Below are 801,573 nucleotides of genomic sequence, written 5' to 3'. Positions count from 1 at the left end.
TTTTTTCTTAATATGCATTAAATGTACAAAGAAGAAATTTAATAAATGATAATACCATTCAGATTTAATAAAATATTAATTTTTCTAAAATCTGAAATAAAACAAAAAAGGTTGTCTAAATAATATTAGACAACCTTTTTAAAAAAGTGAAAGTTGTTTTATTCTACTATAAACGTTTTTGTCGCTTTTCCTTGATTGGTAACTACTTCTATAATATAATTTCCTTTTACTAAACTAGTTATATGAATTTGTGGTTTATTTTCAGTTTGTATCAATTGTCCTAAAGTAGTATAAATATTAACTTTTTCTAAAGTTAAATTGTTATCTAAATTTATATTTAAAATATCTGAAGTTGGATTTGGATAAATTGAAAAATTATTTAAAACAAAAGTATTACTTGATAATAAAGCGGATAAATCAAAAACACGAACATGACCAGAATCTGTGCCATTTCCGTCATTTTGAAATGCTCCAATTGCTAATATTGTTCCATTAGAAGATAATGAAGTAGATATACCACTTCTGTCGTTAGAAGCTTCTCCATTAATATCAGAACCTATTTGAGTCCATGTATTTGAAATATTTTGATAAATACGAACATGACCAGAATTGGATCCATTTCCATCATTTAGTGATGCTCCAATTGCTAATATTGTACCATTAGAAGATAATGAAACATCTTCACCACTCCTATCTCCAGCAGCTTCTCCATCAATATCAGAACCAATTTGAATCCATGTATTAGATATGTTTTTAAAAACACGAACATGACCAGAATTGGATCCATTTCCATCATTTTGAAATGCTCCAATTGCTAATATTGAACCATCAGAAGATAACGAAATACTTGAACCAAAAAAATCTCCAGCAGCTTCACCATCAATATCAGAACCAATTTGAGTCCATGTATTTGAAATATTTTGATAAATACGAACATGACCAGAATTAATACCATTTCCCGCATTTAGTGATGCTCCAATTGCTAATATTGTACCATCAGAGGATAATGAAACATTTTCACCACTCCAATCTCCAGCAGCTTCACCATCAATATCAGAACCAATTTGAGTCCATGTATTTGAAATATTTTGATAAACACGAACATGACCAGAATTGGATCCATTTCCATCATTTAAATGTCCGCCAATTGCTAAAATTGTTCCATTAGCCGATAAAGAAACACTTGAACCAAAATAATCTCCAGCAGCTTCACCATCAATATCAGAACCAATTTGAATCCATGTATTAGATATGTTTTTAAAAACACGAACATGACCAGAATTAGATCCATTTCCATCATTTAGTGATGCACCAATTGCTAATACAGTACCATCAGAAGATAATGAAATACTTAAACCTAAATAATCATCAATAGCTTCACCATCAATATCAGAACCAATTTGAATCCATGTATTAGATATGTTTTTAAAAACACGAACATGACCAGAATTAGATCCATTTCCATCATTTAGTGATGCACCAATTGCTAATACAGTACCATCAGATGAAAAACTGTGTTTACGACCACAATTATCACCAGCAGCTTCTCCATTAATATTACTACCTATTTGAATTTGTCCATAAGAAATTACAGATAAAAGAAATAAAACAAAGTATATTTTTTTCATTTTTAAATTTTTTTACAAATGTATAATTTTAAATAGCATTTTTCTAAAACTTGAAAGTTTTCAACATATATTAAAAACAACAAAAAAAAAGAATTTTAAATTTTTAAATTTTTGATTGTTATTATAGCGTGTTAATTTGTGGAATAACTTATTTCTTTTTTTCATTTTTTTAGAGTTATACAATTTTATACAATGAAATTAACAATGTTATATAATTGTAAATTGTTGTTTTTCAACTTACTTAATTTTGTAAGTATTAGGTTATCAACAATTGTTAACTTTTAATTTTATTTTGAAATTGTAAATAATTAACAAGTGTATTTTATGTTAATAACCATTTAAATTATCGACATCAATTTTTAATAACTTCTCAAAAATAAATTTGTCTATTTAATTTAAGTTTCTGCTTAGAAAAAAAACAATAGCTTTTTAAAAAAGTTCTAATTTTCTATTCAAAATTATTAACAATTGATGTTAATTTATAATTAACTAAAAATCAATGATTTGTAAAATTCAATTAACATTTGATAAAAAAGAGTCTTAAAAAGTAAATAGTTTATTGATTATAAAGCTTTTAATTTAAAATTTAGTAGTACTTCGTGCTTTTTTAAAATCTTCATTTAACTGTTCAAAATCTAATTTACCATTCTGTTTTTTTAAATGTTCTAGAATTACAAAACTCTTTTCAATTCGAAGTTGTGTACTTTTAATTTTATTAATCAACAAGATAAGGGTACGTTGTTTACCCGGAGTAAGTTTATGAAACAACGTACTTCCTTCAGGATCCTGATATAAAACTTCGGTCATTTCATCTGTTATTTCTACTCCGTATTTGGATGCATCTGCAATAAGTTGCACTTCAATTGTATCTCCAAAGGAAACTCCAAGAGTTTTTAATATTGGCTGATTAATTAAAATGTAATACATAGTATCTTTTAATGAAATTGCCCTATCAATTGTTAAGCTATTATTTAAAGTACATTTTACTCTTTTGGTAGTCGTAGTTTTTAAATGTGCTTCAACTAAATCTGTTGGAATCACAAAATAAGGACCATAACCTAAATTATTTTCACCAAAGGATAGTATTTCAGCTTGGAATAACATGTATAAAAAATAATTTCAAAGTTAATGCATCTTCTTATTGATTATGTTTAATTTTGTAATTAATAATAAACAACACTATCAACATTATGACAATTTCAATTGGAAACGACCATGCAGGTCCAGAGTATAAAAACGCGATTGTAGACTATTTAGAATCTAATGGTCATATAGTTATTAACCATGGAACAGATACATTTGAAAGTGTGGATTATCCTGATTTTGGACATCCAGTGGCTTATGATGTAGAAAGTAAAAAAGCCGATTTAGGAATTGTAATTTGTGGTTCTGGAAACGGAATTGCTATGACAGTTAATAAACACCAAGACATACGTGCCGCTTTATGTTGGACCAAAGAAATTGCAGAATTAGCTCGTCAACACAATGATGCTAATATAATTAGTATTCCAGCACGTTATACTTCTATACCTCAAGCAGTGGCTATGGTAGAAACATTTCTTGAAACACCATTTGAAGGCGGAAGACATGCTAATAGAGTTAAAAAGATTGCGTGTAAATAATCTATGAGTCACGTACACATCCATAAACACGAAGTAAAAGCAACGAATTTGATTATTTCTATTGTTTTGAATTTAATCATTACGTTAGCCCAACTTGTAGGTGGAATTATATCTGGAAGTTTAGCATTGGTATCAGATGCGTTGCATAATTTTTCAGATGTAATATCATTGGTGTTTAGTTTAGTGGCGCATAAATTATCACGAAGAAAAGCATCTATTGATCATACTTTTGGTTATAAAAGAGCCGAATTAATTGCCGCTTTTACCAATGCAGCCACGTTAATTATTGTGGCTTTTATTTTAATCTATGGTGCAATTGAGCGTTTTTTTCATCCGCATCCTATTGGTTCTGATTTAGTAATTTGGTTAGCCCTATTGGGAATTGTTGCTAATGGAGCCTCTGTTTTATTCCTAAAAAAAGATGCCGATCACAATCTAAATATGAAATCAGCGTACTTACATTTATTAACCGATATGATGGCTTCCGTAGCTGTTTTAGTTGGTGGTTTGTTAATGAAGTTTTACGGTTGGTTTTGGGTAGATAGTTTACTAACAATTCTAATTGCAATTTATTTAATTGTGGTGGGTATTGATTTATTAAAAAGTTCTACTAAAATGTTGATGCTTTTTACCCCAGAAGAAATCGATATAAAAGAAATTGTTCGTGAAGTTCATAAAATACCTGGAGCAGGTAAATTACACCATATTCATGTGTGGCATTTGAATGAAGAAGAGTTGCATCTCGAGGCACATTTAGATTGTGCGGAAGATATTAAAATGAGTGAGTTTAACGATTTACTTCATCAAATTGAAAGCTGTTTGTTTGAAAAATTTGGTATCAATCACATCAATATTCAGCCAGAATTTAAAAAGGAAGATCCTAAACATTTTATTGTTCAAGATTAAAAATATTAAATATGGGGCAAAATCCACCTTTATTAAAAAAGAAAAATTATCCCATTACTTCTGAAATAAAGCATTATTTAGACAAATACAAACGGCTTACAAAAACCCATGTTTTATACGATGATTTACTTCGTTTTCAAGGAGGAATTTCAGTTTACGATAAAGATGGAAAGGATACACTTTGGATTCGAGTTTTTTACAATGAATTTGAGAAAAAAGAAATCGATTACAGTTTAAATAAAATATATACTTTACTTCATTCCGATGGTGATGAAAGTAAAATCCAATTTTTAACCGTTGATTATATTGATTTTTGCACTTTTGGAAATTCTAAACCTTTTCGGGTACGAATCCGAAATATTCTAAATGATAACTATACAAACTTTTATGTTAAAAAAGCCGATGCTTCCAGAGTTTTCGGACTTGAATTAGAGCATATTTTGTCTCCTAACCGGATTAATTTTTTAGTTTTTAAAGATACTTTAATAGAAGAACATATTATAGGTATTCCAGGCGATCAGTTTTTAATTGATCATCTCTCTGATTGTAATGAACACGAAAAAGCACAAATAGCTAAAGAATTTGTTAAATTTAATGAACGTTGCATGATCGGTCTTTTAGGCGATATGCGTTCTTATAATTTTGTTATTGTGACCATTCATGATTTTGATAATCGTGTATTTCGAATAAGAGCCATCGATTTTGACCAACAATGTTATGAAGGAAATTTTAAATTGTATAAACCTCATTTGTTTAAAGAAAATTTTCCTTTTACGCATTTGGTTAAACATAAATTAAACGAAGATGCTATTGCACAATACCAAAAAGAAGAAAGATCAAATTTAGTTAAAAGAATGTTAGATTCAGAAGACCGACTAAAAGACTTAATTCTGGCAATGAAATCGTTACCATTAGCTCCAAGAGAACATATTGAACAACTTAGAAAAGAAGTGTATGATTTTACGCTGGATAAGCATTTCAAAAAAGCTGAAACTATGGCAGAAATAGTAGAAGTTGCTTTAAAATTTATGAAGCGAAATTTCAGAAACAAAGATTTTCATTCCAGTTAATTTAGGTTATGATACAAGTAAATCAAGAATTTATTCATTCTTTTTATAAAAGAAGAAATAGAGTTTCAAACAAAGGAAATCACGGTCATGCCTTGTTAATTGCAGGAAGTTCCTCAAAAATGGGAGCCGCTATTATTGCTGCTAAAGCGTGTTTACGAAGTGGGGTAGGATTGTTAACATTAACTTGTAGCGAAAAGGAAAAAAATGTCATTTTTAATGCTATTCCAGAAGCTATGATTTCCACGGATTTTGAAATAAAAAATCAATTCAATTGTAATGTTATCGGAATTGGTCCTGGAATAGGTGTGAATCAATTCAGTTTAAATTATGTTTATCAACTCTATGATAATCAATTACCTGTAGTATTTGATGCAGACGCTTTGAACGTAATTTCATCGTATCATTTAGATTGGAAAAATTTTAAATTTCCATTTGTAATTACACCTCACCCTAAAGAATTTGATCGTTTATTTGAAACGCATGCAACTCATGAAGCACGTATGGAAACAGCGGTTAAAAAAGCACTTGAATTAAATACCGTAATAGTGTTAAAAAGTCATCAAACCATCATAACAGATGGTCATCATATTTATATTAATACAACTGGGAATGCTGGTTTAGCCAAAGGTGGTTCGGGTGATGCTTTAACAGGAATGATTACCTCTTTCATTGCACAAGGTTATTCTTTGTTACATGCTTCAATTTTAGGAGTTTATCTTCACGGGTTAGCAGCGGATATAACACTTGAAACACAAAGCGAGGAAAGTATGTTAATTACAGATGTTATACAAAATATAGGGAAAGCGTTTAAGCAGTTGTCTTAACTAAAAATTTTAAAATCAAAAAAAGACCTCCCATTTGTAGCAGAATAATAGCTGTCAATTTCCAAAGAAAACTTGGTTTTGCCGTTTTATGTTTGAACAAAATCATCGCTAAAAGCGCTCCGAAACTTCCACCAAAAAAAGTAAATAATAACAAATGTTTTTCAGAAATACGTTGCTTATTATACATAGCAAGCCATTTGTCTATTCCAAAAACTAAAGTCGTAATGAAATTTAAAATTATAAATAGGTAGAGTAAATTTTTCATACAGATTCAAAAATCAAAGTTAAAAAAAACTACTTCACTTCTAGTAAAACCAAATGATAGAATTTTATCTTTGTGTTTTACATATTTAGAAAATGACCCATATTCAATTCATTCAAAATGCGATACAACTTCCTGTAAAAGGAATTGAAAATACAATTGCTTTATTAAACGAAGATTGTACCATTCCTTTTATTTCCCGTTATAGAAAAGATCAAACCGGAAATTTAGATGAGGTTCAAATTGAACAAATTGCCAAATTAAATAAGCAGTTTGATGAAATTGTTAAACGCAAGGAAAGTATTTTAAAAGCTATTGAAGAACAAAATGCTTTAACCCCTGAACTGAAATCTAAAATAGAATCCAGTTTTGATTTACAAGAGTTAGAAGATTTTTATTTACCGTATAAAAAACGTAAAAAAACTAAAGCAGATACTGCCCGAGAAAACGGATTAGAACCGTTGGCTAAAATTATCATGGCTCAAAAAAATGACGATTTAGAGTATTTAGCTTCCAAGTATTTAAATGATAAAGTAGCCAATGAAGATGAGGCTTTGCAAGGTGCTCGAGACATTATTGCCGAATGGATTAATGAAAACATCTTCATTAGAAAAAACTTGCGCCGCATCTATCAAAGAAAAGCCCAGGTTGAAACTAAAGTGGTCAAAACCAAAAAAGATGATGATGAAGCACAAAAATTTTCTCAATATTTTGATTGGTCCGAACCTTTATATAAAGCGCCCTCACATCGATTATTAGCGATGCTTCGTGCCGAAAATGAAGGTTTTGTAAAATTTAAAATTACACTTTCACCTGAAGATAAAGAAGAAGCTTTGCGTATGATGGATAAAGCTTTAATAAAGAACGAAGGCGATTGCGCAGTTCATATTGAAAAAGCCATTGACGACAGTTATAAACGCTTATTAGAACCTGCTATTTCAAATGAAGTTTTACAAGAATATAAAGAAAAAGCAGATACTAAAGCCATTGCTGTTTTTGCCGAAAATTTACGTCAGTTGTTACTCGCTCCACCTTTGGGCGAAAAACGTATTTTAGCCATTGATCCCGGATTTAAAACCGGATGTAAAGTAGTCTGTTTAGACGAAAAAGGAGATTTGTTGCACAATGAAACGATTTATCCACATGCACCTCAAAATGATACGGCTATGGCGATGAAAAAAATTCGTTCTATGGTGAATGCGTATGCTATTGAAGCGATTTCTATAGGCAATGGAACGGCCAGTCGTGAAACTGAATTTTTCATTAAAAAAATTGCTTTCGACAGACCTGTACAAGTTTTTGTGGTTTCCGAAGCAGGTGCATCTGTGTATTCGGCAAGTAAAATTGCTCGAGAAGAATTTCCAAACTATGATGTAACTGTTAGAGGTTCGGTTTCTATTGGTCGCCGTTTAAGTGATCCGTTGGCCGAATTGGTAAAAATCGATCCTAAATCAATTGGGGTTGGACAATACCAACACGACGTGGATCAAACAAAACTAAAAGAAGAGTTAGATAGCACCGTGATACGTTGTGTAAATGCCGTGGGAATCAATTTAAACACAGCCAGTAAAGCGTTGTTGAGTTATGTTTCAGGAATTGGTGAAAAAATGGCTGAAAACATAGTGAGTTATCGCGCTGAAAATGGCCCTTTTGAAGACAGAAAGGCCTTGAAAAAAGTACCGCGTTTAGGCGAAAAAGCCTTTCAACAAGCGGCTGCTTTTATCCGAATTAAAGACGGTATAAACCCGTTAGACAATTCTGCAGTGCACCCTGAATCGTATAAAACTGTAGAAAAAATGGCAAAAGATTTAGGTATCGCTTTAACTGATTTGGTTGCTAATAAAGAACAAATTGCTAAAATTAATCCGGAAAAATACGTAACCGATGCGGTAGGTATTTTAGGAATCAAAGACATTTTAAAAGAATTAGAAAAACCGGGATTAGACCCACGTAAAGCGGCCAAAGTTTTTGAATTTGATCCTAATGTAAGAAGCATAGCCAATGTTAAACCAGGAATGGTACTTCCGGGTATTGTTAACAATATTACAGCTTTTGGTTGTTTTGTGGATATTGGAATTAAAGAAAGTGGATTAGTTCATATTTCGCAACTTAAAGAAGGTTTCGTTTCAGATGTAAACGAAGTAGTGAAATTACACCAACACGTACAAGTAAAAGTCGTTGAGGTAGATGAAGCTAGAAAACGTATTCAGTTGACAATGATTTTATAAATAAAAAATCCCAAATTCCTTCTGATTCTGAACTTGTTTCAGAATCTTGGAATTTGGAATTTTTTTTAACGTAATAAGATTATAAAGTATCTTTATTATTATTTTTTCGTGTTAAAACAACCAATAATGCTGCTAAAATTGGCAATCCAATTGCAAGTAGAATAATTACAATTTCAAAAGTACCAATTTTGCCCATATTTTATTATTTTGTTTCGTCTTCTTTCTTAGCAACAGAAGCATCCTCTTCTCCTTTAGCTGCTTTTTTGAATTCTTTTACACCACTTCCTAATCCTTTCATTAATTCTGGAATTTTTTTACCTCCAAATAATAATAAAATGACTGCAATGATTAATATGATTTCTGTTGTTCCTAATCTTCCCATGACAAGTAGCTATTAATTAACAATGCAAATGTACTTAAAAAAGTAATTCATTTAACTTTCCTTAACGTAAATTTATAGTATTTTCATTTATTAATTGACACCTTGATGTATTCGCACAAGGTCTAAATAACTATATTTGTATAAAAAGTAGACAACATGTCTGAGAAAAGATTAAAGTTTCAAAGTTTTAAACGTAAATTATTTAGCAAAAGACGTTTCATTATTTTTAATGAAGATACGTTGGCCGAAACTTTTTCTTGGAAATTAACCTTAATGAATATTTTCGTTGTGGCTTCATTAGGAGCTATATTAATCATTTTTATAACTACTTTCATTATTGCATTCACCCCATTAAGGGAATATATTCCCGGGTATGCTTCAACCGAATTAAAAAGACAAGCTACAGCATTAACAATAAAATCAGATTCTTTACAACGAATTGTTACTGAAAACAATCAATATCTTAATGCGATTCAAGCGGTTTTAAAAGGCGATTTAGAATATGCTCAATTGAACAGAGATTCGATTAAGATTATGGAAGACACCTTAAAAAAGGTTGATTTATCAGTTTCCGAAAAAGAAAAAGAATTAAAAAAGCAAGTAGAAAAAGACGATAAGTACAATGTTTTTGACCAAGCACAACCTAAAGTAAGTTATGTGTTGTTTGCACCGGTTAATGGTAAAATTGTTAAAAAATACAATTTAGCTACTAAAAATTTGGGTGTAGATTTAGCTATTGCAAAAGGAACTTCAGTGAAAACAATTGCTCCTGGTACGGTTTTGTTTGCAGATTGGACCCCAGCAAATGGTTACGTGTTATTGGTGCGTCATGCGGATGATATCATTTCGGTATACAAAAATTTAGCCTCTACTACTAAAAATGCTGGAAACTCCGTTAAATCGGGAGAAGTTTTAGCTATTTTTGGTGATGATGCTTCTAAAAAAACGTTACACTTCGAACTTTGGAAAAACGGTATTCCAATCGATCCAACTCAATATATAAATTTTCAATAAACTATGTCAATAAAAGGTTTGGCCGCAAAAGTATTTGCTCGTTATATTCACCAGAAAAATCAAAAATGGATTCAAAATCCAGTGGCTGCTCAAGACCAAGTTTTTAAAGATTTACTTCAAAAAGCTTCAACTACTCAATTTGGAATTGATCACAAATTTGATACTGTTTTAACTCATGAAGATTTTGTAAATCAGGTACCGGTGCGCGATTATGAAGGACTAAAATGCTATGTAGACCAAGTTGTTAAAGGCGAAGAAAATATTTTGTGGCCAGGAAAACCATTATATTTTGCCAAAACTTCAGGGACCACTTCAGGTGCTAAATACATTCCTCTTACAAAGGAATCCATGCCGTATCATATTGAAGCGGCTCGAAACGCAATTTTGAATTATATACATGAAACGGGAAAAACAGACTTTGTAGATGGTAAAATGATCTTTTTACAAGGAAGTCCGGAGTTAACAGAGAAAAACGGAATTAAATTAGGGCGCCTTTCGGGTATTGTAGCCCATTTTGTTCCTAACTATTTACAAAAAAACCGGTTACCAAGTTGGGAAACCAATTGTATTGAGGATTGGGAAACCAAAGTCGACGCCATAGTTGAAGAAACTTATCATCAAAACATGACCGTTATTTCAGGAATTCCTTCTTGGGTGCAAATGTATTTTGAAAAATTAAAAGATAAAGCCCAACAACCCGTTGGCGACTTGTTTAAAAATTTCAATTTGTTTATTTATGGCGGCGTGAATTACGAACCCTATCGTGCCAAATTTGAAAATTTAATTGGAAGAAAAGTAGATTCCATTGAATTATTTCCTGCTTCAGAAGGATTTTTTGCTTACCAAGATTCTCAAAAAGAAAAAGGCATGTTATTGCTTTTAAACTCAGGTATTTTTTATGAGTTTATCAAAGCGGATGAATTTTTTACTGAAAACCCTAAACGTCTCACAATCAAAGAAGTGGAAGTTGGGGTGAATTATGTGTTGATTATTTCCACCAATGCCGGACTTTGGGCATACAATATTGGCGATACCATTGCGTTTACTTCTACGAAACCGTATCGTGTTGTGGTTACCGGAAGAATCAAACATTATATTTCGGCTTTTGGTGAACATGTTATCGGAAAAGAAGTGGAGACTGCTTTGCAAAATGCCCTTTCAGGAACGAATATTAGTGTGAATGAATTTACGGTAGCGCCGCAAATCAATCCGATTTCAGGTTTGCCGTATCACGAATGGTTGATAGAATTTGATCATGAACCAGAAGATTTGGAAGCTTTCGCACAAAAAATTGATTTGGAAATGCGACAACAAAATGTGTATTACGACGATTTAATAAAAGGTCATGTGTTGCGAACTATCGTCATAACAAAAGTGACCAAAAATGGATTTCAAGACTATATGAAATCGATAGGAAAATTAGGCGGACAAAATAAGTTGCCAAGATTAAGCAATGATAGAAAAATAGCCGATTGGTTTCATAATATTTAATTAAACATCTATGAATAAAATAATTTTATTTTTTCTATTCTCAACAGCATTGAGTGCCCAAATAAAAGGTGTTGTAAAAGATAGTATAACGAAAGAGCCAATTCCTTTTGTAAATATTTATGCATCAAATAATAAGGTTTTTAATTCAGATAGTAAAGGGAATTTTGTATTGGATGAAAACATTAAGGGTAAAGCTATATTTCAACTATTCGGATATCAGTCAAAATCTTGTGAATTATCAGATAATATGGAAATAAAATTAATTCCAATAGAAAATCAGATAAAAGAAGTAATAATTAAGAGAGAAAAACAAAAAATAGAAAAGGAAATTGACATTTTTGAATCCTATGGTTTTAGATATCATAACAATAATCATGGTTGTGCTATTTTATTAAAAAAAGATTCTTTAAATAAAAATTGTAATTTTTTAAAAAAAATAAAATTTCACACCGATTCAAACATTGAAAAGGCAAAATTAAAAATTTCATTTTTAAATAATTCTAAATTTAATTCCATTGAACAGAATGAAATAGTTCATGATACAATTATTGAAGTAAAAAAAGGAGGTAGAAGTAATCTATTAGATTTATCAAATAAAGATATTTTAATTCCCGATGAAGGTTTATTTATTTGTTTTGAAAATCTTTTAATTGAAGAAAACAAATATTATTTTGAAACTACTGGAAGAATGCCAAATGGAGAGAAAAAAACTTTTAAAAGCATGAGTTACGAACCTGAAATTTCTTTAGTACCATCAAATCAATTTATAGTTTATTATAGAAAATTTAATAATTGGGAAAAAGCTAAAAAAGTCATTATTGAAAAACCAAATAGTTACGAAATGTTGTTACTAAAAAAATATCATGAAAAAATTCTAACACCATCAGTAAAAATCACATTGACCAACTAATATTAAAAATAGTATATTTGCAGGTTAGATAAAAGATAAAATTAATGAAGGACATTAAAAACATTTCGCGCTCACGAGCGCAAGAGTCGTCGGCAGCTATCGAACGACTGTACATTACCATGCGTCACTTGTTTAACAGAGGTTTCTATAAACCTATGGGAGTTTCTGGAGAAACCTTACGTGAAGCTTTATTATCCTTACGACCTGAAATTTACGGTTCTATTGCAGAAGAAAAGGTAGAATTAAATGGATTATTATACGTTATAGAACGTTTACCTGTAGGAATTGAGCAGTGTCGTTACATCAACTTAACTTCGGATGAAGGATATGCTAATTCTCATTTTAAAGCTATCGTTCCTCCAAAAAGAAGAAGAAATTGTTACCGTATTGATGACGAACAAATGAATGTGGAAATCACACGTGGTCGTTCGGACATTTACGATATTTTGACTCACTTAACATTTATTTTCATTGAATCACATAAAATTAAAGACCGTGTTTTAATTGATGATGAAGGTAAAGTGTCAAGAGACTGGGAAAAACTAGAGCAATACGCTTTACAATCAAAAAAATTAACTCAAATTGAGCGTGAGATTGCAATGTCTCATGCCTCAAATGTGTTGGGAAGAACATTTGCAGAGGTTCAAGATATTTATGATGGTTTTGCCACCGCAGATGCACCAGATCGATTTTTACAAATCATTTATTGGTTAGGTAAAATTGCTATTGAAGAAGTCGTAGACAATAACAAACGAACAATTACGTTTAGTCCCATATTAAGAGAACGTTTAGGACATCATATATATGGAGAAATTTGGGCAAACACCATTAAAGAAACATTAGATAAAAATCAATTAATAGACCGACCAATTCATATCATAAGTGCTAATATGCATAGTGTAATGAATTCGGTTTTTGCTCCAGCGGTTCTTGGTACGAAATACAAAGGAAAAGCAGAGTATGAAATTTATGAAGATTTAAGTGCTTCAGGGAACAAAGAATTGCGTAAAAAAGTAGAAGAATTTGCCTTACAGCATGGAATGATTTCAATTCCAGATACTTCGGGAACAAATATCGATGTTCAAATCTTTGATTCGGCAAAATTTGATTGGAAAAAAACAGCATTTCCAACGGCAACGGTTAAAGAAAAACCCGTTTTAATTGTAATGGATTATGCTTTTGGTGAGCAAGCTTTTGAAACTATTGATGAGTTATTGAAACCGTATAAAGTGAAAAAAGAAAAATATTTCTTAAATGTAGAATCGGTTTCAATCATGGGTAAAGCTGGAATATTAGAAGGAGGAAAAGGCGATATCATGATTCCAAACGCACATGTGAATGAAGGAACTGCCGACAACTATCCATTTGATAACGAACTTACAAAAGAACTATTTGAAGGAAATGGTATACCCGTTTATGCAGGTCCAATGATTACCGTATTAGGAACTTCTCTTCAAAATAAAGATTTATTGAAGTTTTTCCATGAATCAACGTGGGGTGCTATTGGATTAGAAATGGAAGGAGCGTATTATCAAAAAGCAATTCAATCTGCTTCTAAAATTAGAAAAAGTATTAATCCAAATGTAAAAGTAAGATACGCGTATTACGCTTCTGATAACCCATTAGAAACAGGAAGTACTTTAGCTTCTGGTGGATTAGGAACAACTGGAGTAAAACCGACCTATCTAATCACCATTAAAATTTTAGAACAAATTTTTAAAGTCAAATAATTTAAGTATATGTCAAATAACATTCAAGACCAAGAGTTAGATTTAACCCAAATAGGTCAAGGAATTAAAAACTTTTTCAATAAAATTATCAATAAATGTTTTGATTTTTTATTCTTTATTATTGAAAAAAAAGTAGTTATAATTAGTTTATTTATTCTTGGAGTAATTGGAGGTTATTTTCTAGATAAAGGAAAGACTTATTCCCACACTATAGCAGTAATTCCAAATTTTGGTAGTAATGATTATTTGTACAATCAAATTGACTTTTTAGATAAAAAGTTAGCCGAAAAAGACACGTTATTTTTCAATTCTATTGGTGTAAAAAACAGTAAAAATATACTATCATTTGAAGTTGAAGCTACACAGCAGATATATAATTTTATTACTGATAGAGAGAGAGGACCTCAGAATTTAGAGTTGATAAAATTAATGGCTGAAGACGGGGATATAGACAAAATTTTAAAAGACGAATTGACAAGTAAACAATATTATTTACAAAATATTATCATTACAACTAAAGGTAAATTTAAAAGAGAACAATTGGTTGATCCTTTCTTAAAATATCTTAACAACTCCTTATTTTTCCTAAAACAAAAAGAAACTAATCAAGAGAATGTTAAAGAAAAAATTGCTTTAAACGATTCCTTGATTAAGCAAATAGATGGAATTATTCAAGTTTTATCAAAAAATAATTCAAATTCAAGCATTACAATTTCTGAGAAAAGTAGTGTAGCGGAATTAATTGATAAAAAAGATAAATTGATACAAGAGTCACAATATTTGAAGTTAAATGATAATATTTATGACAAAGTAATTAAGGATGAAAATGTGAGTATTAATAATTTAAATAAAACACCTATTTTCTTAAAAATGAAAGTAATATTACCTTTATTACTTATATTTATTTATTTATTATTTTATTCATTTTCTAAACTTTATAAAAAGCAAAAAGCCAGATTAGCAAATAGTTAAACTATGAAAAATATATTAGTAACCGGCGGTGCTGGTTTTATTGGGTCTAATTTTGTTCCCTTTTTTATTGCAAATAACGAAGAATATCATCTAGTAAATTTAGATGCCTTAACGTATGCAGGAAACTTAGAAAATCTTAGAGAAGTTGAAAACCATCCTAGATATTCATTTGTTCATGGTGATATTTGTGATAGAGCTTTCATAGAGGATTTATTTGCTAACTATCAATTTCATGATGTCATTCATTTTGCTGCTGAAAGTCATGTGGATAATTCCATCTCTGGACCAGAAGCATTTATTAAAACTAATGTTCTAGGTACATTTAATTTATTAGATACAGCACGTAAGTTATGGATGAATGGTCCAAACGACTATAAATTAGAGTTTTCAAACGCTCGTTTTCATCATGTTTCTACAGATGAGGTGTACGGTACTTTAGGGGAAACAGGCTTATTTGAAGAAACTACACCTTATGCTCCAAATAGTCCTTATTCGGCTTCTAAAGCAGGTTCAGATATGATTGTGAGAAGTTATTTTCATACTTATGGAATGAATGTGGTTACAACCAATTGTTCTAACAATTATGGCCCTAAACAACATAACGAAAAATTGATTCCTACCATTATTCGTAAAGCATTAACAGGAGAAAATATTCCAATTTACGGCGATGGGAAAAATGTGCGTGATTGGTTATACGTACTGGATCATTGTAAAGGAATTGAGTTGGCATTCAAAACAGGTAAATCGGGCGAAACCTATAATATTGGCGGAAGAAACGAACGCAATAATTTACAAATTGTAGATCGAGTTTGCACTATATTAGATGCATTGAAACCCAAAATATCGGGAAGTTATAAAGACCAAATTACTTTTGTAAAAGATCGTCCTGGTCACGATTTACGTTATGCTATCGATGCTACAAAAATAGAAAACGAATTAGGCTGGAAGGCTGATGAAAATTTTGATACTGGAATTGTGAAAACAATCGAATGGTATTTAAAAAAGTTTCAGGCTTAAAGTTATTTTTATTTCAGGTTAGTTAACTTGAAACAAATAAAACAAAAAACAAATGAAAGGAATTATATTAGCCGGCGGCTCAGGAACACGTTTACACCCCTTAACATTAGCGGTAAGTAAACAATTAATGCCTATTTACGACAAACCGATGATTTATTATCCATTATCAACTTTGATGTGGGCAGGAATTAATGAAATTTTGATTATTTCAACACCTCATGATTTACCGTTATTCAGACAATTATTAGGAGATGGAAGTTCATTAGGTTGTCGTTTTGAATACGCTGTGCAAGAACACCCCAATGGATTAGCTGAGGCATTTATAATCGGTAAAGAGTTTGTAGGAAATGATAAGGTAGCCTTAATTTTAGGAGACAATATTTTTTACGGAACTGGATTAGCGGAATTGTTACAAGCGAATAACAATCCTAACGGTGGAATTGTATATGCCTACCATGTTCACGATCCAGAGCGCTATGGAGTGGTTGAGTTTGATAAATTTGGAAAAGTATTGTCCATTGAAGAAAAACCATTACAACCCAAATCAAATTTTGCTGTTCCTGGAATATATTTTTATGACAATCAAGTACTTGAAATTGCAGCTAATATAAAACCAAGTCCACGTGGCGAATTAGAAATTACAGATATTAATAAAGCGTATTTAGAACAAGGTAATTTACAAGTATCTATTTTAGATAGAGGAACCGCTTGGTTAGATACCGGTACATTTCAATCCTTAATGCAAGCAGGCCAATTTGTACAAGTAATTGAAGAACGTCAAGGATTAAAAATTGGTGCAATTGAAGAAGCGGCTTATAAAATGGGCTTCATCGACGCAGCGCAATTAAAAAAATTAGCCGAACCTCTTTTAAAAAGTGGGTACGGTAAACATTTAATGAGCTTAGTTTAAAATTTGTTTAATGTTTCACGTTTCATGTTATTTGACATTGAAATTTGAAGTTGAAATTTAGATTTACTTTGAAATTTACGGAAACCAAACTTAAAGGATGTTTTATCCTAGAACCCAAAATAATAGGAGATGAGAGAGGCTCGTTCATGGAAAGTTTTAATGAAAAAATATTTGCTGAAGGAGTCGGACAACAGGTTCATTTTGTTCAAGACAATCAATCTTTTTCAACAAAAGGAGTTTTAAGAGGATTACATTATCAAACAGGAGCACACGCACAAGCTAAATTAGTTCGTGTATTAAACGGTGAAGTATTAGATGTTGCAGTAGATTTAAGACCCAATTCTCCAACTTATGGTCAACATGAAACTGCTTTACTTACAGGGGATAACCAAATTCAGTTTTACATACCTCGTGGTTTTGCTCACGGTTTTTTGGTTTTAAGCGAAACAGCAACTTTTTTCTATAAATGTGATAATTTTTATAACGCAGCAAGTGAAGGCGGTGTATTGTTTAATGATCCCACTTTAACTATTGATTGGAAGTTTCCAATCGAAGACATGATTATCTCCGAAAAAGACCAGCAGTTACCCACTTTAGAAAACGCAAAAAAAGTATGGTAGTACTAGTTACAGGCGCGAATGGTCAATTAGGACAAGCGATTCAATCGATTGCTGGAAACTATCCTTCCATCGATTTTGTGTTTTGTTCTTCTTCTGACTTAGACATTACTAATAAAGAGAATTGTGAGATCGTTTTTGAAAAACACCAACCGCAATTTTGTATTAATGCAGCAGCATATACCGCGGTTGATAAAGCCGAATCAGAACCCGAAAAAGCGTTTGCCATCAATGTAACTGGAGCTCAACATATTGCTGAAGTTTGTAAAAGTTACAATACTGTTTTACTGCATATTTCTACCGATTTTGTTTTCGATGCCAAATTTGAGGACGGTATAGCTTATTATGACAGCCAATTACGATTACCCTTAAAAAGTAATAAAGGATTAGTAGAAACCGATGTGCCTTTTCCAGCAGGAATTTACGGATTAACCAAATTACAAGGCGAGCAAGCCATTCAAGCTACTTGGGAAAAGCATTTTATTATCAGAACTTCTTGGGTGTATTCACAATTTGGTCATAATTTTATGAAAACCATGTTACGTTTGGCTTCTGAAAGAACAGTATTATCAGTGGTAGCCGATCAAATAGGTACTCCAACCAATGCAGTTGATTTAGCGGAAGTACTAGTAAAAATAATTACTTTTTATCATGCTGAAACAACCTCTTGTCATGCTGAATTTAGTTCAGCATCTCACTATGGCATATACAATTTCAGCAACGAAGGACAATGTTCTTGGTATGATTTTGCAAAAGAAATATTTAGAATTAATAACATTTCAATAAATTTACAACCTATTCCTACTTCTGCCTATCCCACTCCCGCGAAAAGACCCGCGTACAGTGTGTTAGATAAAACAAAGATAAAAGCTGTTTTTGGAGTTGAGATTAAAGATTGGGAGGATAGTTTAATAACAGTAAAATAATATATTTAAACGATTATTTCGAAAATTAAAATTTATTATTATATGATTTACTGGTTTTATTAGTAAAAAGATGGTTGAAAAAACCAAAGAATAAAATGCGAATTTTACTAAGGTGAAATTTCTTGAAGTTAACTAATTGCAGATGCTAGTTTCATTATTTTCAAGATTATATAGCTGTAAACAAGTTTTACAATAAAAAACTTTTAATGTGTTTTTAAAATGCAGGCGTTACAATTTGAGCAGGAATTTATTCAACATTAAATGTTAAATAGAATTGTATAAAGAGTAAAAAATAATAATAAAACTATTTTTATCACAAAAATCAATTTCGAATTTAAATTTTTATTTTGGGAATAAATTAAAAAATAATATAAATGATTCCATTTAATAAACCTTATTTAACAGGAAAAGAAACTGAATATATTACAGATGCAGTTATTTCTGGAAAAATATCAGGAAACGGAAAATACACACAAAAATGTCAGCAGTTTTTTGAAACAAAATTTGGATTTAAAAAAACATTATTAACCACATCTTGTACAGATGCTTTAGAGATGGCTGCCATTTTAATTGGTATTAAAGAAGGTGACGAAGTAATAATTCCATCATATACTTTTGTTTCAACAGCAAATGCTTTTGTATTACGAGGGGCAAAAATTATTTTTGCTGATAGCTTACCAAACCATCCTAATATGGATTGTAGTACTTTGGAAGCTTTAATTACTTCAAAAACAAAAGCAATTGTTCCAGTTCATTATGCTGGAGTAGCCTGCGATATGGATACAATAATGGAGCTTGCAAAAAAATATAATTTATTTGTCGTTGAGGATGCTGCTCAGGCTATAGATAGTTATTATACTGGGAAAGATGGTATAAAAAAACCATTAGGATCTATAGGTCATTTAGCTGCATTTTCTTTTCATGAAACAAAAAATATTATTGCAGGAGAAGGAGGTATGTTAGTTGTTAACGATGAGCAATTTATAAATCGTGCAGAAATTATTTGGGAAAAAGGAACCAATCGTTCTTCTTTTTTTAGAGGAGAAGTTGATAAATATGGTTGGGTTGATATTGGAAGTTCTTTTTTACCTTCAGAAATAATTGCAGCTTTTTTATGGGCGCAATTAGAAAATTTGGAAAACATTCAAAAAATAAGAAAACAACATTGGGATGCTTATCAGTCTCAGTTGTTAAGTTGGGCAAAAGTAAATGAAATTGAATTACCATTTATACCTGAATACTCAACAAATAATGGACATATGTTTTTTATTAAATGTAAAAATATAACACAACGCACTCAAATAATAAATAAATTAAAAGCAAAAAACACACATTCTGTTTTCCATTATATCAGTCTGCATTCTAGCCCTTACTATATTGAAAAACATGATGGTAGAATTCTTCATAACACTGATAATTTTACAGATACATTATTAAGACTACCTTTGTTTTATGAGTTAGATGTGCAAACAGTTATTAATCAAATTTTAGAATAATGAAAAAATTACTTCAATTCATTAAGGAAAATAAAGCATTAACAACGATTTTGTGTATTGCTACTATTTTAAGGTTTTATAAAATTAATTTTCAAAGTCTTTGGTTGGATGAGATTTATACAATGAACATTACAAATCCAGAAAATTCATTTGGTAGTATAATTACAGAAGTTAATAATCGAGAAGGGTTTCCATATTTATATTTTTTATTTTTAAAAGTTCTTCATACAGTATTTGGATATTCTCCAATTGTAACAAGAGGTTTTTCAGCTTTATTAGGCGTTTTAAGTATATATGCTATTAATAAATTAGGAGAAAAGATATATAATAAGGAAGCTGGGCTTTTTGCGGCATTACTGTTAGCATTTAGTGAGTATGCAATTTATATTTCTCAAGATGCTAGACCTTATACGTTGTATTTATTTTTTATAATTGTTTCCTACATTGGATTAATAGATTTTATAAAAAATCCTTCCAAACAAAATGCAATTAAATATGGATTGTATGTTGGGTTATTATTAAACTCAAGTTTTTTTGGACCTATAAATGTCTTCGCACAAATTATGACTATAGCAATAGTTTCTTTTAATAGAACTTTATCAGAAATAATTGAAGTAATTAAAAAATTGATTATTTCTGGTAGTATTGCGTTGCTGTTTTTCATACCAAATATTTATAAACTTACAACTATAATGGGTTTTAAATCCAACTGGATACCCGCGCCTACAAATGAGTCATTAAGTTTAATTTTAAAAGAGTTTTTAGGAAATTCTGAAATCACTTTATTTTTATTCAGTGTTGTTTTTATTTATTTTATGATCAGTTTTTTTAGTGGTAAAGAAGAATATTCAAACACTGAAAAACTAACTAATAAAGAGTTCCCATTTATACTAATTCTTACATGGATTGCAGTTTTTATAATAGTAGTTTTCTTGAAAAGCTATTTAGATACTTCATTATATATTTCAAGATACTTTACAAGTATAATTCCAGCTATTTTTTTAATATTTGGAATAGCTATCGCAAATATTAAAAGTAATAGTATAAAAAATACATTTCTAGTTTCTATATGTATTTTTATGTTTTTAAATTTAACAGTAGTAAAAGGACATTATAGGTGGTTTTTTAAAACACAATTTAGAGACGCATCTCAATTAATAATAGATAACAATAAAAACAACGAACCTGTTTTTACGAGTCTAAAATATTGGTTTGATTATTATTTAAAAGATAAATTCAATACAGTTGAAAAACCAGATTTAGAAACTGTTATAAATGAAATGATGGCTGATTCAACAAAAGTGAAACCATTTTGGTATACAGATGCACACGGAAAACCTTTTAAATTATCTGACAAAGCACAACAATTTGTAGATAGTAAATTTTATATTGACGAAAGTTTTGATGGTTGTGATGCATGGACACGACACTTTATACTAGAAAAAAATGCTATTTCAAAACTAGATTTAAATCAATTTAAACCATTAAAAACAAATAATGGGGATTTAACCAAGGTTTGGATTGAAGTTTTTGAACAAAATTCTACTTATTATAAAATTTCAGGATGGGGATTTATAGAAAATATTGATAGTAAAGACAATAAAATAAGTATTGTATTAGTTAATGATTCTAATGGTATTGTTATTAAATGCCAACAATTCCCAAGAACAGATGTTACTAAAGCAGAAAACAGTAATATAAATTATGACAATTCAGGATTTATTTCTAATATACATATTGAAAAACTGCAAAAAGGAGAGTATAAAGTAGCAGTATTAATAGAAAATAAAAAAGAGGTTAAAAAAGGTTTATATTTAAGTGATAAAAAAATAATTATTAATTAAAAATGTATATTTTTGTGCAAAAATATCATATAAAACAAAAGGTTATGAAAAAAATAATTTTATTTGCTTTCTCATTATTATCGTTAGTTTCTTGTAAAAATGATGACAAAAAACTTGAAGAATCAAAAGAAAATGTTGCAGAAAAAGTTATGGATACAGTATTTACAATAACATTAAATGCTACTGTAAAAAAGGATGATAGTTTTCAATTATATTATAGAAAACAAACTGAAACTACATATGAAGAAACAAGTTCTTTTTTCGTTGAGTTTAAAGGTAGTGATAAACCACAAGACATTGTATTTAGACTGCCTGATGGTGTAATTCCAGATAACATTAGACTAGACTTTGGTACTAATAAAGAACAATCAGAAATAAAAATTAACAGTTTTAAAATGAGTTATTTTGGTAAAACTTTTGAAACTAATGGCTCTGATTTTTTTAATTATTTGTTAGTTGAAACAAAAACGGCAACATTTGATAAAGATAAAGCAACTTTAAAGCCACTTTTAGTTAACGGTACTTATGATCCTCAAGCTACATCTGAAAAGGCTTTATTTGAACAAATACAAAAGATTATAAAATAATCTAATTATATTAATTTTAAAAGCTATAATTTTACATTATAGCTTTTTTTATTTTAAATTAATTTTCTTGATTTCCGTAGATATATCCAAAATAAAAACGCAACTATTAAAATTGATTCACTATGGATCTGGTCAATTTGTTAATTTAATTGTCCCTTTTCTTTTATCTCCATATTTAATTTTAACATGCGGGGAATCTAACTTTGGAAAGTCTGCTATTGGGATGACAATTGCATTTTTTGTTATTGTTTTTGTAGATTACGGATCAGATATATTAGGAGTTAAAGAAGTTTCTCAAAATAGATATAATAAAGCACTTTTAAATCATACTTTATCGAAGATTGTTTATAGTAAAATAGCTATGGCTGTTTTATTTGCAATTATATATTACGTAACCTTGTTTTTTGTTGATAGTTCTAGTACTGATAAACCTCTTTATTTATGGAGTGGTACAATTTTTTTAGCTCAAATTATTAATCCATTATGGTTTTTTCAAGGTTTAGAAGATTTTAAAAATTTTTCTTTATTAACGATTGTCTCAAAGATTTTTTATGTTCTGTTTTGTTTTTTACTTGTAAAAAAAGAATCGGATTTTATTTATATAAACTTAAGTTATAGCTTAAGTGTTGTAATATCTGGTTTTGTGGCTTATAAAATTTTAAAATCTAAATACGAAATAGAATTTGTAACAATTAAAAAGAAGGAATTATTCAACTATTTTAATAAACACAAAACATTTGCTTTTTCTCAAATTTTTACCTGGTTTCAATTATATGCTCCAATATTAATTATTAGTTTTTTAGGAAATGCAAAATTAGTTGGTCAATTTAGACTTGTAGATCAAATAATATCAGTATTTAGAACTTATATTATGATGTCTTTTAATTTTATATATCCAAAAGTTTGTTATGAAATCAATCAAACATATAATAGAGCTATTAAAAATTGGTCATTGTATAATTTAATTAATTTGAGTTTTGTATTATTATTATTGTTGTTAATATATTTTTTTAGAGTTGAGATTGTAAAATATTATCATGTAATAGAAATAAAAAAAATAGTATCCATATTAGCAATTTCCCTTTTTTATCCTATAGTTTTTTTATTGGTAAATTGTTTTAAACAGCTTTTTTTAGCGTTACATTTTCAAAAGCTATTTTCAATAATCACAATTATAATGTCGTCTCTAACTATATTAAGTATTTATTTTAGTTTTCCTTACTTTGAATTAGCAGGAGTTTATTATTCCTCTATATTTGTAGAATTATTTACATTAATCATTTTAATTATTTTAAGTTTTAAGTATAAAATAATTCACACAAAAAAATAGTATGAAATTCAACCTTTCTTATTTTTATTATATACTTTCTTTACTTGTTTTATTTTTAAATAATTATGAATTAACTTTTATTATTTGGTTATTCATCGCTTTTTTAACTTTTAAGCTTAAGTATTCAAAGCAAATATTTTATATTATTTCCTGTTATTCTATAATTATCTTAATTAGTTTTTTAACAGAATTTCTGTTTTATGATCATAATTTATATAATAAAGTTCGTGATTTAACGTATTTGTTAAAACCAATTTTAGGTTTACTCATAGGATATAATATTTCAAAAGAGTTTAAATTAAATGCATTACAATATGCTGTCAAAGCAGGAGTTATTTTGTCATTTATACATTTATTATTAGTGTTCTTTGCAATATTAAATCACAGAACACTTTCAGTGTCTGAAATCAGGGAGCATTCAGGGTACTTTAATGATTATGAACCATTTGTTTTACTTTTATTGTTTTTTTCCAATTCGTTTCAAATCCAATTAACTAAAAAACAGAAATTGACATATATAGTAATTGTTGGAATATCTGTTTTTTCATATTTATCAAGAACAAATTTTTTACAATTAATACTATTATTTCTCGCAATTAAAGGTTATTTTATATTAACCGCAAGATCTATTAAAGTTATTTCGTTAACTGTAATTATTTCTTTAATAGGTTATTTTGCTATTTATAACTATAATCCAAAACGTAAAGGTTCCTTTGTTGATGAATTTTTGTATAAGGTTAAAATTATTCCTATTGAAGCGTTTAAAACAAAAATTAATAAAGAAGATTGGAAAGATTTTAATGATAATTTTAGATCATTTGAGAATATTAAGACATTTAATCAGATAACTTATGGTGGAATTCAGCCTATTTTAACTGGAAATGGTTTGGGGTCAACAGTCGATATAGGAAGAAGAATGCAAACCAATGATGGGACAATAGTGAGATATTATCCAGCATTGCATAATGCTTTCTCAACAGTATTACTGAAGTCAGGAATAATAGGTGTTTTCTTTTATTTACTATCTATTTTTATTATTTTTAATAAAATAAAAACAAATAGTAAAGAAATTTTTTATCTAAATAATTTGATAAAAGGTTCTGCTATATTTCTTTTATTATCAAGTTGGGTTTTTATGGGCTTCTATTTAAAGTTAGATAGTAAATCTATATTAATTGGTCTATTAATAGGTTATAGAGAAGTGTTAAATAATCATCTTGCTAAGGCTACATAAATTTTTTCAAAATTTTCTTTTAATTGGGTAGTATTAAAATTATTGTATACATGAGTATTACCTGATATCCCATAATTTATATCGCTATTTCGTAAAAGTAATGCTATTTTATTAGCCAAGTCTTCTGCATTATTTGGCTCAAACAACAATCCTGTTTTTTCGTGAATTATTATTTCAGGTAACGCACCAATATTTGAAGCAATTACATTTTTTTTTGATAAAAGCCCTTCAGCAGCTACAAGACCAAAAGATTCCGGTTCTGTTGAAGGCATTAATATGATGTCTGAAGCGTCATAATAAGGCCAAATAGCTTCTTTAAAATCTATAAATTCTACTTTTTGTTTAAGTTTATAAGAATCAATCATGTTTAATAATTCAATATAATATTGATTTTTACCTGTAACATAGGAACCAATAATAATTAACTTAACATTAGTAAATTCATTAACTATTTTTTTTAAAGCGGAAACGGCTATTTTTTGTCCTTTAATTTCACTTATTCGACCTATAATTGTAATTATTATATCAGATGAATTTGAATTAAAATGTGTTTGTTTAAATTTTATTATTTCTTCTGTTGTTAAATAAGGAATATTTCTTTTTAAACCATTGTATACTACGATTCCTTTTTTTGAAATTTTAGGAAATATACCAATGAAATGTTTCTCAGTTGCTTTTGAATTAAAAACCACCTTATTTGAAAAAAAACTAACAATTCTAGGATATATTTTTGCAATACGTTCTGGTTTTTCTATAATCTCATGTACATGCCATATGTGGGGAATACGAAAGAAAAAAGCATAAAAAGCTCCAATAAAAACGGAAGTAGCATTGGAATGAACTATAGCTATTTTTTTTCCTCTTAATTCTTTTTTAATGGTAAAAAAAGATTTTAGTATTTCAAAAGGTAGTTGAAGAAAAAAAGAAGGTTTTAATATTCCTCTTTTAACCTTTATTACTGAGGATTTTATTACCTGAACAGATAAGTTTTCAAGGAGGTCTTTTAACGGGCCGTCTTCATGTAAAACTACTATTGGAGTGTAACCTTCTGGGAAATTTTCAATTAATTCTAAAATAGCTTTATCTGCCCCATAAAGTTCAGCAGATTGATTAATTATTAAAACATTTTTATTCAAAACGATTACTGGTTTTTAGCCGTACCACTACCAAAAAATTTATTTTTAGTTTGTACTAAGAAATTATAATTTTTAGCTAATAATTTTTTGGCAAATGAAGCATCTTCTTTCGGAAACCAATCGGTAGTTCTTGGTTTTTCAAAATGCATATTGTGTACTTGATATGCATACGTTGCAATAGACGTTCTGTATCTTCCCTCTGGGAAATTGGTCATGTCATAACCATGCAAAGTGTAAGGAGCACATTGTTGAATAATCAAACGATTAAAAGGAACGGCTAATTCTGCTTCTTCATCAGTTCTAAGATCTCTAATTTTTAAGTGACCTTTATACTCTTCTTTCCAATCTTTGTTTAAGTATAAAAGCAAATTTAGTTCTCTATACCAGTTTTTGTTGATGGGATGATAGTTGAAATCCAAATGCATATCTAAAAAGCTATTCTTTTTTCCTTGGTGTAAACCACCACCATGGTTCTTTGGGTCAACAAATATTTTCTTAGCTGTAATAAATGATAAAATTTTATTAAAACGTTCCGAAGCTAAATCATGATACAATTCGTCTAATTCAGGAGAAAGTACTTTGTAATTTGATTTTTCAAATTTGTTATTTGCAAAAGCATAATCTCTACTTTTATTATCTAACTCTGGAATAGAATTATAAGCTTTTGTTAATTTTTCTTCATCACAAAACCCATCAATAATTAAATAAGGAAAAGGCTGAGCAGTTAAATATTGTATTCTTAAGCTTTCTAAATTTGCTTCTATTTTATCAAAATTGATCATTTCAAAAATGTTTACATGCAAAAATAACAATTATTTAAATAGAAAATAATTGATTAAAGTCATTTAATGTTTAAAAAATTCCATTTACTTTGCAATTTTCAGATAAATTCGACAATAGCAAATGAAAATAGGCATCTTAGGCACACGTGGCGTTCCCAATCATTACGGAGGTTTTGAACAATTTGCTGAGTTTTTTTCTGTTTTTTTAGCAGAAAAAGGACACGAGGTCTATGTATATAATTCGCACACACATCCTTATCAAGAAAAAGAATTTAAAGGCGTGAAATTAATTCATTGCCATGATCCTGAAAATAAAATAGGTACAATAGGTCAATTTATTTACGACCTAAATTGTATTTTAGACGCTAGAAAAAAAAACTTTGATATTATACTTCAACTAGGTTATACTAGTAGTTCGGTTTGGTTTAAATTACACCCCAAAAATGCCGTAGTAATTACCAATATGGATGGGTTAGAATGGAAAAGAACAAAGTATTCAAAACCTGTTCAACAAGCATTGAAATGGGCTGAAAAGTTAGCAGTTAAAAACAGTGATTTTCTTATCGCCGATTCATTAGGTATTCAAAATTATTTACAACAAAAATATCATGTTCCAAGCAAATACATAGCTTATGGGGCAGACAATTTTAAAGCAAATAATTCAGAAGTTTTGAATGAGTATGATGTTAATGAATACCAATTTAACATGATAATGGCTCGTTTTGAACCAGAAAATAATTTTGAAATGGTGTTGGATGGTTATGCGCAATCCAACACAACTATGCCTATATTGGTAATTGGAAACCATCAAAATAAACACGGGGAATATTTAAAAAATAAATTTTCTTCGGATAAACGTATTCGATTTTTAGGCGCTATTTATAACCTAAATGCATTGAATCATTTACGATTTTACTCTAATCTATATTTTCACGGTCACACCGTAGGAGGTACCAACCCTTCATTGCTTGAAGCTATGTCTTCAGGCGCTTTAATTGCGGCACATAATAATGAATTTAACAAAGGGGTTTTACAAGAAAACGCATTGTATTTTACGAATTCTAATGACGTTAAAAATATCTTAAATTCTACCAAAAAAAGTGATAACTTGCACTTGATTGAAAATAATTATTTAGCAATTGATTCAACATTTAATTGGAATAAAATAAATGAACAGTATTTACAGTTTTTTGAAGTCTGCATGGAAAGAAATTCTAGACGAAAGTAAAAAAAATAGCACTTTTATTCCGTTTTTATTGTTGTTAATTACTTTTCCAATTTCTATGGCTGTTAATAATATTGCTACAGCTATTTTTGTTTTGAGTGCTTTCCTAAGTTTGAATAAAAGCAAATTAAAAATCGGTTTCGTTTTTATCGTTCCAATGAGTTTGTTTATTTGGATGCTACTTTCCTATTTTTGGTCCTATGAACCTGACGATTCATTAAAGGCCATCTTTAAAGAAATTACATTAATTTTAATTCCATTAGCTTTTGTAATTAAAAAACCATTTTCTTCTGAACAGAAAAATTTGATTTTTAAATATTACAGCTTTGCAATGGTTGGTTATGTAATTTATTTTTTAATAAGAGCAGGTGTTCGGTACATTTTAACGAAAGATGTATCTGTTTTCTTTTATCATGGTCCTGAAAATGATGTAGATACAGGATTAGTACCTAGATTGTTAAATGCAATTCATGTATCTGTTTATGTTGTACTATCCTTTTTTTATTTCTTTTGTAAAGAATCTAAAACAACTATTGAAAAAATAATTTTAGGATTATTATTTGTTTTTGTTTTATTATTATCTTCAAAAAACATTATAATCGTTTTTATAGTTTTAATCTTTTTACGTACTTTTTACTCTTCTAAAATAGCGAATAAACTACGATTAAGAAATGCCACTATTGTATTGGTTCTACTTGGTGTTATTTTGTCTTTTAGTAAAATTAAAGAACGTTTTTTAATTGAATTTACCAGCAACACCAATTCTAGTTTAACAAACAACAGTAATACCAGTAGTAGTGTAAATAATATAAGTATTTACCAAGCTTGGAATCAAGAAAAATTTACTCATAATGATTATTTTCCTGGAACGGCTTTTCGTGTATATCAAGTTAGAGTTTTTAAAGAACTAATAATGGAATATCCAATTTTCTGGAAAGGTTTCGGGATGAATGCTTCTCAAGAAAAAATCCAAGAAAAAGAAAAAGAACACAATTTATATCCAGGATACGGATCCTATAATTTTCACAATCAATATGTTCAAAATTTCGCCGACTTAGGAATAGTTGGTTTGTTTTTTTTGATTCTAATGTTGTTTTTAAATATTAAAAAGGCTTTTTCAAATAAAGATTTTATCCATATTACTTTCGCAATTCTAATGATAAGCTTATTTTTGACAGAATCTTTTTTATGGAGGCAACGAGGAGTTTGTTTTTTTATCATGTTTTATTGTTTTTTTATGAACAATAACGAACAGAAAAAACAATTGATAAAAGATTTTCATTTTTAAAAATATTGAAAAAAACTACATGAAACGCATATTAATTACAGGAGCAGCGGGATTTTTGGGTTCACATTTATGTGATCGATTTATAGCAGAAGGCTATTTCGTAATTGGAATGGACAATTTAATTACAGGCGATTTAAAAAATATTGAACATTTGTTTAAAGAAAAAAACTTTGAATTTTACCATCACGATATTACTAAATTTGTCCATGTTCCGGGTAAATTAGATTATATTCTTCATTTTGCATCACCAGCAAGTCCAATTGATTATTTAAAAATTCCTATCCAAACGTTAAAAGTTGGAGCAATGGGAACGCATAATTTATTAGGATTAGCACGAGTTAAAAAAGCAAGAATATTGATCGCTTCTACGTCAGAAGTATATGGTGATCCTTTAGTGCACCCACAAACCGAAGATTATTATGGAAATGTAAATACCATTGGCCCAAGAGGGGTTTATGACGAAGCAAAACGTTATCAGGAAGCAATCACAATGGCTTATCACACATTCCATGGGGTAGAAACAAGAATTGTTCGAATATTCAATACATACGGGCCTAGAATGCGTTTAAACGACGGGCGTGTAATCCCTGCTTTTATAGGTCAAGCCTTAAGAGGGGAAGATTTAACTGTTTTTGGCGATGGAAGCCAAACACGTTCGTTTTGTTATGTGGATGATCAAGTAGAAGGTATTTTTAGATTGTTGCATTCAGATTACCATTTACCAGTAAACATTGGTAATCCAGATGAAATTACTATTAAAGATTTTGCAGAAGAAATAATAAAATTAACAGGTACTACTCAAAAAATCATTTATAAAGATTTACCTGTAAATGACCCTATGCAACGTCAACCTGATACAACCAGAGCCAAAGAATTATTAGGTTGGGAAGCAAAAGTGCCAAGAGCAGAAGGAATGAAAATTACGTATGACTATTTTAAATCTTTATCACCTGAAGAATTAGCGAAGGAAGAACATAAAGATTTTTCAAAATATATCTATTAATTGAAAAGAAAAACAGGCAGATATTCAGGTTATATTGGACCAATACAAACCGTATTAGATTTACTTATACTAAATCTTTTAATATTAGTTTGTATGAGACCAGCTATGAGTAACTTTGGTTATCATACCATTGTTTCTACTTTTTGGTTGGCAATATCTTATTATTCTGGATTTTATGAAGTTTATCGTTATACTAAAGAAACTCAAATTTTAGGAAAATTAATTAAACAATTTTTCTTTATTAGTTTAGTGACTTTTGCCTACGTAGGCTACAAGTATAAATATGTTACAACCCATGAAGTTTGGAATTATATATTTGTTTGTTTTGCAGCTGTAGCCTTTTTAAAATTTTCAATTTTCTATCTTTTAAGGAAATACCGCCTTTTTTACGGAGGTAATCTTCGAAAAGTAGTTATCATAGGTAACGGGAAAAGTGTTGAAGAACTTGAGTTCTTTTTTAATGATAATCCTGATTATGGCTATAATCTTTTAAAAATATTCGATTTAAAAAGTAATAAAAAGCAAGGTTTAGAAGAAGCGTTCAACTTTGTATTAGAAAACAAAGTAGATGAAATGTATGGAGCATTAAATACATTGAGCAATAATGATGTGGAGGATCTTATTAATTTTGCCGATAATAATTTAAAAACCATAAAACTTTTACCCGATAGCAAAAACACATTACTTAGAAATTTAGCGGTGGAGTATTATGGATATATTCCAATAATTTCGTTAAGAACTATACCGCTAGAAAAAGAGATTAATAAAAGATTTAAAAGAATTTTTGATATCGGATTTTCGCTATTAATAATTGTATTACTTCTTTCTTGGCTTACGCCTATTTTAGCAATTCTTATAAAATTGGATTCTAAAGGACCTGTTTTTTTTAAACAAAAAAGAAACGGATTAAATTATGAAGAATTCATGTGTTATAAATTTAGATCTATGCGATTAAATCCAATTGCCGATTTAGAACAAGTGCAAAAAAACGACCCTAGAATTACTAGATTGGGCAGATTTTTACGAAAATCAAGTATAGATGAATTGCCTCAATTTTTCAATGTGTTACTTGGCGAAATGTCTGTTGTTGGACCAAGACCACACATGGTTAGCCATACAGAAATGTATGCCAAAAGTGTAGATAAATTTATGGTTCGCCATTTTATTAAACCAGGTATAACAGGATTGGCTCAAATTAACGGATATAGAGGTGAAGTTGAAACGGATAAAGATATAGTTAATCGTGTGCGTTTTGATATTTTTTATTTAGAAAATTGGACAATTCTTCTAGATTTAAAAATTATTTTTAAAACAGTTGTAAATGCCATTAAAGGCGAAGAAAAGGCATACTAATGGCTTTGATTTCTATTATAACTCCTGCTTACAATTCAGCAAATTACATTGCTCAAACAGTTTATTCGGTTCAAAACCAAACGTATTCGAATTGGGAACTTATTATTGTTGATGATTGTTCACAAGATCGTACTGTTGAGATTGTTGCCAATTTGGCTGCAAATGATACCAGAATTAAACTTATTCAATTAGCCGTTAATAGTGGGAGTGGTGTGGCTAGAAATACAGCATTAAATGAGGCTTCGGGCAACTATATTGCTTTTTTAGACGCGGATGATTTGTGGAAGCCAACCAAACTTCAGGAGCAACTTCATTTTATGAAGACACACGATTTACCATTAACTTTTTCTTTTTACGAATTAATGGACGAAAATGCTAATCCGCTTAATGAAGTAATTACTACTCCTTTACAAATTTCCTATAATCAATTATATTATTGTAATTGGGTGGGTAATTTAACGGGAATATATTCGGTAGATTATTTTGGAAAAATACCCATTTCTTCTTTTAAAAAAAGACAAGATTGGATGTTGTGGCTTACTTTAGTGAAACAAGTGGGAAAAGTAATTCCAACACCAGAAAATTTAGCCTATTATCGTGTTCGAAAAGATTCTATTTCGGCTTCAAAATGGAAATTAATTAAATATAATTATTTGGTTTACAAAGAATACCACCAACAAGGTGCTTTAAAAGCAGGTTTCGATTTAATCCGATTTTTATTTACCCAAATGGTTATTAAACCAAAATATAAAATTCAAAATTACACAAAACTTTGAAACTGTTTTAGTTTCCCTCTTTTTGTGCGTTCTAATACAAGTTTACGGTTATAAGTAAAATGCAAACCAGGTTCTAAATAAGTAGCAATTGCAATTTCAATAGCTTTTATTTGTTGCGGAGTTAATTCTTTTTCGCTAACATAATCAATTTCAAATGTAGCAATGCTGGTTTGTTTTACAATAAATTCTTTTACATTTCCATCGTCTTGAATAATACTCTTGGTCACATAATAAAAAGTCAATCCAGGTGATTTTTTTCCACTTGGTAAGAGTGCCACATCGTTAGTTCTTCCAATCAGTTTCTTTAAAATTGGTTTTTTCCAAGTGCTTTTTTCATCTAAAACACCTACATCTCCAATTTCGTAACGAATAAACGGATGGGCTGTATTGTACAATGAAGTAATTACCACTTTTCCTTCAACACCATTGGGGACGGCTTGATTGTTTTCATCCAATATTTCTACAAACAAGGTTTCGGCATTCACTTGCCATTCCCCATTCGGATTTTGAAATGCAATTAAATCCAGTTCAGAGGCACCATACTCATTTACAATTGGAACTCCCAGCCATTTTTCAAGAATTTCTTTGTCGTCCTCAAACAACATTTCTGAAGTAACCATGCACACTTTTAAGCTCGGACAAATCGATTTTAAGACGATGTTTTTTGATTGTAAAAACTTGGCAAATAAAACGACCGAACTCGTATAACCATTAATGTAATCAAACCTCTTTTTATAAAAATGATGCAATACTTTTTCTAACACTTCATCAGATAAATCGAAAATAGGAAATCGGTATCGATGAGCTAAAAAATCTTTAAGTCGTTCTTTATAGTAACCAAATTTATCCAGTGGAATACCATAAAATCGGGCTTGAAACGAGGAATTAAAATCTACTCCAAACCAACCAAATCGGTAAATATTGGAATACCAAGTTAAAGCATGGGAAAATTTATCTTTAGCAAACACAAACGGATCACCACTAGAGCCAGATGTTTTATTGATGTAAATATTTTTTTCAAAGCCATTAGAAAGACGTTCCACTAACGGTTTTTGCAACTCTTTTTTGGTTAAAACAGGAAGTGCTTCCCAATTAGAAATATCAATTCCTTTAACAAGATTGGTATAAAAAGGATTGTTTTTAATATGAAAATCAACTATTTCTTTTCGTTTGTTTTCAATGAATTTTTGATAGTCATTAGCTGGAATTTGAAGGTTTTTTTCAAATTCAACTTTGGCTTTTTTCATGGGAAAGCCATTAATCCACAAAGACAAATCAAATAGTTTTAACACAGTCATAAAGGTTTCTTCAAAAATATAAATAATCCGCGACACCTAAATTTTTTTTTCGATAGAAAAGGAAGTATTTTTGCCAAAACAAAACAACACAACATGAATATTTTACTTTTAGGTTCAGGCGGAAGAGAACATGCTTTTGCATGGAAAATTACTCAAAGTTCTCAATGCACGCAATTATTTGTAGCGCCAGGTAATGCAGGAACTCAGCAAATAGCGAAAAATGTAGCTATTAATCCTAATGATTTTGAAGCGGTTAAAACATTTGTTTTACAAGAAAACATAAAAATGGTGGTAGTAGGACCAGAAGATCCCTTGGTTAATGGTGTTTATGATTTCTTTAAAAACGATGCAGAATTATCGTCTATACCAGTAATTGGACCTTCAAAATACGGGGCACAATTAGAAGGAAGTAAAGAATTTGCGAAACAATTTTTAGTTAAAAATACTATTCCAACGGCTAAATATCAAAGTTTTACAGCGGAAACTGTAAATGAAGGATTTGCTTTTTTAGAAACATTACAACCTCCATTTGTGTTGAAAGCGGATGGTTTAGCTGCTGGTAAAGGTGTTTTAATCCTTAACGATCTTCAAGAAGCTAAAGAGGAATTGAAAAATATGTTAGTGGAGGCTAAATTTGGTGCAGCAAGTGCCAAAGTTGTGATTGAAGAGTTTTTAGATGGAATTGAATTAAGTTGCTTCGTTTTAACCGATGGTAAAAGCTACAAAATTCTCCCTACAGCAAAAGATTATAAAAGGATTGGAGAAGGAGACCAAGGTTTAAACACAGGAGGAATGGGAGCTATTTCACCCGTACCTTTTGTTGATGCTGATTTCATGCAAAAAATTGAGGAAAGAATTGTGATTCCAACTGTAAATGGATTAAAAAATGACAATATTGAATACAAAGGTTTTGTTTTTATTGGCTTAATAAAAGTTGGAAACGATCCGTTTGTAATTGAGTACAATGTAAGAATGGGTGACCCTGAAACGGAAGTTGTATTGCCAAGAATTAAAAGTGATTTAGTAGCATTATTTCAAGCGGTAGCTAATGAAGAGTTGGAAGCCTTTACTTTTGAATTAGACGAAAGAACCGCTGCTACTGTAATGGTGGTTGCTGGCGGCTATCCAGAAGATTATACTAAAGGCGATGTAATTACAGGTTTTGAAAATGTAGAAGATTCTATTGTTTTTCATGCTGGAACAAAATTAGAAAACAATCAAGTTGTAACTAATGGGGGTAGAGTACTTGCCGTTACTTCTTATGGAAATGACTTTAAAGAGGCCACAAAAAAATCTTATCAAAATATAGAAAAACTAAATTTCGATAAGATGTATTATAGAAAAGATATAGGATTTGATTTATAATCAAATCCTATATTTAAATTATTTCAAGAAAGAATGTGCTGTAGTATCTTGATTATCTTCGTTGTTCTTTTTGTGTAAATTTAACTGTTTAGTCCAATAAACAGTCCAATAACAACAAATAACAATAAAAATCCAATTGATGATGTTAGCACCCCACCAGTTTGTTAATTCCCACTCTCTGAATAAGTTCATTGGTAAGAATAATATTTCTTCAAACAAGAATTGTATAGCTTCGAAAAATGCTTTCATTTTTTTTTGATTAATTTTACACTACAAAAATATAAAATATCTTTATGTTAGCAAGTCTTTTTAGTAAAACTCGTCCATTTAATTACGTTTTAACTGGATTTTTTGTTGTAATTTCTTTTTTTATTTATCAATTTACAAGAGATAAAGATTTTTTTGAAACACAAACGTTACTAAAAGAATCTGCTATTTTTGTTTTAATAATTGCTTCTTTTATTTTAGTTAACTTTATTTCTCTTAGAAATGCATTAACAAAGAATGATAATTATGCTATTTTATTGTTTCTAATATTTGTATTAATGTTTCCAAGTATTTTGGATAATTGGCAAATAGTATTATCCAATTTTTTCTTGTTACTTGCTTTAAGAAGGTTAATTTCATTGCGAACACTGAATTCTCCAAAAGAAAAAATCTTTGATGCTTCTTTTTGGATTTTCCTATCTGCTTTATTTCATTTTTGGAGTATTGCTTATATTATTTTAGTTTTTATTTCAATAATATTTCACTCGGGTAAAGATTATAAAAACTGGTTAATTCCTTTTATTTCATTGTTTTGTGTTTGGATACTTCATATTTTTTTCAGTTTGTTTTTCTTTGGAAAATATGAATTGAATTTTCAAGAAATGATTCAAGTTAGTTTTGACTTCACCAGTCACAAAACAACTTTTGAGAATATGGCACTAGCGTCTTATGTGTCAATATCGGTTTTGTTTTTTGCTTCTCAAATTTTTGATTACCAGAACAAACCTTTAAACATGCAATCTTCTTATAAACAAGTATATTTTTCTTTTTTATTAGCTATTGGAATCTATGCTTTATCTATGGATAAAACAAATGATATGCTTATTTATTCATTTGCACCATTGGCCATTTTAGGGGCAAATATGTTTGAAAAATTAGACAACAACAATTTTAAAGAAACCTCGCTTTATATTTTATTTGCTGTAGGAATTACGCTGTTTGTATTACAATTATAATTTGCTTCCATAGGCTAAATCACCCGCATCTCCTAATCCAGGTAGAATGTAGTTTTTTTCATTTAATCGATCATCTAATGCTGCAACCCATAAATGGCAGTTTTCAGGCAGGTTTTTTTGTAAATAATCAATTCCTTCTGGAGTTGCAATAACAACGGCAATATGAATTTCCTTTGGTTTTTGTTCTAAATGTAATTTATGTAAAACAGCCACTATAGATTGACCTGTTGCTAACATGGGGTCAATTAAAATTAAATTTTTACCTTCAAAGGATGGGGCTGCTTGGTATTCTACTAAAATATCAAATTTATCATCGTTATCATAATGATGTCTATAAGCAGACACAAATCCGTTTTCTGCATTATCAAAAAAGTTCATAAACCCTTGATGTAAGGCTAAACCAGCTCTTAGAATGGAACATAAAACAACAGGTTCTGCAATAGTAGTAGTGTGTTTAATTCCCAACGGGGTTTGCACATCTATAGCTCTATATTCTAAAGTTTTGCTTAATTCGTAAGCCATAATTTCACCAATTCTTTCGATGTTTTTTCGAAAGCGCATACTGTCTTTTTGGATGTGAATATCGCGAATTTGAGCTAAAAAATGATTGAGAATACTGTTTTGTTCTGAAATATAATGAATGTGCATAGTTGAAGTTTATTTAACTAATTTGAAGTAAAAGTACAAAAAAACGTTATTTTTGTAGAAATTAAATAAATTAAATTATGTTCGCTGAATTTGCTTTCCCAATTTTTGAACAAAGTATCAAAGACTATCATGTTATAAATGATGTGTACCAACCGGTGTTAAATCCTTTTGAAAAAGGAAGTATTGAATATTTATTATATGCAAAGAACTGGGTTGACACGGTTCAGTGGCATTATGAAGATATTGTACGTGATCCTAATATTGATCCTGTTGCAGCACTAGATTTAAAACGTAAGATAGACGCTTCTAATCAGGTTCGTACAGATATGGTGGAATATATTGACAGCTATTTTTTAGATAAATATAAAGAGGTTCAAGTAAAACCTAATGCTAAAATTAATACCGAAAGTCCTGCTTGGGCTATTGATCGTTTGTCAATTTTAGCTTTGAAAATTTACCACATGAATGAAGAGGCGACTCGTGAAGAAGCATCAGCAGAACATCGTGCAAAATGTCAAGAAAAATTAAATGTACTATTAGAACAAAAGAACGACATGTTTATCTCAATTAGCGAATTGTTAACGGATATTGCTAATGGCGACAAATACATGAAAGTGTACAAACAAATGAAAATGTATAACGATGAGGAGTTAAATCCTGTGTTGTATCAGAATAAAAAATAATTTTTTTTTTATACTTTTAACCATTAAGAATTTGAGTTTTACTCTTTTTCTTAATGGTTTTTTATTTATAAATATGCAAAAAACAAAACATATCGCCGTAATTCGTTTATCCGCTATGGGTGATGTCGCGATGATAGTTCCTGTGTTGAGGGCCTTGGTTTTACAATACCCAGATGTAAAAATTACAGTGGTTTCTCGACCTTTTTTTCAGCCTTTTTTTGACGGAATTCCGAATGTGAATTTCTTTGGTGTGGATTTGAAAGAACGACACAAAGGATTCTTAGGTTTATTACGTTTGTTTTCTGATTTGCGAAAACTGAATATTGATGCGGTTGCCGATTTACATAATGTACTTCGTTCTAAAGTGGTCCGATCATTATTTACAATTAGCGGGAAAAAAGTAGCAGCTACAGATAAAGGTAGAAAAGACAAAAGAGAATTAACAAAGTTAGCAGTAAAGACTATTTCTCCAACAAAATCCATGTTTCAAAGACATGTTGAAACGTTTGAACAATTAGGTTTTTCAATTGATTTAACGAAAGCTCAATTCCCAGAAAAAGCACTTTTATCAGAAGAAATCATTGCTATAACCGGAATAAAAAATCTAAAATGGATTGGCATAGCGCCCTTTGCACAGTATGAAAGTAAAGTGTATCCGTTAGATTTAATGCAAAAAGTTATTGATGGATTAGCACATAATAAAGAGAACAAAATATTCTTATTTGGCGGAGGAGAAAAAGAAATTCAGCTGTTGAATCAATTGCAAAATCAAAACGAAAATGTAATTGTTTTGGCTGGAAAACTAAAATTCAAACAAGAGTTAGAAGTGATTTCTAATTTAGACTTGATGCTTTCAATGGATTCTGGAAATGCTCATATTGCCGCGATGTTGGGTATTAAAGTCATTACACTTTGGGGAGCCACACATCCTTATGCTGGTTTTCAACCATTTCATCAACCGGATGACTTTTGTATCACTTCAGACAGAGAACGCTATCCGTTTTTGCCAACTTCCGTTTACGGAAATAAAAAAGTGGAAGGGTATGAAGATGTGATGCGAACCATTTTACCAACAACAGTTATTAATAAAATACAAAAGGAGCTTAATTAGCTCCTTTTTAATTTAGTTATTGGGTTTGCATCAAAATCCTAAATGAACTAAAATATAATTTTTTAACATATTGTGCATAAATCGTTCAAAATCATTGTTTACGGTAACAGTAGTAAACAATGTTGAATCACAAATACCATCATCACAAATAAATAAGGCACGATTTCCTTCCCCACAAGTCCAAATAGCGGGCGTGTCATCTGCATATCTTGCTAATACAATAGATCCGGGAGGTAATACATATCCAGCATTTAATTTTGCACTGACTGTATTAGCAGAACCCGAGCTGTCTAAAGTTACACCAGAGGGAGAAGTTCCCCAAAAAACACTCGACAATGAAGGAATTGCGGTATAGGTTGTAGTGGTATTAGAGCTAAAAGTACCTGTGCCTCCAAAAGCCGCAAAAATTGTATTGGCTGTAGTTAATGAATTTGCGCTTTGAGCATCTAAAGTGATAATTGCGATGCCACCTAATGAAACATAATCTCTAATTCTTTGGCAGTCTGCTACACTTCTAGCAGCAGCTGAAACATGATGAGGGCCTAAAGCTACAATATCTTTAGTGTTTTTCATTGTTAATGCAGATATACCCCCGTTAAAAGTAGTAGTAAAATCACTCGTAGATATGCCCCCAATAGTATTAAAAACACCAGAGGGACCATAATTTCCTGGAACATATTGTTGGGGAAATCTTCTTGCTGCACCACCAACACTTGAATTATCAATATAGTCAATTGTAATTACTCTACCATTCACTCTTATGGAAAAAGCACACGTTTGTCCTCCAAATGTAATAGTAAAAGTTGCCCATCCTGAAGTTATTGGTGTACCAGTTACTGTAAAAGTAAGATTCCCATTTCCTGAGGCTAAAGTGCCAGGGATTAAAACAGCTGTTAATCCAGTTACCCCTGTTGAATGTATGGTTTGGGTGGGATAAGCCACACCATTTCCACCGGTATAGGGTAAAGTTGTTGTTCCAGAATAAGCACTTAATTGTGTAGCAGAACTAGGTGAATGCGTTGCGGCACTACAGTTTAAACCGGTTACTATTGGACTTCCACTAATTGTAATTTGAACGTCTGCTCCTGAACAACCTAAATTTGTTATAAAATTGCTTAAGTTAAACCGGGCATTACCAACCGATGTGGGTGTGCCTGAAACATTGAAAACGAGAGTTCCACCTGCGGTATTAGTACAACCTGCCGGCAAGATGGCTGTTAATCCAGTAACAGTTGATGATGTTATTGTTTGTTCATCAAAACAACCTCCGTTTCCACCAGCAGGGTAGGTTATGGTAATCGTTCCAACGTATGGTGAACCATTACTTCCTGTTGTTGGATTTTCAACCACAGCAGAAGAACAAGTAATAGGAGCAATACTAGCTTTATTTATAGTTACAGTAAAGCTACAATTTTTACCATCAAAAGTAAAAGGGAATGTTGCAGTAGCGGTTGTTGATGCGGACACAAATGGATTGGGTGTTCCTGTTACTGTAAAAGTAAAATTTCCAGCACCAGTAGCTAATGTGCCAGCGTTTAAAGTTGCTGTTAACCCTGTAACTCCAATCGAGGATATTGGTGATCCTGCAGAATAGGCTACTCCATTTCCTCCAGTATAGGGAACCGATACTATTTTATTGAAGGGCAAACCAGCAATACCGTTTCCAGCAGGTGTGATTGTAAACGGGGCTGAACAAGGAATAGAAGCAATGGTTGGTCCGTCAATAGTTATTGAAAAAGTACAGCTCTGTCCTCCAAAGGAAAAGGCAAAATTAGCTGTTCCACTAGAAGTAGGTGTTCCTGATATTGTAAAAGTTAAGTTTCCAGCACCATTTGATAATGTACCTGCTTGTAATGTTGCTGTTAATCCACTTACTCCAGTAGAAGAAATAGGATAACCCGAGGAATAAGAACCACCGTTACCTCCTAAATAGGGTAGGGTTGCATTACCTGAATAAGGAACCCCAACAGCACCATTACTTGCAGTACCACCACCACAATTTAAACTCGAAACTGTAGCGTCACATAGTGAAAACCACGAAAAATTTTTATAATATTGGAAACAATTAATAGAAGTATTATATATTATTAATCCATTTGCTGGAGAAATAATCGCATCTCTCTGTGCAGAAGTTAGTCGAGTAATTAATAATCCTTGTGAAGTACTGTTTAATTCAAGAATAGAACTTGCATGTGGATTAGTTGTTCCAATTCCAACTTGTCCATAAGAAATGACAAGTGAAAAAAATGTAATGAATAAGTGAATAGTTTTTTTCATTTTTATAAATTTTGATGCGGTTCAAAACTATTTCACATTTCTAAAATTTTAAATTTTTTGTTGTTCGCTTTCCTTGTTTTCAAACAAATTCCTTATTTTTAGACGATAAAATAACATAAAATTTAATCTTTAATGACTTTATTAATACCTGTATTAATTGCTTTTATTTTGGCGATGTTTTTCTTATTGATACCCAAAAGCAATGGAAATACAGGGACAAAAATTTTAGGGTTTTATTTTTTAAATTGGACCTTAGCAATTGCTTCTTTTTTTCTGTCAACTGAAAAATTAAATGGTATTCCAACAGGTTTATCAGAGTTGTTGATGTTGTTTTTCTTTGTTTTTATACTTGCCGTACCACCACTGTTGTATTTATACATTTTGTTTTTAGCTAAAACAACCTTTAATAATGGTATCAAACATTTTGTTTTAGCAATTCTTCTTCTTTTAATCAATGTATTTTCTTTTATATACATGAATACAAAGAAGAATTTGTTTATGAAAGAACTAGCAGAAGATTTATTGACGTATTCAAATTATCTTGCCCTTTTGTTTGTTTTTCCATTGCTAAATTTATATTATATCTACAGGTCTTACTCTGTTTATAGAAGATATAAGGAAGAATATAAATTGGATACTACGTATAAGATACAACCATCGCAGATTCAATATTTTATTTTAGGATATGTTTTGTTTTTTCTTTTAATGGTACTAACACTTTTAGGTTTAGTTCCAAAATTTTTAAAAGTATCATTTGAACTCTATTCTTCCATTTATTTTATCTATGTGGCGTATATTAATCGTACACAAGTACAATTGAAAAACAAAGAGCAAAATTTTCATAATGAAATTAAAGATTCAACCCAATTTGATGCACTATTTAACGATTTAGATCAAAAATTATCCTCTTACATTGTTGATGAAAAGCCTTATTTAAATGCTTCATTGTCATTAAATGAACTGGCTAAAAAAATTGGAACCAATGAAAAATATTTATCTATTTTTATAAATACAAGATACGGTGTTAATTTTGCAACATTTATAAATTCATACAGATTAGAAGAAGCAAAAAAAATGTTGCTTTCAAATGATTTTAAACAATATACAATAGAGTCTATCGCTAATAAATCTGGGTTTAATTCGAAATCTTCATTTAATAGTTTGTTTAAAAAACAGGTTGGTATGACTCCAACGGATTTTAAAAATACAAAAGGAGCTTAATGAGCTCCTTTTGTTATTTTTATAAATTGTCAAAATCGACTTTTATTGTTGCGGATGTGGGTACTGCCTGACAAGAAAGGGTTAATCCATCGGCAATTTCTTCATCTGTTAATATTTGGTTTTTCTTCATAGTTACATTTCCTTCGGTAACTTTACAAATACAACTGCTGCAAATTCCACCTTGGCAAGAATAAGGAACATCTAATCCGTGTTTTAATGCCGCTTCTAAAATGGTTTGTTTCTGACTCATTTCAAAAGTTGTTTCGTCACTATCCACTAAAATTGTAATTTGAGTATGGCCATCAGAAACTGCATTAGTAGAACTTTCTTCTTTTGAAGAGGAGGTGCCAAACAATTCAAATTTAATGTCTTTGTCCGCTACATTGTTTTCTTTTAAAACAGAAGAAACAGTAGTAATCATTTCTTCAGGGCCACATAAGTAAAACTTACTGAAAGCTTTATCCGCGTGTTTGTTTTTAATCACATTATTTACAACTGATTTATCAATTCTTCCAAATAATTCGTTTGGAATGTTCGTTTGACTGTAAACAAAGTGAACAAAAAAGCGACCTAAAAACTGTTGTTGTAAGTGTGCTAATTCGTCATGAAATATGGTTTCTTCTGGTTTTTTATTACCATATACCAATACGAAAGTGCTTTTGGGTTCTTCTAGTAATACGGTTTTTGCAATTGAAATAACAGGTGTAATTCCACTTCCGGCCGCAAAAGCCGCATAAGATTTTTGAGCATCTACATGAGGTTCAAAAGTAAATTTACCTTCAGGTACACTTACCTCTAATAAATCGCCAGCGGTTAGTTTTTGATTTGCAAATTTTGAAAAATAACCTTGAGCTACTTCTTTAACCGCGATTCTTAATTCGCCACTTTTAGGAGCAGTGCAAATAGAATACGCTCTTCTAACTTCTTTTCCGTCTAATGTAAGTTTTAAGGTAACGTACTGCCCCGCTGTAAATTGATAAAAGGTTTTCAATTCATCTGGGACGTGAAAAAGGATTGAAACAGCACTTGGTGTTTCTCTTTTTACTTCTTGTATTTTTAATTTATAAAAGTTCATAATTATTCTGTAAATAACGCTTTAAGTTCTGTAGCTTCGTTTGGTTTCATTTTTCCAGCTAAAACTAAACTTAGTTGTTTTCTTCGTAATGCGGCTTCATAACGTTGTTTTTCTAAATCAGTTTCTGGAATAATTGGAGGAACAGGAACAGGTCGTCCAGTCTCATCAACAGCAACGAAAGTATAAATGGCTTCGTTTGCTTTATTTTTAATTCCTGATTCGCGGTCTTCAATCCAAACATCAATGAATATTTCCATAGACGTATTAAAAGTTCTTGAAACTTTAGATTCTACGGTTACCACGCTCCCAAGGGGGATAGCTCTATTAAATGCAACATGGTTTACTGATGCGGTTACACAAACTCTACGAGAATGTCTTCTTGCAGTTATACTTGCAGCTCTGTCCATTCTAGCTAAAAGTTCTCCACCAAATAAGTTGTTTAATGGGTTGGTTTCTCCAGGTAAAACTAAGTCGGTAAGTGTTGTAATTGAATCTTGAGGAAATTTTGGTTGCATTGTTTCTATTTTTTATACAAAGATAACAACGACTTTTAAATAAAGACATAAAAAAATCCCAAAAATATGGGATTAATCTATTTTTAACCAAGCGTCTATAGCATGCTCTGTTATAATTTTATTTTTTAATTTATTTGCTTCAGATAGAGTTGAAAAACTTTCAAAAGCAACAGGATATAAATTATGTTTCGTAATAGGTAAAACAGTTGCATTTAAATACCCTTGTTTTTTTAATTCTTCCATTGCTTTTTTTGCATTGTTTTCACTTCTAAAAGCCGCAGCAATCACATGATAAGGTTTGATTTCAGGTTTTTCAATAGTTAAATCAACACTTTGCGTTGGATTTGGAATTATGAACGTAGCTTCTTGAATTTTTTTATTGATTTGTTCTTGAACTGTTTTTTCAACTAACAATGTTTTTTGTTCAATAGAGTAGTCGTAATAATATTTATAACCAAAAGTACCCGCAGAAGCAAATATTGCCACAGCGGCTGCGTATTTTAACCAATTTGTATTTGATTTAACAGCAGTTTGAGGTAATGCAATTACTTCATTGTTTTCTTCAATATGCTCTTCTTCAACTAAAGTTAGCGTTGGTGTTTCGATTGGAGTTTCCACTTGTTTTACTTCACGCTGAATTTCTGGTGAATTAAAACTTGATAACCCAAAAGAATCGGTTAAATAATTTATAGCCTGATTTGGTTTAAACACCCAATTGTTCTCATTATTTACTAAAATATCACCAATGTTTTCTAAAGAAAGCGTTTCTTTGTTTTGCAGTTTTTCAAGCCAAAAATTAACTTGATAATTGATTTTAGATAACGCCTGATCGTAACTAATTTTTTCAGTTAATGCAATGTGATTGGCTAATAAACCATCATTACTTTTAATGTTTGAATTAAAAGAAACTATTTTTCTAGGCGGAATGAATGAATGTTGTCCTTCTATTACCTGCGCCGATTGCCATTCTGTTAAAAACGCACCAAACCCAGGAACAGTAACACATTGATATCTATATAATAAAGCCGATATGTATTTCTCTATCTTCATATAAGCAAAATTAAGTATTCAAAGACAAATTCAAAATTTTATCAACAATTTTTATTAACAATTTAAAATTTATAAGCTTTCAATAAATTCTTATAAAAATATAGTTGAAGATTTACGTATATCTCTTATATTTGTACTTTGATTATAAGCCTTTTAAAATTTATACGCCATGTTACAAAACGAATTGTTTCATTTACTTGCGTTAATGCAAGTGGACGGAGTAGGTGATATTGTTGCCAAAAAATTACTTTCCCATTTTGGTTCTGCTGAAGCTATTTTTAAAGCAAAAAGAAAACAAATCCTTTCAATCGATGGAATAGGAGAAATACTTTACAAGAATTTACAAATAAAAAATCATTTTAATTTGGCTGAAAAAGAACTTCTTTTTTTAGAGAAGGAATCTATCAGTTGTATTAGTTATTTAGAAACATCATATCCAGAAAAATTAAAACATTGTATTGATGGTCCCGTGCTGTTGTTTCAGAGTGGCAATATCAACATTCAAAAACAACATTTAATCAGTATTGTTGGTACTCGACAAATTACGTCGTATGGCACGGAATTTACCAAAAAATTAATTGCGGATTTAGCGCCTTTAAATCCAATTATTGTCAGTGGATTTGCCTATGGCGTTGATATAGTGGCGCATCAAGCAGCAATGGAGGAAGGATTGCAAACCATAGGTGTATTGGCACATGGTCTCAATCAAGTTTATCCCAAAGTACATAAAAGATATGTAAGTAGAATGGAAGAACATGGTGGTTTTATGACGGAATATTGGAGTACTTCTAATCCAGATAGAGAAAATTTTGTAAAACGAAATCGAATAGTAGCCGGTATGTGTGAAGCAACTGTTGTAATTGAAAGTGCTGATAAAGGCGGTTCTTTAATTACGGCTAATGTGGCTAATGACTATAATAGAGATGTATTTGCAGTTCCGGGAAGAAGTACAGATAAATACAGTCAGGGTTGTAATACTTTAATTAAAACGCAACGCGCCAATATGTTAACTTCTGCGGCGGATTTAATTTATATGCTTAATTGGGATGTTGCATCCAAAAAAGAAGAGAAAGCCATTCAAAAACAATTATTTGTTTCTTTAGGAGAAGAAGAACAAAAAATATATGATTTTTTAATAAAAAATGGAAAAGAACTATTGGACTTAATTGCTTTACAATGTGATTTACCCATTTTTAAAGTGAGTACTCATTTATTGAATATGGAATTAAAAGGTGTAATAAGACCGTTACCCGGAAAATTATTTGAAGCAATATAAAAAAAGCCGTTCTATTGAACGGCTTCATTTTTTTATTAAAATCCTAGTTTTTCTCGAACTCTTTTCAATACCCCATCAGCAACCATTCCTGCTTTTTTTGCCCCTTCAAAAAGTAATTGGTCCACTTCTTCAAGGTTGTTCATATAATGCGTGTATTGTGCTCTTTCTTTTGCAAATTTTTCTACAATTAAATCATATAATGCCTGCTTAGCATGCCCATATCCGTAGTTTCCGCCTTCATAATTCGCTCGCATAGCGGCTACTTGTTCTGGAGTTCCTAATAATCTATATAAAGCAAACACGTTACAAGTATCAGGATTTTTAGGTTCTTCTAAAGGTGTGCTATCCGTTTGAATGGTTTTAATTTGTTTTAGTAACGCTTTATCGTCTAAAAAGATGTTGATAAAATTGTTACGTGATTTACTCATTTTTTCCCCGTCGGTACCAGGAATAATCATCACATTATCATCAATTTTAGCTTCAGGTAAAACAAACGTTTCACCCATTTGATGATTAAAACGTGAGGCTACATCACGGGTAATTTCTAAATGTTGTAATTGATCTTTACCTACAGGAACAAATTCGGCATCATATAATAAAATATCAGCAGCCATTAACATAGGATAGGTAAATAATCCGGCATTTACATCGTCTAAACGGTCGGCTTTATCTTTAAAAGAATGAGCCAATGTTAAACGTTGGAAAGGAAAGAAACAACTTAAATACCAAGACAATTCCGCGGTTTGAGGCACATCGGACTGACGGTAAAAAACAACTTTATTTACATCTAATCCACAGGCAAGCCAAGTGGCAGCTACACTATAGGTGTTTTCACGTAATGTTTTTCCATCTTTAATTTGGGTTACCGAATGCAAATCGGCAATAAATAAAAATGATTCATTTGCAGGGTTATTTGCCATTTCTATAGCAGGTAAAATTGCGCCCAACAAATTTCCTAAGTGAGGTGTGCCCGTACTTTGTACGCCTGTTAAAATTTTTGACATAGGTGATTTTGTTTTTTGCAAAGATACACGGTTTCGTTAAAAGTGAAAGAATGTTCTTTTTATTTCTTTTGAAATGAAAAAGGTGTTTTATAACCCTGGTTGAAGCGGCATCCTTTTTTCTATGGGCTATAAGCTAGGCGAAAAAAGATAGAGCGGAAGACAGGTGTGGTTGTCGATGGAAATGTTATATTTGTGTTACAGATAAATAACAAACATGAATTTTTTAAAGTATCCGCTAACTTTATTGTATAGAATTTGGTTTTATATATTGGTATTAGTGCCTATATTGGTTTTATTTCCTTTAATTTTTATAACTATTTACAAAGAAAAAACGTATCCGTTGTTTTTTAAAATTGCACGCTTATGGGCTAAAGTGGTTTTAGTAGGAATGGGTTTTAGGTATTCTATAAAAGGTCAAGAATTTTTTGAAGAGGGTAAAAGTTATATGCTTGTAGCTAATCATACCTCAATGACGGATATTATGTTAATGTTGATAGCGGTTCAAAATCATCCTTTTGTTTTTGTGGGAAAAAAAGAATTAGAACGCATACCAATTTTTGGTTTTATCTATAAAAGAGTGTGTATAATGGTAGATCGGAACAGCAGCAAGAGTAGATATGAGGTTTTTGAACGAGCGCAAAAAAGAATAAATCAAGGGTTGAGTATTTGTATATTCCCTGAAGGAGGAGTGCCTGAGGAGCATATTATTTTAGACGAATTTAAAGATGGTGCTTTTAGAATTGCAATTGAACATGAATTAGCGATTTTACCCATGACTTTTTTTGATAATAAAAAACGTTTTTCATATACTTTTTTTAGTGGTTCACCAGGAAAAATGAGAGCACAGATTCATCCACCTATAGAGACTAAAGGGTTGACTTTAGAAGACAAAAACACCTTAAAAAATCAAGTAAGACAATTGATATTAAAAGACTTAGAAAGTGATGTAAATTAAAAAAGCACCTTGGCGAGGTGCTTTTTCAGTTTCAATCTTTACTATTCAAAGGATTGAAACACCTTAACTAAAATTTATAACCAACCCAATTTTTAAAATTTATAACTTAAACCTGTACTTATACCTACAATGTACGGTTTAAAGTTGCCAGAATTAGTAGTAAAAGCGTTGATTTGGTATTTTAACATAGGTTCTAAATTCAATTGAAAGTTTTTAATAAAATTGTAACTAAAACCTAATCCTAAATTGGTGCTAAAATGCATATTGTTTAGATTTGTTGCCTTTCCTATCTCCATTTGTTGTGATTCTGATACCATTGAAATTTTATTTTCTGTCAAAATTAAAGTACTAAAACCACCTTTTAAAGCCACCCCGAATTTTTTGTTAATTAAGGAGTATGAAAGTTCTACAGGTAGTTCTAAATATTGCATTTTTTGATTTAAATACCCTTCATTTTGTCCAGAAATAAGAACTTGATTTTCAATTAAATTAACAGAAGTTCTTTTTTGGTTTTCTAGTACTATATATTTACTTTTTTCATTTCGTTGAATGTTAGTTTTTGCTGTATTTTGTTCTTTGTAACTGGTATAATAAGCAACATCTTGAGTGTCATAATCAAGAGATAAATTATTAATTCCTGTTTTTATAGCCAATTTTTTATTGATTTGATAAGTAACACCTACACCATAACTTAATGAATTATTAAAGTTTTTTGTGTTGGTTATAAAATCTTCCGAAATAGGAGAACCTTCAGTGAAAGAATTAAAGTAAACAGGCGTAACATTACTGTTTACCGCCCATTTACTCAGTTTTTCTTTCTCATCAGCAATTTTTTTGTTATCTTCTTTTTCTTTTAGCAATTTTTCCAATGGATTTTCTGCTTGTTCTACATTTACTAGAGGTAAAGTATCTTTAGCAATTGCATTGGCTACAACACCCGAAGATAAGGTGTCAGTATTTTCTATGTTTTTACCAACCTCATTTAACGAATTTGAACCGGTTGAATTTATATCGGCTACTGTGTTATTTGAAGAATTGTTGATTGTATTTTCAATTGTATTTTCTGTTAAAATTGAATTAGTAACTTTTTCTGTAAACGATTTCGTTTTATTATTGGTTGAATTATCTGTGATGGTATTAGAATTAATTTCAAGCCCATCTTCTAGTACGTTGAAATTAGTTTCCTTATTAGATAAATGTTTTTTAAATCGTTTCTTTTCTTTGGTTGAAAGATTGGTATTGTTACTAGACAAACCTGAATTTAAGTCAAAATACAAGTTGCCATTTTCAATGTTTTTAAATGTTTTTTTAGATTTGTTTTTCTTTTTAGTAGAAGTATAAGTTACGGCATTGTTGTTTAAGGACTTGTCTTTATCTATTAAAGCATTTGTTGATTTTCCTTTGTTTTTATTATTAACTACCAAAACTTCAGTAGAAGTAAACTTTGAATGGGGTTGGGCAAGTGTTTTTTTAGTTGGATAGTTGTTCTTGTTGTCATATTCTTTGTTTGAATTTGAAACATAACTTCCATTGTTTATATTTTTATCAGTTGTGTGATTTTTAGTATGTGTTGAATTTAAAATAGTAGAAGTTGCTGTTGGGTTTTTTTCTTTATTTATTTTTGTTGAGTTGTTACTTCTACTTACCGTTTGTTGTTTTTTTGAGTTACTATTTATAATTTCAAAAGCGTTCTCATTTTCATTATAATTAGTTAGAAAAATTAATGAAAACAGCAAAGTTAAAGAAGCAGCAATTGAACCTACTTTAAACCAAAGAGGTACTATTCTTCTTTTCTTCTCTTCAGGATGAAGCTTAGATTGAATGTTTTCCCAAACAAAATCAGGGGGAGTAACTTCAAAATCTTTAAATTTTTCCTGAAATAATCTTTCTATGTTTTTATTTTCTTTCATTTAAATTTTGAAAAAACATTTTGCGAATGTTGTAGTTTATCTTTTAAAATCATCTTTGCTCTTGCTAGATTTGACTTAGAGGTTCCCTCTGAAATACCTAACATTTGCGCTATTTCTTTGTGCGAATAACCATCTATAGTGTATAAATTAAAAACAAGTCTATACCTGTCTGGTAATTCTTGAATAATTTTTAACAAATAATCCATTGAAATTTCATCATCATCAATTTCAACATTTTCTTCTTCAGGAATTTTTTCGCTGACAATTTCAAAAAACACACCTTGTGTTCTATATTGTTGTAAAACATAGTTCACAACTACTCTTTTTGCCCATCCTTCAAAAGATCCTTCGTTGTTAAATTGTCCAATTTTATTAAAAATTATTAAAAAACTTTCTTGTAAATGATCTTGTGCTTCTTCATAACTCCTGGAATACTTCAAACATACAGCAAACAACTTTGGAGCTAAAAGTTTGTACAATTGTCCTTGTGCTTGCGTATTATTTTTTTTGCATTCATGTAAGAGTTGTTCTAACATTCATGTTTGTTTATATATGATTATTCTATAATTGCGTCTCTTTGTAATTCTAAGAAAATATCGTTACCGTTACTATCTTTACCTTGCCAAAATTTAAATGTATAAGTTCCAACTTCAGTAGGCTTAAATTCAAGTACTTCTTCTCTTAATTCATTTGTTAGGGGTGAGCAACCTTCTCTTTCATAAACATAATTTTGAACAGCTATTGTTCTTGTAAATCCATTTTTTTCATAATAAAATCCATTAAATCCATGACAATCGGATGGTCTATTATATTGAACTGTTATTTGATTTGCTTCTCCAACTAAAAGGTGATCACTTATTGTAACATTTTGAATGGGTATTAATTCATAACGAACATTTGTTTCATCTGTATCAGTTGAGCAGGAAATCAACACAATAAATAAACTTAAAAGAGATAATATTTTTTTCATGAGTTTTTTAATTTATATTATATAGATGCAATTTAAGTAAAAAGGTTGCGTTAAAAGCAAAAAAAAATCCCGATTTTTTCGGGATTTAATTTTATTCTTGCTCTTTCAAGGTTTCTTTTATTTTTGCCTCTACTTCATCCATTAATTCTGGATTATCTTTTATTAATTGTTTAACGGCATCTCTACCTTGTCCTAATTTAGTTTCTCCATAACTAAACCAAGAACCACTTTTTTTGATAATTTCAAATTCAACCGCTAAATCCAATACTTCACCTACTTTTGAAACCCCTTCGCCATACATAATGTCAAACTCGGCTGTTCTAAAAGGTGGTGCTACTTTGTTTTTAACAATTTTTACTTTGGCGCGGTTACCAATTACATTTTCACCGTCTTTAATTTGTGACGATTTACGAATGTCTACACGAACTGATGCATAGAATTTTAAGGCATTTCCACCGGTAGTTGTTTCGGGATTTCCGAACATTACCCCAATTTTATCACGTAACTGGTTAATGAAGAAAACGGTACAGTTTGTTTTGTGAATCGTTCCGGTTAATTTACGCAACGCTTGTGACATTAAACGAGCATGTAATCCCATTTTACTGTCTCCCATATCGCCTTCTATTTCACTTTTTGGCGTTAATGCTGCAACTGAGTCGATTACCACGATATCTACAGCTCCTGAGCGAATTAAACTTTCTGCAATTTCTAAGGCTTGTTCTCCGTTATCCGGTTGCGAAATAATTAAATTATCAATATCAACACCTAATTTTTCGGCATAAAATCGGTCAAAGGCATGTTCTGCATCAATAAAGGCTGCAATTCCTCCAGCTTTTTGAGCTTCAGCAATGGCGTGTAGTGTTAACGTTGTTTTACCTGATGATTCTGGACCATAAATTTCAATGATTCTCCCTTTTGGGTAACCACCTACCCCTAAGGCAAGGTCTAAACCTAATGAACCTGATGAAATAACTTCTACTTCTTCAACAGCAGAATCTCCCATTTTCATTACTGTTCCTTTACCATAGGTTTTGTCTAACTTGTCTAACGTTAATTGTAAGGCTTTTAATTTGGCTTCTTTTTCTGAACTCATAACTTTAAATATTTCTGTAAAAATAAATCTTTTTTTGGCCCTAACAAAAATTGTTGATAAGATTTATTGAAGTTTAAATAGCTCTAAAATTAAAGCTATAAAACTACTCTTAAACATCTAAGTGTTTAAAAATTAAATAATTAAAATTTACATGGAAACTTTTAATAAAATTTTTAACTTTGCGCCCGAATTCTTCCATTTAGAGTTCGTTAATTTTAGTAATTTCTCACTTAACGTTTATAGCATGCAACTGTATAACACCTTAAGCGCAGAAGAAAGAGCGCGTTTAATTGACGACGCAGGTCAACAACGTTTGACGCTATCTTTCTACCAATACGCGCACATTGTAGATCCTCAACAATTTCGTAACGAATTATTTTTAGCTTGGAATAAATTAGATGCTTTGGGTCGAATTTATGTAGCCAAAGAGGGTATTAACGCCCAAATGTCGGTGCCGGCAGAAAATTTCGAAGCGTTTAGAGATACTTTAGAAGCCTACGATTTCATGAAAGGCATCCGCTTAAATGTGGCTGTGGAACATGACGACCATTCGTTTTTAAAATTGACGATTAAAGTCCGACATAAAATTGTGGCTGATGGATTAAACGATGAAACCTTTGATGTAACCAACAAAGGAGTGCACTTAAATGCTAAAGCATTCAATGAAATTTTAGACGATCCGAACACCATTGTAGTTGATTTTAGAAACCATTACGAAAGTGAAGTGGGTCATTTTAAAGGCGCCATTACCCCAGATGTGGAAACGTTTCGCGAATCGCTTCCTATTATCAATGAACAATTAAAAGATTTTAAAGAAGATAAAAACCTCGTGATGTATTGCACAGGTGGCATTCGTTGTGAAAAAGCTTCGGCCTATTTTAAACATCAAGGTTTTAAAAATGTTTTTCAGTTGGAAGGCGGTATTATTAATTACGCCAAACAAATCAAAGAAGAAGGTTTAGAAAGTAAATTTATAGGTAAGAATTTTGTGTTCGATCACCGTTTAGGAGAACGAATCACCGATGATATTATTGCCCAATGCCACCAATGTGGAACGCCATGTGATGTGCACACCAATTGTGCTAACGATGGTTGTCATTTGTTGTTTATTCAGTGTGAAGCTTGTGCAGAAAAAATGGAACATTGCTGTTCTACCGAATGTCTAGAAATCACACATTTACCATTAGCAGAACAAGTGGCGTTACGTGCGGGAAAACAAGTGGGTAATAAAATTTTTAGAAAGGGAAAATCGGAAGCATTAAAGTTTAAACATTCCGGTCAATTGGAAGGTGTTTCTTTGGCAAAAGCAACCGATTTTAATGTAGGTGCTACAGTTTTTGAACCAAAAACGAAAACACTTCGCCAACGCATTGCTCAGAAAAAAGTATTAGTAGGTAAAGGCCAACATTACTATTCTAAATCGCAAGTGGGTCAATTTATTTTAGAAAAAGCCGAATTGCAATTAGGGGACAAGGTATTGATTTCGGGTCCAACGACTGGTGAACAAGAATTGGTGGTGGAAAACATGTATGTAAATGGCCAACCAGGAACTAATGCTGTTGCTGGAGATAAAGTGACGATGTCGGTTCCTTTTAAAGTGCGTGCTTCTGATAAATTATATAAAGTTTTAAATTAAGATGACCACAACAGGAAGAATTGAATTAATGGCACCTGCAGGAAATTTTGAATCTCTGCAAGCAGCCTTAGATAATGGATGTGACTCGGTATATTTTGGGGTTGAGCAATTGAACATGCGTGCGCGTGCAACAATGAATTTTACGTTAGATGATTTACCTGAAATTGCACGTCGTTGTCAAGAAAAAAACGTGAGAACGTATTTGACGTTAAACACCATTATATACGATCACGACTTATCGATTGTAAAAACACTTTTAAATAAAGCTAAAGAAGCAAATATTACAGCGGTTATTGCTGCGGATCAAGCCGTAATTATGACCGCACGTAGTATTGGTATGGAAGTGCATATTTCTACACAAGTCAATGTGACTAATATAGAAACGGTTAAATTTTATGCTTTATTTGCCGATACTATTGTATTATCTCGAGAATTAAGTTTACGTCAAGTAAAAAAAATCACCGAACAAATTGAAAAAGAACAGATTAAAGGTCCAAGTGGGAATTTAGTTGAAATTGAAATATTTGGTCATGGTGCTTTGTGTATGGCGGTTTCTGGGAAATGTTATTTAAGTCTACATTCTCATAATTCTTCTGCCAATCGCGGAGCTTGCAAACAAAATTGTAGAAAAAAATATACGGTTATCGATCAGGAATCTGGATTTGAAATCGAAATTGATAACGAATACATGATGTCGCCTAAAGATTTATGTACCATCGATTTTCTAGATCAAGTGATTGATTCTGGAATTAAAGTTTTAAAAATCGAAGGCCGCGGTCGAGCACCAGAATATGTAGCAACGGTTATAAAAACCTATCGTGAAGCCATAGATGCTTACTATGAAAAAACATTTTCTCAGGATAAAATTGCCCAATGGATGGAAACCTTAAATACGGTTTACAACAGAGGATTTTGGAGTGGCTATTACTTAGGACAAAAATTAGGAGAATGGAGTAAAGACCCTGGAAGCAATGCCACACAAAAGAAAGTGTACATTGGTAAAGGCATGCATTATTTTCCAAAATCAAGTGTAGCCGAATTCAAAATTGAAGCGTATGATGTTAAAATTGGGGATAAAATTTTGATTACAGGTCCAAGTACTGGTGTGCAAGAATTAGTTTTGGAAGACATGATGGTGAATGACTCTAAATTAGAAAAAGCAACTAAAGGCGATAGTTTAACATTGAAAGTGCCGTTTAGAGTGCGTTTGTCTGATAAAATGTATAAATTAGTGGAAGCCTAATGGTAATTATTACGCTACAAAGAGATAAATGTATTGGCTGTAATTATTGTGTTGAATTTGCACCAGCCCAATTTCAGATGTCAAAAAAAGACGGAAAGACAGTTTTGTTAAAATCAACAGACAATAAAGGTTTTCACACCTTAAAATCGCCCGACCATACGATTTTTGAAGCCTGTGAATTAGCAGAAAAAGCCTGTCCCGTTCACATCATATCTGTTAAAGAAACCTAGAGTAAATGAATATAAAATATAAGAAACCTATTGAAGTTAAATTCGATAGGTTTTTTCTTTTTAATATACTTTTAGCATAAAATTTTCGTTATTACAATTCATTGAAAAATGCTATCTTTACCAACTTAATTAATGAACAAGTAGTCCCAATAAGAGGACGATCAATATATATTCAAATATGGCATGTACAAGTTGTTCAACGGGTTCTAATGATGGAACGCCCCGTGGATGTAAAAATAATGGGACTTGCGGCACCGATAGCTGCAATAAATTAACTGTTTTTGATTGGTTGTCTAACATGACATTACCAGGCGGACAAGAACCCTTTGATTGTGTAGAAGTACGCTTCAAAAACGGTAGAAAAGAATTTTTTAGAAATTCAGAAAAATTGCAATTGTCCATTAGCGATGTAGTAGCTACTGAGGCGGCTTCAGGTCATGATGTTGGGATAGTATCTCTTACTGGTGAGTTGGTTCGTGTACAAATGGATAAAAAGAAAGTAGATTATAAAGGTGAAATTCCAAAAATCTACAGAAAAGCCACTCAAAAAGATATTGATATTTGGCAAGAAGCACGAAATAGAGAGGAAGCTATTCAGGTAAGAGCAAGGGAGTTGGCTATTGCATTAAACTTAGAAATGAAAATATCTGATATCGAATTTCAAGGTGATGCATCAAAAGCAACATTTTATTATACAGCCAATGACCGTGTGGATTTTCGTCAGTTGATTAAAGATTACGCAGCTGAATTTAAAATTCGAATTGAGATGAAGCAAGTTGGTTTCCGTCAAGAAGCAGCGCGTTTAGGAGGAATTGGATCTTGTGGTCGCGAATTGTGTTGTTCTTCTTGGTTAACCGATTTTAGAAGTGTGAATACATCAGCAGCACGTTACCAACAATTGTCTTTAAATCCACAAAAATTGGCAGGACAATGTGGTAAATTAAAGTGTTGTTTAAATTATGAATTGGATACGTATTTAGATGCCTTGAAAGGTTTCCCAGATATGGATACCAAAATTTTAACCGAAAAAGGAGATGCGTATTGTCAAAAACTAGATATTTTCAAAGGACTGATGTGGTTTTCTTATGCTAATAATCCTGCGCATTGGCACATGATTAAAGCGGATCAAGCGAAACAAATTGTAGCGCTTAATAAGCAAGGAAAGAAAATTGCACAATTAGAAGATTATGTAGAAGAAGTTACTTCAACTTCAGTTGAGAAAAAATTTGAAAATGTTGTTGGTCAAGATAGTTTAACGCGTTTTGATCAACCTAAAAAGAAAAATAATAAGAATAAAAATAAGAAAAGAAGAAAACCAACGAAAGATAAAAATGAATAATACTTTCATAAAGTTAGCTCTGTTTGGCCTAGTTTTTGTTTTTTTTGCCTGTGATAAAGCTCAGGTATTCGATGAATACAGAGAATTCGATGGGACATGGAAAAAAAATCAGAAAGCAAGTTTTACATTTGAACAAAAAGATACAATTAGCAAGTACAATATGTTTCTTAATGTGAGGAATAATAATGATTATCCGTACAATAATTTATTTGTAATTGTATCATTAAATGAGCCCGGAGGAAGAGTTTTAGTCGACACTTTAGAATACCAAATGACGAATCCAGACGGAACGTTATTAGGTAAAGGCTTTTCCGATGTGAAGGAAAGTAAATTATGGTATAAAGAAAATTTTAGTTTTTCTAAAGTTGGTAAATATACTGTAAACGTGGAACATGCTTTAAGACAAACGGGAAGAGTAACTGGAGTTCAAGATTTAGAAGGGGTAACAGAAGTTGGATTTAGAATAGAAAAAACAAAATAAAAATATATGGCAACCAAGAATAATCAAGCAAATTTTTCTGATTATGTAAGAAGGTTTTGGAAACTTTTCTTTTATTCATTTGGAGGAGTAATTTTATTTTTCCTCTTAGCATCGTGGGGATTTTTTGGCAAAATGCCTTCGTTTGATGAATTAGAAAATCCAGATACTAATATTGCTACCGAAATTATTTCTTCTGACGGAAAAACAATTGGTAAGTTTTATAAAGAAAACAGAACACCAGTAAAATATGAAGATTTACCAGCACATTTGGTTAAAGCTTTAGTAGCAACTGAAGACGAACGATTCTATGAACATTCGGGAATTGACGCCAGAGGAACGTTAAGAGCCGTTTCAAGTTTAGGAAGAAGTGGAGGAGCCAGTACCATTACCCAACAATTAGCTAAAAATTTATTTCACGGAGAAGGATCTAAGTTTTTACCTTTTCGTATCATTCAAAAATGTAAAGAATGGATTATTGCAACGAAATTGGAACGTCAATATACCAAACAAGAAATTATTGCATTATACCTTAATAAAGTGGATTTTGTAAATGGAGCCGTAGGAATTCGTTCGGCAGCTAAAATTTACATGAATAAAGAGCCAAAAGATTTATCCATTGAAGAGAGCGCTTTGTTTGTAGGAATGTTGAAAAATCCGGCTTTATTTAATCCTACTAAAGAAAAAAGAAAAGAAAAAGTATTAAATAGACGTAATACTGTTTTTGATCAAATGGTGAAAAACAAAGTAATTACAAAAGAAATTGCCGAAGTTTTAAAGAAAAGACCAGTTAAAATTAATTTTAAACCAGAAAGTCATTCAGAAGGAATGGCTACTTATTTTAGAGAATACATTCGAGAAGAGTTAAAAGAATGGGTTAAAAACAACCCTAACGACGATGGTGAAGAATATGATATTTATACCGATGGGTTAAAAATTTATACCACAATCGACTCGCGTATGCAACAATATGCAGAAGAAGCGGTTAGTGAGCATCTATCAAATTTACAGAAAGAGTTTTTCAGAAGACAAAAAAGTAATCCAAATGCACCGTTTTTAGATATTACACCGGAAGAAACGGATAAAATCATCAAACAAGCCATGAAAAATTCAGAAAGATGGCGTGTCATGAGCATTAATGGAAAGTCAGATGAAGAAATCATCAAATCGTTTGATGTGGAAACCAAAATGAAGGTGTTTACCTGGAACGGAGAACGCGATACCATAATGAAACCTAAAGATTCCATTTTGTACTATAAGCATTTCTTGCAAGCGGGAATGATGGCAATGGAACCTCAAACAGGAAACGTGAAAGCTTGGGTAGGAGGAATCAATTATAAATATTTCCAATACGATCACGTGGGTCAAGGGGCACGTCAAGTGGGTTCAACTTTTAAACCTTTTGTGTACGCCACTTGCATTGACCGATTAGGAAAATCGCCCTGTGATATGATTTTAGATGCTCCATTTACTATTCCTAAAGGAGACAATAACGATAAAGATTGGACGCCTAACAATTCTGATGGTAAATTCAGAGGATTGGTTTCCATGAAAAAAGCGTTAGCCAACTCAATTAACACGGTTTCGGCCCGACTAATTAATGAAGTTGGTGCCCCAGCAGTTGTTGATATGGCTAAAAAATTAGGAGTTACGGCTAACATTCCTAATCGTCCAGCCATTGCACTTGGTGCAGTGGAAATTACAGTTGAAGAAATGGTAGCAGCTTTCAGTACATTTGCCAATGAAGGGGTGTATGTAAAACCTCAATTAATTACCAAAATTGAAGATAAAAACGGAGTAGTCATTTATCAATCTACTCCAGAGACTCATGATGTGGTGAATAAAGATGTAGCCTACACTGTCATTAAATTAATGGAAGGTGTAACTGAGTCAGGTACAGGTTCTCGTTTACGTTGGGCTGCTTCAGCACCATCCAATTTCTTAACGGGCGTGCCCTATAATATTAAAGGACCTGTAGCAGGTAAAACAGGGACTTCACAAAACAATTCGGATGGATGGTTTATTGGTATGGTGCCTAACTTGGCCGCTGGTGTTTGGGTAGGAAATGAAGATCGATCGGCCCATTTCAAGGAAACCTCGCTCGGTCAAGGAGCCACAATGGCCTTGCCAATTTATGGTATCTTTATGAGAAAATGTTTGGCGGATACTTCTTTAAATGTTTCTCAAAAACCATTTGAAAAACCAGCCAATTTCTCAATAACAGTAGATTGTGCACCAGAACCAAGTAGGGTTTTAGATTCAACAGCAATCGATTCAACTGCAGTTCCTGTTGATGCACAACCAGACGCAAACGATGTGGGTATTTAATTTATAACAAACAACTAAACTATATTTATGATTTCTAGAAAAGTGAATAACGTTCAGGAAGCTTTAGAAGGAATTCAAGACGGAATGACAATTATGTTAGGTGGTTTCGGATTGTGTGGAATTCCAGAAAATAGTATTGCTGAATTAGTACGAAAAAATGTAACCGACTTAACGTGTATTTCCAATAATGCAGGAGTAGACGATTTTGGATTGGGTTTATTATTGCAAAAGAAACAAATCAAAAAAATGATTTCTTCTTATGTAGGTGAAAATGCCGAATTTGAACGTCAAATGTTGTCTGGAGAATTAGAAGTGGAACTAACACCTCAAGGAACTTTAGCTGAAAAATGTAGAGCGGCGCAAGCAGGAATTCCGGCTTTCTTTACACCTGCGGGTTATGGAACTGAAGTAGCAGAAGGAAAAGAAGTGCGTGAATTTAACGGAAAAATGCATGTGTTAGAACATGCTTATAAAGCTGATTTTTCTATTGTTAAAGCATGGAAAGGGGACGAAGCAGGAAATTTAATTTTTAAAGGAACCGCACGTAATTTTAATGCCCCTATGGCAGGAGCTGCAAAAATCACCATCGCTGAGGTAGAAGAATTAGTGCCAGCAGGAACCTTGAATCCAAATGAAATTCACATCCCAGGAATTATGGTAAATCGTATTTTCCAAGGTGAAAAGTTTGAAAAAAGAATTGAGCAACGAACGGTTCGTCAAAAGTAATGGAATGATTTCTTAATTTGAAAATTTGAAGATGAGAAACGATAAAGATAATTTAATAGTAAAATTAACTTTTGAGTTTGCATTAGAAATAATAAGTTTTTCCGAAGAAATAAGAAAAACAAATCGTTTTGAAATGGCATCTCAAATTTTTAGAAGCGGAACTTCAATTGGAGCAAATATTAGAGAGGCTCAAAATGCCGAAAGCAAAGCAGATTTTATTCATAAGTTTAAAATTTCAGCAAAAGAAACAGATGAATTACTTTTTTGGTTAGAATTATGTCAAAATTCAGAATTCTACCCAAATCCTAATGAAGAATTATTTAAAAAATTACAATCAATAAATTTGATAATTTCTAAAATTATTTCCTCTTCTAAGAAAGGTTAATTTTCAAATCATCAAATTTTCAAATCATCAAATAATAAATGGCACTAGATAAAAATCAAATTGCAAAACGTATTGCACAAGAAGTAAAAGATGGATACTATGTGAATTTAGGAATTGGAATTCCAACATTGGTAGCCAATTTTGTGCGTGAAGATATATCGGTTGAATTTCAATCAGAAAATGGAGTTTTAGGCATGGGACCTTTCCCTTTTGAAGGAGAAGAAGATGCGGACATAATTAATGCAGGTAAACAAACCATCACAACTTTACCAGGCGCAAGTTTTTTCGACTCGGCGTTTAGTTTCGGAATGATTCGAGCACAAAAAGTTGATTTAACCATTTTAGGTGCTATGGAAGTTTCAGAAAACGGTGATATTGCCAACTGGAAAATCCCAGGTAAAATGGTAAAAGGTATGGGTGGTGCCATGGATTTAGTGGCTTCTGCAGAAAATATTATTGTGGCCATGATGCACGTGAATAAAGCAGGAGAATCAAAAATTCTTAAAAAATGTACGTTGCCGTTAACCGGTGTTGGTTGTGTGAAAAAAGTAGTAACTGAATTGGCTGTTTTGGAAGTAACTCCTAAAGGTTTTAAATTATTAGAACGTGCGCCAGGTGTTTCAGTAGAAGACATCATCAAAGCAACAGAAGCCGAATTAATCATTGAAGGTGATATACCTGAAATGAGTATTAATTAGCCAACAAGCAAATTAATAATTTTTAATATATAGACCTGACAGGATTCTAAAACCTGTCAGGTCTTTTCGAAATAAAATGAGAGCAAAAGTAATTTTAAAAAAAGGTAAAGAAAAATCAATTCAACGTCGTCATCCTTGGATTTTCAGTGGTGCGGTTTATGGTGTAACCCAAGAATTAAACGATGGGGAAATGGTAGATGTAGTTGACGCGCAAAACCAACATTTAGGAACAGGTTATTTCAGTGATAAAGGAAGTATTGTTGTTCGATTACTAACTTTTGGTGAGGAAACTTTTTCTGAGAACTTTTGGACCGAAAAATTACTATCGGCTTGGGAATTGCGTGTAAAGTTATTGAATATAGAAATAACCAATGCTTTTCGTGTGATTCATGGTGAAGGTGACGGAATACCAGGATTAATCATCGATTATTATGATAAAAATTGGGTGTTACAAGCCCATTCTTCTGGAATTTATTATGCGGTTGAAGAAATTGCAAAAGCTATCCAAAATTCATTTCCTGAGTATTGTGATACCATTTATTGTAAGAGTTCAGGAACTTTGCCTAATATGGGTACCGATTATTTTTTATTTGGGAATAACCAAGAGACCATTGCAAAAGAGAACAATATTTTGTTTTCAGTAAATTGGGTGGAAGGACAAAAAACAGGTTTCTTCTTAGACCAGCGTGAAAACCGAAAGTTATTAGGTGAATTCTCAAAAGGTAAAAAAGTATTGAATACGTTTTGTTATACAGGCGGATTTTCAATTTACGCAATGAGTGCTGGAGCTGAATTAGTTACATCAGTGGATATTTCTCAAAAAGCAGTGGATTTAGCGGCAAAAAATATGGAACTTAACTTTCCAAATGCCAATCACAAAGCTGTAGCAGACGATGTGTTCAACTTCATGAAAGAAAACCATCAAATTTATGATGTGATTGTATTAGACCCCCCGGCTTTTGCAAAAAGTATTAAAAGCAAACACACAGCTACACAAGCGTATAAACGATTAAACATTGCCGGATTTAAAGCTTTAGCACCCAAAGGAATTTTATTTACTTTTTCGTGCTCACAAGTGATAGACGATGTGTTGTTTTATAATACGGTTGCTGCTGCTGCTATTGAAACCGGTAGAACCATTCGAGTGTTACACAAATTAGAACAGGGTCCTGATCACCCAACGAATATTTACCATCCCGAAGGACATTACTTAAAAGGATTGGTTTTATATGTAGAATAAAATTTGTATTTGGTGTTCAGTATTTTACACATAGTTTGTCATACTGAACTTGTTTCAGAATCTCTTAATTTTGAAACTGAAACGAGTTTAAATAGGCTAATATAAATTGCTTATTTTGCAAAGAAGTTTTTGACTTTTTGTTTCAATCTTAATACTATGTTCAAAAAATTATACTCTATAAAAACCACACGGTCAAAAGAAGAAATCATTGCCATCTTTCAAAGTAAGGTCGAAAGTTTTCATCGAGATAACTCTGAATTTAATTTTGAAGGTAGTATAAATTTAAACGGAGATTTTTGTATTAAACCTACATTTGATTTTGGTCCAAGAGAACAATTTCGACCTGAAATTAAAGTTAAAATTCATGGTTCAACAATTGATTTAGAATTTACAATTAGTACTTTTTTAAAGCGATTGTTTTTACTTTTAATAGTAATGGAATTGGTATTTGTAATTTTTATTTATAGTAAATTCGAAGATTTTAAAGTTTTACTATTTTTTCCCTTTCTACTTATATTTTTTCTCATTTTAAAATTAACATTTGATAATAAAGTTAAAAAATCAATCCATTTATTAGAATCTTATTTTAAATAAAAAAACCCGTAAGTAGTTCCACTTACAGGTTTTTTATATTTTATTTATAAATTCTTAATGACTTAATGCCGAAAAGAAATCATTTCCTTTATCATCTGTAATAATGAAAGCAGGGAAATCTTTTACTTCAATTTTGCGAACGGCTTCCATTCCTAATTCAGGGAAATCTACCACTTCAACACTTAAGATGTTTTCTTTTGCTAAAATAGCCGCAGGTCCACCAATAGAACCTAAATAGAATCCGCCGTATTTGTTACAAGCATTCATTACATCAGCACTACGGTTTCCTTTGGCTAACATAATCATACTTCCACCTGCGGCTTGGAATTCGTCTACATAAACGTCCATACGTCCAGCTGTAGTTGGTCCAAAACTTCCAGAAGGCATTCCGTCTGGCGTTTTTGCTGGTCCGGCATAATACACCGGGTGATTTTTGAAATATTCAGGCATCGGTTGTCCGGCGTCTAACAATTCTTTAATTTTAGCGTGCGCAATATCACGAGCTACAATCAATGTACCATTTAATTTTAAACGGGTTTTGATAGGATAGTTTGATAATTCAGCCAATACTTCTTTCATTGGACGGTTTAAGTCAATTTCAATGGCTGGTTCTAAATGTGGAGCAGTTTCAGGTAAAAACTGTTTCGGATTAGTTTCTAATTGCTCTAAGAAAATACCGTCTTTTGTAATTTTTCCTTTGATGTTTCGATCTGCCGAACACGAAACACCCATTCCAACCGGACACGAAGCGGCATGTCGTGGTAATCGAATAACACGAACGTCATGTGTTAGATATTTTCCTCCAAATTGGGCACCAATGGAACTTTCTTGACAAATTTCTTGTACGCGTTTTTCCCACTCTAAGTCACGAAAAGCTTGACCTGCCATGTTACCCGAAGTAGGTAAATTGTCGTAATACCCTGCCGAAGCTTTTTTAACAGCCGCTAAATTGGCTTCTGCCGAAGTACCACCAATTACGATTGCTAAGTGGTATGGCGGACAAGCCGCAGTTCCTAAATCCATGATGCGTTCACGGATAAAAGCATCTAATGATTTTTCGTTTAATAACGATTTTGTTTTCTGGTATAAGAAGGTTTTATTTGCTGAACCACCCCCTTTAGCTAAAAATAAAAACTCATACGAACTTCCTTTTTTAGCATAAATATCAATTTGTGCAGGCAAGTTTGAACCCGAGTTTTTCTCTTCAAACATCGAAATAGGAACAATTTGCGAATAACGTAAATTTCTATTTTGATAGGTATTGAAAATACCTTTAGACAACCATTCACCATCGTCCACACCAGTATACACATTCTCTCCTTTTTTAGCCATTACAATAGCTGTTCCAGTATCTTGACAAGAAGGTAATTCGCCTTCAACGGCCACAACTGCATTTTGTAATAGGTTATACGCTACAAATCGGTCGTTGTCTGTAGCTTCTGGATCGTCAATAATTTTTCTTAATTTTTCAAGATGCGAAGCACGTAACATAAAAGAAACGTCTTTCATGGCTTCTTCGGCAAGTAATTCTAAACCTTTTGGATCTACGGTTAAGATTTCTCTATCTCCTAATTGTTCTACTTTAACGTAATCAGAAGTTAATTTTTTGTATGACGTATCGTCTTTTAAAATAGGATACGGGTCTTGGTATATAAAATCCATTGTTTTGTGTGTTTTGAAATGTAAAGTTAACAAATATTGATGGGATAGAAAAAGGAAATTTGGTTATTAGATATAGTCAATTGCTAAATTTGAACTTTTCTAATTTCTCCATGATGTAAAAAATATTTGTGTTTTTCGAATGGAACAAATTCAAGTATTTCTATTGTTTTATTTTTGTCTAATAAAAGTTCGTTTAAACTAGAGTATTTATAATCACTTTTAATTTTAGATTCTAAGGTGAATTTTAACTTCTGATTTGAAAGTATTAGATTAACGTAAGATTGATGTTTAAAGGGAAAATGATATTCAACTTTAATTACATCGTTATAATTAAATTCAATTTCAGTTTCATTTTTGATGCGAATTATATTCTTATCTGTAAAAAGTATTAAATTGTTTTCTGAATTAAATTTATTTACTACATAGACAATTGTTCCAATTAAAATTATAAAAGTAGGGATTGCTAAATATTTGTTTATAGAAAATGAAATAGCAAACAATACTAAAAACACTAAAAGGATGCCATAGTAATATTTGTCCTTAATAACTGAATTAAAATCGCCGTAAAATTTATAATTATAATTTGATTTCATTTATCTCACAAAAAACCAACTCGCCACAGCAATTGCCGTAATCACACAAATTAAGTCCACAAGTAACATGGTGGCTAAGGTATATCTGGTGTTTTTCACGTTTATACTTCCAAAATAGACGGCAATCACATAAAACGTGGTTTCGGCACTGCATTGGAAAATGGAACTCAAACGACCTGTTAAGGAATCGGGACCAAAGTTATTCATGGCGTCAATCATAAATCCTCTCGAACCACTCGAACTAAAAGGACGCAACATAGCTACTGGTAACGAATCGGTGATTTCTTTACTTACATTAAAATTTAGGAAAATAACCGAAATGCCTTCACTCATCATTTCAAACAAACCGCTGTTTCTAAAGAATGAAATAGCCGCTAACATGCCTAACACATAAGGAAAGATAGTAACACCGGTTGTTAAACCGTTTTTTGCCCCCGAAACAAATGCATCGAAAATAGTGGTTTTTTGTTCCACAAATTTTTTCTCTTTGATGAAAGCATAGGTTAATGTTAATCCAATAATAGCAATTAATAAAATAGCTGATAGGTTAGAGGTAAAGAAGTTTTTCTCTATAAGGTTCAATCCGTTAATGTAAAACAAAAGTCCGACAATTGCAGCAATAACCGACATTAGTCCGACTAACAACGTGGCACTTTTGAAGTTAATGCGTTGACGAATTCCAACCAATAATAAAGCGGCTATGGTTCCAATAAACGAAGTGATGATGCAAGGTAACATTACATCGGCTGGATTGGCAGCATTAGCGGCGGCTCTATACCCAATGATAGAAGTGGGAATTAAGGTTAAACCTGCGGCATGCAAACACATAAACATGATTTGAGCATCACTAGCACGGTCTTTATCTGGGTTTAAGGTTTGTAAACTTTCCATGGCTTTTAAGCCGAAAGGAGTTGCAGCCGAATCTAATCCTAAAAAGTTAGCAGCAAAATTTAACGTCATGTAAGAAACCGATTCATGGTTTTTAGGAATGGATGGAAATATTTGTGCAAAAAACGGACTTAATTTTTTGGCTAATTTCTCGGAAGCACCTGAAATGATAAGCAATTCCATTAAACCACAAAAGAAAGCTAAATACGCCATTAAGGGTAAAATGATGTCGAATAAACTCGCTTTACAAGTAGGTAATAATCCGTCTGATTTTTGTACTCCACTGTATATTTTTACGGTTTTGTTTTTAAAAACATAAGTAGTATCCGCATTTAACGTATCGATATTTACTTTAAAGGTTTTTTCATCCGCTTTTAAGATTGAATCTTGTAATGGTTTTGGGAATTCATTTATGAATTTTTCAGCGATTAAAATGGGTTCGTCTTTTTTTCCATTTAACACATAATCAATGGAATAATATTGTGAAGTGAATAAACCTACCATGATAAATAGGATAGAAGAAATAAAAATGACCAACCAAAATCTGCTTAAAACCATACGAATATATTTTTTGTAAATGTAACATTCTTATATAAATAAAAAAAGCCCCTCATATAGAGGGACTTTAAAATAGTTATAACTTGTAATTAAATTAGAATTTGTAAGAGATAGATACGTTCCAAGTTCTTCCCCAGCCAAAGTAAGCGTTGTTTTTAACGTTTATTCCTTTGTATTCTTTATCGGTTCCATTAGTAGGGAATAATCCATCTACGTTACCAGTACTAGTTGTTGCAGAAATTTCAGAAAGATAAACTTCATCAAATATATTGTTCATATTAACTCTAAAGTTTACGGAGTTTTTCTTATCTTTTCCAACTAACATTTTATATGAAATTCCAGCATCCACTAAATCATAATTAGGTAATTCAATGTTGTTTTTCGTTACTGTATTTGCGTATAATCTATCATAGTTTCTCCAGTCCATATCGATAGAAAAGTTTTTAATGATTTCATATTTTGCTCCTAATCCCCAAGTAGTTTGAGCGGCATCACCTACTTTACTTCCATCAACATCTTTTAAGTTTTCATCTAAGAATGTTAAATCTTCTGCATATCGTCTTGTAACAACATTTCCTTTGTATTTCCAGTCACCATAAGAACCAAATCCTTTAATTTCTAATTGATCAATTGGTTTGAAAATGAAATCTAATTCAACACCCATGTGTTCTTGTTTAGCCCCTAAATTCGAGGTATAAACAATGTCTCCAGCTGCAATATTTACACCACCAATTGTTGTATTACTTGTTACCGGAGCTGAAGTTGTAATTACACGATTTTCCCAAGTAGTTCTATATAAATTTAAACTAGTTGTAAAAATTTTAGATTTAAATGTATAACCAGCTTCTAATCCTAAAATATCTTCATTTGAAGTTAATGGGTTTATTGCATTTGTAAAGTTTAAATAGATGTTGTCGTGGTAAGGTTGACGAGAGTAAAAACCTGCATTACCATAAACGGTATGTTTCTCTGCAAAATTATAACTTCCGCCTCCTTTAACATTGAATCCTATATTATTAACTTTTTCAGAATCTTGATAAGCTTCTTGGTAGTCATAATAATCAAATCTTTGATGCGATTGATTTGAAATAGCTCCTTGGAAGAATGCAGTAACATTTTCTTTTTGATATTCTAATTGTCCAAATAAACCACCATAAGAAATTGTTTCGCTATAATCATAATCAATTTTTTGGTTGTCGTCAATAGTATTGAAAAATGCTTTCCAAGGCTCTGAAGGCATATATTGAGTTACAGTATTTGTGCCAATAGGTAAAGTGTTAGGGTTCGGTATTACATGGTTATTATCCCTTAATGGTCTTGTTTCATACCACCCATTTAATCCTAAGAAATTAGACACTTGTCTGTAATGGTCTCCGTGGTATGTTCTTAAATCTAAACCAACATTTAAACTTAAATTTTCATTTAATTTAGTATTCAAGTTAGAAACCATTCCGTACCAAGCGTGGTTATTCATTGAAGCTCTAATTAAATAATTGTTATTTCGGTTTGGATCAGAAGTTTCATTACTTCCAATACCGTTATTATCATTTGAGTTGTTTGCAAAAATTTGGTCAAAATTAATGTAAGTCGACTGGTTTTGATTGGTATATGGATTAAATCCAGTAAAGCTCTTTTTACCACGTCCATAATTACCTGTTCCACCACCTCTTCCCCAAGAGGCATATAAAACAGTAGAAAGATTCATTTTTTCATTAATTTTCCAATCCCAGTTAAAGTTTGCAACGGGTTTGTGGTAAAAATTTCTTCTTTCCGAAAGATATTCACCATTTAAATAACCATAATTATTATTATACTTTCTTCCAAAACCTAAATAATCTGAAATTGGTTTAGTAAAGTTTTGGTCATGGTATTGTGGTGCGCCTGTAACTAAAAAGTTGAAATTATGTTTTTCATTTGGTTCGAAACCTACTGAAATAAAATACGTTTGACCTTCTCCTTTAGTTCCTTCAACATATCCATCACCACTCCATTGTGAGAACATGAAACTTGCTCCCCAACCTTTAGCGTTTTTACCGGTATTATAAATGGCAGTTGTTTTTAAATAGTCATCATTTGCTAATGTTGCCATCACTTGTCCACCTTCTTTTTTTGCTGTTGCTTTAGTTACAAAGTTAACAGTTCCTCCAACAGAAGAAATTGCTAATTTTGATGAACCTAAACCTCTTTGAATTTGAATAGCATTAGCAATATCAGCCATACCTGACCAGTTAGACCAATACATTTTTCCGTCTTCCATTCCATTAATTGGTTGACCATTTAATAAGAATGCTGTGTTGTCTTGTTGAAATCCACGAACGGTAATTCTAGAATCACCAAATCCACCTGCTTGACCCGCTACATATACAGAAGGAGTATTTACTAGTGCTTGTGTAATATCTGTTGATCCTATTTTTGCTTGAATTTCTGCCGCTTTAATAGTTGAAACAGCTACAGGAGTTTTTCGGTCTTTTACCAAGTCGACAACTCCTTTTCCTACTACCACTACTTCTTCAATAGCATTTGAAGTAGAAGTTAAAAAAACGGTTCCTACATTTTGTGAACCTTTGAATGAAACCTCTTTTGTTTCAAAACCAATAAAAGAAATTAGAACAGAACCTTCTTTTTCTTTAGAAGTAATTGTAAAACTTCCATCTTCTGTAGTTGTAACAGAATTGTTACTTCCTTTTAATTTTACCGTAGCGTTAGCTAAAGTATTATTGGCATCGTCAACAACTTTTCCTGTTATTGTTGATTGTCCATACATAAATGAACTTAACATCAAAAATGACGCAAGTAGCAAATAATTTAATTTTTTCATGTTATGTTGTTAATTTATTTGCTGCAAAATTAATTCAAAAAAAAAGAAAAATGTTAAGAGAATATTAACAAAACCAGTCTATTTTTTACTTAAAATCATTTTTATTAGAATATTAATTTTTTAGAAATTTTTTTAAAAGATTCATAGTAGAACTGTCGTGAAAATTTACTTTGTTTAATTTTATCTCTTCCAAAATAGAATTAGCTAATTGTTTACCTAATTCAACACCCCATTGGTCGTAACTGAAAATATTCCAAATGACACCTTGAACAAATATTTTATGTTCGTACAATGCAATCAGTTTTCCTAATGAAGCGGGCGTTAATTGGTCAATTAATAACGTATTCGTAGGTTTATTTCCTTCAAATACTTTAAACGGAATTAAATCGCTAACCTCATGCTCCAATTTTCCTTGTGCAGCAAATTCAGCGATAACTTGCTCTTTGGTTTTTCCCATTAACAACGCTTCTGTTTGCGCAAAGAAATTGGCCATCAGTTTATTATGATGGTCTTGTTCACCATAAAGAGGTTTAATGAAACCAATAAAATCGGTTGGGATTAATTTAGTGCCTTGATGAATCAATTGGAAAAAAGCATGTTGCGCGTTGGTTCCGGGTTCACCCCAAACAATGGTTCCGGTTTGGTAATTTACTGGAAATCCATTTCTACCAACGGATTTGCCATTACTTTCCATGATGCCTTGTTGTAAGTAAGGCGCGAGTTTTTGTAAATATTGTGTGTACGGAATTAAAGCTTCGGTTTCAGCACCAAAGAAGTTGTTGTGCCAAATGCTTAATAAAGCTAATACAACTGGAATATTTTTTTCAAATGGTGTATTTTTGAAATGTTCGTCCATTTCATTAGCTCCATGTAAAAGTTGTTCAAAATGATCGTAGCCTACACTTAAAGCGATACTTAATCCAACAGCGCTCCAAAGGGAAAAGCGTCCGCCAACCCAATCCCACATAGGGAAGATGTTTTCTTCTGCAATTCCAAATTCAGTTACTTTTGAAATATTAGTGGAAACAGCAGCAAAGTGTTTGGCAATGTCTTTTTCATTTGCCGATTGTAAGAACCATTTACGAACGGTTTCGGCGTTGGTTAGGGTTTCTTGAGTAGTAAATGTTTTAGAAGCTACAATAAATAAAGTGGTTTCTGGATTTACTTTTTTTAACACTTCTTGTACATGATCGCCATCAATATTGGAGATGAAGTGAATGTTTAAATGATTTGAATAAAATTGTAAGGCTTCAACAACCATAGCCGGACCTAAGTCGGAACCTCCAATTCCAATATTAACCACATCGGTAAAAGTTTTACCAGTGAACCCTTTTCTTTCACCTGAAATAATTTGGTTAGTAAAATTTTTAATTTTTTGTTTAGTGCTTTCAATCAAGGGTGCAATAGTTTCTCCATCTACAACAACAGTAGTGTTTTTTGCACGTAAAGCCGTGTGTAAAACCGCTCGATTTTCAGTTACGTTTATTTTTTCTCCCGAAAAATATTTTGTAATTGCCCCTTTTAAATCAACTTCATTGGCTAAATTAATTAGCAACGCAATAGTTTCTTCGGTCCAATTGTTTTTTGAAAAATCAACAAAAAAGTCTTGCCATTCAATGGTGAATTTTTCGGCTCTATTTGAATCCGTTTGAAATAATTCTTTGGTAGACTGATATTGAATATTTTCAAAATGTTCACGAAGTTTTACCCAAGCTTCTGTCTCAGTTGGATTGATTGTTTGTAATGCCATTTTATTCTTCTTTAAAAGTTTTAGCTGATATATCGTCTAATTCTTTTTTAAGTGGTTTGATGTATTCTAAATAGCTGCCTTTCTGTTTTTTAGACATCGGTTCCGTATTTGGAAGTTTTAATCGAAGTGGGTCTACTTGAACACCATTTTTCCAAAAACGATAACAAACGTGTGGCCCCGTAGCTAAACCAGTACTTCCAACTCGTCCAATGGTTTGACCTTGTGAAACACGTTGCCCTGTACGAACCAATATTTTTGACATGTGTAAATATTGTGTGCTGTACATGCCGTTGTGTTTAACTTTAACAAAATTACCATTACCTGCGGTATATCCTGTTCGTTCTACAACACCCGAGGCAGTAGTTTTGATTGGAGTACCATGTGGTGCGGCATAATCGGTTCCGTTGTGTGCTTTCCAGCGCAATTGTACAGGATGAAAACGTGCTCTTGAAAAACGAGACGTTAATCGGAAATAATCCAAAGGAGCTTTTAAAAACATGTTTTTTAGACCTTTTCCGTCTTCATCATAGTATTCGAAATATTTTTGATTTTCACTTAATTTATACGGGAAAGCATATATTTTTTTGCCTTTATATTCAAAATAACAAGCTTCAATTTTTTCCACACCTAAATAATCTCCATTTTCAAAATATTTTTCTTGTAAAGTGATAGCAAATTTGTCTCCTTTTTGAATTTTAAAGAAGTCAATAGAATAGGCATAAATTTGCGCCATTTGCGGTGCTAATGCTGTACTTACACCAAGTTTGTCTAGTGTTTCAGACAAAGAGCCATTCAATTCAGCGGCTACCGTTCTACGTTTAATTACCGTAGGTTTTGCCTTCATTTGTACAACTATTGAATCTCTTAAGTCTACTACTAGATAATTCGTTTTGTCTTGAATATAAACGAGTGCTTTTAATTCTTTTTTGTTTTTTTTATCTGAAAAGGTAATAAATTCTTTTCCTGCTCGAATGTTTTTTATATTAAATGAGTCTTTTATCTTTTCGGTTACATCATGAGATTTTAAACTATCGGGCAGTGTAAACGCCTCCAAAATAGTGCTAAATGTGTCACCTGATTGTAAGGTGTCCCTAACAACATTGTAGTCATTAAAAGTAAACCCATAATCTTTGATTATAGGTTCCTTTTTTATAGTTTTTTTGGTTCGTGTTTTAGACTTCTCTTGATTACATGAAAAAGTCAAGATAGCTAAAAAAAGATAAATAAAATATTTCAAATCTTAATCCTCCGTCCTTAAATTACTCACCCCAATTTTTTAATTCTTCATCTGTCCATAATTCAGGGAAGAAAATGCGTCTTTGGTATTTTGGTAACATGTATTTTTTCCAATCACTACCACCTGTTGCTTCACCATTTCCTTGTCCGCTTTCAATGTATTTAACAGCAGCATTGTAATGTGCCATAACCCAAGTTATATTTACCGTTTTGTCATAATGACGCATAGCCGCTATTAATTCTGGATTTTTTTGATCGTTTTCAGGTAATTGCTTAAATTTTTGCCAAATATTAATGGTGTTGTATTCTTCCATAAAACGAAGAAATTCACCTTTATATTTTCTTTCAAACTCAAGAATTAAATAACTTTTTTCTCCCGTATGATAATCTTTGCCTGCTGCTTGCCAATAGAGATGTTCAAAAGCATGTTCGAAAGGTGTATTTCTGTCAATTGTAGCTCTAAAACGAGCGTCGATTAAATTGATTAAATCAGTAGAAGCAAATTCAATTAAACGATACTGTGCACTTTGAAATCCACTTGCTGGTGTTAGTGTATTTCTAAATTTCATGTATTGTTCTACTTGCATACCATCTTTCATAATATCAAAAGAAGTAGTGAGCATGTCGAAATATCGTGAAATACGCATTATTTTTTCTGTGAAATAAGGAGTTTCTGGTTTTTCCGTATGACACAACTGATTGATTTCCCAAAGAATCATTTTGAACAATAACTCATTGACTTGGTGATACATAATAAACACCATTTCATCGGGTAAAGTAGTTCTTTGAATTTGTAAATTTAATAAAGCATCAGTTTGAATATAATCCCAGTAGGTGATGGGTTTAGACCACAACAATCCTTCCAGATGGGTTTCTGTTTTTTGATTAATTTTATTAAATTTCTCTTCTAAAAGTTGTATTTTTTCGTATAATTCGGTTTGTAGCATGTGTTATTTTTTAAATTTTATAGGATGTTTTAACCCTCTATAATCTTCTATATCTGCTTTAAGAGAACCTACGGCTAAACTGGCTTTAATTCTAATTGGAATTTTATTGTAGTCGTCAGATATCCAAACGGTTAAGCTTTCTTCTTCTTTGAAAACTCTACCTGCTTGTACGTAAGGTCTAAATTTTTTACAGTTAATATCTCCAAATTTACTGTTTATATTTTCTTTACCAAGATATTTTAGTTTAAATTTAATGGTTTCATCATCAAAAAACATATCGATTGAAATAGATTCACCCACTTTTAGTTCATCAACTTTTGGATGATTTCTTAAATAGTAAAAAGAAGAAACAATATCTTGCACCTCTTCAGGCACACTAAATGTTTTTTCTGTTTTATGTTTATAATCTTTAACTAAAACAGTATTAGTGGCTTGATTAAAATAACCTTGTTGGTTTTTTGTATACCCCCCTTCGTTTATTCTTCTTATAAAAACATACGGTTTGTTGGTTTCTTTATCAAAATAGCTTTCATAGTTGTCGTCAACTTTAAAGAAAAATTTTGTCATACCTGTTGTAACTCCTTTACCAACTACATGATGCATTTTTTTTCCATTTAAAGTTGCGTCTTTAACTTCAAGTGTTGCATGTCCGGCATTTACTAATCCGTAGTGTATGCGAAGTTTAATGTATTCTCCAATAGTGTAAGCGTCTATTTGTTTGTAATCAAACGAGTTAGACAAAATAAAAACGGTAAAAAGTAGAAGTATTCTTTTCATGATTAATTGTTTTTCAAAGGAGATTACAATTATTGTTCCAAAAGTACAAAAACAAAAAAACCCAGTCAAAAGAAATGACTGAGTTTTTATGCTATTAACCAACCAAAAAACTATAAATTATGAAAAACTTATACACAATTTGAGTCTACTACCTCTCAGATTGCGAATGCAAAATTAGTTGGGTTTTTAAATATTATTCAATAAAAAATCAACTTTAACACTTTTAACAGAAAAAAATACAAAAAAACACCTTAAAATTTAACAATATTAAAAAATTCAGATCTTTTTCAATATTTTTCTCAAAACAAAATTGTTTAATTTGTAACTTTTTTGATAAAAAAAATGATTTTTTTTGAATGAAAAGCAAAAAATATTCTTGTTAGTGATAATTCAATAAAAAAACGCTTCAAGTTGAAGCGTTTTTTGTGAATTGTGAATTTTTATAAAGTTCCTCGAAGTGCTTGTTCTCTTTCTATAGATTCAAACAAAGCTTTAAAGTTACCAGCTCCAAAACCTTTAGCCCCCATTCTTTGGATGATTTCAAAGAATAATGTTGGTCTATCTTCAACAGGTTTAGTGAATATTTGTAATAAGTAACCTTCTTCATCGGCGTCGATCATGATACCAAGTTTTTGCAACTCATTAATATCTTCTTTGAATTTCGACATATGGTCTTTAAGTCTTTCTGGAATAGCATCATAATAGGCTTGTGGAGGTGTACTTAAAAATTCCACTCCTCTTGCATGCATTTCTGTTACGGTTTTAATGATGTCGTCTGTAGCAACTGCAATATGTTGTACCCCTTCATCTTCATAGAAATCTAAATATTCTTCAATTTGAGAACGTTTTTTACCATTAGCAGGTTCATTGATTGGGAATTTAATTCTTCCGTTTCCATTAGACATTACTTTTGACATTAATGCAGAATACTCTGTAGTAATTTGTTTGTCGTCAAAAGAAAGGAAATTAACAAATCCCATCACATCTTCAAACCATTTAACGGCTTCATTCATTCTGTTCCATCCCGTGTTACCTACCATGTGGTCAATATATTTTAAACCAACAGCTTCTGGGTTGTAGTCCGATTTCCATTCACTATATCCAGGTAAAAAGATACCATTGTAGTTTTTACGTTCAACAAATACAAAAACGGTTTCTCCATAAGCACCATAAATACCTGCGCGAACAACTTCTCCATTTTCGTCTTTTTCTACAACAGGCTCAAAATATGATTTTGCTCCACGGCTAGTTGTTTCTTCGTATGACTTACGTGCATCTTCTACCCATAGGGCTATTACTTTAACACCATCACCATGTTTTTTTACATGTTCTCCAATTGGTGAATTGCTATTTAAAGCTGTTGTTAAAACTAAACGAATTTTATCTTGTTTTAATACATAAGATGCTTTGTCTTTTACACCCGTTTCTAGTCCAGCATAGGCTAATGATTGAAATCCAAATGCAGTTTTGTAAAAATGGGCTGCTTGTTTTGCATTACCTACATAAAATTCTACATAATCTGTTCCTAATAATGGTAAGAAGTCTTGTGCTCCTTCAAATATTTTTTCTAATCCGTATTCTACTGATTTTATTTCGTTACTCATAATGTTTAAATTTTTAAATATCAATGTGGCAAGTTGCCAATTGAAGTTCAACAATGTTTGTTTTGGGGCTAATTAATCTAGCCAAGATTGGTAATACTTTTCATCTGCAATTTTCATTGCTTCTTCTGTGACCATTAAAGGTTTAAACGTATCAACCATTACGGCTAATTCTTGTGTTTCTGTTTTACCAATACTTCTTTCAACAGCTCCTGGGTGCGGTCCGTGTGGAATTCCAGCAGGATGCAATGAAATATGACCGGCTTCAATGTCGTTTCTACTCATAAAGTCGCCATCTACATAGTACAACACTTCATCGGCATCTATATTACTATGATTGTAAGGAGCAGGAATGGATTGTGGGTGATAGTCGTATAATCTTGGAACAAATGAACAGATTACGAAAGCATCAGTTTCAAATGTTTGATGAATAGGAGGAGGTAAATGAATTCTTCCTGTTATTGGTTCAAAATCATGTATTGAAAAAGCATAAGGATAATTGAATCCGTCGTAGCCTACAACATCAAATGGATGTGTAGCATAAACTAAATCAAAAATTTCATCTTTTTTCTTAATTTTAATTAAGAATTCTCCTTTTTCATCATAGGTTTCTAATTCTTCAGGTCTGCGAATATCTCTTTCACAGAATGGAGAATGTTCTAATAATTGGCCAAACCAATTTCTATATTGTTTTGGAGTATAAACGGGTCTTCTAGATTCAACGATAAATAATCGATTATCTTCTGTGTCAAAATCTATTTTATAAATCATTCCACGAGGAATTACTAGATAATCTCCGTATTTGAAATCCAGATTACCTAACATGGTTCTTAATTTCCCTGTTCCTCTGTGGATAAAAATTACTTCATCAGAGTCGGTGTTTTTATAAAAATAATCAGTGGTTGATTTTTTTGGAGCTGCCAATACAATATGACAGTCCGAATTTGTTAGAACAATTTTTCTACTTTCTAAAAAATCATCCTGAGGTTGTACTTGGAAGCCTCTTAAACGATACGATTGAATGTTGTTAGCTTTCGCTATTTTAGGAGCAACACTATATTGGTTTTTAATTTCTTTAACTTGTGTTGGTCTGTGTTCATGATACATGTTTGTTGACATTCCGTCAAAACCAATGGTACCAAATAACTGCTCATAATATAAATCGCCATTTTCTTTTCTAAATTGAATGTGACGTTTATGAGGTATTTTTCCTAATTTGTGATAAATAGGCATAACTTTAATGTGTAAATTAATAATATGTCAAGTTGCCAATGAAAGTGCCACTTAAATAAATTGACAAAGTGACGAATTGATTATTCGGCACATCCATCCATTCATTCAGGATTTCTCTTGATGAGGAATTTTAAGTGAGCTAATAAATCTTTAAAAAGTGGTTGCATAAATTGATTTACTACAACAAATATCGTAAAAAAATAAAAAAGCCACTAAAAAAGTGGCTTAAATTTTTATTCTTGATTTTCTAATTTAGAATTTCGTTTTCCATACAAGAAGTATACTACTATTCCGATGGCTAACCAACCTAATGACAACATTTGCGCTTCAACGCTAAGGTTAATCATTAAATAAGTATTGATTAAGATACCTGAAATAGCGATAATTGGTAATGCTGGAACTTTAAATGTTCTGGTTAAGTTTGGTTGTTTTACACGCAAAATCCAAACAGCAATACATACCATTGTGAAGGCAAATAAAGTACCAAAACTTGTCATGTCTGCTAATTTACTAATTGGAGTAAAGGCAGCAACTACAGCAATAAATCCACCTAAAATCATTAAGTTAGTTTGAGGTGTACCTGAAGTTGGGTTAATTCTTGAAAATACTGAAGGAATTAATCCGTCTTTAGACATTCCTAAGAAAATTCTAGATTGCCCCATAATCATTACCATTAAAACAGAAATTAAACCTACAGTCGCAGCAATAGTGATGATAAAACCAGCCCAACCTTGACCTGCTATATCAAAAGCATAAGCAACAGGTGCTTTAATAGCTTCTGGATATTTTCCAAGTGGATTGAAATCTTGGTAGTTCATCATTCCTGTTAATACTAATGAAACTAAGATATATAATACAGTACAAATTAGTAAAGAAGCAATAATAGCAAACGGAACATCTTTTTTAGGATTTACAGCTTCTCCAGCTTGAGTAGATACAGCATCAAAACCTACATAGGCAAAGAAAATTGCCGCTGCTCCAGAAATAATTCCAGCTATTCCATAAGCATTGTGGGTAGTTTCTTTTTCCACAATTTGTGTTGCTGCAGGAATAAATGGATCCCAGTTTTCTGCATTAATAAAAAATGCACCTGCGATAATTACAAATAAAACTGCAGAAACTTTTAAGATTACAATAAAGTTGTTGGCTTTTGCAGCACTACTTGTTCCTTTAATAAGGATAGATATTACGAACAATACAATTAAAAATGCAGGTAAATTCATTGAGAACCCTTCTCCAGTATAACTAGCAGGGTCTGTAGTTAACCAATCGGGAAGCTTAACACCAAAGAGTTTTAAGAGTTTGTTAAAATAACCCGACCAAGAAACGGCCACTGTCATTGATCCCATGGCATATTCGAGGATTAATCCCCAACCAATAATCCAAGCAAAAATTTCTCCAATAGTTCCGTATGCATAGGCATAAGCGGAGCCCTCAACAGGTAAAATTGATGCAAATTCTGAATAACATAATGCAGCAAAGACACAAGCAATTCCTGCAATTATAAACGAAATAGCTAAGGCAGGACCTGCGTGATAGTAAGCTCCAGTTCCGGTTAGAACGAAAATTCCTCCACCAATAATTGCTCCTACACCAATAGCTGTAAGGCTCCATTTTCCTAGAACCCTCTTTAATTGACTTTTTTTCATGTCTGCTTCAAAAGCTGAAACAGGTTTTACTCTCCAAATTGACATAGTAATAGTTAATAGTTTTAAGGTCTCAAATATAAGATTTTTTAATTTAATTCTTTATTTTTTGTTTTTTGTTAAAAAATAAACCCAACATTCACCCAAAAATTACTATTTCTTGATTCAGGTGACCAACTGTATTTTAACTCAACGGGTCCGAGGATTGAATCTAATCCGTAACCAATAGCAAAACCAGTATAGCTCGGTTTATTAATCCAATCTTTAGTAGAATCAAAGATGAAATTTCCAACGTTTGCTGCGTTATATGAAAAATTCAAATGATTTTTTTTATAAAACTCAAAATCAATAGTGCTGCATGCTTTCACATAACTATTTCCTAAAAGTGATAGATAGTCATAACCATAAAAAGGTCTGAAGTTGTTGATTTCCCTAACTGTATTTCCTCCAAGTATAAAATCAAAAAAAGGAGTTGCACTTCTTCCAACTTTAAACCCTCCTTCTGTTTGTAATAACACGCTTATTTTTTTTATAGGGCTAATAACAATTCCTGCATCTGCTTTCGCTATAGAAAAACGTTCAAATGTATTGGTATAATCAGTAGAATAAACATATGTTTTAAAATTACTCTTTACATACCAACCTTTAGTAGGGAAGAATTTTTTATTAAAATTATCATGTGAAACATTTCCGAAGAAAGATAAATAATTACTGTTTTCTATAGTTCCAACATCATTTGAAAAATTGTCTGTTTTTATTTTAAGTCTTTGCCATTCAACACCTCCACTAACGGTAAATTTTTTAGAAAAAAGTGTTTGAATAAATGCTTGATTATTTATTGAACTATAATCAAGATTTATGCTGTTTAGATTTATATTGTTAAATAAATTGATGTTAAATTCGGTAGAAACATTTCGGTTAAAAGTCACAAAACTTGAGTTTAAACCAAAACTCCAATTAAAACCATTGTCAATTAGGTAATTCAAATCATACCTAAAATTATCTCCTAAAATAACATCTAAAGATAATATGTCATTTTTTGATATTATTTTTTTCTGCGTTATATTAATTAATGCCGCACTTTTGAGAAAATCATCATATCGAATTCCGAATTTTAAAAAAGTATTGACATTATTTTCCTTTAAATCAATATTTAAACTGTTGTTTTCAAATGTATATTTAATTGAACTAAAATTTTGAGTGGAATTAAGATTTTGAATACCATCAACTAAGGTTTTATAACTAACTTTAGATTTTGGTTTGATTTTTAACTTACCTAGTAAATAAGATCGAGTGTAATTTTTTGTAACATTAAAATTGATGTTTGATATTACAATTGTATCGGATTGCGTTTTTAAAAAAGGTTTATAATAAATTTCTTTTTTTAAATTAATTAACTTAAATAGCTCTTTTTTTGCTGCATTTTCGCCATTTTTTATAATTGTTTTTCCATCGTCAAATGATAAAACAGAATAGCCAGTAATATCGGGTTTAATGTAAATATCCGTTTGTTTAATCTTCTCAGGCATTTTTTCAAGTGTACCAAAATTGGATATTTGTAAAAGTATTGTTGAAACACCTTTTAATTCATCTTTAGTTTTTAAACCATCTTGAACATCAACTCCAATAATATATTCAGCTCCCATTGCTTTGAGATTTTCAACCGGATAATTGTTTTTTACTCCGCCATCTACCAACATTCTGCCGTTGATCTCTATAGGATTGAAAAGAGAAGGGATAGAACCACTTGCCACCATAGCTTGAGCTAAAATACCTTTGTTTAAAATCACTTCTTCACCTGTTTCAATATCGGTTGCCATGCAGAAAAAAGGAATGGGTAATCGATTAAAATCACGTAAATGCCTTACATGAAAGGTTAGTTTGGAAAGTAAATTATAATTATACATTCCTTTTGAAAGGGCATTAGGTGTTTCAAGTTTTAATTTTTTAAAAGGAAGTGTAAGGGCGTATAATTCATCATTTCTTTTTTCAAAAAAAGATTTAGAACTTCGTGGCACATAGTCTTGGATTAGCGCATCGGCATCTAAAGTTGTAAAAATTGAATCTAGTTGTTTGGCATTGTAACCCGAAGCATACAATCCTCCTACAATGGCTCCCATACTAGTACCTCCAATGTAATCTATTTTTATTCCCAATGAATCGATAACTTTTAGTACGCCAATATGAGCCAATCCTTTTGCGCCTCCGCCAGAAAGCACTAATCCAATTTTTGGCTTTCTAATTGTATCTTGAGCAGATGAAGTGTAAGAGCCAAGTAAAAAGACAAAAGTAAAAAGTAACATACAAGTAAATTTACTTTTAAGGCAATTCACAGGGTTCTTTTTACTTTTCATTAGGCTCTTAAACATACGTTATTCTTTTTTGTAAAAGTCGGAAATTTTTTTCGCTTTTGAAAGCCCAATTACTTTCGCAATTTCATTTTCATCCGCTTCTTTTATTCTTTTTACACTTTTGAAGTGTTTTATTAACGTCACCATGGTTTTTTCTCCTATCCCTGGAATGGTTTCCATACTCGTTTGTAAGGCCGATTTACTTCTTTTATCTCTATGATGTGTAATTCCAAAACGGTGGGCTTCATTACGAAGGTGTTGGATTGTTTTTAACGTTTCTGATTTTTTATCTAGGTACAACGGAATAGGATCATCAGGATAAAACAATTCTTCTAATCGTTTAGCGATGCCAATAATGGCAATTTTTCCTCTTAATCCTAATTCCTCTAAACTTTTTAAAGCCGAGGACAATTGACCTTTTCCACCATCAATAATAATTAATTGTGGCAACGGTTCGTTTTCGTCTAACAAACGCTTATATCTTCGGTATACGACTTCCTCCATGGATGCAAAATCGTTTGGACCTTCCACGGTTTTGATATTAAAATGGCGGTAGTCTTTTTTACTTGGTTTACCATCTTTAAATACAACGCATGCAGAAACCGGATTGGTTCCTTGAATATTCGAATTATCAAAACACTCAATATGTCTGGGCTCTACAGATAAACGCAAGTCTTTCATCATTTGAGCCATTATGCGATTGGTATGTCGGTCCGGATCCACAATTTTGATCTGTTTTAATTGGTCCAATCGATAATGTTTTGCATTGCGTTCCGATAAATTCAGAATTTCTTTTTTATCTCCTAATTTTGGAACGGTAATTTTTATGTTTTCGCCTAAATCAATTTCGAAAGGCACTATGATTTCTTTAGAAGTTAAATGAAAACGTTCCCGAATTTCGATGATTGCTAATTCTAATAACTCTTCATCCGTTTCATCTAATTTCTTTTTTAATTCTAAAGTGTGCGAACGAATAATAGCACCATGTGAAATCTGTAAAAAATTAACAAAAGCCATACTTTCATCTGACACAATTGAAAAAACATCGACGTTCGTTATTTTTGGATTTAAAATGGTTGATTTGGCTTGATAATTTTCTAGCACCTCAATTTTTTCTTTTATTTTTTGTGCCTCTTCAAAGCGCATATCAATAGCCAAATCGGTCATTAATTTTTTAAAATCTTTTAAACTTTCTTTGAAATTTCCTTTTAAAATTTCTCGAATGGCCTGGATTTGGTTTTGGTAATTTTCTAAGGTTTCGTAGCCTTCACACGGACCTTTACAATTACCAATGTGGTATTCTAAACACACTTTGTATTTTCCAGAGACAATATTTCCATGAGATAAATCATAGTTGCAAGTTCTTAATGGATATAATTCTTTGATTAATTCTAATAAGGTATTCACCGTTTTAAAACTGGTGTAAGGACCGAAATATTCAGAACCGTCTTTTACCATTTTTCGGGTAGGGAATACTCTAGAAAAAGGTTCTCTTTTTATACAAATCCAAGGGTAGGTTTTGTCGTCTTTTAATAATACATTATATCTTGGTTGGAGTTTTTTAATTAAATTGTTTTCTAATAATAAGGCATCTGTTTCGGTTGGAACAACAATGTGTTTGATACTAACTATTTTTTTTACTAAAACCGATGTTTTGTAATTATCATGGTTTTTAGAAAAATAAGACTGCACTCTTTTTTTTAAATTTTTGGCTTTGCCTACGTATAAAATTTTCCCCTCTTTATCAAAATATTGATATACACCAGGGCTATCGGGTAAGGTTTGAATTTGAAGTTCTAAAGGAGTAGGCATTTGTGTCTTTAGTATAATAGAATTTTCATAACAAAAGTAACAAAAAGTTATGGTTTTTAAAAAATCATTACATTCGCAAAAAACACCTTTTTAAAATGCATAAAGAAATTACGATTTTTAATGAAACTATTCTGCCGGGTGAAAGTAAAACCATTCACATGCAAATTGCCAAATTGCATACGATGACCGATTTACAAATCCCAATTATTGTAGAAAGAAGTAAATTAGACGGACCAACTGTTTTGTTTAGTGCAGGTTTGCATGGTGACGAAATTAATGGCACCGAAATCGTAAGACAGCTCATTGTACAAAAAATAAATAAACCGAAACGCGGAACCATTATTTGTATGCCCATTATTAATATTTTTGGTTTTGTGAATCAAACAAGAGAGTTTCCAGACGGGCGTGATTTAAATCGTGTTTTTCCAGGAAGTAAAACAGGTTCTTTAGCCAGTCGATTTGCTCATTATATTCTTCAAGAAATTATTCCTCATGTGGATTATGCTATTGATTTTCATGCAGGTGGAGCCCAACGATTTAATGCACCACAAATTAGAATTGTACCTAATAATCAAGAATTGAAAAAATTATCAGATGTATTTGGCGCACCGTTTACCTTGTATTCCAATCATATTTCTGGTTCATTTAGAACCTCATGTGATCATATGGGTACCAAAATGTTGTTGTTTGAGGGTGGAAAATCCTTAGACATGAATCAAAAAGTGACGGATGAAGCAATTGAAGGCTCTAAACGTTTTTTAAAGCATTTAAAAATGTTGGCAACCAAACACCAATCTATGGAGGCGCATGCAACTATTTATATAACAAAATCAGATTGGATTCGCGCCAATTTTTCAGGAATGTTTCATGGACTAAAAGCAATTGGAACATTTGTTAAGAAAGGAGAGTTACTGGCAACGATTTCTGATCCCTTTGGTAAAATAGAACACAAGGTTAAAGCGCCGCATGACGGTTATCTAATTAATGTTAACGATGCCCCTATTGTATATCAAGGAGATGCTATTTTCCATATTTCCAAAGAATTAGAATAAATTAACAAATAAATAAAAATTGTAACAATTAGTTAAACCTAACAATTATCATGTTTTTTTATTTTTCTGACTAATAGATTTGTCGAAATTTATTAGGTATGCAGTATTGGAAAAAATTAACCCCAGCACAACGACAACAACGTATAGATGAAGCCTTACAACAAAATGTAAATTTTGCAACCGATGCTTCTTTAGGATATCCTGCTTCACGATTAGATAGTAAAGTATTTTATGAAGAAGCTCCTTTTTTAAGAGACGCCCCAACAATAAGAACATATGTGGCCAATCCCAACAATATTGGATGCCATACATTAGGAACTTCTGAAGGTGCTTTTGGAGGAACGCAAGAAATAGAACGAGAAGTTTTAAATGTGCTTGCAGTTGATGTTTTTAAATCCCAACCCAATGAATATGATGGCTATATTGCACCAGGGGGAACAGAAGCCAACATTCAGGCTATTTGGGTTTTTAGAAATTACTTTTTTAATAAGCATCAAGCCCAATTAAATGAAATTGCCATTTTAGCTACAGAAGACACGCACTATTCCATTGCAAAAGCATCAAACTTATTGCAAATAGAATGGATTAGAATTGCTGTAGATTTCAATACTAGAGCCATTGATAAAGTTCAATTAGAACAAGTAGTAGTAGAGGCAAAAAACAGAGGTGTTCGCTATTTTATTGCTGTTTCTAATATGGGAACTACCATGTTTGGTTCGGTTGATAATCCAGAAGATTATATTTCGGTATTAGAAAAACACGAATTAAATTTTAAACTGCATATTGATGGTGCTTATGGTGGATTTGTTTACCCATTCAGCAACCAAGAATCTACCATTACATTTGATAATCCCAAAATAAGCTCCATAACTATTGATGCTCATAAAATGCTTCAAGCGCCTTATGGTACGGGAGTTTTTATTTGTAGAAAAGGGTTAATTGAAAACGTATTGACACAAGAGGCTGCTTATGTAGAAGGGATGGATGTTACCTTATGTGGTAGTCGTTCGGGTGCAAATGCGGTGGCGGTTTGGATGATTTTGTTCACCTATGGTCCTTATGCATGGTATGAAAAAATAAGTATTTTGATGATGCGAACTCAATTTTTAAGAAAAGAGTTGGATGCATTAGGTATAGAATATTACAGTTGTCCTTACATGAATATAGTAACAATAAAAGCTTCATTTATTCCAGATGAATTGGCACATAAATATACTTTAGTGCCTCAAGAACACAATGAAAATAATAAATGGTACAAAATTGTGCTAATGGATCACGTTGAAGTTGAACATTTGACTAATTTTATAGACGATTTAAAAGCGTCTAGAAATGGATAAAAAAACAATTAGAAAACAGTATAAGGAATTAAGACAACAGTTAAGTGAAGATGAGGTTGAAGAATTGAGTTTACAAATTGCCAATCAAATTATTTCGCTTGATATATGGGATAAAACGTATTTTCATCTTTTTTTGCCCATAGTGGAACAAAAAGAAGTCAATACTGAATATCTATTGCAAGTTTTAGCAGGAAGAGATAAAGAAATAGTGGTGTCTAAATCTGATTTTGAAACTAGAGAGATGACTCATTTTTTGTTAACAGCTAACACCAAGATAAAAAAGAATGAATACAATATTCCAGAACCTATAGACGGATTGGAAGTTCCTGTTTCAAAAATTGAGGTGGTTTTTGTTCCACTATTAGCATTTGATAAAATGGGAAATAGAGTAGGGTATGGAAAAGGATTTTATGATTTGTTTTTGTCTAATTGTAAACCAGAAACCTTAAAAATAGGCTTGTCTTTTTTTGAAGCAATAGAAGCTATTGATGCCGTAATTGATTCGGATGTGGCGTTAGATTTTTGTATAACACCCAACAAAATATATCAGTTTTAAAAGGAATAAAAGGGACAAAATTTAGGAAATAACCAATCGAAAATGCGAACATAGGTCGGAAATTTGGATTAAATTATGTAAGTTTGTTTTTCACTAAAAAATTAAACTATGTTACAAAGTATTCACTCTACCTTAGCCTATGTTGTGTTAGCAGCATTAGTAATTGCTATTGTTAATTCATTTTTAGGTTTATCATCTAAAAGAAATTTTGAGAAAAAAGATAGAAGTTTTGCCTTAATTGCTTTGATCTTTTCACACATTCAGTTAGTTGTAGGTTTGGCTTTATGGTTTACTTCTCCATTAGGAAAAGCGGCTATGAGCAATATGTCTGATGCAGCATTACGATTAACTGCTATGGAGCACCCTTTAATTAACATTATTGCACTTGTTTTAATTACAATGGGATGGTCTAAACATAAAAAAGAAGACAGTAGCAATGGTAAATTTAAGAAAATTGCCTATTTATATGCTATTGGATTAGTATTAATTTTATCTAGAATTCCTTGGAGTTTATGGTTTGCAAAATAGTGGTATAGTTTTTGTAAAAACTTGTTCCGTTTAACTGGAAAGCATGGCTTTCATAAAACAGAAGCATATGAAAAAAATAATATACTTTCTACCCTTATTGTTAGTCTTTTTTTATCAGAAAGATAAAATTAAAGCCGTACCCACACAACAAAAACCACTAGTTAAAGTTGTTGATACGATTAAGAAAGACACCAGTAAGGTTGAAAAATTAGAAATGTTTCATAAAGGAGCCCACGCGTCCTATTATGCTAATAAATTTAACGGAAGAAGAACAGCAAGTGGCGCTCGTTTTAATAACAATGACATGACTTGTGCACACAGAAAGTTACCCTTTGGGACGAAACTTAAAGTTACTGGGGTAAAAACCAAAAAAGTGGTTTATGTCACGGTTACTGATAGAGGTCCGTTTTCAAAAACGAAACATATTGATTTAACTCGAAAAGCTTTTATGGCCATTGCTCCAAAATCCTATGGAGGTCATATTGAAGTCGATTTAGAAATTGTAAAAAAATAAATAAAAGCCTTTTACCAAGTGGTAAAAGGCTTTTTACTTAAATAAGCATTGTAGTATCTTTCATCGGTGGTTACTTCTTCACCGAGCCAATTAGGTTTTTCAAAAATTTCATTTGAACTAGACAACTCAATTTCTGCCATTATTAGACCTCGGTTTTCGCCTTCAAAAACATCTACTTCGAAAACATGATTTCCTTTAGGGATTAAATAACGGGTTTTATCAATAACACCCGATTCACATAATTGAATTAATGCTCTGGCTTCTTCAATTCCAATTTCTTTTTCCCATTCAAATCTAGTGGTTCCTGTACTGTCGCCTTTTCCCTTAATAGTTATAAATCCTTTTTCGTTTTTAATTCGCACGCGAACAGTTCGTTCGGGATGACTGTTTAAATACCCTTGCACTATTTTTTGAGCTTGAGTAGCTTCTTGAATAAAAGCAGTTGAAGTTGTTAAAAATTTACGTTCTATTTCTTGCATTTTTTGACATCTTAAAAATCAAAAATACAATTTTAAACATATAAGTCATATAAGTTTTAATAGTCTTTTTGTTTCAAGTTTAAGATTTCAAGTTGCTAAGGTTCTCGAAGCCAATGTTGTTGAAATTTGTAAAAATCTCAAAAATTTGAGTTTAAAAAATTAATTTTTTCAGTAATTTGTACTTATGGAATCAGCACCACTTCGCAAAATAATTCATATTGATATGGATGCATTTTATGCCTCTGTAGAACAATTGGATAATCCTGAACTAAAAGGAAAACCAATTGCAGTAGGCGGAAGTGAAGTGCGTGGTGTGGTAAGTGCGGCCAGTTATGAAGCCAGAAAGTATGGGGTACGAAGTGCCATGAGTGGGGTGCAAGCTGCTAGATTGTGTCCTGAATTAACATTTGTCCGACCAAGATTTGACCGGTATAAAGAAATTTCCAAGCAAATTCGAGCTATTTTTTTAGAATATACGGATTTAGTTGAACCCTTGTCTTTAGATGAAGCTTATTTGGATGTAACCGAAAATAAAAAAGGAAATCCTAGTGCTACCTTAATTGCGAAAGAAATTAGACAAAAAATATTCGAAAAAACGGGTTTAACCGCTTCTGCTGGAATTTCAGTCAATAAATTTGTGGCTAAAATTGCCAGTGATTATAATAAGCCTAACGGACAAAAAACCGTAAATCCCGATGAGGTTGAAGCCTTTATTGAAGTACTAGATGTGAAGAAGTTTTATGGTATAGGAAAAGTAACGGCTGAAAAAATGTACCAATTGGGCATTTATACGGGTCTCGATTTAAAAAATAAAACCCTTGAGTATTTGGAACAACATTTTGGAAACAGCGGTCAGGCGTTTTACAACTTGTCCAGAGGTATTAGTTACAGTCAGGTAAAGCCAAATAGACAAATGAAATCTATTGGAGCTGAACGTACTTTTAATGAAAATTTGTCGTCAGAAATCTACATGGAAGAGCGGTTGGAAAATATCGCTTCCGAGATTGAACGACGAATTAAGAAATATAAAATTTCAGGAAAAACCATTACGTTAAAAATCAAATATTCCGATTTTACCCAACAAACTCGGAGTAAAACCTTGCCTTATTTCATTGCCGATAAAAGTTTGATTATGGAAACAGCCAAAGAGCTGCTCTACCAAGAACGTTTAAAAGATTCGGTTCGGTTATTAGGCATTTCTTTAAATAATTTAAACACCAATCAAAAGAAAAATGTAGTGGTGCAGTTAAGGTTTGAGTTTTAATTGATTATTTCTGTTTCAACATTAACTCGAACAGTATATTCAATTAATTGGCCACTTGAAGAAACTCCTTTTCCTCCCATAGCCTTTCCATATGTTTCAAATTCATTTCTATCAACAGAGAATTTTTCTTCATTTGCACTACTATTTGTCGAAATTTTCTTGATGGAACCAGTTTTAATTCCAGCACTTTTTGCTAATCGATTAGTAATGTCAATTGCATCTTTAACTGCTAAATCTTGAGCTTCTTTAATAAGTTCTTCGGAATTTGTATTAAAATAAGATATAGTTTGTATTTTATTAAATTTTGTTTTCAACAATTCTTCTGTTAAATCTTGCATTTTATTTAAATCCAAAAGTGTAAATATTATTTTTTGAGTTGATTCAAATCCTTGAAAAACTTCTTTGTTTAATTTGGAATCCCATTTATAGGATTTATTTGTTGCAATTAAACTTGTTTTTATTTTTGTTGAATCCAACACGTATTTTTTTAAAATTGTTTTAACTACTTTTAAAGTGTTTTGATTATCATTAACAGCTTCTCTTAGCGTAGGTTTAACATGGTTAAGTTCAATAGTAATATTTGCTGCATTTGGAAAAGTAGAGGTTTTACCTAAACCATTTACTAAAATAGAATTTTGAGCATATGCAAATGGAATAGTTAGTAGCAAAAAAAATATTAGTTTTCTCATTTCTCTTTTTTATTAATAACTAAGTTTTTTTTAATTTATTGTATAAAAAAATTACTAATTGTAAACTCACTAATTTCAACTATATTTGCAGATTAGATAAGAACGTAACTCAATATATTTGAAATTTTTAAGGAAGAAAAAATAAATTTCGAAAATTGGGTTTGAATTTTGAAGTTGAAATTGACTATGAAACACATTAGAAATTTTTGCATTATTGCACATATTGACCACGGGAAAAGTACATTGGCCGACCGTCTTTTGGGGGCTACACAAACCGTTACAGCTCGTGAAGAAAAAGCACAATTACTTGACAATATGGACTTGGAGCGTGAACGTGGAATTACCATTAAAAGTCACGCTATCCAAATGGAATATACCTATAAAGGAGAACAATATATTTTAAATTTGATTGACACTCCAGGGCACGTTGACTTCTCTTATGAAGTTTCTCGTTCTATTGCCGCTTGTGAAGGAGCTTTGTTAATTGTGGATGCGGCACAAAGTATTCAAGCACAAACAATTTCTAATTTATATTTAGCATTAGAAAACGACTTAGAAATTATTCCTGTATTAAATAAAGTAGATTTACCTTCTGCCAACCCAGAAGAAGTGAGTGATGATATTATTGATTTACTAGGATGTGATTTAGAAGATATTATACATGCTTCTGGTAAAACGGGTTTTGGTGTAGACAAAATTTTAGAAGCAATTGTTGAAAAAATTCCCGCTCCAAAAGGGGAAAAAGAGGAACCATTACAAGCCTTGATTTTCGACTCACATTATAATCCTTTCCGTGGAATTGAGGTAATTTTCCGTGTTGTAAACGGTGAAATTAAAAAAGGCCAGAAAATTAAATTCATGGCTACGGGTAAAGAATACTATGCAGATGAAGTTGGGACATTGAAATTAAATCAGGTGCCAAAAAGTGTGGTTTCAACGGGTGATGTAGGGTATTTAATTTCGGGTATCAAAGAAGCAAAAGAAGTTAAAGTAGGTGATACTATTACAGATGCTGCTAACCCAACCAAAAATATGGTTTCTGGATTTGAAGATGTGAAACCAATGGTATTTGCAGGAATTTATCCGGTCGATACAGAAGATTATGAAGAATTAAGAGCTTCAATGGAAAAATTGCAGTTGAATGATGCTTCATTAGTTTTTGCTGCTGAAAGTTCGGCGGCTTTAGGATTTGGTTTCCGATGTGGATTCTTAGGGATGTTACACATGGAAATTATTCAAGAGCGTTTGGAACGTGAATTCAACATGACAGTGATCACTACAGTTCCCAACGTATCCTATTTGGCTTATACGAAAAAAGAACCAGATACACCTATCATTGTTAACAACCCAAGTGATTTACCTGATGCAACTAAATTAGACCGTGTTGAGGAGCCTTATATCAAGGCAACTATCATTACGAAGTCAGATTTCGTTGGAAACGTAATGAGTTTGTGTATTGAAAAACGCGGACAAATTACAAATCAAACTTATTTAACACCTGAACGTGTTGAGTTGAATTTTGACATGCCTTTAGCGGAAATTGTATTTGATTTCTATGATCGATTAAAAACCGTATCAAAAGGTTATGCCTCTTTTGATTACCATCCAATTGGTATGCGCGAATCAAAATTAGTAAAAATGGACATCTTGTTAAATGCGAATCAATTAGATGCTTTATCGGCATTAATTCACGCAGATAACGCTTATAGTATTGGAAAGAAAATGTGTGAGAAATTAAAAGAATTAATTCCACGTCAACAATTTGAAATTCCAATTCAAGCTTCTATTGGTGCCAAAATTATCGCTAGAGAAACGATTAAAGCCTTACGTAAAGATGTAACAGCCAAATGTTATGGAGGAGATATTTCTCGTAAACGTAAATTGTTAGAAAAACAAAAGAAAGGAAAGAAACGTATGCGTCAAGTAGGTAATGTAGAAATTCCTCAAGAAGCATTCATGGCGGTTCTAAAACTTAACGATTAATTAAGAATTTAACAATATTTATAAAAACACTTCAAAGAATTTATTTTTTTGAAGTGTTTTTCTTTTTTACTTGGCTTTTTTTGTTATTTTTAAGCAACCAAAACGCCCCAAAGCTAACTATATGAGATTATTATTATTTTTAAGTACGTTGTTTTTTTTACCAGCCTATTCTCAAACAATTACGGTTGATAACACTACAAATTCTCCTGCACAATTGGTTAATTTGTTGCTCGGGAATTCGTGTGTTGAGGTGTCAAATATTTCCATTTCATCGCCTCAATCCGTCGCCTATTTTAACCGAAATGGCTCTACTTTTCCAATTAATGAAGGGATTGTTATTAGAAATGGAGCCGTAATAAATACCCAAGGTTTATATTCGAATACCAATTTAAGTACGCAGATTAATACCAATGGCGACCCTTATCTGCAAACATTAAGTAATGCAAGTGGTCAAACAGCTCCCATAACGGATGTAGCATTTTTAGAATTTGATTTCATTCCGTTATCCAGTAATTTTAGTTTTGATTTTTTATTCGCATCAAATGAATACGGTCAATACCAATGTGGATTTAGTGATGTTTTTGCTTTTGTACTTACTAATTTAAGTACAGGAACTACAACTAATTTAGCAGTTATACCAGGAACTTCTACTCCTGTTACAGTTAAAGATATTCGAAATTCAGCTTACAATGGAAGTTGTCAATCGGCCAATCCAGGTTTTTTTGGTGTATATAATGTCAATAATCCTGCAACATCTACATTAAACATGCGAGGACATACAATTGTGATGAATGCTTCCTCAGTTGTAGTTCCTAATACACCTTATAAAATAAGACTTGTAATAGGGGATTATAATGATTCAGGTTATGATTCTGCGGTTTTCTTAGCGGCAGGGAGTTTTACAACAAATTTAGATTTGGGTCCTGATCAAAATATTTGTTTGGGTGATGAAGCTGTTTTAAACACAAACCTTGATAACACCTACACTTATACATGGTATCAAAACAGTACTGTTCTGCCTGGTGAGACAAATCCAACATATACTGTAACGGCACCAGGAACATATACTGTAGAAGCAGTGAAAGGATCGTGTTTTATTACAGATACTGTTGAATTTACCAATTTAAACGTTACCAACCCTATTAATTTACAAACGTGTAATACGGGTGCGGCTTCCTATATTTTTGATTTAACGACAAATAATGAAACACAACTTGGGATTGATACTGCAATTTATAATGTGTTCTACTATTTAAGTGCTGCAGATGCATCGGCGAATAACCCAATTGCTTCTCCAGCAAATTTTTCAACTGTATCGGGGCAAACCATATATGTGAAACTATTTAATACACTTACTGGAAATTTTTGTGATGCAGTATATACATTTGATTTAATTATTAATAATGCTGTAACGGCTACTCAACCCGCTAATGTTTCTTTATGCGAATCTTCAGGAGGTTCGGGGACAAATTATGGATTAGGAGTTTTAGATACACAAGTATTAAATGGACAATCGCCACTAAATTATACAATTACTTATTATGCAACTGCAGCTGATGCAGCTTCAGGAAATAATCCCATTACTGTAGTTAATATCCCTAACGGTACAACTACAATTACTGTTTATATTCGAATACAAGACAATGCCAATCCAGCATGTTTTGATACAACTACAGTAACAATCACTGTAAATCCGTTACCTACTGTTGATGTATTACCGAACCAAACCGAATGTACTGATTTTGTAGTTCCGGTACTAACTAACGGTACAGTATATTCTGGACCCAACGGAACAGGAACGCAATACAATGCTGGAGATATAATTACAGATGATGGAACCTATTATATTTTCATAGGTCCAGATGCTAATGGATGTACGAATGAATCGCAGTTTAATGTAACTATGATTGATGAATATGTACCGTCACTAGACAATTGTGGTCAGTTTACAGTGCCAACTCCACCTGAAAATATTGGTGCTTTTTTTACCGCACCCGGTGGACCTTCGGGGACTGGAACATTAATTCCTACAGGGACTGTTTACAGTAATACAGGTGCTTCAACCATTACACAAGATATCTATTATTATGCAGAAGTAAACGGAGTGTTTTGTAGGGATCAATTATTTACAATTTATATACACCCACAACCATTAATTGATTTAGTTGATGATGTCACAACTTGTGATTCTTATGTGTTACAACCTTTAACCAATGGAACCTATAATACAGCTTCTGATGGATCGGGAACTACTTTAAATGCGGGTGATGTTATTAGTGTAAATGGGCCCAATTTTCCAGGCATCTATTATGTGGTGAATGCAGCCTCTCATACCACAAGCCAAGGAACTCCAGGAGCTTGTTTGTTGAATGATCCTTTTGTTGTAAATTTAGTAGATACTTCTCAATTTACTGCAATTAATCAATGTGGAGGATATGTATTACCTTCCATTGCTTTTGGAGGTTATTTTACGGCTCCGTTCGGTGGGGGCACGCCAGTTGATCCAACCATTCCAATAACCACTTCACAAATCGTTTATTATTATGCGAATACCACTACTTTGCCTAATTGTACAAATAATTTAAATTACAATATTACAATTTACCCATTACCTACTATGGATCCTAATCCAAGTGGAGTATATTGTGGACAATATGTTTTACCTGCTTTGACAAATGGTGGAAAATATTATACATTATCTGGTGGGCCCGGTGTTCCAGGACAAGTGCAACTTTTTCCGGGACAAATTATTGATTTAACCACATTAAATTTAAGTCCAGGAACGTATTATATGTATTATGGTCCAGATGGAAATAATTGCACGCAAGAACAAGCTTTTACCATTAATTTAAACCCTTATCCTCCAGCCGATGGCGTTATTGATCGATTTGAATGTAATCCGTATTCAATTGCAACGCCTGTAAACGGAACTATTTATACAGCTCCAGGCGGACCATCAGGAGGAGGAAGTATTGTAAATGCATCACAAACATTTTCTTCTACTCAAACATTTTATTTATACAATATAGATACAACTACAGGTTGTTTTATAGACAAACCATTTACCGTTACGTATAGTGGAATCAATTTACCGAATTACCAAAACGAATCACATTGTGAATATGAAAATTTCCAATTACCGGCACTTACACATGTTGCACCAACACCAGAAAATTATACCATAGGCTATTTCTATGACCAAGCAGGAACAATGCCTGTACCTAATGGAACTATATTTAACACGCCAAATACAACCACAACGATTTGGGTCGTGGCTCAAAACGGAGATCGAATTACATGTAATGCATCGGATAGTTTTGATGTAATTATTTCTGAAACGCCAAATTTAGCAACGTTAGGATTGGTGTTTGATAATGAAGAATGTGGCAGTTATGTGTTACCAACCTTACCAACCGTTCCGTATACTATTGGGTATTTTTCTCAACCCAATGGTGTGGGGCCTATTACAAATTTAACTATTGCAAATACAACAGGAAGTCCAGAAACGTACACTTATTATGTATATGCAACAGCAACTAATAATGCCAATTGTAATGACGAACAAGCATTTACATTTACCGTTTATCCGTTGTTAAATTTTCCAATAAATGATGGCTTTATTTGTGTAGACCCAACTACCAATCAAGTGTTACAATCGTATACTATTTCGACCGGATTAAATCCTGCAATTTATACTGTCAATTGGTATTTAAACGGCACATTAATGGGTACTGGTCCTAATTATACTGCAACACAAGCAGGTACGTATGATGTAGAATTTATTAAATTAATACCAGATTCTGGTCCTAATTGTAATTATAGTAATACAACCTTTACCGTTACCCAATCTGGACCAGCAATTGCTACCTATGAAGTGAGTAATGCATTTGATTTAAGTACCTTTATTACTGTAAATATAACAGGAGGATTTGGTCAATATTCATATCAATTAGAATATCCAGATGGGAATTTTGGAGCTGTTCAAACGAGTAATCAATTTACCAATCTAGAATCAGGAATTTATTTTGTTCATATATATGATTCTTTGGCAGGTTGTTCACCTTCGTTAGTTGGTCCAATACATATTATTAATTATCCAAATTATTTCACACCAAATGGAGACGGTGTAAACGACCGTTGGAATATTTGGGATTTTAGCCATCAAGAAGATGCACTCATTTCAATTTTTGATCGCTATGGAAAATTTATTAAACAGATTTCTCCAGCAGGAGAAGGATGGGACGGCAACTACAATGGTAAAGAATTACCTTCAACGGATTATTGGTTTACCATAGAATATACCACACCTAAAAATGAAAAAGCTATTTTTAAATCGCATTTTTCATTAAAGAGGTAATATATAAAAGGAAGCCAAATGGCTTCCTTTTCTTATAAAATTAATTATTATCTTCTTTTTTCTCTTTGTTTAATAAATTTGGATCTTCTTTAGCCAATTTGTTTTTGGTTGGTAATTTGTAGTTTAGTGTAAATCCAAAGCGTCTTGTGTCAGATTTATTTTCTAAATAAACGGGAGTGCCAATAGAACTAAAATTACTTTCGTTTGTGTTCAATACATCATCGGCAAATAGGGAAATGGTTAGTTGTTCGTTTAAGAATTTTTTTGAAAAACTAAAATCTAAACTGTGGTTTAATGGCTTTTCAATATAAAAATAGTAGTTGTTTCCACCAGAAGTTAAATAACTATAATTTGTAACAAATTTGATGTCTTTGGGTAGAATAATTTGCGACATGAAATTAAAAATCCAAAAACCATTGGTTTCAAAGTCGGGTAATTCTTGTACTTGATAACCCGCATACATATACAAAAAATTTATTTTATCTGGATTGAAATCAAATTTCATGGTTTCTGCTAATCCTTTAGTAAAAAGCATATAAGGTAAAGGTAAACCAATGTTAAAATTATGGATTTTAATTTGTGATACATTAATTGACGTATTAAACATACTGTTGTTATTTTCAGAAATTCGATTCACCACCTGATTGTTTGCAATACTTACATTATAACCAACATAAGCATAATCAAAGGCACTTATTTTTACTTCGTAATTATCATAAATTGTAGGTTGTAAATTTGGATTTCCTGCATAGCTTACATTTTGATTTTGATACGTAGTATTATTTGGATTTAATGCGGAGGTACTTGGCAAGGCTATTTTTTTATTATAGTTCATGTTCAAGAAAATTTGAGGCATGAAATTATATTGCAAACTTGCATTAGGAAAAAACTTGAACTGATTAAACGGAATTAAAGGTGTTGTATTGGTGTTTCCTTTTATTAAATAATCTTCCGTTCTTCCTCCAACAATAAAATCGAATTTGTTCCACTTTGCTTGAAATTCTAAATAGGTAGCTGCAGTTCTTCTACTATAGTTTAAATTCGTTATATTTTGACTTTTTGTATTAAAATGTAATTCATCATATAAGGTTCCCACGCTTACTTTGCCTTCATCTAGAATTTTAATAGGTTGTGAAAAATCGATTTTAAAGTTATAATAATCTTGATTTGAAGTATTGTCTAAAAGAGCTAGGTTGTTTAATCTAGATCTAAAATTAAAATCGGAATGATTGTTAGTATAATTAAAAAGGAAATCCAGTTTTTTATTCTTATCATTAAATCTTTTTTGATACGTCCATGCAGCACTTTGTCTGAAATATTTTGTGTTTGATAAATCATCCGAATTAAAATTGAATCCTTCTCCCGAAGTGTAACTGGTGTTGTTGTTGTAATTGACATCATAATTCAGAATCATTCGATCCTTTTTAAAGTCAAAAGTTAAAGCTGTTTTGGCATAATTACCTCTTATATAACGATCGGCAAGTGTATTAGAAAGTAAAGTGGTTGTTGTGCTTTTATTTTCTACTTTATTCCATTGTGCTGCTTCTCGATAATTTTGTCCAACATTGAATTGCCAAGCAAAATACTTGTTTCTAGCATTTAGTAAAATACTATTATTAGTGCGTAAACGAAAATCATTGTAATTTGTAAAATTTGAACTATTCGTATAGGTAGCACTAAGGTATTTTTTTGCATTTTTGCTTGTAATAATATTTAAAATCGCACCTCCAGAAGTGGCTGGAAATTCGGCGCCAGGTTGTGTAATAATTTCAATACGTTCCACAGAATTAGCCGGCATGCCCTCTAAAAATGCAGTTAATTCATTTGATGAAATATTTAAAGGTCTACTGTCTAGATACACATCTAATAATTTACCTTGGTACATCATTCCGGCTACATCAGAAGCAATTAACCCAGGTAATTTTTTTAATCCCTCCATTACTGTTCCTGAATTTAAATGTGATTGGGAAGCGAAATCGAAAATAGTACGATCAGCTTTGTGTTCTATTGCTTTTTTTGTTTTAACCACTTTAATTTCTTCAATTTGTTTATCAGTAGAAGGGGTGTTTTTGTTTTGTCCTATTGTTGGATAGGAAAGGAGCGTGAAAAGTAATAAGAAGCTTTTTTTCATGTGTTTGGATTCGTATTTGCGTGTGTTGTTTGTTAAGTATTTTGTTACAAATATATGAATTTTTTTATGAAATGAGCTACTTGTTTTCTAGCCCTGATGGAAGCAAACTACCGTGTAGTGCGGACAGCAGGAGATGAAGTGAAGCATAAGATGAGGTGGTGCTCCAAAAAAAAAGGAAGCCATTTTAGCTTCCTTTAGTATTATTCTACTTCTGACACACGCAAGGTGTTTACCATACCTTTATTTGCAATTGGCATGGCGGCTAGGTTAATGACCATGTCGCCTTTTTTTACATACTTGCGTTCTTTGCAGATGGCATTAATATCTTCAATGGTATCATCTGTGCTTACAAATTTATCGTAATAAAATGCACGCACACCCCATAATAAGTTTAATTGAGTTAAAATACGTTTATTTGAAGTAAACACTAAAATGTGTGATTTTGGTCGCCAAGCCGAAATTTGAAATGCGGTATAGCCACTATTTGTTAAAGTGGTAATGGCTTTGGCATTGATATCATCTGCCATTAACGCAGCATGAAAACAAACCGATTTAGTGATAAAACGATTGTTTCTAATATTAGGTGCTATGTGAGGCACTTGTATTAGTGATGAATCTTCTACACTTTCAATAATACTGGTCATGGTTTCAATAACTTGAACAGGATAATTCCCTACAGAAGTTTCCCCAGAAAGCATCACTGCATCTGCACCATCCATTACAGAATTGGCAACGTCGTTTACTTCTGCTCTTGTTGGAGTTAAACTGGTAATCATGGTTTCCATCATTTGAGTTGCCACAATTACAGGGATACGAGCGGTTTTAGCTTTTAAAATTAATTTCTTTTGAATTAAAGGAACTTCTTGCGCCGGAACTTCTACACCTAAGTCGCCACGAGCAACCATTAAACCATCACAGTTTATAACAATTTTATCGATGTTTTCTACCGCTTCTGGTTTTTCAATTTTTGCCACAATTGGAATTTTATGGCTAGAATGTTGCGCAATTAAGTCTTTAAGATCTTGTAAATCTTCTGGAGTTCTAACAAAGGAAAGCGCAATCCAATCTACTTCATTTTCAATAGCAAAAACAGCATCTTTAATATCTTTTTGTGTTAAAGCAGGTAAAGAAACTTTGGTATTTGGTAGGTTTACTCCTTTTTTTGATTTTAAAGGTCCACCTTGAACAACTTCCGCTTTAACTTCTGTTTTCTTATCGGTTTCTATTACTTTAAAAATAAGTTTTCCATCGTCTAATAATATACGTTCACCAGGATTTACATCTGAAGGAAATTCTTTGTAATTCATGTAAACTCTTTCAGCTGTTCCTAGAATGTCTTCAGCAGTAGTGAAAGTGATAATGTCTCCTTTAGAAACAATTACATCTTCTTTCATTACGCCAACACGTAACTTTGGACCTTGTAAATCAGCAAGTATAGAAGTAGTATAACCAAATTCTTTATTTAATTCTCTTATAATGTCTATTTTTTCTTTTACATCTGTATAATCTGCATGAGAAAAGTTAATTCTAAACACATTTACACCGGCATCAATCATGTTTTTCATTACTTCTTTTGTGCTGCATGCTGGTCCTAACGTGGCAACAATTTTTGTTTTTTTACTGGTATGCATTTTTTTAAAAAATTAAATTGTTTATCGATTTAATATTGTCAATATCAACAATATAACTGGTTGATATTTGGTTTATTTTGGTCAAGTTTTCAATAACTTTTTGTGTGTTGAATCGTTCGTCTAGATTTTCAATCTTTAATAAGTAATCTGCTTTTTTTAATTCAGGAATCAAATGAAAAGTTATTTGATCCTCATTAAATAATCCAACAGGTGTGTTTGAATTAGCAACAAATGTTTTATTTGATAACAAATTCCAGCTTAAATCATGTTTACAATCATCGAAATAAAACCAAGAAAAATAACCAATTCCATTTGTAGATTGAATAGAAACTTCTTTACTATTTTTACTTAAGGAGAGTTCTAAATTTTTATTGATTAAATAAGCTAATTTAAAATCTTCAACTGTCGAATGAATGGCAATAAGCTCAAAATCGCTTGAGTAAAAATCATCAATTGTTAATTTTAAATTCGCCATTGATTTTAAATTGTTAGTAAAGATAGAATATAAAACTGTGAAAAAGTAAAAAAAATTGATTATCAAATTATTAAAAACGAAACTAAAACGTTTTAGTTGATAAAAAGTTAATTGTTTTTTCTGGAAATTTTTTCTTGAAAAACAAAATAGGCACGTTTTGCTGCCGTTTCTTCTGCCTTTTTCTTTGAAGTTGCACGAGCTTTACATACTACTTTTTCGTCTATGTAAAGTTTAACTCCGAAAAATTTCATGCCTTCTTTACCGTTGTCTTCATAAACATCAAACTTAAACGATTTTTTTTCTTTTTGGCACCATTCAATAATTAAACTTTTGTAACTGATTACTTTGCCTTCTAATTTAGCAATATCAACATAAGGTTTAATGATTTTATTATGGATGAATTTTTCGCAATACGTATAACCTCTGTCTAAATAAATTGCACCAATAAAAGCTTCAAAAATATTACCATGGATGTTTTCTCCAAAATGTTGGGGATTGACTTTACTCTCAACAAATTGAATTAAATTGAAATCGCGTCCTAATTCATTTAAGTGTTCTCTACTTACAATTTTAGAGCGCATTTTGGTTAGATATCCTTCATCACCAGATGGGACTTCATTGTATAAATGAGCAGCAATTACACTCCCCAGCATGGCATCTCCTAAAAATTCTAAACGCTCGTAGCTAATTTGATTTCCTTTATCGTCTAATTTATTAGCAGAACGATGGGTAAATGCCTTTTCGTAATATCTCAAAGTAGTGGGCTTGAAGCCTAATATTGTATGAATTTTATCAAAAAAAACCCCGTCTTGATCTGAAGAAGGGGATTTTTTTAATATTTTTTTTATGATGCGACGCATGTAAATTTATTCTTCTAATTTTTTGAATAACACACAAGCATTGTGTCCGCCAAAACCAAATGTATTACTCATAGCTACTTTAATTTCTCTTTTTTGAGCTTTATTCAAAGTTAAATTTAAGGATGGGTCAATATTTTCATCCACTACGCTATGGTTAATTGTTGGAGGAATGATTCCGTTTTTAATCGCTAAGATAGATGCAATAGCTTCAATAGCCCCTGCAGCCCCTAACAAGTGTCCTGTCATCGATTTGGTAGAATTGATATTGATGTTTTTAGCATGTTCACCAAAAACAGCACTTATTGCTTTTAATTCGGCAACATCTCCAAGTGGTGTTGAAGTTCCGTGTGTGTTGATATGGTCGATGTCTTCAGGTTTTAAGCCGGCATCATTTAAACAGTTTTGCATTACAGCAATTACACCAATTCCATCGGGATGAGGAGCAGTTAAATGGTAAGCATCTGATGATAAACCACCACCGCCTACTTCACAATATATTTTTGCTCCACGTGCTTTTGCATGTTCGTATTCTTCCAAAACTAATGCACCAGCACCTTCACCCAGTACGAAACCATCACGGGTTGCATCGAACGGTCTAGAAGCAGTTTCCGGAGATTCGTTTCTTGTTGATAATGCTTGCATGGAGTTAAATCCTCCCATACCTGCAATTGTAACCGCAGCTTCAGATCCACCAGATACAATAACATCACACATACCTAAACGAATGTAGTTGAATGCATCTACTAAAGCATTTGCTGAAGAAGCACAAGCGGAAACAGTGGTATAGTTTGGACCCATAAATCCATTTCTCATAGAAATATGTCCTGGAGCAATATCAGCAATCATTTTAGGGATAAAGAATGGATTGAAACGCGGTGTTCCATCTCCTTTAGCATAATTTAAAACTTCCTCTTGGAACGTTTCTAAACCACCAATTCCAGCACCCCAAATTACACCAACTTTATATTTGTTTAATTGTTCTAAAACTAAACCAGCATCTTTTATAGCTTCATCACTTGCTACAATAGCATATTGAGCAAATTTGTCCATTCTTCTTGCTTCTTTCTTGTCAATGTAATCTTCAACGTTGAAGTTTTTAACTTCGCAAGCAAATTTAGTTTTATGTTTTTCTGTGTCATAATAGGTGATAGGAGCCGCACCGCTTTTTCCACTAATCAAAGCTTGCCAATACTCCTCTAAGTTATTACCAATAGGAGTTAGCGCTCCAAGTCCTGTTACTACTACACGTTTTAGTTGCATAAAATTTGGTTTTAGTTATATAAAAAAACCCATAGTGCTTTTAATAAAATTTAAAAGAAACAATGGGTATTACATAATGTCTTATTTAAATGATTGTAATACAATCAATGTTTTTTACAAATCTATAAAAAAGATTTTTAAAAATAGAAGAAAAATAACAACATCCGCACAAAACAAATTATACGGATGTGAAAGTTATTATTTCTTAGCTTCTTCGATGTAAGAAATTGCTTGACCTACAGTAGCAATGTTTTCCGCTTGATCGTCTGGAATTTGAATATCAAATTCTTTTTCGAATTCCATGATTAGCTCTACAGTGTCTAATGAATCAGCACCTAAATCGTTAGTGAAGCTTGCTTCTGCTACAACTTCGTTTTCGTCAACACCTAATTTGTCCACGATAATCGCTTTTACTCTTGATGCAATGTCTGACATAATCTTAAATTTTAATTTTAATTTGTTGGCAAAAATAAAAAACTTTATTTTAAAACAACATTTTTGTTAGTAAATATAACTACTAATTTATAAAAAATATTTCCAATGACCTAAATTTTCAGCTTTTTCAGTGGTTTTTTAATTTAATTTTTTTTCTTTTGCGTAATGAAAATTACATGATTTTTGACCAATTTATTTTCATTTTGGGTCTAAACAATCGCTAAACAATACAACAACAATGAAAAAGATTGTGCTTTTTGCTTCAGGTAATGGTTCCAATGCCGAAAACATTATTATACATTTTAAAAATTCAAATCAAGGAACAGTAGTTGGAGTGTTTTCTAACAATCTACATGCCAAAGTTTTAGATAGAGCAAAAAGTCAAGCTGTACCTACTTTTACATTTACTAAATCGGAATTAAATGAAGGTAAAGTTTTAGAAGAATTACAAAAAATTCAACCCGATTTAATAGTTTTAGCCGGATTCTTATTAAAATTTCCTGAATCCATAATTGCAAAATTCCCTGATAAAATCATTAATGTTCATCCTGCATTATTACCTAAATATGGCGGAAAAGGTATGTATGGTAGGCATGTACATCAAGCCGTTTTGGAAAATAATGAAAAAGAAACCGGTATAACTATTCATTTTGTTAATGAGCACTATGATGAAGGTGAGTTTATATTTCAAAAAGCGGTTTCTATTGAAAACTGTCAATCTGCAGATGAAATTGCACTAAAAATTCACGAATTAGAAATGGAGCATTTCCCTAAAGTAATTGAAAGTTTGATAGAATAGAAAGATGCTGAAATAAATTCAGCAGGACAATAAGAAATATATGCAATACCAAGTTTATATATATACAGACGGTGCTTCTAAAGGGAACCCAGGCCCAGGTGGGTATGGTGTGGTTATGGAATTAGCTGGAACGTCTTATAAAAAAGAATTCTATGAAGGATTTCGATTAACTACCAATAATAGAATGGAATTATTAGCAGTTATTGTTGGGTTAGAAAAGCTAAAAAATCCAAACACATCCGTTTTAGTTGTTTCTGATTCTAAATATGTAGTTGATGCAGTAGAAAAAGGTTGGGTTTTTGGTTGGGAAAAAAAATACTTCAAAGACAAAAAAAATCCGGATTTATGGATGCGTTTTTTGAAAATATATCGTAAACATCAAGTAAAATTTCAATGGATTAAGGGTCATAACAACCACCCACAAAACGAACGATGCGATCAATTAGCGGTAATGGCGTCTCAACAAGAAAAGTTATCTATTGATACCTATTATGAACGAGAGGAACAAGGTTTGTTATAGTGTGTTTTTAACAAACTCCTTAGGTTGCATTCCTGTTTGAATTTTAAACTGTTTAGAAAAGTAAGAGGCGCTTTCAAATCCAAGAGCATGAGCAATTTCACTAATACTAAATTGGCGTAAAGTGAGCATTCGTTTGCTTTCTAAGATTACTCGCCTTCTTATGATTTCTGTTACCGTTTGATTGAGTACTTCTTTACTAATTCGGTTTAAATGTTTTAAACTAATATGGAGTTGGTTGGCATAAAAAATAGGGGCCTTTTCTGTTTTGTAATGAATTTCTAAAAGTTTTTCAAATTGTGCTAATTTTTGCTGGTAAGTTGAACTTTGGTGTGTTTCTGTAGTTTGGTAATTTCGAGTTATTTCTATTAGGAGTAAATCAATTAAAGTTTTCATTTTATCCAATTTATATTGAAAATGATGTTGATATTCCGAAATCAACTCATTAAAATAATCCCCAATTTTTGTTGTAGCATTTCGCTGAAGTTCTACTTTCGGATGATTGGTAAGTGATTTAAAAAAGGGATATTGTTCCATGCGTTTTGTTGCAAAATGCAAATGATAAAAGGTATGGGTATAAAATAAAATATATCCATCAATATCTTCGGAGAGTTCCCAACTATGAATTTGACCCGGTTGAAGTATAAAAACAGTGTTCGGTGAAATGGTATAGGTTTCAAAATCAACCGTGTGTTTCCCTGAACCAGACGTAAAAAAAACCACTAAATAAAAGTTGTGGCTATGTGATTTTTCTACAAAACTGTTTTTTACTAAGTGTTTTTTAAAAGTATTGACATAGACTTCGTCTTGAAATTCATTACAATTAAATTTTTGAATTTCGTATATAGGATAATTTTTCAAAATGTCTTTTTTGTTTTATTAATTGCGAAAATAAGCCTATTTTTTCTAAATCGATGTCTTTATATTTGTAAAAAAAATGAAAGATGTGGTCAACAATAAAAAATATTTTTACCAATAAATGTCCGAATTGTGCTCAAGGTACTGTTTTTGCAGATAAGAGTTTTTATTTTAGTTTAGGTTTTCCTAAAATGAATAAAGCTTGTTCACATTGTGGTTTTACTTTTGAAAAAGAACCAGGTTTTTTCTTTGGTGCTATGTTCGTTAGTTATGCTATTGGAGTAGCAGAAGCTTTAATAACTTATTTTATTATCCGACCTTTTTTTGAGAAAACATTTGATTTAAAAATATTCCCAATTATAATGGTGGTATTGTTGTTGCTAACTTCATTTAATATCAGATTGTCACGTATGATTTGGATTTATATTTTTAAGAATTATAAAAGTTAAGATTGAATCAATTTTGTAATTTTAATTCTTTGCAACTCTGCAACTAAAATAGTATCTTTGCCCCCTATTTTAAAATAAAGTAAATGAGCAAGTTATTAATTGTAGGAACAGTAGCTTTTGATGCTATAGAAACCCCTTTTGGAAAAACAGATAAAATATTAGGTGGAGCAGGAACTTTTATTGGTTTATCCGCTTCTTTCTTTAATGTTGAATCTGCAATTGTTTCTGTAGTGGGTGAAGATTTCCCTCAAGAATATTTAGATTTATTAACTAACAAAAATATTAATATCGATGGTATTGAAGTTGTTCCTGGAGGAAAAACTTTCTTTTGGAGTGGCCGTTACCACAACGATATGAATTCACGCGATACATTGGCAACTGAATTAAATGTATTAGCGGATTTTAAACCAGTGGTTCCAGTAGCATTCCAAGATGCAGAAATTGTAATGTTAGGTAACTTACACCCATTAGTTCAATCAAGTGTGTTAGATCAATTAACGGCTAAACCTAAGTTAGTAGTTTTAGACACGATGAATTTCTGGATGGATTGTGCTTTACCTGAATTGTTAGATGTTATGAAACGTGTAGACGTAATTACTATTAATGATGAAGAAGCACGTCAGTTATCAGGAGAATATTCATTGGTGAAAGCTGCAGCTAAAATCCATACTATGGGGCCTAAATATGTGGTAATCAAAAAAGGAGAGCACGGCGCATTATTATTCCATAATAAAGATGTGTTTTTTGCTCCGGCATTACCATTAGAGGAAGTGTTTGATCCAACTGGTGCTGGTGATACGTTCGCAGGTGGTTTCTCAGGTTATATTGCCCAATCAGGAGATACGTCTTTTGAAAACATGAAAAATGCAATCATTCACGGATCTAATTTAGCTTCATTCTGTGTAGAAAAATTCGGTACAGAGCGTATGGTTGCGCTAGATAAGGAAGAAGTATTGAGTCGTTTACAACAATTCAAAGCATTAACACAATTTGAAATTTCTTTATAAAAATACGCCCCGATTTATCGGGGCTTTTTTGTACTTTTGCAACAAACAATAACTACAACACACAACACACAACAACAATGAGCGACGCTATTAAACACGAATGTGGAATTGCTTTATTACGATTACTTAAACCTTTAGAATATTACAAGGAAAAATACGGAACCGCTTTTTATGGAGTACAAAAAATGTACTTGTTAATGGAAAAGCAACACAACAGAGGTCAAGATGGTGCCGGTTTTGCAAGCATTAAATTTGATGTAAAACCAGGTGAAAGATACATCAGTCGTGTACGTTCCAATCAATCTCAACCTATACAAGATGTTTTCGCCCAAATTAATCAACGCATCAACGAAGAGTTAACTAAAAACCCTGAATATCAAGATAATGTGGCTTTGCAAAAAGCTAATATTCCTTATATTGGTGAATTGTTTTTAGGTCATGTACGTTATGGAACTTTTGGTAAAAATAGTATAGAAAGTGTTCACCCTTTTTTACGTCAAAATAATTGGATGCATCGCAATTTAATTGTGGCAGGTAACTTTAACATGACGAATGTAAAAGAGTTATTTCAAGATTTAGTTGAAGTAGGACAACATCCAAAAGAAATGGCAGATACCGTAACGGTAATGGAAAAAATTGGACATTTCTTAGATGATGAAGTAACCAATTTGTATTTAGATTGTAAAAATGAAGGTTTGTCTAAACAAGAAGCATCTAAAGTTATTGCCGAACGATTAAATGTGGCTCGAATTTTAAAACGTGCTTCTAAAAATTGGGACGGAGGCTATGCAATGGCAGGATTATTAGGACATGGAGATGCCTTTGTGGTGCGTGATCCCGCAGGAATTCGCCCGGCCTATTATTATCAAGATGATGAAATTGTAGTTGTGGCTTCAGAGCGTCCAGTAATTCAAACCGTTTTTAATGTTCCTTTCGAAAGTGTAAAAGAATTAGAAGCAGGAGATGCTATAATTGTTAAGAAAAACGGTCAAGTATCTTTTGAAACCATACGTGAAAGTATAACTAAAAAAGCCTGTTCTTTTGAACGCATATACTTCTCAAGAGGAAGTGATGCTGAAATTTATCAAGAACGTAAAGATTTAGGAAGATTAGTGTTTCCAAATGTATTGAAAGAAATTGACAATGACATTTTAAATACTGTTTTCTCTTATATTCCAAATACGGCTGAAACTTCATTTTACGGATTGTCTGAAGCGGCTCAAAAACACTTGGATGAACAAAAAGTAAAAACCATCATTGAGAAAAGAAATACCTTAGATGAAGCGGGTTTAAATGCAATTTTGGCTGAAAAAGTAAGAACGGAAAAAATAGCAATTAAAGATGTGAAATTACGAACATTTATTACGGAAGATAGTAGTAGAGATGATTTAGTTTCGCATGTTTATGATGTAACTTATGGTGTGGTTAAACCTACAGATAATCTGGTTATTATTGACGACAGTATTGTTCGAGGAACCACTTTGAAAAAAAGTATCATTAAGATATTGGATCGTTTACATCCTAAAAAGATTGTTATTGTTTCTTCAGCTCCGCAGATTCGTTATCCAGATTGTTATGGAATAGACATGAGTACATTGGATGGATTTATTGCTTTTAAAGCTACATTAGAATTGTTAAAAGAAACGAATCAATACCACATTGTTGATGAAGTTTATAAAAAGGCGAAAGCACAACAAGGTTTAAAAGATATTGAAATTGTAAACTACGTTAAAGAAATTTATGCTCCTTTTACAGATGAGCAAATATCTGATAAAATGGCTCAGATGTTGACTTCAGAGGATATTAAAGCAGGTATAAAAATTATTTTTCAAAAAGTAGATGATTTGCATAAAGCGTGTCCTAAAAATTTAGGGGATTGGTACTTTACTGGAGATTATCCAACACCTGGCGGTAATAGAGTTGTAAACACAGCGTTTATCAATTTTTATGAAGGAAATGATGCAAGGGCTTACTAAAAATGCAGTTTGACGATTTTTTAAGTAAAACAACAATTTTTTTTAAATATTCAGAATAATCATTCTACTTTAGCTGTACCAGAAAATTAGTAGGTTAAGTTTTATGGTAGATTTGGGGCAAAAAGGGTGAACTATGTTCACCTTTTTTATTTATACGTTATAGTTTTTTTGTCTATAATTTTTCTTAAAAAATGCAGTTTAACGATTTTTTTAGGTAGTACAACAATTTTTTTTAGACATTCAGAATAATCACTCTACTTTAGTACTACCAGAAAATTAGTAGGTTAAGTTTTATGGTAGATTTGGGGCAAAAAGGGTGAACTATGTTCACCTTTTTTATTTAAAATAGATTGTAATCTATTTAATTTGAAATAAAAAACCACGTTGCAATTGCAACGTGGTTTTTTTATGTTTGAAAAAATTTATCTTTATATAGCTTTTAATAAATAGTAATTCTTTTTTCCTTTTTGAAGTAAAATGTATTTACTGTTAATTAAATCAGCAAGAGATATAACATAATCTTCCTTCACTTTTGCTTTATTTACAGCAACCGCATTTTCTTTTAATGCTCTTCTAGTTTCATTACCTGAAGCTAAAAATTCGTTCTTTACGAACGCGTCAACAATTGAATAACCAGCTTCAATTTCACTTCTAGAAACTTCCGCTTGAGGAACTCCATCAAAAACAGCTAAGAAAGTTTGTTCGTTTAAGGATTTTAAATCTTCAGCAGAAGAGTTTCCAAATAAAATATTGGACGCTTTAATAGCATTTTCTAATTCCTCTTTTCCATGAATCATGGTTGTTAGTTCCTCTGCTAGTTTCTTTTGTAATAAGCGAGTATGAGGCGCTTCTTGATGTTGTGCAATTAAACTTTCTATTGTTTCTTTTTCTAAGAATGTAAATATTTTAATGTATTTTTCAGCATCAACATCGGTCGTATTTAACCAAAATTGGTAAAATTCATAAGCAGAAGTTTTATCTCCATCTAACCAAATATTTCCTTTTTCAGATTTGCCAAATTTAGAACCATCCGCTTTTGTAATTAAAGGACAAGTCATAGCATAAGCTTTTCCTTCATCCTCAGTATCAACACTCATTCTTCTGATTAATTCAGTACCAGTGGTGATGTTTCCCCATTGGTCACTTCCTCCCATTTGCAACAAACAATTATGGTTTTTGTATAAATGGTAGAAATCATATCCTTGAATCAATTGGTAGGTAAATTCAGTAAAACTCATACCTTCTCCAGCTTCTCCAGTTAAGCGTTTTTTAACAGAATCTTTGCTCATCATGTAATTAACGGTAATTCTTTTACCTACATCGCGTGCAAAATTGATAAAAGAAAAATCTTTCATCCAATCGTAATTATTTACTAAAACAGGTGCTTGTGCATCGGTTGCTTCAAAATCCAAAAAGCGCGATAAAATTTTTTTAATACCTTCCACATTTTTTGCTAATGTAGCTTCATCTAATAAATTTCTTTCATTAGATTTTCCTGAAGGATCACCTATCATTCCTGTAGCACCTCCTACCAATGCATAAGGTTTGTGACCAAATCTTCTTAAATGCATTAATATAATAATAGGTACTAAACTTCCAATGTGTAATGAATCTGAAGTAGGATCAAATCCAATATAGGCCGAAGTAGGTTCTTTTAACAATTGCTCTTCCGTTCCAGGCATGATGTCATGAACCAGCCCTCTCCATTGTAATTCGGCTACTAAATTTCTCATTTTAATCTTGTTTATTTTTTTGTTCTATTTCTTCTTCTATTTCATCGTCAGACACTACAATATCTAACGTTGGTTCTTTCATTTCTTGTTGGTTTGCTAGAGTTCGGTTTAAAGAGAGTACTAAGCTAGGTAATAAAATTAAATTCGTAAGCATTCCAAACAATAAAGTGATGGAAACTAAACCTCCTAAAGCTACTGTTCCTCCAAAATCTGACAACGTAAACACAAAAAATCCGCATAATAAAACAATAGAAGTGTAGAACATACTTGGTCCTTCTTCTTCTAATGTTTTGAATATAGATTTCTTAATTTTCCAATTATTTATCTTTAATTCTTGTCGGTATTGTGCTAGGAATCGAATGGTATCATCAACAGATAATCCAAAGGCAATACCAAATACTAAAATGGTTGAGGGTTTGATAGGAATTTCTAAATATCCCATTAATCCTGCCGTACATAATAGTGGTAACAAGTTTGGAATTAGTGCAACAAAAATCATTTTAACCGATCGGAATAAAAAGAAAATTAATCCGGCTGTTAATGCTACTGCAAAGATTAACGATTCAATTAAATTGTCTAATAAGTAACTGGTTCCTTTCTGGAACAAAAGGGCTTTACCGGTAATAGCAACAGTATAGCGATCTTCAGGGAAGAGTTCTTTTATTTTTTCATTTAATTTTTTCTCCACTTCTTCCATTTCATCTGTGCCAACTTCTTTCATAAAAGTAGAAATGCGAGCGTATTGACCAGTTTTATCTACATAACTTTTTAACGGGTTCTCTTTTCCGTCTTTAGCTGAATTTTTTAAATAAGGCAATATAAAGGCCTGTTCTTGTGAATTAGGTAAATCATAATATTCAGGATTTCCATTATAATAGGCTTGTTTAGCATATTTAACTAAATTGACAATAGAAACGGGTTTTGACAATTGAGGAATTTCTTCAATTTCTCTTTGTAATTCATCTATTTTTTTTAACGTAGACATTTTCATCACACCTTTTTTACGTTTGGTGTCAATCATGATTTCTACGGGTAAAACACCTTTAAATTCTTTTTCAAAAAAGCGTATATCTTCAAAGAAAGGTTGGTTTTTAGGCATGTCTTCCAAAACACTACCTGATATTTTCATTTTGTAAACACCAATGATTCCTGCAATTAAAAGCGTTAAAGCAACGGCATAAACACGGACATTGTGGTATTTAACTTGGTTGATAATCCAATCCCTAAACCCAACAAGATAGCTTCTTTCTAAGTGTTCTAAATGTTTGTCTTTTGGAATGGGTAAAAAACTAAAGAAAATGGGAATTACAAATAAACTCAAGACAAATAATGCCATGATGTTTAAGGAAGTAACTACACCAAATTCGGATAACAATTGGTTGTTAGTAATAATAAATGTCGCAAAACCAACAGCAGTTGTAACATTGGTTATGAATGTAGCCGTTCCTACTTTTGTTAAAACACGCTGTAACGCTTTAGCTCTATTACCGTGTGCTCTGGCTTCCTGGTGGTATTTGTTCGTAAGGAAAATGCAGTTAGGAATTCCAATAATAACTATTAAAGAAGGAACTAAAGCGGTTAATACTGTAATTTCATAACGTAATAAACCTAGTAATCCAAAAGACCACATTACGCCAATAATTACCACAAAAATTGCCATTAAGGTGGTTCTGAATGATCGGAAAAAGAAATAGAAAATTAGTGAGGTAACCAATAAGGTTGCCCCAATAAACAATCCAATTTCACTAATAATAGCAGTAGCATTTAAGGTTCGAATATAAGGCATACCCGATACACGAATGTCAACTTTTGTTTTTTCTTTAAATTTATTGATTTCAGGAATTAATTTTTCTAGTACAAAATCTTTCCTAATTTTAGTATTGACAATATTTTTGTTCAGGTAAATAACACTACGAACAACGCCACTTTTTTTATTGAATAATAAACTCTCATAAAAAGGTAAATTATGAATAAGTTCTTTGCGTTTGTCTTGTAAATAATTAACTTCTGTTAGTTTATTTTCGTCGATAAAAGGTTTTAATTCAAATGCTTGAGTAGAATCATTTTTAACTAGTTGTTTCAATTCTTTAAATGAAATGACAAAATCAACTTCTTTTTTGTTTTGTTGAATGTTTTGCATCATTTCACTCCACGCTTTGAAATTTTCTGGTTTGAAAACTTCATCACTTTTTACTGCGAATACAATTAGATTTGCTTCTTCTCCAAATTTCTTTAAAAAATTAGTGTAGGCTATATTGTCTTTATGGTCATCGGGTAATAAGTTAGCTTCTGTTTGTGTAAAGCGAATGTATTTCCATTGCATCCCCATAAATACAGTGAATGCCGCAATCATTACTATAACTAATAATCTATTTCTAAGTAAAAAACGTGATATTAAAATCCAAAAGCTGGTCGATAACCATTTCTTCATTTCCAAGTATTTAAATCTTTTATCGAGGATAAAAGTGTTAAAAAAATAAGGCGCAAAGATACTAATTAATGTGATAAAATCACTTAATTTATTGCATATTACCAATTATTTAAACCTATAGGTTATAGTCCTAAATTTAAAGTAAAAGAAATTTTAATGGCAAGATTATCTTCCCATCGAGGTAATTGATAAGGGCCGTATCGATAATAAGACGAAATACCAAAACCTTTAAAGATGTTTTGAATTTCTAAACCACTTTCAAAAAATCCTTTTTCCATGGTTTTAAAGGTAATTCCGGAGTGGTATTCTGGATGAGCTAAATAACCAAATGCCGCTTTTGAACCAAGTACAAAAATGGGTTTTATACTTTTAGACAGTACAATTTTATAAAAATAATGTTTGAGTTGCAAGAATGTATATTTGTCGGAATAAAACTCATTAAAAAACATGGTTTCAAAAGAAGTTTTACTGGCAAATGTAATTCGTTTTAACAAACTATTTTTGTCTAAATTATTGGGTGCTATACTGTATAAATGTGACAAAGGTGTTTGTCCTATGCTGATACCTGCTTGCCATAACAAAGTGGTTTTATGACCAGACAAGTATTTTTTTTCAAATTGAATTCGAGTATCAATTTTTGTAAAATTAAATTCGTTTTCAAATACATTTGGGACCGACTGAATAATTTGAATTAAAAATTTTGGATAATTTTTTTCAACTTCGAAAATATTTTGAGGTGATTGTAAAAATTTACTGTAAGGCGACCATTCAAAACTCAAACTTGCTAAAGTTAAATTATAAAAATCAACATTGTCATTGTTGGGCTGATAAACATAATTAAATAAAGGGTTTATTCTTGATTTTGAAAGATTAAAAAGCGTTTCAACTTGAGAAATAAACTTGGATTCTATATTAATACTGTAGGTTTGATGATTGTAAAATGTTGAAATATTAAATGGTCTTGGATCGTATAATTTATATTTTTTATTATCCGCCATTAATGTTACATCGGCAAACTCTGTAATGTCATCCGTGAATGAACCCGAAAGCCAAGTATTAGATTTTTTTGAAAGTCGGAATCCTGTTCCAATTTGGCTTTTAAACACGCCGTCTTTAGTGCCATAAGCACCATAGCCAAAAATTTTAAACCAGTTGGAAAAGCGATCGTTTGTTGATAATCCTAAACCCAATCGAAATCCTTCTTGGTTGTTGTACTTAAATATATGGCGAACAGCAAGGTCTATAAATCCCAAAGGAATTTGTCCGTTAATTAATTTTTTTCCAAAATAAATTTTCTTTTCAATACGTTCTGCCGTAACTAAACTGTCTAATGTTTTGTGAGTTTGATCGGAACGAGCATCTAACGAATCTTTTTCAAAAAAAGTTAAAAATAAATCCTTATTGGAAATAGCATTTTTATCGATTTGAATTTGATACAGTTGTTTTTTAGAGGTTACTTCAAAATTATAATTCAAATATTTCCTTGTAATTTTTAAATATAAGTCTTTCGTATAGTCAAATTTTTTGTTTGTAGATGATTGTAAATTATCAAATCGGATAGTTTCTCCTAAAATGTCAATATTGTGGTTGTGATTGCCTTTTGTTGCCAGTAAATTTTGAGAAATGGGATACCAGTTTTTTCCTTTTTTTGACCATTCAAAATTTGTTTCTGCTTGAATATTGACAATGCCATTTATTATAAAAACAGCTTTTTGAATAGCAAATGTATTTTTGTTAACTATGTAATACCCATTGACTTTATTTTTTTTAAAAAGCGTGGTACTATTAAAATTAAGCTTTACTAGGTTAGTATTGTTAGTTTTGTAATTAGTATCTATTGAAAAAATATATTTTTTTGAACCATTTAAAGACACTGGGTTTTTAATTGTAAAAGTTAGAAATTTCAAATTCTCTTTTGTAAAATCTGTAGGCATGAATTCTTGTCCAATTAATTCATAAATAGGTTGTTTTAAACCTGCCATTTTTATACCAAGAATTTCTTCTTTTTTAGTACTGTTTTTTATAAAAACATCGGATACTTTTTCAAACTGGTATAAGTGTTGTTTTGTAACAAGTTTTTTAAATTTATAACTAGATGAATCGATGCTAAATTTATTTTTTTTCCTGTTTTTATAAATAGTGTCTATGGTAGATGAAATAGAATCTGGGTGTGCAGAAACCACCGTTTTTTCATAATAAGAATAGTTGTGGTTAATAGTTAAAAGCTTGCTATTATTTTGAACTCTGACAACATTTTTAACCAATTCGAAGGTGTTGTCTTGATTGTAAGAAGTTTTGTTTTGAGCACTTAACCCAAGGTACAAAAAGAAAAACACAACCGTTAAAAACCTCATTTTTAAATAGCAAATAAAAAACAAAGATACGTTTTCAAATTTAAAGTAGATAAAAAAAGTCGCTCCATTGAAGAGCGACTCCTATTGTAAAACAATAATTAAAATTAATTATTTTTCAGTTGCGTATCTTCTAGCAACTTCAGTCCAATTAATTACATTGAAAAAAGCTTCAATATAATCAGGGCGTCTGTTTTGATAATTTAAATAGTAAGCATGTTCCCAAACATCTAATCCTAAAATTGGAGTTCCCTCACATGCAATTCCAGGCATTAATGGACAATCTTGATTTGCAGTACTACAAACTTCAAGTTTTCCACCTTTGTGTACACATAACCAAGCCCATCCAGACCCAAATCTTGTTGCAGCAGCCTTAGAAAATTCAGCTTTAAATGCTTCAAAAGAACCAAAGTCTCTTTCAATGGCATTTGCTAATTCTCCTGTTGGCTGTCCACCACCATTTGGCGACATAATTGTCCAGAATAAGTTATGATTGTAAAATCCACCACCATTATTTCTTACCGCCATATTGTTCATATCTAAATTGATTAAGATATTTTCAATAGTTTTTCCATCTAAATCTGTTCCTTGTATTGCAGCATTTAAATTTGTAGTATAAGCATTATGGTGTTTTGTGTGGTGAATTTCCATTGTTCTTGCGTCCACATTTGGTTCTAATGCATCATACGCGTACGGTAATTTTGGTAATTCAAAAGCCATGATATTTTATTTTTAAATTGATTAATTATTTTTTTCAAATTTATAAATTTAACTTTGGAAATAAAAATAGAAACTTCTTATAGTTTCATTATTAAAAAATATTCTTTCATGAGTTTTAAGGTTTATAATGCTTCAGCAGGTTCTGGCAAAACGTATACATTAACAAAAGAATACTTGAAAATTTTATTTCAGGCGCATTCTTTTGATAAATACCGTAGAATTTTAGCCATTACTTTTACGAATAAAGCTGTAGAAGAAATGAAGTCAAGAATTGTAGACAATTTAATTGCTTTCTCTCAGGATGAAGTTTCTGAAAAAACCGATGCTTTTATGAAAGAAATAGCTGCTGAAATTGGCAGTGATGTTGCAACTTTAAAAGAAAAATCAAAGAAAATAGTTAAAACAATTATTCATAATTATGCTGCTTTTGATATTTCTACCATTGATAAATTTACACATCGGGTCATTAGAACATTTGCGAACGATTTAAATTTACCTACCAATTTTGATGTTACTTTAGAAACAGAAAATTTATTAAGAAATGCTATTGATACCGTTATTGCAAAAGCAGGAGAAGATGAAGAATTAACTCAGGTTTTGATAAATTTTGCTAAATCTAAAATTGATGATGATAAAAACTGGGATGTTACAAATGATTTGTATGATGTGTGCCAATTAATTTTAAACGAAGAACATTTTTTTAATTTCAATCAATTTCAAGATAAAAGTATAGAAGACTTTACTAAAATTGCGACTAATATTAAATCGAAATTTGAAACGAATTCTTCTAAAATAAAAGAAATTTCAGGGTTAATATTGAAAGATTTTGAAATCAATGCAATTTCAGAAGCAGATTTTTCGAGAGGAACTTTTTTTAGGCATATTCAAAATATTTTTGAATTGAATCCAAAAGCTTACGAATATGATTTTGTAAGTTTAAAAGAAATTGATAGTCCTGCCAAATCAAAAAATAAAGACATCGTTGAAAATTTAAAGGAAAAATGGAAAGAGTTATTAGCTCAAATATACCAATTAAACAAGGAGAATAACTTGTTTGAATTAGTATTGAGTAATATGGTTCCTTTGTCTTTAATTCATACGGTATATAAGGAGTACAAGCAACTTCAAGAAGATCAAAATGTACTATCAATTTCAGATTTCAATACAATAATTAATAGAGAAATTAAGGACCAACCCGCACCCTTCATTTATGAGCGATTGGGCGACCGATACCGGCATTATTTTATTGATGAATTTCAAGATACTTCAGAAATGCAATGGCAAAATTTTGTTCCTTTAATCGATAATGCTTTGGCAAGTGAAGATATGGACGGAACAAGAGGTTCTTTAATGATTGTAGGCGACCCAAAACAATCAATTTACAGATGGCGCGGTGGTAAAGCAGAACAATTTATTCGTTTAAGTGGAACTGAGAATCCCTTTTCAAACGATAATAAAGAAGTAAAAAATCTAGACACAAACTACAGAAGTTATTCGCAAATCATTGCATTTAATAACGATTTTTTTCAGCATATCGCTCATGAATTTACTAATGAAGATTATTTAAATTTATATAAAGAAACGGCTTCGCAAAAAACCAATTCAAAAAAAGGAGGATTTGTATCCATACAGTTTTTAGAAGATAATGACAACTTAATTGAAGAAGAATTTAATGACGATGATGAAATTTCAGAAAAAGATAAAAAGCATTTAGTTAAAACCTTGGAAATTATAGAACAAGTTAAAAATCAAGGTTTTGATTATAATGATATTGTATTGTTAACTCGAAAAACGAAGCAAGGAGTACTGTTAGCTAATTATTTAACGGAGAAAAATATACCCATATTATCATCAGATACGTTGTTAATACAAAACGCATCAGAAGTAAAATTCATTATTCATTTTTTAGAATATTTAGACAGTCATTTTAATCAAGAATCAAAAATTAATTGGTTGTATTATGTAGCAAATCAGACTGTACAACCTACAGAAATTCACGACTTTATTTTTGAAGCAAAAGATTTAAACGAAAAAGATTTAGAACAATTTTTAGCAAGATATAACTATACTATTTCTTTTTCAGATTCAAGAAAAAAATCTTTGTACGAAGCAGTAGAAAAAATTATAGCTACTTTTTTACCTGAAAAAACAACTATTTCTTACGTGCAGTATTTTCTAGATTTGGTTTTAGAAAGAGACATGAAATACCAGTCCAGTACCTCAGATTTTTTAGAATATTGGGAACGAGTGGGATTCAAACAAAGCATTCCGTCTCCAGAAGGTGAACAAGCTGTCAGAATTATTACAATCCATAAATCAAAAGGATTAGAGTTTCCCGTTGTTATTTATCCATTTGCAGACGACAGCACCAAACCAATAGACCCAAAAGTTTGGATTCCAATTGAAGAGGAAGGAATTGATATGAAACAAGCTTTGGTTAAAAAAACTAAAAAATTAGAAACAATTAATGATGAAACGAAAACTGTTTTTGAAACAAAAACACAAGAGGAAATTTTAGATATGATTAATGTAATATATGTTGCATTGACAAGAGCAGAAGAGCAATTGTATATTATATCGAGTTTTGGGGTTACTTCAAAAGGAGTGTTGAGTACAAAACAAACAGTGGGGACATATTTTACCAATTACCTTCAAGAAAAAGGCTTGTTTACTATCAATCAAAAGACATATAATTTTGGCTCCTCTCAACGTGTTTCATCGCCTAAAACTATTGTAAAACAACAAGAAACAATTAAAAATGTACAAAAGCATTTAAATTTTTCTTCTATCAAAATAGCAAAAAGAGAAGCATTGATGTGGGGAACAACACAAGAAAATGCTATTGAATTTGGTAATATAGTCCATGAATTGCTGTCTTTTGTAAAATATAAAACAGATGTTGATCGGGCAATTATAAAAGGATTAGAAAGCGGACTTTTTTTATATTCTCAGAAAGAAATTTTCCATTCCATTTTATATAAAATAGTTTTTCATCCAGAATTAGAAGTGTTTTTCAATGATAAAGCAATAGTTTTCAATGAAAATAACATTGTTTCTCCTAATGAAACAAATCTTAAGCCAGACCGTGTGGTGTTGCTGAATAATGAAGCCTATTTGTTGGATTACAAAACAGGTGAACATCAATCTAAATATGAAAAACAGTTGGAAACTTATACACGAGTTATTGAAAAAATGGAGGTAAAAGTGGTTAAAAAAATTCTACTATATATAGGAGATGATATAAAACTTATACATTTGTAGCACAAATTAAGAAGTACAAACTAACAAATTAATAAACCAACCATGTACGGAAAGATTAAACAACACTTACAAAACGAATTGAATGCCATTGAAACCAATGGGTTATTTAAAAAAGAACGCATTATTACTTCGCCTCAAGGTGCAGAAATTACAGTTAATGGAGAAACGGTATTAAATTTTTGTGCCAATAATTATTTAGGTTTATCGTCGCATCCAGAAGTAATTCAAGCAGCAAAAGACGCTTTAGATTCTCATGGATTTGGAATGTCGTCGGTGCGTTTTATTTGCGGTACACAAGATATCCATAAACAATTAGAAAAAGAAATTGCAGAATTTTATGGTACTGAAGATACTATTTTATATGCAGCCGCATTTGATGCTAATGGTGGGGTCTTTGAACCATTGTTAGGAGAAGAAGACTGTATTATTTCGGATAGTTTAAATCACGCGTCAATAATTGACGGAGTTAGATTGTGTAAAGCAGCGCGCTATCGTTATGAAAACAACAATATGGACGATTTAGAAGCACAATTGATTAAAGCAACAGAGGCAGGGCATCGTTTTAAATTAATTGTTACTGATGGAGTTTTCTCAATGGATGGTTTAGTAGCACCATTAGATAAAATATGTGATTTGGCAGATAAATACGATGCATTAGTAATGGTAGACGAATGCCATGCAGCCGGATTTATTGGAAAAACTGGAAAAGGAACGCTTGAAGCAAAAGGCGTAATGGGTCGCGTAGATATTATTACAGGAACATTAGGAAAAGCTTTAGGGGGTGCAATGGGTGGATATACTACAGCTAAAAAAGAAGTAATTGAAATTTTACGTCAACGTTCAAGACCTTATTTGTTCTCTAATTCACTATCACCTGCAATTGTAGGGGCATCTTTGAAAGTTTTTGAATTATTGAAAAAAGATAATTCATTAAGAGATCAATTAGAATGGAACACAAATTATTTCAAAGAAGGAATGAAAAAAGCAGGTTTTGATATTATTGATGGAGATTCTGCTATTGTTCCGGTAATGCTATATGATGCAAAATTATCGCAAATTATGGCTGATGAACTTTTAAAAGAAGGAATTTATGTTATTGGATTCTTTTATCCAGTGGTTCCAAAAGATAAAGCAAGAATTAGAGTGCAATTGTCTGCTGCTCATACGAAAGAGCACTTAGACAAAGCGATTCAGGCCTTCACTAAAGTAGGAAAAAAACTAGACATAATTAAATAAAAATCACTTAATCTATTGTTAATAAGGAAAAAATGTACATTTGTTTTGCGAATTACAAAAAACATATTACTTTTGTTCTAATATAACGCATTGTAATTAAATTATAAAAAGTATGAAACATCTTAACAAACTATTTGCTGGAGCGTTATTGTTAGCAGGATTTGCTGCTAATGCTCAAGACAGCACAAACCCATGGGCGGTATCATTTGGTGTTAATGCTGTTGACACTAAAATCAGCGCTTCAGACCCAGTTAAACAACAATTCTCGGAATTTTTTAATGTTCAAGATCATTGGAATATTGTTCCTTCAGTATCTTACGTTAATGTATCTAGAAATGTAGGAAGTGGTTTCAACTTCGGTGTAACAGGATCTTTCAACAAAATCTCTAGATGGGTAGAAAAAGTTCCTGGAACTATTAACACTTATGATGTTGTTAATCCTGGAGATTTAAATTATTACGGAATTGATGGGGTTATCTCTTATAGCTTCATGGATTTATTAAAATCTAAATGGTTAGACCCATCTGCTCATGTTGGTGGAGGTTATACTTTCTTCGGTGATGCTTCTGCAGGTACTGTTAATGGAGGTTTAGGTTTAACTTTTTGGTTTGCTAAAAATGTAGGTTTATCTTTTGCTTCTACTTACAAACACTCTTTCGACGATACAAGAGTTGCTAATGTAGATGTTCCTACACATATGTTCCACCAAGTTGGTCTTAAGTTCAAATTTGGAGCTAAAGATACTGACAACGATGGAATCATTGACAAAGAAGATGCTTGTCCAGAAGTTGCTGGTTTAGCACAATTCAACGGATGTCCTGATTCAGATTTAGACGGAATCCAAGATTCAGCTGACGCTTGTCCAACTGAAGCTGGTTTACCAGAATTAAACGGTTGTCCTGATAGAGATGGAGACGGTGTTGCTGACGGAGAAGATGCTTGTCCAGATGACGCTGGTTTAAAAGTATTAAACGGATGTCCTGATGCTGACGGTGACGGTGTTGCTGATAAAGATGACAAATGTCCTACAGTAAAAGGAGAAAAAGCAAATGCTGGTTGTCCTTGGCCTGATACAGACGGAGACAAAGTTTTAGATAAAGATGACAAATGTCCTACAGTAGCTGGTACAGTTGCTAACAACGGATGTCCTGAAGTATCTGAAGATACAATGAAAAAATTAAATGACTATGCTAAAACAATCTTATTTGATACAGGAAAAGCATCGTTCCAAAAACAAACTTTACCAGTATTAGAAGCTATGACTGCTATCTTAAAAGAGTATCCTACAGCTAAATTCCATTTAGAAGGACACACTGATTCTGATGGTAAAGATTCTTTCAACTTACAGTTATCTAAAGATAGAGCTGCTGCTGTTAAAAACTTCTTAGTAGAAAAAGGTATTGCTGCTGACAGATTAACTTCAGAAGGTTACGGAGAAACTAAACCAGTTGCTTCTAACAAAACTAAAGCTGGAAAAGCACAAAACAGAAGAGTTGAAGTTAAATTAGTAAAATAATTTTAACTTAAATAATATTCTAAAACGTCCCGAATTTTCGGGACGTTTTTTTTATATTTATACCATGAAGGAGACATTTCTAGGAAATATAGCAGATCAGTTATTATTAAAGTCTATTTCGGACTTAACCAATACCATTGTTGTTTTACCAAATAAAAGAGCAAAACTTTTTCTTTTAGAAGAACTTAAAAAAAAATCTACCTTAACATTTTTTGCTCCTCAAATCATTAGTATTGAATCGCTAATTGAATCGATTTCTCAACTTAGAAGTTTAGATGCAATTGAATTACTTTTCGAATTTTATACTGTTTATCTGGAAATTACTCCAGTTGAGGTAGCACATGATTTCGAGAGATTTTCTAATTGGGCAAAAACGCTAATTCAAGATTTTAATGAAATTGATCGTTACCTTATCAATCCCAACGAAATATTCTCCTATCTTTTAGAAATTGAACGAATTAAACATTGGACTCCCAATAAAGAACAACAAACACAATTAATCGAAAATCAATTAGAGTTTTGGAGACAATTGCCAAGTTATTATGAAGCCTTTTCAAAACATTTAATAGAGAGAAAAATTGGTTATTCAGGATTAATTTATAAACAGGCAGTACAAAATAAAGAGGCATTTGTTTTAAATTTAGAAAGCGAACATTTTATTTTTGCAGGTTTTAATGCTTTAAATCAAGCGGAAGAAATAATTATTCAACACCTCTTAGAAGCTAATAAAGCTGAAATATTTTGGGATATAGATACTGTTTTTCTAAAAGATGAATTTCATGATGCGGGCTATTTCTTAAGAAGAATAAAAAAATCATGGAACTATTTTCAACAACATCCCTTTAATTGGGTTTTTGATGAATTTTCAAAAGATAAAAATATTGAAGTCATCGGTACACCAAAATCTATTGGGCAAGCAAAAATTGCTGGAAAAATCATTGAATCAATTTCTCAAACAACTGCTAATTTAGAAAAAACAGCAATCGTATTAAGTGAAGAGAAATTACTTATTCCTGTTTTAAATGCGTTACCAAGTGAAGTCCAAAATTTGAATATTACCATGGGTTATTCAAGCATCAATAATCCAGCTCAAATATTAATTCATAAACTTTTCAAGTTGCATGTCAATGCGCAAAAAAGAAACGCAAAGCAAAGTGTTTACTATTATAAAGAAGTATTAGAAATTATTAATAATCCTTTAATAGAACCCATAATACAAGGATTTGAAATTGTTCAAACTATTAAAAAATCTAATCTTACATTTATTACGGCAAGTCGATTGAACGATTTGTTTCAACAATTAAATAAAGATGGTTCTGCAGCTATATTTCACTTATTATTTACAAATTGGGATGCTCCTATAGCAGCTATTCTTGTTAAAATCCAGGAGGTACTTCTTTGTTTAAAAGAGAGTTTATCGAACGATAACGAACAAAATAAAGTTACCAAAGCTTTTGTCTATTCAGTTTACAAAGTAATCCTTCAAATAACAAATTATTATGAAAAGTATCATAGAATTGAATCATTAGAAGGGTTGTTTACTATTTATAAACAAGTTATTGATCAAGCAGAGGTTTCTTTTGAAGGAGAACCTTTAATTGGTTTACAAATTATGGGAATTTTAGAAAGTCGTGTTTTAGATTTCGATAATGTTATCATCACTTCTTTAAACGAAGGAAAATTACCCGCAGGTAAATCTGCCAATTCATTTATTCCTTATGATGTAAAAATTGAAAAAGGATTACCTACCTATAAGGAACGTGATGCGATTTTTACCTATCATTTTTATCGATTATTACAACGTGCAAAAAATATTTACTTACTTTATAATAATTATTCTGAAGGGTTAGATGCTGGAGAAAAAAGTAGGTTTTTAACGCAATTAGATGTTGAACGTTTACCAAATCATCAGTATAAAAAAACAACATATAATGCCTTTTTACCTGATAAAGCTTACCAACCAATTGAAATTGTTAAGACAGATAAAATTTTAGCTCGACTACATGAAATTGCCACTGATAAAGGGTTTTCGCCTTCGTCGTTAACTAATTATTTGCGTAATCCAATTCAGTTTTATTACCAACGTATTTTAGGAGTTAGTGAAAATGAAGAAGTTGAAGAAAATATTGCAGTTAATACATTAGGAACAATTATTCATGAAGTGTTAGAAAAAATGTTTACTCCTTTTGTAGAATCAAAAAAGCAAGTTACGGTTCAAGATGTTGAACAAATGATGCGCTATGTAGAGACCTATACAATTGAAAAATTTAAAGAAGTTTACAAAGAAGGAGAAATAACAAAAGGTAAAAATTTAATTGCATTTGAAGTTGCCAAACGTAATATTCAAAATTTTTTAAATCAAGAAAAAGACAACCTTGAAAAAGGTGACGAGCTGTATATTTTGTCTTTAGAGCAAAGCCATGATACGCTTATAACACAACAAAGTTTACCTTATCCTGTTAAAGTTGCCGGTAAAGTAGATCGCATTGAACTAAGAAATAATGTAGTTCGAATTATTGATTATAAAACAGGTAAAGTATTGGCAAACAATTTAAAAATAAATACGTTTGAGGGCTTAACGCTTGATTTGAAAAACGACAAAATTATTCAGTTATTGTGCTATGCATTAATGTATCAAAACAAGCCCATTCTTCATAATTACCCAGTAGAGGTAGGAATTATCTCTTTTAAAAACATGAAAGCCGGATTTATGCCTTTTGGCTTCGGTAAAGGAAGAGGAGTTGTTCCAGAAACACTAATATCAAATAAAATGTTAGAGCATTTTACAGAAGAATTAGTGGTGTTAATTGCTGAAATTTTGAATCCGCAAATGTCTTTTAAAGAGAAAATAAATTAAATGCTATAATTTTTTTAAAAAGTCAAGCAACACTTTTTCTAATTCAACTTTATTTTCAATATGACTCATGTGTCCATCATTGAAAGTAACTAATTGTACAGCTGTATTTTCAATTTGTTCTTTGTTTTCTTCATAATTAAGAACGGGATCTTGTTTCCCTAAAATTAATAGAATAGGATAGGGAGCAAAATGTAAAATTACTTCTCGATCATTACGCAGTTTCATGCCTTCTTGAGCGGCGATAATACCTTGTAAAGGAGTTTGTAGCGCTTCGTTTTTAACCCATTCAATTTCGTCTATTAAAAGCTCCCGATTTTCCTCGCTAAATAAATTAGCAATAGACATGCGAACGGCAGCTACATAATTTTGTTTTACGGCTTTTATAGCTCTAGTTCTGTTTAAAATTCGTTCTTCACTATCGGCTCTGGATGTCGAATTCATAAGAACTAAACCTTTCATCATTTCGGGATACAATTCGGCGAAAGCCAAAGAAACATAGCCGCCCATAGAATGTCCCACAAACACGGCCTTTCTAATTTTTAAATCGTGCAATACCTGATGAACAGCATCGGCCATGTCTTCCATTTTATGCACATATCCCAGACTATCCGATTGACCATGTCCTAATAAATCAATACAAACTACACGGTATTTTTTTTCCAAAACTGGAGCTAAATACTTCCACATAGTACTGTTTTCTAAAAAACCATGAAGTAAAACAATAGCAGTGCCTTTACCTTGATCGGTGTAAGCAATTTTGGTGTTTTTGTATTGGGTATAATTCATAGGACAAAAGTAAAATTAAGTTTACTAAAAAACAAAAACGACCCACAATTAAGCGAGTCGTTGTAATCTGTAACCTGAAACCTGAAAAAAATCTAACTGTTCATTATCGATTCAATTTCATCAGCTTCAATCGGAATGTTTTTCATTAAATTAAATGGTGCACCTGTAGGTTGAATCACCACATCGTCTTCTAAACGAATTCCAAATCCTTCAGCTGGAATATAAATTCCTGGTTCTACCGTGAATACCATATTCGCTTGCATTGGCTCGTGTAATAGACCGTAATCGTGCGTGTCTAATCCTAAATGGTGTGATGTGCCGTGCATGAAATATTTTTTATAAGCAGGCCAATCTGGATTTTCATTCTGTACATCAGCTTTGTCTAACAAGCCTAAACCTAATAATTCCGAAGTCATGATTTTACCTACTTCAACATGGTATTCTTTCCATAATGTTCCTGGAACTAACATTTTAGTAGCTTCGTTTTTTACATTTAACACGGCATTATACACTTGTTTTTGTCGGTCTGTAAATTTTCCTGAAACCGGAATCATACGGGTTAAATCAGATGAATAATTAGCATATTCTGCACCAACATCTAATAAAATTAAGTCACCCGCTTGGCAAACTTGATTGTTTTCAATATAATGTAATACATTCGCATTATTTCCAGAAGCAATAATCGGCGTATAAGCAAACCCTTTGGAACGGTTGCGTAAAAATTCGTGAGCTAATTCAGCTTCAATTTCGTATTCTGTAACACCCGGTTTTACAAAGTTTAATAAACGACGCACTCCTTTTTCGGTAATGTTACAAGCCGTTTGCATTAAGTCTAACTCAATTGAATCTTTTACGGAACGCAAGCGTTGTAGAATCGGATTCGATTTTTCAACTTTATGAGCGGGGTATTCATTTTTCCACCATTTAATAAAACGGTCTTCACGAGTTTCGGTTTCTACAGAAGAACGATAATGCTCGTTGGTGTTGATATACATAGTATCGGCATACATCATCACTTCTTTCAAAACTTTTTTAAAATCTTGCAACCAATACACAGATTGAATTCCAGAAACTTCAAAGGCACGTTCTTTGGTTAATTTCTCACCTTCCCAAATAGCAATATGCTCATTGGTTTCTCTTAAGAATAAAATTTCTTTTAAATGAGCATAAGGGGCGTCTGGGAATAATAATAAAATACTTTCCTCTTGGTCTACACCAGATAAGTAAAAAATATCTCTGTGTTGTGCAAAAGGTAAGGTGCTATCTGCACTAACTGGATAAATATCGTTTGAATTAAAGATTGCAACACCATTCGGCTTCATTTGAGCCATAAAGTTCTTTCTATTCTTAATAAAAAGCTCTTTATTAATAGGTAAATATTTCATGTTTTAATAATTATTTTTTTTCTCGCAATCAAAAATAAAAACTAAAAAGGAAAAACCGACTAGCCAAAAGGCGTTATTTTATATTTTTTCTAATTCGACTCATATGTCGCGTTGAAATTCCCAAAAAAGAAGCTAAATAATGTAATGGAACTTCATTGAGTAATTTCGGTTCGTTTTCAAGCAGTTTTTTATAGCGTTCTTCAGGAGTAAGCGCCAATAAATCAATACGATAATCGTCGATTAAGCAGATTTGTTTTTCAATTAATTCAAAGTAAAATGTTTTAAACTGACTATTGTTTTCCATTAAATCTTGGAATTCTTTTCGATTCACTATCCATAATTTACAATCATGCAATGCTTTTATACTTTTACGTGAGGGCGTTTGATTTAAAAAACTTTTTAAAGAAGCCGTAAAGGAGTTTTTTAATGAAAGATAAGTGGTTTTTTCTTCCTCGTTAATGAGTATAGCATGTTGTAAAATTCCTTCTTCAATAAAGCAGAAATTGGAACAAATTTCGCCTTGTTTCACAAAAAAATCATTTTTTTTAAGTGAAATGGGTCTGAAAAACGTTTGAATTATTTCTAATGGGAAAGACAATTTAAATGAAATTGAATTATTCAGCTAATTTAACCATTAAAAAGTTTAAATTTGATAAAATTTACTACTAAACTATGAAAAAATTATTTTTAACCTTTTGCTTGTTTGGTGCGCATTTGATTTTTAGTCAAGACAAGATGCCATTCAAGATTTATGATCGATCAGGTCAAGAAGTAAATTATTCTAAAATGCTTTCTGTTGCTAAAAAGAATGATGTAGTGCTCTTTGGTGAAATTCATAATAATTCAATACTGCATTGGTTGCAATTGGAATTTGTAAAAGATTTGTCTGTAAAAAATAAATTGGTTTTAGGAGCTGAAATGTTAGAAAGGGATAATCAAGATGAATTAAATGCTTATTTAGCTGGATCCATTAATCAGAAAAAATTTGATTCTGTAGCACGTTTATGGGTCAATTATAAAACGGATTACAAACCCCTAGTTGATTTTGCAAAGGAAAATAAATTGGCTTTTATTGCTACGAATGTTCCCAGAAAATATGCCAGTTTAGTCTATAAAAATGATTTTAAAGTCTTAGATACATTAAGTGGAGAAAGAAAAAATTGGGTAGCACCATTGCCAATTGAATACGACGCCGAATTACCAGGATATAAATCGATGAAAGATATGGGAGATGGGCATATATCTGAAACATTACCTAAAGCCCAAGCGTTGAAAGATGCTACCATGGCATATTCTATTAGTCAGAATTTAAAAGAAGCATCTGTTTTTGTTCATTTCAATGGTACCTACCATTCCAATAATTATGAAGGAATTAATTGGTATTTAAGAAAATTTGTTCCTAAAGTAAAAATAATGACCATTGCCACTGTGGAACAAGAAAACATAGACTTGTTTAAAAAAGAAAATAACAATTTAGCTGATTTTATAATTGTAGTTGATAGTGATGTAACTAAAACCCATTAAATGAAAAAAATATTTTTATGTTGTTTATTCCTAGTACAGTTTGCACTGCTAGGACAAGAAATAAATTTTAAAGAAATCGTATTTCAAAATATTGGTCCAACAATAATGAGTGGACGAGTAGTGGATTTGGCTGTTAATCCTGATAACCCAACAGAGTTTTATGCAGCTTATGCTTCCGGAGGTGTTTGGTACACCAATACTAACGGGAATAGTTTTGAACCAATTATGGATACAGCAACCACATTAAATTGCGGTAGTTTATTTGTCGATTGGAATACAAAAACACTTTGGGTAGGAACAGGAGAAGTTAATGCTTCTCGCTCGTCGTATGCAGGAATTGGATTGCTTAAAACAACAAATAATGGGAAGAGTTGGGAACATTTAGGTTTAAAAGATAGTCATCATATTGCATCTATTTGGGTAAATCCGAAAGATAACAATGAAATAGTTGTTGGTGTTACGGGTCATTTGTATTCTAAAAATGAAGAAAGAGGTGTTTTTAAATCTTTAGATGGTGGAAAAACATGGAAAAATACGTTGTTTATTAATGATGAGACAGGAATTATCGATTTAGTGGTAGCAGAAAATAATCCGAATATAATGTATGCTGCTGCTTGGGATAAAATGAGAGCAGCATGGAATTTTAAAGGGAATGGAAAAAATTCAGGGATTTATAAAAGTACTGATGCAGGTTCTACTTGGACCAGAATTGCAGATGCTTCTGGTTTTCCATCAAATGAAGGAATAGGAAGAATTGGATTGGCATTGTATGATGAAAATACTGTTTATGCAGTTGTTGATAATCAAAATTTGAGACCCAATTCAAAAAATGAAAAAACGAAAGATGCTAATGCGGCTTTATTTTCTACAGAAATTATTGGAGCAGAAGTATATTTAACAAAAGATGGGGGTAAAACTTGGAAAAAAACAAACACAACCTATATTGAGGATTGTTTTTACACCTATGGGTATTATTTTGGAGATATTACTGTTTCTAAAACAAATCAAAATCGAATTTATATTTCAGGAGTTCCGTTATTATGTTCAAATGATGGAGGGGAAACTTTTGAAGCAATTAATAAGGAGAATGTGCATGCTGACCATCATGTGGTTTGGACCAATCCTCAAAATCCCAACCATATTATTAATGCTAATGATGGAGGTGTAAATATAAGTTATGACAATGGAAAACATTGGATAAAATGCAACAATCAAGAAGTTGGACAATTTTATACCGTTAATGTAGATAATCAGGAAAACTACAAGGTTTATGGGGGCTTACAAGATAATGGGGTTTGGGTTGGACCAAATAATTATGCTCCTTCTTATGAATGGCAACAAGAAGGTAAATATCCGTATGAAAGCATCATGGGAGGCGATGGTATGCAAGTGCAAATTGACGCCAATAATGCTAATATTGTTTATACTGGATTTCAATTTGGAAATTATTTTAGAATAGACAGAAAAGGAATAACAGAAAGAATAACTCCTGTATCTGAAGATAAGAAAAATCCATTTCGTTTTAATTGGCAAACACCTATTTTACTTTCGGTTCATAATAATGACATAGTTTACATGGGTTCAAATTTTTTACATCGTTCTATGAAACAAGGTAAAAAATGGGAGATTATTTCTCCTGATCTTACCAATGGAAAAGTTGAGGGCAATGTGCCTTTTGGTACTATAACGTCAATTAGTGAAAGTAAATTCCAGTTTGGATTATTAGTTGTAGGAACAGACGATGGAAATGTACAATTAACAAAAAACTCAGGAGTAAATTGGATCAAAATTTCCGATAAACTGCCACAAAAATTGTGGGTTTCAAGAGTGCGATTTTCCAATTTTAATAAGGAAAGAATATATGTAACCATGAATGGATATCGACAAGACGACTTCCAATCTTATGTCTTTGTTTCCGACGATTTAGGTCAAAACTGGCGTTCTATTTCTACAGGATTGCAACAAGCAGTAAATGTTATTTTAGAAGATGCAGAAAATGAAAATATTTTATATGTTGGAACCGATAATGGCTTGTATATTAGTATAGATAAAGGCGAAAATTGGGCCGATTTTTCCGAAGGAATACCGAATGTTGCTGTTCATGATTTAGTGATTCAAAAGAAAGCAAAAGATTTATTAGTTGCTACACACGGAAGGTCTTTATATAAACGGAATTTAAAGGAACTGTATCAAATGAATACTGCACTAAAAGAGTCTAAAAATTTACTTTTTGAAATAGAAGATTTAGTGTATTCAAAACAATGGGGTTCAAAAAGTTACACATGGGGAAGTATGGTATTGCCACAATTAAACATTGGTTTTTATTTCAATACTTTAAATAATGCAACATTAACAATTAAGAATAAAGATAATATTGTTGTTTATCAACACACCTATAATGCGGTGAAAGGATTGAAAAAAATCACATTTGATGTAACAATAGATGAAAAAACAAAAAAAGCTATTGAGAAGGCAGATGCGAGTTTGAAAATTCATAAAGGAGAAAATAACAACTATTATTTACCTGTTGGAAAATATTTTGTTGAATTAAATGATGGTGCTAAAACTGTAAAACAGCCATTTGAAATAAAATCGGAAAAACTGAACTTTTATGATAATTAAATAAATTGTCAAAGAAGTTTATTTATTTACTGTAGCGCACAAATTCATTGAAAAAGTGGCGGTTTTTACTAGTAAAAATACTGTAAATGTTTGCTATTTGTTTTACTAACAAAAAGATATAGGGAAATAATTTTTAGTGTGTGTGCTGATTAGTTTTCAGCGCTATAAAGGCAAATTCATAAATAAAATTTGAGCCTTAAATAGGATAAAATAGTGTAAGTAAAGTATTGATAGATTGAATTCTGAGTTTTTCTATTTGAAATTAACACCTAACTTTCTGATATTTAGCGAATATTAAATTCATTTAAAATCATTATAAATTAAGTTTAAAAGGTTGTAAGTTCTACTTATAACCTTTATTTTTGCTTGAATTTATATATTTCAAATTAACAATAACTATAATTATGGCAAAATCAGCATTTTTAAAGTCATCCATTGCGAAAAAATATTGGATGGCATTGACAGGATTGTTCTTGTGCTTGTTTTTGGTTGGTCACTTATTAGGAAACTTACAATTGTTAGCAGGTAGATCTACTGAAGCTGCATTACAATTTAATAAGTACGCTTTGTTTATGACTTCAAATCCAGCAGTAAAAGTACTTTCTTATTTAACTTATATTTCAATTTTATTCCACGCTATCGACGGTATTGCTTTAGCAATTCAAAACAAAAAAGCTAGACCAGTAAATTACGCTTATAAAAATGATAGCGTAAGCAGTTCTTTTTCTTCGAGAAACATGGCAGTTTTAGGAACATTAGTTTTAGTTTTCATTGCTACTCACATGGTGAATTTTTGGGCTAAAATGCATTTTGATAAAAATATGCCATTACAAACTATTGCTGCTGAAAACATGGGACAAAAAGTTGAATTTTTTGTTTCTACAAACAATGGTTTAGCTGGAAATGATGCTTTCTTAGGGAAGTTTATTCCAACAAATGCTGTTGATGGTAAATACTATTTTGTAGAAGGTAATTCAATTTACTTAAACAGAGAGTTTAAAGATATCCATGATGGTAACAAATTAAAAAAGGAAAAGATTAAAATTGCTGAAGGATATAAAGATTTACATAAAATCACTATTGAATTCTTTAAAAGTAAAGGTAAATTATTTGGTGCTATTCCTAACGAAGGGTTGTTGTTTACCATTTTTTATGTGTTTTCAATGGCAGTTTTAGGTTTCCATTTATGGCATGGGTTCCAAAGCGCATTTCAATCATTAGGGGTTAATAACAAATTCACTCCAGCAATTCAATTTTTTGGAAAGGTTTTTTCTGTAATCGTTCCTTTATTATTTGCAATTATTCCACTTTACATTCACTTTATATTAAAATAAAAACATATGGCATTAGATTCTAAAATACCTCAAGGTCATATTTCTGAAAAATGGACTAACCACAAGAATCACTTGAAATTGGTTGCTCCAAATAATAGACCAAAAATCGATGTAATCGTTGTAGGTACAGGTTTGGCTGGTGCTTCAGCAGCTGCATCTCTAGGTGAGATGGGTTATAACGTTAAAGCATTTTGTTTCCAAGATTCTCCAAGAAGAGCACACTCAATTGCTGCTCAAGGAGGTATCAATGCAGCAAAAAACTATCAAAATGATGGTGACAGTATATATAGATTATTTTATGACACAATCAAAGGAGGTGACTACCGTGCTCGTGAAGCCAACGTACATCGTTTAGCAGAAGTTTCGGGTAATATCATCGACCAATGTGTGGCGCAAGGTGTTCCTTTTGCACGTGAATATGGTGGTTTGTTAGATAACCGTTCGTTTGGAGGTACTCAAGTACAACGTACTTTTTATGCCGCTGGTCAAACAGGGCAACAATTGTTATTAGGTGCTTACTCTGCATTATCAAGACAAATTGGTTTAGGAAGAGTTAAAATGTATAACCGTCACGAAATGTTAGACATCGTAAAAGTAGACGGAAAAGCACGCGGAATTATAGCAAGAAACTTAATCACTGGAGAGTTAGAAAGACATTCTGCTCATGCGGTTATTATTGCGTCTGGTGGATATGGAAATGTATATTTCTTGTCTACAAATGCAATGGGAAGTAATGTAACAGCAGCTTGGAAAATTCATAAAAAAGGTGCTTTCTTCGCGAATCCTTGTTATGTTCAAATTCACCCAACTTGTATTCCTGTTCATGGAACCAATCAATCTAAATTAACGTTAATGTCTGAATCATTACGTAATTCTGGTCGTATTTGGGTGCCTAAGAAAAAAGAAGATGCAGAAGCAATTAGAGCAGGACAATTAAAACCAACTCAAATTGCAGAAGAAGATAGAGATTACTATTTAGAAAGAAGGTATCCTGCATTTGGTAACTTAGTACCACGTGACGTTGCTTCTCGTGCGGCTAAAGAGCGTTGTGATGCTGGTTTCGGAATTGAAGCTAATGATACTAACGAAGGAGTATATTTAGATTTCTCTACAGAAATTAAAAATAAAGGAAAACAAGCAGCTTATGCTCAAGGAAATCATAATCCTTCAGAAGCTGAAATAATTGCTTTAGGTAAAAAATGGGTAGAAGAGAAATATGGTAACTTATTCCAGATGTATGAAAAAATTACAGCTGAAAATCCATATGAAACTCCTATGAAAATTTATCCAGCAGTACACTATACAATGGGTGGTGTTTGGGTTGATTATAACTTAATGTCTACTATACCAGGTTGTTTTGTGGCAGGAGAAGCTAATTTCTCTGATCACGGAGCAAACCGTTTAGGAGCTTCTGCTTTAATGCAAGGTTTAGCAGATGGTTATTTTGTATTGCCTTATACCATTTCTAATTATTTAGCAGACGAAATTAGAACAGGTAAAATTTCTACAGATTTACCTGAGTTTGTTGATGCAGAAAATGAAGTGCGTCAATCAATTGAACGTTTCTTAAATAATAATGGTTCAAAATCAGTAGATTATTTCCACAAACGTTTAGGACATATTATGTGGAATAAAGTTGGAATGGCTCGTAACGAACAAGGATTAACTGAAGCAATTGCTGAAATTGCGGAATTAAGAGAAGAGTTCTATAAAGATGTTTATGTGCCAGGTTCAGCTAATGAATTGAACCCAGAATTAGAAAAAGCTTTAAGAGTTGCTGACTTTATGGAACTTGGGCAATTAATGGCAAAAGATGCTTTATTAAGAAAAGAATCTTGTGGTGGGCATTTCCGTGAAGAGTATCAAGATGCAGAAGGTGAAACACTTCGTGACGACGAAAATTTCTCTTATGTAGCCGCTTGGGAATATCAAGGAAGTGATGCAGGAAAATCGGTACTTCATAAAGAAGAATTGAAATACGAATTCATTAAAATTGCAGCTAGAAATTATAAATAGTAATTAGTATATAGTGAAGAGTAATTAGTCAACTTTACAAAAACTAATCACTTATTACTTATCACTAATCACTTAATAAAATAAAATTATGGCATCAAAAAATATAAATATCAAATTAAAAGTTTGGCGTCAAAAAAGCGGTCAAACTCAAGGTAAATTAGAAGATTATACCTTAAATAACGTTTCTACTGACAGTTCGTTTTTAGAAATGATGGATCAATTGAACGAACAATTGGTTAACGAAAGAAAAGAACCAATTGCATTTGACCACGATTGTCGTGAAGGTATTTGTGGTATGTGTTCTATGTTTATTAACGGTAGAGCACACGGACCAGATACTGGAATTACAACTTGTCAATTACACATGCGTTCTTTCAAAGATGGAGAAACTATTTACGTGGAACCATGGAGAAGTAAAGCTTTTCCAGTTATCAAGGATTTAGTTGTTGATAGAAGTTCATTTGATAGAATTCAACAAGCAGGAGGATTCGTATCAGTAAATACTTCTGGTAATACTATTGATGCTAATGCAACTCCAATCCCTAAAGCGGATGCTGATAAAGCATTTGAAGCAGCTGCTTGTATTGGTTGTGGAGCATGTGTAGCAACGTGTAAAAATGGTTCGGCTATGTTATTCGTTGGGGCAAAAGTTTCTCAATATGCATTATTACCTCAAGGTAAAGTAGAAGCTACTCAACGTGTATTAAACATGGTACGTCAAATGGATGAGGAAGGTTTCGGAAACTGTACTAATACAGGTGCTTGTGAAATTGAATGTCCTAAAGGAATTTCTTTAGAAAACATCGCTCGTATGAATAGAGAATTTTTAAAAGCATCTTTAAAATAAAGTTTATGAAATTATTGATAAGAATATTTTTGGTTACATTGTTGTTCTCTTTGGCTTCTTGCTCTTCTGATAGTTCAACTACTACAGATGGGGAAGCACAAGACAATACAATAGCTGCTAAACCAATGAAAGTTAGGATTGATAGTCAACCTTATCTTGAATTAAGAAATGCTGATGGAACAACGAACAGTATATTAAGTGGTACTGCAGGAAACTATACTCATGTTCTATATGGTTACAATGAAGTTACAAATGCATTAAATAGAATTCCTATTACACCAAAGGAAATCAAAATTAGTTTATTTGTTCCAGAATCAAGTATAACTGTAGGGGAGCATTTGTTTTCAAGTACACAGCAACCAAGTGATTTTTATGGTAATGTTGGTTTATATAAAGTTAATGGTGTTGAGGAAACGGTAAATACAACTAATGGAAAGATAGTTATTGAATCTTATGATTCATCTTCTAGATTACTAAAAGGTACTTTTCTGATTAATACAAATGATGGAACTAATCCAAATCATACGTTTAGTGGAACTTTTGAATATGTTTTATCAGAGTAAATAAACAAATTGAAAAATAAAAAAACGCATTCTAAATTGAATGCGTTTTTTTTATTACGTATTTTTACTTTTTTAAAGTATTTCTATGAAAATAGCATTAGTTCAAACAACGATTATTTGGGAAGATAAAAAGTCTAATATTCTGCATTTTGATAAAATTCTTGCTACTGTCGATAAAAATGTGGATATCATAGTTTTTCCTGAAATGTTTACTACCGGATTTACCATGCATCCTTCCAATGTTGCTGAAACCATGGAAGGTGTTACGGTCAATTGGATGAAAGAAGTTGCGGTTACAAAAAATTGTGCCATTGCCGGAAGTTTAGTTATCGAAGAACAAGGGGGTTATTTTAATCGATTTTTATTTATTTTTCCAAATGGTACTATAGAATACTATGATAAAAGACATCTGTTTACTCTAGCCGGAGAAGAAAAAGTGTACACACCCAATCTTCAAACGAAAACAATTATTCATTATAAAGATTGGAAAATATGTCCTTTAATTTGTTATGATTTGCGATTTCCTGTATACAGTAGGAATGTTGAAAATTATGATGTGTTACTTTATGTAGCAAATTGGCCAAAACCAAGAATACAAGCGTGGGATATTTTACTTAAAGCACGAGCTGTTGAAAATTTAAGTTATGTAGTTGCTGTAAATCGGGTTGGAAATGATGCTAATGGCTTGGAATATGTAGGTCATTCGCAAGCAATAGATGCACTCGGTAATTATTTAATTGCACCATTTGAGAACGAAACAATAGCATATATTGAATTAGATAAAGAGAAGTTATTGGATACGCGCAATAAGCTAAATTTTTTAAATGATAAAGACAACTTTATATTGAGTTGATAAAAAAAGTCCAAACCTTAGTTTGGACTTTTTTTTATTTTTTTAGCTCAAATTCTTGTTCGACATCCCAATTTGCCCGTACATCAATTTTACCAGGAAAATAAATGACTTCCTCAGGTTGAGTTTTTGACAAATATTCGCCAGAATCCCATTGTTGATTTTTGTTGTCATCATAAAAGATTCTTACTGTATAAAGGCTTGGTTTAATTCCTTCAAAAAACACTTCTGTTTCTTTTTCACAATAAGTACTATTGATAATTGTAATTTCGTCAGATAAAATTTGAACTACATAAGGAAATCTTTTCACATTTTTAAAGTTAAGTTTCAAATTTCCAAAATCACTATTTTTACCTGTTTTGTAATTAAACTCTAAACTGTCGTTTTTAACACCATACATATCTTCAATGGCTCCAGGTAAAAGTTTAATTTTATAATTCTCATTTTCTTCTTTAGTGAAATCCAATACAAGTTCTTGAGCGAAATTATCAATTTTAGTTTTGAAAGAAACAATACTAGAATCTTTTTTACTAAGCTGTATTTTTTCCGAATTAATTTTTGAAACCGGCGTAGTGAATTTTAATTTTACTAAATCTTTGAAAGTTAAATTATCATTGTCGCCTAATGTAATTTTTAACGAATCAGCTACTTTCATTTTTTTTAGTTTCACAACATATTCTTTCTCAGACTGAGCACTTTTAACCACTATATTTAATGAGTCTTTAATATAGTCCGGGAAAAATATTTGCAATGAATCTTTCTTTCTATCTGTAAAGTTAGAAACAACTATTGGAATTTCTTTAGTGTCTTTTTTACCTGTAATTTTTAATTGATTTCTGTCGCCCTCAAAGCCAATAAATAATTTGTTGTTCGATTCTTGTGTAGGCTTAAAAAACTTAGTATTTGTTTTTTCTTTAAATAGCTTTAACACATAAGTTGAATCCGAAGGAAGCTTTATTTTTTCTTTTTTGAAAGCAATTTTATCCGTTTTAGGCTGGTATTTAAAATCATTATTTTTATCCTTTAATGCAAAAAGATAGTACTCACCTTCCTTTATATTTTCAATGGTAAATGCGGTATTTTTTTCTAGAGTATTAGTAACATATCGTGGTACTTCTTTATAAATAGTAGAGTCTTTAAAAGTGGAAGCGTCGTACAATAAAACATTAACATAATCATCTGTTTTGTTTTCAAAGGCATCAACAATTCCGCCTTTAATCTTCAAAGAATCGACATAAGCTCCAGTAGAAAACACATACTTGAATTGTGAGTAAGGATTTCCTTCATTATAATCGGTGATACTTTGGCCAAAATTAAAACTATAAGTAGTGTTGGGTAATAATGCCTCATTTAATTTTATAGAAATGTACTTACTAGCACTACCTTGTGGATTAACAGTGGGCTTTTTGTCCATTGGCGGAGAAATGATCAATTGCTTATTGATGTCTTTAATTTTAATATATTCACTAAAATCAATTCGAATTTCTTTACCATTAAAATTTGTTTCATAATTTTTTGGCGTACTTCTAACTAAAACGGGAGCAATTGTATCTTTTGGCCCACCAGTTATTGTGCCTCTTTTAGCACAACTTGACACTAAAAATAATATAAATAATGTATAAATATAGTTTATCAACCTCATATAAAGAAACTTAGTTTTCTAAAAACGAATAAATTAAGTAAAGAATAATTTACTTGGCAAAGTAACAATTATATTCGTTTTCCTCATAACTATTTAATCAAAATTTATGATTGAGCGTAAGCAAGGGTAAGAATACTAACTTTTGCGTTCGGAATAGAAAGTAATTCTTTAGCACAAGCTTCAATTGTTGCTCCTGTTGTTAGTACATCATCAACCAATAAAAAATGTTGTCCTTTTAAAGCGTCATTTTTTTGAACCGAGAATAGAGTGCTTTTAACTTCTCTTCTTTCTATTTTCGATTTTTTTGTCTGAGATTTTAAATATTCATTTCGTACTAGTACATCTTTGTCGTAGGGAATATTTAATTCTTGCGATAGTGTTTGGCAAAAGGTATCTATTTGATTATAACCGCGTTCATACAATCTCTTTTTATGAAGGGGTACAGGTACTATTAAATCAACAGTTTTGAATGATACAGCAACCTTAAATTCGCTTGAAAACATTTCGGCTAAATAATTGCCAATATCTTGTCTTTTTTTATACTTTAGCTGATGAATAAGGTTTTGTGCTATTCCATTTTTATGAAAGTACAACAATGAATACGCTTGTTCAATAGGTAAAATGCCGTAAAAAATTCGATGAATTTCATTAGTTTCTGTTTCTAGGTGTAAAGTAGTGGGCAAATGGTGCAAACAGTTGGTACATATGATTTTTTCATTGTGTAAAAGTAAATTGTCACAACCAGCACAATAATCAGGGTAAATTAATTTTAACAGATTTTTGTGTATTTTGTCGAAAAAATGTAGCATTTTATATATTTAATTATAAATTAGTTAAAAAATGAAAATTAAATGTCTCAAAAGAAGAATTATTCATATCGTTTAATAATATTTTTTTTATCACTTTTAATAGTAGTATTACTATATAAAGGTTATAAAGATAATAAAACTGCTCATGAGTTGCAAAATAGTTTGCAAGAAGAAAACTACATAACTCAAACGCAGTTAACGGAAATGATTGAAAAATATGATTCGGCTCTTTTGAAATTAAATAAAGTTTCTATTGAAGAGGGAACGCTAACTTTAAATTCCATTAATGGTGGCACTTCTAAAGAAACCGTTGCTCTTAGTTTTAAAGATGTTGTATCGGTAAACCAACAAATAGCGGCAATTAAAGATTCAATTGCTTCACTAAAAAAGAAACTTAGAAATTTAGAAAAATTAAATCCTGTAGCCACTAAAGAAAAAGTTGTTGTAAACAATTTAGAAAAAATTTCAGCATCTAGTAAATTAGTAATTTCAAATTTACAAGCTAGAGGAGTTAAAGTAATTAAAGATAACGCCACTAATGCTCAGAAAAAAGAAATTGAACAAATACGCGTTTGTTTTTCATTTGAAGGTACAAAGTTTGTAGATTATGGTGAAAAAGAGTTATTTATTCAAATTGTAAATCCAAAAAATGAAATTATCTCTAAAGAACAATTAATTTTTGAACAAAACAACACAGTATTACGATACAGTAAAAAGATAGATTTCATCTACAACAAACAAATTACCGACGTTTGCAACTACGTAGACCTTGAAAAAAATAAAATTTACAAAGGAAGATATGTAGTGAATTTGTATTCAGGAATTAACAAAATTGGTTCTACCATCTTCAACTATAATTAATTTACAAAAAAACTTTTCTTAATTCCATTCCTTATTTTACTTTTGCAGTATGGCAAAACAAGAAGACTTATTTAAGAATGTAGTTTCGCATGCAAAAGAGTACGGATTTATTTTTCCGTCAAGCGAAATTTATGATGGATTGAGTGCAGTATATGACTATGCTCAAAACGGGGTAGAATTAAAGAAAAACATCCGTGATTATTGGTGGAAATCAATGGTGCAAATGCATGAAAACATTGTAGGTATTGATGCCGCAATATTTATGCACCCTACAACTTGGAAAGCATCGGGTCACGTAGATGCTTTTAATGATCCTTTAATTGATAATAAAGATTCGAAAAAAAGATACCGTGCCGATGTGTTAATTGAGGATTATGCCGAAAAATTAAACCAAAAAGCACAAAAAGAAATAGAAAAAGCTAAAGGCCGTTTTGGCGATGCTTTTGACGAGGCTCAGTTTGTAGCGACTAACGAAAGAGTTAAAGGTTATTTAGACCAGAAAAATGCAATCTTACAAAGAATGGCTAAGGGTCTAGATTCTGGCGATTTAGCCGATGTGAAAGCTTTAATCGAAGAATTAGAAATCGCTTGCCCGGAATCAGGTTCGCGCAATTGGACCGAAGTACGCCAGTTCAACTTAATGTTCGGTACTAAATTAGGCGCTTCTGCTGATTCAGCAATGGATTTGTATTTACGTCCGGAAACTGCACAAGGTATTTTTGTAAATTTCTTAAACGTTCAAAAAACAGGCCGTATGAAGATTCCTTTTGGAATTGCTCAAACAGGTAAAGCCTTCCGTAATGAAATTGTGGCTCGACAATTTATTTTCCGTATGCGTGAGTTTGAACAAATGGAAATGCAATTCTTTGTGAAGCCAGGAGAAGAAATGAAATACTACGAATACTGGAAAGAAACGCGTTTAAAATGGCATTTGTCGCTAGGTTTAGGGAAAGAAAATTACCGTTTTCACGACCATGAAAAATTAGCACACTATGCCAATGCTGCTGCCGATATTGAGTTCAATTTCCCGTTCGGATTTAAAGAATTGGAAGGAATTCATTCCCGTACCGATTTCGATTTAAAAGCACACGAACAATTCTCAGGTAAAAAATTACAATATTTTGATACGGAAGAAAACAGAAACTATGTACCTTATGTAGTAGAAACATCGGTTGGTTTAGATCGTATGTTCTTAGCTGTATTCTCAAAAGCCTTACAAGAAGAAACCTTGGAAGATGGTTCTACTAGAACTGTATTGCGTTTGCCTTCTGTATTAGCACCAACAAAAGCTGCCATTTTACCATTAGTGAAAAAAGATGGTTTGCCAGAAGTGGCAAAAGAAATTGTGGAAGAATTAAAATGGGATTTCAATGTGGCGTATGATGAAAAAGATGCAGTAGGTCGTCGTTACAGAAGACAAGACGCTTTAGGAACACCTTTCTGTATTACAGTAGATCACCAAACATTAGAAGATAAAACAGTTACTATTCGTCATAGAGATTCTATGGAACAACAACGTGTAGCCATTTCAGAATTAAGAACAATTATTGCAAATGAAGTTTCTATGCGTAATTGGTTAATGAAAATGTAGTTGTAAAGTATCAATACACACATCCAATAAAAGTAAAACCCCAAATTTCAATAGAGATTTGGGGTTTTTATTTGTTAGTCCTTTTTGTGTCTACTTTATGTTCTAGTTTGTGTTCTAGTTTGTGTTCTAGTTTGTGTCATGCTGAATTTATTTCAGCATCTCCAGCATCTCTAGCATCTCTAGCATCTCTCCAGCAACTTCTTTTTGTCATGCTGAATTTATTTGCTAGCGCCTGTTCGCTACGCTAGAGCCAGCATCTTCCTTTTGTCATGCTGAATTTATTTGCTAGCGCCTGTTCGCTACGCTAGAGCCAGCATCTCTTCAACATCCTTTTATTCCTCTAAAGCATTCCAACCTCTCGCTTTCAACGCAATTTTAGTGTTGGCTCTCGTTATTAAATGCGTGCCTTCGTTTTCGGCAACCATATGACCAATAACAGTAAAATTAGGATTGTGCTTTATTTTATCGTAATCATCCATTTTAATAGTGAAAAGCAATTCATAATCTTCACCACCATTTAAAGCAATGGTAGTACTGTCTATACTAAATTCTTCGCACACATTTATTAATTGTGGATCGATAGGTATTTTTTCTTCATATAAATTACAACCCACATGAGATTGTTTACAGATGTGTAAAAGTTCAGACGACAAACCGTCCGAAATGTCAATCATTGCCGTAGGTTTAATTTCTAATTTTTCTAATAGTTCCTTAACATCTTTTCGGGCTTCTGGTTTTAGCTGTCGTTCAATTAAATAGGTGTAATCATCCAAAATTGGCTGATTGTTTGGGTTCACTTGAAACACTTGTTTTTCACGTTCCAGTACTTGTAATCCCATATAAGCAGCGCCTAAATCTCCAGAAACCACTAACAAATCGCCTACTTGAGCACCATTTCTATACGTAATTTCATCAAGAGAAGCTTCTCCAAGAGCGGTAATACTTATAATTAATCCTTTTTGCGAAGAAGTAGTGTCGCCACCAATTACATCAACACCATAAATAGAAGCAGCCAATGTAATTCCGGCCATTAGTTCTTCCAGTGCTTCTAACGGAAAACGGTTAGAAACCGCCAATGAAACTGTAATTTGAGTTGGTTGTGCATTCATTGCACAAATGTCCGATACATTAGCAACTACGGCTTTGTAACCCAAATGCTTTAAAGGCATGTAACTTAAGTCAAAATGAACACCTTCCACTAATAAATCAGTAGAAACAACCACTTTTTTTTCTTTAAAATCTAAAACGGCAGCGTCATCACCAATACCTTTTATAGTACTTTCTTGGCTGATAGTGAAGTGTTTAGTTAAATGTTCAATTAATTTAAACTCACCTAACGAAGCTAAACTTGTTTTTTTCTGATTTTTATCTTCTAACATGTAATTACAAATTTTGGCAAAGATACAGCTTTTCAATCCAAAATAAATCAATACTTTCTTAATATAACAAGGGTTAAATTAACGTTTATATAATACGAATTGTAATTTCATTTAACATTATGATTTTAGATTTGCCATGTAAAAAAAAGACAAAATGATACTTGCATTAGAAAAAAGTAAGGTAAAATGGAATGAAAACAAAAAAAATTTCTGGTGGTTGGTTTTTTATCAATTACAACTTTTATTGTTTTTTGTGTTGTTTGTTTTTTTATTGATTTATGAAATTTAGAGAGTAGTTTTTTTCATAGTGGTATTAGCAACTTAGTTGTGTTTATTGTTAATACGCTTCTTGTTTTCATGAAATAACGATGGTTTAGTAGTTGGTCGTTTAATTTGAGTGAAAATGTTTTAAGAAGACTGGGTGTTCCAGTCTTTTTTTATTGGTTTAATTCCTGAAGTTTGTCGTAAACCAAATGGCTTTCGTATCCTTTTCTCAAGAGAAAGTCAACAAACTTTTTATTTTTTTTAGGACCTTTTCTTTCTTTACAACTTTCCCAATGTTTTTCTGCTAATTGATGAAAATGGTTGAAATAATTCTCTGTTGAAATTTCGGCTAAGGCCAATTCAATATTTTTTTTAGAAATGCCTCTAAATTTAAGTTCTAAACTAATGCGTACCTTGCCCCAAGACTTATAATTGTGTTTGCCGCGAGCAAAACTTTTAGCAAAACGTTCTTCGTTTATGTAATTATTTTCTATCAGAAAAATCATCACTTGCTCTTTTGCGGCCGGAATAAGGTTAAAATTTTTCAATTTTTCTTCCACCTCTTGGTAGCAGCGGTCTTGATAACTGCAGAAATATTCCATTTTACTGCGAATTTCATCAATAGAGTAACTTTTATTCTGTTGTTTTTTCAATTAATTAACGATTTAATAAACTATATTTTTACGAAAACTTGATTATATAGAATAAATTTGCGTACATTTACAAGCTTTTCTTTTTAAGGAAGTTAAGCACAAAAAAATCTAATAAAACCCAAAATTAACAAAAATGAAATTAAAACTACTAGTTTTAGCTTTTTTATGCTCTATCTTGTCTTGGGGGCAAACTACATTGGCTGCTTGGACTTATCCTACAACTATAGGAAATGCTCCTGCAACATTAACTGCTGAATGTGGTATTTTTTCTGCAACTTCAAACTTTTATGCAGATGGCACAAACGGTTCAAGTAACTGGGCGGTTGTGACAACAAGGCAGTATTTTGCAGGGGTAGCTCCTGCCGCAGCATTATGTGGTGTAACAACAGCTACTGGTGCTTATTCATTAGTTGCGCCTGCTTCACCTTTTAATAATGGATTTTCAGTAGTTTTTAAATTACCAACTACCGGATATCAGGATTTGATATTAACTTATGCTACTAGAGGAACAGCTTCTGGTTATACTACTCACGATTGGTCATATAGTACTGATGGAGTTACTTTTACGCCACATGCTACTATTGGTGGAAGAAATGCTACTGCATTTTCTAATCAAACAGTAGATTTTTCGGCAATTTCTGCTTTAGATAATTTAGCAAATGTCTATATTAAATTAACCGTTACAGGAGCGACAGCTTCAGGTGGAAATAATAGATTTGATAATGTTAATTTCACAGGAGTTCTTTTGGGTGGTTCGCCTAGTATTTCTGTTTCTCCAGCAACATTAACTGGTTTCAATTATATAGTTGGTGCAGGTCCTTCTGCTAACCAAACTTTTACTGTAAGTGGTGCAAATTTAACTGCTAATTTAGTTTTAACAGCACCAACTGATTATGAAATTGCTACAGCTGCGGCCGGGCCTTTTAGTGGTTCAATTTCTTTAACACCAACAGCAGGGACTGTGGCGAGCACCACAATTTATGTTCGTTTAAAAGCAGGATTATCTGTAGGGGCTTATAATAGTGAAACCATTGTTGCCTCAAGTACGGGTGCAACGAGTCAAAATGTAACGTGTAGTGGAACAGTTACTGGTTCGTCATTGTCGGATGTTATTGCGGTGGCTTCTTCTGAATCGGCTACTGTTAACAGTATAATTAATGATGCAGCACCTTTAACTTCTACAACGGGTGTGCAAGTATGGCAATTTAAAGTGCGTGATGGTGGTGCAACCTTGGCAGATGCAGATAATTTACCTACTATATTAACATCATTTACATTAGCGCAAGCTGCTGGTAATCAAGTTTCAACATGGTCAGATGCAATCAATACAATTGCGTTATTTGACGGTTCAACTTTTATTGCCTCAGGTACAGTTACTGCAACACAAATTCAATTTACAGGTTTAAATGTAAGTGTTGCCGATAATACAGAAAAAACATTAAGTTTAAGATTGTCGTTAAAATGCCCACTTGGAGCAGATGCGTTTGATAATGAAGATTTCGGATTCTCATTGTCTAATGCAAATACTACTTTCTCTGCAACAGGTTCAGGTAAAACTGCATTTGCTGCTCAAACATCTGCAAATGGAAGCAATGTGATTAATGTAGTAGCAACAAGATTAACTTATACAACGCAACCTGTTACAACAGGAATTAATAATACAATGGCTAATGTTGTGCTTGCCGCAACAGATGCTTGTGGAAATGTCGACTTAAATTTTACTGGTTCTATTTCATTAACCAGTACAGGTACAATGACGGGTTCGCCATTAACAGTTACTGCTACTGCAGGTGTGGCTAATTTTGCAACCATAGTTCATACAGTTTTAGGAACTGGTTTAACGCTAAATGCAACATCAGTTGGTTTAACTTCAGCTACAAGTACCTTATTTGATATAACAGCGGTAACAGCTTTTACACCTGGTGATTTTGCCGTTATTGCGTTAAATTCTAATATTCTTTGTTATCCAGCAGGACCTAATGGGGTATATTCTGCAGGAGATGATGAAATTAGTTTTATTACTTTTAAAGATATTCAAAACGGAGATACTTTTTCTATTACAGATAATGGTTATGAAAGAGCAACTGCTAATTTATGGGGAGACCAAGAAGGTGTTTATACAATTACCAGAACAGGCGGAACTATTTTAGCAGGTACAGTAATTACAATTCGTTTACGAAATGTGGCACCTTTAGCCGAATTTGTTTCTCCAGATACTGCTTGGACTGTTTCAAGAGCAGCTGGGTTTCCAACAGGAAGTTTAGTAATGAATTCAGGAGGAGATCAAATCTTTTTCATGCAAGGAGGTTCTTGGTCTAATCCAGCTGGAACTGCCGATGCGGTTTATACGCCAGGGGTTTATTTATATGCATTTAATACTAATACAGGGTGGAATTCTTTTATGAATAGTACCCAACAATCGGGACTACCAATTGATTTAAGATGTTTTAGTTTAATGCCTGGTTCTGCAACGGACTTTTTAGAATACACAGGTCCAATTACTCCAGCAGCTAAATTAGATTGGATTGCACGTTTAAATAATCCAGCAAACTGGACAAATAGAGTAAATTGTGCAGGTTATACAAGCATGCACGTAGGACAAAATTATTCTGTAATTACAGGAGGAACCTACATTGATGGTGTTTGGACTGGTGCTAAGAGTACAGATTGGTTTGATTGTTCAAATTGGCAAACATTAGAAGTGCCAAACCAAACAGTTAATGTAGATATTAATTCAACTTATGCACAACGTGATGCAGTTATTGATATTGTAGCTAATGCATCTACCGCTGCTCTTTATGGTAATATTGCAACTTCAAATAATATTTCAATTACAGATAAAGTATTGCAAATTGAAGGAAATGCAAATAATCGATTAGATGTTCATGGTAATTTATTACTTGACGGAACGGGTACTATCGATATGGATGATAACAATGCTGCAACAGCCGATGGACAAATTAATTTATACGGAAATTGGACAAATAACCTAGGTAGTGCTGCTTTTTCTGAAGGAAATGGAACGGTAACGTTTACAGGTTCTGTACCGCAGATAATTAATAATGTTACTCCAGACGGAACAGAATCGTTCTACAATGTAGTATTGAATAATAATTTTACAACTTCTGTTTCTAATGATATTATTGCAACAGGAGATTTAACGATAAATCCAACAAAAACATTAGTGATTTCTTCTAATGATTATGTTCAGGTTACAAATAATATTACCAACAACGGTGTGTTTAACGTATTAAACAATGGTTCGTTAATACAAATTAATGACGCCGGTGTAAATACAGGTTCCATAAATTACGAACGTATTCCTTCAGTTAAATTACAAGATTACGTGTACTGGTCGTCTCCAGTATCAAGTTTTGATGTGAATTCAATTTCACCTTTAACACCTGCTTACTACCATTGGTCATGGAATCCAACAATGGCTAATTTAAATGGTGGTCAAGGATATTGGGAAAATGCTTCAACAAATATGTTAGCAGGAAAAGGGTACATAGTGCGTGCACCAAACGGATTTAGTAATTCAGTTAATCAAAACTGGAATGTACAATTTACAGGTGTTCCTTTTAATGGTGTTTATAATACAACAATTGCAAGAGGTAGCGATTTAGGTGCAGGATCAGCAGGACCAAATGGAGTAATGCGTTTAGCAACAGATGACAACTGGAATTTATTAGGAAATCCATACCCGTCGGCTATTAGTATCAATGCATTCTTAACAGCTAATACAAATATTGATGGTTTTGTTCGATTATGGACACACGGAACATTGCCTTCAACAGCAACAGTAGATCCATTTTACGACAACTTTGTTTCTAACTACACAGCTGCTGATTATATTGCAGTTAATGGTGCTGGAGCAACAAGTGGTCCTGGTACTTTAAGTGTTGTTGGTGGTGGTCAAGGATTCTTTGTATTAATGAATCCAGGTGCAGCAGGAAGTGACACAGTTACTTTTAATAATGCAATGAGAAATAAAACATACTCAAATTCACAGTTCTACAGAACGACTTCAAATCAGGCTCAATTGCCTTCAGGTCCTAATTATGAAAGAAATGGAATTTGGTTGGATTTAGTAAATAATGATACGCAAGCAACAACAAGAACTTTAGTAGCTTATGTAAGTGAGGCTACTTATGGTAAAGATAGAATGTACGATGCTTTAACGGATTACAAACAAGGACAAAACATTTATTCATTAATAGGAAACGATGTGTTTGCTATTCAAGGAAGACCAGTACCATTTGATGAAAATGATAAAGTTCCAATGGGAGTTAAAATACCAACTTCTGGAAAATATAAAATTGCAATTGGCGCAGTTGATGGATTGTTCTTGCCTTCAAATGGAAATCAAAAAATATATTTAGAAGATACTTTTACAAATGTTATTCACGATTTAACCATGACGCCTTATGAATTTGATGCACAAGCCGGTGTTGATAATGCTCGATTTGTGTTAAGATATGCAACAAATGCATTAGGAAATGAAACTTTTGTGTCAAATGATGATTTAGTAATTTATTCAAGTAATCAATTAAGTGTTCATTCTTCACAAAAAATAAATCAAGTAAAAGTATTTGATGTATTAGGAAGAGAATTGTTTAATTCTAATAAAATTAATGCTAATGAATTGGTACTACCAGTAGCTAAAAATTCTGTAGCCTTACTTTTAGAAATTGAATTAGAAAATGGAGTAAAAGTGTTTAGAAAAACAGTTTACTAAAAAATATTTAAAAATACAGTTAAAAAAGGTCGGTTTTGCCGACCTTTTTTGTTTTTTAATATAAATTATTTATCTTTGAAAGTTGCAATAACCCAAAAAAATCAACTATATGAAAAAAACTTTACATTTTTTACTGGTTTTTTTATGTGCAGTTTCTTTTGCACAGAAAAAAGATGCCTGGACAGAAGTGGATAAATTGACTGTCAATCCTTCTGACAAAATAAGAAAATCTGTTCTACCTGCAGATTATAAATTGTATCAATTTGACTACCATACATTTGCTGGTAAATTGGTTGATGTTCCTAACAGAGATTATATAACTGGACAATCAAATGTAATCGTAACATTACCTATGCCAAATGGGAAAATGGAAGATTTTAGAATTGTTGAAGCCTCTGTTTTTGATGAGGAATTACAAAGTCAATTTCCAGAAATTAGATCCTTTGCGGGTCAAGGTGTTCAAGACCCATCTAAAAATTTAAGATTTTCAATTTCTCCCTACAATGGACTAAGTGCCATGATTAGAGTTGGATCTGAAAAGACAACTTATATTATTGATCCTTTTTCAATCGATTATAAAACGGTAATCGTTTATGATCGTTCTAAAACTACAAAATCTGTTGGTGAATTTATTTGTACAACTGAAGATGCAGTTCGTGAATTCGGTATACAAACACATAGAGGTGGTAATGTAGTGTACAATAATGCAGACGATGCTAATTTGAGAAGATTTAGAATGGCGCAGTCTTGTACGGCAGAATATGCAAATTATTTTGGAGCAACAAGTGCTGCTCAAGTTAATTTAGTTTTAGCTGCATTCAATGCTACTTATACAAGAGTGAATGGCGTTTTTGAGATGGATTTCAATGCTACTTTTGTTATTATTGCTCAATCTACTAATGTTATTTATTACAATCCAGCAACAGATCCTTATTCAGCAGCAGCTAATATGGCAAATTGGAATACAGAATTGCAAAATAATTTAAGTGCTAACTTAACTGGTCCAGCTACTTCTTTAGCTGCTAATAACGCAGCGTATGATATTGGCCATTTATTTGGTGCTACGGGTGGTGGTGGAAACGCAGGTTGTATTGGATGTGTGTGTGATAACGATACGGCTAGTACTACTGATAAAATGAAAGGTTCTGGTATTACTTCACCTGCCGATGGAATTCCAATGGGAGATAATTTTGATATTGATTATGTAGCCCACGAAATTGGTCACCAAATGGGAGGTAACCACACTTGGACTTTTGGAGGAAACGAAGGTACTATTGCTCAAGTTGAGCCAGGTTCAGGTTCTACTATTATGGGATATGCCGGTATTACTGGTGCTACAGATTTACAAGCGCATTCAGATGCATTATTTCATGCGGTTTCAATTCAGCAAATTACCAATAATATAAAAGCAAAATCGTGTCCGGTTATTGTTCCAATTTCAAATGCTGTGCCAACAGCTAATGCAGGTGCAGATTTAACGTTACCTATTGGAACTCCGTTTAGACTAGATGGAATAGGAACTGATGCAAATACAGGCGATGCATTGACTTACATTTGGGAACAAATGGATGATAACAATGCGGCAACTACCTATCCTTCACCTACAGCTACTTCAGGTGTAGCGTTTAGAAGTTGGGTAGCAACTACTTCTCCTACACGTATTTTCCCAAGAATTGAAGATTTATTAAGTAGTGGTGTAAATGGAACAATGTGGGAAAAAATCCCAACTGTAAATAGAACTATGAATTTTAGATTTACAGTGAGAGATAATAAACCTGGTGGTGGTGCTAATGAAAGTGACGATATGGTTGTTACTTTTACTAATACAAGAGGGCCTTTAGCAGTAACTTCACAAAATACAACAGGTATCAATTACCAACAAGGTTCTACACAAACGGTAACATGGACAGTAAACAATACTAATTTAATGACGGGTGCAGCAAATGTAAACATTAAATTATCAACAGATGGAGGTTATACTTATCCAATTACTTTATTAGCTAATACGCCAAATGATGGTTCTCAAGCAGTAACCATTCCAAACGTATTTGCTCCTTATTGTAGAATTATGGTTGAAGCAGCTGCGAATAACTTCTTTGCCATTAATACACAAACTTTTTCTATTGGTTATAGTGTAACAGAAATATGTAATAATTATACTGCTAATCCTGCAGGGGCAATTCCTCAAGGAAGTTATGCAGGTTGGGCAATTAATGTACCCGCTAACGTAACAGTTACCGATGTTAATGTTACAACAGGAATTACGCACGGTAGAAGAAATCAAATTTACGCTTTTGTTAGAAAAGCCGGTACACCAAATATAGATGTGAATTTATTCCAAACGGGAAGTTGTTTAAATAATGTTGCCGATTTAAATGGAACTTTTGATGATGAATCAGCTAACGCAAATGGATGTGGTACTACCAACAATTTTGGTAACATGCAACCATTACAATCATTAACTGCTTTTGACGGAACAACTGCTTCAGGCAACTGGATATTAGCAGTAGCTGATGCAACTAACGATACAAGAACTGGTACAGTTGATAGTTTTACATTTAATATATGTTACAAACAAGTGATTGAAACACCAATCCCTTGTGGACAAATCTCCACTACTTGGAACGGTTCAACTTGGTCAAATGGCGCACCATTAAGAAATGTGGCAGTTACTTTTGCGGGTAATTATACTTCTACGGGCGATTTAGAAGCGTGTTCAATCACGGTTAATTCAGGAGTAAATGTTACTATTGGTTCTGGACATACTTTTGTGGTTGGAGGGTCTGTAACGGTTAATGGTACGGGTACTTTAACAGTGAATAATAATGGAGCATTACGTCAGTTAGATGGTGCTGCTGTAAATACTGGAAACATTATTGTTAAAAGAGATTCAGCGCCTATGGTACGATTGGATTACACAGCTTGGTCGTCACCGGTTTCGGGTCAACAATTACAGGCGTTTTCACCAAATACTTTACCAACGAGATTCTACCAATATTTATATACGGGTACTACAACACCTACGGCTTATCAATCAGTTTCACCAACAACTAATTTTGTGGTTGGAAAAGGATACATGATTAGAGCTGCGGATAACTGGCCAACAACCTTAACAACGTTTAATGGTCAATTTACAGGAGTTCCAAACAATGGAAATGTGTCACAACCGGTGGGTGTAGGATATAATTTATTAGGTAATCCTTACGCATCACCAATTGATGCACGTGCATTTTTAAGTGCTAATCCATCAGTAGGTACGTTATATTTCTGGACGCACACAGTTGCAGCAAGTGGAGGTGTTTATCCGGTTAATAATTATGCTTCTTATACTACTTTAGGAGGTACAGCTTCTGCAGCAGGAGGAGCAGTGCCAAATGGATTTATACAAACAGGTCAAGGATTCTTTGTAAATGCTACTGCAGCTGGGAACTTAAATTTCACAAATACCCAACGTGTCAATGCAAGTTCAAGCACACAATTCTTTAGAACATCAAATGCTGCTGTTACACAAGAAGTAAATAATGAAGTACATAGAATTTGGTTAAACTTAAACGATGCATCAAATAATTATAATCAAATATTAGTGGGTTATACTAATGGTGCTACCAATGGATATGATCATAGTATTGATGGAGAAGTGTTAGATAAGAGTACTACGATGTTGTATAATGTAATTAACGATACAGAGTATGTTATTCAAGGAAAAGGATTGCCTTTTGCAGATACAGACGAAGTAGCATTAGGATTAAAAGCTACGGCAGCGGGTACTTACACTATTTCATTAGGAAATGTAGACGGATTATTTGCTTCACAAGATGTTTTTGTAAAAGACAATGTGACAAATATTATCCATGATATAAAACAAGCGCCATATGTGTTTACAACAGAAGCGGGTACTTTTAATACTAGATTTAAATTAGTGTATAAAAATACAGTAATGTCTAATGAAGATTTTGTACCAGCCGACCATATTGTAGTTTTTGTTCAAAATGATGTAGTAAAAGTTGATTCTACACAAGAGATAGCTTCGGTTCAGGTGTTTGATGTATTAGGAAGAAACATTTATACTAATGATAAGGTGAATGAGAAAACACTTTCTATAGCATCGATTGCGAATAGAAATCAAGCATTAATTGTAAAAGTTACATTAACAAATGGTCAAACTATAGTAAAGAAAGTAATTAAGTAAAATAAAAGCCTTGTTTACAAGGCTTTTATTCATAAAAAAACCACGCAATTGCGTGGTTTTTTGTTTATTGTTACCGAATTAAACTTTCATAATTTCAGCTTCTTTAACAGCTAATAATTCATCAATTTTTTTAATAAAATTATCAGTTAATTTTTGAACGTCTTCTTCAGCTTTTTTACAAATATCTTCTGAAGTACCGTTTTTCTCCTCTTTTTTGATATCCGTATTGGCGTCTTTTCTGGCGTTTCTAATTCCAATTTTAGCATCTTCAGCCTCAGCTTTAGCTTGTTTTACTAAATCTCTACGACGCTCTTCAGTTAAAGGTGGAATATTAATAATAATGTTTTCTCCATTGTTCATTGGGTTTAAACCTAAATTGGCAATCATAATTGCTTTTTCAATAGGTTGCAACATGTTTTTTTCCCAAGGAGTTACGGTTAAAGTTCGGGCGTCTGCTGCATTAATGTTAGCTACTTGTGATAAGGGAGTTTGCGATCCATAGTAATCAACAAATACACCACCTAACATTTGAGGAGAAGCTTTTCCTGCTCTAATGTTTAAAAATTCTTTTTCTAAGTGTGCAATTGAACCATTCATAGATTCTTTAGCGCTGTCAATGATAAAGTTAATTTCTTCAGTCATTTTTTTATATTTTTAAATCTTTTTACTATTAAATTGTTACAGTAGTTCCTACTGTTGCTCCTTCACAAACTTTTAATAAATTTCCTGGTTTGTTCATATCAAATACAATGATAGGTAATTTATTTTCTTGACTTAATGTAAATGCTGTAGTATCCATAACATTTAATCCTTTTGCTAATACATCCTCAAAAGTAATGTTATCAAATTTAATTGCATTAGTATCTTTTTCTGGATCAGCCGTATAAACGCCATCAACACGAGTTCCTTTAAGAATAACATCTGCATCCACTTCAATTCCTCTTAAAACGGCTGCGGTATCAGTAGTGAAATAAGGATTTCCAGTTCCTGCTCCAAAAATAACAATTCTTCCTTTTTCTAAATGGCGTGTCGCTCTTCTTTTAATATAAGGTTCCGCAATAGCTTCAATTTTTAATGCCGTTTGTAAACGTGTTTGCATACCGGCTTCTTCTAAAGCACCTTGCAGCGCCATTCCATTAATTACGGTTGCTAACATTCCCATATAATCGCCTTGTACACGGTCCATGCCGTTGCTTGCTCCAGCTACACCTCTAAAAATGTTTCCACCACCAATTACAATTGCAATTTCAACACCTTTATCATGAATTTCTTTAATTTCTGCAGCATATTCCGCTAATCTTTTGGGGTCAATTCCGTATTGTCTTTCACCCATTAGGGCTTCACCACTTAATTTTAAAAGAATTCTTTTGTATTTCATAATTAGATAATGTTTGTTAATGAGCTTATTAGGCTTCATTGTTGTGTTGAAATTTTATGATGCAAATATAATTATATTCTAATTCAAAAAAAATGAAGTTTTAGTATTATAATTGTAGTGATTCAAATGATTTTTTGGCTTCTAAATAGCCAAGTTCAAAAATTAAATCCATTTTATTTTTATTGGTTTCAAAAGTACTGTAATTGGCCAATTCTTTGGGTTCAATAATCCAATCGCATAAATTGAATTTTTGATAATTTCCATGGGCATAGAGCAAATCAAATGCTCTTGATGTAACAGATTTTATAGTTTTTAAATCGGTTTTTTGAATATTTTGAATGGGACTAACATAAATACCTATTATTGCATCACATCTTCCTTGTAATAAATCGGTTGGAAAATGATTTAAAATGCCACCATCGCTATACATTTTTCCGTTTATTTCGTAAGGTGAAAGTACACCTGGAAACGAGGAGGAGGCTAAAATAGCATCTACAATTAAGGTATCGGGATTAAAAACTTTCAACTTTCCTTTAACTAAGTCAGTAGCGGTAATTTGAACAGGAATTTTTAAGTCACCAATTTTATTGTCTTCAAAAATAGCTTTGAAATAACTTTTAAAAGAATCGGAATCAATTATTCCTGCTTTTTTAAGTGTAAAATGTTTCCAATGGAAAAAGTATATCGATTTAAAAAAATCTAAAATTTCTTCTGGTTTTTTTCCAAAACAATAAAGCGCTGAAACTATTGCTCCTGCACTTGTACCCGCCATTTGTGATGGAAGTATTCCTTGTTCACTTAAAAATTGAAGTGCACCAGCATGTGCAATTCCTTTAGAACCACCACCAGACAAAACAATTCCTGTGGACTTTGAATGAAAATCAATCATATGTAACTATTATTACATTTAACACCAAAGTTAATTGTAATTTTGTAATATAAATGATTTAAAAATAGAATTTTTAGTACATAATTCCCATGAAAGATATAATTGAAAAAAGTATACAATCTAGTTTATCCTATTCCGAATATAGAAATTTGATTTCAAGTCTATTGGCTGAAGGAAAGTCAACTGGTCATGTTCAAAACGAAGACTTGAGGCATTATTCTGAATTGAATGTGGCTCGAATGAATAGAATTGAAAAAACAGTTGAACTTTTACCTGAAGTGGTTTTAACTTTAGAGCAGTTACCCAAAAAATACATTTGGTTGGTTTTATCAGAAGGATGGTGTGGTGATGCCGCTAATATAGTTCCTGTTTTACATAAAATGGCGGAAGCAACCGCTCAAATTGAGTTAAGAATTGTTTTAAGAGATGAACACGATGACTTAATGCAATATTTTTTAACCAATGGGGGCAAAGCCATTCCAAAGTTACTAGTATTAGATACTGAAACATTGGATGTTGTTGCCGATTGGGGACCACGACCTCAGGAAGCAAAGCAATTAATTTTAGATTATAAAGCGGCACATGGAGTTGTGGATGAACCTGCAAAAATTGCACTTCAAAAATGGTATGTTCAAAATAAAGGTGTAGCTATTCAAAAAGAAGTTGTAAATTTACTTACTAGCAAGCTAGTTTAAAGTTCCTATAATTTTTAATTTATCAGAAGTGGAGATACCTCCTGGATTGCATCCCAACTTTCCTTCAGGTATTTCCATTTTTAGTTTATGATAATAGTCTTCCCAAACAGGAAAATAGGTATTAGTTTTTGGTGATTTAAACGTCATAGGTACTAACTGAAAAAAAGGTTTCCCATATGCAAATAAAAACGCATCATACATTAATTCTGAACAGTAGTAACTTCCATTATCATATAAATAAGCATCATCATAAGGAATGCCAATTTGTTGTAAAGAAAATGAAATTGCTTTAGGAATCAATTTTCGATATCTTCTTTTTAAGCGTCCCACATACATGGTTTCTTTTGTGTACGATTTAAATGTTTCTAAAGTGGTTAAACGCACTGAATTTCCAGATGCTTCTATGATAAAAGTGCTGTCGTTCTTAACATATACCATGCCCATATGGCTAAAATCTTTACCTTGGTACCCTTCTGTAACTTCGTTAATGGCCTCACACAAAGGGCCACAATTCATCGATTGGAAAATAAAATCACCTGTTTTTAAGGTTATATTTTGCCCTAGAGAAGAATAGCTAATAAGTAAAAAAACAGAAAGAAATTTAATCTTGAAGTTGTTTTTCAAATGCTTCGGGTGTAACGCCATTTGCCACATCATAAGTTCCAATTTTAGTTCTTCGTAAAGCAGTTAAATGTCCGCCCGATTGTAATGCTTTTCCAAAATCAAAAGCCAAAGAACGGATGTAAGTTCCTTTGCTACAAACCACTCTAAAATCAATTTCGGGTAACTCAATTCGGGTGATTTCAAATTCATGAATGGCTATTTTTCTAGCACTAATTTCCACATCTTCACCTGCTCTAGCATGCTCATACAATCGCTTTCCGTCTTTTTTAATTGCAGAAAAAACAGGCGGGAATTGCTCAATTTCACCTAAAAACTGTTGGGTTGTTTCTTGAATTAATGTATCTGTAATATGTGATGTCGGGAAGGTTGCATTAATTTCAGTTTCTAAATCATAAGACGGAGTTGTTGCACCCACCGTAATGGTGCCGGTATATTCCTTCACCATTCCCATTAATTCGGGTATTCGTTTAGTAAATTTTCCAGTACATACAATTAATAAACCAGTAGCTAATGGGTCTAAAGTACCCGCGTGACCAATTTTAAATTTCTTTGGTAAATTGTATTTTCGTTTTAAAACAAATTTTAATTTATTAACGGCTTGAAATGAAGACCAAGTTAATGGTTTATCAATCAGAAGCACTTTCCCATTCAAAAAATCTTCCGCACTCATTAAATAATGGTTAATTTTTGAATAAAAAAGTGAATTAACAAAATGGCAATCCCAGCAATAATTCTGTAATAGCCAAAGATTTTAAAACCATGTTTTTGTAAATATCCAATGAAAGATTTTATAGCAATAAGAGCCACTATAAAGCCAACGATATTTCCGATGATTAATAAATTTACTTGCTCTTGTGTCAGTTCAAAACCAGCTTTGTAATAATCATACGATTTTTTCACTGTGGCGCCTAACATAGTTGGAATGGCCAAGAAAAATGAAAATTCAGCAGCTGTTGTTCTAGATAATTTTTGGGTCATACCCCCAACAATACTAGCACCACTTCTTGATACGCCAGGAATCATAGCTAAACATTGAAACAATCCAATTTTAAAAGCAGTTAAATACGATATTTTGGTTTCTTCAGAGTTGCCAAACCAATCGTCGACCTTTAAAAGTAAAACACCGCCAATAATTAAAGAAACAGCAACAGTAATTGGGTTTTCTAATAATTGATCAATAGCGTCACTAAACAATAATCCAAAAATAACCGCAGGTATAAACCCAACGAATAATTTGAAATAAAAATCGAAACTTTGAAAAAAGCGTTTAAAATATAAAACCACAACCGAAAGGATGGTTCCTAACTGGATGACTATAGTGAAAAGTTTGGTAAAATCGTCTTGTGCAATTCCAAAAAAAGAAGAGGCAATAATCATGTGTCCGGTTGAAGAAACAGGTAAAAACTCTGTAATTCCTTCAATTATAGCTAATAGGATGGCTTGTAATGTATTCATATGGGCAAAAATAAGTATTTTTTAAATTATAATTAAAGAAATGAATGTTGTAAATTTCACTTAAAAATTTTTACTTTAGTTTTTTAAACCAAATTTGTTAATGAAGTCGTTTTATTTACTTTTATTTTTTATTTGTTTTCAAGTTAGTGATTTGAGAGCACAAAAAAATGATGCTTTTGAGGAAGTAAAAAAGCGTGTATCTAAAACATTTTTTAATACTCCAGAAAAAGCCAAAAAAGATGCCTATCAATTAAAAAAAATGGCAAAAAGCAATTTGGAAAGAGTAATTGCGCTTCAATATTTAGGCTATATATATGATTTAACAGGCAAACCCGATTCGGCACGAGCCTATTTCGAAGAACGCTTAAGTTTTACAACAAAACATTTTCCAAAGTCAATTCATCAATATCAAGCCGTAATTGATTTTTGTAATTGGGGAATGGATTACGTAGACCGTACACGTTTGGTAGCTATTTTGACCACAAACTTATCTACAATTGAAGAAAAGAAGTTTAATAGAGAAACGGGCTTAATGAACTTGTTGTTAGGAGATGTTTTTTTAAAAGATCGAGAAGTTGATAAAGCCGCTATTTATTATGACAAGTCTTATAAATTAATCAAAGATTTAAAATTTGCGGCAGCTGATCATTTTTACAGGAAAAGTGAAATTGCAATTATAAAGAAAGACTTCAAAACGGCTAAAAAATATTTATTACAGGGATTGTCCTCTTTTAAGGAAAAAGAGATTTATACATATCCCATGTATTTAAGTAAATTAGGTTATGTTGCTATAATGCTTAATGAATTAGAGTTAGCAAAAAGTTATTTGTTTGAATCGTTGTATTATCAGCAAAAAAATGGATTCCAAGAATTAACTTCTGAAACCTATTTAAATTTAGCTTATTTGGCCCAAACAAAAAAGGATAATACATTGGAAATTTACTATTTAACAAAAGCAGAAGAGTTAAATAAGGGAGATGTTGATGTCTTGAAGAAAATTTATTTAGGACTAAAGGAATATTATTCTAAAATGAATGATCGAATTAACGAACGAAAATATTTTGAAAAATTTGAGCAATTAAATGATAGTATTACACAATTAGAAAAACAAAAAATTAGATTTGATTTAGAATATCGATTTCAAAAACAACAAACCGAAAAAGAGCTTACCTTAAAAGAAAATATTATAAAAAAAGACGCACGAATAAAATGGCTTTATTTTATTGGTATCACATTGGTTTCTATATTTTTAGTATTTATTTTATTCGTGTATTTTTACAGGATAGCTCTTCAGAAAAAATTAAGGTATAATCAAAAATTATTGCATGAAGAACAATTGAAATTAATGCAAGAGGATCAAAGGAAAGAGATTATCAAAGAAAAAGTAAAAGTAAAATTAGAAGAACGAAAAAAAATTTCCATGGAATTACACGATGGAATTGCCAATGAAATAAGTGCATTAAAATTAAGTATATCCAATGAAAATAATTTAGATAAAGGAGAAATTCAAACCATTATTAATAAAATTGATCGATTGTATCATGAAGTTAGAAGTTTTTCTCATGAGTTAGATCCAGATAATATTACAGAAGTTGAATTTTCCCAATTAGTCAACAATTTGTGTGAACTAATTGAAAACAAAGGGATTGTAGTTAAAAAGAATATTTTAATTTCAAAAGATATTGACGACTTAGATGAATTTGTACTTATAAATTTATACAGGATAATTCAAGAAATTGTAAACAATATCATTAAACATGCACAGGCTTCAGTGGTGCAATTGGATATTTATGAAGATGATTCAGATTTAGTGATTTTTATTCAAGATAATGGTAAAGGGATGCAAGTATCAACCACTACTAAATCGGGCATCGGACTTAAAAATATTAGAAATAGAGTTGAAACTTTAAAAGGACATTATGAACTTTTACAACAACAAGAGGGTGTTGCAATGCTTATAAAAGTACCTTTAAATACAAATTAAATTTTATTTAATATTAACCATTTGAGTAGAGCATTTTTTTCTTTGGGTAGTGCCAGTTTTTCTATAATTTTTGTTCTGTGACCCTCTACCGTTTTTTCTGAAATAAATAAAAGCTCTGCTATTTGTTTTGATGTTTTTTGGTTGGCAATAAGTTCAAGTACTTTTCGTTCAGAAACAGTTAATTTTTCTAATCCAACCTCCATTTTGTTTGTGTCAAATATCAGATCACTTTCTATAATCGTATTTAAATATTTTTTACCACAATTTAAATTTTGTAAGCATGTATCGAGTTCTTTTATGGCAAATTCTTTCAAAATGTAGCCATCAACACCTAATTCTAATGCTCTTTGATAAATAGAACTTTCTTTGTGCATAGTTAAAAGTACAATTTTAGTCTTCAGTTTTTGTTCTTTAACTGCTTTTAAAATATCTAAACCATCTAAACCCGGCATATTAATGTCGATAATAGCCACATCGGGTTGATGAATATGAATTAAATTTAGTGCCTTAACACCATTTTGAGCCGTTTCTACAACACGGTATTTTAAGCTTTCAAGAAAAAGCTTCGTGCCGTTTAATGTTAAAGGGTGATCGTCAGCAATGATAACTTTCATTTTTTTATTTTTATCTTAATTGTAGTTCCTGATTGGTTAGATATAAATTTAATTTCACCATTTATTGAATGAATTCGTTCTATGATACTATGAATACCAAACGATTTTTTTGATTTTAATTGTTCTTCAAATTTGAAACCTATTCCATTATCTTTAATTTCTAGATATAAAAAATCTTCTTTTTCCACTAAGGTTACTTTTGCTGCATGAGCATTAGAATATTTAATAATATTGTTTAATCCCTCTTGAATGACTCTAAATAATTGAATTTCTTGTTTGCTGTGTAAACAATTAGTATATGAAATTTCAGAAGTAATAAAGAAATTGTTATTTATTTTTAAACGTTCAATGAGGTTCTTAACACTGCTTTCAAGACCAATTTTTTCAAACATAACAGGGTGTAAATTCCTGCTAATAGAGCGCACATCTTCTATGATTTGGTCAATTTTATTATTTATTTCGTGTTCTGAAAATGGTTTGTTATGTTTTAATGTCAACAACTCATGATTGATTCCATCGTGTAATTCTTTGGCAATTCTTTTACGTTCTTCTTCCATGTTTTCTAGAAGTTTTACGGTAAAATGTTTTTTTAATTCTTCATTTTCTTTTCGTTTGTAATTTTTAAAATTAGAATAAATAAACAGCCCAAATAAAATAAAAGTTAATGATGTTGAAAAAAGAATAATTATGGTTCTGTTTTTTTTATCGATTTGCAATTCATTCAACGCAAGTAATTGTTCTTTTTTTTCTGTTTCATATTTGGTTTTTAACTCCAGGATTTCTGATTTTGTTTCATCACTAGATATTTTTTTTGATGCCAATTCATATTCATTAGTGTAGTAATAAAGGTCTTCTAAATTTTTAGACAGGTAAGCATCTTGTTTAAGATAGTAATAAATATTTCTTAATGTTTGATGGTCGTTTTCTTTTTTTGATTTTGTAATTCGATTTAAAAAATAGGATTTATTAGAAAGGGGCGAATTGGTGGCAAAATTATAATCTGCCAATATCCAATTAAACATGTCAGAAGATCGGATTGTATTTTTTTTCTCGACAAGTGGTTGGGTTTCATCAATAATCTTTTTAGCTAATTCTAATTTATTATTATTTATTAAAAATTCGATATAATATACATTAATTTCAATTTTAAAAAAGTCGTCTATTTCTGGTTTATTTTTTAGTTCCTGATAGGTTTTAATAATTTCTGAAATTGACTCTTGAACTTTAAAAGCCCTTAAAATCTTAATTTTAGTAAGAACGAGCATGTAATAATTGTTCGTTTTGTTTTGCTGAAAGAGTTGAATCCCTTCATTGATTTCGTTTTCTGCATCTTTATAAGATTTTAAATAGAAATAGATATTTGCTAAAAGCATTTTACATTTAGACCAACCGTCTACAAATTTGTGTTTTTCAAAGGTTTTTATAGCAAATTGTGAATATTGGATTGCCTTTTTATAATTCCCTTGGTTTAACAAACAATTACCATAAAAGTAATAGGTGTAAGCTATTGTTAATTCATTGTTTTTATTTTTCGGAAAACGCAACGAAAGGTTCTTTTGGCAAAATTGTATGGATTCCTTAAAATTTAAATTAATAAGATGGTAATACGCTAGGTAGTTGTTGAATTTTAAATGTTGTGAAACGGTTAATTGTTGGGAGGCTTTAATTAATTGTAAAACATTATTTATGTCTTTTTTGTCAAATAATTTGTGACTAGTAAGGGAATCTATCACAGTATCGTAATAGTTAAGAATAAATTTTTCTTTGTTTGAGTTTTTTTGTGATGTGGTGTTTTTAGTGATACTCAAAGCAGTTGTACTGTATAACAACAAAAACAAGAAGAGGTATAAGTTTCTAACTATTAACATTTTACTGTTTTAATTTGTGGTGCGTTACAAATATAAGTAAATCCCGTATTTCATATTAAGTTTATATAAAATTCAGGGGTTAACCCTTGTTTTTTTAGAGTATAAATTGCTTCAATTTTATGGAAACAATTTTATCCTTTAAATTATGAGATTAAAATTACTTTTTACGTTTATGGTTTTTAATACCATAGTTGCCTTTGCTCAAGTAGGAATAGGCACTACAACACCAAATGGAGCGTTAGATGTTAATTCTTCAACACAAGGCTTTTTATTGCCAAGAGTGTCCTTAACGGCATCTAATGTAGCTTTGCCTATAGTTAATCCTGCAGGAGGTGCATTAATTAATGGCACTATGGTATACAATACTGCCACTTCAGGTGTGTTTCCCAATAATGTTCTGCCAGGATATTACTATTGGAACGGGTCAAATTGGATTCGATTGAATGCCGATTCTAGTTGGTTAATTCAAGGTAATAGTGGAACTAATGCAACTACCAATTTTTTAGGAACACTAGATAATGTAGATTTAGTTTTTAGAAGAAATAATTTAATTTCTGGTAGATTGTCTGCTACGAATACCTCATTTGGGGTAGAAGCCCTGTCAAATGTTACCACAACGGCCCAAAGAACAGTTGCTATTGGTGTTAATGCATTGAAGAATTTGTCTTCTGGAAACGATAATATAGGAATTGGATTTGGGGCTTTAGAGACGAATACTACGGGAATACAAAATGTAGCATTGGGTACAGCCGGTTTAAGTTTAAACACAACGGGAAGTTATAATACTGCTATTGGATACAATGCCTTAACTAGAAACGCAACGGGTATATTGAACACGGCAATAGGAAACTCAAGTTTGTTTAATAATTTGGGAGGGAATAACAATGTAGGCGTTGGATATTCAGCGCTCCAAAGAAACTTCTCTGGATCTTATAATGTTGCTTTAGGTACTAATGCTGTTTTTAATAATCAAACCGGTAGTAATAATGTGGGGATAGGAGAATCGGCTTTAGAACGAAACATAAGCGGGAATAATAATGTTGCAATAGGTTCATCGAGTCTGTTTAATAATCAAGGCTCTTCTAATAACACAAGCGTCGGACATGAGTCGCAATTAAATAATTTAACGGGTCAAAATAATACCTCTTTAGGTTACCAAACCTTGTTTTCAAATAATGCTGGAAGTAGCAATGTTTCAATAGGAAATCAATCTTTATATTCTAACACTTCAGGATCAAGAAATATTGCTATCGGAGAAAATTCTGGAACCAATATAACTTCAGGTAATAATAATACATTTTTAGGACATAATACAGGTACTACTATTAGTACAGGTTCAAATAATACAATTATTGGTTCTAATGTAAGTTTACCGGCGGCAACATCTAATAATATTGTATTAGCTGATGGAGCTGGTAATAGAAGAATAAATGTAGATCAAAACGGTAATGTGGGAATAGCAATAACCGCACCAACTGCACAATTACATACTAATGGAACAGTTAGACATGAGAATTTAGGAGGAACTGGAACTCGAATGGTGGTTGCAGATGCATCTGGAAACTTAAGTACTCAAGCGATACCTTCAGGGGCCTCAGTTGCTTCTGTCAGAACAGTAACCGCAAATACAACTTTATTAGTAACAGATAATGGAGGTTTTGTATATGTAGATTCAACTTCAAATTTAACCGTAACAGTACCATCAACATTACCAATAGGATTTAATTGTGTAGTGGTAAGAAAAAATACAGGAAATGTAACTATGGTTGCAGGTGCTGGAAATACATTACAAACAGCAAGAGGATTAAATGCTAGAGCTCGATTTTCGGCTATGGGTGTTATAAAAGATACGGCTTCTACTACAACAATTACAGGAGATGGAATTTAAAAAGATGAAACTTAAATTTGTTTTTTTGTTTCTTTTTATTGCAACGGTCTGCAATTCCCAAGTTATATTGAATGCACTTGAAGGAGAATTATGGAATAATCCTATGTGCTCCAATAAAAATATTTCTAAAACACCTTGTTCGCAAGTGGTTGGTGCTGTTCTCAATGATAATGCCTCAACGCCTTTAGGGAAAGAATATGATTGGAATGGTGCTGGTGGTTTTATTGATGGAGGAACAAATCAAGCATTAATAGAAATAGGAAACCAATGTTGGTTTAAAAGAAATGCAATTAATTTGCCTTCTAACTTTGATCCGTCACCAATTTGGAATTATGACCCTGCGGATATAGATGTGGGCTGGAGTGGTTTTTATCAAGGTGGTCCTTATACTAATGAAGGAAGATTATACCAATGGAGTGCAGCAATGAATGGTGCCACATATGAAAGAGCTCAAGGAGTGTGTCCTATTGGATGGCATGTTCCAAGTGATTGTGAATGGCAATATTTAGAAAATACACTAGGAATGAGTATTGCCGACCAACAATTTGAAGGTTTGAGTTTGATTGGAAGACAAACGGGTAGTGTAGGTTCAAAATTATCATTATATGTTACTTCAGGAACTAATTCAACAGGTTTTTCAGGATTATTAACTGGTTTCAATACTACAGAAGATACCTTTCAAAATAGAGGTGCAACCGGAGATTTTTGGACTTCTACAAGAGATACCTCTCTAATGCCGATGCCAGGTTTAGCTCACTATGCAAGAAATTTGTATTATGGTAATATAGGAATTAGGAGATATAGATTTAATGCCAAATATGCTTTGGCAGTTCGATGTTTAAAAGATTAGAAATGAAATCAAAAATTCAAATAATTTTATTGCTTTTGTGTATCAATATAAGTTTCTCACAAGTTGTATTAGAAGCTTTAGAAGGAGGAGTAATTAATACTTGTTTTTCACCCACAACTATAATATCAAAAACACCTTGCAATGCTATTGCAGGAGCTACAATAAATGACGATTTAACAACCCCTATGGGAATAGAATATAATTGGACTGGAGCAACTGGTTTTGTTGATGGAGGAACGGTAAGAGCATTAGTAGATATCAATGGGCAATGCTGGTTTAGAAGAAATGCAATTAATGTTCCTTCTAATTATCCTGCCCCTTCTACAACAATTGCGCCTGGTGGTGATCAAGGATGGAGTGGTTTTTATAATTTCACCTATACAGCTGGTCATGGTAGATTATATCAATGGAAAGCTGCCATGAATTTAGTTTTGTTTGCAGATAATTGGGGAGGTGTCGATTTTTCAACTATCGAGCGTTCTAGAGGAATTTGTCCTGTGGGTTGGCATGTGCCAAGTGATTGTGAATGGCAATATATGGAAGAATACCTCCAAGTTCCTTCTCAATATTTGGATCAAGATATGTTTTGGAATACAAGAACTTTTCCATCAACAACAAATACAGGTTCAGGATCTTTTATTAGTGCAGGATTACCAACCGCTCCAAATAATAATCAAACGGGTTTTTCAGCTTTATTAACGGGTCATAAAGATATAAATTTTGATAATTCATTTTCAGGGATAACTCGCTATGCCTCTTTTTGGACATCATCGGCGAAAAACCTAGTTTTAGGTCATCACATGTCAACTTTTTATAGAAGACAGCTTTTTTGGTTTTATGTAGGAATAGAAAGAGCAGGAGCTAATCCAGGTGCGGCGTTCTCAGTTAGATGTTTAAAAGATTAATTATTTAAGGATTCATGAGTAGATTTATTATATTTATTTTTATATTTTTTTTTCAAAGTATTAAATCACAAGTTGTGCTTGAAGCTTTGGAGGGGGGTGAGCTCAATACTTGTTTTTCTCCAACTACAATTATATCGAAAACTCCGTGTAGCGCTGTCGTAGGTGCAACGTTAAACGACGATTTAACTACTCCAATGGGCATTGAATACGATTGGACAGGAGCAACGGGTTTTATAGATGGTGGTACAGTAAGAGCTATTGTTGATATTAATGGGCAATGTTGGTTTAGAAGAAATGCGATAAATGTTCCTTCAAATTATCCATCACCAGTACTACCATCAGGAGCTGATTTAGATATTGGTTGGAGTGGTTTTTATGGAAACACATATGTTGCAGATAGAGGAAGATTATATCAATGGAAAGCGGTAATGAATTATATATTGCCTTTATGGACTGGAACATGGACTATTAATGATTACCTTGCTATAGAGAGAGGAAGAGGTATTTGCCCTGTAGGTTGGCATGTTCCTAGTGATTGTGAGTGGCAATACTTAGAAGATTTTGTACAAGTTCCTTCTCAATATTTAGATAAGTTTATGTCTTGGAATACAAGAACATTTCCCTCAGCAACAAATACAGGTTCTGGTACTTTTTTAAGCGCGCAAATTCCAACTGCTCCTAATAATCAAACGGGTTTTTCAGTTTTAATATTTGGTTATCGTGATAGATCTAATATGTGGGGTAGTAATCAAATATCAGGCTTTTGGACTTCAACCTTATCCTTATATAATACTGTTCATAATCTTTCTGGTTTTGTAAATAGAGAATTATTAAATTTTTATGTTGGAATACAAAGAAGTAATATGTCTCCTGCAAATGCCTATTCATTAAGATGTTTAAAAGATTAGATATGTTGAAACAAATATTGATATTTCTCTTTTTTATAATGAGCAAATTTATTTTTGCTAACGAGACAATTGTTATTCAAGGACTTTTTTTGAATAATTCCAAATATACATCGGTTTCTTTGGAAAAATTTGATATTGGAAGTCATATAGTTGCCACTTCAAAGATACATGATGGTTCTTTTGTTATTGAATTGCCTATAAAAATAGAACCTGGTATTTATCGTTTAAAGTACAGTCAGGTTGAAGCGAATAGTTTTTTTGATATCATCATAAATGGTACTGAAAAGAAAATAACATTTACTTTCGATTTTAATTCTTCTAATCCTTCACCATTATTTGAATCAAACACAGAAAATGCGATTTATTATAATTTTTTAATGAATGAATCAGAAAAAGTAAAAGCGCTTTTGATTCAACAGTTTTTTTTACAAAATTATCCAAGTGTAAAAGATGATATTTTTAATAGAGTTAAAAAGAATTATTTTGAAGATATCAATAAAATAAGATCAGAAAGAAGTTTTTTTATAAAAAAAAATAAAAATTTACCTTGGGCTTGTGCATTGATAAAAAACAAACCAATTAATTTTTCTGATAATTTTAGAAACGATCAAAGAATTATTGATTTTGAAAATCATGAAAAATATTGGGAAAAAATTGAGGTAAGTAATGAAAGCCTATTAAACACACCTATATTTGTTGATCATATACTTATTTATTTACAGTATTACCTAAATTCAAATCTAGGATTAGATAGCAATGAAGTCGAAATAGGTTTAAAGAAAAGCATTGATTCAATAATGATTCAATTTTCATCAACGAATAAAATACAAGAGTTTGCTATTCGTTATTTAATAGACGGTTTTAATGAAATTGGTTATGTCAATATTGTAGATTATATTTATGAAAAGTATGCCAATCTTATATTAAAATTTAATATTCAAAGACAATCTGAAGCAAAAGTTCTTGAAAAAAATACTAGTAAAAAATTAGAAATTGGTTCTGTTAGTCCAAATATAGAATGGAAATCAAATGACAATCAATCGATATCTAATTTACACCAAATTAAAGCGAAAGAAATTCTATTAATCTTTTGGTCTAGCGATTGTCCTCATTGTGAAGAAGCAATGAGAAAAGCTGACGAATGGGCGAAAATTGCTAAAAATAAAGTGGTAGTTGCTATTGGAATTGAAAACAATAAGGACCAATATCTTGATAAAATTAAATCATATAAAAATATTTGGCATTATTCTGATTTTAAAGGATTTGAAAGTTCTTTGTTGCGTAATTTTAAGGTAGAAGCAACGCCAACATTTTTTGTAATTGATGAAAATAAACGTATTGTAAATGTTTTAAATACCTTTCCTTTTTAAGTTTTTTGATAAACTTAGTTTTTTTAAAAAACAAGGGGTTAACCCTTGTTTTTAATTGAATATATTTTTTCAAAATTTGTCTTAACATTTTAGTTTATGTAATTATAATGTAAAAAGGAGATTTTTTTAAAATGAGTAATTTAAAGTTTTTATTTGAAAATTTAGATAGAATAGAATTATTTCTATTAGCTATTTCAATAATTGGATTGGGATTTATTATTGGGCTAACCTATATCTGGTTTTTATAAAAATAAAAATTGCTCATTTTTTTATTACCCCCTGAATACCGTTAGTGAACCAAAAAATAAACACCCCAAATTTGCAAAAATTAAACACCACTACTATGATAAAAAAGATACTTAAAAACATGTTTTTTGTTTGTTTGTTTACTGGAGTAACACTTCAAGGACAAACCAACACTGCTGTAGAAAGTTTGTTAAGTTCTACACAATGGAATACACTTTTCCCAAAAAGAGCAGGAACATATGGGGTTCATCCACAAGGGTATACTACTGATTTTTTTTCTTATAATAATTTGAAACAAGCAGTCACGGAAATGAGTGATTATTTGGTACAAATTAGAAAAAAACCTGGAGTATGGGGAGAGTTAACAACTGTCACAAAAAAATCAACAAATACATCTTATGTGTATTCTCAAGTAGATAGTTGGTGGTATTCAAACACAACGCCAGAAGTAATCATAACTGTTGATTTTGAAAATTTTTTAAATCATACTACACCTGTAAATAATAAAAGAGAATTAGCTGCTTTTTTGGCTAATATCTCTAAAGAAACTACTGGAGGCTGGCAAATGCCTGTTGGTGGAGGAACTTCTGGAGACTATGCACAATGGGGATTGTATTTTGTACATGAAGTAGGGTATACTGCTGCAAACAGTGCAGGTACGTATAGCCAAGCAAGTACTGATTATCCTCCAAATCCAGCAAAAGGGTATTATGGTAGAGGGCCAATTCAATTGTCGTGGAATTACAACTATGGCCAGCTAAGTAAATTTCTTTATAATGATGTTTCGGTATTGCTAAACAATCCAGATTTAGTTCAACAAGACGGCGTATTAGCCTTTAAATCTGCTATATGGTTTTGGATGATGCCACAATGGCCAAAGCCTTCTTGTCATCAAGTCATGCACGATTTGTGGGTACCCAATTCAGGTGAGTATTCAATGCCAAAAATGTATTTGAAAGGTTTTGCACATACAAACAATATCATTAATGGAGGATTAGAATGTAGAAATACATCTACCACTGCCTTTACAGAGAAAGTAGTAATTCGTTCAGAATTATATAAATATTATTTATCTATTTTAGGTTTTACACCTACTCAAGTTGCAGCTGAAAACAGCGGTGATTATACCACAATTTGCTATCAAAATAGCTCAAATGCAATGCAAGATTATGTAAGTGCCAATGTGTTAACGTCTGCAACATTTAATGTTACTGCTTTGAAAGTTTATCCTATTCCAATTACGGATGCATTTACGATAGAATATGAGGAACCAATTGATAGAATAAAAATTTTCGATTTGTCGGGTAAAATCATTCAAGAATTAGAGCCAAAAAGCAATAAAGTTGAGGTGCCGTCATCAATATTAAATAATGGGATGTATATCATTCAGCTAGAAACAAATAGTGCATCAGCAACGTTCAAAATTATTAAATAAATATTCTTATATTGGAATAAATTATTAGTTGGAATGAAAGATAGAATTCTTATTGTTGATGATCATAAAATTTTTTCTGAGAGTCTAAAAGTAGTTTTGGAACGAAACAATTTTGAAGCTATATGTATATCAGATGCATCAGTTGCATTAAAATATTTAAAAACAGAGGTGTTTGATGTTGTAATTACAGATATTGAAATGCCTCACATGAACGGAGTAACTTTTATTAAAGAAATTAAAAAAAATGAAAGTTCATACATTAAAGTGCCTAAAAATATTATTTTAACTAGTCACACAAGTATAAAAATTTTTAGGCAACTTATAAATTTAAATATTGATGCTTATTTAAGTAAAAATGTGTCTTCAATAGAATTAATATCCGTAGTTAAAAAGGTTTTACAAAATGAGAAATATTTTGAGAAAACTATTTATGAAGCTTATTTAAAAGATTCTAATATCAATTCAAAAATTGAATTTACACCAAGAGAATTGGATATTTTAAAATTAATATTAGAAGAAAAAACAACTATGGAAATTGCAGATGAATTGAAAATTTCAAATTTTACTGTAGAAGGCCATAGAAAAAATTTAATGCAAAAAACGAATTCTAAAAATGTTGTCGGATTAATAAAATACGCTATATTAAATAATATATAATGTGAATTAATGCGAAAGATTACTTTTTTTGAGTTTAGCATAATAGATTTTAAAAGGAATACTATATTTTTTTTAAAAATTACGATTTACTAAGTTATAGAAGGCTATAGATTAGATTTTTTTGTTGAACTGACCACGTTGTCAGTATGAAAAAAGAGGTGAAAACCTCTTTTTTTTAAAGTATTTATGTTTTTGATTTAATAATACTATCGTTAAGTTATTTTGGAGACTTTGTATTATTATAAAAAGAGGCTTAGGCCTCTTTTTTTTAATTGCTATTCATTTTAATATATATAGAGCTAAAGCTTAGATTAGATTTTTTTGTGTGAATCGGCTTATCGCTGATGAAAATTGAGGCTTAGGCCTCTTTTTTTTTCTCCCCCTGAAAACCGTTGGTTGTAATAGTTCAATATTCTAGAAATTTGCTTCAACAATATTGAAAAACCCTTTAAATGAAATCGTTACACATCTTTTTATTTTTTGTTACAAATATTATTTACTCTCAAATTGGAATTGGGACTACTACCCCAAATGGAGCATTAGATATTGTTTCGTCTAATCAAGGTTTAATTATACCGAGAGTGGCTTTAACTAGTTTAGTTGCAGCAGCTCCTGTAGTAAATTCAATTGCTGGAAATCCACTGGTGAAAAGTACTTTGGTTTATAATACAACAACTAATTCAATTGGGGTAAATTCTGTAACACCAGGATTTTACTATTGGGAAGGTGTAAAATGGGTGCGATTAAATTCAGATATAAATTGGTCAACTACAGGAAATTTATACACAAATCCTACGATCAATTTTATTGGTACATTAGATAACAATGACTTAGTATTTAAAAGAAATAATGTTTTTTCAGGAAGAATTAATGATACTAATACAGCCTATGGTGTTAATTCTCTTAAGTTAAACACTGCTGGAACTAATAATACAGCAATTGGAGTAAGTGCTTTAGAAAACAATAATACAGGCTTCCAAAATACTGCAATTGGTAAATCTAGTTTAATGTTAAACACTGCTGGGAGCTATAATGTAAGTATAGGATATAGTTCATTAGAAAGAAATACAACAGGAATATTAAACACGGCAGTAGGGCATTCTAGTTTGTACAATAATTTAATTGGAAAAGGAAATGTAGCAGTTGGTAAATCGTCGTTAGAACGTAATATTTCTGGGGATGATAATACAGCATTAGGTAATAATGCATTGTATAATAATCAAACGGGTGATAAAAATATTGGTATTGGGAGCTCATCTTTAGAACGTAATATCAGTGGTAGTAATAATATAGCTATTGGTAATATGAGTTTGTACAATAATCAAAGTGTTTCAAATTGTATTGCTATTGGAAATAATGCACAACTTAATAATATGTCGGGTCAATTTAATATTTCATTGGGAGATGAAACTTTATTGGCTAATCAAACCGGTATCAATAATATAGCAATAGGATATAATGCATTTAATACAGGGAATTTTAGTAATTCTATCGCAATTGGTAATAATTCAATAATTAGTTCTAATGACCAAGTTCGAATAGGTAATACTTCAACATCAAGTATTGGAGGATTTACCAATTGGTCTAATGTTTCAGATATCCGATTCAAAAAAGATGTTAATTATAGTAGTGTGCCAGGATTAGATTTTATTCTAAAATTAAAACCTGTAACATATAAGCTTGATTATGATAACATACAAAGGTTGACACAATCAAAAACGCAAATAAGTTCAGCAGAGTCAATAATTCAGACTGGTTTCATTGCTCAGGAAGTTGAAAAAGCAGCCAAAGAACTAGGCTACGATTTTAGTGGAATAGATAGCCCAAAAAATGAAAAGGATTTTTATGGTATTCGTTATGCAGAATTTGTAGTTCCATTAACAAAGGCTATTCAAGAGCAACAACAATTAATTGAATTACTGCAAAAAGAATTAGAAACGTTAAAAATTAAAGTAAAATCCCTAGAAACTAAATAATTTTATTTAAAAAATCCCTTTAAATTATAATAAAATGAAACAACCACTATTTTTAATTTTGCTTTTTATTGCTAACTACTCCTTGGCGCAAGTTGGAATTGGTACCACAACACCACATCCAAGTTCAATTTTACATTTGAATAGTACCAATTCTGGCTTGTTAATCCCTAGATTAACAGCCGCCCAAAAAACAGCAGTCCTCAGTCCCGCGATTGGTTTATTAATATACCAAACTGACGGTGCTGCTGGTTTTTGGTACTTTAATGGTATTTCATGGGTTCCATTTGGCGGCGGTAGCTCGTACACATTTAATAATGGTTTAACTCTTACAGGTTCAAACGCACAGTTAGGTGGTGAATTAACTAAATATACAACGATTGATTTTAAAGATTATGATCTTACTTTTAAAACAACATCTACGTCATCTTTTCCAGGTAATTTAGTTGTTGAAGGCCGAAATAGAAAGGTTATGGAAACCGCAATCTATGATAATTTTGTTCATTTTGGCGGAGGTTTTCCCTATATTGGCACATCAGTAGACGGAACAACTTTAACAGACTACAGCGGCTCAACTTATCCAATAGATGTTGTAGCCAGTTTTCAATCGGATGGTGCCATCGCAGGAAGTGCCATAAAAACAGGTTCAGTAGAATATATTATGGATGGTATTAGTGAACTGTATTTGGAAGCTTCTGGAGGATTTCATCCAAGAAACGACAATACCAGTTCGTTTGGTTGTAGTCTTGGTACCTCAACGAAACGTTGGTCTTCGGTTTATGCTAATAATGGGGTTATTCAAACGTCAGATGTTCGATTTAAAAAGAATATTAAGCCTTTAGAATATGGACTAAATGAAGTACTTCAATTAAATACAATTACTTATAATTGGAAAGATAATAAAATTGGAAATACTATAATTCCTGCTGAATTTGAAAAAGCTAAAATAGGTTTTTCTGCTCAAAATCTATTAGAAGTAATACCAGAAGTTGTTGAAACGCACTCATGGCAACCTAAAGATGAAAATGGAAATTATATAAGAGTTGAAAATGAAAAACTTGGAGTGAATTATTCTGAATTAATCCCTGTACTTGTAAATGCAATTAAAGAATTGAAATCTGAAATAGACTTTTTGAAATCTGAATTGCAAAAAAAATAATTATGTTTTTATAACTATTAAATCTTGATGCTTAAAAAAGGTCGCTTTTTGCGACCTTGATTTTTATATTAAATGAAAGATATTGAGTTACGCCGATTAGTGTTTTTTATTTTTACTTTTATCCTTTTTACACTAATTTTTTGCTTTAATGAAATAGGAATATACGAATGTCTAAAAGCATTTGTGTTGTCTTTTTTTATAGTGTATATATTACCAATACTTTTTAAAATATTGAATTTTTAACTATTTTTTATTTTTGACAAAAATGGAATAAATTGTAATTCCAAATCCAATTAATACAACCGTAGGCGCTAAGCGTATTCTTCTAAAACTAAAAACTTCTTCATTGAAAACTTCTGGATTGTCGTTGCCACCGCCTGACATAAGAATAAAGCCTAAAGCTATAACCGCTAAGCCTACTAATAATACTTTATAATTGGCTGCACCAAATAAAAATTCTGGTTTGTTGTTTTCTTCTTTCATTTTTGATAAATAAAATTATTTATATTTTTTCTTTATTAATATAAATCGTCTGTTCTTAAATTTAGGAAACGAGTGGTAGCAAAATAAGTGCTAATCCAAGTAATAATTGTCCCAACGGCTAAAACACCTAAGGCTACTATTCCAAATGAAACAAAATCTTTAGCTATTCCTAGTGTAGGAAATAAACCATCTACATAAAGCCATACAAAAGTTAAAGCAATAATAGCTAAAACAGAACCTATTAAACCAAGTACAATACTTCTTATTATGAATGGTTTTCTGATAAATGATTTTGTAGCGCCAACCAATTGCATGGTTTTAATTGTAAATCGTTGCGAATAAATAGAAATTCGAATAGAACTATTGATTAATAACATAGCAATAATGGCTAATACAGAACTAATCGCCAAAATCCAAACGCTAATTTTTGCAACATTTTCATTTACTAAATCTACTAATTCTTTTGGATAAATCACGTCTGAAACCAAAGGGTTTCTTTTAATCTCCATTTCTATTTTTCTAATTTCAGCACTCGTAACATAGTCTGCTTTCAAGTGAATGTCAAACGAATTTTGTAAAGGATTAAAACCTAAAAATTCTTTAAAATCTTTTCCAACTATATCTTCATTATTCTTAGCCGCTTTTTCTTTGTCAACAAATTCATAACTTCTCACAAACTTTGAATTTTTCAATTCCGTATCAAACGCTTTTAAAATAGTATCGCTTGCTTCATCTTTAAAATAGACGTTCATTGGAATATTTTCCTTAAAGTCATTCGAGATTTTTTCAGAATTAATCACAAAAAGTCCTAAAGCGCCTAAAAGGAACAACACTAAAAAAATACTAAAAACAACCGAAAAATAAGATGAAATCAATCTCCTGCGTTGATATTGCTCAAATGATAATGCCATAGATGTAAAGAATTATGCTGTAAAAATACTAAAGAATTTTTGTTTACATAGAATATAACTACAAAGTTTTAAAAAACGTATTTAAAAACTGTACATTTGTGTATTAATTTTGTTTTTATGACGCTTAAAAAAATAATTCCCACGTTACTTATCTCTGTCTATTCTATAGTTTTACATGCGCAAGAAATAGCAATCCCGTATCGTGATGGAACTAAATGGGGCATGTGTAATCCTGAGGGAAAAATTATTCTTGAACCTCAATTCGATCAACTCGAATTTAAACAAAATTATGATAGCGACTATCGAACGGTCTACTCTAAATTAAAAGATAAAACAGGATTAATTATTGATGGTAAAATTCTTTTTGAAGCCAAGTATTCTCAGCTCTATTTCGATGATGAAAATTATGTGTTAATTTCTGAAGATGCCTCTACAAAAGCGACAGCTATTGTCGATAAAAAAGGGAATTCTATTTTAAAAAAACCAATCGTTGAAATAATTGCTTCAGAACATATTACTGAAACGTTAAAACTGTACCATGTTTTAAATAAAGATTTCACAGAAAGTGTTTTTACACTAAATAAAAAGACCAATGTGATTGAACAATGGTTGTATGAGGATTATTATTCGGTTCAAATCTTAAAAAAAGTAGGCGGTAGGTATAATTTGGTTTGTAATACTAAAAAATTAGAAAAGGATGCCCTGCAAACTGAGGTTTGGAATTTTGAAAAAGCACCTTATGTAAAGTCAAAAAAAGTACTGTTTCAAACGGAAGATCAATATTTAGAACAATTTTACAAAAAAGCCAAAACCAAGTCAACTAATTATAGTGGTTCTGGTTCTGGTTCCGGTTCAGGAAATGGAGATGTTATGATAGATCAAGGATATGAAGATGCGATTTATTCCGTTGAACGTGGAGATAGAGATATAGCAGTAGAAATGGATGAGAGCGTTGGAACAAAAAAACCACAGCTTTATTTTAATTATTCTTTACAAAATGATAACGGAAATCTTCTTTTGGAAACAAAACAAGAATATTCTAAAGAACCCAAAAAATTTACAACACAGGTAAAAAGAAAAGAACCTTTAAAAAATCTTGAAATCATAAATTACTCTTATTATAAGCATACAAATGATTCGGTTTTAAATTATAGAAACATTGCTTTTTATCAGACTAAAAATAAGGTTGGTGTCGTTTTTCCAGATGAAGTATCAAGAGTAATTGAGTTTGACACCATTATCAAATCGTTTGCGCAGGTTAACAAAAATAACACTTTTGAAGAAGTAACCTTTATTGTGGGAAATAAAGGAAATAAATCGAATGCGTACAAATACAGTTTGTTTTCAAGTAAAAAAGGTTTGTTTTTCCCTCTGCAATTTGATGAAATAGTGAAGTTTCAATATAAAAACAACAATGGAAATGTAGTCTATAAGACTAAAATGGGTTCTAACTATGGTTTAATAGAATCGAATGGAAATGTGTTGCTTAAAACAGAATATGAAGATTTTAAACGACCAAGTTATAATTCTCATTCTACTAATGTTACCAAAACTTATTTGCTAAGAAAAAACAATAAGTTTGGACTAATCTATCAAAATGAAGCCACTTATAAAGAGGAAATTATTGACGCTGTTTTTGATTATGAAATTGATGATGTTCTAATTAATTACCCAAATAAAGCAAGATATGTAACTAGCCAGTCCAATTTGAAATTAGTAACGTTAAAAAATGCGGATAATGAAATTGTGGGTTATGCCAATGCTAACGGAACCTTATACTTTAAAAACTAAACACATGAAAAATAGTATATTATTCGTACTTCTTATTAATTCTCTTTTTTGTTTTTCTCAAAACTGGGAAAGTAGTGGCTATGTAAATTCAGATGTGTATGTTCCAAGAATCAAACAATCCGAAACTTTTTTTTATTCAGAATATGAATTTTTGTTGAATGAAAAACAGAAGACATTAGCTGAAATTCAAACAGAAATCAAGGCTAATACATTTGAACCAATCACTTATCAGGTTGCAAAAATAGATCCGCATTCAACAAAGGTGATGAAATTTATCAAAGGGAATATTTTTAGTGAAAAAACATATAAAAATAATGTGTTAAATGGAATTACTAAAATTTACTATCCAGACGGAATTACGTTCCAAGAAGCAACTTTTGTAGACGGAAAGGTTCACGGTCTGTACAAAATTTTTAGTAACGATAGCGACCATTCTTTGGTTTTGGAAACCAATTATAAAAACGGGATAAGAAACGGGATAAGAAGGTATACTATTCCTAGAGAAAATGAAGTGTTAGAAGGAAATTACGTCAACGGTAATTTAGTGGGCGATTTAAAATATTCTACAAAATATGGTTATCATTTGTTGCCAAATGATTTAAAAAAAGGTAAGGTGAAAACTTTTTCAAATCAAAAATTAGTTAGTGAATTTTATATCATTAATGAAAAAGATATTCATGGTGAGGCCATTATTTATTTCTATGATGTGGATAAAATTGCTATGAAAATTCCGTATTTTTTAGGTGAAAAAAATGGAACTGCAATAATGTATGATCGGGAAGGAAAAGAAGTGAATACAATAAAGTACAAGCACAATAAAAAAGTGGGTGATTATATTCACTATACCAAAAACAATCAAATTAGTAGTGAGGAACATTATGATGATGAAGGAAATAAAACAGGAGTTTGGAAGGAATACAAAAACGGACTTATTTATAGCGAACAAAGCTACAAAGACAATAAGTTAAATGGTCCTTATAAATTATATAAAAATGGGGTATTGCAAAACGTTGAGGAATACAAAAACGGAATTCGAAATGGAAAATCTGAAAATTACAATGCCGAAAACGGACAATTAATTAGTGAATCGGTTTATAAAAATGATGTAACTGTAAAATCGATTCAATACTACAAAAATCAAGCAAAATTTAGTGTTTTTGAAAAAGAGGAGCAATCGAATGTATTCACAACAAAGTATTATGATAAGTCTGGAAAATTATTACATGAGAATAAATATAATGAAACCAGACAGCCTATAGGAATTCAAAAGAATTTTTCATTGAGAAATGATGAAGCGTATGCCAATAGTGAAACACATTATGACGCTAATGGTAAGCAAACGAAACACATTTATAATTTTGGCAGCAATTCTTCTACAGAAACCAATTATAGAAATGGGGTTCCTCATGGAGAAAAAATTACTACTAAAGATGATGTAAAAACCATTGAATACTATTATGAATCTAAAGGCAATTCAAAAAAAGTAACGAAAGAAGAATTTGAAAGTTTAGTGAAGGCAGAGAAAAAATAGCTTTTTAACGGACTTTCAATTTCAACATTTTAAATGTAAATTTGTGCCTGATTTTTGTGTTAACAGTTGACAGTTCAAGCTTACGAGTTTTTTAACTTTTGCGAATTTACTGTACACTTTTAAACGTTAAACTATAAACTTAAAATGAAATATTTCCATAACGAAATCGAAGCCAAATGGCAACAATACTGGGCCGAAAACGGTACTTTTAAAGCATCCAATACGAGTGATAAACCTAAATATTATGTGTTAGATATGTTTCCTTATCCGTCTGGGGCAGGGTTACACGTAGGGCATCCATTAGGCTATATTGCTTCAGATATTGTAGCGCGTTTTAAAAGACACCAAGGCTATAATGTATTGCATCCGCAAGGATACGATTCGTTTGGTTTACCTGCGGAACAATATGCGATTCAAACCGGACAACATCCTGAAAAAACAACTCGTGAGAATATTGCACGTTACCGCGAACAATTAGATAAAATCGGATTTTCGTTTGATTGGAGTAGAGAAGTGCGTACTTCTAACCCTGATTATTACAAACATACACAGTGGATTTTTATTCAATTGTTTAACTCTTGGTACAATAATGCATCGGATAAAGCCGAAGATATTTCTACTTTGGTTTCAATTTTTGAAAAAGAAGGAAATGCGAATGTTAATGCGGTTTGCGATGAGCATATCATTTCTTTTACAGCAGCAGAATGGAATGCGTTTTCATCAGAAGAACAACAAAAAATTTTATTACACTATAGATTAACCTATTTAGCGGAAACGGAAGTAAACTGGTGTCCGGCTTTAGGAACGGTTTTAGCCAATGATGAAATCGTAAATGGTGTTTCGGAACGTGGTGGTCATCCTGTAATTCGTAAAAAAATGACCCAGTGGTCCATGCGAATTTCAGCTTATGCAGAACGTTTGTTACAAGGTTTAGATACGATTGATTGGACTGAGTCGTTGAAAGAATCACAACGCAATTGGATTGGAAAATCAGTCGGTGCTGCTGTTTCATTCCAACTTTTACCAACAACCAACAACCAACAACCAACAACTATTGATGTATTCACAACCCGTCCTGATACTATTTTCGGCGTGACATTTATGACGTTAGCTCCGGAACATGAATTGGTAGCAAAAATCACCACTCCAGAACAAAAAGCTGCGGTTGATGCTTATATTGAAGCAACGGCAAAACGTTCGGAACGTGAAAGAATGGCCGATGTGAAAACCATTTCTGGTGTTTTCACCGGTGCTTATGCAGAACATCCATTTACCAAAGAACCGATTCCGGTTTGGATTGGCGATTATGTATTAGCGGGTTACGGAACAGGTGCAGTGATGGCCGTTCCTTGTGGGGATGAACGTGATTATGCGTTCGCGAATTTTTTCAAAGGAACTCACGGAATGCCCGAAATTAAAAATATTTTCAACCAAGATATTTCTGAAGCTGCGTATGGTGAAAAAGGTGGTTTCGAATTAGTAAATTCCGATTTCTTAAACGGATTGGATTACAAAGCAGGAACTAAAAAAGTTATTGAAGAATTAGAAAAAATAGGCGCTGGAAAAGCAAAAGTGAATTACCGTTTACGTGATGCAGTGTTTTCTCGTCAACGCTATTGGGGTGAACCATTCCCAGTATATTACGTGAATGGCTTGCCACAAATGATTGATCCAAAACATTTGCCAATTGTTTTACCAGAAGTGGAGAAATATTTACCAACCGAAGACGGGCAACCACCATTAGGTAATGCTACGGATTGGGCTTGGGATACAGTAAATAATAAAGTAGTATCCAACACACTTTGTCATGCTGAACTTGATTCAGCATCTCACAATGGCGTTTATCCTTTGGAACTAAACACAATGCCAGGTTGGGCGGGTTCGTCTTGGTATTGGATGCGTTATATGGATGCGCACAACGAGAACGAATTTGCTAGTGCTGATGCATTAAAATATTGGGAAAACGTAGATTTATACATAGGAGGAAGTGAGCACGCAACGGGTCACTTATTATATTCTCGTTTTTGGAATAAATTCTTAAAAGATAGAGGTTTCGCTCCAACCGAAGAACCGTTCCAAAAATTAATCAATCAAGGAATGATTTTGGGAATGAGTGCTTTTGCTTATAAAGTAATTGGGACATTAGGAATTCCTCCAGTTTTTGTGTCATATAATTTTTTTATGACTAAAGATTTTGAAGCGGTATATGCTTTTTTAGATGTTATTCATAAAAAATATAACATTAAAGAATGGAGCAAACAAATGTCAATCGATATTGTTCCTATTCACTTGGATTTAAGCGTTATTCTTGATTCTTATAATGAATTAGATATTGAAAAATTTAAAGCACATCCATTATATTCCGAATATAAAAATTCTGAATTTTTATTAATGGATGGCACAATCTATGATAATAATGAACCATATTCTGGTAAACAAGGAAGAGCATATTTAGTAGGTCGCGAAGTAGAAAAAATGTCGAAATCAAAATACAACGTAGTCAATCCAGATGATATTTGTAACGAATACGGTGCGGATACTTTACGTTTGTATGAAATGTTCTTAGGGCCGTTAGAACAAGCTAAACCTTGGAACACTGCTGGTATTACAGGGGTTTATGGTTTCTTGAAAAAATTATGGCGTTTGTATTTTGATGATAATGGATTAATTGTAACAGATGCGGAACCAACAGCGGACATGTACAAATCGTTACATAAAACCATCAAAAAAGTAACGGAAGACATCGAGAATTTCTCGTTTAATACGTCGGTTTCGCAATTCATGATTTGTGTCAATGAGTTGTCGCAACAAAAATGTCATCATAGAGCCATCTTAGAACCTTTAGCAGTTTTAGTTTCGCCTTATGCGCCACATATTGCAGAAGAATTATGGAGTGCTTTGGGTCACGAAGGTTCTATTGCCACCGTGGCTTTCCCTAAATTTGAAGAAAAATATTTAGTAGAAAGTGAAAAAGAATATCCGGTTTCCTTCAATGGAAAAATGCGTTTCACTATTAAGTTGCCGTTAGATTTAACCGCAGCTCAAATCGAAGAAATCGTCATGGCCGATGAACGTACACAAAACCAGTTACAAGGTAGAACACCAAATAAAGTAATTATCGTTCCAGGTAAGATTATTAATTTGGTAGGGTAATTTAATTAGTCATAATGACAATATACCAATAGTATCATCCCGAATTTATTTATAAATTCGGGATTTTTTATGCAATAAAAAGAGCATCTTTGAGTTATAGTGAAAAACAGTATTTATGAGAAAATTTTTATTTTTATTTGTGATTTGTACAGGGTGGTTACAAGCACAACAATATCCATTTTTAACTACACACGCAAAAGAAATAACATTGGCTGAATTTCAGTCGTTTAAAACAAAAGATAGCCTTTGGGCTGTTGATAATTTTTTAGAAAGTGGAAAAAAATATGATCGAGTATATTTAGACTCAATTGTTAAAAGCAATAAAATTATACATTATAAGCAACTCTTTTTTAGAGATACAGTGGCGCAAAGATTTGCTGTTGTTTTAAAAGAAAGAACGGAGACTGAACTGAAAGAAAAGAAATTGGAAGTAAAAGTTAAGAATGAAGAGTTAAATGATAAAATTAAAAACGACAAAAAGAATAAGAAATTAATGTTAGGGAAGTCTATGCAAAATCTTGTATTAAAGGATATGCAAGGTAATGTTTATACTTCAGAAGACTTGAAAGGTAAAGTTGTTGTGGTCAATTTTTGGTTTACAAAATGTGTACCGTGTATTAAAGAAATTCCCGATTTAAATGCATTAAAAAAAGAGTTCGGTACAGATCAGGTGCTTTATTTTGCAGTTACATTTGATGCCAAAGAATTGCTTCAAGAATTTGTAAAAAAGAACACAATCGATTTTACAATTATACCTGAAGATAAAAATACCATCGATCAATTTTTGGTGAATTTTTATCCAACAAATTTTATACTCGATCAAACGGGAAAGATAGTTTTTGTTAATGATTTTTTTATGGAAGAAATGTTTCCTGACATGCGTAAAACGATTAAAAAATTATTAAAATCATAATTTTAAATTGTAACATTTTTGAAATTTTACGTATAATAGAAAAAAGCAACTATGAAACAACACGAAGTACATGTCTTAAAAAAATCGACCAGTTTTACAGGTAGTATGAAAGACGATTTAGCGAAAGAAGTGGAGCTGTTTTTAAACATGAAATCCAAAGAAGGTTATGAAGTAATTAATGTGTCTTTTACGTATTTTGAAACCCAAGAATTGATTGCCTTTGTAACGATTTGCAGATAACAAAATGGCAATTTGACAACTTGTCATTTTTAGAAATTGGCGCAAGTTTTGTGGTAGTAGATAAAAAATAAATTAAAAATTATGTTAGGATATTATATTTTATTAGGAGGAATTGCTTTGGTAAGTTGGCTGGTAAGTAGCCGTTTACAAAGTAAGTTTGATTATTATTCAAAAGTTCATTTACGCAATGGTATGAGTGGAGCCGAAATTGCCGAACAAATGTTAGCGGATCACGGGATTAGAGATGTACGTGTTATTTCTACACCAGGGCGTTTAACGGATCATTATAATCCAGTTGATAAAACAGTCAATTTGTCTGAAGCAGTATACAACCAAAGAAATGCAGCTGCGGCAGCTGTTGCGGCTCACGAATGTGGTCATGCGGTTCAACACGCAACGGCTTACAGTTGGTTGACTATGCGTTCGCAAATGGTACCAATTGTAAATGTATCTTCAACCTTATCACAATGGTTAATCATGGGAGGTTTAATTTTAGGAATTGCTTCAAAAGGTTTGTCTATTGGTTATATTGTGGCGGTTATTGGTTTGGTTTTAATGGCGGTGGCAACAGCATTTTCATTAATTACGTTGCCTGTTGAGTACGATGCCAGTAATAGAGCCTTGGCGTGGTTAAAAAATAAAAATATGGTTTCACAGCAAGAATATGCAGGTGCAGAAGATTCTTTAAAATGGGCCGCACGTACCTATCTTGTGGCTGCAATTGGTGCAGTTGCCTCTATGTTATATTGGGCAATGCAGGTGTTTGGTAGAAGAGAATAATAAGAAAAGATACGATATTAATAAACCCAATTACTATGAAGTAGTTGGGTTTTCTTTTTTATCTCAAGTATTAAAAATTACAATTGAATTTGTCTTTCTATTTGTTGTTCCAATGAAATGAAAGTTTCGGTTCTAGAAACCCCTTTTATGGTTTGAATCTTTTTGTTTAACAATTGCATTAAGTGTTCGTTATCCTGACAAATAATTTTAGTTAGAATACTCCAGTTTCCGGTAGTATAATGCGATTCTAAGACTTCAGGAATTTTTTTTAATTCTTTTACTACCTCAGGATTACTAGAAGCTTTTTCTAAATAAATCCCCACAAAGGCCATGGTTTTATATCCCAAAACCCGATTGTCAACTACATATTTTGAACCCGAAATTACACCAGCTTGTTCAAGTTTTTTTAACCGTTGGTGAATAGCTGCTCCAGAAATTCCAATTTTATTTGCAATTTGCAAGATGGGTTTTCGGGCATCTTCCATTAAATCTCTTAATATTTCTTTGTCGATGCCGTCTATTTCAATTTGTAAGTGATTGATTTTCATTTAAATAATTTAAAATAATTATATTTTTTCACCTAAGCTCCACAGGACAATTTTCTCATACTATCAAATTCTCTATTCCAATTGTTAGGGGATTAAGTATCACAACTTTATTTTTTTAATAAATATATGAATTTTGTAACAAATGGAAATAAAAAAATCCTTTTTGATTGATTTCAAAAAGGACTGTATAGAATAAAACTAATTTTTATTAATTGTTTATGTTCAAATGGTTGTATCCTAAATAAGGAACTTCTTTTTCATTGAAAATAACACCATATTCTTCTAATTCTTTTAAAATTGGTTCGTATACTTCTTTTGAAATAGGAAGTTGTACACCAGGCGTTTTAATTTCACCTTTTAAAATTCTTAAAGTTGCAATAGCGACAGGTAATCCAACTGTTTTTGCCATTGCGGTATACGTTTGGTCTTCACCTATACAAACCATGGTAGAATCAATTTGTTTTTTCTCTCCGTTTAATTCGTAACCAAATTTATGATACATAACAATCATATCTTTGTCTTGGGGCTGTAACGCCCATTTTTCGGCTAATATTTTTTCTAATATTTGAGCTGGAGTAGCGTTTTTTAAACCTACTATTTTGGTAGAGTTGAATAAATCTAATTCTACTAATTTGTCCCAAATAATATCGTCCTGATCGATTTTTTGTGCATGTCGTAATTTAATTTCAACGGTATCAGTTGGGTGGTAAGGTAAAAAGGAATTGGTGAATTGACGGTACGTCATGTTTTCAGAATCTTCCATTACATAGGTGTCATCCGTCATACCTAATTGTACTAAAATGTCCCATGCTCTAGAATACCCCACTCTTCTAATGGTTCCTCTATAACAAGTTAGTGCGTTGTCTAAACCATAAACACTTCTGTATTTCAAAGAATCTCTATTGGCATACGCTTCAAATCTTCCAAAGCCTTCAACTTCTAAAAATTCGGTTCTTCTAAACAATTTGTTGTAGGGAATGTATTTGTATTTTCCTTCTTGAATGAATTTTGCAGCCCCCCCTTGTCCTGCTAAAACCACATTTCTTGGATTCCATGAAAATTTATAATTCCATAAGTTGTTATCGCTTTCAGGCGCAACTAATCCGCCACAAAAAGATTCAAATAAAATGATGTTGCCACCTTTTTCTCTAATTTCGTCCATTACTTTCATGGCGCTCATGTGGTCAATTCCAGGGTCTAGACCAATTTCATTCATTAAAATTAGATTGTTTTCTTTGGCAACTTGATCTAATTCTTGCATAGCCGGACTAATGTAAGAAGCGGTTACCATGTGTTTTTTATAAGTTACACAATCTTTCGCTACTTCAATATGTAAATGAGCAGGTAACATAGAAACAACTATGTCTGATTGTTGTATTTCCTCTTTTCGCTGTGCTTCATTAAAAATATCAAATGCAATAGCTCGAGCGTTTTTATGATTATTTGTTTTCTTTTTGGCTAAATCTTCAGATAAGTCTCCAATTGTAATGAAAAGATTTTCTGTTTCTGATTTTTGTAGTAGATATTTTATTAATGAAGATGCAGAACGACCTGCACCGATGATTAGAATTTTTTTCATTAGTTAAGTTTGGTTTGTTGCTTTTTTATAATATCACACGAAGGTAGTAAAATGTTATATTTCTTAAAAGTTAAAATTGATTTAATTGCTATACATTTACTATACTTTAGTATATTTGTTCGAAATTTTGAAACAAAATGGAAAAAAAGATATTGATAGTGGCTGCTGTTTTTGGCTTTTTAGCTATCATTTTGGGAGCTTTTGGGGCGCATGCTTTAAAGAAAGTGTTAACGCTAGACCAATTAACTTCTTTTGAAACAGGAGTAAAATACCAAATGTACCATGCCTTGTTCTTGTTGTTTGTAGGGACTTCAAATATGTTAACTTTGAAGGATAAAACTATAGTGTTTTATTTGACGGTAGTTGGTATTTTCTTTTTTTCAGGATCAATTTATGTGTTAACTACTTCAAGTATTACGGGGATTAAATCAAAAATAATTGGACCAATAACACCTATTGGAGGGATGTTTTTACTTTCTTCATGGGGCTTACTGATTTATAAACTTCTAATCAAAAAATAACTAATATCAGTTTATATCTAAAATTTAATTTTTACTTTTGCACTTTAATAAATAGCAACATAACTTATTATTTATGAATACATACGATCAATCTACGAAATCGATTTCGTTAGAAAAATATGGAATCAAAAACGTTCAAGAAATCGTTTACAATCCTTCTTATGATTTATTATATAGCGAAGAATTAAACGAGAAACTTCAAGGATATGAAAGAGGTCAATTAACAGAGCTTGGTGCGGTTAATGTAATGACTGGTGAGTTTACAGGACGTTCTCCTAAAGATAAATACATTGTAAAAGACAGCGTTACTGAAAATACTATTTGGTGGAATTCAGATAAAGCGGCGAATGATAATAAACCAATTTCAACAGAAACCTGGAATGCATTAAAAGAAACGTCGGTTAATCAATTATCGGGTAAAAGATTATTTGTAGTTGATGCTTTTTGTGGAGCAAATGAAAATACGCGTTTAAAAGTACGTTTCATTATGGAAGTGGCTTGGCAAGCGCATTTTGTTACCAATATGTTCATTCGTCCTACAGCGGAAGAATTGGCAAATTTTGGCGAGCCTGATTTTATTGTAATGAATGCGTCGAAAACTTCATTCAAAGATTATAAGGCACATGGATTAAATTCAGAAGTTTATGTAGCTTTTAATTTAACTGAGAAAATCCAATTAATTGGAGGAACTTGGTATGGTGGAGAGATGAAAAAAGGATTGTTCTCTATGATGAACTACTATTTACCATTACAAGGAATTGCTTCAATGCACTGTTCTGCAAATAAAGGAAAAGATGGAGATGTAGCTGTATTCTTTGGATTATCTGGTACAGGTAAAACAACGTTGTCAACAGATCCAAAACGTGAGTTAATTGGTGATGATGAGCACGGATGGGACAATGATGGTGTTTTCAACTTTGAAGGAGGGTGCTACGCTAAAACAATTGATTTAAGTAAAGAAAACGAGCCAGATATCTATGGCGCTATTAAAAGAGATGCATTATTAGAAAATGTAACTGTTGATGCTAATGGAATTATCGATTTTAAAGATGGTTCTGTAACTCAAAATACACGTGTTTCTTATCCAATTTACCATATTGAAAATATAGTAAAACCAGTTTCAAAAGCAGGTCATGCAACTAAAGTTATTTTCTTAACGGCAGATGCTTTTGGTGTAATGCCTCCGGTTTCAAAATTAACTCCAGAACAAACTAAATATTATTTCTTGTCTGGCTTTACTGCAAAATTAGCAGGAACTGAAAGAGGAGTAACGCAACCAGAACCAACGTTCTCAGCATGTTTTGGAAAAGCATTCTTATCTTTACACCCTACTAAGTACGGAGAAGAATTGGTAAAGAAAATGGAAGAGCATAATGCTACTGCTTATATGGTAAATACAGGTTGGAATGGAACTGGAAAACGTATTTCTATCAAAGATACTCGTGCTATTATTGATGCAATTTTAGATGGTTCTATTGAAAAAGCAGAAACTTCAACTGTTCCAGTATTTAACTTTACCGTGCCTACTGCGTTACCAAATGTAGATACGGCAATTCTAGATCCAAGAAACACTTACGCAGATGCTTCTGAATGGAATGCTAAAGCAGAAGATTTAGCAGCTAGATTCATTAAAAATTTCGTTCAATACACAGATAATGAAGAAGGTGCAGCGTTAGTAATGGCGGGACCTCAATTAGGTTAAAATTAACTAATTACTACTATAAATTAAAAAGCGTCAATGTATTCATTGGCGCTTTTTTAGTTAATAGAATTTATAAAAAAAGCGCTTAGATAATTCTAAACGCTTTAAAATATAAAATACTATTTTTTATTTTCCTTTATTTGTTTCAGAAACATATTTTTCTAATGCTCCAGTCATTGATGGAGTTCCCGGAGCAGGAGCCATAATGTCTACACGTAATCCATGTTCCAAAGCTTCTTTTTTAGTAGTTTCACCAAATACAGCAATACGTGTATTGTTTTGTTGAAAATCAGGAAAGTTCTTAAATAAAGATTTAATTCCAGTCGGACTAAAAAATGCTAAAACATCATAATAAACGTCTTTTAAATCGGATAAATCGCTCATTACTGTTCGGTAAAAAATACCTTGTTTCCAATCAACTTTTAAATTTTCTAATGTTTGTGGAACATCAGCATTTAACTGGTCGGTATTGGGTAACAAGAATTTTTCGTCTTTGTATTTTTTAATTAATGGGGCTAAATCAGTAAATTCTTTTTGGCCCACATAAATTCTTCTTTTTCTGTACACAACATATTTTTGCAGATAGTAAGCAATAGCTTCAGATTGACAAAAATATTTTAAATCTTCTGGCACTTTATAACGCATTTCTTCAGCAACTCTAAAAAAGTGATCTACTGAATTTTTACTTGTAAAAATAATGGCAGAAAAATTATTTAAATCGATTTTCTGTGCTCTAACTTCTTTTGCAGGAACGCCTTCTACATGGATAAATGGTCTAAAATCAACTTTTACTTTCCATTTATTCTGTAGGTCGAAATAAGGTGAATTTTCCACCTTTGGTTCTGGTTGTGAAACCAAAATAGTTTTCACTTTCAAATTTGACATATCTAACAAATTCTAATTTTTTGTTATCCAATAATACATGAAATAATACGGTGCTATTTCAAGGGTGCAAAGATACAAAATAAAATAAAATATTTTACCTATGATTATATTTTGATAAGTCTTCATCAAAAAGTAATAGGTAAGCACGTTGTATAGCACGAAAACACCAAGGATTATATAAAATATTAACTGAACCGGAGTTTGATTATAATATAAAATAATATTTACCGGGAGAAGTATTAATCCCAAAAAAGCTCTGTAATTCACTTTTACAAGATTAAATTGTTCTACAAAACTTTCTGCATTTAATGTAGTGCCAATTATTTTTTCAATAAGAAATTTTGATAGCACAAAAACAAATAAAAAGGTAAAAATCTGAATGAAAGAAATATAATTGTGTGTTTGAGTGTATTTAAAATAACTTAACAACAGAAGAATAAAGAACGAAAATGAAATTAATTGAATAATAAACATGGAAATAGTAAACCAGTTCATTAAATTACTCGTGTCTTTGTAAATTTTATTGTATTTGTCTGAAAATCCTAAGCGTAGAAATTCATTAAAACGAACTTCAAAGATAGTTTTGTTGGTTGCAATAATAATTGCAGCCAGTACAAATAAAATTGTGGCCCAATCTTTATTAACTAATACGCGCTCAGCTAGAAGAATATTCATGCTGCAAAAGTAACAAAAATATTCTCTCTCAATAATTATAAAATTATTAAGATTTTGAATGTAAAAAAAACTTAATTTTGCACTGTAAATAAAATCATATGTCTGCTGGTATAGTTATCATCCCCACCTATAACGAAATAGAGAATATTGAAAAAATAGTTCATGCTGTTTTTCAATTGCCTTCAAACTTTCATTTATTAATAGTAGATGATAATTCACCCGACGGCACTGCCAATAAAGTGGTTGAGTTACAAAAAACGTATGCGGATAAATTGTTTTTGGAAGTAAGACAAAAAAAATCTGGATTAGGTACAGCTTACGTACATGGTTTTAAATGGGCATTAAATCGTAATTATGATTATATTTATGAAATGGATGCCGATTTTTCACATAATCCAAATGATTTAGAAAAATTATATCAAGCTTGTAAAAACGGTGCTGATTTGGCCATTGGATCGCGCTATTCAAAAGGAGTAAATGTAGTAAATTGGCCTTTGAACAGAGTGTTAATGTCTTATTTTGCTTCTGTTTACGTGAAGATGATAACAGGAATGAAAATTCATGATGCAACTGCCGGATTTATTTGTTACCGAAGAAAAGTTTTAGAAACTATCAATTTAGATAAAATAAAATTTGTAGGTTACGCGTTTCAAATAGAAATGAAATACCGAGCATTTGTAAAGAAATTTAAAATTGAAGAAGTGCCAATTATTTTTACAGACCGAACTTTAGGTGAATCTAAAATGAGTGGTGCCATCATAAGAGAAGCTGTTTTTGGCGTAATTATGTTAAGAATTAGAAAAATATTTAATAGACTTTAATCCAATAAAATGAGTACATTTTTAATTAAAAATGCTAAGATTGTAAATGAAGGTTCCATAGTTGAAGGGGATGTGTTAATTGAAAATGAAATTATTAGTCAGATTGACGAAAGTATTAGTGCTAAGCCTAATTACACTATTGTTGATGCTGAGGGTTCTTTTTTACTGCCAGGAGTTATTGACGATCAAGTACATTTTAGAGAACCAGGTTTAACTCACAAGGGAAACATTGCTTCAGAAAGTAGAGCTGCCGTTGCTGGAGGTGTAACTTCATTCATAGAACAGCCTAATACTGTTCCCAATGCTGTTACTCAAGAATTGTTAGAACAAAAATACGAAATAGCAAGTAAAACTTCCTATGCCAACTATTCGTTTATGATGGGTGGAACGAATGATAACTTAGAAGAAGTATTAAAAACAAATCCGAAAAATGTTGCTGGAATTAAGTTGTTTTTAGGTTCTTCAACGGGTAATATGTTGGTAGATAATCAAGAGGTTTTAGAAAAAATATTTTCTTCTACTAAAATGTTGATTGCAGTTCATTGTGAGGATGAAGCTACTATCAAGGCCAATTTAGAAAAATATAAGGAAGAGTACGGTGATAATATACCAGTAAAATACCATCATTTAATTCGAAGTGCAGAGGCATGTTATTTGTCTTCTTCAAAAGCCATTGAATTAGCAAAGAAAACAGGGGCAAGATTACACGTGTTCCATTTGTCAACCGCAAAAGAAATGGAATTATTTACCAATAAAATTCCATTAGAAGAAAAGCAAATTACCGCTGAGGTTTGTGTGCATCACTTGTGGTTTACAGATAAAGACTATGATACGAAAGGTGCATTAATTAAATGGAATCCTGCGGTTAAAACACAAGAAGATCAAGATGCTTTATGGCAAGCCTTGTTGGATGATAGAATTGATGTTATTGCTACAGATCATGCACCTCATACTCTGGAAGAAAAGAAAAATCCGTATTCAACTTGTCCTTCAGGAGGGCCTTTAGTACAACATTCATTGGTTTTAATGATGGAAGCGTATGCAAAAGGGAAAATTTCTTTAGAGAAAATCGTAGAGAAAATGTGTCATAATCCAGCTAAAATTTTCAAGATTGAGAAAAGAGGATTTATTAAAGAAGGTTATTTTGCTGATTTGGTAATCGTGAATTCTCATTTGCCTTGGAATGTTAAAAAGGAAAATATATTATATAAATGTGGTTGGTCGCCGTTAGAAGGATTAAATTTGAAATCGAGAGTTACGCACACTTTTGTAAATGGTAAATTAGTCTATCAAAACGGAAAAGTTAAAGATGTTTTAGCTGGAAAACGATTAACGTTTGATAGAGAATAATGTAAATATGAAGAAAGTTTTATTTTTTGTAATTGTAATTTTAGTTGTTTCATGTTCAAAAAATCCGATTCCTAAACCTGAAAATTTTTTGGATGAAGAAACAATGGAAAACATCATGTATGATGTAGCTGTTTTGCAAGGCGCTTCTGCCAATGCACCAGAACAATTAATAGAAAAAAATATTAATCCTAAAGATTATATTTATAAAAAATATAAAATTGATAGTGCTACATTTCATCAAAACAATCGCTATTATGCAGCTAATGTTAGAAAATACAAGCACATGTATAAAAGAGTGTTGGAACGTTTACAAAACCAAAAATAAATAAAAAATCACGCTATCAGCGTGATTTTTTATTTAAACTCTTTGGCCAATTCTGTTAAATAGGTTGGCATATTGGTAAATTCAAATCCAATAGCGGTTTTAATCTTACTACAATCATGATACTCTTGATTGAAGAGAGATTGAGCGGTAGATTTGGTTAATTTTCTTTTCGTAAATAGCAGTTTAGAAAAAAGCCAGTCCCATCGCCAAAAAATAGAGGTTACTAATTTGTTGACTTCAATCTTTGGAGGATTCACACCAAAAGCATGCGCTAAAACAGTAAATAAATTTTGATAAGTACTGTCTTCAGCTACCAAAATAAATCGTTCGCCAGAAATAGAACTCTTCATTAATTGATGCATGGCTTTCACTACATCTTCAACGGAAACTATGCCAACTTTTCCTTTGGTGTAAAAAGGTAAACCGTTTTTGATTTTGGAGAAAAACAAACTGCTTCCAAAATCTTTAAAACCACGACCAAATATCACACCTGGATTGACAATTACTACTTGCAATCCTTCTTGATAGCCACGCCAAACTTCTAACTCGGCTCCGTATTTAGAAATCGAATAATCGCTGTGGTGGAGTTCGTTGTTTCGGTCAGTTTCTTCAGTAATGCAAAGTTGGTACTCGGTTCCGTTACCTAAAGCCGCAATTGAACTCACATGGCATAGCTTTTCTACTCCAAAAGCCAAACATAGATTAACCACATTAGCCGTGCCTACAATATTGTTTTTATATAATTCTTTAAAGTCATTGGGGTTAAAAGAAACCAAAGCGGCACAATGATATACATGGGTAACCCCTTTAAATGCTTCTTCTAGTTTGGGAATATCTAAAATATCTGCTTGAAACCAGTCGATTTGTTCAAAAACAGGACCTTGGTTTTGAGCCTCAAACAAGTTTTTTATATGATCTTTTTTTGCTTCCGATCGGTACAGTGCGCGAATAGGTGTAGCTTCTTTTGACAACAATTGCATCAAATGAAATCCAACTAAACCGGTAGCGCCTGTAATTAAAATCATGAGGTAAAAATAAGGAAAATGCCCAAATCAAGCAATAAAAAAGCGGTTTAATGTCGTTTTATAAAATGCTTTGAATGTGCGTGTCAACATTTTATTAACTCATTTTTTCGCACTATATTTGCACTTTTAATGAAAAGATAGGAAATGAAACATACTAAGATTGTTGATTTATTAAACAACACCAAAACGTTACAAGAAGTAACCGCTAAAGGATGGGTACGTACATTTAGAAATAACCAATTTATTGCGTTGAACGACGGTTCAACCATTCATAATATTCAGTGTGTTGTTGATTTTGAGAACACTCCTGAAGAAACATTAAAAAGAATTACTACGGGTGCTGCCATTTGTGTAAAAGGTACGTTGGTTGAAAGTCAGGGTGCTGGTCAAAATGTTGAAATTCAAGTAGCTTCATTAGAAATTTTAGGTGATTCGGATGCGGAAAAATTTCCAATGCAGCCCAAACGTCATTCGCTTGAATTTTTACGTGAAAATGCCCATTTACGTGTAAGAACTAATGTTTTTGGTGCCATTATGCGTGTGCGTTCAGCGTTGTCGTTTGCAGTGCATCAATACTTCCAACAAAAAGGATTTGTATATGTAAATACGCCTATTATTACCGGATCGGATGCGGAAGGTGCTGGCGAAATGTTTCAAGTAACTGCGTTGCCTTTAGATGGTTCGGCGCCACGAAATGAAGATGGAAGCATCAACTATAAAGAGGATTTCTTCGGAAAACAAACCAACTTAACCGTTTCTGGTCAGTTAGAAGGGGAAACATTTGCTATGGCTTTAGGTCAGATTTATACTTTCGGACCTACATTCCGTGCAGAAAATTCAAATACGTCACGTCACTTAGCTGAATTTTGGATGATTGAACCTGAAGTGGCATTCAATGATTTAGCAGACAATATGGATTTGGCCGAAGATTTTATTAAATATGTAATAAAATATGCTGTGGATCATTGTGCAGATGATTTAAAGTTCTTAGATGAACGTTTTGCTCAAGAAGAAAAACAAAAACCGCAGGCAGATCGCAGCGAAATGACTTTGTTAGAAAAATTAAATTTTGTTTTAGAAAATAATTTTAAGCGTGTTTCGTATACAGAGGCAATTGATATTCTGAAAGATTCTACACCTAACAAGAAAAAGAAATTCCAATATTTAATTGAAGAATGGGGTGCAGATTTACAATCGGAACACGAACGTTTCTTAGTTGAAAAACACTTCAAATGTCCTGTAATTTTATTTGATTATCCAGCGAAAATTAAAGCGTTCTACATGCGTTTAAATGAAGATGGAAAAACGGTAAGAGCCATGGATATTTTATTCCCTGGTATCGGCGAAATTGTAGGAGGTTCTCAACGAGAAGAACGTTATGATGTATTGGTAGAAAAAATGCAAGCGCTAGGAATCGATGAAGAAGAGTTGTGGTGGTATTTAGATACGAGACGATTTGGATCAGCTGTACACTCTGGTTTCGGTTTAGGATTTGAGCGTTTGGTATTATTCGTTACAGGTATGACAAACATTAGAGATGTTATTCCTTTCCCAAGAACACCACAAAACGCAGAATTTTAAAAAATACTATTTTAAGTTAAAAGTTTCATCCTATTGTTTAGTTTGAAACTTTTAACTTTTAACTTTTGATTTTTGACTCAAGAATATGCTTAAACAGAATCTAAATTTAAAACTTTCACAGAAACTATCGCCTCAGCAAATTCAGTTGATGAAACTGATTCAATTGCCTACGCAAGCTTTTGAACAGCGTTTGCAAGAAGAAATGGTTGAAAATCCGGCTTTAGAAGGTGATGTGGATGCTACTTTAGATTCTTATGAAGATTCATTTGATAATTCAAACGACGATTACGACGATTACGATAACGAGCATATTGATACAGGAGATTTAAATATCGATGAATATTTAAGTAATGATGAAACTCCAGATTATAAGTATCAAACCAACAATTACAGTGACGACGACGAAGAAAAATCGTTGCCAATTGCTGCTCAAATGAGTTTTCATCAAGATTTAATCAATCAGTTGAATACGTTTATTTTAACTGATGAAGATCGAGAAATTGCTGAATTTTTAGTGGGTAGTATTGAAGATTCGGGTTATATTCGAAGAAGTATTCAAGACATCGTTGACGATATGGCTTTTACACAAGGCATATATACTGATGAAAAAACGGTGGAACGCATTTTAACTATAGTGCAACAATTAGAACCATCTGGAGTGGGCGCTAGGGATTTGCAAGAATGTTTGTTAATTCAGTTAAAACACAAAACTCCTACGGATTCTGTAAGTTTAGCTATTGATATAATAGATAAACAGTTTGATGCGTTTACAAAAAAGCATTATGATAAATTGTTGCAAAAATTTGATGTTTCTAAAGAGCAATTGAAAAAAGCGATTGATGAAATTGAAAAATTAAATCCAAAACCAGGCGGAAGTTTTGATAGCAGCAGTAGGGTAGTAGAGCATGTAGTACCCGATTTTACAATTCGAGTAATTGATGGGGAATTGGAATTGACTTTAAATTCGAGAAATGCTCCTGAGTTACATGTTTCAAAGGATTACCAAGAAATGCTAAAAACCTACAAAGATTCAAGTGAAAAATCTTCTGCGCAAAAAGATGCTGTTCAATTTATCAAACAAAAATTGGATTCAGCCAAATGGTTTATTGATGCTATAAAGCAACGTCAAGAAACATTGATGGTAACCATGAATGCTATCATGCATTTTCAATACGAATATTTTTTAGAAGGGGAAGAAACAAAGTTGAAGCCTATGATTCTAAAAGATATTGCCGATATGATCGGTTTAGATATTTCTACTGTTTCTCGTGTGGCAAATAGTAAATATGTTGAAACACCTTATGGAACCAAACTAATTAAAGAATTTTTTAGTGAGGCCATGAAAAATACTGAAGGAGAAGATGTTTCAACTATTGAAATTAAGAAAATTTTAGAACAAGTTATTGCTGAAGAAGATAAAAATAAACCTTTACCTGATGAAGATTTAGCTGTAATTCTAAAAGAACGCGGGTACCCTATTGCAAGAAGAACGGTTGCAAAATACAGAGAACAATTAGATATTCCTGTGGCGCGTTTAAGAAAGAAAATATAAGTATGAAAACCAACTATATTTTAGTTCCTTTTTCATTTGTATTTCATCCTATTTTTGTTTCTATATATGGGAGTTTACTCTATTTTATATTTTCAGGAAATACTACTCCAACAATAAATCTATACATTACTTTTCTTCAGATTGTTATATTAACTGTGGTGTTACCCTTGTGTTTTTATTTGTTGCTCCGAATATTAAACGTAGTTTCTTCTTTTACTGAAGCAACGATTGAAGAACGTAAAATCCCTATTTTTATTCAGTTGTTTTTAATGTACGTAGTAATAAAGTACGCAGCTGTCCATCAAAATTATCCTGAATTGTATCATTTTTTTGTAGGTGGATTTATAAGTTCATTTATAGTTTTACTTTCTGTGATGTTGCGATTTAAAGCGAGCTTGCATATGATAGGAATAACTTCATTGTGCATGTTTACCATTCTATTTACTAGTTATTTACAAATAAATGCTATTTACACCATAGTTTGTTTGTTACTTTGTGTTGGATTTGTAGCTTCTTCTAGATTATACATGAAAGCCCATACTCCAATTGAATTGATTGCAGGAATGTTGATTGGTATTGTGCCTCAATATTTAGTTTGGATTTTTAAGATATAAAAATTAATTTTTAAATTTTATATCCAATCCCATCATTATATAACCAAGTGAAAAGCCTTTATTCCCAAGTTGAATAGTAAAAGGTTTTATTTCATAAGCAATTCTGCTTTTAATAGGGTTTATTCTTAGCCCGATTCCTAAACTACCACCAAAATAAAATTTCTGGAAATACTCTGAATTTTGATTATTTTGAAGTTCTCCTCCAGTACCTAATAAGCCTCGAGAATAATTTCCAAAAACACCAGTACATAATAGTAAAGATATAGAATTATATCTTACAACATCATAACTTACATTCATTTGTAATGATGTAATTCTATAGAATTGATCTCGTGTATCAGTAATTAAATTTGTAGAAAATCCACCAATAATAAGGTTTGGATTTATTCGAAATCGTTCTTTAACACCGAAACTTTTTTGATAGCCTAAGTTGTAAATTAATCCTAATCCATTTTCTTCTTTGCTGTCATTATAGCCTATTCCTATTCCAGTTTTAATGGAACTTCTATTAAAAATATTTTCTTGAGAATAACTCTTCGTAATAGAAATTAAAGAAAATATCAAAACGAATCTAATGAGTTTTTTATTAAACATAATGGTTTTTTATAAGATATAAAACTGAAACCCTACATTTAAGTTACTCATTTTAGAACCGTCCTTAAAAATTGGATTAATTCCATAATAAATATAAGGATTCCATGTGTTAAACCCAGCTGTAATATAAGCGCCAAATTGCCATCGGTTAACTTCTTTCATAATGGATTCATTACTGTTACCAAAGGAAGATTCTAATTTTAATCTTGCATCTACTATATAAGAAGCTTTAAAGCCAGTGTATATTCTCCAAAATTTATGGCTTTCTGGGGTTGAGTTTCTCCATCTAATTTCTAGAGGAATATCAATACCGTGTGAAGTTACTATAGTTCTAATGTTTTCAGACGGGATAATAGTATTGTCTCCAAATAATTCATCAGAGTTTATAAATTGTTTAATGTTATTATATGCATAACCTAAGCCTAATCCAATAGCCCAATGTCTATTTTTTGTAATAGGCATATCTCTTAGCACACCAGCAGTAATTCCTGGAGAAAATGAAAATTGTTTAAACCCAGTAGGTCTATCGTGAACTATGTTATAACTTAATGAAAAATAAAATTGATCTTCTCTATATAAGGAATCAATTTCTTGAATTGGCTCATTAGTCGTAGTAACCTGTGACCAAACTAAAATAGGAAATAGTATTAAAAATACAATTTTGTTCATAGTTTTTATTTTCGCAGAGAGGAAGGGATTCGAACCCTCGATGCCCTTTTGGAGCATACACACTTTCCAGGCGTGCGCCTTCGACCACTCGGCCACCTCTCTTGGTATTAATCGTTCATTTCTCCTCTTAATGAAGTTTCAAAAATCGTTTTAAAGAAATTTGGTGAAACTTGTTGACCTAAAAGGTACATTAATTTTGTTATAGCTGCTTCAGTTGTAATATCTTTTCCTGAAATAACGCCCATTTCTTTTAGTTTTGTACTGGTTTCATAAGCCCCCATGAGCACACTTCCACCGCTACATTGAGTAACATTTACAATATATAAACCTTTCTTTGTTGCATTTTCTAATTCTTCTATAAACCAATCATGCATAGGGGCATTTCCAGAACCATAAGTTTCTAAAACAACTCCTTTTAAACTTGGAATGCTTAGTAGTGCTTTCACTACGTTCTGATTGATACCTGGGAATAATTTTAAAATTAACACATTATTATCAAAAGAAAGATTAACCTTTAATTCGTTGTTTTTTGGTTGTATTAGTAAATGTTTATTCACTTTTAAATGAACTCCTGACTCCGCTAATTCTGAAAAATTGGGAGATGTGAATGCATTAAAATGTTCGGCACTTATTTTAGTGGTTCTATTACCTCTGTATAATTTGTATTCAAAATACAAACAAACTTCTTTAATTACAGGAACGCCATTTTCTTGTAAAGAAGCAATTTGAATGGCTGTAATTAAGTTTTCCTTTGCGTCTGTTCTTAAATCACCAATAGGTAATTGTGAACCTGTAAAAACCACTGGTTTAGCAATGTTTTCTAACATAAAACTTAACGCAGAAGCACTATAGGACATGGTGTCTGAACCATGTAAAACTACAAATCCATCATAAGCAATATAATTTGATTCTATGATGCTGGCTATTTTTTTCCAATTTTCAATTTGCATGTTTGATGAATCAATAGGCTCATCAAAAGAAATAGCGTCAATAATACAATCCAGTAGTTTTAATTCAGGAATTCCTTTTTGTAATTTGTTAAAGTTAAAGGCTTTCAGTGCTCCAGTATTTGCGTCTTTAACCATACCGATGGTGCCACCCGTATAAATAAGCAAGATATTTGGTTTGCTAATTGGTTTCAATTTCCTGGTATTTTAATTTATTAATTACAGGGTTTGCATACATTGCTAAAAAGCTTTCTTTTTGTTTTGTATCATCAGCATTGATTCTTAATTCAAGGCGACGTTCAAAAAGTTGTTTTTCTTTTTCCGTATACATGGAACTGTAAGTAGTAGTGTTGTGTAATAAATCGTAAGCAATAAAATTAGTAGGCCAAAGTTTATACGATTGTAAAATAGAATCATCTATCGCTTGAGCCAATGCTTGGATTTGTTTATTGTTATTGTCGTTTTCAGCTTTAATTTGGTCAATTTCTTGTTCCAATACGTCTCCAACATGAATGTGTATTCTTTTTTTCTGTCCAATGATTCCACTTAATAACGTGATGAAATCTTCGTTTTTTTCTTTAATGTAAATTTCATCATTTGCTTCTGCCATTAATTGAGGCATTTTTAAGGCATCAGTAGGGTCATACTCATAGGAAATTGAAACAGGAACGAGTTTTATCTTTTTGAAAAAATCCATCACATCTTTTTCATCATTGGCCATGGCAATCATTTTCAAAACCCCTTGATGAGTGGCGTCGTTACCATCCTTTGTTCTACCTTCACGTTGTGCTATCCATACCGAACGGTTTTCTCTAGAGACTAAATGATACATGTATTCAGAAAGTAACTTTGAACTTTGTAACAATTCTCTTGGGGGTAATCCACGTTGAACTAGAAAGTTTCTATTAAGTTTCGATAATTTTAATAAAAAGTCTTTCTTCACTAAATTATCTCCAATTGCCGATGCAGTCATGATTAAATCATGATCAAATAAGCAAACATTGAGTAAGGAGGTGTCTAAAATAATATCTCTATGATTCGAAATAAAATAGTAAGCCGTATTAGGTTCAAGCTTTTCAAATCCAGAAGTGGTCAATCCATCAGAAGTTTTTTCTAAAATCTTTTTAATGGCTTGATAAGCAAAATTAATTTGAAAGTCGCGTATGGAATAAGTACGTAATAATTGCTCTTTCCAAATAGCATCATCTAAATTTGGATAAGCAAAATTCATCATCGCTTTCATCATAGGATGGTTCACCAGCTCTTTTAAAGCATGGTTTACCTCAGTATCATAGTAAGGACGTATTTTATCGAATTTAGACATGATTAATTTTCTATATTACAAAAAAACAAAAAAAAAGGGAAATACACCGTATTTTTTAGTTAAAAACCAAAAACATCTTGTGAGTTTTTTGTGGTTATGGCTGCTATTTCTTCAACAGGTCTATTGTAAATTGAAGCTAATTTTTCTGCAACTAACGCCACATAACTACTTTCGTTTCTTTTTCCTCTGTAAGGTACCGGTGCTAAGTAGGGTGCATCTGTTTCTAATACAATATGTTCTAATGAAATTTCATTTAAAAACTGATCAATTTTTCCATTTTTAAACGTAGCCACACCACCAATGCCTAGTTTCATTCCACAGTCAATGGCTTGAAATGCCTGGTTATAATTGCCAGTAAAACAATGAAAGATACCGAATAATTCGTTACTTTTTTCTTGCTCTAATATTTCAAAAATTTCATTAAAAGCCTCTCTGCAATGAATATTTATAGGCAATTTGTATTTTTTTGCTAATTGAATTTGATGTTGAAAAGCATATTGCTGTTCTTTTAAATGCGTTTTATCCCAATACAAATCAATACCAATTTCGCCAATTGCTGCAAATTTTCTCTTGGCTAATTCGGTTTCCACGTGTTCTAGTTCTTCCAAATAATTTTCTTTTACATAACACGGGTGTAATCCCATCATTAAAAATACATTTTCAGGGAATTGTAGTTCCAAGTCATACATTTTTTGTGTATAACTGCTGTCAATTGAAGGGACAAACAAACGGGTAACGCCTTTTTCAAGAGCCCGTTGCATCATTTCATTTCTGTCTTGTTCAAATTCCTCAGAATATAAATGGGTATGGGTGTCAGTTAAAATCATTTTTTGTAGAAACTATATTGTTTTTCAATTCAAATGCAGTCCCGCTGTTCGCACTACACGGTAGTCTGCTTCCATCGGGTCTAATCATCACTTATTCGTTTTTATTGCACTAATAAATTACAACCTCTTATATCACTATTGTCAAACCTTCCTAAAACTTCAAACGTTTGATTTTCGTATTTTTTACCTAAATCTTGCGTAGCAATAAAAGCACAAGAATTTATATTGGCTAAATCTATTACATTAATACCGCCTGTTTTGTTATATCCAATTAAACTCAATGCATCTTCTGTATCTCTAATGATTACATCCATCCAAGGCGGGCATTCAAAAATACCATTGCCTAAAGAATAGGCTTGTGACAACAATTCGGTCATTCCGTATTCAGAATGTATCGTAGATACACCAAATCCTTTGCTTAATAGTGCGTGTAATTCTTCGCGAATCATTTCTTTACGTTTGCCTTTCATTCCTCCCGTTTCCATAATAATCGTGTTGTTTAATTGAAAGTCAAATTGTTCAATTATATCTAATAACGCATAGGTTACGCCAATGAGTAGTACATTTTGTCCCTCTTTATCAAGAGCAATTAATTTTTCGGCTAATTGTTGGTATTCGTTTAAGTAAAAACCACTATCTGGATGCTGACTGCCTTCGATTAAATCTTGAGCCATATAAATTAATGAAGAGCCATCTCTTTCTAAATAGGAAGGTAATAGTGCTAACACACAATAATCTTCTATGTTGCCGTAAAATTGCGAAAATGCTTGTCTAAAACTTGTCTCGTATACACTTAAATCGGTAACATGGTGTTTACTCGTACTCATTCCAGTGGTGCCACTACTTGTAAAAATAATTTCATCAGGAGCCTTGTTAGAAACAATTCGTTCCGATTTAAAAAATTGGATGGGTAAAAAGGGAATATCAGGAATTCGTTTTACGTTGGTTGGATTTTTTTTTAATAGATTACAGAATTTATGGTACACGGCGTTGTTTTCATATTGGTGTCTGAAAACTTTTAACGTAATTTTTTCAAATTCTTTTTTTGAAGCGATAGAAAATATGTCAGCTGCTGTAATCAATGTAAAAATATTTTATGCAAAAGTAACATTAAATAAACATATAAAAAAAAGCACCAACCTAAGTTGATGCTTCTTTTATTTGTTATCCTGAATTAATTTCAGGATTTATAATTACTCGATAACTAATTTCTTAGTAGATGTTTTACCTTCTTCTGTAATTTTAACTACATAAACACCAGTAGTCAAATTAGCTACATTTACTGTGTTGTTAACTACCTTAGTAGATACTACTTGTTTACCTACTAAATCAAAGATTGCAACTTCGATTGATCCATTTAAAGCTGTTTCAATGTGTAAGTTATCACCTTTAACAGGGTTTGGATACATTTTTAAACCATCAATTTGAGAGAATGAAGCTGATGATAAAGTAAAGTTAGGTGTAGTTGTGATTGTTAACTCATCAATTGTCATAGCTGGAGTTGATGTCGCAGAGTCTTGACGTAAAATGAAGTTAGCTAAGCTAGTTAACGCAGTTGTTGGAGTTACAACAACTGAAGGAGATGCTGATCCACCAATTGTTGGGTTTTCATATAATGATAATGAATTATTTGTAAAGTCATATCTTAACACTAAATACTGAGTAGAATTTACAGCGTATGTATTAGCAGACCAAACAATATCTGCAACAGTAGTTGTTGGACTAATTCCGTATTGGAAATTTGTACCATCAGTTTTGAAATATATTCTTGCTACAGTAAATGCGTTAGATGCATTAGTTAAAACTGCAAAATAAGTAGATCCTGTTGTTGAAATTCCTGTTAAGTCACTAACTTTTACTAAAAAAGATGTAAATAAGTCACCAGAAGTTGTATCAGTGAATGGAAGTAAAGTATCGCTACCTGTTCCTGTAAATGAAACTGAATTACCAGTTGAAGTTATACCAGTATAAGTAAGGTTACCGCTAACAGCTAATATTTCATCTGCACCAACCGAGCTATTTTTCCACATTTGAGATGTGTTCAATTGAGTTCCTACAGCATAATTAAAAGGTTCGTTTACAGGTAATGAATTAGTTGCAATACAGTTGTCTGGACTAGTAAAGTTAGTTGTAAAAGTACATGTTGGACTTGAACTTACTGTAACTGATTGAGTTCCTGTAACACTTTCACTCATAGTGATTATTATATTACCTGCGGCAGTAGTTGTTGGATTGTCTCCACTAACAACACCGGTTGTTGTAATAGTGTAAGTTGCAGTTGCTCCACCAGTATAAGGAATTGTAACTGTATAATTGTCTAAGCCAGAAGTTGAAGTAACACAAGCAACAACCGGTGTTCCTAATGATAAAGTACAAGATGCAGATACGTTTTCAACTTTAACATCATCAATTCTAAATTGTGTAGAAACAGGAGTTGTTGCAGTTGACGGTTGAGTAAATCTTAAAGATAACGTTGTTGAAGAAGGGATTGCACCTCCAGAAATTGAAACCAACGTCCAAGAATTTGCAGCAGTTGGAGCTGTATATGAAAGTGGAGTCCAAGTAGAACCGCCGTTCGTGCTTTGTTCAACAATTAATTGTGAAGTAGCAATACTTGTGCTCAACATTCCAAAAGATAATTTTAAGTCAGCTGCGCTATATGCTGAAGTATTTATTCCGTCAATTTGGAAAAAATGACCAACATTGGTAGTCTGATTAAAAAAAACATTTCCATTTCCAGATGCTCCAGTATAACCTGATGAAGCAGTAGAAACTCTCATCATGTTAGCACCAGATGTACCAGTGTAAACTATCGGGGAACCATTTTGAAAAGTTGCAGGTGCAGTTCCAGTAACGTAGGTAGCAACAGCTGTATTTCCAGTGGGAGTTCCCATATTTTCAGAATAAATAGTTTGTCCAAATGAAGCAAACGAAATTAAACCAATAAAAATTGAGTAAAGTTTTTTCATTTTATGAATATTAAAATTTTCTACAAAGATATGAACAATCTAGTTAAGCAACCAAGTTTTAATGTAAAATTTAGATTAATTTTCTAATTTTAACACTTGCTTAATTAGTTGATAATAAGTTTTCTAGTCGCAGAGGCTTCTCCTTCTTTAACTTTGATAATATAAACCCCAGGGTTCAAGTTGCTAATGTTTAGCTCTTTGGTGTAAAGTGTTACATCAACTACTTTTTTTCCTAACACATCAAAAATTTCGACTTTCTTCTCTAAGTTTGATTTAGAAGTAATGAAGACTTTTCCAGTGTTATTAGGGTTAGGATAAACACTTAATCCTTCAATTACTGGGTCTTGAGATTTGTTCACAACAACTCTGCTATCTTGCGCTTGAATGCTGATAGAGAAAATAAAAAGTAAAATTAATGTATAAAAGTAATTTTTCTTCATGTGAATTATTTGTTTTGTAAAGATAAATAAAATAAATCAATCATCATGCCACATCATAAAAAAATCCCGAAAAAAATCGGGATTTAGTGAAATATATATTTTTTTGAAATTAATCTAAGTAGTAGATGTATCCAAAATTTAACCATAAATTCCAATCATTTGCTTTGTTTTCTGGATATCTAATTGGATCTGGACTTACACCTTCAACCCAGTTAGAAAAATAATATTGCCATCTTAACTCTACAAATAAATCCGATAACTCCGTTAATTTATATCTTGTACCAGCACTTGCAACTACACTCCATGTGCTTCCGCTTGCGTTTGTAACAGCATCTTTGTATAAATACTTTTCAGGATAAGTAAGTGAGGTGTTGATTTCTCCTAAAGAAGAAGTGTTTTCAGGGCTGAAAAAATTATAGTGTGCTCCTAATGCAACAAATGGTCCCCATGCTCCATCAGTAGCTGTAAATTGTCTAATACTCCATGGAAAATACTCTAACTGCATTCCAATATCTGTAACACTTGCCAAACCTTGCATCGCTCTTAACTGTTTTGCAGTAATGGATTGTCTTTCAGGTTTTACCCATTCTCCAGCATGGTTTAGTTTTGCTCTTGTATAGGATATTTCAGATCTTAATTTAAAGTGATCGTTAAAATAGGTTTCAGGTGTATAACAGTTACATTCAGCTCTATATGAAAAGTTCATGTAATGTACTAATCCAATACCAAAACCATTATTAGTTAAATTGGTTTCTGTGTTGTCGCTTTGTCCATAATCAGAATAAAATAAAGTTGGCCCTACAAAAGCACCTACCTCATGAGAAAAACCAAATTGAGCAAATGAAACCGATTGAGCACCAAAAGCGAATAAAAGAGCTAAAAGTATTTTCTTTGGCATAACTTAAAATGTTTTATCCGACAAATATATAAAAACAAAATTCATATTAAAATAAATTTCTAATTTAATTCTAAAATTGCTGATTTCTTAAAAATTGCACAACATAAAGCACGATTAATCAATATTTAATAAATTAAACTTTAAAATTTTGTTATATTCTTCGTGGGTTATGTTTAATAATGTATATTTGCCTCTAGATAATTTTAATAAATTAAAATATATTATGAGTCAAAGTGTTAATGCATTTTTAGAAGCAGTTGCTAAGAGAAATGCAAATGAGCCAGAGTTTATGCAAGCAGTAAAAGAGGTTGCAGAAACAGTAATTCCTTTCATTGAGCAAAATCCTAAATATCAAGGTAAAATGTTATTGGAAAGAATGGTTGAACCAGAAAGAGTAATCATGTTTAGAATTGCTTGGATTGATGATGCAGGTAATACACAAGTAAACAGAGGTTATAGAATTCAAATGAATTCAGCTATTGGACCATATAAAGGAGGTATTCGTTTCCATCCTTCAGTAAATTTAAGTATTTTAAAATTCTTAGCTTTTGAACAAGTTTTTAAAAACTCTTTAACAACTTTGCCAATGGGTGGAGGAAAAGGAGGTTCTGATTTTGATCCAAAAGGTAAATCTGATAATGAAATTATGAGATTCTGTCAAGCATTTATGACTGAATTACAAAGACATATTGGTGCTGATACTGACGTACCTGCTGGTGATATTGGTGTAGGAGGAAGAGAAGTAGGTTACATGTTTGGTCAATATAAAAAATTAAGAAATGAATTTACAGGTGTATTAACTGGAAAAGGTATTACGTTTGGTGGTTCATTAATCCGTCCTGAAGCAACTGGTTATGGTGATGTATATTTTGCACAAAACATGTTAGCTACAAGAGGTGAAAGCTTTGCGGGTAAAACTGTAGTTGTTTCTGGTTCAGGAAATGTTGCTCAATATGCTATTGAAAAAGCTACTCAATTAGGTGGTAAAGTGGTTACTGCTTCTGATTCATCAGGTTATATTTATGATGCCGATGGAATTGATGCTGAGAAATTAGCTTATATCATGGAAATTAAAAATGTAAGATACGGAAGAATTAATGAGTATGTGGCTAAATATCCTAATGCAAAATTTGTGGAAGGAAAACGCCCTTGGGAAGTTAAATGTGATATTGCTTTACCATGTGCAACTCAAAACGAGTTAAATGGTGAAGAAGCAAAAACTTTAGTAGCTAATGGATGTTTTTGTGTGGCTGAAGGTGCAAACATGCCTTCAACTCCTGAAGCGGTTGAGGTATTTTTAGCGGCTAAAATTTTATTTGCTCCTGGTAAAGCTTCTAACGCGGGTGGTGTTGCTACTTCTGGTTTAGAAATGTCTCAAAACTCTTTACGTTTGTCTTGGACTAGAGAAGAAGTTGACCAAAGATTACACAGAATTATGAGTGATATTCACGAGGCTTGTGTGAAATATGGTAAAGATGAAACTGGTTTTGTTGATTACGTTAGAGGTGCAAATATTGCTGGTTTCGTTAAAGTGGCTGATGCAATGTTAGGTCAAGGTGTAGTATAATTACAACTTAATATGTACAAAAGCGGCTATCAATTCTGATAGCCGCTTTTTTTAGTTTTGACCTTCCCATTCTGAATAGAATTGCGCTAAAAATCGTTCCATAAACTGATGTCTAGCTAAAGCGATTTTTTTTCCTGTTTCGGTATTCATTTTATCTTTTAAAAGCAATAATTTTTCATAGAAATGATTTAAAGTAGGAGCGCTTGAGTTTTTATATTCCTCCTTATTCATATTCATTTGCGGTGGAATTGCAGGGTCATACAACGGTCTGTTTTTAAATCCTCCATAATTGAAAGTACGTGCAATGCCAATGGCTCCAATGGCATCTAAACGATCGGCGTCTTGTACAATGTCTAACTCTTTTGAATAAAATGTTTTCGTGACATTACCTCCTTTAAAAGAAATATTTTCAATGATTGCTACCACATGAGCAATGGTGGTCTCATCAACATTTTCTTGTTCTAGAAAATTACGTGCTGTTTTCGGACCAATATTTTCATCTCCATTATGAAATTTACTATCGGCAATATCATGTAATAAAGCCGCTAGTTTTACAACAGTTAAATTGCATTCTTCTGATTGCGCAATTAAAAGAGCGTTTTTATATACACGTTCAATGTGAAACCAATCGTGTCCGCCTTCTGCATGCTGCAATTGCTTTTTAACAAATAAAATGGTGTTGTCTATAAGTGTCATAGGAAAAAAAATCCTTTCAATTGCGAAAGGATTAAATTTAAATTATTTTATTAATGCTGGTTGAACCCACTTAAAGATATGAGTTTCATCGGGTAAAATTAATCTTTCTGAAATTTTCTTCATTCTTTCGGGTAATTTCATGATAAAATCTCTTGCTTTTTCAGCTTCATCAGTCAATCCATTTATTTTGTCAATTTCCCATTTATCAATCAGTTTTTGCATGATGTCTACATAATCCATTGAGGTGTACACACCTAACTTTTGAGCAGAAGTGGAAAATTGTTCAAATGCGGTGCTTATTTTTTCTCCTGATTCTCTTAAGAAATGAGCCGGCATGGTAATTTTTAACTTCATCATGTGTTGAAAAGCTAACATCATTTCACTTGGATCTACTTTGAAGATTTGATTTACGAATTCACTGTAAGCTAAGTGATGACGCATTTCGTCCCCTGCAATTAAGTTACACATTTTGTGTAATTTTTTATCTCCAAATTTTTTAGCAATTTGTGCAACACGGTTATGTGAAACGTAAGTAGCTAATTCTTGGAAACTTGTATAAACAAAATTTTTATAAGGATCTTTACCAGTACCTATGTCAAATCCATCGTTTATTAAATGATGTGTAGTTTGTTCTACTTCTTTCATGTTTACTCTTCCTGAAAGATACAAGTACTTGTTTAATACGTCACCGTGGCGGTTTTCTTCTCCGGTCCAATGGCGAACCCATTTGCTCCATCCATTTCTTCCTTCGTTATCTACTCCTTCTACTTCCATTAGCCAAGATTCATAAGTAGGTAATGCTTCTTCAGTGATAGTGTCTCCTACTAAAACTACCCAAAAATCATAAGGTAAATCTTTAGCAATTTCTCTCAACTCTGTTACATCTTCAATAAAGGTGTCAGTTTCAGAATGGGGTAATAAATCGGTTGGTTGCCAAATTTTTTCAACCGGAATTAGAAAATCATTCATAAAAGAATCAATTTTCTTTTCTAACAGTTGCATGACTTCCAATCGAACATTTTTTAATGACATTTTTTTAAATTTTTATATGTTGGGTTATTACTTTTTCGGTTTTTTCAAAAATCTCTTCAAAAGAATAATCTGAAATTTTTAAAGGGCTGTGTATAATAAATTCTAAACGATTACCTAAGCCTAATGGGAATTGACCAAAGCGAGTCATTTTCCAAGAGTTGTTAATTGTTACAGGTAAAAAGTAGGCGTCTGGGGCAAATTTATATAACATTTTTAATCCATTCGTAGCAAATTCTTTTGGTTTACCCGTTTTGCTTCGAGTACCTTCTGGAAATATAACTACTGAATAATTATTTTTATTGATGTATTCTGCCACTTTTTTTATTTCTGGCAAGGCTTGTTTTGGATCTTTTCTGTCGATTAATGCAGAGCCACCATATTTTAAGTTATATGACACACTAGGAATGCCTTTTCCTAATTCTTTTTTACTAATGAATTTAGGATGTAATTTTCTTAAAAACCAAATGTATGGCGGTATGTCGTATAAGCTTTGATGATTGGAAACAATTATCACTGGAACATTATTTGGAACATTTTCCATTCCTTTAATAGAATATGTTGTTCCTAAAAGATGAGTCGTTCTAACTAAAAACCAATTTAAAATTGCAACACTCCATCGGTGGGCATTGTATCCAAATACATTGTAACACACCCATTGTATAGGATGAAATATAACCAACCATAAACTAAAGAATAAATAGAATAAAATTGAAAATGGATAGGAGATTATTTTTTGCATTTTTAAATTTTTTTCCAAAGATATTTGTTAAAAAAATAAAAACCATCATTTTTGATGGTTTTGTTATATGTTAACATAGCATATTAGCAGAATTCGTTGTAAGCATCTTTCAGATTTTCAGCAATTAAGTCTGCAGGTCTGCCTTCAATATGATGTCTTTCTAACATATGTACTAATTCCCCGTTTTTGAATAATGCCATACAAGGTGAAGATGGTGGAAATGGGAACATGTGTTCTCTTGCTTTGTCAACCGCTTCTTTGTCAACTCCTGCGAAAACAGTGATTAATTGCGTAGGAACTTTACTGTTGTCTAAACTCATTCTTGCACCTGGGCGCGCATTTCTAGCGGCACATCCACATACTGAATTCACCACTACTAGTGTAGTGCCTTCTTTTGCAATAGCTTGTTCTACGTCGTTTGCGGTATATAATTCTTGGAAACCGGCTTCTGATAACTCAGCACGCATTGGTTTTACTAATTCTTCTGGATACATACTCTATTTATTTCTAAATTAATGATGGCAAATTTACAAAGTTTTTTAGAGCTTTAATAGCGTAAAATCATAAAGATTTGTTATTGTTTATATAGATGTAGTTTATTACCAATTTAACCTAATATATTTGTGAAAAAATACAATGAGACAATTACTTTTATTATTTCTGTTTTCAACGTTTCTTTATGCTCAAAATGATAAAGAAATTGAAGTGGTTGTAGTAAAAAAAGCGCCCAAAATAGCCACTATACTTAAAAAAGTAAATAAACAATTGCTTAAAAATGTAGATTCTACAACGTACACTTATACTTTAAATCAGCTTAATTTAGAAAACTCAGATACTATAATTTATAGAAAGGAAAATCAATTAATTAAGTGTGTTGATTTTGCTGGGAACTTCACGAAAAAAAATGAAGTAGAAAATAAAGATAATTGGTTTTCAAAGGTTAAAGAAACATTTAAAGAATATTCAACTTCTGAATCGCCAATTGGTTGGATTTCTGGATTTCCAGTTCGTAAAAATATTACAATTGCTGATTTAGATTTTTTTAAAAACACAAATGCCTATACTTATAAAGTAGAATGGTTAAATGATGAAGATTTACAAGTTACCTTTCAATCGTTTAATTTTTATACAGGTAAATTTGTTGTCGATAAGAACTTCAATTTACTGCAGTTAACATACGAAGTCCAAACACCTTATCCCTTTTATTATACAAGTAATGAAACCTTTGGGAAATATCATGCCTATACTTCAAGTTGGATTTACCAACGTGAAAAAGTAGAAATGACTTTTAAAATTATTAAAAAGAAAATGGCTTTAGAAAGTTTAACCATTGATGAAAAATTGCGTGATTTTCTTTTTAATCGATATACTAAAGAAGGTGTTGTTTTTTCTAAAAGAACCAATTTCACAACAAAAATTGAGTTGTATCATCGGTTTGATTAAAATATTTATAAAATTCGGTTGAAAAGGGCTTTTATAAAAATTCCTTTCGGGCGTTTCTAAATCACCTTTAAATCTTTCTAAGAATCTATTTCTTTAGCTAAAAATTTTAGTTTCTAATAGTATTTATTGGTAAGAATTAATTTATAAATATTAGCAAAAAATTTGGAAATCTGTCTTTTTATTTTTTGTTTAGCCTTCAGTTTGCAAACGAAGTCGGAAAACTGAAACAGCGACTTAAAAACATCTGAAAGTAAGGTAAATTTTAAATTTAAAAAGAATTATGAAAAAATTTGTTTTATCTGTTTTTGCTTTTATTTCATTTGCAGCAATCTCTTCAGCAAATGAAATAGTAAAAGACAACTTTAAAGTAGAAATTTTAATAGTAATGTAAAAGGAATTTGTAATTATAGAGTTAAACATACATTAAAGTATCCTAATGGCTCTACTTATTCTTGGTACACTCATCATTCAATTGAAGCAGATAGTTTAGAAGATTGTAAAGCCAAATTATTAGCCCTACAATAATAAAATATTAATTTTTTCACCAGTGAATTTATTTCACTGGTGATGTTTACATTTTAAAATTATGAAATATCTATTAGTATTCTTTTTTTCAGCATTAGTGTTTTCACAAGAAAACAAGCTTGTTAAAATAGATTATATTTCCAATAAAAACGGAATAACCAATAAAGAGTATCTCTATGTTAAAGCTGATTCGGCAGTATATAGAAATGACAGTCTAACAATTTTTAATGATAACACTAAAATTTTAAATGAAGAAAAAAGTGAGTTAGAAGTAAAACAGAAAAGAATTGATTTACCAGTAGTTAGTTTTTATCATACAAGTACTAGTCAAGATTTATTTATTAATTATTTTAGTCTAGACGAACATAAAGTTGTTTGTTACAAAGACGAATTACCTGAAATTACTTGGAAAATTTATGATAATGAAACCAAAAACATTGGTGATTACATTGTTGTAAAGGCTATTGGGATGTTTAGAGGTTCTGAAATTGAAGCTTATTTTTGCCCCGAAATTCCTATTAATTTTGGACCTTGGAAATTTAAAGGCTTACCAGGCTTAATTTTGGAATTAACAGCTAGAAATAAAAACATAGAAGATTATCGTTGGGTTGTAAATAAAATTGATTTTGATTGCAAGGAACAAATTGCTTTTAAAATGAACAATCAAATTAAAATAGAACCATTTAAAAAAAGTGTTGAAAAAGATTTCAAGAAATTAAAGGAGCAAATAAAAATGGCAAATTCACAAGTGCCAAAAGGCGTAAAAGTTGGCGAGACGGTTATTGTTAGAGGTGGAATTGAACAAAAATATGAATGGGAAAAGTAATTTTTATAACTCTTTTTATAACTCTAAATTCATTTTCACAATCTAAAATTAATGGCATTGTTAAAAATGAATTAGGTGAAATTATTAGTGCTGCAAGTGTAGTTGCTAAAGATGAATCTAATAAAACACTTGCATATACATCCACTTCTAAGCAAGGGACTTTTGATTTACATTTAGAAATTTCTAAAACGGTTATTTTATATGTAAATGCAATAGGTTACGAAAAAAAAAGTATTGAAATTACTAGGGAATACTTAAAACAGAATGAAACAATTCAAATACAGTTAGTTAAAAAAGATATTGAAATTAAAGAAGTAATTATAAAAAATGAATTACCAGTAAAAATAAAAAAAGATACTATTGTATTTGATGTTAAAGCTTTTTCTCAAGGGAATGAGAAAGTAGTTGAAGATTTACTTAAAAAGATACCGGGTATAAATGTTTTATCTGATGGAACGGTTAAAATTGGAAATCAAGAAGTCGAAAAAATAATGGTTGAAGGAGATGATTTTTTTGAAAAAGGATATAAAATTTTAACAAAAAACATGCCTTCCAATCCATTAGATAAAATAGAAGTTTATAAAAATCATTCAAATAACAAACATCTTAATGGAATTAAAAAAGAGTGATAAAGTTGCATTAAACTTAAAACTTAAAAAGGAATTTAAAAATATTCTATTTGGAAATAGTGATTTGGGATATGGTTTTTTTTCGAAAAACAAATATGATGTAAAAAGTAATGTTATGAATTTTGGTTTAAAAAATAAATTGTATTTTTTAACAAATATCAACAATATTGGAAGTGATAATACGGAAGGGATTTATAATTTAAATCAAGCCACATTAGACGATTTTGGTGCACATTAATATAAACAATTGTCGTTTATTCAATCTTTAAATTTCAGTTTATTAAATATAGAATCTAAAAGAATAAATTTTAATAATTAAGAATTTTTTTCTGTAAGCGATATCCTTAATTTGTCTAAAAAGTCAAAACTAAAAATAGTTACTTCTTTCAACAAAGATGAAAATTATTTTGAAAATTATAGTAATACAACTGCATACGCAACAACTAATGAATTTCAAAATATTGAAAATAATTTTGGTAAAAAAAATACAAATTTCATTTTTACCAAATTAAACTATTCTTTAGATTTTAATATGAAGAACTCTTTAGAATATAGTCTGGCATATAACAGTTTTAAAACGCATCAATTTTTAGATGTATATTTTAATAACATCCCGTTAAAACAAAATTTAAACAATTTAAATACTTTTTTTAATTCAGAATGTAAATACACTTATAAAATAAGCAACACAAAAGTTTTAATTTATAACTTTAGTTTTATCAGTGAGGAATTACCTCAATATTATTTTACCGATTCTAACACATACCAACCCATACTTCCTGTTTCATTATATAGTTTTAATCAGAACACATATCAGAAAAGAAATTACTAAAACTTTAATATCAATTTTTTGTCTAAGAAATTTGTAAAAAGTGTATATAAATTAAGATTGGGTACAATGTTTTTTAATGACAAATTAGAGTCTGCTTTATCAAACTCTGGAAATAACGATCAATTTAATGCATTTTCAAATAATAGTAGCCTTTTTTCACAAAATATTTTTCTTAATTTTTCATATAATTATAATTCGGATAAATTTTCTTTAACCGCAAACAATGAAATTAACTTCATAAAGAATGAACTTGTAAATAGTATTGTGAGTCTTCAATCCAATAAAATTTTTAGTAATCCTAAATTAGAATTTAGTTATTCTTTTAATGAAAAAAATAAAATTTATTCTTCTCATTCTTTAAATAATAAGAATGTTGAATTAAGAAATTTATATTCTAATTATATAATAACCAATTTTAGAACAATAAGAATGAACGACAACTCAATTTCTTATTTGAAAAACAGGCAACATCTTTTAGGTTATAATTACGGTACATTTGGGAAGAAATTTTTAGCTAATGCTTTGATTATTTATAATAAAGATTATAATTATTTTTCAAATAATTCAAAAGTTTTTCAGAATTATATCATCAGTTCTACTATAAATTTAAAAAATAAAGAAAGTTTAATGCTGAATATAAATCTAGAAAAATATTTAAAAATTATTTCATCTAATTTTAAAGTTTATTCTTCCATTTCTAGAAGTACCTATCAAACAATATTTAATTCTAATGAATCTATTAATGTTGTTTCTTCAAATTTTGATTTAGGTTTTGAATTCCGTTCCGGTTTCCAGGGTCCCTTTAATTATCATTTTGGTTCCAATTGGTTAAGAAATACAAATAACTCAATAACAAAAAATACATTTAGAAGTAATGTGTCGTTTTTAAATTTAGATTTTAGATTTTTTAAAAAATTAAATTTAAATATTAAAGGAGAGAATTACCATTTTAAAATGAAAAATAACAATAATTTTTCCTTTTTGGATTTTAATGTAGATTATAAAATTTTAGAAAAATTAAATCTTAGTTTAGTAGTTAATAATTTATTCAATCAAAATTTTTATGTAACACAAAACATTACTGATTTGGAAGTGAGTACTTTTAAATATAAACTCGTTCCTAGATTTGCATTGTTAAAGATTGAATTTCGTTTTTAACATTCGGTTGAAAAGCGCTTTAATAAAAATTCCTTTCGGGCATTTCCAAATCACCTTTAAATCTTCCAATATTGAAGTTTCTTCATCCAAAAATTTAAAAATCAAGGCAGCTTTTCCATCATTAAATAGCGCGCTAAAAATTTGATTGCCTACTTTATTGTTTTCAAACAAAATATCAATCAACAATAAATCATAAAACCAAAATTTAGTTTTAGAATGAAATGTTCTAAAATCTGAATTGGTTTTGGTGAAATCACTTACTCTTTTTGAAATTTTATAAGCGTTTTTAAAGGTGTATCCTGTACTTGCTTTGGTCCAACCTCCTGCGGTTCCAATGTGTAAAATGTTTCGGGTGTTTTTTTGCCAAAACGGATAACAGGTCATGGGGATGTTACCTTGTTCTTTTTCTATTATTTCGTATGCTGTTACGCCCAAATTTTTGAGGTATGCCATGATGGCGTTTTCGTATTCATTTTGCTCCAATAGAGCTTTGGAAAACAACGTATATTCAATTAAAGCTTCCGTTTTTGAATTTGGTAAAACATACATAAAACGCGTATTGCCATTTTGTTCAATTGAAAAGTCCATGAAAGTAGGACAGTCTTCTGTAAAAACGGCTTCTTTGGTTTTTACCACCCAACCAATAAAATGTTGCTGAATTAAAGGAAATTTTTTCTGGTTTAAAACAGGAGTAGGGTCGTAAATACTATTAAAAACACAATTGCAGGTATAATTGTTGGTATTGGTTTTAACCAAACAATGTTGTCCAAGTTCTGAGAAATCTATGACTTCTTCTTGTATGAAATGAACAGTTAATTTTTGTTCTATATTTTCACGAACGTATTTATAAAAAGCGGCACTTCTAACTTTTTTATAATGGTAAGAACCTAAATCTAATTGTTGTATTTTTTGAGTATTTTTAAACCAAGCTTTTTGCCAGTTTTTATCAGCAATGGAATCAAAAATGGATGTTTCGTCCCAAAAACACCAAGTTCTGTCGTTGCTGTTTTTTGATTCTTTTTCGATTACTAATATTTGTTTGTCACGATAAAAGTTGTCTTTTGCAAAATGATACAAGGTCATTAACGTTCCTAATCCACCGCCCGTAAATATATAGTGATAATGTTGCATTTCAAACCTTTTATAAAAAAAGTAAAGTTACTTTTATTTATGATATTATTAATACAAACAAAATAAATAATTATTACTTTTGTTGTGTGAGAAAATATTTGTCCATAGTATTTTTGGTTGTGTATTTGTTTTCAATGACTGAAGTGCATCAGTTAGTGAAGACCCCATTACTTATGGAACATTATTTAGAGCATAAAAGAGAAAACAAAGCACTTTCCTTACTTAGCTTTTTGGAAATGCATTATTTAAATGGAAAGCATATTGATGCCGATCATGACAAAGATATGCAATTGCCCTTTAAAAATTTTCAAGATAATCACCCCAATGTGGTTTTAGCTTTACCGGAACAAATTACTTTTTTTGAGCCTCAACCGGCTGTTCAGGATGAGTTGGTTCCTAATTTTAATGAAAGTCAAGTATTCATCTCAAGTTTTTTAACTTCGATTTGGCAACCGCCTAAAATAGCTTAAATGTTTATATAACTGTTATCACTTTTTTTTGATGTAACAGAAATAGAGTATTCATTTAAAGCAAATTTTCATGTTAAATAAAATTATAGAGTTTTCTGTTAAGAATAAACTCATCATTGCATTATTTACCATTGTCCTTGTTGGGTTTGGAGTTTATAATGTTCAAAAATTACCTATCGATGCTGTGCCCGATATTACTAATAATCAAGTACAAGTAATTACTGTAGCACCTTCTTTTGGTGCAACAGATATTGAGCGATTAGTTACTTTTCCTATTGAACAAGCCAATGCAAATATTGCGGGATTAAAAGAAATTAGAAGTTTTTCTCGATTTGGTTTGTCTTTAGTAACTATTGTTTTTGAAGATGATGTAGATGTGTATTGGGCACGACAACAAGTTACTGAACGCTTACAGCAAGTTCAAAGTCAATTGCCTCAAGGGATGGGAACACCAGAACTTGGGCCAATTTCAACTGGTTTAGGAGAAATTTACCAATATGTAGTTCGTGCTAAAAAAGGATACGAACAAAAATACGATGCAACTGAATTACGAACCATTCAAGATTGGGTAGTAAAGCGTCAATTGACTGGTGTAAAAGGCGTGGCAGAAATTAGTAGCTTCGGTGGTAAACTTCGTCAAGTCGAAATTAGTATTCAACCTAATAAATTGAACGCAAATGGGATTACCATCACAGATGTTTTTGATGCACTTGAAAAAAACAATCAAAACACAGGAGGTGCTTATATTGAAAAAGAAGCGTCTGTTTTATTCATTCGAAGTGAAGGATTAATTCAGAATTTGGAGGCGATTGAAAATACACCAATTACTACAAAATCAGGCGTGCCTTTGTATATTAAAGATGTGGCAGAAGTAAAAAATGGTTTCGCTACTCGTTATGGTGCCATGTGTTATAACAATGAAGGAGAAGTATCTGGTGCCATAGTCATGATGCTCAAAGGAGCCAATAGTAGTGAAGTAATAAAAAATGTAAAAGAACGCATTGCTCAAATTCAAAAAACATTACCTGAAGGTGTAGTAATTGAACCGTTTTTAGACCGAACCAAAATGGTCAATAATGCCATTGGTACCGTGGAGAAAAACTTAATTGAAGGAGCGTTAATTGTCATTTTTGTTTTGGTAGTTTTCCTCGGGAATTTAAGAGCCGGATTGTTAGTGGCCTCTGTAATTCCACTTTCTATGTTGTTTGCCATTATCATGATGAATCTTTTTGGGGTTAGTGGAAACTTAATGAGTTTAGGCGCTTTAGATTTCGGATTAATTGTTGATGGGGCTGTAATTATTGTTGAAGCGGTAATTCATCAAATTTTTCATCGCCATCAAAAAGAAGAAACCCTTTCGTTAAGTCAGGATGAAGTAAATAAAGAAGTGAATAGCTCGGCAAAAAAAATGATGAATAGTGCTGTTTTTGGTCAGATTATCATTTTGATTGTATATCTTCCAATTTTTACCTTACAAGGTATTGAAGGAAAAATGTTTAAACCAATGGCGCAAACTGTCGCCTTTGCTTTGATAGGAGCTTTTATTTTGTCCTTGACTTATATTCCGATGATGAGTGCTGTGGTGTTGAAAAATATCAAACACAATCCACAAAGTATTTCTGAAAAATTAATGGCTTTTTTAGAACGAGTTTACAGTACTCGATTAATTCAGGCATTGCACAATCAAAAAAAGATTATTATTGGTGTTGTCATAGCTTTTGTTTTTTCATTAGTAGTAATATCTCAACTGGGTGGAGAATTTATACCGTCGTTAGAAGAAGGAGATTTTGCTGTTGAAACCCGCGTATTAACGGGAAGTAATTTAAATACCACAATCGCATCCACCCAAAAAGCGGCAGGAATTTTAAAAAGTAGATTTCCTGAAGTAGAAAAAGTGGTGACCAAAATTGGAAGTGGGGAGGTCCCTACGGATCCTATGCCTATGGAAGCTGCCGATATGATGGTGATTTTAAAAGATAAAAAAGAATGGACTTCTGCCGAAACATTCAATGAGTTGTCAGATAAAATGAGTGAAGCTTTGCAAGAAGTGCCGGGAATCACGGTTGGTTTTCAATACCCAGTTCAAATGCGTTTTAATGAATTAATGACGGGTGCCCGACAAGATGTGGTGTGTAAAATTTATGGCGAAGATTTAGATACGCTTTCAAAGTATGCCAATAAAGTAGGTAAAATTGTCAATTCTATTAAAGGGGCCAAAGATTTGTATGTGGAACCTATTGGTGGCATGCCACAAGTAGTAATTGATTACAAAAGAAATGTGTTAGCACAATATCAATTGAATGTTGCTGATGTTAATAAGGTGGTGAATGCTTCTTTTGCAGGACAAAGTGCCGGATTGTTATTTGAGGGTGAACGCCGATTTGATTTGGTCGTACGAGTAAATCCAAATGAGAAACAAAACCTGCAAGACATTCAAAATTTATTGATTCCAACGCCTTCAGGAGCTCAAGTGCCTTTGCAAGTGGTAGCTAATGTTTCCATCATTAATGGCCCAAACCAAATTCAACGTGAAGATACTAAAAGAAGAATTGTAGTTGGATTTAATGTACATGAATCAGATGTGCAAACCTTGGTTAATGAAATGAAACAAAAGGTAGAAGCACAAATTAAATTTCCAACAGGATATTACATTACATATGGTGGAAGTTTTGAAAATTTAAATGCAGCCAAAGACCGCTTGATGGTTGCTGTTCCCATATCTTTACTTTTAATTTTCTTATTGTTGTATTTTGCTTTTAAATCGATTAAGCAAGCCTTACTGATTTATACGGCCATTCCGCTTTCTACTATTGGAGGTATTTTGTTTTTAGCGCTCCGAGGCATGCCTTTCAGTATCAGTGCTGGAGTTGGTTTCATTGCTTTATTTGGCGTTGCAGTATTGAACGGAATTGTATTAATAGCCGAATTTAATGCGCAAAAAAAACAAGGGATTACCGATTTAACCGAAATTATTTTAATCGGAACAAAAAAACGTTTACGACCTATTTTAATGACTGCTTTTGTAGCTTCACTTGGGTTTTTACCTATGGCTTTAAGTAATGGTTCGGGAGCTGAGGTTCAACGCCCATTGGCAACCGTAGTGATTGGCGGATTATTAGTGGCCACTTTTTTAACATTATTCATTTTACCTATTTTATATATGTTGTTTGAAAAAAAATCTTCAGTTTCTATGCCTAAAAATGGACTAGTTGTGTTGTTCTTATTTCTAGGGTTTTCTAGTATTGCACAGAATAAAGTAACTTTAAATCAAGTAATTGAGCAAGGCTTGACGAATAATTTGGTTATAAAAAATGAAAAACAACGGGTAAATGCAGCTCAAGTTTTAGTAAAATCGGCCAATGAAATTCCGGCTTTAAATATTGTGGGTGAATACGGTCAATTAAATAGTGCATTTAATGATAACCGAATTGGAGTAACACAGAATATCAGTTTTCCATTTCTAAATGCCCAAAAGAAAAGTTGGTATCAAGCGCAAACGGAGTTGGCTCAGCTGAATTATAAATCTTCTGAAAATGAAGTAAAAAGGGCGATAACTCAAAACTTTTACGATTTAATTTATGCATTAGAGCGTGAAAAAGTGTTGTTGCAATCGGATTCCATTTACAATCAATTTTTAGAAAAAGCGAAATTACGGTTGAAATTAGGAGAAACCAATCATTTGGAAAAAAACGGAGCCGAATTGGCAGTAGCAAAAATTACAGCGGATTTAAAAAAGAATCAGGAATTAATTTATCAATTGCAATTACAAATGCAGTACTTAATTCAGTCAAAAGAAATTTTGATGCCTAATTACAGTAGTGTTAAGATTGAAAATCAATCGTATTCCGATTTTGTCTCTAATCATCTTCAATTGCAAATGATAGAAAAAGAAAAAAGAGCCAATGAAGCGGCTATAAAGGTAGAAAAAGCAGCCTTAATTCCAGAAATTACTGTAGGTTATTATAGTATGACTATGCAAGGTATGGGTGCAGATGATGTGCTGTATGGAAGTGGAACTCGTTTTCAATCGTTTCAATTAAATTTAGGAATTCCCATTTTTAACGGAGCTAACAAAGCCCGAAGAGAAGCTTATAAAATCAATAGTACTATTTTATCGAATCAATCGGAATTACAAAAGAAATTAGTGGAAAATACTTGGCAATCTTTTGAAAACAAAAGAAATAACGATTTACTGGTACTAAAAAATTACGAAGAAAATGTTTTGCCAGGAGCAACATCGATGATTTCAACAGCGAATAATCAAATTTTTAAAGGAGAAATCAATTTTATGGAATGGTCATGGATTATGAATCAGGCTTTAGAATCGAGATTGGATTATTTAGAAAAAGTGAAGTCTTATAACGATGCGATTATTCAAGTATTATATCAAACTACAAATTAAAAAATCATGAAATATATATATTATTTACTTTCAATTGTATTGGTAATCAGTTGTCAGTCTAAAACCGAAACAACAGTAGCTGAAAAAAACAGGGAAGAAAATGAAGTAATCTTAACGGCAACGCAATTAAAAAATGCTGACCTATCTTTTGGTACTATACAGCAACAAGCGATGAATAGTACGATTAAAGTTAATGGTAAAATTACCTTATCCCCCGATGCAGTTGCAAGTGTAAGCATGCCTTTAGGCGGATACATAAAGGCTTTAAAAGTAATGCCGGGAATGCAAGTAAGCAAAGGCCAACTTTTGGCGGTAGTTGAAGATCAAGCCTATGTTCAATTACAGCAGGAGTATTTAAGTACTAAGCAACAATTGTTGTATTCTTCAAAAGATTACCAACGTCAAAAAGAATTAAATGCTTCACAGGCCAGCAGTGATAAAACGTATCAGTTAGCTGAGAGTGACTACGCCAAAAATAAAATTACATTAAAGGCACTCGAAGAAAAATTGCGATTAATAAATATTAATCCGGCGAATTTAAGTGAAAATTCGATCTCAAAATCGGTTCGCATTGTAGCACCAATTTCGGGTATGTTAACCAAAGTAAATGTCAATTTAGGTAAATATGTAAATGCAACTGATGCTTTGTTTCAAATAATGGACAACAAAAGTATGTACGTACAACTACAAGTTTTCGATAAAGATGCTGCGAATTTATCGATTGGTCAAAAATTAAAAGTTTATACGAACGCACAACCCGATGTGATTTATTCGACTTCTATTCAATACGTAAATAAAAGTTTTGATGAAAAAAATAATTCGGTTGAGGTTTATGGCAAGATTTCGAATTTTACCAATAAATTAATTCCAGGAAATTACATTAATGCTGTTATTGAATTAACCAATGATAAAGCTTTTGTTGTTCCGCATGAAGCGGTAGTAAATTTTGAAGGGAAAAATTATGTGTTTGTTCAAGAGCATAATTTAGTTTTTAAAATGATTGAAGTTCAAACAGGATTGGTTTCAAAAGAAGTTACGGAAATTAGAAATTATGAGGTACTTCAGCATAAAAAAATAGTCACTAAAAATGCTTACACGGTATTAATGGCTTCAAAAAATAAAGAAGAATAAAGTGTTCAAAATAAAAAGAGCTTCAATAGAAGCTCTTTTTATTTTATAATCGAAATCTAAAACCTAAAAATGCTCGTATTCCTTGATTGGGTCCATATACATAACTTGGGTCAAAAGTTAAGGCATAAGGATTATCGGGCGTAGCCAATACTTGACCATCAGCGTTAAATTGTACTTGTTGATCAAATGGATCATTGGCACGTGCAATTAAAAAAGGAGTATTTTTATTTGGAGTCCAGTTTAACAGGTTTTTAACACCACCAAAAAGTTCAGCTTGTCTCCATTTTTTATAGGTGAATTGAATGTTTTGAATACTCCACCAAGGTGAATTGGGATTTCTTGGATCTAAATTACTTAATAAAGGTAAACGCATGGGACTGTAAACATTTCCAGTATAATCGATGGATAGAAAAAGAGTGGGGATATCATAACTTATTCCCCAGTTACCACTAAAATTTTCAGTTAAAATAGGTCTAGTTTTCGTGCCGTTTTCATGTTTAAAACTAGTTAAATAAGTACTTCCAAACATAATTTTCAATCCAAAATTGGAAACATAGTCCAATGCAAGATTGATTCCGTTTGTTGTAGCATAACCGTTTAAATTCTGATACAAGATTTCATTAGGATTGCTATCATAATCAGGTAAAATTTGATTGTAAAAATGAGTGTACCAAGCCGAAGTTTCTATAGTTAACACGGATAGGTTTTTGAAATGAAATTTCTTTAAATAGTTTAAATTGACATTAATTGATTTTTCGGGTTTTAAATTTTCTTTTAAAATAACTGTTCTCGAACCTGTTAAAGCCGCATGTTCTTCAGTAAACAAATTCACTATTCTAAATCCAGTTCCAGTATTAAAACGCAGGATGTCATTTTCAGTAAATTTAAACCTGTAAGCAAAACGTGGGGTGTGAATATATCCATGATTGCGGTTATAATCCAATCGGTAACCAACTAACACTTTATGTTGCTTTGAAATGGTTATTTCATTTTGAAAAAACCCACTATAAATGGAATTCTTTTCTGGTTTAACCGTTGCAGTTGTATTGTCATTATAGAATTGATAGCGATGAGCAAAACCCATCAAGAAATCCTGTTTTTTAATGGAGGTATTCCATGTCAGTTGTTGGAATGCAATTTGTTGTTTGGCTAAGTAAACGGTATTCCCATAAACTGAATTTTGATCATGATTGGTATATGATAAGGAATAATGTATATTTTTAGTAGTTGGTAATTCATATTTAGCAATGATTTCTTCTCTTTTGGTATAAATACTTTCGCCATAAACTTCTGAACCACCACGATACGATTTATTCCAATTTAGTTGTCCACCCCATCGGTCTTCATAAAAAAAGCGACCAGCAACGGTGAAAATTTTATTATTTTTTCGTTCAATATTCCATTTGTTAAAAATAGAAATTCGTTCTTGTAAAGTTACGTCTGAAAAACCATCGTTGTTATTGTCTATGGGTGAATTGTAGTTATAATAATTTAAACCTAGAATTGATTGGATTTTTTTACCTAAGTTGTATTTTATGCCTAAATCAACATTGTTTTCCAACCAGGATGTAGTGAAATAATCTGCAGAAACAAGAGGAGCGTTTTTTGGAGACTTAGTAATAATATTGATCAATCCACCAACAGCTTCACTACCATATAAGGATGAAGCTGGACCTTTTACAACTTCTATTTTTTCAATTAAAGAATTGGGTATACCCGATAAACCATAAACAGTCGAAAGTGCACTAACAATAGGCATTCCGTCAATGGTAACCATAGTGTAGGGACCTTCTAAACCATTAATATGAATATCGCCTGTATTGCAAATATTGCAATTCAATTGTGGTCGCACTCCATTTACATTTTGTAAGGCTTCAAAAATATTAGAAGTTGGATTTTTCTTTAAAAATGTACTATTGTAGACTTCAACAGGCACAGGAGTTTCTAAACGATGTACGGGTTTTAATGTTCCAGTAACCACCACTTCATCTATTCCTTTATCACTGTTTTTAATTGAATCTTTTGTTTGGCAAAAAATAACAGGTGAAAAGAGGATTGTAAAAAAATATTTTAAATACATTTAAATTAAAATTTAGACAAAACTAAAAATAATTTAAATAACTTGATAATAAAATATTTATATTTGTTGAAATAAATTTTGAATATGACAATTTCTGAAGAAAATTATTTGAAAGCCATCTATCATTTAATCCAATTGATGCCAAAAGGTGTTAATACTAATACTATTGCAGCTTCATTAGACACAAAGGCTTCTTCGGTAACGGATATGCTTAAAAAACTTTCAGAAAAAGAATTGGTTACTTATCAAAAGTACCAAGGAGTTACGTTAACGGAATCGGGTAAATTATCTGCTAAAATGATTGTTAGAAAACATCGATTATGGGAAGTTTTTTTAGTAGATAAATTGGGTTTTGCTTGGGATGAGGTACACGAAGTCGCTGAAGAGTTGGAACATATTCAATCCGAAAAATTAATCAATCAATTGGATCAGTTTTTAAATTTTCCAAGTTTTGATCCGCATGGAGATCCGATTCCTAATGCAAAAGGTGAAATAGTGAATGTAGACAAACAATTACTTTCAGAAATTGCCATAGGAAAAGAAGTTTCTTGTGTAGGTGTAAAAGATTCTTCACCCGAATTTTTGAAATATTTAGATAAACAACAAATTGCTTTGGGTACAATTTTAAAAGTAATTGAAAAAGAAGAATTTGACGGAACTTTGAAAATCCAAATAGGAACTAAAACTAAAGTGCTTTCAGATAAAATTGCCAATAATTTATTTGTAAAGTAAAGTTAGGTTTTTAGTTTTCATTTTATTGATATGAAAGATTTAAAAGAAGTAATTGATTTTTGAAATTGATATTGTAATTGATTTTTTGAAATTGTAATTTAAAGATATGTTTGAAGAAATAATTAACTATTTAGAACGTATAGATCCGGTATGGGCGGCTTTACTTGCCACAACCTTTACTTGGTTTGTAACGGCAGCAGGTGCCTCTTTTGTTTTCTTTTTTAAAACAATGAATCGTGCTGTTTTAGATGGGATGCTTGGATTTACTGGTGGAGTAATGGTAGCGGCAAGTTATTGGAGTTTATTAGCCCCTGCCATTGAAATGAGTAAAGGAGAAGGGTTTCAAAAAGTTTTACCTGCCGCAGTAGGTTTTTTATTAGGCGCCTTGTTTTTGTTTGCATTGGACAAAACATTACCCCATTTACATATTAATTTTCAAGAAACTGAAGGAATGAAATCCCCTTGGCAGCGAACTACTTTATTGGTTTTAGCTATTACGTTACATAATATTCCAGAAGGACTAGCTGTTGGTGTTTTGTTTGGAGGTGTAGCGGCAGGAATTCCAGAAGCCTCTATCGCAGGCGCTGTGACTTTAGCAATAGGTATAGGAATACAAAATTTTCCTGAAGGCATTGCGGTATCCATGCCCTTAAGACGCATGGGTATGAGTAGAAGAAAAAGTTTTATGTACGGTCAATCGTCGGCTTTGGTAGAACCCATCGCGGGAGTATTAGGTGCAGTTGCCGTAACTTTTTTTACCCCCATTTTACCTTATGCATTGGCGTTTGCAGCTGGTGCTATGATTTTTGTGGTGGTAGAAGAAGTAATACCAGAAACCCAACAAGACAAAAATACAGATATAGCTACTTTAGGTTTCATAGGTGGTTTTATAGTAATGATGAGTTTAGATGTAGCTTTAGGATAAAATGAAAAAAATAAGTCTTTTTTTAGTGCTTTTCATATTGGTTTCATGTAAATCGGGACAAGAGAGCAAATCAAATGTCGAACTAACTTCTAAAAAAGAGGTTCTATTTAATGACTATGCCTTTGAAATTACAAAAATACTTTCTGACTCAAGATGTCCGGAAGGTACCAATTGTATTTGGGCGGGTGAATTAGTAATTGAAGTAAGTGTTTGGCAAGAACATAAGTTAATTGAATCCAGTGTTTTGACTTTTTCCCAAAAAACTAGGGAAGAAAATTTGGCGTGGTTTTCAAAATTTCTTCCAAAAGACAAGACCTTACAGTCAATTTTAATTTCTCCCAATAAAACAGATAAAACACTTTTATTGAAAGATTATAAATTAAAATTAGTGATTATTCCTTAAAAAAATAAAGGCTATGTAAATGTTAACATAGCCTTTTTAAATTTTTAAAATTTGGCTCCTAAACTAATATAAACTGTTCTGCCCTCATTTGGAATTAACCCTGGTCCTGGAAACCCACCGGCTCTTCTTGTTGCATATGCCGTATTGAAAACATTATTCATTCCACCTTTTAGATTGTATTTCTCTAAGAAATTAAATTTAAAGGACCAGTCGTAAACTGTATATTTATCTATTTTTCCATCGTTTGCATTAACAGCGGGTGTGATGTCATTTTTAGCATTGGTATAAACATCACTCATAATTTTATTTTGGATCGTCGTTGTAAAATTTTTATATCCATAAGTAACACCAAATTGATGTATGTATTTAGGGGCATATTCTACACGGTTTCCAGAATAATCATTGACTGTAATGGAAGAACCAGAAGCAGTATACACCTTATTTTCAGTATATTTTGCACTTATAAACGAAAGTGTGCCAAAAATTTCGAAACTTCCTTTATTTTTAAGTTTGATTGCTTTAAAAATATCTACAGCAGCATAACCTTCAAATCCTTTGTTGACACTTTCACCCAAATTCGTTCGGAATTGATAGGTTCCTTGTGCAGGATCATCATTAATAAATTTCCTAATGGTACCAATACGGTTGTTATAAGTCATGTAAAAATAACTAACATCAAAAGTAATGAAGTTGAAAAAATCACCGCGATAACCCAAATCAAAAGTATATCCGTTGTTGTCTTTTAAATTTGAATCAACCACATCTGTAGTACCTGGAGGCGTTAGATCACCAAATAAAACAGGTCGGTAGGCTTGTGTAATGTTTGAATATAAATTAGTTTTACCAAAGTTATATTGTGCTCCTAATCCACCTAAAATTACAGTTCTTTCGCTTGTAGTTGGGGTTGCCATGACCTCATTACCTGAGGTTACAGATAAACGGCCCTCCATTTCATTTTTTATGGATTCGATTCGAATTCCAGGCGTAATACTTAAGGCATCTGTAATTCTAAAAATATTTTCAGCAAAGAAAGCATAGTTTGTAGTAGTAAATTCCAAGTCTCTATTGAATGTATTGTTTTCTACACTTAAATCAAAGTCAGAACCAGTTGTGCCAACCCCATTTTGTTTACGATTTGTAGAAGCATAATAAGCTCTAAGACCAAAGGCTAAATTGTGTTCTTTGTTGAACAATTGGTATGAAAACATACTACGCGTTTCTATACCTATATTTTTGTAAAAATCTCTGGCTACATCTCTTTTTGTTCCTGGATCAGGAGTGTTTATATTACCTAGGAATCCTACACTGTTTCGTTCTCCAATTAAACCAAATGCTTTTACATTTAATGTAAGTCGTTCAGTCAATTTGGTATCTAAAGTTATGTTAGCTAAATTCCAAGGTGCACCAAACCAGTTTCTTGCACGATAAGAAATTCTCGGATTTTGACTCAAATCAGCATCTAAAATTCCACCTGCTTGTTGAGCCGTATAATCAGCATTTGTGTATTCTGCCGTCAATGAAGTGGTTTTGTTGAATTGGTATCCAATAAAAGCGTGCGTATTTCGAACGTCATATCTAGCATTGTTTCTCCAGCCGTCTCCTTTTTTGGAATCATTATATATATAATACGAAAACTTACCTTTAGTTCCACCCATGGCATTGTAAGAAGATAATAAGTTATAACTACCTAAAGTTGTTTGAGTTTCAAATGAGAATGGTTTGTTTTTTTCTCTTTTTAAAATGTAATTTAATAGTCCACCAAATTGAGGTCCATATTGTAATGCCGCTCCACCACGAATAATTTCAATTTTTTCAACGGCCTGAAAAGAGGGGTTGTAATAGGCTTCAGGATAACCAAAAACATCCGAAGAAATATCATATCCATTTTGTCGGGTATTAAATTCCCAACTCCTATTTGGATTTAATCCTCTTGTTGCAACATTTATTTGAATACCTGAACCATCATATTCCCATACGGTAACCCCCGGTACTCTAGAGAAAATCTCACGAGCGTTATTATTAGCAACATTTGCAGTGAAGTTTTCTAATTTTAATATTTCATTTTTTTTACCTGAATAGATGATGTTATTTTTCACTTCAGGTTGACGCTCAGGCGTGTGAATTTGTTTTTCAATAAGTACGGTCGGAATGTTTTGTACGGTGTCTTTCGGTAGTTCTTGTGCAGAAATTAATGAAGAAAAGGCAAGTAACCCAAAAAGTATGTTTTTCATCTTTTGTTTATTTAGATTAAATCTACGCAACAAAGATACTTCTCGGTTTTTATTTAGACAAATTTTAAATAATGAAAAATAAAAATTAACTTTTGTTCAATTTACCAATAGATACCAGTTCCTAAAGAAATGTAGTTGTAACTAGGCGAAGCAATTTTTAAATTTTCATAGCCAATAGAAATGAAATAGTTTTTACGATGGTATTTGCTTCTGATTTCTAACGAGTTAACGGGTAATTCGTTGATTTTGCTCCAAATCATGGCGCCAGTAAAACTTATATTTTTTATAATAAATAAGTCCGTGTTTAATCCATAGGAAAATCCAAATTTATTAATTTCATTTCCAATGTATGTTGCTCCTAATGTCCAGCCTAAATTAAATTTTTCAAATCGTAAACGATCATAACCAAAATTAAATTGGAATAATGAAAGATTGGATGTTTGATGAGTGAAGCTGTTTTTTTCAAATAATTCTCGATAATCTCCTTGTAAATAGAAATAATTAAAAGGTCGAATTTTACCTTTAAAATGGTTTCCAAATGAACGATTGGTATTGTATAAAAAATGATTCTCTACATCCCATCGAAGTTGTTTCTTTTTAATTGATGTATCGTCAATTTTTTCATAATTACCCGATTTACCATTGAAATAAGGGTAGGGAGAAAGCGGATTATATAAATGATCTTCATTCCTATAATCGCCAATAGCGGAATATAAGAAAACATAAAAACCTAGCTCAACAAAGAAGGCACCAATTCCAAAATTGTCATTACTTTGTTTTACAGTTGTACCAGAATTTTGACTAACTGGTTCAGTTGGTAAAGGTGGGCGTGTGTCTTCTTTCGGTCTATTTAATTCTTCCTTTGATTGGTCAATTTTTTGGCTAAAACCTAATAAAGTATTTAAGAAAATAATTACGATAAGTGTGCTTTTTTTCATTGAAATTTATTTCTTTAAACTTTACAAAAACTATTCCAATAATTACTTACAATCACAATTCTCACCACAATTTTTACCAGATGCTTTTTTCTTAAAAAAGAATTTCTTGATTAAAAAACCAACGGCAATAACTAAGGTTGTATAAACTAAAATATCTTGTATCATACGTTAATTTTCAAGATTTATTTTAATAATTGATAGGCGATAAATGCTGATACATAAGCAAATCCACTCATAAAAAACAATTGTATTAAAGGCCATCTCCATGAATTGGTTTCTTTCTTAACAATGGCTAAAGTACTTACGCATTGCATAGCAAAAGCATAAAACAACAATAAGGAAATTCCAGTAGCAAAATTAAATACTTTTTCACCCGTTTCAGGATGAATGTCTTCTGCCATTTTTAGTTTAATTGTTCCTTCGTCTTCTCCTTGGCTACCTACACTATAAATGGTAGCTAAAGTGCCAACAAAAACCTCTCTTGCAGCAAACGAACTTACTACCGCAACACCAATTTTCCAATCATAACCCAATGGTCGGATTACAGGCTCAATGGATTTACCCATCATGCCAATATAGGAGTTTTCTAACTTATAAGCGTTTACTTGATTTTCAAAAGCTTCTTGGGTAATTCTTGCATTAGCATTTTTTGCAGCAATAATTTCTTCAGCTTTGTTAAAATTTTGACTACCATGTGAGCCTAAAAACCATAAAACAACCGAAAGCGCTAAAATGATTTTACCAGCTCCTGTTACAAAAGCTTTTGTTTTTTCCAACACATTAATTCCTACATTTTTTAACATTGGAACTTTATAACTTGGCATTTCTACTACAAAGTAGGATTTGCACTTAAGCTTTAAGATTTTATTCAACACATAAGCAGAAAGTATAGCCATTACAAAGGCAATAAAATACAGGCTCATTAAAGTTAAGCCTTGTAAACTTAATCCGAATACTCTTTTTTCGGGAATAATTAATGAAATCAATATGGCATAAACCGGTAAACGAGCCGAACAAGTAATAAACGGGGTAACCAATATAGTAACTAAACGTTCTTTCCAATTTTCAATATTTCGAGTTCCCATAATAGCCGGAATGGCACAAGCAGTTCCCGATATTAATGGCACTATACTTTTACCCGATAAGCCAAATTTGCGCATGATTTTATCCATTAAAAAAACCACGCGACTCATGTATCCGCTTTCTTCAAGAACAGAAATGAATAAGAATAAAAAGGCAATTTGTGGAATGAAAATCACTATTCCTCCAATGCCAGGAATGATTCCATCGGAAATTAAATCGGTAAATTTTCCTGCTGGTAAATGTTCTTTAGTATACGAACTTAAATTGGCAAAAGTGCTGTCGATAAAGTCCATTGGCACGCTACTCCAATCAAAAATGGATTGAAAAATTAGTAATAAAATGCCAAAGAAAATGACGTAACCAAAAACTTTGTGGGTCAGGATATTGTCTAACTTAGTTTGAATGTCACTTGCTTTCGATTTATCAATTTTTTGACCAATTTTCAGGGTGTCGTTGATAAATTGGTAGCGTTTTATGGTTTCTTTTTGTTGTAAACGTTTAAGTTCGGTATGCGATTTGGTGAAGTTATTTTCAATTTCTTTACGTTGAAGATTTAAGAAATTAACATCTTGCGTAATAACCAACCAAAGTTTGTACAAAAGTTGATTAGGGAATGCTTTTCGTAATCGGTCGAAATATTCAGGATCAATGGAACTGGCATTTAAACAAGGCTCTGTTGAAAGCGATTGGTAATTTACAATCAATTCTTTTATCGAATCAATACCTAAATTTTTACGAGAACTAACTAAGGCAATTTTGGTTTTTAGGGTTTCTTCTAAATAAGGAATATTCAGTTCAATTCCTTTTAATTGCATTCGATCACTCATGTTAATTACTAAAAGTGTTGGGATTTCCAAATCTTTTATTTGTGTAAATAACAAAAGGTTACGTTTTAAATTTTCTACCTCGGTGACCACAACCGCTACATCCGGAAAATCCTCGTCGTTTTTATTTAGTAGTAATTCAATTACCACGTTTTCATCGATTGATGAAGCATTTAAGCTGTATGTGCCGGGTAAATCAATAATTTTTGCTCGAGTAGTTTCATTTAGTTTGGAGAATCCTACTTTTTTATCAACAGTAATACCGGGATAATTTCCAACTTGTTGATTTAAACCCGTTAAGTGGTTAAAAACCGAAGTTTTTCCCACATTTGGATTTCCTATTAATGCAACTTTTATTGTCTCTGAAGCCATTATTTTATTGATGCTGGGTTAATGTAAATGTAAGCAGCTGTTTTTTTTCGGATGGCTACTTTTGAATCATTTACATTGAAAAATAGTGGATCGCCAAGCGGTGCAACCTGAATTAATTCTATGGTATTACCAGGCAAACATCCCATTTCGATTAACTTTAACGGGATTTCGTCGATGTTGATTTCAACAATTTCTGCTTTTTGACCTTTCTTTAAAAGTGCTGAATGACAACTTTCCACTACTTATTTAGATTGAATTAAAATACAAAGGTAAGCAAATGTATAGATAAAAACATAACAAAAATCATGTTTTTAGTTGGACTATATTTTTGTAATTTCGTAAAACAAATCAGTTCCCCCAAATGAAAAGAACATTAGTAGTAGGAGATATACATGGCGGTTATAGAGCGTTGCTTCAAATTTTAGAAAGAGCAAATGTTACAACAGAGGATACATTAATTTTTCTAGGTGATTATATGGATGGGTGGAGTGAATCTCCCGAAGTTTTAGATTTTTTAATTCAATTGAATCAAACCCATACATGTATTTTTATAAAAGGCAATCATGATGAATTAGTCATTGATTGGTTAGAAGAGCGATTTGAAAACATCAATGAATCGATGTGGTTTAAACACGGAGGTAAAGCAACGGTTGAAGCTTATGCAAACATTGATAAAGTTAAGAAAAAAGAACATATTGCTTTTTTAAAGGAATTAAAAAATTATTATTTAGACAGTGAAAACAGACTATTCATTCATGCGGGTTTTACCAATTTACATGGTGTAGAATACGAGTATTTTCCAAAACTGTTTTATTGGGACAGAACTTTGTGGGAAATGGCGTTAGCTATGGATGAAACCTTAGGGAAAGAGGATTTGTTGTATCCTAATCGTTTGAAAATTTATACAGAAATATATATAGGTCATACTCCCACAACCCGAATTGGACAAACCGTTCCAGTAAACAAAGCTTGTATTTGGAATGTTGATACGGGAGCTGCTTTTAAAGGTCCTTTAACTATTTTAGACATCAATACAAAAGAATATTGGCAAAGTGATGTCTTGCCTAGTTTGTATCCTAATGAAACGGGGAGGAATTAATCATATTTTCGTATCTTCGCACAAATTTAAATACACATGAGAAAAATAATTTTTGGAGCATTAATGTTTGTATTTGTTCAATTAAATGCTCAGGCCTACAAAGGGAAAGAAGATATTAAAATGCAAATTGGAGCACTTATCCAAAACGGGGGAACTGGAATCGTAGTGACTAATGACTATGGAATTGGTGAGAATATGTCTTTTGGTTTTGTAGCCAGTTATATGTTGAATGCCGAAAAAGCAATGGTTTTAAATGAATCTATAAAGCCAGAATTTAAGGATAGAGTAGATGTGAAAATTAGATTTAATGCCAATATCGGTAATGTAATTGGATTGGAGGATAATATGGATGTTTATCCGGGTTTAAATTTAGGAACAAGAAATTTTGGAGGACATCTAGGATTCCGTTATTTCTTCACAGATGGATTTGGTGTTTATGCAGAATCAGCTATTCCAATTGCAAAATATGACACAACACCTGGAGTGTTCGGAGATTACAATAATCAATTTACTTTTCATATAGGTACAAGCTTTAATTTATAATCATGAGTATAGTTACAGAAAAAAGATTAAGAGACAGAAGTGGTAACACTTGTGAAATCAGTGGTGTAGATGAAAATTTGGTGGTTTATGTGGTGGAACCCAAAACAGAAGCAATACCAGAAAATTGTATTTTAATTGCTCAATCGCTAAAAGAACAAATTGAAAATAAAGAGTTGATGAATCCCAACGATTGGAGAGGTTTGTCAGACAGTATGTGGAATGAAAATTTACCAGTTCAAATTGTATCTTGGCGTATGTTGGCACGTTTGAAAAATCATGATTTATTAGACATGATGTATTTAGATGAAGATGCGTTAGAATGGGCGAAAGCTACAGGCGAAGATGAAGATGAGGAGGGTAAAATTATCCACAAAGATTCAAATGGAAATATTTTACAAGATGGTGACTCAGTGGTTTTAATTAAAGATTTAGATGTAAAAGGCGCTAATTTTACGGCTAAACGTGGAGCTGCTGTTCATAATATTAAATTGGTTTGGGATAATGCGGAACAAATTGAAGGACGTGTTGAAAACCAACATATTGTAATTTTGACGCAATATGTGAAGAAGACGAAATAAATTTATTCAACATATAAGTCACATAAGTTTTTTTTAAAGATGTACTAAAAAAGAAAGGCGTTCAATTTTGAACGCCTTTCTTTTATCTATATTTTTTTCTAATAGACTTATATGTTTAAAGTTTAAGTCTACAAATCAAATTTAATTCCTTGTGCTAAAGGTAATTGATCTGAGTAGTTAACCGTGTTGGTTTGTCTTCTCATGTACACTTTCCATGCATCAGAACCTGATTCACGACCACCACCAGTTTCTTTTTCACCACCAAAAGCACCACCAATTTCTGCACCAGAAGTCCCGATATTTACATTAGCAATACCGCAGTCAGAACCTGCATATGATAAGAATTTTTCAGCTTCTTTCATGCTGTTGGTCATAATAGATGATGATAAACCTTGCGCTACACCATTTTGTAATTCAATTGCATTTTCAACTTCTCCGCTGTATTTCATTAAGTATAAAATAGGAGCGAAAGTTTCGTGTTGAACAATTTCAAAATGATTTTCAGCCTCAATGATAGCCGGTTTTACGTAACAACCACTTTCAAAACCTTCTCCTGTCAATACACCGCCCTCTACTAAAACGTTACCACCTTCAGCTTTTGCTTTTTCAATGGCAGCTAAATACGTGTTAACCGCATCCGTATCGATTAATGGACCTACATGGTTTTTCTCGTCTAATGGATTACCAATTTTGATTTGTCCATACGCACCCACAATTGCATCGCGAACCGTATCATAAACTGATTCATGAATAATTAATCTTCGAGTAGATGTACAACGTTGTCCACAAGTACCCACAGCGCCAAATACAGCACCAGGAACCACCACTTTTAAGTCGGCAGTAGGCGTAATAATAATAGCGTTGTTACCACCTAATTCTAATAATGATTTACCAAAACGCTCTGCAACTTTTGCACCTACAATTCTTCCCATACGAGTGGAACCTGTAGCAGAAACTAAAGGAATACGAGTGTCAGTAGTAATCATTTCACCTACTTTATAATCTCCATTTACAATACAAGAGATACCTTCAGGTAATCCGTTTTCTTTTAAGATATCAGCAATTATATTTTGACAAGCAATAGAGCACAAAGGTGCTTTTTCAGAAGCTTTCCATACACATACATCACCACAAATCCAAGCTAAAGCCGTGTTCCAAGACCAAACTGCAACGGGGAAATTGAAAGCAGAAATAATTCCTACTACTCCAATTGGATGCCATTGCTCACGCATTACGTGACCAGGTCTTTCAGAAGGAATAACTTGTCCGTTTAATTGACGCGATAAACCAACAGCAAAGTCACAGATGTCGATCATTTCCTGAACTTCACCATAGCCTTCTTGTAACGATTTACCCATTTCATAAGAAACTAATTTTCCTAGCGGTTCTTTTAATTCTCTTAATTTATTTCCGAATTGACGAACGATTTCTCCTCTTTTTGGAGCAGGCATAGTTCTGAATTCTTTAAAAGCTTCTGTAGCTGCTGCCATTACTTTTTCATAATCTGCTGCTGTAGTAGCTTGAACTTTACCAATTAATTGTCCGTCTACTGGTGAATACGATTCAATAATTTCGCCATTGGCAAACCAATTTGAACCTGTTGAAGAACCTGGATTAATATCTTTTACGCCTAATTGTTTAAGCGCTTCAGCAATACCGAATTGTTGAGCTATTGTTGACATTGTAACTTTATTTAGTGAGTTTGTTATAAATATTTGTTGTGCAAATGTATAATTTTTTATGCAGTTAATTTGAAAATGTGTTTTAAAAATAAAATGTAAAGTATAGTCCAGATAGAAATGATAGCTCCCGATTTTATCGGGACTAAAATGGATAGCTGGTTGTTGAAGTGAAAGAATGTTTCAATTTGTACTCCTAAATAAATTTTGGATCACTTTCCATAACTGTTCCGCAATTATTACAAGTTCTTTTTTCTTCAGAACTATAAAAATCTTTAAAATGACTTAGAAAATCTTTTTCGATATTGTGTAATTCAAAATACACTTCATGTAGTTTGTGATTACACTTATCGCAATACCATTGTAGACCGTCTTTTACGGGTAAGTGGTTGCGTTTTCTTTCGATAACTAATCCAATTGAATTTGAAGTTCTAGAAGGAGAGTGCGGTATTTTAGCAGGATTTAAATACATATCACCAGGGCCAAGATGCATGGCTTTTTTTTCACCTTCGTCTTGAATATAAACCGTTATAGAACCTTCTAATTGGTAAAATAATTCTTCGGTTTCGTTATAGTGATAATCTTTTCGGGCATTTGGTCCGGCAACCACCATTACAATATAATCCTCAGATTCTACATATAGATTTTTGTTTCCAACAGGAGGTTTTAGTAAATGCTTGTTTTCATCCAACCATTTTGTTAAATTAAAGGGTTTTGCTACGGCCATAATTAAAATATTTGCTATACAAAAATAAAAAATCCCGAAAGAATCGGGACTTAATATTAAAATTATTTTACTTCTTTAATTAAATAAATGTAAGAAGGGAAGTGGTCTGAGAATCCTGGTTCAGTAGATGAATTTCGGAGTGCGTATCCTTTATATTGACCCGTTTGTTGAATCATAAAAGGTTTGTTATACACACCAGCTTTCCAATACCTCCAAGAAGAATAATCTTTGCGTAATAAAGGTTCTGTGAAAATAATTTGGTCAAAGAAATCCCAAGCGTCACGATGAGCTAAAGTTCCAATTCCTTTCTTTAACATTTTTTCGGCCGGGTTATATAGACCTAGCGGTTTTACCTCTTTTTCATCACCTTTTGCGCCTAAAACTTCTTTTACACTTTTGTTGAATGGTCCGTCATTTAAATCGCCCATTGTAAAAATTTTAGCATTGGGGTTGATCGCTTGTAAAGAATCAATGATTTTTTTGTTTAAAGCTGCGGCTGCTTCACGTAATGGGCTACTTTTCTTTTCCCCTCCTCTTCTAGAAGGCCAGTGGTTTACAATAAAATGCATTTCTTCTCCATCTAATAACCCAGTCATTAAAATCTGGTCACGCGTGTAGATTCTTTTAGTTTTGGCGTCAATTACATTATCATCAGTGTCTTCCACTTTATCCTTGTCTTTTTCTTTTGATTTTTTATCGGTATTGTCTTCAGTAATCATCAAAGGATAGTTCTTAAAGCTTGTAGGAGTAAAATGTTTCTTTTGGTATAAAAAACCACAGTCAATACCTCTTTTGTCAGGAGAATCAAAATGAATTACACCATAATTTTTATCTTTTAATAATGGCATTTTTACCAAGTCTTCTAACACTTTTCTGTTTTCAATTTCAGCTACACCAAGCACAACAGGAGCGTTGTTTTGATTTTCGCCAGTTCCTAATTGAGATATAACTCGTGACAGGTTCGTTAGTTTTTTGGTGTAATTTTCTTTAGTATAAATAAAGTCTTCGTCGTTTACAGTTGGATCATTAATTGTATCAAATAAATTTTCTAAATTGTAGAACGCAACAGTATGAACTGCAAATTTTTTGTCTTGTGCTGTTGTAACTGCAATACTAAAAATTCCTAATAAAAAGGTTAAGTATGGTTTAATTTTCATTTTTAACATTAAATTTTAGTTATATTTTAACAAATTCGATGCCAAAGGTAAATAATATTATTAAATGTTGTACATTTGTCCGCATTTAGTTTTTGTTAACTAAATGCAAGTTAAAGTATTAATTTATAATTAAGTATGAAAAAACTTGCATTAAGTCTTTTATTTTTATTTCAGGTTGTGCTAGTCATGGCCCAAAGTCAATCAATTGTCAAAGGAAAGATAGTTGATTCTAAAACTCAAACCCCAATTGGTGGAGTAAAAGTGATGGTTCAGTTATCAGAACAATCCGTTGTTACGAATAACCTTGGAGATTTCACTATTAAAGAGGTGCCTGTGGGAGAACAAGTATTAGTAGTTTCTCAAAATGGGTATACTACTAAAAACTACACTATTCAAGTTGTTGACAAGCAAACGCTAGACGTAGGATTAATCCTTATGGATGAAGATATTACAGCAGAACAACAATTAAGTTTAATAACGATTACTGAGAATGATTTAGGTGATGACAACAGTGGATCTGAAAGTACTGCAGGTTTGTTACAGTCTTCAAGAGATGCCTTTCAACAAGCAGCGGCCTTTAACTGGGGTCAGGCTCGTTTTAGAATGAGAGGTTTAGATAATGAATACGGTACAACTATGATTAATGGTATCGTAATGAATAAACTATATGATGGTAGACCGCAATGGAGTAACTGGGGTGGTTTGAATGATGTAACAAGAAATCAGGAATTCACATTAGGTACAGCACCTTCAGATTATACTTTTGGGGGTATTTTAGGTACTCAAGAAATCAATACAAGAGCTTCATTGTTTAGAAAAGGTAATAGAATTTCATTTTCTGGTACTAATACCAATTATTCTTGGAGAACAATGGCAACTACAAATTCAGGTTTAATGAAGAATGGTTGGGCATATAGTGTTTCAGTTTCTAGAAGATGGGCAAAAGAAGGTTATTTTGAAGGAACTGATTATGCTGCAAATTCTGTTTTTGCAAGTGTTGAAAAAAGATTTAACGAAAAACATAGTTTAAACTTCACAAGTATCTATGCACAAAACAGTAGAGGTAAATCTTCTCCAAATACTCAAGAAGTTACAGATTTAGCAGGTATTAAGTATAATTCATACTGGGGATGGCAAAACGGAAAAAAACGTAATTCAAGAGATAAAGATATTGAAGAGCCAATTTTAATGTTAAGTCACTACTGGAAATTAACAAATAGAACTACTTTAAATACGAACGTTGCTTATCAACAAGGATATATTGCTAATAGTAGATTAGATTATCAAGGAGCTAATAATCCTGATCCAACCTATTATAGAAATTTACCTAGTTACTACATTAATGGTGATGCTGCAGGTGATTTAAATAGTCCTCTAGTTACTTCTGCTACAAATTATTTTTTAAATAATAAACAATTAGATTGGAATGCAATGTATATTGCCAATCAAAATTCTGCAAATGCAGGTAGAAGTGTATACGCATTGTATGAAGATAGAACAGAAGACAAACAAATAACAGCTAATTCAATTTTATTCTCTGACTTATCAGATAATATTAAATTAAATGCAGGTGCTACATTCAGAAAATTAAAATCTCATAACTTCCAACACTTAACGGATTTATTAGGAGGACAATATTTCTTAGATGTTGATCCATTCTACACAGGAGATGCAACACAATCGGATTTAAATAATCCAAATAGAGCAATTCAAGTTGGAGATAAATATGGATACAATTATAACCTAAATGCAACAGTTATAGATGCATTTACTCAGTTCAAATTTACTTATGATGTTGCTGATTTTTATTTAGCTCAATCATTCTCAAAAAGTGAATACCAAAGAGATGGAATTTATAAAAATGGTATTTATGCAAATAATTCATATGGTAAAAGTGAAAAACAAACTTTTGAAAACTTCGGATTCAAAGGGGGTATGACATACAAAATAACGGGTCAACATTTGTTAGATATCAACGCTGCTTATATGACTAAAGCGCCTAATCTAAGAAATACTTTTGCTAATGCTCGTTTAAACAATAATATTACACCAGATATTAATAGCGAAAGAATTGCAAGCGTTGATGCTTCTTACATTATTAGAACGCCAAAATTAAAAACGCGTTTAACTGGTTTTGCTTCAAAAATTCAAAATGCAACTGAAATCTCATTCTTCTATGGTGAATTATCTGGAGATGATTCAGGTGCTGATGGAAACGAAGATGCATTTATTAGTGAAATTTTAACGGGTATAGACAAAAAGAATATTGGAGCTGAATTAGGTATTGAATACCAAATTACTTCTACAATTAAAGCAACTGCTGCTGCTTCATATGGTCAATATTTATATAGCAATAATCCAACGTTATTTATTAATGATGACGCACAAGCTTCAGCTACAAATTCGTTCCCTGTTCAAAGTTTTGGATCGGCTTACTTGAAAAATTACCGTTTACCAGGTATGCCTCAAACAGCGGCTTCTTTTGAATTAGAATATAGAGCTCCACAGTTTTGGTGGGTGAGTGCAGATATTAACTATTTAAGTGATTCTTATTTAGATGTGTCTAATATTTTAAGAACTCAGAATTTCGTTACTAATCCTTCAACTGGTTTAAGTTATGATGGAGCAACTTTGGAAACTGTTTCAGGTGCGTTAAAGCAACAAAAATTTGACGCTTTCAATCTTGTAAACATCTCTGGAGGTAAATCATGGAGAATTGATTCTACTACATTAGGATTTTTTGCTTCAATCAACAACGTATTTGATACTACTTACAGAACAGGTGGTTTTGAACAATCTAGAAAAGCGAATTATTCAGATTATCAAGCAGATAATCAATATGGAAGACCTGCATTTGGTCCTAAATATTTTTATGGATACGGAAGAACTTATTTCTTAAATGTATATGTTAACTTCTAAAAAAATTGCATTATGAAAAAAAACATTTTAAAAACAACATTAGCTGCGTTTGCACTAATTACTTTTGGTTGCGAAGTTGACGATACAGCACTTCCAAAGGTGACAACTACCATCATGAAAGAAGATTTTCAATCAGCTACTAACAATACTGATTTGGATATTACTGGATGGGTTAATTATAATGAAGTAGGTACATGGAAATGGAGAGAAAAAACTTTTAGCGGAAATGGATATGCTGAATTCAGTGCTTTTGGATCTGGAGCTGCTGTTAATTTAGCGTGGTTGATTTCTCCAGAATTGGATTTAGATGCCAATCCTAATGCTGGAATAGCATTTAAAGTAGCGCAACATCATTTAGATGTAGATGCTGAAGGAAATTCTTTAAAAGTGTTAATTTCATTTGACTATGATGGAACTAACTTTGCTACAGCTACTTGGACTGATATTACTGCACAAGCTAATATTCCAACTAAAAGTGTAGCTTGGTATGAATTCAAATCTAGTAAAATCGATTTATCAAATTATACTGGTAAAGCACACATCGCATTTAAATTTAAAGGATCGGGTACTGATACTACTTTAGATGGTGCGTTCCAAGTGGATGACTTTATTTTCTTTAAACAAGACAATTAATACGCTATGAAAAATATTAAATTTTTATTAACGGCAGCTCTTACTGCAACTTTGTTTGGTTGTGTAAATACAGATAATTATGGAGCGCCAGATTTATCAGGTGAATGTTCAGATTTAACTGTAACAAAACAAGTAGTTGATGTTAAAGCTATGGCTACTGGAACGGCTCAACAATACACGAACGACGATGTTATTGAAGCTTATGTAACTTCAAGTGACGAAGGAGGAAACTTCTATAAGTCTATTTCTATGGTTTCTACTGATGGAGCTACAGGTTTTACTATGCCTATTGATGCGTATAATTTATACACTAAATATGAACCAGGAAGAAAAGTATTTATTAAATTAAAAGATAGATATTTTGCTAATAATTCACAAACGGCTTCTTTTGAAATAGGAAATTTATACAATGCTACTCAAATTGGTAGAGTTTCAGGTGTAGAATATGAAGAGGTAGTAAAAAGAGGTTGTGATAAAGTTGATGAGTCAACTCTTGTAAATAATTTAAGTATTGCTGCAGCTAAAAACAATGCGAATATGCATAAATTAATTGAGTTCTCTAATGTGCAATTTGCAGACGAATCTTTAGGAAAAAAATATTTTGATCCTACATTAAATAATTTAGGAGGTGCTACCAATCATATTATTAAAGATGTAGCAGGAAATTCTATTATTGTACGTGTGAGTGAATTTGCAAATTTTGCAGCTAACTCAATTCCAAATGGAAATGGTAAAATCCGTGGAGTATTAACTAAATATGGAAGCGATTATCAATTCATGATTCGTACATTAAATGATGTTCAATTAACAAGCCCAAGAATTGTTCCTTTATTTGAAGAACCTTTCACAACAAATTTCCCTAATTGGGTGAAACAAAATGTTGTGGGGGCTCAAGTTTGGGGTACAACTACATTTGGTAATCCTGCACCTTGTGCTTTAATGAATGGATTTAGTGGTGGAAATCAGAATAATGAAGATTGGTTAATTTCTCCTGCTATTAATTTGTCAAATGTAACTAATGGTATTTTAACTTTTGAAACAAGTACTCGTTTTAGCGGACCTGCTTTAACGGTATGGGTATCTACAAATTATGATGGAACTAGTGCGCCAAGTACCGCTACTTGGACACAATTAACAGCAGCTAATTTCCCAGTATGGACAAGTGGTAGCTTTACACCTTGGACTTCTTCCGGTGCTTTAGATATTACTGCATATACAGGAAATTCAAACTTTAGAGTTGCATTTAAATATACTTCTACAACTGCAGGCGCTGCATCTTGGGAAGTTGATAATGTTAAAGTAATAGGACAATAGTAAATATAGTTCTTATAATAATAAAAAACCACTTCAAACGAAGTGGTTTTTTTATGCTTCAACTTTAAAAGTATAGCCTAATTTATTTTTAATTTTTGCATTCAAAACATATTTTCCAACACTGGTGTTTTCATAGTTAAATTGCGGAGGAGTTAAGCCTAATTCTTTTGCTTTAGAAGTATAATACTCTTTTCTTAGAATATGATCTAAACCAACAGCATTGTAAATTTCATTCCAACTGTTTTGATTAAGTATGGCTTCGATAACGCCAATGCAATCAGTTTGATGTATAAAATTTATTGGAGCCTCTGGATTGGCTACATCCGTTCTTCCAGCCAACATGTTAATCGGATTTCTATTCACGCCAATTAATCCTCCAAAACGAAGAATAGTCGTTTCAAATTTGTTGTTGTTTTGAAGTAGTTGTTCTACTTCATATAATTGTTTGCCACTTTCAGTATCAGGATTTGGAATGGTTTCTTCAGTTATGTATGGTAAATTTTCAGTGTCGGCATAGACAGAAGTGGAACTTATAAAAAGTACTTTTTTAATTGTACTTTGCTCGATATAGGGAATTAAATTTTTTATTTTTTGAACAAAATTTTCTTTCACTAATCCTCTTAATTTAGGAGGGATATCAATGATAAGTATTTCTGATTGATGAAGAAAATTGCTCATATCTCCTTCAAATTTGTCTTCCTTTAATACAATTAAAAACGGTTCAATTGAAATCGATTTTAGAACCTCTTTTTTATCAATTGAAGTAGTACTGCCTTTAACTACATGACCAGTTGCAATAAGATGTTGAGCTAAAGGTAAACCTAACCATCCACAACCTAATAGGGAAATATTCATTTAATTTTCTTTTTTAACTAAAATATATTGCTCGTTTTCTAACTCCATATATCCATAATCGTAGACAAAATAATAGGTGTTGCCTGTTTTAGTTTTATAGATAGAGGTAAGGAATTCAAAATCAAATCCTTTACTTAGTAATTTATTTCTCGTTGTTTTAGTTTTGCCTTCCGGATTTAATTCGGTTAATATTCTATAATTTTTACGTAATCTATTGTTGATGTTACGCATTAAATTGGTGTGGTCTTTGTTCATTTTATTGTTATAGCTGTTTCTACAACCATCAGAACAGAATTTTTTATCTTCTCTGCCCACAATTTTTTCACCACATTCTAAACACGATTTCATTTTACTTTTTTAAATTAAATTGTAATTCACGTTTTGATTCTTCATCATAAACATATACATTCATTTCTTGATCACTTATTTTTTCATACGTGATTTTATCAAAATAGATGCGATTTTTGTCAATTTTAACCAATTTGAAATTTTCACTTTCCTCTTGTTTTTCCCAACCTTTTAAATCTTTATCAAAATGTTTGATTTGCAACTCTAAGGATTTGTCTTTTTCAACTACATGACCTATTTCATAAAAAATTACTTCGTTCTCATTCCACATTTTAAATGAAAAATGCATGGTTTTTCCTCCTGGAGCACTCCAAATTTCTTCTGAAAAGGTATTGCCATCTTGACCTTTCCAAATGCCCTGAAACCATTGAATGTCTTGTAAAGTTGCTTTCGGACTTCCTTTTTCATCATTATAATGTAAGGTGTTTTGGCTAAAAATACTACCAAAAATAAAAAGGGTTAGAATTGAGAATAGGTTTTTCATGTTTCATTTTGTTTTTGTAAATATAAGAAAATATTTCGCTTGTAAATGACAACAAACGACTACAACCGAAATTAAACAACTAATTACCGAATACTTTTTGAAGTGTGTTTCATCTTTGCAACATCAAATCGAACATAGGATTTGAATTTTTATAAACTTAAATTATATATACGCCTTATGAAAAACAGAGTACAATTAATCGGACATGTAGGTCAAGAACCTGAAATCAAATTAGTAAATGGTAAAAAAGTGGCTACGCTTACAATCGCAACCAATGATTTTTACTATAATGATAAAAAAGAAAAAATAGAACAAACCGAATGGCATCGTGTAAGTGCTTGGGGTAAAATAGCAGAAATTATCGAAAAATATGTAAATAAAGGGAAAGAAGTAGCCGTTGAAGGTAAATTAACACACAAAAGTTATGAGGATAAAGACGGGAATAAGCGTTATGTCACTGAGATAAATGTGAATGAATTGATGTTGTTGGGGAAATAATTTTCAATAACAATAGCAATAACAATTTCAATATCAAAATTAAATATCAATATCTATATCTATATCAAAATTTAATTACCATAATAATTTTTATACGCCATGAAAAATTCAGTACAATTAATCGGACACGTTGGGCAAGACCCAGAAATCAAAAACCTTGAAGGAGGAAAAAAATTAGCTAATATTACTTTAGCTACGAATGAAGTTTATTATCGTGATAATGGAGACAAAGTCGAAAAAACCGAATGGCATCGTATTTCCGCTTGGGGTAAAACGGCAGAAATTATCGAACGTTTTGTAACCAAAGGAAAAGAAATTGCGATTGAAGGTAAACTCACACACCGAAGTTATGAGGATAAAGACGGGAATAAACGTTTTGTAACCGAAGTGGTTGCTAATGAATTACTTCTTCTTGGTAAGTAAAATTAGAAAGTCCATCGGCATTTGTTGATGGGCTTTTTAAATAAATAGGGAATTTGCCACACGATAGGTATTCGCATGTGCTTCAATGATGGTTTTTATATCTGGAGAATAGCCACCACCCATGCTAACTTGAACGGGTATTTGAAATTTCAAACAGTTTTCAAAAACGATTACGTCTCGTTCTTTACAGCCATTGATGGTACAGCCTAATTTGCCTAATTTATCTGTTGCTAAAATGTCTACGCCACTCAAATAAAAAATAAAATCGGGTTGCACTTGTTGAATTAGTTTTGGTATTTCTTTTGAAATTAATGCCAAATAATCGGCATCTGACGTCTGGTCGGGTAGTGCAATATCTAAATCAGATTGTTCTTTTTTGAACGGATAATTGGATTTTCCATGAACAGAAAAAGTAAATACGCGAGGGTTATTTTGAAAAATTTCTGCAGTTCCATTTCCTTGATGTACATCTAAATCAATGATTAAAATTTGCTTGGCAAGCTTTTGATTTAATAAATATTGTGCAGCAATAGCCTGATCATTCAACAAACAAAATGCTTCTCCACGATTGGAATAGGCATGATGTGTTCCTCCAGCAATATTAAATGCAATTTTATCTATACATGCATTTTTGGCACCTTCAATGGTTCCTTGGGCTAATCGAAATTCACGTTCAATTAATTCTGAAGAAAGAGGAAATCCTATTTTTCTAACTGCTCTGGGATCAAGTGTTAAATCAAGCAGTTGTTGTACATATTTTTTATCATGAACGGCAATAATATCCTCTAAATTAGGTAATTCGGGAGAGAAAAATTGACGATCAACCACTGTTCCTTCATAAAGTAATTGTTGGGGTAACAATTCGTATTTAATCATAGGGAATCGATGCCCTTCGGGAAGTGGATGTTTGTAAATAGGATGATAAGCAATGGAATACATGTTTATTAGTCAAGTTTAATGACAAAATTCAAAGAGTACAATTGATTTTAACGGTTTAATTGGTTCTGTAATTCTTCAAAAAACAAGCTTACATGATATCCGTCCATTAGCCCATGATGTACTGTTACCGACACGTTCATTTTTTGTATTCCATTTTCTTCAAAGATTTTACCCACTGAAATTTTCGGGCAACTGTCGGGCCAAGTAAAACTTCTTGCGTGTGTTAATCCGGTAAAATTTAACCAAGGAATTGCTGAAAAATGAATTATATTTTCTGGATATTCTCTTGTAATTATTCCTGTTGTGTTTTGAATTCGCGCAATTTCTTTTAAGGCAATTTCTTTAAAAATGAGTAAATCTGGATGGTATTCTATATACGAAAAACCAAATGTTTTGTCTTCTCGCATTATGGTTGCCGAGGTGTCAATTTTATCGTGAATGAAAACTTGATTGTCTTGAATTCGGTATTTAAAATTCTCAATTGTATTGACTGCAGCAAGTATTTTGTGTAAGTAATAGATAAAAAATGGAATTTCTGCATTTTTTGCGTGTTCATAGGCAGTTGCAACTTCAACAGGAGCTGTAATACCAAAAAAGGGTTCTTCAAATTGTGTAAAAAATTCGAAATGACCTTTTCTGTTCCAGTTTTCTAAATCTAGTTTTTTCATACTAAAAGATTCAAAATTTCATTAATATGTTCCACGGCTTTGAAATTGGTATGTTGAATTTCAAAATCTATCTTTTCATATTCCCAAGTAGTGTGATACGGAATATGAACGGCATGTCCGCCTAAGTTTAATACAGGCAACACATCTGATTTTAAAGAATTTCCGATCATTAAAAAGTCTTGAGGTTGGATGTCTAAACGCTTTAACATTTTTTCATAATCCATTTCCGTTTTATCGCTCATTACTTCAATATGGTGGAAATAATGGCCTAAACCCGAATCGTGTAATTTTCTATGTTGGTCTTTCAAATCTCCCTTTGTGGCTACAATTAATTTGTATTTTCCTTTCAAAGCGGTCAAAACTTCTTCGACTTCAGGAAGTAATTCAACAGGTTTTAAGAGTAAATCTTTACCAATTTGAATAATTAATTCCATAGTCTTACCGTTTAATTGATGATTGGTAAGTTGTAACGCCGCTTCCATCATGGATAAGGTAAAGGCTTTGATTCCAAAACCATATATGGGTAAATTTTTTACTTGATGATTCAGAATTAAACTTAATAATTCTTGTTTAGAAGCATAATTTTGAAACAATTCACAAAAACGATCTTGTGCCTCATCGAAATAAGGTTCGTTATGCCATAAAGTGTCGTCGGCGTCGAAAGCAATTATTTGTATATTCATATTTTATGTAAAAAAAGAACCCCCGATTGCTCGAGGGTATTTTTGGATTATCCTATAATAGCACCATTACTCACACCATCCGCATCCGGATTTACAAAAACCAATTTGCCCTCTGGTGTATTGGTTAGTAATAACATACCTTCGCTTTCTACACCTCGAAGTGCTCTAGGCGCTAAGTTTACTAACACAGTTACTTTTTTACCAATTACTTCTTCAGGAGTAAAATGTTCGGCTATTCCCGAAACAATCGTTCTTACATCAATACCTGTATCTACTTTTAAAACTAAAAGTTTATTTGCTTTTGGCATTTTTTCTGCTTCAATAATGGTTCCAATGCGTAAATCTACTTTAGCAAAGTCTTCAAATGTGATGGTTTCTTTTGCGGGTTCAGCTTTCATATTGGCAATTTTATTGGCTTGTTTAGATGCTTCTAGTTTGTCTAATTGTTTTTGAATCTCAGTATCTTCAATCTGTGCAAACAATATTTCTGCTTGCCCAATTTGATGTCCTGGTTTTGTTACATTCCATTGACTGAAATCTAAATTCCAATTGTTTAATTCGATGTTTAAAATCTTAGTCAATTTAGCAGAAGTGAACGGTAAAAACGGTTCCGCTAAGATGGCTAATGCAGAAGCAATTTGAAGCGCTACATACATTTGTGTTTTTACACGTTCCGGATTTTCTTTCACCATTTTCCATGGTTCTTCATCAGCTAAATATTTGTTACCTAAACGCGCTACATTCATTAATTCTCCTAATGCTTCTCTAAAACGGTAACGTTCAATCGAAGAAGCAATTACTGCTGGATAGGCTTTTAACTCAGCCAATGTTTGTTCGTCAACTTCCGTAAATTCATTTGGCGTAGGAACAACACCTTCGTAATATTTATTGGTTAAAACCACCACACGATTGATAAAATTACCAAAAATGGCAGCTAATTCATTATTGTTTCTCGCTTGAAAATCTTTCCAAGTGAAGTCGTTATCTTTTGTTTCAGGGGCATTTGCTGTTAAAGCATAACGCAAAGCATCTTGTTTTTCAGGGAAATCCTGTAAATATTCATGTAACCAAACCGCCCAATTTTTTGAAGTAGACAACTTGTTTCCTTCTAAATTTAAGAATTCATTTGCAGGAACATTGTCAGGTAAAATATAACTTCCTTCAGCTTTTAACATAGCTGGGAAAATGACACAATGGAACACAATGTTATCTTTACCAATAAAATGAACTAGTTTGGTGTCGGCGTCTTTCCAATACGGTTCCCAATCTTTTCCTTCACGTGCCGCCCATTCTTTGGTTGATGAAATATAACCTATAGGAGCATCAAACCAAACATATAATTTTTTTCCTTCTGCACCCGCAACAGGGACATCAATTCCCCAATCTAAATCACGTGTTACCGCTCTTGGTTCTAATCCGCCTTCAACCCATGATTTTACTTGACCATATACATTTGGTTTCCAGTCGTTTTTATGTCCTTCTAACACCCATTCTCTCAAAAAGGCATCGTATTCATTTAAAGGTAAAAACCAATGCTTAGTAGATTTAAGGACAGGTTTAGAGCCTGTTATGGTTGATTTTGGATTAATTAAGTCGGTCGCGTTCAATGAAGTTCCACATTTTTCACATTGGTCTCCATAAGCTTCTTCATTTCCACACTTAGGACAAGTTCCAGTTACAAATCGATCGGCTAAAAATTGATTGGCTTGTTCGTCGTATAATTGTTCTGTAGTTTCTTCAATAAATTTACCCGCATCATATAATTTTTTAAAGAATTCAGAGGCAGTGTCATGATGAATTTTTGCAGAAGTTCTGGAATAATTATCAAAAGATATCCCAAAATCTTTAAACGATTGACGAATAATTCCGTCGTATTTGTCAATTACTTCCTGAGGTGTAATTCCTTCTTTACGCGCTTTCATTGAAATGGCAACACCATGTTCATCACTTCCACAAATAAAAGCAACATCTTTTCCTTGTAAGCGTAAATATCGTGCATAAATATCTGAAGGCACATAAACTCCAGCTAAATGACCAATATGAATTGGGCCATTAGTGTAGGGTAGTGCAGCTGTAATTGTATATCTTTTTGGATTTTGAGTCATTACTGTAAATTTTATGCAAAAATAGGATTTTAGGAAGTAATAGAATAATTTTTAAGGAGAATTTGATTATTTTTGGTTAGATAAATAGGGTCTGATGTTTAGATTTATTTTTATTTTACTATTAATTTCAAATTTTATTCATTCTCAAAAGATGAAGATACCTCCTTACCTTAAAAAAGGCGATACAGTAGCCATAGTTTGTACAGCACGAAAATTTTTTCCTGAAGATGCAAAACCCGCCATCGAATTACTCGAATCTTGGGGTTTAAAAGTTAAACTTGGAAAGACTATAGGTTTAGATAGCTGTCAATTAGGTGGAACAGACCAAGAACGTGCTGCTGATTTTCAGGAACAATTGGATAACGATAATATTAAAGCAATTTGGTGTGCTAGAGGGGGTTATGGAACAGTACGCATTATCGATTTAATCGATTTTTCAAAGTTCAAAAAAAATCCAAAATGGATTATGGGTTTTAGTGATGTTACGGTGTTGCATAGTCATATTCATACGTTAGGAGTTGCTACGATTCATAGTATCATGCCTTTTACTGTTCCCAAAGCACCAGAACATGTGAAGCAAACGTTTCATGACGCTATTTTTGGAAATAAATTGGTCTATCAAGTTCCTTCTAAGTCAATTGATATTAAAGGAAAAGCCAGTGGAGAAATTGTTGGGGGGAATCTTTCAATCTTATACAGTTTATTAGGTTCACCGTCATCAATAAACACTAAAAATAAAATTTTGTTTATTGAAGATTTAGATGAATATTTATATCATATCGACAGAATGATGTATAATTTAAAACGAAATGGATATTTTAATGAAGTCAAAGGTATTATTGTTGGAAGTATGACGGATATGCATGATAATGAAATACCATTTGGTCAAAATGAGGTGGCTATTATTACGGCTATTGCCAAAGAGTACCACATTCCCATAGCTTTTGAATTTCCTGCGGGTCACCAAAAAGATAATAGATCACTTGTTTTAGGTAAGCAAGTTGATTTTGAAGTGAATGAGAAAGAAATACTATTGAATTTTAAATAGTAAAATAGTATGGCACAACATAATGATTTAGGTAAATTAGGTGAAGAAGAAGCAGTAAAATATTTGAAAGGGTTAGGGTATGAAATTTTAGATTTAAATTGGACTTACGATAAAGCTGAAATTGATATTATTGCAAAAAAAGACGAAACTTTAGCAATAATCGAGGTAAAAACACGTACAAGTGCTGATTTTGGTAATCCGCAAGATTTTGTAAATCCTAAGAAAATTAAACTTTTGGTAAAGGCTGTTAATGAATACGTTACTGTTAAAAATTTGGATTTAGATATTCGTTTTGATATAATATCAGTTTTAATCCAAAATAATCAAATAAAAATCGAATTTTTAACAGATGCATTCTATTATTTCTATTAACATGTGTTAAAAATTAAAACATTAAGTTATATTTGTAACAATTTAAATATGTTTGTAAAAACAAACACACACAAAAAAATTTATTGCAATGAAAACTGTAGCATCTGTAGTTGAACAATATTTAAAAACTAAACCATTTTTATTAAGTTCTTTATCTGAGGGAATTATAAATTTAACTTCATTGGCAAGATTAATTATGCCAGAAATTGAACTTCACTTAGGAAAAGATATTAAACAAGGTGCCGTTGTAATGGCATTAAAAAGAATTTCGGAAGAATTAGATTTTAAAATTAGTCATAAAGTAACTAAAGTGTTGCAAAATATAGGTGAAATTACGGTTCGTTCTTCTTTAACAGATTATACGTATACAACTTCTCAAACCTTATTAGATAATCAAGCTAAATTGATATCTGAAATTAATAAACTAAAAGATGTTTTTTATACTTCATCGAGAGGAGTTAATGAAACAAATATCGTGGCCAGTTCATCTGTAAATGAATTAGTAGAGAATGCTTTAAAAACGGAAAAATTATTAAATAAGCGCGAGAATTTATCTTCAATTACTATAAAATTACCTCAAGATAACGTATCCACTCCGGGAGTATACTATTATATTTTTCAATCATTAGCATGGGAAGGAATCATAATTTATGAAGTAATTTCAACTACGAATGAGTTTACAATAATAGTTGATGAAAATCAAATCGATGTTGCTTTTAAAGTCATTAAGGATATCAAAAAATAAGTATAAATAAAAAAGGCTAATCAATCGATTAGCCTTTTTTATTATTCATTTGGATCTTCCATAACCCAAGATTCCATGAATTTTGTAGTATAGTTTCCTGCTACATAATCAGGGTGATCCATTAACTGTCTATGGAAAGGAATAGTTGTTTTAATACCTTCAATTACGAATTCATCTAAAGCACGTTTCATTTTATTAATTGCTTCTTCTCTTGTTTGAGCAGTAGTAATTAATTTAGCAATCATTGAATCATAATTTGGTGGAATGGTATATCCGGCATACACGTGAGTGTCTAAACGAACACCATGTCCGCCTGGAGAATGCAATACCGTAATTTTTCCAGGTGAAGGTCTGAAGTCATTATAAGGATCTTCAGCATTAATACGACATTCAATTGAATGTAATTGTGGATAGTAGTTTTTACCAGAGATTGGCACTCCGGCAGCAACTAATATTTGTTCACGAATTAAATCGTAATCAATAACTTGTTCTGTAATTGGATGTTCTACTTGGATACGTGTGTTCATTTCCATGAAGTAGAAATTTCTGTGTTTGTCAACTAAGAATTCAACTGTACCGGCACCTTCATAGCTGATGTATTCTGCTGCTTTTACTGCTGCTTCACCCATTTTTTCTCTTAATTCATCAGTCATGAATGGAGAAGGGGTTTCTTCAGTTAATTTTTGGTGACGACGTTGAACAGAACAATCTCTTTCAGATAAGTGACATGCTTTTCCAAATGAATCCCCTACTACTTGAATTTCAATGTGACGAGGTTCTTCAATCAATTTTTCCATGTACATACCGTCATTACCAAAAGCAGCAGCTGCTTCTTGACGTGCACTTTCCCAAGCTTTATCTAATTCTTCTTCTTTCCAAATAGCACGCATTCCTTTTCCACCACCACCAGCAGTAGCTTTCATCATTACTGGGTAGCCAATTTCTTTCGCAATTTCTTTCGCTTCTTCTAATGAAGCTAAAATGCCGTCAGAACCTGGAACACAAGGAACACCTGCAGCTTTCATAGTTGCTTTAGCTGTAGCTTTATCTCCCATTTTTTCAATCATTTCTGGAGAAGCACCAATAAATTTAATGCCATGCTCTTGACAGATTTTTGAAAACTTAGCGTTTTCAGATAAAAATCCATATCCTGGGTGAATAGCATCAGCATTTGTAATTTCTGCTGCAGCAATGATGTTAGACATTTTTAAATAGGAAAGATTACTTGGCGCAGGTCCAATGCAAACCGCTTCATCAGCAAATTTTACGTGTAAGCTTTCAGCATCTGCCGTAGAGTAAACAGCAACCGTTTTGATTCCCATTTCTCTACAAGTTCTAATCACACGTAATGCGATCTCACCTCTATTGGCAATTAATATTTTTTTAAACATAATAATTTAATTAGATAATTAGACAATGTGTCAATTAGACAATTTTGAAGATGTATCACTTCAAATTTCTAATTTCTAACTTATTTATGATGGATCAACTAAGAATAATGGTTGGTCAAATTCTACTGGTGATGAATCATCCACTAAAACTTTTACAATTTTTCCTGAAACTTCAGCTTCAATCTCGTTGAATAACTTCATAGCTTCTACCACACAAACTACATCTCCTTTAGAAATTGTACTTCCAACTTCTACAAACGGTGCTTTGTCTGGAGCAGGTTTTCTATATAAAGTTCCAATCATTGGAGATTTAATCGTAATGTACTTTGAAGTGTCCTCAGCATCATTTGCAGGTGCAGCAGGAGTTGATGCAGCTACAGGAGCAGCAATTGCAGGAGCAGCTACCATTTGTTGAACGGGTTGTGCAACAGGAATATGTTGAACATAAGTCGATTCTGTTCCTTCTGGAGTTGTTTTAATAGTGATTTTAAAATCATCCATTTCCAATTTTACTTCTGTAGCACCAGATTTTGCTACGAATTTAATTAGGTTTTGAATTTCTCTAATATCCATAATGTTGATAATTGGTTTAGTTTGATTGTTAATTTTGTTTATTATAAGCCCATTTTAAATAAATTGCCCCCCAAGTAAATCCACCACCAAAAGCGGCGAATATGATATTATCTCCTTTTTTTAATTGATTTTCAAAATCAGATAACAAAAGAGGCAATGTTGCCGAAGTTGTATTTCCGTATCGGTGAATATTCACTAATACTTTTTCTTCGCTTAATCCCATTCTGCTGGCAGTTGCATCAATAATGCGTTTGTTTGCTTGATGTGCAACTAACCAATTAATATCATCATGAGATAAATTATTGCGTTCCATGATTTTTTCACTAACATCTGCCATTCCTGAAACAGCATATTTAAATACTGTTTTTCCATCTTGGAATACAAAGTGTTGTTTATTTTTGACTGTTTCTTCGCTTGGAGGTAAAATTGAACCACCCGCTTCTATTTTTAAAAATTCTCTTCCAATACCATCACTTCTTAAAATTTCATCTTGAACTCCTAAGCCTTCAGTATTAGGTTCAAATAAAACAGCGCCGCCTCCATCGCCAAAAATAATACAAGTGGCTCGGTCAGTATAATCTATAATAGAAGACATTTTATCAGCTCCTATTAACAATACTTTTTTGTATCTTCCAGATTCTATGTATGCTGAAGCAGTTGAAATTCCATATAAGAAACTTGAACATGCCGCTTGTAAGTCAAAAGCAAAAGCATTAGTAGCTCCGATTTGAGTTGCAACATATACTCCTGTTGATGCTACAGGCATATCTGGAGTGGCAGTTGCCATTATAACTAAATCTATTTCTTTAGGGTCTAAATTTGCTTTTTCAAGTAAGTTTTGTGCTGCTTTAATGGCAAGGTATGAGGTACCTTTACCTTCTTCTTTAAGTAGTCTTCTTTCTTTAATTCCAGTTCTAGTTGTAATCCACTCGTCATTTGTGTCTACCAATGTTTCTAAAACTTGATTAGAAAGCACATAATCAGGTACATATGAACCAACAGCTGTTATTGCGGCAGTAATTTTATTCATAAAAATAATTTTCTTTGCAAAAAAAATGATGCATAAAGTGCGGAAAATTACAAAAAAATTCCGTAATACACATCAAATAATAGAGATAATTGGTTGTTAAATAAAAAAACTCCCACAGTGTGAGAGTTTCTCATTATTTTCTAAGAAATTATGCTACGGCTTCAGTTTTGTCAATTACAACTTGACCTCTGTAATACATTTTACCTTCGTGCCAGTAAGCTCTGTGATATAAGTGAGCTTCACCTGTTACTGCACATGTAGCAATTTGAGGAACTGATGCTTTGTAGTGCGTTCTTCTTTTATCTCTTCTAGTCTTCGACTGTCTACGTTTAGGATGTGCCATTTTATTCTATTTTTTATTTTTATCCGTTAATAGTTTTTTCAAACTTTCCCATCTTGGGTCAATTTCTTCAGTTTCTTTTTCTTTTTTCTCTGTTGGAGAAAATTTTTCTAAATTATGTAATGCTTCTGATTGTAAACTCCCATCTTTTACGCCAGGATGTATTCTTTTTGCAGGAATTGACAATACAATCATTTCATAAACATATTGAGCAACATTTACTTGAAATTCTCCGTGAGGCACTACAATGTAATCCTCATTTTCGTCATTAAACTCATCTCCAAATTTTACAATTAATTTTAATTTCCCTTTCGTAGGTAAATCAAAATCTTCATTTGTTAAATCACAAGGAACATTAACAGTACCATTGTGTGAGAAGTTTAATTCAAGCATGGTGCTCTTTTTCTCTAACTGTAATTTTACTTTGATATTCGAATCATTAAATTCTTCGAAATCAAAATTTTTAAAGAACGTATTGTTTATAAGAAACTCAAACTGGTGTTTACCTAATTTTAATCCAGAAAATTGAATTAAAAATTCTTTTAAATTGTCCATAACAACAGCTTTACCCTTCTTTTAAGGTGTGCAAAGATACAAAAATATTGGAAATACAATAATTTTGTGTACTTTTTTTTATTTATTCTTTATTTGAACTAATTTTTAATGGATTGTTAGTTAGTTCATTATATTCTATTCTATTCTTAAAAATATCTATAGCACTAAATACAGCTTCTCTAAATGAATTTTCATTAGCTATATTTTTGCCTGCTATGTCGTATCCTGTGCCGTGATCTGGTGAGGTTCTTATTTTATTTAAACCACCAGTGTAGTTGACTCCTTCTCCAAAAGATAGGGTTTTAAAAGGTATTAAACCTTGGTCGTGATACATGGCTACTATAGCGTCATATTTACAATGTTGACCACTTCCGAAAAAACTATCGGCTGCAAATGGACCAAAAACTTGAATTCCTTTTTTGAATAAACTTTCTAAAGTTGGTTTTACAACGGTCGTGTCTTCGTTGCCAATTACACCATTATCTCCACAATGTGGATTAATTCCCAAAACTGCAATTCTTGGTTTATTTATTCTGAAGTCCGAAATTAAGGTTTGGTTTATTGTTGCAATTTTCTTTTCAATTAATTCTTTAGTAATGTATTTATTTACTTCATTTAATGGAACATGATCGGTTATCAACCCTACTTTAATGTCTTCATGTATCATAAACATTAATGCATTTCCTTCTAATTGTTCGTTTAAATAATCTGTATGACCTGCAAAAGTATATTCTTCAGACTGAATGTTGTATTTGTTAATTGGGGCTGTTACTAAGACATCAACTTTCCCTTCTTTTAATGCTTTAGTAGCTGCTTGAAAAGATTTGATAGCGTATTTTCCAACATTGTCATCTAGTTTGCCGTAATCTAAATTTACTCCTTCTTTCCAAACATTTAATACATTGATTTTCCCTTGAACTAATTGCTCTATTTTGTCTATACCATTAATGTTTGCATTAAGTTGGTATGTTTTTTTTAAGAATGAAACAATCTTTGCATTAGCAAAAATTACTGGAGTACAGGTTTCTAACATTCTTGTATCTTCGAAGGTTTTTAATATTACTTCTGGACCAATTCCGTTCATGTCTCCAATAGAAACGCCAACAATTATATTTTCAGAATGTTTTACCATTTTATTTTTTTAATTTTGATGCAAATTTATAAAAAATATTGCTAGTTATGTTTACAGGAATTATAGAATCGTTAGGAATCGTAAAAGAAGTGATAAAAGAAGATGAAAATATACATCTTACTGTTGCGTCTTCCTTGTCAAGAGAATTGAAAATTGATCAAAGTGTTGCTCATAATGGTGTTTGTTTAACAGTTGTTAAGTGTGATGAAAATTCACATGTTGTAACAGCTATTAAAGAAACAATTGATAAAACTTCATTAGGAGATTGGAAAGTAGGCGATGAGTTGAATTTAGAAAGAGCAATGAAATTAGGGGATCGTTTAGATGGTCATATTGTGCAAGGTCATGTTGATCAAACTGCAGTTTGTATAAAGAAAGAGGATCAAAATGGGAGTTGGGTTTTTACTTTTGAATATGATAAAAGTTTAAATAATATCACTATTGAGAAAGGTTCTGTTACTGTGAATGGTACGAGTTTAACAGTAGTGGATTCTGGAATTAATACTTTTTCTGTAGCAATTATTCCATATACTTTTGAAAATACAAATTTTAAAAATATTAAGATTGGAACCGTAGTTAATTTAGAGTTTGATGTAGTAGGTAAGTATTTAACTAAATTACATTCGCTTTACAGATAGAATTAGTAAATAATAATTGACATAAAAAAACTCCTAATTAATAGGAGTTTTTATTTTTATATATTTTTTGAGTAATAAAATACCCTGTAATTAATGCAGCAAAGAATAATAAAATTACTCCAGTGTCAATTGGTAATCCTGGCGGCGGCGGCGGCGTTGGCGGCGGCGGCGTTGCGGCTACTGACTGAGAAAAACCGAAGCTACTAGTAACTAGCGCAACTATCAATGTGATTTGGAGTAAAAATTTTCTCATTTTTATTGTTTTTTGTTAAATTTTGTTAAAATTAAGAAATACGAAAATATAAATAATTCTTAATAAAACAAATTTTTTTTAAAATTTGTGGTCCCACCTGGGCTCGAACCAGGGACCACCTGATTATGAGTCAGGTGCTCTAACCAACTGAGCTATAGGACCAGTTTGATTTCGGTGCAATATTACTGCTTATTTCTATTTACTGCAAATTTTTTTTTAAAGTAATTGAAATATTTATGTTAACTCACTGTTAATTAGCGATTTCTTGACACAATTCTATGAGCACACCATTAGTGCTTTTGGGGTGTAAAAAGGCAACTAACTTATTATCAGCTCCTTTTTTGGGTGTTTCGTTAAGAACAATAAACCCTTCATTTTTTAATCTTTCAATTTCTTTAACTATATCATCTACGTCAAAAGCGATGTGATGGATTCCTTCACCTTTTTTTTCAATGAACTTTGCGATTGGACTATCTTCTTTTGTGGCTTCTAAAAGCTCAATTTTATTTGGCCCACACATAAAAAATGAAGTTTTAACACCTTCACTTTCTACTTCTTCTGTTTTATAAGATGGCGAGCCAAAAAGTTTTTCAAAAATTTCGTTTGAAGTTTCTAAATTTTTAACTGCAATTCCAATATGTTCAATTTTTTTCATAATGTATCATTTTATGGAGCAAAAATAGCATTGATTTATGAAACTTTTCCATCTTCTTTTTAAAAATTGTATTTTTGCAACATGGAAACAAATAGACAAAAAAAAATAGGGACCTTAATTCAAAAGGATATAGTAGATATTTTACAAGGAGAAGTAAGAAAAAATTCAATTACGAATTTAGTTATTTCTGTCTCAAAAGTTAATGTAACTTCAGATTTATCTATTGCTAAAGTATATTTAAGTATCTTTCCTTCAGATAAAGGACCTGAATTATTAGCGGCAATTAAAACTAATTCTCCTTTAATTAAACATGAATTAGCTCAACGTGTACGTCAACAATTACGACGTGTTCCTGAATTGATTTTTTACTTAGATGATAGTTTAGATTATATTGAGAAAATTGATAACGCTTTAGCAGGAAAAGAAAATCCAATAGAAAATCCAAATTTATTAGACAAAAGAAAAAAATCTTAAGTTGAATTTTCCTTTTTACATCGCGAGGCGCTATGCAGTTAGTTTTAGTAAAAGTACTGCTATTAATGTAATTACTATGATTGCTTCTCTAGGGATTATAGTGGGAGCTATGGCTTTGTTTGTTGTATTGTCTGTTTTTAGTGGACTCAGGGAATTTAGTTTAAGTTTCTCCAATGCAACGGATCCTGATTTAAAAATTCAGCCTGCAGCCGGGAAAAGTATTGTGCTGAGTCCAAATGAGCTTCAAGCGCTTAAAAATTACAAAGGAATTCAAGTTTTTAGTGGAGTTATTGAGGAACGTGCCTTGTTTTTTTATGATGGAAAAGAACAAGTTGCTCAGTTGAAAGGAGTAGATCCTAATTATAGCAGAAGTAATAAATTAAATAAATTTTTATACTCCGGAACATGGTTAGAACCTGAATCTAATCAAGTTGTTGTAGGGTCAGGTATTAGTAGAAGGTTGGCTTTAGGATTGTTCGATTATAATAATGTGTTAGAAGTATATGTTCCTAAACCAGGAAAAGGATTGATCGAAAATCCAGACGACGCTTTTAACGCTGCTAAATTGTCTACTTCAGGTATTTTTCAAGTTAGTGAAGATGTTGATGATAAATATGTTTTTTGCGATTTTCTATTAGCAAAGGAATTGTTAAATTATAAAACGAATCAAGTTTCATATTTAGAACTGAAAATTACACCTAATTATTCTGAAGAAGAAGTAATAGCAGATTTAAAAATGTTATTTAAAAATAGAGTTGTAATAAAAAATAGAGCCCAATTAAACGATGCATTATATAAAATGTTAAATACTGAAAACATTGCTGTTTATTTAATTTTTACACTAGTAATCATAATTGCATTATTCAATTTAGTAGGTGCTTTAATTATGATGATAATTGAAAAAAAATCAAATTTAAAAACATTATACTATTTAGGTGCGGAATTGAAAAGTTTGAAAAAAATATTTCTTTTTCAAGGTAATATTATTTCAATAGTTGGAGGTATTATAGGTCTTGTTTTAGGAGTTTTGGTTGTTTATATTCAACAACAATATGAATTAATTATGATAACTCCGTCTTTGGCTTATCCGGTTCAATTCAAGGTTGAGAATATAGGAATTGTATTGGCGACTATTATTTTGTTGGGTTTTTTAGCCGCTAAAATTGCTAGTTCATCCGTTTCAAAAAAATTATTAGAATGAAAAAAATAATTATTTTAGTTACAAGTGTTATTTTAATGGGTTGTTCATCCGCTAAAATAGTTGATAAATCAATTGCTAAAAAAGAAATTAACGCTGTTTTAGATGATTGGCATAAAGCAGCTGCAGAGGCAAATTTTAATAACTATTTTGATGTTATTGCTGAAGATGGAATTTTTATCGGTACAGATGCAACTGAAAATTGGAATAAAACACAATTTATTGCTTTCTCAAAACCTTATTTCGATAAAGGAAGAGCATGGAATTTTAAAGCTTTAGAACGAAATATTTATTTTTCTGAAGATTCAAATATAATTTGGTTTGACGAATTGTTAAAAACACAAATGAAAATTTGTAGAGGAAGTGGTGTTATGATTAAAACAAAAAAAGGCTGGAAAATTAAACACTATGTTTTATCAATGACCGTTCCAAATGAAAATGTGGATGAAATAGTTAAAATTAAATCAAAATTAGAAGACTTATTGATTGAGAAGTTAGTGAAACAATAAAAAATGGTAGCTTTTGGCTACCATTTTTGTTTAATTGTATTTGTTTTCTTTTAAATTTTTAAACATTTCTTCTGTCATTGTTGCAATGTCAAAATCATTCTTCCAATTCCAATCTTGTCTAGCAGAAGAATCGTCAATACTAGCTGGCCAACTATCCGCTATTTTTTGTCTGAAATCAGGATTATAAGTAATTTTAAAATCAGGATAATGTTTAGTAATTTCTTCAGCTAATTCTTTTGGCGTAAAACTCATAGCAGCTAAATTATAGGAAGATCTAATTTTAATTTGTTCTGCTGGAGCTTGCATAATTTGTATGGTTGCTTTAATTGCGTCATCCATATACATCATTGGTAGTGCAGAATTTTCATCTAAAAAACATTCAAATGATCCATCAGTAATTGCTTTGTGGTAAATATCAACCGCATAATCTGTAGTTCCACCACCAGCTTCTGTACTCCAACTGATTAATCCTGGATAGCGTATACTTCTCACATCTACTCCATATTGGTTGTGGTAATATTCACACCATCTTTCACCTGTTTGTTTAGAAATTCCATAAACTGTTGTTGGCTCCATTATGGTATATTGTGGAGTATTGTTTCTTGGGGTTGTTGGTCCAAACACTGCGATGCTTGACGGCCAAAATATTTTTTTAATTTTTCCAGCTTTAGCTAAATTTAAAATATGGAACAAAGAATTCATATTTAAATCCCAAGCAAATGCTGGGTTTTTTTCTGCAGTAGCAGATAGCAATGCAGCCATTAAATAAACGTCGGTAATTTGATATTTTTCAATAAGGTGTTCAATTTGATTGTAATCTAAAGCATTTATAACTTCAAATATTCCATTATTTACTACGTCATTTTCTAATTTTCTAATATCTGAGGCAATAACGTTTTCAACACCATAAGTGCTTCTTAGTTTAGCAGTTAATTCAGTGCCAATTTGACCACAGGCACCAATGATTAATATTTTGGTTTGCATAGTTTGTGTTTTTCAATTACAAATATAAAATATTGCTAATAAAGTAGGGCGTTTTTTAGATTAAAAATTAGAATTGTCATTTTTAATGCCTATTTTTTAACAAATATTTATTTAATTACAATTTAATGATTAATAGGTAAACATTTGTAAATTTGTATTCTATTATATTTATAAAATGAGATTGTTAAAAATTTTAGGTTTGTCATTTGCTCTGTTTTTCACTTTATTATCTTGTAAAGAAGAAGATAATGATAAATTAATGGTAGAAATGGAAAAGAAAAATGCACTGGCTTTTGAAAAAATAAATAAGTCGTGGAATATTATTATACCAGCACAATCTCCTGAAGTTCAATCAGAAATTTCAAAATGGAAAGAATGGCAATCTTTTGAACAAGATTTGAAACAAAAGCCAAAAGCTTCAATTAGTGCATTTAAATTGAAAGTGGAAAGTTTGGCCAAGAAATCAGATAGCCTACATCTGTCTGTTCCTTATCAATTCAATAAGCCTCAAGTAAGAAGTAGAATTATTGCAATGCAAACTAAAATACAAGCATTAGATACTTATTTTTCTTTAGATATTGTTCCGCAAGATAAAGTTGAGCCTTTGATTAGAGAAATTAACAAAGAGTTAATTGCATTTTATAATCAATGTAATGAAATTGTAATTAAAAACAGAATTCCATTTGAAGTGGGCGAAAAAGAGATGATTAGTGCGTTAGACACCACTAGAAATGCAAAAACCATGGATTTTGACGAATTAGAAAAAATAGAAGTACAAGAAAAAGATAAAAAATAAGAGATGAAAAAAATTTTACTCCTTGTAATTGGATTATTTATTCTTCAGTTACAGGCGCAACAAACACTTTTTGAAGACAATGCATCTAATTATACAACATGGATAAATGGGAGTAATGCAGGAACTGGATTTACGGTTTGGGATATATGGACCCAAAATACAGATGCTTCCAATTTTGCGGGCCATTTCTTAGGAAGTTCAACAGTACAAGGTTTTGGAGATGTAAATATTTCCAACCAAGCATTTGGTATGTTTGGAAACCCAGTAGGTGCAAATCCACAAGCAAATGCACAACGATTTTTAAATAATACGGGTTCTCCAACTGTTGGAGGAAGAGCATATTTATTACCTGGACAAAGTTTTGTAATGGATTTGGCAGTAGCCTATAGAAATGGTTATAAAGGAATTGAATTAATGGATCAAAATTTTGGTTTACTTTTTAATTTTATTGTGCAAAACGAGCTATATACAACATCAACATCAACGGATTTAGGTTGGACTTATAATCAAGCTTCAGTTTTTACTTTAAAAGTAAATCAAATAGATGTTAATGTTTACGAAGTGATTATTACAAGAGGTTCAGATAGCTATTCTTCAGGTTCAAGAACAGGTCAGTTTTCAGGCGTTAAGTTATATGTTGGCAATACTGCAGACAGCAATAATTTAAATAATTTGTTCTTTAATAATTTAAAGGTTCAAAAATGTGCCATGACCACAACATGGAATGGAACTAGTTGGGATAAGGGTGAGCCTAATGCAAATAAAAATGTATTGTTTACTGGGAATTTTTCATCGACAACAGCTATTTCTGCATGCTCAGTTCAAGTTTCAAATGGCGCTGTTGTAACTATAAATTCCGGACATACATTAACTGTTGGAAATAATTTAACAGTAGATTCAGGTGCGGTTTTACAGTTTGAAAATGCTGCAAGTTTAATACAGACTAATGCTTCAGCAATCAACACTGGAAACATAATTTACAAGAGAAATTCTGCTCCAATGCGTTTGTACGAATACACGTATTGGTCAACTCCTGTTTCAAATCAACAAATGTTGTCGTTTTCACCATTAACAGATACTGATAAATTTTTTACTTTTAATACGGTTGCAAATAATTGGCAAGGTGAAGATCCTTTAACAAATTTTATACCTGCGAAAGGGTACGCGATTAGAGCACCTGAAAATTTTAATACCACTCCACAAGTTTATAATTCACAATTCAATGGCGTGCCAAATAATGGGAATTATTCAACACCTGTTGTTGCTTATGATGCCATGTTAGGGAATTATAATTTTTTAGGAAATCCATATCCTTCTGCCATTAGTGTAGCGAGTTTAATTGACAATTCATCTTTGGGGTCTTTGTATTTTTGGACACATAATACTTCTATGGATGGTGCAGGACAATTTACAGATGATGATTATGCTGTTAGAACAAAGTTTATAGGCACAGCTGCCTCAACAGGCGGGGCTGCTCCAGGACCATACGTTTCTGTAGGGCAAGGATTTTTTGCTTCTTCCAACGCAACAACCAATGTAACATTTACCAATGCAATGAGAGTTTCTGGGAACAATACACAATTCTATAGACAAAATCAAATAATGACTGATCCGCAAATGTATTTTATGTGGTTGAACATGACCAATTCCGGTGGTGCATTTAAACAATTAGCGGTAGGTTATTTAGAAGGTGCAACAGATGGTTTTGATAATGGGATTGATGCACCAGGAGCCGCTGGAACTTACATCAATTTTTATACTATGATTGCCGGAAATCCTTATGCTATTAATGGATTGGAGTTTCCGTGGAATACTTCAGATGTAATACCGTTAGGTTATTCTTCTACAATAGCAAGTGATTTTACATTCGCTATTGACCATACGGATACTTTTTTTGATGATAAAGAAGTATATTTGGTAGACAATGTAACTAATACGTATCAGAATTTAAAAACAGGAAATTATACTTTTACTTCTACTATCGGAACGTTTAATTCAAGATTTCATATCCAATTTACGCAACCAGTAATGAGCGCAGCTAGTTTTGAATATGAAAATTCGGTTGTTGTTTCAAAAAATTTAGCTCAATTACAAATTTATTCTAGTGTACAGAAGTTAAAAAATATTCAAATTTTTGATTTAACCGGAAGATTAATTATGGCTAAAGAGGTAGATTCAAATTTGGAAAAATTCGAGTTGGATTCAGTTTCAAATCAAGCTATTATTGTTAAAGTCAAACTAGAAAATGATCAAATAATCACAAAAAAATATATTTACTAAAATCCTCTTAAAACCACTGCATTAAACAGTGGTTTTTTTATTTTTGCACTAAAATAAATTGTTTTGAATACAGCCGATATTATTTCTAAATATGAACAACAACCCAAAATTTCACAAATTGTTGAGTTGTTAAGTTCAAGAAAAAAAATTAACGTTACCGGATTAGTTGGATCTTCTCTTTCATTCTCTATATATTCACTTTTTAAAAAATCTGAACTCCCTTTTTTACTGTTGTTTTCAGATAAAGAGGAAGCCGCCTATTATTTAAATGATTTAGAGCAATTGATAAACGATCAAGATGTGTTGTTTTATCCAGGTTCTTACAGAAGACCTTATCAAATTGAAGAAACAGACAATGCAAATATATTGCTAAGAGCCGAAGTTTTAAATAGAATCAATTCCAGAAAAAAACCGGCCATCATAGTTTCTTATGCAGAAGCCATTTTTGAGAAAGTCGTGACTCGAAAAGAATTGGAAAAAAATACATTAAAAGTCGGATTAAATGATAAAATTTCTATAGACTTTATTAATGAAACTTTGTTTGAATACAATTTTAAAAGAGTTGATTTTGTGGCAGAACCCGGTGAATTTTCTGTTCGCGGTGGAATTGTAGATGTCTTTTCTTTCTCAAATGATATTCCGTATCGAATCGAGTTTTTTGGTGATGAGGTTGATAGTATTCGAACATTTGATGTGGAAACACAATTGTCAAAAGATAAAGTCAATAAAATAACAATAATTCCCAATGTTGAAAATAAAACATTGGAAGAAAATCGTGAAAATTTCCTAGATTACATTAATGAGAAAACGGTATTGGTTTTTCAAAACACAGAATTGGTTGGCCAACAATTAAATAAATTGTATGCTAAAGCAACCGAAGCTTTTTCAAAATTATCTTCAGAAATTAAACATGCAAAACCTGAAGAATTATTCATTAATGAAGAAACTTTTCTTAAAAGAGCTGTAGATTTTTCAGTAATTGAGTTAGATAAGAAACCTTTATTTAGAGCTGAAAAAACCATCGAATTTCATACCTTACCACAACCGTCTTTCAATAAACAATTTGACTTGTTGTTGAACAATTTACACGAAAATGATTTTCATGGCATTAAGAATTATTTGTTTTGTGCAAATGAAAATCAAGCGCGTAGGTTTAAAGAAATTTTTGCAGATATAGATCAAGAAAATCATAACCATACAAATAGTAAATACCAATCAATTGTTTTTCCTTTGTATCAAGGATTTATTGATGAAGAATTGCAAATTGCTTGTTATACAGACCATCAAATTTTTGAACGATACCATAAGTTTTCAATTAAGAATGGGTATTCAAAAAAACAAACCATAACGCTAAAAGAATTAACTTCTTTATCGGTTGGAGATTATGTTACGCATATTGATCACGGCATTGGAAAGTTTGGCGGTTTACAAAAAATCCAAGTTGAAGGTAAAACACAAGAAGCCATTAAATTAGTCTATGCAGATAATGATATTGTTTATGTAAGTATTCATTCGCTTCATAAAATTTCTAAATATAATGGAAAAGATGGCGCGCCTCCTAAAATTTATAAGCTAGGAAGTAATGCGTGGAAGGCCTTAAAACAAAAAACAAAAGCAAGGGTTAAGCATATTGCGTTTAATTTAATTCAACTTTATGCCAAACGGCGTTTAGATAAAGGTTATGCTTTTGGTCCAGATACCTACATGCAAAAAGAATTAGAAAGTTCTTTTATCTATGAAGACACTCCAGATCAGGTAAAAGCCACACATGATGTTAAAATGGATATGGAAAGCGACCGACCAATGGACCGCTTGGTTTGTGGAGATGTGGGTTTTGGAAAAACAGAAGTGGCCATAAGAGCTGCGTTTAAGGCTGTTGACAATGGTAAACAAGTGGCCATTTTGGTTCCTACTACCATTTTGGCATACCAACATTATCGAACGTTTTCTGAACGTTTAAAAGATTTGCCGGTTACGGTAAGTTATTTAAATCGTTTTAGAACGGCTAAACAAAAGGCTGAAACGTTAAAAGGTTTAGAAGAAGGGAAAATAGATATTGTAATTGGTACGCATCAGTTGGTGAATAAAAATGTAAAATTCCGTGATTTAGGTTTGTTGATTATTGATGAAGAACAAAAATTTGGCGTAAATGTTAAAGATAAACTGAAAACCATTGCAACAAATATTGATACGCTGACCTTAACGGCAACTCCTATACCAAGAACCTTGCAGTTTTCATTAATGGCGGCACGTGATTTGTCTGTTATAACAACGCCACCGCCTAATAGGTATCCGGTGGAGACAAATGTGATTCGATTTAATGAAGAAGCTATTCGCGATGCAGTATCCTATGAAATTGAGCGAGGAGGTCAAGTATATTTTATTAATAACCGTATTGAAAATATTAAAGAAGTCGCCGGAATGATTCAACGTTTGGTACCAAATGCTAAAGTGGGTGTGGGGCACGGACAAATGGATGGTAAAAAACTAGAGGAATTGATGTTGGCTTTTATGGAAGGTGAGTTTGATGTTTTGGTGGCAACAACAATTATTGAAAGTGGATTAGATGTGCCAAATGCTAATACCATTTTTATCAATAATGCTAATAATTTTGGATTGTCTGACTTGCATCAAATGCGAGGACGTGTAGGAAGAAGCAATAAAAAAGCTTTTTGTTATTTCATTACACCACCTTATTCGGCGATGACAGATGAAGCCAGAAAACGTATTCAAGCTTTAGAACAATTTAGCGAATTGGGAAGTGGATTTAATATTGCTATGAAGGATTTGGAAATTCGTGGCGCGGGAGATTTATTGGGTGGAGAACAAAGTGGTTTTATCAATGAAATTGGATTTGATACCTATCAAAAAATCATGAATGAAGCTATTGAAGAATTGAAAGAAAATGAATTCAAGGATTTGTATGAAGAAGAAAATGATATTGAAACCAAAGAATATATAAAAGATATTCAAATTGATACCGATTTCGAATTGTTGTTCCCAGATGAATACATTAACAATATTACAGAGCGTTTAAATTTATACAACGAATTAAGTACAATTAAATCGGAAGCCGAATTAGATGCTTATGAACAACGACTTATTGATCGTTTTGGACCTTTACCTAAACCAGCAATTGCCCTGTTGAATAGTGTTCGAATTAAATGGAAAGCAACGCAATTAGGTATTGAAAAATTGATTTTTAAACAAGGTAAAATGATTGGTTATTTCTTAGGAGACCAACAAAGTGATTTTTATCAATCGAACCGATTTATGAAGGTGTTAAAATTTGCCCAAGTAAACGGAAATCTTTGCAAAATTAAGGAAAAAGAGACCAAATCGGGTTTACGTTTGTTGATCAGCTTTGATAATGTAAAATCCGTAAATAAAGCATTAGAGTTAATAAATATGATTTAATTCTAGTACAATTTTAAAATTTTTCTAAAAAATAACTTATTTTTACACGTTTATATACTAAAAATTGACTTTTTAAAGTTATTGTAAAAAACGAATAAATTGAAGACTATAAAAAATAAATATATCTTACTTTTAATGGGAGCTGCTTTATTTTGGGCTTGTTCTACAAAAAAAGACAGTTTTGTTAATAGAAATTTTCATGCAGTCACAACTGAATATAATGTGCTGTTTAATGGAAATGAAGCCTTAGTTAAGGGGATTTCAGATGTAAATGCATCTTATACTGATGATTTTTGGGAAATTCTTCCCACAGAAAGAATGCAGGCCACTGAAGAAGAATTGAAGCCTGGGGATAAAAAAAATCCAAATTTTGAAAGAGCTGAAACTAAAGCGACTAAAGCCATACAAAAGCATTCTATGAATATTGGCGGCTATGAAAAAAATCCGCAAATTGACGAGGCTTATTTAATGTTAGGAAAAGCAAGATACTACGAGCATCGTTATTTGCCGGCTTTAGAAGCTTTTAATTATATTCTTTACAAATACCCAAACAGTAATAATGTTTATCAAGCTAAAGTTTGGAGAGAAAAGGTAAATATTCGTTTAGAAAATGAAAAATTAGCAATTAAAAATCTTAAAAAATCACTTAAAGATACAAAATTAAAAGGTAAAGATTTAGCAGATATTAATGCGGTTTTAACAGAGGCTTATGTGAAAACAAATGCAATCGATTCGGCAGTTGCTACCATAAAAATAGCAAGAGATGAAACTAAAGTTAAAGAAGAAAGAGCGCGCTACACCTTTATTCTAGGTCAATTGTATGAAAAGTTGAATTACAAAGATAGTGCGTTTGCAGCTTTTCAAGAAGTAATCGACATGAAGCGAAAATCTCCTAAACCGTATACTATATTTTCTCATTTTAAACAGGCGGCTCAATTTGATTTTGAAAGAGGGGATACTGTAGCTTTTCATAAAAAGTTTGATAAAATGATTGAAGATATCGAAAACCGTCCTCATCTAGATATCTTGTATCACCAAAAGGCATTGTTTTATGATGCTAAAAATAATGACAAACAAGCCATAAAATATTATAATAAATCGGTAAAATCATTGTCTCAAGACAAATATTTAGTAGCTTCAAATTATAGAAATATTTCAACTATTTATTATAACCAACATAATTTTCATCTTTCTAAAAAGTATTTAGACTCAACCTTGATTCATTTAAATGAAAAACATAGAGAATTTAAACCATTAAAGAAAAAATTAAATACATTAACTGAAGTTGTAAAATACCAAGATATTATAAAAAATGCTGATAGTATTTTGTCAATTTCTGAAATGTCTGAAAGTGAAAAAAATGAATATTTTAAGAAATTTATTGTTGCACTAAAGAAGACTGATTCAATAAAAGCAAAAAATTTAGCAGATAAAGAAGCATTGAAAAATACTTTAAATGCTGGAAACGATAAAGGAGGAGTAACGCCTGTAATGTTAGGTAGTGAAAAAGCATCACTGCTTCCAACGCCAGGAAATACAATGTCTCCACCAAATAGCTTACCTAGTGTAGGAACACAGAGTTCGTTTTATTTTTATAATCCTGCAGCAGTAGCGCAAGGGAGAATAGCATTTCAAAAAAAATGGGGGAATTTAGTTTTAGGAGATAATTGGAAATCGTTATCAAAAATTGATGTTGTTCAGGACGAAGTGAAGGATGATACTAATGAAAATCAAGATGCAAATGAAGAAGAAATGGAGTCAAATCCTGCTTATACAACTAAATTTTATACAGATAAATTACCAACAGATCCGAAAGAATTAGCAAACATGAGAATTGATGCTAATGATGCTCGATTTAAATTGGGAGAGCTTTTTAAAGAATCATTGAAAGAAAATCAGTTGGCTACCAATTCATTTGCAGCTATTTTAGAAAACAAACCTGAAGCAAAGTTAGTGTTGCCAACCTATTATAATTTATATTTACTTTATAATGGAGTTAATGCTGATAAAGCGGCTTTTTATAAGCAAAAAATTATTGCGGATTATCCTAATAGTAGGTATGCTTCTTTACTAAATAACAATGGTTCTTATAATATAGAAGCGACAGCAAATTCTGAATTTAATTCGCTTTATAAGAAAGTTCAAGACGGAAATTTTAGAGATGCTTATGTTGATGTAGAAATGTTAGTAAAAAAATACGATGGAGATGAATTAAATGCTAAATTTGATGTTTTGAAGGCGCAAATCGAAGGTAGATTATATGGTATTGAAGCTTATAAAAAAGGATTGGAAAAAGTAGTTAAAGAATATCCAAAAGGCGAAGAAGCGAAACGGGCAGCGGCAATTTTGGCAACAGATGTTCCAAAAATAGAAGCGATGAACTTCGGTACAACTTCAAAAACGTATAATTTAATCTTTGTAACGCCATATCCTAATGAAATTACTCATAAAGCGTTATTAGACAAGCTAAATAAGTTTATTAAAGATTCAGGAAATCCAGATATAAAACTATCTAATGATATTTATGATTTAAAAACTAATTGTATTGTAATTCATGGTTTTATTACGGAAGAATTGGCTGCTGCTAATTATGAATATTTAAAGTTACAAAAAGAATACAAGATTAAAGATAAAGCGTATGTAATTTCAAATGAAGATTACAAAGTTATTCAAGCAAAGAAAAAACTTGAAGAAGTGATTTCAAAAAAGTAAACCATGTTTGATAAAAATACAAAATCTGATTATGCTCTATTAGGTAAAACCAATAGAATAATTGAAGGTACCCAAATAAAAGGAGATATAATTTCTCCTGTCGACATGCGAATTGATGGAGAAGTAGTAGGGAATATTACATGTGCAGGTAAAATAGTATTAGGGCATAAAAGTAACGTACTAGGTGATATAACATGTAAAAGCATTGATGTTGAAGGGAAATTTGAAGGGAAACTCGAGGCAGAAGGTTTGCTTTCCATTCGAAAAACAGCTACAATTCGTGGCGATGTCTTTGCTAGTAAATTAGCAGTTGAACCTGGTGCCGTTTTTGAAGCAAGTTGCGAAATGCGTAAAAAACAATAATCATCATGAATACTCCAAAAGGTCCAAATAAATGGATGGTTTTGTTAAATATTCCTTTTCAGATGGGGATTATTATTGTTGGTTTTTCTTATTTAGGTTCTTGGTTGGATGAAAAATATCAAAATAAAGATAATTTATATCTAAAGATATCCACACTCGTTGGTGTTTTTATAGCGATGTATACAGTGATTAGGCAGGTAAATAAATTGAATAAAAATAAATAATGAATCAAATTAGTAAAACACTTGCTGCTATATTTTTATTTAGCTTTACAATTTCTACGTTGCATTTTTTAATATCTCGAATAGTCTCAAGTCTAAGTTTTGAAAAATATATTTTTATTTACTTATCGCAATTTCTCTTGTCAATACTTATTTATTTGGTTTCCTTATACGTCAAAAAAAGACAAGCTGAAAACTTAGGTTATTATTTTTTAGCGTCAACAACATTAAAAACAATTATATTTTATTTGCTAATAAGTTGTCTTTTCTTTCCTAATGAAGTTTTGACACGACAAAATAAATCGATTTTAAGTTTACAATTTCTATTATTTTTAGGTTTAGATGTTTATTTAACTGCTAGATTATTAAACAGTAAGGATGTGAATTAATTTTTTTTACGAAATATTTAAAAAAAAATATTTTTCAAACTTGACTTATGAATTAAAATTGTACTTTTGCAAAAAATTTTTTGAACCATAAAAGATAATTAAAGAAATGGTGTTTTCAAATAAGCCAATTAAAGCAATTTTAGTATTAGCAATTTCTGCATTGCCTTATTTAGGTTTTTCAAATGTAGAAGATACAACTGCTACACACGAAGCGCACAAAAATGAAGCAGTTGCACCTCATGGAGAAGCAAATCATGACGCGCAAGCAGCACACGCACACGGAGCTGTTAATACCAAAGAAGAAGTTACTGCATTTATTGAGCATCACTTACAAGATTCTCATGATTTCAATTTCTTTGCTGATGGAGAAAAAGGTGTGCATTATGGTTTTTCATTACCTGTTATTTTAATTGATAATGGTTTAAAAGTTTTTTCTTCTTCTAAATTTCATAACGAAAAAGAATTAGCTGAGGTTGATGGTGTTTATTACAAATTGCACCATGGTAAAATTTATGTGTCTGATAAAGATGGAAATTTATCATTAGATGAACATGGTCATGCTACAAATAAAATGCCTTTAGATTTTTCAATAACTAAAAATGTGGCATCTATGTTATTGGTGTCTGCAATGTTATTGTTTATGTTTACAAGCTTAGCAAGAGCATATAAGAAAAATAACGGTTTGCCATCAGGATTTGGAAGAGTGTTAGAGCCGTTAATTTTATTTATTCGTGATGAAATCGCAATTCCTAATATTGGTGAGAAAAAATATAGAAAATTCATGGGTTATTTGTTAACTGTGTTTTTCTTTATTTGGTTGTTGAATTTATTAGGAATGACGCCACTTGGAATTAATGTTACGGGTAATATTGCAGTAACTGTTTGTTTGGCGATTTTCACGTATATTATAACGCAATTTAGTGCAAACAAAGATTATTGGGGGCATATCTTCTGGATGCCAGGGGTGCCGGTTCCAATGAAAATTATCTTAGCTCCAATTGAGGTGTTGGGTACATTAACAAAACCATTTGCTTTATTAATTCGTTTATTTGCAAATATTACAGCTGGTCACGTTGTTGTAATGAGCTTGATTGCAATGATATTTGTGGGTAAAAATTTAGTTGCTGATTTACCTATATCTTTAGGTTTGACAATATTTATTTCGGTAATTGAAATTTTGGTAGCGTTCTTACAGGCGTTTATCTTTACAATGTTGTCGTCTTTGTTTATTGGTATGGCGGTACAAGATCATCATCATGACGATCATCATTAATAATAAAAATAAGAAGTTTAATTTTTAATACTATATATTATGAACATTCCTGTATTAGTTGGTGCTGGTTTAGTAGTTATCGGTGCTGGTTTAGGATTAGGTAAAATCGGTGGATCTGCAATGGACGCTATCGCTCGTCAACCAGAAGCTGCTGGAAAAATCCAAACTGCGATGATTATTATCGCGGCATTATTAGAAGGTTTAGCATTCGCTGCTTTAATCTTAGGAAAATAATTAAATGCTTAGTCAATTCTGTGACGGTTGGTCGCAGAATTGATTATTTTGTTTGAATTTTAAGTATATACAACTCTATAATATGGAAAAATTAATTCACGACTTTTCATTCGGTTTGTTTTTTTGGCAAGCTTTTATCTTATTAGTACTTATTGCATTAATGGTTAAATTTGCTTGGAAACCAATCATGCAAACGTTAACAGATAGAGAAGAAGGTATTAAAGATGCTCTTCAATCTGCTGAAAATGCTAAAAAAGAAATGATGGCTTTAAAAGCTGATAACCAAAAGTTATTAGACGAAGCTAGAGCAGAAAGAGATGCAATGATTAAAGAAGCTACAGCTATCAAAGATAAAATGATTGCTGATGCTAAAGAAGAAGCTCAAGTTCAAGGCGCAAAAATGATCGAACAAGCAAAAGCTACAATCGAGAGTGAGAAAAATGCTGCTATGGCTGAAATTAAAACGCAAGTTTCTTCTTTGTCTTTAGAAATTGCGGAGAAATTATTAAAAGAAGAATTAACTAACAAAGAAGCTCAAACTAAATTAGTTGAGAAATTGTTAGGTGATGTTAAATTAAATTAATCAATCGTTATGTCAAGAGCTGCGATTAGATACGCAAAAGCAATTTTAGATATCGCTACAGCAAACAATAATGCGTCTGCTGTAAATAATGATATGAAAGTAATTGTTGCTTCAGTGACTGGTAGTCAAGAATTAAAAGATTTCTTAGTTAATCCAATAATCAAAGGAGATGCTAAATTTAACGCAGTTAAAGAAATCTTTGCTACTGTTCAAAATGAAACCAATGGATTATTTCAATTGCTTTTAGCAAATAAACGATTTGAAATTTTACCTGCAATTGCATCCCAATTTAATACATTGTTTGATCAAGTTAGTGGTGTTGAAACTGCTGTGGTTACTACTGCATTTCCAATCACTGCTGAAATAGAAGCACAAGTATTAAATAAAATAAAAGAGTTTTCATCTAATTCAATTACTATTAAAAATGTAGTTGATGAATCAATCATTGGTGGATTCATATTACGAATTGGTGATAAACAATACAATGTATCTGTTGCAAATAAATTACAACAATTGAAAAGAGAATTTAGTTATTAATATACCATTATTAATTATATAAAAAATGGCAGAAATAAAACCAGCTGAAATTTCGGCAATCTTAAAAAAGCAGTTATCTGATTTTCAATCAGGAGCTACATTAGAGGAAGTGGGTACTGTACTACAAGTTGGTGACGGTATTGCGCGTGTTTATGGTTTATCAAATGCTCAATACGGGGAGTTAGTACAATTCGAAAATGGATTAGAAGCTATCGTATTGAACTTAGAAGAAGATAACGTTGGGGTTGTATTATTAGGGCCTTCAACTGGTATTAAAGAAGGTTCAACCGTTAAAAGAACAGGAAGAATTGCTTCATTAAAAGTAGGTGAACAAGTTGTTGGACGTGTAGTAAACACTTTAGGAGAGCCAATCGATGGTAAAGGTCCTATTGGTGGTGACTTATATGAGATGCCTTTAGAGCGTAAAGCTCCCGGGGTAATTTTCCGTCAACCTGTAACTGAGCCATTACAAACTGGTATCAAATCTGTTGATGCAATGATTCCAGTTGGTCGTGGACAAAGAGAGTTAGTAATCGGAGACCGTCAAACGGGTAAAACGACAGTTTGTATCGATACTATCTTAAATCAAAAAGAATTTTATGATGCTGGTCAACCAGTATTTTGTATATATGTAGCTGTAGGTCAAAAAGCATCTACTGTAGCTGCTATCGCAAAAACATTAGAAGAAAAAGGAGCAATGGCTTATACAGTTATCGTTGCGGCTAATGCTTCAGATCCTGCTCCAATGCAAGTATATGCTCCAATGGCTGGTGCTGCAATCGGTGAATATTTCCGTGATACAGGTCGTCCTGCTTTAATTGTTTATGATGATTTATCTAAACAAGCAGTAGCTTACCGTGAGGTATCATTATTGTTAAGAAGACCACCAGGTCGTGAGGCTTATCCTGGAGACGTATTCTACTTACACTCTCGTTTATTAGAGCGTGCTGCTAAAGTTATTGCAGATGATAGTATTGCTAAAAACATGAATGATTTACCAGAATCTTTAAAACCAATTGTTAAAGGTGGTGGTTCATTAACAGCTTTACCAATCATTGAAACTCAAGCAGGTGACGTTTCTGCATATATCCCTACAAACGTAATTTCAATTACAGACGGACAAATTTTCTTAGAGTCTGATTTATTCAACTCAGGTGTACGTCCAGCTATTAACGTTGGTATCTCTGTATCTCGTGTAGGAGGTAATGCACAAATTAAATCAATGAAAAAAGTATCAGGTACATTAAAATTAGACCAAGCACAATTCCGTGAGTTAGAAGCTTTCGCGAAATTTGGTTCTGACTTAGATGCGGTTACTTTAAATGTAATTGAAAAAGGTAAACGTAACGTAGAAATCTTAAAACAATCGGTTAATGATCCTTACACTGTTGAAGATCAGATTGCGATTATCTATGCTGGAACTAAAAACTTATTAAGAAATGTTCCTGTAGAAAAAGTAAAAGAGTTTGAAAAAGACTTTTTACAATTCTTAAATTTAAAACATAGAGATACTTTAGATGCATTAAAAGCTGGCAAGTTTGATGATAACATCACTAATGTATTAGAAGCTGCTGCTAAAGAAATTTCTGCAAAATATTAATAAAAGTGATTAGTAATTAGTGGATAGTAAATGGCTACTCACTAATTACTTTTTACTAGTTACTTTAAATACATACAATGGCAAACTTAAAAGAAATACGTAGTAGAATTACCTCTGTATCATCAACGATGCAGATTACTTCTGCCATGAAAATGGTTTCGGCAGCTAAATTGAAAAAAGCGCAAGATGCCATTACAGCTATGCGTCCTTATTCTGAGAAATTGACAGAGTTAATTCAAGGTTTAAGTGCTTCTTTAGAAGGAGATGTAGCTGCTAAGTATACTACACAAAGAGAAGTTAAAAAAGTTTTAGTGGTTGCTATTACTTCTAACAGAGGTTTGTGTGGTGCTTTAAATTCAAACGTATTAAAGCAAGTAAAAGCTTTATCTGAAAAATATGGTCATGATAATGTTGGTATTTTTGCAATTGGTAAAAAAGCGAACGATGGATTACACAAAACAAATTTTGTAATCGCAAATAGGAGTGATGTATTTGATGATTTAACTTTTGAAAATGTTGCTCATATTGCTGAATCATTGACACATTTATTTATGGATGGGGAATATGATAAAATTGAATTAGTTTACAACCAATTCAAAAATGCAGCAACTCAAGTGGTAGTTACTGAGCAATTTTTGCCATTAGCTCCAATTCAAGGTGATGCTTCTACTGCTGCTGATTATATTTTTGAACCTTCAAAAGTAGAGATTGTAATGGAATTAATTCCAAAATCTTTAAAAACGCAATTATATAAAGCAGTTAGAGATTCATTTGCTGCTGAGCATGGTGCACGTATGACTGCAATGCACAAAGCAACAGATAATGCAACAGAATTAAGAAATCAATTGAAATTAACTTATAACAAAGCGCGTCAAGCGGCAATTACTGGAGAAATCTTAGAAATTGTAGGAGGTGCAGAAGCTTTAAATAGCTAATCATTTTCAAATTAAGTTAATTATTATTATTCTCATAAAGTCCCGATTTATCGGGACTTTTTTTATATTTGAATATTTATTTAGAAAAAAATGAACATTATACGTTGTAATTCTTATGACACAATTTTAGAGAATTATTCAATAATTCAACAACTCTATGATTCAAGCTTTACAAAAGAAAAATATGAATCCTTAATTAAGGAAATGATTCCTAATGGATATAAACAAATTGCGATTTATGAAGAAGAAAAATTAGTGGCGGTATCCGGTTATTGGATAAATACGAAACTATATACCGGTAAATATCTAGAAATTGATAACTTTGTAGTTGATGAAAACCATCATGGCAAGGGTTTTGGTAAGATGTTAATTGAAGAAATTGAGAAAATTGCTAAAAATAACAATGCTAATGCTATTGTTTTAGATGCTTTTTCAACTAATTTTTCTGCACATAAATTCTATTATAATCATGGTTATGTGCCTAAAGGATTTCATTTTGTCAAATTTATTTAAACAAATGTATGAATAAGTTGTTTTTATTTATGGTTGCTGTAATTGGGGTTTCATGTTGTTCAACATCAAACGCTATAGTAAATTCAACTTTGATTGAACAAGATTTTCAAATAGAAAATACTACCTTTCAATATTGGGTTGCAGGTATAAAAGGTGGGGGAGCAGGATACCATTTTAATTTAAGTTTAACTAAAGAATTGCCTAAAAATACAGCATTACTAAAGGTTGTTTTTAGAAAAAAATCTGCACCTTTAATTAAAGTAGATGCATTACATTATAACGCTAATTTGATAGTACGTGTTGGAGGAACAGAAGGAGATGGTCAAACGCCCAATCTAGATTCTAATTTAAATGATACTCAAGCCCAACTATTTTATACAATTAATGGAAAAGAAATGTCGAGAATAATTGATAATGTAAAAGAAATTCCCTTGATGGCTTATCCATCAGCTAAACCAAAAAACAACTAATACTATTTTGACAGCCTATAAAAATTTATTTAAGCAAACACTTATTTATGGTTTTGCTACTGTGCTTCCACGGGTAATTAGTTTTTTACTCGTTGGTTTACATACACAATTAATGCCAAAAGTTTCTTATGGTGAAATAACGATATTATTATCGTATATGGTGTTTTTTAATGTGGTTTTATCTTATGGAATGGAAACGGCGTTTTTCAGATTTTATCATAAAGATTTAGATAAAAAAGAAGTAATTAGCACTTCTATGGTGTCTATTTTTTGGTCCTCGATTTTATTTTTATCGGGTGCCTTATTGTTTCAAAAGTCAATAGCATCTTTTTTAGAAGTTGATAAAGAATATGTTAACTACGCCATTTGGATATTAGCTTTTGATGCATTGACAATAATACCATTTTCACAGTTAAGAGCAGAACAAAGACCTATTCGTTATGCAACGATTAAAATTGCTAATGTAATAATTAACATGCTTTTAAATGTTTTCTTTTTAGCCATTTTACCAAAATTAGCTTTACTTAATCCTTATGGATTTTGGAGCAGTATTTATGTTACAGATTATCAAATTGGCTATGTGTTTTTGGCTAATTTAATGGCTAGTTTGTTGACTTTTTTAGTTTTTATTCCTAATTATATAAAGTCAAATTGGTTTTTTAATAAAGTTCTTTGGAAACAAATGATACAATACGGTTGGCCAATATTATTCGCAGGATTAGCATTTGGTATCAACGAACATTTTGATAAAATCTTATTAGGAAAGTTATTGCCCGAAAAAATTGCAAAAGCAGAAGTAGGGGCTTATGCCGCTTGTTATAAAATTGGATTGTTTATGGTGTTGTATAGAACGGCCTATACCTTAGGTATTGAGCCCTTCTTTTTTAGTCAGGCTGGAAATAGTAATGCACCACAAACGTATGCAACAGTGACGAAATATTTTGTTATTTTAGGTTCTTTAATCTTATTAGTGGTGGTCGTTTTTGCAGATGTAATTAAGTTTTTCTTAGTTAGACAACCCGAATATTGGGAAGCTATGAAAATTGTTCCATTGATCATTATTGCTAATTTCTTTTTAGGAATTTATACAAGTTTATCAGTTTGGTATAAATTAATTGATAAAACCATAATTGGCGCTTATATTTCAGTAATTGGAGCTCTAGTCACTTTAGTGTTGAATTATCTTTTAATACCAAAATTTAGTTATATGGGATCGGCCATTGCTACTATTGCGGCTTATGGTTCCATGATGTTGATTTCTTATTTCATGGGTAGAACAAAATATCCTATTCCATTTGATATGCCTAAAATTTTAGGGTATCTTGGCGCTTCAATTTTATTGGCTTGTGTTTCTTTTTATGTTCCTATTTTAAGAGAAACATATATCTTTGGAATTGTTGCTATCCTTGGATTTAGTTATTATATTTATAAAAATGAAAAAGAAGTTATATTAAAAACTTTTAAACGAAAATAATGCAAGTAAAAATTATAAATCAATCGCAACATCCTTTACCAAATTATGAAACAATAGCTTCTGCAGGAATGGATTTGCGTGCGAATCTAACAGAATCAATTACGTTAAAGCCTTTGGAAAGAACGTTGGTTAAAACCGGACTGTTTATTGAATTGCCAATTGGTTTTGAAGCACAAGTCCGACCAAGAAGTGGCCTGGCTTTCAAAAAAGGAATTACCGTTTTAAATTCTCCAGGAACAGTTGATGCCGATTACCGAGGAGAAATTGGCGTTATTTTAGTAAATTTATCCAATGAAGATTTTGTAATCGAAAATGGAGAACGTATAGCGCAATTGGTGATTGCAAAACATGAACGTGCCGAATGGATTGAAGTGGAAGAATTAAATGAAACTTCTCGAGGAGCAGGAGGATTTGGTAGTACTGGCGTAAAATAAATTTAATAATTTAAGATTGAAAATTTATAGATTTATCTGAATTTTAAATCGTTCAATCATTTAATCTTTTTATATACAATGAAAATAATCGTACCAATGGCCGGACGTGGTTCGCGTCTTCGACCACATACTTTAACCGTTCCTAAACCATTAATTCCAATTGCTGGAAAACCAATTGTACATCGGTTAGTGGAAGATATTGCAAAAGTAATTAATCAACCATTAGAAGAAGTTGCATTTATAATTCACCCCGATTTTGGTGCAAAAGTTGAAGAAGATTTAATTGCAATTGCTGAAAAATTAGGAGCAAAAGGAACCATTTATTATCAAAAAGAAGCTTTAGGGACAGGACATGCAATTATGTGCGCCAAAGATTCTTTAAGTGGACCAGCTGTTATTGCTTATGCCGATACTTTGTTTAGGGCTGATTTTACGTTGGATGCTAATGCAGATAGTGTAATTTGGGTAAAACAAGTTGACCAACCAGAAGCTTTCGGAGTTATCAATTTAAATGAAAATAATCATATTGTTGAATTGGTGGAAAAACCAAAAGAGTTTGTGTCTGATTTGGCCGTTATTGGAATTTATTATTTTAAAGATATTGCTGTATTGAAAAATGAATTGCAATCAGTGTTAGATAATAACATTATTCATGGTGGCGAATACCAAATTAATGATGGTATTAAACAAATGATGGAAAAAGGTATGGTTTTTGTACCAGGTCAAGTAGACGAATGGATGGATTGTGGAAATAAAAATGTAACGGTTGAAACCAATGGAAGAATGTTGAAGTTTATTCACGACGATGCGGAAGAAACAATGATTTCTCAGAATGTTCGACTTGAAAATTCTGAAATTATTCCACCGTGTTACATTGCAGATGATGTTTATATTATTAATTCTATCATTGGGCCAAATGTTTCCATTGGAAAGGCTACACATGTTACAAATTCAAAAATTAAAAATAGCTTAATTCAAACACATTCACATATAAGTAATGCAAAATTAGATAATGCTATGATTGGTAATCATGTCAATTATAATGGTGAATTTACAAGTGTGAGTCTGGGAGATTATAGTACGTTAGACTAATTATATGATTCGATTATTTGGTTTCTTTTTTCTATTTCAAATCGGTTTTGCTCAAGTGCAGCAAGAACCCGATCAAATTGAAACGGCTTCAAATGAAGTGGAGAATAATTTCTATGAAGCACTAAAACATAAAAGTATGGAGAACTATGATAAAGCCATAGTTGCTCTGGAAAAATGTATTGAAAAAGAAACTAAAAACCCTGAGTTTTATTATCAATTGGGTACCAATTATTTGGCTTTGAAAAAATACCCCGAGGCTGAACTGCAATTTCAAAAAGCAGTAGACTTGAATCCTAAACAACGATGGTATTGGAATGGGTTGTATGATGTATATTATCAAACAAAAGATTTTAATAAGGCAATTCCGGTTGTAGAAAAGTTGACTTCTTTTGATGTTAACATGAAAGAGGATTTGGTTTCGTTGTACATGAATACGAGTCAATTTGATAAAGCTAAAAAAGTTCTTGATGATATTGAAAACACTTCCAATCTTACTAAAAGTATGGAAATGTATAAGCTGCAAATTCAAAGCATGAATAAAGCAACCCAACCTCAGGTTGATGTTTTATTGGCAGGAATTAAAGAAAATCCTAAAGTTGAACAAAATTACATCGACTTAATTTTATATTATTCTACAAATAATCAGGAACAAAAAGCATTTGAAACAGCTAAAAAATTAACGGAAGAAATCCCAACATCAGATATGGGACATGTGAGTTTGATGAAGTTTTATATTACGCAAAACAATATTGACAGGGCAACTGAATCTTTTAAAAGGGTAGTGAAAAGCGGTAAAGTTGATTTGAAAATTAAACATCGTGTTTTGAATGAATATTTAATTTTTGCTACAAAAAATACGCAGTTGTATTCTGAAATTGATGCAGTATTACCTTATTTTGATAATCAGTCGGGATTAAATGTCTACAAAGAATTGGCGAAATATTTTTATAACAAAGACCAATTTAAAATGGCTGAAAAATATTTTGAAAAGGCCATTGGGAAAAGTACCAATGATGTTGAAACGATTGACTTACTTTTAAATACGTATGACTTTAATGAATCGTACGATAAAATGGCTAAAAAAGCAGAGGAATTAATTGATTTATTTCCAACCAAACCCAATTTGTATTACTATGTTGGTAAAGGTCAAAATAAATTAAAAAATTATAAAAAAGCTAAGGATTTCTTAGAAATGGGATTAGATTATGTGGTGGATAATAAAAATTTGGAATCTGGATTTTACAAACAATTAATCCTAACTTCAGAGGGTTTGTCAGATGCTAAAATGAAACAAACGTATCAAAAAAGGTTAGATCAAATTAAATAATTCAAAAAATTAAATTAAGAGAATGCAAAATATTTTTAAATATATTGTTTTGTTATTTGTTGTGGCATCTTGTAAAACTAAACAAGTTGTAGTAGCCGAACAAGCTGCAAAAGAAACGGACAAATCTTCAGAAGTAATCCAAAAACATTATGAAAATAAATTGGTGTTTCAAACAGCCTCCATTCGTGCTAATGCTAATTATGAAGATTCAAAACAATCTTTAAATATCAATGCTGATTTACGAATAAAAAAAGATGAAGTAATTTGGATTAGCTTAAAGTTTCTTGGAATTACAGCCGCTAAGGCCTACATCACGCCTTCAAAAGTAAGTTATTACGAAAAAATAAATAACAGCTATTTTGATGGCGATTATACTATGCTTTCCAATTGGTTAGGAACCGATTTGGATTTTCAAAAAGTGCAAAATTTATTATTAGGTCGTCCAATTGATGATTTAACAAAAGAAGAATTTATTGCTGAAGTAGCTGAAAATCTTTTTCAATTAAAAAATAAAAAAAACACACAAATTGAAAAGATTTTTGCATTTGAAACAGGGAATTATTTGTTAAAAAAACAATTTATTAATCAAATAGTTAAACAACGAAATGTAAATGTTTATTATCCATCTTATCAAAATCAAGACAATAATTTTTTACCAACAGGAGTTAATATTGTAGCAAAGGATAAAGATGAAGTGAAAATTGATGTAGAATATAAAAAAATCACGTTTAATGAGGATTTAAACTTTCCGTATTCTATTCCAAATGGCTACAAACAAATTATAATTGATTAATTTCGCAAAAAATTATTTTCAGCATGAACAAACTATTCACTTTATTAGTGCTCTTATTATTTACTTTACCTGTTTTGGCTCAGGATGACGCGCAACGAAAATTAGAGGAGCGTAAAGAACAATTGCAAAGAGAATTGGCTGAAATGCGTAATAAATACCAAAATGAAAAAGTAAAGGAAAAATCGGTTTTAAAAGAAATTAATAAAATTGAAGCACAAATTAATTTAAGTGAAAAATTAATCAATACTATTTCGAAGCAAACACGCCTTTTAAGCGATGATATTTATTTAACACAATTAGAAATAAATAAATACAATCGTGAGTTAAAAGTAATGAAGGAAGACTATGCTAAAATGATTGTAAAATCATACAAAAGTCGTTCCGATCAAAGTAAAATCATGTTTATTTTATCGTCAAATAGTTTTTTACAAGCTTACAAACGTATCCAATATATGAAACAATATGCAGGATATAGAAAAATGCAAGCAGAAGAAATTAAAGAAAAACAGTTAAAGTTAACACAAGCTGTTTCGCATTTAGAAGGTAAAAAGAAAGAAAAAGAAGTGGTTTTACAAGAAAGTACTAAAGCCAAACAAGAACACGAAAAGATTAAACAAGAGAAAGTAAAAGTTGCTAAATCGATTCAAAAAGATAAAAAGAAATATGCTGCTGAAATTGAAAAAATGAAAAAAGAGCAGCGCGATATTGATCGAAAAATCAAGAAAATGATTGCCGATGCGATTGCCGCTGCAAATAAGAAAAATGCAGAAAAAGCTAAAGCAAATACAAGTACTAAAACAGGAACTAAAACGAGTACTACTACTAAACCAGTTGCAGTATCTTCTACAAAAATTGAATTAACACCTGAAGGAAAAATTGAATCGGATAACTTTAAATCAAATAAAGGAAGATTGCCTTGGCCTGTTGAAAAAGGTGCTATTTACATACCTTACGGGAATAGTAAACATCCTGAGTTCAGTAACTTAGATGTTCATAATAGCGGAATAGATATTAAAACAGAACAAGGCGCAGTAGCAAGAAGTGTATTTGCAGGCGAAGTTTCAGGTATTCAAATTTCTCAGAGTACTGGTACTTATACGGTTATGATTCGTCATGGTGATTTCTTTACAACTTATAGTAATTTAAGTTCAGTGTCTGTTTCTCAAGGGCAAAAAGTTGGAATCAAGCAAACATTGGGTAAAATTAAAACCAATTTTTCCGGATTAACGGTTATGAAATTTACACTAAGTCAAAATATTACAACACTCAATCCAAAAACGTGGATTGCGCCTAAATAAAACTAAAAAACAACTATAAAATGGAACAACAACAAAGACAATTGACAGAAGATCAAATTAAAATTGAACAAGCCAACTTTATTGCAAAAGTTTACGGTTGGATGTGTGCGGCATTACTAGCAACAGGATTAACAGCTTGGTATGTAGCCCAATCGGAAGAAATTATCGTGGCATTAGTAACCAATAAAATTTTATTCTACGGATTATTATTTGGTGAAATTTTATTAGTAGGGTACATCTCAAGAGCGTTACCTACCATGAATGTAAGTATGGCAAAAGCACTTTTCTTTTTGTATGCTATAGCTAACGGATTAACCTTGTCTTTAATATTTGTCATCTTTACTACAACCTCTATTGCATCTGCCTTTTTTATTACCGCAGGTACTTTTGCCGTTATGAGTGTTTACGGGTATTATACAAAATCGGATTTAACTTCTATGGGTAAAATTTTAATGATGGCTTTAATCGGATTAGTTATTGCTTCAATCGTAAATATTTTCATGGAAAGTACCCTATTGTATTGGATTACGTCTTACGTTGGGGTGTTTATTTTTACAGGATTAATCGCTTACGATACCCAAAAAATAAAAGAAATGAATATCATAGGAAATGAAGGTACAGATGAAGATACCAAAGAATCTTTAATGGGTGCTTTAACACTTTATCTAGACTTTATTAATTTATTCTTATACATCTTACGTATTTTTGGTGATAGAAAATAAAATAGAAAGCGGACTTTGGTTCGCTTTTTTTATTGAATTATTGGAACCATATAAGTCATATAAGATTTACTTTTTTAAATTGTATAAAAGTTGGCAAACCAGTTTAATCTGTGACTTTAAAATTTAAAACCAATCAAATTAATTTTAACTATTAACGAATTACTAAATTAAGTACTTTTGCAAAAAAATATATTATGGTCAAAATAGGCAACATCATTTTACCCGAACATCCTTTGTTATTGGCACCCATGGAAGACGTGAGCGATCCGCCTTTCCGTAGGTTGTGTAAAATGCATGGCGCCGATTTAATGTATTCTGAATTCATTTCATCTGAAGGTTTAATTCGAGATGCCATGAAGAGCAAAAAGAAATTAGATATTTTTGACTATGAACGTCCAGTAGGCATCCAAATTTTTGGTGGTGATGAAGAAGCCATGGAAATGTCTGCCAAAATTGTAGAAACCGTACAGCCCGACTTAGTGGATATTAATTTTGGTTGTCCCGTAAAAAAAGTGGTGTGTAAAGGCGCAGGTGCTGGAGTACTAAAAGATGTCGATTTAATGGTCCGATTAACCAAAGCTGTAATTAAAGGAACCAGTTTGCCCGTTACTGTTAAAACCCGTTTAGGTTGGGACGAAAATTCTATCAATATTGATGAAGTTGCGGAGCGTTTACAAGATATAGGTGTGCAAGCCCTCACCGTTCATGCCAGAACAAGAGCTCAAATGTATAAAGGCCATTCTGATTGGACGCATATTGAACGCATTAAAAACAATCCTAGAATCACCATGCCAATTTTTGGTAATGGCGATATCGATTCTCCAGAAAAAGCCTTAGAATACAAAAATAAATATGGTTTAGATGGCATGATGATTGGTCGTGCTGCCATAGGTTATCCTTGGATTTTTAACGAAATCAAACATTTTTTTGAAACCGGGGAACACCTTGCGCCACCAACGGTTGCCGATAGAGTTGAAGCAGCGCGTAACCATTTAATTTGGTCTATGGAGTGGAAAGGCGAACGCGTAGGTATTGTTGAAATGCGTCGTCATTATACCAATTATTTCAAAGGTATTCACGGATTCAAAGAGTGCAAACAAAAACTAGTTACTACTGATGGACATAACGAGTTAATGGATTTATTTGAAACCATTAAAGAAGTCTATGCCAATTACGAACATCAGGTATAAATGTTGTCAAGCAGAACTCGTTTACCATAAATAAATCTTAGATTCCATTTTGTCATGCGGAACTTGTTTAACTTCGTTGAATCTTCGATTTCAGCATCTCATTTAACTTTGCCAGACCTTTGATTTCAACAACTCACAACTTCGTTAGTTATATTTGTAGAACAAAAGTATTGCTCCTAACGTAACTACTCAGGCTGTCCGCACTCGCTTATTTGTTTATTTCGTAAACCTCAATAAACAAACAGAGCTCAAACAAAGCTTCCATCCTGTCTATTGTACACGTTTAATTTTTCAGTAGATTTTGATAATTAATTTAATGTGAATCTTAATGTCCTTAATGGGATATTGATTGAAAAATTAAATGAATTAAAGTCAAATATTTTTTCATAATAAAGATTTGAGTAAATACTATGAAAGTTATTGTTTATTTTAATCTGAAATTGTCTTTGAATACCTGATGTGTAATTAGAAAATTTGTTTTCAACAAAATTAATCTTATAATAAAAATCTATTTTTGGCTTATTCCAGTATTTACTAATCTGAATATTAACTCCATTTAAATTATTTGCAATTTTGTTATATCCAATTCCAAAATCAAAAAACTTAGGTATAAATCCATAATATGTTATTTCAAAATTATTATATTTTGAGTATTTTTTAATAAAATCTAATTGATTGTATTCATAAGTAAAACAAAAAGAATCAGAATAAGATTTGAAATTTCCAGTTAATTTATTTTTATTTATTGAACTTTTAAACCGCATGTTATTCTTAAAATTATTTTCAATGATAAAATTTATATTGGTATTAATTTTTTTGCGGCCAATTTTTTTAAGATCAAAATCTATTTTTAAACCAATTGGTAATCTAATATTACTTATAAAATTAATGTAGGTGAAAGTTTCTGGAATTTTATAAAAACTATGTGAAAATATGTTTTTGTATAAATATCCACCTTTTAGATTATCTTTAAAAATCTTTTGATTATTTTCAAATTCAATTTTTAAGAATAATTCATCTATTAAGTTTTTAAATGAATTAAAATTTAAATCGGAATCTAATTGATTAAATGAAAATGCTTTTATTGTGTATTCATCATTGTTTATTAATTCAAAATAAAAATCATCATTTCCGAATATTCCAGATTTTCCAATTTTACTTTCATTTTTAATTGGGAATAATTTTTCGAAATTATTTAATTTTAAGTTATCATATAGCCAAGTAGCAATTTTTTCATTATATATTATTCTGTTAATGATAGTATCAATTGTCTTCTGTTTGTCAATTTTAAAATAATATTGATATGAGTATAAACTTAGTTTGCCATTTTTATCTTGATTCAATTCAATGGTTATTTTGTTATTACTTAATCTAAAAAAGAATTTATCATCAATGGTATGAAGATTTTTTAATTTTAATATGTTGTTTTGTTCATAAACCATTTCTTTTTCAAACTGTGAAATCAATGAATCATAAACTGTTTTTTGACCAAACGTAAATGTAGAAATTAAAAAAAATAAAAAAGTAAAATATGTTTTCATATAATGTTGTTACTTCAAAAATAAACTATTGATTTTATAGATGCAATTTAATTTTAAAAGGTTGGAAAAATTTCAAAAAAATCTGCTTTCTAATATTTTGCAAATCTTTGTATTAATTTGTGAATCTCTGTGTGACAAAATTTTCTTAACTTTCCATTTTCAATCAAAGCTACAATGCAAGAATTATCAAAAATCAAAATACTCCATCTCGATACCAATCATCCGTTACTTTGGGAACAATTAGAACATGCCGGATTTACCAATGAAGCTGATTTCGTTTCCTCTAAAGAAGAAGTTGAAGCAAAAATTCAGAACTACCATGGTGTGGTTATTAGAAGCCGATTTAAAATTGATAAAACCTTTTTGGATAAGGCAATTAACTTGCAATTTGTTGCGCGTGTAGGTGCCGGACTCGAAAGTATTGACTGCGAGTATGCACATGTAAAAGGAGTGGAGTTGATTTCTTCACCTGAAGGAAATCGAAATGCAGTAGGTGAACATGCCTTAGGAATGGTGTTGTCGTTGTTTAATAAGTTGAATAAAGCCGATAGAGAAATTCGACACGGTCATTGGAATCGTGAAGCCAATCGTGGATTGGAATTAGACGGGAAGACAGTCGGAATAATAGGTTATGGAAATATGGGTAAATCTTTTGCAAAAAAACTAAGAGGTTTTGATGTAGAGGTTTTATGTTATGATATACTTTCAAATGTGGGCGATGAAAACGCTAAGCAAGTTTCATTGTCTGAATTACAAACTAAAGCTGATGTAATTAGTTTGCATACACCCTGGACTGATTTGACCAATAAAATGATCAATGCCAATTTTATCAATGCTTTTCAAAAACCCTTTTGGTTCATCAATACCGCTCGTGGAAAGAGTGTGGTAACGGCCGATTTGGTTGCGGCTTTACAATCTGGTAAAATTCTAGGAGCCGGATTAGATGTGTTGGAGTATGAAAAATTATCTTTTGAAACGTTGTTAACAAACGAAATACCAGAACCTCTGCAATATTTAATACAAGCGGATAATGTACTTTTAACACCACATATTGCCGGTTGGACGCAAGAAAGTAAAACCTTATTGGCGCAAGTGATAGTGGATAAAATACTAGCGAAATACCAAAAATGATTTCTTGATGTGTGCCTTAAAATTTAAAACATTTTTTAAAAAAGTATGGAGTTGATTTAGCCTTTATGTTTTCGTTCCAATTCTGCTTGGAATTCTTCCATCACGGGTTTGACTGTACTTTCAGGTAAATCAGCAATTTTAATATACATTAATCCATCTACCGAATTGTTAAATAATGGATCAACATTAAACGATACCACACGAGCGTTTTGTTTAATGTATTTTTTAATTAATACAGGTAAACGCAAATCGCCAGGTTCTACTTCATCAATAATTTTATCAAATTTATTTAAATCGGCCTCAGTTTCATTAAAAACAAAATCTTTGTCGGCGTCTTTTAATTTTACTTTATATTCTTTTTTAGGATGAACATATTGTGCTACAAATGGATCCCAATAATGCGACTTCATAAATTCAATCATTAATGATTTCGAAAACTCCGAAAATTGATTGCTTATACTAACCCCTCCAATTAAATATTTATGCTCAGGGTAACGTAGAGTTGTATGCACAATACCTTTCCATAATAAAAATAAAGGCATGGGTTTTTGCTGGTACTCTGAAATAATAAAAGCTCTACCCATTTCTATAGATTGACTCATCATCTTATACAATTCTGGTTCAAATCTAAACAATTCATGAAGGTAAAAGCCTTCTATACCGTGTTTTTCAAAAATGCTACTTCCTAATCCCATTCGGTAAGCACCTGCAATAACTTGCGCTTCATCATCCCATAGAAACATATGATGGTAGTAGTTGTCATAGTTGTCAAGGTCAATGGCTTCGTTCGTTCCTTCACCAACAGCTCTAAAAGTGATTTCTCTTAAACGCCCAATTTCGTGCAAAATATTAGGGATTTTTTCAGTTGTGGTTAAAAAAACTTGATAGTTTTTGCTTTGTAATAAACGATGGTCGCCTTCTTTTAACACCTTAATTTCCTCTAAAATTTGATCGTGATTCGCTGGTTTCACAATTTGTTTTGGAGGTTTTGGTGAACTTAATTTAGGTAATTGAAGTTTACTTTCTTCTTCGAAAGCATTGGAAAGCATGTATGTTTTTTTACGAAGAAATTCGCCAAATTCAGGAATTTCTTTGTATTCTGCTTGTTCGTTAACCGATATAGGTTTTCCTATTCGGACTTTAATAATTCTATCTTTTTGGGTTAACAATTCACTAGGTAATTTAGCGGTCCTAAGTGTATCGTTTATTTTAGAAAGCGTATAGAATAATTTACTGTTTTGCGCATGAAAATAGATAGGAACCACAGGAACATTAGCTTTTTTAATAATTTTTAAAGCACCTTCTTCCCAAGGTTTATCTACAATTAATTTTCCATCTTTATAAGTAGAAACTTCACCAGCAGGAAAAATACCTAAAGGTTTTCCATCGCTTAAATGACGAAGTGTTTCTTTAATACCAATTACGCTCGATTTACTGTCCTTATGGTTTTCAAAAGGATTAACCGGCATAATGTAAGGTTTCATAGGTTCAATTCTATGTAAAAGAAAATTGGCAATAATTTTAAAGTTAGGTTCTCTTTCTAACATCAACTTTAAAAGTAAAATTCCATCGATGCCTCCTAGTGGATGGTTAGAAATAGTAATATAAGCCCCATCTTTAGGTAGTCTTTTTAAGTCTTCTTCAGGAATTTCGAACTTTATTTGAAATTCATCTAAAATAGCATTTAAAAATTCTACTTCACTTAAATGCTTATTTCTATCGTATATTTTATTTAGTGTCGATATCTTAAGAATCTTCATTAACAACCAACCTGAGAAAGTTCCCAAGAATCCGTATTTGTCTGTATTGATAACTTTGGCTACTTCTTTAGCAGTAACTAATCCCATTTAGTTTCGTTTTTACGCAAGAAACAAAGATAACAATTTTGATGAATGTGTGCCTATTTTTATGCAAGAATCATGAATTATTCTTTACTTTTTAAAAAATGAATTTGATACTGAATATTTTATAAAATACTTGTAGAAATCGATGCTTTTTATTGAAAACTTTTTTACATTTGAGAAATTTGAAAGATTAAAATGAAGATTATTTCTTATAATGTAAATGGAATTAGAGCGGCAATTACTAAAGGATTTTTAGAATGGTTACAACAAGCAAATCCGGATGTAATTTGTTTGCAAGAAATTAAAGCAACAGAAGATCAAATCCCAAAGTTGGAAATTGAAGCAGCAGGTTATCCATACCAATATTATTTTTCTGCCGAAAAAAAAGGATATAGTGGTGTAGCAATTTTGTCAAAATATGAACCTAAGAATGTTGTTTTTGGAACAGGAATTGATTACATGGATAAAGAAGGTAGGAATTTGCGTGTAGACTTTGATGATCTATCAGTCATGAGTTTGTATTTGCCTTCGGGGACAAATAGTGATAGACTGGATCATAAATTTCAATATATGGATGATTTTCATAACTATATTGAAGCGTTAAGAAAAGAAATTTCGCATTTAGTAGTTTGTGGAGATTATAATATTTGTCATCAAGCCATAGATATTCATGACCCTATTAGAAATGCTAAAGTTTCAGGTTTTTTACCAGAAGAACGGGCATGGTTAGATAAATTTATTTCAAGTGGAATGGTGGATACCTTTCGTCATTTAAATAAAGAGCCGCACAATTATAGTTGGTGGAGTTACCGCGCTAATGCAAGAAATAATAATAAAGGATGGCGAATTGATTATTGTTTGGCCTCCGAACCTATGAAAGATAAAATAAAAAGAGCCTTAATATTGCCTGAAGCCAAACATTCAGACCATTGTCCGGTATATGTTGAATTTGATTTATAATACAACCATTTAAAATAGAACTCGTCTAAAAAATAAAGATAATTAAAATTATGATTAGAAAAATTGCCCTTGCAGCTGTAGTATTAAGTATGACAACCTCTTGTGTGTCAAAAAAAATATACCAAGATTTAGAAAATAAATTTGCAGAATTAAAAAAAGAAAGAAATGCTTTAGCAGATGAAAATGAAGTCTTGAAAACAGATAAAGCCAATCTTCAAACAGAATTGGATCGAATTAAAGCGGAATTAGATAAATGTAAAACCGAACGAGATAAATTAGCATCGGACTATTCCGCTACTAAGAAAAGTTTAGATAATTTAAAATCTTCTTATGCGGCATTAGAAAAAGATAGCAACGAAGCACTAGAAGCAAATATTAAAAAGAACAGAGAATTATTAGCTGAATTGGAAGCGAAACAAAAAGCATTGGCTACAGAACAAGATAAATTCAATAAAATTAAAAAGGATTTTGAAGCGAATGCCAAACGCTTAAAAGAGTTAGAAGATTTAATTGCAGCGAAAGAAGCAGCAATGAAAAAATTAAAAGAAACCTTGTCTAAATCATTAAAAGCTTTTGAAGGTAAAGGTTTAACAGTGACTGAAAAAGACGGAAAAGTATATGTTTCTATGGAAAATAAACTACTTTTCAATTCGGGAAGTTATGCGGTTAATGAAGAAGGTAAAAAAGCAGTAGAATTGGTTGGTAAAGTATTGGGTGATAATCCAGATTTATCAGTATTGATTGAAGGTCATACCGATAACGATAAAATTACTGGAACTTTAACAGGTGGAATCGAAAACAACTGGGATTTGTCTACTAAACGTGCAACAGCTATTGTAACTATTTTAACTGCAAATCCTAAAGTAAATAAATCTAATTTAACGGCTGCCGGTAGAAGTGAATTTGCGCCTTTAATGAGTAATGAGTCTGCAGAAGGAAAAGCTAAAAATAGAAGAATTGAAATCATTTTAACTCCAAAATTGGATGAAATTACTAAGTTATTAAACGAAATGTAAAAAATAAATGCTTATAAATTTAAAGTCTAGAAAATTTCTAGGCTTTTTTTTATTCCAAAAACCGTAACAAATTGCTAAAAAAACCGTAAAAAAGATGAATATTTATTTAACAAATTTGTAGAAATAAATTAAAATTAGCTTGATAATTTAATTAGAAATAATTCATACTAATTTTTCTAAATCTGAATAACAAAACAATTAACCTATACTTTTTATGGAATTAAATTTTAGAGAAATTAGAATAGCAAAAGGTTGGAGTATTGAGTTCACTGCAAATTTAATTGACGTTCCTGAGGATCTGTTTGAAGAACTAGAGTTGACATTTGATAAATACTACTTTGATAAGTATCTAAAATTATGTGATGTTTTAGAAATTGACGTTCGATTATTGTTTAAATATTTATTCCTAACGGCTAATGATATTACCATCGTTTTTGATCTGATTAATTTTTATGAAGAAAAATTAAATCAAAAACAGCTGTTTCAATTTATTCCTGAATTTGCAGTTAATTAGAATAAAAAAATGGTCTCCTTTTTGTGAGACCATTTTTAACCCGAATTAAGCGTTAGACGCTTAATCGACGATTTTTATTAATATTTTAATAAAAATGTCGGGGTTAACCAAGACAAAATCTTCGATTTTCGTCTTCCCTTTGGGCAAATTCCGCTAATGCGGATTTTGGGTTTAATTTAACTATGAAGAAAATTAAGTAATGGATTCGTGTTTAATACGGTTAAAAACCCAGAAAATAATTGGAAATACTAATAAAGTTAGAACCGTTGCTGAAATTAATCCGCCAATAATAACTATAGCTAATGGTTTTTGAGATTCAGATCCAATGCCCGTTGAAATTGCTGCAGGTAATAAACCAATTGTTGCCATTAAAGCGGTCATGACTACAGGTCTTGTTCGAATTTTAACTGCTTCTAATATGGCCAAATTTATTTCAATACCTGATTTAATATTTTTGTGAAATTCTGAGATTAATATTACGCCATTCTGTATACATATTCCAAAAAGAGCTATAAAACCAACTCCAGCAGAAATTCCAAAATTCATTCCGGTTAAATGTAATGCCAATATTCCACCAATTAAAGCAAAGGGTACATTAGCTAATACTAATAAGGAATCTTTTATGTTGCCAAACATAATGAATAGGAGTACAAAAATCATTACAATACTAATAGGTACTACTTGAGTTAATCGATCTGTTGCACGAACTTGATTTTCAAATTCACCTGTCCATCCAATGCTATATCCGTCAGGAAGTTTGATGTTTTTTTTCACATTGGCTTGTGCTTCTGCAATGGTACTTCCAAGGTCTCTATCTCTTACAGAGAATTTAACACCAATAAATCGTTTAGAATTATCTCTGTAAATAAAGGCCGGACCAGTTACGGTCTTAATTTCTGCAATTTCTTTTAAGGGGACTTTCGTTTTGTTTAACGTGGGAACCATAATACTTGCTAAATCGTCAATGTTTTTTCTATAGTCTTTATCATATCTAATTCGCACATCAAATTTTCTATCGCCCTCATATTTTTGAGTTGCTGTTTTGCCTCCAAAGGCCATTTCAAGTGCAGTTTGAGCATCCGAAATGGTTACTCCATATTCTGCCATGTTTTCTTTATTGAGTACAACACTAACTTCGGGTTGGCCAATGTTTCTTAATATTCCAACATCTTTTATTCCTTGAACATGTTCTATTTGTTTTATCACTTCATTCGAAAGGGAATTTAATTTATTTAAATCTGGGCCATAAATTTTAACAGCATTTGAGGCATTAATTCCAGCAACAGCCTCGGCAACATTATCAATAATGGGTTGAGAATAGTTGTAACCAATTCCTTGGTATTTTTTTAATTTATGATCCATTTCCTCTACCAATTGATCGACTGAGATTTTTCTAGTCCATTCCTCTTTTGGTTTTAAGTTTACCTGCATCTGAACATAATAGAAACCACTTGGGTCCGTTCCATCATTACTTCTTCCTGTTTGAGATAAAATACCATTAACTTCCGGGAATGAAGCAATTTCTTTTTTTAGTACTTCAACCATTTTAACGGTTTCACCTAGACTAGAACTCATCGGTAGTTTTGCTTCAACCCATAAAGCTCCTTCATTCAATGGAGGTAAAAATTCGGTACCTAAAAATTTAGAAGAAAATAAAGTTACTACCAAAATACTCAAAGAAACCAAGAGAGAGAGTTTCTTGTTTTTAAAAGTAAAAGCAAATCCTTTTTCAACAATTCTATTCCAAAAATCAACAAACTTATTATGTTTTTCTTTTACATTTTTATTTAATAATATATGAGATAAAACAGGTACTAAGGTTAAGGTAAATAGTAGTGCGCCAAGTAATGCAAACCCAAGGGTATAGGCTAATGGTGAAAACATTTTTCCCTCTACTTTTTGAAATGAGAAAATGGGTAGTAAAGCAGTAATAATGATTAATTTAGAGAAGAAAATAGCTTTTCCCATTTCTGTCCCCGTTTTTTTAATCCATCCGCCTTTTGCTAGTTTGTTGAATTTATCCATGCCTTCTTTCGCCGCCCGATGGTCGAGCATTACAAAAAGTCCTTCAACCATAACAACCGCTCCATCGATGATGATTCCAAAATCAACCGCTCCAAGAGAAAGTAAATTAGCGCTCATTCCCATAAGGTGTAAACAGAAAAAAGAGAACAACAAAGCAAGGGGAATTATGATTGAAACAATAACTGTACTCCTCCAATCAGCCATAAATAAAAATACCATTAAAGTCACCAATATGATACCTTCAGCTAAATTATGCATTACAGTATGGGTACAAAATTCCATCAGATTGTCACGATCATAGAAAATGTCGAGTTGTACATCTTTTGGCAGCATCGTGGCTTGAATCTCTTTAATTTTTTCTTTTACAGCTGCTAAAACAATAGGCGTGTTTTCTCCTTTTCGCATTACAACTATTCCTTCAACTACATCTGGATTATTGTTTAATCCTGCTTGTCCTACACGAGGCATTGAACCTTCGTTCACTAATGCAACATTTTTAACCAAAACAGGATTTTCTCCATTTTTAGATATAATGATATTTTCGATGTCGGGGATGGATTGTAAAAGTCCAATACCACGAACTACATAGGCTTGACTATTTTTTTCAATAATATCACCGCCTACATTCATATTACTTTTGTTTACAGCTTCATAGACTTCTAGCGGAGTTAGGTTGTATTTTTCAAGTTTACGAGGGTCAACACTTATTTCAAAAATTTTAGTCTGTCCTCCAAAAGCATTAATGTCAGCAACACCAGGAACTGAACGAAGCGCTTTATCAATTACCCAATTTTGTAAGGTTAATAATTCTCTTGAATCTTTGGTTTTACTTTGTAGGGTGTAGCGTAAAACTTCGCCTGTAGGGCCATAAGGGGGTTGCACTTCGGGTTCCACATCCTCAGGTAAAGAAACATTTCGTAATTGATTGTTTACCTGATTTCTTGCAAAGGCATCATCCACACCATCATCAAATATGATTTTAATTACAGAAAGTCCAAACATAGAAGTACTTCTTACACTTGTTTTTTTCTGTAATGAAGTCATAGAAAGTTCAATAGGAGTGGTTACAAAACGTTCTACTTCTTCAGCACTTCTACCATTCCATTGAGTAATGATAATGATTTGGGTATTGGTTACATCAGGAAAAGCTTCAATGGGCATGTTTTTGAAGGCAAAAAAACCTGAAATGGTTAAAATTCCCACCCAAAAAAAAGTGAATGCTTTGTTTTTGAGTGAAAAAGCTATGATATTTCGAATGAATTTATTCATGTTAAGGAGATTAATCGTTTAAAGCGTCATAAAATAACAACTGATTGTGTGTAATTACTTTTTCGCCTTCTGTTAATCCAGAAGTGATATAAGCTATTTCTTTTAGTTGACGGTATACTTCAACCGGTCTAGTTTCAATATGTTTTTTATCTTTATAAACCATCACATAGTTTTTGTTGTTATCAAAAACAATAGCATTAGAAGGAATAGCTAACATAGATTTGTTTTCTGTATAGGAAACAGAAATAGTAGCTTTACTATCTGGTACTAATAAGGAATTAGGATTGTTAAGTACAATTCTTACATTCATGGCATTAGTTTCAGGATCTATGATTCGGAAAATTTTATCGATTTTCCCTTTAAAAACTTTATCTTGATTAGAAAGTGTTGAAACTGTTGCGTCCATTCCAAGCGCAACTAGATTGATATCGCTTTCATTTACATTTGCAATAGCCCAAACATCTTTTGTGTCTGCCACATCAAAAATATTATCACTTCGATCACTCCTCAATTGCATATCTTGATTGATGTTTTTCTGAATAATATAACCACTTATAGGCGCTACAACTTGATAAATAGACCCAGGTTTGATATTGATAATTTTATAAGTTTGTTTAATTCGGTTTAATTGTGATTTTGCAATGTTAAGTTCGTTCTTTGCTAAAAGGACATCTCGCTCGGTGTTTAATTTACCTTCAAAAAGTTCTTTTGCTACTTTCAAATTATTTTCAGCAACTTTTACTTCGCCAATGGCATCTTCATATTCTTTTTCATATCCTGCCGCTTCTGTACTTCTAATAGTAGCTAAAATTTGTCCTTTTTTTACATAATCTCCTAGTTCAACAAACACCTTTTCTACATTTCCACCTACCATTGGATAAACTTCAATCAATTTGTTTTTGTCGGCTGAAATTTTACCAAAAAATTTAATTTCATTTTTTAACGGTTCTACTTTTGCTGTAGCAAATGTGGTTGTTTTAAGCATGGTTTCAGTAATTTCAAAACCTTTTTCTATAGGTTCAGATTCTACTTTTTTACAATTTTGAAATCCAAAAGAAATCAAAATTAGAAATCCGTATTTTGAGATTTTATTTATCATGATAACGTTTTTTTTAGAAAATTTTTGACGCGGTTGTATAATTTAATTCTTCGCAGGTTTTTAAGTAGGCCTTTTTAATGTTGTTTATAGAAATGATACTTTCATTGTAGCTTTCAAGAAAATCTGTAAATTCTAATAGCGAGATGTTTCGTTTCACAAAGTTTGTATATACCCCTTGGTAAACAGTATCAAGATTCGAAGGAATTTCTGTTTTAGTAATTTGAAAGTTTGTTTTTTGTTCTTGAAATTTATCTAAAGCTAATTTTACTTCATTTTTTATTTCAATTGTTGCCATTTCTTTTTGTTGTTCTGCTTGTTCTATTTCAAATTTTGCAGATTTAATATTGCCTTTATTTTTGTTCCAAAGTGGTAAAGGAAAAGCTAAAGTTAAGTTCGTCTGATTGTTAAAAGCCCCTCCTCTCTGGTCATAACTAGCACCTAATGTTAAATCAGGAATAGCCAGAGATTTTTGTAGTTTTAAATTAATAGAGGCATTTTCAATTTGTGTAGCTGCTTTTTTGAAATCGGGTCTGTTTTCTAATGCTGTTTTTTGTAAGTTCAAGAGGTCATCAAATACTTCTTTTTCATAGATTTTTATTTCATCTGTTGATGGCTCAAGTACGTAGTTTTCTTGTCCTGAATAACCAAGTAATAAATTAAGTGATTTTTTGTTTTCATTAATATTATTGATTATTTCCGTTCTGTTTTTTTGAAGATTTAATTGAAGATTTTGTAATCGAACTAAGTCTTTTAATGAGATATTTCCTTTTTTGTTTTGTTCAGAATAGGCATTTATTACCGATTTTATATTGATCAATTGCTTGTCTAATTCTTGAACAGATTTGGTGTCAAAATAGATTTCAAAATAACTTTGACGCAATTGAAATTTCAATTCTCGCAATAAGATTTCAAAATCATAATTAGCTAATTTAGCATTCGATTTAGCTAATTCTATAGCGTTTTTTCTTTGTCCGCCAATATGAATAAGTTGTTGAATATAAGCCGATTTTTGACCTTGTTGGTTTACATTGAAAAATTTTTGTTCGTTATTTGGTGCCCAAGCATTAACTTCCAATCCAAATTGAGGATTATCCCAAATTTTGGCTTGTAAAATTTGTGCTTCACTGATATCTATATTATAATGATTCGCAAGTAAGTATAAATTGTTTTTCAAAAACAAGGACTCACTTTCCGCAATAGAGAGTTTATTTTGGGCAAAGATTTGGGCAAAAAAGGTGCATAAAAAAAGACCAATTAATTTAGTTTTCATAGGAAATAAATTATTGGTACAAAGTTCAATTGACGAACTTAAATGTGCTTTAAAATCTCCTTAAAAAAAACTTAAATTGAGAAATTTATGGTGAAAATGTTGGATTGATTACTGTACCTGTAAGTGATTTGAGCATTGTGATATTCTAAGATTCTTTTTACAATTCTAAGTCCAATTCCACTTCCTTGTGTATTTGTAGCATTTTTACCTCGAACAAAAGAATCAAATATTTTAGATTGATCTTCAACGGGTATAGAAGGCCCATTATTTTCTATTGATACAGCTAATTCTTTAACCGATTTTTGATGAATTGTAATATTCACTTTTTTGTCTTCTGAGTATAAAAAACCATTTTTAATTAAGTTTGTAAATACAATCACTAACAAGGCTTGATTTCCTTTAATTTCCAATGGATTATCCATGTCTGTATGATCAATAATTTCAAAATGAACAATTAATTCAGGATAATTTTTAGCAGTTAATTCATTGGCTTGCAAAATGATATCATCTATTCTGATAGGTTTAAAGTTCTTGTTAATTTCAGATCTTTCAACTTTTGCTAAAAGTAATAAAGCATTAATTAAATCGGCTACTTGATGAATATCATTATTAATGTTTTTTAAATATTTTTTTGTTCCTTCAGAATGTTCTTCTTTAGTCATTAAATTTTCTATTTGGAGAGCAATCCGAGTCAAGGGAGTGTATAATTCGTGTGAAGCATTTGAAGTGAATTCTTTTTGCATACTAAATGATTTTTCTAATCGATCTAGCATGTTGTTGAAAGCTTTCGTTAGTAAGTCAATTTCGTTTTTAGTATTACTTTCAGGCAATTTTAAATTTAGTTGGTTAGCAGAAATTGATGTGATTTTTTCTTGAAAATCATCTAAAGGTTGTAAGGATTTTTTAATTAAGAAATAGGTAAATGTCCAAATAAATAATATACTAATTACAAAAGAAACTATTAATGAAACCAGTAAGAAATTCATTTTGGAAATCCCATATTTATCTTGCCCAAGTATTAATACATAGTAGCGGTCACTTTTACTAAAGTCGAATCGTACTCCAAGCAGTTCTTTATCATCAATAGTCCTAAAAAATGTTCTTTTTTTATTGAGTAGTAACAAATCATTTTTAGTCCAATTAATTTTTGCATCATCAATACTAGTATAAATTAATTGGTAATTAGCATCAAATACTAAAATCTTCTCGTTATTAATTTTATTTAATGTTTTTCGATCTAAAATTTGAAGTGTAACATTGTCAATACGTTTAATTTCGTCAACTAATTTTGCTGTGTTATAAGCTTTGTTTTCAAGTTTTTCTTCAAATTCTACCTTTCTAAAATCAGTAAATCTTAAATAAACAAAAATGGCTGCCAGTCCAAATAATAAGGAAAAGGCAAGGGAAATATTAATGGCTACTTTTCTTTTTAAAGTCATTCTTCTACGTTGATATAATATCCAAACCCTGGTCGGGTTAAAATTAATTTTTCCTCAAAATTTTTATCTATTTTTTTTCTTAAAAAATTAATATATACTTCAATGGTGTTTAGGTTACTTTCAAAATGAACATCCCAAATTTGCTCCGCAATAGCATTTTTGGAAAGGGTTCTTCCTTTCGCTTTTGCTAATATAACCAATAACTGAAATTCTTTTGGAGTTAGTTCAATAACTTCTTGATTTCTTTTTACCTTGGATTCGTCCAAATCAATTTCTAAGTCCTTAATTTTAATAATTTGATGGTCTTCTTGTTTGGTTGTACTTCTTCTATGTAAAGATAAAAGACGTACATACAACTCGTCAAAGTGAAAGGGTTTGACTAAATAATCGTCTGCACCAAAGGTAAAAGCGTCTAATTTGTCCTGAATTTCTCTATAGGCAGTTAACATTAAAATTGGAGTGTTTTTATCTGTTTCTCTTATTTTTTTGCAAACATCTAAACCATTTAGTTTAGGTACATTAATATCTAAAATGTAAAGATCATAAGTTTCATTGTTTATTTGTCTAAAAAATAATTCACCATCAAAGACAGCATCACAATCAATATGCATCGATTTTAAATAAGTGACTACTTCATTTGATAAAATTAAATCATCTTCTAATACTAAAACTCTCATGTGCTATATTTTTGTAAAATTAGTGGAAAGTTTTTAAACAAAATAATGAATTAAAATAGTTTTTATGTTTGTACTTTTGCTAAAAAAATCGCGATGAAACAAACTTTATTACCTCATACTAATTTAAAAGTTAGCAAAATATGCTTGGGAACGATGACTTTTGGGAATCAAAATACCGAAGCAGAAGCGCATGCGCAATTAGATTATGCTTTTGAAAGAGGGATTAATTTTATTGATACGGCAGAAATGTACCCAATTGGTGGAAATGAACACATTTTTGGTAGTACCGAACGCTATATTGGGACTTGGTTAGCTAAAAATAAACACAAAAGAGATCAATTAGTGATTGCTACTAAAATTGCGGGGCCCAATCGTGGGATGAGTTACATCAGACAGCCACTAGATTTTTCTAAAAAAAGTATTAGCGAAGCGGTTGAATTGAGTTTAAAACAACTGCAGATAGATTCTATTGATTTGTATCAATTGCATTGGCCTGAACGAATCATGAATATGTTTCAAAAAAGAGGCTTAGAAAAAATTGATACCAGCTGGAAAGAAAATATTGCTGAGGTTTTAACGATTTTTGATGGATTAATTAAAGAAGGTAAGATTAAATATATTGGTGTTTCTAATGAAAATCCTTGGGGTGTAATGAAGTTTTTAAACGAAAGTGAAAAACATGGATTACCAAGAATTGCGACTATTCAAAATCCGTATTCCTTGTTAAATCGATTATTTGAAGTAGGACTTTCAGAAATATGCATGCGTGAGGAAGTAGGACTGTTAGCGTATTCGCCTTTAGGTTTTGGTTTTCTTTCAGGGAAGTATTTAAATGGTTATCCGGAAAATGCCCGTATGACATTGTTTAAAAATTTTGTCCGCTATACCAATGATAACTGTTTTAAAGCTACCAAATTATATAAAGAATTAGCCGATTCTGTTGGCTTAACACCAACTGAATTAGCCATAGCTTTTGTTCATCATCAATCGTTTGTAACGTCAACTATCATTGGTGCCACGTCAATTGATCAATTAGAAGAAAATATCAATGCGTTTGATGTGCTATTAACTGATGAGGTACTTAATGAAATTAATAAGATACAAGAGATGATTCCAAATCCAGCACCTTAATTTAGGAGCAATCTTTGGTTTTAATATCAATTTAAAACCCGACAAGTTTTAACAACCTGTCGGGTTTAGTTTTATATTCAATTTCCTATTGAGAACCAAAACTTAGTTTAAAAAGATCTTTTAAAGATTTCCTATGACTTTGTCTTTAGGATGCTTCACTTTGTAACTAATTCGGTATTTCTTAGTTTCATTGGGTTTAAGTTTGATTTCCCAAGTTAAAACGCCTGTTTCTTCATTGTGTTTAGCCCCATCTTTATCTAAATATTCAATCGTGATGTCTTTATCCGTACTTAACGGGAATTGGTCTTTCAATAACATTTGAATTTCTTCTTTTTTGTTGTTTCTTACCGTAATATCATACGTAAAGGTTTGTTCTTTATAAGACGATAAGAATTTAGTTCCCGATTTATCAATCACTTTTTCACGTTTAATGGCAATTTTTTTATCTCTACCCATACTCAAATTCAAAGTATCTTGCGTTTGGTTTGGATTGATATAGGTTTTCCCTACATTCATGCCTTCAAAAATGATGTTGGCTTCTCCTGGTAGCAAATTGTATTTACCATAGTCATTTAATTCCGCTAATAAAAACGCTTCTTTTTCCATTTTTGGAACTGCGTAATATTTATACGTTGCAGGTAATTTCAAATCTTTCAAAGCCACACTGTGCATTTTTCCATTCGACAAAATATCATACGGAATATCAATATCAAAAGTAATGTTGAGTTGGTTTTCTTCAATTGAAGTATAATCATTCATATCTTTTGTTGAGACTTGTATAACGCCATTTACTCCTTGTGCACCATAAAGTGCCGCTCCTTGCGCTCCTTTTAACACATTAACTGATTTTATAACTTCTGGAGGCAATTGTGTTAAAACGGATTGATTTGAAATTTGTCCATCTATTACTACTAATGCGTTATTCTCACCAGTAATACTTCGATTGCCTCTCAATACAATTCTTGATTCAAAATCTTTATTTTCATTTATTTGTAATCCAGAAACACTACCACTCAATGATTGAATGGTATTACTCACGGGCGCATTTTGATAATACATCTGATTAGGATAACCGTATCGTAAAAACCAAGCACTCAAAATAGGAGCCGTATTACTTTGGTTAGGGTTGCCATTGGATAAAGCTAATTTTACTTTTTTCCAATCCACCCCTGTGTTTTGCATTACTTTTCCTTTGTACAATAAATTGATTGGAGATGAAGTGTTTTCTGCTCTTAAATCATAAAACGGTTGCCATGACGCATTATTGGTAATATAACTAACGTCTAAATTCACAATTCCTGCCACTTCATTCATGACTTGTAAAACCAATTTTCCTTTAGAAGCTTTTTCTTCTTTTTCAGTATTGATTTCTAGTTTTTTATTTAATAAATCAATCTTTTTTTGGAGTGTTGCTTCTTTGTCCGATAACTCATTCATGGCATTATTCAACTGGGTACGTTTGGCATTATAATACTCTACCAATTTCATTAATTCAGCAACATTTATACTTGAATTTTGACCCGAAATTTGTTGGTTTTTATCCAATAATTCAATGGTTTTTGAATGCGAAGTTCGTTCGTTTGTATGCCTTAATTTGGATTTTTGAAGTAGTTCAATACTATCACGTACTTTTTTTATAGATGGATTATTTTCGTCAATTTCATATTCCGAAATATAGTTTTGAGTAAATTGAATGGATAGGATGGTCAAGGTACTTGGTGCACCAATTTGAATGGTGTTTTCATTCAATTGATCGGCCACATTTTTAATAACAACTTCATGCGTACCTACGGGAAGATTTAAAGAAGTGGTTTGCATCAATTCAGCTCCACTAAAATAAACGGTGGCTGCTTTAGTTTTTGCAGTAGTAAAAAAAGGTTTTTGTGCAAAAGCTGCTAAAACACAAAAGCAAGTTATTATAGAGATTTTAATTTTCATAAGTAGTTTATTATTTTGTTACTGTAAATCCTTTTGTTTTTGCTAATTCAGTTATTGAAGTAGTAATAGTTACCCCTAAATCATCTTGCACATTTTGTTTTTTATTTTCTGCATCTAAATATGCTTGTCTTTGTTTTGCCAATGCTGCAATTTCTTTTTGAATGGTTTCTCTTTCTTTTGTTTTTTCTTCAACAATTTTTTTAATTTCAGCAGTAGTTTTATTTTTCAATTCAGCAGGTAAATCCTCTTTTTTAATTTTTGTTAAGGCATCTTTGTCTTCTTTTAAACGATCCACTAAGTCCCAATTTTCATTAGAATAAACAGCTTTTGATTTACTCACGGTTCTTTCTGTGAAATTGGCGGTAGAAATACTTTCAGCATTTTTATCTTGTACGGCCTGATTCATTTTTTTGTATTTTCCTTCTGTTCCGTACCCTATATAAGTCGCGTTAATTTTGGTATTGCATTCATTTATTTTCACATCATAAGGAGTTACAATGTATTGAACAGAAAGGTTACTGTTAATGTTGAAGTATTTTCCAGTTGCTAAATCGGCACCTTCTTTCCAAAATAACTGAATTCCTTCATTTTTGTCTCCACAAAAAATAGTATTCACATATATATTGTTTTTTAAGGCTTGTGTGACAGCTTCGTTAGAAACAATTGGGCCTTGTTTAAATGATTCATTCCCTGCTATGTAAATTAATTTCATCACGCCTTTTCCATCTTCCCATTTTAAATCTTTCGTCGCTTGTTGTATTACTGCGCCACAATATTCTGACCCTCCATTAGTGCGAAGTGAAAATAGTTTTTCAGAAATTAAATCTAAATCTTTGGTTAGTGGAGTTACTTGTCTTATGAAGTTACCTTCGGCAGCTAATCCATCATTTCCATATTCATATAATGAAATTTCAATAACCGGATTCTTTCCTTCGTATTTTAGTGTAGTCAACGTATTTACGATATTCCAAAGTCTTGATTTGGCTTGTTCAATTAATCCATCCATACTATTAGAAGTGTCTAATAATAAAGCAACCTGAATTTTAGATTAATTTTCAATTGGTTTTGTGATTTCAATTGGAGTTGTTTTCGAATTACAACTTAATAATCCCATTAAAAAAAATGTAGTTGTTAAAATGATATTTTTCATAACCTATATAATTTACTTGTTTCTTATATAGATTATAAAAAGGTTGAAAAGGTTGGAATGGAATTAAAAAAAAATTAAAATTCGATTTCTTCTGTTGCTTGAATTGTATCTTTTTCTACCAATTTAATTTTTAGAAATGAGCGTGCGTTGCCAGTAATTTGTATTGGAATTGATTGGCCAATCGTATCTGTTTCCATCAATAAACCACGTTTCAACATTAAGTTTTTAATAAAATTTTGATTTTTTACAACATAGTCTTTTTGATTTCCTGTTGCATCAAATTGCCACATGAATTTTTTTGGTTTGGGAACTATAGTTGCTAAAAACAAACACTCATTTAAATTTAATTCTTGCGGTTTTTTATTAAAGTAAAACACAGCAGCTTCTCCAATACCATAAACATTTGGTCCCCATTCAATAATGTTGAAATAGACTTCTAACATGCGCTCTTTAGAAGTAATTCGGTTGTTTTCTAGAATATATACTAATAAAATTTCTTCTAACTTTCTAGACAATGTTTTTTCACGGGTTAAAAAAACATTTTTAATTAATTGCATACTTATGGTACTGGCGCCACGAGCAAATTTTTTAGTTTTAATGTTCTTAATTATAGATTGTTTAAAGGCTTCCGTAATAAAACCTCTATGTTTCATAAAAGAGGGGTCTTCACTGGTAAGTACGGCATTTTTTAAAACAGTTGGAAGTTCTTCATAGGAAGTAAAATGAGGGTTGGATTGCCCAACGATGATTGGTCTCTGTAAAATTCCGTTTTCTATGGCACGATAAGTAAATTCATGATTTAATTTTTCTAAATCTGCTTCTCCATATTTTACTATTTGTAAATTGTTTTTATGAAATTGACTGTCAAAGATTAAATTATTAGGCTTGTTTTTATTGAATTCAAAATCCAAATTATAGCTAAAACTTCCTTTTGCTTCCATGCCTTCAAAATGTCGAAATAAGCCTTTAGGTAATGAAGTGATAAAAGCTTGGGCTTGGGTTTCTGGAATTTTAATTTTCAATTTGTAAATGGTATCTTCTTCTGTATTGTATTCTACAAATGGTTGTACTTTTATTTCATTTAATTGTGCCGTTGAGGTACTGTCGATAGAAATGAAATCAGTACCTAGAAGAAATTTATAATCAAATTTTGCTTTATCAATTACCACATCTTTGGAAGCAATTTTTGGATGGTTAATTGTAAATTGATTAATAGAAGCAACTCCATCAATATGTAATTCATTGCTTGAATAATCAATATTGTTGAGTTGTAAATGAATGTTTTTGAAATTAGATTTTAATCCGAGTCGTTCTTCTATATAAGGAATTTTAATTGAAGAAGTATCTGCACTATGAAAGCGTAAATCAGATTTCATTTCTCTTGGATTAGCCCTGCCATCTAATAGCCAAGTTTGTTTTTCAGATGCACTGGTAACGATAATTTTTGAATTCAATTTTTCGTTTTGTAATTCTAATTGTTGCATATTGAAACCTACTTTTCTTCCCATGTCATCAATTTTTAATGACAAATTGTTCAATTTCATTTCAGAAGGAATTAAATTCAAAACCTTAGAAATTAATTTATAGGCTGTTTTAGCATAATTTTTTTTTGAAGTTGAAGTAGACAATGTGTCTTTTTTTAAAAAGGCATCAAAGTTTCTTCCATTTTTGTTTTTTACCAATTGAATATAACCATCATGCATTTCTAAATTATTAATTTGTAAATCGCCAGTAATTATTTCAAAAAGATTGATTTTAGTTTTTATGGTGTTAACAGCAAGTAAAGTGTCGGCATTATTAGGTTTAAGAGAAATATTATGCATTTCTATTCCTGAAATTCCAATTAATTCGGCTTGGCCAATTTTAAAAGTACAATCGTATTTTTGACTTACTTTATTTTGGATTTTTTCTATTGCATAAACTAAAATTTCATTTCTAAAAATATAACTCAATAGAAATGAAAGTGTGATTATACAAAGTAATATCAGGCTTATTTTTTTAATTTTTTTCTTCATAAATCATTTAGAAAGTGAGGCTATGAATCGTTCAATTTCCACTTTTTGATTGGCATATTTTTGTTGTAATTCACCATCTTTTGGCATTCTATTATAATACTCTAATGCTTTATTTGCAAAAAATAGGCGGTGTCCTTTAGATGCATTAGGTACTTTGGGAAACAGCTTGTGAAAACACATTTCATAATAGGCTTGCCATTCTCGTTCTTCCCTTATTTGGATACTGTAAAGTTTAGACTTTTGTATTACATGTACCATTTCATGAGCTAATAAGTTAATCATGAGCTCAAATTGAAATTCAAATGCGTTTTCTGGAATGCGAATAGAAATAGGTTCACCTATTTCACCTTCTGCAGTAAATAAGATATAACTTGGATCTGCTTTTTCACGTAATAGGATTCTGGCAAAATTAGGTTGATTAAGTTCGAATTCATCAATTAGAAATAAGGCAGCCTGTTCTGTTTGCCCTAATTCATGATAGGTTTGAAGGAGTTGCACTATTTCTGCTTTCGATTTCATTTTCAGAGATCTTCATTAACTGAGTTAAACGAATCAAGTTGTGTGCAAAGTACAACAAAAGTTGCAAATAATTTAATTTAATCACAACTTCATCTTAAACTATTTCATACCCCATTTTTAAGCTTTTATTCATAAGAAAAGCGACTTGGTGTTTAATACTATTTTTTGTATAGAATTATGAAATACATTTAACTAAAATTTTAAAATCTAATTTATGAAAAAAATTATTCTCTTAATCTTATTATCAAGTGCCTTTAGCTTTGCACAGCAAGACTTTGTTATAGCAGGAGGCAATGGTTCGGGGTCAGGAGGGTCGGTTAGTTTTTCTCTAGGTCAAACAGCAATTACAGAGCTGAATGGTACTAATGGGGCAATGTCCCAAGGCGTGCAACAACCTATAGAAATTTATACTTTATCGGCTTCATCCTTTGTAAGTGATTACGAAATGAGTTTGTTTCCTAATCCAACGGTTCACAACATTACTTTAACATTGAGTAATTCGATCAATTTTAATCAACTTTCTTATGAAATGTATGATGTAACAGGTAAACAAATTCAAATAGGAAAAATAACAAACAGTGAAACGGTTATTGATGTTTCACAATTAGCGTCCTCTATTTATATATTAAAAATCAATGAATTAGGGACAAACGTTAAAACTTTTAAAATAATTAAAAAATAATAATTATGAAAAATACTAAATTCACAATACTTTTTTTGTTTTTAAGCCTAGTAGCTTTTGCACAAGCACCGCAAAAATTTTCTTATCAGGCTGTTGTTAGGAATGCATCGAATGCACTAGTTTCAAACGCAAGTGTAGGTACGCGAGTAAGTATATTGCAAGGTTCGGTTGCTGGAACAGCTGTATACGTAGAAACACATACTGTTTCAACTAATGCCAATGGTTTACTAACTTTAAGTATTGGTGAAGGAACAGTTGTTTCTGGATCAATGGCAACAATTGATTGGGGGGCTGGGCCTTATTTTATTAAAACGGAAACGGATCCAACAGGTGGTACTTCGTATTCGATTACGGGTACTTCTCAAATGATGAGTGTACCTTATGCGCTTTATGCAGCAAAATCTGGAACTACAGCTCCTGCAGGATCGGATATGCAAATAACATATAATAATGCAGGTGTAGCCTCTGGGAGTTCAAATAACATTTGGGATAATGGAACTAACACTCATACTGTAGTAGGAACTTCTGTGACTACTAATGAACGTGTAACTTCATTGGTGGGTACTGGTACACGTGTAGTTTTAACAGATGCTTCTGGAAATCTAACAGTTTCTGGTGCTACTGGAGTTACAGGTACAGGGAACACAAATTATCATACTAAATTCACTAATGGACCTGCAGGTATAATAGGTAACTCAATGATACAAGATAATGGGACTTCGGTGAGTATTAATTATCCTGTTCAAGCCAATTCTCAATTATTTGTATATCGTCAACAACAAACAGCAAATGGGGATGGACAGACATCAATCTATGGGTATCGTGATCGTAATAATCAAAATGATGGATCTAGTTATGGACAGAATGGTGGTAATACAGGGGTTGCAGGGATGTCTTTTTGGGGAGACCAATACTCTTCTGGAGTAGGCGGATGGAACTATAATGATTTTACACGAACAGGAGGAGTAATTGGAGGGGAGATTTATGGAAGTTATTGGGGTTCTTTAGGATATAAGTCTGCTGCTAGTACATATTTTGGAGTATATGGATCAAATGCCTATAGTAGTGGAACTGGACGATTAGCAAATAATTTAATGCAAGGTGTAGGAGGTGGTTTCTTTGGAATGATAGGTTCTATGTCAAGTGGAAATGTAGTTGGCCAAATTAATTCTGGAGATCTTTTTTCTACGTATAATTCAGGAAATGTATATACTTTAGGTAAAAATATTGAATTAGTTGGTGCTGAAAACCAAGCAAAAACAGCGGTTTATGCGGTAACTAGTGTTGAGTCTACAATTTATTCTAAAGGAAAAATTCAATTAGTTAATGGTGAAGCTCGAGTTTCATTTGATAGAAATTATTCTGCTTTACTTGGTGAAGAGCCTGAAGTAACAGTAACCCCAAAAGGAAATTGTAATGGAGTTTATATTGCTGCTGTTGATAAAAATGGATTTACTATTAAAGAAATGAATAATGGAACAAGTAATGTAGTAGTTTCATGGATTTCAGTTGGGAATAGAATTGATAACAAAGTTGAGGAAGCTACCAAAATGGTTACAAATTCTGAATTTGATAAAAATATACAAGAGGTTTTATTTAATGATGGAGCTAACTTAACAGGAAAAGGTAAAGCAATTTGGTGGAATGGAACTAATTTACAATTTGGATTAATGCCAGAAAGTTTATCAAAAGTAATTCGTCCGAAAGAATAAACAATAACAAGTAATAGAGATATTAATAAAAAGGCTTCAATTCTGAAGCCTTTTTTTATCCAAATAATTCCTGAACTAAATCTTCAATTTTTGCCACTAATCGAACATCAATCTTATAATCTTGTGGGGTAATTTTATTGTATTTTGAAACAAAAATTGTTGAAAAACCTAATTTTTCAGCTTCTTGTATACGTTGTTCCACTCGATTTACAGGCCTAATTTCTCCAGTAAGACCAACTTCACCTGCAAAGCAAAAATCTTTATCAATCGTAATGTCTTCGTTGGAAGATAAAATGGCAGCAACTACGGCTAAATCTATAGCCGGATCGTCAACCGAAATTCCACCTGTAATATTTAAAAAGACATCTTTGGCGCCTAATCTAAATCCTGCTCGTTTTTCTAATACAGCCAAAATCATGTTCAACCTTTTTAAATTGTAACCAGTAGTGCTTCGTTGAGGGGTGCCATAAACTGCAGTAGAAACTAAGGCTTGAATTTCTATCATCAGTGGACGCATCCCTTCAAGAGTGGTTGCAATGGCTGTTCCTGAAAGATAATTTTCTTTGTTGGAAATTAATATTTCAGAAGGATTAGAAACTTCTCGTAACCCTGAACCTTGCATTTCATAGATGCCTAATTCTGCTGTTGATCCAAAACGATTTTTTAAGGAACGTAAAATTCGGTAGACATGATTTCTGTCGCCTTCAAATTGTAAAACGGTATCAACCATGTGTTCCAATATCTTTGGACCTGCAATTGTACCATCTTTGGTAATGTGTCCTATTAATATAACAGGTACATTGGTTTCTTTTGCAAATTTGATGAGTTCAGCCGTACATTCTCTAATTTGAGAAATACTACCTGCAGAAGATTCAATATAATCGGTTTGAAGGGTTTGAATGGAGTCTATAATTACTACTTCAGGTTCAATTTCTTCGATTTGACGAAAGATGTTTTGTGTTTTTGTTTCGGTTAAAATGAAACAATTGTCGGATTGATGTGTAATTCTCTCGGCTCGCATTTTAATTTGTTTTTGGCTTTCTTCACCAGAAACATATAGCGTTTTATAGGGTAGACGTAATGAAATTTGTAAAAGCAAGGTGCTTTTTCCTATCCCTGGTTCACCCCCTAATAGGGTTAATGAACCAGGTACAAGACCACCCCCTAAAACTCGATTTAATTCGCTATCGGTTGTGTTTAACCGTACCTCTTCTGAAGTACTTATTTCATTTATTTTTAATGGCTTTGGTGCTTTTTTGTTTTCAGATGATTGTGACCGCCAAGCCTGTTTTTCTTCCTTTTGAATGATTTCTTCAACTATAGTATTCCACTGTTTACACGAAGTACACTGTCCTAACCATTTAGAGAAATTTGTACCGCAGTTTTGACAATAAAAAGAAGTTTTAAGTTTTGCCATTTTTAAAATAAATTATTCTTTTTTCTGTTCTTCGGTAGGAGTTTCTTCAGTAGGAGCTGGAGTTTCCTCTTCTTTTGGAGCGTCTTTTTTACCTTTTAATGCTTCGGCTCTATCCATTAAATAATCTTTGGTTAAATCACCAATTGGTTCTTGTGTATAAGCTCTTAAATATTCTTTTATGGCTCTTTTATTATCTCCAGTTTTTTCAAAATACAATCCTCGTTGATAGGTTCCAAGCATTGTTTTCGGATATTGTTTGTCTGAATAATCAGCTAACAATTGAAATTCATCGTAAGCTTTATTTTTTAAAATGGCTGCTTCAATAGCTTTAAAGTCAGACATACGAGGTTGCATTTTTATTCCGATTTTTTTCTCAATATAATCGTATTTGTCAATTAAATACTGAGCATATCCTTTTTCTAATTTTAAAATTTTCTCATTGAATTCTAATTTTGAAATAGGTTGGTATCCATTAAAAATGAAATAAAAAGCACTTGGAATGGCCTCTGCAACTAAAGAATAATGAGAAGTGTTTTTAAACACATCATATCGGTAAATTACATTTGGATTTTTTATTTCTTTTGCAAAATCATCTAATTTTTTAGTTTTTTCTTGAATTTCTTCTAAGTCACCTGTTGATGTAGCATGATAATAAAAAATTGGTTTTTGAATTTTTGATAATCTTTCAGCTATTCTGTCTTCCATTAATGGAGCCATTTCGGGAGATAAAGATATGAATGCATTAAAAATAGGATCGTCTTTATATAAGTAAAAATTCAAGAAGCCAGCAGTCGTGTCGTGTCCAGCAATCATTCTAAATGGTAATGTTCTGTATTTACTTTGTACATAAGGCAATAACTCAAATCCAATGAATTCAAAGAATTTTGCACCAGAATTAGCAGGTAGTCCATCTTCTCCATATTCGCTATCATTGAATCGTGTTTCACCATAATTTTGATTTATAGCCACAATTATCATTTCGGGTAAATCATCCCAATAATTGCCATATTTTAAAATTCCTGAAAAAGGATCCGCTAGGTATTCCCCGTCTAATAAAACTAATACGGGATAATTTTTCTTAGTATTGCTTTCGTAAGATGGTGGTGTATAAATAGAAAAAGTTCGTTCTCCATTTAATTTTTTTGAAAAAATTTTGTCGTCTACTTTTTGTGCCAATGATGCAATAGACAAAAACAGCAACACGAATAATGCTTTAATTTTCATGGTTAATGGGTGTTAAAAATAGATTAGCAATTTACTAATTTATTTTTTATTTAAAATAGGTAAGAATAAATAAGATAGTAGTCCTAAGAAAATTGTTAAAATTGTTTGTGAAGTCCAAGTTAACCATCCAAATGCAATTCCCACATCTTTAGAAACGCCAAAAATCGAGAAAATCATGGCTACTGCTAATGGGTAGGCTCCTAGACCACCATTGGTAAAACCAACGGCTAGCGTTCCAAAGATGAATCCCATAATAACAATATCAAAAGTTAAGTTAGAAGTTTCAGGTAAAGCGTATATGGTTACATAAAACATAATTAAATAGGAAAACCAAATAAAAAAAGAATGAAAGATGTATTTCCATTTGTCTTTCATTTTGTAAATACTTTGCATTCCTTCAATTAATCCAGCTAATTTTTCCTTTAATTTTTGAATAATTTTCCATTCGGCATAAATCCATACCAAAATAAAAATAATTCCTAAAATTGACATTGAAATTCCTAAAATAATAATTTTTTCAAAAGGTATTTTAGAAGCTAAGAAAGCATAAAGTTTTTCAAATTGAAGAATAAATGCTAAAATTACAAAAAGTAAAAAGACTAAAAGATCAACTATTCTCTCGGCTACAATAGTTCCAAATCCTTTGTCAAAAGGAACTTTTTCATATTTTTTTAGTAAAGCGGCACGAGTAATTTCGCCTGATCGAGGTATGGTTAAATTAACTAAGTAGGAAACGCATACCGTAAAAAAATCATTGTGAAATTTAGTCTTATAGCCTAAATGGTTTAAAGAGTATTTCCATCGGTATGCTCTTGACCAATAGCCAAATAAGGCAACAATTAGAGATAAAAAAATAAAGGTGTAATCCGCTTTTTGAAAACATACTTTAATTTTATCTAATTCGTTTTGGGTTAAGGTTGAAAACTGATAATAGATGATTCCTAATCCAATAACTAATGGAATAGAAAGACTCAATAATTTTTTTAAATGCTCTTTCACAATTAAGTTAAAGAGTTGTCTTTTTCGTTAGGGAATACTAATGTAGGCTTGAAAGTTTTGGCTTCTTCAAAATCTAAAATTCCATAAGAAATAATGATAATGATATCACCTCTGTGAACTTTCCTAGCAGCCGGTCCGTTTAGAGTAATTTCACCTGTGTTTTTAGGTCCTTTTATAGCATAAGTTTCTAAACGTTCGCCATTGTTAACATTAACAATTTGAACTTTTTCACCTTCAATGATATTTGCGGCTTCCATAAGAGCTTCGTCAATAGTAATACTACCGATATAATTTAAATCGGCTCCAGTTACAGAAACTCTGTGAATTTTTGATTTTACTACTTGTATTTGCATGGGGCAAAGTTAATTAATTCTAATAACAAAATAGAAAATTATTTCATTGAAATATTATCAATTAATCTAATATTTTCAATAAATACTGCTATAAATCCTCTGTAATTTTTATTCTCCACTTTGTTTTTACAAGGGAGCAAAGTTTCTTCATCTGCAATTTCAAAGTATTCAAGTTCAAAATTTGGATGATTTAAAAACTCATTTTTTACAAAATCAATGGTTTCTTCTGTGCTATGATTTTCAAAAAAAAGTTTAGCCTTTTTAAGGATTTTATATATAATAGATGCTTCTTCTCTTGCATTTTGGGATAAGCGTTCATTTCTGGAACTCATGGCTAAACCGTTATCTTCTCTAAAAATAGGGCATCCTATTATTTTAGTTAAAATGTTTTGTTTTTCAACAAGTTTTTTTACGATTTGAAGTTGTTGAAAATCTTTTTCTCCAAAATAAGCTTGAAAAGGTTTTACTATTTCAAATAATTTAGTTAATATGGTTCCTACACCATCAAAATGTCCGGGTCTTTGCTTGCCTTCCATTTGATTTTCTAAGCCATCATAAACAAAATTTGAAGACTTAGTGTTGCCTTCATAAATATCATCAATACTAGGGTTAAATACAATAATAGATTCGGATAATTTTTGAACTAAATCAATATCTTTTTCTAATGTTCGAGGGTATTTTTCTAAATCTTCAAGATTGTTAAATTGGGTTGGATTAACAAATATACTTAATACTGTCAGTTCATTTTCTTGTAACGATTTTTCTAATAAAGATAAATGGCCTTTATGAAGTGCTCCCATTGTAGGTACGAACCCAATTTTTTTACCTTTTGAAACTGAATTAAGGAAATCTTTTAACTCAGATTTTTTGTTAAATATATTCATGTTTTAACCGAAATGAAATGCAAACTTACTACTATATAGTGAATAAGTCCATATTTTTTTGTAATTTTGCTCATCAAAAAATACAAATAATAATATTTTTTATTTATGACTGATAAGAGGATATTGTATGTATCATCTGAGGTAGTGCCTTATTTGGCAGAAAATGAGGTGTCTTTACAATCATATGAATTGCCTAAAATTATTAATGAAGTGGGTGGGCAAATTAGAATTTTTATGCCACGTTATGGTAATATAAATGAAAGAAGACATCAGTTGCATGAAGTGATTAGATTGTCGGGTATGAATCTTGTTGTGAACGACATGGACATGCCTTTAATCATAAAAGTTGCTTCAATTCCAAAAGAAAGAATTCAGGTTTATTTTATTGATAATGATGATTATTTTAAAAGGAAAGCTACTTTTTCTGATGAGGAAGGGGTGATGTACCCTGATAATGATGAAAGAGCTATTTTCTTTGCAAAAGGAGTTGTTGAAACAGTTAAGAAATTGAATTGGGTTCCAGATGTAATTCATGTGCACGGTTGGTTAGCATCTTTATTGCCAATTTATTTGAAGCATTATTATAAAGATGAAGGTATTTTTGGTGATACAAAAATTATTTCATCAGTGTATAATCAATCATTTGAAGGTTCTTTAGATTTAGAAATGGTAAATAAGTTAGCTTTTGATAATTTACCTGCAGAAGCTATTGAATTTTATAAACAGCCAACTTATGAAAACATGATGAAAGCTACAATTGATCATTCAGATGCTGTAATGATACCTGTTGAAGGCTTGTCGTCAGATTTAACAAAATATATAGAAACATCAAAAAAACCTTTTTTACCTTTCACCCCGAAAGAAAATTTAAAAGATGTCTATTTAGATTTTATTAAAAAAGAAGTTTTGTAACAATAAAAAGATTGTTTTTAAGTTAATTGAGGGCAGTTTTTTAAATTATTTAAAATGAAGAAAAATTTTAATTTAGTATTACTCGCTATTTCGTTAGTCTTTATTTCATGTGATAAAGAGTTTAATACTGTTGGGTCTGATTTGGTTGGTGATGAACATTTTGATTATAGTGTAGATCAAAACACAGAAATTAAAGCATATACGGTTGCTACTGGGGAAGTACAAACGAATAATTTGCCAATTAATCCTCTAGGAATTTATAGGAATGATGTATTTGGTACAACTGCAGCTAGTTTTGTTACTCAAGCTGGATTATCAATTGGTAACCCAGATTTTGGTACTAATGTTCAAGTTGAAAATGTTGTATTATATGTTCCCTTTTTTAGTCAGGTTGAATCAACAGATACTGATGGTAATTCTACGTACAAATTAGATTCTATTTATAGTAATAATTTTGATGTTGATGAAGATTTAAGTCAATTAGAAAATAAAAAATTCAAATTGAGTGTGTATGAAAGCGGCTATTTTTTGCAAAATGCACAGCCTAATGGGGATCTTCAAAAGTATTATTCTGACCTAACAGCTGAAATTGAGAGTTTAAAAAGAGGAAATGATGGTAGTGGTAACTCAATATTGGGCGGAGCGAGATTAAACGACAGTCCTGATGTAAGTCAAAATGATCTTTTTTATTTCAATAAAAATGAAATAAAAATTTATGAAAGAAAATTAAATGGTAGCGGTAATTATGTTTATGTAGATGCTTTGGGGAATGAGATTGCAGATCAGTCTGATGTTTCTCAACGTGTAGTTAAAGAAAGATTGGCTCCTGGTATTTATTTAGAACTGAATAGAGAGTATTTTAAAAACAGAATTTTAAATGCTTCGGAATCTAATTTGTTTAACAACAATTCTTTTAGAGATTATTTTAGAGGGCTTTATTTTAAAGTAGAAGAAATACCAGGTGTTGAAGCTGCAATGGCGGTATTGAATTTTAATAATGCTAAGTTAGATATTAATTATAAATCAATCTCTTCTGGTTCAACTACTGCGACTTCTAAGACCTATAAAATTAATATGGGTACTGGTTCTGGTTCAAATACAGTATCATTGTTCCAAGAAAATTTCAAACAGAGTTTTATTGATCACTTAAATCTTCCTCAAAATGATTATACTTCAGCATCTAATCCACTACTTGGTGCGAATGAAAAGTTATATCTTAAAGGAGGAAATGGTTCTGTTGTTTATATCGATTTGTTTGGACCGGACAATGATGGCGATCAAATTGCAGATCAGCTAGAAGTATATAGAAGTAAGAAGTGGATGATTAATGATGCATATATAGAATTTTATGTAGATAAATCAATAATGGATCCTTTGAAAAAATCAGAAGAACCTTTGAGGTTGTATTTGTTTGATGCAACAAATCAAAAAACTTTAATTGATTATATTGCTGATCCTACTACTAATAGCAATGTAAAATTGAATAAAAATACATTCGGTGGTGTTATAAACAGAGAAAACACACAAAATGGTGTTAAATATAAAATAAGAATAACTAACTTAATTAATAATATTTTTAATAGTGATAATGAAAATTTAAATAAAAATATTAAATTAGGATTGTGTGTAACAGAGACTATTAATGTTGCGTCGAATTTTTATTTTAAAAATTCAAAAAATATTGGTGGGAAAGAAATAAAATATTTTCCTGTTTCGTCAATTATGTCTTCAACAGGAACTGTAATTCATGGACCTAATAGTCTAGATGTTGATAAAAGATTAAAATTAACTATTCATTATACAAAACCTGATTAATATTTAAAAAGTATGTGTGGAATTGTAGGTTATATTGGCCATAGAGAGGCTTATCCAATTATAATAAAAGGATTGAAAAGACTAGAATACAGAGGGTATGATAGTGCAGGTGTTGTTTTGTATGATGGAGCAGATTTAAAATTAGCTAAAACAAAGGGTAAAGTTTCAGATTTAGAAGCTCGTGTGGCGCAAGAAATTTCTACCAACGGAAACATAGGAATGGGGCATACGCGTTGGGCTACTCATGGTGTGCCTAATGATGTGAATTCACATCCTCATTTATCTAATTCAGGTAATTTAGTTGTGGTGCACAATGGAATTATTGAGAATTATGAGCCTTTAAAAAAGGAATTAATCAATAGAGGATATACTTTTAAATCAGACACAGATACAGAAGTATTAATAAACTTAATTGAAGAAGTTCAGAAAAAAGAAAACTTAAAACTTGGAAAAGCGGTTCAGGTGGCTTTAAATCAGGTGGTAGGGGCTTATGCGATTGTGGTTTTTGATAAAAATAAACCAGACGAATTAGTTGCTGCTAGATTGGGTTCTCCTTTAGCAATTGGTATTGGTGAAGATGAATATTTCATTGCTTCTGATGCTTCTCCATTTATTGAATATACATCGAACGCTATCTATTTGGAAGACGAAGAGATGGCCATTATTCGTTTGAATAAATCATTAAAAGTTAGAAAAATTAAAGATGACTCATTAGTAGATCCTTATATTCAAGAGTTGCAAATGAATTTGGAGCAGATTGAAAAAGGGGGGTACGAGCATTTTATGTTGAAAGAAATCTATGAGCAACCAAATGTTATCAAAGATACTTACAGAGGTCGTTTATTAGCAAATAAAGGAATCATTCAAATGTCTGGTGTTGAAGATAATTTGGAAAAATTCTTAAATGCAAAACGAATTTTAATAGTAGCTTGTGGAACATCTTGGCATGCTGGATTAGTTGCTGAATACATCATAGAAGAGTTTTCGAGAATACCAGTAGAAGTTGAATATGCTTCTGAATTTAGATACAGAAATCCAATTATTAATAGTGACGATATTGTGATTGCTATATCACAGTCTGGTGAAACGGCTGATACATTAGCGGCAATCAAATTAGCTAAAGAAAATGGAGCATTTGTTTTTGGTGTGTGTAACGTTGTAGGTTCTTCAATTTCAAGAGAGACTCATGCGGGAGCTTACACCCATGCAGGTCCAGAAATTGGGGTGGCTTCAACTAAAGCATTTACAACTCAAATTACTATCTTAACTCTTTTGGCTTTACGTTTGGCAAAAGCTAAAGGATCGATGAATCATGCAGATTATCAAAGATACTTGTTGGAGTTAGAAATGATTCCAGAAAAAGTACAAGAGGCATTGTTAACAAACGAGATATCTAAGCAAATTGCAGCGATTTATAAAGACGCATCTAATTGCTTGTATTTAGGAAGAGGGTATAACTTCCCAGTAGCATTAGAAGGAGCCTTAAAGTTAAAAGAGATATCTTATATCCACGCAGAAGGTTATCCAGCGGCTGAAATGAAACACGGTCCAATTGCTTTGATTGATGAGCAGATGCCAGTAATTGTAATTGCGCCTAATAAAGGGCATTATGATAAAGTGGTAAGTAATATACAAGAAATCAAATCGAGAAGCGGTAAGATTATTGCGGTAGTAACTAAAGGCGATACACAAGTAAAAGAATTGGCAGATCACGTGATTGAAATTCCAGAAACTTCAGAAGCTTTAACGCCATTATTAACTACAATTCCATTGCAATTGTTATCGTATCATATTGCTGTGTTGAGAGGTTGTAACGTAGATCAGCCTAGAAATTTAGCAAAATCAGTTACAGTAGAATAATATAAAAAAAGCGAAATTTGTTGTTTCGCTTTTTTTATTGCGAAAAAAATAAAAATTAATTGCAAATTTGTTTTTAAAAGAACTATCTTTGCACCCGAAAAAATACTTCATTTTTTCATATCTAAATAGCTATTAAATAAATACATAAGCAATGTCTAAAGTTACAGGAAAAGTTGCACAGATTATTGGACCAGTAGTAGATGTGGTATTTAACACTGCAAATGCTGAGTTGCCAAAAATTTATGATTCATTAGAAATTACTAAAACAGACGGTACTAAATTAGTATTAGAAGTTCAATCTCACATTGGTGAAGATACAGTTCGTACAATCTCTATGGACTCTACTGACGGTTTGTCAAGAGGAACTGAAGCGGTTGCTACAGGAGCTGCAATTCAAATGCCAATTGGACAAGATGTGTTTGGTCGTTTATTTAACGTAATTGGTGATGCAATTGACGGTTTAGGTGATTTACCTAAAGAAGGTTCAAATGGTTTACCAATTCACAGACCAGCTCCTAAATTTGAAGACTTATCAACTTCTACTGAAGTTTTATTTACAGGTATTAAAGTAATCGACTTAATTGAGCCTTATGCAAAAGGAGGTAAAATTGGTTTATTCGGTGGTGCAGGTGTAGGTAAAACAGTATTGATTCAGGAGTTGATTAATAATATTGCTAAAGGTCACGGTGGTTTATCAGTATTTGCTGGTGTAGGTGAAAGAACTCGTGAAGGAAATGACCTTTTAAGAGAGATGTTAGAATCTGGAATTATTAAATATGGTGATGATTTCATGCACTCTATGGAAAATGGAGGTTGGGATTTATCTAAAGTAGATAAAGCTGGTATGAAAGATTCAAAAGCTACGTTTGTTTTCGGACAAATGAATGAGCCGCCTGGTGCTCGTGCTCGTGTAGCTTTGTCTGGTTTAACAATTGCTGAATATTTCCGTGATGGAGCAGGAGATGGACAAGGAAAAGACGTACTTTTCTTCGTTGATAACATCTTCCGTTTTACACAAGCAGGATCTGAAGTATCTGCGTTATTAGGACGTATGCCATCTGCAGTAGGTTACCAACCTACATTAGCAACAGAGATGGGAGCGATGCAAGAGCGTATTACTTCAACTAAAAAAGGATCAATTACTTCAGTACAAGCAGTATATGTACCTGCGGACGACTTAACTGACCCGGCTCCTGCAACTACGTTTGCCCACTTAGATGCAACAACTGTATTGTCTCGTAAAATTGCTGAGTTAGGTATTTATCCAGCGGTAGATCCATTAGATTCTACTTCTCGTATCTTAACTCCTGAAATTTTAGGTGACGAGCACTATAACTGTGCGCAAAGAGTGAAAGAAATTTTACAACGTTACAAACAATTACAAGATATCATTGCTATCTTAGGTATGGAAGAGTTATCTGAAGAAGATAAATTAGTAGTAGCACGTGCTCGTAAAGTACAACGTTTCTTATCTCAACCGTTCCACGTAGCAGAACAGTTTACAGGTATTCCAGGTGTATTAGTAGATATTAAAGATACAATTAAAGGGTTTAATATGATTATGGATGGTGAATTAGATCACTTACCAGAAGCAGCATTCAACTTAAAAGGAAGTATCCAAGATGCTATCGAAGCTGGAGAGAAAATGTTAGCTGAAGCAAAATAATTTAGTTTTCAGTGTTCAGTTATAAACTTTTCACTTTTTACTAATCACTAATTACTAAATAAAATGATTTTAGAAATTGTATCACCAGAAGCAACATTATTCAAAGGAGAAGTTATTTCTGTAGCTGTTCCAGGAATTAACGGTGAATTCCAAATGTTGAATAATCACGCGCCTATTGTTTCATTATTAACAAAAGGTAATGTGAAAATTAATGCTTCGTCTTTTAAAATTGAGAAAGAAAACCTTTCTAAATTTACAAAAGTAAACGAGCAAACATATTGGTTGCCAATTAATTCTGGTACAATCGAAATGAATAATAATAAGGTAATTGTCTTAGCTGACTAATCTTTATTTATAAATATTACTAAATCCCGTTGATTTTTTCTTCGGGATTTTTTTATTTTTACGATATGAATGAGAAAAAGAAATATGTTGAAATTTATAATGATACGCTAAATAATCTTGAAATTTTTATTGCTTCAGTTTTATTTACAATTACTATATCTCTAATTGGCTATTATTTTTATTTAGGATTTGAAATTGGATTTAATATTAATTGGTTTAAAATGTCACCAAGTTTTATTTCAGTTAGTTGTTCCTTTTTAGTTCCAGCAATTAAAATGTCAGAAGTTAATGTTTTACAAATTTCTGATGATAATTCCGAAATCATTCATAGTTATATGGTAGGGATTTATAAAAAAACAAATCATATTTTTCCTGAGGAAATACAATATGTTGCCATAAATAAAGAATTTAGTTATAATGTTAATTTATGGTATTATGAAAATGGGTATAAAAATTTTAAAATTGCAAGTTATTATAAAAAAAATATAGCTTTTGGTCATTCTAAACTATTAGCAAAAACTCTGAAAATTGACTTGTTAGATAAAATAAATGTTCATAAGCCCATTTGGACAGAATATAAAGATTTATGAAATTTCCAAAATCACTTTCCGAAAAATTAAATTTACGTGAAGAAACACATGCTTTACGAAAATTACCAATTGATACAAATGGAATTGATTTTTCTTCCAATGATTATTTAGGATTTGCACAAAACAGTGATTTGTTTGACAGAATACACCATTTTTTAGTTGACCAAAATATTAAATTCAATGGAGCAACTGGTTCCCGATTAATTTCAGGGAATCATCATTTATACACTATTACTGAAGATTTTATTGCTCAATTTCATGAATCGGAAGCGGCTTTACTTTTTAATTCGGGTTACGACGCCAATATTGGTTTTTTTAGTGCGGTTCCTCAACGAAATGATATAGTTTTATACGATGAATTATGTCATGCTTCTATTCGTGATGGGATACAAATGGGAACAGCTAAATCATATAAATTTCAGCATAATGATTATGAAGATTTAGAAGAGAAGCTTAAAAAATATTACGCTTTAAAAACAGATAATTTTTCTATTTATGTAGTCACAGAATCCGTTTTTTCAATGGATGGGGATAGCCCAAATTTTGAGTCGATTTTAAATTTGTGTCAGCAATATAAAGCTTATTTAGTGGTTGATGAAGCACATGCTTTAGGTGTTTTTGGTGAAAAAGGGGAAGGCTTACTTCAATTTCAAAAGTTACATAAAAAAGTTTTTGCTCGAATCATGACTTTTGGAAAAGGATTAGGCTGTCATGGAGCGGTAATTTTGGGAAGTTCAGAACTGAAGTCTTATTTGATAAATTTTGCTAGAAGTTTTATTTATACCACAGGCTTATCTCCACATGCTGTCGCAACTATTTTAATGGCTTATAAAGAATTAAAGCATTCACATCAAATACAGTTGTTGAAAGAAAATGTAACTTATTTTAATCAGCAAAAACAATTATTTGGGTTAAAACCTCTTTTTATTTACAGTAAATCGGCCATACATTCTGCCATTATTCCTGGAAATGAAAAAGTTAAAAATGTTGCGTTACATATCCAAAATAAAGGTTTTGAAGTGAAACCAATTTTGTCGCCTACGGTACCAGAAGGTCAAGAACGCTTGCGGATTTGTATTCATTCTTATAATACACAAGAACAAATTAGTCAATTGTTAATGGTTTTAACCGAAGCCTTATTAAATTAAAAAACCGTTTCTAAGGAAACGGTTTTTATTTGGGGATTAAAGGGATTATTTTTTTAGATCGAATCGGTCTAAGTTCATTACTTTCGTCCAAGCCGCTATAAAATCTGAAATGAATTTATTTTTGGCATCAGCGCTAGCATATACTTCTGCCAAAGCTCTTAATTCTGAGTTTGAACCAAAAATTAAGTCAGCACGAGTAGCAGTCCATTTAATTTGATTGGTTTTACTGTCTCTTCCTTCAAACACTTCGTTCGACTCATCTTTCGCTTTCCAAACAGTGCCCATATCTAATAATTTTACAAAGAAATCATTGGTTAATTGGTCTTTCTTATCTGAAAAAATACCGTTTTTAGAGTTGTCATAATTAGCATTTAAAGCACGCATTCCACCTATTAAAACGGTCATTTCTGGTGCAGTTAAAGTTAATAATTGGGCTTTGTCTACTAATAATGCTTCAGTAGGAATGGTGTATTTAGTTTTTAAATAATTTCTAAAACCATCGGCTTGTGGTTCTAATACCGCAAATGAAGCAACATCAGTTTGTGCTTGTGTAGCATCCATTCTTCCTGGGCTAAAAGGTACTTCTACTTTTTGACCAGCATTTTTAGCGGCTTGTTCTACACCTACATTTCCTGCCAATACAATTAAATCTGCCAATGAAATTTTTATATCGTTTGATTTGTCATTGAACTCTTTTTGAATTTTTTCTAATACAGTTAAAACTTTATTTAATTGTTTTGGATTATTCACCTCCCAATTTCTTTGTGGTTCTAAACGTATTCTTGCACCATTAGCACCTCCTCTTCTGTCAGTTCCTCTGTAAGTTGAAGCAGAAGCCCAAGCCGTTGAAATCATCTCGCTTACTGTTAAACCAGAATTTAATATACTCGATTTTAATTTTTCAATTTCTTTTTTTCCAACTAATTTGTGATTAACAGCTGGAATAGGGTCTTGCCAAATTAAATCTTCTTTTGGTGCTTCAGGTCCTAAGTAAGTAGATTTTGGCCCCATATCTCTGTGAGTTAATTTAAACCAAGCTCTAGCAAATGCATCATTGAACGCTGCAGGGTTTTCCATAAACTTTCTTGAAATTTTCTCATATACCGGATCAAATCGTAATGATAAATCGGTTGTCAACATAGTAGGTTTATGTCTTTTGTTTTGATCAAAAGCATCCGGAATTACTAAGTCGTTTGTTTTAGCAGTCCATTGGTGTGCACCAGCGGGACTTTTGGTCAATTCCCAATCGTATTTAAATAATATTCTAAAGAAATCTTGATTCCATTGATCTGGAGTTGATGTCCAAGTTACTTCTAAACCAGAGGTAATAGCATCTTGACCTTTCCCCGATTTGTAACTGCTTTTCCAACCTAAACCTTGTTCTTCGATGCCTGCTGCTTCTGGGTCTGGACCAACTAGTTTAGCATCTCCAGCACCATGGGCTTTACCTAAAGTATGTCCACCTGCGATCAAAGCAACCGTTTCTTCATCATTCATTCCCATTCGGCCAAATGTTTCTCTAATGTCTTTAGCAGCTAATAGTGGATCAGGATTGCCATTTGGTCCTTCCGGATTAACATAAATTAATCCCATTTGTACGGCAGCAAGTGGGTTCTCTAATTTACGATCGGCTGTGTATCTTTTATCGTCTAACCATTTTTTTTCGGATCCCCAATATACATGAGATTCTGGTTCCCAAACATCTTCACGGCCTCCTGCAAATCCAAAAGTTTTAAAACCGGCTTTTTCTAAAGCTACATTTCCAGTTAAAATCATTAAATCCGCCCAAGAAATTTTATTGCCATATTTTTGTTTAATTGGCCATAATAATCTTCGAGCTTTGTCTAAATTTCCATTGTCTGGCCAGCTATTTAATGGTGCAAATCGTTGCTGTCCAGCTCTTGATCCTCCTCGACCATCACCCGTTCTGTAGGTTCCAGCACTGTGCCATGCCATTCGAATGAATAATCCTGAATAACTGCCAAAATCGGCAGGCCACCAGTCTTGTGATTGGGTCATTAAATCGGTTAAATCTTTTTTCAAAGCATTGTAATCTAAAGATTGAAAAGCTTTTGAATAATCAAAATTCGGATCTGGATTGGACAAATTCGAATTCTTTCTAAGTAAACTTAAATCCAATTGGTTCGGCCACCATTCTTTGTTTTTATCTGTTTGGCTACCTATTCCATTGGGATTGAAAGTGTTAGTTGTATTGGTACTCATGTTCTGGTAATTGTCATGAGGGCCACCCATTTTTCCGTCTTTGCCAACGGTATACGTTTTTCCTGTTACCGGACAAGTTACTGTTTCTTGTGCCATAGTGACTGTTGTTAAAATTAAACTTGTAAGTAGAATTGCTTTTTTCATGATAATAGCTTTTTTATTATGTTACAAAGTTCACGGTTTTATGAATCGATTTTTATTAGCTTAGCATGTTAGTTCTTATTTCCATATAGATAAAATCAATAATTTGTCTAGTTAAATGATAGTTTTTGATTATTGAATATGTTGAATTTAATATCTTTTTTATACCTAATTTTATATCGAATAAAGTAATTTTATGTTTTAAATAAAATCTATGTCTAAATTTCATAAAATAGCGGTTTATCAATATGTTGCCGAGGCGATGTTGTTTAAAGGAAAGCTCGAATCGGAAGGAATTGAAGTTTTTCTTCAAGATGAAAATACTATTAATACAGATCCACTTTTAAGTAATGCTATTGGTGGTGTTAAGCTTTTGGTTCGAAAAGAAGATGTTATGCAAGCTAAGCAAATATTGAATTCAATTCCTGAATATTCGGTAGATGAACATGGCGATTTGTTAAAATGTCCAAAATGTGGTGCTGCTACAATAGAATATTTAACTACAGTATCCGATTTTAAATCTTTAATTAGTTTTGTTTTTGGATTATTATTGAATATTTTTCCTTTTTATACAAAATATAAATACCGTTGCGAAAATTGTAATTTTGAGTTTTAAATTTATAATTCGACACAGATATAACAGATTTTGCAGATTAATATCATGAATAAATTATTACATAAAGAAGTTTCTGAAAAAATTTTAAAAGCATACTATAATGTTTATAATTCATTAGGATATGGATTTTTAGAACGTGTTTATCAAAATTCAATGTATTATGAATTAATTGATTTAGGATTAGATGTTGTTGCTCAAAAACAGATTAAAGTATATTATAAAGGTAAAATTGTTGGAGAATATTTTGCAGATTTAATAGTTGAAAATAAAATAATAGTTGAGCTTAAAGCAACAAGTGTATTAATACAATCTCATAGTACTCAATTATATAATTATTTAAAAACAACAAATATTGAAGTTGGATTATTGCTAAATTTTGGTGAAGAGGCAGAATTTGAGCGAATAATTATAACTAATGATAAGAAAAAAAATTTAAATAATCAGTGTAATCTGAAATAATCAGTGTTTAAAATTAAACAATTATGAAATTATTTATAACAGGCATTGGAACCGATGTTGGTAAAACGGTTGCTTCTGCAATTGTTGTTGAAGCCTTAGAGGCAGATTATTGGAAACCCGTACAGGCCGGAGATTTAGATTATTCAGATACAGATAAAATAAAAAGTAGAGTTTCCAATACCACTACAGTTTTTCATCCGAATGCTTATGCATTACATACACCGGCAAGTCCACATTTAGCAGCTGAAATAGATGGAATAACAATAAATTTGAAAGACATCAATGAGCCTAAAACCAAAAATCATTTAGTAATTGAAGGAGCAGGAGGTGTTTTTGTTCCGTTAAATGATAAAGATTGTGTGATTGATTTAATTCAGCCCGATTATAAAGTAATAATTGTTTCACGTCACTATTTAGGAAGTATCAACCATACTTTATTAACTATTGAAGCATTAAAGTCAAGGAATATTTCTATAGCTGGAATTATTTTTTCCGGAGATGAAAATCAAGCTACAGAAAATATTATCTTATCAAAATCTAAACTTCCTATGTTAGGTCGCATAGAAAATGAACCTTATTTTGATGAAAATGTGGTGAAGTATTATGCGGATATGTTTAAGGAAGTACTTTTACAGTTATAACTTATTTAATTTCGATTTACAACTTGTCTTTTATACCTTTGCGTTTAATTCCCAATCTATTCTTGAAATGACACTTTCTGAAAAAGACGCTTTATACAATTGGCATCCTTATAATCAACATCAAATTTATTCTCATTTTCCTGCTATAATAAAAGGGGAGAATGAATTTTTATGGGATGAACATGGGAAGCAGTATATAGATGCTATTGCTTCTTGGTGGGTCAATCCTTTTGGTCATTCTAATTCAAGTATTGCGGATGCGATTTATAAACAATTAACAACATTAGAACATGTTTTATTTGGTGGTTTTACCCATAATAAAGCAGTTGAATTAGCCGAAAAGTTAGCCCAAATTTTACCTTCAAATCAAAAGAAATTTTTCTATTCCGATAATGGTTCAACAGCGGTTGAAGTTGCCATTAAAGCCGCTATGCAATTTCATTTTAATAAAGGAATTAAAAAAGATACCATAATAGCATTTGAAGATGCGTTTCATGGCGATACTTTTGGCGCCATGGCTGTCAGCGGCATTGGTTTATTTACAGAAGCATTTAAAGATTCCTTATTAAAGGTTGTTCGAATTCCTGTTCCAACCCAAGGAAAAGAAGAAGCAAGTAAACAGGCTTTAAAAAATGCCCTATTGGAACATAAGGTTGCGGCCTTTATTTTTGAACCTTTAGTGTTAGGCGCGGCTGGAATGGTTATGTATGAAGCTTCTGTTCTTGATGAATTAATCAATATTTGTAAGGAATATCAAGTTTTTACTATAGCGGATGAAGTGATGACTGGTTTCGGTAAAACGGGAACCTTGTTTGCATCGCTACAGTTAGATAGTAAACCAGACATGATGTGTTTGTCAAAAGCATTGACGGGAGGTACAATTCCTATGGCTATTACAACTTTTACTCATGAAATATTTGAGGGTTTTATAAGTTCAAATACCAATCATGCTTTTTTTCATGGTCATACTTTTACGGCCAATCCAACGGGTTGTGCAGCAGCATTAGCGAGTATTACATTACATGAAGCAGAAGAAACTAAAAATAATATTTCTAGAATTCATGGTTTACATTTAGATTTTCAACACTATATACAGCGCCATACTCGGGTAAAAACAACACGAGTTAAAGGTGTTATTTTTGCATTGGAAATTGAAGTTGAAGAACAACAAACATATTACAGTGATTTTAGAAATAAATTATATAATTATTTTATTGCTAGAGGTGTAATTTTAAGGCCCGTAGGTAACATTGTTTATATTCTACCGCCGTATTGTATTTCCAATGAGAGTTTGAACAAAGTATATCAAGTAATTGAAGATGCTTTAAATGAAGTAACATGTTAAAAGAACCTATTTATATTCAATCGTGTAATTCTATTTCTGCTTTAGGTAGAGACAAAGAAGAAATTTGGAAAAATTATTTAACAAAAAATCATTTATTTACCAAATTAAGTTCTTCTCATTTCAATCGATTTGTTTCTAAAATTGACGAAGATGATAATGAGTTTTTGCTGCAAATACGGTCTTCGGATAGTAAATACAAGCATATTGATCGTTCCGTTTTGATGGCACTCTACGTAAGTAGACGGGCTTTTCTAGAAGCTAAGAATACGGATTTGAATATGGGGATCAATTTTGGTTCTTCACGTGGAGCAACAGAATTATTCGAAAAATATTTCGAAGAGTTTCGAAATACACAACAAGTTTCAACGTTTACTTCACCGGCAACGACTTTGGGCAACATTGCGAGTTGGGTTGCTCATGACTTACAATTACATGGTCCAGAAATATCGCATTCAATCACTTGTTCAACCGGATTACATGCGGTATTAAATGGAATTGCTTGGTTGCAAGCGGGTTTTTCTCAATCTTTTTTAGTAGGTGCAAGCGAAGCTTCATTAACACCTTTTACTTTAGCTCAATTGGCTGCTTTAAAAGTCTATTCAAATTATGAAGATGATTTTCCAAATAAGGCGTTGGATATTTCTAAAAAATATAATTCAATGATTTTGGGAGAAGCTGCTGTAGCTCTAGTTTTATCTAAGCAAGGCGATAATGCTTTAGGTAAAATTATTGGAATAGGTTTTGCAACCGAAATTTTAAGTAGTGGAACCTCTATTTCAGCAGATGCATTATGTTTTCAAAAATCTATGAAAATGGCAATTGGAGAACTTGAACCATCTTCTGTGGATGCTATAATTATGCATGCTCCGGGTACTATACAAGGTGATCTTACAGAGTTTCATGCTATTCAAAAATTATTTGGCAAGAACATACCATTATTAACCTCTAACAAATGGAAAGTGGGGCATACTTTTGCAACTTCTGGACTTTTAAGTATGGAATTAGCTTTGTTAATGTTAGAAAAACAACATTTTATTTCTTCACCTTTTTATCCTCAAAATTCTGAAAAACTTCGGCCCGCAGTGTGCTCGGAAGGCCGTAGGTTTATGGTGGAAATGCGGTCAGTATTTTAATTGAAAGATAAAAAAAATGCTCCAATTATAATTGGAGCATTTTTTTTATGAATTTATATTTTATAGTAAATTTAAAACAGAATCTGGGAATATACCAATAATCAATAAAAGTACTGTAGCTACAATTCCTACGATATAATATTCAGAATGGTTTGCTAATACATTATCTTCGGATTCCTCTTTCAAGTACATGGCAATAATTACTTTAAAATAGTAATAAATGGCAATCATTGAATTAATTATAGCGAATATGGCTAATCCTATATAACCATCAGTGATGATTTGACTTAATATGAAGAATTTACCAAAGAATCCAGCTAATATTGGAATACCAGCCATAGACAATGTTGCTACAGTCATGATGAAAGCCATAATTGGTGATCTTTTTCCTAATCCATTAAAGTTTTCAATCTTACAATTATCTTCTTTTTTGGTAACAAATAAAACAACAGAAAAAGCAGCTAATCCAGCAATGGCATATGAAACAGTGTAAAACAATAAGTTGTTTTGAGAATTTTCAACATTTAATAAAGTCATCAACATAAATCCAGTATGAGAAATACCAGAATAAGCTAATATACGTTTTAATTTTCTTTGACGTAACGCCATAACGTTACCAAAAAACATAGTTGCAATAGTTACTACTACAATAACTTGTTTGTATTCATCATACATATACGTATTTAAAATACCAACTAACTTAAAGAAAGCAGCCATAGCTGTAACTTTTGCTAAAGTACTCATTAAAGCCGTAATCTGCGTTGGAGAACCTTCGTATACATCTGGAGCCCAAAAGTGCATTGGAGTAGCTGCTACTTTAAATAACATTCCAATAGTAATCATGATAACTCCAATATAGAACCAATATTCAGTAGTAGCTGACATAGAAGCTTCTTTTAAAGTAGGTACATCAAAAGCACCAGTTGCTCCATATAACATAGCTATACCAAATAATAAAATTCCAGATGCAAAAGAACCCATCAAGAAATATTTCATTCCAGCTTCGTTACTTTTTACGTTTAATCGGTCACTACCTGCTAATACATATAATCCGATTGATAAAACTTCAATTCCTAAAAAGAACATTGAAATATTATTAAAAGTTACCATTGCAACTGCTCCTGATAATATAAATACCTTTATCGAAATAAAGTCAGATACTTTAGAACTTTTTGCATAACTCGGTGCACTTAATAATATTAACATTCCAGTTAATAAGATGAATAAACTTGAAAATACTTTTCCAAAATCATCTACAAAAATCATAGATTCATAACCTGTAATTACAGGTAAATTATCAGTAAGATTTAAACCAAATAAAGCTAAAAGCGCCACTATGGTTACTGGAATAATTATTTTTCTAAGATTAAAAATCTCAAATAGTAAACAAAGTATTCCGATTCCTACTATAGCAATTAATGTACTCATTTCTTAAGGCTTCTTAGTTAATTTGATTTAAAATTGATTGTAAACTTGGTTCAATTAAATCGATAATTGGTTGAGGAAACAAACCAAAGAAGATTGTTACTCCTACAATTACGATTAATACAATACTTTCAGAAATTGATAGATCCTGAAAAGGTTTTGTGCTTTCACCTAACATACTTTTTTGGAACATACGTAACATATAAAATGCTCCTAAAATAATGGTAGTTCCTGCTATTATAGCATACCAAATATTTACTTTGAATAGGCTGTATAATAAATTGAATTCACCGATGAAATTAAATGTTGTAGGTAAGGCTACAGAGGCTAATAATACAATTAAGAATAATGAAGCAAAACGCGTTGCTTGAATTCTAATTCCGCCCATTTCATTGATATTGTATGTTTGATACCTAGAATAGATAATTTCTACAATGTAGAATAATCCAACGATAACTATTCCGTGAGATAACATTTGTAAAACAGCACCTTGAAATCCTTCATAGGTTAAAGAATACAAACCAGCGGCAATCAAACCCACGTGTGATAGGGAAGAATACGCCAACACTTTTTTGATATTCTTTTGTTTTAAAGTTAAAATAGCTCCATAAATCACTCCTATGATAGACAAAGTAACAATAATAGGAATATGTGCTTTAGCAGCCTCATCAGATAATGGTAATTGCCATCTTATTACACTGTATAATCCCATTTTTAACATAATTCCTGATAATAACATAGTACCAATAGATGGCGCTTTGCTATAGGTGTTTGCCTGCCATGAATGGAAAGGAACAATTGGAATTTTAATAGCATAAGCTAAAAAGAATGCCAAGAAAATATAAGTTTGTTCAGTGCTAGTTAATTTTAAGGTATATAATTTATCTATTGCAAAACTTCCACCTTTCGTGTATAAATAAATGAAAGCCAATAACATGAATAAAGAACCTGCAAAAGTATAGATGAAGAATTTCAAAATTGTTTTTCTTCGTTCTTCTTTATCGCCATTACCCCATCTTAATGCAATGAAATAAATTGGAATTAAAGCAATTTCCCAAAATATATAATATACAAAACCATCTGCAGCTAAAAATGTACCTGCCATTGCAGCTCCCATCACTAATATTAGACTGTAAATAGCCTTTTCGTCCTCAAATTTTGTCACAAATCCTGATGCAATAATTAAAGGCAACAATCCTGTAGTTAATAATAACATAGCCATTGATAAACCATCAACATGTAAAGCAAAATTGATTGCTGGTTTTGTTAACCATGGTAAATCTACATTCCAATTTTCACCTGCTAAATATCCATTTAGAGCCATTACAGATAATCCAAAAGCAGCAATACTTGTTAGTAGAGCTAATTTAGAGGCTAACTTGTTTCCTGAAAAGTAAGTTACAATTGCACCTACTAATAAAACCGTTAATATAATCCCTATATTCATTTCTAATTATTGACGATTTACAAATAAATAAAATAAAAATCCGCAGATACCTAATATAAAAGCAAATAGATAAATACCGATGTTTCCGTTTTGTATTCTTTTACCTTGTAAAGATAAAGCATATGTTATATCTCCAAATCCGAATACTAATTTTGAAACGAATTTTTCTGTATATTTTTTAAAGAAGCTTGATGCTGCATAAATAGGTTGCACAATTATAGCCATATAAATTTCATCTAGATAAAATTTATTAGCCAATACTTTGTGTAAACCCTGTACATTTTCATCTGCTTCAGGAACTTGTTTTTTAGAAATATACATATTGTAAGCAATAGCAATACCAATTAAAGCACCAACAGTTGCAATACCCATCAACATATAAGCAGTTCCATCTAAATGATGTGCTTCATGTGCTTTAAATAATGGAGCTAAGTAATGACTTAACCAATTGCTTCCTGGTAAGTTTATAGCACCACCTATAGTAGCTAATGCTCCTAATATTACTAAAGGAATAGTAATTAAAGCTGGACTTTCATGTAAATGATGTTTTTGATCTTCTGTTCCTCTAAATTCACCAAAGAATGTTAAATATAATAATCGGAACATGTAGAAAGCCGTCATAATTGATGCTATAGAGCCTAATACCCATAAAATAGTATTGTGATGGAATGCCGCCATTAAGATTTCATCTTTAGACCAGAAACCAGCAAATGGGAATATACCGGCAATTGCTAATGTTGATACTAACATAGTAGCAAAAGTTATTGGCATCGCCTTACGTAATCCACCCATGTTTCTCATATCTTGTTCGCCATGTAATGCGTGAATAACAGATCCCGAACCTAAGAATAAACAAGCTTTAAAGAAAGCGTGTGTAATTACGTGGAAAACAGCAACTTCATAAGCACCTAATCCTAAGGCTAAAAACATTAATCCTAACTGTGATACAGTAGAATAAGCTAATACTTTTTTAATATCGTTTTGAACTAAACCAATAGCAGCAGCAACTAAAGCAGTTATGACTCCAACAATGGCAATTACCGATTTTACGTCAGGGGTTAATTCAAATAAGAAATTCAAACGCGTAATCATGAAAATACCGGCTGTAACCATAGTAGCTGCGTGAATTAAAGCCGAAACTGGTGTAGGTCCAGCCATCGCATCAGGTAACCAAGTATATAATGGTAATTGAGCAGATTTACCTGTGGCACCAATAAATAAACATAAAGCGGCAACTGATAGTAGAGCAGGAGTAATTATGTTTTTACCTAAAGCTGCCTTTATTTCCATGAAATCTAAAGTGTTTAAGTAAAAACCTAAAACAAAAATTCCGATTAAGAAACCTAAATCACCAATGCGGTTCATAATGAATGCTTTTTTAGCAGCATCATTATAATCTTGGTTTTTGTACCAGAATCCGATTAATAAATAAGAACATAGTCCAACACCTTCCCAACCAATAAACATGATTAATAAGTTACTTCCAGCTACTAACACAATCATGAAGAAAACGAATAAGTTCAAATATGAAAAGAATTTATGCATGTTTTCATCGTCGTGCATATAGCTAATAGAATATAAATGGATTAATGATCCAATACCTGTTACAAATAATAACCATAAAACAGATAATTGATCAAATAAGAAATCAAAATTCACGTTGATTTTACCTAAGGTAAACCAATCAGCTAAATGAAATTTAGGAAGCGTATCACCTGCATTAATTTGAGAAAATAAGCAAAGTGTACATAAAAAAGATAAAACAACAGCCAATGTACCAACAATACCTGAGCCAGTTTTACCTAATGTTTTACCGAAAAAAGTGTTGATTAAAAAACCAACTAACGGGGCAAATAATAAAAGTAAAATAGTTGTATCCATCAGGCGCTTATCCTTTTAAATTTTTTAAATTATCAATATCAATATTACCAATGTTTCTAAAGATGGAAACTAAAATTGCTAAACCAACAGCAACTTCAGCTGCTGCAACAGCCATCGTAAAGAACACGAAAACTTGTCCAGAAGCATCTTGGTGATAAGAAGAAAATGCAACTAGTAATAAGTTAACAGCATTTAACATGATTTCTATAGACATGAACATGATGATGGCATTACGTCTATATAATATTCCGAAGGCACCAATACAAAATAGCAAAGCAGCTAAAATGATATAATTTTGGATACCAATTTCTTGTAATACGTTCATAGTTATATTTTTTCTTCTTTTTTAGAAATTAATACTGCACCAATCATGGAAACTAATAACAAAACTGAAGCAAATTCAAAGGGCACTTGGTATTCATTTAATAATACCTTACCTAAAACTTTTATCGATTGAAAATCTTCACCTGTATTGGCATAATCCATAACCTCAGGTTGCGCTGATTTTAATGCTGCAATTAATACAACACCTAAAATACATGCAGAGATTAAAGCGGCAAAAGAAACCCATTTAGGTTTTGAAACTTCGTCTTCTTTGTTTAAGTTCATTAACATCAAAGTAAATAATAATAATACCATGATGGCACCAGCATATACAATTACGTGTACAATAGCTAAAAATTGCGCATTGAATAACACGTAATGTCCGGCTAATGAAAAGAAACACACTACTAGGTATATAGCACTGTGAATTGGGTTTTTACTAAAAACAGTTAGGAAAGCTGTTCCTAATGTAATGGCTGATAAAATGTAAAATATAATCTCTAACATAATTAATTCAAAGTATTAGATTGTGTATTCATTTTAGCCATTTCTAAAGGCATTACTAACTTATCTTTTCCAAAAATGAAATCTTCTCTATCATAATCAGCGTTAGCGAATTTTCTAGATTTAGTTAAGTAAATGGCTTGTTTAGGACAAGCTTCTTCACACAAACCACAGAAAATACAACGCAACATGTTGATTTCATAGATTTCAGCATATTTTTCTTCACGGTATAAATGCTTTTCTTCTGGTTTGCGCTCTGCTGCTTTCATTGTAATTGCTTCGGCAGGACAAGATAAAGCACACAAACCACAAGCTGTACATCTTTCTCTTCCTTCTTCATCGCGCATTAGCATGTGTTGACCTCTATATACCGGACTAAATTCTCTTACTTGTTCTGGGAATTTAATGGTTACTTTTCTTCTGAATAAGTGTTTTAGAGTAGTAAATAAACCTTTGATGATAGTCCAAAGATAAATTTTCTCTAACCAAGTCATTTCTTTGTTAGAAACCACTTTTTTTCTTCCTGATAATGATATTTGTTCTACTGACATAATCACGAATTATTTAAATAATACCATTACAACTCCAGTTACAATGATGTTAACTACAGCTAATGGAATTAATATTTTCCAACCTAAATGCATTAATTGATCGTATCTAAATCTTGGTATTGTCCATCTTACCCACATGTAAAAGAAGATGAAGAAGCACAATTTCATAAATAAAGATAAAAACCCAAGTAATGCTGCTGTGTTCATTCCCCAGTTTTCTGTAACCCAAGCCATTCCCGGGAAGTGGTATCCTCCTAAGAAAACAATTGCTAAGATTGTCGAAGAAATAAACATATTTGCATATTCAGCAAATAAATAGAATCCCATTTTCATAGATGAATATTCTGTATGGTATCCACCAATTAATTCCGATTCACATTCTGCTAAATCGAAAGGTGTTCTATTGGTTTCAGCAAAGGAACAAATTAAGAATATGATGAATGCAACGGGTTGGTATAAAATATTCCAGCCATTTTCCGCTTGATAAACGGTTATTTCTTTTAATGATAAAGAACCAGTCATCATTAAGATAGCAATCATGGATAATCCCATAGCAACTTCATACGAAATCATCTGAGAAGAAGCACGAACTGCTGACATCAAAGAATATTTGTTGTTTGATGCCCAAGCTCCAATCATGATACCATATACTCCAATAGATAATACTCCAAAAATGTATAAAACGGATACATCAATATCAGTTGCTTGTAATAATACTCGCTGACCAAATACCTCAATTGTATCTCCCCACGGAATGACAGCGCTTGTAATTAACGCTGTACTCATAGCAATTCCAGGTCCTAATATAAATAGGAAACGGTTAGGCGTATTTGGGAAAAATTCTTCTTTTGTAAATAATTTGGCACCATCGGCTAAAGGTTGAAGTAAACCTGCCCAACCTGCACGGTTTGGTCCAATACGGTCTTGTAGCCAAGCAGCTACTTTACGTTCAGCCCATGTTGAATACATTGCCATTAACATAGTTAAGGCAAATACGGTAATAATAATTACACTTTTTTCTATGATAAATGCTGCTTCCATTAGTTTTCTTCTTTTTTAAATGGAACCTCAGTCATACTAATCTTCTTGCGATCTTCTTCGCGACCAAATAAGATTTGAGCTTCTGTATTAATCACTACTTTATCTAATTTTCTTGTATAATTATTTTGATTGATAACAGAATCTTTTTCGAATTTTTTAGGTCCTTCAATAACCCAGTCAGAAACTTCTTTTTTATCGTAACGACAAGTATTACAAATAAAGTTTTCTACTTCTCCGTATTGGTCTTTTCTTCCTGTTACACGTTGAATTTCGTTTCCAAACATCCAAACGGTTACTTCACCACAACAACCTGGAGTGGTACATTCTCTATGAGCATTAAAAGGTTTGTTGAACCAAACTCTCGATTTAAATCGGAATGTTTTATCTGTTAATGCACCTACTGGACAAACATCAATCATGTTTCCAGAGAATTCATTATCAATTGCAGCTGAAACACAAGTTGAAATTTGTGCATGGTCTCCACGGTTTAAAACACCATGAACTCTATTATCAGTCAATTGTTCAGCAACTTGTACACAACGTTGGCATAAAATACAACGGTTCATGTGTAACTGAATTTTATCACCAATATTCTCAGGCTCAAAAGTTCTTTTTTCTTCGATGAATCGTGTTTTTGCTTTTCCGTGTTCAAAGCTTAAATCTTGTAAGTGACATTCTCCTGCTTGGTCACATACCGGACAATCTAGTGGGTGGTTGATTAATAAAAATTCCGTAACCGCTTTTCTTGCTTCTGTTACACGGTCAGAATTTTTACTATTCACTTCCATTCCATCCATACATCCCGTAACACAAGAAGCTACAAGTTTAGGCATGGGTCTTGGATCTGCCTCACTTCCCTTGCTTACTTCAACTAAGCAACAACGACATTTACCTCCAGTACCTTTTAATTTCGAATAATAACACATGGCTGGTGGAACTAAATCACCACCAATCATACGAGCAGCTTGCAGGATAGTTGTTCCTGGTTCTACTTCTACGCTTTGTCCGTCTATGGTTACTTTCATTGTTATTTTTTTGTTTGAATAGTTTCAGGTTTTAAGTTTCAAGTTATTAAAACTTGGTACCTGAAACTTGAAACTAATTAAACTGTTTGATTACTTACTAAGTGGCGAACCTTTTCAAAAGGTTCATTCACAAAGTGATCTCTATTTTTTATTTTTTCTGGGAATCGGATGTGATATTCAAATTCTTCTCTGAAGTGACGAATTGCCGCAGCAACAGGCCAAGAAGCAGCATCTCCTAATGGACAAATGGTGTTTCCTTCAATTTTACTTTGAATACTTAATAATAACTCAATATCTTCTTCACGTCCGTGTCCGTTCTCAATGCGATGTAATACTTTTTCTAACCAACCCGTTCCTTCACGACATGGCGTACATTGTCCACAACTTTCGTGGTGATAGAATCTTGAAAAATTCCAAGTGTTTCTAACTATACAAGTAGTGTCATTATAGACAATAAATCCGCCAGAACCTAACATAGATCCTGTAGCAAACCCACCATCAGATAATGATTCGTACGTCATTAAACGATCATTTCCAGCAGCTGTTTTATAAATTAAATGTGCAGGTAAAATAGGCACAGACGAACCTCCAGGTACTAAAGCCTTTAAAGGTCGGTCGTCAATCATACCACCGCAATATTCGTCAGAATTAATAAATTCTTCAACAGAAACGCCCAATTCAATTTCATATACCCCAGGATTTTTAATATGACCAGAAGCAGAAATTAATTTAGTTCCCGTTGAACGTTCAATACCAATTTTAGCATATTCAGCACCAGTATTCATTACAATCCATGGCACAGCTGCAATTGATTCAACATTGTTCACTACAGTTGGATTTTGCCATAAACCACTAACTGCTGGGAAGGGAGGTTTAATTCTAGGATTTCCTCTTTTTCCTTCTAAAGATTCGATTAAAGCAGTTTCTTCACCACAAATGTAAGCACCTGCACCACAATGCACGTGTAAGTCTAAATCATATCCAGAACCTTGAATGTTTTTTCCTAACCATCCTGCTGCATACGCTTCTTTAATAGCTCTTTCTAATGTTTTAAACACCCACATATATTCACCTCTAATATAGATATATGATAAGTTAGCGCCTAAAGCATAACTTGATGTAATCATACCTTCTATTAATAAGTGAGGTATGTATTCCATTAAATAACGGTCTTTAAAAGTTCCCGGTTCAGATTCGTCGGCATTGCAAACTAAATGACGTGGTTTTCCCGATTTTTTATCGATAAAACTCCATTTCATTCCAACTGGGAATCCGGCACCACCACGACCTCTTAATCCAGAAGTTTTTACTTCTTCTGTGATTTCGTCTGGTGTCATTTTAAATGCTTTTTCCACTGAAGCATAACCTCCATTTTGGCGGTAAACTTCATAGGTTTTGATACCCGGAATATTAATTTTTTCTAATAATATTTTTCTTCCCATGGTATTATTTATCGTGTAAGGTTATTTTACCAGCTTTACATTCTTCAATCAATTGGTCGAATTTATCTTTTGATAATTTTTCATGATAAAAATCGCCTAATTGAAGCATAGGTGCATATCCACAAGCCCCTAAACATTCCACACCAACAAATTGAAATAATCCGTCTGAAGTTATTTCTCCCTCTTTTACTCCAAGTTTTTCTGAAGCATAATCCATTAAATCTTCCACACCACGAGTAGCACAACAAGATGTTCTGCAAAATTCAAACATATATTTTGCAACAGGTTTAGTGTTGAACATGGTATAAAAGGTAACAACTTCATACACTTCAATTGGAAGGATTTCTAAAATTTCAGCTACTTTATTTTGTAAAGCAACACTCAACCAATTGTCATGAGCATCTTGAACCTCATGTAAAACAGGTATTAAAGCAGACTTCTTTTTATCAGCAGGATAATGACTGATTAACTCGTTAATTCGAGTCATTAATTCAGGCGTGATATTAATATTTTGAGTTGCGTTTGATATTTCCATATTCTTAAGCGTCTAATTCGCCAGCGATTACGTTTAAACTTGATAATATTGCAATGGCATCAGAAAGCATAGCTCCTTTGATCATCTCAGGGTACGCTTGATAATAAATAAAACAAGGTCTTCTGAAATGTAAACGATAAGGTGTTCTGCTTCCGTCAGTAATTAAATAAAAACCTAATTCACCATTACCACCTTCAACAGGATGATAAACTTCTGCAACAGGAACAGGAACTTCTCCCATAACAATTTTGAAGTGGTAAATTAAAGCTTCCATATTGTTGTATACATCCTCTTTTGGAGGTAAGTAATAATCTGGAACATCTGCATGGTAAGGACCTTCAGGTAATTTGTCTAGAGCTTGACGAATGATTTTTAATGATTCCCAAACTTCAGCATTTCTTACACAAAAACGGTCGTAGGTATCTCCTGATTTACCAACCGGTACATCAAATTCAAAATCTTCATATGAACTGTAAGGTTGTGCCACGCGTACATCGTAATCCACACCTGCAGCTCTTAAGTTAGGACCTGTAAATCCATAACTAATTGCTTTTTCAGCAGATATTGGACCTACATTTACGGTTCTATCAATGAAAATTCGGTTTCTGGTAAATAAGTTTTCGAATTCTTCCCAAGCTTTTGGAAATTCTTCTAAAAAAGTATTCAATTTTTCAAATGCAGCGGGACTCCAATCTCTTTCAAATCCGCCAATTCTACCCATATTGGTAGTTAAACGAGCACCACAAATTTCTTCATAGATTTCGTAAATTTTTTCACGGAATTGGAAAACATATAGGAATCCTGTATAAGCACCTGTATCTACACCTAAAATTGAATTACAAATTAAGTGGTCAGCTATACGGGCTAATTCCATAACAATTACACGTAAATATTGTGCACGTTTTGGAACTTCTATATTTAATAGTTTTTCTAATGTCATCCACCAAGCCATGTTGTTGATTGGCGAAGAACAATAGTTCATACGGTCTGTTAAAGGGGTAATTTGATAAAACGGACGGTTTTCGGCAATTTTTTCAAAAGCGCGGTGAATGTAACCCACAGTTGGTTCTGCATCTAGGATTCTCTCACCATCCATTAATAGGATGTTTTGAAAAATACCATGAGTAGCAGGGTGTGTTGGTCCAAGGTTAAGGATAGCTAATTCACTTCCATCTTCGTTTTGACGCTCTTCAATATATTTATAGTAGCGATGATCTGCTGGTAATACTACATTTCCCATTTCTTAACGTTTAGCAATTGTTAATAGTTCTGCCAAAGAATCGGTCGTCTTTGTCTGTTCTACCTGAATCTTCCATTGGGAATTCTTTGCGCATAGGGAAAGAAATCATTTCATCCATGTTTAAGATTCTACATAAGTTAGGATGACCTTCAAAATGAATTCCATAGAAATCATAGGTTTCTCTTTCTTGCCAATCTGCTGATAAGAATAAAGAAGTTACAGAATTAATTCTTGGATGTTCTCCTGATAAGTAAGCTTTAATTCTTATCCTTTTGTTTTCAAACCAATTGTGCATATGGTATACTACACAAAATTGTTCGTTAGCAGGGTTGTCTGGATAGTGAATACCACAAACATCTGTAAGGAAATTGAAGTTTAATGAAGGTTCTTCTTTTAAGAATTTAATAATTTCAAGATTTGAAGTTGCTTCAACATCAAAAACAAACATATCAAATTCTGTTCTGAAGTTGAATACTTTTTCTCCAAAAGTATCTTGTAATTTAGTTTGTATATCTAATGATTCTAGTGCCATTGTTATTCAATGTTATAAGAAGCTAAAAGCTGTTTATATTCTTCTGAATTTCTTCTTCTCAAGTCTTCGTTTTTCACTAATTCTTGTAGATGTAAAATACCATCAATAATTTGTTCTGGTCTAGGAGGACATCCTGGAACATATACATCTACTGGAATAACTTTATCAATTCCTTGTAGAACAGAATAAGTGTCAAAAACACCACCAGAAGAAGCGCAAGCTCCAACAGCAACAACCCATTTAGGTTCCGACATTTGTTCGTAAACTTGACGTAAAATAGGAGCCATTTTTTTTGAAATAGTTCCCATTACTAATAACATGTCCGCTTGTCTTGGTGAGAAACTCACACGTTCTGAACCAAAACGTGCCATATCGTAATGTGAAGCCATTGTTGCCATGAATTCTATTCCACAACATGAAGTAGCAAAAGGTAAAGGCCACATAGAATTTGCTCGAGCAATACCAATTACTTGATCAAAACGGGTAGCAAAAAATCCTTCGCCTTGAACTCCTTCGGGAGCTTCTACTGTTTTTACATTTTTATTTTCCATTTTCTTGCAATTTTTATTCCCATACTAATGCTTTCTTCTTAATTACATAGAAGAAACCAATAAGTAGTAGAACCATGAAAATTCCCATTTTAATTAAACCATCCATACCCATGTCTTTAAAATTAACAGCCCATGGATACATGAAAATTACTTCCACGTCAAATAAAACGAAAAGAATGGCTACTAAAAAATACTTAACTGAGAAGGGAATACGAGCATTACCTGTCGATTCAATTCCACATTCAAAACTTTTATCTTTATTGGCAGATGATCTTTTTGGACCTAAAAGGTTAGAAATTACTATAGTACCGCCAACAAATCCAACGGCAAGTAGTACTTGCATTAGGATTGGTATAAAATCGTGTTGAGAAGTTTGCATTTTTATGCTATTTTAAAATAGCTACAAAAATAATTTGTCTCTAGGTATTATCAAAATTAAAACCTTAATTAAAAGGTTTAAATAAGGTAAAAAACAGTTATTTAAATCAATTCTAAATAATTTGGTAAAAGTGTAAAAAAAACGCCCTAAAAAATTAGAGCGTTTTTATGAGGTAATAAATTAATCGTTTATGATGACTACATTAGTTGCTACAATTCCTTTTCTACCTTCTTCTTCTTCATAACTAACATGGTCTCCTTCATTTAATTTGTCTCCTTTGATTCCTGTTACGTGTACAAAGATGTCTTTGCCTGTTTCTTCGTTAGTTATGAAACCAAAACCTTTAGTTTCATTGAAGAATTTTACTGTTCCTTTTTGCATTTTATGCGTAATAATAATTAATAATGTTTCAAAGATAGACTTTTAATTGAAATAAAAAAGTTTTTGTAAAAAAAAAAGCGAACAATTTGTTCACTTTTAATTTAAGTATTTTAAAACTTTTTAGTTTTAAAGAACGACAGTGATGTTTAATTCCTCTAATTGTTTGTTATCAATTATAGATGGGGCATCAATCATGACATCTCTTCCAGAATTGTTTTTAGGAAAGGCAATAAAATCTCTAATCGTTTCTTGTCCGCCCAAAATAGCTACCAAACGATCTAATCCAAAGGCTAATCCACCATGTGGCGGGGCACCGTATTGGAAAGCATTCATTAAGAATCCAAATTGGTTTTCTGCTTCTTCTTTAGAGAATCCTAATAATTCAAACATTCTTGCTTGCAAGTCTTTATCATGAATTCGGATAGAACCACCTCCAATTTCATTACCATTTAACACCATGTCGTAAGCATTTGCTCTTATAGCACCTGGATTGTCGGTAATTAAATGTAAATCCTCAGGTTTTGGAGAAGTAAATGGATGGTGCATAGCGTGGTATCTTTCACTTTCTTCATCCCATTCTAAAAGAGGGAAATCAACTACCCATAATGGGGCGAATTCGTTTGGTTTTCTAAGTCCTAAACGATTTCCAAGTTCCATACGTAAAGCACTTAATTGGCTTCTTGTTTTGTTTGCAGGTCCTGATAAAACTAAAATTAAATCACCAGGTTGTGCACCTGTAATTTCAGCCCATTTTTTTAAATCATTTTGGTCATAGAATTTATCTACTGAAGATTTTAAAGTGCCGTCTTGTTCATATTTACAATATACCATCCCAGATGCACCAACTTGTGGACGTTTTACCCAATCTATTAATGCATCGATTTCTTTTCTAGTGTAAGAAGCGCAACCAGGAACAGCAATTCCAACTACTAATTCAGCAGTATTAAATACACTAAAGTCTTTGTGTTGTGCTACTGTATTTAATTCACCAAATTGCATTCCAAAACGAATATCTGGTTTGTCATTTCCATAAGTTTTCATAGCATAGTCATAGGTAATCCTTGGAAATTTTTCCACTTCTAAACCATGAACTTCTTTTAATAAATGACGCGTTAATCCTTCAAACATGTTTAAAATGTCTTCTTGTTCAACAAAGGCCATTTCACAGTCAATTTGGGTAAACTCCGGTTGACGGTCCGCTCGTAAATCTTCATCACGGAAACATTTTACAATCTGAAAATATTTATCCATTCCTCCAACCATTAATAATTGTTTGAAGGTTTGAGGGGATTGCGGTAAAGCATAAAATTGTCCGGCATTCATTCTGCTTGGAACTATGAAGTCTCTAGCGCCTTCTGGAGTTGATTTAATCAAATAAGGGGTTTCTACTTCGCAAAAACCTTGGTTAGAAAGGTAATTTCTAACTTCCATAGCAACTTTATGACGAAATAAAAGGCTGTTTTTTACCGGATTTCTTCTAATATCTAAATAGCGGTATTTCATTCGAATGTCTTCGCCACCATCAGTTTCGTCTTCAATGGTAAATGGAGGTAATTGTGCTTCATTCAGTAAGTTTAATTCAGAAACTAAAATCTCAATGTCTCCAGTAGCAATATTTTTATTTTTAGATTCACGTTCAATCACAGTACCTTTAACTTGAATAACAAATTCTCTGCCTAAAGATTTTGCTTTTTCAAATACTTCTTTATCTGTTCTGTTTTCGTCAAAAATTAATTGTGTTATTCCGTAGCGGTCTCTAAGATCTACCCATGCCATAAAACCTTTGTCACGCGATTTTTGAACCCAACCTGCTAAAGTAACTTCCTGATTGATATGTGATGCGTTTAATTCACCACAAGTATGACTTCTGTACATTTATTTGTGTTTTTTTGCAAAAGTATAATATTTTTAAAAAAATTAGGTCTTTCGGAACGATAAATATTTTAGATCGATTTTATTCAAATTTCGTTTTTTATTTTAGTGAATTGTTATAAAACTGTAAAATAATCTGTAAAATTAATCTTATGTAGATTGAATTCTTTTTTTTAAATAGTAATGTGAATCTTAACAAGAATTTTGATTTTTATGTTGTAGAAAATTTTATATTTACGCTTGAAAAAATTAAATAAAGATAAAATGAAAAACACAACCACCTTGTTTGTTGCACTTTCGGCTAGTTTGATTAGTTTAACCGCCGCTGCACAAGCCAAAATTTCAATTAAAATGCAAAACAAACCTACAGACACTATATATGTTAAAGGTAGAGGTTTTAATAAGATGTTAGTTGCTGATAAAAAAGGTACTTTTCATGGGGCTTTTGATGTAACGGAAGGATTTTATAAGTTAGATACGGGTGAACAATATGCGGATTTATATTTAACAAATACTTCAAATTTAGAGGTGACTTTAGATTACAAAAAATTTGATGAAACATTAACATTTAAAGGAGCTGGAAGTAATGAGAATAATTACTTAGCAAAGAAAAACTTAGAAGAGCAACAAATGAATTTAGATGCCTTGATGGCGTCTAAAGATGAAGCAGAATTAAAAGTTGAAATAGATAAAGTAAGAAATGATATTTATTCTAAGTTTCCTTCTAATTTAAGTCCTTCTTTTGTAGCTAAATTAAAAGAAGACACCGAAAAGAATTTGAAATCATTAGAAGGATACATGAAAGAATCTTTTGAAGTGAAAAAATTAAATGGTTCTGCATCTCCTTCATTTGCTTACGAAAACACTGAAGGTAAGGTTGTTAAATTAGAGGATTTCAAAGGGAAATATGTATATGTTGATGTTTGGGCTACTTGGTGTGGACCTTGTAGAGCTGAAATTCCGCATTTGAAGAAAACGGAAGAAGCTTACCACGGAAAAAATATTGAATTTGTTAGTATTTCTGTTGATGTAATGAAAGACAAAGAAAAATGGAAAAAATTTGTTGCAGAAAAAGAACTAGGGGGTGTACAAGTTTTAGCGGATAAAGATTGGAAATCTGATTTTGTAACGGGTTATAAAATAAATGGAATACCTCGATTTATTTTGATAGGACCAGAGGGTAAAATTGTTAATGCTGATGCACCAAGACCTTCTTCACCAGAATTAGCTAAATTATTAGATTCAGTAGTGAAATAAATAGAAACTGCCTTAGGGCAGTTTTTTTATTAATTATTAACGAAATAAGATAAATTTGTTAGTCATAAGTTTTTACTTTTGCATAACTTTTAAACAAAATTAAAATGAGAGTAGCCGTAGTAGGAGCCACTGGTATGGTGGGTGAAGTAATGCTACAAGTGTTAGCAGAAAGAAATTTCCCTGTAACTGAATTAATTCCAGTTGCTTCTGAGAAATCAGTTGGTAAAGAAATTGAATGGAAAGGGAATAAATATACAGTGGTTAGTTTAGCCACTGCAGTTGAAATGAAACCACAAATTGCTTTGTTTTCAGCAGGTGGAGATACTTCAAAAGAATGGGCTCCAAAATTTGCGGAAGTAGGAACAACCGTAATTGATAATTCTTCTGCTTGGAGAATGGATGCGTCTAAAAAATTAATCGTACCAGAAATCAATGCGTCTCAATTAACAAAAGAAGATAAAATCATTGCCAATCCCAATTGTTCAACGATTCAAATGGTAATGGCTTTAGCGCCTTTACATGCGAAATACGATATTAAAAGAATTGTAGTTTCTACCTACCAATCCATCACAGGTACAGGAGTAAAAGCGGTGCAACAATTAGAGAACGAGTACCAAGGTATTCAAGGTGATAAGGCTTACAAGTATCCAATCCATAGAAATGCTATTCCACAGTGTGATGTGTTTGAAGAAAACGGTTACACTAAAGAAGAAATGAAATTGGTTCGTGAAACTCAAAAGATTCTTTCGGATAACACTATCGCAGTAACTGCTACAGCAATTCGTATTCCTGTAGTTGGCGGACATAGCGAAGCCGTTAATATTGAATTTGAAAAGGACTTTGATGTTAATGAAGTACGTTCTATTTTGGAAGCAACACCTGGAGTAACCGTACAAGATGATTTAGCCAATTATTCGTATCCAATGCCTATTTATGCTCAAGGAAAAGATGATGTATTTGTGGGAAGAATTCGTAGAGATGAAAGTCAACCTAATACTTTAAATATGTGGATTGTAGCAGATAATTTAAGAAAAGGTGCAGCTACAAACACCATTCAAATTGCAGAATATTTGGTAAAAAACCAATTAGTTTAATACTTTTGTAAGATGTTTAGAAAATATGTAAAGATTAATATTGCTCTAGCTGCGCTGCTTCTTTTTGTGGTGTGCTATCAGTCTTTGCATATTTTCTTAGACACTTCAAGCCATCATGTACATGAATCATCAACCCGTGATGTAGTGCATGTGTTTAAAAAAGTAGTAACAGAAAAAGACGATTGTCCTGTTTGTGATTTCGAATTTGCAGCCTTTTTATCTAGTGAAGTGTTTACATTTAAATTTGTAAATCCAACTTTTAAATTCCATTTTATTGATAATTATAAATCGATAGTTCAAGAAAAGGAATTTTTATTTTTCTCTCATAGAGGTCCACCTGCTTTTTATTAGTATTTGTTTAACTCTTCTTCAGAGTTTATCATAGACTTAGTAATTAACTATGTTCTATGAGTCTTTGTGTATTTACTAATAAATAAAATTTAAAATGAAAAAATATATTTTACTCATCATTTTGATGGGGTATACGTTCATGGGGTTTTCTCAAAATTCAATTCAAGGGGTAGTAAAATCAAAAGAAAATGAAAAGATTTCGAGTGCTAAAATTAGTGTTTCAGAATCTAATATTACTTCCCTTTCCGATGAAAATGGGGCATTTGAATTGAAAAATCTTCCAATCGGAAAACTAACTTTAATTATTGAAAAAGAAGGATTCGAATTGAAGTCTGAAACAGTACAAATCAGAACAAATGAAACTAAAACTATTGAAATAATTTTAGAAGATCATAACCATCATATTGATGAAGTTATTGTGTCTACAGTTTTTAATAAAACTCAGAAAGAAAATGTTATGAAAGTGGATCATTTGGTTTTGAAGAATATACAAAACCAAGGCGTAGTTAATCTTTCAGAAGCTATTGCAACGAATCCAGGTGTTACTCAATTGTCTACTGGAAATTCAATTGGGAAACCAATAATCCGTGGTTTAAGTGGAAATCGAGTGTTGACTTATGCACAAGGTATTCGTTTAGAAAACCAACAATTTGGAGAAGAACACGGGTTGGGGTTAAATGGGAATGGAGTGGAAAGTGTAGAAATTATTAAAGGTCCAGCTTCTTTATTATACGGTTCAGATGCTATGGGCGGGGTGTTGTATTTTAACCCTGAAAAATATGCTGCCACAGGCAAAACTAATTTGGAATTGAATCAAGTTTTTCACAGCAACACCCAAGGTTCCAATACATCATTTGGTGTAAAATCATCAACAGAAAAATTTAAATTTTTATGGCAAAATAATTATACAACTCATGCGGATTATACAACTCCTGATGGAGAAACTGTAGTGAATACACGTTTTTTAGAAAAAGACATCAAATTGGGTGCAGCCTATGAAACATCTCATTATACAGCAGATTTACGTTATAATTTTAATGCATTAAATTTAGGATTACCTGAAGAAGATATTGTAGATGAGTATTTTAGAACACCCTTATTTCCAAGTCAAAAAATAGATAATCATTTATTAAGTTTAAGTCAAAAAGTGTTCTTTGGAAAATCAAAATTAGAATCAACCATTGGTTATGTTTTCAATAATAGAAAAGAATTAGAAAGTGTTGATGAAGTTGCTTTATATATGAAATTAAAAACGTTTAATTACAATGTTCGTTACTATTTACCAACGATTGGAAAATTTGAAACTATTATTGGAATTCAAGGGTTGAATCAAAAAAACGCCAATTTCGGTGAAGAGCGTTTAATACCGAATGCTACATTAAATGATGTAGGAGCATTTGCAACTACTCAAATAAGCTTAAACAAAAACACCTTTCAGTTAGGTATTCGTTACGATCATAGAAAAGTGGATGCGGAAACGTTTGGTACTGAAGGCGAGGAAGGTTTTTTTCCAACAGTAAATCGAAAATTTGAAAGTTTTAATACAGCTTTAGGTGTTAAAACAAAATGGACCGATCAATTAATTTCTAGATTGAATGTAGCTACTGGTTTCAGAGCGCCAAATTTATCTGAATTAACTTCAAATGGGGTGCATGAAGGAAGTAACCGCTATGAAATTGGAAATGCCAGTTTAAAAAATGAGCAAAATGTGCAAGTAGATTTAAATTTAGATTATACTAAAGATCATTTTGATTTCTTTGTAAATGGATTTTATAATCATATTACTAATTATATTTTCATTCAACCAACGGGTGAAGAAATTGATGGGAATGTTGTTTATAATTATGTTCAAAATAATGCAGCTTTATTTGGAGGTGAGGCTGGAGTTCATTTGCATCCACATCCATTGGATTGGTTACATATTACAAGTAGTTATGAAATGGTATTTGGGAAACAAAAAGACAATTCAGATTTGCCTTTAATTCCCGCAAATGTTTGGAAAAACAACTTAAAAGCTAATTTTGATTTGAATTCAACGTTTAAAAACGCCTATTTTTATATTCAGGCTAATTATACACTAGCACAAAATAATATTAGTGTGTTTGAAACGGCAACTAACGATTATTTATTATTGGGTTCAGGTTTAGGAACTGATGTGGTTTTAAACAAAGTTAATTTTAAAGTATTTCTTTCTGGAACCAATTTGTTAAATAAAGAATACTTTGCCCATTTGTCACGATTAAAATCGGATGGTATTTACAATATGGGTAGAAATATTGTACTCGGATTAAATTTTAATTTATAAATTTAAGCCTGCAACTAATGCAGGCTTTTTTTAAACCAATATAAATATGAATTCTAAAATTATTGTTTTCTCATTAATTATTTCTGCAAGTATGACTGCTCAAAATAGCACTTATCCAAAAACTAGAAAAGGAAATCAAATCGATACCTATTTTGGTACTGAAGTTTCAGATCCTTATCGTTGGTTGGAAGATGATAGAAGTCCTGAAACAGAAGCTTGGGTTAAAGAACAAAATAAAGTTACTTTTACTTATTTGGAAAAAATTCCATTTCGAGATAAATTGAAAAAACGAATGGAAAAATTGTGGAATTATGAAAAAATCTCAGCACCATTTCAAGAAGGAAAGTTTATGTATTTCTATAAAAATAATGGATTACAGAACCAAGCAGTTTTATACAGAAAAGATGCTTCAGGTAAAGAAGAAGTTTTTTTAGATCCCAATACATTTTCAACAGACGGGACAACTTCTTTGGCAAGTGTGCATTTTACAAAGGATGGAAGTTTAGTAGCTTACGCCATTTCTGAAGCAGGAAGTGATTGGCGAAAAGTAATTGTTTTAAATGCAGAAACAAAAGAAAAAATTGGCGAAACATTAGTAGATATTAAATTTAGTGGTGTTTCTTGGTATAAAAACGAAGGGTTTTATTATTCGAGTTATGATAAACCAACAGGAAGTGAATTGTCTGCAAAAACAGACCAACACAAGTTATACTATCATAAATTAGGCACCAAACAATCAGAAGATAAGGTCGTTTTTGGCGGTGATATAAAAAGAAGGTATGTAGGCGGATTTGTTACAGAAGATAATTTCTATTTGGTTATTTCTGCGGCTAATGCCACAAGTGGAAACGAATTGTATTTAGTCGATTTGACTAAACCGAAATTTGAAATCCAAACTATTGTAGATAATATGGCTTATGATTATGATGTTATTGATAATAGAGGAAGTAAATTGTATGTGTTAACAAATAATGGAGCACCTAATAAAAGATTAATGATTATGGACGGGAATAATCCCGAATTACCTAATTGGTTAAATTTAATTGATGAAACAGAAGATGTTTTAAATGTTTCAACTGGGGGAGGCTCTATTTTTGCTCAATATATGAAAGATGCGCTTTCAGTAGTAAAGCAATACAATTATGACGGAGCATTACTTGGCGAAATTAAATTACCAGGTATTGGTACGGCAAGTGGTTTCTCTGCAAAAAAAGAAGATAAGATAGTGTATTATTCTTTTACAAATTATGTTACACCAGGGACTATTTATGCATTGGATGTAAAAACAGGAAAATCGGAATTGTACCAAAAGCCCAAAGTTGATTTTAAATCAGAAAAATATATTTCAGAACAGGTTTTTTATACTTCAAAAGATGGGACCAAAATTCCTATGATTATAACCTACAAAAAAGGCTTGAAGTTAAATGGGAAAAATCCAACCATTTTATATGGTTATGGAGGATTTAATGTAAGTCTAACACCAAGTTTTAGTGTGGCAAATGCCGTATGGTTAGAAAATGGAGGTGTTTATGCAGTAGCCAATTTAAGAGGTGGTGGTGAATATGGAAAGAAATGGCATGATGCAGGTACACAATTAAAAAAGCAAAATGTATTTGATGATTTTATTGCAGCAGCTGAGTTTTTAATTTCTAAAAATTATACTTCTTCATCTTTTCTTGCAATTAAAGGAGGTTCAAATGGAGGATTATTAGTGGGTGCTTGTATGACTCAACATCCAGATTTATTCAAAGTAGCTTTGCCAGCAGTGGGTGTTTTAGATATGTTGCGTTATCATACGTTTACGGCAGGAGCAGGTTGGGCCTATGATTATGGAACAAGTGAACAAAGTAAAGAAATGTTTGAATACATTAAAGGATATTCACCGGTACATAATGTGAAGAAAGGAATTCAATATCCAGCAACATTAGTGACTACTGGAGATCATGATGATAGAGTAGTTCCTGCTCATAGTTTTAAGTTTGCTGCTGAATTACAAGACAAGCAAACGGGAAGTAATCCAACTTTAATTAGGATAGATGTGAATGCCGGACATGGTGCGGGTAAATCAACACAAGCAATTATAAATGAACAAGTAGATCTGCAAGCATTTACGTTGTTTAATATGGGAATAAAAAAGGTTAAGAAATAAAATGAAAAAGGCTGCAACTGCAGCCTTTTGTATTAAAAATTATCTCCGTCTAATAATCGACCTACGCCACCTAATAAACTTCCTTCTTCTTTTCCACCACCATTCTGAGGAGCATTGGCTAAAATTCTTCCTGCTAAACGGCTAAATGGTAACGATTGAATGTATACCGTTCCAGGTCCGCGTAAAGTAGCATAAAACATACCTTCGCCGCCAAAAATAGTATTCTTAATTCCACCAACAAATTCAATATCAAAATCAACATCTTGTGTATATCCTACCACACAACCCGTATCGATTCGCATGACTTCACCTGGAGCCAATACTTTTTTAGCTAAAGTTCCTCCTGAATGCACAAATGCCATTCCATCACCTTCAATTTTTTGCATAATGAATCCTTCTCCTCCAAATAAAGCACGACCTATTTTTTTAGAGAATTCTATTCCAACGGATACACCTTTAGCTGCACATAAAAAGGCATCTTTTTGACAGATAAATTTGCCGTTGTATTCTCTTAAATCAATGGCAATAATTTTTCCAGGGTAAGGAGATGCAAAAGAAACTTTTTTCTTACCTAATCCTTGATTTTGAAATGCCGTCATAAATAAACTCTCACCGGTTAAAACGCGTTTACCAGCTGATAACAATTTACCCATGAATCCTTGTTGTTGTTGGCTGCCGTCTCCAAAAATGGTTTCCATTTTAATACCGTCTTCCATCATCATAAATCCGCCTGCTTCTGCAATAACAACTTCTTGAGGATCTAATTCAATCTCTACATATTGCATTTCTTCCCCATAAATATGGTAATCTATTTCGTGTGCAATCATTATTATAATTTTTAAAATTTATAAATAAGTAGTTTAAACTAAAAAAATGTTACGGGATTATTGATTGAAAGTATAAATTAACGCTCTATGGTTTTTTTTCTAATGATTAAATTGAATAGTTTATACCCAGTAATTCTTCGGAAAGTTTTCATAAAATTTGCATCAAACCCAACAGTGTATCGTCTAAAGTTGTGATTTGGATTTTCAGCTATTTGGTATAATTTTTCAACAATTTTTTGAGGTAAATCGGTATTCTTGCATGATTTTTTCTCCAATAGAATTGAAATTTTATTCATTAGATTGTTATAGGAACAAATATCTGTGTTTTGACATTTTGTTACATTTTTTTGAAAAGCTGTTGGAGCATTTCCAAATTGAACGGTTGAAACACTTATGTTAAAAGGATATAACTCATAAGCCATACATTCTGAAAAACTTTCAACCGCTTGTTTAGTTGAATGGTAAAAATTACCAAGTGGTAAATTGACTAAGCCAGCTACAGAGGTAATATTAATTATTTGACCAAAATTTTGCGTTCTTAAAATAGGAATAAAAGCGCGACAAATTTTCACTACTCCAAGCCAATTTACATTAACAATCATGTTGATTTTTTCATCTTCTGAAAGCTCAACAAAACTTCTGTAACCTACACCCGCATTGTTAATAATGGTGTCAATTCTTTTATGGTTTTTAAGAATTTCATTTTTTGCACTTTCAATACTTTCGGTTGAGGTTACGTCTAATCCGTAAGTATAAATATTTGAAATACCTTTAAATTCTTCAATTTCTTTACATACATGCATAGTAGCAATAACAGTCCAGTTTCTACTTGCAAAATGCAGTGCCGTTTGTTTGCCAATTCCGCCACAAGATCCTGTTATTAATACGGTTTTATTCATGTTTAGTAGTTGAGTTTAGTTAATAAAATATATTGAGCAATTCTTCTTTGTTTTTTTGTAATGTAAGCGGAAGAATTTACGGGTTTAAACTTTCTGGGATTAGGAAGAATTGCAGCGATTCCTGCGGCTTGCATTCGAGTTAAACTTTTACAATCTTTATTGTACCAATGTTTACAAGCAGCTTGTGCACCATAAACCCCATCACCCATTTCAATACTGTTTAAATAGACTTCCATGATGCGCTCTTTCCCCCAAATTAATTCTATTAGAACGGTATAATAGGCTTCTAAAGCTTTTCTAAAATAACTTCTCCCTTGCCACAAAAACACATTTTTAGCGGTTTGCTGTGAAATGGTACTTCCTCCTTTTAATTTTTTACCTTTAAAATTTCCAGTGGCCGCTTTTTGCATGGCTTTAAAATCGAAACCACTGTGTTTGCAAAAATTACCGTCTTCACTAGCAATAACGGCTTTTTGTAAATTTTTTGAAATCTCTTCGATGGGTACCCAATCATGTTGCGTTTCAATATCTTTTCCTGCTGCAGAATTTTCAAAATAACGAATAACCATTAAGGGTGTAAATGGAACAGGAACAAATTTATATAGCAATACAAAAAATAAACTGATGATGTTAAACCACAATGCAAACTTCCAAGTAAAGCGCCATAGTTTTGATTTCCATGTGCTTTTACCTGAATTAGATTTGTTATTTCTTGATGTAGGTTTTGTTTTTGAAATTGGTTTTTTGGTTGCCATTATTCGATTCTTGAATGGTAAAGTACAAAAATACATTATTAAAGATATTATTTAAAATTTAAACTAAATTTTAATGAAATGTTAGATTATGTTTAAAATTGTAAAAATAGTTGTATAAAAAAATGAAAATTATATAGTTATGTAGAAAATAAAATTTTGTAAGAAAAAATTTTTATATTTCATCTGTTTTTTATTTATTTGCAAGAAAATATTGTATAAATAAAAATTTATAAAAATTATTATTTGTGTTACTTTTTACATTAACAAGTATGCTAACATTTGCTAACACAGGGGAGAAAAAAATGACTGTTACTTTAAATGAGAAGGCAACAGTTGAAGCTAAGGCAAAAGTTGAAAATGAAGAATTAAAAGTCGTTACTTGTTATATTCAAGTTGATGGTGAATTTGAAGCATATGAATATAGTTGTTTTTTCTGTAGGGGAGGAGCTATGAATGGATGTTACGCGGCGGGTTGTCAGTTTTATGCAACTTGTGGAAACTAATTAAAATTGATTTGTTATAATGTTTAACAAATCGGAAATCATAAGGCTGGAATCTTTTAATATTCTAGCCTTTTATCAATTAATGTCAGAAATTAAAATAATCATGAAAACAAAAATAATATTCGTCTTTTACTTTTTTTGTAATTCAATTTTTGCACAACAAATAATTTTTGAATATTCTCAAAAAATAAATAGGCCTTCAGATGACTTAAATTTGAAATATCAATTGATAATGGAAGATGATAAATCCTTAGCAAAAGTAAAAGATATAAAAGATATTACACAAATTGAAAATCATACAGATTTTGATTTTGGAGGAATAAATGATTCTGTAGTAAGTTATGTTTATAAAAATCAAGATTTTCCAAGATTTGTTAGAATATCAGAAGAAAAAATTTTTAAATCATATTCTGAAAATCAAATGTTTGTTTCAACTCCAGATAATTTCAAAGAAAACCATAAAGTAATTAAAGATAGTTTGGACATTTTTAAATGGGAATTTTTAGAAGATGTTAATGATACTATAATATTAAATTTTCATTGTAAAAAAGCAAAAACAAGATTTAGAGGAAGAGATTATGTTGCTTATTATTCAAATGAGATTGCAAATTTTGGTGGTCCATGGAAATTTGACGGTTTACCAGGCTTTATTGTAAAAATATATTCAATAGATGGTTTTATTGATATCAACCCAATTTCTATAAAGATTAATCCAAACTATGTTTCAATAATTAAAAATCCTTTTGAGAATAAAAAGTTTATATGGTTTAAAGATTTGAAAAATGTTATATTAAACGAAGAGAGAGAACATTTTAAAAGAGCAAAATCAGCAAATCCATACTTAACTTCTTATAAAAAATCTGCCGGACTAAAAACTATAGAAGATTTAGGGTTAAATTATGAGAGAAAATATGAATAAAATATTTTTTTACTCACTTACTGTAGGACTCTTTTTTTTAAATTACAGCTTTTCTCAAACATTTAGTTTTAAAATTAAAAAAGACAGAGGAAATGGACAATATATTAATGTGATTTTTAAAGATGTTCAAACAAATAAGATTATTGAATATACAAGAATTAAGTTTGGAGAAACTAAGTATAAAACTAAAAATATTTTTCAAAGTGTTATTCTTGAAATAAGTTCGACAAATTATAAAAGTGTTAATGTTACTCTTCAAAATATTGACTTAAATGAAGAAGTTTTAATTGATCAAATGCTTTTTTTAAAAGATGAAAAAGTAATAGAAGAAGTAGTTGTAAAAAAATCACTGCCTTTTAAAGTAAAAAAAGACACGGTATCTTTTGATGTTAAACACTATACTACTGCTGGTGATAAAAAAATTGAAGATGTTTTAAAAAAAATGCCAGGAATAGAAGTTGATGATAAAGGAGTCATATCATACAAAGGAGTTAAAATTGAAACTATCAATCTAGATGGTGATAATATACTGGGAGACAATTATAAGATTGCTTCTAAGAATATAAATGTAGAAATGATTGATAAGGTAGAGGCTATTGAAAATTTCTCATTAAATCCCCTGTTAAAAGGAATTGATAAAAATGGTAAAACAGCATTGAATTTACAATTTAAGAAAAATAAAAATCAATGGATAGGAGAATTGTCAAATTTAATTGGTTCAAGTTTTAAAGATAAAGAACACTATTATTCAAATAATTATATTATTCAATTGTCGAGTAAATCAAAAAGTTTTTCAACTTTAAACCTAAATAATATTGGCAGAACAGACGATTCGTTTAAATATAATATACTAAAAAGTGGTATTGAATATATAGAAAATAAAGATTTAAAATCAACAAAACTATTTGAGTCTAAAATTTTTAGTCCTAATATTGATCCTTTAAGATATAATAATAATTGTCAATATTATTTTTCATACAATAACCTGTTTAAATTAACTAAAAAGACTAATTTAAAAATTAATCTAGATTTTTTAAATGATAAGATTAATTCTATACAATTTAATTCACAATTAGTTTTTTCAAATAATGCCAATTTAGAACTAAAAGACCAAAATACTGCATTAAATAAAATAAGTATTTTTCGTTTTAACCCAGAATTTACATATAGAATTTCAAATAATATGAACATTGAATTTTATTCTAATAACTTATTTGAGAAAGAAAAAAATTCTAATAATTTTATAAAAAATAATAATCTGCTTTCAAATAATAATGTAAAGACAAGTAACAATTTTACATCTAATAAAGTATCTTGGTCGATAAAACTAGATAATTTTAATTTTCTGCAAATTAATGCCTATCATTTTTTGAATGATACACCTCAATACTTGCATAATTATTTAGATGAAACAAAAAATCAACTAAGTGAATATAACAAAAAATTACAAGTTTATGATTTTTTGTTTTTGGGGAAGAAAAATAAATTAAACTATAGTTTTTTTGTTATTTATAATAGAAAAAAAGTGTTCTATAAATCAGTAAATAATGATTTTATAAATCATTCTAATTTTAATAACGAAAATTTTAATACAGAAATTAACTTAAAATATGAATTGAAAAAAATTCAATTTAGTTATAACTCAATTTTTTCTAATTATTATTTGAAGATAGATGAAAAGAAAAACAATTTTTTTAGATATCAGCCTAAAATAAGAGTGGAGTATAAAAATAATTCAAATAAATATTATTTTAATTATGAAAATACTATTTCGACAATATCTGACGAGAATATATTTGAAAATAGAATAATACAAACCAATAGAATTTATTATTCTAATGAACCTAATCTTGATTTTCAAAAAAATGAAAAATATACATTTGGGTTTATAAAGTTAAATTTAAGTAATGAAAAAAGTTATAATTTTTTAGTTTCACATTTTGTAAACAGGTCTTTTTTTATGCAGAAGCTTTATATTGATGCGTATTTTACAGAAATTAAAAATGTTTTTTATAATTTAAAAAAAGAAACAACTAATTTTTCATTTAGATATTCCGATTACATAAAAACACTTTCTTTAAGGACAGAATTAGTTACTTCGTTTGCCTATAATAAATATCCAAATATTCTGAATAATTCTGATATAAGAAACAATTCAAACTATAATTGTAATTTAACTTTAAAGTTAACTTCTGGATTTATTTCAAAAATTAATTTTCAAGAAAAAGTATTTTTTGATTATTTTAAATCAGAAAATGAAAGTCTAGAAAATAAATTGACAACTTTAAAAAATGACTTGCTACTATTTGTAAATATTAATTCTAATAATAAAATAAAAGTTACTAATAATACTTTTATTCCAAATTTACATAATTATAAGTCTTATAATTTTCTAGATTTTGAATATAAATACATCTACAAAAAGGCGGAATTTTATTTTATTATGAATAATATATTGAATCAAAAATTTTGGTCTACAGAATATAACGACGATTATTCTGTTTCAATAGCTACAACAAACTTAATAAATAGATATGCTTTAATCGGATTTGATTATAATTTTTAAACTAAATCTGCTAATTCTTGTCCTATTAAACTGCCTATTGCTACGCCCATGCCTCCCATTCGAACACCACAATAAACATGATTGGAAAGTTGTTCTACAATAGGTTTTTTGTGATTTCCAACACCCATAATACCACTCCATCGGTGTTCAATTTCATAAGAAGTATTTGGCAAAATTACTGTTTTTAATAATTCTTCCAAACGGTTCTGAATTAATTCTGTAGTATCTAATTCTGTCGTGGTTTCACCTTCAAAGTCAAGGTTACGTCCACCTCCAAATAAAATTCTATTGTCAATATTCCTAAAATAATAATAACCTTTATCTAAATGAAATGTACCTTTAATGTCTAGATTTTCTATAGGTTTAGTGATTAAAACTTGTGCTCTCGCAGGGACAACTTGCTGGTTTGTTAATTGACTAGCAAATCCATTAGTTGCAAATAAGAGTTTTTTAGTTTTGAAGGAGCAATCATTGGTTTCAACTTCAACTTCATTAGTTAATTCGGTATAACTTGAAACTGTTTGATGGTTCAAAATAAAAATATCATTCTGATGGGCTTTTTTTAATAATGCTTGCATCATTTTACCCGTATCAATTTGTCCTTCAAAAGGATTGAAAATTAAATATTCAAAGGTGTTTCCAAATTCAAAACGGTCTATTTCTTTAGAAAAAACATCGGTTTTAAATAAGGGCTTTACAATATCATTGATAAAAGAAATACGTTGTAAACATTCGTTGTAAAATGATTCATCTTCTTTTAAAAATACTTCATAACCCCCAAAGGGTTTGTAATCTATACTAGTGTCACCTAAATTTTTGCGTAACAAATTTAATCCTTGATACCTTTTTGAAATCAATTGAATTACTTCTTCTTCGGAATGCGTTTTTAAATCATCTATGATTTCAGAAATACTTCCAAAACAGGCAAAACCTGCATTTTTGGTACTGGCACCTTGTGGTAAAACTCCTTTTTCAAGAATTAATATTTTTGCTGTTGGAAATTTTTCACGTAAACGAAGCGCAGTATGGATACCTACAATACCACTACCAACAATAGTAAAGTCGACATTAGAAAACCAGCTTTTTAATTCCCAATAACTTAATTGCATTCTTAATTTACTTCTGTTGATTCTTGATCGTTATCTTTTTTTCTCGATTTGAAAGCTTTCATTACTAAGGGGAACGTAGTAATTCCAATTAATAAGAGAATGATAGTTTCGATATGATGTTTTAAATCTATAGCAAAACGATCTAAAAAAAGTGCATATAAGTAATGCCCCGCAAAAACTAATGAAAACGACCATAATAAGGAACTGATAACATTATAAAGCATGAATTTGCTCTTTTGCATGTGAACGATACCTGCAATAATTGGGACAAATGTTCTAACGATTGGTAAAAAGCGAGCAAAAACAATAGCTTTTCCGCCGTGTTTCTCAAAAAACTCTTGTGATTGGTATAAATATTTCTTTTTAAATAATAATCCATCTTCCTTGTTGTACAAACCTCTTCCGCTAGTGGCACCAAACCAATAGCCAAATATATTTCCAATAATTGCGGCTAACGAAATAGCTAACGCTACCACCGTAACATCAGAATAATTATCCGGAATGAATCGTAATGGTGCGGCTAATTTTTCGGCATAGATTCCCGAGAGAAAAAGTAAACTATCGCCAGGTAAAAAGAAACCAGCGAATAATCCCGTTTCAGCAAAAACGATAAATAATACCATATAAATACCAATGGGAACACCACCGTATTCTAACGTTATATAGAATTCGGGATTAAACAATTGTGTCCATCTGAATTTTTCTTCAGCTTCAGCAGTTTGAACAAAAAAGTTTGGTTTTAAATCGTTAAATATGTTAAAATTAAGCTTCATGATGTTCTGGTTTAGATTCCCATTTGTCAATAGCACTAGTAGCTAATGCATTTCCAAGTACATTTGTCATACTTCTGGCCATATCACAAAAATGGTCAATAGGTAAAATTAACGCGATGCCTTCTGGTGGAATTCCAAACATAGCGCAAGTAGCAACTACAACTATCAAAGAAGCTCTTGGAACACCTGCTACGCCTTTACTAGTTAACATTAAAACTAATAACATCGTTAATTGTTCCCCTATTGGCATGTCAATTCCATATACTTGAGCAATAAAAATACTGGCAAACGTCATGTACATCATACTGCCATCCAGGTTGAATGAATAACCAAGAGGTAAAGTAAACGAAACAATTTTAGGCTGACAACCAAAGCGTTCTAATTCTTCTACCATTTTAGGGAAAACTGCTTCAGAACTTGTAGTAGAGAAAGCAATTAATAATGGGCTTTTTATGCGTTGCAATAAAGTAAATAAGCGTTTGCCTAAAATTAAATATCCTACAGCTAATAGCAATAACCAGAGTACAAATATTCCAATAAAAAACGCTCCCAAATATTTAGCATATAAAGTAAATACTTCAAATCCGTGTTTAGCAATAGCACTGGCTACAGCTCCTAAAACACCTAATGGTGCTGTCCACATAATATAAGAAACCATTTTTAAAACTACATGAGCCGTGGTGTCTAATAATTTGATGATTGGTTTTGCTTCTTTTTTACTGAAAGCAGCCAAAGCTACTCCAAATAAAATAGAGAAAATTACAATTTGTAATATTTCATTAGTTGCAAAAGCCTCAAATAAACTTTTTGGAATTACATGCTTTACAAATTCTTCTAATGAAAAATCATGGGTTTTTTCTACTAATTCTTTCGCAGAATCATTCACATCTAGTTTGATGTTGGTTCCTTTTCCTGGAGCAAAAAAGTTAACCAAAACCATTCCTAATAATAAAGAAACTAACGAAGCTGAGATGAACCAAGCCATGGCTTTTCCACCCACTCTTCCTACCATTTTCATATCGCCCATTTTAGCAATTCCAACAACTAAAGTTGAAAACACTAAAGGTGCGATTATCATTTGAACTAATCGAATGAAAATAGTTCCAAGTAATTTTATGTTTTTAGAAAAGGCATCTATTGAATCTGGAAATTGATAATGAACAATGGCTCCGAGTCCAATACCCAATATCAACGAAATGATAATTAATATAAATAGTTTATTATTTTTCACGATATGTTTGTTTGTTTTTATTTTAGACCGTGAAAATAGGTATATTTTTTGAAAAAAGTGCTAATTTTAGCATCGAATTAATGCATTGTCCTTTTAAATTAGTTTTTAAAATTTAAAATTATTTCAAATGAAAAAATATATATTTCTCATTTTCAGTTTAGTAAGTATGAGTTCAAATGCACAAGAAGTTTTAACACCAGAAAAGTTGTGGCAGTTAGGCAGGGTTAATCCAATTGGGATTACTAAAGATGGTAAAAATTTAATTTTTAAAGTTGGAGTTCCCAATATTCAAGAAAATAAAATAGTTTCAACTACTTATTCCATTCCAGTAAGTGGTGGAAAAGCTGTTCAAATTGTGACGGCCGAAGGTTTGGTTGCTGATAAAAATGTTTCAAAAGATGGAACAAAAAAGTTATTGGATAAAGCAGTTAAAGTTGAAAAAGTATTAGGTTCTGATTTGTATCCTGAATTAACAAAAACTTCAGCTCAAGTCTATACTGAATTGGATTATCGTCATTGGGATACCTATAACGATGGAACCCATAATCATGTTTTTTATAAAGATCTTGCGACGGGAAGAGAAATTGATATCATGCCCAACGAACCTTTTGACGCCCCTCAAAAACCTCACGGGGGTGACGAAGATTATATTTGGTCTCCAGACGGTTCAAAAATAATTTATGTATGTAAAAAATTGGCAGGTACGGCTTATGCTAAAAGCACGAATTCGGATTTGTATGAATATGATTTAGCTTCAGGTAAGACAGTAAATTTAACTCCTAATAATAAAGGATACGATACACATCCCTTGTTTTCTCCTCAAGGCGATTTATCTTGGTTGCAAATGAAACGTGATGGATTTGAAGCAGATAAAAATGATATTATTGTGCGTCACAAAGGGTTAGATATTAATTTAACTGCTGCTTGGGATGGAACGGTGGAAAGTTTTACTTGGTCTACAGATGGTAAAAAAGTGTATTTTGTTGCGCCCGTAGGAGGAACAAAACAATTATTTGAAGTGAATTTCCCTGGATTAACTAAGATTGCAGTTCGTGTAACACAAGTAACTGATGGGAATTTTGATGTTAACGGAATTGTTGGGTTTTCAGGAAATTCTATTCTAGTAACAAGAACCGATCATAATCATGCAGCAGAAGTTTTTGCCTTTGATTTAAAGAAAAAAACATGGAACCAAATTACACATGTAAATGATGAAGCTTATGCAAAAATAGGAATGTGTAAATCTGAAAAGAGATGGGTGACCACAACGGATGGAAAGAAAATGTTGGTGTGGGTAATTTTACCTCCAAATTTTGATAAATCAAAAAAATATCCAACACTTTTATATTGTCAAGGTGGACCTCAAAGTGCTTTAACGCAATATTATTCTTTCCGTTGGAATTTTCAATTAATGGCTTCGCAAGGGTATATTGTGGTGGCGCCAAACCGAAGAGGAATGCCTGGACACGGTGTGCAATGGAACGAACAAATTTCGGGAGATTGGGGCGGACAAGTTATGGATGATTACTTAGCCGCGATTGACGATGTAGCCAAAGAAGCATATGTAGATAAAAATCGTTTAGGAGCAGTTGGTGCTAGTTATGGTGGATATTCAGTGTTTTATTTAGCAGGAATTCATAAAAACCGATTCAAAACCTTTATTTCACATTGCGGAATTTTCAATACAGAAAGTATGTATGGAACGACAGAAGAAGTGTTCTTTACCAATTGGGATGCCGGTGGTGCGTATTGGGAAAAAGATAATAAAATAGCGCAAAAGACGTATAACGAATTCAATCCAATTAAACTGGTAAACAATTGGAATACACCAATTCTAATTATTCAAGGTGGAAAAGATTACCGAGTGCCAATTGGTCAGGGTCAAGAAGCTTTTCAAGCCGCACAATTAAAAGGAATTAAAAGTAAGTTTTTACTATTTCCAGATGAAAACCACTGGGTGTTAAAACCACAAAATGCATTGGTTTGGCAAGGGGAGTTTTTCAAATGGTTAAAGGAAACGTTGTAAAAAAAAATAGACCTGACAGGCTTCAAAAACGTGTCAGGTCTTAAAAATTAAAAAATGCAATCATTTGACATTATTATCATAGGCGGTGGCGCTGCTGGTTTTTTTTCGGCTATTAATATTGTGGAGAAAAACCCTAAGTTAAAAGTAGCTATTTTAGAACGAGGCAAAGAATGTTTGTCTAAAGTTCGCATTTCAGGTGGTGGCCGTTGTAATGTGACACATGCTTGTTTTGTGCCAAATGATTTAGTGAAGTTTTATCCCCGGGGAGAGAAAGAGTTGAAAGGTCCTTTTCATCAATTTTGTTCAGGTGATACAATTGAATGGTTTGAAAAACATGGTGTTGAATTAAAAATTGAAGAAGACGGTCGGATGTTTCCTGTAACCGATTCCTCTCAAACTATTATTGATTGTTTTGAAAAAGCGGTTCAAAAATTAGGAATTAAAGTCTACACTTCACAAAGTGTACAGTCGCTTTTCTATAAAGGAGATGTTTGGAAAATTGAAACGCAAAAAGACCAATTTCAGGCAGAAAAAATTGTGGTAGCCACTGGTAGTAATCCAAAAATTTGGGAATTATTACAACAATTAGGGCATGAAATAGTTTCACCAGTTCCTTCACTTTTTACTTTTAATATTAAAGATATTCGTATTAAAGATTTAATGGGGGTTTCTGCTGAAGTTTCGGTTAAAGTGAAGAATAGTAAATTAGCTGCTTCAGGTCCATTACTCATTACTCATTGGGGGATGAGCGGTCCGGCAATATTACGACTTTCGGCTTGGGGAGCGCGTGAGTTGTTTGATAAAAATTACCAATTCAGCATTCAAATTAATTGGTTGAAAGACCAAAATTTTGAAGAAGTTATGGAAGTGCTTCAAGAATTGAAATTGGAAAACGCCAAGAAAAACATCGATAAATTTTGTCCATTTGCCTTGCCAAAACGATTGTGGGAGTCAATTTTAATGGCATCGGGAATTCAATTAGAGAGCAAATGGGCAGATTTAAATAAAAAACAACTGGTTAAATTGGCCGAAGAATTAACTGCAGCCAGCTATCAAGTTAACGGTAAAAGTACTTTTAAAGAAGAATTTGTAACGGCCGGCGGAATCGATTTAAAAGAAATCAACTTTAAATCCATGCAAAGTAAACTATTGCCAAATGTTTATTTTGCTGGTGAAGTTTTAAATATTGATGCCATTACCGGAGGTTTCAATTTTCAAAATGCTTGGACTGGCGGATTTATTGTTGCGGAAAATATTTAATTATCGGTTTAGCCACCAAATACTCCAAGTTAACACACTTGCAAATGAAACCCAAGCCATATAAGGAATTAATAAATAGCCAGCATTTTTATTGATGGGTTTGAACTTTAAATAGGTTTCATAAATTAGTAATAGTAATAATATCACTTCAATTGCGGCTAAAAACACATTGTTTAATCCAAAAAATAAATACGACCACAAGGCATTTAAGCCCAATTGGATAATGAAAAATTTCAATGCGCTTTTAACTTCTTTTTCCTTCGAATTTATTTCATTCCATACCAATCCAGCAGCAATTCCCATAAAAATGTAAAGAAGTGTCCAAACAGGAGCAAATAGCCAGTTGGGTGGATTAAAAAATGGTTTTTCAAGAGTTGGATACCAAGTAGCGATAGAAGATTGAGTGACTTTTCCAGATAAAAAACCAATAACCAAACATATAGTTACACAATAAATAATTCGAAGATATTTTTGCATTTTTAAATAAATTTAGTCAAAGATATTTAAAACTTCTGACTTCTGGCTTCACACATCTAATTTTCCTTTTCTATCTTTGCCAAAAATTGTACGTATGTTCAAAGAACAAGATTTTATACTTTCAAATTATTCATCAATAGATAAGGCTTCATTTTCATGGAGTGCACCTAGTAATATTGCTTTAGTTAAATATTGGGGAAAAAAGGATAATGGCGAACAAATCCCTGCCAATCCTTCGATTAGCTTTACACTAAATAATTGTAAAACTATAACTTCGGTTGAGGTTTCGAAAAAAGGTGAAGCTCAGGATTTTTCATTTGATTTGTTGTTTGAAGGACAACCTAAAGAAGATTTTAAACCTAAAATTCAGAAGTTTTTAGAAAGAATTGAAAAGTTTTGTCCTTATTTGAAAGAATATCATTTTACAATTGATACTAAAAACACTTTTCCACATAGTTCTGGAATTGCTTCTTCGGCTTCAGGAATGGCGGCATTAGCCATGAATATTATGAGTTTAGAAAAAGCAATTAATCCTGCTATTTCAGACGATTATTTTTACGCCAAAGCTTCTTTTTTAGCGCGTTTAGGAAGTGGAAGTGCGTGCAGAAGTGTAAAAGGTGAGGTGGTTGCTTGGGGAGAAAATAAAACGATTGAAGGAAGTTCTGATTTATTTGGTGTGGAATTTGATTTACTACATGAGAATTTTAAACATTTTCAAGATACGATTTTATTGGTTGATAAAGGCGAAAAGCAAGTGTCAAGTACCGTTGGACATAATTTAATGCACGGGCATCCTTATGCTTCAAGAAGATTTGAACAAGCTCATGAAAATATTTCTTTATTAGTGGATATTCTTAAAATAGGAAATGTTGCTGAATTTATAAAAATTGTGGAAAGTGAAGCTTTGACTTTGCATGCGATGATGATGACTTCTATGCCTTACTTTATTTTAATGAAACCTAATACCTTAGAAATAATTAATAAAATATGGAAATTTAGAGCAGAAACAAATATTCCGGTTTGTTTTACACTAGATGCAGGGGCAAATGTACATGTTTTATATCCAAATAATGTAAAAGAACAAGTATTGCAATTTATTCAGAGTGAATTAGTTGGCTATTGTCAAAATGGTCAGTATATTTGCGATGAAATTGGGAATGGAAGTCAATTGATAATTAATAATTAACAGTTGATAATGGTAAGGGATAATGTTATAAAAAATAAAACATTTGAATTTGCAAAAGAAATAGTGTACCTTTATAAGGTTTTAGTTAGTAAAAATGAATTTGTATTGTCAAAACAATTATTGCGAGCTGGAACTTCAATAGGTGCAAATGTTAGAGAATCAGAACATGCTCAAAGTAAAGCTGATTTCATACATAAACTATCAATTTCATTAAAAGAAGCAAATGAAACAGATTATTGGTTAGATTTGTTGTTTGAAACAAATTACTTAACAAATGACGAGTTTCAAAATGTAAAAGATAAAAATATTGAAATATTGCGAATACTTACGAGTATAATTAATACTTCAAAAATTAATAATTTTTAATTATTCATTATTAATTGTCAATTAAAATATGAAAGGACCACTTTTTTATTCTAAAATTTTACTTTTTGGAGAATATGGAATTATCCAAGATTCAAAAGGTCTTTCTATACCTTATAACTTTTATAATGGTGCTTTAAAAATGGACGAAAATCCTTCCGATGAAGCAAAAAAATCAAATGAAAGTTTAGTGAAATTTACGGCTTATTTGGAACAATTACAAACCGAACAGCCCGAATTAGTTACGTTTAATTTAGAAGCGCTTCAAAAAGATGTGACGGCTGGAATGTACTTTGATTCTAGTATACCACAAGGATATGGAGTAGGAAGTAGTGGTGCTTTAGTGGCAGCTATTTATGATAAATACGCAACAAACAAAATTACAGTATTAGAGAACTTAACGAGAGAGAAATTATTGCAATTAAAAGCAATTTTTTCACAGATGGAATCTTTCTTTCATGGTAAAAGTTCTGGATTAGATCCGTTAAATTCGTATTTAAGTTTACCTATTTTAATCAATTCTAAAGATAATATTGAGCCAACTGGAATTCCGAGTCAATCTACTTCTGGAAAAGGAGCGGTTTTTTTAATTGATTCTGGAATAGTGGGAGAAACCGCACCTATGGTGAATATTTTTATGGAAAATTTGAAAGATCAAGGATTCCGTACCATGTTGAAATCTCAGTTTATTAAATATACCGATAAATGTGTAGAGAACTTTTTACATGGGGATTTCAAAAACTTATTCCAAAACACAAAAGAATTGTCTAAAGTTGTCTTGAATAACTTTAAACCAATGATTCCTGAGCAATTCCATCAAGTATGGCAAAAAGGAATTGATACCAACGATTATTATTTAAAATTATGTGGTTCTGGTGGCGGTGGCTATATTTTAGGTTTTACAGAAGACTTAGAGAAAGCCAAATCGTCCTTGAAAGACTATAAGTTAGAAGTGGTATATCAATTTTAAAATTTTTGTCTTTCTGAACAAGTTTCGGAATTTGAACTATGCTAAGCCGTAATACAAAATTACTACTCACTAAAATTCTGAGTTTTTTCTCTGTAGTGCGTGGCTATAATATTTTTGTTATTGCCTTAGCGCAGTATTTATCTGCTATTTACATATTGGCACCCGAAAAACGTGCGTTAGATGTATTATTAGATTGGCGTTTATTTGTATTAGTAATTGCTTCTACCTTTGCCATTGCTTCCGGTTACATCATTAATAACTTTTACGATGCTAAAAAAGACATTATCAATCGTCCTAAAAAATCCTATTTAGACCGTTTGGTAAGTCAAAAAACCCAGTTATACGTCTATTTTGTGTTAAATTTTTTAGCCGCTTTTTTAGGTTGGTTAATATCCTGGCGGGCCGCAATATTTTATTCTTTTTACATCTTCTTGCTTTGGTATTATTCACATCGATTGAAAAAATACCCTATGATAGGTAATTTAACAGCCGCACTTTTAGTGGTATTGCCTTTTTTCGGAATTCTCTTGTATTTCAAAAATTTTTATCACGTAATTTTTGCGCACGCCGTTTTTTTATTCCTAATCATTTTAATCCGTGAAATTATTAAAGATTTGGAAAATATTGAAGGCGATTTAAGTAATAATTACCAAACTATACCTGTAAAATTCGGAGAAAAATTTGCTAAAACAATTATTACTTCATTATTAGTTGGCACTTTATTACCGGTGTATTTTTTAGTAAATGTGTATGATGTGGGTTATATGGATATTTATTTCTATGTGAGTTACTTAGTCTTGATTGCTTTTGCTATGAAATTATGGAATTCAGAAGGTAAAGTAGATTATGTTAAGCTGCATTTTTTATTAAAAATCATCCTAATTGCAGGTGTTATTTGTATAGTTTTGATTAAACCAACCGTAATTGAAAACGGTCAAAAGTTGTTTTTAAAGTAAATGTAAAACACTGTATTTCTATCATTTTAGTTAAATTCTGAATTCTAAATTCTATATTCTAATTTTAAACGAGTACTTTTGCAAAATAAAATTAAGAATAGTTATGAGAAAATCATCAGGAGATAAAAGAAAAGGAAAAGTTTCAGAAAATAAAAAACCTGAATTCAAAAAGCCTTTTTCTAATGATAAAAAGCCCTTTCAAAAGTTTGTAAAGCAAAATGATAAGCCAAAACCAACAGTAAAAAAGGAGTCTGATGAATTACGATTGAACAGGTATATTGCTAATTCAGGTGTGTGCAGTAGAAGAGATGCTGATATTTATATCCAAAGTGGAAATGTAAAAGTAAATGGTGAAGTAATTACTGAGATGGGGTATAAAGTAAAGTTGACCGATGAAGTTAACTTTGACGGAGTTAATATTACCCCTGAGAAAAAAGTATATATATTGTTAAATAAACCAAAGAATTTTTCAACTGAAAAAAATGATACGGGTGCCAATAATGTAATCAATTTGGTGCGTATGGCGACCAATTCAAAAATTGAGCCTGTTGGAAGAATGGATAAAACAACTACAGGGTTATTATTGTTTACTAATGACGCTACTATTGTTACTAAATTTACTTCTCCTAACCAACGTTCAACTAAATTATACCAAGTTTCATTAGATAAAAATTTGAAGTTTGAAGATTTAGAAAAAATTCAAAATGGCGTTCATATTGATGGTCATAAAGTATATGTTGAGGAGATTACTTATATAGAAGATAAACCAAAAAGTGAAATCGGCATCAAAATGAAAACGGCAAATATAAAAATTGTGCGTTCTATTTTTGAACAGTTGAAGTACGATGTAATTAAGCTTGATCGTGTTATGTTTGCTGGGTTAACTAAGAAAAATTTACCAAGAGGAAATTGGCGTTTTCTTACCGATCAAGAAGTGATTAATTTGAAAAATATATAAATAAAAAATCCGAAGGCTAACCTTCGGATTTTTTTACTGAATGACTTTGTAGTGCTGGATGCTTCCATCTTCTAATTGTATCTCAAGTAATACTATTTGATTGTTTTTTGGAATAGGAAGATGGGCTTCATTTGTTGTTTTATTCAACTCGTATATCTTTTTCCCTAATAGATCGTAAACAGTAACTAGTTGCATATTGCTAGAACTATTCATAACAATTTCAGTATCATGATTTAAAATTGTAATAAGATGCTCTTTAACAGATTTTTTTTCTAATTGATACATCAATTCGAATCTCGTTGTAAATAAACCTGCTGTGGAAGAAAATGTATAAGGTTGCTTGCTTATTTCAGTTATTGAACCCGTGAAATTATCTTTTAAATATATAGGTTGTTGATTAAAAACACCTTCTTTGTTTTCTAGCTGTACAGTATAAAGACCATCGTTTTTAATTTTAACACCCAAAGCTAATTTATCATTTGAATCAAACGTAGGTCTGCCTTGAATAACATATTTGTTGTTATCAATAGTAGTGAATAACATAGCATCATCATATTCAAAAGCTTTTCCGTCTATACCTAAATCAAATGCCTCAGTAGCATTGGCATCATGTCCTATTAAAATTTGGTTATAATTCTGATAAGAGTCTGATAAATTTAATCGATAAATGTCTTTTTCAACTGAATTAGTCTTAAAGAATTGAGTATTCATCACATTGTAACGCAGGGCATTATGAAAAAATACATTTTCATTTTCTGAACTGTAAAAATAAAAACCTTGTCCGGGTTTAATTGACCCGTCTGGTATTGCTCCTCCGGCTGCTGCTGCAACTCCGCCTAAAGTGGTGTAGGATGCATAATTATTTACAGGATAAACACCGCCACTCGCTGGAGCTGTATGTGTCCAAAAATATAACGTTTCAATTGTTCTGTTAGATGCTATGAAGTGACTGCCTTCAATTGTAGCTGGAAATGGATTTCCTGCTAAATTATAACCTTGTTGAATTGCAGTATAAAATTCTCCATTATTTGGTACACCCGTAAATTGTCCAATATAGGGTGCTGAAACTGTAGCGGACCAATTGTTTGGACTTCTTATTAAGTATCCTGTTGTTGGGTTAAAATTAGTACTGCTCGGGTTTATACTCGTGTAAGCAGTAGCAGTAGTGGTTCCAGCAGGGTTGTAGGTATAAAATCGGTTAGTTAATGTTTGAGGAGAAAAAGCTAATAAATTTTGATTAGAAACTGGTGAGGACCAAGCTGTGTAATCCAAACGTAATAAATTAGCACTATTCTTTATTAAATTGATGTTTCCTGAATTTGCAATATTGTTTATTTGAACTAAGTTAGCGTTGTTTTGTATCGTAAAATTAGCGGTTGAAGCAACACTAATGTTTCGAACAATTGTAAAAACATGCCCTGTTTGCAGGGTTACTTGAGCTGTTCCAGTAACATCCATGGAACACATGTCTAAATTTCCCGTTGAGTTGTAATTACCATTAAAAATTGCTTTTACATTTTTAGTAGGTACGCCATTTGTCCAAGCGGTACCATTCCATGTGGTAGAAGTGGAACATCCGATAATATTCCAAGAGTCAGGTGCTTGAGGTCCGCCCCAAATTAATGTAGCTAAATAAGGATTGTCGATAAATGGATTTCTATTGCCTTGTATGCCTTGTAATACATTGTTTCTTGTTTTTTCAAATGGACTTACTGGGTCTTCTTCGTTCCATTCTAAGAAAATATCCGGCATATCAACGCTGTAAGTGGTAGGTCCACTGCCTACATTGGTGGCTAAACATCTTGTATTATAACGTACATACATATACATCATCATACGCGCAATATCTCCTTTCCATTCATCTCCTGGATACCAATTTGAAGCGCCAATTGGACCTGCATCTCCTGATCCATCTGTATAAAGTCTGTTTCCTCTGTCTGCATTAAAAGTCACATCTGCTGCGCGGATGTGGTGAGCGTCAGTACCAGGTCCGGGACTTGAAGTTACTAAAGCTGGAGTTCCAAGAGAAAGCGCATAACAATGTTCTCTATTCCATGAACCAGTGGGGCAAGTGGAACTGCAAATGTTGGTAGATAAGTCGGTGCGGTCGTTTTTGTAAATTGCATCTACATCATTAAATCCATATATTAATAATACTTGTGAAGAATTAGACGGATTTAAATCGCCAGATTGCAAAGCATTCCATACACCTGGTGTATAACTTATTTGATTTGTGTGTGTAGTTGTTATTAGTGTAGCTAATTGATTTTTTAAATTATTTCCAGTTTGTGTAAAATCAATTCCACTATAATAAGCAGGTATTTGTGAAAAAGAAACTACAGAATACAATAAAAATAGTAAAATTTTTTTCATTTTTTCAAATTTGGGGAATGCAATTTAAATCAAAATCTTTAATAAAGAACCTTTTTTTTAAATTATTTTTTATCTATATTTGTAAATCTTTAAAAAATATAAACCAAATGAAGAATATATTTTCATTATTATTACTTGCTTTTCTTTTTGTTTCTTGTGAAAATGATGTTAAAACAAATACTCCTGCTTTTCAAGGGGAAAAAGATAATTTGTTTTGGAGAGCTGGTGATTCTAGAGTGACTGTTAATAGTAACGGGACAATAACTTTAAACGGATATACTGATTACGAAGTTATTTCAGTAACGGTTCCGAATGCTGTTGGTACGTATGATTTAGGAACTGCAAATAATTCTAACTTTGCCTCTTATTCGTATAACAATGAAGGTACAGTTCTTTATTATGAAACTTCTTATCAAGAAGGTCCTGCAAATAAAATCTACAGAGTTAATGGTGGTTCGGGTTATGCATCTTTAGATGGTTCAATTGTTCAAACTATTGGTGGTAATGGGAACGGGTTAAATTTAAAATTGACTGTGGCTTCAAATGGAGTTGTTTCTGATGCTAAAATAACGGCTAGAGGTATTGGGTATTTGCCAGGTGATATTGTAACTGCTGTTGGTGGAAATAATAACGCAACATTTAGAGTTGTAAACACGACTCTTAGCAATGGAGAAGTAGAAATTGAAAAAATTGAAAACGGTACCTACACTGGAAATATTAAATTTAATGCTTCAGATGACAATGGAAATATCGTAAACTTTAATAATGGGAAATTTTATAAAGTTCCAGTTTATTAATAGTTAATAATAAATATAAAGTATTTAAAACCATCTAATTATAAGATGGTTTTTTGTTTATGTTAATAACTAAAATTGAATTACAATTTTTATAATTGTAATTTTGAAACATTCAGTTGTTAAATTCCTTTTGATTTATGTTTTTGATTTTTGATACCGAAACTACTGGTTTACCAAAAAGCTGGTCAGCACCTATTTCTGATACCGATAACTGGCCTCGTTGTGTTCAAATTGCTTGGCAATTACATGATGAATTAGGGAATTTAGTTGAGCATCAAGATTATTTGGTTAAACCAGAAGGATTTAATATTCCCTTTGATGCAGAACGTGTGCACGGAATTTCAACGGATTTAGCCAATCATGAAGGGATTTCTTTACGTGAAGTACTTGAAAAATTCAATATAGCCTTATCTAAAACAAAATATATTGTTGGACATAACGTTGGCTTTGATGTTAATATTATGGGGTGCGAATTTTACAGAGTTGGAATTACATCCGATTTAAGTCAAAAACCGGTTTTAGATACTTGTACTGAAAATACAGCAGAATTATTAAAATTACCTGGAGGTAGAGGGGGGAAATTTAAATTACCCACATTAACGGAATTAAATGAGTTTTTATTTGGTGAAAAATTTGCTGAAGCTCATAATGCAACTGCCGATGTGGAAGCAACTACTAGATGTTTTTTAGAGTTAATTAAAAGAGAAATTTTTTCTTCTGAAGAACTTCCTGTTCCCAACGACTATTATGTTAATTTTAGACAAAATAATCCCGATGTAAAACCGATTGGATTAAAACATGTTAATCTAAAAACGGCCTCTGATGAATTAAGAAAGCGATTACAATCTCAATTGCCAGAAGGTGTTGCTTTAATCTCTGAAGAAGAAATTGATTTATCTAATGTTGCTTTTGCGCATTTACACAATCATTCTCAATTTTCAGTTTTACAATCTACCATGTCTATTCCAGCATTAATCAATAATGCAGTAAAAAATAAAATGCCCGCAGTTGCTTTAACAGATATAGGGAATATGATGGGGGCATTTCAGTTTGTTAGTGGTATTATAGGACACAATAAAACAGCTGAGGGAAAAAATAAGGCGGCAGAAGAGGCGGGTGAATTACCAACAGAAACCATAGTAAAACCTATTGTTGGCTGTGAATTTTATGTGTGTGAAAACCGATTGGATAAATCTAAAAAAGACAATGGTTATCAGGTTGTTTTTCTTGCAAAAAATAAAAAAGGCTACCATAATTTAGCAAAATTAGCTTCCTATGCTTATACCGAGGGAATGTATTATGTCCCTAGGATTGATAAAGATTTGATTGTTAAATACAAAGAAGACATCATAGTTTTAACCGGGAGTCTTTATGGTGAAGTGCCCAATAAAATTTTAAATATTGGTGAAAATCAAGCTGAGGAAGCCTTGCTTTGGTGGAAGGAACAATTTGGGGAAGATTTGTATATTGAAATCATGCGTCATAATCAACAAGATGAAGATGCGGTAAATCAAACCTTAATTAAGTTCGCAAAAAAGCACAACATAAAATTAGTCGCAACTAATAATACTTTTTATACCGCAAAAGAAGATGCCAATGCACACGATATTCTTTTGTGTGTCAAAGATGGAGAAAAACAAGCCACACCAATAGGTCGAGGTCGTGGTTATCGCTATGGATTACCAAATCAAGAATATTATTTCAAATCACAAGATGAAATGAAAGAGCTATTCAAAGATTTGCCAAGTTCTATTACCTCGATTCAAGAAATTATAGATAAAGTTGAAATTTATTCGCTCTCTCGTGACGTGCTTTTGCCAAAATTTGATATTCCTGCCGAATTTCAAGTGGAGGAAGATAAAATAGATAAAGGCGTTCGAGGAGAAAATAATTATTTGCGCTATTTAACCTATGAAGGTGCTAAAAGAAGGTATCCTGAAATAGCAGATGAGACATTAAATCCTCAAAAAACGGCAGAAATTAAAGAGCGCTTAGATTTTGAATTACTTACTATTAGTAACTCTGGTTATCCCGGCTATTTCTTAATTGTGCAAGATTTTATTGCAGAAGCAAGAAAAATGGGTGTTGCCGTAGGTCCAGGTCGTGGATCTGCAGCGGGTTCGGCAGTTGCTTATTGTTTGGGGATTACAAATATTGACCCAATTGAATATGATTTGCTTTTTGAGCGTTTCTTAAATCCAGATCGTGTGTCCATGCCCGATATTGATATTGATTTTGATGATGAAGGACGAGGACGTGTGATGGATTATGTAATTCAAAAGTATGGCGCCAATCAAGTAGCACAAATTATAACTTATGGTAAAATGGCAACCAAATCAGCCATTCGGGATACCGCTCGTGTGCTCGATTTACCGCTTTTCGAAGCCGATCGAATTGCAAAATTAATTCCAGCCATGATGCCAAGTAAATGGAATTTAGCCCGATTCATTTCTGAGAATGAAGACGAGGTGAAAAAAGCTTTAAAATCTTCTGAAGAATTTGATCGTGTTCGCGAATTAATTGATATTGCAAAAAGTGAAGATTTATCGGGTGAGACTATTCAACAAGCAAAAGTATTGGAAGGTTCGCTTCGAAATACAGGAATACATGCTTGTGGTGTGATTATTACGCCAGATGATATTACTAATTTTGTTCCCGTTACAACGGCTAAAGATTCTGATTTATATGTGACACAATTTGACAATGCCGTGGCAGAAAGTGCGGGATTGTTAAAAATGGACTTCTTAGGGTTAAAAACGTTAACCTTAATAAAAGATACGGTTAAGTTAGTTAAATACCGTCATGGAATAGAATTGGATCCCGATACCTTTCCAATTGATGATAAAAAAACGTATGAATTGTTCCAACGTGGAGAAACAGTCGGTATTTTCCAATATGAATCGGCGGGAATGCAAAAATATATGAAGGAATTAAAGCCGACAGTATTTGCCGATTTAATTGCCATGAATGCCTTGTATCGTCCAGGACCATTAGAATATATTCCTAGTTTTATTAAACGTAAAAATGGACAAGAGCCTATAGTGTATGATTTAGATGCTTGTGAAGAATATTTAGCTGAAACTTATGGTATTACGGTTTATCAAGAGCAGGTAATGTTGTTGTCGCAAAAATTAGCTAATTTTTCTAAAGGGGATGCCGATGTTTTGCGTAAAGCCATGGGTAAAAAGATGTTGGATGTTCTAGAAAAAATGAAATCTAAATTTATTGAAGGAGCTGTTAAAAATGGACATGCAGAAGATAAATTAGAAAAAATTTGGAAAGACTGGACTGCTTTTGCTCAATATGCTTTCAATAAATCACATTCAACTTGTTATGCTTGGGTGGCATATCAAACGGCGTATTTAAAAGCACATTATCCAGCAGAATACATGGCGGCGGTTTTATCCAATAATATGAACGATATTAAACAAGTAACGTTCTTTATGGAAGAAGCGAAACGAATGGGATTAGAGGTCTTAGGGCCGGATGTTAATGAGTCGTATTATAAATTTACGGTAAATGATAATGGGGCGGTTCGTTTTGGAATGGGAGCTATTAAAGGTGTAGGAGAAGGAGCGGTGAATACTATTGTGGAAGGTAGAAAGGAAGCACCTTATCGGTCTATTTTCGATTTAGCAAAACGAATCGATTTGCGTGCGGCTAATAAAAAAGCTTTCGAAAATTTAGCTTTGGCAGGTGGATTTGACTGTTTTGTTGGAACTCATCGAGCACAATACTTTCATACAGAAGGCGATGGCGTTACGTTTCTTGAAAAGGCTATGCGCTATGGATCAAAATATCAAGAAAATGAAAATTCGTCTCAAGTGAGTTTATTTGGTGAGTCGGCCGAAGTACAAATTCCAGAACCTACAGTACCACCTTGTGACGATTGGAATACCATGGAGAAATTAGCTCGCGAAAAAGAAGTAGTGGGAATATATATTTCAGGTCACCCGTTGGATGATTATAAATTTGAAATGAATTATTTCTGTAATACGCGTCTTGAAGCTTTCAAATCAATGGAACAGTTGGTTGGTAAAAATTTATCGTTTGGAGGGATTGTAACAAATGTCCAACATCGTGTGGCTAAAAATGGAAAAGGTTGGGCTACGTTCAATGTTGATGGCTATGATGAATCGTATGAATTCCGAATTTTTGATGAAGAATATTTGAAATTCAGACATTTCTTAGTGCAAAATAATTTTGCATATTTCCGCGTTACTATTAAAGATGGATGGGTTAATAAAGATACAGGTAAAAAGTCCGATCCTAAAATTGTTTTTACTCATGTGCAGTATTTACAAGATGTATTGGTGGATTTTGCTAAAAAATTAACCATTCAGATGCCTATTGAGGAATTAAAAGAACAGTTGATTCAAAAATTAAATGATTTGTTTCAAAATCACCAAGGAAACTTAAATGTTACTTTTGAAGTTTTAGAGTTGGAGAAAGTAACACGTCAAATTGAACGTAAAATTGAAATGGATGAAGATTTTTCATCAGAGGAGGAAGAAGGTTCTGAAACAATTGTTATGGAAAGTCAAATGGAGGAAGTAGAAGAATTAATTATTAAAAACAAGTTAGAAATGCCTTCACGGAAATTAAAAGTTGGGGTTTCAAAAGAATTATTGGAAGAATTAGAAAAAATGCAATTGAAATTTAAATTGAATTAATCAATTTTGTTAATGTGTAGATAATTAAAACAAATCATAAAATATTTTTAGAATTTAATAAATTTTATAATTTCGCATCATACTAATAAATTAAATAGAAATAAAATGGCTTTAGCAATAACAGATGCTACTTTTGAAGAAGTAGTTTTAAAATCAGATAAACCTGTAGTAGTAGATTTTTGGGCAGCTTGGTGTGGTCCATGTAGAATGGTTGGTCCAGTTATCGACGAAATTTCTTCTGAATATGAAGGTAAAGCAGTAGTAGGTAAGGTAGATGTAGATGCGAATCAAGAGTTTGCTGCAAAATACGGAGTAAGAAATATTCCAACAGTATTAGTATTCCAAAACGGAGAAGTAGTAGGAAGACAAGTTGGGGTTGCTCCAAAGAAAACATATACAGATGCGATTGATGCATTACTATAATCTTTAAAACAAATAGTTAAAAGCTCAACTTAGGTTGGGCTTTTTTGTTTGCGCACTTTTTTTTATATTTGAGATATGAATTTAGATACTCAAATAGAAAAAATATCGAGTTTTAAACACTTAGAACTTTTGGCTAATCAAATTGTAGAAGGATTTATTTCTGGAATGCATAAATCGCCTTTCCATGGATTTTCTGCTGAATTTGCTGAGCACAAAATTTACAATCCAGGTGAAAGTACCAAGCATTTAGATTGGAAATTATATGCAAAAACAGATCGTCTGTATACAAAAAAGTATGAGGAAGAAACCAATTTACGTTGTCATTTGATTATTGATAATTCTTCTTCTATGCATTATCCAAAATTGAAAAACGATCAACAGTTCTACGAAAGTAAAATAGGTTTTTCGGTTTTGGCTTCGGCAGTTTTAATGAATTTATTAAAAAAGCAAAGAGATGCAGTGGGTTTAAGTGTGTATTCTGATACCTATGAATATTATGCACCTGAAAAAGGAAGTGAACGTCATCATCGCATGATTTTGAATCAAATGGAGCAACTATTAGAAAATCAAAAAGATTCAAAAAAAACGGATACGGTAACTTTTTTACATCAAATAGCGGAGAATATTCACCGTCGTTCCATGGTGATATTGTTTACGGATATGTTTCAATCTTCAGATGAAGTGCAAAATGAAAAATTGTTTAAAGCATTACAGCATTTAAAACACAATAAACATAAGGTTGTTTTGTTTCATGTGTATGATGCTAAAACAGAATTCCATTTCGATTTTGATCATGCTCCTAAGAAATTTATTGACGTTGAAACAGGAGAAGAGATAAATTTATTCGCTGAAAATCTTAAAATTGATTATGAAAAATCAGTAAAAAAATACTTTGATAGTATTGAAAATACCTGCTCTGCATACAGAATTAAGTATGTGCCCGTTTCAGTTGATGAAAAATTTGAAAAAATTATTACTACTTATCTTGTTGAAAAACAGAAGTTTGGTTAAAAAACGTAAAAATATTTTAAATTTTTCTCAAAAAACATTTGCAGATTTAAAAAACCGTCTTATATTTGCACTCGCATTAAAGCAAGGTTTGGTAGTTCAGTTGGTTAGAATACATGCCTGTCACGCATGGGGTCGCGGGTTCGAGTCCCGTCCAGACCGCAAAATAAGGGAAGCATTTCGAGGAATCGGAATGCTTTTTTGCCCCTTAAATGAAATGTAATTACATTTTTTTATATATTTTTATATATAAAAAATTCAAAATAGTTGTGTTGTTTAGGTACGAAAGTACCAAGGTTTAGTAGTTAGACCAATGAAAAGCTCTCCAGACTTGGTAGGGCTTTTTTATTTTTTGGTCCTTTATTTGCTAAAAATATGCTTTTGAAAAAATAATTCTCCTCATTACATTGATTATCAGACATTCTTAATTTTCTTTTCAAAAATATGTTCAAAACCCTTGTAAAGTCTGAAAAGAGTAGTATATTTGCACTGCAATAAAGCAAGGTTTGGTAGTTCAGTTGGTTAGAATACATGCCTGTCACGCATGGGGTCGCGGGTTCGAGTCCCGTCCAGACCGCAAAGCGCTTCAAATATGGAGCGCTTTTTTTATATGTATCAAGTTTATATAATATATTCAAAAACGTTAGATGTTTATTATAAAGGATTTACGACTGATTTGGGCAAAAGAATCTTAGAACACTCCTCAGGATTAAGTAGATTTACTTCAAAAGCTACAGATTGGGAATTGGTTTATTCCATTTCATTTGAGACAAAAAAAGAGGCTTTACTAGAAGAGAAGCGATTAAAAAAGTTGAACAGATTATCTATAAAAAAATTACTGATGGATTAGACTACATGCCTGTCATCTCGTTGTGTTCAACGAGACGGGTTCGAGTCCCGTCCAGACCGCAAAGCGCTTCAAATATGGAGCGCTTTTTTTATATGTATCAAGTTTATATAATATATTCAAAAACGTTAGATGTTTATTATAAAGGATTTACGACTGATTTGGGCAAAAGAATCTTAGAACACTCCTCAAGATTAAGTAGATTTACTTCAAAAGCTACAGATTGGGAATTGGTTTATTCCATTTCATTTGAGACAAAAAAAGAGGCTTTACTAGAAGAGAAGCGATTAAAAAAGTTGAACAGATTATCTATAAAAAAATTACTGATGGATTAGACTACATGCCTGTCATCTCGTTGTGTTCAACGAGACGGGTTCGAGTCCCGTCCAGACCGCAAAGCGCTTCAAATATGGAGCGCTTTTTTTATATGTATCAAGTTTATATAATATATTCAAAAACGTTAGATGTTTATTATAAAGGATTTACGACTGATTTGAATAAACGAATTTTAGAACACACAACGGGTTTAAGTAGATTTACTTCAAAGGCTACAGATTGGGAATTGGTTTATTCCATTTCTTTTGAGACAAAAAAAGAGGCTTTACTAGAAGAGAAGCGATTAAAAAAGTTGAACAGATTATCTATAAAAAAATTACTGATGGATTAGACTACATGCCTGTCATCTCGTTGTGTTCAACGAGACGGGTTCGAGTCCCGTCCAGACCGCAAAGCGCTTCAAATATGGAGCGCTTTTTTTATTTTATAGTATACTCAAATTAAAACCAAATAGCCCAATTTTTAATGAATAGCCAAATATAAATACCTAATAAAAGTATTCCATAAAACACTTTCATAAACGTACCTGCTAAAAATCCTGCAAATGCACCTATGGCTGCATTAAATGCTCTTTTTTGATCTTGAGAGTTGTAAATTAATTCTCCAATAAAAGCGCCTAAAAATGCACCAAAAATAAATCCAAAAGGGATTGGGGTAAAGAATCCAATAACTAATCCAATATTCGTTCCCCAAATGCCGTATTTTGTTCCACCAAATTTTTTGGTTCCTTGAGCAGGTATAATATAATCGAGTATACTAATCACTATGGTGAAAAATAAAGTGATTCCCAATAACCAATAGTTCGTTGGAATTCCAGGAATAAAATAAAAACACACTATTCCAATCCACGAAATGGGTAAACCGGGTAAAGCAGGTGCTATACTTCCAATAATTCCTCCTATAATTAAACAAAATCCTAAAATCAATAAAACGTATTCCATAAATTATGTATTTTTGAATTTTAAATTAAACTTTAATGAATAAATTTTTAGTCTTAATTGTGTTTGTCTCACTACAATCGTGCCAATTTTTTGATAAAAAAGTGCCCGATGAAAAGGAGTTATTGCAGCAAGAACTAAAAAAAATCAATTGGAAAGAAGTAGATCAATGGCCAACATTTATAGAATGTGACTCTATCTCTGATAAAGAAAATCAACGTAATTGTTTTTATCAAATGATGTTAACACAATTGCAAGAAAAATTACGAGATGATAGCATTGCTAAACTGTTTCCTCAATTAGATTCTATTCAAGTAAAGGTAACTATTTTTTCCGATTCCAAAGTTAAATTTGAGCCTGTAGTCAATGATTCGGTAAACTTAAACCGTTCACAATTGGATAGTATTTTTCAATTGCGTTTAGCTGATTTTCCCAAAGTAAATCCTGCTATAAAGAGAGGTATTCCGGTTAAAACAGAGTTTCAATTGCCTGTGGTTTTAAAAAAATAATTTAGTTTAATTTTCTATTTTTCCATTGGTAGTTTCCTGAAAACGCTAAGAATACGACAACAATGGTAAAGTAGGGATAGATTAAAAAGCTAGGTATAAATTTTTTAATTTTTACTTGAAAATAGGCAGAAGCAAATCTTAAAAATATAAAATCAATACCCATTTTTACTAGGCTAAAATATAGAAATTGATATATGAAACTATGGTAAAAAAGGGTGAAGAGTAAAGTAGCAATCATTCCAATATTGGTAAAGAAAACAACCAAACCTAAGATTTTAGGATACCAAGTTACATAAGCAGAAGTTTTACTGGCCCATCGTACCCGTTGATGGACTAATTCTTTCCAAGTGAAACAACTATTCGTGTAAACAACAGATTGATTGCCTAAATAGCGCGCCCAGGAAGTGTTTTCTTTTACTATTTTTTGCAATAAAAACACATCATCCCCGCTGGCTAATTTTGTGTTGCCTTCGTATCCATTCAAAATAGTAAATATTTCTTTTTTATAAGCCAAATTAGCACCATTGCACATAAATCCTTTTTCAATGCCAAAACTTCCGGCTGTTACCCCTTGTAAACTTAACATGTCGTTATTTTGAAAATGATGTAAAAAAGAATTTTGATCATGATAAAGTACACTTCCAACCAACATATTCACTGAACTATTTTGAATTTCTTTATCAAAAACAGCTAACCAATTTACGGGTACTATACAATCTGCATCTGTAGCGGCAATCCAATCAAATCTTGCAAGTGGAATAGCGGTTTCAATGGCATCTTTTTTAGGAGAATTAGATTTTCTTTTATTGGGAAAAATAGATACTGCAAACTTGTAGTTTTCAACTTCTACTTTCCATCCGTCATTGGATTCATCATCAATTAAAATAACTTCAAATAAGTCGGTGGGATAATCTAATTTTGAAATACTTTCAAGTAAGGAAGATAAATTGTTAGCTTCATTTCGAAAAGGAACAATGATACTAAATGTTGTTTTGGGAGTTACAATTTCTCTAGTTATTTTTTTATTAGCTTTTACAATTCCAAAAGCTAATTGTGTAATACAAGCCACATAAATAAATAGTATGAAAATAAAGAGAAACATATTTTGCAATTGTTAATTCATTGTTTTTTGTTTCGATTGGTAGGTCATTACAAAGTAACTTCCAATTATCACAGGAAGTACTACATTAAAGAACCACATAAATGTAGTAATAAATAACACAACAACTTCATCAACATCTATTTTTTCAAAGAACCATAACGCTACACCGCCTTTTACAGCAAAATCTAAAAATTGAAAAGAAGGTAAAGACGAGGCAATGAAATAAACGGCCATTATGGTTGAAATAATTGTAAAATAGGGCAACTCAACTCCAAATAAAACAAATAAAAAATAATATTGATGGGAAAAGGTTAGGTAGCGTCCAATCGCTAATATGTTATTTTTAAAATGTATTTTTTTGGGTATTTCATTAATTTTAGAAAGAAAGGCAGCCATTGAATAGCCTTTTATTTCTAAGTTCTTAGTTAATGCTAACAATATAACTACAAGTATTCCAAAGCCAAATATTAGAAGAACCCAATTGTAGAAACCTAAATACAATAACCCAATTATTCCAAAAAGAATACTTAAAAGCATTTGAATGCCGTTGCAAATTAGGTTTAAAAAAATTACTTTTTTGACTTCTTTTTTCGGGAAATAAAGGGCTTTTCCTGCATATTCACCGATTCCGTTTGGCGTAAATAATCCGGCGGTTAATGCCGCTAAAACTTGTTTGGATGCCGCTTTTAAAGAAATGGGATGAAGAACTTGTGCTAAATTTTGCCATTTCAATATTTCTAAAAATCGATTTAAAAAACTTAAAAACAACATGAAAAACAACCAACTAATCGTAAATTTATGCTGTAAGATTGCTTGAAATTGTTTCCAACTCATTTGTTCATTGTGGGCTAGTTTGTCGTAAATAACATAAAAAGCCAAACAAACAATAAGGACTTTGGTAATAAATGTTAGATAATGTTTAGTTTTGTGTGAAATCGAAATCATTTTGCAAAGAAAGAGAAAACTTTGAACTTTAAACTTTAAACGGTAAACAAAATTGTCAAACGAGAGAATCATATTAGGAATTGACCCAGGAACAACCATTATGGGATTTGGATTGATAAAAGTGGTCAATAAGAAAATGGAGTTTATGCAATTGAATGAATTGTTGTTGAATAAATACGACGATCATTATTTAAAATTGCAGAAAATTTTTGAACGGACCATTGAATTAATCGACACCTACCATCCAGATGAAATTGCGATTGAAGCTCCTTTTTTTGGGAAAAATGTACAATCCATGCTCAAGTTAGGTCGCGCCCAAGGTGTGGCTATGGCTGCTGGGTTATCGCGCCAAATTCCAATTACAGAATATGAGCCTAAAAAAATAAAAATGGCAATTACAGGAAATGGGAATGCAAGTAAAGAGCAGGTAGCTAAAATGCTCCAACAATTAGTGGGCTTAAAGGAATTGCCAAAAAATCTGGATTCAACCGATGGCTTAGCTGCCGCGGTTTGTCATTTTTTCAATACAGGCCGACCAGAATTAGGTAAAAAATATACCGGTTGGGATGCCTTTGTGAAACAAAACGAAAATCGAATAAAAAAATAAAGGCTTCATGTACGTTTAAAGTATTCGTGTGACCTTAAATAAAGAAGTCAATAAATTAAAATGTCGGGAATTTACATCCACATACCATTTTGCAAACAAGCATGTCACTATTGTGATTTTCATTTTTCTACTTCTATGAAAAAGAAAGAAGATATGGTATTGGCATTAATTGACGAAATTCAACTTCGAAAAGATGAGTTTGGAGATGAACAGGTTGAAACTATATATTTTGGAGGAGGAACACCAAGTGTACTGACTGTAGATGAAATTCAAGTATTGATTGATGCAGTTTATGAAAATTTTAATGTCACGGAATCTCCTGAAATTACCTTAGAAGCCAATCCGGACGATTTAGATGATGATACGATAATACAATTAGCCAATTCACCAGTAAACCGATTATCAATTGGTATTCAATCTTTTTTTGAAGAGGATTTGAAACTCATGAATCGGGCACATAATGCAATGGAAGCCAAAAGATGTTTGCAAACGGCTACCCAATATTTTGACAATATTAGTTTGGATTTGATATACGGCATGCCCAATATGAGCAATGAAAAATGGTTGCAGAATGTGCAAACTGCATTGTCGTTTGGTGTTCCACATATTTCAAGTTATGCCTTGACCGTTGAACCCAAAACAGCGTTGAAAAAATTAATCGAAAAAAAAGTCGTTGAGGCACCAAAGGATGAAGTTGCTCAGGAACATTTTTTAGTTCTTATTGAAGAATTAGAAAAAAACGGATTTATACATTATGAGTTGTCTAATTTTGGTAAACCAGATTATTTTTCAAAAAACAATACGGCTTATTGGTTGGGTAAAAAATACATAGGAATTGGTCCTTCGGCTCATAGTTATAACGGAAAAGAACGCAGTTGGAATATTGCAAATAACACCTTGTATTTAAAAGCTATTCAAGAAAATAATTTGCCAAATGAAATAGAAGTGCTAACCAAGACAGATCGGTATAACGAATACATTATGACGGGTTTACGAACCATTTGGGGAGTTTCTTTGAAACGTGTGGAATTCGAATATGGAGAACGGTATTTGTTATATTTGTTAGAGCAATCCAAGAAATATATCCATTCAGAACACTTACAAATTGAGGCAGATGTATTAACAACCACCAAAAAAGGAAAATTCTTAAGCGATGGTATTGCTTCGGATTTATTTTTATTAAATTTGGAATAAAAGAAATACACTCTAAAATAATGAAATTGTCTTTTGAAAATTATATAATCGATCTATCAAAACCTATAGATATTTCGCTTCCTATCACAACAGATGGTAAAAATCCGATTGCATGGTATCAAAACCAACCGGAAATTGAACCTGTAAAAATGGGCGATTGGATAGGAAAAGTTTCGGAAGGAAAATCTTCGACAAATTTTAATAATATCTTTTTTAATCCGCACGCACACGGCACACATACGGAATGTTTGGGTCATATTACCAAAGATTTTTACAGTATAAATCAAACCTTGAAGCAATTTTTCTTTACGGCAGAACTCATTTCAATTCAACCTGAAATATATGAGGGTGATTTAGTAATAACTAAAGATTTAGTAGAAAAAGCAATGGGTTCTAAAACGCCAAAAGCTTTAATTATTAGAACCTTGCCAAATCTCGATTCCAAAAGACATTTAAATTATTCCAATACTAATCCGCCTTATTTAAGTGAAGAAGCAGCTGTTTTTATTCGAGAAAAAGGAGTGGAGCATTTGATGATTGATTTGCCAAGTGTAGATAAAGAGCACGATGAAGGGAAATTGGTAGCGCACAAGGCATTTTGGAAGGTAAAAAACGTAAATGAAGTTAATAGTGATGCTCGATTTAATGCAACCATTACGGAGTTGATTTTTGTTCCAGATGAAGTATTAGACGGAAGTTATCTGCTTAATCTACAAATGGTATCCTTTGAAAATGATGCAAGTCCGAGTAAACCAATTTTATATTCACTAGAGAATAATTAATAAAATGAATATCCAACAGTTATATGAATTTTGTTTGAACAAAAAAGGGGTAACCGAACATTTTCCTTTTGATGAAGATACGCTGGTTTTTAAAGTAGGAGGTAAAATGTTTTGTTTAACATCGTTGTCTGAATGGGAAAAAGGAACTCCAAGTTTAAATTTAAAATGCGATCCTGAAAAAGCCATTCTTTTACGTGAGGAATTTGAAGCCGTAAAACCGGGTTATCATATGAGTAAAGTGCATTGGAATACCGTTTCAACAGGAAATGATGTTACCAATACACTGCTGTTAGACTTGATTAATCATTCTTATGAACTGGTTTTTAATAGTTTGTCCAAAAAGTTACAACAAGAAATAGCCCAATCTTAAAATTAGGCATTACATTTGATAGAAATAAAAACAATCAACTAAAATAATCATGATAGAAAATTTAAAAAAAATATTAAACGAAGACCAAGATCCAAAAGCAATAGAGAAAATTTCTTCGAAGTTAGATAATTTATTAATGTCCAATGAAGAAGTAGGGTATATAGCCGTACAAAAGAAGCCCGCTATAACCGTTTTTCCAGATAGTGTGGTGGTAACCAACAAGCGTATCATTTTATGTAAACCTAAAAATTTAGGATTATCAATGGAGTTTGTGGATTACGATTGGAATGATATTGCAGGGGCTTTCGTAAAAGAAGGGATATTGGGAGCAGATTTTACATTTAATACAAAATCTGATTTAACCCATACAGTAGATTATTTGCCAAAAAATCAAGCTCGAAAATTGTATACGTATTCAAAAGAACAGTTGGATAATTTAAAATCGAGTACCGTTTTTAATGCTAATTCTGAGCCGGTGTTCAAAAATGAAGAAATAATTCCTTCCATTGAAGCAGAAGAAATTCCTGTAGAAGAAGTAACACATTTGGCGGAAATAATGCCTGTTGCGACTGAAATTAGCGTGCCAGATACAGAAATTGAGGCTGAAATTCATCATGAAAAATCCCTTAAAGATTTGACGAAAGAGGAGTTGTTTGAAAAATTACAGAATTATAAAAAGCTGTTAGATAATGGTTTAATTCTTCAAGGCGAATATGATCGGTTAAAAAATGAAATTATTCCTTATTTATAAAAAGAAAAGCCAATAGTTACTATTGGCTTTTTTTATTTTTAATTGAAATATTCTAAAAACAAAAAATCCCGACGTAGTCGGGATTTTGTGGTACCTCCAGGAATCGAACCAGGGACACATGGATTTTCAGTCCATTGCTCTACCAACTGAGCTAAGGTACCTTGTAATCGTTGAGCATTTCTGCTTGCTGATTGCGGGTGCAAATATAGAACCATTTTTATTATTTCCAAAACAAAAAATAAAAAAAATCAATTTTGTACCTTTGTGTTCTTAAATTTAGAATATGATATTAACCGTAGATATTGGAAATACATTCATCAAAGTAGCTGTTTTTGAAGAAGTTGAATTGGTAGAGAAATTTGTTTTTACTACTGAAGAAGTTGAAAAAAAAATTTTAAAAATTTTTAAAAAATATCCAAATTTATCAGCTGCGATCTATTCTTCTGTTGGAAAAAAGAGTGATTTGCTTGATGAAAGTATAAGCAAACATGTAAAAATTACTAAAATAGACGCTGGTTTTAATTTTCCTTTTATAAATAAATATGAAACTCCTAAAACCTTAGGTGTAGATAGGATGGTGCTCGCTTCGGGTGCTACCTTAGCTTTTGCTAATAAAAATTGTTTGGTTATTGATGCGGGAACTTGTGTAACTTATGATTTTATTTCAGATCAAAACGAATATTTAGGTGGAGCAATTTCACTAGGGATTAGACTGCGCTACGAATCTTTACATAATTTTACCGCAAAATTACCTCTATTGGAAAAAAAGAACCCAGACCATTACATTGGAAAAAATACAAATGAAGCTATTCATTCTGGTGTTATTATTGGATTATTAAATGAAATTGAAGGTTTTATTTCTAAATATTCTGTTAATTATCAGGATTTAACAGTAATTTTAACAGGAGGAGATGCTAATTTTTTGGCTAATCAATTAAAAAGCACCATATTTGCCGATGAAAATTTTTTATTGAAAAGTTTACAACAATTACACTCATATAGTTTACAAAATGATTAAAAAAATAGTATTCGCAGTTTTAGTTTTTATTAGCGGGCAATTATTTTCTCAAGAAAATACCGCGTCGCCTTATTCTTTTTACGGGATAGGTGATGCAAAGTTTAAAGGTACAAATGATATTATTGCAATTGGAGGATTGAGTGTTTATTCAGATAGTACGCATTTAAATGTATTGAATCCAGCTTCATATGCTAATCAAATGTTAACAAGCATACAGGTTGGAGGTACATCTAATTTCTATAAATTAAGTTCAAGTACGGATACTCAAAAAGCGCAAAAAACAACATTCGATTATTTAGTTATTGGCTTACCATACAGTAAAAAATTAGGATTCTCTTTAGGGTTGTTACCACAAAGTGCAGTAGGTTATAGATTGGTAAACGATCAATTAAGTACTAATAATTATGCTTACAGATATAACGGTTCAGGAGGATTAAATAAAGTGTATTTTGGTGCAGGTTATCAGTTGACTTCAAAATTGAGCGTAGGGATGGATTTTCAATATTTATTTGGTTCAATAGATGCCAAAACCACGTTGTTAATAAGTAATGTTCAATTTAGTACAAGAGAGATCAATAATTCTAATGTAACTGGAGTAGGTTTGAATTTTGGATTGAATTACCAGTCAAAGTTAAACGATAAAATTAATTATAGAACTAGTTTTACATTTGCACCAGAGATGAAATTAAATTCTAAAAATTCCAGACAAATTGCAACCATTTCTTTCGGAGCGGATGGAACTGAAATTCCTGCAAGTGTAAATGATATAGATGTAGCGGATACAAAATTAGTGTTGCCTACAAAAATTGCTGCTGGATTTGGATTAGGAAACAGAAAATGGTTTGTAGGAGCTGATTATACGTTTAGAGGTACAGGTAATCAAGTGAATAGGTTTGAAAATTATTCAAATGTTTCATATGAAAATTCATCTAAAATAGCAATTGGAGGTTTCTTTATTCCTAAGTATGATTCTTATAAAAATTATTTTGAAAGAGTTACGTACAGAGCCGGATTTAGATATGAAAATACAGGTTTGGTAATTAACAATACTTCTATAAAAGATAGAGCATTAAGTTTCGGATTTGCGTTTCCTATTACAGGAACATTTTCAAGTTTGTCAATTGGTTCAGAATGGGGAACAAGAGGAACAAGCGCAAATGGATTGATAAAAGAAAATTATTTTTCTGTGAATGTAGGGCTGATTTTTAATGATAAATGGTTTAAAAAGAATCTTTACAATTAAATTGCTATGGGTAGAAATTTTTGGATACTATTCATTGGAATGTTGGCTTTTGTTTCGTGTGAAAGTAATTTGAAAGATGTTCAAAATATTTATAAAACAACTTTTGTTCCAACTGGTGAGGCAGATTCAATAAATTTGAAATATACTGATTCTGGAAAAGTAAAATCCAAATTACAAAGTCTAAAAATGTTAGATTATTCCTCAGCAAAAAATCCATTTATCGAATTTCCCAAAGGAGTACTCGTTACATTATATGATGCCAAAAATAAAACTACTACAATAAAAGCTGATAAGGCGTATTCCTATAAAAGTACACAGATTATTGATTTGCAAGGAAATGTTAAGATTGAAACTTATGATGGTAAGATTTTACAGTCCAATCAATTGTATTTTGATCAAAAAAATGAATGGTTTTTCACTGAAGAAGCGTTTAAATTCATGGACCAAAATGGAAGTTATATAGAAGGTGTTGGAATCGATTTTAGTAAAGATTTTAAAGTCTTTAATATGCAAAATAATAGAGGTGAAGTTAATAATGTTGATTAAATAAAGTAAAAAATGAAATGGCTTAAATACTCTCAATATCTGTATTTGTTTGCAGGTATTGTTTTTTTTATCAGTGCAGTGTATAAATTTTTCTCTCAGGAAACTTATATGTTACAATTCTTTATTTCAGGTGTGCTAATAATTATGTACTTCGTTAGACGAAATTTTGTTAAAAGAATTGAAAATCGTCAAAAAAATCAATAAAAAAATACTTTACTATTTTATTATTAAATAGATAATTGTATTTTCGCCCTCTGAATAAAAATAATCAAAATAAAAATGGCAATTTTATCAAAAATTAGACAACGTTCTATTTTGCTAATCCTAATTATTGCGTTAGCATTATTTTCATTTGTACTTGCAGATGTGATTAAAAGTGGTGGATTTAGTGGAAGTTCAAACAAAGTAGGTTCTATCAATGGAACCGATGTTGATTACCAAGAATTCATGCAAAAAGTTAGTAATGCAGAAAAATCACAACAAGGTATGACTACAACTCAAGCAATTAATAATGTTTGGGAACAAGAAGTTAGAAAAGTACTTTTGAATGAACAGTATGAAAAAATTGGTCTTGTTTTAGGTAAAGATCAAATTATGGGTGTAATTAAAAATCATCCACAATATTCTCAAGCACCACAATTTTTAAATGCTGCAGGTAAATTCGATGAGAAAAAATTTGAAGAATATATCAAATCATTACAAAATGCTCCTGATCAAACAACTTGGCAACAATGGTTAGCTTTTGAAAATGATTTACAAGATTATGCAAAAGAGCAGATATACAATACATTAATAAAATCTAGTGTATATACGACTAAAGCTGAAGGTAAAGCTAAATATGAAAGAGAGACTAATAAAGTTGATTTCGATTTCGTTTCTGTAGCTTATTCAACAGTAAGTGATGATCAGGTGAAAGTGACTGATGAAGAAATTATTGCTTACATGAAGAAAAATCCTAAAAAATATAAATACGACAATACTAGAACTTTAGAATTTGTTGTTATTGACAATAAGCCTTCAAAAGAAGACGAAAATGCAATGAAAACTAAAATTGATGGTTTGTTAAAAGGAGGTGTTGTTTACAATAGTAAAACAGGTAAAAATGACACTATTCCAGGATTTGGAGCAGCAAAAAATATTGCTGAATTTGTAAATTCAAATTCTGATTTAAAATTTGATTCTACTTATGTAGCTAAGAAAGATTTGTCTCCAGAATTTGGTGAACAACTATTTAACTTAGCTCCAGGACAAGTTTATGGTCCGTATGTTGAAGGTGGTTATTACAAATTAACTAGATTAGTTGGAAGAAAATCGAATGCTAATGCAAAAGTAAGCCATATTTTAATTGCTTATAAAGGAGCTTCTTCAGCTGCGCCTACAGTTAAATTAACAAAAGAAGAAGCAAAAGCGAAAGCAGATAATTTATTAGCTCAAGTTCAAGCTAATCCAGGTAATTTTGGAATGTTAGCAATGGCTAATTCAGATGATCAAGGTTCTAAACAAAATGGAGGGGTGTATGATAATGTTGCTCCTGGTCAAATGGTTAAACCTTTTGATAACTTCTTATTTAATAACCCTGTTGGGAAAATGGGTGTAGTTGAAACTGATTTTGGTTTCCACGTAATGAGAGTTGAAGCAAAATATGATGCTGTTGCTTTAGGTACAGTTGGATTAAAAATTCAACCTTCTGAAAAAACAGAAAACGCAAACTATGCAAAAGCAAATAAATTTGAAGCAGATGCTACTGCAAATGGGATTGAAAAAGCAGCTAAAGCTTCTGGTTTAAAAGTTGCTCCGTCTGCAAGTGTAAGAGCTTATGATGAAAATATTAATGGTTTAGGTATTCAAAGACAAATCGTTTCTTGGGCATTTAATGAAGAAACTGCTGAAGGAGCTGTAAAAAGATTTGATATTCCAAACGTTGGATTTGCTGTTGTTAGTTTAAAAGCTAAAAACGATAATGGATTATTACCAATTGATTTAGCAAAACAATCTGTTGAGCCTTTAATTAAAAACGAGAAAAAAGCTGAAATCATTAGAAAGAAAATGAATGGTGCTACTTTAGAAGCAGTTTCAAAAGCTTCTGGAGCAACTATTACTCCTGTTATTGGTTTAAGTTTAGGTAATCCTGTTTTACCAAATATTGGATATGAGCCTAAAGTAGTTGGAACAGCTTTAGGATTAGCTCAAAATAAAACTTCTAAGTTGATTGATGGAAATATGGGTGTATATATGGTTAAAACTAAATTATACTCAAAAGCTCCAGTGATCAAAGATTTTACATCACAAATAGATCAATTATCTCAACAAACTAAAGGTGGTGCTTCTTACAGAGTTATTCAAGCTTTAAGAGATAGAGCAGATATAACAGATAATAGAGGTAGATTTTAATCTATTTTTAGGATAATATTAAAAAGGCTGAATTTATTTTCAGCCTTTTTTTATTTTTGTTTTTTATTAGAATAGAATTTAAAAATGAAGAAATTTTTAGTAGTAGGCTTAGGTAATATAGGTTCTGAGTATGTAAATACACGACATAATATTGGGTTCAAAATTTTAGATTATTTTGCAAATAAAGAATCTATTTCATTTCAAACAGCAAAACTTGGTGATATTGCCGAATTTAAAGTAAAAGGTAGAACTATACTATTTTTAAAACCAAATACTTACATGAATTTAAGTGGTAAAGCAGTAAAGTTTTGGATGGATAAAGAGAATATTGAAAAAGAGAACATATTAATTATTACCGATGATTTAAATTTGCCTTTTGGTAGTATTCGTTTAAAAGGAAAAGGATCTGACGGCGGACATAATGGACTTAAAAACATTCAACTTCTTTTGAATACTACAGAATACCCGAGATTTCGATTTGGTATAAGCGATGCCTTTAAAAAAGGACAACAAGTAGATTATGTTTTAGGTGAATGGGACGATGATGAAAAAGAAAAATTAAAAGAGCGATTAGAATTGTCTTCAGAAATTATTAAATCTTTTGTATTAGCCGGATTAAATAATACTATGAATGCATTCAATGGTAAATAATAAAGCCCCAAAATGGGGCTTTAATTTTTTAAATATTCTATGTTGTGGTTTATTCCACTACAATTTTCTTAACTACTTTTCTATTACCATCTTGAACAGTAACCAAATAAATTCCTGTTTCAACATTGTTTAATGAAATAGTATGATTGAATAAGCCATTATTTTCAAATGTTTTGGTGAAAACTTGTCGGCCTCTTACATCGTGAACTTTAATATCTGTTTGATTTGATTCAGTTTGGAAATTAACAGTGAATGTTCCGCTATTTGGATTAGGATAAATTGATAAATCATTTATAGCATTAAAACTTTCGTTAGTTAAAGGAGTTTGGGCCATACATATGTTTAAACTCCAATTGGTTACATTTCCTGTATCACCTGTGAACCAATCGGTAGCTCTTAATGTCCAAGTGCCGTTTGCAGTTTTTCCTGCCAATCCTGTTAATGGCGTTTGAGGTTTTACATTTCCAGTGATTAGTGGAGACAAACATGATCCATTTGGTAATGCACTTGTGCCAGCATCGGTAAAATTAAAATTATATGTAGTACTAGCCGAAATTCCTTCGTCACAGTTTCTATTCATTAAATTTATTACAGTACCATCAGGATGTACTAATTGAACAACTAAATCCTGAACATAGCTGTGACTTAATGTTAACGATGTGGATATAGAATTAATATTCCCTGTTACCGTGCCTGGAACTGCAATCGTTTTTGATGCAGTTGTTCCTGGTGTATTTGCTCCGGCTCCATCTTGAATATTTAAAGTAGTATTATTTGAATAAGTATAGCTACAGTTTGATTCTCCGGTAGTAAATCTGAATGCTGCACTATATGAGCCTGAACATCCTGCGTTTTTAGGCATTACTCTCCAATAATAGTTCGTAATTTCAGATAATCCTGTAATTGTAACCGAGTTTGTTGTTGTAGTTCCCGAGGCTAAAATAGTTGTAAAAGTTGCATCAGAAGCTATTTGATAATCATATCTGGTTGCAACTGCATTAGCTGCCCAAGTCAAGGTTGTAGTAGTTGATACTCCTGTTGCTAAATTCGCTGGGCTAGTTAAGTTTTGTGTGCCAAAGCTGCCACTTACAACAGATAAATATAAATTTACAGTCTTAGTTGTGGCTCCAGAAGTTCCTGTAACTACTATGGTATAACTTCCAATAGGTACTGCAGCAGTTGAAGATAAGTTTACAGTTACTGTTCCGTTAGATGAAATTGAACTTGGTGAAAAAGAAACAGTTGTGTTTGCTGGGTTGCCAGTTGCACTAAGTGTTGCGGTTCCAGAAAAACCTCCAAAAGTAGAGTAGTTTAATGTATATGAAGTGCTATTTCCTTGGCAAATGGTTGAGTTTTGTCCGCCACTACCACCACCGTACGCTAAGCCGAAAGTTGATCCTGGTGCAGTAATTGTAAAGTTTGTATTAGAAATGTCAAAGAAGACATGGTTGTATCCTTTTACCATTATTCTGTTTGTTGTTCCAGTATTGTTTGGTACTAAAATAGTTTCAGAGCCATCATTAGGAACATTAGAAGCTAATAAAATTGGATAAGTGTTTCCTCCGTCTGTCGATAAGAAAATGTCAACTGTAGCACTGTTTACATTGTTTGCTGTTGTTCCAGCAACATTCCAAGTAACCGTTTGATTGGTTCCTGCTTGCCATGAAACAGCTGTGTTTGGAGCTGTTACGGCAAATGGGCCAGCGGTTGCGTTAACAGTTAATTTTACAGTGTCATATTCTGTTAAACCAAAACCAGCTACGTTGTCTCTTACGGTTACTGCAAAATTTAAATCTCTCGCTACAGAGCTTAATGCCTCTACGTTAATTTCGGTTCCAGCAGTTGTAACTGAATTTGCAATTACACTTTGAATTCTTGGGAAATATCTATGTGTAGCAGAAGTTGGGGTATAAGATCTAAATGTTGGTCCTCCAGTTTTTGTTGCGCTCGCAGCACTTGAAGCGCCGGTTTGTGTTGTTGCGTTGTCAATTTGTTCCCAACAATAAGTGAGTGAATTTCCAGCATCGGGATCAGAGCCAACAGCAGTTAAAATAAAAGGAGTACTTTTAGGAATGGTATAATCTAAACCGCCATTTACAGTTGGAGTGTTATTGCTAATTGAATTTCTAACAGGACAAGTTTTACTTTCCATGTTTGTTTGCACTTGGTCTATGCTCGCAATATGAAAATAAGCATCGGAATTGGGTTGTACATCTTGACCCGTTATTCCAGCGTATCCCATGATTGTAGATCCTGATCCAGGTTCCATATTAACACCAGAACCTTCTACATTGTGAGAAAAAGTGTGATTTGCACCAAATTGATGTCCTAGTTCGTGCGCAACGTAATCTATATCAAATGTATCGCCTGCAGGAACTCCGTTTGAAGGAGAAGTAAATCCGCTCCCTTTTTGTCCATCTTCACAAACACAACCAATGCAACCTGCATTACCTCCACCTCCAGAAGCACCAAATAAATGGCCAACATCATAGTTTGATTCTCCAACTACAGTAGTTAATGTGTTTTGTAATTCTGCATTCCAAGCACCTCCGCTACCTGCTGCTGCAGCTGAATAAGGGTCAGTTCCAGCATTGTAGTAAATTACACTTGAAGATTGAGATATAATGTTCATATGGATACAAAAGTCTTTTTCAAATACTCCATTTACTCTTGTCATCGTGTTATTGAACGCGGCTAATACATTTCCAACTTGAGCAGCACTAGTTGCTCCAAAATAATTAGAGTATTCAGCAGTACAAGATAAAGCTAGTCTAAAAACTAAAATCTGATTTAAACTAGATCTGCTTGTGGTTGAAGTTTTAGAAGCGATTTTAGTTGCAAAAGCAACTTCGTCTGTAGAACAAGTAAAAGGTAATTTGCCTTTTCTGCTTTTTGATGAATATACAGCATAAATGGTGTTGTCTGAAGAATAGGCTTCAATGAATTCGCTCTGACCATTAGGTTTAATAGTCATTGTTTGAATGCTATTCGGGCTTACACTTAAACGGAGTGTGTAATTTTTGTTTTCTACCCCAACGCCAACATAGGAACGAATTTCTGGAAACTGAGCTTGTAACTCACGGTCAAAATTAGAAGCTTCGTACATTTTGTAGTTTTCAAATTGTCCTTCAGAATTTGGGATGGAGATGATAACTGTTTTAGGGTTTTTAACAAACCTATCATCAGCCTGAAATAAGGATTGTTTTAACGCATTAACATTTAATTGAAATAGTTTAAATTGATCTGGAAAATTTTCTCTGGAAACGGTTTTGTTAATTGATTTCACATCTTTTGATGTTTTAGAAACCCATAATTTATCGCTCTGAGAAAAAACAACTGTAAAAGTAAATATACTCCATACAGTTAATAGTAGTTTTTTGTTCATTTGATGTGATATTGAGGTTAATTAACAAATATAATCAATTATATTTAATAAAAACCACAATAAAGTATAAATTATGCAAAAACCGCTTAAGAGCGATTTGTTTTCTATTAAATCATCTTCTTGAAGTTAATTTTTTGTTGTTTTGTTGTATTTGCACTTCTAAAATTAATCTATCTGTTGGTTGATTGTAATAATTATTTGTTGATTATTAAGAGTTATTTGTCAAATTGTTAGGTAATTGAAAAAAAATAAATTAGTTTTGTTCTATTAATCAAATCTAAAAGTAAATTAAATGAGAAAAATTACTCTTTTAGCTCTAATGATGACTACTTTTATATCATTTGGGCAAAACAAGAATAATGGAAAAGTTGTTTTTGGAAAAACAATTTCTCCAGAATTAATTTCTCCATCTGGGCATATTCGTTGTGCTTCTACAGAATATTTAGCTTCTAAGCAAGAGAAAGGAACAGCTGTTAGTAATGAAATTTTCGAACAATGGTTGGCTCCAAAAGTAGAAGAAATTCGTAAAATGAGAAAGGCGAGAATGTTGCCATCTGTTATTAGAATTCCAGTTGTGGTGCATATTATCCATAATGGAGATGCAGTTGGAGTAAATGAAAATATTCCTGATGGTCAAGTATTATCGCAAATTACAGTGTTTAATCAAGATTTCAGAAGACTGATTGGGACACCAGGTTATGGTGCGGGTGTAGATACTACTATTGAATTTTGTATGGCAGTTGTAGATCCAAATGGTAACCCAACAAATGGTATTGATAGAAAAAACTTAGGTATTGCATCTTTTGGTCAAGCTCAGGTTGAGGCTGCTAAAGCTTCTACTATATGGGACCCTACAAAGTATTTAAATTTATGGACTTTTAATTTTGGAGGCGATTTAGCCGGTGTTTTAGGTTATGCTCAATTCCCGTCGGGTTCTGGTTTAGCAGGTATGCCACAAGAAGATTGTATTACAGGTGAAGCGTCAACTGATGGTGTAGTTTGTAACTATGGTACTTGGGGTTCAAGAACTATTTTCCCTGCTGGAAATTATTCTGATACTACATATGATAAAGGAAGAACAATGACGCATGAAGTTGGTCATATGTTAGGACTTAGACATATTTGGGGAGATGATGGTTGTACTTCAACAACTAATAATTATACAACAGAAGATTTTTGTGCTGATACACCAGTGGCAGCAGCGGCAAATTTTGGTTGCGCAACAGGTACTGATAGTTGTCCACTAGCTCCTGGAAATGATCAAGTTGAAAATTACATGGATTATTCTGACGATGCTTGTATGAATATGTTCACTCAAGATCAAAAAGACAGATTATTAGCGGTATTAATGAATTCACCTAGAAGAGATGATTTATTAGTTTCTACTGTTTGTTCACCTCAACAAGCTTCTATTCAGTTTAAGCGTATGCAATGTGAGCAACGTTTGACTAATACTGATGTTTTAGAAGGTAATGGTTGTGGGTATACTGAATATACTGCTCCTGTGTCTATAAATAAAGCACCTACAGCTAATGCAGTAGTAACATTCTCGATTGATGGAACATCTCAGGCTAATGCTAATGATATTCAAATAGTTACGCCTACTTTAACTTTTAATGCTGGTTCAACTACAGATCAAAATTTTGTATTTAGAGTTTACAAAGATAAATATGTAGAAACAGATGAAAATCTTGTAATAACATTTACAGTTAATGCAAACGGAGGTGATGCATTTGCTAATGCTGAGGGTAACAAATTATCATTAACTATTAAAAATGATGATACTAATCCAACTACTTCAACAACAACAAATTTAATTTCTGAGGATTTTGAAAGTGCAACTGATTGGACTGTTTTAGATGGTGATGGAGATACTAGAAATTGGGGTATTGTTACAGGAGCAAATGGAGTTGGGACTGCACCAAATACAATTCAAGGAAAATGTGCTTATTCTGAAAAAAGTTTAACATACTTAGGAGGTACTGGAAATGCTACACCTAACAATTATATGATTAGTCCACAAATTACAATTCCAACAGGAATTACAAGTGCTACACTAACATATATTATTGCTGGTTATGGTGCAACAGCTGGAAATTATACTGTTTATTTTGCAACTAATGTTTCATCAGCTGCAAATATTAATTCAGGTACTGTGTTACAAACTAGTACTACAATTGGAAGTAATGCTTCTGTTTTAAGAAATCATAGTTTATTAGCTTTAGCTGGACAAACTGGTTATATTGTATTTAGACATAGTAATTTAAATTCAGCTAGTGGTTTATTGTTACTTGATACTGTTAATTTAGATGTAGTTAGTCAAACAAATGTTCAAACAGCTGTTAACAATGCAACTAGTGGAACAAACAACTTAATTGGTTCTGGAACAGGTGCGTTTTATGATTCTGCTTCTCGTAATATTATGACAAATATTAATGTTACAAGTAATACCAACTTTGGTTGTACTTCAGTTGCAGTAACAAGAGCAGGTACTGGTGCCTTACAATATGGTACATCAGCTAATGTTTTAGATTATGCAATGTCTAAACAATTTACAATAACTCCAGCAACTACAACAACTGGAACTGCAACAATCACATTCTACTTCACTGAAGCTGAAATTGCTGGTTGGGAAGCGGCAACATCAAACAATAGAGCTTCTTTATATGTTGTTAGAGATGGATTAACAAGAGAGGTAATGCCAGTAACAATCGGTTCATTTGGAACAAATGTAACTTTAACTGCAACTTTTTCAAATGGTATTGATGGTGTGTATTCTTTTGCTAGACTTCAAAGTTTACCTTCTGAATCATTTGAGTTAAATGATTTAGTTTTATATCCAAATCCAAATAATGGAGTGTTTAATTTACAATTCGTACCATCATCAAATTCAATTGCAATTTCTGTATTTGATATAAGAGGAAGAGTTGTTTATGATAAAACTTTCGAAAACAATGGATTATTTAACGAAAACATAAGTTTAAACAATGTAGAAACTGGTGTTTATATTGTTAAAATTCAAGATGGAAATAAGAAAACAGTTAGAAGAATAATTGTAGATAAATAATTGTTATAATAATTAATTATAAAAAGGATTGGACATTGTTCAATCCTTTTTATTTTTGCATAAAAATCAGATTTTGAAAGTTTATCATAATATATTCGATATACACGTTAATAATAAAACAGTTGTTACCTTAGGTACTTTTGATGGAGTCCATAAAGGACATCAAGCTATTTTAGATAGATTAGTAAATCTGTCAAAATTAGAAGGCTTAGATAGTTTGGTGTTAACTTTTTTTCCACATCCTAGACTAGTAGTTGCAAGTGAAAACGAAGTTAAATTATTAAATACAATTGATGAGCGTACCGAACTTCTTGAAAAAAAGAATATTAATCATTTTGTAATTCATCCTTTTGATCAAGAATTTGCCAATTTAACTCCGGAAGAATTTGTTAAAAAAATCTTAGTTGATCAATTTAAAATACAAAAAATCATCATTGGCCATGATCATAAGTTTGGAAAAAATAGAGCGGCGGATTTTAATGACTTGAAAAATTTTGGTCAACAATACGGTTTTGAAGTTGAAGAAATTTCGGCTCAATTAGTAGATGAAGTTTCTGTAAGTTCTACTAAAATTAGAAATGCTTTAATAGACGGTAATGTTGAATTAGCAAATGAATATTTAGGCTATCAATATTCAATTCAAGGTGAAGTACAAAAAGGAAATCAACTAGGAAGAACAATTAATTTTCCTACGGCTAATATTGTAGTAAAAGAAGATTATAAACTTATTCCCAAAATTGGTGTATATGCAGTGAATATTATTCATGATTCAACTCGTTATTTTGGTATGATGAATATTGGAATGCGTCCTACAATAAATGGAACAACAAAAACAATAGAAGTAAACATTTTTAATTTTGATAAAGATATTTATGGGGATATTTTAAAAATTGAATTTGTAAAAAAAATTCGTGAAGAACAAAAATTTGAATCTTTTGATCATTTAAAACAACAATTATATAAAGATCAAAATACTGTCAAAAATATCTTTAAAATATAAAATCAATATGAAAAGTTGGTTGCAAACAAATATTGATAATTCTGGATTGATATTGTTTCGAATTCTACTTGGTGTATTGATACTTTTTGAATCATTCGGAGCCATTTTATTTGGTTGGGTTCAATCTGTATTTGTAACTTCTAAATTTACATTTAATTTCATTGGTTTTGATTTTCTTCAGGTTCTTCATGGAGAAAAAATGTATTTGTATTTTAGTATAATGGGGTTTTTAGGTTTACTCATTATATTAGGATTGTTTTACAGATTTGCAATAATCATGTTTACTATATTGTGGACTTCAGTATATTTAGCTCAAAAAGAATACTATAATAACCACTATTATTTTTTAGTTTTAGTTGGATTAATTATGTGTTTTTTACCTGCTAATGCTAAAGTGAGCTTGGATTCCAAAATAGCACCTCATATCAAAGCATATACTGTTCCTCGTTGGATGCCGTTTCTTTTAATTTTGCAAATGGCCATTTTGTACTTTTATGCCACAATAGCAAAACTATATCCCGATTGGCTTGATGGAACTTTTGCTAAAATTTTATTAAATGGAATAACCCAGCGAGATGAATTATTGCACCTTTTTAATCATCAATGGTTTTATTTGTTTTATGCTTACGCCGGAATTTTGTATGATTTACTAATTGTGCCTTTTTTATTCTGGAAAAGAACAAGAATTTTCGGAATTATTGCTTCGTTTGCTTTTCATCTTTCAAATGCTTTTGCCTTAAAAATTGGAATATTTCCTTTTTTAGCGTTAAGTTTTATTGTGCTTTTTATTGATCCAGAAAAAATAAATAAACTGTTGTTTAAATCAAATTTAAGTAGTTCCCTTAGTCAAAATCCAAGAGTTAACTTATATAAATGGTTTTTCATCCCTTTTTTTATCATTCAAATTATTTTACCAATTCGACATTATTTTATTAAAGGCGATGTGTTGTTTACAGAAGAAGGACATAGACTGGCATGGCGAATGATGTTGCGAGAAAGAGTAGGAGCTTTAAAAATTAAAATAGTTAATAAAAATAGGGGTAACACTTTTTACCACAATATGTTAAAAGATTTAAATGCAAAACAATTAAAAGTAGTTTCTTATTCCCCCGACTTAATTTGGCAATATTGTCAAAAATTAAAACAAGAATATCCTTTTCCTGTTGAAATTTATGTTGAAAGTTTCGTGTCTGTTAATCGTCGTCCTTTTAACAGAATGATTGATGAAAAAGTAAATATGGCTGTAGCTAAATTTGACTATTTCTTTCATAATGATTGGATTTTATTGCAAGATTTAGAATAGTTACATAATTCCAATTTTTTTTAATTATTTTTGAAGCTTCAAACAAATAAAACATGAGTACTACAAGACATAATTGGACTAAAGAAGAAATAATAGCTATTTATAATAAACCTTTAATGGATTTGTTATATGAAGCTGCAACAATTCATAGAGAACATCATGATCCTAATGTGGTTCAGGTATCTACACTATTGTCTATAAAAACTGGTGGTTGTCCAGAGGATTGTGGTTATTGCCCACAAGCAGCGCGATATCATACGGATATTGAAGGTAATGATTTGATGACGGTTCAGCAAGTTAAAGCACAGGCACTAAGAGCAAAATCATCGGGTTCTTCACGAGTTTGTATGGGTGCCGCTTGGCGAAATGTTAAAGACGGACCAGAATTTGATCAAGTTCTTGAAATGGTGCGTACGATAAATAAGTTAGATATGGAGGTGTGTTGTACACTCGGAATGTTAACGGAAAATCAAGCACAACGATTAGCTGAAGCTGGATTATATGCCTATAATCATAATTTAGATTCATCTGAAGAATATTATAAAGAAGTAATTTCAACAAGAGGATTTGAAGACCGTTTACAAACAATCGAAAATGTTCGTAAAACGAATGTAACGGTTTGTAGTGGTGGAATTATTGGAATGGGTGAAAGTATTGAAGATAGAGCAGGGATGTTAGTAGCACTTTCAACTTTAAATCCACAACCAGAATCGGTGCCAATTAATGCCTTAGTTGCCGTTGAAGGTACTCCGTTAGAAGATCAAAAGCCAGTTGAAATTTGGGAAATGATTCGAATGGTTGCTACAACACGAATTGTTATGCCTGAAACGCAAGTTCGTTTATCTGCAGGAAGAACAGAAATGAGTAGAGAAGGTCAAGCTATGTGTTTCTTTGCAGGTGCTAATTCTATTTTTGCTGGAGATAAATTATTAACTACTCCAAATCCTGATGTAAATGAAGACATGAAAATGTTTGAAATGTTAGGATTGCAACCTCAAAAACCTTTTATTAAACTAATGCAACCTCAAACGGTTGAAGCAGAAGATTCAAAATTTCAAGCTTTAGGTGAAAAACCTAAATGGTCAAGACCTGGTCATACTATTGAAAGAAATGTTGAAGCATCGGTAAAAGGTAAATAACACTTTTTTAAGATAATTCTATTTACAATTTTATAAATTTGCTCTAACAATTGTTAGAGCTTTTTTTATGGGAATAATTTTAGAAGAAATTGAGCGAGTAAAAACAATAAGCAAGGAGGATTTTTACAACAATTATGTAAAAAAACAAAAACCAGTTGTAATAGAACAGCTAACTAAAGATTGGCCAGCTTATGAAAAGTGGAATTTGAATTATATTAAAGACATCGCAGGAGATAAAATCGTTCCTTTGTATGATGACCGACCTGTTTCTCATAAAGACGGATTTAATGAGGCACATGCTAAAATGAAAATGAGTGACTATGTAGACTTACTTCAATCTAAACCTACTAATTATCGTATATTTCTGTATAATTTGTTGAAAGAAGTACCTCTATTAACTAAGGATTTTAAATGGCCTGATATTGGATTGCGCTTAGTTAAACAATTACCCATGTTGTTTTTTGGTGGAGAAAATTCAAAGGTTTTTATGCATTTTGATATTGATTATTCAAATATTTTACATTTTCATTTTCATGGAAAAAAAAGATGTATGTTGTTTACACCTGAGGCAACTCCCTATATGTATAAAGTGCCTTATTCTTTGATTGCTAGAGAAGATATTGATTTTGATAATCCAGATTTTGAACAATGGCCCGCATTAAAAAAAGTAAAAGGATTGGTTTGTGATTTGAATCATGGAGAAATGCTTTACATGCCCGAAGGCTATTGGCATTATATGAAATATGTAACGCCTGGTTTTTCAATGAGTTTAAGGGCATTTCCTAGAAAGCCGTTAAATTTAGTAAAGGCTGCCTACAATGTTTTCTTTATGAGGTATTATGATAATTTTATGCGTAAAAGAAAAGGTCAAGCCTGGATTGATTATAAAAATAAACAAGCTATCATTGATACGAATAAAAACTTATAAAAAAGTCCCTTTTTAAGGGACTTTTAAGCAAAATGATAATTGGTTGTTTCTGCTGTAATCGAAACATTTTCGGATATAATTTCTTTTAATATTGCTTCTATATCTTTTGAAAAATTCATAGATAAGCAACTATCGCTTTTAGACCAAATCGAAATTAAATTTTGATCTAATTGTTTTAAAGTTAACACGCCTAACTTTTTTAATGCAATTGCATTGTATTCTTGTTCAATTTGTTTTTTGATGGGAATAACAACCAATTTCTTTTTTAGGTATAAGGCTTCGGCAGGAAGTTCAAAGCCTGCATTGCATAATACTCCTTCACAATGACTTAATTTGAATAGAAAATCTTCTTCGTTTATGGGATATACACTACAGTTGTTTATAGTGTAATTGCTTGACGCATATTTTGAATATATATGCCAATTTCCATTAATCTTGGATAACGTTTTTATAAGTTTCGCATCCGAGAAAGAAGGAAGATAAACTATATAATTACCAGGTATGGTTTCCGATTTTAAATTTCTGATTTTTTCACGAATAACTGGAGTGAATATTTTATCATGATAATTTTTAAAATGAAATCCGTATTTTCTTCTACAGGGAGCATAGTATTTTAAAATAAATTGAGCTAATAATGCTCTTTTTTTAGGCTTGGGTACTTCGTTAAAAAATAAAGCAGCCTGATGAGACAAGGAAATAATGTTGCCTCCTTTAAATAGGGAAGCCCAAGCAGAAACAGGTTCAAAATCGTTAATTATTAAATCATATTTTTTTGTTTTTAGTTGGATTATATCTTTTAGAAATGCCCAATAATTGTTGTTTAAAAACGTTTTCCAATACGAAACTTCTCCTTTTTCGTTATACACCAACGAAATTCCTTTTAAATTATATTTTACATCAAATGGCAATTCAATTTGGGTTTGATTTCCGCTAGCCAAAATGTCTACACAACCAAATTTTTGCAGAATAGGGATTATTTCTTGTGCTCGAGCCACATGACCATTCCCTGTTTTTTGTACGGCATATAATATTTTCATTTTAAAAATTGATTACATCGTTAATTAACATTTCAATAGTTTGCTGTTCAAAAGCATCTAATTCGATTGCATCTTTTTCGGGGAACATTTTTTTGTCATAAGTAAATAATGTCCATTCGGATTGATGGTATTCCAATGCGGTTAAGTTTTCGATCCAATCGCCACTGTTTAAATAAACACATTGGCCATTTTTAGTTTCAATTGCTTTAATTTGGGGCTGATGAATGTGTCCACAAATCACAAAATCAAATTGATTTTCGATGGCTAATTCAGAAGCCGTTTTTTCAAAATCACCTATGAATTTAACGGCTTTCTTTACATTGTTTTTTATTTTTTTAGAAAAAGAATATTTTTCTCTTCCCAGTTTAACCAAAATCCAATTCGATAAAACATTGAGTCTAATTAGCATGTCATAACCCCAACCTCCAAGCTTAGCAATCCATTTGGAATGTTGAACAGAGGCATCAAACACATCACCATGAAAAATCCAAGCCTTTTTATTGTCAATAGTTAATACTTTTTTATTTGTTAATTCAATATTGCCAAAAGAGACATTAGCAAAACGTCTTAAAAATTCGTCATGATTTCCAATAATATAGGTTACTTCAGTGCCTTTATTAGAAAAATCAATAATTTTTTTTATAATTTTTAAATGACTTTTTGGAAAATAACTTTTTTTAAATTGCCAAATATCAATAAAATCACCATTAATGATTAATTGTTTAGGCTGAACTGATTTTAAGTAATTCAGTAATTCTTTTGCTTGACAACCATAAGTACCCAAATGCACATCGGAAATAACAACAATATCAACGTTTCTTGCCATTTTGAAATGTTTCTTGCAAAGTAAACGACTGAATGTTAAGTGTGTAGTGTTTTTATATTAATAGATTGAAATAAAAAAAGCTTATGTATTAATTTAATGTTACATAAGCTTTTGACAATTTAGTCGCTTGTAATTTAAAGCTATTTTATTCAAATAATTTTTTTGTTTCTATTTTTATAAATCTGGATTTGCATAAAATTTAAAAGTAAGTTTTATTGTAAAAATTTAAGAGTTATTTTTTTAACATTTTTTACGGATTTGCCGTAATTGTTTATTTTTTAGTGATATTATTTTTGAAAAATAATTACTTGTCTAAAACTTCAATTAATTTATCAATTTTTGAAATTAAATTTTTAATTACTTCATTTGGAGTTTTTACTACTATTTCAAAAGCAACATAATTATTGGTAGAATTTTCAATACTAGGAGAAATAGTAATGCTCTTTTCTTCTAATAAATAATCTACTGGCATTTCAAATACTTCAGCAATTTTTTTTAGATGTTCATGTTTTATACTACTACCTTGTTCCCAATTTCCAACAGTAACTTGGCTTACTCCAATTTTAAAAGCAAGTTCTTCTTGTGTAAGTTTTTTTAATTCTCTTAGTTTTTTTAATTTAATGGCAGTGATCATATGTGAGTTTTAAAGATTTTTTGAAAAAATAAGTTTTGCAACTTGTTTAGTATAACGCTAAATTAAAAGTTTTATTTTGAAAAATATAACTTTTCTTATTGAGATTATAAATTTAGTTTTAGGAAATAGTTTTATTCTACATCAAATTTGCAATGCAATTTTCTCGAGAAATAATTGCCAATTATTTATTAATTATTAAATTTACAAAATTATCATGAAAAAATTATTATTTGGTTTTTTAGCTATTATGCTATTTAGTGTGTCGGTTAATGCACAGGAATTAACAAAATTAAATGAAGATATCGATTTTGTTACTTATTTAAAAAATCATAATGACTTTATAAGTAAAACAACAGATTTTAATTCTTTACAGAGTTTGTTAGTTGATGAAAAAATCGATGAAAAAGAATTGCTATCTTTTTACACTTTATTTCAAACAGATGAGAAAGGATTTAATGCTTTTCTTTTAAATCAAGCTGATTTATACAAAAGGTTAAATCTTAAATATAGTTTTGATAAATATTCAGAAGAAGAATTAAAAGAGTATTTTACTCAAGAAATTCTTGAAATTAATAATGGAACAGCAAAATTAGCTCAAAACGATTGTTTAACAGATTATAATTTACAAATAGCATATAATGGATCGGTTGCAGTAGTAGCTGGGTATGGATGTTTGGCACTTGGTCCATTATCACCTGGTTGCATGGCTGCTGTTGCTGCTGGAAATGTAATTGCAGATATTCAGGCTTATAGAGCATATAAAAAATGCTTATCTGGAGGGAAATAATAATTGAATAAATATTTATGGCAACATCTAAATTAAAAGTATTGTGTGGAATTTCATTTGTGTTATTCACTTTAAATTTAATGATTAATAATTATTTTAAAAATATTTTTTTTATTTTTAATTTAATTTATATTTCAATTGTAATAGTTTATGTTTATAGGTTATACTCTAAAGATGTTGTTACAAGGAAAGAATTAATAAAATATTTACTACCAATTTTACTATTTGCTGTGATTTCATCTATATTTTTTGTATTACCATATTTTGAAAAATATTAAATTAATTGTAGTTTTTACTATCTTATTTAATTTTTCTTACTCTCAATCAACTATACAGACAGTTATTAGAGGAGGAGAATTATTAGTAACAGGATTGTCAATTTTTAAAACAGTACGTACAGACTCATCTACTAAAACTGTAGACAATAAACTTGTAGCAACAGTTTGTGTAAAAAATAAGTTACAGGAAAAAATAACTGTAAAGCTTACAGGAAAAGATGAAGATGATGTTGCAATTACTAAAGAATTGGTCATACCTTATGACGGAAAAGAATGTGTTTTTGAACTTCCAAAAGGCATTTATACTTATGAAATTGTATTGCCTAACAAAGAAATTTATCAAAAAGGAGAATACAAATTTGAAGAAGAAATAACCATAACAGTCAAAAAAGACTAAACAAAAGCCGCATTAGCGGCTTTTGTTACTCTGTCACTATTTGAAGTGTTTCTCGACTGATTTGCTTTACCAGCACTTTTTTATTTTTCTCTACCATTTCCGCTGCCACTTGGTCAAAATGCCTTATCGTGTACAAGGAAACATTTTCGTTATAAGCTACTTTGAATTTTTTAGAAAGTACTGCTTTTAATTCATTAAACTTGTTGAATTTATCTTCCACACATACCGAAAAACTAATGGCCGTATTTTGAATTAAACTTACTTTGATTTTATATTGATGGAATAGTGCAAAAATTTCACTGATATTTTCTTCCATAATAAACGAGAAATCAATCGAAGAAAGTGAAATTAATATCTGGTTTTTCTTCACAATAAAGCAAGAAGTTTTAGGTTCTAAGTCGGCACCTTTGCTAACTTTTGTTCCTGGTAAAGTAGGATTTATAAAAGATTTTACAAAAAGTGGTATTTCTTTCTTTTGTAGTGGTTGTAAAGTTTTTGGGTGTATAACACTTGCTCCGTAGAAGGCTAATTCTATGGCTTCTCTGTATGAAATTTGGTTTAGAAGAATTGCGTTCTCAAAATAACGTGGATCTGCATTTAATACACCAGGGACATCTTTCCAAATTGTAACATTTTCTGCTCCAAGGCAGTAAGCAATAATAGCAGCAGTATAATCAGAACCTTCTCTTCCTAATGTTGTGGTAAAATTGTTTTCATCAGCGCCTAAGAATCCTTGTGTTATGTATAATGTTTTTTTCTTTCCTAGTTTTGAAATGTTTTTTTGTGTAGCCTCCCAATCCACATTGGCGTCTCTGTAGGTTTGGTCTGTCTTAATGTAATTTCGAACGTCCAACCAGCTATTGTTTAGACCTTCTTGATTAAAATAATGACTCACTATAGTAGTAGAGATGACTTCTCCAAAACTTACAATTTGATCGTACACAAAATTGTAGTTTGGCGATTTGTTTGTTTTTAAGAAGTATTCTAAATCTTCAAAATGATTGTTTATAGCATCGTAAGCAGAGGTAAAATTCGGATTTTTTTCATCTCCATATAAATCCAATAAAATCTCAATATGGTATTTTTTGATGTCTTGGATGGATGATTTTAATTCTTTTGATTTTTCAAAATAATTTTTAATTACAATTTCCAAGGCGTTAGTTGTTTTACCCATAGCAGAAATAACAACTAGAACATCTTCATAACCTACGGTTTCTAATACGGACTTTACATTTTTTACTCCGGCAGCATCTTTCACCGAAGCTCCACCGAATTTGAATAGTTTCATTTGTGTGTTTATATAATAGTTAGACTTTGCTTAAAAAATTATCAATTTCTTGTTCGCTCATTTGTACTACACGCCAATCTTCTAGAACTTTCGCGCCACTTTTCTCATAAAATCGAATCGCATTAGTATTCCAATCCAGCACATTCCATTCTATGCGTCGTACCCCATCTTTTTTACCTTGTTGAATAATGGCTTTGTATAACGCTAAACCTGCACCTGTTCCGCGTTTACTTTCTTTTACAATTAAATCTTCTAAATGAATGGTCTTGCCTTTCCAGGTAGAATAGCGATAATAATAAAGTGCCATGCCAATGATTTCCCCGTTTTCTTCAGCAATAAAAGTATGAAAAAGAGGATTTTCGCCAAATCCGTCTCTAAGTAAATCTTCAACAGTAACTACAACTGCATCGGGTTCTTTTTCAAATACCGCGAGTTCATTGATTAAACGCAACACAGCAGTCATGTCTTCAGGTACCCCAATTCTTATTTTTAACATTGTAACAAAAAATTAAAATTGCTCATTTTATTTAAAAAAAAGTTATGAACTGAACAAAAATACAGATTCAAAATGGCTTCCAAAAATATATTTTAGAATATAACAAAATAAGTGAATTTTCTTTTAAAAATGAGATGAAAAATCTATTTTGATGGATTATGTATAAATAATAAAACCGATTTAGAAATTCATTTAAATTTATGTAAGTTTGCAGTACAATACAACTCAATCGATTTCGTAATGGAAGAAAGAAATAAAACCTTAGGTGAGTTTATCATCGAAAACCAAACTGCTTTTCAATATTCTACTGGAGAGCTGTCTCGAATAATTAACTCAATTCGTTTAGCTGCTAAAGTTGTAAACTACAAAGTGAACAAAGCCGGATTAGTAGATATTGTTGGTGCAGCAGGAGATCAAAATATTCAAGGGGAAGACCAACAAAAATTGGATGTATATGCCAATGAAGTTTTTATTCAAACGCTTATAAACAGAGAAATTGTTTGTGGTATTGCCTCGGAAGAAAATGATGATTTTATTACGGTAGCTGGAAGTGATAACAGTCACAATAATAAATATGTGGTACTTATGGATCCATTAGATGGTTCCTCTAATATAGATGTGAATGTTTCAGTAGGAACTATTTTTTCTGTATTCAGAAGAGTTACACCTGTAGGAACTCCAGTGACTTCTGAAGATTTCTTGCAACCAGGAGTTAATCAAGTAGCTGCCGGGTATGTAATTTATGGTACTTCTACTATGTTGGTTTATACTACAGGTCACGGAGTAAATGGATTTACCTTAAATCCTGCAATTGGAACCTTTTATTTGTCGCATCCTAATATGCAATTTCCATCAAAAGGGAATATATATTCAGTAAATGAAGGGAATTACATTCACTTTCCACAAGGGGTAAAAGATTATATAAAATATTGTCAAGCCGAAGAAGGTGATAGACCCTACACTTCACGTTATATTGGAAGTTTGGTTTCTGATTTTCATCGTAACATGATTAAAGGTGGGATTTATATTTATCCTACCAGTTCTAAAGCACCAAAAGGAAAATTACGTTTGTTGTATGAGTGCAATCCAATGGCATTCTTAGCAGAGCAAGCTGGTGGAAAAGCTTCGGATGGGTACGGAAGAATTATGGAAATTCAACCGACTGAATTGCATCAGCGAGTACCTTTCTTTTGTGGTGTAAAAGATATGGTAGAAAAGGCAGAAGAATTCATGGAAAAATATAAATAAGTTAAAGCGGTGTAAAGCCGCTTTTTTATTTCCTCAAAAAACTGTAAGTTTGGGTTTTATTACCAAATTGCTATGAATGAATTCTTAATTTACTTCAACATGGGGTTAAAGCATGTCTTAGATATTAATGCTTACGACCATGTTTTGTTTTTAATTGCTTTGATGATTCCTTATGCGTTTAAGGATTGGACAAGAGTACTGGTTTTAGTGAGTTTGTTTACTTTTGGGCATACTTTGGCCTTAATATTATCTGTTTTTGGTATTGTTTATATTAAGGAAAGTTTGGTGGAATTTTTAATTCCCATTACGATTTTAATTACAGCTTTATTTCATTTGTTTACAGCAGGAAAAAATGGTAAAAAAGAAAGCATCACTTTTGTGGCGGTGGTCACTCTATTTTTCGGGATCATTCATGGATTAGGATTTTCTAATTATTTTAAGGCGGTAATGGCTGGTAATGCTAACGATAAATTAGTTCCGTTGTTGGAGTTTGCCTTGGGGATTGAAGCAGCTCAAATAATAGTGGTTTTAGTTGTGTTAATTTTAGCATATCTGGCTCAAACCGTATTTCGATTTTCAAAAAGAGATTGGGCTTTAGTACTGTCCTCGTTTATTATTGGTGTAGTTTTGCCCATGATCATAGAAAGTGAAATTTGGAATAGAAATTAATATGAAAGCAGAAAAAAAATCAAGATACGACAAAGCCTATTTAAAAATTGCTCGTGAATGGGGTAAATTGTCTTACTGTAAACGTAAACAAGTGGGTGCCATTATCGTTAAAGACCGAATGATTATATCTGATGGATATAATGGAACACCTAGTGGTTTTGAAAATTGTTGTGAGGACGAAGACAACTTAACAAAATGGTATGTATTGCATGCTGAGGCCAATGCTATTTCAAAAGTAGCACGATCAACACAGTCTTGTGAAGATGCAACGCTTTATATTACATTGTCGCCTTGTAAAGATTGTAGTAAATTAATACATCAATCGGGGATCAAACGTGTGGTGTATTTAGAAGAATATAAAGATTGTTCAGGAGTTGATTTTCTAAAAAAAGCAGGAGTTGAAGTGGCTCATATTTCAAATTTAGATGAATAAATCAAATAAATATTCCGTTTTTATTCCAATTGTTATTGCAACCATTTTTGCAATTGGAATGCTATTGGGGTATAAGATGAATACATTAAATCAACCGGATTCAAACGTTAATTCGGGTAAAAATAAAATCAATCGTTTATTAGATTTAATCAATAAAGAATATGTTGATGAAGTAAATACGGACTCAATTGTTAATTTAACGGTTAATGGTATACTTGAAAAATTAGATCCGCATTCGGTTTATATTCCAAAAGAAGAATTAGCTCAGGTTAATGAAAGTATGGAAGGTAATTTTGTTGGGATTGGAGTTAATTTTTACATGTATAAAGATTCATTAACGGTAATTAAACCTGTTAAAAATGGGCCATCTGAAAAAGCCGGAATTAAAGCGGGTGACCGAATCCTATTTGCCAATAAACAACAATTATTTGGTAAAAAAGTGAAGAACGAAAAACTCTTCAAAATTTTAAAAGGCGAGTTAGGTTCTAAAGTCAATTTAGTAGTTTATAGAAAATCTGAAAATCGAAAACTTTCTGTTGTAGTTACTCGCGATTTAATACCTGTAAATAGTGTAGATGTTGCGACCATGATTGATGCGAATACGGGCTATATCAAAATAAATCGTTTTGCAGAAACAACCTATAAAGAGTTTCATAAAGCCCTTGTGACTTTAAAAAAGCAAGGAATGAATGAGGTTATTGTTGATTTAAGAGGAAATGGTGGGGGCTATTTAGAAATGGCGGTGGCAATGGCCGATGAATTTTTGAAAAAAGGAGAATTAATTGTAAAGACAAAAAATAAAAAAGGAGCCATTGAAAATTCTTATGCAACAAATAGAGGTATTTTTGAATCTGGAAAAATTGCTGTTTTACTAGATGAAAGTAGTGCTTCAGCCAGTGAGATTTTTGCAGGTGCCATTCAAGATAACGATAGAGGTTTAATTTATGGTAGACGTTCTTTTGGAAAAGGATTGGTTCAAAAAGAGATGAAACTCGATGATGGTTCAGCCGTTCGATTAACAGTTGCACGCTATTTTACACCATCTGGAAGAAGTATTCAAAAACCGTATTTAGATAAAGGCGAAAACTATTTTAATGATTTCGAAAAACGTTTTAATAGTGGTGAATTGTATAAAGCAGATAGCATTAAAGTAGCCGATAGTTTAAAGTTTAAAACCAAAAAAGGTCGAATTGTATATGGTGGTGGTGGAATCATTCCCGATATTTTTGTACCATTAGAAGATATTCATTCAGAAGAAGGTATTACACTTTTATTGCAGTCTGATTTAATGAATTATTATGTGTTTGAAAAGTTAGATGAGAACAGGAAATTTTTTAATTCACTGACTCAAGATAAATTGAAAAAAGAAATATTTTCCAATGAAAAGTATTTTAATCAATTTAGACAATACATAATTAACAATGGTTTGTTGATTAGTTTAGTTCATCAAAAAGAAAAAGTTCTGACGTATCTATATGCGGAATTTTCAAGACAAATTTTTAATGATCAATTGTATTATCAAATTACTTTGCCAAATGATAAAATGATTAAGAAAGTTTTAGAAAAAGATAAGAATATTAAGAAATAATTGACATCAATTCGCTTTTTCTTAACTTTTTACAATTGGGTTTAGTGTTACTTTTGAATGTAAACTAAACACAGCTACATGATTGTAAAATTACCCCTCTTTTTTTCTTTTTTTTGTTGGATAGGATTTTCTCAACAAACATCTTTAAAAGGTAAAGTATTAATTGATTCGTTGCCGCTTTCTGATGTTGAAGTTATTAATAAACAATTAAAGACAGTAACCTACACCAACTCAAAAGGTGAATTTGAAATTTTAATGGGAGAAAATAATAATTTAGCTTTTTTTAAAAAAGGGTATGTTTTTCATCCGGTTGTTGTAGATTCTATGTTGTTGCAAAAGAAGTACATTGAAATAAAATTGATTAAAGAGGAACGGCAAATTGAAGAGGTGGTAATTTCTAATAAAAAAATAATTCCAAACATTAAAGTAGAACGCCAATATCAAGAGAGAAAATTTACCATTCCCGACGGTTCTATACAAAACGGAGTAGATTTTATAGCCGTTTTTAAATTAGTGGGGAAACTGTTCAAAAAAGAGAAAGAAGTTAGAATAAAACCATCACCTGTGTCTTTTTTAAGTTTTGTTAATTATAATTTTAAACCAGATTTTTTAATAAAAACATTAGCAATTGAAGAAAAGAAACTGAATGATTTTTTATTGTTTTGTACTTATGATGAACGTGCACAACAATTAGCTAATAATGAAAACGTAATTTCAATGCTAGAATTTTTACAAGAAAAAGCAAAAGAGTTCTTGGAAAAAAACAACTAATTATTCTTTGGGTAAAGCATCGTGTACTTGTACTGGTTTATTGTCGTTCCAAAGTGTCATGATATCTGTGGCAACAGCGGCACCGCTTCCCGCAGCAATAACCAATTGACTTCTAAGTCCAGCTAAAGTGCCAACAACATAAATTCCTGGTTTTACCACATAATCTTCGTTTTTTAATTGTAAACGATTTTTCTCAGGTGCAGCTTTTTGATGAGGCATCACAAATTCGTCTAATCCTGCTATGGTGAACGGATTTCCAGCGCCTATTCCGACAATAACATTTTTTGTTAAATAATGGTTTTTGTTGGTGCGTACCGTAAAATTGTCTTTCTCACCTGTAATTTCAAGTACTTTTTCGTTTTCAATTTGCTGAATGTGTGGGTATAACGAAGCTAATTGCGTTTTACTTTCCTCTAAAAGTTCACTGCCTAATTTTCCAGCTGGAATGCCGTAAGCATTATTAAAAACTGCAGTCTGTAAAGAGGAAGTCTTTTGATGCACAATAATTCCGATTTTTTTATCGGCCATAAAAGGTTTGTGTTGCGCCGAACCAAAAAGTAAAGCGGCTGACATTCCCGATACACCTCCGCCAATTATTACTACATCAAACATCATTATTTAGTATTTTCGTCTACTTTTTTGGCTAATTGATATAAAACAACAATAACAATTGCACAAAATGAAGCTACAATTCCAATCAAAGCAACCGTGCTTTCACCCTGTAGTGGATTACTAAAATTAATTCGCGTAACATTAAAAATAACTGTAATTAAAGCTAAAGCAATAACTACATAAGAGAAAATTTTCATTATATATATTCTTTAAATAAATAATCCTTTAACATTGGCTGCAAATAATTTTACAGCGATGGCTAATAAAATAACACCAAAAACTTTGCGTATCACACCTAAACCATTGGTGCCTAGTAAGCGTTCAATTTTTCCTGAAGATTTTAAAACCCCGTAAACCACAACTACGTTAATCAGTATGGCAATTATTATATTTGCTTTGTCATAAGCCGCTCGTAAAGATAAGATGGTTGTCATCGTTCCAGCACCTGCAATCAAAGGGAAAGCTATTGGTACTATTGAAGCAGTCGATGGGTTGTCTTCTTTGTATAAACGAATGCCTAAAATCATTTCTAAGGCTAAAAAAAACAAGACAAACGAACCAGCAACAGCAAACGAATTCGCGTCAATTCCAATTAATTTTAAGATTTCTTCACCTACAAACAAAAAAGCAATCATAATAATTGCAGCTACTAAGGTTGCTTTTTCCGATTGAATATGGCCCATTTTGCTGCGTAAATCAACAATAATAGGTATGCTTCCTACAATATCAATTACAGCAAATAAAATCATACTAATGGTAAAAATCTCTTTCCAATCAAACATATCTGTTTTTTTCTGCAAATATAATAGAATCAAGTATTTTTTAGTCTTAAATAAATGATAACATTTTACTTTTCTTTGAATTCTCAAAAATCAAACTACCTTTGTACCCTTAATTCCTTATATATGTTTCAGCTAAATAAAACCATAATTTCAGAAGAAATTCTAGAAAATGAATTTGTTTGTAATCTTTCCGCTTGTAAAGGCGCATGTTGTGTTGACGGCGATGCTGGTGCACCTTTGACGCAAGAAGAAACGCAAATTTTAGTTGATATTTACCCAAAAGTGAAGCCTTTTTTACGTCCAGAAGGCATTCAGGCCATTGAAGAACAAGGTGCATTTGTGATTGGTACAGATGGGGAATATGAAACCACTTTAATAGAGGGTAAAGACTGTGCTTATGTAATTTTTGATGGTCAAACGGCACTTTGTGGGATTGAACAAGCCTATAACGAAGGGATTGTAGATTGGAAAAAACCAGTTTCGTGTCATTTGTATCCAATACGTGTTAAAGAATATACAGACTTTGCCGCAGTTAATTATCATAAATGGCACATCTGTTCTGATGCTTGTGCCTTAGGTAAAGAATTACAAGTGCCTATTTATAAATTTGTGAAAGAAGCTTTAATTCGAAAATTTGGCGAACAATGGTATCAAGAATTAGAGAAAGTGGCTGAAGAAATGAAAAAGTAAAAATCAAAAATAACAATTTAAAAACGCTCAAATTAGTTGGTTTTTCAATGGTTTGAGCGTTTTTTATTTTCAAATGTTAAATTTGTAAAATATTGATATACAATAAGATAAATTTGATATTTTCTATTGAGGTAAAATTTAGCTTTGTTAAAAACTTCGTCTAATTGTGAATAAGTTTGACTTTTATTTTCCATTTGATTTAACAAACTTTGTAAACCCCAAAATCACAATTGAAATAATTTTTTAATCAAATTAAAATCAAACAATTATGTCTGTAGTAGAACCAATTTTAGCTGAAAACAAAGATCGATTTGTAATCTTCCCTATTCAACACCATGATATTTGGGATTTATACAAAAAACAAGAAGCTTGTTTTTGGACCGCAGAAGAAATTGATTTGCATCAAGATATTACAGATTGGAGTACCAAATTAAACGATGATGAACGTTATTTTATTAAACATATTTTAGCGTTTTTTGCTGCATCTGACGGAATTGTAAATGAAAATTTAGCTGAAAACTTTGTTAGTGAAGTACAGTATTCTGAGGCTAAGTTTTTCTATGGATTTCAGTTAATGATGGAAAATATTCACTCTGAAACCTATTCTCTTTTAATTGACACCTATGTAAAAGACGAAAAGGAGAAAAATATATTATTTAAAGCGATTGAAAATTTTCCGGCAATTGCCAAAAAAGCGGATTGGGCTTTAAAATGGATTGACTCACCAAGTTTTGCAGAACGTTTAATTGCCTTTGCAGCTGTAGAAGGAATTTTTTTCTCAGGGGCTTTTTGTTCGATTTATTGGTTGAAAAAAAGAGGATTAATGCCAGGATTGACGTTTTCGAATGAATTGATTTCTCGTGATGAAGGTATGCACTGTGATTTTGCTGTTCATTTACACAATAATCACCTAGTAAATAAAGTTTCTAAAGATAGAATTACAGAAATTATTACTAACGCTTTAGATATTGAACGTGAATTCATTACCGAAAGTTTACCGGTTAGTTTAATTGGTATGAACGCTAAATTAATGACGCAGTATTTAGAGTTTGTTACCGATAGATTACTGGTGGAATTAGGTTGTAAAAAAGTATACAACGTAACTAATCCTTTTGATTTTATGGATATGATTTCATTGGAAGGTAAAACTAATTTCTTTGAAAAAAGAGTAGGAGAATACCAAAAAGCGGGTGTAGTAAACAACGATGCTGGTGAAGATAAATTTAGTTTTGACGCTGATTTTTAATTAAATCGAAACAACACCCAAAAATCTAAAAAAAACAAATAAGAAAACAACTAACCCCATTATAAAAAGTAAGTTATGTACGTAGTAAAAAGAGATGGACGAAAAGAACCGGTATCATTTGATAAGATTACCGATAGAATTAGAATTTTATGCTATGAACTAAATGAACGTGTAGATCCAGTTAAAGTGGCTATGCGTGTTATTGAAGGTTTGTATGACGGCGTAACTACTTCAGAGTTAGATAATTTAGCGGCTGAAACAGCGGCTTCTATGACGGTTACACATCCCGATTTTGCTCAGTTAGCAGCAAGAATCGCGGTGTCTAACTTACATAAAAATACCAAAAAATCCTTCTCGGAAACGATGTTGGATTTGTACCATTATGTCAATCCTAGAACAGGTAAAAAATCACCTTTATTGGCTGATGATGTGTATGAAGTAATTATGGCTAACGCCGAAAAATTAGATTCAACAATCATCTATAACCGTGATTTTAACTATGATTATTTCGGTTTTAAAACCTTAGAGCGTTCATATTTATTAAAGATTAATGGTAAAATTGTAGAGCGTCCGCAACACATGTTAATGCGTGTTTCGGTTGGGATTCATTTGAACGATATTGATGCGGCCATTGAAACCTATGAATTAATGTCGAAGAAATTCTTCACGCATGCTACACCAACGTTGTTTAATGCAGGAACACCTAAACCGCAAATGTCGTCTTGTTTCTTATTAACAATGAAAGATGACAGTATTGATGGAATTTATGATACTTTAAAACAAACGGCTAAAATTTCGCAATCGGCTGGTGGAATTGGATTATCAATTCACAATGTGCGTGCTACGGGGTCTTATATTGCAGGTACAAACGGAACTTCTAATGGAATAGTTCCTATGTTACGAGTTTTTAATGATACGGCACGTTATGTTGATCAAGGAGGGGGAAAACGTAAAGGTAGTTTTGCTATTTATGTGGAACCTTGGCATGCAGATATTTTTGATTTCTTAGACTTAAAGAAAAACCACGGTAAGGAAGAAATGCGTGCGCGTGATTTATTTTATGCGATGTGGATTTCCGATTTATTCATGAAGCGTGTAGAAGCTGATGCCAATTGGACATTGATGTGCCCGAATGAGTGTCCAGGGTTGTACGATGTCTATGGAGATGAATTTGATGCATTATACGAATCGTATGAGTCTGCCGGAAAAGGTAGAAAAACAATTAAGGCTCGTGAATTGTGGGAGAAAATCTTAGAATCGCAAATTGAAACGGGTACGCCTTATATGTTGTATAAAGATGCCGCGAATAGAAAATCGAACCAAAAGAATTTAGGTACTATTCGTTCGTCTAACTTGTGTACGGAGATTTTAGAATATACTTCAGAAGATGAAATTGCGGTATGTAATTTAGCTTCTATTTCTTTACCGATGTTTATTGAAAATGGTCAGTTTAATCACGATCATTTATATAAAGTTACTAAACGTATTACTCGTAACTTAAATCGAGTAATTGATAGGAATTATTATCCGGTTGAAGAGGCGTATAATTCAAACATGCGTCACAGACCTGTTGGTTTAGGGGTACAAGGTTTAGCAGATGCTTTCATCATGTTACGAATGCCATTTACTAGCGATGAAGCAAAACAATTGAATCAAGAAATATTTGAAACCATTTACTTTGCTGCAGTTACTGCTTCAATGGAATTGGCGAAAGAAGAAGGACCGTATTCAACATTTAAAGGATCGCCAATTTCTCAAGGTGAATTCCAATACAATATGTGGGGCTTACAAGATTCTGATTTATCAGGTAGATGGGATTGGTCTTCTTTACGAAAAGAAGTAATGGAACACGGGGTACGTAACTCCTTATTGTTAGCGCCAATGCCAACCGCTTCTACCTCTCAAATATTAGGAAATAATGAAGCTTTTGAACCGTATACGTCTAACTTGTATACCAGACGTGTATTATCCGGTGAATTTATTGTGGTAAATAAACATTTATTACAAGATTTAGTAGAATTAGGCATTTGGAATGAAGAATTGAAACAAGAAATTATGCGTAATAATGGTTCAATTCAAAATATTGCTGGAATTCCACAGGATATTAAAGATTTATATAGAACTGTTTGGGAAATGAGTATGCGTGATATTATTGATATGTCGCGTCAAAGAGGCTACTTTATTGATCAGTCACAATCGCTAAACTTGTTCATGGAAGGGGCAACTATTGCTAAATTAAATTCAATGCACTTCTACGCTTGGAAATCTGGTTTAAAAACAGGTATGTACTACTTACGTACTAAAGCTGCGGCTAATGCTTTACAGTTTACCGTTGCTAAAAAACAAGAATCTGAACCTGAAGTAGTTCAAGTTGAACAAGAAATGACCGCAGAAGAATTTAGAGCGATGATTGAACGTTCTAAAAATGCAGGCCCTGAAGATTGCGAAATGTGCGGGTCTTAATATAATTGTATAGTCTAAACAGCTGTCCAAAAAGTGATTATTCTGTCAAACTGAACTTGTTTCAGTTTCTAAAAACACTAGTTTTATTGGTGTTTAGATTCCGAAATAAATTCGGAACGACAAAAGTTAACTTTTTTGACAGCTGTTTTTTTGTATTTTAGAACTTTCGAAAACAATCAACATGAAGGTAATAAAAACCAATTCAGATCATCCTGATTTTAAAAAATTGTCGACGCTGTTTGATGAATATTTAGTCGATATTGATGGTGATGAACGTGAATTTTTTGCGCATTATAATAATGTGCAACTCGATCATGTTTTGGTAGTTTATTATGAGGAACGCGCGGTGGGTTGTGGTGCTTTTAAAAAATACGAGGAGGATACTGCTGAAATAAAACGCATGTTTGTACTTCCAGAAGCCCGAGGAAAAGGGATAGCTAATATGATTTTGACTGAAATTCAAAGTTGGGCTATTGAACAGGGTTTTGCGCATTTTATTTTAGAAACTTCCCCTAAATTACATCATGCAATTGCGTTGTATACCAAAATGGGTTATCAATTTATTCCTAATTACGGACAATATATTGGTGTAGAAAACAGTGTGTGTATGAAGAAGTAAAATAAATTGTTACCTTCGTGCTTCTAATATAAATTTTCTCACGACCATGATGCAATGGGAACAATTATTGTCGTTAAAAAGACAAGGCGATACCAGTAAACGATTACGAAAAGAACAAGATGATACTCGTTTAGGATTTGAAGTTGATTACGACCGAATCATATTTTCATCTGAATTCCGAATCTTACAAGATAAAACCCAAGTGATTCCATTGTCTAAAACCGACTTTGTGCATACTCGATTAACGCACAGTTTAGAAGTTTCGGTGGTAGGCCGTTCCATTGGTCGGTTAGTAGGAAAACAAATATTAGAAAAATACCCGCATTTAAAAGAGGTGCATGGCTATCAATTAAATGATTTTGGAGCCATAGTAGCAGCAGCTTGTTTAGCGCACGACATTGGTAATCCTCCTTTTGGACATTCGGGTGAAAAGGCTATTGGAGAATATTTCGCTTCCGGAAATGGACAAAAATACAAAGAGCGCTTAACACAAAAACAGTGGCAAGATTTAATTGATTTTGAAGGAAATGCCAATGGTTTTTCCATTTTAACCTCAAGTAGAGAAGGGGTAGAGGGTGCCTTGCGTTTGTCCTATGCGACTTTAGGAACGTTTATGAAATATCCCAAAGAGAGTTTGCCTAAAAAACCTACTTCGGCGATTTGTGATAAAAAATATGGTTTTTTCCAACAAGATGTGTCTTTTTTTCAGGAAGTCGCCCAGGAATTAGGGTTGTTGGTTAATAAAAAATTACCCGATATAGGTTTTCATCGACATCCTTTGGCGTTTTTAGTCGAAGCGGCAGATGATATCTGTTATACCATTATCGATTTTGAAGATGGTATTAAACTAGGGTTAATTGAAGAAGAATTTGCCTTAGAATACTTAATTAAATTAGTTCAAAAATCCATTGATTCTAAAAAATACAATGAGTTAATCACTAAAGAGGATCGAATTAGTTATTTGCGTGCACTGGCTATTGGTAGTTTAATTCAAGATGCGGTTCGAATTTTTATGGAAAATGAAACAGCTATTATGAACGGTGAATTTGATGTTTCATTGATGGAAAAGAGTCAATATAAAGCACAAATTGACGATATTATAAAGATTAGTGTGAATAAAATTTATCGATCAAAAGAAGTAATTGAAAAAGAAATTATAGGTTATAAAGTAATTCACTCATTGTTAGATGCGTTTTTAACGGCCTATGTAAATAAAATTAATGCAAATGAAACAAACTTTGACCGATTGATTTTAAATATGTTACCTCAAAAATATCAGGTTGAAAAATCAGATTTATACGGACAACTTTTAAACATTTGTCAGTTTATATCATTATTAACTGACGGAAAAGCAATTGAACTTTATAAAATTGTTAACGCAAATCGTATTTAAATTGTTAAAATATAAGTTAAAGTAGATTTTTGTTATGAAAAAGTTATAAAATATTTTGTTTTAAATTATAAAACATTAATTTTGAGACATTAAACAAAAAACTTAACTTATGAACAAAAGACTACTTCAGGTTTTCTTATTGTTAAGTGTAATTGGTTTTGCTCAAACTCCAAGTCAGAGAATTCAAAATTACATTAACGAAAATAAGGAAAAATTAAATGTCGCTTCCAATGAAACAACACATTGGCAAATTGAAAGCGAAACAAGTTCTGAATCTATGGGGCTTACTAATTATTTAGTAATGCAAACCTACAATGGAATTAAAGTTGATAATTCTTATATTTATTTTTGGATTAAAAATAATGAAATTATTAATGAGCCAGAAGGTTTTATAAACAATGTAGCGTCAAAAGTAAATACTTCGAATCCTGTTTTAGGAGTAGTAGAAGGATTTTCAAGTGCTTTAACAAAATTAAATGAACCTGTTTTTACAAGTTCTGTTATTTCAACAGATAGGAATAAATATAAATTAGCAAATGGGATTTTAACCGAAGATCCAGTTTCAGCTGAGTTAGTATATTTTCCAAACCAATCAGGTAATTTAGTTTTATCTTGGAGTTATGAATTTTATTCTCAAGATGCAAAACATTTATGGAAAGTTAAAATTGACGCATCTAATGGGAATTTATTAGAAAAATATGATTTAGTTCATAATTGTAATTTTGGTCCAAGACATAATCATGATGCATGTGTTGGAGGTGTTAAAACATTAAATGTTGCTTCTAAATTATTCAAAAATGAGCAAACAGCAATGATGTTAACGCCAGGAACAACAAATTATAGAGTTATTCCTTTTAATTATGAAAGTCCGAATCATTCTTCTAGACAATTAATCACTAATCCTGAAGCTACAACTGCTTTAGCTCCATTAGCTGTTGCAGCTTCTCCAAATGGATGGCATAATACAAATGGTACAATTGGTGGTGGTACTGCTGCAACTCAATTTAATTATACTAGAGGGAATAACGTATTTGCGTATTCTGATTTCACAAATGTAAATCCGGCAAATCCAACAACTTATACTAATGCTTCTGCTGGAACATATCCAAATTTAACATTTGATTTTGCTTACCCTGGAAATGGTGTAGTTGCATCAACGTACATTGCTGCTGCTACGACCAATTTATTCTATATGAATAACATCATGCATGATGTTTGGTACCAATATGGTTTCAATGAAGCTAATAGAAATTTCCAAGCGGTAAACTATGGTAGAGGTGGAGCTCAAGGCGACGCAGTAAATGCGGAGGCACAAGATGCATCACAAGCGACTACGCCAAGTTTTAATAATGCAAATTTCTCAACTCCTTCAGATGGTTCAAAACCTAGAATGCAAATGTATTTATGGAATGAGAAAAAGCCATTATTATTTACTGTAAATACAGGTACTTTAACGGGTACAAATTATACTGTTCTAGATAATGGATTTAATCCTGGACATGTTGATTTGCCTGTTTTACCAGCCATGTTGACAAACAATTTAGTTTTATATGATGATGGAACTCCTGATACATCAGATGCATGTTCGGCACCAATTAATGCTGCTGCTTTAAGTGGAAAAATTGCAGTTATAAGAAGAGGAACATGTAGTTTTGTTCAAAAAGTTAAAGCTGCGCAAGATGCTGGTGCTGTTGCTGCAATTATAGTAAATAATGCTGCTGGTTATGTATTAATGGGTGGAGCTGATGCAACCATTACTATACCCGCTATTAGCATGTCTCAAGCAGATGGAGAAGCGTTAATTGCTTCAATGGCTTTAGGTACTGTTAATATTTCAATGGCGCAACAAGAAGTATTTGTTAATGCTGATGGCGACTTTGATAATGGTATTATTGCACACGAATATACTCATGGTATTTCAACACGTTTAGTTGGTGGTGGAGCAGGAATGAATGGTTCAGCTGAGCAACCTGGTGAAGGATGGTCAGATTGGGCATGGTTAATGATGCAAATTAAAGCAGGTGATACAGGAACAAACGCAAGAGGAATTGGAACTTTCGCTATGAATCAAGCGACTAATGGACCTGGTATTAGAGAATATAGATATTCAACAGACATGAGTGTTAATCCTCATACCTTTGGTGATACAAATGATCAATGGTATACAGATACAAATGGAAATGATCAAGTTGATGTTCATGGTTTAGGATCGATTTGGGCAGTAATGTTATGGGATTTAGCTTGGAATTATATTGGTAAATATGGTTACGATGCAAATATTTACAATGGTACTGGTGGAAATAATAAAGTAATGAAATTGGTTATAGATGCAATGAAGTTAACTCCTTCGAATCCTACATTAATTCAGTGTAGAGACGCAATTATTCAAGCCGATTTGAATACAACTAATGGACAAGACTATTGTTTGATATGGCAAACTTTTGCTCGTAGAGGTATGGGTATTAATGCTACATCAGGAACTAAAATTGGTGTTACAGGAGTTCAAGATCAAGTAGAAGATTTTACAGAGCCTACCCCAGGGTCAACGCCTGCAACTGGTTCAAACTGCGTTTTAGCTGCTAGTTATTTCCAAGATAGTGATTTGTTTAGAATTTATCCAAATCCAACAAATGGTGATTTAAATATCGCAATTCATAACTATAATGGAGATTTAGGAATAAAAGTATTTGATTTAAAAGGAAGAGAAGTTTACAACCAAAATGTAAATAGCTTTAACGTTGAAAAATCAATCAATTTAGGTAACTTATCAACTGGAGTTTATGTATTAAAACTTCAAGGTGAGAATTTAAATTACACACAAAAAATTGTTATCAAATAATTGTAGTAAATAGAATTAAAAAGGCTGTGATTTTTCACAGCCTTTTTTGTTTTATATTAAGTCAACATTTAAATATTTGCAATAAAGGATTGTATAATGTATAGATAAATTTAATCGTATTAAAGTTGTACTAAGAATGCTTAGTGTTTGTTTACGTGTTATAGTATGCTTATCAAATTACTAAATTGAGATGGATATAAAACAAATTGTTCCTCAATAAATGAAGCACAATAAGTGTAAGTTAAATTGTTATATTTTAATTTTTCTTTTTACCGAATAATCCTTTAATTCCATCTTTCACGGCATTACCCACTTGCTCTTTTGGAGTTGAGGTAGTTTTAGTCGAATCTTTAGGAGTGTTGTTTTTAGTTCCACCTAAGATATTAGTTAATGCGCCTGTACCTTGATTGATTAATTTTTCTTTTTGCATTTTTACTAATTGCGTCGTCAAATTAGTAGTAGCTTGTTTTAAATCGGTAGTAATCTTTGGATTTTTAAATGTCCCAATCATTGTTGCATTTACAGGTACATTTTCAATTTTATTGGCATCAGCAGGTGTAAGTTTTGCAATTAAGTTATTTACATCTTTACCTAAATATTTTGCAGGAACATCAAATTTTAAATTATAATCCATGTTTTGATCAAATCCATGCGAACCAGCTATTTGAACCCCAACATCTTTATGTTTGATAGTAAATGGTTTTATGTTTACTTTTCCGTTTTTAAATGATAATGCTGCAGAAACGTCTTTTAAATTGATATCTTTCAAATCAATGAAAGAAGCTTTATTATCTAATTCAGTTAATAAAGTTGATCTTGATTTATTCAAAGAACCCGAAATAAATTTGCCCATTAAATCACCAGTTAAGGTATTTAAATTTGGTAGCATAGATTGGTTTAAAGTTCCACTTAATTGAATAGTAGAATTCATTTTACCATTGATAACCTCTGCTATTGGAGCAATTGTTTTTAAGGTATTCATCAACGAGAAGGTTTGTCCAACATCTACTTTGTCTAAACCTAAATTCATATCAAAAGTAGGAACTTTGCCTTTAGTAGAAACTAGTCCATTAAGGCCAAGTCTTCCTCCAAACACATCCATTTTTAAATTGCTTAATTTTACAGCTTCGTCTTTAATGGCTACAGTACCTGATACATTTTTCAAATTCAAATTATCATATAGTACAGTATTTGCTTTTGCAGTTAAAGAACAGTCTAAGAAGCTAGGTATTTTAACAGCTTCAGTCTTCTTACCTCCATCTTCAGTTGTGGTTGTGGTTGGAGCCATAAAATCGGAAACAGCAAATGTATTTGAACTCATGTTGAAGTTTCCTTTCAAAATTTGATTTTTGAACAGGAATCCATAGAAATTTTCTAATGCTCCTGTTACGTTAACATCCGATTTTCCTGTTTTTAAACTCAATTGGTTTAAGTTTATTTTTGTTGGATTAAACGCTACATCTGCAATTGAAATACTAACAGGTTTAGCCATTTCTGGACCGGCATAATTAAATCCTGTTAATGTTACTCTTCCTGAATTTTTAATGTTTTGATATTGATTGGTTTCAACAGATTTCATGTCGAAAGCGGTTTTTACATCGGCTTTTAAAATTCCATTAAGTGGTTTTTCTAATTTAACCGGATAGGCCTTAGAGACATTAGCTAAATTGATTACACCTCTTAATTCGGCATTTACCAAAGCATTTTCAGCTATGTTTTTAATATTCGCTTTTGCATTAAATACATCTTGGTCAATTGCAAATCCAAAATTATCAATGTTTACATAAGTGTCATTAACTATTCCAGTTTCATTAACAATATGAGTGTCTATATTGATGTTTTTTACATTTTTTGGTAAATCTTTATAATGGAATGAAGCGTTATTTGATACCATTTCAACATCAAATTTTGGAACAGTTGTGTCGGTTAATTCCCCATTTACTTTTCCTTTTACTTCAAATTTTCCAGTTGTTTCAACTCCTTCTAAATTACCTGCATATTGTTCAGGGATTAAACCTAAGAAGTTTTTGAAATCAGAGCTTGGGGTTTTAAAGGTTAAATTATATACTTGTCCTTTTTCTGCCATTTGAATAAATCCATCAAATTCTAAAGGCAATTGATTAATCAAGGCTTTATTTTCTTTAAACGTGTATTTACTGTTTTTTAAATCGATTCCTAAAATTGCGTCTAATGAAATTTTTGTGTTTTTTAAGAAATTAGATTTATCCATATCAAAACTTACATTAGCTGTTGTTTTAGTATCTAAATCTAATTTTTCTTGAGCAAAATTTCCTGTGCCTTGATGGTTGATACTGTCTAAGACTAATTTCATTTTAGAGGCTTCATCAAGGAAAGTAAATTTTAAATTTTCCACATCATATTTTTCAATACTTAAACTGAAAGGTTTGCTCTCCGATTTTTCTTCTTCAGGTGTTTTGTCTTTTAAAGCAATATCGTAGTTGCCAACACCGTCTTTATTAAAAATGATATTTAAAATAGTATTTTCTGTAGATATGGATTCAATTTTCATTGGCTCATTTGCTCCATTGAATAATTCCATTATACTCATTTTTAAGCTAATATTTTCAGATGAAACGAGTGTTTTTCCAGCAAAAGGAGCTTTGTTAACAATACTTAGTTTTTCAATACTTACATTGGCTTTTGGAAAACTTTTCAATAAGCTTAAATTTACATCTTCAATAGAGACAATAGCGTCAACATTTTTATTGATAGATTCTAGTACCTTGTTTTTAATTTGTTCTTTAAAAAGAAAAGGCACAATGGCTAATACGATAATACTACCGAGAACTGAAATTCCAGTCCATTTCAGTATTTTTTTTGCTTTTGGACTCATAATTTTTTAAATTTAGATGTATGTTACAAAATTAATACCAATTGTAGTTTTTAAGGTAAAATAATGTTAAAAAAAAACGCCGAAATTAAATTTCAGCGTTTTTCTAATTCAAATTATTAAAAACTAATTTCGTAAGGCATAATGGCTTGAATACCTTTACGTTTTTTCATCTTTCTTATTTTATCAATTAAAATATAGTTTTCTTCTCCAATTTCTTCTTTTAAATAAGCTTCTTTTGATTGGTACATTTTAGCACCGGCTAAACTTTCTAAAAATTCATTGAAATTTTTATTGTATTCTGGATAAGTTTCTACTCTATATTCTTTAGATTTTCCTAATGTGGCAGCGTGTTTAATTGCAGCATCTAAATTACCTAGTTTATCAACTAAACCTAGCTTTAATGCATCTGTTCCAGTCCAAACTCTTCCTTGTCCAATAGCATCAACTGCTTCAAATTTCATTTTTCTTCCAGTTGCAACACGGGTCACAAAAGTTTTATAGGTTCGTTCAACACCTTCTAAAGCAATTGCTTTGTATTCTTCTGTTATTGGTTCAAAAGGACTATAGCCACCTGAATTTTTATGTGTATTTACTTGTTCTGCATTAACACCAACTTTTGAAGCTAATTCACTCATGTTAGGCAGCATTCCAAATACACCAATTGATCCGGTTATTGTTGTTGGTTCTGCAAAAATAGCATTAGCGCCACATGAAATGTAATACCCGCCAGAAGCCGCTAAATTTCCCATAGAAACAACAACAGGTTTAATTTTTTTAGTTAATTCTATTTCTCTCCAAATTAATTCAGAAGTCAATGCACTTCCACCAGGACTGTCTACTCGTAAAACGATTGCTTTCACATCTTTATCTTCTCTCGCTTCTTTTAAAGATCGGTTTATAGAACCTTCCCCTATAAAATCCACATCGCCTTCACCGCCATTAATTTCACCTTGTGCATATATTACGGCAATAATGTCGTCTTTCGTTATATCGTCAACGTTAATACTGTTTTTATCCGTATAATCTGTAATGGATATTTTTTTGTATTCTTCGTCGTTAGCTACCTTTAATTTAGATTTAATTGCGGCATGGTATTCGTCTTCATAGGCAACTTTATCCACTAATTTTTGAGCTAATGCCATTTCCGGAGTTCGCGCACTTAAATTTTCGGCAATTGCGTTTAATTGTTCTACAGGTATTTTTCTACTTGCGGCAACATCAGTAACAATAGTATTCCAAACAGAGTTTAATAAGGCTGTCATTTGTTCTCTGTTTTCTGGACTCATTTCTTGATTTAAAAATGGTTCCACAGCACTTTTGTATTTTCCATGACGAATTACCTCAAATTTAATCCCTGTTTTGTCTTGAAAATCTTTGAAAAATAACAATTCTGAATGTAAACCTTTAAAGTCTACTTCGCCAACTGGATTCACATATACCTGATCTGCAACAGAATTGATGTAGTATTCTTTTTGAGTAAAATAATTGGCATAAGCATACACAAATTTCCCCGATTTCTTAAAATCTAATAATTGTTCTCTTAATTCTTTACTTTGAGCTAATCCTAATAAAGATTGGTTGTTAATAATAGAAATTCCTTTGATTTTATCGTCGTTTTTTGCAGATTTTATTGCGTTTAAAACATCAATAAAACCAATTTTAGTTTTTCCTGCAATTAATGCTTGTAAAGGGCTTTCGTCTTTGTATTTACCTGCGTAATCAAAGACAATTTTCGATAAGTCTAATTCAATAACAGAATTGTTTTCAATTTTAATTTCATTTTCACCACCACTTACAACTGCAGCAATTCCAATAAGTATGAAAAAACTAATCACACAAAACAGAAAAATACCAACAACAGTCGCTAATACATTTTTAATAAAATTCATCTTCTTTTAAATTTCAATTTAGTAATAAGTAGCTTGAAATGTTAAAATGTTACATGTTCATAAAATTTAATTTTTAGGCCGAAGTATTTCTAAAATTGTTTGTTATTTTGCAAACGATATGAAAAACCAAAATACAGCACTACTTTCTTTAGGTACCAATTTGGGTGATAGATTGAAAAATCTACAGTTTTGTATTGATGCTATTCATGAAGAAGTTGCAACAGTAGTGCAAGTTTCTCCTGTCTACGAAACACCAGCCTGGGGTTTTGAAGCGGCTCCTTTTTACAATTGTATGATTCAAATTCATACGTTAAAATCGGCGACTAAAATATTGTCTAAGATTCTTAAATTAGAAAAAAAGTTAGGACGTACTCGTTCAGAAAAATCAGGATATCAATCGCGAATTATTGATATTGATATCATTGCTTTTAATGATGAACTAATTGAAACAGAAAATTTAATTGTTCCTCATCCTCGATTAGAAATGAGAAATTTTGTGTTGTATCCGTTAAAAGATATAGCAGGAAAATGGGTGCACCCGAAAACCAAAGAATTGATTTCAGATTTAATTCAAAATTCAACGGATTCTTCAGCTATTGAGCGTGTGGCACATTTGATCAATCCTATTCAAAAAATAAAAAATTTAGAGTTAAATTACATAGCAATTGAAGGGAATATTGGAGCAGGCAAAACAACTTTAGCATCAAAAATTGCTGAAGATTGTAACGCTAAACTCGTTTTAGAACGTTTTGCAGATAATCCTTTTTTACCTAAGTTTTATAAAGATCAAAGTCGATATGCTTTTCCATTGGAAATGTCTTTTTTGGCAGATCGTTACCAACAATTGACCGATGATTTGGCGCAGTTTGATTTGTTCAAAGATTTCATTGTTGCCGATTATCACATTTTTAAATCGTTGATTTTTGCCAAAGTAACGTTGCAAGAAGATGAATATCGTTTGTACAAAAACCTGTTTGATATCATTTATAAAGAAATGCCTAAGCCCGATTTGTATGTGTATTTGTATCAAAACACCGAACGATTGTTAGCGAATATTAAAAAACGTGGTAGAAGTTACGAGCAAGAAATTCCGGCGGATTACTTGGAAAAAATCAATCAAGGTTACTTGGATTATATTAAAACACAAACCGATTTAAACATTTTAATTATTGATGTTTCCGATTTAGATTTCGTAAAGAAACAGGAAGACTATGTGTTTATTTTAAATGCGATTAAAAAGAAAATTGAAAATTAATTACAACCACATTGATGACGTTTTTTTTATTCAATTTAAATACCTTTCTAAGGAATAAAAACAATAAAATCCTCTGCTTAATAATTTTTTAATCCTTTCAAGAGATGAAAAAAAACTTACATGACTTATAAGTTTAATTATTTCAATTTCTGAAAGAAATCCCAAATTACAATTCCGGCACTTACTGAAATGTTTAAAGAATGTTTGCTTCCTAATTGTGGAATTTCAATCACCCCATCAGATAAGTTAATGGCATCTTGTGAAACCCCTTTTACTTCGTTGCCAAAAATTAAGGCGTATTTTGTTTCTCTTTCAGGTTGGAAGTTGTCTAACATCATGGCATTTTCAGTTTGTTCAATAGAATAAACTTTAACGTTTTCTGCTTTTAATTTCGTAACCACTTCTAAAACATCTTTAGCATATTCCCAAGTTACCGTCTCGGTTGCACCTAAAGCTGTTTTATGAATTTCTTTGTTTGGAGGTGTAGCCGTAATACCGCATAAATAGATTTTTTCAATTAAAAATGCATCCGAAGTTCTAAAAACGGAACCAATATTGTGTAAACTTCTAATGTCGTCCAAAATTACAATAATGGGCGTTTTTTCAGCTTGTTTGAATTCTTCAATATTCTTGCGATCTAACTCGGCGTTGGCTAATTTTCTCATACTGCAAAGATAAATTAATTTGATAATATGGCAACGAGAAATACGCTGTATCAAGGGAATCAACAAATAATAAATTATTTTTATCATTTCCATTGTGTTCTGTCCTTGCGATTTGCCATTGCTATTGAATTTTGCCATTGCTATTGAATTTTGTCATTGCCATTGAATTTTGTTATCTTCGCCCTCATTCCAAAATGTACTATTGTGGCAAAAAAAGCAGCAACTGAAATAAAAGATAAAGCGCCGAAAGAAACGCCTTTAATGAAACAATACAACGAGATAAAAGCGAAGTATCCCGATGCGTGTTTGTTGTTTCGAGTAGGAGATTTTTATGAGACTTTTGGTTCCGATGCCATTCGAGCATCTCAAATTTTAGGAATTACACTGACTAAAAGAGGAAATGGAAGTGAAAGTGAAACGGCATTAGCAGGATTTCCACATCATTCATTAAATACCTATTTGCCAAAATTAGTGAAGGCCGGTTTACGTGTTGCTATTTGTGATCAATTGGAAGATCCTAAAATGACCAAAACAATCGTAAAACGAGGAGTAACCGAATTAGTAACGCCAGGTGTTGCTCTAAATGATGATATTTTAAGTGCCAAAACAAACAATTTCCTTGCGTCAGTACATTTTGGGAAAAAGAATCTAGGAATCGCTTTTTTAGATGTGTCTACAGGTGAATTTTTAACAGCTCAAGGTTCGGAAGAATATATAGATAAGTTGATTCAGAATTTTAGACCAAGTGAAATTTTAGTAACCAAGAACCATAAAAATACATTTAAATCTGCTTTTGGTGAAGATCATCATGTGTTTTATTTGGAAGATTGGATTTATAAAGAAGATTATGCATTTGAAACCCTGACCAAACATTTTCAAACCAATTCATTAAAAGGTTTTGGAGTAGAAGAATTGCAAGAAGGAATTGTGGCGTCTGGGGCTATTTTGTATTATTTATCAGAAACGCAGCATAATAAAATTCAGCATATAACTAATATTCAACGAATAGCAGAAGATGCTTATGTTTGGATGGATAAATTTACTATTCGTAATCTTGAATTGTACCACAGTACCAATCCAAATGCCGTAACCTTGTTAGATGTTATTGATAAAACACTTTCACCTATGGGTGGGCGTATGTTGAAACGTTGGATTGCTCTACCTTTAAAAGATATTGTGAAGATCAAAGGGCGAAATGAAGTGGTGGCCTATTTAAAAGAAAATCAAGAAGATTTACAAGCGATACAATACCAAATTAAGCAAATTTCCGATTTAGAACGTTTAATTTCTAAAGTTGCAACAGGAAAAATTTCACCTCGTGAAGTCTTGTATTTAAAAGAGTCACTAGATGCTATTATTCCCATTAAAACCTTGGCTTTAGCTTCTAAAAATGAAGCACTAAAATTAATTGGTGATAGTTTGCATGCCTGTGAATTATTACGTGAAAAAATTGAAAAAACTATACAGCCTGATGCTCCAGTAAATATAAATAAAGGAAATGCCATTGCAGCCGGAATTCATGCTGAATTAGACGAACTTCGAGCGATTTCTTCTACAGGAAAAGGTTATTTAGAAGATTTAGAGCGTAGAGAAAGCGAACAAACCGGAATTCCTTCGTTGAAAGTGTCTTTCAATAACGTATTTGGTTATTATATTGAAGTACGAAATACGCATAAAGAAAAGGTGCCAGAAACGTGGATTCGTAAACAAACCCTAGTTAGTGCTGAACGTTACATTACAGAGGAGTTGAAAGGTTATGAGGCTAAAATTTTAGGAGCGGAAGAAAAAATCCAGCAATTAGAGAGTCAGTTGTTTGAAGAATTGGTTAGCTGGATTTCATTGTACATTAAAGCCGTACAATTAAATGCCAGTTTGATTGCCCAATTAGATGGATTACAGTCTTTTGCACAAATGGCTATTGAACATAATTATGTGAAACCAGAAATAAATGATGGTTTTGTACTTGATATTAAAGAAGGTCGCCACCCTGTAATTGAAAAACAATTGCCTATTGGTGTGCCTTATATTTCAAACGATGTGTTTCTTGATAATGAAACGCAACAGATGATTATGATTACCGGACCTAACATGTCGGGTAAATCGGCCATTTTAAGACAAACGGCATTGATTGTTTTGTTGGCTCAAATGGGAAGTTTTGTTCCGGCACAAGCGGTTACTATGGGAGTAGTGGATAAGGTGTTTACACGAGTAGGCGCTAGTGATAATATTTCTATGGGTGAATCGACGTTTATGGTGGAAATGAATGAAACTGCTTCAATTTTGAATAATTTATCAGATAGAAGTTTGGTGTTATTGGACGAAATTGGAAGAGGAACCTCTACTTACGACGGAATTTCAATTGCATGGGCTATTTCAGAATATTTACATGAACATCCAGGAAGGCCAAAAACCTTGTTTGCTACACATTATCATGAATTGAATGAAATGGAATCTATTTTTGAACGGATTCAAAATTATAATGTGTCTGTAAAAGAACTGAAAGATACCGTTTTGTTTATTCGTAAATTAGTACAAGGAGGAAGTGCACATAGTTTTGGTATACATGTGGCAAAAATGGCCGGTATGCCACAAACGGTCATTCAAAAGGCGCAAAAATTGCTTAAGAAATTGGAGAAAAATCATTCTGCAGAAGAATTATCGGGTGGAAATTTAGGGCAAGATGAAATGCAATTGAGTTTTTTTAATTTAGACGATCCCTTGTTGGAAGAAATTAAAGAAGAGATTAATGGTTTGGATATCAATACACTTACGCCTGTAGAGGCTTTGATGAAATTGAACGAATTGAAAAGAATGCTTTCAAAGAAATAAAAAAAGCATATTTTTTTAGAAAAAAGTGTTGTGTAGACAAAATAAAAAATATATATTTGCACTCGCAAAACGATAAAAGTTACGTTCTTTAAAAAATGCGAAAATAACAATTATGCATTTTCGTATTTAGGTTTTGAAAAAAACGCGAAAATAGCTCAGTTGGTAGAGCGCAACCTTGCCAAGGTTGAGGTCGCGGGTTCGAACCCCGTTTTTCGCTCCATAATTTAAAATTTTGCTCGAGTGGTGGAATTGGTAGACACGCTGGACTTAAAATCCAGTGAGCAGTAATGTTCGTGCGGGTTCAAGTCCCGCCTTGAGTACTAAAGCCCTTCTTAGGGAGGGCTTCAAAATTTTTAAATTAAAAACAATAAATCATTCGCTCGAGTGGTGGAATTGGTAGACACGCTGGACTTAAAATCCAGTGAGCAGTAATGTTCGTGCGGGTTCAAGTCCCGCCTTGAGTACAAAAAGCTTCAAACTATGTTTGGAGCTTTTTTTGTTTAAATTAATTTAAAAATGGAAGTAAATTATCAACTTTTAGAAAATGATTTTAAAAAGCAATATGCTGATTTGTTTTTCTATTATTTAAGAAAAATATATTTTAAAATTATTTTGATTTCATTACTAATATCGGTTTTATTTACTATTAATAAATTTGATATAATAACTTTTGTTCTAATGTTTTTTGGGACACTTATATTTTTTTTAATTTTAAATTTTGGTAATATGTTTTATGATATAATTAAAATATATAGAAATAAAACATTAAATAAAATCGTAGAATTAAATATTGCTTTAAGTAATGAAGTTTTAATTTTTAATTATACTTCTGAAAAAAATGAATCAAAACAAATTGAGTATAAAATAAATGACATTAAAGAAATTATAGAGATTAAAAATCATTTATATATTATTTTTAAAAATAATACATCTTTTTTTTTAAAAAAGGGAAATACAGAATTTGAAAAATTATTGAAAACTGAATTTAAAAAATGTGAAATTACTTTTCAAGATTCTAATTTAATTGGCACTAATTCAAATTCAAATAATTCTAAAAATTATTATTGGTTGTTATTGTTAGGATTAATCCCAGGTGTTGGTTTAATTGTTGGGTGTGTTTACTTTTTTCTTGGTTTTTACAGAAATAATTCCATGTTTAAAATCATTGGAGCTTCCAATATTGTTATGTCTATATTCTTAATTGATATAATTGAAATTGTTGGTCAAAAATCAGAAATAAATATTGATTCTGAAAAGAATATAGTGATGGAAAATTTAAATGATCTTGTTAGAGATATTGAATTTTATAAATTAAAGCAAGGAGATTATCCTTATCAAATTAATGATGTAAAAATTTATAATAAGAATTTAAATGATTTAGATTTGTTTAATAAAGAAAAATATCATGATGATTATAATCCGGTTTTTTATTATGAAAAAACTATTGATGGTTATATTTTGAAATCTGTTGGTCCTGATGGTGTTTTAAATACAAAAGATGATATTTATCCTGAGTATTAGTTTTTGTTTATAAATATCTGATAATTCAATTTTGGATCACTTGTTAATTTAATTCTTTTATTAGTTCTTTGAGTTCTGAAAATCGAAATTGAAATTGATTTATGTTGTTGATTTTTGAAATTTAATCTTTATAAATGGGTACATTTGTTATTAGTCAGCGCCTTAGCGGAGTATATAAATACGAATTTACGTCTCGTAAAGGGAAAACTATATTCACTAGTAACGATTTCGAATTGCGTTTTGAAGCAGAAGAAGAAATAGAGCGTTTAAAAGCGGCTCTTGATGTTATTGTTTTTATGCGTTTTCGTTCGCCTAGAGGTAAATTTTATTTTAAAATGATCTTAGATAAAGTCGAAGTAGCTAAAAGTCGTCAATACACCACGCAATTATTAATGCAAAAAGGGATTGATGAAATCATGCGATCGTTAGCGAGTTCAGAAATTCTAGATTTTTCTTCTTCTGATGAAATTTTTCCGCCTGCTGAAGATGTTTTTGGGGTATAGTAAGTTAATTACTATTTTCAGTATTTAAAATAAACTACGGGTTTTATTCTTGTTAAATTAAACGGTTGTATAGATAAAATTAGTTGCTTTAGTTTTTAAAGTAACTTAGGGGTAAAAAAAAATCCCGACCTAGTCGGGATTGATTTCTTTTCGAAAAGAAGTATTTAATTATTTTTTTACTTCTTCTTTAGCTGGAGCAGCTTCAGCAGCAGCTTTTGCAGTATCAGCAGCAGCAGCAGTAGTATCAGCAGCTGGAGCAGCAGTAGTATCAGCAGCAACAGCAGTAGTATCTACAGCAGTTGAGTCAGCAGCTGGAGTTTCCTCAGCTTTTTTGTTACAAGAAACTAATACAGCAGCTACGAATGCTAAGCTTAAAACAACTTTTTTCATCTTACTAAATTATAAAGGTTAATTATTAATTCGGAGCAAAGATATGAATTTTTTGATATGACAACTATTTTTTTTGTCTTTTTTTTATTTTTTTTTCTTTGGATTCCGTTTTGTCTGATTTTCAATTATCGTGCCAGAATTATTTTTTGTTCTTTTTTTCTGTAGGATATATGATTTTCAATTCGTTAATCAAGTTTTGTGCCCCTGCGAATTTATCAATGATGAATAAAATATAACGAGCGTCTACCATGATGTTTCTGCAAATTTCTGGACTGTAATATACATCACTCATGGTTCCTTCCCAAACGCGATCAAAATTTAATCCTATTAAATTTCCATTAGCATCAAAAGCCGGACTTCCTGAGTTTCCTCCTGTGGTGTGGTTTGTTGCAATAAAGGCTACAGGCATTTTTCCATTTTCACCATATTTGCCGTAATCTTTCGCATTGTATAAGTCAATTAGTTTTTGAGGAACATCAAATTCGTAATCTCCTGGAACATATTTCTCCATAACACCATCTAAATAAGTTGTTGGTGTATAAACTACTGCATCCATAGGTTTGTATCCTTTTACTTTTCCATACGTTACACGTAATGTAGAATTGGCATCAGGGAAAATACGTGCCGATTTTGGACTTAATTCTAATATTGCTTTCATATACGTTCTTTGTAAAGCAATGTTTTTTAAGTTTAACTCCTCATATTTCGGGGCAACATTTTTATTATATGCATCTGAAATTGTTTTTACCAAAGCAAAACCAGGATCTTGGTTTAATCTTTCAATAACCGTTTTAGTGTCTCCATTTAAAAGTTCTTTTAATCCATTAAATGAAGTTAATTTTGAGTTTTTGAAAAGCGTAGCAGTTGTAGTTTCAATATTCAAATTCTTTACAGATTCAGGTAAAAATTGTTGAGGCGATTTTTTTGTATAAATCGCAATTAGTTTTTCAAAAACTTTTTCATCTACTTGTGCATTATAATCTTTATACAGTGCTTCAAATCCTTTAATTAAATTATTTTTTCTGTCGTTAAAAGCTTGTTCTCCTTTTGAATTATATACTTGCTCTAATTGGTATAAACGGTAACCAAAAGATAGTATTTCTGAATTACGTATTACTACTTCTGTAAAGTAATCTCTCGCAATGGCATAATCTTTTATAGCGGCGTAGTTTTGTTTGAATTCCGGTAAAAGGTTGCCGTATTCTGCTTCTTTTTTAGCAGCCATTACTTTTTCTGTAAATTCTTTTTCAAATTTTTGTTTAGCACCAACGGCATTTGCTTTTTTCAAACCTTTTGCTTCTCCCATCCATTTTTTCCAATAATTAGCCACAGAAGCGTATTTTGAAGCGTATTGAATTTTAATGGCTTGGTCTTTTCTCATAAATCCATCTTGTACTTTTAATGCTGCATCACGTACTTCAATACGCGCCGGATTTAAATCGTTCATAATTTGCTCTACGGCAAATGAAGGTAAATATTCTGTAGTTCTTCCAGGATACCCCATTACCATAGTGAAATCTCCTTCTTTAATTCCTTTTGCAGAGATAGGGAAGTAGTGTTTTGGAGTATAAGGAACATTGTCTTTTGAGTATTCTGCAGGTCTGTTGTTTTTATCGGCATACACTCTAAATAAAGAAAAGTCTCCTGTGTGACGCGGCCAAACCCAATTGTCTGTATCTGAACCAAATTTTCCTATTGAACTTGGTGGAGCTCCTACTAAACGAACATCTTTAAAATTTTCTACAACAAATAACAAATATTGGTTTCCGTCGTAGAAAGTTCTAATCATGGCATCTTGCCAACTTTCTCTTGGATAGGTTTTTGTAATTGCTGCAATATTTTCTTGAATTTTCTTTTGTTTGTCAGCTTCAGTAGGTAAACTATTTACGCCTTCAAATACCTTGTTGGTTACATCATCTATTTTTACCACAAAAGTTACTACAACCCCCGGATTTGCTAATTCATCTTCCATTTTGTAAGCCCAAAATCCGTTTGCTAAATAATCGTGTTCAACAGTGGAATGGTTTTGAATGTTGTCGTATCCGCAGTGATGATTGGTTAAGATTAATCCTTTTGGAGAAATAACTTCAGCCGTACAACCACCATCAAATTGTGGAACGGCATCTTTCATACTCGATTGATTAATGGAGTAAATTTGTTCTGCGGTTAATTTTCCGCCTAAAGCTTTGATTTCATTTTCATTCATCCCTTTTAACATAGAAGGAATCCACATTCCTCCTTGTTGCGCTTGTACTTGAATTAAAAATAATAAAGCTATAATTCTAATGATTCTCATATTTAAAATTATTAATTATCTGTTTGTATTGGATTTATTTATTATGTTACAGTTTTTTTATGGATTTATAATACACGTGGTTTACAATTCTTTTATTTTCTATAATTGAATATTTGTATAATTTTAATTCTTTAATTAGCGCTTCGAAATTTTTAACATTAATTTCAAAATCATAGAATTTATCATCTTCAAAATTACGTTCAAAATTGAAACTGTTAGGGAAATATCCATTTAAAGCATTGAAAAATTGATGAATTTTTGAAGTTATTTTTAGTGTTTTTTCTTGAGGATCATAAACTTGAGAATATTCATTTTTAGTTGAAGGTACTAAAAAAGTTTCTGAAGAAGTTTTTATATCTATAATAGGATGGTTTTCTTTAATTATCGTTTTCTGTAATTCTAGTTTTTTACAAATTTCCTTTTCAATTTCAATTAAATCTGTACGATTATTAATGTCTCCTTTGTAATAAAAATCAAAAAGGGTGTTTTTAAGTTCACTTTCAATAGTGATAAACATATAGTTACTATTGAATAATGGGAAAATATCTTTTAATAGTTTTGTCTGAAAAATTGTTTTTGTAGAATTTATTTTGCTGTAAGAAGTAAAGGGTTTTGCGTTTGTTTTTTCAAAATAATATTGTTTGTCTTTTAAATGTAATAAGATCGAATCAACTCTTTTAGCTAAACTATCGGTTTTGAAAAGGTATTCCTCTTTTGAAACTTTATTTGAAACAACATTTGTGGAATTTTCTGATTTTGTAAAAACCGTTTGCTGGCTATTACAAAGAATTGAAAAAAGTAGTGTAAAAAGAATTATTTTCATTACAGGTTTTTTAAAATTAAATCGGTCGCTCCTTTATTCTCCAAAATGAAATTTTTACAAATGACTCCTTGTTCTTTTCTTTGATTTGTATTGAAAACCAATTCATCTAAAGTGGTTTTTAATTCTTCAAAGTTAGAAATTGACATACATCCTTTTTTATTTACTAAAGCTGTAGCTTCAATAAAATGCGAATAATTAGGACCAATTACGATTGGAATTCCAAACGTGGCAGGTTCTAAAATATTATGTACGCCCGGATTTCCAAATCCGCCTCCTACATAAGCAATATCTGCGTACGAATATATTTTGGTTAAAATACCGATAGTGTCAATAATGAAGACTTGGTATTCAGATAAAGACTTATTTTCTTTCTCAGAATATAAAATTGTATTCTTTTGTATTTGATTTTTCAACGTTGATATTTGTTCTAACTTGATGTTGTGCGGTGCAATAATGAATTTTACTTCATTTGAAGCAGTGTTAATATAACGTACCAATAGTTCTTCATCTTTAGGCCAAGAACTTCCGATAACTATAGTAGAAGTGTTATTTTTAAATTGTTCAATATAATCCAATGTATTATCTCGTTCTAAAATAGATACTACTCTGTCAAAACGGGTGTCGCCAGAAACCATTACATTGTTAAGTCCGATTGAATTAGCTAATTTTTTAGAATTTTCATTTTGAACAAAAAAGAAATTAAAACTTTTTAATGCTTTTCTGTATAAACCGCCATACCATTTAAAGAACGCTTGATTATCTCTGAAAATTCCTGATATTAAATAGGTTTTTATATTTCGTTTTTTTAATTCATGTAAGTAGTTGGGCCAATATTCATATTTAATGAAAAATACAAAATCGGGATGGGTTAATGAAAGAAATTTTTTTGCATTGGAAAAGGTGTCCAACGGAAGATAAAGTGTTACATCAGCAATAGTATTGTTTTTTCGAACTTCATAACCCGAAGGGGAAAAAAAGGTCACAATAATTTTATGCTCAGGATATTGCTTTTTAATTTTTTCAATTACAGGTAAACCTTGCTCGTATTCACCTAATGAGGCGGCATGAAACCAAATCGTACGGTCTGTTACTTGTATTTTTTCTTTAAGAATGGAAAAAACATTTTTTCTTCCCGCTACAAATAGTTTCATTTTGGGACTAAACAGCGCCAATAATTTTACAATTTGAGCGGCAAGTATAACAATTAAATTATATATTTGGTACATAGTGTTTATTGAGGTTATAAAATTACAATTGTTTACTAAATAAAAAAACATGTTAAAATTCTTTTCAAAAAAAATACTGCTTTTCGGTGTCTTTTTCTTTTTGTTTAATCTAGCATTTAAGAAGTTTATATTCGATGAAGAAATCAATAATTCCAATCTGGTAGGTTCATTAGTAACTACCATTATTGTTGTGATTCTTTATGCTTTTTTACAACGAAACAAAACATCATCAAAAGATAATTAGTATTTTTACACCCAGAAAATTTTAAGTAATGAGAAAATTACAAATGGTTGACTTAAAAAGTCAATACGATCGAATAAAAGACGAAGTAAATGCTTCTATTCAAGAAGTGTTAGATACAACTACTTATATTAATGGTCCGTTAGTACATCAATTTCAAGCTGATTTAGAAAAATATTTAGGAGTAAAACATGTTATTCCATGTGCCAATGGGACAGATGCGTTGCAAATTGCCATGATGGGATTAGGTTTAAAACCTGGAGACGAAGTTATTACAGCTGATTTTACTTTTGCGGCTACTGTAGAAGTGATTGCTTTGTTGCAATTAACGCCTGTTTTGGTTGATGTGGATATGAATAACATGAATATTTCTATTGAAGGAATAAAAAAGGCAATTACACCTAAAACTAAAGCAATTGTACCCGTTCACTTGTTTGGTAGAGCAGCTAATATGGATGCCATTATGGAGCTTGCTAATGAACACAATTTATTTGTTATCGAAGATAATGCGCAAGCAATTGGTGCAGATTATACATGGAAAAAAGACGGTTCTAAACAAAAAGTGGGTACTATTGGCCATGTTGGTGCAACTTCTTTTTTTCCATCTAAAAACTTAGGTTGTTATGGAGATGGCGGTGCAATATTCACCAATGATGATGCTCTTGCCCATACAATAAGAGGGATTGTAAATCATGGTATGTATGTAAGATACCATCACGATGTGGTGGGAGTAAATTCTAGATTAGATAGTATTCAGGCTGGAGTTTTAAAGGCAAAATTACCGCATTTAGATAGTTACAACAAAGCAAGACAAGTGGCCGCTAGAAAATATTCTGAAGCTTTTGCTTTTAATCCAAATATTTGGGCTCCAACTATATGTGAATCGTGTGATTGTCATGTGTTTCATCAATACGTAATTCGAATTTTAAATGGAAAGCGTGATGGTTTACTAGAACATTTACAAGCTAAAGGTATTCCTTGTGCAATTTATTATCCTATTCCGTTGCACAGTCAAAAAGCATATGCCGATGCACGATATAAAGAAGAAGATTTTCCTGTAACGAATCAATTAGTGAAAGAAGTAATTGCATTACCTATGCATACTGAATTAGACGAAGAGCAAATTAAGTTTATTACAGACGCAGTTTTAGAATACGTTTAATAGTTGATGGTTTTTGGTTTTTAGTTGATGTTTTTCATCTAATAACTCTTAACCCACAACCAACACTAAGAATATGAAAATACTAGTAACAGGAGGTTTAGGATTTATTGGTTCCCATACTGTTGTAGAATTACAGAATGAAGGTTTTGAAGTAGTAATTATTGATAATTTATCGAATTCATCTGAAGAAGTTTTGAATGGTATTACAGCAATTACAGGTGTAAAACCAGTCTTTGAAAAGATTGATTTGAGAGATAAAAAAGCGGTTCAAGATTTTTTTAACAGGAATCAGTCCATTACTGGAGTCATACATTTTGCAGCCAGTAAAGCTGTTGGAGAAAGTGTTGAAAATCCTTTATTGTATTATGAAAATAATATTGGAACATTAGTATACCTTCTTCAAGAATTACAGAAAAAAGACCAAGCACATTTTATTTTTAGTTCATCTTGTACCGTTTATGGTCAGGCCGATGTAATGCCAATTACAGAAAGTGCTCCTGTTCAACAAGCGATGTCGCCTTATGGAAATACGAAACAAATAGGAGAAGAGATTATACATGATGTAGCAAAAGTTTCTTCGATATCTTCAATTTTACTTCGATATTTTAATCCCATTGGCGCGCATGAATCAGCTGAAATTGGCGAACTACCTTTAGGAGTTCCTCAAAATTTGGTACCTTTTATTACGCAAACGGCTATTGGATTACGAAAAGAATTGTCTGTTTTTGGGAATGATTATCCAACTCCAGATGGCACTGCAATTCGAGATTATATTCATGTAGTGGATTTAGCCAAAGCTCATGTAGTAGCATTAAAAAGACTAATTGCTAATAAAAATATTGAAAAAGTGGAAGTTTTTAATATTGGAACAGGTAAAGGGAGTTCTGTTTTGGAAGTTATCCAATCTTTTGAAAGAGTAAATAACCTAAAGCTACCCTACAAAATTGTAGGACGAAGAGAAGGTGATATTACAGAAGCCTATGCGAATACCGATAGCGCCTTTAATGTTTTAGGTTGGAAACCTGAATTAACCCTAGATGATGCACTTTCAAGTGCTTGGAAATGGGAACAAAAAATAAGAAAATAAAAAAATCCCGATGGTTTCATCGGGATTCATTTTTTTAAAGAATTACTTTTTAGCTGCTTCTTTCATTTTAGCCGCGCTTTCTTCCATCTTGTCAGCTACTTTCTCCATTGCTTCACCTGCTTTTGCTTGAGCAGTATCTACAGCAGCATCAATTTTTGCAGCAGCTGTATCCATTTTTTGCTCTACTTCAGCACCTACTGCTTCTGTTGTTTCTTCTACTTTGTCTTTAGTTTCGTCTTTACAAGAAACTAATACTGCAGCCATCACTGCTAAACCTAAAATTACTTTTTTCATGTTGTTTTTGTTTTTATAAATTAATAATTTTTGAACAGAAATGTATTTTCAAACTACGTGCCAAACTTTTTTTCTTTTTATAAAATCCAATATTTATAAAAATGCGTAGATGGGTTTTATAAAGATAAGAAAAAATGAAAAAGAAAATTGCAATTATTTTGATGGGTTTATTTTTAAACCAAAGTTTCGCACAAGTCGGTGTAGGAACCACTAATATTTTAAATGGAGTGGAGTTTCAAGTCGAAAGTTCATCGAGAGGCGTATTAATTCCTAGAGTAGCATTAACGTCAACTTTAGTGCAAGCTCCAGTTGGTCCGTCTCCAATTGCTAACGGCGTATTGGTGTTTAATACAGCAACCAATGGTATTGGTGTTAATGCCGTGACACCAGGATTTTATTATTGGTTCAATACAGAATGGGTGCCCTTGCGTTCTGCGGGGGCTAGTGGATTACAAAATTGGTCGTTAGTAGGGAATTCTGGTACCAATCCGGCATTGAATTTTTTAGGAACAGTTGATAATCAAAATTTAATTTTTAAATCAAATAATCAAGTTCGAATGACGATTGAAAATGATGGTCAAGTTGTTATTGGTAATAATGCTACTCCTTCTACCAATACATTGACTACAATTAATGCGGGAAATGCACAAACAGGATTATTTGTAAACAGCAATAATTCAGCCAGAACGATTCGAGCTTTGAATTCTACAGGAACACAATTTGTAATTGATGGAGGGAATTTAGATCCTAATGGCGGAAGAGGGGTAATAGGTATTAGTGCTGCTTTGGCGGCAAATGCAACTTCAACAGTAATGGGAGTTTTAGGTGTGGCAGGAAGAACAACATTTACGGAATTGCCAGGTGAGTCGGTAGGAGTATCAGGTCAAGGTACAACTGGCTTGCATGTTAGAGGAGTAGGTAAGGGAGCAGGAGTAGATTACAATGCGGCTTATTTTGAATATGATCAGGACGATAATTTAACTACAAACAACGGGCCTTTTGCAAGAATTGCGGGGAAAGATGTGGATTATTTTACAGGGTCTACTGCTGCTCGAAGAGATGTAACCTATGGAGGTTATTTTGATGCTAATACGTCAACTACTGATTTTGTTTTTGTTGGTGCAAGAAATAATAATACTTCTTATAAAGTTTTAGGAGGTGGTTCCTTATCTACCATGGTTGAAGACGGTGAAGGAAATAATAGAATCCTACATGCTACAGAAACGCCTGAAATTTTATTTGAAGATTTTGGTACGGGAAAGTTAGTTAATGGTGAAGCATATATAAAAATAGACGAATTATTAGCCAGACACATTTTTGTTGATGACAAACATCCAATGAAAGTATTTGTTCAATTGGAAGGAGACTGTAATGGTGTTTTTGTCACTCAAAAAACTAAAAACGGATTTAAAGTGAAAGAATTAAATAACGGAAAATCAAATGTTAGTTTTTCATGGAATATTGTAGCGAATCGTGCGGATACTTTTAACAATAAAGGAGAGTTGCAATCAAAACATGTTGATGTAAGATTCCCAATTGGCCCAAAAAAACTAGACCAACAAGAACAAAGAATTCAAAAATACAATTAAAAATTGCCCCTATTTTTTTACTTTAGTCCCATATTGTTTCGTTACAAGATGGGACTATTAATTTTTAATAATAAATTAGGGTCTGGACAATTGTTTTTATAAAAGTCAAGGGATTCAATATTACACACGCCAGGATAATCTCCAACTTTATTTTCAATATCTTTAATTATTTGAAAATGCAAATGCGGCGCATAATTACCATTTATGGGAGGAGCGCCTAATTTAGCTATTTCCTTACCTTTATTTACGGTTTGACCAACAATTAAATTCTTTAAACTTTCTTTTGCTAAATGTCCGTATAACGTATAAAACACAATACCTTCTAATTCATGTTGAAGAATTATAGTAGGACCATAATCCCCACGTGCTGTATTGTCTTGAAAACTATGAATAATACCGTCTAATGCAGCTACAACTGCAGTGCCTGCTTCTATCCATAAATCCAAACCGATGTGAATATCGCGTTCAATAGCTGTATTTTTAAACACATCACTAATTTGATAAATAGCTCTTTTTTCGAGATAGCCTCCATAGGCAATTTTACGCTGATGTGCTTTTAAAAAAGAATTGATGTAGTCTTCAAATTCTTGTGGGTCGTTGATGTTAAAATTAAAAAGGGCTTTGTTGTTTATTGAAAGATCAATGGGTACGTAAGCGCTTTTCTTTACAGTAGGAGCAAGTACCGTAACATCCATTTGGTTAAAAAGTAGTTCTTCGAATTTATTCATTTTTACTCGCTGATTCTTTTACTTTTTTTGCTCCTTTTTCTACAACTTCAGCACTTTTTGAAATGATCTTATTCGCTTTTTCTTTTACTTTTGCGGTGTCAATATATTTGCCAACTTTCTCTTTGGTCTTTTGAGCAGCAACTTTTACTTCAGAGCCAACCGCTTTTCCTGCTTCTTTAACTTTTTCTCTAGTTTCTTCTTTACAAGATAGTAATAAAGTAAAGGTGAGTGTTGTGAATACTATTTTTTTCATTTTAAAAAAATTGGTTATAAAACAAATATAAAAAAAGGTACAAAATGTATCACTTTGTACCTTAAAATTTTTAAAGTTATTGTTTATGCAGAAATCGTTTCAACTTCTTTGTTGATTTTGTTTACTAAACCAACCAAAACTTTTCCGGGTCCAACTTCAGTAAAACTAGTTGCGCCATCAGCAATCATTTGGTTTACCGATTGTGTCCATTTTACGGCACCCGTTAATTGAGCAATTAAATTCTTTTTAATTTCATCGGGATCTGAAACAGCATTGGCAGTTACATTTTGATAAACAGGACAGCTAGGTGTAGCAAAAGTAGTTGCTTCAATTGCCGCAGCTAATTCTTCTCTAGCTGGTTCCATCATTGGTGAGTGGAATGCACCACCAACAGGTAAAATTAAAGCACGTTTAGCACCTGCTTCTTTCATTTTTTCACAAGCTTCTTCCACGGCTTTTAATTCTCCTGAAATCACTAATTGTCCAGGGCAATTATAGTTAGCTGCAACAACCACTCCGTCAATAGAAGCACAAATATCTTCAACTGTTTTGTCGTCTAAGTTTAAAACCGCCGCCATGGTAGATGGAGTAATTTCACATGCTTTTTGCATTGCTAAAGCACGTTGTGAAACCAACTTTAATCCATCTTCAAAAGATAAAGCTCCATTTACTACTAATGCCGAAAATTCACCCAAAGAATGTCCTGCAACCATATCAGGTTTAACATCTAATGTTTTAGCTAAAATTACAGAATGTAAAAATACAGCTGGTTGGGTTACTTTAGTTTCTTTTAATTCTTCAGCCGTCCCTTCAAACATTATATCTGTGATTCGGAAACCTAAAATAGAATTAGCTTTTTCAAATAACTCTTTGGCTAATGGAGAACTTTCATATAAATCTTTACCCATTCCGGTGAACTGAGCACCCTGACCTGGAAATACGTATGCTTTCATAAAATTTGTTTCAAGTTTAAAGTTTCAAGTTTTTCTTGAGCAACAAAAATAACATTTTTATTAGAATTCATATATGTAAAATTTATTTCTACGCGGTCCTATATGTTTTCAATTGGTTTTTAATGAGTGCTTACTTTTATTAACTTCTAGTCGTTAGTGATTTCAATTGAATTTACAATTTCCAATAACTGTTTTTTCAATTCTTCGTTAGTGATTCCTTTTTCTATATCAAAATTTTCATAAAAGCTTGGTAATGAAAAACTATTTAAAACAATGCCACCTTGAAAAGGAAATCGTTTCGTTGCAATTTCTAATACCGAACTTCCTCCTCGAGCACCAGGTGAGGTTGCAAGTAAAAGTGCGGGTTTATTTTGAAACGTTTTTGCATTAATTCTTGATGCCCAATCTAATAAATTTTTAAATGCCGTAGAAAAATTACCATTGTGTTCTGCAAATGAAATTACTAATAAATCGGCTTCACCCATTTTAGCATAAAAATTATGAGCTTCTTTAGGAATGCCGTTTTTTTCTTTATCTACTGAAAATAAAGGCATTTCATAATCATTCAAATCTAAAATTTCAATATTTGAATTGGTAAATAAAGAGGCAGCATACGTTGCAAATTGTTTGTTTATTGATGTTGAACTGGAAGAAGCTCCAAAAACGATTATTTTTTTCATTAATTTTCTTCTATGTAATTTTTTGTTTTTAATACGGCATTTTTAACCAATTCTGCATTGTCAAATTCAACTTTTGTGTTTTTGTCAATCCAGTTGATGGTAAATGTAATTTTAGTTTCATTTTCAGAAATGGCCTTCACGTCGTTATCTACATAACCTTCAAATTTTGGATGTTCCAGTATAAGAAATCAGACCTTAAAAGGTTCGAGTGTTATTTTTTCGGTTAACGTTGTAGAATTTCCTTCAGAAGTAATTGTCATTTTTCTAACAATGAAATCCTCCTTTTTTTCAAGTATATGCACATCCGAAACCCCAGGTACAAAATTTTCTGGCTTTTCAATTTTAAGTATCAAATGATGCCAAACTTTTTCCAAACTGGCATTCACAATTGCAGTGTAATCTACCATTTATTTTTCGTTCAAGTAATATGTTAATGCACCAGAAGGACATTTATTAATTGTTTCCATTATCTTTTCAGTAGTAGAATGAGCAGGAGTTATCCAAGGTTGTTCTTTGGGCTTGAACACATCAGGGTTGTTTCTTACACAATTTCCAGAATGAATGCATTTTCCCGATTGCCACACAATGGTTACTTCGCCATTCGTGTATTCTTTTTTAATGTTTTTTGGATCCATAATTTAAATAGTTGTATTTATGAGTACTTGATTTTTTAATAGTTTAGAAACTGGACATTTTTCAGCAATTACCAGCAACCTGTTTTTTACAGCTTCTTCAATTTCATTTGAAAAAGAAATTTCTCTGGTAATTATTGTGGTGAGTTCAGGATTGTTCTCTTGTGACATGTTTAAAGATATATTAATTTCAGGAATATTCCAACCCTTTCTATCAATATACATGCGTAAGGTAGATAACGTGCAACCGGCTAAAGAAGCCAAAAGCGTGGAATAAGGATCTGGGCCCAAATCTTGACCTCCAATTTTCGCAGGTTCATCCATAACCAAAATACCATTGCGCCAAGTGATTGTACATTTGTATTTTTGTGTACTAATATTTCCAGTTAAATTATTTTCTAAAAGATACTCCATACTTATAAAACATCTTGAAATTCTGGTGTTTTTTCAATTATTTTTTTGGCAAAAGGACAAAGAGGAATAATTTTAATTCCCTTTTCCCTAGCTGTAGTAACAGCAGCTTCTACCAGCATTTTGCCAAATCCTTTTCCACCAGAAGTAGGATCAACTTCAGTATGGTCAATAATGATTTTATCCGTACTCGCCCATACAAAAGTCATTAATCCTCTTTCCATTCCGTCTTCTTCCAAATGAAAAGCACCCTTTTTTTCATTGGCTTCTAATCGAATATTTATACTCATAATTTTACTTTTTAAATTAATCTTCCATTGGAACTTCTAACAACAAAATTTCTGTATTGGCACTCATTTCTATATCAAAACTGTTTGTATCCCAAACACCAAGTGCATCTCTTTGTTTTAATTCTTGGCCATTTATAATGGCTTTTCCACTTACAACCATAACATAAACGCCATTGCCTTCTTTTTTAATGGTATACTTTTCGGTAGAATCTTTAGTAAATTTACCTAAATGAAACCAAGCGTCTTGATGAATCCAAACACCATCATCATCTGGATTTGGAGATAATATTTGTTGAAAGGTATTAGTTCTATCTTCTAAATTTAAGGAAATTTGTTGGTATCTTGGAGTAACATTCCTTTTATTTGGGAAAACCCAAATTTGAAAAAGTTTTGTTTGTTGGTCGTGATTGGGATTGAATTCACTGTGCATAATTCCGGTACCAGCACTCATGACTTGAACATCGCCATTTTTGATCGTTGAAGCATTACCCATACTGTCTTTATGGGCTAAATCGCCCTCTAAAGGAATAGTAATTATTTCCATATTATCGTGTGGGTGGGTGCCAAAGCCCATACCAGCAGCAATGGTGTCGTCGTTTAAAACACGCAATTGACCAAATTGAATTCGTTCTGGATTGTACCAATTAGCAAAACTAAAACTGTGGTAGGCATTTAACCATCCATGATTAGCATGTCCTCTTGATTCTGATGTATGTAAAACCGTTTTCATAATTTTTGAATTTATTTGTTGTAAATTGTTTAACTCGTAACTTTTATTTTTTATTACCCTTGTTTTTGCTAATGTTGAACCAGTTAGTACAGCTGCAGTTCCAAGGATACTTTTACTTATAAAATCTTTTCTGTTCATGACTTATTAAATTTTATAATACAAAGTTAGAGTGTTATGAAGGTAATTTTACTTAATCTACATTAAGAAATTATCGTATTGCCGAACGGTGTTCTACATTTAATATTTCATATATTATTTTTAGATGGTATTTGACAGTATTTTCAGATATGAAAAGTTTAGAACCTATTTCTTTATTGGTTAAACCTAAACGAATATATTCAATAATTTCTAATTGACGTTCGGTTAAATTATAGTTTGATAAATTTAATGTTGTGTTTCCTTTTTCATCTAGTGCTTGGGTTAAACGTTCAATTTCATCGTGGATTCTGGTGTTCTCTTTTTCAACTAAAATTCTTTTTGCCTTATTTGATTGGTATAATCTAAGGGCAAAATACAATAAAAGGAGTAATGATACAATAACACCATATAATATGTAATCTATATATTTTTCGTTTTGTTCTTTTAGCTTTCTATTCTCGTCTTCTAATTTTTTTTCAGCTAATTCTAATTTTCCATTAGCATCAGTTGCATTGTAAAATTTTACAATGGAATCATATTTTTTTTGTGTAAAAAAAGCATTTTTATAATCTTCATTTTCTTGAAATATGTTACGCATTACTTGATATAAATACATTTCATATTTTACTTTATGGTATTTTTTTGCTAATTGTAAACCTTCTTTAAAAGTGGTGTCGCGCTTTTCAAAAAGTTTCATTTTATTATAAAGCTCCATTTTTTTACCATAAATATTGGGTAAATTTTCAGGAGAATTTGCTAGAACCAGAGCTGCCGCTTCATCCAGTAATTGTTCCGATTTAATATAATCTTTGTTTAACATTTTAATATATCCATCCTGCATGATAATCCAAGATTTTGTAGGGATAGATATGTGTTTGAAGTTTAGTTTTCTCAGTTGAATTATCAAAGCTTCAGCTTTAGGATAGTCTTGCGTGTCAAAATATACAAAACATTTTTCGGCCATAATGGTATTTTGGACTTCTTCTACACGATCACTTTGCAAGCCTTCAGTAAGAGCTAAATCTAACTTATGTAGTGTTTTGGTATAGTTAAATAAACGTTTGTATGTAAAAGATTCTAATAAGTAGGCATAATATTTTTCATAATGAGTGGATTGCTCATTTATTACTATTTCATTTAATACTGCAATCGATTTTTCATATTGCAAATTATCATTTAAAGTTTTGATTTGAATTTCTAATTTTTTGAGTTTTTCTGACTGACCAAAAGATTGAGTAAATACAAATAAAATTAAAAGCAATATAGGGAAATGCTTTTTTACCATACCTAAAAATTTTCTCAAAGATAAAAAATGAACAATTAATTGTGTAAAATAAGTATTGATTTTAAAAAATTGATTGTCAATTATTTAGTCATAACTACCCATTGGGTAGTCGTAAAAACTACCCATTAACTACCCGAACAAAATTAGATTTTAATACAAGTCTTGCTCAACTTTGTAGCAAACAAAATACAAATGAAATTTTTAGAACGTATTAAAAACCATTTGCGACTTTTTTCCATTAAAAGAAATGAGGCGATTTACACCTGCATTCAAAATGACATTCCATTGACGGATGAAAATATCAAAGAAGTAATGGGAATTCTGAAGCAAAAAGAACAAAAAGAATTACTTGAAAAGTTAAAAAAAGAAAACTAGACCAACAAAAAAAAATGCGTAGTTAGTTAAACAATCAACTAATCTAAAAATTAACTTCTTGAAAAACATAGAAAAATATCGTTTAGAAATTCTTTTAACTTTTTTATACAGTGACATATTCTGTGTAATACTTTCAATTTTTAATTAACTTAAATATCACAAAAATGAAAAAAATCTTTACAATTTTAAGCTTTACATTAACTTTTTTAACTTATTCTCAAAACCTAGTCATTTCTGGAGCAGGCACTTCTAGCGTAAATGGTACATACATTCAAAATGGAATGCTAAATGGAAAGCCGAATTACCTGGGACCTAACAGTAATACTATGTTTTGGTCTACAGGTCTTTTTTGGATCATTAAATCTCCGAATTCATCTTATTATTATTCAACAAATAATGTTGCTACACCAGATTTGGTTACTAACTGGTTATTAGACGAAGACGGATCTATGCCACTACCACAAGTAACAGGAAATCTTAGTATAAAAGACTTTAGCATAGATCAAGTGAAGATTTATCCTAATCCTACCACAAATTTAATTAATATTATAGGTCTAACAAATACTGAAAGTTACACCATATATGATGTAATGGGAAGAACCTTATTAAACGGGATATTAGCTTCTAACAATACTATTAATCTTGAAAACTTAACAAATGGAAATTATTATTTAAAGCTTTCAAATGGTTTAACTTATACAATTCTAAAAAAATAATACTTTGAAAAACATAGAAAAATACCGTTTAGAAATTCTATTATTTATTTTATATACTAGTATAATCTACACGGTATTATCTTTTTTTATTAACTAAATATGAACCCAATGAAAATTAAAAAATTACTCATTGCCACACTTTTACTAGGTGCTTTTCAAACACAAGCACAAGAAGCAGTAGCTACTGCAGGAGGTAACGCTTCTGGAACAAACGGAAACGTGAGTTATACAGTAGGGCAAGTGGTGTATACAACCAACACCGGAACAACCGGTTCAGTGGCTCAAGGTGTGCAACAACCTTTTGAAATTCAAACGGTGTTAGGTGCAGAGAATTTCAACATTAACTTGCAGTTAGCGGTGTATCCAAATCCAACAACCAACTGGTTACAACTTGAAGTACGAAATACAGATTTCTCTAATCTTTCGTATCAATTATTTGACTTAAACGGAAGAATGATTTTAAATGAACAAATTACTACCGAAACATCTTCTATTCAAATGGAACGCTTACCAGCAGCAATTTTTTTATTAAAAGTTGTTAGCCACAACAAAGAGGTAAAAACATTTAAAATCATTAAAAAAGAGAATTAATCATGAAAAAAATTTACACACTAATTATATTTTCTTTCTTAACATTACAAACGTACGGAATGAATTTATTCGTGCAAACACCTAATAATGGAACTATTTCATTAGATGTAGAGCCATCCGATAGTGGAGAAAATGTTAAGAACAAAATATTTGATCAAATTTCAATTCCAGTTATAAACCAAGTCATATCTTGGAATGGTACAACAATTCAAGACGGTCAAACACTTGCTGATGTTGGTATTGTAACTAATAACAGTACAATTGTATTAACTGTTACAACCACAATTCAAGTACCTGAAAAAATGAGCTACCAAGCCGTAGTGCGTAACACTACTAATAATTTAGTAACCAACCAACCGGTAGGCATGCAAATTAGTATTTTACAAGGTTCGGCTACAGGAACAGCCGTTTATGTAGAAACACAAACTCCAATCTCTAATGCGAACGGATTAGTGACGCTAGAAATTGGTGGTGGTACAATAGTTTCAGGAAACATGGCTACTATCAACTGGGCAAACGGTCCCTATTTCATCAAAACAGAAACCGATCCAACAGGCGGTTCTTCCTATACCATTACAGGTACTTCTCAATTATTGAGTGCACCTTATGCTTTATATGCCAAAACATCAGGGAGTTCAACTCCTGGCCCGCAAGGACCTGCAGGACCACAAGGACCAATCGGATTAACTGGTGCGTCTGGACCACAAGGATTACAAGGTGAAACAGGACCACAAGGGCCAGCAGGTGTTCCGGGAGCTAACGGACAAGGTGTACCTACAGGTGGAACAACAGGACAAGTTCTTGCAAAAGTGGATGGAACAGATTACAATACACAATGGGTAACTCCAAGTGCTGCGGCAAGTGCGTATCCAAATGTAGAAGTAAGCGTTACTAATACCACTATTCAAAATATTCCTGATTTAACTGGAGGCACTAGTACCACCGTACTTAGTTTTTCTGGTTCTAATAACCCAAACGCAAGTCTTACAGGTGGTAACACTTGGAATGGCTCTATTTTTACAGTTGGTAGCTCAGGGGCAGGCTGGTATCAAATAAACTCACAAGTAAGAGGAGTTTCTGCAACAGGTACTCTTTTTTCTGTAGGAGTACTTTACTACATGGATAAAAATAATTCTGTTGGTGCTGGTAAAACAGGTGCTTTGTATCTTTCTTCAATCTTTACATCTGGAAATACTTCAGAAAATGTACTAAGACAAGCGAGTCATTTGGATACTTTTATTTATCTAAATGCTGGAGATACTCTACGCTTTAGAGCTTTTTCGTCATCAAATGCTACAGCCGCTAACACCTCGTCAGATGGAAGTACGTTTTTGAACATTGTAAGAATTAAATAATTATGACAATCATGAAAAATATAAAAAAACTTATTGTAGCTACTTCTTTATTTATCGGAAGTTTAGCTTTCGCGCAAGCTCCAGAAAAAATGAGCTACCAAGCCGTAGTGCGCAACACTACCAATAACTTAGTGATCAACCAACCGGTAGGCATGCAAATTAGTATTTTACAAGGTTCGGCTACAGGAACAGCCGTTTATGTAGAAACACAAACCCCAACCTCTAATGCAAACGGTTTAGTGAGCTTAGAAATAGGTGGTGGTGCAGTAGTTTCAGGAAACATGGCTACTATCAACTGGGCAAACGGTCCCTATTTCATCAAAACAGAAACCGATCCAACAGGCGGTTCTTCCTATACGATTACAGGTACTTCTCAATTATTGAGTGCACCTTATGCTTTATATGCTAAAACTTCAGGAGATGGTTGGAATAAAAATGGAAATATAGGAACGGTTGAAGGAACTAATTTTATTGGTAATGTAGATAATAAGTCATTAGAGTTTAAAGTAAACAATGTCCGTTCAGGTTTTATATCTAATAGCAGTTTAGGATTAAATACGTTTTTTGGGTATAATAGTGGTGCAATTACAGTGCCTTCTGGAGGTCTTAATGGTAACTGGAATACGGGTGTAGGTTACAATACTTTGAGTGCAAATACAACAGGACATGCTAATACAGCACTTGGAATAGGAACTTTAAGATACAATACAACAGGAATTCATAATGTGGCAGTAGGAGCTGATGTATTAGAAAATAATTTATCAGGAATTTATAACGTAGCTGTAGGATCTCAATCTTTAAGGTCTAATACATCTGGTGCTAATAATACTACTTTAGGTCGTAATACTTTGTTTTCAAATACAATTGGAGCCAATAATGTAGTTATTGGATATAATTCGGTAAACAACGGAAATAATCATAATAATGTTATCGCTATCGGTACAAATGTAAACTTGCTAACGAATAGAAATAACGTAACTGTAATTGGGAATAATATTAGTGATGCTTCTATTACACAAGATAACATGACACGTATTGGAAGCAACGTTAATACATTAACTGAAGTAACAGGACAACTAAAAGTAAATGCCCAATCAACTTCTGATAATTTTACGTTGCCAACGACAAGAGGTACTGCAAATCAAGTGTTGACTACAGATGGTGCCGGAGCAACGCAATGGGTAACACCAAGTGCTGGTGGAAGTGGAGCTTCAGTTCAACTATTTGCTAATAAAGTAGGTGGTTCATCAGAAACTTTACCTGTAGCAACTTCTACAAGTCCTACAACTATTGTGTTCAATAATGTGATCAATTCACCAACTTTAGGGACTTACAACAATACCACTGGAGTTTTTACAGTTGGCACAACAGGAGCAGGGACTTATCTAATTCAAGTAAAACTATTGTGTAATGACGCAACTCCTGCAAGTAGCACAGTTCCACCTTACCTTACCTTAATTAAAAATAATGCTACTTATGGGTCTAATGGTGGAGATGTTTTTTATGGTGATTATCCAACTTTGCATAATGTACTGCCTACAGGTATTAGAGGACAAGGTTCTTTGAATAAAGTTATTCAATTATCTGCTGGTGATACATTCAGAATTGTGGCGGTAAGTGCTAATAGTTCAACAGCATCTCAACCCACTTCAACGGTAGCCGGATCGAATATTACCATTATGAAATTGTAAAACATAAATACTTTATTAAGATTATATCTTTCTCAACGATTCTTAATATTTGTAAAATATCAATTAAACGAGTCAGCAATGGCTCGTTTTTATTTTTTCAGTAATCGCGCTTTCATCTTACTAAAAAATTCAGGCGTTACACCAATGTAAGAGGCGATTTGTTTTTGTGGTACTCGTTGAATAAGGGTAGGGTATTTAGAACAGAATTTTTCAAATCGTTCCTCGGCAGTTAAGCTCAAATTGTCTATCAAACGTTCTTGATGTGCTACTAATGAATTTTCTGCTAAAATTCGGAAGTAACGTTCTAGTTTTGGTATTTCCCTATAAAGTATTTGATGTTTTTCTTTAGATATAATTACAATTTCAGCATCTTCAATGACTTCAATAAATAAGTTACCTGGTTTTTCAGTGATGTAACTGTACATATCCCCAATCCACCATCCTTCGCAAGCAAAATGTAATACATGTTCAATAATATGATCATTGATGTTAAAACTTCGTACCACTCCACTTTGAATAAAATAGGTGTTACGCGAAATTTCATTTGCTTTTAATAAAAGTGATTTTGATTTGTATGGTTTCACTTCAACCTGAGAAAGAATCAATTGTTCTTCCTCAGGTGTTAGTGTTATAATTTTATTAATATTGTCAAGAAGTAAAGACATTATTAACAATTGTATTTTTCTAACGTGGATTCACTTTTTTTGATTTCTTTTATTTCACAACGACGATAAGGTCCACACCCTAATCTTCTTGGTCCACACGAAGCAAAAACTAACGCGATTAATGCTAAGGCAATAATTTTTTTCATATAATTAAGCATTTACTTTTACTAAGGTAGCAATTTTTTTCGCTCGTTCCACAATTTCTTCAATTGGTGTTTCAAAAGTATCGTAAGTTAAAGCTACTCCCATTCTTCTGTAAGGTCTTGATGTAGGTTTTCCAAATAATCTAAAGTCCGATTTTGGTTGAGCTGCAATTGCTTCAACACCTGTAAATGTTGGATTTTCAGAATTTTCACTAGCTAAAATAACAGCACTTGCACCTGGTTTTTCCAATGTGATTTCTGCAATTGGTAGACTTAAAATGGCGCGTAAATGCAATTCAAATTCGTTGAAATTTTGAGTTCCTGCTAAAGTGACCATTCCTGTGTCGTGTGGTCTTGGAGATAATTCAGAGAAATAAACGCCTTCATCTGTTAAGAAAAATTCTACGCCAAAAATTCCAGCTCCACCTAAAGCTTCGGTCACTTTTTTGGCCATGTTTTGAGCTTCTAAAATATCTTTTTCAGTTACTCTTGCCGGTTGCCAACTTTCTTGATAATCACCACGTTCTTGTCTGTGTCCAATTGGAGCGCAAAAAAGCGTTGGTAAATTATTGTTTTGTGTTACGGTTAATAATGTGATTTCCGAATTAAATTTTACAAAAGCTTCTACAATTACTTCTATAATATCTCCTCGAGATCCTTCTACGGCATAATTCCAAGCTTTTTCAATATCACTTTCGTTTTTAATGGTAGACTGCCCTTTGCCTGATGAACTCATCAATGGTTTGACTACACACGGAATGCCTACTTCTGTAACCGCTTGTTCTAATTCTTCTTTCGTAGTGGCATAGCGATAATTTGCGGTGCGAAGACCTAATTCTTTTGCCGCTAAATCTCGGATGGCTTTTCGGTTCATGGTGAAGTTCGCCGCTTTAGCGGAAGGAACTACGGTGATGCCTTGTTTTTCATAGTCATAAAAGCGTTCGGTGCGAATGGCTTCAATTTCGGGAACAATGAAATCGGGTTGATGTTTAGCAATAACTCGATCCAATTCTTCACCATCTAACATGTTAATTACTTCAAATGCATCGGCTATTTGCATCGCAGGTGCCTGAGCATAACTGTCCACTGCGATTACGGTTTGTCCTATACGTTGTGCTGCAATAACGAATTCTTTTCCTAATTCTCCTGAGCCTAGTAATACTATTTTTTTATTCATTTTTGTTGTGTTTGTGCTTTAAAATTCGTTTTTCATAAGTGATTCTTTTTAATTTGTACTGCTGAAAACGAATGTTGAATATTGAAATGTGGTTTGCGTGAGGGATGGAAGCAAAGTACCATGTACTGCGGACAGCCCGACCTGAAAGGGCACGCTATAAAAAATAAAAAAGCCCCAAGTTTCCTTAGGGCATATGTGATTAAGCTACTGCTTCTTTGATTCTTTTGATGGCTTCTGTTAATTGTTCTTCGCTAGTTGCGTAAGAAAGTCTGATGCAATTTGGATTTCCGAAGGCATCACCTGTAACTGTTGCTACATTGGCTTCGGCTAACAAATACATAGCAAAATCATTAGCGTCTTTAATTACTTGTCCGCGTAATGTTTTTCCAAAATATTCTGAAACATCTGGGAAAAAATAAAAGGCACCTTCTGGCATGGTTAATTTAAATCCGGGAATTTCTGAAAGTAAATTATAAACCAATTGTCTTCTGTTTTTAAACGCGTCAACCATGTATTTAATTGCTGAAGGATCTGCTTCAACAGCCGCTTTCGTTGCTCTTTGTGCAATTGAACTTGCGGCACTTGTTACTTGTCCTTGCATTTTTGTACACGCTTTAGCAATGAATTCAGGTGCGCCCATATAGCCAATTCTCCAACCAGTCATGGCAAATGCTTTTGCTACACCATTAACCGTTATTGTATTGTTTTCCATTCCTGGGATTGAACCAATGGAACAATAATTGCCTGTATAATTAATGTGTTCGTAGATTTCATCAGAAACCACATAAATATTTGGATGTTTTTTTAATACTTCAACCAACCCTTCTAATTCTTCTTTGCTGTAAATAGAACCCGATGGATTACAAGGTGAACTGAACCACATCATTTTGGTTGTGGGTGTAATGGCCGCTTCTAACTGAGCAGGTGTAATTTTGAAATTCGTTTCGACAGAAGTTGGAACTTCAACAGGAACACCGCCTGATAGCTTTACAATTTCATAATAAGAAACCCAATAAGGAGCAGGTAAAATGACTTCATCTCCTTCATTTAACATTACTTGTGCAATGTTATATAAAGATTGCTTAGCTCCTGTTGAAACAACAATTTGAGAAGGTTTATAGTCTAAATTATTATCTCTTTTGAATTTAGTTGAAATCGCTTCTTTTAAATCAACATATCCATCTACTGGTGGATAAGCAGAATAATTATCATCAATAGCTTTTTTGGCCGCCTCTTTAATAAAATCAGGAGTGTTGAAATCGGGTTCTCCTAAACTTAAACTAATGATGTCTTTACCTTGTGCTTTTAATTCTCTTGCTAAAGCTGCCATGGCTAATGTTTGCGAAACAGCTAAATTGTTAATTCTTTCAGATAAAATGTTGTTCATTTTAATTTTTGGTTGTGTTGGATATTATTTAAATTTTATGCTAATTGTGGTTTTTTACCTAATTCTTTTAAGTGTTTAAAGTGAGAAGCAATTGCGGCTCTTGTTGTTTTAAATTCGTAATAAGGTAAATTACATTCTTTTGCAGTTTGTTTAACAATTTCTCCAATTTTTCCATAATGAATATGGCTAATGTTAGGGAAAATATGATGTTCTATTTGGTGGTTTAATCCGCCAGTGTACCAATTAATTAACCAGTTTTTTGGAGCAAAATTAGCTGTAGTAAATAATTGATGAACAGCCCAAGTGTTTTCCATTTCTCCGTTTTCATTGGGTTCGGGGTTCACCGTGTTTTCAACCACGTGTGCTAATTGGAATACCACACTTAATATTAATCCTGCTGTGTAATGCATCACTACAAAACCTAATAAAACTTTCCACCAAGTAATACCTAAAACAATAGGGATTACAATCCAAATAGAAAAATATAAGGCTTTAGTAATGGCTAAAGTAGTCCATTGGAAGGTTGGACTTTTAAATTCGCCATATGATAATTTTCTTTTTAAGTAGCGTTTCATCTGCAAGAAATCAGTAGTGATTGCCCAGTTGAACGTTAATAATCCATACAAGAAAATAGAGTATAAATGTTGAAATTTATGGTGTTTGTACCATTTAGAGGTTTGAGAAAAACGCAAAATTCTTCCGGCTTCTAAATCTTCATCATGTCCTAAAATATTAGTATAAGTATGGTGTAAAACATTGTGTTGAACTTGCCAATTGTACACATTTCCAGCTAAGATATAAATGCTACTTCCCATGATTTTATTCAACCATGATTTATCGGAATAAGCACCGTGATTTCCATCGTGCATTACATTCATTCCAACGCCGGCCATTCCAATTCCAATAACTACATTTAATAGAATGTATAACCAAAAGGGCATGTCTACGGTTAATAGGAAAAAATAAGGAGCTAAAAACAAAGTAAACATAACAATTGTTTTTAAATGTAATTGCCAATTTCCTGTTTTCTTAATGTTGTTTTCTTTGAAATATTCGTTTACGCGTTTATTTAACGTTCTGAAAAACTGTGATTTATCAATTTTAGCAAAAATTGGAGCTTGAGTTGACATAATTTATTTAATTTAATTCTTCAAATGTACTAATAAATATCCAAAATTAAATGTGATAAATGTCATCTAACAGAAAAAGCGTATTTTTGCATAAAAATTAACATTTTGGAACAGATTTTACACTATTTTCCTGACTTAACGCCGCTTCAAAAAGAGCAATTTGCCCAATTATATGATTTGTATTCTGATTGGAATGCAAAAATCAATGTGATTTCGAGAAAAGATATTGATGAATTGTATACTCGACATGTATTACATTCGTTGGGTATTGCAAAAATAATGGCCTTTAAACCTGGGGCAACTGTTATGGATGTGGGAACAGGAGGCGGTTTTCCGGGTATTCCTTTGGCTATTTTATTTCCAGAAACTAACTTTTATTTAATTGATGTGATTGCAAAAAAAATAAAAGTGGTTCAAGAAGTGGCGAATGCTTTGGGTTTAAAAAATGTAAAAGCAGAGCAAAAAAGAGCCGAAACAGTAAATGAAGAATTTGATTTTATTGTAAGTAGAGCAGTTACTAATATGCCCGATTTTGTAAAATGGGTTAAAGACAAAACGAAGAAAGATTCCATCCACGATTTTAAAAATGGAATTTTGTATTTAAAGGGAGGCGATTTAACCGAAGAGTTGGCAGTGTACCAAACCGTGCAGTTGTTTAATTTATCGGATTATTTTTCAGATGAATTTTTTGAAACCAAAAAAGTAGTGTATTTGCCCTTGAAGTATAAATAAAAAAATCCCGAGTAATTCACTCGGGATTTTTAGTTTAAAAGATCACTTTTTTAGAAGTTTTGGTTCCGTTAGTGTCTTTCACATTAACAATATAAATACAATTATTTTTTTTCAATTTTATAAATTCAAAACGAGTTTCATTTATATCTTCCACTTTTTCTATTAACCTGCCTAAAGTGTCATACAGTTCAATAGTTTGAATTTTTGTTTTACTTTGAACCGTTAATGTGTTTTGATTGTCAAATAGTATTAGTTCATTTAACTCAGTGTTAAGCGTATTGGCTTCTTTTTTGAAACGTATCTCAAATCGATTTTTAATATTTCCTGGTTCAGATAAAAATGTATAGTTATTTTCTTTTAAGTTGATCATGCTATTTGTAGCATTATCTTTTAAATAGATGTTGTTTTGTGAGTTGAAAATTCCATCAACATGATCTAATGAAATACTAAACGTACCTGAGTTTTGAGTTTTAAATCCTAATGGAATAACTTCATCTTCATTGAATGGTAATCCTTTTGCTTGAATTACGAATTCCTCATTATTCAAAATAGAATATAAAGCACTACTTCCATTATTAAATAATTTTGCATCATAACCGAAATCTAGATGGTTTGAGGCTTCTTGTAAATAACCAACCAAAATTTGATTGTGTTTTTTATCGCCTTCAGATAAATTAATCCATATTCTATTTTCTGGTTCTTGGACTGTACTTAAAGAGGGAGTAGAAAGTCTGTTTATAAATTGATTATTGCTTGTTTTGTTTCGCATACTATTGGTGAAATACATAGTACCAGTTGCTAGAGCATTCACATAAAATCCTTGTCCGGATTGAATATAAGTATCAGGAATAAGTGAGCCATTCACAGCCGCTGTTCCACCGGTTAAATTACGAGTAGCAAAATTATTTGCTGTGTACACTCCGCCTACAGCTGCATTCGTATTCGTCCAAAAATATAAGGTACCGTCAATTGTTGCTTGGTTTCCAACGATAACTTCATTAATATTTAAAGGAGTAGGATAAGGGTTTCCAACTAAGTTATAACCTAAACCTGTTCCTGCTAGAGTTATAGGTTGATTTATTCTTCCGTTGTTAGGTACACCACTAAAAGTTCCAGTCCAACTAGTTAATGTGGTCGGCATAGTGTTTTCTGCACGAATTAAATATCCAGTAGCTGTGTCAAATGCCGTGGTTGAGGGACTAGATACAGGTACATAAGCAGTTGGTGTTGATGTACCAGCAGGGTTATACGTATAGAAACGATTGGATAATGTATTTGGAGAAAAACTTTGTAAGTTTTGGTTCAATACAGGTGATGACCAACCTGCATAATCCAATCTCTTTAAAGTGGTATTTCTTTTTATTTGTGCATTTCCAGTGTTTGCAATTTCTTCAATTTGGTATAGATTAGCATTTGAATCAAAATTTAATTGTGCCGTAGTAGCAACATTTACACCACCTCTTACTTTTAAATTATGTCCGGCATTAAAAGAAACAATTGAAGTTCCTGAAACGGTTATACTACATGCGTCTAAATCGCCCGAAGAAGTGTAATTTCCCGTAAATGTAACTTGAGTATCTTCGTTTGGAAGGCCATTAGACCAAGAAGTTCCGTTCCAAGTTGTTGTATTAGGACACTTTAGTTGAATGTTATTCACAATTTCATTCATGGCAAAGGTTACGTTATTTGGTGTTAACGTCACATGGTCTTCACTTGCAGTTGGCATGTAAAAAGCATCAAACGGGCTTCCACTCGCGGCATTAATTGTGGCATACCAATTTTGTGTACTTGTTACGCCTACAGAACTTCTTGCCGGAATGAAATCAAACTTTTTCAAAGTCATTGCATTTAAGAATCGAGTTAAAGTAGGGTTGCTTCCGGCGCCTGCAGCTAAACTTTCTAAATTAAATAATCCACCTGGTGCAGCATCCAAACCGGCTGAAGTTGAAGGGGAAGCTGCATTCGTTTGCCCCGTTCCAATGGTCACCCAAAATAATGTCCAAGCTTGTTTTCTTACTCTACTTACACGAATGTTGCCACTTGTATTCGGTGTAAAATTTAAATCTAATAACGCTCTTGTAAAACCAGAACTATCGGGAACATCTAATGCATTTAAAATAGTCATACCCGGTGTTCCTGTCATAGCGCCATTACTGGCCCCATTTGAAATTGCAATTTTTCTACAATTTTGAGGGAAACCCATAGTGTTTAATTCGTTTTGGAAAGGAGTTCTATGTGTGGGATGCCCTTTAGGTAATAAATTGGCTGCGGTTTGATCAAAATCGGTTAAACTTCCTGAAATTAAATGACCTTCAAAATGATCTAAAAGCATTTCACGAGCAGCGGGACTTTTAAGCATGGCGTCAACTATAGCACGAACCGTTAAATCGGAAATATCAGAATCGTACGCTAAATAGTTAAACATATGTTGCATTCCAATAGGTACATTTGCCCCTAAATGAGGAGAATCAAAAGACATCCATAAACGGGTTTTATGATCCATACCGTTTTGTTCCATGTATCTTAAGGCATAACGTGAAATTAAGCCACCCATACTAGGTCCGATAATTACTAATTCTTGATTTCCAACTTTATTTGCGTTCAAGTAATTGATTAATTCCATCATTACTCGTGCATTTCTTTGAATATAATCAACGCCTCCGTCAATTGTTGTAGTGGTACTAGGACGTGTGTATTGTGGAAAGTTTAAGACAACAACATCATAGCCTAAATTTCGAACATTATCCCCTAAATTTTGAGTAGGAGTTCCGTAATTTAATAAATTGTAGATGTCAGGAACTTTTCTAGAATCTCCAGGGTCAAAGCCATCACAAACTAAAATAATTTTGTCTAATAATCCAGCTTCATTGTCATAAAAGATTTGAAATTCTCCTCTACCTGCATAAGCTGCTGTTTCTGCATAACCTTGGTAGGTTAAACTAGAAGTTATAGTGGTTAAAGGGCTTACTGCAGATGGTGCTTGTTGCGATACGTTTTTTAAGGTGCTTAAATCAATAGGTTTTTCAGTGTTTGAACATTCAAATAAATTAGTAAACGTTTGTTGGTTGCTTAAAGTTATTTTGAATTCTATTGTGTGTTTACCAAAAGAATCAAATGAAATTGTTTGAGGTTTGTTAATGTTTATTGTGAAAAAAGTACCGTTGTCAATTTTAGCTTCAATCTTGTTGATTGTGTTTGAAGTGGTGTTGAAAATCAGTTCGTTTTTTAAATTTATTACAAATGATTTACCTTTTAATTCTTTAATTAATAATCCAGAAACTCCAATTTTATGGGTGTCAAAATAATTGATGTTTTGTGTGGGAATCAATTGGTTTTGATTGTTGGTACTTATTGCACTCGAATTTTTTAATTCAGGTTTGAGGTTATCAAATTCCGAAATAAGTATGGAAAGAGGAATGTAATTTTCGGCAAAACCCTTGTCGGTTTCTTGTTCTAATAAATCAATTTCGGGTAAGCGATTTAAAAAATCAGCACGTTGAATTTCGTGGAACGCTTGTTTGAATTCAATGGAAGTTATAGGTGTGGTTTTTGGGGAAATTAAATTTGCAATTGGAGCAACTCGGTTGTATACAATTTTTGTGGATGATCTTTCTTTAAATAAATCAAATGTATTGGAAACCTTTGATTTTTCTTGAGAGAACGCATGAAATTGTAGAAGCAATAGGGCTAAAGTAATTTTTTTTATCATAGTTTTTGGTTTTTTTGTGCGATTTAGTATGCTTGCATATTAAATCGATTGCTCAAATTATAAAAAATTTATTAAAAACCAAAAATTATTGTTAAAAAAATCGTTATAAAGAAAAAAGCCTAGAAATTTTTCTAGGCCTTTTAGTAAATATTGTAAAATTATCCTAAAAACGGATATCTATAATTTACGGGTGTTACGAACGTTTCTTTAATTGTTCTTGGAGATACCCAACGCAATAAGTTTTGAGCAGAACCCGCTTTGTCGTTTGTACCAGAAGCTCTAGCTCCTCCAAACGGTTGATTACCAACTACAGCGCCAGTAGGCTTGTCATTGATATAGAAGTTACCAGCTGCATTTTCTAAGGCTTTAGCCGCTTCATTAATGGCATATCGATCTTCACTAAATACAGCTCCAGTTAAGGCATATTCAGAAGTTTCGTCAATTAATTTAAGAACAGAACTCCACTCCGCATCCTCATAAATATAAATGGTTAAAACAGGACCAAACAATTCTGTTTCCATTGTTTTATATTTTGGATTTGTAGTTAAGATAATTGTAGGTTCTACAAACCATCCTTTTGATTTGTCGTAACCGCCACCAAAAATAATTTCAGCATCAGCATCTTGTTTGGCTTGTTCGATGTAAGAAACTAATTTGTCAAAAGATCCTTCATGAATTACGGCTGTAAAGAAATTATTTAAATCTTCTGGAGATCCCATTTTAATAGTTGGGATTTCTTTATCGAATTCAGCTTTAATAGCAGGCCATAAACTTTTTGGGAAATAAGCTCTTGATGCTGCAGAACATTTTTGTCCTTGGAATTCAAATGCACCTCTAATTGAATTAGCTGCTACTTGAATAGGGTCAGCAGAAGGATGTGCTAAGATGAAATCTTTTCCACCGGTTTCTCCAACAATTCTTGGGTAGGTTTTATAAGTATGAATATTTGCGCCAATTTTAGCCCAAATTTCTTTGAATACAAAAGTAGAACCAGTATAGTGAATTCCAGCAAAATCTGGACTTGCTAAAACAGTATCTGTAATCATGATTGGATCACCAAAAACAACATTGATTACACCGTCTGGTAATCCAGCTTCTTTGAAAATATCAATGATCACTTTGGCAGAAAATACTTGGCTGTCGCTTGGTTTCCAAACAACAGTATTACCCATCATTGCAGCTGAAGCAGGTAAGTTCGCTGCAATTGCAGTAAAATTGAAAGGCGTAACAGCATAAACAAATCCTTCTAACGGTCTGTATTCAACTCGATTCCAAACATCTGAAGGAGAATAAGGTTGGTCTTGATAGATTTGAGTCATGAATTCTACATTGAAACGTAAAAAGTCAATTAACTCACAAGCGGCATCAATTTCTGCTTGATGTACGGTTTTTGATTGTGCAATCATGGTAGCAGCATTGATTTTTGCACGGTAAGGTCCGGCAATTAATTCAGCTGCTTTTAAAAAGATGGATGCTCGATGTTCCCATGGTAATGAAGCCCAAGCTTTTCTAGCTTCTAAAGCTTCGGCAATAGCTTTTTCTACATGCGTTTTTTCAGCCAAATGATAAGTTCCTACAATATGTTGGTGGTCATGAGGAGCAGACATTGTTTTGGTGTTTCCTGTTTTAATTTGCTCTTTACCTATGTATAAAGGAACATCAATTGAAGTATTCCATAATTCTTTATACGCTTTTAAAACTTGTTCTCTTTCTGGCGTACCGGGTGCATAACTTTTAACGGGTTCGTTAAGAGCTTTTGGTACGTTAAAAAATCCTTTTGGCATGATGTTATGGTTTAAATTTAATTAGACAATTCTCAAATAAATCTCAAATAATTAAGAAAGATTTATTTAGAAGCAAAAATACAAAGGTTTATTTGAATAATCAGTACTATTTGTTACAAATATTGGAAGGTTAGTTCATGGCAAATGGAGCCATTAATTTAAAGGTAGGAATAGTAACCTTGAAACTTTTTGTAGTAGTAAAATTGATCATATTGTAAAAACCTTTCATAGCTCCAATTGGTGAAGATAAAAGACATCCAGAGCTATAAGAATGTTTTTCACCGGGCTTAATTACTGGTTTTTTTCCAATTACACCTTCGCCGTCAACAATATCTAAATCATTCAAGGAATCATGAATTTCCCAATGGCGAGAGTTTAATTGAACCGAATCTTTACTTTGATTTTCAATAGTTACTTGATAACTAAAGGCATAATGAATCTTGTAGTTTTTGAAATACGTACCTTCAAAACTAGTTGAAACTGAAATTTTTATGCCGCTGGTAATTTGTGTAACCATATTAGATTTATTACTTCTGTCAAAGTTAATAAAAAAATCTTTAAAGAAATTGTTAATTTTTAATATCAATACTAGTTGCATTTCCAATGCCAACCACTCGGTCATAACGATCTGCTGGTCCTTTGTAATACACTAAGATGGTGTAATTATTTTCCGTTTGAAAAAAGTTACCATCAACGGCATTTTTTTCATCAATTTTACCATTTTTATCGGTTAAAACATATTGATAATTGGTAAAACCTTGTTTAATAAGTAATGCTTTTTCAAATCGGTTTGTAGAAGAATTAAAGTCCATTTTGTTTTCTTCCGAAATTGCATAATTATTAAACATTCCATTAATGTAAATGTTTTTTTCTAAAGGGTTTTCTTTAGCATCTAAGGTAAAATATACCCAAGCATAATCCGATTCAATATTTGGATTGGTAACATTGAAGTTGGTGACTAAGAAATTACCGTTAATATCGGGGAAATAAGTATAGATTTTATTTTTTCGTGCTTCGTTTATGTAAAGATAGGTGTTGTAAATATCGCCTGTTGTAACTTTAAATACGGTGTTTGAAGCTCCTCTTATGTTTTTGTTTTCAAAGTTCCAAAATTCGTTACCCGCCCAAAATTGTGTTTCTTTATTGTATCTGTAAATCAATTGAGTGCCTATGGTATATTGCGGTTTTACATTGTGAATGGCATTGTTGAATTTGCCATTTTGAAATATAGATACTTTTATATTTTGTAATGGATTTTGTAAAACTCGATCCTTGTAATCAATAAAAAATTCTACATTTTGTTTCTGTTGAATGGTTTCCATGTCTCTAGATCTACGAATCGTTACACCAACAGTTAAATCGTCTTCGTAAATAATAAACTTTCTTGAAAATACTAGATTTTGTTCGTCGTCATAGATTTTTAAAATATAGTTTCCGCTTTTTATAATTTGATTGAATTTATTAGGAAACGACAACGTGTAATGCGAATACACTTGAAAACAATTTAATGAATTTTGATAATTTTGAATGCGTTGGTTGTCTAAGCCGTTAATGAATTCATTTTTTAGCAAAGAACTTGGCGTCCAATCATAGTTAAAATGTTCGAGTGTATAATAATAATCGGCTTCATTTCCGTACAAATCATCAAATTGTAATTCAAAACTATCGCCCAATCTAAAAAAAGGAATAGTATTATTGCCTCCCTGAACAAAAGTCACGGTTTTAATGTTGTAAGGTGGTGCAACTTCTTGCTCTTGGGCAGTTATGAATTGATGAATGAATAATAAAACAACTAGTATTTTTTTCATATTCGTCTCTTGAATTTTTATAAAGATATAAAATTCATACCAATTACTTACGTACCAAAGGAATAATTTCACCTTTAGCTAAACAATATTTTTCTACTAATTCAGGGGCAATAGTATGGGTATAATCCACTTCTTCAACTTGGAAACCAATACTTCTTAATTTATCGAAATAATCTCTACCATACACGCGAACGTGATCGTATTGACCAAATATTTTTGCTCGTTCTTTTGGATCAGTAATGCTATCATCTGTAAAAGTCGTAGCTCTATTTAAATCTTGTGGAATTTGAAAAATACCCCAACCTCCAGGTTTTAAAACACGGTACAATTCCTGCATGGCTTTGGTGTCATCTGGGATATGTTCTAAAACATGGTTGCAAAAAATAATATCGTATTGATTGTCTTCAAAAGGTAGATTGCAAATATCTGCTTTTACATCAGCTAAAGGCGATAATAAATCGGTAGTAGTATACGCTAAATTAGCTTGTTTTTTAAAACGTTTGTAAAACTCTTGTTCAGGTGCAAAATGCAACACTTTTAATTTTTCAGTTGAGGTGAAAAAATTGGTTTCATTTTTTAAGTACAACCATAATAAACGATGCCTTTCTAATGATAATGTACTAGGTGATAACACATTATTACGTTGTGTACCATAGCCATAGGGTAAAAACATTCGAAAGCTTTTTCCGTCAATAGGATCAGTAAATTTATTTCCTTTTAAGAAAAAGGCAATTATCGGGCGAACCACAATACTCAATCGAATTAAGATAGGACGAGGAATGGTGTTTAATATAAATTTAAATAGTTTTTTCATTTTTTAAAGCACTAATGGAACACTTCTTAAGCCATCTTCTTCGTTGCTAGTAATACCTAAAGCTTGGTAGATATATGCAAATGTTGAAAGTAATTCGGGTTTACCATCAACAATGGCCACATCATGCTCAAAGTGAGCGCTTGGTTTACCATCAGCAGTAGTAATTGTCCAACCATCTTTATGTTGTTTGATGTTTCGGGTTCCCATGTTAATCATTGGTTCAATAGCTAAAACCATTCCATTGGCTAATTTTTTACCACGACCTCTTTTTCCATAGTTAGGCACTTCAGGGTCTTCATGCATTTTTCGTCCTAATCCATGTCCACATAATTCACGAACAACACCGTAGCCATGGCCTTCACAATACTGTTGAATAGCATGACCGATATCTTCAACTCTATTTCCAGCACGAGTTTCACGAATGCCCACGTATAATGATTCTTTGGTTACTTGAAGTAGTTTTTTTGTTTCAGGAGCAATCTCACCTACTTCAAAAGTATAGGCATGATCGCCATAGAATCCATTTTTTAATGCACCACAATCCACTGAAATAATATCGCCTTCTTGTAAAGGAATATCATTGGGAATACCATGAACCACTTGAGTGTTTGGACTCATACATAGCGAGTTCGGAAATCCATACATGCCTAAAAAAGCTGGTTCAGCACCATGATCTCTTATAAATGTTTCAGCTAATTTGTCTAAATATAAGGTAGTTACACCAGGTTTGATTTCTTTAGCAATCATACCTAATGTTTTAGAAACGATTAAAGCGCTTTCGCGCATTAGTTCAATTTCTTCTCTTGTTTTAATTATTATCATAATCGAAATTTCTGCTGCAAAAGTACAAAAAATGTAGTTTTATTAAACGATAATAATTAATTTGAATTTTGTAGTTTAATATTTAAATTTTAAAAATAAAATAGTTTAGATTATGGACTTTAGTTTTGGTTTTTTTATTCGGCAAGTATTAATGCTAATTGGTTTCTTGTTTATAGCTTTTTTAGTATATAAAATTTATAGAAAAGTCAATATATAAAAAAATGCCCAATAGTACTATTGGACATTTTATATTAATCTGGATTAGCTATTGTTTTGAATAATTCGGCATGAGAAAGATATAATCGATTGTCAATACTTATTCGAGATAATTTTGCACTAACTAAATTGTTTTCTCTTGTGTTAATTAAAAACAATGAACTTTCTCCTGCATCAAATAAACGTTCTTCTGCTTGAAGTAATTTTTCATTATCTGAAACCAAACTTAAAATAATGCCTTTTTGTTTAGTTATTGTCATTATTTCATTTTGTTGAGCTACTACTTTGTTTTGAAGCTGTTTTTTCTCTAATTCTAAATTAAATTGTTGGGCCTGAATTTTTTGTTCGGCCAACTTTAATGCTCCTCTTTCTTTTCTTAATAAAATAGGGAAGGAAGCATTCACGCCAAATTTATAATCCTGAAAACGATATTCAGAAAAAGCTGCAGGTTCAGAAATATAAGAATAGCCTAAATCAATTTTTGGTAATAACATGTTCGCCTTTAATTTTCGATCGATAGACAACATTTCCAATTTAGTTTCAAGTGCATTTATCTTTGGATGAGCAGCAGAAGAGAAGCTAGTTGCTATCATAGCATTTGTCTTTAATGTTACGTCAATAGACTGCTGTAAATTTTCTTCCGGTATTAATTTGTCGTCTAATTCAAGTGGCACATTGGAATCGGTCCAAAGAAAATTTGATAATTCTAATTTAGATTTCAATAGTTTAAATTTGGATTCTTCTAAATTTAATTGTCTGTTTTTTAATGTAATCCCTGCTTCAATGCTGTCGATAGCAGGTTTGTCTCCTTGCTCAATTAAGGTTTGAATGCCTTTTAATCGAATTTGTGCATTTTTTACATAATTTTCATAAAGTCGAACTTCTTCATAATTTTTTTTCCAGTTGAAGTAAGCTACAGAAGCATCATATAGCACTTGAACGGCTTGAAGTTTTCTTTCAGCCTGACTTAATTTGACTTGTGATTTTGCCTTTTGTAAATCGGCCATGCGTTGATTAATGAGCAATCCTTGCAACACAGGAACTGTAATTCCAAGAGCAGTTAGCCCGTTGTTCGGTACCGTATTTTGAGGATTCAAATACAAGCCGTCATTATTTTCAAAAGCCGCTTTTATTTCTATTCCATACCAGGTTGGAATTTTAAAACTACCATTGAAGACAGAATAGTACTGTTTGTCTTTGAATTCTTTGGTTGAATAATCCGCTTCAATTTTGGGATCAAAGGCACCTCTTGCTTGCAATAAATTAGCTTGAGCCTGACTAATTTCTAGCTCAGCCATTTTAGCAACAGGATGAAATTTTTTGACAAAACCTAAATATTCTTCATAGGTAAATTCATCATTTTGTGCTAGGGAATGGAATGATATTAAGCCAATTAAACCAATAATCCAAAAAGAAATATTATTTTTTATCTTTTTCATTTTTTTCCGATTTTGATTGGTAATAATTTGGTGGGAAACCATTTAAAGTTCGCCATATTTCATACCAAATAGGTACATTGTCTAATAAAGCCACTGTTTGAGCGCCAGATCCAATACTTAATTGTTTTGGCCATTTTTCTTCTTCATCATCGGGTGCAATTAAAACCCTGTATTTTCCATTATCACTTATAAAATTTTCTTTAGCAACTACTCTACCACCATACGTTCCGTAAGATAATCCCGGCCAGCCAGAAAAAACTATAGTAGGCCAACCATCAAACCAAACTCGAACGCGTTCCCCTTGTTGGATTAAAGGAAAATCCATTGGAGATACATAGGTTTCTACTGCCAATTGATAGGTGGCAGGCATTATGCTTACAATAGCTGTTCCTTCTTTAATGTTTTCACCAATACCCGATTGAAGCGCTCGGTTTACATAGCCGCTTTGTGGGGCAGTGATGTAATACATGCCGTTTCTAATCTTGTAATTAGTATATTGATTTTTTAATTTATTTACTTGTGCTTCAGTATCGTATTGACTACTTAAAGCCGTAAATTGATCGCTTCGAGCTTTAGAAACTTTTTCAGTATACTCTGCATTAATTCGGTTTAATTCTACTCGAGCATTAATCAACTCATTTTTACTAGCCAGTAGTTTATTTTCTTGTGTAATGTTTTTTGCTTCAACTTCTTGTAATTTTAAACGTTTTTCCTCTACGTCTGTTAAAGGTTTTAATCCGTCTTTATTTAGTTGAACAGAACGATTGTATTGTGTTTTAGCAATTTTTAATTGTGTTTTTGAAGCTTCTAAATCGGTACTATCACTTTTTATTTTTAAAATGGATTGTTTTACTTTGTTTTTAGCTTGTTCAAATTTTAATCCACGTTCTGTTTCAATGGCTGAAATTTGATTGGAAAGGGAATTTACTTTTCCGCCATAGGATTCAACAGATTGTTTCTTGGCCTCCATTTGTGCTTTAGTGTTTTCAACTAAATTGGGGTCTAAATAATCTTCTTTAATTTCTGATATGAATAAGATAGTATCACCTTTTTCAACATAGTCTCCTTCACGTACATACCATTTTTCAATACGGCCAGAAATTAAGGACTGAATGGTTTGCGGTCGTTGATTTGGCATTAAAGTAGTAACATTTCCTTGACCGGCAATATTTTGTGTCCAAGGCAAAAATAAGATTAATAGAACCACAACTAAAAACGCAACTAAAATTTTATTTAAAATTTTGTAATGAGGTCTATTTGCTAATGATTTTATAGTAGAAAATTGATCTAATCTACTATAATTGGGTTTATTGTTGTTAGATAAATTTAGCATACTTATTGTTTTTTTACGTCTTTATTAATTTTTCCGTCTTCCATGTAAATGATTCTATTACATGATTTTTCCCAAACCTTTTCTCTTGAAGTAACTACTAAAGTCCACTTGTTTTTTACATCTGTTAAAAAAGAAATGATTTTTTGAGAAGTTTCATTATCCATTTTATCCGTAGGGTCTTCTAAAAACAAAATTTTTGGTTTTGAGATTATACTTCTCGCTAATAGTATTTTTTGAGCATTTGAAGCTGATAGTTGTTTGCCTTCAGGGTAAATTTTTGTATCTAAACCATTTGGTAATGTTTTGATGAAATTGGTTAGTTGAACGGCATCAAGTGCCCACTTAATATCTTCATTTGAAACATAATTTCCAAAAGTTAGATTGTCCTTAATGGTGCCTTCAAAAAGGGTATCGTCTTGTAAAACAGTAGCAATATGAGTGCGGTACTGATTTAGATCTATTTTTCTAAAGGTATCATCATTAATATAAAGTGCTCCATAGGTTGGCTGAATGGTGCCCGATAATAATTTGATTAATGTTGTTTTACCTGAACCATTATCGCCTTCAATAACAATTTTTTCTCCTTGTTCAATTTTAATCGATATTTCATCTAAGGTGTTTTCTTTAGAATCGGGGAATCTAAATTTAATTTTTTCTGCTTCTAATGAAATTGAATTATAACATTCTGTGATAGGTTTTGTAGATTCAAATTCTAGTTCAATATCTGTAACTTGACCAATTTTTTCAACGGATGTTAAAACATCATAAAACGTTTCAAGACCTAAAATAATTTTTTCCACTGAATTGATAACTAATAGAATGATGATTTCAGCGGCAACAAACTGCCCTATATTCATCTGTTCTTGCATCACTAAAAAGCCACCAATTAATAACAAGCTGGCTGTAATGATAACTTTAAACGTGATTAATTGTAAAAATTGTTTTTTGATGATGTTAAAGTGTTTTTCTCTATAATTAATGTAATCATTTACTAATTTGTCGTTTTTGTTCAAGGCAAATTCAAAATGATTTTCTCTTTTAAATGTATTTGAATTTCGAGCTAATTCTTGTAACCAAGCAGCAACTTTATATTTAAATTTAGATTCTTTTAAACTGCTTTCAAGACCAGGGATGTATGAAAATTTGAAAATAAAATAAAGTAATACCATTAGTAGCATACCAAAAATGATAAAGAAGGGATGGTATAATGATAATAATATTAAACCGAATGTAATTTGTAATAAGGCAGCAGAAAAATCTATTAATAATTTTGATGTTCCTTTTTGAATATTTAGAGTGTCAAAAAATCTATTGGCAATTTCTGGTGAATATTTATTGTAGATTTCTTCAAATTTGAATTTTGGAATACGGTAAGCAAATTCAAAGGCAGCACGGACAAATATTTTTTGTTGTAAATTTTCGGTTATTCGTAATTGCATTAATGATAAAACGCCAACAAAAGCAACTCCAAAAACTACTAAAACAACCAAAACAATCCATGAAGCACTAATTCTTCCGGCTTGTATAAAATTAATAATAGCTTGTATTCCTAAAGGGAGTGATAAACTCACAATCCCGGCAAAAATGGCATAAAAAAAGATTTGAACAATATCTTTTTTATCCAATTTAAGTAAATTTATAAATCTTTTTAATGGTGTCATAGTTTATTTTTTTAATAAATTTTCAATCAAATTAATATAAAAATCCGTTGGACTAATCGTGTCATTACAATTGGTAATAGTTTTTAAATGATTTTTTAAAAAATGCTGATGAAGTGAACCCTCCACAATATTTGAAACCAAACTTTTTGCAAAAGGATACTCAGGGGCTATCTCTTCAACCATGCCAATTATACGATTGATTACCCTTTTGTAAATTAAAAAATAACCTTCTTTATTCTCATGATCAACTTCCTTGGTGTGAAGTGTTTTTGTGAATTCTTCAATTATGATTTTACTTAAAATAGATTCATTAATATAATCGGTCGACTCATCGTCATCTACTTTTTCAGAAACAACTGTAATTGCTTTTTTTAATTTTAAAAAATTATCATCTATATTAGTTGTAGCAAAGACTAATTTGTATTCAATCCAGCTCCAATACCAAGAAGACAAATAAACCAGCAGTTTGTGTTTATTTTCAAAATACCTATAAATAGAACTTTCGTTTGAGCCAATTCTTTGACCTAGTTTTTTAAAGGTAAACTCTTCAAATCCTATTTCATCAATTAAAAGAATACTTTCCTTAAGAATGTTTCGTCCTAGTGAAGACGTTTCAGGATCTTTAACAAAGATTTTATCGCTGATTTGGAATTTAATATTTGAAATATAATAGTGCATTATTAATAGTTATTTATACAAAGATAATAGTAATACTATTGAATATGAAATTTTAACTTTTATTTATAATTTGTAAAAAGTTTAAACAGTATGAGGATTGTCATTTTTTTGAGTAAATTCGGTAATTAAATTTGCATAAAAAATAATAGGTATGAGTAAATATGTTACAGCAGCGGAAGCTGTAAAAGTTGTTAAATCTGGTGATAGAGTATATGTACAAGCGGCAGCTGCAACGCCGTCGGTTTTAACAAGAGCATTAACAGAAAGAGCTGCAGAGTTAAAAAGTGTAGAAATTTGTCACTTGCATACGGAGGGAGATGCACTTTATGCAAATCCTGAACTTTCGGAAAGTTTTCATGTAAATTCTTTTTTTATTGGAGCAAATGTTAGACATACTTTAAAAGCAGGAAATGGTTCTTATACTCCTGTATTTTTAAGTGAATTACCGTTGTTGTTTAGAAAAAATGTCCTTCCTTTAGATGTTGTTTTTATTCATGTATCGCCACCTGATAGTCACGGTTATTGTTCGTTAGGTACTTCAGTAGAAGCTACAGTTGCTGCGATAGAAAATGCTACAATTGTTATAGCACAAGTTAATAAAAACATGCCAAGAACCTTTGGTGATGGTATTTTGCATGTTTCTGAAATTGATTATTTGGTAGAAGTTGATGTGCCTATTTATGCGCATGATGTTGTTGCTTTCACTAAAGAAGAAGAGAAAATTGGAGAATATATAGCTTCCTTAATAGAAGATAAAAGTACCTTACAAATGGGTATTGGGTCTATTCCCAATGCTGCATTGAGTAAATTAACTAATCATAAAGATTTAGGATTACATACCGAAATGTTTTCAGATGGTGTAATTGATTTAATTGAAAGCGATGTTATTAATTGTAATTATAAAGCGGTTTCAAGAGGTCGTGTTTTAGCTACTTTCTTAATGGGCTCAAAACGATTGTATGATTTTGTAAATGATAATCCATTCATTGAAATGAAAGAGTCTTCATTTGTAAATGATACTGCTAAAATAAGAAAGAATCATAAAATGGTGGCTATAAATTCTGCTATTGAAGTGGATTTAACAGGGCAAGTGTGTGCAGATTCTATTGGAGCAAAAATGTATTCAGGAGTAGGAGGACAAATGGATTTTATTAGAGGTGCTTCTTTGAGTCAGGGAGGAAAGGCTATTATTGCCTTGCCTTCAATTACCAAAAAAGGGGAGAGCAGAATAGTTCCTTATTTAAAACAAGGAGCAGGGGTAGTAACTACAAGAGCTCATGTACATTATGTGATTACAGAAAATGGAATTGCCGATTTGTATGGGAAAACCTTAAAACAAAGAGCTGCAGAAATGGTTAAAATTGCTCATCCTATGCATCAAGAAGAAGTTGAAAGAGCCTATTTTGAATTTAGAAATTCAATTTAAAATAAAAACTCCCGAAATATTTCGGGAGTTTTTTTATTTTTTTAAGTCTAACTTTTCAGCAAAATAATCACAAAAGTCATTCATTGTAGCAGCCATTTTTTCATCGCCAGTAGCGCGTTCAAATGTATCGGTCATAGCGACTAATGTTTGATGAAAGAAAATTTTCATTTCATCAACTGGCATGTCTTTTGTCCATAAATCAATTCGTAGGGTTTCTTTAGCATTAGCGTCCCATATTGACAATAAAACGGTCTTAGCTTCTTCGTTTTCAACTCCTCCGTCTTTAGCAGTCCAAAGTAGTTTTTCTGGCACGTGATTTTCGTCTAATTCTATATTGATTTTAATTTCTGAGTTTCTTGACATAATTTATTTTTTTGGTTTGTATTTAGAGTTGTTGAAAATTTCTAAGGGCTCCATTTTTAATAATTTATCTACAGGAGTATCATTGTTTTCCATGTAACTTTTAACAATTTGCCAACCTACCCATTGTCCTACACGTCCTGGTGATTCTTTGTCAATTGCTTCATAAAATTTAGTAAATGGTGCTTCTTCTATAAAACGTTGATAATTTTTTATATTATTGTCGTAGAGTAGTTTGTTTTCAATTAAATAAGACCATATTTGTGCTTCATTTTCTTGACACCATTTATATTGGGTAGTTGTATAGCCAATTTTAACATTATCCGCTGTGGTTGGTAGCAATAAATCTTTTAAATATTGAATTTTTCCAAAGTATATCATTTCTCCCAGTAAAGTTTTATCTTGAGAAGGGACTACTTTTCTAAAGCCAAAATTAGTTACTAGATCAGGTAAAATTTGATCTTTAGTTAAGTTTTGTTTTTGATATTCTGCAAACACATCATAAAATGGATGTTTACTTCCTAAATAGCAATCTAATGAGATAAAAATAAAATCATTCGTGTACAATGCTTTTTTATCTAACAAAACTTCATTGATTAAAGTTATTACTCTAGGAGATTTTTCTTCAGGGAAGTAATGTTTTATTCTACTTACCAGCATTTCAACATCGTCTTCTAGTTGAGTTGTATTGGGAAATTGTTTTTTAACTTCTTGATTTAACTCGATAAAATATTTGTCTTTTATTTTGTTGGTCCAAAGCGTGTCAGGAAATTGGGAAGGAAATAAAAACGGATATTCTTTTTTTAATTGAGGAAGCGTTTCTGCAGTTGCTTGAGCATATTTAATATCAAAACGTTCCAAATCTAAGTCAACAGACTTTTTTATATCCAATGCTTGCTCTTTAGCGTCGTCATTTTTACATTTAACAAATGTCAATGAAAGTATAAAAAGGGCGAAAATTTTTCTCATTATTTGATTTTTAGTAATTTTATCAAAAATTAGTTGCAAATATATAATTTATATATCTAACAAAAGTTTAAAAAAATGTCAAATAAAAGTTCATTAAATCTAGAAGCCATAAATGATTTTATTGTTAATTGGTTAAAGTCCTACGCTGAAAACGCAAAAGTTAAAGGATTTGTAGTGGGAATTTCAGGTGGAATAGATAGCGCTTTAACCTCTACGTTGTGTGCACAAACTGGATTTCCAACTTTATGTGTTGAAATGCCAATCCATCAAGCAGAAAGTCACGTAAATAGAGCTAATGAACATATTGATCAATTGAAAGCAAGATTTTCAAATGTTTTTAATGAACGAGTAGATTTAACACCTGTGTTTGAAATGTTTAAAAACCAAGTTTCAACATCAGATAATGAAGCGGTTTTGAATTTAACATTAGCCAATACTAGAGCGAGGTTGCGCATGACTACCTTATATTATTTAGGGGGTTTGCATGGTTTTTTAGTAGTAGGTACTGGCAATAAAATAGAAGATTTTGGTGTTGGATTTTATACGAAGTACGGTGATGGGGGAGTAGATATAAGTCCGATTGCAGATTTAATGAAAAGTGAAGTAAGGCAATTGGCCGCTTATTTACAAGTACCAGATAGTATTTTAAAGGCAAAACCAACAGACGGGCTTTTTGGTGACGACAGAAGCGATGAAGATCAATTAGGAGCAAGTTATGATGAACTAGAATGGGCTATGCTAGAAGTAGAAAAAGGCAAAAAACCAGAAGATTTTGAAGGAAGAAAGGCAGAAGTATTAAAAATTTATAAACGTCTGAATTCCAGTAATCAGCATAAAATGCAGGCTATACCGGTTTGTCTATTGCCTGATAAACTTAAACTATTATAAAATTATAAAAATTTAAGTTTATTTTTATTAAATTTGCAATAAGTATATATGAATCTCCAAATAATTTAAAAAAGAACTACTATGATAACGATTTGTTTCGCGGATAATTCTCCGATTGTTCATCAAGGTATGAAAACTTTCTTTAGTGAAAGTAAAACTTGCAAAGTTGAGACTTTTGTTAAAAATTATGATGAATTACAAAAAGCTTTATCGAAAGGTAAATTTAATACTGTAATTTTAGATGTTGAGTTGAATGGATTAAACAGTATAATTAATGTAAAAGCATTAGTGAAAAATAATCCTGAAACTAACTTTATAATTTTCACAAATGTATCGGACACTTTGTATGCTCCTCCTGCAATTAAATCAGGTGTAAAAGCGTATTTGTCAAAAAACATCGAATTGGCTGAATTAGAAAAAGCAATTGTTAGTGTTAACAATGGTGAAGTAATTTTCAGTGAGTCAGTTAGAGAAGCTATTGAAATGCTTAAAAAAGTGAAAAAAGAAGATCGTTTGTACAAAAAATTATCTTCTCGTGAAATTGAAGTTTTAAGATATTTCAATGAAGGTAAGAAAAACAAAGAGGTGGCTAAAATTTTATCACTAGATGAAAAAACGATTAGTACTTACAAGTTAAGATTACTACAAAAATTAAATGTGACTAACTTAGTAGATTTATTAAATAAATCTAGAGAGTTAGAAATTATTTCTTAATTAAAAGCGAGCTAAAACTCTACCTAAATTTTTAGCTATAATTTTAGTAAGACCTAGATAATCTTTTATACTTAGAAGTATTTCTGTATTATCATCTTCAATATTTGATGACACTGAGTTTTTAGTGTCATCAATTATTTTATGGACAAGGTACCAGCGCAAAGTAAGTATCGTTTCGCTTACGTACTGTCCGATAGTTTCCTCTTTTTGTTTCACAACAATGTGTTTCTTTTCCCATTGATGTAAGGAATCGCGTTCTTCTAACATTAAAATGGACGTAATTTTGTCTGCCACTTCGGGTGAAACTTGTGAAAGGTATTTTTCAATTACAAATTCCTCATTTTGGTTGTGATAAGAAATTAAATCATTATAAATGGTTTTGAATACAGGGTTGGTTAACTCTACCTCATCTTCTTGTAACGCTAAATAAATGCGTTCTGAAACTTTAAAAGCATTGGTTTCGCGTACTTCAACTAATTCACCTTCTTCGTTTTCAACCATAAAAATATCTTCAAAATCTTCTACTTTATTACCATATAATAATAATATTTCAATAATTTTTTGTTCTAATTCGTATTGAATATCAATTTTCGACGGTTGTAATTGTTCATTGTTTTTAACAACTTCAAATACTTTCTTTTCTTCAGTAAATTTTTTATTCGCATCGGCTACTTCTTTCTTAGAAATTTGAGCCAATGTATTGAATAACACTTCTTCAGAAATATCCATTATTCTAGAACATTCCTGAATGTAGATTTCACGCTTTATTCGATCGGATATTTTAGCAATACTGTTTACCATATCACGAATAGCTTCCGCTTTCTTGATTGGGTCGTTTTTGGCTTCATTCATTATCAAATTTGCTTTGAATTGAATAAAGTCAATCGCTTGTTCTTGAAGGTAAATTTTTAATTCGTCGTTGGAAGTTTTTTTAGCAAAACTATCTGGGTCATCGCCATCAGGAAATGTTACTACTTTCACATTCATTCCTGCTTCCAAAATCAAGTCAATTCCGCGAACGGCAGCTCGCATACCTGCTGCATCACCATCAAAAAGCACCGTCATGTTGTTGGTTAAACGACTTACCAATCGGATTTGATCGGGGGTTAAAGCCGTTCCTGAAGAAGCTACAACATTTTCAATACCACTTTGGTTGAATTGAATTACATCGGTATAACCTTCTACTAAATAACAATTGTCGAGTTTTGCAATAGCTTGTTTAGCATGATAAATTCCGTATAGTACTTTACTTTTGTGGTAAATGTCGCTTTCGGGCGAGTTGAGGTATTTGGCTGCTTTTTTATCATTGGTTAAAATTCGACCACCAAAACCCAAAACACGTCCACTCATGCTGTGAATGGGGAACATTACTCTGCCTTTAAAGCGGTCAAACAGTGATCCGTCTTCCCGTTTTATAGTTAATCCGGTTTTTTCTAAAAATTCCAGTTGGTACCCTTTTCCTAAGGCTTCTTTACTGAAAACATCCCAAGAATCAGGGGAAAAACCAAGTTGAAATTTCTCTATAGTTTCTAGTGTAAATCCTCTTTCTTTAAAGTAAGACAAACCAATAGCTTTTCCTTCGTCGGTCTTTAAAAGAGTGTTTTTGAAGTAGTCACGAGCAAATTCAGAAACCAAATACATGCTTTCTTTTTCATTGGCTTTCTCTTTTTCTTCGTTGGTTTCTACAGTTTCTTCTACTTCAATATTGTATTTGTTAGCCAAATATTTGATTGCTTCTGGATAGGTAAAATGTTCGTGTTCCATTAAGAACGTTACGGCATTACCTCCTTTTCCAGAGGAGAAATCTTTCCAAATTTGTTTCACCGGCGATACCATAAAAGAAGGAGACTTTTCGTTTACAAACGGCGACAAACCTTTAAGGTTAGAACCCGCACGCTTAAGCTGAACAAAATCACCAATAACTTCCTCTACACGAGCAATATCAAATACTTTTTCTATGGTTTCTTTTGAAATCAAATTTTAAATTTTTTAGGATTGCTAAGGTACAAAGATTTTGAGAAGTTCGGAATTCAAGAATTAACAATTAAGAAATTGTTTTATATATATTTATTTAATCATCAGAATCTGCTTCTTTTACACAAATAAAAAGACATAATGTTATTAATAATTCTAAATGTGTTTCTTCAGTATTTGTAAAATTGAAATTATATTCACGTTTAAATGAAAAAATATTTTGGTTCGACTCTTTTTTATAGTTCATTATCTCAATTCCATTTTTGTATAAATAAGATTTTTGTCCACTTAAAAAGAAAATTTCATATATGTCGCCATCGTAATCACAAAAATAATTGTGTTTATACCATTTAATTCTTCTAAAATGCAACAATACATTATCTGGATTAAATAATCTTATTTTAAAATTATCAGATAAGAGGCTAATTTCATGTTTTAGTATTGATTTAGTTATTCCAGTTTTAATTTCGTGAAGTTTGAAATGACTATTTGCTAACGATTCGGAACTTGTATAGTAAAGTTCTTTTCCGTCTACAAAAATTTGATTTTTAGAACTGAAAAATCTTTCAGAACGTACTATTTGAATTTGCATTTAATAATTTTAATTTTTAAAGTTACAATTTAAAATTATAATTAAAAAAACCTGCAAAGAAATTTCCTTGCAGGTTTTAAAAGTATGAAAATATAACTCAAATTAATTCCAATCAAATCGGATACCTAAAGAAATGTTGTTTTGATCAATGGCATTATTTTTAAACATCGGGTTTAAATCGTATTTTAAATATAATGATGTTTGTTTGTAACCAACGTAAGCACTTAATCCATAAGTAAAATCATTTACATTAAAATCTGCTTTTGTTCTTTCTTTTATTTTTTTGCCGTCAATTTCATAGGCAATAAATTGTTTAGAATTAGTGTTTACACCTACAAATCCTCCTAATCCTATTCTTGCACCTCTATGCGATCTAAACATTTTTGTTCCATCTTCTTTGGTGTCTGTTTTAGAAAAATCAAATTCTAAATGTACTGGTACAACAAAATATACGTTTTTAAAATAGGTACGTTTGTCTTTTAAGTCGATTGGGAAAGTTGTTAGTACTGTTTGGTCGCCAGTATCTTCAAAAACTCTATTCTCAGTAGCATGTAGCATGTTGTATTGGAAACCTAAACCATATTTTAAATGTAATAAATTGGTATTGTTTGTTAAACGTGTATTCCAAGTTACTCCCCACTCATAAAAAGTAGAACGTAAGTAGCCAAAATCTGAATTAGCTATAGCTCCATCTGTTACAACATTATTAAAACCTGTTGCAAATACAAACTGACTTGTGGTTCTTTTTTCACCTAAGTTTTTATTTTTCTTGTTGTTTTTTATAGAAAGAGGAGCATTTATTGCAACCGAATAATTAGCTGTTGAGTCGGTTGATTTAAAATCTAAATTTCCATTAACTAATTCTCTTAATTTTTCTTCTTCAGCCGCTACTTTTGTTTCAATGTTGTTAGCTCTTTCTTCAGCGATTTTTGCTTTTGTTTTTTCAGCTTCTTCTTTTGTCATTGAACCATTTTCAACAGCTTTGTCTATGGCTTCAACTTCTTTCTTCAAAGCGTCTTTTTCTTCTTTTGTAATTGTTTTAATGTTGGTTGCAATTTCTTTTGCTTGTTGTTCAAAGGTTTTAGTTTCTTGGGCTGTTACTTTTGCGCAAGTAGCAAGCATAGCCATACTGATGTAAAGGATAATTCTTTGCATGATAATAAATTTTAGTTAAAGTATTTTTTGAATTTTTATTCTAAATTTCTATTGTTGTATACAGCTTGTACTTCTTTAAATTTAGCAAATGCTTTGTCTTTAAACGACTGGTTGAGCTCTGATTCAGCCGAAGAAAGCAAATCGTTTGCGTCTACTGAAAGCGTAGACTTATAGCTGTTTTTTGCATGGATAGTTTTTTTATTGCCTTCTACCTCTGCTAATAAGGATTCTGGAGTAATATAGTTGTATTTGCGTTTGTTAACTGTTGTAATTTCATTATTGATTTGCGAATTTTTAAATGAGCTGTCATCGGTTAAATAATTTGTCAAATTTTTTATTTGTTGTGGCTTGTCAGATACTAACTCTTCATTTATTTTTACTTCGTTTTTTTGATTACTATAATAACCATTATTCGTTGCTAAGGCAGAAGTTTTACTGTTTTCTTCTTTAGGATTAAAAGAGTTTGAATCTGATTTAGCATCATCTTGCTCTAATTTTTGTTCAAAAACAATTTCTTGTTTTGTTTTAATTCCTTCTTTATTTTCAATTAAAAAAAATCCAATTCCTAAAAAAACGATGAAAGAAGCGGCTGTTCTTAGCCAGAAAAAACCTTTTTTTGGTTTTTTTTCTTCTGCAACCGTTAACATGGCGTCTAATCTGTCCCAAGCTTGAGCAGAAGGAGCTATTGTTCTTTTATTGAACTGCTCTTGGATGTTGTTTTCAAATTTATTTCGTTCCATGAATACGTTCTTTTAATTGGTAAATTTGGGTTTGAAGCATTTTTCGCGCATGTGCCAATTGCGATTTCGAGGTTCCTTCACTTATTTTTAATACTTCTGCAATTTCTTGATGTTTGTACCCTTCAATTACATATAAATTAAAAACCATTCGATAGCCATCGGGTAAATTATCAATTAGCAATTGGATGTCATCGATTGAAAAATCTTCATTTTCATAAACTTCTTCACTTTCTGTAAGAACAATGTCTTCTATATCTTGATGATTGAAATTATTTTTCTTTACTCTTAAGTAATCAATGCATTCATGAATCATTATTCTTTTTATCCAACCTTCAAAACTGCCTTTATGTTCAAATTTCTTTAGGTTAGAAAAAACTTTCATAAATCCAGTAATCATTATATCTTCTGCATGGTGAATGTCTTTAATGTATTGACGACAAACACTTAACATTCGAGGAGAAAATTTGGTATACAATTGATGTTGTGCTTGGCGATTGTTTTCTATCGCTTGTTCAATCAAATGCTTTTCTTCTTGATATAGTGTTATTACTTTCATGTTCCAATTCAATGACAATTAAAATGTCAAAATTCAATTTTTCTAGACTTCTATTTCTATAGACGATTTTGTTTTAGAAATGGTTGTATGGCAATTAGTCAATTTTCAATTTATCAATATGTCAATTATAGATTCTATTATTATAGACGATTTTGTTTTTGAAATGGTTGTATGGCAATTAGTCAATTTTCAATTTATCAATATGTCAATTATAGATTCTATTGTTATAGACGATTATGTTTTTAAAAAGGTTGTATGGCAATTAGTCAATTTTCAATTTATAAATGTGTCAATTATAGATTCTATTTCTATAGACGATTTCTGTTTAAAAATGGTTGTATTCTAACTGATAAAATTGAATTGACTAATTGAAAATTGGCACATTAAAATTAAATCTTTCTATCAATAACGTAATTTACCATTAGTGTTAAGGAATCTTTGTAGATAGATGGGGGGAAGTTTTGAATAAGGTGTAAAGCTTCTTGTTGGTAGTCAATCATTTTTTGTTCGGCATATTCTAATCCGCCGTTATTTTTTACGAAAGCAATAACTTCTTTAACACGTTTTTTATCTTTATTATGGTTTTTTACGGAATTAATCAACCAACTTTTTTCTTTTGGAGTACAAGTATTTAATGTATGAATCAATGGAAGCGTCATTTTTTGTTCCTTGATGTCAATACCGGTAGGTTTTCCTATCGCATCATCTGTATAATCGAACAAATCGTCTTTAATTTGAAATGCCATTCCAATTAATTCACCAAATTTGCGCATCTTTTCAATTACTTCTTTGTCGTCTGGAGCCACAGCACAAGCGCCTAATGAACAACAAGCAGCAATTAAAGTAGCTGTTTTTTGACGGATAATTTCATAATAAACGTCTTCAGTAATATCGAGTCGTCGGGCTTTTTCAATTTGTAACAATTCGCCTTCACTCATTTCTCGAACTGCCACAGAAATGATTTTTAATAAATCGAAATCATTATTGTCAATAGAAAGAAGTAAGCCTTTAGAAAGTAAAAAATCGCCAACTAATACCGCAATTTTATTTTTCCACAAGGCATTGATAGAGAAAAAACCACGTCTTTTATTGCTGTCATCCACCACATCATCATGCACTAAAGTTGCGGTGTGAATTAATTCAATTACCGAAGCCCCTCTGTAGGTTCTGTCGTTAACCGTGCCGCCTGAAACCATTTTAGCAGTTAAAAAAACAAACATAGGTCGCATTTGTTTTCCTTTTCGGTTGACGATGTAATGGGTTATTCTATTTAAAAGAGCCACTTTGGAGGACATGGCCAACTGAAACTTTTTTTCGAAAAGTTCCATTTCAAAGGCGATGGGTTCTTTTATTTTTTCGGTGATTTTCATTGCTAAACAAAAGTACTAAAATCTAGGTATAAAAAAAACTCCCGAAGGAGTTTTTGATTAATTTGATATTGCTTTAACCAAATCTTTTAAATCACCTTTGTTAAAGGCTAATCCCATAATCGCAAATTCAAAATAGACAACATTTCCATTTGTGGGGTCAAAAACAAATATTGATTTATTCATTGTGATTCCAGGTTGAAGGTAATAATAATTTGGATCCTTATCTTTTATTACTTTTTTAAGTTTTTCTAAATTACACATTTCGAACTTGTAAGGATAAATCCCTGCAATTTCTTCTTTTTTTAATTTGTTTCCAATTGATTCTTCACAGATTAATAATGTTCTGTTCTTGATGTCGTTAGTGTTTTTATTGTAAATTTCTTGAAGTTTTTTTACTAATGTATAAGTATTACCATTTAAATCGTTTTTTTGTACCGTTTCAATAGAAATCACCATTGATTCTAGCATATTACTTATTCTATAACTACAATCATATAAATTATATTCATTGATGTAAAAATTTAGTGGACAATAAGCAATTAAATCGCCATATCCATATTTAGATATTGATTTTTTACCACCATTAATTAAAGATAAATAATGATAATTTTGCCCCATATTTTTACCTGGAATTGTAGTTAATAGAACAAAAGAAGCGCTTTTATCTGTAATTTTAGAATCTAATTCTTCTTTTTTTAAACTAGAAAAAGATGTTATTTTCCAAATTCTATTTGCTGCATTCATGATTTCTTCATCATAAGTTTTGTCCCCAGATAAAACAAAATAGGTTTTAGAAGCTATAAACTGATTAAATTCATCTGACTTATACCCTTTTGCAGTAAATTGTGCAAAAGTGCAGTTAACAATTAATAAGACAAAAATTAATTTTAAAAGGTTGATTTGTTTCATGGTTAAAAAATATTTATTTTTGCGAAAATACTTAATTTATGTTAAAAAATATAGTTTTTCTTTTTTTTTGTAATTTTATATTATCTCAAAATATTACAATAACTTCAAATCCTCAAAATTCTAAAGTTTATTTTAAAGATAAATTAATAGGAAACACTCCTTTAGAGGTAAATTTAACACAAATTGGTAGTTACAAGCTTAAACATGAAGGTTATAAAAGTATTGATTTTGAAATAGTACCTGTTAAAAAAAATGAACTTAGCAAAGCATTATTATTAAAAGAATTGTTCTTTGTTAAATTTGAAAAAAACACTTTCGATTTTCAACTTTCGGCAAAATTTAATGACATAAACAATGATAAGATTTTAATTGGTTTTCAAAATCCTATATTTGATTTTACTAATGAAAAAGTTATTGGGAAAATTAATGGTAAAGAAAAAAAATTAAGTTCCAAAGATATTCACAGAATAATTGGTTTTACAGAGAATTTAGAAGAAAGATTGTTCAATTCTTTTGATGAATCTTATATTATACCTTTCTATTTTGAAAAGACTAAATACTTTCAAGATAATTCATTTTTACATAGTCCTAAGATAATATTTGTTCCAAAGATTAAAGAAATGTATTTTGATTTGAAAGGAGATTTGTTGAGAGATTATAGTGGTAAAGTTAAATCAAAAATAAATTGGGAATTATACAATGTTGATAATTTAAATTCAAAATTAAAGGAAATTGAAACTATAATTGAATTTGATAGACTTGAAAATAATTATAATTTGATCTTACATGAAATCATGTTTAAATCTCAATTAAAATTAAGTGAAAATTTAGATTTATTAATTGAGTTAAAAAAAATTGAACAGGATTATTTGTTAAATAATATTGGTGATAAAATTCAATTACCATTAATTCAAAATAATAGTAATAATGGCGTGTTAAAGATTGATAATCTATCTCAAAATGTGGTAACAATTGAAAATGAAAAAGGTTTTGGTAGTGGTTTTTTTATCACAAAAGACGGTTGTATTTTAACAAATGCTCATGTTGTTGATAGTGAAGACGATAATTTTGTCCTTTATAAAAATAAGAAAATTGCAGCTAAGGTTTTAAAAATTAATAAATCTGTAGATTTAGCATTGTTGAAAATTGAAGAAGTTACTGATGCATTTGAATTGTGTAAAGAGCAATTTAATATCAGTGAAGAAGTATTTGCAATTGGTACTCCAATCGATAAAAGTTTAAATAAAACAATAACCAAAGGAATTATTAGTGCAAAAAGAAAAATTAATGTAGTTGATTTTATTCAAACTGATGTAAGTATAAATTCAGGTAACAGTGGAGGTCCATTATTAAATAATAAAGGTCAAGTTATTGGAATTAATACAATGAAAATTTCTAAAGAAAATGTTTCTGGTTTGGGGTTTGCAATAGATATTAATTTTGCTTTAAAAATGTTAAATATTAATTAACTCTTATTCGCTAATTGTCCGCAAGCAGCATCTATGTCTTTGCCTCGACTTCTTCGAACTTTTACCACAATATCATGTTTTTCTAAGGCTGAAATGTAATTGTTAATGGCTTGTTCGCTGGCTTGTTGAAACATACCGTCGTCTATTGGATTATATTCAATTAAGTTGACCTTGCAAGGAACATATTTGCAGAATTTAACCAAAGCATCGATCGATTTTTTATCGTCATTGATGCCTTTCCAAACTACATATTCATAGGTTACTTTGCTTTTGGTTTTCTTGTACCAATATTCTAATGCTTCTTTTAATTCGGGTAGTGGAAAACTCTTTGTAAAAGGCATAATTTCATTTCTAATTTCTTCTACCGCTGAATGAAGGGAAACAGCTAATTTGAATTTTACTTCGTCATCGGCCATTTTTTTAATCATTTTAGAAACACCAGAAGTGGAAACAGTAATGCGTTTGGGTGACATGCCTAATCCTTCAGGAGAAGTAATTTTTTCTATTGCTTTCATGACATTAGGATAATTCATCAGCGGTTCACCCATTCCCATGAAAACTATATTAGAAAGCGGACGGTTGTAATACAATCTACTTTCATTATCTATAGCTGCTACTTGATCATAAATTTCATCCGGATTTAAATTGCGCATACGTTTTAATCGAGCTGTTGCACAGAAATTGCAATCTAAACTACAACCCACCTGACTAGAAACACAAGCGGTTGTTCTTGTTTCAGTTGGAATTAAAACCGATTCCACTATTAAATCATCATGCAAACGAACGGCATTTTTTACGGTACCGTCTTCACTGCGTTGCATCGTATCTACTTTTATGTGATTGATGACAAAGTTAGCTTCGAGCATGGCGCGGGTTTCTTTAGAAACATTGGTCATGTCTTCAAAAGAATGGGCACGTTTTTGCCATAACCATTCATAAACTTGATTACCACGAAAGGCTTTATCTCCATTAGAAACAAAAAAGTCTCTTAATTGTTCTTTGGTCAAGGCGCGAATGTCTCTTTTTTCTGTTTGCATGGTGCAAAAATACTATTAATGTGTCAATTAATCAATTTTCGATGTGTCAATTAGTTTTTAAGTTTGTTGAAAGTTGATTTTATCCTTGTTATTGATTTTTGAAATTGCCATTGCTAATGAAAGTTGTATTTTTGTACTTCAAAATTTTACCTTATGCATTTTATCTCGGAAGAATTAGAAAATTATGTGGCTCAACATTCACAACCTGAGCCCGAATTGTTAGCTAAATTAAATAAAGAAACACATCAAAAAATTTTGCAACCTAGAATGTTAAGTGGGCATTTTCAGGGAAGAGTTTTAAGTATGTTATCTAAACTTATTCGTCCGAAAACCATTTTGGAAATTGGTACTTACACAGGTTATGCAGCCTTGTGTTTAGCTGAAGGTTTGCAAGAAGATGGCGTACTTCATACGATTGATAATAATGAAGAATTAGTGGAATTTCAAAAAAAATACTTTGATGCCTCAGATTATAAAAATCAATTGGTACAACATTTAGGAAATGCACTTGAAATTATTCCAACATTGAATCTAAAATTTGATTTAGTTTTTATTGATGCCGATAAAGAAAATTATAACAATTACTTTGAAATGATTGTTCCAATGATGCATAAAGGCGGGGTTATTTTATCGGATAATGTGTTGTGGAGCGGAAAGATTTTAGGTGAAGTGAAACCTAATGATAAAAGTACTAATGCTTTATTGGCTTATAATAAATTGATTAATGAAGATGATCGGGTAGAAACGGTATTATTGCCTATTAGAGATGGATTAACCGTTACGAGAGTGAAGTAGTTTTCTTGAATTTTAAAAAATAAGTTTCATAATATTTATACGAGAAATGGGAGATGCAAATGGTTAGTATTACAATTAAAACTGAATAGCTTACTATATATAGATTATCTGGGATTTTATTCACTATTTGAAGTTTTAAAAATACAAAACCAATAATTTGCATTGAAATAGCATGAAACATGTATATACCATAAGAAATAGTGCCTAAATAGTTTAATGATTTATTCTTTAGATACGATATTGGTTTCTTTGATAGAGCTGACAAGAATAAACTAAATAATACCATGCTAAATAGATGATATTGATTTTCATTAAAATTGTATTTAAAGAAATTAGTCAATAGATATATCAAAATAACTACATAAATTAGATTTGAAATAAGTTTGTTGAAATTAATTTTATCAAAATATATTGAGCAAATCCCACCAAATGTAAAATAAAAAAAATACATTTTATATTCTTTCAAAAAAGGTAAAATGTTTGAAGAAAAAAGAAGTAAATAAATTATAGTTAAAGCAATTAGAGTTTTCTTAAGTTTTGATAATGGTACTAGAAAAAATAATGGAGCTATTATAATGTAAAACTGTTCTTCAATACCAATTGACCAGAGGATTTCTAAAATTCCACCTGGTGAATAGGTTAAAAAAATATTGGAAAAAAAGGTAACCGAAAGGATGATGCCTTCTAATAAATTATATGAATTTTCGAATTGAAACCCTAGTTTAGGTAAAATAATTTGATAGTGAATAAAGCCATATATCAATACTAAATAATAAAGAGGAAAAATTCTATAAATTCTATTAAGAAAAAATCTTTTTAAATCAATTGAATTTGTAGTTGTTTTTTCTATGTATAATTGTTTTATAATCAAGAAGCCACTTAGTGAAAAAAACATCCAAACACATTCTTCTCCTTTTAAAAATAAAGGGAAGTTATTAAAGGATGGCAATCCTCTTTTTTCAAAAAATTCTGGTATATGAAACAATACAACAAGAATTGCTAAAATAAATCGAAGCGATGTTAAATTAGGAATTCGTTGCATATTTTTTTATAATTAATTCGTAGATTTTATAAAATAAAAATCCACTCAATGCTCCAAAAGCATAACCAGTTATAATATCTAATGGGAAATGTAATCCAAGATAAATTCTACTGTAAGCAAAAATTAGGGGGAATAAAAAAATTAAATAGGTGTGTTTGTAATACCTTCTCAAGATTAGAAAAATCAACATCATTGATGCACTTGAATTAGATGCATGCCCAGAGAAAAAACTGAAAGTGTCACTTGATTTTACAATTCTGATCAGGTGTTTGATTTCTAAATCATTGCAAGGGCGTAAACGCTGTACAGTATCTTTTACAAGATTAGTAACTTGGTCAGTAAAAACAAGCATTACTGCGATAGTTACAAATAATAAGGCTAATTTTTTACCTCCAATTTTTTTGTATAAAATGTAAGCCAAAGCCAGGAAAAAAGGGGTCCAATGCAATTGTTTGGTAATTAACAACCAAAATTGGTCATAAGGAACACTTCCTAAGTTATTTAAAAAAACAAAAAGTTGTTTGTCTAAGGCTATTATTTTTTCCATGTATATTAATAAAAAGAAGCTTGGTCAGATTTACATTTGACGTTTTATGGGACCAGAAAGATTTTCAAATTCTTCTTTTATTTCCTCAACTGGATTTTGGAATTCAACGGGATTCAAAGCGTTATTCATACTTTGTTTGGCGCTTTCAATTTCTTCAGTTATACCGCCAGTCAAAGAATTAACATCTAAACCATTTTCTGAAGCTCCTTTTTGAATTTCATGTTTAATTTCGTTGGTTGCATTTTTAAGTTGGGCCATACCTTTGCCTAATGTTCTTGCGATTTCAGGTATTTTATCTGAACCGAATAACATTAATACAACTACTAGAATTAATACTAATTCTCCTCCGCCTATTCCAAACATAAATTAAATTTTAGATTCACAAAGTTAATAAAAGTTACTTGTTAGCCATTGTAACTTTGAATATTTTTAACAAAAAAAGCGCAATTCAAATGAATTACGCTTTTTTAAAAACTTATACTATTTTTATTTTTTTTCTATTTGATCAAATTTTGAAGCAGCTTCTTGTTTTGGCCAAGTATTATTAGTCGTGTCAATGTCGGCAGTTTCTAATTTAGGGTCAACTACAATTTTAACTACTTTTTTCTCAGTTGCAAATACTCTTTTAGCTACTTCGTTATTTCTTCTCCAAATTTGTGCTGGAAATTTATGTACTTCAGAAGTTCCGTCTTCGAATTGTAATTCAGCAATTATTGGCATAATCATTCCGCCTGGTTTGTCAAATTCAACTTCATAGAAGTATTGCGGATTTTTTAATGCTTTTCTTTCTTCAGCGGTATATTTTTTATTTAAATACTCGTTTAGAGATTGAACTTCTTCAATTTTAAATCCTTTTTTGTTTTCTGCTTTTAAATCTGATGAATCTTCTGCAAGTAAGTATAAAGAAGGACCTTGGTCACCACTAACTCTTCTTCCTCTTCTATTAAATGATTCTTTGTTTTCTTTTGTTGCACTTTCAGAAACATAATATTGTTTTACACTTTTAATTCCTATATCTACATAGTCAGTAGAGTAGAACCAACCTTTCCAGAACCAATCTAAATCTACAGCAGATGCATCTTCCATTGTTCTGAAGAAATCTTCAGGAGTTGGATGTTTGAATTTCCAACGATTAGCATACGTTTTGAAAGCATGATCAAATAATTCGTGCCCCATAATTGTTTCACGTAAAATGTTTAATCCGGTAGCCGGTTTTCCATAAGCATTTGCGCCAAAATTGTAAACCACATCTCCTTGACTCATAATTGGTTCTAAATACTGTTGGTTGCCTTTCATGTATGGAACAATTAATCGAGCCGGACCTCTATCTACTGGGAAAGTAGCTTCCCATTCAATTTCTGTTAAATATTCTAAGAAGGTGTTTAATCCTTCATCCATCCATGTCCATTGTCTTTCATCTGAATTCACTATCATCGGGAAGAAATTGTGTCCAACTTCGTGGATAATAACCCCTAACATACCATATTTAACTCGGTCACTTACTTTACCTGTTTCGTCAGGACGACCAAAGTTCCAACAAATCATTGGGTATTCCATACCTTGATCTTCTGCTGAAACAGATACAGCTTTTGGATAAGGGTAATCAAAAGTATATTTTGAATAGGTTCTTAATGTATGTGCAACAGCCTTAGTAGATAAATCTCCCCATAAAGGATTTGCTTCTTTAGGGTAAATAGAAATGGCCATTGGTTTGTTGTTTCCAATTTGAACTGCCATTGCATCTAAGATAAATTTACGAGATGTTGAAAATCCAAAATCACGAACATTTTCTGCTTTAAACTTCCAAGTTTTTTTCTCGTTTGAAAATCCTTTTTCTTTTGCAGTTGCCTCTTCTTGAGTTACAATAACAACCGGTTTGTCAAATGTTTTTTCGGCTAATTCCCATCTTTTAACTTGTTCAGCCGTGTAAACTTCAGCTCTATTTTGTAAAGTTCCTGTACCTTCAATAATATGGTCTGCCGGAACAGTAATACTTACGTCGTAATTACCAAAAGCTAAAGCAAATTCACTTCTTCCCCAAAATTGCATGTTTTGCCAACCTTCCACGTCGTTATACACACACATTCTTGGGTAAAATTGTGCCATAACATACAAACGATTTCCATCAGGGAATTGTTCATATCCTGAACGGCCATTGTTTGCAGACCCTTGATAATTAACAATGTTATACCACCATTTGATTGAGAAACTTACTTTTTCACCTTTTTTTAATGGTTGAGGCAAGTCAATACGCATCATAGTTTGATTGATGGTATATTTCATTGCATTGCCTTTACTGTCTTTAACGTATTCTATGTTAAATCCTCCATCGAAACCTGATTCTAAATAAGTCTTAGCAAAGTTGGATCCGTTTGTGGCAGGAAAAATGGTTTTATTGTCAATTAATTGCGTTTGATTGTCTCTTCTTTCGATGTTTTGGTCTAGTTGTAACCATAAATATTCAAGAGATTCAGGAGCATTGTTATAATAAGTAATCGTTTCATTACCATACAAGCGAGCTAATTTATCGTCTAACTCTAAATTGATTTTGTAATCTGCTTTTTGTTGGTAATACGCTGGTCCTGGAGCTCCAGAAGCAGATCTGTACATGTTTGGAGTGGCCATTTCATTGTACATTTGACTAAATTTATTTTTGTCATAATGTCCAGGCTCTCTCTTCGATTCCTCTTTTTTAACTTCTTGAGCAAATGTAATTGAGCCAAGAACTAAAAATGCTAGTGAGATAGACTTTTTCATTTTATAAATTAATAAACGTTGAATTAATAGTTTAATTTTTGGTTATTATTATCATTAGTAAACAAAAGTGTTTTTTTGTTACCATTATTATTCAAATGTACTAAATTTTGTTGTTCTTTAAATTCTTCTATTAGAACATTGTTGGTAATTTCTAAAGATTTTATTTTATCGGAAAATTTAATCTTCAAATAACAAATAAGTACATTGTCTTCTTGTTCTTTTAAAAGGAAACTAAAATTTTGTATTTTATTGTTAACTTTTATTTTTAGTTTTTCTTGTAAATATTTTTCAATATAAGTGTTAGCGTCTGCTACTTCATCTTTTGTAGTTATATAAAAATGTTTGTTGAATTTTTTATGTAATACTTTTTCAAAGTCATCTATAAATAAACGAGTAGTGATTTGGATGCTTTTTTTCTCTTTAAAATAATCAATTTGAAAAACACCTATGTAGAATTTGTGTAAGGCAAATGCCGTACTTATTAAGAAAATGAAACTTATTAAAATTAATTTTAATTTATTCATTTTTAGCAGGTTCCATTTGTTGTTCATTTTTATTTTCTTTTGGCTGAATTTCGTTTTCTTTTAATTTCAAATAATCTGTTGCCAGATAGCTTAATCTAAAAGATACCATTGTTTTGTTTTTAGCTTTTAAAGCATCGATTAACGTTTGGTCTTCCACAATATAGAAAATGAAGCCATCAACATATTCTTCTGGAATTCTTAGAATTTGTACAATATAATCGCGCTCAAAATTATTAATTATTTTTTCTTGTAGAAATTCTTTTCGTTCAATTTCGAGTTCTTTTTTAAGTTGTTTGGTTCTGCCTGATAGCCAATTAAAGAGAGGGTCAATGCTAAATGCCGTGTTTAATCCCCATTGGCCATCTAAAGCAGAGGCGGTTTTTAATCGTCTTTCAGCAGGGGTATATTGTTTTTGTCCTTTTTTTACCAAGCCTAAAGATTCTGCCGTTACTCCATCACCATTGGTAATCATAATTTCTTTAATGTGTTTGGTGTGTATTTTTAATTTAATGAAAAGTAAATTTGAACCAAAATCTTTTTTAGTTACAACATGTTTTTTTGCTTCTAAATGAATGGCACTAAACATAATGGTGTCATTTACATTTGCTTTGATTTTAAAATACCCTCCATTTTCAGAAATAGTAGTATTTTTGTTTGTAAGATTTACAATAGTAACGCCATCAGTATCATTTGTTTCTACTATAATTTTACCTTTTATGATAGAATCTGTTTGAGCTACAATTGATTGTGCAAAAAATAATACTAGTATGTTGAAGAATATTTTCAATATTTCTTAATTTTTTTTGTAAAAATAGAAGAAGTCTGTTGATGAATCTAATAAAATTTTGTTAAGAATATAATTGAATGTAAAAAAGATGAAAAAAGTCATTATCGCTAGTACTTCTACACTTTATGAAAGTGGGTATCTAGCGTATTTAAAAGATGAATTAAAAAATCATTTTCAAGGTGTTAAGAATTTACTTTTTGTTCCTTTTGCTAGACCAAGTGGAATTTCTCACGACGATTATACCGCTAAAGTAGCTGTGTTTTTTAAAGATTTAGGAATACAAGTTAAAGGAGTGCATGAATTTGAAAACCCAATTGAGGCTGTTGAAAATGCAGAAGCTATATTTACAGGTGGCGGCAATACGTTTGTGTTGGTTTCTATGTTGTATAAATTTAATTTACTGGATGCTATTGAGAAAGCTGTAAATAAAGGGGTTCCTTATCTGGGGACAAGTGCTGGGAGTAATATTTGTGGTTTAACTATGGGTACTACGAATGATATGCCAATTGTATATCCGCCAAGTTTTAAAACTTTAGGTTTGGTTTCTTTTAATATAAATCCGCATTATTTAGATCCAATAGAAGGATCAACGCATATGGGAGAAACGCGTGAAACCCGAATTAATGAATTCCATCATTATAATCCACAGTCCGTTTTAGGATTAAGAGAAGGTAGTTGGTTGGAAGTTTTGGGAGATAAAATTACATTAAAAGGGAATTTGTCTGCAAGATTGTTTCAAAAAGGAAAACAACCTGTTGAGATTGAAACAGGATCAGATTTAAGTGATTTGAAATAGAAAATTAATAAAAAAGCCTCAACAAATGAGGCTTTAATTTTGATTGGAAGTGACATTCAGTATATAATACAAATAAAAAAAGCCTCAAGAAAATGAGGCTTTAATATTGAGCGGAAGACGAGGGATCTCGTTACACGTAACGAGACGACATTCAGCTTGGAAGGCCGACGCTCTACCAACTGCGCTACTTCCATATGGTAGATTGACATTTAATAAATTTTGAGCGGAAGCGACATTCAGCTTATAATACAAATAAAAAAAGCCTCAAGAAAATGAGGCTTTAATTTTGAGCGGAAGACGAGGGGTCTCGTTACACGTAACGAGACGACATTCAGCTTGGAAGGCCGACGCTCTACCAACTGCGCTACTTCCATATGGTAGATTGACATTTAATAAATTTTGAGCGGAAGCGACATTCAGCAAATAATGCAAATAAAAAAAGCTTCAAAAAATGAGGCTTAAATTTTGAGCGGAAGACGAGGGTTCTCGTTACACGTAACGAGACGGCATTCAGCTTGGAAGGCCGACGCTCTACCAACTGAGCTACTTCCTCATGGTAGATTGTAATTTCAATAAATTTTAAGAGGAAGTGACATTCAGTATATAATGCAAATAAAAAAAGCTTCAAAAATGAGGCTTAAATTTTGAGCGGAAGACGAGGGTTCTCGTTACACGTAACGAGACGGCATTCAGCTTGGAAGGCCGACGCTCTACCAACTGCGCTACTTCCGCATGGTAAATTGTAATTTCAATAAATTATAAGAGGAAGTGACATTCAGCAAATAATGCAAATAAAAAAAGCCTCAAGAAAATGAGGCTTAAATTTTGAGCGGAAGACGAGGGTTCTCGTTACACGTAACGAGACGACATTCAGCTTGGAAGGCCGACGCTCTACCAACTGAGCTACATCCTCATGGTAGATTGTAATTTCAATAAATTTAAGAGGAAGTGACATTCAGTATATAATGCAAATAAAAAAAGCTTCAAAAATGAGGCTTAAATTTTGAGCGGAAGACGAGGGATCTCGTTACACGTAACGAGACGGCATTCAGCTTGGAAGGCTACGCTCTACCAACTGCGCTACTTCCGCATGGTAAATTGTAATTTCAATAAATTTTAAGAGGAAGTGACATTCAGTATATAATGCAAATAAAAAAAGCCTCAAGAAAATGAGGCTTTAATTTTGAGCGGAAGACGAGGGTTCTCGTTACACGTAACGAGACGACATTCAGCTTGGAAGGCTGACGCTCTACCAACTGAGCTACTTCCGCATGGTAGAATGTAATTTCAATAAATTTTAAGAGGAAGTGACATTCAGTATATAATGCAAATAAAAAAAGCTTCAAAAAATGAGGCTTTAATTTTGAGCGGAAGACGAGGGATCTCGTTACACGTAACGAGACGACATTCAGCTTGGAAGGCCGACGCTCTACCAACTGAGCTACTTCCGCATGGTAGATTGTAATTTCAATAAATTTTAAGAGGAAGTGACATTCAGTATATAATGCAAATAAAAAAAGCCTCAAAAATGAGGCTTTAATTTTGAGCGGAAGACGAGGGATCTCGTTACACGTAACGAGACGACATTCAGCTTGGAAGGCCGACGCTCTACCAACTGAGCTACTTCCGCATGGTAGATTGTAATTTCAATAAATTTTAAGAGGAAGTGACATTCAGTATATAATGCAAATAAAAAAAGCCTCAAAAATGAGGCTTTAATTTTGAGCGGAAGACGAGGGTCGAACTCGCGACATTCAGCTTGGAAGGCTGACGCTCTACCAACTGAGCTACTTCCGCATGGTAGATTGTAATTTCAATAAATTTTGAGCGGAAGACGAGGGTCGAACTCGCGACATTCAGCTTGGAAGGCTGACGCTCTACCAACTGAGCTACTTCCGCATGGTAGATGTTTTTCTTTTGTGGGTGCAAATATAAAGTGAAAATTGTTATTCATGCAAATATTTTAATAACTTTTTTTTAATTATTTTTATCCTGGTTCTGTCTTAAAAAGATAATTGTTTAAAAATTAGAAATTTATAAAATGAATCTTAACGTAAAAAAAATTCCTTTTAATAAAACTTTTGTTGTTCGTCATCCAGTTTTAAGAGCAAATCGACCGGTAGAAGAATGTTATTTTGAGGGTGATGAATTACCCTCCACTACACATTTCGGATTGTTTGATCAGGATAATTTAGTAGGGGTGCTTTCCGTTTTTGAAAATAAACATCCTAATTTTAATGAAGGAAAAGTGTTTCAAATTAGAGGAATGGCTTTATTAAAAGAATATCAAAATAAAAATCTTGGAGTCATTTTATTAAATAAAGCAGAAGCTTATGTGAATACTCAAAAAGGTACTGTTATTTGGTTTAACGCTCGTGAAAAAGCGGTTAATTTTTATAAAAAAAATGGATTTCAAATTAAAGGTACTTTATTTGAAATTCCTCAAATTGGGTCGCACTATCTAATGTTTAAACAATTGACTTAAAATTGTATAATAAACTTCAAAAATAATATAAAAGGTTTTTATTAGTTGACAATAACTTTGCGAGTATAATTAAAGACTAATGAAAACAACTACTAATTCAATACAGATCGCATCAAGTTTAGTTGCTACTATTGCCGTTGTATTTATTTTATATATGTTGCAAGCATTTTTAATTCCTCTATTAATTGCAATTATTTTAAGTGTAATGGTTTTTCCAATGGTGCGATTTTTAGAAAGAAAGTTACGATTTAACAGAGTATTGTCGGCCTTGAGTGCTCTTTTTATATTAGCTTCTTTGACTTTTTTTGTTTTTTATTTTATTTGTTTTCAAATAAAAGATTTCTTAGATCAGTCGGATATTTATGCCTCAAGATTAAATGTGTTATACGAAGAAATTCAACTTCATTTTAAAAAATATAATTTAAGCGGATTGCTTTCATCAGAAAATAAGAATTTAAAAATAGAAGCTCTTTTAAAGGACAATTTTTCTAAAATAGGCGAATTTGTAACACAATCAGGAAGTATACTTAGTGATTTGTTCTTAATTCCAATTTACATTTTTTTCTTCTTATTGTATAGAAAATTCTTTGTAACTTTTATTTATAAAGTGTTTCCCAAAAAGAACAATAGGTTTATAAATACTATTTTAAAAAAGATATACGACGTTCAAAAAAGTTATTTATTAGGGTTGTTTACTGTAATGTTTATAGTTGGTGTGCTTAATAGTCTGGGATTACTTTTTTTGGGAATTGAAAATCCTTTTTTCTTCGGTTTTTTAGCAGCATTATTATTACTTATTCCCTATATAGGAATCTTAATTGGTTCGTTATTACCCGCATTAGTTGCTTTGGCAACAAAAGATTCGTCTTGGTATGCAGTTGCCGTAATTGGAGTGTTTGGATTTGTTCAATTTTTAGAGGGAAATTTTATTACACCCAAAATTACAGGTTCTAAAGTAAGTGTAAATTCATTTGTTTCTATTATAGCTTTGGTTTTGTTTTCAATGTTATGGGGGACAGCAGGAATGGTTTTAGCATTGCCTATAACTGCTTCATTAAAAATAATTTTTGATCATACGCAACATTTAAAACCCTATGGTTTTTTGATAGGTGAACCATTAGATGAACATTTAAAGAGCAATGCTATGCATCGATTGAAGATTTGGAAAGAAATAAGAGCAAATAAAAATTAAAAATTTGGTTATCTTTACCACTAAACCTTAAACTATGAAAGCGTTTTTAAAATTTGATATTCCTACCTTAGCTAAAAAAGTATTGGAGGAAAAATTGCAATTATTTGATGTGAAATTTCAAGTAACTGGATTTGGAGAATTAGAGTTTTTTGAAAATTTAAATGAAGAAAAACTTCAAGCCATTATTAGTTTATTTCAAGACTATGGAATTGAAGTGATTGAAAATCAGAAGACAATTTTGATACAAAAAATTAAAGATGCTATTCATGAGATGATTTTTCAAGACACACCTGTTGGTGTTAAAAGCTCGGTTTATTTAGCCGAAAAATTAAATCATAGTTATGGTTATTTGTCTAATTTATTTTCAGAAGTTACGTATACATCTATTGAAAATTATATTATTCTTCAAAAGATTGAATATGCCAAACAGTTAATAGTAAATGACAAATTAAGTTTAACAGAAATTGCGTATAAATTAAACTATTCTAGTGTAGCGCATTTAAGCACACAATTTAAAAATACAACAGGAATCACACCGTCAGCATTTCAAAGAATTATAACTAAAAGAAGAGAATTGGCCAACAAAAAATAAATAACATGCAAAAAGAGTATATCCATATAATTTTAGCGGACGATGATGAAGATGATCGTTTGTTTTTTACTGATGCTTTTGATGAAATAAAAATAAATACAAAGGTGCAAACTTTCAATGATGGTGTTGAATTAATGGAATATTTGCAAAAAGATGAGGCAATACTTCCTCAGGTATTATTTTTGGATTTAAACATGCCTAGAAAAGGCGGAATTGAATGTTTACACGAAATAAAGCAAAACAATAAGTTTAAAGATATTGCCATTGCCATTTATTCAACCTCTTCTTCAGAACAAGATATTGAAGAAACCTTTATAAGTGGAGCAAATATTTACATTAAAAAACCAAATGATTTTGCAGCTTTAAAAAAAGTATTGTCAGATGTGGTAACAATAAATTGGCAATACCATACTTCTGGTTTAAATAAAGATAATTTTTTATTACGCATGTAAAATGAAAAATTTCACATTTCCTAAATCGCCTGTTTTTTTACGTGTGGTGTTTGTAGTATCAGTGGCTGTAATATTTTTTATCTCGGCAATGACTTACAAGCATTTATTGGTTTTAAACAATTCTTCAAAATGGGTAACTCATTCCTATGACGTTTCTTTAAATTTAGAAAAGTTATTTACTTACATTAAGGAGCTAGAAGTAGCAAGGAGGGATTATATTTTAACTCAGGATAAAACAGATTTAGAAATGATGACTGTTTCTAAGTTAAAAGTTGAAAAAACAATGTATATTATTGATTTGCAAACAAGAGGCAATGTGAATCAACAGAAAAATATTCTTCAATTAAAAGATTTGATTAATAAACAGTATAACTTCATTGAGGATTATAGTCGTGAGTCTAAAGCAATTTTAACAGATGTAGATCTAAAAATGAATCTATTAGCTTCTAAAAAAATTATTCATGATTTAAAAATCAAAATTTATGAAATGATTAATTTAGAAATAAAAGTGCTAAAAGAGCGACAAGAAGAAAATAATAATGCGTTAGCTTTTACTCCAATTATACTCTATGTTACACAATTAATAACATTGGCAATAGTTTCATTGGCTTTTGTACGAATTAACAAAGACTTACAAGAAATTAAAACGAAGAATAATGATTTAGTTATATCAAATGAAATTTCAAATTTGGCAGAAGAAGTTGGTAATTACGGGAGCTGGCATTGGGATTTAGTTGAAGATAAAATGTATTATTCTGATAATATGTTTAAAATGTTGGGTGTTGAAAAAGATGCATTTCAACCTAATAATGAAAATTATGCTCAATTTGTACATCCAGATGATAAAGACTTTGTAAATGAACAAATTCAAAAAATGAAAAACAATCAAAAAGTTGATTCATTTACTTATAGAATTGTAAAAAAAGATGGAGAAATTAGGTATAGAAAAGCAGTTGGTAAATTAGTAAATAGAAATGGTAAAAACAGTATAGTTGGTACCACTATCGATATAACTGAAGAACGAAATATAAACAATCAAATTGAAGATAGAAATAGAGAATTGGAACGAAATAATCGCGAATTAGAAGCATTTAATTATGTTGCCAGTCACGATTTACAAGAGCCATTGCGAAAAATTCAAACTTTTATTTCTCGTTTAGATGAAAAAGAGAAACATAGTTTATCAGATAATGGCAAAGCGTATCTGGAACGAATTAAATCTGCAGCTACCAGAATGCGTTTGTTAATTGACGATTTATTGCAATTTTCCCGAACCAATAAAACAGAAAAAGTATTTGAACTGTCAGATTTAAATGAGCTTTTAAATCAATCAACAGTTGAATTATCGCAAGAAATTGAAAAAACAAACACAAAAATTATCGCTGATAAATTACCAATTGTAAATGTAATTCCTTTTCAAATTCAACAAATGTTTACCAATTTAATTTCAAATTCAATTAAATATAGAAAACCCAATAGTTCACCAGAAATCCAAATTAAATACACAAAAGTAAATGCGGAAGAGGAAAATTTGTTGCCATTAAATTTAACGGGTTATTTTTATAAATTTCAGTTTATAGACAATGGTATTGGATTTGAACAACAATATGCTGAAAAAATATTTATATTATTTAATAGACTTCATAATAAAGAAGAGTATCAAGGAACAGGAATCGGTTTGGCTATATGTAAAAAGATTATTGACAATCATAAAGGCTATATAATAGCGAAAGGAGAACCTGATCTAGGAGCTACATTTACGTTTTTTTTACCAGTTTAAAAAGTCTCAGAAATGAGGCTTTTTTTGTGGTGTAAATTTTGTAAATCTTTATTTAAAATCTGTAAGACAAACTTCTTTAAAAGGCCTCAACTTTGTAAGGTAAGCTGATTAGAAAAAGAATGATGGTTTGAAATGTGTATTTTGTAAAAAACAACAAAATTAATGTAACCTATTATTTTTCTTTCAGTTGCAACTTTGTATTGTTAGTTTAAAAAAGTAAAAGTTATGAAAAGTAGTAGAAAAGCAACAACAGTATTAGCCTTGTTGATAGGATTATTAATGAGTGCACAAGACAATTCAACTCCAAATGCAAAAGTGGGTTTTAAAGGAGGGATAAACTTATCTAATTTGTATGTAGATGATGTAGATGATGAAAATGTTTTAACAGGATTTAATGCCGGTTTGTTCTTTGATTTGCCTTTGTCTAAAAATGTATCCCTACAACCAGAAGTAAGTTATACTGTAAAAGGAGCGGAGGTTACGTATGATAATTTATTGGTATCAGGAACTACAAAATACCGTTTAAATTATATTGAAGTTCCGGTATTATTGAAAGCAACTATTTTGCCTGGCTTCAACATCCATTTTGGACCCTATGCTGCTTTTTTAGTTGATGCAAAAATTACTAATGAGTCAACAAATGCAACTTTTAATTTTGAGCAAAACATAGATAAAAGTGACTTAAATACAATAGATGCAGGGTTAGCTTTGGGTACTGGTATCGATTTAGGAAATTTTGGAATTGGTGTTCGTTATAATTATGGACTTACTAAAGTTGGAAAAGAACAAAATTACGCTGGAACAACATATACATTTCCTAATGGTAAAAACAGTGTGTTAAATATTTATGCGACAATAAAATTTTAAAAAGTTAGCTATGGAAGATTTATTATACATAGCCGCAATAGTATTAGTTATTTTATGGGCTATCGGATTTTTTGTGTACAGTACCACAGCTTTAATACATGTTTTATTGGTACTTGCCGTGATTGCTATAGTGTTAAGAGTAATAAAAGGGAAGAAAATTTAAAAAATTATTATAATATGAAAACAAAAGATTTAGTTATTGGAGTTCTCGGCGGAATAGCTGTAGGAGCAGTATTAGGAGTGCTTTTTGCGCCAGACAAGGGAAGTAACACTAGAAAAAAAATTGTAGATAAAGGTAATGATGTAACAGATAATTTTAAGGCTCAATTGACAGCAATTTTGAATAAGTTAGACAATAAATCAGAGGAAGTTGCTTCAAAAGTTGATGAGGTAGTTTCGAATGAAGCAAAAAGAAATGACTTAGAAAATAAAGTTTTAGGTATTTAAAATAAATAATATGGAAGAGAAAACAACAACTAACGAACTTTATCAAAAAGCGGAAAACTATGCAAAGTCTAGTTTAAAGTTGGTTTGCTTACAGACTGTAAAAAAATCGTCAGAACTCTTTGCTGCTTTGGGTTTTGGTTTTATTTTGGTTGTGGTAGTGTGTTTTTTTTTCGTATTAATTAATTTTGGAGTTAGTCTTTGGGTTGGTCAAAAATTAAATGATTTGGCCTTGGGATTTTGTTTGGTAGCCTCTTTTTACTTTGTTTTAGCCATTTTATTATTAGTATTTAAGAAAACCATAATGAATAAATATTTTAAAAATTGGATCATTAATCAATTTGTAAGCCATTCAGAATTAAATGCTATAATTAAACAAAATCAAAATAATAAATCATGAAAACGGAGCAACCCATTGACCAATTAAATTTCGCAATTGAGTTGATTAAAAGTAAAAATGCTGTTGATTATCAGGAATTAAAATCTGAAATTAATCAGTTTAAAGAAGAAATTTATCCTTCAACTATTTTAAAAAATTCCTTTTCAAGCTGGATTTCAACAAGCATAAAAGAACCATTGCAATTCAAGAATCTTTTGCCTTCAATTATTGGGATTTTAACGCAGAAAATTATTTCAGGAAATTCTAAAAGTGTCTATAAAAATGCTTTAGGATATGGAGCTGAATTACTAGTAAATCAATTAGTCAACAAAATTTTAAATAAACATACGCCATGAAAAAAAGAATCGTTTTAAAAGGACTTATCGTTCTAAGTGCCTTTTTGTTTCAAGTTAATTTTGTAATTGCGCAAGAACAGCAACCTGTTGAAAATTACGACCAAGGATTTCGTCTAGGTTTTGGACTAAATGCCGGAGCACCACTTCAAAATCCGTATGAAATGAGTTTGGGTGCTGATGCAAGAATTCAGTATGATTTTACTAAAAAAACATCCTTAACTCTAACCACTGGTTTTACTAATTTATTTGTAGAAGGTGGAGCTAATGACTTAGGTTATATTCCTGCAAAATTAGGTTTTAAGGCTTTTGTTTTAAAAGATAAATTTTATTTGATGGGTGAAGCTGGTGCCGCTTTTGCAGTAACTAACAATTATGATAAAACTTCATTTTTATGGAGTCCAAGTATAGGTTATGCAACAAATAAAATTGATATTAGTCTTAAGTACGAAAATTTTAATGATTTTCCTATTATTCGAAATAATGTAGTTGAAAATGGTTTAGGAATTGTTTCACTTCGTTTAGCTTATGGATTTAAATTATAATTTTCATATATTTATACTTTACTATTTTAGTAAACAGAATGTTATGAAAATTAAAAGACAATAATTTTAACAAGAAAAAAATTGTAATACATTTGCACTACTTATGAAGCACACCATTTCAATTATTTTGTTAATCGTATTAGGATTTTTTTCTTGTAAAAAAGAGGAAAACAAAGAGGTTCTTTTTGCGCAACATGATATTGTAGATACGGTTAGGAATGTCACAATACATGTTATGCCTCAAGATTTACTTGAAAGTCAATCCGACAGTGTTCAGGCTTATTATCGTAAATTTAAAAATTATGAAATTTGGTATGATCGCGAAAATAGAGAAGACTTAATTGCGCAAATAGAGAATTGTAAATCTGAAGGTTTAAACCCTGATGATTATAATTTGACAAAAATATATAATATTGAAATCAAAAGAGATTTATTAGAAAAAGAGGAATTGTTGGCCTATGATGTATTACTAACGGAAACTTTTGAAAAACTTGCAACACATTTTTATAAAGGAAAGGTAAATCCTAAGGAAGTAGCACCAAATTGGGATTTGTTTGAAAAAAAATTAGCCGTTTCAAATTTATTAGTGGAAGCAATTCCTAGTAAAAAAGTAGCAACCACACTCAAAGGATTGCTTCCAAAGCATTGGCAATATAAAATGCTTCGACAAGCTTTAATTGATATTGAAAAATATCCAAATTCAAAGTTTGATTCTATCCGATTTAGTAAAAAAATCGTATTGAATGATACAACTTCTGTGGTTAAAAAAATAAAGGAACGATTGATTTTTTGGAACGATTATAAAAGAAAAGATTCAGTTCTTACGGGAGTATATGATACCATTACTTTTAAAGCAGTTAAACGTTTTCAATCGAGACACGGATTATTAGCTGATGGAGTTATTGGGGCAGGAACAATCAAAGCTTTAAATTTTACAAAAGAAACAAGAAAACAACAAATTTTAGCCAATTTGGAACGGTGGAGATGGTATCCAAAAGATTTAGGGAAACAGTACATTATTGTAAATTTACCGGAATTTAAGTTGCATTATGTAATAGATAATGATACCGTTGCAGAAAGAAAAGTTGTAGTTGGAAGACCTAAGCGAATGACTCCTGTATTGTCTTCAAAATTGTCAAATTTTGTTATAAATCCAACATGGACGGTTCCTCCAACCATTATTAAAGAAGATTTAGCGGTGGATGCTGCAAAAAATAGAGGTTATTTTTCAAGAAGTAGAATAAAAATTTATAATTCAAAAAATCAATTAGTCTCACCGCAAAGCTGGAATCCAAACAAACCAAATAACTATAGGTATGTACAAGATCCTGGTTACAATAATTCACTTGGTTTAGTTAAGTTTAATTTCCCAAACAGCCATTTGGTGTATTTACACGATACAAATCACAGAGAAATGTTTGCGTACAATTATAGAGCATTAAGCTCGGGTTGTGTTAGAGTGGAAAATCCAGTTGAACTAGCAAAGCAAATTTTATCCAGTCAAGACGGTGATCGATGGAAAGATGGAAAAGAAATAGATAAAATTATTTCTAAAAAAGATACTTATATGATAAAAGTAAAACAATCCATTTATATTCATCAACTGTACTGGACATGTTGGACAAATACAAACGGATTGCAGTTTAGAGATGATATATATAATTTAGATCTTGGGGTTTATGCTAAATTAAGAAGTTAATGAACTTTTGTTCATGTAAATTCTTGATGGATGATGAATATATAAAACCGATTTATTTTTTGTAATATCAATAAGTTTTTTGGTCAAGTGCGTAGGTACTGCAGGACAACCCTGACTTCTTCCTATATATCCTTGAGTCTTGATTAAATTTTTGTTTACATATTCAGCACCGTGTACAACAACTGCTCTTTCTCTTGCATTGTGATTTACACCAAATTCTTGACCATCTAATTTCATTGAAAGACCGTGTTTTCCATTGTAAGTTTCTCCAGTTAAATAAAAACCTAAGCTGCTTTTATGAGAATTGTTCTCGTTAGAAAAAGATTTTGCATATTCAGTTCCTGAATTCATTCCATGTGAAACTAATGATTGTAATATTACACGTTGAGTGGTCATGTCAATAACCCACATTCTTTCTTTTGTAGAAGATAAACTAAAATCAATAATAGTCAACACTTCATTTTTAACTTTGCCTAATTTTTTTAATTGCTCATAACCTTCAAAAGCTTTAGTAAAACTTTCTAATGATGGTAATGAGTATGCTCCTTTATTTATTGAATTAAAAACATTTTTAGATAGTACCTCAAAGTTAATTTCTTTATTTTCTGCTAATAGTCTGTTGTTTTCTATAATTTTTACAGAATCATTTACATTATTCGTCGTTTTTACTGCTTTTACAGCTGGTTTAAATGCTAAAAAGCCTAAAAAAAGAAGTGGTAAAAATTTGTAACTCATTGGTATTCTATTTGTTAATTGTGTTATTGTTGTTGCCAAATATAGATATTAATTTGAATAAAAAAAATTTTTTTATGTTTTTTAACGAAAAAAAATGCATTTCATCGATTTTTTTATAGTTTTTTCATCGGTGTTCAGATTGCTAAATGCTTAAAAAAAAGTTAATATTTTTGTTCTACTGTTAAAAAATGAAACAAAACAGGAGTAATAGCTACGAATAACACAATCAACAATCAAAAAATGAAAACTTTTTATACTTTATGTTTTATTATTTCTGGATTCTTGTGTTCTTTTGGTCAAGATGCTCAAGTGGTTATTGAAAAGAAGAAACTTCAAGCCAAGCGTTTGCAAAGTGATATTAAATTAGACGGAAAATTTGATGAAGAAGCTTGGGTAAATGTTCCCGTTGCAAATCAATTTTTTGGTTTTGAACCCAATAATGGTATGCCAGAACCCGATTCTCTTAAAACAGAAGTGAAAATTCTATACGACGATCACGCTCTATATGTGGCAGCAACTTTATATGATTCACATCCTGATAAAATTTTAAAGGAAATAACAGAACGAGATAATTTTGGAACTTCCGACTTTTTTGGAATTTTTATCAATGGTTTTAATGATGGTCAACAAGAATATAGTTTTTTTGTTAATGCTGCCAACGGTCAAGCCGATTGTGTAAGAACAACTCAAGGTGGTGAAGATTATTCTTGGGATGCCATTTGGATGAGTGAAGCTCGAATTACGAATAATGGTTGGCAAGTTGAAATGAAAATTCCATATGCAGCTATCCGATTTTCAAAAGCAGATAAACAAGTGTGGGGGATTAACTTTTTTAGGGAAGTACGAAGATTGCGTTACAAATATACTTGGAATAAAGTAGATAATAGAATTGGTGCTTTTACACAACAAGCAGGCTTATTAGAAGGAATAGAAAATATTGAAACACCAACACGTTTGTTTTTAATACCTTATGCTTCTTATTATTTAAATAGTTTACCTAATGAAAAAGCACAAGGAACTATAAAAGGTGGAATGGACTTGAAATATGGTTTGTCTGATGCGTTTACTTTGGATGCAGTGTTAATTCCGGATTTTGGACAAACAAAGTTTGATAATAAAATTTTAAATCTAGGTCCGTTTGAACAAGTATTTAACGAGAACAGACCTTTTTTTACAGAAGGTACTGATTTGTTTAATAAAGCGGGATTGTTTTACTCAAGAAGAATTGGTGGCGCTCCATCAACATATCCAGAATTAAGTGAAAATGAAGAAGTAACTGAATATCCATCTAGTGTAAAACTATTGAATGCATTAAAAGTTTCTGGTAGGACAAAAGGCGGATTAGGGGTTGGCGTTTTAAATGCTGTAACTGAAAAAACGGATGTTACGGTTCAAAATTCGCTTACTAACGAATTTAGATCTGTTACTGTTGAGCCAATTGCAAATTATAATATTACCGTATTAGACCAACGTTTTAATCAAAACTCTTCTATTTCATTAGTAAATACTAATGTTACTCGTGATGGCGAATTTCGTGATGCCAATGTTTCTGCTTTGGCTTTTGACTTAAATACGAAAAAAAACACCTATAATGCAAATGGAGCTTTAAAGTATAGTTATGTAAATGAATTTGGAGATTTAGCTAATAAAAAAGGTTTTGTAAGCGAATTGTATCTGGCTGAAACATCAGGTAAAATAAGATACAGTATAGGCGGAAATTATGTTTCAAAAGATTTTGATAACAATGATTTGGGGGTTAATTTTCAAACGAATTATTATTCATTAAGTGGAAATATAAGTTACAGAATTCTTCAACCTACACAAAAAATGAATTCGTTTCGAATGAATTTAAATTGGTATTCACAATTCAATAATGATTCCAATTATTTGCAAGAGCAAAGTTTGAATTTTAACATGAGTGTAACTAATAAAAAAAATCATGCAGCAGGGTTTAATGTTACTGCAAGAATGTTTGATGTGTACGATTACTATGACGCTAGGGTAGAGGGTCGTTATACGGTTTATCCAAAATATTACAATACTTCTGGTTGGATATCAACAAATTACAACAATAAATTTGCTTTTGATATTAATCCTTGGTACGGTTTTGCAGAGCAAAAAGGTTGGTGGTTTTCGGGTGTTTCTATAAGTCCTCGATACCGATTTAGCAATAAATTGATGTTCATTTACAATCTGTCGTACAATGTGGATAAAAACGAATTAGGGTGGATTGATTTAGATGGCGATGAAATTGTATACGCCAGAAGGGATAAACAAACAATTGAGAATGGAATGGAAGGGAAATATTCCATTAATTCAAGAATGAACTTTAAATTGAATCTACGTCATTATTGGTCTTTCGCAGATAACAAATCTACTTACCGACTACTTGAAAATGGAAAAGTGGAAGAATATGTGTATAACGAAAATAAGAATTCTAATTTAAATCTTTGGAATTTTGATTTGTCTTATAGTTGGTGGTTTGCTCCGGGAAGTCAAATGACGATTTTGTATCGAAATAATGCAGCAGATTTTAATAGAACAATTGTCAAAAACTTTTCTAATAATGTAAAAAGTATAATGAATCAGGATATGTTGAATCATGCATTTTCAGTTAGCGTTCGTTATTTTATTGATTATAATCAAGCAAAACATTGGGTAGGTAAATCGTAACTCCTAAAATCTTTTCGTTAATAATATTTTCTTAATTGCATCAAAAAAAATAGTACTTTCGTTGTCAAATAATACAATAATGAATAAGAAAGTTATTTTGATGATTTTAGATGGTTGGGGACATTCTCCTGATCCTAAAGTTTCTGCAATAGATAATGCTAACACTCCTTTTATTGATTCGTTATATGAAAAATATCCTAATGCTGAATTAAGAACAGACGGACTTCATGTGGGTTTACCAGAAGGGCAAATGGGTAATTCTGAAGTAGGACATATGAATTTGGGTGCGGGTAGAATTGTATACCAAGATTTGGCTAAAATTAACCTTGCAGTTCAAAATCATACTATGAGCCAAGAAAAACCTTTGTTAGATGCTTTTGAGTATGCAAAAATTAATGCTAAACCCATTCATTTTTTAGGATTGTTATCAGATGGTGGCGTGCATTCTCACACTTCTCATTTAAGAGGTTTAATTGAGGCAGCGCAGGAAAATGGAGTAACAAATATGTTTGTCCACGCCTTTACTGACGGAAGGGACGTAGATCCAAAATCGGGTAAAAAATACATAGCAGATTTAGAGCACTATCTAGAAGATAAGCCTGCAAAAATAGCTTCGGTTATAGGTCGTTATTATGCAATGGATAGAGATAAACGTTGGGAACGTGTAAAACTGGCGTATGACCTTATCGTTAATGGGAAAGGGGAGCCAACTCATGATTTAATTGCTAGTATTCAATCGAGTTATGATGAAAACATAACGGATGAGTTTATTAAACCGTTAGTAAAAATTGATGCCACAGACAAACCTATTGCTACAATAAATGAAGGAGATGTGGTGGTCTTTTTTAATTTTAGAACAGATAGAGGTCGGGAATTAACAGAAGCACTGTCGCAACAAGATTTTCATGAACAAAATATGCATAAATTGAATTTGTATTATGTAACCATGACTAATTATGATGAAACCTATCAAAATGTACACGTTATTTACGATAAAGATAATATTACAGAAACATTAGGTGAAGTAATTGCCAATGCTGGAAAAAAACAAATTCGAATTGCAGAGACCGAAAAATACCCTCATGTAACATTTTTCTTTTCGGGTGGAAGAGAAGAGCCATTTGAAGGCGAAACTAGAATATTAAAAAATTCACCCAAAGTCGCAACGTATGATTTAAAGCCAGAAATGAGTGCTTTTGAATTAAAAGAGGCTTTAGTGCCAGAAATTGAAAAAGGGGAAGTTGATTTTGTGTGTCTAAATTTTGCAAATGGCGATATGGTTGGTCACACGGGTGTAATGGATGCCGCAATAAAAGCATGTGAAGCGGTAGATGTTTGTGTGAAAGAAATTATTCAAACAGCTTTAGCAAAAGATTATGTTACTATAGTAATTGCAGATCATGGAAATTGTGAAACAATGATTAATCCAGATGGTTCGCCAAATACTGCTCATACAACAAATCCAGTGCCGGTACTATTGGTGAGTAATGAGGCTAATTTAAAAATTAATAATGGGGTGTTAGGTGATATTGCACCAACTATTTTAGATTTAATGGGTATTCAACAACCTAAGGTAATGACGCAACATTCTTTGCTATAATATAGAATAAAAAAGCCTATCAAAAGATAGGCTTTTTTTAAAATTGGCTTCCGCTGTTGATCTCGTCATTTACAGCTCCAATATATTTTAAAATTTCTTCTCTTCCTGTACCATCTGCTGATGAGGTTACAAAATATTGTGGTATTTCTTCCCAATCATTCGCTAATAAATGTTTTTTGTAAGCCGCTACATTTTTTTGCACTTGAGTTTTGCCTAATTTATCTGCTTTTGTAAAAATCATGCAAAACGGAATCCCACTTTCTCCTAAATAATTGATAAACTCCACGTCTATTTTTTGAGGTTCAAGACGGCTGTCAATTAAAACAAATGCACAAACCAATTGCGCTCTAGTTTCAAAATAATCAGTAATGAATTTTTGAAAGGTAGCTTTGGTCGATTTAGAAACTCGTGCATAACCGTATCCAGGTAAATCTACTAAAAACCAATTTTTATTAATTAAAAAATGATTGATTAATTGCGTTTTACCGGGTCTGGCTGAGGTTTTTGCTAAGCTTTTGTGCCCAGTCAACATATTAATTAATGATGATTTTCCAACATTAGATCGACCAATAAATGCGTATTCTGGAATCGGATCTTTTGGACACTTACTGGCATCCGAATTACTGATTACAAACTCTGCGGTATTTACTTTCATTGTCTCTGTTTTAAAAATAAAAAAGCCACTCTAAAGAATGACTTTTAAACTATTATAAATTCTTTTCTTTTAACCAATTATGTAATAATACATTAAACTCATCCGGATGTTCCATCATGGCGGCATGGCCACATTTGTCTATCCAATATAAACTTGAATTAGGTAATAATTTATTGAATTCCTCCGCTACTTCTGGTGGAGTAACTTTATCTTGTTTCCCCCAAATAATACACGTTTGTGTGTGCATTTTAGGTAAATCTTTTGCCATATTATGACGAATGGCACTTTTGGCAATAGTTAATGTTTTTAATAATTTTATTCGATCATTAACTGTAGCAAATACTTCATCTACAATTTCTTTGGTAGCAACTTTAGGGTCATAAAATACGTCTTCGCTTTTCTTTTTAATGTATTCGTAATCACCACGTTTTGGATAGCTTTCACCCATTCCGCTTTCGTATAAACCAGAACTTCCTGTGATAACCAAACCTTTAACTAATTCAGGATATTGTTTTGCAAAATATAATGAAATATGTCCACCTAATGAATTGCCTAATAAAATTACACGCTCAAATTTTTTAAAAATCACAAAGTCTTTTACAAATTTAGCAAAAGCTTTTACATTGGTTTTTAAAATACTTTGTGTATATAAAGGTAGTTCAGGAATAACAACTTTATAACCATTTTTTGGAAAATAAGTGGCTACTCCATCAAAATTACTTAATCCGCCCATTAAACCATGTAAAACAATAATAGGTGTTCCTTCTCCGGCTTCAAAATAAGTGTATTTTTTTTCTGTTTTTAACATAATTCTTTATCGTCTACAATATTTCTATTATAGGCAAATATAAGATTTATTGAAACATATTTACCATATTAAGAAAGAAACTTTTTGCTAAAAAACATATTGTATAACGCTTTAGTTTTCAACAACTTTTGTGTTTATTGGGCAATTTTTGCTGTTTTTATTGTAGTTCAAAAATTAAATAAAAATTCGTAAAGCCCTTGTTTTTTTATGTATTTCACTAATGTAATCTTGTTTGTGGTGGTAAAAGTGGAAAAACTTATTAACAAAGTGGTATTTTGTGGTAGAAAGTGGTAAATAATTTCTAAATTTGTAACATATAAATTTAAATTAAGGTTTGAACTCTTTTTTAGGAACATACGAATGTAAAGCAGATGCAAAAGGCAGATTAATGTTGCCAGCGCCTCTCAAGAAGCAATTGGGCAATCTTGAGGAGGGGTTTGTGTTGAAACGTTCTGTGTTTCAGCCTTGTTTAGAGTTGTATCCAATGCAGGAGTGGAATAAAATGATGCAGAAGATTAATAAGCTCAACCGTTTTGTAAAAAAGAATAACGACTTTATTCGTGCATTTACAGCGGGGGTAAAAATGGTGGAGATTGATGGAACAGGAAGGTTGTTAATACCAAAAGATTTAATTGTGTTTTCAAAAATTGAAAAAGACATTGTGTTGTCTTCTGCAGTAAACATTATAGAAATTTGGGATAAAAACTTGTATGAAACTGCGTTAGACAGCGCAATGATAGATTTTGCTGATTTGGCTGAGGAAGTAATGGGTAATCAAAACGATGACGAAGATGGAAATGGAATATCATAATCCGGTATTGTTGCATGAAACGGTTGATGGTTTAAATATTAAACCCGATGGTGTTTATGTGGATGTGACTTTTGGTGGCGGAGGTCATTCTAAAGAAATTTTAAGACGATTGGGGCCAAATGGAAAATTATTTGCTTTTGATCAAGATGAAGATGCTTTAAGAAATGTTTTAGACGACCAACGATTTACTTTAATTGGTGAAAATTTTAGGTATATCAAACGCTTTTTAAGATTTCATGGAATTAAAAAAGTAGATGGAATTTTGGGAGATTTTGGGGTTTCTTCGCATCAATTTGATGAAGCAGATAGAGGGTTTTCAACTCGATTTGATGCAGCTTTAGATATGCGTATGAATCAAAAAGATGCCTTGTCTGCTTATGAAGTGGTTAATGAATATGAGGAAAAAGAATTAAAACGTGTTTTTGTTGATTTTGGCGAATTAAAAAACGGAGGTGCAATGGCAAATGTCATAGTAAATTATCGCAAAGAAAAGCCAATAAAAAATACAGAACAATTAAAGCAAGTCTTAGCCAAATTTTTACCAGCGCACAAAAGCAATAAAATTTTAGCTCAAATTTATCAAGCGATTCGAATTGAAGTCAATCAAGAAATTGAAGTATTGAAAGAGTTTTTGGAACAAACCGAAGAACTTCTTGATTCAGGCGGAAGAATTAGTTTGATATCGTATCACTCGTTGGAAGATAGATTGGTAAAAAGATTTATTAGAAATGGAATGTTTGAAGGAGAACCAGAGCGCGATTTTTTTGGAAATTTTCAAGTGCCTTTTAAATCGATAGGTAAATTAATAGTTCCATCCGACGAAGAAATTGCAAGAAATAATAGAGCGAGAAGTGCCAAATTAAGAATTGCTGAAAAAATATAATGAGCGGAGAAAATAGCATATACAGTTTGTTAAAAGCAAAGTTTTTAATTGAGGACGATGCTTTAAAAACATGGAAGTTTATATTGTTTTTGTTTACGTTAGCTATGTTGATGATTGCTTTTAATCATAATTATGATGAAAAAAATTATCGAATAACTAAGCTAACAAATGAAGTAAAAGAATTGCGATCAAAATTTGTAGATACTCGGTCGGAATTAATGAAATTAAAAATGGAATCCACCATTTCAAAAAAAATGGAAGCTCGACAGATTTATCCTTCTTCTGTCCCACCAAAAAAAATAGTAATACTTAAACCAAAAGAAAAAAGTTTTATAGAGAAGTTAAAAATATGGGAGTAAAAAAAGAAAATACAAACTCTTATAGATTATTTACAGTAGCAGCAGCTGTGATAATCATTTCTATTGCTGTATCTGTAAAACTATTTAATATTCAGTGGGTTGAAGGTAAGTATTACCGCGAATTAGCCAAACAACGTACGGTTAAAAATTTTGAAATCCCTGCCAATAGAGGAAATATCTATTCTGCTGATGGAAGTTTATTAGCTACTTCGGTTCCAGAATATACCATTCGTTTCGATGCCATTTCGCCATCGGATGAAAATTTTGAAAAATATATCCAATCTTTATCGGACTCTCTCTCTGTATTATTAAACAAACCTTCTGGTTTTTTTCAATCGGAATTACGAAAAGCAAGAGCTACTAAAAACAGGTATTATTTGGTAGCTAAAAAATTGAGTTTTACAGATTATATGAAAGTAAAAGGTTTTCCACTATTTAAATTGGGACCTTTTAAAGGGGGGATTATAACAGAACAAGAAACGGTGCGAAAATTACCTGTGGGTTCTATCGCTGCGCGAACCATTGGTTATAATACGGTCATTGCAAAAAAAGGTTTAGAATATACGTTCTCTGAATATATTAGTGGTAAAAGTGGTCATAGAATGATGCAAAAAATTGCAAAAAATCAATGGAAACCAATTCATGATACCAATGAACTAGAACCACAAGATGGTTATGATATTTATTCCACAATTGATGTTTATATTCAAGATATTGCCCATCATGCCTTGTTAAAACAATTGCAATATTACAATGCGGATCACGGTTGTGTTGTAGTTATGGAAACTAAAACGGGAGAGGTTAAAGCTATTGCTAATTTAGGAAAAGTTAGAGATAGTGTGTACTCTGAAATCTATAATTATGCGGTGGCTGAATCTCATGAACCAGGATCAACTTTTAAGTTAATTGATCTAATTGCTTTGTTGGATGATAAAAAAATTGATACTAGTAAAGTATATGATTCAAATGGAGGAGTAATTACCATACATAATAGAAAAGTAAAAGATTCGCATACAGGTGGATACGGTAAAATATCATTAGCACGTGGATTTGAAGTTTCTTCTAATACAGTTTTAGTACAAGCCGTTTATCAAAATTATAAAAACAATCCAAGTGAATTTGTTAACAGAATTAATAGTTACGGATTAAATAAACCATTAGGAATTCAGTTAAAAGGAGAAGGGACGCCTGTAATTCCGCAACCTGGAGCTTCAAATTGGTATGGAACAACTTTACCATGGATGGCATTTGGGTATGGAGTATCAATTACACCGTTACAAACATTAGCCTTATATAATGCTGTAGCAAATAATGGTAAAATGATAAAACCCATTTTTGTAAAGGAAATTAAAGAATGGAATAAAAGCATTAAAAAATTTGAAACTGAAGTAATTAATCCTAAGATATGTTCTGATGAAACCTTGAAAAAGGTAAAAGAAGTTTTAGGTAATGTAGTAAAGAGAGGTACAGGAAAGAGTTTGTATTCAAAAGACTTTTCAATGGCAGGAAAAACAGGAACAGCTCAAGTAGATTATCATAAAGGCGATGGAAAAATGTATTATGCTTCTTCTTTTGTGGGATATTTTCCGGCAGACCAACCTAAATATTCTTGTATTGTAGTTGTGCATAAACCAAATGTAGCAGCTGGTTATTATGGTGCAGATGTTGCTGGACCAGTATTCAAAAGAATTGCTCAAAAAATATTTACCGATGTGCCTTCTACCAATAAGTTTAAAACGGTTAAGATAAAAAGCCAAAAACAAGAAGTTAATTACGCAGAATATTACAAAAAATCACAAGGGAACACCAATACAATTCCAAATGTAAAAGGAATGGCTGGAATGGATGCCGTGTCATTGTTAGAAAATATGGGATTAAAAGTAAAAATTAAGGGAATTGGAAAAGTGAAGTCTCAATCAATAGAACCGGGTACTGGTTTCAAAAAAAATCAAGTCATCACATTAGAATTGTCTTAATAAACAAGGATGAAAATGAAAAAATTAAAAGATATTTTATACAAAGTTCATATTGAAGCAGTTCATGGTTCAACCGATGTGAATGTAAAGAAAATTGAATTTGATTCAAGAAAAGTGACAAAAAATGATGTTTTTGTTGCTATTAAAGGAACGCTTTCAGACGGACATGAATATATTGATAAAGCAATTTCTTTAGGTGCAAAAGCAATTATATGTGAAGCTTTTCCAGCAGCATTTGTTGAAGGAATCACTTATGTACAAGTCGAAAGTTCTAATCAGGCGTTGTCTTTTTTAGCGGCCAATTTTTATGATAATCCTTCTCAAAAATTAAAGTTAGTTGGGGTAACCGGAACTAATGGAAAAACAACCATTGCTTCTTTGTTGTATCAAATGTTTAAAAAAGCAGGATATAAAGTAGGCTTGCTGTCAACAGTAAAAATTATGGTTGACACCAATGAACACAAAGCTACACATACTACGCCAGATTCTTTAACTATTAATCATTATTTAAATGAAATGGTTGAAGTAGGGTGCGAATTTTGTTTTATGGAAGTGAGTTCTCATGGAATTCACCAAAAAAGAACGGAATCCTTGCATTTTGAAGGTGGTGTGTTTACTAATTTATCTCACGATCATTTAGACTATCATAACACGTTCGCAGAATACAGAGATGTAAAAAAATCTTTCTTCGATCAATTGCCTAAAACCGCTTTTGCCTTGACCAATGTTGATGATAAAAATGGAGTGGTAATGTTACAAAATACAGCTGCAAGAAAACGTACCTATGCCTTAAAAACTTATGCAGAATACAAAGCACAAATACTTGAAAACCAACTTTCAGGTTTGTTGTTGAAAGTGAATAATGAAGAAGTTTGGGTAAAATTAATTGGATCGTTTAATGCTTATAATGTATTGGCTATTTATGGTGTTGCAGTAGAATTAGGTATTGAAAGTCAAGAAGCGCTTCGTTTGTTGTCGGAGTTGGAAAGTGTTTCGGGTAGATTTCAATACTTTATTTCCGATTCAAATGTAACGGTAATTATTGATTATGCGCATACGCCAGATGCATTGGAAAATGTGTTGAACACAATTGCCGACATCCGAACCAAAAATGAACAGTTAATCACTGTTGTAGGTTGTGGTGGAGATCGTGATAAAACCAAGAGACCCATTATGGCAAACTGTGCTTCTTCTTTAAGTGATAAAGCCATTTTTACTTCTGATAATCCAAGAACAGAAGATCCTCAAGTGATTTTAGAAGAAATGGAAGCTGGGGTGGAAGCTCAAAATTTTAAAAAAACAATTTCAATTTTAGATCGCAAACAAGCAATAAAAACAGCATGTCAAATGGCACATTCGGGCGATATTATTTTAATTGCCGGAAAAGGTCATGAAACCTATCAAGAAATTAATGGGGTTCGACATGATTTTGATGATATGCAAATTGCTAAAGAGTTAATGCGTCAATTAGGAAAATAAAACAAACCAAATTAAACTATAAACCCAAAGTAATTATGTTGTACTATATTTTTAAATACTTAGATCAAACCTTCGATTTTCCTGGAGCGGGAGTGTTTCAGTATATTACTTTTCGATCAGGATTGGCTATTATTTTATCGTTGTTAATATCAACAATTTATGGTAAAAAAATAATCAATTTCCTTAGAAAGCAACAAGTTGGTGAAACAGTACGTGAATTAGGCCTAGAAGGACAAGTTCAAAAAGCAGGTACCCCAACAATGGGTGGAATTATCATTATTTTATCTACATTAATTCCGGTTTTATTACTTGCCAAATTAGACAACATTTATATTATTTTGTTATTGATAACCACAGTTTGGATGGGGTTAATTGGTTTTTTGGATGATTATATTAAAGTATTCAAAAAAGATAAAGAAGGATTAAAAGGTATTTTTAAGGTAATAGGCCAAGTTGGTTTGGGTTTAATTGTTGGAACAGTACTGTATTTTCATCCAAGTGTTACCATTAAAGAGGATGTTACGGTGACTAAACAAGGTATTCATAGTGTTATCAAATCTACTTCACCCGAAATTAAATCAACCGAAACAACAATCCCGTTTTTAAAAGATAATACGTTTGATTATGCCGAAATTTTATCTTTCATGGGAGATGGTTATGAAAATTATGCGTGGTTGATTTTTATTCCAATGGTGATTTTTATCATTACTGCTGTTTCTAATGGAGCGAATTTAACGGATGGAATTGATGGTTTAGCCGCTGGTACTTCTGCGATTTCAGTATTGACATTAGGAATTTTTGCTTTCATTTCTGGGAATATTATTTTCTCTAATTATTTGAATATCATGTATATTCCAAATTCGGGGGAAATGACCGTTTATATTTCTGCATTCGTAGGTGCTTTAATTGGTTTCTTGTGGTATAATACGTATCCGGCTACCGTATTTATGGGGGATACGGGGAGTTTAACAATTGGTGGAATCATCGCAGTAATTGCTATAGCCGTGCGAAAAGAATTAATGATTCCTGTTTTGTGTGGAATTTTCCTAGCAGAGAATTTATCAGTGGTTTTACAAGTCAGCTATTTTAAATATACTAAAAAGAAATTCGGAGAAGGAAGACGTATTTTCTTGATGTCTCCTTTACACCATCATTACCAAAAGAAAGGCTATCATGAGAGTAAGATAGTAACCCGTTTTTGGATTGTTGCAATTCTATTGGCTATTTTCTCACTTGTTTCATTAAAACTAAGATAATATGCGATTAGTAGTTTTAGGAGGAGGAGAAAGCGGCGTAGGTACTGCTATTCTCGGTAAGAAAAAAGGATACGATGTTTTTGTGTCTGACTTTGGAAAAATTAAAGAAAATTACAAGGAAGTGTTGTCCATCAATCAAATTCCTTGGGAAGAAAAACAACATACTGAAGATTTAATTCTAAATGCGGATGTGGTCATGAAAAGCCCAGGTATTCCAGATAAATCACCCATTGTAAAACAATTAAGAGAAAAAGGAATTTCGGTTATTTCTGAAATTGAATTTGCAGCGCCGTTTACAGATGCAATTACAATTGGAATTACAGGAAGTAATGGTAAAACGACGACTACGCTTTTAACTTACCATTTGTTAAAACAAGGCGGATTGAATGTTGGCTTAGCAGGAAATATTGGTAAAAGTTTTGCTTGGCAAGTGGCCGAAAATAAACATGAAGCGTATGTGCTTGAATTGAGTAGTTTTCAATTGGACGGCATCATAAATTATAAGCCTCATATTGCCGTAATCACTAACATTAGTCCGGATCATTTGGATCGATATAATTATGATTATAGTTTGTATATCGCTTCAAAATTTAGAATTACCATGAACCAGACAGAAAACGATTTTTTAATTGTGGATGCTGATGATGAAGCAATTGGGCACTGGTTAAAAAATAATTCAACAAAAGCACAAATTATTCCTTTCTCTGTAGCTAAAGAGTTGGAATTTGGAGGAAGTATCGACAAAGATAACAATATAAATATCAACCTAAACCAAGATAATTTTACTATGGCAATTAATAAATTGGCACTTGAAGGAAAACATAACGTTAAAAACGCTATGGCGGCTACAACAATAGCTCAATTAATGAAAATCAGAAAAGAAACGATAAGAGAAAGTTTAACTAATTTTCAAGGAGCAGAACATAGATTGGAAAAAGTATTGAAAATTCAAAATGTGCAATATATAAACGATTCAAAGGCAACTAATGTGAATGCAACTTTCTTTGCTCTTGATAGTATGACCACTCCAACGGTTTGGATTGTAGGCGGTGTGGATAAAGGAAATGATTATGATGAATTAATGCCCTTGGTTAGAGAAAAAGTAAAAGGTATTGTTTGTTTAGGAGTAGATAACAAAAAATTGGTGGAAAAATTTGAAAATGTAGTTGAAGTTTTAGTGGAAACCACTTCTATGGAAGAAGCAGTGAAAATTGCGAATAAAATAGCAGAAAAAGGCGATACGGTTTTATTGTCACCTGCTTGTGCAAGTTTTGATTTATTTGAAAATTACGAAGATAGAGGACGTCAGTTTAAATTAGCGGTTCAAAAATTATAGTTGAGCATATACAATGGAAAAGTTACAATTTCTTAGAGGAGACAAAACGATTTGGGCCATGATATTCTTATTGGCTATTGCCTCGTTTTTACCTGTATATAGTGCCAGTACAAATTTGGTCTATACTATAGGTAAAGGTTCTACTTTAGGGTATCTGCTTAAACATTTTGTTCATTTAGGAATTGGACTTTGTATTGCTTGGGTAGTGCATAAAATGCATTATGAAAAATTTAAAAAATTTGCTGTATTGGGTTTGCCAGTAGTGGTTGGTTTATTGGCTTATACGTTATTGCAAGGAAAAACAATTGGCGGAGCAAACGCCAGTCGATGGATTGAAATTCCGTTTATAGGAATGTCTTTTCAAACGTCTACTTTTGCCTTCATAGTGTTAATGGTATATGTGGCAAGAACGCTGGCCAAGATTAAAGACACGGAGTATACTTTTCAGGAATCTTTTATTAAATTATGGATTCCTGTTGGGGCAGTTTTGATATTTATATTGCCTTCAAACTTTTCAACTACGGCGCTTATTTTTGCCATGGTTTGTATGCTGGTTTTTGTTGGGCATTATCCTTTAAAATATTTAGGCTATATTTTTGCTATGGCTGTAGCAGGCTTGCTGCTTTTCTTTTTATTAGCAAAAGCATTTCCGACGAATAAATTGTTTAGTCGTGTGAATACTTGGGTGAGTCGTATCGAAAATTTTACAACTGAAAAACCTGATGAAGACGATTACCAAATTGAGAAATCAAAAATTGCAATTGCATCCGGTAAAATATACGGTTTAGGTCCAGGGAAAAGTGTGCAGAAAAACTTTTTACCTCAATCTTCTTCCGATTTTATTTATGCTATTATTGTAGAAGAATATGGATTATTAGGTGGATTTAGTTTAATTTTTATCTATCTGATTTTGTTTTTTAGGTTTTTAATTCGTTCAAATAAAGCGCCAAGTTTGTTTGGTCGATTGCTGATTGTTGGTCTGGGTTTTCCAATTATTTTTCAAGCCTTCATAAATATGGGTGTTGCTGTAGAATTGTTACCAGTTACTGGTCAGCCTTTACCCTTAATCAGTAGTGGAGGAACTTCAATATGGATGACATGCTTGTCTTTAGGAATTATTTTAAGTGTAACGAAAAAGGATGATGAGATTGCTGCCGACTTAAAAGAGCAACAACAAAGAGAAGAAGCCTTACAACGATTAATTGAAAAAGAAGTTGCAGTGATGAATGAGGAAGAGTTTAATGAAGAGGCAAATGCGAATCAAGAGAAAATAAATGAAATGAAGTATTCAATTAGGGAATCTTTAAAAGAAGAGATGAATGCAGAAGGCGATAGTTTGGTGAATGGGCAAAACCCTATGAATGCCGTATTAAATAAAAAATAATGAAAAAACCAAGATTTATCATAAGTGGAGGAGGTACAGGCGGACATATTTATCCTGCAGTTGCCATTGCAAACGAATTGAAAGCACAATTCCCTGATGCTGAATTTTTATTTGTGGGTGCACAGGATAAAATGGAAATGCAAAAAGTACCACAAGCAGGGTATTCTATTGAGGGTCTTTGGATTGCAGGTTTGCAAAGAAAATTGACTTTTCAGAATGCGTTATTTCCTGTAAAATTGGCATCTAGTTTGCTTAAGTCTTTTCGAATTGTGAAAAGATTTAAACCAGATGTAGTTATTGGAACAGGTGGGTTTGCCAGTGGGGCAGTGTTAAAAGTTGCCTCTATGTTAGGGATTCCAACAGTAATTCAAGAGCAAAATTCGTTTCCTGGAATTACAAATAAGTTATTGGCTAAAAAAGCAAATAAAATATGTGTAGCCTATGAAAATTTAGAACGTTTTTTTCCAAAAGAGAAAATGATGTTGACGGGAAATCCTGTTCGACAAGATTTAATTGAAGTAGGTACAAAAAAAGCAGAAGCACTAACTTATTTTAATCTAGTTGCATCTAAAAAAACGTTGTTGGTTTTAGGAGGAAGTTTGGGGGCTAGAAGAATAAATCAATTAATTGAGAAAGAATTGGATTTTCTTTTGAGTCAAAACATTCAAATCATATGGCAATGTGGGAAATTGTATTTTAATGATTATGAAAAATACAATTCTAGAGAAAACGTTCAAGTTTTAGCTTTTATTGATAGAATGGATTTGGTGTATGCAGCGGCAGATGTTGTAATTTCAAGATCGGGAGCGTCATCAGTGTCGGAATTATGTATTGTAGGTAAACCAACTATTTTTATTCCTTCACCTAATGTGGCAGAAGATCATCAAACAAAAAATGCAAAAGCTATTGTGGATAAAAATGGCGCCTTGTTAATTAAGGAAAGTGATTTAGAGGGGCAATTTGAAACGGTTTTTTCAGATTTGATTTCGAATGCAGCCAAACAAATTGAATTGAGTCAAAATATTAAAAAATTGGCCTTGCCTAATGCAACAAAAACAATAGTTGAAGAAATTAAAAAATTGATTAAATAATAGTTCAAGAGCAAGTTCAATTTTAAGAGCAGGCTCAATAAAAAAAAGTAAATAACAAAAGTTTAAAATTGATTTTGGACTTATAATTGAATTTGAAAAATGAATTTAAATCAAATACAGAACGTTTATTTTATCGGAATCGGAGGAATCGGAATGAGTGCATTAGCGCGCTATTTTCAATTCATCGGAAAAAATGTGGCTGGATATGATAAAACAGAAACACAATTAACCGATGAATTAATTGAAAATGGTATGCAAATCCATTTTCAAGACGATTGTACTTTGATTGATGAAATCTATAAAAATCCGGAAAACACTTTGGTTGTTGTAACACCGGCTGTACCTAAAGATCACACGGAATGGAATTACTTTTTATCCAATGGATTTACGGTAAAAAAACGTGCAGAAGTTTTAGGGATTATTACGAAAGATACGTTTTGTTTTGCAGTTGCAGGAACCCACGGTAAAACCACGACGTCGAGTATTTTAGGACATATTTTGTTTCAAAGTGGTGTGGATGTTACTGCTTTTTTAGGTGGAATTGTAGAGAATTATAATTCTAACTTAATTGGTTCAGGTAAAACGGTAACCGTAGTTGAAGCCGATGAGTTCGATCGTTCATTTTTGCATTTACATCCCAATTTGTCTTGTATAACTTCAATGGATGCGGATCATCTTGATATTTATGGCGATGCAGCAGCGATAGAAGCTACATTTAGAGAATTTGCAGAAAAAGTACCGGCGAAAGATTTGTTTGTTGTGAAAGGCTTGCCTTTAGAAGGGAATACTGTAGCGGTTACTGTTGGGGCTGATTATATTGCACAAAATATCCGAATTGAAAATGGATTTTATGTATTTGATGTAAAGACACCATCGGAAACAATTGAAAATATAAAGTTTGGATTACCAGGTCATCATAATTTAACCAATGCATTATTAGCTTTAGCAATGGCAAAATCGTATGGTGTTGAAAATGAAAAAATTAGTAATGCTTTAGCAAGTTTCAAAGGGGTTCGTCGTCGTTTTTCATTCCAAATTAGAGAAGAAAAATTAGTTTATATTGATGATTATGCACATCATCCAACGGAAATTAATGCCGTACATCAAGCGGTAAGAGAATTGTATCCTAATAAAAAAATTGTAGCTGCTTTTCAACCGCATTTGTTTAGTAGAACAAAAGATTTTATCGATGGATTTGCGCAAAGTTTGTCTCAATTCGATGAAATAGTTTTGTTAGAAATATACCCTGCTAGAGAATTGCCAATGGAAGGGGTTAATTCAGCTTGGTTGTTGGGTAAAATTGAAAATTCTAAAAAGCAATTGTTAACAAAAAATGAGTTGATGGATTATTTCAAAAATTCAGATGCAGAGGTGTTTGTTACAATAGGTGCTGGGGATATAGGAGAGATGGTTAAAGACATAAAAAAGCTTTTAAATGAAAAGGTTTAAGTGGCAAAATATTCGCCTTTTGTTGATGGTTTTTGTGATGGTGTTTTTGTACTCCTTCGCAATTAACCGTAATGAAAAGCGAAAAATAACTAAAATTGAAGTTGAATTTCAGGGGGATAACAAAATGTTTTTAACACATGAGATGGTTAATAACTTGTTAATACAAAATTTAAAACATGCTTCTACAATTGAAAAAGAACAAGTAGATTTGAAAGATTTGGAAAGTGTGTTGGAAAACCATCCATTTATTGATGATGCAGAAGTTTTTACTTCTGAAGACGGAATGTTAATAACTAAAGTAAAGCAAAAGTCCCCAATTGCTCGAATTGTTAACAATAACCGAAATTTTTATGTAGATAAAAACGGAAGCGTTTTTGAATTGTCTAATGTGTATTCTGCGCGAGTGCCTCTTGTGAAAGGAATCATTAAAGATGAATTTAAAAAGGGTTTTGTTGGTACATTGAACGAAATAAATAAAGATGATTTTTTGAAGAAAAATATTATTGCAATTGAAATCTTAAAAGATGGCGGTCTGAAAATGTTGACCCGAGAACATGATTTTGAAATTCTGTTTGGAAAACCAATCTTGATAGAAAAAAAGTTCAAAAATTACAAAGCATTTTATCAATTTGCTTCAAGAGATACACTTTTAGACAAATACAAATCAATAAATTTAATGTTCACACAACAAGTTGTGTGTGCTAAGTAAAAGAATAGGAATATGAATAAAGAAAGTATTGCAGTAGGATTAGATATTGGTACAACAAAAATTGTAGCCATGATCGGCAAGAAAAATGAGTATGGTAAGTTAGAAATTCTAGGTGTTGGTAAATCTAAAAGTTTAGGTGTGCACCGTGGAGTGGTTAACAACATTACTCAAACAATTCAATCTATTCAACAAGCAGTTGCCGAAGCAGAAAATAATTCGGGCTATAAAATCAACGATGTAGTAGTTGGAATTGCTGGGCAACACATAAGAAGTATTCAACACCATGATTACATCATTAGAAAAAATGCAGATGAAGTAATCGGGGATTATGATATTGAACAATTAACTTCTCAGGTGCAGAATTTAGCCATGTTACCTGGTGAAGAAATTATACACGCATTGCCGCAGGAGTTCAAAATTGATGGTCAAGCCGAAATTAAAGAGCCGGTGGGAATGTATGGAGGAAGAGTAGAATCAAGCTTTCATATTGTGGTTGGACAAGCGGCATCTATTCGTAATTTAGGAAGATGTGTAAAAAGCGCTGGTCTTGAATTAACAGGCTTAACGTTAGAGCCATTAGCGTCTTCAGATGCAGTATTGAGTCAAGAAGAAAAAGAAGCTGGAGTAGCACTTATCGATATAGGTGGGGGTACAACAGATTTAGCTATTTTTAAAGATGGAATCATCCGTCATACTGCGGTAATTCCTTTTGGAGGGAATGTAATTACGGATGATATCAAAGAAGGTTGTTCAATCATTGAAAAACAAGCGGAATTATTAAAAACACGTTTTGGTTCTGCTTGGCCAGGTGAAAATAAAGACAATGAAATTGTTTCAATTCCTGGATTGAGAGGACGTGAACCGAAAGAAATTTCTTTGAAAAACTTGTCTAAAATTATCCATGCAAGAGTCGTAGAAATTGTAGAACAAGTTTATGCTGAAATTAAGCAATATGGTCACGAAGAACCAAAGAAAAAATTAATTGCTGGTATCGTTTTAACAGGGGGTGGTTCTCAATTAAAACACATTAAGCAATTAGTGGAATACATCACAGGAATGGATACTAGAATTGGTTATCCAAACGAGCATTTAGCGGGTAATTCAGACGAAGAATTGTCTAGTCCTCTGTATGCAACATCTGTCGGATTGGTAATGGAAAGTTTACGTAATAACTTAAACAGTGCCACTCCATTCGTAGAAATGAAGCGAGAAGAACCAATTGTGGTAACTCCACCAGTTGTACCTCACTACGAAGAACCTATTAAAAATGAAGTGGAAGATGTAGTAGTGCAACCAAAAGAAACTCAGGTGAAACAAGAAAAAGCAGAGCCTGAAACTCCTAAAAGAAGATATGATTTTAATAATCTTTTAGGTAAAATAAAAGAATTTTTAGATAACGCAGAGTAATTTATAACTATAAAAAAAACCAAATATATGGAGAGCAACAACGAATTTGGAAACATTATGTTTGATTTGCCTAAAAACCAATCAAATGTAATCAAAGTTATAGGAGTAGGTGGTGGTGGTAGTAATGCCATTAATCACATGTTTAGACAAGGAATTATTGGTGTAGATTTCGTGGTTTGTAATACGGATTCTCAGGCATTACAAAGTAGTCCTGTGCCTAATAAAATTCAATTAGGTGTAAGCTTAACAGAAGGTTTAGGAGCAGGTGCAAAACCAGAAGTTGGACATCAAGCTGCCTTGGAAAGCATTGAAGAAATTGAAAAAATGTTGGATGCTAATACTAAAATGGTTTTCATTACTGCTGGAATGGGTGGTGGAACAGGAACAGGTGCAGCTCCAGTAATTGCTCAATTAGCAAAAGAAAGAGGTATATTAACCGTAGGTATTGTTACTATTCCATTCCAATTTGAAGGAAAAGTAAGGATAGAACAAGCCATGCAAGGTGTTGAACGCTTGAGAAAACAGGTTGACTCATTAATTGTTATTAACAATAATAAGTTAAGAGAAATTTATGGAAATTTAGGTTTCAAATCTGGTTTTGCTAAAGCAGATGAAGTGTTAGCTACTGCATCAAAAGGTATTGCAGAAGTTATTACAAAACACCTAACATTAAATATCGATTTAAAAGATGCTGAAACAGTATTGAGAGAAAGCGGTACAGCTATTATGGGTTCTGCAACTGCATCGGGTCCAGATAGAGCGCGTGTAGCTATCGAAACAGCATTAGACTCTCCATTATTAAATGATAATAAAATTGCAGGTGCTAAAAATGTATTGTTGCTTATCACTTTTGGTACAAATGAAATTACATTTGATGAAATGAACGAGATTAATGAGTATATTCAATCAGAAGCAGGGTATAATGCAAACATCATTATGGGTGCTGGTGAAGATGAAAATATCTCAGATGCTGATGCAATCAATGTAACGGTTATTGCAACGGGTTTTAATACAGATCAACAAATCGAAATTGTTAATGCTGAACCAAAAAAGATTATACATACTTTAGAAGGTGAACAAAAAGTAGTTCATAATTTAACACCACAAGCTGTTGCTCCAGCGGTGTCTGTTAATGAACCAATTTCTCAGCCAGTAAATCCTGAAGCAAATTTTGATCAGCTAGAGGTAAAAGAAGAAAGAGTTGTTTTTGATTTAAATACTTTTGAGGTTGAAAAACCACAGGCAATTCAAGAACCTGTTTCCGATTTAATTCCAACTACTGATTATATCAAAAATTTGGATGTTTTTTTTGAAATCGTTTCCCCAATTGCTGAACAACCTAAACCTGTTTTTGAACAAACAGTAGCTCCAATTGCTTCACCAGTAGTTGAAACTATTCAGCCAATTACGCAAGAGTTTGAAATAATCTCTTCACAAGTTAGAGAAATTGAAGTGGTTGAACCAGAGTTTGTTGTAGCTAAAGATGAATTTAATTTTTCTTTAGATTTATTTGAAACAAAAGCTGAAGCACCAACACAAAACACTATTGTTTTTGACTTGTCAAATGAAGTGAAAGAAATGAAAGTGAATGAGCCAGTACAAGTAATGCCTGTTACTGAAATGAATCAAAATGGCGTTATTCGATATACTTTAGAAGAGGAAATTGATGTAGTAGCTAAACCAGTAGCAGAAGTTCAACCAGTAATTGAACCAATAGAAGAAGAATTAAATTTTACTGTAAGACAAACAGCAGTTGCTGATTCGAATGTGAATTTTGAAGCATCGCCTTTAGAAATGTCAATTGAAGATACACTAAGAGCAAGAGCTGAAGAAAGAAAAAGAAAATTAAAAGATTTTAATTATAAATTCAACAATCCAGGACGTATTGATGAGTTAGAGAAAGAACCAGCTTTTAAACGTCAAGGATTAGATGTAACCAGTATTCCTAATCAAAATAATCAATCAAGATTATCATTAGGTCTAGATAGTAATGACGATGTTCAATTACGTTCTAATAATTCGTTCTTACATGATAATGTAGATTAATTTCAAAAAAATATTTCTTAAGAATTCCCGTTTGGTTATCAAAACTAGACGGGTTTTTTATTATTTTCGCATACAGAAAAAAAAGGGTTTTAAACACTAATACAAAATATAATGAGTTTAGAAAAAAATATCATGGATCATATGAAAGAAGCCATGAAAGCAAAAGATACCGTTGCATTAGAAGCTTTAAGAGCAATAAAATCGGCTATTATTTTAGCTAAAACAGAAGCAGGTGCAGGCGATGAATTATCTGCAGATGACGAAATTAAAATGTTACAACGTTTAGTTAAACAAAGAAAAGATAGTGCTGCAATTTATAATGAACAAGGACGTGCTGACTTAGCAGAGCCTGAATTAGCACAAGTTGCAGTGATTGAAAAATTCTTACCCGCTCAATTATCAGAAGCAGAAGTTGAAGCTGTAGTGGCTAAAATTATTGCCGCTAATGGATTTGCAGGTATGGGGGCTATGGGTCAAGTAATGGGCTTAGCTTCTAAAGAATTAGCAGGACAAACAGATGGAAAAACGATTTCAACGATTGTTAAAAAACTTTTAGCATAAATTGAAAAATAAAAATAGAAAAGTGAGAAGTATAATACTAAACATATCGCTTTTCTATTTTTATAAAAAACTATACAAGGCTTCGTAGCTCAATTGGATAGAGCACTGGATTTCGGCTCCAGCGGTTGGGGGTTCGACTCCCTTCGAAGTCACAAATTTAATTATATGAAAGAGCAAACCATTGCAGAAAAATATGAATTAGTATTTGCAGATTATATTGGAATGGTTTTGTGTAGCTTACCTTTATTTTTAATGGTAGGATATTTTGGATTTTATGTTTTTGAAATAATTTATCTGAGAAAATATAAAAAGCCATTATTTGTTTTTGCTCATACTTCAACAAGAAAGATGAGCCCAATTCATCAAAAAATTCTATATGATCATTTTTCCTACTACAGAAAATTAAAACCTAAATATAAAAGCTATTTTAATCATCGGGTTTATACATTTATAGATAAAATAAAGTTTGAAAGTCTTTCGTTAGTCATTACAGATGAAATGAAACTATTGATTGCAGGAACTCATGTTATGCTAACTTTTGGCTTACGCGATTATTTAAATCCACTTTTTAAGACTATTTATATTCATCCTGATATTTATTTCTCTGAAGATACTCAGGAGTACCATAAAGGAGAATTCAACCCCAAATTAAATGCTATAATATTTTCTTGGAAGCATTTTTATGAAGGAATCCATATAAAAAATGATAATTTGAATTTAGGACTTCATGAATTTACACATGCATTACATATTAAAGCCTTAAAAAGTGATAAAACGAATAATGTGTTATTTAGAGAATCACTAGAGAATATTTTTAGAGCGCTTGCTAATACTAAATTAAAAGACAAATTAATTGATTCTGGTATAATTAGAGATTATGCTTTTGAAAATCAATTTGAGTTTGTTGCAGTATTATTAGAACATTTTTTTGAATCTCCAGAAGATTTAAAAACAAATTTTCCTTATATCTATACTAAAATTAGTCACATGATTAATTATAATGAAAAGTATTTCGCGTAAAACTACTAAAGTAGAAAGTTTAAGTCGATTTTTCTGTGTAACTATCAACAAAAAAGAATACCATCAATATTCTATGATTAGTATACTCTAAATACTGCATCATGAAAGATAGTTTTAACATCGGGAAATAAGTTATGTAGAACCGAAAAGATACAAATTATACACCCGAAAATACATACTTATTACAACTTGATAATTTTATTTTGATGATAAAAGTCATTATTAATCATTTAAAATTGTTGTAGCTTTATAGTACTTTAAAAATAAGTAGTTATGAAACAACAAGTTCCCGTTTCAACGATAATGACGACAAGTATCATTAAGTTGAATATTACAGATACGTTAACTAAAGCTGAAACTTTATTTAAAAAGAATCATATCCGACATATTCCCGTAGTGAATAGTAATAAAATTGTAGGTATGTTGAGCTACACAGATTTGCTGCGAATTTCCTTTGCTGATGCTGTGGATGAAGATGATACTATTATAGATTCAACTGTTTATAATATGTTTAGTGTAGAACAAGTTATGAGTAAAAATTTGATTTCTGTGTCTCCTGAGACTACAATTAAAGAAGCTGCAGAAATTTTGGCAACACGAGAATTTCATGCTTTACCCGTTTGTAAAGGAGATTTGTTAGTGGGTATTGTGACAACAACTGATTTAATTAAATATTTATTAGAGCAATATTAAATTATCTTTCAATTTTAGTAAAATAAGATAACAATTCTTCAGATTTTTCAGGTGAGACAGGAATTTCTTGTTTGTTTTTAAGGATTATTGTTCCTCCATCTGATTTACTATAACATTCAATAAATGTTGTATTTACGATGTATGATTTATGACATCTGAAGAATTGTTTGTAATCTTTCAATGTGTCTTCAAAGTTTTTTAGAATTCTACTCGTTATGTGTTTTTTCCCGTTCTCTAAGAAGATCTGTGTGTAATTACTGTCTGCTTTTAGATACATAATTTCTTCAGATGAGATTAGTTGTAAATTATTGCCGTCGGGAATAGCAATTTTTGTCTCTTTTGTCAAACTTTCATTTAGTAAAACTAATTGCTCATATTGCTGTATCTTATTTTTTTGCTTGTAACGCTCTATGGTTTCTTTTAATTCTTCTGGATCAATTGGTTTTAATAAATAATCTAAAGCAGCGGTTTTGAAAGCTTGAATTGCATATTGATTGTAAGCCGTTGTGAAAACAATAGAAAATTCGATTTCATTTTTACCAAAAAAGTTGACAATTTCCAATCCATTGTACTTTGGCATTTCAATATCTAAAAATACTAAATCAGGTTTATTTTTTCTAATAGCAATTACACCTGATGGCAAATCATCACAAACGGCTACTACATTTATTTCAGGAGCTACTTGTTCTAGTACACCTTGTAAATATATTTGAGCTCTTTTTTCGTCTTCTATGATAATGGCTTTCATCTGTTTAAAATATTTAAATTTAAGGAAAATGTATTGCCCATTTTGTTCGTTTGGAGTGGGTTTGCAATATTAATTAATGGGCATTTCATTACAATTTTATTTTAATAGTTACTTTAGTTCCACAACTTTCCGAAAATTCATCATATAAATCTTCATAATTCACATCAATTTGATACTGATCTTTGTTGAGTAGCATAATTCGTTCTAAATTGGCTTTGGTTGCAAAAGATTTTGGTTTCGATGTGTTAAGCTGATTAAGTTCGGCAGATTTTATTCTTCCTATTCCGTTGTCATAAATGGTTACAGTTAATAGGTTAGTAAATTCCCCCTCAAATTTTATTTCTAGTTTTTTATCTTTATTACTATGGGATAAGCCATGAAGAATTGCGTTTTCAACATAAGGCTGGATAAGCATCGTTGGAATTTTAATATTGTCAATATTGGTAGTACTATTACACTTAATTTCAAATTTCAAGTCTTTAAATCGCATTTGTTGTAGTTCTAAGTACAGTTGCAATGAAGCAATTTCATCCTTTAATGAAATGGAATTTACATCTGAAAATTCAAGAATTTTTCGAGTTAATTTTGAGAATTTTGTTAAATAAACGGAAGCTTCTTTGGTTTCGTTTGTAAAAATATACGATTGTATATTGTTTATTGCATTAAAAAAGAAATGTGGATTCATTTGCGATTTAATTAATTGCAATCGAGACTCTTTTAAATTATTCTCTAAAGTTAATTTTTCAATGGCTTTTTCATTTTTTGCTTTAATTTGTCTGATTTTCCATTTATAAATTATAAAGATTAAACATAATAATAGAAAAATTGAAGTTAATATAAACCAAGAGCGTTTCCAAAGAGGGGGTAAAATCTCAAATGAAATAGTTTGAATGAATTCAGTTTTAGAAGTGTTTTTATCTTGTATTCCAACTTCGATAAAATAGTTTTCTGGTGCTAATGCTACTAGTTTTATGGTTGAAAAATTAGTTACGTTTTTTAATGCACCATTAATTTTATATACTAACTGATAATCACTGTCAAAGTCAAAATTTAATAAATTAAAGTTAATTTGAATGTCATTTTCATTAGCATCTAGTTTAGTTTTGTTAATCGATTTGATTTTGCCATTGACTAAAATATTTTCTATAAATAAATTTGGTTTTTTGAATGAATTTTTATTATTTTTCTCTTTGTTAATTCTAATAATTTTGTCTTCAGTTATAATGAAATAATTAGAATTAAATGAGATTAAATCTTTAATTTTTAAAAATTTTCCAACTGAAAAAAGTTTAATTATTTTGTTTTTTTCTAAACGAAACACGTTGTTTTTATCAACAAGTAGTGTCTCGTTTAAGTCCTTTTTTAAATGTGTAAATAGACGATTACTTTTTATTTTCTCAATAGATTTTTCTTTTATTTCAAACAGTTCGCCTTGATTACTAAGAGCAATAGTTCTCTTATTTTCAGTAATTAGTGATTTTATAAACAAAGGTTTGTTTCTATAACTTAGTTCGTGATTTTCTCCATTTTGTATTGAAAATAAACCATTATTTGTTGCTGTTAAAATGCGATTATTTTTACTATTATAAACAATTGATTTTCCTCGAATGTTAGTTAAAATGTTGTCTTTCCATTGAATAGTTGGATTTGTTGAAATGCTATTTACAAAGCCTGTTCCAGTGGTTAGAAATAAATTAGGTTTAAATGGAATTATTTGTTTCACTGCGCTATTAAAATGAGTGACTTTTTTGTTCGTTTTTTGTAAGATATAAAAACCATTTGCAGAGAAGAAATTATACTTAGAATCTGTATTAAAGTCAAGGTAATATACAGGATGTAAATCTTCATTTTTCCAATAGATTTTGTGATTTAATTCTGAATCTAATTGGTAAATTTTACCAGAACTTGAGCTTACATATAAATTATTTTTATCAGAAGTAATTGCGTTGAATTTTTCATTAGCCAGTTGCAGTTCCCAAGAGTTAAAGTTTTTAATAATGAAAATTCCTTTAGATAATGAAGTAAACCAATATACATTATTATAATCTTTGAATACTTTAGAAATATCTTCTGAAGGGAGTTTGGAAGTAAATGATAGTTCTCTGCCTGTAAAGGTAAATGCATGAGCACCTTTTTTTGTACATATCCAAATGGTATTGTCTACGATTTCAAAGTTTTGAATATTTTTAGTGTTATCAATTTTTGCAATTGGGATTAATTCATTTTTTGAAAACTTATAAAGTCTACATTTGGAATTTGATTCTTGAGTTAAAAAATATAAATGGTTTTGGTATTGATAAGTTAAAAGTTTAGTAGCCTTTTTTAAGGGTTCATTTTTTATTTTTTCACTTTTCCAATTTTCTAATGAAATTACCTTAGTTTCAGTATTGCCTAAAATGATTTTGTTTTCAGAAACCTCTAAAAAACTAGTTTGTATTTTTGGGATCTTAATTTCTTTTTTAATTTTTAATGTTTTTATGTTTCGAACCTCAATACCATCCCAAGTGGTTTTAATCAAATATTCTTTGGTAATAACAAAATTTACAAAGCCAATATTGTTTTTTTGAGTAAATGTTTGCATTTGGTCTTTGTTGTCAACAAAAAATAAAAAACCATCAAAAGTTTGGTACCAAATTCTACCTAATACATCTTCCTTAATATTAGAACCCGATTTAGCATGTAAATCGGGATGTGAATAAGTTTTAAAATTATAACCGTTGTATTTTAGTAATCCTTCGTCTGTTGCAATCCAAATAAAGCCTTTTGAATCTTGAAAAATATCATAAACAACAGATGATGGCAAACCACTTTTTAGGTCTAATTGGTCATAAAAAATAGTTTGACTATTTGCTGTTAAAGCCCATAGAGATAATAAAAAATATAAAAGTTTATTTTTCAATTTAGAAGTTTTTGCAAAGGAATTAATAATATTGAATTCAAAAAATATTTTCACTCACTCAGAATAGGGTTTCATTTAATTTGCTTAATTTTTAAAATTAATGTCCAACATATTTGTATCAAATTTAATTTTAAAAATATGAAAAAAACAGTACTTATTTTAATTTTATTAGTTCAAGTGAGTTGGTCACAAACGCCAATAGTTAAGTTTGAATTTAACGGAAATTTAAATTCTAGTAACGGAGCAAATACTTTGATTACTAATTCAGGTTATTCAGGAACAGTTTCGTACACCAATGACAGGTTTGGTCAAGCCAATGGAGCGTGTGTGTTGCCCACAAACGTAACGGCAAATTTATCTACGGTATTAACAAATTTACCACAAGGAAATAGTAATAGGACGGTTTCAGTTTGGGTGAAAAATATAAATTATCCCAATAATGCTTTGATAAATGTTTTTCAGTATGGTAACAATACAGTTAATCAATCTTATAGACTGGGTCATCAAGGTATTTCATTTGATAGACTTTTTGTTTCTGATGGTGTCAATTCTTATGTATCAGATAATAATAAAGCAGTAATCTATCCAGGAGGTTGGTACCATTATGTAGCAATACACGATAATAGTACATTAAAAATATATGTTAATGGGTTGTTGGTGTTAAGCCAATCTAATGTGACGCTTGGAACTTCGGGAAATACATTTAGTTTAAATTTAGGAACGGCGGCATTTGCTAACTCTCAATTACATTATGATGATTTAGAAATCTATGATGTAGCACTAACTGAAACGCAAATTCAAAATAAATATACAGCCGAAACTCCACTTAATTCGAATCAATTAGTTGCTTATTTTGGCTTTAATAATAGTTTGACCGCTCAAAATAATTCAAGTCTGGAATTTACCACCAGTAATGCTTTACCATACACAACTGGGTTTAATGGACAAGGATTGAATTTTCAGTTGAGTGTGCCTGCATCAATGCCATTTCAGCCTTCGCAATTAAACAACAACAATTTTACCATTTCTTTTTGGAATAAAAGATCAGGTAATCCTGCTTTTACTTATGATACAATGTTGGAAGCATTTGGTTCGCTCTATTTTAGAGATGGAACCGCAAATGCCTCAACTAGAACTAATTTTGGATTCAATTTTGGGGGAAGCAATTGGCAAAATGTTGAAATTAATAGATGGATTAATAATGAATGGGTGCATTATGCTGCTACGTTCGAACCTACCACAGGAAATGCAACTATTGTAAAATGGTATAGAAACGGAATATTAATTTATGAACAAAATATAGGTAGTGGAGTTTTGAACCAATCTTTCGAAAATTACATTACCCTTGGAGGTGGATTAACAGGTAACGGAAGTGGTACCTTTTTAGCGAGTAAAAATGCTTCAAATATGCAGTTAGATGAACTTTACATTTACAATAGAGCGTTAACTCAAGCTCAGATTATGGCTTTACGATATCAAGTTCCATCCTCGTTATCAAAAGAGAATTTTAGCATACAAAATAGTAATTTATACCCAAATCCTACAAATTCAATTTTCAATGTTGAAATACCGAATGAAGTAGTGAAACTAGTTACGATTTTTGATTTATCAGGTAAAAAGTTATTAGAATCAAATCAACAAAAAATTGACGTTAGTTCACTTGCTTCTGGAATTTATATGGTAAATATCGAAACAGAATCAGGAAAAATTGGAGTTAGTAAATTGATTAAGAAATAATGAAAAAAATTGAATTCTATAAACTTGAGATTACATTGGGTTTACTTTATGTAATACTGTTTTTAATAGTTTTTTTAGTTTTTTAATTATTACAAACCTGACAGGTTTTGAAACCTGTCAGGTTTAAATATTATTTTGTAATTTCTTTTAAATCGGCTATAGTTGCAATAGGATCTTGTGCGCCAAAGACATAACTTCCAGCAACTAAAACATTAGCACCTGCTTCCACTAATTGTTTAGCGTTTTTATTTGTTACTCCGCCGTCGATTTCAATTAAAGTATTAGCTTTATTTCGTCTAATAATTTCAGCTAATTGCGCTACTTTATTGTAGGATTTTTCAATAAATGACTGTCCTCCAAAACCTGGATTTACACTCATTATACAAACCAAGTCAATATCATTAATAATATCTTCTAGTAAAGCAACATTCGTGTGAGGATTAACAGCAACTCCCGCTTTCATACCTTCTGCTTTGATGGCTTGAAGGGTTCTGTGTAAATGAGTACAAGCCTCGTAATGTACTGTTAAAATATCAGCGCCTAATTTTTTAAACGTTGTAATAAATCGGTCAGGATCCACTATCATTAAGTGTACGTCAATTGTTTTTTTTGCATGCTTGGAAATAGCATCTAAAACAGGCATTCCAAATGAAATATTCGGAACAAAAACGCCGTCCATAATATCAATATGAAACCAATCGGCCTCACTAGCATTGATCATTTCAATATCGCGTTGTAAGTTGGCAAAATCAGCGGCAAGGACTGAAGGAGCAATTAAAGTATTTTTCATAAACTTGTTAAGTGTGTGTTGTTTGTGCAAAGATAGTTTTTACTTTTTAAAAGATACAACAATATATTTTTTAAAAGATCATTTTAATAGTTATCATAAAATATTTTTTGAGGATATAATGTTTTATAACGATAAATAAGGTTGTTAATCGTTTTAATTCTAAACTATACGCTATTAACATTAATTTAGAAATATTTTTTAATTGGAATTTTATGAAACAAAAAACTACTTTGATGATTTTAAAACATTACTATTTACATTTTTTTACAGTACTAATAATGATGTTTTTTTCTGAGAATGTATATTCTCAATTGTATTCTAATGGCGCAATTTCAACTGGTGTAACACATCTTGCGACAAGTACAAGTGCACCAGCAGGTTATACTTGGTCAGAATTACAAACACCTGCTGGAACTCTAGGTTTTTCCTCTTTTTATAACAATGCATTGACTAATGATTTTGCTATAGCTGAAGAATTTGTAGTGCCGGCTGGACAATCGTGGAGTTTGACAAATGTTAATTTTTACGGATATCAAACAAACTATGCGGGATTAACAATTCCAATTGATGCTTTAAGAATTAGAATTTGGAATGGAGATCCTTCTTTAGGAACTTCTTCAGTTGTATATGGTGATATGACGACCAATGTGTTAAATGCTGCTGGGAGTGGGGAAGAATTTATTTATAGAGTATCCAATGCTACAGGGACAACTAGAAGAGTTTGGCGCTTTAATGCAACCATTTCTACAATATTAAATCCAGGAACTTATTGGATCGAATATCAAGTACATGCTTTAAATGACAGTTCCATTTTTATGCCACCAGTTACAATACTAAATACACAAAGTGATCCTAATTGGACTGCAAAGCAAAGAAACGCCAATACTTGGGCGGCTTTGATTGATACAGGTTCCTCATTTAATAGATCTATGCCATTTCAATTAATCGGGACTGATCTTTTAGGAATTGAATTTAGTGCTGGGACATCCAACTTTAGTATGTATCCTATGCCTGTAAAAGAAGTTTGTAATTTCAGATTGAATAAACAACTTTTAGAAAATCCAGATTCGTTAACTATTTATGATTTTAAAGGTGCATTAGTCTTTAAACAATCAAATATTGAATCTTCTGATTTTTCAGTAAATCTTTCAAGCTTACAAACAGGACTTTATTTTGTTAAAATATTGGATAAAAATGGAAAGATGTTGTATTCTAATAAGTTGATGAAGGAATAATAGCAGACAATAATTGGATAAAATATAGAATTAAAAACAAAACTCCGGACTCAAGCCAAAGGCGAACAGAGCGAAGCTAAACTCGAGCCAAGCGAACAGACCGGAGTTATTGTTTCGTTTAAAAAACAAAACTCCGGGAACTCGAGCAAAGCGAACAGACCGGAGTTATTGTTTCGTTTAAAAAACAAAACTCCGGTAATCAGCCGGAGTTTCAATCATCAATCAAAAAACGAACAGTCATAAGACCGTTGTTATTGTAATTTAGGTATTAGCCTAAATACGTTTTTAATATTTTACTTCTAGAAGTATGTTTTAATCTTCTAATAGCTTTTTCTTTAATTTGACGTACACGCTCACGCGTTAAGTCAAATGTTTCTCCAATTTCTTCTAATGTCATTGGGTGTTGATCACCTAGACCAAAATACAAACGAACCACATCCGCTTCTCTTGGAGTTAATGTTTCTAAAGCACGTTCAATTTCTGTTTGTAACGACTCATGAATTAATTCTCTGTCAGGATTTGGAGATTCACCAGAACGTAATACGTCGTATAAGTTTGAATCTTCACCTTCCACTAACGGAGCATCCATTGATAAATGACGTCCTGAGTTTTTCATCGACTCTTTTACATCATTTACAGTCATGTCTAACTCTTTAGCAATTTCTTCAGCTGAAGGAGCACGCTCATTCGATTGTTCTAATAACGCATACATTTTATTGATTTTGTTAATAGAACCAATTTTGTTTAAAGGTAAACGTACAATTCGAGATTGTTCTGCTAAAGCTTGTAATATAGACTGACGGATCCACCAAACGGCATAAGAAATAAATTTGAAACCACGTGTTTCATCAAAACGTTGTGCTGCCTTGATTAAACCTAAGTTTCCTTCATTAATTAAGTCAGGAAGTGTTAATCCTTGATTTTGATATTGTTTAGCAACTGATACTACGAAACGTAAATTAGCCTTAGTTAATTTTTCAAGTGCTCTTTGGTCACCCGCTTTAATACGTTGTGCTAATTCTACCTCTTCATCAGCTGTGATAAGGTCAACTTTTCCAATTTCTTGTAGGTATTTGTCAAGGGATGCAGTTTCACGGTTTGTTACCTGCTTGGTAATTTTAAGCTGTCTCATTGGGTTTCTCCTTACTTTTTAAAAGTTCTTATAGTTATACGTACAAGGTTTCAAAAAAGTTACAAAAGTTTTTAAAAAAAATAATTTTAAGTGTAATGAGATTAAAAAAAAATCCCGTTTAATTTTCTAACGGGATTTTTAAGATTCTAAAACAGTACCTATAAAATTTTTATTTGATTACTGTTTTATTACTTCTACGCGAAATATAATTTATCAACTTCTAAGTTGTATGGTCAACCAATTTCTTATTGTCTTCATTTTATAATTTGTCTTTTAATATAAATGCAATAACTGCAAGGATGTTAGCCACTATCCAAATCCATTTATCGGTATTTGTATCTATTGTTTTAATTCTATTTTTCATTTCTCTAGTTTTATATCCTCGAAAAATGAATTTCGAAGATCATTTTTTTATTTGTTTTTTACACATTTGATTTCAATTTTAGGATTACAAATTAAATGCCCATTCGTTTTTGATGTTCTTTATCTCTTACATCAATTGCTCCAAAAGGACTTCCTTTGAAATAACCTATATTCATGAATCCGTTTTCTTCAGTAATCAATGATTCTTTATTAGTAATTGCTCCTGTAAATTTTGAACCATAATTGCCTGTAATTTTTTTTGTGGCTGGATCAACATCTCCCCACACAGGTGTTTTGCCATTATAAATAGGCTCTACAAAGTAGATGATACCTGTAATGCGTGATTTCATAATAAATCTTCCTGTTTCATCGGTGTTTGTTAAAAACCTTTTTAAAATGTCTGGTCTCATAATTTTATTTTTTTAATTTATACTATTTTAACTTGCGGCTCATACGGGAATCCAACCCGTAGCACCCGAGAGACAGTCGGGTAGGTTAGCCATTACCACAATGAGCCAAGTTCCTCTCTAGAACTAAGTGATTTTGTTAGGATTCGAACCTAAACTTTTCGCTTCGTAGACGAATGCTCAATCCAGTTGAGCTACAAAATCTAATTGTAAGACATAAAAAAAGCACCTGTTAAAGGTGCTTTTTTAAATTATCTATAAATATTTTATTTCCTATATTTATAATAATACACCTTAGTTATAGCAATTTCTCTACCAAATACATTTCGGTCCATAGATAGAACAGATAAAATTCGTTTACCTTGTTTTGGCATGTTTTGATATGTAAGTACTAAATTTTCCACTATATTATTTTTTAATAGGTATATAAATTACCCGTTGTAATTTTTCTGTTGCAAAGATAAAATCAAAAAAAACTAATTTCCAAATTTATTTTGCAATTAAATATCTGAAAATCAATTAGTTAAATTTAAATTTAAGGTAATAAAAATCTTGTCCGTAATTCTACAGATAGGTTAAAATTTGCAAATGGCTGTCTCTCATTTGGTTACTTTTCAAAATAATATTTTACTATTAACGTTTATTCATGTTTTATTTTTTTATTCATTGTAAAAAAAAAACGTCCTTTTAGTTAAAAAAGGACGTTTAGTATTGTTGTTAATGTACTTAAATGTATATCAATTAGTTAAAATACCCAATATCCTATTCGGAAAAGTAAGGACAATTTCCATAGATAAAGTAGTTCTAGGATCTAAATAAAAGCGGATATGTTGGTTTTTTGTTTTCATTTTCAGGTACAAAATTAGTAAAATTTGGAATAAGGACAAAAATTATGTTCCTATTTTGTGCTTAATTTAAATGATTAATTTTCTTATGTTTTTATACTTCAATTTCGTACTTAAATGCCTAAAAAGAAGGTTTTTGTTACAAAATAATAATTTATCTCATTCCGTCTTGATAATTTCACCATTAGAATTTTAAGCTAGCCAATTCATTATTAACACGGCGGAACCGAAAAGCCAATAGAGTAGGAATCAAAACTATAAAATTTTAAATTATGTCAACACAATCAAATTTAGCTGGTGCTTATTTAGCACAAGGAACAATAGGAAACGTAGGTATGCCTGGTGCTCCAATCGTTCATTTTTCATTCGTTGTAGTTCCTTCACAACATAAAGTAAGTGGAGCTGTACAAATCACGCAAGCTACTGAAAATGGAAATTATAGCGGACAAGTTACAGGAACATTATATGCAACAGGTTTAGGAAATGTTACACAAATTGTAGCAGTTAAAGGAACCATTCATTCAGAAGGGGTAATGCCAATTGAAATTCCGTTTGAAGCACATTTAGCAATTGATGGTTCATGGAATGGTACAGGAGGTTTCAGTTATGCTAATACGCATGTTGAATCAGTTCCAGTTACTTCTAAATAAATTTTATTAAGCCTCGAAATGAGGCTTTTTTTATCCTAACCAAAATTACGAATATGAGAAAAAAAATAATTCAAAAGGTGTTGCCAACGCTACTTATTGGTGCTCTAGTTGTTTCCTGTGTTGTAGAAAACGGGAAACTACCACAAAATGTAAAACCTTTGTGTGATTTATCAGAGAACGAAATGGCGAGCTGGTTTAAATCAGGAACAATTACAGAAAACGGAATGGTTACTCCGGCTAATAGTGTTGATTTTATTCATAAAACGAATTGCGATTTTTATAAATGGTCAGAACGCATGTTTTTATGGATGACATCAAAGGAGCAAGGAGGAAAAACTGTTTTCGAATCGCCCGAATTTTATACAGTTTCTCCAAAAGTGAATGGACAACGAAATTTGATTCCACATCGACCAAATCAATTGTTAAAAGCTGTTGCTAATGTGGATAAAACCGGTAAAATTATCTCTGAAGAAGGACAAGCAACAGACGATGTATTGATGGATGTAAATGGAAACTTGGTTTACTATATTTCTATGGTTAACGATGTATATGCTGAATTTTTGAATGCAGTCCATCAGAAGAAAATGTCGGGAAAACAATTTCCTACTACTAAAGAGGAAAGAGATAGTATTTTTAGTTTTGCACAACATAATGGTGTTAAATTAAAAAATCCAAGTGCATTAGCCATGGAAATTAAAACGTCGTGGGTAGTTGCAGAATCATTAAAAAACGTGGAAGATTTTGTAACAATTGAAGCGACAATACCCGTTTATAAAAAACAAAGTAATCAATTATGGTTGATTCAAGGTGAGCGAAAAGTTAAATTGGCTTTAGTTGGAATGCATATTGTGGGAAGTGCTAATGGACATCCTGAGATGATTTGGGCTACCTTTGAACATAAAAGAAACACACCAAATCAGGCGTATCAATATCTTACTAAAGATGGAACCATTGAAACTGTTTTAGAAGATGGGAATAACGATTGGTTGTTTAATTCAGAACCAAGAGCTATTAATAATCAATCACACATGACTTTTTCTGGAGATTCAATTATTGCAAAAGATTTGTGTGAAATAACACCTAGTAATACACTGAGGACAAAACCTTGGGGAAGTGCAGTGGATGTTAAACCAAACGCAGAGGATGCAACTCCTGCTGCTTCAAATAGTGAAATTATTGCCATTAATAATTCAGTGATTTCTAAATTGAAAGGGAAAGATGTTCGTAAAAATTATATTTTTATAGGGGCTACTTGGACAGAAAATGGAGCTGGACCCAATGGTTATAGTTACAATCCTACCGTTGATTCATTAAAGGTGGCTGGAGTAGCCATAGGTGCAAGTCAGTTGGCCAATTCCACCATGGAAACCTATGCTCAAAATGGGGATAAATACAACACTTTTGGAAGTTGTTTTTCTTGTCATTCCAATAATAAAGGATTAAAGCCAGACGACTTGAGTCACGTTTATAATGGATTAATGAAAGGTTTGCCACAGCAGCCATCATTAGCCATTATAGATCGAAAGAAACAATAAAAATTAAAGGTTAATTATTGAAAACGTCCCTTTTTATAGGGACGTTTTTGCATTTTGGACCACCATTTTATTTTCGAGTTTATTTAATTCATTTATACTATAGTTGGTTTGAATTACAGTATTTATAAGGTCTATTGTAGTGACTAAATCGGAATATTTACTATAATCACTGGGTTTTAAATTGATGAATAATTTCTCTTTTATTGGATTGTTGACTCTAGAACAAAATTCATTTCCTTTTTGTAAAAGATACGTTTTAAAACTTTCGGAATCTAACTTAAATCTTTTTGGAAATTCAATAGGATCATTAATTTGTCCTTGATAAGTGATTACTTCATTGTTTTTTCCTAGAATAATAGTTATTGTACGCCAACCCTCAATATAAGATATTATATTCGATCCCCCACAAGTAACGCTGTTTTTATCAGGTAATTCTAAATCCAGAGCTTGTGGTTTTTGAATAAAACTTTGGAGCATGAAAAATAGTATTAACAGAAATGATAAATTCACCATAGCTGTTACATCTACAAAAGGAATTAGTTTTTTAGTTTTTGGAGTTAAACTTTTTCGGCCATAGGAATGTAAACTGTTATGCATATCTTGTTGAGGTTGTTGGTTAGTACGATATGTACTTCAATAAGTATGCCGAAAACCTAACAAATCTATGGTTGTTAGGTTTTTAAGATTAATCCTCATGACTTCCATCATCTGCCATTCTTACCATTTTTGGAGTAAACTTGGCAACTACATCAACCAATTCTTGTTGGGCAGCCATCACTTGATGGATGTCTTTATACGCCATTGGAGCTTCATCTAATCCAGCACCAATCAACGTTACACCGTGGTCTTTCAAGATGGTTTGCATGTCGGTTTTCGTAATGGATTTAATAGCTTTTGTTCGGCTCATTTGTCGTCCTGCACCATGTGAAGCTGAGTTGATGGCGTTTTCTTCGCCTTTTCCTCGTACTAAAAATCCTGGTGCGGTCATACTTCCGGGTATAATTCCCATGAGGCCTTTTGCTGCTGGAGTAGCACCTTTTCTATGTACAATTACTTCTTCGTTATTGTACATTTCTTTCCAAGCAAAATTATGATGGTTTTCTACTTTCGCTAAAACCGTAGCACCTAATGCTTTCTCCATTTTAGTATGAATCACTTCATGACAAGCCGAAGCATAATCACCAGACAAGTTCATGGCCAACCAATATTCTTGTCCCAATTGTGAATTCAAATCTAAATAGGCTAAGTTTTTTGCTACTTCTGGTAATTTGCACGTGTCTTTAGCTAATTTTGTGTAATGCCCAGCAATTGTTGCGCCTAATCCTCTCGAACCTGAATGTGTTAAAAGTGCCACGTATTTTCCTTTTGGAATGTTTAAAATCTCATCGTCTTTTTCAAATTCCATAATTCCGAATTCTACAAAGTGATTTCCACCACCAGAAGAACCTAATTGCGACCAAGCTTTGTCTTTTAATTTTTTCACAAAAGTATTTTCGTTAAATACGTTGCTTTCTAATACCGCATGATCACTTTTGTACTGACCATGAAATCCATGTCCGGCTCCAAATTTTGAGTGCGCAATCAATTCTCTTTTAAATTTATCTTCGTTTTCATAATAAAAGAATTCCGGAATATCATAAACCGATAATGCCATTCTGCAACCAATATCAACACCCACTCCATATGGAATAACCGCATTGTTTGTGGCTAAAACTCCACCAATTGGCAAACCATAACCTTGATGTGCGTCTGGCATCAAGGCGCCAGCAATTGTCACCGGTAATTGCATCGCGACTTCCATTTGCTTTCTAGCACCTTCTTCAATATTTTCTAATCCGTAAGCTGAAAATGCATTTGGATTTTTGTTCAATTGAATGAAATCTTCTGGTTTTTCATTGGCTTTTTCAATAATGGCAATAGCTAGTTTGCTAAATACTTTATCGTCAATATAGTTTTCTGGATGTTCTAAAACAGCTTTGTAATGCATAAACATTTCTTCTCTGTTATATCCGTTTCTTTTTTTGTTAATTCGTAACGCTAAGCCTACTAAAGTTCCTTCAGGATAGCCTAGTTCTTTTAAGTCGTTTCCGTTTATGGGTGTGTTCATAATTTTTTCTTTTGTGAACCGGATTGCTTTCCGCTGAAGCAATCCGGTTGGTATTATTTCTTTACAAAGATTTCAAATCAAATACGCAATTATTTTGCGTAGCATAAAATCTTTTTAATCAACTAATAATTGAGTGACTAATGCTGTATTCATAGCCCATTTCATATCGTAAACTTCATCTGCATTTTCATTATCAATTATTTCTAAATTTTGAACTTCAGCTATTAATAATAATAATTGTCCAATATTTAATTTAGATTTCAATTTTGAAAGCATGGCTTGAACACCTTTATAATCTAATCCTTGAACAATTTGACCACCAAAACTCATTTCAAGCCAAATAATTTCTCTATTAGCTACATCTAAAACTCCAAAAACTAATCCTTTGGTAGTGTTTTGAGTAACTCTAATTTGATGTTGCACACATGATGGATCATATGCTACTCCAGTACTTTTAGAAATATGTATCGGAAATTGACTATCCATCCAACCTACAACTAAATTAGGAGTAATACCTCCATTGCTGTAAGCATTGCAAGTAAAAGTTACAAATTTTGCTCCTGCTCTTGTTAATTCATCAAGATTGATGTTGATATATTCGGCAGTTCCAAGTTTGTTTGGAATGCTTTGTATATCTCCACTATGCTTACATCCAGTAGTTGATAAATTACTAAAAGAGCAAAAATCTGAACCAAATTCATAGGAAATATGACAACTTAAATCCATATCTAAATGTTGTGCAGGCATGTCTTTTCCCCATTGCATAAACAATCGAATTTCATTTCCTTCCACAGGGAATTTTGTTCCCATCAAAGCCACTGGTAAATCTTGAACGCTTTCACTTCTATCTCCAATTGAAACAGGTATGTTAAATAATTGTGGGTCGATATAAATACTTTTGTTACTATTTTCAATAGCAGAAAATCTTCTTTTCATAGCGATAACACACAAATCTTCAATTTTTAATTTCATTTGCTCTAAATGATTCTCGTCATAAAGTTTTAAAATTGGATTTGCAGGAATTCTTTTCGTTGTTCCTCCTAATGGTTTTACACTTCTTTGTGTTGAAACATCAAAATAATTTTGAGCATACATGTTTAAAGTGAAAATCAATCGTGCTGGTACTTTATCAATAACTTCTGTGAAGGCATTAATAGTATCTTCTTCACCAAACCAAAGCATATTTGAAAATAAAGAACGCGCAAATAATCCTGGTCTTTGTTTTAATAATTTAAAAGTATTTTCCACATCAGATTTTAATCTGAAATAATTTACTCGTCCTTGCCAAACCTCATATTTTTGAGTGTAAAAAACATCTAATATTTCTGCTAATTTTTCAAAACCTTTTCTTTTTGCATATTCTGGTAATCTCAATGCACGAATAAATCGAACCCACATTCCTCTTTTTGGATGCATCATTTCGCATATAGCTTCTGTTTTTAGATCTAAGTTGTTTAACCAATTAGCAACCATCAAACATTCTTTTCTTGAATATTTTAATTTTAAATCTGCTTGCGTGATCTTCTTCGTTTGAATGCTATCATCAGCAGGATAGAAAATATTGGTATGATTGTTTTTTGTTCTATTAATAATCGTTTTAGGCTCTGTTATTTGTAATAATCCAGTTTTCTTAAACCATAAATAACGTAAAATGTCTTGTGGCGATGTGAAAAACTGATTCGCTTTTTCTGTTTGATTTTGTGCAATTAATTCATCAATAACTACCATTAAAGTTTCTTTCATTCCGATTGCCACTTTAGGTAAATCTAAAACTTTTAATGCAATTTTTAAACTATCAATTTGTGTAGCATCTAAAACCGTTTTTGAAGTTAAAAGACTTTCGAAAAAAAGATTCATTTCTTCTTCCGTCCATAATTCTAAAACTTTTAATTTGCTTCCTTGACTATAATTTTCAATTTTTCCAAATTCAAATGGTGTTCCGCAAAACGGACATCCATTATATCTTTCTAATGGGAAAGTGTTTACAGGAATAATATGACCACAAGTTAAAGTCGTACCGTTTTTAGTTTTAAAAATATTTGCGAAAAGCGTAATGATATGATCTAAACGAGTTTCACAAGTTGGAACATTCCACCCTTTTACTAATGGTGTCCAGTTTTTATTGGTTCCTAAAGCAGTTTTTAACGTATCTAAAATTTCAGTTTTTGTAGTTGTATTTGAGTTATTTATAGCTTTTAATAAAGGTTCGGAAAAGGAAAAACCTAATTTTGAAGCATTGGCAACTAATATAGAAGTTGTTCCTGATAGTTCTTTTAATTCATTTGTAATTAATTCCGAAGGAATAAAAACTGCGTTTTGACGCAAGCTGATTTTTAATAATTCATTTTTCATTTTGTTTGTTTTTTTTAATTAGATAATGGTGCTTCTAGTTTTCTACCTTAAAGAGTTTTTGAAGTAAGAAACACTTGACCTGAATTTTTTTCTGATAATTTATAAACTTCAAAGGTGGATTCGAACCACAAGTACCAATTTGAAGTAAGTTTTTATTGACCAAAAATTGTGGAGCAGGTGGGACTCGAACCCACGACACAGACATTAAAAGTGTAGAAGTAAGTTTTGATTGACCTAAAAGATAATTTCAAAACTACTTGCTCTACCACTGAGCTACTGCCCCAATTTTTTTAAATGTTGATAATTGTAAAAGTTTTATCTGATGGTGTTAACTGAAGTAACTTTTACTTGACCAACATTTTTTTGTATTCAAAGAACGTTTTTTCCTTTTGACTTGACAAAGATTTCAAAACCACTACGCAATTATTTTGCGCAGTAAAAAAGAAATTTTAAATTTGATAAAAAATAGGTTGTGGATTTAAAAGAAAAATACATTGTTTTGTTAAAAGAATTGGGTTTCGATAACAACGAAATAGAGGTTTTATGGAATAATTTGGTAAAAGCCTATACCGCAAAAAGTAGGTATTATCATAATTTGAAGCATTTGAAAGAAATGATAGAGCAGTATGAAATGTATTATGCACAACTCACTTTTCCTGTTGAGGTTTTGTATGCTATTTTCTATCATGACTACATTTACAAAGTAACATGCAAAGAAAATGAACTGAAAAGCGCCGAATATGCTGTTTCTATTTTGCCAAAACATACAATGATTAATAAAGAATTGATTTATGATATGATAGTGGCCACAAAAATGCATCAACAAAATAGAGTAGCGGATATAAATTGGTTAATCGATTTCGATTTGAAAATTTTATCTAAAGAATGGATTGATTATGAAGTGTATTTCAAACAAATAAGAAAAGAGTATAAAATTTATCCCAACTTACTTTATAATCCAGGACGAAGAAAGGCGTTAGAGCATTTTTTAGAAAATGAATTTATCTATCAAACAGAGACTTTTAGAACAAAATATGAGAAGCAAGCAAGAGAAAATATAAATAAGGAAATATCATTACTGTAACCACTGAATACTGAGACTGAACACGGAGACTAAATACTGTAAACTAAAAAAAATGGCTCAAAATAAAAATGCTCTAATCCGATATAAAACGATTGATAAATGTTTGCAAAACAAATACCGCACCTGGACATTGGATGATTTAATAGAAGCTTGTTCAAATGCGTTATATGAATTTGAAGGTAAAGAAAATGCGGTAAGCAAGCGAACAATTCAGTTGGATATTCAAATGATGCGTAGTGAAAAATTAGGATATAATGCACCTATTGAAGTATATGATAAAAAATATTATAGGTATGCAGAGGAAGATTTCTCCATCACAGATATTCCACTTACTGAAACGGATATCAATGTGTTGACCGAAACGGTTTCTATGTTGAAGCAGTTTAAAGATTTTTCGTTGTTTTCTGATGTTTCAGATATTTTACAACGATTAGAAGATAAAATTTATGCCGAAAAATCGAATACTCGACCGATTATTCATTTGGATAAAAATGATAATTTGAAAGGGTTACATTTTTTAGATGTTTTATATCAAGCAATTGTTAAAAAAGTAGTTTTGAAATTAGAATATAAATCTTTTAAAGCCTTAGAAACGAGTTCTTTTTATTTTCACCCATTTGTTTTAAAAGAATTTAATAATCGTTGGTTTTTAATTGGAAGAAGAAAAGCAAGTCAACCAATTGTGAATTTAGCTTTAGACAGAATTGTTAGTGTAGATTTTGAATTTGGAATGGATTATTTAGAGGAAAATTTTGATGCAGAATACTATTTTAGAGATGTTGTAGGAGTAACAGTAAATCATGGATTAAAAGCAAGAAAAATCGAAATTAAAATAGATGCGGCAAATGCTCCTTATGTATTGACAAAACCGCTACATCGTTCACAAAGGCTAATCGAAACGTATCCAGATGGAAGTGTGTTGCTACATTTGTTTTTAATAATTAACTATGAATTAGAACGATTGTTATTAGGTTTTGGAAGTAGTTTAGAGGTTATTAAGCCAGATGGATTTAGAAAAAGAATGCATGAAATAATACAAAAAGCTTTAGCTAAATATGAGGACAATTGATTACTTCAATGTCCTCACTTTTTTCATTAAATCTTTATATTTATCACTCAACGTAATTTTGTGATTGCCGGCGAGTATAACTAAGTTATCGGTGGGAACAATTTCCATTATTTTAGAGGTGTTCACAATATAATTTCGGTGTGTTCTACAAAAGGTATTTGGGTCTAAAAGATCTAAAATTTTGGTTAGTGAAATAAGGATTACAAACTTTTCTTTATCCGTAACAATATTACAGTATTTTTCTTCAACTTCAATATACACTATGTCTGTAATTTGAACTTTTTTAAGTGATTTCCCTTTTTTAATAAATAAGTATTCAGCACTTATAACTGTATCTTCTTCGTCTCCTAAAAACACATCATTTTGCGCATAAAATTTTTCTACAGCCAATTCTAATGCATATAAAAGTTCCAATTCATTAAAAGGTTTTAACAAGTAACTAAAAGGCTTAGTTAATTTTGCTCGTTCAAAAGTTGTACGGTCTGTTGTGCTAGTTAAAAATACAAATGGTTTGGCCAAATTGGGCAAAACATTTAAAGTTTCGGCAAATGTAATTCCTTCAGGAACACCGTTTAAATAAATATCTATAATAGCAATGTCCACTTTATTGGCATAAAAAAGTTCCAAAGCTTCTTTATGACTGGTAGCAACACCCACTACGTTGTAATTGTTTTCGTGAAGTACTTTTAATAAAGCATCACGTTCTTTTGCAGTGTCTTCTACAACTAATATATTAATTTTATCCATGGTTGTGTTGTTTAGGTAATGAGATAATCATTTTAGTTCCAATTCCGAGCGTACTTTCAATTTCTAATTTTCCATGATTTTTTTGAATCATACTTTTACATAGTTGCATTCCTAATCCACTTCCGATTATTTCTTGATTGGTTTTTTTAGCCACCTGAATTGTATCATTTAGTAGTTCGTTTTTAATGGTTTCAGACATTCCTTTTCCTTGGTCTTCGAGTGTAATGCGCCAATATTGTTCTGTTTCCTCAGCATAAAATCGAATGAAACTATTTTCGTTTGAAAATTTTATGGCATTATCGATTAAATTTCGAAGAATGATTTTTAAAGATTCTTGATCGGCAACAACACAAGCTTTTTTTGGAATTAAATTTTCTAGAATTATGTTTTTTTCTTTCAACAAGGAAAGATAATTAAAGCTTACTTGTTCAACTATAAAATGAATTTTTATGGGTGTAATTTCAAAAAATGTTTGTTGGTTTTGAAGCAAAGCCCAATGCAATAAATTATCAAGTAAATTGTATGTGGCATTCGCAATAGCGCTATTTTGTTTTAAATCGGAAGTTGCTTCTTCCCATTTAGATTCATTTACATGATTGATAATCTTGTTTGTGCTCGATTTTAATGCGCTAACCGAAGAACGTAAATCATGACTTACAATCGAAAATAACTTGTCTTTTGTAGCATTTATTTCATCTAACTTTTCTTTTTGTTTAGAGATGATTCGATTTCGTTTGCTTTTTTCCATATAAAAATAGAATGAAACTATTAATAAAGCAAGAAGAATGATTGCAGAAAAAAGGAGTCCATTTCTTTCGGCAATTTTAACTTTTTTTTCAGCTTGTAATAAACTAACTTCTTTTTGTTTTTCTTTTATTGCAAATTGTTTTTCTAATTGGGCTACTTCCCAAACTTTATTTTTATCATTTACAGAATCTTTCCAAATGGCATGCTCTTTTCTATATTGATTAGCTTTTTCATAATTTTTCCTATTTTCCTCTACAACTGCCATATTATGAGAAGTTGTAGCTTTGAGTTTAAAATCATTAGTTTTTTTTGCTAGGTTGTAAGCTTTTTCAAAATAAGGAATGGCCTGATTGTCTTTATATTGTTCGTAATATAAGTTCGCTAAATCGCCATAGGAACTAATTAAGTTGATAGTGTCTTTTTCGGTTTCTTGTATAGATGTATTTTCGAGTAAATATTTTTCAGCGTTACTAAAATCTTTTAATAGCAAGTAGGCAATTCCTAAATTATGTTTTATACTACTTAGTTTAATGTTGTATTCACTTAAATTAGGTGTTTTTTCAATTGATTGTAAATAGTTAATACTTTTAATTAATTCATTTTTATTAAGTGCAATTTCACCAAGGCTAGCTTTTACTTTTGGATAATAGTAAAAATTTTTATTTATTTTTAAAAAGAATTTTTTACTTTCCTCATAGAGCATTTTTTCTTTAAGTGCCAATCCTCTAAAAAAATAGGTGTAATTTAAAATTTCCTTTTCTTTAGGATTTAGATTCAAAGTTTTTTGCGTGTATAATAAAGTAGAGTCAATATTTTGGTTTAAATAATACTGACATGTTTTTTGTAAAAGTTTAGCGTTAGGAATTTTATTTATTTTGGAAGTTATATTTTTTTTGAAATTAAAATGAAATTCTTGCCCCCAACTTGGAGTAAACAAAATAAATAAAATAGTGATAAATAATACTTTAAGATTCATAGGCATAGAGCAAAAAACTTTGCCTAAGATAATGAATTTACTTAATAAAAACTAGATAGAATCAACTATCTAGTTTTTTAACTGTTCCAATTAAGATTGAACGGTTACTATTGTTCCTCTTGATGTTTTAGGGTCTACATCATTTACAAAAGCTTCAATTACACTAGGTTGATTTTCAATTGTAATGTTAAAATTCACTTGGTATCCGTAAAAAGTTTTTGCTTCAATTTCTGCATCATTATAATTGATCATAAAATTCGGAGTTCCATCTTTGGCAATTTCGTAAGTAACATAAATTGATTCTGGATCTTCTTCTTGAGCAAGAAAAACAACTGCGCTTACTTCTAGGTTATTTGTACTGCTAGTATACATTGCTTGTACAAGCGGAGGTAATGGTTCACAAGGTCTGTTGTTTGTAAATGCGATTGTAGATTGAATTTCATCTGAAACCATCATTTTACTTGAATTAGAATCAATTTTACCTGTTGGGGTTGGAATTACTTGCATAGTTTAATTTTTTAAAGTTTAGTATTCAAATTTAATGAAGTAAATCTTGTTATTTACAACTTGTGGAACAAAATAATGTTTTTTTGTCTCGTGCAGCCTTTTTTATAGTATGAAACCTCATTTTAAGTTACTAATTAATTTCTATGATACTAAAAATTGCTTTGATGGTTAAAAAAGACCTTTTTATGCCATTTTTTTTATTCTTCCAATTTGGTTAAATTACTTTTACAACTCCCAAAACCCAATTAAATTAAAAAGATTAATGTTATGACGATGAATTACCCAATTTTAGAAGAAATAGAAATGTTTTTAACTAAAAAATCTATTTCTATTCAGGAAGCTAGTGTTATATTATGTAAAGAAATGGATGTGTTAACAGTAGAGGGAACAATTGAAGGAGGACTATTGAATTTGTTTACTACTTGTAAGATAGAATTATTATATGGTTTGAATGAAGAAATTTTATCTACATCACGGGTTTTTGTATATGGTGGGAATTTTAAATATTTAGCTGAAATTCCTAAGAATGTTAGTCCAACCCAACCTTGTAAGATTCGTGTAAGCGTGAATAAAAAAATCAAACAAATAGTTACGGCTAAAGTATATTAATTTAATTGTTACCCCTTTTAAAATCCTTGTTTATATAATGTAATAAGGATTTTTTTATTCTATATACTGAATAATTTTTGTCTTATAAAATTCAATTTTTTGGTACATTCTGTTGAAAAATATTTTTTGATCTTTGGTTCCAGAATTACTTAAAGATTTGGAGTTTTTTAATTGATGGTAAATATATTCTTGTTCTTCATTACAAATATTTTTATCTGAAGTTACATAGTAACTTAACATATTGTGCGGAATAAAATAATGTGTATCATCTGTATTTGTGAATAATACCGTGTTGTTCAATAGTAAAAGTTCATTGTAAAATAATTCAAAGTTAGTCTTTTTGCTTTGCGTTAATTGTTCTACTTTCTCTACTATTTGTTTGATCTCTTCAAGAACAAGAAGAGCATTGTCAAAATTTATTAATCCGGCTTCAAAAAAATACATTAATTGTTGTAACGAACTGTTAATTGTGGTGTCATTCCAAATTTCAATACGATTTACAGAATTAAAAATAGTTATTAATTGACTCGATTCTTCAAGCATTGAAGTGTTTAAACTAAAATGTTCAAATTTATTATTTTGCTCAGCGTTTAACATTGAAATCCAAACATAGAGTTTAAATTTCGACAAGAGAGAACCACCAATAGTATAATGCAAGGGAATATCTTTAGCTGAATAAAAAGCAGTAGATGGGGCTGATTTGTATCGGTTTAAGATTTGAACAGAATTGGAAAGGTAATCTTTAAAATCCAAGACTGATTTGATGGTTTTTGTTTTTTCTAATATGTAATTGTTACCATTTAAAAATAACTGATCCATTGAAATGGAATAATGGTTGCATAATGCTATAGTTTCTTCTATTGTAAATTTAGTTTTCCCTGAAACTCTTCTGTGTGCCGCATCATAGCTTATTGAAAGTGTTTGAGCTATTTCTTCTAACAACGATTGCTTATTGGAAATTTTTGTTCGAATATGTTTAAGTAATAATTCTTGATTTTTCATATTTGTGAAATTCGCAAAAATAAAAATACAAAAAATTATTTATCACAACTAAAATTGTGAATATCAAAATAGTTTTGTCGTGTATAAATTGATAAATATGAAAAAAATAGTTGTTGAAAAAATAGAGTATTGTCGCTCCAAAGATTTGAAAAAGTATTCTAAAAAAGTTAATCTTTATTTTAAGAGAAAATTTCGATTTGTATTCTTCATTCTATTGGCCTCTTGTGGAGTTCAAAACCCAATAGACAAGGATTTATATGTAAAATGTCCAACGGATACTACAGTTGTGTTTTATGATAAATTAGATACACTGTTTTCTAATGCTAAATACGACACAGAAGTTCATACACGAAGTTTTATCAAAAATTTTACCGACAAACAATTTATTGATTATTCTAAACCAATAGAACTGAAGATTCAAAAAAATCAATTGTTTTTAAAGTTTGAAGACGCTTTGCAAAGAAAATTTGTGCTTCATTTTTATGGTAAACATTACAAAAACAAATTTGTTTTTTATACCAATTACGAGACCATAAATTTCCCACTAATTTTTACAACAAAACAAATGACAAAGTATGCTGTATGTTTTATAAATAAAACGACTCTTGAAATTAAAGAATACTATGTAAGTGAGGGAATGATGTTGTTTTTTGGAGCAGGGCATTCATCAAATAGAATTTATAAATTTAATACAATTAGCAATGAATAGATTTGTTTTATTACTTTTAATTTCCTTAAAAATAAATGCACAAGATACCATTGTGTATCCTAAGGTGGATCTTTTTAAAAGAAATATTTTAGAAATAAGTTATGGTATGCCTCTTGGTCAGCTAGAAGATAAATATCAAAACTCAATTAATACAGCCATGTATTTTAGAACAAAAATTGCAAAAAAACAATTCATCGATTTCGGTTTGGAACTAGGAGCTTTAAATAAACCAAGAAGGGTTAGTTATAGTGTTGCTTCAGCACCGTTAATAGTTGATCCTGGTAAAACAACATTTTTGTTAGGTTTTAGATACAGTAGGTTTTTGTTTTTATCAAAAGACGATAATTTTTGGATTGAAACAAACACTGGATTGGGATGGAAATACATACATTATAAAATACCAGATAAAGAGGAGTTTAAAGCGCTTGATTTTGAGCCAAGTTTGAACACAATTGCTATTTCTCAAGGGGTAAAAATAATGTTCTATGGTTTTGGAATACATGCGAATTATCAATATGCACCCTATGATTTGTTTAATAAAAATGCAGAAAATAACTTTGGTGGATCGAGTTTAAATTTTGGTGTTTCAGGGAGTTGGAATTTTTAAATAAAAAGCCTCAAATGGTAAATTTGAGGCTTTTAATTATTTTTTAATTGACTTGAATATATTCTTCAATAATTACCGGTTCTCCGGTATCAGTTATTCCTTCTATACTAATCTTATAATTTCCTTTTAGGTCTGATGTAAAAAAACTTAACTCTTTATTAGGAGCTAATTCTGTTATGTTGGGTTCCCAAACAAGTTGGTACCTGTAATCTGGAATTTTATCATAAGTGTTTTTTGTGTAATCTATTGAAAAGTATTTTTTATCTAATTCTGGTTTTTCTAATGGTGCTTTAATTATCCATTCTTCTGAAATTTTTGGAACATAATTTTGCTCTTTAGTAGTTAAATTTACTATTCCATTAAAAATATATTTATTTAAAAAATAACCTTTATTTACAAAATTGATTTTTGTAAAATAGGTAGGGTCATAGGTGAGAATTTCGTCTATTTCTTGTAAAAGGAATCCGTCCACTAAAACTATGGTATTTTCAAATAAATCACTTTTATTTACTTCATAATCATTTACCCTCATTATACTTTTTCCATTTTTTTTAACAGTATAGATTTCTGGAATTACTTCAACAAATACTTCTTTTAATGAATTTTGCGGATTGTAATCGGATAAAATATATTGCTTATCTGCTCCTGTATAAAAAGGTTTGGTTTTAGGGTTGGAATAAATTGTATCGCTTTTTGTATGGTAGTAAATGTTTTGAATTTGATTTGCTATAGAACGATTTAGAATAGCTTTTCCATAAATTGATTGTATTTTGTTTGATTTAAATGAGTTTTCATTGATTAAATTGGAAATGCTAAATTTATTTAATGCTATTTTATATTTTGAACGATCATCTTCATAAACTTGTATATATCCTTCGTTGTTTATAGTCTTGTCAGTAATAATTGTGAATTCACCTTTACTATTTGTTGTTGAAATTTTTAAATCAAAAGCATCTCCCATTTGGCTAAAAGCAATTTTTTTATTTTCAACACCACTATCGCTTGATTTTGATTCAATTTTTCCATAATAAATTTCGCCTCTATTTTCAGCTGCATTTTTAAAATCGTCAAGATTAATTGGACTTGAATTTTTATTTAAAGCTGTAAATATATTTTGTTCGTTAGAAAATGGAATACTATCAATTTTATTTACATTTAGTATAAAGCTTCCTTTTAACTGTTCTTGTACATTGAAGGTTACTTTTTCTCTTTTAGTATAAATTGATTTGCTAATTTTTATTTTTTTATTGGAATTACTATTTTTGGTAGTGATAATTGTTTTGTTATTATTCTCTTTTTCCTTTAATTCTTCTGGAATATTTGTATAAGGATTAATAATTAAAATATCCTTTTCAAAGAAAGAATTATAATTTGTCATCCAAGTAGTATATGCAACAACTTTATAATATCCACTTTGAATATTAGTGGGTAAAAAGAAATCGTTGGAGGCAATTCCTTCTTTTAGGATGAGTTTTTGTTTGAGAATTGATTTCTTTTCTTTATCAATCAATTCTATATATGCAACTTTACTAAAATTTGAAATTTGATTGTTGGAACTATTGATACAAATGAGTTTGTAAAATATGTTTTCACCAGCCAAATAGAAGTTGCTATTTGTTTGTAAAATCGTATTTTCTATTACAACAGATGATTGTTGTAATTTCTTGTTTTGAGCTAAAATTAAACAAGAGAGGAATAAAAATATAATTAAAAAATTGCTTTTTTTCATTGCCAAAAAGGTGGTACTACGTTAGACGAAAATTTTGTACAATCTCCACAAGGTGCAGGAACTAAGTAAATATAAGGGGAATCAAAACTTAAGAATAACATTCTACCAGAATTCAATTCATTTTCGGCTAAATAACCTTCACAAGTATCAGAGGAAGGATGAAAGCAAAATTTATATTTTCCATCTCTACAATTTGAAGGGTCAGGGTCAATACAATCATAGCAATCATAAAAATAACCTGGATATTGTGTGTTTGGAAATACATCAGGAAAGTTAAAAAAATATTCTCTGAGAACTTACAGTTGAAACATCAAAAAAACCAATAACTTTTTCATTTGGATTTGAAACACATTCAATATTTCCAGAGAAAAATCCTGGTTGGTTTTGAGAAAGTATACTTTCATTATTAGATAATTGTTTTAAAGTACTGTAATAAGTATATGCTTCAAGGTTTTGCACATATTGTCTGACTAAAATACTGTATCTGTGTTTGATAATAGGGTCTGTTACAGCTATAAATCTAACCATGTGGTCAACTCTATCTTCATTTAAATTAGTTGTTTTCGTTAATATGATGTCATTAGATTTTACTGTTGAATAGCAAGTTCTTGCTTCATAAGTTCTAGGTGTATAAATAAGTTCTTTAGTGTTAGGATCAACTAATACAGTAAAAGGTAACCATTTTGGAGCAATAATTTTATAGGTTTCTTCATATTCATATCGGTAATATTTTGAACTATTTGTTGGATCAAATGCTTTTACCTTTATTTCAGCACCTCTTTCACCTTGAAAAGTTTTATCAGCAACTTCAATGGATTGTATTGGATTTTCATGGGTTAGCAGTTCGGCATCAGATTGGTAAGATTTACCGTCTGCAGTATTGATAAACAATTGGTAGCTTCTTCCTTGAACTGCTTGAAATGCAATGTCAGATTGATAAATTTCATCACCTTCCGAGAAATTATAAATATTTCCCAAATTATCTTTTACATAAACTTCCGCATTTTCTACAAAATCAGGTCCGTTTTCTTCTAACCTGTAAGTTTTTGTTATTTTAATTTGTTGTGATTTTAATTCATTGGTAATTGTTGCTTCAATTACAAGCGCTTCTTCAAAATTTGAAGTTTGTAAATGATAAGGTTCAGTACAGCTTACTAAAACAAATACAAGTAAAATGAATAACTTTTTCATGATTATTAGAATTTAAAGTTATAAGTTATTGTTGGAATTGGAATACTAAAAATAGATGTTTTGTATCCTTTAACTTGTCCGTTTTCAGTAATAAAATAAATAGAATAAGGGTTGTTTCTACCTAATAAATTGTAAACGGAAATATTCCAAAAACTATGTGCTAATTTTTTTATTTTATGGCTACCTTCAATGTTAAAACTAAAGTCTACTCTATAATAATCTGGAATTCTAAATTTATTTCTATCACTATATAAAGTATATTCTGCATTTCCATAGGTGTATTTCCCTATGGGATATGTAATAGGTCTGCCGGTTTGGTACACAAAATTCATTGAGAAACTATATCTTTTTGTGATTTTGTAGTTTAAAACCGAATTAAAATCATGGGGTTTATCAAAGTTTGTAGCAAAATATTCCCCATTATTTACTTTTTCATCTCTAAATGGACTGTCTAATTTAATAAAACTTCTTGAATAAGTGTAAGCAATCCATCCATTTAATTTTCCAATAGATTTTTTAATTAATAATTCTATTCCATAAGATTTACCTTCACCTTGTAATAATTCTGTTTCAATTTTATCACTTAAAATGATAGTTGCTCCAGTTTTATAATCTAAAATATTTTTTGAACGTTTGGTGTATCCTTCTAAGCTAATTTCATAAATTTCATTTATATTTTTATATAAACCCAATGAATATTGTTCTCCAATTTGAGGTTTAACATTGATGTCTGATAATTTCCACACATCTGTCGGAGTTTGTGTCGTATTTGTAGATAATAAATGTATATATTGATAAGTTTTATCATAACTTCCTTTGATAGCTAACGAATTGGTCAACATGTATCTAGCAGAAATTCGAGGTTCAAGTCCGCCATATTGTTTAATAACCTCGTTATTTTTATAGTTTTTAGTTTCTAAAAGAGTGGCTTCGTTTTTGGGCAAACCATTTTCATAGATTCGCTGAGTATTTGGACCCAAAAATGAATAATTGGTATATCGTAATCCAATGTTTACAACTAGTTTAGTATTAATTTTTGCTTCGTTTTTAAAGAAAATGGACGATTCTAATGCTTTTTCGTCAATAATATCTTTTGGAGTTAAGATACTATTTTCATCTTTTGGAGTTAAAAAACCAGGATTTATTTTATAAAGTTTTCCAGAAATTCCGTAGTCTAAATTTATAAATTGATTTATCTTATTACTTTGCTTAACTTGCAGGTTAGTTTCGTTGATATTAAAGCCCGATTTAAACGAGTTCAATTCTTCTTTATGGTTAGAATAGTCTACGCCGTATTTGTAGTCACTATTGTTTAGTAAAACGGCTAAGTCTGCTTTTTTAGAAAATTTATGTTCCCAATTTATCCCAACTAGTCTGTTGTTGTATTTAAATAAAGAGTCGGAGGTAATTCTAAATTTATCATTACTATAGTAAAATAAAGTATTGATGGTATTTTTTGGATTGATATCGTGGCTGTATTTCAATGAAAAATCATAAAAAGAAGCATTACTGTTTTTAAGTTGCTCTTCATCTAAACTTTTAAGAATCCAATCAGAATAGGTTGCTCTAAATGCTGTAGCAAGAGCGGATTTTTCTTTTATTACAGGTACATTTAAAAATACATTACTTGTTACAGGGCCTATTCCACCTTCTCCGGATAATTTTGAAGCATTTGGTTTTTTCGTTTTTAAATCCATTACTGAAGATAATCTCCCGCCATATTCCACAGGAATACTGCCTTTATAGATAGTTACATTTTTTAAACTATAAGGATTAATTGAAGAGAAAAAACCTAAAAAGTGGAACGGGTTATATAATGAAATGTCGTCAACTAAAATCAAATTTTGATCGGCATTTCCACCTCTAACATTCAGTCCAGTGGCTCCTTCACCTGCGGTTTTAATTCCAGGCATTATAGTCGCAATTTTAAAAACATCTTGTTCGCCTAGAAGTATAGGGACATTTTTCATGTTTTCTAAATCTATTGTTGTGGCTCCTGTTGTGGTGCTTTTAATTTTATTTTGAATTTTAGTTGTAATTACAACTTCTTTAATTCCAATTGTTTTTTCAGTAATAAAAAAATCAATTGTACCATTTTCACTAACAAATAGTTTTTTACTATTGTTGGACGCGTTTGGAACTTCAACGGTTAAAGTAACTAAACCAGCTGGAACTTCAATGCTATACGCTCCATTTGAATCGGTAGTTGTACTTAAATTTTTATTTATTCTTACTATAGTATTTTTTACAGTATTATTTGTCTCTACATTTTTGACATTTCCTTTGATAGTAAATGTTTTGTTCTTTATGTTTTTGGTATTTTTTCCAATATAAATTAATTCTTCGTTTGGGTTTCTTTTATTTTCAATTGCAGTAGATTGTACGATATTTTGATTGTTTTGATTGATGAAATAATCATCGGTAAAATAGTCATAAATAATTCTATTTTCCATCAATATAATGCGATCAGAGTCAACATAAAAATTAATTTTTGTGTTCGCAAAAACTTCGGTTAAAATTTTATCTAATGTAGTGTTTTTGAAAGAAGCTGTTATTGTTTTCTTTTCATTATCTAACCATTTTGTATCATAATATATTTTACAATTTGATTCTTTTTCAATTTTATTTACTACAGTTATGAGATTCTCATTTTCAAATGAAATGTTTATAGAGTCCTTTTTAATTTGAGAAAAAGAAAATAAGCAAGAGAAGAGAAATAGAATTAAATATTTTTTCATTTAATTGAAATAAGTTCGTTAATTAATTTAGTATAAAACAGAATAAGATTATTTTCTTTTAACAGCTCGTTACTTTTGTAAAAATTTTGAATTTCTTTTTTATAATTTGGAAAAATAGTAATTAAACTATTCTTGTTATTAAGCAAATAATAAGCTTTTTTATGGTTTAAATAAATTTCAAAATTGTCGTAAAATGAATATTTTTTTTCACCAGTTGATAAGTCTTCTTTAAAGGTTTTAACATGCTTAATAAGTAATGAATCTTCGTTATTAATTTTAATTTCTTCAAAATATTGATAATGGTTGTTGATGTTTAACTTGATGAATTTTTTTTGATTAATAATGAAATAATCAACAAGTTCATTGATTAAAACAATTTCTGAAATAACGTTGAATTTTGGTTTGAATAAAATTTGATTGTTAAGGATGTCAAATTTTAATTTTACATCTGAATATAGTTTTCCATCATAAGAAATGGTGCATTTTGTATATTCATTGTTGTAAAATTGTTTCGTGTCATTGGTAGTGTTCCAATATTTGTTCTCGTATGATAAACCATTGTTTATTGGTAAATTTTCATACTGTGCTATACTGTCATTAACTTCAATTAAAGTTTCTTGCCCATGAAGAAAACAATAAAAAGTTAATAATAAGAGGGTTAACGATTTTTTCAATGTTTTTTTGTGTAATATATGTAATAAATCTTACAAACACAAAAAAAGCCTCAAAATTTAACATTTTGAGGCTTTAAATATAGAATTAATAATAATATTAACCTTGTGGATTATCTTTGTTTTCCTTGTTTTCAGGTTTTTTGTCTTCTCTTGGAGGACGAGGTAATAATGCTTTTCTTGAAACTTTTGGTTTTCTAGTTTTTGGATCTAAACCTAAATATTTCACTTCTAATTCATCACCTTCTTTTACAAAGTCGCTGATTTTTTCAATGCGTTTCCAATCCCATTCAGAAACGTGTAACAAACTGTCTTTTCCTGGAACAAATTCAACAACTGCTCCAAAGTCCAGTACCTTAGTTACTTTTACTTTATACGTTTCACCTTCAACTGGAGCAAAAACTTGATTTTGAATAGTAGCAAAAGCTTTGTCCATTCCTTCTTGTTTTGTACCTAATATTTCAATTTCTCCAAAGTCTCCAACTTCTGTAATTACTATAGTAGTTTCAGTATCGGCTTGTAATCCTTGAATGTTTTTACCTCCAGGTCCAATGATAGCTCCAATGAAATCTTTTGGAATGCTGAATTTAACAATTTTAGGAGCTTTTGCTTTAACAGTTGCATTTGGTTGAGCAATAGTTTCAGTAATTTTTCCTAATATATGTAAACGACCATCACGAGCTTGTTCTAAGGCTTGCTCCATAATGTCGTATCTTAATCCTTCAATTTTGATGTCCATTTGACAAGCAGTAATTCCGTCTGCTGTTCCTGTTACTTTAAAGTCCATATCTCCTAAGTGATCTTCATCACCTAAGATGTCTGATAATACAGCAAATTTTTCGCCATCGGTAATTAATCCCATAGCTATACCAGAAACTGGTTTTACCATTTGTACACCTGCATCCATTAATGCTAATGTTCCAGAACATACAGTAGCCATTGAAGACGAACCATTAGATTCTAATACTTCTGATACTATACGAATTGTATAAGGACAATCAGCAGGAATCATGTTTTTTAAAGCACGTTGCGCTAAATTACCATGTCCAACTTCTCTTCTAGAGGTTCCTCTTAATGGTTTTGCTTCACCCGTTGAGAAAGGAGGGAAGTTATAATGTAAGTAGAAACGCTCTTCACCTTGTTCCGAAGGTAAATCGATAACGTTAGCTTCTCTAGATGTTCCTAAAGTTACTGTTGCTAAAGCTTGAGTTTCACCACGTGTAAAAACTGCTGATCCATGTGCAGAAGGTAAATAATCTACTTCACACCAAATTGGGCGAATTTCAGTAGTTTTTCTTCCGTCTAAACGAATTCCTTTTTCTAAAATTACATTTCTAACGGCAGTTTTTTGAACTTTATAATTGTATTTGCTTACTAATTCAGCTAAATCTGCATTTTCAGCATATTCTTCTTCTGAATATAAAGCTTTAACTTCTTCTTTTACGATAGCAAATTTTTCACCTCTTTCGCTTTTTGCTGAAGCTTCCTGTGCAATAGCATAGTATTTGTCGTATGCTGCAGCTTTTACTTTAGCATAAACAGCTTCATCTTCTTTTTCTGGCTCATATTCTCTATAAGCTGGAGTACCAATTGCAGCTCTTAATTTTTCTTGTGCTTCAATTTGTAATTTGATAGCTTCATGAGCAAATTTAATGGCTTCAACCATTTCCGCTTCTGAGATTTCTTTCATCTCACCTTCCACCATACAAACAGAATCTTTAGAAGCTCCAATCATCATGTCGATGTCAGATTGTTCTAATTCTTCACGGCTAGGATTGATGATTAATTTTCCATTTACACGACCTACTCTTACTTCAGAGATTAAGTTGTAAAAAGGAATGTCTGAAACAGCTAATGCAGCCGAAGCAGCTAAACCTGTTAAAGCATCAGGCATTACATTGTCGTCATGAGACATTAACTGAATCATGATTTGAGTTTCAGCGTGATAATCGTCTGGGAATAAAGGGCGTAAAACGCGGTCTACCAAACGCATTGTTAAAATTTCTTGGTCGCTAGGACGTGCTTCTCTTTTGAAGAATCCTCCTGGAAAACGACCGGCCGCTGCAAATTTTTCGCGGTAATCTACTGTTAAAGGTAAAAAATCAATACCCGGATTGGCAGTACGGGCAGATACAGCAGTTGCAAGCAACATTGCGTCGCCCATACGTACCACGACAGACCCATCTGCTTGTTTGGCTAATTTTCCTGTTTCGATTGTGATTGTTCTTCCATCACCTAAATCGATAATTTCTTGGGTTACTTTTGGAATCATAAATTGTTCATTCAATAAATAATTTAAACAAAGGGTTTAGTTGTGTTGTTGTTGTGTGTTGTTGTAGTTGTTTGAAACCCAATGAAAAACCAAACTTTGTCTGTCTTTTTTTTGTAAACAAAAAGGGGCACAAAGCCCCCTTGAATTATTTTCTGATGTTTAATGTTTTCAGAATCTCACGATATTTGTTGATATCTTTTTTCTTTAAGTAGTCTAATTGACTTCTTCTTTTTCCTACCAACTTCACTAATGAACGCTCAGTGTTGTAATCATGACGATTTCTTTTTAAGTGCTCAGTTAAGTGGTTGATTCTGAAAGTAAACAATGCGATTTGTCCTTCTGTTGAACCTGTGTTAGTTGCAGCTCCACCATGAGTTGCAAAAATTTCAGCTTTTTTCTCTTTTGATAAGTACATGCTAATATTCCTTAAATAATTATTATGTAAATTGAGTGTTTCTCAATACGGGTGCAAAGGTAACTTTATTTTTTAATTACCAAACCTTTTCTTGTTTATTGATTAAAAAAGTGTTGCAACTTGTTCATTTACAAATTCTAAGAATCTTTCGTCTTCTGTAGTAAATGGATCTATTACATGACTGTCAATATCAATTTGTCCTATGTTTTTACCGTTAACAAATAAAGGTACAACAATTTCTGATTTTACTGTAATGCTACAGGCAATGTAGTTGTCTTGTGCTTTAACATCGGGTACAACAAAATTTGCATTTGATTCAGCTACCTGACCACAAATACCTTTTCCAAAGGGGATAACCGTATGGTCTGTTGCGGCACCAACATAAGGGCCTAAATGCAAGGTTTTAGTTTCGTGATTGGCAAAGTAATAACCCACCCAATCATAATAACTTACAGAATCAGATAATAACTGGCATATTTTTTTTAATTTTTCGTCTCTCTCTAATTGACTTTGAACAATAATTTCGACTTGCGGTTTTAAATTTTCAAAATTCATAAATTTATTTTTTGCAAAATTAAATTTTAAAAAGTTAAGAAAAATTATATTTTTGTTAAAAATCACTATTTTGAAAAACATCATTAAACAACATAAACCCTTTTTTGTTTTTTTGTTAAAGTTTTTAGTGTTCTATTTAGTTTTTACTGTTTTATACAAGTTGTTTTTAAATGAATTTAAAATGGAGAAAAATGAAGTAGATTACATTACTGAAAATGTTGCAGAACAAACTAAAGTAACTTTGGTGTTCTTTGGTAAAGATTGTGAAATTTCAAAACATGAATTTGAACCTTCGTATAAAATTCTTTATCAAGGCAAGTATGTTGCTAGGGTAATTGAAGGATGTAATGCTATTAGTGTTATTATTTTGTTTGCTTCATTTATTTTTGCTTTTTCAACTTCGTTCGGAAAAACCTTCTTATATATATTTTTGGGTTCCATTTTGATTTATGTTTTAAATTTTTTCAGAATAGCTTTATTGAGCGTAGCTTTATATCATTTTCCTCAATACGAGCATGTATTGCATAATATTGTTTTTCCTCTTGTGATTTATGGGATAGTGTTTTTACTTTGGATTTTATGGGTAACAAAAATTTCTGGATATGTGGCAAAAGTTACTGCAAAATAAAAAGCAATTAGTTTTTGTATTATTATTTGTTTTAGGGCTAGTGTTAATTCGAGCTTTTGAAAATGAATTGTTTTATGATCCTTTTTTAGAATTTTTTAAAGATGATTTTCAAAACCATAAACTGCCTAAATTTAATTCCATTCAATTGTTTTTTGGATTGCTTTTTCGCTATACATTAAATAGTATTTTTACCGTTCTAATTATTAAAACTTTATTTCAACAAAAATCTATTGTAAACCTAACTCTTTTTTTGTTGTTACTCTTTTTTTGTGTTTTGGTAATTGCGATGTTTTTTATTTTACATTTTTCAAAACAACCGGATTATTTAACTCTTTTTTATATTAGAAGATTTTTAATTCAGCCTTTGTTTTTAATATTATTTATTCCTGCCTTTTTTTATCAAAAAACAGTACAATAAATTTCGTAACTTTATAAAAATAATTTTTCATGAAAGTTACAAAATTTTCTGGCGAAATAGTAGACTATGATCAATCTAAATTGGTGCGTTCTTTAAAAAAATCAGGAGCTAATGATGTGGTTGTGTCTGAAATTTTGAATATTATAGAGCCACAATTGTATGATGGTATTTCTTCTAAAAAAATTTACAAGTTAGCTTATCAGCTGTTAAAGAAAAATTGTTCCAATGTGCATGCCGCTCGCTACAATTTAAGAACGGCATTATTGGGATTAGGGCCTGCCGGATTTTATTTTGAAAAATATATAGCTAAAATACATGAATATCTTGGATTTGATACTACAACAAATGTTATTTTAAATGGTACTTGTGTTTCACATGAAATAGATGTTGTGTTGTTGAAAGACGAGAAAATTAAAATGATCGAATGTAAGTTTCATTCTAGTAATGATGCAAAATCGGATGTGAAAATACCTATGTATATTTTGTCTCGTTTCAATGATTTAAAAAATAGAGATTTTCAATTGTTTGGTAAAACAAGGCAAATTGAAAGTTGTTTGATTGTTACCAATAATAAATTCACTGAAGATGCTTTAAAATTTGGTAACTGTTCAAATTTAGAATTATTAAGTTGGGATTATCCAGAAAAAAATGGATTGCGTGAACTTATCGATAAATTGAAATTATATCCTGTAACTTGTTTAACCACATTGACACAAGTTGAAAAAGAAAAATTATTGGCTGTTGAAATTATTACAGTTAAAGAGTTAGTAGAACAAAACGATTGGCTAGAAAAATTAGAAATTAGCAAACCGAGAATTAGAAGAATTTTAGCGGAAGCTCATCAATTATAATAGTTGTTATGAAAATACATTTTTTAGGTGCAGCAAGCACAGTCACAGGTTCAAAAATTTTAGTTGAAACACAAGGATTAAAAATTTTAATTGATTGTGGAATGTTTCAGGGTTTAAAAATATTAAGAGAATTAAATCGAGAACCGCTAGCTGTACCCCCAAGTACTATTGATTTTGTACTTCTAACTCATGGACATTTAGATCATTGTGGATGGTTACCCAAGCTAGTTGCAGATGGATTTAATGGAAAAATATTTTGTACACATCCAACGAAAGAAATTACAAAACTAATCTTAGAGGATAGTGCCAAAATTCAGGAAGAGGAAGCAGAAAGAGCGAATAAAGAAAATTTTTCAAAGCACAATCCGGCAACGCCACTTTATACAGTAGAAGATGTAGAAAAAGTACTGCCTCTTTTTAGAGTTGTTGATAAAGATCTTGAAATTAAAATAGAGGATAATGTTTGGTTTAAATTCTTTTATGCTGGACATATTTTAGGCGCTTGTTCTATTGAATTACATATTGAAAATAAAACCTTAGTGTTTTCAGGAGATATAGGGCAAGATGACGATGTATTAATGTTTCAACCTGAAAAACCAAAAGCAGCAGATTATATTTTTTTAGAAAGTACCTATGGAAATAGAATTCATCCGCAAGAAGATACTTTATTGCTTTTAGAAACAATAATAAATAATACGTATGAACGAAATGGGAATGTAATCATTCCAAGTTTTGCTGTAGAACGTGTACAAACGGTTATGTATTTATTATGGCAATTAAAAAAACAAAATCGAATTCCTGATATAAAATATATAATTGATACCCCAATGGGTATTAGTGTGTTAGATGTGTTTAGGGCTAATTTAAAATGGCATAAATTAACTCCTAATGAAAGTATAGAGATGTGTGAAATGTTTACCCTTATTACTAGTTTTGAAGATACTATTGAAGCGATTTATGAAGAAAGACCTAAGGTTGTAATCGCAGCGAGTGGTATGATTACAGGTGGTAGGGTTTTGGCTTATTTAGAAAGATATATTTCAAAACCAGAAAACACGGTTGTATTAGTGGGGTATCAAGCTGAAGGTACACGAGGTAGAAAACTTTTAGAAGGTGAAAAAGAAATTAAAATGCATGGTAACTATTTTAATGTTGAAGCCAATATAGTTTCAATAGAGGGTTTATCGGCGCATGGCGATCAAATTGATTTATTGCATTGGATGTCGGATTTGACCAATACACCTCAAAAAGTATTTTTAATTCATGGTGAAAATTTAGCTTTAGATGCTTTAAGAACCAAGATTCAAGAGAAATATAGTTATAATATAACCATTCCAATGTTAGGTCAAGTATTTGAAATTTAATTCATAACATTTTTTAATAAAAATATTTTATACATTTGTACAATGAATTTCAAAAAGCAAATAAGTATTTTTTTAGCGCTTTTCATTTTAATTGTGAATAGTAGTGCTAGTCTTGTATTGCATTTTTGTCATAATGAAATTTCCTATATATCTTTAGTTTATCAAGAAAATTCACTAATTGATTCTACAGAAGAAGATTCTTGTTGTTCCCCTCAAATTACGGAAGAGGATCAAAAAGAAGATTCAGGGTGTTGTTCAAATCAAGAAATTAAAGTTGAAAAGAAAATTGATTATACTATTTTTAATCATTTCGATTTTAAATTTCAAGCTGTAATTTTTGATGTAGTTTTACCAGTTTTTAAAACAGAGGAAGTAAAAACTACACAAGAACAAGTTACAGATTATTACTGTGATGCAAACGCACCACCGCTCTATAAACTCTATTCTCAATACATTTTCTACGCTTAATCAGTACTTTTTTTACAGTTGGATTTTTAAGTTTAAAATCCGAAGGATATTGTATTACTAGTAACTGATTTTTATGTTTTATAGAATTTTAATTGCATTACTGTTACCATTGGTAACAATTGCACAATCAAGTATAACGGGTAAGATTGTTAACGCCAATAATCAACCCATTTCGAATGCTAAAATAAGTGTCATCGAACAAAATAATTCGTTTTATACGGACGAAAGTGGAAACTTTAGTTTGATTCAAGCCAACACCGATGTCCATTTGATAATTGAGGCAAACGGATATAAAAAAATGGAAGTAAAGCAAAATTGCGCTCAAGATTTTGTTTTAGTTGTCGAACAGGTTTCATCTGAAAAAGAAATTGAAGCTGTTGTAGTAAAAAAAGAGCAAAAAGCCATGAATCGTAGTGTTAAAGCAGTAACAAATACGATTAATTTATCCCAAAAAGAACTTCAAAAAGCTGCTTGTTGTAATTTGTCTGAAAGTTTTGAAACCAATCCTTCTATTGATGTCAATTTTTCCGATGCAGTAACAGGTAACAAACAAATTAAAATGTTAGGATTAACCAGTCCTTATATTTTAATGTCGGAAGAAAATATTCCGGCAATTAGAGGTGCGTTACAAGCAACCGGATTAAACTTTATTCCTGGAACTTGGGTAGAAAGTATTCAAATTACAAAAGGAGCGGGGAGTGTAACGAATGGCTACGAAAGCATTTCTGGCCAAATTAATTATGAGTTACTCAAGCCTATAAAAGAAGTGCCGTTTTATACTAATGCCTATGCTTCTAATGACGGTAGGTATGAGCTAAACACCCATTTTAAAACCAAATTTTCTGAAAAATTGAGTTCTTTAGTTTTGCTACATGGGAATACAAGAAACCAAGTAAATGATATGAATCAAGATGGTTTTATGGATAATCCACAAGGAAAACAAATTAATTTATTGAACCGTTGGCAGTATAATGATGCTGAAAAAGGATTGGTTAGTTTTTTTAATATCAAGTATTTCAAAGATGAAAAAACAGGAGGTCAAGTCGGTTTTTCAAGAACTAATCCTTCAGGATTATGGGGAAGTCAAGTTGATACTGAAAAATTAGAATTATCAAACAAAATTGGTTATGTTTTTCCCGATATGCCTTTTCAAAGTATTGGATTTCAACAAGCCTTTCAATACAACAAACAAAATAGTTTATTTGGAACGAAATTGCATGAAATCAAACATAAAAGTTATTTTTCTAACTTATTGTTTAATTCAATCCTAAATAATACTAAAAATAAATTCATTACGGGAGTTAATTTTACGTACGATAAATTTGAAGAAAATGTGGTTGTCAATTTTACTCGTAATTACGACCGAATTGATAATTCTGTTGGTGCTTTTTTCGAATATTCTTATGATAATTTAAACAATTTGAGTTTTGTATTAGGTGCTCGTGTAGACAATCACAACCGTTTAGGTACTTTTTTTACGCCTAGAGCACATTTAAAATATATTCCATTTGAAAGAACAACAATACGTGTGTCGGCAGGTAGGGGTAAACGTGCAGCAAATATTTTTGCTGAGAACATAAATTTATTAGCTAGCTCACGTGAAATTATTATTCAAGATGCTGGAGGTAAATTGTATGGTTTAAATCCTGAAATAGCATGGAATTATGGATTAAGTTTAAACCAAAAATTTAATTTATTTGGAAGACAACATGAATTGGTTTTGGATTATTATAAAACCGATTTTCAAAACCAAGTAGTGGTCGATTTAGAAAACCCTCAGCAAGTTACTTTTTCTAATTTAAATGGTAAAAGTTATGCCGCGTCTTTTCAAGCAGAGTTAAATTTTAATATTTTAACCCATTTAGACATTAGAACAGCGTATAAATATTTAGATGTAAAAACCGATTTTCAAAAGGGATTACTCGAAAAACCATTGCAAGCCAAACACCGATTTTTTGCTAATGTTGCTTATGAAACGCATATTAAAGAAAAGGGACAACAATGGAAATTTGATGCTACATTTAATTGGATTGGCGAACAACGATTACCAAACACGAAAAGTAATCCAATAAATTATCAATTGGGTGATTATACAAAACCTTATGAGATGTTTAATGCACAAGTAACAAGAACTTTTTCTAGTGTGTTTGAAATGTATGTAGGTGGTGAAAATTTGGGTAATTTTAGGCAAAACAATGCCATAATTGCTTCAGATAATCCGTTTAATGCCTATTTTGATAGTACCATGATCTATGGTCCGGTTTTTGGAAGAATGTTTTATGCCGGATTAAGATTTAAGATTAAATAATTTTTAAGTCGAAAGTTGAAAGTTGAAAAATAATATAAAAGAGAAGAATATGAAAAAAATAATTTTAGCATTAGTAGTAGCTTGTAGTACACTTACTATTCAAGCACAAGAATTAAAAAAAGATGAAGTTCAAGTTACTCAGCAAAAGCCAAACAAGAACAAAAAAGTTGAGTTTGAAGTCAATGGAAATTGTGATATGTGTAAAAAACGTATTGAAAAAGCCGCTTATTCTGTTAAAGGAGTAAAATCAGCAATTTGGAATGCAGATCATCAAGATATTCATTTAATCATAGATGAATCAAAGTGTTCTGTTTTAGATGTACAAAAAGCGATAGCTAAAGTTGGACATGACACAGCAGGAGTGAAGGCAACGGATGAGCAATACGGGGCTATTCACGGATGTTGTCAATACCGTACTCAAGAAACACATTAATTGTATTAATCTTTTTAGTATATTTGGTATACTAACCAATTAAATTAACAACTATGCCAATTAATCCAATCGCATGCTTAGTAGCTGCACTGTCAACTTTTTTAGTAGGTTTCATTTGGTACAATCCAAAAGTGTTCGGTACAATTTGGATGAATGAGACTGGAATGACTGAAGAAAAAGCACAAAAAGGGAACATGCTTAAAATTTTCGGGTTAACCTTAGTGTTTTCCTTATTGCTTTCATTTATGGTAGTTCCAATGATGGTTATTCACCAAATTGGAGCAATTCAATTAGTAGGTGGTGATGAAACAAACGCCTCTTTAATTGAGTTTATGAAAGGTAAAGAAGACGCTTTTCGTTCATTTAAACATGGTGCATTGCATGGATGTATGACCGGATTATTTTTTGTATTACCTGTAACTGCCATTAATGGTTTGTTCGAACAAAAATCATGGAAATATATTTTAGTAACTTCTGGTTATTGGATTGTTTCGTTGACTATAATGGGAGCTATAATTTGTGGTTGGAAATAATTAACATTTTATTATAATACTTTCGTCCTACATTTGTGGGACGATTTTTTTTATCTTGGAAAACCTATCATTTAAAATCTTTTCAAAAACTGTGGAGCTGCCGTCCAATTGGGATGAAGTGGCTCATACCAATCATTTTTTACAAACCCCTTATTTGAAAGTGTTAGAAAATTCAGCACCCACAAATATGGAATGTTTTTATATTGGAATTTTTGATTCTACAGCGTTAATAGGTGTTGCATTAGCTCAATATTTGGATTTAAATAAATTGGAATCTTTTGGAGAACGGGATAAATGCTTTAAAACCATGATTCGAAATTTTGTTTTTAAGAATTTTGCTTCTCATGTACTTTTTTTAGGAAATAATATGATTACAGGGCAAAACGGGTATGCTTTTTCTAAAGAAATTGATTTTGCTAGTATAAGTGAAATTTTATTACAATCGGCAGATGCTATTAAAGGTTATTTTAAAAATAAAGGCATCAAAATTCATATTGTTTCTTTTAAAGATTTTTATGAACACTGTTCTGTTGAATTGAAAAAGAATCATTTTGCTTCAGTTTATGAGTTCAATACCCAGCCTAATATGATATTTTCAATTCCTCATACTTGGAAATCCAAAGAAGATTATATCGGGGCTTTTTCAAAAAAATATAGAGATCAATACAAAAGAGCTAGAAAAAAATTTGATGGTGTTGTAGTAAAAGAATTAATGCTAGATGAGGTAATTCAAAATGAAAAGAGGATTTACGATTTATACTATTATGTAGCAAAAAATGCGCCTTTTAATACTTTTTTCCTAGACCAACAGCATTTTTCAGTTTTTAAAAAACAATGCGGTCACCGATTTAAATTATTTGGGTATTTTATACATGAAGAATTAGTCGGGTTTCATTCAGTTTTATTAAATGGCGATGTTTTAGAGACGTACTTTTTAGGATATAATGATAAAGTTCAAAAAGAAAAAATGTTGTATTTGAATATGTTATACAACATGACCGAATTTGGTATTGAGCACGGTTTTCATAAAATTATTTTTGGAAGAACAGCTTTAGAAATTAAAAGTTCCATTGGTGCTGAACCAGTTAAAATGTCGGGTTTTATCATGCATAGCAATACATTAATTAATAAATATATTAGCAAAATATTTCCAAAATTAGAACCAGAATTACATTGGCAACAAAGACATCCTTTTAAATAAATTATCCTTCTAGTTCCATTTGAACCGTTTCCCAATCAGACATTAATTGATCTAATTCTTTCTTTTTCTTTTCGTATGCAGCAAAGAATTGGGTATCTTCAATTAATTTCTCATAATTACGGGCTAAATTTTCATCGTCTTTTGCAATTTCTTTTTCCAATTGATTGATTTGACTTTCAATTTTAGAAAGTTTATTTTGAAGTGCTTTTTGCGCTTTTTGTTCTTCGTAACTTAGGTTTTTTGGAGCTTCTATTTTTGTAGTTGAGGTTTCTGTTTTAACCACATCTTTTTTCTCAATTTCTCGCATATTTTGAACATTTTTCTGTTCTAAGAAGAAATTGATATCACCCAAATATTCTCTAATTTTTTGATCTTTAAATTCATAAACGGTATTGGCCATGCCTTGTAAAAAATCACGGTCATGCGATACCAGTAGGAGTGTGCCTTCAAAATTTTGTAAAGCTGCTTTTAATACATTTTTAGATTTAATATCTAAGTGATTCGTGGGCTCGTCCATTACCAATACATTGATAGGTTGAAGTAATAAACGACACAATGCTAAACGGTTTCGTTCGCCTCCAGACAAAACTTTTACCTTTTTTTCTACATCATCGCCTCTAAATAAAAAAGCACCCAACATGTCTCTTACTTTACTTCTGTTAGTGTCATTTGCAGCTTCAATCATGGTGTCTAATAATGTTTTTTCACCATCTAAATATTCGGCCTGATTTTGTGCAAAATACCCTAGTTGAACATTGTGGCCTAATTTAATAGTCCCTTCATATTTAAATTCATTTACAATGGCTTTAATAAACGTAGATTTTCCTTGTCCATTTTGCCCAACAAAAGCAATTTTACTTCCTCGTTCCACCAATAAAGAAATATCTTTTAAGATCACTTTATCACCATAGGCTTTAGTTACATGTTCGGCTTCTACCACTACACGTCCTGGTGTAATTGAAACAGGGAAGGAGATGTTCATTACCGAATTGTCGTCTTCATCGACTTCAATACGTTCAACTTTATCCAATTTTTTAATTAGCGACTGCGCCATTGAAGCTTTAGAAGCTTTTGCTCTAAATTTTTCAATTAGTTTTTCAGTTTCTTCAATTTTTTTCTGTTGATTTTTTTGCGTAGCTAATTGTTTTTCACGAATTTCTTCTCTTAAAACTAAATATTGAGAATAAGGTTTGTTAAAGTCATACGCCTTTCCTAAAGAAATTTCAATGGTTCTATTCGTTACATTATCTAAAAACATTTTATCGTGAGATACGATAACAACCACACCGGGGAAATTTTTCAAAAAACCTTCAAGCCAAATAATACTTTCGATGTCTAAGTGGTTGGTAGGTTCATCCAAAAGAAGTATGTCGTTTGATTGCAACAATAGTTTAGCCAATTCAATTCGCATACGCCAACCACCAGAAAAAGTATCCGTTTGGTTATCAAAATCTTCTCTTTTGAAACCTAATCCTAACAATATTTTTTCCGTATCACCTACATAATTATACCCGCCATGAATTTCATATTGATGTTGAAAATCACTCAATTGTTCAATTAATTCAGTATAAGCCTCACTTTCATAATCAGTTCTTGTAGCTAGCTGATGGTTTATATGATCAATTTTGTTTTCGTAGTATTTTATTTCTTCAAACGCTTGATACGCTTCTTCTAAAACCGTTCTTCCTTTAACAAAATCTATATCTTGTCTTAAAAACCCAATTTTTACTTCTTTCTCAGTTGCAATTGTGCCACTATCAGGTTTAAAGTCACCCGCCAACATTTTTAGCATGGTTGATTTTCCTGCACCATTTTTACCCACTAAACCCACACGGTCACCAGCGCCAAGTCTAAAAGTAACTTCTTCAAATAAAAATGTTCCACCAAATGAAACCGATAAATTATGTATATTAAGCATGATATGTAACAATTGTGACGCAAAAATACTATACTTATTTTACCTTTGTATAAAAAAAAGGAAAATGTTTACCAAAGGATCTAAAATAGCAAGTATGATTAAAGGTACTTGTCCACGTTGTCAAGAAGAAAGTATGTATGAAGTTCGTAATCCATACAACTTATCCAAAGCTTTAAAAATGCATGAAAATTGTTCTCATTGTCATCTGCATTATGCAATCGAACCTTCTTTCTTTTATGGAGCGATGTATGTAAGCTATGGTTTGGGTGTAGCGTTTGCAGTAGCTGCTTTTGTAATTTCACATGTTTTTATTGGGGCAGATTTAAAGACCTCTTTTATTGCAATTATGGCAACATTAATTGTATTTATGCCAATAATAATGCGTTTATCAAGAAATATATGGATTAATTTCTTTGTAAATTTTGATAAAAATTGGAAAGAGCACTTACATAAAAAGTCATAATATTTTTTTATAAATACGTTGAATATCTACTTCCTTATCTATGGGAATTTTATTTTCTATAAAATTATATAATTGATGGGCTAGGAAGGGAGCAAACATAACACCTCTAGTTCCTAGTCCATTTAATATAAATGCATTTTTATAGTGATAATGTTGACCCAATAATGGTTTTCTATCTTTTACTGTCGGTCTAATACCAGCGTAATGATCAATTACTTTGTATTCACAATTTATTAATTCTTTTAGATTATTTTCTAGTTCTAGTCTTGCTTCTTGAGTTTGATAAGTAGTTTTATCTTGCCAATTATATGTTGCGCCCACTTTATACAGATGATTACCAATTGGAAGAACAAATATGCTTGAATTTATAATATTTGTTACCTTCAAGTTTTCTGATTCTATTAAAAGTAACTCACCCTTAGTACCATCTAGAGGTAAATTATTAAAATAGGGATTATTATGTATGCCAAATCCTTCCGCAAATATGATGTTTTTTGCTTTATAATTTTTGTAAGTTATAGATTCATTTGAAAACTTGAGTTGAGTGTAATCAAATGTATCTTTTACAAGAAGTTGATTATAATCTAAATATGTAGCATATGTTTCTTTTAGTAAATTAGTGTCTAAATAACCTGTTTGATTTACTTTTCCAAATTTGTATGCTGACTTGATATTATTATTTGGTAATTGTTCTAAAATTGGATGTAAATAATCTTTTAAATTTGGTTTATCAGCTGCGATATACCAATCATTTTGTTCTTCGATAGAAACCAATTTTCTTAGTAGGGGAATTTCATGTAAGAAAGATTGATTTAGCTTTTGTTCTAATTTTTTATAAAATGGAATAGCGAATTCTAATTGTTCTTTTGCTTTCCAAACTTCACTAAATCGTTTTAAGACAACTGGATTATATAGTCCTCCTGCAATTTGAGTTGAATTTTGTGAATAATCTTCAAAAACTACTATACTACGATTGTTTTGTAAACACAATTCAGAAATACTTAAACCAGCTAAACCAGCACCAACAATCAAAAAATCAACTTCTTTCATATGTTTAAATTTTAATTTTAATAGGTAACATATGGTATCGCCTTTTAATCATTGGTGTTTGCTAACGCTAACTTGTTGTTAATGGCGATTTCATAGGTACAAAAATAAAAAACTCTTGCCATAGACAAGAGTTTTTTATTAAGTATTGGAGAAATATTTTATTAGTAATTCCACATATCAAGTTCGAAATTACGTATTTTTTCTTTTACTCTCTCAGATTCTAATAATTGCATTTGAGAGTTTTCTTTCATGTAGTCTTTAATTTCTCTATCGCCATATACGTTTTCTTCTAGGTAGATAACGCCACTAAAACGACGAGAGTTTAATACATGATCAAAAGAGAATGGCATTGCAGAATTTTTTTCGTTGAATGCTTTTGCACCGTGTAATACTTCACGAGCGGCAGGGAAGTAAATCCAAAATAAATCTACATACTCTACATTAGCAGCTTCACCTTTTAATGTATAAACATCTGGAACACGAGGACAAATTCCTAATAAACGGTATTTTAATTCACCCTGGCGTTTGTCAAAGTACCAATAACCTTTTACTTTATAACCTGCTACATGTTCAGGTTTAATTTCATATTTTACAATAAATTCTGGAGATATTTCTTTTTCACCTGCATTTATTTGTTCGATACCTTGATCTAAAGTGTCTTTAAATGAAAGTGCTTTTTCAATATCTTCGTAAGATTTTTTAGTAGTAAAATATCCAGAGTCATATACTTCTGTAATTTTTTTATCTTTAATGGCAGACATTAAAACTGCATAAAGCGATCTTCTGTCTGGTCCTAAATCTACAGATTCATCTACTGGAAAATACAATGGAAAGTTAACACGTTGATTAACATCTATTAATTCCCATGTAGCTTTACCCATTAAGATATCTCTATCTCCTACATAACCATAAGGCATTGGTTTGTCGTTATCTGCGTTTAATTCCGCTTGTGTCTTTTTACCAATTTCGTCTGGTGTTTTTGCATTTAATAAATTAGATTGAGCAAATGAAATTGCACTAAAACCTAATACAGTTGCTAATAAAAAATTTCTCCAATTCATTTTTTTATATTTTAAAATTATTGAATTTCAAAAGTACAAGGTGAAGGTTGTTTAGGTACTTGGTCAATACCTGTAAACTTAGCCTTGATTTCTGAAATTGTAACTACATCACCTTTACCTGCTTTTTTGATAGCAGCTAAAGCAGCAGCATTCATTTTGTTACCTTGAACTACTACTGTTGGTTGTCCAGGTACTTTTAAGTTAAATTGTACAACATTTACTGTTACAGGAAAATCAAAATCTTCCATAACTGCAGTAACTGTAGACACTTCTAAACTTGATTTTGGTCCTTTAGGAGATACATCACCTCTAATTTTCCCTGTTGGTTTTGGTAACGCTTTAATTCTGAAAGGCATAGAGCTACTTACAGAAGTTCCATCAGGTAATTTACCTGTAGCGGTAATTTTAACTTCATTACCAGCACCTGGTTTAATTACAAACTTACCTTGCCCTGTGCTTCTCATTCCTGGCGCAGAAGCTGTAACATTATTAGATGCTACTCCTGGTATAGAAACTGAAATTGGGTTGTCAATACCACGGTATACAACATTCATTTTGTCAGCTGAAATAATTGCTTGGTTTGGTCTTGGAACAACTACATAAGTTCCTTCAAATTTTAATGGAATGTTTTTTCCATCTTCTAAGAATGTAAATTCACCACCAATTTTTTGCTCACCAATACCACCAGCAGTCATTGAAATAACAGCTTGTCCATTTTCTAATTTACCAGGTCCTTTGAATGAAGTTGGTTTTGTATTTTCGTCGTAACGACCTAAAACTACTTTACCTTTCACTTGCTCACCTTGGAAATAAGCATTTTTCTCTAAAACTACAATAGCTTGGTAATTTTTCATTGAAGCTGCATCAACAGCTGCTTTACCTAAAGCTGCAGCAATTACGTCTGATTCAACTTTTTTAGCATCCGATTGCCAAGCACTTAATTTTGCTAATGAAGCAATTGCAGGGAAACCTTTAAAATGATAATTTAAATATTTGTCAGTAGAACCGTCTGTTTTCTTAACGTCTTTAGTATCAAATTTAGATAAGAAATCGTTTAAAATAGACTGGTATTTTTTCTCATTACCTAAAGCAGCTTTTAATTCAGATTTGTAAGTTTCAATTGCATCAATTACAGCTTTACCTTTAGGTGAATAGTTTTCACCAGAGAACCATAATTCATCAATTTTATCTCCTTTATCCATTGCTTCATAAGGAAGTTTACCATTATCTAATTCGATATCTTTAGTAACGTCTCCTTTTAATGATTGTACAAATTCATAGAATTTTTTAGTAGCGTCAACAACTTTATGAGCTGTTGCAGCAGCACCACCAAATTGAGATTTGCTTTCTGTTGCTTTTTGATCTAAAACAGTTAACATATCTTTATTAGTTTGAGCTGCAGAAGTATTTGCTCCTTCAAATTTTTCATTCATTAATCCGAAAGCTGAAAGTACTTCTTTTGACATGTTCATTGCCAACATTGCGACGAAAACCAAGTACATTAGGTTAATCATCTTCTGTCTAGGACTTAAATTTCCTCCTGCCATTTCTAAATAATTAGTTTAAATAGTTAATAAAAAAATAATATAAAACGATAAAACTAATTATCCTCTATTTTGCATTGCAGATAACATTCCACCATACACAGCATTTAATGAAGCGATGTTAGAAGTCATTGATTGCATTTGCTCTTTTAATTTAGCAGCATTTTCAGCAATTTGTTGGTTTGCTTCAGCATTTCTTTGAGCACCATCTAATTGTGCTTTGTATAAGTTATTTAAAGCTTCTAAAGAGTTAGCTGCGCTTACCATTTCGTCAGCATATTTCTTTTGAGAAGCAATTGCATCAACTGTAGGAGCAATGTTTTTTGCAGCACCTTCAAAGTTTTTAATTGAGTTGCTTAAGCTTGACATTAATTCACCATCAATTTTAGCATCTTTTAATAAGTTGTCTAATTTTTGAGATAATAATCCTTGAGCTTCAGTTGGGTTTTCAGCTTTTACTTTTCTTGTTTTAGCCTCTCCACCAGCTAATTCAGGGTAAACTAAAGTCCAATCTAATTCTTTTGCTGGAGCTTCAAATGCAGATAAACCGAAAATGAAAGCTTCTGTTCCTAAACCTGCAATAAGCATTGCGCTTGCTCCTGGCCAGTGCATTAATTTAAATAATGCTCCAACGATTACTACTGCCGCACCGAATCCGTATGCGAAATTCATTACTTTTGGTGATAAAATTGCCATAATTTAAAAAATTTTAGTTAGTTAAGTATTTATTTAGTTAAAGTTGATTAATTTATTATTTAGGTCTTGTACCTGTAGCATCAGTACCCATGTAATCTTGTACAGTTCTAAATCCGATGTAACTTCTAGCTGAATCAGCATATTCAAAATCACGAGTTGAAACTTGTAAGAAGAAAGCAACGTCTTTCCATGATCCACCACGAACAACTTTTCTTTGGTTTTTAGCATCAGGAACGTTAGGGTTCATTGTTGAAACAAATTCATAAGCTCCCGGATCGTATGATGATTCTGTCCATTCAGAAACATTTCCTGCCATATTGTATAAGTTGAAATCATTTGGCTCGTATGATCTAGCTTCTACAGTGTATAAAGCTCCATCGGCTGCATAATCCCCTCTGTTAGGTTTGAAGTTAGCTAAGAAACATCCTCTGTCGTTTTTAGCATAAGGTCCTCCCCATGGGTAAGTTCCTGATTCAATTCCACCTCTTGCAGCATATTCCCATTCTGCTTCTGTTGGTAAACGGAACGAGTTAACTTGATCTCTACCTTTTTGTTTTTTTACATATGAATTTTTATACATTGTTCTCCATGCACAAAATGCTTTAGCTTGTTTCCATGAAACTCCAACTACAGGATATTCTCCATAAGCTTGGTGCCAAAAATAATCATTGTGCATTGGTTCGTTGTAAGAATATGCAAAGTCTTTAATCCATACAGTAGTATCAGGGTAGATTTCAATTGGAGGTGCATCTTCATAGAAATTCTTACGACCTTTTTTCTTAACTGCTTTGTTTAAGTCAACTTGGTTGTATTTGAACTTTAATTTAGAAACATCAATCGTTTTTAACCCGTTAAACGATTCAGATTCAGGTAAATACATTGAGTCCATAACTTCAACGTAATGCTCATCTGGATATTTAGATGTTTCCGTAATTAGTTTGATTTTCTTGTTTAATTTTCTATTAGCATAAGGATCTTTATCAGTTCCTACGCTATAGTAGTTTTCGTACATATATTTATCATATGCCGTCATTTTTTCTGGATCAGTATCAGCAAAACCATAGTCACCTATGCTTCCTCCACCTTTTCCGCTTCTTGCTCCATCTGCTGGTTTTTGACCAACTTCTTCAGCTAAAATAGCTAATCTAGTTCTAATAGTAGAATCCTTTACCCACTCAACAAATTGACGATATTCACTGTTTGTAATTTCAGTTTCATCCATGTAAAAAGAACGAACTGTTACAGTTTTAGTTGGTGCATCTTGAATGTTGGCTAAATCATCATCTGATTTACCCATAATGAATGCTCCACCTGGGATAAGGGTCATACCGTATGGCTTTTCAGAATGCCATTTTTTACCTTTAACTCCCACTAGCTCGCCTTTGTCGCCTTTGCCACAACTTGCAAGTAAAGCTAATGCCGCTGATAGTACTAAAAATTTTTTCATATAAAATTGGGTTAAAAACTTATATTTATTTGAGGGCGTAAACCTATTTAATTATTTTGACATATACAATACTTTCCTTAAAAAAAATATAAAAAAGTGTTTTTTATCGATAAATTTAACACTTTTGTCGTTATTAAATATAGTTTTTCCTATGTGCCTTCCACCATCTTTCAGGTATTTCTTGTTCACATGCAGCTAAATAATCTTCATAGGTACATGGTAACAACGTAATTTTGTTTGTTTTATTGTAATTATTGGATAAATTTATTTCTATCCACCATCTTTCAGATCGATTGCTTTTGTAAAAAACTAATTCTTCTTCTTCAATCAATACAATGTATTTAAAATAATTCGTTTTGTCTTCAAATGGGAATTCATACGAACGATAATGATAACCTTCAATAAAATACCAAATTATTTGTGTAATTAAAGGCATCTCATTTTTTGTGAAGTTTTGATTGAATATTCCAAATGAAGTTACTTTATCGCTAATTCCAGCATATCTTGATAAAGCACAAATTTCTCTTCCATCAAAACCATTTGATTGAAAATTGTTGGTATTGCCAGAATCAGCGCTTTTAATTGAATTTAAATCTAATGATATTAAATCGGCATCTCGGAAAACTGGTTCAACTACTGCTGGATTTTTTATGATTTCTCCTAACCTAAAAGCATCAAAGTATAATTTCTCTATTAAATCAATTTCTTCTTGAGAATTATAATAGGTTTGATATCCAATGTTACTGTAGTTAAACAAATTATTAGGTTCTTCAACTATAATCTTAGATAAAAAGGAATCAGAAGCTAAATTCTCTTCTTTTGCAAAATCAAATTTATGATCTATAGCAACTAAATTTACCATTTGTTCCAGGTTGTCATAGGCTCTATACATGGCATAAGTAAGATCCTGTGATCCTCCAATGATAATTGGTAAAATTTTATTTTTAATTAATTCAGCACAAATAGTTTTTACTACATAATAGGTGTCTGTGATTTCGTTACCTATCATAATGTCGCCTAAATCGGCAATTCCTTTTTGCCAATTACCGGGAAATAATTTATAGAATTGTTTTCTAAATTCATTGAAGTTGTACACTTCATTTTCTAATTCTGCTCCTCTGTTTTCGTTAACACAAATAAGTGCAATAGAAATGGTCTCTAAATTCGGAAAATCTGTTTCGGTATGAAGTACAACCTTCTTACCTAATGTTTGATTAGATAATGTCGTGATATATTTTTCAATATCAGGGGATACAGGTTGTAAAAAATCAAATGACATAAAAATTATTTCTTTTTAGTAGTTTTTTTTGCAGTTGTTTTTGTAGCTGTTTTTTTTGTTGGTGCTTTTTGTTCAATTAGTTCTTTTACTTTTTCTAGTGTTAAAGCCGCAGCATCTACCTCTTTAGATAACTCTATTTTAATTTTTCCTTTTAAAATGACCGATTTACCCCAACGTGCTTTCTCTACTTTTATACCTTCACTTTCCCAGTTGTGTATTACTTTGTCAATATCTTTTTGGATTTTTTCTTGAATTAATTCCACAACATCAGCATTTGATAGCTTATCAAAGTTGTATTTTTTATTTACATTGATAAACATGCCATTCCATTTTATAAAAGGACCAAATCGGCCTACTCCTTTTTGAACAGGCATGCCTTCGTATTCTGCAATAGGTGCATCGGCTTGTTCTTTTTCTAGAATAAGTTCTTTTGCTCTTTCCAGTGTAACGTCTAATGGGTCTTCTCCTTTTGGTAATGAAATGAATTGTTTTCCAAATCGAACATAGGGTCCAAATCGACCATTGCTCACTTCAATTTCTTCATCTTTATAATTTCCTAAAATTTTTGGCAATAAAAATAAGTTTAAAGCCTCTTCTAGTGTAATTGTACTTATATTTTGTTCTGCACGTAAACTTGCAAATTGTTTTTCCTCATCTTCTTGATTGCCTATCTGTGCCATAGCGCCATAGCGACCTAAACGCACAGAAACTTGTTTGCCCGATTTTGGATCAACCCCTAAAATACGTTCTCCTGTTTCTCTCTCGGCTGTTGTTTCAACTTTGTTTACAATAGGGTGGAAGTGGTTGTAAAAATCTTTCATCATTTTACTCCAATCTTCTTTTCCTTCTGCAATTTCATCAAAATCTTGTTCTACTTTAGCAGTGAAATTGTAGTCTAAAATTGTTTCAAAATTTTTCACTAAAAAGTCATTTACAATACCACCAATATCGGTTGGGACTAACTTACCTTTGTCAGAACCTGTGTTTTCTTTTAAAGTTTCCGATTTAATTTCGTTTCCTTTTAAAATTAACTGCTGGTATTTTCTTTCTGAACCTTCAAAACTACCTTTTTCAACATAATTTCTATTAATGATCGTTGAAATAGTTGGCGCATAGGTTGAAGGACGACCAATTCCTAATTCTTCTAATTTCTTTACTAAAGAGGCTTCTGTATATCTTGATGGCGGTCTGCTAAAGCGTTCAGTAGCTGTAATAAAATTATTTTTTAATATTTCATTTACTTTTAAAGCCGGTAACATGCCTTCTTGTTCTTCTTCATCGTCATCATTACCTTCTAAATACACTTTTAAGAACCCTTCAAATTTGATTACTTCTCCAGTTGCGGTAAAGTTCTCATTATGTTTATTGGCTTCAATTTTAACATTAGTACGTTCTAATTCGGCATCACTCATTTGGGATGCAATTGTTCTTTTCCAAATTAAATCATACAAGCGGGCTTGGTCTCTGTCGATATCCACGGTATGACGACTAAGGTCTGTCGGACGAATGGCTTCGTGAGCTTCTTGTGCCCCTTTTGATTTTGTATTGTAATTTCTTGGTTTGCTGTATTCTTTTCCGTAATACGAAGTAATTTCAGCTTGTGCGGCCGACATCGCTTCTTGAGAAAGATTCACACTGTCGGTTCTCATGTAAGTAATCAATCCGGCTTCGTATAAACGTTGTGCAATTTGCATAGTAATACCAACGGGTAAATATAATTTACGAGCGGCTTCCTGCTGTAAAGTTGAAGTAGTGAATGGCGCTGCAGGTGATTTTTTGGTTGGTTTGGTTTCTAAATCACCAACTTTAAATTCGGCACCTATATTTTTTTCTAAAAAAGCTTGTGCTTCTTCTTTCGTGCTGAAATTTTTATTCAGTTTAGCTTTAACAACTTTTCCGGCTTCATTTGTAAATTCAGCGCTAATAGAATAACTGGCTACCGCTTTGAAGTTTTGAATTTCTCTTTCACGTTCCACAATTAAACGTACCGAAACAGATTGTACACGACCTGCAGATAAACCACCTTTTACTTTTTTCCATAAAACGGGTGATAGTTCGTATCCAACTAATCGGTCTAAAACTCTACGGGCTTGTTGTGCATTTACTAAATTGTAATCAATGCCTCTTGGATTTTCAATTGCTTTTTGAATAGCTGTTTTTGTAATTTCGTGGAAAACAATACGCTTGGTTTTGTTTTGATCCAATTTCAATTCTTCTGCTAAATGCCACGCAATGGCTTCTCCTTCACGGTCTTCATCGGATGCTAACCAAACAGTTTCTGCTGATTTTGATAAGTCTTTAAGTTTTTTTACTAAGGCTTTCTTGTCTGAAGAAACTTCATATTTAGGTTTAAAGTTATTTTCAATATCCACACCAATTTCCTTAGAAGGTAAATCCGCAATATGTCCGTAACTCGATTCCACTTGGAAATCTTTACCTAAAAATTTTTCAATAGTTTTCGCTTTTGCAGGCGACTCCACGATGACTAAATTCTTTGCCATTTTCACAATTTTGATGGGACAAAAGTAGAAGTTTTTTTTAACATATATATATAGGTGTATTTTTTTCTTTTTTTGGAGCACACATTTTCTTTTTCTAAAGAAGTGCTTTCCCGCCATTCGCTATACAAGGTATACGCTGCTGTCGGGGCTAGTATTCCACTGCTTTTTTCATAATTTCATGCTAAATTATCTGCCAACTTGTCATAAAATCAAATTTAGTATTATCTTTGCAATCCCAATTTTATAGTGGAAAAGGTTATGGAAGAAAAGGTAATTGAAGAAAATAAACAAGGAACCAGTTTAGTTCAAGATCAAATAGAAGGAAATCAAAAGAAATTATTCATTGAGAGTTATGGTTGTCAAATGAATTTTTCTGATAGTGAAATTGTGGCTTCTATATTATCTGAACAAGGGTATAATACAACGCAAAATCTAGAAGAAGCAGATTTGGTGTTAGTAAATACCTGTTCTATTCGTGATAAAGCCGAGCAAACCGTTAGAAAACGTTTGCAAGAATATAACGCCATCAAAAAAATTAATCCGTCTATGAAAGTAGGGGTTTTGGGTTGTATGGCCGAGCGTTTAAAAGAAAAGTTTTTAGACGAAGAAAAAATTGTGGACATGGTGGTTGGGCCAGATGCCTATAAGGATATTCCAAATCTTTTAAAAGAAGTGGAAGAAGGAAGAGACGCTATCAATGTTATTCTTTCTAAAGAAGAAACGTATGGTGATATTCAACCGGTTCGATTAAGTAGTAATGGTGTATCGGCATTTGTTTCTATTACCCGTGGTTGTGATAATATGTGTACGTTTTGTGTAGTTCCTTTTACCCGTGGACGTGAACGCAGCCGTGAACCCGAAAGTATTATTCAAGAAATTCAAGATTTGTGGGATAAAGGATTTAAAGAAGTAACGTTGTTAGGTCAAAATGTAGATAGCTATTTATGGTATGGCGGCGGATTGAAAAAAGATTTTGAAAAAGCGTCAGAGATGCAAAAAGCTACTGCAGTTGATTTTGCACAGTTGTTGGATCGTTGTGCTACAACTTTTCCAAAAATGCGTTTCCGTTTCTCCACTTCAAATCCACAAGACATGCATTTGGAAGTGATTGAAGTAATGGCGAAACATCATAATATTTGCAAATACATTCACTTGCCAGTTCAATCTGGAAGTACAAGAATTCTTAAAGAAATGAACCGCCAGCATACGCGTGAAGAATACATGACATTAGTTGATAATATTTACAGAATTATTCCAGATATTTCTTTGTCACAAGATATGATTGCAGGCTTTCCAACAGAAACGGAAGAAGACCATCAAGATACGTTGTCGTTAATGGAGCATTGTAAATATGATTTCGGATTTATGTTTGCTTATTCTGAGCGTCCCGGTACTTTAGCTGCTCGTAAAATGGAAGATGATGTGCCTGAAGCAGTAAAGAAAAGGCGTTTAAATGAGATCATCGATTTACAACAAAAAATGGCTTTAGAGCGCACTAAACGTTTTGTAGGTCAGGTTGTTGAAGTCTTAGTTGAAAAAGATTCTAAACGTTCAAATTTACATTGGTCAGGACGTAATTCTCAAAATATTGTAGTTGTTTTTCCAAAAGAAAATTACAAGCCAGGCGATTTTGTAAACGTAAAAATAACCGATTGTACTGCGGCAACTTTAATTGGTGAAGCTGTAGGATATTCAGAAATAATGAATTAATTTTTTGTTTCAAGTTTCAAGTTTGAAAGTTTTCAGTTAACTTTCTAAACCTGAAACTTGAAACCAGAAACAAAACATATGGAATCAATACAAAACATAAAACAACGTTTTGAAATTATTGGGAATGACCCTAAATTAAATCGTGCTGTGGAGAAAGCCATTCAAGTTGCTCCCACGGATATTTCTGTATTGGTAACTGGTGAAAGTGGTGTTGGTAAAGAAAGTATTCCGAAAATTATTCACGCACTTTCACATAGAAAACATGGAAAATATATTGCCGTAAACTGTGGCGCAATTCCTGAAGGAACTATAGATAGTGAGTTGTTTGGGCATGAAAAAGGAGCTTTTACTGGAGCCACTTCTACACGTGAAGGGTACTTTGAAGTTGCAGATGGGGGAACTATATTTTTAGATGAAGTAGGAGAGTTGCCATTGACTACACAGGTGCGATTATTGCGTGTGTTAGAAAATGGAGAATTTATTAAAGTTGGTTCGTCACAAGTGCAAAAAACCAATGTGCGTATTGTAGCGGCAACCAATGTTAATATGCAAGAAGCGATTGAAAAAGGAAAATTTCGTGAGGATTTGTATTACCGATTAAGTACGGTTGAAATTCAACTTCCACCCTTACGAGATAGAAAAGACGATATTCATTTGTTGTTTCGAAAATTTGCTTCGGATTTTGCACATAAATACAAAATGCCACCTATAAAATTAACTGATGATGCTGTTCGGTATTTACTACATTACCGTTGGAGTGGAAATATTAGACAATTAAGAAACGTAGCGGAGCAAATATCGGTTTTAGAAACAAATAGAGATGTGACTTTAACTACCTTACAAGCTTATTTACCTGCTAATGAAAGAAGTTTACCTCAGGTAGTCAATGAAACAAAAAGTTCAAGTGATTTTAGTAACGAAAGAGAAATTTTGTATAAAGTGCTTTTCGATATGAAAAGTGATTTGAACGACTTGAAAAAACTCACTCTAGAACTAATGCAAAATGGTTCGGCTAAAGTCCAAGAATCGAATAAATCATTGATTCAAAAAATTTACGGTACGGCTGAAGATAAAAATACTATTTTTGAAGAACGTCCTTCTAGTGTAAAAATACTACCTACAGAAGAAGATGTTGAACAAGAGGAGTTTATAGATGAGGACGATCATGAAGATTATTTATTTGCAGAAACAGTAGAGGAAGAAGAAACCTTAAGTTTAGAAGCAAAAGAAATAGAAATGATTAAAAAAGCCTTAGAGAAAAATAAAGGAAAAAGAAAAGCAGCAGCAGATGAACTAGGAATTTCTGAACGTACTCTATATAGAAAAATTAAACAGTTTGATTTGTAAAATGAATAATTTAAAAAAATATATTTTCTTGTTAGTAGCCTGCACTTTTATAAGTTGTAATGTGAAATATAATTTTACAGGGACAGGAAAAATTGATGCCAAGACTTTTCAGGTAAATTATTTTCAAAATATGGCAGATATTGTAGAGCCAGGTATTGAAAGAACATTTACGCAAAAACTACAAAATACTATCTTAAATCAAACGAATTTAAATTTAGTTGCTTCAGGTGGTGATTTGTTGTATGAAGGTGAAATTGTAGAGTATAGAATTACACCTATGGCTGCAACATCAAATCAAGTAGCTGCACAAAACAGAATGACAATAACGATAAATGTTCGTTATTCAAACAAAAATAAGGAAGATGATAACTTTGAAAAAAGATTTTCTTTTTATTATGATTATGCAGCAGATGTTTTACCGCAAGCTGTTTTAGGTACGGCTTTAGATGAAATTTATGAGCGTATTACGCAAGATATATTTAATCAGTCACTAGCAAAATGGTAATTATATGAATATAAGTGATTATATATTTTTGCTCAACAATTCAAAGGGAATCAATGATAAACAAACTTTGGTTCTTGAAACTATTGTGCAAGAGTTTCCTTTTTTTCAAAGTGCAAGAGCTTTGTATTTAAAAGGATTGTATAATCAGGAAAGCTTTAGGTATAATTACGAATTAAAAAAAGCGGCTGCACATACAACTGATCGTTCCGTTTTGTTTGATTTTATAACTTCGGATGAGTTTAAAATTTTCAAAAAAGAAAATTATGATAAAATTCAAGCTGAATTACAAAATATAGAAGTGAATGAATTTGAATTCGTACAAGCGATTTCAGATCATAATAAACTAGATGCTTCGGTTGAAAAACAAAATACCATTGAAAAAGTAGAAGAACGATTAGAAATTGGGAAGCCATTATCTTTTGAAAAATCAGAAACACATTCGTTTAGTGAATGGTTGCAATTGTCAAAATTTGCACCTATTGTGCGTGAAAATGAAAAAATAGCAGGAGAAAATAGTACGGATATTGAAAAAAAATTCGAATTAATAGAAAAATTTATCGAATTAAGTCCAAAAATTGCTCCAACAAAAGAATCGGTGCCAGTGCCAGTAAATATAGCTAAAAGCAACGAAATGCCTTCTTCAATTATGACCGAAACATTGGCAAAAATTTACTTAGAACAAAAAAAATATACTAAAGCAATACAAGCTTATGAAATATTAATTTTGAAATATCCAGAAAAAAGTAGTTTCTTTGCAGACCGAATTAATGATATTAAAATTTTACAACAAAATAATTAACAGAAAATGATACCATTTACAATTTTTTTAGCTCTAATAGTAATTGTTTGTTTTTTATTAATCTTAGTGATTATGGTTCAAAATCCTAAAAGTGGAGGTTTATCTTCTTCTTTCGGTGGTGGTGGCCAAATGGGAGGTGTTCAAAAAACAACCGATTTCTTAGAAAAATCAACTTGGTTTTTAGGAGGAGCTTTAATTTTATTGATTTTATTGTCAACTTTGAGTAATGCTGGTGGAAACGGTGGCTCTAAATTAATTGACGATGCTACAACAGCGGCAAAACCAGCACCAGTTCCAACAACTGCTCCAGCTGCAAGCCAACCAGCTGCTGATACAACTAAGAAGTAATTTACATTAAAATAGCAAATAAAAATGCCAGCCTGTCAGTGCTGGCTTTTTTATTTTAAGTAAAAATGGCAGAAATTGTTTTTGGCACAATTTCTGAAAAAAAACAAGTAATAATTTTAATAGTAAAAATTTAAAGATATGTCGTTAAACATTAAACCACTTTCAGACAGAGTAGTAATTGAGCCATTAGCAGCTGAAACTACAACAGCTTCTGGTATTATTATTCCAGACACAGCAAAAGAAAAACCTCAAAAAGGAACTGTTGTTGCCGTAGGAAATGGTAAAAAGGACCATGAAATGACCGTTAAGGTTGGTGATACTGTTTTATATGGCAAGTATTCAGGAACAGAATTAAAGTTAGAGGGTAAAGATTACCTTATTATGCGTGAAGATGAAATTTATGCAATTATCTAATTAGTACATTCAAAAGTTAAATTCAAAAATTAAAAAAAAATGGCAAAAGATATTAAATTCGACATTGAAGCTCGTGATGGCTTAAAACGTGGAGTTGATGCATTAGCAAATGCAGTTAAAGTAACATTAGGTCCAAAAGGAAGAAATGTTATTATTTCAAAATCATTTGGAGGACCAACAGTAACTAAAGATGGAGTTTCAGTTGCTAAAGAAATTGAATTGCAAGATCCATTAGAAAACATGGGTGCGCAAATGGTTAAAGAGGTAGCATCTAAAACTAATGATTTAGCTGGTGACGGAACTACAACTGCAACTGTATTAGCACAAGCAATTGTAAAAGAAGGTTTGAAAAATGTAGCTGCAGGTGCTAATCCAATGGATTTAAAAAGAGGTATTGATAAAGCAGTTGAAGCAATTGTAGATCAATTAAGCAAACAATCTGAAGCAGTGGGTGATTCCTCTGAAAAAATCAAACAAGTAGCTTCAATTTCTGCTAATAATGATGAAACAATAGGAGAGTTAATTGCTACTGCCTTTACTAAAGTGGGTAAAGAAGGAGTGATAACTGTAGAAGAAGCAAAAGGGACAGATACCTATGTAGATGTTGTAGAAGGAATGCAGTTCGATAGAGGGTATTTATCTCCTTATTTTGTAACCGATGCTGATAAAATGATTGCTGAATTAAGTAATCCTTATGTATTATTATACGATAAAAAAATATCAAATTTACAAGAGTTATTACCTGTTTTAGAGCCAGTAGCGCAATCGGGTCGTCCCTTGTTAATTATTGCTGAAGATGTAGACGGACAAGCGTTAGCTACATTAGTAGTGAATAAATTAAGAGGTGGATTAAAAATTGCTGCCGTTAAAGCTCCAGGATTTGGTGATAGAAGAAAAGCCATGTTAGAAGATATAGCTATTTTAACTGGCGGAACTGTAATTGCTGAAGAAAGTGGGTATTCGTTAGAAAATGCTACATTAGCCATGTTAGGAACGGCTGAAACTATCACTATTGATAAAGACAATACTACCATTGTAAATGGAGCAGGAAATGCAGATAATATTAAGGCCAGAGTGAACCAAATTAAAGCTCAAATGGAAACGACTACTTCTGATTATGATAGAGAGAAGTTGCAAGAGCGTTTGGCTAAATTAGCTGGTGGAGTTGCTGTATTGTATGTTGGGGCTGCTTCTGAAGTTGAAATGAAAGAGAAAAAAGATAGAGTAGATGATGCGTTACATGCTACAAGAGCTGCAGTAGAAGAAGGAATTGTTGCAGGTGGAGGTGTTGCTTTAGTAAGAGCTAAAGCAGTTTTAGAAAACATTAGTGCAATCAATGCAGATGAAGCAACAGGAATTCAAATTGTAAATAGAGCAGTAGAAGCACCTTTAAGAACTATAGTTGAAAATGCAGGAGGAGAAGGTTCTGTTGTGATTTCAAAAGTTTCGGAAGGAAAAGGGGATTTCGGATTCAATGCTAAGACAGGTGAATACGTTGATATGTTAAAAGCAGGAATTATTGATCCTAAGAAAGTAACACGTGTTGCTTTAGAAAATGCGGCTTCAGTGGCTGGAATGATATTGACAACAGAATGTGCACTTATTGATATTAAGGAAGATACACCAGCTATGCCTATGGGTGGTGGAATGCCTGGAATGATGTAAAAATTAAAAAAATCCCTAGTAAAAACTAGGGATTTTTTATTAAATCATTTTTTTCTTGTTTGTATTGATATTATTTGTATATTTGCACTCACAAATCGCGGGATAGAGCAGTAGGCAGCTCGTCGGGCTCATAACCCGAAGGTCACAGGTTCGAGTCCTGTTCCCGCTACTAAGAAAACATATTGAAAATACAAACGCATATCGCGGGATAGAGCAGTAGGCAGCTCGTCGGGCTCATAACCCGAAGGTCACAGGTTCGAGTCCTGTTCCCGCTACTAGTAAAGCCATTCTTATTGAGTGGCTTTTTTTATATTGAAATGGATGAATTTGTGGTATACATTTTATTCTCTGAGGGATATAATAAGACCTATGTTGGTTTTACCTCTAATTTGATTGAACGATTTAAATCTCATAATTATTTGAGCGAAAAAGGATATACAATCAAGTTCAGACCTTGGAAAGTAATTCATGTTGAATTTTTCACAACTAAATCTGAGGCTTTAAAAAGAGAAAAACTCTTTAAAACAGGAAAGGGCAGGGAGCTTATAAAAGAAATTATTTCTAAATTATAATCTCTTGGGCTCATATCCGCCGCGGCGGACACAGGTTCGAGTCCTGTTCCCGCTACTAGTAAAGCCATTCTTATTGAGTGGCTTTTTTTATATTGAAATGGATGAATTTGTGGTATACATTTTATTCTCTGAGGGATATAATAAGACCTATGTTGGTTTTACCTCTAATTTGATTGAACGATTTAAATCTCATAATTATTTGTGCGAGAAAGGATATACAATCAAGTTCAGACCTTGGAAAGTTATTTATGTCGAATTTTTCACAACTAAATCTGAGGCTTTAAAAAGAGAAAAACTCTTTAAAACAGGAAAGGGCAGGGAGCTTATAAAAGAAATTATTTCTAAATTATAAGCTCTTGGGCTCATATCCGCCGCGGCGGACACAGGTTCGAGTCCTGTTCCCGCTACTAAGAAAGCCACTCAATCAGAGTGGCTTTTTTTATAATGGTAATATTTACATTTATTCTTTATAGTTTTTATAAAACTTATTTAGATTTATATCATTTAAAATAATATTGGAAGAGCAAACTCATGAATTCAAAAAAAATTGCAGAATACAGAAAGTTATTAAATGTTACTAAAGAAGCAACATTAAAAGAACTGAAAACGATATATCGAAATAGTATGAAAGAAGATCATCCCGATACGATTTCAGATCCTATAGCTCGTTTAGCTGCTGAAGAACGAAGTAAAAATATTATAGAAGCCTATCATTTTTTAGTGAGTATTGCGCCAGAGACTCAAGAAAAAGTGAAAGAAACTTACGAACAAACCATTACAACTTCTAATATTTTGGATTTTTGGATGGAAAAAGGGGTGTTGTATATTAATTTTTTAGACGGAAATTGTTTTGAATATTTTGGTGTTCCAAAAAATGTGTACATCAAAATGATTAATGCAGAATCCCCTAGCCGTTTTGCAAGAAGACACATTTATAAGGCTTATTTATACAGAAGTGCTAGTAAATTGGTTGCCATGGACTAATGGAAATCAAGATTTCTAATACTATAGGTTTGTTGAGGGTTTACTTTTCATCGACGGTTAATTCGTATTTGTTTCCATCTTCATCTGTTGCAAGTAGTTTGCCATAACCAATCCATTCCACGTCGATTTCAATTTCATTGCCGTCTGTTTTAGTTAAAATTCCATTGCCATACTTTCCGTTTACGGCTATATTTCCAGAAACTTCATTGCCTTCGTTGTCAAAACCATAAGCATTATAATTATAAGTATAATCGCCCGAAGTACCTGTTCTGTATTCGTATTCTTTAGTTGTATCTTCATGATAGGTGACAGCATCTTTTGGTGGTGTTTTTAAAAAAGGCTTGATTTGTTCTTTTTCAATGGCTTCTTTTTTTACATTGTTTTCTTTACAATTAAAGAAAAGAACAAATGATAACACAACTAAAAGGCGACTTAATGGAAATCGTTTTTTCATCCTAATACTATTTACTTCAAAAGTAACTTAGATGAAAAATTATTTTTTACGGATTTCCGTAAAGCACGGTAAATTATTTAACGGTAATTTCTGTTGTAATTGGAATATGATCAGAGATTTTTCTTGCTTCTTTGAGGGAGTTAAAAGAGTTGTAAAAGTGAATTACTTTAGAGTTACTAATGCTGATTTTTGAAGAATTATACCAAATATTATCAAATTCAGAAGCCAAACATTCGTCTTCTACACATTCTTTTTTTAATGAGGTTTTTTGTTTGGTAAACACACATGTATAGCCCATTTTCTTCAGTGGATTAAAAACGGTATGCGATTGCGGACAATTAAAATCCCCTACAAAAAGCAAATTCAATGTTGGATATTGTGCTGGTAAAAATTTAAAGTATTTTATTTCGGTTTCGGGTTGTTTGCTTTTGGTTATGGCGTGAAAATTAGCAATTGTAAATTGCTTGCCTTTATAATCAAAGGTACAATAGTAGGGTTCTCGGTCGATTTCCAATTGGTATTTTTTCTCTAACCAAGCATCACCAATCTTTTTAACTTTATTGGTTTTCCACAAAAAAGCATAGCGTTCGGTTTTGTAGGCACTACTACTCGTTGGGTCACTAATTGTATAATCCCATTTTGAACCTTTTCTGTTGAGCTCATCTGCTAATTTAGCTACAGCTTGTGCACCGCCATCACCAGCTACAATTTCTTGTAACGCCACTACATCATAGTCATTGATGGTTTTTACTATGAAAGCAATATCCTTGTCAGATTTTGAACTACCTAAGTTTTCTACATTCCAAGAAAGTAGTTTGACTTGGGAGAATAAAATATGACATGATAAAAAGAGTAGTAAATAAATTATTTTCTTCATAAATCTAAACCAATACAAACTTCCATAAAACAAAAGTACAAGTTTAATTTTTAAATTGAATCCCAAATAATGCCAAGTTCATCACAAGCATATTCTATTTGTTTTCTTCTTGTTTTATATGATTTTGGAGCGTTATCAAACGTCATGTTAAATACATCAATAGAAATACAAAAATTTAAATTTGGAGTATCTTTTGATTGCTCTTCTAATACTTGATGAATTAATGTTGCTACATTTTTCCTGTCATCATCATTCAATTTATGCCCTTTAACAATGTTGAATTTAATTCCTCCAATGAATGGTTTATTTTTTATTGTGCCTTTTATTAATACATCTGGATTGATATTAATATTTAAGTCTTTTACTTTCAAAACATATTTTTTGTTCGACTTTACCCTTTTAAATTTTAGCAATTCTTGCGGTAATTCAATATTTAAAAAACAATTTAAGGCTTCTATTGATGTTTTTACATCATTTTCTTGAAAATCATTTTCATTAATTTTACTTGATAATTTCTCAATTTCACTTTCAATAATAGATTTATTAAAATCTTTTATTACGAAGTTTATCATTGCTTTTCTTGCATCCGCATATCTAATTGCAATAAAATCCATAGGTTCTTTTTGGTCTTCTATAATTCTTCTTCTTCTAACTGAGTCAGCTTTGAGGTATTCTGCTAATTTGTTAACTGATATTTTTTTCATCCTTATTTCTTTTTAATATTAGCAACGTCTTGAGATGTTATTATGCAAACAAAATGTTTAAATTATTTTGCCATTGTAAATTAAATCTGTTAAAGTATTGGAGTTTTAATCATATTGTCTTGGACAGAAATTTAAGTGATATTTTATTATTCATTTTTTTAATCTCTGCAATCAATCATAATTGTTCCAGCTTTACAGATATATACATCATTAACCTTTGTATTACCTTCATAATGGTTTTTTAAATCTTCTTTTAAATCTTCATATTCTTCCTTTTCAACAGCTTTTAGAATCTTAACATTAATTAATCTACCTATTGGAGTTATTGTGTATAATCCATCACTTGTTGTTTTTGCATTTTCTGAATATCCAAGAATTCCATAGCTTTCATAGGTTGTATACAGTGATTCTACAAAAAAATCGGTTTCCTTAAACAACTCACTTTTACCTGGAGAACAACTGACAATTAAGAACAAACAAATTGAAAATATTAGTTTTTTTTTCATCATAACTATATTTGTAGTATTTAACAATCAATTTATTTTTTGTGACAAGAATTACAGCACCAATAACATCCATCAACTTTTGAATATGTTTTCTTTGCTTCTTTTACTGCGTCATTACAATTATTAAATTCACCGAGATACTTTTTATCACTTGGTAAATAATTACAGTTAGCTGTATGAACTTCGTGCTCTCCAGTTGATTGTGCTTTGTTGTTTACGTAATACTTCATGATTTATAAAATTTAAATTAATAATTATTCCACTTCATACAACCCAACCGTTTCCAACAACTCTTTCTCAAACAAATAAATATCATCAATGGTTTCTATGGGCTGGCGCGTTTCGTTTTTATCGTTGTTAAATAAACCAATGTATTTTTTACCTCCATTTAGGTGTAAACGACATAAAGGTTTTCGGTTATTGTCATCTAAAAGAATTCCGAAATAGGATTGTGTATCTCTATAAACTATTCGATGCGTTGGCAGTTTTCGTCTTAAAATAGCAACTACAATTCTGTACGCCTCTAGTTCTTCATCACTTGTAACGACTTTGCTTTGCTCAATTTCTTCAATTTGGTCTTTTTCTTGAATGATAACTTCTTTGTTAAGCGCAAAATGCAATCTTTCGTTGATTTTTTCACCAATGAGCTGACCAAATGCTTTTTGAACTAATTCAGTGAATTCATCGATTACTTTTTCTGTTAATCTTCCGCTATAGATTTTTGAAGCGAAATGTCTAACAAATTCATTGGATGGATTCTGAATCTCTACATCGATTTGTTTTCTGATTTCTTTAATGTATTTTAATGAACTGGCATTGTCTAAAATCTTATTGACATCAAAACTCGATTTATGAAATTTAGCAATCTCGTTTACTGCACTGTCTTTTAAATTGGTAATATCAAATTCAAAAAATGGTTTTTCATCCATTTTGTTTTTCTCGTCTAAATCAGTGAAAAATTGATATTGAATACCATTCGTCAATAAGGCAAAACGAGTTTTTGACACATGAAAATAACGAAACAATTGCGAACTATGCACGCTCAATTTTTCTTTCCAATTTTTACATTCAATAATTAAAATTGGTTCTTCATTTTGAATAATAGCATAATCTACTTTTTCTCCTTTTTTTAAGCCTAAATCGGCAGTAAACTCTGGTACAACTTCTGTGGGATTGAACGTGTCATAGCCCAAAAGATTAATAAATGGCAATACAAAAGCATGCTTTGTTGATTCCTCGGTTTCAATTTTATCTTTTAACTGATTGATTTTATCAGCTAAAGATTTGAGTTGTGTTTGTAGTTCCATGGTTTAAAATAAATTATCGATTTGAACTTCATACTTTTCACAATTTTGAATATCCAATCCTATTACATCAATAGTTTTTTCTGCGCCACCTGCAAGATTTGCAGCATTACCAAAACCTGTTCCAACAATATTTCGGTCTTTATCATAAAACGTAGCTTTAATATCTAAATAATCAATTAAATTATCAGTATTGTTCTTAACTCTACAATGTATTGTATATGTATTCATTCTTTCTTCAAAAGTTGCATTATGTTTTAATATTTCAACTTCTGGAATTTCATTATTAGGAATTGTAGTTGTTGATTCACTTGATGATTTTAAATGCTCTTTCTTTTCATCTTTACTCAAATTCGATAAAAATCCTATGAAGATTAATACTCCAAAGCCTATTAATACTTTTTTACCCAGTGACATTTTTTTTTGGTTAGTTTCCATAGTTATTTTTTCATTTAAAATTTGTTTTCCAAACTTAAACCCAATAAAAATGTATTCCTTACGGGAATCCGTAAAGTGATTGTTTTTTTTAATTTAATAGTGAAAAAATTAGATGATGCCTAAATCTTTGGCAATAGCTATTAAGTGAATGTTGTTACTCGCTTTGAAGTAATCTTTGAGTTTAGCTACACGTTTTTCAATAGTGCTTTTGCTATTTGGAGTAATATTTAATTTTTTAAATAACCCTTCCATGTCTTCAATAGCCACACCGTTGGCAAGGTGCGTTAGTAAAGTAATGTCGTAATTGTCAATTTCTTTGCCTGTTTTGTCTTGTAAAGTGTGTGCTAATTCGGGAGAAATAAATGTTTTGCCATAAAGTAAGGTTTCAATAGCTGTTTTAAGTTGGCTAATACTATTGCGTCCTTTGTGTACATAGGCATTTATCTTGTGTGTATTGAAAAGTGTTTTTATTGTATAGGCTTTATCTTCAACGGAATAAACAATTATGTTGAGTTCAGACTGCAAGGTTCTAATCACTTCAATGAGTTTTTCACCTGAAGGTATTTCCACTTTTCTATAATCAGCAACAAAAGATAAATCGCAAATTAGTAAATCGAAAGGGGCATTATCTTGTATGGCTTTTTTAAATTTTAATAATGCATCATCACAATATTTTGCGTATTGAATCTCTTCTACGCCCAGTGATTCTAGAGTTTGCTTTACAGCAATATTAATACTGTCGAAATCTTCTGCTATTAAAACTTTTTTAAACATAGGTTATGGTTTTGGAATCTGAATTTTAACTTTAAACCCTTTATTAAGTGCTGTGTCAAAAGTAAGTGTTCCATTAATAGAAAGAATACGGTTTTCCGCATTTTGAAGACCATTTTTTAAATTTATTAAGTTATCCGTACCAATTCCGTTATCAGAATAGTTAATTTGTAACTGTTTATTGCTCGTTGTAAAAGTAATACTCGCTATGGTACATTGGCTGTGTTTTTTCATGTTAACCATTAATTCTTGCAATACTCGATACACTACAATTTTTACTTCTTTAGACGTTTTTATTTGATGAAAAGCAGCTACATTTACAATGACGTTTCGATCGGCCGAATTATATGACGCAAGTAGGGCTTTTAATTTTTCAAGATATAATTCGCCGGTGTCAATGTCTTTATTTTCGTTAGATATATTTCTTGTTCGGTTGTAAATAGTTTCTAAGTTTTCTAATAAAGTATCTTTGTTTTTAGGATTTAATAAATCTTGTGTTTCAGCAAAAGCAATAGTATTGTGGACATCATTTGCTAATTCGTCATGCAGTTTTTTTGCAATTCGAGTTTCTGTTTGATAAGCTGTTTCTCTAATTTTTTTGTGGTTTCTTTTCTTGATTTTGTAATAAGCAAATAATCCAATTCCAAAAAGGGAAATAATTCCTAAAATTAAAAATTCTTTGTGACGCTTTTGTTTTTCAAGTTCGTTAAGTGCTTGTTTGGAATCGTATTTTATTTTTGCAAATTGATTTTTAGCAACTTTTCTTGCTTTCACTAAGCTATCAGTTAATGTGAAAGTTTGTAGAGCATAGTCTTTGGCATTTTTACCATCTGATAATTTGGTTAAAAATTGTAATGCCTCAATTTTATCATCAGGGTTTTTAATTTTTGATGCGAATTTTAATGCTTGAATTGCATATGCTTTTGCAGTATCCTTGTTAGATTGACTGTAATATTCTGCTAAATGCATGGAGGTAGCAGTTAGTCCAATTTCATCTTTACTTTTTTTTCTAATGCGTTGAGCTTCAAATAAATTTTTTATACCATTCGATTCGTTTAATTTAAATTGAGTATATCCCAAATTGTCTAAAACTCGGGCGTAGGTAATCGTGTCGTTTTTAAGGGAGTCATTATCCTTTATAGCGCTTAATACTTTTTTGGCTTCCGTAAATTTATTTTGCTTTAAGTAGTTATAAGCAATGTTATTTTGAATAATTAATTTAGCTTTTAAAGTGGTGGCTAATTTGTGACTTAAATTGTAATATTTTAAGGCCTCTTTATAATCCGCTAATTCTGAGTAGGATAAAGCGAAGTTGTTATACATAAATATTAAATAACTTCTGTCTGTAGTTGCTGTAACGTATTTTAAAGCCTCAGTTAAATTCTCTTCACATCCATGATAATCATTTTTTAATCTTTGAATTTCTGAAAGCATTAATAGAGGATAAATGATTGTGTTTTCATTGTTTACTTTAGAAGAATAAGACTTAGATTTTTCAAAATACACATAGGCTGAATCAAACTGATTTTTTTTAAATAAATCATTTCCTTTGCTAGTATATTCATCGTATTTTTTTTGTGATAAAATGTCTGTATCACATGAAAATAAGAGCATACAAATTAAAATCGGGAAAAGTACTTTTTTTAGTATCATTTCCCGAAATTAAGAAATCTATTTCAAAATGTAAAATAGAATAAATTATGAATTATGGTTTAGGGGGTTTTATTGGTGTGGAACCTCCTTGACCACCTGTATCACCTTCTGCAATGGTGTCGCCCTCTTTTTGCAATAAGGTATTATCCAATTTTTGAATTTTTGCGTTGGAGTTAGAAGTTGGGAAATCCTTATCAGTTGTACATGAAATGGCAAAACTACTTAATGCTACGAAAGCGATGAATACATATTTTTTCATTTTTTTAAAATTTAAATTGAACATAATTTTGGCTGTTCGGAATTATTCCGAAGTCGGTTTTTAGAGTTGAGAAACTCCGGCCTTTTTTGTATTTGGGAAGTGAAAGTGTGCCACTACAGAACGTTCATTTTATACTTCCCGAATAAAAATTCGGTTCTGTATAGCAACACTTTTTTGAAATCAGTTTTGTACATTTGTTTCAATAGCTAGTTAAAACAAGAACTGATTCTGAATCAAAGGAATTGCGTTTTTGTGTGAGTGTTTATAAGGAATTCCGATAATTCTGGTAATTCCAAAGAATACTGATAAATGCTTAAAAATTCCGTTATGGCTAAAACATTTGATGATTACATTCTTGCCGTAAGAAGCAAATATGAAGTTGAAAAAAGTAAGGTTTATTCTGGTTTTCTACTAAAACCTTCTCCTGCTCAATTGCGAGATTTATGCTTGATTCTTCATGATAAAGGACTGTGTAAAAAAGATCAAGAAGTTTTTGAATTGTTTTTTAAAACAAAGCCCGATATTCAATTAAGAAAAGCTATTGAAACTATTGATGTAGAAAAACTAAAAAAGATTTGTAATTTTTTGAATGGAAAATCTCAATCAACTAGTCAAAATTCATTAAATCTAATAGCAATATTGGTTAATTATGAATATCGTCCATTTAGTCTGTTTTTAGTTTCAGATATTAATTTGGAAAAAGAAGATAAAATAGCAACTAGTAAATCTAATATGGGATTAGAAATACTTGAAGTAGAAGCGCCTCAAAAACCACTACCTACAGCACAAATAAGGAAGAAAATTGCTATTGGATTTTTAGGTTTAATTGGATTAACTTCTATAGGTTTTACAGCAAAAACATTACTGGCACCTGAACCACAATGTATGCAGTGGCAAAAAAATCATTATGAGGTTGTGGATTGTACCAATGAAAATGAACAACAGGGATTATTGTACCGTAATGAAAGCATCCCATTCGATGAGCATCAAAGTCAATTACTTAAAATAGAGGTTTCGGATACCACTACTTTTTTTAAAAATGGAAAGGCGGTGTTATGGTATTGTAAAGTGGAAGGAAAGCCCGAATTTTTTAATACTCATGGTGTACATCCTGAAACAGGAAAGGCATTAAAGCCTGTGAGTGAATATATTGTGAATAAATATGTAAAACGCGTTAATTAGTAAGAAATATATTTTTGGATTAAAAAGTAAAAACTTATTCAGTCTGCATCTTTCATCAAAATAGTTGTATAAAAAATAAGCCATTTTTTTAAAATGACTTATTCTTAAAAATCAAAATTGATAATTTAATATTTATTTTTTTAGAGAGTTAACATTTAATTATAAAAATGGAATAAAATGGAATGTATTAGATGATTTATTTATTTTATTTTTTTTTTCAATTTTACTTCTTTCATTTTTACTATTAAATTCCTATTTCTTTATTTTTAACGGAGAAAAGCATTTTGATACTATAATTTTTATAACAAAAACAATTTTTATTTCTTTGTTTTCATCAGTTATATTTTTTATTTCGTTAAAGTGGTGCTTGTTTTATTTAAATACAAAAAAACAATATTGTAAAATAAAATTAAACCGTAAATAATAATTTAAAAAACCGTAATATGTTCTTGTTACGAATACCTAATTTAGCAGTATCCAAAATCATAATCAAAAAGTTATTTTAATTTTTTGGGTTTTTTTGAAAAAATTAGGGGTAGTAATTTTTTTATTTAGTATTAATAAAATAATTTAAGAATAAAATTGGGGTTTTATTGTAGATTATGGTTTTGGATTTTTTAAATTATTTATGTCAGTATTTATTATTACATATGATATTTTAAATGTTAAATCAGATTATGATTCACTTTTCAACGTGTTAAAATCTGCCAATTCTTATTACAGACTCTTTGGTTCTGTTTGGCTAGTAAAAACAGAAGAATCTATTGAACAATGGAATGAGAAAATAAAAAAAGTAACTAATAATCCAGACCAGTTTTTTATCTCAGAGGTTACCCATCAAATGAAACAAGGATGGGTAAAAAAAGCAGCCTGGGAATGGTTGAAAAAATATGATTAAATTAATACTTTTATTGTTACTTCTGTTCCTTTATTTATTTCAGAGTTTAATTTAATAGTTCCATTTATAGTTCCAATTCTTTCCCGGATGTTCTTATATCCAATTCCGTTTTTTGCTTCATCTGAATTAAATCCAACACCATCATCTTTTACTTCAATTAGTAATTCATTTTCCGATTGTGTTATTTTAAAAGTGCATTTTGCTGCGTTAGCATATTTAAGCGTATTTTGAAATAATTCTTGCGCAATTCTGTAGATGTTGATTTTTATAATACTAGAAATAGCATCCCAAGAAATGGTTGGGTCAATTTCGCTTTCAAATATTGTTCTGGATAAATTATTTTGTGAATGCGTTAATTCTTCCAATATACTTTTGAAATCAATTTCTTCAAATTTATTTTCGCCATGTAAATCATGTGAAATCTCTCTAATTTCGCCCTCTATTTTTTGCAACATTTCAATATAATACAATCTTTTTTCCTTTATCTCCTCTTCATCAAATCCATTTAGCATTCCTAGATTTAAGCGTACACCATAAATTTGATTCATAACACCGTCGTGTAATTCTTTTGCGATTCTGTTTTGTTCTCTTTCTCGCATACGAAGCATTTCTATTTGTTGATCTTGAAATAGTTGATAAATTTCTTTTTCAGCTTTTTTCTTTTCTTCTAGTAAAATGAATTCTCTTTTTTGAGCCTTAATTTGTTTGTAAAAAATTATTGATAACAAAATAAATCCTATACCTATTGAACTAATTAATAAAAATAAATTCTTCTTGGTTAATACCTTATTCTCATTTTCAACTTTGGATGTTTCGTATTCAATTCTCGAAAATGTTTCTTTACTTATTCTTTGTTTTTTCGAAATACTATCATTGGTTTGTAAATATTTATCTTTATAATAATCTTTGTTTTTTATATCTATTTTAGATAATGTATTTAAAGATTTTAAGATTTCTTGTCCAATTTCATATTTATACGCTAACTTTTGAGTTTGATATAAAAAATTTACTGCCTTAGCGGTATCTTTTTTAATTAGATAATAATCAGCTAAATCACTAAAAACATAGACATTATTTTTCTCTAAATTATTATCAGTAAAATATTTAAGAGAATAATGCTTTTCTTTTTCAACATCCTTTAAAATATTTGCTTTCATCTTGTTTGTCGAATGATTATTTAACAAAACAGCATATAAATAAGGATTTTTTTTTCTTAAGTTTTCATTGACAATTTTGTTTAAAGTGTATACGGCTTCATTGTATTTTTTTTGTTTTACATACCAAGTTGCTAAATCATTTGCAAGTAATGTTGAATAATTTTCAAAATTTGAATAATTGGCATTTTTCTGTTTTTGTTTGTCAAGATAAATTTTCGCTTTTTTATAATAACTATATGCATTTTCATAATCTTCCAATTCTAATAAATTTCCGAATTGCAAGGCATGACACATGTATAATAATTCATAGTTATTTGAATTTATAAGACATACTAAAGCTTTTGAAACTTGTTTTTCGCTTTCAATGAAATTGCTTTCATAATATAATAAATGGGCCTTATTATAATACACTTTAGCAAGTCTACCTAAATCTTTTGTTTTTCTGTAAATATTTTCTGATTCTTTATAATAAAAATAAGCACTGTCATTTTTTTTAAATTCATAAGCATCACCAATATAATAATAAGCACGTCCAATTGAGAAAGAATCTTTTTTTTGTATTGCTAATTTTAAAATATCTCTGGATACTTTTAAATATTTTTTATTTAAATCTAAAAAATAATATTCTGAAGCAATATTGAATAATAAATTAATTTTAATAGAATCATTTTTTGTTGATATATTTTTAAAAATTGAATCTAAATACTTTTCCTTTTTTGTTTTAGATAACTTTTTATAGTTGTAATCTTCTAGTATATTATTTTTACTAAAATCATATTCACTTTCCTTTTTTTCGCATGAAAAAAGAAATATCACTAGTCCTAAAATAAAATATAACTTATTCAATAGTTTTTTTATTCAAATATATAAAATTAATCTTTTCCTTTAGGCTTAAGCGGATCGCCAATTACAGGAATTGGATCTGGAATTACAAATGTTGTATCCTGATTTTTATTAACTGAATCATCTTCTCTCATTGTGTTAGACATATTTTCAGTTTCTGAAATTGAATTAATTTTCAAGTTATTTTTTGTAAAAGTTGGATTTTCAACTTGTAAGTCATCAGTTGAACAAGAAAATACTGTTACACTGATAAGTGCGATAAATGCTAATTTAGTTTTCATAATTTTGTTTTTTTAGAAATTGATTAATTACATTTTTTCTTATTTGATAAGAAATTGATTCGAGACAACCAGGGATTGTTGTTTCGAAAATTGGTTTGTAATTTTCCCTTTTACAAACGATTATGAAGCTTCATTGTTATTTTTGTACTATGCAAATCTAGCTAAATACTATTTGTAAAGTACTGTTTTTTAGCTAGATATAGTAATTGGTGGTTCTGTACTAGTAGTTGGTATTAAATTGAAAGTGATTGAAAAAAAAATTAATTTTCAATTTTATCAATAATGATGTCAATAGTGTCTTTATGTGATCTTGAATAAGGGATTTGATGGTCATTGTTTAAAAAGACACTTGATTTGCTCACATTGATTCGACTAATATGATTGATATTGACAATGTAGCTATTGTGAATTCTGAAAAAATAGAAAGGTAATGCACTTTCATAATGTTTCATGGTCTTAAATCCGGTAATAATTTTGCCCGTATTTAAGTAAAAATCAGTAGTGTTGTTATCGGCTTTGACAAATAAGATATCGCTTAAATTAATGAAATTGTAATCGCCACTCGTTTTAACGCATATTTTTTCTAATTTCTTTTTTTTTGTTGCTTTTAAAAATTTTAAAATACACTTTCTAATTTCTGCTTCTTTTAAAGGAAACAACATAAAATCTGAAATGTTATGTTTAATTGCTTGATAAGCCGCTCTTTCTTCCGCATTAATGCCAATTACATAAGGAGTGTTGTCGCTGTAATTTAATAATTCTGACAATAATGAAATTGGAATATCTTCGTTAAAATTGAAAAAAATTAAATCGGGCTTTCTTTCTAAAATAGCATTAAAAGCAGCATCATAATCATTGTAAATTCCTAAGCACAATAATTCGTTAAAAGAGTTTAAAAATTCTTTTTTTTCTATAACTTTATTTTCTGAATCTATTATGATGTAGGAGTATTGCACAGAAAAGTTTAATTTTGATGCAAGTTACTTATCATTTCAGAATTTAAATACGGTTTATTTTATAAAGAATTACGGTTTATATATGACTTCAAATTACAACATTTTAATAGTAGATGACCATCCAATGACAGTTGATGGTTATCAGAGTTTATTGACTTTGAATAAAGTAGTCGATAACCCCGTTTTTAGAAAGACCTTTAATTGTGAGGAAGCTTTTAAAATGTTGCATATGCTAAAAAAGTCTAATGAGGATTTAAATTTTGCAATTGTAGATTATAACTTACCGCCTTATGAAAAAGAGAAAATAATGGATGGGTCAGGTGTAGCGAAATTAATCAGGCAGTTGTTTCCTAATTGTAAATTAGCAATGTTAACTATGCATAAGGAAACGCTTTTAATTAATAATGTGTTTAAAACGATTAATCCCGAGTGCTTTATTTCTAAAAATGATATTAATTTTAACACATTTCCTAAAATAATGAAAAGTGTTATTGAAGGAGATATTTATAAAAGTCCCACAATTGTTCAGGTAATTCAAGATTATTTAAAATCTAATTTATCTTTAGATGAATTTGATATTAAAATAATAATGTGTTTGGCAGAAGGTAAAAAAACAAAAGACCTTCCTAATTATATTGATTTGTCTTTAAGTGCTATTGAAAAAAGAAAAGCATTTTTGAAAAGAGAATTAACTGGTAATAAAGCTAGCGATGAAGCTTTGATTCAGACGGCAAAGAATTTAAAATTAATTTAGTTTTTTTAGAAAAGATTTAATGATTTTCATTCCTTACCTTTGCAAAAAATAAATTTTATGTCACACAAAGCAGGTTTTGTAAATATAATTGGTAACCCAAATGTTGGAAAGTCAACGTTAATGAATGCCATGGTAGGCGAACGTTTGTCTATTATTACAAGTAAAGCACAAACTACACGTCACCGAATTTTTGGAATTGTAAACGAGGAGGATTATCAAATTGTATTTTCAGATACACCAGGAATCATCAAACCGGCTTATGAGTTGCAATCTTCGATGATGGATTTTGTAAAAACAGCCTTTACTGATGCTGACATATTAATTTATATGGTTGAAGTAGGCGAAAAGGAATTAAAAGATGAGGCTTTTTTTACTAAAATAATTCATGCAAAAGTTCCAGTTTTATTGCTTTTAAATAAAATTGATAAATCCAACCAAGAATTATTAGAAGAACAAGTGCAATTATGGAAAGAAAAAGTTCCTAATGCTGAAATTTATCCTATTTCTGCTTTGGAAAATTTTAATGTAGAAACGGTTTACAATAGAATTAAAGAGTTACTTCCCGAATCGCCACCTTTTTATCCTAAAGATCAATTAACTGATAAAACGGAGCGTTTTTTTGTGAATGAAACGATACGAGAAAAAATCCTTTTGAATTACGATAAAGAAATTCCCTATTCATGTGAAGTGGAAACAGAAGAGTTTAAAGAAGAAGAGAACATTATCCGAATTAAATCGGTTATTATGGTAGAGCGTGAAACACAAAAAGGAATCATTATTGGACATAAAGGAGCGGCTTTGAAAAAAGTGGGAATGCAAGCAAGGGAAGATTTAGAGCAGTTTTTTGCCAAAAAAATTCATATAGAACTTTTTGTGAAAATAAATAAAGATTGGCGAAATAGTGCCTATCAATTGAAACGATTTGGATACAATCAGAAATAAAAAAATCCCGATTAGTACTTTCTAATCGGGATTTTTTTATTGAATTATTTTATTGAATTCTGCTTCTAATTCCTCCATTTGACTATACCCATTTTCTCTTGTTTGCCGTCCAATAAAGTACAAAAGAATCCAACAAAATAGCATTAATCCCATAACGATAAAATCTGTAGTCATTGGTCTTTTTAAGGTGTAATTGCTAAAGGCAAACATGGCAAAGGTTAAAAAAGTGCCTGCTAAAATAAAATGTAAAAAAATAAAGAAGGTCCATAATGTTTGTGCAGGTCCAAATAACCCTCGTATATGTGTGCCAGAATGTTCAGCGCCTTCTAAATCCTCTAATTCAACAGTTAAATGGGGAGACCAATACCTGTGTTTTTCTCCCGAAACAGTAAATTGAATATGATTGTCTCTAATTTTCATTAAATAATCTGTAGACATTATTTTTTTATAAGCCACAAATTTATCTCTAATGCGTTCTTTGTTTTCAGGAACATCTTTATAAAATCGTAAACGAAGTCGAATGTCATTTTGTGCTTCCATAAAACTTTCTTTTTAAAATACTTAGCACAATATAGTAAAAAAATTGATAATACAATATTAAATAGTACCTTTGCAAATTATTTGAAGAAAAGTTTATGAATAATATTGTTGCCATAGTAGGAAGACCAAATGTGGGTAAATCCACTTTTTTTAATCGATTAATTAAACGTAGAGATGCCATAGTGGATTCTGTGAGTGGTGTAACTCGTGATAGAAATTATGGAAAAAGTGAATGGAATGGAAAAGAGTTTTCGGTTATTGATACGGGTGGTTACATTAAAGGCTCGGATGATATTTTTGAAGGAGAAATTCGTAAACAAGTCGAATTAGCCATTGATGAAGCAGATGCTATTTTATTTATGGTTGATGTGGAAGAAGGTATTACACCAATGGATGAAGAGGTCGCTAAATTACTACGTAAGGTTACTAAACCAGTAATTTTAGTAGTTAATAAAGTGGACAGCGCTAAGCGTACAAATGATGCCCTTGAATTTTATAATTTAGGATTAGGTGAATATTTTGCCATTGGTGGTATGAATGGTAGTGGAACGGGTGATTTACTTGATAAATTAGTGGAAGTATTACCTGAATTGCCTGAAGTAGAAGAGGAAGAAAATCCTTTACCTCGTTTTGCAGTTGTAGGAAGACCAAATGCGGGAAAATCATCTATTATCAATGCCTTAATTGGTGAAGATCGTTTTGTTGTAACGGATATTGCGGGTACAACTCGTGATGCCATTGATACCAAATACAACCGTTTTGGATTTGAATTTAACTTAGTGGATACAGCAGGAATAAGACGTAAAGCTAAAGTAAAAGAAGATTTAGAGTTTTATTCAGTTATGCGTTCAGTTCGTGCTATAGAACATGCGGATGTGTGTATTTTGGTTATTGATGCTACTCGTGGATTTGAAAGTCAAGATCAAAATATTTTTTGGTTAGCCGAAAAAAATAGAAAAGGTATTGTAATCTTAGTAAATAAATGGGATTTAATTGAAAAAGATACCATGACGGCAAGAGATTATGAACGTAAAATTAGAGAAGAAATTGCTCCTTTTACAGATGTGCCCATTTTATTTGTATCAGCTAAAGAAAAACAACGCTTATTAAAAGCATTAGAAGCAGCTGTTGAGGTTTTTGAAAATAGAAAACAACGGGTAGCTACTTCTAAATTCAACGAATTAATGCTCCCTATTATTGAAGCTTATCCACCACCAGCTTTAAAAGGTAAGTACATCAAAATTAAATATTGTATGCAATTACCAACACCAACACCTCAGTTTGTGTTTTTTGCTAATTTGCCTCAATACGTTAAAGATCCTTACAAACGATTTATTGAGAATAAATTGAGAGAGCATTACAATTTTAGTGGCGTACCAATTGATATTTATTTTAGACAAAAATAAAAATTAACATTTTGTACAATAAATTTTATAAAAAGTAGTTTTAATATTGCATTGAAATTACTTTTTTTATTTACACTATGTCTAAAAATTTTTTATTCGCTCTTATTTTATTAAGTTCATTTTTTTCCTTTTCTCAAAATCAATATACTTTTAAAGGTAAATTGGTTAGTAAAACAACAAATGTTCCTTTAGAATCAGCAACCATTTATTTAACTCGTGAAAAAGATTCTGCTGTATTAGAATATACAATTTCTAATAAAAAAGGAGAATTCGAGTTAAAAGTAGCACCTCAAAATTCGGCTACAACCTTGAAAATATCCTATATTAAATTAGAAACTTTTAAAAAGCGATTTGAAACAATTGATTCCAATATTGATTTAGGTTCCATTGAATTAGCAGAACAAGACGCACAAATTGAAGAAGTTGTGGTGAATGTGGAAGCACCACCAATCCGTATTAAAAAAGATACTTTAGAATTTAATGCCGCCTCTTTTAAATTAAGACCCGACGCTAATGTGGAATCATTATTGAAACAATTACCAGGTGTTGAAATTGATGCTGATGGTAAAATTACAGTGAATGGAAAAGAAGTCAACCAAATTTTAGTGAATGGTAAACCATTTTTTGATAAAGATGGTAAAGTAGCCTTGCAAAACTTGCCTTCCACCATGATTAATAAAGTCCAAGTTACGGATACAAAAACCAAAAAAGAAGAAAAAACCGGAACGAATGCTGCATCTAATAATGCCAGTATTAATTTAACCATTGACGAAAAAAAGAATAAAGGTTTCTTTGGAAAAGCAATGGGCGGATATGGTACGGATAAAAGGTATGAATCCAGTGGAATTATCAATTATTTTAAAAACAAAACAAAAGTAAGTGTATTAGCTTCTGCAAATAATATTAATTCAGTTGGGTTTTCAATGGATGAAGTATTTGATAATATGGGGGGCGGGAGAAACGGTTCCAAACTTTGGGTAAATAACGATGGGAGTTATTGGTATAATGGTCAAAATTTTGGCTCAAGTAATGGAATTACCGAGTCGAATTTAATTGGGGCTAATTATTCCGATGAATACTTTAAAAAAGTAGATTTTTCTAGTAGCTTTTTCCATTCGGGTACTAATAATAAAAATTCAAATAAAACAAATAGAACCAATTTATTACCTACGGGGACATTTACAACCAATTCCAATTCGGATACTGAAACCGATACCAAATACAATAATTTCGATTTCACTGCCGATGTAAAAATTGATTCTACTTTTTCAATCGTTTTTGAACCTAAAATAAGTCAAAACGACAGAAAGAATTATAGCGATTCTAAAAGTGCTTCTTATGAAAATGGAACGCTGTTAAATGATTTTACATCCAAAAATTATACTGAATCCACCAATAAAGCCTTTCAAAATACAACAACTTTAACTAAAACTTTTAGAAAAAAGGGGAGAAGTGTTTCGTTAGTTTTAGACAATGAAAATAATTCAAACGAAGATCGTTCAAAAATTAATTCTCAAACCAATTTTTATCAATCGACCGATCCTTCAGATATTCGAGATCAAATTAGCAAATCCAAAACTAAATTCGATAATTATATTGCAACTTTTGAATATTTAGAACCTATTACAGACTCGTTGAATGTGAAATTAGGAACACAATTCAATCATTCATATAACCAAAATGTCAATGAGACATACGATTTTGATGCTACAACTAATGCCTACTCAGCTCAAAATGATTTGTTAACGGCAGCCTATCAATCGAAAACCAATGAGTTGTACACTTATGCAGGTGTAAGTATGAATAAATCGAAATATAATTTCAATATTGAATTAGGTACCACTTCTATTAACAACGTCAATAATTCAGATTATTTAGGAATTGCCACTCGATTAGACAAAAATTTTATGCTCCCTAAAGCAAATTTTTATGGAAGTTATAAGTTTAGTAAATCAAAAAATATTTGGTTTAATTATTATTTGAATTATAATGTGCCAAGTGCTACACAACTATTACCTATTGAAAACTTATCCAATCCATTAAATACCATTATTGGGAATGCCGATTTAAATATCAATAAAACACATTCGGCTTATTTATCTTATCGCGATTATGATTATGCTACGCGTTCGGGTTACGGATTTTGGTCGGGTATTAATTATAACGAATCGGAAGTTACTTCTATTTCAGTATTTGATCAAAATAGAAAACGAAATACCACTTATGTTAATGTTAGTGGAACCAATAACGCTTGGTTTGGAATTTATTGGAATAAATCGATCAAAAAAGAAAAAATGAATTATAGATATGAATTGCGTTTAAATAATAATTTTAGTTATGATAAAGGCTTTGTAAATGGTGATATGTTTACGAGTTCTACTTATTCAATTGGACCAAATGCCCGATTTACATATGAATGGACGGATAAAATAACGATTTCTCCATCTTATAATTTTAATAAGCAGTTTGTAAATTATAATAATTATACCCTTGATAAAACCAATTTTTACACACATAAATTAAATGTACAAATAACCACTTTTTGGCCAAAAAAATGGACCTTTGGTAATGATTTTGGATACAATTATAATTCAAACTTAGGTTCTGGATTCAAGAAAGATTTCTATTTATGGAATACCAGTTTGGCGTATTCGTTTTATAAAGATAAATTCTTAGCAAAAGTAAAAGTATATGATTTATTGAATCAAAATCAAAGTAATCGAAGAACGGTTTCAGAAACAGCTATAACTGATGAAGAAAACGTGGTTTTAAAACGTTATGTCATGTTCTCTATAACCTATAAAATTCATATGTTTGACAGTAAAGAGAAAAAAGAAGGTAGACGTTTTATGATGATGTAATAAAAAAGGGTTTTCGAAAGAAAACCCTTTTTGTTTCTATTTTTAATTTTTATTTAGTTCTAGATGTAATGCCTAATAACGGATGACTTGATAAACTCCACCTGATGAAATTTGTTCTTTCATCAAGTTTTGTGTTTTAGTTTATTCTAGATTATTCAACTTACAGGAATAGATTAAACCCATTTGAAAGCAAATAAACAATATGTCCAAAAAAATTAATGACACATCTTTTTGTAATCTGCTATCATTCTTAAATAAGGAGTAATTTGAATTTCAGAATCTAAATTATTTAACAATATGTTTTTTTCATCATTTTTGATTGTTTTGTTACTCTTGATCTCTTTCTTTCTTGTTTTTTCTAGTTCTTCAATATCGAAATAGTTCGAATCAAAGTTCCAAATATTTTTTTCAATTACATTTTGTTTTACAAATTCAGGGCAGTTTTTGAAAACTTCAATTAAACCTCCTGACCATTTGTTAAGTAACTTTGTCTTGCTAAAAATATCAGTAAAATTATAATCCATGACATTTATAGCAAAATTATCTTTAGGATTATTCAAATAAATCATAGTTGCAACTTTTTCAAAATGCCCAGATGGATTACCGTTTGCTCCTTCTGTTTCTTCATATATGTCATAGGAGAAAACATTGATGATATCTTGTGAATAGAATGGTAACCAGGCTTTCTTTTTCAAATCTTTTATCGTTCCGTCTAAATTTACAGTTGCTAAATCCATAAGTTTGTAATGACCGAAATTAACCCCGTCTTCAATAATTTTTACTTCAATGATTTCATCACTAGTTAGATTGATTTCTTTTTGATCTAGTTCTTTTTTAAAACTAAATGATTTGTCTGATAAATTCAAAGCATCAATGGGATTCGATGAAAATGCATTTTTAAAATTGAAACTTAAAGCTTTATTTTGGATGAAACCATAAATGTATCCAATTTCTTTGGTGCCATTTCGATGTGTAATTTCAGCTTTGGTATATTTTGCGGAAAAATCAACTTTTAAAAATAATAAATTAATTTCATTTAATTTTCTAGAGCCTATTATTTGAGAGTTAATAAGTGTTGGAAAAAGTAATAGGATAAAAAAAATTTTTTTTTCTAACTTTTCATTAAATAGAATCATTTTTGTTTGGATATAAATGTGTTAAAACTTGTTTACTTTTTTGTATATAAAATATATAGGAAAACATAAGATTATGAAAGAACACTTACGTCTAATGAACAAATATATAAAAATTGTATGAAAAAAATATTTTATTTTTTGATAGTGTAAGATATACAATTAATTTAGTTATTAGTTCTAAAAAAATATAAGTAATTTATTATTTATTTTGTATAATTTCATTAGAATATTCATGCCAATTTGGTGTGAAATCATTTCGGTAAAAATACAGCATTGGTATAGTATTAATAATAAATGAATACATGCTGTAGAAGAAAAATAAAATCCATGACAAAAGTAATAAATTCCGTAGCGTAATAACGAATTATATAATCACACCAATAAAAAAGGCTTCCATTTTTGGAAACCTTTTTAAATTTATACAGTAAAGGGATGTTGCCATCAAGTGTAAAAGAAAGATTACCAACTTCCACCAGCGCCACCTCCAGAGAAGCCTCCGCCGCCAAAGCCTCCGCCAAAGCCACCTGATGAAGAACCTCCACCAAAGCCGCCACTGCCAAATCCGCCGCCACGACCCATTCGGCTCAAGATAATAATATCTCCTAAATCAGGTCCGCCTCCAAAACCACCGCTGTTTCCATTCCCTTTGTTTTTTGATGATATGACAATAAAAATGATAATGAAAATAATGATTAAAAGGATGGGTAAAATTCCAGGACCGTTTTCTTTTCGTTCTCCTTTGTATTTACCTTTTAAAATTTGAAAAATCGCATCCGTTCCTTTGTCCAAACCTCTGTAATAACTTCCGGCTTTAAATTCTGGAATTATAATGTTTCTGATGATTTCTCCATTAATTCCGGCTGTTAATTTTTCTTCTACACCATAACCGGGTGCAATCCAAATTTTTCTATCTTTTTTAGAAAGTAAAATTAAAAGTCCATTGTCTTCTTTTTCCTGACCAATACCCCATTCGTGACCCCATTTGGGAGCTAAAATTCCAATATCTTCACCTTTTAAGTCTTCAATAGAAATAAAAACCATTTGGGTTGAAGTACTATCTGAATAATTAATTAGCTTTTGTTCTAGTTGTTTGGCTTCAGTAGCACTTAAAACTTTCGCATAATCATATACAGAAGTTTGAAAACTAGGTTTTTCTGGTATGGTAAATTGGCCAAAAGAAAGTATCGTAGAAAATAAAAATAAAAATTGAACTAAAGAAAAGTTCCATTTTAAACGTGATACAAATACTTCCATGTTATTTTCTAGATATTTCATTTGACAATTCATTCGTATCTGTTTCGGCATCATAGGGGAAGTGTTTTTTTAATCGTTCACCAGCACGTAATATGCCTTCTACTAAACCTTGTTTAAATTTTCCTCTTTTAAACTGAGAAATAACCACATCTTTAGTACAATCCCAAAAATCATCTTCAACTACATTATGAATACCTTCATCTCCAATTATAGCAAAGCTTCTGGTTTGCATACAAATGTAAAACAAGACTCCATTTTTAAATTGAGTGGCGTCCATGCCCAATTCATAAAAAACCTCCTGAGCTCTTTCGAGTGGAGGTTTTGAATTGTTTTCTTCAATATGTACACGGATTTCCCCTGAAGTGTTTTGTTCAGCTTTAACTATAGCTTCAACAATTTCTTGTTCTTCTGTTTTGGTTAAAAAATCCTCTGTTTTTGACATTACTTTTTCTCTTTATCAAAATCAAAATTCACTTCAACTGGTTTTTCAGCGCCAGCTACTGCATCAAAATATGGTTTCTCTTTGTAGTTACCTAAAAACACTGAATTAGGGAATACTAAAATATAGTTGTTGTATTTTTGAACCGATTCATTAAAACGAGTACGAGCCGTTAAAATTTGGTTTTCTGTACTGGCTAATTCATCTTGTAATTTTAAGAAATTTTGATTTGCTTTTAAATCAGGATATTGTTCTACTGTAACTAATAATCTAGATAGCGAACTGTTTAAGTTACCTTGTGCTTGGTTAAATTGCGCCAATTGTTCTGGAGTAATATTGGTTGGATCAATTTTTACCGAAGTCGCTTCAGAACGTGCTTTAATAACCGCTTCTAATGTTGATTTTTCAAAATCGGCTGATCCTTGAACAGTTTTTACTAAATTTCCAATTAAGTCATTTCTTCTTTGGTACGTAGTTTCTACGTTACCCCATTCTTTACTTACTTCTTGATTCACTCTTACAGCCCCATTTTTAATGCTGATGTACCAAAAGAATAAAATCGCTAATAAACCTAAAATAATAGCAATCGGTAAATACTTTCTCATAATTCTGTTGTTTTAATTTTTTATATTTGTTTGTTTTAAAATTCGTTTTCTTCCACTTATTATATAGACTATTGCGGTAATGAACCAAAAGAAGACAAAGCCTATTGTCCACATAAACCTTTCGGTACTATCAATAGTTTTGGATTCATTTATTTCAAGCAAGCAGGATACAATAAAAGTGATTAAAGCTAGAATGCCTAAGGTCATAAACACACCTGAAAATTCTAATTTCTGCAACTTTAATAGCGCACCAGTTAAAGAAAGTGCAAATGTTAACCAAAAGCTGGTTTTTACAATATCAAATTTCATTTATAACTCTTTCTTTAAATCTAATAATTGCCTTTTTACTCCTTCAAGTTTAGCAATAATTTCAAATTTATCTAAACTCTTCTTTTTGTTTTCTTTCAAATGTACTTTGGCACCTTCTAGTGTAAACCCACGCTCTTTCACGAGGTGATAAATTAATTGCAAGGTTTTCACATCATCAGGTCTAAACATACGATCGCCCTTTGCATTCTTTTTCGGATTGATTTCATCAAATTCTTTATCCCAAAATCGAATTAAAGAAGCATTGACGTCAAAAGCTTTTGCTAATTCGCCTATACTGTAATATCTTTTTTCTGGTAAATTCAATTGCATGTTCTGCCTTATCTATTTGTTATTATTAGTCTTGTTATTTTTTTAAATGTTACATTTTTTTAATTTCAAAATGTATAAAACAGAGTTGTCTGTACAGTCTTAAAATTAATCCAACGACTGATTTTCTTGATTTGCTAATTTAGCTAACAATACATATTCTTTAGCCGAAATGGAACCGTAGTAAAAGTTCAATGGATTCACTACTTCGCCATTTTTATGCACTTCATAATGCAAATGAGGCGCTTCACTTCTGCCGGTACTGCCTACATAACCAATGATATCTCCACGTTTTACACGTTGGCCTGCTCTAACTTTATATTTACTCAAATGGGCATATAAGGTCATGTATCCGTATCCATGGGTAATTTCAATATGATTGCCGTAACCGGATAAGGAAGCGTCAGCTTTTCGAACTATACCATCACCTGTTGCATAAATAGGTGTACCCGTTTTGGCCGAAAAATCCATGCCTTTATGGAACTTCCTAATTTTGGTAAATGGATCACTTCGGTATCCAAATCCAGAGGCCATTTGTCGCAAATCTTCGTTTTTAACCGGTTGAATGGCCGGAATGGCAGCTAATAATTTTTCCTTTTGCTTCGCTAATTTGGTAATATCATCTAGTGAGTTCGATTGAATAGCTAAAGCCTTCATAATTTCATCTACTTTTTTAGAGGAATTAATAATTAAATCACTATTGTTAAATCCTTCTAAGTCTTTATACCGATTCACGCCGCCCAAACCCGCTCTGCGTTCTTCTTCATTTATGGGAGAACTGTTAAAATACACCCGATACAAATTGTTGTCTCGGTCTTCAATAGCCGTCAAAGCTTCGTCCATTAATTGTACTTTATTGGTCAATAATTTGTAATTCAATTTCATGGTTTCTAGCTCCCTAGCTTGTAATTTTGATTTAGGAGTCTCAAAGAACGAAGTATTAGCGAGTATAAAAAAACACAAAAATCCAAACAAGGCAGCTGATAACAAAAACAATAACGCCATACCTAATTTTTTTCTCTTTTTAGGGATAATTCTTTTGAACGCTAATTTTTCTGAATCGTAATAATATTTTACCTTCGCCATTGCTAAAAATTACTATTTTTGTGCTCGTTATCACAAAGTAACAATAATTATACGGATAAACTAAAAAAATGTTTCAAATTAGGAGCAGATATTTAGTGGTTTCCTCACAAGTCGTCCTGCTGTCCGCTCTACATGGTGCCGCTTCCATCAGGGCTATACTTGACGTAAAGTAGTTCAATCACATAAAGCTAGAATGAATTTTTCAAGCTAGTAAACAAATAAATGAAGTAAACATGAAGTCACAAGACATTCGTAAAGCGTATTTAGATTTTTTTAAAAGTAAGGACCACTTAATTGTTCCTTCTGCACCAATTGTTTTAAAAGACGATCCAACCCTAATGTTTAATAACTCGGGGATGGCGCAGTTCAAAGAATTTTTCTTAGGAAACGGAACACCAAAAAGTCCACGTATCGCCGACACACAAAAATGTCTTCGTGTTTCAGGAAAGCATAATGATTTAGAAGATGTAGGTTTTGATACGTACCACCACACCATGTTTGAAATGTTAGGAAACTGGTCGTTTGGCGATTATTTCAAAAAAGAAGCCTTGGCTTGGGCTTGGGAATTTTTAACGGAAGTATTGAAGTTAGACAAAGACCGTTTGTATGTTTCGGTTTTTGAAGGAAATCCAGCAGAGAACGTTCCGTTTGACCAAGAGGCATTTGATATTTGGAAGCAATACGTTTCAGAAGACCGTATTATCTTAGGTAATAAAAAAGACAACTTCTGGGAAATGGGCGACCAAGGTCCGTGTGGTCCATGTTCGGAAATTCATATCGATTTAAGAACTGACGCTGAAAGAAATGCTGTTTCAGGAAGAGAATTAGTGAATGCTGATCATCCGCAGGTTGTGGAAATTTGGAACAACGTATTTATGGAATTCAACCGTAAAGCTGATGGTTCATTAGAAAAATTACCTGCCCAACACGTGGATACGGGTATGGGATTTGAGCGTTTGTGTATGGCCATGCAAAATGTAACTTCGAATTATGATACCGATGTTTTCACGCCACTAATTGCTAAAGTTTCAGCAATTACAGGATTAAAATACACCAATAACGAAGTTAAAGATATTTCAGAAGAGCAAAATAAAATCAACATTGCCATTCGTGTAATTGTAGACCACGTGCGTGCGGTGGCGTTTGCTATTGCCGACGGTCAGTTGCCTTCGAATACAGGTGCGGGTTATGTAATTCGTCGTATTTTACGTCGTGCCATTCGTTATGGATTTACATTTTTAGGAACCAAAGAACCTTTTATCAATCAATTAGTTGAGGTATTGGCGAATCAAATGGGTGAATTTTTCCCTGAGATTAAATCGCAACAACAATTGGTTACGAATGTAATTCGCGAAGAAGAAGCGTCTTTCTTAAGAACTTTGGAGCAAGGTTTACAATTATTAGATAAAGTAGTTGCTGAAACATCAGGAAAAGAAGTTTCGGGTGAAAAAGTATTCGAATTGTACGATACTTTTGGTTTCCCCAAAGACTTAACGGCTTTGATTTTAAAAGAAAAAGGCTATTCATTTAATGAAACTGAATTTGAAAAAGAATTAGAAAAACAAAAAGCACGTTCTCGTGCGGCTTCAGAAGTAACGACTGATGACTGGAAAGTTCTAATTGATGGAAACGTGGAAATATTCGTGGGTTATGACCAAACGGAAAACAACGTTAAAATCACTAGAATTCGAAAAGTAGATTCTAAAAAAGATGGGGTTTTATTCCAAATTGTATTAGATGCAACTCCTTTTTATCCAGAAGGTGGTGGACAAGTAGGTGATAAAGGAACCTTAGTTTCGGCAAACGAAACCATCGAAATTATCGATACGAAAAAAGAAAACAACTTAATTCTTCACTTCGCTAAACAACTTCCTGAGAATGTGGAAGCTGGATTTGTAGCAAAAGTAAATACCGATTTAAGAACTTCGACTTCTAAAAATCACTCGGCTACGCATTTAATGCATTTGGCTTTGAGAAGTATTTTAGGAACACACGTAGAACAAAAAGGTTCATTAGTAAATCCGAATTATTTACGTTTCGATTTTTCTCATTTCTCTAAAGTTACTGATGAAGAATTGCGTCAAGTGGAAGCTCGTGTGAATCAACAAATTGAAGCACAGTTACAATTACAAGAGTACAGAAATATTCCAATCCAAGAAGCTTTAGACAAAGGAGCAATGGCTTTATTTGGAGAAAAATATGGTGATACGGTTCGTATGATTGAATTCGGCGACAGCAAAGAGCTTTGTGGTGGAATTCACGTGAAAAATACCGCGGATATTTGGCATTTCAAAATCATTTCTGAAGGAGCTGTTGCAGCAGGAATTCGACGTATTGAAGCGATTACGGGTGATGCTGTTAAAGCGTTCTATAAAAATCAAGAAAACACGTTAGCGGAAATTAAAGAAGTATTGAAAAACCCTCAAGATGTTATAAAATCAGTAGCTTCATTACAAGAGGATAATGCGAAATTGAAAAAACAAATTGAGCAATTAATAAAAGAAAAGGCAAAAAACCTTAAAGGGGAATTGGCTTCTCAAATACAAACTATTAATGGTGTTGATTTCTTAGCTGTTCAAGTGGATTTAGATGCTAATGGAGCAAAAGATTTAGCGTATGAATTAGGTCAAAATAAAGACAATTTATTCTTGGTTTTAGCAACCGTGAATGATGAAAAACCTATGTTGACTTGTTATGTGTCAAAAGAATTAGTTGAAGCTAAAGGCTTAAATGCAGGTCAAGTTGTGCGCGAACTTGGAAAATACATTCAAGGTGGCGGTGGTGGTCAAGCCTTTTTTGCAACTGCTGGAGGTAAAAATTCAGCAGGCGTGAAAGAAGCATTGGAAAAAGCTGTTGATTTTGTGAAGTAAATTTTCAAAATATATAATTTCAATCCTGACAAGTTTTAACCTGTCAGGATTTTTTTATTGCTTATTTAATACAGCAATTGCCTCTATTTCAATTAACCATTCACGATTTCCTAAAACGGGAACACCCACTAGAGTACTAGCAGGGAAGTCGGAATCTCCTAAAAAAGAAGCACGTACTTTTCTAAATATTGGTAAATCAATTTCTGGATTGAAATTTACAATGTACGTATTCATTTTAACCACATCTTTAAATGTTGCCTGACATTGGTGAAGTAATGCTTCTAAATTTTTAAAAGTTGTTATACTTTGTTCTTCTAAGTTGCTACCCGTACCTATTTGACCCGAAATATAAAGGGTAGTGGTTTCCGTTGTTTCAACTTTAACAACTTGCGAAAATCCGGCATTTGGACCGATGTATTCCTTTTTTAACATAACTTATTTTCGTTCTCCAATTTGTTGTCTCCACATGGCATAATACAAGCCTTTGCTGTCTACTAAATCTTGGTGTTTACCTTGCTCTATAATGTTTCCTTTTTCTAATACAAAGATTTTATCGGCATGCATGATAGTGGATAATCGATGCGCAATTAAAACGGTAATGCGTTCTTGATTGGAAATGGATTTAATGGTTTCATTGATCGCTTCTTCAGTAATGGAATCTAACGCTGAAGTGGCTTCGTCAAATATCAATAAATTCGGGTGTCTTAAAATTGCCCTTGCAATAGAAAGGCGTTGTTTTTCACCGCCTGAAACTTTAATTCCACCTTCTCCAATTGTAGTATCTAATCCGTTTTCGGCACGTTTTAATAAATTTTGACAACTGGCTTGCTCCAAGGCGTGAAGCAACTCTTCGTCAGTGGCATTGGGTTTTACAAACAATAAATTTTCTTTAATTGTTCCCGAAAATAATTGTGCATCTTGAGTAACAAAGCCTAATTGCTTTCTTAATTCAATTAAATCGACTTCTTTTTCATCTACATCGTTATAAGAAATGGTACCGTCGATGGGTTTATAAAGTCCAACAAGTAATTTTACTAAGGTGGTTTTGCCAGATCCAGACGGTCCAACAAATGCAACCGTTTCACCTTTTTTAATATCAAACGAAATATGTTCAACCGCTTTAAAATTAGCAGATTGGTGTTGGAAACTTACATTGTTGAAACTTAATTTTTCAATGGTTCCAATCTTAGTTGGATTAGACGGTTTGTATTCCGATTCTTTTTCAAGTAAATTTTTAAAATTGTCTAAGGAAACTTTCGTTTCATTTTTCACAATGATAAATTGACTCATTTCTTGTAAAGGATTGAAAATAAAGAAAGTAAAAAACGTCATTGTTAATAAATCACCGACTACAATTTTACCTTGAAATACAAAATAATACAAAGTGAAAACTACTAAAGTTCGCATGAAATGTACGGTTGTCCCTTGGATGAAGCTTAAACTTCGGATGTAACGAATTTTTTGAAGCTCTAGTTTGAGTATCTTTAGTGTATTAAGATTTAATCGGTTTTCTTCTTGATGGGTTAAGCCTAAACTTTTAACCAATTCAATATTGCGTAAACTTTCAGTAGTGGCACCTGCTAATGCATTGGTTTGTCTTACAATTGTTTTGGAAACTTCTTTTATTTTTTTACCTAAATACGAACTTACTAAGCCAATTATTGGAGCCGTAACTATAAAAATGAGTGCAATTTTAACATCGATACGAGCAATATAAATGAAAACAAAAATGAAACCAACAACCGTTTGAAATACGAGTGAAATAGAGAGGTTGATTAATTTTTCAGAATCAATTCTAACTTTTTGTAACTTATTTAATGTTTCCCCACTGCGTTGGTCCTCAAATTGGGCAAAAGGTAAATCTAATGATTTTTTTATACCATCAGTATACATAGCCGCACCTGTTCGTTGAATGACAATATTGGTAAAATAATCTTGAAAATTTTTAGTAATTCTTGAAATCATGGCAATTAAAACAGAGAGACTAAGCCAAAATCCAACAGATTTAATAAAACCAATTTCATTTCCTTTGTATTTGGCTATTCCCACTCCACAATCTTGCATTAATTTACCGGTAATAACTGAATCGCTTAAACTAAAACAAATGTTTAAAGCGGCCATGAATAGAGCAACGGCTAATAATTTATAATGTTTTTTAAGATAAATGTATAATAGGTTCATTTAGAATATTATTAGTATTTTTGAATTCGATTTTAAATTTTAAATATGCAATTTTCAACCAAAATTCCCCTTAATGATATAAATTTTACCATCGATTATAATTCGAAGATTTTATTATTAGGTTCTTGTTTTTCGGAGAATATTGGAAACAAATTTAAGTATTTTAAATTTCAAACTGAAATTAATCCCTTTGGAATCATTTTTAATGTGGTTTCTTTAGAAAAGTTACTGAACAGAGTTGTACATAAATTATATTTTACTGAAAAGGATCTTTTTTATCATAATGATTTATGGCATTGTTTTGAGGTACATTCTGAACTTTCACATCCAAATAAAGAAATCTTTCTTGAACAACTTAATGAAAAAATTAGCACTACACATCACGCTATTCTTGAACTTACACATTGTTTTATAACACTTGGGACTTCGTGGGTTTATGAAAATAGAACTACCAACAATGTGGTTGCTAATTGTCATAAGGTTCCACAAAAGCAATTCAAAAAAGTGCTGCTTTCATCCGAGCAAAATGGTGTAAGTTTAAAAAAAATTGTAGCGTTAATTTCATCTATTAATCCTAAGGTAAATTTTATATTTACCGTTTCTCCTGTTCGTCATATAAAAGATGGTTTTTTTGAGAACAATGTGAGTAAAGGAAATCTGTTTTCGGCATTGCATCAATCCTTCAATTTTAATGAAACAAAGGTTGTTTATTTTCCTTCGTACGAAATAGTAATGGATGAATTGAGAGATTATCGTTTTTATGAAAAAGACATGTTGCATCCTAATCAATTGGCTATTGATTATGTTTGGGAACGATTTTCAGAGTGTTGTTTTTCAACTGCAACTTGCCAATTTATGAAGGAAATAGATGCTATTCAAAAAAGTTTATCGCATCGACCACTGAATCCAACTACAGAAGCACACCAGTTGTTTTTGGATAAAATAACTGTCAAAATAGAAAAGATTAAAACCAAACTTTCTCATCTACAGTTTTAAAATACGACATTTTACGTATTTCAAAATCTTACTTATAGTTACAACTTTGTCTTGTTAACTAAAACTATAATTAAGATTATGAGAACGATTAAATTAACCCTTGTTTTTATTGCTTTTTTACTTACTTCATTTGTGTCTCATGCACAGAAATTAGTAACAGCCAACGAAGTAACACCTCAATTTTTAAAAGAGACATTTGATAATGCTTACATTGAAGTGTTGGAAGTAAAAGATACGTATATTAAAGTAAAAGATACGTATACTATTTTTCTTGATATTGATGCTAAAAAACGATTTGTTACCCTTTCTGGAACTTACAACATTAAGGCAGGAGCTAATAAAACAGATGTGATGAATTTGGTGAATAAAATCAATTCTGAAGTTGCCTTAATAAAAGTATATTATTCAGAATCTTCAAATACAATTACCTATTACTACTATTTCTGGACAGAAGGTGGATTTACACAAAAATCATTGATAGGGTCTTTAAAATTATATAAAGAAGCTTTGAATTTAAGTTTGGATAAGGATACAGGCATGTTAATCCAATAAGTATGAAAAAGTTAATCTGTATTTCCATTTTTTTCATTCTTTCTAGTATTTCATATGCTCAAAAACCCGTAGTAACAGATGAAGATGTAGCTATTGAATTAGTTACTAAAGAAATGGATGAAGTGTTTCAATCTGAAGATTTTCTAAAAAAGAAAAATAAAAAGTATGCTGATATTAAAGGTAAAATGGTTGTTGATATTGGGGTAATTCAAAGTGGTAAAGTAGCTACTTTTTTTAAAGTAGAAAGTGATGTTACAAATATCGATTTTATCAATTTCATGTCGGAATACATTCTTACTCATAAATTTAAATTCAAGTTACAGAAAAAACAACGATTTAAAATTAGATATACTATTACATTTTAAACCTAAACGAATAAAAATATTAATTATGAAAAAAATGACTTCAATGGTAATGTTGTCTTTAAGTTTGTTAACGACATTACCGGCAACAGCACAATTTGGGAAATTATTAGATAAAGTAAAAGGAGGTGGCGGTCAAAAAAAATCTGGCAGTTTTGCCACAGTTTGGGAGTCAGAATTTGATAATAAAGCTTCCCGATTAGCATTGACAGATGGTTCTGGAAAATATATCATTGGAACTGATGATAATTCAGCTACTGTTTTAAATGCAGAAGGTAAATTAATTTGGAGTGGTGATTTTAAAAAAATTACAACTAATGGTACTAATAAATGTGAATACCAATATACCATTTGGAAAGATGATGGAGGATATTTATTTTTATTTGATGAAAGAAAAATGGGTACCGATAGAGTAGCTGTAATTGATATTGCAACAGGTAAGGAATTATGGAATTCTGAGTTGTATCAAAATTTAATTCCAAAAGGGACAAAATCCGAAGATGGTGCTGATGAAGGCGAACTTGAAACAGTAAAGTACATTAGAGAATTAGATGCTTTTTTAATTTCGCAAAAAGCTTCTGTAATTTTGGTAAAAGCTAATACGGGTGAAAAAGTATGGGAAACCAATCGTTTTAAAGGAGGAGTCGGTAAGTACATCTATGATGCTTCAAGAAACGAAATTGTAATGATTAATTTCAAACCAACAGCTTTAGGTGCATTATTTGCTGGATTTAAAAATCAATTGGTTAAATTGAATGCAAAAAATGGAGAAATACTTTGGGAAAATACTTTTATGGGAACTATTGAAAAAGAACTAGTTACTCGAAGAGCCATTGTTGATATGTGGATTAAAGGCGATAAAATATACATGTATTTAAATGGTTTGCAAGTATATAATATCAATAATGGAACAAAATTATGGGAGTCTATCTATGAAAATGATATGGACGGCGGAGGCTTCTTTGCTGGGACAAGAGAAAAAAAATATTATAGAACAATAGCAGATCCCGTTTTTACGGATGATGCTGTATATATAGTAATTTTTGCCAATAGAGATAGAGCAAAATATGTTGAAAAACACGATATAAACTCGGGTAAATTACTTTGGACGTCAGAAAAAATTACCGGTGCTTTCAGTATGCCAAATCTATATCGTGCAGGCGGAAAAATACTACTGCAAATTGGTGGAAAAGTTCAAGTGCAAGAGTACAGATGGGAAACAAAAAGTAGTCCGTATGGAGGTTCTTATAAAGAACGTGTTCCTTATATTTATTGGGATTATAAAGCGCAAAAAAATGGTGTGTTAGCTATAGATGATGTAACCGGACAAACTTCTTGGAGATCTGAGAAATTTGACAAACGTATAACTGATCTAATTATTGAAGGTCAACAATCTGTTTTTGTTGGTGATGGTGACCAGTTTTATGGATACGATATTGCTTCAGGAAAACAATTGTTTGATGTAAAACACAACGATGCAGGTGTGGGAAGAGCAACCGATGTAATTGATTTTGGAGATAAAGTGGTAGTACTTTCAGAGAAAGGTTTGGCTGCTTACAATAAAAAAGATGGGTCAAGAGCCTATAATACGGATAAAATTAAAGGTGTAGATTTCTTCTATGAAATTGGAGGTAATTATTATTTAAGAGACCAAAGAGGAGGGAAAAATATCATATATGGAATTGACATGACTACTGGTGAAACTAAAGGTTCTGTTCAATCGAAAGGAAAGGGTGGAAGTCCTCAATATGGTAGCGGTATTGATATTACAACTGACGGAGAATTTATTTTCGCATTCAAAGGAAAAAAAGTTGAAAAAATTAAAGTGAATAATTAATTATTCAAGCAATTAGTTTGATTGTAGGGTTGCAATTTATTGCAACCCTTTTTTATTTTGTACCTAAAGAATTACTATCTTCGTTTTAGAAAATAAAAAATATGTCTTTACTTAATAATTTACAACGGTTGTTTCTTCAAAACAAATTAGTTTCTTGGTTAATTCAAGGCTTTTTAATTTTTGTTGTTGGCTTTTTTATTTATAAATTTTTTATAAAAAATGATGAAAACACAACTACAATTGAATATGATACGGCTTTAATACAACAACAAATAAAAAATGTTGGAAAATTAGTAGTTACTGAAGGACATTTTTCTGAAGTGATGACTTATAAAGATCATAAAAAATATCTTGGCGATTGGTTGTCGTTTGAAAAAAAAGCGATTGTAGTAATTAATGCTGATGTTACCGTTGGCTTTGATTTAAGTCAAGTGAAATTTGAGGTGGATTCTATTCATAAAATCTTAAAAATATCGAATCTCCCAAAAGAAGAAATAAAAATTAGTCCGGATTATAAATACTATAATATTGATGAAAGTACGTTCAATGAGTTTGAAGGACAAGATTATAATAAAATTAATAAAATTGCTCGAGCCAATTTGACTAAAAAAATTAATGCTTCTTCATTGAAAACAGATGCTAAGAAAAGATTGAAAGAAGAGTTGTATAAATTGTATTCTTTTGTTGAAATATTAAAATGGAAAGTCGAAATTGAGGGAGAAACCATCAATACTAAACAAGATTTTCAGAAATTTTTAAATTAAATACGTATTTTATCGTATTGTTTTATGAACACTATTAATTCAATTTTGTAATTGAGTTAATAGTTTTTTTATGCAATTTGTTTTTATCATATTATTTGTAATTTTAATTTTCACCTCTATTTATTTGTTCATTAATAACATTAGAATCAAAAGGATTCATGAACGCAAAATGAATAAGTTGAAAAAAGTCATCCGCTCTTTGCATGAAAAACAAAGATTGTTAAACGATAAAGTAATAATTAATACTGATTTTAATGCCAGTTATACTAAAGATATGAAAGCATTAGGAGATGAAGTTGTAGAATTACAACGTGTATTCTTAGAATTAATTTCCGAAAAAAAATAGTATATTTAGCAATCATTCAAAATAGAAAATGCAAAAACACACACTTCTACTTGTATTCCTATTACTCGTTACAAATAGTTGGTCTCAGGATTTGAAAAAAATCTTAATTAAGGCCTATACTTCTTCGGATTCTTCAGATTATTATTTTCAAGTAGCAAAAAAAATAATTAAAACACCAGCAGACGAAGGGGAATTTTATTTTTGTAAAAATGCCCGTCATGTGGATTATGGTTCTTCAGATAGTGCCGTTTATTATGGGAAAATAGCAATAGATAAGCTAAAAAAAGTAAATAATTTCAATAGCCTATTTACGGTTTATAATAATCTTTCAAAGGTTTATAACAAAAGAGGTAAATACGATGAAGCTATTAAAATAGTGTTTGAAGGATTACGATTGGCTGAACATGAAAAAAAAGAGAATTGGATTGCTTTTTTCAATAATACATTGTCGCTTAATTATCATGATTTTGAAAATTATCAACTAGGTGTTTTGCATGGAAAAAAAGCATTAAAATATCATTTAGGGAAAAAAAATCCAGACATTGCTTCTTTGTATTCAACACTAAATGCCATTGCCATTAATTACGATGATTGGAATAAGCCTAATGAAGCGTTACATTACCATAAAATGGTGTTTAATTATATCAAGGGAAAAGATACATTGACAATTTCTAGTACTTATAACAATATTGGGAATACTTTATTAAAACAAAAGAAATATGTTGAAGCAGAAAAATGGATAAATAGAGCAGTTAAAATTGTTGAATACAATGCACGAGAAAGTAAAGACGAAAGTTATTATTATGAACAAGCTACACACTATACTAATTTAGCCACTATTGCTTCTGAATTAAATGAAATTGAAAGAGCTGAAAAATTATTTAAACAGGCTGAATTTTTTTCAAGAAAATCCAATAATGCAGAAAAATTAAGAGACTACTATTTTCAAAAATTACAATTTAGTAAAAAAAGAAATAATCTTTCAGAAACTATTAAAGATCAAGATAATTATATCAAGTTAAGAGATTCGGTTTATAAAATTGAATCGGCTCAAGCCATAGCAGAAGTTGAAGCCAAGTATGAAAATGAAAAAAAAGCCAAAGCATTGTTATTGGCTAAAAATAAATTAATTGAAGAAGAAATAGCACATGGGCAAAAAACAATCTTATTGTATGGAATATCCTTGTTTGCTTTATTTAGTATAATTATTGGGTTTTTAATTTACAGACAACAAAAATTAAAAAACACTCAACAAAAACAAGAATTTGAATTAAAAAATGCCATAGCAGAAATTGAATTACAAAATAAATTGCATGAACAGCGTTTGGCTATTTCTAGAGATTTGCATGATAATATTGGGGCACAATTAACTTTTATTATTTCTTCAATTGATAATTTAAAATTTGGATTTCCAAATTTAGAACAAAGAATATCAAGCCGATTAAGTGTGATTAGCAATTTTACTCAAATGACAATTGTAGAGCTAAGAGACACAATATGGGCTATGAATGTAAATCAAATTTCATTTTCAAATTTAAGTTCTAGAATTTATAATTTTATTGAGAAAGCAAAATCGGTTAAAGAAAATATTCAGTTTTCATTTATTATTCCAGAACATTTAATTCAAAAAAAATTTTCATCTTTGGTTGGTATCAATTTGTATAGAACTATTCAGGAAGGGATTAATAATGCTATTAAATATGCAAATGCCGATGAAATTGCAGTGGAAGTAAAAGAATTTAAGGATTTCATTTCCATTGAAATTAAAGACAACGGAATAGGATTTAATTTAGATCAAGTAGAGTTGGGCAACGGCTTAATAAATATGCAAAAAAGAATAGAAGAAATAGGAGGAAATTATAGTTTGCATTCAACATTAGGGAATGGAACAACAATACAAATTCATTTGAAAAATGAAGAATAAATGGTTATTTATACTTTTATTTGTACTTTGGAAAAATAACACTTTTTCTCAAAGTGTTGCATTTATTGATTCCATTTATAAACTGCCTTTTGCTACAAAACAAAAGGAAAAAAACACGCTTATTCCAATTTTACTTCAAAATGCCAAAAAATGTAAAGAAAAAAATCTCAATTTACGTGAGGCTTTGTGTTATAGTGATTTAAGCTGGTGTTATTATTTTAATGGAAATTTTGATGAAAACATAAAATACAGTTTACAAGCAATTAAGTTATTTGAAAAACTAAAGCATACCGAGTTTTTAGCTAGAGAATACGGAGAATTAGGTTTTAGAATGAGTAAAAGACATCCTGTAAAAGGCTTGTATTACATGCAAAAAGGAATGAAAATTTCGAAAAGTAATCATCATATTCAACCTTTGTTATCTATATATAACAACTACGGTACATTAAAGAAAAATGAAAAACAAATTGACAGTGCCTTGTTATATTTTAAAAAATGTTTGCAATTAAAACAACAAATTAAAGACAAAGCTGGTATTCCTTATAGCTTAAATAATATAGCTGAAATTAAAATTGAACAAAGAAAATTTAAAGAAGCAAAAGAATTAATTCACCAGGCATTTAAACTGAGGTTAGAATTGAATGATTATTATGGTATAAGTGATAGTTATGCCTATTTTGGCGATTTGTATCTAGCAGAAGGAAAATACGAATTGGCTATAAAAAATTTTAAATCTTCGGTTGCCATTGCAGATAAATACGGTTTCAATAATTTACAAAGACATGGTTATTTAATGCTTTCTCAATGTTTTGAGAAATTGAATAATTCTACTGAAGCATTTTTAAATTATAAAAAGCATATTCAATTTAAAGACAGTATTTTAAATAAAGAAAGTAATGATAAAATTGCAGAATTAGAAGTAAAATTTGAAACAAAAGAAAAAGAAAAATTATTACTTGAAAAAGAAATTGAAGTTCAAGACTCTAGAATGAAACTAATTGTTTCTTTTAGTTTGATTGGATTGGTTTTACTACTAGCATTTTTTATTTATCGTCAACAAAAATTAAAATTAAAACAACAACAACAAGAGTTTGAACTCAAAAATGCTATTGCTGAAATTGAAACTCAAAATAAATTGCACGAACAGCGTTTGGCTATTTCAAGAGATTTACATGATAATATTGGTGCACAATTGACCTTTATAATTTCATCGGTTGATAATTTAAAATTTGGTTTTCCATCGATAGAACAAAAAGTACAAAATCGTTTGCTTGCGATAAGTGATTTTACAAAAATGACCATCGTAGAATTGCGAGACACTGTTTGGGCAATGAATGCTAATGAATTTTCATTTGAAGATTTGAGAGGTCGTATTTATAATTTTATTGACAAAGCCAAATCTACAAAAGAAGAAATTCAATTTAAATTCTCAATGGAAGAGAGTACAAAACAATTTAAGTTTTCTTCCTTAGTAGGAATTAATATTTATAGAACCATTCAAGAAGCTATTAATAATGCTGTTAAATATGCGCATTGTTCGGAAATTTCAGTTGACGTTAAAACAACAGAATCAAAATTAAAAATTCAAATTAAGGACAATGGAATAGGATTTAATCTTGATGAAATTGAACTAGGAAATGGATTGCATAATATGAAAAAACGTATTGAAGATATTGGTGGAGCATTGCAAATTAACTCGGCAGAAAATAGAGGAACAGAAATTTTAATAATTTTAAAAATAGAAGATTATGATTAAAATTGCCATAGTTGATGATAACACTTTTTTACAGAAAGCCATTCAGGATAAATTGTCTTTTTTTGATGCTATAGAAGTAAAATTTAAAGCGGTTGAAGGGTTAGATTTATTAGCAAAATTAGATAAAAATCATAATGTTGATTTAATTTTAATGGATATTGATATGCCAAAAATGAATGGTATTGAAGCAACAGAAAAAGTAAAAGCAAAATATCCGCAGATCAAAATTATTATGTTGACCGTAATTGATAATGATGAAAATATTTTTAAGTCAATTAAAGCTGGTGCAGATGGCTATTTTTTAAAAGAAGTCAATCCTCAAGAATTATACAATGGTATTATAGAAACCTTAAACGGTGGAGCTGCTATGACTCCGTCAATTGCTTTAAAAACGCTTAAATTATTAAGAGAACCAGTTTCTTTTGAAAGTCAAGAACCTTGTGAAAATATCCAATTATCAACAAGAGAAATAGAAGTGCTAGAGCAATTAAGTAAGGGGTTAAAATACAATGCAATAGCTGATAATTTATTCTTATCTGTTGGAACCATTAGAAAACATGTAGAAAATATTTATACGAAACTTCAAGTTCATAACAAACTAGAAGCCATTCAAAAAGCTAAAAATAATAAACTAATCTAAATACGAATTTTTACGTATTGAAAAATAGGTGATTTAAAAGGAAATTTACAGCCTATAATATTTGCTGTAATGAAATTTAAATTACTACTACTTATTCTATTTTTTCAGATATCATTTGCGCAACAACCGGTTTTAGATTGGGCAAAATCTTATGGTGGTACTTCTCAAGATAGATCCAATACTATTGCAGTCGATCCTTCTAACAATGTTATAGTTGGGGGTGGTTTTGCTGGTTCGGTGGATTTTGATCCTAACAGCGGAACTTTTACACTGACAACACCTCTTTCTTATGATTATGATGCTTTTATTTCAAAATTAGATTCAAATGGTAACTTAGTTTGGGCCAAAAAAGTGGGTTCAAGTCCGGGATCAGATGAAATTTATTCCATTACAGTAGATCATCAAGGGAATATATATGCGCTCGGAAATTTTAGAGGAACGGTTGATTTTGATCCGAATGCGGGTGTTTATAATTTAACAGAAATGGGATTTGGAAGTGGGGATATGTTTCTCTTGAAATTAAATGCAGCTGGTGATTTTGTATACGCTAAACAATTTGGAGGAAATGGAGTTGAGTTAGGAAGGAGTATTGCTCTAGATTCTACAGGAAATATTTATTTTACGGGCGAAGTAAATAGTGCCATGTCGGGTTCTACAATATTGACTACCGATTTTGATCCGGGACCTGGAGTAACACCTGTCTCTTCAATTACGGGTTTAAATGGGGATGTGTTTGTTTGTAAACTCGATAGTAATGGAAATTTACTTTGGGTAAAAACGATGGGAGGAACCGGGCCAGATGATGCCAAATCAATTGCTGTAGATGTTAATGGAAATGTATATACCACAGGGATTTTTAGAGCTACGGCCGACTTTGATCCAAGTGCAGTAGTATATAATTTAGTTAATCCGAACACGAACAGATGGGATGTATTTGTGTCCAAATTAGATACCAATGGTAATTTTGTATGGGCCAAAAGTTTTGGAAACCCAACTCAAGATGATTATGCCTTTGGAATAAAAGTTGATCTATTTGGAAATGTATATTCTACGGGAAATTTTAATGGTAATGTAGACTTCGATCCAGGTACTGGTGTTGCCAATTTAAATAGTTTATATGATACAACTTATATCAGTAAACTCGATGTAAATGGGAATTATGTTTGGGCTAAATGTTTTGGTGGGAGTTCGTCAGGAAGGGCCATTGCATTAGACGCTGCTTCAAATATTTATTTAACAGGTTATTTTAATGGAACGGTCGATTTTGATCCGAATACCGGTGTAGCTAATGTGAGTGGATTGGGAGGTCCATTGTATACCTACATCTGTAAATTGGATGCAAACGGGATATACCAATGGGCGAAAGGTTTTGGAAATTCAAACAATCCTAATCATACTATGAGTTATGCCATTACTACAGATGCCACAAATCATGTCTATACAACCGGTAATTTTTATGCTATTGTTGATTTTGATCCGTGTGAATCTGTAATGAATTTAACGTCTAATGGACAAGAAGATGTTTTTGTACAAAAGTTAAATCAGGATACTGTAGGCGGACCACAATTTAATTCTATCGCACCAATCTGTTATGGAAGTACACCTCCTATATTGCCAACGACTTCATTAAATGGTGTTATAGGAACTTGGAATCCGAGTGTTGTAGATACTACAACTTCAGGAACCTATGTTTTTACACCAAATGCGGGTCAGTGTGTAACACAGACCACCAGTTTATCTGTTACGGTTTTACCTATTGTTACAACTGTTTTTCCCTCTTTTTCATCCGTTTGTTCTGGAACTACACCGCCGTTATTGCCAACAACATCTTCAAATGGAATAGTAGGAACATGGACGCCTAGTTCCATTTCAAATACAACTTCAGGAACCTATGTTTTTACCCCTAATGCAGGCCAATGCGGTACCATTTATACTTTAAACATTACAGTTGTGCCAAGTGTTGTTCCGCAATTTAATTCCATCGCGCCCATTTGTGCGGGAGATAGTTTAGCGGCACTTCCAACAACATCCTTAAACGGAATTACAGGAACTTGGAGTCCAGCTTTAAATAATCAACAAACAACAACTTATACATTTACACCTAATTCGGGTTTTTGTGCTACAACACAAACGCTAACAATAACAGTAAATGCTGTTACCCCTTTGTTTAATTCAGTAAGTCCAATTTGTGCAGGTGAAACACTACAATCATTACCAACTACTTCAATAAATGGAATTCCAGGAAGTTGGAGTCCAGCCTTAAATAATTTACTAACAACTACATACACGTTTACACCCAATCCGGGCTATTGTGCACCTCTTGTAACAATGACAATTGTGGTAAATCAGCCTACAGTGCCTAATTTTAATCCGGTTAATCCAGTTTGTCAAGGAGCAACAATAGCCTCATTGCCAACTACTTCTTTAAATGGTATTACCGGAAATTGGTCACCCGCATTAAATAATCAAGCGACCACACTCTATACATTTACACCAAATCCCGGACAATGTGCCACTATTCAAACACTTACAATTGTAGTGACAAATTCTATTACTCCTCAATTTCAAAGTATTAGTCCTGTTTGTTCTGGTACTGTCTTAGCGCCTTTGCCTACAGTATCACTTAATGGAATTTCAGGGAGTTGGAGTCCTGCGTTAAATAATCAACAAACAACAACCTATACTTTTACGCCCACTGCTGGGCAATGTGCTACGAGTCAGAGTTTAACAATACAAATTATACCACCTACAGTACCTGTTTTTAATCTGGTTAATCCTATTTGTATTGGAGATGTTTTAACGCCTTTACCATCAACTTCGTTAAATGGAATTACAGGAACTTGGAGTCCGGCTTTGAACAATCAACAAACGACTTTGTATACATTTACACCAAATTCAGGGGAGTGTGCTACACAGCAAACGATGACCATTCAAGTGAATTCTATAGTTCCACAATTTGTTCCAATAGCACCTGTTTGTATTGATGAAATTATTCCTGCTTTGCCAACAGTTTCTTTAAATGGAATCACAGGCGTTTGGAGTCCGGCACTAAATAATCAACAAACAACAACCTATACGTTTACACCCGATGTAGGTCAATGTGCTACGAGTCAAAATTTAACAATTGAAGTCAAAACATTTGTGGAATTACAAGTTCAAATTATTCAACATTCAGATTTTAATTTAAATCAGGATTTAGAGGTAGTGGTACATCCACCAGGAAACTATCTGTTTATTTTAGATGATGAAATTGTACAACAATCAAATGTGTTTAAAAACATTAGTTCATGTACACATCAATTAAAGATTCAAGATTTAAATGGATGTTCAAAATCAGACGTGGAGATGGAATTGTTTATTTTTGGATACCCACCTTATTTTACACCCAATGGAGATGGATATAATGAGTACTGGAATATAAATTGTAATGATATTGTTAATGCAAAAATCACCATTTTTGATCGGTATGGCAAGTTGATTAAGCAATTTTTGTCTTCAGAATTGGGTTGGGATGGTACCTATATCGGCAACGAATTGCCTTCAACGGATTATTGGTTTACAATTGATTATAATAAAAATCAAGAAATAAAACAGTTTAAAGGACATTTTACCCTTAAAAGGTAAGAATACGAACTTTTACGTATTTTTATTTCTATGAAATTTTGTTTTCTTTGATAAAATTCAATTTTTATGAAAAAACTTTTATTTTTAGTATTCACTTTCACGTCAATTAATTTATTTGGACAAAAAGTGCTTTTCCATGATACTTTCGATTCGGATAAGAATCAATGGGCACTTAATAGTAACAATTTAGTTACCAATGTTGAGAAAGGAGTTTTAGTTATGAAAAATAATGATTCTCAAAATGCAAAATGGGAATTGTTAACTGTAATTACTAATCCAGATGAGGTTGATTATGATGTTGAAGCATCAATTAGAGTAACACAATCTCTTGCGGAAAATGCTGCTTATGGTTTAGTTTGGTCTTGCTATAATGATTACTCCGATTATCGAGTGGTTAATATGACCCCAAACAAACAGGTGCAAGTTTATCAGTATTCTGGGAAAGAATTTTATTATACTAAAAAGTGGGAAGAAGCTTCTTATATAAATGGAAAAAACAAGTATAATAAAATATTTGTAAAAAAACGCGCTAACATTTTAGAGATTTTTATTAATGATAAATTAGTAGTTAAAACGGGTGATTATGCGTATGGAGGATCAAAGTCGGGGTTCATTTTAGATGCAGGAATGACTATTGAAATTGACGAATTAAAAGTGGTTGAATATCCAAAACATATTGATGTAATTGAAGGGTACGATCCTAATTTAGTTATAGAAAAAATTGAATCTATTTCTTCAAAAGAATATGATGAAGTAAATCCAGTTGTTGCTGCAGATGGAAATACTATATATGTTGCCAAAAAAGCATCTCCAGATAATTTAGGAGGAGTTAATGATGATGATATATGGTATGCTACAAAAGATGCTAAAGGAAATTGGTCTGCTTTAAAAAACATAGGTAAACCTTTAAACAACAGTAGTTACAATTTTGTGATTTCAGTTTCACCAGATCATAATACAATGGTGTTAGCAAATACTTATAATGCAGATGGTTCTTCAAAAGGTTCAGGTTTGTCGGTTTCAAACAGAACAAGTAATGGTTGGGAAGTGCCCAAAGAGATTGTGATTAAAGATTATCAAAACAAAAATCAATTTGTAGGGTATTTTCAATCAAGTGATAATAAAGTTCTTTTAATGACAGTTGAAAGAGATTCTGGTTTTGGATTTAAAGATGTATTTGTTAGTTTTATTCAAGAGGATGGAACTTGGTCTGCACCATTAAATTTGGGAAGTACAATTAATACTTTTGAAGAAGAAACGAATCCTTTTTTAGCAGCAGATGGTAAAACATTGTACTTTTCTTCAAGAGGACATGGTGGTTATGGAGGATATGATTTATTTGTGTCGAAAAGATTAGATGATTCATGGACTAATTGGTCAAAACCCAAAAACTTAGGGGATATCATAAATTCCCCATCAAGTGATTTAGCGTATTATGTATCTGCAAAAGGTGATAAAGCCTATATTTCAAGAGGAGGAGATATTTATGTGTTAGATAATAAAGTGAAACAAGATCCGGTAGTGTTAATTAAAGGAAAAGTATACGATAATAAAACCAAGCAAATTTTAAGCGCCAAAATTGAATACAATAATTTGAAAACCAATAAAAATGCAGGTACAGCAATATCAAATCCTAAAGATGGAAGTTATTCAATTGTATTACCCTATGGACAAAAATACAGTTTCATGGGTAATAAAGAAGGGTATTATGCTGTAACTGAAAATATTGATTTAACAAATTTAAAAGAATATCAAGAAATGGAAGTGGATTTGTATTTAAGTCCAATAGAAAAAGGAGAAGTAATTCGTTTAAATAATATATTCTTTGATTCAGGGAAGTATGATTTATTACCGGATTCTTATGCTGAATTGGATAAATTATATAATATTTTAATGAATAATTCGAAAATGAAAATAGAAATTTCGGGACATACAGATGCAGTAGGATCGGATGTTGACAATATGAATTTATCTAATAACAGAGCAAATGCCGTTATGCAATATTTATTAAAAAAAGGAGTAAATGGTAATCGTCTAACAGCAAAAGGTTATGGAGAAACGAAGTTTATTGCACCTAATGATACTGAAAAAGGAAAACAAAAAAATAGAAGAGTAGAGTTTGTAATAGTAGAATTATAGTTTTTTTATTAGTAATTATGTCTTAAAAATACGTAGAAATACGTATTTTTTTGTTTTTAGTAAGATTTTACTTTTATACAAAATATATTTTAATGAAACACTATTTTTTAATTTTCTATTCCATTGTTGCTTTTTCACAACAACAATTTAGAACAACAGACTTTGGCTATTCTTCTGATGTAAAAAAAGTTGAAGAATCCTTGTATAAATTTAATAAATATGAGAACAAGTTTGTTTTAGAAAGTATTTCTGTTACAGATGTGCAAGACACCTATTTTCAAAAACAAATAATAGAATCGTATGTAGAACAAAATAAATTGGTAGCAGAATACAACTATTTCTATAATCCAGATTCAACTTTAAAAGAAATAAATTACAAACCTTCAACTAATCAATTTGCCTTTCCCTTGCAATTCATTTTTAAATATGCCAATTCAAAGTTAGAAAAAATGCAAATACAAGGGATTTCAAATACGTTTTACTTTTATGATTCCAAAGGTAATTTAGAAAAAGAAATCCAAAAGGATATTCAAAATGAACTAGTAAAGACAACTGTTTATAAAAGAAATGTAGCCAATGATACGTATGAGAAAGTAATACAAGAGGGCGATGGTTCAACTGGTGATTTTACAAAAGAATATTATGAGAAGGGTTTAAAAATAAAAAGTGAAACCAAGAATGAAGATACTACATTTTCGGTTGAGTATAGCTATGATTCAAACAGAAATATCAGTAAGCAGATATATGATGATGGTTCTACAATTGAGTACGGTTATGAATACGACAAGAAAAACAACCCTACTAAAATTGCAAAAATTAGTCCGGCTTTCCTTGAAGATAATTCTTTTACATTTATTAAAATTACTTTTCAAGACGGAACGGTAAGTGGGTCGAACCAGATGGATTTTGATTTTATAAAAAAGTACGACTTGAATTGGAGAATGCGAGATTCTTTACTAACCGCGTATAAAAAAATTAAGTATTCCCATAAAAATAATTTAAGTGTATTGAAAGGTGAAAATAATGAAATAGAAATTCAGGATTCGTATGATAATAATTATGAAAAAGTTGTACTTTTGAATCCATCTCCAAACCATACCGGGTTACTAATTTTTAATGAAGTTACTAATAAAGTATACTTTGTTAAAGATTTTTATTTTGAAGATTTTCCTAAGAATGAGTGGCAAGATGCTCTTCAAGTTGAATCACCAACAAGTATTTATTGGATTCTAGATAAAAATAATTTAATTTCATTTTATCAAAATGGGGTTTATCTCGACAGTTCTAGATTTACCATTGAAGAAGATAGAAATCCAAGTGATCTTTTGGTTAAAACAACTGATGGGGAAGTTTTTATAATGAAAAACATTAATCAATCTCAAGCTAATGTTTTGTATCCATTATTAAAAAAATAAAAATGAAACAATTATTGATTGTTTGTACATTATTTGTACAGGTAATGTTAATCGGACAGGAAAAATACAGGACGTCTGATTTTAATCTACATGAAAAAACACATATTTCAGAACAAGTAGTTTATTCCATTCAAGAGGGAACGAAGAAATGGGAACAAACCAAAACCTATTATTTTTATAATACATATTTAGATTCAATAGTAGTTGAAAGTAAAAACTCCAAAGAAATTATTACTTACAATTACACTATTGATAATTGTTTAAAAGCAATTGTGACTAAAAATGTTACAAGTGAAACAGAAGATAAAAAAGAATTTTTTTATGATCGTTCGTTAAGGTTATTAAAGACAAAAGAATATGTGCAAGGTAGGGAATTTAAGGAAGCAGTTTATTCCTATGATACGAACAATAAATTGTTTGAAATTGTAACTAAAGAGAAAGGTTTTAATACTTTCGAAATTGTAACGTTTAATTATTCTGATGCGAATCATTACACTAAAACTTCAAAGTCTTTTGAAGGGAAGAAAATGGTTGAAATACAAGTAGAAAACTATAAAGATGATTTAATTGAAAAGGGAGTGTATCAAATATTTGATTTAAAAAATAAAGTGCTTTATAAGCATGATAAAATGCGAAATTTAATTTTTGAACAAATAGATGAGGAAGAACCAACAGTATACAAATATGAATACGATGTTCAAGGTAATCCAATAAAAATTACCATTTCAAACGCAGGAAATCCTTATGTAAATTCCGAAATAGTTATAAAAAATACTTATTCGGATTTTAAAACAAATTAAAAAGTCCCGAATTCGGGACTTTTTATTATAATTTACTTTCTAAACTTTGCCAACCGCCACCATTAATACAGTCAATTCCGTTTTGTTTCAAAATTGAAGTAGCTTGCGCGCTTCGCATTCCTGAACGACAACAAGCAATGACAGGTTTGTTTAATTTTTTAATATCATTTATTTTAGAAGCAATAACTTGTAGAGGAATGTTTTTTGAACCTTTAATGTGTCCACTTGCAAATTCTTCGTATGTTCTTACGTCTATAATTACTGCACCTTTTTGAGTGTATTCAGCAATTTCGTTGGTTTTGTTTCCAAAACCTAATTTATCTAATATTCCCATTTTTACTTTTTTTTTGACAAATATAGTTTGATGTCGTATATTCTGTTGTAACAAACGTTACAATTAAGCCATAATAGGGAAAATTAGTTCAATGCCATTGTTGATTAAATGAGCAACTTCTGGTCTTTTAATTTTTAATTTTTCTAAATGATTTTGAACTTTTTCAACTAAATCACTATTGTTTTCTTTATGTGCAATTTCTAAAATTTCAACACTTAGTAACCAATCATTAGGGTGATTTGAAGAAACAGCACCAAACGCTTCTTTTAATGTTATTTCAGCAGCTTTGTTTTCTCTAATGTTTCTAACGTTTTTATATAAATGTTCTAATTCTTCTCTTTCAATTGATTTTTTTTGTTTAATAGTTTGACTGGATGGAACATGGTTAATCATATCAAAGCTATTTACATCAGCAGGCCCAGAAAAAGCAGAGATAACATCTTTACCAACAGCCATATCGTAAATTCCCCATTCTGGTTGGAATAAAATAGTATCCTCATGAGTAACTGTACAATTTTTAAATTTAATCAATAAAATTTTTCCTTGAATATTTCTTGTACCGGTTATAATTTCTCCCGAAACTTTTATTCCACCTTCAAACTCTAACGTAACTTGTTCGCCTTCATAAATGTCGTAAGCGCTTAAATCACGCGGACTCATATCTTCAATAGCTAAATTAATGCCTTTTAATTTGCCAATTGGAGAGCCGTAACCCTCGGCATGGTATTCTGTTCCATGTCCTACTAATTCTTTTTCTCTATAAGATAATGCTGTTTTTCCTGTTGTTTGAATATATACAGGTTTGCCTTCGTGCTCAATAACATTTGTAAAGATACCCGATATTTGTAAGCCTGTACTTAATTCTATGGTTCCAAGTGCTTTAGAAGAAATTAATTTTTTTATTCCTGATAAACCACCTGTTCGTAACGCCATTTTATTTGCAAACTCCTCAAGCACCATGTTTAAGTGTGCAAAATCGGATGTGACAAATAATTGAGGTTGCGGTTTTGTAATATCAAAGCTTACATCTGCTGCTTTAATGTCATAAGGTATTTTTTTAACATTGTCGGTCATACACCAAGCACTTTCTCCAATTGATGACAACAAACCAGCGCCATATATTTTAGGATTTTCAACCGTTCCAATTAAGCCATATTCTACCGTCCACCAATGTAAATTTCTAATTCTTGACATTTCAGATAACTCACCCATATTTTTTTGTAGAAAATCAACCTGTGCTTCCGCTTTTTCAATTTCTTCTTGTGGCGTATTTTCGGCTTCTTTTAATATAGATAACAATCGAATAGCTTCATATAATTCATAATCACGAGCAGAAGATATTGCTTTGCATCCTATTTCACCAAATCGTCTTAAATATTCAGCATATTCAGGATTGGCTATAATAGGAGCGTGGCCGGCACCTTCGTGGATAATATCTGGAGCTGGAGTATATTCAATATGTTCTAATTGACGAATGTCACAAGCAATAACTAATACATTGTACGCTTGAAATTCCATAAAAGCATTTGGTGGAATAAAGCCATCAACCGCCACAGCGGCCCAACCAATTTCTTTAAGAATTCGATTCATGCCGTACATGTTTGGAATATTTTCAATGTCAATTCCTGTTTGATGAAGCCCTTCAAGATAAGATTCATGTGCTACTTTACCTAGATAGTCTACATTTTTACGCATAACATATCTCCAAACTGCTTGGTTAATAGGTGTGTAGTCCTCGTAATTTTGAGGTTTGATGAATTGTTTTAAATGAGTAGGTAATCTGTCTATCAACGGATTGCTTTCAAAATGTGTTTCCATAACTTTAATCGGGTTGCTTGCAGTAAAATTACGAAATTTTCAGAAATAACTAAAGTTTTTATGGAAATGATAAAATAATGTTTCTAAATTAGAATAATTTTAAAATTAAAGCATTAATTGTTTTCGTTTGCTATTTGAATCTCTTTGTTTTTTCTGTTTTTTAATAGGTTTAAATAACGAAGTGCTAACTTGTCGCCATAATCGGTGTAAGATTTTGAAGCCCATTCAATTGCTTTGTCTAAATCACCATTAATTTCATTAATTATAGCCATATTATAACAGGCTCTTCCTGCAATTTTCGAGTCGTTATTGTTAGTTTCTTTTAGCCATAATTCAGCAGCGCTATCCCATTTTCCCGCTTGTGCTCGTCTTTTTCCAATTTCAAAATTTTTGGTGCCTTTTACATAATAATCTCTTGAAACTCTAATAGTGTAAGGGAAAATTCTATACGTGTAATCGATACCAATATTTTTACTAACTGCCAATACCGCATCTTTTCTAGTTAATATTGCTTCAAATGCTTTTAATGGATTTACTCCTCTGCCACTCAATGTAATTGTATTTGTTGTTGAATAAACATCTTTTAATTGTTTTTCAGTATTGTCATAAATTCGCCATCCCGATTTTATTAAAGTATTAATTGTGGCTTCATGTTCAATAATTGGAATTTTTATTCCTAAATTATTATTTACTTGAGAAGAAATTGTTCTATAATTAATTTTTGAATCTGTATCAAAATACGATAATTCATAAATGGCATCAAGTTGATTTTTTTGGCAAATTTCATTTATTTTATCCCAAGAAAGTTCAGCTGAAAATTGATCAATTCCGTATTTTTTAAAATCGACACTATCAATAAGCATCACTTTATTCATTCGGGCAGTTTTTTCTAATTCTGATTTTAAATTTTCAATTGCAGTAATGCTACCTTTTTTGTCTAATTCTTTACCTTCTGCAGTTAAAATTTTATCTATAACATCAAAAGCTTCATATTTCTTATCTGGAATACTTCTGTTAATAATTCCAATACGTGTTACATTTTTGCTTAAATAGACTGGCGCGGGTTGTTTTGCATCCATGGTTAAACCATTTGTTGAACTACATGAAGCAAAAAATAATATAAAAAGAGTTGCTATTGAAATGGTAATTTTTAGTTTCATAAAACAATGTTTGGTTAGTTAAATATAGGCAAAAAAAAGGAAAAAAAATGCGTTACAGTTGTAACGCATTATATTAGATTTGCTTATTGTTTTATTGAAGGAGGGTATTGCTCTAAAATTCTTGAAACGAATTCTTTTATTCGTTCTTCTTTTTTGTCTGTATTGGTTGTTAAATATCCTGTTCCTTGGCCTTGCCAAACAAGTTCTTTAGTTTTTGCATCAAAAATATCAATAAAAAGAGTTCCTTCTGGAGTTGATATTGTTCGGTTGTAACCTAAGCCCCATGGACCCCAGCCCCAGCCCCAGCCGTAATTTTGATAAACATCAATTACTTCTCTTTCTTTAGTAAATATACTAATTAATACATCTGGTGATTCTGATTTTGTAAATCCTTTAGTAGCCATTGCATCATCAATTGCATACAAAATTCTTTTTTTGTCTAAATCAGAAATTTCAGCTTTATCTATTCCGCTTTTAAAATAAGCATAAGATTTATAAGCACTAAAATTAGCTTTTTTGTCATAATCTGCATTTACTCTTACAGATGAACAAGATATTAGAAAAAAAATACCTACTACTGATAATAATTTTAAAGTTTTCATAGTCAATTTATTATTTACTAAAATTAAATATAATTTTTAAATTATAATAAATTTTCGTCTACAAAATTTGGAAGCGTCACTTTTAATAAAGGTTGTGATTCCATTGCTCTTTTGATAGCGAAAATTGCTCCTTCATTTTTAGCCCAACTTCTTCTTGAAATTCCATTGTTGACATCCCAAAAGAGCATTGATTCTAAACGTCTTGAAGCTTCTTTTGTTCCATCAAGAACCATACCAAAACCACCATTAATTACTTCTCCCCAGCCAACACCACCGCCATTGTGAATAGATACCCAAGTAGCACCACGGAAACTGTCGCCAATTACATTGTGAATGGCCATATCCGCAGTAAAACGTGAACCGTCATAAATGTTAGATGTTTCTCTGTATGGAGAATCAGTACCAGATACGTCGTGGTGATCACGGCCTAAAATGATATAGCCAATTTCGCCTTTAGCAATTGCTTCATTGAAAGCTTGTGCAATTTTAATTCTACCTTCAGCATCAGCATATAAAATACGAGCTTGTGAACCAACAACTAATTTATTTTCTTGAGCACCTTTTATCCATTGAATATTATCTGCCATTTGTTGTTGAATTTCTTCTGGCGCTGATTGCATCATTTCTTCTAAAACACGGCAAGCTATAGCATCGGTTTTAGCTAAATCTTCCGGTTTTCCTGACGCACAAACCCAACGAAAAGGTCCAAATCCATAGTCAAAACACATGGGCCCCATAATGTCTTGTACGTAAGATTGGTATTTAAATTCTCTACCTAAAGTAGGAAGTTCGTTCATTACATTGGCACCTGCACGCGATGATTCAAGTAAAAAGGCATTACCATAATCAAAGAAATAAGTGCCTTTTGCAGTGTGTTTATTTATAGCTGCTGCATGACGGCGTAAAGTACTTTGAACGGCTTCCTTAAATTTTTCAGGATCAGTAGCCATCATTTCGTTTGATTCTTCAAAAGTATAGCCAATAGGGTAGTAGCCACCTGCCCAAGGATTGTGTAAGGATGTTTGATCTGAACCTAGGTCGATAGGTATATTTGCCTCATCAAATTTTTCCCAAACATCTACTACATTTCCTAAATAAGCAATGGAAACTACTTCTTTGTTTGCTAATGCTGTTTGAACTCTATCTACTAATTTGTTGATATCTTCAATGATTTCATGAATCCATCCTTGTTCATGTCTGATTTTTGTGATTTTCGGATTTACTTCTGCACAAACAGTCACACAACCGGCTATTGTTCCTGCTTTAGGTTGAGCGCCAGACATACCTCCAAGACCTGAAGTTACAAATAATCCACCTGTTGGAGATTTTTTAATTTTTCTAAAGCCATTTAGCACCGTAATTGTTGTGCCATGAACAATACCTTGAGGGCCAATGTACATGTAACTTCCTGCTGTCATTTGTCCGTATTGCGAAACTCCTAAAGCGTTCATTTTTTCCCAATCATCTGGTTTTGAATAGTTAGGGATAACCATTCCATTGGTAACAACAACTCTTGGGGCTTCTTTATGTGAAGGGAATAATCCCATAGGATGGCCAGAATACATAACCAAAGTTTGTTCGTCAGTCATTTCGGCTAAATATTTCATAGTGAGGCGGTATTGTGCCCAATTTTGAAATACAGCTCCGTTACCACCATAGGTTATTAATTCATGGGGATGTTGTGCCACTGCATAATCCAAATTATTTTGAATCATTAACATGATTGCTTTTGCTTGTTCACTCTTTCCAGGATAATCTGAAATAGGTCGGGCATACATTCTGTAATCAGGACGTAAACGGTACATGTATATACGACCGTATTTTTCCAATTCTTCTTTGAATTCAGGAATTAATTCAGCATGATGTTTTGCATCAAAATAGCGTAAGGCATTTTTTAAAGCCAATTTTTTTTCTTCAGCAGAAAGTATTTCTTTGCGTTTTGGCGCATGGTTTATTGCTGTTTCGTAAGTTTTAGGTTGAGGTAAAACTGAGGGTATACCTTCTAAAATTTGTTCTTGGAAAGTCATGTTTTATTATTGCATTTTTCGTTATTAATAATTTCTAGTTTTCATAGTAGAAAGAAACTAAGGATAACGAATATCAGACCTATGATAGGATTTGTATATTTTTATTCTATATTTAACTAATTCACTATCCATTTTTATTTTTTTTTGTTGTTCCAGTTTTTTTATCAAAACCATAAGGGCAGTGTCTGCATCCACTTTTACAACAGTAACCTCTTTTAAGATGGTATTTTTCTGTAAAACATTTATATCCTTCAGGGGTGTAGTAGAAATCCTCCCCCTCTTTTAAATTATTTGGATTTATTTGTTCATTCATAGCTACAAATTTAAAATATTTGTTTTATTTCTATGGATAGATTTGATATTTATTGTTTGAGTTATGTATAAATAAAAAAAGCCTCTAGTGATATAGAGGCTTTGGGGTAAATTATTTATTAGAATTAAAAAGTAACTTTCTTAGAAACTTCAGTGTTATCTTCAAGTGTAATATTAACTATTACAACTGAATTTGTTTTTCTTAATCCTGTCAATGAAGTTTCATTTTTATGAATTTCGTTATTATTTAAGATAAGTTTGCCTAATAAATCATACACTTTTACATCTTTTATTTTTAATCCGTAACTAGTAATATTGATATAATCATTGGTTGAAACAATTAAATCGTTTGATGTGTTATCACTTACCGATTTTTCTTTTGGAATAAAGCGTAAAATAAATCTATTGATAGAACTTCCAGCCTGAGCCATAAAGGTATAAGGTGCATTTCTTAAATCGTAAACAACATCTAATAATGTATCTTCTAAATAGATATTTTGTGTGTTATTACTAAATAATCCATCTAGACTATTAATTCCTATCGTGTATAATCCGTTTTGAGGGATAGTGATTCCTAAAGGAATTTTATCATTATCATCAAAAGGTAAAGCACGACCTTGAATAGTTAATTTATCAGTTCCGCTTAAAGAGAAAATTTCAAAATTAGTTTTCACATCTAAAGCTTGAGCATCATAAAGGCGATCTAATTCATTTGTAGCGTTTGAAATATAGCCTACTAATGTTGTACTCGCATTGTTGTTTGTTTGATTAATTAAATTAATCCAAATTCTATGTTTTGTTTCTTCATTGCCTAGATTATTATTAGATGCCGCATTATTTGAAGTTCTGTAGAACATATCATTTCTGTAATCATTTCTTCTCATTGAATTATTGAAGATTACATTTTCAGTTGTTGCTGCACTTGTATGATTCATGAGTACAAAGAAGCCTTGTCCTGCAGCTATATTTCCATCTCCAATTGGTGGATTTGCTCCAGTTGCATTATAAGTTACATAATCTGCTACTGTATAATTTGCTCCATAATCTGCATAGAATGGATCTGAAATTACTGCCGAAGGTAATGTACCGTGCGTCCATCTTTTAATAAAACCAGCAATATTGGTATTGGTTGCTAAGAATATATTGGCATTTAAAGCAGAAGGATAAGGATTACTAATTAGATTCCAGTTATCATCATCTTTTGTTCCTTGCGTGGTTGAAACTCCTGTCGCATAATTAGCGCCATCGTACGTTCCTCTTGAAATAGGAGTAGAGATATCACCATTGTTTGGTACTCCTACAAAACTAGCTGTATAATTTTGTAACGTGCTAGTATAAGCATCAGGGCCTCTTACGATATATCCTTTGCCAGTAACCATTGATTCGTTACCTGCAATCCAATTTCCAAAGCCATTAACATTTGCTCCTATAGTAGGGTTCCATTTGAAAATATAATACGGATTTGTTCCAGGAGAGATTGCGCTAGAAGAAAAGTTTGCTACTGGTGAACCCCAATAAACATAATCAAGTTTTCTAATATTTACATCTCTTTTCATTGTAATGTTTCCAACATTTGCAGTGCCGTTTACTTGTATTAAACTTGAAGCATTCTCAAATGTTGCAACACCTAATGGTTCAACAGTTAAATTATCTGTTATTGTTAAAGTGTTGTTTGGATTTACTAATAAATCACCATTTGGTCTAACAATCACATATTTTGCAAATGCATTATAAAACGCTCCTATAATTCTAGCATCATTAGGACCATCATAAATAATAACACATGTATTTGCATCAGGTACTCCAATTGGTGACCAGTTATTTGGATTATTCCAATCTGTACTAACAGTTCCTTTCCATAATTTAGACTTGTTATCAATTGTAATTGGTATAGAAACGGAACAACCATTATTTAAAGTTGCTGTTGCTGTAAATGACCAGCTTGAAGAAGCAATTTGCATTGCAGAAGGTCTAACATATACAGTTGGAACTAATTGTGCAACATAAGGAATTGTACATGCTGGGTCAATAAATACATCAACAGGTGCGCCACTCCAAGTAAATGAAGTACTTAAAGGTTTTGTTCCGAATAATCGTACGTCGTCAATTGCCCAACCGTCACAGAATTTTGCATTGTATCTGAATCTAACTTTTAAGTTAGTTTGGTTAATATAAGCATTCATATTGATAGATACAAAGTTAAAATTTCCTGCCTGACCTTGATCTGAAGTAATTCGCATTACATCTGTATAAGTTGTACCTCCATCTGTTGAAACTTCAACATAACCAATGTCGTACGGCACACCATAATAAGAATAATAATGTCTGAAAGTTAAAGTTAAATCAGTATAAGGTGATGAATCTAATATTGCCGATTCTAATGCCACATTTACATCTAAATTATAATCTGATGTGGCCATTGCAAATCCGTCACCAGCGCTTCTTGAAATAATAGCCGGTTTCCAAACACTTCCTGGTGGTACAAACGGACTTACTTCTCTTTGCCATGTAGTTAAAGCATCTCCTGCACCACCTATAATAACTGGTGTTAAAGCGCCTAAACTTGAATTGAAATTTTCATCAATTAAATTATCAATTATGGTATCTCCAGCTGCAGTGATAGAGATAATATTGTTTTCTCCACAAATTTCAGGTGTTGATGGAGTAATGAACATATTGGCAATAGGATTAATTGTTGCGATAACTTTTTTTCTGTACAATGTTTCACAACCACCAACTGTGTTGTAAGCTGTTGCCCAATAAGTTGTTGTAGCTGATAATGATGGTGTAGTCCAAGTTGATGCATTGGCTGTAACAGTTGAAGTACCAATTAATGTACCTCCTACTTCTGCGTCGTACCATCTAATATGTGTAGGTGATCCTGTAGTAGTTACTGATAAATTTACAGTTCCTACATCACAGCGGCTACCATCTGTTAAGGTATTTATTTGATGTGTACAATCCTGAACAACATTTATCATATAGTCTTCTGTTTCTCCATCTAAAGTATATCCATAAGGTAATAAAGATGCGGTAGTTCCATTTCCAGTATATGAATTGTATGTTAAATCAAAATTGGATGCTCTAACTCTTAATCTATAATTTCCAACTGGAGTAGCTCCAGGAATTACAAATCCAAATGATGTTGCAATAGATAAAATACCATTTGAATCATATACTGTTTCTGTTGCATCATTAAATAAACCATCATTGTTCCAATCTACCCATGCTTTTACTACTTGTCTAGATCTTCTTAAGGCAATATCTACATTAATACCACCACCAGCAACACCTTGAGCGGCAGTTAATGCAGTATAGTTTTTATATCCAGTTACACTTCTTCCTGTTCCCATATTAACTGTATTAGTAAGTGTACCTGTTGTGTCGTAATCTTCAATATAGCGATCACTAAATCCTGCATTTGGATGAATAGTATATGAGGCAGGTAAAGCTGAGTTGCTACTGTGTGTGGCATTACCTGTTGTTACACATATAGTGAATTTAGTTCTACTTGCAGCAGTGCCGTGAACTCTAATTAAATAAGTTGTTCCAATTGTTAATCCTGTTAATAAAGTAGTTTCAGTATTTGATGTATTATTGTTGATACACGTTAAAGATGTTCCAGGGCATGCACCTGTTAATACTTGAAAGTTTAAATTAACAGCTGTATAAGTCATTGAAACATAATTTATTATTGGTTGTGGAACAACTGTAACTCTGTGAGAAGTAGCAGTTGCAGTAAATCTATACCAAACGTCATAACTGAAGTTAGTTCCACAAATGGTAGAAGTTCCAGCAGAACTTGTTAAATCACCCTCAACAGCAACTTCGCAATCAGTTCCTGCATTTACTGGAATAGTAATTGCTCCTGCGCAGTTCTCATTAGTTAAAGTTGTTGTAAAGTTTCCCATTGAATTCCAAACCCCATAATCGCCTCCTGTACAATTACTTCTAATCCAAACATAATAAGTTACACCAGGAGTTAATCCGGTAGCATTATAAGGTGTTCCAGTATCATTAGCAGTAGGTGCTGTAACATTTGGAGCAATTGTATTTGGAGCTAAATTGATAGGGGATATGTAGATGTCGTACCCACCTGCAGGAGCTGGTGCTACATTTGTCCAGTTAATAGTTGCTGTTGTTCCTGTTATACCCGTAAACGAAAAACCGGCCGTTGGACTATTACAAGTTTGAGTTGTTATGTTTATAATGTAATCTTCAGATTGTCCGCTTCCAGCACCAGTTCTACAAGAAGTTGCATAAGCTCCACTTAAAAGTGTTATTCTCATTCTAGTTTGTCCTACTGTTGCAGTCAATGGAATTTGAACATATAATCCAGCTTGAATCGTTACGTTATCAATAACTCCAACATTTATACTTTCACCAGCATCAGCAAAATCACCGTCTGCATTCCAATCAAAAAAGGCTCTTATACCATGTGCTGTAGCTCCACCCGTATTTCCTGATACAGATAATTGGTAAAGTTCGCCTCTTTCAACTTGTCCAACAGGTGTATAAAAAAACTCATGTTGAGGCGTGCCATTAATTACATTTGATGTACTATTAACTATATTTGAAAAGGTAACATTAGTAATTGGATGTACTGAAGTTGTATAAGTATTTACGCAATAAGGTGTACAGCCTCCACCAACAACAGTTGTGATTAAAATATCATCTGAAAATGTTCCACATGTGCCATTTGAAATTGTCCATCTAAAAGTTGTATTGGTTCCAGGAACTAAACCTGTAATTCCTGTTGAAGCTGTATTTGGAGATGTAATTGATCCTGGACCTGATACAACAGTCCAAGTTCCTGTCATTCCAACTGGAATTGCTGAACCAGTTAATGTAGTTGTAGTGGCACATGCAGCTAAAGTTTGATCTACGCCAGCATTTACTGTTACTGTTGGACAAGTAAAAGTTATTCTGATTTCACCATTGGCGCCATTTCCACCATTACGTGTTCCTCCCCCAGGTCTTTCGGCACCACCACCACCACCACCAGGGATAAGTCCATTGTTACCTGTGGCATTTGTTACAGCAGCTCCTCCAGCACCAAAAATTCCTACTACAGCCCCAGAGTTACCTCCAGCTTGACCTGAAGCATCTCCAATAGTTCCATTTTGGCCTGGCATATTGATAGTTCCTCCCGAAGCAGTTCCTCCTGTACCTGCGGCACCTCTGTTTCTCGCACCGCCTGAACCTCCATTTCCAATCATATTAATGCCTAATCCGCCATTAATAAATGTCGTATTTCCTCCGCTTCCTGCTAAAGTAGCATTGGCTAAACCTCCAGCACCTCCGCTACCTACATTGTAAGTGAACGTGTCTCCGGGAGTAACAGCAATAGTTCTAGTAGCTGCACCACCACCACCACCGCCGGAACCTCCGTCTCCGCTTACACTAGATCCACCACCGCCGCCTCCGGCACCCCAAACGGATACTGTTATTGAGGTAACTCCAGTTGGAACTATAAACGTTTCGTTTCCATTTGGTGTGTTATCAACAAATGGAGATTGAGAAAAAATTAAATTTGAAAAAATAAAAGCAATAAAAACAGTTAACGCTTTAAGAATAGTAGAACTATTTTGAATTGTCAATTTTCTACAATTATCCGAAGAAGAGTAATTGTTGTGCATAGGCTAGTTATTTTAGGTTTTATTGTGAATAGTAAATGTACAAAAAAAATGTTTTAATACAGAAAAATGTTTATAAAAAATCATATATTAGTTTAAAATTGTTAATATTTTAATGTTTTTGTTTAATTAAAAACAATGTGTTTTTTCGCGAAATTCCTTTGCTGGCTTGGTTTGAGCACTAAAGTTTTCTATTTTTATAAAAAATATTTAAATTGATAATATTAATTTTTAAATACTTGACACCTAAATGGGTGAGGGGAATTTCCATCTTCCCTTTTATTATTTTATCTGATAAAAAGGATAGGGGGGATGTTGTGCTCATCAATCATGAAAAAATACACATCAGGCAACAAATAGAGTTGTTAATTGTGCCTTTTTATATCTGGTATTTTTTTGAATTTGTTTTTTTGTCAATAAAGTTTAAAAATTGGCAAAAGGCTTATCTTAATATAAGTTTTGAAAAAGAAGCGTATAAACATGAAAAAGATCTTAACTATTTGAAGAAAAGAACTTTTTGGAGTTTTTTAAATTATTTTTGATTGCTTTTTAGTTTTATTTTAAGCTCTCTTTTTTTAATATAGACTATTTGTTTTTGGAAGCAATATTTTAGTAACTTGTATAATTGTATTAATTTTTTTTGAAAAGAATACAATAATTTAAACGAAACCTCACACAATAGTTTTTAAAAATGCCTTAAATAAAAAAGGGACTTTTAATTTAAAAGTCCCTTTTTTTAGATAAGTTAAATTATTTAATTAGTAAATAATTTTTTTCGTGTAAACGGTATTGTCTTCAAGAGTAATCTTAACAAGTAAAACTCCATTTGCTTTCATAATTTCAGTTAATTCTATATTAACTTTATTAATGTTCGATTTGTTTAAAATTAATTTACCTAATACATCATAAACTTGAACATCTTTAATTTTAAGTTTGTTAGAATTAATAGCAATACTGTTGTTTGTAAATACACTAATTGAATTATCTGAACTTAATTGTGCATCAGATTTAGTAGTATATCTTAAAACAAATCTATTATTAAAAGTTCCAGCTTCTGAAATAAAAGTATAAGCAGACTGTTTGATGTCGTAGATGATATTTAATAATTTATCCTCAAGATATATTTTTTGATTAGCATTTGTAAATAAACCATCTACTACTCCAACTCCAATAGTATACATTCCAGCCTGATTAACTTTAAGTCCTAATGGCACTTGGTCGTTATTGTCAAACGGTAAAGTTCTACCTTGAATTGTCATCATCTTATCTTCAATTAATGAATATAAATTAAAGTTTAATTTCTCATCTGTAAATGCATCGTTTAATCTATCTTCTGAATTAGTTGCACCTTGTATGTATCCAACTAAAGTTCTAATTGAATTTCCATTTGAAGAAATTAAATCTAACCAAATTCTATGTCTTTCTAAATCAGCATTTACTTGTTGCGCATTATTAGTTCTAAAAAACTGGCTATTACTATAAGTATTACTTCTTAATGTATTATTAAAACTAACTGTTTCAGAAGTTCCTGCTGAGGTATGATTCATTAATACAAAGAATCCTTGGCCACCTGCAATATATCCATTAAATACACCTGGTCCTGATGATGTTCCTGTTGAGTTATAGGTAATATAATCTCCAGGAGTATAATTGTATACAAAATCACTGTAGAATGGATCTGCAATTGCGCTACTTGGTAAAGTACCATGAGTCCATACTTTAATAAATCCAGCAATATTAGTATTTAATGTTAAGAAATTAATTGCATGTATAGATGATGGGTATGGGTTTCCAATTAAATTCCAATTATCATCATCTTTAGTTACTAATGTACTTGTTGGTCCTGTATAATTAGCTCCATTATAAGTACTTCTACTGATAGGTACTGTAATATTTCCATTATTTGGTACACCTGTAAAAGTAGCCGTGTAATTTTGTAAAGTAGTAGTAAAAGAATCAGGTCCTCTTACGATATAACCCTTACCAATAACCATATTTTCATTTGCATTTACCCAATTACCAAAGTTACTTGCATAAGCAGTTGTTGTAGTTGGTTGCCATTTATATATAAAACCTGCGTTTGTTCCAGGAGATACTGAAGTTACAGGGAAATTATTAACTGGAGAAGACCAATATACATAATCTTGTTTTCTAATGTTAGCCGTTCTTTCGTAAGTAATATTTCCAACATTGGTTACATTGTTAATTTGAACAATGCTTCCGTTGTTATTTACTAAAATTTGACCACCAGCGCTCACATTAATCACATCCGTTACAGTTAAAGCATTTGTAGCGGTTATTGTTAATGTTGCACCGTTTTGAACAGTCACAGTTCTAGCCAATCCACTATAATTTGTACCAGAAATAATTGGTTTGTTAGTTACGTTTGGAATTAATACACAATCAGCACTAGTTGGTACGCCTACTGGTGTCCAGTTATTTGCAACATTCCAGTTTGTACTTACTGAACCATTCCATGTTTTTCCAGAGCTTACTGTAACAACTACTTCGTCAGTCTCCACTAAAGTTGTTCCATTACATAAAGTGTATGTTACTTCAGCAGTATAAGTTGTTGTTCCAGCAGGACAAACATTTATAACATCTGTTGTCCCAACAACAGGTCCAGATGTACCAGAACCTTCATGCCATTTTAATGATGTAATTGATGCGCCAGAAGGAACAAATCGCCAAGCTTCGTTAGTTGTGGTCCAATCTGCACTTAATCCGTTTCTGTTTGGTGCAACTGAAGCTAAAGTTCCAGTAGGATCTTGAATACCTACTACTGCATTTCCATCATTCCATGTAGGACATAATTGCTTATTCTCTATGTAAACTTCTATAACATTTGTATTTTCATATAAAACAATCATACCTGTGTAAAGAATTGAATTACAAGAAGCTGAGAACATTGGTATATCATGCCAAGAAGCTACTAAGGCTCTACAGCCTGTGTTTAATGTAATCAATTCCCATGCAACTTTTCCACCTTTTGAAGGGTCAATATCATGGAAAACTCCAAAAATTGCATTTTCTACTAAGGCTGAATGTCCAGCAATTGGAATATTGTCTGCAAATGAGTAACTACAGTAGCCACCAGGGGTATTGTTTGTGGTGTCAAATGTGATTAATCCATTGGAACCCATCAAGCATTGATTATAATTTGTGCCGTAAAAACAGAAATTAAATGGTAAGTTTATAATTGGCGACCAGGTATCGTCCACATTCACACTCACTTGGTTGGCCAAACAATCAAATTGATAAGGTGGTGCATAACCAATAGATTGAACTGTATAACTTGTTGTTTGTCCTAAATGCAAATAAGTAGCTTCTAAATCAACACAGCCTGATGAACCACAACTTATAGGAGCGGGATCTGTACCACTTAGACCTAATCCTCCTGATACAACTGAAGGACAACCTAATGTAGATGTTCCTGTACCTCCACCTGGCATACAGTTGGGTTGTGTAAAAATTGAAGGTCCTGACCAAACACCTTGTGAACCACCACAATTTGTTCTTACATAAACATAGTAAGTTGTATTAGAAACTAATCCAGTAACGTTTACAGAAGTTACACCTGCGCCAACAGTTCCTGTAGGTGCTGTTCCAGCAGTAGGTACTGTTGAACTTGTTGAAATGTAATATTGGTAACCACTAGCTGGAGCAGGAGTAGGTGCTGACCATGAAATAGTAGTTGATGTCATTGACGTTGGTGTTGTTGTAATTGCTATTGGATAGGTATTACAAGGTAACGTTGTAACATTAAAGGTATAGTCTTCTGTTTCACCACTCGTAATAGTTCCACATGAACTTGGATTTGAAGATGAATAATTAGCTACAATTCTCATTCTGTAATTTCCTGCAATTGCAGTTGCTGGCACTGTAATGATACCTGTGGCTGTATTTACATATGCACCAGAAGCATACACTAATTCTCCAGAGTCATTAAAATCCATATCGTTATTCCAATCCACCCAAATATTTACGCCAAATGTATTAGTGCTATTTAATGCAATTGAAAAATTAACCGATCCACTTGGTGCTTGAGTTACTGTTTGAGCGGTGAAATTTCCATAACCACCTGCTGAATAACCAGAGCCATTATTAGTAATATTTGTTGTTCCTGAAGTAGTAGAAAAATTATTTATAAAATAGGTACTACTTGATGAATTGGATACACAATAACCAGTATAGAAAGAAACTTGAGACGTCCACGGACTAACATTTCCGCTTCCACAATTGTTTCTTATATAAACATAGTAAGTAGTATTAGGTGTTAAGCCTGTTAAGTTAACAGTGGTAACTCCAGCAGCTGTACTTCCTGTTGGAACTGTTGCTCCTGTTGGTAATGTAGCTGAAGTCGTTAAATAATATTGGTAACCACTTGCTGGTGCTGGTGAAGAAGCTGTCCAGTTAACAGTTGCAGTCGTTGTTGTAACAGGGCCAACTACTACAGCAGTTGGTATTCCCGGACAAGCTGATGGTAAAACAGTAAAGGTATAATCTTCAGTTTCGCCATTTGAAATTGAACCACAAGAAAGCGGGTCAGTTGAACTGTAATTAGCAACAACACGCATTCTATAATTGCCAGCAACAGCCGTGCCAGGAACAGTAATAACTCCCGTTGCTGTATTAACATAAGAACCTGATGCATAAACTTTTTCACCGGCATCATTAAAATCTAAATCGCCATTCCAATCAATCCAAATATTTACACCAAAAGTATAAGTACTGTTTAATGCAATTGAAAAGTTCACTGAACCGAAAGGTTGTTGGCTTACTACTTGAGCTGAAAAATTTCCATAACCAGTTGCTGAATATCCAGAACCGTTATTTGTTATATTTAAAGTTCCTCCTGTAGTAGAGAAATTATTTATAAAATAAGTTGAAGTCGTAGAAGTTGAGCTGCAATACCCAGTATAAAAAGATGTGCTTACCCAAGAACTAAAGTCACCTGAACCACAATTGGTTCTTACAAAAACATAATACGTAGTATTTGGTAATAGCCCTGTGAAGTTAACAGATGTTGTTGCAACAGCTGTTCCTGCACCTCCAGGTGTAGTATTCGAAGTTGAAATTACATATTGATATCCAATAGGTGTTGTGCCTAAAGTTGGTGCTGTCCAAGATGCTGTTCCTGTTGTTGTTGAAGTAGCTGAAGCACTTAGACTTGTTGGTGTATAACACGTAGGTGGTGTTGCTACTTGTAGAGTATAATCTTCACCTTCAGTATATGTTGTTGTTCCACATGCTGTCGGGTCTGTGTTTAAATAGTCTGCAACAACGCGCATTCTGTAGTTTCCAACAGGTGTCCCTCCAGGAATTGTTATTGTTCCTGAAGCTGATGAAACGTATCCTCCTGATGCATAAACTTTCTCACCAGCATCGTTGAAATCTAAATCGTTATTCCAATCTACCCATATATTAACGCCATGGGTTCCAGAATTCAATGTTACACTAAAATTAAAACTTCCTGTGGCAATTTGACTAACGCTTTGTGCTGTGTAATTTCCATAGCCACCAGCTGAATAGGTAGAAGTATTATTTATGTTTGTTAATCCTAAAGTTGTGGTAAAATTACTTATCCAATAGGTACTAGATGTAGTTGCTAAAGTACAATATCCAGCATAGGAGATGATGATTTGTCCATTGGCACCATTTCCTCCAGCTGCATCAATTCCACCCATACGGTGTCCTCCAGCGCCTCCGCCACCAACAGTTAATCCAGAATTTCCTGAACTGCTATTGACACCATTTCCTCCATTTCCACCATATAAAGTTGCACCTGTTCCGCCAGTTAATACGGATGCGTTTCCGCCATTTGCTGTTGTTCCAGCGCCGCCGCCGCCGCCGCCGCCGCCATTACCTCCTCCATTTCCATTTGATCCAGCAGCACCATTTCCTCCATTAAAACTTCCAGAAGTAAATGTTCCACCACTTCCTCCAGCTCCAGCTGTTCCAGGGGCATTCGTGGTAACAGAACCACCAGCACCACCACCATTTGCAGAAGCTAAAATAGTTCCTCCACAATTTGTAGCGGTAGAAAAACAACTCGATTGCCCAGGTGTAGCAGCGGTTCCAGCTGCAGTTCCGCCAGTTCCACCACTTCCAACTCTATAATAGTAAGTGGTTCCTGGAACTACAGCGATTGTATTTGAAACTGTATATGCACCGCCGCCGCCGCCGCCGCCAGCACCTCTGTTAGTTGATCTAGCATAACCGCCGCCGCCGCCGCCGCCCCATGCTTCAACTTTAATTGAAGTTACACCTGCTGGGCAAACCCAAGAACCAGTTCCGGCAGTATTGAAGGTTTCGACAGTTTGAGAATTGATATTCCCAAAATTTAAAGCACATAGTAGTGTAAAAAAGAATTTAAAAATTTTGTCAACAGACCTTTCAGTCCAAACAAAATCATTTTGTTTAGTTTTCATTTTAGAGTAGATTTTTTTGTTTTTTTTGTTGTTTAGAAAGCAAATATAATTTTTTTTATTAAAAAAACTAATAAATCTTAAAAATGATGTTTAAATTTTGAACGATTGTTAATAATTGTTAAAGTTAAGTAGGGGGTAGTGTGTCGTTGTTTTTGGGTAATTGGCGTTTTTTTGTATTGTGTAAAAAGTTATTAACAACAAGAAATAAAAAAAGCCACATCAACGATGTGGCTTTTTTAAAATATGAAAAAGAAATTATTTATTGTTTAGGTTTTTCATTTTCAAGAACAACACGTTCTCTTTTGTTAACCGGAATTGATTTCTTTTGATTTTCAATTGGTTCGTTATATCTTTCGAATTTAATTTTAGTACCGTCAAACATAATTGGTTTAGCCTCGTTTTTAGTATCTGCTTCATTAAACATTACTTCATTCATGTTTTTGTCATAATCATTAGCTAAAATTTCATTCGATATTTTAACGCCATTTTTATATCCTTTTTGTGTGCTAATTGCTGTCCAGCTGAAATTTGCATTACTTTTACCATTTAAATTTTCTTTAACAAAAAATCCAGTTGAAGTAATTTTGCTTACATATACACCATTTGTGGCTCCCATTGGAGTGATAGTGATGTTTAACTCATCTTCAGATATTGTTGCAGTTTGAGAAAAGTTAGTATCGAAGGCTACAAATGTTTCTCCATTGTTTAATTTTCCTTTACCTCTTGTTGTAACATCTACTGATGTTGATGTAGTTGCATAAGTAGCAATTCTTTTAGATGTACCTTCTGTTAACTGAACAATTGGTTTGTTGGTTAAAGTGTTTCCAGCAACGTACATACCAAATTCATCACCTTTGGTCATTAAACCGTATTGGTCACCTTTAACATAACCACCCATAAAACTTCCATTTACTCCAATTCCAATACCATTGTTTTCATTCGTTGAACTACTAACTCTTCCAGTTCCATTTTGTGTAGCTGCTGTACCACCTGTGCTGAAATAACCGCCATAGGTATTACCATTAGAAGCTCTGTAGCCTAAAACTCCCCAAGCATTTGAACCATTATAGCCCATAACTCCACCAGTTCTATCTGGAATTGTGGAAGAACCAACACTAGAGTCTCTTAAAACATCTCCAATCACTCCAAATAAATAGGAATCAGTATTTGCATTTATAACTTTAGAAGCCAATGTTCCAGCAACTCCACCTAGTGAAGAGTTTGAAGAAGCGGCTAACGGACCTGCATAGCCTCCAGTACCTTGGTTAATATTGCTTTGAGAACCTATTATGGCTGCAACGTCTTGATTTCCGGCAGTAGGTTGGTCTAGAGAGGCGTAAACTGCTGCATTTGAACCAGCTGTAGTTGGAGTAGGGCCAGTTGTTTGTGCATAAAGTCCCATACCACCTCCAAAATTTAGAGCATTAACTGCAGTTGCGCTAATTGAGCTCACTTGTCCTTGAACGGCTACTAAATTCGAAGTTGGGGCAGTTGTTGTTGTTGTACTTAAATTACCTAATACTCCAATAGCTGCAGTTGTTGTTGTGTTTACATTAGTTCCAACTATTCCAATACCTGTTCCGTCATTATAACCAAATACTCCTGTCCCGTCAAGTGTGCTGTTACCCTGAACGCCTCTACCACCTGTTCCTACTGAATTACCCGTAATGGCATCATCGCCAACGATAGTTGAAGTAACTTCAAATTGATTGTCAGCTTGTGAAACGTTGGTAGTATTTACTGCAATTCTTCCAGTAGTAAGTACTCTCATTCGCTCAGTATTGTTAGTTCTAATTGCAAAATCTACATTATCACTTGTTCCTAAGAAATTACTTGCGATTGAAGTTCCTGTATTTCCAGTCAATGACCAATCCAATCCTCCTGGAGAACCAGCAAAAGCTACCCATCTTGTTCCATTCCAATAATATAAGCCTGGAGCCACGTTGTTTGGTGATGTCCCAGCAGTAGCGGTATTGTAAACAACTGTACCTGCTATTGGGTTTCCACCTCCATTAGGATTTACAATTGGTGCGCCAACGTTAGTTGCGGTTAAGGCAACCCTTGGTGGTACAAAACCGTTTGTTGTTGATGTAACATCAAGCGCTCCATTAGGAGTGGTAGTACCTACACCAACTTGTGCTTGACTGAAGAAATTAATTGAAGTACAAATTAATGTTGTTAAAAGTAATTTTTTATTCATGACTTGTTAAGTTGATTTTTTTTTGCAAATGCAAATATATCAAAATATCGATTACATGCAAAAAAATACGATGAAAAACAATAAATTAACTTTTTTTTGATGTATGAATTAAAAAAAAAAATTTTGATTTTTTTTGTAATCCTAAAGCGAAAGATTAGTTTTATGGTGGTTTTCAGTTGTAAAAAAAATATTTTTTTGTTTTTAGTCGATTTTATTTGTCTAATTTACGTAGTTGTAGTACATTTGTCTATTAAATGCTAAATCAGTAGCTTATGAGAAAAATAATACTATCTTCTGTGTTGCTTGCGCTTGCAAATTTTGCAAATGCTCAGCTTTATGTGAATCCTGGAGCTTACGTTTTTATGACGAATCAATTTATGTATGTGAAACAAGATGTGAATTTACAGAATACATCAAATTTTTACATGCGTAATACAGCTCAATTATTACAAGGGACTACAGGTTCTTCAACAAACTTTGGTGCGGGGAAATTATCAGTTTTTCAAGAAGGTACTGTGAATAATTATCAATATAATTATTGGTGTTCTCCTGTAGGTGCTGCTTCTGGTGTTTCAGGGAACGAACAATTTAGTATTTCCTTGCTAAATAGACCTACAGGTTTAATCACTTCTGTACCTGCAACTATGTTGTCGTCTTACGACGGTACTTCTAGTCCACTTGGAATTGCAACCTATTGGATTTGGAAGTTTGTTACTTCAAATGCTTATGCACAATGGGTGCATGTAGGTTCAGCTACAAGTATTAATCCTGGTGAAGGTTTTACTATGAAAGGAACTTCGGGTACAGATGCAACTGTTGTAGATGCAGATGGAGTTCAAAATAATACAGGAAGCAAACAACGATATGATTTTAGAGGAAAACCAAATGATGGTAATATTAGCGTACCTGTTTCTGCAGGTAATTTTACATTAGTAGGAAATCCTTATCCAAGTGCAATTGATTTAAATCAGTTTTTGTTAGACCCTGCTAATGCTGCAGTTACTAATGGTCAAGCTTATTTCTGGGAACAAGTAGTGGTTAATTCACACTATATTGATGCTTACAGTGGTGGTTATGGTGTGTATAATCCAGGAACTGGTGTTTATACTCCTGCTGCGTTTTGGAATTATAATGGAGCGGGTGGTCAAGAAACTGCTTTAGGTTCTGGAACTGTTTTTCAAAGAAGATTTTCTCCTATAGGTCAAGGGTTTATGGTTATGGGTACTGCTGCAGGTTCTGTTACAATGAAAAATAGTTACAGAGTTTTTGTTAGAGAAGGTGCTGTTAATCAATCGGAATTTGCTAGAATGGGAAGTGCAGCTGCTCAAAATCAAACTGCAGATGTTTATGCTGGTAATTCAGAATTTTTCCCTGAGATTCCAAATGTTGCGGGAATAGATTATACAAAAATTAAAAAAGGTACGTCACCTTACATTAGAATTCATGCGATGTATAATAATGGTGGTGTAAGACCAACAACAATTGCCTTTGATGATAATGCTACAGATGGTTTTGATTATGGATTTGACGGTAGGTCACCTTCGTCAGAAGCAGCTGAGTTCTATTATATAGTAAATGGTACTGATAATGAATATGTAGCTACAGCTGTTAAGTTTGATGTGGAAAAGAAAATTCCAGTAGGTTTACGTTGTGCTCAACAAACTAATTTTAAAATTAAGGTAGCTGGTTTAGGTGGTAATTTTAATGCTAACCAAGAGATTTATCTTCACGATAAAGAAACTGGTGTTTATTACGATATCAAAAATGGAACTTTCGATATGACGTTGCCTGCGGGTAATAATAAAACGAGATTTGAAATTACATTTAAAAATTTCTCATTATCTAATGAAAATGCAAATTTAGCTGATAATTTTGATGTATATCAAAACAATGCTGCAGGTACTTTAACCATTGTAAATACAATGAATAAAGATGTAGTTTCTTGTCAATTATTCGATGTAACAGGAAAGTTGGTAATTGCTAAAAAGAATTTAGGTAAAAATGATACGATTGAAGTGTCTACTTCTGGATTAAGCGACGGAGTTTACATTGTTAAGCTAGATACTAAAGAAAGTGGATCAGTTGATAAAAAAATAATCATAGCAAAAAAATAATAAATTAATTTATAATTTTAATCCCGATTGACTCGGGATTTTTTTATGTCTGATATTTTCAAAATAACGTTACCATTTCAAACGTCTATTCAACTCTATATTAAAAGAGAAGATTTACTGCATCCCATTATTTCAGGCAATAAATTCAGGAAATTGAAATACAATATTGTTGAAGCTAAGAAACAAAATAAAGCTAGCTTGTTGACTTTTGGAGGAGCTTATTCAAATCATATAGTTGCTGTTGCTGGAGCAGGAAAAGAATATGGATTCCAAACGGTTGGTGTTATAAGAGGTGAGGAATTAAAAGATAAAATTGATGCGAATCCAACTTTGAAAATGGCGCAAGCGTTAGGGATGACTTTTAAATTTATAGATAGGACAACGTACAGGACAAAAACAGCATCACATTTTATTGAACTATTAAATAATGAATTTAACGATTTCTATTTAATTCCAGAAGGAGGAACTAATGAATTAGCAATAAAAGGTTGTGAAGAAATACTATCTGATGAAACTAGTGATTTTAATTATATCTGTACTTCAGTAGGAACAGGTGGTACAATTTCTGGTTTAATCAATTCATCAAATGAAATTCAAAAAATAATTGGTTTTTCTTCGTTAAAAGGTGATTTTTTAAAAAATGATATTAGTAAATTTGTAAACAAATCAAATTGGAATATAATTTGTGAGTATCATTTTGGAGGATATGGAAATGTTACCGATGAATTAATACAATTTATTAATGATTTTTATTTAAAAACGGGAATTCCATTAGATCCTATATATACTGGTAAAATGATGTATGGAATTTTTGATTTAATCAAAAAAAAATATTTTCCTGAAGAAAGTAAAATATTAGCTATTCATACTGGCGGTTTACAAGGGATTGTTGGAATGAATGAAAAATTGAAAATTAAAAATAAAGCACAAATAATTGTATGATTAAAAAGATAGTATTCTTCTTCTTTACCATTTTGGTAATAAGTTGTGGAAGTTCTAAAGTAAGAACAAGTAAGACAGTATCAAAAACTACTTATCCGAGTAAAAATACAACTACTACTTCAAAACCCACTACTTCTAAACCTAAAAACACGAATGCAACGGGTGAAATTTTAGTTGCAACTTCAAAAGTTAAAGCAACTACAGAAGATGTAAAAAAATATATAGAGGATTTTAAAGAAACGGCTAAATCCAACATGAAACAATACGGAATTCCAGCGAGTATAATAATGGCGCAAGGAATATTAGAATCAGGAGCAGGTTTCGGTCGTTTATGTAAAGAAGCTAATAATCATTTTGGAATTAAATGTCATACTGGTTGGACTGGTGAAACAGTTACACATGACGATGATGCTTTGCAAGAATGTTTTAGAAAATATAAAGATCCTGCTGAATCTTACCGTGATCATGCTCTATTTTTAACGTCAAGAAAAAGATATGAATCGTTGTTTAAATTAGATAAAGGAGATTATCAGGCATGGGCAAATGGTTTAAAACAAGCGGGTTATGCAACAGATACATTGTACCCTTCTAAGTTAGTTGGAATAATAGAACGATATGAGTTGTATAAATTAGATAATGAAGTTTTAGGTAGAAATTTTATTCCTACTCCAAAACAAGAAATTGTTTTAAATGAGGGGGAATACGTAATTCAAAAAGGAGATACTTTATATTCATTATCAAAAAAATTCAATCTTTCAGTGGAAGAATTAAAACAATTAAATAATATTTCAGATACGGCCATTGCTGTGGGTCAAAAAATTAAAACTAAAAAATAATGTTATATCAAAGAAGTAGCCAGCTTTTTGTTGAAGCTAGTAAAGTTATTCCAGGAGGTGTTAATTCGCCTGTAAGAGCATTTAAAGCAGTGGGAGGAACACCTATTTTTGTTAAAGAAGCTAAAGGAGCTTATTTATTTGATGAAGATGGAAATAAATATATCGATTATATCAATTCTTGGGGACCAATGATTTTAGGACATGCTCACGAGGCTGTTGTAAATGCAGTTATAGAACGTGCAAAATTGGGAACTTCTTTTGGAACACCAACTGCTTTAGAAACAAAAATTGCTGAATTAGCAGTTGCAATGGTGCCTAATATTGATAAAATCCGTTTTGTAAATTCTGGTACTGAAGCTTGTATGAGCGCTATTCGTTTAGCAAGAGGTTATACCAAGAGAGATAAAATAATTAAATTTTCAGGATGTTATCATGGTCACTCCGACTCGTTTTTAATTGCTGCTGGAAGTGGATTAAGTACTTTTGGTATTCCTAATAGTCCAGGTGTAACTGAAGGTACCGCAAAAGATACTTTGTTAGCCAATTATAATGATATTGAAAATGTAAAAGCTTTATTTGAAGCTAATAAAGATGAAATTGCAGCAGTAATCATCGAACCAGTAGCTGGTAATATGGGTTGTATTCCGCCTAAAGCAGATTTTTTAAACCAATTACGTTCGTTGTGTTCACAAAATGGAACATTATTGATTTTTGATGAAGTAATGACAGGCTTTAGATTGGCTAAAGGTGGTGCACAAGAATTGTTTGGCATTCAAGCCGATATTATTTGTTTTGGGAAAGTTATTGGAGGCGGACTTCCAGTTGGCGCTTTTGCCGGAAGAGACGAAATTATGAATTATTTATCGCCACTAGGTCCAGTATATCAAGCAGGAACTTTGTCTGGAAATCCTTTGGCAATGGCTGCAGGGCTTCAAATGTTGACGGAATTAAATAACGATCCAGAATTATTTAAAAGACTTGATGAAAAAACAGCTTATTTAGAAAAAGGAATGCATGAAGTATTATCTAATAACGGAGTTGCATTTACAATCAATAGAGTAGGTTCAATGATATCTGTTCATTTTGATAAAGACCCTGTTTATGATTTTAATACTGCTAAAAATGGAGATAATGATACCTTTAAGAAATTCTTCCACGAATTATTGAAAAAAGGAATTTATATTGCACCATCTGCTTACGAAACGTGGTTTATCACTGATGCTTTATCGTATGAAGATTTAGATTATACGATACAATGTGTTGATGAAGTAAGTCAAAATTTATAAAATAAAAAATCCCGATACAATCGGGATTTTTTTATTAATGAGTTAATTTCTTTAATAACTCAGTATTTTTTTCAAGCTTTTCCATTTGAGCTGGAGATAATGTAGCTCTTATTTTTAAATCTATAATTCTAGCTAATTCTGCTTTTCTTTCTTCAGATAAATTTTCGTTTAAAACATTGAATTTGTATTCAAATAGATGGAAGAAATTTTCTACTTCTGTACTATTCAATTTTAAATAGTCAGCCATTTCAGAAGCATTTTTTTTAGCTTCTACAGCAACGTCAACTTTTTTAAATGCTTTATCTTGAGCATTAGCATTAAAAGTGAATGCTAAAAATAGAATAAAAGCGCCTAGTATTTTTTTCATTTTCTTAATTGTTAATAGTTTCTCCAAAACTAACCTTTTTTTTTATACTAACAAAATTTTAAGTGTGAAAAAACTATTCTTTAGGACTTATTTTGTGATTTTTAACTTTTTCAATGCGTTCATTTTGAAGCGATTCCCATTTTTTATATTGCTCTTCTGTTAAAACACCTTTTAATTTTTCTTTTAACTCCGAACGACTTTCTTTCATTTCTTTCATTGCTTTTTGGCGTCGTTCTTTTTTAGCTTCAATTTGTTCATTTTTAATTTCTTCTTTTTTTGCTTCTAAACTAGAATGATGTTCTTTTAAAATGGCAGTTACTTTTTCTTCTTGTTCTTTAGTTAAAGTTAAATCTTTTGTCATTTTTTTAGTTTGCATTTCTGCTCTTTCTTCTGCTGTTGCATTCTTAAATTTTCCTTTTTCTTGAGCAAACGATAATCCCGATACTACTAATGCAATAATAAATACATACTTTTTCATATTATATAATTTTTAATGTTTACCAATTGGACTTTAAAAAAATAAAAAGGTTTAATTTATATGATAAAAATCAAGTAAATTCATTTTATGATTAATATATTTGTACTGTGAAATATTTCGGATTCATAGTCGCTTTATTAATCTTGTCAAAACCTATTTTACCTATGGTAGATTATTGGGTCAACTATGAGTATATAGCTAAAGAATTATGTGAAAATAAAGCCAAACCCGAAATGCATTGTGACGGAAAATGTCATTTAAAAAAGGAGTTGGCAAAAGCCTCAGAAGAGGAAAAACCCATTTCTTCCGATAAAAAAGCTACTTCAAAACAAGAATCAGAAGTGCTGTTTTTTGAAAGTAAGACAACTTTAATTTCTAAACCCATTCTTTTCTTTACTTCCTTAAAGGTTAAAAATAAGTATCAGAATTTATATGCGTATTTGTCTACGCATACCATTTTTCACCCTCCTAGTGTCTAGTATTTAACTTTTTAATTGAATTTATTACGTTGGCTTTTATCTCAAAAACAGGTAAAAGAAACGCCCTGTGCATACCAGTCAATGAATGCGCAGGTACTTTCGAGCGTTTCAAAATTCAATTCATTCATTCAAATTTACATTTTTATTTTACTTTTTAAAGTATAAATACTATTCTTCTTGTATGATTTACACAGAAGGCCATTTTCTATGCGGTTTTGCAATCAGCATAGACTACATTTTTTTGCCATTGGGCACTATACACTATACACTTAAAATAGATTATTATGAAATTACACTATATCAAATTTTTCGCTGTTTTAACAGCAGCATTTTTCGCATTTTCATGTTCTAATGATGATAATGCTTCTGAACAACTAACAGGTACGGGTAGCTTAAAAGTTGAGTTTGATCAAACTTATGGCGATGCCGATTTTATTCAAGGAGCAGTTTACACCAATTCCAATGGGGAAGAAGTTTCTATTTCTAAGGCTAAATATATTGTTAGTAATATTGTACTAACTAAAGAAGACGGTTCTACTTATACAGTTCCAAAAAGCCAAAGCTATTTCATTATTGATGAATTTACCGAATCTTCAACCTTACTAAATTTACCTAATATTCCAGCGGGTAATTATACCAAAATTAAATTCGGAATAGGAGTGGATCAAGAGCAATTTAATCAAGGCGCTACTGGTCAAGGGGATTTTTTAGCTACAGCACAAGATGCCGGTATGATGTGGTCGTGGAGTGCCGGGTATAAATTTTTAGCTCTTGAAGGTATGTTTACTTCTTCAACGCAATCTACAGGTGCTATGTATATGGTACATACCGGAAAAACAGGAACCGATTATAATTACGCAGAAATTACTTTAAATTTTCCTGATAAAGCTTTAGTACGTACTACCATTACGCCACAAGTGCATATTATGGCCGATTTAAAACAAGTATTGGACGGTACAAATAAAATTAATTTGTCCGAGCAAGCTATGGTTATGGGAGGAGCTAAATTAGCTTTGGTAACTGCAAATTTGGCGAATATGTTTGAGGTACACCATGTACATAATGATTAATTAAAGAAGCTCATTCCTGCCATTCATTGCAAGTCCTCAGTCGTATAGTTCTTTTTTCTAATCACCCTACTAAAGCTTCTTTGGTCGCTTTGTATTGTGAAGAAAAAGAAACTATACGCCTTGTGGGCTTTCCATTGCTGTCAGGGCTAAAACCTAGATAAAATGAAACAGATAATTTTAGGAATTCTTGCTTTTATGGTGTTGAGTTGTTCTAAAGAAGAGAACGAAGAATACCAAAATTTACCCATTAATTTTCAAAAACCTGCTAACTTTCCTGATATAGCTTATGATTTAAGTAATAACCCATTAACTGAAAAAGGTTTTGAACTGGGAAAAAAATTGTTTTACGACGGACGTTTATCTTCCGATGGCGTGGTTTCGTGTGGATTTTGCCATATTCAAGCCGATGCATTTACGCATCACGGACATACCTTTAGTCATGGAGTAGGGGATAATATTGGAACAAGAAATACACCACCTATTCAAAATTTAGCTTTTCAAACGGCCTTTATGTGGGACGGGGCTACGACTCATCTCGATTTGCAACCTATAATTCCTTTGACAAGTCCTATTGAGATGAATGGTAACTTTACCCAAATTGTTGCCATGATGAAAGCAGATCCGGTATATGTAAAATTGTTTAAACAAGCTTTTCCAGACGGACAAATTAATTCAGAAAATATGCTAAAAGCATTAGGACAGTTCATGGTGTTAACAGTTTCTTCTAATTCGCGCTTCGATAAATATCGTAGAAATGAAGCAGGAGGTACTTTAACTCAGGACGAAGTAGAGGGGTATGCTATCTTTAATCAAAAATGTGCTTCATGCCATGCAACGGATCTTTTTACGGATAATAGCTTCAGAAATAATGGATTGAGTATTAATCCACAAATAAACGATATGGGTTATTATCGAGTTACAGAATTGCAACAATATAAATACAAGTTTAAAGTACCTAGTTTGCGTAATATTGAGAAAACGGCACCCTACATGCATGATGGTCGTTTTTATACCTTAGAAGCGGTTTTAAATCATTATTCAAACGGAGTGCAAAATACCCCTAATTTAGATGCCTCTTTAACTACGAATGGAAATTTAGGAATACCTTTAACTACTACTGAAAAAACAAAAATCATAGCCTTTTTAAAAACCTTAACCGATCACCAATTTTTAACGGATCCAAGGTTTGCAGAATTTTAATTAAATAAAAATGAAAAAAATAATTAGTGCATTACTGTTTGTTTTAGTAATGCAAGCGCACGAAAAACCTAAATTCAATACTCAAAATGCCAATAAAATGGAATATAATAATCCATCATATTTTGGTAATAGAAATATAAAGACGACTTATTTTGACGATTGCGATGCTTGTGGTTGTTCTGCCAGTGGTGGGAGTATGGGATTTGCTTCAATGCTAAATTCTAATTTTGTTGGGGTACGTTATTTTAATCAACATTACCGTTCAAATGATGGTTTGTATTCCAATTCACCTTGGTTAAATGAAAATTACAATACTCTACAAGTTTGGGCGCGAATTCCAATTGTTAAAGGTGTTCAAATTTCAACGTTACTACCTTATCATTTTCATAGTCTAAATACCAAAACAGGAAGCCAAGAGATCAGCGGAATGGGAGATGTTACTGTGGTTGGATTGGTAACGGTCTATCAAACACATAAAGATAGTACCGTTTTTAAACATAATTGGCAAGTGGGAGTTGGAATTAAAGCACCTACAGGAGAATATAAAGAAACAAGTGCAGGAAGTGTAAATCCAAGTTTTCAAGTAGGAACGGGCAGTTGGGATTATTTGTTTTCATCTGAATATGTGTTAAGGTTCAAAAAAATGGGAATTAATAATCTTTTAAATTATGTTGTAAAAACAGAAAATAAAAAAGAATACCGATTTGGGAATCAATTTAATTATGGCTCAACGTTGTATTATTTATTTGAAAAAAATCAAATGGCTATTGCTCCTCAATTGGGTGTTGCAGGTGAAGTATATGCCAGTAATTATCAATATGGGGAAAAAGTCCGCAATACTACAGGAGATGTGCTTTTCGGTAAAATTGGTGTAGAAATTGGCTGGAATAAATTTTCATTGGGAGCTACTTATTTTAAACCCATCAATCAAAATTTAATGTCGGGGCTTGTTGAAGCGAAATCCCGTTGGACATTGAATATTAATTATAAGTTATAATAAAAAAACCTCGTTACTTGACGAGGTTTTTTGTATTTATTTTATGATTTCGATTTTTTGTGTTTCTTCGTTGTTTACACTGTCAAAAAAACCTTGTTCACTCATCCAGTCGTCGCTGTAAATTTTACTCATGTATCGAGAACCGTGATCAGGGAAAATAATAACCACTTTACTGTTGGCGTCAAATTCACCTTCTTCAGCAAATTGTTTTACAGCTTGTAAAGCAGCTCCTGAAGTGTATCCAGCAAAAATTCCTTCTTTTTTAGCAATTTCTCTAGCAGTATGTGCACTTTCTTCGTCTGTAACTTTCATAAATTTGTCAATTACATCAAAATCAGTAGCTGTTGGAATTAAATTTTTACCTAAACCTTCAATTCTGTAAGGGTAAATTTCTTCGTTATCAAATTCTTTGGTTTCGTGGTATTTTTTTAAAACTGAACCATAAGCATCAACTCCAAGGATTTTAATGTTTGGATTCATCTCTTTCAAGAATTTTGCAGTTCCAGAAATTGTTCCTCCTGTTCCACTACATGCTACTAAGTGTGTAATTTGTCCGCCAGTTTGTTCCCAAATTTCTGGACCAGTAGTATTGTAATGTGCATCAATATTTAAATCATTAAAGTATTGGTTAATATAAACCGAACCTTTTGTTTCTTCGTGTAATCTTTTAGCAACATTATAGTAACTTCTTTCATCATCTGCAGATACGTGGGCTGGGCAAACATAAACTTTAGCTCCCATAGTGCGTAACATATCAATTTTGTCTTTTGATGATTTTGAACTTACAGCTAAAATACAATCATAACCTTTAATGATGCTTACCATTGCTAAACTAAAACCAGTATTTCCAGATGTAGTTTCAATGATGGTATCGCCGGGTTTTAAAATTCCTTTCCTTTCAGCTTCCTCAATAATGTAAAGTGCAATTCTATCTTTAGATGAATGCCCTGGATTAAAAGCCTCGACTTTAGCATAAAAATTACCTTCAAATTCTTCGGTAACTTTGTTTAATTTAATAAGCGGTGTATTGCCTATTAATTCTAAAATATTGTTGTATGCTTGAATTTCTTTTGCCATAAATTGTTACTTATGTTTACATCTTAATGCGATGTGTCAAACCTTGCAAAGGTATAAAAAATTATTAAATTACTTAGTAATTTTTTCTAAATCAAACAAGAAGGTGAATTCTTTTGCTAATTCTTTAAGGGCTTCAAATCTTCCTGATGCTCCGCCATGACCGGCATCCATATTGGTATCTAAAAACAATTGATTGTTCCCTTTTTTCAAAACACGTAATTTCGCAACCCATTTTGCAGGCTCCCAATATTGCACTTGCGAATCATGTAAACCTGTTGAAACATACATATTTGGGTACACTTGTTCCGTTACTTGATCGTAAGGTGAATAAGACAACATATATTCATAATATTTTTTGTCGTTTGGATTTCCCCATTCGTCATATTCCCCAGTTGTTAAAGGGATAGTATCGTCTAACATGGTTGTAACTACATCCACAAAAGGTACTTGTGCAATTACGCCATGATATAATTCTGGCGCCATGTTAACAATAGCTCCCATTAATAATCCTCCAGCCGAACCACCTTCTGCGTATAAGTGTGCAGCAGAAGTATATTTCTCTGCAATTACAAATTTTGAACAATCAATGAAATCAGTAAAAGTGTTTTTCTTTTTTAACAATTTTCCGTTTTCATACCAATCTCTTCCTAAATCTTCACCACCTCGAATATGTGCAATTCCATAAATGAAGCCTCGATCTAATAAACTTAATCGAGTACTTGAAAAATAGGGATCCATTGAAGAACCATAAGAACCATAAGCATACAATAAAAATGGGTTTTTACCATCTTTTTTCATTCCTTTCTTGTAAACTATAGAAATCGGTACTTTAGTGCCGTCTTGAGCAGTTGCCCAAATACGTTCTTCAGCATAATTATTTTTATCAAATTTACCGCCTAAAACCGCTTGTTCTTTTAATACCGTTTTTTCTTTGGTACGCATATTAAAATCAATAACCGATGATGGTGTTGCCATAGATTGATACGCATAACGTAAAATTTCGGTGTCAAAATCTACATTGGTTGTCGTGTAAGCGGTATAGGTTTCAATATCAAATGGTAAATAGTAATCGCCTTTGCCGTTCCAAGGTCTTATTTGAATTTTATGTAAACCATTGGTACGTTCTTCAATTACCAAATACTCTTTAAAAATCTCAATACCTTCTAGTAAAACATCCTTTCTGTGCGGAATTAAATCTGTCCATTGATCCGAAGAAGTAGCTGTTTCAGGTGTTTTCATCAACTTAAAATTGGTAGCTTTATCTTTATTAGTAACAATATAAAAGCTATCGCCATAATGAGAAATGGAATATTCAACACCACGTACTCTAGGTTGAAAAATTCTGAATTGTCCATCTGGATTATTAGCTTCTAAAATTTGGTATTCAGAAGTTAAAGTGCTTGTAGAACCAATTACTAAATATTTTTTTGATTTTTCTTTGTAAACAAAAGTGTAAAAAGTATCGTCTTTTTCATGAAAAATTAACTGGTCATTTTCCGGATTGGTTCCAACTTTATGCTTGTAAATTTTATCAGAACGTAGTGTTTGAGCATCTTTTCTAGTGTAAAATAAGGTTTTATTATCACTTGCCCAAGTAGAGCCACCTGTGGTATTTTCAATTTTTACAGGTAAAATTTCACCGGTTTCTAAGTTTTTAATCTGAATCGTGTATTGTCTTCTTGAAACTAAATCTACACCAAAAGCAGCCCATTTGTTGTCTTCACTGATATTAATTCCTGATAGATTAAAATAAGACTGACCTTTAGCCATTTCGTTGCAATCAAATAAGATTTCCTCTTTTGCCTCTAAACTTCCTTTTTTTCTGGTATGAATAGGATAGTCTTTACCTGTTTCAAAACGTGTAATATACCAATAGCCGTTGTAAAAATAAGGAACTGAAGTGTCGTCTTCCTTAATTCTGCCTTTCATTTCTAAAAACAATTCTTCTTGAAATTGTTTGGTATGAGCAGTAGATTTTTGATAGTATTCGTTTTCCTTATTTAAGTAGTCAATTACTTCTGGATTTTCTCTTTCATTTAACCAATAGTAATTATCAACACGAACATGTCCATGTTTTTCTAATTTTTTAGGGACAATTTTAGCTACTGGAGGTTTTATTTCATTCATTTTACTTTTCATTTTTTGAGCATGAATTGTTGTAGATATTAGGACTATAATTGCTGATAGATAATGCTTCATGCTATTAATTTTTAATAAGTTATATTTCTTTTTTTATTTATTTAATTTTAATTTCAAACATTTTGTCCCAATTTTTACCGGTTACAAATATTGTTTTTGTTGCCGGATTATAAGCGATACCATTTAAAACATCTACTTCTGGGTGTTGTTTAACTTTTGATTTTAATTCGGCTAAATTTAAAACGGCTTCTACAGCTCCATTCTCCGGATTGATTATAGCTATAGCGTCTTTTTGGTATACATTTGCCCAAATTTTTCCGTCAATCCATTCCAATTCATTTAATTGTTCAATTTTTGAAGTATCGGTATACACGTTAATCGATTTGACTAATTTTTGTGTATTGGGGTCTAAAAAGTAGATGGTATTAGAGCCATCACTCATTATTAAATACTTGTCATTATGCGTTAATCCCCAACCTTCAATGTCTTTAAAATAATCAAAAGTTTTTTCTTTTTCCAATGTTTCAGCATTGTAGATAAAACCAACTTTTTCTTGCCAAGTTAATTGGTAAATTTTTCCATTGAAAAAAGTAATTCCTTCACCAAAATATTGTGGTTCAAGCCCTATTTTTTTACTCACATTGCCCGTTTTGTAATCTGTTTTTCTAAGGGTTGATTCGCCTCTTTGTCCTGTACCTTCATACAATACACCATTGTGAAATTCCAAACCTTGTGTATAGGCTTCTAAGTCGTGGTTGTAGGTGTTTAAAATGGTATATTCAAGAATTTTAGGAGTGATATTCGAAACAATTTCAAAAGATGTAAAACATTCTACATTTTTACCTTCATAATACACTAAAGCTTTGATATCTTGGGTGCCAAAAGGTAATTGGTCTAGTTTAAAAGTCGTTTTTGCGTTTTTTACTGCAGTACCTAATTTGGATTCGTTAGAAAAATATACAACAGAGTCAATTGGCACATCATTCTCGTTTAAAATACTTAAATTGATGCTTTCATTGGGTTTGTATACTTGTTTTAATCCATTTGAATCGATAGAAAATAAATCTTTTTGTTCTTTACAATTCCAAGTAATTGCAGTTAAGATTGTGATTGCTAGAATTTTATATTTTTTCATTTGCATGTATGTTTCTAAATACAATATTACAATTTATTTTAAACTAATTTTTGATTTGTAAAAATAATAAAAGATTGTATATTTGCACCGGCAAGTCCTACACGACCAGCTCCTGCAAAATCCTCCAGGGTGGGAACGCAGCAAAGGTATGCGGTTGTAGCGGTGCGATGTAGGTCGCTTGCCATTTTTTATTTCCTCCTATTTCTTAAAAATCTTATAAAGTTTATCGCAATTTCAGTTTTTTGGTTAGTTTTGTGTTACTAAACGCAATCAAAAATGAAAAAAGTAGTACTCTTGTTTGTAGTGGGTTCTTTTTTAGTGAGTTGTTCTGCTACTAAAACTAAACAAACTGCAAAAAAAACAGCCGATGTTTCAAAATATGTGAACAGCATCAGTGAAACTAATTTATCTAAAAATTTATATGTTATTGCTTCTGATGAAATGGAGGGTAGAAATACCGGTGAACCAGGTCAAAAAAAAGCGGGGCAATATATAATTGACCGATACAAAGAATTAGGTATTTTAAATCCTCCAGGTTCAGTTGATTATTACCAAAAAGTACCTTCTGAATTTATGAAAAAAGGCTTTGCTCCTAAATTAAATGATTCTGAAAATATATGGGCTTTTATTCCTGGGGCTGAAAAGCCAGAAGAAATTGTGGTTATCTCTGCACACTATGATCATATTGGTATGAAAAATGGGGAGGTTTACAACGGCGCTGATGATGATGGATCGGGTACAGTTGCTGTAATGGAAATTGCGAAAGCTTTCCAACAAGCAAAAAAAGAAGGATTTCCTCCAAAAAGATCGATTTTGTTTTTACATGTAACAGGGGAGGAGCATGGTTTACACGGTTCTAGATATTATTCTGAAAATCCATTATTCCCATTGTCAAATACCGTAGTTGATATTAATATTGACATGATTGGTAGAAGAGATTCTATCAATGGTCACAAAGAAAATGGTAAATATGTATATGTAATAGGTTCTGATCGTTTAAGTTCAGAATTACATACTATTAACGAAGAGATGAACCAAAAATATGTAGGTTTAAATCTGGATTATAAATACAACGACAGAAAAGATCCAGAGCGTATTTATTTCCGTTCAGACCATTATAATTTTGCTAAAAAAGGAGTTCCTGCTATTTTCTATTTTAATGGAACACATGAAGATTACCACGGTGCTAATGATACACCTGATAAAATTGAATACGATTTATTAGCTATGCGTACCAAATTGGCTTTTTCTGTAGCATGGGAGATTGCAAATAGAGAAAATAAAATTGTTGTCGATAAAGACGGTAAATAATGAAGTTTTTGATTTTAAATGGTCCTAATTTAAATTTATTAGGTACAAGAGAAACATCAATATATGGAAACCAAGATTTCAGTTCCTTTTTTGAGGAATTGAAATCGAATTTTCCGCAATTTCAATTAGACTATTTTCAATCCAACATAGAAGGAGAAATCATAAATAAACTACATGAAGTTGGTTTTTCTTTTGATGGAATTATCTTAAATGCTGGGGCTTATACCCATACCTCTGTTGCTATAGGAGATGCAGTTAAAGCTATTACTACTCCAGTGGTAGAAGTGCATATCTCCAATACTTTTTCTAGAGAAACATTTAGACATCAATCTTATATATCACCAAATGCAAAAGGGGTTATTATTGGGTTTGGCTTAGATAGTTATACTTTAGCGCTTAAAAGTTTTTTATAACATACAACCTTTTTTAAAAATTAATCGTCTTTACAATTATACCAAAGAATTTAATTTATATGAAAAAAAAATTAACGCTACTTTTTTTGTTAATATCGATTTGTGTGGTAGCGCAAATTAAAGGAAGAATAACGGATAAGAATGGTAAACCATTGGCTTATGTTAGTGTTTCTATTGAAAAAACATACATCGGGACTTCTACAAATGAAAATGGAGAATATGAATTAAATTTAAAAAAATCCGGAAAATATACCGTTGTAGCGCAGGTATTGGGCTATAAATCAAAAAGACAAAGTGAAGATTTTTATACCTTTCCTCACACCTTGAATTTTGTGTTAGAGGACGAAGATCATCAAATTGAAGAAGTGGTGGTTAATAATATGGAGAATCCTGCCATTGCCATTATTAAAAAAGCTATTGCGTCTAGAAAAAAGAATGTGGCTAAAACAGATAAATTTGAAGCAGATTTTTATTCTAGAGGTATTTTTAGAGTGAAAGATTTGCCTAAGAAAATAATGGGTATCGAAATTGGTGATTTGGATGGTAATGTGGACTCAACAGGGAACGGAATAATTTATCAATCCGAAACGGTTTCAAAAATTAAATTTGAAGCGCCAAACAACCTCAAAGAAGAGATTATTGCCAGTAAAATTGCTGGGGATGATAACGGATTTAGTTTTAATACAGCCATGAATACCAACTATAATTTTTATGAAAATACAGTTGATTTTAATGTGCCTATGATTTCTCCCATTGCATCCAATGCATTTAATTACTATAAATATAAGTTAGAAGATACTTTTTATGATTCTTATGGGAATTTTATAAATAAGATCAAAGTAACGCCTAAAAGGGATAGAGAGCCAGTGTTTGAAGGTTATATTTACATAGTTGAAGATGCTTGGTCTATTTATGCCGTAGATTTTGATATTAAAGGATATAGAGCCCAACAAGAAATATTGGAAACCATGAAATTGGTTCAAAACTATAATTTCAATCCAGAAACTAAAATTTGGGCTAAAAATTTACAATCGTTCGATTTTAAAGCGGGTTTTTTCGGGATAAAGTTTAATGGAAAATTTACACATGTATTTAGTAATTATGTGTTTAAAGAGGCCTTTGAGAAGAAAACATTTTCAAATGAAATTGTAACTTTTGCTGAAAAAGCCAATAAAAAAGAAGAGGCCTATTGGCTTGAAAATCGTCCGGTTCCTTTGACCGAAGAAGAAAATTCCAATTATGTTAAAAAAGACAGTGTGTTCAAGGTTCGTTCTTCAAAAGTATATCTAGATTCTATTGATTTAAAATCAAATAAATTTAAGCTTACTAAATTGATTACGGGTTATACCTATAAAAATTCTTTTAAAAAGTGGAATTTTAATTATCAAGGTTTGCTGAACTTAACTTCATTTAATTTTAATACGGTTCAAGGGTATCATTTAGGTACGGGTTTTTCATATTCAAAATACAATGAAGAAAAACAAAAATCAACGCGGATTGAAGCGAATTTAGAATATGGTTTTTCAGATGAACGAGTGAGGCCAACCGCAAGTTTTTATCATAAATTCAATAATACAAACGATGCTTATATTAGAATTTTAGGAGGTAATGCTGTTTCACAATTCAATAGAAATGAGCCTATTTCTGGAATTGTAAATTCGGTTAGTTCATTATTCTTTAGAAATAATTTTATGAAGTTATTTGAAAAAGAATTTGTTGAAATAGCGGGTGGAAGAGAAGTCGTAAATGGTGTTTTTATGAATGGAAAATTAGCCTTTGAAAATAGAAAACCACTTTATAATACAACCGATTTTTCAATTATAAAATCGGACGATTTGTATTCGTCAAATAATCCTTTAAACCCTACCAGTGATGCTATAGCCGCAATTTCAGAACATCATATAATGAAGTTTAATTTAGGTGCACGATTTGTTTTTGGTCAAAAATACATTTCACGTCCAGACGGAAAATTAAATATTAATGAAGGAAAGTTTCCGATGTTAACGATTAACTATGAAAAAGGATTTGCGGCATCTGAAAAAAACTATAATTACGATTTCTTAGAAGCTCGAGTTTCTTATTCCAAACAATTAGGAAATATGGGTCAAATATCGGGGAATGTAAAAGGCGGAAAGTTCTTTGGAGCAGACCAAATTTCATTCGTAGATTTTAAACATTTTAACGGTAATCAAACCCATGTGAATTTAAATGGAAATTACAGTTCAAGCTTTAATTTATTACCTTATTATACTCATTCTACTAATGATCAATTCATTGAAACACATGTGGTGTATAATGATAATGGCTATTTTATGAATAAGCTGCCTTTGTTTAATAAATTAGGCTTAAATTTATTAGGTGGATTTCATCAAATTAACTTACCTGATTCAAAACCTTACCAAGAATTTACTGTTGGTTTAGACCGAATTGGATTTGGAAAATACCGCTTATTACGTGTAGATTATGTGCGTAGTTATCAAGGAGGTTTTGTAGGTGATGGAATTATGATTGGATTGCGATTTTAACTAAATTTATATAAAATAAAAACACCTGGTAAAAAATACCAGGTGTTTTTTTAGTATTGAAAATTTGTTTTTATTAACTTAAAACAACAGTTTTTAAATCTCCATCAACCACAACTTTTGTTAAGCCATGTTTGGCTAAACCTTTCATAGCTGCGTCCCATTTTTTACCGCTTAATCCTGTTTTTTCTTTTAAGCTGGCAATAGGTTGATTGTTTTCCGTTTTTAGCAGACCTATAATTAATTTTTCATCTTCTGTTAATTCAGGACCTTTTTTCTCCGGACGCATTTGTGGGAAGAATAAAACTTCTTGAATAGATGGATTATTGGTTAGGAACATAATTAATCGATCCATTCCAATTCCTAATCCAGAAGTTGGAGGCATACCATATTCTAAAGCTCTTAAGAAATCTTCATCGATGATACCATTTGCTTCATCATCGCCTTTTTGGGCCAACTCCATTTGTGCAACAAAACGTTCTCTTTGGTCAATAGGGTCGTTTAATTCAGAATAAGCATTGGCAATTTCTTTTCCGCAAACCATTAATTCAAAACGCTCTGTTAATTCAGGATTATCACGATGAGATTTACATAAAGGCGACATTTCTTTAGGATAATCTGTAATGAATGTAGGCTGAATGAAGTTACCTTCACATTTTTCGCCAAAAATTTCATCAATCAATTTACCTTTACCCATAGTGTCATTCACTTCAATTCCCATTGCTTTTGCAGCTTCACGCAATTCATCTTCCGATTTTCCAGTGATATCAAATCCTGTAAATTGTTTAATGGCATCGGTCATAGTAACACGAGCATAAGGCGCTTTAAAATTTACTTTATGTTCGCCAAAAGTCGCTTCAGTTGTTCCGTTAACCTGAGTAGCACAGAATTCTAATAAGTTTTCTGTGAATTCCATCATCCAATTATAATCTTTATAAGCAACATATATTTCCATTGCTGTAAATTCAGGATTGTGTGTTCTGTCCATTCCTTCATTTCGGAAATTTTTTGAAAACTCATAAACTCCGTCAAAACCACCAACAATCAGTCTTTTTAAGTACAATTCGTTTGCAATTCGCATGTAAAGAGGAATGTCTAAACTGTTATGATGCGTAATAAATGGTCTCGCAGCAGCGCCTCCAGGAATAGACTGTAAAACCGGAGTTTCTACTTCCATATAGCCAGCCTTGTTAAAGAAAGTTCTCATAGCAGTGAACAGTTTTGTTCTTTTAATAAAAACGTCTTTAACTTGTGGATTTACCACTAAATCAACATAACGCATTCTGTATCTCAATTCAGGGTCGTTAAATGCATCATACACTTTGCCTTCTTCATCGGTTTTAGGTAAAGGAAGGGGGCGTAATGTTTTACTTAAAAATGTAAAATGAGTAACACGTATACATTTCGCTCCTACTTGTGTAGTAAATAATTCACCTTCAACGCCAATAAAATCCCCTAAATCGGTTAATTTTTTAAATACTTGGTTGTATAGTGTTTTGTCTTCACCTTCACAAATGACATCTCTATTAAAATACAATTGAATTCTGCCTTCGCTGTCTTGAAGTTCAGCAAAAGAAGCTTTACCTTGGTCACGAACACTCATTAAACGTCCAGCTACAATAACCTTCTTGCCTTCTTCAAACTGTTCCTTCACCTGTTTAGAAGTGTGATTAACTGGATACAAATTTGCAGGATAGGGATTAATTCCCAATTGGCGTAAAGCAGTAAGCTTTTCTCTTCTAATGATTTCTTGTTCTGACAATTGCATAATATTTCTTTTTAAGCGTGCAAAGATAAGTATAAGTTTAAAAGTTTAAAAGTTTATAGGTTCAAAAAAGTACTAAGAAGGTGTGTTTATTTTTTTGGAGCACAACAATTCGTTTCTAAGAGATTTACCTCCTGCTTTCCATTGCAATCTTTTGTAGTGTAACTTTTAAAAGAATCAAGAGGATTTTCATTTCAATCAGGGCTATTCAATTAGTTTTGTATCTTTGTAACAACTAAAAAAATAAAATGAAAAAAGTTATAGTATTATTCTTGTTGGCAATTAGTGTGACAAGTTGTGTAGTGAAAGAATCATTAGTTTTCAATGCCGATAAATCAGGTAAGTTAAAATATACTTTTGATTTGAATAAATTAGCCCAAATGGGTGGCGGAAAATCAAAAGGTAAAAAAGGAAAAGAAGTCGTGGATTCTACTTTTACGTTTAAAGATTTGTATAAAGACAAGCAAGATAGTATTGCCAAATTACCACTCGAAGAACAACATAAATTGAGACAAATGGAAAAATTCAATTTACATTTGGTAATGAATGAAGAAAAAGGTGTTTTTCTTTATGAAATGTATACAGATTTTCAAAGTCCTTCTGAATTAGAAGAATTGTTTTCTCCTATTAATGCAGCTTCATCTTTAAACCCAGCGGGTACAAATGCAAATTTAAGTTCAAAAGACACACCAAAGAATGACGGTGTTACACAATATACTTTTGATGGTAAAAAATTCACCAAATTTGTGAAAGTGCAACCTAAAGATGAATTAAATCAAGAAATAAAAAATAGATTAAAAAGCGAAGGCGCTTCTGAAGAAGAAATAAACGAAACAAATGAATTAAGTCAACAAATGACGGAAACTTTTGAAAAATTATACCAAGAATCGAGTTATGAAACGACCATTACTTTTCCCCAAAAAATAAAAAAAGTGAATGTGAAAAATGCGCTAATTAGTAAAGATGGAAAATCGGTAACTATTCCCTATTCTATGGAAGATTACATGAAGAGCACTAATTTGAATTTTGAGGTAGAATTAGAATAGAGAATGATGAATAAAAAAATTAAATTTCAGGATTTAGGAACCAAAGATTATAAGGATACTTGGGATTATCAGGAGGGATTATTTGCAGAAATTGTGAATCAAAAGATAGCAAAACGCGATCAACCCGATATTGAAACAAATAATTATTTCTTGTATGTAGAACATCCGCATGTGTATACTTTAGGTAAAAGTGGCGATTTTTCCAATTTATTATTATCAGAAAAACAACTTCAAGAAAAAGGAGCTACGTTTTACAAAATAAATAGGGGAGGCGATATTACCTATCATGGACCAGGTCAAATTGTGGGCTATCCTATTTTAGATTTGGAAAACTTTTTTACGGATATTCATAAATATTTACGCTATTTAGAAGAAGCGATTATTTTGACATTAGCGGAATATGGTTTGAAAACCGAACGAAGTCCAGGGGAAACAGGTGTTTGGTTTGATGTGGGTACTCCATTTGCTCGAAAAATTTGTGCTATGGGTGTGCGTGCTTCACGTTGGGTTACCATGCACGGTTTTGCGCTTAATGTTAACGCCGACTTAGGTTTTTTTGATAATATTATTCCATGTGGTATTCGTGGAAAAGGAGTAACTTCCATGCATGTTGAATTGGGTAAACAAATTGATGAAAATGAAGTGAAACAAAAAATTTTAAAACATTTTAAAGAATTATTCGAAGCAGAATGGGAATAAAAAAGAGAGTTTGGTACTCTCTTTTTTGTTTTATATAAAATCCAAACTTAATTGTTCAGGTATTAGTCTAAAACTTTTTCTATGGTATTTTGTAATGCCGTATTTAATTATTGCCTCACGATGATCTTTTGTTGGGTACCCTTTGTTTTTCTTCCAATTATACATTGGGTATTCTTCATGAATCTTGTTCATAAAGTCGTCTCTGTAAGTTTTTGCTAAAACAGAGGCGGCTGCAATGCTTAAAAATTTAGCGTCACCTTTGATTATGCTTTTGTTGGGGATACTTTTTAATAGTTCAATTTCGGTTGGTGAAAATACTTTGCCAACGTTGTTTTTTAAACCTAGTTTTGCGTTCAAAGGCCTGTTTCCGTCCACAATTATGTAATCTGGAACAAGGGTTAATTGTAAAATGCTTTCATGCATGCCTTTCATTGATGCATTTAAAATATTTATTTCATCAATTTCTTCGTTGTGAATATGAGTGAAACCAAATGAAATGGCTTGTTCTTCAATAATAGGTCTAAGTTGTAATCGAATTTTTTCTGAAAGTTTTTTAGAATCATTGAGTAAATCTAATTCAAAATCGGCAGGTAAAACGACGGCAGCAGCTGTTACAGGACCTGCTAGGCAACCACGTCCAGCTTCATCAGTTCCGCATTCATAAATTAAATTGCTGTAACTTTTTTTTAACATACTTTTTTTTGACAAAAATATAATTTTATCACGCAACCTTTAACAATTTTGTGCATCTATTGTATAGTTATTTGAGCGAACAAAAATTTTTGGCCGAAAATTTTAACATAAATAAATTCATAATATTCCGAAGTATTATTTGTTTATTTAAGAAATTATTAAGAAGTTTGCGGAATAACTAACTCAAATAAATTTAATATGAGATCGAAGTTCAAATGGATTTTTACGCTATTGGTAGCGTTTACAATGCAGTTTTCTTTCGCGCAACAGAAAACTGTTACTGGTACTGTTATTAGTGACGGTGCTGGTTTGCCTGGGGCTAGTGTTGTAATTAAAGGTACTTCTCAAGGTACTACAACAGACAGTGCAGGTAAGTATTCAATCAAAGCCAAAGAAGGTGACGTATTAGTTGTTACTTTTATTGGTAAACCTGAGCAATCTGCTACTGTAGGTGCTTCAAATGTTGTTAATTTTACTTTAGCTAGTACAGATCAAGTAATTGATGTTGTTGTAGTTGAAGGGGCTTTAGGTATTAAAAGAACTAAAGATGCGGTAGTGTCTGCTCAAAAACAAGTTGGAAACAAAGAATTGACACAAGCAGCAAACCCTAATGCTATCCAAGCTTTAACGGGTAAGGTTTCTGGTTTACAAATTAACACAACAAGTAATGGTGTTACAGCTGATACAAGAATTGTGATCCGTGGTAACAGATCAATTACTGGTAACAACCAAGCTTTAGTAGTTATTGATAACGCAATTTCTTCTGCTGCTGTATTAGCTCAGTTGCCTCCAGATATCATTGAAAATGTAAATGTTATTAAAGGGGCTCAAGGTTCTGCATTATATGGAGAGCAAGGGGTTAATGGTGTTATTTTAGTTACTACAAAACGTGGAACAAAAAAAGACAAGTTTACTTTTGGTCTTAACTCTTCAGTAGATTTTGAAACAGTGTCGTTTGTGCCTGAAAGACAAATGCAATATGGTCAAGGTTGGGCTGCAGATCCTGGTTTTGCTGGTCCTGATTTACCTGCTGGTACTGGTTTTGTGCCTTGGGAAAATGGTTCATGGGGTCCTGCATTTGAAGGTGCTGGAATGCCAGCTACTGTTCCTGTAGGTATGCCACAAGCTGACGGAAACTTCTTATTTACAGAATGGAAACCAATTAAAGATAATATTAAACAATTCTTTAAAACGGGTGTAATTTTACAAAACGGTTTCAACTTTAATGTTGGAGGTGCTGATTCTTATGCATTTTTATCGGTAAACAGACAAACTACTGATTTCGTAGTTGATGGTGATGAATTAGTTAGAAATTCATTCTTATTCAAAGCTGGTAAAAAAGTTGGTAAATTCAGTATTGATGGTAACGTGAATTACATTACTCAAAGAACTTCTCAAACGGATAGTGATTTGATGGATGATTTAATTCAAACGGCTATTAACGTTCCTGTATCTAGATTTAAAAATTCTGGTAATGAAGGTCACTGGACTGTATATGCACAAAATCCTTATTGGATTTCTAAAGCAGCACGTTTTGATAACAGATCAAATATCATGAATGGTATCATTAGCTTAGGTTATGACTTCAACAAACACATTAGTGCTTCATATAGAGGTAATATCCAAGTAATCAGTTCTGAGGCTCAATCTCATAGAGATGAGTTTACTAATATCTCTACTGAATTTAGTATTGCTCCTTATGATTATTATGGTGCAACTATCGAATCTTACGAGAACTTAGGAGGTTCTGCAACAACTTCTTCTTATTTTGCTAACCAATCTGCTTCAAGAAACTTTTATGGAGATTTAATGGTTAACTTTGATTATATGTTAACTGACAAAATTAATATGAAAGTTAATGTTGGTAACAACATTCAAGATAGATTATTTAGAATAACTTCTCAAGGAGGTACTAATTTAGATGTATTAGGTTTTTATCACATTACAAACGTGTTAAACCCTACAAATCCTTCATTGTTAAACAATGCTAAAACAAGAACAAGAAGTGTTGCTGGTTTTGCTAACTTAGATTTAGCTTATGAAGATTATTTATTCTTAAATGCTACTGGAAGATTAGAAAAATCATCTGTTATTAAAGATGCTTATTTCTATCCATCTGTTGGGGTTTCATTCATCCCTACTAAAGCTTTTGCTAGTTTAAAAGACAACAGTGTTTTAAATTATGCTAAAATTAATGCATCATATACATCAGTAGGTAACTCTTCTGCTGTAGGAGCATATAGAATTACTAACTTATCTGTATTACCTTCAGGTTTCCCATTTGGTAATTTATCAGCTTATGGTTATAATCCTAATCAAACAGATGCTAATATTAAACCAGAATTCGCTAATACTTTTGAGGTTGGTGCTCAGTTAGGATTTTTCAAAGATAGAATTACTTTAGAAGGATCTTACTATATCACAAATACAAAAGATTTGATGACTAATGCTACTACATCTTCTGCTTCAGGTAACGCTACATTGTTAACAAATGTTGGGGATTTAGAGAATAAAGGTTTTGAAATTGATTTAGGTTTAACTCCTGTTAAAACTAAAGATTTTAAATGGGACTTAAGAGCAAGTTATACAACTTATAAAACTAAAGTTACTGCATTACAAAATGGAGTTAACAGTGTAAACTTACAATCTAATACGCAAATTGGTATTTTTGCTGAAGTAGGTGAAGAGTTCCCATTAATTAAAGGTACTGCATTTATTAGAGATGATAACGGTAATATTATTGTAGATGGTAATGGTTTACCAAGAAGAACTTCAACATTCCAAAAATTAGGTAAAGGTGTGCCAGATTATATCATTGGTTTAACAAATTCATTTGAATATAAAGGGTTTAAATTAACAGCAGTAGCTGATTTCCGTACAGGTGCTTCAGCTTATTCATTTGCTAAAAACTTACTATACTTCACAGGTGGTGATTTAGATACTGCTGGATTTGATAGAACTCAAGGATATGTTGTTCCTGGTGTAACTCCAACAGGTGATGTTAATACTACTCCTGCATTCAATACTGTTGGAACTGTTGGTGTATTAAATTACTTTACAACTACACACAGAGCGGTTGGAGAAGCTAACATAATTGATGCGGCTGCATTAAAAATTAGAGAGTTATCTTTAAGCTATTCTTTACCTAAAAAATTAATTGAAAAAGCTGGTTTAGAAACTTTCAGAATTGGAGTTCAAGCTAGAAATCCATTTGTATTCTTAGCTGATGGTTCTTTAATTAAACCTAAAAATGGTTTAGCAAATAATAGTTATGGTGATCCAGAAGCTTCTAATACAACAGGAAATGCTCAAGGTATTATGAATATCGGACAGTACCCAACTACTAGAACTTTAGGATTCAATGTTAATTTAACATTCTAAAAAATTGTTTATGAAAAAAATTAAATTTTTAGCACCTGTTTTAGCTTTAACGCTATTCTCGTGCGACCAATATTTAGATATCAACAACAGTGAAAATCAATTGTTGTATGAGAAAGTAACTCCGGCTCAATTATTGCCTGGTGCTCAGTTATCTACATATAGAGTTCAAGCTACTACTATGAATCAGTTAGGAAACGTGTTCATGAATTCATGGACTAGAAACGTTAACTCTTATGGTAATGGTTATGATAAAGAATTACAACTTAATGTAGATAATTCATTTTATAATGGAATTTGGGATGGACTTTACCGTCAACTTAAAAACTTTGATGGTATTTTGAAATATCCAAATGATAATGGTAAATACGATTATTATCAAGCGGTAGCAAAAATTTGTAAAGCACATTACATGCAGTACATCGTTGATTTATATGGAGATGCTCCTTATACTGAAGCATGGAAAGGTAATGCAAATGTAACACCTTCTTATGATGATGACTTTGAAATTTACAAAGCTTTAGTTACTGAATTAGAAGAAGCTAGAGATTTAATCAATAACGCTGATCCTGCTGTTGCTGAGCTTATTGATCAAAAAGACATCATGTTACATGGTGACTTAAATATGTGGATTGAATTCGCTAACACTATCCAATTAAGAATGTGTTTAAGAATGTCTGAATCTACAGATGCTAATGTTGTTGCTTTTAGAACTGCTAAATTAAATGATTTAGCTTCTGCTTCTTTCTTAAGTGATAATGTTGCAATTAATCCTGGTTTTGATGGTTCAACAGATGCAAATGTAAATCCAATTGCAAATACATTCTTCTGGGATGCTGCTGAAAACAATCAAGCAAATAGATTATTCATTGCTATGACTGGTCACGCTTGGAAATCATTACAAAGTTATGCTACAACTAATTACCCTGCTGCTGGTTCTCAAGAAATTGTTGCTGGTTCAGGTGTTAATTATCCAAATTTAACAGATCCACGTTCTGGTAGAATCTTTACAGGTGGTATTCAAAATAATACTACAGGTCCAAGAAGAGCTGTTAATCAAGGTTCATCTCAAGTTGACGTTGCTGCTCCTGGTACTCCTTTGCCTGGACCTCCATGTCGTTTGGGGGCTCAAGGTCATGTTAATCCTTATGATCAAGCTCAAATTTTTGCTGGTGTAAATTTAGGTTATCCAAAAGACTTCTTCGGAGTAGATGGTTTTGTTATGACATATTCTGAAGCATGTTTCTTACAAGCTGAAGCTGCTTTAAGATACCCTGCTTTATTCTCAAATGCTCAATATTGGTTTGAGGAAGGTATTACTGATAACTTTGCATTTAGAAATGCTGCTTTAGGTACGTATATTACGTCTATCAATTCAAGACCTAACTTCGGTTGGACTGGAACTGATAGCCAAAAGTTACATGCAATTATGTACCAAAAATGGGTTGCTTTAATGGGTATCAATGCTATTGAATCGTATATCGATTATACTAGAACTGGTTATCCTTTAACTCCATTATCATCTGTTGCTATTCAATCTCGTAAACCTTATAGATTAATCTATCCAGTTTCTGAGTATGTAGCTAATAGTGCTAATGTACCTCCAATGACGAGTAATGATGTGTTTGTTATAAACTCTATGACTCCATTCTGGAGACAATAATTGAAATATATATATATATTAAATTATATTTAAAACCCCGACACAGTCGGGGTTTTTTTATTTTATCTTTTCTCATTACATTTGTTGCATAAAAATTTCTTATGGGAAAATTATTTTTCTTTTTGCTCCTTTTACCACTTATATCTTTTTCACAAACAAAAGATACATCAACTGTAAAATCAGTTAAAGCAGATATTCAATTATATAAGTTATATACTTTAAAAAAAGATACTATAGTAATCGATACCTCTTTAACTATTACAGATGAGTATAAATACAATTATCTAAGAAAAGATAATTTTGGATTATTGTCTTTTGCTAATGAAGGATATTTATATACGCAATTAGATTATTCTAAAAAGAAAATATCTTTATTCCCGCAATTTGGTTTTAATGCTAAGCATATTGCTTATTTAAGTGACACTGATATAAGTTATTATTCTGTGCCCACTCCACTTACTGATTTGTATTTTAAGACGGTTATGCGTCAAGGTCAAAGTTTAGATGCACTTTTATCTTTAAATACTCAAAAGAATTTAAATTTTACCGTAGCATATAAAGCAATACGGTCCATTGGTGATTATTATAACAATCTTACAAGTTCAGGACATTTTAGATTTATTTCTAGTTATTTTTCCCCTAATAAAAAATACTACATGAATTCTCATTTTGTTGGACAAGATATATTTAATCAAGAATATGGAGGACTTAAAGAAGTATCACAATTTGAAGGAAATGAAGATTCATTTAAGCAAAGAGAACGTATAGATGTTTTTTTTGAAAATGCTTCTTCAAAATTAAAAGGTAATCGTTTATTTATTGATCATAGTTATAAATTAAAAGAGAGTAATTCTTTGGTATTTAAACATCAGGCGTTTTATGAGTATAAGTTTTATGAATTTTTACAATCTACCGTTTCTAACAGATTAGGAAATGCTGAATTTACTTCGAATTTAAATAATAAAACTCGTTTCGATGTTTTTTATAATAAGGCAGGTGTTAGCTTTTTAACAAAAAAATTTGGGGAGTTATATTTTTTTATTGATAATTATGTTTATAACCAATTTTACGGTAGTAATACTTCTTATGCAGATTTGTTGAATATGCCTAAAAATTTGCACAATAGGATAAATACAATTGGAGGACAATATGATTTTTTTCATTCAAAATGGAGGTTTAATGTTTTAGCTCAAAATTCAATTTCTAAACGTCAAAATTCAACCCTTGAAGCTTCCGCTAAATTCAATTTTGATAACATAAATTCAATTGAAATTAAAGCACAACAAACAAGTAAAATTCCAGATAATAGTTATTTATTTTTTCAAAGTTCTTATGAGAATTATAACTGGAGGAATACTTTTAAAAATGAAAAAGAAACTAGTTTAAAAGTGAATGCTACTACAAAATGGTTTTCTTTAGCTGCTCAATACAGTCTCTATAATGATAAAATGTATTTCTATAATTTAGCAGAACGAATCGATAGTTTAGTAGTTAAGCCTTTACAGTTCGATAAAAGTATTCAATATTATACTATTGAAATTGCTAAGGAATTTAAATATAAAAAGTTTGGTTTTGATAATAGAATTAAATTTCAAGACGTAAAGCAAAATGCTAAAATTGTTAATGTGCCTTATATTATTACTAGGAATTCCCTTTACTACATGGATCATGTATTTAAAAGTGCTATGTTGCTTCAAACGGGTGTAACTTTAAATTATTTTACCAATTATTATGCAGATGATTATAATCCTGTTTTAGGTGAATTTTATGTGCAAAAACAAACAAAAATTGGGGGTTTTCCGATGTTAGATTTCTTTGTAAATGCACGTGTAAGGCAAGTTAGAATTTATTTGAAAGCAGAACATTTTAATGCGTTGTTTGGTGAACGTAATTATTATAATACACCAAATTATCCCTACCATGATTTTAAAGTTAGATTTGGATTAGAATGGAATTTATTTAAATAGAAGTACAAAAACATAATATATTCGACTTACCTTTGTTTTCTTTTATAAATGAAAATAAAATTATTGTTAAATTAGATAATAATGAAATACGCAAAAAATATCTTAGAAACTATTGGAAATACTCCATTAGTAAAATTAAATAAAATTACTGAAGGACTTGATTGTCTTGTTTTAGCAAAAGTAGAAACTTTTAATCCTGGAAATTCTGTTAAAGACAGAATGGCAGTTAAAATGATAGAAGATGCTGAAGCAGATGGTCGTTTAAAACCTGGAGGAACTATTATTGAAGGAACTTCTGGAAATACTGGAATGGGTTTAGCATTAGCAGCTATTGTAAAAGGATACAAACTTATTTGTGTAATTTCAGATAAACAGTCTAAAGAAAAAATGGATATTTTAAGAGCTGTAGGAGCTAAAGTAGTGGTTTGTCCTACGGATGTTGAACCAACAGATCCACGGTCTTATTATTCTGTTTCAAAGCGTTTGGCTGAAGAAACACCAAATGCTTGGTATGTAAATCAGTATGATAATCCAAGTAATGCAACAGCACATTATGAGCAAACAGGTCCGGAAATTTGGGAACAAACGGAAGGTAAAATTACACATTTTGTTGTTGGTGTTGGTACAGGTGGTACTATTTCTGGAGTAGCAAAATACTTAAAAGAAAAAAATCCAAATGTAAAATGTTGGGGTATTGATACTTACGGTTCTGTTTTTAAAAAATATCATGAAACGGGAATTTTTGATGAAAATGAAATTTACTCGTACATTACAGAAGGTATTGGCGAAGATATTTTACCTAAAAATGTCGATTTTTCATTAATTGATGGTTTTACTAAAGTAACTGATAAAGATGCTGCTGTTTTTACAAGAAAACTAGCATTGGAAGAAGGTATATTTGTTGGTAATTCTGCAGGTGCTGCTATTAAAGGTGTGCTACAATTAAAAGAACATTTTGGACCGGATGATGTAGTGGTGGTTTTATTCCATGACTCAGGAAGTAGATACGTTGGTAAAATGTTTAATGACGATTGGATGCGTGAGCGAGGTTTCTTAGATGAAGAAATCACTAAAGCTGAAGATTTGATTAAAGATCATAAAGATAAACCATTAGTTATTGTTCGTACAGAAGAATTAGTTTCACATGCTATAGAACGATTAAAAAAATATAAAATTTCTCAAATTCCAGTTATTGATACCACCGGATTTGTTGGTAGTGTTGATGAATCTGATTTATTTAGAAGTTATTTTGAAAATAAAGATATCGCTGATTTACCTATAAAAGAAGTAATGGGTAAACCATATCCTATTGTGAAAGCTACTGCCCCAATAGAAGAAGTTTCTAAATTAATTAGTAAAGACAATCAAGCGGTTCTAGTAGAATTAGAAAATGGTAAATTCCATATCATTACAAAACACGATATTATTAGTTCTATTAATTAATAAAGATTTTACGTTAAATAAATTTAAGTTGGTAGTCATTAGATTGCCAACTTTTTTTATATTTGTAAATAATATAGTATAAGCCAATAAAAATTTACATGCCATGAATGAAGATTATCTACACTATTTGTGGGTAAATAAGAAATTACCATTTACCCAATTACAAACTCATCAAAAAGAAAATTTAGAAATTCTAAATTTTGGTCAATATCTACAATTAGCTGGGCCAGATGTTTTTAATGCACAAATCCGTATTGATCAACAAATTTGGGCAGGAAATATCGAAATTCATGTAAAATCATCTGATTGGTATTTGCACCATCATGAAAAAGATAACGCATACGATAATGTTATTTTACATGTTGTATGGGAACATGATACGCCTGTTTTTAGAAAAGATAATACTGAAATTCCAACTTTAGAATTAAATAACTATATCAATCAAGAGGAGTTAATTAAATACAAAAATCTTTTAAAGCCCAAATCTTGGATAAAATGTGAAAATCAAATCACTGAAGTTGATACTTTTATTTGGGACAATTTTAAAGAAAAATTAATTTTAGAACGATTAGAACGAAAAGCAAATGAAATTTTAGTGCGGTTAAAAGAGACGTCGTTTGATTGGGAACAAGTTTTTTTTGAATTTTTAGCTAAAAATTTCGGTTTAAATACTAATGGAAATGCTTTTCTGTCCATGGCAAGAAATATTGGATTTACTATAATAAGAAAAGAAAGGGGAGAAGTTGAAAATCTTGAAGCATTATTTTTTGGGTGCTTGAATTTGTTGCAATCCAATTGTGATGATTTTTATTTTAGTAATCTGAAAAATAAATGGGAATATTATAAGCTAAAATATCAATTAACGGAGTTAAACGGAATTGAAGTTTCTTTTTTTAAACATAGGCCTGATAATTTTCCAACAATACGATTAGCACAATTAGCCCAGTTTCTTTTTTATAATAATTCGGTTTTTGATTCTATAATTACTTTTAAAAAGTTAGAGGACATTCAAAATATATTTAAAATAGCTCCTTCAATTTATTGGAATTCGCATTATAATTTTTGTAAATCTAATTCACATAAAATTAAAAAAATATCTTCAAATTTTACTAATTTAGTAGTTGTAAATACTATTATTCCATTTCGATTTTGTTATGAAAAAGAAAGAGGTAATTTTTCTTTTGAGGAATTGTTAGAATGGCTAAAACTAATGGATTTAGAAAAAAATTCAATAGTAGATAAATTTCAATATTTTAATATAAATCTAGCAAACTGTTATGATTCTCAGGCAGTATTGCAATTAAAAAATGAATATTGTAATCAAAATAAATGCTTGCAATGTGCTATAGGCTTGCATATTTTAAAAAAGTAAGTATCTTTATAAAAAATATAAGAAAAATCATGTATAAAATTTTACATTTTTTTGAAAAACACGGATTTTTTGTTGCTTCACGTTTAGCTGATCGTCTTGGAATGAGAGCAACACAAGTACGCTTGTTTTTTGTATATATCTCTTTTATAACCGTTGGCTTAGGTTTTGGACTTTATTTAACTTTAGCATTTTTGTTAAAATTGAAAGATATGGTTTATACTAAGCGTAGTTCTGTATTTGATTTGTAGTATGTCTGTAAAAATATTTAATTATATAAAATTTTCAAAAGGTCATCACTTAGGAATAGTAATCTTAATTGTTTTAATAATTTTTGCACAAGGATTACTATTTTATTTTAAGAATATTAATCAACAGAGTGGAATTTCAATTTCTAAAGAAGAAATTGCATGGTTGCAAACACAAAAACAAATAGATAGTTTAAAAATTGTTCAATTAGAAGAACAAGGGAAGATTTATCCGTTTAATCCCAATTTTATTTCAGATTATAAAGGTTATAAATATGGATTAACTTTAAGTCAAATTGATAAACTGCATAAATTTAGGGCTCAAAATAAGTATGTTAATTCTCCAGAAGAATTTCAGAAATTAACGGGGGTATCTAATTACTGGATGAAAAAATATGCTCCTTTTTTTAAATTTCCTGATTGGGTAACACAAAATAAAAAAAATAACCTGTACAAAAATTATCAATCGAATCCTTCTTTTGTAGAAAAGAAAATAGTTGTTAAAGATATTAATTTGGCAACAAAAGAAGATTTGGAATCGGTTTACATGATAGGTGAAAGAATGGCTCAAAAAATTCTCGATGAAAAAGAAAAATTTGGTGCTTTTGTTTCAATTGAACAAATTGGCTTTATTTGGGGAATCTCTCCTGATGCAATTACCGACTTAAATAAAAAATTTTATGTCAAATCTAATGTTGGATTGAAAAAAATTAAAATCAATGATTGTACTATAAAAGAGTTGGCTCAATTCCCCTATTTTAATTATACTATAGCAAAGAATATTGTGACTTATAGAAGTATGAATGACGGAATTAAAAATTTTGAAGATTTAACAAAAATTAAGCAATTTCCCGTTGAAAAATTAAAAATAATAGCCTTATATTTGGAATTCTAAAAAAATAACCAAATAAATTACTTTATGAGTTCATTATATTTTACTGAAGAACATGAATTATTCAGAAAAAGCTTAAGAGATTTTTTGCACAAAGAAGTTGTTCCACATATTGAAAAATGGGAAAAAACAGGTACCATTGAACGTTTTATTTGGAAGAAGTTTGGTGAGATGGGATTTTTTGGTATCAGATATCCCGAGGCTTATGGTGGAATGAATTTAGATTTGTTTTATACTGTAGTGTTTTTAGAAGAACTTCAAAAAATAAAATCGGCAGGTTTTGCGGCGGCAATGTGGGCACATTCTTATTTAGCTATGACACACTTAAATGCTGAAGGTGATGAAAGAATTAAACAGGAATACTTAGCGCCAAGTATAGCTGGAGAAAAAATTGGCGCTCTATGTATTACTGAACCATTTGGTGGAAGTGATGTGGCAGGTATGCGAACTAATGCAGTTAAGAATGGGGATAATTACGTGATTAATGGTTCTAAAACATTCATTACAAATGGTGTTTATGCAGACTATTATGTTGTAGCGGCTAAAACTGCTCCAGAGTTAGGTAATAAAGGAATTTCTATATTCTTAGTAGATACCAATACACCTGGAATTTCCGCAACTAAATTAGATAAGTTAGGTTGGAGAGCTTCTGATACGGCTGAAATTTCTTTTGATAATGTGGAAATACCTCTTGAAAATTTAATGGGAGAGGAAGGTAAAGGGTTTCATTATATTATGCAACATTTTGCTTTAGAACGTTTAATTATGGCAATTAATGCTCATGCAAGAGCAGAATATGCATTAGATTATACAATAGAGTACATGTCGCAACGTGAAGCTTTTGGTACGACTATCAATAAATTTCAAGCATTAAGACACACAATGGTAGAGCATGCTACAGAAATTGAACATTGTAAAATATTTAATTATGCTGCTGTGGCTCGTTTAGATAAGGGGGAATATGTAGTTAAAGAGGCTACTATGGCAAAATTGAAGTCGACAAAAGTTGCCGATCAAGCTATTTATGATTGTTTGCAAATGTTAGGAGGCTACGGTTATATGGAAGAATATCCATTGGCTCGTTTATTACGAGATAGTCGCTTAGGGCCAATTGGAGGTGGAACATCAGAAATTTTAAAAGAAATTCTGTCTAAAATGATTATTGATAATAAAGACTACAAACCAGCTGTGTAATTCTTGGAAAAGAAAAAAGTAAAAGTAAATTTAAATTATTGTCTTTTATTATAAAAAAAACTTTGATTGTAAAAAATAATTCATACTTTTGCACCCGTAAAAGAGAGGAGGTGTCTAGATTATGTTAATTATACCAATTAAAGACGGAGAAAATATCGATAGAGCATTAAAGCGCTATAAAAGAAAATTTGACAAAACTGGAACTGTTCGTCAGTTAAGAGCACGTCAAGCGTTCACTAAACCGTCAGTTACGAGAAGAGCTGAAATTCAAAAAGCACAGTACATCCAAAAATTAAGAGATTCTTTCGAAGGATAGTTCTTTTTTTTGAATAAAATATAAAACCGTTAGTAGACATTTTGTAAATTTGTCTCTAACGGTTTTTTTATGCGTACAAATTTTCAAGCCTATTGTGATTATTTAGAAAAAGAAAAAAAATATTCTAAACATACATTAAAAGCATATAGTGATGATGTTTTACTTTTTGAATCTTTTTTGAATGATTTTGATTCTGAATGTTCTCTTGAAAAAGTAAAATATACTCAAATTCGTTCATGGATTGTTTTTTTGTCTGATTCTGGTTTATTGGCTACTTCAATTAATAGAAAAATATCTTCTTTAAAATCGTTTTATAAATTTTTGCTTAAAACAAGACAGATTCATGAAAATCCTTTTTTAAAACATAAATCTTTAAAAGTGGCTAAAAAAATACAAATTCCTTTTTCTGAAAATGAAATTGACCAATTATTTGATGTGTATTTTTTGGATGATGATTTTGAATCGGTCAGAAATCGATTGATTGTTGAGTTGTTTTACACAACTGGTATACGAAGAGCGGAATTAATTCTGCTTAAAAATAGTTCCGTTGATTTTTTTTCAAAAACCATCAAAGTGCTTGGAAAGAGAAATAAAGAAAGGATTGTTCCGTTGCTTACTTCAACTATTGAATTGTTAAAGTTGTATATGTCTAAAAGAGAGAAACTTGAGGAAGTCAAAGAGGTTGATTTGTTAATTTTGTCAAAAAAAGGAAATAAAATAAGTGAAACATTTGTTTATCGTTTGATAAATGATTACTTTAGTAGTGTATCAGAAAAGGTAAAAAAAAGCCCTCACGTTCTTAGGCATACATTTGCAACACATTTGTTGAATAATGGTGCTGATTTAAATTCTGTAAAAGAACTACTTGGTCACGCAAGTTTGTCGTCAACTCAGATTTATACTCATAGTAGCTTGTCTGAATTAAAAAAAATATATCAAGACGCCCATCCGAGAAGCAAGTAGTGATTGTTTAATTTTTAAAACCTAAAAAAATATGAAAGTTAATGTTCATGCTGTTAATTTTAATGTTGACAAAAAATTAGTGAGTTTTATTGAAGAAAGATTAACTAAATTGGAAAAATTTTATGATAAAGTAGTAGCGTCGGATGTGTTTTTAAAAGTAGAAAACACAAGTGATAAAGAAAATAAAATAGTAGAATTAAAAATAAATGTTCCTGGTGATGAATTTATGGTTAAAAAAATCGGTAAATCATTTGAGGAAGCCACTGATTTAGCTGCCGAATCATTAGAAAGAGTGTTGGTAAAACGTAAAGAAAAAGTTAGGGCACATAGTTAATTGAAAAAAAAGTTTAAAAAAGTTTTGATTAATAAATAAAATCCATACATTTGCAGTCCGTTAGAAATAGCGGACTTTTTTTATAGTTGCCGGTGTAGCTCAGCTGGCTAGAGCAGCTGATTTGTAATCAGCAGGTCGTGGGTTCGAGTCCCTCCATCGGCTCTTTGAAATATTGAAAATAAAATTAAGGCGGGGAGATACTCAAGCGGCCAACGAGGGCAGACTGTAAATCTGCTGGGAAACCTTCGCAGGTTCGAATCCTGCTCTCCCCACAATTTTAAGAATTTAGAAAAAGAAATTTAGAGATTTCTGAATTTTGAATTCTAACTTCTGATTTACACTAGCCGGTGTAGCTCAGGGGTAGAGTGCTTCCTTGGTAAGGAAGAGGTCACGGGTTCAAATCCCGTCATTGGCTCAAGTTTGAAATAATTTTTTGAACACTAATATATAACTAAGATTAAAATTTTAAAATCATGGCAAAAGAAACATTTGATCGTTCGAAGCCCCATTTAAATATTGGTACTATCGGACACGTAGACCACGGGAAAACTACGTTAACTGCTGCAATCACTAAAGTATTAGCTGATGCTGGTTTATCTGAAGCAAAATCATTTGATCAAATTGATAATGCACCAGAAGAAAAAGAAAGAGGTATTACAATTAATACATCTCACGTTGAGTATTCAACAGCTAACCGTCACTATGCTCACGTTGACTGTCCAGGTCACGCGGATTACGTAAAGAACATGGTAACTGGTGCTGCGCAAATGGATGGAGCTATCTTAGTAGTTGCTGCTACTGATGGTCCAATGCCACAAACTCGTGAGCATATCTTATTAGGTCGTCAGGTTGGTGTGCCTAGAATGGTTGTATTCATGAACAAAGTTGACATGGTTGATGATGCTGAATTATTAGAGTTAGTAGAAATGGAAATCAGAGATTTATTATCTTTCTATCAGTATGATGGTGATAATGGTCCTGTAGTTCAAGGTTCTGCTTTAGGAGCTTTAAATGGAGATCCAAAATGGGTTGCTACTGTTATGGAATTAATGGAAGCGGTTGATAACTGGATTGAGTTACCAGCTCGTGATGTTGATAAGCCATTCTTAATGCCAGTTGAAGATGTATTTACAATTACAGGTCGTGGTACTGTTGCTACAGGACGTATCGAAACTGGAGTTGCTAATACAGGTGATGCTGTTGAAATCATTGGTATGGGAGCTGATAAATTAACTTCTACAATTACAGGGGTTGAGATGTTCCGTAAAATCTTAGATAGAGGTGAAGCTGGTGATAACGTTGGTTTATTATTAAGAGGTATTGATAAAGCAGATATCAAAAGAGGTATGGTAATCTGTAAACCAGGTTCAGTAAAACCACATGCTAAATTCAAAGCTGAGGTTTATATCTTGAAAAAAGAAGAAGGTGGACGTCACACTCCATTCCACAATAACTACCGTCCACAGTTCTACGTTCGTACAACTGACGTAACTGGTACTATTTCGTTACCAGCTGGAAGAGACATGGTTATGCCAGGTGATAACTTAACTATTGAAGTGGAATTATTATCTGCAATCGCTTTATCAGTAGGTTTACGTTTTGCTGTTCGTGAAGGTGGTAGAACAGTAGGTGCTGGTCAGGTAACAGAAATTTTAGACTAATTAATAGTCAATTTATATAACTGTGTCGTTAAACGACGACACAGTTTTTAATAAACGAGCGTAGTTCAAGGGCAGAATAGTGGTCTCCAAAACCATTGATGGGGGTTCGAATCCCTCCGCTCGTGCAAAATAAAGTAAAAGATCATGTTAAAATATTTTTCTGAAGCTTTCGAAGAATTAAAGTCTAATGTAACTTGGCCTACTTGGGACGAAGTTCAAAAGTATACTATTATAGTTGCGTTATTCTCAGTTATTTTTGCTTTAGCAACTTGGGGTGTAGATGTGTCTTTTACTAAGATACTAAATGGTTTCTTTAATTTATTAAAAGGTTAATTTATAATGGCTGATAATAACGTAAAGAAGTGGTATGTTGTAAGAGCTGTTAGCGGACAAGAAAACAAAGTTAAGGCTTATATTGAGCAAGAAATTAACAGAGTTGGAATGGCTGACTATATTTCTCAAGTACTTGTTCCTACTGAAAAAGTAGTTCAGGTTAGAGATGGTAAAAAAATATCAAAAGAAAGAGTTTATTTTCCTGGTTATGTTATGATTGAGGCTAACTTAACTGGTGAAATTCCTCATATTATTAAATCAATAACTGGGGTAATCGGATTTTTAGGTGAAACTAAAGGTGGTGATGCGGTTCCGTTAAGACAGGCTGAAGTTAATAGAATGTTAGGTAAGGTTGATGAATTATCAATCAAAACTGAGAATGTTAATATACCTTATTCTGTTGGTGAAACTGTTAAGGTTATTGATGGTCCTTTCAATGGATTTAATGGTTCTATTGAAAAAGTAAACGAAGAAAAGCGTAAGCTTGAGGTTATGGTTAAAATTTTCGGTAGAAAAACACCATTAGAATTGAGTTTTATGCAAGTTGAAAAAGTATAAATATTAGTTACAAATATATTCACATCAATCGCTTCCAATTGATAGATGTGCTAAATTTTTTTAAAAATGGCAAAAGAAGTTAGTAAAGTAGTTAAACTACAAGTTAAGGGAGGTGCTGCGAATCCGTCGCCACCGGTTGGACCTGCTTTGGGGGCTGCTGGGGTTAACATCATGGAGTTCTGTAAGCAGTTTAATGCAAGAACACAAGATAAACCTGGCAAAGTTTTACCAGTACAAATTACTGTGTATAAAGACAAGTCTTTCGACTTTGTTGTTAAAACGCCACCTGCTGCAATTCAATTATTAGAGGCAGCTAAATTAAAGTCTGGTTCGGGTCAGCCAAATCGTAAAAAGGTTGCAAGTGTTACTTGGGATCAAATTAAAGCTATCGCTGAAGATAAAATGGCTGATTTAAATGCTTTTACATTAGAAAAAGCAATGAGTATGATCGCTGGTACAGCAAGATCTATGGGTATTACTGTAACAGGAGACGCTCCTTTTTAATCTTTAAAAAGAATTAGACATGGCAAAATTGACAAAAAAGCAAAAAGTGGCTGCATCAAAAATTGAGAAGAATAAACTTTATACTTTAAGAGAAGCTTCTGCTTTGATTAAAGATGTTGCTTCTGCTAAATTTGATGAGTCTGTTGATATCGCAGTACGTTTAGGTGTAGATCCTAGAAAAGCGAATCAAATGGTTAGAGGTGTAGTAACATTACCTCATGGAACAGGAAAAGATGTAAGAGTATTAGCTCTTGTAACTCCAGATAAAGAAGCTGAAGCTAAAGCTGCTGGTGCAGATCACGTAGGTTTAGATGACTATTTACAAAAAATTAAAGACGGTTGGACGGATATTGATGTAATCATTACTATGCCAGCTGTTATGGGTAAATTAGGTCCATTAGGTCGTGTTTTAGGTCCAAGAGGTTTAATGCCAAATCCTAAAACAGGTACTGTAACTATGGATGTTGCTAAAGCTGTTCAAGAAGTAAAAGCTGGTAAAATTGACTTTAAAGTTGATAAAACTGGTATCGTTCATGCTGGTATTGGAAAAGTTTCTTTCGATGCAGATAAGATCTATGACAATGCACATGAAATTGTTCAAACATTAATCAAATTAAAACCAACTGCAGCTAAAGGTACTTACATTAAGTCTATTCACTTATCAAGTACACAAAGTCCTGCTATTGCTTTAGATCCTAAAGCGGTATAATTGGTAGTTAAAAATATTTAGTATGACTAGAGAAGAAAAATCAATTGCTATTGAAGATTTAACTGCACAGTTAGCAGATGCAAATATTGTATATTTAGCTGACATTTCAGGTTTAGATGCAGGTACAACTTCAGATTTAAGAAGAGCTTGTTTTAAAGCAGGTATCAAATTAGAAGTTGTTAAAAATACATTATTAGAGAAAGCTATGGAAGCTTCTGCTAATGAGTATGGTGAATTACCAACAACTTTAAAAGGTAATACTTCAATTTTAATTGCTGATGTAGCAAATGCTCCAGCAAAAATTATTAAAGAGTTCCGTAAAAAAGGTGAAAAACCTGTTTTAAAAGGAGCTTATATTAACCAAGAAATCTATATCGGTGACAACTTGTTAGATAGCTTAGTTGCAATCAAATCTAAAGAAGAAGTTATTGGAGATATCATTGGATTACTTCAATCTCCTGCTAAACGCATCATTTCTGCTTTATTAAATAATGCAGAATCAAAAGGTGAAGAAGCAGCAGAATAATCGCAAACGCACTTATAAATTATAATATTTTTTAAAACACATTAAAGATAGAAAAAATGGCAGATTTAAAACAATTCGCAGAACAATTAGTTAACTTAACAGTTAAAGAAGTTAACGAGTTAGCAACAATATTAAAAGATGAGTATGGTATCGAGCCTGCTGCTGCAGCTGTAGTTGTAGCTGGTGGTGGTGATGCTGGTGCTGGTGCTGCTGAGCAAACTGAGTTTACAGTAGTATTAAAAGATGCTGGTGCTTCTAAATTAGGTGTAGTTAAAGCTGTTAAAGAATTAACTGGATTAGGATTAAAAGAAGCTAAAGATTTAGTTGATGCTGCTCCAACAAATGTTAAAGAAGGTGTTTCTAAAGACGAAGCTGAAGGTCTTAAGAAAGCATTAGAAGAAGCAGGAGCTGTAGTTGAGTTAAAATAATTAACTTATCAGATAAAGCTAGGTTTAGACCTTGAGATATTCTCTCAAAGGTCTAAACCATTTTGCGTATATTAAAATTTATGTTTTATTAGAGCAAAAAATAAGTAACCATTAACGAAGAAAGAAATTAATCTTGCTTTCCTGGTTTTTTTTAAAAGATGTTATGGTTATTACAAAGGAAGTAGAAATAATCAGTGTAGTATACACAAAAAATTACTTTTTTTCAAATCAAAATTTTGTCCATTGATGATTGCTAATCAGACTGAAAGAATCAATTTTGCCTCAACGAAAAATATCCCTAATTATCCGGATTTTCTTGATATTCAAGTTAAATCATTTAGAGACTTTTTCCAATTAGAAACCAAATCTGATGAGAGAGGTAACGAGGGTCTTTACAACACCTTCATGGAAAATTTTCCAATAACTGATACTAGAAATCAATTCGTATTAGAATTTCTAGATTATTTTATTGACCCTCCTAGATATACTATCGAAGAATGTATCGATAGAGGTTTAACATATAGTGTGCCTTTAAAAGCTCGTTTAAAATTATATTGTACTGATCCTGAACATGAAGATTTTGAAACTATTGTTCAAGATGTTTATTTAGGTACTATTCCATATATGACACCTAGTGGTACTTTTGTTATCAACGGTGCAGAACGTGTTGTAGTTTCTCAATTACATAGATCTCCAGGGGTGTTCTTCGGACAATCTTTCCACGCTAATGGAACTAAATTATATTCAGCAAGAATTATTCCTTTTAAAGGTTCTTGGATTGAATTTGCTACTGATATCAATAACGTAATGTATGCGTACATTGATAGAAAGAAAAAGTTACCTGTTACAACTCTTTTTAGAGCTATTGGCTTTGAAAGAGATAAAGATATTCTTGAAATATTTGACCTTGCAGAGGAAATAAAAGTTTCAAAAACTGGAATTAAAAAATATATCGGTAGAAGACTTGCTGCTCGTGTTTTAAATACTTGGCATGAAGATTTCGTAGATGAAGATACTGGAGAAGTAGTTTCTATCGAACGTAATGAAATTATTTTAGATCGTGACACTATCTTAGATAAAGATAATGTTGAAGAAATTATTGAAGCAGATGTAAAATCAATTTTATTACACAAAGAGGATAATAATCAAGCTGATTTTGCTATTATCCACAATACATTGCAAAAAGACCCTACTAATTCTGAAAAAGAAGCTGTAGAACATATATATAGACAATTACGTAATGCAGAACCACCTGATGAGGAAACTGCTCGTGGTATTATTGATAAATTATTCTTCTCAGACCAACGTTATAATTTAGGTGATGTAGGTCGTTACAGAATGAATAAAAAGTTAGGCTTAGATATTCCAATGGATAAACAAGTTTTAACTAAAGAAGATATTATCACTATCGTAAAATATTTAATTGAATTAATTAATTCAAAAGCTGAAATCGATGATATCGACCACTTATCTAACCGTCGTGTTAGAACAGTAGGAGAGCAATTGTCGGCTCAGTTTGGTGTTGGTTTAGCGCGTATGGCTCGTACAATTCGTGAAAGAATGAATGTGCGTGATAACGAGGTGTTTACTCCAATTGATTTGATTAATGCAAAAACATTATCTTCAGTAATTAACTCGTTCTTTGGTACAAATCAGTTGTCTCAATTTATGGATCAAACCAATCCTTTAGCTGAGATTACACATAAACGTCGTTTATCTGCGTTAGGACCTGGTGGTTTATCAAGAGAAAGAGCTGGTTTCGAGGTTCGTGACGTTCACTACACGCATTATGGTCGTTTATGTCCTATTGAAACACCAGAGGGACCAAACATTGGTTTGATTTCTTCTTTAGGTGTTTATGCTAAAGTAAACGGAATGGGATTCATTGAAACCCCATATAGAAAAGTAGAAAACGGTAAAGTAGATTTAACTTCTGAACCTATCTATTTAAGTGCTGAAGAGGAGGAAGGTAAATTAATTGCTCAAGCAAATATTGAAATGAGCAATGAAGGAACAATTACAGCTGATAAAGTAATTGCTCGTGAAGAAGGTGACTTCCCAGTAGTTGATCCTACAGCGGTTCATTATACTGACGTGGCACCAAACCAGATCGCTTCTATCTCAGCTTCATTAATTCCATTCTTAGAGCATGATGACGCGAACCGTGCGTTGATGGGATCTAACATGATGCGTCAAGCCGTTCCTTTATTAAGACCTCAAGCGCCAATTGTTGGTACTGGATTAGAAAGACAAGTAGCTTCTGATTCAAGGGTGTTAATCAATGCTGAAGGTTCTGGTGTAGTTACTTATGTTGATGCAAATGAAATCACAATTAAGTACGATAGAACTGAAGAAGAAAGAATGGTAAGTTTTGATACTGATGAAAAAACATACCAATTAATTAAATTTAGAAAAACCAATCAAAGTACAACTATTAACTTAAAACCTATTGTTAGAAAAGGGGATAAAGTAGTTAAAGGTCAGGTACTTTGTGAAGGATATGCAACTCAAAATGGAGAGTTAGCTTTAGGTAGAAATTTACAAGTAGCCTTCATGCCTTGGAAAGGGTATAATTTCGAGGATGCTATTGTAATTTCTGAAAAGGTGGTTCGTGATGATATCTTTACATCAATCCACGTAGATGATTATTCTCTAGAAGTTAGAGATACAAAATTAGGTAACGAAGAGTTAACTAATGATATTCCAAACGTTTCTGAAGAAGCTACTAAAGATTTAGATGAAAACGGTATGATCAGAATTGGAGCTGAAGTTAAACCTGGTGATATCTTAATTGGTAAAATCACACCAAAAGGGGAATCAGATCCAACTCCAGAAGAAAAATTATTACGTGCTATCTTTGGTGATAAAGCAGGTGATGTGAAAGATGCGTCTTTAAAAGCTTCTCCTTCTTTACATGGTGTAGTTTTAGATAAAAAATTATTTGCTAAAGCGGTTAAAGATAAACGTAAACGTTCTAAAGATAAAGAAGATTTAGATAAACTTGAAATGGAGTTCGAGGTGAAATTCGTTGAACTTAAAGACAGATTGATCGATAAATTATTCTTAATCGTAGACGGAAAAACATCGCAAGGTGTCTTAAATGATTTAGGTGAAGAAGTATTGCCAAAAGGTAAAAAATTCACTAAGAAAATGTTACAAGGTGTTGAAGATTTTGCACACTTAACAAAAGGTCAATGGACAACAGATGATCATACAAATGAATTAATCAATGATTTAGTACACAACTATAAAATCAAATTAAATGATTTACAAGGTGTATTAAGAAGAGAGAAATTCACAATTACTGTTGGGGACGAATTACCATCAGGTATCTTAAAATTAGCTAAAGTTTACATCGCTAAAAAACGTAAACTAAGAGTAGGTGATAAGATGGCAGGTCGTCACGGTAACAAAGGTATTGTAGCTAAAATTGTTCGTCAAGAGGATATGCCATTCTTAGAAGATGGAACACCAGTAGATATCGTATTGAATCCACTTGGGGTACCTTCACGTATGAACATTGGTCAGATTTATGAAACAGTATTAGGATGGGCTGGATTAAAAACAGGTAAAAAGTTTGCAACTCCAATTTTTGATGGTGCAACTTTAGACCAAATTAATGCCTTAACAGACGAAGCTGGAATCCCAAGATTTGGTCATACTTATTTATATGATGGAGGAACAGGAGAGCGTTTCCACCAACCGGCTACAGTAGGTGTAATTTATATGCTTAAGTTAGGTCACATGGTTGATGATAAAATGCACGCACGTTCTATTGGTCCATACTCATTAATTACGCAACAACCATTAGGAGGTAAAGCTCAGTTCGGAGGTCAGCGTTTTGGAGAGATGGAGGTTTGGGCTCTTGAAGCTTATGGTGCTTCTAGTACTTTAAGAGAGATATTAACGGTAAAATCTGATGATGTAACTGGTAGAGCAAAAACTTACGAAGCAATCGTTAAAGGAGAAACTATGCCAGAGCCAGGATTACCTGAATCATTCAATGTATTAATGCATGAATTAAAAGGTCTTGGATTAGACATTAGATTAGAAGAATAAATTAGTTTATGAAATCAGTTGTCTTATTTAAATGGCAACTGATTTCAAAACAAAAAAATTTACAATTGAATTTTAATAAATCGATAGTATTCATATCATGACAAAATTAAAAGATAAAAATACCGTTAAAAGATTTAACAGAATCACAATAGGTTTGGCTTCTCCAGAATCAATCTTGGCAGAATCAAGAGGTGAAGTTTTAAAGCCTGAAACAATCAACTATCGTACGCATAAACCAGAGCGTGATGGTCTTTTCTGTGAAAGAATTTTTGGTCCAGTTAAAGATTACGAATGTGCTTGTGGTAAATATAAAAGAATTCGCTACAAAGGAATCGTATGTGACCGTTGTGGTGTAGAAGTTACAGAGAAAAAAGTTAGAAGAGATAGAGTAGGTCACATTAATTTAGTGGTGCCTATTGCTCATATTTGGTACTTCCGTTCATTACCTAACAAAATCGGTTACTTATTAGGCTTGCCTTCTAAGAAATTAGATATGATTATCTACTATGAAAGATATGTAGTTATTCAACCAGGTATTGCTAAAGGGCCAGATGGAGAATCTTTAAATGCATTAGATTTCTTAACTGAAGAAGAATATTTAAATATTGCTGATTCATTACCAATGGAAAATCAATATTTAGATGATAACGATCCTAATAAATTCATCGCTAAAATGGGTGCTGAATGTATTATGGATTTACTAGCTCGTACCGATTTAGATGACTTGTCATATAAATTACGTCACGCTGCTAATAATGAGACTTCTAAGCAAAGAAAAACGGAAGCTTTAAAGCGTTTAAATGTTGTTGAATCATTCCGTGAGGCTAACAAAAACAGAGAAAATCTACCTGAATGGATGATTTTAAAAGTAATCCCGGTTATTCCACCTGAATTACGTCCGTTAGTGCCACTTGATGGAGGTCGTTTTGCAACTTCAGATTTAAATGACTTATATAGAAGAGTTATTATACGTAATAACCGTCTAAAACGTTTAATGGAAATTAAAGCTCCTGAAGTAATCTTACGTAATGAAAAACGTATGTTACAAGAAGCAGTTGATTCATTATTCGATAATACAAGAAAAGCTTCTGCAGTTAAAACAGAATCAAATAGACCATTAAAATCTTTATCAGATTCATTAAAAGGTAAACAAGGACGTTTCCGTCAAAACTTATTAGGTAAACGTGTGGATTATTCTGCTCGTTCGGTAATTGTTGTTGGACCAGAAATGAAAATGTATGAGTGTGGTCTTCCAAAAGATATGGCTGCAGAATTGTACAAACCATTCGTTATTCGTAAATTAATCGAAAGAGGAATTGTTAAAACAGTTAAGTCGGCTAAGAAAATTATCGATAAAAAAGAGCCAGTAGTATGGGATATCTTAGAAAATGTAATCAAAGGACATCCAGTATTACTAAACCGTGCTCCTACACTTCACAGATTAGGTATTCAAGCATTCCAACCTAAATTAATTGAAGGAAAAGCAATCCAGTTACACCCATTGACATGTACGGCTTTCAACGCCGATTTCGATGGTGACCAGATGGCGGTTCACTTACCTTTAGGACCTGAAGCAATCTTAGAAGCTCAATTGTTAATGTTAGCTTCTCACAATATCTTAAACCCTGCAAATGGTGCTCCTATTACAGTACCTTCTCAGGACATGGTATTGGGTCTATATTACATGACTAAAGAAAGATTGTCTACACCTGAATATCCTATTAAAGGTGAAGGTTTAACATTCTATTCAGTTGAAGAAGTTCACATTGCTTTAAATGAAGGACGTTTAGACTTAAATGCTCGTGTTAAAGTAAGAACAAAAGACTTCAACGAAGAAGGAGAATTAGTTTATAAAGTTATTCAAACAACTGCAGGTAGAGTATTATTTAATGAAGTAGTACCTGAAGCAGCTGGATATATTAACGAGGTTTTAACTAAAAAATCTTTAAGAGATATTATTGGTAAAATCTTGGCTGTAACTGATGTTCCTACAACGGCTGCTTTCCTTGATAATATTAAGGATATGGGGTATAAATTTGCTTTCAAAGGTGGTTTATCATTCAGCTTAGGTGATATTAAAGTTCCAGATGAAAAAGAGCCTTTAATTGCTAGTGCAAGAGAAGAAGTAGATGCAATTACAATGAACTATAACATGGGTCTTATTACAAATAATGAGCGTTATAATCAGGTAATTGACGTTTGGACTTCTGCTAATGCAAAATTAACAGAGTATGCCATGAAAAACATTAGAGAAGACCAACAAGGATTCAACTCTGTGTATATGATGCTTGACTCTGGAGCAAGGGGTTCAAAAGAACAGATCCGTCAGTTAACAGGTATGCGTGGATTGATGGCTAAGCCTAAAAAATCTACTGCTGCTGGAGGTGAAATTATTGAAAATCCGATTTTATCAAACTTTAAAGAAGGTTTATCAATCTTAGAATACTTCATCTCAACACACGGTGCTCGTAAAGGTCTTGCCGATACGGCCTTGAAAACTGCCGATGCTGGATATTTAACGAGAAGATTACATGACGTATCTCAAGATGTTATCATTAATTCAGTAGATTGTGGTACATTGAGAGGAATTGAAGTAACTGCATTGAAGAAAAACGAAGAAATCGTTGAGTCTTTAGGAGAAAGAATTTTAGGTCGTGTGGCTTTACAAGATGTTGTTAATCCTTTAGATTCTGAAATTTTAGTTCATGCAGGTGAAGAAATTACAGAAGCAATTGTTAAGAAAATTGAAGGTTCTCCAGTTGAAAAAGTGGAAGTTCGTTCGGCATTAACATGTGAAGCTACAAAAGGTATTTGTGCTAAATGTTATGGTAGAAACTTAGCAACTGGTAAAATGGCTCAAAAAGGTGAAGCTGTTGGAGTTATTGCTGCACAGTCAATTGGTGAGCCAGGTACACAGTTAACACTTCGTACGTTCCACGTTGGAGGGGTTGCTGGAGGTATCTCAGAAGATTCTAGTATTGTTGCTCGTTTTGGAGGTAGATTAGAAATTGAAGATTTAAAAACAGTTAAAGGTGAAGATGCAGAAGGAAATACAATTGATATTGTTATTTCTCGTTCAACAGAATTAAAATTAGTTGATGCTAAAACTGGAATTGTTTTAAATACGCATAATATACCTTACGGTTCAACTATTTATGTAAATGATGGTGATGTGGTTGAAAAAGGAGCTACAATCTGTAAATGGGATCCTTATAATGGTGTAATTGTATCTGAATTTACAGGTAAAGTAGGTTACGAAGATATCGAACAAGGACAATCGTTCTTAGTAGAAATTGACGAACAAACTGGTTTCCAAGAAAAAGTAATTTCTGAAGCACGTAATAAAAAATTAATTCCAACCTTACATATTTATGGTAAAGATGGTGAATTAATTAGATCGTATAACTTACCAGTAGGTGCCCACTTAATGGTTGATGACGGTGAAAAAATTAAAGCAGGTAAAGTTTTAGTTAAAATTCCACGTCGTTCTTCTAAAGCAGGTGATATTACAGGAGGTTTACCAAGAATTACAGAGTTGTTAGAAGCGCGTAATCCTTCTAATCCAGCTGTAGTTTCTGAGATTGATGGTGTAGTTACTTTTGGTAAAGTGAAGAGAGGTAATAGAGAGTTATCTATTGAGTCTAAATTTGGTGAAGTGAAGAAATATTTAGTTAAACTTTCTAACCAAATCTTAGTTCAAGAAAATGACTTTGTTAGAGCTGGAATGCCATTATCAGACGGAGCAATCACTCCAGATGATATCTTAAGAATTCAAGGTCCTTCTGCTGTACAACAATACTTAGTAAACGAAATTCAAGAAGTATATCGTTTACAAGGGGTAAAAATCAACGACAAACACTTTGAAGTTGTGATTCGTCAAATGATGAGAAAAGTACAAATCCAAGATCCAGGAGATACTTTATTCTTAGAAGATCAATTAGTTCATACAAGTGACTTTATTGTTGAAAACGATAAATTATATGGAATGAAAGTAATTGAAGATGCTGGCGATTCTACTAATTTAAAACCTGGTCAAATAGTTTCTCCTAGAGAATTAAGAGATGAAAACTCATTGTTAAAACGTGAAGATAAAAATTTAGTAGTTGCAAGAGATGTTGTTCCTGCAACGGCTACTCCAATTCTTCAAGGTATTACAAGAGCTTCATTACAAACTAAGTCGTTTATATCTGCGGCTTCGTTCCAGGAAACTACTAAAGTGTTAAATGAAGCAGCAGTTGCTGGTAAAATTGATACTCTAGAAGGATTGAAAGAAAACGTTATTGTTGGTCACAGAATCCCTGCAGGTACAGGTATGAGAGATTATGATAACATTCTTGTAGGTTCAAAAGATGAATACAGCGAATTAATGGCTGCAAAAGAAGAGTTCAATTACTAAGAATTCTTATATTTGATAAATAATTTAAAACCTAACAGTTTATACTGTTAGGTTTTTTTAAATCATATACAAATGGAAAATAATAATCAAGAAGGACAATTAAATATTGAATTAGATGAAAAAACGGCTGAAGGTATTTATTCTAATTTAGCTATTATTAATCATTCAAATACTGAGTTTGTTTTAGATTTTATCAGTATCATGCCCGGTGTGCCAAAAGCAAAAGTTAAATCGAGAATAGTGTTAACGCCTCAACATGCAAAAAGATTGTTGGGAGCATTACATGAAAATATTAAACGTTTTGAAAATCAACACGGTGAAATCAAGGAAACTGAACAACCTAATATTCCACTAAATTTTGGTCCAACAGGTCAGGCATAATTTATAAAAGCTCTTTTTAAGGGCTTTTATGTTTTATATCGTTATTAAAATACATTTCGTCGAATTTTTATTAGTTATTGTTAAATATTATTGAAATTAGATAGCTTTTTTTAAAATATATAACAAAACATGAGTAAAAATTACTTTTCAGAAAATTCTTTAAGTGATGCATTCACAAAAAAGAATAAAGTGTTTGGTATTCAAAGTGTTTTTAAAAAAATAGTTTTTGTTTTTTTAACAATATTTTGTTTTTCAAATGCTTTTGCACAAATTGGAGTAACAGTTACAGGTAATGCAAATACTACTCCTGCATTAGCTGGTTCTTATACTAGTTTAGCATCTGCAATTACAGATTTAAATGCAGTAACAGCTATGACTGGACCAGTTGTGCTAAATTTAGGAGCAGGTACTGAGACTGCACCAACATTAGGTTTTATTCTTGGTTCTGCTACTTTAAATGCAGCTACGAGTGTGACTAATACCATAACAATCAATGGTACACCAGGTACTTCTATTTTACAAGCTTATTCAGCTGGAACCGGAACGCCGGGGACTGCAGTTCAAGATGCTATTTTTAAAGTATCAGGTTTAGATTTTTTAACTATCCAAAATGTTACTTTTACCGATGGTAATACTACGAATCCTGCTACTATGGAAGCAGGGCTAGTTTTTTACAAAGCTTCAGCTACCGATGGTTGTAATAACAATACAGTACAAAACTGTACTTTTAATATGCAACGTGTTAATAATGCGGCAGGAACAACTCCAATGTTTGATGGTTCTGTTGGTATTATGTTTATTAATTCTACAGCGACAGCAGCCACAACTAATTTAACCATTACTGCGACAAGTGGGGCAAGTTCTAATAATAAAATCTATGGAAATACAATAAATGGTGGAAACATAGGAATTGGAATGAATGGTTTTGCTGCTGCTACTCCTTTTACATTAGCAGATTCAAATAATGATATTGGTGGAGTAAGTAATTTAACGGGTAATACTTTACTGAATTTTGGTGGAGCAACTGGTGCAACAAATCCAGCTGCAGCAATCAGAATTAATAACCAATGGGGAGCAAATGTATCTTACAACATAATCAATAATAATAATGGTTCTGGAGTAAATCATCCCTCAACTTTGAGAGGAATTTTAGCTGGGGCAGGTACTTCTGCAAATATTACAATTAACAATAACAATATAACTTTATTTGGTGGTGGTACAACTTCACAATTAGACGGAATTTCTAACGGTATTGGGTCTACAGCAGCTTCAAATACTGTAAGTATAAACAATAATTCTGTTGTTTTAAATTATGCTTCAGCAACAGGTGCAACAATAAATGGTATTGTTAATAGCGCTACACCTACTACTGCTAATATAAATAACAATAATGTAAGTGCAGGTTCTGCTATTCCAGGTACTGGGACACATATATTAATTGGATGTGGTTCGCCTGTAACACTTAATGCTAATAATAATATAATTGGTCCATTTATAAGATCTTCTGCAACAACAGGTACTTTAAGAGGGTTGGTTATAACAAGTCCAACTTCTACTACTATTAATGGAAATACTATTGCTGGTTTAGCTTATTCAAATGCTGCTTCAACAGGTACAATTGATGGTATTTATGGTCTTTCTTCATCTGTAGATGTTACTATATCAAATAATATTTTAAATAACTTAACTGCAAATGGTGCAATAAAAGCTATTGTTGAATTTGGAATAGCTGGTAATAAAAACTTTATAGGAAATACTATAAGTAATTTGCAAAATGTTTCTGGATATTCTGGGACCGGTGTTGCTTTTACTGGTATAAATCCATCAATTGGTACTATTTCGATTTCTAAAAATAAATTATTTAACATTACTTCAACTGGTACAGGTGCTTCAGTATTAGGAATTTCAGTTTCTGGAGGTACAACAGCAACAGTTTTTAATAATTTAGTTGGAAATTTATATACACCAACAGCTACAGGTTTAAATGCAGTAATTGGAATAAATTTAACTGGTGCTACAACAAATAATGTTTATAATAATACTGTTCGATTAGACGCAACTTCAAGTTCAGTAACTACTTTTGGAACTTCATGTTTATATTTTAACCTAACACCTACAGCTGTTGATGTTAGAAATAATATTTTTGTTAATTTATCTACTCCAGCTCAAAATGGATTAAATGTAGCGACCAATGGTGTTGCTGCAGCTATAAGAAGAATAAGTGGTACAGCAGGTACAGTTCCTACTAATTATGCAACTACAAGTAATAATAATTTATTTTGGGTAAACCCAACTGCTGGTACTAATAATCATTCATCTTATGTTGAAGGTACTACAACAATTACAAATTCCCTAAATACTGTTGCTAATCTTAAAGCATTTATGGTGAATAGAGATCAAGTGTCTGTAGAAGAAAATCCGACATTTGTTTCTACAACTGGAGCGAATGCAACTTATTTACATATAGACACAGTTACACCTACTTTTGTAGAAGGGGGTGCATCCGTTATAGCATTAGTAACAACTGATTATGATGGAGATGTTAGAAATAATGCTACTCCAGATATTGGTGCAGATGAATTTAATGGTGTTTCAAATTTACCAGTTTGTACTGGTACACCAGCATCTGCAAATACGGTAACTTCAAATAACAATTTCTGTTTAGGAAGTTCAACTATTCTTTCTTTAGATGTTGCTTATTCGGTTTTAAATATAACGTATCAATGGGAATCTTCTTCAGACAATATTTTATATAATACTATTGGAGGTGCCAATTCTTCAACTTATTCAGTTACTCCAATTGCTTCAACATGGTATAGATGTATTGTAACTTGTACAAATTCAGGATTTTCAATAACATCAAATCCAGTTCAGGTGATTATTAATTCACCAACTTATGCAACAATTCCTTTAACTGAAAGCTTTGAAAATGTATGGACTACAACTTGTGTAACTGCACCATTAGGACAAGATGCTCCAAATAATTCTTGGAGAATGATTAAAGGTGTAGATGCTGATGCGTCTTGGAGGGCAGATAATACTACAACTACACTAAGTGGATGGTCCTCAACAGGAGGAGCGTACACCCCAATAGCACAAAATGGAGCAAGATCTGCAAGATTCCATTCATTTAATGTTTTCCCTGCTGGAGATAAAGGTTCTTTAGATTTATATGTAGATTTATCTGCTCCGGGTTCAAAAGAGTTGTCATTTTATTACATTACTCCTAGTACAGGAATTGATCAATTAGAATTGTTATTATCAACTGATGGAGGGGTAACTTTTAATCCATTAACTACTACACCAGCACTAGCTGCTCCTACAACTGCGGTAACGAGTTGGACAAATGTTAAGGCAAATTTAGCAACTACTTCTGCTACCTCTGTAATTAGATTTAGAGCAACAGGTGATAATGGAAGTTTTGATATTGGGCTAGATAATGTATCCATAAGTTTATTATGTAGTGGGCCTCAATCGATCACAACTTCTCCAAATGTTGCAATTTGTAATGGAGATTCAACTGTTTTGACGGTTTCTAGTGCAAATGATCCTAATCATAGTTATGTTTGGTCTCCTGCTGTAGGTTTAAGTGCTACAACTGGATCAAGTGTAACTGCAAATCCAACTACTACCACTACTTATACTGTAACAGCAACCGATATGATTGGAGGATGTACAACAACAGGTACAATAGTTGTGACTGTTAATCCTATACCTTCTAATGTTGTGTTAACTCCAGCAACTGCCTCAGTATGTTCTGGAACTATTCAGCAATTAAATGCTTCTGGAGGAACTTATATTGTGTCTTCATTGTTAGGATCTGGTGCTAGTACAACTTCAGGTAGTTCTACTACAGCCACTTTAGGGCCAAATCCTCTTCAAAATTTTTATGGGGGAACTAAACAACAATGGATCTATACGGCAGCTGAATTATCTGCATTAGGTTTTGTTGCTGGAACGCAAATTAATTCAATAAAATTAGATTTGGCTAATGCCAATACTTCTGTAGCATTATCAAGTTTAGTAGTTAAAATGAAAAATACAGCAACTGGAAGTTTTGCTTCTACAACTGCTTGGGAAACAGGATTAACGACTGTAAAAGCTGCTGCAAATTATACACCAGTTGCCGGTTTAAATACTTTTACTTTTGATGCACCATTTAGTTGGGATGGTTCAAGTAATTTAGTTGTTGAAATGAATTATAGTAATAATAACACTGGTGCTGCTTCAAATTATAACACCGCAAAACATAGTCCAACTTCATTTGTTAGTACAATTTTTTATAGAGCTGATAATACATCAGCGGCAGCAATTGATGCCTATGTAGGAACAGCAAGTTATACATATAGCTCAAGAAATGATCTAACTTTTGATGTTATTAATAGCGCACCAATTACTTGGTCTCCTCAAACGGATTTGTATACAGATTCAGCTGCAACTATTCCATATACTGGAACTGCAACTAATATAGTTTATACTAAACCTACAGGTAATATAACTTATACTGCTACTGCGACATTAGGTGCTTGTACAAAATCAAATACTTCGGTAATCACATTTGTTCCAAGTACTTCAAACACTACTACTGCTTCGGCTTGTGATTCGTACACTTGGGCTGTTAATGGCACTACGTATACTACTTCTGGTACGTATACGAATGTAGTAGGATGTCATACGGAAACGTTAAACTTAACGATTACACCAAGTACAACTAACACTACTACTGCTTCGGCTTGTGATTCGTATACTTGGGCTGTAAACGGAACTACATATACTACTTCTGGAACGTATACGAATGTAGTAGGATGTCATACGGAAACGTTAAACTTAACGATTACACCAAGTACAACTAATACTACTACTGCTTCGGCTTGTGATTCGTACACTTGGGCTGTTAATGGAACTACATATACTACTTCTGGTACATATACCAATACTGTAGGTTGTCAAACCGAAACGTTAAACTTAACGATTACACCAAGTACAACTAATACTACTACTGCTTCGGCTTGTGATTCGTATACTTGGGCTGTTAATGGCACTACGTATACTACTTCTGGTACATATACCAATACTGTAGGTTGTCATACAGAGACATTAAACTTAACGATTACACCAAGTACAACTAATACTACTACCGCTTCGGCTTGTGATTCGTATACTTGGGCTGTTAATGGCACTACGTATACTACTTCTGGTACGTATACGAATGTAGTAGGATGTCATACCGAAACGTTAAACTTAACGATTACACCAAGTACAACTAATACTACTACTGCTTCGGCTTGTGATTCGTACACATGGGCTGTTAATGGAACTACATATACTACTTCTGGTACGTATACGAATGTAGTAGGATGTCATACAGAAACATTAAACTTAACAATTACACCAAGTACAACTAATACTACTACCGTTTCGGCTTGTGATTCGTACACTTGGGCTGTTAATGGAACTACGTATACGACTTCAGGTACATATACCAATACTGTAGGTTGTCATACAGAGACATTAAACTTAACAATAAATACGGCAACTACTCCAACAGGAGCTTCTAATCAAACTATTAATGGTGGTGTGGCTTCTGATGTAACGATAGAGGATATTGTTGTTACTGGAACTGGAATAGTTTGGTATCCATCAGCAGCTGATGCAGCAGCAGGAACAAATGCAATTCCAGCAGGAACACAGTTAGTGGATGGTGCTACTTACTATGCAGTATCTGTAAATGGTACATGTGTGAGTTCTCCATTAGCAGTTACTGTAACCGTAGTATTAGGAAAAGAATCGTTTGATTTAACACAATTAACGTATTATCCTAATCCAGTTGTTGATCAGTTAACAATTAGATATAGTAAAGAAATTACAACTATTGAAATATTTGATTTAGGTGGAAAATTAGTTAAAGTGATTAAGCCTTTTGCAAATGAAGTTCAAGTGGATTTGGTAGAATTATCTTCTTCTATCTATATCTTAAAAGTTTATGCTGATGATAATTACACAGAATTAAAAGTTATCAAAAAATAACATTAATTCAGTAAAATTAAGGGCTGCCAATTGGTGGCCCTTTTTTTATTTAGTATTTTTGAAAGCAAAATGAATTTGATATGTATTCAATATCCCCATTAAAAGATAATCAATTAAGCATTGTAAGAGATCTAGCTTTTAAAATTTGGCCAAATGCTTATGGTCAAATTTTATCAAGTGAACAATTAGAATATATGCTAAATAAATTTTACAGTATTGATGCATTAGTACAGCAATTGCAAAAGGGTCAATGTTTTTTTATAATTGAAGATAATAGTGAAGCTATTGGTTTTCTTGCTTATGAGATAAATTGCAATGAATCAAATCAATTGAAGATTCATAAAATATATGTCTTAGATACTTATCAAGGTAAAGGAGTAGGGAGGCTATTAATAGATTTTGCTATTGAAACTGCAAAAAGGAAGCTGCAAAAAGGGGTTTTCTTAAATGTAAATAAATTCAATAAAGCTCAATTTTTTTATGAGAAGCTTGGTTTTACTATTGTTAAAGATGAAGTTATCGATATTGGAAATAATTTTGTAATGGATGATTATGTTATGGAATTACCATTGTTTTAAATCGTTAAACAGCGTTTTGTAATAAATTTATATAATTTTAACAAAAAATTAACAAGTTTATTAGTTCTTTTGTTGTTAGATAATTTTTATTTTGCACTACTTTAATTACAAATAAAGCCTGCCTCAATTTCTAAAAGAATAATGAAATTAATATATAATGATTTCGTAGTCTATTTATTTTAAGAAAATTACATTAATGGTAGGTTGATTTTGCTAAACCATTGTAAAAATAATTAATTATGTAACTATGAAAATTGGTCTCAAACTACTACAACTACGCAAACAATTTAGATTCTCTCAAGAATATGTTGCTGATGAAATCGGCATTTCTAAAACTACTTTACGTAAATGGGAAGCTGCAGAAAGTATTCCAACTTTTGATAATTTAAATAAACTCTCCCAATTTTATAATGTAAAAATGACTTATTGGTTTGAAGAAAATAATGATGTTGAAAGTGATGAGGTACTACTTCACTTAAACGATTTATTAGATCAAGTTAAACAATTAATCTGCGAAATAAGAGAAAAGCAAACTAAAATGGTGTAAAATAGTACACTTTTAACTTCTAGATTAATAAAAATTCATCTTAGTTTTGAAACATGAACAAAGGACTATTTTTTGTTTGAAACCAGTGCACAGGTGATACAAATGATAAGTTTAGATCGTTTAAAAAAATGTTTAATACTTAAATGTACAAAAATGAAGTTAGAAAGTTTAAAATTGCAAAATTTTTTAGATGCTAAAATGGATAATGAACAAATGTCTGTTTTAAACGGAGGTTTAATTGATGCTGCTAGAAATACAGTTACTCCTGCAGGTTCAGGTTGTGGTCCAGGTCTCAATTCATCAAACCCTACTGGAGTCTATCATATTGATTATGGATATGATGTAATTCGAACAAATTCAGATGGAACTACTTATACCACATATCACGATAGAAGTAATATGTATGAAATTAATCCCGCAAATTGTATTGGACTTTAATAATTAAAGTATATCAAAATAAACAAACCTAAAATTTAGGTTTGTTTTTATTAATAATTAAAATTAAAATTAAAATTAAAATTAAAATTAAAATTAAAATTGATGACTTATAAATCTTTCTTATTATTTTTTATATTTCACATAACACTGTACACAAATCTTTCTTATGGTCAAAATAAGCTTGTAAAAACTAAATTTTTACAATCAGACTTTGATAAAAATAAAATAGCAGAAGAAACCTTTGATTTGTGGAAATATAAATATTTAAATTCTGCGGAGGTTAAAGATACGCTAAATCCATCCATTTTTGTTGACGATAGACAAATAAATTCTCTTGTGAATTATGGTGTTCAATTTAAATCCAAGGATTTAAGTGTTTTTAATATTTTTCAACATCACGAAAAGTGGTATTTAAAGGTTGATTTTGAAAAAGCAGTATTTAATCCAAGAGACAGTATAATTGAAATAGAAGGATACGTGAATGGTGGATGGGGAAATAGTAACATAAAGAAAAAAAGAAAAATTAAAATTGAAAACAATATCGATATTTTTATTGGAGTAAAACGGGATACTTTTGTTTATCATTATTACAATAAAGTTGTTAATGAAGAAAAAATTGAGGTAAAATATAAAGGCAAAGATGTTTCTAATACTACTGTTTTAGATACTTTTCCAGCTTTTTATTTTAAACATAGCGCGCATTATAAAACTGCATCTCAAGGTAAACGCTATTTTAAAATTCAAGGTAAAGTTACCCCCAATTCTTTATTAGCTTTAGGTGATATTGGTTGCTATGCAGAAATTTTTGACATCGGTTCAATGGTGTATAGTCCAAAAAAAAATAAGAGAAAAAAAGTAAATAAAAAAGAGTTGCCCGCCTATAAAGTACTTATTAAAGATAATATAGTATTAGCTGATAAAGATAAAATAAAAGAAAGAAAGCAAGATTATTATTTTTATACTGAGGAAGCTGAAAATTATATTGTGTTGCGACAATATGCTAAAGCAAAGGAACAGTATGCCTTATTAAATAAAAAATACAATGTCATTTTTGCACGAGATATTCATAATGCTATTCGATGTGCACTATTTTCTAGAGATTATAATAACGCATTTTTATGGGCAGAAAAATTAGCGAATAAAGGTATTAGTATTAATTATTTTAATTCAAAAGTTTTCATTTCGCTAAAAAAACAAAAGCAATGGAACCGTTTTAGTATTACCTATGATTCGATTTATAATGAATTTCAGAAAAACAGAAACATAAAATTGAAATCGGAATTAGAGAAATTGGTTGATGAAGATCAAGCGGATTATGGACTAGCCAATAGGAAAGATTCTAGAGTATTATTTGAAACCACAGATCGAGTTTCAGATAAATTAATTTCATTATTGAAAGAAGAAGGGTATCCAACAGAAGAAAAAATTGGAGTTTATACTATAAATGATACGATCATGATGATTTCTCCTGAATTCCATGTACTCTTTAGACATGCAATACAAAAACAACCAAAAAATTTGGAAAAATTAGAAGAATTTTTAAGTGCTAGTGAAAAAAAGTTAGAACATGATAACAAAAGAAGTCAAATTTATAATTTTTATTATAACTCTTGTTTTCATATTTATAAGGGGAATTTATACCATTCTAATTCGTGTGGTATAAATGAATTTGCAGTAAGGAAAATGAAATTCATTTTCAATAATCCACATCATTTTTTTATTCATACGGATAATTATATTATTTCAGAATACAATAAAGATAATCCGGAAGACTTTGATAATTATTACGAAAATAATTTTACGTATGTTTTGAAACTTTCTGATGATTGGGAGTTTTATGATAAATAGATTTAAGTATGATATTGATTTACAGTAAAGATGTTGATGATTTTATTAATAATGTAATCGATTTTTTGAATGTTAAGTTCATTAGAATTAATGAATCTAATTTGGTACAAGTTGAGCAAATTAGTTTTGAAAATACATCGGAAAACTTTAGAGTTAAAACGGATTATTGTGACGAAATTAATTTTCAAGATATAAATGCAATTTGGTTTAATGGGGGTGGTATACGTGGTGTTGGTAGTTTATATGAAAGAAAGTGTTTTGAGGTGCTTTTTGATAGTTATTTACTGCAAAAAAGAGTATATAAACTAGGCTCGCGTTATTCCGATTTTAAAATAAATAGACTCGATGTAATGCTGGAAGCAAAAAAGCAAGGTCTTAAAATTCCCGAAACATTAATAGTAGATTCAAAAGCTAAATTATCTGAATTTTATAATTCATTTAAAGACAAAAATGGAATTATTTGTAAACGAATATTAGATGATTTTTTTTATGAAGATGAGAATTATGAGTATAATTTTAATTTAACTTTTGAAATTACGGAAGAAATTTTAAACAAACTTCCAGATAATTTTGCTTTATCTTTTTTTCAAGAACGAATAATTTCTGAATTTGAAATTCGAGTAATAAATATTGATGGAGAATTATTTTCGGCATCAATTCATGATTATAATAATTATGTGGATTGTAGAAGTGGTTTTAGAGACATGAAAAACTTGAGAATTATTCCGTTTAAATTGCCTAATACTATAAAACATAAGTTGCTTAAATTATTTGATTTTTTTAATCTAAATTATGGGTCCATTGACTTACTTTTCTCAGCGGGTGAGTTTTATTTTTTAGAATTAAATCCAACCGGACAAATAAGTTTTATTAATAATAAGTGTAATTATTATTTAGAAAAGATTATTGCTAAAAAATTAGAATTGAAGTATGAGGCATCCAGTTAATGTGCATAATGGGTTAAAATTAGAAAAAATAAAAGAATCCAATCAAAATAAAGTCTTTAGTAATTTAATCGATATTAAGGGGTATCAAAATTCTAAAAATATTACTAAAACATTTTACAAACCAATTTCTAAAATTTTATAAATTGATGGAAAGTAATGTAATTTTATTTTCAGATTGTATTTTAACAAAAGGTTATAATAGAAGTATAATAAGTGATACGCAAAACAAAAGCTATTTTTATATTCCTAATGGTTTGTATGAGATTTTAAGTAAGTATAACGGCTTTAAAATTAGTGCTATTAAAGAAAAATTCAATAATGAATTTGATGATATTATTGATGAATACTTTCATTTTTTAATTGAAAATAAATTGGTCTTTTTTAATGATACTATAGATTTTTTTCCAAAAATTCAATTAGATTTTTTTTCAAATGCAAAAATAACGAATGTGATTGTAGATTTTGACTTAATTAAGCATGACTTGAATTCTTTGCTAGATCAATTTGAAATTCTAAAATGTTCTTATTTGCAATTGAGATTTTACAAGGAAATCACTTTAAATGAAATAGAGGAATGTATCAAATTGTTTAGGATTCATAAATCAAGAATTAAATCAATTAGCATTATAGCTCCATTTTATGAAGAATTTACTATTGATGACATTAAACCTCTGTTTTTTGAAAATCAAAGACTGGATACCTTACTGTTATATAATGCACCTAATGAGGTTACTTATAATGACTTATTCTACAAAAGAGGTCATGTAGTGTTAAAAACAAAGAATATAATAAATGAACACAATTGCGGAATTGTTTCTTTAGAATATTTAAATCCATCATTAAAGCTAATTTCTGAATCTCAAAAATTTAATTCTTGCTTGAATCTTAAAGTTTCTATTGATAAAGAGGGATATATTCGTAATTGTCCCTCTATGCTTCAGCATTTTGGAAACATCAGTAAAACAACATTAATAGAAGCAATTAATCATCCAGATTTTAAAAAATACTGGAGTGTTAGTAAAGATGAGGTGCAAGTATGTAAAGACTGTGAGTTTCGTCATATTTGTACAGATTGTAGGGCTTACACCGAACGGACTCATTTTAAAGAAGACATAGATTTGTCTAAACCATTAAAATGCGGTTATAATCCCTATTCTAATAAATGGGAAGATTGGAGCACTAATCCCTTAAAACAAAAAGCAATTCAATACTATGGTTTGCAAGATTTAATAAACGGATAGCTATTTTATTGAATTCCGAGTACAATTAGCTTTTAGCGATTTTAGTATAAAACCGTTTCACAGAAAACAAAGCTAATATTAAAAATAATTCAATCAATAGTAGTTTTCCTAATCCTAAAAATGAAATGATATACAAATAAACTAAGAGTAGCATGGATAAAATCGTTAAAAAAGCAGTAGCGATTATTGCTGTTTTGTTTTTCTTGCTAAAAAAATAAGTTGTGGTTATTGTAAATAAAAACAATACCAAAAAAAATGGTTTAAAATCGATTTCTTCTTTTAAGGTTAAAGTTAAAGAAGTAATGCTTGCTAAAACCAAAAATAGAAAAGGAGGAAAATAGGATAAACTATTATCTGGATTTTTTCTTAATTGATCAAATTTATGGGCGTGTTGTTGAATTTCTTCTTCAGAAAAGCCGTCTTTTCTTAATAATTCTAACGCAACACTTTTTTGATAATTGCCTTTTAAAAAGCGTTCAACTTCAAAGTTTATATCTTTTTTATTCATTTTATCGATTTCTTTTGTCGTAATTTCTACTTCCGTAATTTGTTTTTTTGTTTTTAGGTATACTTGCTTCTTCAGTTTTGCTAGACGGTGCAATTAAATCGTTTAATTGTTTAATTTCTTGTTCTGTTAAGTGTCGGTATTTACCAACAGGAACATCTAATGTAATATTAATAATTCGAATTCTTTTTAATGCAGTAACTTCATAATTCAAATAGTCACACATACGTCGAATTTGTCTATTCAAACCTTGAGTAAGTATAATTCTAAATACAAACTGACTTATTTTTTCAACTTTACATTTTTTTGTAATGGTATCTAAAATTGGTAATCCATTACTCATGCGTTGTATAAATTCATCGGTAATAGGATGATCAACAGTAACAATGTATTCTTTTTCGTGATTGTTTCTTGCTCGAAGAATTTTGTTTACAATATCACCATCACTCGTCATAAAAATTAATCCCTCACTTGCTTTATCGAGTCTTCCAATAGGAAAAATTCGTTCAGGATAGGCAATGTAGTCAACAATATTGTCTTTGATTTTTTGATTCGTGGTACATTCTATGCCAACAGGTTTGTGAAAAGCCAAGTAAATGTGTTTTTTATTGGCATTAGTTACTAATTTTCCGTTTACTCGAACTTCATCACCTGGAGCAACTTTAGTGCCTAATTCAGGAAGTTTTCCATTTATGGTAATTCGGCCTTGTTCTAATAATTTGTCCGCTTCTCTTCTAGAACAAAATCCAGATTCGGATAAAAATTTATTGATACGTACTAATTGTTCTTCCATGTGGCAAAGATACTAAAAAATAAAACCCTTTTAGTTGATGCTAAAAGGGTTTCGTTATTATTTTATTCAGAAACTATAATGTTGCAAATAATTGTTCCATTTTTTCTTTTTCTTCTTCAGCTAATACACTGTCTACTAAAATTCTACCACTGTGCTCATCAGTGATGATTTTTTTTCTTCCAGCAATTTCCATTTGTGTTTGTGGTGGAATAGTGAAGAAAGAACCAGCAGAAGCTCCTCTTTCAATAGATACAACCGCTAAACCATTTCTAACATTTCCTCTGATTCGATCATAAGCGGCTAATAAACGCTCTTCAATTTTTGCTCTGTATTCAGCTGATTTTTCTAATAAGAAGTTTTCTTCTTTTTCTGTTTCAGCCATAATATCGCTTAATTCCGCTTTCTTATGTTTTAAATGGTTTTCTTTTGCAGCTAATTTTTCTTTTGTTTCAGCTACAACTGCTTTTTTGCCTTCTAATTGAGCTTTCATTTCTTTAATGTGCTTTTCTGATAATTGAATTTCTAATTCTTGAAACTCAATTTCTTTAGCTAAAGAGTTGAACTCTCTGTTGTTACGAACATTTTTTTGTTGCTCAGCATATTTCTTTATTGAAGATTTGAATTCCTCAATATTGTTCTTTTTTTCTTTAATTTGATGGTCAATAGTGTCTAAATCACCATTCAATTTTTCTAAACGTTTAGATAATCCTGTTACTTCATCTTCTAAATCTTCAACTTCTAAAGGTAATTCACCTCTAACATTTCTAATCTCATCAATTTTAGAATCAATAAGTTGTAAAGAGTATAATGCTCTTAATTTTTCTTCTACGTTTAGTTCTTTTGTATTTGCCATAGTGTTAAAAATATTTAACCGGATTTGTATTTACTTCTGATAAAATGATTGCAAAATTAGTGATTTTTTCTTTAAGATAATCAACAATATAATTTTTTGTAAATCTTTCACTTTCAAAATGTCCAATATCCGCTAAAAGTAACTGTTTTTCGGCTTCATAAAATTGATGGTATTTTAAATCAGCTGTTAAAAATGCATCTGCTTGAACACCAATCGCGTTTTTAATTGCGAAACTTCCACTACCACCTAATACCGCTACTTTTTTTATAGGTTTATTCAAAAATGAACTGTGACGAATTCCTCCACATTGCATTTTATCTTTTACGAATTGTAGAAAATCTTGTTCACTCATCGCTTCTTCAAACTCACCAACCATGCCTAATCCAATATTTTGATGTGGGTTTTCTAATTTGTAAATTTCATAGGCAACTTCTTCATAAACATGATTTTTAAATAGAGTACTTAGAATTTTTGATTGTAAGTGTTTTTCAAAAGTAACTTCAATTTTTACTTCTTCTGTTTCAACAAATTCAAAACGATCCCCATATTCTGGGTTGCTGTTTTCATTTCCCATGAAGGTACCAATACCTTTTGAATTGAAGCTACAACATTCATAATTTCCAATACTGCCTGCACCTGCATCAAATAAGGCATTTCGTAACTTATCAGCATTGTCGGGTTGCGTATAGGTAACGAGTTTGTATATGTATTGTTCTTTTGGGACTAATATTTTGGTGTTTTTTAATCCTAAAGCATTGCAAAATATTTTGTTAACGCCTTTTTGGTGATTGTCTAAAGCGGTGTGAATGGCATAAATTGCGATATCATGTTTAATTGCTTTAATTAGAGCTCTTTCCACATAATTCTTACCCGTTATTTTTTTAATTCCCGAAAATAAAATGGGATGGAAGCAGACTACTAAATTGCATTTTTTTTCTAAGGCTTCGTCTATGACTTCCTCTAAGGCATCATGAGCTACTAAAATTCCAGTTATTTCATTGTTGTGACTGGTTAATAAACCCACATTGTCGAAGTCTTCAGCATAAGCCAGCGGAGCTAAATTTTGTAAATGAGTAAGTATAGAAGATAGTTGCATAACTTTTTTTACCAAAGATAAAAAAATGCTAACTTCGTAGTATGAATTTATTAAGAAAAATACTTTTTCCAGTAGCTATTATCTATTGGATTGTTACTTATATACGAAATAAATGTTTTGATTGGGGACTATTAAAAAGTACATCGTATCATTTACCAGTTATTGCTATTGGAAATTTAAGTGTTGGTGGTACGGGTAAAACACCGCATACGGAATATTTAATACGCTTGTTGAAGAACCAGTATAAATTAGCGGTATTAAGTAGAGGGTATAAACGTCAATCAAAGGGATTTGTGTTAGCAAATAAAGACGTTAATGCGGCTGTTTTAGGAGACGAATCTTTTCAAATTCATGAAAAATTTCCAGCCATTTCAGTCGCCGTTTGTGAAGATCGAAGAACGGGGATTGAGACTTTAATCCAAAACGTAAATCCAGATGTAATTTTGTTAGACGACGCCTTTCAACATCGAAAAGTAAACGCCGGATTCTATATTTTGCTTACAGCTTATGATGATTTATTTGTAAATGATTGTATTTTGCCTTTTGGTAATTTGCGTGAATCTGCAATCGGGAAAAAAAGGGCTGATGTTGTAATTGTAACCAAATGTCCTGAAGATTTGTCCAAAGAGGAAAGATTGAAAATGATAAAGAAAATTGATGTTAAGGTTCCAGTATATTTTACTTCCATTTCATATGAAACCTATGTTTATGGAAAAGACCAAGCCGTTACTTTAAATGATTTTAAGAATCTAGAAAAGATGATTGTAGTCGGAATAGCTAAACCAGATTATTTTATAGAAAAAGTAAAAACTGATAAAGATCATATTAAAATATATTCGGATCATCATAATTTTACAGCTGCTGAGGTTGAAGAATTAAGGGAGTGGGCAAAGTCGAAACCAATAGTAACTACTGAAAAAGATTATGTCCGATTAAAAGATAAAATTCAATTCAATTTATTTTATTTACCTATTTTGGTTCGATTTTTAGAAAGTGAATCAGAGTTTAATCAAAAAATAAAAAATTATGTGGGATAAGGTTCAAGAAACTGTTGCGTTTTTAAATGAAAAAACTAAAAATTATAATCCTGAGTTTGGGGTAATATTAGGCTCTGGTTTAGGTAATTTTGTTGAAGATATTGCAATTGAATTTGTGGTTGAATATAAAGACATTCCTAATTTTCCAATTTCAACCGTTCAAGGACATAAGGGTGCGCTTGTTTTTGGGAAAGTAGGGGAGAAGAAAGTTGTTGCTATGCAAGGCAGATTTCATTATTATGAAGGCTATGATAGCAAACAAGTAACATTCCCCGTTCGTGTAATGAACTATTTAGGGATACAATTATTAATAGTTTCCAATGCGTCTGGGGGAGTAAATCCAACTTTTAAAGTAGGTGATGTAATGATTATCAAAGATCATATTAATATGATTCCTGATCATCCGTTACGTGGACACAACGATGAGCGTTTTGGTCCTCGTTTTGTAAATATGAGTGAGCCGTATAAAAAATCTTTAATTGCTAAGGCTAAAGAAATTGCTTTAAATTTAAATATTGAGGTAAAAGAAGGGATTTATTTAGCATTACAAGGTCCAACTTTTGAAACTTTAGCAGAATACAAATATGTTAAAAATGTGGGAGCGGATTGTGTTGGAATGTCTACTGTTCCTGAAGTAATTGTAGCACGTCATATGGATTTAAACTGTTTTGGTATTTCTGTCATTACAGATATGGGAAATGAAGAAGAAATTGAAGCCGTTAATCATGAAGAAGTGTTGCAAGCAGCCAAAAAAGCTGAACCTCATGTTCGTAATTTGATTAAAAATTTAATTGTTAGTTAAATAAGAAGCTATAACTTTATAGAAATGCTCTGGTTCAAATGGTTTAGTAATGACATCATTCATACCAAAAGATAAGAGCATTTCTCTGTTCTCATTTAATGAAATAGCAGTTAATGCAATTATTGGAGTATGATTATTGAATGTTCTTATTTGTTCAGTAGCTTCTGTTCCATTAATTCCTGGTAAATGGACGTCCATAAGTACTAAATCATAATCGTTTTTTGCCATTTCAGTTATGGCATCTTCTCCATTATCTATTATAGTGCAAATCATACCTTTGTTTTCAACCATTTTCTTGGTAATCATTTGGTTGATTTTATTGTCTTCAACTAGTAAAACTTTTTTATCTTTTAAGCAATCTAAGTTGTTTTCTTCTTTACTCTTAATTGTTTCGTTTTCAAGTAGTGGAGATTTTTCAAAAACCAAATCAAAACTAAAGGTACTTCCTTTGCCTTGAATGCTTTCAAGTTTAATATCGCTTCCTAATAATTCAATGATTTTTTTGACAATAGACAATCCTAATCCAGTACCTCCAAAAGTTCTATTAATTTCAACTGAACCTTGAGTGAAACTATCAAAAATATTAGCTATTTTATCATCAGGAATTCCAATTCCAGTGTCTTTTATTACAAAAGATAAGGTAATGTTTTTATCATCTGTTTTAGTCGTACCAATTTTTAGTAAAACGTCTCCATTTTTTGTGAATTTAATTGCATTGTTAATTAAATTGATTAAAATTTGGGACAATTTTGTTGGATCACCAATTAAATATTCATTTCCTTCTAAATCAATTTCCGTTTGAAAATTCACATTGTTTTTTTGGATAAATTCGTTAAAGGATTGTTTAATGTTCGCTATTAATTCAATAATGTTGAAATTAATTTTTTCAACTTGTACTGTGTTTGATTCTAATCTGTTGATTTCAAGTATATCATTAATGAAGTTTAGAAGGTAATTTCCAGAAAACTCTAATGATTTTAAATAGTTTAATTGACTTACTTTTGGTTTTTCTTGAAGTAATAAGTACGTGATGCCGTTAATTGCATTTAATGGTGTTCGTAATTCATGACTCACGGTTGATAAGAATTCAGCTCTAGCTTTAGAAGCTTGTTCCGCTTTTTCTTTTTGTTCGGTTAGTTCTTTGTTTTTTTCTTGTAATAATCGGTAGGTATTGTTTCTGATTTTATTGTTTTTATAGAGTGAAAAACTTAATAATGATAATATTGAAATCAAAGCAATACTTAAAATACTAATTAATCTTGAAAAACGAATCGATTTGATTTGATCTTTCTTTTCTCGTTCTAATTTTTCAACTAAATCTAATTGATTGTCATAATCCTTTTTGTCTAGAATATATTCTTCATTTGATGATAAAGGTTTGTCTTTTTGTTGGATTATTTTTTTTAAATATTGGTTAGCAGATTTAAAATCATCATTCTTTTCAGCAAGAAAAATTAACTGATTTAAAATTTTATTTTTAGCTAATGAATTATTATTCTTTTCAGCAATATCAAAAGCTTTTTTTATTGCAGAGTATGCATGACTGTATTTTTTTTGAATGGAATAAATAGCTGATACTTGAAAATAGGCTTCTAGTTTTGCATTTTCATAATCCGCATTTTGAGTGCCAATTCGTTTAAAAATACTTAAAGCTTCATCGTATTTTTTGGCTGCTTTTAAAGATAGGCCTTTTTGTAATTCAACTAATTGTAAAGCGTCTGAAATATTTAAATTATTATAAATATCGTATGATTTATTGAAATAAGTATTGGCTAAATTAATTTTATTTTTAGCTAAATAACATAACCCTAATGAGTAGTATGATTTTGCTAATTTTGCAGTTATTAATTTGTTACTTTGATAAAAATTGGTACAACGAATAAAATAAAAAATGGCGTCTTCAAATTTATTATTTTGATAATAAATAGTGCCTAAAAAGTAATAGGAATCATGAAGTTTTAATTCATTTTTTATATTTTTTGCGAAGGAAATTGCCTTGTTTGTATATTTAATTGCTTTTTCTGTTTGCAGTTTGTCTTCAGCATTAAAACTTGCCAATTCTAAATAATAATCTATACTATCTTGAGGTACCTTTTTTTCTTGGGAAAAAGAAAAAAGTGTTATAAAATAAAATAAGATTAGTATTTTTTTCATTCTTGTAATAAAACTTACCTTTACTTGTAAAAAGTATAAATGTAATACTTATTTTTTTGATATAAAAACAATTAAATCAATAATACGTGAAGAATAACCAATTTCGTTATCGTACCATCCTACAATTTTTACCATTTTATCTATGACAGATGTAAGTTGTGCATCAAATAAACAAGAGTTTTTGTTTCCGATAATATCAACTGAAACAATTGGGTCTTCCGTGTAGGCAATTATGTTTTTTAAATTAGTTTCTGAAGCTTTTTTAAAGGCTAAATTGATTTCTTCTATAGAAACTTCTCTTTTTACGTTGAATGTGATGTCAGTTAAAGAGCCATCGGGTACTGGTACACGTATGCCACAACCGCCAATTTTCCCTTCTAATTCAGGGAATATTTTTGTCAAGGCTTTTGCAGCTCCTGTCGTTGTAGGAACTATGGATTGCGCAGCACCTCTTGCTCTGCGTAAATCTTTATGAGGTTGATCGTGTAAACTTTGATCGGTAGTATAGGAGTGTACAGTGGTAATATAGGCTTGTTCAATTTCACAAAGCTCCTGAATAACTTTTATCATGGGTGCAGCATTGTTTGTTGTACAACTTGCATTTGAGATAATTTTTTCCGTACCATCTATAATCGATTCATTTACGCCTAAAACAACTGTCTTTATTTTGTCGTCTTCAGGTGGGGCAGAAAGGAGCACTTTTTTTGATCCTGCAACAATGTGTTGATTAGCCAATTCAAATGTTTTGAATTTACCCGTTGCTTCTACTACAACATCAATAGCTAGTTTATTCCAAGGTAACTGGTTTATTTCTTTTTCATGTAAAAAAACAAATTTTTGATGTGCCACGATTAAGTGATTTTCATCAAACGAAACATCTTCCTGCAAAACACCATGAATACTGTCGTACTTTATCAAGTGACTCATGGTTTTTAGGTCTGCTATATCATTGATGGCTACAATTTCTATTGAAGGATGATTCAGCAGTAATCGGAATAAGTTTCGTCCTATTCGTCCAAAACCATTGATGGCAATTCTTGTTTTTTTACTTGTGTTCAATATTGTATTTTAACTTTTAAAGGTTAAATAAATTGTTTAATGTATGTGTTTTTCAGCATGATATGAGGAACGAACCAACGCGCCACTTTCTACATGCCTAAAACCTAAATCTTTTCCAATTTGTTCGTATTTAGCAAATTGTTCTGGAGTAATAAATTCTTTTACAGGCAAGTGTTTTTTGCTGGGTTGTAAATATTGACCAATAGTTACAATGTCAACTTTTGCTGCTGCCAAATCATGTAAAGTTTCAATTACTTCTTCTTCGGTTTCACCTAGGCCTAACATAATACCAGATTTTGTTCTCTTAATGCCTTGTTCTTTTAAGTAGCGAAGAACGTCTAAGCTTCTTTCGTATTTAGCTTGAATACGAACTTCACGCGTTAAACGTTTCACAGTTTCCATGTTATGAGAAACCACTTCAGGCGCTACAGCAACAATCCTATCAATAATTTTGTGATTACCTTGGAAGTCTGGTATCAAAGTTTCTAAAGTGGTAGTGGGGTTCATTCTTCGGATGGCTTTTACCGTTTCCGCCCAAATAATAGATCCCATGTCTTTTATGTCATCTCTATCCACACTAGTTATTACGGCATGCTTAATGTTCATTAATTTAATTGATCGAGCCACTTTTTCTGGTTCTTCCCAATCCACATCTTCTGGTCTTCCCGTTTTTACACCACAAAAGCCGCAAGAACGCGTGCAAATATTTCCTAAAATCATAAAAGTTGCGGTTCCTTCCCCCCAACATTCACCCATATTTGGGCAGCTTCCAGAGGTACAAATGGTGTTTAGTTTGTATTTGTCAACTAAACCTCTTAATTCGGTATATTTTTGCCCAGTGGGTAATTTTACACGCAACCATTTTGGTTTGGGTTGAGGAGGAAAAACATTTTCTGTAGCCATGCTCATTTTAAATTTGAACTACAAAGATACAACTTGAAAATTAGATTTCTAATGTTGAAAAATGGAAAATTGTTAATTAAAAATTAAAAAAACCACAAAATGATCATCACTTTGTGGTTCTAGAATTAATATAAACCCAATTTATTCTTCAATTTCTCTTAAATCAATTTTGATTTTCATTGTTTTCTCACTTTTAACAGGTACACCGTTTACTTTTCCAGGCGTCCATTTTTTTGAGATTGATTTTAAAACCCGAATTGCTTCTTTTTCTAATGCTTTGTCTGCTTTACTAATCATTCTGATATCAGACATACTTCCGTCTTCTTCAATTATGAACGCCAATTCGAAGGTTAGGAAATCTTTATCAAATTCATCTGGAGTCTTGAATTTTTCAGCAACTAGTGTTCTAAATTTATCTATTCCTCCAGGAAAACTTGCGCCTTCTGTTAAAATATTAACGGGATTTGAATTTGTGCCGTTTCCACCATTTCCACCTTCTGGGTTTTCATTATTTCCTAGATTTGGTTTACTAGGGTTGCCTTCAGTTCCATTATTTCCTCCGTTTTCTGTTCCATTAGGATTGTAAGGTAAGTTATTTGTTGGGATATCAGGTTTTGTAGTATTGATATTCACTATTTCCGGAATGTCACTTGGTTTAGGAGTATCATTCTTTTTAGTGTTTTCTTTTCCAAAATTTTCTTCCTCTTTCGGTTGGTCGTTTTTGGGTTCAACATAAACAACAGAGGGTTCTAAAGTTGGACCTACAATTGGTGGTTTTGTTTCTGTTTTTGGAGTTGTAAATGAAAGTAAACCAACTCCTGAGGCAACTAAAACTATCGCGAAAAATAAAGCTTTTAAGGTAGTAGTGTCGTTTTCTTTTCTTAATTGATACGCGCCATAGGCTTTGTTTTTATCTTCAAAAACAAGTTCAAGCCAACTGTCTTTTTGTACGTTAAAATTTGACATAATATAAGTTTTTAAGGTTAATACTTGCGAATAGTTAATTAACCTTATGAAATTATCGTGCCAAAATTCAATGAAATTCGTTAAAGTTTGAAAAAATGATAAATTTTAACTTTCTTCGTTGTAGTTCAATTCAATATTGTGTGTTTCAGGTATGGTTAAGGTGGAATAAATAGCCAGGAAAAAAACAATGATTCCAACAACTAATGCGCTAATAATTACACCATTGGTGGTTTTAAAAGTATCGAATCCTAGAAGCATTAAGGGTAATAGCCCACGAACCATATTCGGAATTGTTGTGGCAGCAGTACTTCTAATATTTGTTCCAAATTGTTCTGCGCCAACAGTTACAAACATTGCCCAATAGCCGGTACCTAGTCCAAGCCAAACACAGAAAAAGTAATAAGTAACCTCTGTTTTTGCCATTCCACTTAATAATAGTACTACACCAACAATAGTGAATAAAAGCATGTAAAGAATTGCTTTTTTTCGAGAATGAAAATAATGGGATATAAATCCACTTAAAAAATCTCCTGCAGAAATACCAATGTATGCCCACATAATAGCCTTACCGGGTTCTAATTTTTCAATTCCCATAGCGGGGGCAAATTGATTCGCCATTACCGCTAAAATTCCAATGCAATACCAAGTAGGTAAACCTATAAAAATGCACTTTATATATTTTAAAAATCGTTCTTTATTGGTGAAAAATAGAATGAAATTCCCTTTTTTAACAGATTTATCGTGTTCGATTTCTTTATAAATCCCCGATTCTGAAACGCTAATTCTAAGAATTAATAAAGCCAATCCCATAGCGCCTCCAATAAAATAGGCGATAGTCCAATTCGAGGCTAATTGAACAGAAAGTTGTGCTGCTACAGCGCCTAATAATCCAAACCCGGCGACTATAGATGTTCCTATTGCTCTTAAATCTTTAGGTAATGATTCAGAAACTAAAGTTATACCTGCTCCTAACTCTCCGGCTAATCCAATACCAGCTATAAAACGTAATGCAGCATAAATTCCAATGATATTTTCTTGGGGTAATTGTGGTAAAAAACCACACATAATGTTGGCAAGGGAATACACTAAAATAGAGCCAAACAATACTGAAAGTCGTCCTTTTTTATCGCCTAGTATTCCCCAAAGAATACCTCCAATGAGTAAACCACTCATTTGCCAATTGATTATTAAAGTGCCTACTTGGTCAACGTCTAAATGCAGTGTTTCTAAACTTGGAACTCGAACAATTCCAAATAATAATAAATCATAAATATCTACAAAATAGCCTAAGGCAGCTATAATTACAGGTAATGAAAATAAATGTTTTATTCGTTCTTTTGGAGTATAGTTTTTCATTGGTTTGGTTAGTTTGTTTCAAACCTAATGAAATTTTTCAAAATATAAAATGTACGGTCTAAAATTATTTTTGAATGATGATTTCTGCGAGTAATTTTTTAGCTCTTAAGAGTTTTATTTTGATATTATTTAATGGCTCATTAAGATGGTCGGCCATTTCTTGATAACTCATTTCTTGAAAATAACGCAATTGAATTACTTCTTGATAGGCGGGTTTCAGCTCTTTGATAAATCGCAACAGTCGAGACAGGTTTTGTTCTGTAATAATAGCATCTTCCGCCGAAGGTGTGTCGTCTGCTAAATTATATGCATATTCCTCTTCTTCATTGGTAATGTCTAAAAATAAAGAAGATTTTTTCTTTCGTAATAAGTCAATATGAACATTTTTAGCAATGGTAATTAACCATGTATTAAAACCAAATTCGGGATTATAGGTGTTGATTTTATCAAAGGCTTTGGCGAAAGTTTCAATAACAATATCTTCGGTATCCGTTTCGTTTTCGGTGCGTTTAAGCATGTAGCCATACACTTCGTTCCAATAATGGTCCAACAAAAACGTAAAGGCTACTTGGTCTCCCATTTTTGCCTTTTGTATATTTTTAACGATTTGTTCTTGCTTTATTTCCAATGTACAGGTTTAGAAAATAAGTTAGTAATGAATACATTTATTTGTGTAACCATTAGTAGTAATTCAAATAATGGATAAGCCCAAATAAGATCTTTCTCTTTTAATTTTGAACAACCGTATCCAATAATAATCCAATTAAAGATATAACGGAATCCTAAAATTGATGCTACAATAATCCAATTATATTGAAATGCTAATAATATTATTGCCAATATAAGAAAAAAGAATTGAGAAATAAAATAAGTTCCTAATTGAAATTTATCAAAACCTTTGTAATATTTTGCCGTTGAGACGTGACGTCTTTTTTGTTTGAACCACTCTTTGTAGGTTTTCTTTGCTTCTGAAAAGGTGAAACTTTCTGGATTGAAATTTACAGTAGTATTGTTTGCATTTGCCGCTTGATTGATGAATAAGTCGTCATCACCAGAGCGGATTTTCATATGGTTGATAAAACCATTTACATTGAAAAATTCACTTTTTTTATAGGCTAAATTTCGTCCTACACCCATATAAGGACGTCCTATTTTTGCCCAAGAAAAATATTGAATAGCGGTTAAAACGGTTTCATAACGAATTAATTTATTTAAAAAAGAGCCATTTACTTTTTCATAAGCACCATAGCCTAAAATAATTGTTTTTTTAGAAGTAAAATGTGTGGTCATTTCATTTATCCAATTATTGTTTGCAGGATAGCAGTCGGCATCTGTAAATAATAAATATTCATTTTTTGCAGCTTTAATACCTAATGTTAAGGCGAATTTTTTGTTGCCCCAAAAAGCTTCGTTATTTTTTACTTTGACTAATTTAATAAAAGGATAATTGCGTTCGTATTCTTCTAACAATTCTAATGAATCGTCACTAGATGCATCGTCAATTAGGACAAGTTCAAAATTTGGATAATTTTGAGATACAAAATGAGGAAGATTTTTTTGCAAATTTTCAAATTCGTTTTTAGCACAAATAATCACTGAAACAGGAATACTTTTTGGAGTCCCATTTTGAATTTTAGCAAAACTAAAGCGACTAAAAATAAAAGCATAATAAATAAACTGTAAGGTAAAAAAAGCTAAAAAAGCGATAAATAGTACAAATAAAACCGTTTCCATATTCCTTTTAAAAGATGAGCAAAGTTACTTTAATTTGTTAAAATTTCAAGTTTTTAAAATGTAATGTTTTCGATTCTGATTTTAAATAACATTTACTTCAGCTTCAATTTCAATTCCGAATTTTTCTTTAATTGTTTTTTGAATATTTTGCGCAACAGCCCAAATCTCACTCCCTGTGGCGTTGCCATAATTTACAAGTACCAATGCTTGTTTTGTATGAATACCGGCGTCGCCAAAACGTTTGCCTTTAAATCCGGCTTGCTCAATAAGCCAACCTGCAGGAACTTTAACTTGTGTGTTTGAAACTGGATAATGAGGCATCTCTGGATAGTTAATTTTGGCTTTGTTGTATGTTTCAATGGGCACAATTGGATTTTTAAAAAAACTACCACTATTTCCTAATTCTTTAGGGTTCGGCAATTTACTTTGTCTAATCGCTATGACAGCATTACTAACATCTTTAATGCTAGGGTTTTGAATTCCCATTTTTTCTAATTCTAAATCAATAGCGCCATATGAAGTGTTGGTTTTATGGTTCTTTTTGTTCAATTTAAAAGTAACCGACAAAATAATATATTGGTTTTTTAATTCACCTTTAAAAATACTTTCTCTGTATCCAAATTGACAATCTTCTTTGGAAAAAGTTCTTATTTTTTGTGTAACAATTTCCATGGCTTCGCACGAAACAAAAGTATCTTTGATTTCAACGCCATAAGCACCAATATTTTGTACAGGTGTTGCGCCAACATTACCAGGTATTAAAGATAAATTTTCAATTCCACCAAAGTTTTGGTCAATACACCACATCACAAATTCATGCCAAACTTCTCCTGCATTTCCTTTAACCCAAACATAATCATCGTTTTCATCAATAATATTGATTCCTTTGTTGTTAATATGAATCACTAAAGCATCAATATCTTTAGTTAAAAGCATATTGCTTCCACCAGCCAATACAAAAAGTTTTTTATTTTGATTTTCTTTCAATACTGTTGCTAATTCACTTTCATTTTCAATGGCAATAAATTCTTTTGCTGATGCTTCAATACCAAAAGTATTGTATTTTTTTAACGATTGATTTTGTATAATATTCATGTTTTTGGTTTATAAGAAAAGTGAATAGAATGATGTTGTGTGTTTTGTTTTTATGGGAATGCTTAATTAAAGCGCCTTTCTTAATTCTTCTTCGCTAACAAATTGGTTTTTTTTGAACGTTTCTTTTCCATTTTTATACACTAAAACCACTGGCAAACCTTCATATCCTAATGCGTTAAATAATGATTTATTTTTATCAGCATCGATACGATGAATAATAACTTTATCCGCTAATTCCTTACTCATTTTATCTAAATAAGGTGCCATTTTTTTGCAAGGAGCACACCATTCTGCATAAAAATCAATTACAACAATCTTGTCTGAGACTAATAATTGATTGTAGGCCTCTTTAGTCATGCCAATCCATGCTTCGTTTGTGTTAGCATTAGCTTTGCTCCATGCTAAATAACCTCCATTTAATTCAATAATGTTTTTAAAGCCTAAATCTTTTAAGTGTGAAGCTGCTTTTTTACTTCTTCCTCCACTTAAACAATAAACAAAAACAGGTTTTTCTTTGTCTAAATTGGCTACTTGTGTATCGAAATCACTACCATTCCAATCCATATTTTTTGCATTAGAGATATGTCCGCCTGCAAATTCTCCAGGAGTTCTAACATCAAGTAATTGCGCATCAGTTGTTTTTTCAAGAGTAGTTTTGAATTCTGCTACATCAACACTTTTAAAGTTTTGACTATTTGTGCAACCAGTGTTTAATACAAAAAGTATTAATACAATGTAATAATTTAATTTTTTCATAAGGAATAAATTTTATATGTTTTATGCGTTTGTTTTATGATTTCTTCTGTTCGTTCAGGATGTGTGTCAGAAATAAATATTTGACCAAATACATCGTCATTGACCATATTTACAATCTGCTGTACCCTGTACGCGTCCAATTTATCAAAAATATCATCAAATAATAATATAGGCAAAGTTTTGCTTTGATTTTTTACAAATTCAAATTGGGCTAATTTTAATGCGATTAAAAATGATTTTTGTTGACCTTGTGACCCGTATTTTTTTACAGGATATTCGTTTATGTTAAAAATCAAATCATCTTTGTGAATACCTACTGTAGAATATTGAGCTAGTCTATCTTTTTGAACATACAAGGGGAGTAGCTTTTCAAAATGGTCTTCATGTAACTGACTATCATAGATAATGTTTACATCTTCTGCATTTTCTGAAATAATACTGTAATATTTCTGAAAAATTGGAACAAATTGTTCTAAAAATACTTTTCGTTTGTTATAAATTATAGTTCCAAATTCAGACATTTGTTCGTTATAAATAGCCAAATTTTCATTGTCAAAAACTTGATTGGCAGCAAAATATTTTAATAATGCATTTCGTTGCGCAACTGTTTTTTGATAATTTATTAACGTGTTGAGGTATAAAGTATCTGCAGTAGAAATAACATTGTCTATAAATTTTCGTCTGGTTTCACTGCCTTCAACAATTAGGTCTACATCACTTGGTGAAATAATCACTATTGGAATTAATCCAATATGCTCAGAAAAGCGTTCGTAAATTTTACCATTACGTTTTAATAGTTTCTTTTGTCCTTTTTTAAAACTACATAAAATTTGTTCGGTTCTATTTTCTTTTTCAAAAAGGCCATCTATTACAAAAAAATCTTCCCCGTGTTTAATGTTTTGTGTAGCTAACGGGTTGAAATAACTTTTTCCAATTGCAAGATGATAAATTGCATCCAATATAGTTGTTTTACCTATGCCATTTTTCCCTACAATAGCATTAATCTTGCTGTCAAACTCAAAAGCATGTTCAGCAATGTTCTTGTAATTTATAAGTGAAAGGGATTTTAAAAACACAATCGTATTTATTTCTAATTCAATTTGAGATTACAAATGTAAGGTCAATTTTTAAAAATATGAGTAAAGAACTTTTAAATTTGAATAAAAGTTATATTTTTGCACCTCTAATAAAAGTTTAGATAAATGGCAACGTACAATAAAAGAGGATTTAAGGCTCCTAAACCAAAAGAAGAAAAAGAGCCAGCATTTGATACAACTGTAGAAGAAATCAACGTTAATGAAAGCGAAAGTACAACCGCTGAAGTATTTAATGCGTTAGATGAAACTGCTAATAAAACTGAAGAATTTGTAATTAAAAATCAAAAATCTATTTTAGGTGTTATTGGTGTTTTAGCTGTATTAACTTTAGGATACATTCTTTACAATAAATTTGTTGCTACACCAAAAGAGGAAGATGCATTTAAAGAAATGTTTCAAGCACAAACATATTTCCAACAAGCAGTTGATGGGGCTGGAAAACAGGATTCATTATATAACTTAGCACTTAAAGGTGGTGAAGGAAAATTAGGATTTGAAGGAATTATTAATGAATATTCTGGTACTAATGCAGCTAATTTAGCTGAATATTATGCTGGAATGTCGTATTTAAACTTAAAGAACTTCAATAAAGCTATTGAGCATTTAGAAAAGTTTTCTACAAAAGATCAAGTTTTAGCAGCATTAGCTATTGGTGCAAAAGGCGATGCTATGTCTGAATTAAATAAACAGGATGATGCAATTAAATTGTATGTAGAAGCAGCTAATTTAGATGATAATGATTTCATTACACCACGCTTTTTATTCAAAGCAGCTAACTTAGCCATCGCAGCAAATAAAAAAGATGAAGCTTTAGGTTATTTAAAAACCATTAAAGAGAAATATGAAAATTCTCAAGAAGGGTATAATATTGATGCTTTAATTGCTACATTAGAACAATAATTAATGGCAACAGAAAATAAAAATTTATCCAATTACGATAAAAACTCAATCCCAAATGCGAAAGACTTTCGATTTGGGATTGTTGTTTCAGAATGGAACGAAGAAGTAACAGAAGGTCTCTATAATGGTGCTTTTAGTGCATTGACCAACTGTGGTGCTTTACCTGAAAACATTATTCGCTGGAATGTACCTGGAAGTTTTGAATTGATTTTTGGAGCACGCCAAATGCATGAAAAACTTGAGCTTGATGCAATAATTGTAATCGGTTGTGTGATTAAGGGGGAAACCATGCATTTTGAGTTTGTTTGCGAAGGGGTAACACAAGGTATAAAAGACATGAATGTAATATATGATGTGCCAACCATCTTTTGTGTGTTAACAGATAATACCATGCAACAATCTATCGATAGAAGTGGAGGAAAACACGGAAATAAAGGGGTTGAAGCTGCAATTGCTGCTATAAAAATGGTAGATTTAAATCGTAAATAACGGTATATATTTTATATAATTTAAGCTGAATAGAAATATTCAGCTTTTTTTATTTTTATGATTTTCTAAACATAAAAACCCGACTTATTTTCATTAAATTTGTGGTTTAACCAAAATAAAATCATCAAAGCCTAATGTCTGGGATTATTCAATTATTACCTGATCATGTTGCCAATCAAATAGCCGCTGGAGAAGTAGTGCAACGCCCTGCTTCTGTAGTGAAAGAGTTGGTTGAAAACGCTGTCGACGCCAATGCTACTGAAATTAAATTAATTATTAAAGATGCAGGTAAAACCCTTATACAAGTCATTGATAATGGTAAGGGAATGAATGTTACTGATGCACGTTTGTGTTTTGAAAGGCATGCTACTTCCAAAATACGTCATGCGGAAGATTTATTTGCTTTACATACTAAAGGTTTTCGTGGTGAAGCTTTAGCGTCAATCGCAGCTGTTGCTCATGTGGAGTTAAAAACCAAGCAAGACCAAGAAGAATTAGGTACACATGTCATAATTGAAGGAAGTAAATTTGTTTCTCAAGAAGTAGCCGTTTTACCTAAGGGGACTTCTTTTTTGGTTAAAAATTTGTTTTTTAATATTCCTGCTCGTCGCAATTTTTTAAAATCAGACAATGTAGAACTAAAACACATTATAGATGAATTTGAACGGGTTGCACTTGCGCATCCTGCAATTCATTTTGTGTTAATAAGTAATGGAGCTGAGATTTTTAATTTGCCAAGTACAAATTACAGACAACGAATTGTAAATATTTTTGGTGGAAAAACTAATGAAAAATTAGTTCCTGTTAATGAAGAAACTGAAATCATTACCATTAGCGGATTTGTAGGTAAACCCGAGTTTGCCAAAAAAAATAGAAGTGAGCAATTTTTCTTAGTTAATGACCGATTCATAAAAAGTAGTTTTTTGCATCATGCCGTAATGAGTGCTTATGATGGTTTGTTAAAAGACGGGAATCAACCCAGTTATTTTTTGTATTTACAAGTTCCTACACATACCATAGATATTAATATACATCCAACTAAAACTGAAGTGAAGTTTGACGATGAACAAGCCTTATATGCTATTTTACGCTCAGCTGTAAAACATAGTTTAGGAATGTTTAATGTGGCACCAGTTTTAGATTTTGAACGCGATGCCACTTTGGATACGCCTTATGCTTATAAAGATATAAAGTCAGACGTTCCTTTAATACAGGTTGATAGTACTTTTAATCCATTTGTTACAGACACTAAAAAAAGTAGTTCTTCATCAAATGTTAGTTCTGGATTTTCTATTTATAAAAAGCAAGATACAACTTCAAATTGGGAAAGTTTGTATGTTGGATTAAAACAAGATACTTTTGAAGTTGATAATCATACTTTCGAAACGGAAGAAGCAGTAACAAGTAAATTGTTTGATGATGAAGTTACAGAAACAAAAACCCTGTTGTACCAATTAAATAGAAAGTACATCATCAATAGTATTAAGTCAGGTTTATTAGTTATTCATCAAAATAGAGCACATCAACGTATTTTATACGAACAATTTTTAACTAATATTACCATACATCACGCCTCAAGTCAGCAACTGATATTTCCTTTATGTTTGCATTTAGGTAGGGAAGAAGTGTTGTACTTAAAAGAGTTACAGCCTAATTTAGAAGGGTTAGGTTTCGCATTTGAAAGTATTGCATTAGATGAGGTTCGGATTATTGGCTTACCAGTACAAGTTAAAGAAAGTGAAGTTGTAGCAATTTTAAATGATTTAATTCATAATTTACAACAAAATATTCCGGAAGATAGTTTCTCTTTATCAGATAGTATAGCGAAATTTATGGCTAAGAGTGTAGCAATTAAATCGGGTAAAACGTTAAATGAAATAGAATTGAGTAACATAGTTAATGGATTGTTTGCTTGTAAGGAACCTAATTTTTCCCCTTTTAATCAACCTATTTTTATAACATTAACTACAGACGAATTAGATAAAAGATTTTAAATATGTTTAATAATATGACACCAGTTGTAAAGCAACTGCTAATAATAAATGTGATTTGTTATATCATGAGCCAAGTAGTGCCTAATTCTTATGAACATTTCTCAATGTATTATTTTGAAAATCCTCATTTTAGAATTTGGCAACCCATCACCCATATGTTTATGCATTCTAAAGAAAGTTTGCTGCACATTGTGTTTAATATGTTTGCTTTGGTTTCTTTTGGTTCAGTATTAGAACATTTTTGGGGAGCCAAACGCTTTTTGATTTTTTATTTTGTTTGCGGTATTGGTTCAGCATTATTACATCAAGGGGTAGCTTTTTATGAAATTCATTCTCAAATTATTGAATTGACCAATGGTGCTTTTACCAATTCTGATATTTCAACACTACTTCAAACAGATATAGTTGAAGGAAATACATTGGTTTTGAAACCAATGATTGAAAATAATCTAGAGTTGTTTAATAAATTAAATGAAACGAATTTTGATGGTAATGCCTTTTTAGGAGCCGTTTCCAATGCTTATATACCAGCAGTTGGTGCTTCAGGAGCGATTTATGGATTATTGGTAGCTTTTGCATTTATGTTTCCTAATGCAGAATTAGCAATGATGTTTATTCCAGTACCTATAAAAGCTAAATATTTTGTGCCCATATTAGTTGCTTTTGATGTTTTTTCCGGCATTTCAGGGTCGTCTATTTTAGGTGGAGCAAATGTAGCCCATTTTGCTCACGTAGGTGGAGCAATTACTGGATTTATTCTTATGTGGATTTGGAAAAATAAGAAGTTTACGCATAATCGTTGGAATTAAATATGAACGAAATTTTTAAAGATATTAAAACACAATACCGCTACAACGACATGTCTCAAAAAATTATTTTTTGGAACATAGGATTGTTTGTTTTGTCATTGCCTTTGTTTTACCAATTTAAGTTAGGATATTTCGATTTTCCCCATTTCATTGCTTTAAATTCTGCTACCCATAGTTTTCTGTTTTTTCCATGGACATTTATAACTTATGCATTTTTTCATTCTGGTTTGCTGCATTTGTTGTCTAATATGTTGTTCTTATTTTTTGCAGGAAGATTGTTTTTTACATTTTTTAGTACAAAACAATTTTTGGCGACCTATTTTTTTAGTGCTCTATTTGCAGGATTTGTTTATGTTGTTTATCAAAATATTTTTGGAATCGATAACAGTATAGTTGGTGCCAGTGCTGCTATTTTAGGAATTTTTTTCACGGTGGTTTTTTACTCACCTCTTATGGTAGTTCGTATTCCCTTAATTGGCTATATTAAACTTTGGTATATTGGAGCATTAATTTTGTTGTTAAATATTGTTTATTTTGCTATTGAAAATACAGGTGGTCATGTGGCTCATTTGGCTGGAGTTTTTTTTGCTTACTTCAATGTTCAAGGTTTAAAAAGAGGAATTGATTTAAGTAAATGGTTTGATTTTTCAAATAAGAAAAAAAAGAGTACTTTTAAGAAAATTTACAAGAATGAAACTGTAAATCGTAAAGTAAATAAGTCTGAATTTACTAAAGATATGACTCAAAAACAAATTGATGATATCTTAGATAAAATCAGTAAATCGGGTTATGATAGTTTAACCAAAGAAGAAAAAGAATTTTTATTTAAAATCAATAAATAAGTTGTTAAAAGGTTTATCATGGATTTCTAAAACAATGTTGTTGCTTAATGTAGTATTAGTGTTAACTACATTAATGGCTTATCTATTGCCTTTTTTAGCTCCAAAATGGTTTCCTATATTAAGTGTTTTAACGTTATTCCTTCCATTATTTTTAATATTTAACTTGTTGTTTTTCATTTATTGGTTCATCCAATTTAAAAAATATATTTTTATTTCTGGAATTGCATTATTGTTGGGAATTACTTTTATAAATAAGTTTTATAATTTTAAAGAAACTGTTTTGCCTGTTTCAAACTCAGATTTTACCATTATGAGTTATAACGTTCGTTTATTTAATAAATTTAAATGGGATTTAAAGGCAAATATACCCAAACAAATTGCCAATTTAGTTGATGAAAAAAAACCTGATATTTTGTGTATTCAAGAATATTCCGACTTTGAACAAACGAGATTTTCAAACTATAAATACCAACATATATTTAAAGAAGGTAAAAATATTATTGTTGGAAATGCAATTTTTTCTAAGTATAAAATTATTGATAAAGGGAAAATAACTTTTCCAGAATCTAATAATAACGTGGTATATGCAGATATTGTTAAAGAAAATGATACCTTACGTGTGTATAGTATGCATTTGCAATCCATTAAAATTAGTACAGCTATAGATGATGAAGATATTCAGCAAATGGATGAAAATAAAACTCGAACTATTTTAAAAAGAATAAGTAAAGCTTTTACAAAACAACAAATTCAAGCAGAATTAATAAAGCAACATTATCAAGATTGTAAGTACAAAAAAGTAATTTGTGGTGATATGAATAATAGCGCATTTTCATATGTATACCGAACTATTAAAGGTTCTATGGAAGATGCTTTTGAAACTAATGGAGCTGGTTTTGGAAAAACCTATAATTTTAAATATTATCCAGCTCGAATTGATTATATTCTAGTGGATAAAAAAATGCAAGTAAAAGAATTTGAAACACTCAATGATTTTTATAATAGTGATCATTTTCCTTTACTTGCACGATTGAATTTTTCAAAAGAAAAATTATAGTTTTTGTTGTTTTAAATAATCTAAAGCATACCTTCCTTCATTAAATAATAAATCTAAAATAGATAAATTGTTGATGAAACCGTGTTTTTCTTCAAAAACTTGAGTATATTCTTCTAATTTTGTGTTGTCTTTTTTTCCATTTACTAAAGGTCGTAAATCATTATATTCGGGTGCTTCGTGAAAATATTCTGTTGTTTTTTCAAAGTCTAATTGAATACCTAATGCCTGATTGATAAGTTCAAAAATTTCAAAATTTAAATCCAACATATAAGGAGTTTTCTTTTCAAATAATGGTCGGATATCATCTTCAAAATATTCGAAAAAAGGAGAAGTTCTGTAAGCCGCTTCTAAAGATTTAAAATGATTTTTTTGCCAATCAAACGCGTATTCAATTTTTACATCTTTAAATTTTTGACGAGTATCGCTGTGTTTAAGAGGAATGTTTAACATTTGTAAGCCATTAGGACTATAAATGTACATTCTATTTCTGTTGGTTTGTTTTTGAAATGTGTCTTCTACTTCAAAAGTAATTTTTTCTGCTTGTACTAATGCACAATAATGACTTATTGATGGAAAATACGTAGGATAAATTAATAAATTCTTCATGGTATTTCTACTAAAAAGTAACGTTGGATAATTCCAACGCTACAGTTATTTATGCTTCTTCTTTTTTCTTTTTCTTTTTGTTGAAATAATCCCATACAAAATAACCAGCTAAAGCAAACAAGAAATATTTAAAATATGATTGTGGTTCACCGTCGCCACTCACAGTAGTAAAGAAACGTTCAGGTCTAAATCGATCTAAAAATGGTTTTTGGAAAACATTATTTAAATCAAAACTCATCCATATAAAAATAGGTTTTCCCACGATATGATCTGCAGGAACAAATCCCCAATATCTTGAATCTTCTGAATTATGACGGTTGTCTCCCATCATCCAGTAATAATCTTGATTAAAAGTGTAAGAAGTAGCCGGTTTTCCGTCTATTCTTATTTCATTACCATTAACTTGTAATTGATGGTGTTCATATTCAGTTATTATCATTTTATAAAACGGAACTGTTTCTGCATTTAGTGTAACTGTTTCGCCTTGTGAAGGGATTTTTATAGGGCCTAAATTATCTACATTCCAATTTTTAGTGTAAGGGAAAATACTTTTTTCAGTTCCTTTAGCTAAAATTTTCTCTACAGATTTTACACCTGTAATTCCTTTAAGTGCTTTCGCGCCTTCATCTGTCAATGCTCTAATAAATAGAGTATCGCGAGTATCATTAACGCCAAAACCATCCGAACATTCTAATTCTCTTAAAGTAGCATCAAGTGTAGAAGTGGTAGTTGTATTAGTTCCGTCAAAAGCAACTTTGTATGAAAACTGTGGTTTTGCTCGATGAGGCAATTGAGCTAATTTTCCGTTTACATATAAATCACTATTTTTAATTGTAATTTCATCTCCAGGAATTCCCACACAACGTTTTACATAATTCGATTTTTTGTCAATCGGTTTGTAATATTTTATTCCAGAATTGTCTCTAAATTTAGCAACTGTATCAACGGGCCAGTTGAAAACAACAATATCATTACGTTCTATTTTCTGAAGTGCTGGAAAACGGAAATAAGGTAATTCTGGCCATGAAGAATACGATTTTGTTTTTATAATTGGCAAAGTATCATGTACCATTGGTGCGGCAACTGTTGTCATTGGTGTTCTCGCACCATAATGAAATTTGCTTACAAACAAGAAGTCGCCAATTTTTAATGTTTTTTCCAAAGATGAAGTTGGAATAACAAACGGTTGAATAAAATAAGTATGTACAAAAGTAGCCACAATGATTGCAAAAGTTATTGAACCAAGCGTATCTAACGCCTTAGTAGCCGGTTTTGTACTTCTATTAGGTTCGTAAGTTGTGGATTGAGTATAATTAATGTAACCAATATAAAATCCAAAAGTTAGGACTCCCAACCACATATCTGTAGACGATTTTCTTCCAAACGAACGTAAAGTTTCAATCCAAATTACGGGTAATAACAACAAGTTTATTACGGGAATAAAAAGTAATAACACCCACCATTTTGGTCGGTTTATGATTTCCATTAATTTTATTCCATTGTATACAGGGATAAACGCTTCCCATGCTTTTTTACCAGCAGTTACATATAACTTCCAAGTACAAATTCCATGTAATGTACTTAAAATGATTATGGTTAAAACCCAACTTGTTGTTTCCATACTTTGTTAATTTTTTTAAAACATATAAGTCATATAAGTTTATTTATGATTTCTATGTTGAATAAAATAATTTATTTTTTATTGTTAAAATTTTTTTGTTTCTATACGTTTTAAATACCTAAAACATCTTTCATTGTAAAGACTCCTTTTTTGCCAACTAACCATTCTGCTGCTACAACAGATCCTAAAGCGAAACCTTCTCGGCTATGCGCGGTATGTTTAATTTCTATTTGATCCACAGCACTATCATAAAATATGCTATGAGTTCCAGGAACTGTTCCTATTCTTTTCGCGTCAATTAAAATTTCATCATTATTAGGGTTTTCTAAAGTCCATTTTTTGTAATTGGTATGCTTTATAATTCCTTCTGCTAACGAAATGGCGGTTCCGCTTGGTGCGTCTAATTTTTGTGTATGATGAATTTCTTCCATACTCACGTTGTATTGTGTTAAGTTTTTCATCATTTTGGCTAAAAATTCATTCAATTCAAAAAAAATATTTACGCCCAAACTAAAATTAGAACCATAAATAAAACTACCATTTTTTTCGTTACACAGTTGAACCATTTCTTCATAACGTTCTAACCAACCAGTAGTGCCAGAAATTACAGGAATAGAATGATTTAAACATTCTGAAATGTTTTCAACAGCAACATTTGGTAAACTGAAATCAATAGCTACATCGGCATCTAATAGTCCTTCAAAAGTATCTTGACTTCCTTTTCTTAAAACAATTTGATGTCCTCTTTCCAAAGCAATTTTTTCAATTACTTTTCCCATTTTCCCGTATCCTAATAATGCTATTTTCATGTAAAGTTAGTAGCTTCTTTTTTAGTAATGTTAATTAATGAAATGTTAAAAATTATAACTTAAAGTAAAACCTACTTCATGTTTGTTAGTTAAGAAGTTTTGTTGGATTTTAGGCTTTAAAGTTAAGTCATCACTTACATTGAATTGTAGTAAATGCGCATCAATATTAGCGTCTAAAATATTAAGTAAATATAAACCGCCTGTGATTAAAATTGATAAATCTCTATTTTTTTGGTAGAATTTTTGACCACGATACACGCTTTCAGTAGTTAATCTGCCAAACGTACCGTTGTTTGGATTATTAGTGCCTAATAATCTTGCTTTGTATTCATTTCTATAATCATTGTATTTATTATTGTTGTCAATAATAAAATATACACCTGCACCCAATGCAGCATAAACAATTGGAATTTTCCAATATTTTTTATTGTAAGCTTGCCCTAATCCAGGTAAAATAGCGGAATAAAAAGCTGCTTTTGCTGGTGCTAAAGGATTTATAGAATCTTTTACTACTTTTTTGGTTTCAATTTTAATCTCTTGTGATTTTTGAGCTTGTGAAAATTGAAAACCAAGTAGAAAGAAACAAAAGATGTAAAAAAGGTACTTCACTTAGTTATTAATTAATTTCATTATTCTATTGAAATCCTCCTCTGAGTGAAAAGGAATGGTAATTTTTCCTTTTCCATTTGAAGCTACATTTACATCTACCTTTGTGCCAAAAAAGTTTGCAAATGTTTTCTTTTGGTTGTCATCTATTTCAAAAGATTTATCGCTGCTTGCTTTACCTATTTTTGGTTTTAAGCTTTCTTGGTGTTTTTTAACAAGCGCTTCTGTTTCTCGAACAGATAAATTTTGTGTTACTACTTTGTGGTATATATCACTTTGTACATCTAAATCTTCGATACTAATTAAAGCACGACCATGCCCCATTGAAATAAAACCATCGCGCATTCCTGTTTGGATGATTGGGTCTAATTTCAATAAACGTAAGTAATTTGTAATAGTAGAACGTTTCTTTCCTACACGGTCACTTAATTCTTCTTGTGTTAAATTAATTTCATCAATCAAACGTTGGTAAGATAAGGCAACTTCAATTGGATCTAAGTCATGACGTTGAATGTTTTCAACTAATGCCATTACTAACGATTCGTTATCGTTTGCAATTCTAACATAAGCTGGAACAGTAGCGAGGCCAATTAATTTTGAGGCACGTAAACGTCTTTCTCCAGAAATTAATTGGTATTTATTAAATTCAAGTTTTCTAACAGTAATAGGTTGAATTACCCCAACTTCTTTAATTGATTTTGCTAATTCTTGTAGCGTTTCTTCATTAAAATTAGTTCTGGGTTGAAAGGGGTTAATTTCAATTGTATTAATATCAAGTTCAATAATATTACCAACAACTTTGTCTGCACCAGCATCTTCAACCGATTTTATATCGTTAGATGGGTCGCTTAAAAGTGCTGATAATCCTCTTCCTAATACAGGTTTTTTTACTGCTTTTGTCATCTTCTCTTAACTGTTTTTCTTGATAATTTCTTCTGCTAAATTAATATAATTTGCGGCTCCTTTACTTGTTGCATCATAGTTGATAATGCTTTCTCCAAAACTTGGCGCTTCACTTAATTTAATATTTCTTTGAATAATTGTGTCAAAAACCATATTGTTAAAGTGTTTTTGTACTTCTTCTACCACCTGATTTGAAAGACGTAAACGAGAATCATACATCGTTAATAATAGTCCTTCAATGTCTAAATTAGGATTGTGGATTTTTTGAACACTTTTAATGGTGTTTAATAATTTTCCTAACCCTTCTAATGCAAAATATTCACATTGGATAGGAATTACAACACTATCCGCAGCAGTCAAAGCATTTAACGTTAACAATCCTAAAGAAGGCGCACAGTCAATTAAAATATAATCGTACTCTTCTTTAATATTTTTTAATGCTTCTTTAAGCATGTATTCTCTGTTTTCTTTGTCTACCAATTCAATTTCAATGGCAACTAAGTCGATATGAGCAGGAATAATAGAAACATTAGGTGCAGAACAAGATACTACTGCTTCTTCAGGTGTGTTACTGTGTTCTAAAATTTGATATGTTCCAATTTCAACGGTTTCTACATCTAATCCTAATCCAGAAGTAGCATTAGCCTGTGGATCAGCATCTATTAACAATACTTTCTTTTCTAAAACACCTAAAGCTGCTGCTAAATTTACAGATGTAGTTGTTTTTCCAACACCGCCTTTTTGATTTGCAATTGCAATGATTTTACCCATTTTTATCTTAAAATTTTCGAAGCGTAAAAATACAATTATTTATGGTATTACCAACCCAAATTTATTAACAAAGCGTTAAAGTCCTTATTTGAATTGATAATGCAAGATTAAAATTTATTTTTTTGTAATTTTGAGACCAAATTTCCATAAAGTGAAAGAAGAAAAAGTAATTTTAGTTGACGAAAACGATAGGCCAATTGGTTTAATGAATAAATTAGAGGCTCACGAGAAAGCTTTATTGCATAGAGCCTTTTCTGTTTTTGTTTTAAATGATAATCAAGAATTGTTACTGCAACAACGAGCACATCATAAATACCATTCTCCTTTGTTGTGGACAAATACTTGTTGTAGTCATCAACGTGAAGGAGAATCAAATATTGAAGCAGGTTCTCGCCGATTAATGGAAGAAATGGGGATGAAAGTTGAGCTGACAGAAATGTTTCATTTTATTTACAAAGCGCCTTTTGATAATGGATTGACTGAACATGAATTAGATCATGTTATGATTGGTTATTCCAATGAAGAACCGGTTATTAATAAGGAGGAAGTGGAAAGCTGGAAATGGATGAAAATAGAGGATGTAAAAAGCGATATGAAGCTAAATCCGGACGAATATACAGTTTGGTTTAAAATAATTTTTGAGGAATTTTATCATCATTTTGAAAAATAATATGCGAGTAACTGTAAGTAGGAAAGCTCATTTTAATGCAGCACATAGGTTGTATAGGAAAGATTGGTCCATGGAGCAAAATGATGCTGTTTTTGGGAAATGTAATAATCCAAATTATCATGGTCATAATTATGAATTGATAGTAAGTGTTACTGGTGAAATTGATCCAGAAACTGGATTTGTTATGGATGTAAAGATTTTATCTGATTTAATTAAAGAACAAATTGAAAATAAATTTGATCATAAGAATTTGAATTTGGATGTTCCCGAATTTGCAGAACTCAATCCAACGGCTGAAAATATTGTAGTAGTTATTTGGAATAAATTGAGAAATCATATTGCAGCTAAATTAGATTTGGAAGTAGTGTTGTATGAAACACCACGTAATTTTGTCACTTATAAAGGAAATTAATGAAGTTGTATCCCATTCAATTTAAGCCAATTTTGAAAGAACGCATTTGGGGCGGTACTAAGTTGCATGAACTATTCAATAAGGAATCTAAGAGTTCTTTTATTGGAGAAAGTTGGGAAATATCTAATGTTCCTAATGATGTGAGTGTAGTGACAAATGGTCCTTTAGAAGGAAAAAATTTAAATGAAATCATTGCGTTGTACCCTGATGGAATTTTGGGTGAAGAGGTGCTGGCAAAATATGGACTAAATTTTCCTTTGCTTTTTAAGTTTATTGACGCTAGAGAAGATTTGTCTATACAAGTGCATCCTAATGATGCTTTAGCGAAAGAAAGGCATAATTCTTTTGGTAAAACCGAAATGTGGTACGTAATTCAAGCAGATCCATCGTCAAAATTAATTGTTGGTTTTAAAGAAGATTCCTCAAAGGAAGACTATATTTCAAATTTGAAGCAAAATACACTACTAAATTTGCTTGAAGAATATCGGGTTCAAAAAGGGGATGTGTTTTTTTTAGAAACGGGTACTGTTCATGCTATAGGTGCTGGGACCGTTATTGCGGAAATTCAACAAACAAGTGATATTACGTATCGTTTATATGATTGGGATAGGGTAGATGCAAATGGTGAGGGTAGAGCATTGCATACAGATTTGGCTTTAGATGCTATTAATTTTACAACTACCGAATCAAAAATAAATTACAATTCAATACCAAATCAACGTGTGGAAATAGTGACTTGTCCGTTTTTTACAACTTCTGTGTTAGCCGTTGATAAAGATTATTTGTGGAAAAAGAAGAAAAATGCCTTTACAGTTTTTATGTGTGTTGAAGGAAAGGTAGAGGTGCATTATAATGCTGATAGCATTCTTGTTACTACAGGTGAAACATTATTACTACCTGCTGAAATAGAACAAATTGACATAAAAGGGAATGCAACTTTACTTGAAATTTCAATTTAAGTATTGCTGTATCAATATATTATTATAATTTTGCAACATAATTTTTAAAATAAAAAAAATGGCAAGCGTTAAAAACTTGAAAAAAGAAGTAAACTACGTATTAGGTGATATCATCAACATCGTTTACATTTGGGAAATGACAACTACTGGAAAACCAACTGAAGCTTCAGATTCATTATTGGATTCTATCTTTGATACTTTTGATAGTTTAATGACAAAAATCAACCAAAAAGGGGTTGAAAATAAAAAAGCGCATTTTAAACAAATCAGAAAAGAATTTGAAGATGCTGCTAATCAATTTGTTGCAAAAGTTAACGAATTAAACTAAAAAAAATATTTAAAAAGTCTTTGGAAGTTGCAATAACTCTATTATATTTGCAACCGAAAAATGAGTCGCCGGTGTAGCTCAGCTGGCTAGAGCAGCTGATTTGTAATCAGCAGGTCGTGGGTTCGAGTCCCTCCATCGGCTCAAATTTTTTAAATATCAAAGGCATTTTGCCGGTGTAGCTCAGCTGGCTAGAGCAGCTGATTTGTAATCAGCAGGTCGTGGGTTCGAGTCCCTCCATCGGCTCAAAAGAGGAATACGAAAGTGTTCCTCTTTTTTTATTCTATAATAATATCAAAGCTATCTAATAAACCCCTTAAGTTGTCTTTAGCAAATTTTGCTTTTTTAACTCTGTTTTTCTCTAGATTAATGCTGAAATGTGTAGCGGTAGTAAAATCGGTTTTTTCTAAAAGTGTTTGATCAAAAGTACTTCGACTTAAATCACAACGATTGAATTGAATATGGCTTAAGTCTGCATTTGTGAAATCAATGTCGTGCAATTCAGAATTCAAAAATTTACAAAACTTTAATTTCATTTTATAAAAGGAGCAAAACTGTAAAGTACTATTCGTAAAATTAATTTCAAATAAAAAATCATCACAATGCTCAAAATGTAAGCCAACTAGTTTGCATGATTCAATTGTAACTTCTTTGAAAGCAGTTAGAGATAAATTACAATTCGTAAACTTGCAATTGTTAAAGGTGCATTCAGAAAAACTAACTTGTGCTAAATCAGTTTCGTTAAATATACAATTTTCAAAAAAACAATTTTCATAATTCCCTTTTATAAAAGAGCTTTGGTTAAATTCTTGTTTAATAAACTCTAAGTCGTAATACGTTTGCATAGTAATAAAAAAAAACTGCTTAAATGTAAGCAGTTGGCATGTTATTCTTGTTCGGTTTGTTTTCTTTCTTTAATCCATTCGGTTAATCTTTTACCATATTTTGATTTTGCTACCTTTGGAGACATTGATTTTTGAATGGTGTCCATTAGTTTTAAGTTGGCATCTGGAATTTCGGTAAGCGCAATATAAGGTGCTACTTCGTAGGTGCCATTTACTACAGCAAAATTGGCAGTATATAAATATTTTCTAACGGTCAATTTTTCTTTGTCAGATTGAATTTTACTAGAAACTGCTGGGTCTTTAATCTTTAAGTTTTTAATTTCTTTAGCCATTAATTCAGCATTTTCATTACTTAAATTGGTTCTTATCTTTAAGTATTTTTCATAGGTTTCTTGGTTTTTGGAACCTGTGAATTTTGCATCAGCATAAAATTCTTTTAATGTGGTTTTAAATGTCATTTTACCTGGTTCTGCAAAAAAAGATAAATTATTATCAATAGAATTTGTTTGTCCTCTATCTAAAAACAAATATAACATTTGAGGTTCATCAATAGTAAATTTAGTATCGAAAGAAGATTTTCCTTCAAATTTTATTGTATCTATAGTGATTAAACTAGTATCTTTTAATTGTTGAACATAAATTTTACCTTGTTTTAAACCTTCTACATTACCAGATAAATGTAAATTACCTTCTTTTTCTGTTTCCTTATTACAAGCAATAGCTAAAAAAGCTACTGTAAGAGCTATTATTTTTTTCATTTTCAGATTCTAAATTTCGTCGCAAAGTAATAAAAAAAATCCTCAAATTGGAAGTAATTTGAGGATTTTGGTTACTGTTTATTTGTGTTTATCCTTTTAACCAAGCATTTTTTAGTGCTTCTTTAGATTTGTCAACTGCAATAAAACCATCTTTTTCTTCTTTTGGTAATACCACTTTACCTTTTAAAACTTGTTCTTTACCTGCTCTACGAATTTTTACCGTCATTTCATCGCCGTCTTTCCAACTTTCGCTAGACATGATTAAGTCGTAAATATTATCTAAATTATAGTCCGTTCCATTGATGGCCAAAATGTGATCGTCACCTTTAATTCCTAAGGTAGTCATGAAAATATTTTCAGACACATCAGCTAAAGCTTTAATTTCTTTTGTTGATTGATCTACGGTGATGTATGGTTTTCTTTGGTCTTTTAAGAATGGGTTGCCAGGGATTTGCACCTTTGTGTTTTTTACTCCCATTTTTGCAAAGTATTCATCATATGGAATTGGTGTTTCGCCAGCTACATATTTGTTTAAAAAAGCACCAATTTCAGGGTAAGTTAGTTTAGTAATCGTAGGAAATAGTTCTTCGTCATTAAAAGGTTTGTTACTACCAAACTCATTTGATAAATCTTGCATTAAACTTAAAATACCTCTTTTTCCATTACTCAACTCACGCATTTGAATATCAATACACATGGCAATTAAAGCTCCTTTTTGATATACATTTAAATATTGTTCTTTATAAGGCGGATTTAAAACGTTTTTACTCATTTTTGTAAAACTCATTTTATCGTTCATTGAGTTCGCTTGCTCAATTTTACCTGCCATTCTTTTGTAGAAATCATCTTCAGTTATTAAACCTTGATTGACTTGGAATAAATTGGCAAAGTATTCAGTTATACCTTCGTACATCCATAAATGTTCAGACATTTTAGGGTTGTTATAATCAAAGTAATGAATTTCTCTTGAGTGTACACTTAATGGTGTTACAATGTGGAAAAATTCATGAGATACTACGTCTTTTAATTGCTCTTTTAAGGCTTCAAGAGGCATCATTTCTGGCATTACAACTGTTGTAGAGGTCGTGTGTTCTAGAGCACCAAAACCTTTAGCATCTTTAGCCATCACATCCGATAAATACAATAAAACGGTATATTTTTTATTGGCATTAAATTTTCCTAAGAATTTCTTTTGCGCACGCATGAATTTTTCTGTTTCAGGAGTAATGTCAGCAGCTTTGTATTTTCCTTTAGGCGAATAAACACTAATAATTATATCCATTCCTTCAACATTGAATTCCGTGTAATCAGGTTTTGAATACATTATTGGATGATCCACTAATTCGGCATATCGTGAGGTATTAAATACATCAATTTCATTACTGGCATTGGCATCAACCATTGAAGTTGCACCCCATAAAGTTGCAGGATGTTTAATTTCTAAAGCGTAAGGAACCTCTTTTTTGTCGTCAAAATAACCAACAAAACCATGTGTGTTAATAACAAAATTTTCACCTGCTTTAATATTAGTACCAGCTGGAGAAAAAATATCTTCTCCTTCTCCAAAACCTTCTCCAGATTCAGTGTCAAAAGAATCATTAACCCAATAAGTTACTTTTGCAAGCTTAGTAGCCTCAGATATGGTATATGAATTTTCGTCTATTTTAGCCACTTTTAATGGATTACCTTTTTTGTCAAATGCTTTTACATTTTCAATAAATCTTCCATAATTATCCTCAGAATAGGTTCCAGGAACAATTTTTGGAATGTGAAATGTTGTGGTTTCAGATGTTAATGTTGGAGGAAGTATAGTAACTTGTACCTTATCGTCTTTAACATTTACTAAATCAATACTTACATCTACATTGTTTTTAGCTGTAGATACATTGGTTGTTTTACATGCCATTAAGAACAAAGCAAAACTCAAAGTAATTAAGGTTTTTTTCATTTTATGATTGATTATCTATTTGGTTATATGTAGTTTGTTTGTTGATTTTGTTACAAAAAAATAATCCCGAATATTTTCGGGATTATTTTTTAGTCAAATTTATTTTTAATGTAATATTTGCTGTCTAAATCATCGTCTTCAAAATCGTTAAATTTTTGTGGTTTCGGTTTCGGCTTTCCTGCAGCAATTTTCTTTTTCCAAAGTTCGAAATTGTCTTTAGAAAGTCTTTTGCGCATAATTTCAGTGACCTCATTTTCTGAAATTCCAAATTCTTCTTTTATTACTTCAAAAGGCTTTCTTTCCTCTTGAGCCATACTAACAACTCTTTCAATATCTTCGTTGTTAAGTTCTACTCTTTTACTTTTTTTCATTAGTCGAAAAGTACAATTAATGTTATTTAAATTTATAAAATCAAATGATATGCCAATATTAATAAAAAAATAAATTGAAAAAATACTTTTTGCTTTTTTTGTAAAAAATTAATAAAAAAGCAATAATAATGAAAAATTATTGATAAATAATTAAAGAATGGTTCTAAATGTTAAATTTATTCTTTGCTTTTTTGGTTGGCTAGCTTTGGGTAATTGATGCTTGTAGTGAATTTGGGATCCTTTTTTCATTAAAAATAAGCTGCCATGTTCTAATAGTAGGTTTTGTTTAATTGTTGCATTTGAGTTATTTTTTAGTTGGAAAATTCGTTCTTCACCTAAACTTAGTGAAGCAATAATGGGATCTCTACCTAATTCTTTTTCATTATCAGCATGCCATCCGTTACTGTCTTTTTCGTTTCTATATAGATTTAATAAAACCGTTGAAAAGGTTAATTGTGTATGATTTTCAATACTTTCTTTAATAAACGTTAATGTTGTATTCCAAGGATGAGGTTGCATTATAATTCCGGAATATCCATACGGTTTGCCTTCATTTCCAAAAAGTGCAGTTAATCTGGGCTGTGCAATTTTATTGCCAAAAATGGTTAGGTCGTCTTGTTGCCATGGCGTTTCATTTAGCAATTTTTGGAACAGCGTGTCTGCCACTTCTTTTGAAAAAAAGTTGGGATAATATATAAATTCTGCATCGGGAAGGTTTAATACTATCGGTTCTGAATTAAATAGATCTAACATAAAAAAAGCGATGTATGTACACCGCTAATTTAAACTTAATCTTCTAATTTATTTATTGTTTTGAAGCAAATTTTTATAAAGGATTCCACCCACTATCGCTCCTGTAATCGGTGCAACCCAGAATAACCATAATTGGCTTAAAGCTTCTCCTTGTACAAAGAGTGCTTGTGAAGTTGATCTTGCTGGATTTACAGATGTGTTTGTGATAGGAATACTAATTAAATGAATTAAAGTTAAAGCTAATCCGATGGCAATTCCTGCAAATTTTCCGTTGGCTACTTTGTCTGTTGCGCCTAAAATAACCAATAAGAAAAAAAGAGTGAGAACAAATTCGGTACAAAAGGCGGTAAGCATACTGAAACTTTTTCCATTATATACGGGCGATTCATAAAAATTTGTGGCAAAAGCTCCTGCACCTTCACTTGAAAAAGCATTACCTCCATTTAAAATTATATACAACACGGTAGCTGCAGCAGTGGCGCCTAAAACTTGCGAAAGGATATAAGGTAAAATTTCTTTTTGATGAAATCTTCCGCTGGCCCATAATCCTAAAGTTACGGCTGGATTAAAATGGCCACCAGAAATATGTCCAACAGCATAAGCCATAGTAAGAACAGTTAATCCAAAAGCAAGTGAAACACCCACTAATCCAATTCCGATGTCTGGGACTCCAGCTGCAAATACAGCTGCTCCACAACCTCCAAATACCAACCAAAAGGTTCCGAAAAATTCTGCAAATAGTTTTCTCATAGTTTAATAGATTTTAATTACATACAAGTAATTGGTTATTAAACTAAGTTAAGAAAAAAACTAAGAAAAGTATAAGTTTATGATTATGAACTTATTAACATAAAAAGGTTATTTATTTGAACCTTTAAACTGAATATTCATGATAACTATAGCTAAAATAATCAACAAAATACCAGTCCATTGTAGTAAAACAACTTTTTCATGAAGAATAATGAATGCCATTAGTACAGATACGGGTAATTCTAAGGATGATACAATACTGCCTAAACCTAATCCCGTGTGAGGAAAACCAGCATTCATTAATAGTGGAGGAATAATTGTTCCAAATAAGGCCAAAAATATGCCATATTCTTTAAAAATTTCTAGATTAAAAGGGGTAACTTGTGTGTAAACAGAAAACCCGAACACAATAATTGCACCACCTAATAGCATATACAAACTTCTTTGAGCAGATGACACGCCTAATGCTATTTTATTGGCAGTAAACATAGTAGTGGTGAATGAAGCAGCAGCTAATAATCCCCAGAAAATACCTCGCCAATCAAGTTTCATCTCACTTTTTAAAATGTTGGTTGCTAACACTGTTCCAATTAATACAATTCCAACAGAAAATATTTTTTGAATAGAAGGTGCTTTTTTGTCTAAAAACCATTCTAATAAAACGCCCATCCAAACGGTTTGCATTAGTAATACAATGGCTATAGATACATTAATATATTTTACACATAAATAATAAAATACACTTGTCATTCCTAATGAAGTTCCAGCTAACATTAATTGCATAATGTTCTTTGGTGTAGCTTTAACCGAAACTGTTTTCGTATTTATTTTTTGAAAAATATTAATTATTAAAACGCCTAATATTCCATAGATAAATTGAGAAGTTGTTACTTCAGCAGTGGTAAATCCATCTTTGTAAGCTAATTTTACAAAAGTAGCTAACATTCCATAACTTGTGGCACCTAAACCAACTAAAAACACCCCTTTAATTACACTGTTCTTTAACATATTTTCAATTTTAAAAAGCCGGCAAAGATAGAAAAAATGTTTGATTTTGTTGATTTAAGTAAATTATTTTTCTAAAATAGATTGGATAAAGGAGCGTTTTTAAGACCAATATCCATTGGATTAAAGTCTAGTTTGTTTTTAAGAATGGTAGCATAAACACTTCTAAAATCAATTTCATATTTTAAATCTCCTTCATCCAGGTTTTCTAAATTAGGATTTTGGCCAAGAATGGAATTTTTATTATTTCCTCCAATAATGAATAGGGGAGCTGCAGTTCCATGATCGGTTCCATTTCCATTATCTTTCACACGTCTTCCAAATTCTGAAAAAATAACGAGCGTTACTTGTTGCAGTAAATTAGCTTGTTTTACTTCTGAATAGAAACTGAAAATGGCATCATTTAATTCGGTTAATTTAGTGTTGTGAATTGCCAATTGATTATCGTGTGTATCATATCCGTTTTGAGAAGTATAATACACTTTCGAATTTAAATTTCCTTTGATTAAGCGAGCGATCCATTCTAAATTTTTTCCTAGTTGAGTTTTAGGATAAGTAATTTCGGTTTTGGATTGACTTAATGCTTTTTGAATCTCATCAGAGCCTTCTGAAACAGAATTTGCAATTTTCCGAACAAAATCGAGTTGTGGGTTATTCGAAAGCATTGAAGTTTCGTTTTCGCTTTTCTTTTTAAAACGGTTCGGATCTTTAACGGTTATAAAATTAGGTTCGATTCCTTTTAAAGCTAAGTTGTCAATGTTATCAATGTTTATCCCAGCAGTAGGAACATGCTCTTTGCATTGCACATCTAAATACCTTCCCAGCCATCCTTCGTTTAAATACTGATTAGAAGCGGACGCCGTTTGCCATATTTCCTGACTTCTAAAATGGGAACGATTGGGTTCTGGATAACCTACATTTTGGATTATAGAAAGGTGTCCGTTTTGTTGTATTTGTGCAAAAGAATGCAACGCAGGATGAAACCCCATGCCTTTAGTTTTACCAATAATCGAATCTTTTGCGAGGTTAATATTGGGTCTTAAACTGTAATACAATGGATTTTCAAAAGGAATAAATGTATTTAATCCATCATTGCCTCCGTTTAGTTGAATGAATACTACACATGAATTTTGGTGCCATTCTATTGTTTTTTGGTTTCCAAATGCATGTAGAAATTCTGGTAAAATTAACATACCACCGGTGAAAGTGCCTGTTAGCGATAAAAAATTTCGTCTGTTCATAACCTAAAAATTATAGTATTTGAAATTCTGGTGTTTTTGTAATAAAATTGAATAAACGTACTACGGCTTGATGCGCGTTTTCTGTTGTTGGATCAAAATCATATTTTAAAATGGATTCCATGTCTTTCTGTAAATCTTCATCAGTTTGAAATAGCAACCGGTCACATAATTCTTTTATAATTTCTTTATTGTTGGTTTTTTTGAATTTAATTTTTGGATTTATATTTTCTAAAAACACCTCTTTTTCTTCCGCCTCGAGGTTCTCTTTGTTGAATAGTTTTCTATTGATTGATTTTCCATTACATACTAAATCAGAAACATTATTTCTCTGTAAATAAATTTGAGAGGTCAACCAATTTTTTCCTCCTTCCCAACCTTTTACATTGGGTTGGTTAAATAAATCCATGCCTTGTTGTTTTAAAAAAAAGGCAGTCACTATTGGGTCAATTTTTATATTTAATTCCTGTTGAATAGTTACAATGTATTCTAAAGGATTTTTAATTTTATTTCCTTCGTTTTTTATGTCAAACTCTTCTTTACATATTTTGAGTAAAAGCGGTTTTATTTCATAATTTTCTTTTCTGAAATAGTCACCATAATAAATAACTTTTTCTTCACTTGGATTGTCGTAGACAAACCATTTTAAAATTTTACGAGTAAGTAAATAAGGCGTGTTTTTTTGTTCAAATATGAGGTCTACTAAGTCATCTGCTTTCCAATTGCCTTTTTTACCAAAATAGGTGATGGGTCCATTGTATTCAAAGAACTTTCGGTACTGTGCTTCGTTTTCGCCAAGTCCGAGTCCGGCTAAAGCTAAGGCACCATTTTTTATGTCATCTTCTGAATAGTTCCCAATACCAATTGTAAAAAGCTCGAGTAATTCCCGACTTAAATTTTCATTTATTTCATCTTTTTTGTTATCAACATTGTCCAAATAACGAACCATAGCATTCGTTTTTAAGATTTTTTTAGTCAACTCTTTAAAATTGCCAAAAGCATGTTCTCTTAAAATTTGATTGTGTTGGTAAATCCACCAATTCACTTTGACTTTTTGAGAAGTAGCAACAAAATGATTGTGCCAAAAAAGCACCATTTTTTCGCGTAAAGGCATCGAAGAATTTTCAATTAATGTCAGCCACCATCTTTTTAACTCGTTACTGTTTTTGATTTGTTGCTTAACAATTTTTTTTGCTTCTTCAGAAGAAGTATTTCTGATTTTGTTTCTATAATCTCTTAATTCAGCTAATGTTTTTGGGTCGTCCTTCAAGCAACTTGGGATTTCCTTCGAGTAAGTAGCATTAAACGAGTTAATCAAGAAATTTTCAATTCCTAACTGTTGTATCTTATCTGCTTGTGCATTAGAAAATCCGAGTCGTTGGGACCATAAGTTAGTCTTATTCATAAATGTATAATTTAATGCTTTAAAATTTAGACTTTTTTTAACACAAAAGGTTTAAATAAAAAAGGGAAAATGGAGTTATTAATAGTAAACAATAACCTATGCCAACATTATTTTTACCTTTAATTGTATTATTATTGATTTTTAATAATCAGTATACTGAAATTAGTTCCAAAGACTATTCCAAATTCCATAAAGAAGCAAAGCAATTTTGCAATCAGAATGACATGTCACAAGACTATTATTTTTTAATTGATCTTAGTGTTCATTCTGGGAAAAATAGATTTTTTGTGTACGATTTTGCCCAAAATAAAATTCTAATGCAAAACTTAGTTACTCATGGAGCTTGTGATGTGTTTGAAGATAATTTAGAAAAATACCATAAAACAAAATTTGATTCAAGAGTTGACAGTCATTGTTCGATGAAAGGAAAATTTAAAATAGGCAATAGAGACGTTAGTTCATGGGGAATTAACGTGAAATATTGGCTTCACGGATTAGAAAACACAAACAAAACTGCTGAAGAAAGAGTAGTTGTTTTACATTCTTGGTCCAAAGTTTCAGATAAAGAGATTTACCCTTTATATTCACCGCTGAGTTGGGGATGTTCGGCTGTTTCAAATGCATTTATGGAAAAATTAGATGGAAAATTAAAAGCAACGCAAAAGCCCGTCTTATTATGGATAATTGAATAATAGAAAAAGCCCAGAAAATCTGGGCTTTCGAGTTCAAAATAAATTATTAACCAAACAAATTTATCTACGACCTCTAGTTCTTGTTTTTATAACAGTGGTTTTTCCTCTTCTATTTTTGTGCACTACAGTAGTTCCTCTTCTATTTTTTACCACTATAGTACCATGGTTTCTTCTTGGTGTGTAAATTTTTCTGGCAAGGACAATTCTATGGTTTGGAGTTCTATGATAAAATGTACGATGAGTTGCACATCTTGTTTTAAAAACAATTACTTTAATTGGTTTCCAGGGTTTCCATCCTCTTGGATAATATCCCCATCGATAGGGCGAACGCCAAACGATATACGTTGGAGCATAGATAAATCGTACACAAGGCCATAGCCATACATTAACGAGCATTGGCTTAGTTTCAAATTCAGGAATTGAGGGACCTTTACCTTCTTTTACAGCTTCAACTAGATCAACTGGCTCAACAAAAACATCTTTTCCATATAAATCTTCATCACCTATAATTTGTAGTTGCGCACTTTCATTTCCTGTTTTTTCAATTCCAATAGTTGCGATGTCTTGTTTTTCTTTTTCATTTAAATAGGTACTTAAAACAAGAACATGCGTATCACCTTCTTTGATGTCATCAACCATAATGTAGTCGATAGAGCCGTCGTCGTTTAGGTCTAGATTATTAATAGAATTATTTTCTTCGTTTATGGCTTTTTCAAATTCTTCAAGTGTATTTGCAGACTTAAACATAGCTAATGCACCTTCAAGACTAAAATTATCTCCTATATTTTCAGTAGTATTTTCTTCTTGTGCAAGCAAGAAATTTAATGAAAAAACAGTAAACAACGATAAAATTATTTTTCTCATAATTGTAAAGTTTTAGGTGAATTTAAATAGAAACTAAAGCGAAATGGTATAGGTTTGTCCGTTCGAATGCGTATAAGTGGCTTGATTGTCACATGTATTGTTTCCGTAATCTAAGATGCCATTTAAATAAGTTCCTTGTAAGTTTAAAGAGCCTTGAGAGATATAATTACAAGCAAATTTTTTAATTAATGGAGTTATTACTGTAGCAGTTAATGAAGTTCCATTAGGTCTGTTTACAGTGTGAGTGCCCGATAAAATTTCATAAACATTATCAGCTAATATTGCTGTTCCAACTCCTTCAATTTGTTGTACAGTTCGAGTTCCGTTGTGTGTAAAAATGGCACCATTGGCAAATGTTATTTTACCATTAGTAATTGTTCTTGACCATTTAGGAATAGTAGCATTTGTTGTTTGGTTGGTGTAAACAACAGTACCTTCAATTTTGTTGTTATTTACATAATAATTACTTCTTTCAATAGTTAATACACTACCATTGTTTAAAAGGTAATCACTTAATGTAATTGTTAATACGCCAGATCTTGTTACTCCATTTAATGTACATCCTATTCCAAAATCAACGGTAAATACTTTAGGAAATACTCCCGGATTTGAATTGTTTACAGAAATTGTTGCACAGGAAGCCATTGTTTCATTTGAACTTAATTTATTAGAATAACTCGAGTAAGAATTAGCTAAATCAATACTGTAATTAAAGTCAATTTCACTTGAATAATCTGCTATTGCATTTGCGGTTACTAATTCACTGTCCGCGTTTCGATCAATATTATCCTCATTTCTATTGCAAGAAAATAAAGTAGACAAAACGAATGCAGTAATATACATTTTTAGGTTTTTCATAGTTTTGATTTTTAAAGTTTGTTATTTGACTTATAAAAAGTTAAAAGGTTTAAAATGCGTTACATTTTTTCGTTTTCTTCAATGTCTTTTAAATGAACACGGAGTGCATGTACTGAAATGCTAATTTCCCAAAATGAAATAGCTAAGGAAATTAGTAGGCATAATAAACTTAAACCAAATAAATAAATCCCAATTGTTTTTTGATTTAAATACAATAATAACATTGCAAATACCGATAGAAACAAACATAATACGCCAAATAATTGCATGTATCGTATTAAAGATAATCTAAGATTTAAATTTTTAATTTCAATTAGTATGCTTTTGTTGTGATTATCGTCATAATGTTTTTTTAGGCTTCGAATTATTTGTGCTATAGTTAAAAAGCGATTAGTATAAGCTAATAAAATAAGTGATGTAGCCGAAAATAATAAGGCAGGTGTTTCTAAAGAAAGACTCATGTTTTTAATTTAAATTTACTAAATTTTTGTTATACAACATTTTAAAAAAGTAATGTTATTTTATAAATAATTGAAAATAAATTAGTTTGCTAAAATATATGTTGTATCTTTGTGCAATAATTATAGGTTACTGCCTTTGCATTTTCTGACGTAGTTTAAAGTCAAATTTCTCCTCTATCAGTTTTCGCTTTTTCAGCCACCAAAGTATTACACTTATTTTTAAAATAAGTAGGTCTATTCATTTTAAAGTTAGATTTTGTTTTACAATAATTATTTATGAAATCTAATTTTAAACAGACTATATATGGCAGATTCTTTTTCTAAAAAAGAAGGTAATAAGAAAAAAGCGAAGAAAAAACAAGATAAGGCACTTAGAAGAGAAGACCGAAAAGTGCATAATAATAAAGGTAAGAGTTTGGAAGACATGATTATTTATGTTGATAAAAACGGAAACTTTACCTCTGTTCCTCCACATCTTCAGTTAGAAGAGGATTTAATAAGTAGAACTACAAACTCAAATGAAACTTCTGAAATTTATAGTGGAATGATTAATTTTTTGCACGAAAAAGGATATGGATTTATCACGGAAGATAAAACGCGTGATTCTCTTTTTTTTAATTACGATGTAAATTCATTTCCATTCAAAAAGAATGATAAAGTAAGTTTTAAAAAAGAATCAAGTCTTAAAGGATTTAAGGCAACACAAATAACAAAGAATAAATAATTTTAATAAATAAATAATGCAAGAAGGTACAGTAAAATTTTTTAATGAGTCAAAAGGTTTTGGATTCATTACACAAGAAAATGGAGGACAAGATATTTTTGTTCACATTACAGGATTAATTGATAGAATTAGCGAAGACGATAAAGTTGTTTTTGAAGTAGAAAGTACTTCTAAAGGATTAACAGCTGTTAAAGTTAAAAGAAAATAATTTAATTTTTGATTTGTTACGAGAAGCTACTAAAAATTTAGTAGCTTTTTTTATTGAATGATGTGGAAAATTTCAGTTTTGTTTTTACAAGTAAATCCTACAGTTTCTGCTGCTCTATCAAAAAGATAGTCTAAATTCAAGTTTGTAATTTCAATATTAACGGTGGTTAAATATCGGTTTGAAATATTGGAGTGATGCGATTCAATTTCTTTAGTATCCGATTGAAGTTTTCCTAATTCTATGGAACCCGATTTAAATACAAGTTCGGCTCCTTCAAACGTTTTATATTTTTCAAAGCCTACCAAATGAACATCCATAAATTCATAGTCCCCTAATTCTATGAATTCCACCCAAACACCACCATTTTCAATTTCTGCAATTTTTTCACCTGGGATTTGATTCATAAGTGTTTCTACAAAATTATCTTTATGATTTTTTGGAGAAGTATCAATTCCACCTAAGGCTACTGTTGCTTTTTTAAGAAAGTTTATCATATGTTATCTTGATTTTATATTTTTTTCACACAACAATATAATTTCTTCTATTCTTTTTATACGTGTTTCTTCTCTTTTAGCTTGGTTTAACCAATATAGATATGATTTTTTATAGGTTTTGCTAAAATTATTATAATTTTCTAATGCTACTTCGCTTAGTTGAAATGCATTTGATAAATCTGTTGGTATTTCTAATTTTTCAACAGCGTCCAAACTTTCCCAAGAACCATTTTGTTTTGAAATGGAGATAGTTAGCAGTCCACTTTCATGCATTAAATTTTGTGCTAGTAATTCTTCAATATAATTTTTATTGACTTTGCTCCATACACTTTTGGCTTTTCTAGGTGAAAAAGTCTGCTTTCTACTGTCCTCATCCATTTTTCGAACTGTTGAATCGATCCAACCATAACATAAGGCGACTTTTACCGCTTCTTCCCATCTCATGCTTTCAATTGAACTGGATATTTTGTAAAAAACAAGTTCAACACTTGAATGTGTTGCGTGGTTTTGGTGAAGCCATGCGCGCCATTCGTCTTGATTTTTGAAGTAAAAGTAGCGGTTTATGAGATATTATTTTACGTCTAAGGTTTTGTTTAGAATAGCTATAGCTTTTTGATACTCACTTGAATCAGATCCATCATCATTTTTACTGTCTTGAATTGCTAATATTTGGGTTTGATTTTTTTTATTTGAAATCTTATAAATTTCTATGGTTAGTTTACTGTTTAAAATATTAACTGCAACTTTATTTCCTTCGTAAGTTTTTGAATTTAAGGTTATATTGGCTGGTAAAAGTTTACAATTTTTTTTCCCAAATTCTTTTATCATTTCCTCAGCTAAATCTTGGGTTTCAATAGAAGTAATAAAATCGAAATAAGTTAGTACTACATCGTCTCCATCAAGTGTATAGGTATTTACTCCAAAATCTTTTTCAGTTTCTAATGAAAAATGGTTTTGATATTCAAATGAAATTTTATCTGTTGAAAAAATTTGAGTTTTTGCAATTTTTATTGTTATAGGTTTATTATTAACGAGTAACGTGTCATTTTCATTTGTGAAATATGTTTTTCCATCAATGAAAACTTCTAATCGTTGTTTTTGTTCACCTTTTTGAGCAGAACCAACTAATGAAATTAATAGTAAGAAAATTGAGAATTGTAGCTTTTTCATTTTTATTTTTTTTCAAAAATAATAAAATCCTGACTAGTAAGTACTAATCAGGATTTAATTTAAGTGGTTTTCAAAAATTTATTTTAGAGTTTCAAAACTTCTTTTTACAAAAGCAGTTAATTCTTCCCCTTTTAATAAACCTTGAGATAATTTAGCAATGTCTAAGGCTTGTTTTACTAATGATTTTTGAGTGTCTGAATCGCTATTTACTATAGTTGTAGCTAAATCAGAATTGGTATTCACTACTAAATTAAACATATCTGGGAAGTTGCCCATGCCAAACATACCGCCACCGCCTGTCTGACTCATTTCTTTCATACGACGCATAAATTCAGGTTGTGTGATGATAAAAGGAGCTGAGGTACTGTCAAGAGCTTCCATTTGAATGGTATAGTTTTCTTTGGGTACAACTGTTTCAATAGCAGACTTTAATTTTTCTTTTTCATCATCAGATAATTTTGAAATGGTGTCTTCATCTTTTTGAATTAACTTATCAATATGATCGGCGTCAACGCGAGCAAAGGTTACATTCTCATTATCAGCTTCTAATTTCTGAATCAAATGCGAAACAATCGGAGAGTCTAAAACAACTACTTGATATCCTTTTTCTTTAGCTATTTCAATATAACCGTGTTGTGTTTCTTTGTTTGAGGCATACAGCACCACCACTTTACCATTCTTATCTGTTTGATTAGGTGCAATAGCTTCTTTTAATTCTGCTAATGTATAATATTTGTCATCAGTAGTAGGGTATAAAGCAAAATCACCTGCCTTTTCATAGAACTTAGGTTCTGAAAGCATTCCATATTCTAGTACTACTTTTATATCGTTCCATTTTGATTCAAAATCAGCTCTATTTTCATTAAATAAAGCTTTTAATTTGTCAGAAACTTTACGAGTAATGTAATTTGAAATTTTCTTAACATTTCCATCGGCTTGAAGATACGAACGCGATACATTTAATGGGATATCAGGAGAATCTACCACTCCTTTTAACATCATTAAAAATTCAGGAACAATTCCTTCTACATTATCAGTTACAAAAACTTGATTTTGATATAATTGAATTTTATCTTTTTGAATTTGTAAATCAGCCGTTAATTTAGGAAAATATAATATTCCAGTTAAATTAAACGGATAATCAACATTTAAATGAATATTGAACAAGGGTTCGTCAAATTGCATAGGATACAATTCACGGTAGAAATTTTTATAATCTTCATCCGTTAAATCACTTGGTTGTTTTGTCCAAGCCGGATTTGGATTGTTGATAATGTTGTCTACCTCAATATATTCAGTTTTATAATCATCGCCAGCATTTTCTGGTTTTGGTAATGCTTCTTGTTTTGTTCCAAATTTAATAGGAACAGGCATGAATTTATTGTACTTAGTTAATAACTCACGTATTTTATATTCTTCTAAAAATTCTAAAGAATCTTCCGCTACATGCAAAATAATTTCTGTTCCTCTATCAGTTTTAGTATGAGGTTCTAAAGTAAATTCAGGGCTACCATCACATGTCCAGTGAGCAGCAGGTTCGTCTTTGAACGATTTGGTTATAATTTCTACTTTTTCGGCCACCATGAAAGCAGAATAAAAACCTAAACCAAAATGACCAATTACTCCAGAGTCTTTCGCTGAATCTTTGTATTTTTCTAAAAATTCTTCAGCCCCAGAAAAAGCAATTTGGTTAATGTATTTTTCTACTTCATCCGCAGTCATACCCAAACCTTGGTCGATAATATGGATTTTTTTTCCTTCTTTATCAATTTTTACTTCAATTTTAGGATTACCATAGTCAACTTTAGCTTCACCAATTGAAGTTAAATGTTTTAATTTTAAAGTTGCGTCAGTTGCATTTGAAATTAATTCACGTAAAAATATTTCGTGATCACTATACAAGAACTTTTTAATTAAGGGAAAGATGTTCTCTACCGAAACGTTAATTTTTCCTGTTGTCATATATTTAAATTTTATTAAATTATTGTTTCCATTTAGTTGTCAAAATAAATACCAAACTGTTTATGATGACAAATTGTCGGGTATTTACAATTCTGTAATTATTTTTTGTAATTATATAAACTTAAATTTCTGAATAATTGGTAAATTTGTATAAAATTAAATGTATTTTAAAATGAGGAAAATTATTTTACTATTTGTGTTCTCTGTTTTTTTATTGGGATGCAAATCTAATCCAGCGACTAAATTAGATATGAAATCTGAAGTTGCATTAAAAGGAAATTGGTTAATAACTAATGTCTCTTATCCAGGTTCGGATTATATAAAAGTCACGTCTTTTAATATTGCAGAAGCTCAATGTTTTATTGGAAGTCAGTGGAAATTTGTTTCTAATAACAATACTGGTGAAATGGCTTTAAATAATTCAAAATGTACTGTTTATGGAAGTCATATTACTTGGTTTATTAATAAAGAAGGTAATGTAGTTTTAAAATTTTTAACAGAAGGAGTTAAAGCAAAACACACTACAAGTGGTTACGTTCTTAAAGTAGCTAATATTTCAGAAAATAGTTTTCAATTAATAGATACAATAAATGTTGGTAATAAGCCAACTGAAGTTGTGTATCAATTTTCAAGAATTTAAAAAATAAAGTATGCAAGTAAATAAGATAACATTCGGAACAGTATTATTAGCGTCAACAGTTTTGTTTTCTAGTTGTGAAGCGGTTAAAAATACAAATAAAACACAAAGGGGTGCAGCCATAGGAGCAGTTTCTGGAGCTGTAATTGGAGGTGTTTTAGGAAATAATATTGGTAAAGGAGGTAATGGTGCATTAGGTGCTGTTATTGGTGGAGTTGTTGGTGGAGTTGCTGGTGGATTAATTGGAAATAAAATGGATAAACAAGCACGCCAAATTCAAGATCAATTACCTGGTGCTAAAGTGGAACGAGTAGGAGAAGGAATAAAATTAACGTTAGGTGAAAATGCAGTAAAATTTGAATTCAATAAAGCTTCATTAACTTCAGGTGCAAAGGCAAATTTAGATAAATTAGTACCTGTGTTTAAAGAATATGCAGATACCGATATAAAAATTTATGGTTATACTGATAGTGTAGGTTCGGATGAATACAATATGAATTTATCAGAACAAAGAGCCAATGCCGTAAAAACGTATTTAGCGAGTAAAGGGTTGTTGAGTTCTCGTTTTCAAATTGTGGGAATGGGCGAATTAGAACCAATTGCTTCAAACGATACAGATGCAGGAAGAAGCGAGAATAGAAGAGTTGAATTTGCTATTATCGCAAATCAGAAAATGATAGATGATGCCAAAAAAGAAGCAGGTAAATAAAATAAAGTGAATAAAAAAAGAGGGAACTTCCCTCTTTTTTGTTTTATATATGTACTATTTTTTATTATCGAGATCCAAATTTGTATGCAACTCCTAAAGATACATTGTACATTAATCCAGTAAATGAATTTGGCGCTTGAGTATAAGCTAACTCTCCATTGAAAGAATAATGTTGTGATATATTGAATAAAGTTGAGGCATCTAAAGTAACAAAGAAATTCTCTGCAACTTGATATCTAGGTGTAATACCTAAAACAACATTGAATAAATGATCAGTATTTGGATAGTCTTTTATGTCTGATTTTAAAATTGACAAACCACCTCCAGCATGTGCTAAGATATTAAATTTGTTGTAAAAAGCTCTATCGTCAGCTAAGTTACTCAAATTTACAACTCCCTGTAATGTAATACGTGTGTTTTGAGTTCCGGTTTTTAAACTAGATACACCCAACATCGCAGCTCTTGCTTCATTTTCAATTTCAAATTTATCTGAACCAAAATCAATTTTAGCTCCAAATGTTTCATTGAAATCATAAGTTATACCTGCTCCAAAATGAGTTGCACCAGTGTAACTTGGGTCGTAAGAACCATTTAAACCATAATTTGCTTCAATTCCAAATGACTGAGCATTAGCATAAATAGAAGCACCTAAAAAAACTAAAGATAATATTTTTTTCACCATTGTTAAGTTATTTACTATTTTTGGGTGACGCAAGATATAAAAAAAATATAAATTTCAAATGCTTAAGATAAAAATTAATGAATTTTCATATTTAAATAAGAAAAACCTAGAGTTTATTGATTTTTCAATAGATGAAGGTACTAATTTGGCATTAATTGGAGAAAGTGGATGCGGAAAAAGTACTCTATTAAAAATAATATATGGATTATTTGACTGTGATGAAGGGGAATTGTACTGGAAAAAAAGTAAAATATTAGGGCCTAAATTTCATTTAGTACCAGGAATGCCCTACATGAAATACTTAGCGCAAGATTTCGATTTGATGCCTTTCATTACTGTTGGTGAAAATGTTGGAAAATTTCTCTCTAATTTTTTTCCAGATGAGAAACAACAACGTATAGATGAATTGTTGGCTTTAGTAGAAATGACCGAATATAAAAATGTAAAGGCCAAGTTGTTAAGTGGAGGGCAAATGCAACGTGTAGCAATTGCAAGAGTTTTGGCTCAAGAACCAGAAGTGTTGTTGTTAGATGAACCGTTTAGTCATATTGATAATTTTAGAAAAAATTCGCTTCGTAGAAAAATATTTAAATATTTAAAAGAAAAAAAAATTACAACTATAATTGCAACCCATGATAGTAATGATGTATTGTCTTTTTCAGATGAAGTGATTGTTTTAAAAGACGGCAAAATTTTAGAAAAAGGTACTTCGTTTGAAATTTACAATGTGCCTAAGAACTTTTATACTGCTTCTTTATTTGGTGATGTTAATGAAATTGCAGGTAAATATTTAGGATTAAATAAAGAAAAATATATAATTTACCCTAACCAACTTCAGGTTGTTGAAAATTCTCCTTTACTTGTGAAAGTATTGAATTGTTATTACAAAGGAAGTTATTATTTAGTTGAAGCTGAGTTTGACGAAGGAATTATTTATTTTGAATCTGAAGAGTTAATGATGAACCAAAAAGTTTATTTAACATTGAAAAAACTTTTAAATTAAACAAAGACTTTATTAAATTGGTTTAGTAACTACTTTTCTAGAAAGTATTCTGTTTCCCAAATAAATTCAAAATATTATTTTTTTAGTTATAACTGAATAAAAGTATAATGCTAAATGGTACTGATGCTGTGTTTTCTATTTCATCAATATAATTTAAGGTGTTGCATGTAATTTGATCAAGAGCATTAGAATAGGTTAGTAAAAAAATCAAAGAAAATTATGTGATTTTTAGAAAGTTTTGAAAAAAAAGGCTAACTTTATAAAACTAATTTTAAATATTAAATCAAATGGGAAAATTTGTAGTTAGACAAACACCAACTGGAATTAAATTTGACTTAAAAGCAGGTAATGGCCAAGTTATTTTAACAAGTGAAGTATATACAACTAAAGCGGCTTGTTTAAACGGTGTAGAATCTGTTAAGAAAAATGCACAAGAAGATGCTCGTTTTGAAAAATTGGAATCTAAAAACGGGAAACCATATTTTAATTTAAAAGCTACAAACGGACAAGTTATAGGAACTAGTGAATTGTATGAGTCGGTTGCTGCTAGAGATAATGGAATTGAATCGGTGAAAAAAAATGCACCAGATGCTGAAGTAGTTGAAGAATAGTAAAATTGAAAATTATAAAAATTAGCTCGAATTTATTCGGGCTTTTTTGTTTTTTGAGCAAAAATTAATTGCAAATTAATAGAAATCATAAAAAACCGTAAATTTGCATTCTTAAAATAAACAATACTTTTATGTATCATTCAAAAATAACAGGTTTAGGTTATTATGTTCCTGAAAATATAGTAACTAATGATGATTTGTCTAAATTAATGGACACTAATGATGAGTGGATTCAAGAACGTACCGGAATTAAAGAAAGAAGACACGTAAATTCACTAGAAGATACAACAACTTCAATGGGCGTAAAGGCGGCTAAAATAGCTATTGAACGTTCGGGTTTAACTACTGATGATATTGATTTTGTAGTTTTCGCCACGTTGAGTCCAGATTATTATTTTCCTGGTCCAGGGGTGTTAGTTCAAAGAGATTTAGGTTTAAAAACAGTTGGCGCTCTAGATATTCGTAACCAATGTTCTGGATTTGTATATGGAATTTCTGTTGCAGACCAATTTATTAAAACAGGAATGTATAAGAATGTTTTAGTTATTGGTTCTGAAGTACATTCTAGAGGTTTGGATATGACCACAAGAGGTAGAGGAGTATCTGTTATTTTTGGTGATGGTGCAGGAGCTGCTGTGCTTTCTAGAACAGAAGACGCAACAAAAGGAATCTTGTCTACTCATTTGCATTCTGAAGGTCAGTATGCGGAGGAATTGTCGTTAGTGGCACCTGGAATGGGTAAACGTTGGGTAACTGACATTATAAAAGATAATGATCCAAATGATGAAAGTTATTATCCTTACATGAACGGACAATTTGTGTTTAAAAATGCTGTTGTTCGTTTTAGTGAAGTAATAATGGAAGGTTTGCAAACTAATAATTTGCAAGTTTCAGATATTAATATGTTGATTCCACATCAAGCGAATTTGAGAATTTCTCAATTTATCCAACAAAAATTTAAATTGAACGATGATCAAGTATATAACAATATTCAAAAATACGGGAATACTACAGCTGCATCTATTCCAATTGCCTTAACAGAAGCATGGGAACAAGGCAAAATTAAAGAAGGAGATTTGGTGGTTTTAGCTGCTTTTGGTTCTGGATTTACTTGGGGAAGTGTAATTATTCGTTGGTAAAGATGAACGATTTCTTTCTAGATAAATTTCAATATACATTTGATAAGAATCAAGAAATGATTGCTTATCTTGTTCAAAATGAATCAGAATTAAATGAAAAAATTAAGATTTTGATTTCTCATATTTTGAATGCGCATGAAATTTGGACAACCAGAATCTTGAAAGAAGCAACGCAATTCAGTGTTTGGCAATTACATGATTATGCTAGTTTAGCCAAAATTGATCAAGATAATTTTCAACGTACTAAGAAAATTTTAGAAGAGAAAAATTTGGATGAACGAGTGGATTACATTACATCAACAAGTGAAGCTTTTTCAAATGTCTTAAATGAAATTTTGTTTCATATTGTGAATCATTCTTCATATCATCGCGCCCAAATTAATTCTGAATTGAAAAGTTTAAAGTTGAATCCATTAGTTACAGATTACGTGTTTTATAAAAGACAATAAAAAAAGCGTTCAGTAAAATCTGAACGCTTTTTTTTATAAAGAATTAAAACATTCCGCCACCACCTTGTGTTTCTTGTTTATCTCTTTGTTTTCTTTGTAATTCTCGGTTTTTACCACCACCAAAATTGTAGTTAAAACCTAAATAGAATGTTCTACTCTCCCAATGGAATTCTCCAGCACTGCGGTAAGGAATATTTCCTTCAAAAGCAAAGTGCATCATGTTGAAAACATCGTTTAAACGAGCTGAAATAGTTCCTTTTCCTTGTAAAACAGAATAATTGGCTCCTAAATCCATTTTGTACATGGCTTTTCTAGCAAATTGTAAGCTCAAGTCTCTACCACGATACATTCCAAATAAATTAAATTTCAAATTCTTAGTTGCAGTGAATGTATTGTTTAATCGAGTATTAAATGTTGTAACATCTACTTCTGCATTTTCCATTAAACCCGTATCTAAATTAGAAACAGTACCTCTTACGGTTTTGAAATAAATATCGGCACTGGCATTGGTTGACCACCATTTGGTTAGTTTTAAATTAGCATTAATTTCAGCTCCCATAGATTGGTTGTCTTTGAAGTTTGCAAAAGACATGATGTAAAAATTAGTATCGTTAGGATCTGTAAATGTAACTCTTGAAATTTCATCCTGAATAAATCTATAAAATACAGCAGATGTTATAGAACCAATTTTGGTAATTCTTGTATAATTTAATTCGAACGAGTTGGTAAATTGAGGATTTAATGCAGGATTACCTCTTGACTCCATATTTACCGTTCTCCATTCTCTTATAGGGTTAATTTGGCCGTTACTTGGTCTATCAACTCTTCTCGTATAATTTACATTGAATGTGTTATTGTCGTTTGGTTTATAGGATAAATAAGCTGATGGATATACGGTGAAAATTTCGTCTGTAATAGAAACATCAGAATTTAAACTGGTGTCGGTTGATTCTTTTCTTGGATGTGCATATAAGTTGTATACTTCTGCTCTTGCACCCACTTGAGCACTAAATTTTCCAAACGATTTACTGTAATTGGCATACAAGGCATGAATGTTTCTGTTAAAATCAAATTTATTTACTGTGGTTTCACTCGGTTGAAAATCATTAAACGTGTTTTTACCAGCTTGCAAACGTGTTTCATAACCTAATTCTAACTTAACCGATTCTGAAATCGGATTTACGTAATCAATATTGAATTGCGAATAAGTAGATTTTCCATTAATATCATTCAAGCTATAATTACCATTATTTAAGAAGTTGGATAAATCTTCGTTGTTGGTTTTTGAATGATTAATTTGGAAATCAATTGTTTCACCTTTTTTCTGAAAATTATGTTTAAAAGCTAAATCATAAGTTTGAGTTGTATTTCCACTGTTGTTCCAATTGTCCTGAATAGCATCTGATAACGTTAAATAATCAGAAATTGTTCTTGATTTTCCTTTTCCATCAAAGAAATTCCAATTGGTAAAAAAAGACAAAGTATTGTTGTCGTTAATATAATAGTCGGCACCAACTTTTAGTAAATGTGAGGTGTTAATATTAGAAAATCTAAAATCTTGAAAATTTTCATAGCCCACTCGTTCACTGTCTACAAATCCAAAATTTCTGTTTTTCCCGTGGTTGAAACCATAATTGGTGTAAAAATTTACTTTTCCAACTTTATAATTTAAATTTAAGGACTGATTGGTTTTAGGTGTAACGCCAAATGTCACTCCCGAAGTTATACTACCATTAAATCCACCTTTCGTATTCTTATGTAAAATGATATTGATAATTCCACTATTTCCTTCTGGATTATATTTTGCAGATGGATTGGTGATTAACTCAACTTGTTTAATAGAAGCGGAAGGGATTTGCTGTAATAATTGGGTAGCATCTATGTTTGTAGGCTTTCCATCAATTAATACACGTACATTTGAGTTGCCTCTTAAACTTAACTCCTTTGTTTGAGGATCAATACTTACTGTTGGAATGTTATTAAAAATTTCGGAAGCAGTTGTTCCAGAAGCAATTAAATCTTTACCTACATTTACGACTTTTCTGTCTGCTTTTTGTTCAATAGTTGAACGCTCTTTAACAACGGTTACGCCTTCAATTTCTTTTGAGTCTCTGTCTATTGAAATGGTTCCTACATTACTAGAGTTTGTATTGCTTAAATCAATTTCTTGACTGTATTTTTTGTAACCAATAAAGTTTACTTCAAGTAGTAGTACTTTATTAATTAAGTTTGAAAAAGTAAAACTTCCGTCTTCTTTTGTTGCAACCGACGCAACAATTTTACCATTGTCTTTAACTAAAACGGTTGAAAAACCAATGCCTTCTTTCGATTGACTGTCTACGATTTTTCCTGTAATATTTCCGTTTTTATCCTGAGCTATTAAGCTGGAAATGAATAAGAAAAACGAAAATAATGTTAATTTGATTTTCATGATTGATGATGATTTTAAATATGCATTTTATTATTTTTTTAATGGTTAGACTCGTTAGAATCTTTTTTGTTACAAATTAATTTATCGAATTAGTAAAAAACGTATCTTTGCACACCTAAAAAATAACACTATGTCATTACAACAAATTCTTACGGGACAAATTCAAAAAGCGGTCAACGAACTGTTTGCTATTTCTATTGAAAAAGTTGAATTTCAAGCGACAAGGAAAGAGTTTGAAGGAGACATTACTATGGTGGTTTTTCCATTAGTAAAACTGCTAAAAGGCAATCCTGTTGAAATTGGAACAAAAATAGGAACGTATTTAGTGGAACAGGTTGCTGAAGTTGAAAAATTTAATGTAGTAGCTGGTTTTTTAAATATCGTAATTTCAGATGCTTTTTATATAAATTATTTCAACGGAATAAAATCAAATGAAACTTTTGGTTTTGTAAATCCTAACACAGAAGAAAAAGCGGTTATGGTGGAATATTCGTCACCAAACACGAATAAACCGTTGCATTTAGGGCATATTCGTAATAATTTATTGGGTTATTCGGTGGCTGAAATCTTAAAGGCATCGGGTAAAAAAGTATATAAAACGCAAATTATTAATGATCGTGGTATTCATATTTGTAAATCCATGTTGGCTTGGCAAAAATTTGGAAACGGACAAACTCCTGAAACTACCGGTTTGAAAGGGGATAAGTTGGTCGGAAATTTTTATGTTGAATTTGATAAAGCCTATAAATCAGAGATTAATGAATTAATTGCTCAAGGAAAAACGGAAGAGGAAGCTAAAAAACAAGCGCCTTTGATGTTAGAAGCCCAAGAAATGCTACGTAAATGGGAAGCGGGTGATGAAGAAGTAGTAACGCTTTGGAAAACGATGAATCAATGGGTGTATGATGGATTTGCCGTTACTTACAAGAATTTAGGGGTTGATTTTGATTCTTACTACTACGAAAGTAATACCTATTTGTTAGGGAAAGATGTAGTGGAAGAAGGATTAGCGAAAGGTGTGTTTTTTAAAAAACCAGACGGTTCGGTTTGGATTGACTTAACAGCTGAAGGATTAGATGAAAAATTAGTTTTACGTTCAGACGGTACTTCAGTATATATGACTCAAGATATTGGAACAGCAATTCAACGTGTAAAAGATTTTCCAGATGTTGGAGGAATGGTGTATACGGTTGGAAACGAACAAGATTATCATTTTAAGGTCTTGTTCTTAATTCTTAAAAAATTAGGATTTGATTGGGCCCAACATTTATTCCATTTATCTTATGGTATGGTAGAATTACCTTCGGGAAGAATGAAATCGCGTGAAGGAACGGTAGTAGACGCAGATGATTTAATGCATGAAATGACAACTACGGCTCAAGCTATTTCTGAAGAATTAGGAAAATTAGACGGGTATACAGCAGAGGAAAAAGCAGTTTTATACAAAACAATTGGTTTAGGAGCCTTGAAATATTATATGTTAAAAGTGGATCCTAAGAAAACCATGATGTTTAATCCAGAGGAATCTGTTGATTTTAATGGGAATACAGGTCCATTCATTCAATATACTTATGCACGTATTCAATCCATTTTACGTAAAGCAGACTTTGAATACAAAACGGTTGTGGTTGAGACTATCGATTTACACGAAAAGGAGAAAGAATTAATCAAACAAATACAATTGTTCCCTGAAGTAATTCAGCAAGCTGCCGAAAATCATAGTCCGGCTTTAGTTGCCAATTATACCTATGACTTGGTTAAAGAATTTAACTCGTTTTATCAAAATGTATCTATATTAGGTGAAGATGAGGTGGCTAAAAAAATATTCCGTGTACAATTGTCCTACTTGGTGGGGAATACCATTAAAAATGCATTTAGCTTATTAGGTATTCAGGTGCCTGAACGCATGTAATTGATAAATTAAAATCTATTTTCTGAATTTTTTACTATACTAATGAGCAACAATAAATCGTATTTTTTTCAATCATGGGCCATCGTTTTAATTGCAATAGTCTCTTTTATTGGCTTTAAATCATTTTTGCCAAAGAAATTATTTCCAGATACTACACTTAATGGTAAAAATGTTGTTGTAGATAGTTTATTGTTAGATGCTGTTGCAAATGGAGACAAAACTCAAGAAAAGGATACTTTGTCGAATACAACGATTAAGTTCAACTCTAATCCACTTGGTATACAATTTCCAGATGAGAAATACGAACAATACAAAGGGTACCAATATTTGATTCCTTTCTTTGAAAAATTATTTCAATTGGAAACCAAAAAACAAGGAAAAACGCGTATCGCTTATTTTGGTGATTCCATGACCGATGGTGATATGATTGTGCAAGATGTTCGAACAATGTTTCAAGATAAATTTGGTGGAGAAGGAGTTGGATTTGTAAATATAACTTCTGAATCGGCAGCTTCTCGTGGTTCTATTATGCATGAGTATTCACCTAATTGGAAAGCCCAATCGTATTTAAAAGTAAAAAGTCCAAGTCGTTCTTTCGGCGTTAATGGTGCTGTTTTCTTTGCAAAAGATACGATTAATGCAACATGGGTTAAATACAAAGCATTCAAAACCCGACATGCCACTTCGTTAAATAATCCCACGTTGTTTTATGGGAAATCTTCAAAAAAAGGTGCGAAAATACGTTATGTTGTTGGTAAAGATACCGTATATAAAAGTTTGAATCCGACAGCAATCTTGAATACTACAACGGTTTCTACTTCTACTAAATCATTGAAAATGAATTTTGTTAATTCAGATTCTATTCCTTTTTATGGAATGAATTTTGACGATGGAAAAGGAGTGCATGTTGATAATTTTTCTTCCAGAGGAAATTCTGGTTTGCCACTGAGCAACCTAAATAAAGATTTAATGAATGCATTCCAACAAAAGTTGGGTTATGATTTAATAATTCTTCAATTTGGAACTAATGTATTAAATTATGGTTCGTTGAATTATGGTTGGTACGAGAAAAAAATGAAAAATGTAGTGGCTCATTTGAAAGAATGTTTTCCGGGTGCTGCAATTCTTATCATTTCAACAGCAGATAAATCAACTAAATATGAGTTAACGATGAAAACAGACTCTGCAGTGGTTCCTTTAGCTTCAGCTCAAAAGAGATATGCTGTTCAGGCAGAATCAGGATTCATTAATTTATATACTTTAATGGGAGGTGATGGTTCTATGGTAAAATGGGTGGAGGAAGTACCTGCAAAAGCCAATAAAGATTATACTCATTTTAACCATAGAGGTGCCAAACAAATTGCTGGTTTAATTTATAAACAATTGATGGATGGTTATGAAGAATATAAAGTTCTGAGAGCCATTGCTTCTAGAAAGAGAAAACCAAAAACTTCAGCTGTAAATGATAGTAATGTTCCTGTAATTAAAGATTCAATACATGAATAAATTAATAGTCATACTTGCTTTTTTTGGGACTTTATTTGTTCATGCTCAAACCGATTCACTGGCTACTACAGATAGTATTCGTGTGGTGGTTGATTCAGTCGCTATTCCTCCAGATAGTATTGAAACACCTTTAGATATTTCCAATTTTGAGCCCTATCAAAATGTGATTCAAAATGATAAGGCTTTAAAACAAATATTTGAAAAATTATATCAATTGGAACAAACCAAACAAGGAAAAGTTCGAATTGTGCATATTGGCGATTCACATATACAAGCAGATTTATTTACTGCAGTGATGCGAATGCGCTTTCATCAAGTATTCGGAAATGGTGGATTTGGATTTACTTTCCCTTACAGTTTAGCAAATACAAATAACAGTGCGCCCCTACGTTTTACCGGATCGGGTGGCTTTTCCTCTGCTCGTAATTTATTCGCTGATGTTTCAAGACCGGTTGGTATTAGTGGTATTGCATTAGAACCCAAACAAAAGAATTTTCATATCGATCTTTTAATTAAAGATGCACAATATGATTTTACAGTATTAAAATTAATTTCACCACAAAATCAATCGATATTCCAAGTGTCTTTTGCTAAAAAGGGAACAAGTGTTCAAGAAAAAGTAGCGGTTAAAACAGCGGTGACTTCTTCACACAAAGTAAAACCTGGAGAAGTTTTAGGAAGTATAGCAAACAAATACAATATATCCATAAAACAACTTAAACAGGCTAATGGTCTAAAAAGTGATTTTATTAGAGATGGAAAGGTTTTAAAAATTCCAGGAGGTAAATCTAAAGTTTCCTATAAAACAGTAACAAAGAATGCTTATTCTTATGAACCTATAGCTTTAGAAAAATCGGCCTTTACAAACAATTATATTTCAAGTCGTCCTTTAGATAAAATTACAATAATTGGGAATGATTCTATTGAGAAATTTGCCTTAAATGGTATTATTTTGGAAAATTCTAATCCAGGGGTGACCTATAGTGGAATTGGAGTAAATGGTGCTAAAGCAGGAGATTATACTAAGTTTCCCTTGTTTTTTGAACAGATTCCAGCTCTTGAAGCCGATTTATTCGTTATTTCATTAGGAACAAATGAAAGTTTTGACAAACAAGAAGGGCAAAATTATTATTATAATTTGAGAAAAATGATCGAAGGAATAAAAGCTAAAGCGCCACAAGCATCCATTTTAGTTACAACGCCACCTCCTTCTAAATTACATCGTAAAAATTACAACAGTTATATTGATAGTTATAGCCAAATAATACAAGAACAAGCTCAATTAGATCAGTTTGCAGTTTGGAATTTGTTGGATGTATTTGGAGGAAATAAGAATATTATATTGAATTCTAGAATGGGATTGATGGCAAAAGATAAAGTACACTATTCAAAATTAGGCTATGAAAAACAAGCCGAATTGTTTTTTGGTGCTTTTATTCAATCCTATGAATTATTTAAATCAGAAAAATAAGTGATAGACGTGTTGCAAGATTGGTTTACAAAAAATATTGGAGTACTAACTCCGGAACAAATAAAAGCTTGGTTTGTTTTTGATGAAAAGGCTCCGTTACTATTTAATACAGGCTTATTTTTAGGCTTGTTTTTGGTGTTTTATTTTTGGTACATTTTACTAAGAAAAGCCAATACAGTTCGCATGTTGTATGTGATTGCTTTTTCTTTGTTTTTCTATTATAAATCAAGTGGTATTTATTTTTTATTATTACTCGGCTCATCTATTGTAGACTATAATCTTGGTAATTTGGTACATCGTACCACCAGTGAAGTCAATAAAAAATTATGTTTGGCTTTCAGTGTTGTATTGAATTTAGGTTTTCTTGGATACTTTAAGTACAGTAACTTTTTAGTGGATATTACAAATACGATTTCAGGTACTAAATTTGCATTTTTTGATGTTATTTTACCTGTTGGTATTTCATTTTATACGTTTCAATCTATAAGTTATATTATCGAAGTTTATAGAAAAGAAATTGAACCTACCAAAGGTTATATCGATTACTTGTTTTTTGTGTCGTTCTTTCCACAATTAGTAGCCGGGCCAATCGTTAGAGCTAAAGATTTTTTACCTCAAATTTACCAAAAGTTACATGTTTCTCAAGAGGACATAAACCGTGCTTTCTTATTGATTATAGGCGGTTTAATAAAGAAGACAGTAATTTCAGATTATATTTCTATTAATTTTGTAGACCGTATATTTGATTTGCCAAACAGTTATACGGCATTTGAAAATTTAATGGCTGCGTATGGATATACCATCCAAATTTATTGTGATTTTTCAGGGTATTCTGATATGGCTATTGGAGTAGCATTGTTGCTTGGATTTAAATTGCCAACCAATTTTAGAACGCCTTATCAATCGGCTTCAATCACAGAATTTTGGAGAAGATGGCATATTTCGTTATCTACTTGGTTAAAAGACTTTTTATACATATCAGTAGGAGGAAACAGAAAAGGAACTTTTGCCGGATTTTTATTCCCTGCTTTGTTTTTCTTTGGAGTTATTGTTTGGGGAATTTCATTTTCAAATACGAGTAACATTCCATTAATTTTGGGTGTGGTTTCATTGGTGGTATTTTGTTTAACTTTTCTTTTGTCAAAAGATAGAGAGCGTACCATGTTTACGAATGTCAATTTGATGACTACCATGTTGTTAGGTGGATTATGGCACGGGGCTAGTATCCGATTTATTATTTGGGGTGCTTTACATGGTTTGGCTTTAGCTGTTCATAAAATTATCTTGGAAATTTTTCCAAATAAAGAAGAAAATAAAAAAACTATTTTATCAAGTTTTACTCGAGTTTTATCCATACTTCTTACTTTTCATTTTGTTGCCTTTTGCTGGATTTTCTTTCGCGCAAAAGACTTTGCTACAGCATTGCAAGTAATTGAGAATATCGGAAAATTAACAGTTGATTTTAATCAATGGTATGTAGTTGCTCAAGGGTATAAAAACGTATTTGCTTTAATGGCTATAGGTTACTTTTGGCATTATATTCCAGAACGAGTAATGGTAGCTGTTCAAAATGTATTTGTTGCCATGCCTTTAATTGCGCGTGCAATTGTTTTAGGCTTGATCTTTTGGCTTGTTTATGCAACGGCTTCCGCGGGTCCACAACCGTTTATTTACTTTCAATTCTAGTAGTGTAATTTTTGTTACAATTCAAGTCGAATAATTGCGTTACATTTGTTATAGTAATTTTAAGTAATGTAGGAATCACTGCAATTAGTTTAGTATTAAAATCTATAGATTGTTTGTGATTTTTACTATTTAAACGTATTTTTTAAAATATATGAAACGATTATTAACGACAAATTGGCATTTTATGCGCTATTTTAGATTAGCAATTGCCTTGTTTTTATTTTACACTGCTTATGAAAGAAGTGAGTGGTTTTTTGCTGCTTTCGGTGTATTTTTTATGTTACAAGCAATTTTTAATATGGGATGCGGTCCGCAAGGGTGTAATGTGCCAACAAAAAAGAATGATGTATGAGTAAATTTGAAGAGTTAATTAACGGTGATAAACCCGTTTTGGTCGATTTTTTTGCAACTTGGTGTGGACCATGTAGAATGTTAGGCCCAATTTTGGCTGAGGTAAAGGAAGAACTAGGGGAAAAAATCACAATTATTAAAATTGACGTAGATGCCAATCAACAAGCCGCAGCTCAATATCAAGTGAGAAGTGTTCCAACTATGTTGCTATTTAAAAATGGTAAAATGTTGTGGAGACAATCTGGAGTTGTAGCAGCAGATGAACTACTACGTATTTTAAAACCTCATTTGTAATGCAGTTAATTCTAAAATATAAATTAACCTTACTTGGTGTGATACTTGGTGCAGGGGTTGGTTATTGGTATTATTCTAATATTGGTTGTGAATCAGGAACTTGTGTCATTACTTCAAAACCTGTTAATAGTACCTTGTATTTTGCTTTAATGGGTGGGTTGGTTTTTAATATTTTTGAAAAAAAACAATCTATTAAAAAAAATTAAATATTTTTACACAGTGAAAAGTTGGAGTTACATATTATGTTTTTATTTGCTTGTATTGATGGGATTACCCTCAGTTCGAGCATTGAAAATGCAATTTGGTACAACTTGTGAACAGACTACTTGTGAATCGGATACTTCTTGTGATAAAAATAGTTCAAATGGTTGTGAAAAAGGAAAATTTGTAATGAGTTTGAACTTTAGTCCAGTTCAATTCGTTGGTACACAAGACCTTTCTTCGATACTTTTTACATTAGATGTAGTAAGTGATAAAAAACAAACTTCGTATTACGAAAAGATATTTATTTCTAAATATCAACAGGCAATCTGGCACCCTCCAAAATTAGTTTCATAAAATTTTAGTTCAAACAATTTAAGCCTTACCCCATGGTTAAGGTTCATTTAACTATGTCATTTTATGAAAACAAAATTAATAGGCCTTTGGATGCTATTTATAGTAAATCTAATGGCTGCTCAGTCCACGTTTGAATACGATGTTCAGCTGACACCTATAACAATTCCCAATTTGCCAGGATTACAATCGTATGTGGTTGGTCAACACAATGGCAAATGGTTGGTATTAGGAGGAAGAAAAGATGGGTTGCATGCTCGTCAACCTTTTAATGCTTTTCCTAATGCTAATAATAATACTTCAATATATGTAATAGATGTTGCTACACAACAGTTTTGGTCTACTTCAATTGCTGTATTGGATACTGGTTTGAGGGAACAATTGCAATCTACCAATATGAGTTTTTATCAAGATAATGATACCTTATATATAGTAGGAGGCTATGCTTTTTCAGTAACAGCAAATGATCATGTTACATTTAATAAATTAACATCGGTCAACGTACCTAATTTGATTAACGCAGTTATGTCAGGGACTACTATTGTGCCCTATTTTAAACAGATTACTAATGATGTATTTGCTTTAACTGGAGCACAATTAGGAAAAATTGGTAACACTTTTTATTTAGTAGGAGGTCATCGTTTTGACGGGCGTTATAATCCAATGAATAATCCAACATTTACGCAAACCTATTCGAATCAAATTAGAAGTTTTACTATAGATAATACGGGTTCCCAATTAAGTTTTAGTAATTATCAAGAAGTAACGGATGCCGTTCATTTGCATAGACGCGATTATAATTTGGTTCCTCAAGTATTTCCCGATGGTCAATTAGGGTATACTGTTTCTTCTGGAGTGTTTCAAATAAATCAAGACTTACCTTTTTTGTATCCTGTTGATATAAAAAATTCAGGCTATATTCCTCAAACACAGTTTAATCAATATTTGAGTAATTATCATTCTGCCAAAGTTGGTTTGTATGATGCTGCTTCAAATAGAATGCACAGCTTGTTCTTTGGAGGAATGAGTCAGTATTACTATAACTCGGGTGTTTTAGTTCAAGATAATTTAGTACCCTTTGTAAAAACTATAAGTAGAGTTACTCGTTTTTCTGATGGTTCCTTGTTGGAATATAATTTACCTGTTGAAATGCCTGATTATAAAGGAGCTGGGGCTGAATTTATTCCAAATCATTTATTGCCTCATTATGAAAATGAAGTGTTGAAACTTAATAATATAAGTGATAATGAATTTGTTATCGGTCATATTTATGGTGGGATTCAAAGTTCAAGTATAAATCCGTTTTCAGCCAATCAAACTAATTTAACTAATTCTGATGCTTCCATTTATGAAGTAAAGCTAGTTAAAAATAGTTTAAGTAGCGCATCGGCTCTTGCTGGAAATAACCCATTTGATTTTCAACTATTTCCCAATCCAACTAAAAGTAATCAAGTACAACTAACGTATAATTTACCCTACGCTACATCAATTGACTATTATGTTACATCTTTAGAAGGTAAATTATTAGATGATGGCGAAATTGTGGATTCAAAGCAAGGTGCAAATACGTTAAATTTCACCATAGAAAATGCAACAGAAAGTCAAACAATCATCATCACGTTTGTGTTTGATAAAAAATACTATGTATCAAAAAAAATACTAAGAAATTAAAATAGATAATCATGAAAAAAGTAATTTATGTCGCTTTAGTAGCACTATTCGCATTCCAAGTAAATGCACAAGAACCAAAACAACAAAAAAAAGCAAAAACGGAGAAATCGTGTTCAGCAGCTAATAAAAAAGGCGGATGTTGTTCTGATAATAAAACAAAAGATAATAAAGCTTCTTGTAGCGAATCAAAATCAGAAAAAAAATCTTCTTGTTGTTCATCTAAGAAGTAAAGCAAAAAAAGAGGTTCCAGAGTGAGCCTCTTTTTTTTGTTACCTATGTTACCGTTGGATGTAACCTATGTTACTGAAAACTTTTTATTATGATTCTATATTTGCTTCATAAAAATTATCTATTATGAAGAAAATATATTATGTAGCATCATTTCTTCTCTTTGCATTAGCGCTAAATGCTCAAGATACCTTGGCAATTACTAAAGCGGATGTAATTAGTAAAGTGAAAGAAGGAAATTTACAAATAAAAATTGCTGAGAAAAATGTACAAGCTGCAAAAGCGGATTACAGACAATCGAATGCTATTTTTTTACCAAACATTACAGCTTCTCATACGGGTATAGTGACTACAAACCCATTAATGGCGTTTGGATCTAAATTGAATCAAGAAATTTTAACACAAGCGGATTTTAATCCAGCATTGTTAAACAATCCAGATCAAACACAAAACTTTGCGACAAAATTTGAATTTCAACAACCTTTAATTAATGTTGATGGTTTTTATGGAAGACAAGCTGCTAAAGCAAAAATGGAAGCCTATCAATTGCAAACAGAACGCACTAAAGAGTATTTAGAGTTAGAAATTAATAAAGCTTACATGCAATTGCAATTAGCGTATAAAGCAGTTGGTGTTTTGCAAAAAGCGGAAAGTACGGCTAAAGCGAATTTAAAATTAGTAGAGAATTATTTTAAAAACGGAATGCTGCAGAAAACTGATTTGTTAAATGTGCAAGTTCGTGTGAATGAAATTTCTAATCAATTGCAATATGCCAAATCGAATGTTCAAAATGCCTCAGATTACTTGGCTTTCTTATTAAATGAAGACACCAATGGAAAAGTGTACATGCCTTCAGAGGATTTAGATAGTCAAATTTCAATTGAGAAATTGGAAACTTCCTTATCTGAAAATAGAAAAGATATTCAGGCGATGCAAAAATCAACAGAAGCATATCAAAAAATGATGCTTTCATCTAAATCTGGATTTTTACCTAGATTGAATGCTTTTGGTAGTTATGAATTGTATGACCAACACATTTTTGCAACTGCAGCAAAAGGATATTTATTAGGTGCACAATTGTCTTGGAATTTATTTGATGGTTATAAAACGATAGGGAAAACAGAAAAAGCAAAAGCCGATTTTCAAAAGGCAGAAGTAGAAGCCGATCAGTATAAAAAACAAAGTCAGTTAGAATTAAATAAAACCGTGCGTCAATTAAAAGATGCAGAAAATAAAGTGAACTTGTCTAAGTTAGCATTGGAGCAGTCTCAAGAAGCATTTAGAATTAGAGAAAATAGATTTAAACAAGGCTTAGAAAAAACTACCGATTTATTGTTGTCGGAAACTCAAATGGCTCAAAAAGAATTGGAACACTTACAAGCCGTTTTCGAATATAATTTCACTAAAAGTTATGTACAGTTTTTAACTAAATAAAAAAATATAAATATGAAGAATATATTATCAATACTAGCAATATCAACATTACTATTCACTTCTTGTAGTGGTGATAAAAAAGAAAAATCGGCAGAATTACAACCTGTTATTGTAAAAATAAATGGCAAATTAGACACAAATAATAGTCCTTTTGTAAATGCTAGCGGTAAAATTGAAGCAGAAAATAGCGCTAATTTAAGTACACGAATGATGGGTTATGTTACCAAACTACATGTTAAAGTAGGGCAAAATGTTCGCGCAGGACAATTATTAGTAAGTGTGAATAGTACTGATTTGCAAGCTAAAAAAGCTCAAGTAGATGCCTCTATCATCCAAGCACAAGCAGCATATACTAATGCAAAAAAAGATTATGATCGTTTTGTGAATTTGTTTGCCCAACAAAGTGCCTCACAAAAAGAATTGGATGACATGACAGCACGCTTTGAAATGGCAAAAGCTGGTTTAGAAGCGGCAAAACAAATGCGTAACGAAATTCAAGCGCAATTCTCCTATTCAAATATTACGGCTCCTTTTAGTGGAGTAGTAACCAATACTTTTGTTAAAGAAGGCGATATGGCCAATCCAGGTATGCCATTAGTGAGTGTAGAAGGTGCCACAAGATTACAAGTTGTTGCCATGGTTTCAGAAAGTGATATTGCTTATGTTAAACAAGGAATGACAGTAAAAGTAAATATTAAATCGTTAAACAAAGAAGTTACTGGAAAAGTATCTGAAATTAGTTTGTCTGCTAAAAATACAGGTGGTCAATATTTAGTTAAAGTGAATTTAAACCAACAAGATAAATCTATTTTATCAGGTATGTTTGTTAATGTTCAATTTCCAATTGAAAAAACTAAAGTTGTAGAAACCAACACTACTGAAAGAGTATTAATTCCAACATCGGCTTTGATAAAGCAAGGTCAATTATCAGGAGTGTATACAGTTGGAAACGGAAATGTAGCCATCTTGAGATGGTTAAGATTAGGAAAAACTTTTGGGAACCAAGTAGAAGTTTTATCGGGTTTATCTGCTAATGAAGCTTATATAGTGTCAGCAGACGGTAAGTTGTTTAACGGAGCAAAAATTCAATTAGCCAATTAATCAATAGGTTAATTTTAATTGACACCTTGTCTTAATAAAAAATAAAAATTATGGAAAAAGGAATATCAGGTAAAATAGCCAATTTTTTCATCAATTCGAAGCTAACCATTTTATTAATGGTAGCGCTGATGATAATTGGATCCTATAGTTCGTTCTTAATTCCTAGGGAAGAAGAACCACAAATAGCCATCCCTATGGCGGATGTAATGGTAGGGTACCCCGGCGCAAGCCCTTCAGAAGTGGAAAGTCGCGTGATCAAACCATTAGAGAAAGTAATTTCAAATATAAAAGGAGTAGAGCACGTTCATAGTATGGCTATGAATGGTCAAGCAATGATGATTGTTCAGTTTTATGTAGGAGAAGATATTGAACGTTCTTATGTTAAATTGTATGATGAGTTGATGAAGCATCAAGGGATTTTTCCTCAAGGGGTAATGCAACCTATGGTAAAAACACGTTCAATTGACGATGTGCCCATGATGGGGGTTACACTTTGGAGTGAAAAAATGGATGACTTTGAAATTCGTCAAGTGGCTGAAGAAGTAACCTCTGAAATTGAAAAAGTAAAAGATGTTGCAATTACAAAAGAAATTGGGGGAAGAAATCGAGAAGTAAAAGTCGTATTGGATAAAGATAAAATGGCTGAAAACAGTGTAGATGCTTTAGGTATTATGCAAATGATTCAAGCCAACAACGGAAGTGCCCAATCGGGTAGTTTTGTTCAAAAAGATCAAGAATTTTTAGTTACTACCGGACAATTTCTTTCTACTTCAGAAGATGTTGAAAATTTAGTTGTAGGGGTTAATCAAAACATGCCTGTTTATTTAAAACAAGTAGCTTCTGTTCAAGATGGACCTTCAACACCTAAAAGTTATGTGTCTTTTGGTTATGGAAAAGCCAATGAACAATTTGGTAAAAATCCATCGGAATATCCAGCAGTAACAATTTCAATAGCTAAAGTGAAAGGAGCGGATGCTATGAAAATTGCGGAAAAAATTGAAACGCGATTGGAACAATTGAAACAAAATTTAATATCTAACGATGTTCATGTTGAAGTTACTAGAAACTATGGAGAAACAGCTTCACACAAAGTAAGTGAATTGTTAATGCACTTAGGTGTAGCTATTATTGCGGTAACGGTTTTAGTAATGTTGGCTATGGGCTGGCGTGGTGGATTAGTAGTGTTCTTCTCTGTACCACTAACATTTGCTTTGACATTATTTAGTTATTATATGTTAGGTTATACATTAAATCGTATTACCTTATTTGCTCTGGTTTTTGTAGTTGGAATCGTGGTTGATGATAGTATTATTATAGCAGAGAATATGCATAGGCATTTCAAAATGAAAAAATTACCATTTAAAGATGCCGCAATCTATGCTATAAACGAAGTTGGAAACCCAACCATATTAGCCACTTTTACAGTTATTGCAGCAATATTGCCCATGGCATTTGTTTCTGGAATGATGGGACCATACATGAGTCCAATGCCAATTGGGGCTTCTATTGCTATGTTATTGTCTTTATTTGTAGCCTTAACGGTTACGCCTTATTTAGGTTATCATTTATTACATGAAAAAGAGGAACAAGAGCATAAAGAGGAAAAAGGATTGGAAACCAGCTGGATTTATAAAGTATATAAGAAAATGGAACAACCTTTATTGGAGAGTTCGGCTAAAAGAAATTTAATGTTTGCCATTACTATTTTCTTGCTTTTAGGCTCGGTTGCTATGTTCTTTACTAAATCGGTGGCAGTTAAGATGTTGCCTTTTGATAATAAAAATGAATTCCAAGTGGTAATTGACATGCCAGAAGGAACTACTTTGGAAAGAACAGCTGCAGTGACAAAAGAAATTGCACAATATGTTTCTACTATTCCTGAAGTAGTAAATTATCAAAATTATATTGGAACATCTGCACCTATCACTTTTAATGGATTAGTACGTCATTATGATATGCGTGGTGGTAGTAATATGGCCGATATTCAGGTGAATTTATTGCATAAAGAAGACCGCGATTTACAAAGTCATGATATTGCAAAAATTGTTCGTCCCGAAATTCAAAAAATTGCCAAAAAATACGGAGCAAATGTAAAAGTTATTGAAGTGCCACCAGGTCCACCTGTATTATCAACATTAGTGGCTGAGGTGTATGGTCCAGATTATAAAGAGCAAATAAAAGTTGCAAATCAAGTTAAAGATATTCTGAACAATACAACAGATATTGTAGATGTAGACTGGTATGTAGAAGATGCACAAACGGAATATAAATTAGAAGTAGATAAAGAAAAAGCCATGTTAAATGGTATTGCGCCGCAACAAGTGGTGGGTAATTTAACTTATCTGTTACGAGAGATGCCGGTGACCAATTTATACGATGAGCGCTCAAATGATCCTGTTGGTATTGTGATGGCCTTAGACGATAAAGATAAAACCTCTTTAGATGATTTAAAAAATTTAAAAATTAAGGGTAGTAGAGGAAATGTGGTACCGGTTAATGATTTGGTACAAGTGAAAAAAGATACCTTACAAAAAACCATATATAGAAAAGATCAAAAACGAGTGGTTTATGTAACTGGCGATATGGCAGGAGCATTAGAAAGTCCCGTATATGCTATTTTAGGAATGGAAGAGAAATTGCAAAAGATGCAATTACCTAAAGGCTACAAAGTAAACGAAATCTATATGGGGCAACCAGATGATGAAAGTGATTTTACTGTGAAATGGGATGGGGAATGGCAAATTACTCTTGAAGTATTTCGCGATTTAGGAGCTGCATTTTTAGTGGTGATCATCATTATTTACATGTTAATCGTTGGTTGGTTCCAAAACTTTAAAACACCTATAGTGATGATGGTAGCTATACCGCTTTCATTAGTAGGTATTGTTTTAGGACACTGGATGTTAGATGCTTATTTTACAGCTACTTCCTTTATTGGGATGATTGCTTTAGCAGGAGTTATGGTGAGAAATTCTGTATTGCTAATCGATTTTATTGAAATACGATTAAATGATGGAATTCCGATGAAACAAGCCATAATTGAAGCGGGTGCCGTAAGAACAACTCCAATTTTATTGACTACAGGAGCTGTTGTAATTGGAGCCTCAATTATATTGTTTGATCCAATTTTCCAAGGATTAGCGATTTCGTTAGTTGCTGGTGCCATAGTATCTACTTTATTAACCTTATTAGTAGTGCCGTTGATATATTATATCACCGAAAATAAGAAATGGGAAAACAAGTAATAAATACTTCTGCAGGGAATTAATTTCCTTGCAGGATATAAAAAAGTAACTTATGAAACTAGTAATTATAACAGCAATTTCAGAATTTAAAAAGGATATTATTAAAATGTTTAAAAATACTGAAATAAAGGCATTTACTTACAAAGAAGTAACTGGATTTAAAGATGTATCTGAAGAGAATGTGGGTACCAATTGGTTTGGTTCAGAAATGAATGAAACACCGTCAATTATGTTTTATGTTTTTTTAAATGAAAATCAAACAGCATTACTTTTTCAATCGGTAACTTCTTTCAATGCATCACAAAATGTATCATCTAAAATTCATTTTGCGTCATTAACCATAGATCAAATTAACAACTAAAAATATTAATATGAAAAATAGAATTATTAGAGCTATTGCAGGGTCATTTATTTTAATCAGTTTAGTATTGGCTCATTATGTGAATCCAAATTGGTATTGGTTTACTGCTTTTGTTGGTTTTAACCTATTACAATCTTCTATAACTAAATGGTGTTTAATGGAAGATATTTTAACAAAATTAGGTGTAAAAGATTAAATACATACTTTTTTTCATAATTTTACGTTATAAATAAAATGGAAAATTATGAAAAGAATAAAAATTTTGTCACTTTTACTGTTGGTTTTAGTATTTAGTTTCGCATCAATGTGTAGTGATGATGATGATAATGTTACTCCAACAAATGTAAATCAAAATCAAGTGATTAATACAGTTATGTCGGGAACATGGCGTATTACCAATTATGTAGATTCGGGCACAAATGAAACGTCAAATTATGCGGGTTATAATTTTACATTTGCAGCCGGAAATGTGCTAACTGCTGTAGGTGGTGGTGCAACTTATAACGGTACTTGGTCTGTTACAGATTCAAATAGTAATGATGATACATTAAATGATTTAGATTTTAATATTGCATTTTCTACACCTGCAATTTTATTAGATTTGTCAGATGATTGGGATATTGTCTCTAGAACAGATACTAAAATTGAGTTAGTAGATGTTAGTGGAGGAGGTAGTGGAACAGATTATTTAACGTTTGAAAAAAATTAAGAAAATTTTATAACATACTTTAAATTGTTTTAATATCTTTGAAATTATAGAAATAAATTAAAAATTTAAATATTATGAAAAAAGTAGTATCAGTAGTTGCTTTAATGGCATTTATGGTTTCAACTGCATCAGTTGTAGATTTTAAAGAAAAAGAAAAAGAGAAAAAAACTACTAAAACTGAAAAATCATGTTGTTCAGATAAAAAAGCAGCTGATAAAAAATCTTGCTCAACTGCAGAGAAAAAATCTTGTTGTTCAAAAAAATAATCAGTAAAGATTTTAATAAATAAGCCGTTTAAGAAATTAAACGGTTTTTTTATTTCAATATATTTAATACTTCTCAATCAATTTCTTAAATTTGCACCTCATTAAAATTTATACAAAACATGTTTGATAATCTTACCGATAAGTTAGATAAGGCATTCCATATATTAAAAGGTCACGGAAAAATTACCGATGTAAATGTAGCGGACACTTTAAAAGAAGTGCGAAGAGCATTGTTAGATGCCGATGTGAACTTTAAAATTGCAAAAGATTTTACTACTAGAGTAAAAGAAAAAGCAATTGGTGAAAATGTATTGACCACTCTACAACCAGGTCAATTAATGGTTAAAATCGTAAAAGACGAATTAACTGAATTAATGGGTGGTGAAGTAAGTGGTGTGAATTTGTCTGGAAATCCTTCAATCATTTTGATGTCAGGACTTCAAGGGTCTGGAAAAACTACATTTTCTGGTAAATTAGCGAATTTCTTAAAAACTAAAAAGTCTAAAAAACCTTTATTGGTTGCTTGTGATATTTATCGTCCTGCTGCTATTAATCAGTTACATGTAGTAGGTGAGCAAATAGGGGTTGAGGTGTATTCAGAACCTGAAAATAAAAATGCTGTGGAAATTGCTCAAAATGCAATAAAACATGCAAAGGCAAATGGATTTAATGTGGTGATTGTCGACACAGCGGGTCGTTTGGCAGTAGATGAAGAAATGATGAATGAAATTGCAAATGTTCATGCTGCAATTCAACCACAAGAAACTTTGTTTGTTGTAGATTCAATGACAGGTCAAGATGCTGTTAATACGGCAAAAGCATTTAATGACCGTTTGAATTTTGACGGAGTTGTTTTAACTAAATTAGATGGTGATACACGTGGTGGAGCTGCTATTTCTATCAAATCTGTTGTAAATAAACCTATTAAGTTTATAGGTACAGGAGAAAAAATGGATGCTATCGATGTGTTTTATCCAGATCGTATGGCAGATCGTATCTTGGGGATGGGAGATGTAGTGTCTTTAGTAGAAAGAGCACAAGCACAATACGATGAAGAAGAAGCAAGAAAATTACAAAAGAAAATTGCTAAAAATGAATTTGGATTTGATGATTTCTTAAACCAAATTCAACAAATAAAGAAGATGGGAAGCATGAAAGATCTTGTAGGCATGATTCCTGGTGCTGGTAAAGCATTAAAAGATGTCGAGATCAATGATGATGCTTTTAAACATGTAGAGGCAATTATACAATCCATGACACCAAAAGAAAGAAGTAAGCCTTCTATAATTGATGTGAAAAGAAAACAACGCATTGCGAAAGGTTCAGGTAGAAAGATAGAAGAAGTAAATCAATTGATGAAACAATTCGACCAAATGAGTAAAATGATGAAAATGATGCAAGGTGGCGCTGGAAAAAATCTCATGAAGATGATGGGTGGAATGAAAGGAATGAACTAAAAATATAAAGACGCGACCAATTGCGTCTTTTTTTATTGAATAATACACAACTAAATATTTAACAAATGCAACTACTAGACGGTAAAAAAGTATCTGAAGACATTAAGAATGAAATTGCGGCTGAAGTTCAAAAAATGAGAGATAAAGGAGAAAAAGTCCCTCATTTAGCAGCAATTATTGTAGGTAATGATGGTGCAAGTTTAACTTATGTTGGAAGTAAAGTAAAAGCTTGTGAACGAGTGGGTTTTGAATCTACCTTAATCAAAATGCCAAGTACAACTTCTGAAAAAGAGTTATTAAAAAAGATTGAAGAATTAAATCAGGATACAAATATTGATGGATTTATCGTTCAATTACCTTTACCTCCACAAATAGATACGCAAGAAGTTTTAATGGCTATTGATCCTTCTAAAGATGTGGATGGATTCCATCCTGAAAACTTTGGAAAAATGGCCTTAGATATGAGTACATTCATCCCAGCAACTCCTTTCGGAATTTTAGAATTATTGGAAAGGTATAATGTTCAAACTCAAGGGAAACATACTGTAGTGATTGGAAGAAGCCATATTGTAGGCAGACCAATGAGTATATTAATGGGGAGAAAAGGGTTTCCGGGGAATTCAACAGTTACGTTGACGCACAGTCATACCAAAAATCTAAATCAAATTACTTCCCAAGCTGATATTGTTATTTCGGCTTTAGGAGTTCCTAATTTCTTAAAAGCAGAAATGATTAAAGATGATGCGGTTATAATTGACGTAGGAATTACTCGAGTTGAAGATCCTACAACCGAAAAAGGATACAAAATTGTTGGAGATGTAGATTTTGAAAATGTTTCAAAGAAAGCTTCATACATAACTCCAGTACCAGGAGGTGTTGGTCCAATGACTATAGCAATGCTTTTGAAAAATACACTATTAGCTAGAGAAAATGGAATAAAATAAATAAAGCCCTTCAAAGGGCTTTATTTATTTTATAAAATATAATTTTTTACTTTTTAAAATGTAATAAGCAAACACAATTCCTGCAATTGCTAAAATTACAAGGTTAGTATCAATTGGTGCCGCTGGTGGATCTGGATCAGCAGGAGGATCAACTGGCTGAGCACTTGCTAAAAAACTAATGAATGTTAAAAATACACTTAGGTATAATTTAAGTAAATTATTCTTCATGTTTATATGTTTAGAAGTTGGGGTTACTTTATTTAGAATGCAATTTTAAAAAAAAAATATCAATTAGCGAAGTCATTTTTAAAAAAAATCAAAAAATGTTGTGAAATTTATTTTTAAACGAATTAAAAAATTAAAATTAAATTCTAAATTTAAGTTAATATGTATAGATATAGTTGTTTAATTACAATCATTTTATATTTTTGCTTGTTACTTAATTAATCATATAAATTAAAATGAGAATTAAATTATTTTTTATTGGATTATTGTTTTTAGCTTCTTCTCAAATTTTTGCTCAAAATTCTAAAGAAGTACTATTTACTATTGAAGATAAACCCTACTATTCCGATGAATTTATCAGAATTTACAAAAAGAATTTAGATTTAGTTAAAGATGATTCTCAAAAAGATTTGAATCAATATTTAGAATTGTTCCTTGGTTATAAATTAAAAGTAAACAAAGCTTACAAATTAGGTTTACATTTAAACTCTAAATATCAAAATGAATTGTCTTCGTACAGAAATCAATTGTCAAAAAATTATATGAATGATTCTAAAGTAACTTCTCAATTAATTGAAGAAGCGTATTCTAGAAATTTAAAAGAAATAAGAGCGTCTCATATACTTATATCTGTTGATGAAAGTGTTAAAGGTGCAGATACCTTAGCTTTTTACAACAGAGCCTTAGAAATTAAAAAAAGAATTGAAAAAGGAGAAGCATTTGAAGAAGTTGCCCAAAAAGAGTCTCAAGACCCATCAGTTAGAGAAAACAAAGGCGATTTAGGTTATTTTACTGTTTTTAGAATGGTGTACCCTTTTGAATCGGCTGCTTATAAAACACCAGTTGGAAAAATTTCAAATCCAGTTCGTACCCGTTTTGGCTATCATTTAATTAAAGTTACTGATAAAAGGGATAACAGAGGTGAAATTACCGTTGCACACATAATGTTAATGAAGCCTGAGGAAAATACACCCGAAGCCATTTCAAAAGTTAAACAAACTATAGATGAAATCTATGCAAAAATTCAACAAGGAGAAAATTTTGAAGCTCTAGCTGGACAGTTTTCGGATGACAAATCTTCAGCTGCAAAAGGCGGACAATTACAACGTTTTGGTTCAGGACAATTAAGTTCTGAAGAGTTTGAAACAGTTGCTTTTGGTTTAAAAGAAAAAGGTGAGATTTCTAAACCTTTTGAAACACAATTTGGTTGGCATATTGTAAAATTAATTGAAAAACATCCTATTCAATCAATTGAGCAAATGAAAAATGAACTTGAGAACAAAATCAAAAGAGATGAGCGATCAATGATTATCACAACTTCATTAGCTCAAAAATTGAAAGCAAAATATTCGTTTGAAACATTAGCAAAAGAATATAAAAATGTAGAAAAAATTGTTAACGATAACATTTACAGTCAAACTTGGGAAATTCCAGCGGAAAAAGAGAATATTAAAGGAGATATAGCAATTATTGATAAAACAAAGAAATTACCAACACCAAGTTTTGTTAATTATATAAATTCTCAACAAAAAAATAAATTGACTACTAAACCGATCAAAAAATTAGTAGCAGAACTTTTTGAAAATTGGAAAAATGAACAATTGATTACTTATTATAATGAAAATTTAGAAAATGAGTTTCCTGAATTTAAACATATTATGGATGAGTACAGAGATGGTTTATTGTTGTTTGATTTAATGGAAAAAGAAATTTGGAATAAATCAAAATCAGATACAATTGGATTAAAAGATTTTTATAATGTTCATATGGATAATTATAAATGGAAAAAAAGATATGATGTTGATATTCTATCTTCTACAGATGATAAAGTAATTGAAGCTGCCAAAAAATATCTAGAAAAGGGTAAATCTTTAGATTATATTAAAGAAAAATTAAATAAAGAGGGCAAAATAGTTGTAATGGTTAAATCTGGTTTATACGAAGAAGATTATGATGTTTTAAAGAAAATGTCAAATCTACAACAAGGTATTAATCCAGTTACAAAAGATGGAAGTTATAATTTCTTGGTTAGGATAAATAAAATTAAGCAACCAGAGGTTAAAACAATTGATGAATGTAAGAGTAAATTAATTAATGATTATCAACAATATTTGGAAGCAACATGGGTTGATAATTTGAAAAAAGAGTTTACCTACAAAGTAAATCAAGAAGTTTTTGAAAAAATAAAAGCACAATTAATTAAATAATGAAATTGTTGAAGAGCTATTTATTTATGATTGTTTTTTTGGTTGCCTGTTCTAAGTCATCACAAAAAAATAATTCTGAAGCAATAGCTAGGGTAAATGATAACTATTTATATCGTTCTGATTTAGAAAATTTAGTTCCTCCCGGTTCTTCAAAAAAAGACAGTATTGCTATAGTAAAAGATTTTATTACTAGATGGGCTATACAACAATTATTGATGAATAAAGCAGAGAAAAACATCAGTAAATCAAAACAACAAGAATTGGATGAATTAATTAGTCAGTATAAAAATGATTTGTATACCAAGTCTTATTTGGAAGAACTAGTAATGACAAAAATTGATACGGTCATTTCAAATGAAGAAATTGAAAAATACTATAATGAGCATAAAAATAATTTTAAAACAACTGAACCCTTAGTTAAACTTAGATACATTAATTTAATAAAAGGGAATGTAAAATTTGCAACAATAAACAGTAAGTTTTTAAACTTTTCAAAAAAAGACAAGTTAGATTTACAAAAATTGGCCATTCAGTTTAAAAATTATGCTTTCAATGATAGTATTTGGGTTGATATAAATCAAGTATATGAAAAATTACCTTTTATCAATCAAGAAAATAAAGATAAATTTGTATCGGCAGGAATAGCCTATCAATACACAGATTCAAATTTAGTATGGATGGTTAAAGTAAAAGATGTAGTAGAAAAAAATAATGTTGCTCCACTACAATACATTCAGCCTACTATAAAACAAATAATATTAAATAATAGAAAAACAGATTTAATAAATAAAATTCAAACAGAAATAACAAATGACGCCATTAAAGACAATGATTTCGAGATTTTTAAATAAGACTATTTTAAGTGTTGTAGTGTTCGTTTTAGGAACTATAATGACTACAGCTCAAAATAAGCAAAAAGTAGATGGAGTAGCAGCTGTAGTTGGTGATTTTATCGTGTTAGATTCAGATATTGATTTAATGTATATGGAATTGCAAGCACAAGGAATTGATACAAAAAATATAACTCGTTGTGAATTATTAGGTAATCAATTAGAAGAAAAATTATTTGCACATCAAGCTATTCAAGATAGTATTGTTGTAACTGATGAAGAAGTGAATCAGTTTATTGATCAGCAATTAAATTCAATGGTGGAACAAATTGGCTCAAAACAAAAAGTATACGATTATTACAAGAAAAAAGATGAGCAAGATTTTAGAAGTTATTTCTCTGAAATTGTAAAAATGAATAAGTTGTCCTCTCAAATGAAAAGAAAAATAGTTGATGATGTAACTATTACGCCAGAAGAAGTAAAACAATTTTATAATGGAATTCCAAAAGATGAAATCCCAACAATTGGTGCTGAAATAGAAATTGCTCAAATTACGATACAACCTGTTATTACAAAGGAAGATAAGCAAATTGTAATTGATAAATTAAAAAGTATTAAAAAAGATATTTTAGATGGGACTTCTAGTTTTACAAGTAAAGCTGTAATTTATTCAGAAGATCCAGGTTCAAGTTCTAATGGAGGATATTATAAAATTAATAAAAAAACACAATTTGTTAAAGAATTTAAAGAAGTTGCCTTCCGATTAAATGAAGGTGAAATATCTGAACCATTTGAAACAGAATTTGGTTTTCATATCATTCAAGTAGATAAAATCATTGGTCAAGATGTAGAATTGCGTCATATCTTAATTTCTCCAAAAGTAACTACTCAAGCAGTTAAAGACGCCTCTGCTAAAATTGAAGATATTAAAGCTAAAATCGAAAGAGGTGAAATTACTTTTGAAGAAGCAGCAAAAACATCATCAGATGATAAAGACACAAAAAATAATGGCGGAGTATTGTTAAATCCTCGAACTTCTGAACCTAAATTTGAAGTGTCTAAATTAGATCCTTCGTTGTATAATCAAGTGAATGGATTAAACCAAGGTGATGTGTCTCAAGTTTTGGTTGATCAAACACCACAAGGTTCTAAATTCTTTAAGATTTTAAAAATTAACAAAAAAACGGAAGAACATAAAGCAGATTTTTCTTCAGATTATTTAAAAATTAAAGAATTAGCATTAACGGATAAACAATTTAAACAGGTTGCTAAATGGATGACGGAAAATATCGAAAAGAACTATGTTAAAATCAATGGTGAGTATAAAAATTGTACTTTTACTAATAATTGG

At 31.5% G+C, this 801,573-nt stretch carries 715 protein-coding genes, 28 tRNA genes, 1 other RNA gene and 2 pseudogenes (1 of these 746 running past the window's edge); 414 read left to right on the top strand and 332 right to left on the bottom strand.

The genetic code is table 11. The features are described from left to right. Positions 1-158: 158 nt before the first annotated feature. Complete coding sequence (locus KQS_RS13870; RefSeq protein ID WP_014389804.1) at positions 159-1,628, bottom strand: T9SS type A sorting domain-containing protein; 1,470 nt, start codon at positions 1,626-1,628, stop codon at positions 159-161. A gap of 579 nt (positions 1,629-2,207) precedes the next feature. Beyond that, positions 2,208-2,732 (bottom strand): DUF1905 domain-containing protein, encoded by a 525-nt coding sequence (locus KQS_RS14125; RefSeq protein WP_014389803.1) that lies wholly within the window; start codon positions 2,730-2,732, stop codon positions 2,208-2,210. An 86-nt stretch (positions 2,733-2,818) separates the two neighbouring features. Between KQS_RS14125 and rpiB the strand changes: the two genes are divergently transcribed. From rpiB to KQS_RS13845, 4 genes are read left to right on the top strand one after another with little or no spacing between them, the layout of a single operon-like run. Further along, positions 2,819-3,250 (top strand): ribose 5-phosphate isomerase B, encoded by a 432-nt coding sequence (rpiB, locus tag KQS_RS13860; RefSeq protein WP_014389802.1) that lies wholly within the window; start codon positions 2,819-2,821, stop codon positions 3,248-3,250. 3 nt (positions 3,251-3,253) lie between these two features. After that, on the top strand, positions 3,254-4,156 hold the full coding sequence (locus KQS_RS13855; RefSeq protein WP_014389801.1) for a cation diffusion facilitator family transporter: 903 nt from the start codon (positions 3,254-3,256) through the stop codon (positions 4,154-4,156). Between the two features lie 11 nt (positions 4,157-4,167). Then, complete coding sequence (locus tag KQS_RS13850) at positions 4,168-5,226, top strand: hypothetical protein (RefSeq protein WP_014389800.1); 1,059 nt, start codon at positions 4,168-4,170, stop codon at positions 5,224-5,226. An 8-nt stretch (positions 5,227-5,234) separates the two neighbouring features. Next, a complete protein-coding gene (locus KQS_RS13845; RefSeq protein ID WP_014389799.1) occupies positions 5,235-6,050 on the top strand; it encodes an NAD(P)H-hydrate dehydratase in 816 nt (271 codons plus the stop codon). Here the strand turns inward: KQS_RS13845 and KQS_RS13840 are convergent. Then, entirely contained in the window at positions 6,034-6,315 is a 282-nt protein-coding gene (locus KQS_RS13840) for a DUF1294 domain-containing protein (RefSeq protein ID WP_041252136.1), read from the bottom strand. The genes KQS_RS13845 and KQS_RS13840 overlap by 17 nt on opposite strands. Positions 6,316-6,407: 92 nt before the next feature. Between KQS_RS13840 and KQS_RS13835 the strand changes: the two genes are divergently transcribed. Further along, positions 6,408-8,540 carry a Tex family protein gene (locus tag KQS_RS13835; RefSeq protein ID WP_014389798.1) on the top strand — a complete coding sequence of 711 codons (2,133 nt, stop codon included), beginning with the start codon at positions 6,408-6,410 and terminating at the stop codon, positions 8,538-8,540. 202 nt (positions 8,541-8,742) lie between these two features. Here KQS_RS13835 and tatA read toward each other — a convergent pair whose 3' ends face one another. After that, positions 8,743-8,922 carry a twin-arginine translocase TatA/TatE family subunit gene (gene tatA, locus KQS_RS13830; protein ID WP_014389797.1) on the bottom strand — a complete coding sequence of 60 codons (180 nt, stop codon included), beginning with the start codon at positions 8,920-8,922 and terminating at the stop codon, positions 8,743-8,745. Positions 8,923-9,078: 156 nt separating this feature from the next. On the opposite strand from tatA, the gene KQS_RS13825 reads away from it, so the two are divergent. From KQS_RS13825 to KQS_RS13760, 14 genes are all read left to right on the top strand, one after another. Then, positions 9,079-9,936 carry a murein hydrolase activator EnvC family protein gene (locus KQS_RS13825; protein WP_014389796.1) on the top strand — a complete coding sequence of 286 codons (858 nt, stop codon included), beginning with the start codon at positions 9,079-9,081 and terminating at the stop codon, positions 9,934-9,936. 3 nt (positions 9,937-9,939) lie between these two features. After that, complete coding sequence (locus KQS_RS13820) at positions 9,940-11,427, top strand: GH3 family domain-containing protein (RefSeq protein WP_014389795.1); 1,488 nt, start codon at positions 9,940-9,942, stop codon at positions 11,425-11,427. A 10-nt stretch (positions 11,428-11,437) separates the two neighbouring features. Continuing rightward, the gene (locus tag KQS_RS13815) at positions 11,438-12,337 is read left to right on the top strand and encodes a carboxypeptidase-like regulatory domain-containing protein (RefSeq protein WP_014389794.1); all 900 of its coding nucleotides are present in this window, start codon (positions 11,438-11,440) and stop codon (positions 12,335-12,337) included. Between the two features lie 44 nt (positions 12,338-12,381). Further along, entirely contained in the window at positions 12,382-14,067 is a 1,686-nt protein-coding gene (locus tag KQS_RS13810; protein ID WP_014389793.1) for a DUF6909 family protein, read from the top strand. 9 nt (positions 14,068-14,076) lie between these two features. Beyond that, positions 14,077-15,039 carry a hypothetical protein gene (locus tag KQS_RS13805; protein ID WP_014389792.1) on the top strand — a complete coding sequence of 321 codons (963 nt, stop codon included), beginning with the start codon at positions 14,077-14,079 and terminating at the stop codon, positions 15,037-15,039. A gap of 3 nt (positions 15,040-15,042) precedes the next feature. Then, positions 15,043-16,056, top strand: coding sequence for a dTDP-glucose 4,6-dehydratase (gene rfbB, locus KQS_RS13800; protein ID WP_014389791.1), 1,014 nt, complete (start codon positions 15,043-15,045; stop codon positions 16,054-16,056). A 52-nt stretch (positions 16,057-16,108) separates the two neighbouring features. After that, a complete protein-coding gene (gene rfbA / locus KQS_RS13795; RefSeq protein WP_014389790.1) occupies positions 16,109-16,966 on the top strand; it encodes a glucose-1-phosphate thymidylyltransferase RfbA in 858 nt (285 codons plus the stop codon). A gap of 68 nt (positions 16,967-17,034) precedes the next feature. Next, a complete protein-coding gene (gene rfbC / locus KQS_RS13790) occupies positions 17,035-17,586 on the top strand; it encodes a dTDP-4-dehydrorhamnose 3,5-epimerase (protein WP_014389789.1) in 552 nt (183 codons plus the stop codon). Then, entirely contained in the window at positions 17,580-18,509 is a 930-nt protein-coding gene (gene rfbD / locus KQS_RS13785; RefSeq protein WP_014389788.1) for a dTDP-4-dehydrorhamnose reductase, read from the top strand. The genes rfbC and rfbD overlap by 7 nt, the downstream gene beginning before the upstream one ends. A 374-nt stretch (positions 18,510-18,883) precedes the next feature. Further along, entirely contained in the window at positions 18,884-20,005 is a 1,122-nt protein-coding gene (gene rffA, locus KQS_RS13780; RefSeq protein WP_014389787.1) for a dTDP-4-amino-4,6-dideoxygalactose transaminase, read from the top strand. Then, on the top strand, positions 20,005-21,849 hold the full coding sequence (locus KQS_RS13775) for a glycosyltransferase family 39 protein (RefSeq protein WP_014389786.1): 1,845 nt from the start codon (positions 20,005-20,007) through the stop codon (positions 21,847-21,849). The genes rffA and KQS_RS13775 overlap by 1 nt, the downstream gene beginning before the upstream one ends. A 44-nt stretch (positions 21,850-21,893) precedes the next feature. Continuing rightward, positions 21,894-22,436, top strand: coding sequence for a hypothetical protein (locus KQS_RS13770; RefSeq protein WP_014389785.1), 543 nt, complete (start codon positions 21,894-21,896; stop codon positions 22,434-22,436). A 112-nt stretch (positions 22,437-22,548) separates the two neighbouring features. Continuing rightward, positions 22,549-23,766, top strand: a complete 1,218-nt coding sequence (locus tag KQS_RS13765) for an oligosaccharide flippase family protein (protein ID WP_157868436.1) — start codon at positions 22,549-22,551, stop codon at positions 23,764-23,766. A gap of 1 nt (position 23,767) precedes the next feature. Beyond that, the gene (locus KQS_RS13760; protein WP_014389783.1) at positions 23,768-25,000 is read left to right on the top strand and encodes a polysaccharide biosynthesis protein; all 1,233 of its coding nucleotides are present in this window, start codon (positions 23,768-23,770) and stop codon (positions 24,998-25,000) included. Here KQS_RS13760 and KQS_RS13755 read toward each other — a convergent pair. Both KQS_RS13755 and KQS_RS13750 read right to left on the bottom strand, forming a co-directional pair. Then, on the bottom strand, positions 24,979-26,136 hold the full coding sequence (locus tag KQS_RS13755; protein WP_014389782.1) for a glycosyltransferase family 4 protein: 1,158 nt from the start codon (positions 26,134-26,136) through the stop codon (positions 24,979-24,981). The genes KQS_RS13760 and KQS_RS13755 overlap by 22 nt on opposite strands. 5 nt (positions 26,137-26,141) lie before the next feature. Then, the gene (locus tag KQS_RS13750; protein ID WP_014389781.1) at positions 26,142-26,918 is read right to left on the bottom strand and encodes a 2OG-Fe(II) oxygenase; all 777 of its coding nucleotides are present in this window, start codon (positions 26,916-26,918) and stop codon (positions 26,142-26,144) included. Between the two features lie 121 nt (positions 26,919-27,039). On the opposite strand from KQS_RS13750, the gene KQS_RS13745 reads away from it, so the two are divergent. Genes KQS_RS13745 through KQS_RS13725 form a run of 5 tightly spaced genes read left to right on the top strand, consistent with a single transcriptional unit; the run spans position 27,040 to position 32,563 of the window. Next, on the top strand, positions 27,040-28,146 hold the full coding sequence (locus tag KQS_RS13745) for a DUF1972 domain-containing protein (RefSeq protein ID WP_014389780.1): 1,107 nt from the start codon (positions 27,040-27,042) through the stop codon (positions 28,144-28,146). Next, positions 28,088-29,431 (top strand): O-antigen ligase family protein, encoded by a 1,344-nt coding sequence (locus KQS_RS13740; protein WP_041252134.1) that lies wholly within the window; start codon positions 28,088-28,090, stop codon positions 29,429-29,431. Before KQS_RS13745 ends, KQS_RS13740 begins: the two co-directional genes overlap by 59 nt. A 19-nt stretch (positions 29,432-29,450) precedes the next feature. After that, on the top strand, positions 29,451-30,434 hold the full coding sequence (locus tag KQS_RS13735) for a UDP-glucuronic acid decarboxylase family protein (RefSeq protein ID WP_014389778.1): 984 nt from the start codon (positions 29,451-29,453) through the stop codon (positions 30,432-30,434). Then, positions 30,435-31,787, top strand: coding sequence for an undecaprenyl-phosphate glucose phosphotransferase (locus KQS_RS13730; protein ID WP_014389777.1), 1,353 nt, complete (start codon positions 30,435-30,437; stop codon positions 31,785-31,787). Then, positions 31,787-32,563, top strand: coding sequence for a glycosyltransferase family 2 protein (locus KQS_RS13725; RefSeq protein ID WP_014389776.1), 777 nt, complete (start codon positions 31,787-31,789; stop codon positions 32,561-32,563). The genes KQS_RS13730 and KQS_RS13725 overlap by 1 nt, the downstream gene beginning before the upstream one ends. Here the strand turns inward: KQS_RS13725 and KQS_RS13720 are convergent. Continuing rightward, complete coding sequence (locus tag KQS_RS13720; protein WP_041252346.1) at positions 32,548-33,855, bottom strand: phenylacetate--CoA ligase family protein; 1,308 nt, start codon at positions 33,853-33,855, stop codon at positions 32,548-32,550. The two genes, KQS_RS13725 and KQS_RS13720, sit on opposite strands and share 16 nt — an antisense overlap. Positions 33,856-33,954: 99 nt before the next feature. Between KQS_RS13720 and purD the strand changes: the two genes are divergently transcribed. After that, positions 33,955-35,226: a phosphoribosylamine--glycine ligase gene (gene purD, locus KQS_RS13715; protein WP_014389774.1), complete on the top strand. Its 1,272-nt coding sequence runs from the start codon at positions 33,955-33,957 to the stop codon at positions 35,224-35,226. Between the two features lie 18 nt (positions 35,227-35,244). Here purD and KQS_RS13710 read toward each other — a convergent pair whose 3' ends face one another. After that, positions 35,245-35,475, bottom strand: a complete 231-nt coding sequence (locus KQS_RS13710) for a DUF6341 family protein (RefSeq protein WP_014389773.1) — start codon at positions 35,473-35,475, stop codon at positions 35,245-35,247. Positions 35,476-35,519: 44 nt separating this feature from the next. Here KQS_RS13710 and KQS_RS13705 point away from each other — a divergent pair, with 44 nt between their 5' ends. Beyond that, the gene (locus tag KQS_RS13705; RefSeq protein WP_014389772.1) at positions 35,520-36,449 is read left to right on the top strand and encodes a DUF6427 family protein; all 930 of its coding nucleotides are present in this window, start codon (positions 35,520-35,522) and stop codon (positions 36,447-36,449) included. On the opposite strand, the gene upp is transcribed toward KQS_RS13705, so the two are convergent. Beyond that, entirely contained in the window at positions 36,444-37,097 is a 654-nt protein-coding gene (upp, locus tag KQS_RS13700; RefSeq protein WP_014389771.1) for a uracil phosphoribosyltransferase, read from the bottom strand. The two genes, KQS_RS13705 and upp, sit on opposite strands and share 6 nt — an antisense overlap. A gap of 77 nt (positions 37,098-37,174) precedes the next feature. Between upp and KQS_RS13695 the strand changes: the two genes are divergently transcribed. Together KQS_RS13695 and KQS_RS13690 are read left to right on the top strand one after the other, a co-directional pair. Further along, positions 37,175-37,780 carry a DUF4254 domain-containing protein gene (locus tag KQS_RS13695; protein ID WP_014389770.1) on the top strand — a complete coding sequence of 202 codons (606 nt, stop codon included), beginning with the start codon at positions 37,175-37,177 and terminating at the stop codon, positions 37,778-37,780. Between the two features lie 73 nt (positions 37,781-37,853). Further along, positions 37,854-38,891: a glycosyltransferase family 9 protein gene (locus KQS_RS13690; protein WP_014389769.1), complete on the top strand. Its 1,038-nt coding sequence runs from the start codon at positions 37,854-37,856 to the stop codon at positions 38,889-38,891. Positions 38,892-38,921: 30 nt separating this feature from the next. On the opposite strand, the gene KQS_RS13685 is transcribed toward KQS_RS13690, so the two are convergent. Next, on the bottom strand, positions 38,922-41,168 hold the full coding sequence (locus KQS_RS13685; protein ID WP_014389768.1) for a hypothetical protein: 2,247 nt from the start codon (positions 41,166-41,168) through the stop codon (positions 38,922-38,924). 132 nt (positions 41,169-41,300) lie between these two features. On the opposite strand from KQS_RS13685, the gene KQS_RS13680 reads away from it, so the two are divergent. Further along, on the top strand, positions 41,301-42,389 hold the full coding sequence (locus KQS_RS13680; RefSeq protein ID WP_014389767.1) for a helix-turn-helix domain-containing protein: 1,089 nt from the start codon (positions 41,301-41,303) through the stop codon (positions 42,387-42,389). A 19-nt stretch (positions 42,390-42,408) separates the two neighbouring features. Here KQS_RS13680 and KQS_RS13675 read toward each other — a convergent pair whose 3' ends face one another. The 3 genes from KQS_RS13675 to KQS_RS13665 form a co-directional block, all read right to left on the bottom strand. After that, positions 42,409-43,467, bottom strand: coding sequence for a ferredoxin--NADP reductase (locus KQS_RS13675; RefSeq protein ID WP_041252133.1), 1,059 nt, complete (start codon positions 43,465-43,467; stop codon positions 42,409-42,411). Continuing rightward, the gene (locus tag KQS_RS13670) at positions 43,467-43,979 is read right to left on the bottom strand and encodes an acyl-CoA thioesterase (protein WP_014389765.1); all 513 of its coding nucleotides are present in this window, start codon (positions 43,977-43,979) and stop codon (positions 43,467-43,469) included. The genes KQS_RS13675 and KQS_RS13670 overlap by 1 nt, the downstream gene beginning before the upstream one ends. Before the next feature lie 72 nt (positions 43,980-44,051). Beyond that, positions 44,052-45,029: an HU domain-containing protein gene (locus tag KQS_RS13665; RefSeq protein WP_014389764.1), complete on the bottom strand. Its 978-nt coding sequence runs from the start codon at positions 45,027-45,029 to the stop codon at positions 44,052-44,054. 169 nt (positions 45,030-45,198) lie between these two features. Here KQS_RS13665 and dprA point away from each other — a divergent pair, with 169 nt between their 5' ends. Beyond that, positions 45,199-46,305, top strand: a complete 1,107-nt coding sequence (gene dprA, locus KQS_RS13660; RefSeq protein WP_014389763.1) for a DNA-processing protein DprA — start codon at positions 45,199-45,201, stop codon at positions 46,303-46,305. 35 nt (positions 46,306-46,340) lie between these two features. On the opposite strand, the gene trpS is transcribed toward dprA, so the two are convergent. Next, positions 46,341-47,309 carry a tryptophan--tRNA ligase gene (trpS, locus tag KQS_RS13655; protein ID WP_014389762.1) on the bottom strand — a complete coding sequence of 323 codons (969 nt, stop codon included), beginning with the start codon at positions 47,307-47,309 and terminating at the stop codon, positions 46,341-46,343. A 214-nt stretch (positions 47,310-47,523) separates the two neighbouring features. On the opposite strand from trpS, the gene KQS_RS13650 reads away from it, so the two are divergent. After that, entirely contained in the window at positions 47,524-48,264 is a 741-nt protein-coding gene (locus tag KQS_RS13650) for a lysophospholipid acyltransferase family protein (RefSeq protein ID WP_014389761.1), read from the top strand. 92 nt (positions 48,265-48,356) lie between these two features. Here the strand turns inward: KQS_RS13650 and KQS_RS13645 are convergent, their stop codons facing one another. The 4 genes from KQS_RS13645 to recA all read right to left on the bottom strand — a co-directional run bounded on the left by KQS_RS13645 (position 48,357) and on the right by recA (position 52,237). Continuing rightward, positions 48,357-50,174 carry a porin family protein gene (locus KQS_RS13645; RefSeq protein WP_014389760.1) on the bottom strand — a complete coding sequence of 606 codons (1,818 nt, stop codon included), beginning with the start codon at positions 50,172-50,174 and terminating at the stop codon, positions 48,357-48,359. Then, a complete protein-coding gene (locus KQS_RS13640; RefSeq protein ID WP_014389759.1) occupies positions 50,171-50,710 on the bottom strand; it encodes an RNA polymerase sigma factor in 540 nt (179 codons plus the stop codon). Before KQS_RS13640 ends, KQS_RS13645 begins: the two co-directional genes overlap by 4 nt. Before the next feature lie 20 nt (positions 50,711-50,730). Continuing rightward, on the bottom strand, positions 50,731-51,144 hold the full coding sequence (locus tag KQS_RS13635; RefSeq protein WP_014389758.1) for a hypothetical protein: 414 nt from the start codon (positions 51,142-51,144) through the stop codon (positions 50,731-50,733). A 91-nt stretch (positions 51,145-51,235) separates the two neighbouring features. Further along, positions 51,236-52,237, bottom strand: coding sequence for a recombinase RecA (recA, locus tag KQS_RS13630; RefSeq protein ID WP_014389757.1), 1,002 nt, complete (start codon positions 52,235-52,237; stop codon positions 51,236-51,238). Between the two features lie 244 nt (positions 52,238-52,481). Here recA and trhO point away from each other — a divergent pair, with 244 nt between their 5' ends. The 11 genes from trhO to KQS_RS13575 all read left to right on the top strand — a co-directional run bounded on the left by trhO (position 52,482) and on the right by KQS_RS13575 (position 63,134). Further along, on the top strand, positions 52,482-53,873 hold the full coding sequence (gene trhO, locus KQS_RS13625; RefSeq protein ID WP_014389756.1) for an oxygen-dependent tRNA uridine(34) hydroxylase TrhO: 1,392 nt from the start codon (positions 52,482-52,484) through the stop codon (positions 53,871-53,873). A 1-nt stretch (position 53,874) separates the two neighbouring features. Next, positions 53,875-55,116, top strand: a complete 1,242-nt coding sequence (locus KQS_RS13620) for a peptidase U32 family protein (protein ID WP_014389755.1) — start codon at positions 53,875-53,877, stop codon at positions 55,114-55,116. Then, entirely contained in the window at positions 55,116-55,346 is a 231-nt protein-coding gene (locus KQS_RS13615) for a ferredoxin (RefSeq protein ID WP_014389754.1), read from the top strand. The genes KQS_RS13620 and KQS_RS13615 overlap by 1 nt, the downstream gene beginning before the upstream one ends. Positions 55,347-55,524: 178 nt before the next feature. Then, positions 55,525-56,685, top strand: coding sequence for a PSP1 domain-containing protein (locus KQS_RS13610; protein ID WP_014389753.1), 1,161 nt, complete (start codon positions 55,525-55,527; stop codon positions 56,683-56,685). Further along, positions 56,678-57,166, top strand: a complete 489-nt coding sequence (locus KQS_RS13605; RefSeq protein ID WP_014389752.1) for a gliding motility lipoprotein GldH — start codon at positions 56,678-56,680, stop codon at positions 57,164-57,166. The genes KQS_RS13610 and KQS_RS13605 overlap by 8 nt, the downstream gene beginning before the upstream one ends. 6 nt (positions 57,167-57,172) lie before the next feature. Next, positions 57,173-59,491 carry a penicillin-binding protein 1A gene (locus KQS_RS13600; protein ID WP_014389751.1) on the top strand — a complete coding sequence of 773 codons (2,319 nt, stop codon included), beginning with the start codon at positions 57,173-57,175 and terminating at the stop codon, positions 59,489-59,491. 27 nt (positions 59,492-59,518) lie between these two features. Next, entirely contained in the window at positions 59,519-60,217 is a 699-nt protein-coding gene (locus KQS_RS13595) for a CoA transferase subunit A (protein ID WP_014389750.1), read from the top strand. Positions 60,218-60,248: 31 nt separating this feature from the next. Then, complete coding sequence (locus tag KQS_RS13590) at positions 60,249-60,602, top strand: four helix bundle protein (protein WP_014389749.1); 354 nt, start codon at positions 60,249-60,251, stop codon at positions 60,600-60,602. 38 nt (positions 60,603-60,640) lie between these two features. Next, entirely contained in the window at positions 60,641-61,300 is a 660-nt protein-coding gene (locus tag KQS_RS13585) for a CoA transferase subunit B (RefSeq protein WP_014389748.1), read from the top strand. A gap of 76 nt (positions 61,301-61,376) precedes the next feature. Next, positions 61,377-62,540, top strand: coding sequence for a class I SAM-dependent rRNA methyltransferase (locus tag KQS_RS13580; RefSeq protein WP_014389747.1), 1,164 nt, complete (start codon positions 61,377-61,379; stop codon positions 62,538-62,540). Between the two features lie 156 nt (positions 62,541-62,696). Then, positions 62,697-63,134 carry a hypothetical protein gene (locus tag KQS_RS13575; protein ID WP_014389746.1) on the top strand — a complete coding sequence of 146 codons (438 nt, stop codon included), beginning with the start codon at positions 62,697-62,699 and terminating at the stop codon, positions 63,132-63,134. A gap of 54 nt (positions 63,135-63,188) precedes the next feature. Here the strand turns inward: KQS_RS13575 and KQS_RS13570 are convergent, their stop codons facing one another. The 13 genes from KQS_RS13570 to uvrC all read right to left on the bottom strand — a co-directional run bounded on the left by KQS_RS13570 (position 63,189) and on the right by uvrC (position 83,006). Further along, positions 63,189-64,796: a fumarate hydratase gene (locus KQS_RS13570; protein WP_014389745.1), complete on the bottom strand. Its 1,608-nt coding sequence runs from the start codon at positions 64,794-64,796 to the stop codon at positions 63,189-63,191. An 83-nt stretch (positions 64,797-64,879) separates the two neighbouring features. Next, a complete protein-coding gene (locus KQS_RS13565; RefSeq protein ID WP_014389744.1) occupies positions 64,880-65,389 on the bottom strand; it encodes a hypothetical protein in 510 nt (169 codons plus the stop codon). Then, positions 65,390-66,835, bottom strand: coding sequence for a nucleoside recognition domain-containing protein (locus KQS_RS13560; protein WP_014389743.1), 1,446 nt, complete (start codon positions 66,833-66,835; stop codon positions 65,390-65,392). It lies immediately after the preceding gene. Positions 66,836-66,929: 94 nt separating this feature from the next. After that, the gene (locus KQS_RS13555; protein ID WP_041252132.1) at positions 66,930-69,653 is read right to left on the bottom strand and encodes a TonB-dependent receptor; all 2,724 of its coding nucleotides are present in this window, start codon (positions 69,651-69,653) and stop codon (positions 66,930-66,932) included. 112 nt (positions 69,654-69,765) lie between these two features. After that, complete coding sequence (gene pgi / locus KQS_RS13550) at positions 69,766-71,403, bottom strand: glucose-6-phosphate isomerase (RefSeq protein ID WP_014389741.1); 1,638 nt, start codon at positions 71,401-71,403, stop codon at positions 69,766-69,768. A 1-nt stretch (position 71,404) separates the two neighbouring features. Then, entirely contained in the window at positions 71,405-72,640 is a 1,236-nt protein-coding gene (locus tag KQS_RS13545) for a M23 family metallopeptidase (RefSeq protein WP_041252131.1), read from the bottom strand. A 22-nt stretch (positions 72,641-72,662) separates the two neighbouring features. Continuing rightward, entirely contained in the window at positions 72,663-73,586 is a 924-nt protein-coding gene (locus KQS_RS13540; RefSeq protein WP_014389739.1) for a tryptophan 2,3-dioxygenase family protein, read from the bottom strand. 3 nt (positions 73,587-73,589) lie between these two features. Beyond that, positions 73,590-74,363, bottom strand: a complete 774-nt coding sequence (locus KQS_RS13535) for a DUF3108 domain-containing protein (protein WP_014389738.1) — start codon at positions 74,361-74,363, stop codon at positions 73,590-73,592. A 440-nt stretch (positions 74,364-74,803) separates the two neighbouring features. Continuing rightward, positions 74,804-75,967, bottom strand: coding sequence for a 4-hydroxyphenylpyruvate dioxygenase (hppD, locus tag KQS_RS13530; protein ID WP_014389737.1), 1,164 nt, complete (start codon positions 75,965-75,967; stop codon positions 74,804-74,806). 72 nt (positions 75,968-76,039) lie between these two features. Continuing rightward, a complete protein-coding gene (locus KQS_RS13525; protein ID WP_014389736.1) occupies positions 76,040-77,197 on the bottom strand; it encodes a homogentisate 1,2-dioxygenase in 1,158 nt (385 codons plus the stop codon). A gap of 233 nt (positions 77,198-77,430) precedes the next feature. Continuing rightward, positions 77,431-78,891, bottom strand: a complete 1,461-nt coding sequence (locus KQS_RS13520) for an APC family permease (RefSeq protein WP_014389735.1) — start codon at positions 78,889-78,891, stop codon at positions 77,431-77,433. Positions 78,892-78,962: 71 nt separating this feature from the next. Further along, positions 78,963-81,146 (bottom strand): patatin-like phospholipase family protein, encoded by a 2,184-nt coding sequence (locus tag KQS_RS13515; protein WP_014389734.1) that lies wholly within the window; start codon positions 81,144-81,146, stop codon positions 78,963-78,965. 69 nt (positions 81,147-81,215) lie between these two features. Beyond that, positions 81,216-83,006 (bottom strand): excinuclease ABC subunit UvrC, encoded by a 1,791-nt coding sequence (gene uvrC, locus KQS_RS13510; protein ID WP_014389733.1) that lies wholly within the window; start codon positions 83,004-83,006, stop codon positions 81,216-81,218. A 95-nt stretch (positions 83,007-83,101) separates the two neighbouring features. Between uvrC and KQS_RS13505 the strand changes: the two genes are divergently transcribed. The 5 genes from KQS_RS13505 to KQS_RS13485 all read left to right on the top strand — a co-directional run bounded on the left by KQS_RS13505 (position 83,102) and on the right by KQS_RS13485 (position 86,993). Continuing rightward, positions 83,102-84,058: a succinylglutamate desuccinylase/aspartoacylase family protein gene (locus KQS_RS13505; RefSeq protein ID WP_014389732.1), complete on the top strand. Its 957-nt coding sequence runs from the start codon at positions 83,102-83,104 to the stop codon at positions 84,056-84,058. 98 nt (positions 84,059-84,156) lie between these two features. Next, on the top strand, positions 84,157-85,395 hold the full coding sequence (locus KQS_RS13500; RefSeq protein WP_014389731.1) for a pyridoxal phosphate-dependent decarboxylase family protein: 1,239 nt from the start codon (positions 84,157-84,159) through the stop codon (positions 85,393-85,395). Continuing rightward, entirely contained in the window at positions 85,388-85,951 is a 564-nt protein-coding gene (locus KQS_RS13495; RefSeq protein WP_014389730.1) for a 5-formyltetrahydrofolate cyclo-ligase, read from the top strand. The genes KQS_RS13500 and KQS_RS13495 overlap by 8 nt, the downstream gene beginning before the upstream one ends. A 108-nt stretch (positions 85,952-86,059) precedes the next feature. Beyond that, positions 86,060-86,479, top strand: a complete 420-nt coding sequence (locus tag KQS_RS13490) for a hypothetical protein (protein ID WP_014389729.1) — start codon at positions 86,060-86,062, stop codon at positions 86,477-86,479. A 67-nt stretch (positions 86,480-86,546) separates the two neighbouring features. Beyond that, positions 86,547-86,993: a septal ring lytic transglycosylase RlpA family protein gene (locus KQS_RS13485; protein ID WP_014389728.1), complete on the top strand. Its 447-nt coding sequence runs from the start codon at positions 86,547-86,549 to the stop codon at positions 86,991-86,993. 11 nt (positions 86,994-87,004) lie between these two features. On the opposite strand, the gene KQS_RS13480 is transcribed toward KQS_RS13485, so the two are convergent. Beyond that, on the bottom strand, positions 87,005-87,472 hold the full coding sequence (locus KQS_RS13480) for a CYTH domain-containing protein (protein ID WP_014389727.1): 468 nt from the start codon (positions 87,470-87,472) through the stop codon (positions 87,005-87,007). Between the two features lie 184 nt (positions 87,473-87,656). Here KQS_RS13480 and dinB point away from each other — a divergent pair, with 184 nt between their 5' ends. Next, entirely contained in the window at positions 87,657-88,736 is a 1,080-nt protein-coding gene (gene dinB / locus KQS_RS13475) for a DNA polymerase IV (RefSeq protein WP_014389726.1), read from the top strand. Here dinB and KQS_RS13470 read toward each other — a convergent pair. Next, positions 88,733-89,425, bottom strand: a complete 693-nt coding sequence (locus KQS_RS13470; RefSeq protein ID WP_014389725.1) for an SIMPL domain-containing protein — start codon at positions 89,423-89,425, stop codon at positions 88,733-88,735. The two genes, dinB and KQS_RS13470, sit on opposite strands and share 4 nt — an antisense overlap. Before the next feature lie 186 nt (positions 89,426-89,611). Here KQS_RS13470 and lepA point away from each other — a divergent pair, with 186 nt between their 5' ends. Together lepA and KQS_RS13460 are read left to right on the top strand one after the other, a co-directional pair. Continuing rightward, complete coding sequence (gene lepA / locus KQS_RS13465; protein ID WP_014389724.1) at positions 89,612-91,408, top strand: translation elongation factor 4; 1,797 nt, start codon at positions 89,612-89,614, stop codon at positions 91,406-91,408. A 121-nt stretch (positions 91,409-91,529) separates the two neighbouring features. Next, positions 91,530-95,765, top strand: a complete 4,236-nt coding sequence (locus KQS_RS13460; RefSeq protein WP_014389723.1) for a T9SS type B sorting domain-containing protein — start codon at positions 91,530-91,532, stop codon at positions 95,763-95,765. A gap of 40 nt (positions 95,766-95,805) precedes the next feature. Here KQS_RS13460 and KQS_RS13455 read toward each other — a convergent pair whose 3' ends face one another. The 6 genes from KQS_RS13455 to KQS_RS13430 form a co-directional block, all read right to left on the bottom strand. Further along, on the bottom strand, positions 95,806-97,896 hold the full coding sequence (locus KQS_RS13455) for an outer membrane beta-barrel family protein (protein WP_014389722.1): 2,091 nt from the start codon (positions 97,894-97,896) through the stop codon (positions 95,806-95,808). Between the two features lie 200 nt (positions 97,897-98,096). Further along, positions 98,097-99,527, bottom strand: coding sequence for a pyruvate kinase (gene pyk / locus KQS_RS13450; RefSeq protein WP_014389721.1), 1,431 nt, complete (start codon positions 99,525-99,527; stop codon positions 98,097-98,099). Between the two features lie 4 nt (positions 99,528-99,531). Next, positions 99,532-100,002, bottom strand: coding sequence for an IPExxxVDY family protein (locus KQS_RS13445; RefSeq protein ID WP_014389720.1), 471 nt, complete (start codon positions 100,000-100,002; stop codon positions 99,532-99,534). A gap of 107 nt (positions 100,003-100,109) precedes the next feature. Beyond that, the gene (rnc, locus tag KQS_RS13440) at positions 100,110-100,862 is read right to left on the bottom strand and encodes a ribonuclease III (protein WP_014389719.1); all 753 of its coding nucleotides are present in this window, start codon (positions 100,860-100,862) and stop codon (positions 100,110-100,112) included. Positions 100,863-100,868: 6 nt separating this feature from the next. After that, a complete protein-coding gene (gene fabF, locus KQS_RS13435) occupies positions 100,869-102,122 on the bottom strand; it encodes a beta-ketoacyl-ACP synthase II (RefSeq protein ID WP_014389718.1) in 1,254 nt (417 codons plus the stop codon). A gap of 198 nt (positions 102,123-102,320) precedes the next feature. Further along, entirely contained in the window at positions 102,321-102,557 is a 237-nt protein-coding gene (locus KQS_RS13430) for an acyl carrier protein (protein WP_002988156.1), read from the bottom strand. A gap of 238 nt (positions 102,558-102,795) precedes the next feature. Here KQS_RS13430 and purN point away from each other — a divergent pair, with 238 nt between their 5' ends. Together purN and rnhA are read left to right on the top strand one after the other, a co-directional pair. Then, complete coding sequence (gene purN / locus KQS_RS13425; RefSeq protein ID WP_014389717.1) at positions 102,796-103,356, top strand: phosphoribosylglycinamide formyltransferase; 561 nt, start codon at positions 102,796-102,798, stop codon at positions 103,354-103,356. A gap of 40 nt (positions 103,357-103,396) precedes the next feature. Continuing rightward, positions 103,397-103,876, top strand: coding sequence for a ribonuclease HI (rnhA, locus tag KQS_RS13420; protein ID WP_014389716.1), 480 nt, complete (start codon positions 103,397-103,399; stop codon positions 103,874-103,876). Here the strand turns inward: rnhA and KQS_RS13415 are convergent. Further along, entirely contained in the window at positions 103,871-104,734 is an 864-nt protein-coding gene (locus tag KQS_RS13415; protein WP_014389715.1) for a helix-turn-helix domain-containing protein, read from the bottom strand. The two genes, rnhA and KQS_RS13415, sit on opposite strands and share 6 nt — an antisense overlap. Positions 104,735-104,817: 83 nt before the next feature. On the opposite strand from KQS_RS13415, the gene KQS_RS13410 reads away from it, so the two are divergent. The 3 genes from KQS_RS13410 (at position 104,818) to KQS_RS13400 (ending at position 108,163) form a co-directional block, all read left to right on the top strand. Then, positions 104,818-105,180: a DUF983 domain-containing protein gene (locus KQS_RS13410; RefSeq protein WP_014389714.1), complete on the top strand. Its 363-nt coding sequence runs from the start codon at positions 104,818-104,820 to the stop codon at positions 105,178-105,180. Between the two features lie 83 nt (positions 105,181-105,263). Next, positions 105,264-106,187, top strand: coding sequence for a PfkB family carbohydrate kinase (locus KQS_RS13405; RefSeq protein WP_014389713.1), 924 nt, complete (start codon positions 105,264-105,266; stop codon positions 106,185-106,187). Between the two features lie 77 nt (positions 106,188-106,264). Beyond that, positions 106,265-108,163 carry an amidophosphoribosyltransferase gene (locus KQS_RS13400; RefSeq protein WP_014389712.1) on the top strand — a complete coding sequence of 633 codons (1,899 nt, stop codon included), beginning with the start codon at positions 106,265-106,267 and terminating at the stop codon, positions 108,161-108,163. 428 nt (positions 108,164-108,591) lie between these two features. Here KQS_RS13400 and tyrS read toward each other — a convergent pair whose 3' ends face one another. The 4 genes from tyrS to KQS_RS13380 all read right to left on the bottom strand — a co-directional run bounded on the left by tyrS (position 108,592) and on the right by KQS_RS13380 (position 115,398). Continuing rightward, positions 108,592-109,896: a tyrosine--tRNA ligase gene (tyrS, locus tag KQS_RS13395; protein ID WP_014389711.1), complete on the bottom strand. Its 1,305-nt coding sequence runs from the start codon at positions 109,894-109,896 to the stop codon at positions 108,592-108,594. 1 nt (position 109,897) lies between these two features. Next, positions 109,898-112,327, bottom strand: a complete 2,430-nt coding sequence (locus KQS_RS13390) for an efflux RND transporter permease subunit (RefSeq protein WP_014389710.1) — start codon at positions 112,325-112,327, stop codon at positions 109,898-109,900. 122 nt (positions 112,328-112,449) lie between these two features. Further along, positions 112,450-114,681 (bottom strand): DUF5686 family protein, encoded by a 2,232-nt coding sequence (locus tag KQS_RS13385; protein WP_014389709.1) that lies wholly within the window; start codon positions 114,679-114,681, stop codon positions 112,450-112,452. A gap of 108 nt (positions 114,682-114,789) precedes the next feature. Continuing rightward, complete coding sequence (locus KQS_RS13380) at positions 114,790-115,398, bottom strand: superoxide dismutase (RefSeq protein WP_014389708.1); 609 nt, start codon at positions 115,396-115,398, stop codon at positions 114,790-114,792. 108 nt (positions 115,399-115,506) lie between these two features. Between KQS_RS13380 and KQS_RS13375 the strand changes: the two genes are divergently transcribed. The 4 genes from KQS_RS13375 (at position 115,507) to KQS_RS13360 (ending at position 124,268) form a co-directional block, all read left to right on the top strand. Further along, positions 115,507-118,659, top strand: coding sequence for a UvrD-helicase domain-containing protein (locus KQS_RS13375; RefSeq protein ID WP_014389707.1), 3,153 nt, complete (start codon positions 115,507-115,509; stop codon positions 118,657-118,659). Between the two features lie 42 nt (positions 118,660-118,701). Then, positions 118,702-119,895: a glycine C-acetyltransferase gene (gene kbl / locus KQS_RS13370; protein ID WP_014389706.1), complete on the top strand. Its 1,194-nt coding sequence runs from the start codon at positions 118,702-118,704 to the stop codon at positions 119,893-119,895. A 112-nt stretch (positions 119,896-120,007) separates the two neighbouring features. Further along, complete coding sequence (locus tag KQS_RS13365; protein WP_014389705.1) at positions 120,008-121,411, top strand: OmpA family protein; 1,404 nt, start codon at positions 120,008-120,010, stop codon at positions 121,409-121,411. Between the two features lie 64 nt (positions 121,412-121,475). Continuing rightward, on the top strand, positions 121,476-124,268 hold the full coding sequence (locus tag KQS_RS13360; protein WP_014389704.1) for a PD-(D/E)XK nuclease family protein: 2,793 nt from the start codon (positions 121,476-121,478) through the stop codon (positions 124,266-124,268). A gap of 3 nt (positions 124,269-124,271) precedes the next feature. Here the strand turns inward: KQS_RS13360 and KQS_RS13355 are convergent, their stop codons facing one another. The 3 genes from KQS_RS13355 to KQS_RS13345 all read right to left on the bottom strand — a co-directional run bounded on the left by KQS_RS13355 (position 124,272) and on the right by KQS_RS13345 (position 127,037). After that, positions 124,272-125,054 carry an alpha/beta fold hydrolase gene (locus KQS_RS13355; protein ID WP_014389703.1) on the bottom strand — a complete coding sequence of 261 codons (783 nt, stop codon included), beginning with the start codon at positions 125,052-125,054 and terminating at the stop codon, positions 124,272-124,274. A gap of 92 nt (positions 125,055-125,146) precedes the next feature. Further along, on the bottom strand, positions 125,147-126,439 hold the full coding sequence (locus tag KQS_RS13350; protein WP_014389702.1) for an aminopeptidase P family protein: 1,293 nt from the start codon (positions 126,437-126,439) through the stop codon (positions 125,147-125,149). A gap of 73 nt (positions 126,440-126,512) precedes the next feature. Then, the gene (locus tag KQS_RS13345; RefSeq protein ID WP_014389701.1) at positions 126,513-127,037 is read right to left on the bottom strand and encodes a Crp/Fnr family transcriptional regulator; all 525 of its coding nucleotides are present in this window, start codon (positions 127,035-127,037) and stop codon (positions 126,513-126,515) included. A gap of 74 nt (positions 127,038-127,111) precedes the next feature. Between KQS_RS13345 and KQS_RS13340 the strand changes: the two genes are divergently transcribed. From KQS_RS13340 to KQS_RS13310, 7 genes are all read left to right on the top strand, one after another. Beyond that, a complete protein-coding gene (locus tag KQS_RS13340) occupies positions 127,112-127,963 on the top strand; it encodes a ChaN family lipoprotein (RefSeq protein ID WP_014389700.1) in 852 nt (283 codons plus the stop codon). Next, on the top strand, positions 127,964-130,585 hold the full coding sequence (locus KQS_RS13335; RefSeq protein ID WP_014389699.1) for a WD40/YVTN/BNR-like repeat-containing protein: 2,622 nt from the start codon (positions 127,964-127,966) through the stop codon (positions 130,583-130,585). A gap of 404 nt (positions 130,586-130,989) precedes the next feature. After that, positions 130,990-131,919, top strand: a complete 930-nt coding sequence (locus KQS_RS13330) for a succinate dehydrogenase cytochrome b subunit (RefSeq protein ID WP_014389698.1) — start codon at positions 130,990-130,992, stop codon at positions 131,917-131,919. A gap of 6 nt (positions 131,920-131,925) precedes the next feature. Next, complete coding sequence (locus KQS_RS13325) at positions 131,926-133,935, top strand: fumarate reductase/succinate dehydrogenase flavoprotein subunit (protein ID WP_014389697.1); 2,010 nt, start codon at positions 131,926-131,928, stop codon at positions 133,933-133,935. 88 nt (positions 133,936-134,023) lie between these two features. Then, on the top strand, positions 134,024-134,782 hold the full coding sequence (locus KQS_RS13320; RefSeq protein ID WP_014389696.1) for a succinate dehydrogenase/fumarate reductase iron-sulfur subunit: 759 nt from the start codon (positions 134,024-134,026) through the stop codon (positions 134,780-134,782). Positions 134,783-134,787: 5 nt separating this feature from the next. Next, positions 134,788-135,345 carry a hypothetical protein gene (locus tag KQS_RS13315; RefSeq protein ID WP_014389695.1) on the top strand — a complete coding sequence of 186 codons (558 nt, stop codon included), beginning with the start codon at positions 134,788-134,790 and terminating at the stop codon, positions 135,343-135,345. A gap of 85 nt (positions 135,346-135,430) precedes the next feature. Next, positions 135,431-136,198, top strand: a complete 768-nt coding sequence (locus tag KQS_RS13310; protein WP_014389694.1) for an amidohydrolase — start codon at positions 135,431-135,433, stop codon at positions 136,196-136,198. Between the two features lie 34 nt (positions 136,199-136,232). On the opposite strand, the gene KQS_RS13305 is transcribed toward KQS_RS13310, so the two are convergent. Together KQS_RS13305 and KQS_RS13300 are read right to left on the bottom strand one after the other, a co-directional pair. After that, positions 136,233-137,837 (bottom strand): Ig-like domain-containing protein, encoded by a 1,605-nt coding sequence (locus KQS_RS13305; protein WP_014389693.1) that lies wholly within the window; start codon positions 137,835-137,837, stop codon positions 136,233-136,235. Positions 137,838-137,941: 104 nt separating this feature from the next. Further along, a complete protein-coding gene (locus KQS_RS13300; RefSeq protein ID WP_014389692.1) occupies positions 137,942-138,646 on the bottom strand; it encodes a ComF family protein in 705 nt (234 codons plus the stop codon). A gap of 42 nt (positions 138,647-138,688) precedes the next feature. Between KQS_RS13300 and KQS_RS13295 the strand changes: the two genes are divergently transcribed. Together KQS_RS13295 and KQS_RS13290 are read left to right on the top strand one after the other, a co-directional pair. After that, positions 138,689-139,507 carry a hypothetical protein gene (locus KQS_RS13295; RefSeq protein ID WP_014389691.1) on the top strand — a complete coding sequence of 273 codons (819 nt, stop codon included), beginning with the start codon at positions 138,689-138,691 and terminating at the stop codon, positions 139,505-139,507. 49 nt (positions 139,508-139,556) lie between these two features. Next, the gene (locus KQS_RS13290) at positions 139,557-141,098 is read left to right on the top strand and encodes a glycine--tRNA ligase (RefSeq protein ID WP_014389690.1); all 1,542 of its coding nucleotides are present in this window, start codon (positions 139,557-139,559) and stop codon (positions 141,096-141,098) included. A gap of 332 nt (positions 141,099-141,430) precedes the next feature. Here KQS_RS13290 and thiL read toward each other — a convergent pair whose 3' ends face one another. Together thiL and KQS_RS13280 are read right to left on the bottom strand one after the other, a co-directional pair. Next, the gene (gene thiL, locus KQS_RS13285; RefSeq protein ID WP_014389689.1) at positions 141,431-142,477 is read right to left on the bottom strand and encodes a thiamine-phosphate kinase; all 1,047 of its coding nucleotides are present in this window, start codon (positions 142,475-142,477) and stop codon (positions 141,431-141,433) included. Between the two features lie 437 nt (positions 142,478-142,914). Continuing rightward, positions 142,915-143,343 (bottom strand): regulatory protein RecX, encoded by a 429-nt coding sequence (locus KQS_RS13280; RefSeq protein WP_051149704.1) that lies wholly within the window; start codon positions 143,341-143,343, stop codon positions 142,915-142,917. 184 nt (positions 143,344-143,527) lie between these two features. Here KQS_RS13280 and KQS_RS13275 point away from each other — a divergent pair, with 184 nt between their 5' ends. Further along, positions 143,528-148,132, top strand: a complete 4,605-nt coding sequence (locus tag KQS_RS13275) for a hypothetical protein (RefSeq protein ID WP_014389687.1) — start codon at positions 143,528-143,530, stop codon at positions 148,130-148,132. A 109-nt stretch (positions 148,133-148,241) separates the two neighbouring features. After that, the gene (locus KQS_RS14120; protein WP_014389686.1) at positions 148,242-152,321 is read left to right on the top strand and encodes a reprolysin-like metallopeptidase; all 4,080 of its coding nucleotides are present in this window, start codon (positions 148,242-148,244) and stop codon (positions 152,319-152,321) included. 78 nt (positions 152,322-152,399) lie between these two features. Here KQS_RS14120 and frr read toward each other — a convergent pair whose 3' ends face one another. The 3 genes from frr to KQS_RS13255 form a co-directional block, all read right to left on the bottom strand. Next, entirely contained in the window at positions 152,400-152,963 is a 564-nt protein-coding gene (frr, locus tag KQS_RS13265; protein ID WP_014389685.1) for a ribosome recycling factor, read from the bottom strand. Positions 152,964-152,991: 28 nt separating this feature from the next. Next, a complete protein-coding gene (gene pyrH, locus KQS_RS13260; RefSeq protein WP_014389684.1) occupies positions 152,992-153,699 on the bottom strand; it encodes a UMP kinase in 708 nt (235 codons plus the stop codon). Between the two features lie 106 nt (positions 153,700-153,805). Continuing rightward, positions 153,806-154,588 (bottom strand): patatin-like phospholipase family protein, encoded by a 783-nt coding sequence (locus KQS_RS13255; protein WP_014389683.1) that lies wholly within the window; start codon positions 154,586-154,588, stop codon positions 153,806-153,808. Between the two features lie 89 nt (positions 154,589-154,677). On the opposite strand from KQS_RS13255, the gene KQS_RS13250 reads away from it, so the two are divergent. Further along, the gene (locus KQS_RS13250) at positions 154,678-155,283 is read left to right on the top strand and encodes a thioredoxin family protein (protein ID WP_014389682.1); all 606 of its coding nucleotides are present in this window, start codon (positions 154,678-154,680) and stop codon (positions 155,281-155,283) included. Here the strand turns inward: KQS_RS13250 and KQS_RS13245 are convergent. Genes KQS_RS13245 through KQS_RS13235 form a run of 3 tightly spaced genes read right to left on the bottom strand, consistent with a single transcriptional unit; the run spans position 155,275 to position 157,362 of the window. Then, positions 155,275-155,907: a YiiX/YebB-like N1pC/P60 family cysteine hydrolase gene (locus KQS_RS13245; RefSeq protein WP_242400768.1), complete on the bottom strand. Its 633-nt coding sequence runs from the start codon at positions 155,905-155,907 to the stop codon at positions 155,275-155,277. The genes KQS_RS13250 and KQS_RS13245 overlap by 9 nt on opposite strands. Further along, positions 155,885-156,577 (bottom strand): tRNA pseudouridine(55) synthase TruB, encoded by a 693-nt coding sequence (gene truB / locus KQS_RS13240; protein WP_014389680.1) that lies wholly within the window; start codon positions 156,575-156,577, stop codon positions 155,885-155,887. The genes KQS_RS13245 and truB overlap by 23 nt, the downstream gene beginning before the upstream one ends. Further along, entirely contained in the window at positions 156,577-157,362 is a 786-nt protein-coding gene (locus KQS_RS13235; protein WP_014389679.1) for an undecaprenyl-diphosphate phosphatase, read from the bottom strand. Before KQS_RS13235 ends, truB begins: the two co-directional genes overlap by 1 nt. A gap of 100 nt (positions 157,363-157,462) precedes the next feature. Between KQS_RS13235 and KQS_RS13230 the strand changes: the two genes are divergently transcribed. Next, on the top strand, positions 157,463-159,346 hold the full coding sequence (locus KQS_RS13230) for a tetratricopeptide repeat-containing sensor histidine kinase (protein ID WP_014389678.1): 1,884 nt from the start codon (positions 157,463-157,465) through the stop codon (positions 159,344-159,346). Here KQS_RS13230 and KQS_RS13225 read toward each other — a convergent pair. Together KQS_RS13225 and KQS_RS13220 are read right to left on the bottom strand one after the other, a co-directional pair. Then, positions 159,343-159,960 (bottom strand): response regulator, encoded by a 618-nt coding sequence (locus KQS_RS13225; protein WP_014389677.1) that lies wholly within the window; start codon positions 159,958-159,960, stop codon positions 159,343-159,345. The genes KQS_RS13230 and KQS_RS13225 overlap by 4 nt on opposite strands. Beyond that, a complete protein-coding gene (locus KQS_RS13220) occupies positions 159,957-161,828 on the bottom strand; it encodes an ATP-binding protein (protein ID WP_014389676.1) in 1,872 nt (623 codons plus the stop codon). Before KQS_RS13220 ends, KQS_RS13225 begins: the two co-directional genes overlap by 4 nt. Positions 161,829-161,973: 145 nt before the next feature. On the opposite strand from KQS_RS13220, the gene KQS_RS13215 reads away from it, so the two are divergent. The 9 genes from KQS_RS13215 to KQS_RS13175 all read left to right on the top strand — a co-directional run bounded on the left by KQS_RS13215 (position 161,974) and on the right by KQS_RS13175 (position 173,219). Continuing rightward, positions 161,974-163,716, top strand: a complete 1,743-nt coding sequence (locus KQS_RS13215; RefSeq protein ID WP_041252125.1) for a beta strand repeat-containing protein — start codon at positions 161,974-161,976, stop codon at positions 163,714-163,716. Positions 163,717-163,720: 4 nt separating this feature from the next. Next, positions 163,721-164,566, top strand: a complete 846-nt coding sequence (locus tag KQS_RS13210) for a fibrobacter succinogenes major paralogous domain-containing protein (RefSeq protein WP_014389674.1) — start codon at positions 163,721-163,723, stop codon at positions 164,564-164,566. Positions 164,567-164,568: 2 nt separating this feature from the next. Continuing rightward, on the top strand, positions 164,569-165,471 hold the full coding sequence (locus KQS_RS13205; RefSeq protein WP_014389673.1) for a fibrobacter succinogenes major paralogous domain-containing protein: 903 nt from the start codon (positions 164,569-164,571) through the stop codon (positions 165,469-165,471). A gap of 14 nt (positions 165,472-165,485) precedes the next feature. Further along, on the top strand, positions 165,486-166,379 hold the full coding sequence (locus KQS_RS13200) for an FISUMP domain-containing protein (protein WP_014389672.1): 894 nt from the start codon (positions 165,486-165,488) through the stop codon (positions 166,377-166,379). A gap of 38 nt (positions 166,380-166,417) precedes the next feature. Beyond that, entirely contained in the window at positions 166,418-167,749 is a 1,332-nt protein-coding gene (locus KQS_RS13195) for a TlpA family protein disulfide reductase (protein WP_014389671.1), read from the top strand. A gap of 343 nt (positions 167,750-168,092) precedes the next feature. Then, a complete protein-coding gene (locus tag KQS_RS14115; RefSeq protein ID WP_051149685.1) occupies positions 168,093-169,430 on the top strand; it encodes a glycoside hydrolase family 19 protein in 1,338 nt (445 codons plus the stop codon). Positions 169,431-169,463: 33 nt separating this feature from the next. Beyond that, positions 169,464-170,087: a response regulator transcription factor gene (locus KQS_RS13185; RefSeq protein WP_014389669.1), complete on the top strand. Its 624-nt coding sequence runs from the start codon at positions 169,464-169,466 to the stop codon at positions 170,085-170,087. A 452-nt stretch (positions 170,088-170,539) separates the two neighbouring features. Then, positions 170,540-172,063 carry a tail fiber domain-containing protein gene (locus tag KQS_RS13180; RefSeq protein ID WP_014389668.1) on the top strand — a complete coding sequence of 508 codons (1,524 nt, stop codon included), beginning with the start codon at positions 170,540-170,542 and terminating at the stop codon, positions 172,061-172,063. A 34-nt stretch (positions 172,064-172,097) separates the two neighbouring features. Next, positions 172,098-173,219, top strand: a complete 1,122-nt coding sequence (locus KQS_RS13175; protein ID WP_014389667.1) for a tail fiber domain-containing protein — start codon at positions 172,098-172,100, stop codon at positions 173,217-173,219. A gap of 243 nt (positions 173,220-173,462) precedes the next feature. On the opposite strand, the gene KQS_RS13170 is transcribed toward KQS_RS13175, so the two are convergent. Together KQS_RS13170 and KQS_RS13165 are read right to left on the bottom strand one after the other, a co-directional pair. Continuing rightward, positions 173,463-173,702, bottom strand: a complete 240-nt coding sequence (locus tag KQS_RS13170; RefSeq protein WP_014389666.1) for a DUF3098 domain-containing protein — start codon at positions 173,700-173,702, stop codon at positions 173,463-173,465. A gap of 35 nt (positions 173,703-173,737) precedes the next feature. Continuing rightward, entirely contained in the window at positions 173,738-174,613 is an 876-nt protein-coding gene (locus tag KQS_RS13165) for a cell division protein FtsX (RefSeq protein ID WP_014389665.1), read from the bottom strand. Positions 174,614-174,730: 117 nt separating this feature from the next. Between KQS_RS13165 and KQS_RS13160 the strand changes: the two genes are divergently transcribed. The 6 genes from KQS_RS13160 to KQS_RS13135 all read left to right on the top strand — a co-directional run bounded on the left by KQS_RS13160 (position 174,731) and on the right by KQS_RS13135 (position 183,021). Further along, on the top strand, positions 174,731-176,404 hold the full coding sequence (locus tag KQS_RS13160) for a WG repeat-containing protein (protein ID WP_014389664.1): 1,674 nt from the start codon (positions 174,731-174,733) through the stop codon (positions 176,402-176,404). 4 nt (positions 176,405-176,408) lie between these two features. Further along, on the top strand, positions 176,409-177,935 hold the full coding sequence (locus KQS_RS13155; protein WP_014389663.1) for a toxin-antitoxin system YwqK family antitoxin: 1,527 nt from the start codon (positions 176,409-176,411) through the stop codon (positions 177,933-177,935). A 144-nt stretch (positions 177,936-178,079) separates the two neighbouring features. After that, on the top strand, positions 178,080-181,088 hold the full coding sequence (locus KQS_RS13150) for a leucine--tRNA ligase (protein WP_014389662.1): 3,009 nt from the start codon (positions 178,080-178,082) through the stop codon (positions 181,086-181,088). Positions 181,089-181,203: 115 nt separating this feature from the next. After that, on the top strand, positions 181,204-182,001 hold the full coding sequence (locus tag KQS_RS13145) for a TlpA family protein disulfide reductase (protein WP_014389661.1): 798 nt from the start codon (positions 181,204-181,206) through the stop codon (positions 181,999-182,001). Between the two features lie 51 nt (positions 182,002-182,052). Continuing rightward, complete coding sequence (locus KQS_RS13140) at positions 182,053-182,241, top strand: hypothetical protein (RefSeq protein ID WP_014389660.1); 189 nt, start codon at positions 182,053-182,055, stop codon at positions 182,239-182,241. An 81-nt stretch (positions 182,242-182,322) separates the two neighbouring features. Then, positions 182,323-183,021: a zinc metallopeptidase gene (locus tag KQS_RS13135; protein WP_014389659.1), complete on the top strand. Its 699-nt coding sequence runs from the start codon at positions 182,323-182,325 to the stop codon at positions 183,019-183,021. Between the two features lie 77 nt (positions 183,022-183,098). Here the strand turns inward: KQS_RS13135 and KQS_RS13130 are convergent, their stop codons facing one another. Continuing rightward, positions 183,099-183,569 (bottom strand): Lrp/AsnC family transcriptional regulator, encoded by a 471-nt coding sequence (locus KQS_RS13130; RefSeq protein WP_014389658.1) that lies wholly within the window; start codon positions 183,567-183,569, stop codon positions 183,099-183,101. Positions 183,570-183,777: 208 nt separating this feature from the next. Further along, positions 183,778-185,148 carry a saccharopine dehydrogenase family protein gene (locus KQS_RS13125; RefSeq protein ID WP_014389657.1) on the bottom strand — a complete coding sequence of 457 codons (1,371 nt, stop codon included), beginning with the start codon at positions 185,146-185,148 and terminating at the stop codon, positions 183,778-183,780. Between the two features lie 137 nt (positions 185,149-185,285). Here KQS_RS13125 and KQS_RS13120 point away from each other — a divergent pair, with 137 nt between their 5' ends. After that, positions 185,286-185,669, top strand: coding sequence for a DUF423 domain-containing protein (locus tag KQS_RS13120; protein ID WP_014389656.1), 384 nt, complete (start codon positions 185,286-185,288; stop codon positions 185,667-185,669). A 73-nt stretch (positions 185,670-185,742) separates the two neighbouring features. Continuing rightward, the gene (gene pckA, locus KQS_RS13115) at positions 185,743-187,371 is read left to right on the top strand and encodes a phosphoenolpyruvate carboxykinase (ATP) (RefSeq protein ID WP_014389655.1); all 1,629 of its coding nucleotides are present in this window, start codon (positions 185,743-185,745) and stop codon (positions 187,369-187,371) included. Positions 187,372-187,497: 126 nt separating this feature from the next. Here the strand turns inward: pckA and KQS_RS13110 are convergent, their stop codons facing one another. Then, a complete protein-coding gene (locus tag KQS_RS13110; protein ID WP_041252337.1) occupies positions 187,498-188,247 on the bottom strand; it encodes a uroporphyrinogen-III synthase in 750 nt (249 codons plus the stop codon). A gap of 21 nt (positions 188,248-188,268) precedes the next feature. Continuing rightward, positions 188,269-188,931, bottom strand: coding sequence for a DUF4271 domain-containing protein (locus KQS_RS13105; RefSeq protein ID WP_014389653.1), 663 nt, complete (start codon positions 188,929-188,931; stop codon positions 188,269-188,271). 98 nt (positions 188,932-189,029) lie between these two features. Here KQS_RS13105 and KQS_RS13100 point away from each other — a divergent pair, with 98 nt between their 5' ends. From KQS_RS13100 to KQS_RS13090, 3 genes are read left to right on the top strand one after another with little or no spacing between them, the layout of a single operon-like run. After that, the gene (locus KQS_RS13100) at positions 189,030-189,752 is read left to right on the top strand and encodes a polyprenol monophosphomannose synthase (RefSeq protein WP_014389652.1); all 723 of its coding nucleotides are present in this window, start codon (positions 189,030-189,032) and stop codon (positions 189,750-189,752) included. A gap of 9 nt (positions 189,753-189,761) precedes the next feature. Beyond that, entirely contained in the window at positions 189,762-191,102 is a 1,341-nt protein-coding gene (locus KQS_RS13095; protein ID WP_014389651.1) for a dihydroorotase, read from the top strand. A 7-nt stretch (positions 191,103-191,109) separates the two neighbouring features. Beyond that, the gene (locus KQS_RS13090) at positions 191,110-191,427 is read left to right on the top strand and encodes a DUF4296 domain-containing protein (protein WP_014389650.1); all 318 of its coding nucleotides are present in this window, start codon (positions 191,110-191,112) and stop codon (positions 191,425-191,427) included. A gap of 29 nt (positions 191,428-191,456) precedes the next feature. On the opposite strand, the gene KQS_RS13085 is transcribed toward KQS_RS13090, so the two are convergent. Beyond that, positions 191,457-192,452, bottom strand: coding sequence for an NAD-dependent epimerase/dehydratase family protein (locus tag KQS_RS13085; protein ID WP_014389649.1), 996 nt, complete (start codon positions 192,450-192,452; stop codon positions 191,457-191,459). A gap of 144 nt (positions 192,453-192,596) precedes the next feature. Between KQS_RS13085 and asnS the strand changes: the two genes are divergently transcribed. The 3 genes from asnS to KQS_RS13070 all read left to right on the top strand — a co-directional run bounded on the left by asnS (position 192,597) and on the right by KQS_RS13070 (position 196,199). Beyond that, positions 192,597-194,033 carry an asparagine--tRNA ligase gene (gene asnS, locus KQS_RS13080; protein WP_014389648.1) on the top strand — a complete coding sequence of 479 codons (1,437 nt, stop codon included), beginning with the start codon at positions 192,597-192,599 and terminating at the stop codon, positions 194,031-194,033. A gap of 85 nt (positions 194,034-194,118) precedes the next feature. Continuing rightward, complete coding sequence (rpoN, locus tag KQS_RS13075) at positions 194,119-195,585, top strand: RNA polymerase factor sigma-54 (protein ID WP_041252121.1); 1,467 nt, start codon at positions 194,119-194,121, stop codon at positions 195,583-195,585. Between the two features lie 2 nt (positions 195,586-195,587). After that, positions 195,588-196,199 carry a hypothetical protein gene (locus KQS_RS13070; RefSeq protein ID WP_014389646.1) on the top strand — a complete coding sequence of 204 codons (612 nt, stop codon included), beginning with the start codon at positions 195,588-195,590 and terminating at the stop codon, positions 196,197-196,199. 3 nt (positions 196,200-196,202) lie between these two features. Here KQS_RS13070 and KQS_RS13065 read toward each other — a convergent pair whose 3' ends face one another. The 10 genes from KQS_RS13065 to KQS_RS13020 all read right to left on the bottom strand — a co-directional run bounded on the left by KQS_RS13065 (position 196,203) and on the right by KQS_RS13020 (position 204,867). Continuing rightward, on the bottom strand, positions 196,203-196,763 hold the full coding sequence (locus tag KQS_RS13065) for a hypothetical protein (RefSeq protein ID WP_157868435.1): 561 nt from the start codon (positions 196,761-196,763) through the stop codon (positions 196,203-196,205). Positions 196,764-196,802: 39 nt separating this feature from the next. After that, positions 196,803-197,462 (bottom strand): porin family protein, encoded by a 660-nt coding sequence (locus KQS_RS14260; RefSeq protein WP_014389644.1) that lies wholly within the window; start codon positions 197,460-197,462, stop codon positions 196,803-196,805. 14 nt (positions 197,463-197,476) lie between these two features. Further along, positions 197,477-197,564: transfer RNA gene (locus KQS_RS13055), tRNA-Ser, on the bottom strand. A 5-nt stretch (positions 197,565-197,569) separates the two neighbouring features. Continuing rightward, the gene (locus KQS_RS13050; RefSeq protein WP_157868434.1) at positions 197,570-198,604 is read right to left on the bottom strand and encodes an asparaginase; all 1,035 of its coding nucleotides are present in this window, start codon (positions 198,602-198,604) and stop codon (positions 197,570-197,572) included. After that, positions 198,591-199,733 (bottom strand): lysophospholipid acyltransferase family protein, encoded by a 1,143-nt coding sequence (locus KQS_RS13045; RefSeq protein WP_014389642.1) that lies wholly within the window; start codon positions 199,731-199,733, stop codon positions 198,591-198,593. Before KQS_RS13045 ends, KQS_RS13050 begins: the two co-directional genes overlap by 14 nt. A 59-nt stretch (positions 199,734-199,792) precedes the next feature. Continuing rightward, entirely contained in the window at positions 199,793-200,560 is a 768-nt protein-coding gene (locus KQS_RS13040; protein WP_014389641.1) for a TatD family hydrolase, read from the bottom strand. 101 nt (positions 200,561-200,661) lie between these two features. Next, complete coding sequence (locus KQS_RS13035) at positions 200,662-201,642, bottom strand: LuxE/PaaK family acyltransferase (RefSeq protein WP_014389640.1); 981 nt, start codon at positions 201,640-201,642, stop codon at positions 200,662-200,664. A gap of 111 nt (positions 201,643-201,753) precedes the next feature. Then, positions 201,754-203,529: a T9SS type A sorting domain-containing protein gene (locus KQS_RS14110; RefSeq protein WP_014389639.1), complete on the bottom strand. Its 1,776-nt coding sequence runs from the start codon at positions 203,527-203,529 to the stop codon at positions 201,754-201,756. A 104-nt stretch (positions 203,530-203,633) separates the two neighbouring features. Continuing rightward, entirely contained in the window at positions 203,634-203,969 is a 336-nt protein-coding gene (locus KQS_RS13025) for a T9SS type A sorting domain-containing protein (RefSeq protein WP_014389638.1), read from the bottom strand. A gap of 109 nt (positions 203,970-204,078) precedes the next feature. Continuing rightward, positions 204,079-204,867 carry a THC0290_0291 family protein gene (locus tag KQS_RS13020; protein WP_014389637.1) on the bottom strand — a complete coding sequence of 263 codons (789 nt, stop codon included), beginning with the start codon at positions 204,865-204,867 and terminating at the stop codon, positions 204,079-204,081. 223 nt (positions 204,868-205,090) lie between these two features. Here KQS_RS13020 and gdhA point away from each other — a divergent pair, with 223 nt between their 5' ends. Then, positions 205,091-206,434 carry an NADP-specific glutamate dehydrogenase gene (gdhA, locus tag KQS_RS13015; protein WP_014389636.1) on the top strand — a complete coding sequence of 448 codons (1,344 nt, stop codon included), beginning with the start codon at positions 205,091-205,093 and terminating at the stop codon, positions 206,432-206,434. A 51-nt stretch (positions 206,435-206,485) separates the two neighbouring features. On the opposite strand, the gene KQS_RS13010 is transcribed toward gdhA, so the two are convergent. The 4 genes from KQS_RS13010 to KQS_RS12995 form a co-directional block, all read right to left on the bottom strand. After that, positions 206,486-207,130: an HD domain-containing protein gene (locus KQS_RS13010; RefSeq protein ID WP_014389635.1), complete on the bottom strand. Its 645-nt coding sequence runs from the start codon at positions 207,128-207,130 to the stop codon at positions 206,486-206,488. 42 nt (positions 207,131-207,172) lie between these two features. Beyond that, positions 207,173-208,162, bottom strand: a complete 990-nt coding sequence (locus KQS_RS13005) for an acyl-ACP desaturase (protein ID WP_014389634.1) — start codon at positions 208,160-208,162, stop codon at positions 207,173-207,175. A gap of 4 nt (positions 208,163-208,166) precedes the next feature. Continuing rightward, on the bottom strand, positions 208,167-208,901 hold the full coding sequence (locus KQS_RS13000; RefSeq protein WP_014389633.1) for a lysophospholipid acyltransferase family protein: 735 nt from the start codon (positions 208,899-208,901) through the stop codon (positions 208,167-208,169). A gap of 83 nt (positions 208,902-208,984) precedes the next feature. Next, entirely contained in the window at positions 208,985-209,395 is a 411-nt protein-coding gene (locus KQS_RS12995) for a BrxA/BrxB family bacilliredoxin (RefSeq protein ID WP_014389632.1), read from the bottom strand. Positions 209,396-209,537: 142 nt separating this feature from the next. On the opposite strand from KQS_RS12995, the gene KQS_RS12990 reads away from it, so the two are divergent. The 6 genes from KQS_RS12990 (at position 209,538) to KQS_RS12965 (ending at position 214,314) form a co-directional block, all read left to right on the top strand. Further along, positions 209,538-210,344, top strand: a complete 807-nt coding sequence (locus tag KQS_RS12990) for a hypothetical protein (RefSeq protein ID WP_014389631.1) — start codon at positions 209,538-209,540, stop codon at positions 210,342-210,344. 586 nt (positions 210,345-210,930) lie between these two features. After that, positions 210,931-211,695 carry a GLPGLI family protein gene (locus KQS_RS12985; RefSeq protein WP_014389630.1) on the top strand — a complete coding sequence of 255 codons (765 nt, stop codon included), beginning with the start codon at positions 210,931-210,933 and terminating at the stop codon, positions 211,693-211,695. Then, positions 211,683-212,324: a carboxypeptidase-like regulatory domain-containing protein gene (locus tag KQS_RS12980; RefSeq protein WP_041252120.1), complete on the top strand. Its 642-nt coding sequence runs from the start codon at positions 211,683-211,685 to the stop codon at positions 212,322-212,324. The genes KQS_RS12985 and KQS_RS12980 overlap by 13 nt, the downstream gene beginning before the upstream one ends. Then, positions 212,305-212,562 carry a hypothetical protein gene (locus KQS_RS12975; RefSeq protein WP_041252119.1) on the top strand — a complete coding sequence of 86 codons (258 nt, stop codon included), beginning with the start codon at positions 212,305-212,307 and terminating at the stop codon, positions 212,560-212,562. The genes KQS_RS12980 and KQS_RS12975 overlap by 20 nt, the downstream gene beginning before the upstream one ends. 111 nt (positions 212,563-212,673) lie before the next feature. Continuing rightward, entirely contained in the window at positions 212,674-213,156 is a 483-nt protein-coding gene (locus KQS_RS12970; RefSeq protein WP_041252118.1) for a hypothetical protein, read from the top strand. Between the two features lie 18 nt (positions 213,157-213,174). Then, positions 213,175-214,314 carry a TonB-dependent receptor gene (locus KQS_RS12965; RefSeq protein WP_162141192.1) on the top strand — a complete coding sequence of 380 codons (1,140 nt, stop codon included), beginning with the start codon at positions 213,175-213,177 and terminating at the stop codon, positions 214,312-214,314. Here KQS_RS12965 and KQS_RS12960 read toward each other — a convergent pair. After that, positions 214,291-215,445 carry a lycopene cyclase family protein gene (locus KQS_RS12960; RefSeq protein ID WP_014389629.1) on the bottom strand — a complete coding sequence of 385 codons (1,155 nt, stop codon included), beginning with the start codon at positions 215,443-215,445 and terminating at the stop codon, positions 214,291-214,293. The genes KQS_RS12965 and KQS_RS12960 overlap by 24 nt on opposite strands. 173 nt (positions 215,446-215,618) lie before the next feature. Here KQS_RS12960 and KQS_RS12955 point away from each other — a divergent pair, with 173 nt between their 5' ends. The 3 genes from KQS_RS12955 to KQS_RS12945 all read left to right on the top strand — a co-directional run bounded on the left by KQS_RS12955 (position 215,619) and on the right by KQS_RS12945 (position 221,448). Continuing rightward, complete coding sequence (locus KQS_RS12955) at positions 215,619-215,915, top strand: hypothetical protein (RefSeq protein WP_157868433.1); 297 nt, start codon at positions 215,619-215,621, stop codon at positions 215,913-215,915. Between the two features lie 70 nt (positions 215,916-215,985). Beyond that, a complete protein-coding gene (locus tag KQS_RS12950; protein ID WP_014389627.1) occupies positions 215,986-220,317 on the top strand; it encodes a CusA/CzcA family heavy metal efflux RND transporter in 4,332 nt (1,443 codons plus the stop codon). 6 nt (positions 220,318-220,323) lie between these two features. Continuing rightward, positions 220,324-221,448 carry an efflux RND transporter periplasmic adaptor subunit gene (locus tag KQS_RS12945; RefSeq protein WP_014389626.1) on the top strand — a complete coding sequence of 375 codons (1,125 nt, stop codon included), beginning with the start codon at positions 220,324-220,326 and terminating at the stop codon, positions 221,446-221,448. Between the two features lie 43 nt (positions 221,449-221,491). Here the strand turns inward: KQS_RS12945 and KQS_RS12940 are convergent, their stop codons facing one another. Beyond that, entirely contained in the window at positions 221,492-223,528 is a 2,037-nt protein-coding gene (locus KQS_RS12940; protein WP_014389625.1) for a TonB-dependent receptor plug domain-containing protein, read from the bottom strand. Positions 223,529-223,612: 84 nt separating this feature from the next. Here KQS_RS12940 and KQS_RS12935 point away from each other — a divergent pair, with 84 nt between their 5' ends. The 3 genes from KQS_RS12935 to KQS_RS12925 all read left to right on the top strand — a co-directional run bounded on the left by KQS_RS12935 (position 223,613) and on the right by KQS_RS12925 (position 225,588). Then, on the top strand, positions 223,613-224,260 hold the full coding sequence (locus KQS_RS12935; protein WP_014389624.1) for a metal-dependent transcriptional regulator: 648 nt from the start codon (positions 223,613-223,615) through the stop codon (positions 224,258-224,260). 106 nt (positions 224,261-224,366) lie between these two features. Then, positions 224,367-225,185, top strand: a complete 819-nt coding sequence (locus KQS_RS12930; protein ID WP_014389623.1) for a ZIP family metal transporter — start codon at positions 224,367-224,369, stop codon at positions 225,183-225,185. Position 225,186: 1 nt separating this feature from the next. Continuing rightward, positions 225,187-225,588: a hypothetical protein gene (locus KQS_RS12925; RefSeq protein ID WP_014389622.1), complete on the top strand. Its 402-nt coding sequence runs from the start codon at positions 225,187-225,189 to the stop codon at positions 225,586-225,588. Positions 225,589-225,632: 44 nt separating this feature from the next. On the opposite strand, the gene KQS_RS12920 is transcribed toward KQS_RS12925, so the two are convergent. From KQS_RS12920 to KQS_RS12905, 5 genes are all read right to left on the bottom strand, one after another. After that, positions 225,633-227,819 (bottom strand): TonB-dependent receptor family protein, encoded by a 2,187-nt coding sequence (locus tag KQS_RS12920; RefSeq protein WP_014389621.1) that lies wholly within the window; start codon positions 227,817-227,819, stop codon positions 225,633-225,635. Positions 227,820-227,920: 101 nt separating this feature from the next. Continuing rightward, a complete protein-coding gene (locus KQS_RS12915; protein WP_014389620.1) occupies positions 227,921-228,757 on the bottom strand; it encodes a hypothetical protein in 837 nt (278 codons plus the stop codon). A gap of 42 nt (positions 228,758-228,799) precedes the next feature. Beyond that, complete coding sequence (locus KQS_RS14255; RefSeq protein ID WP_084642299.1) at positions 228,800-228,922, bottom strand: FeoB-associated Cys-rich membrane protein; 123 nt, start codon at positions 228,920-228,922, stop codon at positions 228,800-228,802. Positions 228,923-228,939: 17 nt separating this feature from the next. Further along, on the bottom strand, positions 228,940-231,036 hold the full coding sequence (gene feoB, locus KQS_RS12910) for a ferrous iron transport protein B (protein ID WP_014389619.1): 2,097 nt from the start codon (positions 231,034-231,036) through the stop codon (positions 228,940-228,942). Further along, entirely contained in the window at positions 231,036-231,275 is a 240-nt protein-coding gene (locus tag KQS_RS12905) for a FeoA family protein (protein WP_014389618.1), read from the bottom strand. Before KQS_RS12905 ends, feoB begins: the two co-directional genes overlap by 1 nt. A 122-nt stretch (positions 231,276-231,397) precedes the next feature. Here KQS_RS12905 and KQS_RS12900 point away from each other — a divergent pair, with 122 nt between their 5' ends. The 3 genes from KQS_RS12900 to KQS_RS12890 are packed head-to-tail and all read left to right on the top strand — an operon-like array spanning position 231,398 to position 233,256. After that, the gene (locus KQS_RS12900) at positions 231,398-232,135 is read left to right on the top strand and encodes a metallophosphoesterase (RefSeq protein WP_014389617.1); all 738 of its coding nucleotides are present in this window, start codon (positions 231,398-231,400) and stop codon (positions 232,133-232,135) included. Between the two features lie 36 nt (positions 232,136-232,171). Further along, a complete protein-coding gene (locus tag KQS_RS12895) occupies positions 232,172-232,678 on the top strand; it encodes a DUF6646 family protein (RefSeq protein WP_014389616.1) in 507 nt (168 codons plus the stop codon). Positions 232,679-232,680: 2 nt separating this feature from the next. Continuing rightward, positions 232,681-233,256, top strand: coding sequence for a PhnA domain-containing protein (locus KQS_RS12890; RefSeq protein WP_014389615.1), 576 nt, complete (start codon positions 232,681-232,683; stop codon positions 233,254-233,256). Positions 233,257-233,384: 128 nt separating this feature from the next. On the opposite strand, the gene amaB is transcribed toward KQS_RS12890, so the two are convergent. From amaB to KQS_RS12875, 3 genes are all read right to left on the bottom strand, one after another. Beyond that, on the bottom strand, positions 233,385-234,938 hold the full coding sequence (gene amaB / locus KQS_RS12885) for an L-piperidine-6-carboxylate dehydrogenase (protein ID WP_014389614.1): 1,554 nt from the start codon (positions 234,936-234,938) through the stop codon (positions 233,385-233,387). A gap of 193 nt (positions 234,939-235,131) precedes the next feature. Beyond that, complete coding sequence (locus tag KQS_RS12880) at positions 235,132-235,662, bottom strand: 3-hydroxyanthranilate 3,4-dioxygenase (RefSeq protein ID WP_014389613.1); 531 nt, start codon at positions 235,660-235,662, stop codon at positions 235,132-235,134. Between the two features lie 62 nt (positions 235,663-235,724). Then, positions 235,725-236,819, bottom strand: coding sequence for an endonuclease/exonuclease/phosphatase family protein (locus tag KQS_RS12875; protein ID WP_051149703.1), 1,095 nt, complete (start codon positions 236,817-236,819; stop codon positions 235,725-235,727). Between the two features lie 135 nt (positions 236,820-236,954). Here KQS_RS12875 and KQS_RS12870 point away from each other — a divergent pair, with 135 nt between their 5' ends. From KQS_RS12870 to KQS_RS12860, 3 genes are read left to right on the top strand one after another with little or no spacing between them, the layout of a single operon-like run. Then, the gene (locus KQS_RS12870) at positions 236,955-239,738 is read left to right on the top strand and encodes a TonB-dependent receptor (protein WP_014389611.1); all 2,784 of its coding nucleotides are present in this window, start codon (positions 236,955-236,957) and stop codon (positions 239,736-239,738) included. 12 nt (positions 239,739-239,750) lie between these two features. After that, a complete protein-coding gene (locus KQS_RS12865) occupies positions 239,751-240,371 on the top strand; it encodes a DUF5017 domain-containing protein (protein WP_051149683.1) in 621 nt (206 codons plus the stop codon). Between the two features lie 6 nt (positions 240,372-240,377). Continuing rightward, positions 240,378-241,685, top strand: a complete 1,308-nt coding sequence (locus KQS_RS12860) for a DUF5689 domain-containing protein (protein ID WP_014389610.1) — start codon at positions 240,378-240,380, stop codon at positions 241,683-241,685. A 51-nt stretch (positions 241,686-241,736) separates the two neighbouring features. Here KQS_RS12860 and KQS_RS12855 read toward each other — a convergent pair whose 3' ends face one another. From KQS_RS12855 to KQS_RS12845, 3 genes are read right to left on the bottom strand one after another with little or no spacing between them, the layout of a single operon-like run. Beyond that, a complete protein-coding gene (locus tag KQS_RS12855) occupies positions 241,737-242,540 on the bottom strand; it encodes an SDR family oxidoreductase (protein ID WP_014389609.1) in 804 nt (267 codons plus the stop codon). Beyond that, entirely contained in the window at positions 242,541-242,888 is a 348-nt protein-coding gene (locus tag KQS_RS12850; RefSeq protein ID WP_014389608.1) for a hypothetical protein, read from the bottom strand. Between the two features lies 1 nt (position 242,889). Continuing rightward, positions 242,890-243,372: a DUF6265 family protein gene (locus KQS_RS12845; RefSeq protein WP_014389607.1), complete on the bottom strand. Its 483-nt coding sequence runs from the start codon at positions 243,370-243,372 to the stop codon at positions 242,890-242,892. 177 nt (positions 243,373-243,549) lie between these two features. Here KQS_RS12845 and KQS_RS12840 point away from each other — a divergent pair, with 177 nt between their 5' ends. Together KQS_RS12840 and KQS_RS12835 are read left to right on the top strand one after the other, a co-directional pair. Then, positions 243,550-243,870, top strand: a complete 321-nt coding sequence (locus KQS_RS12840) for a single-stranded DNA-binding protein (RefSeq protein ID WP_014389606.1) — start codon at positions 243,550-243,552, stop codon at positions 243,868-243,870. Between the two features lie 99 nt (positions 243,871-243,969). Beyond that, positions 243,970-244,293: a single-stranded DNA-binding protein gene (locus KQS_RS12835; RefSeq protein WP_014389605.1), complete on the top strand. Its 324-nt coding sequence runs from the start codon at positions 243,970-243,972 to the stop codon at positions 244,291-244,293. Positions 244,294-244,329: 36 nt separating this feature from the next. Here the strand turns inward: KQS_RS12835 and KQS_RS12830 are convergent, their stop codons facing one another. Genes KQS_RS12830 through metG form a run of 4 tightly spaced genes read right to left on the bottom strand, consistent with a single transcriptional unit; the run spans position 244,330 to position 248,688 of the window. After that, positions 244,330-245,232: a histone deacetylase family protein gene (locus KQS_RS12830; RefSeq protein ID WP_014389604.1), complete on the bottom strand. Its 903-nt coding sequence runs from the start codon at positions 245,230-245,232 to the stop codon at positions 244,330-244,332. A gap of 47 nt (positions 245,233-245,279) precedes the next feature. Beyond that, the gene (locus KQS_RS12825) at positions 245,280-245,900 is read right to left on the bottom strand and encodes a chloramphenicol acetyltransferase (protein WP_014389603.1); all 621 of its coding nucleotides are present in this window, start codon (positions 245,898-245,900) and stop codon (positions 245,280-245,282) included. After that, positions 245,897-246,583, bottom strand: coding sequence for an HAD family hydrolase (locus KQS_RS12820; RefSeq protein ID WP_014389602.1), 687 nt, complete (start codon positions 246,581-246,583; stop codon positions 245,897-245,899). Before KQS_RS12820 ends, KQS_RS12825 begins: the two co-directional genes overlap by 4 nt. 47 nt (positions 246,584-246,630) lie before the next feature. Continuing rightward, on the bottom strand, positions 246,631-248,688 hold the full coding sequence (metG, locus tag KQS_RS12815) for a methionine--tRNA ligase (protein WP_014389601.1): 2,058 nt from the start codon (positions 248,686-248,688) through the stop codon (positions 246,631-246,633). A 151-nt stretch (positions 248,689-248,839) separates the two neighbouring features. On the opposite strand from metG, the gene KQS_RS12810 reads away from it, so the two are divergent. The 3 genes from KQS_RS12810 to KQS_RS12800 all read left to right on the top strand — a co-directional run bounded on the left by KQS_RS12810 (position 248,840) and on the right by KQS_RS12800 (position 250,853). Further along, positions 248,840-249,736, top strand: coding sequence for a S66 peptidase family protein (locus tag KQS_RS12810; RefSeq protein ID WP_014389600.1), 897 nt, complete (start codon positions 248,840-248,842; stop codon positions 249,734-249,736). Positions 249,737-249,745: 9 nt separating this feature from the next. Beyond that, entirely contained in the window at positions 249,746-250,108 is a 363-nt protein-coding gene (locus tag KQS_RS12805) for a YraN family protein (protein WP_014389599.1), read from the top strand. An 88-nt stretch (positions 250,109-250,196) separates the two neighbouring features. After that, complete coding sequence (locus KQS_RS12800) at positions 250,197-250,853, top strand: hypothetical protein (RefSeq protein ID WP_014389598.1); 657 nt, start codon at positions 250,197-250,199, stop codon at positions 250,851-250,853. A 41-nt stretch (positions 250,854-250,894) separates the two neighbouring features. Here the strand turns inward: KQS_RS12800 and accC are convergent, their stop codons facing one another. The 6 genes from accC to pdxA form a co-directional block, all read right to left on the bottom strand. After that, complete coding sequence (gene accC, locus KQS_RS12795; protein ID WP_014389597.1) at positions 250,895-252,244, bottom strand: acetyl-CoA carboxylase biotin carboxylase subunit; 1,350 nt, start codon at positions 252,242-252,244, stop codon at positions 250,895-250,897. An 84-nt stretch (positions 252,245-252,328) separates the two neighbouring features. Beyond that, positions 252,329-252,817: an acetyl-CoA carboxylase biotin carboxyl carrier protein gene (gene accB / locus KQS_RS12790; RefSeq protein ID WP_014389596.1), complete on the bottom strand. Its 489-nt coding sequence runs from the start codon at positions 252,815-252,817 to the stop codon at positions 252,329-252,331. Between the two features lie 28 nt (positions 252,818-252,845). Then, positions 252,846-253,847 carry a beta-ketoacyl-ACP synthase III gene (locus KQS_RS12785; RefSeq protein ID WP_014389595.1) on the bottom strand — a complete coding sequence of 334 codons (1,002 nt, stop codon included), beginning with the start codon at positions 253,845-253,847 and terminating at the stop codon, positions 252,846-252,848. 148 nt (positions 253,848-253,995) lie between these two features. Continuing rightward, positions 253,996-254,190 (bottom strand): 50S ribosomal protein L32, encoded by a 195-nt coding sequence (rpmF, locus tag KQS_RS12780; RefSeq protein ID WP_014389594.1) that lies wholly within the window; start codon positions 254,188-254,190, stop codon positions 253,996-253,998. Positions 254,191-254,196: 6 nt separating this feature from the next. After that, positions 254,197-254,742, bottom strand: coding sequence for a YceD family protein (locus tag KQS_RS12775; RefSeq protein ID WP_014389593.1), 546 nt, complete (start codon positions 254,740-254,742; stop codon positions 254,197-254,199). An 82-nt stretch (positions 254,743-254,824) separates the two neighbouring features. Then, a complete protein-coding gene (gene pdxA, locus KQS_RS12770; protein ID WP_014389592.1) occupies positions 254,825-255,874 on the bottom strand; it encodes a 4-hydroxythreonine-4-phosphate dehydrogenase PdxA in 1,050 nt (349 codons plus the stop codon). Positions 255,875-255,921: 47 nt separating this feature from the next. Between pdxA and KQS_RS12765 the strand changes: the two genes are divergently transcribed. Then, the gene (locus KQS_RS12765) at positions 255,922-256,512 is read left to right on the top strand and encodes a riboflavin synthase (RefSeq protein ID WP_014389591.1); all 591 of its coding nucleotides are present in this window, start codon (positions 255,922-255,924) and stop codon (positions 256,510-256,512) included. Between the two features lie 37 nt (positions 256,513-256,549). Here KQS_RS12765 and KQS_RS12760 read toward each other — a convergent pair whose 3' ends face one another. The 3 genes from KQS_RS12760 to mce form a co-directional block, all read right to left on the bottom strand. Continuing rightward, complete coding sequence (locus KQS_RS12760) at positions 256,550-256,765, bottom strand: hypothetical protein (protein ID WP_041252115.1); 216 nt, start codon at positions 256,763-256,765, stop codon at positions 256,550-256,552. Positions 256,766-256,853: 88 nt separating this feature from the next. Then, positions 256,854-256,927 (bottom strand) — tRNA-Ile (locus KQS_RS12755). An 88-nt stretch (positions 256,928-257,015) separates the two neighbouring features. Then, entirely contained in the window at positions 257,016-257,420 is a 405-nt protein-coding gene (gene mce, locus KQS_RS12750) for a methylmalonyl-CoA epimerase (protein ID WP_014389590.1), read from the bottom strand. A gap of 81 nt (positions 257,421-257,501) precedes the next feature. Here mce and rbfA point away from each other — a divergent pair, with 81 nt between their 5' ends. From rbfA to KQS_RS12735, 3 genes are read left to right on the top strand one after another with little or no spacing between them, the layout of a single operon-like run. Then, positions 257,502-257,894, top strand: a complete 393-nt coding sequence (gene rbfA, locus KQS_RS12745) for a 30S ribosome-binding factor RbfA (protein WP_014389589.1) — start codon at positions 257,502-257,504, stop codon at positions 257,892-257,894. 1 nt (position 257,895) lies between these two features. Further along, complete coding sequence (locus tag KQS_RS12740) at positions 257,896-259,095, top strand: ABC transporter permease (protein ID WP_041252114.1); 1,200 nt, start codon at positions 257,896-257,898, stop codon at positions 259,093-259,095. Beyond that, positions 259,092-259,601, top strand: coding sequence for a nuclear transport factor 2 family protein (locus KQS_RS12735; protein WP_014389587.1), 510 nt, complete (start codon positions 259,092-259,094; stop codon positions 259,599-259,601). Before KQS_RS12740 ends, KQS_RS12735 begins: the two co-directional genes overlap by 4 nt. Before the next feature lie 30 nt (positions 259,602-259,631). On the opposite strand, the gene KQS_RS12730 is transcribed toward KQS_RS12735, so the two are convergent. Continuing rightward, the gene (locus KQS_RS12730) at positions 259,632-260,585 is read right to left on the bottom strand and encodes an L-threonine 3-dehydrogenase (protein ID WP_014389586.1); all 954 of its coding nucleotides are present in this window, start codon (positions 260,583-260,585) and stop codon (positions 259,632-259,634) included. A 175-nt stretch (positions 260,586-260,760) separates the two neighbouring features. Between KQS_RS12730 and KQS_RS12725 the strand changes: the two genes are divergently transcribed. The 22 genes from KQS_RS12725 to dusB all read left to right on the top strand — a co-directional run bounded on the left by KQS_RS12725 (position 260,761) and on the right by dusB (position 285,238). Further along, the gene (locus KQS_RS12725) at positions 260,761-261,381 is read left to right on the top strand and encodes a hypothetical protein (RefSeq protein WP_014389585.1); all 621 of its coding nucleotides are present in this window, start codon (positions 260,761-260,763) and stop codon (positions 261,379-261,381) included. 3 nt (positions 261,382-261,384) lie between these two features. Beyond that, a complete protein-coding gene (locus KQS_RS12720) occupies positions 261,385-263,661 on the top strand; it encodes a hypothetical protein (RefSeq protein ID WP_014389584.1) in 2,277 nt (758 codons plus the stop codon). Positions 263,662-263,769: 108 nt separating this feature from the next. Continuing rightward, positions 263,770-267,078 (top strand): transcription-repair coupling factor, encoded by a 3,309-nt coding sequence (gene mfd / locus KQS_RS12715; protein ID WP_394332338.1) that lies wholly within the window; start codon positions 263,770-263,772, stop codon positions 267,076-267,078. A gap of 99 nt (positions 267,079-267,177) precedes the next feature. Further along, the gene (gene porW, locus KQS_RS12710; RefSeq protein ID WP_242400767.1) at positions 267,178-269,790 is read left to right on the top strand and encodes a type IX secretion system periplasmic lipoprotein PorW/SprE; all 2,613 of its coding nucleotides are present in this window, start codon (positions 267,178-267,180) and stop codon (positions 269,788-269,790) included. Between the two features lie 3 nt (positions 269,791-269,793). Beyond that, on the top strand, positions 269,794-270,153 hold the full coding sequence (locus tag KQS_RS12705; protein ID WP_014389581.1) for a bactofilin family protein: 360 nt from the start codon (positions 269,794-269,796) through the stop codon (positions 270,151-270,153). A 5-nt stretch (positions 270,154-270,158) separates the two neighbouring features. Continuing rightward, entirely contained in the window at positions 270,159-270,377 is a 219-nt protein-coding gene (locus KQS_RS12700) for an AtpZ/AtpI family protein (RefSeq protein ID WP_014389580.1), read from the top strand. Positions 270,378-270,869: 492 nt separating this feature from the next. Next, complete coding sequence (gene atpB, locus KQS_RS12690; RefSeq protein WP_014389578.1) at positions 270,870-272,036, top strand: F0F1 ATP synthase subunit A; 1,167 nt, start codon at positions 270,870-270,872, stop codon at positions 272,034-272,036. Between the two features lie 39 nt (positions 272,037-272,075). Next, complete coding sequence (atpE, locus tag KQS_RS12685) at positions 272,076-272,270, top strand: ATP synthase F0 subunit C (protein ID WP_014389577.1); 195 nt, start codon at positions 272,076-272,078, stop codon at positions 272,268-272,270. 82 nt (positions 272,271-272,352) lie between these two features. Then, entirely contained in the window at positions 272,353-272,853 is a 501-nt protein-coding gene (locus KQS_RS12680) for a F0F1 ATP synthase subunit B (protein ID WP_014389576.1), read from the top strand. 3 nt (positions 272,854-272,856) lie between these two features. Then, positions 272,857-273,390 carry an ATP synthase F1 subunit delta gene (gene atpH / locus KQS_RS12675; protein WP_157868460.1) on the top strand — a complete coding sequence of 178 codons (534 nt, stop codon included), beginning with the start codon at positions 272,857-272,859 and terminating at the stop codon, positions 273,388-273,390. A gap of 25 nt (positions 273,391-273,415) precedes the next feature. After that, positions 273,416-274,990: a F0F1 ATP synthase subunit alpha gene (gene atpA, locus KQS_RS12670; protein ID WP_014389574.1), complete on the top strand. Its 1,575-nt coding sequence runs from the start codon at positions 273,416-273,418 to the stop codon at positions 274,988-274,990. A 77-nt stretch (positions 274,991-275,067) separates the two neighbouring features. Then, positions 275,068-275,925, top strand: coding sequence for an ATP synthase F1 subunit gamma (gene atpG / locus KQS_RS12665; protein ID WP_014389573.1), 858 nt, complete (start codon positions 275,068-275,070; stop codon positions 275,923-275,925). A gap of 90 nt (positions 275,926-276,015) precedes the next feature. Then, a complete protein-coding gene (locus KQS_RS12660) occupies positions 276,016-276,438 on the top strand; it encodes a GNAT family N-acetyltransferase (RefSeq protein WP_014389572.1) in 423 nt (140 codons plus the stop codon). 8 nt (positions 276,439-276,446) lie between these two features. Then, positions 276,447-276,908 (top strand): hypothetical protein, encoded by a 462-nt coding sequence (locus KQS_RS12655; protein WP_041252112.1) that lies wholly within the window; start codon positions 276,447-276,449, stop codon positions 276,906-276,908. 7 nt (positions 276,909-276,915) lie between these two features. Next, a complete protein-coding gene (locus tag KQS_RS12650; RefSeq protein ID WP_014389570.1) occupies positions 276,916-278,382 on the top strand; it encodes a lipopolysaccharide biosynthesis protein in 1,467 nt (488 codons plus the stop codon). Then, positions 278,382-278,816: a dUTP diphosphatase gene (gene dut / locus KQS_RS12645; protein WP_014389569.1), complete on the top strand. Its 435-nt coding sequence runs from the start codon at positions 278,382-278,384 to the stop codon at positions 278,814-278,816. Before KQS_RS12650 ends, dut begins: the two co-directional genes overlap by 1 nt. Positions 278,817-278,894: 78 nt before the next feature. Beyond that, positions 278,895-279,908 carry a sugar phosphate nucleotidyltransferase gene (locus tag KQS_RS12640; RefSeq protein ID WP_014389568.1) on the top strand — a complete coding sequence of 338 codons (1,014 nt, stop codon included), beginning with the start codon at positions 278,895-278,897 and terminating at the stop codon, positions 279,906-279,908. A 4-nt stretch (positions 279,909-279,912) separates the two neighbouring features. Then, positions 279,913-281,235, top strand: coding sequence for a tetratricopeptide repeat protein (locus KQS_RS12635; RefSeq protein ID WP_014389567.1), 1,323 nt, complete (start codon positions 279,913-279,915; stop codon positions 281,233-281,235). Between the two features lie 22 nt (positions 281,236-281,257). Then, positions 281,258-282,028, top strand: coding sequence for a DUF4292 domain-containing protein (locus KQS_RS12630; RefSeq protein WP_014389566.1), 771 nt, complete (start codon positions 281,258-281,260; stop codon positions 282,026-282,028). 23 nt (positions 282,029-282,051) lie between these two features. Next, positions 282,052-283,326, top strand: a complete 1,275-nt coding sequence (locus KQS_RS12625; RefSeq protein ID WP_014389565.1) for a murein hydrolase activator EnvC family protein — start codon at positions 282,052-282,054, stop codon at positions 283,324-283,326. Positions 283,327-283,346: 20 nt separating this feature from the next. Next, a complete protein-coding gene (locus KQS_RS12620) occupies positions 283,347-284,048 on the top strand; it encodes a Bax inhibitor-1/YccA family protein (protein ID WP_014389564.1) in 702 nt (233 codons plus the stop codon). Between the two features lie 194 nt (positions 284,049-284,242). After that, positions 284,243-285,238, top strand: coding sequence for a tRNA dihydrouridine synthase DusB (dusB, locus tag KQS_RS12615; protein WP_014389563.1), 996 nt, complete (start codon positions 284,243-284,245; stop codon positions 285,236-285,238). 308 nt (positions 285,239-285,546) lie between these two features. Here dusB and KQS_RS12610 read toward each other — a convergent pair whose 3' ends face one another. Next, entirely contained in the window at positions 285,547-286,779 is a 1,233-nt protein-coding gene (locus KQS_RS12610; protein ID WP_014389562.1) for a hypothetical protein, read from the bottom strand. Between the two features lie 174 nt (positions 286,780-286,953). On the opposite strand from KQS_RS12610, the gene KQS_RS12605 reads away from it, so the two are divergent. Beyond that, positions 286,954-287,910: a 2-hydroxyacid dehydrogenase gene (locus tag KQS_RS12605; RefSeq protein WP_014389561.1), complete on the top strand. Its 957-nt coding sequence runs from the start codon at positions 286,954-286,956 to the stop codon at positions 287,908-287,910. A 56-nt stretch (positions 287,911-287,966) separates the two neighbouring features. On the opposite strand, the gene KQS_RS12600 is transcribed toward KQS_RS12605, so the two are convergent. Beyond that, positions 287,967-289,757 carry a GNAT family N-acyltransferase gene (locus KQS_RS12600; RefSeq protein WP_014389560.1) on the bottom strand — a complete coding sequence of 597 codons (1,791 nt, stop codon included), beginning with the start codon at positions 289,755-289,757 and terminating at the stop codon, positions 287,967-287,969. Between the two features lie 192 nt (positions 289,758-289,949). On the opposite strand from KQS_RS12600, the gene KQS_RS12595 reads away from it, so the two are divergent. From KQS_RS12595 to KQS_RS12585, 3 genes are all read left to right on the top strand, one after another. Then, positions 289,950-290,714, top strand: a complete 765-nt coding sequence (locus tag KQS_RS12595) for an exodeoxyribonuclease III (RefSeq protein WP_014389559.1) — start codon at positions 289,950-289,952, stop codon at positions 290,712-290,714. A gap of 50 nt (positions 290,715-290,764) precedes the next feature. Then, a complete protein-coding gene (locus KQS_RS12590; RefSeq protein WP_014389558.1) occupies positions 290,765-291,730 on the top strand; it encodes an OmpA family protein in 966 nt (321 codons plus the stop codon). Between the two features lie 214 nt (positions 291,731-291,944). Beyond that, on the top strand, positions 291,945-292,244 hold the full coding sequence (locus KQS_RS12585) for a hypothetical protein (protein WP_014389557.1): 300 nt from the start codon (positions 291,945-291,947) through the stop codon (positions 292,242-292,244). A 192-nt stretch (positions 292,245-292,436) separates the two neighbouring features. Here KQS_RS12585 and KQS_RS12580 read toward each other — a convergent pair whose 3' ends face one another. From KQS_RS12580 to KQS_RS12560, 5 genes are all read right to left on the bottom strand, one after another. Then, on the bottom strand, positions 292,437-295,538 hold the full coding sequence (locus KQS_RS12580; RefSeq protein ID WP_014389556.1) for an efflux RND transporter permease subunit: 3,102 nt from the start codon (positions 295,536-295,538) through the stop codon (positions 292,437-292,439). 10 nt (positions 295,539-295,548) lie between these two features. Continuing rightward, positions 295,549-296,637, bottom strand: coding sequence for an efflux RND transporter periplasmic adaptor subunit (locus KQS_RS12575; protein WP_014389555.1), 1,089 nt, complete (start codon positions 296,635-296,637; stop codon positions 295,549-295,551). Between the two features lie 13 nt (positions 296,638-296,650). Further along, positions 296,651-297,907, bottom strand: a complete 1,257-nt coding sequence (locus tag KQS_RS12570) for a TolC family protein (protein ID WP_014389554.1) — start codon at positions 297,905-297,907, stop codon at positions 296,651-296,653. A gap of 71 nt (positions 297,908-297,978) precedes the next feature. Then, positions 297,979-299,346, bottom strand: a complete 1,368-nt coding sequence (locus KQS_RS12565; protein ID WP_014389553.1) for a HAMP domain-containing sensor histidine kinase — start codon at positions 299,344-299,346, stop codon at positions 297,979-297,981. Then, positions 299,343-300,023: a response regulator transcription factor gene (locus KQS_RS12560; protein ID WP_014389552.1), complete on the bottom strand. Its 681-nt coding sequence runs from the start codon at positions 300,021-300,023 to the stop codon at positions 299,343-299,345. The genes KQS_RS12565 and KQS_RS12560 overlap by 4 nt, the downstream gene beginning before the upstream one ends. Positions 300,024-300,116: 93 nt before the next feature. On the opposite strand from KQS_RS12560, the gene KQS_RS12555 reads away from it, so the two are divergent. After that, positions 300,117-301,154: an aldo/keto reductase gene (locus KQS_RS12555; RefSeq protein ID WP_014389551.1), complete on the top strand. Its 1,038-nt coding sequence runs from the start codon at positions 300,117-300,119 to the stop codon at positions 301,152-301,154. Between the two features lie 120 nt (positions 301,155-301,274). On the opposite strand, the gene KQS_RS12550 is transcribed toward KQS_RS12555, so the two are convergent. The 4 genes from KQS_RS12550 to KQS_RS12535 all read right to left on the bottom strand — a co-directional run bounded on the left by KQS_RS12550 (position 301,275) and on the right by KQS_RS12535 (position 306,776). Beyond that, positions 301,275-303,092, bottom strand: a complete 1,818-nt coding sequence (locus tag KQS_RS12550; RefSeq protein WP_014389550.1) for a DUF4139 domain-containing protein — start codon at positions 303,090-303,092, stop codon at positions 301,275-301,277. A 10-nt stretch (positions 303,093-303,102) separates the two neighbouring features. Beyond that, entirely contained in the window at positions 303,103-304,098 is a 996-nt protein-coding gene (locus KQS_RS12545; RefSeq protein WP_051149682.1) for a hypothetical protein, read from the bottom strand. 218 nt (positions 304,099-304,316) lie between these two features. After that, a complete protein-coding gene (locus KQS_RS12540) occupies positions 304,317-306,194 on the bottom strand; it encodes a biosynthetic peptidoglycan transglycosylase (protein ID WP_316929939.1) in 1,878 nt (625 codons plus the stop codon). A 66-nt stretch (positions 306,195-306,260) separates the two neighbouring features. Continuing rightward, on the bottom strand, positions 306,261-306,776 hold the full coding sequence (locus KQS_RS12535; protein WP_014389548.1) for a hypothetical protein: 516 nt from the start codon (positions 306,774-306,776) through the stop codon (positions 306,261-306,263). 214 nt (positions 306,777-306,990) lie between these two features. On the opposite strand from KQS_RS12535, the gene KQS_RS12530 reads away from it, so the two are divergent. Both KQS_RS12530 and KQS_RS14105 read left to right on the top strand, forming a co-directional pair. Continuing rightward, a complete protein-coding gene (locus tag KQS_RS12530) occupies positions 306,991-307,458 on the top strand; it encodes a T9SS type A sorting domain-containing protein (protein ID WP_014389547.1) in 468 nt (155 codons plus the stop codon). A 5-nt stretch (positions 307,459-307,463) separates the two neighbouring features. Then, complete coding sequence (locus KQS_RS14105) at positions 307,464-309,170, top strand: autotransporter outer membrane beta-barrel domain-containing protein (RefSeq protein ID WP_014389546.1); 1,707 nt, start codon at positions 307,464-307,466, stop codon at positions 309,168-309,170. A 55-nt stretch (positions 309,171-309,225) separates the two neighbouring features. On the opposite strand, the gene radA is transcribed toward KQS_RS14105, so the two are convergent. From radA to panC, 5 genes are read right to left on the bottom strand one after another with little or no spacing between them, the layout of a single operon-like run. Continuing rightward, positions 309,226-310,587 (bottom strand): DNA repair protein RadA, encoded by a 1,362-nt coding sequence (gene radA, locus KQS_RS12520; protein ID WP_014389545.1) that lies wholly within the window; start codon positions 310,585-310,587, stop codon positions 309,226-309,228. 12 nt (positions 310,588-310,599) lie between these two features. Next, complete coding sequence (locus tag KQS_RS12515; protein WP_014389544.1) at positions 310,600-311,811, bottom strand: alpha/beta hydrolase; 1,212 nt, start codon at positions 311,809-311,811, stop codon at positions 310,600-310,602. Between the two features lie 39 nt (positions 311,812-311,850). Beyond that, positions 311,851-312,810, bottom strand: coding sequence for a lysylphosphatidylglycerol synthase transmembrane domain-containing protein (locus tag KQS_RS12510; RefSeq protein WP_014389543.1), 960 nt, complete (start codon positions 312,808-312,810; stop codon positions 311,851-311,853). Positions 312,811-312,812: 2 nt separating this feature from the next. Continuing rightward, positions 312,813-313,163: an aspartate 1-decarboxylase gene (gene panD / locus KQS_RS12505; RefSeq protein ID WP_014389542.1), complete on the bottom strand. Its 351-nt coding sequence runs from the start codon at positions 313,161-313,163 to the stop codon at positions 312,813-312,815. A 38-nt stretch (positions 313,164-313,201) separates the two neighbouring features. After that, on the bottom strand, positions 313,202-314,047 hold the full coding sequence (gene panC, locus KQS_RS12500; protein WP_014389541.1) for a pantoate--beta-alanine ligase: 846 nt from the start codon (positions 314,045-314,047) through the stop codon (positions 313,202-313,204). A gap of 105 nt (positions 314,048-314,152) precedes the next feature. Here panC and KQS_RS12495 point away from each other — a divergent pair, with 105 nt between their 5' ends. The 7 genes from KQS_RS12495 to KQS_RS12465 all read left to right on the top strand — a co-directional run bounded on the left by KQS_RS12495 (position 314,153) and on the right by KQS_RS12465 (position 322,383). After that, complete coding sequence (locus KQS_RS12495; protein ID WP_014389540.1) at positions 314,153-314,959, top strand: glycogen/starch synthase; 807 nt, start codon at positions 314,153-314,155, stop codon at positions 314,957-314,959. A 54-nt stretch (positions 314,960-315,013) separates the two neighbouring features. Next, positions 315,014-316,774 (top strand): DUF4270 domain-containing protein, encoded by a 1,761-nt coding sequence (locus tag KQS_RS12490; protein ID WP_014389539.1) that lies wholly within the window; start codon positions 315,014-315,016, stop codon positions 316,772-316,774. A gap of 12 nt (positions 316,775-316,786) precedes the next feature. Next, a complete protein-coding gene (glmS, locus tag KQS_RS12485) occupies positions 316,787-318,634 on the top strand; it encodes a glutamine--fructose-6-phosphate transaminase (isomerizing) (protein WP_014389538.1) in 1,848 nt (615 codons plus the stop codon). A gap of 151 nt (positions 318,635-318,785) precedes the next feature. Then, entirely contained in the window at positions 318,786-320,300 is a 1,515-nt protein-coding gene (gene atpD / locus KQS_RS12480) for a F0F1 ATP synthase subunit beta (protein ID WP_014389537.1), read from the top strand. Positions 320,301-320,363: 63 nt separating this feature from the next. Further along, positions 320,364-320,645 carry a F0F1 ATP synthase subunit epsilon gene (locus tag KQS_RS12475; protein ID WP_014389536.1) on the top strand — a complete coding sequence of 94 codons (282 nt, stop codon included), beginning with the start codon at positions 320,364-320,366 and terminating at the stop codon, positions 320,643-320,645. A 65-nt stretch (positions 320,646-320,710) separates the two neighbouring features. Continuing rightward, positions 320,711-321,235, top strand: a complete 525-nt coding sequence (locus KQS_RS12470; protein WP_014389535.1) for a hypothetical protein — start codon at positions 320,711-320,713, stop codon at positions 321,233-321,235. Continuing rightward, on the top strand, positions 321,232-322,383 hold the full coding sequence (locus KQS_RS12465; protein WP_014389534.1) for an aminotransferase class I/II-fold pyridoxal phosphate-dependent enzyme: 1,152 nt from the start codon (positions 321,232-321,234) through the stop codon (positions 322,381-322,383). Before KQS_RS12470 ends, KQS_RS12465 begins: the two co-directional genes overlap by 4 nt. Positions 322,384-322,428: 45 nt before the next feature. Here KQS_RS12465 and katG read toward each other — a convergent pair whose 3' ends face one another. Beyond that, the gene (gene katG, locus KQS_RS12460; protein ID WP_041252111.1) at positions 322,429-324,750 is read right to left on the bottom strand and encodes a catalase/peroxidase HPI; all 2,322 of its coding nucleotides are present in this window, start codon (positions 324,748-324,750) and stop codon (positions 322,429-322,431) included. Positions 324,751-324,961: 211 nt separating this feature from the next. Between katG and KQS_RS12455 the strand changes: the two genes are divergently transcribed. From KQS_RS12455 to KQS_RS12435, 5 genes are all read left to right on the top strand, one after another. Continuing rightward, the gene (locus KQS_RS12455; RefSeq protein ID WP_014389532.1) at positions 324,962-325,363 is read left to right on the top strand and encodes a putative signal transducing protein; all 402 of its coding nucleotides are present in this window, start codon (positions 324,962-324,964) and stop codon (positions 325,361-325,363) included. 45 nt (positions 325,364-325,408) lie between these two features. Beyond that, entirely contained in the window at positions 325,409-325,822 is a 414-nt protein-coding gene (locus tag KQS_RS12450; protein WP_014389531.1) for a GxxExxY protein, read from the top strand. Positions 325,823-325,845: 23 nt separating this feature from the next. Next, positions 325,846-326,463 (top strand): dethiobiotin synthase, encoded by a 618-nt coding sequence (gene bioD, locus KQS_RS12445; protein WP_014389530.1) that lies wholly within the window; start codon positions 325,846-325,848, stop codon positions 326,461-326,463. A 67-nt stretch (positions 326,464-326,530) separates the two neighbouring features. After that, positions 326,531-327,808 carry an adenosylmethionine--8-amino-7-oxononanoate transaminase gene (gene bioA / locus KQS_RS12440; RefSeq protein ID WP_014389529.1) on the top strand — a complete coding sequence of 426 codons (1,278 nt, stop codon included), beginning with the start codon at positions 326,531-326,533 and terminating at the stop codon, positions 327,806-327,808. Further along, positions 327,802-328,941: a beta-ketoacyl synthase N-terminal-like domain-containing protein gene (locus tag KQS_RS12435; RefSeq protein ID WP_014389528.1), complete on the top strand. Its 1,140-nt coding sequence runs from the start codon at positions 327,802-327,804 to the stop codon at positions 328,939-328,941. The genes bioA and KQS_RS12435 overlap by 7 nt, the downstream gene beginning before the upstream one ends. A 60-nt stretch (positions 328,942-329,001) precedes the next feature. Here KQS_RS12435 and KQS_RS12430 read toward each other — a convergent pair whose 3' ends face one another. From KQS_RS12430 to aspS, 16 genes are all read right to left on the bottom strand, one after another. Beyond that, positions 329,002-330,369, bottom strand: a complete 1,368-nt coding sequence (locus KQS_RS12430) for an NADH-quinone oxidoreductase subunit N (protein WP_014389527.1) — start codon at positions 330,367-330,369, stop codon at positions 329,002-329,004. A gap of 13 nt (positions 330,370-330,382) precedes the next feature. Beyond that, positions 330,383-331,813 (bottom strand): complex I subunit 4 family protein, encoded by a 1,431-nt coding sequence (locus KQS_RS12425; RefSeq protein WP_014389526.1) that lies wholly within the window; start codon positions 331,811-331,813, stop codon positions 330,383-330,385. A 6-nt stretch (positions 331,814-331,819) separates the two neighbouring features. Next, a complete protein-coding gene (gene nuoL / locus KQS_RS12420; RefSeq protein ID WP_014389525.1) occupies positions 331,820-333,694 on the bottom strand; it encodes an NADH-quinone oxidoreductase subunit L in 1,875 nt (624 codons plus the stop codon). A 7-nt stretch (positions 333,695-333,701) separates the two neighbouring features. Then, a complete protein-coding gene (gene nuoK / locus KQS_RS12415; RefSeq protein WP_014389524.1) occupies positions 333,702-334,019 on the bottom strand; it encodes an NADH-quinone oxidoreductase subunit NuoK in 318 nt (105 codons plus the stop codon). Between the two features lie 2 nt (positions 334,020-334,021). Continuing rightward, positions 334,022-334,525 (bottom strand): NADH-quinone oxidoreductase subunit J family protein, encoded by a 504-nt coding sequence (locus tag KQS_RS12410; RefSeq protein ID WP_014389523.1) that lies wholly within the window; start codon positions 334,523-334,525, stop codon positions 334,022-334,024. 2 nt (positions 334,526-334,527) lie between these two features. After that, positions 334,528-335,073, bottom strand: coding sequence for a NuoI/complex I 23 kDa subunit family protein (locus tag KQS_RS12405; RefSeq protein ID WP_014389522.1), 546 nt, complete (start codon positions 335,071-335,073; stop codon positions 334,528-334,530). A 9-nt stretch (positions 335,074-335,082) separates the two neighbouring features. Further along, positions 335,083-336,114 (bottom strand): NADH-quinone oxidoreductase subunit NuoH, encoded by a 1,032-nt coding sequence (nuoH, locus tag KQS_RS12400; RefSeq protein ID WP_014389521.1) that lies wholly within the window; start codon positions 336,112-336,114, stop codon positions 335,083-335,085. Beyond that, positions 336,114-337,139 (bottom strand): 2Fe-2S iron-sulfur cluster-binding protein, encoded by a 1,026-nt coding sequence (locus tag KQS_RS12395; protein ID WP_014389520.1) that lies wholly within the window; start codon positions 337,137-337,139, stop codon positions 336,114-336,116. Before KQS_RS12395 ends, nuoH begins: the two co-directional genes overlap by 1 nt. A 77-nt stretch (positions 337,140-337,216) precedes the next feature. Further along, on the bottom strand, positions 337,217-338,581 hold the full coding sequence (nuoF, locus tag KQS_RS12390; protein WP_014389519.1) for an NADH-quinone oxidoreductase subunit NuoF: 1,365 nt from the start codon (positions 338,579-338,581) through the stop codon (positions 337,217-337,219). A gap of 4 nt (positions 338,582-338,585) precedes the next feature. Further along, on the bottom strand, positions 338,586-339,116 hold the full coding sequence (locus KQS_RS12385; RefSeq protein ID WP_014389518.1) for an NADH-quinone oxidoreductase subunit NuoE family protein: 531 nt from the start codon (positions 339,114-339,116) through the stop codon (positions 338,586-338,588). 4 nt (positions 339,117-339,120) lie between these two features. After that, on the bottom strand, positions 339,121-340,356 hold the full coding sequence (gene nuoD / locus KQS_RS12380; protein WP_014389517.1) for an NADH dehydrogenase (quinone) subunit D: 1,236 nt from the start codon (positions 340,354-340,356) through the stop codon (positions 339,121-339,123). 10 nt (positions 340,357-340,366) lie between these two features. Continuing rightward, the gene (locus KQS_RS12375) at positions 340,367-340,888 is read right to left on the bottom strand and encodes an NADH-quinone oxidoreductase subunit C (protein WP_014389516.1); all 522 of its coding nucleotides are present in this window, start codon (positions 340,886-340,888) and stop codon (positions 340,367-340,369) included. 2 nt (positions 340,889-340,890) lie between these two features. Further along, positions 340,891-341,439 (bottom strand): NADH-quinone oxidoreductase subunit B, encoded by a 549-nt coding sequence (locus KQS_RS12370; protein ID WP_014389515.1) that lies wholly within the window; start codon positions 341,437-341,439, stop codon positions 340,891-340,893. Between the two features lie 13 nt (positions 341,440-341,452). Beyond that, complete coding sequence (locus tag KQS_RS12365; RefSeq protein ID WP_014389514.1) at positions 341,453-341,818, bottom strand: NADH-quinone oxidoreductase subunit A; 366 nt, start codon at positions 341,816-341,818, stop codon at positions 341,453-341,455. Between the two features lie 180 nt (positions 341,819-341,998). Continuing rightward, the gene (locus KQS_RS12360) at positions 341,999-342,199 is read right to left on the bottom strand and encodes a cold-shock protein (protein WP_014389513.1); all 201 of its coding nucleotides are present in this window, start codon (positions 342,197-342,199) and stop codon (positions 341,999-342,001) included. Between the two features lie 126 nt (positions 342,200-342,325). After that, complete coding sequence (gene aspS, locus KQS_RS12355) at positions 342,326-344,074, bottom strand: aspartate--tRNA ligase (protein ID WP_014389512.1); 1,749 nt, start codon at positions 344,072-344,074, stop codon at positions 342,326-342,328. A gap of 261 nt (positions 344,075-344,335) precedes the next feature. Between aspS and KQS_RS12350 the strand changes: the two genes are divergently transcribed. The 5 genes from KQS_RS12350 to KQS_RS12330 all read left to right on the top strand — a co-directional run bounded on the left by KQS_RS12350 (position 344,336) and on the right by KQS_RS12330 (position 351,227). Next, positions 344,336-345,328 (top strand): TlpA family protein disulfide reductase, encoded by a 993-nt coding sequence (locus KQS_RS12350; protein WP_014389511.1) that lies wholly within the window; start codon positions 344,336-344,338, stop codon positions 345,326-345,328. A 104-nt stretch (positions 345,329-345,432) separates the two neighbouring features. Then, positions 345,433-346,422, top strand: a complete 990-nt coding sequence (locus KQS_RS12345; protein WP_014389510.1) for an aspartate-semialdehyde dehydrogenase — start codon at positions 345,433-345,435, stop codon at positions 346,420-346,422. 12 nt (positions 346,423-346,434) lie between these two features. After that, the gene (locus tag KQS_RS12340; RefSeq protein ID WP_014389509.1) at positions 346,435-346,773 is read left to right on the top strand and encodes a hypothetical protein; all 339 of its coding nucleotides are present in this window, start codon (positions 346,435-346,437) and stop codon (positions 346,771-346,773) included. A gap of 94 nt (positions 346,774-346,867) precedes the next feature. After that, entirely contained in the window at positions 346,868-349,078 is a 2,211-nt protein-coding gene (locus KQS_RS12335; RefSeq protein ID WP_014389508.1) for a TonB-dependent receptor, read from the top strand. A 46-nt stretch (positions 349,079-349,124) separates the two neighbouring features. Beyond that, positions 349,125-351,227, top strand: coding sequence for a prolyl oligopeptidase family serine peptidase (locus tag KQS_RS12330; RefSeq protein ID WP_014389507.1), 2,103 nt, complete (start codon positions 349,125-349,127; stop codon positions 351,225-351,227). Positions 351,228-351,259: 32 nt separating this feature from the next. On the opposite strand, the gene KQS_RS12325 is transcribed toward KQS_RS12330, so the two are convergent. The 3 genes from KQS_RS12325 to mtgA form a co-directional block, all read right to left on the bottom strand. Then, on the bottom strand, positions 351,260-352,054 hold the full coding sequence (locus KQS_RS12325; RefSeq protein WP_014389506.1) for a TIGR00266 family protein: 795 nt from the start codon (positions 352,052-352,054) through the stop codon (positions 351,260-351,262). A gap of 77 nt (positions 352,055-352,131) precedes the next feature. Next, positions 352,132-352,953 carry an SDR family NAD(P)-dependent oxidoreductase gene (locus tag KQS_RS12320; protein ID WP_014389505.1) on the bottom strand — a complete coding sequence of 274 codons (822 nt, stop codon included), beginning with the start codon at positions 352,951-352,953 and terminating at the stop codon, positions 352,132-352,134. Between the two features lie 2 nt (positions 352,954-352,955). Further along, positions 352,956-353,708, bottom strand: a complete 753-nt coding sequence (mtgA, locus tag KQS_RS12315) for a monofunctional biosynthetic peptidoglycan transglycosylase (protein WP_014389504.1) — start codon at positions 353,706-353,708, stop codon at positions 352,956-352,958. Between the two features lie 269 nt (positions 353,709-353,977). On the opposite strand from mtgA, the gene KQS_RS12310 reads away from it, so the two are divergent. The 3 genes from KQS_RS12310 to KQS_RS12300 all read left to right on the top strand — a co-directional run bounded on the left by KQS_RS12310 (position 353,978) and on the right by KQS_RS12300 (position 357,696). After that, positions 353,978-354,211, top strand: a complete 234-nt coding sequence (locus KQS_RS12310) for a hypothetical protein (protein ID WP_014389503.1) — start codon at positions 353,978-353,980, stop codon at positions 354,209-354,211. 103 nt (positions 354,212-354,314) lie between these two features. Next, positions 354,315-355,130, top strand: a complete 816-nt coding sequence (locus tag KQS_RS14100) for a GLPGLI family protein (RefSeq protein WP_157868430.1) — start codon at positions 354,315-354,317, stop codon at positions 355,128-355,130. Continuing rightward, positions 355,123-357,696, top strand: a complete 2,574-nt coding sequence (locus KQS_RS12300) for a hypothetical protein (protein WP_014389501.1) — start codon at positions 355,123-355,125, stop codon at positions 357,694-357,696. The genes KQS_RS14100 and KQS_RS12300 overlap by 8 nt, the downstream gene beginning before the upstream one ends. On the opposite strand, the gene KQS_RS12295 is transcribed toward KQS_RS12300, so the two are convergent. Genes KQS_RS12295 through KQS_RS12285 form a run of 3 tightly spaced genes read right to left on the bottom strand, consistent with a single transcriptional unit; the run spans position 357,693 to position 360,812 of the window. Then, positions 357,693-358,805: an NAD(P)/FAD-dependent oxidoreductase gene (locus tag KQS_RS12295; RefSeq protein ID WP_014389500.1), complete on the bottom strand. Its 1,113-nt coding sequence runs from the start codon at positions 358,803-358,805 to the stop codon at positions 357,693-357,695. The two genes, KQS_RS12300 and KQS_RS12295, sit on opposite strands and share 4 nt — an antisense overlap. Before the next feature lie 2 nt (positions 358,806-358,807). After that, positions 358,808-359,578, bottom strand: a complete 771-nt coding sequence (locus KQS_RS12290; protein ID WP_014389499.1) for a DedA family protein — start codon at positions 359,576-359,578, stop codon at positions 358,808-358,810. Continuing rightward, positions 359,568-360,812, bottom strand: coding sequence for a dicarboxylate/amino acid:cation symporter (locus KQS_RS12285; RefSeq protein WP_041252109.1), 1,245 nt, complete (start codon positions 360,810-360,812; stop codon positions 359,568-359,570). The genes KQS_RS12290 and KQS_RS12285 overlap by 11 nt, the downstream gene beginning before the upstream one ends. A gap of 124 nt (positions 360,813-360,936) precedes the next feature. Here KQS_RS12285 and KQS_RS12280 point away from each other — a divergent pair, with 124 nt between their 5' ends. After that, complete coding sequence (locus KQS_RS12280) at positions 360,937-362,835, top strand: S9 family peptidase (protein ID WP_014389497.1); 1,899 nt, start codon at positions 360,937-360,939, stop codon at positions 362,833-362,835. 54 nt (positions 362,836-362,889) lie between these two features. Further along, entirely contained in the window at positions 362,890-364,095 is a 1,206-nt protein-coding gene (locus tag KQS_RS12275; protein ID WP_014389496.1) for a BaiN/RdsA family NAD(P)/FAD-dependent oxidoreductase, read from the top strand. On the opposite strand, the gene KQS_RS12270 is transcribed toward KQS_RS12275, so the two are convergent. Further along, positions 364,096-364,572 (bottom strand): TspO/MBR family protein, encoded by a 477-nt coding sequence (locus KQS_RS12270; protein ID WP_014389495.1) that lies wholly within the window; start codon positions 364,570-364,572, stop codon positions 364,096-364,098. A gap of 94 nt (positions 364,573-364,666) precedes the next feature. Here KQS_RS12270 and mvaD point away from each other — a divergent pair, with 94 nt between their 5' ends. The 5 genes from mvaD to KQS_RS12245 all read left to right on the top strand — a co-directional run bounded on the left by mvaD (position 364,667) and on the right by KQS_RS12245 (position 369,005). After that, positions 364,667-365,758 (top strand): diphosphomevalonate decarboxylase, encoded by a 1,092-nt coding sequence (mvaD, locus tag KQS_RS12265; RefSeq protein ID WP_014389494.1) that lies wholly within the window; start codon positions 364,667-364,669, stop codon positions 365,756-365,758. Between the two features lie 9 nt (positions 365,759-365,767). Continuing rightward, a complete protein-coding gene (locus KQS_RS12260; RefSeq protein WP_014389493.1) occupies positions 365,768-366,124 on the top strand; it encodes a four helix bundle protein in 357 nt (118 codons plus the stop codon). 28 nt (positions 366,125-366,152) lie between these two features. Next, the gene (locus KQS_RS12255) at positions 366,153-367,091 is read left to right on the top strand and encodes a mevalonate kinase family protein (RefSeq protein ID WP_014389492.1); all 939 of its coding nucleotides are present in this window, start codon (positions 366,153-366,155) and stop codon (positions 367,089-367,091) included. Positions 367,092-367,129: 38 nt separating this feature from the next. Continuing rightward, complete coding sequence (locus KQS_RS12250) at positions 367,130-368,047, top strand: geranylgeranylglycerol-phosphate geranylgeranyltransferase (RefSeq protein ID WP_041252107.1); 918 nt, start codon at positions 367,130-367,132, stop codon at positions 368,045-368,047. 103 nt (positions 368,048-368,150) lie between these two features. Further along, positions 368,151-369,005: a pseudouridine synthase gene (locus KQS_RS12245; protein ID WP_014389490.1), complete on the top strand. Its 855-nt coding sequence runs from the start codon at positions 368,151-368,153 to the stop codon at positions 369,003-369,005. Positions 369,006-369,038: 33 nt separating this feature from the next. On the opposite strand, the gene KQS_RS14095 is transcribed toward KQS_RS12245, so the two are convergent. Next, on the bottom strand, positions 369,039-371,378 hold the full coding sequence (locus tag KQS_RS14095; protein ID WP_014389489.1) for an endonuclease: 2,340 nt from the start codon (positions 371,376-371,378) through the stop codon (positions 369,039-369,041). Between the two features lie 107 nt (positions 371,379-371,485). On the opposite strand from KQS_RS14095, the gene KQS_RS14090 reads away from it, so the two are divergent. From KQS_RS14090 to KQS_RS12195, 9 genes are all read left to right on the top strand, one after another. Then, positions 371,486-372,175, top strand: a complete 690-nt coding sequence (locus tag KQS_RS14090) for a DUF6252 family protein (protein WP_014389488.1) — start codon at positions 371,486-371,488, stop codon at positions 372,173-372,175. A gap of 137 nt (positions 372,176-372,312) precedes the next feature. Continuing rightward, positions 372,313-376,848 carry a DNA polymerase III subunit alpha gene (gene dnaE, locus KQS_RS12230; RefSeq protein WP_014389487.1) on the top strand — a complete coding sequence of 1,512 codons (4,536 nt, stop codon included), beginning with the start codon at positions 372,313-372,315 and terminating at the stop codon, positions 376,846-376,848. A gap of 69 nt (positions 376,849-376,917) precedes the next feature. After that, entirely contained in the window at positions 376,918-377,271 is a 354-nt protein-coding gene (gene trxA / locus KQS_RS12225) for a thioredoxin (protein WP_262487939.1), read from the top strand. A 75-nt stretch (positions 377,272-377,346) separates the two neighbouring features. Continuing rightward, positions 377,347-378,282: a DUF58 domain-containing protein gene (locus KQS_RS12220; RefSeq protein WP_014389485.1), complete on the top strand. Its 936-nt coding sequence runs from the start codon at positions 377,347-377,349 to the stop codon at positions 378,280-378,282. An 85-nt stretch (positions 378,283-378,367) separates the two neighbouring features. Further along, positions 378,368-378,441 (top strand) — tRNA-Asp (locus KQS_RS12215). A 341-nt stretch (positions 378,442-378,782) separates the two neighbouring features. Continuing rightward, a tRNA-Asp gene (locus KQS_RS12210) sits at positions 378,783-378,856 on the top strand. 15 nt (positions 378,857-378,871) lie between these two features. Beyond that, positions 378,872-379,129, top strand: coding sequence for a GIY-YIG nuclease family protein (locus KQS_RS14250; protein WP_157868429.1), 258 nt, complete (start codon positions 378,872-378,874; stop codon positions 379,127-379,129). A 74-nt stretch (positions 379,130-379,203) separates the two neighbouring features. Further along, the gene (locus tag KQS_RS12200) at positions 379,204-379,461 is read left to right on the top strand and encodes a GIY-YIG nuclease family protein (protein ID WP_157868428.1); all 258 of its coding nucleotides are present in this window, start codon (positions 379,204-379,206) and stop codon (positions 379,459-379,461) included. 74 nt (positions 379,462-379,535) lie between these two features. Then, on the top strand, positions 379,536-379,793 hold the full coding sequence (locus KQS_RS12195; RefSeq protein WP_157868427.1) for a GIY-YIG nuclease family protein: 258 nt from the start codon (positions 379,536-379,538) through the stop codon (positions 379,791-379,793). 109 nt (positions 379,794-379,902) lie between these two features. Here the strand turns inward: KQS_RS12195 and KQS_RS12190 are convergent, their stop codons facing one another. Next, positions 379,903-380,403: a DUF456 domain-containing protein gene (locus KQS_RS12190; protein ID WP_014389481.1), complete on the bottom strand. Its 501-nt coding sequence runs from the start codon at positions 380,401-380,403 to the stop codon at positions 379,903-379,905. 35 nt (positions 380,404-380,438) lie between these two features. Between KQS_RS12190 and KQS_RS12185 the strand changes: the two genes are divergently transcribed. Further along, the gene (locus KQS_RS12185) at positions 380,439-380,909 is read left to right on the top strand and encodes a hypothetical protein (RefSeq protein ID WP_014389480.1); all 471 of its coding nucleotides are present in this window, start codon (positions 380,439-380,441) and stop codon (positions 380,907-380,909) included. Between the two features lies 1 nt (position 380,910). On the opposite strand, the gene KQS_RS12180 is transcribed toward KQS_RS12185, so the two are convergent. Then, complete coding sequence (locus KQS_RS12180; RefSeq protein ID WP_014389479.1) at positions 380,911-382,011, bottom strand: glycosyltransferase; 1,101 nt, start codon at positions 382,009-382,011, stop codon at positions 380,911-380,913. A gap of 12 nt (positions 382,012-382,023) precedes the next feature. Then, complete coding sequence (locus tag KQS_RS12175; protein WP_014389478.1) at positions 382,024-382,956, bottom strand: lysylphosphatidylglycerol synthase domain-containing protein; 933 nt, start codon at positions 382,954-382,956, stop codon at positions 382,024-382,026. Positions 382,957-383,008: 52 nt separating this feature from the next. Here KQS_RS12175 and ruvC point away from each other — a divergent pair, with 52 nt between their 5' ends. From ruvC to KQS_RS12150, 5 genes are read left to right on the top strand one after another with little or no spacing between them, the layout of a single operon-like run. Further along, positions 383,009-383,563, top strand: coding sequence for a crossover junction endodeoxyribonuclease RuvC (gene ruvC / locus KQS_RS12170; protein WP_014389477.1), 555 nt, complete (start codon positions 383,009-383,011; stop codon positions 383,561-383,563). 60 nt (positions 383,564-383,623) lie between these two features. Further along, positions 383,624-384,757, top strand: coding sequence for a radical SAM family heme chaperone HemW (hemW, locus tag KQS_RS12165; RefSeq protein ID WP_014389476.1), 1,134 nt, complete (start codon positions 383,624-383,626; stop codon positions 384,755-384,757). 20 nt (positions 384,758-384,777) lie between these two features. After that, entirely contained in the window at positions 384,778-385,539 is a 762-nt protein-coding gene (locus KQS_RS12160) for a cyclase family protein (protein WP_014389475.1), read from the top strand. A 4-nt stretch (positions 385,540-385,543) separates the two neighbouring features. Further along, positions 385,544-385,909 (top strand): MmcQ/YjbR family DNA-binding protein, encoded by a 366-nt coding sequence (locus KQS_RS12155; protein WP_014389474.1) that lies wholly within the window; start codon positions 385,544-385,546, stop codon positions 385,907-385,909. A 49-nt stretch (positions 385,910-385,958) separates the two neighbouring features. Next, positions 385,959-386,660, top strand: a complete 702-nt coding sequence (locus KQS_RS12150) for a PH domain-containing protein (RefSeq protein WP_014389473.1) — start codon at positions 385,959-385,961, stop codon at positions 386,658-386,660. A gap of 88 nt (positions 386,661-386,748) precedes the next feature. Here KQS_RS12150 and KQS_RS12145 read toward each other — a convergent pair. Then, positions 386,749-386,821, bottom strand: a tRNA-Phe gene (locus KQS_RS12145). 122 nt (positions 386,822-386,943) lie between these two features. Here KQS_RS12145 and KQS_RS12140 point away from each other — a divergent pair. The 5 genes from KQS_RS12140 to pth all read left to right on the top strand — a co-directional run bounded on the left by KQS_RS12140 (position 386,944) and on the right by pth (position 392,509). Beyond that, complete coding sequence (locus KQS_RS12140) at positions 386,944-387,678, top strand: type III pantothenate kinase (protein ID WP_014389472.1); 735 nt, start codon at positions 386,944-386,946, stop codon at positions 387,676-387,678. Further along, on the top strand, positions 387,671-388,921 hold the full coding sequence (locus KQS_RS12135; RefSeq protein ID WP_014389471.1) for a hypothetical protein: 1,251 nt from the start codon (positions 387,671-387,673) through the stop codon (positions 388,919-388,921). The genes KQS_RS12140 and KQS_RS12135 overlap by 8 nt, the downstream gene beginning before the upstream one ends. A gap of 6 nt (positions 388,922-388,927) precedes the next feature. Next, a complete protein-coding gene (lptC, locus tag KQS_RS12130; protein WP_014389470.1) occupies positions 388,928-389,467 on the top strand; it encodes an LPS export ABC transporter periplasmic protein LptC in 540 nt (179 codons plus the stop codon). A 279-nt stretch (positions 389,468-389,746) separates the two neighbouring features. Continuing rightward, positions 389,747-391,858, top strand: coding sequence for a peptidylprolyl isomerase (locus KQS_RS12125; RefSeq protein WP_014389469.1), 2,112 nt, complete (start codon positions 389,747-389,749; stop codon positions 391,856-391,858). Between the two features lie 84 nt (positions 391,859-391,942). After that, positions 391,943-392,509 (top strand): aminoacyl-tRNA hydrolase, encoded by a 567-nt coding sequence (pth, locus tag KQS_RS12120; RefSeq protein WP_014389468.1) that lies wholly within the window; start codon positions 391,943-391,945, stop codon positions 392,507-392,509. Positions 392,510-392,558: 49 nt separating this feature from the next. On the opposite strand, the gene KQS_RS12115 is transcribed toward pth, so the two are convergent. Further along, a complete protein-coding gene (locus KQS_RS12115) occupies positions 392,559-395,894 on the bottom strand; it encodes a zinc-dependent metalloprotease (protein ID WP_014389467.1) in 3,336 nt (1,111 codons plus the stop codon). Between the two features lie 292 nt (positions 395,895-396,186). On the opposite strand from KQS_RS12115, the gene KQS_RS14085 reads away from it, so the two are divergent. The 5 genes from KQS_RS14085 (at position 396,187) to KQS_RS12090 (ending at position 403,331) form a co-directional block, all read left to right on the top strand. Then, positions 396,187-398,961 (top strand): T9SS-dependent choice-of-anchor J family protein, encoded by a 2,775-nt coding sequence (locus KQS_RS14085; RefSeq protein WP_014389466.1) that lies wholly within the window; start codon positions 396,187-396,189, stop codon positions 398,959-398,961. 73 nt (positions 398,962-399,034) lie between these two features. Beyond that, the gene (locus KQS_RS12105; protein WP_014389465.1) at positions 399,035-399,961 is read left to right on the top strand and encodes a bifunctional riboflavin kinase/FAD synthetase; all 927 of its coding nucleotides are present in this window, start codon (positions 399,035-399,037) and stop codon (positions 399,959-399,961) included. 7 nt (positions 399,962-399,968) lie between these two features. Continuing rightward, positions 399,969-401,264: an HTTM domain-containing protein gene (locus KQS_RS12100; RefSeq protein WP_014389464.1), complete on the top strand. Its 1,296-nt coding sequence runs from the start codon at positions 399,969-399,971 to the stop codon at positions 401,262-401,264. Positions 401,265-401,317: 53 nt separating this feature from the next. Further along, positions 401,318-402,403, top strand: coding sequence for a biotin synthase BioB (bioB, locus tag KQS_RS12095; protein ID WP_014389463.1), 1,086 nt, complete (start codon positions 401,318-401,320; stop codon positions 402,401-402,403). 67 nt (positions 402,404-402,470) lie between these two features. Further along, a complete protein-coding gene (locus tag KQS_RS12090) occupies positions 402,471-403,331 on the top strand; it encodes a cupin-like domain-containing protein (RefSeq protein WP_014389462.1) in 861 nt (286 codons plus the stop codon). Positions 403,332-403,354: 23 nt separating this feature from the next. On the opposite strand, the gene KQS_RS12085 is transcribed toward KQS_RS12090, so the two are convergent. From KQS_RS12085 to KQS_RS12075, 3 genes are all read right to left on the bottom strand, one after another. Then, a complete protein-coding gene (locus tag KQS_RS12085) occupies positions 403,355-404,368 on the bottom strand; it encodes a glycosyltransferase family protein (RefSeq protein WP_014389461.1) in 1,014 nt (337 codons plus the stop codon). A 1-nt stretch (position 404,369) separates the two neighbouring features. Then, positions 404,370-405,194: a UDP-2,3-diacylglucosamine diphosphatase gene (locus KQS_RS12080; protein WP_014389460.1), complete on the bottom strand. Its 825-nt coding sequence runs from the start codon at positions 405,192-405,194 to the stop codon at positions 404,370-404,372. A 304-nt stretch (positions 405,195-405,498) separates the two neighbouring features. Then, positions 405,499-405,828 (bottom strand): helix-turn-helix domain-containing protein, encoded by a 330-nt coding sequence (locus tag KQS_RS12075; protein ID WP_014389459.1) that lies wholly within the window; start codon positions 405,826-405,828, stop codon positions 405,499-405,501. A gap of 214 nt (positions 405,829-406,042) precedes the next feature. On the opposite strand from KQS_RS12075, the gene KQS_RS12070 reads away from it, so the two are divergent. Both KQS_RS12070 and KQS_RS12060 read left to right on the top strand, forming a co-directional pair. Further along, complete coding sequence (locus KQS_RS12070) at positions 406,043-406,615, top strand: hypothetical protein (protein ID WP_014389458.1); 573 nt, start codon at positions 406,043-406,045, stop codon at positions 406,613-406,615. Positions 406,616-406,864: 249 nt separating this feature from the next. Then, positions 406,865-407,290, top strand: a complete 426-nt coding sequence (locus KQS_RS12060) for a hypothetical protein (RefSeq protein WP_157868426.1) — start codon at positions 406,865-406,867, stop codon at positions 407,288-407,290. A 25-nt stretch (positions 407,291-407,315) separates the two neighbouring features. On the opposite strand, the gene KQS_RS12055 is transcribed toward KQS_RS12060, so the two are convergent. Both KQS_RS12055 and KQS_RS12050 read right to left on the bottom strand, forming a co-directional pair. Next, positions 407,316-408,578, bottom strand: coding sequence for an aspartate kinase (locus KQS_RS12055; RefSeq protein ID WP_014389455.1), 1,263 nt, complete (start codon positions 408,576-408,578; stop codon positions 407,316-407,318). A gap of 19 nt (positions 408,579-408,597) precedes the next feature. After that, positions 408,598-409,074 (bottom strand): GNAT family N-acetyltransferase, encoded by a 477-nt coding sequence (locus tag KQS_RS12050; RefSeq protein ID WP_014389454.1) that lies wholly within the window; start codon positions 409,072-409,074, stop codon positions 408,598-408,600. 240 nt (positions 409,075-409,314) lie between these two features. Between KQS_RS12050 and fbp the strand changes: the two genes are divergently transcribed. From fbp to KQS_RS12025, 5 genes are all read left to right on the top strand, one after another. Beyond that, positions 409,315-410,322: a class 1 fructose-bisphosphatase gene (gene fbp / locus KQS_RS12045; RefSeq protein WP_014389453.1), complete on the top strand. Its 1,008-nt coding sequence runs from the start codon at positions 409,315-409,317 to the stop codon at positions 410,320-410,322. Between the two features lie 72 nt (positions 410,323-410,394). Next, positions 410,395-410,991 carry a HupE/UreJ family protein gene (locus KQS_RS12040; protein WP_041252105.1) on the top strand — a complete coding sequence of 199 codons (597 nt, stop codon included), beginning with the start codon at positions 410,395-410,397 and terminating at the stop codon, positions 410,989-410,991. Between the two features lies 1 nt (position 410,992). Next, positions 410,993-411,424, top strand: coding sequence for a deoxycytidylate deaminase (locus tag KQS_RS12035; RefSeq protein ID WP_014389451.1), 432 nt, complete (start codon positions 410,993-410,995; stop codon positions 411,422-411,424). Beyond that, on the top strand, positions 411,417-413,012 hold the full coding sequence (locus KQS_RS12030) for a S41 family peptidase (RefSeq protein ID WP_014389450.1): 1,596 nt from the start codon (positions 411,417-411,419) through the stop codon (positions 413,010-413,012). The genes KQS_RS12035 and KQS_RS12030 overlap by 8 nt, the downstream gene beginning before the upstream one ends. 78 nt (positions 413,013-413,090) lie before the next feature. Continuing rightward, positions 413,091-413,783, top strand: a complete 693-nt coding sequence (locus KQS_RS12025; protein WP_014389449.1) for a hypothetical protein — start codon at positions 413,091-413,093, stop codon at positions 413,781-413,783. Here KQS_RS12025 and KQS_RS12020 read toward each other — a convergent pair whose 3' ends face one another. The 3 genes from KQS_RS12020 to KQS_RS12010 are packed head-to-tail and all read right to left on the bottom strand — an operon-like array spanning position 413,784 to position 415,177. Beyond that, complete coding sequence (locus tag KQS_RS12020; RefSeq protein ID WP_014389448.1) at positions 413,784-414,395, bottom strand: FAD-dependent oxidoreductase; 612 nt, start codon at positions 414,393-414,395, stop codon at positions 413,784-413,786. It abuts the gene before it with no gap. 2 nt (positions 414,396-414,397) lie between these two features. Beyond that, positions 414,398-414,592, bottom strand: coding sequence for a hypothetical protein (locus KQS_RS12015; RefSeq protein ID WP_014389447.1), 195 nt, complete (start codon positions 414,590-414,592; stop codon positions 414,398-414,400). Positions 414,593-414,604: 12 nt separating this feature from the next. Next, entirely contained in the window at positions 414,605-415,177 is a 573-nt protein-coding gene (locus KQS_RS12010; protein WP_014389446.1) for a MarC family protein, read from the bottom strand. 123 nt (positions 415,178-415,300) lie between these two features. Here KQS_RS12010 and KQS_RS12005 point away from each other — a divergent pair, with 123 nt between their 5' ends. The 6 genes from KQS_RS12005 to KQS_RS11980 all read left to right on the top strand — a co-directional run bounded on the left by KQS_RS12005 (position 415,301) and on the right by KQS_RS11980 (position 424,427). Continuing rightward, entirely contained in the window at positions 415,301-415,867 is a 567-nt protein-coding gene (locus tag KQS_RS12005) for a DUF3109 family protein (RefSeq protein WP_014389445.1), read from the top strand. A gap of 268 nt (positions 415,868-416,135) precedes the next feature. Then, positions 416,136-417,113: a ribonucleotide-diphosphate reductase subunit beta gene (locus KQS_RS12000; protein WP_014389444.1), complete on the top strand. Its 978-nt coding sequence runs from the start codon at positions 416,136-416,138 to the stop codon at positions 417,111-417,113. Positions 417,114-417,188: 75 nt separating this feature from the next. Further along, entirely contained in the window at positions 417,189-419,576 is a 2,388-nt protein-coding gene (locus tag KQS_RS11995; protein ID WP_014389443.1) for a ribonucleoside-diphosphate reductase subunit alpha, read from the top strand. A gap of 181 nt (positions 419,577-419,757) precedes the next feature. Further along, positions 419,758-420,195 carry a GNAT family N-acetyltransferase gene (locus KQS_RS11990; protein WP_014389442.1) on the top strand — a complete coding sequence of 146 codons (438 nt, stop codon included), beginning with the start codon at positions 419,758-419,760 and terminating at the stop codon, positions 420,193-420,195. A gap of 49 nt (positions 420,196-420,244) precedes the next feature. Further along, positions 420,245-421,588 (top strand): deoxyguanosinetriphosphate triphosphohydrolase, encoded by a 1,344-nt coding sequence (locus tag KQS_RS11985; protein WP_041252104.1) that lies wholly within the window; start codon positions 420,245-420,247, stop codon positions 421,586-421,588. Between the two features lie 109 nt (positions 421,589-421,697). Then, on the top strand, positions 421,698-424,427 hold the full coding sequence (locus KQS_RS11980) for a T9SS-dependent M36 family metallopeptidase (RefSeq protein WP_014389440.1): 2,730 nt from the start codon (positions 421,698-421,700) through the stop codon (positions 424,425-424,427). 256 nt (positions 424,428-424,683) lie between these two features. Here the strand turns inward: KQS_RS11980 and KQS_RS11975 are convergent, their stop codons facing one another. After that, positions 424,684-427,281, bottom strand: coding sequence for an AsmA family protein (locus KQS_RS11975; protein WP_014389439.1), 2,598 nt, complete (start codon positions 427,279-427,281; stop codon positions 424,684-424,686). A 116-nt stretch (positions 427,282-427,397) separates the two neighbouring features. Continuing rightward, positions 427,398-429,170 carry a signal peptide peptidase SppA gene (gene sppA / locus KQS_RS11970; RefSeq protein ID WP_014389438.1) on the bottom strand — a complete coding sequence of 591 codons (1,773 nt, stop codon included), beginning with the start codon at positions 429,168-429,170 and terminating at the stop codon, positions 427,398-427,400. 118 nt (positions 429,171-429,288) lie between these two features. Here sppA and folK point away from each other — a divergent pair, with 118 nt between their 5' ends. After that, positions 429,289-430,425, top strand: a complete 1,137-nt coding sequence (gene folK / locus KQS_RS11965; RefSeq protein ID WP_014389437.1) for a 2-amino-4-hydroxy-6-hydroxymethyldihydropteridine diphosphokinase — start codon at positions 429,289-429,291, stop codon at positions 430,423-430,425. 137 nt (positions 430,426-430,562) lie between these two features. On the opposite strand, the gene KQS_RS11960 is transcribed toward folK, so the two are convergent. Next, positions 430,563-431,090 carry an RNA methyltransferase gene (locus tag KQS_RS11960; RefSeq protein WP_014389436.1) on the bottom strand — a complete coding sequence of 176 codons (528 nt, stop codon included), beginning with the start codon at positions 431,088-431,090 and terminating at the stop codon, positions 430,563-430,565. A 261-nt stretch (positions 431,091-431,351) separates the two neighbouring features. Between KQS_RS11960 and mutS the strand changes: the two genes are divergently transcribed. The 6 genes from mutS (at position 431,352) to KQS_RS11930 (ending at position 435,943) form a co-directional block, all read left to right on the top strand. Next, positions 431,352-433,919 (top strand): DNA mismatch repair protein MutS, encoded by a 2,568-nt coding sequence (gene mutS / locus KQS_RS11955; RefSeq protein ID WP_051149700.1) that lies wholly within the window; start codon positions 431,352-431,354, stop codon positions 433,917-433,919. 144 nt (positions 433,920-434,063) lie between these two features. Next, positions 434,064-434,139 (top strand) — tRNA-Gly (locus KQS_RS11950). Between the two features lie 14 nt (positions 434,140-434,153). Next, positions 434,154-434,239 (top strand) — tRNA-Leu (locus tag KQS_RS11945). 58 nt (positions 434,240-434,297) lie between these two features. Further along, positions 434,298-434,383, top strand: a tRNA-Leu gene (locus KQS_RS11940). A gap of 52 nt (positions 434,384-434,435) precedes the next feature. Further along, on the top strand, positions 434,436-435,440 hold the full coding sequence (locus KQS_RS11935) for a hypothetical protein (RefSeq protein ID WP_014389434.1): 1,005 nt from the start codon (positions 434,436-434,438) through the stop codon (positions 435,438-435,440). A 134-nt stretch (positions 435,441-435,574) separates the two neighbouring features. Beyond that, the gene (locus tag KQS_RS11930) at positions 435,575-435,943 is read left to right on the top strand and encodes a hypothetical protein (protein ID WP_014389433.1); all 369 of its coding nucleotides are present in this window, start codon (positions 435,575-435,577) and stop codon (positions 435,941-435,943) included. 168 nt (positions 435,944-436,111) lie between these two features. Here KQS_RS11930 and KQS_RS11925 read toward each other — a convergent pair whose 3' ends face one another. The 4 genes from KQS_RS11925 to KQS_RS11910 all read right to left on the bottom strand — a co-directional run bounded on the left by KQS_RS11925 (position 436,112) and on the right by KQS_RS11910 (position 440,678). Then, the gene (locus KQS_RS11925) at positions 436,112-436,333 is read right to left on the bottom strand and encodes a hypothetical protein (RefSeq protein ID WP_014389432.1); all 222 of its coding nucleotides are present in this window, start codon (positions 436,331-436,333) and stop codon (positions 436,112-436,114) included. A gap of 139 nt (positions 436,334-436,472) precedes the next feature. Beyond that, positions 436,473-438,629 (bottom strand): S46 family peptidase, encoded by a 2,157-nt coding sequence (locus KQS_RS11920; RefSeq protein WP_014389431.1) that lies wholly within the window; start codon positions 438,627-438,629, stop codon positions 436,473-436,475. Between the two features lie 46 nt (positions 438,630-438,675). Beyond that, positions 438,676-439,452, bottom strand: a complete 777-nt coding sequence (locus tag KQS_RS11915) for a hypothetical protein (protein ID WP_014389430.1) — start codon at positions 439,450-439,452, stop codon at positions 438,676-438,678. Next, complete coding sequence (locus KQS_RS11910; protein WP_041252315.1) at positions 439,452-440,678, bottom strand: 3-deoxy-D-manno-octulosonic acid transferase; 1,227 nt, start codon at positions 440,676-440,678, stop codon at positions 439,452-439,454. Before KQS_RS11910 ends, KQS_RS11915 begins: the two co-directional genes overlap by 1 nt. Positions 440,679-440,950: 272 nt before the next feature. Here KQS_RS11910 and KQS_RS11905 point away from each other — a divergent pair, with 272 nt between their 5' ends. Continuing rightward, positions 440,951-442,081, top strand: a complete 1,131-nt coding sequence (locus KQS_RS11905; RefSeq protein WP_014389428.1) for a DegT/DnrJ/EryC1/StrS family aminotransferase — start codon at positions 440,951-440,953, stop codon at positions 442,079-442,081. A 73-nt stretch (positions 442,082-442,154) separates the two neighbouring features. Next, positions 442,155-443,168, top strand: coding sequence for a UDP-glucose 4-epimerase GalE (gene galE / locus KQS_RS11900; RefSeq protein WP_014389427.1), 1,014 nt, complete (start codon positions 442,155-442,157; stop codon positions 443,166-443,168). A 42-nt stretch (positions 443,169-443,210) separates the two neighbouring features. Here galE and KQS_RS11895 read toward each other — a convergent pair whose 3' ends face one another. Next, a complete protein-coding gene (locus KQS_RS11895) occupies positions 443,211-443,462 on the bottom strand; it encodes a hypothetical protein (RefSeq protein ID WP_014389426.1) in 252 nt (83 codons plus the stop codon). Positions 443,463-443,596: 134 nt separating this feature from the next. Here KQS_RS11895 and KQS_RS11890 point away from each other — a divergent pair, with 134 nt between their 5' ends. Continuing rightward, entirely contained in the window at positions 443,597-445,051 is a 1,455-nt protein-coding gene (locus KQS_RS11890; RefSeq protein WP_014389425.1) for a hypothetical protein, read from the top strand. A 41-nt stretch (positions 445,052-445,092) separates the two neighbouring features. On the opposite strand, the gene KQS_RS11885 is transcribed toward KQS_RS11890, so the two are convergent. From KQS_RS11885 to KQS_RS14555, 11 genes are all read right to left on the bottom strand, one after another. Next, positions 445,093-445,779, bottom strand: coding sequence for a peptidoglycan DD-metalloendopeptidase family protein (locus tag KQS_RS11885; RefSeq protein ID WP_014389424.1), 687 nt, complete (start codon positions 445,777-445,779; stop codon positions 445,093-445,095). Next, positions 445,772-446,032, bottom strand: coding sequence for a hypothetical protein (locus tag KQS_RS11880; RefSeq protein WP_014389423.1), 261 nt, complete (start codon positions 446,030-446,032; stop codon positions 445,772-445,774). The genes KQS_RS11885 and KQS_RS11880 overlap by 8 nt, the downstream gene beginning before the upstream one ends. An 83-nt stretch (positions 446,033-446,115) precedes the next feature. Next, positions 446,116-446,985 carry an ACP S-malonyltransferase gene (gene fabD, locus KQS_RS11875; RefSeq protein WP_014389422.1) on the bottom strand — a complete coding sequence of 290 codons (870 nt, stop codon included), beginning with the start codon at positions 446,983-446,985 and terminating at the stop codon, positions 446,116-446,118. 146 nt (positions 446,986-447,131) lie between these two features. Beyond that, positions 447,132-447,665 (bottom strand): NADPH-dependent FMN reductase, encoded by a 534-nt coding sequence (locus KQS_RS11870; protein WP_014389421.1) that lies wholly within the window; start codon positions 447,663-447,665, stop codon positions 447,132-447,134. Then, the gene (locus KQS_RS14470; protein WP_014389420.1) at positions 447,665-447,805 is read right to left on the bottom strand and encodes a hypothetical protein; all 141 of its coding nucleotides are present in this window, start codon (positions 447,803-447,805) and stop codon (positions 447,665-447,667) included. The genes KQS_RS11870 and KQS_RS14470 overlap by 1 nt, the downstream gene beginning before the upstream one ends. A 48-nt stretch (positions 447,806-447,853) precedes the next feature. Then, positions 447,854-448,072 (bottom strand): AtaL-like protein, encoded by a 219-nt coding sequence (locus KQS_RS11865; RefSeq protein WP_014389419.1) that lies wholly within the window; start codon positions 448,070-448,072, stop codon positions 447,854-447,856. Beyond that, a complete protein-coding gene (locus KQS_RS11860; protein ID WP_014389418.1) occupies positions 448,073-448,300 on the bottom strand; it encodes a (4Fe-4S)-binding protein in 228 nt (75 codons plus the stop codon). It lies immediately after the preceding gene. A gap of 3 nt (positions 448,301-448,303) precedes the next feature. After that, a complete protein-coding gene (locus KQS_RS11855) occupies positions 448,304-448,711 on the bottom strand; it encodes an OsmC family protein (RefSeq protein WP_014389417.1) in 408 nt (135 codons plus the stop codon). A 2-nt stretch (positions 448,712-448,713) separates the two neighbouring features. Continuing rightward, on the bottom strand, positions 448,714-448,998 hold the full coding sequence (locus tag KQS_RS11850; RefSeq protein WP_014389416.1) for a GNAT family N-acetyltransferase: 285 nt from the start codon (positions 448,996-448,998) through the stop codon (positions 448,714-448,716). A gap of 16 nt (positions 448,999-449,014) precedes the next feature. After that, positions 449,015-449,728: a pirin family protein gene (locus KQS_RS11845; protein WP_041252313.1), complete on the bottom strand. Its 714-nt coding sequence runs from the start codon at positions 449,726-449,728 to the stop codon at positions 449,015-449,017. A gap of 208 nt (positions 449,729-449,936) precedes the next feature. After that, the gene (locus KQS_RS14555; RefSeq protein ID WP_014389414.1) at positions 449,937-451,151 is read right to left on the bottom strand and encodes a helix-turn-helix transcriptional regulator; all 1,215 of its coding nucleotides are present in this window, start codon (positions 451,149-451,151) and stop codon (positions 449,937-449,939) included. Between the two features lie 192 nt (positions 451,152-451,343). On the opposite strand from KQS_RS14555, the gene KQS_RS11835 reads away from it, so the two are divergent. The 5 genes from KQS_RS11835 (at position 451,344) to KQS_RS14535 (ending at position 455,879) form a co-directional block, all read left to right on the top strand. Beyond that, positions 451,344-451,526 carry a hypothetical protein gene (locus tag KQS_RS11835; RefSeq protein ID WP_014389413.1) on the top strand — a complete coding sequence of 61 codons (183 nt, stop codon included), beginning with the start codon at positions 451,344-451,346 and terminating at the stop codon, positions 451,524-451,526. A 164-nt stretch (positions 451,527-451,690) separates the two neighbouring features. Then, a complete protein-coding gene (locus KQS_RS11830) occupies positions 451,691-452,242 on the top strand; it encodes a T9SS type A sorting domain-containing protein (RefSeq protein WP_014389412.1) in 552 nt (183 codons plus the stop codon). Positions 452,243-452,350: 108 nt separating this feature from the next. Further along, positions 452,351-452,833 carry a T9SS type A sorting domain-containing protein gene (locus KQS_RS11825; RefSeq protein ID WP_014389411.1) on the top strand — a complete coding sequence of 161 codons (483 nt, stop codon included), beginning with the start codon at positions 452,351-452,353 and terminating at the stop codon, positions 452,831-452,833. 2 nt (positions 452,834-452,835) lie between these two features. Beyond that, on the top strand, positions 452,836-454,188 hold the full coding sequence (locus KQS_RS14685; RefSeq protein WP_014389410.1) for a ubiquitin-like protein: 1,353 nt from the start codon (positions 452,836-452,838) through the stop codon (positions 454,186-454,188). Positions 454,189-454,199: 11 nt separating this feature from the next. Next, positions 454,200-455,879 carry a hypothetical protein gene (locus tag KQS_RS14535; RefSeq protein ID WP_193790207.1) on the top strand — a complete coding sequence of 560 codons (1,680 nt, stop codon included), beginning with the start codon at positions 454,200-454,202 and terminating at the stop codon, positions 455,877-455,879. A gap of 89 nt (positions 455,880-455,968) precedes the next feature. On the opposite strand, the gene KQS_RS11810 is transcribed toward KQS_RS14535, so the two are convergent. The 5 genes and pseudogenes from KQS_RS11810 to KQS_RS11795 form a co-directional block, all read right to left on the bottom strand. After that, a complete protein-coding gene (locus KQS_RS11810) occupies positions 455,969-456,544 on the bottom strand; it encodes a Crp/Fnr family transcriptional regulator (protein WP_014389408.1) in 576 nt (191 codons plus the stop codon). A 2-nt stretch (positions 456,545-456,546) separates the two neighbouring features. After that, positions 456,547-456,690, bottom strand: coding sequence for a hypothetical protein (locus KQS_RS14490; RefSeq protein WP_014389407.1), 144 nt, complete (start codon positions 456,688-456,690; stop codon positions 456,547-456,549). Positions 456,691-456,694: 4 nt separating this feature from the next. Next, positions 456,695-457,867 (bottom strand): annotated as a pseudogene (purT, locus tag KQS_RS11805) (formate-dependent phosphoribosylglycinamide formyltransferase); the annotation flags it as partial. A 196-nt stretch (positions 457,868-458,063) separates the two neighbouring features. Then, on the bottom strand, positions 458,064-459,251 hold the full coding sequence (locus KQS_RS11800; protein ID WP_014389405.1) for a pyridoxal phosphate-dependent aminotransferase: 1,188 nt from the start codon (positions 459,249-459,251) through the stop codon (positions 458,064-458,066). Positions 459,252-459,286: 35 nt separating this feature from the next. Then, positions 459,287-460,381, bottom strand: a complete 1,095-nt coding sequence (locus tag KQS_RS11795; RefSeq protein WP_014389404.1) for a fatty acid desaturase family protein — start codon at positions 460,379-460,381, stop codon at positions 459,287-459,289. A 105-nt stretch (positions 460,382-460,486) separates the two neighbouring features. On the opposite strand from KQS_RS11795, the gene rsmG reads away from it, so the two are divergent. Continuing rightward, on the top strand, positions 460,487-461,113 hold the full coding sequence (gene rsmG, locus KQS_RS11790) for a 16S rRNA (guanine(527)-N(7))-methyltransferase RsmG (protein ID WP_014389403.1): 627 nt from the start codon (positions 460,487-460,489) through the stop codon (positions 461,111-461,113). Positions 461,114-461,147: 34 nt separating this feature from the next. On the opposite strand, the gene KQS_RS11785 is transcribed toward rsmG, so the two are convergent. The 10 genes from KQS_RS11785 to KQS_RS11740 form a co-directional block, all read right to left on the bottom strand. Then, complete coding sequence (locus tag KQS_RS11785; protein WP_014389402.1) at positions 461,148-464,822, bottom strand: alpha/beta hydrolase; 3,675 nt, start codon at positions 464,820-464,822, stop codon at positions 461,148-461,150. 158 nt (positions 464,823-464,980) lie between these two features. After that, positions 464,981-466,606, bottom strand: a complete 1,626-nt coding sequence (gene pruA / locus KQS_RS11780) for an L-glutamate gamma-semialdehyde dehydrogenase (RefSeq protein ID WP_014389401.1) — start codon at positions 466,604-466,606, stop codon at positions 464,981-464,983. A gap of 130 nt (positions 466,607-466,736) precedes the next feature. Next, entirely contained in the window at positions 466,737-467,123 is a 387-nt protein-coding gene (gene apaG / locus KQS_RS11775) for a Co2+/Mg2+ efflux protein ApaG (RefSeq protein WP_014389400.1), read from the bottom strand. 52 nt (positions 467,124-467,175) lie between these two features. Further along, positions 467,176-468,414: a type IX secretion system plug protein gene (locus tag KQS_RS11770; RefSeq protein ID WP_014389399.1), complete on the bottom strand. Its 1,239-nt coding sequence runs from the start codon at positions 468,412-468,414 to the stop codon at positions 467,176-467,178. Between the two features lie 43 nt (positions 468,415-468,457). Beyond that, complete coding sequence (locus KQS_RS11765; RefSeq protein WP_014389398.1) at positions 468,458-469,228, bottom strand: class I SAM-dependent methyltransferase; 771 nt, start codon at positions 469,226-469,228, stop codon at positions 468,458-468,460. A gap of 3 nt (positions 469,229-469,231) precedes the next feature. Beyond that, a complete protein-coding gene (gene map / locus KQS_RS11760; protein ID WP_014389397.1) occupies positions 469,232-470,050 on the bottom strand; it encodes a type I methionyl aminopeptidase in 819 nt (272 codons plus the stop codon). Positions 470,051-470,301: 251 nt separating this feature from the next. Further along, entirely contained in the window at positions 470,302-471,705 is a 1,404-nt protein-coding gene (locus KQS_RS11755; protein WP_014389396.1) for a TolC family protein, read from the bottom strand. Further along, on the bottom strand, positions 471,686-473,038 hold the full coding sequence (locus KQS_RS11750) for an HlyD family secretion protein (protein ID WP_014389395.1): 1,353 nt from the start codon (positions 473,036-473,038) through the stop codon (positions 471,686-471,688). Before KQS_RS11750 ends, KQS_RS11755 begins: the two co-directional genes overlap by 20 nt. A 2-nt stretch (positions 473,039-473,040) precedes the next feature. Next, entirely contained in the window at positions 473,041-474,699 is a 1,659-nt protein-coding gene (locus KQS_RS11745) for a peptidase domain-containing ABC transporter (RefSeq protein WP_014389394.1), read from the bottom strand. 3 nt (positions 474,700-474,702) lie between these two features. Next, positions 474,703-475,377, bottom strand: coding sequence for a TetR/AcrR family transcriptional regulator (locus KQS_RS11740; protein WP_014389393.1), 675 nt, complete (start codon positions 475,375-475,377; stop codon positions 474,703-474,705). Positions 475,378-475,528: 151 nt separating this feature from the next. Here KQS_RS11740 and KQS_RS11735 point away from each other — a divergent pair, with 151 nt between their 5' ends. Continuing rightward, complete coding sequence (locus KQS_RS11735) at positions 475,529-476,803, top strand: acetyl-CoA hydrolase/transferase family protein (protein WP_014389392.1); 1,275 nt, start codon at positions 475,529-475,531, stop codon at positions 476,801-476,803. A 33-nt stretch (positions 476,804-476,836) separates the two neighbouring features. Here KQS_RS11735 and gldC read toward each other — a convergent pair whose 3' ends face one another. Both gldC and gldB read right to left on the bottom strand, forming a co-directional pair. Beyond that, positions 476,837-477,166 carry a gliding motility protein GldC gene (gldC, locus tag KQS_RS11730; protein ID WP_014389391.1) on the bottom strand — a complete coding sequence of 110 codons (330 nt, stop codon included), beginning with the start codon at positions 477,164-477,166 and terminating at the stop codon, positions 476,837-476,839. Between the two features lie 3 nt (positions 477,167-477,169). Continuing rightward, the gene (gene gldB, locus KQS_RS11725) at positions 477,170-478,132 is read right to left on the bottom strand and encodes a gliding motility lipoprotein GldB (RefSeq protein WP_014389390.1); all 963 of its coding nucleotides are present in this window, start codon (positions 478,130-478,132) and stop codon (positions 477,170-477,172) included. Positions 478,133-478,207: 75 nt separating this feature from the next. Between gldB and nadE the strand changes: the two genes are divergently transcribed. Continuing rightward, positions 478,208-479,020: an NAD(+) synthase gene (gene nadE / locus KQS_RS11720; RefSeq protein WP_014389389.1), complete on the top strand. Its 813-nt coding sequence runs from the start codon at positions 478,208-478,210 to the stop codon at positions 479,018-479,020. An 81-nt stretch (positions 479,021-479,101) separates the two neighbouring features. Continuing rightward, on the top strand, positions 479,102-479,734 hold the full coding sequence (locus KQS_RS11715) for a LuxR C-terminal-related transcriptional regulator (RefSeq protein ID WP_014389388.1): 633 nt from the start codon (positions 479,102-479,104) through the stop codon (positions 479,732-479,734). On the opposite strand, the gene dnaG is transcribed toward KQS_RS11715, so the two are convergent. The 5 genes from dnaG to KQS_RS11690 form a co-directional block, all read right to left on the bottom strand. Then, positions 479,735-481,711 (bottom strand): DNA primase, encoded by a 1,977-nt coding sequence (gene dnaG, locus KQS_RS11710; protein ID WP_014389387.1) that lies wholly within the window; start codon positions 481,709-481,711, stop codon positions 479,735-479,737. It abuts the gene before it with no gap. Positions 481,712-481,805: 94 nt separating this feature from the next. Continuing rightward, on the bottom strand, positions 481,806-482,300 hold the full coding sequence (locus KQS_RS11705) for a hypothetical protein (protein WP_014389386.1): 495 nt from the start codon (positions 482,298-482,300) through the stop codon (positions 481,806-481,808). Positions 482,301-482,402: 102 nt separating this feature from the next. Further along, positions 482,403-483,455, bottom strand: coding sequence for a hypothetical protein (locus KQS_RS11700; protein ID WP_014389385.1), 1,053 nt, complete (start codon positions 483,453-483,455; stop codon positions 482,403-482,405). A 35-nt stretch (positions 483,456-483,490) separates the two neighbouring features. Further along, positions 483,491-484,195, bottom strand: a complete 705-nt coding sequence (locus KQS_RS11695) for a hypothetical protein (protein WP_014389384.1) — start codon at positions 484,193-484,195, stop codon at positions 483,491-483,493. Continuing rightward, positions 484,182-484,751 carry an RNA polymerase sigma factor gene (locus KQS_RS11690; protein WP_014389383.1) on the bottom strand — a complete coding sequence of 190 codons (570 nt, stop codon included), beginning with the start codon at positions 484,749-484,751 and terminating at the stop codon, positions 484,182-484,184. The genes KQS_RS11695 and KQS_RS11690 overlap by 14 nt, the downstream gene beginning before the upstream one ends. A gap of 118 nt (positions 484,752-484,869) precedes the next feature. Between KQS_RS11690 and KQS_RS11685 the strand changes: the two genes are divergently transcribed. After that, on the top strand, positions 484,870-485,097 hold the full coding sequence (locus KQS_RS11685; protein ID WP_014389382.1) for a hypothetical protein: 228 nt from the start codon (positions 484,870-484,872) through the stop codon (positions 485,095-485,097). A gap of 43 nt (positions 485,098-485,140) precedes the next feature. Here KQS_RS11685 and KQS_RS11680 read toward each other — a convergent pair whose 3' ends face one another. Next, entirely contained in the window at positions 485,141-486,121 is a 981-nt protein-coding gene (locus KQS_RS11680) for a polyprenyl synthetase family protein (RefSeq protein ID WP_014389381.1), read from the bottom strand. Positions 486,122-486,178: 57 nt separating this feature from the next. Further along, positions 486,179-487,030, bottom strand: a complete 852-nt coding sequence (locus tag KQS_RS11675) for a hypothetical protein (RefSeq protein WP_014389380.1) — start codon at positions 487,028-487,030, stop codon at positions 486,179-486,181. A 38-nt stretch (positions 487,031-487,068) separates the two neighbouring features. Here KQS_RS11675 and KQS_RS14070 point away from each other — a divergent pair, with 38 nt between their 5' ends. Next, complete coding sequence (locus KQS_RS14070; RefSeq protein WP_014389379.1) at positions 487,069-488,499, top strand: trypsin-like peptidase domain-containing protein; 1,431 nt, start codon at positions 487,069-487,071, stop codon at positions 488,497-488,499. Here KQS_RS14070 and rlmN read toward each other — a convergent pair. Beyond that, entirely contained in the window at positions 488,496-489,536 is a 1,041-nt protein-coding gene (gene rlmN, locus KQS_RS11665; protein WP_014389378.1) for a 23S rRNA (adenine(2503)-C(2))-methyltransferase RlmN, read from the bottom strand. The genes KQS_RS14070 and rlmN overlap by 4 nt on opposite strands. Before the next feature lie 153 nt (positions 489,537-489,689). Between rlmN and KQS_RS11660 the strand changes: the two genes are divergently transcribed. Then, positions 489,690-490,331 carry an O-methyltransferase gene (locus tag KQS_RS11660; RefSeq protein WP_014389377.1) on the top strand — a complete coding sequence of 214 codons (642 nt, stop codon included), beginning with the start codon at positions 489,690-489,692 and terminating at the stop codon, positions 490,329-490,331. Here KQS_RS11660 and KQS_RS11655 read toward each other — a convergent pair. The 6 genes from KQS_RS11655 to KQS_RS11630 form a co-directional block, all read right to left on the bottom strand. After that, entirely contained in the window at positions 490,315-491,373 is a 1,059-nt protein-coding gene (locus tag KQS_RS11655; protein WP_014389376.1) for an acyltransferase family protein, read from the bottom strand. The genes KQS_RS11660 and KQS_RS11655 overlap by 17 nt on opposite strands. Beyond that, the gene (locus tag KQS_RS11650) at positions 491,357-491,920 is read right to left on the bottom strand and encodes a phosphatase PAP2 family protein (protein ID WP_014389375.1); all 564 of its coding nucleotides are present in this window, start codon (positions 491,918-491,920) and stop codon (positions 491,357-491,359) included. The genes KQS_RS11655 and KQS_RS11650 overlap by 17 nt, the downstream gene beginning before the upstream one ends. A 30-nt stretch (positions 491,921-491,950) precedes the next feature. Further along, positions 491,951-492,283, bottom strand: a complete 333-nt coding sequence (locus KQS_RS11645) for a Sec-independent protein translocase subunit TatA/TatB (protein WP_014389374.1) — start codon at positions 492,281-492,283, stop codon at positions 491,951-491,953. 123 nt (positions 492,284-492,406) lie between these two features. After that, positions 492,407-494,677, bottom strand: a complete 2,271-nt coding sequence (locus KQS_RS11640; RefSeq protein WP_014389373.1) for a M1 family metallopeptidase — start codon at positions 494,675-494,677, stop codon at positions 492,407-492,409. Between the two features lie 23 nt (positions 494,678-494,700). Beyond that, positions 494,701-495,201: a DUF6702 family protein gene (locus tag KQS_RS11635; RefSeq protein ID WP_014389372.1), complete on the bottom strand. Its 501-nt coding sequence runs from the start codon at positions 495,199-495,201 to the stop codon at positions 494,701-494,703. Beyond that, positions 495,194-495,988 (bottom strand): hypothetical protein, encoded by a 795-nt coding sequence (locus tag KQS_RS11630; RefSeq protein WP_014389371.1) that lies wholly within the window; start codon positions 495,986-495,988, stop codon positions 495,194-495,196. Before KQS_RS11630 ends, KQS_RS11635 begins: the two co-directional genes overlap by 8 nt. A gap of 88 nt (positions 495,989-496,076) precedes the next feature. Between KQS_RS11630 and pepE the strand changes: the two genes are divergently transcribed. Further along, the gene (pepE, locus tag KQS_RS11625; protein WP_014389370.1) at positions 496,077-496,784 is read left to right on the top strand and encodes a dipeptidase PepE; all 708 of its coding nucleotides are present in this window, start codon (positions 496,077-496,079) and stop codon (positions 496,782-496,784) included. A gap of 468 nt (positions 496,785-497,252) precedes the next feature. On the opposite strand, the gene KQS_RS11610 is transcribed toward pepE, so the two are convergent. The 8 genes from KQS_RS11610 to KQS_RS11570 form a co-directional block, all read right to left on the bottom strand. After that, positions 497,253-497,335, bottom strand: a tRNA-Gly gene (locus KQS_RS11610). Positions 497,336-497,431: 96 nt separating this feature from the next. Beyond that, positions 497,432-497,516, bottom strand: a tRNA-Gly gene (locus KQS_RS11605). A 99-nt stretch (positions 497,517-497,615) separates the two neighbouring features. Next, positions 497,616-497,697 (bottom strand) — tRNA-Gly (locus KQS_RS11600). 273 nt (positions 497,698-497,970) lie between these two features. Next, positions 497,971-498,055 (bottom strand) — tRNA-Gly (locus tag KQS_RS11590). 95 nt (positions 498,056-498,150) lie between these two features. Continuing rightward, positions 498,151-498,235, bottom strand: a tRNA-Gly gene (locus KQS_RS11585). Positions 498,236-498,329: 94 nt separating this feature from the next. Beyond that, positions 498,330-498,414 (bottom strand) — tRNA-Gly (locus KQS_RS11580). 94 nt (positions 498,415-498,508) lie between these two features. Then, positions 498,509-498,581 (bottom strand) — tRNA-Gly (locus KQS_RS11575). Between the two features lie 29 nt (positions 498,582-498,610). Continuing rightward, positions 498,611-498,683 (bottom strand) — tRNA-Gly (locus KQS_RS11570). 142 nt (positions 498,684-498,825) lie between these two features. Here KQS_RS11570 and KQS_RS11565 point away from each other — a divergent pair. The 12 genes from KQS_RS11565 to KQS_RS11515 all read left to right on the top strand — a co-directional run bounded on the left by KQS_RS11565 (position 498,826) and on the right by KQS_RS11515 (position 507,572). Further along, positions 498,826-499,269, top strand: a complete 444-nt coding sequence (locus KQS_RS11565; RefSeq protein ID WP_014389368.1) for a GNAT family N-acetyltransferase — start codon at positions 498,826-498,828, stop codon at positions 499,267-499,269. 79 nt (positions 499,270-499,348) lie between these two features. Next, positions 499,349-500,461, top strand: a complete 1,113-nt coding sequence (locus KQS_RS11560; protein ID WP_014389367.1) for an AI-2E family transporter — start codon at positions 499,349-499,351, stop codon at positions 500,459-500,461. A gap of 34 nt (positions 500,462-500,495) precedes the next feature. Further along, positions 500,496-501,053: a helix-turn-helix domain-containing protein gene (locus KQS_RS11555; RefSeq protein WP_014389366.1), complete on the top strand. Its 558-nt coding sequence runs from the start codon at positions 500,496-500,498 to the stop codon at positions 501,051-501,053. A 5-nt stretch (positions 501,054-501,058) separates the two neighbouring features. Then, a complete protein-coding gene (locus KQS_RS11550) occupies positions 501,059-501,505 on the top strand; it encodes a response regulator (RefSeq protein ID WP_014389365.1) in 447 nt (148 codons plus the stop codon). Position 501,506: 1 nt separating this feature from the next. Beyond that, entirely contained in the window at positions 501,507-503,285 is a 1,779-nt protein-coding gene (locus KQS_RS11545) for an ATP-binding protein (protein WP_014389364.1), read from the top strand. A gap of 225 nt (positions 503,286-503,510) precedes the next feature. Next, complete coding sequence (locus tag KQS_RS11540; protein ID WP_014389363.1) at positions 503,511-504,152, top strand: porin family protein; 642 nt, start codon at positions 503,511-503,513, stop codon at positions 504,150-504,152. A 10-nt stretch (positions 504,153-504,162) separates the two neighbouring features. After that, positions 504,163-504,315 carry a lmo0937 family membrane protein gene (locus tag KQS_RS14455; protein WP_014389362.1) on the top strand — a complete coding sequence of 51 codons (153 nt, stop codon included), beginning with the start codon at positions 504,163-504,165 and terminating at the stop codon, positions 504,313-504,315. A 14-nt stretch (positions 504,316-504,329) separates the two neighbouring features. Further along, positions 504,330-504,599, top strand: a complete 270-nt coding sequence (locus KQS_RS11535) for a YtxH domain-containing protein (RefSeq protein WP_014389361.1) — start codon at positions 504,330-504,332, stop codon at positions 504,597-504,599. 10 nt (positions 504,600-504,609) lie between these two features. Beyond that, complete coding sequence (locus KQS_RS11530) at positions 504,610-504,996, top strand: hypothetical protein (protein WP_014389360.1); 387 nt, start codon at positions 504,610-504,612, stop codon at positions 504,994-504,996. After that, positions 504,993-505,331, top strand: a complete 339-nt coding sequence (locus KQS_RS11525; protein ID WP_014389359.1) for a hypothetical protein — start codon at positions 504,993-504,995, stop codon at positions 505,329-505,331. The genes KQS_RS11530 and KQS_RS11525 overlap by 4 nt, the downstream gene beginning before the upstream one ends. After that, positions 505,328-505,873, top strand: coding sequence for a hypothetical protein (locus tag KQS_RS11520; RefSeq protein ID WP_014389358.1), 546 nt, complete (start codon positions 505,328-505,330; stop codon positions 505,871-505,873). Before KQS_RS11525 ends, KQS_RS11520 begins: the two co-directional genes overlap by 4 nt. A gap of 103 nt (positions 505,874-505,976) precedes the next feature. Beyond that, the gene (locus tag KQS_RS11515; protein ID WP_014389357.1) at positions 505,977-507,572 is read left to right on the top strand and encodes a L,D-transpeptidase family protein; all 1,596 of its coding nucleotides are present in this window, start codon (positions 505,977-505,979) and stop codon (positions 507,570-507,572) included. Here KQS_RS11515 and KQS_RS11510 read toward each other — a convergent pair. Beyond that, on the bottom strand, positions 507,561-508,307 hold the full coding sequence (locus KQS_RS11510) for a murein L,D-transpeptidase catalytic domain family protein (protein WP_014389356.1): 747 nt from the start codon (positions 508,305-508,307) through the stop codon (positions 507,561-507,563). The two genes, KQS_RS11515 and KQS_RS11510, sit on opposite strands and share 12 nt — an antisense overlap. 240 nt (positions 508,308-508,547) lie before the next feature. Here KQS_RS11510 and KQS_RS11505 point away from each other — a divergent pair, with 240 nt between their 5' ends. Together KQS_RS11505 and gpmI are read left to right on the top strand one after the other, a co-directional pair. Continuing rightward, positions 508,548-510,980, top strand: coding sequence for a DUF5916 domain-containing protein (locus KQS_RS11505; protein ID WP_014389355.1), 2,433 nt, complete (start codon positions 508,548-508,550; stop codon positions 510,978-510,980). Positions 510,981-511,059: 79 nt separating this feature from the next. Next, positions 511,060-512,580 (top strand): 2,3-bisphosphoglycerate-independent phosphoglycerate mutase, encoded by a 1,521-nt coding sequence (gene gpmI, locus KQS_RS11500; RefSeq protein ID WP_014389354.1) that lies wholly within the window; start codon positions 511,060-511,062, stop codon positions 512,578-512,580. A gap of 37 nt (positions 512,581-512,617) precedes the next feature. On the opposite strand, the gene yihA is transcribed toward gpmI, so the two are convergent. Both yihA and KQS_RS11490 read right to left on the bottom strand, forming a co-directional pair. After that, positions 512,618-513,235, bottom strand: coding sequence for a ribosome biogenesis GTP-binding protein YihA/YsxC (gene yihA, locus KQS_RS11495; RefSeq protein WP_014389353.1), 618 nt, complete (start codon positions 513,233-513,235; stop codon positions 512,618-512,620). Between the two features lie 52 nt (positions 513,236-513,287). After that, positions 513,288-514,043 (bottom strand): alpha/beta fold hydrolase, encoded by a 756-nt coding sequence (locus tag KQS_RS11490; RefSeq protein ID WP_014389352.1) that lies wholly within the window; start codon positions 514,041-514,043, stop codon positions 513,288-513,290. Between the two features lie 334 nt (positions 514,044-514,377). Here KQS_RS11490 and mraZ point away from each other — a divergent pair, with 334 nt between their 5' ends. The 17 genes from mraZ (at position 514,378) to KQS_RS11405 (ending at position 532,503) form a co-directional block, all read left to right on the top strand. Then, positions 514,378-514,854, top strand: a complete 477-nt coding sequence (gene mraZ / locus KQS_RS11485; protein ID WP_014389351.1) for a division/cell wall cluster transcriptional repressor MraZ — start codon at positions 514,378-514,380, stop codon at positions 514,852-514,854. Then, positions 514,841-515,737, top strand: a complete 897-nt coding sequence (rsmH, locus tag KQS_RS11480) for a 16S rRNA (cytosine(1402)-N(4))-methyltransferase RsmH (protein WP_041252308.1) — start codon at positions 514,841-514,843, stop codon at positions 515,735-515,737. The genes mraZ and rsmH overlap by 14 nt, the downstream gene beginning before the upstream one ends. Next, positions 515,737-516,096, top strand: a complete 360-nt coding sequence (locus KQS_RS11475) for an FtsL-like putative cell division protein (protein ID WP_014389349.1) — start codon at positions 515,737-515,739, stop codon at positions 516,094-516,096. The genes rsmH and KQS_RS11475 overlap by 1 nt, the downstream gene beginning before the upstream one ends. After that, positions 516,087-518,072 (top strand): penicillin-binding protein, encoded by a 1,986-nt coding sequence (locus tag KQS_RS11470; protein ID WP_014389348.1) that lies wholly within the window; start codon positions 516,087-516,089, stop codon positions 518,070-518,072. Before KQS_RS11475 ends, KQS_RS11470 begins: the two co-directional genes overlap by 10 nt. Positions 518,073-518,087: 15 nt before the next feature. After that, positions 518,088-519,551, top strand: a complete 1,464-nt coding sequence (locus KQS_RS11465; RefSeq protein WP_041252307.1) for a UDP-N-acetylmuramoyl-L-alanyl-D-glutamate--2,6-diaminopimelate ligase — start codon at positions 518,088-518,090, stop codon at positions 519,549-519,551. A 35-nt stretch (positions 519,552-519,586) separates the two neighbouring features. Then, the gene (mraY, locus tag KQS_RS11460; protein WP_014389346.1) at positions 519,587-520,807 is read left to right on the top strand and encodes a phospho-N-acetylmuramoyl-pentapeptide-transferase; all 1,221 of its coding nucleotides are present in this window, start codon (positions 519,587-519,589) and stop codon (positions 520,805-520,807) included. Between the two features lies 1 nt (position 520,808). Continuing rightward, a complete protein-coding gene (gene murD, locus KQS_RS11455; protein WP_014389345.1) occupies positions 520,809-522,143 on the top strand; it encodes a UDP-N-acetylmuramoyl-L-alanine--D-glutamate ligase in 1,335 nt (444 codons plus the stop codon). A gap of 13 nt (positions 522,144-522,156) precedes the next feature. After that, positions 522,157-523,527, top strand: coding sequence for an FtsW/RodA/SpoVE family cell cycle protein (locus tag KQS_RS11450; protein WP_014389344.1), 1,371 nt, complete (start codon positions 522,157-522,159; stop codon positions 523,525-523,527). Further along, positions 523,527-524,618, top strand: a complete 1,092-nt coding sequence (murG, locus tag KQS_RS11445; protein WP_014389343.1) for an undecaprenyldiphospho-muramoylpentapeptide beta-N-acetylglucosaminyltransferase — start codon at positions 523,527-523,529, stop codon at positions 524,616-524,618. Before KQS_RS11450 ends, murG begins: the two co-directional genes overlap by 1 nt. Positions 524,619-524,717: 99 nt before the next feature. After that, positions 524,718-526,067, top strand: a complete 1,350-nt coding sequence (murC, locus tag KQS_RS11440) for a UDP-N-acetylmuramate--L-alanine ligase (RefSeq protein WP_014389342.1) — start codon at positions 524,718-524,720, stop codon at positions 526,065-526,067. Further along, complete coding sequence (locus KQS_RS11435; RefSeq protein ID WP_014389341.1) at positions 526,054-526,776, top strand: cell division protein FtsQ/DivIB; 723 nt, start codon at positions 526,054-526,056, stop codon at positions 526,774-526,776. Before murC ends, KQS_RS11435 begins: the two co-directional genes overlap by 14 nt. A gap of 12 nt (positions 526,777-526,788) precedes the next feature. Then, complete coding sequence (ftsA, locus tag KQS_RS11430; RefSeq protein ID WP_014389340.1) at positions 526,789-528,183, top strand: cell division protein FtsA; 1,395 nt, start codon at positions 526,789-526,791, stop codon at positions 528,181-528,183. Between the two features lie 27 nt (positions 528,184-528,210). Then, positions 528,211-530,229 carry a cell division protein FtsZ gene (gene ftsZ, locus KQS_RS11425; RefSeq protein ID WP_014389339.1) on the top strand — a complete coding sequence of 673 codons (2,019 nt, stop codon included), beginning with the start codon at positions 528,211-528,213 and terminating at the stop codon, positions 530,227-530,229. Between the two features lie 111 nt (positions 530,230-530,340). Then, complete coding sequence (locus KQS_RS11420) at positions 530,341-530,790, top strand: GatB/YqeY domain-containing protein (protein WP_014389338.1); 450 nt, start codon at positions 530,341-530,343, stop codon at positions 530,788-530,790. Between the two features lie 78 nt (positions 530,791-530,868). Beyond that, positions 530,869-530,942, top strand: a tRNA-Arg gene (locus tag KQS_RS11415). Positions 530,943-530,955: 13 nt separating this feature from the next. Beyond that, the gene (locus KQS_RS11410; protein WP_014389337.1) at positions 530,956-531,810 is read left to right on the top strand and encodes a zinc-dependent peptidase; all 855 of its coding nucleotides are present in this window, start codon (positions 530,956-530,958) and stop codon (positions 531,808-531,810) included. 273 nt (positions 531,811-532,083) lie between these two features. Beyond that, complete coding sequence (locus tag KQS_RS11405) at positions 532,084-532,503, top strand: CBS domain-containing protein (protein WP_014389336.1); 420 nt, start codon at positions 532,084-532,086, stop codon at positions 532,501-532,503. 1 nt (position 532,504) lies between these two features. Here KQS_RS11405 and KQS_RS11400 read toward each other — a convergent pair whose 3' ends face one another. After that, positions 532,505-533,251 carry a LytR/AlgR family response regulator transcription factor gene (locus tag KQS_RS11400; protein ID WP_014389335.1) on the bottom strand — a complete coding sequence of 249 codons (747 nt, stop codon included), beginning with the start codon at positions 533,249-533,251 and terminating at the stop codon, positions 532,505-532,507. 88 nt (positions 533,252-533,339) lie between these two features. Beyond that, the gene (locus KQS_RS11395) at positions 533,340-536,150 is read right to left on the bottom strand and encodes a sensor histidine kinase (RefSeq protein WP_014389334.1); all 2,811 of its coding nucleotides are present in this window, start codon (positions 536,148-536,150) and stop codon (positions 533,340-533,342) included. Positions 536,151-536,288: 138 nt separating this feature from the next. Here KQS_RS11395 and KQS_RS11390 point away from each other — a divergent pair, with 138 nt between their 5' ends. Beyond that, on the top strand, positions 536,289-537,887 hold the full coding sequence (locus KQS_RS11390) for a LamG-like jellyroll fold domain-containing protein (protein WP_014389333.1): 1,599 nt from the start codon (positions 536,289-536,291) through the stop codon (positions 537,885-537,887). A gap of 130 nt (positions 537,888-538,017) precedes the next feature. Here the strand turns inward: KQS_RS11390 and rpe are convergent, their stop codons facing one another. Next, positions 538,018-538,677, bottom strand: coding sequence for a ribulose-phosphate 3-epimerase (rpe, locus tag KQS_RS11385; RefSeq protein ID WP_014389332.1), 660 nt, complete (start codon positions 538,675-538,677; stop codon positions 538,018-538,020). Between the two features lie 212 nt (positions 538,678-538,889). Here rpe and KQS_RS11380 point away from each other — a divergent pair, with 212 nt between their 5' ends. Next, positions 538,890-539,912: a T9SS type A sorting domain-containing protein gene (locus KQS_RS11380; protein WP_041252101.1), complete on the top strand. Its 1,023-nt coding sequence runs from the start codon at positions 538,890-538,892 to the stop codon at positions 539,910-539,912. A 268-nt stretch (positions 539,913-540,180) separates the two neighbouring features. Here the strand turns inward: KQS_RS11380 and KQS_RS11375 are convergent, their stop codons facing one another. The 5 genes from KQS_RS11375 to KQS_RS14445 all read right to left on the bottom strand — a co-directional run bounded on the left by KQS_RS11375 (position 540,181) and on the right by KQS_RS14445 (position 542,218). Continuing rightward, entirely contained in the window at positions 540,181-541,044 is an 864-nt protein-coding gene (locus tag KQS_RS11375) for a sigma-70 family RNA polymerase sigma factor (RefSeq protein WP_014389330.1), read from the bottom strand. Between the two features lie 455 nt (positions 541,045-541,499). After that, the gene (locus KQS_RS11370) at positions 541,500-541,817 is read right to left on the bottom strand and encodes a hypothetical protein (RefSeq protein WP_014389329.1); all 318 of its coding nucleotides are present in this window, start codon (positions 541,815-541,817) and stop codon (positions 541,500-541,502) included. 35 nt (positions 541,818-541,852) lie between these two features. Then, positions 541,853-541,924: transfer RNA gene (locus tag KQS_RS14450), tRNA-Asp, on the bottom strand. A gap of 21 nt (positions 541,925-541,945) precedes the next feature. Next, positions 541,946-542,018 (bottom strand) — tRNA-Arg (locus KQS_RS11365). Between the two features lie 62 nt (positions 542,019-542,080). Then, entirely contained in the window at positions 542,081-542,218 is a 138-nt protein-coding gene (locus KQS_RS14445; protein WP_157868425.1) for a hypothetical protein, read from the bottom strand. A gap of 713 nt (positions 542,219-542,931) precedes the next feature. On the opposite strand from KQS_RS14445, the gene KQS_RS11360 reads away from it, so the two are divergent. Together KQS_RS11360 and KQS_RS11355 are read left to right on the top strand one after the other, a co-directional pair. After that, the gene (locus KQS_RS11360) at positions 542,932-543,309 is read left to right on the top strand and encodes a DUF1842 domain-containing protein (protein ID WP_014389328.1); all 378 of its coding nucleotides are present in this window, start codon (positions 542,932-542,934) and stop codon (positions 543,307-543,309) included. A 53-nt stretch (positions 543,310-543,362) separates the two neighbouring features. Then, a complete protein-coding gene (locus tag KQS_RS11355) occupies positions 543,363-544,844 on the top strand; it encodes a hypothetical protein (RefSeq protein WP_014389327.1) in 1,482 nt (493 codons plus the stop codon). Between the two features lie 33 nt (positions 544,845-544,877). On the opposite strand, the gene KQS_RS11350 is transcribed toward KQS_RS11355, so the two are convergent. The 4 genes from KQS_RS11350 to KQS_RS14440 all read right to left on the bottom strand — a co-directional run bounded on the left by KQS_RS11350 (position 544,878) and on the right by KQS_RS14440 (position 549,586). Continuing rightward, positions 544,878-545,441 (bottom strand): ExbD/TolR family protein, encoded by a 564-nt coding sequence (locus KQS_RS11350; protein WP_014389326.1) that lies wholly within the window; start codon positions 545,439-545,441, stop codon positions 544,878-544,880. Between the two features lie 88 nt (positions 545,442-545,529). Continuing rightward, positions 545,530-546,951 (bottom strand): RtcB family protein, encoded by a 1,422-nt coding sequence (locus KQS_RS11345; protein ID WP_014389325.1) that lies wholly within the window; start codon positions 546,949-546,951, stop codon positions 545,530-545,532. 114 nt (positions 546,952-547,065) lie between these two features. Next, entirely contained in the window at positions 547,066-549,303 is a 2,238-nt protein-coding gene (locus KQS_RS11340; protein WP_014389324.1) for a hypothetical protein, read from the bottom strand. Positions 549,304-549,472: 169 nt separating this feature from the next. Further along, positions 549,473-549,586: transfer RNA gene (locus tag KQS_RS14440), tRNA-OTHER, on the bottom strand. Between the two features lie 189 nt (positions 549,587-549,775). Here KQS_RS14440 and KQS_RS11335 point away from each other — a divergent pair. After that, positions 549,776-550,387 (top strand): HD domain-containing protein, encoded by a 612-nt coding sequence (locus KQS_RS11335; protein WP_014389323.1) that lies wholly within the window; start codon positions 549,776-549,778, stop codon positions 550,385-550,387. Positions 550,388-550,439: 52 nt separating this feature from the next. Further along, positions 550,440-551,456 carry a helix-turn-helix transcriptional regulator gene (locus KQS_RS11330; protein WP_014389322.1) on the top strand — a complete coding sequence of 339 codons (1,017 nt, stop codon included), beginning with the start codon at positions 550,440-550,442 and terminating at the stop codon, positions 551,454-551,456. Here KQS_RS11330 and KQS_RS11325 read toward each other — a convergent pair whose 3' ends face one another. The 3 genes from KQS_RS11325 to KQS_RS11315 all read right to left on the bottom strand — a co-directional run bounded on the left by KQS_RS11325 (position 551,457) and on the right by KQS_RS11315 (position 554,433). Then, positions 551,457-552,203: a LytR/AlgR family response regulator transcription factor gene (locus KQS_RS11325; RefSeq protein ID WP_014389321.1), complete on the bottom strand. Its 747-nt coding sequence runs from the start codon at positions 552,201-552,203 to the stop codon at positions 551,457-551,459. It lies immediately after the preceding gene. After that, a complete protein-coding gene (locus KQS_RS11320) occupies positions 552,196-553,926 on the bottom strand; it encodes a tetratricopeptide repeat-containing sensor histidine kinase (protein ID WP_242400766.1) in 1,731 nt (576 codons plus the stop codon). Before KQS_RS11320 ends, KQS_RS11325 begins: the two co-directional genes overlap by 8 nt. A 90-nt stretch (positions 553,927-554,016) precedes the next feature. Then, positions 554,017-554,433 carry a hypothetical protein gene (locus KQS_RS11315; protein WP_014389319.1) on the bottom strand — a complete coding sequence of 139 codons (417 nt, stop codon included), beginning with the start codon at positions 554,431-554,433 and terminating at the stop codon, positions 554,017-554,019. A gap of 267 nt (positions 554,434-554,700) precedes the next feature. Here KQS_RS11315 and KQS_RS11310 point away from each other — a divergent pair, with 267 nt between their 5' ends. Continuing rightward, positions 554,701-555,042 (top strand): hypothetical protein, encoded by a 342-nt coding sequence (locus tag KQS_RS11310; protein WP_014389318.1) that lies wholly within the window; start codon positions 554,701-554,703, stop codon positions 555,040-555,042. Positions 555,043-555,096: 54 nt separating this feature from the next. Here KQS_RS11310 and KQS_RS11305 read toward each other — a convergent pair whose 3' ends face one another. Continuing rightward, positions 555,097-556,044 carry a hypothetical protein gene (locus KQS_RS11305; RefSeq protein ID WP_014389317.1) on the bottom strand — a complete coding sequence of 316 codons (948 nt, stop codon included), beginning with the start codon at positions 556,042-556,044 and terminating at the stop codon, positions 555,097-555,099. A 97-nt stretch (positions 556,045-556,141) separates the two neighbouring features. Between KQS_RS11305 and KQS_RS11300 the strand changes: the two genes are divergently transcribed. Together KQS_RS11300 and KQS_RS11295 are read left to right on the top strand one after the other, a co-directional pair. After that, positions 556,142-556,753 (top strand): hypothetical protein, encoded by a 612-nt coding sequence (locus KQS_RS11300; RefSeq protein WP_014389316.1) that lies wholly within the window; start codon positions 556,142-556,144, stop codon positions 556,751-556,753. Next, positions 556,746-557,360, top strand: coding sequence for a hypothetical protein (locus tag KQS_RS11295; RefSeq protein ID WP_014389315.1), 615 nt, complete (start codon positions 556,746-556,748; stop codon positions 557,358-557,360). The genes KQS_RS11300 and KQS_RS11295 overlap by 8 nt, the downstream gene beginning before the upstream one ends. 43 nt (positions 557,361-557,403) lie before the next feature. Here the strand turns inward: KQS_RS11295 and KQS_RS11290 are convergent, their stop codons facing one another. The 7 genes from KQS_RS11290 to KQS_RS11260 all read right to left on the bottom strand — a co-directional run bounded on the left by KQS_RS11290 (position 557,404) and on the right by KQS_RS11260 (position 566,931). Beyond that, a complete protein-coding gene (locus KQS_RS11290; RefSeq protein WP_014389314.1) occupies positions 557,404-559,089 on the bottom strand; it encodes a hypothetical protein in 1,686 nt (561 codons plus the stop codon). A gap of 273 nt (positions 559,090-559,362) precedes the next feature. Beyond that, the gene (locus KQS_RS11285) at positions 559,363-560,280 is read right to left on the bottom strand and encodes a DUF4249 domain-containing protein (RefSeq protein ID WP_051149678.1); all 918 of its coding nucleotides are present in this window, start codon (positions 560,278-560,280) and stop codon (positions 559,363-559,365) included. Positions 560,281-560,285: 5 nt separating this feature from the next. Next, positions 560,286-563,018, bottom strand: a complete 2,733-nt coding sequence (locus KQS_RS11280; RefSeq protein WP_014389313.1) for a TonB-dependent receptor domain-containing protein — start codon at positions 563,016-563,018, stop codon at positions 560,286-560,288. Next, positions 563,015-563,692: a hypothetical protein gene (locus KQS_RS11275; protein WP_014389312.1), complete on the bottom strand. Its 678-nt coding sequence runs from the start codon at positions 563,690-563,692 to the stop codon at positions 563,015-563,017. The genes KQS_RS11280 and KQS_RS11275 overlap by 4 nt, the downstream gene beginning before the upstream one ends. 97 nt (positions 563,693-563,789) lie before the next feature. Next, a complete protein-coding gene (locus KQS_RS11270) occupies positions 563,790-565,961 on the bottom strand; it encodes a polyribonucleotide nucleotidyltransferase (RefSeq protein WP_014389311.1) in 2,172 nt (723 codons plus the stop codon). 145 nt (positions 565,962-566,106) lie between these two features. Beyond that, positions 566,107-566,376 (bottom strand): 30S ribosomal protein S15, encoded by a 270-nt coding sequence (rpsO, locus tag KQS_RS11265; protein ID WP_014389310.1) that lies wholly within the window; start codon positions 566,374-566,376, stop codon positions 566,107-566,109. Between the two features lie 102 nt (positions 566,377-566,478). Continuing rightward, positions 566,479-566,931 (bottom strand): GAF domain-containing protein, encoded by a 453-nt coding sequence (locus tag KQS_RS11260; protein ID WP_014389309.1) that lies wholly within the window; start codon positions 566,929-566,931, stop codon positions 566,479-566,481. Positions 566,932-566,983: 52 nt separating this feature from the next. Between KQS_RS11260 and xrtF the strand changes: the two genes are divergently transcribed. From xrtF to KQS_RS11215, 9 genes are all read left to right on the top strand, one after another. Then, positions 566,984-567,559, top strand: a complete 576-nt coding sequence (xrtF, locus tag KQS_RS11255; protein ID WP_051149677.1) for an exosortase family protein XrtF — start codon at positions 566,984-566,986, stop codon at positions 567,557-567,559. Then, positions 567,534-567,977: an exosortase F system-associated membrane protein gene (locus KQS_RS14740; protein ID WP_041252097.1), complete on the top strand. Its 444-nt coding sequence runs from the start codon at positions 567,534-567,536 to the stop codon at positions 567,975-567,977. Before xrtF ends, KQS_RS14740 begins: the two co-directional genes overlap by 26 nt. 29 nt (positions 567,978-568,006) lie before the next feature. Continuing rightward, positions 568,007-568,828, top strand: a complete 822-nt coding sequence (locus tag KQS_RS11245; protein WP_014389307.1) for an ATP cone domain-containing protein — start codon at positions 568,007-568,009, stop codon at positions 568,826-568,828. Between the two features lie 8 nt (positions 568,829-568,836). Continuing rightward, entirely contained in the window at positions 568,837-570,192 is a 1,356-nt protein-coding gene (locus tag KQS_RS11240) for an MBL fold metallo-hydrolase (protein ID WP_014389306.1), read from the top strand. Positions 570,193-570,234: 42 nt separating this feature from the next. Then, positions 570,235-570,660: an HYC_CC_PP family protein gene (locus KQS_RS11235; protein WP_014389305.1), complete on the top strand. Its 426-nt coding sequence runs from the start codon at positions 570,235-570,237 to the stop codon at positions 570,658-570,660. A 67-nt stretch (positions 570,661-570,727) separates the two neighbouring features. After that, positions 570,728-572,968 (top strand): TonB-dependent receptor, encoded by a 2,241-nt coding sequence (locus KQS_RS11230; protein ID WP_041252096.1) that lies wholly within the window; start codon positions 570,728-570,730, stop codon positions 572,966-572,968. 49 nt (positions 572,969-573,017) lie between these two features. After that, on the top strand, positions 573,018-573,401 hold the full coding sequence (locus KQS_RS11225) for a heavy-metal-associated domain-containing protein (protein WP_014389303.1): 384 nt from the start codon (positions 573,018-573,020) through the stop codon (positions 573,399-573,401). A 53-nt stretch (positions 573,402-573,454) separates the two neighbouring features. Then, positions 573,455-573,934 carry a DUF1761 domain-containing protein gene (locus KQS_RS11220; protein ID WP_014389302.1) on the top strand — a complete coding sequence of 160 codons (480 nt, stop codon included), beginning with the start codon at positions 573,455-573,457 and terminating at the stop codon, positions 573,932-573,934. A gap of 91 nt (positions 573,935-574,025) precedes the next feature. Further along, positions 574,026-575,135 carry a GNAT family N-acetyltransferase gene (locus KQS_RS11215; protein WP_014389301.1) on the top strand — a complete coding sequence of 370 codons (1,110 nt, stop codon included), beginning with the start codon at positions 574,026-574,028 and terminating at the stop codon, positions 575,133-575,135. A gap of 1 nt (position 575,136) precedes the next feature. On the opposite strand, the gene KQS_RS11210 is transcribed toward KQS_RS11215, so the two are convergent. Next, a complete protein-coding gene (locus tag KQS_RS11210; RefSeq protein ID WP_014389300.1) occupies positions 575,137-577,053 on the bottom strand; it encodes an ABC-F family ATP-binding cassette domain-containing protein in 1,917 nt (638 codons plus the stop codon). Between the two features lie 64 nt (positions 577,054-577,117). On the opposite strand from KQS_RS11210, the gene KQS_RS11205 reads away from it, so the two are divergent. Further along, positions 577,118-577,516: a DUF983 domain-containing protein gene (locus KQS_RS11205; protein WP_041252094.1), complete on the top strand. Its 399-nt coding sequence runs from the start codon at positions 577,118-577,120 to the stop codon at positions 577,514-577,516. Here KQS_RS11205 and KQS_RS11200 read toward each other — a convergent pair. The 7 genes from KQS_RS11200 to topA form a co-directional block, all read right to left on the bottom strand. Further along, positions 577,511-578,566 carry an NAD(P)/FAD-dependent oxidoreductase gene (locus KQS_RS11200; RefSeq protein WP_014389299.1) on the bottom strand — a complete coding sequence of 352 codons (1,056 nt, stop codon included), beginning with the start codon at positions 578,564-578,566 and terminating at the stop codon, positions 577,511-577,513. The genes KQS_RS11205 and KQS_RS11200 overlap by 6 nt on opposite strands. Before the next feature lie 161 nt (positions 578,567-578,727). Further along, positions 578,728-579,627: a type IX secretion system ring subunit PorN/GldN gene (gene porN / locus KQS_RS11195; protein WP_014389298.1), complete on the bottom strand. Its 900-nt coding sequence runs from the start codon at positions 579,625-579,627 to the stop codon at positions 578,728-578,730. Positions 579,628-579,644: 17 nt separating this feature from the next. After that, on the bottom strand, positions 579,645-581,174 hold the full coding sequence (porM, locus tag KQS_RS11190) for a type IX secretion system motor protein PorM/GldM (protein ID WP_014389297.1): 1,530 nt from the start codon (positions 581,172-581,174) through the stop codon (positions 579,645-579,647). 57 nt (positions 581,175-581,231) lie between these two features. Next, positions 581,232-581,867 (bottom strand): type IX secretion system motor protein PorL/GldL, encoded by a 636-nt coding sequence (gene porL / locus KQS_RS11185; RefSeq protein ID WP_014389296.1) that lies wholly within the window; start codon positions 581,865-581,867, stop codon positions 581,232-581,234. Between the two features lie 55 nt (positions 581,868-581,922). Further along, entirely contained in the window at positions 581,923-583,314 is a 1,392-nt protein-coding gene (gene porK, locus KQS_RS11180) for a T9SS ring complex lipoprotein PorK/GldK (RefSeq protein WP_014389295.1), read from the bottom strand. A gap of 133 nt (positions 583,315-583,447) precedes the next feature. Beyond that, positions 583,448-584,593, bottom strand: coding sequence for a formimidoylglutamase (locus KQS_RS11175; protein ID WP_014389294.1), 1,146 nt, complete (start codon positions 584,591-584,593; stop codon positions 583,448-583,450). A gap of 5 nt (positions 584,594-584,598) precedes the next feature. After that, positions 584,599-587,094, bottom strand: a complete 2,496-nt coding sequence (gene topA, locus KQS_RS11170; protein ID WP_014389293.1) for a type I DNA topoisomerase — start codon at positions 587,092-587,094, stop codon at positions 584,599-584,601. Between the two features lie 258 nt (positions 587,095-587,352). Between topA and miaB the strand changes: the two genes are divergently transcribed. The 12 genes from miaB (at position 587,353) to KQS_RS11110 (ending at position 595,438) form a co-directional block, all read left to right on the top strand. Then, complete coding sequence (gene miaB / locus KQS_RS11165) at positions 587,353-588,804, top strand: tRNA (N6-isopentenyl adenosine(37)-C2)-methylthiotransferase MiaB (RefSeq protein ID WP_014389292.1); 1,452 nt, start codon at positions 587,353-587,355, stop codon at positions 588,802-588,804. A 78-nt stretch (positions 588,805-588,882) separates the two neighbouring features. Continuing rightward, complete coding sequence (locus tag KQS_RS11160; RefSeq protein ID WP_014389291.1) at positions 588,883-590,151, top strand: sigma-54 interaction domain-containing protein; 1,269 nt, start codon at positions 588,883-588,885, stop codon at positions 590,149-590,151. Between the two features lies 1 nt (position 590,152). After that, a complete protein-coding gene (locus tag KQS_RS11155) occupies positions 590,153-590,656 on the top strand; it encodes an LptE family protein (RefSeq protein WP_014389290.1) in 504 nt (167 codons plus the stop codon). 4 nt (positions 590,657-590,660) lie between these two features. Beyond that, the gene (locus tag KQS_RS11150) at positions 590,661-591,455 is read left to right on the top strand and encodes a tetratricopeptide repeat protein (RefSeq protein ID WP_014389289.1); all 795 of its coding nucleotides are present in this window, start codon (positions 590,661-590,663) and stop codon (positions 591,453-591,455) included. A gap of 6 nt (positions 591,456-591,461) precedes the next feature. After that, positions 591,462-591,803, top strand: coding sequence for a preprotein translocase subunit SecG (secG, locus tag KQS_RS11145; RefSeq protein WP_041252093.1), 342 nt, complete (start codon positions 591,462-591,464; stop codon positions 591,801-591,803). Positions 591,804-591,941: 138 nt separating this feature from the next. Then, positions 591,942-592,217, top strand: a complete 276-nt coding sequence (locus KQS_RS11140) for a co-chaperone GroES (RefSeq protein ID WP_014389287.1) — start codon at positions 591,942-591,944, stop codon at positions 592,215-592,217. 39 nt (positions 592,218-592,256) lie between these two features. Next, positions 592,257-593,882 (top strand): chaperonin GroEL, encoded by a 1,626-nt coding sequence (gene groL / locus KQS_RS11135; RefSeq protein ID WP_014389286.1) that lies wholly within the window; start codon positions 592,257-592,259, stop codon positions 593,880-593,882. Between the two features lie 96 nt (positions 593,883-593,978). Further along, positions 593,979-594,051: transfer RNA gene (locus KQS_RS11130), tRNA-Met, on the top strand. A 33-nt stretch (positions 594,052-594,084) separates the two neighbouring features. Beyond that, positions 594,085-594,157: transfer RNA gene (locus tag KQS_RS11125), tRNA-Met, on the top strand. Positions 594,158-594,175: 18 nt separating this feature from the next. Beyond that, positions 594,176-594,454 carry a GIY-YIG nuclease family protein gene (locus KQS_RS11120; protein ID WP_242400765.1) on the top strand — a complete coding sequence of 93 codons (279 nt, stop codon included), beginning with the start codon at positions 594,176-594,178 and terminating at the stop codon, positions 594,452-594,454. Positions 594,455-594,527: 73 nt separating this feature from the next. Then, complete coding sequence (locus tag KQS_RS11115; RefSeq protein ID WP_242400764.1) at positions 594,528-594,806, top strand: GIY-YIG nuclease family protein; 279 nt, start codon at positions 594,528-594,530, stop codon at positions 594,804-594,806. A gap of 179 nt (positions 594,807-594,985) precedes the next feature. Beyond that, positions 594,986-595,438, top strand: a complete 453-nt coding sequence (locus KQS_RS11110; RefSeq protein ID WP_014389283.1) for a KTSC domain-containing protein — start codon at positions 594,986-594,988, stop codon at positions 595,436-595,438. 40 nt (positions 595,439-595,478) lie between these two features. Here KQS_RS11110 and KQS_RS11105 read toward each other — a convergent pair whose 3' ends face one another. The 10 genes from KQS_RS11105 to KQS_RS11060 form a co-directional block, all read right to left on the bottom strand. Beyond that, the gene (locus tag KQS_RS11105) at positions 595,479-595,892 is read right to left on the bottom strand and encodes a hypothetical protein (RefSeq protein WP_014389282.1); all 414 of its coding nucleotides are present in this window, start codon (positions 595,890-595,892) and stop codon (positions 595,479-595,481) included. A 73-nt stretch (positions 595,893-595,965) separates the two neighbouring features. Then, entirely contained in the window at positions 595,966-596,769 is an 804-nt protein-coding gene (locus tag KQS_RS11100; RefSeq protein WP_041252092.1) for an endonuclease/exonuclease/phosphatase family protein, read from the bottom strand. A gap of 50 nt (positions 596,770-596,819) precedes the next feature. Then, positions 596,820-597,473, bottom strand: a complete 654-nt coding sequence (locus tag KQS_RS11095) for a hypothetical protein (RefSeq protein WP_014389280.1) — start codon at positions 597,471-597,473, stop codon at positions 596,820-596,822. Positions 597,474-597,631: 158 nt separating this feature from the next. Further along, entirely contained in the window at positions 597,632-597,979 is a 348-nt protein-coding gene (locus tag KQS_RS11090) for a hypothetical protein (protein ID WP_014389279.1), read from the bottom strand. 32 nt (positions 597,980-598,011) lie between these two features. Further along, positions 598,012-598,209 (bottom strand): hypothetical protein, encoded by a 198-nt coding sequence (locus tag KQS_RS11085; RefSeq protein WP_014389278.1) that lies wholly within the window; start codon positions 598,207-598,209, stop codon positions 598,012-598,014. Between the two features lie 24 nt (positions 598,210-598,233). Then, complete coding sequence (locus tag KQS_RS11080) at positions 598,234-599,286, bottom strand: type I restriction endonuclease (protein WP_014389277.1); 1,053 nt, start codon at positions 599,284-599,286, stop codon at positions 598,234-598,236. Positions 599,287-599,289: 3 nt separating this feature from the next. Continuing rightward, positions 599,290-599,721: an FxLYD domain-containing protein gene (locus KQS_RS11075; protein ID WP_014389276.1), complete on the bottom strand. Its 432-nt coding sequence runs from the start codon at positions 599,719-599,721 to the stop codon at positions 599,290-599,292. 108 nt (positions 599,722-599,829) lie between these two features. After that, the gene (locus KQS_RS11070; protein ID WP_014389275.1) at positions 599,830-600,495 is read right to left on the bottom strand and encodes a helix-turn-helix domain-containing protein; all 666 of its coding nucleotides are present in this window, start codon (positions 600,493-600,495) and stop codon (positions 599,830-599,832) included. 3 nt (positions 600,496-600,498) lie between these two features. After that, positions 600,499-602,145, bottom strand: coding sequence for a tetratricopeptide repeat-containing sensor histidine kinase (locus tag KQS_RS11065; protein ID WP_157868423.1), 1,647 nt, complete (start codon positions 602,143-602,145; stop codon positions 600,499-600,501). A 52-nt stretch (positions 602,146-602,197) separates the two neighbouring features. Further along, a complete protein-coding gene (locus KQS_RS11060; RefSeq protein ID WP_014389273.1) occupies positions 602,198-602,404 on the bottom strand; it encodes a hypothetical protein in 207 nt (68 codons plus the stop codon). Positions 602,405-602,731: 327 nt separating this feature from the next. Here KQS_RS11060 and KQS_RS11055 point away from each other — a divergent pair, with 327 nt between their 5' ends. Continuing rightward, positions 602,732-603,586 (top strand): hypothetical protein, encoded by an 855-nt coding sequence (locus KQS_RS11055; protein WP_014389272.1) that lies wholly within the window; start codon positions 602,732-602,734, stop codon positions 603,584-603,586. Between the two features lie 628 nt (positions 603,587-604,214). Next, the gene (locus tag KQS_RS11050; RefSeq protein ID WP_014389271.1) at positions 604,215-604,484 is read left to right on the top strand and encodes a hypothetical protein; all 270 of its coding nucleotides are present in this window, start codon (positions 604,215-604,217) and stop codon (positions 604,482-604,484) included. Here KQS_RS11050 and KQS_RS11045 read toward each other — a convergent pair. The 3 genes from KQS_RS11045 to KQS_RS11035 form a co-directional block, all read right to left on the bottom strand. Next, complete coding sequence (locus KQS_RS11045) at positions 604,481-606,487, bottom strand: ATP-binding protein (protein ID WP_014389270.1); 2,007 nt, start codon at positions 606,485-606,487, stop codon at positions 604,481-604,483. The genes KQS_RS11050 and KQS_RS11045 overlap by 4 nt on opposite strands. Before the next feature lie 26 nt (positions 606,488-606,513). Further along, positions 606,514-606,765: a hypothetical protein gene (locus KQS_RS11040; RefSeq protein WP_014389269.1), complete on the bottom strand. Its 252-nt coding sequence runs from the start codon at positions 606,763-606,765 to the stop codon at positions 606,514-606,516. 260 nt (positions 606,766-607,025) lie between these two features. Continuing rightward, complete coding sequence (locus KQS_RS11035) at positions 607,026-607,721, bottom strand: LytR/AlgR family response regulator transcription factor (RefSeq protein ID WP_014389268.1); 696 nt, start codon at positions 607,719-607,721, stop codon at positions 607,026-607,028. 82 nt (positions 607,722-607,803) lie between these two features. Between KQS_RS11035 and KQS_RS11030 the strand changes: the two genes are divergently transcribed. Continuing rightward, positions 607,804-608,475, top strand: a complete 672-nt coding sequence (locus KQS_RS11030) for a response regulator (protein ID WP_014389267.1) — start codon at positions 607,804-607,806, stop codon at positions 608,473-608,475. Positions 608,476-608,532: 57 nt separating this feature from the next. Then, positions 608,533-609,417, top strand: coding sequence for a GTPase Era (gene era / locus KQS_RS11025; RefSeq protein WP_014389266.1), 885 nt, complete (start codon positions 608,533-608,535; stop codon positions 609,415-609,417). Positions 609,418-609,453: 36 nt separating this feature from the next. Here the strand turns inward: era and KQS_RS11020 are convergent, their stop codons facing one another. Then, entirely contained in the window at positions 609,454-609,957 is a 504-nt protein-coding gene (locus tag KQS_RS11020; protein WP_014389265.1) for a hypothetical protein, read from the bottom strand. 95 nt (positions 609,958-610,052) lie between these two features. Between KQS_RS11020 and der the strand changes: the two genes are divergently transcribed. Together der and KQS_RS11010 are read left to right on the top strand one after the other, a co-directional pair. After that, positions 610,053-611,363 (top strand): ribosome biogenesis GTPase Der, encoded by a 1,311-nt coding sequence (der, locus tag KQS_RS11015; protein ID WP_014389264.1) that lies wholly within the window; start codon positions 610,053-610,055, stop codon positions 611,361-611,363. Positions 611,364-611,440: 77 nt separating this feature from the next. After that, complete coding sequence (locus KQS_RS11010) at positions 611,441-614,224, top strand: outer membrane beta-barrel protein (RefSeq protein WP_014389263.1); 2,784 nt, start codon at positions 611,441-611,443, stop codon at positions 614,222-614,224. Between the two features lie 215 nt (positions 614,225-614,439). On the opposite strand, the gene KQS_RS11005 is transcribed toward KQS_RS11010, so the two are convergent. The 7 genes from KQS_RS11005 to KQS_RS10975 all read right to left on the bottom strand — a co-directional run bounded on the left by KQS_RS11005 (position 614,440) and on the right by KQS_RS10975 (position 619,380). Further along, the gene (locus tag KQS_RS11005) at positions 614,440-615,360 is read right to left on the bottom strand and encodes a YfdX family protein (RefSeq protein ID WP_014389262.1); all 921 of its coding nucleotides are present in this window, start codon (positions 615,358-615,360) and stop codon (positions 614,440-614,442) included. Between the two features lie 459 nt (positions 615,361-615,819). Then, on the bottom strand, positions 615,820-616,635 hold the full coding sequence (locus tag KQS_RS11000; protein WP_242400763.1) for a TPM domain-containing protein: 816 nt from the start codon (positions 616,633-616,635) through the stop codon (positions 615,820-615,822). Further along, entirely contained in the window at positions 616,616-617,056 is a 441-nt protein-coding gene (locus KQS_RS10995; RefSeq protein ID WP_014389260.1) for a TPM domain-containing protein, read from the bottom strand. The genes KQS_RS11000 and KQS_RS10995 overlap by 20 nt, the downstream gene beginning before the upstream one ends. After that, positions 617,056-617,658, bottom strand: coding sequence for a LemA family protein (locus KQS_RS10990; protein WP_014389259.1), 603 nt, complete (start codon positions 617,656-617,658; stop codon positions 617,056-617,058). Before KQS_RS10990 ends, KQS_RS10995 begins: the two co-directional genes overlap by 1 nt. 12 nt (positions 617,659-617,670) lie before the next feature. After that, positions 617,671-617,967, bottom strand: coding sequence for a PLDc N-terminal domain-containing protein (locus KQS_RS10985; RefSeq protein ID WP_014389258.1), 297 nt, complete (start codon positions 617,965-617,967; stop codon positions 617,671-617,673). Further along, positions 617,968-618,297, bottom strand: coding sequence for a MerR family transcriptional regulator (locus tag KQS_RS10980; protein WP_014389257.1), 330 nt, complete (start codon positions 618,295-618,297; stop codon positions 617,968-617,970). Positions 618,298-618,402: 105 nt separating this feature from the next. Then, a complete protein-coding gene (locus KQS_RS10975) occupies positions 618,403-619,380 on the bottom strand; it encodes a M23 family metallopeptidase (protein ID WP_014389256.1) in 978 nt (325 codons plus the stop codon). A gap of 233 nt (positions 619,381-619,613) precedes the next feature. On the opposite strand from KQS_RS10975, the gene alaS reads away from it, so the two are divergent. Continuing rightward, positions 619,614-622,250, top strand: a complete 2,637-nt coding sequence (alaS, locus tag KQS_RS10970) for an alanine--tRNA ligase (RefSeq protein WP_014389255.1) — start codon at positions 619,614-619,616, stop codon at positions 622,248-622,250. A gap of 54 nt (positions 622,251-622,304) precedes the next feature. On the opposite strand, the gene KQS_RS10965 is transcribed toward alaS, so the two are convergent. Beyond that, positions 622,305-622,682, bottom strand: coding sequence for a RidA family protein (locus KQS_RS10965; protein WP_014389254.1), 378 nt, complete (start codon positions 622,680-622,682; stop codon positions 622,305-622,307). Positions 622,683-622,685: 3 nt separating this feature from the next. Then, the gene (locus KQS_RS10960; RefSeq protein WP_014389253.1) at positions 622,686-624,431 is read right to left on the bottom strand and encodes an ABC transporter ATP-binding protein; all 1,746 of its coding nucleotides are present in this window, start codon (positions 624,429-624,431) and stop codon (positions 622,686-622,688) included. A gap of 45 nt (positions 624,432-624,476) precedes the next feature. Between KQS_RS10960 and KQS_RS10955 the strand changes: the two genes are divergently transcribed. The 13 genes from KQS_RS10955 (at position 624,477) to KQS_RS10895 (ending at position 641,586) form a co-directional block, all read left to right on the top strand. Beyond that, positions 624,477-625,427, top strand: coding sequence for a GSCFA domain-containing protein (locus KQS_RS10955; RefSeq protein ID WP_014389252.1), 951 nt, complete (start codon positions 624,477-624,479; stop codon positions 625,425-625,427). Positions 625,428-625,505: 78 nt separating this feature from the next. Continuing rightward, positions 625,506-625,979 carry a YbjN domain-containing protein gene (locus tag KQS_RS10950; RefSeq protein WP_014389251.1) on the top strand — a complete coding sequence of 158 codons (474 nt, stop codon included), beginning with the start codon at positions 625,506-625,508 and terminating at the stop codon, positions 625,977-625,979. A 2-nt stretch (positions 625,980-625,981) separates the two neighbouring features. Next, a complete protein-coding gene (locus KQS_RS14435) occupies positions 625,982-626,344 on the top strand; it encodes a hypothetical protein (protein WP_014389250.1) in 363 nt (120 codons plus the stop codon). Positions 626,345-626,369: 25 nt separating this feature from the next. Next, the gene (locus KQS_RS10940; protein ID WP_014389249.1) at positions 626,370-628,178 is read left to right on the top strand and encodes an outer membrane protein assembly factor BamB family protein; all 1,809 of its coding nucleotides are present in this window, start codon (positions 626,370-626,372) and stop codon (positions 628,176-628,178) included. A 101-nt stretch (positions 628,179-628,279) separates the two neighbouring features. Next, positions 628,280-628,942: a DUF4230 domain-containing protein gene (locus KQS_RS10935; RefSeq protein ID WP_014389248.1), complete on the top strand. Its 663-nt coding sequence runs from the start codon at positions 628,280-628,282 to the stop codon at positions 628,940-628,942. A gap of 169 nt (positions 628,943-629,111) precedes the next feature. After that, on the top strand, positions 629,112-629,288 hold the full coding sequence (locus tag KQS_RS14430; RefSeq protein WP_157868422.1) for a hypothetical protein: 177 nt from the start codon (positions 629,112-629,114) through the stop codon (positions 629,286-629,288). A gap of 28 nt (positions 629,289-629,316) precedes the next feature. Continuing rightward, positions 629,317-631,212, top strand: a complete 1,896-nt coding sequence (locus KQS_RS10925) for a tetratricopeptide repeat-containing sensor histidine kinase (protein WP_014389247.1) — start codon at positions 629,317-629,319, stop codon at positions 631,210-631,212. After that, positions 631,202-632,968, top strand: coding sequence for a tetratricopeptide repeat-containing sensor histidine kinase (locus tag KQS_RS10920; RefSeq protein WP_014389246.1), 1,767 nt, complete (start codon positions 631,202-631,204; stop codon positions 632,966-632,968). The genes KQS_RS10925 and KQS_RS10920 overlap by 11 nt, the downstream gene beginning before the upstream one ends. Continuing rightward, entirely contained in the window at positions 632,958-633,608 is a 651-nt protein-coding gene (locus KQS_RS10915; RefSeq protein WP_041252087.1) for a response regulator, read from the top strand. The genes KQS_RS10920 and KQS_RS10915 overlap by 11 nt, the downstream gene beginning before the upstream one ends. A gap of 69 nt (positions 633,609-633,677) precedes the next feature. Further along, entirely contained in the window at positions 633,678-637,232 is a 3,555-nt protein-coding gene (locus KQS_RS14065) for a T9SS type B sorting domain-containing protein (protein ID WP_014389244.1), read from the top strand. Positions 637,233-637,298: 66 nt separating this feature from the next. After that, positions 637,299-639,371: an OmpA family protein gene (locus KQS_RS10905; RefSeq protein ID WP_014389243.1), complete on the top strand. Its 2,073-nt coding sequence runs from the start codon at positions 637,299-637,301 to the stop codon at positions 639,369-639,371. Positions 639,372-639,463: 92 nt separating this feature from the next. Then, a complete protein-coding gene (locus KQS_RS10900) occupies positions 639,464-640,786 on the top strand; it encodes a hypothetical protein (protein ID WP_014389242.1) in 1,323 nt (440 codons plus the stop codon). A 2-nt stretch (positions 640,787-640,788) separates the two neighbouring features. Beyond that, on the top strand, positions 640,789-641,586 hold the full coding sequence (locus KQS_RS10895) for a hypothetical protein (RefSeq protein WP_014389241.1): 798 nt from the start codon (positions 640,789-640,791) through the stop codon (positions 641,584-641,586). 25 nt (positions 641,587-641,611) lie between these two features. On the opposite strand, the gene KQS_RS10890 is transcribed toward KQS_RS10895, so the two are convergent. The 9 genes from KQS_RS10890 to KQS_RS10845 all read right to left on the bottom strand — a co-directional run bounded on the left by KQS_RS10890 (position 641,612) and on the right by KQS_RS10845 (position 662,106). After that, a complete protein-coding gene (locus tag KQS_RS10890) occupies positions 641,612-641,920 on the bottom strand; it encodes a rhodanese-like domain-containing protein (RefSeq protein WP_014389240.1) in 309 nt (102 codons plus the stop codon). A gap of 63 nt (positions 641,921-641,983) precedes the next feature. Next, entirely contained in the window at positions 641,984-643,738 is a 1,755-nt protein-coding gene (locus KQS_RS10885) for an aromatic amino acid hydroxylase (protein WP_014389239.1), read from the bottom strand. A 113-nt stretch (positions 643,739-643,851) separates the two neighbouring features. After that, positions 643,852-644,898 carry a DUF6340 family protein gene (locus KQS_RS10880; protein WP_014389238.1) on the bottom strand — a complete coding sequence of 349 codons (1,047 nt, stop codon included), beginning with the start codon at positions 644,896-644,898 and terminating at the stop codon, positions 643,852-643,854. An 83-nt stretch (positions 644,899-644,981) separates the two neighbouring features. Then, positions 644,982-645,500, bottom strand: coding sequence for a DUF4136 domain-containing protein (locus tag KQS_RS10875; RefSeq protein ID WP_014389237.1), 519 nt, complete (start codon positions 645,498-645,500; stop codon positions 644,982-644,984). 41 nt (positions 645,501-645,541) lie between these two features. Then, positions 645,542-647,527, bottom strand: coding sequence for a urocanate hydratase (locus KQS_RS10870; protein WP_014389236.1), 1,986 nt, complete (start codon positions 647,525-647,527; stop codon positions 645,542-645,544). A 124-nt stretch (positions 647,528-647,651) separates the two neighbouring features. Then, entirely contained in the window at positions 647,652-647,840 is a 189-nt protein-coding gene (locus KQS_RS10865) for a DUF5522 domain-containing protein (protein WP_014389235.1), read from the bottom strand. Positions 647,841-647,964: 124 nt separating this feature from the next. Then, a complete protein-coding gene (locus KQS_RS14060; protein ID WP_014389234.1) occupies positions 647,965-653,478 on the bottom strand; it encodes a GEVED domain-containing protein in 5,514 nt (1,837 codons plus the stop codon). 755 nt (positions 653,479-654,233) lie between these two features. After that, entirely contained in the window at positions 654,234-659,906 is a 5,673-nt protein-coding gene (locus tag KQS_RS10850) for a GEVED domain-containing protein (protein WP_014389232.1), read from the bottom strand. A gap of 259 nt (positions 659,907-660,165) precedes the next feature. Further along, positions 660,166-662,106, bottom strand: a complete 1,941-nt coding sequence (locus KQS_RS10845; protein WP_014389231.1) for a beta strand repeat-containing protein — start codon at positions 662,104-662,106, stop codon at positions 660,166-660,168. A gap of 272 nt (positions 662,107-662,378) precedes the next feature. On the opposite strand from KQS_RS10845, the gene KQS_RS10840 reads away from it, so the two are divergent. From KQS_RS10840 to hemL, 4 genes are read left to right on the top strand one after another with little or no spacing between them, the layout of a single operon-like run. Continuing rightward, positions 662,379-664,220 carry a T9SS type A sorting domain-containing protein gene (locus KQS_RS10840; protein ID WP_014389230.1) on the top strand — a complete coding sequence of 614 codons (1,842 nt, stop codon included), beginning with the start codon at positions 662,379-662,381 and terminating at the stop codon, positions 664,218-664,220. Positions 664,221-664,265: 45 nt separating this feature from the next. Further along, on the top strand, positions 664,266-665,162 hold the full coding sequence (locus KQS_RS10835) for a 1-aminocyclopropane-1-carboxylate deaminase/D-cysteine desulfhydrase (RefSeq protein WP_014389229.1): 897 nt from the start codon (positions 664,266-664,268) through the stop codon (positions 665,160-665,162). Then, the gene (locus KQS_RS10830; protein ID WP_014389228.1) at positions 665,159-665,998 is read left to right on the top strand and encodes a glucosaminidase domain-containing protein; all 840 of its coding nucleotides are present in this window, start codon (positions 665,159-665,161) and stop codon (positions 665,996-665,998) included. The genes KQS_RS10835 and KQS_RS10830 overlap by 4 nt, the downstream gene beginning before the upstream one ends. Continuing rightward, on the top strand, positions 665,998-667,284 hold the full coding sequence (gene hemL, locus KQS_RS10825; protein WP_014389227.1) for a glutamate-1-semialdehyde 2,1-aminomutase: 1,287 nt from the start codon (positions 665,998-666,000) through the stop codon (positions 667,282-667,284). Before KQS_RS10830 ends, hemL begins: the two co-directional genes overlap by 1 nt. A gap of 34 nt (positions 667,285-667,318) precedes the next feature. Here the strand turns inward: hemL and KQS_RS10820 are convergent, their stop codons facing one another. Continuing rightward, positions 667,319-667,651, bottom strand: a complete 333-nt coding sequence (locus KQS_RS10820; RefSeq protein WP_014389226.1) for a hypothetical protein — start codon at positions 667,649-667,651, stop codon at positions 667,319-667,321. Positions 667,652-667,724: 73 nt separating this feature from the next. Next, a complete protein-coding gene (locus tag KQS_RS10815; protein WP_014389225.1) occupies positions 667,725-668,129 on the bottom strand; it encodes a Spy/CpxP family protein refolding chaperone in 405 nt (134 codons plus the stop codon). A gap of 143 nt (positions 668,130-668,272) precedes the next feature. Between KQS_RS10815 and KQS_RS10810 the strand changes: the two genes are divergently transcribed. The 4 genes from KQS_RS10810 to KQS_RS10795 all read left to right on the top strand — a co-directional run bounded on the left by KQS_RS10810 (position 668,273) and on the right by KQS_RS10795 (position 671,875). Further along, positions 668,273-668,608: a hypothetical protein gene (locus tag KQS_RS10810; protein WP_242400762.1), complete on the top strand. Its 336-nt coding sequence runs from the start codon at positions 668,273-668,275 to the stop codon at positions 668,606-668,608. Between the two features lie 284 nt (positions 668,609-668,892). Next, the gene (locus tag KQS_RS10805; RefSeq protein WP_014389223.1) at positions 668,893-669,678 is read left to right on the top strand and encodes an MbnP family protein; all 786 of its coding nucleotides are present in this window, start codon (positions 668,893-668,895) and stop codon (positions 669,676-669,678) included. A 162-nt stretch (positions 669,679-669,840) separates the two neighbouring features. Next, entirely contained in the window at positions 669,841-670,878 is a 1,038-nt protein-coding gene (locus tag KQS_RS10800; RefSeq protein ID WP_014389222.1) for a cytochrome-c peroxidase, read from the top strand. A 10-nt stretch (positions 670,879-670,888) separates the two neighbouring features. Continuing rightward, complete coding sequence (locus KQS_RS10795) at positions 670,889-671,875, top strand: transporter family protein (protein ID WP_014389221.1); 987 nt, start codon at positions 670,889-670,891, stop codon at positions 671,873-671,875. A gap of 36 nt (positions 671,876-671,911) precedes the next feature. Here the strand turns inward: KQS_RS10795 and KQS_RS10790 are convergent, their stop codons facing one another. From KQS_RS10790 to KQS_RS10780, 3 genes are all read right to left on the bottom strand, one after another. Then, positions 671,912-672,952, bottom strand: coding sequence for a PLP-dependent cysteine synthase family protein (locus tag KQS_RS10790; RefSeq protein WP_014389220.1), 1,041 nt, complete (start codon positions 672,950-672,952; stop codon positions 671,912-671,914). Between the two features lie 69 nt (positions 672,953-673,021). Continuing rightward, positions 673,022-675,079 (bottom strand): S9 family peptidase, encoded by a 2,058-nt coding sequence (locus KQS_RS10785; protein WP_084642316.1) that lies wholly within the window; start codon positions 675,077-675,079, stop codon positions 673,022-673,024. 109 nt (positions 675,080-675,188) lie between these two features. Continuing rightward, a complete protein-coding gene (locus KQS_RS10780; protein ID WP_014389218.1) occupies positions 675,189-676,226 on the bottom strand; it encodes a glutaminyl-peptide cyclotransferase in 1,038 nt (345 codons plus the stop codon). An 88-nt stretch (positions 676,227-676,314) separates the two neighbouring features. Here KQS_RS10780 and ffs point away from each other — a divergent pair. The 4 genes from ffs (at position 676,315) to KQS_RS10765 (ending at position 680,475) form a co-directional block, all read left to right on the top strand. Further along, positions 676,315-676,413, top strand: an RNA gene (gene ffs, locus KQS_RS14240) — signal recognition particle sRNA small type. A gap of 89 nt (positions 676,414-676,502) precedes the next feature. After that, complete coding sequence (locus KQS_RS10775) at positions 676,503-677,537, top strand: M28 family metallopeptidase (RefSeq protein ID WP_014389217.1); 1,035 nt, start codon at positions 676,503-676,505, stop codon at positions 677,535-677,537. Beyond that, on the top strand, positions 677,537-677,950 hold the full coding sequence (aroQ, locus tag KQS_RS10770) for a type II 3-dehydroquinate dehydratase (protein ID WP_014389216.1): 414 nt from the start codon (positions 677,537-677,539) through the stop codon (positions 677,948-677,950). Before KQS_RS10775 ends, aroQ begins: the two co-directional genes overlap by 1 nt. 59 nt (positions 677,951-678,009) lie before the next feature. Further along, complete coding sequence (locus tag KQS_RS10765) at positions 678,010-680,475, top strand: DUF5686 and carboxypeptidase regulatory-like domain-containing protein (RefSeq protein ID WP_014389215.1); 2,466 nt, start codon at positions 678,010-678,012, stop codon at positions 680,473-680,475. A 73-nt stretch (positions 680,476-680,548) separates the two neighbouring features. Here KQS_RS10765 and lysS read toward each other — a convergent pair whose 3' ends face one another. After that, positions 680,549-682,240: a lysine--tRNA ligase gene (lysS, locus tag KQS_RS10760; RefSeq protein ID WP_014389214.1), complete on the bottom strand. Its 1,692-nt coding sequence runs from the start codon at positions 682,238-682,240 to the stop codon at positions 680,549-680,551. A 245-nt stretch (positions 682,241-682,485) separates the two neighbouring features. Between lysS and KQS_RS10755 the strand changes: the two genes are divergently transcribed. Together KQS_RS10755 and lipB are read left to right on the top strand one after the other, a co-directional pair. Then, positions 682,486-683,283 carry a hypothetical protein gene (locus KQS_RS10755; RefSeq protein ID WP_014389213.1) on the top strand — a complete coding sequence of 266 codons (798 nt, stop codon included), beginning with the start codon at positions 682,486-682,488 and terminating at the stop codon, positions 683,281-683,283. A gap of 6 nt (positions 683,284-683,289) precedes the next feature. Continuing rightward, a complete protein-coding gene (gene lipB / locus KQS_RS10750; protein WP_041252085.1) occupies positions 683,290-683,982 on the top strand; it encodes a lipoyl(octanoyl) transferase LipB in 693 nt (230 codons plus the stop codon). Between the two features lie 30 nt (positions 683,983-684,012). Here lipB and KQS_RS10745 read toward each other — a convergent pair whose 3' ends face one another. Continuing rightward, complete coding sequence (locus KQS_RS10745; RefSeq protein ID WP_014389211.1) at positions 684,013-684,675, bottom strand: ribonuclease HII; 663 nt, start codon at positions 684,673-684,675, stop codon at positions 684,013-684,015. 198 nt (positions 684,676-684,873) lie between these two features. Here KQS_RS10745 and KQS_RS10740 point away from each other — a divergent pair, with 198 nt between their 5' ends. The 33 genes from KQS_RS10740 to gwsS all read left to right on the top strand — a co-directional run bounded on the left by KQS_RS10740 (position 684,874) and on the right by gwsS (position 723,623). Then, entirely contained in the window at positions 684,874-688,056 is a 3,183-nt protein-coding gene (locus KQS_RS10740) for a SusC/RagA family TonB-linked outer membrane protein (protein WP_014389210.1), read from the top strand. Between the two features lie 10 nt (positions 688,057-688,066). Beyond that, positions 688,067-689,716 carry a SusD/RagB family nutrient-binding outer membrane lipoprotein gene (locus tag KQS_RS10735; RefSeq protein WP_014389209.1) on the top strand — a complete coding sequence of 550 codons (1,650 nt, stop codon included), beginning with the start codon at positions 688,067-688,069 and terminating at the stop codon, positions 689,714-689,716. 101 nt (positions 689,717-689,817) lie between these two features. After that, on the top strand, positions 689,818-691,683 hold the full coding sequence (locus KQS_RS10730) for a putative porin (RefSeq protein ID WP_014389208.1): 1,866 nt from the start codon (positions 689,818-689,820) through the stop codon (positions 691,681-691,683). Between the two features lie 81 nt (positions 691,684-691,764). Next, positions 691,765-693,126 carry a pyridoxal-phosphate dependent enzyme gene (locus KQS_RS10725; protein WP_014389207.1) on the top strand — a complete coding sequence of 454 codons (1,362 nt, stop codon included), beginning with the start codon at positions 691,765-691,767 and terminating at the stop codon, positions 693,124-693,126. 103 nt (positions 693,127-693,229) lie between these two features. Beyond that, entirely contained in the window at positions 693,230-694,498 is a 1,269-nt protein-coding gene (locus tag KQS_RS10720; RefSeq protein WP_014389206.1) for a DUF2851 family protein, read from the top strand. Positions 694,499-694,527: 29 nt separating this feature from the next. Further along, entirely contained in the window at positions 694,528-694,746 is a 219-nt protein-coding gene (locus KQS_RS10715) for a PspC domain-containing protein (RefSeq protein WP_014389205.1), read from the top strand. Position 694,747: 1 nt separating this feature from the next. Next, positions 694,748-695,638, top strand: coding sequence for a ComEA family DNA-binding protein (locus KQS_RS10710; protein WP_014389204.1), 891 nt, complete (start codon positions 694,748-694,750; stop codon positions 695,636-695,638). A gap of 24 nt (positions 695,639-695,662) precedes the next feature. Beyond that, positions 695,663-696,829, top strand: a complete 1,167-nt coding sequence (locus KQS_RS10705) for an acyl-CoA dehydrogenase family protein (RefSeq protein ID WP_014389203.1) — start codon at positions 695,663-695,665, stop codon at positions 696,827-696,829. A 121-nt stretch (positions 696,830-696,950) separates the two neighbouring features. Further along, positions 696,951-697,145, top strand: a complete 195-nt coding sequence (gene rpsU, locus KQS_RS10700) for a 30S ribosomal protein S21 (protein ID WP_014389202.1) — start codon at positions 696,951-696,953, stop codon at positions 697,143-697,145. A 69-nt stretch (positions 697,146-697,214) separates the two neighbouring features. Further along, positions 697,215-698,108, top strand: coding sequence for a tyrosine-type recombinase/integrase (locus KQS_RS10695; RefSeq protein WP_014389201.1), 894 nt, complete (start codon positions 697,215-697,217; stop codon positions 698,106-698,108). A gap of 31 nt (positions 698,109-698,139) precedes the next feature. Then, positions 698,140-698,442 (top strand): ribosome hibernation-promoting factor, HPF/YfiA family, encoded by a 303-nt coding sequence (hpf, locus tag KQS_RS10690; protein WP_014389200.1) that lies wholly within the window; start codon positions 698,140-698,142, stop codon positions 698,440-698,442. Positions 698,443-698,530: 88 nt separating this feature from the next. Next, a tRNA-Thr gene (locus tag KQS_RS10685) sits at positions 698,531-698,604 on the top strand. A gap of 29 nt (positions 698,605-698,633) precedes the next feature. Then, positions 698,634-698,714, top strand: a tRNA-Tyr gene (locus tag KQS_RS10680). A 71-nt stretch (positions 698,715-698,785) separates the two neighbouring features. After that, positions 698,786-698,857, top strand: a tRNA-Thr gene (locus tag KQS_RS10675). Between the two features lie 58 nt (positions 698,858-698,915). Then, complete coding sequence (tuf, locus tag KQS_RS10670) at positions 698,916-700,103, top strand: elongation factor Tu (RefSeq protein ID WP_014389199.1); 1,188 nt, start codon at positions 698,916-698,918, stop codon at positions 700,101-700,103. A 54-nt stretch (positions 700,104-700,157) separates the two neighbouring features. Beyond that, positions 700,158-700,228 (top strand) — tRNA-Trp (locus KQS_RS10665). A 19-nt stretch (positions 700,229-700,247) separates the two neighbouring features. Beyond that, a complete protein-coding gene (gene secE, locus KQS_RS10660) occupies positions 700,248-700,436 on the top strand; it encodes a preprotein translocase subunit SecE (RefSeq protein WP_014389198.1) in 189 nt (62 codons plus the stop codon). 6 nt (positions 700,437-700,442) lie between these two features. Beyond that, positions 700,443-700,994 (top strand): transcription termination/antitermination protein NusG, encoded by a 552-nt coding sequence (nusG, locus tag KQS_RS10655; RefSeq protein WP_014389197.1) that lies wholly within the window; start codon positions 700,443-700,445, stop codon positions 700,992-700,994. A gap of 66 nt (positions 700,995-701,060) precedes the next feature. Continuing rightward, positions 701,061-701,498, top strand: coding sequence for a 50S ribosomal protein L11 (rplK, locus tag KQS_RS10650; protein WP_014389196.1), 438 nt, complete (start codon positions 701,061-701,063; stop codon positions 701,496-701,498). Between the two features lie 19 nt (positions 701,499-701,517). Then, complete coding sequence (rplA, locus tag KQS_RS10645) at positions 701,518-702,207, top strand: 50S ribosomal protein L1 (RefSeq protein ID WP_014389195.1); 690 nt, start codon at positions 701,518-701,520, stop codon at positions 702,205-702,207. Between the two features lie 22 nt (positions 702,208-702,229). Further along, positions 702,230-702,733 (top strand): 50S ribosomal protein L10, encoded by a 504-nt coding sequence (rplJ, locus tag KQS_RS10640; protein ID WP_014389194.1) that lies wholly within the window; start codon positions 702,230-702,232, stop codon positions 702,731-702,733. A 56-nt stretch (positions 702,734-702,789) separates the two neighbouring features. Continuing rightward, positions 702,790-703,161: a 50S ribosomal protein L7/L12 gene (gene rplL / locus KQS_RS10635; RefSeq protein ID WP_014389193.1), complete on the top strand. Its 372-nt coding sequence runs from the start codon at positions 702,790-702,792 to the stop codon at positions 703,159-703,161. 246 nt (positions 703,162-703,407) lie between these two features. Next, positions 703,408-707,220 carry a DNA-directed RNA polymerase subunit beta gene (gene rpoB / locus KQS_RS10630; protein ID WP_014389192.1) on the top strand — a complete coding sequence of 1,271 codons (3,813 nt, stop codon included), beginning with the start codon at positions 703,408-703,410 and terminating at the stop codon, positions 707,218-707,220. A gap of 97 nt (positions 707,221-707,317) precedes the next feature. Next, entirely contained in the window at positions 707,318-711,616 is a 4,299-nt protein-coding gene (gene rpoC / locus KQS_RS10625) for a DNA-directed RNA polymerase subunit beta' (RefSeq protein WP_014389191.1), read from the top strand. Between the two features lie 72 nt (positions 711,617-711,688). After that, positions 711,689-711,997, top strand: a complete 309-nt coding sequence (locus tag KQS_RS10620; RefSeq protein WP_014389190.1) for a DUF3467 domain-containing protein — start codon at positions 711,689-711,691, stop codon at positions 711,995-711,997. Positions 711,998-712,126: 129 nt separating this feature from the next. Continuing rightward, the gene (locus KQS_RS10615; protein ID WP_014389189.1) at positions 712,127-718,024 is read left to right on the top strand and encodes a T9SS type A sorting domain-containing protein; all 5,898 of its coding nucleotides are present in this window, start codon (positions 712,127-712,129) and stop codon (positions 718,022-718,024) included. An 80-nt stretch (positions 718,025-718,104) separates the two neighbouring features. After that, positions 718,105-718,602: a GNAT family N-acetyltransferase gene (locus KQS_RS10610; RefSeq protein ID WP_014389188.1), complete on the top strand. Its 498-nt coding sequence runs from the start codon at positions 718,105-718,107 to the stop codon at positions 718,600-718,602. A gap of 247 nt (positions 718,603-718,849) precedes the next feature. After that, positions 718,850-719,149, top strand: coding sequence for a helix-turn-helix domain-containing protein (locus KQS_RS10605; RefSeq protein WP_014389187.1), 300 nt, complete (start codon positions 718,850-718,852; stop codon positions 719,147-719,149). 153 nt (positions 719,150-719,302) lie between these two features. Continuing rightward, on the top strand, positions 719,303-719,587 hold the full coding sequence (locus KQS_RS10600; protein WP_014389186.1) for a hypothetical protein: 285 nt from the start codon (positions 719,303-719,305) through the stop codon (positions 719,585-719,587). 102 nt (positions 719,588-719,689) lie between these two features. Continuing rightward, complete coding sequence (locus tag KQS_RS10595) at positions 719,690-721,435, top strand: hypothetical protein (RefSeq protein ID WP_014389185.1); 1,746 nt, start codon at positions 719,690-719,692, stop codon at positions 721,433-721,435. A gap of 8 nt (positions 721,436-721,443) precedes the next feature. Then, positions 721,444-722,382 (top strand): ATP-grasp domain-containing protein, encoded by a 939-nt coding sequence (locus KQS_RS10590; protein WP_014389184.1) that lies wholly within the window; start codon positions 721,444-721,446, stop codon positions 722,380-722,382. Beyond that, positions 722,366-722,524: a hypothetical protein gene (locus KQS_RS14425; protein ID WP_157868421.1), complete on the top strand. Its 159-nt coding sequence runs from the start codon at positions 722,366-722,368 to the stop codon at positions 722,522-722,524. Before KQS_RS10590 ends, KQS_RS14425 begins: the two co-directional genes overlap by 17 nt. 4 nt (positions 722,525-722,528) lie before the next feature. Then, positions 722,529-723,623, top strand: a complete 1,095-nt coding sequence (gene gwsS / locus KQS_RS10585) for a grasp-with-spasm system SPASM domain peptide maturase (protein WP_014389183.1) — start codon at positions 722,529-722,531, stop codon at positions 723,621-723,623. Positions 723,624-723,648: 25 nt separating this feature from the next. Here the strand turns inward: gwsS and KQS_RS10580 are convergent, their stop codons facing one another. The 4 genes from KQS_RS10580 to KQS_RS10565 all read right to left on the bottom strand — a co-directional run bounded on the left by KQS_RS10580 (position 723,649) and on the right by KQS_RS10565 (position 726,870). After that, a complete protein-coding gene (locus KQS_RS10580) occupies positions 723,649-724,131 on the bottom strand; it encodes a hypothetical protein (protein WP_014389182.1) in 483 nt (160 codons plus the stop codon). 1 nt (position 724,132) lies between these two features. Then, on the bottom strand, positions 724,133-724,921 hold the full coding sequence (gene rluF / locus KQS_RS10575) for a 23S rRNA pseudouridine(2604) synthase RluF (RefSeq protein WP_014389181.1): 789 nt from the start codon (positions 724,919-724,921) through the stop codon (positions 724,133-724,135). A 73-nt stretch (positions 724,922-724,994) separates the two neighbouring features. Further along, on the bottom strand, positions 724,995-725,774 hold the full coding sequence (locus KQS_RS10570; protein WP_014389180.1) for a zinc ribbon domain-containing protein: 780 nt from the start codon (positions 725,772-725,774) through the stop codon (positions 724,995-724,997). A 4-nt stretch (positions 725,775-725,778) separates the two neighbouring features. Beyond that, positions 725,779-726,870, bottom strand: a complete 1,092-nt coding sequence (locus tag KQS_RS10565; RefSeq protein WP_014389179.1) for a Nif3-like dinuclear metal center hexameric protein — start codon at positions 726,868-726,870, stop codon at positions 725,779-725,781. Positions 726,871-726,911: 41 nt separating this feature from the next. On the opposite strand from KQS_RS10565, the gene lpxK reads away from it, so the two are divergent. Together lpxK and KQS_RS10555 are read left to right on the top strand one after the other, a co-directional pair. After that, a complete protein-coding gene (lpxK, locus tag KQS_RS10560) occupies positions 726,912-727,907 on the top strand; it encodes a tetraacyldisaccharide 4'-kinase (protein ID WP_014389178.1) in 996 nt (331 codons plus the stop codon). Further along, a complete protein-coding gene (locus tag KQS_RS10555) occupies positions 727,897-728,709 on the top strand; it encodes a purine-nucleoside phosphorylase (RefSeq protein WP_014389177.1) in 813 nt (270 codons plus the stop codon). The genes lpxK and KQS_RS10555 overlap by 11 nt, the downstream gene beginning before the upstream one ends. On the opposite strand, the gene KQS_RS10550 is transcribed toward KQS_RS10555, so the two are convergent. The 10 genes from KQS_RS10550 to recF form a co-directional block, all read right to left on the bottom strand. Further along, positions 728,695-730,863, bottom strand: a complete 2,169-nt coding sequence (locus tag KQS_RS10550) for a tetratricopeptide repeat-containing hybrid sensor histidine kinase/response regulator (RefSeq protein ID WP_014389176.1) — start codon at positions 730,861-730,863, stop codon at positions 728,695-728,697. The two genes, KQS_RS10555 and KQS_RS10550, sit on opposite strands and share 15 nt — an antisense overlap. 48 nt (positions 730,864-730,911) lie before the next feature. Beyond that, entirely contained in the window at positions 730,912-731,922 is a 1,011-nt protein-coding gene (gap, locus tag KQS_RS10545) for a type I glyceraldehyde-3-phosphate dehydrogenase (RefSeq protein ID WP_014389175.1), read from the bottom strand. A 36-nt stretch (positions 731,923-731,958) separates the two neighbouring features. Further along, positions 731,959-732,831 (bottom strand): lipoyl synthase, encoded by an 873-nt coding sequence (gene lipA, locus KQS_RS10540; RefSeq protein WP_014389174.1) that lies wholly within the window; start codon positions 732,829-732,831, stop codon positions 731,959-731,961. Between the two features lie 135 nt (positions 732,832-732,966). After that, a complete protein-coding gene (locus tag KQS_RS10535) occupies positions 732,967-733,791 on the bottom strand; it encodes an energy transducer TonB (protein WP_014389173.1) in 825 nt (274 codons plus the stop codon). Positions 733,792-733,896: 105 nt separating this feature from the next. Further along, on the bottom strand, positions 733,897-735,147 hold the full coding sequence (locus tag KQS_RS10530; protein ID WP_014389172.1) for an MFS transporter: 1,251 nt from the start codon (positions 735,145-735,147) through the stop codon (positions 733,897-733,899). A 64-nt stretch (positions 735,148-735,211) separates the two neighbouring features. Continuing rightward, entirely contained in the window at positions 735,212-735,727 is a 516-nt protein-coding gene (locus KQS_RS10525; RefSeq protein ID WP_014389171.1) for an RNA polymerase sigma factor, read from the bottom strand. Between the two features lie 38 nt (positions 735,728-735,765). Continuing rightward, positions 735,766-736,881, bottom strand: a complete 1,116-nt coding sequence (locus KQS_RS10520; protein WP_014389170.1) for a glycosyltransferase — start codon at positions 736,879-736,881, stop codon at positions 735,766-735,768. A gap of 81 nt (positions 736,882-736,962) precedes the next feature. After that, positions 736,963-737,976 (bottom strand): UDP-N-acetylmuramate dehydrogenase, encoded by a 1,014-nt coding sequence (gene murB, locus KQS_RS10515; protein WP_014389169.1) that lies wholly within the window; start codon positions 737,974-737,976, stop codon positions 736,963-736,965. A 66-nt stretch (positions 737,977-738,042) separates the two neighbouring features. Further along, positions 738,043-738,732, bottom strand: a complete 690-nt coding sequence (locus tag KQS_RS10510) for a thioredoxin domain-containing protein (RefSeq protein WP_014389168.1) — start codon at positions 738,730-738,732, stop codon at positions 738,043-738,045. After that, positions 738,729-739,808 (bottom strand): DNA replication/repair protein RecF, encoded by a 1,080-nt coding sequence (gene recF / locus KQS_RS10505; RefSeq protein WP_014389167.1) that lies wholly within the window; start codon positions 739,806-739,808, stop codon positions 738,729-738,731. The genes KQS_RS10510 and recF overlap by 4 nt, the downstream gene beginning before the upstream one ends. Before the next feature lie 126 nt (positions 739,809-739,934). Here recF and KQS_RS10500 point away from each other — a divergent pair, with 126 nt between their 5' ends. The 6 genes from KQS_RS10500 (at position 739,935) to KQS_RS10475 (ending at position 745,920) form a co-directional block, all read left to right on the top strand. Further along, positions 739,935-740,729: a tetratricopeptide repeat protein gene (locus KQS_RS10500; protein ID WP_014389166.1), complete on the top strand. Its 795-nt coding sequence runs from the start codon at positions 739,935-739,937 to the stop codon at positions 740,727-740,729. A 3-nt stretch (positions 740,730-740,732) separates the two neighbouring features. Continuing rightward, a complete protein-coding gene (gene ribH / locus KQS_RS10495; RefSeq protein WP_014389165.1) occupies positions 740,733-741,218 on the top strand; it encodes a 6,7-dimethyl-8-ribityllumazine synthase in 486 nt (161 codons plus the stop codon). Between the two features lie 134 nt (positions 741,219-741,352). Continuing rightward, positions 741,353-743,212: a DNA mismatch repair endonuclease MutL gene (mutL, locus tag KQS_RS10490; RefSeq protein ID WP_014389164.1), complete on the top strand. Its 1,860-nt coding sequence runs from the start codon at positions 741,353-741,355 to the stop codon at positions 743,210-743,212. Positions 743,213-743,214: 2 nt separating this feature from the next. After that, positions 743,215-744,021: a rhomboid family intramembrane serine protease gene (locus tag KQS_RS10485; RefSeq protein ID WP_014389163.1), complete on the top strand. Its 807-nt coding sequence runs from the start codon at positions 743,215-743,217 to the stop codon at positions 744,019-744,021. 2 nt (positions 744,022-744,023) lie between these two features. Further along, entirely contained in the window at positions 744,024-744,863 is an 840-nt protein-coding gene (locus tag KQS_RS10480; RefSeq protein WP_014389162.1) for a rhomboid family intramembrane serine protease, read from the top strand. A 1-nt stretch (position 744,864) separates the two neighbouring features. Further along, positions 744,865-745,920 carry an endonuclease/exonuclease/phosphatase family protein gene (locus KQS_RS10475; RefSeq protein ID WP_014389161.1) on the top strand — a complete coding sequence of 352 codons (1,056 nt, stop codon included), beginning with the start codon at positions 744,865-744,867 and terminating at the stop codon, positions 745,918-745,920. Here the strand turns inward: KQS_RS10475 and KQS_RS10470 are convergent. The 6 genes from KQS_RS10470 to KQS_RS10445 form a co-directional block, all read right to left on the bottom strand. Then, on the bottom strand, positions 745,915-746,526 hold the full coding sequence (locus KQS_RS10470; RefSeq protein WP_014389160.1) for a WbqC family protein: 612 nt from the start codon (positions 746,524-746,526) through the stop codon (positions 745,915-745,917). The genes KQS_RS10475 and KQS_RS10470 overlap by 6 nt on opposite strands. Before the next feature lie 49 nt (positions 746,527-746,575). After that, on the bottom strand, positions 746,576-748,147 hold the full coding sequence (gene lepB / locus KQS_RS10465; protein WP_014389159.1) for a signal peptidase I: 1,572 nt from the start codon (positions 748,145-748,147) through the stop codon (positions 746,576-746,578). Between the two features lie 110 nt (positions 748,148-748,257). Further along, complete coding sequence (gene dapB / locus KQS_RS10460) at positions 748,258-748,956, bottom strand: 4-hydroxy-tetrahydrodipicolinate reductase (RefSeq protein WP_014389158.1); 699 nt, start codon at positions 748,954-748,956, stop codon at positions 748,258-748,260. Positions 748,957-749,001: 45 nt separating this feature from the next. Next, positions 749,002-749,565 carry a DUF5683 domain-containing protein gene (locus KQS_RS10455; protein WP_014389157.1) on the bottom strand — a complete coding sequence of 188 codons (564 nt, stop codon included), beginning with the start codon at positions 749,563-749,565 and terminating at the stop codon, positions 749,002-749,004. Then, the gene (locus tag KQS_RS10450; protein ID WP_014389156.1) at positions 749,566-750,465 is read right to left on the bottom strand and encodes a ParB/RepB/Spo0J family partition protein; all 900 of its coding nucleotides are present in this window, start codon (positions 750,463-750,465) and stop codon (positions 749,566-749,568) included. It abuts the gene before it with no gap. A 6-nt stretch (positions 750,466-750,471) separates the two neighbouring features. Next, a complete protein-coding gene (locus tag KQS_RS10445) occupies positions 750,472-751,236 on the bottom strand; it encodes a ParA family protein (RefSeq protein ID WP_014389155.1) in 765 nt (254 codons plus the stop codon). Between the two features lie 151 nt (positions 751,237-751,387). On the opposite strand from KQS_RS10445, the gene idi reads away from it, so the two are divergent. From idi to KQS_RS10415, 6 genes are all read left to right on the top strand, one after another. Beyond that, positions 751,388-751,906, top strand: coding sequence for an isopentenyl-diphosphate Delta-isomerase (gene idi, locus KQS_RS10440; RefSeq protein WP_014389154.1), 519 nt, complete (start codon positions 751,388-751,390; stop codon positions 751,904-751,906). A 1-nt stretch (position 751,907) separates the two neighbouring features. Further along, on the top strand, positions 751,908-752,318 hold the full coding sequence (locus KQS_RS10435; protein WP_014389153.1) for a 6-pyruvoyl trahydropterin synthase family protein: 411 nt from the start codon (positions 751,908-751,910) through the stop codon (positions 752,316-752,318). Then, positions 752,318-753,277: a type I phosphomannose isomerase catalytic subunit gene (locus KQS_RS10430; RefSeq protein ID WP_014389152.1), complete on the top strand. Its 960-nt coding sequence runs from the start codon at positions 752,318-752,320 to the stop codon at positions 753,275-753,277. The genes KQS_RS10435 and KQS_RS10430 overlap by 1 nt, the downstream gene beginning before the upstream one ends. 58 nt (positions 753,278-753,335) lie before the next feature. Continuing rightward, positions 753,336-753,605, top strand: a complete 270-nt coding sequence (locus KQS_RS10425; RefSeq protein WP_014389151.1) for a hypothetical protein — start codon at positions 753,336-753,338, stop codon at positions 753,603-753,605. 67 nt (positions 753,606-753,672) lie between these two features. Continuing rightward, positions 753,673-753,746: transfer RNA gene (locus KQS_RS10420), tRNA-Thr, on the top strand. Between the two features lie 28 nt (positions 753,747-753,774). Then, positions 753,775-753,848 (top strand) — tRNA-Thr (locus KQS_RS10415). Positions 753,849-753,880: 32 nt separating this feature from the next. Here the strand turns inward: KQS_RS10415 and KQS_RS14755 are convergent. From KQS_RS14755 to KQS_RS10370, 10 genes and pseudogenes are all read right to left on the bottom strand, one after another. Continuing rightward, entirely contained in the window at positions 753,881-754,138 is a 258-nt protein-coding gene (locus KQS_RS14755; protein ID WP_449404064.1) for a pentapeptide repeat-containing protein, read from the bottom strand. A 141-nt stretch (positions 754,139-754,279) separates the two neighbouring features. Further along, positions 754,280-754,447: pseudogene (locus KQS_RS14750) on the bottom strand (pentapeptide repeat-containing protein); the annotation flags it as partial. A gap of 41 nt (positions 754,448-754,488) precedes the next feature. Further along, on the bottom strand, positions 754,489-755,205 hold the full coding sequence (locus KQS_RS10405) for a DUF4369 domain-containing protein (RefSeq protein WP_014389149.1): 717 nt from the start codon (positions 755,203-755,205) through the stop codon (positions 754,489-754,491). Positions 755,206-755,293: 88 nt separating this feature from the next. Further along, positions 755,294-757,153 carry a M61 family metallopeptidase gene (locus KQS_RS10400; RefSeq protein ID WP_014389148.1) on the bottom strand — a complete coding sequence of 620 codons (1,860 nt, stop codon included), beginning with the start codon at positions 757,151-757,153 and terminating at the stop codon, positions 755,294-755,296. Between the two features lie 89 nt (positions 757,154-757,242). Then, positions 757,243-757,524 (bottom strand): TIGR03643 family protein, encoded by a 282-nt coding sequence (locus KQS_RS10395; protein ID WP_014389147.1) that lies wholly within the window; start codon positions 757,522-757,524, stop codon positions 757,243-757,245. A gap of 150 nt (positions 757,525-757,674) precedes the next feature. Continuing rightward, the gene (locus tag KQS_RS10390; RefSeq protein WP_014389146.1) at positions 757,675-758,277 is read right to left on the bottom strand and encodes an alpha-ketoglutarate-dependent dioxygenase AlkB family protein; all 603 of its coding nucleotides are present in this window, start codon (positions 758,275-758,277) and stop codon (positions 757,675-757,677) included. Positions 758,278-758,325: 48 nt separating this feature from the next. Beyond that, the gene (aqpZ, locus tag KQS_RS10385) at positions 758,326-759,027 is read right to left on the bottom strand and encodes an aquaporin Z (RefSeq protein WP_014389145.1); all 702 of its coding nucleotides are present in this window, start codon (positions 759,025-759,027) and stop codon (positions 758,326-758,328) included. Between the two features lie 108 nt (positions 759,028-759,135). Further along, positions 759,136-760,035, bottom strand: coding sequence for an EamA family transporter (locus tag KQS_RS10380; RefSeq protein ID WP_014389144.1), 900 nt, complete (start codon positions 760,033-760,035; stop codon positions 759,136-759,138). Between the two features lie 71 nt (positions 760,036-760,106). Further along, entirely contained in the window at positions 760,107-761,273 is a 1,167-nt protein-coding gene (locus KQS_RS10375; RefSeq protein WP_014389143.1) for a DUF1501 domain-containing protein, read from the bottom strand. A 10-nt stretch (positions 761,274-761,283) separates the two neighbouring features. After that, positions 761,284-762,675 carry a DUF1800 domain-containing protein gene (locus KQS_RS10370; RefSeq protein WP_014389142.1) on the bottom strand — a complete coding sequence of 464 codons (1,392 nt, stop codon included), beginning with the start codon at positions 762,673-762,675 and terminating at the stop codon, positions 761,284-761,286. A gap of 98 nt (positions 762,676-762,773) precedes the next feature. Between KQS_RS10370 and KQS_RS10365 the strand changes: the two genes are divergently transcribed. Then, entirely contained in the window at positions 762,774-763,367 is a 594-nt protein-coding gene (locus tag KQS_RS10365; RefSeq protein ID WP_014389141.1) for a murein L,D-transpeptidase catalytic domain family protein, read from the top strand. Between the two features lie 60 nt (positions 763,368-763,427). On the opposite strand, the gene KQS_RS10360 is transcribed toward KQS_RS10365, so the two are convergent. The 3 genes from KQS_RS10360 to KQS_RS10350 are packed head-to-tail and all read right to left on the bottom strand — an operon-like array spanning position 763,428 to position 765,550. Then, positions 763,428-764,231 (bottom strand): hypothetical protein, encoded by an 804-nt coding sequence (locus KQS_RS10360; RefSeq protein WP_014389140.1) that lies wholly within the window; start codon positions 764,229-764,231, stop codon positions 763,428-763,430. A 33-nt stretch (positions 764,232-764,264) separates the two neighbouring features. Further along, positions 764,265-765,089 (bottom strand): hypothetical protein, encoded by an 825-nt coding sequence (locus KQS_RS10355; RefSeq protein WP_014389139.1) that lies wholly within the window; start codon positions 765,087-765,089, stop codon positions 764,265-764,267. Between the two features lie 59 nt (positions 765,090-765,148). Beyond that, entirely contained in the window at positions 765,149-765,550 is a 402-nt protein-coding gene (locus KQS_RS10350) for a DUF2721 domain-containing protein (protein WP_014389138.1), read from the bottom strand. 304 nt (positions 765,551-765,854) lie between these two features. Between KQS_RS10350 and KQS_RS10345 the strand changes: the two genes are divergently transcribed. Together KQS_RS10345 and KQS_RS10340 are read left to right on the top strand one after the other, a co-directional pair. Beyond that, the gene (locus tag KQS_RS10345) at positions 765,855-766,274 is read left to right on the top strand and encodes a cold-shock protein (RefSeq protein WP_014389137.1); all 420 of its coding nucleotides are present in this window, start codon (positions 765,855-765,857) and stop codon (positions 766,272-766,274) included. 16 nt (positions 766,275-766,290) lie between these two features. Next, positions 766,291-766,482: a cold-shock protein gene (locus KQS_RS10340; protein ID WP_014389136.1), complete on the top strand. Its 192-nt coding sequence runs from the start codon at positions 766,291-766,293 to the stop codon at positions 766,480-766,482. A 50-nt stretch (positions 766,483-766,532) separates the two neighbouring features. Here the strand turns inward: KQS_RS10340 and KQS_RS10335 are convergent, their stop codons facing one another. From KQS_RS10335 to htpG, 4 genes are all read right to left on the bottom strand, one after another. Next, positions 766,533-766,976 carry a hypothetical protein gene (locus KQS_RS10335; protein WP_014389135.1) on the bottom strand — a complete coding sequence of 148 codons (444 nt, stop codon included), beginning with the start codon at positions 766,974-766,976 and terminating at the stop codon, positions 766,533-766,535. A gap of 3 nt (positions 766,977-766,979) precedes the next feature. Continuing rightward, positions 766,980-767,420, bottom strand: coding sequence for a YdeI/OmpD-associated family protein (locus tag KQS_RS10330; RefSeq protein ID WP_316929934.1), 441 nt, complete (start codon positions 767,418-767,420; stop codon positions 766,980-766,982). A 126-nt stretch (positions 767,421-767,546) separates the two neighbouring features. After that, positions 767,547-768,146, bottom strand: a complete 600-nt coding sequence (locus KQS_RS10325; RefSeq protein ID WP_014389134.1) for a hypothetical protein — start codon at positions 768,144-768,146, stop codon at positions 767,547-767,549. Positions 768,147-768,224: 78 nt separating this feature from the next. Continuing rightward, positions 768,225-770,108, bottom strand: coding sequence for a molecular chaperone HtpG (gene htpG / locus KQS_RS10320; RefSeq protein ID WP_014389133.1), 1,884 nt, complete (start codon positions 770,106-770,108; stop codon positions 768,225-768,227). Between the two features lie 172 nt (positions 770,109-770,280). Between htpG and KQS_RS10315 the strand changes: the two genes are divergently transcribed. Next, a complete protein-coding gene (locus tag KQS_RS10315) occupies positions 770,281-770,748 on the top strand; it encodes a lipocalin family protein (protein WP_041252082.1) in 468 nt (155 codons plus the stop codon). A gap of 10 nt (positions 770,749-770,758) precedes the next feature. Next, positions 770,759-771,454 (top strand): OmpA family protein, encoded by a 696-nt coding sequence (locus tag KQS_RS10310; RefSeq protein ID WP_014389131.1) that lies wholly within the window; start codon positions 770,759-770,761, stop codon positions 771,452-771,454. Positions 771,455-771,518: 64 nt separating this feature from the next. Here KQS_RS10310 and KQS_RS10305 read toward each other — a convergent pair whose 3' ends face one another. Next, on the bottom strand, positions 771,519-772,136 hold the full coding sequence (locus tag KQS_RS10305; protein ID WP_014389130.1) for an outer membrane beta-barrel protein: 618 nt from the start codon (positions 772,134-772,136) through the stop codon (positions 771,519-771,521). Positions 772,137-772,194: 58 nt separating this feature from the next. On the opposite strand from KQS_RS10305, the gene KQS_RS10300 reads away from it, so the two are divergent. From KQS_RS10300 to KQS_RS10285, 4 genes are all read left to right on the top strand, one after another. Next, positions 772,195-773,139, top strand: a complete 945-nt coding sequence (locus KQS_RS10300) for an ABC transporter ATP-binding protein (RefSeq protein ID WP_014389129.1) — start codon at positions 772,195-772,197, stop codon at positions 773,137-773,139. A 287-nt stretch (positions 773,140-773,426) separates the two neighbouring features. After that, complete coding sequence (locus tag KQS_RS10295) at positions 773,427-773,750, top strand: YegP family protein (protein ID WP_014389128.1); 324 nt, start codon at positions 773,427-773,429, stop codon at positions 773,748-773,750. A 131-nt stretch (positions 773,751-773,881) separates the two neighbouring features. Continuing rightward, a complete protein-coding gene (locus KQS_RS10290; protein ID WP_014389127.1) occupies positions 773,882-774,889 on the top strand; it encodes a 3-oxoacyl-ACP synthase III family protein in 1,008 nt (335 codons plus the stop codon). A gap of 2 nt (positions 774,890-774,891) precedes the next feature. Next, positions 774,892-775,338: a DinB family protein gene (locus KQS_RS10285; RefSeq protein WP_014389126.1), complete on the top strand. Its 447-nt coding sequence runs from the start codon at positions 774,892-774,894 to the stop codon at positions 775,336-775,338. A 43-nt stretch (positions 775,339-775,381) separates the two neighbouring features. On the opposite strand, the gene KQS_RS10280 is transcribed toward KQS_RS10285, so the two are convergent. After that, entirely contained in the window at positions 775,382-777,769 is a 2,388-nt protein-coding gene (locus tag KQS_RS10280) for an outer membrane beta-barrel family protein (protein ID WP_014389125.1), read from the bottom strand. Positions 777,770-777,899: 130 nt separating this feature from the next. On the opposite strand from KQS_RS10280, the gene argS reads away from it, so the two are divergent. From argS to KQS_RS10185, 19 genes are all read left to right on the top strand, one after another. Next, entirely contained in the window at positions 777,900-779,681 is a 1,782-nt protein-coding gene (gene argS / locus KQS_RS10275; protein ID WP_014389124.1) for an arginine--tRNA ligase, read from the top strand. Between the two features lie 42 nt (positions 779,682-779,723). Beyond that, positions 779,724-781,187, top strand: a complete 1,464-nt coding sequence (locus KQS_RS10270; RefSeq protein WP_014389123.1) for an SGNH/GDSL hydrolase family protein — start codon at positions 779,724-779,726, stop codon at positions 781,185-781,187. Then, positions 781,180-782,658 carry a GDSL-type esterase/lipase family protein gene (locus KQS_RS10265; RefSeq protein ID WP_014389122.1) on the top strand — a complete coding sequence of 493 codons (1,479 nt, stop codon included), beginning with the start codon at positions 781,180-781,182 and terminating at the stop codon, positions 782,656-782,658. Before KQS_RS10270 ends, KQS_RS10265 begins: the two co-directional genes overlap by 8 nt. Next, a complete protein-coding gene (locus tag KQS_RS10260) occupies positions 782,659-784,344 on the top strand; it encodes an MBOAT family O-acyltransferase (RefSeq protein WP_014389121.1) in 1,686 nt (561 codons plus the stop codon). It begins immediately after the preceding gene. 151 nt (positions 784,345-784,495) lie between these two features. Next, positions 784,496-784,696, top strand: coding sequence for a hypothetical protein (locus KQS_RS10255; protein WP_014389120.1), 201 nt, complete (start codon positions 784,496-784,498; stop codon positions 784,694-784,696). Then, complete coding sequence (trxA, locus tag KQS_RS10250) at positions 784,693-784,989, top strand: thioredoxin (protein ID WP_014389119.1); 297 nt, start codon at positions 784,693-784,695, stop codon at positions 784,987-784,989. The genes KQS_RS10255 and trxA (KQS_RS10250) overlap by 4 nt, the downstream gene beginning before the upstream one ends. Next, positions 784,989-785,195 (top strand): DUF6132 family protein, encoded by a 207-nt coding sequence (locus KQS_RS10245; protein ID WP_014389118.1) that lies wholly within the window; start codon positions 784,989-784,991, stop codon positions 785,193-785,195. The genes trxA (KQS_RS10250) and KQS_RS10245 overlap by 1 nt, the downstream gene beginning before the upstream one ends. A gap of 88 nt (positions 785,196-785,283) precedes the next feature. After that, the gene (locus KQS_RS10240; protein ID WP_157868419.1) at positions 785,284-785,547 is read left to right on the top strand and encodes a hypothetical protein; all 264 of its coding nucleotides are present in this window, start codon (positions 785,284-785,286) and stop codon (positions 785,545-785,547) included. A gap of 63 nt (positions 785,548-785,610) precedes the next feature. Continuing rightward, positions 785,611-787,215, top strand: a complete 1,605-nt coding sequence (locus tag KQS_RS10235) for a hypothetical protein (RefSeq protein WP_041252080.1) — start codon at positions 785,611-785,613, stop codon at positions 787,213-787,215. A gap of 11 nt (positions 787,216-787,226) precedes the next feature. Then, positions 787,227-787,445 carry a hypothetical protein gene (locus KQS_RS10230; protein WP_014389115.1) on the top strand — a complete coding sequence of 73 codons (219 nt, stop codon included), beginning with the start codon at positions 787,227-787,229 and terminating at the stop codon, positions 787,443-787,445. 124 nt (positions 787,446-787,569) lie between these two features. After that, a complete protein-coding gene (locus KQS_RS10225) occupies positions 787,570-788,877 on the top strand; it encodes a TolC family protein (RefSeq protein WP_014389114.1) in 1,308 nt (435 codons plus the stop codon). A gap of 12 nt (positions 788,878-788,889) precedes the next feature. Further along, entirely contained in the window at positions 788,890-789,978 is a 1,089-nt protein-coding gene (locus tag KQS_RS10220; RefSeq protein WP_014389113.1) for an efflux RND transporter periplasmic adaptor subunit, read from the top strand. A 50-nt stretch (positions 789,979-790,028) separates the two neighbouring features. Then, positions 790,029-793,223 (top strand): efflux RND transporter permease subunit, encoded by a 3,195-nt coding sequence (locus KQS_RS10215; RefSeq protein ID WP_014389112.1) that lies wholly within the window; start codon positions 790,029-790,031, stop codon positions 793,221-793,223. Positions 793,224-793,275: 52 nt separating this feature from the next. Beyond that, complete coding sequence (locus KQS_RS10210; RefSeq protein ID WP_014389111.1) at positions 793,276-793,584, top strand: hypothetical protein; 309 nt, start codon at positions 793,276-793,278, stop codon at positions 793,582-793,584. A gap of 10 nt (positions 793,585-793,594) precedes the next feature. Then, complete coding sequence (locus KQS_RS10205; protein WP_014389110.1) at positions 793,595-793,780, top strand: YgaP family membrane protein; 186 nt, start codon at positions 793,595-793,597, stop codon at positions 793,778-793,780. A 48-nt stretch (positions 793,781-793,828) separates the two neighbouring features. Then, positions 793,829-794,293 carry a hypothetical protein gene (locus KQS_RS10200; RefSeq protein WP_014389109.1) on the top strand — a complete coding sequence of 155 codons (465 nt, stop codon included), beginning with the start codon at positions 793,829-793,831 and terminating at the stop codon, positions 794,291-794,293. A 74-nt stretch (positions 794,294-794,367) separates the two neighbouring features. Beyond that, the gene (locus tag KQS_RS14235) at positions 794,368-794,559 is read left to right on the top strand and encodes a hypothetical protein (RefSeq protein ID WP_014389108.1); all 192 of its coding nucleotides are present in this window, start codon (positions 794,368-794,370) and stop codon (positions 794,557-794,559) included. Between the two features lie 119 nt (positions 794,560-794,678). Then, positions 794,679-796,016: a signal recognition particle protein gene (gene ffh / locus KQS_RS10190; protein WP_014389107.1), complete on the top strand. Its 1,338-nt coding sequence runs from the start codon at positions 794,679-794,681 to the stop codon at positions 796,014-796,016. A 65-nt stretch (positions 796,017-796,081) separates the two neighbouring features. Continuing rightward, complete coding sequence (locus KQS_RS10185) at positions 796,082-796,960, top strand: bifunctional 5,10-methylenetetrahydrofolate dehydrogenase/5,10-methenyltetrahydrofolate cyclohydrolase (RefSeq protein ID WP_014389106.1); 879 nt, start codon at positions 796,082-796,084, stop codon at positions 796,958-796,960. 24 nt (positions 796,961-796,984) lie between these two features. Here KQS_RS10185 and KQS_RS10180 read toward each other — a convergent pair whose 3' ends face one another. Beyond that, positions 796,985-797,188: a hypothetical protein gene (locus KQS_RS10180; protein ID WP_014389105.1), complete on the bottom strand. Its 204-nt coding sequence runs from the start codon at positions 797,186-797,188 to the stop codon at positions 796,985-796,987. A 233-nt stretch (positions 797,189-797,421) separates the two neighbouring features. Between KQS_RS10180 and KQS_RS10175 the strand changes: the two genes are divergently transcribed. The 3 genes in view from KQS_RS10175 to KQS_RS10165 are tightly spaced (each overlapping or abutting the next) and all read left to right on the top strand, a layout consistent with a single transcriptional unit that may run on beyond the window. After that, the gene (locus KQS_RS10175) at positions 797,422-799,392 is read left to right on the top strand and encodes a peptidylprolyl isomerase (protein WP_014389104.1); all 1,971 of its coding nucleotides are present in this window, start codon (positions 797,422-797,424) and stop codon (positions 799,390-799,392) included. Beyond that, entirely contained in the window at positions 799,392-800,243 is an 852-nt protein-coding gene (locus tag KQS_RS10170; protein WP_014389103.1) for a hypothetical protein, read from the top strand. The genes KQS_RS10175 and KQS_RS10170 overlap by 1 nt, the downstream gene beginning before the upstream one ends. Beyond that, positions 800,203-801,573 carry the 5' portion of a peptidylprolyl isomerase gene (locus tag KQS_RS10165; protein ID WP_051149676.1) on the top strand. 12 nt of this gene lie beyond the right edge of the window, so only the first 1,371 of its 1,383 coding nucleotides appear in the window; it begins with the start codon at positions 800,203-800,205; the stop codon falls past the right edge of the window. Before KQS_RS10170 ends, KQS_RS10165 begins: the two co-directional genes overlap by 41 nt.

It is taken from the genome of Flavobacterium indicum GPTSA100-9 = DSM 17447, from assembly GCF_000455605.1.
Taxonomy (GTDB): domain Bacteria; phylum Bacteroidota; class Bacteroidia; order Flavobacteriales; family Flavobacteriaceae; genus Flavobacterium; species Flavobacterium indicum.
Note: the sequence above shows the minus strand (reverse complement) of the source record. Positions and strands in the feature narration are given on the sequence as shown.

Coding starts and splice junctions, on each gene's coding strand:
- KQS_RS10925 (WP_014389247.1), top strand. CDS start 629,317: ATGCAAAAACACACACTTCTACTTGTATTCCTATTACTCGTTACAAAT.
- KQS_RS13320 (WP_014389696.1), top strand. CDS start 134,024: ATGGCATCAAAAAATATAAATATCAAATTAAAAGTTTGGCGTCAAAAA.
- KQS_RS13645 (WP_014389760.1), bottom strand. CDS start 50,174: ATGAAAGAAAATAAAAACATAGAAAGATTATTTCAGGAAAAATTTAAA.
- KQS_RS14120 (WP_014389686.1), top strand. CDS start 148,242: ATGAAAAAAACTTTACATTTTTTACTGGTTTTTTTATGTGCAGTTTCT.
- KQS_RS14740 (WP_041252097.1), top strand. CDS start 567,534: ATGTGGCAAAAGTTACTGCAAAATAAAAAGCAATTAGTTTTTGTATTA.
- KQS_RS13680 (WP_014389767.1), top strand. CDS start 41,301: ATGACTTTATTAATACCTGTATTAATTGCTTTTATTTTGGCGATGTTT.
- KQS_RS12490 (WP_014389539.1), top strand. CDS start 315,014: ATGAAGAAAAATTTTAATTTAGTATTACTCGCTATTTCGTTAGTCTTT.
- KQS_RS11280 (WP_014389313.1), bottom strand. CDS start 563,018: ATGAAAAAATATTTAATTCTATTTCTCTTCTCTTGCTTATTTTCTTTT.
- KQS_RS10520 (WP_014389170.1), bottom strand. CDS start 736,881: ATGGAAACGGTTTTATTTGTACTATTTATCGCTTTTTTAGCTTTTTTT.
- KQS_RS13470 (WP_014389725.1), bottom strand. CDS start 89,425: ATGAGAAAACTAATATTTTTTTTGCTACTAACTATTCCATTTGCATAT.
- KQS_RS13595 (WP_014389750.1), top strand. CDS start 59,519: ATGATTTCTAGAAAAGTGAATAACGTTCAGGAAGCTTTAGAAGGAATT.
- KQS_RS11795 (WP_014389404.1), bottom strand. CDS start 460,381: ATGTCAACTCAAGCTCCAATTTTTGCTAAAATTGATAAATCACAGTTT.
- KQS_RS11890 (WP_014389425.1), top strand. CDS start 443,597: ATGAAAAAGAAAATTGCAATTATTTTGATGGGTTTATTTTTAAACCAA.
- KQS_RS12340 (WP_014389509.1), top strand. CDS start 346,435: ATGTTTAGAAAATATGTAAAGATTAATATTGCTCTAGCTGCGCTGCTT.
- KQS_RS10215 (WP_014389112.1), top strand. CDS start 790,029: ATGGAAAAAGGAATATCAGGTAAAATAGCCAATTTTTTCATCAATTCG.
- porL (WP_014389296.1), bottom strand. CDS start 581,867: ATGGCAATTTTATCACCAAAAGTAATGAATTTCGCATACGGATTCGGT.
- KQS_RS12310 (WP_014389503.1), top strand. CDS start 353,978: ATGCTAACATTTGCTAACACAGGGGAGAAAAAAATGACTGTTACTTTA.
- KQS_RS13000 (WP_014389633.1), bottom strand. CDS start 208,901: ATGCAAAAAATAATCTCCTATCCATTTTCAATTTTATTCTATTTATTC.
- rbfA (WP_014389589.1), top strand. CDS start 257,502: ATGGAAACAAATAGACAAAAAAAAATAGGGACCTTAATTCAAAAGGAT.
- rplL (WP_014389193.1), top strand. CDS start 702,790: ATGGCAGATTTAAAACAATTCGCAGAACAATTAGTTAACTTAACAGTT.
- KQS_RS10485 (WP_014389163.1), top strand. CDS start 743,215: ATGTTTAATAATATGACACCAGTTGTAAAGCAACTGCTAATAATAAAT.
- KQS_RS13300 (WP_014389692.1), bottom strand. CDS start 138,646: ATGCTACATTTTTTCGACAAAATACACAAAAATCTGTTAAAATTAATT.
- KQS_RS12840 (WP_014389606.1), top strand. CDS start 243,550: ATGAAAAACAGAGTACAATTAATCGGACATGTAGGTCAAGAACCTGAA.
- KQS_RS12160 (WP_014389475.1), top strand. CDS start 384,778: ATGAAATTGTCTTTTGAAAATTATATAATCGATCTATCAAAACCTATA.
- hppD (WP_014389737.1), bottom strand. CDS start 75,967: ATGAGTAACGAAATAAAATCAGTAGAATACGGATTAGAAAAAATATTT.
- KQS_RS12295 (WP_014389500.1), bottom strand. CDS start 358,805: ATGCAATTAAGTTATTGGGAATTAAAAAGCTGGTTTTCTAATGTCGAC.
- KQS_RS10280 (WP_014389125.1), bottom strand. CDS start 777,769: ATGAAAATCAAATTAACATTATTTTCGTTTTTCTTATTCATTTCCAGC.
- lpxK (WP_014389178.1), top strand. CDS start 726,912: ATGAATTTATTAAGAAAAATACTTTTTCCAGTAGCTATTATCTATTGG.
- dprA (WP_014389763.1), top strand. CDS start 45,199: ATGTTACAAAACGAATTGTTTCATTTACTTGCGTTAATGCAAGTGGAC.
- KQS_RS10905 (WP_014389243.1), top strand. CDS start 637,299: ATGAAAAAACTTTTATTTTTAGTATTCACTTTCACGTCAATTAATTTA.
- KQS_RS12720 (WP_014389584.1), top strand. CDS start 261,385: ATGAAAAAAATTTTACTCCTTGTAATTGGATTATTTATTCTTCAGTTA.
- miaB (WP_014389292.1), top strand. CDS start 587,353: ATGGAAGAAAAGGTAATTGAAGAAAATAAACAAGGAACCAGTTTAGTT.
- KQS_RS10775 (WP_014389217.1), top strand. CDS start 676,503: ATGAAAAAAGTAGTACTCTTGTTTGTAGTGGGTTCTTTTTTAGTGAGT.
- KQS_RS11705 (WP_014389386.1), bottom strand. CDS start 482,300: ATGCAAATTCAAATAGTACGTTCTGAAAGATTTTTCAGTTCTAAAAAT.
- KQS_RS10780 (WP_014389218.1), bottom strand. CDS start 676,226: ATGAAAAAATATAAAATTCTAGCAATCACAATCTTAACTGCAATTACT.
- trhO (WP_014389756.1), top strand. CDS start 52,482: ATGCAACTGTATAACACCTTAAGCGCAGAAGAAAGAGCGCGTTTAATT.
- KQS_RS14065 (WP_014389244.1), top strand. CDS start 633,678: ATGAAATTTAAATTACTACTACTTATTCTATTTTTTCAGATATCATTT.
- KQS_RS11210 (WP_014389300.1), bottom strand. CDS start 577,053: ATGCTTAATATACATAATTTATCGGTTTCATTTGGTGGAACATTTTTA.
- KQS_RS11560 (WP_014389367.1), top strand. CDS start 499,349: ATGAAAACAACTACTAATTCAATACAGATCGCATCAAGTTTAGTTGCT.
- KQS_RS11535 (WP_014389361.1), top strand. CDS start 504,330: ATGAAAACAAAAGATTTAGTTATTGGAGTTCTCGGCGGAATAGCTGTA.
- KQS_RS10895 (WP_014389241.1), top strand. CDS start 640,789: ATGAAACAATTATTGATTGTTTGTACATTATTTGTACAGGTAATGTTA.
- KQS_RS12465 (WP_014389534.1), top strand. CDS start 321,232: ATGAAATTTCCAAAATCACTTTCCGAAAAATTAAATTTACGTGAAGAA.
- rnhA (WP_014389716.1), top strand. CDS start 103,397: ATGCAATACCAAGTTTATATATATACAGACGGTGCTTCTAAAGGGAAC.
- KQS_RS10725 (WP_014389207.1), top strand. CDS start 691,765: ATGAAATACGCAAAAAATATCTTAGAAACTATTGGAAATACTCCATTA.
- KQS_RS13340 (WP_014389700.1), top strand. CDS start 127,112: ATGAAAAAATTATTTTTAACCTTTTGCTTGTTTGGTGCGCATTTGATT.
- KQS_RS11235 (WP_014389305.1), top strand. CDS start 570,235: ATGAATTTCAAAAAGCAAATAAGTATTTTTTTAGCGCTTTTCATTTTA.
- KQS_RS12945 (WP_014389626.1), top strand. CDS start 220,324: ATGAAATATATATATTATTTACTTTCAATTGTATTGGTAATCAGTTGT.
- KQS_RS10375 (WP_014389143.1), bottom strand. CDS start 761,273: ATGAACAGACGAAATTTTTTATCGCTAACAGGCACTTTCACCGGTGGT.
- KQS_RS11785 (WP_014389402.1), bottom strand. CDS start 464,822: ATGATAAAAAAAATTACTTTAGCCCTATTGCTTCTACAATTTCATGCG.
- KQS_RS12850 (WP_014389608.1), bottom strand. CDS start 242,888: ATGAAATCGTGTTTAGAATGTGGTGAAAAAATTGTGGGCAGAGAAGAT.
- thiL (WP_014389689.1), bottom strand. CDS start 142,477: ATGTTAGAAGATAAAAATCAGAAAAAAACAAGTTTAGCTTCGTTAGGT.
- KQS_RS11750 (WP_014389395.1), bottom strand. CDS start 473,038: ATGCTAAATTTATCTAACAACAATAAACCCAATTATAGTAGATTAGAT.
- KQS_RS10235 (WP_041252080.1), top strand. CDS start 785,611: ATGAAAACAAAATTAATAGGCCTTTGGATGCTATTTATAGTAAATCTA.
- KQS_RS11410 (WP_014389337.1), top strand. CDS start 530,956: ATGAAAGAGCAAACCATTGCAGAAAAATATGAATTAGTATTTGCAGAT.
- KQS_RS10870 (WP_014389236.1), bottom strand. CDS start 647,527: ATGACTTTCCAAGAACAAATTTTAGAAGGTATACCCTCAGTTTTACCT.
- KQS_RS12245 (WP_014389490.1), top strand. CDS start 368,151: ATGAGAAAATCATCAGGAGATAAAAGAAAAGGAAAAGTTTCAGAAAAT.
- KQS_RS11715 (WP_014389388.1), top strand. CDS start 479,102: ATGATAACGATTTGTTTCGCGGATAATTCTCCGATTGTTCATCAAGGT.
- KQS_RS11910 (WP_041252315.1), bottom strand. CDS start 440,678: ATGTACCAAATATATAATTTAATTGTTATACTTGCCGCTCAAATTGTA.
- KQS_RS11020 (WP_014389265.1), bottom strand. CDS start 609,957: ATGGAAGCACAAAATGACATTCGACTTCGTTTACGATTTTATAAAGAT.
- KQS_RS11000 (WP_242400763.1), bottom strand. CDS start 616,635: ATGAAATATCTAGAAAATAACATGGAAGTATTTGTATCACGTTTAAAA.
- KQS_RS12255 (WP_014389492.1), top strand. CDS start 366,153: ATGAAAGGACCACTTTTTTATTCTAAAATTTTACTTTTTGGAGAATAT.
- KQS_RS12090 (WP_014389462.1), top strand. CDS start 402,471: ATGGGAATAATTTTAGAAGAAATTGAGCGAGTAAAAACAATAAGCAAG.
- KQS_RS13275 (WP_014389687.1), top strand. CDS start 143,528: ATGAAATTAAAACTACTAGTTTTAGCTTTTTTATGCTCTATCTTGTCT.
- KQS_RS11920 (WP_014389431.1), bottom strand. CDS start 438,629: ATGAGAATCATTAGAATTATAGCTTTATTATTTTTAATTCAAGTACAA.
- rpiB (WP_014389802.1), top strand. CDS start 2,819: ATGACAATTTCAATTGGAAACGACCATGCAGGTCCAGAGTATAAAAAC.
- KQS_RS13610 (WP_014389753.1), top strand. CDS start 55,525: ATGGCATGTACAAGTTGTTCAACGGGTTCTAATGATGGAACGCCCCGT.
- KQS_RS10390 (WP_014389146.1), bottom strand. CDS start 758,277: ATGTTAGATCTATTTAATTCAGAACCGATAGTATTAAACCTTCCCGAT.
- accC (WP_014389597.1), bottom strand. CDS start 252,244: ATGTTTAAAAAAATATTAATTGCCAATAGAGGTGAGATCGCATTACGT.
- KQS_RS12915 (WP_014389620.1), bottom strand. CDS start 228,757: ATGAAAAAAAGCACACTTATCGTAATTATTTTCTTAAATACTTTATTA.
- frr (WP_014389685.1), bottom strand. CDS start 152,963: ATGACTGAAGAAATTAACTTTATCATTGACAGCGCTAAAGAATCTATG.
- KQS_RS11700 (WP_014389385.1), bottom strand. CDS start 483,455: ATGCAAAGAATTATCCTTTACATCAGTATGGCTATGCTTGCTACTTGC.
- KQS_RS10985 (WP_014389258.1), bottom strand. CDS start 617,967: ATGAAATTTGATATTGTAAAAACCAGCTTTTGGTTAACATTTGCACTT.
- KQS_RS11370 (WP_014389329.1), bottom strand. CDS start 541,817: ATGAGACCAGACATTTTAAAAAGGTTTTTAACAAACACCGATGAAACA.
- KQS_RS12175 (WP_014389478.1), bottom strand. CDS start 382,956: ATGATTTCGATTTCACACAAAACTAAACATTATCTAACATTTATTACC.
- KQS_RS10360 (WP_014389140.1), bottom strand. CDS start 764,231: ATGAGAAAAATAATTTTATCGTTGTTTACTGTTTTTTCATTAAATTTC.
- KQS_RS10710 (WP_014389204.1), top strand. CDS start 694,748: ATGTCTGTAAAAATATTTAATTATATAAAATTTTCAAAAGGTCATCAC.
- KQS_RS13150 (WP_014389662.1), top strand. CDS start 178,080: ATGAAATATTTCCATAACGAAATCGAAGCCAAATGGCAACAATACTGG.
- KQS_RS11935 (WP_014389434.1), top strand. CDS start 434,436: ATGGAAGTAAATTATCAACTTTTAGAAAATGATTTTAAAAAGCAATAT.
- lepB (WP_014389159.1), bottom strand. CDS start 748,147: ATGGAAACAACAAGTTGGGTTTTAACCATAATCATTTTAAGTACATTA.
- fabF (WP_014389718.1), bottom strand. CDS start 102,122: ATGCAACTAAAACGTGTAGTAGTAACAGGACTTGGAGCGCTAACTCCT.
- KQS_RS12360 (WP_014389513.1), bottom strand. CDS start 342,199: ATGCAAAAAGGAACAGTAAAATTCTTCAATGAAACTAAAGGTTTTGGT.
- KQS_RS10730 (WP_014389208.1), top strand. CDS start 689,818: ATGGGAAAATTATTTTTCTTTTTGCTCCTTTTACCACTTATATCTTTT.
- KQS_RS10295 (WP_014389128.1), top strand. CDS start 773,427: ATGGGAAAATTTGTAGTTAGACAAACACCAACTGGAATTAAATTTGAC.
- KQS_RS12955 (WP_157868433.1), top strand. CDS start 215,619: ATGGAACATTATTTAGAGCATAAAAGAGAAAACAAAGCACTTTCCTTA.
- KQS_RS12860 (WP_014389610.1), top strand. CDS start 240,378: ATGAAAAATATTAAATTTTTATTAACGGCAGCTCTTACTGCAACTTTG.
- KQS_RS13535 (WP_014389738.1), bottom strand. CDS start 74,363: ATGAAAAGAATACTTCTACTTTTTACCGTTTTTATTTTGTCTAACTCG.
- KQS_RS11810 (WP_014389408.1), bottom strand. CDS start 456,544: ATGTCTTTACTTCTTGACAATATTAATAAAATTATAACACTAACACCT.
- KQS_RS10600 (WP_014389186.1), top strand. CDS start 719,303: ATGAAGTTAGAAAGTTTAAAATTGCAAAATTTTTTAGATGCTAAAATG.
- KQS_RS11995 (WP_014389443.1), top strand. CDS start 417,189: ATGTACGTAGTAAAAAGAGATGGACGAAAAGAACCGGTATCATTTGAT.
- KQS_RS12570 (WP_014389554.1), bottom strand. CDS start 297,907: ATGAAAACTAAATTAATTGGTCTTTTTTTATGCACCTTTTTTGCCCAA.
- nuoL (WP_014389525.1), bottom strand. CDS start 333,694: ATGGATACAACTATTTTACTTTTATTATTTGCCCCGTTAGTTGGTTTT.
- KQS_RS12925 (WP_014389622.1), top strand. CDS start 225,187: ATGAAAAAAATAAGTCTTTTTTTAGTGCTTTTCATATTGGTTTCATGT.
- KQS_RS11990 (WP_014389442.1), top strand. CDS start 419,758: ATGAAGGTAATAAAAACCAATTCAGATCATCCTGATTTTAAAAAATTG.
- KQS_RS14090 (WP_014389488.1), top strand. CDS start 371,486: ATGAAGAATATATTTTCATTATTATTACTTGCTTTTCTTTTTGTTTCT.
- KQS_RS12405 (WP_014389522.1), bottom strand. CDS start 335,073: ATGTCAGTAGAACAAATATCATTATCAGGAAGAAAAAAAGTGGTTTCT.
- lysS (WP_014389214.1), bottom strand. CDS start 682,240: ATGCAATTGTCAGAACAAGAAATCATTAGAAGAGAAAAGCTTACTGCT.
- KQS_RS12195 (WP_157868427.1), top strand. CDS start 379,536: ATGGAGCGCTTTTTTTATATGTATCAAGTTTATATAATATATTCAAAA.
- pckA (WP_014389655.1), top strand. CDS start 185,743: ATGAATACATACGATCAATCTACGAAATCGATTTCGTTAGAAAAATAT.
- KQS_RS13215 (WP_041252125.1), top strand. CDS start 161,974: ATGAGATTAAAATTACTTTTTACGTTTATGGTTTTTAATACCATAGTT.
- KQS_RS13570 (WP_014389745.1), bottom strand. CDS start 64,796: ATGGATTTTATATACCAAGACCCGTATCCTATTTTAAAAGACGATACG.
- KQS_RS13825 (WP_014389796.1), top strand. CDS start 9,079: ATGTCTGAGAAAAGATTAAAGTTTCAAAGTTTTAAACGTAAATTATTT.
- KQS_RS12010 (WP_014389446.1), bottom strand. CDS start 415,177: ATGTTTGATTGGAAAGAGATTTTTACCATTAGTATGATTTTATTTGCT.
- KQS_RS10290 (WP_014389127.1), top strand. CDS start 773,882: ATGTATCATTCAAAAATAACAGGTTTAGGTTATTATGTTCCTGAAAAT.
- KQS_RS10175 (WP_014389104.1), top strand. CDS start 797,422: ATGAGAATTAAATTATTTTTTATTGGATTATTGTTTTTAGCTTCTTCT.
- KQS_RS11650 (WP_014389375.1), bottom strand. CDS start 491,920: ATGGAAAAAATAATAGCCTTAGACAAACAACTTTTTGTTTTTTTAAAT.
- KQS_RS12625 (WP_014389565.1), top strand. CDS start 282,052: ATGAACAAACTATTCACTTTATTAGTGCTCTTATTATTTACTTTACCT.
- KQS_RS12900 (WP_014389617.1), top strand. CDS start 231,398: ATGAAAAGAACATTAGTAGTAGGAGATATACATGGCGGTTATAGAGCG.
- KQS_RS10755 (WP_014389213.1), top strand. CDS start 682,486: ATGAAAAAAGTTATAGTATTATTCTTGTTGGCAATTAGTGTGACAAGT.
- KQS_RS13185 (WP_014389669.1), top strand. CDS start 169,464: ATGAAAGATAGAATTCTTATTGTTGATGATCATAAAATTTTTTCTGAG.
- KQS_RS11845 (WP_041252313.1), bottom strand. CDS start 449,728: ATGAAAACGGTTTTACATACATCAGAATCAAGAGGACATGCTAATCAT.
- KQS_RS12640 (WP_014389568.1), top strand. CDS start 278,895: ATGAAAATAATCGTACCAATGGCCGGACGTGGTTCGCGTCTTCGACCA.
- KQS_RS11420 (WP_014389338.1), top strand. CDS start 530,341: ATGAGTTTAGAAAAAAATATCATGGATCATATGAAAGAAGCCATGAAA.
- KQS_RS10480 (WP_014389162.1), top strand. CDS start 744,024: ATGAACGAAATTTTTAAAGATATTAAAACACAATACCGCTACAACGAC.
- KQS_RS12680 (WP_014389576.1), top strand. CDS start 272,353: ATGGAAAAATTAATTCACGACTTTTCATTCGGTTTGTTTTTTTGGCAA.
- KQS_RS12220 (WP_014389485.1), top strand. CDS start 377,347: ATGAATTTAGATACTCAAATAGAAAAAATATCGAGTTTTAAACACTTA.
- KQS_RS11325 (WP_014389321.1), bottom strand. CDS start 552,203: ATGGATAAAATTAATATATTAGTTGTAGAAGACACTGCAAAAGAACGT.
- KQS_RS13775 (WP_014389786.1), top strand. CDS start 20,005: ATGAAAAAATTACTTCAATTCATTAAGGAAAATAAAGCATTAACAACG.
- KQS_RS13195 (WP_014389671.1), top strand. CDS start 166,418: ATGAGCAAATTTATTTTTGCTAACGAGACAATTGTTATTCAAGGACTT.
- KQS_RS11240 (WP_014389306.1), top strand. CDS start 568,837: ATGAAAATACATTTTTTAGGTGCAGCAAGCACAGTCACAGGTTCAAAA.
- KQS_RS13305 (WP_014389693.1), bottom strand. CDS start 137,837: ATGAGGTTGATAAACTATATTTATACATTATTTATATTATTTTTAGTG.
- galE (WP_014389427.1), top strand. CDS start 442,155: ATGAAAATACTAGTAACAGGAGGTTTAGGATTTATTGGTTCCCATACT.
- KQS_RS13365 (WP_014389705.1), top strand. CDS start 120,008: ATGAAACATCTTAACAAACTATTTGCTGGAGCGTTATTGTTAGCAGGA.
- KQS_RS12530 (WP_014389547.1), top strand. CDS start 306,991: ATGAAAAAAATTATTCTCTTAATCTTATTATCAAGTGCCTTTAGCTTT.
- rpoC (WP_014389191.1), top strand. CDS start 707,318: ATGACAAAATTAAAAGATAAAAATACCGTTAAAAGATTTAACAGAATC.
- KQS_RS10425 (WP_014389151.1), top strand. CDS start 753,336: ATGGCAAGCGTTAAAAACTTGAAAAAAGAAGTAAACTACGTATTAGGT.
- KQS_RS10245 (WP_014389118.1), top strand. CDS start 784,989: ATGCAGTTAATTCTAAAATATAAATTAACCTTACTTGGTGTGATACTT.
- KQS_RS10865 (WP_014389235.1), bottom strand. CDS start 647,840: ATGAATGAACAAATAAATCCAAATAATTTAAAAGAGGGGGAGGATTTC.
- KQS_RS10445 (WP_014389155.1), bottom strand. CDS start 751,236: ATGGGTAAAATCATTGCAATTGCAAATCAAAAAGGCGGTGTTGGAAAA.
- KQS_RS11740 (WP_014389393.1), bottom strand. CDS start 475,377: ATGCACTATTATATTTCAAATATTAAATTCCAAATCAGCGATAAAATC.
- KQS_RS14060 (WP_014389234.1), bottom strand. CDS start 653,478: ATGCACAACAATTACTCTTCTTCGGATAATTGTAGAAAATTGACAATT.
- KQS_RS11895 (WP_014389426.1), bottom strand. CDS start 443,462: ATGAAAAAAGTAATTTTAGGTTTAGCAGTGATGGCTGCAGTATTAGTT.
- KQS_RS12100 (WP_014389464.1), top strand. CDS start 399,969: ATGAAAAGTTGGTTGCAAACAAATATTGATAATTCTGGATTGATATTG.
- KQS_RS11315 (WP_014389319.1), bottom strand. CDS start 554,433: ATGCAAGTAATTCCAACCCCAACAGGTAAAATTGATTCTAATTCAAGT.
- lepA (WP_014389724.1), top strand. CDS start 89,612: ATGAAACACATTAGAAATTTTTGCATTATTGCACATATTGACCACGGG.
- KQS_RS13255 (WP_014389683.1), bottom strand. CDS start 154,588: ATGATTGATTTTCATTCAAAGTCCACAGGAATTGTTTTGTCTGGTGGT.
- KQS_RS11065 (WP_157868423.1), bottom strand. CDS start 602,145: ATGATACTAAAAAAAGTACTTTTCCCGATTTTAATTTGTATGCTCTTA.
- KQS_RS13200 (WP_014389672.1), top strand. CDS start 165,486: ATGAGTAGATTTATTATATTTATTTTTATATTTTTTTTTCAAAGTATT.
- KQS_RS11295 (WP_014389315.1), top strand. CDS start 556,746: ATGAATAGATTTGTTTTATTACTTTTAATTTCCTTAAAAATAAATGCA.
- KQS_RS13840 (WP_041252136.1), bottom strand. CDS start 6,315: ATGAAAAATTTACTCTACCTATTTATAATTTTAAATTTCATTACGACT.
- KQS_RS12935 (WP_014389624.1), top strand. CDS start 223,613: ATGACAATTTCTGAAGAAAATTATTTGAAAGCCATCTATCATTTAATC.
- KQS_RS12930 (WP_014389623.1), top strand. CDS start 224,367: ATGTTTGAAGAAATAATTAACTATTTAGAACGTATAGATCCGGTATGG.
- KQS_RS12425 (WP_014389526.1), bottom strand. CDS start 331,813: ATGAATATAGGGATTATATTAACGGTTTTATTAGTAGGTGCAATTGTA.
- KQS_RS12660 (WP_014389572.1), top strand. CDS start 276,016: ATGAACATTATACGTTGTAATTCTTATGACACAATTTTAGAGAATTAT.
- mvaD (WP_014389494.1), top strand. CDS start 364,667: ATGTTCAAAGAACAAGATTTTATACTTTCAAATTATTCATCAATAGAT.
- KQS_RS10815 (WP_014389225.1), bottom strand. CDS start 668,129: ATGAAAAAGTATGTATTTATTATTGCATTAGTAGTATCGGGATTATCG.
- KQS_RS10935 (WP_014389248.1), top strand. CDS start 628,280: ATGTCTTTACTTAATAATTTACAACGGTTGTTTCTTCAAAACAAATTA.
- KQS_RS14555 (WP_014389414.1), bottom strand. CDS start 451,151: ATGGTAAAAAAGCATTTCCCTATATTGCTTTTAATTTTATTTGTATTT.
- mutL (WP_014389164.1), top strand. CDS start 741,353: ATGTCTGGGATTATTCAATTATTACCTGATCATGTTGCCAATCAAATA.
- KQS_RS13495 (WP_014389730.1), top strand. CDS start 85,388: ATGGATAAAAAAACAATTAGAAAACAGTATAAGGAATTAAGACAACAG.
- KQS_RS11985 (WP_041252104.1), top strand. CDS start 420,245: ATGCAATGGGAACAATTATTGTCGTTAAAAAGACAAGGCGATACCAGT.
- KQS_RS10220 (WP_014389113.1), top strand. CDS start 788,890: ATGAAGAATATATTATCAATACTAGCAATATCAACATTACTATTCACT.
- KQS_RS14125 (WP_014389803.1), bottom strand. CDS start 2,732: ATGTTATTCCAAGCTGAAATACTATCCTTTGGTGAAAATAATTTAGGT.
- KQS_RS10900 (WP_014389242.1), top strand. CDS start 639,464: ATGAAACACTATTTTTTAATTTTCTATTCCATTGTTGCTTTTTCACAA.
- KQS_RS12035 (WP_014389451.1), top strand. CDS start 410,993: ATGAAAGCAGAAAAAAAATCAAGATACGACAAAGCCTATTTAAAAATT.
- KQS_RS10850 (WP_014389232.1), bottom strand. CDS start 659,906: ATGAAAACTAAACAAAATGATTTTGTTTGGACTGAAAGGTCTGTTGAC.
- KQS_RS13385 (WP_014389709.1), bottom strand. CDS start 114,681: ATGAGGTTTTTAACGGTTGTGTTTTTCTTTTTGTACCTTGGGTTAAGT.
- KQS_RS11400 (WP_014389335.1), bottom strand. CDS start 533,251: ATGAAAGCCATTATCATAGAAGACGAAAAAAGAGCTCAAATATATTTA.
- KQS_RS12075 (WP_014389459.1), bottom strand. CDS start 405,828: ATGATCACTGCCATTAAATTAAAAAAACTAAGAGAATTAAAAAAACTT.
- KQS_RS11030 (WP_014389267.1), top strand. CDS start 607,804: ATGACTTCAAATTACAACATTTTAATAGTAGATGACCATCCAATGACA.
- KQS_RS12545 (WP_051149682.1), bottom strand. CDS start 304,098: ATGGATGGATTAATTGAACAAGCCAAATCAAGACTTTGGAATATCGTA.
- KQS_RS10265 (WP_014389122.1), top strand. CDS start 781,180: ATGAATAAATTAATAGTCATACTTGCTTTTTTTGGGACTTTATTTGTT.
- KQS_RS12335 (WP_014389508.1), top strand. CDS start 346,868: ATGAAAAAATATATTTTACTCATCATTTTGATGGGGTATACGTTCATG.
- KQS_RS11205 (WP_041252094.1), top strand. CDS start 577,118: ATGTTTACCAAAGGATCTAAAATAGCAAGTATGATTAAAGGTACTTGT.
- aroQ (WP_014389216.1), top strand. CDS start 677,537: ATGAAGTTTTTGATTTTAAATGGTCCTAATTTAAATTTATTAGGTACA.
- era (WP_014389266.1), top strand. CDS start 608,533: ATGTCACACAAAGCAGGTTTTGTAAATATAATTGGTAACCCAAATGTT.
- KQS_RS14255 (WP_084642299.1), bottom strand. CDS start 228,922: ATGATACAAGATATTTTAGTTTATACAACCTTAGTTATTGCCGTTGGT.
- KQS_RS13685 (WP_014389768.1), bottom strand. CDS start 41,168: ATGAAAAAAACTATTCACTTATTCATTACATTTTTTTCACTTGTCATT.
- KQS_RS11110 (WP_014389283.1), top strand. CDS start 594,986: ATGAATTCAAAAAAAATTGCAGAATACAGAAAGTTATTAAATGTTACT.
- yihA (WP_014389353.1), bottom strand. CDS start 513,235: ATGAAAGTAAATACCGCAGAGTTTGTAATCAGTAATTCGGATGCCAGT.
- tyrS (WP_014389711.1), bottom strand. CDS start 109,896: ATGAGAAATTTAGTAGCCGAATTACAATGGAGAGGGCTGGTTCATGAC.
- porK (WP_014389295.1), bottom strand. CDS start 583,314: ATGAAAAAATTTTTAGTACTATCAGCGGCATTAGCTTTACTTGCAAGT.
- KQS_RS12655 (WP_041252112.1), top strand. CDS start 276,447: ATGAATAAGTTGTTTTTATTTATGGTTGCTGTAATTGGGGTTTCATGT.
- KQS_RS10875 (WP_014389237.1), bottom strand. CDS start 645,500: ATGAAAACTTTAAAATTATTATCAGTAGTAGGTATTTTTTTTCTAATA.
- mutS (WP_051149700.1), top strand. CDS start 431,352: ATGAAACAATACAACGAGATAAAAGCGAAGTATCCCGATGCGTGTTTG.
- KQS_RS13845 (WP_014389799.1), top strand. CDS start 5,235: ATGATACAAGTAAATCAAGAATTTATTCATTCTTTTTATAAAAGAAGA.
- KQS_RS10940 (WP_014389249.1), top strand. CDS start 626,370: ATGAAAAAAATGACTTCAATGGTAATGTTGTCTTTAAGTTTGTTAACG.
- KQS_RS13745 (WP_014389780.1), top strand. CDS start 27,040: ATGAAAATAGGCATCTTAGGCACACGTGGCGTTCCCAATCATTACGGA.
- KQS_RS10785 (WP_084642316.1), bottom strand. CDS start 675,079: ATGAATGAAATAAAACCTCCAGTAGCTAAAATTGTCCCTAAAAAATTA.
- KQS_RS12140 (WP_014389472.1), top strand. CDS start 386,944: ATGATATTAACCGTAGATATTGGAAATACATTCATCAAAGTAGCTGTT.
- KQS_RS11220 (WP_014389302.1), top strand. CDS start 573,455: ATGCCAATTAATCCAATCGCATGCTTAGTAGCTGCACTGTCAACTTTT.
- KQS_RS12495 (WP_014389540.1), top strand. CDS start 314,153: ATGACTGATAAGAGGATATTGTATGTATCATCTGAGGTAGTGCCTTAT.
- KQS_RS11660 (WP_014389377.1), top strand. CDS start 489,690: ATGCATTTTATCTCGGAAGAATTAGAAAATTATGTGGCTCAACATTCA.
- KQS_RS10525 (WP_014389171.1), bottom strand. CDS start 735,727: ATGGGAGACCAAGTAGCCTTTACGTTTTTGTTGGACCATTATTGGAAC.
- KQS_RS11305 (WP_014389317.1), bottom strand. CDS start 556,044: ATGAAAAATCAAGAATTATTACTTAAACATATTCGAACAAAAATTTCC.
- KQS_RS13070 (WP_014389646.1), top strand. CDS start 195,588: ATGAAAACCAACTATATTTTAGTTCCTTTTTCATTTGTATTTCATCCT.
- KQS_RS13515 (WP_014389734.1), bottom strand. CDS start 81,146: ATGTTACTTTTTACTTTTGTCTTTTTACTTGGCTCTTACACTTCATCT.
- KQS_RS11155 (WP_014389290.1), top strand. CDS start 590,153: ATGAATAATTTAAAAAAATATATTTTCTTGTTAGTAGCCTGCACTTTT.
- KQS_RS13670 (WP_014389765.1), bottom strand. CDS start 43,979: ATGCAACCAAAATTTCCTCAAGATTCAATTACAACACTTACCGACTTA.
- KQS_RS13155 (WP_014389663.1), top strand. CDS start 176,409: ATGAAAAATAGTATATTATTCGTACTTCTTATTAATTCTCTTTTTTGT.
- KQS_RS13770 (WP_014389785.1), top strand. CDS start 21,894: ATGAAAAAAATAATTTTATTTGCTTTCTCATTATTATCGTTAGTTTCT.
- KQS_RS10535 (WP_014389173.1), bottom strand. CDS start 733,791: ATGTCAAATTTTAACGTACAAAAAGACAGTTGGCTTGAACTTGTTTTT.
- rpmF (WP_014389594.1), bottom strand. CDS start 254,190: ATGGCACATCCTAAACGTAGACAGTCGAAGACTAGAAGAGATAAAAGA.
- KQS_RS13145 (WP_014389661.1), top strand. CDS start 181,204: ATGAGAAAATTTTTATTTTTATTTGTGATTTGTACAGGGTGGTTACAA.
- KQS_RS12085 (WP_014389461.1), bottom strand. CDS start 404,368: ATGAAAATATTATATGCCGTACAAAAAACAGGGAATGGTCATGTGGCT.
- KQS_RS10835 (WP_014389229.1), top strand. CDS start 664,266: ATGTCTGATATTTTCAAAATAACGTTACCATTTCAAACGTCTATTCAA.
- KQS_RS12000 (WP_014389444.1), top strand. CDS start 416,136: ATGTCTGTAGTAGAACCAATTTTAGCTGAAAACAAAGATCGATTTGTA.
- KQS_RS13125 (WP_014389657.1), bottom strand. CDS start 185,148: ATGAAAAAAATTCTAATCATCGGTGCAGGTCGTTCTGCATCTTCATTA.
- glmS (WP_014389538.1), top strand. CDS start 316,787: ATGTGTGGAATTGTAGGTTATATTGGCCATAGAGAGGCTTATCCAATT.
- ftsA (WP_014389340.1), top strand. CDS start 526,789: ATGAATAAAGAAAGTATTGCAGTAGGATTAGATATTGGTACAACAAAA.
- KQS_RS10530 (WP_014389172.1), bottom strand. CDS start 735,147: ATGAAAAACTATACTCCAAAAGAACGAATAAAACATTTATTTTCATTA.
- KQS_RS12055 (WP_014389455.1), bottom strand. CDS start 408,578: ATGAAACTATTCAAATTCGGTGGAGCTTCGGTGAAAGATGCTGCCGGA.
- KQS_RS11005 (WP_014389262.1), bottom strand. CDS start 615,360: ATGATTCTATTTAATGAAAAGTTAGAAAAAAAAATTTTTTTTATCCTA.
- KQS_RS13835 (WP_014389798.1), top strand. CDS start 6,408: ATGACCCATATTCAATTCATTCAAAATGCGATACAACTTCCTGTAAAA.
- KQS_RS12560 (WP_014389552.1), bottom strand. CDS start 300,023: ATGAGAGTTTTAGTATTAGAAGATGATTTAATTTTATCAAATGAAGTA.
- KQS_RS10205 (WP_014389110.1), top strand. CDS start 793,595: ATGAAAAATAGAATTATTAGAGCTATTGCAGGGTCATTTATTTTAATC.
- KQS_RS10370 (WP_014389142.1), bottom strand. CDS start 762,675: ATGAATAAGACTAACTTATGGTCCCAACGACTCGGATTTTCTAATGCA.
- KQS_RS12025 (WP_014389449.1), top strand. CDS start 413,091: ATGATTGTAAAATTACCCCTCTTTTTTTCTTTTTTTTGTTGGATAGGA.
- KQS_RS10595 (WP_014389185.1), top strand. CDS start 719,690: ATGACTTATAAATCTTTCTTATTATTTTTTATATTTCACATAACACTG.
- KQS_RS12150 (WP_014389473.1), top strand. CDS start 385,959: ATGATAGAAAATTTAAAAAAAATATTAAACGAAGACCAAGATCCAAAA.
- KQS_RS11655 (WP_014389376.1), bottom strand. CDS start 491,373: ATGCAACGAATTCCTAATTTAACATCGCTTCGATTTATTTTAGCAATT.
- purD (WP_014389774.1), top strand. CDS start 33,955: ATGAATATTTTACTTTTAGGTTCAGGCGGAAGAGAACATGCTTTTGCA.
- KQS_RS13505 (WP_014389732.1), top strand. CDS start 83,102: ATGCATAAAGAAATTACGATTTTTAATGAAACTATTCTGCCGGGTGAA.
- KQS_RS12565 (WP_014389553.1), bottom strand. CDS start 299,346: ATGACTTTAAAAAGAAAAGTAGCCATTAATATTTCCCTTGCCTTTTCC.
- KQS_RS12630 (WP_014389566.1), top strand. CDS start 281,258: ATGCAAAATATTTTTAAATATATTGTTTTGTTATTTGTTGTGGCATCT.
- rpsU (WP_014389202.1), top strand. CDS start 696,951: ATGTTAATTATACCAATTAAAGACGGAGAAAATATCGATAGAGCATTA.
- KQS_RS12535 (WP_014389548.1), bottom strand. CDS start 306,776: ATGAAATCGAAAGCAGAAATAGTGCAACTCCTTCAAACCTATCATGAA.
- KQS_RS14105 (WP_014389546.1), top strand. CDS start 307,464: ATGAAAAATACTAAATTCACAATACTTTTTTTGTTTTTAAGCCTAGTA.
- KQS_RS13650 (WP_014389761.1), top strand. CDS start 47,524: ATGAATTTTTTAAAGTATCCGCTAACTTTATTGTATAGAATTTGGTTT.
- KQS_RS11355 (WP_014389327.1), top strand. CDS start 543,363: ATGAGAAAAAAAATAATTCAAAAGGTGTTGCCAACGCTACTTATTGGT.
- KQS_RS14425 (WP_157868421.1), top strand. CDS start 722,366: ATGAGGCATCCAGTTAATGTGCATAATGGGTTAAAATTAGAAAAAATA.
- KQS_RS11640 (WP_014389373.1), bottom strand. CDS start 494,677: ATGAAAAAGTCTATCTCACTAGCATTTTTAGTTCTTGGCTCAATTACA.
- KQS_RS12990 (WP_014389631.1), top strand. CDS start 209,538: ATGAGACAATTACTTTTATTATTTCTGTTTTCAACGTTTCTTTATGCT.
- rfbA (WP_014389790.1), top strand. CDS start 16,109: ATGAAAGGAATTATATTAGCCGGCGGCTCAGGAACACGTTTACACCCC.
- KQS_RS10880 (WP_014389238.1), bottom strand. CDS start 644,898: ATGAAACTAAAAATTACCATTTCAATAGCAACTCTTTTTATATTATTT.
- KQS_RS11080 (WP_014389277.1), bottom strand. CDS start 599,286: ATGGAACTACAAACACAACTCAAATCTTTAGCTGATAAAATCAATCAG.
- KQS_RS12450 (WP_014389531.1), top strand. CDS start 325,409: ATGAATAAATTATTACATAAAGAAGTTTCTGAAAAAATTTTAAAAGCA.
- KQS_RS13045 (WP_014389642.1), bottom strand. CDS start 199,733: ATGTCTAAATTCGATAAAATACGTCCTTACTATGATACTGAGGTAAAC.
- KQS_RS10300 (WP_014389129.1), top strand. CDS start 772,195: ATGCTTAAGATAAAAATTAATGAATTTTCATATTTAAATAAGAAAAAC.
- KQS_RS12635 (WP_014389567.1), top strand. CDS start 279,913: ATGATTCGATTATTTGGTTTCTTTTTTCTATTTCAAATCGGTTTTGCT.
- KQS_RS12300 (WP_014389501.1), top strand. CDS start 355,123: ATGAATAAAATATTTTTTTACTCACTTACTGTAGGACTCTTTTTTTTA.
- KQS_RS12995 (WP_014389632.1), bottom strand. CDS start 209,395: ATGTATCCAGAAGAATTAGTAAAACCAATGCGTGCTGAGTTATCAGAA.
- KQS_RS10990 (WP_014389259.1), bottom strand. CDS start 617,658: ATGAGAAAGTATTTACCGATTGCTATTATTTTAGGTTTATTAGCGATT.
- KQS_RS10820 (WP_014389226.1), bottom strand. CDS start 667,651: ATGAAAAAAATACTAGGCGCTTTTATTCTATTTTTAGCATTCACTTTT.
- KQS_RS11490 (WP_014389352.1), bottom strand. CDS start 514,043: ATGTTAAAAACAGAAAAAAAATACACTTATTTTGAAGCCGGAGAAGGA.
- KQS_RS11435 (WP_014389341.1), top strand. CDS start 526,054: ATGAAAAGGTTTAAGTGGCAAAATATTCGCCTTTTGTTGATGGTTTTT.
- KQS_RS10395 (WP_014389147.1), bottom strand. CDS start 757,524: ATGAAAAAAAGTAAAAGAGTAGAACTTAACAACGAAGATATTGAAAGA.
- KQS_RS11075 (WP_014389276.1), bottom strand. CDS start 599,721: ATGGAAACTAACCAAAAAAAAATGTCACTGGGTAAAAAAGTATTAATA.
- KQS_RS13855 (WP_014389801.1), top strand. CDS start 3,254: ATGAGTCACGTACACATCCATAAACACGAAGTAAAAGCAACGAATTTG.
- KQS_RS13725 (WP_014389776.1), top strand. CDS start 31,787: ATGGCTTTGATTTCTATTATAACTCCTGCTTACAATTCAGCAAATTAC.
- KQS_RS11320 (WP_242400766.1), bottom strand. CDS start 553,926: ATGAATCTTAAAGTATTATTTATCACTATTTTATTTATTTTGTTTACT.
- KQS_RS12835 (WP_014389605.1), top strand. CDS start 243,970: ATGAAAAATTCAGTACAATTAATCGGACACGTTGGGCAAGACCCAGAA.
- KQS_RS14260 (WP_014389644.1), bottom strand. CDS start 197,462: ATGAACAAAATTGTATTTTTAATACTATTTCCTATTTTAGTTTGGTCA.
- KQS_RS11450 (WP_014389344.1), top strand. CDS start 522,157: ATGGAAAAGTTACAATTTCTTAGAGGAGACAAAACGATTTGGGCCATG.
- murG (WP_014389343.1), top strand. CDS start 523,527: ATGAAAAAACCAAGATTTATCATAAGTGGAGGAGGTACAGGCGGACAT.
- KQS_RS13490 (WP_014389729.1), top strand. CDS start 86,060: ATGTTACAAAGTATTCACTCTACCTTAGCCTATGTTGTGTTAGCAGCA.
- trxA (WP_014389119.1), top strand. CDS start 784,693: ATGAGTAAATTTGAAGAGTTAATTAACGGTGATAAACCCGTTTTGGTC.
- KQS_RS13620 (WP_014389755.1), top strand. CDS start 53,875: ATGACCACAACAGGAAGAATTGAATTAATGGCACCTGCAGGAAATTTT.
- KQS_RS13140 (WP_014389660.1), top strand. CDS start 182,053: ATGAAACAACACGAAGTACATGTCTTAAAAAAATCGACCAGTTTTACA.
- KQS_RS12515 (WP_014389544.1), bottom strand. CDS start 311,811: ATGAAAATTAAAGCATTATTCGTGTTGCTGTTTTTGTCTATTGCATCA.
- topA (WP_014389293.1), bottom strand. CDS start 587,094: ATGGCAAAGAATTTAGTCATCGTGGAGTCGCCTGCAAAAGCGAAAACT.
- KQS_RS14490 (WP_014389407.1), bottom strand. CDS start 456,690: ATGAAAAAAATTATTGCCTTAGCATTAATCGCGTTAGTTTTTGCTTCG.
- KQS_RS10380 (WP_014389144.1), bottom strand. CDS start 760,035: ATGTTAAAGAACAGTGTAATTAAAGGGGTGTTTTTAGTTGGTTTAGGT.
- KQS_RS11635 (WP_014389372.1), bottom strand. CDS start 495,201: ATGAATAAATTAAAATTAATTTTAATAAGTTTCATTTTCTTAATAAGT.
- KQS_RS12855 (WP_014389609.1), bottom strand. CDS start 242,540: ATGAATATTTCCCTATTAGGTTGTGGATGGTTAGGTTTACCTTTAGCT.
- KQS_RS12050 (WP_014389454.1), bottom strand. CDS start 409,074: ATGTTAAAAATAAGAATTGGGGTACCTGAAGACATGACTGCTGTGTTG.
- KQS_RS10605 (WP_014389187.1), top strand. CDS start 718,850: ATGAAAATTGGTCTCAAACTACTACAACTACGCAAACAATTTAGATTC.
- KQS_RS11160 (WP_014389291.1), top strand. CDS start 588,883: ATGGAATCAATACAAAACATAAAACAACGTTTTGAAATTATTGGGAAT.
- KQS_RS12830 (WP_014389604.1), bottom strand. CDS start 245,232: ATGTATTCCATTGCTTATCATCCTATTTACAAACATCCACTTCCCGAA.
- KQS_RS11545 (WP_014389364.1), top strand. CDS start 501,507: ATGAAAAATTTCACATTTCCTAAATCGCCTGTTTTTTTACGTGTGGTG.
- KQS_RS11475 (WP_014389349.1), top strand. CDS start 515,737: ATGAGCGGAGAAAATAGCATATACAGTTTGTTAAAAGCAAAGTTTTTA.
- KQS_RS10200 (WP_014389109.1), top strand. CDS start 793,829: ATGAAAAGAATAAAAATTTTGTCACTTTTACTGTTGGTTTTAGTATTT.
- KQS_RS11685 (WP_014389382.1), top strand. CDS start 484,870: ATGTCAATTATAGATTCTATTATTATAGACGATTTTGTTTTTGAAATG.
- KQS_RS10565 (WP_014389179.1), bottom strand. CDS start 726,870: ATGCAACTATCTTCTATACTTACTCATTTACAAAATTTAGCTCCGCTG.
- ftsZ (WP_014389339.1), top strand. CDS start 528,211: ATGGAGAGCAACAACGAATTTGGAAACATTATGTTTGATTTGCCTAAA.
- fabD (WP_014389422.1), bottom strand. CDS start 446,985: ATGAAAGCATACGTATTTCCAGGTCAGGGTGCTCAGTTCACCGGAATG.
- KQS_RS14115 (WP_051149685.1), top strand. CDS start 168,093: ATGATAAAAAAGATACTTAAAAACATGTTTTTTGTTTGTTTGTTTACT.
- KQS_RS12890 (WP_014389615.1), top strand. CDS start 232,681: ATGAGTATAGTTACAGAAAAAAGATTAAGAGACAGAAGTGGTAACACT.
- alaS (WP_014389255.1), top strand. CDS start 619,614: ATGAAGTCACAAGACATTCGTAAAGCGTATTTAGATTTTTTTAAAAGT.
- KQS_RS12875 (WP_051149703.1), bottom strand. CDS start 236,819: ATGAAAATTAAACCATACTTAACCTTTTTATTAGGAATTTTTAGTATT.
- KQS_RS12385 (WP_014389518.1), bottom strand. CDS start 339,116: ATGGAAATATCAAACGCAACTCAAAATATTAATATCACGCCTGAATTA.
- KQS_RS13405 (WP_014389713.1), top strand. CDS start 105,264: ATGAGCAAGTTATTAATTGTAGGAACAGTAGCTTTTGATGCTATAGAA.
- KQS_RS13095 (WP_014389651.1), top strand. CDS start 189,762: ATGAGTACATTTTTAATTAAAAATGCTAAGATTGTAAATGAAGGTTCC.
- gldB (WP_014389390.1), bottom strand. CDS start 478,132: ATGAGAAAAATTTTCGCCCTTTTTATACTTTCATTGACATTTGTTAAA.
- KQS_RS13230 (WP_014389678.1), top strand. CDS start 157,463: ATGAAGTCGTTTTATTTACTTTTATTTTTTATTTGTTTTCAAGTTAGT.
- KQS_RS11765 (WP_014389398.1), bottom strand. CDS start 469,228: ATGAAAAAACTATTTAAATTTATATTAAACACCATTCCTCGTCCTATC.
- KQS_RS13445 (WP_014389720.1), bottom strand. CDS start 100,002: ATGGCGAATTTAAAATTAACAATTGATGATTTTTACTCAAGCGATTTT.
- KQS_RS13025 (WP_014389638.1), bottom strand. CDS start 203,969: ATGAAGAAAAATTACTTTTATACATTAATTTTACTTTTTATTTTCTCT.
- KQS_RS13750 (WP_014389781.1), bottom strand. CDS start 26,918: ATGATCAATTTTGATAAAATAGAAGCAAATTTAGAAAGCTTAAGAATA.
- KQS_RS10210 (WP_014389111.1), top strand. CDS start 793,276: ATGAAACTAGTAATTATAACAGCAATTTCAGAATTTAAAAAGGATATT.
- KQS_RS11245 (WP_014389307.1), top strand. CDS start 568,007: ATGAAAGTTACAAAATTTTCTGGCGAAATAGTAGACTATGATCAATCT.
- KQS_RS11975 (WP_014389439.1), bottom strand. CDS start 427,281: ATGAGTCCAAAAGCAAAAAAAATACTGAAATGGACTGGAATTTCAGTT.
- KQS_RS11070 (WP_014389275.1), bottom strand. CDS start 600,495: ATGTTTAAAAAAGTTTTAATAGCAGAAGATTTCGACAGTATTAATATT.
- KQS_RS11060 (WP_014389273.1), bottom strand. CDS start 602,404: ATGAAAAAATATGTATTCATCGCTTTCGTAGCATTAAGTAGTTTTGCC.
- KQS_RS11300 (WP_014389316.1), top strand. CDS start 556,142: ATGAAAAAAATAGTTGTTGAAAAAATAGAGTATTGTCGCTCCAAAGAT.
- KQS_RS13175 (WP_014389667.1), top strand. CDS start 172,098: ATGAAACAACCACTATTTTTAATTTTGCTTTTTATTGCTAACTACTCC.
- KQS_RS13810 (WP_014389793.1), top strand. CDS start 12,382: ATGAAGGACATTAAAAACATTTCGCGCTCACGAGCGCAAGAGTCGTCG.
- KQS_RS13090 (WP_014389650.1), top strand. CDS start 191,110: ATGAAGAAAGTTTTATTTTTTGTAATTGTAATTTTAGTTGTTTCATGT.
- murD (WP_014389345.1), top strand. CDS start 520,809: ATGCGATTAGTAGTTTTAGGAGGAGGAGAAAGCGGCGTAGGTACTGCT.
- KQS_RS14455 (WP_014389362.1), top strand. CDS start 504,163: ATGGAAGATTTATTATACATAGCCGCAATAGTATTAGTTATTTTATGG.
- KQS_RS11865 (WP_014389419.1), bottom strand. CDS start 448,072: ATGGTAGATTACACTGCAATTGTGAATGCCAGTTTGGAAAAAGTTTGG.
- groL (WP_014389286.1), top strand. CDS start 592,257: ATGGCAAAAGATATTAAATTCGACATTGAAGCTCGTGATGGCTTAAAA.
- KQS_RS10620 (WP_014389190.1), top strand. CDS start 711,689: ATGGAAAATAATAATCAAGAAGGACAATTAAATATTGAATTAGATGAA.
- KQS_RS11175 (WP_014389294.1), bottom strand. CDS start 584,593: ATGTCATTTGATTTTTTACAACCTGTATCCCCTGATATTGAAAAATAT.
- KQS_RS11050 (WP_014389271.1), top strand. CDS start 604,215: ATGTCAGTATTTATTATTACATATGATATTTTAAATGTTAAATCAGAT.
- KQS_RS14685 (WP_014389410.1), top strand. CDS start 452,836: ATGAAAAAAATTTACACACTAATTATATTTTCTTTCTTAACATTACAA.
- KQS_RS10230 (WP_014389115.1), top strand. CDS start 787,227: ATGAAAAAAGTAATTTATGTCGCTTTAGTAGCACTATTCGCATTCCAA.
- KQS_RS13375 (WP_014389707.1), top strand. CDS start 115,507: ATGAGTTTTAAGGTTTATAATGCTTCAGCAGGTTCTGGCAAAACGTAT.
- mtgA (WP_014389504.1), bottom strand. CDS start 353,708: ATGGCAACCAAAAAACCAATTTCAAAAACAAAACCTACATCAAGAAAT.
- rpoN (WP_041252121.1), top strand. CDS start 194,119: ATGCTTAAACAGAATCTAAATTTAAAACTTTCACAGAAACTATCGCCT.
- KQS_RS13870 (WP_014389804.1), bottom strand. CDS start 1,628: ATGAAAAAAATATACTTTGTTTTATTTCTTTTATCTGTAATTTCTTAT.
- KQS_RS10800 (WP_014389222.1), top strand. CDS start 669,841: ATGAAACAGATAATTTTAGGAATTCTTGCTTTTATGGTGTTGAGTTGT.
- panD (WP_014389542.1), bottom strand. CDS start 313,163: ATGCAAATACAAGTAGTAAAATCAAAAATTCACAGAGTTTCTGTAACT.
- KQS_RS11470 (WP_014389348.1), top strand. CDS start 516,087: ATGGGAGTAAAAAAAGAAAATACAAACTCTTATAGATTATTTACAGTA.
- KQS_RS11350 (WP_014389326.1), bottom strand. CDS start 545,441: ATGCATAACAGTTTACATTCCTATGGCCGAAAAAGTTTAACTCCAAAA.
- feoB (WP_014389619.1), bottom strand. CDS start 231,036: ATGGCTTCAGAGACAATAAAAGTTGCATTAATAGGAAATCCAAATGTG.
- KQS_RS12280 (WP_014389497.1), top strand. CDS start 360,937: ATGAAAAAATATATATTTCTCATTTTCAGTTTAGTAAGTATGAGTTCA.
- KQS_RS10705 (WP_014389203.1), top strand. CDS start 695,663: ATGAGTTCATTATATTTTACTGAAGAACATGAATTATTCAGAAAAAGC.
- KQS_RS11755 (WP_014389396.1), bottom strand. CDS start 471,705: ATGAAAAAGATAAAAAATAATATTTCTTTTTGGATTATTGGTTTAATT.
- KQS_RS12345 (WP_014389510.1), top strand. CDS start 345,433: ATGAGAGTAGCCGTAGTAGGAGCCACTGGTATGGTGGGTGAAGTAATG.
- KQS_RS12350 (WP_014389511.1), top strand. CDS start 344,336: ATGAAAAACACAACCACCTTGTTTGTTGCACTTTCGGCTAGTTTGATT.
- KQS_RS10980 (WP_014389257.1), bottom strand. CDS start 618,297: ATGCAATTGAATTTACCAGAAAAAAGATATTACAGTATAGGCGAATTA.
- KQS_RS13640 (WP_014389759.1), bottom strand. CDS start 50,710: ATGTTAGAACAACTCTTACATGAATGCAAAAAAAATAATACGCAAGCA.
- bioD (WP_014389530.1), top strand. CDS start 325,846: ATGAAATTATTTATAACAGGCATTGGAACCGATGTTGGTAAAACGGTT.
- KQS_RS13460 (WP_014389723.1), top strand. CDS start 91,530: ATGAGATTATTATTATTTTTAAGTACGTTGTTTTTTTTACCAGCCTAT.
- KQS_RS13805 (WP_014389792.1), top strand. CDS start 14,077: ATGTCAAATAACATTCAAGACCAAGAGTTAGATTTAACCCAAATAGGT.
- KQS_RS13235 (WP_014389679.1), bottom strand. CDS start 157,362: ATGAATACATTACAAGCCATCCTATTAGCTATAATTGAAGGAATTACA.
- KQS_RS11515 (WP_014389357.1), top strand. CDS start 505,977: ATGAAGCACACCATTTCAATTATTTTGTTAATCGTATTAGGATTTTTT.
- dut (WP_014389569.1), top strand. CDS start 278,382: ATGCAAGTAAAAATTATAAATCAATCGCAACATCCTTTACCAAATTAT.
- pepE (WP_014389370.1), top strand. CDS start 496,077: ATGAAAAAAGTCATTATCGCTAGTACTTCTACACTTTATGAAAGTGGG.
- KQS_RS13225 (WP_014389677.1), bottom strand. CDS start 159,960: ATGAAAGTTATCATTGCTGACGATCACCCTTTAACATTAAACGGCACG.
- KQS_RS11880 (WP_014389423.1), bottom strand. CDS start 446,032: ATGAAAAAAATAGTATTCACAACACTCACCTTTACTTTATTACTATCT.
- KQS_RS13250 (WP_014389682.1), top strand. CDS start 154,678: ATGAAAGATATAATTGAAAAAAGTATACAATCTAGTTTATCCTATTCC.
- KQS_RS13135 (WP_014389659.1), top strand. CDS start 182,323: ATGTTAGGATATTATATTTTATTAGGAGGAATTGCTTTGGTAAGTTGG.
- KQS_RS11340 (WP_014389324.1), bottom strand. CDS start 549,303: ATGAAAAATGAATTATTAAAAATCAGCTTGCGTCAAAACGCAGTTTTT.
- KQS_RS13290 (WP_014389690.1), top strand. CDS start 139,557: ATGGCAAAACAAGAAGACTTATTTAAGAATGTAGTTTCGCATGCAAAA.
- panC (WP_014389541.1), bottom strand. CDS start 314,047: ATGAATATATTTAACAAAAAATCTGAGTTAAAAGATTTCCTTAATTCA.
- KQS_RS12475 (WP_014389536.1), top strand. CDS start 320,364: ATGATTTTAGAAATTGTATCACCAGAAGCAACATTATTCAAAGGAGAA.
- KQS_RS12275 (WP_014389496.1), top strand. CDS start 362,890: ATGCAATCATTTGACATTATTATCATAGGCGGTGGCGCTGCTGGTTTT.
- KQS_RS14070 (WP_014389379.1), top strand. CDS start 487,069: ATGTTAAAAAATATAGTTTTTCTTTTTTTTTGTAATTTTATATTATCT.
- KQS_RS13130 (WP_014389658.1), bottom strand. CDS start 183,569: ATGAAAATCAATCACTTACAAATTGAAATAGACGGCATCGACAAAGAA.
- KQS_RS14435 (WP_014389250.1), top strand. CDS start 625,982: ATGAAAAAGTTAATCTGTATTTCCATTTTTTTCATTCTTTCTAGTATT.
- KQS_RS13355 (WP_014389703.1), bottom strand. CDS start 125,054: ATGAATTATACCCAATACAAAAACACCAAAATTGCTTACACCGATCAA.
- KQS_RS10470 (WP_014389160.1), bottom strand. CDS start 746,526: ATGAAGAATTTATTAATTTATCCTACGTATTTTCCATCAATAAGTCAT.
- argS (WP_014389124.1), top strand. CDS start 777,900: ATGTCATTACAACAAATTCTTACGGGACAAATTCAAAAAGCGGTCAAC.
- KQS_RS13295 (WP_014389691.1), top strand. CDS start 138,689: ATGTCTCAAAAGAAGAATTATTCATATCGTTTAATAATATTTTTTTTA.
- KQS_RS11055 (WP_014389272.1), top strand. CDS start 602,732: ATGGCTAAAACATTTGATGATTACATTCTTGCCGTAAGAAGCAAATAT.
- KQS_RS10950 (WP_014389251.1), top strand. CDS start 625,506: ATGAGAACGATTAAATTAACCCTTGTTTTTATTGCTTTTTTACTTACT.
- KQS_RS11505 (WP_014389355.1), top strand. CDS start 508,548: ATGAAAACTTTTTATACTTTATGTTTTATTATTTCTGGATTCTTGTGT.
- KQS_RS10890 (WP_014389240.1), bottom strand. CDS start 641,920: ATGGGAATATTAGATAAATTAGGTTTTGGAAACAAAACCAACGAAATT.
- KQS_RS11825 (WP_014389411.1), top strand. CDS start 452,351: ATGAAAATTAAAAAATTACTCATTGCCACACTTTTACTAGGTGCTTTT.
- KQS_RS10960 (WP_014389253.1), bottom strand. CDS start 624,431: ATGAACCTATTATACATTTATCTTAAAAAACATTATAAATTATTAGCC.
- KQS_RS13480 (WP_014389727.1), bottom strand. CDS start 87,472: ATGCAAGAAATAGAACGTAAATTTTTAACAACTTCAACTGCTTTTATT.
- htpG (WP_014389133.1), bottom strand. CDS start 770,108: ATGACAACAGGAAAAATTAACGTTTCGGTAGAGAACATCTTTCCCTTA.
- folK (WP_014389437.1), top strand. CDS start 429,289: ATGAAAAACCAAAATACAGCACTACTTTCTTTAGGTACCAATTTGGGT.
- KQS_RS11835 (WP_014389413.1), top strand. CDS start 451,344: ATGAAATTTTTAGAACGTATTAAAAACCATTTGCGACTTTTTTCCATT.
- KQS_RS13690 (WP_014389769.1), top strand. CDS start 37,854: ATGCAAAAAACAAAACATATCGCCGTAATTCGTTTATCCGCTATGGGT.
- KQS_RS13310 (WP_014389694.1), top strand. CDS start 135,431: ATGAAAATAGCATTAGTTCAAACAACGATTATTTGGGAAGATAAAAAG.
- nuoH (WP_014389521.1), bottom strand. CDS start 336,114: ATGGAAGCAGCATTTATCATAGAAAAAAGTGTAATTATTATTACCGTA.
- KQS_RS10885 (WP_014389239.1), bottom strand. CDS start 643,738: ATGGAAACACATTTTGAAAGCAATCCGTTGATAGACAGATTACCTACT.
- KQS_RS12950 (WP_014389627.1), top strand. CDS start 215,986: ATGTTAAATAAAATTATAGAGTTTTCTGTTAAGAATAAACTCATCATT.
- fbp (WP_014389453.1), top strand. CDS start 409,315: ATGGAAGAAAGAAATAAAACCTTAGGTGAGTTTATCATCGAAAACCAA.
- KQS_RS10845 (WP_014389231.1), bottom strand. CDS start 662,106: ATGAATAAAAAATTACTTTTAACAACATTAATTTGTACTTCAATTAAT.
- KQS_RS10185 (WP_014389106.1), top strand. CDS start 796,082: ATGCAACTACTAGACGGTAAAAAAGTATCTGAAGACATTAAGAATGAA.
- KQS_RS12470 (WP_014389535.1), top strand. CDS start 320,711: ATGAATGAGAAAAAGAAATATGTTGAAATTTATAATGATACGCTAAAT.
- KQS_RS10305 (WP_014389130.1), bottom strand. CDS start 772,136: ATGGTGAAAAAAATATTATCTTTAGTTTTTTTAGGTGCTTCTATTTAT.
- KQS_RS10580 (WP_014389182.1), bottom strand. CDS start 724,131: ATGAATAAAAAAGATATAAACTTTGAAGTTGAACGCTTTTTAAAAGGC.
- KQS_RS11735 (WP_014389392.1), top strand. CDS start 475,529: ATGAGTAAATATGTTACAGCAGCGGAAGCTGTAAAAGTTGTTAAATCT.
- KQS_RS13760 (WP_014389783.1), top strand. CDS start 23,768: ATGAAATTCAACCTTTCTTATTTTTATTATATACTTTCTTTACTTGTT.
- KQS_RS11390 (WP_014389333.1), top strand. CDS start 536,289: ATGAAAAAAACAGTACTTATTTTAATTTTATTAGTTCAAGTGAGTTGG.
- KQS_RS11360 (WP_014389328.1), top strand. CDS start 542,932: ATGTCAACACAATCAAATTTAGCTGGTGCTTATTTAGCACAAGGAACA.
- KQS_RS10225 (WP_014389114.1), top strand. CDS start 787,570: ATGAAGAAAATATATTATGTAGCATCATTTCTTCTCTTTGCATTAGCG.
- KQS_RS12030 (WP_014389450.1), top strand. CDS start 411,417: ATGAATAAATCAAATAAATATTCCGTTTTTATTCCAATTGTTATTGCA.
- KQS_RS13165 (WP_014389665.1), bottom strand. CDS start 174,613: ATGGCATTATCATTTGAGCAATATCAACGCAGGAGATTGATTTCATCT.
- KQS_RS10795 (WP_014389221.1), top strand. CDS start 670,889: ATGAAAAAAATAATTAGTGCATTACTGTTTGTTTTAGTAATGCAAGCG.
- nuoF (WP_014389519.1), bottom strand. CDS start 338,581: ATGGGAAGAAAAATATTATTAGAAAAAATTAATATTCCGGGTATCAAA.
- KQS_RS13170 (WP_014389666.1), bottom strand. CDS start 173,702: ATGAAAGAAGAAAACAACAAACCAGAATTTTTATTTGGTGCAGCCAAT.
- kbl (WP_014389706.1), top strand. CDS start 118,702: ATGTACGGAAAGATTAAACAACACTTACAAAACGAATTGAATGCCATT.
- KQS_RS12070 (WP_014389458.1), top strand. CDS start 406,043: ATGAAAAAATTATTATTTGGTTTTTTAGCTATTATGCTATTTAGTGTG.
- KQS_RS13850 (WP_014389800.1), top strand. CDS start 4,168: ATGGGGCAAAATCCACCTTTATTAAAAAAGAAAAATTATCCCATTACT.
- KQS_RS11830 (WP_014389412.1), top strand. CDS start 451,691: ATGAAAAAAATCTTTACAATTTTAAGCTTTACATTAACTTTTTTAACT.
- KQS_RS13575 (WP_014389746.1), top strand. CDS start 62,697: ATGTTCAAAAAATTATACTCTATAAAAACCACACGGTCAAAAGAAGAA.
- KQS_RS12585 (WP_014389557.1), top strand. CDS start 291,945: ATGGAATTAAATTTTAGAGAAATTAGAATAGCAAAAGGTTGGAGTATT.
- rfbD (WP_014389788.1), top strand. CDS start 17,580: ATGGTAGTACTAGTTACAGGCGCGAATGGTCAATTAGGACAAGCGATT.
- KQS_RS10805 (WP_014389223.1), top strand. CDS start 668,893: ATGAAATTACACTATATCAAATTTTTCGCTGTTTTAACAGCAGCATTT.
- KQS_RS12015 (WP_014389447.1), bottom strand. CDS start 414,592: ATGAAAATTTTCTCTTATGTAGTTATTGCTTTAGCTTTAATTACAGTT.
- KQS_RS13555 (WP_041252132.1), bottom strand. CDS start 69,653: ATGAAAAAATTAAATTATTTGCTACTTGCGTCATTTTTGATGTTAAGT.
- truB (WP_014389680.1), bottom strand. CDS start 156,577: ATGAGTGCGGAAGATTTTTTGAATGGGAAAGTGCTTCTGATTGATAAA.
- KQS_RS13740 (WP_041252134.1), top strand. CDS start 28,088: ATGAACAGTATTTACAGTTTTTTGAAGTCTGCATGGAAAGAAATTCTA.
- KQS_RS13455 (WP_014389722.1), bottom strand. CDS start 97,896: ATGAAAAAAAGCTTCTTATTACTTTTCACGCTCCTTTCCTATCCAACA.
- apaG (WP_014389400.1), bottom strand. CDS start 467,123: ATGGTTACACAAATTACCAGCGGCATAAAAATTTCAGTTTCAACTAGT.
- KQS_RS11800 (WP_014389405.1), bottom strand. CDS start 459,251: ATGAACAACATTTTATCTGAAAGAATTAACAATTTAGCTGTTTCGCAA.
- KQS_RS12940 (WP_014389625.1), bottom strand. CDS start 223,528: ATGTATTTAAAATATTTTTTTACAATCCTCTTTTCACCTGTTATTTTT.
- KQS_RS10840 (WP_014389230.1), top strand. CDS start 662,379: ATGAGAAAAATAATACTATCTTCTGTGTTGCTTGCGCTTGCAAATTTT.
- hemL (WP_014389227.1), top strand. CDS start 665,998: ATGTTATATCAAAGAAGTAGCCAGCTTTTTGTTGAAGCTAGTAAAGTT.
- pyk (WP_014389721.1), bottom strand. CDS start 99,527: ATGCATACCAGTAAAAAAACAAAAATTGTTGCCACGTTAGGACCAGCA.
- dapB (WP_014389158.1), bottom strand. CDS start 748,956: ATGAAAATAGCATTATTAGGATACGGGAAAATGGGAAAAGTAATTGAA.
- sppA (WP_014389438.1), bottom strand. CDS start 429,170: ATGAATTTTATTAAAAATGTATTAGCGACTGTTGTTGGTATTTTTCTG.
- KQS_RS14430 (WP_157868422.1), top strand. CDS start 629,112: ATGAATAAGTTGAAAAAAGTCATCCGCTCTTTGCATGAAAAACAAAGA.
- KQS_RS11085 (WP_014389278.1), bottom strand. CDS start 598,209: ATGAAGTATTACGTAAACAACAAAGCACAATCAACTGGAGAGCACGAA.
- KQS_RS11540 (WP_014389363.1), top strand. CDS start 503,511: ATGAAAAGTAGTAGAAAAGCAACAACAGTATTAGCCTTGTTGATAGGA.
- KQS_RS13540 (WP_014389739.1), bottom strand. CDS start 73,586: ATGCTACAAACCGAATTATACGAAAAAATACAACTTTTAGAAGAGAAA.
- nusG (WP_014389197.1), top strand. CDS start 700,443: ATGGCTGATAATAACGTAAAGAAGTGGTATGTTGTAAGAGCTGTTAGC.
- KQS_RS11150 (WP_014389289.1), top strand. CDS start 590,661: ATGAATATAAGTGATTATATATTTTTGCTCAACAATTCAAAGGGAATC.
- rpoB (WP_014389192.1), top strand. CDS start 703,408: ATGATTGCTAATCAGACTGAAAGAATCAATTTTGCCTCAACGAAAAAT.
- KQS_RS13430 (WP_002988156.1), bottom strand. CDS start 102,557: ATGTCAGACATTGCATCAAGAGTAAAAGCGATTATCGTGGACAAATTA.
- rplJ (WP_014389194.1), top strand. CDS start 702,230: ATGACTAGAGAAGAAAAATCAATTGCTATTGAAGATTTAACTGCACAG.
- KQS_RS10615 (WP_014389189.1), top strand. CDS start 712,127: ATGAGTAAAAATTACTTTTCAGAAAATTCTTTAAGTGATGCATTCACA.
- KQS_RS13565 (WP_014389744.1), bottom strand. CDS start 65,389: ATGAAATCAAATTATAATTATAAATTTTACGGCGATTTTAATTCAGTT.
- KQS_RS14100 (WP_157868430.1), top strand. CDS start 354,315: ATGAAAACAAAAATAATATTCGTCTTTTACTTTTTTTGTAATTCAATT.
- KQS_RS12410 (WP_014389523.1), bottom strand. CDS start 334,525: ATGTTAGAGATTATATTTTACATTTTATCAGCCATTACATTAGGAACA.
- KQS_RS12845 (WP_014389607.1), bottom strand. CDS start 243,372: ATGAAAAACCTATTCTCAATTCTAACCCTTTTTATTTTTGGTAGTATT.
- KQS_RS12700 (WP_014389580.1), top strand. CDS start 270,159: ATGAATACTCCAAAAGGTCCAAATAAATGGATGGTTTTGTTAAATATT.
- KQS_RS12455 (WP_014389532.1), top strand. CDS start 324,962: ATGTCTAAATTTCATAAAATAGCGGTTTATCAATATGTTGCCGAGGCG.
- der (WP_014389264.1), top strand. CDS start 610,053: ATGAATAATATTGTTGCCATAGTAGGAAGACCAAATGTGGGTAAATCC.
- KQS_RS12435 (WP_014389528.1), top strand. CDS start 327,802: ATGTTAAAAGAACCTATTTATATTCAATCGTGTAATTCTATTTCTGCT.
- murC (WP_014389342.1), top strand. CDS start 524,718: ATGAATTTAAATCAAATACAGAACGTTTATTTTATCGGAATCGGAGGA.
- KQS_RS11380 (WP_041252101.1), top strand. CDS start 538,890: ATGAAACAAAAAACTACTTTGATGATTTTAAAACATTACTATTTACAT.
- KQS_RS13335 (WP_014389699.1), top strand. CDS start 127,964: ATGAAAAAAATATTTTTATGTTGTTTATTCCTAGTACAGTTTGCACTG.
- KQS_RS13100 (WP_014389652.1), top strand. CDS start 189,030: ATGTCTGCTGGTATAGTTATCATCCCCACCTATAACGAAATAGAGAAT.
- KQS_RS11680 (WP_014389381.1), bottom strand. CDS start 486,121: ATGAAAATCACCGAAAAAATAAAAGAACCCATCGCCTTTGAAATGGAA.
- KQS_RS13695 (WP_014389770.1), top strand. CDS start 37,175: ATGTTCGCTGAATTTGCTTTCCCAATTTTTGAACAAAGTATCAAAGAC.
- KQS_RS12600 (WP_014389560.1), bottom strand. CDS start 289,757: ATGGGATTAGTTACTGCTAAAGAAGTAGCCAAAGTTATCAATACAGAC.
- KQS_RS10285 (WP_014389126.1), top strand. CDS start 774,892: ATGAACGATTTCTTTCTAGATAAATTTCAATATACATTTGATAAGAAT.
- upp (WP_014389771.1), bottom strand. CDS start 37,097: ATGCACATTCATTATATTTCAGAACAAAACAGTATTCTCAATCATTTT.
- KQS_RS11285 (WP_051149678.1), bottom strand. CDS start 560,280: ATGAAAAAGTTATTCATTTTACTTGTATTTGTTTTAGTAAGCTGTACT.
- rplA (WP_014389195.1), top strand. CDS start 701,518: ATGGCAAAATTGACAAAAAAGCAAAAAGTGGCTGCATCAAAAATTGAG.
- KQS_RS13220 (WP_014389676.1), bottom strand. CDS start 161,828: ATGTTAATAGTTAGAAACTTATACCTCTTCTTGTTTTTGTTGTTATAC.
- KQS_RS13500 (WP_014389731.1), top strand. CDS start 84,157: ATGCAGTATTGGAAAAAATTAACCCCAGCACAACGACAACAACGTATA.
- KQS_RS12080 (WP_014389460.1), bottom strand. CDS start 405,194: ATGGCAAGAAACGTTGATATTGTTGTTATTTCCGATGTGCATTTGGGT.
- radA (WP_014389545.1), bottom strand. CDS start 310,587: ATGGCAAAACTTAAAACTTCTTTTTATTGTCAAAACTGCGGTACAAAT.
- atpE (WP_014389577.1), top strand. CDS start 272,076: ATGAACATTCCTGTATTAGTTGGTGCTGGTTTAGTAGTTATCGGTGCT.
- KQS_RS13380 (WP_014389708.1), bottom strand. CDS start 115,398: ATGGCTTTTGAATTACCAAAATTACCGTACGCGTATGATGCATTAGAA.
- porM (WP_014389297.1), bottom strand. CDS start 581,174: ATGGCAGGAGGAAATTTAAGTCCTAGACAGAAGATGATTAACCTAATG.
- rsmH (WP_041252308.1), top strand. CDS start 514,841: ATGGAATATCATAATCCGGTATTGTTGCATGAAACGGTTGATGGTTTA.
- recA (WP_014389757.1), bottom strand. CDS start 52,237: ATGAGTTCAGAAAAAGAAGCCAAATTAAAAGCCTTACAATTAACGTTA.
- KQS_RS13325 (WP_014389697.1), top strand. CDS start 131,926: ATGGCATTAGATTCTAAAATACCTCAAGGTCATATTTCTGAAAAATGG.
- KQS_RS12430 (WP_014389527.1), bottom strand. CDS start 330,369: ATGAGTACATTAATTGCTATAGTAGGAATCGGAATACTTTGTTTACTA.
- KQS_RS10610 (WP_014389188.1), top strand. CDS start 718,105: ATGTATTCAATATCCCCATTAAAAGATAATCAATTAAGCATTGTAAGA.
- KQS_RS13020 (WP_014389637.1), bottom strand. CDS start 204,867: ATGCCAAAGAAAATACTTTTAGCTCTTTTATTCGCTTTTGGTGCTCAA.
- KQS_RS12620 (WP_014389564.1), top strand. CDS start 283,347: ATGGAACAACAACAAAGACAATTGACAGAAGATCAAATTAAAATTGAA.
- KQS_RS12975 (WP_041252119.1), top strand. CDS start 212,305: ATGGAATTAAAAAAGAGTGATAAAGTTGCATTAAACTTAAAACTTAAA.
- KQS_RS12185 (WP_014389480.1), top strand. CDS start 380,439: ATGAATAAATTTTTAGTCTTAATTGTGTTTGTCTCACTACAATCGTGC.
- atpG (WP_014389573.1), top strand. CDS start 275,068: ATGGCAAACTTAAAAGAAATACGTAGTAGAATTACCTCTGTATCATCA.
- KQS_RS11290 (WP_014389314.1), bottom strand. CDS start 559,089: ATGAAAAAAAGCAATTTTTTAATTATATTTTTATTCCTCTCTTGTTTA.
- KQS_RS13580 (WP_014389747.1), top strand. CDS start 61,377: ATGAGAGCAAAAGTAATTTTAAAAAAAGGTAAAGAAAAATCAATTCAA.
- KQS_RS12135 (WP_014389471.1), top strand. CDS start 387,671: ATGATTAAAAAAATAGTATTCGCAGTTTTAGTTTTTATTAGCGGGCAA.
- KQS_RS13615 (WP_014389754.1), top strand. CDS start 55,116: ATGGTAATTATTACGCTACAAAGAGATAAATGTATTGGCTGTAATTAT.
- KQS_RS11860 (WP_014389418.1), bottom strand. CDS start 448,300: ATGGATCCAAAAAACATTAAAAAAGAATACACGAATGGCGAAGTAACC.
- KQS_RS12325 (WP_014389506.1), bottom strand. CDS start 352,054: ATGATTGCACACGAAATAGATTACCATATTTATGGGGAAGAAATGCAA.
- ffh (WP_014389107.1), top strand. CDS start 794,679: ATGTTTGATAATCTTACCGATAAGTTAGATAAGGCATTCCATATATTA.
- dinB (WP_014389726.1), top strand. CDS start 87,657: ATGGAATCAGCACCACTTCGCAAAATAATTCATATTGATATGGATGCA.
- hpf (WP_014389200.1), top strand. CDS start 698,140: ATGAAAGTTAATGTTCATGCTGTTAATTTTAATGTTGACAAAAAATTA.
- KQS_RS14535 (WP_193790207.1), top strand. CDS start 454,200: ATGAAAAATATAAAAAAACTTATTGTAGCTACTTCTTTATTTATCGGA.
- KQS_RS13820 (WP_014389795.1), top strand. CDS start 9,940: ATGTCAATAAAAGGTTTGGCCGCAAAAGTATTTGCTCGTTATATTCAC.
- accB (WP_014389596.1), bottom strand. CDS start 252,817: ATGGATATTAGAGAAATTCAAAACCTAATTAAATTCGTAGCAAAATCT.
- rffA (WP_014389787.1), top strand. CDS start 18,884: ATGATTCCATTTAATAAACCTTATTTAACAGGAAAAGAAACTGAATAT.
- KQS_RS14085 (WP_014389466.1), top strand. CDS start 396,187: ATGAGAAAAATTACTCTTTTAGCTCTAATGATGACTACTTTTATATCA.
- KQS_RS12260 (WP_014389493.1), top strand. CDS start 365,768: ATGGTAAGGGATAATGTTATAAAAAATAAAACATTTGAATTTGCAAAA.
- KQS_RS13710 (WP_014389773.1), bottom strand. CDS start 35,475: ATGAAAGCATTTTTCGAAGCTATACAATTCTTGTTTGAAGAAATATTA.
- gdhA (WP_014389636.1), top strand. CDS start 205,091: ATGAGTCAAAGTGTTAATGCATTTTTAGAAGCAGTTGCTAAGAGAAAT.
- KQS_RS13105 (WP_014389653.1), bottom strand. CDS start 188,931: ATGAATATTCTTCTAGCTGAGCGCGTATTAGTTAATAAAGATTGGGCC.
- KQS_RS11200 (WP_014389299.1), bottom strand. CDS start 578,566: ATGAAAGAAGTTGATTTTTTGATTGTTGGTGCTGGTTTAGCTGGTTTA.
- nuoD (WP_014389517.1), bottom strand. CDS start 340,356: ATGGGAAATGTAGTATTACCAGCAGATCATCGCTACTATAAATATATT.
- KQS_RS10270 (WP_014389123.1), top strand. CDS start 779,724: ATGAGCAACAATAAATCGTATTTTTTTCAATCATGGGCCATCGTTTTA.
- KQS_RS10590 (WP_014389184.1), top strand. CDS start 721,444: ATGATATTGATTTACAGTAAAGATGTTGATGATTTTATTAATAATGTA.
- rnc (WP_014389719.1), bottom strand. CDS start 100,862: ATGCGTCGCATCATAAAAAAAATATTAAAAAAATCCCCTTCTTCAGAT.
- KQS_RS12020 (WP_014389448.1), bottom strand. CDS start 414,395: ATGTTTGATGTAGTAATAATTGGCGGAGGTGTATCGGGAATGTCAGCC.
- KQS_RS10965 (WP_014389254.1), bottom strand. CDS start 622,682: ATGTTAAAAAAGGAATACATCGGTCCAAATGCCGGATTTTCGCAAGTT.
- KQS_RS10180 (WP_014389105.1), bottom strand. CDS start 797,188: ATGAAGAATAATTTACTTAAATTATACCTAAGTGTATTTTTAACATTC.
- KQS_RS10735 (WP_014389209.1), top strand. CDS start 688,067: ATGAAAAAAATTAAATTTTTAGCACCTGTTTTAGCTTTAACGCTATTC.
- KQS_RS10325 (WP_014389134.1), bottom strand. CDS start 768,146: ATGAAAAAGCTACAATTCTCAATTTTCTTACTATTAATTTCATTAGTT.
- KQS_RS12810 (WP_014389600.1), top strand. CDS start 248,840: ATGAAGATACCTCCTTACCTTAAAAAAGGCGATACAGTAGCCATAGTT.
- KQS_RS11675 (WP_014389380.1), bottom strand. CDS start 487,030: ATGAAACAAATCAACCTTTTAAAATTAATTTTTGTCTTATTAATTGTT.
- KQS_RS11040 (WP_014389269.1), bottom strand. CDS start 606,765: ATGAAAACTAAATTAGCATTTATCGCACTTATCAGTGTAACAGTATTT.
- KQS_RS11550 (WP_014389365.1), top strand. CDS start 501,059: ATGCAAAAAGAGTATATCCATATAATTTTAGCGGACGATGATGAAGAT.
- atpA (WP_014389574.1), top strand. CDS start 273,416: ATGGCAGAAATAAAACCAGCTGAAATTTCGGCAATCTTAAAAAAGCAG.
- pyrH (WP_014389684.1), bottom strand. CDS start 153,699: ATGAAATACAAAAGAATTCTTTTAAAATTAAGTGGTGAAGCCCTAATG.
- rluF (WP_014389181.1), bottom strand. CDS start 724,921: ATGGAAGAACAATTAGTACGTATCAATAAATTTTTATCCGAATCTGGA.
- KQS_RS11885 (WP_014389424.1), bottom strand. CDS start 445,779: ATGAATAAATTCGAAGAACTACTTTTTAACCAAATGGATGTTACGGTA.
- KQS_RS13360 (WP_014389704.1), top strand. CDS start 121,476: ATGAAGGAGACATTTCTAGGAAATATAGCAGATCAGTTATTATTAAAG.
- ribH (WP_014389165.1), top strand. CDS start 740,733: ATGGCAACAGAAAATAAAAATTTATCCAATTACGATAAAAACTCAATC.
- KQS_RS11690 (WP_014389383.1), bottom strand. CDS start 484,751: ATGAAAGTAATAACACTATATCAAGAAGAAAAGCATTTGATTGAACAA.
- KQS_RS12605 (WP_014389561.1), top strand. CDS start 286,954: ATGCAAGAATTATCAAAAATCAAAATACTCCATCTCGATACCAATCAT.
- hemW (WP_014389476.1), top strand. CDS start 383,624: ATGTCGGGAATTTACATCCACATACCATTTTGCAAACAAGCATGTCAC.
- KQS_RS10830 (WP_014389228.1), top strand. CDS start 665,159: ATGATTAAAAAGATAGTATTCTTCTTCTTTACCATTTTGGTAATAAGT.
- KQS_RS10715 (WP_014389205.1), top strand. CDS start 694,528: ATGTATAAAATTTTACATTTTTTTGAAAAACACGGATTTTTTGTTGCT.
- KQS_RS10920 (WP_014389246.1), top strand. CDS start 631,202: ATGAAGAATAAATGGTTATTTATACTTTTATTTGTACTTTGGAAAAAT.
- KQS_RS12880 (WP_014389613.1), bottom strand. CDS start 235,662: ATGGCCGTAGCAAAACCCTTTAATTTAACAAAATGGTTGGATGAAAAC.
- KQS_RS10975 (WP_014389256.1), bottom strand. CDS start 619,380: ATGGCGAAGGTAAAATATTATTACGATTCAGAAAAATTAGCGTTCAAA.
- KQS_RS10365 (WP_014389141.1), top strand. CDS start 762,774: ATGCCAACATTATTTTTACCTTTAATTGTATTATTATTGATTTTTAAT.
- KQS_RS10310 (WP_014389131.1), top strand. CDS start 770,759: ATGCAAGTAAATAAGATAACATTCGGAACAGTATTATTAGCGTCAACA.
- KQS_RS13485 (WP_014389728.1), top strand. CDS start 86,547: ATGAAAAAAATAATATACTTTCTACCCTTATTGTTAGTCTTTTTTTAT.
- KQS_RS12705 (WP_014389581.1), top strand. CDS start 269,794: ATGTTTGATAAAAATACAAAATCTGATTATGCTCTATTAGGTAAAACC.
- katG (WP_041252111.1), bottom strand. CDS start 324,750: ATGAAAAAAGCAATTCTACTTACAAGTTTAATTTTAACAACAGTCACT.
- KQS_RS14095 (WP_014389489.1), bottom strand. CDS start 371,378: ATGAAAAAAATTTTACTATTTTTATTGTATTCTGTAGTTTCTTTTTCA.
- pgi (WP_014389741.1), bottom strand. CDS start 71,403: ATGGCATTACAAACAATCAATCCAACTGAGACAGAAGCTTGGGTAAAA.
- KQS_RS12005 (WP_014389445.1), top strand. CDS start 415,301: ATGTTTCAGCTAAATAAAACCATAATTTCAGAAGAAATTCTAGAAAAT.
- KQS_RS13390 (WP_014389710.1), bottom strand. CDS start 112,327: ATGAAGAAATGGTTATCGACCAGCTTTTGGATTTTAATATCACGTTTT.
- KQS_RS11520 (WP_014389358.1), top strand. CDS start 505,328: ATGAAAAAAAGAATCGTTTTAAAAGGACTTATCGTTCTAAGTGCCTTT.
- secE (WP_014389198.1), top strand. CDS start 700,248: ATGTTAAAATATTTTTCTGAAGCTTTCGAAGAATTAAAGTCTAATGTA.
- KQS_RS11105 (WP_014389282.1), bottom strand. CDS start 595,892: ATGAAAAAACGATTTCCATTAAGTCGCCTTTTAGTTGTGTTATCATTT.
- KQS_RS13635 (WP_014389758.1), bottom strand. CDS start 51,144: ATGAAAAAAATATTATCTCTTTTAAGTTTATTTATTGTGTTGATTTCC.
- KQS_RS10790 (WP_014389220.1), bottom strand. CDS start 672,952: ATGGCAAAAGAAATTCAAGCATACAACAATATTTTAGAATTAATAGGC.
- porN (WP_014389298.1), bottom strand. CDS start 579,627: ATGAATTGGAGAAATTTTTTATTAGCAACTGTATTAGGTTTTAGTGCA.
- KQS_RS11010 (WP_014389263.1), top strand. CDS start 611,441: ATGTCTAAAAATTTTTTATTCGCTCTTATTTTATTAAGTTCATTTTTT.
- KQS_RS10355 (WP_014389139.1), bottom strand. CDS start 765,089: ATGAAAAACCTAAAAATGTATATTACTGCATTCGTTTTGTCTACTTTA.
- KQS_RS13590 (WP_014389749.1), top strand. CDS start 60,249: ATGAGAAACGATAAAGATAATTTAATAGTAAAATTAACTTTTGAGTTT.
- KQS_RS10765 (WP_014389215.1), top strand. CDS start 678,010: ATGAAAAAAAAATTAACGCTACTTTTTTTGTTAATATCGATTTGTGTG.
- KQS_RS12115 (WP_014389467.1), bottom strand. CDS start 395,894: ATGAACAAAAAACTACTATTAACTGTATGGAGTATATTTACTTTTACA.
- KQS_RS10695 (WP_014389201.1), top strand. CDS start 697,215: ATGCGTACAAATTTTCAAGCCTATTGTGATTATTTAGAAAAAGAAAAA.
- tuf (WP_014389199.1), top strand. CDS start 698,916: ATGGCAAAAGAAACATTTGATCGTTCGAAGCCCCATTTAAATATTGGT.
- KQS_RS14110 (WP_014389639.1), bottom strand. CDS start 203,529: ATGAAAAAACTTTACTCAATTTTTATTGGTTTAATTTCGTTTGCTTCA.
- KQS_RS12320 (WP_014389505.1), bottom strand. CDS start 352,953: ATGAATAAAACCGTATTAATAACAGGATCTTGTGGCGGAATTGGCAAA.
- KQS_RS12960 (WP_014389629.1), bottom strand. CDS start 215,445: ATGCAACATTATCACTATATATTTACGGGCGGTGGATTAGGAACGTTA.
- KQS_RS12155 (WP_014389474.1), top strand. CDS start 385,544: ATGAATATCCAACAGTTATATGAATTTTGTTTGAACAAAAAAGGGGTA.
- KQS_RS12575 (WP_014389555.1), bottom strand. CDS start 296,637: ATGATAAATAAAATCTCAAAATACGGATTTCTAATTTTGATTTCTTTT.
- mce (WP_014389590.1), bottom strand. CDS start 257,420: ATGAAAAAAATTGAACATATTGGAATTGCAGTTAAAAATTTAGAAACT.
- KQS_RS10335 (WP_014389135.1), bottom strand. CDS start 766,976: ATGATAAACTTTCTTAAAAAAGCAACAGTAGCCTTAGGTGGAATTGAT.
- KQS_RS12985 (WP_014389630.1), top strand. CDS start 210,931: ATGAAATATCTATTAGTATTCTTTTTTTCAGCATTAGTGTTTTCACAA.
- KQS_RS13735 (WP_014389778.1), top strand. CDS start 29,451: ATGAAACGCATATTAATTACAGGAGCAGCGGGATTTTTGGGTTCACAT.
- KQS_RS11405 (WP_014389336.1), top strand. CDS start 532,084: ATGAAACAACAAGTTCCCGTTTCAACGATAATGACGACAAGTATCATT.
- nadE (WP_014389389.1), top strand. CDS start 478,208: ATGTCAAATAAAAGTTCATTAAATCTAGAAGCCATAAATGATTTTATT.
- aspS (WP_014389512.1), bottom strand. CDS start 344,074: ATGTACAGAAGTCATACTTGTGGTGAATTAAACGCATCACATATCAAT.
- KQS_RS11745 (WP_014389394.1), bottom strand. CDS start 474,699: ATGACACCATTAAAAAGATTTATAAATTTACTTAAATTGGATAAAAAA.
- KQS_RS10550 (WP_014389176.1), bottom strand. CDS start 730,863: ATGAAAAAAATACTAATCTTATTTTATTTTATAACACTTTTTTCTTTT.
- KQS_RS12190 (WP_014389481.1), bottom strand. CDS start 380,403: ATGGAATACGTTTTATTGATTTTAGGATTTTGTTTAATTATAGGAGGA.
- KQS_RS13205 (WP_014389673.1), top strand. CDS start 164,569: ATGAAATCAAAAATTCAAATAATTTTATTGCTTTTGTGTATCAATATA.
- KQS_RS11850 (WP_014389416.1), bottom strand. CDS start 448,998: ATGAGTATAAATATTCGATTAGAAGCCAATGAAAAAAAGGGTGCTTTT.
- KQS_RS12765 (WP_014389591.1), top strand. CDS start 255,922: ATGTTTACAGGAATTATAGAATCGTTAGGAATCGTAAAAGAAGTGATA.
- KQS_RS13585 (WP_014389748.1), top strand. CDS start 60,641: ATGGCACTAGATAAAAATCAAATTGCAAAACGTATTGCACAAGAAGTA.
- KQS_RS11555 (WP_014389366.1), top strand. CDS start 500,496: ATGAAAGCGTTTTTAAAATTTGATATTCCTACCTTAGCTAAAAAAGTA.
- KQS_RS11855 (WP_014389417.1), bottom strand. CDS start 448,711: ATGGAGTATCTTTTAGAAAATAATTTAACTGGAAATATTAGTACACAA.
- KQS_RS13605 (WP_014389752.1), top strand. CDS start 56,678: ATGAATAATACTTTCATAAAGTTAGCTCTGTTTGGCCTAGTTTTTGTT.
- map (WP_014389397.1), bottom strand. CDS start 470,050: ATGATAATAATTAAAACAAGAGAAGAAATTGAACTAATGCGCGAAAGC.
- rplK (WP_014389196.1), top strand. CDS start 701,061: ATGGCAAAAGAAGTTAGTAAAGTAGTTAAACTACAAGTTAAGGGAGGT.
- tatA (WP_014389797.1), bottom strand. CDS start 8,922: ATGGGAAGATTAGGAACAACAGAAATCATATTAATCATTGCAGTCATT.
- KQS_RS12180 (WP_014389479.1), bottom strand. CDS start 382,011: ATGTTTCTCTTTATTTTCATACTATTTATTTATGTGGCTTGTATTACA.
- KQS_RS13180 (WP_014389668.1), top strand. CDS start 170,540: ATGAAATCGTTACACATCTTTTTATTTTTTGTTACAAATATTATTTAC.
- KQS_RS10740 (WP_014389210.1), top strand. CDS start 684,874: ATGAGATCGAAGTTCAAATGGATTTTTACGCTATTGGTAGCGTTTACA.
- trpS (WP_014389762.1), bottom strand. CDS start 47,309: ATGTCAAAAATTTTAACAGGCGTACAAAGTACGGGCACACCTCACTTA.
- asnS (WP_014389648.1), top strand. CDS start 192,597: ATGAAACATACTAAGATTGTTGATTTATTAAACAACACCAAAACGTTA.
- KQS_RS12200 (WP_157868428.1), top strand. CDS start 379,204: ATGGAGCGCTTTTTTTATATGTATCAAGTTTATATAATATATTCAAAA.
- KQS_RS13815 (WP_014389794.1), top strand. CDS start 11,438: ATGAATAAAATAATTTTATTTTTTCTATTCTCAACAGCATTGAGTGCC.
- KQS_RS11960 (WP_014389436.1), bottom strand. CDS start 431,090: ATGAGAAAATTAGCCAACGCCGAGTTAGATCGCAAGAATATTGAAGAA.
- KQS_RS12725 (WP_014389585.1), top strand. CDS start 260,761: ATGAGATTGTTAAAAATTTTAGGTTTGTCATTTGCTCTGTTTTTCACT.
- KQS_RS10340 (WP_014389136.1), top strand. CDS start 766,291: ATGCAAGAAGGTACAGTAAAATTTTTTAATGAGTCAAAAGGTTTTGGA.
- KQS_RS12555 (WP_014389551.1), top strand. CDS start 300,117: ATGAAACAAACTTTATTACCTCATACTAATTTAAAAGTTAGCAAAATA.
- KQS_RS11980 (WP_014389440.1), top strand. CDS start 421,698: ATGAACAAAAGACTACTTCAGGTTTTCTTATTGTTAAGTGTAATTGGT.
- KQS_RS13520 (WP_014389735.1), bottom strand. CDS start 78,891: ATGTCAATTTGGAGAGTAAAACCTGTTTCAGCTTTTGAAGCAGACATG.
- amaB (WP_014389614.1), bottom strand. CDS start 234,938: ATGTCAACAATAGCTCAACAATTCGGTATTGCTGAAGCGCTTAAACAA.
- KQS_RS10240 (WP_157868419.1), top strand. CDS start 785,284: ATGCAATTTGGTACAACTTGTGAACAGACTACTTGTGAATCGGATACT.
- KQS_RS13525 (WP_014389736.1), bottom strand. CDS start 77,197: ATGCCTATTTATCACAAATTAGGAAAAATACCTCATAAACGTCACATT.
- KQS_RS10170 (WP_014389103.1), top strand. CDS start 799,392: ATGAAATTGTTGAAGAGCTATTTATTTATGATTGTTTTTTTGGTTGCC.
- metG (WP_014389601.1), bottom strand. CDS start 248,688: ATGACTCAAAATCCAAAAAGATATACAATTACAGCTGCACTACCCTAC.
- KQS_RS13330 (WP_014389698.1), top strand. CDS start 130,990: ATGGCAAAATCAGCATTTTTAAAGTCATCCATTGCGAAAAAATATTGG.
- KQS_RS12870 (WP_014389611.1), top strand. CDS start 236,955: ATGAAAAAACTTGCATTAAGTCTTTTATTTTTATTTCAGGTTGTGCTA.
- KQS_RS11530 (WP_014389360.1), top strand. CDS start 504,610: ATGGAAGAGAAAACAACAACTAACGAACTTTATCAAAAAGCGGAAAAC.
- KQS_RS12550 (WP_014389550.1), bottom strand. CDS start 303,092: ATGAAAATTAAAATCTCTATAATAACTTGCTTTTGTGTTTTAGCAGCT.
- bioB (WP_014389463.1), top strand. CDS start 401,318: ATGAGTACTACAAGACATAATTGGACTAAAGAAGAAATAATAGCTATT.
- rlmN (WP_014389378.1), bottom strand. CDS start 489,536: ATGCAAACAGAAAAAAGAGACATTCGCGCCTTGACCAAAGAACAATTA.
- KQS_RS11695 (WP_014389384.1), bottom strand. CDS start 484,195: ATGGAACGAAATAAATTTGAAAACAACATCCAAGAGCAGTTCAATAAA.
- aqpZ (WP_014389145.1), bottom strand. CDS start 759,027: ATGAGAAAACTATTTGCAGAATTTTTCGGAACCTTTTGGTTGGTATTT.
- KQS_RS10345 (WP_014389137.1), top strand. CDS start 765,855: ATGGCAGATTCTTTTTCTAAAAAAGAAGGTAATAAGAAAAAAGCGAAG.
- KQS_RS13350 (WP_014389702.1), bottom strand. CDS start 126,439: ATGAAATATTTACCTATTAATAAAGAGCTTTTTATTAAGAATAGAAAG.
- KQS_RS12330 (WP_014389507.1), top strand. CDS start 349,125: ATGAATTCTAAAATTATTGTTTTCTCATTAATTATTTCTGCAAGTATG.
- KQS_RS11870 (WP_014389421.1), bottom strand. CDS start 447,665: ATGAAAAAAATAATCGTTTTTGGAGCTTCTTCCAGTTCAACATCAATA.
- KQS_RS13665 (WP_014389764.1), bottom strand. CDS start 45,029: ATGAAGATAGAGAAATACATATCGGCTTTATTATATAGATATCAATGT.
- KQS_RS10255 (WP_014389120.1), top strand. CDS start 784,496: ATGAAACGATTATTAACGACAAATTGGCATTTTATGCGCTATTTTAGA.
- KQS_RS13040 (WP_014389641.1), bottom strand. CDS start 200,560: ATGATTTTAACTGACACCCATACCCATTTATATTCTGAGGAATTTGAA.
- murB (WP_014389169.1), bottom strand. CDS start 737,976: ATGAATATTATACAAAATCAATCGTTAAAAAAATACAATACTTTTGGT.
- atpD (WP_014389537.1), top strand. CDS start 318,786: ATGTCTAAAGTTACAGGAAAAGTTGCACAGATTATTGGACCAGTAGTA.
- KQS_RS12270 (WP_014389495.1), bottom strand. CDS start 364,572: ATGCAAAAATATCTTCGAATTATTTATTGTGTAACTATATGTTTGGTT.
- gldC (WP_014389391.1), bottom strand. CDS start 477,166: ATGTCAAGAAACTCAGAAATTAAAATCAATATAGAATTAGACGAAAAT.
- KQS_RS13600 (WP_014389751.1), top strand. CDS start 57,173: ATGGCAACCAAGAATAATCAAGCAAATTTTTCTGATTATGTAAGAAGG.
- lipB (WP_041252085.1), top strand. CDS start 683,290: ATGAATAAAAAAATTAAATTTCAGGATTTAGGAACCAAAGATTATAAG.
- nuoK (WP_014389524.1), bottom strand. CDS start 334,019: ATGAACGTATTACAAGAAATTGGTATCCAAAATTATATCATTTTAGCT.
- KQS_RS13010 (WP_014389635.1), bottom strand. CDS start 207,130: ATGACACTTATAGACAACACCATTTTATTTGTTAAAAAGCAATTGCAG.
- KQS_RS10430 (WP_014389152.1), top strand. CDS start 752,318: ATGAAGTTGTATCCCATTCAATTTAAGCCAATTTTGAAAGAACGCATT.
- KQS_RS14755 (WP_449404064.1), bottom strand. CDS start 754,138: ATGAAATTAAAGTTTTGTAAATTTTTGAATTCTGAATTGCACGACATT.
- KQS_RS11510 (WP_014389356.1), bottom strand. CDS start 508,307: ATGAGTTACAAATTTTTACCACTTCTTTTTTTAGGCTTTTTAGCATTT.
- KQS_RS12895 (WP_014389616.1), top strand. CDS start 232,172: ATGAGAAAAATAATTTTTGGAGCATTAATGTTTGTATTTGTTCAATTA.
- secG (WP_041252093.1), top strand. CDS start 591,462: ATGATACCATTTACAATTTTTTTAGCTCTAATAGTAATTGTTTGTTTT.
- KQS_RS11565 (WP_014389368.1), top strand. CDS start 498,826: ATGAATCTTAACGTAAAAAAAATTCCTTTTAATAAAACTTTTGTTGTT.
- KQS_RS10400 (WP_014389148.1), bottom strand. CDS start 757,153: ATGAAAAAAACCTTAATTACTTTGAGTTTTGCTTTGTTCTTAATGGCA.
- KQS_RS11090 (WP_014389279.1), bottom strand. CDS start 597,979: ATGAAAAAAAAACTAATATTTTCAATTTGTTTGTTCTTAATTGTCAGT.
- KQS_RS11345 (WP_014389325.1), bottom strand. CDS start 546,951: ATGAACACACCCATAAACGGAAACGACTTAAAAGAACTAGGCTATCCT.
- purN (WP_014389717.1), top strand. CDS start 102,796: ATGAAAAAGATTGTGCTTTTTGCTTCAGGTAATGGTTCCAATGCCGAA.
- KQS_RS14250 (WP_157868429.1), top strand. CDS start 378,872: ATGGAGCGCTTTTTTTATATGTATCAAGTTTATATAATATATTCAAAA.
- KQS_RS12825 (WP_014389603.1), bottom strand. CDS start 245,900: ATGAAAAAACTAGATTTAGAAAACTGGAACAGAAAAGGTCATTTCGAA.
- KQS_RS11645 (WP_014389374.1), bottom strand. CDS start 492,283: ATGTTTGGAATAGGCGGAGGAGAATTAGTATTAATTCTAGTAGTTGTA.
- KQS_RS11140 (WP_014389287.1), top strand. CDS start 591,942: ATGTCGTTAAACATTAAACCACTTTCAGACAGAGTAGTAATTGAGCCA.
- KQS_RS10315 (WP_041252082.1), top strand. CDS start 770,281: ATGAGGAAAATTATTTTACTATTTGTGTTCTCTGTTTTTTTATTGGGA.
- KQS_RS13085 (WP_014389649.1), bottom strand. CDS start 192,452: ATGATTTTAATTACAGGCGCTACCGGTTTAGTTGGATTTCATTTGATG.
- KQS_RS12920 (WP_014389621.1), bottom strand. CDS start 227,819: ATGAAAAACATACTTTTTGGGTTACTTGCCTTTTCTTCATTAATTTCT.
- KQS_RS13410 (WP_014389714.1), top strand. CDS start 104,818: ATGTGGTCAACAATAAAAAATATTTTTACCAATAAATGTCCGAATTGT.
- KQS_RS11905 (WP_014389428.1), top strand. CDS start 440,951: ATGAGAAAATTACAAATGGTTGACTTAAAAAGTCAATACGATCGAATA.
- KQS_RS12820 (WP_014389602.1), bottom strand. CDS start 246,583: ATGAATATACAAATAATTGCTTTCGACGCCGACGACACTTTATGGCAT.
- KQS_RS12865 (WP_051149683.1), top strand. CDS start 239,751: ATGAAAAAAAACATTTTAAAAACAACATTAGCTGCGTTTGCACTAATT.
- KQS_RS11095 (WP_014389280.1), bottom strand. CDS start 597,473: ATGAAAAAAATATCAGTTAACAAATTAGCAGAATACCTCAAAGCTGAC.
- atpB (WP_014389578.1), top strand. CDS start 270,870: ATGGTGTTTTCAAATAAGCCAATTAAAGCAATTTTAGTATTAGCAATT.
- KQS_RS10745 (WP_014389211.1), bottom strand. CDS start 684,675: ATGTTAAAAAAAAGTTACAGCAATTTAATTTATGAATGCGGAACTGAT.
- KQS_RS12580 (WP_014389556.1), bottom strand. CDS start 295,538: ATGAATAAATTCATTCGAAATATCATAGCTTTTTCACTCAAAAACAAA.
- KQS_RS13400 (WP_014389712.1), top strand. CDS start 106,265: ATGAGCGACGCTATTAAACACGAATGTGGAATTGCTTTATTACGATTA.
- KQS_RS13005 (WP_014389634.1), bottom strand. CDS start 208,162: ATGTCATTAAAAAATGTTCGATTGGAAGTCATGCAACTGTTAGAAAAG.
- KQS_RS12395 (WP_014389520.1), bottom strand. CDS start 337,139: ATGAAAGTAACCATAGACGGACAAAGCGTAGAAGTAGAACCAGGAACA.
- KQS_RS10555 (WP_014389177.1), top strand. CDS start 727,897: ATGTGGGATAAGGTTCAAGAAACTGTTGCGTTTTTAAATGAAAAAACT.
- KQS_RS11770 (WP_014389399.1), bottom strand. CDS start 468,414: ATGAAAAAAATACTAGTTGTTTTATTATTCATTCATCAATTCATAACT.
- lptC (WP_014389470.1), top strand. CDS start 388,928: ATGGGTAGAAATTTTTGGATACTATTCATTGGAATGTTGGCTTTTGTT.
- uvrC (WP_014389733.1), bottom strand. CDS start 83,006: ATGCCTACTCCTTTAGAACTTCAAATTCAAACCTTACCCGATAGCCCT.
- KQS_RS12610 (WP_014389562.1), bottom strand. CDS start 286,779: ATGAAAACATATTTTACTTTTTTATTTTTTTTAATTTCTACATTTACG.
- mraY (WP_014389346.1), top strand. CDS start 519,587: ATGTTGTACTATATTTTTAAATACTTAGATCAAACCTTCGATTTTCCT.
- KQS_RS11925 (WP_014389432.1), bottom strand. CDS start 436,333: ATGAAAAAAGTTGTTTTAAGCTTAGCATTCGTAGCTGCTGTATTAGTT.
- KQS_RS12250 (WP_041252107.1), top strand. CDS start 367,130: ATGCTAAGCCGTAATACAAAATTACTACTCACTAAAATTCTGAGTTTT.
- KQS_RS11915 (WP_014389430.1), bottom strand. CDS start 439,452: ATGAAAATAATTCTTTTTACACTACTTTTTTCAATTCTTTGTAATAGC.
- KQS_RS13120 (WP_014389656.1), top strand. CDS start 185,286: ATGGAAAAAAAGATATTGATAGTGGCTGCTGTTTTTGGCTTTTTAGCT.
- bioA (WP_014389529.1), top strand. CDS start 326,531: ATGACACTTTCTGAAAAAGACGCTTTATACAATTGGCATCCTTATAAT.
- KQS_RS11525 (WP_014389359.1), top strand. CDS start 504,993: ATGAAAACGGAGCAACCCATTGACCAATTAAATTTCGCAATTGAGTTG.
- dusB (WP_014389563.1), top strand. CDS start 284,243: ATGGTCAAAATAGGCAACATCATTTTACCCGAACATCCTTTGTTATTG.
- KQS_RS11100 (WP_041252092.1), bottom strand. CDS start 596,769: ATGAAGAAAATAATTTATTTACTACTCTTTTTATCATGTCATATTTTA.
- KQS_RS11465 (WP_041252307.1), top strand. CDS start 518,088: ATGAAAAAATTAAAAGATATTTTATACAAAGTTCATATTGAAGCAGTT.
- gwsS (WP_014389183.1), top strand. CDS start 722,529: ATGGAAAGTAATGTAATTTTATTTTCAGATTGTATTTTAACAAAAGGT.
- KQS_RS12590 (WP_014389558.1), top strand. CDS start 290,765: ATGATTAGAAAAATTGCCCTTGCAGCTGTAGTATTAAGTATGACAACC.
- pth (WP_014389468.1), top strand. CDS start 391,943: ATGAAGAAATTTTTAGTAGTAGGCTTAGGTAATATAGGTTCTGAGTAT.
- rfbB (WP_014389791.1), top strand. CDS start 15,043: ATGAAAAATATATTAGTAACCGGCGGTGCTGGTTTTATTGGGTCTAAT.
- KQS_RS13560 (WP_014389743.1), bottom strand. CDS start 66,835: ATGGTTTTAAGCAGATTTTGGTTGGTCATTTTTATTTCTTCTATCCTA.
- KQS_RS11260 (WP_014389309.1), bottom strand. CDS start 566,931: ATGAATTTTGAAAATTTAAAACCGCAAGTCGAAATTATTGTTCAAAGT.
- rpe (WP_014389332.1), bottom strand. CDS start 538,677: ATGAAAAATACTTTAATTGCTCCTTCAGTCCTTGCCGCTGATTTTGCC.
- KQS_RS12595 (WP_014389559.1), top strand. CDS start 289,950: ATGAAGATTATTTCTTATAATGTAAATGGAATTAGAGCGGCAATTACT.
- KQS_RS13210 (WP_014389674.1), top strand. CDS start 163,721: ATGAAACTTAAATTTGTTTTTTTGTTTCTTTTTATTGCAACGGTCTGC.
- KQS_RS11310 (WP_014389318.1), top strand. CDS start 554,701: ATGACGATGAATTACCCAATTTTAGAAGAAATAGAAATGTTTTTAACT.
- KQS_RS12125 (WP_014389469.1), top strand. CDS start 389,747: ATGGCAATTTTATCAAAAATTAGACAACGTTCTATTTTGCTAATCCTA.
- KQS_RS12735 (WP_014389587.1), top strand. CDS start 259,092: ATGAAAAAAATAATTATTTTAGTTACAAGTGTTATTTTAATGGGTTGT.
- KQS_RS10955 (WP_014389252.1), top strand. CDS start 624,477: ATGCAATTTTCAACCAAAATTCCCCTTAATGATATAAATTTTACCATC.
- KQS_RS12775 (WP_014389593.1), bottom strand. CDS start 254,742: ATGGACAATTTAAAAGAATTTTTAATTCAATTTTCTGGATTAAAATTA.
- KQS_RS10510 (WP_014389168.1), bottom strand. CDS start 738,732: ATGAAAAAATTAAATTATTACATTGTATTAATACTTTTTGTATTAAAC.
- KQS_RS13705 (WP_014389772.1), top strand. CDS start 35,520: ATGTTAGCAAGTCTTTTTAGTAAAACTCGTCCATTTAATTACGTTTTA.
- pdxA (WP_014389592.1), bottom strand. CDS start 255,874: ATGGTAAAACATTCTGAAAATATAATTGTTGGCGTTTCTATTGGAGAC.
- pruA (WP_014389401.1), bottom strand. CDS start 466,606: ATGCCAAAAGGATTTTTTAACGTACCAAAAGCTCTTAACGAACCCGTT.
- KQS_RS12800 (WP_014389598.1), top strand. CDS start 250,197: ATGAAAACTGTAGCATCTGTAGTTGAACAATATTTAAAAACTAAACCA.
- KQS_RS10500 (WP_014389166.1), top strand. CDS start 739,935: ATGGCAACGTACAATAAAAGAGGATTTAAGGCTCCTAAACCAAAAGAA.
- KQS_RS11330 (WP_014389322.1), top strand. CDS start 550,440: ATGGCTCAAAATAAAAATGCTCTAATCCGATATAAAACGATTGATAAA.
- KQS_RS12365 (WP_014389514.1), bottom strand. CDS start 341,818: ATGCAAACTTCTCAACACGATTTTATACCAATCCTAATGCAAGTACTA.
- KQS_RS10350 (WP_014389138.1), bottom strand. CDS start 765,550: ATGAGTCTTTCTTTAGAAACACCTGCCTTATTATTTTCGGCTACATCA.
- KQS_RS12805 (WP_014389599.1), top strand. CDS start 249,746: ATGGCACAACATAATGATTTAGGTAAATTAGGTGAAGAAGAAGCAGTA.
- KQS_RS10330 (WP_316929934.1), bottom strand. CDS start 767,420: ATGAGATGGGAAGAAGCGGTAAAAGTCGCCTTATGTTATGGTTGGATC.
- KQS_RS12760 (WP_041252115.1), bottom strand. CDS start 256,765: ATGAGAAAATTTTTACTCCAAATCACATTGATAGTTGCGCTAGTTACT.
- KQS_RS12980 (WP_041252120.1), top strand. CDS start 211,683: ATGGGAAAAGTAATTTTTATAACTCTTTTTATAACTCTAAATTCATTT.
- KQS_RS12290 (WP_014389499.1), bottom strand. CDS start 359,578: ATGAAGCTTAATTTTAACATATTTAACGATTTAAAACCAAACTTTTTT.
- KQS_RS13280 (WP_051149704.1), bottom strand. CDS start 143,343: ATGGAATATTTCTGCAGTTATCAAGACCGCTGCTACCAAGAGGTGGAA.
- KQS_RS11930 (WP_014389433.1), top strand. CDS start 435,575: ATGGGTACATTTGTTATTAGTCAGCGCCTTAGCGGAGTATATAAATAC.
- KQS_RS11225 (WP_014389303.1), top strand. CDS start 573,018: ATGAAAAAAATAATTTTAGCATTAGTAGTAGCTTGTAGTACACTTACT.
- rpsO (WP_014389310.1), bottom strand. CDS start 566,376: ATGTACTTATCAAAAGAGAAAAAAGCTGAAATTTTTGCAACTCATGGT.
- KQS_RS10435 (WP_014389153.1), top strand. CDS start 751,908: ATGCGAGTAACTGTAAGTAGGAAAGCTCATTTTAATGCAGCACATAGG.
- KQS_RS10570 (WP_014389180.1), bottom strand. CDS start 725,774: ATGGCAAATACAAAAGAACTAAACGTAGAAGAAAAATTAAGAGCATTA.
- KQS_RS11375 (WP_014389330.1), bottom strand. CDS start 541,044: ATGAGACAGCTTAAAATTACCAAGCAGGTAACAAACCGTGAAACTGCA.
- KQS_RS10995 (WP_014389260.1), bottom strand. CDS start 617,056: ATGTCAAAAACAGAGGATTTTTTAACCAAAACAGAAGAACAAGAAATT.
- KQS_RS10405 (WP_014389149.1), bottom strand. CDS start 755,205: ATGAAAAAAATAATAGCTCTTACAGTAGCTTTTTTAGCTATTGCTTGT.
- KQS_RS10720 (WP_014389206.1), top strand. CDS start 693,230: ATGAATGAAGATTATCTACACTATTTGTGGGTAAATAAGAAATTACCA.
- KQS_RS12370 (WP_014389515.1), bottom strand. CDS start 341,439: ATGGAAAATAAAAATGTAAAAACAGTAGAAGCTCCCGAAGGAGTTCAA.
- KQS_RS12040 (WP_041252105.1), top strand. CDS start 410,395: ATGAATGAATTCTTAATTTACTTCAACATGGGGTTAAAGCATGTCTTA.
- KQS_RS12730 (WP_014389586.1), bottom strand. CDS start 260,585: ATGCAAACCAAAATATTAATCATTGGTGCCTGTGGTCAAATTGGCACT.
- dnaE (WP_014389487.1), top strand. CDS start 372,313: ATGTTTTTGATTTTTGATACCGAAACTACTGGTTTACCAAAAAGCTGG.
- KQS_RS14235 (WP_014389108.1), top strand. CDS start 794,368: ATGAAAAAAGTAGTATCAGTAGTTGCTTTAATGGCATTTATGGTTTCA.
- gpmI (WP_014389354.1), top strand. CDS start 511,060: ATGAATAAGAAAGTTATTTTGATGATTTTAGATGGTTGGGGACATTCT.
- KQS_RS10450 (WP_014389156.1), bottom strand. CDS start 750,465: ATGACAAAAGCAGTAAAAAAACCTGTATTAGGAAGAGGATTATCAGCA.
- lipA (WP_014389174.1), bottom strand. CDS start 732,831: ATGAGCATGGCTACAGAAAATGTTTTTCCTCCTCAACCCAAACCAAAA.
- KQS_RS12375 (WP_014389516.1), bottom strand. CDS start 340,888: ATGGCACTAGAATCATTAGATATACAAACTAAATTACAAGATACTTTT.
- KQS_RS13160 (WP_014389664.1), top strand. CDS start 174,731: ATGACGCTTAAAAAAATAATTCCCACGTTACTTATCTCTGTCTATTCT.
- KQS_RS12785 (WP_014389595.1), bottom strand. CDS start 253,847: ATGAATAAAATTACTGCCGCAATAACAGCTGTTGGTTCATATGTACCT.
- KQS_RS13315 (WP_014389695.1), top strand. CDS start 134,788: ATGAAATTATTGATAAGAATATTTTTGGTTACATTGTTGTTCTCTTTG.
- KQS_RS11270 (WP_014389311.1), bottom strand. CDS start 565,961: ATGATTCCAAAAGTAACCCAAGAAATTATCGATTTAGGTGATGGAAGA.